The organism is Streptomyces sp. NBC_01450 (assembly GCF_036227505.1).
In the GTDB taxonomy this organism is placed as follows: Bacteria; Actinomycetota; Actinomycetes; order Streptomycetales; family Streptomycetaceae; genus Streptomyces.
In genome coordinates, this window is the sequence record NZ_CP109480.1 from 8,684,389 (window position 1) to 9,607,134 (window position 922,746).

Annotated in this window: 807 protein-coding genes, 7 tRNA genes, 3 rRNA genes, 22 pseudogenes and 4 riboswitches (1 of these 843 only partly in view); of the genes and pseudogenes, 481 read left to right on the forward strand and 358 right to left on the reverse strand. The window is 70.5% G+C overall.

Annotated features, from left to right (window positions below; translation table 11 throughout):
- From OG568_RS38595 to mshC, 4 genes are all read left to right on the forward strand, one after another.
- Positions 1–66 carry the 3' portion of a histidine phosphatase family protein gene (locus OG568_RS38595; RefSeq protein ID WP_329534888.1) on the forward strand. The gene continues 621 nt to the left of window position 1, outside the view, so 66 of the gene's 687 nt are visible here — the last part of the coding sequence; the start codon falls outside the window, past its left edge; the stop codon is at positions 64–66.
- Positions 67–188: 122 nt separating this feature from the next.
- Positions 189–779 (forward strand): DUF3090 domain-containing protein, encoded by a 591-nt coding sequence (locus OG568_RS38600; protein WP_266415881.1) that lies wholly within the window; start codon positions 189–191, stop codon positions 777–779.
- A complete protein-coding gene (locus tag OG568_RS38605; protein WP_329534889.1) occupies positions 743–1,570 on the forward strand; it encodes an SCO1664 family protein in 828 nt (275 codons plus the stop codon). The genes OG568_RS38600 and OG568_RS38605 overlap by 37 nt, the downstream gene beginning before the upstream one ends.
- A gap of 121 nt (positions 1,571–1,691) precedes the next feature.
- Positions 1,692–2,921: a cysteine--1-D-myo-inosityl 2-amino-2-deoxy-alpha-D-glucopyranoside ligase gene (gene mshC / locus OG568_RS38610; protein ID WP_266581350.1), complete on the forward strand. Its 1,230-nt coding sequence runs from the start codon at positions 1,692–1,694 to the stop codon at positions 2,919–2,921.
- A gap of 66 nt (positions 2,922–2,987) precedes the next feature.
- Here mshC and OG568_RS38615 read toward each other — a convergent pair whose 3' ends face one another.
- Both OG568_RS38615 and OG568_RS38620 read right to left on the reverse strand, forming a co-directional pair.
- Positions 2,988–3,545, reverse strand: coding sequence for a hypothetical protein (locus OG568_RS38615; RefSeq protein WP_329534890.1), 558 nt, complete (start codon positions 3,543–3,545; stop codon positions 2,988–2,990).
- Positions 3,546–3,617: 72 nt separating this feature from the next.
- Positions 3,618–5,192, reverse strand: a complete 1,575-nt coding sequence (locus OG568_RS38620) for a S8 family peptidase (RefSeq protein ID WP_329534891.1) — start codon at positions 5,190–5,192, stop codon at positions 3,618–3,620.
- Positions 5,193–5,659: 467 nt separating this feature from the next.
- Between OG568_RS38620 and OG568_RS38625 the strand changes: the two genes are divergently transcribed.
- On the forward strand, positions 5,660–5,788 hold the full coding sequence (locus tag OG568_RS38625) for a hypothetical protein (protein WP_329534892.1): 129 nt from the start codon (positions 5,660–5,662) through the stop codon (positions 5,786–5,788).
- 94 nt (positions 5,789–5,882) lie between these two features.
- Here the strand turns inward: OG568_RS38625 and OG568_RS38630 are convergent, their stop codons facing one another.
- Both OG568_RS38630 and OG568_RS38635 read right to left on the reverse strand, forming a co-directional pair.
- Positions 5,883–6,878 (reverse strand): PAC2 family protein, encoded by a 996-nt coding sequence (locus OG568_RS38630; protein WP_266415891.1) that lies wholly within the window; start codon positions 6,876–6,878, stop codon positions 5,883–5,885.
- Positions 6,879–7,048: 170 nt separating this feature from the next.
- The gene (locus OG568_RS38635; protein ID WP_266415893.1) at positions 7,049–7,720 is read right to left on the reverse strand and encodes a FadR/GntR family transcriptional regulator; all 672 of its coding nucleotides are present in this window, start codon (positions 7,718–7,720) and stop codon (positions 7,049–7,051) included.
- A 150-nt stretch (positions 7,721–7,870) separates the two neighbouring features.
- On the opposite strand from OG568_RS38635, the gene mtnA reads away from it, so the two are divergent.
- Positions 7,871–8,902, forward strand: coding sequence for an S-methyl-5-thioribose-1-phosphate isomerase (gene mtnA, locus OG568_RS38640; RefSeq protein WP_329534893.1), 1,032 nt, complete (start codon positions 7,871–7,873; stop codon positions 8,900–8,902).
- Between the two features lie 80 nt (positions 8,903–8,982).
- On the opposite strand, the gene mtnB is transcribed toward mtnA, so the two are convergent.
- The 3 genes from mtnB to OG568_RS38655 are packed head-to-tail and all read right to left on the reverse strand — an operon-like array spanning position 8,983 to position 10,903.
- Positions 8,983–9,591 (reverse strand): methylthioribulose 1-phosphate dehydratase, encoded by a 609-nt coding sequence (gene mtnB, locus OG568_RS38645; RefSeq protein WP_266415897.1) that lies wholly within the window; start codon positions 9,589–9,591, stop codon positions 8,983–8,985.
- The gene (gene mtnC / locus OG568_RS38650) at positions 9,588–10,307 is read right to left on the reverse strand and encodes an acireductone synthase (protein ID WP_329534894.1); all 720 of its coding nucleotides are present in this window, start codon (positions 10,305–10,307) and stop codon (positions 9,588–9,590) included. The genes mtnB and mtnC overlap by 4 nt, the downstream gene beginning before the upstream one ends.
- On the reverse strand, positions 10,304–10,903 hold the full coding sequence (locus tag OG568_RS38655) for a 1,2-dihydroxy-3-keto-5-methylthiopentene dioxygenase (protein ID WP_266651311.1): 600 nt from the start codon (positions 10,901–10,903) through the stop codon (positions 10,304–10,306). The genes mtnC and OG568_RS38655 overlap by 4 nt, the downstream gene beginning before the upstream one ends.
- Positions 10,904–11,496: 593 nt before the next feature.
- Between OG568_RS38655 and OG568_RS38660 the strand changes: the two genes are divergently transcribed.
- From OG568_RS38660 to mtnK, 4 genes are read left to right on the forward strand one after another with little or no spacing between them, the layout of a single operon-like run.
- The gene (locus OG568_RS38660) at positions 11,497–12,603 is read left to right on the forward strand and encodes a substrate-binding domain-containing protein (RefSeq protein WP_329534895.1); all 1,107 of its coding nucleotides are present in this window, start codon (positions 11,497–11,499) and stop codon (positions 12,601–12,603) included.
- Positions 12,590–14,122 carry a sugar ABC transporter ATP-binding protein gene (locus OG568_RS38665; RefSeq protein ID WP_329534896.1) on the forward strand — a complete coding sequence of 511 codons (1,533 nt, stop codon included), beginning with the start codon at positions 12,590–12,592 and terminating at the stop codon, positions 14,120–14,122. Before OG568_RS38660 ends, OG568_RS38665 begins: the two co-directional genes overlap by 14 nt.
- Before the next feature lie 25 nt (positions 14,123–14,147).
- On the forward strand, positions 14,148–15,188 hold the full coding sequence (locus OG568_RS38670; RefSeq protein WP_329534897.1) for an ABC transporter permease: 1,041 nt from the start codon (positions 14,148–14,150) through the stop codon (positions 15,186–15,188).
- A 15-nt stretch (positions 15,189–15,203) separates the two neighbouring features.
- Positions 15,204–16,364: an S-methyl-5-thioribose kinase gene (gene mtnK, locus OG568_RS38675; RefSeq protein ID WP_329534898.1), complete on the forward strand. Its 1,161-nt coding sequence runs from the start codon at positions 15,204–15,206 to the stop codon at positions 16,362–16,364.
- A 122-nt stretch (positions 16,365–16,486) separates the two neighbouring features.
- On the opposite strand, the gene OG568_RS38680 is transcribed toward mtnK, so the two are convergent.
- The 4 genes from OG568_RS38680 to OG568_RS38695 form a co-directional block, all read right to left on the reverse strand.
- Positions 16,487–18,103: a glycerol-3-phosphate dehydrogenase/oxidase gene (locus tag OG568_RS38680; protein ID WP_266581328.1), complete on the reverse strand. Its 1,617-nt coding sequence runs from the start codon at positions 18,101–18,103 to the stop codon at positions 16,487–16,489.
- 19 nt (positions 18,104–18,122) lie between these two features.
- Positions 18,123–19,661 (reverse strand): glycerol kinase GlpK, encoded by a 1,539-nt coding sequence (glpK, locus tag OG568_RS38685; protein WP_266581326.1) that lies wholly within the window; start codon positions 19,659–19,661, stop codon positions 18,123–18,125.
- A gap of 132 nt (positions 19,662–19,793) precedes the next feature.
- Positions 19,794–20,582: an MIP/aquaporin family protein gene (locus tag OG568_RS38690; RefSeq protein WP_266415916.1), complete on the reverse strand. Its 789-nt coding sequence runs from the start codon at positions 20,580–20,582 to the stop codon at positions 19,794–19,796.
- 341 nt (positions 20,583–20,923) lie between these two features.
- Complete coding sequence (locus OG568_RS38695) at positions 20,924–21,688, reverse strand: IclR family transcriptional regulator (protein ID WP_266415919.1); 765 nt, start codon at positions 21,686–21,688, stop codon at positions 20,924–20,926.
- 270 nt (positions 21,689–21,958) lie between these two features.
- Between OG568_RS38695 and metH the strand changes: the two genes are divergently transcribed.
- The 4 genes from metH to OG568_RS38715 all read left to right on the forward strand — a co-directional run bounded on the left by metH (position 21,959) and on the right by OG568_RS38715 (position 30,079).
- The gene (gene metH, locus OG568_RS38700) at positions 21,959–25,489 is read left to right on the forward strand and encodes a methionine synthase (protein WP_329534899.1); all 3,531 of its coding nucleotides are present in this window, start codon (positions 21,959–21,961) and stop codon (positions 25,487–25,489) included.
- A 149-nt stretch (positions 25,490–25,638) separates the two neighbouring features.
- The gene (locus OG568_RS38705) at positions 25,639–26,340 is read left to right on the forward strand and encodes an HAD family hydrolase (RefSeq protein WP_266415923.1); all 702 of its coding nucleotides are present in this window, start codon (positions 25,639–25,641) and stop codon (positions 26,338–26,340) included.
- A gap of 446 nt (positions 26,341–26,786) precedes the next feature.
- Positions 26,787–28,391, forward strand: a complete 1,605-nt coding sequence (locus OG568_RS38710; protein ID WP_329534900.1) for an ABC transporter substrate-binding protein — start codon at positions 26,787–26,789, stop codon at positions 28,389–28,391.
- 104 nt (positions 28,392–28,495) lie between these two features.
- Positions 28,496–30,079, forward strand: coding sequence for an ABC transporter substrate-binding protein (locus OG568_RS38715; RefSeq protein WP_329534901.1), 1,584 nt, complete (start codon positions 28,496–28,498; stop codon positions 30,077–30,079).
- A 95-nt stretch (positions 30,080–30,174) separates the two neighbouring features.
- Here OG568_RS38715 and OG568_RS38720 read toward each other — a convergent pair whose 3' ends face one another.
- Together OG568_RS38720 and OG568_RS38725 are read right to left on the reverse strand one after the other, a co-directional pair.
- On the reverse strand, positions 30,175–30,849 hold the full coding sequence (locus OG568_RS38720; RefSeq protein WP_266415928.1) for a response regulator: 675 nt from the start codon (positions 30,847–30,849) through the stop codon (positions 30,175–30,177).
- 65 nt (positions 30,850–30,914) lie between these two features.
- Positions 30,915–31,892 (reverse strand): RecB family exonuclease, encoded by a 978-nt coding sequence (locus tag OG568_RS38725; RefSeq protein ID WP_329534902.1) that lies wholly within the window; start codon positions 31,890–31,892, stop codon positions 30,915–30,917.
- A gap of 188 nt (positions 31,893–32,080) precedes the next feature.
- On the opposite strand from OG568_RS38725, the gene OG568_RS38730 reads away from it, so the two are divergent.
- From OG568_RS38730 to OG568_RS38740, 3 genes are all read left to right on the forward strand, one after another.
- Positions 32,081–33,676 (forward strand): site-2 protease family protein, encoded by a 1,596-nt coding sequence (locus tag OG568_RS38730; protein ID WP_329534903.1) that lies wholly within the window; start codon positions 32,081–32,083, stop codon positions 33,674–33,676.
- A gap of 138 nt (positions 33,677–33,814) precedes the next feature.
- On the forward strand, positions 33,815–34,717 hold the full coding sequence (locus OG568_RS38735; RefSeq protein ID WP_329534904.1) for a tRNA (adenine-N1)-methyltransferase: 903 nt from the start codon (positions 33,815–33,817) through the stop codon (positions 34,715–34,717).
- Between the two features lie 253 nt (positions 34,718–34,970).
- Positions 34,971–35,552, forward strand: a complete 582-nt coding sequence (locus tag OG568_RS38740) for a hypothetical protein (protein WP_329534905.1) — start codon at positions 34,971–34,973, stop codon at positions 35,550–35,552.
- Between the two features lie 48 nt (positions 35,553–35,600).
- Here OG568_RS38740 and OG568_RS38745 read toward each other — a convergent pair whose 3' ends face one another.
- Complete coding sequence (locus tag OG568_RS38745; protein WP_266415940.1) at positions 35,601–35,906, reverse strand: ferredoxin; 306 nt, start codon at positions 35,904–35,906, stop codon at positions 35,601–35,603.
- A gap of 253 nt (positions 35,907–36,159) precedes the next feature.
- On the opposite strand from OG568_RS38745, the gene arc reads away from it, so the two are divergent.
- The 6 genes and pseudogenes from arc to prcA all read left to right on the forward strand — a co-directional run bounded on the left by arc (position 36,160) and on the right by prcA (position 42,083).
- A complete protein-coding gene (gene arc, locus OG568_RS38750; RefSeq protein ID WP_329370092.1) occupies positions 36,160–37,926 on the forward strand; it encodes a proteasome ATPase in 1,767 nt (588 codons plus the stop codon).
- Between the two features lie 233 nt (positions 37,927–38,159).
- Positions 38,160–39,671 (forward strand): depupylase/deamidase Dop, encoded by a 1,512-nt coding sequence (gene dop / locus OG568_RS38755; protein ID WP_353961867.1) that lies wholly within the window; start codon positions 38,160–38,162, stop codon positions 39,669–39,671.
- A gap of 166 nt (positions 39,672–39,837) precedes the next feature.
- A complete protein-coding gene (locus OG568_RS38760) occupies positions 39,838–40,056 on the forward strand; it encodes a ubiquitin-like protein Pup (RefSeq protein WP_060902297.1) in 219 nt (72 codons plus the stop codon).
- Between the two features lie 239 nt (positions 40,057–40,295).
- Positions 40,296–40,481 (forward strand): annotated as a pseudogene (locus tag OG568_RS38765) (endonuclease domain-containing protein); the annotation flags it as partial.
- Entirely contained in the window at positions 40,433–41,278 is an 846-nt protein-coding gene (gene prcB / locus OG568_RS38770; RefSeq protein ID WP_266581312.1) for a proteasome subunit beta, read from the forward strand. The pseudogene OG568_RS38765 and the gene prcB, both read left to right, overlap by 49 nt.
- 58 nt (positions 41,279–41,336) lie before the next feature.
- A complete protein-coding gene (prcA, locus tag OG568_RS38775; protein WP_266415949.1) occupies positions 41,337–42,083 on the forward strand; it encodes a proteasome subunit alpha in 747 nt (248 codons plus the stop codon).
- A gap of 196 nt (positions 42,084–42,279) precedes the next feature.
- Here the strand turns inward: prcA and OG568_RS38780 are convergent, their stop codons facing one another.
- On the reverse strand, positions 42,280–43,296 hold the full coding sequence (locus OG568_RS38780; protein ID WP_329534906.1) for a LacI family DNA-binding transcriptional regulator: 1,017 nt from the start codon (positions 43,294–43,296) through the stop codon (positions 42,280–42,282).
- Positions 43,297–43,419: 123 nt separating this feature from the next.
- Here OG568_RS38780 and OG568_RS38785 point away from each other — a divergent pair, with 123 nt between their 5' ends.
- The 12 genes from OG568_RS38785 (at position 43,420) to OG568_RS38840 (ending at position 55,969) form a co-directional block, all read left to right on the forward strand.
- The gene (locus OG568_RS38785) at positions 43,420–44,679 is read left to right on the forward strand and encodes an MFS transporter (protein ID WP_329534907.1); all 1,260 of its coding nucleotides are present in this window, start codon (positions 43,420–43,422) and stop codon (positions 44,677–44,679) included.
- Positions 44,680–44,688: 9 nt separating this feature from the next.
- A complete protein-coding gene (pafA, locus tag OG568_RS38790) occupies positions 44,689–46,050 on the forward strand; it encodes a Pup--protein ligase (RefSeq protein ID WP_054231169.1) in 1,362 nt (453 codons plus the stop codon).
- A 129-nt stretch (positions 46,051–46,179) separates the two neighbouring features.
- Positions 46,180–47,187, forward strand: a complete 1,008-nt coding sequence (locus tag OG568_RS38795) for an FKBP-type peptidyl-prolyl cis-trans isomerase (RefSeq protein WP_329534908.1) — start codon at positions 46,180–46,182, stop codon at positions 47,185–47,187.
- A gap of 69 nt (positions 47,188–47,256) precedes the next feature.
- Complete coding sequence (locus OG568_RS38800) at positions 47,257–47,628, forward strand: FKBP-type peptidyl-prolyl cis-trans isomerase (RefSeq protein WP_266415957.1); 372 nt, start codon at positions 47,257–47,259, stop codon at positions 47,626–47,628.
- Positions 47,629–47,826: 198 nt separating this feature from the next.
- Positions 47,827–48,804, forward strand: a complete 978-nt coding sequence (locus tag OG568_RS38805) for a helix-turn-helix transcriptional regulator (protein WP_266623391.1) — start codon at positions 47,827–47,829, stop codon at positions 48,802–48,804.
- A gap of 17 nt (positions 48,805–48,821) precedes the next feature.
- Positions 48,822–49,850: a helix-turn-helix transcriptional regulator gene (locus OG568_RS38810; protein ID WP_329370106.1), complete on the forward strand. Its 1,029-nt coding sequence runs from the start codon at positions 48,822–48,824 to the stop codon at positions 49,848–49,850.
- Between the two features lie 113 nt (positions 49,851–49,963).
- Entirely contained in the window at positions 49,964–50,224 is a 261-nt protein-coding gene (locus OG568_RS38815) for a hypothetical protein (RefSeq protein ID WP_266421977.1), read from the forward strand.
- Between the two features lie 187 nt (positions 50,225–50,411).
- Entirely contained in the window at positions 50,412–50,606 is a 195-nt protein-coding gene (locus OG568_RS38820) for a hypothetical protein (protein ID WP_266415963.1), read from the forward strand.
- Positions 50,607–50,865: 259 nt separating this feature from the next.
- Positions 50,866–51,150 (forward strand): Sec-independent protein translocase subunit TatA, encoded by a 285-nt coding sequence (tatA, locus tag OG568_RS38825; protein ID WP_329534909.1) that lies wholly within the window; start codon positions 50,866–50,868, stop codon positions 51,148–51,150.
- A 47-nt stretch (positions 51,151–51,197) separates the two neighbouring features.
- Positions 51,198–52,145 (forward strand): twin-arginine translocase subunit TatC, encoded by a 948-nt coding sequence (gene tatC / locus OG568_RS38830; RefSeq protein WP_266581301.1) that lies wholly within the window; start codon positions 51,198–51,200, stop codon positions 52,143–52,145.
- A gap of 31 nt (positions 52,146–52,176) precedes the next feature.
- Positions 52,177–53,067 (forward strand): diacylglycerol kinase, encoded by an 891-nt coding sequence (locus OG568_RS38835; protein WP_329534910.1) that lies wholly within the window; start codon positions 52,177–52,179, stop codon positions 53,065–53,067.
- Between the two features lie 40 nt (positions 53,068–53,107).
- Complete coding sequence (locus OG568_RS38840) at positions 53,108–55,969, forward strand: DEAD/DEAH box helicase (RefSeq protein ID WP_329534911.1); 2,862 nt, start codon at positions 53,108–53,110, stop codon at positions 55,967–55,969.
- Between the two features lie 62 nt (positions 55,970–56,031).
- On the opposite strand, the gene OG568_RS38845 is transcribed toward OG568_RS38840, so the two are convergent.
- From OG568_RS38845 to OG568_RS38865, 5 genes are all read right to left on the reverse strand, one after another.
- Positions 56,032–56,958 (reverse strand): hypothetical protein, encoded by a 927-nt coding sequence (locus OG568_RS38845; RefSeq protein ID WP_329534912.1) that lies wholly within the window; start codon positions 56,956–56,958, stop codon positions 56,032–56,034.
- A gap of 171 nt (positions 56,959–57,129) precedes the next feature.
- Positions 57,130–58,791, reverse strand: coding sequence for an allophanate hydrolase (gene atzF, locus OG568_RS38850; protein WP_329534913.1), 1,662 nt, complete (start codon positions 58,789–58,791; stop codon positions 57,130–57,132).
- A 93-nt stretch (positions 58,792–58,884) separates the two neighbouring features.
- On the reverse strand, positions 58,885–62,412 hold the full coding sequence (locus OG568_RS38855) for a 5-oxoprolinase/urea amidolyase family protein (protein WP_329534914.1): 3,528 nt from the start codon (positions 62,410–62,412) through the stop codon (positions 58,885–58,887).
- Complete coding sequence (locus tag OG568_RS38860; RefSeq protein WP_266581290.1) at positions 62,409–63,014, reverse strand: urea amidolyase associated protein UAAP2; 606 nt, start codon at positions 63,012–63,014, stop codon at positions 62,409–62,411. The genes OG568_RS38855 and OG568_RS38860 overlap by 4 nt, the downstream gene beginning before the upstream one ends.
- Complete coding sequence (locus OG568_RS38865) at positions 63,011–63,835, reverse strand: urea amidolyase associated protein UAAP1 (RefSeq protein ID WP_329534915.1); 825 nt, start codon at positions 63,833–63,835, stop codon at positions 63,011–63,013. Before OG568_RS38865 ends, OG568_RS38860 begins: the two co-directional genes overlap by 4 nt.
- A gap of 204 nt (positions 63,836–64,039) precedes the next feature.
- On the opposite strand from OG568_RS38865, the gene OG568_RS38870 reads away from it, so the two are divergent.
- The 6 genes from OG568_RS38870 to OG568_RS38895 all read left to right on the forward strand — a co-directional run bounded on the left by OG568_RS38870 (position 64,040) and on the right by OG568_RS38895 (position 69,543).
- The gene (locus tag OG568_RS38870) at positions 64,040–64,666 is read left to right on the forward strand and encodes a TetR/AcrR family transcriptional regulator (RefSeq protein ID WP_329534916.1); all 627 of its coding nucleotides are present in this window, start codon (positions 64,040–64,042) and stop codon (positions 64,664–64,666) included.
- Between the two features lie 291 nt (positions 64,667–64,957).
- Entirely contained in the window at positions 64,958–66,544 is a 1,587-nt protein-coding gene (locus OG568_RS38875) for an ATP-binding protein (RefSeq protein ID WP_329534917.1), read from the forward strand.
- Positions 66,541–66,948: a roadblock/LC7 domain-containing protein gene (locus OG568_RS38880; RefSeq protein ID WP_266415991.1), complete on the forward strand. Its 408-nt coding sequence runs from the start codon at positions 66,541–66,543 to the stop codon at positions 66,946–66,948. The genes OG568_RS38875 and OG568_RS38880 overlap by 4 nt, the downstream gene beginning before the upstream one ends.
- Complete coding sequence (locus OG568_RS38885; RefSeq protein ID WP_266415993.1) at positions 66,945–67,370, forward strand: DUF742 domain-containing protein; 426 nt, start codon at positions 66,945–66,947, stop codon at positions 67,368–67,370. Before OG568_RS38880 ends, OG568_RS38885 begins: the two co-directional genes overlap by 4 nt.
- A complete protein-coding gene (locus tag OG568_RS38890) occupies positions 67,351–67,971 on the forward strand; it encodes a GTP-binding protein (protein WP_266415996.1) in 621 nt (206 codons plus the stop codon). The genes OG568_RS38885 and OG568_RS38890 overlap by 20 nt, the downstream gene beginning before the upstream one ends.
- Positions 67,972–68,073: 102 nt before the next feature.
- Positions 68,074–69,543 (forward strand): cytochrome P450, encoded by a 1,470-nt coding sequence (locus OG568_RS38895; RefSeq protein ID WP_329534918.1) that lies wholly within the window; start codon positions 68,074–68,076, stop codon positions 69,541–69,543.
- A gap of 16 nt (positions 69,544–69,559) precedes the next feature.
- Here the strand turns inward: OG568_RS38895 and OG568_RS38900 are convergent, their stop codons facing one another.
- From OG568_RS38900 to OG568_RS38915, 4 genes are all read right to left on the reverse strand, one after another.
- Positions 69,560–70,507 carry an RluA family pseudouridine synthase gene (locus OG568_RS38900; RefSeq protein ID WP_329534919.1) on the reverse strand — a complete coding sequence of 316 codons (948 nt, stop codon included), beginning with the start codon at positions 70,505–70,507 and terminating at the stop codon, positions 69,560–69,562.
- Positions 70,508–70,543: 36 nt separating this feature from the next.
- A complete protein-coding gene (locus OG568_RS38905) occupies positions 70,544–72,094 on the reverse strand; it encodes an amino acid permease (RefSeq protein ID WP_329534920.1) in 1,551 nt (516 codons plus the stop codon).
- A 281-nt stretch (positions 72,095–72,375) separates the two neighbouring features.
- Complete coding sequence (locus tag OG568_RS38910) at positions 72,376–73,224, reverse strand: siderophore-interacting protein (protein WP_329534921.1); 849 nt, start codon at positions 73,222–73,224, stop codon at positions 72,376–72,378.
- Positions 73,225–73,454: 230 nt separating this feature from the next.
- Entirely contained in the window at positions 73,455–74,387 is a 933-nt protein-coding gene (locus OG568_RS38915; protein WP_266421980.1) for a 5'-3' exonuclease, read from the reverse strand.
- A 121-nt stretch (positions 74,388–74,508) separates the two neighbouring features.
- Here OG568_RS38915 and OG568_RS38920 point away from each other — a divergent pair, with 121 nt between their 5' ends.
- From OG568_RS38920 to OG568_RS38940, 5 genes are all read left to right on the forward strand, one after another.
- Positions 74,509–75,606 (forward strand): quaternary amine ABC transporter ATP-binding protein, encoded by a 1,098-nt coding sequence (locus tag OG568_RS38920; protein ID WP_329534922.1) that lies wholly within the window; start codon positions 74,509–74,511, stop codon positions 75,604–75,606.
- Entirely contained in the window at positions 75,599–78,208 is a 2,610-nt protein-coding gene (locus OG568_RS38925; protein ID WP_329534923.1) for an ABC transporter permease/substrate binding protein, read from the forward strand. Before OG568_RS38920 ends, OG568_RS38925 begins: the two co-directional genes overlap by 8 nt.
- Before the next feature lie 51 nt (positions 78,209–78,259).
- Positions 78,260–78,694, forward strand: a complete 435-nt coding sequence (locus tag OG568_RS38930) for a hypothetical protein (protein ID WP_329534924.1) — start codon at positions 78,260–78,262, stop codon at positions 78,692–78,694.
- Positions 78,695–79,114: 420 nt separating this feature from the next.
- Positions 79,115–79,696 (forward strand): helix-turn-helix domain-containing protein, encoded by a 582-nt coding sequence (locus tag OG568_RS38935; RefSeq protein WP_266416019.1) that lies wholly within the window; start codon positions 79,115–79,117, stop codon positions 79,694–79,696.
- Between the two features lie 70 nt (positions 79,697–79,766).
- Positions 79,767–80,504, forward strand: coding sequence for a helical backbone metal receptor (locus OG568_RS38940; protein WP_329534925.1), 738 nt, complete (start codon positions 79,767–79,769; stop codon positions 80,502–80,504).
- Positions 80,505–80,606: 102 nt separating this feature from the next.
- Here the strand turns inward: OG568_RS38940 and OG568_RS61530 are convergent.
- Positions 80,607–81,685 (reverse strand): annotated as a pseudogene (locus OG568_RS61530) (helix-turn-helix domain-containing protein).
- On the opposite strand from OG568_RS61530, the gene OG568_RS38955 reads away from it, so the two are divergent.
- Positions 81,575–81,904 (forward strand): SDR family NAD(P)-dependent oxidoreductase, encoded by a 330-nt coding sequence (locus OG568_RS38955; RefSeq protein ID WP_443077812.1) that lies wholly within the window; start codon positions 81,575–81,577, stop codon positions 81,902–81,904. The pseudogene OG568_RS61530 and the gene OG568_RS38955 overlap by 111 nt on opposite strands.
- 549 nt (positions 81,905–82,453) lie before the next feature.
- Here OG568_RS38955 and OG568_RS38960 read toward each other — a convergent pair.
- The 3 genes and pseudogenes from OG568_RS38960 to OG568_RS38970 form a co-directional block, all read right to left on the reverse strand.
- On the reverse strand, positions 82,454–83,563 hold the full coding sequence (locus OG568_RS38960) for a PP2C family protein-serine/threonine phosphatase (protein ID WP_329536573.1): 1,110 nt from the start codon (positions 83,561–83,563) through the stop codon (positions 82,454–82,456).
- 261 nt (positions 83,564–83,824) lie between these two features.
- Positions 83,825–84,091, reverse strand: a pseudogene (locus OG568_RS38965) (SDR family NAD(P)-dependent oxidoreductase); the annotation flags it as partial.
- Positions 84,092–84,238: 147 nt separating this feature from the next.
- Positions 84,239–85,369 carry a TDT family transporter gene (locus tag OG568_RS38970; RefSeq protein ID WP_329534928.1) on the reverse strand — a complete coding sequence of 377 codons (1,131 nt, stop codon included), beginning with the start codon at positions 85,367–85,369 and terminating at the stop codon, positions 84,239–84,241.
- Between the two features lie 94 nt (positions 85,370–85,463).
- On the opposite strand from OG568_RS38970, the gene OG568_RS38975 reads away from it, so the two are divergent.
- Both OG568_RS38975 and OG568_RS38980 read left to right on the forward strand, forming a co-directional pair.
- A complete protein-coding gene (locus tag OG568_RS38975) occupies positions 85,464–86,390 on the forward strand; it encodes a LysR family transcriptional regulator (RefSeq protein ID WP_329536574.1) in 927 nt (308 codons plus the stop codon).
- A gap of 153 nt (positions 86,391–86,543) precedes the next feature.
- Positions 86,544–87,509, forward strand: coding sequence for a phosphotransferase (locus tag OG568_RS38980; RefSeq protein ID WP_329534929.1), 966 nt, complete (start codon positions 86,544–86,546; stop codon positions 87,507–87,509).
- Here the strand turns inward: OG568_RS38980 and OG568_RS38985 are convergent.
- Together OG568_RS38985 and OG568_RS38990 are read right to left on the reverse strand one after the other, a co-directional pair.
- A complete protein-coding gene (locus OG568_RS38985; protein ID WP_266416040.1) occupies positions 87,478–88,194 on the reverse strand; it encodes a gamma-glutamyl-gamma-aminobutyrate hydrolase family protein in 717 nt (238 codons plus the stop codon). The two genes, OG568_RS38980 and OG568_RS38985, sit on opposite strands and share 32 nt — an antisense overlap.
- Before the next feature lie 73 nt (positions 88,195–88,267).
- Entirely contained in the window at positions 88,268–89,005 is a 738-nt protein-coding gene (locus OG568_RS38990) for a FadR/GntR family transcriptional regulator (protein WP_266416042.1), read from the reverse strand.
- 77 nt (positions 89,006–89,082) lie between these two features.
- Between OG568_RS38990 and OG568_RS38995 the strand changes: the two genes are divergently transcribed.
- From OG568_RS38995 to OG568_RS39010, 4 genes are all read left to right on the forward strand, one after another.
- A complete protein-coding gene (locus OG568_RS38995) occupies positions 89,083–90,453 on the forward strand; it encodes a glutamine synthetase family protein (protein WP_329534930.1) in 1,371 nt (456 codons plus the stop codon).
- An 8-nt stretch (positions 90,454–90,461) separates the two neighbouring features.
- Positions 90,462–91,874, forward strand: coding sequence for an aldehyde dehydrogenase family protein (locus OG568_RS39000; RefSeq protein ID WP_329534931.1), 1,413 nt, complete (start codon positions 90,462–90,464; stop codon positions 91,872–91,874).
- 74 nt (positions 91,875–91,948) lie between these two features.
- Positions 91,949–92,716 (forward strand): 3-oxoacyl-ACP reductase, encoded by a 768-nt coding sequence (locus OG568_RS39005; RefSeq protein ID WP_266421985.1) that lies wholly within the window; start codon positions 91,949–91,951, stop codon positions 92,714–92,716.
- Between the two features lie 151 nt (positions 92,717–92,867).
- Positions 92,868–93,731, forward strand: a complete 864-nt coding sequence (locus tag OG568_RS39010; protein ID WP_329534932.1) for a DUF2510 domain-containing protein — start codon at positions 92,868–92,870, stop codon at positions 93,729–93,731.
- A gap of 6 nt (positions 93,732–93,737) precedes the next feature.
- Here the strand turns inward: OG568_RS39010 and OG568_RS39015 are convergent, their stop codons facing one another.
- Complete coding sequence (locus OG568_RS39015) at positions 93,738–94,940, reverse strand: amino acid deaminase/aldolase (RefSeq protein ID WP_329534933.1); 1,203 nt, start codon at positions 94,938–94,940, stop codon at positions 93,738–93,740.
- Positions 94,941–95,227: 287 nt separating this feature from the next.
- Between OG568_RS39015 and OG568_RS39020 the strand changes: the two genes are divergently transcribed.
- Positions 95,228–97,279: a hypothetical protein gene (locus OG568_RS39020; protein ID WP_329534934.1), complete on the forward strand. Its 2,052-nt coding sequence runs from the start codon at positions 95,228–95,230 to the stop codon at positions 97,277–97,279.
- Entirely contained in the window at positions 97,276–98,508 is a 1,233-nt protein-coding gene (mycP, locus tag OG568_RS39025) for a type VII secretion-associated serine protease mycosin (protein WP_329534935.1), read from the forward strand. Before OG568_RS39020 ends, mycP begins: the two co-directional genes overlap by 4 nt.
- 118 nt (positions 98,509–98,626) lie before the next feature.
- Here mycP and OG568_RS39030 read toward each other — a convergent pair whose 3' ends face one another.
- Positions 98,627–99,586: a serine hydrolase gene (locus OG568_RS39030; RefSeq protein ID WP_329534936.1), complete on the reverse strand. Its 960-nt coding sequence runs from the start codon at positions 99,584–99,586 to the stop codon at positions 98,627–98,629.
- 149 nt (positions 99,587–99,735) lie between these two features.
- Here OG568_RS39030 and OG568_RS39035 point away from each other — a divergent pair, with 149 nt between their 5' ends.
- Positions 99,736–100,473, forward strand: a complete 738-nt coding sequence (locus OG568_RS39035) for an SseB family protein (protein ID WP_329534937.1) — start codon at positions 99,736–99,738, stop codon at positions 100,471–100,473.
- Between the two features lie 64 nt (positions 100,474–100,537).
- On the opposite strand, the gene OG568_RS39040 is transcribed toward OG568_RS39035, so the two are convergent.
- Positions 100,538–100,894: a DUF1844 domain-containing protein gene (locus OG568_RS39040; RefSeq protein ID WP_266416063.1), complete on the reverse strand. Its 357-nt coding sequence runs from the start codon at positions 100,892–100,894 to the stop codon at positions 100,538–100,540.
- A 385-nt stretch (positions 100,895–101,279) separates the two neighbouring features.
- On the opposite strand from OG568_RS39040, the gene infC reads away from it, so the two are divergent.
- The 10 genes from infC to OG568_RS39090 all read left to right on the forward strand — a co-directional run bounded on the left by infC (position 101,280) and on the right by OG568_RS39090 (position 113,421).
- On the forward strand, positions 101,280–102,011 hold the full coding sequence (gene infC / locus OG568_RS39045; RefSeq protein ID WP_329536575.1) for a translation initiation factor IF-3: 732 nt from the start codon (positions 101,280–101,282) through the stop codon (positions 102,009–102,011).
- A 155-nt stretch (positions 102,012–102,166) separates the two neighbouring features.
- A complete protein-coding gene (gene rpmI / locus OG568_RS39050) occupies positions 102,167–102,361 on the forward strand; it encodes a 50S ribosomal protein L35 (protein ID WP_007829094.1) in 195 nt (64 codons plus the stop codon).
- Between the two features lie 96 nt (positions 102,362–102,457).
- Positions 102,458–102,841, forward strand: coding sequence for a 50S ribosomal protein L20 (rplT, locus tag OG568_RS39055; protein WP_054236131.1), 384 nt, complete (start codon positions 102,458–102,460; stop codon positions 102,839–102,841).
- A gap of 724 nt (positions 102,842–103,565) precedes the next feature.
- Entirely contained in the window at positions 103,566–104,423 is an 858-nt protein-coding gene (locus tag OG568_RS39060; protein ID WP_266416080.1) for a TrmH family RNA methyltransferase, read from the forward strand.
- Positions 104,424–104,476: 53 nt separating this feature from the next.
- Positions 104,477–105,703 (forward strand): sensor histidine kinase, encoded by a 1,227-nt coding sequence (locus OG568_RS39065; RefSeq protein WP_329534938.1) that lies wholly within the window; start codon positions 104,477–104,479, stop codon positions 105,701–105,703.
- Positions 105,704–105,883: 180 nt separating this feature from the next.
- Positions 105,884–107,008: a phenylalanine--tRNA ligase subunit alpha gene (gene pheS, locus OG568_RS39070; protein ID WP_266416085.1), complete on the forward strand. Its 1,125-nt coding sequence runs from the start codon at positions 105,884–105,886 to the stop codon at positions 107,006–107,008.
- Complete coding sequence (gene pheT, locus OG568_RS39075; protein WP_329534940.1) at positions 107,008–109,512, forward strand: phenylalanine--tRNA ligase subunit beta; 2,505 nt, start codon at positions 107,008–107,010, stop codon at positions 109,510–109,512. The genes pheS and pheT overlap by 1 nt, the downstream gene beginning before the upstream one ends.
- Positions 109,513–110,059: 547 nt before the next feature.
- Positions 110,060–111,028, forward strand: a complete 969-nt coding sequence (locus tag OG568_RS39080; RefSeq protein ID WP_329536576.1) for a PP2C family protein-serine/threonine phosphatase — start codon at positions 110,060–110,062, stop codon at positions 111,026–111,028.
- A 369-nt stretch (positions 111,029–111,397) separates the two neighbouring features.
- Complete coding sequence (locus tag OG568_RS39085) at positions 111,398–112,738, forward strand: transcriptional regulator (RefSeq protein WP_266416090.1); 1,341 nt, start codon at positions 111,398–111,400, stop codon at positions 112,736–112,738.
- A gap of 107 nt (positions 112,739–112,845) precedes the next feature.
- Complete coding sequence (locus OG568_RS39090) at positions 112,846–113,421, forward strand: NUDIX hydrolase (RefSeq protein ID WP_067365642.1); 576 nt, start codon at positions 112,846–112,848, stop codon at positions 113,419–113,421.
- Between the two features lie 4 nt (positions 113,422–113,425).
- Here OG568_RS39090 and OG568_RS39095 read toward each other — a convergent pair whose 3' ends face one another.
- The 4 genes from OG568_RS39095 to OG568_RS39110 all read right to left on the reverse strand — a co-directional run bounded on the left by OG568_RS39095 (position 113,426) and on the right by OG568_RS39110 (position 116,429).
- Positions 113,426–113,683 carry a hypothetical protein gene (locus OG568_RS39095; RefSeq protein WP_054236124.1) on the reverse strand — a complete coding sequence of 86 codons (258 nt, stop codon included), beginning with the start codon at positions 113,681–113,683 and terminating at the stop codon, positions 113,426–113,428.
- 189 nt (positions 113,684–113,872) lie between these two features.
- Positions 113,873–114,745, reverse strand: a complete 873-nt coding sequence (locus tag OG568_RS39100) for a 3-hydroxybutyryl-CoA dehydrogenase (protein WP_266416095.1) — start codon at positions 114,743–114,745, stop codon at positions 113,873–113,875.
- A 509-nt stretch (positions 114,746–115,254) separates the two neighbouring features.
- Positions 115,255–115,446 carry a DUF1918 domain-containing protein gene (locus OG568_RS39105; RefSeq protein WP_266416097.1) on the reverse strand — a complete coding sequence of 64 codons (192 nt, stop codon included), beginning with the start codon at positions 115,444–115,446 and terminating at the stop codon, positions 115,255–115,257.
- A gap of 44 nt (positions 115,447–115,490) precedes the next feature.
- Positions 115,491–116,429 carry a DMT family transporter gene (locus OG568_RS39110; protein ID WP_329534942.1) on the reverse strand — a complete coding sequence of 313 codons (939 nt, stop codon included), beginning with the start codon at positions 116,427–116,429 and terminating at the stop codon, positions 115,491–115,493.
- On the opposite strand from OG568_RS39110, the gene OG568_RS39115 reads away from it, so the two are divergent.
- From OG568_RS39115 to OG568_RS39125, 3 genes are all read left to right on the forward strand, one after another.
- Complete coding sequence (locus OG568_RS39115) at positions 116,428–117,864, forward strand: aminotransferase-like domain-containing protein (RefSeq protein ID WP_329534943.1); 1,437 nt, start codon at positions 116,428–116,430, stop codon at positions 117,862–117,864. The two genes, OG568_RS39110 and OG568_RS39115, sit on opposite strands and share 2 nt — an antisense overlap.
- Before the next feature lie 77 nt (positions 117,865–117,941).
- Positions 117,942–118,379, forward strand: coding sequence for a GNAT family N-acetyltransferase (locus tag OG568_RS39120; protein WP_329534944.1), 438 nt, complete (start codon positions 117,942–117,944; stop codon positions 118,377–118,379).
- 90 nt (positions 118,380–118,469) lie between these two features.
- Positions 118,470–119,054 carry a histidine phosphatase family protein gene (locus OG568_RS39125; protein WP_266581208.1) on the forward strand — a complete coding sequence of 195 codons (585 nt, stop codon included), beginning with the start codon at positions 118,470–118,472 and terminating at the stop codon, positions 119,052–119,054.
- A gap of 35 nt (positions 119,055–119,089) precedes the next feature.
- On the opposite strand, the gene OG568_RS39130 is transcribed toward OG568_RS39125, so the two are convergent.
- Both OG568_RS39130 and OG568_RS39135 read right to left on the reverse strand, forming a co-directional pair.
- Positions 119,090–119,983 carry an IS982 family transposase gene (locus OG568_RS39130; RefSeq protein WP_329530528.1) on the reverse strand — a complete coding sequence of 298 codons (894 nt, stop codon included), beginning with the start codon at positions 119,981–119,983 and terminating at the stop codon, positions 119,090–119,092.
- 64 nt (positions 119,984–120,047) lie between these two features.
- Entirely contained in the window at positions 120,048–120,503 is a 456-nt protein-coding gene (locus OG568_RS39135) for a DUF6314 family protein (RefSeq protein WP_329534945.1), read from the reverse strand.
- A gap of 178 nt (positions 120,504–120,681) precedes the next feature.
- Here OG568_RS39135 and OG568_RS39140 point away from each other — a divergent pair, with 178 nt between their 5' ends.
- Complete coding sequence (locus tag OG568_RS39140) at positions 120,682–123,162, forward strand: alpha-L-arabinofuranosidase C-terminal domain-containing protein (RefSeq protein WP_329534946.1); 2,481 nt, start codon at positions 120,682–120,684, stop codon at positions 123,160–123,162.
- On the opposite strand, the gene OG568_RS39145 is transcribed toward OG568_RS39140, so the two are convergent.
- The 3 genes from OG568_RS39145 to OG568_RS39155 form a co-directional block, all read right to left on the reverse strand.
- Positions 123,149–123,592, reverse strand: coding sequence for a carboxymuconolactone decarboxylase family protein (locus tag OG568_RS39145; protein WP_329534947.1), 444 nt, complete (start codon positions 123,590–123,592; stop codon positions 123,149–123,151). The two genes, OG568_RS39140 and OG568_RS39145, sit on opposite strands and share 14 nt — an antisense overlap.
- Positions 123,589–124,002, reverse strand: a complete 414-nt coding sequence (locus OG568_RS39150) for a MerR family transcriptional regulator (protein WP_266416114.1) — start codon at positions 124,000–124,002, stop codon at positions 123,589–123,591. The genes OG568_RS39145 and OG568_RS39150 overlap by 4 nt, the downstream gene beginning before the upstream one ends.
- Positions 124,003–124,145: 143 nt before the next feature.
- Entirely contained in the window at positions 124,146–124,955 is an 810-nt protein-coding gene (locus OG568_RS39155) for a LysR family substrate-binding domain-containing protein (RefSeq protein ID WP_329534948.1), read from the reverse strand.
- A gap of 57 nt (positions 124,956–125,012) precedes the next feature.
- On the opposite strand from OG568_RS39155, the gene OG568_RS39160 reads away from it, so the two are divergent.
- The 6 genes from OG568_RS39160 (at position 125,013) to OG568_RS39185 (ending at position 130,455) form a co-directional block, all read left to right on the forward strand.
- A complete protein-coding gene (locus OG568_RS39160; protein WP_266416118.1) occupies positions 125,013–125,429 on the forward strand; it encodes a DUF5997 family protein in 417 nt (138 codons plus the stop codon).
- A 183-nt stretch (positions 125,430–125,612) separates the two neighbouring features.
- The gene (argC, locus tag OG568_RS39165; protein ID WP_266651393.1) at positions 125,613–126,641 is read left to right on the forward strand and encodes an N-acetyl-gamma-glutamyl-phosphate reductase; all 1,029 of its coding nucleotides are present in this window, start codon (positions 125,613–125,615) and stop codon (positions 126,639–126,641) included.
- On the forward strand, positions 126,638–127,789 hold the full coding sequence (gene argJ / locus OG568_RS39170) for a bifunctional glutamate N-acetyltransferase/amino-acid acetyltransferase ArgJ (RefSeq protein ID WP_329534949.1): 1,152 nt from the start codon (positions 126,638–126,640) through the stop codon (positions 127,787–127,789). The genes argC and argJ overlap by 4 nt, the downstream gene beginning before the upstream one ends.
- Positions 127,786–128,706 carry an acetylglutamate kinase gene (argB, locus tag OG568_RS39175; RefSeq protein ID WP_266416125.1) on the forward strand — a complete coding sequence of 307 codons (921 nt, stop codon included), beginning with the start codon at positions 127,786–127,788 and terminating at the stop codon, positions 128,704–128,706. Before argJ ends, argB begins: the two co-directional genes overlap by 4 nt.
- Positions 128,703–129,908 carry an acetylornithine transaminase gene (locus tag OG568_RS39180; RefSeq protein ID WP_329534950.1) on the forward strand — a complete coding sequence of 402 codons (1,206 nt, stop codon included), beginning with the start codon at positions 128,703–128,705 and terminating at the stop codon, positions 129,906–129,908. Before argB ends, OG568_RS39180 begins: the two co-directional genes overlap by 4 nt.
- Positions 129,909–129,918: 10 nt before the next feature.
- On the forward strand, positions 129,919–130,455 hold the full coding sequence (locus OG568_RS39185; RefSeq protein ID WP_329534951.1) for an arginine repressor: 537 nt from the start codon (positions 129,919–129,921) through the stop codon (positions 130,453–130,455).
- 142 nt (positions 130,456–130,597) lie between these two features.
- Here OG568_RS39185 and OG568_RS39190 read toward each other — a convergent pair whose 3' ends face one another.
- From OG568_RS39190 to OG568_RS39210, 5 genes are all read right to left on the reverse strand, one after another.
- Positions 130,598–131,335, reverse strand: coding sequence for an FAD:protein FMN transferase (locus tag OG568_RS39190; protein ID WP_329536577.1), 738 nt, complete (start codon positions 131,333–131,335; stop codon positions 130,598–130,600).
- Between the two features lie 43 nt (positions 131,336–131,378).
- Positions 131,379–132,206, reverse strand: a complete 828-nt coding sequence (locus OG568_RS39195) for an FMN-binding protein (RefSeq protein WP_266416131.1) — start codon at positions 132,204–132,206, stop codon at positions 131,379–131,381.
- A gap of 19 nt (positions 132,207–132,225) precedes the next feature.
- Positions 132,226–133,563: a ferredoxin reductase family protein gene (locus OG568_RS39200; protein WP_329536578.1), complete on the reverse strand. Its 1,338-nt coding sequence runs from the start codon at positions 133,561–133,563 to the stop codon at positions 132,226–132,228.
- A gap of 123 nt (positions 133,564–133,686) precedes the next feature.
- Positions 133,687–134,175 (reverse strand): FMN-binding protein, encoded by a 489-nt coding sequence (locus OG568_RS39205; protein WP_327136719.1) that lies wholly within the window; start codon positions 134,173–134,175, stop codon positions 133,687–133,689.
- Between the two features lie 7 nt (positions 134,176–134,182).
- Positions 134,183–135,553 carry a ferredoxin reductase family protein gene (locus OG568_RS39210; RefSeq protein WP_329534952.1) on the reverse strand — a complete coding sequence of 457 codons (1,371 nt, stop codon included), beginning with the start codon at positions 135,551–135,553 and terminating at the stop codon, positions 134,183–134,185.
- A 183-nt stretch (positions 135,554–135,736) separates the two neighbouring features.
- Here OG568_RS39210 and OG568_RS39215 point away from each other — a divergent pair, with 183 nt between their 5' ends.
- The 4 genes from OG568_RS39215 to OG568_RS39230 all read left to right on the forward strand — a co-directional run bounded on the left by OG568_RS39215 (position 135,737) and on the right by OG568_RS39230 (position 139,214).
- Entirely contained in the window at positions 135,737–136,489 is a 753-nt protein-coding gene (locus OG568_RS39215) for a response regulator transcription factor (RefSeq protein ID WP_266416137.1), read from the forward strand.
- Positions 136,486–137,982 carry a sensor histidine kinase gene (locus OG568_RS39220; RefSeq protein WP_329534953.1) on the forward strand — a complete coding sequence of 499 codons (1,497 nt, stop codon included), beginning with the start codon at positions 136,486–136,488 and terminating at the stop codon, positions 137,980–137,982. The genes OG568_RS39215 and OG568_RS39220 overlap by 4 nt, the downstream gene beginning before the upstream one ends.
- Before the next feature lie 90 nt (positions 137,983–138,072).
- Positions 138,073–138,543 (forward strand): helix-turn-helix domain-containing protein, encoded by a 471-nt coding sequence (locus OG568_RS39225; protein ID WP_266624875.1) that lies wholly within the window; start codon positions 138,073–138,075, stop codon positions 138,541–138,543.
- Complete coding sequence (locus OG568_RS39230; RefSeq protein WP_329534954.1) at positions 138,432–139,214, forward strand: IS630 family transposase; 783 nt, start codon at positions 138,432–138,434, stop codon at positions 139,212–139,214. Before OG568_RS39225 ends, OG568_RS39230 begins: the two co-directional genes overlap by 112 nt.
- A 13-nt stretch (positions 139,215–139,227) precedes the next feature.
- Here the strand turns inward: OG568_RS39230 and OG568_RS39235 are convergent, their stop codons facing one another.
- The 3 genes from OG568_RS39235 to OG568_RS39245 form a co-directional block, all read right to left on the reverse strand.
- Positions 139,228–139,917 carry a L,D-transpeptidase family protein gene (locus tag OG568_RS39235; protein ID WP_329534955.1) on the reverse strand — a complete coding sequence of 230 codons (690 nt, stop codon included), beginning with the start codon at positions 139,915–139,917 and terminating at the stop codon, positions 139,228–139,230.
- 3 nt (positions 139,918–139,920) lie between these two features.
- Positions 139,921–140,508, reverse strand: coding sequence for a pyridoxamine 5'-phosphate oxidase family protein (locus OG568_RS39240; protein ID WP_329534956.1), 588 nt, complete (start codon positions 140,506–140,508; stop codon positions 139,921–139,923).
- 139 nt (positions 140,509–140,647) lie between these two features.
- Positions 140,648–141,496: a hypothetical protein gene (locus OG568_RS39245; protein ID WP_329534957.1), complete on the reverse strand. Its 849-nt coding sequence runs from the start codon at positions 141,494–141,496 to the stop codon at positions 140,648–140,650.
- Positions 141,497–141,825: 329 nt separating this feature from the next.
- Between OG568_RS39245 and OG568_RS39250 the strand changes: the two genes are divergently transcribed.
- The 5 genes from OG568_RS39250 (at position 141,826) to OG568_RS39270 (ending at position 147,879) form a co-directional block, all read left to right on the forward strand.
- The gene (locus OG568_RS39250; RefSeq protein WP_266416146.1) at positions 141,826–143,019 is read left to right on the forward strand and encodes an argininosuccinate synthase; all 1,194 of its coding nucleotides are present in this window, start codon (positions 141,826–141,828) and stop codon (positions 143,017–143,019) included.
- Between the two features lie 82 nt (positions 143,020–143,101).
- Complete coding sequence (gene argH / locus OG568_RS39255) at positions 143,102–144,535, forward strand: argininosuccinate lyase (protein ID WP_266416148.1); 1,434 nt, start codon at positions 143,102–143,104, stop codon at positions 144,533–144,535.
- Positions 144,536–144,713: 178 nt separating this feature from the next.
- Positions 144,714–145,685, forward strand: a complete 972-nt coding sequence (locus OG568_RS39260; RefSeq protein ID WP_329534958.1) for an aldo/keto reductase — start codon at positions 144,714–144,716, stop codon at positions 145,683–145,685.
- A 107-nt stretch (positions 145,686–145,792) separates the two neighbouring features.
- The gene (locus OG568_RS39265) at positions 145,793–146,338 is read left to right on the forward strand and encodes a TetR/AcrR family transcriptional regulator (protein ID WP_329534959.1); all 546 of its coding nucleotides are present in this window, start codon (positions 145,793–145,795) and stop codon (positions 146,336–146,338) included.
- Positions 146,339–146,340: 2 nt separating this feature from the next.
- Positions 146,341–147,879, forward strand: a complete 1,539-nt coding sequence (locus OG568_RS39270; RefSeq protein WP_329534960.1) for an MFS transporter — start codon at positions 146,341–146,343, stop codon at positions 147,877–147,879.
- 94 nt (positions 147,880–147,973) lie between these two features.
- Here the strand turns inward: OG568_RS39270 and OG568_RS39275 are convergent, their stop codons facing one another.
- On the reverse strand, positions 147,974–148,663 hold the full coding sequence (locus OG568_RS39275; RefSeq protein ID WP_190169756.1) for a lysophospholipid acyltransferase family protein: 690 nt from the start codon (positions 148,661–148,663) through the stop codon (positions 147,974–147,976).
- A 511-nt stretch (positions 148,664–149,174) separates the two neighbouring features.
- Between OG568_RS39275 and OG568_RS39280 the strand changes: the two genes are divergently transcribed.
- The 3 genes from OG568_RS39280 to OG568_RS39290 all read left to right on the forward strand — a co-directional run bounded on the left by OG568_RS39280 (position 149,175) and on the right by OG568_RS39290 (position 151,513).
- Entirely contained in the window at positions 149,175–150,383 is a 1,209-nt protein-coding gene (locus OG568_RS39280) for a glycerophosphodiester phosphodiesterase (RefSeq protein ID WP_329534961.1), read from the forward strand.
- Positions 150,384–150,456: 73 nt separating this feature from the next.
- The gene (locus tag OG568_RS39285; RefSeq protein ID WP_329534962.1) at positions 150,457–150,963 is read left to right on the forward strand and encodes an RNA polymerase sigma factor; all 507 of its coding nucleotides are present in this window, start codon (positions 150,457–150,459) and stop codon (positions 150,961–150,963) included.
- 46 nt (positions 150,964–151,009) lie between these two features.
- Positions 151,010–151,513 carry a GNAT family N-acetyltransferase gene (locus tag OG568_RS39290; protein ID WP_266416167.1) on the forward strand — a complete coding sequence of 168 codons (504 nt, stop codon included), beginning with the start codon at positions 151,010–151,012 and terminating at the stop codon, positions 151,511–151,513.
- Positions 151,514–151,551: 38 nt separating this feature from the next.
- On the opposite strand, the gene OG568_RS39295 is transcribed toward OG568_RS39290, so the two are convergent.
- Both OG568_RS39295 and OG568_RS39300 read right to left on the reverse strand, forming a co-directional pair.
- On the reverse strand, positions 151,552–152,037 hold the full coding sequence (locus OG568_RS39295) for a hypothetical protein (protein ID WP_443075332.1): 486 nt from the start codon (positions 152,035–152,037) through the stop codon (positions 151,552–151,554).
- Entirely contained in the window at positions 152,018–152,377 is a 360-nt protein-coding gene (locus OG568_RS39300; RefSeq protein ID WP_266416169.1) for a hypothetical protein, read from the reverse strand. The genes OG568_RS39295 and OG568_RS39300 overlap by 20 nt, the downstream gene beginning before the upstream one ends.
- A gap of 573 nt (positions 152,378–152,950) precedes the next feature.
- Between OG568_RS39300 and OG568_RS39310 the strand changes: the two genes are divergently transcribed.
- The 8 genes from OG568_RS39310 to OG568_RS39345 all read left to right on the forward strand — a co-directional run bounded on the left by OG568_RS39310 (position 152,951) and on the right by OG568_RS39345 (position 164,337).
- Positions 152,951–153,985 carry a methionine ABC transporter ATP-binding protein gene (locus tag OG568_RS39310; RefSeq protein ID WP_329534963.1) on the forward strand — a complete coding sequence of 345 codons (1,035 nt, stop codon included), beginning with the start codon at positions 152,951–152,953 and terminating at the stop codon, positions 153,983–153,985.
- A complete protein-coding gene (locus tag OG568_RS39315) occupies positions 153,982–154,719 on the forward strand; it encodes a methionine ABC transporter permease (RefSeq protein ID WP_329534964.1) in 738 nt (245 codons plus the stop codon). Before OG568_RS39310 ends, OG568_RS39315 begins: the two co-directional genes overlap by 4 nt.
- A 99-nt stretch (positions 154,720–154,818) precedes the next feature.
- A complete protein-coding gene (locus tag OG568_RS39320) occupies positions 154,819–155,649 on the forward strand; it encodes a MetQ/NlpA family ABC transporter substrate-binding protein (RefSeq protein ID WP_190169761.1) in 831 nt (276 codons plus the stop codon).
- A gap of 196 nt (positions 155,650–155,845) precedes the next feature.
- A complete protein-coding gene (locus OG568_RS39325) occupies positions 155,846–156,484 on the forward strand; it encodes a GNAT family N-acetyltransferase (RefSeq protein ID WP_329534965.1) in 639 nt (212 codons plus the stop codon).
- 175 nt (positions 156,485–156,659) lie between these two features.
- A complete protein-coding gene (cbiE, locus tag OG568_RS39330; protein WP_329534966.1) occupies positions 156,660–157,871 on the forward strand; it encodes a precorrin-6y C5,15-methyltransferase (decarboxylating) subunit CbiE in 1,212 nt (403 codons plus the stop codon).
- Between the two features lie 345 nt (positions 157,872–158,216).
- On the forward strand, positions 158,217–162,008 hold the full coding sequence (gene cobT / locus OG568_RS39335; RefSeq protein ID WP_329534967.1) for a nicotinate-nucleotide--dimethylbenzimidazole phosphoribosyltransferase: 3,792 nt from the start codon (positions 158,217–158,219) through the stop codon (positions 162,006–162,008).
- Positions 162,009–162,209: 201 nt separating this feature from the next.
- Positions 162,210–163,454, forward strand: a complete 1,245-nt coding sequence (gene cobA / locus OG568_RS39340; RefSeq protein WP_266651408.1) for a uroporphyrinogen-III C-methyltransferase — start codon at positions 162,210–162,212, stop codon at positions 163,452–163,454.
- A gap of 64 nt (positions 163,455–163,518) precedes the next feature.
- A complete protein-coding gene (locus OG568_RS39345) occupies positions 163,519–164,337 on the forward strand; it encodes a TrmH family RNA methyltransferase (RefSeq protein WP_329534968.1) in 819 nt (272 codons plus the stop codon).
- 268 nt (positions 164,338–164,605) lie between these two features.
- Here the strand turns inward: OG568_RS39345 and OG568_RS39350 are convergent, their stop codons facing one another.
- Positions 164,606–165,928, reverse strand: coding sequence for a serine/threonine-protein kinase (locus OG568_RS39350; RefSeq protein ID WP_329534969.1), 1,323 nt, complete (start codon positions 165,926–165,928; stop codon positions 164,606–164,608).
- A gap of 196 nt (positions 165,929–166,124) precedes the next feature.
- On the opposite strand from OG568_RS39350, the pseudogene OG568_RS61535 reads away from it, so the two are divergent.
- The 4 genes and pseudogenes from OG568_RS61535 (at position 166,125) to OG568_RS39370 (ending at position 168,473) form a co-directional block, all read left to right on the forward strand.
- Positions 166,125–166,433, forward strand: a pseudogene (locus OG568_RS61535) (hypothetical protein).
- Between the two features lie 198 nt (positions 166,434–166,631).
- Complete coding sequence (locus OG568_RS39360) at positions 166,632–166,838, forward strand: hypothetical protein (RefSeq protein WP_329534971.1); 207 nt, start codon at positions 166,632–166,634, stop codon at positions 166,836–166,838.
- A 316-nt stretch (positions 166,839–167,154) separates the two neighbouring features.
- Positions 167,155–168,099 carry a phosphotransferase family protein gene (locus OG568_RS39365; RefSeq protein WP_329534972.1) on the forward strand — a complete coding sequence of 315 codons (945 nt, stop codon included), beginning with the start codon at positions 167,155–167,157 and terminating at the stop codon, positions 168,097–168,099.
- A gap of 74 nt (positions 168,100–168,173) precedes the next feature.
- Positions 168,174–168,473, forward strand: a complete 300-nt coding sequence (locus OG568_RS39370) for a TFIIB-type zinc ribbon-containing protein (RefSeq protein ID WP_054230604.1) — start codon at positions 168,174–168,176, stop codon at positions 168,471–168,473.
- Positions 168,474–168,539: 66 nt separating this feature from the next.
- On the opposite strand, the gene OG568_RS39375 is transcribed toward OG568_RS39370, so the two are convergent.
- From OG568_RS39375 to OG568_RS39395, 5 genes are all read right to left on the reverse strand, one after another.
- Positions 168,540–168,614: transfer RNA gene (locus tag OG568_RS39375), tRNA-Val, on the reverse strand.
- A 47-nt stretch (positions 168,615–168,661) separates the two neighbouring features.
- Positions 168,662–168,733, reverse strand: a tRNA-Val gene (locus tag OG568_RS39380).
- 34 nt (positions 168,734–168,767) lie between these two features.
- Positions 168,768–168,839: transfer RNA gene (locus tag OG568_RS39385), tRNA-Val, on the reverse strand.
- 1 nt (position 168,840) lies between these two features.
- Positions 168,841–168,914, reverse strand: a tRNA-Cys gene (locus OG568_RS39390).
- A 39-nt stretch (positions 168,915–168,953) separates the two neighbouring features.
- Positions 168,954–169,026, reverse strand: a tRNA-Gly gene (locus OG568_RS39395).
- A gap of 156 nt (positions 169,027–169,182) precedes the next feature.
- Here OG568_RS39395 and OG568_RS39400 point away from each other — a divergent pair.
- Genes OG568_RS39400 through OG568_RS39410 form a run of 3 tightly spaced genes read left to right on the forward strand, consistent with a single transcriptional unit; the run spans position 169,183 to position 171,931 of the window.
- The gene (locus OG568_RS39400) at positions 169,183–170,235 is read left to right on the forward strand and encodes a chorismate-binding protein (RefSeq protein ID WP_329534973.1); all 1,053 of its coding nucleotides are present in this window, start codon (positions 169,183–169,185) and stop codon (positions 170,233–170,235) included.
- Positions 170,232–171,053: an aminotransferase class IV gene (locus OG568_RS39405; protein WP_266581141.1), complete on the forward strand. Its 822-nt coding sequence runs from the start codon at positions 170,232–170,234 to the stop codon at positions 171,051–171,053. The genes OG568_RS39400 and OG568_RS39405 overlap by 4 nt, the downstream gene beginning before the upstream one ends.
- Before the next feature lie 53 nt (positions 171,054–171,106).
- Complete coding sequence (locus OG568_RS39410) at positions 171,107–171,931, forward strand: GNAT family N-acetyltransferase (protein WP_329534974.1); 825 nt, start codon at positions 171,107–171,109, stop codon at positions 171,929–171,931.
- A 15-nt stretch (positions 171,932–171,946) separates the two neighbouring features.
- On the opposite strand, the gene OG568_RS39415 is transcribed toward OG568_RS39410, so the two are convergent.
- Complete coding sequence (locus OG568_RS39415; RefSeq protein ID WP_329534975.1) at positions 171,947–172,465, reverse strand: DsbA family protein; 519 nt, start codon at positions 172,463–172,465, stop codon at positions 171,947–171,949.
- A gap of 171 nt (positions 172,466–172,636) precedes the next feature.
- On the opposite strand from OG568_RS39415, the gene OG568_RS39420 reads away from it, so the two are divergent.
- Both OG568_RS39420 and OG568_RS39425 read left to right on the forward strand, forming a co-directional pair.
- Positions 172,637–173,083, forward strand: a complete 447-nt coding sequence (locus OG568_RS39420; RefSeq protein ID WP_266416226.1) for a hypothetical protein — start codon at positions 172,637–172,639, stop codon at positions 173,081–173,083.
- Positions 173,084–173,227: 144 nt separating this feature from the next.
- Positions 173,228–173,380 (forward strand): hypothetical protein, encoded by a 153-nt coding sequence (locus tag OG568_RS39425; protein ID WP_168490065.1) that lies wholly within the window; start codon positions 173,228–173,230, stop codon positions 173,378–173,380.
- Between the two features lie 67 nt (positions 173,381–173,447).
- Here the strand turns inward: OG568_RS39425 and OG568_RS39430 are convergent, their stop codons facing one another.
- Together OG568_RS39430 and OG568_RS39435 are read right to left on the reverse strand one after the other, a co-directional pair.
- Positions 173,448–174,005, reverse strand: coding sequence for a CGNR zinc finger domain-containing protein (locus OG568_RS39430; RefSeq protein ID WP_266416232.1), 558 nt, complete (start codon positions 174,003–174,005; stop codon positions 173,448–173,450).
- A gap of 504 nt (positions 174,006–174,509) precedes the next feature.
- Positions 174,510–174,923 (reverse strand): SsgA family sporulation/cell division regulator, encoded by a 414-nt coding sequence (locus tag OG568_RS39435; protein ID WP_003959770.1) that lies wholly within the window; start codon positions 174,921–174,923, stop codon positions 174,510–174,512.
- Positions 174,924–175,114: 191 nt separating this feature from the next.
- Between OG568_RS39435 and OG568_RS39440 the strand changes: the two genes are divergently transcribed.
- The 7 genes from OG568_RS39440 (at position 175,115) to OG568_RS39470 (ending at position 183,444) form a co-directional block, all read left to right on the forward strand.
- A complete protein-coding gene (locus tag OG568_RS39440; RefSeq protein ID WP_329534976.1) occupies positions 175,115–175,549 on the forward strand; it encodes a TIGR02611 family protein in 435 nt (144 codons plus the stop codon).
- Between the two features lie 132 nt (positions 175,550–175,681).
- Positions 175,682–175,756 (forward strand) — tRNA-Val (locus OG568_RS39445).
- Between the two features lie 1,127 nt (positions 175,757–176,883).
- Positions 176,884–178,173 carry an ABC transporter substrate-binding protein gene (locus OG568_RS39450; protein WP_329534977.1) on the forward strand — a complete coding sequence of 430 codons (1,290 nt, stop codon included), beginning with the start codon at positions 176,884–176,886 and terminating at the stop codon, positions 178,171–178,173.
- Positions 178,174–178,184: 11 nt separating this feature from the next.
- Positions 178,185–179,141, forward strand: a complete 957-nt coding sequence (locus OG568_RS39455) for a carbohydrate ABC transporter permease (RefSeq protein ID WP_266581130.1) — start codon at positions 178,185–178,187, stop codon at positions 179,139–179,141.
- Positions 179,138–180,010 carry a carbohydrate ABC transporter permease gene (locus OG568_RS39460; RefSeq protein WP_329534978.1) on the forward strand — a complete coding sequence of 291 codons (873 nt, stop codon included), beginning with the start codon at positions 179,138–179,140 and terminating at the stop codon, positions 180,008–180,010. Before OG568_RS39455 ends, OG568_RS39460 begins: the two co-directional genes overlap by 4 nt.
- A gap of 2 nt (positions 180,011–180,012) precedes the next feature.
- Positions 180,013–180,633, forward strand: a complete 621-nt coding sequence (locus OG568_RS39465) for a hypothetical protein (protein WP_329534979.1) — start codon at positions 180,013–180,015, stop codon at positions 180,631–180,633.
- A gap of 78 nt (positions 180,634–180,711) precedes the next feature.
- Positions 180,712–183,444 carry an exo-rhamnogalacturonan lyase family protein gene (locus OG568_RS39470; RefSeq protein WP_329534980.1) on the forward strand — a complete coding sequence of 911 codons (2,733 nt, stop codon included), beginning with the start codon at positions 180,712–180,714 and terminating at the stop codon, positions 183,442–183,444.
- A 134-nt stretch (positions 183,445–183,578) separates the two neighbouring features.
- Here the strand turns inward: OG568_RS39470 and OG568_RS39475 are convergent, their stop codons facing one another.
- Entirely contained in the window at positions 183,579–185,969 is a 2,391-nt protein-coding gene (locus OG568_RS39475; RefSeq protein WP_329534981.1) for an SCO7613 C-terminal domain-containing membrane protein, read from the reverse strand.
- An 89-nt stretch (positions 185,970–186,058) separates the two neighbouring features.
- On the opposite strand from OG568_RS39475, the gene OG568_RS39480 reads away from it, so the two are divergent.
- Positions 186,059–186,505 carry an SRPBCC family protein gene (locus tag OG568_RS39480; protein ID WP_329534982.1) on the forward strand — a complete coding sequence of 149 codons (447 nt, stop codon included), beginning with the start codon at positions 186,059–186,061 and terminating at the stop codon, positions 186,503–186,505.
- Positions 186,506–186,591: 86 nt separating this feature from the next.
- A tRNA-Val gene (locus OG568_RS39485) sits at positions 186,592–186,663 on the forward strand.
- Between the two features lie 56 nt (positions 186,664–186,719).
- On the opposite strand, the gene OG568_RS39490 is transcribed toward OG568_RS39485, so the two are convergent.
- Positions 186,720–187,445, reverse strand: coding sequence for a 3'-5' exonuclease (locus OG568_RS39490; RefSeq protein WP_060902366.1), 726 nt, complete (start codon positions 187,443–187,445; stop codon positions 186,720–186,722).
- A 170-nt stretch (positions 187,446–187,615) separates the two neighbouring features.
- On the opposite strand from OG568_RS39490, the gene OG568_RS39495 reads away from it, so the two are divergent.
- From OG568_RS39495 to thrS, 3 genes are all read left to right on the forward strand, one after another.
- Positions 187,616–188,182 (forward strand): DUF4365 domain-containing protein, encoded by a 567-nt coding sequence (locus OG568_RS39495; RefSeq protein WP_266416253.1) that lies wholly within the window; start codon positions 187,616–187,618, stop codon positions 188,180–188,182.
- Positions 188,179–189,414 carry a hypothetical protein gene (locus OG568_RS39500; protein ID WP_329534983.1) on the forward strand — a complete coding sequence of 412 codons (1,236 nt, stop codon included), beginning with the start codon at positions 188,179–188,181 and terminating at the stop codon, positions 189,412–189,414. Before OG568_RS39495 ends, OG568_RS39500 begins: the two co-directional genes overlap by 4 nt.
- 126 nt (positions 189,415–189,540) lie before the next feature.
- The gene (thrS, locus tag OG568_RS39505) at positions 189,541–191,517 is read left to right on the forward strand and encodes a threonine--tRNA ligase (RefSeq protein ID WP_329534984.1); all 1,977 of its coding nucleotides are present in this window, start codon (positions 189,541–189,543) and stop codon (positions 191,515–191,517) included.
- A 62-nt stretch (positions 191,518–191,579) separates the two neighbouring features.
- Here the strand turns inward: thrS and OG568_RS39510 are convergent, their stop codons facing one another.
- Positions 191,580–192,257, reverse strand: coding sequence for a potassium channel family protein (locus OG568_RS39510; RefSeq protein WP_329534985.1), 678 nt, complete (start codon positions 192,255–192,257; stop codon positions 191,580–191,582).
- Positions 192,258–192,324: 67 nt separating this feature from the next.
- On the opposite strand from OG568_RS39510, the gene OG568_RS39515 reads away from it, so the two are divergent.
- Entirely contained in the window at positions 192,325–192,885 is a 561-nt protein-coding gene (locus OG568_RS39515; RefSeq protein WP_095855764.1) for an HIT family protein, read from the forward strand.
- 127 nt (positions 192,886–193,012) lie between these two features.
- Here OG568_RS39515 and OG568_RS39520 read toward each other — a convergent pair whose 3' ends face one another.
- Complete coding sequence (locus OG568_RS39520; protein WP_329534986.1) at positions 193,013–194,686, reverse strand: hypothetical protein; 1,674 nt, start codon at positions 194,684–194,686, stop codon at positions 193,013–193,015.
- A gap of 157 nt (positions 194,687–194,843) precedes the next feature.
- Positions 194,844–197,039: an elongation factor G-like protein EF-G2 gene (locus tag OG568_RS39525; protein ID WP_329534987.1), complete on the reverse strand. Its 2,196-nt coding sequence runs from the start codon at positions 197,037–197,039 to the stop codon at positions 194,844–194,846.
- A 215-nt stretch (positions 197,040–197,254) separates the two neighbouring features.
- Here OG568_RS39525 and pgsA point away from each other — a divergent pair, with 215 nt between their 5' ends.
- From pgsA to OG568_RS39605, 16 genes are all read left to right on the forward strand, one after another.
- Positions 197,255–197,977: a phosphatidylinositol phosphate synthase gene (gene pgsA / locus OG568_RS39530; RefSeq protein WP_266422002.1), complete on the forward strand. Its 723-nt coding sequence runs from the start codon at positions 197,255–197,257 to the stop codon at positions 197,975–197,977.
- Positions 197,974–198,933: a phosphatidylinositol mannoside acyltransferase gene (locus OG568_RS39535; RefSeq protein ID WP_329534988.1), complete on the forward strand. Its 960-nt coding sequence runs from the start codon at positions 197,974–197,976 to the stop codon at positions 198,931–198,933. The genes pgsA and OG568_RS39535 overlap by 4 nt, the downstream gene beginning before the upstream one ends.
- A complete protein-coding gene (locus OG568_RS39540) occupies positions 198,930–200,090 on the forward strand; it encodes a glycosyltransferase family 4 protein (RefSeq protein WP_266416272.1) in 1,161 nt (386 codons plus the stop codon). The genes OG568_RS39535 and OG568_RS39540 overlap by 4 nt, the downstream gene beginning before the upstream one ends.
- Before the next feature lie 227 nt (positions 200,091–200,317).
- Complete coding sequence (locus OG568_RS39545) at positions 200,318–201,139, forward strand: formylglycine-generating enzyme family protein (protein WP_329536579.1); 822 nt, start codon at positions 200,318–200,320, stop codon at positions 201,137–201,139.
- 25 nt (positions 201,140–201,164) lie between these two features.
- Complete coding sequence (locus OG568_RS39550) at positions 201,165–201,710, forward strand: hypothetical protein (RefSeq protein ID WP_266416274.1); 546 nt, start codon at positions 201,165–201,167, stop codon at positions 201,708–201,710.
- A 365-nt stretch (positions 201,711–202,075) separates the two neighbouring features.
- The gene (gene pdxS, locus OG568_RS39555) at positions 202,076–202,924 is read left to right on the forward strand and encodes a pyridoxal 5'-phosphate synthase lyase subunit PdxS (protein WP_211179516.1); all 849 of its coding nucleotides are present in this window, start codon (positions 202,076–202,078) and stop codon (positions 202,922–202,924) included.
- Between the two features lie 39 nt (positions 202,925–202,963).
- Positions 202,964–203,572, forward strand: a complete 609-nt coding sequence (gene pdxT, locus OG568_RS39560) for a pyridoxal 5'-phosphate synthase glutaminase subunit PdxT (RefSeq protein WP_266581115.1) — start codon at positions 202,964–202,966, stop codon at positions 203,570–203,572.
- A gap of 75 nt (positions 203,573–203,647) precedes the next feature.
- Entirely contained in the window at positions 203,648–204,400 is a 753-nt protein-coding gene (locus OG568_RS39565; RefSeq protein WP_329534989.1) for a YebC/PmpR family DNA-binding transcriptional regulator, read from the forward strand.
- Between the two features lie 118 nt (positions 204,401–204,518).
- A complete protein-coding gene (gene ruvC / locus OG568_RS39570; protein WP_266422008.1) occupies positions 204,519–205,100 on the forward strand; it encodes a crossover junction endodeoxyribonuclease RuvC in 582 nt (193 codons plus the stop codon).
- Positions 205,097–205,705 (forward strand): Holliday junction branch migration protein RuvA, encoded by a 609-nt coding sequence (gene ruvA, locus OG568_RS39575; protein WP_266416282.1) that lies wholly within the window; start codon positions 205,097–205,099, stop codon positions 205,703–205,705. Before ruvC ends, ruvA begins: the two co-directional genes overlap by 4 nt.
- Positions 205,706–205,827: 122 nt before the next feature.
- Positions 205,828–206,898, forward strand: coding sequence for a Holliday junction branch migration DNA helicase RuvB (gene ruvB / locus OG568_RS39580; protein WP_266581113.1), 1,071 nt, complete (start codon positions 205,828–205,830; stop codon positions 206,896–206,898).
- 162 nt (positions 206,899–207,060) lie between these two features.
- The gene (yajC, locus tag OG568_RS39585) at positions 207,061–207,573 is read left to right on the forward strand and encodes a preprotein translocase subunit YajC (RefSeq protein ID WP_329534990.1); all 513 of its coding nucleotides are present in this window, start codon (positions 207,061–207,063) and stop codon (positions 207,571–207,573) included.
- Positions 207,574–207,712: 139 nt separating this feature from the next.
- On the forward strand, positions 207,713–209,497 hold the full coding sequence (gene secD, locus OG568_RS39590) for a protein translocase subunit SecD (protein ID WP_329534991.1): 1,785 nt from the start codon (positions 207,713–207,715) through the stop codon (positions 209,495–209,497).
- A gap of 1 nt (position 209,498) precedes the next feature.
- On the forward strand, positions 209,499–210,614 hold the full coding sequence (gene secF / locus OG568_RS39595; RefSeq protein ID WP_266416294.1) for a protein translocase subunit SecF: 1,116 nt from the start codon (positions 209,499–209,501) through the stop codon (positions 210,612–210,614).
- A complete protein-coding gene (locus OG568_RS39600) occupies positions 210,611–211,159 on the forward strand; it encodes an adenine phosphoribosyltransferase (protein WP_266416297.1) in 549 nt (182 codons plus the stop codon). Before secF ends, OG568_RS39600 begins: the two co-directional genes overlap by 4 nt.
- A 229-nt stretch (positions 211,160–211,388) precedes the next feature.
- A complete protein-coding gene (locus OG568_RS39605) occupies positions 211,389–213,926 on the forward strand; it encodes a RelA/SpoT family protein (RefSeq protein WP_266416300.1) in 2,538 nt (845 codons plus the stop codon).
- A gap of 120 nt (positions 213,927–214,046) precedes the next feature.
- Here OG568_RS39605 and OG568_RS39610 read toward each other — a convergent pair whose 3' ends face one another.
- Both OG568_RS39610 and OG568_RS39615 read right to left on the reverse strand, forming a co-directional pair.
- Positions 214,047–215,276 (reverse strand): DUF349 domain-containing protein, encoded by a 1,230-nt coding sequence (locus tag OG568_RS39610; protein ID WP_266581104.1) that lies wholly within the window; start codon positions 215,274–215,276, stop codon positions 214,047–214,049.
- 135 nt (positions 215,277–215,411) lie between these two features.
- The gene (locus OG568_RS39615) at positions 215,412–216,251 is read right to left on the reverse strand and encodes a peptidylprolyl isomerase (protein WP_329534992.1); all 840 of its coding nucleotides are present in this window, start codon (positions 216,249–216,251) and stop codon (positions 215,412–215,414) included.
- Between the two features lie 181 nt (positions 216,252–216,432).
- Here OG568_RS39615 and OG568_RS39620 point away from each other — a divergent pair, with 181 nt between their 5' ends.
- Both OG568_RS39620 and hisS read left to right on the forward strand, forming a co-directional pair.
- On the forward strand, positions 216,433–217,149 hold the full coding sequence (locus OG568_RS39620; protein ID WP_329534993.1) for an MBL fold metallo-hydrolase: 717 nt from the start codon (positions 216,433–216,435) through the stop codon (positions 217,147–217,149).
- Positions 217,150–217,161: 12 nt separating this feature from the next.
- Complete coding sequence (gene hisS, locus OG568_RS39625) at positions 217,162–218,424, forward strand: histidine--tRNA ligase (protein ID WP_266581100.1); 1,263 nt, start codon at positions 217,162–217,164, stop codon at positions 218,422–218,424.
- A gap of 231 nt (positions 218,425–218,655) precedes the next feature.
- On the opposite strand, the gene OG568_RS39630 is transcribed toward hisS, so the two are convergent.
- Genes OG568_RS39630 through OG568_RS39645 form a run of 4 tightly spaced genes read right to left on the reverse strand, consistent with a single transcriptional unit; the run spans position 218,656 to position 222,186 of the window.
- The gene (locus OG568_RS39630) at positions 218,656–219,279 is read right to left on the reverse strand and encodes a response regulator transcription factor (RefSeq protein WP_329534994.1); all 624 of its coding nucleotides are present in this window, start codon (positions 219,277–219,279) and stop codon (positions 218,656–218,658) included.
- Positions 219,276–220,481: a sensor histidine kinase gene (locus OG568_RS39635; RefSeq protein WP_329534995.1), complete on the reverse strand. Its 1,206-nt coding sequence runs from the start codon at positions 220,479–220,481 to the stop codon at positions 219,276–219,278. Before OG568_RS39635 ends, OG568_RS39630 begins: the two co-directional genes overlap by 4 nt.
- Positions 220,478–221,323: an ABC transporter permease gene (locus tag OG568_RS39640; protein ID WP_266416317.1), complete on the reverse strand. Its 846-nt coding sequence runs from the start codon at positions 221,321–221,323 to the stop codon at positions 220,478–220,480. The genes OG568_RS39635 and OG568_RS39640 overlap by 4 nt, the downstream gene beginning before the upstream one ends.
- Complete coding sequence (locus OG568_RS39645) at positions 221,320–222,186, reverse strand: ABC transporter ATP-binding protein (RefSeq protein WP_329534996.1); 867 nt, start codon at positions 222,184–222,186, stop codon at positions 221,320–221,322. Before OG568_RS39645 ends, OG568_RS39640 begins: the two co-directional genes overlap by 4 nt.
- Before the next feature lie 139 nt (positions 222,187–222,325).
- Here OG568_RS39645 and OG568_RS39650 point away from each other — a divergent pair, with 139 nt between their 5' ends.
- The 3 genes from OG568_RS39650 to rpsD all read left to right on the forward strand — a co-directional run bounded on the left by OG568_RS39650 (position 222,326) and on the right by rpsD (position 225,290).
- Entirely contained in the window at positions 222,326–222,961 is a 636-nt protein-coding gene (locus OG568_RS39650; protein WP_329534997.1) for a vitamin K epoxide reductase family protein, read from the forward strand.
- Between the two features lie 44 nt (positions 222,962–223,005).
- The gene (locus OG568_RS39655) at positions 223,006–224,361 is read left to right on the forward strand and encodes a replication-associated recombination protein A (protein ID WP_266581093.1); all 1,356 of its coding nucleotides are present in this window, start codon (positions 223,006–223,008) and stop codon (positions 224,359–224,361) included.
- Between the two features lie 314 nt (positions 224,362–224,675).
- Complete coding sequence (rpsD, locus tag OG568_RS39660) at positions 224,676–225,290, forward strand: 30S ribosomal protein S4 (protein ID WP_037621164.1); 615 nt, start codon at positions 224,676–224,678, stop codon at positions 225,288–225,290.
- Between the two features lie 33 nt (positions 225,291–225,323).
- Here rpsD and OG568_RS39665 read toward each other — a convergent pair whose 3' ends face one another.
- Entirely contained in the window at positions 225,324–227,483 is a 2,160-nt protein-coding gene (locus OG568_RS39665; RefSeq protein ID WP_329534998.1) for an ATP-binding protein, read from the reverse strand.
- 187 nt (positions 227,484–227,670) lie between these two features.
- Between OG568_RS39665 and OG568_RS39670 the strand changes: the two genes are divergently transcribed.
- The 13 genes from OG568_RS39670 (at position 227,671) to nusB (ending at position 241,175) form a co-directional block, all read left to right on the forward strand.
- Positions 227,671–228,105, forward strand: a complete 435-nt coding sequence (locus OG568_RS39670; protein ID WP_329534999.1) for a DUF948 domain-containing protein — start codon at positions 227,671–227,673, stop codon at positions 228,103–228,105.
- Between the two features lie 7 nt (positions 228,106–228,112).
- Positions 228,113–228,457 (forward strand): DUF6167 family protein, encoded by a 345-nt coding sequence (locus tag OG568_RS39675; RefSeq protein WP_266416331.1) that lies wholly within the window; start codon positions 228,113–228,115, stop codon positions 228,455–228,457.
- The gene (alaS, locus tag OG568_RS39680) at positions 228,457–231,129 is read left to right on the forward strand and encodes an alanine--tRNA ligase (RefSeq protein ID WP_266416334.1); all 2,673 of its coding nucleotides are present in this window, start codon (positions 228,457–228,459) and stop codon (positions 231,127–231,129) included. The genes OG568_RS39675 and alaS overlap by 1 nt, the downstream gene beginning before the upstream one ends.
- Before the next feature lie 35 nt (positions 231,130–231,164).
- Entirely contained in the window at positions 231,165–231,629 is a 465-nt protein-coding gene (gene ruvX, locus OG568_RS39685; protein WP_266422011.1) for a Holliday junction resolvase RuvX, read from the forward strand.
- Positions 231,630–232,021: 392 nt separating this feature from the next.
- Entirely contained in the window at positions 232,022–233,869 is a 1,848-nt protein-coding gene (gene mltG, locus OG568_RS39690; RefSeq protein WP_329535000.1) for an endolytic transglycosylase MltG, read from the forward strand.
- Entirely contained in the window at positions 233,850–234,689 is an 840-nt protein-coding gene (locus OG568_RS39695; protein ID WP_329535001.1) for a shikimate dehydrogenase, read from the forward strand. Before mltG (OG568_RS39690) ends, OG568_RS39695 begins: the two co-directional genes overlap by 20 nt.
- 178 nt (positions 234,690–234,867) lie before the next feature.
- Entirely contained in the window at positions 234,868–236,052 is a 1,185-nt protein-coding gene (gene aroC / locus OG568_RS39700) for a chorismate synthase (protein ID WP_168490030.1), read from the forward strand.
- Complete coding sequence (locus OG568_RS39705; protein WP_266416342.1) at positions 236,049–236,567, forward strand: shikimate kinase; 519 nt, start codon at positions 236,049–236,051, stop codon at positions 236,565–236,567. Before aroC ends, OG568_RS39705 begins: the two co-directional genes overlap by 4 nt.
- Complete coding sequence (gene aroB, locus OG568_RS39710) at positions 236,564–237,655, forward strand: 3-dehydroquinate synthase (RefSeq protein ID WP_329535002.1); 1,092 nt, start codon at positions 236,564–236,566, stop codon at positions 237,653–237,655. Before OG568_RS39705 ends, aroB begins: the two co-directional genes overlap by 4 nt.
- A gap of 195 nt (positions 237,656–237,850) precedes the next feature.
- Complete coding sequence (locus tag OG568_RS39715; protein WP_329535003.1) at positions 237,851–238,729, forward strand: Pro-rich N-terminal domain-containing protein; 879 nt, start codon at positions 237,851–237,853, stop codon at positions 238,727–238,729.
- A 277-nt stretch (positions 238,730–239,006) separates the two neighbouring features.
- Complete coding sequence (locus OG568_RS39720) at positions 239,007–240,113, forward strand: M24 family metallopeptidase (protein WP_329535004.1); 1,107 nt, start codon at positions 239,007–239,009, stop codon at positions 240,111–240,113.
- 58 nt (positions 240,114–240,171) lie between these two features.
- Positions 240,172–240,738, forward strand: a complete 567-nt coding sequence (gene efp / locus OG568_RS39725; RefSeq protein WP_010988257.1) for an elongation factor P — start codon at positions 240,172–240,174, stop codon at positions 240,736–240,738.
- Between the two features lie 2 nt (positions 240,739–240,740).
- On the forward strand, positions 240,741–241,175 hold the full coding sequence (gene nusB, locus OG568_RS39730; protein WP_329535005.1) for a transcription antitermination factor NusB: 435 nt from the start codon (positions 240,741–240,743) through the stop codon (positions 241,173–241,175).
- 167 nt (positions 241,176–241,342) lie between these two features.
- On the opposite strand, the gene bldD is transcribed toward nusB, so the two are convergent.
- Entirely contained in the window at positions 241,343–241,843 is a 501-nt protein-coding gene (gene bldD, locus OG568_RS39735; RefSeq protein ID WP_152786397.1) for a transcriptional regulator BldD, read from the reverse strand.
- A gap of 253 nt (positions 241,844–242,096) precedes the next feature.
- Here bldD and pyrR point away from each other — a divergent pair, with 253 nt between their 5' ends.
- The 14 genes from pyrR (at position 242,097) to OG568_RS39805 (ending at position 259,021) form a co-directional block, all read left to right on the forward strand.
- Positions 242,097–242,687 (forward strand): bifunctional pyr operon transcriptional regulator/uracil phosphoribosyltransferase PyrR, encoded by a 591-nt coding sequence (gene pyrR / locus OG568_RS39740; RefSeq protein WP_099923780.1) that lies wholly within the window; start codon positions 242,097–242,099, stop codon positions 242,685–242,687.
- A gap of 96 nt (positions 242,688–242,783) precedes the next feature.
- Positions 242,784–243,761 carry an aspartate carbamoyltransferase catalytic subunit gene (locus tag OG568_RS39745; RefSeq protein ID WP_266416365.1) on the forward strand — a complete coding sequence of 326 codons (978 nt, stop codon included), beginning with the start codon at positions 242,784–242,786 and terminating at the stop codon, positions 243,759–243,761.
- A 5-nt stretch (positions 243,762–243,766) separates the two neighbouring features.
- Complete coding sequence (locus tag OG568_RS39750) at positions 243,767–245,053, forward strand: dihydroorotase (RefSeq protein WP_266416369.1); 1,287 nt, start codon at positions 243,767–243,769, stop codon at positions 245,051–245,053.
- Positions 245,054–245,067: 14 nt separating this feature from the next.
- Positions 245,068–245,643 (forward strand): PH-like domain-containing protein, encoded by a 576-nt coding sequence (locus OG568_RS39755; RefSeq protein ID WP_329536580.1) that lies wholly within the window; start codon positions 245,068–245,070, stop codon positions 245,641–245,643.
- Positions 245,640–246,797, forward strand: coding sequence for a glutamine-hydrolyzing carbamoyl-phosphate synthase small subunit (gene carA, locus OG568_RS39760; protein ID WP_329370404.1), 1,158 nt, complete (start codon positions 245,640–245,642; stop codon positions 246,795–246,797). Before OG568_RS39755 ends, carA begins: the two co-directional genes overlap by 4 nt.
- Positions 246,790–250,098: a carbamoyl-phosphate synthase large subunit gene (carB, locus tag OG568_RS39765; protein WP_329535006.1), complete on the forward strand. Its 3,309-nt coding sequence runs from the start codon at positions 246,790–246,792 to the stop codon at positions 250,096–250,098. The genes carA and carB overlap by 8 nt, the downstream gene beginning before the upstream one ends.
- Positions 250,099–250,201: 103 nt before the next feature.
- Positions 250,202–251,308: a quinone-dependent dihydroorotate dehydrogenase gene (locus OG568_RS39770; RefSeq protein ID WP_329535007.1), complete on the forward strand. Its 1,107-nt coding sequence runs from the start codon at positions 250,202–250,204 to the stop codon at positions 251,306–251,308.
- Entirely contained in the window at positions 251,305–252,147 is an 843-nt protein-coding gene (gene pyrF / locus OG568_RS39775; protein WP_266416380.1) for an orotidine-5'-phosphate decarboxylase, read from the forward strand. Before OG568_RS39770 ends, pyrF begins: the two co-directional genes overlap by 4 nt.
- A gap of 277 nt (positions 252,148–252,424) precedes the next feature.
- Positions 252,425–252,748 carry an integration host factor gene (locus tag OG568_RS39780; protein ID WP_016638838.1) on the forward strand — a complete coding sequence of 108 codons (324 nt, stop codon included), beginning with the start codon at positions 252,425–252,427 and terminating at the stop codon, positions 252,746–252,748.
- Between the two features lie 37 nt (positions 252,749–252,785).
- Positions 252,786–253,379, forward strand: a complete 594-nt coding sequence (gmk, locus tag OG568_RS39785; RefSeq protein WP_329535008.1) for a guanylate kinase — start codon at positions 252,786–252,788, stop codon at positions 253,377–253,379.
- Between the two features lie 37 nt (positions 253,380–253,416).
- Entirely contained in the window at positions 253,417–253,689 is a 273-nt protein-coding gene (gene rpoZ, locus OG568_RS39790; RefSeq protein WP_003982715.1) for a DNA-directed RNA polymerase subunit omega, read from the forward strand.
- 91 nt (positions 253,690–253,780) lie between these two features.
- A complete protein-coding gene (coaBC, locus tag OG568_RS39795; RefSeq protein ID WP_266416403.1) occupies positions 253,781–254,983 on the forward strand; it encodes a bifunctional phosphopantothenoylcysteine decarboxylase/phosphopantothenate--cysteine ligase CoaBC in 1,203 nt (400 codons plus the stop codon).
- Between the two features lie 240 nt (positions 254,984–255,223).
- Positions 255,224–256,432 carry a methionine adenosyltransferase gene (gene metK, locus OG568_RS39800; protein WP_329535009.1) on the forward strand — a complete coding sequence of 403 codons (1,209 nt, stop codon included), beginning with the start codon at positions 255,224–255,226 and terminating at the stop codon, positions 256,430–256,432.
- Positions 256,433–256,873: 441 nt separating this feature from the next.
- The gene (locus tag OG568_RS39805) at positions 256,874–259,021 is read left to right on the forward strand and encodes a primosomal protein N' (RefSeq protein ID WP_329535010.1); all 2,148 of its coding nucleotides are present in this window, start codon (positions 256,874–256,876) and stop codon (positions 259,019–259,021) included.
- Positions 259,022–259,144: 123 nt separating this feature from the next.
- On the opposite strand, the gene OG568_RS39810 is transcribed toward OG568_RS39805, so the two are convergent.
- Positions 259,145–259,687 (reverse strand): hypothetical protein, encoded by a 543-nt coding sequence (locus OG568_RS39810; RefSeq protein WP_266416409.1) that lies wholly within the window; start codon positions 259,685–259,687, stop codon positions 259,145–259,147.
- A gap of 329 nt (positions 259,688–260,016) precedes the next feature.
- Between OG568_RS39810 and fmt the strand changes: the two genes are divergently transcribed.
- From fmt to OG568_RS39870, 12 genes and pseudogenes are all read left to right on the forward strand, one after another.
- Positions 260,017–260,949, forward strand: coding sequence for a methionyl-tRNA formyltransferase (gene fmt / locus OG568_RS39815; protein ID WP_329535011.1), 933 nt, complete (start codon positions 260,017–260,019; stop codon positions 260,947–260,949).
- Between the two features lie 132 nt (positions 260,950–261,081).
- Positions 261,082–261,216 (forward strand): annotated as a pseudogene (locus OG568_RS39820) (response regulator); the annotation flags it as partial.
- An 84-nt stretch (positions 261,217–261,300) separates the two neighbouring features.
- Positions 261,301–262,743 (forward strand): RsmB/NOP family class I SAM-dependent RNA methyltransferase, encoded by a 1,443-nt coding sequence (locus OG568_RS39825; RefSeq protein ID WP_329535012.1) that lies wholly within the window; start codon positions 261,301–261,303, stop codon positions 262,741–262,743.
- A gap of 174 nt (positions 262,744–262,917) precedes the next feature.
- On the forward strand, positions 262,918–264,408 hold the full coding sequence (locus OG568_RS39830; protein WP_329535013.1) for a dihydrolipoyl dehydrogenase family protein: 1,491 nt from the start codon (positions 262,918–262,920) through the stop codon (positions 264,406–264,408).
- A 70-nt stretch (positions 264,409–264,478) separates the two neighbouring features.
- Positions 264,479–265,306, forward strand: a complete 828-nt coding sequence (locus OG568_RS39835) for an alpha/beta fold hydrolase (protein ID WP_329535014.1) — start codon at positions 264,479–264,481, stop codon at positions 265,304–265,306.
- 210 nt (positions 265,307–265,516) lie between these two features.
- Complete coding sequence (rpe, locus tag OG568_RS39840; RefSeq protein WP_266581063.1) at positions 265,517–266,203, forward strand: ribulose-phosphate 3-epimerase; 687 nt, start codon at positions 265,517–265,519, stop codon at positions 266,201–266,203.
- Positions 266,204–266,281: 78 nt separating this feature from the next.
- Complete coding sequence (locus OG568_RS39845) at positions 266,282–267,325, forward strand: sugar-binding transcriptional regulator (RefSeq protein WP_266581061.1); 1,044 nt, start codon at positions 266,282–266,284, stop codon at positions 267,323–267,325.
- Positions 267,326–267,566: 241 nt separating this feature from the next.
- Positions 267,567–268,010, forward strand: a complete 444-nt coding sequence (locus tag OG568_RS39850) for a ribonuclease domain-containing protein (RefSeq protein ID WP_329535015.1) — start codon at positions 267,567–267,569, stop codon at positions 268,008–268,010.
- Positions 268,007–268,393: a barstar family protein gene (locus tag OG568_RS39855; protein ID WP_266623101.1), complete on the forward strand. Its 387-nt coding sequence runs from the start codon at positions 268,007–268,009 to the stop codon at positions 268,391–268,393. Before OG568_RS39850 ends, OG568_RS39855 begins: the two co-directional genes overlap by 4 nt.
- 107 nt (positions 268,394–268,500) lie before the next feature.
- Entirely contained in the window at positions 268,501–269,943 is a 1,443-nt protein-coding gene (locus tag OG568_RS39860) for a GuaB1 family IMP dehydrogenase-related protein (protein ID WP_329536581.1), read from the forward strand.
- A 285-nt stretch (positions 269,944–270,228) separates the two neighbouring features.
- Positions 270,229–271,695 (forward strand): amino acid permease, encoded by a 1,467-nt coding sequence (locus tag OG568_RS39865; protein ID WP_266581055.1) that lies wholly within the window; start codon positions 270,229–270,231, stop codon positions 271,693–271,695.
- A 10-nt stretch (positions 271,696–271,705) separates the two neighbouring features.
- The gene (locus OG568_RS39870; protein WP_015661832.1) at positions 271,706–272,158 is read left to right on the forward strand and encodes an Lrp/AsnC family transcriptional regulator; all 453 of its coding nucleotides are present in this window, start codon (positions 271,706–271,708) and stop codon (positions 272,156–272,158) included.
- A gap of 119 nt (positions 272,159–272,277) precedes the next feature.
- On the opposite strand, the gene OG568_RS39875 is transcribed toward OG568_RS39870, so the two are convergent.
- Entirely contained in the window at positions 272,278–273,030 is a 753-nt protein-coding gene (locus OG568_RS39875; protein WP_266416436.1) for a GntR family transcriptional regulator, read from the reverse strand.
- 212 nt (positions 273,031–273,242) lie between these two features.
- Here OG568_RS39875 and OG568_RS39880 point away from each other — a divergent pair, with 212 nt between their 5' ends.
- The 10 genes from OG568_RS39880 (at position 273,243) to OG568_RS39925 (ending at position 284,816) form a co-directional block, all read left to right on the forward strand.
- On the forward strand, positions 273,243–274,400 hold the full coding sequence (locus OG568_RS39880) for an ABC transporter substrate-binding protein (RefSeq protein WP_329535016.1): 1,158 nt from the start codon (positions 273,243–273,245) through the stop codon (positions 274,398–274,400).
- Positions 274,397–275,308 (forward strand): ABC transporter permease, encoded by a 912-nt coding sequence (locus OG568_RS39885; RefSeq protein WP_329535017.1) that lies wholly within the window; start codon positions 274,397–274,399, stop codon positions 275,306–275,308. The genes OG568_RS39880 and OG568_RS39885 overlap by 4 nt, the downstream gene beginning before the upstream one ends.
- On the forward strand, positions 275,293–276,132 hold the full coding sequence (locus tag OG568_RS39890; protein ID WP_266416442.1) for an ABC transporter permease: 840 nt from the start codon (positions 275,293–275,295) through the stop codon (positions 276,130–276,132). Before OG568_RS39885 ends, OG568_RS39890 begins: the two co-directional genes overlap by 16 nt.
- Positions 276,133–276,135: 3 nt before the next feature.
- Complete coding sequence (locus OG568_RS39895) at positions 276,136–277,212, forward strand: ABC transporter ATP-binding protein (protein WP_329535018.1); 1,077 nt, start codon at positions 276,136–276,138, stop codon at positions 277,210–277,212.
- Between the two features lie 44 nt (positions 277,213–277,256).
- Positions 277,257–278,732, forward strand: a complete 1,476-nt coding sequence (locus OG568_RS39900; protein ID WP_329535019.1) for an HAD-IA family hydrolase — start codon at positions 277,257–277,259, stop codon at positions 278,730–278,732.
- Positions 278,733–278,872: 140 nt separating this feature from the next.
- Positions 278,873–281,164, forward strand: a complete 2,292-nt coding sequence (locus tag OG568_RS39905; RefSeq protein WP_329535020.1) for a sensor histidine kinase — start codon at positions 278,873–278,875, stop codon at positions 281,162–281,164.
- A complete protein-coding gene (locus OG568_RS39910; protein ID WP_329535021.1) occupies positions 281,154–281,624 on the forward strand; it encodes a roadblock/LC7 domain-containing protein in 471 nt (156 codons plus the stop codon). Before OG568_RS39905 ends, OG568_RS39910 begins: the two co-directional genes overlap by 11 nt.
- A gap of 7 nt (positions 281,625–281,631) precedes the next feature.
- Complete coding sequence (locus OG568_RS39915; RefSeq protein ID WP_329535022.1) at positions 281,632–282,012, forward strand: DUF742 domain-containing protein; 381 nt, start codon at positions 281,632–281,634, stop codon at positions 282,010–282,012.
- 247 nt (positions 282,013–282,259) lie between these two features.
- Positions 282,260–283,048: a carbon-nitrogen hydrolase family protein gene (locus OG568_RS39920; RefSeq protein ID WP_266581041.1), complete on the forward strand. Its 789-nt coding sequence runs from the start codon at positions 282,260–282,262 to the stop codon at positions 283,046–283,048.
- A 58-nt stretch (positions 283,049–283,106) separates the two neighbouring features.
- Positions 283,107–284,816, forward strand: a complete 1,710-nt coding sequence (locus tag OG568_RS39925) for a flavin monoamine oxidase family protein (protein WP_329535023.1) — start codon at positions 283,107–283,109, stop codon at positions 284,814–284,816.
- Between the two features lie 42 nt (positions 284,817–284,858).
- On the opposite strand, the gene OG568_RS39930 is transcribed toward OG568_RS39925, so the two are convergent.
- On the reverse strand, positions 284,859–285,791 hold the full coding sequence (locus tag OG568_RS39930) for an LLM class F420-dependent oxidoreductase (RefSeq protein WP_266685192.1): 933 nt from the start codon (positions 285,789–285,791) through the stop codon (positions 284,859–284,861).
- 88 nt (positions 285,792–285,879) lie between these two features.
- Positions 285,880–286,554 carry a DUF5995 family protein gene (locus OG568_RS39935; RefSeq protein ID WP_329535024.1) on the reverse strand — a complete coding sequence of 225 codons (675 nt, stop codon included), beginning with the start codon at positions 286,552–286,554 and terminating at the stop codon, positions 285,880–285,882.
- Positions 286,555–286,767: 213 nt separating this feature from the next.
- On the opposite strand from OG568_RS39935, the gene OG568_RS39940 reads away from it, so the two are divergent.
- Entirely contained in the window at positions 286,768–287,886 is a 1,119-nt protein-coding gene (locus tag OG568_RS39940; protein ID WP_329536582.1) for a glycoside hydrolase family 6 protein, read from the forward strand.
- Positions 287,887–288,001: 115 nt separating this feature from the next.
- Here the strand turns inward: OG568_RS39940 and OG568_RS39945 are convergent, their stop codons facing one another.
- Positions 288,002–292,273, reverse strand: a complete 4,272-nt coding sequence (locus tag OG568_RS39945) for a discoidin domain-containing protein (protein WP_329535025.1) — start codon at positions 292,271–292,273, stop codon at positions 288,002–288,004.
- 1,063 nt (positions 292,274–293,336) lie between these two features.
- Here OG568_RS39945 and OG568_RS39950 point away from each other — a divergent pair.
- From OG568_RS39950 to OG568_RS39960, 3 genes are all read left to right on the forward strand, one after another.
- Positions 293,337–293,687 carry a hypothetical protein gene (locus tag OG568_RS39950; RefSeq protein ID WP_329535026.1) on the forward strand — a complete coding sequence of 117 codons (351 nt, stop codon included), beginning with the start codon at positions 293,337–293,339 and terminating at the stop codon, positions 293,685–293,687.
- Complete coding sequence (locus OG568_RS39955; RefSeq protein WP_329535027.1) at positions 293,680–293,847, forward strand: hypothetical protein; 168 nt, start codon at positions 293,680–293,682, stop codon at positions 293,845–293,847. The genes OG568_RS39950 and OG568_RS39955 overlap by 8 nt, the downstream gene beginning before the upstream one ends.
- Positions 293,848–295,176: 1,329 nt before the next feature.
- Entirely contained in the window at positions 295,177–299,625 is a 4,449-nt protein-coding gene (locus OG568_RS39960) for a golvesin C-terminal-like domain-containing protein (protein ID WP_329535028.1), read from the forward strand.
- 61 nt (positions 299,626–299,686) lie between these two features.
- On the opposite strand, the gene OG568_RS39965 is transcribed toward OG568_RS39960, so the two are convergent.
- The 3 genes and pseudogenes from OG568_RS39965 to OG568_RS39975 all read right to left on the reverse strand — a co-directional run.
- A complete protein-coding gene (locus OG568_RS39965; protein WP_329535029.1) occupies positions 299,687–300,325 on the reverse strand; it encodes an SMI1/KNR4 family protein in 639 nt (212 codons plus the stop codon).
- A 583-nt stretch (positions 300,326–300,908) separates the two neighbouring features.
- Positions 300,909–302,291 (reverse strand): uracil-xanthine permease family protein, encoded by a 1,383-nt coding sequence (locus OG568_RS39970; RefSeq protein ID WP_329535031.1) that lies wholly within the window; start codon positions 302,289–302,291, stop codon positions 300,909–300,911.
- A 244-nt stretch (positions 302,292–302,535) separates the two neighbouring features.
- A pseudogene (locus OG568_RS39975) lies at positions 302,536–302,691 on the reverse strand (nitrate reductase); the annotation flags it as partial.
- A 121-nt stretch (positions 302,692–302,812) separates the two neighbouring features.
- Between OG568_RS39975 and OG568_RS39980 the strand changes: the two are divergent.
- Positions 302,813–304,078: an alginate lyase family protein gene (locus tag OG568_RS39980; protein ID WP_329535032.1), complete on the forward strand. Its 1,266-nt coding sequence runs from the start codon at positions 302,813–302,815 to the stop codon at positions 304,076–304,078.
- Positions 304,079–304,176: 98 nt separating this feature from the next.
- Complete coding sequence (locus tag OG568_RS39985; RefSeq protein WP_266416481.1) at positions 304,177–304,638, forward strand: acyl-CoA thioesterase; 462 nt, start codon at positions 304,177–304,179, stop codon at positions 304,636–304,638.
- On the opposite strand, the gene OG568_RS39990 is transcribed toward OG568_RS39985, so the two are convergent.
- Positions 304,598–305,800 carry an MFS transporter gene (locus tag OG568_RS39990; protein WP_443077906.1) on the reverse strand — a complete coding sequence of 401 codons (1,203 nt, stop codon included), beginning with the start codon at positions 305,798–305,800 and terminating at the stop codon, positions 304,598–304,600. The genes OG568_RS39985 and OG568_RS39990 overlap by 41 nt on opposite strands.
- Positions 305,801–305,929: 129 nt before the next feature.
- Between OG568_RS39990 and OG568_RS39995 the strand changes: the two genes are divergently transcribed.
- From OG568_RS39995 to OG568_RS40040, 10 genes are all read left to right on the forward strand, one after another.
- Positions 305,930–307,156, forward strand: a complete 1,227-nt coding sequence (locus OG568_RS39995; RefSeq protein WP_329535034.1) for an ROK family transcriptional regulator — start codon at positions 305,930–305,932, stop codon at positions 307,154–307,156.
- 319 nt (positions 307,157–307,475) lie between these two features.
- Positions 307,476–307,606: riboswitch (FMN riboswitch) on the forward strand.
- Between the two features lie 153 nt (positions 307,607–307,759).
- Positions 307,760–308,395 (forward strand): riboflavin synthase, encoded by a 636-nt coding sequence (locus OG568_RS40000; protein ID WP_329535035.1) that lies wholly within the window; start codon positions 307,760–307,762, stop codon positions 308,393–308,395.
- Positions 308,392–309,033 (forward strand): nicotinamide mononucleotide transporter family protein, encoded by a 642-nt coding sequence (locus OG568_RS40005; protein WP_266623053.1) that lies wholly within the window; start codon positions 308,392–308,394, stop codon positions 309,031–309,033. Before OG568_RS40000 ends, OG568_RS40005 begins: the two co-directional genes overlap by 4 nt.
- Positions 309,030–310,328, forward strand: a complete 1,299-nt coding sequence (locus tag OG568_RS40010) for a bifunctional 3,4-dihydroxy-2-butanone-4-phosphate synthase/GTP cyclohydrolase II (RefSeq protein ID WP_329535037.1) — start codon at positions 309,030–309,032, stop codon at positions 310,326–310,328. Before OG568_RS40005 ends, OG568_RS40010 begins: the two co-directional genes overlap by 4 nt.
- A gap of 22 nt (positions 310,329–310,350) precedes the next feature.
- The gene (gene ribH, locus OG568_RS40015) at positions 310,351–310,836 is read left to right on the forward strand and encodes a 6,7-dimethyl-8-ribityllumazine synthase (protein WP_266467742.1); all 486 of its coding nucleotides are present in this window, start codon (positions 310,351–310,353) and stop codon (positions 310,834–310,836) included.
- Positions 310,837–310,870: 34 nt separating this feature from the next.
- Complete coding sequence (locus OG568_RS40020; RefSeq protein ID WP_086764978.1) at positions 310,871–311,143, forward strand: phosphoribosyl-ATP diphosphatase; 273 nt, start codon at positions 310,871–310,873, stop codon at positions 311,141–311,143.
- 56 nt (positions 311,144–311,199) lie between these two features.
- Positions 311,200–312,057, forward strand: a complete 858-nt coding sequence (gene hisG, locus OG568_RS40025) for an ATP phosphoribosyltransferase (RefSeq protein WP_329535038.1) — start codon at positions 311,200–311,202, stop codon at positions 312,055–312,057.
- 17 nt (positions 312,058–312,074) lie between these two features.
- Positions 312,075–312,530, forward strand: a complete 456-nt coding sequence (locus OG568_RS40030; protein ID WP_329535039.1) for a PH domain-containing protein — start codon at positions 312,075–312,077, stop codon at positions 312,528–312,530.
- Between the two features lie 202 nt (positions 312,531–312,732).
- Entirely contained in the window at positions 312,733–314,067 is a 1,335-nt protein-coding gene (locus OG568_RS40035) for a hemolysin family protein (protein ID WP_266581009.1), read from the forward strand.
- Positions 314,064–315,167, forward strand: a complete 1,104-nt coding sequence (locus OG568_RS40040) for a hemolysin family protein (protein WP_329535041.1) — start codon at positions 314,064–314,066, stop codon at positions 315,165–315,167. Before OG568_RS40035 ends, OG568_RS40040 begins: the two co-directional genes overlap by 4 nt.
- A gap of 96 nt (positions 315,168–315,263) precedes the next feature.
- Here the strand turns inward: OG568_RS40040 and OG568_RS40045 are convergent, their stop codons facing one another.
- Both OG568_RS40045 and OG568_RS40050 read right to left on the reverse strand, forming a co-directional pair.
- Complete coding sequence (locus tag OG568_RS40045) at positions 315,264–317,129, reverse strand: AAA family ATPase (RefSeq protein WP_266581005.1); 1,866 nt, start codon at positions 317,127–317,129, stop codon at positions 315,264–315,266.
- A gap of 436 nt (positions 317,130–317,565) precedes the next feature.
- Complete coding sequence (locus OG568_RS40050) at positions 317,566–318,219, reverse strand: uridine kinase family protein (RefSeq protein WP_329535043.1); 654 nt, start codon at positions 318,217–318,219, stop codon at positions 317,566–317,568.
- A gap of 209 nt (positions 318,220–318,428) precedes the next feature.
- On the opposite strand from OG568_RS40050, the gene OG568_RS40055 reads away from it, so the two are divergent.
- Positions 318,429–319,787 carry a peptidase C39 family protein gene (locus OG568_RS40055; protein ID WP_329535044.1) on the forward strand — a complete coding sequence of 453 codons (1,359 nt, stop codon included), beginning with the start codon at positions 318,429–318,431 and terminating at the stop codon, positions 319,785–319,787.
- A gap of 54 nt (positions 319,788–319,841) precedes the next feature.
- Here OG568_RS40055 and OG568_RS40060 read toward each other — a convergent pair whose 3' ends face one another.
- Positions 319,842–321,341 carry a M1 family metallopeptidase gene (locus OG568_RS40060; protein ID WP_329535045.1) on the reverse strand — a complete coding sequence of 500 codons (1,500 nt, stop codon included), beginning with the start codon at positions 321,339–321,341 and terminating at the stop codon, positions 319,842–319,844.
- Positions 321,342–321,577: 236 nt separating this feature from the next.
- Here OG568_RS40060 and OG568_RS40065 point away from each other — a divergent pair, with 236 nt between their 5' ends.
- Both OG568_RS40065 and OG568_RS40070 read left to right on the forward strand, forming a co-directional pair.
- The gene (locus OG568_RS40065; RefSeq protein ID WP_266580999.1) at positions 321,578–321,724 is read left to right on the forward strand and encodes an SCO1431 family membrane protein; all 147 of its coding nucleotides are present in this window, start codon (positions 321,578–321,580) and stop codon (positions 321,722–321,724) included.
- A gap of 148 nt (positions 321,725–321,872) precedes the next feature.
- Complete coding sequence (locus OG568_RS40070; RefSeq protein WP_266416521.1) at positions 321,873–322,532, forward strand: TetR/AcrR family transcriptional regulator; 660 nt, start codon at positions 321,873–321,875, stop codon at positions 322,530–322,532.
- A 52-nt stretch (positions 322,533–322,584) separates the two neighbouring features.
- On the opposite strand, the gene OG568_RS40075 is transcribed toward OG568_RS40070, so the two are convergent.
- On the reverse strand, positions 322,585–323,811 hold the full coding sequence (locus OG568_RS40075; RefSeq protein ID WP_266416523.1) for a glycoside hydrolase family 18 protein: 1,227 nt from the start codon (positions 323,809–323,811) through the stop codon (positions 322,585–322,587).
- A gap of 350 nt (positions 323,812–324,161) precedes the next feature.
- Here OG568_RS40075 and OG568_RS40080 point away from each other — a divergent pair, with 350 nt between their 5' ends.
- The 3 genes from OG568_RS40080 (at position 324,162) to OG568_RS40090 (ending at position 328,063) form a co-directional block, all read left to right on the forward strand.
- Positions 324,162–325,388 (forward strand): acyl-CoA dehydrogenase family protein, encoded by a 1,227-nt coding sequence (locus tag OG568_RS40080; RefSeq protein ID WP_329370492.1) that lies wholly within the window; start codon positions 324,162–324,164, stop codon positions 325,386–325,388.
- 422 nt (positions 325,389–325,810) lie between these two features.
- The gene (locus OG568_RS40085; RefSeq protein ID WP_329535046.1) at positions 325,811–326,938 is read left to right on the forward strand and encodes a hypothetical protein; all 1,128 of its coding nucleotides are present in this window, start codon (positions 325,811–325,813) and stop codon (positions 326,936–326,938) included.
- Positions 326,939–326,950: 12 nt separating this feature from the next.
- A complete protein-coding gene (locus tag OG568_RS40090) occupies positions 326,951–328,063 on the forward strand; it encodes a phosphotransferase family protein (protein ID WP_329535047.1) in 1,113 nt (370 codons plus the stop codon).
- Positions 328,064–328,076: 13 nt separating this feature from the next.
- Here the strand turns inward: OG568_RS40090 and OG568_RS40095 are convergent, their stop codons facing one another.
- Entirely contained in the window at positions 328,077–328,514 is a 438-nt protein-coding gene (locus OG568_RS40095; protein ID WP_266416533.1) for a hypothetical protein, read from the reverse strand.
- 267 nt (positions 328,515–328,781) lie between these two features.
- Between OG568_RS40095 and OG568_RS40100 the strand changes: the two genes are divergently transcribed.
- From OG568_RS40100 to fxsA, 4 genes are all read left to right on the forward strand, one after another.
- Positions 328,782–329,222: an Lrp/AsnC family transcriptional regulator gene (locus OG568_RS40100; protein ID WP_067366187.1), complete on the forward strand. Its 441-nt coding sequence runs from the start codon at positions 328,782–328,784 to the stop codon at positions 329,220–329,222.
- A 47-nt stretch (positions 329,223–329,269) separates the two neighbouring features.
- Positions 329,270–330,886 carry an amidohydrolase gene (locus tag OG568_RS40105; RefSeq protein WP_329535048.1) on the forward strand — a complete coding sequence of 539 codons (1,617 nt, stop codon included), beginning with the start codon at positions 329,270–329,272 and terminating at the stop codon, positions 330,884–330,886.
- Positions 330,887–331,425: 539 nt separating this feature from the next.
- Positions 331,426–332,220: a polyprenol monophosphomannose synthase gene (locus OG568_RS40110; RefSeq protein ID WP_329535049.1), complete on the forward strand. Its 795-nt coding sequence runs from the start codon at positions 331,426–331,428 to the stop codon at positions 332,218–332,220.
- Positions 332,221–332,346: 126 nt separating this feature from the next.
- Positions 332,347–332,916 carry an FxsA family membrane protein gene (gene fxsA, locus OG568_RS40115; protein WP_329535050.1) on the forward strand — a complete coding sequence of 190 codons (570 nt, stop codon included), beginning with the start codon at positions 332,347–332,349 and terminating at the stop codon, positions 332,914–332,916.
- A 203-nt stretch (positions 332,917–333,119) separates the two neighbouring features.
- Here the strand turns inward: fxsA and OG568_RS40120 are convergent, their stop codons facing one another.
- The 4 genes from OG568_RS40120 to yczE all read right to left on the reverse strand — a co-directional run bounded on the left by OG568_RS40120 (position 333,120) and on the right by yczE (position 336,595).
- Positions 333,120–333,494: an RNA polymerase-binding protein RbpA gene (locus OG568_RS40120; protein WP_003977404.1), complete on the reverse strand. Its 375-nt coding sequence runs from the start codon at positions 333,492–333,494 to the stop codon at positions 333,120–333,122.
- A gap of 255 nt (positions 333,495–333,749) precedes the next feature.
- Positions 333,750–335,099: an MFS transporter gene (locus tag OG568_RS40125; RefSeq protein ID WP_329535051.1), complete on the reverse strand. Its 1,350-nt coding sequence runs from the start codon at positions 335,097–335,099 to the stop codon at positions 333,750–333,752.
- A 42-nt stretch (positions 335,100–335,141) separates the two neighbouring features.
- Positions 335,142–335,909: a glycerophosphodiester phosphodiesterase gene (locus tag OG568_RS40130; protein WP_329535052.1), complete on the reverse strand. Its 768-nt coding sequence runs from the start codon at positions 335,907–335,909 to the stop codon at positions 335,142–335,144.
- On the reverse strand, positions 335,906–336,595 hold the full coding sequence (gene yczE / locus OG568_RS40135; protein WP_329535053.1) for a membrane protein YczE: 690 nt from the start codon (positions 336,593–336,595) through the stop codon (positions 335,906–335,908). The genes OG568_RS40130 and yczE overlap by 4 nt, the downstream gene beginning before the upstream one ends.
- Positions 336,596–336,730: 135 nt before the next feature.
- Between yczE and OG568_RS40140 the strand changes: the two genes are divergently transcribed.
- Entirely contained in the window at positions 336,731–338,230 is a 1,500-nt protein-coding gene (locus OG568_RS40140) for an SCO1417 family MocR-like transcription factor (RefSeq protein ID WP_329535054.1), read from the forward strand.
- A 136-nt stretch (positions 338,231–338,366) separates the two neighbouring features.
- On the opposite strand, the gene OG568_RS40145 is transcribed toward OG568_RS40140, so the two are convergent.
- Together OG568_RS40145 and OG568_RS40150 are read right to left on the reverse strand one after the other, a co-directional pair.
- Positions 338,367–339,926 carry a hypothetical protein gene (locus OG568_RS40145; RefSeq protein ID WP_329535055.1) on the reverse strand — a complete coding sequence of 520 codons (1,560 nt, stop codon included), beginning with the start codon at positions 339,924–339,926 and terminating at the stop codon, positions 338,367–338,369.
- 37 nt (positions 339,927–339,963) lie between these two features.
- Complete coding sequence (locus OG568_RS40150) at positions 339,964–340,158, reverse strand: hypothetical protein (RefSeq protein ID WP_266416551.1); 195 nt, start codon at positions 340,156–340,158, stop codon at positions 339,964–339,966.
- A 360-nt stretch (positions 340,159–340,518) separates the two neighbouring features.
- Between OG568_RS40150 and OG568_RS40155 the strand changes: the two genes are divergently transcribed.
- The 5 genes from OG568_RS40155 to OG568_RS40175 all read left to right on the forward strand — a co-directional run bounded on the left by OG568_RS40155 (position 340,519) and on the right by OG568_RS40175 (position 345,900).
- Entirely contained in the window at positions 340,519–340,911 is a 393-nt protein-coding gene (locus tag OG568_RS40155; protein WP_266416552.1) for an ankyrin repeat domain-containing protein, read from the forward strand.
- Positions 340,912–341,212: 301 nt separating this feature from the next.
- Positions 341,213–342,631, forward strand: coding sequence for a HEAT repeat domain-containing protein (locus OG568_RS40160; RefSeq protein ID WP_329535056.1), 1,419 nt, complete (start codon positions 341,213–341,215; stop codon positions 342,629–342,631).
- Positions 342,632–342,770: 139 nt separating this feature from the next.
- Positions 342,771–343,895 (forward strand): glycosyltransferase family 4 protein, encoded by a 1,125-nt coding sequence (locus OG568_RS40165; RefSeq protein ID WP_266416559.1) that lies wholly within the window; start codon positions 342,771–342,773, stop codon positions 343,893–343,895.
- Positions 343,892–345,046, forward strand: coding sequence for a glycosyltransferase (locus OG568_RS40170; RefSeq protein ID WP_329535057.1), 1,155 nt, complete (start codon positions 343,892–343,894; stop codon positions 345,044–345,046). Before OG568_RS40165 ends, OG568_RS40170 begins: the two co-directional genes overlap by 4 nt.
- Complete coding sequence (locus tag OG568_RS40175) at positions 345,043–345,900, forward strand: SGNH/GDSL hydrolase family protein (RefSeq protein ID WP_329535058.1); 858 nt, start codon at positions 345,043–345,045, stop codon at positions 345,898–345,900. Before OG568_RS40170 ends, OG568_RS40175 begins: the two co-directional genes overlap by 4 nt.
- A 27-nt stretch (positions 345,901–345,927) precedes the next feature.
- Here the strand turns inward: OG568_RS40175 and OG568_RS40180 are convergent, their stop codons facing one another.
- Genes OG568_RS40180 through OG568_RS40200 form a run of 5 tightly spaced genes read right to left on the reverse strand, consistent with a single transcriptional unit; the run spans position 345,928 to position 350,406 of the window.
- The gene (locus OG568_RS40180) at positions 345,928–346,797 is read right to left on the reverse strand and encodes a biotin-dependent carboxyltransferase family protein (protein ID WP_329535059.1); all 870 of its coding nucleotides are present in this window, start codon (positions 346,795–346,797) and stop codon (positions 345,928–345,930) included.
- A complete protein-coding gene (gene pxpB, locus OG568_RS40185; protein WP_329536583.1) occupies positions 346,794–347,411 on the reverse strand; it encodes a 5-oxoprolinase subunit PxpB in 618 nt (205 codons plus the stop codon). The genes OG568_RS40180 and pxpB overlap by 4 nt, the downstream gene beginning before the upstream one ends.
- 23 nt (positions 347,412–347,434) lie before the next feature.
- Positions 347,435–348,193, reverse strand: coding sequence for a LamB/YcsF family protein (locus OG568_RS40190; protein WP_266416568.1), 759 nt, complete (start codon positions 348,191–348,193; stop codon positions 347,435–347,437).
- A gap of 30 nt (positions 348,194–348,223) precedes the next feature.
- Positions 348,224–349,009: a putative hydro-lyase gene (locus OG568_RS40195; RefSeq protein WP_329536584.1), complete on the reverse strand. Its 786-nt coding sequence runs from the start codon at positions 349,007–349,009 to the stop codon at positions 348,224–348,226.
- 53 nt (positions 349,010–349,062) lie between these two features.
- The gene (locus OG568_RS40200) at positions 349,063–350,406 is read right to left on the reverse strand and encodes an MFS transporter (protein ID WP_329535060.1); all 1,344 of its coding nucleotides are present in this window, start codon (positions 350,404–350,406) and stop codon (positions 349,063–349,065) included.
- Positions 350,407–350,628: 222 nt separating this feature from the next.
- Between OG568_RS40200 and OG568_RS40205 the strand changes: the two genes are divergently transcribed.
- From OG568_RS40205 to OG568_RS40220, 4 genes are all read left to right on the forward strand, one after another.
- Positions 350,629–351,333, forward strand: coding sequence for a GntR family transcriptional regulator (locus tag OG568_RS40205; RefSeq protein WP_329535061.1), 705 nt, complete (start codon positions 350,629–350,631; stop codon positions 351,331–351,333).
- 246 nt (positions 351,334–351,579) lie between these two features.
- Positions 351,580–353,097 carry a hypothetical protein gene (locus OG568_RS40210; RefSeq protein WP_329535062.1) on the forward strand — a complete coding sequence of 506 codons (1,518 nt, stop codon included), beginning with the start codon at positions 351,580–351,582 and terminating at the stop codon, positions 353,095–353,097.
- A gap of 37 nt (positions 353,098–353,134) precedes the next feature.
- Positions 353,135–354,016, forward strand: a complete 882-nt coding sequence (locus OG568_RS40215; RefSeq protein WP_266416576.1) for a hypothetical protein — start codon at positions 353,135–353,137, stop codon at positions 354,014–354,016.
- A 66-nt stretch (positions 354,017–354,082) separates the two neighbouring features.
- Positions 354,083–358,780, forward strand: coding sequence for a hypothetical protein (locus OG568_RS40220; RefSeq protein ID WP_329535063.1), 4,698 nt, complete (start codon positions 354,083–354,085; stop codon positions 358,778–358,780).
- Here OG568_RS40220 and OG568_RS40225 read toward each other — a convergent pair.
- The 8 genes from OG568_RS40225 to OG568_RS40260 form a co-directional block, all read right to left on the reverse strand.
- The gene (locus tag OG568_RS40225; RefSeq protein ID WP_329535064.1) at positions 358,777–360,330 is read right to left on the reverse strand and encodes a GMC family oxidoreductase; all 1,554 of its coding nucleotides are present in this window, start codon (positions 360,328–360,330) and stop codon (positions 358,777–358,779) included. The genes OG568_RS40220 and OG568_RS40225 overlap by 4 nt on opposite strands.
- A 50-nt stretch (positions 360,331–360,380) precedes the next feature.
- Complete coding sequence (locus tag OG568_RS40230) at positions 360,381–361,955, reverse strand: APC family permease (protein ID WP_329535065.1); 1,575 nt, start codon at positions 361,953–361,955, stop codon at positions 360,381–360,383.
- A gap of 130 nt (positions 361,956–362,085) precedes the next feature.
- Positions 362,086–363,552 carry an aldehyde dehydrogenase family protein gene (locus tag OG568_RS40235; protein WP_329535066.1) on the reverse strand — a complete coding sequence of 489 codons (1,467 nt, stop codon included), beginning with the start codon at positions 363,550–363,552 and terminating at the stop codon, positions 362,086–362,088.
- Positions 363,545–364,690, reverse strand: coding sequence for an aromatic ring-hydroxylating oxygenase subunit alpha (locus OG568_RS40240; protein WP_329535067.1), 1,146 nt, complete (start codon positions 364,688–364,690; stop codon positions 363,545–363,547). Before OG568_RS40240 ends, OG568_RS40235 begins: the two co-directional genes overlap by 8 nt.
- Positions 364,691–364,701: 11 nt before the next feature.
- A complete protein-coding gene (solA, locus tag OG568_RS40245) occupies positions 364,702–365,856 on the reverse strand; it encodes an N-methyl-L-tryptophan oxidase (protein WP_329535068.1) in 1,155 nt (384 codons plus the stop codon).
- A 48-nt stretch (positions 365,857–365,904) separates the two neighbouring features.
- The gene (locus OG568_RS40250; RefSeq protein ID WP_329535069.1) at positions 365,905–368,430 is read right to left on the reverse strand and encodes a GcvT family protein; all 2,526 of its coding nucleotides are present in this window, start codon (positions 368,428–368,430) and stop codon (positions 365,905–365,907) included.
- Positions 368,431–368,595: 165 nt separating this feature from the next.
- Complete coding sequence (locus OG568_RS40255; RefSeq protein ID WP_329535070.1) at positions 368,596–369,681, reverse strand: S-(hydroxymethyl)mycothiol dehydrogenase; 1,086 nt, start codon at positions 369,679–369,681, stop codon at positions 368,596–368,598.
- 279 nt (positions 369,682–369,960) lie between these two features.
- Positions 369,961–370,782: an IclR family transcriptional regulator gene (locus OG568_RS40260; RefSeq protein WP_329535071.1), complete on the reverse strand. Its 822-nt coding sequence runs from the start codon at positions 370,780–370,782 to the stop codon at positions 369,961–369,963.
- Positions 370,783–370,997: 215 nt separating this feature from the next.
- On the opposite strand from OG568_RS40260, the gene OG568_RS40265 reads away from it, so the two are divergent.
- Both OG568_RS40265 and OG568_RS40270 read left to right on the forward strand, forming a co-directional pair.
- Positions 370,998–371,318 carry a bifunctional 3-phenylpropionate/cinnamic acid dioxygenase ferredoxin subunit gene (locus tag OG568_RS40265; RefSeq protein ID WP_329535072.1) on the forward strand — a complete coding sequence of 107 codons (321 nt, stop codon included), beginning with the start codon at positions 370,998–371,000 and terminating at the stop codon, positions 371,316–371,318.
- A 34-nt stretch (positions 371,319–371,352) separates the two neighbouring features.
- Positions 371,353–372,546, forward strand: coding sequence for an NAD(P)/FAD-dependent oxidoreductase (locus tag OG568_RS40270; protein WP_329535073.1), 1,194 nt, complete (start codon positions 371,353–371,355; stop codon positions 372,544–372,546).
- 119 nt (positions 372,547–372,665) lie between these two features.
- On the opposite strand, the gene OG568_RS40275 is transcribed toward OG568_RS40270, so the two are convergent.
- Entirely contained in the window at positions 372,666–373,229 is a 564-nt protein-coding gene (locus OG568_RS40275; RefSeq protein ID WP_266580954.1) for a hypothetical protein, read from the reverse strand.
- Positions 373,230–373,881: 652 nt separating this feature from the next.
- Between OG568_RS40275 and OG568_RS40280 the strand changes: the two genes are divergently transcribed.
- The 5 genes from OG568_RS40280 to OG568_RS40300 are packed head-to-tail and all read left to right on the forward strand — an operon-like array spanning position 373,882 to position 381,873.
- Positions 373,882–376,791: a sensor histidine kinase gene (locus OG568_RS40280; protein WP_329535074.1), complete on the forward strand. Its 2,910-nt coding sequence runs from the start codon at positions 373,882–373,884 to the stop codon at positions 376,789–376,791.
- The gene (locus OG568_RS40285) at positions 376,788–377,228 is read left to right on the forward strand and encodes a roadblock/LC7 domain-containing protein (protein WP_266416627.1); all 441 of its coding nucleotides are present in this window, start codon (positions 376,788–376,790) and stop codon (positions 377,226–377,228) included. Before OG568_RS40280 ends, OG568_RS40285 begins: the two co-directional genes overlap by 4 nt.
- 9 nt (positions 377,229–377,237) lie before the next feature.
- Positions 377,238–377,633 carry a DUF742 domain-containing protein gene (locus tag OG568_RS40290; RefSeq protein ID WP_266416629.1) on the forward strand — a complete coding sequence of 132 codons (396 nt, stop codon included), beginning with the start codon at positions 377,238–377,240 and terminating at the stop codon, positions 377,631–377,633.
- A 24-nt stretch (positions 377,634–377,657) separates the two neighbouring features.
- Complete coding sequence (locus OG568_RS40295; protein ID WP_329535075.1) at positions 377,658–381,287, forward strand: hydantoinase B/oxoprolinase family protein; 3,630 nt, start codon at positions 377,658–377,660, stop codon at positions 381,285–381,287.
- Positions 381,268–381,873: a GTP-binding protein gene (locus OG568_RS40300; RefSeq protein WP_266416634.1), complete on the forward strand. Its 606-nt coding sequence runs from the start codon at positions 381,268–381,270 to the stop codon at positions 381,871–381,873. The genes OG568_RS40295 and OG568_RS40300 overlap by 20 nt, the downstream gene beginning before the upstream one ends.
- A 118-nt stretch (positions 381,874–381,991) precedes the next feature.
- On the opposite strand, the gene glpK (OG568_RS40305) is transcribed toward OG568_RS40300, so the two are convergent.
- The 5 genes from glpK (OG568_RS40305) to OG568_RS40325 all read right to left on the reverse strand — a co-directional run bounded on the left by glpK (OG568_RS40305) (position 381,992) and on the right by OG568_RS40325 (position 388,170).
- Complete coding sequence (gene glpK, locus OG568_RS40305; RefSeq protein WP_266580945.1) at positions 381,992–383,512, reverse strand: glycerol kinase GlpK; 1,521 nt, start codon at positions 383,510–383,512, stop codon at positions 381,992–381,994.
- Between the two features lie 53 nt (positions 383,513–383,565).
- Positions 383,566–384,306 (reverse strand): MIP/aquaporin family protein, encoded by a 741-nt coding sequence (locus tag OG568_RS40310; RefSeq protein WP_266416638.1) that lies wholly within the window; start codon positions 384,304–384,306, stop codon positions 383,566–383,568.
- A gap of 422 nt (positions 384,307–384,728) precedes the next feature.
- Positions 384,729–386,354 (reverse strand): GGDEF domain-containing protein, encoded by a 1,626-nt coding sequence (locus tag OG568_RS40315; RefSeq protein ID WP_329535076.1) that lies wholly within the window; start codon positions 386,352–386,354, stop codon positions 384,729–384,731.
- Between the two features lie 171 nt (positions 386,355–386,525).
- Positions 386,526–387,716, reverse strand: coding sequence for a lipid-transfer protein (locus tag OG568_RS40320; protein ID WP_329535077.1), 1,191 nt, complete (start codon positions 387,714–387,716; stop codon positions 386,526–386,528).
- A gap of 28 nt (positions 387,717–387,744) precedes the next feature.
- On the reverse strand, positions 387,745–388,170 hold the full coding sequence (locus OG568_RS40325) for a Zn-ribbon domain-containing OB-fold protein (RefSeq protein ID WP_329536585.1): 426 nt from the start codon (positions 388,168–388,170) through the stop codon (positions 387,745–387,747).
- 287 nt (positions 388,171–388,457) lie between these two features.
- On the opposite strand from OG568_RS40325, the gene OG568_RS40330 reads away from it, so the two are divergent.
- Entirely contained in the window at positions 388,458–389,267 is an 810-nt protein-coding gene (locus OG568_RS40330; protein ID WP_329535078.1) for a M15 family metallopeptidase, read from the forward strand.
- 128 nt (positions 389,268–389,395) lie between these two features.
- Complete coding sequence (locus tag OG568_RS40335) at positions 389,396–389,929, forward strand: NUDIX domain-containing protein (protein WP_329535079.1); 534 nt, start codon at positions 389,396–389,398, stop codon at positions 389,927–389,929.
- Between the two features lie 28 nt (positions 389,930–389,957).
- On the opposite strand, the gene OG568_RS40340 is transcribed toward OG568_RS40335, so the two are convergent.
- Positions 389,958–392,324, reverse strand: a complete 2,367-nt coding sequence (locus OG568_RS40340; RefSeq protein WP_329535080.1) for a glycoside hydrolase family 31 protein — start codon at positions 392,322–392,324, stop codon at positions 389,958–389,960.
- Between the two features lie 204 nt (positions 392,325–392,528).
- On the opposite strand from OG568_RS40340, the gene OG568_RS40345 reads away from it, so the two are divergent.
- Positions 392,529–394,496 carry an acetoacetate--CoA ligase gene (locus tag OG568_RS40345; protein ID WP_329535081.1) on the forward strand — a complete coding sequence of 656 codons (1,968 nt, stop codon included), beginning with the start codon at positions 392,529–392,531 and terminating at the stop codon, positions 394,494–394,496.
- Here the strand turns inward: OG568_RS40345 and OG568_RS40350 are convergent, their stop codons facing one another.
- The gene (locus tag OG568_RS40350) at positions 394,497–395,816 is read right to left on the reverse strand and encodes an aminotransferase class I/II-fold pyridoxal phosphate-dependent enzyme (protein ID WP_329535082.1); all 1,320 of its coding nucleotides are present in this window, start codon (positions 395,814–395,816) and stop codon (positions 394,497–394,499) included.
- Positions 395,817–395,930: 114 nt separating this feature from the next.
- Here OG568_RS40350 and OG568_RS40355 point away from each other — a divergent pair, with 114 nt between their 5' ends.
- Both OG568_RS40355 and OG568_RS40360 read left to right on the forward strand, forming a co-directional pair.
- Positions 395,931–397,139, forward strand: a complete 1,209-nt coding sequence (locus tag OG568_RS40355) for an MFS transporter (RefSeq protein WP_329535083.1) — start codon at positions 395,931–395,933, stop codon at positions 397,137–397,139.
- A gap of 22 nt (positions 397,140–397,161) precedes the next feature.
- Entirely contained in the window at positions 397,162–398,055 is an 894-nt protein-coding gene (locus tag OG568_RS40360) for a hypothetical protein (protein ID WP_329535084.1), read from the forward strand.
- A 68-nt stretch (positions 398,056–398,123) separates the two neighbouring features.
- On the opposite strand, the gene ptsP is transcribed toward OG568_RS40360, so the two are convergent.
- A complete protein-coding gene (ptsP, locus tag OG568_RS40365; protein WP_266416662.1) occupies positions 398,124–399,794 on the reverse strand; it encodes a phosphoenolpyruvate--protein phosphotransferase in 1,671 nt (556 codons plus the stop codon).
- Between the two features lie 83 nt (positions 399,795–399,877).
- Complete coding sequence (locus tag OG568_RS40370) at positions 399,878–400,327, reverse strand: PTS sugar transporter subunit IIA (protein WP_266416665.1); 450 nt, start codon at positions 400,325–400,327, stop codon at positions 399,878–399,880.
- Between the two features lie 686 nt (positions 400,328–401,013).
- On the opposite strand from OG568_RS40370, the gene OG568_RS40375 reads away from it, so the two are divergent.
- From OG568_RS40375 to OG568_RS40435, 13 genes are all read left to right on the forward strand, one after another.
- Positions 401,014–402,539, forward strand: a 16S ribosomal RNA gene (locus OG568_RS40375).
- 317 nt (positions 402,540–402,856) lie between these two features.
- Positions 402,857–405,976, forward strand: a 23S ribosomal RNA gene (locus OG568_RS40380).
- A gap of 92 nt (positions 405,977–406,068) precedes the next feature.
- A 5S ribosomal RNA gene (gene rrf, locus OG568_RS40385) occupies positions 406,069–406,185 on the forward strand.
- The 16S, 23S and 5S rRNA genes sit together here, the layout of an rRNA operon.
- A 165-nt stretch (positions 406,186–406,350) precedes the next feature.
- Positions 406,351–406,959 carry a CDP-alcohol phosphatidyltransferase family protein gene (locus OG568_RS40390; RefSeq protein ID WP_329370578.1) on the forward strand — a complete coding sequence of 203 codons (609 nt, stop codon included), beginning with the start codon at positions 406,351–406,353 and terminating at the stop codon, positions 406,957–406,959.
- A 116-nt stretch (positions 406,960–407,075) separates the two neighbouring features.
- A complete protein-coding gene (locus OG568_RS40395) occupies positions 407,076–409,571 on the forward strand; it encodes a mannose-1-phosphate guanyltransferase (protein WP_266580926.1) in 2,496 nt (831 codons plus the stop codon).
- Between the two features lie 98 nt (positions 409,572–409,669).
- Positions 409,670–410,575 carry a DUF881 domain-containing protein gene (locus OG568_RS40400; RefSeq protein WP_329535085.1) on the forward strand — a complete coding sequence of 302 codons (906 nt, stop codon included), beginning with the start codon at positions 409,670–409,672 and terminating at the stop codon, positions 410,573–410,575.
- A complete protein-coding gene (locus tag OG568_RS40405; RefSeq protein ID WP_003988855.1) occupies positions 410,572–410,904 on the forward strand; it encodes a small basic family protein in 333 nt (110 codons plus the stop codon). Before OG568_RS40400 ends, OG568_RS40405 begins: the two co-directional genes overlap by 4 nt.
- 5 nt (positions 410,905–410,909) lie before the next feature.
- Positions 410,910–411,749, forward strand: a complete 840-nt coding sequence (locus OG568_RS40410; protein ID WP_266580922.1) for a DUF881 domain-containing protein — start codon at positions 410,910–410,912, stop codon at positions 411,747–411,749.
- 61 nt (positions 411,750–411,810) lie between these two features.
- Positions 411,811–412,776, forward strand: coding sequence for an FHA domain-containing protein (locus OG568_RS40415; protein WP_266580920.1), 966 nt, complete (start codon positions 411,811–411,813; stop codon positions 412,774–412,776).
- 42 nt (positions 412,777–412,818) lie between these two features.
- Positions 412,819–413,580: a transcriptional regulator FtsR gene (gene ftsR / locus OG568_RS40420; RefSeq protein WP_329535086.1), complete on the forward strand. Its 762-nt coding sequence runs from the start codon at positions 412,819–412,821 to the stop codon at positions 413,578–413,580.
- Between the two features lie 86 nt (positions 413,581–413,666).
- On the forward strand, positions 413,667–414,140 hold the full coding sequence (locus tag OG568_RS40425; protein ID WP_006123076.1) for a bifunctional nuclease family protein: 474 nt from the start codon (positions 413,667–413,669) through the stop codon (positions 414,138–414,140).
- 310 nt (positions 414,141–414,450) lie between these two features.
- The gene (locus OG568_RS40430) at positions 414,451–415,095 is read left to right on the forward strand and encodes a MerR family transcriptional regulator (protein ID WP_266580916.1); all 645 of its coding nucleotides are present in this window, start codon (positions 414,451–414,453) and stop codon (positions 415,093–415,095) included.
- A gap of 44 nt (positions 415,096–415,139) precedes the next feature.
- Positions 415,140–416,534: a DNA polymerase IV gene (locus tag OG568_RS40435; protein ID WP_329535087.1), complete on the forward strand. Its 1,395-nt coding sequence runs from the start codon at positions 415,140–415,142 to the stop codon at positions 416,532–416,534.
- Between the two features lie 115 nt (positions 416,535–416,649).
- On the opposite strand, the gene OG568_RS40440 is transcribed toward OG568_RS40435, so the two are convergent.
- Positions 416,650–417,021: a PRC-barrel domain-containing protein gene (locus tag OG568_RS40440; RefSeq protein WP_266580912.1), complete on the reverse strand. Its 372-nt coding sequence runs from the start codon at positions 417,019–417,021 to the stop codon at positions 416,650–416,652.
- Positions 417,022–417,135: 114 nt separating this feature from the next.
- A riboswitch (glycine riboswitch) is annotated at positions 417,136–417,231 on the forward strand.
- Between the two features lie 180 nt (positions 417,232–417,411).
- Here OG568_RS40440 and gcvP point away from each other — a divergent pair.
- Positions 417,412–420,297 carry an aminomethyl-transferring glycine dehydrogenase gene (gene gcvP, locus OG568_RS40445; RefSeq protein WP_329535088.1) on the forward strand — a complete coding sequence of 962 codons (2,886 nt, stop codon included), beginning with the start codon at positions 417,412–417,414 and terminating at the stop codon, positions 420,295–420,297.
- 99 nt (positions 420,298–420,396) lie between these two features.
- Here the strand turns inward: gcvP and OG568_RS40450 are convergent, their stop codons facing one another.
- On the reverse strand, positions 420,397–420,603 hold the full coding sequence (locus OG568_RS40450; RefSeq protein WP_054229126.1) for a DUF5999 family protein: 207 nt from the start codon (positions 420,601–420,603) through the stop codon (positions 420,397–420,399).
- A gap of 432 nt (positions 420,604–421,035) precedes the next feature.
- A complete protein-coding gene (locus OG568_RS40455; protein WP_266622951.1) occupies positions 421,036–421,620 on the reverse strand; it encodes a hypothetical protein in 585 nt (194 codons plus the stop codon).
- 537 nt (positions 421,621–422,157) lie between these two features.
- Here OG568_RS40455 and OG568_RS40460 point away from each other — a divergent pair.
- On the forward strand, positions 422,158–423,678 hold the full coding sequence (locus OG568_RS40460) for a glutamate-cysteine ligase family protein (RefSeq protein ID WP_266580906.1): 1,521 nt from the start codon (positions 422,158–422,160) through the stop codon (positions 423,676–423,678).
- A gap of 119 nt (positions 423,679–423,797) precedes the next feature.
- Here the strand turns inward: OG568_RS40460 and OG568_RS40465 are convergent, their stop codons facing one another.
- Positions 423,798–425,567: a substrate-binding and VWA domain-containing protein gene (locus OG568_RS40465; protein ID WP_329535089.1), complete on the reverse strand. Its 1,770-nt coding sequence runs from the start codon at positions 425,565–425,567 to the stop codon at positions 423,798–423,800.
- A 202-nt stretch (positions 425,568–425,769) separates the two neighbouring features.
- Here OG568_RS40465 and OG568_RS40470 point away from each other — a divergent pair, with 202 nt between their 5' ends.
- Entirely contained in the window at positions 425,770–426,570 is an 801-nt protein-coding gene (locus OG568_RS40470) for a CPBP family intramembrane glutamic endopeptidase (protein WP_329535090.1), read from the forward strand.
- A gap of 105 nt (positions 426,571–426,675) precedes the next feature.
- Here the strand turns inward: OG568_RS40470 and OG568_RS40475 are convergent, their stop codons facing one another.
- Positions 426,676–427,491: a PhzF family phenazine biosynthesis protein gene (locus OG568_RS40475; RefSeq protein WP_329535091.1), complete on the reverse strand. Its 816-nt coding sequence runs from the start codon at positions 427,489–427,491 to the stop codon at positions 426,676–426,678.
- A 222-nt stretch (positions 427,492–427,713) separates the two neighbouring features.
- Here OG568_RS40475 and OG568_RS40480 point away from each other — a divergent pair, with 222 nt between their 5' ends.
- On the forward strand, positions 427,714–428,358 hold the full coding sequence (locus tag OG568_RS40480) for a PadR family transcriptional regulator (RefSeq protein ID WP_266580900.1): 645 nt from the start codon (positions 427,714–427,716) through the stop codon (positions 428,356–428,358).
- Positions 428,359–428,459: 101 nt separating this feature from the next.
- On the opposite strand, the gene OG568_RS40485 is transcribed toward OG568_RS40480, so the two are convergent.
- Positions 428,460–428,888: a type II toxin-antitoxin system Rv0910 family toxin gene (locus tag OG568_RS40485; protein ID WP_054229119.1), complete on the reverse strand. Its 429-nt coding sequence runs from the start codon at positions 428,886–428,888 to the stop codon at positions 428,460–428,462.
- A gap of 274 nt (positions 428,889–429,162) precedes the next feature.
- On the opposite strand from OG568_RS40485, the gene OG568_RS40490 reads away from it, so the two are divergent.
- From OG568_RS40490 to OG568_RS40500, 3 genes are all read left to right on the forward strand, one after another.
- Positions 429,163–429,834, forward strand: a complete 672-nt coding sequence (locus OG568_RS40490; protein ID WP_443077813.1) for a Clp protease N-terminal domain-containing protein — start codon at positions 429,163–429,165, stop codon at positions 429,832–429,834.
- Positions 429,835–429,880: 46 nt separating this feature from the next.
- Positions 429,881–430,891, forward strand: a complete 1,011-nt coding sequence (locus OG568_RS40495) for an EamA family transporter (protein ID WP_266580896.1) — start codon at positions 429,881–429,883, stop codon at positions 430,889–430,891.
- A gap of 229 nt (positions 430,892–431,120) precedes the next feature.
- On the forward strand, positions 431,121–432,092 hold the full coding sequence (locus tag OG568_RS40500) for a DMT family transporter (RefSeq protein ID WP_329535093.1): 972 nt from the start codon (positions 431,121–431,123) through the stop codon (positions 432,090–432,092).
- Positions 432,093–432,154: 62 nt separating this feature from the next.
- On the opposite strand, the gene OG568_RS40505 is transcribed toward OG568_RS40500, so the two are convergent.
- Positions 432,155–432,844: a pyridoxamine 5'-phosphate oxidase family protein gene (locus OG568_RS40505; RefSeq protein WP_329535094.1), complete on the reverse strand. Its 690-nt coding sequence runs from the start codon at positions 432,842–432,844 to the stop codon at positions 432,155–432,157.
- A 35-nt stretch (positions 432,845–432,879) separates the two neighbouring features.
- Between OG568_RS40505 and OG568_RS40510 the strand changes: the two genes are divergently transcribed.
- A complete protein-coding gene (locus tag OG568_RS40510; protein WP_329535095.1) occupies positions 432,880–434,211 on the forward strand; it encodes an aminotransferase class I/II-fold pyridoxal phosphate-dependent enzyme in 1,332 nt (443 codons plus the stop codon).
- Positions 434,212–434,238: 27 nt separating this feature from the next.
- On the opposite strand, the gene OG568_RS40515 is transcribed toward OG568_RS40510, so the two are convergent.
- Positions 434,239–435,174 carry a DMT family transporter gene (locus OG568_RS40515; RefSeq protein ID WP_329535096.1) on the reverse strand — a complete coding sequence of 312 codons (936 nt, stop codon included), beginning with the start codon at positions 435,172–435,174 and terminating at the stop codon, positions 434,239–434,241.
- A 74-nt stretch (positions 435,175–435,248) separates the two neighbouring features.
- Between OG568_RS40515 and OG568_RS40520 the strand changes: the two genes are divergently transcribed.
- On the forward strand, positions 435,249–436,151 hold the full coding sequence (locus OG568_RS40520; RefSeq protein ID WP_329535097.1) for a LysR family transcriptional regulator: 903 nt from the start codon (positions 435,249–435,251) through the stop codon (positions 436,149–436,151).
- A gap of 72 nt (positions 436,152–436,223) precedes the next feature.
- Here OG568_RS40520 and OG568_RS40525 read toward each other — a convergent pair whose 3' ends face one another.
- On the reverse strand, positions 436,224–436,691 hold the full coding sequence (locus OG568_RS40525; protein WP_266416738.1) for a pyridoxamine 5'-phosphate oxidase family protein: 468 nt from the start codon (positions 436,689–436,691) through the stop codon (positions 436,224–436,226).
- Positions 436,692–436,845: 154 nt separating this feature from the next.
- Between OG568_RS40525 and OG568_RS40530 the strand changes: the two genes are divergently transcribed.
- Positions 436,846–437,484, forward strand: a complete 639-nt coding sequence (locus tag OG568_RS40530; protein WP_329535098.1) for a cysteine hydrolase — start codon at positions 436,846–436,848, stop codon at positions 437,482–437,484.
- An 18-nt stretch (positions 437,485–437,502) separates the two neighbouring features.
- Here OG568_RS40530 and OG568_RS40535 read toward each other — a convergent pair whose 3' ends face one another.
- Entirely contained in the window at positions 437,503–437,988 is a 486-nt protein-coding gene (locus OG568_RS40535; RefSeq protein WP_329535099.1) for a Rieske (2Fe-2S) protein, read from the reverse strand.
- 197 nt (positions 437,989–438,185) lie between these two features.
- Between OG568_RS40535 and OG568_RS40540 the strand changes: the two genes are divergently transcribed.
- From OG568_RS40540 to OG568_RS40570, 7 genes are all read left to right on the forward strand, one after another.
- Positions 438,186–438,950: a HipA family kinase gene (locus OG568_RS40540; protein ID WP_329535100.1), complete on the forward strand. Its 765-nt coding sequence runs from the start codon at positions 438,186–438,188 to the stop codon at positions 438,948–438,950.
- The gene (locus tag OG568_RS40545; RefSeq protein WP_329535101.1) at positions 438,947–439,330 is read left to right on the forward strand and encodes a DUF3037 domain-containing protein; all 384 of its coding nucleotides are present in this window, start codon (positions 438,947–438,949) and stop codon (positions 439,328–439,330) included. The genes OG568_RS40540 and OG568_RS40545 overlap by 4 nt, the downstream gene beginning before the upstream one ends.
- 189 nt (positions 439,331–439,519) lie before the next feature.
- A complete protein-coding gene (fabG, locus tag OG568_RS40550) occupies positions 439,520–440,281 on the forward strand; it encodes a 3-oxoacyl-ACP reductase FabG (RefSeq protein WP_329535102.1) in 762 nt (253 codons plus the stop codon).
- A gap of 16 nt (positions 440,282–440,297) precedes the next feature.
- Positions 440,298–441,059 carry an SDR family oxidoreductase gene (locus OG568_RS40555; RefSeq protein ID WP_329535103.1) on the forward strand — a complete coding sequence of 254 codons (762 nt, stop codon included), beginning with the start codon at positions 440,298–440,300 and terminating at the stop codon, positions 441,057–441,059.
- A 209-nt stretch (positions 441,060–441,268) separates the two neighbouring features.
- Positions 441,269–442,849 carry an ABC transporter substrate-binding protein gene (locus OG568_RS40560; RefSeq protein WP_329535104.1) on the forward strand — a complete coding sequence of 527 codons (1,581 nt, stop codon included), beginning with the start codon at positions 441,269–441,271 and terminating at the stop codon, positions 442,847–442,849.
- A 113-nt stretch (positions 442,850–442,962) separates the two neighbouring features.
- Positions 442,963–443,646, forward strand: coding sequence for a uracil-DNA glycosylase (locus tag OG568_RS40565; RefSeq protein WP_266416755.1), 684 nt, complete (start codon positions 442,963–442,965; stop codon positions 443,644–443,646).
- 306 nt (positions 443,647–443,952) lie between these two features.
- Complete coding sequence (locus OG568_RS40570; protein WP_329535105.1) at positions 443,953–444,570, forward strand: hypothetical protein; 618 nt, start codon at positions 443,953–443,955, stop codon at positions 444,568–444,570.
- Between the two features lie 26 nt (positions 444,571–444,596).
- Here the strand turns inward: OG568_RS40570 and OG568_RS40575 are convergent, their stop codons facing one another.
- From OG568_RS40575 to OG568_RS40585, 3 genes are all read right to left on the reverse strand, one after another.
- Positions 444,597–445,067 carry a hypothetical protein gene (locus tag OG568_RS40575; protein ID WP_329535106.1) on the reverse strand — a complete coding sequence of 157 codons (471 nt, stop codon included), beginning with the start codon at positions 445,065–445,067 and terminating at the stop codon, positions 444,597–444,599.
- Positions 445,068–445,198: 131 nt separating this feature from the next.
- A complete protein-coding gene (locus tag OG568_RS40580) occupies positions 445,199–445,711 on the reverse strand; it encodes a DinB family protein (RefSeq protein WP_329535107.1) in 513 nt (170 codons plus the stop codon).
- A 57-nt stretch (positions 445,712–445,768) separates the two neighbouring features.
- Positions 445,769–445,927, reverse strand: a complete 159-nt coding sequence (locus OG568_RS40585) for a hypothetical protein (protein ID WP_329535108.1) — start codon at positions 445,925–445,927, stop codon at positions 445,769–445,771.
- Positions 445,928–445,999: 72 nt separating this feature from the next.
- Here OG568_RS40585 and OG568_RS40590 point away from each other — a divergent pair, with 72 nt between their 5' ends.
- Positions 446,000–446,911 carry a Gfo/Idh/MocA family protein gene (locus tag OG568_RS40590; protein WP_266580869.1) on the forward strand — a complete coding sequence of 304 codons (912 nt, stop codon included), beginning with the start codon at positions 446,000–446,002 and terminating at the stop codon, positions 446,909–446,911.
- On the opposite strand, the gene lnt is transcribed toward OG568_RS40590, so the two are convergent.
- Both lnt and OG568_RS40600 read right to left on the reverse strand, forming a co-directional pair.
- Positions 446,829–448,427, reverse strand: a complete 1,599-nt coding sequence (gene lnt / locus OG568_RS40595; protein ID WP_329535109.1) for an apolipoprotein N-acyltransferase — start codon at positions 448,425–448,427, stop codon at positions 446,829–446,831. The genes OG568_RS40590 and lnt overlap by 83 nt on opposite strands.
- Before the next feature lie 85 nt (positions 448,428–448,512).
- Positions 448,513–448,998 carry a nuclear transport factor 2 family protein gene (locus OG568_RS40600; RefSeq protein WP_266580865.1) on the reverse strand — a complete coding sequence of 162 codons (486 nt, stop codon included), beginning with the start codon at positions 448,996–448,998 and terminating at the stop codon, positions 448,513–448,515.
- Between the two features lie 150 nt (positions 448,999–449,148).
- Between OG568_RS40600 and OG568_RS40605 the strand changes: the two genes are divergently transcribed.
- From OG568_RS40605 to OG568_RS40615, 3 genes are all read left to right on the forward strand, one after another.
- Complete coding sequence (locus OG568_RS40605) at positions 449,149–449,850, forward strand: maltokinase N-terminal cap-like domain-containing protein (RefSeq protein ID WP_329535110.1); 702 nt, start codon at positions 449,149–449,151, stop codon at positions 449,848–449,850.
- A gap of 243 nt (positions 449,851–450,093) precedes the next feature.
- The gene (locus tag OG568_RS40610) at positions 450,094–450,672 is read left to right on the forward strand and encodes a hypothetical protein (RefSeq protein WP_329535111.1); all 579 of its coding nucleotides are present in this window, start codon (positions 450,094–450,096) and stop codon (positions 450,670–450,672) included.
- Positions 450,673–450,805: 133 nt separating this feature from the next.
- Positions 450,806–451,546 (forward strand): SDR family NAD(P)-dependent oxidoreductase, encoded by a 741-nt coding sequence (locus OG568_RS40615; protein WP_329535112.1) that lies wholly within the window; start codon positions 450,806–450,808, stop codon positions 451,544–451,546.
- Between the two features lie 63 nt (positions 451,547–451,609).
- Here OG568_RS40615 and OG568_RS40620 read toward each other — a convergent pair whose 3' ends face one another.
- A complete protein-coding gene (locus OG568_RS40620; RefSeq protein ID WP_266416779.1) occupies positions 451,610–451,789 on the reverse strand; it encodes a hypothetical protein in 180 nt (59 codons plus the stop codon).
- Positions 451,790–452,087: 298 nt separating this feature from the next.
- Complete coding sequence (locus tag OG568_RS40625) at positions 452,088–452,372, reverse strand: winged helix-turn-helix transcriptional regulator (protein WP_329535113.1); 285 nt, start codon at positions 452,370–452,372, stop codon at positions 452,088–452,090.
- A gap of 221 nt (positions 452,373–452,593) precedes the next feature.
- On the opposite strand from OG568_RS40625, the gene OG568_RS40630 reads away from it, so the two are divergent.
- Positions 452,594–453,169, forward strand: a complete 576-nt coding sequence (locus OG568_RS40630; RefSeq protein WP_329535114.1) for a carboxymuconolactone decarboxylase family protein — start codon at positions 452,594–452,596, stop codon at positions 453,167–453,169.
- A 43-nt stretch (positions 453,170–453,212) separates the two neighbouring features.
- Here the strand turns inward: OG568_RS40630 and OG568_RS40635 are convergent, their stop codons facing one another.
- Positions 453,213–454,088: an undecaprenyl-diphosphate phosphatase gene (locus OG568_RS40635; protein WP_266580853.1), complete on the reverse strand. Its 876-nt coding sequence runs from the start codon at positions 454,086–454,088 to the stop codon at positions 453,213–453,215.
- A gap of 344 nt (positions 454,089–454,432) precedes the next feature.
- Here OG568_RS40635 and OG568_RS40640 point away from each other — a divergent pair, with 344 nt between their 5' ends.
- The 3 genes from OG568_RS40640 to OG568_RS40650 are packed head-to-tail and all read left to right on the forward strand — an operon-like array spanning position 454,433 to position 457,310.
- Complete coding sequence (locus OG568_RS40640) at positions 454,433–455,644, forward strand: Gfo/Idh/MocA family protein (protein ID WP_329535115.1); 1,212 nt, start codon at positions 454,433–454,435, stop codon at positions 455,642–455,644.
- Positions 455,641–456,582, forward strand: a complete 942-nt coding sequence (locus OG568_RS40645) for a PmoA family protein (RefSeq protein ID WP_329535116.1) — start codon at positions 455,641–455,643, stop codon at positions 456,580–456,582. Before OG568_RS40640 ends, OG568_RS40645 begins: the two co-directional genes overlap by 4 nt.
- Positions 456,579–457,310 carry a cupin domain-containing protein gene (locus OG568_RS40650; protein ID WP_443077814.1) on the forward strand — a complete coding sequence of 244 codons (732 nt, stop codon included), beginning with the start codon at positions 456,579–456,581 and terminating at the stop codon, positions 457,308–457,310. The genes OG568_RS40645 and OG568_RS40650 overlap by 4 nt, the downstream gene beginning before the upstream one ends.
- A 23-nt stretch (positions 457,311–457,333) precedes the next feature.
- On the opposite strand, the gene OG568_RS40655 is transcribed toward OG568_RS40650, so the two are convergent.
- Positions 457,334–457,795, reverse strand: a complete 462-nt coding sequence (locus OG568_RS40655; protein ID WP_266580845.1) for a winged helix-turn-helix transcriptional regulator — start codon at positions 457,793–457,795, stop codon at positions 457,334–457,336.
- Positions 457,796–457,897: 102 nt separating this feature from the next.
- Here OG568_RS40655 and OG568_RS40660 point away from each other — a divergent pair, with 102 nt between their 5' ends.
- Positions 457,898–459,067 (forward strand): thiolase family protein, encoded by a 1,170-nt coding sequence (locus tag OG568_RS40660; RefSeq protein WP_329535118.1) that lies wholly within the window; start codon positions 457,898–457,900, stop codon positions 459,065–459,067.
- Between the two features lie 55 nt (positions 459,068–459,122).
- Here the strand turns inward: OG568_RS40660 and OG568_RS40665 are convergent, their stop codons facing one another.
- Positions 459,123–459,902 carry a TVP38/TMEM64 family protein gene (locus OG568_RS40665; RefSeq protein ID WP_266416794.1) on the reverse strand — a complete coding sequence of 260 codons (780 nt, stop codon included), beginning with the start codon at positions 459,900–459,902 and terminating at the stop codon, positions 459,123–459,125.
- Positions 459,903–459,951: 49 nt separating this feature from the next.
- Here OG568_RS40665 and OG568_RS40670 point away from each other — a divergent pair, with 49 nt between their 5' ends.
- The 4 genes from OG568_RS40670 (at position 459,952) to OG568_RS40685 (ending at position 464,133) form a co-directional block, all read left to right on the forward strand.
- On the forward strand, positions 459,952–460,686 hold the full coding sequence (locus tag OG568_RS40670) for a DNA alkylation repair protein (protein ID WP_329535119.1): 735 nt from the start codon (positions 459,952–459,954) through the stop codon (positions 460,684–460,686).
- 318 nt (positions 460,687–461,004) lie between these two features.
- On the forward strand, positions 461,005–462,174 hold the full coding sequence (tuf, locus tag OG568_RS40675) for an elongation factor Tu (protein WP_329535120.1): 1,170 nt from the start codon (positions 461,005–461,007) through the stop codon (positions 462,172–462,174).
- Positions 462,175–462,290: 116 nt separating this feature from the next.
- Positions 462,291–463,133, forward strand: a complete 843-nt coding sequence (locus tag OG568_RS40680; RefSeq protein ID WP_266580838.1) for a patatin-like phospholipase family protein — start codon at positions 462,291–462,293, stop codon at positions 463,131–463,133.
- Between the two features lie 154 nt (positions 463,134–463,287).
- On the forward strand, positions 463,288–464,133 hold the full coding sequence (locus tag OG568_RS40685) for a spermidine synthase (RefSeq protein ID WP_329370692.1): 846 nt from the start codon (positions 463,288–463,290) through the stop codon (positions 464,131–464,133).
- On the opposite strand, the gene OG568_RS40690 is transcribed toward OG568_RS40685, so the two are convergent.
- Entirely contained in the window at positions 464,095–465,429 is a 1,335-nt protein-coding gene (locus OG568_RS40690) for an MFS transporter (RefSeq protein WP_329535121.1), read from the reverse strand. The genes OG568_RS40685 and OG568_RS40690 overlap by 39 nt on opposite strands.
- 509 nt (positions 465,430–465,938) lie before the next feature.
- The gene (locus OG568_RS61540) at positions 465,939–466,187 is read right to left on the reverse strand and encodes a hypothetical protein (RefSeq protein ID WP_443077815.1); all 249 of its coding nucleotides are present in this window, start codon (positions 466,185–466,187) and stop codon (positions 465,939–465,941) included.
- A 105-nt stretch (positions 466,188–466,292) separates the two neighbouring features.
- Between OG568_RS61540 and OG568_RS40700 the strand changes: the two genes are divergently transcribed.
- Positions 466,293–466,745, forward strand: coding sequence for a DUF4442 domain-containing protein (locus tag OG568_RS40700; RefSeq protein WP_266416808.1), 453 nt, complete (start codon positions 466,293–466,295; stop codon positions 466,743–466,745).
- 215 nt (positions 466,746–466,960) lie between these two features.
- On the opposite strand, the gene OG568_RS40705 is transcribed toward OG568_RS40700, so the two are convergent.
- Positions 466,961–468,046: a LacI family DNA-binding transcriptional regulator gene (locus tag OG568_RS40705; protein WP_329535122.1), complete on the reverse strand. Its 1,086-nt coding sequence runs from the start codon at positions 468,044–468,046 to the stop codon at positions 466,961–466,963.
- 91 nt (positions 468,047–468,137) lie between these two features.
- Positions 468,138–470,516 carry a beta-galactosidase gene (locus OG568_RS40710; RefSeq protein ID WP_329535123.1) on the reverse strand — a complete coding sequence of 793 codons (2,379 nt, stop codon included), beginning with the start codon at positions 470,514–470,516 and terminating at the stop codon, positions 468,138–468,140.
- A 406-nt stretch (positions 470,517–470,922) separates the two neighbouring features.
- Between OG568_RS40710 and OG568_RS61545 the strand changes: the two are divergent.
- From OG568_RS61545 to OG568_RS40735, 4 genes and pseudogenes are all read left to right on the forward strand, one after another.
- Positions 470,923–472,764: pseudogene (locus tag OG568_RS61545) on the forward strand (TIGR03767 family metallophosphoesterase).
- A gap of 289 nt (positions 472,765–473,053) precedes the next feature.
- Positions 473,054–475,507, forward strand: a complete 2,454-nt coding sequence (locus OG568_RS40725) for a beta-glucosidase family protein (RefSeq protein WP_329535126.1) — start codon at positions 473,054–473,056, stop codon at positions 475,505–475,507.
- Positions 475,508–475,775: 268 nt separating this feature from the next.
- A complete protein-coding gene (locus OG568_RS40730; RefSeq protein ID WP_329535127.1) occupies positions 475,776–476,474 on the forward strand; it encodes a carboxylesterase family protein in 699 nt (232 codons plus the stop codon).
- A 72-nt stretch (positions 476,475–476,546) separates the two neighbouring features.
- On the forward strand, positions 476,547–477,197 hold the full coding sequence (locus tag OG568_RS40735) for a DedA family protein (RefSeq protein WP_266580825.1): 651 nt from the start codon (positions 476,547–476,549) through the stop codon (positions 477,195–477,197).
- Positions 477,198–477,212: 15 nt separating this feature from the next.
- Here OG568_RS40735 and OG568_RS40740 read toward each other — a convergent pair whose 3' ends face one another.
- Positions 477,213–477,743 carry a gamma carbonic anhydrase family protein gene (locus tag OG568_RS40740; RefSeq protein ID WP_266416823.1) on the reverse strand — a complete coding sequence of 177 codons (531 nt, stop codon included), beginning with the start codon at positions 477,741–477,743 and terminating at the stop codon, positions 477,213–477,215.
- A gap of 121 nt (positions 477,744–477,864) precedes the next feature.
- On the opposite strand from OG568_RS40740, the gene OG568_RS40745 reads away from it, so the two are divergent.
- A complete protein-coding gene (locus OG568_RS40745; RefSeq protein ID WP_266580823.1) occupies positions 477,865–478,632 on the forward strand; it encodes an acyltransferase in 768 nt (255 codons plus the stop codon).
- 35 nt (positions 478,633–478,667) lie between these two features.
- Here the strand turns inward: OG568_RS40745 and OG568_RS40750 are convergent, their stop codons facing one another.
- Positions 478,668–479,525 carry a DMT family transporter gene (locus tag OG568_RS40750; protein ID WP_329535128.1) on the reverse strand — a complete coding sequence of 286 codons (858 nt, stop codon included), beginning with the start codon at positions 479,523–479,525 and terminating at the stop codon, positions 478,668–478,670.
- A gap of 107 nt (positions 479,526–479,632) precedes the next feature.
- Between OG568_RS40750 and OG568_RS40755 the strand changes: the two genes are divergently transcribed.
- Positions 479,633–480,205, forward strand: a complete 573-nt coding sequence (locus OG568_RS40755) for a helix-turn-helix domain-containing protein (RefSeq protein WP_266416830.1) — start codon at positions 479,633–479,635, stop codon at positions 480,203–480,205.
- Positions 480,206–480,248: 43 nt separating this feature from the next.
- On the forward strand, positions 480,249–480,806 hold the full coding sequence (locus OG568_RS40760; protein ID WP_329535129.1) for a YbaK/EbsC family protein: 558 nt from the start codon (positions 480,249–480,251) through the stop codon (positions 480,804–480,806).
- Positions 480,807–480,848: 42 nt separating this feature from the next.
- On the opposite strand, the gene OG568_RS40765 is transcribed toward OG568_RS40760, so the two are convergent.
- The gene (locus OG568_RS40765) at positions 480,849–482,009 is read right to left on the reverse strand and encodes a cation diffusion facilitator family transporter (RefSeq protein WP_329535130.1); all 1,161 of its coding nucleotides are present in this window, start codon (positions 482,007–482,009) and stop codon (positions 480,849–480,851) included.
- A gap of 62 nt (positions 482,010–482,071) precedes the next feature.
- On the opposite strand from OG568_RS40765, the gene OG568_RS40770 reads away from it, so the two are divergent.
- Entirely contained in the window at positions 482,072–482,431 is a 360-nt protein-coding gene (locus tag OG568_RS40770; RefSeq protein ID WP_266416836.1) for an ArsR/SmtB family transcription factor, read from the forward strand.
- 16 nt (positions 482,432–482,447) lie between these two features.
- Here OG568_RS40770 and ppk2 read toward each other — a convergent pair whose 3' ends face one another.
- The 3 genes from ppk2 to OG568_RS40785 form a co-directional block, all read right to left on the reverse strand.
- Positions 482,448–483,332, reverse strand: coding sequence for a polyphosphate kinase 2 (gene ppk2, locus OG568_RS40775; protein WP_266416839.1), 885 nt, complete (start codon positions 483,330–483,332; stop codon positions 482,448–482,450).
- Positions 483,333–483,352: 20 nt separating this feature from the next.
- Positions 483,353–483,502 carry a hypothetical protein gene (locus tag OG568_RS40780; RefSeq protein WP_329536667.1) on the reverse strand — a complete coding sequence of 50 codons (150 nt, stop codon included), beginning with the start codon at positions 483,500–483,502 and terminating at the stop codon, positions 483,353–483,355.
- Between the two features lie 292 nt (positions 483,503–483,794).
- The gene (locus OG568_RS40785) at positions 483,795–484,211 is read right to left on the reverse strand and encodes a Fur family transcriptional regulator (RefSeq protein WP_329535131.1); all 417 of its coding nucleotides are present in this window, start codon (positions 484,209–484,211) and stop codon (positions 483,795–483,797) included.
- Between the two features lie 493 nt (positions 484,212–484,704).
- Between OG568_RS40785 and katG the strand changes: the two genes are divergently transcribed.
- The gene (gene katG / locus OG568_RS40795; protein WP_329535132.1) at positions 484,705–486,927 is read left to right on the forward strand and encodes a catalase/peroxidase HPI; all 2,223 of its coding nucleotides are present in this window, start codon (positions 484,705–484,707) and stop codon (positions 486,925–486,927) included.
- Positions 486,928–487,053: 126 nt separating this feature from the next.
- Positions 487,054–487,902, forward strand: a complete 849-nt coding sequence (locus OG568_RS40800; RefSeq protein WP_329535133.1) for an alpha/beta fold hydrolase — start codon at positions 487,054–487,056, stop codon at positions 487,900–487,902.
- Positions 487,903–487,921: 19 nt separating this feature from the next.
- On the opposite strand, the gene OG568_RS40805 is transcribed toward OG568_RS40800, so the two are convergent.
- Both OG568_RS40805 and OG568_RS40810 read right to left on the reverse strand, forming a co-directional pair.
- A complete protein-coding gene (locus OG568_RS40805) occupies positions 487,922–488,362 on the reverse strand; it encodes a GNAT family N-acetyltransferase (RefSeq protein WP_329535134.1) in 441 nt (146 codons plus the stop codon).
- A 75-nt stretch (positions 488,363–488,437) separates the two neighbouring features.
- Positions 488,438–488,845 (reverse strand): CoA-binding protein, encoded by a 408-nt coding sequence (locus OG568_RS40810; protein ID WP_329535135.1) that lies wholly within the window; start codon positions 488,843–488,845, stop codon positions 488,438–488,440.
- 611 nt (positions 488,846–489,456) lie between these two features.
- Between OG568_RS40810 and OG568_RS40815 the strand changes: the two genes are divergently transcribed.
- A complete protein-coding gene (locus OG568_RS40815) occupies positions 489,457–489,975 on the forward strand; it encodes a MarR family winged helix-turn-helix transcriptional regulator (protein WP_329535136.1) in 519 nt (172 codons plus the stop codon).
- Between the two features lie 39 nt (positions 489,976–490,014).
- Here the strand turns inward: OG568_RS40815 and OG568_RS40820 are convergent, their stop codons facing one another.
- The 3 genes from OG568_RS40820 to OG568_RS40830 all read right to left on the reverse strand — a co-directional run bounded on the left by OG568_RS40820 (position 490,015) and on the right by OG568_RS40830 (position 493,048).
- Entirely contained in the window at positions 490,015–491,184 is a 1,170-nt protein-coding gene (locus OG568_RS40820; RefSeq protein ID WP_329535137.1) for an acyl-CoA dehydrogenase family protein, read from the reverse strand.
- Between the two features lie 2 nt (positions 491,185–491,186).
- Positions 491,187–492,254, reverse strand: a complete 1,068-nt coding sequence (locus OG568_RS40825) for an acyl-CoA dehydrogenase family protein (RefSeq protein WP_329535138.1) — start codon at positions 492,252–492,254, stop codon at positions 491,187–491,189.
- A 113-nt stretch (positions 492,255–492,367) separates the two neighbouring features.
- Complete coding sequence (locus OG568_RS40830; RefSeq protein ID WP_329535139.1) at positions 492,368–493,048, reverse strand: response regulator transcription factor; 681 nt, start codon at positions 493,046–493,048, stop codon at positions 492,368–492,370.
- Between the two features lie 347 nt (positions 493,049–493,395).
- Between OG568_RS40830 and OG568_RS40835 the strand changes: the two genes are divergently transcribed.
- Positions 493,396–494,076, forward strand: coding sequence for a hypothetical protein (locus OG568_RS40835; protein WP_329535140.1), 681 nt, complete (start codon positions 493,396–493,398; stop codon positions 494,074–494,076).
- A complete protein-coding gene (locus OG568_RS40840; protein WP_329535141.1) occupies positions 494,073–494,618 on the forward strand; it encodes a SixA phosphatase family protein in 546 nt (181 codons plus the stop codon). The genes OG568_RS40835 and OG568_RS40840 overlap by 4 nt, the downstream gene beginning before the upstream one ends.
- 45 nt (positions 494,619–494,663) lie before the next feature.
- On the opposite strand, the gene OG568_RS40845 is transcribed toward OG568_RS40840, so the two are convergent.
- Positions 494,664–496,655 (reverse strand): amino acid transporter, encoded by a 1,992-nt coding sequence (locus OG568_RS40845; protein ID WP_329535142.1) that lies wholly within the window; start codon positions 496,653–496,655, stop codon positions 494,664–494,666.
- A 166-nt stretch (positions 496,656–496,821) separates the two neighbouring features.
- On the opposite strand from OG568_RS40845, the gene OG568_RS40850 reads away from it, so the two are divergent.
- Both OG568_RS40850 and OG568_RS40855 read left to right on the forward strand, forming a co-directional pair.
- Complete coding sequence (locus OG568_RS40850; protein WP_329535143.1) at positions 496,822–497,184, forward strand: hypothetical protein; 363 nt, start codon at positions 496,822–496,824, stop codon at positions 497,182–497,184.
- On the forward strand, positions 497,184–497,810 hold the full coding sequence (locus OG568_RS40855) for a YigZ family protein (protein ID WP_329535144.1): 627 nt from the start codon (positions 497,184–497,186) through the stop codon (positions 497,808–497,810). Before OG568_RS40850 ends, OG568_RS40855 begins: the two co-directional genes overlap by 1 nt.
- 24 nt (positions 497,811–497,834) lie before the next feature.
- On the opposite strand, the gene OG568_RS40860 is transcribed toward OG568_RS40855, so the two are convergent.
- Positions 497,835–498,242: a nuclear transport factor 2 family protein gene (locus OG568_RS40860; protein WP_266580795.1), complete on the reverse strand. Its 408-nt coding sequence runs from the start codon at positions 498,240–498,242 to the stop codon at positions 497,835–497,837.
- Positions 498,243–498,526: 284 nt separating this feature from the next.
- Here OG568_RS40860 and OG568_RS40865 point away from each other — a divergent pair, with 284 nt between their 5' ends.
- Positions 498,527–499,690 carry an exonuclease SbcCD subunit D gene (locus OG568_RS40865; protein WP_329535145.1) on the forward strand — a complete coding sequence of 388 codons (1,164 nt, stop codon included), beginning with the start codon at positions 498,527–498,529 and terminating at the stop codon, positions 499,688–499,690.
- A 76-nt stretch (positions 499,691–499,766) separates the two neighbouring features.
- Positions 499,767–502,769: an SMC family ATPase gene (locus OG568_RS40870; protein ID WP_329535146.1), complete on the forward strand. Its 3,003-nt coding sequence runs from the start codon at positions 499,767–499,769 to the stop codon at positions 502,767–502,769.
- Between the two features lie 55 nt (positions 502,770–502,824).
- Here the strand turns inward: OG568_RS40870 and OG568_RS40875 are convergent, their stop codons facing one another.
- The gene (locus OG568_RS40875; RefSeq protein ID WP_266416870.1) at positions 502,825–503,271 is read right to left on the reverse strand and encodes an Lrp/AsnC family transcriptional regulator; all 447 of its coding nucleotides are present in this window, start codon (positions 503,269–503,271) and stop codon (positions 502,825–502,827) included.
- Positions 503,272–503,433: 162 nt separating this feature from the next.
- On the opposite strand from OG568_RS40875, the gene OG568_RS40880 reads away from it, so the two are divergent.
- On the forward strand, positions 503,434–503,940 hold the full coding sequence (locus OG568_RS40880) for a rhodanese-like domain-containing protein (RefSeq protein WP_329535147.1): 507 nt from the start codon (positions 503,434–503,436) through the stop codon (positions 503,938–503,940).
- Between the two features lie 14 nt (positions 503,941–503,954).
- Here OG568_RS40880 and OG568_RS40885 read toward each other — a convergent pair whose 3' ends face one another.
- Positions 503,955–504,824 carry a LysR substrate-binding domain-containing protein gene (locus OG568_RS40885; RefSeq protein WP_329535148.1) on the reverse strand — a complete coding sequence of 290 codons (870 nt, stop codon included), beginning with the start codon at positions 504,822–504,824 and terminating at the stop codon, positions 503,955–503,957.
- A 148-nt stretch (positions 504,825–504,972) separates the two neighbouring features.
- Here OG568_RS40885 and OG568_RS40890 point away from each other — a divergent pair, with 148 nt between their 5' ends.
- Positions 504,973–505,878: an MBL fold metallo-hydrolase gene (locus OG568_RS40890; RefSeq protein WP_329535149.1), complete on the forward strand. Its 906-nt coding sequence runs from the start codon at positions 504,973–504,975 to the stop codon at positions 505,876–505,878.
- A gap of 92 nt (positions 505,879–505,970) precedes the next feature.
- Here OG568_RS40890 and OG568_RS40895 read toward each other — a convergent pair whose 3' ends face one another.
- Both OG568_RS40895 and OG568_RS40900 read right to left on the reverse strand, forming a co-directional pair.
- Positions 505,971–507,662: a DUF885 domain-containing protein gene (locus tag OG568_RS40895; protein ID WP_329535150.1), complete on the reverse strand. Its 1,692-nt coding sequence runs from the start codon at positions 507,660–507,662 to the stop codon at positions 505,971–505,973.
- 63 nt (positions 507,663–507,725) lie between these two features.
- The gene (locus OG568_RS40900) at positions 507,726–508,220 is read right to left on the reverse strand and encodes an Lrp/AsnC family transcriptional regulator (protein ID WP_329535151.1); all 495 of its coding nucleotides are present in this window, start codon (positions 508,218–508,220) and stop codon (positions 507,726–507,728) included.
- Positions 508,221–508,280: 60 nt separating this feature from the next.
- On the opposite strand from OG568_RS40900, the gene OG568_RS40905 reads away from it, so the two are divergent.
- On the forward strand, positions 508,281–509,477 hold the full coding sequence (locus tag OG568_RS40905) for a trans-sulfuration enzyme family protein (protein ID WP_329535152.1): 1,197 nt from the start codon (positions 508,281–508,283) through the stop codon (positions 509,475–509,477).
- Between the two features lie 75 nt (positions 509,478–509,552).
- Here the strand turns inward: OG568_RS40905 and OG568_RS40910 are convergent, their stop codons facing one another.
- From OG568_RS40910 to OG568_RS40920, 3 genes are all read right to left on the reverse strand, one after another.
- The gene (locus OG568_RS40910) at positions 509,553–510,989 is read right to left on the reverse strand and encodes a GNAT family N-acetyltransferase (RefSeq protein ID WP_329535153.1); all 1,437 of its coding nucleotides are present in this window, start codon (positions 510,987–510,989) and stop codon (positions 509,553–509,555) included.
- Between the two features lie 224 nt (positions 510,990–511,213).
- Positions 511,214–512,812, reverse strand: a complete 1,599-nt coding sequence (locus tag OG568_RS40915) for an alkaline phosphatase D family protein (protein ID WP_329535154.1) — start codon at positions 512,810–512,812, stop codon at positions 511,214–511,216.
- Between the two features lie 198 nt (positions 512,813–513,010).
- Positions 513,011–513,841 (reverse strand): alpha/beta fold hydrolase, encoded by an 831-nt coding sequence (locus tag OG568_RS40920; protein ID WP_266684839.1) that lies wholly within the window; start codon positions 513,839–513,841, stop codon positions 513,011–513,013.
- A 230-nt stretch (positions 513,842–514,071) separates the two neighbouring features.
- Here OG568_RS40920 and OG568_RS40925 point away from each other — a divergent pair, with 230 nt between their 5' ends.
- Positions 514,072–514,956 carry an RNA polymerase sigma-70 factor gene (locus OG568_RS40925; RefSeq protein WP_329535155.1) on the forward strand — a complete coding sequence of 295 codons (885 nt, stop codon included), beginning with the start codon at positions 514,072–514,074 and terminating at the stop codon, positions 514,954–514,956.
- Positions 514,957–515,212: 256 nt separating this feature from the next.
- Positions 515,213–515,974: a GntR family transcriptional regulator gene (locus tag OG568_RS40930; protein WP_329535156.1), complete on the forward strand. Its 762-nt coding sequence runs from the start codon at positions 515,213–515,215 to the stop codon at positions 515,972–515,974.
- A 78-nt stretch (positions 515,975–516,052) separates the two neighbouring features.
- Here OG568_RS40930 and OG568_RS40935 read toward each other — a convergent pair whose 3' ends face one another.
- The 3 genes from OG568_RS40935 to OG568_RS40945 all read right to left on the reverse strand — a co-directional run bounded on the left by OG568_RS40935 (position 516,053) and on the right by OG568_RS40945 (position 519,232).
- A complete protein-coding gene (locus OG568_RS40935) occupies positions 516,053–517,210 on the reverse strand; it encodes an ROK family transcriptional regulator (protein WP_329370771.1) in 1,158 nt (385 codons plus the stop codon).
- A 122-nt stretch (positions 517,211–517,332) separates the two neighbouring features.
- Complete coding sequence (locus OG568_RS40940; RefSeq protein ID WP_329535157.1) at positions 517,333–517,995, reverse strand: response regulator transcription factor; 663 nt, start codon at positions 517,993–517,995, stop codon at positions 517,333–517,335.
- A gap of 82 nt (positions 517,996–518,077) precedes the next feature.
- Complete coding sequence (locus OG568_RS40945; RefSeq protein ID WP_329535158.1) at positions 518,078–519,232, reverse strand: sensor histidine kinase; 1,155 nt, start codon at positions 519,230–519,232, stop codon at positions 518,078–518,080.
- Positions 519,233–519,340: 108 nt separating this feature from the next.
- On the opposite strand from OG568_RS40945, the gene OG568_RS40950 reads away from it, so the two are divergent.
- From OG568_RS40950 to OG568_RS40960, 3 genes are read left to right on the forward strand one after another with little or no spacing between them, the layout of a single operon-like run.
- A complete protein-coding gene (locus tag OG568_RS40950; protein ID WP_329535159.1) occupies positions 519,341–520,267 on the forward strand; it encodes an ATP-binding cassette domain-containing protein in 927 nt (308 codons plus the stop codon).
- 3 nt (positions 520,268–520,270) lie between these two features.
- Positions 520,271–520,993, forward strand: a complete 723-nt coding sequence (locus tag OG568_RS40955) for an ABC transporter permease (RefSeq protein ID WP_329535160.1) — start codon at positions 520,271–520,273, stop codon at positions 520,991–520,993.
- A 57-nt stretch (positions 520,994–521,050) separates the two neighbouring features.
- A complete protein-coding gene (locus tag OG568_RS40960) occupies positions 521,051–521,494 on the forward strand; it encodes a hypothetical protein (protein WP_329535161.1) in 444 nt (147 codons plus the stop codon).
- A gap of 4 nt (positions 521,495–521,498) precedes the next feature.
- On the opposite strand, the gene mug is transcribed toward OG568_RS40960, so the two are convergent.
- The 14 genes from mug to OG568_RS41030 all read right to left on the reverse strand — a co-directional run bounded on the left by mug (position 521,499) and on the right by OG568_RS41030 (position 535,929).
- On the reverse strand, positions 521,499–522,044 hold the full coding sequence (mug, locus tag OG568_RS40965) for a G/U mismatch-specific DNA glycosylase (RefSeq protein WP_329536586.1): 546 nt from the start codon (positions 522,042–522,044) through the stop codon (positions 521,499–521,501).
- Positions 522,041–523,483, reverse strand: coding sequence for an adenylosuccinate lyase (gene purB / locus OG568_RS40970; RefSeq protein ID WP_266622821.1), 1,443 nt, complete (start codon positions 523,481–523,483; stop codon positions 522,041–522,043). The genes mug and purB overlap by 4 nt, the downstream gene beginning before the upstream one ends.
- Positions 523,484–523,585: 102 nt before the next feature.
- Positions 523,586–524,824, reverse strand: coding sequence for a cytochrome P450 (locus OG568_RS40975; protein WP_329535162.1), 1,239 nt, complete (start codon positions 524,822–524,824; stop codon positions 523,586–523,588).
- A 24-nt stretch (positions 524,825–524,848) separates the two neighbouring features.
- On the reverse strand, positions 524,849–526,243 hold the full coding sequence (locus OG568_RS40980; protein ID WP_329535163.1) for an NAD(P)/FAD-dependent oxidoreductase: 1,395 nt from the start codon (positions 526,241–526,243) through the stop codon (positions 524,849–524,851).
- On the reverse strand, positions 526,233–526,472 hold the full coding sequence (locus OG568_RS40985; RefSeq protein WP_329535164.1) for a ferredoxin: 240 nt from the start codon (positions 526,470–526,472) through the stop codon (positions 526,233–526,235). The genes OG568_RS40980 and OG568_RS40985 overlap by 11 nt, the downstream gene beginning before the upstream one ends.
- A gap of 63 nt (positions 526,473–526,535) precedes the next feature.
- A complete protein-coding gene (locus OG568_RS40990; RefSeq protein ID WP_266580750.1) occupies positions 526,536–527,150 on the reverse strand; it encodes a hypothetical protein in 615 nt (204 codons plus the stop codon).
- Between the two features lie 136 nt (positions 527,151–527,286).
- On the reverse strand, positions 527,287–527,625 hold the full coding sequence (locus OG568_RS40995; protein ID WP_329535165.1) for a DUF4326 domain-containing protein: 339 nt from the start codon (positions 527,623–527,625) through the stop codon (positions 527,287–527,289).
- 36 nt (positions 527,626–527,661) lie between these two features.
- Entirely contained in the window at positions 527,662–528,444 is a 783-nt protein-coding gene (locus OG568_RS41000) for an SGNH/GDSL hydrolase family protein (protein WP_329535166.1), read from the reverse strand.
- A 74-nt stretch (positions 528,445–528,518) separates the two neighbouring features.
- A complete protein-coding gene (locus OG568_RS41005) occupies positions 528,519–529,532 on the reverse strand; it encodes a hemolysin family protein (RefSeq protein ID WP_329535167.1) in 1,014 nt (337 codons plus the stop codon).
- Entirely contained in the window at positions 529,529–530,872 is a 1,344-nt protein-coding gene (locus OG568_RS41010; RefSeq protein ID WP_329535168.1) for a hemolysin family protein, read from the reverse strand. The genes OG568_RS41005 and OG568_RS41010 overlap by 4 nt, the downstream gene beginning before the upstream one ends.
- Before the next feature lie 160 nt (positions 530,873–531,032).
- Positions 531,033–531,458 (reverse strand): GNAT family N-acetyltransferase, encoded by a 426-nt coding sequence (locus tag OG568_RS41015; RefSeq protein ID WP_329535169.1) that lies wholly within the window; start codon positions 531,456–531,458, stop codon positions 531,033–531,035.
- A 57-nt stretch (positions 531,459–531,515) separates the two neighbouring features.
- Positions 531,516–532,415 (reverse strand): LLM class F420-dependent oxidoreductase, encoded by a 900-nt coding sequence (locus OG568_RS41020; RefSeq protein WP_329535170.1) that lies wholly within the window; start codon positions 532,413–532,415, stop codon positions 531,516–531,518.
- Positions 532,416–532,481: 66 nt separating this feature from the next.
- Positions 532,482–535,046 (reverse strand): FtsX-like permease family protein, encoded by a 2,565-nt coding sequence (locus OG568_RS41025; RefSeq protein ID WP_329535171.1) that lies wholly within the window; start codon positions 535,044–535,046, stop codon positions 532,482–532,484.
- 10 nt (positions 535,047–535,056) lie between these two features.
- The gene (locus tag OG568_RS41030; RefSeq protein ID WP_329535172.1) at positions 535,057–535,929 is read right to left on the reverse strand and encodes an ABC transporter ATP-binding protein; all 873 of its coding nucleotides are present in this window, start codon (positions 535,927–535,929) and stop codon (positions 535,057–535,059) included.
- A gap of 146 nt (positions 535,930–536,075) precedes the next feature.
- Here OG568_RS41030 and OG568_RS41035 point away from each other — a divergent pair, with 146 nt between their 5' ends.
- Positions 536,076–536,339, forward strand: a complete 264-nt coding sequence (locus tag OG568_RS41035) for a toxin-antitoxin system HicB family antitoxin (protein ID WP_329535173.1) — start codon at positions 536,076–536,078, stop codon at positions 536,337–536,339.
- Between the two features lie 4 nt (positions 536,340–536,343).
- Entirely contained in the window at positions 536,344–536,718 is a 375-nt protein-coding gene (locus OG568_RS41040) for a fic family toxin-antitoxin system, toxin component (RefSeq protein ID WP_266416940.1), read from the forward strand.
- 18 nt (positions 536,719–536,736) lie between these two features.
- Here the strand turns inward: OG568_RS41040 and OG568_RS41045 are convergent, their stop codons facing one another.
- Together OG568_RS41045 and OG568_RS41050 are read right to left on the reverse strand one after the other, a co-directional pair.
- Entirely contained in the window at positions 536,737–537,423 is a 687-nt protein-coding gene (locus OG568_RS41045) for a class I SAM-dependent methyltransferase (RefSeq protein WP_329535174.1), read from the reverse strand.
- A gap of 106 nt (positions 537,424–537,529) precedes the next feature.
- Positions 537,530–538,216 (reverse strand): esterase/lipase family protein, encoded by a 687-nt coding sequence (locus OG568_RS41050; RefSeq protein ID WP_266416944.1) that lies wholly within the window; start codon positions 538,214–538,216, stop codon positions 537,530–537,532.
- 115 nt (positions 538,217–538,331) lie between these two features.
- Here OG568_RS41050 and OG568_RS41055 point away from each other — a divergent pair, with 115 nt between their 5' ends.
- Positions 538,332–540,614 (forward strand): LuxR C-terminal-related transcriptional regulator, encoded by a 2,283-nt coding sequence (locus tag OG568_RS41055; RefSeq protein WP_443077816.1) that lies wholly within the window; start codon positions 538,332–538,334, stop codon positions 540,612–540,614.
- Between the two features lie 69 nt (positions 540,615–540,683).
- Here the strand turns inward: OG568_RS41055 and bioD are convergent, their stop codons facing one another.
- Genes bioD through bioB form a run of 3 tightly spaced genes read right to left on the reverse strand, consistent with a single transcriptional unit; the run spans position 540,684 to position 543,910 of the window.
- Positions 540,684–541,400, reverse strand: a complete 717-nt coding sequence (bioD, locus tag OG568_RS41060; protein WP_329535175.1) for a dethiobiotin synthase — start codon at positions 541,398–541,400, stop codon at positions 540,684–540,686.
- A gap of 1 nt (position 541,401) precedes the next feature.
- Positions 541,402–542,700, reverse strand: a complete 1,299-nt coding sequence (locus OG568_RS41065) for an adenosylmethionine--8-amino-7-oxononanoate transaminase (protein ID WP_329535176.1) — start codon at positions 542,698–542,700, stop codon at positions 541,402–541,404.
- Positions 542,693–543,910, reverse strand: coding sequence for a biotin synthase BioB (gene bioB / locus OG568_RS41070; protein ID WP_329535177.1), 1,218 nt, complete (start codon positions 543,908–543,910; stop codon positions 542,693–542,695). The genes OG568_RS41065 and bioB overlap by 8 nt, the downstream gene beginning before the upstream one ends.
- 186 nt (positions 543,911–544,096) lie before the next feature.
- Here bioB and OG568_RS41075 point away from each other — a divergent pair, with 186 nt between their 5' ends.
- Positions 544,097–545,233, forward strand: coding sequence for an 8-amino-7-oxononanoate synthase (locus OG568_RS41075; RefSeq protein ID WP_329535178.1), 1,137 nt, complete (start codon positions 544,097–544,099; stop codon positions 545,231–545,233).
- Here the strand turns inward: OG568_RS41075 and OG568_RS41080 are convergent.
- Both OG568_RS41080 and OG568_RS41085 read right to left on the reverse strand, forming a co-directional pair.
- Complete coding sequence (locus OG568_RS41080; RefSeq protein ID WP_266580722.1) at positions 545,214–545,438, reverse strand: DUF397 domain-containing protein; 225 nt, start codon at positions 545,436–545,438, stop codon at positions 545,214–545,216. The genes OG568_RS41075 and OG568_RS41080 overlap by 20 nt on opposite strands.
- A gap of 12 nt (positions 545,439–545,450) precedes the next feature.
- Entirely contained in the window at positions 545,451–546,308 is an 858-nt protein-coding gene (locus tag OG568_RS41085; protein ID WP_266580720.1) for a helix-turn-helix domain-containing protein, read from the reverse strand.
- Positions 546,309–546,520: 212 nt separating this feature from the next.
- On the opposite strand from OG568_RS41085, the gene OG568_RS41090 reads away from it, so the two are divergent.
- The gene (locus OG568_RS41090) at positions 546,521–546,979 is read left to right on the forward strand and encodes an ATP-binding protein (protein ID WP_329535179.1); all 459 of its coding nucleotides are present in this window, start codon (positions 546,521–546,523) and stop codon (positions 546,977–546,979) included.
- Between the two features lie 105 nt (positions 546,980–547,084).
- Here the strand turns inward: OG568_RS41090 and OG568_RS41095 are convergent, their stop codons facing one another.
- The 4 genes from OG568_RS41095 to OG568_RS41110 form a co-directional block, all read right to left on the reverse strand.
- Positions 547,085–547,606 carry a DUF6328 family protein gene (locus tag OG568_RS41095; RefSeq protein WP_329535180.1) on the reverse strand — a complete coding sequence of 174 codons (522 nt, stop codon included), beginning with the start codon at positions 547,604–547,606 and terminating at the stop codon, positions 547,085–547,087.
- 87 nt (positions 547,607–547,693) lie between these two features.
- The gene (locus OG568_RS41100; protein WP_266416969.1) at positions 547,694–548,167 is read right to left on the reverse strand and encodes a C40 family peptidase; all 474 of its coding nucleotides are present in this window, start codon (positions 548,165–548,167) and stop codon (positions 547,694–547,696) included.
- Positions 548,168–548,170: 3 nt separating this feature from the next.
- A riboswitch (cyclic di-AMP (ydaO/yuaA leader) is annotated at positions 548,171–548,325 on the reverse strand.
- A 377-nt stretch (positions 548,326–548,702) separates the two neighbouring features.
- On the reverse strand, positions 548,703–549,008 hold the full coding sequence (locus OG568_RS41105) for a hypothetical protein (protein WP_266416971.1): 306 nt from the start codon (positions 549,006–549,008) through the stop codon (positions 548,703–548,705).
- Between the two features lie 7 nt (positions 549,009–549,015).
- Positions 549,016–549,672, reverse strand: coding sequence for an ATP-dependent Clp protease proteolytic subunit (locus OG568_RS41110; RefSeq protein ID WP_329535181.1), 657 nt, complete (start codon positions 549,670–549,672; stop codon positions 549,016–549,018).
- A gap of 401 nt (positions 549,673–550,073) precedes the next feature.
- Here OG568_RS41110 and OG568_RS41115 point away from each other — a divergent pair, with 401 nt between their 5' ends.
- From OG568_RS41115 to OG568_RS41150, 8 genes are all read left to right on the forward strand, one after another.
- Entirely contained in the window at positions 550,074–550,352 is a 279-nt protein-coding gene (locus tag OG568_RS41115; RefSeq protein WP_329535182.1) for a type II toxin-antitoxin system Phd/YefM family antitoxin, read from the forward strand.
- 268 nt (positions 550,353–550,620) lie between these two features.
- On the forward strand, positions 550,621–550,923 hold the full coding sequence (locus tag OG568_RS41120) for an urease subunit gamma (RefSeq protein WP_054229180.1): 303 nt from the start codon (positions 550,621–550,623) through the stop codon (positions 550,921–550,923).
- A gap of 16 nt (positions 550,924–550,939) precedes the next feature.
- Entirely contained in the window at positions 550,940–551,251 is a 312-nt protein-coding gene (locus tag OG568_RS41125; RefSeq protein ID WP_266580711.1) for an urease subunit beta, read from the forward strand.
- Positions 551,244–552,965, forward strand: a complete 1,722-nt coding sequence (locus OG568_RS41130; RefSeq protein ID WP_329370855.1) for an urease subunit alpha — start codon at positions 551,244–551,246, stop codon at positions 552,963–552,965. Before OG568_RS41125 ends, OG568_RS41130 begins: the two co-directional genes overlap by 8 nt.
- Positions 552,965–553,639, forward strand: a complete 675-nt coding sequence (locus OG568_RS41135; protein WP_329535183.1) for an urease accessory protein UreF — start codon at positions 552,965–552,967, stop codon at positions 553,637–553,639. Before OG568_RS41130 ends, OG568_RS41135 begins: the two co-directional genes overlap by 1 nt.
- A gap of 93 nt (positions 553,640–553,732) precedes the next feature.
- Positions 553,733–554,410, forward strand: a complete 678-nt coding sequence (gene ureG / locus OG568_RS41140; RefSeq protein WP_266416991.1) for an urease accessory protein UreG — start codon at positions 553,733–553,735, stop codon at positions 554,408–554,410.
- Positions 554,407–555,168 (forward strand): urease accessory protein UreD, encoded by a 762-nt coding sequence (locus tag OG568_RS41145; protein ID WP_329535184.1) that lies wholly within the window; start codon positions 554,407–554,409, stop codon positions 555,166–555,168. Before ureG (OG568_RS41140) ends, OG568_RS41145 begins: the two co-directional genes overlap by 4 nt.
- Positions 555,169–555,301: 133 nt before the next feature.
- Positions 555,302–556,900 (forward strand): alpha/beta hydrolase, encoded by a 1,599-nt coding sequence (locus tag OG568_RS41150; RefSeq protein WP_329535185.1) that lies wholly within the window; start codon positions 555,302–555,304, stop codon positions 556,898–556,900.
- Positions 556,901–556,961: 61 nt separating this feature from the next.
- On the opposite strand, the gene OG568_RS41155 is transcribed toward OG568_RS41150, so the two are convergent.
- Positions 556,962–557,687 carry a lysophospholipid acyltransferase family protein gene (locus OG568_RS41155; protein ID WP_329535186.1) on the reverse strand — a complete coding sequence of 242 codons (726 nt, stop codon included), beginning with the start codon at positions 557,685–557,687 and terminating at the stop codon, positions 556,962–556,964.
- 285 nt (positions 557,688–557,972) lie between these two features.
- Between OG568_RS41155 and OG568_RS41160 the strand changes: the two genes are divergently transcribed.
- Positions 557,973–559,457, forward strand: coding sequence for a S8 family serine peptidase (locus OG568_RS41160; protein WP_329535187.1), 1,485 nt, complete (start codon positions 557,973–557,975; stop codon positions 559,455–559,457).
- A 171-nt stretch (positions 559,458–559,628) separates the two neighbouring features.
- Here OG568_RS41160 and rocD read toward each other — a convergent pair whose 3' ends face one another.
- The 3 genes from rocD to OG568_RS41175 form a co-directional block, all read right to left on the reverse strand.
- A complete protein-coding gene (rocD, locus tag OG568_RS41165) occupies positions 559,629–560,879 on the reverse strand; it encodes an ornithine--oxo-acid transaminase (protein WP_329535188.1) in 1,251 nt (416 codons plus the stop codon).
- A complete protein-coding gene (gene ddaH, locus OG568_RS41170; RefSeq protein WP_329535189.1) occupies positions 560,876–561,697 on the reverse strand; it encodes a dimethylargininase in 822 nt (273 codons plus the stop codon). Before ddaH ends, rocD begins: the two co-directional genes overlap by 4 nt.
- A gap of 123 nt (positions 561,698–561,820) precedes the next feature.
- On the reverse strand, positions 561,821–562,333 hold the full coding sequence (locus tag OG568_RS41175; RefSeq protein ID WP_266580697.1) for an Lrp/AsnC family transcriptional regulator: 513 nt from the start codon (positions 562,331–562,333) through the stop codon (positions 561,821–561,823).
- Between the two features lie 119 nt (positions 562,334–562,452).
- Between OG568_RS41175 and OG568_RS41180 the strand changes: the two genes are divergently transcribed.
- Genes OG568_RS41180 through OG568_RS41195 form a run of 4 tightly spaced genes read left to right on the forward strand, consistent with a single transcriptional unit; the run spans position 562,453 to position 566,607 of the window.
- Complete coding sequence (locus tag OG568_RS41180; protein WP_329535190.1) at positions 562,453–563,208, forward strand: LytR/AlgR family response regulator transcription factor; 756 nt, start codon at positions 562,453–562,455, stop codon at positions 563,206–563,208.
- Positions 563,209–563,222: 14 nt separating this feature from the next.
- Complete coding sequence (locus tag OG568_RS41185; RefSeq protein WP_054228962.1) at positions 563,223–563,582, forward strand: hypothetical protein; 360 nt, start codon at positions 563,223–563,225, stop codon at positions 563,580–563,582.
- Positions 563,583–563,627: 45 nt separating this feature from the next.
- Positions 563,628–565,373 (forward strand): sodium/solute symporter, encoded by a 1,746-nt coding sequence (locus OG568_RS41190; RefSeq protein WP_329535191.1) that lies wholly within the window; start codon positions 563,628–563,630, stop codon positions 565,371–565,373.
- Positions 565,374–565,401: 28 nt separating this feature from the next.
- Positions 565,402–566,607, forward strand: coding sequence for a sensor histidine kinase (locus OG568_RS41195; protein ID WP_266580693.1), 1,206 nt, complete (start codon positions 565,402–565,404; stop codon positions 566,605–566,607).
- Between the two features lie 12 nt (positions 566,608–566,619).
- On the opposite strand, the gene OG568_RS41200 is transcribed toward OG568_RS41195, so the two are convergent.
- From OG568_RS41200 to OG568_RS41230, 7 genes are all read right to left on the reverse strand, one after another.
- On the reverse strand, positions 566,620–566,778 hold the full coding sequence (locus OG568_RS41200) for a hypothetical protein (RefSeq protein WP_101896770.1): 159 nt from the start codon (positions 566,776–566,778) through the stop codon (positions 566,620–566,622).
- 95 nt (positions 566,779–566,873) lie between these two features.
- On the reverse strand, positions 566,874–569,003 hold the full coding sequence (locus tag OG568_RS41205) for a serine/threonine-protein kinase (protein ID WP_329535192.1): 2,130 nt from the start codon (positions 569,001–569,003) through the stop codon (positions 566,874–566,876).
- Between the two features lie 39 nt (positions 569,004–569,042).
- Complete coding sequence (locus OG568_RS41210) at positions 569,043–570,536, reverse strand: DUF6777 domain-containing protein (RefSeq protein WP_329535193.1); 1,494 nt, start codon at positions 570,534–570,536, stop codon at positions 569,043–569,045.
- Between the two features lie 212 nt (positions 570,537–570,748).
- Positions 570,749–571,702, reverse strand: coding sequence for a cytochrome c oxidase assembly protein (locus tag OG568_RS41215; RefSeq protein WP_266622730.1), 954 nt, complete (start codon positions 571,700–571,702; stop codon positions 570,749–570,751).
- 103 nt (positions 571,703–571,805) lie between these two features.
- Positions 571,806–572,831: a 6-phosphofructokinase gene (locus OG568_RS41220; protein WP_266417036.1), complete on the reverse strand. Its 1,026-nt coding sequence runs from the start codon at positions 572,829–572,831 to the stop codon at positions 571,806–571,808.
- A 259-nt stretch (positions 572,832–573,090) separates the two neighbouring features.
- Positions 573,091–573,819, reverse strand: a complete 729-nt coding sequence (locus tag OG568_RS41225; RefSeq protein WP_101407826.1) for a type 1 glutamine amidotransferase — start codon at positions 573,817–573,819, stop codon at positions 573,091–573,093.
- A 22-nt stretch (positions 573,820–573,841) separates the two neighbouring features.
- On the reverse strand, positions 573,842–575,080 hold the full coding sequence (locus OG568_RS41230; protein WP_266417041.1) for a MurT ligase domain-containing protein: 1,239 nt from the start codon (positions 575,078–575,080) through the stop codon (positions 573,842–573,844).
- Between the two features lie 154 nt (positions 575,081–575,234).
- Between OG568_RS41230 and def the strand changes: the two genes are divergently transcribed.
- A complete protein-coding gene (gene def, locus OG568_RS41235) occupies positions 575,235–575,774 on the forward strand; it encodes a peptide deformylase (RefSeq protein ID WP_266417044.1) in 540 nt (179 codons plus the stop codon).
- Between the two features lie 59 nt (positions 575,775–575,833).
- Here the strand turns inward: def and OG568_RS41240 are convergent, their stop codons facing one another.
- Complete coding sequence (locus OG568_RS41240; RefSeq protein ID WP_329535194.1) at positions 575,834–576,478, reverse strand: TetR family transcriptional regulator; 645 nt, start codon at positions 576,476–576,478, stop codon at positions 575,834–575,836.
- A 169-nt stretch (positions 576,479–576,647) separates the two neighbouring features.
- On the opposite strand from OG568_RS41240, the gene OG568_RS41245 reads away from it, so the two are divergent.
- On the forward strand, positions 576,648–577,877 hold the full coding sequence (locus tag OG568_RS41245) for an acyl-CoA dehydrogenase family protein (RefSeq protein WP_329535195.1): 1,230 nt from the start codon (positions 576,648–576,650) through the stop codon (positions 577,875–577,877).
- Positions 577,878–577,964: 87 nt separating this feature from the next.
- Here OG568_RS41245 and OG568_RS41250 read toward each other — a convergent pair whose 3' ends face one another.
- The 3 genes from OG568_RS41250 to OG568_RS41260 are packed head-to-tail and all read right to left on the reverse strand — an operon-like array spanning position 577,965 to position 580,772.
- Positions 577,965–578,486: a cupin domain-containing protein gene (locus tag OG568_RS41250; protein WP_266417050.1), complete on the reverse strand. Its 522-nt coding sequence runs from the start codon at positions 578,484–578,486 to the stop codon at positions 577,965–577,967.
- A gap of 7 nt (positions 578,487–578,493) precedes the next feature.
- The gene (locus tag OG568_RS41255; protein ID WP_329536588.1) at positions 578,494–579,708 is read right to left on the reverse strand and encodes a cytochrome P450; all 1,215 of its coding nucleotides are present in this window, start codon (positions 579,706–579,708) and stop codon (positions 578,494–578,496) included.
- A 5-nt stretch (positions 579,709–579,713) separates the two neighbouring features.
- Positions 579,714–580,772 (reverse strand): type III polyketide synthase, encoded by a 1,059-nt coding sequence (locus OG568_RS41260; protein ID WP_266417052.1) that lies wholly within the window; start codon positions 580,770–580,772, stop codon positions 579,714–579,716.
- A 213-nt stretch (positions 580,773–580,985) separates the two neighbouring features.
- Between OG568_RS41260 and OG568_RS41265 the strand changes: the two genes are divergently transcribed.
- Positions 580,986–581,660: a transcriptional regulator gene (locus tag OG568_RS41265; RefSeq protein ID WP_329535196.1), complete on the forward strand. Its 675-nt coding sequence runs from the start codon at positions 580,986–580,988 to the stop codon at positions 581,658–581,660.
- Between the two features lie 42 nt (positions 581,661–581,702).
- On the opposite strand, the gene OG568_RS41270 is transcribed toward OG568_RS41265, so the two are convergent.
- From OG568_RS41270 to OG568_RS41290, 5 genes are all read right to left on the reverse strand, one after another.
- Positions 581,703–581,942, reverse strand: coding sequence for a DUF6213 family protein (locus OG568_RS41270; RefSeq protein ID WP_054228947.1), 240 nt, complete (start codon positions 581,940–581,942; stop codon positions 581,703–581,705).
- A 24-nt stretch (positions 581,943–581,966) separates the two neighbouring features.
- Positions 581,967–583,361 carry an NADP-dependent succinic semialdehyde dehydrogenase gene (locus tag OG568_RS41275; RefSeq protein ID WP_329535197.1) on the reverse strand — a complete coding sequence of 465 codons (1,395 nt, stop codon included), beginning with the start codon at positions 583,359–583,361 and terminating at the stop codon, positions 581,967–581,969.
- A 124-nt stretch (positions 583,362–583,485) separates the two neighbouring features.
- Positions 583,486–583,950 carry an NUDIX domain-containing protein gene (locus tag OG568_RS41280; RefSeq protein ID WP_329535198.1) on the reverse strand — a complete coding sequence of 155 codons (465 nt, stop codon included), beginning with the start codon at positions 583,948–583,950 and terminating at the stop codon, positions 583,486–583,488.
- The gene (locus OG568_RS41285; protein WP_329535199.1) at positions 583,947–585,485 is read right to left on the reverse strand and encodes an ATP-dependent DNA ligase; all 1,539 of its coding nucleotides are present in this window, start codon (positions 585,483–585,485) and stop codon (positions 583,947–583,949) included. Before OG568_RS41285 ends, OG568_RS41280 begins: the two co-directional genes overlap by 4 nt.
- Before the next feature lie 74 nt (positions 585,486–585,559).
- A complete protein-coding gene (locus tag OG568_RS41290; RefSeq protein ID WP_329535200.1) occupies positions 585,560–586,531 on the reverse strand; it encodes an NAD(P)/FAD-dependent oxidoreductase in 972 nt (323 codons plus the stop codon).
- Positions 586,532–586,593: 62 nt separating this feature from the next.
- On the opposite strand from OG568_RS41290, the gene OG568_RS41295 reads away from it, so the two are divergent.
- The 6 genes from OG568_RS41295 (at position 586,594) to OG568_RS41320 (ending at position 591,963) form a co-directional block, all read left to right on the forward strand.
- On the forward strand, positions 586,594–587,202 hold the full coding sequence (locus tag OG568_RS41295; RefSeq protein WP_329535201.1) for a helix-turn-helix domain-containing protein: 609 nt from the start codon (positions 586,594–586,596) through the stop codon (positions 587,200–587,202).
- Positions 587,203–587,296: 94 nt separating this feature from the next.
- Positions 587,297–588,274 (forward strand): NADPH:quinone oxidoreductase family protein, encoded by a 978-nt coding sequence (locus tag OG568_RS41300; RefSeq protein ID WP_329535202.1) that lies wholly within the window; start codon positions 587,297–587,299, stop codon positions 588,272–588,274.
- Complete coding sequence (locus OG568_RS41305; protein WP_329535203.1) at positions 588,271–589,452, forward strand: acyl-CoA dehydrogenase family protein; 1,182 nt, start codon at positions 588,271–588,273, stop codon at positions 589,450–589,452. Before OG568_RS41300 ends, OG568_RS41305 begins: the two co-directional genes overlap by 4 nt.
- Positions 589,452–590,561 carry an acyl-CoA dehydrogenase family protein gene (locus OG568_RS41310; protein ID WP_329536589.1) on the forward strand — a complete coding sequence of 370 codons (1,110 nt, stop codon included), beginning with the start codon at positions 589,452–589,454 and terminating at the stop codon, positions 590,559–590,561. The genes OG568_RS41305 and OG568_RS41310 overlap by 1 nt, the downstream gene beginning before the upstream one ends.
- A gap of 174 nt (positions 590,562–590,735) precedes the next feature.
- The gene (locus OG568_RS41315; protein ID WP_329535204.1) at positions 590,736–591,593 is read left to right on the forward strand and encodes a phosphatidylinositol-specific phospholipase C/glycerophosphodiester phosphodiesterase family protein; all 858 of its coding nucleotides are present in this window, start codon (positions 590,736–590,738) and stop codon (positions 591,591–591,593) included.
- Positions 591,594–591,768: 175 nt separating this feature from the next.
- Complete coding sequence (locus OG568_RS41320) at positions 591,769–591,963, forward strand: hypothetical protein (protein ID WP_266417076.1); 195 nt, start codon at positions 591,769–591,771, stop codon at positions 591,961–591,963.
- A gap of 31 nt (positions 591,964–591,994) precedes the next feature.
- On the opposite strand, the gene OG568_RS41325 is transcribed toward OG568_RS41320, so the two are convergent.
- The 3 genes from OG568_RS41325 to OG568_RS41335 form a co-directional block, all read right to left on the reverse strand.
- On the reverse strand, positions 591,995–593,263 hold the full coding sequence (locus OG568_RS41325) for a phosphodiester glycosidase family protein (RefSeq protein WP_329535205.1): 1,269 nt from the start codon (positions 593,261–593,263) through the stop codon (positions 591,995–591,997).
- A 75-nt stretch (positions 593,264–593,338) separates the two neighbouring features.
- Positions 593,339–593,713 carry a DUF779 domain-containing protein gene (locus OG568_RS41330; RefSeq protein ID WP_266417081.1) on the reverse strand — a complete coding sequence of 125 codons (375 nt, stop codon included), beginning with the start codon at positions 593,711–593,713 and terminating at the stop codon, positions 593,339–593,341.
- Positions 593,714–593,831: 118 nt separating this feature from the next.
- Positions 593,832–595,118 carry an MFS transporter gene (locus tag OG568_RS41335; protein ID WP_329535206.1) on the reverse strand — a complete coding sequence of 429 codons (1,287 nt, stop codon included), beginning with the start codon at positions 595,116–595,118 and terminating at the stop codon, positions 593,832–593,834.
- Between the two features lie 142 nt (positions 595,119–595,260).
- On the opposite strand from OG568_RS41335, the gene OG568_RS41340 reads away from it, so the two are divergent.
- The gene (locus OG568_RS41340; RefSeq protein WP_329535207.1) at positions 595,261–596,346 is read left to right on the forward strand and encodes an AraC family transcriptional regulator; all 1,086 of its coding nucleotides are present in this window, start codon (positions 595,261–595,263) and stop codon (positions 596,344–596,346) included.
- Between the two features lie 5 nt (positions 596,347–596,351).
- On the opposite strand, the pseudogene OG568_RS41345 reads toward OG568_RS41340, so the two are convergent.
- The 3 genes and pseudogenes from OG568_RS41345 to OG568_RS41355 all read right to left on the reverse strand — a co-directional run.
- Positions 596,352–596,993, reverse strand: a pseudogene (locus OG568_RS41345) (aldehyde dehydrogenase family protein); the annotation flags it as partial.
- A gap of 13 nt (positions 596,994–597,006) precedes the next feature.
- A pseudogene (locus tag OG568_RS41350) lies at positions 597,007–597,174 on the reverse strand (SDR family NAD(P)-dependent oxidoreductase); the annotation flags it as partial.
- Positions 597,171–598,490, reverse strand: coding sequence for a flavin-containing monooxygenase (locus OG568_RS41355; RefSeq protein WP_329536590.1), 1,320 nt, complete (start codon positions 598,488–598,490; stop codon positions 597,171–597,173). The gene OG568_RS41355 and the pseudogene OG568_RS41350, both read right to left, overlap by 4 nt.
- Positions 598,491–598,773: 283 nt before the next feature.
- Here OG568_RS41355 and OG568_RS41360 point away from each other — a divergent pair, with 283 nt between their 5' ends.
- Positions 598,774–599,520, forward strand: a complete 747-nt coding sequence (locus tag OG568_RS41360) for a GntR family transcriptional regulator (protein WP_329535208.1) — start codon at positions 598,774–598,776, stop codon at positions 599,518–599,520.
- Here OG568_RS41360 and OG568_RS41365 read toward each other — a convergent pair.
- From OG568_RS41365 to OG568_RS41435, 15 genes are all read right to left on the reverse strand, one after another.
- The gene (locus tag OG568_RS41365; RefSeq protein WP_329535209.1) at positions 599,509–600,387 is read right to left on the reverse strand and encodes an amidohydrolase family protein; all 879 of its coding nucleotides are present in this window, start codon (positions 600,385–600,387) and stop codon (positions 599,509–599,511) included. The two genes, OG568_RS41360 and OG568_RS41365, sit on opposite strands and share 12 nt — an antisense overlap.
- A gap of 46 nt (positions 600,388–600,433) precedes the next feature.
- Positions 600,434–600,757 carry an L-rhamnose mutarotase gene (locus tag OG568_RS41370; protein WP_329535210.1) on the reverse strand — a complete coding sequence of 108 codons (324 nt, stop codon included), beginning with the start codon at positions 600,755–600,757 and terminating at the stop codon, positions 600,434–600,436.
- Complete coding sequence (locus OG568_RS41375) at positions 600,754–602,298, reverse strand: sugar ABC transporter ATP-binding protein (protein ID WP_329535211.1); 1,545 nt, start codon at positions 602,296–602,298, stop codon at positions 600,754–600,756. The genes OG568_RS41370 and OG568_RS41375 overlap by 4 nt, the downstream gene beginning before the upstream one ends.
- The gene (locus tag OG568_RS41380) at positions 602,295–603,344 is read right to left on the reverse strand and encodes an ABC transporter permease (RefSeq protein ID WP_266580636.1); all 1,050 of its coding nucleotides are present in this window, start codon (positions 603,342–603,344) and stop codon (positions 602,295–602,297) included. The genes OG568_RS41375 and OG568_RS41380 overlap by 4 nt, the downstream gene beginning before the upstream one ends.
- Positions 603,341–604,405: an ABC transporter permease gene (locus OG568_RS41385; protein ID WP_329535212.1), complete on the reverse strand. Its 1,065-nt coding sequence runs from the start codon at positions 604,403–604,405 to the stop codon at positions 603,341–603,343. The genes OG568_RS41380 and OG568_RS41385 overlap by 4 nt, the downstream gene beginning before the upstream one ends.
- Positions 604,402–605,490, reverse strand: a complete 1,089-nt coding sequence (locus tag OG568_RS41390; RefSeq protein WP_329535213.1) for a mandelate racemase/muconate lactonizing enzyme family protein — start codon at positions 605,488–605,490, stop codon at positions 604,402–604,404. Before OG568_RS41390 ends, OG568_RS41385 begins: the two co-directional genes overlap by 4 nt.
- A 46-nt stretch (positions 605,491–605,536) precedes the next feature.
- Positions 605,537–606,628, reverse strand: a complete 1,092-nt coding sequence (locus tag OG568_RS41395; RefSeq protein WP_329535214.1) for a substrate-binding domain-containing protein — start codon at positions 606,626–606,628, stop codon at positions 605,537–605,539.
- A gap of 252 nt (positions 606,629–606,880) precedes the next feature.
- The gene (locus OG568_RS41400; RefSeq protein WP_329535215.1) at positions 606,881–610,003 is read right to left on the reverse strand and encodes a discoidin domain-containing protein; all 3,123 of its coding nucleotides are present in this window, start codon (positions 610,001–610,003) and stop codon (positions 606,881–606,883) included.
- Between the two features lie 157 nt (positions 610,004–610,160).
- Entirely contained in the window at positions 610,161–611,162 is a 1,002-nt protein-coding gene (locus OG568_RS41405; protein WP_329535216.1) for a hypothetical protein, read from the reverse strand.
- A gap of 59 nt (positions 611,163–611,221) precedes the next feature.
- Positions 611,222–612,502: a transporter gene (locus OG568_RS41410; RefSeq protein ID WP_329535217.1), complete on the reverse strand. Its 1,281-nt coding sequence runs from the start codon at positions 612,500–612,502 to the stop codon at positions 611,222–611,224.
- Between the two features lie 3 nt (positions 612,503–612,505).
- Positions 612,506–613,111, reverse strand: a complete 606-nt coding sequence (locus OG568_RS41415) for a hypothetical protein (protein ID WP_329535218.1) — start codon at positions 613,109–613,111, stop codon at positions 612,506–612,508.
- Positions 613,108–615,237 carry a hydantoinase/oxoprolinase family protein gene (locus tag OG568_RS41420; protein WP_329535220.1) on the reverse strand — a complete coding sequence of 710 codons (2,130 nt, stop codon included), beginning with the start codon at positions 615,235–615,237 and terminating at the stop codon, positions 613,108–613,110. The genes OG568_RS41415 and OG568_RS41420 overlap by 4 nt, the downstream gene beginning before the upstream one ends.
- 99 nt (positions 615,238–615,336) lie before the next feature.
- Entirely contained in the window at positions 615,337–616,935 is a 1,599-nt protein-coding gene (locus OG568_RS41425) for an FAD-dependent oxidoreductase (protein WP_329535221.1), read from the reverse strand.
- A 57-nt stretch (positions 616,936–616,992) separates the two neighbouring features.
- Complete coding sequence (locus OG568_RS41430) at positions 616,993–618,090, reverse strand: LacI family DNA-binding transcriptional regulator (protein ID WP_329535223.1); 1,098 nt, start codon at positions 618,088–618,090, stop codon at positions 616,993–616,995.
- A 445-nt stretch (positions 618,091–618,535) separates the two neighbouring features.
- A complete protein-coding gene (locus OG568_RS41435; protein WP_329535224.1) occupies positions 618,536–619,507 on the reverse strand; it encodes a tetratricopeptide repeat protein in 972 nt (323 codons plus the stop codon).
- Positions 619,508–620,026: 519 nt separating this feature from the next.
- Between OG568_RS41435 and OG568_RS41440 the strand changes: the two genes are divergently transcribed.
- Entirely contained in the window at positions 620,027–620,380 is a 354-nt protein-coding gene (locus tag OG568_RS41440) for a hypothetical protein (protein WP_329535225.1), read from the forward strand.
- Here OG568_RS41440 and OG568_RS41445 read toward each other — a convergent pair.
- The 7 genes from OG568_RS41445 to OG568_RS41475 form a co-directional block, all read right to left on the reverse strand.
- Entirely contained in the window at positions 620,360–620,614 is a 255-nt protein-coding gene (locus OG568_RS41445; protein WP_443077907.1) for a winged helix-turn-helix transcriptional regulator, read from the reverse strand. The two genes, OG568_RS41440 and OG568_RS41445, sit on opposite strands and share 21 nt — an antisense overlap.
- Positions 620,615–620,907: 293 nt before the next feature.
- Complete coding sequence (locus tag OG568_RS41450) at positions 620,908–621,576, reverse strand: SDR family oxidoreductase (protein WP_329535226.1); 669 nt, start codon at positions 621,574–621,576, stop codon at positions 620,908–620,910.
- Positions 621,577–621,667: 91 nt separating this feature from the next.
- Positions 621,668–621,901, reverse strand: coding sequence for a hypothetical protein (locus OG568_RS41455; RefSeq protein WP_329535227.1), 234 nt, complete (start codon positions 621,899–621,901; stop codon positions 621,668–621,670).
- 187 nt (positions 621,902–622,088) lie between these two features.
- Complete coding sequence (locus OG568_RS41460; RefSeq protein ID WP_329535228.1) at positions 622,089–622,241, reverse strand: hypothetical protein; 153 nt, start codon at positions 622,239–622,241, stop codon at positions 622,089–622,091.
- 49 nt (positions 622,242–622,290) lie between these two features.
- Entirely contained in the window at positions 622,291–622,713 is a 423-nt protein-coding gene (locus OG568_RS41465; RefSeq protein ID WP_329535229.1) for an LLM class flavin-dependent oxidoreductase, read from the reverse strand.
- A 104-nt stretch (positions 622,714–622,817) separates the two neighbouring features.
- On the reverse strand, positions 622,818–622,994 hold the full coding sequence (locus tag OG568_RS41470) for a DoxX family protein (protein ID WP_329535230.1): 177 nt from the start codon (positions 622,992–622,994) through the stop codon (positions 622,818–622,820).
- A gap of 86 nt (positions 622,995–623,080) precedes the next feature.
- Positions 623,081–623,758, reverse strand: coding sequence for an SDR family NAD(P)-dependent oxidoreductase (locus OG568_RS41475; RefSeq protein WP_329535231.1), 678 nt, complete (start codon positions 623,756–623,758; stop codon positions 623,081–623,083).
- Positions 623,759–623,904: 146 nt separating this feature from the next.
- Between OG568_RS41475 and OG568_RS41480 the strand changes: the two genes are divergently transcribed.
- On the forward strand, positions 623,905–624,603 hold the full coding sequence (locus tag OG568_RS41480; protein ID WP_329535232.1) for a TetR/AcrR family transcriptional regulator: 699 nt from the start codon (positions 623,905–623,907) through the stop codon (positions 624,601–624,603).
- A 106-nt stretch (positions 624,604–624,709) separates the two neighbouring features.
- On the opposite strand, the gene OG568_RS41485 is transcribed toward OG568_RS41480, so the two are convergent.
- From OG568_RS41485 to OG568_RS41510, 6 genes and pseudogenes are all read right to left on the reverse strand, one after another.
- Positions 624,710–625,114 (reverse strand): SDR family oxidoreductase, encoded by a 405-nt coding sequence (locus OG568_RS41485; RefSeq protein WP_329536591.1) that lies wholly within the window; start codon positions 625,112–625,114, stop codon positions 624,710–624,712.
- Complete coding sequence (locus tag OG568_RS41490; protein ID WP_329535233.1) at positions 625,090–625,281, reverse strand: hypothetical protein; 192 nt, start codon at positions 625,279–625,281, stop codon at positions 625,090–625,092. Before OG568_RS41490 ends, OG568_RS41485 begins: the two co-directional genes overlap by 25 nt.
- 51 nt (positions 625,282–625,332) lie before the next feature.
- Positions 625,333–625,914, reverse strand: coding sequence for a YybH family protein (locus OG568_RS41495; protein WP_329535234.1), 582 nt, complete (start codon positions 625,912–625,914; stop codon positions 625,333–625,335).
- A gap of 40 nt (positions 625,915–625,954) precedes the next feature.
- Positions 625,955–626,194 (reverse strand): annotated as a pseudogene (locus tag OG568_RS41500) (transposase); the annotation flags it as partial.
- Between the two features lie 153 nt (positions 626,195–626,347).
- A complete protein-coding gene (locus OG568_RS41505; RefSeq protein WP_329535235.1) occupies positions 626,348–627,106 on the reverse strand; it encodes a DUF4142 domain-containing protein in 759 nt (252 codons plus the stop codon).
- 180 nt (positions 627,107–627,286) lie between these two features.
- Positions 627,287–627,460 (reverse strand): hypothetical protein, encoded by a 174-nt coding sequence (locus OG568_RS41510; protein ID WP_329535236.1) that lies wholly within the window; start codon positions 627,458–627,460, stop codon positions 627,287–627,289.
- A gap of 202 nt (positions 627,461–627,662) precedes the next feature.
- Here OG568_RS41510 and OG568_RS41515 point away from each other — a divergent pair, with 202 nt between their 5' ends.
- Entirely contained in the window at positions 627,663–628,556 is an 894-nt protein-coding gene (locus tag OG568_RS41515; RefSeq protein ID WP_329530528.1) for an IS982 family transposase, read from the forward strand.
- Here OG568_RS41515 and OG568_RS41520 read toward each other — a convergent pair.
- A pseudogene (locus OG568_RS41520) lies at positions 628,544–629,080 on the reverse strand (dihydropteroate synthase); the annotation flags it as partial. The gene OG568_RS41515 and the pseudogene OG568_RS41520 overlap by 13 nt on opposite strands.
- 39 nt (positions 629,081–629,119) lie before the next feature.
- Positions 629,120–629,506: pseudogene (locus OG568_RS41525) on the reverse strand (5-methyltetrahydropteroyltriglutamate--homocysteine S-methyltransferase); the annotation flags it as partial.
- Between the two features lie 284 nt (positions 629,507–629,790).
- Here OG568_RS41525 and OG568_RS41530 point away from each other — a divergent pair.
- The 5 genes and pseudogenes from OG568_RS41530 to OG568_RS41550 form a co-directional block, all read left to right on the forward strand.
- Positions 629,791–630,690 (forward strand): annotated as a pseudogene (locus tag OG568_RS41530) (ImmA/IrrE family metallo-endopeptidase); the annotation flags it as partial.
- Positions 630,691–630,800: 110 nt separating this feature from the next.
- Positions 630,801–630,978, forward strand: a riboswitch (cobalamin riboswitch).
- A gap of 53 nt (positions 630,979–631,031) precedes the next feature.
- Positions 631,032–632,066: an ABC transporter substrate-binding protein gene (locus OG568_RS41535; RefSeq protein ID WP_329535237.1), complete on the forward strand. Its 1,035-nt coding sequence runs from the start codon at positions 631,032–631,034 to the stop codon at positions 632,064–632,066.
- The gene (locus OG568_RS41540; RefSeq protein WP_329535238.1) at positions 632,063–633,076 is read left to right on the forward strand and encodes a FecCD family ABC transporter permease; all 1,014 of its coding nucleotides are present in this window, start codon (positions 632,063–632,065) and stop codon (positions 633,074–633,076) included. The genes OG568_RS41535 and OG568_RS41540 overlap by 4 nt, the downstream gene beginning before the upstream one ends.
- The gene (locus OG568_RS41545; protein ID WP_329535239.1) at positions 633,073–633,894 is read left to right on the forward strand and encodes an ABC transporter ATP-binding protein; all 822 of its coding nucleotides are present in this window, start codon (positions 633,073–633,075) and stop codon (positions 633,892–633,894) included. Before OG568_RS41540 ends, OG568_RS41545 begins: the two co-directional genes overlap by 4 nt.
- Before the next feature lie 46 nt (positions 633,895–633,940).
- Complete coding sequence (locus OG568_RS41550) at positions 633,941–634,264, forward strand: (2Fe-2S) ferredoxin domain-containing protein (protein ID WP_329535240.1); 324 nt, start codon at positions 633,941–633,943, stop codon at positions 634,262–634,264.
- Here the strand turns inward: OG568_RS41550 and OG568_RS41555 are convergent.
- Positions 634,261–634,446, reverse strand: a complete 186-nt coding sequence (locus OG568_RS41555; protein ID WP_329535241.1) for a hypothetical protein — start codon at positions 634,444–634,446, stop codon at positions 634,261–634,263. The two genes, OG568_RS41550 and OG568_RS41555, sit on opposite strands and share 4 nt — an antisense overlap.
- 1,093 nt (positions 634,447–635,539) lie before the next feature.
- Between OG568_RS41555 and OG568_RS41560 the strand changes: the two genes are divergently transcribed.
- Entirely contained in the window at positions 635,540–636,217 is a 678-nt protein-coding gene (locus tag OG568_RS41560) for a hypothetical protein (protein WP_329535242.1), read from the forward strand.
- Between the two features lie 617 nt (positions 636,218–636,834).
- Here the strand turns inward: OG568_RS41560 and OG568_RS41565 are convergent.
- Positions 636,835–637,668 carry a PIG-L family deacetylase gene (locus OG568_RS41565; RefSeq protein WP_329535243.1) on the reverse strand — a complete coding sequence of 278 codons (834 nt, stop codon included), beginning with the start codon at positions 637,666–637,668 and terminating at the stop codon, positions 636,835–636,837.
- A gap of 622 nt (positions 637,669–638,290) precedes the next feature.
- Here OG568_RS41565 and OG568_RS41570 point away from each other — a divergent pair.
- The 11 genes and pseudogenes from OG568_RS41570 (at position 638,291) to OG568_RS41620 (ending at position 647,638) form a co-directional block, all read left to right on the forward strand.
- A pseudogene (locus tag OG568_RS41570) lies at positions 638,291–638,690 on the forward strand (hypothetical protein).
- 740 nt (positions 638,691–639,430) lie between these two features.
- Positions 639,431–640,327 (forward strand): aminoglycoside phosphotransferase family protein, encoded by an 897-nt coding sequence (locus OG568_RS41575; RefSeq protein WP_329535244.1) that lies wholly within the window; start codon positions 639,431–639,433, stop codon positions 640,325–640,327.
- A gap of 45 nt (positions 640,328–640,372) precedes the next feature.
- A complete protein-coding gene (locus tag OG568_RS41580; RefSeq protein ID WP_329535245.1) occupies positions 640,373–640,600 on the forward strand; it encodes a hypothetical protein in 228 nt (75 codons plus the stop codon).
- A gap of 382 nt (positions 640,601–640,982) precedes the next feature.
- Complete coding sequence (locus OG568_RS41585) at positions 640,983–642,800, forward strand: multicopper oxidase family protein (protein ID WP_329535246.1); 1,818 nt, start codon at positions 640,983–640,985, stop codon at positions 642,798–642,800.
- Between the two features lie 98 nt (positions 642,801–642,898).
- Complete coding sequence (locus tag OG568_RS41590; protein ID WP_329536668.1) at positions 642,899–643,060, forward strand: hypothetical protein; 162 nt, start codon at positions 642,899–642,901, stop codon at positions 643,058–643,060.
- A pseudogene (locus OG568_RS41595) lies at positions 643,021–643,588 on the forward strand (transposase); the annotation flags it as partial. The gene OG568_RS41590 and the pseudogene OG568_RS41595, both read left to right, overlap by 40 nt.
- 537 nt (positions 643,589–644,125) lie before the next feature.
- Positions 644,126–645,910: a reverse transcriptase/maturase family protein gene (locus tag OG568_RS41600; protein ID WP_329535247.1), complete on the forward strand. Its 1,785-nt coding sequence runs from the start codon at positions 644,126–644,128 to the stop codon at positions 645,908–645,910.
- 106 nt (positions 645,911–646,016) lie between these two features.
- Positions 646,017–646,523: pseudogene (locus OG568_RS41605) on the forward strand (ISL3 family transposase); the annotation flags it as partial.
- Between the two features lie 93 nt (positions 646,524–646,616).
- Positions 646,617–646,823, forward strand: a pseudogene (locus OG568_RS41610) (IS701 family transposase); the annotation flags it as partial.
- Positions 646,824–646,901: 78 nt separating this feature from the next.
- Complete coding sequence (locus tag OG568_RS41615) at positions 646,902–647,363, forward strand: pyridoxamine 5'-phosphate oxidase family protein (protein WP_329535248.1); 462 nt, start codon at positions 646,902–646,904, stop codon at positions 647,361–647,363.
- 41 nt (positions 647,364–647,404) lie between these two features.
- Entirely contained in the window at positions 647,405–647,638 is a 234-nt protein-coding gene (locus tag OG568_RS41620) for a hypothetical protein (RefSeq protein ID WP_329535249.1), read from the forward strand.
- Positions 647,639–647,950: 312 nt separating this feature from the next.
- Here OG568_RS41620 and OG568_RS41625 read toward each other — a convergent pair whose 3' ends face one another.
- On the reverse strand, positions 647,951–648,631 hold the full coding sequence (locus OG568_RS41625) for a cysteine hydrolase family protein (protein WP_329535250.1): 681 nt from the start codon (positions 648,629–648,631) through the stop codon (positions 647,951–647,953).
- 209 nt (positions 648,632–648,840) lie between these two features.
- Positions 648,841–649,488 (reverse strand): molybdopterin-dependent oxidoreductase, encoded by a 648-nt coding sequence (locus OG568_RS41630; RefSeq protein WP_329535251.1) that lies wholly within the window; start codon positions 649,486–649,488, stop codon positions 648,841–648,843.
- A 445-nt stretch (positions 649,489–649,933) separates the two neighbouring features.
- On the opposite strand from OG568_RS41630, the gene cynS reads away from it, so the two are divergent.
- On the forward strand, positions 649,934–650,377 hold the full coding sequence (cynS, locus tag OG568_RS41635) for a cyanase (RefSeq protein WP_266417160.1): 444 nt from the start codon (positions 649,934–649,936) through the stop codon (positions 650,375–650,377).
- A gap of 570 nt (positions 650,378–650,947) precedes the next feature.
- Here the strand turns inward: cynS and exaC are convergent.
- The 7 genes from exaC to xylB form a co-directional block, all read right to left on the reverse strand.
- A complete protein-coding gene (gene exaC / locus OG568_RS41640; protein WP_217570694.1) occupies positions 650,948–652,471 on the reverse strand; it encodes an acetaldehyde dehydrogenase ExaC in 1,524 nt (507 codons plus the stop codon).
- Between the two features lie 56 nt (positions 652,472–652,527).
- Entirely contained in the window at positions 652,528–653,883 is a 1,356-nt protein-coding gene (locus tag OG568_RS41645) for a GAF domain-containing protein (protein WP_329536592.1), read from the reverse strand.
- A gap of 133 nt (positions 653,884–654,016) precedes the next feature.
- On the reverse strand, positions 654,017–654,619 hold the full coding sequence (locus OG568_RS41650) for an N-acetylmuramoyl-L-alanine amidase (protein ID WP_329535252.1): 603 nt from the start codon (positions 654,617–654,619) through the stop codon (positions 654,017–654,019).
- Between the two features lie 101 nt (positions 654,620–654,720).
- Positions 654,721–655,734, reverse strand: a complete 1,014-nt coding sequence (locus OG568_RS41655; RefSeq protein WP_329371269.1) for an acetamidase/formamidase family protein — start codon at positions 655,732–655,734, stop codon at positions 654,721–654,723.
- Positions 655,731–657,215: an APC family permease gene (locus tag OG568_RS41660; RefSeq protein WP_329535253.1), complete on the reverse strand. Its 1,485-nt coding sequence runs from the start codon at positions 657,213–657,215 to the stop codon at positions 655,731–655,733. Before OG568_RS41660 ends, OG568_RS41655 begins: the two co-directional genes overlap by 4 nt.
- A gap of 222 nt (positions 657,216–657,437) precedes the next feature.
- Complete coding sequence (locus OG568_RS41665; protein WP_329535254.1) at positions 657,438–658,646, reverse strand: ROK family transcriptional regulator; 1,209 nt, start codon at positions 658,644–658,646, stop codon at positions 657,438–657,440.
- Between the two features lie 58 nt (positions 658,647–658,704).
- Positions 658,705–660,150, reverse strand: a complete 1,446-nt coding sequence (xylB, locus tag OG568_RS41670) for a xylulokinase (protein ID WP_329535255.1) — start codon at positions 660,148–660,150, stop codon at positions 658,705–658,707.
- A gap of 163 nt (positions 660,151–660,313) precedes the next feature.
- Between xylB and xylA the strand changes: the two genes are divergently transcribed.
- The gene (xylA, locus tag OG568_RS41675; protein WP_266417262.1) at positions 660,314–661,480 is read left to right on the forward strand and encodes a xylose isomerase; all 1,167 of its coding nucleotides are present in this window, start codon (positions 660,314–660,316) and stop codon (positions 661,478–661,480) included.
- A gap of 396 nt (positions 661,481–661,876) precedes the next feature.
- Positions 661,877–662,173 (forward strand): hypothetical protein, encoded by a 297-nt coding sequence (locus OG568_RS41680; RefSeq protein ID WP_329535256.1) that lies wholly within the window; start codon positions 661,877–661,879, stop codon positions 662,171–662,173.
- A gap of 81 nt (positions 662,174–662,254) precedes the next feature.
- Here the strand turns inward: OG568_RS41680 and OG568_RS41685 are convergent, their stop codons facing one another.
- From OG568_RS41685 to OG568_RS41695, 3 genes are all read right to left on the reverse strand, one after another.
- Positions 662,255–663,598: an esterase-like activity of phytase family protein gene (locus tag OG568_RS41685; RefSeq protein WP_329535257.1), complete on the reverse strand. Its 1,344-nt coding sequence runs from the start codon at positions 663,596–663,598 to the stop codon at positions 662,255–662,257.
- An 88-nt stretch (positions 663,599–663,686) separates the two neighbouring features.
- The gene (locus OG568_RS41690; RefSeq protein ID WP_329535258.1) at positions 663,687–664,970 is read right to left on the reverse strand and encodes an SWF or SNF family helicase; all 1,284 of its coding nucleotides are present in this window, start codon (positions 664,968–664,970) and stop codon (positions 663,687–663,689) included.
- Entirely contained in the window at positions 664,967–667,819 is a 2,853-nt protein-coding gene (locus OG568_RS41695; RefSeq protein WP_329535259.1) for a DEAD/DEAH box helicase, read from the reverse strand. The genes OG568_RS41690 and OG568_RS41695 overlap by 4 nt, the downstream gene beginning before the upstream one ends.
- A 245-nt stretch (positions 667,820–668,064) precedes the next feature.
- Here OG568_RS41695 and OG568_RS41700 point away from each other — a divergent pair, with 245 nt between their 5' ends.
- Complete coding sequence (locus tag OG568_RS41700) at positions 668,065–669,168, forward strand: fatty acid desaturase family protein (RefSeq protein ID WP_329535260.1); 1,104 nt, start codon at positions 668,065–668,067, stop codon at positions 669,166–669,168.
- Between the two features lie 107 nt (positions 669,169–669,275).
- A complete protein-coding gene (locus OG568_RS41705; protein ID WP_266651630.1) occupies positions 669,276–669,458 on the forward strand; it encodes a hypothetical protein in 183 nt (60 codons plus the stop codon).
- A 238-nt stretch (positions 669,459–669,696) separates the two neighbouring features.
- Here OG568_RS41705 and OG568_RS41710 read toward each other — a convergent pair whose 3' ends face one another.
- The 3 genes from OG568_RS41710 to OG568_RS41720 form a co-directional block, all read right to left on the reverse strand.
- Positions 669,697–670,554 carry a hypothetical protein gene (locus OG568_RS41710; protein WP_329535261.1) on the reverse strand — a complete coding sequence of 286 codons (858 nt, stop codon included), beginning with the start codon at positions 670,552–670,554 and terminating at the stop codon, positions 669,697–669,699.
- Between the two features lie 136 nt (positions 670,555–670,690).
- Positions 670,691–671,005: a hypothetical protein gene (locus OG568_RS41715; protein ID WP_329536593.1), complete on the reverse strand. Its 315-nt coding sequence runs from the start codon at positions 671,003–671,005 to the stop codon at positions 670,691–670,693.
- Between the two features lie 171 nt (positions 671,006–671,176).
- On the reverse strand, positions 671,177–671,710 hold the full coding sequence (locus OG568_RS41720; RefSeq protein ID WP_329535262.1) for a PadR family transcriptional regulator: 534 nt from the start codon (positions 671,708–671,710) through the stop codon (positions 671,177–671,179).
- A 124-nt stretch (positions 671,711–671,834) separates the two neighbouring features.
- Between OG568_RS41720 and OG568_RS41725 the strand changes: the two genes are divergently transcribed.
- Positions 671,835–672,593 carry an alpha/beta fold hydrolase gene (locus OG568_RS41725; RefSeq protein ID WP_329535263.1) on the forward strand — a complete coding sequence of 253 codons (759 nt, stop codon included), beginning with the start codon at positions 671,835–671,837 and terminating at the stop codon, positions 672,591–672,593.
- Positions 672,594–672,648: 55 nt separating this feature from the next.
- On the opposite strand, the gene OG568_RS41730 is transcribed toward OG568_RS41725, so the two are convergent.
- The gene (locus tag OG568_RS41730; RefSeq protein ID WP_329535264.1) at positions 672,649–673,248 is read right to left on the reverse strand and encodes a class I SAM-dependent methyltransferase; all 600 of its coding nucleotides are present in this window, start codon (positions 673,246–673,248) and stop codon (positions 672,649–672,651) included.
- 152 nt (positions 673,249–673,400) lie between these two features.
- Between OG568_RS41730 and OG568_RS41735 the strand changes: the two genes are divergently transcribed.
- The 7 genes from OG568_RS41735 (at position 673,401) to OG568_RS41765 (ending at position 679,651) form a co-directional block, all read left to right on the forward strand.
- The gene (locus OG568_RS41735) at positions 673,401–674,174 is read left to right on the forward strand and encodes an MHYT domain-containing protein (protein WP_329535265.1); all 774 of its coding nucleotides are present in this window, start codon (positions 673,401–673,403) and stop codon (positions 674,172–674,174) included.
- Positions 674,175–674,236: 62 nt separating this feature from the next.
- Entirely contained in the window at positions 674,237–676,819 is a 2,583-nt protein-coding gene (locus tag OG568_RS41740; protein ID WP_329535266.1) for a sensor histidine kinase, read from the forward strand.
- Positions 676,816–677,253, forward strand: coding sequence for a roadblock/LC7 domain-containing protein (locus OG568_RS41745; RefSeq protein ID WP_329535267.1), 438 nt, complete (start codon positions 676,816–676,818; stop codon positions 677,251–677,253). Before OG568_RS41740 ends, OG568_RS41745 begins: the two co-directional genes overlap by 4 nt.
- A gap of 19 nt (positions 677,254–677,272) precedes the next feature.
- Complete coding sequence (locus tag OG568_RS41750) at positions 677,273–677,668, forward strand: DUF742 domain-containing protein (protein WP_266417285.1); 396 nt, start codon at positions 677,273–677,275, stop codon at positions 677,666–677,668.
- Positions 677,669–677,770: 102 nt separating this feature from the next.
- Positions 677,771–678,376 carry a GTP-binding protein gene (locus tag OG568_RS41755; RefSeq protein WP_329535268.1) on the forward strand — a complete coding sequence of 202 codons (606 nt, stop codon included), beginning with the start codon at positions 677,771–677,773 and terminating at the stop codon, positions 678,374–678,376.
- A gap of 133 nt (positions 678,377–678,509) precedes the next feature.
- A complete protein-coding gene (locus OG568_RS41760) occupies positions 678,510–678,980 on the forward strand; it encodes a helix-turn-helix domain-containing protein (RefSeq protein WP_266624875.1) in 471 nt (156 codons plus the stop codon).
- On the forward strand, positions 678,869–679,651 hold the full coding sequence (locus OG568_RS41765; RefSeq protein WP_266624874.1) for an IS630 family transposase: 783 nt from the start codon (positions 678,869–678,871) through the stop codon (positions 679,649–679,651). Before OG568_RS41760 ends, OG568_RS41765 begins: the two co-directional genes overlap by 112 nt.
- A 13-nt stretch (positions 679,652–679,664) precedes the next feature.
- Here OG568_RS41765 and OG568_RS41770 read toward each other — a convergent pair whose 3' ends face one another.
- Positions 679,665–680,093 carry a PPOX class F420-dependent oxidoreductase gene (locus OG568_RS41770; RefSeq protein ID WP_266417288.1) on the reverse strand — a complete coding sequence of 143 codons (429 nt, stop codon included), beginning with the start codon at positions 680,091–680,093 and terminating at the stop codon, positions 679,665–679,667.
- A gap of 92 nt (positions 680,094–680,185) precedes the next feature.
- On the opposite strand from OG568_RS41770, the gene OG568_RS41775 reads away from it, so the two are divergent.
- A complete protein-coding gene (locus OG568_RS41775) occupies positions 680,186–680,599 on the forward strand; it encodes a roadblock/LC7 domain-containing protein (protein ID WP_266417289.1) in 414 nt (137 codons plus the stop codon).
- 128 nt (positions 680,600–680,727) lie between these two features.
- A complete protein-coding gene (locus OG568_RS41780; protein WP_329535269.1) occupies positions 680,728–681,678 on the forward strand; it encodes a DUF6397 family protein in 951 nt (316 codons plus the stop codon).
- 107 nt (positions 681,679–681,785) lie between these two features.
- Here the strand turns inward: OG568_RS41780 and OG568_RS41785 are convergent, their stop codons facing one another.
- A complete protein-coding gene (locus tag OG568_RS41785) occupies positions 681,786–682,652 on the reverse strand; it encodes an acyl-CoA thioesterase (protein ID WP_266417292.1) in 867 nt (288 codons plus the stop codon).
- A 19-nt stretch (positions 682,653–682,671) separates the two neighbouring features.
- Positions 682,672–685,185 carry a DEAD/DEAH box helicase gene (locus OG568_RS41790; protein ID WP_329535270.1) on the reverse strand — a complete coding sequence of 838 codons (2,514 nt, stop codon included), beginning with the start codon at positions 685,183–685,185 and terminating at the stop codon, positions 682,672–682,674.
- 145 nt (positions 685,186–685,330) lie between these two features.
- On the opposite strand from OG568_RS41790, the gene OG568_RS41795 reads away from it, so the two are divergent.
- Positions 685,331–686,125 (forward strand): metal-dependent hydrolase, encoded by a 795-nt coding sequence (locus OG568_RS41795; RefSeq protein WP_266417295.1) that lies wholly within the window; start codon positions 685,331–685,333, stop codon positions 686,123–686,125.
- A 285-nt stretch (positions 686,126–686,410) separates the two neighbouring features.
- Here OG568_RS41795 and OG568_RS41800 read toward each other — a convergent pair whose 3' ends face one another.
- The 4 genes from OG568_RS41800 to OG568_RS41815 form a co-directional block, all read right to left on the reverse strand.
- Positions 686,411–686,686: a type B 50S ribosomal protein L31 gene (locus OG568_RS41800; protein WP_329535271.1), complete on the reverse strand. Its 276-nt coding sequence runs from the start codon at positions 686,684–686,686 to the stop codon at positions 686,411–686,413.
- Positions 686,687–686,719: 33 nt separating this feature from the next.
- Positions 686,720–687,190, reverse strand: a complete 471-nt coding sequence (locus OG568_RS41805; RefSeq protein ID WP_266417306.1) for a DUF5709 domain-containing protein — start codon at positions 687,188–687,190, stop codon at positions 686,720–686,722.
- A gap of 287 nt (positions 687,191–687,477) precedes the next feature.
- The gene (locus OG568_RS41810) at positions 687,478–689,259 is read right to left on the reverse strand and encodes an ABC transporter ATP-binding protein (protein WP_329535272.1); all 1,782 of its coding nucleotides are present in this window, start codon (positions 689,257–689,259) and stop codon (positions 687,478–687,480) included.
- Positions 689,256–691,043, reverse strand: a complete 1,788-nt coding sequence (locus OG568_RS41815) for an ABC transporter ATP-binding protein (RefSeq protein ID WP_329535273.1) — start codon at positions 691,041–691,043, stop codon at positions 689,256–689,258. The genes OG568_RS41810 and OG568_RS41815 overlap by 4 nt, the downstream gene beginning before the upstream one ends.
- Before the next feature lie 337 nt (positions 691,044–691,380).
- Between OG568_RS41815 and OG568_RS41820 the strand changes: the two genes are divergently transcribed.
- The 3 genes from OG568_RS41820 (at position 691,381) to OG568_RS41830 (ending at position 695,387) form a co-directional block, all read left to right on the forward strand.
- Positions 691,381–692,127: a hypothetical protein gene (locus tag OG568_RS41820; RefSeq protein WP_329535274.1), complete on the forward strand. Its 747-nt coding sequence runs from the start codon at positions 691,381–691,383 to the stop codon at positions 692,125–692,127.
- Positions 692,128–692,214: 87 nt separating this feature from the next.
- Positions 692,215–693,822 carry a peptide-N4-asparagine amidase gene (locus tag OG568_RS41825; protein WP_329535275.1) on the forward strand — a complete coding sequence of 536 codons (1,608 nt, stop codon included), beginning with the start codon at positions 692,215–692,217 and terminating at the stop codon, positions 693,820–693,822.
- 152 nt (positions 693,823–693,974) lie between these two features.
- Positions 693,975–695,387 carry a cation:dicarboxylate symporter family transporter gene (locus tag OG568_RS41830; protein ID WP_329535276.1) on the forward strand — a complete coding sequence of 471 codons (1,413 nt, stop codon included), beginning with the start codon at positions 693,975–693,977 and terminating at the stop codon, positions 695,385–695,387.
- A 155-nt stretch (positions 695,388–695,542) separates the two neighbouring features.
- On the opposite strand, the gene OG568_RS41835 is transcribed toward OG568_RS41830, so the two are convergent.
- Positions 695,543–695,998, reverse strand: a complete 456-nt coding sequence (locus OG568_RS41835) for a MarR family winged helix-turn-helix transcriptional regulator (protein WP_266417316.1) — start codon at positions 695,996–695,998, stop codon at positions 695,543–695,545.
- Between the two features lie 116 nt (positions 695,999–696,114).
- On the opposite strand from OG568_RS41835, the gene OG568_RS41840 reads away from it, so the two are divergent.
- Positions 696,115–697,914 carry an ABC transporter ATP-binding protein gene (locus OG568_RS41840; protein ID WP_329535277.1) on the forward strand — a complete coding sequence of 600 codons (1,800 nt, stop codon included), beginning with the start codon at positions 696,115–696,117 and terminating at the stop codon, positions 697,912–697,914.
- Positions 697,915–697,957: 43 nt separating this feature from the next.
- Positions 697,958–698,860, forward strand: a complete 903-nt coding sequence (gene mltG / locus OG568_RS41845; protein ID WP_329535278.1) for an endolytic transglycosylase MltG — start codon at positions 697,958–697,960, stop codon at positions 698,858–698,860.
- A gap of 58 nt (positions 698,861–698,918) precedes the next feature.
- Here the strand turns inward: mltG (OG568_RS41845) and OG568_RS41850 are convergent, their stop codons facing one another.
- From OG568_RS41850 to OG568_RS41870, 6 genes are all read right to left on the reverse strand, one after another.
- A complete protein-coding gene (locus OG568_RS41850; RefSeq protein ID WP_329535279.1) occupies positions 698,919–700,016 on the reverse strand; it encodes an NAD(P)-binding domain-containing protein in 1,098 nt (365 codons plus the stop codon).
- 109 nt (positions 700,017–700,125) lie between these two features.
- Positions 700,126–701,154 carry an ABC transporter substrate-binding protein gene (locus OG568_RS41855; RefSeq protein WP_329535280.1) on the reverse strand — a complete coding sequence of 343 codons (1,029 nt, stop codon included), beginning with the start codon at positions 701,152–701,154 and terminating at the stop codon, positions 700,126–700,128.
- 68 nt (positions 701,155–701,222) lie between these two features.
- Positions 701,223–702,014, reverse strand: a complete 792-nt coding sequence (locus OG568_RS41860) for an ABC transporter ATP-binding protein (protein WP_329535281.1) — start codon at positions 702,012–702,014, stop codon at positions 701,223–701,225.
- A complete protein-coding gene (locus OG568_RS41865; RefSeq protein WP_329535282.1) occupies positions 701,987–702,811 on the reverse strand; it encodes an ABC transporter permease in 825 nt (274 codons plus the stop codon). The genes OG568_RS41860 and OG568_RS41865 overlap by 28 nt, the downstream gene beginning before the upstream one ends.
- A 131-nt stretch (positions 702,812–702,942) precedes the next feature.
- Entirely contained in the window at positions 702,943–703,026 is an 84-nt protein-coding gene (locus OG568_RS61550) for a putative leader peptide (protein WP_353961884.1), read from the reverse strand.
- 607 nt (positions 703,027–703,633) lie between these two features.
- Complete coding sequence (locus tag OG568_RS41870) at positions 703,634–704,056, reverse strand: YjbQ family protein (protein WP_329535283.1); 423 nt, start codon at positions 704,054–704,056, stop codon at positions 703,634–703,636.
- Positions 704,057–704,800: 744 nt separating this feature from the next.
- Between OG568_RS41870 and OG568_RS41875 the strand changes: the two genes are divergently transcribed.
- The 5 genes from OG568_RS41875 (at position 704,801) to OG568_RS41895 (ending at position 710,521) form a co-directional block, all read left to right on the forward strand.
- A complete protein-coding gene (locus OG568_RS41875) occupies positions 704,801–705,988 on the forward strand; it encodes a N(5)-(carboxyethyl)ornithine synthase (protein ID WP_329535284.1) in 1,188 nt (395 codons plus the stop codon).
- 315 nt (positions 705,989–706,303) lie between these two features.
- Complete coding sequence (locus OG568_RS41880) at positions 706,304–706,507, forward strand: cold-shock protein (protein WP_266417336.1); 204 nt, start codon at positions 706,304–706,306, stop codon at positions 706,505–706,507.
- A 177-nt stretch (positions 706,508–706,684) separates the two neighbouring features.
- Positions 706,685–708,217, forward strand: coding sequence for a DEAD/DEAH box helicase (locus OG568_RS41885; protein ID WP_266580454.1), 1,533 nt, complete (start codon positions 706,685–706,687; stop codon positions 708,215–708,217).
- A 415-nt stretch (positions 708,218–708,632) separates the two neighbouring features.
- Complete coding sequence (locus OG568_RS41890) at positions 708,633–709,280, forward strand: hypothetical protein (RefSeq protein WP_329535285.1); 648 nt, start codon at positions 708,633–708,635, stop codon at positions 709,278–709,280.
- Between the two features lie 446 nt (positions 709,281–709,726).
- Positions 709,727–710,521, forward strand: a complete 795-nt coding sequence (locus OG568_RS41895; protein ID WP_329535286.1) for a hypothetical protein — start codon at positions 709,727–709,729, stop codon at positions 710,519–710,521.
- Positions 710,522–710,570: 49 nt separating this feature from the next.
- On the opposite strand, the gene OG568_RS41900 is transcribed toward OG568_RS41895, so the two are convergent.
- A complete protein-coding gene (locus tag OG568_RS41900; protein WP_329535287.1) occupies positions 710,571–711,335 on the reverse strand; it encodes a dienelactone hydrolase family protein in 765 nt (254 codons plus the stop codon).
- Positions 711,336–711,613: 278 nt separating this feature from the next.
- On the opposite strand from OG568_RS41900, the gene OG568_RS41905 reads away from it, so the two are divergent.
- From OG568_RS41905 to OG568_RS41930, 6 genes are all read left to right on the forward strand, one after another.
- Positions 711,614–712,321 (forward strand): SDR family oxidoreductase, encoded by a 708-nt coding sequence (locus OG568_RS41905; RefSeq protein WP_329535288.1) that lies wholly within the window; start codon positions 711,614–711,616, stop codon positions 712,319–712,321.
- Positions 712,322–712,422: 101 nt separating this feature from the next.
- Positions 712,423–713,292 (forward strand): aldo/keto reductase family oxidoreductase, encoded by an 870-nt coding sequence (locus OG568_RS41910; RefSeq protein WP_329371363.1) that lies wholly within the window; start codon positions 712,423–712,425, stop codon positions 713,290–713,292.
- A gap of 77 nt (positions 713,293–713,369) precedes the next feature.
- Positions 713,370–714,065 carry a TetR/AcrR family transcriptional regulator gene (locus tag OG568_RS41915; protein ID WP_329535290.1) on the forward strand — a complete coding sequence of 232 codons (696 nt, stop codon included), beginning with the start codon at positions 713,370–713,372 and terminating at the stop codon, positions 714,063–714,065.
- 325 nt (positions 714,066–714,390) lie between these two features.
- Positions 714,391–715,527, forward strand: a complete 1,137-nt coding sequence (locus tag OG568_RS41920) for a hypothetical protein (RefSeq protein ID WP_329535292.1) — start codon at positions 714,391–714,393, stop codon at positions 715,525–715,527.
- Positions 715,528–715,751: 224 nt separating this feature from the next.
- The gene (locus OG568_RS41925) at positions 715,752–716,648 is read left to right on the forward strand and encodes a serine hydrolase (RefSeq protein WP_329536594.1); all 897 of its coding nucleotides are present in this window, start codon (positions 715,752–715,754) and stop codon (positions 716,646–716,648) included.
- A gap of 305 nt (positions 716,649–716,953) precedes the next feature.
- Entirely contained in the window at positions 716,954–718,207 is a 1,254-nt protein-coding gene (locus OG568_RS41930) for an MFS transporter (RefSeq protein WP_329535293.1), read from the forward strand.
- Between the two features lie 44 nt (positions 718,208–718,251).
- Here OG568_RS41930 and OG568_RS41935 read toward each other — a convergent pair whose 3' ends face one another.
- The 4 genes from OG568_RS41935 to OG568_RS41950 all read right to left on the reverse strand — a co-directional run bounded on the left by OG568_RS41935 (position 718,252) and on the right by OG568_RS41950 (position 722,272).
- Positions 718,252–719,022 carry an SDR family NAD(P)-dependent oxidoreductase gene (locus OG568_RS41935; RefSeq protein ID WP_329535294.1) on the reverse strand — a complete coding sequence of 257 codons (771 nt, stop codon included), beginning with the start codon at positions 719,020–719,022 and terminating at the stop codon, positions 718,252–718,254.
- Between the two features lie 28 nt (positions 719,023–719,050).
- Positions 719,051–720,283 carry an amino acid deaminase/aldolase gene (locus OG568_RS41940; RefSeq protein ID WP_329535296.1) on the reverse strand — a complete coding sequence of 411 codons (1,233 nt, stop codon included), beginning with the start codon at positions 720,281–720,283 and terminating at the stop codon, positions 719,051–719,053.
- Positions 720,280–721,107, reverse strand: coding sequence for an SDR family NAD(P)-dependent oxidoreductase (locus OG568_RS41945; protein ID WP_329535297.1), 828 nt, complete (start codon positions 721,105–721,107; stop codon positions 720,280–720,282). The genes OG568_RS41940 and OG568_RS41945 overlap by 4 nt, the downstream gene beginning before the upstream one ends.
- A gap of 190 nt (positions 721,108–721,297) precedes the next feature.
- Complete coding sequence (locus OG568_RS41950; protein ID WP_329535298.1) at positions 721,298–722,272, reverse strand: SMP-30/gluconolactonase/LRE family protein; 975 nt, start codon at positions 722,270–722,272, stop codon at positions 721,298–721,300.
- Between the two features lie 206 nt (positions 722,273–722,478).
- Here OG568_RS41950 and OG568_RS41955 point away from each other — a divergent pair, with 206 nt between their 5' ends.
- The 4 genes from OG568_RS41955 (at position 722,479) to OG568_RS41970 (ending at position 725,211) form a co-directional block, all read left to right on the forward strand.
- Positions 722,479–723,072 (forward strand): TetR/AcrR family transcriptional regulator, encoded by a 594-nt coding sequence (locus tag OG568_RS41955; protein WP_329535299.1) that lies wholly within the window; start codon positions 722,479–722,481, stop codon positions 723,070–723,072.
- Positions 723,073–723,240: 168 nt separating this feature from the next.
- Positions 723,241–724,143 (forward strand): SGNH/GDSL hydrolase family protein, encoded by a 903-nt coding sequence (locus OG568_RS41960; protein ID WP_443077908.1) that lies wholly within the window; start codon positions 723,241–723,243, stop codon positions 724,141–724,143.
- Between the two features lie 115 nt (positions 724,144–724,258).
- Positions 724,259–724,432 carry a CsbD family protein gene (locus tag OG568_RS41965; RefSeq protein WP_266580434.1) on the forward strand — a complete coding sequence of 58 codons (174 nt, stop codon included), beginning with the start codon at positions 724,259–724,261 and terminating at the stop codon, positions 724,430–724,432.
- Between the two features lie 173 nt (positions 724,433–724,605).
- Positions 724,606–725,211 (forward strand): GOLPH3/VPS74 family protein, encoded by a 606-nt coding sequence (locus OG568_RS41970; protein ID WP_266580432.1) that lies wholly within the window; start codon positions 724,606–724,608, stop codon positions 725,209–725,211.
- A gap of 102 nt (positions 725,212–725,313) precedes the next feature.
- Here OG568_RS41970 and OG568_RS41975 read toward each other — a convergent pair whose 3' ends face one another.
- On the reverse strand, positions 725,314–726,546 hold the full coding sequence (locus OG568_RS41975; RefSeq protein ID WP_329535301.1) for a hypothetical protein: 1,233 nt from the start codon (positions 726,544–726,546) through the stop codon (positions 725,314–725,316).
- Positions 726,547–727,117: 571 nt separating this feature from the next.
- Here OG568_RS41975 and OG568_RS41980 point away from each other — a divergent pair.
- From OG568_RS41980 to OG568_RS41990, 3 genes are read left to right on the forward strand one after another with little or no spacing between them, the layout of a single operon-like run.
- Complete coding sequence (locus OG568_RS41980) at positions 727,118–731,122, forward strand: non-ribosomal peptide synthetase (protein WP_443077817.1); 4,005 nt, start codon at positions 727,118–727,120, stop codon at positions 731,120–731,122.
- Positions 731,119–740,436, forward strand: a complete 9,318-nt coding sequence (locus tag OG568_RS41985; RefSeq protein WP_329535303.1) for a non-ribosomal peptide synthetase — start codon at positions 731,119–731,121, stop codon at positions 740,434–740,436. The genes OG568_RS41980 and OG568_RS41985 overlap by 4 nt, the downstream gene beginning before the upstream one ends.
- A gap of 10 nt (positions 740,437–740,446) precedes the next feature.
- A complete protein-coding gene (locus tag OG568_RS41990) occupies positions 740,447–741,325 on the forward strand; it encodes a TauD/TfdA dioxygenase family protein (protein ID WP_329535304.1) in 879 nt (292 codons plus the stop codon).
- Positions 741,326–741,327: 2 nt separating this feature from the next.
- Here OG568_RS41990 and OG568_RS41995 read toward each other — a convergent pair whose 3' ends face one another.
- Positions 741,328–742,311: a lysylphosphatidylglycerol synthase transmembrane domain-containing protein gene (locus OG568_RS41995; protein ID WP_266580426.1), complete on the reverse strand. Its 984-nt coding sequence runs from the start codon at positions 742,309–742,311 to the stop codon at positions 741,328–741,330.
- Positions 742,312–742,551: 240 nt separating this feature from the next.
- Between OG568_RS41995 and OG568_RS42000 the strand changes: the two genes are divergently transcribed.
- Entirely contained in the window at positions 742,552–744,543 is a 1,992-nt protein-coding gene (locus tag OG568_RS42000; RefSeq protein WP_329536595.1) for an ABC transporter ATP-binding protein, read from the forward strand.
- 143 nt (positions 744,544–744,686) lie between these two features.
- Positions 744,687–744,950: a hypothetical protein gene (locus tag OG568_RS42005; RefSeq protein WP_329535305.1), complete on the forward strand. Its 264-nt coding sequence runs from the start codon at positions 744,687–744,689 to the stop codon at positions 744,948–744,950.
- A 121-nt stretch (positions 744,951–745,071) separates the two neighbouring features.
- Here OG568_RS42005 and OG568_RS42010 read toward each other — a convergent pair whose 3' ends face one another.
- Complete coding sequence (locus OG568_RS42010; RefSeq protein WP_329535306.1) at positions 745,072–746,382, reverse strand: PIN domain-containing protein; 1,311 nt, start codon at positions 746,380–746,382, stop codon at positions 745,072–745,074.
- A gap of 1,165 nt (positions 746,383–747,547) precedes the next feature.
- Here OG568_RS42010 and panD point away from each other — a divergent pair.
- Genes panD through OG568_RS42025 form a run of 3 tightly spaced genes read left to right on the forward strand, consistent with a single transcriptional unit; the run spans position 747,548 to position 749,019 of the window.
- Positions 747,548–747,967: an aspartate 1-decarboxylase gene (panD, locus tag OG568_RS42015; RefSeq protein WP_097223864.1), complete on the forward strand. Its 420-nt coding sequence runs from the start codon at positions 747,548–747,550 to the stop codon at positions 747,965–747,967.
- Between the two features lie 60 nt (positions 747,968–748,027).
- Complete coding sequence (locus tag OG568_RS42020; protein ID WP_329535307.1) at positions 748,028–748,372, forward strand: GNAT family N-acetyltransferase; 345 nt, start codon at positions 748,028–748,030, stop codon at positions 748,370–748,372.
- Positions 748,372–749,019 (forward strand): aspartate/glutamate racemase family protein, encoded by a 648-nt coding sequence (locus tag OG568_RS42025; RefSeq protein ID WP_329535308.1) that lies wholly within the window; start codon positions 748,372–748,374, stop codon positions 749,017–749,019. Before OG568_RS42020 ends, OG568_RS42025 begins: the two co-directional genes overlap by 1 nt.
- A 532-nt stretch (positions 749,020–749,551) precedes the next feature.
- Here the strand turns inward: OG568_RS42025 and gndA are convergent.
- On the reverse strand, positions 749,552–750,991 hold the full coding sequence (gene gndA, locus OG568_RS42030) for an NADP-dependent phosphogluconate dehydrogenase (RefSeq protein ID WP_266417404.1): 1,440 nt from the start codon (positions 750,989–750,991) through the stop codon (positions 749,552–749,554).
- A 273-nt stretch (positions 750,992–751,264) separates the two neighbouring features.
- Here gndA and OG568_RS42035 point away from each other — a divergent pair, with 273 nt between their 5' ends.
- Positions 751,265–752,476, forward strand: a complete 1,212-nt coding sequence (locus tag OG568_RS42035; RefSeq protein WP_329535309.1) for a transglycosylase family protein — start codon at positions 751,265–751,267, stop codon at positions 752,474–752,476.
- Here OG568_RS42035 and OG568_RS42040 read toward each other — a convergent pair.
- Positions 752,466–753,806, reverse strand: coding sequence for a DMT family transporter (locus OG568_RS42040; RefSeq protein WP_329535310.1), 1,341 nt, complete (start codon positions 753,804–753,806; stop codon positions 752,466–752,468). The genes OG568_RS42035 and OG568_RS42040 overlap by 11 nt on opposite strands.
- Before the next feature lie 210 nt (positions 753,807–754,016).
- Here OG568_RS42040 and OG568_RS42045 point away from each other — a divergent pair, with 210 nt between their 5' ends.
- The 7 genes from OG568_RS42045 (at position 754,017) to OG568_RS42075 (ending at position 764,296) form a co-directional block, all read left to right on the forward strand.
- A complete protein-coding gene (locus OG568_RS42045; protein WP_329535311.1) occupies positions 754,017–754,778 on the forward strand; it encodes a (2Fe-2S)-binding protein in 762 nt (253 codons plus the stop codon).
- Between the two features lie 81 nt (positions 754,779–754,859).
- On the forward strand, positions 754,860–756,011 hold the full coding sequence (glgA, locus tag OG568_RS42050) for a glycogen synthase (protein WP_329535312.1): 1,152 nt from the start codon (positions 754,860–754,862) through the stop codon (positions 756,009–756,011).
- Positions 756,012–756,091: 80 nt separating this feature from the next.
- Entirely contained in the window at positions 756,092–757,312 is a 1,221-nt protein-coding gene (gene glgC, locus OG568_RS42055; RefSeq protein WP_266580408.1) for a glucose-1-phosphate adenylyltransferase, read from the forward strand.
- Positions 757,313–757,376: 64 nt separating this feature from the next.
- Entirely contained in the window at positions 757,377–758,270 is an 894-nt protein-coding gene (locus OG568_RS42060) for an IS982 family transposase (protein WP_329530528.1), read from the forward strand.
- A gap of 198 nt (positions 758,271–758,468) precedes the next feature.
- Entirely contained in the window at positions 758,469–761,075 is a 2,607-nt protein-coding gene (locus OG568_RS42065; RefSeq protein ID WP_329535313.1) for a PA14 domain-containing protein, read from the forward strand.
- A 239-nt stretch (positions 761,076–761,314) separates the two neighbouring features.
- Positions 761,315–762,646 (forward strand): wax ester/triacylglycerol synthase family O-acyltransferase, encoded by a 1,332-nt coding sequence (locus tag OG568_RS42070; protein WP_329535314.1) that lies wholly within the window; start codon positions 761,315–761,317, stop codon positions 762,644–762,646.
- Between the two features lie 126 nt (positions 762,647–762,772).
- Entirely contained in the window at positions 762,773–764,296 is a 1,524-nt protein-coding gene (locus OG568_RS42075; protein WP_329535315.1) for an SDR family NAD(P)-dependent oxidoreductase, read from the forward strand.
- A 12-nt stretch (positions 764,297–764,308) separates the two neighbouring features.
- Here OG568_RS42075 and OG568_RS42080 read toward each other — a convergent pair whose 3' ends face one another.
- The 3 genes from OG568_RS42080 to OG568_RS42090 all read right to left on the reverse strand — a co-directional run bounded on the left by OG568_RS42080 (position 764,309) and on the right by OG568_RS42090 (position 766,958).
- Positions 764,309–765,145, reverse strand: a complete 837-nt coding sequence (locus OG568_RS42080; RefSeq protein ID WP_329535316.1) for an SDR family oxidoreductase — start codon at positions 765,143–765,145, stop codon at positions 764,309–764,311.
- Between the two features lie 25 nt (positions 765,146–765,170).
- Positions 765,171–765,626, reverse strand: a complete 456-nt coding sequence (locus OG568_RS42085) for a hypothetical protein (protein ID WP_329535317.1) — start codon at positions 765,624–765,626, stop codon at positions 765,171–765,173.
- 105 nt (positions 765,627–765,731) lie between these two features.
- Positions 765,732–766,958 (reverse strand): permease, encoded by a 1,227-nt coding sequence (locus OG568_RS42090; RefSeq protein ID WP_329535318.1) that lies wholly within the window; start codon positions 766,956–766,958, stop codon positions 765,732–765,734.
- A 563-nt stretch (positions 766,959–767,521) separates the two neighbouring features.
- Here OG568_RS42090 and OG568_RS42095 point away from each other — a divergent pair.
- Both OG568_RS42095 and OG568_RS42100 read left to right on the forward strand, forming a co-directional pair.
- On the forward strand, positions 767,522–767,698 hold the full coding sequence (locus OG568_RS42095; RefSeq protein ID WP_266417431.1) for a hypothetical protein: 177 nt from the start codon (positions 767,522–767,524) through the stop codon (positions 767,696–767,698).
- A gap of 60 nt (positions 767,699–767,758) precedes the next feature.
- Positions 767,759–768,241, forward strand: coding sequence for a GNAT family N-acetyltransferase (locus OG568_RS42100; protein ID WP_266417433.1), 483 nt, complete (start codon positions 767,759–767,761; stop codon positions 768,239–768,241).
- 33 nt (positions 768,242–768,274) lie between these two features.
- Here the strand turns inward: OG568_RS42100 and OG568_RS42105 are convergent, their stop codons facing one another.
- Positions 768,275–769,618, reverse strand: coding sequence for an amidase (locus OG568_RS42105; protein WP_329535319.1), 1,344 nt, complete (start codon positions 769,616–769,618; stop codon positions 768,275–768,277).
- Between the two features lie 252 nt (positions 769,619–769,870).
- Between OG568_RS42105 and OG568_RS42110 the strand changes: the two genes are divergently transcribed.
- The 3 genes from OG568_RS42110 to OG568_RS42120 are packed head-to-tail and all read left to right on the forward strand — an operon-like array spanning position 769,871 to position 775,635.
- Positions 769,871–772,210, forward strand: coding sequence for an alpha-L-fucosidase (locus tag OG568_RS42110; protein ID WP_329535320.1), 2,340 nt, complete (start codon positions 769,871–769,873; stop codon positions 772,208–772,210).
- On the forward strand, positions 772,203–774,083 hold the full coding sequence (locus OG568_RS42115) for a family 20 glycosylhydrolase (RefSeq protein WP_329535321.1): 1,881 nt from the start codon (positions 772,203–772,205) through the stop codon (positions 774,081–774,083). Before OG568_RS42110 ends, OG568_RS42115 begins: the two co-directional genes overlap by 8 nt.
- Before the next feature lie 19 nt (positions 774,084–774,102).
- On the forward strand, positions 774,103–775,635 hold the full coding sequence (locus tag OG568_RS42120; protein ID WP_329535322.1) for an alpha-L-fucosidase: 1,533 nt from the start codon (positions 774,103–774,105) through the stop codon (positions 775,633–775,635).
- 74 nt (positions 775,636–775,709) lie between these two features.
- On the opposite strand, the gene OG568_RS42125 is transcribed toward OG568_RS42120, so the two are convergent.
- Positions 775,710–776,753 (reverse strand): LacI family DNA-binding transcriptional regulator, encoded by a 1,044-nt coding sequence (locus OG568_RS42125; RefSeq protein ID WP_329535323.1) that lies wholly within the window; start codon positions 776,751–776,753, stop codon positions 775,710–775,712.
- Between the two features lie 220 nt (positions 776,754–776,973).
- On the opposite strand from OG568_RS42125, the gene OG568_RS42130 reads away from it, so the two are divergent.
- The 6 genes from OG568_RS42130 to OG568_RS42155 all read left to right on the forward strand — a co-directional run bounded on the left by OG568_RS42130 (position 776,974) and on the right by OG568_RS42155 (position 786,523).
- A complete protein-coding gene (locus OG568_RS42130; RefSeq protein WP_329535324.1) occupies positions 776,974–778,266 on the forward strand; it encodes an ABC transporter substrate-binding protein in 1,293 nt (430 codons plus the stop codon).
- Between the two features lie 8 nt (positions 778,267–778,274).
- A complete protein-coding gene (locus tag OG568_RS42135; protein ID WP_329535325.1) occupies positions 778,275–779,171 on the forward strand; it encodes a carbohydrate ABC transporter permease in 897 nt (298 codons plus the stop codon).
- A 68-nt stretch (positions 779,172–779,239) separates the two neighbouring features.
- Positions 779,240–780,157 carry a carbohydrate ABC transporter permease gene (locus OG568_RS42140; protein ID WP_443077818.1) on the forward strand — a complete coding sequence of 306 codons (918 nt, stop codon included), beginning with the start codon at positions 779,240–779,242 and terminating at the stop codon, positions 780,155–780,157.
- Between the two features lie 37 nt (positions 780,158–780,194).
- Complete coding sequence (locus OG568_RS42145) at positions 780,195–781,454, forward strand: glycoside hydrolase 5 family protein (protein ID WP_329535326.1); 1,260 nt, start codon at positions 780,195–780,197, stop codon at positions 781,452–781,454.
- Positions 781,451–783,463, forward strand: coding sequence for an endo-beta-N-acetylglucosaminidase (locus OG568_RS42150; RefSeq protein ID WP_329535327.1), 2,013 nt, complete (start codon positions 781,451–781,453; stop codon positions 783,461–783,463). Before OG568_RS42145 ends, OG568_RS42150 begins: the two co-directional genes overlap by 4 nt.
- A gap of 42 nt (positions 783,464–783,505) precedes the next feature.
- A complete protein-coding gene (locus OG568_RS42155) occupies positions 783,506–786,523 on the forward strand; it encodes an alpha-mannosidase (protein WP_329535328.1) in 3,018 nt (1,005 codons plus the stop codon).
- A gap of 39 nt (positions 786,524–786,562) precedes the next feature.
- Here OG568_RS42155 and OG568_RS42160 read toward each other — a convergent pair whose 3' ends face one another.
- Entirely contained in the window at positions 786,563–787,264 is a 702-nt protein-coding gene (locus OG568_RS42160; protein ID WP_266417453.1) for a FadR/GntR family transcriptional regulator, read from the reverse strand.
- Between the two features lie 199 nt (positions 787,265–787,463).
- Here OG568_RS42160 and OG568_RS42165 point away from each other — a divergent pair, with 199 nt between their 5' ends.
- From OG568_RS42165 to OG568_RS42200, 8 genes are all read left to right on the forward strand, one after another.
- Positions 787,464–788,537: a sugar ABC transporter substrate-binding protein gene (locus OG568_RS42165; RefSeq protein ID WP_266417455.1), complete on the forward strand. Its 1,074-nt coding sequence runs from the start codon at positions 787,464–787,466 to the stop codon at positions 788,535–788,537.
- Positions 788,534–790,027 carry a sugar ABC transporter ATP-binding protein gene (locus tag OG568_RS42170; protein ID WP_329535330.1) on the forward strand — a complete coding sequence of 498 codons (1,494 nt, stop codon included), beginning with the start codon at positions 788,534–788,536 and terminating at the stop codon, positions 790,025–790,027. The genes OG568_RS42165 and OG568_RS42170 overlap by 4 nt, the downstream gene beginning before the upstream one ends.
- Positions 790,020–791,054, forward strand: a complete 1,035-nt coding sequence (locus tag OG568_RS42175; RefSeq protein WP_329535331.1) for an ABC transporter permease — start codon at positions 790,020–790,022, stop codon at positions 791,052–791,054. Before OG568_RS42170 ends, OG568_RS42175 begins: the two co-directional genes overlap by 8 nt.
- A gap of 85 nt (positions 791,055–791,139) precedes the next feature.
- A complete protein-coding gene (locus OG568_RS42180) occupies positions 791,140–792,510 on the forward strand; it encodes an L-fuconate dehydratase (RefSeq protein WP_266417461.1) in 1,371 nt (456 codons plus the stop codon).
- Entirely contained in the window at positions 792,507–793,265 is a 759-nt protein-coding gene (locus OG568_RS42185) for an SDR family NAD(P)-dependent oxidoreductase (RefSeq protein WP_266580379.1), read from the forward strand. Before OG568_RS42180 ends, OG568_RS42185 begins: the two co-directional genes overlap by 4 nt.
- Entirely contained in the window at positions 793,262–794,275 is a 1,014-nt protein-coding gene (locus OG568_RS42190) for an aldo/keto reductase (RefSeq protein WP_329535332.1), read from the forward strand. Before OG568_RS42185 ends, OG568_RS42190 begins: the two co-directional genes overlap by 4 nt.
- Positions 794,272–794,586 (forward strand): L-rhamnose mutarotase, encoded by a 315-nt coding sequence (locus tag OG568_RS42195; protein WP_266580376.1) that lies wholly within the window; start codon positions 794,272–794,274, stop codon positions 794,584–794,586. The genes OG568_RS42190 and OG568_RS42195 overlap by 4 nt, the downstream gene beginning before the upstream one ends.
- A complete protein-coding gene (locus OG568_RS42200) occupies positions 794,571–795,422 on the forward strand; it encodes an amidohydrolase family protein (RefSeq protein ID WP_329535334.1) in 852 nt (283 codons plus the stop codon). The genes OG568_RS42195 and OG568_RS42200 overlap by 16 nt, the downstream gene beginning before the upstream one ends.
- Here the strand turns inward: OG568_RS42200 and OG568_RS42205 are convergent.
- Positions 795,410–796,846: a lipase maturation factor family protein gene (locus OG568_RS42205; RefSeq protein ID WP_329535335.1), complete on the reverse strand. Its 1,437-nt coding sequence runs from the start codon at positions 796,844–796,846 to the stop codon at positions 795,410–795,412. The two genes, OG568_RS42200 and OG568_RS42205, sit on opposite strands and share 13 nt — an antisense overlap.
- Positions 796,847–797,004: 158 nt before the next feature.
- On the opposite strand from OG568_RS42205, the gene OG568_RS42210 reads away from it, so the two are divergent.
- The 3 genes from OG568_RS42210 to OG568_RS42220 all read left to right on the forward strand — a co-directional run bounded on the left by OG568_RS42210 (position 797,005) and on the right by OG568_RS42220 (position 801,414).
- Positions 797,005–798,279: a DUF6777 domain-containing protein gene (locus tag OG568_RS42210; protein ID WP_329535336.1), complete on the forward strand. Its 1,275-nt coding sequence runs from the start codon at positions 797,005–797,007 to the stop codon at positions 798,277–798,279.
- 79 nt (positions 798,280–798,358) lie between these two features.
- Entirely contained in the window at positions 798,359–800,434 is a 2,076-nt protein-coding gene (locus OG568_RS42215) for a SpoIIE family protein phosphatase (RefSeq protein WP_329535337.1), read from the forward strand.
- A gap of 119 nt (positions 800,435–800,553) precedes the next feature.
- The gene (locus OG568_RS42220; RefSeq protein WP_329535338.1) at positions 800,554–801,414 is read left to right on the forward strand and encodes an Fpg/Nei family DNA glycosylase; all 861 of its coding nucleotides are present in this window, start codon (positions 800,554–800,556) and stop codon (positions 801,412–801,414) included.
- 7 nt (positions 801,415–801,421) lie between these two features.
- Here the strand turns inward: OG568_RS42220 and OG568_RS42225 are convergent, their stop codons facing one another.
- From OG568_RS42225 to OG568_RS42235, 3 genes are all read right to left on the reverse strand, one after another.
- Entirely contained in the window at positions 801,422–802,078 is a 657-nt protein-coding gene (locus OG568_RS42225) for an anti-sigma factor family protein (protein WP_266580370.1), read from the reverse strand.
- Between the two features lie 235 nt (positions 802,079–802,313).
- A complete protein-coding gene (locus tag OG568_RS42230) occupies positions 802,314–802,829 on the reverse strand; it encodes a hypothetical protein (RefSeq protein WP_054234932.1) in 516 nt (171 codons plus the stop codon).
- A 152-nt stretch (positions 802,830–802,981) separates the two neighbouring features.
- Positions 802,982–803,521 carry a sigma-70 family RNA polymerase sigma factor gene (locus tag OG568_RS42235; protein ID WP_266580368.1) on the reverse strand — a complete coding sequence of 180 codons (540 nt, stop codon included), beginning with the start codon at positions 803,519–803,521 and terminating at the stop codon, positions 802,982–802,984.
- Positions 803,522–803,763: 242 nt separating this feature from the next.
- On the opposite strand from OG568_RS42235, the gene OG568_RS42240 reads away from it, so the two are divergent.
- On the forward strand, positions 803,764–804,918 hold the full coding sequence (locus OG568_RS42240; protein WP_329535339.1) for a CapA family protein: 1,155 nt from the start codon (positions 803,764–803,766) through the stop codon (positions 804,916–804,918).
- A 39-nt stretch (positions 804,919–804,957) separates the two neighbouring features.
- On the opposite strand, the gene OG568_RS42245 is transcribed toward OG568_RS42240, so the two are convergent.
- The gene (locus OG568_RS42245) at positions 804,958–805,422 is read right to left on the reverse strand and encodes a universal stress protein (RefSeq protein WP_266417487.1); all 465 of its coding nucleotides are present in this window, start codon (positions 805,420–805,422) and stop codon (positions 804,958–804,960) included.
- A 179-nt stretch (positions 805,423–805,601) separates the two neighbouring features.
- Here OG568_RS42245 and lysX point away from each other — a divergent pair, with 179 nt between their 5' ends.
- Both lysX and OG568_RS42255 read left to right on the forward strand, forming a co-directional pair.
- Positions 805,602–808,886 (forward strand): bifunctional lysylphosphatidylglycerol synthetase/lysine--tRNA ligase LysX, encoded by a 3,285-nt coding sequence (lysX, locus tag OG568_RS42250; RefSeq protein ID WP_329535340.1) that lies wholly within the window; start codon positions 805,602–805,604, stop codon positions 808,884–808,886.
- An 82-nt stretch (positions 808,887–808,968) separates the two neighbouring features.
- Positions 808,969–809,802 (forward strand): polysaccharide deacetylase family protein, encoded by an 834-nt coding sequence (locus OG568_RS42255; RefSeq protein WP_329535341.1) that lies wholly within the window; start codon positions 808,969–808,971, stop codon positions 809,800–809,802.
- 82 nt (positions 809,803–809,884) lie between these two features.
- On the opposite strand, the gene OG568_RS42260 is transcribed toward OG568_RS42255, so the two are convergent.
- Entirely contained in the window at positions 809,885–810,547 is a 663-nt protein-coding gene (locus tag OG568_RS42260; protein WP_329535342.1) for a class F sortase, read from the reverse strand.
- A gap of 331 nt (positions 810,548–810,878) precedes the next feature.
- Between OG568_RS42260 and OG568_RS42265 the strand changes: the two genes are divergently transcribed.
- Positions 810,879–811,802 (forward strand): hypothetical protein, encoded by a 924-nt coding sequence (locus OG568_RS42265; RefSeq protein ID WP_329535343.1) that lies wholly within the window; start codon positions 810,879–810,881, stop codon positions 811,800–811,802.
- 90 nt (positions 811,803–811,892) lie between these two features.
- Here OG568_RS42265 and OG568_RS42270 read toward each other — a convergent pair whose 3' ends face one another.
- The 3 genes from OG568_RS42270 to OG568_RS42280 all read right to left on the reverse strand — a co-directional run bounded on the left by OG568_RS42270 (position 811,893) and on the right by OG568_RS42280 (position 814,055).
- Positions 811,893–812,477 carry a hypothetical protein gene (locus OG568_RS42270; protein ID WP_329535344.1) on the reverse strand — a complete coding sequence of 195 codons (585 nt, stop codon included), beginning with the start codon at positions 812,475–812,477 and terminating at the stop codon, positions 811,893–811,895.
- Positions 812,478–812,699: 222 nt separating this feature from the next.
- Positions 812,700–813,464, reverse strand: coding sequence for a bestrophin-like domain (locus OG568_RS42275; RefSeq protein ID WP_266580356.1), 765 nt, complete (start codon positions 813,462–813,464; stop codon positions 812,700–812,702).
- A 15-nt stretch (positions 813,465–813,479) separates the two neighbouring features.
- Positions 813,480–814,055, reverse strand: coding sequence for a hypothetical protein (locus tag OG568_RS42280; protein ID WP_329535345.1), 576 nt, complete (start codon positions 814,053–814,055; stop codon positions 813,480–813,482).
- A 327-nt stretch (positions 814,056–814,382) separates the two neighbouring features.
- Here OG568_RS42280 and OG568_RS42285 point away from each other — a divergent pair, with 327 nt between their 5' ends.
- From OG568_RS42285 to OG568_RS42310, 6 genes are all read left to right on the forward strand, one after another.
- Positions 814,383–815,330 (forward strand): SCO0930 family lipoprotein, encoded by a 948-nt coding sequence (locus OG568_RS42285; RefSeq protein WP_266417504.1) that lies wholly within the window; start codon positions 814,383–814,385, stop codon positions 815,328–815,330.
- A 492-nt stretch (positions 815,331–815,822) separates the two neighbouring features.
- Positions 815,823–816,635: an SAM-dependent methyltransferase gene (locus OG568_RS42290; RefSeq protein WP_266580352.1), complete on the forward strand. Its 813-nt coding sequence runs from the start codon at positions 815,823–815,825 to the stop codon at positions 816,633–816,635.
- A complete protein-coding gene (locus OG568_RS42295) occupies positions 816,632–818,767 on the forward strand; it encodes a putative bifunctional diguanylate cyclase/phosphodiesterase (RefSeq protein ID WP_266580350.1) in 2,136 nt (711 codons plus the stop codon). Before OG568_RS42290 ends, OG568_RS42295 begins: the two co-directional genes overlap by 4 nt.
- 138 nt (positions 818,768–818,905) lie before the next feature.
- Positions 818,906–821,653 (forward strand): helix-turn-helix transcriptional regulator, encoded by a 2,748-nt coding sequence (locus OG568_RS42300; RefSeq protein WP_329535346.1) that lies wholly within the window; start codon positions 818,906–818,908, stop codon positions 821,651–821,653.
- Between the two features lie 134 nt (positions 821,654–821,787).
- The gene (locus OG568_RS42305; protein ID WP_329535347.1) at positions 821,788–822,612 is read left to right on the forward strand and encodes an alpha/beta hydrolase; all 825 of its coding nucleotides are present in this window, start codon (positions 821,788–821,790) and stop codon (positions 822,610–822,612) included.
- 97 nt (positions 822,613–822,709) lie between these two features.
- Complete coding sequence (locus OG568_RS42310) at positions 822,710–823,489, forward strand: oxidoreductase (RefSeq protein WP_329371469.1); 780 nt, start codon at positions 822,710–822,712, stop codon at positions 823,487–823,489.
- A gap of 32 nt (positions 823,490–823,521) precedes the next feature.
- On the opposite strand, the gene OG568_RS42315 is transcribed toward OG568_RS42310, so the two are convergent.
- Positions 823,522–824,403, reverse strand: a complete 882-nt coding sequence (locus tag OG568_RS42315) for a LysR family transcriptional regulator (protein WP_266417521.1) — start codon at positions 824,401–824,403, stop codon at positions 823,522–823,524.
- 119 nt (positions 824,404–824,522) lie between these two features.
- On the opposite strand from OG568_RS42315, the gene OG568_RS42320 reads away from it, so the two are divergent.
- From OG568_RS42320 to OG568_RS42340, 5 genes are all read left to right on the forward strand, one after another.
- The gene (locus OG568_RS42320; RefSeq protein WP_266590940.1) at positions 824,523–825,194 is read left to right on the forward strand and encodes a succinate dehydrogenase; all 672 of its coding nucleotides are present in this window, start codon (positions 824,523–824,525) and stop codon (positions 825,192–825,194) included.
- A 1-nt stretch (position 825,195) separates the two neighbouring features.
- Complete coding sequence (locus tag OG568_RS42325; RefSeq protein WP_329371472.1) at positions 825,196–827,154, forward strand: fumarate reductase/succinate dehydrogenase flavoprotein subunit; 1,959 nt, start codon at positions 825,196–825,198, stop codon at positions 827,152–827,154.
- A complete protein-coding gene (locus OG568_RS42330) occupies positions 827,151–827,900 on the forward strand; it encodes a succinate dehydrogenase/fumarate reductase iron-sulfur subunit (RefSeq protein WP_266580340.1) in 750 nt (249 codons plus the stop codon). The genes OG568_RS42325 and OG568_RS42330 overlap by 4 nt, the downstream gene beginning before the upstream one ends.
- 239 nt (positions 827,901–828,139) lie before the next feature.
- Entirely contained in the window at positions 828,140–828,910 is a 771-nt protein-coding gene (locus OG568_RS42335; RefSeq protein ID WP_329535348.1) for a GNAT family N-acetyltransferase, read from the forward strand.
- Complete coding sequence (locus OG568_RS42340; protein WP_329535350.1) at positions 828,910–829,719, forward strand: lysophospholipid acyltransferase family protein; 810 nt, start codon at positions 828,910–828,912, stop codon at positions 829,717–829,719. Before OG568_RS42335 ends, OG568_RS42340 begins: the two co-directional genes overlap by 1 nt.
- A gap of 56 nt (positions 829,720–829,775) precedes the next feature.
- Here OG568_RS42340 and OG568_RS42345 read toward each other — a convergent pair whose 3' ends face one another.
- The 3 genes from OG568_RS42345 to OG568_RS42355 all read right to left on the reverse strand — a co-directional run bounded on the left by OG568_RS42345 (position 829,776) and on the right by OG568_RS42355 (position 834,192).
- Complete coding sequence (locus OG568_RS42345) at positions 829,776–832,124, reverse strand: excinuclease ABC subunit UvrA (protein ID WP_329535351.1); 2,349 nt, start codon at positions 832,122–832,124, stop codon at positions 829,776–829,778.
- A 39-nt stretch (positions 832,125–832,163) separates the two neighbouring features.
- Positions 832,164–833,207 (reverse strand): LLM class flavin-dependent oxidoreductase, encoded by a 1,044-nt coding sequence (locus OG568_RS42350; protein ID WP_329535353.1) that lies wholly within the window; start codon positions 833,205–833,207, stop codon positions 832,164–832,166.
- A gap of 82 nt (positions 833,208–833,289) precedes the next feature.
- Positions 833,290–834,192: an SDR family oxidoreductase gene (locus OG568_RS42355; RefSeq protein ID WP_329535354.1), complete on the reverse strand. Its 903-nt coding sequence runs from the start codon at positions 834,190–834,192 to the stop codon at positions 833,290–833,292.
- Positions 834,193–834,294: 102 nt separating this feature from the next.
- Here OG568_RS42355 and OG568_RS42360 point away from each other — a divergent pair, with 102 nt between their 5' ends.
- Both OG568_RS42360 and OG568_RS42365 read left to right on the forward strand, forming a co-directional pair.
- A complete protein-coding gene (locus OG568_RS42360) occupies positions 834,295–834,480 on the forward strand; it encodes a hypothetical protein (RefSeq protein ID WP_329535356.1) in 186 nt (61 codons plus the stop codon).
- A gap of 101 nt (positions 834,481–834,581) precedes the next feature.
- A complete protein-coding gene (locus OG568_RS42365) occupies positions 834,582–835,550 on the forward strand; it encodes an aldo/keto reductase (protein WP_329535357.1) in 969 nt (322 codons plus the stop codon).
- A gap of 15 nt (positions 835,551–835,565) precedes the next feature.
- Here the strand turns inward: OG568_RS42365 and OG568_RS42370 are convergent, their stop codons facing one another.
- A complete protein-coding gene (locus OG568_RS42370; protein ID WP_329535358.1) occupies positions 835,566–835,766 on the reverse strand; it encodes a hypothetical protein in 201 nt (66 codons plus the stop codon).
- Positions 835,767–835,893: 127 nt separating this feature from the next.
- Between OG568_RS42370 and OG568_RS42375 the strand changes: the two genes are divergently transcribed.
- Complete coding sequence (locus tag OG568_RS42375; protein ID WP_329535359.1) at positions 835,894–837,132, forward strand: L,D-transpeptidase; 1,239 nt, start codon at positions 835,894–835,896, stop codon at positions 837,130–837,132.
- On the opposite strand, the gene OG568_RS42380 is transcribed toward OG568_RS42375, so the two are convergent.
- Entirely contained in the window at positions 837,125–838,981 is a 1,857-nt protein-coding gene (locus OG568_RS42380) for a glycoside hydrolase family 9 protein (protein WP_329535360.1), read from the reverse strand. The genes OG568_RS42375 and OG568_RS42380 overlap by 8 nt on opposite strands.
- Positions 838,982–839,529: 548 nt before the next feature.
- Between OG568_RS42380 and OG568_RS42385 the strand changes: the two genes are divergently transcribed.
- Positions 839,530–841,461 (forward strand): ricin-type beta-trefoil lectin domain protein, encoded by a 1,932-nt coding sequence (locus OG568_RS42385; RefSeq protein WP_329535361.1) that lies wholly within the window; start codon positions 839,530–839,532, stop codon positions 841,459–841,461.
- A gap of 93 nt (positions 841,462–841,554) precedes the next feature.
- On the opposite strand, the gene OG568_RS42390 is transcribed toward OG568_RS42385, so the two are convergent.
- The 3 genes from OG568_RS42390 to OG568_RS42400 form a co-directional block, all read right to left on the reverse strand.
- A complete protein-coding gene (locus OG568_RS42390; protein ID WP_329535362.1) occupies positions 841,555–842,808 on the reverse strand; it encodes a hypothetical protein in 1,254 nt (417 codons plus the stop codon).
- 289 nt (positions 842,809–843,097) lie between these two features.
- Complete coding sequence (locus tag OG568_RS42395; protein ID WP_329535363.1) at positions 843,098–843,811, reverse strand: DUF4232 domain-containing protein; 714 nt, start codon at positions 843,809–843,811, stop codon at positions 843,098–843,100.
- Positions 843,812–844,029: 218 nt separating this feature from the next.
- Positions 844,030–845,415, reverse strand: coding sequence for a serine/threonine-protein kinase (locus tag OG568_RS42400; protein ID WP_329535364.1), 1,386 nt, complete (start codon positions 845,413–845,415; stop codon positions 844,030–844,032).
- Between the two features lie 46 nt (positions 845,416–845,461).
- On the opposite strand from OG568_RS42400, the gene OG568_RS42405 reads away from it, so the two are divergent.
- Both OG568_RS42405 and OG568_RS42410 read left to right on the forward strand, forming a co-directional pair.
- A complete protein-coding gene (locus OG568_RS42405) occupies positions 845,462–846,013 on the forward strand; it encodes an RNA polymerase sigma factor (protein ID WP_266580314.1) in 552 nt (183 codons plus the stop codon).
- A 239-nt stretch (positions 846,014–846,252) separates the two neighbouring features.
- Complete coding sequence (locus OG568_RS42410) at positions 846,253–847,191, forward strand: hydrolase (RefSeq protein ID WP_329535365.1); 939 nt, start codon at positions 846,253–846,255, stop codon at positions 847,189–847,191.
- A 125-nt stretch (positions 847,192–847,316) separates the two neighbouring features.
- Here OG568_RS42410 and OG568_RS42415 read toward each other — a convergent pair whose 3' ends face one another.
- From OG568_RS42415 to OG568_RS42430, 4 genes are all read right to left on the reverse strand, one after another.
- Positions 847,317–848,666 (reverse strand): jacalin-like lectin, encoded by a 1,350-nt coding sequence (locus OG568_RS42415; RefSeq protein ID WP_329535366.1) that lies wholly within the window; start codon positions 848,664–848,666, stop codon positions 847,317–847,319.
- 42 nt (positions 848,667–848,708) lie between these two features.
- The gene (locus tag OG568_RS42420; protein WP_329535367.1) at positions 848,709–850,094 is read right to left on the reverse strand and encodes a glycoside hydrolase family 43 protein; all 1,386 of its coding nucleotides are present in this window, start codon (positions 850,092–850,094) and stop codon (positions 848,709–848,711) included.
- A gap of 66 nt (positions 850,095–850,160) precedes the next feature.
- Positions 850,161–851,570: a glycoside hydrolase family 43 protein gene (locus OG568_RS42425; RefSeq protein ID WP_329535368.1), complete on the reverse strand. Its 1,410-nt coding sequence runs from the start codon at positions 851,568–851,570 to the stop codon at positions 850,161–850,163.
- A 113-nt stretch (positions 851,571–851,683) separates the two neighbouring features.
- A complete protein-coding gene (locus OG568_RS42430) occupies positions 851,684–854,239 on the reverse strand; it encodes a beta-L-arabinofuranosidase domain-containing protein (protein WP_329535369.1) in 2,556 nt (851 codons plus the stop codon).
- A gap of 246 nt (positions 854,240–854,485) precedes the next feature.
- Between OG568_RS42430 and OG568_RS42435 the strand changes: the two genes are divergently transcribed.
- Positions 854,486–854,977: a phosphatase domain-containing protein gene (locus tag OG568_RS42435; protein ID WP_329535370.1), complete on the forward strand. Its 492-nt coding sequence runs from the start codon at positions 854,486–854,488 to the stop codon at positions 854,975–854,977.
- Positions 854,978–855,182: 205 nt separating this feature from the next.
- On the opposite strand, the gene OG568_RS42440 is transcribed toward OG568_RS42435, so the two are convergent.
- The 5 genes from OG568_RS42440 to egtA form a co-directional block, all read right to left on the reverse strand.
- Positions 855,183–855,398, reverse strand: a complete 216-nt coding sequence (locus OG568_RS42440; RefSeq protein WP_266417584.1) for a dodecin — start codon at positions 855,396–855,398, stop codon at positions 855,183–855,185.
- Positions 855,399–855,540: 142 nt separating this feature from the next.
- Complete coding sequence (gene egtD, locus OG568_RS42445; RefSeq protein WP_266684019.1) at positions 855,541–856,503, reverse strand: L-histidine N(alpha)-methyltransferase; 963 nt, start codon at positions 856,501–856,503, stop codon at positions 855,541–855,543.
- Positions 856,500–857,309 carry an ergothioneine biosynthesis protein EgtC gene (egtC, locus tag OG568_RS42450; RefSeq protein WP_329535371.1) on the reverse strand — a complete coding sequence of 270 codons (810 nt, stop codon included), beginning with the start codon at positions 857,307–857,309 and terminating at the stop codon, positions 856,500–856,502. Before egtC ends, egtD begins: the two co-directional genes overlap by 4 nt.
- On the reverse strand, positions 857,309–858,631 hold the full coding sequence (gene egtB, locus OG568_RS42455) for an ergothioneine biosynthesis protein EgtB (protein WP_329535372.1): 1,323 nt from the start codon (positions 858,629–858,631) through the stop codon (positions 857,309–857,311). Before egtB ends, egtC begins: the two co-directional genes overlap by 1 nt.
- Complete coding sequence (egtA, locus tag OG568_RS42460) at positions 858,628–859,971, reverse strand: ergothioneine biosynthesis glutamate--cysteine ligase EgtA (protein WP_329535373.1); 1,344 nt, start codon at positions 859,969–859,971, stop codon at positions 858,628–858,630. The genes egtB and egtA overlap by 4 nt, the downstream gene beginning before the upstream one ends.
- Positions 859,972–860,297: 326 nt before the next feature.
- Here egtA and OG568_RS42465 point away from each other — a divergent pair, with 326 nt between their 5' ends.
- Positions 860,298–861,173 carry a TIGR02452 family protein gene (locus tag OG568_RS42465; protein WP_329535374.1) on the forward strand — a complete coding sequence of 292 codons (876 nt, stop codon included), beginning with the start codon at positions 860,298–860,300 and terminating at the stop codon, positions 861,171–861,173.
- Between the two features lie 14 nt (positions 861,174–861,187).
- Here OG568_RS42465 and OG568_RS42470 read toward each other — a convergent pair whose 3' ends face one another.
- Together OG568_RS42470 and OG568_RS42475 are read right to left on the reverse strand one after the other, a co-directional pair.
- Positions 861,188–861,643, reverse strand: coding sequence for a type II toxin-antitoxin system PemK/MazF family toxin (locus tag OG568_RS42470; RefSeq protein ID WP_266580290.1), 456 nt, complete (start codon positions 861,641–861,643; stop codon positions 861,188–861,190).
- A gap of 59 nt (positions 861,644–861,702) precedes the next feature.
- Positions 861,703–862,656 (reverse strand): LysR family transcriptional regulator, encoded by a 954-nt coding sequence (locus tag OG568_RS42475; protein ID WP_329535375.1) that lies wholly within the window; start codon positions 862,654–862,656, stop codon positions 861,703–861,705.
- Between the two features lie 187 nt (positions 862,657–862,843).
- Here OG568_RS42475 and OG568_RS42480 point away from each other — a divergent pair, with 187 nt between their 5' ends.
- Positions 862,844–863,359 (forward strand): SRPBCC domain-containing protein, encoded by a 516-nt coding sequence (locus OG568_RS42480; protein WP_329535376.1) that lies wholly within the window; start codon positions 862,844–862,846, stop codon positions 863,357–863,359.
- 111 nt (positions 863,360–863,470) lie between these two features.
- Here OG568_RS42480 and OG568_RS42485 read toward each other — a convergent pair whose 3' ends face one another.
- From OG568_RS42485 to OG568_RS42495, 3 genes are all read right to left on the reverse strand, one after another.
- A complete protein-coding gene (locus OG568_RS42485) occupies positions 863,471–864,976 on the reverse strand; it encodes a flotillin family protein (RefSeq protein WP_095851155.1) in 1,506 nt (501 codons plus the stop codon).
- Between the two features lie 145 nt (positions 864,977–865,121).
- Positions 865,122–865,340 carry a hypothetical protein gene (locus OG568_RS42490; protein WP_101403966.1) on the reverse strand — a complete coding sequence of 73 codons (219 nt, stop codon included), beginning with the start codon at positions 865,338–865,340 and terminating at the stop codon, positions 865,122–865,124.
- A 103-nt stretch (positions 865,341–865,443) separates the two neighbouring features.
- Entirely contained in the window at positions 865,444–866,868 is a 1,425-nt protein-coding gene (locus OG568_RS42495; protein ID WP_329535377.1) for an amidase, read from the reverse strand.
- 170 nt (positions 866,869–867,038) lie between these two features.
- Between OG568_RS42495 and OG568_RS42500 the strand changes: the two genes are divergently transcribed.
- From OG568_RS42500 to OG568_RS42510, 3 genes are all read left to right on the forward strand, one after another.
- On the forward strand, positions 867,039–868,073 hold the full coding sequence (locus OG568_RS42500; protein ID WP_329535378.1) for a LacI family DNA-binding transcriptional regulator: 1,035 nt from the start codon (positions 867,039–867,041) through the stop codon (positions 868,071–868,073).
- Positions 868,074–868,201: 128 nt separating this feature from the next.
- On the forward strand, positions 868,202–869,380 hold the full coding sequence (locus OG568_RS42505; protein ID WP_329535379.1) for a 4-hydroxybenzoate 3-monooxygenase: 1,179 nt from the start codon (positions 868,202–868,204) through the stop codon (positions 869,378–869,380).
- A 37-nt stretch (positions 869,381–869,417) separates the two neighbouring features.
- A complete protein-coding gene (locus OG568_RS42510) occupies positions 869,418–870,854 on the forward strand; it encodes an aldehyde dehydrogenase family protein (protein WP_329536597.1) in 1,437 nt (478 codons plus the stop codon).
- A gap of 54 nt (positions 870,855–870,908) precedes the next feature.
- Here the strand turns inward: OG568_RS42510 and trxA are convergent, their stop codons facing one another.
- Positions 870,909–871,295, reverse strand: a complete 387-nt coding sequence (trxA, locus tag OG568_RS42515) for a thioredoxin (protein WP_266417625.1) — start codon at positions 871,293–871,295, stop codon at positions 870,909–870,911.
- A gap of 134 nt (positions 871,296–871,429) precedes the next feature.
- On the opposite strand from trxA, the gene OG568_RS42520 reads away from it, so the two are divergent.
- Positions 871,430–872,863 (forward strand): dihydrolipoyl dehydrogenase family protein, encoded by a 1,434-nt coding sequence (locus OG568_RS42520; RefSeq protein WP_329535380.1) that lies wholly within the window; start codon positions 871,430–871,432, stop codon positions 872,861–872,863.
- 455 nt (positions 872,864–873,318) lie between these two features.
- On the opposite strand, the gene OG568_RS42525 is transcribed toward OG568_RS42520, so the two are convergent.
- Positions 873,319–873,975: a peptide deformylase gene (locus OG568_RS42525; RefSeq protein WP_266580278.1), complete on the reverse strand. Its 657-nt coding sequence runs from the start codon at positions 873,973–873,975 to the stop codon at positions 873,319–873,321.
- Between the two features lie 261 nt (positions 873,976–874,236).
- On the opposite strand from OG568_RS42525, the gene OG568_RS42530 reads away from it, so the two are divergent.
- From OG568_RS42530 to OG568_RS42550, 5 genes are all read left to right on the forward strand, one after another.
- Positions 874,237–875,643, forward strand: a complete 1,407-nt coding sequence (locus tag OG568_RS42530; RefSeq protein ID WP_329535381.1) for a PepSY-associated TM helix domain-containing protein — start codon at positions 874,237–874,239, stop codon at positions 875,641–875,643.
- Between the two features lie 31 nt (positions 875,644–875,674).
- Positions 875,675–876,142, forward strand: coding sequence for a BlaI/MecI/CopY family transcriptional regulator (locus OG568_RS42535; protein WP_329535382.1), 468 nt, complete (start codon positions 875,675–875,677; stop codon positions 876,140–876,142).
- Positions 876,143–876,148: 6 nt separating this feature from the next.
- Positions 876,149–877,099 (forward strand): M56 family metallopeptidase, encoded by a 951-nt coding sequence (locus tag OG568_RS42540; protein WP_329535383.1) that lies wholly within the window; start codon positions 876,149–876,151, stop codon positions 877,097–877,099.
- Between the two features lie 210 nt (positions 877,100–877,309).
- Complete coding sequence (locus OG568_RS42545) at positions 877,310–878,707, forward strand: hemolysin family protein (RefSeq protein WP_329535384.1); 1,398 nt, start codon at positions 877,310–877,312, stop codon at positions 878,705–878,707.
- Positions 878,704–879,723: a hemolysin family protein gene (locus OG568_RS42550; RefSeq protein WP_329535385.1), complete on the forward strand. Its 1,020-nt coding sequence runs from the start codon at positions 878,704–878,706 to the stop codon at positions 879,721–879,723. Before OG568_RS42545 ends, OG568_RS42550 begins: the two co-directional genes overlap by 4 nt.
- A gap of 137 nt (positions 879,724–879,860) precedes the next feature.
- Here the strand turns inward: OG568_RS42550 and OG568_RS42555 are convergent, their stop codons facing one another.
- The 3 genes from OG568_RS42555 to OG568_RS42565 all read right to left on the reverse strand — a co-directional run bounded on the left by OG568_RS42555 (position 879,861) and on the right by OG568_RS42565 (position 881,214).
- Entirely contained in the window at positions 879,861–880,208 is a 348-nt protein-coding gene (locus OG568_RS42555) for a tetratricopeptide repeat protein (RefSeq protein WP_060895622.1), read from the reverse strand.
- Between the two features lie 68 nt (positions 880,209–880,276).
- Positions 880,277–880,717 carry a MarR family winged helix-turn-helix transcriptional regulator gene (locus tag OG568_RS42560; protein ID WP_329535386.1) on the reverse strand — a complete coding sequence of 147 codons (441 nt, stop codon included), beginning with the start codon at positions 880,715–880,717 and terminating at the stop codon, positions 880,277–880,279.
- A gap of 8 nt (positions 880,718–880,725) precedes the next feature.
- Complete coding sequence (locus tag OG568_RS42565; protein ID WP_266580270.1) at positions 880,726–881,214, reverse strand: MarR family winged helix-turn-helix transcriptional regulator; 489 nt, start codon at positions 881,212–881,214, stop codon at positions 880,726–880,728.
- Positions 881,215–881,409: 195 nt separating this feature from the next.
- Here OG568_RS42565 and OG568_RS42570 point away from each other — a divergent pair, with 195 nt between their 5' ends.
- Positions 881,410–882,375, forward strand: a complete 966-nt coding sequence (locus OG568_RS42570; RefSeq protein WP_329535387.1) for a pirin family protein — start codon at positions 881,410–881,412, stop codon at positions 882,373–882,375.
- Between the two features lie 1,652 nt (positions 882,376–884,027).
- On the opposite strand, the gene OG568_RS42575 is transcribed toward OG568_RS42570, so the two are convergent.
- The 10 genes from OG568_RS42575 to OG568_RS42620 form a co-directional block, all read right to left on the reverse strand.
- Positions 884,028–884,183 carry a DUF6131 family protein gene (locus OG568_RS42575; protein WP_266587254.1) on the reverse strand — a complete coding sequence of 52 codons (156 nt, stop codon included), beginning with the start codon at positions 884,181–884,183 and terminating at the stop codon, positions 884,028–884,030.
- Between the two features lie 228 nt (positions 884,184–884,411).
- On the reverse strand, positions 884,412–884,969 hold the full coding sequence (locus OG568_RS42580; protein WP_329535388.1) for a hypothetical protein: 558 nt from the start codon (positions 884,967–884,969) through the stop codon (positions 884,412–884,414).
- 222 nt (positions 884,970–885,191) lie between these two features.
- Positions 885,192–885,416, reverse strand: coding sequence for a hypothetical protein (locus OG568_RS42585; protein WP_329535389.1), 225 nt, complete (start codon positions 885,414–885,416; stop codon positions 885,192–885,194).
- A gap of 51 nt (positions 885,417–885,467) precedes the next feature.
- Positions 885,468–885,905: a GAF domain-containing protein gene (locus OG568_RS42590; protein WP_329535390.1), complete on the reverse strand. Its 438-nt coding sequence runs from the start codon at positions 885,903–885,905 to the stop codon at positions 885,468–885,470.
- A complete protein-coding gene (locus tag OG568_RS42595) occupies positions 885,824–886,339 on the reverse strand; it encodes a hypothetical protein (RefSeq protein WP_329536669.1) in 516 nt (171 codons plus the stop codon). Before OG568_RS42595 ends, OG568_RS42590 begins: the two co-directional genes overlap by 82 nt.
- A 438-nt stretch (positions 886,340–886,777) precedes the next feature.
- Positions 886,778–887,359, reverse strand: a complete 582-nt coding sequence (locus OG568_RS42600; protein ID WP_329535391.1) for an AI-2E family transporter — start codon at positions 887,357–887,359, stop codon at positions 886,778–886,780.
- Positions 887,350–887,778 carry an AI-2E family transporter gene (locus OG568_RS42605; RefSeq protein ID WP_329535392.1) on the reverse strand — a complete coding sequence of 143 codons (429 nt, stop codon included), beginning with the start codon at positions 887,776–887,778 and terminating at the stop codon, positions 887,350–887,352. The genes OG568_RS42600 and OG568_RS42605 overlap by 10 nt, the downstream gene beginning before the upstream one ends.
- A 370-nt stretch (positions 887,779–888,148) precedes the next feature.
- Positions 888,149–889,165: an iron-containing redox enzyme family protein gene (locus tag OG568_RS42610; RefSeq protein ID WP_329535393.1), complete on the reverse strand. Its 1,017-nt coding sequence runs from the start codon at positions 889,163–889,165 to the stop codon at positions 888,149–888,151.
- Complete coding sequence (locus OG568_RS42615; protein ID WP_329535394.1) at positions 889,162–889,374, reverse strand: CDGSH iron-sulfur domain-containing protein; 213 nt, start codon at positions 889,372–889,374, stop codon at positions 889,162–889,164. Before OG568_RS42615 ends, OG568_RS42610 begins: the two co-directional genes overlap by 4 nt.
- Complete coding sequence (locus tag OG568_RS42620) at positions 889,355–890,035, reverse strand: HemK2/MTQ2 family protein methyltransferase (RefSeq protein ID WP_329536598.1); 681 nt, start codon at positions 890,033–890,035, stop codon at positions 889,355–889,357. The genes OG568_RS42615 and OG568_RS42620 overlap by 20 nt, the downstream gene beginning before the upstream one ends.
- A gap of 296 nt (positions 890,036–890,331) precedes the next feature.
- Between OG568_RS42620 and OG568_RS42625 the strand changes: the two are divergent.
- The 3 genes and pseudogenes from OG568_RS42625 to OG568_RS42635 all read left to right on the forward strand — a co-directional run.
- A pseudogene (locus tag OG568_RS42625) lies at positions 890,332–890,599 on the forward strand (IS110 family transposase); the annotation flags it as partial.
- Positions 890,600–891,411: 812 nt separating this feature from the next.
- Positions 891,412–891,882: an SRPBCC family protein gene (locus tag OG568_RS42630; RefSeq protein ID WP_329535395.1), complete on the forward strand. Its 471-nt coding sequence runs from the start codon at positions 891,412–891,414 to the stop codon at positions 891,880–891,882.
- Positions 891,875–893,464, forward strand: coding sequence for a phytoene desaturase family protein (locus OG568_RS42635; RefSeq protein WP_329535396.1), 1,590 nt, complete (start codon positions 891,875–891,877; stop codon positions 893,462–893,464). The genes OG568_RS42630 and OG568_RS42635 overlap by 8 nt, the downstream gene beginning before the upstream one ends.
- 168 nt (positions 893,465–893,632) lie before the next feature.
- Here the strand turns inward: OG568_RS42635 and OG568_RS42640 are convergent, their stop codons facing one another.
- The gene (locus OG568_RS42640) at positions 893,633–893,788 is read right to left on the reverse strand and encodes a DUF6131 family protein (RefSeq protein ID WP_329535397.1); all 156 of its coding nucleotides are present in this window, start codon (positions 893,786–893,788) and stop codon (positions 893,633–893,635) included.
- A gap of 437 nt (positions 893,789–894,225) precedes the next feature.
- Here OG568_RS42640 and OG568_RS61555 point away from each other — a divergent pair.
- Positions 894,226–894,402, forward strand: a pseudogene (locus tag OG568_RS61555) (amino acid permease); the annotation flags it as partial.
- Here OG568_RS61555 and OG568_RS42645 read toward each other — a convergent pair.
- From OG568_RS42645 to OG568_RS42655, 3 genes are all read right to left on the reverse strand, one after another.
- A complete protein-coding gene (locus OG568_RS42645) occupies positions 894,393–894,674 on the reverse strand; it encodes a hypothetical protein (protein ID WP_329535398.1) in 282 nt (93 codons plus the stop codon). The pseudogene OG568_RS61555 and the gene OG568_RS42645 sit on opposite strands and share 10 nt — an antisense overlap.
- Positions 894,675–894,738: 64 nt before the next feature.
- Positions 894,739–894,861 carry a hypothetical protein gene (locus OG568_RS42650; RefSeq protein ID WP_329535399.1) on the reverse strand — a complete coding sequence of 41 codons (123 nt, stop codon included), beginning with the start codon at positions 894,859–894,861 and terminating at the stop codon, positions 894,739–894,741.
- Between the two features lie 532 nt (positions 894,862–895,393).
- Complete coding sequence (locus tag OG568_RS42655) at positions 895,394–896,056, reverse strand: GAF and ANTAR domain-containing protein (protein WP_329536599.1); 663 nt, start codon at positions 896,054–896,056, stop codon at positions 895,394–895,396.
- Between the two features lie 1,408 nt (positions 896,057–897,464).
- Here OG568_RS42655 and OG568_RS42660 point away from each other — a divergent pair.
- Positions 897,465–897,740: a hypothetical protein gene (locus OG568_RS42660; protein ID WP_097224270.1), complete on the forward strand. Its 276-nt coding sequence runs from the start codon at positions 897,465–897,467 to the stop codon at positions 897,738–897,740.
- 498 nt (positions 897,741–898,238) lie between these two features.
- Here OG568_RS42660 and OG568_RS42665 read toward each other — a convergent pair.
- Positions 898,239–898,451 (reverse strand): annotated as a pseudogene (locus OG568_RS42665) (SDR family oxidoreductase); the annotation flags it as partial.
- A 537-nt stretch (positions 898,452–898,988) separates the two neighbouring features.
- Positions 898,989–899,405, reverse strand: coding sequence for a hypothetical protein (locus OG568_RS42670; RefSeq protein WP_329535400.1), 417 nt, complete (start codon positions 899,403–899,405; stop codon positions 898,989–898,991).
- A gap of 282 nt (positions 899,406–899,687) precedes the next feature.
- On the opposite strand from OG568_RS42670, the gene OG568_RS42675 reads away from it, so the two are divergent.
- Positions 899,688–900,587, forward strand: a complete 900-nt coding sequence (locus OG568_RS42675) for an NAD(P)H-binding protein (RefSeq protein ID WP_329535401.1) — start codon at positions 899,688–899,690, stop codon at positions 900,585–900,587.
- A 611-nt stretch (positions 900,588–901,198) separates the two neighbouring features.
- On the opposite strand, the gene OG568_RS42680 is transcribed toward OG568_RS42675, so the two are convergent.
- Genes OG568_RS42680 through OG568_RS42690 form a run of 3 tightly spaced genes read right to left on the reverse strand, consistent with a single transcriptional unit; the run spans position 901,199 to position 903,836 of the window.
- Positions 901,199–902,212 carry an NAD(P)/FAD-dependent oxidoreductase gene (locus OG568_RS42680; RefSeq protein ID WP_329535402.1) on the reverse strand — a complete coding sequence of 338 codons (1,014 nt, stop codon included), beginning with the start codon at positions 902,210–902,212 and terminating at the stop codon, positions 901,199–901,201.
- Positions 902,209–902,742 carry an isoprenylcysteine carboxyl methyltransferase family protein gene (locus OG568_RS42685; RefSeq protein WP_329535403.1) on the reverse strand — a complete coding sequence of 178 codons (534 nt, stop codon included), beginning with the start codon at positions 902,740–902,742 and terminating at the stop codon, positions 902,209–902,211. Before OG568_RS42685 ends, OG568_RS42680 begins: the two co-directional genes overlap by 4 nt.
- 26 nt (positions 902,743–902,768) lie before the next feature.
- On the reverse strand, positions 902,769–903,836 hold the full coding sequence (locus OG568_RS42690; protein ID WP_329535404.1) for a type III polyketide synthase: 1,068 nt from the start codon (positions 903,834–903,836) through the stop codon (positions 902,769–902,771).
- Positions 903,837–903,985: 149 nt separating this feature from the next.
- On the opposite strand from OG568_RS42690, the gene OG568_RS42695 reads away from it, so the two are divergent.
- On the forward strand, positions 903,986–904,855 hold the full coding sequence (locus OG568_RS42695; protein ID WP_329535405.1) for a UbiA family prenyltransferase: 870 nt from the start codon (positions 903,986–903,988) through the stop codon (positions 904,853–904,855).
- A 541-nt stretch (positions 904,856–905,396) separates the two neighbouring features.
- Here the strand turns inward: OG568_RS42695 and OG568_RS42700 are convergent.
- A complete protein-coding gene (locus OG568_RS42700) occupies positions 905,397–905,978 on the reverse strand; it encodes a DUF2231 domain-containing protein (protein ID WP_329535406.1) in 582 nt (193 codons plus the stop codon).
- A 522-nt stretch (positions 905,979–906,500) separates the two neighbouring features.
- Positions 906,501–906,974 carry a hemerythrin domain-containing protein gene (locus OG568_RS42705; RefSeq protein WP_329535407.1) on the reverse strand — a complete coding sequence of 158 codons (474 nt, stop codon included), beginning with the start codon at positions 906,972–906,974 and terminating at the stop codon, positions 906,501–906,503.
- 292 nt (positions 906,975–907,266) lie between these two features.
- Between OG568_RS42705 and OG568_RS42710 the strand changes: the two genes are divergently transcribed.
- Both OG568_RS42710 and OG568_RS42715 read left to right on the forward strand, forming a co-directional pair.
- Positions 907,267–907,422: a DUF6131 family protein gene (locus OG568_RS42710; RefSeq protein WP_266587288.1), complete on the forward strand. Its 156-nt coding sequence runs from the start codon at positions 907,267–907,269 to the stop codon at positions 907,420–907,422.
- A gap of 84 nt (positions 907,423–907,506) precedes the next feature.
- Positions 907,507–907,908 (forward strand): hypothetical protein, encoded by a 402-nt coding sequence (locus OG568_RS42715; protein ID WP_329536600.1) that lies wholly within the window; start codon positions 907,507–907,509, stop codon positions 907,906–907,908.
- 181 nt (positions 907,909–908,089) lie between these two features.
- Here OG568_RS42715 and OG568_RS61560 read toward each other — a convergent pair whose 3' ends face one another.
- Together OG568_RS61560 and OG568_RS42725 are read right to left on the reverse strand one after the other, a co-directional pair.
- Positions 908,090–908,320: a hypothetical protein gene (locus OG568_RS61560; protein WP_443077819.1), complete on the reverse strand. Its 231-nt coding sequence runs from the start codon at positions 908,318–908,320 to the stop codon at positions 908,090–908,092.
- 308 nt (positions 908,321–908,628) lie between these two features.
- On the reverse strand, positions 908,629–908,877 hold the full coding sequence (locus OG568_RS42725; protein ID WP_329535408.1) for a DUF5133 domain-containing protein: 249 nt from the start codon (positions 908,875–908,877) through the stop codon (positions 908,629–908,631).
- Between the two features lie 685 nt (positions 908,878–909,562).
- Between OG568_RS42725 and OG568_RS42730 the strand changes: the two genes are divergently transcribed.
- A complete protein-coding gene (locus tag OG568_RS42730; protein ID WP_266587292.1) occupies positions 909,563–909,898 on the forward strand; it encodes a MerR family transcriptional regulator in 336 nt (111 codons plus the stop codon).
- 167 nt (positions 909,899–910,065) lie between these two features.
- On the opposite strand, the gene OG568_RS42735 is transcribed toward OG568_RS42730, so the two are convergent.
- The 3 genes from OG568_RS42735 to OG568_RS42745 all read right to left on the reverse strand — a co-directional run bounded on the left by OG568_RS42735 (position 910,066) and on the right by OG568_RS42745 (position 911,541).
- The gene (locus OG568_RS42735; RefSeq protein WP_329535409.1) at positions 910,066–910,491 is read right to left on the reverse strand and encodes a DUF2267 domain-containing protein; all 426 of its coding nucleotides are present in this window, start codon (positions 910,489–910,491) and stop codon (positions 910,066–910,068) included.
- 112 nt (positions 910,492–910,603) lie between these two features.
- Entirely contained in the window at positions 910,604–910,993 is a 390-nt protein-coding gene (locus OG568_RS42740) for a DUF2267 domain-containing protein (RefSeq protein WP_329361047.1), read from the reverse strand.
- Positions 910,994–911,106: 113 nt separating this feature from the next.
- Positions 911,107–911,541: an Hsp20/alpha crystallin family protein gene (locus tag OG568_RS42745; RefSeq protein ID WP_329535410.1), complete on the reverse strand. Its 435-nt coding sequence runs from the start codon at positions 911,539–911,541 to the stop codon at positions 911,107–911,109.
- A gap of 126 nt (positions 911,542–911,667) precedes the next feature.
- Between OG568_RS42745 and OG568_RS42750 the strand changes: the two genes are divergently transcribed.
- From OG568_RS42750 to OG568_RS42790, 9 genes and pseudogenes are all read left to right on the forward strand, one after another.
- Positions 911,668–912,318, forward strand: a complete 651-nt coding sequence (locus OG568_RS42750) for a type III effector protein (RefSeq protein ID WP_329535411.1) — start codon at positions 911,668–911,670, stop codon at positions 912,316–912,318.
- A 1,046-nt stretch (positions 912,319–913,364) separates the two neighbouring features.
- A pseudogene (locus OG568_RS61565) lies at positions 913,365–913,553 on the forward strand (transposase); the annotation flags it as partial.
- 306 nt (positions 913,554–913,859) lie between these two features.
- Positions 913,860–914,210: pseudogene (locus tag OG568_RS61570) on the forward strand (IS110 family transposase); the annotation flags it as partial.
- Positions 914,211–914,394: 184 nt separating this feature from the next.
- Positions 914,395–914,991: a transposase gene (locus tag OG568_RS42765; RefSeq protein ID WP_329535414.1), complete on the forward strand. Its 597-nt coding sequence runs from the start codon at positions 914,395–914,397 to the stop codon at positions 914,989–914,991.
- Between the two features lie 512 nt (positions 914,992–915,503).
- Complete coding sequence (locus OG568_RS42770) at positions 915,504–916,181, forward strand: urease subunit gamma (protein WP_329535415.1); 678 nt, start codon at positions 915,504–915,506, stop codon at positions 916,179–916,181.
- Positions 916,174–918,171: an urease subunit alpha gene (gene ureC, locus OG568_RS42775; RefSeq protein WP_329535416.1), complete on the forward strand. Its 1,998-nt coding sequence runs from the start codon at positions 916,174–916,176 to the stop codon at positions 918,169–918,171. Before OG568_RS42770 ends, ureC begins: the two co-directional genes overlap by 8 nt.
- A 95-nt stretch (positions 918,172–918,266) precedes the next feature.
- A complete protein-coding gene (locus OG568_RS42780) occupies positions 918,267–918,941 on the forward strand; it encodes an urease accessory protein UreF (protein WP_329535417.1) in 675 nt (224 codons plus the stop codon).
- 41 nt (positions 918,942–918,982) lie between these two features.
- On the forward strand, positions 918,983–919,696 hold the full coding sequence (gene ureG, locus OG568_RS42785) for an urease accessory protein UreG (RefSeq protein WP_329535418.1): 714 nt from the start codon (positions 918,983–918,985) through the stop codon (positions 919,694–919,696).
- Between the two features lie 23 nt (positions 919,697–919,719).
- A complete protein-coding gene (locus OG568_RS42790; RefSeq protein ID WP_329535419.1) occupies positions 919,720–920,526 on the forward strand; it encodes an urease accessory protein UreD in 807 nt (268 codons plus the stop codon).
- Positions 920,527–920,928: 402 nt separating this feature from the next.
- Here OG568_RS42790 and OG568_RS42795 read toward each other — a convergent pair whose 3' ends face one another.
- Positions 920,929–921,945, reverse strand: coding sequence for a DNA-directed RNA polymerase subunit alpha (locus OG568_RS42795; protein WP_329535420.1), 1,017 nt, complete (start codon positions 921,943–921,945; stop codon positions 920,929–920,931).
- Between the last annotated feature and the right edge of the window lie 801 nt (positions 921,946–922,746).

Sequence of the window (922,746 nt, forward strand, 5' to 3'; positions counted from 1 at the left end):
CTGGCGCCGCGCGAGGAGCCCCCCAGCGGGGACGCACCGGTCGGGGGCGGTGCGGGCGCACCGTGATCGTCGGCCGCAGTAGGGTGAAGCGGTTGAAGCAGCGCAAGTAGTCGTCAGCAAGTTGTCAGCAGCCGATGCGGACCCAGGCAGGCAGCCGGTCCACATGCCGATTCCAATGGAGACAGGACGTGTCCCGTCAGGTGTTCCTCTACGACCCCCCGGACCGTTTCGTGGCCGGTACGGTCGGGCTGCCCGGGCGCCGTACCTTCTTCCTGCAGGCCTCCTCAGGCCCCCGGGTGACCAGCGTCGCCCTGGAGAAGACCCAGGTCGCCGCACTCGCCGAGCGCATGGACGAGCTCCTCGACGAGGTCGTGCGGCGCACCGGCGGCAGCGCCCCCGTCCCGGCGATGGCCCCCACCGAGGTGTCCGACACCGCCCCTCTCGACACCCCGGTGGAGGAGGAGTTCCGGGTCGGCACGATGGCGCTGGCCTGGGACGGTGAGGAACAGCGCATGATCGTCGAGGCGCAGGCCCTCGTCGAGCTCGACGCCGACACCGACGAGGACCTCGCCGAGGCCGAGGAAAGGTTGCTCCAGGACGAGGAGAACGGTCCGCCGATGCTCCGCGTCCGGCTCACCGGTGCGCAGGCCAGGGCCTTCGCCAAGCGCGCCCTCGACGTCGTCAACGCGGGCCGGCCGCCCTGCCCGCTGTGCAGCCTCCCGCTCGACCCGGAAGGACACGTATGTCCGCGACAGAACGGATACCGCCGCGGAGCGTGACCACGGCCGAGCTGCTCGCCCTGGGCGAGCTGAAGGTGCGCGGACGGATCCGTGAGGCGTCGAACGCGGTGCTGTACTGCTCCGTGTCGTACGAGGGCCGGGACGCGTCCTGCGTCTACAAACCGGTCGCCGGGGAGCGGCCCCTGTGGGACTTCCCCGACGGGACCCTCGCCCAGCGTGAGGTGGCCGCGTACGAGGTCTCCGAGGCCACCGGCTGGGGGCTGGTCCCCACCACCGTGCTGCGCGACGGGCCCTACGGCGAGGGCATGTGCCAGCTGTGGATCGAGGCCCTGCCCGAGGCCGACGGGGACGGGCTGCTGGCCCTGGTGGAGGGCGAGGAGCCCGCGGAGGGCTGGAAGGCCGTCGGCCTCGCCGAGGTCGGCGAGGGGGAGACGGCGCTGCTCGTGCACGCCGACGACGTCCGGCTGCGGCGGCTCGCCGTGCTCGACGCCGTGCTCAACAACGCGGACCGCAAGGGCGGGCATCTGCTGCCCGCCGGTGAGGGGCGGTTGTACGGCATCGACCACGGGGTCACCTTCAACGCCGAGAACAAGCTGCGCACACTGCTGTGGGGCTGGGCGGGGGAGTCGCTGACGCCTGAGGCGGTCGAGGTCCTCACCTCCCTGCGGGACGGCCTGGCGCCGGGCGCGCCGCTCGCCACCCGGTTGGCCGAACTCATCACCTCGGCTGAGATCGACGCCACACGGGCGCGTGTGGAGGCGATGCTCTCGTCGGGGAAGCACCCGGAGCCGAGCGGGGAGTGGCCGGCGATCCCCTGGCCGCCGGTGTAGGCACCCTCGGCCCCGTAGGACCGGGTGACGCACATCGCCGGGCGTTGCGCAAGAGGGTGTTCTTCGTCATCACGGCTGGTCCGGGTCGTATACGGAAGTTCCGTCCGGTTAGGCTCATGACATGCATGCCTGGCCCGCTTCTGAGGTCCCCGCCCTGCCTGGTGAGGGCCGCGACCTCCAGATCCACGACACCGCGACCGGTGGTCTCGTCGCACTTGACCCCGGTCCCGTCGCCCGTATCTACGTCTGCGGCATCACGCCGTACGACGCGACCCACATGGGTCACGCGGCGACCTACAACGCGTTCGACCTCGTTCAGCGCGTGTGGCTCGACACCAAGCGGCAGGTTCACTACGTCCAGAACGTGACCGACGTCGACGACCCGCTCCTGGAGCGGGCGGAGCGCGACGGCGTCGACTGGGTGGGACTCGCCGAGCAGGAGACCGCCCTCTTCCGTGAGGACATGACCGCCCTGCGGATGCTGCCGCCGCGGCACTACATAGGCGCCGTCGAGGCGATACCCGGCATCGTGCCGCTCGTCGAGCGGCTGCGGGACGCGGGCGCGGCGTACGAACTCGAAGGGGACGTCTACTTCTCCGTCGAGTCCGACCCCAACTTCGGCAAGGTGTCCAACCTGGACGCCGCCGCCATGCGCCTGCTCTCCGCCGAGCGGGGCGGCGACCCGGATCGTCCGGGCAAGAAGAACCCGCTCGACCCGATGCTCTGGATGGCGGCGCGGGAGGGAGAGCCCAGCTGGGACGGGGGCTCGCTCGGCCAAGGCCGGCCCGGCTGGCACATCGAGTGTGTCGCCATCGCCCTCGACCACCTCGGGATGGGCTTCGACGTCCAGGGCGGCGGCTCCGACCTCGCCTTCCCGCACCACGAGATGGGCGCCTCGCACGCCCAGGTGCTCACCGGTGAGTTCCCGATGGCCAAGGCGTACGTGCACGCCGGCATGGTCGCGCTCGACGGCGAGAAGATGTCGAAGTCCAAGGGCAACCTGGTCTTCGTGTCGAAGCTCCGGCGCGACGGCGTCGACCCGGCCGCCATCCGCCTCGCTCTCCTCGCGCACCACTACCGCGCCGACTGGGAGTGGACGGACACCGTCCTCGCGGACGCGGTCGCCCGTCTGGAGAACTGGCGGGCAGCGGTGTCGCGGCCCGACGGGCCGTCCGCCGAGGCGCTGGTCGAGGAGATCCGCGAGGCCCTCGCCCATGACCTGGACGCACCGGCCGCGCTCGCCGCGGTCGACCGCTGGGCGGCGCTCCAGCGCGAGACGGGCGGTACGGACGAGGGCGCCCCCGGCGTCGTCTCGCGAGCCGTGGACGCCCTGCTGGGCGTAGCCCTGTAGTACTTCCTCACCTGTGGGGGGCGCCGGGCAGTCGTACTGCCCGGCGTCCCCTTCGTTCTCAGAGCGTCACTTGTTCACGATGACGGCCTGTACGGCGTTGCTGTTGGCGTCGTAGACGCCGATGACCTGCTGCCCGTAGGCGAAGGCCTGCTGGACCTCGTCGTGGGTGACCTGGTTGGGGTTCACCAGGGGGCGCCAGGTGTTGTCGATGAACAGGTAGAGGATCGACGGCTGGCCCGGGAGCGGGGTGACCACGTCCCAGAAGTGCTGGGCGATCCCGCTCGTCAGGGCCTGTGCCTGTTGCTGCTGGCCGCTGAGCTGCTGCAGCAGCTGCTGGAACGGCTGCTGCTGACCCATCTGCTGGAGCTGCTGCTGGAGCTGCTGCGGGATCTGCGGTTGCGGGTTCTGGTACTGCGGGTTCTGGTACTGCGGAAGCTGCGGGTTCTGGTGCTGTGGGATCTGCTGCTGGCCGAACGGCTGCTGGATCTGCTGTCCGAAGGCCATGGGCTGCTGCTGTCCGAACTGTCCGAACTGCTGGGGCGGCGCCGTGCTCGGTCCCTGCTGCCCCTGCTGGATGCCCTGCTGGTTTCCTTGCTGCTGACTCATCTGCGGGGTGGTGCTCATACGGGTGCCACCTTCCGTGAATCATCGAATCGTTGACTTTGCGGGTACGTCCTCGGGTGGATCTCGGACACGTCAGCCCGTGACGACCAGGCCGACGATCTCATCGTCCGAGAACCAGACCCGTACGTCGGGCCGTCCGCCCGCGAAGGCGGAGTGCACCGCCTGACGGATCTCGGAGGAGGGGTTGTTGAGGTTGCGCCAGTCACCCGCCACGAACAGCCGGAGCCTGGGCGGGAGTTCGCGCGGATACGGCAGCAGCTCGTCCCAGTACCGTTCGGCCTGGCCCGAGCCGACCGCCTCCGGCAGCAGACGGGCGACCGCCGCCTTGATGTCCGGCCGGCTGCCGATCCGCTGGGAGGCGGGCCGGCCCGGCGCGTCCTGCTGCGGGGAGCCGCTGGCCCGCAGCACCGCGCGGGCACGCTCGGGGGACATCGGTTCCTGGGCCGCCGCCTTGAGCATGCCCTGCAGCGCGGCCAGGGCGCCGACCACCACCGGGGAGGCGGAGGAGGTCCCGGAGAACGTGTCCGTGTACCAGCCGATCTCCTCGGCACCGCCCTGCAGATCGCCGGGCCGGTCCCAGAAGCCGCCGGTGGTCGTGACCTCACGGCCCCAGCCCTGTGCGTCCACCCGTGCCCCGTAGTTGGAGAACGCGAGGCGGGAGCGGTCCGGGCCGTGATCGCGGCCGTGCGTGCCGGGCGGTGGTGCGCCCGCGCCGACCAGTACCGCGCCGGAGGACGGGTTGGCGGGGTTGAAGGGGTTGCGCCACCACGCGGGGAACTCGGCGGGGCGCCGTTCGTACACCGCGTCGTCGAGCGACTCGGCGCCGTTGCCCGCGGCTGCCACGACGAGGACGCCCTTGGCGGTCGCGTACCGGATGGCCGCGTAGTTGTCCGGCCACCACTCGATCGCGATGTAACCCTGCTGGTCGTCGCGCTCCTCGAAGTCGAACCGCGGCCCTGGAGCGTGCAGTTCGACCAGGATGATGTCGCCGGGGCCCAGCCGGTCGGCCGCCGCGTGGATCGCGGCGGCCGTGCCCATGCCCTGGAAGGACGCGGCCGCGGTCACCGCGTCCGGCGCGATGCCGGTGATCCCGCGCTCGTCGCGATCGCCGCCGATCACCCCGATGACGGCGGTGCCGTGGTTGCGCCAGGCGAGGTCCGTCAGCGGGGTGCCGACGACCACGCCCGCGAGTTTCGCGGTCAGGTCCTCGTGGCCCAGCTGCCAGGCCCCCTCCACATCGATCACCGTCACGCCCTGGCCCGCACCGCCGGGCCGCTGCCAGGCCCAGTACGCGTCGATGCCCTCGGGCGCCGGCCGTAGATAGCCCTGACGGCTGGTGAAGTCCGGGGTGACCGGCGCGCCTTCCTTCGTCCGCCGGCCGTCGTCCGCGCTCGCCGAGCCGTTCGCGCTGCGCCCGACCGACCCCACCGAAGCGGGTACGGCGCCGGGCTTCACGTAGGCCGTGTCGATCCCCGGCAGCGCGGCGATCCGTGAACGCAGTTCCTGGGCGCGGCTCTCGACGCCGCGCACCCGGTAGAAGAGCGCGAGGTCGGGTCCGTCCCCGCCGCCCGCCGCCGCGGACTGCCGCAGGCGGTCCTCGCCGCCGAACAGCGGCTCCAGGGCGAGCTGTTCGTCACTGAGGAACATGTTGAGGGCCGATACGTCCGTGCCGCCGCCGAGCGGACGCCCTCGGCCGCGGCACGCAACCGGGCCTCGGGGCGTGCGACGACGATCAGCTCCTGCTCGGCTCCCCGGTAGGTGAACCCGGCTCCGTCGGGTCCCGGCCCGGCTGTTCCCGGGCCCTGTGTCGGCTGTACCTGGTCGGTCATCGCGTACCGCTCCTCTCGGTTCGGTCCTGCGGGTGCTGCCATGTCCCGTCCCCGGGCCGCGCCTTCGGGGCACAACCTGGCACGCCCACGGCGACTCGTCCACCCCGTATTCGCCAACTCGGTTTGAAAACAAGTTGAATGGGGAAACCTGTGCAATCCGGCCTGAAACAGATGTCACGCAGCAAACCGGCCAAAGGCTGCGGAGTCGGGGGTCATGTGGTGGGGGGACAGGGGCAGTTGACCGCTGGACCGGTCGACTCCCGCTCCCGCCCGAAAGGGCGCACCGTGAGCCCGAACGGCATCCGCCCGGAGGGCATCACCGTCGGCGGCGGCCGGGCTGAAACTCGACGGCCGGACACCCCGTACGACGGGATCGCCGTCGAACGCCGACGTGAGGTGACCGCAGGGTGCTGAACGCGGGGTGTCTGAACGCGAAGGGGCGGTGCGCCAGGTGCGCACCGCCCCTTCCGTCGGCTCGGCTTCAGCCGGCCCGGTCCGATCCGGCGGCTCAGTCCTCCGAAGAGTCCTCGTCGTCGGTGCCGGTCTCCGGCCGCGGGGACTTCGGAGGCTTCGGACGACCGCCGGGGTTGTCCCGCAGATACGAGGAACTGTCGCTGCCGTCGGCCGTGGCGTGCCCGCCCGGGGCCGGGCCCGCCGGACCGCCGCCGTCGCGCCGCCGCAGATAGCGCTCGAACTCGCGTGCGATCGCCTCACCCGACGCCTCCGGCAGCTCCGCGGTGTCCCGGGCCTCCTCCAGCGTCTGCACGTACTCGGCGACCTCGCTGTCCTCGGCGGCCAGCTGGTCCACGCCCAGCTGCCAGGCCCGCGCGTCCTCGGCCAGCTCGCCCAACGGGATCCGCAGGTCGATCAGGTCCTCCAGACGGTTGAGGAGGGCCAGCGTCGCCTTCGGGTTCGGCGGCTGCGACACATAGTGCGGTACGGCCGCCCACAGCGACACCGCCGGTACGCCCGCGTGCGTGCACGCCTCCTGGAGGATGCCGACGATGCCCGTGGGGCCCTCGTACTTGGTCTCCTCCAGGTCCATCGTGCGGGCCAGGTCCGGGTCGGAGGTGACCCCGCTGACCGGCACCGGACGGGTGTGCGGGGTGTCACCGAGCAGTGCGCCCAGGATCACCACCAGCTCCACGCCCAGCTCGTGTGCGAAGCCCAGCAGTTCGTTGCAGAACGAGCGCCACCGCATCGACGGCTCGATCCCGCGGACCAGCACGAGGTCGCGCGGCTTCTCGCCGCCGACCCGGACCACCGACAGGCGGGTGGTCGGCCAGGTGATCTTGCGGACCCCGCCGTCCAGCCACACCGTGGGACGGTTCACCTGGAAGTCGTAGTAGTCCTCGGCGTCCAGCGCCGCGAACACCTCGCCCTTCCACTCTCTGTCGAGATGCGCGACCGCGGTGGAGGCGGCGTCGCCGGCGTCGTTCCAGCCCTCGAACGCGGCCACCATGACCGGGTCGATCAGCTCGGGAACCCCCTCGAGCTCGATCACCCAGCGCCTCCTTCCGACGTGCCCCTTACGTACGCCCCAACCTTACGGCGTGCGCAGGGGGCCTCCGCAGCCCCCTTGCACGGGGGAGTGAACGGATCACTGCCCCGCCGAGGGGTCGGAAACACTCGTGATCGCCGGCGTGAACCGCCCCCGAGTCATCCGAGCTGTACCTACAGCGTGCTGCGCAGCCACTGCTCCACGCTCGCGATGTGCACCGTGGCCCACGAGCGGGCCGCCTCCGCGTCGCGGTCCCGCAGGGCGGACAGGATCGCCCGGTGCTCGTGCAGGGTGCGGCTGACCGCGTCCTCCTGGGTGAGACCGCGCCAGATCCGGGCCCGGGTGGTGGGCCCGGAGAGACCGTCCAGCAGCGAGCACAGGACCGAGTTCCCGGAGGTCTGCACGATGCCCCGGTGGAACTCCAGGTCGCACGCGACGAGTTCCTCCACCGAGGGGGCGGCGCCCAGCGCGTCCAGCTGGGAGGTGAGGGCCTGCAGTTGCTGCTCGCTGATCCTCGAGGCGGCCATCGCCGTGGCCGCGGGCTCCAGGATCCGGCGGACGGCGAGGAACTCGAGCACCGTGTCGTCCCGGTGGAAGTCGACGACGAAGCTCAGCGCCTCCAGAAGGAGCTGGGGGTCCAGGCTGGTGACGTACGTGCCGTCGCCCTGCCGTACGTCCAGGATGCGGATCAGCGAGAGCGCGCGTACCGCCTCCCGCAGGGAGTTCCGGGACAGGCCGAGGTCGGCGGCGAGCTCGCTCTCCTTGGGGAGCCGGTCGCCGGGGCGCAGTGTGCCGGAGACGATCATGTCCTTGATCTTCTCGATCGCCTCATCGGTGACTGCCATGGCGGACCTCCCTGTCACTCCGGATGTCGCTGAGTCATCCGATGTCTTCGGCCATTATGTGGGGTCACCAGGCCGAACGGACAGAAACGTCGGCGTTTCCCGAGCTCATGTACGGTGTCGCGGACGTTCGGAATATCAGGAGTGCCCGCTATGCCCCAGGAACTGCGCGCCGTCGACTGGACCGGAAACAGCCTCGCGCTCATCGACCAGACCGTGCTGCCGCATCGCACCGAGATCCGCGAGATCCGTGACGTGGACGCGTTGGTCGACGCCATCCAGCGGCTCGTCGTGCGCGGTGCGCCGGCGATCGGGGCGGCGGGGGCGTACGGGGTGGCGCTCGCGCTGTCGCAGGGCGAGCGCGAGGGCTGGTCGGTACAGGAGACGCGGGCGGCGGTGGCCCGCGTCCGTGCGGCGCGTCCGACCGCGGTGAACCTCATGGTGTGCGTCGACCGGGTGATGGCCCGCTTCGACGAGGGACTGGACGCGGTGCTCACGGAGGCCGCGGCCGTCCAGCGCGAGGACGTCGAGGCGAACCGGGCGATGGGGGCGTACGGCGCGGACTGGCTGCTCAAGAGGGTCGCGGTGGACCGGCCGCTGCGGGTGCTCACGCACTGCAACACCGGTGCGCTCGCCACCGCGGGCTGGGGCACGGCCCTCGGCGTCATCCGCGAGCTGCACGCGCGCGGCCTGGTCGAGGTGGTGTACGCCGACGAGACGCGTCCGCTGCTCCAGGGGTCCCGCCTCACCGCCTGGGAACTCGTCCAGGAGGGCATCCCGCACTACGTCCAGGCCGACGGCGCCGCCGCAGGAACGATTCTGCGTGGTGAGGTCGACGCGGCGATCGTCGGCGCCGACCGCATCGCCGCCAACGGCGACACGGCCAACAAGGTGGGCACGGTCGGGGTCGCCCTCGCCTGCGCGGACGCCGGAATCCCGTTCCTGGTGGCCGCCCCCACCACGACGGTCGACCTGACCACGGCCACGGGCGCCGACATCCACATCGAACTCCGCGGCGAGGACGAGGTGCTGGAGTGGTCGGGCATCCGCACGGCTCCCACCGGTTCCCGAGGCCACAACCCGGCATTCGACGTCACCCCGGGCCGCCTGGTGACGGGCCTGGTGACGGAACGCGGGGTGCTGGAGATCTCGGCGGGGGAACTGCCCGGGGATCACCTGAAGTAGCGGGTCGCGGGCCTTGACGACCGCGGCCTGTGTGGTGGGCGAGGCCCCGGACACCTGCCCGGGGACCCCCGCCGCCGGAATCAGCGCTGCGTCAGTTCCAGTTCCAACAGCCACTCCACCACTTCGGTGTGATGGCGGGCCTGGCGCGGGTCCGCGCCCCAGACGTACAGGCCGTGGCCTGCCACGACGACCGCCGGCATGTGGGGGTCGCGGGCCGCTTCCAGGCGGTCGCCCAGGACCTTCATGTCCTGGCTGTTGGCGATGACGGGAAGGGTGACCTCGACGCCGTGGGCGGGCTGGCCGACGCCCTTCAGCATCTCGAGGTCCCGGAACACGATGCCCCCGGGCTCCCGGCGCCCCATGGCCACGGACGCGACGGTGTGGACGTGGACGACGGCCCCCGCACCCGTGAGCGCGGCCACGCGCGCGTGCAGCTCGGCCTCCGCCGACGGCTTCCCGCCCGCGACCGCCGCACCCGAACCGTCCACCACCACCACGTCGGCGGGGGTGAGTTCACCCTTGTCGTGCCCGCTCGCGGTGACCGCGAGCCGCAGCGGATCCCGGCTCAGGACGACGGACAGGTTGCCGGACGTGCCGCGCATCCAGCCGAAGGAGGTGAAGCGGGCCGACTCGGCGGCCAGGATCTCGCCCGCCTCCTGGAGGTCGAGGACTTTCGGCTCGGCGGTCATGTGGTGCTCCTCGCGATGGTGATCTCGTCGAACGTCCCCGCCTGCGGGTGATCGCCGACGCCCTGCTCGTAGTACGGCTCCCCGGGGCGGCGTACGCCCACGGTCCGCCACCCGGCCGCCCGCGCCGCGTCGAGCTCGCCCGGCCGGTCGGAGAGGAAGAGCAGCCGGTCGGGCGCGCTGCCCAGCGCCGCCGCGATCGTCGCGTACGACTCCGGCTCCTGTTTGGGACCCGCGTTCTCCGTGTCGTACAACCCCTCGACGAGCGGCAGCAGATCGCCCTCGGGGCTGGACCGGAACCACGCCCGCTGCGCCGCCACGGACCCCGACGAGTACACGTGCAGCCGTACACCCGCCGCGTGCCACGCGCGCAGCGCCGGGACGACGTCCTCGTAGAAGTGCGAGACGAGGTCCCGGCGTGCGAAACCCTCGGCCCAGATGATGCCCTGGAGGGTCTTGAGCGGGGTGGCCTTGCGGTCCTCGTCGAGCCAGTCGTTCAGGGCCTTCTCGACGCGGGCGGCGTCCGCGTCGGGCTCCGCGATCAGCTCCCGCACCTGCGCCGTCGCCCGCGCCACCGCCGGATCATCGCTCCGCTCCGAGAGCAGTGCTCCGAACCGAGAGCGGGAGTACGGATACAGCACGTCCACGACGAACCCCGTGGCGCTCGTGGTGCCCTCGATGTCGAGCACCACGGCGTCCACGTCGAACCGGAGGGTCACGCCGCGGCCCGGTCCCGCTGGTATCCCGCGTCGATCGTGTCGAAGTCCGGGAAACGGTCCGCGATCCGGTCGCCGGTGAAGTTCCCGACCCAGCCGTCCTCCTCGTGGAAGAACCGGATCGCGGTGAACGACGGCGACGTCCCCATGTCGAACCAGTGCGTCGTGCCGCGCGGCACGCCCAGCAGGTCGCCCTTCTCGCACAGCACGGCGTGCACCTCGCCCCCCACGTGGAGGTAGAAGATCCCGGACCCCGAGACGAAGAAGCGCACCTCGTCATCGTCGTCGTGCGTGTGCTCCTGGAGGAACTTCTCGCGTGCGGCCTTCGCCTTGACGGGGTACTCGGGGTCCTCGCTCGGGTGCAGCCCGAGGACGTCGACCGTGGTGAAGCCCTCCTCCGCGTTGAGCTTCTCGATCTCGGGACCGTACGCGGCGAACACCGTGTCGCTGTCCGCGTCCGCGGGCACGTCCTCGCGGACCGGCCACTGCTCGTAGCGCACACCGATCGGCGCGAGCGCGGCGGCGATCTCGGCGGGGTCGGAGGTGCGGCGCACGAGCGTCTCGGGTCCGGTCTCGGGCCAGGTCGTCAGCAGGGTCATGGAAAGAGCTCCAGAATCTGGAAGTCGTGTCCGGATGCTGGACATGCACCCGGAAGAGGAACGGGAGGGGGCGCCGGAGGTCCGGGGCGGCCGGGCGCGGTGCCCTCCGCGGGCGGATGACGGGTGGGAAATACCTGGTCAGCCGCGACACGCCGCGCCGGTACAGCGTCGTATCGCTGTCGCGCATGATGTCGTCATCGGAGCCTCACTGTCCCGGGTCGGGTGCCGGTACGGAGATCGTAACGCCCGCCGGCCGGCCCGTCGGGTGTGAGCTATTTGTTGTCTCAAGTAGTGAGAATCCGAGTCTTACGCTTTGACGCATGGCCGAAATCGTTCACATGATCTGCCTATGAAGACGCTGCTGCTCGTGCGGCGGCTGTACGTGGACTTGCTCCGGTCGACCACAGCCCGCTGTCGCTGACCTCCATCGGAGCGCCCGACCACGGCCCCGCCCTCAGTCGGTTCCCCGTGAACCCGAGGCGCCCGCCCGTGTGCGATACGCCTGTCGCCCTGGCCTGTTTCCTCCCCGGCGCTCCGGACCGGCACTCCCTCTTCGCCCCGCTCTTTCCTTCCCGCCCTGCTCTGGAGCTCTCGTGTCCCGTACCGCCCGCACCCGCGTCCCCCTCGCCGCACTCTCCCTCGCGTCCGTCTCCGCGCTCTTCCTCGCGGGCTGCTCCCAGTCCTCCAACGCCTCGCAGAGCACCGGCGACCAGGCCGCCTCGGCCTCCGCCGCCACCGGCAAGAAGCCCGCGCCGTTCAGCAAGGGCAACGTGAAGGTGGCCCTGGTCCGGCAGAGCGGCGCCGGCGACTACTTCGAGCAGTGGGGCAACGGAGCCAAGGCGCAGGCCAAGGCCCTCGGCGTCGACCTGACCGTGTACGACGCCCAGGCCGACAACGCCAAGCAGGCCACCGACCTGGCCTCGGCCATCAACTCCGGCGCGCAGGCGATCATCGTCGACCACGGCTTCCCGGCCACGATCCAGCCCGAGATCGACCAGGCGGTGAAGAAGGGCATCAAGGTCGTCGTCTACGACGTCGAGACCACCAACAAGAGCGTCGTCAGCACCGAGCAGGACGACGCGAGCATGGCGCAGGCCGTGCTCGACGTGATGGCGAAGGACCTCGGCAAGAACGCCAAGGTGGGCTACGTCAACGTCGCCGGGTACGCCGCCCTCGACAAGCGCGACAGCGTCTGGAAGAAGACCGCCGAAGCCCACGGCTGGAAGCAGGCGTTCAAGGTCGGCAAGGTCACCGACTCCACCGCCACCGACAACGTTCCCCTGGTGTCCGCCGCGCTCACCCAGAACTCCGACGTGACCGGCGTCTTCGCCCCCTACGACGAGCTCGCCAAGGGCACCGTCCTCGCGGTCCAGAACAAGAAGCTCCAGGGCAAGGTGAAGGTCTTCGGCGCGGACGTCTCCAACGCCGACATCCAGAACATGACCGCCAAGGACAGCCCGTGGGTCGCCACGGCGGGCACCGACCCGTCCGCGGTCGGCGCCGCCGTCGTCCGTACGGCAGCCCTGGAACTGGCCGGTCAGCTGAACACCACCTCGGTCGAGTTCCCGGCCGTCGCCATCACCCAGGACTTCCTGAAGCAGAACAAGATCGAGAACATGGACCAGCTGCGCACGGCGCTGCCCGCGCTGAACCTCTCCAAGGTCAGCACCGCGGACTGGATTCCCAATGTCGCCCACTGACGCACCGGCGGAGGGCACGGCGGTCGCCCTCCGCGACGTCAGCATGGCCTTCGGGGGCAAGACGGTGCTCGCCTCCGTCTCCCTCGACATCGCGCCGGGCAGCGTCGTCGCGCTGCTCGGCGCGAACGGCGCGGGCAAGTCCACGCTCATCAAGATCCTGTCCGGCGTGCACACCGAGCACGGCGGACAGGTGAGCGTGAACGGCGCGCCCGCCGCGCTCCACTCCCCGCTCGCCGCCCGCCAGCTGGGCATCCAGACCGTGCACCAGCGCATCGGCGAGGGCATCGTGCCCGGCCTCTCGGTCGCCGAGAACCTGGTCTTCGAGGAGCTGGCCCAGACACGCGGCAACCCGTTCCTGGGCGGACGCAGGATGCTGGCCCGCGCCCGCGAGATCCAGTCCGCCCTGGACCTCGGCTGGAGCGACGCCGTGCTCAAGCGGGACGTCACCGAACTCGGCATCTCCGACCGCCAGCTGCTGATCCTGGCGCGCGCCCTCGCGACCCGCCCACGCCTCCTCGTCCTCGACGAGCCGACCTCCGCGCTCTCCGCCGCCGAGGCGGAGCGCCTGTTCGCGCTCGTCGAACGGATGCGGTCCGAGGGCATCGCGGTGCTGTACGTCTCCCACCGCCTCGGTGAGATCGACGCGCTCGCCGACCGCCTGGTCGTCCTGCGGGACGGCCGTCTCACCGAGGACCAGGTCAAGCCCTTCGACTGGGACAGCGCCCTGCGCGCCATGCTCGCCCAGGCCCAGGAGGCGACCACCGCACGGCCGCAGCACACGGGCGAGCACGGCGAGGTCGTCCTCTCCCTGCGCGGCGTCCCGCTCCTCGCGGGCCACCCGCCCCAGGACCTCGACCTGCGCACCGGCGAAGTCACCGGCGTCGTCGGGCTGCTGGGCGCGGGCAAGACCGAACTGGCCCGCGGCCTCTTCGGCGCCGAACCCTTCACCGGGGGAGCCGTGGAGCTGGACGGGAAGCCCTACGAGCCGCGCCGCCCGGCCGACGCCATCCGCAGCGGCGTACACCTGGTCCCGGAGGACCGGCACACGGACGCGCTGATCCCCGGCTGGTCGGTGGCCCAGAACATCTCCCTGCCGTTCCTCAGGTCCCTCTCCACCGTGGGACTCGTGAGCCGGTCCAAGGAGGACGCGCTCGGCCGCGCCACCATCGAGCAGCTCGGCGTCGTCACCCGGGACGAACACAGCACCGTCGAGGAGCTGTCCGGCGGCAACCAGCAGAAGGTCGTCGTCGGCCGCTGGCTCGCCGAGAACCCCCGTGTCCTCATCCTGGACGAGCCGTTCCGAGGCGTGGACATCGGAGCCCGTCGTGACATCGGCCGCCGCGCCCGCGCCCTGGCCGCCGAAGGGGCCGCCGTCCTCGTCCTGTCCGCCGACGTCGACGAGATCCTCGAGATCGCCGACCGGGTCGTCGTCCTCGCCGCGGGCGAGATCCGCCTCGACGCGTACGGGCAAGACGCGGAGCGCGACCGCGTGATCCAGACCATCTCGGCGTCCGTCTGATGCCCGGCACACCAGGAAGTACGCCATGACCACCACCCAGAGCACCCCCGTGCGCGCGGCGACCCCGTCCGCGCCCGCCGTCGGCCACCGGATCCAGAACGCCGTCATCAAGTACGGCTTCATCTTCGTCACCGTCACGCTCTTCGCGTACTTCGCGATCAGCGAGCCGTCCTTCCGCGACTCGGCGACGCTCCTCGACACCCTCCGGTACGTCTCCGTCGCCGCCATCCTGGGCCTCGGCGTCACACTCACCATGGCCGTCGGCGGAATGGACATGTCCGTCGGCTCGGTCGCCGGCCTCGGCGTCACGGTCGCCGCGAAGACGATGGTCAGCTACAACCAGGTCGGCATGGTCGCGATCCTCGCGGTCGTCGCGGCGGGCGCGCTCGTGGGCCTTCTCAACGCCCTCCTGATCGTCGTCCTGAAGATCCCCGACCTGCTGGCCACGCTCGGCACCCTGTTCGTGATCCAGGGCACCAAACTCGTCCTGGTCGACGGGCAGTCCATCACCCCCGGTATGACCCAGTCCGACGGCACCACCGCGCCCGGCAGGTTCACCGAGGGCTTCCTGCGCATCGACCGGGGCACGATCCTCGGCATCCCCATCTCGGTCCTGATCTTCGGCGCGCTGACGGTGATCGCCTGGGTGTTCCTGGCCCGCACCCGCTGGGGTCGCGTGCTGTACGCGATCGGCGCCAACCCCGAGGCCTCCCGCCTGGCCGGCATCCGCGTCGGCGCGTACCGGGCACTGGCGTACGTCCTCTCCGGCGTCCTCGCGTCGACCGGCGGACTGATCCTGGCGTCCCGCATCGGCCAGGGCGACGTCTCGGCCGGCACCTCCCAGCTGCTGGAGGCGATCGCGGTGGCGCTGGTCGGCACCTCGGTCCTCGGCCTGGGCCGCCCGAACGTCTGGGGCACGGCCCTGGGTGCCGTCCTGATCGGGATCATCACCACCGGGCTGACCATCAAGGGTCTCCCGTACTACACGCAGGACGTCGTCGAGGGCGCGGTCCTCATCCTCGCCCTGGTCTTCAGCTTCACCCTGTCCAAGCGCCGCACCGCATAAGGGAGTTACGAGTCGATGGGCTACCGCATCCTGGAGACCGAGGACGTCGCCGGCTACCTGCGAGAGCGCGGCCACTGGGGCGCCGACGAGCCGGAGGTCCGTGAGGTCTCCGACGGCAACATGAACCGCGTCTTCCTCGCCACCGCCACCGACGGCACCCGGGGCCTCGCCGTCAAGCAGGCCCTGCCCTGGGTACGGGTCGCGGGCCCCTCCTGGCCGATGAGCCCCGAGCGCGCCGACGCCGAGGCCCGCGCCTACGAGCAGGTCGCCAAGGTCGCCCCGGACAAGATCCCGGCGATCCACGGCTACGACTCCGACAACTACGTCCTCGTCATGGAGGACATGTCCGATCTCGAGGTGCTGCGCACGGTCCTCAACGAGGGCGGCTCCTACGGCCCGGACACCTCCCGCCGCGTCGGCGAGTTCGTCGCCCAGCTCTCCTTCGCCACCAGCGACTTCGGCATGCCCTCCGCCGAACGCAAGGCGCTGATCGCGGCCTCCGTCAGCCCCGAGCTGTGCAAGATCACCGAGGATGTCGTCCTCTCGGAGCCGTACCTCGAGCACGAGCACAACCACTGGCACCCCGGCCTTGACGACCTCGCCGGGGCCTTCCGCTCCGACCCGCGGCTGCGCACCGAGGTCGCCGAACTGCGCCACCTCTTCATGACCGGCGCGCAGGTCCTGCTCCATGGCGATCTGCACACCGGCAGCATCATGGTCGGAACACGCGAGGGCGCCCCGGTGGTACGGGTCTTCGACCCCGAGTTCTCCTTCGTCGGGCCGATCGGTTTCGACCTCGGCCTGTACTGGGCGAACACGCTCGTCTCGGCGGCCCGCGCGGACGCGCTCGGCATCGAGGGCGACCACGGCGACCAACTCCGTCTCTCCTGGGACGCGTTCAGGGCCGAGTTCCGCCGCCTGTGGCCGACCCGTGTCGACACCTTCTTCGACGACGCCTTCCTCGACCGCTTCCTGGACCGCGTGTGGACCGACTCCCTGGGCTTCGCCGGCGCGGAGATCGTCCGCCGCGTCATCGGCTTCGCCCACCTCACCGACCTGACGACCCTGCCGGACCCGGTGCCCGCGTCCCGGCGAGCACTGCTCCTCGGGCGTGAGCTGATCGTCCGCCGCGCGGAGCTGACCTCACCCGAGGATGTCGAGGCACTCCTGCGCTGACGGGCCGTCGGCCGACCGTCGTAGTAGGCGTCCGACCGCCGCGGCACACCCCGCCGTCCATCGCTGTGGCGGCGCATGCGGAAGGGCGGCTCCCCCCGTGGGAGCCGCCCCTCAGAACCGGCCTACTTCTTGTCGAGCAGGTCCTGCACCTTGGCGCGGACCTCGTCCGTGGCAAGCCCGCGGATCGTCAGCGTCGTACGGCGGCGCAGTACGTCGTCCGTCGTCTCGGCCCACTCGTGGTCGCGGGCCCACACGACCTGCGCCCAGATCTCCGGGGCGTCCGGATGGACGCGCGCGCCGAGCTCCGGGTTCTCGTTCGCCAGGCGCGCGATGTCGAAGGCCAGCGAACCGTAGTGCGTCGCCAGGTGCTTGGCGGTGTCGGCGCCCATGCGGGGGCCGGGTGCCGGGCCGTCGGTGAGCAGACGGTGGGCGACCGCGCGCGGGTTGGCGACACCCGGCAGCGGCAGCTTCTTCGGCAGCTCGGAGATCGGCTCGAAGTCCTCGCCCAGCGGGTGGCCCGGCAGCGACTCCAGCTTCTTCATGACCGTACGGCCGATGTGCCGGAAGGTGGTCCACTTGCCGCCCGCGACGGACAGCATCCCGCCCCGGCCTTCCGTGACGACCGTCTCGCGCTTGGCCTTCGAGGTGTCGCCGGGGCCGCCCGGCAGCACGCGCAGACCGGCGAAGGAGTACGTGATCAGATCGCGGGAGAGCTGCTGGTCGCGGATGGAGAACGCGGCCTCGTCCAGGATCTGGGCTATGTCCCTCTCGTTGACCGAGACGTCCGCCGGGTCGCCGTCGTACTCCTCGTCGGTGGTGCCGAGCAGCAGCATGTCCTCCCAGGGGAGGGCGAAGGTGATGCGGTACTTGTCGATCGGGGTGGCGAGCGCGGCCTTCCAGGGGGAGGTGCGCTTGAGGACCAGGTGCGCGCCCTTGGACAGGCGGATGGAGGGCGCCGCGTTCGGGTCCTCCAGCTTGCGCAGGTGGTCGACCCAGGGGCCGGTGGCGTTGAGGACGAGGCGCGCGTTGACCCCGAACTCCGCGCCGTTCGTGCCGTCCTTGAGGTCCGCGCCGGTGACCCGGCCCTTGGTGAAGCGCAGGCCGGTCACCTCCGCGTGGTTGAGCACGACCGCGCCCGCCTCGACGGCCGCGCGGACCGTCATCAGCGCCATGCGCGCGTCGTTCATCTGGTCGTCGCCGTACACGGCCACGGCCTTGAGGTTCTCGGTGCGCAGCTCCGGCACGTCCTGCTGCGCCTTGGCCGGCGAGAGCAGGTGGCCGACGCCGTCACCGAACGCCGACAGCGCGGAGTAGGCGAAGACGCCCGCTCCGAGCTTCGCCGCGCCGTGCGGCCCGCCCTTGTACACGGGGAGGTAGAACGTGAGCGGGTTCGCCAGGTGGGGGGCCACCTGGCGGGAGACCGCACGGCGCTCGAAGTGGTTCTCCGCCACCAGCTTCACCGCGCCGGTCTGCAGGTAGCGCAGACCGCCGTGGAGGAGCTTGGAGGAGGCGGAGGAGGTGGCGCCGGCGAAGTCGCCGGCGTCGACCAGAGCCACCCGCAGACCGGACTGCGCGGCGTGCCAGGCGGTGGAGATGCCCAGGATGCCGCCGCCGATCACGAGAAGGTCGTACGTCGCCTTGGAGAGCTGCTCCCGGGTCTCGGCGCGACTCGGGTTGGAGCCGGAGGCCGGGTGCGTACCGAGGGCAGGCACGGACTGCAGGGTGGACTGACTGGTCATTGCGGGTTCTTACTCCTCGTCAGTTCTCGTCCTCGAGCCAGCCCATGGTCCGGTCGACGGCCTTGAGCCAGCTCTTGTACTCACGGTCGCGGGTCTCCGCTTCCATGTTCGGGGTCCATTCCGCGGCCCGGCGCCAGTTGGCGCGCAGGTCATCGGTGTTGGTCCAGAAGCCGACGGCGAGGCCGGCGGCGTAGGCGGCGCCGAGGCAGGTGGTCTCGGCGACCATCGGGCGCACCACGGGGGCGTCCAGGACGTCGGCCAGGGTCTGCATCAGCAGGTTGTTGGAGGTCATGCCGCCGTCGACCTTGAGGGCCGTGAGCTCGACGCCGGAGTCCTTCGTCATGGCGTCGCTGACGTCACGGGTCTGCCAGGCCGTGGCCTCCAGGACGGCGCGCGCGATGTGCGCCTTGGTGACGTACCGGGTCAGACCGGCGATCACACCGCGGGCGTCGGGACGCCAGTACGGGGCGAACAGACCGGAGAAGGCCGGCACGAAGTAGGCGCCGCCGTTGTCCTCGACCGAGGACGCGAGGGTCTCGATCTCGGCGGCGGACTTGATCAGGCCCATCTGGTCGCGCATCCACTGCACCAGCGAACCGGTGACGGCGATGGAGCCCTCGAGGGCGTAGACCGGAGCCTGGTCGCCGATGCGGTAGCCGACCGTGGTCAGCAGGCCCGAGTACGAGTTGATGATCTTGTCACCGGTGTTCATCAGCATGAACGTGCCGGTGCCGTACGTGGACTTGGCCTCACCCTCGGAGAAGCAGGTCTGGCCGAACAGGGCCGCCTGCTGGTCGCCGAGCGCGGAGGCGACCGGGATGCCGCCGAGCAGCTCGCCGAGCGGGCCGCCGGTGACCTCGCCGTAGACCTCGGCGGAGGAGCGGATCTCCGGCAGCATCGCCAGCGGGACGCCGATGGACTCGGCGATCTTCTCGTCCCATGCCAGGGTGTGCAGGTTCATCAGCATGGTGCGGGAGGCGTTGGTGACGTCGGTGACGTGGTGACCGCCGTTCGCACCGCCCGTCAGGTTCCAGATGACCCAGGTGTCCATGGTGCCGAAGAGGATGTCCCCGGCCTCGGCGCGCTCGCGCAGGCCCTCGACGTTGTCGAGCAGCCAGCGGGCCTTGGGGCCGGCGAAGTAGGACGCGAGCGGCAGGCCGGTCTCGCGCCGGAAGCGGTCCTGGCCGACATTGCGGCCGAGCTCCTTGCAGAGCGCGTCGGTGCGGGTGTCCTGCCAGACGATGGCGTTGTGGACGGGCTCACCGGTGTTCTTGTCCCACAGCACGGTGGTCTCGCGCTGGTTGGTGATGCCGATGGCCTTGATGTCGTCGCGGGTGATGCCGCCCTTCTCGATGGCCCCCGCCACGACTTCCTGGACGTTGGTCCAGATCTCGGCGGCGTTGTGCTCGACCCAGCCCGGCTTCGGGAAGATCTGCTCGTGCTCCTTCTGGTCGACGGAGACGATGCGTCCGTCGCGGTCGAAGACGATGCAGCGGCTGGAGGTGGTGCCCTGGTCGATCGCGGCGATGAAGGGGCCGGCGGTGTGTGCGTCGGTCACGGTGTGCTCCTGAAGGTTCCGTATGAAAGGGGCTGGCTCACGGCGTGGTGCTTATGGCCTGACGGCGTATTGCTTACGGCTCGGAAAACCTTGCGGTTCAAGGAGGGCCCGAGGCCCGAAGGCCTCGGGGCTCTAAGCAAAGGCGACGTTGTAGAGGCCGGCGGCGATCGCGCCGCCGATCAGCGGACCGACGACCGGAACCCAGGCGTAGCTCCAGTCGGAGCCGCCCTTGTTCGGCAGGGGGAGCAGCGCGTGCACGATGCGCGGACCGAGGTCACGGGCCGGGTTGATCGCGTAGCCGGTGGGGCCACCGAGGGAGAGACCGATGGAGACGACCACGAGCGCGGTGATCAGGGCGCCCAGGGGGCCGAGGCCATTGCCCTTGTCGTTGAGACCCTGCGTGAGGACCGCGAGCACCAGCACGACGGTGGCGATGATCTCCGTGGCGAGGTTCTGCACCGCGTTGCGGATCTCGGGGCCGGTGGAGAAGATGCCGAGCACGGGGCCCGCGCCCTTCTCCTCCGCCTCGACCGCCTTGGTGGCCTTGCTCTCGGGAGCGCCGACGATCTCGGGGTCGGTCAGGTGCGCGTGGAACTGTCCGTAGTACACGACCCAGACCAGCGTGGCGCCGATCATCGCGCCGAGCAGCTGGCCGCCCCAGTACACCGGCAGGTTGTTCCACCCGCCGTCCTTGATGGTCAGCGCCAGCGTCACGGCCGGGTTCAGGTGGGCGCCGGACAGCGGCGCGGACGTGTAGACCGCCGTGAGCACCGCGAAGCCCCACCCGAAGGCGATGGCGAGCCAGCCGGCGTTCCTGGCCTTCGAGGCCTTCAGTGTGACGGCGGCGCAGACGCCACCGCCGAGCAGGATGAGTATGGCGGTACCTATGGTCTCGCCGATGAAGATGTCGGAGCTGGACACCCGCGACTCCTTTGTCCTTCGTCCAGGGGAAGGCGAACCCCGGGTCCCTCCGGTGGTTCGCGCCCTCAGGGGGTGAGAGCGATGTCGGCCCATGGCGTTGTCACACTCTAACTCGTATTGCCGGTAGGTGTTCGACAATGCCGACCGATGGACGGGAGTCTTGCTCCGGTGTTACCAGCTCGTCAAGGGTTCCGTTATCGAAAACACGATCGTTATTGATCGCCGTGAGTTATCGATCTTGAGAGGGTCGAGCGGCACGCGCGCGCACACGAAAAAGCCGGTACGTCGAACACGTACCGGCCTGCTTGTCGTACGGGGGTCGGATCGTCCTCCGGGGGGCGTCAGAACCGCCCGGCTCCCAGGTCCCGGGAGACCGCGCGGGCGCAGTCGCGTACCGCCGCGATCAGCTCGGGGCGCAGTTCGCCGTCCCGGCAGATCCGCTCCACGGCCCCCGCGATGCCCACAGCGCCCACCGGCATGCGCCGCCGGTTGTGGATGGGTGCCGCGACCGAGGCGACGCCCGTCCACGTCTCCTCGACGTCGTCGGCGTACCCGCGTGCGCGGGTCAGGTCGAGGACCCCCTCGAACTGCTCCGGTTCGACCGTCGTGCGGGGCGTGAACGTCTTCCGCTCCGCCTCCAGGACCTCGCTGTGCGCCACCGGGTCGTAGGCCGACAGGACCTTGCCCAGGGCCGTGGAGTGCAGCGGCTGCATGGCCCCGACCTCCAGCACCTGGCGGCTGTCGTCGGGCCGGAACACGTGGTGCACGATCAGTACGCCCTGCTGGTGCAGCACGCCCAGGTAGACGCTCTCGCCGCTCGAGCGGGCCAGGTCGTCGGTCCACACCAGCGCCCGCGCGCGCAGCTCGTGCACGTCGAGATACGTGGTGCCGAGCCGCAGCAGCTCGGCGCCCAGCTGATAGCGCCCCGAGACGCTGTCCTGTTCGACGAAGCCCTCCTGCTGGAGGGTGCGCAGTATGCCGTGGGCCGTCCCCTTGGCCAGGCCCAGCGACGAGGCGATGTCGGACAGGCCGAGCTGCCGCTCGCCGCCCGCGAGCAGCCGCAGCATCGCCGCCGCCCGTTCGAGCGACTGGATGTTCCGTGCCATCGCCGTGCTGCCTCCGTCCCCTTCGACCGACGGCGTGCGACTGCGCCACCGCCGTTCGGCAATGTCGAACACTACCGTTCGTTGCCGAGCTCCCGCTAATGGGTCGCCGCAACATGTATCGGTCTGTCTTAACACCCAGGGCGCACACGCCACGCCCGTCCGCCCCGTGGACGCCCCTGACCCCGTGACGGTGCTCGGGCTACCCTGACGGCGTGCGCCTTCCTTGGGAAGCGCAAAGCCGACAGCCGTCGCACTTCAGGGAGCACCTTCATGGCTTCGTTGCCGAACCCGTCCCTTTCGTCCGAGCTTGCCGAGAACCGGGCCCGCATCGCCGCCCTCCGCGAGGCGCTCGCCGAGCGTGTCGTGGTGGCCGACGGCGCGATGGGCACGATGCTGCAGGCGCAGGACCCGACGCTCGAGGACTTCGAGAACCTCGAGGGCTGCAACGAGATTCTGAACCTCACCCGCCCCGACATCGTCCGTTCCGTCCACGAGGCCTACTTCGAGGTGGGCGTGGACTGCGTGGAGACGAACACCTTCGGCGCCAACCACTCGGCCATGGCCGAGTACGAGATCTCCGACCGCGTGTACGAGCTGTCCGAGGCGGGCGCCCGCATCGCCCGCGAGGTGGCCGACGAGTTCGGCGGCCGTGACGGGCGTCAGCGCTGGGTGCTGGGCTCCATCGGCCCCGGTACGAAGCTGCCGACCCTCGGTCACATCGGCTTCCACGCGCTGCGCGACGGCTTCCAGGCGAACGCCGAGGGCCTGATCGTCGGCGGCGCGGACGCCCTGATCGTCGAGACCACCCAGGACCTGCTCCAGACCAAGTCGTCCATCCTCGGCGCCCGCCGGGCCCTGGACGCGCTCGGGGCCGACCTGCCGCTGCTGGTCTCCCTCGCCTTCGAGACGACCGGCACGATGCTGCTGGGCTCGGAGATCGGCGCCGCGCTGACCGCGCTGGAGCCGCTGGGCATCGACATGATCGGCCTGAACTGCTCCACCGGCCCGGCCGAGATGAGCGAGCACCTGCGCTATCTCGCCCGCCACTCCCGCATCCCGCTGCTGTGCATGCCGAACGCCGGGCTGCCCATCCTCACCAAGGACGGGGCGTACTTCCCGCTGACCCCGCCCGAGATGGCGGACGCGCAGGAGACCTTCGTCCAGCAGTACGGCCTGTCCCTGGTCGGCGGCTGCTGCGGCAGCACCCCCGAGCATCTGCGCCAGGTCGTCGAGCGCGTGCGCGGGATGTCCCCGGCCGAGCGGAGCCCCCAGCCGGAGCCCGGCGCCGCCTCCCTCTACCAGACCGTCCCGTTCCGCCAGGACACCGCGTACATGGCGATCGGCGAGCGCACCAACGCCAACGGCTCGAAGAAGTTCCGCGAGGCCATGCTGGAGGCCCGCTGGGACGACTGTGTGGAGATGGCCCGCGACCAGATCCGTGAGGGCGCCCACATGCTCGACCTGTGCGTCGACTACGTCGGCCGGGACGGCGTCGCGGACATGCGGGAACTCGCCGGACGCTTCGCCACCGCCTCCACGCTGCCCATCGTCCTGGACTCCACCGAGGTCGACGTGTTGCGCGCCGGCCTGGAGAAGCTCGGCGGCCGGGCCGTCATCAACTCCGTCAACTACGAGGACGGCGACGGCCCCGAGTCCCGCTTCGCGAAGGTCACCCGGCTGGCGCGGGAGCACGGCGCGGCGCTGATCGCGCTGACCATCGACGAGGAGGGCCAGGCCCGTACCGTCGAGACCAAGGTCGCCATCGCCGAACGGCTCATCGAGGACCTGACAACAAACTGGGGCATCCACGAGTCCGACATCCTCATCGACGCCCTGACCTTCACCATCTGCACGGGGCAGGAGGAGTCCCGCAAGGACGGCATCGCCACCATCGAGGCGATCCGCGAGCTCAAGCGCCGCCGTCCGGACGTGCAGACCACGCTGGGCCTGTCGAACATCTCCTTCGGCCTCAACCCGGCCGCCCGCATCCTGCTCAACTCGGTCTTCCTCGAGGAGTGCGTCAAGGCGGGCCTGGACTCGGCGATCGTGCACGCGTCGAAGATCCTGCCCATCGCCCGCTTCACCGAGGAAGAGGTCCAGACGGCCCTGGACCTGATCCACGACCGCCGCGCCGAGGGCTACGACCCCCTGCAGAAGCTGATGGCGCTGTTCGAGGGCGCCACCACCAAGTCCCTCAAGGCGGGCAAGGCCGAGGAACTGGCCGCGCTGCCCCTGGACGAGCGCCTCAAGCGGCGCATCATCGACGGCGAGAAGAACGGCCTGGAAGCCGACCTCGCCGAAGCCCTCCAGACCCGGCCCGCCCTCGACATCGTCAACGAGACGCTGCTCGACGGCATGAAGGTGGTCGGCGAGCTGTTCGGCTCCGGCCAGATGCAACTGCCGTTCGTGCTCCAGTCCGCCGAGGTCATGAAGACCGCGGTGGCCTACCTCGAACCGCACATGGAGAAGTCGGACGCCGAGGGCAAGGGCACCATCGTGCTGGCCACCGTGCGCGGCGACGTGCACGACATCGGCAAGAACCTCGTCGACATCATCCTGTCCAACAACGGCTACAACGTCGTCAACCTCGGCATCAAGCAGCCGGTCTCCGCGATCCTGGACGCCGCCGAGGAACACCGGGCCGACGTCATCGGCATGTCCGGCCTGCTGGTCAAGTCCACGGTGATCATGAAGGAGAACCTGGAGGAGCTCAACCAGCGCGGGCTGTCCGCCGACTACCCGGTCATCCTCGGCGGCGCGGCCCTGACCAGGGCGTACGTCGAACAGGACCTGTACGAGATCTACGAGGGCGAGGTCCGCTACGCCCGCGACGCGTTCGAGGGCCTGCGCCTGATGGACGCGCTCATCGGGGTCAAGCGGGGCGTGCCCGGGGCCGTGCTGCCGGAACTGAAGCAGCGCCGGGTGCGGGCCACCGCCGCCCAGACCGTCGTCGAGGAACGTCCGGAGGAGGGGCACATCCGCTCCGACGTCGCCGTCGACAACCCCGTGCCCACCCCGCCCTTCTGGGGCACCCGCGTCATCAAGGGCATCCAGCTCAAGGAGTACGCCTCCTGGCTGGACGAGGGCGCGCTGTTCAAGGGGCAGTGGGGCCTCAAGCAGGCCCGCGCGGGCGACGGACCGACGTACGAGGAACTCGTCGAGACCGAGGGCCGGCCCCGGCTGCGCGGTCTGCTGGACAGGCTGCAGACCGACAACCTGCTCGAAGCGGCCGTGGTCTACGGCTACTTCCCGTGCGTGTCCAAGGACGACGACCTGATCCTGCTGGACGAGCAGGGCAACGAGCGCACCCGCTTCACCTTCCCGCGCCAGCGCCGCGGACGGCGGCTGTGCCTGGCCGACTTCTTCCGTCCCGAGGAGTCCGGCGAGACGGATGTCGTCGGCCTCCAGGTCGTCACCGTCGGCTCCCGGATCGGCGAGGAGACCGCCAAGCTCTTCGAGTCCAACTCCTACCGCGACTACCTCGAACTGCACGGTCTGTCCGTGCAGTTGGCGGAGGCCCTCGCCGAGTACTGGCACGCCCGCGTTCGTTCGGAGCTCGGCTTCGCCGGGGAGGACCCGGCGGCCGTCGAGGACATGTTCGCCCTCAAGTACCGCGGCGCCCGCTTCTCCCTCGGCTACGGCGCCTGCCCCGACCTGGAGGACCGCGCCAAGATCGCCGAACTCCTGGAGCCGGAGCGCATCGGCGTCCACCTCTCGGAGGAGTTCCAGCTGCACCCCGAGCAGTCCACGGACGCGATCGTGATCCACCACCCGGAGGCGAAGTACTTCAACGCGAGGTGACCCGGCGCGGTACGCCGGAGTGAGGTGACCCGGCGCACCCCACAACTGACAGGCGTTTCAGCCGACGCCGTCGTACACTGGACGGTCCACAGCAGGCCGGTTCCCCCTGAGGGAACCGGCCTTCTCGTCCCTCAAGGAGGTGCGCCAGGATGACCACTACGGTTCCCGCGCTCGGTACCCGTACGGCCGAAGGCTCAGCGCTGCAGGCCGTGCTCCTGGACATGGACGGCACCCTGGTGGACACCGAGGGGTTCTGGTGGGACGTGGAGGTCGAGATCTTCCGGACGCTCGGGCACACCCTCGACGACTCCTGGCGCCATGTCGTGGTCGGCGGTCCCATGACCCGCAGCGCCGGCTTCCTGATCGAGGCCACCGGGGCCGACATCACCCTCGCCGAGCTCACGGTGCTGCTCAACGACGGTTTCGAGGACCGTATCGACCGGGCGCTGCCGCTGATGCCGGGAGCGGCCAGACTCCTCGCGGAGCTCGCCGCGCACGAGATCCCCACCGCCCTGGTCTCCGCCTCGCACCGGCGCATCATCGACCGTGTTCTGGCCTCCCTGGGCCCGCAGTACTTCGCGCTGACCGTCGCGGGCGACGAGGTGGAGCGGACCAAGCCGTTCCCCGACCCGTATCTGCTGGCGGCGTCCGGACTCGGTGCCGAACCGGCCCGCTGCGCCGTCATCGAGGACACCGCCACGGGCGTCGCCGCCGCGGAGGCCGCGGGCTGCCATGTGGTCGCCGTCCCCTCCGTCGCACCGATCGTCCCCGCCGCCCGGCGTACGGTCGTGACCTCCCTCGAAGAGGTCGACCTGCCTTTTCTCCGTGGCCTGATGACGGAAATGCGCTAGGTGTTCACCCAGCGTGCATCATCGAATGCGTCGATAACCCCTGCGTATCCGCAGGTAAGGGCCTCGGACCTGGCGCGGGGAATTCAATCCGAGGCCGGATGGCCGAATTCCGGTACTCTCCCATCGAGTTAGCTGTGTGACGTTCGTCACCTGACGAGGGGTCGACATTCGGCCCGGCGTGTGCCGTAACCCCCTTTTCGGGGGTGGTCGACGTGTCCTTGTGTCCCGATTGGTGGAACGCTGCACTAATCCTTCCGCTGTCGGGTTATCGGTGCGTCCACGCCCGGTTTCGCAGCGTGATGGGAACTCAACTCCGGTCTCTGCGGGACGTCCTGGTGGTGCGGACTAATGTCGTCGCGAGAACCTCGCCATAACCCTGGTGACTCGCCCGCACCACCCCACGCATGGCGGGTACACGGACACGACAGCTCTGGAGAAACTCGAGCATGAACCGCAAGACTTTGGTGCTGCCGGCCGTTGTCGGCCTGCTCGCCCCGGTGCTCGCCGCGTGTGGCGGTTCCAACAGCGGGGGGAGCGGCGGCGATGCGATCGTCGTGGGCACCACGGACCGGTTCACCGCGTCGAAGGATGCCCCGGCTCCTCTCGACCCGGCGTACGCGTACGACGTCGGCACCTGGAACATCCTGCGCCAGACCGTACAGACGCTGATGGTCCAGCCCCGCGGTGACGGCGACCCCCAGCCCGAGGCTGCCGAGAGCTGCGGTTTCACCGACTCCGGCAACGAGCGCTACGCCTGCACGCTGCGCGACGGACTGAAGTTCGCCAGCGGTGACCCGATCACCGCCAAGGACGTGAAGTTCTCGATCGACCGCGCGATGTCGATCAAGGCCGACAGCGGTGTGTTCGCGCTGCTGTCCACCGTCGACACCGTGGAGACGCAGGGCGACAACCAGGTGATCTTCCACCTGAAGACCGCGGACGCCACCTTCCCGTTCAAGCTGTCGACCCCGGTCGCCGGCATCGTGAACCCGAAGGACTACGAGAAGGGCAAGCTGCGCGACGGCTTCTCCGTCGACGGCTCCGGCCCGTACACCCTCCAGGCCGATGTCAAGGACGACGCGGCCGACAAGCTCACCTTCACCAAGAACCCGAACTACAAGGGTCTGTTGAAGCCGAAGAACGACAAGGTCGAGATGCGCTCCTTCGAGAGCGCCGACGCCATGGGCGACGCGCTCAACAAGGGCGACATCGACCTCATGACCCGCGCGATGACGCCGGAGCAGATCACCAAGCTCGGCACCGCGGGCGCGGACAGCAAGGTCGACCTGGTCGAGATGCCCGGCCTCGAGATCCGCTTCCTCGGCTTCAACACCAGTGACCCGACGATGAAGAACAAGGCCGTCCGCCAGGCCATGGCCGAGGTGATCGACCGCGCCGCGCTCGTCTCCAAGGTGTACGGATCCCAGGCCGAGCCGCTGTACTCCATGGTCCCGGCCACCATCACGGGTCACTCCAACTCGTTCTTCAACAAGTACGGCGACCCGAGCGTCTCCAAGGCCACCACGACGCTGAGCAAGGCCGGCATCACCACCCCGGTGAAGATCACCCTGCACTACACGACCGACCACTACGGCGCGGTCACCAAGCAGGAGTTCGAGGTGCTGCAGAAGCAGCTCAACGCCAGCGGCCTGTTCAACGTCGACATCAAGGGCACGCCCTGGGCGACCTACCGTCCGGCCGAGCAGAAGGGCTCGTACGAGGTCTACGGCATGGGTTGGTTCCCCGACTTCCCGGACGCCGACAACTACCTCGCGCCGTTCCTCGACAAGGACAACACCCTCGGGTCCCCGTACGTGAACACCGCGATCCGCAGCACGCTGATCCCGGAGTCCCGCCGCGAGGCCGACCGCCTCACCGCGTCGAAGAGCCTCACCGACATCCAGGACAAGGTGGCCGACGACGTACCGCTCCTGCCGCTGTGGCAGGGCAAGCAGTACATCGCTGCGCGAGACGACATCACGGGTGCCGAGTGGGCGCTCAACTCCTCCTCGACGCTCCAGCTGTGGGAGCTCGGCCGCGGCGTGAGCTGACCGGTTCTCTTCGGGTGCCGGGTCCCGCGGACCCGGCACCGCCCGCGAGAACCCGCGCCTGCCTGATGCGGCGCTCCAGAGAAACCATGACAAGGCGTCACCCAGTGAACATGCGCAACCAGTGGCCAGTCCTGTCCGTCGCGACGGGGCTGGCCGCCGGTCTGCTCGCCGGATGCGGCTCGCAGACGAGCGACACCGGCAGCACCGGCTCCTCCCTGGTGATGGGGATGTCCGACGACGTCCTGGCCACCGACCCGGCGTCCGGCTACGACCCGGGGTCCTGGCTGCTGTTCGACAACGTCTTCCAGTCGCTGCTGAGCTTCCCCGACGGAGCTACGGAGCCGGCCCCCGAGGCGGCCAAGGAGTGCGCGTTCTCGGACGCCACGACCAAGATCTACAAGTGCACGCTCCAGGACGGCCTGAAGTTCAGCAACGGTGACACCCTCACCTCCGAGGACGTCAAGTTCTCCTTCGACCGCATTCTGAAGATCGACGACGCCTCCGGTCCGGCCGTCATGTTCCCCATGCTCGACACGGTCCGGACCCCGGACGCGAAGACCGTCGTCTTCAAACTGAAGTACGCCGACGCCACCTTCCCCAGCAAGATCGCCTCCGGCGCCGGGTCGATCGTGGACCACCAGCAGTACGCGGACAACGGGCTGCGCAGGGATGGCCAGGCGGTCGGCTCGGGCCCCTACAAGCTGGACTCCTTCGGCAAGGACCAGGCCGTCTTCTCGGTCAACGACAGCTACAAGGGCACCGCCAAGGTGAAGAACTCCGGCATCACGCTGAAGTTCTTCCACGGCGACCAGACCGCCCTGAAGAAGGCGCTGCTGAACCACCAGGTCGACATCGCCTACCGAGGTCTCGCCGCCGACGACATCGCGGACATCAGCGACGACACCTCCACCGGCAGAGGCGTCAACATCGTCGAGGGCACCAGCGCCGAGGTCCAGCACCTGGTCTTCAACATGGCCGACCCGGTCGCCGGCAAGCTCGGCGTGCGCAGGGCCATCGCCTATCTGCTGGACCGCGAGGCCCTGGTCGACAAGGTCTACGAGGACACCGCGACGCCGCTGTACTCGATCGTCCCGGCCGGTGTCACCGGCCACAACACGGCCTTCTTCGACCGCTACGGCGCCCGCCCCTCGAAGGCGAAGGCCGCCGCCGCGCTCCGGGCCGAGGGCATCACCGGCAAGGTCGAGCTCACGCTCTGGTCGACCCCCTCGCGTTACGGCCCCGCCACCGACCAGGAGTTCAGGGCGATCGCCCGGCAGCTCAACGCCAGCGGGCTGTTCGACGCGACCGTGAAGTCCGTCGCGTACGACCGGTACGAGAAGGACATCGCCAAGGGCGAGTACGGCGTGTACGTGAAGGGCTGGGTGCCCGACTACCCGGACCCCGACAACTTCACGACCCCCTTCTTCGGCAAGGGCAACGTGCTGAGCAACCACTACACGAACCGCACGATCACCGGTCGGCTCATCCCGAAGACGGCCGCCCAGAGCGACCGCTCCTCGACCGACATCGCATACGGCCGGATCCAGGACATCGTGGCCGAGGACCTTCCGGTCATCCCGATCTGGCAGGCCAAGCAGTACGCGATCGTGCGCGACGGCGTCTACGGCCTCGAGTACTGCCTCGACGCCTCGACGGTGTTCCGCTTCTGGGAGATCAGCAAGGACTGACTCCACCACCGCCGGTACGAACGCCGAGGGCGCCCCCTTCGTGGAAGGGGGCGCCCTCGGTCGTACACCTGGAGGAGCGGACGGCGAATCGGGGGTTACGGTTGTGCGCCCGGGCGCACCAACCCGCTCTCGTACGCGTACACCGCGGCCTGCACCCGGTCGCGCAGCCCCAACTTGGTGAGCACATGGCCCACATGCGTCTTCACGGTGGTCTCGCTGACAAACAGGTCGGCGGCGATCTCCGCGTTCGACAGACCGCGCGCCACCAGCTTCAGCACCTCGACCTCTCGCTCGGTCAGGGTGTGCAGCGTGTCGGGCACCGGCTCGTCGCCGGACGGGAGATGCCCCGCGTACTTGTCGAGAAGCCGACGGGTGATGCTCGGCGCGAGCATCGCCTCGCCCGCGGCGACCACCCGGATCGCCTGCACCAGCTCATTGGCCGGCGCGTCCTTCAGGAGGAAGCCGCTGGCCCCCGCGCGCAGCGCCTCCACCACATACTCGTCGAGGTCGAAGGTGGTCAGGACGAGCACCTTGGCCGGTCCGTCCCGGCCCGGCCCGGTGATCTGCCGGGTCGCCTCCACCCCGTCCATCCTCGGCATACGGATGTCCATCAGAACCACATCGGGCTGCAGCGCACGTACCTGATCCAGTGCCTGGAGACCGTCACCGGCCTCGCCGACGACAGCGATGTCCTGCTCCGCCTCCAGAATCATCCGGAAGCCGGTACGCAGCAGCGGCTGATCGTCGACCAGTAGGACGCGGATGGCCACGTAAGTCTCCTTGAAGGTCTGCCCGGCGGACCAGGCCGGAGTTGAGCAGCAGTGCCGGACAGGCCCTAGTCCCGCCCCATTCTGCCCTGCTCGGTGACACCTGATTCCGGCGCCCTGACCGGCAGCGGGTAGGGCGGGGGAGTACCGCCGAATTCCGGACATACCGCTTGGTGGTCGCACCAGCCGCAGAGCTTGGTGGGCCTCGGCCGCCAGTCGCCCGTCTCGGTGGCCTCCCGGATCGCGTCCCACAGGGCGAGCAGCTTGCGCTCGACCCGCTCCAGGTCCTCGATCATCGGGTCGTACGTCACCACGTCACCGCTGCCGAGGTAGACGAGCTGGAGCCGGCGCGGGACCACCTGCTTCAGCCGCCACACCACCAGGGCGTAGAACTTCATCTGGAACAGCGCACCCTCCGCGTACTCCGGCCGCGGTGCCTTGCCCGTCTTGTAGTCGACGATCCGGACCTCGCCCGTCGGGGCCACGTCGACGCGGTCGATGATGCCGCGCAGCTTCAGCCCGGAGTCGAGCCGGACCTCGACGGACAGCTCGCGCTCGGCGGGCTCCAGCCGCGTCGGGTCCTCAAGGCTGAACCAGCGCTCCACCAACTGCTCGGCCTCGCCGAGCCAGCGTGTCAACCGCTCGCCCTCGGGGTCGTCCGCGAACAGCTCCACGACCTCCGGCCGCGTCTCGCGCAGCCGGTCCCACTGCCCCGGAATGAGTGACTTGGCGCGCGGAGCCGTCCGCTCCGTCGCCGGGGCGTCGAAGAGGCGCTCCAGCACCGCGTGCACCAGCGTGCCGCGGGTGGCCGCCTCGCTCGGCTTCTCGGGGAGCCGGTCGATCACCCGGAACCGGTAGAGCAACGGACACTGCATGAAGTCGCCGGCCCGCGAGGGCGACAGCGAGTTCGGAGGCATGGCCGGGCGTGCGGCGGGAACCGTCGGCGCGTCCGTCGCCTCGCCCACGACGGCTTCGGCCGTGACGGCTTCGCCCACGGCGGCTTCGGTCGGCTCGGGCGGCACGGCGCCCCCGGTGCTGGTGTCCATACCCACAGACCTTACGGCCCGCCACTGACAGTGAGTGCACGGTCGGGGCTTGTGCGTGCTTGTGCGACAGAGCGGAAAACAGAGGGGGTGCCGGGGCGGAACGCGTCGCGACGGACGCATACCATCGACCCAGACCCCTCCTGCTTCGCATGATCGGGAGCGGGAGACGCTTCGAACGAGGGGACATCGTGGACGAGAGCGGCGGGAGCGGGCAGCCGCGGTCCGGCACCGACGAAGCGACCGAGCGCCACGGGGAGCAGCGGGCTCCCTCGGCCCCGGCCGCGGATGCGGGGCGCCCCGGACCGGAGCGCCCCGAGCACCCCACCGGGCCGACGTCACCCAAGGCCCCGGGCACCCCCGAGGCCGCCCCGTCCCCCGACGGACCCCACGACCACACCGACATCGCCCGCGGGACCGGGACGCACGACGACTCTTCGGGTGAGGCCGCGGGCGGGTCCAAGACGCCCGGCGGTTCCTCGGAAGAGGCCGACGCACTCCACGGATCCTCGGACGAGACCGGCCGCGAGCGCGCGGGGGAGCCCGGAACCGAGCCGCCCGCACACCCCCGTACCCTCGCCCACTCCGCAACCGACACCGGCACCGGCAGGACGCGGCCCCCGCGGCGGGGCCGGGAGCCCGGTGGCGGGCTGCTGATGGGGCGGCCGTTCGGCGTGCCCGTGTACGTGGCGCCCAGCTGGTTCCTCGTGGCCGCGCTGATCACCTGGGTGTTCGGCGGCCAGCTCGACCGCGTGCTGCCCGAACTCGGCGCCCTGCGCTACCTCGTCTCCCTCTTCTTCGCGGTCGCCTTCTACGCCTCCGTCCTCGTCCACGAGCTGGCCCACACGGTCGCCGCCCTGCGCTTCAAACTGCCGGTGCGCCGGATCCAGCTGCAGTTCTTCGGCGGCGTCTCGGAGATCGAGAAGGAGGCCGAGACCCCGGGCCGGGAGTTCGTGCTGTCCTTCGTCGGCCCCCTGCTCTCCCTCGTCCTCTCGGGCCTCTTCTACCTCGCCATGCTGGCCGTCGAGCCCGGCACGGTCCCCGGCGTGCTGCTGGCCGGCCTGATGATCTCCAACCTGATCGTGGCCGCCTTCAACCTGCTCCCCGGCCTGCCCCTGGACGGCGGCCGCATGCTGCGCGCCGTCGTCTGGAAGATCACCGGCAAGCCGATGAGCGGCACGATCGCCGCCGCCTGGGTCGGCCGCGCCCTCGCCGTCTCCGTCCTGATCGGCCTGCCCCTGCTCACCCAGTCCGGGGCGCTCGGCGCCACCCAGGACGACATCGGCGGCATGGACACGGTCACCGACGCCCTGCTCGCCGCGATCCTCGCCGCGATCATCTGGACCGGCGCCGGCAACAGCCTCCGCATGGCCCGCCTGCGCGAACACCTGCCCGAGCTGCGCGCCCGCTCACTCACCCGGCGCGCGGTGCCGGTCGAGACCAGCACCCCGCTCTCGGAGGCGCTGCGCCGCGCCAACGACGCCGGCGCCCGCGCCCTGGTCGTCGTCGACGCCAACGGCGAACCGCTCTCCCTCGTCCGCGAGGCCGCCATCGTCGGCGTACCGGAGCACCGTCGCCCCTGGGTCGCCGTCAGCGGTCTCGCCCAGGACCTCACCGACGGCATGCGCGTCTCCGCCGAGCTGGCGGGCGAGGCCCTCCTGGACGCCCTGCGCGCCAACCCCGCCACCGAGTACCTGGTGGTGGAGGACTCCGGCGAGATCTACGGAGTCCTCTCGGCGGCGGACGTCGAGCGGGCCTTCGTGAAGGCGATGGCGAGGCCCAGCTGAGCGCCCCCTCGGGGGCGCGGCGCCGTGACGTCGTGCGGCTCCGCCGCGTGGGCACGACCAGCGACGGCGAACCACCCGCGGTGTCCGCAGGTACCTCCCATGGTCGGCGCCCCGCGCCGGGACCGGTAGGCTGGTCACATGTCCGAACCGACCGGTGCCGCCCGCAGGCGCGGGCCCTTCAAGGTCGGGGACCAGGTTCAGCTGACCGACCCCAAGGGCCGCCACTACACGTTCACGCTCGAGGCCGGGAAGAACTTCCACACCCACAAGGGTTCCTTCCCCCACGACGAGCTGATCGGCGCTCCCGAGGGCAGCGTTGTCCGCACCACGGGGAACGTCGCCTATCTCGCGCTGCGCCCCCTGCTCCCCGACTATGTCCTGTCCATGCCCCGCGGCGCCGCCGTGGTCTACCCCAAGGACGCGGGGCAGATCCTGGCCTTCGCCGACATCTTCCCCGGCGCGCGCGTCGTGGAGGCGGGCGTGGGTTCCGGCTCGCTCAGCAGCTTCCTGCTGCGCGCCATCGGCGACCAGGGCATGCTGCACTCCTACGAGCGCCGCGAGGACTTCGCGGAGATCGCCCAGCAGAACGTGGAGCGCTACTTCGGCGGCACGCACCCCGCCTGGCAGCTCACCGTGGGCGACCTCCAGGACAACCTGTCCGACACCGACGTCGACCGCGTCATCCTCGACATGCTCGCCCCCTGGGAGTGCCTGGAGGCCGTCTCCAAGGCGCTCGTCCCCGGTGGGATCCTGTGCTGCTACGTCGCCACCACCACCCAGCTCGCGCGGACCGTCGAGTCCATCCGTGAGATCGGTTCCTTCAACGAGCCGACCGCCTGGGAGTCGATGATCCGCAACTGGCACGTCGAGGGCCTTGCCGTCCGCCCGGACCACCGGATGATCGGCCACACCGGCTTCCTGCTCACCGCCCGCCGCCTCGCGGACGGCGTCGAGCCGCCGATGCGCCGCCGCCGGCCCGCCAAGGGCGCCTACGGCGAGGACTACGTCGGCCCGAACGCGGACGGCGGCTCAGCCCGCTGACCCGACCGGCGCCCACGCCGTCGAGGTACCCAACGCACCACACCTGTGGCCGAGTTCCCGGAAGCACTCCGGGGCTCGGTCACAGTGCTTTCCCGCACCTGGGCCGCAGGACAGGTGCGCAACTCCGCCGCAAGCCCTTTCCGTTGACGCGACGCCAGAAGTCCGGACCCCGCCGTTCCACCTCACTGTGACGTGTGGCACCATGCTGGCCACCCCACCCCCACCGTCACGGCCCTCCCAGGAGACGCTCCTAGTGCAGCAATCCGTCGTCCCGGAACTGGCACATACCCACACCCGCCCCATCCACTGGCTCGCCACGGCCACCGCTCTGGCTGGAGTCGTCGCCCTCTCCTCGGTTCTCCAGCCCGGCTCCGCGACGGCGGCCCAGTCCGGTCCCGGGGGGAAGTCCGCCCCGGCCGCGACGGCACCGCCCCCGGACCCCGCGGGAGTCACCTTCCCGATCGAGTGCGGGCGCGCCAAGGTCCTCGTACAGAAGAAGGCGTCCGGAGACCTCGACGGCGACGGCAGCCCGGAGACGGTGGCCGTGGTCCGCTGCGAGGCGGGCATCGGCACCCCGCCCAACGGCGTCTACGTCCTCACCCAGGGCGGATCGGGAGCCAAGAAGCCCCGCGTCGTGGCCACCCTGATCGACCCGAAGGACCGCCTCAGCGTCACCGACTTCGCGGTGCGTGACGGCGCCGTCACGGCGACCCTGTTCGGCTACTCCTCTGCCGACGTGCCGAGTTGCTGTCCGGACGTGAAGGAGCAGGCCAAGTGGCAGTGGAAGAACGGCGCGTTCATCCGCTCGACACCCGCCGGGGCTCAAGGCGTATGAGAAGCATGTGAGAAAAGAGACATGTCGTGACGCGGAGTGCCGTTCAGGTCACTCCGCGTCAGGGCCGTAGATCTCCACCCTGTCCGAAACCCGACGTACGTGGATGCAGTCGCCCGGGCACTCCTTCGCGGAGTCGGCGACATCCCGCAGAAGCGTCAGCGGTACGGGCGTTGTGGCGCCCGGGGCCTGCAGGAGCTCGTCGTCTGCGCTTTTCACATAGGCCAGGCCGTCGATGTCCAGCTCGAAGACCTCCGGCGCGTACTGGGCACAGATCCCGTCCCCAGTACAGAGATCCTGGTCGATCCAGACCTCGAGGGCCTCGCTGTCGCCTGGGGCCTCCTGCTGCACGGTCATTTCTCCTGCCGTTTCCTGCGTCGAGCGATCCGCAGACTGGGGAATCGGGCCAGCTCTGACGGGTGTTGAACATGTCGACCCTACCTCCGCCCGCTTCCCGACCGTGTTCGGTGGGTATTCCCCTGGCGTGAGGGAGAGCGCAAGGGTGAAGATCGGACACACCCCGACAGTCTTTGTGATCTAGGGGTTTCAATCGACACCCACCCAGGTAGGGTCTGGAAGCGTCCAGCTCCCCTTGGAGGAGGTGAGGACCGTGGCAGCCCACGACGACGACATGAACCGCGGCATCCGCCCGGGACGAGGGTCCGATGACCCTGCCGGGCAGGTTGCCTACCTTGAGCAGGAGATCGCCGTCCTGCGACGCAAGCTCGCCGACTCTCCGCGGCACACGAGGATTCTCGAAGAGCGGATCGTCGAGCTGCAGACCAACCTGGCCGGCGTGTCCGCACAGAACGAGCGGCTCGCCAACACGCTCCGTGAGGCCCGCGACCAGATCGTGGCCCTCAAGGAAGAGGTCGACCGGCTCGCACAGCCACCGGCCGGCTTCGGTGTCTTCCTCACGGCGAACGAGGACGGCACGGCGGACATCTTCACCGGGGGCCGCAAGCTCCGCGTGAACGTCAGCCCCAGCGTGGAGCTCGAAGAGCTCAGGCGCGGCCAGGAACTGATGCTCAACGAAGCCCTCAACGTGGTCGAGGCCATGGAGTACGAGAGCGTCGGTGACATCGTCACCCTCAAGGAGATCCTCGAGGACGGCGAACGCGCCCTCGTGGTGGGGCACACCGACGAGGAACGGGTGGTACGGCTCGCCGAGCCGCTGCTGGACGTCACCATCCGTCCCGGCGACGCCCTGCTTCTCGAGCCCCGTTCCGGCTATGTCTACGAAGTTGTCCCCAAGAGCGAGGTCGAGGAGCTCGTCCTCGAAGAGGTCCCGGACATCGGCTACGAGCAGATCGGCGGCCTGGGGAACCAGATCGAACTGATCCGCGACGCGGTCGAGCTCCCCTACCTCTACCCCGACCTCTTCAAGGAGCACGAACTGCGGCCGCCCAAGGGTGTGCTGCTCTACGGGCCTCCTGGATGCGGCAAGACGCTCATCGCCAAGGCGGTCGCCAACTCGCTGGCCAAGAAGGTCGCCGAGGTCACCGGCCAGGCCACCGGCAAGAGCTTCTTCCTGAACATCAAGGGCCCCGAGCTCCTGAACAAGTACGTCGGCGAGACCGAGCGGCAGATCCGCCTCGTCTTCCAGCGTGCTCGTGAGAAGGCCAGCGAGGGCACCCCCGTCATCGTCTTCTTCGACGAGATGGAGTCCCTCTTCCGCACCCGTGGATCGGGCGTCAGCTCGGACGTGGAGAACACCATCGTCCCCCAGCTGCTCGCCGAGATCGACGGCGTGGAAGGCCTGGAGAACGTGGTCGTGATCGGCGCCTCGAACCGCGAGGACATGATCGACCCCGCGATCCTGCGCCCCGGACGACTCGATGTGAAGATCAAGATCGAGCGCCCGGACGCCGAGGCCGCCAAGGACATCTTCGCCAAGTACCTCACACAACGCCTCCCGCTGCACTCCGACGACCTCGGCGAGCACGGCGGGGACCGGGCGGCCACCGTCCACGGCATGATCCAGACCGCCGTGGAGCAGATGTACGCCGAGTCCGAGGAAAACCGCTTCCTCGAGGTCACCTACGCCAACGGAGACAAGGAAGTCCTGTACTTCAAGGACTTCAACTCCGGCGCCATGATCGAGAACATCGTCGGCCGCGCCAAGAAGGCAGCGATCAAGGCCTTCCTCGAGCAGAACCAGAAGGGCCTTCGGGTCTCCCACCTCCTCCAGGCGTGCGTGGACGAGTTCAAGGAGAACGAGGACCTGCCGAACACCACGAACCCGGACGACTGGGCCCGAATCTCCGGAAAGAAGGGCGAACGGATCGTTTACATCCGTACGCTCGTCACCGGAAAGCAGGGTGCGGACACCGGACGCTCCATCGACACGGTGGCGAACACCGGGCAGTACCTGTAAAAGACAGGGCGGCTGCGGGTGCCCTCCACGGGTACCCGCAGCCGACTGCTTTACGGGGCACGGCGGAGCGGAGCAATGACGCAAATGATCTCCCCACCAGCGCAGAGGCGTTCTAGGCTCTTTCGTACCGCCGAGTCGCGCGTTGCGGGGACGGGCACCGCACACGCACCGGAGCACCAGCGGTACTTGAGCAGCGCCCCCGACCGAGGGCGCCGCCGGGCAAGGAGGGCCGCATGACCGTACGGCGAGTAATGGGCATCGAGACGGAGTACGGGATCTCCGTTCCCGGCCACCCCAACGCCAATGCCATGCTCACCTCATCCCAGATCGTCAACGCGTACGCGGCGGCGATGCACCGGGCGCGCCGCGCCCGCTGGGACTTCGAGGAGGAGAACCCGCTGCGGGACGCGCGAGGCTTCGACCTCGCCCGCGAGGCCGCCGACTCCAGCCAGCTCACCGACGAGGACATCGGCCTGGCCAATGTCATCCTCACCAATGGCGCACGGCTGTACGTGGACCACGCGCACCCGGAGTACAGCGCTCCCGAGGTCACCAACCCGTGGGACGCCGTCCTGTGGGACAAGGCCGGCGAGCGCATCATGGCGGAGGCCGCGGAGCGCGCGGCCCAGCTCCCCGGCGCCCAGCCGATCCACCTCTACAAGAACAACACCGACAACAAGGGCGCCTCGTACGGCACGCACGAGAACTACCTGATGAAGCGGGAGACCCCCTTCTCGGACATCGTGCGCCACCTCACGCCGTTCTTCGTCTCACGCCAGGTCGTCACCGGAGCGGGCCGCGTCGGTATCGGCCAGGACGGGCACGAGCACGGCTTCCAGCTCAGCCAGCGCGCGGACTACTTCGAGGTCGAGGTGGGCCTCGAGACCACCCTCAAGCGCCCCATCATCAACACCCGCGACGAGCCGCACGCGGACGCCGAGAAGTACCGCAGGCTGCACGTGATCATCGGTGACGCGAACCTGTCGGAGATCTCGACCTATCTCAAGCTGGGCACGACCGCCCTGGTCCTGTCCATGATCGAGGACGGCTTCATCGCCGTCGACCTGGCCGTCGACCAGCCGGTGCGCACGCTGCACCAGGTCTCGCACGACCCCACGCTGAAGCGGCTCGTCACGCTGCGCAGCGGACGCACGCTGACCGCCGTGCAGCTTCAGATGGAGTACTTCGAGCTGTCGCGCAAATACGTGGAGGAACGGTTCGGGGCGGACGCCGACGACCAGACCAAGGACGTCCTGGCCCGTTGGGAAGACACTCTGAACCGGCTGGAGAACGACCCGATGAGCCTCTCCGGGGAGCTCGACTGGGTCGCCAAGCGGGAGCTCATGGAGGGCTACCGGCGCCGTGACAACCTCGACTGGGACGCGGCACGGCTGCACCTGGTCGACCTCCAGTACGCCGACGTACGGGCCGAGAAGGGCCTGTACAACCGTCTGGCGGCGCGCGGCAAGATGAAGCGCCTCCTGGACGAGCGGGACGTCGAGCGGGCCCGTACGAAGCCGCCGGAGGACACCCGCGCGTACTTCCGCGGGCGCTGTCTGGAGCAGTACGCGGACGACGTGGCGGCGGCCTCCTGGGACTCGGTCATCTTCGACCTGCCGGGCCGGGACTCGCTCCAGCGCGTCCCAACCCTGGAGCCGCTTCGCGGAACGCGTAATCACGTCAAGGAGCTCCTCGACCGCTGTCGTACGGCGGAAGACCTGGTCAGGGTCCTGTCAGGCGGCTGACCGGGCCGTCAGGGGCCTCGGAGCCCGGGCGGCACAACGGGGTGGAAAGACGCGACGTCCGGGAATCATCGAGGTGGCTCCCGGACGTTGTAGCAACTGCGGGGCCGATGTCGGACCCTGCTTGTAGGGTCTGATCAAGAACGTCGAACCGAGCGGGGTGAGGGTTATGGCGACCAAGGACACCGGCGGCGGACAGCAGAAGGCGACGCGTTCCACCGAGGAGGTCGAGGAGCAGGCGCAGGACGCGCAGGTATCGGACGACCTCAAGGAACGCCAGGAAAAGCTGAGCGACGACGTCGACTCGGTTCTGGACGAGATCGACGATGTGCTCGAGGAAAATGCCGAGGACTTCGTGCGCTCCTTCGTTCAGAAGGGTGGCCAGTAGGCCGCTTTTCCCTTCGATTCAAAGGTCTTACGCGCGAGCGACTGAACGCCGGAAAGGCTGAGCGTGAAGTGCTGCTCGCGGTGACGGGAAACCGGGCCGCGGGCAGCCTTCGCGAGCGACGCCCGGCGCTCGAAGGGGTGTCGCCTTTCCCCTGGGGCCCTGTGTGATCAATGAGCTCCGCGGGATCAATGGGGCTCCACGTCGTCAAGGGGGCTCCGCGGGATCGGTTTGAAAGGTCCGCAGTTCATGTGGATCACCGCCACGAGACGGGTAGGGTCCGTGGCGTACCGTGCTTCAACTGCAATTCGGCCATCGGCAAGTTGGGAGATGATCCCGACGCTGTTCGTCGGGCTGCCGCCTACTTGGAAGGATCCCCGTGGAAGCCAACACTCGTAGCACCGGGCGTCTACCGGCTGCCTTCCTGACGCCCGGGTCGTCGTCCTTCATGGACTTCCTGTCCGAGCACCAGCCGGAGATGCTGCCGGGCAAGCGGCAGCTACCGCCCGTCCAAGGCGTGATCGAGGCCCCGCACGGCACGACCATCGTCGCCGTCACGTTCCCCGGCGGAGTGGTCCTCGCCGGCGACCGCCGGGCCACCATGGGCAACATGATCGCCCAGCGCGACATCGAGAAGGTCTTCCCGGCCGACGAGTACTCGGCGGTGGGCATCGCCGGTACGGCCGGTCTGGCCGTCGAGATGGTCAAGCTGTTCCAGCTGGAGCTGGAGCACTTCGAGAAGGTGGAGGGCACCACGCTCTCCCTGGAGGGCAAGGCGAACCGGCTCTCCACCATGATCCGTTCCAACCTCGGCATGGCCATGCAGGGCCTCGCCGTGGTGCCTCTCTTCGCGGGTTACGACCTGGACCGCGACAAGGGCCGCATCTTCTCCTACGACGTCACGGGCGGACGCTCCGAGGAGCAGGGCTACGCCTCCACCGGCTCCGGCTCGATCTTCGCGCGCGGCGCCATGAAGAAGCTCTACCGCGAGGACCTGACCGAAGAGCAGGCCACGACCCTCGTCATCCAGGCGCTGTACGACGCGGCCGACGACGACTCGGCGACCGGTGGTCCCGACGTCGCCCGCCGGATCTACCCGATCGTCACCGTGATCACCGAGGACGGCTTCCGCAGGCTCACCGACGACGAGTCCTCCGAGATCGCCCGCGCGATCCTGGAGCGGCGTCTGGAGCAGCCGGACGGTCCGCGGGCCGCGCTGCTCTGAGCCCGGCTCTTTTTGCCAAGGTGATCCAGTGACTTCGACAGAAAGGGACGGATAACCGGTGTCGACGCCGTTCTATGTCTCACCCCAGCAGGCCATGGCCGACCGGGCGGAGTACGCCCGTAAGGGCATCGCCCGCGGTCGCAGCCTCGTTGTGCTGCAGTACGCCGACGGCATTGTGTTCGTCGGCGAGAACCCGTCCCGTGCGCTGCACAAGTTCAGCGAGATCTATGACCGGATCGGTTTCGCGGCCGCCGGCAAGTACAACGAATATGAAAATCTGCGGATCGGTGGTGTGCGCTATGCCGATCTGCGGGGTTACACCTATGACCGTGATGATGTGACCGCTCGGGGTCTGGCGAATGTGTACGCACAGACGCTGGGCACGATCTTCTCCTCGGCCGCCGAGAAGCCGTACGAGGTGGAGCTCGTCGTCGCCGAGGTGGGGGAGACCCCCGAAGGTGACCAGATCTATCGGCTGCCGCACGACGGATCCATCGTGGATGAGCACGGGTCCGTCGCGGTGGGTGGCAATGCCGAGCAGATCAGTAGCTATCTGGACCAGCGCCACCAGGACGGGATGTCGCTGGCGGAGGCGCTGAAGCTGGCCGTGCAGTCGCTGTCGCGGGAGCCGAACGGGGGCGAGCGGGAGATCCCCGCGGAGCGCCTGGAGGTCGCGGTCCTGGACCGTACGCGCCCGCAGCAGCGCAAGTTCAGGCGGATCGTCGGGCGCCAGCTGGACAGGCTGCTGGAGGCGGGCGGCGCGGAGACCGCTACGGAGGCCGAGGACACCGAAGACGAGGAGTGACCGTTCGTCTCTGCCCTGCCCGCCGGGTGCCGGTGGGTGGGGCGGGGCCGTCCCGGTACATCCAGCCCGTCGCCGCCGGATCAGGCGTTGCCCTATGGGGAGCCGTTTCCAGATCCGGACGTGAGCGACGGGCTTTGGATGTACCGGCACGGCCCCTTTCGTGCGTCGGCGGCTGCGGGTGCAGGGGGCGAGCGGTCTACGGGGAGCTCGGTGGGGCCGTGGAGCCTCGTACGACCAGTTGTACCGGGATGTCGCCCACGGGGGGTGTTCGGCCGTCCAGGACGGCCAGGAGGGCTTCCATGCCCCGTTCGCCGAAGCGTTCCGCGTCCAGGCGGACGGTGGTGAGCTCCGGGTCGATGGCCTGGGCCAGGGCCAGGTCGTCCAGGCCCGTGATGGAGAGGTCCTCGGGGATGCGCAGGCCGAGGCGGCGGGCCGCCTTGTAGGCGCCGGCCGCCAGTTTGTCGTCGTCGCAGACCAGGGCGGTGGGACGGGGGCCGGGGGCGGCGAGGGCCGTTTCCGCGACGGACAGGGCGTCCTCGAAGGAGATCGGGGCGCGGACGGTGTCCAGGCGGGTGCCGGCGACCTTGGTCAGCTGTGCGGTGAGTTCGTGGGCCCGTACCTCGAAGGTCCAGGACGGGATGTCCGCCGCCAGATGGAGGAAGTGGCGGTGGCCCAGGGACAGGAGGTGCTCGGCCACCTGTCGTACGCCGTCCCTGATGTCGAGGTTGACGGTCGCCGCGCCGAGACTGCCCTCCGGGTCGCTGTCGAGCATCACCAGGGGGAGCTGGTCACCCCGGATGGCGGTCAGGGCGTCCGCGGCCATGGAGGACGCGATGACACCGTCCAGGGCGGCCGCCGCCGAGCCGAACGGGTCACGGGCGGGGCCGATGCCCTCGGGTGAGGGGTACAGGACCACGCCGAAGCCGTGCTCCGCCGCCACGCGGGCCGCGCCCGTGTAGACGCCCGCGAAGAACTCGGTGGTCAGCGCGGGGACCACTAGGAGGACCGTACGGGTGTGACCCAGGCGGAGGTTGCGGGCGGCCAGGTTCGGGCGGTAGCCGAGCTCCTGGGCGGCCTCGCGGACGCGTTCCGCGGTCGTCTCGGAGACCCGGCCGCGCCACTTGTCGCCCAGCACCAGGGAGACCGCGGCCTGGGACACCCCGGCGACCTGGGCGACGTCACGGCTCGTCGGGCGGGTGCTACCTCGTGCCACCGGCGGCCTGCTCCTTCGTCTGGACTCGCGGACTGGGCACATGGTACGTATGACAGAGGACGTTATACGTAAAACCTCAGGAGCGGGACCACGGGACGTCACGCGCTACCGGAAGGGCATGACATGGCCGCGGGATACCTGGAGATCCTCAGGGCGAGGCACGCCGCACGGCTGCTCGCCGGCACGCTCACGGGGCGGCTGCCGAACGCCACGGCCGCCATCGCCGTGGTGCTCTTCGTCCGGGCGGAGGGCGGGACGTACAGCCTGGCCGGTGCGCTCGCGGCCGTGTACGGGGTGGCCAACGCCGTGGGGCAGCCGCTGCTCGGCCGGCTCGTGGATCTGTACGGGCAGCCGCGTGTCCAGTTGCCGGCCGCGCTCGTCTCAGCCCTCGGGATGGGCGTCTTCGCGTTCTGGGGCACCGACCCGCTGCCGGTGGCGTATCTCGCGATGGTCGTCGCCGGGCTCTTCACGCCGCCCCTGGAGGGCGGTCTGCGGGCGCTGTGGCCCTCCGTGCTGCGTCGCGAGGAGCAGGTCCACACGGCGTACGCGATGGACGCCGTGGCGCAGGAAGTCATGTTCACCGTCGGACCGTTGCTCCTGACCCTGTGCGCGTCGCTCTGGTCCGCCCGGGCGGCGCTGCTGATCCTGAACGTCGTCGGGGTACTGGGCGCCCTCTCCGTGGTTCTTTCGCCGCCCTCGCGCGCGTGGCGTTCGGCGCCGCGGGAGGCGCACTGGCTGGGCGCGTTGCGTTCGCCCGGGCTCCTGGCGCTGCTCGGCGCGTTCCTGTTCGTGGGGATCGCGCTCGGCTCGATCACGGTCGCCGCGGTGTCGTACGCCGACGACCACGGCGGCGACGCGGTGTACGGCTGGCTGATGGCGGCCGTGGGGCTCGGGGCCCTCGTCGGTGGGACGGTGTACGGGGCGCGGCAGTGGAGCGGCGCGCCCGAGCGGCGACTGCGGGCGCTGGTGGCCCTTCTGGCGGTGTGTTATCTGCCGCTCACGCTGATGCCGGGCGTGGTCGCGATGGCGGCCCTCGCGGCGCTCGCCGGGGTCTTCCTGGCGCCCTGCATCGCGTGCGCGTTCATCATCGTCGACCGGCACGCGCCGAGGGGCACCGTCACCGAGGCGTTCTCCTGGCTCGTGACGACGTTCACGGTGGGCGCGTCGGTCGGAACGGGCCTCGCGGGCCCGGTCGTCGAGCGGGGCGGGGCGGTGTGGGGCTTCGCCCTACCGGGTGCCGCGGGTGCCGCCGCGCTGGTGGTTCTGCTGGCCACGGGGCGGGTCCTCGCAGCTACCGGGGACGGTGCGGTCGTTGCGGTCTCATCGGAAAATGATCCAAACCGTGCCGTCGAACCCCGTTTCAGCTCGGGGGATCGGGCGTAATGTTCAGTCATGGACCGCCGCATTTTCGGGCTGGAGAACGAGTACGGCGTCACGTGTACGTTCAGGGGACAGCGGCGCCTGTCTCCCGACGAGGTGGCGCGGTACCTCTTCCGCCGTGTCGTGTCATGGGGCCGCAGCAGCAATGTCTTTCTGCGAAACGGTGCCCGCCTCTATCTCGACGTGGGATCACATCCGGAATACGCGACACCCGAGTGTGACAACGTGACGGAACTCGTCACCCACGACAAGGCCGGCGAGCGCATTCTCGAAGGACTCCTGGTCGACGCCGAACGACGCCTGCACGAGGAAGGAATCGCGGGCGACGTCTACCTGTTCAAGAACAACACCGACTCGGCGGGCAACTCCTACGGGTGCCACGAGAACTATCTGGTGGCCCGGCACGGGGAGTTCTCCCGGCTCGCGGACATTCTCATTCCCTTCCTGGTCACCCGGCAGCTGCTGTGCGGTGCCGGCAAGGTGCTGCAGACTCCGCGCGGCGCCGTGTACTGCGTGAGTCAGCGCGCCGAGCACATCTGGGAGGGCGTCAGCTCGGCGACGACCCGCTCCCGGCCGATCATCAACACCCGCGACGAGCCGCACGCCGACGCCGAGCGCTACCGGCGGCTGCACGTCATCGTCGGTGACTCGAACATGTCCGAGACGACGATGCTCCTCAAGGTCGGCGCCACCGACCTGGTACTGCGCATGATCGAGGCCGGTACGGTCATGCGCGACCTGACCCTGGAGAACCCCATTCGGGCGATCCGCGAGGTCAGTCACGACATCACGGGCCGGCGCAAGGTGCGTCTGGCCAGCGGCCGGGAGGCCTCCGCGCTGGAAGTGCAGCGGGAGTACTTCGAGAAGGCCGTGGACTTCTGCGAGCGCCGCGGCATCCGCACCGGCACGGTCGAGCAGGTGCTCGAACTGTGGGGCCGCACGCTCGACGCGATCGAGGCCGAGGACCTCGACCGGATCGGTACCGAAATCGACTGGGTGATGAAGTACAAGCTCATCGAGCGGTACCGGGCCAAGCACAACATGACGATGTCGCATCCCCGGGTCGCGCAGATAGACCTCGCATATCACGACATCCACCGGCGTCGTGGTCTGTACTACCTGCTGGAGAGGAAGGGACAAGCCACCCGGATCTGCAACGATTTGAAGATCTTCGAGGGCAAGTCCGTGCCGCCGCAGACCACTCGGGCCCGGCTGCGCGGCGACTTCATCCGGCGAGCTCAGGAGCAGCGCCGCGATTTCACCGTCGACTGGGTCCACCTCAAGCTCAACGACCAGGCACAACGCACGGTGTTGTGCAAGGATCCGTTCCGTTCGGTCGACGACCGGGTGGAGAAGCTGATCGCGGGAATGTGAGCGCGCGGTTCCGGGTGTGATTCCGGAACGCAACGCGGGGCGCCGTACGTTTTCCGTACGGCGCCCTTCTCACGTCGTAGAGTTGCGCGCACGCCATCAACCAAGATCGATCGATACGAGGCCCTCACCGTGCGCCGACGCTCCCTCCTCATTGCCGTTCCCGCCGGACTGGTCACGCTCGCCGGATGCGGTGACGACAAGTCGGACAAGGCCAAGTCCAGCAGTAGCAAGTCCCCCACGGCCGCCGCGTCCGCCTCGGCGCCGCCGCCGGCGCCGAAGATCGTCGACGGTCCGCTGCCGGCGATCACGGCCGGGACCAAGTTCGGTGAGAAGCCGACCGTGGCGAAGGGCACCGGCGACCCGTCGAAGGACCTGGCGGTCAAGACGGTCATCGCGGGCGGCGGCAAGACGGTCGCGGAGAACGACTACATCCAGGCGAACTACCTCGGCCAGGTCTGGGACACCGCCAAGGTCTTCGACAACTCCTACGACCGTAAGACGCCGCTGGTCATCCAGCTCGCGCAGGGCGGCATCATCGACGGCTGGCGCTATGCCCTGGTGGGCAAGAAGGCCGGCAGCCGCGTCCAGATGTCCGTGCCGCCGACCTGGGGTTACGGCACGAAGGGCAACACGCAGGCGGGCATCAAGGGCACCGACACGCTGGTGTTCGTCGTCGACATCGAGAACACCTTCAACGAGAAGAGCTCCGCCCAGGGCAAGGACGTCCCGCAGAGCGACGCCGCGCTTCCGAAGGTCGGCACCAACACCGACGGCAAGGCCCCCTCCATCGACGTGCCGAAGGCCACGGCCCCGACGAAGCTCGTGGCGAACTACGTCATCGAGGGCGACGGCGACGAGGTCAAGGCGGACAGCAGCGTCCTGGTGCAGTACAAGGGCGTGCTCTGGGACACCGGCAAGGAGTTCGACTCGACGTACAGCCGGGGCCAGCTGACGTCGTTCTCGCTGCAGCAGGTCGTCAAGGGCTGGGCGCAGGGTCTGACCGGCAAGAAGGTGGGCAGCCGCGTCCTCATCGTGATCCCGCCGGCGCTGGGCTACGCCGACAGCCCGCCGAGCGGCAGTGGCATCAAGAAGGACTCCACTCTGGTGTTCTCGGTGGACATCCTGGCCAAGATGTAACGCGTTGCGGGATGTGAGACTGTCGGTGTTGCTTTAAGGCCTTTACGCGAACAAGCAGGAGCTAGAGACGTGAGCATCGAGAAGCCCGAGATCGACTTCCCGGGCGGCGAGCCCCCCAAGGACCTCGAGATCAAGGACATCTGGGAGGGTGACGGCCCCGTTGCCAAGGCGGGCGACACCGTCTCCGTCCACTACGTGGGCGTGGCCTTCTCCACCGGCGAGGAGTTCGACGCGTCCTGGAACCGCGGTACGCCGCTGAAGTTCCAGCTCGGCGTCGGTCAGGTCATCGCCGGCTGGGACCAGGGCGTGCAGGGCATGAAGGTGGGCGGCCGTCGCCAGCTGGTCATCCCGGCGCACCTCGCGTACGGCGACCGTGGCGCCGGCGGTCGGATCGGCCCCGGCGAGACGCTGATCTTCGTCTGCGACCTGGTCGGGGTCTGATTCATCAACGCGATCGGGTCGTGATCCGGTCATCGTGAAGGTCGGGTTCCGGCTCGATCTTCGTACGGTCCGCGATCGGGATCCGACCGGAGTCGATCACCTGGGGCCCATGCCTGTCCGGGCATGGGCCCTCGGCTTTTGCCGGGGCACTCCGGAGCGGTACGGTCGTCGGTCGGAAGCACCATAGGAAGGGCGTCGATGGCCATTGCCAAGGCCGAGCGGCTGATGAACCTCGCGCTGTGTCTGCTCGGGACGCGGCGGCCGCTCAGCAAGCGCGAACTCCGCGACTCCATCGAGGCATATGTCGAGGCCTTCAGGCCGGGCACGGGCGCGGCCGGGTCGGACGACTCCTTCAACCGGATGTTCGAGCGCGACAAGGACGATCTGCGCGAGCTGGGCCTGGTCATCGAGACGGTGGAGAACCTCGACGGCGAGGTCGGCTATCTCGCCCGCCGCGACAGCAACCGCCTGCCGCCCATCACCCTCGACGCCGAGGAGGCCGCCGCCCTCGGCCTCGCGGCCAAGGTCTGGCAGCAGGCCCGACTGGCCGGCGCGGCGAGCGGTGCGCTGCAGAAGCTGCGCGCCGCGGGCCTTCCCGAGGACGTCGACCCCTACGAGGCCCACGGCGCCCTCGAACCGCACATCCCCGTGCACGAGGCGGCCTTCGAGCCCCTGATGCTCGCCTGCCGCGACCGCCGCCCGGTCGTCTTCGACTACCGCAAGGCCACCGCCGCACACCCCGAGACCCGGCAGGTCGAGCCGTGGGCGCTGGAGTGCTGGCGCGGCCACTGGTACCTGGCGGGCTGGGACCGCGACCGTGGCGCCGAGCGCGTCTTCAGGCTCTCCCGGATCACCGGAAGGGTCCGCTCCCGCGCCGGGCGCTACACCGCCGAGGTGCCCGACGTCGTCACCGTGCGGGAGACCGTCGCGAGCTGGGCGGGCGAGATCGCCGACCGCTCCGCGCTGATCCGGCTGCGCACCGGCTCCGGCTACCCGCTGCGGGCCAAGGCCGTCTCCGTACGGGAACTGGGAGACGGCTGGGACGAGTTGGAGATTCCGTACGGACACGGCCTGGACGCCTGGCTCGTCGAGTTCGGGCCCGACGTGGTGGTCCTGGAGCCCGCCGAGCTGCGGGCCGATGTAGTGGACCGGCTGCGCGCCGTGGCCAAGGGCTGAGGGGGAACGTAGAGAACGTGGCAGGAAAACCGGTCAGGCCCACGAACGCGATCGACCAGACCCGGCGGATGCTCTCCCTGGTGACCTATCTGCGTGAGCGCCCCGGCGCGCGCGTCGGGGATGTCGCCCGGGCCTTCGGGATCACCGAGGACGAGCTGATCTCCGACCTCGACGTGCTGCCGCTGTGCGGGACCAGCTTCCGGGGCGGTGACCTCCTCGACATCGACACCGACGGTGACCGCATCTGGTGGCACAACCCGGCCGCCCTGGCGGCGGAGGCGGCCGAACCCCTTCGTATCGCGGCCGACGAGGCGACCGCGCTGCTGGTGGCCGCGCGCGCGGTGTCCACGCTGCCCGGGCTGCGCGAGGGTGACCGGCAGGCGTTGCTGCGCGCCACCGCCAAGGTGGAGGCCGCTTCGGGCGAGGCGGCGGGCGCCAGCTCCCGGCTGTCGGTGACCTTCGAGTCCGAGGGCGGGGTCTTCGCGGACGTCGACCGGGCGATCTCCGAGCGGCGCCGGCTGTGGATCCGCTACTACTCGCCCTCGCGGGACGAGCTCACCGAGCGCGAGATCGACCCGATCCGACTGGTCAGCGTCGGACACACGTATGTGGAGGCGTGGTGCCGCCGCTCCGAGGCGCGCCGCACCTTCCGGCTCGACCGGGTCGCCGAGATCCGCATCCTCGACGAGCCGTCCGCGCCGCCCGAGGTCGAGCTGCGGGACCTCTCCGAGGGGCTGATGCAGCCGGCGGCCGAGGATCCCGAGGTGGTCGTCGAGGTCGGTCCGGGCGGGCGCTGGGTCGCGGAGTACTACCCGCACGACAGTGCGGATGAATTGCCGGACGGCGGGTTGCGTATCACCTTGCGGACCCCCGACCCCGCGTCGCTGCGACGGTTGGCGCTGCGGCTGGGCAGGGACGGCCGGATCGTGTCGCCTCCGGAGCTGGCGGACAGCGCCCGCGAGGCGGCTCGGGAGGCACTCGCTGCCTACGACGGGCTCGAGGGAGATCAGGACGGACCGTACGACAGGCGGGAGCAGGGGCTTTGACCACGTCGGCGATGTCGGGTGCGTCGGGGACGGCCGGTACCTCGGAGAGGGCGGGCGGATCGGTGAAGGCGGGCGGCGCGGAGCGGGCCGGTGCGTCCTCGGGCGCGGCGGAGATGACGGTCGTCACCGCGTTCGCCGGTATGCGCAGAGTCGCCGACGTGCTGTTCAAGGCGGGCTGCCCCGACTGCCGGGCCCGTCTGGAACTCAGGGCCAACGCCCTGATGCTGGCTATCGGCGCCTCCAGCCGCACCACCTTCTACTCCTTCACCTGCACCGAGTGCGGCTCGGCGGTCCGCAAGCCCGCGGGCGAGCGCGTCGTCGAACTGCTCACCGGGGGCGGGGTGCGCACACTGCGCCTGCACTCGACGGCCTAGGCCCTGTCGTCAAATTCCCGTCGTCCGCCCGGAGGGCGGGCCCGGCGGCGTCAGGTGCGTGCTCTCGGTGTGCCGGGCACAGACCCTCGTACTGGATGTACTTGGGTATGTGCCCGGTGCGGCGAGAGGGCGTGCATGGCGTCGCGGGGCAGACGGGAATTTGACGACAGGGCCTAGGGTCGACCTCATGTTCTGGTCGATGTTCGCGATTGTTGTGGGTTTTCTGGGAGTCGCCGTTCTCGGGGTGCTCGCTGTCCGTGTCTTCGTGGAGGCGGAGCGTCTCGGGAAGCAGGTCGCGGACTCCGCGCGCCGTATCAACCAGGCGGCCGACGACCTCGAGAGGGCGGCCGTCGGGGTCGCGCGTTCTGTGGATGCCGTATGACCTTCCAGGGATCCCGGTATGAGTCCGTCGACGTCCCCGTAATGAGCCGTTTGAGCCTGTCGACTTGCCGGTGAGGGCGGGTACGCTTCTGATCGCGGTCCGGAGAACGAGGCGCGGGCCGCGAACTGGGAGTACGCACAGGGATTGCCCCGCGTTTACCCCTGAGCGTTACGATCGCTGTCATCACGACGTTCGGACACATGTCCGACCGATCGGACAGCACCCCGACCCAGCCGCCTCGGTGAGAAGGTAAAGACTTATGTTCGGAAGGCTCGGCGCTCCCGAGATCATTCTCATCCTCGTCGTCATCATCCTGCTGTTCGGCGCGAAGAAGCTTCCGGACATGGCGCGGTCCCTCGGTAAGTCCGCGCGCATCCTGAAGAGCGAGGCCAAGGCGATGAAGGACGAGGGCAGCAACCCCGCCCCGGCCGGTCCGCCCAGCACCGACGAGCAGACCCCGGCTCAGCGCACGATCCAGGCCGCGCCCGGCGATGTGACCAGCTCCCGCCCGGTCAGCGAGCCGACGGACACGACCAAGCGCTGACGCAGGGCCGGACGCCTCCGGTCCGCCGCACGAGATGAGGACGTGGGTTGCTCAAGTCTGCCCGCAAGAAGGAGAAGGCGGATCCCGAGGGACGGATGCCCCTCGCGGAGCACCTTCGTGAGCTCCGAAACCGGCTCGCGAAGGCCGTCCTGGCCATCGTCGTCGTCACGATCGTCGCCGCCTTCTACTACAAGAACATCATCGAGTTCTTCACGAACCCGATTCTGGATGCGGTGGGATGCAAGTCCACCTTCTCCGACTTGGCCCAGCAGCGGAGCGGTACCTGCGCGCGCATCGTGCTCAACGGTCTGCTGACGCCGTTCACGCTCGCGCTCAAGGTCTCGCTGATGGCCGGTGTGATCTTCGCGTCGCCGATCTGGCTGTACCAGCTGTGGGCCTTCATCGTTCCGGGTCTGCACCGGCACGAGAAGAAGTACGCGATGGCGTTCGTGGGTACGGGCGTCCCGCTGTTCCTGGGCGGCGCCTTCTTCGCCTACAAGACGCTGCCGACGATGGCGAGCGTGCTGCTCGGCTTCTCGCCCGCGGACCTCGACAACCAGCTGCCGCTCGACGACCTGCTCGACCTGATCGTCCGCATGGTGCTCGTATTCGGTCTCTCCTTCGAGCTGCCCCTGCTGCTGGTCATGCTGAATCTGACCGGGGTGCTCACCGGTAAACGCATGCTCAGCTGGTGGCGCGGGATGATCATGGGTATCACGGTCTTCGCGGCCGTGGCCACGCCCAGTACCGACCCGCTGACCATGCTGGCGCTGGCCGGACCGATCTGGGTGCTGTACTTCGTGGCGACCGTCTTCTCGTTGTTCAACGACAGGCGCAAGCAGCGTCGCGAGGCCGAGGGTCCGGCCGACGACGAAGCCTCCGACCTGGACCTCACGCCCGAGGACATCGGCGAGGTCGAGAGCGTGTCGTCCCGTCGCGGACTGCCCGAGCAGTCGAGCACGGACCGGGTCAACGGTTATGACGACGTGACCTGACGAAGCCCGGAGATCTCGTAAGGTCAGGGCCGTGACCAGCGAGATCACCCTTTTCGTCAACCCCACCGCGGGACGCGGCCGGGGCGCCCACGCGGCGCAGCCGGCCGCTTTCGCATTGCGGGAGGCGGGATTCTCCGTCCGTACGGTCCTCGGGGAGAACGCCGAGGACGCCCTCACGCGCGCGCGTGCGGCCGTCGAGGGCGGCACCGGCGCGCTGATAGCCGTCGGGGGCGACGGCATGGCGAACCTCGCCCTCCAGGCCGTCGCCGGCACCCGTACCCCGCTCGGCCTGGTCGCCGCCGGCACCGGGAACGACTTCGCCCGCGCCCTCGGACTTCCGGTGCGTGACCCGGCGGCCGCGGGACGGCTGATCGCCGAGGCCCTCAAGGGGGCGCGGCTGCGCGATGTCGACCTGGGCCGGGTGAACGGCACCTGGTTCGGCACCGTCCTCGCCTCCGGCTTCGACTCCCGGGTCAACGACCGCGGCAATCGCATGCGGTGGCCGGTCGGCCGTTTCAAGTACGACCTCGCCATGCTCGCCGAGCTGGCCGCCCTCGAGCCCCTCCCGTACCGGATCACCCTGGACGACGGCGAGGTCCGGGAGATCGGCGCGACCCTCGTCGCGGTCGGCAACGGATCGTCGTACGGCGGCGGGATGAGGATCTGCGCGGGCGCCGACCTGGAGGACGGGCTGTTCGACGTCACGGTAGTCGGGGAGTGCAGCCGCACGACCCTGCTCAAGGTGTTCCCCAAGGTCTACCGGGGCACCCACCTCGACCACCCCGTGGTCTCCGTGTACCGGGCCGTCAAGGTCGAACTCGTCGCCGAGGGTGTCACCGCGTACGCGGACGGCGAGCCGCTCGGGCCGCTGCCGCTCACCGCGGAATGCGTGCCCGCGGCGGTGCGCGTCGCGATTCCCTGAGCTGCGGGGATCCGGGGTTTCAGATAAGCGGATCCGGATATTGATCGTCATGTTGTCAGCGGCTGCCGGTAGTCTCGAAAGCACGATGACAGAGGACCTCTCACCGGCCGAGCGGTATGCGGCAGCACGGAAGCGCGCTGTCGAGCAGGCCACCGCGCTCGCCTCCTTCCGCGAGATGTACGACTTCGGCCTCGACCCCTACCAGATCGAGGCCTGCCAGGCGCTCGAAGCGGGCAAGGGTGTGCTTGTGGCCGCGCCCACCGGCTCGGGCAAGACGGTCGTCGGCGAGTTCGCCGTCCACCTCGCCCTCCAGCAGGGCAAGAAGTGCTTCTACACCACGCCGATCAAGGCGCTCTCGAACCAGAAGTACGCCGATCTGTGCCGCCGTTACGGCGCGGACAAGGTCGGCCTGCTCACCGGCGACAACAGCGTCAACTCCGATGCCCCGGTGGTCGTCATGACCACCGAGGTGCTGCGCAACATGCTGTACGCGGGCTCCCAGACCCTTCTCGGCCTCGGCTATGTGGTCATGGACGAGGTGCACTACCTCTCCGACCGCTTCCGCGGCGCCGTCTGGGAGGAAGTGATCATCCACCTCCCGGAGTCGGTGACCCTGGTGTCACTCTCGGCGACCGTGTCGAACGCGGAGGAGTTCGGCGACTGGCTGGACACCGTGCGCGGCGACACCGAGGTGATCGTCTCCGAGCACCGGCCCGTGCCGCTGTTCCAGCACGTGCTGGCCGGGCGCCGGATGTACGACCTCTTCGAGGAGGGTGAGGGCAACAAGAAGGCGGTCAACCCCGACCTCACCCGCCTGGCCCGGATGGAGGCCAGCCGTCCCTCGTTCCAGGACCGCAGACGCGGCCGTGCCATGCGGGAGGCCGACCGTGAGCGCGAGCGCCGGCAGCGCTCGCGGATCTGGACGCCGGGCCGGCCCGAGGTCATCGAACGGCTCGACGCCGAGGGCCTGCTGCCCGCGATCACGTTCATCTTCAGCCGCGCCGCCTGCGAGGCCGCCGTCCAGCAGTGCCTGTACGCGGGCCTCAGGCTGAATGACGAGGAGGCACGCGCGAAGGTCCGTGAGATCGTCGAGGAGCGCACCGCCTCGATCCCCTCCGAGGACCTGCACGTCCTGGGCTACTACGAGTGGCTGGAGGGCCTGGAGCGCGGCATCGCGGCCCACCACGCGGGCATGCTGCCCACGTTCAAGGAAGTCGTCGAGGAACTCTTCGTACGCGGCCTGGTGAAGGCGGTGTTCGCGACCGAGACGCTGGCGCTGGGTATCAACATGCCCGCCCGCTCGGTGGTGCTGGAGAAGCTCGTCAAGTGGAACGGCGAGCAGCACGCCGACATCACACCCGGCGAGTACACCCAGCTCACGGGCCGGGCCGGGCGCCGCGGCATCGATGTCGAGGGTCACGCCGTCGTGCTGTGGCAGCGCGGCTTCAGCCCCGACCACCTGGCGGGACTCGCGGGCACCCGCACCTACCCGCTGCGCTCCAGCTTCAAGCCGTCGTACAACATGGCCGTGAACCTGGTCGAGCAGTTCGGCCGGCACCGCTCGCGCGAACTCCTCGAGACGTCCTTCGCGCAGTTCCAGGCGGACAAGTCGGTCGTCGGGATCTCCCGGCAGGTGCAGCGCAACGAGGAGGGGCTCGAGGGCTACAAGGAGTCCATGACCTGCCACCTCGGGGACTTCGAGGGGTACGCGCGGCTGCGTCGCGAGCTCAAGGACCGCGAGACGGAGCTGGCCAAGCAGGGTGCGGCGCAGCGGCGTGCCGAGGCGGCCGTCGCGCTGGAGAAGCTCAAGCCGGGTGACATCATCCATGTCCCGACCGGCAAGTTCGCGGGCCTGGCGCTGGTCCTCGACCCGGGGCTGCCCGCGGGCCGGTCCAACGGCCACCGCGGCTTCGAGCACAGCGACGGACCGCGTCCGCTGGTCCTCACGGCTGAGCGCCAGGTGAAGCGGCTGGCCTCGATGGACTTCCCGGTGCCGGTCGAGGCGCTGGAGCGGATGCGCATCCCGAAGTCCTTCAACCCGCGCTCGCCGCAGTCCCGTCGCGACCTCGCGTCCGCGCTGCGCACCAAGGCCGGGCACATCGTCCCCGACCGGCTGCGCAAGCGGCGCTCCGAGGCGGCCGACGACCGTGAGATCGCCCGGCTGCGCACCGCGATCCGCGCCCACCCCTGCCACGGGTGCAACGACCGCGAGGACCACGCCCGTTGGGCCGAGCGCTACCACCGGCTGCTGCGTGACACCAAGCAGCTGGAGAACCGCATCGAGGGCCGGACGAACACCATCGCCCGCACCTTCGACCGGATCGTCGCCCTCCTCACCGAGCTGGACTACCTGCGCGGCGACGAGGCCACCGAGCACGGCAGACGGCTCGCCCGGCTGTACGGCGAGCTCGACCTGCTGGCCAGCGAATGCCTGCGCGCCGGGGTCTGGGACGGCCTCAGCCCGGCCGAACTCGCCGCCTGCGTCTCGGCGTTGGTGTACGAGTCGCGGGTCGGCGACGACGCGATGGCGCCGAAGCTGCCGTCCGGCAAGGCCAAGGCCGCGCTCGGTGAGATGGTCCGCATCTGGGGCCGCCTCGACGCGCTGGAGGAGGACTTCCGGATCACCCAGTCCGAGGGCGTCGGTCAGCGTGAGCCGGACCTCGGCTTCGCCTGGGCCGCCTACGAGTGGGCCTCCGGCAAGGGCCTCGACGAGGTGTTGCGCGAGGCGGAGATGCCCGCCGGTGACTTCGTCCGCTGGTGCAAGCAGGTCATCGACGTCCTGGGCCAGATCTCGGCCGCCGCGCCCGTCTCCGGCGGCGAGGGCTCGACGGTCGCCAAGAACGCGCGCAAGGCGGTCGACGGCTTGCTGCGCGGGGTGGTCGCCTACTCGTCGGTGGGCTGAGCCGAGCCGGTGGCCCGGTCGTTCGTGGCGCGCTGCCTCCTGGCCGGGGGCAGCGCGCTTTCTCAGCTCCAGCTCGGTGAGGCCTCGTGCGGCCCCTCATGAGGCACAGGGCGGCCGGTGTGGGCGTCCAGGAGTATTCGGTCGCCGAGCGGGCGTGTCAGCTTCACCGTCACCCTCGCGCGGATCATCTCACCGGTGCAGGGACCCTTCCGTGCTCCGAGGACGGACGCGGACAGCACGACACTGGTCCGGGTTTCCAGTACGTGCACGGCGGGTCCGGAGTCGCAGGACCCGTGGTCGGCCAGGACCGTGACGGACCGGCCGTCTCCGGTCACCCCGGCGAGTCGGTCGAGGGGGGTCAGTGTGTGGGCGGCGACATCCCGGATCGGCCCGATCGGTGACTCGGGGAGCTTCGAGGGGCCGACGGCGGCGCGCTTGAGCGGAGTGTCGTAGCCCTCCAGGGTGAACAGCCAGGCCGGAACGGTCGCCGGGCCCCGGCTGGTGGCCAGGGTCATCTCGCCCGGCTTCGCCCCGGTCACGGTCAGGTGCGGGCCGTCGTTCCCGCCGCGCGCCACCCTCTCGTACGCCTCGCGCGCCTCCATGAGTGGCAGGGTGAGGGAGGCCCCGCTCTTCCACCTCACCTCCCCGTCCTTGCGCGGGAGGGCCGGAAGTGCGCCGCGCAGCACGAAGTTCTGGGTGGTGAAGGCCCGCTGGTCGGCTTTGTCGCGCAGGCCGCCCGCGGGTAGCTGGACCGCGTCCGCCATCGGGTGGTAGCCCCGGCGCCACTGCCGAGCGGCCGCGGACCCGTCCCAGGCGTCGGCGACCTGTCGGGCGCGGCTCTCCGCCCGCGGTTCCTGACCGGTGCCGGGGGCTTCCACCCCGCTGCCGGCGGCCCTTTCACTGCCGCACCCCGTGACGGCACCGGCTCCGGCGCTCAGGAGGGCGAGGGTGACGAGCAGACGGGCGATGCGGGCGGTCTTGGACTGCATGGGTCCCCCGAGGGCCGGCGCTGACGAACGGAAGGCGAGTGGTGCGGCGCGAAGCTCGTGCCACGCCTGTGACGCCCCGGCCCCGGGGCACGTTCGGCCCGCGTCCGTTTTCGCGATGCTTGTTGCCGCATCGTGACTCGTCGGCTTTCCGGCCCGACCACGGCCGTGAGGTCAGGCGCGTGCCCGGAGGTAGCCGCGCCAGCCGCCGTACTCCGTGATGTCCTCGGCGCCTTCGAGCGCGGCGGGCTCGCACAGGAAGCCCGGAACGTGGGTGCCGTCGGCCAGTTCGACCCGGCCCAGTGCCATCGGCCGGGGCAGGTCGGCGAGCAGCCGGCCGAGGCCCGCCGCGGGCAGTCGCCACACCTCCGCCTCGATGCCGGCCCCGCCGCCCTCGCCGACATGGACCAGGCCCGGCTTGGGCGGGGTGGTGGACAGTGCGTGCAGACGGTAGGCGGAGGCCGTCGTGGTCGTACGCTCCCGCTCCGCGCCCAGGGCGAGGAGTTGGGGGTTCAGCGGCTGGCCGGACAGGTGGGCGCCGACCACCGCGATCCGCAGCCGCGGCTGGAGCAGCGCGGCGATCCGGGCGAGGCGTTCGTCGGTGAACGCCGGGCCGATCAGCATCACGCCGAAGGGCAGAGCGGCGGGCGTGAGACCGGCCGGGACGGCGACCGCCGCCAGGTCGAAGAGGTTCGTCGAGTTGGTGAAGCGGCCCAGCCGGGCGTTGGTACCGAGCGGGTCGGCGGCGACCTCCGCGAGGGTGGGGTGGCCGGGCGCGGTCGGCAGCAACAGGGCGTCCGCGTCCCCGAGTTCGGCGAGGGCCCGGGCGCGCAGGGCGGCCAGCCGGTCCTGGTCGGCGAAGAGCCGGTGGGCCGGGATGTCCCGGGCGCGGGTGATGATCCCGGCGACGGTCGGGTCGAGCCCCGCACCCCCCTCAGTGATCAACTTGTCGACAAAACCACCCACGGCCGTGTAGCGCTCGGCGACGAACGCGCCCTCGTAGAGCATCGCCGCCGCCTCCGTGAACGGGGTGAGGTCGAGCGTGCGTACCTCGGCCCCGGCCGCGACGAGCTGGTCCACGGCGGCCTCGTACGCCTGTGCCCAGCCCTCGTCGAGTTCGCCGAGCTGTGCCGTCGGGGGGACGGCGACGCGCCAGGGGCCGGGGGTTCGCTGGGGGAGTGCGGGGAGTTCGCGTCCGGAGGGGGACGCCATGTACGCGAGGGCCTGTTCGGCCTCCGGGAGCGTACGGGCGAACACGGTCACGCAGTCGAGCGAGGCGCAGGCCGGGACGACACCGGTGGCCGGGACCAGACCGCGGGTGGGCTTGAGGCCGACGATGCCGTTGAAGGCGGCGGGGACGCGTCCGGAGCCGGCCGTGTCGGTGCCGAGCGCCAGGTCGACGATGCCGAGGGCCACGGCCACGGCCGATCCCGAGCTGGAGCCGCCGCTGATTCTGGCCGGATCCAGGGCTCCCCGTACGGCGCCGTACGGGGAGCGGGTGCCGACCAGGCCGGTGGCGAACTGGTCGAGGTTCGTGGTGCCGAGGACGAGGGCGCCGGCCGCGCGCAGGCGGGCGACCGCGGGGGCGTCGCCCTCCGGGGTGTACGCGTAGGCAGGGCAGCCGGCGGTGGTCCTCAGGCCCGCCACGTCGATGTTGCCCTTCGCGGCGAGGAGCTTGCCGGCGAGGGGGAGGTGTTCGCCCGCGGCGAGGCGGGCGTCGATGGCCTGGGCTTCCTTCTCGACCTCTGCCAGGGGGCGGAGGTCGATCCAGATCTCGGGGCGGTCGACGGTTTCGATGCGGGCGTAGGCCGACTGGACTCGGGTCAGGACGGACATGGGTTGCTCCTGGTTCTTCGGGCGCGGGCCGGTGGGTGGTGTGTGCCCACCCGTTCCGGCCCGCGGAACGCCTGCCACACACCACTGGGCGTTTTACGGCACCGTTGGACCCGCGGATGTCAGGACCACCAGTGCCGTGCCCGCTTCCACCTGGGCGCCCGGCTTGGTGAGGACCTGGTGGACCACTCCGTCCATCGGGGCGGGCACCCTGGACTCCATCTTCATCGCCTCCAACGCCAGCAGGGGCTGGCCGGCCGTCACCCGGTCGCCCGGCTTGACGTTCAGCTGCCATACGGAAGCCGCGAACTCGGCCTCGATCAGACGGCCGCCCGCGGGGACGGTCACCTCGGCGGCGGGCGCCGCGGGCGCCGAGGCGGCGTCCGCGCGGTCGAACTCGCCCGCCGCCTCCCAGTCGTCCCGCTCGGCGGAGAACGCGGCGCCCTGCCTGGCCCGGAACTCGGCGATGGACGCGGAGTCGGCGGCGAGGAGGGCCTCGTACTCGGCGAGCGAGAAGACGCCCTCCTCGATCCGGGGCACGAAACGGCCGGAGATGATGTCGGCGCGCAGGTCGAGGAGTTCGTCGGGCTCGACGGGGTACCACTTGATGCGGTCGAAGAAGCGCAGCAGCCAGGGCGAGCCCGGCTCGAACGCCCCGCGCTGCTGCCATCCCGACCACACCTGGGTCGTACGGCCGACGAACTGGTAGCCGCCCGGGCCCTCCATGCCGTAGACGCAGAGGTAGGCGCCGCCGATGCCGACCGAGTTCTCGGCGGTCCAGGTGCGTGCCGGGTTGTACTTGGTGGTGACCAGGCGATGGCGCGGGTCCAGCGGGGTGGCCACCGGCGCGCCCAGGTAGACGTCGCCCAGGCCCAGGACGAGGTACTCCGCTTCGAACACCGTGCGGTACACGTCGTCCACCGAGTCCAGGCCGTTCACGCGGCGGATGAACTCGATGTTCCACGGGCACCAGGGCGCGTCGTCGCGGACGCCCGCCATGTAGCGGGCGATCGCCTCACGGGTCGCCGGGTCGTCCCAGGAGAGGGGGAGGTGCACCGTGCGGGAGGGGACGACCAGTTGGTCGCTCGGCGGGAGGGTGCGGGTTATGTCCCGTACCGCGGTGAGGAGTTCGCGCTGTGGAAGCCTGCCGGGGTCCGTCTGGATCTGCAGGGAGCGGATGCCGGGCGTCAGGTCCGTGACGCCGTCGAGCGCGGCCTCGGTCACCGCCTCCATCAGCGCGTGGACGCGCATGCGCAGCGCCAGGTCCAGTTGCATGGGACCGAATTCGACCAGCAGGTTGTCGTCGCCGCTGCGGCGGTACGTCACGTCGCCGTCCCGCGCGAGCACCCCGCCGTCGACGATCGCGGGCCGCTGCGAGCCGTCGTCGGCGAGCGGCGCGAAGCGCACGGTGTCGCCGGGGCGCAACTGGCCGAGCTTCCAGCGTTCCGTGCTGACGACCGTCGCCGGGCAGACGAAGCCGCCGAGCGAGGGGCCGTCCGGGCCGAGCAGCACCGGCATGTCGCCGGTGTAGTCGACGGCGCCGACCGAGTACGGCGTGTCGTGGATGTTGGACGGGTGCAGGCCCGCCTCGCCGCCGTCGGTGCGCGCCCAGCGGGGCTTCGGACCGACCAGGCGTACGCCCGTGCGCGCCGAGTTGAAGTGGACCTTCCAGTCGGCGGCGTAGAAGTCGTGGATGTCGTCCTCGGTGAAGAACTCCGGTGCGGCGTGCGGGCCTTCGAGCGCGCCGACCCGCCAGGCGGCGGAGAACACGGGGCGGTCGCCGACCGGTACGGGAGCCCCGTGATCCGTCGCCGAGCCGCCGTGCAGCACGTCGCCCGTGCGCAGGGCGCGGCCCCCGTGCCCGCCGAACCGGCCCAGCGTGAAGGTGGACGCGCTGCCGAGGAACGCCGGTACGTCGAGGCCTCCGCCCGCGACCAGCACATAGGTGCGCAGGCCGTGTTCGGTGGGGGCGCCGACCTCCAGCAGGGCCCCCGCCGGTACCGTCACCGGCTCCCACTGCGCGACCGCCGTGCCGTCCACGGTGACCGGCGCCGGAGCGCCCGTGACGCAGACCGTCGTGGTGTGGGTGAAGCGCAGGGCCGGCCCCTGGAGGGTGCACTCCAGACCGGGTGCCCCCTCGTGGTTGCCGAGGGCGCGGTTGCCGAGCCGGAAGGAGAGGTCGTCCATCGGGCCGCAGGGGGGCACGCCCACCTGCCAGTAGCCGGTGCGGCCCGGCCAGTCCTGGACCGTGGTGAGGGTCCCGCCGGAGACGACCTCGATGCGCTGAGTGGGATCGGTGACTTCGGCCAGCGTGGCCGTCGAGTGCGTCGCCCGCCGGAAGGAAGGGGCGGCGAGTGCGGCCCGCACCAGCCCCAGGTTGGTCTCGATGCCGTCCACCCGGGTCCTGGCCAGCGCCTCGTCGAGGCGTTCCAGCGCGTGCGCCCGGTCCGAGCCGTACGCGATGACCTTCGCGAGCATCGGGTCGTACGACGTGGTCACCTCGGTGCCCGTCTCCACCCAGCCGTCCACGCGGACGCCGCCGGGGAACTCGACCCGTGTCAGCAGACCCGCGCTCGGCCGGTGGTCGCGCGAGGGGTCCTCGGCGTACACCCGGGCCTCGACGGCGTGACCGCGCGGTGCCCCCGGTTCTTGTACGACCTCCGACTCCCCGCGCGCGAGCCGCAGCATCCAGGCGACGAGGTCGACGCCGTAGATCTCCTCGGTGACCGGATGTTCCACCTGGAGGCGGGTGTTGACCTCGAGGAAGTACGCCTCCTCGCGGGCGGCGTCGTAGACGAACTCGACGGTTCCCGCTGATCGATATCCGACAGCGGCGCACAAGTCCCGTGCGCAGGACGCGAGTCGAGCGCGGACGGCGGACGGCAGGCCCGGTGCCGGGGCCTCCTCCAGCACCTTCTGGTTGCGGCGCTGGAGCGAGCAGTCGCGGTCGCCGAAGGTGACGACCCGGCCCCGACCGTCGCCGAAGACCTGCACCTCGACATGGCGGGCGTGCTCCACCAGCCGCTCCAGGAAGACCCCGGCCAAGGAGAAGGAGGCCGCGGCGACGCGCTGCACCCGCTCCCACGCCTCGGTCAGTTCGTCGGCGGAGCGACATGCCGACATACCGATGCCGCCACCACCGCCGGTGGCCTTCAGCATGACGGGATAGCCGATGCGGGCGGCCGCCTCCAAAGCCTCCGTGAGGCCGGGGAGAAGTCCCGTGCCGGGCGCCAGCGGCACCCCGGCCGCCTCCGCCGCGGCCCGCGCCGTGTGCTTCGCCCCGAACAGCTCGAGCTGCTCCGGCGTCGGTCCCACGAACACGATCCCGGCGTCCTCGCAGCGCCGTGCGAAGGCCGCGTCCTCGGACAGGAAGCCGTACCCGGGGTGGATCGCCCCGGCCCCGGTGTCCTTGGCCGCCTTCAGGACGAGGTCGGCGTCGAGATACGACTCCTTCGCGGGCGCGGGCCCCAGCCGTACCGCCTCGTCGGCGAGCCGGACGTGGGGCGCGCCGCGGTCGGCGTCGGAGTACACGGCGACCGTGCGCAGGCCGAGTTCGCGGGCGGTGCGGATGATCCGTACCGCGATCTCGCCGCGGTTGGCGACCAGCAGGGTGTCGAAGGTCATCCCGTCGCCCCGCTCGCCTCGATGCTCATTTCCACCGCGGTCGGCTCGAAGCCGTTGCAGGGGTTGTTGATCTGCGGGCAGTTGGAGACCAGCACGAGGACGTCGCACTCGGCGCGCAGGGTCAGCGTGAGCCCCGGGGCCGAGATGCCGTCGACGATGCCGAGGGTGCCGTCCTTCTCGACCGGCACGTTCATGTACCAGTTGATGTTCGAGACGAGATCGCGCTTGCCGAGGCCGTACTTGGCGCCCTCCGCGAGGAAGTTGTCCACGCAGGCGTGCTGGGACCAGGTGTGGTGGCCGTACCGCAGGGTGTTCGACTCCTTGGAGCAGGCGCCGCCGACCGTGTCGTGCCGGCCGACCTCGTCCGCGACCACGGTCATCAGCGGGGTGTGCTCGTTGGACATCAGCACGCTGCCGGTGGTGAGGAAGAGGTTGCCCTGCGCGTGGATCGTGTCGGGCGCGCTGTAACGGACGGCCGTGTCGTGGGCGTCGTACACCAGGAAGTCGACGGCCTGGTTGCCGTGCAGGTCGGTGACGGTGAGCGTCTGACCGGTGCGGACGACGGCGGACCAGGCGGCCCGGGCCAAAACCACGGTCTTCATGCGATCCCCCTCGCGGCGAGGAACTCGGCGGTGTTCAGGAAGGCGCGGCGGCCCTCGGGCGTGGCCTCCCACAGCGGGTCGCCCGGCGCGGTCGCGGCCGCACGCCAGGCGAGGACCTCCAGCGGAGTGCTGACGTACTCCGTGCGGGGGTCGACGGGGTGCGGCACGTTCGCGATCAGCACGGTCACGTCCTGCTCGGCGCGGAGCGTGACGCTGCCGCCGGGGCCCGCCGAGCCGATGAAGTCCAGCGAGCCGTCGTCGCGGACCCGCACGCCCTGGAAGAAGGAGAGCGAGGGCGGCAGGTCACGGGGTTCGAGGCCGTTCTTGGCGGCGGCCAGCTTGAAGAGCTCGCGGCCCGCGGGGGAGGCGGACTGCGGGGTTCCGTCGCCGTAGCGCTGGGTGTTGCGTACGAGGGTGGACGTGCCGCAGAGCGTGTCGTGGTGGCCGGAGGTGTCGGCGACCAGGGAGGCGAGGACGCGGCCCTGGTCGGAGAGGAGCAATTGCCCCTCTCCCAGGTAGGCGTTCCACTGGACCTTGACCGTGTCCGCCACGTTCAGGCGCTCCCAGGGGCGGTCGGCGGCGTACAGGAGCAGGTGTGCGCAGGCGTCGCCCCTGAGGTCGGTCAGCCTGAGTTCCGTGCCGCGGGCCAGCACCTTGTGCGTGTAGTTGCCGGCCGCCACGGTCTCCGCCCACACCAGGTGGCCCGCCTCGCAGGGGGGCGCGGGCCAGGCGCTCGCCGGGACGACGGGCATGGCCTCCGTGCGGGAGCCCTCTTGTGCCCGGGCGTGGGCACGGGCTCCGTATGTGGTCGCTGTCGCCATCGCGAGTCCTCCGGCTCCTGGGTGATTTCTGTCGCTCGACAGAAATTAGGGGCGGGGAGGGTCGGAGTCGTATCCCGAGTGTTGCCGGACGGTTACCGACCCCTCACGGGTCGCTCCGCGGACTTGAGGGTGCGGGTCGTCCGTGGCTGGGCGCGCGGTTCCTCGCGCCCCTCGGGGGCGGAGCCGTGTGCGAGGATCGAACGCATGGGAAGTGGTGGCGGGCGACGGGTCGGACGGCCTCGGGCTGCGCAGCGGCCGGACAGCGGCCTGTCGCCGCGGGACGAACTGCTCGACGCCGCCGCCGAGTTGTTCACCACGCGGGGGTACGCCGCGACGACCACCCGTGCCGTCGCCGAGCGGGCCGGTATGCGCCAGGCGTCGATGTACCACTATGTCTCCGGCAAGGAGGAGCTGCTCGCCGAGCTCCTGGAGTCCACCGTCACGCCCTCACTGGCCTTCGCCCGGGAGCTCCTGGCCGACGACGCGACCCCGCCCGAGGACCGGCTGTGGGAGCTGTGCCGCACCGACGTCGAGCTGCTCTGCGGGGGCCCGCACAACCTGGGCGGGCTGTATCTGCTGCCCGAGGTGCGCGCCGAGCGGTTCGCCGGCTTCCATGCCGTACGGGCCGAGTTGAAGGACACCTACCGGCAACTGCTGGCCGCGACGGCCACGGGTGGCTCGTTCGTCAAGAGTGAACTCGACCTGCGGACGGATCTGCTGTTCGGCCTCATCGAAGGGGTGATCCTCGTGCACCGGTCCGACCCTGAGCGGCCCGTGTCCGCGTTCGCCGAAGCAACCGCCGACGCGGCGCTGCGGATCGCCGGAATCTGACGTACCGCCCTGCGGAGGTGCGGTTTTCGCATGCCCGTACGCCGCTACTCATCGTGTGCGAACGCATTCCGAGCGTGTAAATGGCCGAGGGTACTCCTGCCGTACGGGCGATTTCAGGTGGTTGCTGAATATGACACAGCGATGATCCGGTCGGACTAAGCTCGCCCGCGGCGCACCGAGTTGAGATGTATTCGTGCGCTTGTTCCCAAAAGTTCCGAAGATTCGGTTTGACCACGCAGTTTCCCCCACGAACTCCCCCCGACCCCAGCCGATTTTTCTCAGAGGGCATACATGGTGAGTGTTCAATCGCCTCCCGGTGGCCGTGAACTTCCCTACGCGCGTGTGCTGTTGCCGCCGGCCATACTGATGGCCGCCGTGACCGGGGCCGCCGTCGCCCTGGTGACGGGCCCGGCCCGGGCCGCCGTCGGCTGGTGCGGCGGCATCGCGACGCTGCTGGTGATCGCGGTCGCCGCCGAAGCCGTACGCCGTGGCCGCGTCATCCGTGACGTACGCGCCGAACTGGCCCGCCGTACCGCGTACCTGGAACAGCGCATCGCCGCCCACGAACAGGACATCGTGTGCTTCCACACGGAAGTCCTGCCCGCCGCGATCAGGCGCATGAACCGCGGCATGAACCCCGACCAGGTGGCGCTCCGCTTCGGCGTCGACGACCCCAGCCTGCCCCAGATCTCCGAGGTGGAACGGGACCTGCTGGGCACCTTCCTCCAGTTGCTGGACACCGAGAAGCTGATGCTCGACTCCTCGCATCGGTCCTTCGTCAACATCGCCCGCCGTGTACAGGCGATCGTCCACCAGCAGAACAAGGAACTCCGTGAGATGGAGGAGGACCACGGGCGCAACCCCGAGGTCTTCGACGACCTGCTGCGCATCGACCACGGCACCGCGCTGATCGGCCGCCTCGCCGACTCCATCGCGGTGCTCGGCGGCGGCCGCCCCGGCCGCAACTGGCCTCAGCCCGTGCCGCTGTTCAGCGTGATGCGCGGCGCGATGTCCCGGATCCTCGAGTACCGCCGTATCGAGCTGCACTCCATCGCCGACGTCGCCGTCAACGGCATCCACGTCGAACCGGTCATCCACGCCGTCGCCGAACTCCTCGACAACGCCACGCGCTATTCGCCGCCGACCAGCAAGGTGCACCTGACCGCCCTCAAGGTGCAGAGCGGTGTCGCCGTCGAGATCGAGGACTCCGGCGCCAGCTTCAGCGACGAGGCCCGCGGCAAGATGGAGGAACTCCTCCGGCAGGCCGCGGCCGGCACCGACCTCCAGGTTCTCGGCGAGGCCCCCCGGCTCGGCATGCCCGTCGTGGGCCGCCTCTCGGCGATGTACGACATGAAGATCGCGCTCCGGCAGTCCGCGTACGGCGGTGTCCGCGCGGTCGTCGTGGTGCCGAGCAACATGCTCACCGAGGACCCCGCCCCCGCTCTCGCCCACGGCATCGGCGCGAACGCCTCCGCGACCATGGACACCGACGGGGTCGAGGGGCCCAACCGCAAGCCGAAGAAGCGCCGTCCGACCACCGGACCCCGCCGCCCCGAGGACGACGAGCCCCGGGACGACGACGCCCCCCTGGTCACCGAGTGGACGGCGGGCGGCCTGCCGCAGCGCCGCAGCCGGGTCAAGACCCCGCTCAGTGAGCGCTACCGCGAGGCGGCCCGGGTCGCCGCAGAGGAAGCGGCGGCCGCGGCGGCGGCGCCCTCCTGGGACACCGTGCCCGCCGCCCCGAAGGAGGAGAAGCCTCCACCGGGCCTGTGGGTCGAGTCGTTCTGGGAAGGCCTCAAGCGCGACCCGGATCCCAACGCGTTCACCAGGAAGAATCAGCCGGCCGCCGAGGCCGACGACGAGGGGGACCTCAAGTGATCCATCAGCGGGACGACTTCGACTGGATGCTCAGGGATCTCGCTGACGGTGTACCGGGTATCCAGCAGATCGTGGTGCTCTCCGCCGACGGACTGCGCATCGCACGCTACGGCGGCAACCCGGACGCCGCCGACCGCGTCGCCGCGGCCTGCGCGGGCCTGCAGAGTCTGGCCGCGGCGGTCGCCGGCGAGGTTCCGCACAGCGACGGCACGATGAACATGGTCCTCATCGAGGTCGACAGAGGCTACTTCTACCTGATGTCCGCCGGGGCCAACGCCTATCTCGCGGTCCTGGCCAACCAGGTCGCGGAGCCCGGCCTGATGAGCAACCGCATGCGTGACCTCGTCGCCCGGATCGGTACGCATCTGACCAGTCCGCCGCGGCGCAACGGGCAGACCGTATGACTCCTCCGCAACGCCGACGGCGACACCCCAAGCAAGAGTTCACCGAGCCTCCCCAGGAGCGGCCTCCCCAAGAGGAGCAGGAAGAGGACCCCAAGAACCCCGGGCGCCTGTACCTGCTCACCGGTGGGGATGGGGAGGGCGAGCGGGCCGACCTGGACCTCGTCACCTTGATCGTGGCGCGCGCCGACGCGCCGTCGACCACCACCCAGCCGGAGCAGTCGGTGCTGCTCCGGCTCTGCCAGGCCCCGCTCTCCGTGGCCGAGCTCTCGGCCTACCTCAATCTGCCGTTCAGCGTGGTGACCGTCCTGCTCACCGAGCTGCTGGCGGCTGGACTGGTACAGGCACGCGCCCCGATCGTCCGCTCGGCGCTCCCCGACCGTTCCCTCCTCGAAGCGGTGATGCATGGACTTCAAAAGCTCTGACACGATCACCGGCCCGCGCGCCGAGGACCGTCTGCCGCACACGGCGAAATCCGCCGTGAAGATCGTGATCGTGGGCGGTTTCGGAGTCGGTAAGACGACCATGGTGGGTGCCGTCAGCGAGATCAAACCGCTGACCACCGAGGAGACCATGACGCAGGCCGGCATCGGCATCGACGACAACTACGGCTCGGAGACCAAGACCGCGACCACCGTCGCCATGGACTTCGGCCGCATCAGCATCACGGAGCAGCTGGTGCTCTACCTCTTCGGCACCCCCGGCCAGGAGCGCTTCTGGTTCCTGTGGAACGGACTCTTCGAGGGCGCGCTCGGCGCGGTCGTGCTGATCGACACCCGTCGGCTGGAAGTCAGCTTCGAGGTGATCGGCCGTCTGGAGGAGCGCGGTGTGCCGTTCGTCGTCGCCATGAACACCTTCCCGGACGCGCCCAGCTATCCGATCGAGGACCTGCGCACCGCGCTCGACCTGTCCGAGGAGATCCCGATCGTGCAGTGCGACGCGCGCCGCCGGGCCTCCAGCCGGGACGTCCTGATGACACTGATGCACTTCCTGTACTCGCTCACGATGGACCAGGCGCGCACCTGACGCTTGCGGTGACCTCGACTCTCCTCCCAGGACACCCGACCACCCCCGTGACCCCGGACACCCCCAAGACATCGGATCCACCTCAGTTTCGGAGCGATCACCGTGACGTCTGAATCCCACTCCCCGGCCGGTACGGACGACCGTACGCCCGCCCCGCCGCCCGGCTGCCCCGCTCACGGCCCCGGTCCCGGCGGACTGCACCGGCTGTACGGCACCGAGGCGGACGCGCTGGGAGACCTGTACGAGAGACTCCGCGAGGAGCACGGTGCGGTCGCCCCCGTCCTGCTCCACAACGACGTGCCGATCTGGGTGGTGCTCGGCCATGCCGAGAACATGCACCTGGTGAGCACCCCCACGCACTTCACCCGGGACAGCAGGGTGTGGAACGCGGTCAAGGACGGCACGGCCGGCCCCGACCACCCCCTCGCGCCGCACATCGCCTGGCAGCCCATCTGTTCCCACGCCGAGGGCGACGAACACCTGCGGCTGCGCGGCGCGGTCATGGGCGCCATGTCGACCATCAACCACCGCACGATCCGGCGGCACATCAACCGGGCGACCCAGCTGCTCGTCAACCGGTTCTGCGAGAAGGGCCGGGCCGACCTGGTCAGTCAGTTCGCCGAGCACCTTCCGATGGCCGTGCTGTGCGAGATCCTCGGCATGCCCGACGAGTACGACGACCGGCTGGTGCAGGCCACCCGCGACCTGCTCAGGGGCACCGAGACCGCGATCTCCAGCAACGAGCACGTCATGAACATCCTGATCCGGCACACCGCCCGGCGCCGGGCCCAGACCACCGCGGACTTCACCAGCGTCCTGATCAACCACCCGGCCGGGCTCACCGACGACGAGGTGTCCCAGCATCTGCGCCTCGTACTGCTCGCCGCCTACGAGGCCACGGCGAACCTTCTCGCCAACGTGCTGCGCGTGGTGCTCATCGACCCCCGCTTCCGTGCCCGGCTGAACGGCGGCCAGATGACGGTGCCCCAGGCGGTCGAGCAGTCCCTGTGGGACGAACCGCCGTTCAGCGCCGTCCTCGGCTACTTCGCCAAGCAGGACACGGAGTTGGGCGGCCGGCAGATCCGTCAGGGAGACGGCCTGATCCTGGGGATCGCGCCGGGCAACATCGACCCCAGGGTACGTCCCGACCTCAGCGCCGACATGATGGGCAACCGCGCCCACCTCGCCTTCGGCGGCGGGCCCCACGAGTGCCCGGGCCAGGACATCGGCCGCGCCATCGCGGACGTCGGCGTCGAGGCGCTGCTCATCCGGCTGCCCGACGTCGAACTCGAAGGCGACGAGGACGAGTTGCGCTGGCGCTCGTCGATGTCCTCACGGCACCTGGTGGAGCTGCCGGTGTACTTCCGGCCGCAGGCGCCGCAGGACGTCGAGGAAGTGCCCTCCATCAACCCCATCCCGCGGCAGCTGCCGAGCCTGCGGGTCACGACGGACGAGCCGACGGCGGCGCCCGGCCCGCAGCCGCTGCCGTCTCCCGCCGTGCCGCCGACACCGGAACCCGTACGCCGCCTCGGCGCCTGGCAGCGCTTCCTGCGCTGGTGGCGGGGCTACTGAGCCCGGTCGCCGACGATCACGCCTCCTGGGCCCAGTCGTCGTACGAGGACCAGGCCCGCAGCACCCGCTCGCTGACGAACCGGTGTGCGCGCCCCGTGATCGGATCGGTGAACTCCAGTACCCGCGCCAGCAGTTGGAGTGGACGCCGGAAGTCACCGGCCGGTACGGGGCCGGTCACCACCGGGTAGAGCGGATCACCGAGGATCGGCACGCCCAACGCGGTCATGTGCACGCGTAGTTGATGGGTCTGCCCGGTGTGCGGGAGCAGGCGGTAGCGCCCGAGTCCGTCGCGGTGGTCGGTGAGTTCGACCTCCGTGACGGCGTTCGGCTCGCCCGGCACCTCGCACGCGGCCATCACCCCGCGCTCCTTCACGATCCGGCTGCGGACCGTCCGCGGCAGCGCGAGCCCCGCGTCGTACGGGGCCACCGCCTCGTACTCCTTGCGGACCAGCCGGTCGCGGAACAGCGTCTGGTAGGCGCCGCGCTCCTCGGGCCGCACGGTGCACAGCACGAGCCCGGCGGTGAGGCGGTCCAGCCGGTGCGCGGCGCCGATCGTCGGCAGCTCGAGCTCCCGTCGCAGCCGGGCCAGCGCGGTCTCGGCGACATGGCCCCCGCGCGGGGTGGTGGCGAGGAAGTGCGGCTTGTCGGCGACGACGATGTGCTCGTCCCGGTACACCACGTCGAGGGCGAACGGGACCGGCTCCTCGTCGGGCAGCTCCCGGTGGAACCACACGAACATCCCCGGCTCGTACGCCGTGTCGGGGGCCACCGGACGCCCGTCGGCGCCGACGATCAGTCCGTCCCCGAACATCCCGTCGATCACCCCGGGCCCCGCCGCGAGCCGCTCCACCAGATGCTCCCGCACGGTGGCCCACCCCCCGTCCCGCGGCAGCCTGACCCGCACGGGGTCGACTCCGTCGCGCTGCGGCAGGGGGGAGGGCGGGATCCGGGGCTTGCGTCTCACCTGGTCAAGCGTACGAGGCTCGGGCAGGGGAGGGGCTCAGGCGTACGAGGCCGGGACCACCTCGGGCGTCTTCGCCGCCGGTGTCCGCGCCCGGTAGGCCCGGTACGCGGCGCCCGCGACCAGGGTCAGGCCCAGGAACAGCACCGTGAACCACTGGAAGTACCAGTGCCCGCCCGCCGGGTCGTACACCGCCGCCCGCGGCCAGGCGAGGTTGACGGTCATGAAGAGGCCGTAGAGGAGGGCGATCGCGTTGACGGGGACGCCCCAGCGGCCCAGCGAGAAGAGCGGGGCGCCCGTCTCGTCGGTGCCGTCGGCGGTGAACTCCCCGCGCAGCCGGCGGATCAGCAGCGGACCGGTCACCATCGCGTACGCCAGGTACAGCATCACGATGCAGGTGGTGCCGATCGCCAGGAAGGCGTCCGGGGAGGCGAAGTTGAGCAGCAGCAGGGCGGCGGCGAGGACGCCCACGACCAGGGCGGGGGCGCCCGGCATACCGGTGCGCGGGTTGACCTGGGCGAGGCGGCGGGAGAAGGGGAGCTGGTGGTCGCGGGCCATCGAGAAGAGCATGCGGCAGGCGGCGGTCTGGATCGCCAGGGTCGCCACCGCGATGGCCACCACGACGTCGGCGAGCAGTGCGCGGCCGACCCCGTCACCGAGGCTGCTGGTCAGGACGTAGCTCAGGCCGTCGACGCCGAGACGGCCGTCGGTGAGGCTCGGCGCGGCGAGCAGTCCGCCGAGCACGATCAGCCCGCCGAGCAGACCCGCCGCGCCGAGCGCGGTGAGGATCGTGCGGGGCGCGGTGCGGCGCGGGTTGTGGGTCTCCTCGCTCATCTCACCGGCGCTGTCGAAGCCGATCATGACGTACGCGGCCATGAACGAGCCCACCATCAGCGCCCCGAACAGGCCGGTACCGCCCTCGCCGGTGTGGAAGGTGATGCCGGGGGAGCGCTCGGAGTGGGTGAGCAGGAGCACGATGATCAGGACGGCGCCGATGATCTCCGCGGTGACGCCGATCCGGTTGATCAGGGACATCACACGGTTGTCGATGACGTTCACCAGCGTGGTCAGCACGAGCAGGATCACGCCGAGGACCGCCGCGTTGGCCGCGCCGTCGGGGCTGGTGGGGGTCGGATCGCTGCCGACCAGCTGGAAGCCCGACCAGATCGCGGGCAGCACCATCTGCAGAGCGAGCGCCGCCGCCGCGACCACCACGATCTGACCGATCACCATGATCCAGCCGGCGAACCAGCCGAAGGAGAGGTTCGACAGACGGGAGGACCACTGGTAGATCGCGCCGGAGATCGGATAGCGCGCGGCGAGCTCCGCGAAGCAGGCGGCGACCGTCAACTGGCCCACCAGCACGGCCGGCCACGTCCAGAAGAAGACGGGGCCGCCGAACGCGTACCCGAAGGCGAAGAACTGGAAGACGGTCGTCAGGACGGAGATGAAGGAGAAACCGGCGGCGAACGAGGCGTACCGGCCGAGGCTGCGGTGCAGCTCCTGGCGGTAACCGAACTCGGCCAGCGAGCGGTCGCCGGAGGACTCCGGTGGATCGGGGCGTACGTCGGAGGGGGCGGTGGTGGTCACGGCGGCACCTGCCTTCGGCGCGGAAGGGTGGGCGGAACGGGGGTGAGCCGAATTCCTGTCGGGTGACAGAAATTAGGGAGACCCTGTTTCGCCCGCGTGACGCGGCCGTATCCGCGGCGGGCCTAACTCCTCACGTCCTTGCCGGGGAAAGAGGCACTGCCCCGACGCCCGCGTACCAGTTCCCCTCCATGGAGGTGACCATCAAGGCCGTGGCGGCGGTGTGGCTGTCGATCCGTACGTTCAGGTCGTACCAGCGCTCCGTATGAGCCGAGGGGCGGGAGTCAGGAGGCGGTCGGCGCGGTCGCCTCCTGCTCCGCCTCCACCTGCGCGTTCCAGTCCCGCTTGCTCGCCTGCCAGCCGTCCTCGTTGTGCCCGAGGCGCCAGTAGCCGGAGATCGACAGGTCCTCGCGCGGGATCTCGCACTCGACCCGCAGCAGCCGCCGCAGCTCCTTCACGAAGCCCGCCTCGCCGTGCACGAACGCGTGCACCCGGCCCGCCGGGAAGTCGAGGGCGCGGACGGCCTCCACCAGCGCCTCGCCGATGGGCCGGTCGCCGCGGTGCAGCCAGACGACCTCCACGTCGGAGTCGATCTTCTGCTCCTCCTCGCGCCCGGAGATCTCCACGAAGGCGCGGGCCACGGCGCCGTCCGGCAGCGCCTCCAGCGCGGCACTGATCGCGGGCAGCGCGCTCTCGTCACCGGCGAGCAGATGCCAGTCGGCGCTCGCGTCGGGCGCGTAGGCGCCACCCGGACCCATGAACCGCACGACCTCGCCCGGTTGGACGCGCGCCGCCCACGGCCCGGCCAGGCCCTCGTCGCCGTGCACCACGAAGTCGAGCGTCAGCTCGCGCAGTTCGGGGTCCCAGGCGCGCACGGTGTACGTGCGGGTCACCGGCCACTGCTCGCGCGGGAGTTCCTCGCGGATCCGCTCCATGTCGAAGGGCTCGGCGTAGGTGACACCCTCCGGGGCGAACAGCAACTTCACATAGTGATCGGTGCTGGTGCCCGCGGTGAACTCGGCGAGGCCCTCGCCGCCCAGCACGACACGCTGCATATGGGGAGTCAACCGCTCGGTCCGCACGACGCGCGCGGAGTGGGGCTTCCTGGACCTGCGTGCCGGACGCTCTGCCATGACGGCCTCCTCGTTCACTCGCTTAGGCTTACCTAAGTTAGCATCTCCCCCCAGTTAACACCCCCCGCGTGAGAAGCTCCTGAGTCCCCCACAGTGGGGCTGGGGTCGCGCGGTGGGAGGGGTCGAGTCCCGCTCTACGAGTAAGGCTACCCTAAATTGAGAGTAGCATTCTCAAGAGATGAGAATGCTACTTCCCGCCCTCCTTGGTTGATTCGGCCGACCGGGTCGACTCAGTCGCCGAGCGTGGTGAGCAACCGCTGCAGCGATCCGCCCAGACCCCAGCGCGCGGCCAGCTCCTCCAGTGCGGCCGGGTCGCGCGGCGTGTGCGGCAGCGCCGTGTCGACGTCCGGCAGGGGAACGTCACCGGCGACCCGTACGACCTTGGGCGCGACGGCGACATACGGCCGCGACTCGTCGAGCCGCTTGCGCTGAGAAGGCGTCAGCTTCGCCTTCGGATCGTCGACCGCGGCCATGATCGCGGCCAGGTCGCCGAACTGGTCGAGCAGCTTGGCCGCCGTCTTCTCGCCGATCCCCGGCACCCCCGGCAGACCGTCGCTCGGGTCGCCGCGCAGCAGCGCCAGATCCGCGTATCCGCTGCCGTCGACCCCGTACTTCTCGCGCAGCCAGGTCTCGTCGGTGAGCTGGAGCGTGCCCACGCCCTTGAGGGGATACAGGACGCGCACCCCCCGCTTGTCGTCGACGAGTTGGTAGAGGTCGCGGTCGCCGGTGACGATGTCGACCGGGCCGTCGGCGCGCCCCGTGAAGGTGCCGATCACATCGTCCGCCTCGTACCCCTCGACCCCCACGCGCGCGATGCCCAGCGCGTCGAGGACCTCCTCGATGACCGGCACCTGCGGGGAGAGCGTGTCCGGCACCTCCTCCTCGTCCGGCCGGCCGGCCTCGGTCTCCACGGCGACGCGATGCGCCTTGTACGAGGGGATCAGGTCGACCCGCCACTGCGGGCGCCAGTCCGCGTCCATGCAGGCCACCAGGTCATCGGGGCGATGGTCCTTGACCAGCCGGTCGATGAAGTCGAGCAGCCCGCGCACGGCGTTCACGGGCGTGCCGTCCGGGGCCTTCACCGAGTCGGGGACCCCGAAGTAGGCCCGGAAGTACAGGGAAGCGGTGTCGAGCAGCATCAGGCGTCTGGTCACGCCTCGCATCATGCCGTACGGCACTGACAGTGACCTGGACCACTCCTGTGTTTGCTCCGTGTAAGCGGGGGCAGGCGCGGCATCGGGACAAACCCGGTTGCTTTTTCAACTGTCCGATCGAGAGGCACACGTGTCATCCAGGCTTGAGGCCGAGCATTTGTACAAGGTGTTCGGGAGACGACCCGACGCCGCGGTGGAACGGCTCCGTCAGGGAGCCGACCGTGAGGAACTGCGCGCCGACGGCACCACCGCCGCCGTGATCGACGCGTCCTTCACGGTGGAACCCGGCCAGATCTTCGTCGTCATGGGCCTGTCCGGATCCGGCAAGTCCACCCTCCTGCGCATGCTCAACGGACTCCTGGAACCCACCGCGGGCCAGGTGCGCTTCGACGGCCAGGACCTGACCGCGCTCAGCGCCCGCGCGCTGCGCGAGGTCCGCTCGAAGAAGATCAGCATGGTCTTCCAGCACTTCGCGCTCTTTCCGCACCGCAGCGTCCTGGAGAACGCGGCCTACGGCCTGGAGGTCCAGGGCGTACCCGGCGCCGAGCGCGCGGAACGCGCCACCAGGGCCCTGGAACTGGCCGGACTCGCAGGCTGGGAGAAGTCCTGGCCCGACGAGCTGTCCGGCGGTATGCAGCAGCGCGTCGGCCTCGCCCGCGCGCTCGCCACCGACGCCGATCTGCTGCTGATGGACGAGTCGTTCAGCGCGCTCGACCCGCTGATCCGCCGCGACATGCAGGACCAGCTGATCGAGCTCCAGAAGAAGCTCAAGAAGACCATCGTCTTCATCACCCACGACCTCAACGAGGCGATGCGCCTCGGCGACCGGATCGCCGTCATGCGCGACGGCCGCATCGTCCAGATCGGCACCGCCGAGGACATCCTCGTGCGCCCGGCGGACGACTACGTCGCGTCCTTCACCCAGGACGTCGACCGCTCCCGGGTCCTGACCGCCGGGGCCGTCATGGACACCGGCATCCGCGGCGACGAGGCGGACTGCGACTGCGAGACCGCCACGCCCGACACCCCCTTCGTGGACCTCTGCGCGATCAGCGCGCGTCTCACGCACCCGGTCGCGGTCCTCGACGCACAGCGCCGACTCGTGGGCGTGGTCCCGCGGCAGCGGCTCGTCGGATTCCTCGGCGACCAGCAGGGCGAACCCACCGCCTGCGCCACACCGCGCGACAAGGGCGGCAAGGGCGACAAGGTGGTGACGGCCGGTGCCTAGGATCCCGTTCGGCGACTGGGTCAACAGCGCCGTCGACTGGCTGCTGAACCACATGGCGTGGCTCTTCGACTTCTTCAAGACCGTCTTCCAGGGCACGTACGACGGCATCGACGCCGTCCTCCAGGCCCCCGAACCGCTGCTCCTCGCGGGCATCTTCGCGGTGATCGCGTTCTGGCTGCGCGGTACTTCCGCCGGTGTCCTCACCTTCGTGGGATTCGCCTTCATCGACTCCCTCGAACTGTGGGAGGACGCGATGGTGACCCTCTCGCTGGTCCTCGTCGCCACGATCATCGCGCTCGTCGTCTCGGTGCCCGTGGGCATCTGGGCGGCGCGCTCCGACCGGGTCAGCGGCATCGTCCGCCCGGTGCTGGACTTCATGCAGACGCTGCCCGCGATGATCTACCTCATCCCGGCGATCCTGTTCTTCGGCACCGGCGCCCCGGCCGGCATCGTGGCCACCCTGATCTTCGCGCTGGCGCCCGGCGTCCGCATGACCGAGCTGGGTATCCGCCAGGTCGACAAGGAACTCGTCGAGGCCGCCGACGCGTTCGGCACCACGCCCCGCGACACCCTGCTGCGCATCCAGCTGCCGCTGGCCCTGCCGACCGTCATGGCGGGCGTCAACCAGGTCATCATGCTGGGCCTGTCCATGGCCGCCATCGCGGGCATGGTCGGCACCGGCGGCCTTGGCGGCGACGTCAACGAGGCCATCGGTCAGCTGAACGTCGGCCTCGGCTCCGAGGCGGGCGTCGCCATCGTCGTCCTGGCGATCTACCTGGACCGCATGACCAGCGCCCTGGGCATCCAGGTCTCCCCGCTCGGCCGCCGCGCCGCCGCCAGACTGCGTGCCGCGCAGGGCCTGAAGATCTGGTCCTACCGCCCCCGCGCGGCCGTCGCCGTGATCGGCGTCGTGGTGCTCGCGCTGGTCGCGGGCGGCATGGGCGTCTTCGGCGGTTCGAGCACGTCGTCCACCGCGGCGGACGGCGAGAACGTCGGCCAGGGCAAGAAGATCACCATCGGGTACATCCCCTGGGACGAGGGCGTCGCGTCCACCTTCCTGTGGAAGGAGATCCTCGAGGAGCGCGGTTTCCAGGTCGACGCCAAGCAGTTCGACGCGGGCCCGCTGTACACCTCCCTCGCCCAGGGCGACATCGACTTCCAGACGGACTCCTGGCTGCCGACCACCCATGAGCAGTACTGGAAGAAGTACGGCAGCAGGCTCGACGACCTGGGCTCCTGGTACGGCCCCACCTCACTGGAGCTGAGCGTCCCCTCGTACATGAAGGGCGTCGACTCCCTGGCGGACCTCAAGGGCAAGGCCGGCACCTTCGGTGGCAAGATCACCGGCATCGAGTCCAGCGCCGGAATGATGGGCCTGCTCAAGAGCAAGGTCCTGAAGGACTACGGCCTCGACAAGGAGTACAAGGTCGTCGACAGCTCCACGCCCGCCATGCTGGCCGAGCTGAAGCGCGCGTACGCCAAGAAGGAGCCGATCGTCGTCACCCTCTGGTCTCCGCACTGGGCGTACAGCGACTACGACTTGAAGAAGCTCAAGGACCCGCGGGCCGCCTGGGGCAAGGGCGACGGCGTGCACACGCTCTCCCGCAAGGGCTTCGCGCAGGACAACCCGGTCGTCGGGCAGTGGCTGAAGAACTTCAGGATGACCGAGAAGCAGCTCACGGGTCTCGAGGCGGAGATCAACAAGGTGGGCAAGGGCAAGCAGCAGGACGCGGTGCGCGCCTGGCTGAAGCGGAACCCCGGAGTCGTCGACAAGCTGGCCCCGGTCAAGAGCGCCGCGGCCGCCGCCGAGACGAAGCGCCCGCTGGACGTGGCCTGGTTCCCCTGGGACGAGGACGTCGCCGTGACGTACCTCTGGAAGGACGTCCTGGCGCGGCGCGGCTACCAGCTGAACCTCAAGCAGATGGACGTCGGCCCCGTCTACACCGGCCTCGCCTCCGGTGACCTGGATCTCAACTTCGACGCCTGGCTTCCGTACGCCCAGTCGAACTACTGGGACCAGCACAAGAACGACCTGAGAGACCTGGGCACCTGGTACCGGCCGACTTCTCTGGAGATCGCCGTGCCCTCGTACGTGAAGGACGTCAAGTCCCTCGCGGACCTCAAGGGCAAGGCGGGCACCTTCGGCGGCCGGATCATCGGCATCGAGCCTGGCACCGGCGAGATGAACCTCCTGAAGACGAAGGTGCTTCCCGGCTACGGCCTGGACAAGGAGTACAAGGTCGTCGACGGCTCCACGCCCGCGATGCTGGCCGAGCTGAAGCGCGCGTACGCCAAGAAGCAGCCGGTCGCCGTCGTCCTGTGGTCCCCGCACTGGGCGTACAGCGAGTACGAGCTCACCAAGCTCACCGACGACAAGAAGCTCTTCGGCGAGGGGAACACGATCCGGACCGTCTCCAGCAAGAAGTTCCCCGAGCAGTACCCGCAGCTCACCGCATGGGTCAAGAACTTCAGGATGAGCGAGACCGAACTCGGCACCCTGGAGAGCGAGATCAAGCAGCGCGGCCAGGGCCATGAGGAGGCGGCCGTCGCGGCGTGGCTGAAGGAGCACCCGGACGTGGTGGAGCGGATGACGCCGCAGTAGCCGAAGGGCGTGCGGCGAGGGGTGGCCGTCGGTCGCACGGGACCCGGTCCCGTGCGACCGACAGCCACCCCTTTCGGCTTCGGCGCGGGTACCAGCCGGGCCGTGCTCGCCGCCGACGATCGTGGCGGATACGTCCTTGCGTACGAAAAGGATCCGGACAACCACATCGCCGTACGCGGCCACGCCGAAACGGAAGCCCTGCCGTCCGGGAACGCCGCCCACGCGTTCGACGCGCCGCGCACCCTCTCGCGCCGCGTCGAGGGCGCCCCGGACATCACCTCCGTGCACGACGGCACGGTCGAGCTCACCGGTGACACCGAGCATGCTGCGCCACCGTCCGTGAACTCCGCGCCATCCTCAGGGACTTCACGACCTGGTACGCGACCCCCGACCGGCGGCCGGAGCGCGCCCTGGAGTCCCGGGGTGTGCGCGCCGGTATCGGCGGCCACCCGCTCGTCGAACTCGACGGCGGGCGACCAGTTCTGACGGATGGTCAGCAGTGATGCGAGGGCTGTGGGCGTCGGCGGGCGTACGTCTATGATCCGACGACCGGGCGGGCTGATCGGCTGACCATCCGCACCCACGGCCGCAGCCGTGCCATCGCAGGTCCCTCCGTGACTCCGCTCATCGACCCGGAGGGGCATCCGGCCCCGCTGGTCAGCCTTTTCGTCCCGCGAGGGGGCTCGGCGCCGGGGGAGTCGGGACAACTCGTCTATTGGCGCGAATTGTGACCCTCACCCACCTCCGATGTGTCAGCGATGTGACGGGTGCATGAAACGGTTTGCCGAACATGCGTAGGGTGCAAACAACTCATCAGAAGTTGTGCGCCGAAGCAGCAGCCCGAGCGGCAGCCGAAGCGGCAGACCGAAGCAGTGGACCGACGACGCGTGGGAGGGAGCCGAAGCGATGGGCGACCACAAAGAACAGCCCCTTCGGGTGGGTGCGGCCGTCCGGCGGCGGCGCCGGGCACTGGAGCTCACGCTCGCCGTCGTGGCCGAGCGCAGCGGCCTGTCGGTGCCCTTCCTCAGCCAGGTCGAGAACGAACGGGCCCGGCCCAGCCAGAGCTCCCTGGAGCGGGTCGCCGACGCCCTGGGTACCACCGCCGTCGAGCTGCTCGCCGCGGCCGACCCGGCGTGCAGCGTCGATGTCGTGCGCGCCGAGGCGGGCGCCGAGTTCACTCCCGAGGCCCATATGCGCCCCCTGGTGCGCGGTCACCACCAGTTGCACGCCACAGAGTTCACCGGTGACCACGAGGAGGGCCGCGAACTCCAGCACCGCAACGACAAGTTGATGTACGTGGCCGACGGCGCCGTCGAGGTCGAGGCGGAGGGGCGTGCCCACCGACTGGGGCGCGGCGACACGCTGTACCTCACCGGCGGGGTGCGCCACCGGTGGCGGGCGACCGTGCCGGACACCCGGGTGGTCGTGGTCGAGGTAGCCGACCACATCGAGGCGGTGGAGGACCGCCAGACCTTCGGCAGACGCTGAGCCGTTCCCGCGCGGGCCGCCGCGATCGCGGGCCGCTGCGATACTGCTGCCATGCCCGAGACCTCCCGCCATGCCTAGAGGGGCCGCCGGAGTGCGGCGTGTCGTCTCCCTCGTGCCCTCGCTGACCGAGGCCGTGGCCGTCACCGTGCCCGGCGCCCTGGTCGGCGCGACCGACTGGTGCAGCCATCCGCCGGACCTCGACGTCGTGCGTGTCGGCGGTACCAAGAACCCCGCGGTCGACCGGATCGTACGACTCGCCCCGGACCTGGTGATCGCCAACGAGGAGGAGAACCGCGAGCCCGACCTGGCGGCCCTGCGGGAGGCGGGAGTCGAGGTGCTGGTCACGGAGGTCCGCGATGTGCCGGGGGCCTTCCGCGAGCTGACGCGGGTGCTGGACGCGTGCGGCGCGCGGACCCGCCCCCGCTGGCTGGACGAGGCGCAGGCCGCGTGGGCGCGGCCGCCCGCTCCCGAGCGTCTTACGACCGCGATCGTGCCCATCTGGCGGCGCCCCTGGATGGTCCTCGGCCGGGACACGTTCGCGGGGGACGTCCTGGCGCGCCTGGGCGTCGACAACGTGTACGCCCACCACGCCGACCGCTACCCCCGCATCCCCCTGCCCGAACTCCGGGCCGCGGCCCCCGATCTCGTGGTGCTGCCCGACGAGCCGTACTGCTTCACCGTCGACGACGGACCCGAGGCGTTCGAGGGGGTGCCCTGCGCGCTCGTCGACGGCCGACTGCTGACCTGGTACGGACCGTCGCTGGCGCAGGCGCCGGGTGCGCTCAGCGAGGCGCTGCGAGCTGCGTGACGCCGACTTCGACGGATAGTGCCCGCTTGCTCTGACAGTCACTGGAGTTCCCCGTGAGTCCCCGTCCGATCTGGCGCGGTTGTGGTACTCCGCGCCTCGGCCCTAGCCGCACCCACCGCGTTCGTCGGCACAGTGCCGAACGGCAGGGGGGTGAGGGGTTGTGTCAGTGCTCATGGCCGGCGGTTTCTTCGGGCTGGATGTGCGCGTGCTGTCCGCGGTCCAGCCGGCGAGCATGTGCAGGGCGTTTTCTGACGGTGATCCGGGTTCGACGGTGTACAGGCCGAGCGTCTGGTCGGGGTCTCCTGCGGGTGTGAAGGCTTCGAAGCCAAGAGTGAGGTCCCCGACGAGTGGGTCGTGGTAGCGCTTGGAGCCGTACTTGGGCTGGTATACGTCGTGTTCCGCCCACCACCGTCGGAAGTCCCGGTCGGCGACGGACAGTTCGCGACCAGCTGGGCGAGCCGGGGGTCGCGCGGATGGTGGCTGGCATACAGGTGCAGCATGCCCACGATCTCGCGGGCGGTGGCGAGCCAGTCGACGTAGAGATCGCGGGCCGCGGCGTCGAGGAACATGTAGCGGGCCATGTTCCACTCGCGGTCCGGTAGGCCCTCGAAATCACGGTAGAACGCGCGGGCCAGGTGATTGGTGGCCAGAACGTCCAGGCGGTGCCCCAGTAGCAGAGCCGGAATGTCGGCGATGTTCGCCAGTGCCCGCAGCAGCCCGGGGCGGGCACGCTGGCCTGCTCTCGGATGCGGGCGCTGCCGGGTGGGGTTGGCCAGGGCGAACAGATGGTTACGCTCGGTGTCGTTCAGTTGCAGTGCACGAGCGACGGCGTCCAGGACGGCAGCCGAGACACTCGTGCTGCGTCCGCGTTCCAGCCGTACGTAGTAGTCCACGCTGACTCCGGCCAACTGGGCGACTTCCTCGCGCCTGAGACCGGGCACCCGGCGTACGCCCGGGTGCGGGGGAAGACCGGCTTGTTCCGGGGTGATGCGGGCCCGGCGTGTCCGCAGGAAGTCCCGGATATCGGGCTCGGGAACATGCTGGCGCAGGGCTCCGGGGCGATTGTGAACATGTCCTCCGGCGCCGGACTGATCGGCGTCCCCGGGTACTCCGGCTACGCGGCCACCAAGGCCGCCGAGATCGCCATGACCAAGAGCTCGGCACTCGAGGCCGCGCCCCACGGCGTCCGCGTCAACGCCGTATGCCCCGGCCTGGTGGACACCCCGATGATCGCGGCCCTGGACGCGGATCAGCGCAAGTCTCTCGGCGCCGCCCACCCCCTGGGGCGGATCGCCCGCGCAGAGGAGATCGCCGACGCCGTGGTCTGGCTCTGCTCGGACAAGGCGAGTTTCGTCACCGGCATCGCGCTGCCCGTCGACGGCTGCTACACCGTGCCCTGACGACCGGCCACCCGGCACGAGCCGCTCGATCCGGAGCACCAGGAGTGCCCGGCCGGGGCACCCCGACCCGCGCGCGGACAATGACCGCGACCAATGATGACGGAAACCGATGCGCCATGAACGACCCGTACTTTCAAGTGACCGTTCCGACAAGCAACACGGACCGTCCTGGCCAAGGCGGCTGGCATGTGTTCACAGGCTGCGCAGCCTCCATGCGCGAGGCACTACGAAACACACGCGAGGCCCACAACGCCGCCCGAGCTGCCTGCTTGTCCGGGGCCGATATCCCGCCCGAACGCACAGACTGCTATCCATCTGCGGTCGGACGGCGTAGTCGACGCGTCCGGACCCCGGCTTCACGACCCAGTCGCGGCGCGGCGCCCCCGCTGACCTGCGAAGTCGGCGCGCTGTCGCGTGGCCGGCCACCGACTCGGCACCCGTGGTTCCCCGTGGTTCGTGCAGCCGAGGCCCAGACGCGAGACCTCGGGCCCTGCGCCTGCCGCCACGTGACGTATCCGCGGCCGAGCGGGCGAACGTGGCGGGCCAGGTTCACAGGCGCACGATGACCAGGGCGGTGTCGTCGGTGGCGTCACCAGGTGGGAGTAGGTCGGTGAGCACGGCGTCGGCGAGAGCTTCGGGATCGTCTGCCTGGTGGCGGGCCAGGGAGTCGGCGAGCCGGGCAAGGCCCATGTCGATGTCTTCGCCGCGGCGTTCGATCAGACCGTCCGTGTAAAGCACGAGGACGGCGCCCTCGCGGAAGGCCGCGACGGCCTGGGTCCGGGGGCCGTGTTGAGGGCGGGCGGCCAGTGGCGGGTCGGTGGCCTGGTCCAGGAACTCGACGATCCCGTCCCTCTGGAGGAGCGCTGGCGGGGGGTGGCCGGCGCTGCTGTAGGTGATGGCGTGGTTCTCCCAGTCGACGAATGCCGTCGCCACGGTGGTGTTCTCGGCGCCGTCGACGGTGCGGGCGTACAGCCCGAGGACTTCCAGCGCGCGGGCGGGGCCTTCGGGGACGAGAGAGGCGGCGGTGAGCGCGCTGCGCAGTTGTCCCATGACGCCGGCCGCGTACAGACCGTGGCCGACGACGTCACCGACGGCGACGGCGATGCGATCGCCGGGCAGATCGACCAGGTCGTACCAGTCGCCGGCCACGTTCAGGGCTTCCGCGGCGGGCCGGTAGCGAACGGCCGCCGGGTGCCGGCCGACCGGGCGAGGAGCGGGCAACATGGCTTCTTGCAAGGCCAGCGCGACTTCACGGGCGCGGATGAGTTCGGTGACGTCCTCCAGCCGATGCAGCAGCAGCGTCATCCGCCCATCAGGTCCGAACACGGGAATGTTGGTCACGTTGAAATACCGCTCGTGCCATACCCCGGGCTGGTCGTGGTCCTCCCTGTCGTAGCGCTGCAGCGCTAGGATGCTGCGCTCACCGGTGTCCACCGCCCGGCGCAGTGACGCCAGAACTCTGAGCAGGAGAGGCTCGGCGGAGTCGTTCTCGGGCTGCTCCTCGGGAAGGAAGCGACCGACCACTTGCTCGCGGGGGAGGCCCCGGAGGCGCAGGAACTCCGCGTTGGCGTCCGCGAAGATCAGCTGCGGAGTCACCAGCGCCACCGCTCCGGGAAGGGCCTGGAACACCGCCGCGTAGTCGACCGCCGGTTCTGCCATGACTTTCCTGCTCACCATGCCGCTGTCTGCCTCTTCACGATACGAGCAGGGAGTCGCAGCTCGCACCATGAGTCGCAGCGTTCCCGCGCCGTCGGTGCGCCTTGTGCGCCGAACACGCCGGGTGGAAGGCCGTCCCTTGCCCGCCACCCGGCACCGGAACGCCTCCGCTCGGAGCGTGCCGGGGACACGGGGCTCAGGACGCGGGGGCCTCGGTGGTGGCGGCGAGGGCGCCGAGCACCTGCCTGGGTTCTCCGGATATGGACGGACGTTCTCGGTGAGGACGACCCCGGGGGCGACGGCGTTGGCACGGATGTTCTTTCGGCCCCACGCATGGGCGGTGTGGCGGGTGAGCGCGTGCAGGGCGATCTTGGACGAGGCGTACGCGGTGAGCCACGCTTCCCGCTGCCACGCCGCCAGGGAGGAGACGTTGACGATCGAGCCGCCGCCCGAGGCGACCAACGCGGGCAGGCTTTCGCGAATCACGAGCCCGGTGCCGGCAAAAGGCATGTTCATGTTCCTGAGGAACATCGGAAGGGCGTCATCGAGCCCCTGGCTGCCTGGTCCGCCGAACAGCGCACCGAGATCCGACGCCACCAGGACGCGTACGACATGAGCGCCACACGGACTGCGTGACTGGCGTGAGGCGGAGTCCGGAACTGCCCCTCCATAGCGGAGTCACATCTGTCTAGGTGCTGCGAGCAGCTCGCCGCTGAGCAGGCCGCGCGTGGTGCGGACGGCGGCCACACACCAGGCGGCGACGAGCAGCGCGTACAGGCCGACCGCGAGCCAGTCGAACGCGACCAGCCCGGTGTGCCGGGCCAGGCCCTCGGCGCCGGTGACACAGGTCCCCACCGGGAAGGTGAACGCCCACCACGTCATCGCGAACCCCATGCCCTGCCGGTGGGCCCGCACCACCAGCGCGCCGGCGAGCCCCAGCCACAGCAGCGCGAAGCCCAGCACGGGGACGCCGTAGAGGACGGCGAGCATTCCGAAGCCCTGGTCGTACGGGGCCGGTACGACGCCCGGCGCGAAGTCCGCGAACTTGCCGACGGCGGTCGTGGACTGGCCCAGCGGGCCGAGCACGAGGAACAGCGTCGGAGTGAGCGCGAGCGGCAGCGGACCCGCGGTGACGAGCCGGGCGAAGATCACCGGCAGCATCACGAAGGTGGCCAGCAGGCTCAGCCCGAACAGTGCGACACAGCCGAGGAGCAGGGTCTCCTGGGGCTGGCCCGGAGGCAGATGGGGCACGAGGAGCGGCCCGACGGCGGCCGACACCATGGGCGCGACGACGGGCAGCAGCCAGACGGGGGTGGCCTGGTCGGGGCGGATGCGGTGGCGTACGACCATCAGGTAGGGGATGGCCAGGGCGGCGGCGAGGCCGACGGCCGTACCGGCGGTGAACAGTACGGCGTCCACGGTGACCGCCGCCCGCGTCCCGATCCAGTCCCGGCCGACGACGAGGGCGCCGCCGCCCACCGCCAGCAGGGCCATCGCCAGACAGCCGTAGAAGGGCGCCACGGCCGGGTCGAGGAGGTGGGCGCGGGCCTGGTCGCGGTGGTGCGTCCAGTGCAGGGCGCGGGCACCGAGCAGGATCACGAGCAGGACGGCCGACAGGGCCCAGACCGCCACGCAGAGAGTCCGCAGGCCCGGGACGTCGCCGGGGAGTCCGGCGCCCGCCGTGGCGACGATCGCGGTGCCCATGACGGAGGCGTACCAGTTCGGGCCGAGGTGTCGTACGGCGGTGGCGCGCAGGCGCCCGACTTCGGCGGCGGGGGTCGGTAGGAGTGGCTGGGCTACGGTGACCATGGCTCCACGGTCGCGCGCCTGCGGGGTCCCCACCAGGGAGTACGGGTCTATGGGGGCATAAGCTGGGTTTATGGGTGTGAGTGCTGAGGGATCGATGGAAGGCGGCCGGTCGGGGGAACCGGTCGCGGCCGGGATCGCGCACCGGGTGCCCGACCTGGGGGCGCTGGAGCTGCTGCTCGCGGTGGCGCGACTCGGGAGTCTCGGACGGGCGGCGCGGGAACTGGGGATCACCCAGCCCGCGGCCAGCAGCCGGATCCGCTCCATGGAACGGCAACTGGGCGTCGCGCTCGTCGACCGCTCGCCCCGGGGCTCGCGGCTCACGGACGCCGGGGCGCTGGTCACGGACTGGGCGCGGCGGGTCGTGGAGGCGGCGGAGGCGTTCGACGCGGGGGCGCAGGCGTTGCGGGACCGGAGGGACTCGCGGCTTCGGGTGGCGGCGAGCATGACGATCGCCGAGTATCTGCTGCCGGGCTGGCTGCTGGCGCTGCGCGCGCAGCGACCGGACACGGCGGTGTCGCTGCTCGCCGGGAACTCGGCGGCCGTCGCGGAACGTCTCCTCGCGGGCGAGGCGGACCTCGGCTTCGTGGAGGGACTGTCCGTTCCCCCCGCCCTCGACTCGACGGTCATCGCGCACGACCGGCTGATCGTGGTGACGGCGCCGGGGCATCCGTGGGCCCGGCGCCGTGCGGCTCTCGAGGGGGCGGAACTGGCCGCGACGCCGTTGATCCTCCGGGAGGAGGGGTCGGGCACGCGGCAGGTTCTCGACGCGGCGTTGGGCGGGTTGGCGCGGCCGTTGATCGAGCTCTCCTCGACGACGGCGGTGAAGGCCGCGGCGGTGAGTGGGGCGGGGCCCGCCGTTCTGAGCGAGCTGGCCCTCGGCGAGGAGCTGTCGGCTCATCGGCTGGTGAGCATTCCCCTGTCCGACATCCAGCTCCGGCGGGCCCTGCGCGCGGTCTGGCCCACGGGCCACCGGCCCACGGGGCCGGCACGGGAGCTGCTCTCGCTGACGCGGGGCTTGTAGGGGAACCGGCCCGCTCCTTCGGCTGCGGGCCGGTGGGGGCCGATCGCGCAGTTCCCCGCGCCCCCAAAGCCTCACGGCGGCCGGGGCGGAGCAAGTGGCCGGGGCGGAGAAATCGGTGGCGGGCGGGGTCGGGGGCCCCGCAGGATGCGGGGCATGACTGCGACCGCCCCGCCTGCCGCGGGCTTGCGTACACCCTGGGAAGAACTCCCTCGCTCGCTCCGTGACGCCGTCGCGGACATGCTCGGTGCACCGGTGCGGACGGCCGTCACGCAGGAGGGCGGCTTCTCGCCCGGCGCGGCCGCCCGCGTGACCACCACGGACCACCGCCGCGCGTTCGTGAAGGCGGTCAGCGCGGAGGCGAACCCCGACAGCCCCTCCCTGCACCGGACGGAGGCGAGGAACGCCTCCGCGCTCCCGCCCAGCGCCCCTGCCCCTCGATTCATCGGCAGCTACGACGACGGCACCTGGGTCGCCCTCGTCTTCGAGGACGTGGCGGGCCGGCAGCCGCATGTCCCTTGGCGCGAGGGTGAATTCAGACGGGTGCTCGACGCCGTCGAGGAACTGAGCCGCACCCTGACCCCGGCCCCGTTCGACGCCCCACCCGCCGCACAGTCCCTGGCCCACGCCTTCCAGGGATGGCGGCAGCTCATCGACTCCGGGGACACCGAGGGCGAGGGCTTCGACCCCTGGACCGCGGCCCACCTGCGCGAACTGGCCGAACTCTCGGCCCCGTGGGCCGAGTTCGCCGCCGGTGACACCCTCGCGCACGCCGATCTGCGCGCGGACAACGTCCTGCTCGCCAAGGACGGCAGGGTCGTCTTCGTCGACTGGCCGCACGCCGTGCGCGCCGCCCCGTGGTTCGACCTGCTGCTGATGCTCCCGTGCGTCCGCGCCCAGGGCGGCCCCGACCCGGAAGAGGTGTTCACCACCCATCCGCTGGGCCGCGCCGCCGACCCGGAAGGCGTCACCGCCACCCTGGCGGCCCTCGCGGGCTACTTCGTCCGGCAGTCCCGGCAGCCGGGGCCCCCGGGACTGCCGACCCTGCGCGCCTTCCAGCACGCCCAGGGCGCCGCCGCCCTCGACTGGCTCAGGAAGCGGCTCGCACCAACGCCCGCATGACCCTCAGGTCCTCGCCCATCTCGGGATGCCACTGCACACCCAACACCCAGCGGGGGGAGGGGAGTTCGATCGCCTCGATCGTCCCGTCGAGCGCGTGGGCCGAGGCCGTCAGTCCCTCTCCGAGGCGTTCGACCGCCTGGTGGTGATACGTCGGCACGGCACAGGTCTCCGGCACGACATCCCCGTACAGACTTCCCGCCACCGGCGTCACCTCGTGCTGCCCGAAGACCCCGACGTCCTTCACGTGCCCGTCGATGTGCTGGACGAGCGTGCCGCCGAGGGCGACGTTGAGGAGCTGCATGCCCCGGCAGATGCCGAGGAGCGGGGTGCCGGCGGCCAACGCGGCGTGGATCAGGGCGAGTTCCCAGGCGTCGCGGGCGGCGGCCGGCGGCCCGGTCCGCGGGGAGCGCTCGGCGCCGTAGTGGACCGGGTCCACATCGGGGCCGCCCGCGATCACGAGGCCGTCGAGACGGGCGACGGTCGACGCGGCGTGGGAGGGGTCGTCCGGCGGCAGCAGCGCGGCGAGACCCCCCGCCGCCTGGACGAGCCGGTGATAGCCGGCCGGCAGCAGCGCGGCCTCCAGCTCCAGCACACTCCAGCGCGCCCCGGCCTCCAGATACGTACTCACGCCGATCAGCGGTCTGCCCGCACTGCTCACACTGCCCACGCCGCCCGTACCTCCCACACCGTGCTCCCTGTCGGACCCAATGGAATACCGTCATACCTTTGAAGACCTCTGTACGGTACTCGCCGGCTGCTCACGCCAGGAAACCCCGCAGGAGCGCCGCCGTCCCCGCGCAGTGCTCCCGCATCATCTCCCGCGCCCCGTCCGCGTCTCCGTCGAGCACCGCCTCGACCAGTGCGGTGTGCTGGCGCTGGGAGTGCTCCAGGTTGCGGACCAGGAGGGGGATGCAGTCGAGCAGGTCATTGACGGAGGCGCGGACGGCCGCGTACTGGGCCGTCAGCGACGGTGAACCGCTCAGCTCGGCGAGGGTGAGGTGGAGCAGGGTGTCCAGGCGCCGGTAGTCCGCCAGCGGAGCCTCGTGCGTGCGGGCCAGCGCCTCACGCAGCCGCTCGGCCTGCTCCGCGGAGAGCCCGTGCGTCGCGCACAGCCCCGCCGCACCCACCTCCAGCACCTCGCGGAAACGCAGTACGTCCTCGATGTCGACCTCGGCGAACCGGCGCCGCAACTCGTCCTCGCCGGGGGTCTCGGCCCGCGGCACCACGAACGTGCCGCCGTACCGTCCGCGCCGCGACTCGACCAGGCCCTGGTCCTGGAGCACCTTGAGCACCTCGCGCAGTGTCACCCGGCTGATCCCCAGCCGCTCCGCCAGCTCCCGCTCCGCGGGCAGCCGTCCGCCGCCCGGCACCAGCCCCAGCCGGACCACCTGGAGGATCTGCTCCAGCGCCTCCTCGAAACCGTTGCCCGCCCGCACCGGCCGCAGCACCGGCGTCAGTCGGTCGTCCACACCACCGTCGGCTTCCGCCCGCGTCATCTGGTCGTGCCCCCTTCCCAAGCAATGGTTCTCGGCAATACCTTATGGCTCTCGGCTGACCCAAGGAGGCTTTTCCGGTGGCAGACCGCACACCCCCGCTCCCCGTCGAGGAGCTGCACGCCCTCGTCGCGGGCGGCGAGATCGACACCGTCGTCCTGGCCTTCCCCGACATGCAGGGGCGGCTCCAGGGCAAGCGGTTCGCCGCGCGCTTCTTCCTCGACGAGGTCCTCGAGCACGGCACGGAGGGCTGCAACTACCTCCTCGCCGTCGACGCCGAGATGAACACGGTCGACGGGTACGCCATGTCCTCCTGGGACCGGGGCTACGGCGACTTTGCCATGCGCCCCGATCTCAGCACCCTACGGCGGGTGCCGTGGAACGAGGGCACCGCCCTGCTCGTCGCCGACCTCGTCTGGAACGACGGCTCCCCGGTCGTGGCCGCGCCCCGCCAGATCCTGCGCCGCCAGCTCGACCGGCTCGCCGAACTCGGCTACACCGCCCAGGTCGGTACCGAGCTCGAGTTCATCGTCTTCAAGGACACCTACGAGCAGGCCTGGGACGCGGGCTACAAGGGGCTCACCCCGGCCAATCAGTACAACATCGACTACTCGCTCCTGGGAACCGGGCGCATCGAGCCGCTGCTGCGCCGCATCCGCAACGAGATGCAGGCCGCGGGGCTGACCGTCGAGTCCGCCAAGGGTGAGTGCAACCTCGGCCAGCACGAGATCGCCTTCAAGTACGACGAGGCGCTCGTCACCTGCGACCAGCACGCCATCTACAAGACCGGCGCCAAGGAGATCGCCTCCCAGGAGGGCGTCTCGCTCACCTTCATGGCGAAGTACAACGAGCGCGAGGGCAACTCCTGTCACATCCACCTCTCGCTCGCAGACGCGGACGGCACGAACGTGATGGCGGGCTCCGTCCAGGACCCCGGTGGCATGTCGGAGGTCATGCGGTACTTCCTCGCCGGGCAGCTGGCCGCCCTGCGTGACTTCGCGCTCCTCTACGCGCCCAACATCAACTCCTACAAGCGCTTCCAGCCCGGCTCCTTCGCGCCGACCGCCGTCGCCTGGGGATACGACAACCGCACCTGTGCGCTCCGCGTCGTCGGCCACGGCCGCTCGACGCGCTTCGAGAACCGGCTGCCCGGCGGCGACGTCAATCCGCACCTGGCCGTCGCCGGACTCGTCGCGGCCGGTCTGTACGGCATCGAACAGAAGCTGGAGCTGCCGGAGCCGTGCGCGGGCAACGCCTACGCCGCCGACTACGCGCACGTGCCCACCACCCTGCGCGAGGCCGCGGAACTCTGGGAGAACAGCCCCATCGCCAAGGCCGCCTTCGGTGACGAGGTGGTCGCGCACTACCGCAACATGGCGCGCGTCGAGCTGGAGGCCTTCGACGCCGCGGTGACCGACTGGGAGCTGCGCCGCTCCTTCGAACGCATGTGAGGCCCTTCTTGTCCGAGCAGTCCGCCCCGTCAGAGCTGTCCGAGCTGTCCGAACACCAGCTCCATGTGCTCAATCCGGCCACCGAGGAGCTCGTCGCCACCGTCCCGGCCGCCACCGCGCAGGACGTGGACGCCGCCGTCGTACGGGCGACGAAGGCGCAGGCCGCGTGGGCCGCGCTGGCCCCCGGCGACCGCGCCCGGCTGCTGCGCCGCTTCGCCGCCGCCGTCGACGGCCACCTCGAAGAACTGGCCCGCCTCGAGGTCCGCGAGGCCGGTCACACCCTCGGCAACGCCCGCTGGGAGGCGGGCAACGTCCGAGACCTGCTCGACTACGCGGCCGGGGGAGTGGAGCGGCTCACCGGCCGCCAGATCCCGGTCCCGGGCGGCCTCGACGTGACCATCCTCGAACCGCTGGGTGTCGTGGGCGTCATCGCGCCCTGGAACTTCCCGATGCCGATCGCCGTCTGGGGCACCGCCCCGGCGCTCGCGGCCGGCAACGCGGTCGTCCTCAAGCCCGCCGAGACGACCCCCCTGACCGCGCTCCGGCTGGCCGAGCTGGCTCTGGAGGCCGGTCTGCCCGAGGGGCTCTTCCAGGTGCTCCCCGGCCACGGCCCGGTCGCGGGCAACGCGCTCGTCGAGCACCCCGGCGTCGCGAAGATCGTCTTCACCGGGTCAACGGCCGTGGGCAAACAGGTGTTGGCGAAGGGGTCGGCCCTGCTCAAGCGCGTCACACTCGAACTCGGCGGCAAGAGTCCCAACATCGTCTTCGCCGACGCGGATGTCGAGGCCGCCGCCGCAGCGGCTCCGATGGCCTTCCTCGACAACTCCGGCCAGGACTGCTGCGCCCGCACCCGCATCCTCGTCCAGCGCTCCGCCTACGACCGCTTCGTCGGCCTTCTCGCCCCGGCGATCGAGTCCGTCGTCGTCGGCGACCCCTCCGACGAGCAGACGCAGATGGGCCCGCTGATCTCCCGGGCGCAGCTGGAGCGCGTACGGTCGTACGTCCCCGCCGACACCCCCGGCATCCGCGGCAAGGCCCCCGAAGGCCCCGGCTTCTGGTTCCCGCCCACCGTCCTCACCGATGTCGAGCCCCACGCGCGTGTGGCCGTCGAGGAGGTCTTCGGCCCCGTCGCCGTCGTCCTGCCCTTCGAGGACGAGGCCGACGCGATCCGGCTCGCCAACGCCACCGACTACGGCCTCTCCGGCTCCATCTGGACCCGTGACGTCGGCCGCGCCCTGCGCGTCTCCCAGGCCGTCCGGGCCGGGAACCTGTCCGTCAACTCCCACTCGAGCGTCCGCTACTGGACCCCCTTCGGCGGCTTCAAGCAGTCGGGGATCGGCCGCGAACTCGGCCCGGACGCGCTCACCGCCTTCACCGAGACCAAGAACGTCTTCATCAGCACGGAGGGCCCCGCACAGTGACCGAAGCCACCGCAGGCACCGAAGCCACCGAGGCGACCGCAGGCACCGAAGCCGCCGCGGCCACCGAAGGGAACATCTGCCGCCGCCTCGTCGGCCGCACCGCCGTCATCACCGGCGCCGGGAGCGGCATCGGTCTCGCCACCGTCCGCCGGCTCGCCTCCGAGGGCGCCCACATCGTCTGCGGCGACGTCGACGACGCCCGTGGCAAGGCCGCCGCCGAAGAGGTCGGCGGGATCTTCGTCAAGGTCGACGTCACCGACCCCGAGCAGGTCGAGGCGCTCTTCAAGACGGCGTTCGACACCTACGGCTCCGTCGACATCGCCTTCAACAACGCGGGCATCTCGCCGCCCGACGACGACTCCATCCTGGAAACCGGACTGGAGGCCTGGAAGCGCGTCCAGGAGGTCAACCTCACCTCCGTCTACCTGTGCTGCAAGGCCGCGATCCCCTACATGCGGCGCCAGGGGAAGGGCTCCATCATCAACACGGCGTCCTTCGTGGCCCGGATGGGCGCGGCCACCTCGCAGATCTCGTACACGGCGTCCAAGGGCGGTGTACTGGCCATGTCCCGTGAACTGGGCGTCCAGTTCGCCCGCGAGGGCATCCGGGTCAACGCCCTGTGCCCGGGACCGGTCAACACCCCGCTGCTCCAGGAACTGTTCGCCAAGGACCCCGAGCGGGCCGCACGCCGGCTCGTGCACATCCCCGTCGGCCGGTTCGCCGAGGCCGAGGAGATCGCCGCGGCGGTCGCCTTCCTCGCCAGCGACGACTCCTCCTTCGTGAACGCCTCCGACTTCCTGGTGGACGGCGGAATCTCGGGCGCGTACGTCACACCCCTGTAGATCGCCCCGGTGTATGCGCGTCCCATGCGATTTAGATCCGTTCGTGTCACTTTCGCGTGGGCCCTGGTCGCGGCCGCCACCCTGGCGGCCGCGCCACCCGCCTCCTGCGCACCCGTGTACTGACGTTCGGGGCGCGCCCTAGAGTGCCGGAATGAGCATGACGCCTCCGCCCGGCTGGTACCGCGACCCCTCGTACCCGCTCGTCGAGCGCTGGTGGGACGGCACCGCCTGGACGGATCACCGGCGAGGACCCGAGGCCCCTCAAGTGCCCTCGGCGCCGCCGGAACCCGTCGCCGGCGGTTCCGGCCGGGCCAAGGCGGTGGCGCTCGTCACCGCCGGAGTCGTCCTGGTCACCTCGATCGTCACGGGGGCCTTCGTGCTCGGCCGGGAGGGCGCTGCCGGGGGTGCCGGAGGTGCCGCGGCGGCACGGACCGCCCTGCCCGCCGTTCCCGGACCGGCCACCGGCTCCGGCCCGTCCTCCGCCGACCCGTCCGTCGTCGTGGACGAGCTCAACGGCATCGCCCTGCCATTGTTCGACGGCTGGGTCCGCGCCCAGGACGTCGCCGAGGACGACGTCATGATGACCACCCCCGGCACCTACGACTGCCCGGGTGACCCCGGTGTGTGCCGGCACGGCCGGGTCATCTCGCGCACCGTCACCGCGAACGGCGAGCGGTCCCCGAAGGCCCTCGCCGAGCACGACATCGCGGACGCCGCGAACACCGCGTACGACCGTGACCTCCTCGACAACCGGCCCTTTGGCGGCGTCACGTCCCACCGGCAGCTGCGGGCGAGCCCGGTCGCCGTCGCGGGCAGCGTCGGATACCTCGTGCGCTGGCAGGTGAAGACGGGGGCGGGACCCGGGGGTTACGTCGAATCGCTGGCGTTCCCCTCCAGCGTGGGCTCGCGGTCCCTCGTCATCGTCCGCTTCGCCTTCGACGCGGGTACGGACGGGCCACCGCTCACCGACATGGACCGGATCACCGAGGGGATCCGGCCGGTCGGTACGCGGTGAGCCCGGCTACAGGAAGGTGTGGCCCTCTCCCCGGTACGTGGGGACGGTCGCCGTCACCGTGTCGCCCTCGATCAGGTGCAGCGCGTCGAACCGCTCGCACAGCTCCCCGGCCTTCGCGTGCCGGAACCACACCTTGTCGCCGATGAGCAGGTCGTCCGCGGGGGCGCCGAGCAGCGGCGTCTGCACCTCGCCGGGGCCCTCCTGGGGGTCGTAGCGCAGCCCCTCCGGGAGGTGGGGGACCGGCAGCCGGTCGGGGCCCGGGGCGCCCGAGGCCGGGTAGCCGCCGCCGAGCACCGTGACGACCCCGACGCCCGGCCTGCGCACGACCGGGTGGGCGAAGAGCGCGGCCGGACGCCCGCTGAACGACGTGTAGTTGTCGAACAGCCGGGGGACGTACAGCCCGGAGCCCGCCGCGATCTCGGTGACCGCGTCCTCGGCGGCCGTGTGCTGCACACTGCCCGTGCCGCCGCCGTTGACGTACTCCAGGCCGGGCGCCACGGCCCGTACGGCACGGACCACCTCGGCGCGCCGCTGCGCGAGCTCCTTGCGGGCGGTGGCCTGCATGAGCCTGACCGCACGCGACCGGAAGGGCCGCCCCGCGACGGCGTCACCGACGCCCGCGATGTGCCCCTCGTACGCCATGATCCCCACCAGCCTGAATCCGGGCCGGCGGACCACGGCGCGGGCCAGGTCGGCGACCTGGGCGGGCGAGTGCAGCGGCGAGCGCAGCGCCCCGACCCGCACCCGGCCGCCGAGCAGTTTGAGGGAGGTGTCCAACTCCAGGCAGACGCGCACGACTTCGGTGCCGCCCCGGCGGGCCTCGTCGATCAGGCGGAGCTGGGCGGGGTCGTCGACCATGACGGTGACGGCGGCGGCGAGCTTGGGGTCGGAGGTCAGCTCGGCGAAGCCCTGGGTGTCCGCCGAGGGGTAGGCGAGCAGGATGTCGTCGAAGCCGGAGCGGGCCAGCCAGATCGACTCGGCGAGAGTGAAGGACATGATCCCCGCGAAGCCGTCCCGCCCCAGGACGCGCTCGAGCAGGGCGCGGCAGCGCACCGACTTGCTGGCGACCCGGATCGGCTTGCCGCCGGCCCTGCGGACGAGATCGTCCGCGTTCGCGTCGAAGGCCTCCAGATCCACGATCGCGAGAGGGGCGTCGAGGTGAGCGGTGGCCCGGTCGTACCGGGCCCGGTCTGCGGCGCGGGCAGTCATGGCCGAAGCCTGCCAGACTCCATTACCGCAGGGTAGGGGGATGTTCCGGGCAGATGCCCCGGAGGCGCGGACTGGTTCCCTCTCTGCCCACGTCAACCCGTAGAGTGACGCGCACGCAGGGAGGAACGACCTTGTCCGGGCGGGTCGTGCCCGGGATGACGGTCCGTCGGTACGGGTATGGGTGCTCGTGACGGGTGAGTCGCCGAGGTGGTTTCTTCCGTACACGTGAACGGCCCGGCGGACTCCGGGCCGAGTTGGTTGCCCGGGTACGAGGAAACGGGGGGTGCATGAGCACGGAAGCGCGCCGCGCCTCCATTCCGCCACGCCCGGCCACCCCACCCCGCCCGGCACAGCCACCGGGAGCGGCCCCCGAGGAGGCAGGGTCTCCCGAGGTGCCGCCGCAGAGGTCCGAAGCGCCGCCCGCGGGAGGCGCCACGCCGCCACCGCGTCCGGTGACGCCACCGCGGCCCGAGCAGTCCCCCGAGCGTGGGGGCGGGGTACCGCCCCGCCCGAACTACCTTCCCTCGGGCGCCACTTGGCGGCCGCGCCCGGCCCAGCCGCCCGTGGGCGGCGAGCCCTGGACGCTGCCGGACCCGCAGGACACGCCCGCCGCCACCGCCCCGGGGCCCCATAGGACGACCCCGTCCGTGGTCGGCGAGCCCTGGGCCCTCCCCGACTCCGGGGACCTGCCCCCGCGCCGCCCGGCGGAGCGCCCCACCACGGCGGATGCCGCCCCGCGCGCACCCCGGCAGGGCCGTCCGTCGTCGGCGGACGGCACCATGACACCGCCCCGCCCGGGCGCCGCCTCCCAGCGGCCGATACCGGCCGGGTCCTCCGGGGACCCGGCCTCGCACCCGGCCGGTGAGCGGCGTTCACCGGCGGCGCTGGGTACGTCCACTGCCGGGACACCGCGTGCGGGCGGCGAGTCCCGTACCCCGTCGTCGCCCGATGCCTCTGCCACCGGGACCTCCCGCTCGGGCGCCGCCGCGGCGCCCCGCGCGGGCGGTGGTTCCCAGCGGCCGGTGCCGACCGATTCCCCCGCGGACGCGGTCCCGCGTCCGGGAGAGGCGCCCGGCTCCCGTGGGCCGCAGGCATCCCGCGCCTCCGGCGATGTCACGGCACACCCCGGTGACGGCGGTACCCGGGCGTCGCGGCCCTTCCGGCTCCCGCGCGACCCGAAGCCGTCGTCGGGGTCCTCCTCCGCCGGTACGGCGCCCTCGTCGGCGCCGGGTGCCGCCGACGCCCCGGAGTCCCCGCGCCACGAGCCGACGCACCCCGACTTCCCCGGCCGGCGCACCACTCCCGCGTCCCCACCCCCGCCTCCGGCCTCCGCCCGTTTTCCCGACGCCCCGCCGGCCGGTCGGCACCCCGGCGTGCCGCACCCCGGCCCGGCCCGGCGGACGCCCGTACCCGAGGACGGGATCACGGAGACGACCAGGCGGCTGCGCTCCATCCCCACGGAGCGGCCCGTCGAACCGCCCGCCCCCGCGAGCCCGGCCTTCGGCACGGCACGCCCCTACGTGTCGTTCGCGGAGCCGGAGACCTACGACGACGCCCTCACGCGCCCGCGCCACGGCGGCGGGCGCACCCGGCCCCGGGCGGCCGCGGCCGCCGCCTGTGTCGTGCTGGGCCTCGGCCTCATCGGCGGCGCGGTGGCCGGGAGCTGGCTGACCGGCGACGGTACGGGCGCGGACGGTACGAGCAGCGCCTTCGTGGCGGCCGGAAGCCTGTGGCACAGCGTGCCCGTGGACCAGCTCTTCCCGCCCACCGTGCAGGGCCAGGGCGCGGGCCCCGGCGGCGCCGACCGCACCTGGACCCGGCTCGCCGTCGCCCCGGACAGCGGCTGTGCGAACGCCTTCGACCCGCTCCTGAGCAAGGCCCTCGCCCCGGCCGGCTGTCTGCGGCTGCTGCGTGCCACCTACACGGACGCGACCCGCAGTCAGGTCACCACCGTGGGCCTGCTGTTCACCAAGGCGGACCCGGCGGCCATGACCGCGCTGAAGAACCGTTTCCAGCGGGAAGGTCTCGACCGGCGCACCGATCTGATGCCCCGTCCGTACGCCGTCAAGGGCACCGCCGCCACCGGGTTCGGCGACGCACAGCGCGCGTCCTGGAAGGTGTCGATCCTCACCGACGCCCCCGTGGTCGTCTACGCCGTCTCCGGCTTCGCCGACGGCCGTATCGTCACCGCTCCGCAGCCCGCCGCGGACGCCGTCAAGCCCGGTGTGACCACGGCCCCGGCCCAGGCGGGCCTGGGCCACGACGCACAGGGCCTCGCCGACCGCATCGAGCGCAGCCTGCGCAAGACCGTCGGCTCGGCCACGGAGAAGCCGTCATGACCCGCAAGGCCCCCACGAGCGAGCGCACCCGCAAGGCCCCCCGCAGGGCCACCCAGCGGGCCAGAGCCCTGAGCGTCCTGCTGGCCGCCTCCCTCGCCCTGCTCCCGTCCACCGCCGCGCACGCCGACGGCATACGCGCCCAGGAGTGGGCCCTCGACGCGATGCACACCCAGCAGGCGTGGCGCACCACGAAGGGCCAGGGCATCACGGTCGCGGTCCTCGACACGGGCGTGGACGACCAGCATCCGGACCTGGCCGGCAACGTCCTCGCCGGCAAGGACATGGTCGGCTTCGGGGCGCAGCGCGGTGACCGCGCGTGGGCCCGGCACGGCACCGCGATGGCCGGGATCATCGCCGGTCACGGGCACGGCGTCGGCAACGGCGACGGGGTCCTGGGCATCGCCCCCGAGGCGAAGATCCTCCCTGTCCGCGTCATCCTCGAAGACGGCGACTCGGCTCGTACGAGGGCCCGCAACACCCGTGGCAACGCGCTCGCCGAGGGCATCCGCTGGGCCACCGACCACGGCGCCGACGTCATCAACCTCTCCCTCGGCGACGACTCCAAGTCCGCGCATCCCGAGCCCGCCGAGGACGCGGCCGTCCAGTACGCCCTGAAGAAGGGCGCGGTCGTCGTCGCCTCGGCCGGCAACGGCGGCGAGAAGGGCGACCACATCTCGTACCCGGCGGCCTACCCGGGCGTGATCGCGGCCACGGCAGTCGACCAGAACGGCACCCACGCCTCGTTCTCCACCCGCCGCTGGTACGCCACCGTCAGCGCCCCCGGCGTCGACGTCGTCATCGCCGACCCGGACGACAGGTACTACGAGGGCTGGGGCACCAGCGCCGCCTCCGCGTTCGTCTCCGGCGCGGTCGCGCTCATCAAGGCGGCCCATCCGGGCCTGTCCCCGGCGCAGATCAAGAAGCTTCTGGAGGACACCGCCCGCAACGCCCCCAGCGGCGGCCGGGACGACTCCCGCGGCTTCGGCTTCATCGACCCCGCGGCCGCCATCAAGGCCGCCGGCCGTCTCAAGCCGGACAGCACCCACGCGGCGGCGTACGGCAAGAAGTACTTCGGTAAGGGCCCCGACGCCGTCAAGGACGACAACCAGCCGTCCGGCTGGGTGGGCCCGGCGGCGGGCGGCGCGGGCGTGCTCCTGCTGGCCGCGTCGGTGATCCTGTGGCGAGGCCGCAGGTTCTCGGGGCGGGACGTGTCCGGCGAGACGCTGTAGGAGAGGCGCGGGGCTGTGACATGTGCGGCTCCGCCACGTGGGCGCGCCCAGCCGCAACCGACCCGCAGCCGAACGGACAACCCGAACCATTACGGCCCCCCGATACGGCCCCTCGAATTCACGCGGAGCCGAACGCGGCCACCGCCGCCTTCGCCGCCGCCTCCACCACCGAGATCCCCTTGGTCTTGGTCGTGTTGCCGTTGGACAGCGTCGCCACCAGATACTCGTCCCCGTCGACAGTGACACGCCCGATGCTGTTGATGTCCCACAGCCCGGTCGAACTCCGCGCCAGCCACCCGTTCTTGAGGGCCCACCCGGTGCCGTCGGCCGCCGCCGACACCCCCCAGTGCTGATCGGCGGCGATCTCGCCCATCAGCCCCTGGAGATAGGTGCGCGAGGCCTTGCTGAGTTTCGAGTCGTCGCCGAACACCTGCTGGAGCAGCGTGAGTTGGTCGGCGGCCGTGGTCTGGGTCAGCCCCCACAGCGCACCGTCCCCGCCGACGGTGGCGGTCAGCCCGAACCGCTCGTTCGCGGCGTCGAGACCGTCCGCCTGCCCGATGATGTCCCACAGCGCGGACGCAGACGCGTTGTCACTGTTCGTGATCATCGCGGTGGCGTACTTCTTCTCCGTCGCCGTCAGATGCCGGTCCGCGTCCTGCGCCTGGAGCAGCAGTGCCGCGAGGATGTCGACCTTGACGATGCTGGCCGTGTCGAAGGCCCCCTCGCCGTAGGCGGCGCTCTCGCCGGAGGCGATGTCGGACACCGCGACCGACACCTCGGCCCCGTCCTCCAGGGTCAGGGCCCTCATCGCCTTGGCGAGCAGGGCGTCCCGGTCCGCCACGGGTTCCACCGATGCCTCCTGGCTGGGGGACGACGACGCGGCCGACGCCGAGGACGAGGTACCCGGCGGTGCTGAGGAGGAGGATACGAGGCCCCCGCGGTCGTGCGCCTGTGCCTTCACATACACGGCACCCGCCGCCGTACCGCCCACGAGGACGGCACAAGCCACCACGGTGTGGAGAAGGGTCCTGCGTCCGGAGGGGCGGGTGCGACGCCGACGAGCTCTGTGAGGGGCCATCCCGCGATGCTCGGGGCGGTGCCTGTGCCCGGCGTTAGACGAATGTTAGAGACATGTCAGCGAAAGCTGAGAATCCCGTGAAAGCCGTCACCGTCAGGTTTCCGGGCCCGCACAAGCCCAGCAGCATCCCCCCGATAGGGTCGGGGACCGTGGCGAACAAGAACATTCCCGACTCCGGCTTCTCCGACGACGACGGCTCCGCAGATCCCCGGCTGAGCGCGGCGCTCGCGGCCTGGGCCGAGGACCGCACCGCAGTAGGACCGGTCCTGGAGGCGCTCAAGGGCGCCCGGCTCCTCGTGCCCGTCGTGGCCGTCCTGGGTGAGGTCGAGGAGGACGAGAACGGGCTGCGTCACGAGAAGACCAGCGACATGGCGGTGCCGACCCTGAAGGCCGGCCACCGCACGGCCCTGCCCGCCTTCACCTCCACCGAGTCGCTGGCCCGCTGGGACCCGCAGGCCCGCCCCGTCGCCGTACCCCTGTACCAGGCGCTGCAGGCCGCCGCGCACGAGAAGGCCGACACGGTCGTCCTCGACCTGGCCGGTCCGGTGCCGTACGAGCTGACGGGCTCGGCGCTGCTCGCCCTCGCGGAGGGGCGTACGACGGCGGACCCGCTCGCCGATCCCGCCGTGGTCGAGGCGGTACGCGCCGCCGTGGCCGCCGAGCCCGCCGTGCTCCGCGCCCACCTGGGCCCCGGCCAGGCGGACGGCACCCTCGCGCTCGTACTGGACCCGTCCGCCGCCCCGGCCGAGGCCGCTCGCGCGCTCGCCGAGCGGCTCGCCGCCGACGAAACACTGAGGGCCCGCCTGGTGCGCGGCCTCGACCTGGCACTGCTGCCGGCCGGGACGACGCCACCGGGCGAGCCCTTGTTCGTACGGGGTGGTCGTTAGGTACAGGCGAAACCAGGGCCTGTCCGGCGGATCAGGTTCTAGGACCTGTCCGGCCGGGCTGGTCCTAGCCGTAGACCGGGCCCGTGTACTTCTCGCCCGGGCCCTGGCCCAGCTCGTCCGGGACGAGCGACGCCTCGCGGAACGCCAGCTGCAGCGACTTGAGGCCGTCGCGCAGCGGGGACGCGTGGAAGGAGCTGATCTCGGTCGCGCTCGCGTCGAGCAGCCCGGCCAGCGCGTGGATCAGCTTGCGCGCCTCGTCGAGGTCCTTGTACTTGTCGCCCTCCTCGGTCAGACCGAGCTTCACGGCGGCGGCGCTCATCAGGTTGACGGCGACCGTGACGAGGACCTCGACCGCGGGGACCTCGGCGATGTCGCGGGTCATGCTGTCGAAGTCGGGGTTCTGGGGAGGGGTGTCACTCATGTCCCACACGATAGGCCCCGGCACACCGGCACCCGTCCGCGGGAGCGGGGGGGGGCGCTCGGTTAGCGCGGGCCCGGGGGAGCTGCTAACCTTGTGTAACGACCGGCCGGATGCGCCCCGACGTATGTCAGCGTGCTCGGCCCACAAGTGGAGGCTCCGATCTCCCACCCGACCGTCCTCACGGATGGCGGGTCACCCGGTCAGGCGGCCACCACCGTTCCGTACGGACGGTGGAGTCGCCCGAATGTGCGCCCCGCGGTTCACCGTGGTGGTGCTCCGGTATTCCATGGAGCCCCGCCTGTGTACCGTCCGGGGCATTTTTCGTGCCCCGCGGTGGTTGGTCCACATGTCATCAGAGACATACGCGGCTGTCCGCCAGACCGCCGTGTGGTGCTACCGAGGAGGATCCATCAGCACCGAGCCCCGCATCAACGACCGGATTCGCGTTCCCGAGGTGCGACTTGTCGGTCCCAGCGGCGAGCAGGTCGGGATTGTTCCGCTTGCCAAGGCGCTGGAGCTTGCGCAGGAGTACGACCTCGACCTGGTCGAGGTGGCGGCGAGCGCGCGTCCGCCGGTCTGCAAGCTCATGGACTACGGAAAGTTCAAGTACGAGTCGGCCATGAAGGCCCGTGAGGCGCGCAAGAACCAGGCGCACACGGTCATCAAGGAAATGAAGCTCCGGCCGAAGATCGACCCGCACGACTACGACACCAAAAAGGGTCACGTCGTCCGGTTCCTCAAGCAGGGCGACAAGGTCAAGATCACGATCATGTTCCGCGGTCGCGAGCAGTCCAGGCCGGAGCTCGGCTACCGACTGCTGCAGCGTCTGGCTTCGGACGTCGAGGACCTCGGGTTCATCGAGTCGAACCCGAAGCAGGACGGCCGAAACATGATCATGGTTCTCGGTCCGCACAAGAAGAAGACCGAGGCGATGGCTGAGGCCCGTGAGGCCCAGGCGGCTCGTAAGGCAGAAGCGAAGGCCAATCCCGGTCGCTCGCAGAACGCCGCCGACGGTGAGATCGCCGATGGTGAGATCGCCGAGGGCGAGTCCGCCGACGTCGAGGCCGCCGAGGTCGAGACCGCCGAGGCCCCGGCCGAGGCTTCCGCCGAGGCCTGATCCCAGGGTGAAGGCTCCGGGGAGTCCGGGACGACAGTCCATGGAGTCCCCGGGACATGAGTCCAGGGATGTCAATCGATACATACATGACGTTCCACCGTGCCCGGTTTAACGACCGGGCACCGGAACGCCACTGACGAGGAGAGAACGGCGCTATGCCGAAGAACAAGTCGCACAGCGGTGCCAGCAAGCGCTTCAAGGTCACCGGCTCCGGCAAGGTGCTCCGTGAGCGCGCCGGCAAGCGCCACCTGCTCGAGCACAAGTCGTCGCGCCTGACGCGCCGCCTCACCGGCAACGCCGAGATGGCCCCGGGCGACGCCAAGAAGATCAAGAAGCTTCTCGGCAAGTGACGTCGGGCGCGCACCGCGCGCCTGATCTCCGACCGGGACCCAATCGATTTCGGGCTGTGTGACGACAACCACAGCCCCGCTACAAGGAGTTAACAAGTGGCACGCGTCAAGCGGGCAGTCAACGCCCACAAGAAGCGCCGGGCGATCCTCGAGGCGGCCTCCGGCTACCGCGGTCAGCGTTCGCGCCTGTACCGCAAGGCCAAGGAGCAGGTCACCCACTCGCTGGTCTACAACTACAACGACCGCAAGAAGCGCAAGGGCGACTTCCGTCAGCTGTGGATCCAGCGCATCAACGCCGCTGCCCGCGCCAACGGCATCACGTACAACCGCTTCATCCAGGGTCTGAAGGCCGCGAACATCGAGGTCGACCGCAAGATCCTGGCCGAGCTGGCCGTGAACGACGCCGGTGCGTTCGCCGCGCTGGTCGAGGTCGCGCAGAAGGCGCTGCCGTCGGACGTCAACGCGCCGAAGGCCGCGTGACGCTCGCGCTCGCCTGAGCCGTACGCGGCTGTGGACCCGCTTGCCTCACGGCTTGCGGGTCCCGGTGCGTTTGGGCTCCGCCGGCCGATCGAGACACGCTGCGCGTCGGCGATGTCGGTTCGGCACCGCCGGATTCCGCCGTCGCGGCTGAGCGCCCCTGCGGCGGGAGAATCCCCGGCCGGGGCGGCACCGAACGCCACGCATGACGTGACGTGTCCGGTGCCCCCGACGGGGAGGCGAAGCTCGCTTGCGGTGCCAGAGGCATCCGGCCGGGAACACCCAGCCGGGCGGCCCCGGGCCCGACGGCGGGACTCAGACCCCGCCGAGGCGGTGTGCCGGGCCGTCGGCGCCCGTCGAAGCCAAGCCGGACCGTGCGCCCGGCCTGGCCCGTCGAAGTTCCGCCGGGCCGTGTGCCTGGCCTGGCTCGTCGAAAGTTCTGCCGGGCCGTGCGCTTGGCCTGGCCCGTCGAAGTTCTGCCGGACCGAACGCCCGGCCCGGCTCGTCGAAAGCTCTGCCGGACCGTGCGTTCGGCTCCGCCGGGACCGTGGTCATCGGACGTCGGCCGGTGACGGCACGGCGGCTTGCCGCTCCGGCCCCCCCGGAGCCCCGCCCCCCGCCGCAGTCGGCACGGACACACAGGTCCCGCTCTCCTCGTCTTCGCCGAGGGGACCCGGCTCCACCCCGCCCCTCAAGCCGCCCCTCCGCAACCCCCTGAGGTGACCCCATGTCCGCCGCCCCCGAGCTGATCTCCCCGCGCTCGCCTCGCGTGTCCGCCGCGCGGCGACTGGCCCGGCGGAACTTCCGGGGCAAGGAGCGGCTCTTCCTCGCCGAGGGACCGCAGGCCGTGCGCGAGGCGGCGGCGCACCACGTCGACGAGGCGGCCACCCTCGTCGAGCTGTTCGCGACCGTCGAGGCCGCGGAGCGCTACGCCGACATCGTCGGGGAGGCCCGGACCGCCGGAGCACGGGTGCACCTCGCCGACGAGGACGTGATCGCCGACATCTCGACCACCGTCACCCCGCAGGGGCTCGTCGGGATCTGCCGGTTCCTCGACACCCCCTTCGAGGAGATCCTCGCGGCGCGGCCCAGGCTCGTCGCCGTTCTCGCGCACGTCCGCGACCCCGGGAACGCCGGCACGGTGCTGCGGTGCGCCGACGCCGCCGGCGCCGAGGCCGTCGTACTGACCGACGCGTCCGTCGACCTGTACAACCCCAAGGCCGTACGGGCCTCGGTCGGTTCCCTCTTTCACCTGCCGGTGGCCGTCGGTGTGCCCGTGGAGGCAGCCGTGCGAGGCCTCAAGGACGCCGGCGTACGGATCCTCGCCGCCGACGGCGCGGGCGAGGACGACCTCGACGACGAACTCGACAAGGGGACCATGGGCGGCCCCACCGCCTGGGTTTTCGGCAACGAGGCCTGGGGGCTCCCGGAGGAGACGCGCGCGCTGGCGGATGCCGTCGTGCGCGTACCGATCCACGGAAAGGCCGAGAGTCTGAACCTCGCGACGGCCGCCGCCGTATGTCTCTACGCGTCCGCCCGTGCACAGCGCGCCTCCGGAGGGTGCCGCTCCGTCACCGACAGCTAGTAGGGTGACGGGCTCGGGGGCCCACTGCGCCAGACGAGAGGTGGGATACGGGGATGGGTGTCGGCACGAGCGGTGCGAAGAGCGCACCGCGCGCACGAGACGTGCGCGACACGCCTGCGCCCCGGCGCGCCGATCAGCGCGACGATCGACTCGATGCCGATCACGGTGCCGATCATGATGTCGATCACGATGCCGGTCTCGGGTCAGGACCGGGAGTCGAACTCGACCCCGACGATCTGCCCGACGGACTCGTCATCGCCGACGAGAACGGCCGGGTCGTCTGCTTCAACGCCGCCGCCGCCCGCATCACCGCCGTCCCCGCCACCGCCGCCCTCGGACGCCATCTGGAGTCGGCCCTTCCGCTGGAGGACCTCGAGGGCCGTCGCTGGTGGCAGCTGACCGATCCCTACGGCGGCCTCGCGATCCGGGTCGGACAGCCCGAGCGGAATCTGCTGCTCCCGGGGGGACGGGAGGTGCTCGTCTCCGCGCGATACGTACGCACCGCGCCCACCGGCCCCGTCCGCCGCGTCGTCGTCTCGCTGCGCGACACCGAAGCCCGTCGCCGCACCGAGCGCAGCCACGCCGAGCTGATCGCCACGGTCGCCCACGAGCTGCGCTCCCCGCTCACCTCGGTCAAGGGCTTCACCGCCACCCTGCTCGCCAAGTGGGAACGCTTCACCGACGACCAGAAGAAACTCATGCTGGAGACCGTCGACGCCGACGCCGACCGGGTCACCCGGCTCATCGCCGAGCTGCTCGACATCTCCCGCATCGACTCCGGCCGTCTCGAGGTGCGCCGCCAGCCCGTCGACATCGGCGCCGCGGTCGGCCGCCACATCCAGGCGTACGTCACCTCCGGCCAGCCCGCCGACCGCTTCCTGCTGCGTATCGAGCAGCCCCTGCCGCCCCTGTGGGCCGACCCGGACAAGATCGACCAGGTGCTCAGCAACCTGCTCGAAAACGCGGTGCGGCACGGCGAGGGAACCGTCACTATTGACGTCACGCCCTCGGCGTCCCCGCGTGAGCGCGAGGACGGCGAGAACGTAGCCACGTCGGTCACCGTGAGCGACGAGGGCACCGGCATCCCGGAGGAATCCATGAACCGCGTCTTCACCCGCTTCTGGCGGGGCAGCAAGCGCGGTGGCACAGGCCTCGGGCTGTACATCGTCAAGGGCATCGTCGAGGCCCACGGCGGCACCATCACGGTCGGCCGCGCCCCCGGCGGCGGCGCCGAGTTCCGATTTACGTTGCCCGTGGGCACCCCGGCGTACCTGCTGTAACGCCGAAGAGGCCCCACGGGCGCAGCCGTACCGGAGCCACCCCTCGGACTGCGCGTCCGAGGTCGGCTCCCACCCCGTTAGACTCGGCCTTTGGCACCTTTGCGTCCCCGTTTCAGGGACCATGCGTCCCCCGAGTCGGGACGGGGACCATCCGCCAGCCAACCGGAAGCACGGGAAGAGATGTCGGCACCGAATAAGTCGTACGACCCTGTAGAGGTCGAGGCCTTGAAACCGGAAGAGATCGAGCGCATGCGGGACGAGGCGCTCGCCGCCTTCGCCGCCGCCGGTGACCTCGACGCGCTCCAGGAGGCCAAGGTCGCCCACACCGGCGGCGCCTCGCCGCTGGCCCTCGCCAACCGCGAGATCGGCGCCCTGCCCCCGCACGCCAAGGCCGCCGCGGGCAAGCTGGTCGGCCAGGCGCGAGGCGCGGTGAACAAGGCCCTCGGCGCCCGCCAGGCCGAGCTGGAGGCCGAGCGCGACGCCCGGGTGCTGGTCGAGGAGGCGGTGGACGTCACGCTGCCCTACGACCGTGTACCCGCCGGCGCCCGCCACCCGCTGACCACCATGATGGAGCGCGTCGCCGACGTCTTCGTGTCCATGGGATACGAGATCGCCGAGGGCCCCGAGGTCGAGGCGGAGTGGTTCAACTTCGACGCCCTGAACTTCACGCCCGACCACCCGGCCCGGCAGATGCAGGACACCTTCTTCGTCGAGGGCCCGACGGGCGACCACGGCGAGTCCGGTGTCGTGCTGCGCACCCACACCTCGCCCGTGCAGGCCCGCGCCATGCTCGACCGCGAGCCCCCGGTCTACGTCGTCTGCCCCGGCCGGGTGTTCCGCACGGACGAGCTGGACGCCACGCACACCCCGGTCTTCCACCAGATCGAGCTCCTCGCCGTCGACGAGGGCCTGACCATGGCCGACCTCAAGGGCACCCTCGACCACATGGTCCAGTCGCTCTTCGGCGCCGACATGAAGACCCGGCTGCGCCCGAACTACTTCCCCTTCACCGAGCCGTCCGCCGAGATGGACATGCTCTGCTACGTCTGCAAGGGCGAGTCCGTCGGCAACCCCGACCGCCCCTGCCGTACCTGCTCCTCCGAGGGCTGGATCGAGCTGGGCGGCTGCGGCATGGTCAACCCGCGGGTGCTGGTCGCCTGTGGCGTCGACCCGGAGAAGTACAGCGGATTCGCCTTCGGGTTCGGCATCGAGCGGATGCTGATGTTCCGCCACAACGTCGAAGACATGCGAGACATGGTCGAGGGTGACGTCCGGTTCACCCGGCCGTTCGGGATGGAGATCTGATGCGGGTCCCGCTTTCTTGGCTGCGGGAGTACGTCGACCTGCCGGCGACGGAGACCGGCCGCGACGTCCAGGCCAAGCTCATTTCGGCAGGCCTCGAGGTCGAGACCGTCGAGCAGCTCGGCGCCGACCTCAAGGGCCCCCTGGTCGTCGGCCAGGTGCGGTCCATCGAGGAGCTGGAGGGCTTCAAGAAGCCCATCCGCTTCTGCCTGGTCGACGTCGGCACCGCCAACGGCACCGGTGAGCTCCAGGAGATCGTCTGCGGCGCCCGCAACTTCTCCGTCGGCGACAAGGTCGTCGTGGTCCTGCCGGGTGCCGTGCTGCCCGGCAACTTCGCGATCGCCGCGCGCAAGACGTACGGCAGGACCTCGCACGGCATGATCTGCTCCGGCGACGAGCTGGGCATGGGCGACGACGGCAGCGGCGGCATCATCGTGCTGCCGCCGGAGGTCGAGGTCGCCACCGACGCGATCGAGCTGCTCGAGCTCGTCGACGAGGTCCTCGACATCGCCGTCACGCCCGACCGCGGCTACGCCCTGTCGATGCGCGGCGTGGCCCGTGAGGCCGCCATCGCCTACGGCCTGCCGCTGCGCGACCCCGCGCTGCTCGACGTACCGGCCCCGAACGCGTTCGGCTACCCGGTGCAGGTCTCCGACCCGATGGGCTGCGACCGCTTCACCGCGCGCACGGTGACCGGCCTCGACCCCGAGGCCCACTCCCCGATCTGGCTGCGCCGCCGCCTCCAGAAGGCGGGCATGCGCCCGATCTCGCTCGCCGTCGACATCACCAACTACGTGATGCTGGAGGTCGGCCAGCCGCTGCACGCGTACGACCGCACCCGCGTCCAGGGCGCGATCGGTGTGCGCAGGGCCGAGCAGGGCGAGAAGCTCACCACCCTCGACGGTGTCACGCGCACGCTCGACGCCGGGGACCTGGTCATCACCGACGACCGCGGCCCCATCGGCCTCGCGGGTGTCATGGGTGGCGCCAACACCGAGATCGACGACACCGAGGGCACCACCACCGAGGTCGTCATCGAGGCCGCGCACTTCGACGCGCTCTCCATCGCGCGCACGGCCCGCCGTCACAAGCTGGCCTCCGAGGCGTCCAAGCGCTTCGAGCGCGGCGCCGACCCGCAGGCCACCTCGGCCGCCGCCCAGCGCACGGTCGACCTCCTCGTCCTCCTCGCCGGCGGCACCGCCGACGCCGGGGTCACCGAGGTCATCGCGCCCTCCGCGCCGCACAGCATCACCATCCCGGCGAACCACCCGGACAAGGTGGCCGGTGTCGACTACGGCCGCGAGACCGTCGTACGCCGACTCCAGCAGGTCGGCTGTGACGTCTACGGGCAGGACGAGCTGATCGTCACCGTGCCGTCCTGGCGGCCCGACCTGACGGACCCGAACGACCTGGCCGAAGAGGTCATCCGCCTGGAGGGCTACGAGAACCTGCCCTCGACCCTGCCGAAGCCCCCCGCGGGCCTGGGCCTGACCGGCCGGCAGCGGCTGCACCGCCGGATCGGCCGCGTGCTGGCCGGCGCCGGATACGTCGAGGCGCTGAACTACCCGTTCATCGGCGAGCACGTCTTCGACCAGCTCGCCCTCGCCGCCGACGACCCGAAGCGCAAGGTCGTCAAGCTCGTCAACCCGCTCTCCGACGAGGAGCCCGCGCTCCGTACGACGCTGCTGCCGGGCCTGCTCCACGCCCTGCGCCGCAACGACGGCCGCGGCAGCCACGACCTGGCGCTCTTCGAGACCGGCCTGGTCTTCCAGCCGCAGGACGAACTGCGCGTCGCGGGCCGCCTGCCCGTCGACCGACGTCCCACCGACGAGGAGATCGCGTCCCTCACGGCCGCGCTCCCCGTCCAGCCCCGGCACGCCGCCGTCGTCCTCGCGGGCGCCCGCGAGCAGGCCGGCTGGTGGGGCAAGGGCCGCCCGGCCGACTGGGCCGACGCGATCGAGGCGGCGCGCTCGCTGGCCCGCGAGGCGGGGACCGAACTCCTCGTCCGCTCCGGCCAGTACGGGCCGTGGCACCCGGGCCGCTGCGCCGAGCTGATCGTCGTCGTCGACGGCCAGGAGAAGGTCATCGGGTACGCCGGTGAGCTGCACCCCGGCGTCCTGAAGACCCTGGGTCTGCCCGCGCGCACCTGCGCGATGGAGCTCGACCTGGACGCGCTGGAGGAGGCGAGCGCGGGCCTCCCCAAGGGCCCGAAGATCTCGACCTTCCCGGTCGCCACCCAGGACGTGGCCCTGGTCGTCGACAAGACCGTCCCGCACGTGGACGTCGAGGCGGCGCTGCGCGAGGGCGCGGGTGAACTCCTGGAGTCCATCCGGCTGTTCGACGTCTACGAGAACGACGAGCAGCTCGGCGAGGGCAAGAAGTCCCTGGCCTACGCGCTGCGGTTCCGTTCCGACGACCGCACGCTGACCGTCGACGAGGCCTCCGCGGCGCGTGACGCGGCCGTGGCGCTCGCCGCTGGGCGCACGGGGGCGGTGCTGCGGGGTTAGCTCCGCTGGTTGTACCGGGGAACTGCGGGTTGTTCGTCGGCTGCGAGTGTGTCGTGGCCGGGCGCGCAGTTCCCCGCGCCCCTTTGGGGCGCTTTCCCCCGGCCGACCTGCATAAATGCAGGTGTCCGAAGCTGTGTCACTCATTCGGGTGGCAAGGCGGGGCGATCTGGCCCGATCGGGGCATGCGGTCGACAGAATCGGACCGGCCTCTTGGAGGTCATCTGCGCTGTCAGGGCCTATTGGGGGGCCAATCGGCATGATCCGTATCAAGGCTGGGGCTCCCCGCAGGGCGACGTCCCGGACGAATTCGCGGGGGCCGGCCCGGGCGGGCCTTCGGGCGCGGCGCCGGGGGAGTGGTCTGCGGGCCGGGCTCGTCCGGGCGGTGCGCCGGGACAGTCCCCGAGCGCGACCGGACCGGCCGGTTCACGGCGGCGGGCCGCCGGACGTTTTCGACCGGACGGAGCGCCGGGCCGAGCGGCGGTCCCTGCGGCGGGCACTGAGTCTGGGGCTGCCCACCGCCTGGGGCGCGATCGCCGTCACGTACAGGATGACCTGCCCGCTCGCCCAGCGGGACGGGCTCGAGGCGCGGATCGTCACCAGCGCCGTCTTCTTCGCCGTCGGCACGGGGCTGATCCTCCACGTCAGACGGGCGCTGCTGCGGGAGCTGAGACAGATCCGCAAGGTCGCGGGCGCCGCCCAGAGCGTGCTGCTGCGACCGCTGCCTCCGCGCATCGACGGTCTGAGCATCGCCGCGGCCCAGCTCTCCGCGGACCGCGGCGCGAACATCGGCGGCGACCTGTACGAGGTGATCGCCACCGAGCACGGCGTACGGATCGTCATGGGTGACGTCCGTGGACACGGCCTCGGCGCCCTCGCAACCGTCGCCGCCGTCCTCGGCAGCTTCCGCGAGGCCGTGCACGACGAGCTCGAACTCGCCGGTGTGCTCCGGCGGCTGGAACGCGCCCTGGCCCGGCACCTGCGCGAGCGGGCGCGCGCCGAACACCCCTCGGCGGGCCTGGACCCCGACAGCCCGGTCGCCGAGGAGTTCGTCACCGTACTGCTCCTGGAGATCCGCGACGACGGCGAGGTGTACGCCCTCAACTGCGGTCACCCGGCGCCGTATCGGCTCGGCGCAGGCCGCGTGGAACCACTCACGGGAGCCGAACCGCTGCCCCCGCTCGGCCCGTTCCCGCTCCCCGCCGAACTGGCGGCCACCCGGTGCGGCCGGCTCCTCCCCGACGAGGCCCTGTTCCTGCACACCGACGGAGTGGACGACGCCCGCGACACCCACGGCCGTTTCTTTCCGCTGCCCGCCACGCTCGCCGAGGCCGTCCGCACCCAGCCGCTCTCTCCGCAGGCTGTGCTCAGGGCCGTCTTCACCCGCCTGCTGCGCCACACCGGTGGCAGACCGGCAGACGACGTGGCCGTACTGATCCTCCGCAACGACCGCGACCGCGTCCCGACACAGCAGGGCCACTCCGCAGCGCATCAGGTCACGCGAGCACAAGGCCTTTAGGGGCGCGGGGCGGTGACATCGCGCGGCTCCGCCGCGTGGGCGCGACCAGCCACAACGTACTTGCCGCCGACGCACAACCCGCAGTGACCCCGCGCAGCCGGCGGAGCCGTCCGCCCCGCCACGGAGTGTCGGGCAGGCAGCTGGGCGGACGGCGCGGATTCGGGCCGCCGCACTGTACGAGGGGGAGCCGGCGGCCCGGCCGGCCTCTTGCGAGGCATTTCAGTCAACCGGCAAGAAACACTGCGCGACAGCGCGCGCACCCTGCGGATACGGGCATTCCGTTCACACCCCGTGTGAAGAGGGACCCACGAGCGAGAGGGACGGATTACTCTGACCGCACTGTCGCCACCGAGCCACCCGGGGGCCCGAATGCAGCCCAACACTCTGCTCGACGCGATACTCGACGAGGCCGGCATCTCGCACGCCGGGCTCGCCGCGCACGTCAACCAGGCGGGGAGGGCACGCGGCCTCGCGCTCAGATACGAACACACGGCCGTGGCACGGTGGTTGAAGGGCCAGCGTCCACGTGGCCAAGTGCCGGACCTGATCTGCGAAGTGCTCGCGGGGCGCCTGCACCGGCCCGTCACGCTCGACGACATCGGCCTCGGCGTGCCCGGCGAGCCGTCCGCCCCGCACGCCACCTCGCTCTCCGGCTTCGTGGAGCGTGCCACCGCCCTGTGGCGCTCCGACGAACAGCAGCGCCCGCATCTGCTCGGGGCCCCGGCGGTCACGGGGACGCCCGCCGTGATGCCCGTGTGGGAGTGGGAGAACCCGCCCGAGGACGTGGACGTCTCACGCGGCGGCCGCCACCACGTGAGCATGGCCGACATCGAGATGCTGCGCGCGGCCCGCGCCCACTACGAGCAGATGTACCGCAAGGCGGGCGGGGTGGCGACCCGCAGCCGGATCGTCGGTTTCCTCAACGCGGAGACCGCGCCCCTGCTGCGCGGCAGCTACCCCGACGCCACCGGCCGCCAGCTCCACCGAGCGACGGGCGGCCTGGTCGCCATCGCGGGCATCTGCGCCTACGACTCCGACGCGCACGGGCTCGCCCAGCGCTACTTCCATCAGGCACTGCGGCTGGCGAAGGCCAGCGGGGACCGGGGTCTTGGGGCGTACGTCATAGCTCTGCTGGTCAACCAGGCACTGTTCATGCGCGAGCACCGGCAGGCCGTCGCCTTCGCGGAGGCCGCGCTGCGCGCCGCGGGGCGGCACATCACCCCGGCGCTCGCCTCGGACCTCTACGCGATGCAGGCGAAGGCGTACGCACACCTCGGCGACGGCAGCAGCGCGCTGTCCTGCATTCGGCGTGCCGAACAGGCCGCCGAGCGCATCCGGCGCGGTTACGAACCCGATGAGACCGGCTATGTCCAGCCCGGTCTGGTCAACGTACAGGTGGCGGAGGCACTGCTGAGCCTCGGTGACCTGGTGGCCGCGGCGGCGCACGCCGAGGCGGCCGTGGACACTCCGGCGCACGACCGGGGGCGCGTGCACCGTCTCGCGATGCTCAGTCAGATCGAGCTGCGCCAGGGGAATGCCGACAAGGCGGTGGCCACCGCCGTCCAAATGGCCGAGCAGGCCCGGGGGATGGAGTCCCAGCGGCTGCGCGACAGACTGCGCGCGGTACGCGAACACCTGGTGCGCAGCGGCTGTGCGGGCACGGCCGAGGCCGCCGAACTCATCGACGGAGCACTGCGCGTACCGCTCTAGACCACCGATCCCCACCGCCGCACCGTGCACTGTGCGCTGCTGTGCGCCTGCTGTCAGGACGCTCCTGCTGCGATATTGCCATCTACTCGGCGGAAGGTGGCAGAACCGTGCAGTGGACGAAACAGAACGAACAAACTGTGTACGCAAACCGCTGGTTCAGCGTCAATCTCGCAGATGTCGAGCTGCCGGACGGTCGGCACCTCGATCACTTTTTGATACGGCTGCGTCCCGTGGCCGTGGCCACGGTGGTGAACGAGGCCAATGAGGTGCTGCTCCTGTGGCGGCACCGCTTCATCACCGACAGCTGGGGCTGGGAACTCGCGGCGGGCGTCGTCGAGGACGGCGAGGACATCGCCGTCGCGGCGGCCCGCGAACTCGAGGAGGAGACCGGCTGGCGACCGGGACCCCTGCGCCATCTGATGAGCGTCGAGCCCTCCAACGGGCTCACCGACGCCCGGCACCACATCTTCTGGGCCGACGAAGGCGCGTACATCGGACACCCCGTGGACGACTTCGAGTCCGACCGTCGGGAATGGGTTCCCTTGAAGCTCGTTCCCGACATGGTCGCCCGCGGCGAGGTCCCGGCCGCCAATATGGCTGCCGCGCTACTCCTCCTGCATCACCTCAGGCTCGGGCAGGACGCGTTGCCCCGATCCATCCCTCCACGGCGTCCTGAACGCTAGTCGGCTAGCGTCCGAGAGCCTGCCAGACCGCCACGGCGAGGGCGCCCACGGCCGTGAGGGCCGCGATCGCCGGCAGTGGCCAGCGGGTGTGTTCAAGGGCGACGACCCGTGCGCTCAGGTCGTCGAGTTCCTTGGCGGTCTGTTCGGCGCGGTGACTGAGCAGGGCGTGCCCTCCCTCGACACGTGCGTATGCCACGTCGAGGCGACGGCGTAACTCTGCGAGTTCTCCATGGACCACGGGATGCTCCGGGTCGGCGGTCACGGGTCCGCTCCTTTCCGTAGTCGTCACATCCCTTGGATGCGCACGGAAAGTCAACTCGCCTGGTGGACGCGTGGGGAGCGTGTGCGAGGGGCATATGCGAGCCCGGCGCGCACACGGCGTGTGAATGGCGCGGGCCCGGCACCGCAACAGGTGCCGGGCCCGCGAAAGCCTGAGTTTTACCGTACGTGATCAGGCGTAGGTGTAGAAGCCCGAGCCGGACTTCCGGCCGAGCCGGCCCGCGTCCACCATGCGCTGGAGCAGCGGGGGAGCGGCGTACAGCGGCTCCTTGTACTCCTCGTACATCGAATAGGCGACCGAGGCCACCGTGTCCAGACCGATCAGGTCGGACAGCTTGAGCGGACCCATCGGGTGGGCGCAGCCCAGCTCCATGCCGTTGTCGATGTCCTCGCGGCTGGCGATGCCCGACTCGAACATCCGGATCGCGGAGAGCAGATACGGGATCAGCAGCGCGTTGACGACGAACCCGGAGCGGTCCTGGGCGCGGATCGCGTGCTTGCCGAGGGCCTTCTCGGCGAACAGCTGCGCCCGGCTGAGGGTGCCCTCGGAGGTGGTCAGCGCCGGGATCAGCTCGACGAGCTGCTGCACCGGGGCCGGGTTGAAGAAGTGGATGCCGACGACCTGGTCGGGGCGCGAGGTGGCGACCGCGAGCCGGACCAGCGGGATCGAGGAGGTGTTGGAGGCGAGGATCGCGTCCTGCCGCGTCACCACCTGGTCGAGCACCTGGAAGATCTCGGTCTTCACCTGCTCGTTCTCGACGACCGCCTCGATCACCAGATCGCGGTCGGCGAACTCGCCGAGGTCGGTGGTGAAGCTGAGCCGGTCCTGGGTGGCGGTGAGCTCGTCCGCGGAGATCTTTCCGCGTTCGGCGGCCTTGGAGAGGGAGTTGAACAGCCGGGTGCGGCCGATCTCCAACGCCTCACCGGTGGTCTCGGCGACCTTGACGTCGAGACCGGCGCGGGCGCAGACCTCGGCGATGCCCGCTCCCATCTGGCCGCAGCCCACCACTCCGACGCGTGTGATGTCTCCCGCGGTGTCGGTCACATCGTCCCCTTCACTGATCTACGGCTGTCGCAGGACCACCGTTGTTCGGTGCCTGCTCCGATCGTGCACGTCCCGTGCACGTTACTCCGAAGTATCGATGATCGATCGGCCGGGTGCGGCATGCCGTTGGAGGAGACGGTCGGTGTCCGGACGGATCCGGAGCGTGGAGGAGTGGCGTGGAGGAGTGGGGCGGATGGCCCTCGCGGGGCGGACTGTCCGCCGTCCGGCAGCGCCGTACGAGCCTCGGGATCAGCCCGTTCGGGGTATGGCGCGACAGCGCGGCCGACGCGCGGGGCTCGGATCGGCCGAGGAGGTCGGCGTCGACCGCGTCGGCGCGGGTCGTTGCCGACCACTACCAGCGGCCGGCGCGACCCGTGCCCTGAATCTGAATCTCTGCCGCATGTCCACAGCCGGACCTGTGACCCGACCTCCGCAGCCGGTCCTCGTGAACCGCGTGTCTATGGTCCTCGTGAGCCGAAAGCGTGCAGCGGGTCCTCGTGCCCGAATGCCTACAGCGGGTCCTTGTGACGGATTTCCGAGTCGGGGCCCGGTGAGCAGACCGCCTCGTGCCCGTCCGTGAAGCGCACGCGGTACGGGGGCGTGCCCTCCGCTCCTATTACTTCGGTGATCTCCGCGACCTTGTCGTGCTGTCCGACAACCCTGCCGTGCTGCACGAGCTTGTCGCCCACGTCTGCATGCATCTGAAGGGTCTCCTCGTCATCTGCGGGAGTAATGGTCCTGGGGCTCAGCCCCGCGCTCGCTGGGTGAGCGCGATGCAGATCAGCACGGCCGCGGCCGTCAAGGGCGCGGCCGGTGTGAGCTGCTCGCCGAGGAGCAGTACCGACCACACCAGTGTGAGCAGCGGCTGCGCGAGCTGCAACTGGCTGGCCTTGGGAATTCCGATCGCCGCCATCCCGCGGTACCAGACCACCAGACCCAGGAACTGCGATCCGGCGGCCACCCACAGCAGCCCCGCCACACTGTGCGCCGTCAGGTGGACCGGCTCGTACGACAGCGCCACCAGCGCGCCCGGCACCGACAGCGGCAGACACAGGACCAGCGCCCAGCCGATGACCTGCCACCCCGGCATGGTCCGGGCGAGTCGGCCGCCCTCGGTGTAGCCCGCGGCGCAGATCAGCAGCGCCCCGAAGAGATAGGCGTCCGCGCTGCTCAGCGCCCCACCGCTCTGCTGCACGGTGAACGCGATCACCGCGGCCGCGCCCGCGAGGGCGGCGCCCCAGAACATCCGCGAGGGGCGCGCGCCGGTCCGCAGCGCCGACAGCAGCGCGGTCGTCAGCGGCAGCAGCCCGACGACCACGGCCGCGTGGGCGGTGGTGGACGTCTGCAGCGCGAGCGTCGTCAGCAGCGGGAAGCCGAGCACGACACCGGCCGCGACCACGGCGAGGCCCGCCCAGTGCCGCCGGGACGGTACGGGCACGCGCAGCGCCAGCAGACAGCCGCCCGCGATGACGGCGGCGAGGACGCTGCGCACGGCCACGAGCGACCAGGGGCCGAAGCCCTCCAGGCCCCAGGCGGTGGCGGGGAAGGTGAGGGAGAACGCGGTGACGCCGAGGGCGGCCTGGAGCGTGCCGGGACGGCGGTTCGCGGGGACGTGCGGCTCGGGTGCCCCGGGCGTGCTGACCGCTATCCCGGTCTCTTCGATAGCGCTACTCTGTGTTCTCATGCAAGAGCGTAGCAGTGTGGGTGATCTGGCGAATCAGCTGCGACGGGAGCTGGACCGCTACTCGCCGGGTGGAAAGCTGCCATCGAGCCGGGCGCTGGTCGAGCGGTTCCGGGTGAGCCCGGTGACGGTGTCGCGGGCGCTGGCTCAGCTCGCCGCCGAGGGGCTGGTGGTGACCCGGCCGGGTGCGGGCGCGTTCCGCGCGCACCCGCGTACGTCCGCCGCGCCCGCCGGGGACACCTCCTGGCAGGAGGTCGCGCTGAGCGCGGACGCCGCGACGGAGCTCGTCCCGCGCACGGTGGACGCCTCCGGGGTCCTCGTCTCGCTCGCCGCCCCGCCGCCCGGCGTGGTCGAGTTCAACGGCGGCTATCTGCACCCCTCGCTCCAGCCCGAGCGGGCCATGGGGGCGGCCCTGTCGCGGGCCGGCCGCCGCCCCGGCGCCTGGTCCCGGCCGCCGATGGAGGGGCTCACGGAGCTGCGGGAGTGGTTCGCGCGGGGGATCGGCGGTGCGATCACCGCGGCTGAGGTGCTTGTCACGGCGGGCGGCCAGTCCGCGCTGACCACCGCGCTCAGGGCACTCGCTCCGCCGGGGGCCCCGGTCCTGGTCGAGTCGCCCACGTACCCGGGCATGCTGGCGATCGCCCGCGCGGCGGGCCTCAGGCCGGTACCCGTGCCGGTCGACGCGGACGGGGTGAAACCGGACCTGCTCGCCGACGCCTTCCGGGCGACCGGCGCCCGGGTGTTCGTCTGCCAGCCGCTGTTCCAGAACCCGACCGGCGCCGTGCTCGCCCCCGAGCGGCGCGCCGACGTGGTGCGGATCGCGCGCGAGGCGGGCGCGTTCGTCATCGAGGACGACTTCGTACGACGTCTCGTGCACGAGGACGCGGGGCCGTTGCCGCGTGCGCTGGCCGCGGAGGATCCCGACGGAGTCGTCGTACACGTCTCCTCCCTGACCAAGGCGACCTCGCCGAGCTTCCGGGTCAGTGCGCTGGCCGCGCGCGGTCCGGTCCTCGAACGACTGCGGGCCATCCAGGTCGTGGACACCTTCTTCGTTCCGCGCCCCCTTCAGGAGGCCGCGCTCGAACTGGTTGGCTCACCCGCCTGGCCCCGTCATCTGCGGGCCGTCTCCGCCGAGTTGAGGAACCGCCGCGACACGATGACGGCCGCGCTCCGTCTGACGCTCCCCGAGCTGGCCTTGCCCCACATCCCCTCCGGCGGCTACCACCTGTGGCTGCGTCTTCCCGACGGCACCGACGAGTCCGCCCTGGTCTCCGCGGCCCTCCACGAGGGCGTGGCCGTCACCCCCGGCCGCCCCTACTTCAGCGCGGAGCCCCCTGCCGGGTACCTCCGGTTGAGCTTCGCGGCGGTCGCGGGAACCGAGGAGATCACGGAGGGGGTACGACGGCTGCGCGTGGCGTGCGACGGGGTGCTGAGGTGACCGGCTCGGGCGGTCCGGCCCGAGGACGAGAACAAATCCGCTCGACCACACCCACCCTGAGCTGCGACTCTCCTCCCATGACCTCTGTATATCCCCTCCCCGAGGGCTACGAGATCTCCGCCGACACCGCCCGAGTGGACATCGACCGCGTCCATCACTGGCTCTCCACCGACGCGTACTGGGCCATCGGCCGCTCCCGCGAGAAGCAGCTCCGCGCCATCACGGGCTCCCTCAACTTCGGCGCGTACGACAGCACCTCGGGCGAGCAGGTCGCCTACGCCCGCATCATCACGGACCACGCCACCTTCGCCTGGCTCTGCGACGTCTACGTGGACCCGTCCGTCCGCGGCAAGGGTCTGGGAACCGCCCTGGTCGCCGCCGTCCGCGACCACCTCGAACCTCTCGGCCTGCGCCGCCTCCTCCTCGCCACCCACGACGCGCACGGCGTCTACGCGAAGCTCGGCTTCGAACCACTGGAGCGCCCCGACCAGTGGATGGCGCTCATGTTCCCGTAGGTCCGCTTCGGCAGGCACACTTCAGCAAGCCCGTATATACCTTGCGTAACACCCCTTGACCTGCGGAGTCCCGCGCTCCACGATCTCCGCATGCCTCTTCGGGTCACATTCGTCGCCGCCGCCCGCAGCTCCTCGCTGCTGGCCGAGCGCTTCGAGGACGACCGGCCGCTGGACCAGGCCGGCTGGGACGAAGTACAGCGCGCCGCCCCCGAACTCGTGCCACTGGCGGCGGCCGAGCTGCGCTACTGCTCACCGACCCCACGCAGCCGCGCCACCGGCGACGCCCTCGGCTACGCGCCGCTGGCCCAGCCCGCGCTGCGCGACTGCGACATGGGCCGCTGGCGTGGCTTCACGCTGGGTGAGGCGATGGCCCGCGAGCCGTCGGCGGTCGACGCCTGGCTCTCCGATCCGCGCTCCGCCCCGCACGGCGGCGAGTCCCTGCTCTCCTTCGTCTCCCGCGTCGGCGGCTGGCTCGACACCCGCCCGGCGGACGACGGCAGCCGGATCGTCGCGGTGGCCGAGCCCTCGGTGGTACGGGCCGCGCTCGTCTACGCGCTCAAGGCCCAGCCGTCGACGTACTGGAACATCGATGTGCGCCCCTTGTCGACGGTCACCCTCATCGGAACCAACGGCCGCTGGAACCTGCGCCTCGAAGCCGTACCGCAGCGCGCCTGAGGCCTGCCTGCCCTAGACGAGTCATTCCGATGTGGTCAGTGGTCATAAGCGATCAAGGATCGTATGACGGGCTGGCCGGTCTTGTGGTTGTGCCAGATCGCGGCGGCCATCGCGAGGATGCGTTGGGCGACGCGGACGGCGACACCTTCGAAGGTCCGTCCACCGTGCCGTTCCAGGTCGAGCTGGCCTTTGAGGGTGTCGTTGACCGACTCGATCAGCTGTCGCACCGACTTCAGGAGGCTCTCGCCCCTGCGCTTCTTCTCGCGCTTGAAAGAAGGACGCAGCAACTCCGCGCCCCGGAAGGCCAGATCGGCCTCGAACTCCTTGGAGGCGAAGCCTTTGTCTGCGATCACCAGCAGGCTCGGCCGGTCCGTGGACAGGTGCGGTTCGCGGTCCAGCATCGCCGACAGCACCTCCCGCTCATCCAGTTTCGGGTTCGCCAGTGCCCACAGGATGGGCATCCCGGTCGGGGTGCATACCAGGAACAGGCGCAGGCCCCAGAAGAACCGGGAGTGCGAGGCGCAGTACCCGTATCCGGCCCAGCCGGCCATGTCCGACCGCTTCACCGTCGGACGCGAGCGGCCGCACTCCACCGGTGTGGAGTCGATGATCCAGTGGTTGTCGAACCAGAAGTCCGTATCGACGGCCAGCAGTCGTATTGCCCTCTTGACCAGTGGCAACGCTGCCCGCAGCCGCTTGTTCCAGCCCGGCTGCCTGGGCACGTACGGGAACATCGCTCCCAGTCGGGAGTCCACGAACCGCAGCCAGCGCGACTCCGAGGTGAAGCCCAGCAGCGCCTGGGCGACGGCAAGGGTGACCAGCTCAGAATCCGTCAGCTGCGGCGGTCGGCCAAGCCATCGGCTACCTCCGATCTCGTCGTCGATCTTCACGTACAGTGCGGTCAGCAGGGCGTCTAGGTTGTTCGTCACACAACGAATCTTGGACGCCCTGTCTGCGTTCCCAGACACACCGTCAGCATTCGGAATGACTCGTCTAGGTCAGCCGTGTGTAGTCGGTCGTGAGGACCAGGTCCTTGGCGGGGCCGCCCACCCGCCACACCGTGCGCCAGCGGTCCTGCCCGAACACCGTGAACTCACCCCGGTAGAGGTCCGCCGCGCACGGGTGGTCGGCGACGTACCGGCCGGTGCTCAGGTCCAGGTCGTGGAAGGGGCGGCCGTCGGAGAACTGGACGACGGCCGTCGACGGGCTCGGCCCCGACAGGAAGCGCAGCGTCCGCTCGGCGGGCCGGGGCGTGCCCTGCCATACGAACGTGCCGGATTCCCGGTGCAGAAGTCCGTGCGCGGACCCCGGTTCTTCGAGTGGGCCGAAAACCGTGGTCCCCGTGAACCGCCCCTCCGCGCCGCTCGCGAGATCCCGCACCGCACGCTCCACCCGCCAGCTCCCGCCCAGGTAGCCGAGCACGTCCGCCACTGGCCAGAAGTCGCCCATACCGTCCCGTTCTCCGTCCCATGCGATGCTGCGCGACCCATTGACGCGCCCTGACCCCCTCCCTATCTTGCCGTTCGAAGTATTGATCGTTGTTCGTAATTTCGAACAAAATGCAAGGAACGCAAGGAAGACAAGGAACGCCTCGAACAACTCGACACCACAGAGCCGCGGAGTATCCATGTCACGCACCCGCACCCGTTGGAGACTCGGACTCACGGCCACCGCACTCCTGGTGGCCTCAGCCGTCGTTCCCGGGCCCGCCCACGCCGCCGCCGACGACGTCACCGACTACGCGATCACCGTCGACCCGAAGGGCTCGGGCGCGAAGATCGACGACACCATGTACGGCGTCTTCTTCGAGGACATCAACCGCGCCGCGGACGGCGGACTGTACGCGGAACTCGTACAGAACCGGTCGTTCGAGTACAGCACCGCCGACAACAGGTCCTACACGCCGCTCACCTCGTGGGCCACCACCGGCACCGCGGCGACCGTGGACGACACCGGACGCCTCGACGCCCGCAACCGCACCTACCTCGCCCTGGGCGCCGGCTCGTCCGTCACCAACTCCGGTTACAACACCGGCATCAGGGTCGAGAGCGGCAAGATGTACGACTTCTCGGTCTGGGCCCGCGCCGACGCGACGGCGCCGCTCACCGTGGCCCTGCACGACGCCGACGGCACGCTCGCCGAGGCCCGGCAGGTCACCGCGCACGGCGGCTGGGCCAAGTACCGCGCCAGGTTCACCGCGACCCGCGACAGCACCACCGGACGCCTCACCGTCGCCGCCGACGCTCCCGTCGCGCTCGACATGATCTCGCTGCTCCCCAGGGACACCTACAAGGGCCACGGCCTGCGCAAGGACCTCGCCGAGAAGATCGCCGCCCTGCACCCGGGCTTCGTGCGCTTCCCGGGCGGCTGTCTGGTCAACACCGGCAGCATGCAGGGCTACGACGAGGCCTCCGGCTACCAGCGTCAGCGCTCGTACCAGTGGAAGGACACCATCGGCCCGGTCGAGCAGCGCGCCACCAACTCCAACTTCTGGGGCTACAACCAGAGTTACGGGCTCGGCTACTACGAGTACTTCCAGTTCGCCGAGGACATCGGCGCGATGCCGCTGCCCGTGGTGCCCGCGCTCGTCACCGGCTGCGGCCAGAACAAGGCCACCGACGACGGCGCGCTCCTCGAGCGCCACATCCAGGACACCCTCGATCTCATCGAGTTCGCCAACGGTCCGGTGACCAGCGAATGGGGCGGGAAGCGGGCGGCGATGGGCCACCCCAAGCCCTTCCACCTCACCCACCTCGAAGTCGGCAACGAGGAGAACCTCCCCGACGCGTTCTTCGCCCGCTTCAAGCAGTTCCGCGCCGCCGTCCAGGCCAAGTACCCCAACATCAAGGTGATCTCCAACGCCGGACCCGACGACTCCGGCACCACCTTCGACACCGCCTGGAAGCTCAACAAGGAAGCGAACGTCGACATGGTCGACGAGCACTACTACAACAGCCCCCAGTGGTTCCTGCAGAACAACGACCGCTACGACTCCTACGACAGGAACGGCCCCAAGGTCTTCCTCGGCGAGTACGCCTCCGGCGGCAACACCTTCAAGAACGCCCTCGCCGAAGCCGCGTACATGACCGGCCTGGAGCGCAACGCGGACGTCGTCAAGCTCGCCTCGTACGCCCCGCTGCTCGCCAACGAGGACTACGTGCAGTGGCGCCCCGACATGATCTGGTTCAACAACCACGCCTCGTGGGGATCGGCCGACTACGAGGTGCAGAAGCTCTTCATGAACAACGTCGGCGACCGGGTGGTGCCGTCGACCGCCACCACCACGCCCTCGCTGAGCGCACCCATCTCAGGCGCCGTCGGCCTGTCGACGTGGGCGACCACGGCGGCGTACGACGACGTGAAGGTGACCGGCGCCGACGGCGCCACCCTGCTCAGCGACGACTTCAGCGGTGACGCCTCCCAGTGGACCCACACGGGCGGCGGGAGCTGGAGCCTGGAGGACGGGCAGTACGCGCAGAGCGACGTGGGCGCCGAGAACACCATGGTGTCGGCGGGCGACCCGGCCTGGCACGACTACGACCTGCACGTGAAGGCCACCAAGAAGTCCGGCAAGGAGGGCTTCCTCGTCGCCTTCGGCGTCAAGGACACCGGCAACTACTACTGGTGGAACCTCGGCGGCTGGAACAACACCACGACAGCGGTCGAACAGGCCGTCGACGGCGGCAAGTCGACGCTGATCTCCAAGCCCGGCACGATCGAGACGGGCAAGGCGTACGACGTCGACATCAAGGTGCGCGGCCGGCAGGTGACCCTCTACCTGGACGGCCAGGAGTGGGGGAGCTTCAAGGACGACAAGCCCGCGGAGCCGTTCCGCCAGGTCGTCACGCGGGACGCGAGGACCGGTGACCTGATCGTCAAGGTCGTCAACGCGCAGGCCGCGGACGCCCGTACCGCGATCGACCTGGGCGGGGCGAAGGCGGGCCGCAAGGCCGCCGTCACCACTCTCCAGGCCGCACCCGAGGCGGTGAACTCGGAGACGGTCACCGCGGTCGCACCCGTGAAGTCGACCTTCGCGGGGGTCGCCGACACGTTCACGTACACCTTCCCGGCGAACTCCGTGACCCTCCTGCGGATCAGACAGAGGTAGCCGAAGGCGTGGGCTGCTGTCCGGCGGGCAGCAGCCCACGCTCGGCGAAGACCTTCTTCGCGACCAGGCTCGCGTTCATCGCCTTCGGTATGCCGCAGTACACGGCCGAGTGCAGCAGCGACTCCACGATCTCGTCCGGAGAAAGACCCACGTTCAGGGCCGCGTTGACGTGCACCTCCAACTGCGTCTCACAGCCGCCGAGCGCGGTGAGCATGCCCAGCGTTACCAACTGGCGGTCGCGCGGGGCGAGTCCGGGCCGGTCGTAGATGTCGCCGAAGGCCCAGGCGACGATCTGGTGGCCGAGTTCGGGATTGATGTCGCCGAGCGCGTCGACGACGCGCTCTCCGGCCTCGCCGTCGACGCGCTTGAGGACCTCAAGGCCGTGCGCGAAGCGCTCGTCGCGAGTGGTGGCGGTGTCCGTGACAGTCATGAGAGGTCGTCCGATCCCGGCTGGTCGAGCAGCCGTTCGTAGTGGTCGATCTTGTCGTCGAGGGCGGCCGCGTTGCGGCGCAGCGCGCGGATGCGGTCCGCGAGGTCGGCGCGGTGCTCCCGGAGCATCCCGAGCCGGTCGGGAACCGTGGCGTCGCCGCGCGCCCGCAACTCGGCGAACCGCTGCATGTCCGCGATCGACATGCCCGTCTCGCGCAGCCGGATGAGGAACTCCAGCCAGGCCAGGTCGGCCGCCTCGTAACGCCGCTGGTTGCCGGTGGTCCGGCCGACCCGTTCGATGAGGCCGGCCTTCTCGTAGTACCGCAGCGTGTCGTGCGAGAGTCCGGTGCGCTCGACGACCTGGGCGATCGTGAGCGTCGGCTCCTGCGGGAGGGGCTGTCCGCTGGTCATGGAGAAACCGTAGAACCTGGAGTGCGCTCCAGGTCAAGCTTCATCTGCCGGGCAACCCCGGAGAGGGGGCGACGGTCTTTCGGCCCGGCCCGGGACCGGCGCGCGGGTCGGGTGTGGCGCGCGGGCCGGGTGTGGCGCCCGGGTCAGGAGCGGCGGCGGGGCTTGCCCCGCTTCGCGCCGCCCTTGGCGCCGCCGGAACCGCCGCCGGAACCGCCGGCGCGGGGGTTCCGGCCGGACGTCGACTTGCCGGACGACTTGCCCCCGGCGGGCTTGCGCCGTGTGCCGCCGCCCGTCTCGGGACGCTTGGCCTTCGACGGGGCCGGGGCGGCTGCCGGGGTCTGCGCGCGCCCCCGTGTGCTGTTGACGGTCCGGCCGCGGACGATCCCGATGAAGTCCTCGACCAGGTCGGTGGTCGCGTCCTGCGGCCAGGACAGCGCGACGCGCGACTCCGGGGCGTCCGTGACCGGCCGGTAGGTGAGGTCCTTGCGGTGGTGCAGGCGGGCGAGGGACTGGGGGACGACGAGGAGTCCGATGCCAGCCGCCACGAGTTCGACGGCGTCCTCGGTGGTGGCGGGGCGTTCGAACGCGGGCTGTCCCGGCGGACGCTCCCAGTCGAGGGTGTCGTCGAGGGGGTGCAGCACGATCTCGTCGGCGAGATCCTCGCAGGTCACCTCGTCGACCGCCGCCACGATGTGGTCCTTGGGGACCATGACCACCGTCGTCTCGGTGTAGAGGGGGATCGCGCTGAGGTCCTCCCGGTCGACCGGCAGCCGGACGAATCCGGCGTCCGCGCCGCGGCCCCGCAGCACGCCGAACGCCTCGGCGGCGGACACCGCGACGAGCGTCAGGGGGATGTCGGGCCGCCGCTCGTTCCAGATCCGCACCCACTTCGTGGGCGTCACTCCCGGGACATAGGCGAGCCGGAACGAAGGGGGTACTTCCGAGCCTGTCACCTCGCCAGGCTATCGGTCGTGGTCGGAGGTCGCGCACACGCTCGATACCCTTGACCCATGACGTCGCACCAGACCACCCAGACCATGAAGCCCGCCACCGCGGCGAAGAAGCTGGGTGTGTACCTCGAGGCCACCCCCGCCGAGTTCCAGGAGGGCGTCGTCACGCGCGCCGAGCTGAACGCCCTGCAGGCCGACCCGCCCGCGTGGCTCCAGGACCTGCGACGCACCGGCCCGCACCCCCGACCCGTGGTCGCGGCGCGGCTGGGCATCTCCATCGCCGGTCTCGCCCGCGGCGGGGTCACCGAAGCCCTCACCACGGAGCAGATCGACGCCCTGAAGCAGGAGGACCCCGGGTGGCTGCGCCGGGAGCGTGCCACCCAGGCCGAGGTCCGCAAGGAAGAGGCCCGGATCAAGGAGAAGCGCGCGGAGCAGGACGCCGAGCGCGCCGCCCAGCCCCGCGGCTCCCGTTCCTGACCCCGCCGCCCCACCCGCCCGCACCCTCCCCCCGGCGTTGCCCACCCCTCAGGCCGCTCTCCATCGGCTGAGCTGAAGGGCCCCTGGGCCGTGTCTCCCATGGACCGGCCCGGGCATCGCTACGACTGGATTGCATAAACGTGCAGCGAAACGTATAGTCATGCCATCCAAGAGGAGGGTTTCATGGTGGTACGCGCAGCAGTGGCGGGAGCGAGTGGGTACGCGGGCGGCGAAGCCCTGCGTCTGCTCCTGGCGCACCCCGAGGTCGAGATCGGCGCCCTGACCGGCAACTCCAACGCGGGCCAGCGCCTCGGCGCACTGCAGCCGCATCTGCTGCCGCTGGCCGACCGAGTCCTCCAGGAGACCACCCCGGACGTCCTCGCCGGCCACGACGTCGTGTTCCTCGCGCTGCCCCACGGGCAGTCCGCCGCCGTCGCCGAGCAGCTCGGCCCGGACGTCCTGGTCGTCGACATGGGCGCCGACTTCCGGCTCAAGGACCCGGCGGACTGGGAGAGGTTCTACGGCTCCGCACACGCCGGCACCTGGCCCTACGGCCTTCCCGAACTGCCGGGCGCCCGCGCCGCGCTGGAGGGGTCCAAGCGCATCGCGGTGCCCGGTTGCTACCCGACGGCCGTCTCCCTCGCCCTCTTCCCGGCGTACGCGGCCGCACTCGCCGAGCCCGAGGCCGTGATCGTCGCCGCGTCCGGGACCTCCGGCGCGGGCAAGGCCGCCAAGCCCCACCTGCTCGGCAGCGAGGTCATGGGCTCCATGTCCCCGTACGGAGTCGGCGGCGTCCACCGGCACACCCCCGAGATGATCCAGAACCTCGGCGCGGCGGCGGGGGAGCCGGTCACCGTCTCCTTCACGCCCACCCTCGCGCCCATGCCCCGCGGCATCCTCGCCACGTGCAGCGCGAAGGCGCGTGACGGGGTCACCGGCGACTCCCTGCGCGCCGCCTACGAGAAGGCGTTCGCCGACGAACCCTTCGTCCATCTGCTGCCCGAGGGGCAGTGGCCCGCCACCGCGTCCGTCTACGGTTCCAACGCCGTTCAGGTCCAGGTCGCGTACGACGAAGCGACGCACCGCATCATCGCGATCAGTGCCATCGACAACCTGACCAAGGGCACGGCCGGCGGGGCCGTGCAGAGCATGAACATCGCCCTCGGGCTTCCCGAGGAAACGGGTCTTTCCACGATCGGAGTCGCACCGTGAGCGTCACCGCTGCCAAGGGCTTCACGGCCTCCGGCATCGCAGCAGGCATCAAAGAGAACGGCAACCCCGACCTGGCCCTCGTGGTCAACAACGGGCCCCGCCTCGCCGCCGCGGGCGTCTTCACCTCCAACCGCGTGAAGGCCGCGCCGGTCCTCTGGTCCGAGCAGGTCCTCAAGGGCGGCCAGGTCTCCGCCGTGATCCTCAACTCCGGCGGCGCCAACGCCTGTACGGGTCCCAAGGGCTTCCAGGACACGCACGCGACCGCCGAGAAGGTCGCCGAGGTCCTAAACCTCAACGCCGGCGAGGTGGCCGTGGCCTCGACCGGACTCATCGGCGTACTGCTGCCGATGGACAAGCTGCTGCCCGGGGTCGAGGCGGCCGCCGCCCAGCTCTCCGCGCACGGCGGCGAGAAGGCCGCCATCGCCATCAAGACCACCGACACCGTGCACAAGACCTCGGTGTACGCGGGTGACGGCTGGACCGTCGGCGGCATGGCCAAGGGCGCGGGCATGCTCGCCCCCGGCCTGGCCACCATGCTCGTCGTGCTGACGACGGACGCGGACCTCGACTCCGAGACCCTCGACAGGGCGCTGCGCGCCGCCACCCGCACCACCTTCGACCGCGTCGACTCCGACGGCTGCATGTCGACGAACGACACCGTGCTGCTGCTCGCCTCCGGCGCCGCCGAGGCCACCCCGGAGTACGCGGAGTTCGCCGAGGCCGTACGGAAGGTCTGCGACGACCTCGGCCAGCAGCTCATCCGGGACGCCGAGGGCGCCAGCAAGGACATCAAGATCGAGGTCGTCAACGCCGCGAGCGAGGACGACGCCGTCGAGGTGGGCCGCTCCATCGCCCGCAACAACCTCCTCAAGTGCGCGATCCACGGCGAGGACCCCAACTGGGGGCGCGTGCTGTCCGCGATCGGCACGACCGGCGCCGCCTTCGAGCCCGACCAGCTCAACGTCGCCATCAACGGCGTCTGGGTCTGCAAGAACGGCGGCGTCGGCGAGGACCGTGAGCTCGTCGACATGCGCTACCGCGAGGTCCACATCGTCGCCGACCTCGCCGCGGGCGCCCAGACCGCCACGATCTGGACCAACGACCTCACCGCGGACTACGTCCACGAGAACAGCGCCTACTCCTCATGAGCAATGTGACGCGGAAACACACCGCACTGCCCAAGGCCCGGATCCTCATCGAGGCACTTCCGTGGCTGACCCGCCACAACGGCAAGACGGTCGTCATCAAGTTCGGCGGAAACGCCATGGTGAACGAGGAGCTGAAGGCCGCCTTCGCCCAGGACGTCGTGTTCCTGCGGCAGGCCGGCCTCAAGCCCGTCGTCGTGCACGGCGGCGGCCCGCAGATCAGCGCCGCCCTCGACCGGCACGGCATCGTCAGCGAGTTCAAGGCGGGCCTGCGCGTCACCACCGAGGACGCCATGGACGTCGTACGCATGGTCCTGGCCGGTCAGGTGCAGCGCGAGCTGGTCGGGCTGCTCAACCAGCACGGGCCGCTCGCCGTCGGTATGACCGGCGAGGACGCGCACACCATCACCGCCACCAAGCACCAGCCGGAGATCGACGGGGAACTGGTCGACATCGGGCGGGTGGGCGAGATCACCGCGATCGACACGGGCGCCATCGAGGCACTGCTCGCCGACGGCCGGATCCCGGTCGTCTCGTCGATCGCCCGGAGCCAGGACGACGGACATGTCTACAACGTCAATGCTGATACGGCGGCTGCGGCCCTCGCTGCGGCACTGGGCGCCGAAACCCTCATGGTCCTCACGGACGTCGAGGGCCTCTACGAGGACTGGCCCAACAGCGACGAGGTGATCAGCCGCCTGACCGCCTCCGAACTGGAGAAGCTGCTGCCCGAGCTGGCCAGCGGCATGGTGCCGAAGATGGAGGGCTGTCTGCACGCCGTACGCAACGGCGTCACCACCGCCCGCGTCATCGACGGCCGGGTCCAGCACTCGATCCTGCTGGAGATCTTCACCGACGAGGGGATCGGCACGATGGTCGTGCCGGACGCACAGCCCGATGAACAGGGGGACGCCGAATGACCGGGAGCAACGCGGAGCTCACCCAGCGGTGGCAGGGCGCGCTCATGGACAACTACGGCACCCCGCGGCTGCCGCTCGTCCGCGGCGAGGGCACCCGGCTGTGGGACGCCGACGGCAAGGAGTACCTCGACTTCGTCGGCGGTATCGCGGTCAACGCCCTCGGCCACGCCCACCCGGCGATCGTCGAGGCCGTGAGCCGGCAGATCGCCTCCCTCGGCCATGTCTCCAACCTCTTCGTCGCCGAGCCGCCCGTCGCGCTCGCCGAAAAGCTGCTCCAGCTCTTCGGCCGCGAAGGCAGGGTGTACTTCTGCAATTCGGGCGCCGAGGCCAACGAGGGCGCCTTCAAGATCGGCCGGCTCACCGGCCGGAGCCACATGGTGGCGACCCACGGCGGCTTTCACGGCCGGACCATGGGCGCCCTCGCGCTCACCGGCCAGCCCGGCAAGCAGGAGCCGTTCCTGCCGCTGCCCGGTGACGTCACGCACGTTCCGTACGGCGACGCGCAGGCGCTGGCCGCAGCGGTCACCGAGGACACCGCCCTCGTGATCATCGAGCCGATCCAGGGCGAGAACGGCGTGGTCGTCCCCCCGCCCGGCTACCTCAAGGCCGCCCGCGCGATCACCGCCGCCACCGGCAGCCTCCTCGTCCTCGACGAGGTGCAGACCGGCATCGGCCGCACCGGCCCCTGGTTCGCCTACCAGGACCACGAAGGTGTCCTGCCGGACGTCGTCACCCTCGCGAAGGGCCTCGGCGGCGGGCTGCCGCTCGGTGCGACCGTCGCCTTCGGCCGGGCCGCCGAGCTGCTGAAGCCCGGCCACCACGGTTCGACCTTCGGCGGCAACCCGGTCGTCTGCGCCGCCGGACTCGCCGTCCTCGACACGATCGCGTCCGAGGGGCTGCTCGAGAACGTGAAGGCCGCGAGCGAGAAACTGCGGGGCGGAATCGAGTCACTCGGTAACCCGCTGATCGACCATGTCCGAGGTGCGGGCCTGCTCCTGGGTATCGTGCTCACCGAGCCGCTCGCGCCCCAGGTGCAGCAGGCGGCTCAGGACGCCGGTCTCCTGGTCAACGCGCCCGCCCCCGATGTCGTACGGCTGATGCCCCCGCTGAACCTGAGCGACGACGAGGTGGAGGCGTTCCTCCAGGCCCTTCCCGGTGTCCTCGACGCTGTGACCAACGGGGACGGACGAGCCAAAGAATGAGACGACGACGATGAGTCAGGCGCAGGATCACGAGCACGTCGGGCCTGCCGTGCCGCAGACCCGCACCGCACGCCACCGCCGGATCGTGGACATCCTCAACCGGCAACCGGTGCGTTCCCAGAGTCAGTTGGCGAAGCTCCTCGCCGACGACGGGCTGAGCGTCACGCAGGCGACGCTCTCCCGGGACCTGGACGAGCTGAACGCGGTGAAGATCCGCAACAACGACGGTGACCTCATCTACGCGGTGCCGAGCGAGGGCGGTTTCCGTACCCCGCGCGCGCCGCTGGGGGAGTCGGCGAAGGAGGAGCGGATGCGGCGGCTCTCGGCGGAGCTGCTGATCTCCGCGGAGGCTTCCGCGAACCTCGTGGTCCTGCGGACCCCTCCGGGGGCGGCGCAGTTCCTTGCCTCCGCCATCGACCAGGCCGAGCTGCATGACATTCTCGGGACGATCGCGGGTGACGACACGTTGCTGTTGATCAGTCGTCATCCCACTGGGGGTCAGGCTCTGGCCGATCACCTGTTGCGGCTGGCGCAGAACAATCATTGAGCTGTACGACGGTGGGGGCGGCACCCCGGGTCGGGGTGCCGCCCCCACCGTCGTGCATTCGGGTGCGGGTGCGTCGTGGTTGCTCGCGCCCACGCGGCGGAGCCGCATGATGTCAACGCCCCGCGCCCCTAAAAGCGGACACTCACCCCAGACGTTGAGCAAGGCCTCCGGTGCATCTGACCTCGTCTCCCGCCGTGATCAGTAAGGCCTCGATGTCGGGGAGGGACTCCAGCCAGGTCAGGGCCTCTCGGGAGCCCATCGCGAAGGCTGCTGTCGCCCAAGCGTCCACCCAGGTCAGGTGGGGGCCCACGACGGTCACGGCGACCAGGTCGGTGACCGCGGAGCGGCCGGTGCGGGGGTCGACGATGTGGGCGCCGCGCTCGGCGGTGCCGGAGGTGGCCACCGACAGCTCGTCCACCCCGGCCGCGGAGACCACGGCCGCGAGTGAACCGGGACGCAGCGGGTCCGAGACGCCGACGCGCCACGGGCGGTGCGTGCCGGGCGCGCCGAACAGCTGGACGTCGCCGCCGCCGTTCACGCTGACTCCGGTCGCGCCGGCCGCCGCCAGGTGCCGGGCCACGCGCTCGGTCGCCCAGCCCTTCACGATCCCCGTCGGGTCGAGCCGGCCCTCGTAGGTCGAGCTGAACCAGCCGTCGCTGACCCGCTCCGCCTCGGCGCACAGACCGAGCACCTCGGCGACCTCCGGATCGCACTCCTCGACCGTCACCTCACCGCGCGCGAGATGCGAGATCTGGCTGTCCTCGCGGTAGGTGCTGAACACTGCGTCCACCTGGTGGAGTTGGGCGACCGCCTCCTCCAACGCGGTCCGCACGGCCGCGGGTTCGCCGCCGCGCACGTCGAAGGAGAAGACGGTGCCCATGACCTCTTCCGCGTGCCGCAGGGCGGGCGGCTCCTGGTCCGGGTCAGCCACCGGCCTTGTCCAGGGCCGACTGCAGGGACTGCTTGTAACCGGTGCTGGTGTAGGTGGCACCGGAGACGGCGTCGATGTCCGCGTTCCCGGCCGCGACCGCCTCCTGGTTGAGCCTGGGGACGGCCAGCGCGGTCTTCTGGTCGCTCAGCCCACCCTTGGGCGCCTGCACGGCCTCGGACTTGGTGATCTTGCCGCCGCTGACGGTGATACGGACCTGGACCGCCCCGTACTGGGTCTGCGCGACGCTTCCGGTGACCGTCTTGGCCTGCGCGGCGGGCGCCTTGGGCGAGGCGGAGCCGGAGGAGCCCGAACCCGCGGACCCGGTCGACCCGGTGGCCCCCGAGGAACCGCTGCCGCTCGCCTTGGCCTTGTCGAGAGCCGACTGCAGCGACTTCTTGTATCCGGCGCTCGTGTAACTGGCGCCCGACACCGCGTCGATGTCCGCGCTGCCCGCGGCGACGGCCTCCTGGTTCAGCTTGGGCACGGAGGCGTTGCTGACCTCGGTGCTGCGTCCGCCACTGGGGATCTGGACGACCTCGGACTTGGTGATCTTGCCGCCGCTGACGGTGATGCGGACCTGGACCGGCCCGTACTGGGTCTGCGCGACGTCGCCGGTGACCGTCTGGGCCCCCGTGGACGACTGCTGCGCACTGCCGCCCTGGGGAGCCTCCTGCCCCGCCACCGACTGCTGGGGCGAGGCACCCTGAGCCGACGCGGACGCCGGATCGGAGGCGGGCTTCAGCGACAGCAACAGGACGATTCCGGACACGGTCGCGGCGCCGGCCAGCACGACACGCCGAATGGGGTGGCTCTTCTTCATCGCTCCTGACTCCCGTCGCTCACATCTCGAACGACTCGTGATGGATGCGGCGGGCGGGAACCCCCGCGCCGCGCAGTGCTTCGTAGACCTGCTGCGCGAAGCCGGGCGGCCCGCACATGAAGACGTCGTGGCGGTCGATGTCCGGCAGCTTGCGGCTCAGCGTCTCCGCCGAGATGTCCGGACGCTCTCCCTCGGGGCTGTTCACCGCATACATCAGCCGGGCCCCGCGCTCCTCGGCGATCGCCGCCAGCTCGTCCCACAGGGCCAGGTCCTGGGTGGTGTTGGCCCGGTAGAGCAGCGTCAGGTCGCCCGCCGAGCCGGGCAGCGTCTCGAACAGCGCCCGCATCGGAGTGATGCCGACCCCGCCCGCCACCAGCAGCACCTTGCCGCGGCTGCGCTTGCCCGCCGTCAGCGCCCCGTACGGGCCCTCGGCCCAGACCCGGGTGCCGGGACGCAGGTCGCGCAGCGCCGAGCTGTGGTCGCCGATCGCCTTCACCGTGATCCGCAGCATGTTGGGGCGGGGCGCCGCCGACAGCGAGTACGGGTGCGAGCTGAACCGCATGCCGGGCGCCAGGAAGCGCCAGCGGAAGAACTGCCCGGCCTCCGCGCCCATGCGGTGCAGCTTGCGCCCGCTGATCAGCACCGAGACGATCCCGGGGGTCTCCTCGATCACGGCCTCGACCCGCATCCGGTGCTTCAGGTTCAACCGGATCGGCGAGAGGACGCGGTACCAGATCACCAGGGCCGTCACCGACCCGTACAGCCCGTACCAGACCGTCTTCGCGGTCGGCTCGACGGCGAACTCGTTGCCCGTGGACAGCTGGTGCCAGAACGTCAGGAAGACGGCGGCGTAGGTGAGCAGGTGGATGTGGTACCAGGTGTCGTAGCCCATCCTGCGGCGCACCGGACCCATGGAGAGCAGGCTGATGAGGAACAGCAGACCGGTGCCGATCGCCGCCTTGCCCATGTCGGGCAGTTGGTTGACCGAGTCGATGGTCTGCTGGACGATGTCGCCGAAACTCTTGCCGGCCTGCAGCGCGTAGCCCCACATGATCAGCACGAGATGGGCCAGCACCAGACAGATCGTGTACCGGCCGCTCATGGCGTGCCAGCGCGCCACCCGGTCCGAGCCCACCCGGCGCTCCAGGGCGGGCACCCGCGCCATCTGCAGCACCACCAGCGCCATCAGATACCCCGCGAGCAGCCCGGTGATCCGGCCCGCGTTGAGGATCCTGCTGTTGTCGTCGGCGATGGACGGGGTGTTGTCCCACCAGAGCCAGATGACCCCGGCCGCACCCGCCCCGACAATGAGCAGCAGTGGCACGGCGGGTGAGCGTCGTGGGCGAATACGACGCATGGTCTGGCGCCGCGCGGCGCGGCCACCGGCGATCGTGGACACGGTTCCTCCGTGGTCGTCCGTGGGGACGGGGCTGAGGGAGAGGCCCCTGGACCAGAGATACGGCCCCCGACCGCCGTGCGTTCAGAGGCCTGCCGAGTCCAGTGCCGATTGGAGGGACTGCTTGTATCCGTCGCTGGTGTACGAGGCCCCTGAGACGGAGTCGATCGAGGCGCTCTGCGCTGCCAGCGCCTCCCTCCTGAGCTGGGGAAGGGCGTAACTGTTGATCTCCTGGTCCCGGGGGTTGTCCGAGGGGTAGGAGACCGCGGTCACATCGGTGATCTTGCCGTTCTTCAGCGTGATCCGCACCTGGACGGGGCCCCAGCGGGTCTGGACCGTGTCACCGGTGACGGTCTTGGTGCCGGCGCTCTTCGTGCTTCCGGGCGATGGTGTCCCGGAGGGCGCCTGGGACGCCTGGGACCGCGACGGCGACTGTCCGGCGGACGACGACGCCTGCGCCACGGTCGGCGGCGTGTGCGGCTTGAGCGACAGCAGCAGGACGAAACCGGTGACGGTGGTGGCGGCCGCCAGCATCACGCGGCGCAGCGGACGGTGCTTCTTCAGGGCGTGCAAGGCGGCCTCACAACTCGAACGACTCGTGGTGGATACGACGGTCGGAGACCCCGGCCGCGCGCAACGCTCCGTACAGGTCCCGCGCCATGGCGGGCGGACCGCACAGATAGACGTCGTGCCCGGCGAGATCGGGCACGGCCGCCCGCAGGGACTCGGCGGTGAACCGGGGGCGCGTCCCGTCGGCGCCGTTGACCGCGTACAGGACGCGCGCCCCGCGCCACTGCGCTATCGCCTCCAGCTCGGCGCCGAGCGCGAGGTCCTCGGTCGTACGGGCGCGATAGAGCAGCGTCACCTCGCCCGGCCCGCCCGGCAGTGACTCGAACAGGGCGCGCAGCGGTGTGATGCCGACGCCGCCCGCGATCAGCAGCACCTTGGAGGCGGTGCGCCGCTCGGCGGTCAGCGCTCCGTAGGGACCCTCCGCCCAGACCCGGGTACCGGGCCGCAGCAGCCCCACGGCGGCACTGTGGTCGCCGAGCGCCTTCACGGTGATCCGCATCCGGTCGGGGCGCGGCGGCGCCGACAGCGAGTACGGCGTCGAGGTCCACCGCATCCCGTCCGAGAGGAACCGCCAGCGGAAGAACTGCCCCGCCTCGGCCCCGAGTTCGCCCAGCCGCTCCCCGCACACGACGACGGAGAAGACGCCGGGCGCCTCGCGGTGTACGGACTCCACGCGCAGCCTGTGCCGCAGGTTGAGCCGCACCGGGGCGAGCAGCCGGAACCACACCACCAGCGCGGCCGTGCCCAGGTAGAGCACGTACCAGGCAGCCTGGGCGGCGGTGTTGCCCACGAAGTCCGAGCCCAGCGCGAACTGGTGGAAGAAGGTGAGGAACACGGCCGCGTACGTGAGCAGGTGCAGGTAGTACCAGAACTCGTGGCTGATCCGGCGGCGGGCCGCGCGCGCCGAGGTGATCCCGACCGCGAAGAGGATGATCGTGCCGATGGTGGCCTTGAGCATGTCCGGGTAGTCGAACACCACGCTCAGCGTCTCGTGCACGATGCCCGCCCCGTCCTGGGCGGCGTACCCGAAGAGGATCAGCGTGACGTGCGCCACCAGCAGGCTGACCGTGTACCGGCCGGCCATGGCGTGCCAGCGGGCCACCCGGTCGGAGCCGATCCGCCGCTCCAGGAGGGGCACCCGGGCCATCAGCGCCACGAGCACCGCGCAGCTGTAGCCGCACAGCAGCCCGGCGATCCGCCCGGCGTCCGTCAGCCACCCGGCGAGGCCCACCACCGACCCGGTGTCGTACCACCACAGGGCGACGACCGCGGCGGCCCCGGCCCAGAGCAGGGCCAGCAGGGGCCCGGCGGGCGAGGGGCGCGGTCGTCCGCGTCCGCGTGACGGGCGAGGGACCGCTGTCCGCTCGTACACCGTGGTCATATGTCCGTCCTTCCGGCTGTCCGGGAGGAAACAGTGCTTCGGCAACTTCTGAACAGCCTCTGAACGGGCTTCTTCGTCGCGGATTCACAGGAAACAGAGAGCGGCCCGTGCGGCGTACTCAGAGGAAACTCAGAGGTCGGAGGGGCGCCGCCCACTCCGGCGAGGGGTGATCCTGGAAGAGACATGAACACTCCCCGCTCCCGAGGCACCGGCCTGCCCGCGCTCACCCGTCCCGACGGCACCCCCGTACGTGTCCTCGTCGTGGACGACGACCCCGACCTGGCCGAGGTGCTCTCCGGCGCCCTGCGCTACGAGGGCTGGGAGGTCCGGACGGCGGGCGACGGGGCCTCGGCCGTCACCGAGGCACGCGAGCTGATGCCGGACGCCGTCGTCCTCGACGTGATGCTCCCGGACACCGACGGCTTCGCCGTGCTGCGCACCCTGCACACCGTGCGCCCGGAGGTCTGTGTGCTCTTCCTCACGGCGCGGGACGCAGTCGAGGACCGCATCGCGGGCATCACGGCGGGCGGCGACGACTACGTGACCAAGCCGTTCAGCCTGGAGGAGGTCGTCGCCCGGCTGCGCGGACTGCTGCGCCGCGCGGGCATGGCCCGGCAACTGGACGAGGGCCCGCGCCTGACCGTCGGCGACCTCGTGATGGACGAGGAGGCCCGCGAGGTGACCCGCGGCGGCGAGCTGGTCGAGCTGTCGCCCACCGAGTTCGAACTGCTGCGCTTCCTGATGCGCAACCCGCGCCGGGTGCTCAGCAAGGCGCAGATCCTCGACCGCGTCTGGTCGTACGACTTCGGCGGCCAGGCCCATGTCGTGGAGCTCTACATCTCGTACCTGCGCAAAAAGGTGGACGCGGGCCGCGAACCCATGATCCATACGGTGCGGGGCGCCGGGTACGTGCTCAAACCGGTGGCCGGACGATGAGGCGGCGCCGATGGCCATGGGTGCGGGCGGGCGTACGCCTGCTGCCGCGCCCCCGGACGATGCGGGCCCGGCTCACGGCCGGGCTCGTGGTGCTGCTCGCCGTCAGCTGCGCCGCCGTCGGTGTGGCCGCGGTGTACGAGCTGAACGGCTTCCTCACCGGCCGCCTCGACCAGCAGTTGCACGACGTGGGAGTGCGGTTCCCCGCGAGCCTGGAGCACGGCGCCGTCAAGCCGTCGGACCACGACGGCGACGAGCACGGCGACACCCGGCGGCAGAGCACCGGCACCTTCGGCGCGCGGCTGGTCGGCCGGGACGTGACCAACGCGGCGGTCGTGCCCTCCGGCCAGGACATCGCGGGCCTGAACGTGTCCTTGACCGCCTCCGACCAGCGGACCCTGGCCGGCATCCCCGCCGACGGCCACGCCCACACCGTCTGTCTGTCGGCGCTCGGCGACTACCGCGTGATGGCGGCGCGCGGACTGGACGGCGACGTCCTGATCACGGGACTGCCGATGGAACCGGTCCGGGCCGCCGTGCACCGCCTGGAGCTGGTCGCGGGCTGTGTCTTCGGGCTGGCCCTCGTGGTCGCCGGAGTCGCCGGAGCCTTGTGGGTGCGCTGGTCGCTGCGCCCCCTGAGCCGGGTCGCCGCGACCGCGACCCGGGTCAGCGAGCTGCCGCTCGCCAGCGGTGAGGTGGCGCTGCCGCCGCGCGCGCCCGAACAGGACCCGCGCAGCGAGGTGGGCCGCGTCGCCGGCGCGTTCAACAGGATGCTCGGCCATGTCGAGGACGCGCTGACCAAGCGGCACGCGAGCGAGGAACGGCTGCGCAGCTTCGCGGCCGACGCCAGCCATGAGCTGCGCACGCCCATCGCCTCGGTCCGCGGCCACGCCGAGCTTGCACTGCTGCACCCGGATCCGGTGCCGCCCAAGGTCACCCGAGCCCTCGAACGCATCGCCGCCGAGTCGGCGCGGATGGGCGAGATGGTCGACGACCTGCTTCTGCTCGCCCGCCTCGACGCGGGCCGCCCGTTGGAGCGCCTTCCCGTCGATCTCACCCACCTCGTCCTCGACTCGGTCACCGACGCCCGCGCCGCGGGCCCCGACCACCGCTGGACGCTGGAGCTGGCGGAGGAACCGGTCACGGTGACCGGCGACGCCCACCGCCTCCAACAGGTGTTGGCCAACCTGTTGGCCAACGCCCGTTGGCACACCCCCGTCGGGACCAACGTCACGGTGTCCCTGGAGACCGACGCCCAAACGGCCGTCGTGACGGTCCACGACGACGGTCCGGGAGTCCCGGAGGACGTCCAGCCCGGCGTCTTCGAACGCTTCACCAGAGCGGACCGCCGTCGTACCGGGGGCGCGGGCGGTGGTGCGGGCCTGGGGCTGTCCATCGTGGCGGCCGTGGTGGAGGCCCACGGCGGCACGGTCGCGCTGGAGAGCCGTCCGGGGGCGACCAAGTTCACGGTCCGATTGGACGCCACCCGCACCTAGTAGCGTGTCGCTGCTTAGGTATGGGCTGTTTGATTGAGAGGCTTGCGTCTGGCAGATTCCTCTCCCGCTCTGCCGGACAGGACTGGTGCGATGGGTTCGCAGAAGAAGAGGCCGGTGGTGCTGACCGCGCAGGACCGCGAGGAGTTGGTCCGGGTGACCACGACGGGGGTTCATCCGGCCTCGGTAATCAGGCGGGCGAGGGTGCTGCTCGCACTCGACACCTCTGCAGGCGGGATCGGCTCGCAGGAGGTGATCGCGGCCCGGCTCGGCGTCTCCGGTGAGACGTTGCGGCTGGTCGCCAAGCGTTTCACCGAAACCGGTGGCGATGTTCACGCCACCATCGCGCGGAAGAAGCGCGACCTCCCGCCGGTGCCCTCACCGGTGACCGGTGAGGTCGAAGCCCGGCTGATCGCGATGGCGTGCTCACAGCCACCCCAGGGCTATACCCGGTGGTCGCTGCGGCTGCTGGAGAAGCACGTCGCACTGGTCGAAGACATCCCCGATCTGGACCATTCCACCATCGGCCGGGTCTTAAAAAAACGGAACTGCGTCCTCACCTGAAGAAGTGCTGGACCATCCCACCACGGGCGAACGCGGAGTTCGCGGCCCGGATGGAAGACGTACTGGCCGTCTATGCCCGGCCCTATGACCCGGCACGTCCGGTCGTGTGCATGGACGAGAAGCCCTACCAGCTCCTCGGCCATGTCCGCGACCCGCTCCCGGCCCGCCCAGGTCACGACGCCTGCCAGGACAGCGAGTACATCCGCTGCGGCACGTGCTCGATCTTCGTATGGGTCGAACCCCTGCGCGGGTGGCGTCGAGTTCAGGCACTGTCCCAGAGGACCCGGATCGACTGGGCCGGCCAGGTCAGGCAGCTGCTGAGCGTGGACTACCCCGATGCCGAGACGGTTGTGCTGGTGATGGACAACCTCAACACCCACGGCATCGCCTCACTGTACGAGGCATTCGAACCAGAAGAGGCCTTCGCCCTGGCTCAGCGCCTCGAGATCCACCACACGCCCAAGCACGGGTCATGGCTCAACATCGCCGAGATCGAACTCTCCGCGCTGACCAGGCAATGTCTCGACCGCCGGATCGGCGACCTCGACACCCTCAACACCGAACTCTCAGCCTGGCAGAACGCCACCAACACCGACCAACGTCAGGTGGACTGGCAGTTCACCACCCACGACGCACGCATCAAACTGCGCCACCTCTATCCCAGGAATTAGCTGCGACAGTCTACTAGTAACGAGTGATCGCGGTCCCCCCACTCACCGTCCCGATCGCGATACGGGGCGCCCGCGCAGGATCGGCCCACCCGAGAACCCGCCGCATCGCGTCCTCCGACACCGACACACAACCAGCCGTCGCCCCAGCCCCGTTGACGTGCAGGAAGATCCCCGCCCCCCGCCCCCGCACGGGCCGCTCGTAGTTGAACCCCACGACGAGCGCGTACGCGTACTGCGCCTTGTACGCGATCAGATGCTCGGACTCGGACGCACGGCAGTCGGCCGGGCGCGGCTCGGTCCACCGGTTGTACGAACGGGAGTCGTTGTCCTGGCACCACCAGGACTCCTCCCGCACCCGCCGGTACGCGACCGAGGTGCCGGCCGGGGCGGTCTTGGTCCCGAAGGCGAACGGAAGGTCGTACAGCCCCGTGGGCGTCGTGTTCGAGCCCTGCTTGCGCGAGCCCCCTTCGGCCAGCCCCTTCACCCCGAAGCGCGCCGCCGCCGAACCGGCCTTCACCCAGTGCCCGTCACGCCGGTCCCACCAGGTGAGCGTGCCCGACGTCGAGTCCTCGCGGGGCGCCTGAGCCGTGATCAGCTGGCTGCCGCCGCCGGTGTCCGCCATCTGCTCGGGGAGGGCGGGCGGGTCGCTCGGGGCCAGGGCGAGGAGGGACACGGACGCGAGGGCGACGGCTGCGAGGCGCATGGCTCAGACCGTACGGGGCGGCAGCGGGAGCGGCAGCCCGGGTAGGCCGTCCAGGCTCGTCGCCACGTGGTCCTTCTTGGCGAAGTACTCGCTCAGAGAGGCGTCGTCCTCGCGCGCGAATCGCTTGGCGTGCAGGTCCCGGTCCGCGTCGTACGACATGAAGGGCACCGCGTAGCCGCAGGTGTCCCGGACGAGTTCGGCGGTCACGACGATGATCGCGCGCAGGCCGTGCAGGGTCGGGTCGATGTCCGGGAAGTGCGTGAGCAGTTCCTCGAAGCGGGGGTCGTCGCGGAAGACGGGTTCGCCGCGGCCGTGCACCCGGACGATGTTCGGCGGGCCCTGGAAGGCGCACCACATGAGGGTGATCCGGCCGTTCTCCCGGAGATGGGCGATCGTCTCCGCGTTGCTGCCGGCGAAGTCCAGATAGGCCACGGTGAGTTCGTCGAGGACGGCGAACGAGCCGGTGAGGCCCTTGGGGGAGAGATTGACCGTGCCGTCCCCGGACAGGGGTGCGGTCGCGGTGAAGAAGAGGGGCTGCGCCACGATGAACGAACGCAGCCTGCCGTCTATGCGCTCATAAGTCTTTCCCATGTCTAACGATTATCGGGCAAGGCCTTTCGTCTGTCTAAGGAATTCGGCGAAAGGCCGACGGAAGACCCGTGGCCGCTGTGCCCCGGCCGGCAGCCGGGGCGCAGCGGCCACGGGAGCCGTCACTCGTCGCGGGTGCGGGTCACTTGTTGAGCGTGCAGGTCGCGAGGGAGTCCAGACCCGTGGGCTTGGCCGCGGTGCGGCCGATGGAGATGGCGATGCGGTCGATGGTCGACTTCCGCTTGTCCGCGAGGGGGCCGAGGATCGCGTTCTGCACGAAGTTCGGTCCGCCCTGGCCGACGGTGTTCGCCAGTCGGGTGTTCGCCTCGGTGATCTGGGTGTTCAGGAGGGTGAGGTTGCGGGTGACCTCGGCCTGTGCGGAGGCGGGGATCGCGGGCAGCTTCGACGCCACGTCCGGGCAGGTGATGGTGCCGGCGGCGGTGGTGCTGCCCGTGTTCCCGGTGTTCCCCGTGTTGCCGGCCTGCTGGGTGGCCGTCGCGCTCGGGGCCGCGGTGGCCGCGGCGCCGCCCGTGTTCACGCCGTTCGCGTTCAGCGTGCAGGGCGCGAGCGAGTCGAGACCCGTCGGCTTGGCCGCGGTGCGGCCGATCGCGGTGGCGATGCGGTTGATCGTCGCCACGCGCTTGTCCTTGAGGGGGCCGAGGATCGCGTTCTGGACGAAGTTGGGGCCGCCCTGGCCGACGGTGTCGACGAGCCGCTTGTTGGCCTCGGCGATCTGGGTGTCCAGGAGGGTGAGGTTGCGGGTGACCTCGGCCTGCGCGGAGGCGGGGATCGCGGGCAGGCTCGGCGCGACGGCCGGGCAGTTCACGGTGCCCGGGGAGGTCGCGGCCTTGGTGGTGGCGTTCGTGCCGCTCTTGGACGTCTCCCCGGCCAAGGCGTTGCCTGCGATCACCGCTCCGGAGAGCACTACCGCGGCGGTGCCGCCGATCATCAGGACGCGGCGCTTGTTGTACTTCGGAAGGGCCCTGGACATGCGGAAGCCTCACTCGGGTCGGGGAATGGGGGCCGTCCGGTGGTCGTCCGGGCGGCCCGCTGCTCGTCGCGCCTCGGTCCACGAAGACCTCGGCGGCAAAAACCTCGGTGCAGAAGAACCTCGGTGTACGAAAACGCGGCGCCTGCGTTCGGGGAGAGGTACGAGAAAGCGCGTTCTTTCGTTCAAGCGCTCCCGAAGATTTCGTCTCGCGACCTTTGAGGGTGCCGTCCGGGCCCGTGGCCGCCGCGTCGGGGCGACCCGAGATTGACGAATCATGCGGACTACTGCATACTCATGCATAACAGCGAATGCAGTGTGAGGAGAAACCCGTGACCGAGCGCGTCGTACTCGCCTACTCAGGCGGTCTGGACACCTCCGTCGCCATCGGCTGGATCGCCGAGGAGACGGGCGCCGAGGTCATCGCCGTCGCGGTCGACGTCGGTCAGGGTGGCGAGGACCTGGACGTCATCCGCAAGCGCGCGCTCGCCTGCGGTGCCGTCGAGGCCGAGGTCGCGGACGCCAAGGACGAGTTCGCCGAGGAGTACTGCCTCCCGGCGATCAAGGCCAACGCCCTCTACATGGACCGCTATCCGCTGGTGTCGGCCCTCTCCCGGCCGACCATCGTCAAGCACCTCGTCGCCGCCGCCCACAAGCACGGCGCCACCACGGTCGCCCACGGCTGCACGGGCAAGGGCAACGACCAGGTGCGGTTCGAGGCCGGCATCGTCGCGCTCGCCCCCGACCTCAAGTGCATCGCCCCGGTCCGTGACTACGCGATGACCCGGGACAAGGCGATCGCCTTCTGCGAGGCGAAGAACCTCCCGATCGCGACGTCCAAGAAGTCCCCGTACTCCATCGACCAGAACGTCTTCGGGCGCGCGGTCGAGACGGGCTTCCTCGAGGACATCTGGAACGCGCCGATCGAGGACATCTACGAGTACACCTCGAACCCGGCCGAGGCCCGCGAGGCCGACGAGGTCGTCATCTCCTTCAAGGAGGGTGTCCCGGTCGCCATCGACGGCAGGCCCGTCACGGTCCTGCAGGCCATCCAGCAGCTCAACGAGCGCGCGGGCGGCCAGGGCATCGGCCGGATCGACATGGTCGAGGACCGGCTCGTGGGCATCAAGTCCCGCGAGGTGTACGAGGCCCCGGGCGCGATCGCGCTCATCACGGCCCACCAGGAGCTGGAGAACGTCACGGTCGAGCGTGAACTCGCCCGCTACAAGCGGCAGGTCGAGCAGCGCTGGGGCGAACTGGTCTACGACGGTCAGTGGTTCTCCCCGCTCAAGCGTGCCCTGGACGGCTTCATCAACGAGGCCAACCAGCACGTCAACGGCGACATCCGGATGACCCTGCACGGCGGCCGCGCGGTCGTCACGGGCCGGCGCTCCGAGACCTCGCTCTACGACTTCGACCTGGCGACGTACGACACGGGCGACACCTTCGACCAGGCCGCGGCCAAGGGCTTCATCGACATCTACAGCCTGTCGTCGAAGATCGCGGCCAAGCGCGACCTCGCGTAAGCAGTAGCGTGATTGCCGCCTCCCTGGCCGTCTCACGGCAGGGAGGCGGTCGCACATCCGACACATCCGAGGAGCACAGCAAGTGAGCAGCAACAGCGGTGACGTCCGGCTCTGGGGCGGCCGATTCGCCGACGGTCCCGCCGAGGCCCTGGCCAAGCTGTCCGCGTCCGTCCACTTCGACTGGCGGCTCGCGCCGTACGACATCGCCGGTTCGCGCGCCCACGCGCGCGTGCTGCACAAGGCGCACCTCCTCACGGACGACGAGCTGACCAGGATGCTCGCGGGCCTCGACCAACTCGAAGCGGACGTCGCCGACGGCTCCTTCGTCGGCACGATCGCCGACGAGGACGTCCACACGGCCCTGGAGCGGGGCCTGCTGGAGCGCCTCGGTCCCGACCTCGGCGGCAAGCTGCGCGCGGGCCGCTCCCGGAACGACCAGGTCGCGACGCTGTTCCGCATGTGCCTGCGCGACCACGCCCGTACGATCGGCGGTCTGATCGCCGACCTCCAGGACGCCCTGATCGGCCTGGCGGAGGCGCACCCGGACGTGGCGATGCCCGGCCGCACCCACCTTCAGCACGCCCAGCCGGTCCTCTTCGCCCACCATGTCCTCGCACACGTCCAGTCCCTGTCCCGGGACGCGGAACGCCTGCGCCAGTGGGACGAGCGGACGGCGGTCTCGCCGTACGGCTCCGGCGCGCTCGCGGGCAGCAGCCTCGGTCTTGACCCGGAGGCGGTGGCGAAGGACCTCGGCTTCGAGCACGGATCCGTCGCGAACTCGATCGACGGGACGGCGTCGCGTGACTTCGTCGCGGAGTTCGCCTTCATCACCGCGATGATCGGTGTGAACCTCTCCCGGATCGCCGAGGAGATCATCATCTGGAACACGAAGGAGTTCTCCTTCGTGACCCTGCACGACGCGTTCTCCACGGGCTCGTCGATCATGCCGCAGAAGAAGAACCCCGACATCGCGGAGCTGGCGCGCGGCAAGTCGGGCCGTCTGATCGGCAACCTGACGGGCCTGATGGCGACGCTCAAGGCGCTTCCGCTGGCGTACAACCGTGACCTCCAGGAGGACAAGGAGCCGGTCTTCGACTCCATCGACCAGCTCGAGGTCCTGCTCCCGGCCTTCACCGGGATGATGGCCACGCTGACCGTGCACCGCGAGCGCATGGAGGAGCTGGCCCCGGCCGGCTTCTCGCTCGCCACGGACATCGCCGAGTGGCTGGTCAAGCAGGGCGTGCCGTTCCGTGTCGCGCACGAGGTCGCGGGCGAGTGCGTCAAGGTCGCGGAGGCCGACGGCAAGGAGCTGAACGACCTCACCGACGAGCAGTTCGCGAAGATCTCCGCCCATCTCACCCCCGAGGTGCGCTCCGTCCTGAACGTCCCGGGCGCCCTCGCCTCCCGTGACGGCCGCGGCGGTACGGCACCCAGCGCGGTCGCGATCCAGCTCGCCGAGGTGAAGTCGGACGTGGCCGGGCAGCACGCGTGGGCCACGGCCAAGAAGAAGCAGTAGAAGAAGCAGTAGAAGAAGCCGTAAGGGAAGCGCCCCGTAGGGGGCGCGGGGGGCCGGGCGAGCAACCCCCACAATCCCGCACGCGCCGCATGACCGCACCGGCCGAGCTCTGAAACGAAGGTCATCGCGGGTTACGTTGGTCAGGAGCCGCACCGGAGCCGACCGAACGGAGCCCGCGATGCCCTTCGCCCGTCTCGCGACCGCCACGACGCCCACCTGTCACATCGGCCTGGGCCTCGCCGCCATCGGCCGCCCGGGTTACATCAACCTCGGCCGAGACCAGGACCTCGGAGAGAATCGCAGCGTCGAAACGCTGCGCGAGCGCACCCACGAACTCCTCGACGCCGCCTATGCCCAGGGCGTGCGCTACTTCGACGCGGCCCGCTCCTACGGCCGCTCCGAGGAGTTCCTCGCCGGCTGGCTGAAGAGCCGGCCGGACGTCGACGACGTGGTCATCGGCAGCAAGTGGGGCTACACGTACACCGCGGACTGGACCACCGACGCAGAGAAGCACGAGGTCAAGGACCACACCCTCGCCACCTACGAGCGACAGCGCGCCGAGACGGCCGAACTGCTCGGTGACCGGCTCGACCTCTACCAGATCCACTCGGTGACCCCGGACAGCCCGGCCCTCACCGACAAGGAACTCCACGCGAAGCTCGCCGAGGCGGCCGCCCAGGGTCTCTCGATCGGCTTCTCCACCAGCGGGCCCGCCCAGGCCGACGCCATCCGCGCCGCGCTCGCCGTGACGGTCGACGGCGAGCCCCTCTTTCGTACGGTCCAGTCCACGTACAACGTCCTGGAGACCTCGGCGGCTCCCGCCCTCGCCGAGGCGCACGACGCCGGGCTCACGGTGATCGTCAAGGAGGGCATGGCCAACGGCCGCCTGGCCGCCGAGCACGCGCCGGACGCGGTGCGGGCGATTGCCGAGGAGACGGGTCTCGGCGCCGACGCCGTCGCCCTCGCACTGGTCCTGCGGCAGCCCTGGGCCGGAGTCGTCCTCTCCGGCGCGGCCACCACCGCCCAGCTCGCGTCGAATCTGCACGCGGCGGTCATCGACCTGGACGAGGACCAGCTGACCCGCCTCGCCGCGCTCGCCGAGGACCCGCTCGTGTACTGGGAGCGGCGCGGGCAGCTGCCCTGGCACTGAGCACGGCGAAAGACTCAAGCACCGCAAAAGATGGCAAAACGCGACGCACGTGAGACTCGCATGCCCCTCATGAGACAGAGATGTCTCACATGGAGTACGCTTGTCTCATGGCCGTCGACCGTGACCACGTGCTGCGCAGCGCAGCCGCCCTGCTCACCCGTAGATCCACCGCCACCATGGACGAGGTCGCCAAGGCGGCCGGGATCAGCCGGGCCACGCTGCACCGCCAGTTCGCCGGGCGGGACGCGCTCGTCCGGGCGCTGGAGGCCCTCGGTATCGAGGAGTGCGAGGCGGCCTTGGAGGCCGCCCGCCTCGACGAGGGCACCGCTCAGGAAGCCCTGCGCCGCCTGGTGAAGGAGCTCGAACGGGTGGCCGGGCTGCTCGCCTTCCTCTACACCGAGAACCAGCTGTTCGAGGGCGAGGGGCAGAACGAGGGCTGGGCCCGGCTCGATGCCCGGATGGCCGCCCTGTTCCGGCGCGGCCAGGAGGGCGGCGAGTTCCGCATCGACCTCAGCCCCGCCTGGCTCACCGAGGCGCTCTACGGGCTCATGGCCTCGGGCGCGTGGGCCGTGACCGAGGGCCGGGTCGCCGCCAAGGACTTCCACTACATGATCGTCGAGCTGCTGCTCGGCGGCGCACTACGGAGAGAGTGATCATGACCAGCACCCTGCAGCCGGCGTCGACGGCGGAGGTGGAGAAGCGTCCGGGCCGTTGGCTCGCGCTCTGCGTCCTCGTCCTCGCCGTGCTGTTGGTGGCCGTCGACGCGACTGTACTGGGTCTCGCGACCCCTTACATCAGCGAGGACCTGAAGCCCTCCGGCACCCAACTCCTGTGGATCGGTGACGTCTACTCGTTCGTCATCGCCGGTCTGCTCGTCTCCATGGGCAGCCTCGGTGACCGCATCGGCCGCAAGAAGCTGCTGCTGATGGGCGCCACGGCGTTCGGCGCGATATCGATGCTCAACGCGTACGCGACGAGCCCGGAGACGATGATCCTGGCGCGGGCGCTGCTCGGCGTCGCGGGCGCGACCCTGATGCCCGCCACACTCGCCCTCATCCGCAACCTCTTCCACGACCCGCGCGAGCGCAGCCTCGCGATCGGCATCTGGGGCGCCACGGCCTCCGCCGGTACGGCGGTCGGGCCCGTTGTCGGCGGCTTCCTGCTCGAACACTTCTGGTGGGGTTCGGTCTTCCTCATCAACGTGCCCGTGATGCTGATCCTCGTCCCCGTCGGCATCAAGCTGCTGCCCGAGTCCCGCAACCCGAACCCCGGCCCCTGGGACCTGGCCAGCGTCGTGCTCTCCCTCGTCGGCATGATCGGCATCGTGTACGCGGTGAAGGAGGCCGCCACACACGGGTTCACCTGGGAGCCGACGGCCGTCGGCCTGCTCGGCGTCGGCGCTCTCCTCGGCTTCGTACGCCGTCAACTCGCGATGCCCGTACCGCTGCTGGACATGCGGCTGTTCCGCAACCGGGGTTTCTCGGCGGCGGTGCTCGCCGATCTGCTGACCGTCTTCGGCCTGTCCGGGCTGGTCTTCTTCCTGTCCCAGTTCCTGCAACTCGTGCAGGGCAGGCCGCCGTTCCAGGCGGGGCTCGCCGAACTGCCCGCCGCCATCGGCGCGGTGGGAGCCGGTCTGATCGCGGGCTCGGTCGCGCGCAGCTACTCGGTCCGCGCCGTGGTCTCCGGTGGTCTCGCCGCCGTGGGCCTCGCGCTCGGCGTGCTCACCTTGTTGGAGCAGTCCACCGGGTACTCGGTGCTCGGCTCGGCGCTCCTGATCGTGGGCGTCGGCGCGGGCTTCTCGTTCACCGTCACCGCCGACGTGATCCTCTCCAGCGTGCCCAAGGAGCAGGCCGGAGCCGCGTCCGCGGTATCCGAGACGGCGTACGAGCTCGGCGCCGCCCTGGGCATCGCCCTGCTCGGCTCCATCGTCACCGGCGTCTACGCGGGCTTCACCGGTCCCGCGGGCACCCCGGCCGGGGCCCACGAGTCGCTGGGCGGCGCGGTGGAGGCGGCGGCGACCCTGCCCACCCACACCTCGGAGGCCCTGCTGACCGCGGCCCGTACATCCTTCGTGGACGGCCTGGCACTGGCGTCCGGCATCGGAGCGGCGGTACTGCTCGCCACGGCGGCAGCGGCATGGTTCCTGCTGAAGGGCCAGGAACTGGAAAACGCGGGTGAGGAGACGCCCCGATAGGGGCGCGGGGCTGTGACATCGTGCGGCTCCGCCGCGTGGGCGCGACCAGCCACAACGCACCCGCACCCGAGATACGGCCGAACCGCCGGAGGCGCTACGCGGCCTTGGCCTTCGTGGCGTACATGTCCACGTACTCCTGCCCCGACAACCGCATGACCTCGGTCATCACGGAGTCGGTCACGGCCCGCAGCACATAACGGTCACGGTCCATGCCTTCGTACCGCGAGAACTCCATCGGCTCACCGAAGCGGAGCGTCACCCGGCCGGGCCGCGGGAACCCGGCCCCACCGGGCTGGACCTTGTCCGTGCCGATGATGGCGAACGGGATCACGGGCGCGCCGGTCATCAGGGCCAGCCGGGCGATGCCGGTACGACCGCGGTAGAGCCGGCCGTCGGGGGAGCGGGTGCCCTCCGGGTAGATGCTGAAGACCTTGCCCTCCTCCAGCACCCGGCGGCCGGTCATCAGCGCCGCGACACCGCCGCGGCCGCCGTCACGGTCGACGGGGATCATCCCGGTGCCGGTGAAGAACCAGGCCATCAGCCGACCCTTGATGCCCTTGCCGGTGACGTACTCGTCCTTGCCGATGAAGAAGACCTGGCGGTCGCAGAAGAGCGGCATGATCATCGAGTCGATGAACGTGAGGTGGTTGCCGGCCAGGATGACCGGACCGTCGCCCGGGATGTGCTCCACGCCTTCCACCCGTGGGCGGAACATCAGGCGCATGATCGGTCCGAGCACTGCCTTGATGAGCGCGAAGCGGGACAACGGGCCCTCCGGTGTCAAGGGATCGGTATGAAGTATGTGCAGGTGAGGACGATACTCGCGGCCCCCCGGTGATTGCACATCGGGTTCACCGACTGGATACGGACTGTTGACCAATGTTTACCTGAGGTGGCGGGCCGTTGCGTGTTCGTCACACGAACGGAAGCATGTGACGTATCTCGCCGCGGCTTCGGCCGCCACGCCGAACGAGTCGCACAGGTTGACCGGGTCGCACGTCTTGCCGGCCTGCGCGACGCCCGCGGACGCGCCCACGCGGCGCAGCACCTCAGCGACTCCGGGGCCGTCGGCGCCGTCCGGGACCGGGACCCCGGCATCGGCAGCCTCTGACCGCTCACCCAGGGCGCGTACCCACCGCCGTCACCCCGAAACTGACGGACCGACAGTCTCCTTGTTCCGTACGACATCCAGCGGCACCCACGTGTTCCGCCGCAGGTCTCCCTCCCGTCACGCAAGGGAACCTACGATCGACCCGCTTTGACAGGTACGGGGCGGTACGGCGGGAGGAACGCTCATGGGGACGCAGGGGACGCAGGGGACGCAGGGGACACCGGAGTCGCGGGAGCCGAACGGGCAGGGCCGGGGCACGGCGCGACGCGCACTGCTCGGGGCCGCGGTGCTCGGCGCGGGCGGAGCGGTCCTCGGGCTGCCGGGTGCGGCGAGAGCCGACGAGCGGCACGGGAGCGGCGGGCACGGCGGCTACAAGAGCCTGCCCAAGCCGACCGTCATCGGGCACCGGGGCGCCAGCGGCTACCGGCCCGAGCACACCTTCGGCTCGTACCAGCTGGCCCTCGACATGGGCGCCGACGTCATCGAGGCCGGTGACCTGGTACCCACCAAGGACGGTCACCTCGTCTGCCGGCACGAGCCCGAGATCGGCGGCACCACCGACGTGTCGGCGCACCCCGAGTTCGCCGACCGCAAGACCACCAAGACCCTCGACGGCGTCCCCACCACGGGATGGTTCACCGAGGACTTCACCCTCGCCGAGCTGAAGACCCTGCGGGCCGTCGAGCGCATCCCCGCCAACCGCCCGCACAACACGCTCTACAACGGCCGTTGGGAGATACCCACCTTCGAAGAGGTGCTCCACTGGCAGGACGAGCAGACCCGCAAGCGTGGCAAGCAGGTCTGGATCTACCCCGAGACCAAGCACCCCACCTACTTCCGGGCGCTGGGCCTCGGCCTGGAGGAGCGCCTCGCCAAGGTGCTCCGAAAGCACGGCAAGGACAAGAAGAACTCGCCGGTCATCATCCAGTCCTTCGAGCCGACCAGCATCCAGCGCCTCGACAAGCTGGTCGACAACCCGCTCGTCGTACTGCTCTCCGCCGCGAACACCCGCCCCTGGGACTTCGTCGCGGCGGGTGACCCGCGCACCGTCGCCGACCTCGTCAAGCCCGAGGGCCTGAAGTGGCTGGCCTCGTACGCGCAGGGCATCGGCCCCACGCTGGACCTGGTCATCCCCAAGGACGCGAACGGCGCCCTCACCACGCCGACCACGCTGGTCGCCGACGCGCACCGCGCGGGCCTGATCCTGCACCCGTACACGATGCGCAACGAGAACACCTTCCTGCCCGCGAACTTCCGGCAGGGCACCGACCCGAACGCCTACGGCGACGCCTTCGGCGCCTTCAAGACCTACTTCGCCACGGGTATCGACGGCGTCTTCTCCGACAACGCGGACACCGCGCTGCTCGCCCGCGAGGACTTCGTCAACGGATGATCCACTCACCCCGATGGGGTGACAGTCGCCCGCCCCGGCAACCCCCTGCCGGGGCGGCGGCGTCCCGGCGCATATGACCCACGAGATGGTTTCCACGCTGCGTCCGCTGCTCGCCGCCGAGGCCTCGGCGGAGGCATATGCGTCCGGGACCGAGCAGAGCGACCTCGAACAGGCCGTCTGGTTGCGCCTTCTGGAGCGCCTCGACTCGGACGGGCCGCCCGTCGACCCGCAGGGCTGGTTGCGCCGCGCCGTGCGCTCCGAGGTCCGCCGCACCCGCCGCACGGCCCGTCATGAACGGCCGTACCTCTCCGAACCCGCGGACGAGAGCGGACCGGGCCCCGAACAGCAGGTGATGACCGCCGACAGCCGGCGCGCCCTGCACGACGCGGTCCGGCGGCTGCCGGGCCGCTGCCCGAGCCTGATGGCGGCACTGCTCTCCCCGAAGGACCTCACCTATCGGGAGATCGCAGGCGAGTTGGGTATCTCACAGGGCAGTTTGGGTCCGGAACGTTCCAGATGCCTGGGATGTCTGCGTCGATTGCTCTCCCCGGTGGTTGCGGCCCGTGAACCGCGGGGATAGGAGTGGGGGACGACCGGTGGAACAGGTGAGCGGGAGGCATGCACACATGGGCATGAGCGTGACCATCTCGGGGGCGACCGAGCAGGACGCAGAGCAGATCCTCAAGCTGCAGTACCTCTGCTACCAGAGCGAGGCCGAGCTGTACGGGGACTACGGCATCGAGCCGCTCACGCAGCCGCTCGACTCCCTCAGGGCGGAGTTGGCGGGCGGTACGGTCCTGGTGGCCCGGCTGGGCGAAGAGGTGGTGGCCTCGGTCCGCGGAGCCGTGGACCCGGACGGCACGGCTCGTATCAACAAGCTCATCGTCCACCCGCGTATGCAGCGCCACGGCCTGGGCGGGCGGCTGCTCGCCGCGATCGAGGCCAAGCTCGCGGCGGACGGCGCGGCCAAGTCCTTCCAGCTCTTCACCGGCCACCGCAGCGACCGCAATCTGCGGATGTACCGCAAGCACGGCTACGCGCAGGTCTCCACGGAGCGCGTCGACGAGCGGCTCACCCTGGTGACCCTGCAGAAGGGCGCCGACGCGGGCGCGTTCGTGACCAGCGCCTGACGAGCGCCCATGACACGGGCCCGGGCTGCGGGCCCGGGCTACGCCGACCTGTCGGCCGTACGCGCCTTGCGCAACCAGTACATGGCCGACAGCGGCAGCAGTACCGGGATGAACAGATAGCCGATCCCGTAGTCCGACCACACGGTGGTGTCGGGGAAGGCGGACGGCTCGACCAGCGTCCAGGTCCCGACGATCAGTACGCCCGCGAGCTCGGCGGCGCAGCACACCAGCGCCGCCCTGCGGGCCGTTTCGCCGCCGCGCACGAGTGAGTACGTGATGAAGCCGTAGACGAGGCCCGCGACCGCCGACAGCGAGTAGGCGAGCGGGGCCTTGTCGAAGTCCGTCGAGATCTGGACGGCGGAGCGCGACACGGCGCCGACGACCATCACGCCGTACAGCCAGAGCAGCAGCATGCCGGGGCCGCTGATCAGCCGGGTGCGCTGCTTCTTCGGACCCTCCCGATTCTCCTGAGGCGCGGGCCCGTTCTCCTCCGTGGCCGTCATCTCAGCCTCCCCAGATGTCATAGAGCCGCACCTCCAGTACGGCGAGGACGACACCGCCGGCCGCCACCGTGATCGATCCCCAGCGGGTGCGCTCCGCCAGCGACATGAAGCCCGCGGCCGGAATGCACGCGAAGGCACCGAGCAGATACGCCACGAAGATCGTCGTGCCCTGGTCGGGCTTCTCGCCGCGCGCCAGCTGCACGATGCCGACCACCAGCTGGACCACGGCGAGCAGCGTCACCACGGCCATGCCGATGAAGTGCCAGTCCTTGGTGGGCTGATCACGGTAGGCGGCCCAGCCGCACCAGGCGGCGAGCGCGAGCGCGGCGACGGCGGTCGCGACCGTCAGGGCAACAAGCATGCCGTGACCCTATTACGGGCCAAAAGGCCCGCTGCCCTCGCCCCCGGCCCGCCGCCCGTGGCCGACCGCCGTGGCGTTGGCCACAGCCCATGGGGCGTCCGAGCCGGACGCGGACCTCGTGGTGAAGGACCCGAAGGACCTCTCGGCCCTGTCCGCGCTGGTCACAGGCGGGAGAGCGGAGGTCTCCACCCACGGCCGAGAAGTGTCCATCACTGTCCGCATTGCGGACAGAGGTTCCGGGTCCCGCCTGTGCGTCTGCTTTACTTGATCCCATGACCACGACGAGCAACCGCATCCTTGCGACCGAGGCGACCATGACGCCCGGTGCTCGTTGTATGTGTCGAATGTGCGCCTTCTAGAGGGCCCCCGCACCACCGCCCCGTCTCGCGCCCCGAAGCGAGACAGCCGTGCGCTGTCCGTACCCCGTACGTGAGCGGCGCCGCCCCGCGCGCATGTTCTCCCCCGGATTCATCCGGTTCCATCGCCACCGCGAGAACCGTGTCGCGTTCCCGACCGAATGCACCCGTGCCGGCGCACACCCGCGCCCCGCACTCGACAGTGACGGAAACCCCAGTGATCACGACAACGGGCCTCACCAAGGTCTACCGCTCGCGCGGCCGTGAAGTGACCGCCCTCGACGGCGTCGATCTGCACGTCCGCGAAGGGGAGGTATACGGCGTCATCGGCCAGTCCGGCGCCGGCAAGTCCTCCCTCATCCGCTGCGTCAACCTCCTGGAGCGTCCCACCGCCGGCACGGTCACCGTCGCCGGACAGGACCTCACGGCGCTCGTCGGCCGCGGCCCGCGCGCCGGCAAGGAGCTCCGCCAGGCGCGCAGCCGCATCGGCATGGTCTTCCAGCACTTCAACCTGCTGTCCTCGCGCACCGTCCAGGACAACGTCGAGCTGCCGCTGGAAATCCTTGGCTTGTCAGGGAAGGAACGTTCTTCCAAGGCACTTGGACTCCTTGACCTGGTCGGCCTCTCCGACAAGGCCAAGGCCTACCCGGCCCAGCTCTCCGGCGGCCAGAAGCAGCGCGTCGGCATCGCCCGCGCCCTGGCCGGCGACCCCAAGGTGCTGCTCTCCGACGAGGCCACCAGCGCCCTCGACCCCGAGACCACCCGCTCGATCCTCCAACTGCTGCGCGACCTGAACCGGCAGCTGGGTCTGACCGTCCTGCTCATCACCCACGAGATGGACGTCGTCAAGACGATCTGCGACTCGGCCGCGCTCATGGAGAAGGGCCGCATCGTCGAGTCCGGCACCGTCAGCGAACTGCTCGCGACCCCCGGCTCCGAACTCGCCGGGGCGCTCTTCCCGGTGAGCGGCGAGCCGTCCGGCGACGACCGCACCGTCATCGACGTCACCTTCCACGGCGAGGCCGCCACCCAGCCCGTCATCTCGCAGCTCTCGCGCACGTACAACATCGACATCTCGATCCTCGGCGCCGCGATGGACACCGTCGCCGGCAAGCAGGTCGGCCGGATGCGCATCGAACTGCCCGGCCGCTACGAGGAGAACGTCGTGCCGATCGGATTCCTGCGTGAGCAGGGCCTGCAGATCGAGATCCAGGGCCAGCAGCCCGTACTCGTGCAGGACGGTGCCAAGTGACCTGGTCGGAGATGCAGCCCCTGCTGTCCCAGGCGTGTTGGGACACGCTCTACATGGTCGGCTGGTCGACGCTCATCGCGATCGTCGGCGGTCTGCCGCTCGGCGTTCTGCTCGTCCTGACCGACCGCGGCGGACTCCTGCAGAACGTCCTCGTGAACAAGGTCATCGGGCAGGTCGTGAACATCGCCCGCTCGCTGCCGTTCATCATCCTGATGGTCGCGCTGATGAACTTCACGCGCACGATCACGGGAACGACCATCGGACGCGAGGCCGCGATCGTGCCGCTCGCCGTCGGCGCGATCCCGTTCTTCGCGCGCCTGGTCGAGACGGCGGTCCGCGAAGTGGACGGCGGTCTCGTCGAGGCCGTGCAGTCCATGGGCGGCAACACCTGGACCGTCGTGCGCAAGGTGCTCGTACCGGAGTCGCTGCCGTCGCTGATCTCCTCCGCGACCACCACGATCGTCGCCCTCATCGGTTACTCGGCGATGGCCGGCACCGTCGGCGCCGGCGGACTCGGCGACATCGCCATCCGCTACGGCTACCAGCGCTTCGAGACCGGACTGATGTGGATCACCGTGGCGATCCTCGCGGTCGTCATCTCCCTCATCCAGTTCGCCGGCGACTACGCGGCCCGCACCCTGCACCGGCGCGGCGCCCACTCCGGCGCCGCACCGAAGCTGCGGCTGCTGAAGGCCAAGGAGCCCGCCGCCGCGGAGGTCGGCGAGGTCGCCTGAGACCGCCCGAACACCCCCTTCTGCTTCTCCCCCCACCCGCAGATTTCCCCGTGACCACCCACCACGGGGTTGCTCCACCCTTAAGGAAAGGCACTTTTCGTGCGTAACACCGCCAAGATCACCACCGCAGTCCTCGCCGCCGGAGCCCTCACCCTCGGCCTCTCCGCCTGCGGCTCGGACAAGAGCAGCAGCGCCTCCGACACCAGCGGTCCGCTGGTCGTCGCCGCGAGCCCCACCCCGCACGCCGAGATCCTCGACTACATCAAGGACAACCTGGCGAAGAAGGCCGGCCTCGACCTGCAGGTCAAGGAGTTCACGGACTACGTCACGCCGAACACGGCGACCGAGGACGGGTCCGTCGGCGCCAACTACTTCCAGAACCAGCCGTACCTCGACGACTTCAACAAGAAGAACGGCACCCACATCGTGCCCGTCGTCACGGTCCACCTGGAACCGCTCGGTCTCTACTCCCACAAGATCAAGAAGACCGACGAGCTCAAGAGCGGTGCGACGGTCGCCGTCCCGAACGACACGGTCAACGAGGCACGGGCGCTCAAGCTGCTCGCCTCCAAGGGACTCATCACGCTCAAGGACGGCGCGGGCAACAGCGCGACCACCCAGGACATCGCGAAGAACCCGAAGAACCTCAAGTTCAAGGAGCTGGAGGCGGCGCAGACCCCGCGCTCCCTGGACGATGTCGACGCCGCGGTGATCAACGGCAACTACGCCATCTCCTCCGGCCTCAAGCCGGCCAAGGACGCGCTCTTCCTGGAGTCCGCGACGAACAACCCCTACGGCAACTTCCTCGCCGTCAAGAAGGGTCACGAGAGCGACCCGCGGGTGAAGAAGCTCGCCAAGCTCCTGACCTCGCCGGAGGTCAAGAAGTTCATCGAGGACAAGTACGCCGGTTCGGTCATCCCGTCGTTCTAGTTCCGGTCATCCCGTCGTTCCGGTCGGGTCACCGTACGGGGTCCACTCCATCACTGGGTGGGGGTACCCCCACGCCCTTCAGGCAGTGGGGGAGGGCCCCGTGGTGCAGTTCGGTGGCCTCATGCTGCATGCTGGGCAGTTCAGCGGGCCCGAAGGATCCGAGGGCCCGACGTCCCCGACGGTTACGGAGCGGCGCATGACCAGCACCTTCCCCGACATCTCCATCAGCACGGAGCGGTTGGTTCTGCGCGCCCTCGACGAGGACGACGTCCCCGCCCTGGCCGCGATGATGAACGACGAGCAGATCGGGGCCTGGACCGACGTGCCCCAGCCCTACACCGAGGACAGGGCCCGCGTCTGGATCACCGAGTACGCACCCACCGAACGCAGGGCGGGCCGCGGCCTCGACCTCGCCGTCACCGAGTTCCTCACCCAGCGCCTGGTCGGCATCGTGCAGCTCGCCAAGACCAACTGGCATGTGCGCTCCACCGAGATGTCGTACAGCATCGCCCCCTGGGCCCGCGGCGAGGGCTACGCCTCCGAGGCGGCGCTCGCCACCGCCCGATGGCTCTTCCGCGACCAGAAGTTCGAGCGCATCGAACTGCGCACGGCGGCCGACAACACCGCCTCCCAGCAGGTCGCCCAGAAGATCGGCTGCATCAGCGAGGGCGTCCTGCGCAACGCCTGTATAGCGCACACCCGCACCGAGGACGGCCGCTGGGTGGACCTGCGCACCGACTTCATCATCTGGAGCCTCCTCCCGGAGGACCTCGACGGGGTCGGCGACCAGCTCGCCGACACAGGCGGTTTCACGTCGTTCTCCGACTGGAACTGAACCGGCGGGATTCCCCGGGCCGAATCCGAGGGACGTCTGGCACCGCGCCCCGAGGAACCGCTCCCACCCGGCAGAGCCCCCCGGGCCATCACCCAGCGAGACCAGGTACCCTCACGGAGCCCGCCCGCGGGCTGCCCCCCGACGACCTGCGAAAACCTTCTGGAGACTGACGACGATGGCCGACCGGGTCACGGTGATCGGCTGGGACGGTTCGCCCCTGACCGCCGCGGCGCGCTCCGCCCTCGGCGCGGCCACCCTGGTGGCCGGAGCGGCGCACCACCTGGAGCTCCCCGAGGTACCCCGGGCCGCCGAGCGCATCCGCCTCGGCAGCGTCTCCCTCGCCGCCCGCCGCATCGCGGGCCACCGCGGCAGCGCCGTCGTCATCGCCGACGGCGACCCCGGCTTCTTCGGAGTCGTACGCACCCTGCGCGCCCCGGAGTTCGGCCTCGAGGTCGAAGTCGTGCCCGCCGTCTCCTCGGTCGCCGCCGCCTTCGCCCGCGCCGGCATGCCCTGGGACGACGCACAGGTGGTCGTGGCGCACCGCCGCACCCTGCGCCGCGCGGTGAACGTCTGCCGCGCCCACACCAAGGTCGCCGTCCTCACCTCGCCCGGCGCCGGCCCCGCCGAACTCGGCCTGCTCCTCGAGGGCGTCCACCGCACCTTCGTCATCTGCGAGGAACTCGGCACCGCGCGCGAGCGGGTCACCATCCTCACCTCCGACAAGGCCGCCGACCACACCTGGCGCGACCCCAACGTCGTCATCGTCATCGGCGGCTTCGTGGCCGCGGCCGAGGACGGCGGCTGGATCGCCGGACGCGACCCGGGCACCGGACCACGCGGCTGGGCGCTGCCCGCCCAGGCGTACGGCGGGGCACTGGGCGAAGGCGAAACGGATCTGCTGCGCGCCGCCCAACTCGCCCGGCTGGGCCCGCGCGTCGGAGACCTCGTGTGGGACATCGGTTCCGGCAGCGGCGCCTTCGCCACCGAGGCGGCGCGCACCGGCGCGGCGGTCATCGCCGTCGACCGCAATCCCGGCTCCTGCGCGCGCACCGAGGACTCCGCGCGCCGCTACGGCGTCCAGATGCAGATCGTGCACGGCACCGCGCCGCACGTCCTGGAGAACCTCCCCGAACCCGATGTCGTACGTGTCGGCGGCGGGGGCGTACAGGTCGTCTCGGCCGTCGCCGACCGCCGTCCGCAGCGCATCGTGACGCACGCGGCGACCCGCGACGCGGCCGAACTCGTGGGCCGCGATCTCAGCGAGCACGGATATCAGGTCGAATGCGCCCTCATTCAGTCCGTCGAACTCGACACAAGGGCCTGGACGGAGACCGAGCGGAGCGTCGCGTTCCTGCTCACAGGCCGTCTGCCCGATCGCAACCCGTGATCCTGTTGTCGTACTGCGCGCGGTAGGCTGGCCGATCGTTGTACCGCTCCAGGGCGATCGGCCTTTCGTAGGCCAATGTCCGGAAAACGCGCCCGTTTTGAGGCGTGTGTGGTACGGCAGAACCTGAGGACGCGCAACGTGGCGCAGTCCACAGCGGGCCGTCGCGGATCAAGCTGTCGCGAGGGTCGGACGACCGGGACAATGCCCGTTAATGGCTTTGTCGTCTTTGTTGGCCGGTCGTTCGTGCCGCTGGGCACGCACGCTCGTTCTTCACTGCGGGGCGGTCGGTGCGCCGTTCCGGGCGAGCAGGACTTGGAAGCACTAACCGATGGGCGAGGGGTACGCATGACCGACACCGGCCAGGTCCCGGGCGAGGGACTGCCGGAGAGCGCAGGCATGGTGGAGCAGCCGGGCCTCTCTGCCCCGGGCGCGTACACCTTCCTCGACCCCTCCGAGAGCCCCGCCGAGGACGACGACCTGCTTCTCATGCCGGGCGCGCAGGGAGCGTGGGGCAACGAGGTGGCCCCGCCGCCCCCGCAGCCTCTCGTCGAGGAACAGCCCCTCGTCCATGAGCCGGGCCCGCACGAGACGGCCGGCCGGGACAGCGGTTCGCTCGACCTCAGCGGCGTCCGCGTACCCGGCCCCGCGCCCGTCCCGCAGCCGGCGGCGCCGCGTCGCCCGCTGCACCTCGGCCCGCCGACCCCGGACGGCTCCGCGAGCCCGGTGCGCTCGCTCGCCGACCGAGGCCCCGCCGCCGCGCCCATGGCCACCCCCGCGACCCCCGTGCCCGCCGCAACTCCGGTACGGCACGCGGGTCCCCCGACCATCGGTCCCGAGTACCTCGACGTACCGCAGCTCTCCGAGATCCCGCCGCAGGGCGCGGTGCCGTGGGGAGCGCCGCCGGTGGGCCCCGAGGGGACGGCCGCGGAAGCGGTCGTCCCGGCGGCCGCGCAGGGCCCCGAGACCGGAGTGGTCGCCGAGGCGGTGACGCCGCAGGCGGTGCCGGTGGCGGAGGTTCCGGTCGCGGAGGTGCCGGAGGCCGTCGAGCCCGCGGCGGTCGTTCCAGATCCCCAGGCGGCGGAGGCGGTCGAGGGCCAGGTCGAGGGTCAAGGAGTCGCGCAGGCGCCCCAGGCCCCGGAGGCCGCCCACGCGCCCGAGGCGCCGGAGAGCCACTTCGTCCCGCAGGCCGAAGAGGTCGGGCCGAGCCCCGAGGCCGAGCCGGGCCTTGAGATGGCGCCGGGCCCTGAGGCCGCGCCCGAGCCGGACGGCTCCCAGACCCCGGGGGCCGCCGAGGCCACCCCCACCGCCTTCCCGGTCGCCCAGGACCTCGCGCACGTGGCGCCGCCGGTGGACGACACCGCCGGGCACTTCACCGGCGCCCCGGCCCAGGCTTCCGAGTCCGGTGAGTACGTGGCCACCGAGCAGGCGTTCCAGCCCGCGCAGGATCCGCAGCCGACGCCCGCGGCCGAGCCGGGGGCCACCGAACAGGCCCCCCAACTCGTGGACCAAGCCGCCCACGTCGCCGATCCCACCGCCCACGCGGTGGACCAGGCGCCCCGGTTCCCGGCCCAGGACGACCGGTTCCCGGAAGCCGGTGTCCACACCCCGGAACCCGTGGTCCAGTTGGCGGACATCGGTGCGGCACCCGCGTCCCACGCGGAGGCCGCACAGCCGGAGTTCGCACAGCCCGAGTTCGCCCCGGAGCCCCTCGTGGTGTCCGCCGCGCAGGCCGCCGCCGAGGCGCAGGCGCAGCTGGCGTACGCCGCGGACGACTCGCACGGACACGCGGTCCCCGGCGCCGAGGCCTTCCCGGTCCAGGCCGCGCAGTTCGCGGTCCCCGCCGAGGCGCATGCCGCGTTCGCCGAGGCCGGTGCCGGCGTACCGGTCGGTGTCGCCGCCCACGCACAGCCGCCGCACGCGGCCACGAACCAGTCGCACGGCGAGCACCACCCCGGCGACACGGCAGGCGCACCCGGATTCCAGGGCGCCCCCCTGGACCCCATCGCGGACCAGTCCCTCGGCCAGTTCGTGCCCGTCGAGGGCACGGTGCCGACGACCCCGCACCTGGCCCCGACGCCGCCGCACGCCATGACCGTGCCGCCCCTGCCCCAGGAGGAGCGGCCCCCGGCCGAAGAGCCCCCGGCGGTGGTGGAAGCGGTGGCGGTGGAGAGCCAGGAGGTGCCCGTCGCACCCCTCGCCGAGGCGGAGCCCGCCGGCGAACCCGAGCCCTTCGCTCCGGTTCCCGCGCCCCGCGCGCCCGAGGCGGAGACACCCCCCGTACCGGAGCCGCGGGAGGCGGACCCGGAGCCCGTAGTAGTCGCACAGCAAGCGGACGACCTGGACACCCAGGTCGCCGACCAGGAAGAGAGCACGGCCGTAGTGGAAGACGTACGAGAGTCCACCGGCCCCGCGGCCCCCGGCTACGACGACGCCGAGCGCGAGGCCGTGCTGCGCGTGATGCGCGAGCGCCGCGACATCCGCAACGGCTTCCGAAGCGACCCGATCCCGCACGACGTGCTGCTGCGGGTCCTGGAGGCCGCGCACACCGCGCCGTCCGTCGGTCACTCCCAGCCCTGGGACTTCGTCGTCATCCGCTCCGCCGAGACCCGGCGCACGATGCACGAACTGGCGGCCCGTCAGCGCGAGGCGTACGCCAAGTCGCTGCCCAAGGGACGCGCGAAGCAGTTCAAGGAACTGAAGATCGAGGCCATCCTCGACACCCCGGTCAACATCGTCGTCACCGCCGACCCGACCCGCGGCGGTCGCCACACCCTGGGCCGTCACACCCAGCCCCAGATGGCCCCGTACTCCTCCGCGCTCGCGGTCCAGAACCTGTGGCTCGCGGCCCGCGCCGAGGGCCTCGGCGTCGGCTGGGTCAGCTTCTTCGACGAGCGCGAGATGGTCCGCGCCCTCGGCCTGCCCGAGCACCTGGACGTGGTGGCCTACCTCTGCGTCGGCTACGTCGACGAGTTCCCCGAGGAGCCCGAGCTGATGCAGGCGGGCTGGTCCAAGCGCCGCCCGCTGTCCTGGGTCGTGCACGAGGAGACGTACGGCCGCCGCGCGCTGCCCGGTGAGGAGCCGCACGACCTGCTCGCCGAGACGGTCTCCAACATCCGCCCGCTGGACGCCAAGGCGCTCGGCGAGGCGTGGGAGCGCCAGAAGCGGATGACCAAGCCCGCGGGCGCGCTCGGCATGCTGGAGATCATCTCCGCGCAGCTGTCCGGCCTGTCCAGGATGTGCCCGCCGCCGATCCCGGAGCCCGCCGCCGTCGCGATCTTCGCGGGCGACCACGGCGTGCACGCCCAGGGCGTCACCCCCTGGCCGCAGGAGGTCACCGGCCAGATGGTGGCCAACTTCCTGGGTGGCGGCGCGGTCTGCAACGCCTTCGCCAACCAGGTGGGCGCCGAAGTCTGCGTCATCGACGTGGGCGTCGCCTCCGACCTCCCCGCGACCCCGGGTCTCCTCCCGCGCAAGGTCCGCGCGGGCACCGCCGACATGACGACCGGTCCCGCGATGACCCGCGAAGAGGTCACGGCCGCCATCGAGGTGGGCATCGAGACGGCCCGCGACCTGGTGGCGGCCGGCAACAAGGCGCTGCTGACCGGTGAGATGGGCATCGCCAACACGACGGCGTCGGCTGCCCTGATCTCCGTCTTCACCGACACCGACCCGTCCGAGGTGACGGGCCGCGGCACCGGCATCAACGACGAGACCCTCGCCCGCAAGACCGAGGTCGTACGCCGCGCCATCGAGCTCCACCAGCCGGATCCGGCCGACCCCATCGGCGTCCTCGCCGCGATCGGCGGCCTCGAGCACGCCGCCATGGTCGGCCTGCTCCTCGGCGGTGCCTCCCTGCGTACGCCGGTGATCCTGGACGGCGTCAGCGCCGGCGCCGCCGCGCTGGTGGCCCGCGCCATCGCCCCCGAGGTCCTCGCGGCCTGCATCGCGGGCCATCGCAGCGCCGAGCCCGGCCATGTCGCCGCCCTGAACAAGCTGGGCCTGCGCCCGCTGGTCGACCTGGACCTGCGCCTCGGCGAGGGCACGGGCGCGCTGCTGGCCCTGCCGATCGTCCAGAGCGCGGCGAGGGCGATGCACGAGGTGGCGACGTTCGATTCCGCGGGGGTAACCGAAAAGTAGACCGGCGACGGACCCGCACGTGCGGGGGCTTCGGAGCGCGGCCCCCCACGCGGCGGAGCCGCACAGTGTCACTGCCGGGAAGGGGCGGGCCTGGGGAAAGACCCCCTCCCGCTCCCGCCGTATCGTGGACCCGCACCCAAAACAGCACGTCAAGGCCGCTCCAACCGAGCGCAGCGGCCCCGTACGAGGAGCCGCACCGCCATGGCCGAAAACCCCGCCTACCCCGTAGGCCTCCGCCTCACCGGCCGCCGCGTGGTCGTCCTCGGCGGCGGCCAGGTCGCCCAGCGCCGCCTCCCGGCGCTCATCGCGGCAGGGGCGGACATCCACCTCGTCTCACCCGAGGCCACCCCCTCCGTCGAGGCGATGGCGGACGCGGGCGAGATCACCTGGACGAAGCGCCCGTACGAGGACGGTGACCTCGCCGACGCCTGGTACGCCCTGATCGCGACCAGCGACCGCCAGGCGAACACGGACGCCTCCGCCGAAGCCGAGCGTCACCGCGTGTGGTGCGTCCGCTCCGACGACGCCGACGCCGCGACCGCCTGGACCCCGGCCACCGGCCACAGCGAGGGCGTCACGGTCGCCGTCCTCACCACGAACGCCAAGGGCCGCGACCCCCGCCACACCGCCGCGATCCGCGACGCGGTGGTCGAGGGTCTGCGCGACGGCACCCTCGTGGCGCCCCACCACCGCACCCGCACCCCGGGTGTCGCCCTGGTCGGCGGCGGCCCCGGCGACCCCGACCTGATCACGGTCCGCGGCCGCCGTCTGCTCGCCGAGGCAGACGTGGTCATCGCCGACCGACTGGGCCCGCGCGACCTGCTCGCCGAACTCCCGCCGCACGTCGAGGTGATCGACGCGGCGAAGATCCCCTACGGCCGGTACATGGCCCAGGAGGCCATCAACAACGCGCTGATCGAGCACGCGAAGCAGGGCAAGTCGGTCGTCCGGCTCAAGGGCGGCGACCCGTTCGTCTTCGGCCGTGGCATGGAGGAGGCCCAGGCGCTCGCCGAGGCGGGCATCGCCTGTACGGTCGTGCCCGGCATCTCCAGCTCGATCTCGGTACCGGGTGCGGCCGGTATCCCGGTCACCCACCGGGGTGTCGCACATGAGTTCACCGTCGTCAGCGGTCATGTCGCCCCTGACGACGAGCGTTCCCTCGTCGACTGGCCGGCCCTCGCCCGGCTGCGCGGCACGCTCGTCGTCCTCATGGGCGTCGACAAGATCGGCCGGATCGCCGAGACCCTGATCGCGCACGGCAAGCCGGCCGACACCCCCCTCGCCCTGGTCCAGGAGGGCACGACCGCCGCCCAGCGCCGCGTCGACGCGACCCTGGCCACGGTCGCCGAGACCGTACGCGCCGAGGACGTGAAGCCCCCGGCGGTGATCGTCATCGGCGAGGTCGTGAACGTGGGTGTGCACAGCCCGCTGAACGCTTCCGAGTAACCACCGGTAACCCAACCCGTGCCCAGCCGTTGGCACCGCACCCAGGACAAGGCAGTATCACCCTGTGGCCGATCTCATCACCGTTGAGAACCCCGACGACCCGCGTCTGCGTGACTACACGGGCCTGACCGACGTGGAGCTGCGCCGCAAGCGCGAACCCGCCGAGGGCCTGTTCATCGCCGAGGGCGAGAAGGTCATCAGACGTGCCAAGGACGCCGGGTACGAGATGCGCTCGATGCTCCTGTCCGCCAAGTGGGTCGACGTCATGCGCGACGTCATCGACGAGATGCCGGCGCCGGTGTACGCGGTCAGCCCGGAACTCGCCGAGCAGGTCACCGGCTACCACGTGCACCGGGGCGCGCTCGCCTCCATGCAGCGCAAGCCGCTGCCGACAGCGGAGGAACTCCTGCGCTCCGCCCGCCGGGTGGTCGTCATGGAGGCGGTCAACGACCACACCAACATCGGCGCGATCTTCCGCTCCGCGGCAGCCCTCGGCATGGACGCGGTCCTGCTCTCCCCGGACTGTGCGGACCCGCTCTACCGCCGCTCCGTGAAGGTCTCGATGGGTGCGGTCTTCTCGGTCCCGTACGCCCGTCTCGAGACCTGGCCCAAGGGCCTGGAGACGGTCCGCGACGCCGGCTTCAACCTGCTCGCCCTCACCCCCGACGAGAAGGCGAGGTCCCTGGACGAGGCGGCCCCGCACCGGATGGACCGGGTCGCGCTGATGCTGGGCGCGGAGGGCGACGGCCTGTCCACGAAGGCCCTGATGGCGGCGGACGAATGGGTCCGCATCCCGATGGCCCATGGCGTCGACTCGCTCAACGTCGGCGCGGCGGCCGCGGTCGCGTTCTACGCGGTGGCGACGGGCCGCCCCCAGTCCTGAGGCGTGTCCGACACGCCCCAGGACCGGCTCCAGCTACAGCTAGTGCCGCGACAGGCGACGTTCGCCCCGTCGCGACGCCCGGCACGCTCCCCCACTGCCTCAAGGGCGTGGGCGGTGCCCCCACTCGCCGCACCGGCCGAAAGCCCAAGTACGTACGGTCCGTCGACGGGGCCTTCCGGCCGGCACTCCCCCAGCCTTCGGCCGGGGGGACCCCCAGAGCACGCACCGGACGCCGCTCCTTGACGGGCAAACGTTGCCTGCCGCGGCACTAGCCGTTCTCGTCCGGTCGGCTCCGGACCTGCTCGGCCGTCGGACCGCCGGGCGGCGGCGCGTGCGACGACTGCACCTGGCGTACGTCCTTGCGAGTGCCCCCGTCGCCCAGTCCGCGCGCCGGCCCCTGGCAGCCCTGCGCCGCCGCGATGCCCAGCGCGACGAGCAGCGTCACCACGACGAACACGAAGAGCCGCTGGCGCAGCAGGCGCGGGTTGGCGGGACGCCGCCCGGTCCCCGTGGTCCGGGGAGCGGGACGGCCGGTGCCGCTGCGGGACACGGGCCTGCTGCCGGAGCGCCCGGTACCCCGGGCGGGGGCGGGACGCGCACCCGACTGCGACGGCCGTGAACCCCCGTTGGTGCCGCCCGTGCGCGGCGGCGGTGTGCCCTGCGGGCGGCGCTGGGTGGGCTGCTCGGCGTACTGCTCGGCGAGGCGCCCCGTCGGCCGGTCGGGATCGCCCCGCTGCGCCGGCGGGCGTACGTCGGCCAGGCCCTGGGCCTCGCGGGCCGCGATCTCCTTGAGCCGCAGGGAGAGTTGGAGCGTGCTGGGGCGCTCCTCGGGGTCCTTGGCCAGACACGCGCGCACGAGCGGAGCCAGCGCGTCCGGAACGCCGTGCAGCTGCGGCTCCTCGTGCACCACTCGGTACAGCATCACTTCGGAACTGCCGTGTCCGAAGGGCGAGTCGTTGGTCGACGCGTACGCCAGCGTGGCGCCGAGCGCGAACACGTCGGTGGCCGGGGTGACGGCGGCCCCGCGCACCTGCTCGGGCGCGAGGAACCCGGGCGAGCCGACGGCCGTACCGACATGCGTCAGCGTGCTGGCCCCCGTCGCCCAGGCGATGCCGAAGTCGATGATCCGCGGCCCCTTGGGGGACAGCAGGATGTTGGACGGCTTGAGGTCCCGGTGCACGACACCGGCCTCGTGGACGGCGACGAGCCCCTCGGACAGCGCGGCCCCGACGGCGGCCACGTCGGCGGCCGACATCGGACCGTCCTCGGCGACCTTGTCGTGCAGCGAGGGTCCCGGCACGTACTGCGTGGCGAACCACGGCCGGTCCGCCTCGAGATCGGCGGCCACGAGCCGCGCCGTGCAGCCGCCCCTGATCCGCCGGGCCGCCGAGACCTCGCGGGCGAACCGTGACCGGAACTCCTGATCCTCCGCCAGATCAGGTCGGATCACCTTCAGCGCGACCCGCTGGCCACGGCGATCGGAGCCCAGGTAGACCACGCCCATCCCACCCGCGCCGAGCCGTCGGTGAAGCCTGAACGAGCCGACGACACGCGGGTCCTCGCGCCTCAGGCGCATCATCGCCATGTCCATCCCCGCTGCCCGGTCCGTTTGACGAGCCACAGCTTACGTTTCCGCGGCCGGGTGCGCGCAGAGGCCGCGCCCTCAGGGCCCGATCGATTGTCAGTGCCGGGTGGGAAACGTGAAAGACGGTCAGGGAATGGGCGAACAGAGCCGCTTTGGGCTGTCCATGATCCCAACCGGCCGTCGTAGAAGGGGGATTGAACCTGTGAAGGGTGATCGCGTGAAGATGGTCGTGGACGCCGGGGACACGACGCGTACGTACGAGGTGGTGGCGAGCGGGGCGCGTCGCGGGGTGGAGACCGCGGTACGCAGGGGGGTGGTGGAAGTGAGCGAAGTCACCCGGTGGGGGTCCCTCCACGCCGTTTAGGCAGTGGGGGAGGGTCAGCGGCGCGCACCGCGCGCTTCCTGGCGACGCGGGTGCCTGGCGATGGTCGAGCAGTCGGTTCCCAGGGAGGACAGCTCGGAACAGTCGGGGCACACCGGACGCCCCCTCCGGGAAGACCCTGAGACCTAGGTCCTCGTCTCCACCCAGGGGAGTAGACCGCAGGTCATCGCTCATCCTCCGGGAGGCCCGGCAATCGGTACGAGGGCATGACGACCGATCGCCACCGCACCCATAGATTTGAGGTCAAGCGGCGGGTGCAGCACTCGTCCCCCGAGGTCAGACACTCGCCGCTGTCAACCACACAGATGCTCGGTCAGGAGAGGGACCATGGCCCAGACGGCACCGCGGACGGCGATCCGCACAGGACGCAAGGCGTACAGCACCGCGTTCCGCCCGCGTCGTCAGGGCCAGCGCCACCCCTTGGTGGCGACAGCGATGGTCCTTCCTCTTGCGGCCCTGCTCGTAGTCGTCTTCGGCGGCTGGGACGCAGTGGTCACACAAGCGTCGTCCGTGGGCGTGATGCTGGGGCGCTGAGCGGCGCCCCAGGCCCGGAAGAGCGGTCCGGGCGGGGACATCCGGCCATGAAACCCCGTGGGGACGGGGGTGCGGCGGACGGCACAAATGCCCGCGCAGCTGGGGAGCTGCGCGGGCATTGTTTTGTCCTGGGCCGGGGCGCGGCCCCACGGCCCAGGGGCGCGGGGAACCGCGCGACCGGCCCCCACTCACCCGCGGTCGAAGAACCCACCCCGGGGGTCTGGGGGGCGCAGCCCCCAGGGATGGGACGGGTAGGGACGGCGGAGGCGGAGAACGTACGCTCGCGAGGAACAGACCGCACACCCCAGGGGGCCCCGTGACCGCAGACGTGCTGCCCGCCCTGACCGCCGGGGCGCGCACCGCGGCCCACCCCGGGGACACCGCCTGCACCCACCACGACTCCGTCCTCGCCGACCGGCACGACGGCACCGTCGTCCGCCACGGCGACACCGTGGCCAAGGCCCACGCTCCCGGCACGGATCGCGCCGAACTCTCCCGCCGTCTTGAGACCGCCGCACACCCCGCCCTCACCGGCATCCTCCTCACCCCGCTGCGCCCGAAGCCCGTCGACCTCCACGGCCGCCTGGTCACCTTCTGGCCGTACGGCACCCCGGTCGACCCGGAGACCCCCGAGGCCGCTCCCTGGGAGGCGGCCGCGACCCTGCTGGCCCGCCTCCACCGGACCCCCGCCCCCGCCCCCGACGGCCTGCCGGCCATGCGAGGCCCCGCCAAGGCGGCCAGGGCGATCGCCCGGCTCCGGGCGGCGGGCCCGCACCCGGCCGCCGCCCCGGTGCTGCGCGCCTGGGCGGCCCTGCCCGCCTGGGCCCGCGCCGAGGCCCCCATGCCGGCCGCGGGGACCCTCTGTCACGGAGACCTGCACCTCGGCCAGCTCGTCCGCCGTCCCGCGCCGGCCGGCCCCTGGCTCCTCATCGATGTGGACGACCTGGGCGTGGGCGTTCCGACCTGGGACCTGGCGCGCCCGGCCGCCTGGTACGCCTGCGGTCTGCTCCCGCCCGACGAGTGGACCCGCTTCCTGACCGCCTACCGGCGTGCGGGCGGCCCGGCCGTCCCCGCCGACGGCGACCCCTGGCCCGCCCTGGACGTGGCGGCACGCGCCCTCACCGTGCAGACCGCGGCCCTCGCGATCGCCAAGTCCGTCGGGGAGGACCGCCCCTTGGACGAGGTGCAGCAGGCCGTGATCGACGCCTGTGACCGAATGGGTTTTGTCCCGCCCGAGTTGGTACACGACCCGACCGCGTAGGGTGCAACCGTTCGAGGCCGGACAGTGTCTGTCCTGGCGGAAGCGGTACCGAACGGCAAGGAGTTGAGCCGAGCATGCAGTGTCCGAAGTGCCATGCGCCGATGCACACGTACAACCGCAATGGCGTCCAGATCGAGCAGTGCAGCGGCTGCCGCGGGATATTTCTCGATTACGGCGAGCTGGAGGCGCTGAGCCGCGTGGAGTCCCAGTGGTCGCAGCCCGCGCCGCCCCCGCCCGCCCCGCAGGCCTACCCCTCGGCGCCCGCGCCCGCGTGGGGCGCCCCGCAGCACGGCGGACACGGAGGCCATGGCGGCGGTCACTACGGCGGTCACCACCGCCACAAGAGCTTCGGCCACATGCTCTTCTCCTCCTGAGCACGACCGGAGGAACAACCGGCACGACGAAGCCCCCGGCCGTACGAGACGGCCGGGGGCTTCGGCTGGTGCGCGATACTGGGATTGAACCAGTGACCTCTTCCGTGTCAGGGAAGCGCTCTCCCGCTGAGCTAATCGCGCAGGTGAACCTACAGATGGTGCGGTGGTGCCTGGTGGTGCGTACTACGTGCGCGATACTGGGATTGAACCAGTGACCTCTTCCGTGTCAGGGAAGCGCTCTCCCGCTGAGCTAATCGCGCGGGGATCCATGTGGACCAGGTCCTTGCGGACCAGTGGACGATACTGGGATTGAACCAGTGACCTCTTCCGTGTCAGGGAAGCGCTCTCCCGCTGAGCTAATCGTCCTTGGAGGTGGAGACGGGATTTGAACCCGTGTAGACGGCTTTGCAGGCCGTTGCCTCGCCTCTCGGCCACTCCACCAGGAGTGTGGGGGTTCGGGACGATCCCCCACTTCCTGCGAGCGGACGACCAGGTTCGAACTGGCGACCTCAACCTTGGCAAGGTTGCGCTCTACCAACTGAGCTACGTCCGCGTGTCGTTTCCGTTCGGCTTGCGCGTCCCGGCGACGTGTTGAACTCTAGCGGATTCCCGGGCCAGCACAAAAACGCGTTTGCGCAGCGTGCTGCGGTTCCTCCGGCAAAGGACACGGTCAGGGCACCCGCAGGTCACCCGACCTAGACTCGACTGCGTGCTCGACCTCCCTCCTCTCGCCCGTTTCGGTGGCCTCGTCGCGACCGGTCTCCTCGACGTCACCAGCGACCCCGCGGCCCTGGACTCGGCCGGTTTCTGGGCCGTGGCGGCCGACTTCGAGGGCGGCCTGGTCTGCGCCCGCTTCGCCGACGTACGCACCGAACCCGTGCCCGCGCCCGTCCCCGGGCAGTGGCAGGGACCCCCGCCCGGTGACTGGACGTCCTCCCTCGACCGCGCCGCGTACACGGCCGGTGTACGGCGTATCCGCGCCCACATAGCCGCCGGCGAGGTCTACCAGGCCAACCTGTGTCGTGTCCTGTCCGCACCCCTCGCTCCCGATGCCGACATCGACGCCCTCACCGCGCTGCTGGCCCGCGGCAACCCCGCCCCCTACGCGGGAACGATCCGCCTGCCCCGCCACGGCGTCGAGATCGCCACCGCCTCGCCCGAACTCTTCCTGCGCCGCACCGGCTCGGTCATCGAGTCGGGCCCCATCAAGGGCACCGGACGCACCGAGGCCGACCTCCTCGACAAGGATCACGCCGAGAACGTCATGATCGTGGACCTGGTCCGCAACGACCTCGGCCGTGTCTGCGCCACCGGCACCGTCACCGTCCCGGACCTGTGCGTCATCGAAAAGCACCCCGGGCTCGTCCATCTCGTCTCCACCGTCCGCGGTGAACTGCCCGCGGACACCGGCTGGCCCGCACTGCTGGCCGCCGCGTTCCCGCCCGGCTCCGTCACCGGTGCCCCCAAGTCCAGCGCCCTGAAGATCATCGGCGCCCTGGAGACCGCACCTCGCGGCCCCTACTGCGGAGGCATCGGCTGGGTCGACGCCGACCGCACCACCGCACAGCTCGCCGTCGGCATCCGCACCTTCTGGACCGACCGCGACGAAGGAGTTCTGCGCTTCGGCACCGGCGCCGGCATCACCTGGGGCTCCGACCCCGAAGGCGAATGGCGGGAGACCGAGCTGAAGGCCGCCAGGCTGCTCGCGGTAGCGTCGGGACAGTTCGAAGAGGCGTACGAAAGCGGAAGGACTCTGAAGTGAAGATCTGGCTCGACGGGGGTCTGCAGGACTGGGAGTCCGCCCGCGTCTCCGTCTTCGATCACGGACTGACCGTGGGTGACGGCATCTTCGAGACCGTGAAGGCGGTGGACGGGCGGCCGTTCGCGCTGACCCGTCACCTCGACCGGCTGGTCCGCTCGGCGCGCGGCCTGGGGCTGCCCGAACCCGACCGGGAGGAGGTGCGCCGCGCCTGCGCCGCCGTCCTGGACGCCAACCCGATGCCGCTCGGCCGGCTGCGGATCACGTACACCGGTGGCTACGGCCCGCTCGGCTCCGACCGTGGCGAACACGGACCGACCCTGCTCGTCGCCCTCGGCGAGTCCACCCGCCGTCCCGACTCCACCGCCGTGATCACCGTGCCCTGGACCCGTAACGAACGCGGCGCTCTCACCGGCCTCAAGACCACCTCGTACGCCGAGAACGTCGTCGCCCTGGCCCGCGCGCGCGAACAGGGCGGGAGCGAGGCGCTGTTCGCCAACACGGTCGGGCAGCTGTGCGAGGGGACGGGGTCGAACGTCTTCGTCGTCCTCGACGGCGAGATCCACACCCCGCCCGTCGCCTCCGGCTGCCTCGCCGGCATCACCCGCGCGCTCGCCGTCGAGTGGACCGGCGCCAGGGAGACCGATCTGCCGCTGGATGTCCTGGAGCGCGCGGACGAGGTCTTCCTGACGTCCACGCTGCGGGACGTGCAGGGTGTGCACCGGGTCGACGGGCGCCAACTCCCGGGCGCGCCGGGCCCGGTGACCGCCAAGGCCATGCGGATCTTCGACGAGCGCTCCGGCGACGACCTCGATCCGTAAGAGCCACGGATATTGAGCTGACCTGGAGCTCCGGCGCGGGTAGAACACCCTTGATGACCACGACCCTGCGGCCGACCGAGCCGCTTCAGCGCGAGGCCGACGGGACGCGTTCACGCCGGTACCAGGTGTGTGTGAACAGCCGTCCCGTCGGGGTGATACATCTCGGCACGAGCCCCGACTTCGGTGATTCGGTGGCTCGCATCCTGGACCTGCGCATCGATGAGCCGGACCGTCGGCGCGGCCGGGGCACGGTGGCCGCGCTCGCCGCCGAGGAGGTGGCGCGCGGGTGGAGCTGCAGGCGGATCGAGGCATCGGTGCCCGCGGAGGCGGAGGCGGCGCTCAAGGTGGCGACGGCTCTCGGCTACGTCGTGCGCAACCGCCATATGGAGAAGCCGCTCGGCGGCATCCCGTCCGAGCTGCCCGCGGGGAGCCGGGGGCGGCCCATGACCGCGGAGGAGTTCGGCCCCTGGCAGGAGCAGGACAGACGGGCGTACGCGCAGAGCTGGATCGAGCGAGGGGTGCCCGAGGCCGAGGCCCGTGCCAGGGCCCTGAGGGACTATGCCACCCTGCTGCCGGACGGCCTGGCCACCGAGGGCATGGTCTTCAGCGTCCTGGAGCACGAAGGGACCGCGGTCGGCACGCTTTGGACGGGCTCGCGTCAGGACAGGGCCTTCGTCTACAAGGTCGAGGCCGACGCGCGGCACAGGGGCAAGGGCCACGGCCGCACGCTGATGCTCCTGGCGGAGAGGCAAGGCGTCGCGGCCGGCCGACCCGCCATCATGCTGAACATCTTCGCGGGCAACGCCCCCGCCGAGCGGCTCTACGAGTCACTCGGGTACGAGACGCTCACCTACCACCTGTACAAGGACCTGCTCTGAACCCTGCTCCGAGGTTCACTCGCCCTCGGCGAGCAGGCGGTCGGCGATCTCCTCGATGCGCTCGCGCAGTCCCTCCTGGCTCTTGCCGCCGTCGAGCCGCTCGCCGCCGATGACATACGTCGGGGTGCCGGTCACGCCGATGGCCTTGCCCTCGGCCTGGTCGGCGTCGACGATCAGGATGTGCCGGCCGTCGATCAGCGCGGTGTCGAACTCCTCCGCATCCAGGCCGAGTTCGCGGGCCACCTCGATCAGGAAGGGCTCGCCCTTGCGGTCGAGCTCCTCGACACGGTCGAGGACCGCCTCGACGTACGGCCAGGACCGGCCCTGCTCCGCGGCCTCCTCGGCGGCCTGCGCGGCGGCGAAGGCGTGCTTGTGCTTCTCCAGCGGGAAGTGCCGCAGCCGCAGCTCCAGACGGTCGCCGTAGCGGGCGCGCAGTGCGCTCAGGTCGGCGAGGGCACTGCGGCAGTCGGGGCACTGGAGTTCGCACCAGACGTCCAGGACGGCGGTGGCGCGGGCTGCGGAGGAGTCGTTCATGGCACCCAGTCTCCCAGCCCCGCCGACGGCGCCCCAACCGGGACCTGGGGAGGACCCCGACCCGGAGATGTCCCTGAGGTCCACCCGGAGCATGGCATATCGGACGTCGGGCGGTGCAGGATGGAAGGGACGAACCGACCCGCTGTACCGAGCCCTGCCCTGGAGGACCGGATGATTGCCGAGACCGTCTGTTCCGCCGTCTCCGCGGCCGGCCTCGGCATCGCCGCGGTCACGGCCTACCGCAAGCGCTTCCTCTCCGCCGCCCGCATCGCCGCCTACTCGCTGGTGCCCGTCGGCCTGGTGATGACCGGGGTCGTCGGCTGGCTGGCCGACACCGCCTTCAGCCCCACCGCGTGGGCGGGCTTCGGCGTGCTGGGCGTGGCCTGGCTGCTGTTCATGACCACGCGGGCCGTGGAGCGGCGCGGCGGCGGGACCCGGAAGGAACGCAAGGCGGCCGCACGGGCCGCCCAGCGCGAGGCCGTGGCCCCCGCGGCCTCGGCGCCCTCGCTGAGCCAGGGCTCCCGCCCGGCCGCCCGACCCGCGACGACGCCTCGGGCCACCGGCTCCGGCGACGATTTCAGCGACATCGAGGCCATCCTGAAGAAGCACGGCATATGACGGGCTGAAACGACACAGAGGATCATGGGAGAGCGCGGAAACGATCACGTTCGTGCCTGGTCATCGCGGATATTGGCGAACTCCCGGTCATTCCGCGCGTGTTGATCGCGGAGCGGGTGGTGGCTGCGTCATCATCGCCGCGAGATGCTGGACACAACACAGAGCGACACCGCTGCGCCTCCCGAGGAGCCGCGGGGTTGTCTCTACGCGCTTTCCCAGCCACCGCTGATGATCTTCCTTGCGGTGATCGGCTGTCTGCTGCTCATGGCTTCGCTGCACGATCTGCTGCTGCTCTGAGCCGTACACGGAGCCCCTGGCGCCACCCGCCGAGGGCTCCGTCAGCCCGCCGCGCGTCCTGCGTCCGTCAGCCCGCCGCCTCCTTGCGGCGCGCCCGGTACGCCGCCACGTGGAGTCGGTTTCCGCAGGTCCGGCTGTCGCAGTAGCGGCGCGAGCGGTTGCGGGAGAGATCCACGAAGGCGCGCCGACAGTCCGGGGCCTCGCAGCGCCGCAGCCGGTCCTGTTCTCCGGCGACCACGAAGAAGGCCAGCGCCATCCCGCAGTCGGCCGCGAGGTGGTCGGCGACCGAGGCGCCTGGCGCGAAGTAGTGCACGTGCCAGTCGTAACCGTCGTGGTCGGTGAGCCGGGGTGTGGTGCCGGCGGCGGCGACCAGCTCGTTGATGAGAGCCGCGGCGATGCGGGGGTCGTCGGCGGCGAAGACTCCGGCGAACCGGCCGCGGACCCCGCGTACGGCCGCGAGATCGTGCTCCGACAGCACGCCGACATCACTGAAATCGTGCCTTCGTACGAAATCGGCGAGGGACGCGACATCCGCGAGCCCGTCGGTCGTGTTGTCGTCCGGCGCGGTGTTCACCAGATCCACCACGGCGTCCAGGGAACACCGGGTGTCGTGGGTGATCAGCACGTTTCGCTCCCTGGCCTGGGGGTCGGGCCGGCGCCCGCCGATGCTGGCCGATGGTAGTGGCTTCCCGGCGCGGGGGAGCGGGGCGGTGGAGGTGTACGCGGCCCGCCACGCCTCCGCGCCAGTTCACGGGCCTGGGCCCGCACCCCGAACACCTCCGAAACCGTGTCGGGCCCCGCCACGGCCCGGCCGGCTCTGAGCTCGGCTCACCGCTCGTACGCGGGGTGCGAGGGGCGCACGGTGCGGCCCCGCCCGGTCTGTCGGCCCCGACCCCGACCAGGGGTTTGATCCCGTGCCGCCCCGGCTCCGACCCGGCCCCGGCCGCGCGCCCCGGCGCCGTGGCCGTCGCGAGGTCTGCTGTCGACCACGCGCACAGGCGCCGCCCCCGCGGGAGTCCGCGGCGACGGCGCCGGTGTTCGTGCCCTTTGCGGTTGTGCCCATTGCGGATGTCTAGGCCCGAGCCGTCTCCCCGAGTGGACGGCGCCGGGCGGCTCTATGGGGGGCTCGTCAGCTCTCGGCCAGGATGTGTGAGAGCTCCGTGTCGAGATCGAAATGCCGGTGTTCCGTGCCGGGGGGCACGGCGGCGTCCGTTCGCTTCAGGAACGATTCCAGGGCCCGCGCCGGGGCCTCCAGCAGGGCCTCGCCCTCCGGGGAGCTCAGGGCGATGCATACGACGCCCTGGCCATGGCTCCGGGACGGCCAGACTCGGACGTCGCCGGTACCGGTGGGCCGATGCAGGCCCTCGGCGAGGAGGTCGCGGGCGAACACCCACTCGACGGTTTCCTCGGCTCCGGTGTGGAAGGTGGCGTGCACGGCGTAGGGATCGGCCGTGTCATACCGCAGTCCTGCGGGTACAGGCAGTGAGGACTCGCTCGACACAACGAGGCGCAGGTGCAGCTCGCAGCTGACCGTGGTGTTCATAAGCGCCAGGGCCTTTCGCTCAGTGTGCGCTCGGGGATTCGCACGTCGGCGAAATCGACATGCCACCTACGGTGCCGTTGTAAACCCCTCTGAGCGTTTTGCGTGTCTTTACGTAACTCTTCCGGCCGAGAGTCGGTTCGCCGGATAGGGCCATTCCGGTGACTGGTTTCTCTCCGGTAGGGTTTGGTCGTATGAATACGGGGAGTGACGAGCCGGGCGAGGTCGCCGCGGCCGATGGTGAGACGAAGACCCAGGGGCCGCTCGGATCGCGGGCGCCGGAATTCATCAAGGCCCGCCGTGCGCTGCATCTGAGCTGGCAGGTGGGTGTTTTCGTCGTGGGGCTCGCGGTGGTCGGCGCGGGCGTGATCATGCTTCCGCTGCCGGGCCCCGGCTGGTTGGTGATCTTCGGCGGCATGGCGATCTGGGCGACCGAGTTCGTCTGGGCGCAGCTGGTGCTCCGCTGGACGAAACGCAAGGTCACGGAGGCGACACAGCGGGCGCTCGACCCGAAGGTGCGGCGCCGCAACATCATTCTCACGAGCGTCGGTCTCGTCATCGTCGGGGCCCTTGGAGGCGTCTACCTCTGGAAGTTCGGCGTCCAGATGCCGTGGAACATCCAGGAGTGACCGAGGGGTGACGCGACCCGCCACGGGACTCCTGGTGGGACCCCTTCCGGTGCTGCTCCGAAGGTCCCTCCCGGGGGCCGCTCGGCTGGTCGGAGCCACCCCCTGACATCGGGTAATGTTCTCCCTGCGCCCGGGCGATTAGCTCAGCGGGAGAGCGCTTCGTTCACACCGAAGAGGTCACTGGTTCGATCCCAGTATCGCCCACCAGCACGAGAGGCGGCCCAGTTCCACGCGATGCGTGGACAGGGTCGCCTTCGTCATTTCCGCACAACCCCACGGGGGTATGGGGCCGCGACCGGCGGCGCGTGAGCCTCCGGTTCCATGTGCGGAATCCAGGCCCGAGGCGCGCCTCACGGTGCCGACGGGCCGCACTCCGTGCCGATACCAGTTACCGGCCCAGTTACCGGAACCTGGGTTCCGGTAACTGGGTGCCAGAGCCCGGGTACCAGAACCCGGTATCGGTACACGTACCGAGTTAACCCGTCCCTCTCATCGACCTGCAGACCCCGTCGAGCCCGCCGAACCGTTCCTCTTGACTGAGCAGGAGTGAGTCTGCTCAGCCGCACGCCCCGAACGGTCTTGGGCGTACTGGTCCCCGGCGTACTCGACCCCGGGGCAGCGACACGCATCCTGTACGTGGTCTGATCCCGGGAGGCCAGTTCCCTGTGTGACCTGGCCACATGGACACGGCCAGAGGCGACGGGGAGGCCCTGAACCATCACTCCGGTGGAGCAGGGGCCCCGCACGCCGGTGCCGTACCCGGCGTCCCAGATCACATGATCACGTTAACCCGGACGGCCCAGGACGCCGCAAGCCCGGAAGTCGACCATCACACGATCGAGCTAAACCGCCCTCATGCACGCTCCCCAGGCGGGCAGTTGCCAACCCCCTTCCGTGCGCCCTTCCTGGTTCACCGCCCCCGGGTCCGCCCCTCGCCCCGACCACCCCCAACGCCATCCATGCGTAAGCCGGTTCGACCAACACCCCCTCGCGAAGGCCCACCCCCACCCCTCACTCTCGGTGCGCGCAGCCCTCGTTCGCGTCCGTCCCGTGCCCGCATCCCCGTCCGTGCGGCAGTTGTTTTCGGCCCGTCCCCACGGTCGCCCGACCCGTCGTTTTTCGTTCGACATCCCGACCGTACGCCCCGGACCTGCACACTCGGGCACTCCCGTCGGCGCGGCACCTCCAACACCCGTCTACGCGCGGCCGAACCGTGTCACATCAATTCCTGTCCGAATCATTGACGTGCCTGGAAGCCCTCCGTACCTTGTGCCAGCAAGCGCTTACTTGAAACGATTCACGCAGTGACACCGACGTCGCGAGGAGGCCCGACTGTGGGAAACAACGGGAGTGTTGAGAGGCGTACGGTCCTCAAGGCGGCCGGAGCTTCACTGGCCGCGCTGGGGCTGGCCGCGACGACGGGCTGCGGCGGGGACAGCGGCAGTTCCGGGGACGGGACGGTCACGATCCGGTACGCCTGGTGGGGTGCCGACGAGCGGGCGAAACGGATCAACCAGTCCATCGCCCTCTTCGAGAAGAAGTACCCGAAGATCAAGGTGAAGACCGACTTCCAGGATTATGTGGCCTTTTGGGAGAAGTTCCAGACCCAGGCCGCGGGTGGAAATCCCCCGGACGTATTCCAGAACGCGGTCGGATTCCTGCGGAAGTACGACAAGAGAGGTGTGCTGCTCGACCTCAAGACTCAGATAGACGCGGGAAATCTGAGCCTCGACAACTTCCGTGCCGGAGTCGAGAAGGTGGGTCAGGTCGACGGAAAGCAGCTCGGTATTCCGGTCGGATCCAACACCATGTCACTTGTCATCGACGAGAAGGTGTTTGAGAAGGCGGGCATCAATCCGAAGCAGGGCTGGACCTGGGACGAGTACTTCGCCGCTCTGAAGAAGATCCACGACACCCAGAAGCTGCCCGGCGACACCGGCTACTTCGGCATCATGTACCTGTACGACCTCTACCTCCGGCAGAACGGCAAGGCGTTCTTCACCAAGGACGGACTCGGTTTCGACGAGGCCGACCTGACGGAGTGGTGGACGGACGCCTACAACCGCGTCAAGGCCGGCATCATCACCGACCCCAAGCGGGTCGAGCAGGACAAGCCCAAGTCCTCACTCTCGGCCGCCCACGGCGCCTCCGAGTTCACCTGGGACAACTTCACGGTCCGCTACTCGGCCGAGGGCACCAGCACCTACGGCCTCGCGCCGATCCCCACCATCGACGGCAAGCAGACCGGCCAGTACCTCGCCTCCCTGATGCTGAGCGCCTCCGCCCGCACCAAGCACCCCAAGGAGGTCGCGCAGTTCATCAACTTCATGGTCCACGACCCCGAGGTCGGCAAGATCATGGGCTACGACCGCGGCATCCTCGCGACCACCGAGCAGTTCGACGCGTACAAGCCGACCGACGCGCCCAACCAGGCGATCGCGAAGTACGAGACGGACGTCGCCGCGGCCGGAGTGCTCGGCACCATCACCCCGCACCCGGCGGGCGCCGACACCTGTGAGGCCGCCTTCCTGCGTATCGCCGGTGACATGTCGCAGGGCACGACCAAGGTCGCCGACGCGGTCAAGCAGTTCTTCTCCGAGGCGAAGACCGCCCTCGCCTCCTGATGGGAACCGCCGTGACGCTCGTCAAGGACTCTCCGCCCGACGCCCCGGAGATACGCCCCGAGGCCCCCGCCGCCAAGAAGCGGCGGGGCCGCCGGGAAAACCTCGCCGGCTATCTCTTCATGTCCCCGTGGATCGCGGGCTTCCTGCTGCTGACCGCGGGCCCGATGGCCGCCTCCCTCTACTTCGCCTTCACCGACTACAACCTCTTCAATTCGCCGAAGTGGATCGGCTTCGACAACTTCACCACGATGTTCCACGACCCCCGGTGGCAGAAGTCGGTCGAGGTGACGGCCAAGTACGTCATCATCGGCACCCCGCTCAAGCTGCTGCTGGCGCTCGGGGTGGCTCTGCTGCTCGCGCAGAGCCGCCGCGGACAGGCCTTCTACCGGGCCGCGTTCTACGCCCCCTCGCTCATCGGCGCGAGCGTCTCCGTCGGGTTCGTGTGGCGCGCGCTCTTCTCCGACGACGCCGTTGTGGACCGTACGCAGTCGTTCCTCGGCTTCCACACGGGAGGCTGGGTCGGCGACCCGAACTGGGTGCTCTACAGCCTGGTCGCACTCACCGTCTGGCAGTTCGGCGCGCCCATGGTGATCTTCCTCGCCGGACTCAAGCAGGTGCCGAGGGAGCTGTACGAGGCCGCCGAGGTGGACGGCGCCGGACCGCTGCGGCGGTTCTGGAACATCACCCTGCCGATGATCTCGCCGGTGCTCTTCTTCAACGTGCTCCTGGAGACCATCCACTCCTTCCAGATCTTCGGCTCGGCGTACGTGGTCTCCAACGCCACCTGCGGACCGGCGGACGCCACGCTCGTCTACACCTGCTACCTGTACCAGAAGGGCTTCAAGGAGTCCCAGATGGGCTTCGCGTCCGCCATGGCCTGGATGCTGCTGCTCGCCGTGGCGCTGGTGACGGCCGTCCTCTTCTGGTCTCAGAAGCGGTGGGTGCACTACGAGGAGGACGCCCGATGAGCACCACCCTGCGCAAGCCCCTCGAAGTCGGCAGCCGCAAGCGCACCGGCTCGCTGGTCTGGCACATCGGCGCCCTGCTGATCCTCGCGGTCGTCCTCTATCCCGTCATCTGGGTCATCGGCGCCTCGTTCAAGCCCAGCCGGGACATCATCGGCAGCCTGAACCTGTTCCCGACCAGTCCCGTCCTCGGCAACTTCAAGGGCCTGGCCGACGGCATCGCGGACATCTCGATCGCGACCTTCTTCCAGAACTCCCTCTTCTACGCGCTCGGCTCCGTCGTCGGCATCGTCATCTCCTGCTCGCTGACGGCCTACGCCTTCGCCAAGATCCGGTTCGCCGGCCGGAACCTGCTGTTCTCCCTCATGATCGGCACGCTTCTGCTGCCGTATCACGTGCTGCTCATCCCGCAGTACGTGATGTTCCAGAAGATGGAGCTGATCAACACCTACGTTCCGCTGCTGATCGGCAAGTACCTGGCCACCGAGGCGTTCTTCGTCTTCCTCATGGTGCAGTTCATGCGGAACCTGCCGCGCGAGCTGGACGAGGCGGCGCGGCTCGACGGCTGCGGCCATCTGCGGATCTACTGGTCGATCGTGCTGCCGCTGTCCCGGCCCGCGCTGATCACCAGCGCGATCTTCACCTTCATCAACGCCTGGAACGACTTCATGGGCCCGCTGATCTACCTCAACGAGCCCGGCAAGTACACGGTCTCGCTCGGCATGATGATGTTCCGCGACCAGGAGGGCGTCGCCAACTACGGCGGCATGATCGCGATGTCGCTGGTCGCGCTGCTGCCCGTGCTGCTGTTCTTCCTCGCCTTCCAGCGGTATCTGATCGACGGCATGGCGACCTCCGGATTGAAGGGCTGAGAATGGCCACCACTCAGCCGCGGGCGGAGGCGAAGCGGCGGGCGAAGGCGCGCCGGGCAGCCCACGAATCGGTCTTCGCGGAGCGGTTCGCCGTGTTCGCGGAGTGTCTGCTCACCGGGGTGTGGATCGCGGTGGCCTCGCTGCCGCTGGTCACCTACCCCGCCGCGTTCGCCGCCGGTGCACGGCATCTGCGGCGGCGCACGTCCCACGAGGCGGGCGGCCTTCGGGAGTTCCTCGCCGACTTCCTGGCCGCCGTCCGGGGCGGCTGGATCGCCGGGGCCGCCGGCTGGGCCGCGGCGGCCGCGGTCTGGGTGGACGTCCAGGCCGTGCGCGCCGGGATCCCCGGCGGCCCGCTCGTCGGGGCCGTGGGTCTGTTCGCCCTGATCGGCCTCGCTGTCGCCGGGCTGCGCGCGGCGGCCGTCTGGGAGCCGGGCGCCTCCTGGCGGGTGCTGCTGGCGGAGGCCGGACGCCGTACGGTCCTCGACCCGGCCGGCTCCTTCCTGCTCGTCGGTGGACTGGCCGTGGTGGCCTGTTCCGCCTTCTTCGTCGCGCCGCTCGCGGTCCCCGTCCTGGGGGCCGTCGCGGCGGCGGCCGTGGCCGTCGAAGGGCGCTACCGCCGCTGAGCTCTTCGCAGGTCGGCGCCCCGGCGTCGTACCTCTCTCTGTCATGCCCCTGACTTCCCCGCACGGAAAGGAAAGGCCATGTCTCCCATCCCCCGCAGGTCCCTTCTCAAGGCGGCCGCCGTCGCCGGAGCCGCCGCACAGTTCAGCTGGGCCCTGGGAAGCACGAACGCGCAGGCCGCCGCCAGATCCGAGGCCGCCGACACCGACCCTGTGACCCTGGACTGGCTGGAGGACGGCGGTCTCGGCGCCGCCCCCGGCTCGACCGTCGGCGTGCCCTGGCCGAAGGGCGCCTACCAGCGGGACCAGACCTTCGCGCTCACGGACGGCGAGGGCAAGGACGTGCCGGTGCAGTCCTGGCCGATCGGGTACTGGCCGGACGGCTCCCTCAAGTGGACCGCGCACGCCGTCAGTTCCGGTTCAGGGAAGCTCACGCTCGCCGCCGGTACGCCCACCGCCCCCGACAAGAAGGTGACCGTCGACAAGCACGGCGGCACCATCGACATCTCGACCGGTGTCATCACCGCGAAGATCGGCAAGAGCGGCTCCACGCTCGTCAAATCGGTGAAGCGCGGTTCCACCGAGATCGCCAAGGACGGCCGGCTGGTGCTGATCCGTCAGCCCGAGATCGAGGACGAGGACCAGGGCGCGGAGAAGTACGAGCGGTTCGAGAGCGTCATCGGTGAGGTCACGGTCGAGCAGGAGGGGCCGGTCCGTGCCGTCGTCCGTATCGACGGCAAGCACCGTAAGGGCGGCCGCAGTTGGCTGCCGTTCTCGGTCCGCCTGTACTTCTACGCCGGCGCCGACTCCTTCCGGATGGTGCACACCATCACCTTCGACGGGAAGCAGGAGCCGGGGAAGACGAGCGGAGACTTCATCCGCGGGCTCGGCGTCCGCTTCAACGTGCCGATGCGCGACGCGGCGTACGACCGGCACATCCGCATCGGCGGCGACGGCTCCGGTCTGCTGCGGGAGGCCGTGCAGGGCATCACCGGTCTGCGCCGCGACCCGGGCGCGGCCGTGCAGGCGGCCCAGTTCGCGGGCGAGAAGCTGCCCGACCCGTCCACCTGGGACCAGCGGGTGACGACACGGCTGCAGTACATCCCCGAGTGGGGCGACTACACCCTCTCCCAGCTCTCCGCGGACGGCTTCACCCTGCGCAAGCGCACCAAGAAGGGCCACGGCTGGATCGGCGCGGGTGGCGGCCGCCGGGCGAGCGGGTTCGGTTACGTCGGCGGGGCGAGCGGCGGCCTGTCCTTCGGCCTCAGGGACTTCTGGGAGAAGTACCCGGCGCAACTCGACATCCGCGACGCGGCGACCGACGAGGCCGAGGTCACCCTCTGGCTCTGGTCGCCCGAGGCGCAGCCCATGGACCTGCGCTTCTACCACGACGGCATGGGCCAGGACACCTACGCCGAACAGCTCGAAGGCCTCAACATCACCTACGAGGACTACGAACCCGAGTTCGGCACCCCGTACGGCATCGCCCGCACCTCCGAACTCCTCTTCTGGGCCAACGAGTCGACGCCCACGCCCGAGACGCTCGCCGAACAGGTCGCGGCCGTACGGGTGTTGCCGCAGCTCGCTGCCCCGCCCAAGCAGCTCATCAAGGCCAAGGTCTTCGGTGGCCTCTTCTCCGAGCCGGACCGCTCCACCGCCGCCAAGGCGAAGATCGAGGACCACCTCGACTTCCTCTTCACCTATTACAAGGATCAGGTGGAGATGCGCCGTTGGTACGGCTTCTGGGACTACGGCGACTTCATGCACTCGTACGACACCGTGCGCCACCAGTGGCGCTACGACGTCGGCGGCTACGCGTGGGACAACTCCGAGCTGTCGCCCGACATCTGGCTGTGGATGGCCTATCTCCGCTCGGGCCGCTCGGACATCTTCCGCTTCGCCGAGGCGCTCACCCGGCACACCGGCGAGGTCGACGTCTACCACCTCGGCCAGTGGGCGGGCCTCGGCACCCGGCACGGCGTGCAGCACTACGCCGACAGCGCCAAACAGCAGCGCATCGCCAACACCACATACCGCCGCTATTACTACTACCTCACCGCCGACGAGCGGGTCGGCGACCTCATGCACGCCAACGTCGACTCCGACGAGACGTTCCTCGTCCTCGACCCGATCCGCAAGATCCGCACCGAGCCGTACACCCCCGACCGGCACGCCCTGTCCATCGGCTTCGGCACCGACTGGAGCGGTCTGGTCTCGGCCTGGCTCACGGAGTGGGAGCGCAAGGGCCCGAAGTGGGAGAAGGCCAAGGCGCGCGTGCTGTCGACGATGGAGACGATCGCCGCGCAGCCCAACGGCTTCGTCCAGGGCAGCGGCCTCTACGACCTCGACACCGGCAAGTTCGCCGTCGCCTCCGCGCCGGTCGTGTCGGTCTCGCACCTCTCCGCCGTCTTCGGCCTCAACGAGCTCTGCGCCGAACTGATCGACCTGGTCGACATACCGAAGTTCAAGGAGGTGTACCTCGACTACTGCCGCTACTTCAACGCCACCAAGACCGAACAGGCGGCACGCTACGGCTCCAACTTCGGCTCCCTGCTGCTGTTCCAGGGCCACTCGCGCCTCGACGCCTACGCCGCCGTCCAGACCGGCGACGCCACGCTCGCCAAGCGCGCGTGGACGAAGTTCTACAGCTCCGACGGCTACATGGAGTCCTCGCCCTGGAAGACCGAGCCGCTGAGCGGCCCGGTCACGCTGGTTCCCGGCAGCGAGGCCAACTGGGTCAGTTCGAACGACAGCGCCCTGTACGGCCTCGCCGCCATCGAGAACCTGGCACTGCTCGGCGACAAGATGCCGTAGGGCCATCGGCGCGGGGCGAATCCGTTGAACCGGGGGTTCTGCCGCGCCCCTTCAGGGCGCGGGGCTGTGACATATGCGGCTCCGCCGCGTGGGCGCGACCGGCCACGACGCGGCCGCAGTTTCGGACCGTCCCTTCAGCGCATCCGTCCGAGGACATCCCGCACCCGCCGCGCGTCCCGGATCCGCTGCTCGTACGTCGCACCGAGTGCGAGCAGCGCCAGACCGGCGAGTGCGGGAGGCACCCAACGCGGTAGCGCGCCCGCCATCTGCACGAGGTACGGGGCGAGTTCGTGCAGGGCGTCCAGCGCGAGCACGCCGCCCCCCAGGACGAGCGGGGCCCGCAGCCGGTGCCGGGCACCCACGAGGGTGACCGTGAGGGCGGCGACACCGAGCAGCAGGGGTCGCCGCCAGTCCGGGTCGGTCCACGCCGTCAGAAGACTCGGCACGAGCGTGACGGACAGCCCCGCTCCGTACGCCGTCCAGGACGAGGTCAGCGGATCCTTGCGGCGCCCGACCGCCCCCACCAGCAGCGCCGGGACGGTCACCGGCAGGGTGTACGCCTCGACGGAGCCGACGCCCCAGCACGCGAGCCGGACCCAGGCGGCCAGCACGAACAGGGCGGTGGCCGCGTAACCGGCGGCCCGCCGGTCCTCTCGTACGGCGGTGCCCGCGGCGATGACTCCGCACAGGGCCAGGACCAGGGCCAGCAGCGGCGGATCGGTCACCGCGAGGCCGACGGCGAGCAGTCCGGCGACGGCGCCCGTCACCTCGACGGGCACCCGCGCGGGGGAGCCGGCGAGGCGCGCCGCGAGCAGGGCCGCGACGACCGGCACGAGGAGGACCAGCAGCGCGATGTACTGCGACTGCCAGCCGAGAGACGCGCCCACGGCACAGGCCAGCGCGGTGGCGTACGTGAGGGCGGCGACTGGGGCGAGCCGCGAGCGCCCGGACACGGCGGCGAACAGCACGGTCAGCGCGGTGAGGACGCCGAGGGTGGTGCCCTCGGTGGCGAGGGAGAGGCACGCGAGGCTCACCGAGGTGACAAGGGCGAGGAGGAAGGGGACCGGACGCGACCGCGCCGAGCGGGCGACGTACGCCAGCGCCGCCACGATCGTGAACCCTTGCGCCGACATCCCGGCCCAGTAAGGGATCGCGAGGGCCGCGGGAAGGACGAACACGGCCGCCCAGACGAGGGCCGACGCGCCGGCCGTCGCCCTGGGGAGCCACTCCGTACCGCGCACGGCCAAGGCCAGCACGGTGGCGACGACCACGAGAACGAGCGGTGCCGTGGCGGCGTACGGAGGCCAGGGGAAGCCGTCGGCCGTGACCGCCTCGCGCGCCGTCGAGGGAGCGCCGGTCCACACGCGACCCACCCAGGTCACCGGGCCCAGCAGAGCGACGACGACCGGCGGCAGCGCCCACACCACCGCCACCGTCTGCACGGAGCCGGAAGCGAGGGCGAGGCCGCGCCTCATCGGCTCCGGAAGCCGGGTACCTACGGCCGCCAACAGGGCCAGAGCGCAGACCAGATACCCCGGGACCGTCCAGTCGGCCGGCAGCGACGAGCGCGGGACGCCACCGAGCGCGGCGACCGTGAGCAGGCCGCCGGCCGAGGCGGCCCAGGTGGCGACGTTCGTGTCCGGCAGCCGCCACGCCGCCGCCAGCGCGATCGCCCCGGCGAAGAGAAGGAGCGCCGCCGCACGGGCGGCGGCGCCCGGGCCGGTGGCCGTCCAGGACAGCCAGCCGGCCGCGAAGGAGCCCCAGCCGCCCAGGCCGTAAGCGCCCACGGCGGCGACGAGACATACGGACCGCACGGGAACCCGGAGCGCGACGGCCGTGTCGAGCGCCGCCGTCACCAGCAGCGCGGCCGTCATGGCGGGGGCGCCCGCGTCGGCCGCGGCCGCCCAGAGGATCAGCGGGAGCTGCGCGGCGGCCAGCGCGGTCGGCAGGGGCAGGCGCAGCGGGAGCCGCGTGAGGGTGGCCGGTTCACCGGTCGGTCGGCGCGCCCCGCCGAGTACGAGCCCGTACGCCGCCCACAGAGCCGCCAGCAGGGCCGACGCGATGGCCGCGTACCCCAGGCCATTCGTGTCGGCGAACGCGACCTCGTGCAGCGCGTACATGTCCAGGACCGTCAGCGCGAGACCCAGCCCCGCCACGGCCTCCGCCGTCGAGCGCAGCCTGTGCCGGAGCAGGAGCACGGGCGAGCCGAGCGCGGCCAACGTCACCGCGCCCAGCACCAGAGCCCGCCCGGCGATCCCCATCCGGCCCCAGCTGACCAGCGTGAACGCGATCGCGGCGACGGTCAGGAGGATGCCGCCGAGGACGAGCAGCACGTTCTGCACGCGGGGCGCCGTGGTCTCGGGCCGGCGTACGGGCGGGGACGGGGGCGGCGGAGCCACGGGCGGCCGGAGCGCGGTGATCAGCCAGGCGCGGCGGGCCAGCAACAGGGCCCGGCGCGCGTCGAGTTGCCGCAGCTCGGTGTCGAGGAGCCGCAACTCCTCGGCCGGGGGCGGAATGTGGGTCATACCTCGGGAGTGTGGTCCCGGTCATCTTCCTCGGCATGAGTGCGCGTACTCATGTCGTACTCAGCTGTCCGGTTGGGCACACTCCGTCCATGGACTGGAGCCATTACCGCTTCCGCAGTGTGTGGGCCCTGCCCGCGCCGCCCGCCGAGGTCTATCCCGTCCTCGAACAGGCCGAGGACTATCCGCGCTGGTGGCCCCAGGTCCGTGAGGTGATCCGGATCGACGACCGCAGCGGCACCATGCGCATCCGCTCGTTCCTGCCGTACGACCTGGTGTTCACGGCGCGCGAGCTGCGCCGCGACCCGGCGGCCGGGGTCCTGGAGATCGCGATGGCGGGCGACCTCGACGGCTGGGCGCGCTGGACGCTCACCACCGCCGGGACCGGCACCCGCGCCCAGTACGACCAGGAGGTCGACGTGAGCAAGCCGCTGCTGCGGCGGTTCGCGGTGCCGGGACGGCCGGTGTTCCGCGCCAACCACGCCCTGATGATGCGCGCGGGACGGCGCGGACTGGCGGCCCGCCTCACGGGTGACTGACCCCCCGCCTCACGGGTGACTGAACGGCTCACCTCGAAGCGGTTTGAACCACACCCGCGGGGACCTGTATTGTTCAGTGCGTTCCCGGGCGATTAGCTCAGTGGGAGAGCGCTTCGTTCACACCGAAGAGGTCACTGGTTCGAACCCAGTATCGCCCACCCGGAGAAAACCGGTCCGTCACAGACGGACCGGTTTTTCGTTGTCCCGCACGGGCTCAGGCCGCCGCCGGCAGTTCCGGACGCAGCGGCCACGCCGGATCCACCGCCTCCGGAGAACCGCTGCGCGCGAACCACGCCTGCAGACCGCGCGCCTGTGCCGCGTGCCACACCGACTGCAGGGTGTGCAGTTCGGCGGGGGACAGCCGCTCCAGGCGGGTGGCGAAACGGCGCCCCACCGCTCGTACCACCTCCATCGCGGCCAGTGCGTCCGCCGCCGCGTCGTGCGCGCCCTCCAGCACCACGTCGTAGTGCGCGCACAGGTCGGTCAGGGTGCGGCGGCCCTTGCGATAGCGGTCCAGATGTTTGTCCAGAACCCGCGGATCGAGCACACGCAGCGGCGCCGGCTCGAACCACCGGTCCAGATTGGTGGCGCGATGGCGGCGCAACTCCCGGTCCAGGAGCGTCAGATCGAACGGCGCGTTCATCACGACGAGCGGGCGGCCCGCCGCTGCCTGTTCGCCCAGCACCCTGGCTATCTCGTCCATCACCGGCGACGGCCAGCGGCCGTTGCGCTGAAGGTGTTCGTCTGTCAGCCCGTGCACCGCCGTCGCGCCCGCGGGCACCGGTACTCCCGGGTTCACCAGCCAACGGGTCACCCGAGGCCGGGAACCCGCGGCGTCCTGGACGACGACGGCGGCCGACACGATCCGGTCGGTCTCGACGTCCACGCCCGTGGTCTCCGTGTCGAACGCGGCCAAGGGGCCCTCGTACCAGCACGTCATACGCACACAACTCCTCGTTCACCCACGGCAGCTGACGTCCCGTCTTCTGCCCGTTTGGTGATACCCGCGCTGTTTGCGCCGTACGCCGGAAGGAGACAACACAGGTACGGGTCTTTGCAGTTCAGCGGCCCGTCGCGGGGAATCACTTGGCTTGGAAGGCTGTTGGACTCATGGCACTCGCGCAGCCCGAGCGGGGCGGGCTGCTGCCCCAGCGCACGGCACCCCATCGCGGCTCACTCGCCACCACCGCCTGCATGGAGACCTTGCAGGTGGGTTACTTGCACGCCGTCGCGGCGGCGGCGGGCTGTTCGCTGTCGCAGCCCTTTCCGGACAACGGCATCGACTGGCACGTCAGCCACAGCGCCCCCGGGCACACCGTCGACGACGAAGTCACCATCAAGGTGCAGCTCAAGTGCACGTACCAGATCCCGCCGAACCCGCCCGGGCCCGCCTTCTCCTTCACGCTCGACAACGAGCACCTGGCGAAGCTCGCCCGCACCCCGGTCTCGGTGCACAAGATCCTGGTCGTGATGCTCGTGCCCAGGTCCCAGGACGACTGGCTGCGCGCCAGCCACGACCGCCTCGACCTGCGGCACTGCTGCTACTGGATCAACCTCGCCGGTCACGCGATCACCGGCCGGCGCCGGACCACCGTGCGAATACCGACCGCGCGCGTCTTCGACGACAGGGCGCTCTGCGAGATCATGACGCGGGTCGGGACGGGAGGGAAACCTTGACACACCGCCCCATCGACTCCATCGGCGAACCCCTTCGGCCGGTCAGGCCGCACCCCGTCGAATCCCACTGGACCGAGCCGCCCGAGCCCGGCCAGGTCGACCCCGCCGTCCTCGGCGCGCTGCTGTACCGCCACGGCTGGCAGCGCCGCGGAGGAGCGGCCGGACGGTACGGCAGGTGGACCCCACCCGGGCCCGGTGGCGGCGGTACGAGCCTGCTCGTACCGGAGAACCGGGCCTTCCCCGACAGCGACGACCTCCTCGGCGAGGCGCTCGTCGCGCTCTCCCGCAGCGCCGCGCCGTCCGCGCGCGACATCCTGGTCGCGCTCGCCGTGCCCAGCGACGAGATCCGCTGGTGGCGCGACGTGCCGACCGGGCCCGTGGGCGCCACGCCCTGGAGCGTGGAGGAGCGGCTGCGCTCGGCCGCCCGCTCGATGCTGCTCGCGGCCGCGCTCGCCACACGCGCGCGTGCGGGCTATTACGGCGCCCGGCACCGCAGGCCCGCCGCCGCTTCCCTGGAGCACGTGCTCGTCGGCGCCGACCCCGGCGGGCGACGCCTCACCGCCTTCGTTCCCGTCGACACCGGCCGGCCGCTCTCCGTACGCCTGCACCAGGCGCTCTACGCCGCCCGCGAGGCCATCGACTACCAGCGGGCCACCGGCGGCATGGACGCCTTCGACGCGGCCGTCGAGGCGGGCGTCAGCCATGAACTCACCGAGGCCGTCGTCGCCCTCGTGCGCGGCACGGAGGGTGCCCGGATCGCCGTCGAGTGGGCGCCCGCCGCCGGGGCCCCCGAGGGTTGTGCGGCGCCCGACGAGGCCGTCGAGTTCTCGCCCGGCGACCTGCCCGTCCTGCGCGAGGCCGGGGCCCGCTATCTGCGCGCGGAGCCGTCCGTGGCGGTCCGCCTCACCGGCGCCGTGGTGCGGATGCGCAGGTCCCAGCCGCGCGGCGAGGGCACCGTACGGCTGCGCGTGATCGCGGGAGCGGAGGTGCAGCACGTCCGGATGACCCTCGACGAGGAGGCGTACCGGATAGCGGGCCACGCCCATCTGGTCGGGCTGCCGGTGCGGGTGCTGGGGCGGCTGGAGAGCCGCGGCGGCTTCCGCAGGCTCACGGACGCCTCCGGGGTCGTACCGGTGCAGGTGGACGAGGCCGAGCGGGACCGGCTGATGAAGTCGCTCCAGGAGACCGCAGAGATCACGGCCTTCTTCGAGGAGGCGTGCAGCGGGGACTGAGGGCTTTGTGGAGCTTTGCTGGTAACCGTTTCGCGGAGGGTGCCCCGGGCTCGGTAGGATCGCCGGGCAGGCATTGCACTGCCATGCCCACTGGGTGAGCTTGCCCCCTTCAGTCAGGAGAGACCGGTGTCAGACGTCCGTGTGATCATCCAACGCGATTCCGAGCGGGAAGAGCGCGTGGTGACGACGGGCACTACGGCCGCCGACCTCTTCTCCGGCGAGCGCACCATCGTCGCGGCCCGCGTGGCCGGCGAGCTGAAGGACCTCGCGTACGAGGTGAAGGACGGCGAGGAGGTCGAGCCCGTCGAGATCTCCTCCCAGGACGGCCTCAACATCCTGCGCCACTCCACCGCGCACGTCATGGCGCAGGCGGTGCAGGAGCTCTTCCCCGAGGCCAAGCTGGGCATCGGTCCGCCGGTCAAGGACGGCTTCTACTACGACTTCGACGTCGCGAAGCCGTTCACGCCCGAGGATCTCAAGGCCGTCGAGAAGAAGATGCAGGAGATCCAGAAGCGCGGCCAGCGCTTCTCGCGCCGTGTGGTCACCGACGAGGACGCCCGCGAGGAGCTCGCCGCGGAGCCGTACAAGCTGGAGCTCATCGGCATCAAGGGCTCCGCGTCCTCGGACGACGGCGCGGACGTCGAGGTCGGCGGCGGCGAGCTGACGATCTACGACAACCTCGACGCCAAGACCGGCGAGCTGTGCTGGAAGGACCTCTGCCGCGGTCCCCACCTGCCCACCACCCGCAACATCCCGGCGTTCAAGCTCATGCGCAACGCCGCGGCGTACTGGCGCGGCAGCGAGAAGAACCCGATGCTCCAGCGCATCTACGGCACCGCCTGGCCCTCCAAGGAGGAGCTGAAGGCGCACCTCGACTTCCTCGTCGAGGCCGAGAAGCGCGACCACCGCAAGCTGGGCAGCGAGCTGGACCTGTTCTCCGTCCCCGACCAGATCGGCTCCGGCCTGGCCGTCTTCCACCCCAAGGGCGGCGTCATCCGCCGGGTCATGGAGGACTACTCGCGGCGCCGCCACGAGGAGGAGGGCTACGAGTTCGTCTACACCCCGCACGCGACGAAGGGGAAGCTCTTCGAGACCTCGGGCCACCTGGACTGGTACGCCGACGGCATGTACCCGCCCATGCAGCTCGACGAGGGCGTGGACTACTACCTCAAGCCCATGAACTGCCCGATGCACAACCTGATCTTCGACGCGCGCGGCCGCTCGTACCGTGAACTGCCGCTGCGCCTCTTCGAGTTCGGGACCGTGTACCGGTACGAGAAGTCGGGCGTCGTGCACGGCCTGACCCGCGCCCGTGGCTTCACACAGGACGACGCGCACATCTACTGCACCAAGGAGCAGATGGCGGAGGAGCTCGACAAGACGCTCACCTTCGTCCTGAACCTGCTGCGCGACTACGGCCTGACCGACTTCTACCTGGAGCTCTCCACCAAGGACCCGGAGAAGTTCGTCGGCTCCGAAGAGGTCTGGGAAGAGGCCACGGAGACGCTGCGGCAGGTGGCCGAGAAGCAGGGCCTCCCGCTCGTCCCGGACCCGGGCGGCGCCGCGTTCTACGGTCCGAAGATCTCCGTCCAGACCAAGGACGCCATCGGCCGCACCTGGCAGATGTCGACCGTGCAGCTCGACTTCAACCTGCCGGAGCGCTTCGACCTGGAGTACACCGGTCCCGACGGCTCCAAGCAGCGTCCGGTCATGATCCACCGCGCGCTGTTCGGTTCCATCGAGCGCTTCTTCGCGGTGCTCCTCGAGCACTACGCGGGCGCGTTCCCGGCCTGGCTGGCGCCCGTGCAGGCGATCGGCATCCCGATCGGCGACGCGCACGTGGAGTACCTGCAGAAGTTCGCCATCGAGGCGAAGAAGAAGGGCCTGCGGGTCGAGGTCGACGCCTCCTCCGACCGTATGCAGAAGAAGATCCGCAACGCGCAGAAGCAGAAGGTGCCCTTCATGGTCATCGCGGGCGACGAGGACATGGCGGCCGGCGCCGTCTCCTTCCGCTACCGCGACGGCTCGCAGGAGAACGGCATCCCGGTCGACGAGGCGATCGCCAAGATCATGAAGGTCGTCGAGGAGCGCGCGCAGGTCTGACGCGCGGGTCCGACCGTACGGTGTTTCTTTGACGCGTACCTGCCCGAAGGCCCCCGGAGAGCTCAGCTCCCCGGGGGCCTCTCCTTGACCCTGAGCTCGTCGTTCTCGTCCTCGCTCGCGAACACCTGGAGCAGCCAGGACGAGAACGAGCCGGTCACCGCGCCGAGCAGCGCCAGCCCGCACACCATCAGTACCGACGCGATCGTGCGCCCGATCGGGGTCACCGGTACCACATCTCCGTACCCCACCGTCGTGAGCGTGGTGCAGGTCCACCACACGGAGTCCCCGAACGTCCGGATCGAGGCGCCCGGCGCCCCGCGCTCCTGCTGGTAGACGGCGAGGGAGCCCGCGAAGCCGAGCAGCGCGGCCGACAACCCCGCGTAGAAGACCACGCGCGCGTGCAGGGAGAGACGGGGCTCTCCGTGGTGACGCTGGACGGCCTCGTAGACCTTGACGACGCGCAGCGGACGCAGCAGCGGCAGCAGGAGCGCCAGGGTGTCCACCGGGTGCGATCGGACGAAGCCGAGTCGCTGTCCGCTCAGGCGCCAGCGCACCGCGTAGTCGACGCCGAACAGCGCCCAGGCGGCCAGCATCACCACCAGACAGGCCTGCCGCCAGACGACGGGCAGCGTGTGCCCCAGGACCAGGACCGCGTACGCGGCGAGAAACAACCCCGAGGCCAGACTGAGCGGGATCTCGGTGCGCCGTTCCCACCGGGCCTGTCGGCTGTCGTCGTCCATCGGCCCAGCTTGGCCCGGCGAGCATTCGACAGAGCCCCGCCGACACGCCGCGAACGGGCGAAGCAATATGCTGCACCACATGACGAGTGAGCCGGAGCAGCAGATCGGAGTGGGAACGCAGGACGCGTTCCAGCGTTTGTGGACGCCCCACCGGATGGCTTACATCCAGGGTGAGAACAAGCCCACCGGCCCGGGGGCCGACGACGGCTGTCCGTTCTGCTCGATCCCCGCCAAGTCCGACGAGGACGGGCTCATCGTGAGGCGCGGTGAGCAGGTGTACGCGGTGCTCAACCTGTACCCGTACAACGGCGGCCACCTCATGGTCGTGCCCTACCGTCATGTCGCGGACTACACGGACCTGACCGACCCGGAGACCGCCGAGCTCGGCGAGCTGACCAAGCAGGCGATGACCGCGCTGCGTACCGCCTCGGGCGCGCACGGTTTCAACATCGGCATGAACCAGGGCACGGTGGCGGGCGCGGGCATCGCCGCCCACCTCCACCAGCACATCGTCCCCCGCTGGGGCGGCGACACCAACTTCATGCCGGTCGTGGGCCACACCAAGGTGCTTCCGCAGCTCCTGGCGGACACCCGCAAGATGCTGGCAGAGGCCTGGCCGACGCACTAGTTCAAACGGGGCGCCTGCTGCCAGGCGCCCCATCGACGCGCCCCTTCAGGGGCGCGGGGAACTGCGCGACCAGCCCCTGACGACCGTCACTCCGCGCACCGGCCCATCCGGCCCCTCCGCCGGAGGCTCACGCGTCGTAGAGGTCCGCCTTCCGAGGCGACGGATCCTGCACCGCCGTGCTGAGGAACGCCGACCGGTTCCCGAACTTCTCCGTGTCGACCCCGTTCTCGTCCAGCACCTTGATCGCCGCTGCATGGACGACACGGAGCACCGGCGTCGCCGCCCGCAGCGCGTCGTCGGCCATGAAGCGGTGGCGCCAGGGCTGGTCGGCCCACGCGTGCCGCAGGCCGAACGGCTCGGGAAGCGTCAGCTTGCCGCCGAGCCAGTTCAGCAGCGACGGGTACCCGGTGAGCGGGGCGCGCGCGGCGAGACGTACGACCTCGTCCGTGGTGACCAGCGGCAGCTTCACCTTGCGGGTCTCCCAGAACTTGACCGCCTTGGCGACCTCCTTCGTCGGCGCCTCGGGCTTGCTGGTGAACAGGGAGTGCACGGGACCCAGGGCGTGCCCGGTGACCTCGATGCGCAGCGTCTCGTGCAGCACGGTCACGGTGATCAGCATGGTGATGATCAACTGGCCGTCCCACAGTGTCCATTGCACGCCGAGGTAGTGCCGCTGGCCGCTGCCGAACTGCTGCTTGTTGCAGATGTCCTGGATGGCGTGGCTCTTGATCGTGTACGCCTCGACGTCCGTGCCGCCCGGCCGGGACACCTCCTTGGCGTTCTCACCGATCGGCGAGACGACCCAGTGCTTGATCGAAGGGGTGGGGAAACCGCCGGTGTTGAGCGGGCCGCGCTCCAGCATGCGGAGCTTGTCGTGGATGTTGCGGACGACGTCCCAGCTGCGGAAGGGGTGGATCTCCTTGTCCGGGTCCTTCGGGACGAGGTCCTCGGCGAGCTGCCAGCTGCCCCAGCGGGTGCCCATGCCGAGTATGCCCTTGGGTCCGGCGTAGAACACCGAGTTGGACTGCTGCTCGGCGCTGAGGGCGGCCAGGGCCTGGCGCAGCCGCTCGGCGGCCGTCTCGCCCGGGCTGCCGGGCACCGCCTCCGGGATCTTGGCGCCGAGGCCACCGCCGGACAGCAGGCTGTCCCAGCGCTCGCGCAGGTCCTTGGCGGACCGCTCGCAGATCTGCTTGGCCCAGAGCCAGCCGATCACCGGGAGGATCACCGACGCACGCGCGTACCAGGCCCAGAAGCCGGTGAAGGGCATGCGGACGAGGAAGACCACGGCGAGGGCGCCGAAGGCGACCAGGAGCGTGGTGCCGAGGGCGCCGGCGCGCTTGTTCGTCTGCTTGGCGACCATGGACCGGAGCTGGAAGACCAGCAGCCACACCAGCAGCCCGGGCAGGAACAGCACACCGCACAGCACCATGACGGCCGACAGCCAGTTGTCCCGCTCCCGGCGGATGCGGTTCGCCGCGAGGCAGTGCTCGACGACGACCTGCGGCTCGGTGCCGAAGGACTGGATGAGGGGCTTGCGGCCGGCGCCCAGCATGCGGTCCACCACCGCCCGCCCGAAGGCCTCGCCGAGGTTGGGCCTGAAGATCGTGGCCCACTTGCGGCCCGAGCTGACGGTGGACTCGTGCCACTGGTTGTTCGCCTTGAGGATCTCGCCGACATCGCTGTCCCGGTACGCCGCCGAGGCCAGGGCGAAGGTCGCCGCCGTCTGTCCCGCGGAACCCGAGAGCGGCACCTGCGCCCCGGGAGTGAAATCGAAACCGTCGAACGCCACTTCCGCCCCCATCGCCGCCGCCCCCGCTCCTGCGGCTTTCCCGACTTCCCTGCCCCGCACACCTGTTGATCAGGTCATCGTCTTGATCAGTTCCCAGAGTATCGGCCGCGACGGACATTCGTCGGCGGACGGCCGAAGCCGCCCGCCGAGGGTGAAGGGAGTCGAACTGTCAGGCGTTCTGGGCCTGTTCGCGCATCCTCTCGGCGATCTGTGACGGCATCGGCTCGTGTCGCGCGTAGGTGCGGTTGAAGCGTGCGGTGCCGTGCGAGAGGGAGCGCAGATCCACGGCGTACCGCCCGATCTCGATCTCCGGGACCTCGGCCCGTACGAGCGTGCGTGCGCCGGCCGTCTGCTCGGTGCCGACGACCCGGCCGCGCCGCCCCGACAAGTCGCTCATCACGGCGCCCACGTACTCGTCGCCGACCAGGACCGTCACCTCCGCCACCGGCTCCAGCAGATGGATCCTGCTGTCGGCGGCCGCCTCGCGCAGGGCCAGCGCGCCCGCGGTCTGGAACGCCGCGTCGGAGGAGTCCACGGAGTGCGCCTTGCCGTCGAGCAGGGTGATCCGTACGTCGATGAGGGGATAGCCCGCGACCACGCCCTTCGCGGCCTGGGCGCGTACGCCCTTCTCGACGGACGGGATGAACTGCCGGGGCACGGCCCCGCCGACGACCTTGTCCACGAACTCGATGCCCGAGCCGTTCGGGAGGGGTTCGACCTCGATCTCGCAGATCGCGTACTGCCCGTGGCCGCCGGACTGCTTCACATGGCGGCCGCGCCCCGCGGCCCTGTCCGCGAACGTCTCCCGTAGGGAGACCTTGTGCGGGACCACGTCGACCTGGACGCCGTACCGGTTGCGCAGCCGCTCCAGGGCGACGTCCGCGTGGGCCTCGCCCAGGCACCACAGGACGACCTGGTGGGTGTTCTGGTTCTGTTCCAGGCGCATGGTGGGGTCCTCGGCGACCAGCCGCCCCAGACCCTGCGAGAGCTTGTCCTCGTCGGCCTTGCTGTGCGCCTGGATGGCGAGCGGCAGCAGCGGGTCCGGCATCTGCCAGGGCTCCATCAGCAGCGGGTCGTCCTTGGCCGAGAGCGTGTCGCCGGTCTCGGCCCGGTTGAGCTTCGCCACACAGGCCAGGTCGCCCGCGATGCAGTGGCTCAGGGAGCGCTGCTGTTTGCCGAACGGGGCGGACAGGGCGCCGACGCGCTCGTCGACGTCGTGGTCCTCGTGCCCGCGGTCGGCCAGCCCGTGCCCGGAGACGTGCACCGTGTCGTCGGGGCGCAGGGTCCCCGAGAAGACGCGGACGAGGGAGACCCGGCCCACATAGGGGTCGCTGGCCGTCTTCACGACCTCCGCGACCAGCGGCCCGTTCGGATCGCAGGCCGTGACCTCGCGCTCTTGCCCCTCCGGTGTCGTCACCGTGGGCGCCGGCCGCTCCAGCGGGGTCGGGAAGCCGCCCGTGACGAGTTCGAGGAGCTCGACCGTGCCGAGCCCCTGGCGGGCCCCCTCGGCGGCGGGCGCGGCCGCCAGTACCGGGAAGAAGGCCCCGCGCGCCACGGCCCGCTCCAGGTCCTGCACGAGCGTCTTGAGGTCGATCCGCTCGCCGCCCAGATAACGGTCCATGAGGGTCTCGTCCTCGCTCTCGGCGATGATCCCCTCGATCAGCCGGTTGCGCGCCTCGTCGATCAGCGGCAGCTGCTCCGGTCCCGGCTCGGCCTCCTTGCGTTCCCCGGAGGAGTAGTCGAACAGCCGCTGCGAAAGGAGCCCGATCAGCCCGGTGACGGGGGCGTGTCCGTCGGGTCCCGCCGCGCCGTGCAGCGGCAGGTACAGCGGCAGCACGGCGTCCGGGTCGTCCGCGCCGAAGGCCTCGGCGCAGATCCGCGTCATGTCGTCGAAGTCGGCACGCGCCGACTCGAGGTGGGTGATCACGATGGCGCGTGGCATGCCGACCGCCGCGCACTCCTCCCACACCATCCGGGTCGAGCCGTCCACCCCGTCCGAGGCCGAGACGACGAAAAGGGCCGCGTCCGCGGCGCGCAGACCGGCCCTGAGTTCCCCGACGAAGTCGGCGTATCCGGGGGTGTCGATGATGTTGATCTTGTATCCGTCCCAGTCGACGGGTACCAGCGAGAGCTGCACCGAGCGCTGCTGCCGGTGCTCGATCTCGTCGTAGTCGGAGACGGCGGTGCCGTCCTCCACCCTGCCCGCCCGGTTCACCGCTCCCGCCGTCAGCGCGAGAGCTTCCACCAATGTCGTCTTGCCGGATCCGCTGTGGCCGACCAGCACCACATTCCGTACGGACGCGGGGTGGTCGGCCGCTGTAGCCCTGCCGGCGGCTCCGGGGTGTGCGTTCGCCTTGTCGCCCATGGTCTTGCCTCCCGTGCACGGTGAGGTCTCTTTGGGCGCGGGCAAGCCGGAACCGCGTGCGGTGCGGCTCCGATGACGCCCGCGGTGCTTCGAGCTTTGCACTCGCGTCACGGTGCGTCCATACGGGGACGCGATCCCGCCGTGACATCGATGGCATCCCACCGTGACACGGGGTGCGGGTGCCCGCCCGTCGCACAAGCGCGCGCGTGGCTACGATGGGCCAGCCGGTGGCCAGCAGGGGCCGCGCGGCGACACCGACCGTCGGGAAGGCCATGCTGAACAAGTACGCGCGTGCATTCTTCACGCGTGTCCTCACACCGTTCGCCGCGTTTCTCATCCGTCGGGGGGTAAGCCCCGACACCGTCACCCTTCTGGGTACGGCCGGAGTCATGGCGGGCGCGCTGGTCTTCTACCCCCGGGGGGAGTTCTTCTGGGGCACGATCGTCATCACGCTCTTCGTCTTCTCCGACCTGGTCGACGGCAACATGGCGCGCCAGCTCGGCCGCTCCAGCCGCTGGGGCGCCTTCCTGGACTCCACGCTCGACCGGGTCGCCGACGGCGCGATCTTCGGCGGCTTCGCGCTCTGGTACGCGGGCAACGGTGACAACAACGCGCTGTGCGCCGTCTCGATCTTCTGCCTGGCCAGCGGCCAGGTGGTCTCGTACACCAAGGCCCGCGGCGAGTCGATCGGCCTGCCGGTAGCGGTCAACGGCCTGGTGGAGCGCGCCGAGCGCCTGGTGATCTCCCTGGTCGCGGCGGGCCTCGCGGGGCTGCACAAGTTCGGGGTGCCCGGCATTCAGTGGCTGCTGCCCGTCGCGCTGTGGATCGTCGCCGTCGGCAGCCTGGTCACGCTGATCCAGCGCGTCGTCACGGTGCGCCGGGAGTCCGCGGAGGCGGACGCCGCGGCCGCGGCGCACAACAGCGGCGCCGCGTCGTGACCAGCCTCCAGGAGAGGCTGGTGGACGGGGCGTACGCGCTCGGCTGGAGCACCGTCAAGAAGCTCCCGGAGCCGGTCGCGGTGCGCCTGGGCCGCACCGTCGCGGACATCGCCTGGAAGCGGCGCGGCAAGGGCGTACAGCGGCTGGAGAGCAACTACGCGCGCGTGCTGCCCGACGCGACACCGGAGCGGCTCGCCGAACTCTCCCGGGCGGGCATGCGCTCGTACCTGCGCTACTGGATGGAGTCCTTCCGCCTCCCCGCCTGGAGCGAGGAGCGCGTGCGGACGGGTTTCGACGTCAAGGACGTGCACCACCTGACGGACGGGCTCGCCTCCGACAAGGGCGTCATCCTGGCCCTGCCGCACATGGGCAACTGGGACCTTGCGGGCGCCTGGGTCACCACCAAGTTGCAGACCCCGTTCACGACGGTCGCCGAGCGCCTCAAGCCGGAATCGCTGTACGACCGCTTCGTCGCCTATCGCGAGGGCCTGGGCATGGAGGTACTGCCGCACAGCGGCGGCACCGCGTTCGGCACGCTGGCCCGGCGGCTGCGGGACGGCGGACTGATCTGCCTGGTCGCCGAGCGCGACCTGTCGGCCTCGGGCGTCGAGGTGGAGTTCTTCGGCGAGACGACCCGGATGCCAGCGGGCCCCGCGCTGCTCGCCCAGCAGACCGGGGCCGTCCTGCTGCCGGTCACGCTCTGGTACGACGACTCACCCGTGATGCAGGGCCGTGTGCATTCCCCCGTCGAGGTCCCCGAGACAGGCAACCGGGCCGAGAAGACGTCTGTCATGACACAGGCGCTGGCCGACGCCTTCGCCACGGGTATCGCCGAACATCCGGAGGACTGGCACATGCTGCAGCGCTTGTGGCTCAAGGACCTCGATCCCGGGAAGGATCCTGACAACAAGGATCCTGACAACACCCAGAAGGATTCCGAGAAGAGGACTCCGTGAGGATCGGCATCGTCTGCCCCTACTCCTGGGACGTGCCGGGCGGCGTCCAGTTCCACATCCGTGACCTGGCCGAACACCTCATCCGTCGCGGGCACGAGGTCTCCGTGCTGGCCCCCGCGGACGACGAGACACCGCTGCCGCCCTACGTCGTCTCGGCGGGCCGCGCGGTCCCGGTGCCCTACAACGGTTCCGTGGCGCGGCTGAACTTCGGCTTCCTGTCGGCGGCCCGGGTACGGCGCTGGCTGCACGACGGCACCTTCGACGTGATCCACATCCACGAGCCGGCCTCGCCCTCGCTCGGCCTGCTCGCGTGCTGGGCCGCGCAGGGCCCCATCGTCGCCACCTTCCACACCTCCAACCCGCGCTCGCGGGCCATGGTCGCCGCGTACTCGATCCTTCAGGCCGCCCTGGAGAAGATCAGCGCGCGGATCGCGGTGAGCGAGTACGCCCGCCGCACCCTCGTCGAGCACCTGGGCGGCGACGCGGTCGTCATCCCGAACGGCGTCGACGTCGACTTCTTCGCCCGCGCCAAGCCCAAGCCCGAGTGGCAGGGCGACACCCTCGGCTTCATCGGCCGCATCGACGAGCCCCGCAAGGGCCTGCCCGTCCTCATGAAGGCCCTCCCCAAGATCCTCGCCGAGCGCCCGGGGACCCGGCTCCTGATCGCCGGGCGCGGCGACGAGGAGGAGGCCGTCGAGTCGCTGCCCGCCGAGATGCGCTCGCGGGTCGAGTTCCTCGGCATGGTCAGCGACGAGGACAAGGCCCGCTTCCTGCGCAGCGTCGACGTGTACGTGGCGCCCAACACCGGCGGCGAGAGCTTCGGCATCATCCTCGTGGAGGCGATGTCGGCGGGCGCGCCGGTCCTGGCCTCCGACCTCGACGCCTTCGCGCAGGTCCTCGACCAGGGCGCGGCCGGCGAACTCTTCGCCAACGAGGACGCGGACGACCTGGCCGCGGCGGCCCTGCGCCTGCTCGGCGACCCCGAGCGCCGGGCCGAACTCCGCGCACGGGGCAGCGCCCACGTACGGCGCTTCGACTGGTCGACCGTCGGCGCGGACATCCTGTCCGTCTACGAGACGGTGACGGACGGCGCGGCGGCGGTCGCCGCGGACGAACGGACGGGGCTGCGGGCGCGGTTCGGACTGGCCCGGGACTGAACGTGCCGGGCAGGGCGGCGTCGGGGGTGGGGTTGGACAGGGGAGGGTCGTGCTGCGCGCCCGCGCGCGCGGAGGCGGTTTCGCACGGGGAGGTCGGTCCGCGGGAGGAGGCCGGTTCGCCTTCCCAGCTCTCCGAACCGGTATCGCTCCCTGGTCCGCGCACGGGCGCCCTCCCTCGGCCTCCTCGTCCCGGTCCCGGTCCCGCGCCTGACGCCGTCGCCGTCACGCTGCCGGGCGGCGAGTTCCGTATGGGCGACTCCTTCGGCGAGGGCTACCCGGAAGACGGCGAAGGACCGGTCCGTACGGTGCGCGTCGAGCCGTTCCGGATCGATGCGACGGCCGTCACCAACGCCCGGTTCGCGGATTTCGTGCGGGTGACCGGATATGTGACGGAGGCGGAGCGGTACGGCAGTTCGTTCGTGTTCCACCTGCTGCTGCACCCACGCGCGCGGGAGGCGGTTTTCGGGGCCGTGGCCGCGGCGCCCTGGTGGCTGGGCGTCGAGGGGGCCCGCTGGAACGCGCCCGAGGGCCCCGGCTCGGACCTCGAGGAGCGCCCGGACCACCCCGTGGTGCACGTCTCCCACCACGACGCCCTCGCGTACTGCGCCTGGGCGGGCGCCCGGCTGCCCAGCGAGGCGGAGTGGGAGTACGCGGCGCGCGGCGGCTCGGCAGGCCGCCGCTACCCCTGGGGAGACGAGATCGCCCCCGCCGGCCACGAACGCATGAACACCTGGCAGGGCGATTTCCCCCGGGTCAGCAGCCGCCCCGGCGGCCGCACGGGAACCGTCCCGGTGGACTCCTACGACCCCAACGGCTTCGGCCTGTACAACACTTCGGGCAACGTGTGGGAGTGGTGCGCGGACGCCTTCACCGTGCCCTCCGAGACCTCGGCGGGGGACCCCGGCGGGCGGGTCATCCGCGGCGGCTCGTACCTGTGCCACGCCTCGTACTGCAACCGCTACCGGGTGGCCGCCCGGTCGAAGAACACCCCCGACTCCTCCACCGGGCACGGCGGTTTCCGTTGCGCCTGGGACGTGGGGGAGGGGTGACCGCACCCGGGTAGCCTTGCCGCCCGTGACCGCAACCCTCATCTGGATCCTCGTCGGCCTCGCCGCGATCGGCCTCTACCTGAGCTGGACCGCGGGGCGCCTGGACCGGCTGCACGCCCGGATCGACGCCGCCCGCGCCGCGCTCGACGCGCAGTTGTTGCGCCGTGCCTCGGTCGCCCAGGAGTTGGCGACCTCCGGAGTGCTCGATCCCGCCGCCTCGATCGTGCTGTACGAGGCCGCGCACGCCGCGCGGCAGGCGGAGGAGGAGCAGCGCGAGGTGGCCGAGAGCGAGCTCAGTCAGGCCCTGCGGGCCGTCTTCGGAGAAGTGCAGCAGGTGGAGGCGGTGCGGGAGGCGCCGGGTGGCGACGCGGCGGCGACCGAGCTGGCGCAGGCGGTGCGGCGGGTGCCGATGGCTCGGCGCTTCCACAACGACGCGGTACGTGCCGCCCGGGCTCTTCGTCGCCATCGCAAGGTCCGCTGGTTCCGGCTCGCCGGCCATGCGCCCTTCCCGATGGCCTTCGAAATGGACGACGAGCCTCCCATCGCGCTGGCGGACCGCCCCACGACCTGACGACGGGGGTTGCCTTCGGCCGAGGGTGGGCGTTGCCGCAGGGCTTCGCCCCGGGTCCCCGCCTGCCCGTTCCCTTTTGGCAGACGGCCGGTGGGGGCTGGTCGCGCAGTTCCCCGCGCCCCTGAGGCGGGGGCTTCGCCCCGCATCCCCCCGCCCGCCCGATTCGTTTGGCTGATGGCCGGTGCGGGCGAAAAGGATCCACCGGCTCCCCATTGGCCCTTGCTGTGGACTGGTCCACTCACGTTTCCTCAGTGCTGCAGAAACCCTCTTCCACCGAGTGAGGTCAACCCGTGTCCAGCACGCTCTCCAACTCCGCCCAGCCCGCAGAGAACACCGCAACCGGCACCGCCCGCGTCAAGCGCGGCATGGCCGAGCAGCTCAAGGGCGGCGTGATCATGGACGTGGTCAACGCCGAACAGGCGAAGATCGCCGAGGACGCCGGCGCCGTGGCCGTCATGGCCCTGGAGCGGGTCCCCGCCGACATCCGCAAGGACGGCGGCGTGGCCCGTATGTCGGACCCGAACATGATCGAGGAGATCATCGACGCGGTCTCGATCCCCGTCATGGCCAAGTCCCGCATCGGCCACTTCGTCGAGGCCCAGGTCCTCCAGTCGCTCGGCGTCGACTACATCGACGAGTCCGAGGTCCTCACCCCGGCCGACGAGGTCAACCACTCCGACAAGTGGGCCTTCACGACCCCCTTCGTCTGCGGTGCCACCAACCTCGGCGAGGCCCTGCGCCGCATCGCCGAGGGCGCCGCCATGATCCGCTCCAAGGGCGAGGCCGGCACCGGCAACGTCGTCGAGGCGGTCCGTCACCTGCGCCAGATCAAGAACGAGATCGCCCGGCTGCGCGGCTTCGACAACAACGAGCTGTACGCCGCCGCCAAGGACCTGCGTGCCCCGTACGAGCTGGTCAAGGAGGTCGCCGAGCTCGGCAAGCTCCCGGTCGTGCTGTTCTCCGCCGGTGGTGTCGCGACCCCCGCCGACGCCGCGCTCATGCGTCAGCTCGGTGCCGAGGGCGTCTTCGTGGGCTCCGGTATCTTCAAGTCCGGCGACCCGGCCAAGCGTGCCGCCGCCATCGTGAAGGCGACCACCTTCTACGACGACCCGAAGATCATCGCGGACGCGTCCCGCAACCTGGGCGAGGCCATGGTCGGCATCAACTGCGACACCCTCCCCGAGACCGAGCGCTACGCCAACCGCGGCTGGTAAGAGGCCGGACACCAGAGACCGGACAAAGGCATCACGTACATGACTGACGTACCTGTCATAGGCGTCCTGGCACTCCAGGGCGACGTACGGGAGCACCTCATCGCCCTGGCCTCGGCTGACGCCGTGGCCAGGCCGGTGCGGCGTCCCGAGGAGCTCGCCGAGGTGGACGGCCTGGTCATCCCGGGCGGGGAATCCACCACCATCTCCAAGCTGGCCGTCCTGTTCGGCATGATGGAGCCTCTCCGCGCGCGCGTGCGCGGCGGTATGCCGGTCTACGGCACCTGCGCGGGCATGATCATGCTCGCCGACAAGATCCTCGACCCGCGCTCGGGCCAGGAGACGATCGGCGGCATCGACATGATCGTGCGCCGCAACGCCTTCGGGCGTCAGAACGAGTCCTTCGAAGCGGCGGTCGACGTCCGGGGCGTCGAGGGCGATCCTGTAGAGGGCGTCTTCATCCGCGCCCCCTGGGTCGAGTCCGTGGGCGCCGCGGCCGAAGTGCTCGCCGAGCACGAGGGTCACATCGTCGCCGTACGCCAGGGCACCGCGCTCGCCACGTCGTTCCACCCGGAACTGACCGGCGACCACCGCGTGCACGGCCTGTTCGTCGACATGGTCCGCGCGAACCGGACACCGGAGTCCTTGTAGGATCTGGGGGTCCCCCCAGGCTCCTGAAGGCTGGGGGAGTTCGTACCGGATGGGTTACGCGAAGGAGACAGGCAGATGTCCGGCCACTCTAAATGGGCTACGACGAAGCACAAGAAGGCCGTGATCGACGCCAAGCGCGGCAAACTCTTCGCGAAGATGATCAAAAACATCGAGGTCGCGGCCCGTACGGGCGGCGCCGATGTGTCCGGCAACCCGACGCTGTTCGACGCCATCCAGAAGGCCAAGAAGAGCTCGGTTCCGAACAAGAACATCGACTCCGCGGTCAAGCGTGGCGCCGGTCTCGAGGCCGGTGGCGCCGACTACGAGACGATCATGTACGAGGGTTACGGCCCGAACGGTGTCGCGGTGCTCATCGAGTGCCTCACCGACAACCGCAACCGCGCCGCCTCGGACGTCCGCGTCGCCATGACGCGCAACGGCGGCAACATGGCCGACCCCGGCTCCGTCTCGTACCTCTTCAACCGCAAGGGCGTCGTCATCGTCCCCAAGGGCGAGCTGACCGAGGACGACGTCCTGGGTGCCGTGCTCGACGCGGGTGCCGAAGAGGTCAACGACCTCGGCGAGTCCTTCGAGGTCATCTCCGAGGCCACCGACCTGGTCGCGGTCCGCACGGCCCTGCAGGGCGCCGGGATCGACTACGACTCCGCCGACGCCAACTTCGTCCCGACCATGCAGGTCGAGCTCGACGAAGAGGGCGCCCGGAAGATCTTCAAGCTGATCGACGCCCTGGAGGACAGCGACGACGTGCAGAACGTCTTCGCCAACTTCGACGTGAGCGACGACGTGATGGCCAAGGTCGACGCCTGAGCTGCCAAGGTTCCATTTCGGCGGGCCCGCGGGACACGTCCTGCCGGCCCGCCGTCGTTGTCAGTGGCAGCGGTTAGCCTGTCGAGGACGGATGATGATCCGCAAAGGGGGGTTCGGGGTGCGGGTGCTGGGTGTTGACCCGGGGCTGACCCGATGCGGTGTCGGGGTGGTCGAGGGAGTCGCGGGCCGACCCCTGACCATGCGCGGCGTCGGCGTCGTACGCACTCCGGTGGACGCCGAGTTGGGCCTGCGCCTCGTCGCCATCGAGCAGGGCATCGAGCGGTGGCTCGACGAGTACGAGCCCGAAGCCGTCGCCGTGGAGCGGGTGTTCAGTCAGCACAACGTGCGGACGGTGATGGGCACGGCCCAGGCAAGCGCCGTCGCCATGCTCTGCGCCGCCCGCCGCGGCCTTCCGGTCGCCCTGCACACCCCGAGCGAGGTCAAGGCCGCCGTCACCGGCAGCGGACGAGCGGACAAGGCCCAGGTCGGTGCGATGGTCACCAGGCTGCTCAGGCTCGACGCACCGCCCAAGCCCGCCGACGCGGCGGACGCCCTCGCCCTCGCCATCTGTCACATCTGGCGCGCCCCCGCGCAGAGCCGACTCCAGCAGGCCGTCGCGCAGAACCGGCTCCAACAGGCCGCCGCCCTGCACGCGTCGAAACCCGCATCGCCCCACGCCTCGAAAGGCCGTACCGCATGATCGCCTTCGTCAGCGGCCCGGTCGCCGCCCTCGCCCCGGACTCCGCGGTCGTCGAGGTCGGCGGCATCGGTATCGCCGTCCAGTGCTCGCCCAACACGCTCTCCGGGCTGCGGATGGGACAGCAGACCAAGCTCGCCACCTCCCTCGTCGTGCGCGAGGACTCCCTGACGCTGTACGGCTTCGCGGACGACGACGAGCGAGGAACCTTCGAGCTGCTGCAGACCGCCAGCGGTGTCGGCCCGCGCCTCGCGCAGGCCATGCTCGCCACGCACTCGCCCGACGCCCTGCGCCGCGCGATCGCCACGGGCGACGAGAAGACGCTCACGGCCGTACCCGGCATCGGCAAGAGGGGCGCCCAGAAGCTCCTGCTGGAGCTCAAGGACCGGCTCGGCGAGCCCCTCGGCACCGGCACCGGCATCGGCGCCCCGGTCAGCACCGGCTGGCGCGACCAGCTGCACGCCGCGCTGATCGGTCTCGGGTACGCCACGCGCGAGGCCGACGAGGCCGTCTCCGCCGTCGCCCCGCAGGCCGAGGCCGCCGAGGGCACACCCCAGGTGGGCCAGCTGCTCAAGGCCGCCCTGCAGACCCTCAACCGCGCCCGCTGAACCGCCGGCCGCCCGACCACCAGACCGCGAGGCACCACGCGCATGCGGTGTCCTCCCGGGGAGCAGCCCCCGGACCCCCGGCCGGATGACACAGCCGGCATGCCACGGCGAGGAGAACTTCAGTGAACTGGGACGACACGACCGACGAGAGCGCCGCGGAGCGGCTCGTCGGCGCGTCCGCCGACCGTGAGGACCAGGCCGTCGAGGCGGCCCTGCGCCCCAAGGACCTGGACGAGTTCATCGGCCAGGAGAAGGTCCGCGAGCAGCTCGACCTCGTCCTGCGTGCCGCCCGCGCGCGCGGCGCCACCGCCGACCACGTGCTGCTCTCCGGCGCCCCCGGCCTCGGCAAGACCACCCTCTCGATGATCATCGCCGCCGAGATGGGCGCCCCCATCCGCATCACCAGCGGCCCCGCCATCCAGCACGCCGGCGACCTCGCGGCCATCCTCTCCTCGCTCCAGGAGGGCGAGGTGCTGTTCCTCGACGAGATCCACCGCATGTCCCGGCCCGCCGAGGAGATGCTCTACATGGCGATGGAGGACTTCCGGGTCGACGTGATCGTCGGCAAGGGCCCCGGCGCCACCGCGATCCCGCTGGAGCTGCCTCCGTTCACGCTGGTCGGCGCCACCACCCGCGCGGGTCTGCTGCCGCCCCCGCTGCGCGACCGCTTCGGCTTCACCGCGCACATGGAGTTCTACGAGCCCGCCGAGCTCCAGCGTGTCATCCACCGCTCCGCGAACCTCCTCGACGTGGAGATCGGCTCGGAAGGCGCCGCCGAGATCGCGGGGCGCTCCCGCGGCACACCCCGTATCGCCAACCGTCTGCTGCGCCGCGTCCGGGACTACGCGCAGGTCAAGGCCGACGGGATCATCACGCGCGAGATCGCCGCGGCCGCGCTCAAGGTCTACGAGGTCGACGCCCGCGGCCTCGACCGGCTCGACCGCGGTGTCCTGGAGGCCCTGCTCAAGCTGTTCGGCGGCGGTCCGGTCGGTCTGTCCACGCTCGCGGTCGCGGTGGGGGAGGAGCGCGAGACCGTCGAGGAGGTCGCCGAGCCCTTCCTCGTACGGGAGGGGTTGCTCGCCCGTACACCGCGCGGCCGGGTGGCCACCCCGGCCGCATGGGCACATCTCGGCCTGACGCCGCCGCGCCAGGCGACCGGGGGAAACGGACAAGGGGACCTGTTCGGGGCGTGACGGCGCGCGCACTCGCGGGGTCAGGAACCCCGGTGCCATGCTGAGCGTTGTTCCCTGAGCGCGGACTCGCTTAGACTCCGCCGATGCCGCCCTTGTCGACGGCATACATACCCCCATCCAGCAGGCCGCTCACATCGCGGTCGAAGAAGGAAGTTCCGTCCCGTGAGTCTCGTGACCCTCCTCCCGTTCATCGTGCTCATCGGGGCCATGTTCCTGATGACCCGGTCGGCCAAGAAGAAGCAGCAGCAGGCCGCTTCCATGCGCAATGACATGCAGCCCGGCTCCGGCGTGCGCACGATCGGTGGCATGTACGCCACTGTCAAGGAGGTCAACGAGGACTCGGTCCTCCTTGACGCCGGCCCGGGCGTCGACCTGCTGTTTGCGAAGAACGCGATCGGCGCCGTGCTCTCGGACGACGAGTACAACCGCATCGTCCACGGCATCGAGCACGACCTGGATGCGGACGGGTCGGTCGTTCCCGACGACGCCTCCTCCCTCACCGAGACCGACGAGCCCGCCGCCGACGCCTCTTCCGACGCCTCCGACGACAAGCCCCTCGACCTCGGCAAGAAGGACGTCGCCGTCGAGCCGTCCGACAAGCCCGCCGAGGCGGAGGCCGACAAGGCCGACGAAGCAGAGCCGAAGAAGACCGACGGCGAGTCCGACGCGAAGTAGGCACGCCCCGGGGAGGCGGCGCGATCCGCTTGCGCCCCGCGCCTCCGGGACCTGCGTTTTCGCACGGAATCCCGACACCATGTCATGGCCGCCCACGCGCTGACCCCGCGCATGGCGGCCCGAGAGGGAGTACGAGAAGGTGGCAGCACCGAAGAAGGGCCGGAGCGCGAGCGCCCAGAGCAGGCCGGGGCGCTCGCTGGCCCTCATCCTGATCGCCATCGCGGCGCTCACGGGGGGGATGTTCCTCTCCGGGCACCCCACCCCGCGTCTCGGCATCGACCTCGCCGGCGGCACGAGCATCACGCTCACGGCGAAGAACGAGCCGGGCCAGCCGAACGCGATCAACAAGACCAACATGAACACCGCGGTCGACATCATGAACCGCCGTGTCAACGGTCTCGGCGTCTCTGAGGCCGAGGTGCAGACCCAGGGATCCGACAACATCATTGTCAACATCCCCAAGGGCACGAATTCCAAGGAAGCCCGGGATCAGGTCGGCACCACCGCGCAGCTCTACTTCCGCCCGGTCCTGGCCACCGAGGTCTCCGGTTCGGCCGCGTCGGCCAGCCCGTCCCCCAGCGCTTCGAGCAGCTCCTCCTCGAAGGCCACGGACAAGGCCACCGACAAGGCGACCTCGTCGAGCTCCGCGAGCCCGACGGCCTCCGCCACGTCCCAGGGCCGTGCGGTCACCGACGCCCTGAAGGCCGACTCCACGCCGTCCGCGAGCAGCTCCGCGAGCTCCTCGGCCAGCCCTTCGGGCTCCTCCAGCGCCTCGCCGTCGCCGAGCGGCAGCGCGAGCGCCAGCGCCGCGGCCACCAAGCTCGAGGCCCAGTACGCCGCGCTCGACTGCACGGACAAGGCGCAGCGCGCCAAGGCCGGCGAAGGCACCAAGGCCACCGACCCCACCGTGGCCTGCGGCAAGAACAACACCTCGGGCCAGTGGCAGAAGTACGTCCTCGGCCCCGCCGAGGTCAAGGGCACGGACATCAAGAGCGCCGCGGCCGTCTTCGACACCCAGAGCGCGGCGGGCTGGAAGGTCACCATGGAGTTCACCTCCGGTGGCTCCAAGAAGTTCGCCGACATCACCGGCCAGCTCGCGAAGAACCAGTCCCCGCAGAACCAGTTCGCGATCGTCCTCGACGGTGATGTCGTCTCCGACCCGTTCGTCCAGCAGGCGCTGACCGGCGGCAGTGCGGAGATCTCCGGCAGCTTCGACCAGACCGAGGCGCAGAGCCTGGCGAACATGCTGAAGTACGGCGCGCTGCCGCTCACCTTCAAGGAGTCGAGCGTCACCACGGTGACCGCCGCGCTCGGCGGCGAGCAGCTGCACGCCGGTCTGATCGCGGGCGCCATCGGCCTCGGCCTGGTCGTCATCTACCTGGTGCTCTACTACCGGGGCCTGTCGGTCATCGCCATCCCCTCCCTGCTGGTCTCGGGCGCCCTCACCTACGTGATCATGGCGCTGCTCGGCCCCACCATCGGCTTCGCGCTGAACCTGCCCGCGGTCTGTGGCGCCATCGTCGCGATCGGTATCACAGCGGACTCGTTCATCGTGTTCTTCGAACGCATCCGGGACGAGATCCGCGAGGGCCGCTCCCTGCGTCCGGCCGTCGAGCGTGCCTGGCCGCGCGCGCGGCGCACCATCCTGGTCTCCGACTTCGTGTCGTTCCTTGCCGCCGCGGTGCTCTTCATCGTCACCGTCGGCAAGGTCCAGGGCTTCGCGTTCACGCTCGGTCTGACCACGGTGCTCGACGTGGTCGTCGTCTTCTTCTTCACCAAGCCGTTGATGACGCTCCTCGCCCGCCGGAAGTTCTACGCGAGCGGCCACAAGTGGTCCGGCCTCGACCCCAAGGCCCTGGGCGCCAAACCACCGCTGCGCCGTACTCGCCGTCCCTCCGCCCCCGTCGACCCGAAGGAGGCGTGAGATGTCGAAACTCGGCACCCTCGGCGCCCGGCTCCACCGCGGCGAGATCGGCTACGACTTCGTCGGCAAGCGCAAGATCTGGTACGGCATCTCGATCCTGATCACCATCACGGCCATCCTCGGCCTGACGGTGCGCGGCCTGAACATGGGCATCGAGTTCCAGGGCGGCGCCGTCTTCACCACCGGGAAGACCAGCGTCTCGGTGGCCCAGGCCGAGACGTACGCGCAGGACGCGTCCGGCCACGACGCGGTCGTCCAGAAGCTCGGCAACGGCGGTCTGCGCATCCAGATCGCCGGCATCGACACGGACAAGTCCGATCAGATCAAGGACAAGCTCGCCAAGGACCTGAACGTCAACTCGGAGAAGATCAACGCCGACCTGGTCGGCCCCAGTTGGGGTGAGCAGATCGCCAACAAGGCCTGGGAGGGCCTGGCGATCTTCATGGTCCTCGTCGTGATCTACCTGGCGATCGCCTTCGAGTGGCGCATGGCCGTGGCCGCGCTCGTCGCCCTGATCCACGACATCACCATCACGGTCGGCATCTACGCCCTGGTCGGCTTCGAGGTCACCCCGGGCACCGTGATCGGTCTGCTCACCATCCTCGGTTACTCGCTGTACGACACGGTCGTCGTCTTCGACAGCCTCAAGGAGCAGACGAAGGACATCACCAAGCAGACCCGCTACACCTACAGCGAGATCGCCGACCGCTCGATCAACGGCACCCTGGTGCGTTCGATCAACACCACGGTCGTCGCGCTGCTGCCGGTCGCGGGCCTGCTGTTCATCGGTGGCGGTGTGCTCGGCGCGGGCATGCTCAACGACATCTCGCTGTCGCTGTTCGTCGGCCTCGCGGCCGGTGCGTACTCCTCGATCTTCATCGCCACGCCGCTCGTCGCCGACCTCAAGGAGCGCGAGCCGCAGATGAAGGCCCTCAGGAAGCGCGTCCTCGCCAAGCGGGCCCAGGCCGCCGCGAAGGGCGAGCCCCTGGAGACCGAGGTCACCGAGGTGATGCTGGACGACGAGCCGGAGGACGACGGGCCCCTGGTCGTCGGCCCGCGCAACCAGCCCGCGTCCCGCAACCGAGGCCGTGGCCGACCTTCGGGGAAGCGCCGATGACCGAGCTCACAGACATCACGACGCTGCTGCTCAGCCGTATCCGTGACGTGGCCGACTACCCGGAGCCGGGGGTGATGTTCAAGGACATCACGCCGCTCCTGGCGGACCCGGCGGCCTTCACGGCGCTCACCGACGCCCTGGCGGAGATCGCCGTGCGGGCCGAGGCCACGAAGATCGTCGGCCTGGAGGCCCGCGGGTTCATCCTCGGCGCCCCCGTCGCCGTCCGCGCCGGGATCGGCTTCATCCCCGTACGCAAGGCGGGCAAGCTCCCCGGAGCGACCCTGTCGCAGTCGTACGACCTGGAGTACGGCTCGGCCGAGATCGAGGTGCACGCCGAGGACCTGAGCGTGGCCGACCGCGTCCTGGTCGTCGACGACGTCCTCGCCACCGGCGGCACCGCCGAGGCCTCGCTCCAGCTCATCCGCCGGGCGGGCGCCGAGGTCGCGGGCGTCGCCGTGCTGATGGAGCTCGGCTTCCTCGGCGGCCGAGGCCGTCTGGAGCCGGCTCTCGCGGGCGCTCCGCTGGAGGCGCTCCTCAAGGTCTGAGGGCCGTGGGCGCGGCACCTGGGGGAAAGCCCCGGGAAAGGCCTGGGAAGGCCCTGAGACACCCGTAGGACACCGTGGAGGCGGGCCCGGAGGAATCCGGAGCCCGCCTCTCGCGTTCCTCCTGTAGGAGGCCGTCACAGCGGCCGAAAGCGAGTCCGACGCCCAGGATCGCTACCATGGGGTTTCCGGAGCCTGACCGGGGGACCCGGAACGCGCACGAGGAGCCCTCTTGCCAGACGAGGCCCAGCCACTCACCGCCGCCAAGCCCGAGCCTGCCTCGGCCCCCGCGGCGACGCCCGCCAAGAACGCCACGAGCGGGCGGGTCGAGCACGCCCAGACCGCCCCCGACGGCAAGGCGGCCGAGCAGCCACGCCCCAAGCCGGCCCGTTCCGAGCGCCCCGCGAGCACCCCGGCGGTCCGTTCCGCGGCCGCCCCCTCCGGCCGTCCCAGCAGCTCCTCCAACCGTGTCCGCGCCCGCCTGGCCCGGCTCGGCGTGCAGCGCTCGAACCCGTACAACCCGGTCCTGGAGCCGCTGCTGCGGATAGTGCGCAGCAACGACCCGAAGATCGAGACGTCGACGCTGCGGCAGATCGAGAAGGCCTACCAGGTCGCCGAGCGCTGGCACCGCGGCCAGAAGCGCAAGAGCGGCGACCCGTACATCACGCACCCGCTCGCCGTGACGACCATCCTCGCCGAGCTGGGCATGGACCCGGCCACGCTGATGGCGGGCCTGCTGCACGACACCGTCGAGGACACCGAGTACGGCCTGGACACACTCAAGCGCGACTTCGGCGACCAGGTCGCGCTGCTCGTCGACGGTGTCACCAAGCTCGACAAGGTCAAGTTCGGCGAGGCCGCGCAGGCCGAGACCGTCCGCAAGATGGTCGTCGCCATGGCCAAGGACCCCCGCGTCCTGGTCATCAAGCTCGCCGACCGTCTGCACAACATGCGCACCATGCGCTACCTCAAGCGCGAGAAGCAGGAGAAGAAGGCGCGCGAGACCCTCGAGATCTACGCGCCGCTCGCCCACCGCCTGGGCATGAACACCATCAAGTGGGAGCTGGAGGACCTCGCCTTCGCGATCCTCTACCCCAAGATGTACGACGAGATCGTCCGCCTGGTCGCCGAACGCGCCCCCAAGCGCGACGAATACCTCGCCATAGTGACCGACGAGGTCCAGTCCGACCTGCGCGCCGCCCGCATCAAGGCGACCGTCACCGGCCGCCCGAAGCACTACTACTCCGTCTACCAGAAGATGATCGTCCGCGGCCGTGACTTCGCGGAGATCTACGACCTGGTGGGCATCCGTGTCCTCGTGGACACCGTCAGGGACTGCTACGCCGCCCTCGGCACCGTGCACGCGCGATGGAACCCGGTCCCCGGCCGGTTCAAGGACTACATCGCGATGCCCAAGTTCAACATGTACCAGTCGCTGCACACGACGGTCATCGGCCCCAACGGCAAGCCGGTCGAACTCCAGATCCGCACGTTCGACATGCACCGCCGCGCCGAGTACGGCATCGCCGCGCACTGGAAGTACAAGCAGGAGACCGTCGCCGGTTCCTCCAAGATCCGTACGGACGTGCCCCGGGCCGCCAAGGGCAGCGCGGGTCAGGACACCGTCAACGACATGGCGTGGCTGCGCCAGTTGCTCGACTGGCAGAAGGAGACCGAGGACCCGAGCGAGTTCCTGGAGTCCCTGCGCTTCGACCTCTCCCGCAACGAGGTCTTCGTCTTCACGCCCAAGGGCGACGTCATAGCGCTCCCGGCCGGCGCGACACCGGTGGACTTCGCGTACGCGGTCCACACGGAGGTCGGCCACCGGACGATAGGCGCACGGGTCAACGGACGCCTCGTACCGCTCGAATCCACCCTGGACAACGGCGACTTGGTGGAGGTCTTCACCTCCAAGGCGGCCGGCGCGGGCCCCTCCCGCGACTGGCTGGGCTTCGTCAAGTCCCCGCGCGCCCGCAACAAGATCCGCGCCTGGTTCTCCAAGGAGCGCCGCGACGAGGCGATCGAGCAGGGCAAGGACGCCATCGCCCGCGCGATGCGCAAACAGAACCTGCCGATCCAGCGCATCCTCACCGGCGACTCCCTGGTCACCCTCGCGCACGAGATGCGCTACCCCGACATCTCGTCGCTGTACGCGGCGATCGGCGAGGGCCATGTCACCGCGCAGAGCGTCGTGCAGAAGCTGGTGCAGGCCCTCGGCGGCGAGGAGGCGGCCACCGAGGAGATCGACGAGAGCGTCCCGCCCGCGCGCGGACGCGGCCGCAAGCGCCGCTCCAACGCCGACCCGGGTGTCGTCGTCAAGGGTGTCGACGACGTGTGGGTCAAGCTCGCCCGCTGCTGTACGCCCGTGCCGGGCGACCCGATCATCGGCTTCGTCACCCGCGGCAGCGGTGTGTCGGTTCACCGCAGCGACTGTGTCAACGTGGACTCGCTGTCCCGTGAGCCCGAGCGCATCCTCGACGTCGAGTGGGCGCCCACCCAGTCCTCGGTCTTCCTGGTCGCCATCCAGGTCGAGGCCCTGGACCGCTCCCGGCTCCTGTCGGACGTCACCCGCGTGCTGTCCGACCAGCACGTCAACATCCTGTCCGCGGCCGTCCAGACCTCCCGCGACCGCGTCGCCACCTCCCGCTTCACCTTCGAGATGGGCGACCCCAAGCACCTGGGGCACGTCCTGAAGGCGGTCAGGGGCGTGGAGGGCGTGTACGACGTGTACAGGGTGACCTCGGCGCGCAGGCCCTCCGACGGGTCCTGAGTTCCGCGGCCCGGCGGCCCGTCGACGGGCCACTACGTAGAGGGGCTCCGGTACGAATCGAACGATTCGTACCGGAGCCCCTCTACGTAGTGGCGGGAAAACCCAGCCGCCTCGGCAGCCTCAGCCGCCGAACTCCTGCAGACCCTTCAACGCCTGGTCCAGCAGTGCCTGACGGCCGTCGAGCTCCTTCTGGAGCTTGTCGGCCCTCGACGCGTTGCCGGCGGCGCGCGCCGTCTCGATCTGTCCCTGGAGCTTGTCCACGGCGGCCTGCAGCTGACCGGTCAGACCCTCGGCACGCGCGCGTGCCTCCGGGTTGGTCCGGCGCCACTCGGCCTCCTCGGACTCCTGCAGAGCCCGCTCCACCGCGTGCATCCGCCCCTCGACCTTCGGGCGGGCGTCGCGCGGCACATGGCCGATGGCCTCCCAGCGCTCGTTGATGGAACGGAAGGCGGCACGGGCGGCCTTCAGGTCCTGCACCGGGACGAGCTTCTCGGCCTCCTCGGCCAGCTCCTCCTTGAGCTTCAGGTTCTCCGACTGCTCGGCGTCCCGCTCGGCGAAGACCGAGCTGCGCGCCGCGAAGAACACGTCCTGGGCGCCGCGGAAGCGGTTCCACAGGTCGTCCTCGTGCTCGCGCTGGGCGCGGCCCGCGGCCTTCCAGTCCGCCATCAGCTCGCGGTAACGCGCCGCCGTCGGACCCCAGTCCGTGGAGGCGGACAGCGACTCGGCCTCCGCGACCAGCTTCTCCTTGATCTTGCGGGCGTCCTCGCGCTGCGCGTCCAGCGAGGCGAAGTGCGCCTTGCGGCGCTTGGAGAACGCCGAGCGCGCGTGCGAGAAGCGGTGCCACAGCTCGTCGTCCGACTTGCGGTCGAGTCGCGGCAGCCCCTTCCAGGTGTCCACCAGCGAGCGCAGCCGCTCACCGGCCGCCCGCCACTGGTCGCTCTGCGCCAGCTCCTCCGCCTCGACGACCAGCGCCTCCTTGGCGTGCCGCGCCTCGTCGGACTGCTTCGCACGCTGGACCTTGCGCTCCTCACGGCGCGCGTCGACCGTCTCGACGAGCTTGTCCAGCCGCTTCTTCAGCGCGTCCAGATCGCCGACCGCGTGGTGGGCGTCCACCTGTTCGCGGATATGACCGATCGCGATCTGGGCGTCCTTCGCCGACAGGTCGGTGGTTTTCACTCGCCGCTCGAGGAGGCCGATCTCGACAACCAGGCCTTCGTACTTGCGCTCGAAGTAGGTCAGCGCCTCATCAGGCGAGCCGGCCTGCCAGGAACCGACGACCTGCTCGCCGTCGGCGGTACGCACGTACACGGTCCCCGTCTCGTCGACGCGGCCCCACGGGTCGCTGCTCACAGCGCCTCCTCCACATGATGCCTGCGAGGGGCTTCAGCGCCCCTGGGCATCGTCCACAGTTTCGTCACGGCCAACATAGGCGACCAGCCCGGCGGCTGTCCGCATCCAGCGCGACCGAAATTTCGCAGTTGACGGTCAGGATTTCGTCACGGTCATCTTGTTGATCACGGCCGTCGCGTTGGGCGCCCCGTCGCCCTGGCCAGTGCTCTCTCCGGCCGCGGCGATCTTCTTGAGAACCGTGAGGCCGGACTTGGAAATCGTTCCGAACGGTGTGTAGTCGGCCGGCAGCTGACTGTCCTGGTAGACGAGGAAGAACTGGCTGCCGCCCGTGTTGCGTCCCTGCTTCGTCTGGGGGTTGTACTGGTTCGCCATCGCGAGCGTGCCCGCCGGGTAGATGCCGCCCTTGAGGGTGGTGTCCTTCAGGTTCTCGTCCGGGATCGTGTACCCGGGACCGCCGGCGCCGGTGCCCTTCGGGTCACCGCACTGCAGCACGTAGATGCCGTTCGTGGTGAGCCGGTGGCACTTGGTGTGGTCGAAGAACCCCTTGCCCGCGAGGAAGTCGAACGAGTTCACGGTGTGCGGGGCCGCGGCCGTCTTCAGCGCGATGTCGATGTCGCCGCAGGTCGTCGCCAGCTTCATCGTGTAGTCCGCCGACTTGTCGATGCTCATCGCCGGCTCCTTCTTCCAGCTCAGCGACTTCACCGCGCCTTCGGCGGGCTTGGCGCACGGGTCCGGCGCCTTGGTGGGCGCGGAGGCGCTCGGGCTGACTTCCGCGCCCGCGTTGGCCTTCTTGCCGTCGTCCTTGAAGACCCCGGTCGCGTACGACACCACACTGCCGACGACGATCACGCCGAGGACCGACGCGACCACCGTGTTGCGCATGTGTGACTTGCGCCGCGCGGCCGTACGCCGCTGCTGCTGCCGCAAGAACTTCTCCCGGGCGAGCTGACGCCGCCGCTGTTCCTGGGTGACCACCGGGTTATCTCCTCATGCGTCTCGTACGTCAAGTGGGACGCGTGCGTCTTGTGAGCCGACCGCCTGCGTGTGCCCCGTACCGTATATGGGTTAGCTGAGGAAACGGCAGCGCCGGTAGGCTCTGATCCACAGCCAGCCACCCCGTACGGCACCACGCGTACGCCCACCACGAAGGACGATCGTGCTCATTGCCGGGTTCCCCGCCGGGGCCTGGGGCACCAACTGTTACCTGGTCGCCCCCGCCGCCGGTGAGGAGTGCGTGATCATCGACCCGGGCCACCAGGCCGCCCAGGGAGTCGAGGACGCACTCAAGAAGCATCGGCTCAAGCCCGTCGCCGTCGTCCTCACCCACGGCCACATCGACCACGTGGCCTCGGTCGTGCCCGTCTGCGGCGCCCATGACGTACCGGCCTGGATCCACCCCGACGACCGGTACATGATGAGCGACCCGGAGCGGGCGCTCGGCCGGTCCATCGGCATGCCGCTGATGGGCGAGCTGACCGTGGGGGAGCCGGACGACGTACGGACGCTGACCGACGGCACGCGGTTGGAGCTGGCCGGTCTCGAGCTGTCCGTCGCGCACGCGCCCGGCCATACCAAGGGGTCGGTGACGTTCCGGATGCCCGAGACGGCGGACATTCCGCAGGTCTTCTTCTCGGGAGATCTGCTCTTCGCCGGCTCCATCGGACGCACCGACCTGCCCGGCGGTGACATGGACGAGATGCTCGGCTCGCTGGCCCGTGTGTGCCTGCCGCTCGACGACTCGACCGTGGTGCTGTCCGGCCACGGCCCCCAGACGACCATCGGCCAGGAGCGCGCCACCAACCCGTATCTGCGGCAGGTGGCGGCGGACCGCCAAGCGCGCGGCGCCGAGCCCGCTCCCCGACGAGGAATGTGACGAGAGACTTTCGTGAGCACCTTCAAGGCCCCCAAGGGCACGTACGACCTGATCCCGCCGGAGAGCGCCAAGTACCTCGCCGTGCGCGAGGCGATCGCCGCGCCGCTGCGCAACTCCGGCTACGGCTACATCGAGACGCCCGGCTTCGAGAACGTCGAGCTCTTCGCGCGCGGCGTCGGTGAGTCCACCGACATCGTGACCAAGGAGATGTACGCCTTCGAGACCAAGGGCGGCGACCAGCTCGCCCTGCGCCCCGAGGGCACGGCCTCCGTGCTGCGCGCCGCGCTGGAGGCCAACCTGCACAAGGCCGGCAACCTCCCCGTCAAGCTCTGGTACTCGGGCTCCTACTACCGCTACGAGCGCCCCCAGAAGGGCCGTTACCGCCACTTCTCGCAGGTCGGTGCCGAGGCGATCGGGGCCGAGGACCCGGCGCTCGACGCCGAGCTGATCATCCTCGCGGACCAGGCGTACCGCTCGCTGGGCCTGCGTGACTTCCGCATCCTGCTGAACTCGCTGGGCGACCAGGAGTGCCGTCCGGTCTACCGGGCCGCCCTGCAGGACTTCCTGCGCGGCCTGGACCTGGACGAGGACACGCTGCGCCGTGCCGAGATCAACCCCTTGCGGGTCCTGGACGACAAGCGCGACGACGTGCAGAAGCAGCTGGTGGGTGCGCCGCTGCTGCGCGACTACCTGTGCGACGCGTGCAAGACGTACCACGAGGAGGTGCGTGAGCTGATCACCGCCGCGGGTGTCTCCTTCGAGGACGACCCGAAGCTGGTGCGCGGCCTGGACTACTACACGCGGACCACCTTCGAGTTCATCCACGACGGTCTGGGCTCCCAGTCCGCGGTGGGCGGCGGCGGGCGCTACGACGGGCTGTCCGAGATGATCGGTGGTCCCGCGCTGCCGTCGGTGGGCTGGGCCCTGGGCGTCGACCGTACGGTGCTCGCCCTGGAGGCCGAGGGTGTCTCGCTCGAACTCCCCGCGGCCACGAGCGTGTTCGCCGTTCCGCTGGGGGAGGAGGCCCGCCGGGTGCTCTTCGCCAAGGTGACCGAGTTGCGCAAGCTCGGTGTCGCCGCCGACTTCTCCTACGGTTCCAAGGGGCTCAAGGGGGCGATGAAGAACGCGAACCGGTCGGGGGCGCGGTACGCGATCGTCGCCGGTGAGCGGGATCTCGCCGAGGGTGTCGTCCAGCTCAAGGACATGGAGTCCGGTGAGCAGACGGCGGTCGGGGTGAACGAGATCGTGGCGGAGCTCGAGACGCGACTGGGCTGAGAACCGGATCCCTCGCCCCCGCCGCCCCTACCCGTCCCATCCCTACCTGGGGGCTCCGCCCCCAGCCCCCTATCGGCCTGAACGGCCTCGTCCTCAAACGCCGGACGGGCTGAAGGATGCGCGCCGGCGCTCTTGAGGGGCGCGGGGAACTGTGCGACCAGCCCCCACCCGCCGCAGGCAGGGAACACACCCGGGGGGCTGGGGCGCAGCCCCAGGGGCGGGAGAATGGGGTCAGTCCAGCAGGCCGAAGCGCATCGCGCTCGTCACCGCCGCGGTGCGGTCGTCCACCCCCAGTTTGGTGAAGGCCCGCAGCAGGTGGGTCTTCACGGTGGACTCGCCGATGAACAGGCGGCGCCCGATCTCGGCGTTCGTGCAGCCCTCCGCCACCAGCCGCAGCACCGCCGTCTCACGCTCGGACAACCTCGGCCGCTCCGGCTTCGTACGGAGCTGGTCGACGAGGCGGGCGGCGACGGAGGGGGCCAGCACGGTCTCACCGCGCGCGGCGGAGCGGACGGCGTCGGCGAGTTCGCCACGCGGGAGGTCCTTCAGGAGATAGCCCGCGGCTCCGGCCTCGACCGCCCGCAGAATGTCCCGGTCCGTCTCGTACGTCGTCAGCACGATGACCCGGCAGCCCAGCCCCGCCTCGGTCATCCGCACGATCGAGTCGACACCCCCGCCCCCCGGCATCCGCAGGTCCATCAGGACGATGTCCGGCCGGAGTTCGGCCGCCAGCGCCTCCGCCTGCGGGCCGCTCGACGCGTCGGCGATCACATCGAGGTCGGGCTCGGCACTGAGCATCGCGCGCAGCCCTTCCCGTACGACGGGATGGTCGTCTGCCAGGACGATGCGGATCACGAGTCACTCCTTGGAACGGGCAGGCGGACGGTGACGGTCGTGCCCTCGCCGGGCGCGCTGCGCACCTGGGCCCTGCCGCCCACTTCCGCGGCCCGGGCGCGCAGCCCGGTCAGACCGTAGCCGCCGACCGGCGCGGTGGGGTCGAAGCCGGGGCCGTCGTCCCGTACGGAGAGGGTGAGGCAGTCGTGCGCGTACGTCAGGGCGACCGCGATCGTCGACGAACTCCCCGCGTGTTTACGGACGTTGGCGAGCGCCTCCTGGCAGGAGCGCAGGACCACGACCTCGGGCCCGGCGGGCAGCGCGCGCACGGGTCCGGTGACGTCGACCGTCGCCTCGTGGCGCGCGGCCAGCCGGCGCAGCGCGTCGGGCAGCGAGGCCCCGTCGAGGTCGGCGGGCGCGCCTCCGGCGACCAGGGCCCGCGCCTCGGCGAGGTTCTGCCGGGCCGTCTCCGCCATCAGGGACAGGTGGCGGCGGGCCTGCGGGACGTCGTGGTCGAGTTCGGCCTCGACCGCCTGCACCAGCATCAGCAGGCTCGTGAAGCCCTGTGCGAGCGTGTCGTGGATCTCCCGGGAGAGCCGTTCCCGCTCGGCCAGCGCGCCGTGCGCCGACGAGAGCCGGGAGAGCTCGTGGCGACTGGCGTCCAGTTCGGCGATCAGCTCGGCCCGTTCCTGGCTCTGCTCGATGATGCGGATGGTCCAGTTGCCGAAGGCCACCGCGAAGACGAGGGTGACCACGCCGAAGAGCGAGTTGAAGAAGACGTCCTGGTCGCTCGGCCACCACAGCAGCGCCCAACCCACCACCGGCGCGATGTTGATGACCGTCACGGCCGCGAGCGCCCAGCGCAGCCGCAGCGCCATGAAGCACTGGGGGACGAGCGCGAAGGCCATCAGCCGGGTCTCGCCGACGAGGATCCCCGACGGCAGGAACAGCACGATCGCCCCCGCGAGATAGCCCAGGGCCCGGCGTTCGTCGGGCGGGTCGCCGCTGAGGACGGGGCGCCCCACCGCCACGTACCAGGGAATCAGCGCCACCAGCAGCGCCGCCGAGACGAGGCGGAGGTGCCACCCCGGATGCCCCGTGCCGAGCACGAACACCAGGGTGGCCACACACACGATCGCGAAGTACGAGTCCCAGAGCCGGAAGGAGCGGTCCCAGGTGTACGAGCTCTTCGCGCCGCCGGGTCCGGCGACCCGTTCGGTCATCCGTCGCGACGGTTCTTCCAGCGGAAGGTCAGCAGACACAGCAGCAATCCTCCGACGCACCAGGCCCCCAGCACCAGGGCGATCCGCCCGAACTCCCAGCCGCCCGCCTGCTCCAGGACCTTCGCCGACTCGGGCAGGAACACCCCGCGCAGCCCCTGGCACATCCACTTCAGCGGGAACAGGGCGCCGATGTTCAGCATCCAGCCGGGGATCGTGTCGATGGCGATGTAGACCCCGGAGATGAACTGCAGCACGAGGAAGGGCAGTACGACGACGGAGGTGGCGCTCTTGCCGGACTTCGGGACCGAGCTGATCGCGATGCCGAGCAGGGCGCAGGCCGTCAGGCCCAGGACGAAGATCCAGGCGAAGTCGGCCCACTTGGCGGGATCCGAGGGCAGCTTCACGTCGTACAGCGACGTGCCGACGACGAGCAGGATCGCCGTCTCCAGGAGACCGGTGACCAGAACCAGCCAGATCTTGCCCAGGAAGTACGCGGCCGGTGGCATCGGAGTGCCGCGCAGCCGCCGCAGCACCTTCTCGTCCCGTTCGATGGCGATGGAGATGCCGAGGGACTGGAAGCTCGTGGACATGATGCCCGCGGCCATCATCGCGGGGACGTACAGCTGGGAGGCGGTGATGCCCGCGCCCCGCACGTCGTCCTTGAAGATCGACGCGAAGAGGAACAGGAAGACGACGGGGAAGGCGAAGGTGAACACCACCTGGTCGCGCTGACGGAAGAACTGCTTGATCTCCAGGGCACCTCGCCGCAGGCCGAGCCCCCAGGCTCCGGGCAGCCGCCCCGAGGACGCCTCACTGCGTACGCGTTCGGTCGTCAGGGTCATCGCGCGCTCTCCTGTCCGGTCAGGCGGAGATAGACGTCCTCCAGGGTCGGGCGGGTCACACTCAGCCCGGGTATCTCGCCGTCGAAGCGGCGGGTGAGCTCGGCGACCGTGCGGGTGGGGGTGTCCGTGCGCTCACGGCGCTCGGTGCCGTCGGCCTCCGTCCACTCGACGGTCGCCTCGGTGCCGAAGCGTTCGCGCAGCGCGGCGGGTTCGCCTTCCGCGACGACCCGGCCCCGCGCGACGACCGCGAGCCGGTCCGCCAGTGCCTCCGCCTCCTCCAGGTAGTGGGTGGTGAGCAGGATGGTCGTGCCCTCGTCGGCCAGTTTCCGGATCAGGTCCCAGAACTGGCGGCGGGCGGCCGGGTCGAAGCCGGTCGTCGGTTCGTCCAGGAGCAGCAGCTCGGGGCCGCCGATCACCCCGAGCGCCACGTCCAGACGCCTGCGCTGGCCGCCCGAGAGCGCCTTGACGCGGCTGTCCGTCTTCGCCTCCAGACCGACGAGCCCGATGACCTCCTCCGGGTCGCGGGGCCTCGGGTAGTAGCGGGCGAAGTGCCGTACGGTCTCGCCGACCGTCAACTCAGCGGGCGCCGATTCGTCCTGCCAGACGATGCCGACCCGCGAGCGCCACGCGCGTGTGCCGGTCGCCGGATCCGCGCCGAGCACGGACACCTCGCCCGCGTCCCGCCCGCGGTTGCCCTGGAGGATCTCCACCGTGGTGCTCTTGCCCGCGCCATTGGGTCCGAGCAGGCCGAACACCTCGCCGCGGCGGATGCCGAGATCGATGCCGTCGACGGCGGTCACGTCCCCGTACTGCTTGCGCAGCCCCCGTACGTCCACCGCGAGATCGTTCGCGTGTGTTGTCATGCCGTCGAGCCTGCCGCCGAAGCGAACGTTCCGGGACGACCGTGCGTACCTCCTTATGTCCATCGAACGGTGGACACACATCTGGGTGCGGCACAATGTCGGTTGCCCGCAGGCCCTTCGAGACTACGGAAACGGCGTGATGAGCAAGACGACAGTCAAGGACGTCTCCATCGACCAGGAACGCTCCGACGGTCCCCGGACGGTCGGCGGCAGCCGGGCGTTCGCCCTGTTGCTGGTGATCACCGGTGCGGCCGGTCTGCTCGCCGCGTGGGTCATCACGATCGACAAGTTCAAGCTGCTGGAGAATCCGAACTTCGTGCCGGGGTGCAGCCTGAACCCGGTCGTCTCCTGCGGCAACATCATGAAGAGCAAGCAGGCCGCGGCCTTCGGGTTCCCCAATCCGATGCTCGGTCTCGTCGCGTACGGCATCGTGATCTGTGTCGGGATGAGCCTGCTCGCGCGGGCCACCTACCCGCGCTGGTACTGGCTGACCTTCAACGCCGGCACCCTCTTCGGGGTCGGATTCTGCACCTGGCTGCAGTTCCAGTCGCTGTACCGGATCAACTCGCTGTGCCTGTGGTGCTCGCTGGCCTGGGTCGCCACGATCATCATGTTCTGGTACGTGACCTCGTCGAACATCCGCAACAACTTCCTGCCCGCCCCACGCTGGCTGAAGAACTTCTTCGGCGAGTTCACCTGGGTCCTGCCCGTCATGCACATCGGGATCATCGGGATGCTGATCCTGACCCGCTGGTGGGATTTCTGGACCAGCTGACAGCCCTGCGGGGATTGTCAGTGGGGTGACATAGGGTTTCGGACGTGGAGCCCGACCTGTTCACCGCCGCAGCAGAAGAACGCCAGGAGAAGGACCCGTCCAGCAGCCCCCTGGCCGTACGGATGCGTCCGCGTACCCTCGACGAGGTCGTGGGCCAGCAGCATCTGCTGAAGCCGGGCTCGCCCCTGCGCAGACTCGTCGGCGAGGGGAACGGCGGGCCGGCCGGACCGTCCTCGGTGATCCTCTGGGGCCCGCCCGGCACCGGCAAGACGACCCTCGCGTACGTCGTCTCCAAGGCCACCAACAAGCGCTTCGTGGAGCTCTCCGCGATCACCGCGGGCGTCAAGGAAGTCCGCGCGGTCATCGACGGCGCCCGCCGCGCCACCGGCGGCTTCGGCAAGGAGACCGTCCTCTTCCTGGACGAGATCCACCGCTTCAGCAAGGCCCAGCAGGACTCCCTGCTCCCGGCCGTCGAGAACCGCTGGGTGACCCTGATCGCCGCGACGACCGAGAACCCGTACTTCTCGGTGATCTCCCCGCTGCTGTCCCGCTCCCTCCTCCTCACCCTCGAACCGCTCACCGACGACGACCTGCGCGGCCTGCTGCGCCGGGCGCTCACCGACGAGCGCGGCCTCAAGGAGGCCGTCACCCTCCCCGAGGACACCGAGCGGCACCTGCTGCGCATCGCCGGGGGAGACGCCCGCCGTGCGCTGACCGCCCTGGAGGCGGCGGCCGGCGCGGCGCTCGACAAGAGCGAGCAGGAGATCACCCTCCAGACCCTGGAGGAGACCGTCGACCGCGCCGCCGTGACGTACGACCGCGACGGCGACCAGCACTACGACGTGGCGAGCGCGCTCATCAAGTCCATCCGCGGCTCCGACGTGGACGCCGCGCTGCACTACCTGGCCCGGATGATCGAGGCCGGCGAAGACCCCCGCTTCATCGCCCGCCGCCTGATGATCTCCGCCAGCGAGGACATCGGCCTCGCCGACCCGAACGCGCTGCCGATAGCCGTGGCCGCCGCCCAGGCCGTCGCCATGATCGGCTTCCCCGAGGCCGCCCTGACCCTCAGCCACGCCACCATCGCCCTGGCCCTGGCCCCGAAGTCCAACGCCGCGACCATGGCCATCGGCGCCGCGATGGAGGACGTACGCAAGGGGCACGCGGGCCCGGTGCCGATGCATCTGCGCGACGGGCACTACAAGGGCGCGGCCAAGCTCGGGCACGCCCAGGGGTATGTGTATCCGCACGACCTGCCCGAGGGCATCGCCGCCCAGCAGTACGCCCCGGAAGAGCTCAGGGACCGCGAGTACTACACACCGACCCGGCACGGCGCCGAGGCGCGCTACGCGGACGCGGTCGAGTGGACCAGGAAGCGCCTCGGTAGAGGACGGTCCTGACCACCCTGTAACATGACGCGAAGCGCTGCGTCCCGTGTCCGGCTCCGGTCGGCACCACCAGAACGGGACATCCAGCCGGAGCCCCTGCCACCACGGAGGGATTCCAGGAGCGTCGCGCACCGTCGAAGGTGTCGCGGGCAGCCCACCACCACCCGGTCTCCCGGAACGGTCGGTGGGCCACTCGCGTGCTGCACGTATGTGCCCAGACCCAGGAGCGGCTGCCCGCCCCGTCCGTAGGGACGAGGAGGGTTTCCCGGGCTGCGGATTGCGACCTCCCTTAACTCTGGTGAGCCGAAATCGAAGAAAGAGAAAAAGTGGCGAATCAGTCCCGCCCCAAGGTCAAGAAGTCGCGTGCCCTCGGTATCGCGCTGACCCCGAAGGCCGTCAAGTACTTCGAGGCCCGCCCCTACCCGCCGGGCGAGCACGGCCGTGGCCGCAAGCAGAACTCGGACTACAAGGTCCGTCTGCTTGAGAAGCAGCGTCTGCGCGCGCAGTACGACGTGTCCGAGCGCCAGCTCGTCCGCGCCTACGAGCGTGCCTCCAAGGTCCAGGGCAAGACCGGTGAGGCCCTGATCATCGAGCTCGAGCGCCGTCTCGACGCGCTGGTCCTGCGTTCGGGCATCGCCCGCACGATCTACCAGGCCCGCCAGATGGTCGTCCACGGCCACATCGAGGTCAACGGCCAGAAGGTCGACAAGCCCTCGTTCCGCGTCCGTCCCGACGACGTCGTGATGGTCCGCGAGCGCAGCCGTAGCAAGACCCTGTTCGAGGTCTCCCGCGCCGGTGGCTTCGCCCCCGACGGCGAGACCCCGCGCTACCTCCAGGTGAACCTCGCGGCCCTGGCCTTCCGCCTGGACCGCGAGCCGAACCGCAAGGAGATCCCGGTGATCTGCGACGAGCAGCTCGTCGTCGAGTACTACGCCCGCTGATCGTCTTACAGCGGACGCGGCACCACCTGCGTGTCAGCCCGTCGTCTCCCCGCCCTTCGAGGTGGGCGAGACGGCGGGCTTGCGCGTGTCCGGGGGAAGCCCGCGCGGCGCGGGCACCGCACCCAGCGGCCGGGGCCCCGTCCGCCGCAGTGCCCGTGCCACCGCCGCCTCCCGCCCGAGCCGTGCCCCCGCCCGTACGCACTCCTCGTACCGCTCGTCGCCCAGCCGCCGCCGGGCACCGGCCTCGCACCGTTCGTGCGGCGCGTTGTAGTACGCCGAGCCGAACAGCGGCAAGCCAACCGAGGGCCACAGCCGGGCCGCCGCCCCTTGCAGCAGCGCGGCCTCGGCCGGATCGCCCTCCGCCTCCGTGACCAGCGCCAGCAGTTCGATCGCGAGGACCGTGCCGAGCAGGTCGTGGAAGGCGTGCCCGGTGTCCAGGCACTGTTCCAGGAGATCCCGGGCGCGCTCCGGATCACCCGCGGTCTGGGCCTCGTACGCCAGCACATACTGCGCGTACGCGAGCGCCCAGCGCTCCCCGTGGTCCTCGCAGACCCGGCGGACGTCCTCGCACAGCTTCACCGCGCCCGGCAGATCGCCCCGGAACGCCAGCGCCATCGCCAGCTCGACCTGGGCCATCAGTACGTTGCTGTTGAGCTCGCCGAGCTCGTGATAGCGGTCGAGCGCCGAGCGCAGCAGGGTCTCCGCGCGTGCCATGTCGTCGCCGACCAGCGCCAGACAGCCGGTGCGGTGCTCGGCGTAGGCGATCGCGGTGGGGTTGCCGGTCCGTTCGGCCTCCTCGCGGCACTCCTGGAGCGCGGTGAGCGCGGGCACCGTGTCGCCCTGGAGGATCGCCACATAGCCGAGTACCCACAGGGCCTTCAGCCGTGACCGGTCGCGGTCGCTGTCGAGCTCCACCCCGCGTTCCAGCCAGTGCCGTCCCTCCGCGAGCCGACCGCAGCCGACCCAGTAGAACCACAGGCTGCCCGCGAGGTACTGGCCCAGATACGTCTCGCCCGGCTCGGTCAGGCAGTACTCCAGGGCGCAGCGCAGATTCGGAAGTTCCGTCTCGATGCGCGCGGCCACCTCGCCCTGTCGCGGCGAGAACCAGTCCAGCTCGCACCAGGTCGCCAGGCCCATGTACCAGTCGCGGTGGCGGCGGCGCAGCCGGCCCGCGTCGCCCGCCGCCACCAGCCAGTCCGCGCCGTACGCCCGCACCGTGTCCAGCATCCGGTAGTACGGGCCGGCCGCCGTCTCCTCGCGGGACAGCAGGGACTGGGCGAGCAGTTGGTCCAGCACGTCGAGGACGTCGTCGGCGTGCAGTCCCTCGCCGCTGCACACGTACTCGGCGGCCTCCAGGTCGAAGGGCCCGGCGAACACCGAGAGCCGTGACCACAGCAGCCGCTCCTCGGACGTGCACAGCTCATGGCTCCAGCCGATCGCCGTCCGCAGCGTCTGGTGGCGTGGCAGGGCGTCGCGCCCGCCGCCGGTCAGCAGCCGGAAGCGGTCCTCGAGCCGGGACAGCAGCTGCCCGGGGGAGAGGGCGCTCAGCCGGCCCGCGGCCAGCTCGACGGCGAGCGGGATCCCGTCCAGGCGTCGACACAGCTCCAGGACGTGCGCCCGGTTGCCGTCGTCCAGCGCGAACCCGGGCACCCGGGCCGCCGCCCGGTCCGTGAACAGCTCCGCGGCCTCCCGCTCGGGCAGCGGGGCCAGCGGGAAGAGCAGCTCACCCTCGACCTCCAGCGGTCTGCGGCCCACGGCGAGCACCCGCAGCCCCGGCGCATGCCGCAGCAGTTCGCCCACCAGCGCGGCGCACGCGTCCACCAGATGCTCGAACCCGTCCACGACCAGCAGGAGTTGACGCTCGGCGAGATGGTCGAGGAGCAGTCGGCGGGGTGGCCTCGACGTCTGGTCCGCCAGACCGAGGGCCTCCACGAGTGTGTGCGCGACGAGATCCGGATCGCGTACGGAGGCCAGCTCCACCCGCCATGAGCCGTCGCGCGGCCCGATCCGTACCGCGGCCCGTGCCGCGAGGCGTGACTTGCCCACGCCGCCCATGCCCGTCACCGTCACCAGGCGGGCTCGCCGCAGCGTCTCCGCCAACTGTGCGAGTTCGGCCGCGCGGCCCACGAGCGCGTTGAGTTCCAGGGGCAGATTGCCGGGCGTGGACCGGTCGGAGCACTCAGAAGCTCGCATGGGACACGGAGCGTACTGACCCGTAAGCGGTCCGTACAATCGCTTCGCGCAACTACGGGCCGGGCAGCCGGTAATGCGGTACGGAGCGGCGGCCCCGGCGCGATAGGCTCGGGGGACGACTTTTTGATGTTCAGACACGATGTCCAGGCACGTACTGGCAGGCACGTACTAGGGAGCGGGTGCGACAGTGTCCGGTGGAGAGGTGGCCGGGATCCTGGTGGCCGTCTTCTGGGCGATCCTGGTCTCCTTCCTCGCCGTCGCACTGGCGAGGCTGGCCCAGACGCTCAGGGCGACCACCAAGCTGGTGGCGGACGTGACCGACCAGGCCGTCCCGCTGCTGGCCGACGCCTCCGCGGCGGTGCGCTCCGCGCAGACCCAGATCGACCGGGTCGACGCCATCGCGTCGGACGTCCAGGAGGTCACCTCGAACGCGTCGGCGCTCTCCACGACCGTCGCGTCCACCTTCGGCGGCCCGCTGGTGAAGGTCGCGGCGTTCGGCTACGGCGTCCGCCGGGCCATCGGCGGCCGCAAGGACAATGTGCCCCCCAAGGCCTCCCGTCGTAGCGTGATCGTGGGCCGCACCGTCCCGTCCGCGCGACGGGGAAAGCGGAAGAAGGACTGACGCAGCGATGTTCCGCCGTACGTTCTGGTTCACCGCCGGCGCAGCCGCGGGTGTGTGGGCCACCACCAAGGTCAACCGCAAGCTCAAGCAGCTGACCCCCGAGAGCCTCGCGGCCCAGGCCGCGAACAAGGCGATCGAGGCCGGGCACCGGCTCAAGGACTTCGCGCTCGACGTCCGCGACGGCATGGCCGAGCGGGAGGCCGAACTGGACGAGGCGCTCGGGCTCGATCACCGCCCCGAGCTGCCCGCGCCCCGGCGCATCGCCGCGATCGAGAACAGTCCGAGACACAGCAAGAACCCGACGTACGTCGAGAGGTCGACGTACTCGTACAACCGGAATGAGGACCACTGATGGAGTCGGCCGAGATTCGCCGCCGCTGGTTGAGCTTCTACGAGGAGCGCGGTCACACCGTCGTTCCCTCGGCGTCGCTCATCGCGGACGACCCGACTCTGCTCCTGGTCCCCGCAGGCATGGTCCCCTTCAAGCCGTACTTCCTCGGTGAGGTCAAGCCGCCGTGGTCGCGCGCCACCAGCGTGCAGAAGTGCGTGCGCACGCCCGACATCGAAGAGGTCGGCAAGACCACCCGGCACGGCACGTTCTTCCAGATGTGCGGCAACTTCTCCTTCGGCGACTACTTCAAGGAAGGCGCCATCACCTACGCCTGGGAGCTGCTCACCTCGCCCCAGGACAAGGGCGGTTACGGCCTCGACCCCGAGCGCCTGTGGATCACGGTCTACCTCGACGACGACGAGGCCGAGACCATCTGGCGCGACAAGATCGGCGTCCCGGCCGAGCGCATCCAGCGCCTGGGCAAGAAGGACAACTACTGGTCCATGGGCGTCCCCGGCCCCTGCGGCCCGTGCTCCGAGATCAACTACGACCGTGGCCCCGAGTTCGGCGTCGAGGGCGGCCCCGCCGTCAACGACGAGCGGTACGTGGAGATCTGGAACCTGGTCTTCATGCAGTACGAGCGCGGTGAGGGCACCTCGAAGGAGGACTTCGAGATCCTCGGCGAACTGCCCAGCAAGAACATCGACACCGGCCTCGGCATGGAACGCCTCGCCATGATTCTGCAGGGCGTGCAGAACATGTACGAGATCGACACCTCCATGGCCGTCATCAAGAAGGCCACCGAGCTGACGGGCGTCGAGTACGGCGCCGCCCACGACTCCGACGTCTCGCTGCGCGTGGTCACCGACCACATGCGCACCTCCGTGATGCTCATCGGCGACGGTGTCAGCCCCGGCAACGAGGGGCGCGGCTACGTCCTGCGCCGCATCATGCGCCGCGCCATCCGCAACATGCGGCTGCTCGGCGCCACCGGTCCGGTCGTCAAGGACCTCATCGACGTCGTGATCGAGATGATGGGCCAGCAGTACCCGGAGCTCGTCACCGACCGGCAGCGCATCGAGACCGTGGCCCTCGCCGAGGAGGCCGCCTTCCTCAAGACTCTGAAGGCCGGCACGAACATCCTCGACACGGCCATCACGGACACCAAGGAGTCCGGCGGCACCGTCCTCGCCGGCGACAAGGCCTTCCTGCTCCACGACACCTGGGGCTTCCCGATCGACCTCACCCTCGAAATGGCCGCCGAGCAGGGCCTTTCGGTGGACGAGGACGGCTTCCGGCGTCTGATGAAGGAGCAGCGCAACAAGGCCAAGGCCGACGCCCAGGCCAAGAAGACCGGCCACGCCGACCTCGGCGCCTACCGCCAGATCGCCGACGCCGCCGGTGAGACCGAGTTCATCGGCTACGACCGCACCGCCGGCGAGTCGCGCATCGTCGGCATCCTGGTCGACGGTGTCTCCTCGCCCGCCGCCACCGAGGGCGACGAGGTCGAGATCGTCCTCGACCGCACCCCGTTCTACGCCGAGGGCGGCGGCCAGATCGGCGACACCGGCCGCATCAAGGTCGACACCGGCGCCGTCATCGAGATCCGCGACTGCCAGAAGCCCGTCCCCGGTGTGTACGTCCACAAGGGCGTCGTCCAGGTCGGCGAGGTCACCGTCGGTGCCCAGGCCCAGGCCACCATCGACTCCCGTCGCCGGACGGCCATCGCCCGCGCCCACTCGGCCACGCACCTCACCCACCAGGCGCTGCGCGACGCCCTCGGTCCGACGGCCGCCCAGGCCGGTTCCGAGAACCAGCCCGGCCGCTTCCGCTTCGACTTCGGTTCCCCCTCGGCCGTTCCGACGGCCGTCATGACCGACGTCGAGCAGAAGATCAACGAGGTGCTCGCCCGCGACCTGGACGTGCACGCCGAGATCCTGAGCCTCGACGAGGCCAAGAAGCAGGGCGCCATCGCCGAGTTCGGCGAGAAGTACGGCGAGCGCGTCCGTGTCGTGACCATCGGCGACTTCTCCAAGGAGCTGTGCGGCGGCACGCACGTGCACAACACCTCCCAGCTCGGCCTGGTCAAGCTGCTCGGCGAGTCCTCGATCGGCTCCGGCGTAAGGCGTATCGAGGCCCTCGTCGGTGTCGACGCCTACAACTTCCTCGCCCGTGAGCACACGGTCGTCGCCCAGCTCCAGGAGCTGATCAAGGGCCGTCCCGAGGAGCTGCCCGAGAAGGTCTCCGCCATGCTCGGCAAGCTGAAGGACGCCGAGAAGGAGATCGAGAAGTTCCGCGCGGAGAAGGTCCTGCAGGCCGCCGCCGGTCTCGCCGGGTCCGCCAAGGACGTCCAGGGTGTGGCTCTGGTCACCGGCCAGGTTCCGGACGGCACCAGCGCCGACGACCTGCGCAAGCTGGTTCTCGACGTGCGCGGCCGCATCCAGGGCGGACGGGCCGCCGTGGTGGCCCTGTTTACCACGGCGGGTGGCAAGCCGCTCACGGTCATCGCCACCAACGAAGCCGCCCGCGAGCGCGGCCTCAAGGCCGGTGACCTGGTCCGTACGGCCGCCAAGACCCTCGGCGGCGGCGGTGGCGGCAAGCCCGACGTCGCCCAGGGCGGCGGCCAGAACGCGGCCGCCATCGGCGAGGCCGTCGACGCGGTCGAGCGGCTCGTCGCCGAGACGGCCAAGTGAGCGCGGACGGTACCGAGAGCGGGGACGGCCGGGTCATGCGCCGCGGCCGTCGGCTCGCGATCGACGTCGGGGACGCCCGGATCGGGGTCGCCTCGTGCGACCCCGACGGGATCCTCGCGACTCCGGTCGAGACCGTGCCGGGGCGCGATGTCCCCGCCGCGCAGCGCCGGCTGAAGCAACTCGTCGAGGAGTACGAGCCGATCGAGGTCGTCGTCGGGCTCCCTCGCTCCCTCAAGGGGGGCGAGGGCCCTGCCGCCGTGAAGGTACGCGCCTTCGCCCAGGAGCTGGCCCGGGCGATCGCGCCCGTCGGGGTCCGCCTCCTCGACGAGAGGATGACCACGGTGACGGCCAGCCAGGGTCTGCGCGCATCGGGCGTGAAGTCGAAAAAGGGCAGGTCCGTCATCGATCAGGCGGCCGCCGTCATCATCCTGCAGCAGGCTCTGGAGTCCGAACGGGCGTCGGGGAAGGCGCCGGGCGAGGGCGTCGAGACCACTGCCTGAGCTGAGGTTCAAGGGGCACCGGTCGCAGGCGTGAACGTCGCGACCGTCGATCGTGAGAGCGGACGCGCCCCGTCTGTGGAACCCGTCACGGCGGGGACACGGACGGGGCGAAGATCCTTTCTGGCCGTCGGGGGAGCGGTCGCAGCCGGTGGAGCTGGCGAAAGACCTCGACGGGATGGCTCTTCGACGGGGCCGGCGACCGTGAGGCAGGAAGCCAAGCAGGCGATTGGCGGCCATTTCGCAGCCGAGAAATGAATGTCAACTGATCGCGATACGGTAACGTTCCGCGCCATGTGGGACTGTTCGAACAGCTGTCACACAGCAGAAGAGGCGGATAGGATGCCGGGTCACGGGCGCTCAGCCCCCACCGCCTCGCGGCTCGTAGGGGATCGATGACTGAGTATGGCCGGGGCGCAGGCTCCGAACCGTGGAATCCGGAGGACCCGTTGTACGGGGATGGCGGATGGGAAGGGCAGGCCGCCGACGGCCAGTCCCCCTACGGCGGCCAGCCGCAGCACTATCCGCAGCAGCCGGAGCAGCAGGCGCAGTACGGCGAATGGGGTCCCGGTCCGCAGGGCGGCTACGGCCAGGAGCAGCAGCACTACCACGGCCAGGGTCAGCAGCAGTACCACGGTCAGGAGCAGCAGCAGTACAACAACCAGGGTCAGCAGCAGTACAACAACCAGGGTCAGCAGCAGTACAACAACCAGGGACAGCAGCAGTTCCACGACCAGGGACAGCAGCACTTTCCCGGCCAGGGCCAGCAGCAGTACGCCGGCCAGGAGCAGCAGTACGTCGATCCGGGTCAGCAGCAGTACCACGGCCAGGAGCAGCAGCAGTACCACAACGGCGGGTGGGACAACGGGACGCAGCGTCAAGTCGCCTACGCCGCCGACCCGACGGACCCGTACGGGGACCAGGCCGCCGCGTACGCCGCCGAGCAGCCGGACCAGTACGGCACGCCCGACGCTTACCCGCCGCCGGAGCCGCCGGCCCGCCGCCGTGCCGAGCCCGAACCGGAGACCGACTGGGACCCGGGTCCCGATCAGGGTGAACACGCCTTCTTCGCGGGCGGTGACGACGATGACGACGACCTCGACGACGACCCCAAGGCCGGCCGCGGCGACCGGAAGGTCCGTGGCGGCAAGAGCGACAAGGGCAAGAAGCGCCGCAGTGGCTGCGCCTGCCTGATGGTGGTGCTGGTCTTCGGCGGCGGTATCAGCGCAGTCGGATATTACGGGTACCACACCTACCAAAATCGTTTCGGCCCGGCTCCGGACTACGCGGGTGACGGCTCGGGCGAGGTGACGGTCGAGATTCCCAAGGGTGCGTTCGGCTATGCGATCGGACGGGTGCTGAAGGACGCCGGCATCGTCAAGAGCGTCGACGCCTTCGTCTCCGCTCAGCAGCAGACCCCCAATGGGGACAAGATCCAGGCGGGCGCGTATGTGCTGAAGAAGGGCATGTCGGCTGCCAGCGCGGTCAAGCTGATGCTCGACCCCAAGAGCCAGAACAATGTGATCGTCGCTCCCGGGCAACGTAACGTCCTTGTCTACCAGGCGATCGACAAGAAGCTCGATCTCGCGGACGGCACCACCGGGAAGATCGCCAAGAAGGAGTACAAGACCTTCGGACTTCCCAGCTGGGCGGGCAACAGCAAGGACATAAAGGATCCACTGGAAGGATTCCTCTACCCGGCGACGTATCCCGCCGCGAAGGGCATGAAGCCCGAGGCGATCCTGAAGCAGATGGTGGCGCAGGCCAAGGAGAAGTACACGGCCTACAACCTCGCGGCCAAGGCCAAGGAACTGAAGCTGGAGAACCCGCTGCAGGTCGTCACGGTCGCGAGCCTCGTCCAGGCCGAGGGCAAGACCCACGACGATTTCCGCAAGATGGCCGAGGTGGTCTACAACCGTCTCAAGGTCACGAACACGGAGACCAACAGGAAGCTTCAGTTCGACTCGACCTTCAATTATCTGAAGGGCCAGAGCAACATCAACATCAGCGAGTCCGAGATCAACAGCAACATGGACCCGTACAACACCTATACGCAGAGGGGTCTGCCGCCCGGGCCGATCGGAAACCCCGGGGACGACGCGTTCAAGGCGACGTTCAACCCGACCAGCGACGGCTGGCTCTATTTCGTGGCGACCGACGGTCAGAGCAACACCGAATTCGCCAAGAACAACGCGGAATTCCTGAAGCTCAAGGAAAAATTCAATGAGAACTCGGGCAACTGACGCCCGAAGGGCCGCGGTACTCGGCTCCCCGATCTCCCATTCCCTCTCGCCGGTGCTGCATCGCACCGCGTACCGCGAACTGGGACTCGACGACTGGTCCTACGACCGTTTCGAGGTCGACGAGGAGGCGCTGCCGGGCTTCCTCGGCGAGCTCGGTCCCGGGTGGGCGGGACTGTCGCTGACCATGCCGCTCAAACGGGCCGTCATCCCGCTGCTCGACGAGGTCAGTGAGACGGCGGCCTCCGTGGAGGCGGTCAACACCGTCGTGTTCACCGACGACGGGCGCCGCGTCGGAGACAACACCGACATCCCCGGGATGGTCGCCGCGCTGCGCGAGCGCGGGATCGAGCGGGTGGACTCCGCCGCGATCCTCGGCGCGGGCGCCACCGCCTCCTCCGCGCTGGCCGCACTCGCCCGGATCTGCACCGGCGAGGTCGTCGCCTATGTCCGCAGCGCGGAGCGGGCCGCCGAGATGCGGCAGTGGGGCGAGCGGCTCGACGTCGAGGTCCGTACGGAGGACTGGGCGCACGCCGCGCGGGCCCTGCGCGCCCCGCTCGTGATCGCGACCACCCCGGCGGGCACGACGGACGCCCTGTCCGCCGCGGTACCGGAACGGCCCGCGACGCTCTTCGACGTGCTGTACGACCCGTGGCCCACCGACCTCGCGGCCCGCTGGTCCGGCTACGGCGGCGCCGTGGTCAGCGGACTCGACCTCCTGGTGCACCAGGCGGTGCTCCAGGTCGAGCAGATGACCGGACGCGCGCCCGCGCCGCTCGACGCCATGCGCAAGGCGGGCGAGCAGGCCCTCGCGAGCCGCTGAGCACCGCCGCGGGGGGCCGGGTGGCGTCCCGCCTGATGGACCTGCGGCGGGACACCGCGCCCGGACGTGGGAGGATCGGAGGTGGCGGGCCCGGGCCGCGCACCCGGTCGCGCCGTCGCCGTACACGAGGACGCGTGTACGCAGCAGCAGTACCAGGGCGCGAGCATGAGGAGCACCGTTGAGCAGGTTGCGCTGGCTGACCGCGGGGGAGTCCCACGGTCCCGCACTTGTCGCGACGCTGGAGGGTCTTCCCGCCGGCGTGCCGATCACCACGGAGATGGTGGCGGACCACCTGGCCCGGCGGCGCCTGGGCTATGGGCGCGGTGCCCGGATGAAGTTCGAGCGCGACGAGGTCACCTTCCTGGGCGGTGTCCGGCACGGACTCACCCTCGGCTCGCCGGTGGCCGTCATGGTCGGCAACACCGAGTGGCCCAAGTGGGAGCAGGTCATGGCGGCCGACCCGGTGGACCCGTCGGTGCTGGCGGAGGTGGCCCGCAACGCGCCGCTGACCCGGCCCCGGCCCGGCCACGCCGACCTCGCGGGGATGCAGAAGTACGGCTTCGACGAGGCCCGGCCGATCCTGGAGCGTGCCTCCGCCCGGGAGACCGCGGCCCGTGTCGCGCTGGGCGCGGTGGCCCGTTCGTACCTGAAGGAGACGGCCGGGATCGAGATCGTCTCGCACGTGGTCGAGCTGGCCGCGGCGAAGGCCCCGTACGGCGTCTACCCCAAGCCCTCGGACGTCGAGAGGCTCGACGCCGACCCGGTGCGCTGCCTCGATGCCGACGCGTCGAAGGCGATGGTCGCGGAGATCGACCAGGCCCACAAGGACGGCGACACGCTCGGCGGCGTCGTCGAGGTGCTCGCGTACGGCGTGCCGGTGGGCCTCGGCTCGCACGTGCACTGGGACCGGCGCCTCGACGCCCGGCTCGCGGCCGCGCTCATGGGCATCCAGGCGATCAAGGGCGTCGAGGTCGGCGACGGCTTCGAGCTGGCCCGTGTGCCCGGCTCCAAGGCCCACGACGAGATCGTCCACACCGAGGACGGCATCCGCCGCACCTCCGGCCGTTCCGGCGGCACCGAGGGCGGTCTGACCACCGGCGAGCTGCTGCGCGTACGTGCCGCGATGAAGCCGATCGCGACCGTGCCGCGCGCCCTGGCCACCATCGACGTGGCGACCGGCGAGGCCGCCAAGGCGCACCACCAGCGCTCCGACGTCTGCGCGGTCCCCGCCGCCGGAATCGTCGCCGAGGCCATGGTCGCCCTCGTCCTCGCGGACGCGGTGGCCGAGAAGTTCGGCGGCGACAGCGTGCCCGAGACGCGGCGCAACGTCGAGTCGTACCTCGAGAACCTGGTCGTACGGTGACCGCTGGACCGCTGGTTGTCCTCGTCGGGCCGATGGGCGTGGGCAAGTCCACTGTCGGCGCACTGGTCGCCGAGCGGCTCGGCTGCGCCTACCGCGACACGGACGACGACATCGTGGCCGAGAAGGGCCGCACGATCGCCGACATCTTCGTCGACGAGGGCGAGCCGGTCTTCCGCGCCATCGAGAAGAGCGCCGTGCACAAGGCGCTGGCCGAGCACGACGGGGTGCTGGCGCTGGGCGGTGGCTCGATCCTCGACGCCGACACGCGCGCGCTGCTCGCCGGGCACCGGGTCGTCTACCTCTCGATGGATGTCGAGGAGGCGGTCCAGCGCACCGGCCTGAACGCGGCCCGTCCGCTGCTCGCGGTCAACCCGCGCCGACAGTGGCGCGAGCTGATGGAGGCGCGCCGCCACCTGTACACCGAAGTGGCCCGGGCGGTCGTGCCGACCGACGGCCGCACCCCCGAAGAGGTCGCTCAAGCCGTCCTCGACGCACTGGAGTTGAAGGAAGCATGAGCGAGGCAGTGACGCGTATCCAGGTCGGCGGCACCGCGGGCACCGACCCCTACGAGGTTCTGGTCGGCCGTCAACTCCTCGGTGAACTGGGCGGGTTGATCGGCGACAAGGCCCAGCGCGTCGCGATCATCCACCCCGAGGCGCTCGCCGAGACCGGGGAGGCGCTCCGCGCCGACCTGGCCGGACAGGGCTTCGAGGCCGTCGCCATCCAGGTGCCCAACGCGGAGGAGGCCAAGACCGCGGAGGTCGCCGCCTATTGCTGGAAGGCGCTGGGCCAGTCCGGCTTCACCCGCACCGACGTCATCGTCGGCGTGGGCGGCGGCGCCACCACCGACCTGGCCGGGTTCGTGGCGGCGACCTGGCTGCGCGGGGTGCGCTGGATCGCCGTACCCACCACCGTGCTGGCCATGGTGGACGCGGCGGTCGGTGGCAAGACCGGCATCAACACCGCCGAGGGCAAGAACCTCGTCGGCTCCTTCCACCCGCCCGCGGGCGTGCTCTGCGACCTGGCCGCGCTCGACTCGCTGCCGGTCAACGACTTCGTCTCCGGGCTCGCGGAGATCATCAAGGCCGGTTTCATCGCCGACCCGGTGATCCTGGAGCTCATCGAGTCCGACCCCGAGGCGGCACGGACGCCCGCGGGCCCGCACACCGCGGAGCTCATCGAGCGCTCCATCAAGGTGAAGGCCGAGGTCGTCTCCGGCGACCTCAAGGAGTCGGGGCTCCGCGAGATCCTCAACTACGGCCACACCCTCGCGCACGCCATCGAGAAGAACGAGCGCTACAAGTGGCGGCACGGCGCGGCCGTCGCCGTCGGTATGCACTTCGCGGCCGAACTCGGCCGACTGGCAGGCCGGTTGGACGACGCGACCGCCGACCGCCACCGCACGATCCTGGAGTCCGTCGGCCTTCCGCTCAACTACCGCTACGACCAGTGGCCCAAGCTGCTGGAGAACATGAAGGTCGACAAGAAGTCCCGCGGCAGCCTGCTGCGCTTCATCGTCCTGGACGGGCTGGCCAAGCCGACCGTCCTGGAGGGCCCCGACCCGGCCGTGCTCCTCGCCGCGTACGGCGAAGTGGGGGAGTAGCTCCCAACGGGCCCCTGGTCGGCCCGATTTGCCCTCCCTTCATGGGCACTCCCCAGCTTCCCCGGCCGTTCACACAACGGCGGCCGGGGAAGGTACCGTTCGGCGGGGCCTCTCCCATGCCCTTTAGGCTGTGGGGGAGAGCGGGAGGCTCCGCTCGCCAGCGTCAATCGCCTGCACGAGACGGAGTGGCACCGGATGCAGCACGCAGTGGGGGCTCCGCTGCCGCCGCCCCACCAGCCGGGGCACGGACCGGCCGCCGACTGGTCGTCGGCCGCACAGCACCCGGGACACCCGGGCGGACCCCCCGGTCCGGCGCCCACGAGCCCACCGGGCCCCGGCTTCGCCGGTCCGCCCCCGGGACATCCGGCACCGCCCTCGCACCTGCCGCATCCCGCGCCCCCGCAGCACGCCCCCGCACCGGCGATTCCCGACACGACGGGCCATGTGCAACTGCCCCCGGGCGGTCCGGTCGCCATGCCCAGCGCGCCGCCCGCCACGGGCGCCCCCGACCCCGCGGCGACCACCCTCGCCGTACTGCTCATCGGGCCCGCGGGCGCGGGCAAGACCAGCGTCGCCAAGTACTGGGCGGACCACCGCCGGGTGCCGACCGCCCACATCAGCCTCGACGACGTACGCGAATGGGTGCGCTCGGGCTTCGCCGATCCGCAGTCGGGGTGGAACGACCATTCGGAGGCGCAGTACCGCCTGGCCCGCCGCACCTGCGGGTTCGCCGCGCGGAACTTCCTGGCCAACGGCATCTCCTGCGTCCTCGACGACGCGGTCTTCCCGGACCGCCCGGTCGTCGGCCTCGGCGGCTGGAAGCGACACGTCGGGCCGGGGTTGCTGCCCGTGGTGTTGTTGCCGGGCCTGGAGATAGTCCTGGAGCGCAACGCCGAGCGCTCCGGAAACCGCCGTCTGACCGACGAGGAAGTCGCCCGTATCCACGGCCGGATGGCCGGCTGGTACGGCTCCGGGCTCCCCATCATCGACAACTCCCAGCTGGACGTCCCGTCCACGGCCCGCGTCCTGGACGAAGTCCTGGCCCGCTCCCTCGCGAGCCCACCGCAGTGGTAGCCCGGCGAGAGCGGCGGTAATTCGTCGGCCGCACGCCGCACGCCGCACGCCGCACGGCATCGGTGGAGGAGCGCCGGGCGGCGGCGGAAGCCCGGCGCAGTCACGGCCCTCAGGAGTACCGCCGGGGCGCACCGTCTGTCGGACCCCCGCCGATCGCAGTCGAGGAACCAGCCCCCTGACCCCTCGCCGCGGTGCCTCCGCCTTACCGCCGGCCGCCTGCCGCCCATCCGGCCCCGCTGGAACGGCGACATCGCGTCGACGCTCGTAGGCTCGATTTATGTCAGAGGTGTACGCGGCGCGACGCGAGCGGCTTCGGGAGCGCTGTGCGGCGGGCGGCAGCGCGACGGCGCTCGTCACCCGCCCGGCCAACGTGAGGTACCTCGGGGGCGCGGCCCCGCGCGGTGCCGTCCTCCTGCTGGGCACGAGCGAGGACCTGCTGCTCTGCGGCGCTCCGCCGAGCGGCGAGGCCGGCGAGGGGCGTCCCGACGAGGCGCTGCGCGTGGTGGTGCTGCCGCGCGCCGGAGGCGACCCGGCCGTGGCCGCCGCCGATGCCGCCATCGCCCAGGGCGCCGACTCCCTGGCCGTCGAGGAGCACCACCTCACCGTGGCCCGGCACCGGGCCATCGGCTCGGTGACCCCCCGCCTGCGCCTCGCCGACCTGGGCTGCGCGGTGGAGCAGCTGCGGGTGATCAAGGACGAGGAGGAGATCTCCTGTCTGCGGATCGGCGCCGAGATCGCCGACCAGGCGCTCGGGGAGCTCCTCGAGTCCATTCTCGTCGGCCGCACCGAGCGCCATCTCGCGCTGGAGCTGGAGCGCCGACTCGTCGACCACGGCGCCGACGGTCCCGCCTTCGCGACCTCCGTCGGCACCGGACCGAACTCCGGACGGCGCACGCACCGGCCCACCGACCGGCGCGTCGAGGAGGGAGATTTCCTTTCCGTCTGCCTGGGCGCGACCTATCGCGGCTACCGCTGTGAAATCGGCCGTACCTTCGTGATCGGCACCTCGCCCGCCGACTGGCAGATCGACTTGTACGACCTCGTCTTCGCGGCCCAGCGGGCCGGACGCGAGGCGCTGGCGCCCGGCGCCGCCTACCGTGACGTGGACCGGGCAGCCCGCCAGGTGCTCGACTCCGCGGGGCACGCGGAGGGCCTTCCTCCGCTGACCGGACATGGTGTGGGGCTCGAAATCGACGAGGACCCGCAGCTCGCTCCCGCAGCCATGGGTAAACTGGACGCTTGCGTGCCGGTCACCGTCGAACCGGGAGTCCACCTCCCGGGCCGGGGCGGTGTCAGGATCGATGACACGCTCGTCGTACGCCCCGAGGCGGACGGCGGACCCGAGCTACTCACCATCACGACCAAGGAACTGCTCGCGCTCTAGCCAATCGCTACGCGCGTGTCCCGGGGTCGTCCACGTCAGTCCAGGAGATTCCGCAACCGTGGCTTCCACGAACGACCTCAAGAACGGCCTGGTGCTCAAGCTCGACGGAGGCCAGCTCTGGTCCGTCGTCGAGTTCCAGCACGTCAAGCCCGGCAAGGGCCCGGCCTTCGTGCGCACCAAGCTGAAGAACGTGCTCTCCGGCAAGGTCGTCGACAAGACGTTCAACGCCGGCGTCAAGGTCGAGACGGCCACGATCGACAAGCGCGACATGCAGTTCTCGTACATGGACGGCGAGTACTTCGTCTTCATGGACATGGACACGTACGACCAGCTGATGGTCGACCGCAAGTCCGTCGGTGACGCCGCCAACTTCCTGATCGAGGGCTTCACCGCCACCGTCGCGCAGCACGAGGGCGAGGTGCTCTTCGTCGAGCTGCCCGCCGCCGTCGAGCTCGTCATCCAGGAGACCGAGCCCGGCGTCCAGGGCGACCGCTCCACCGGCGGCACCAAGCCCGCCACCCTGGAGACCGGTCACCAGATCCAGGTCCCGCTCTTCATCACCACCGGTGAGAAGATCAAGGTCGACACCCGCACGAGCGACTACCTCGGCCGGGTGAACAGCTAACCGTGGCTGCCCGCAACACGGCCCGCAAGCGCGCCTTCCAGATCCTCTTCGAGGGCGACCAGCGCGGCGTGGACGTCCTGACGGTCCTCGCGGACTGGATCCGGCACTCCCGGACCGACACCCGGCAGCCGCCGGTCAGCGAGTACACGATGCAGCTGGTCGAGGGCTACGCCACCAAGGCGAAGCGGATCGACGAGCTCATCGCGACGTACGCCGTCGACTGGACGCTGGACAGGATGCCGGTCGTCGACCGCAACATCCTGCGCCTAGGCGCCTACGAGCTGATCTGGGTCGACGGGACCCCCGACGCCGTGGTCATCGACGAGGCGGTGCAGCTGGCGAAGGAGTTCTCCACGGACGAGTCGCCCTCGTTCGTGAACGGCCTGCTGGGTCGGCTGAAGGACCTGAAGCCGTCGCTGCGTCGCGACGAGGCCTAGTCGAACGGCGCTCGTGGTCCATACGCGCCCGTAGACGACGCACCAGAACGCCGGAGGGCCCGCAGCACGTCCGCTGCGGGCCCTCCGGCGTTCCCGTACCCGTGAGGCCCCAGAGGCCCGCAGAAAGCCGCCGGGGTGGCACGTTTCTGCTGAACTCCCCGAAGGGATCAGCTCTCGTCGTGGGAGACGGCGCGGCGCGCGTCCGCGTCCAGGACGCCCCAGCTGATCAGCTGCTCGGTGAGGACCGAGGGCGACTGGTCGTAGATGACGGCGAGGGTGCGCAGGTCGTCCTGGCGGATCGACAGCACCTTGCCGTTGTAGTCACCGCGCTGGGACTGGATCGTCGCGGCGTAACGCTGCAGCGGACCCGCCTTCTCGGCCGGCACGTGGGCCAGCCGCTCCAGGTCGAGGACGAGCTTCGGCGGCGGCTCGGCGGCCCCGCCAGGAGTGGTGCCGGGCAGCAGCTCCTGCACGGGGACCCCGTAGAAATCCGCCAGTTCGGCGAGGCGCTGCACGGTGACGGCGCGGTCGCCGCGCTCGTACGACCCGACCACGACCGCCTTCCAGCGTCCCTGTGACTTCTCCTCGACTCCGTGGAGAGAAAGGCCCTGCTGGGTGCGGATGGCCCGGAGCTTGGCCCCGAGCTGTTTGGCGTATTCGCTGGACATATTGCTCCCCGGACGCTGTATCAACGTGCGGCTCCGCCGCGCGGCTGGTGACTCTGGTGACTCACTGTGAGGTTACGCAGCGTTACTCTCCCCCGTCAAGCCGAATGGTCCGGACCGACCTTCGCGTGGGAGTCACCGGCGGTGGTCCGGGGGGTGGTGATCAGGCGCGTTGCCGAGCTGGTACCGTGGATGGCGCAAATCCGACGTCCTTTAATGATCCGTCCCGTGAGGCGGAGAAGGAGGTCCGTTTCGTATGGACACAGAGCAGGACAAGCAGCAGTACGAAGCCGATGCGCGGCCCGTTCTCGAGGCCCCCGACATCGCGCGGGTGCTGACCCGCATCGCCCACGAGATCGTCGAACGTGCCAAGGGCGCCGACGACGTGGTGCTCCTCGGCATTCCGACCCGGGGCGTCTTCCTGGCCCGCAGACTGGCCGACAAGCTCGAAGAGATCACCGATCGCAAGATCCCGGTCGGTTCGCTCGACATCACCATGTACCGCGACGACCTGCGCATGCACCCGCCGCGTGCGCTGGCCCGCACCGAGATCCCCGGTGACGGCATCGACGGCCGCCTGGTCGTCCTCGTCGACGACGTGCTCTTCTCCGGCCGCACCATCCGCGCCGCACTCGACGCGCTGAACGACATCGGCCGCCCGCGCGCCGTGCAGCTCGCGGTCCTCGTCGACCGCGGCCACCGCGAACTGCCCATCCGCGCCGACTACGTCGGCAAGAACCTCCCCACGTCGTTGCGGGAGACGGTCAAGGTCCAGCTCGCCGAGGAGGACGGTCGCGACACCGTGCTGCTCGGCGCTAAGCGGACCTCCTCGGACGCGCAGCACTAGCACTCCGGAGTACGCCAGTGCCGTACGCCCCCGAGTGCGCCCCCATGCGCGCCCGCCTGCCCGAATTCTCCTGAACTGCCTTACGGAGCCTGACAGATGCAGCGTCATCTCATCTCGGCCGCCGACCTCACCCGCGACGACGCCGTCCTGATCCTCGACACCGCCGAGGAGATGGCCCGGGTCGCCGACCGGCCGATCAAGAAGCTGCCGACCCTGCGCGGCCGCACCGTCGTCAACCTCTTCTTCGAGGACTCGACCCGTACCCGGATCTCCTTCGAGGCCGCCGAGAAGCGCCTCTCCGCGGACGTCATCAACTTCACCGCCAAGGGTTCCTCGGTGTCCAAGGGGGAGTCCCTGAAGGACACCGCCCAGACCCTCGAAGCCATGGGCGTCGACGCCGTCGTCATCCGGCACGGCGCCTCCGGAGCCCCGTACCGGCTCGCCACCTCCGGCTGGATCGACGCCGCCGTCATCAACGCGGGCGACGGCACCCACCAGCACCCCACGCAGGCCCTGCTCGACGCCTTCACCATGCGCCGCCGCCTGGTCGGCCGGGACGCCGGGATCGGCCAGGACCTGGCCGGCAAGCGCATCACGATCGTCGGCGACGTCCTGCACAGCCGGGTCGCCCGCTCCAACGTCGACCTGCTGCACACCCTCGGCGCCGAGGTCACCCTCGTCGCGCCGCCCACCCTGGTGCCGGTCGGCGTCGGGTCCTGGCCCTGCGAGATCTCCTACGACCTCGACAGCACCCTCTCCAAGTCCGACGCGGTGATGATGCTGCGCGTCCAGCGCGAGCGGATGAACGCGGCGTTCTTCCCCACCGAGCGCGAGTACTCGCGGCGCTACGGCCTCGACGGCGACCGCATGGCGAAGATGCCCGAGCACGCCATCGTGATGCACCCCGGCCCGATGGTCCGCGGTATGGAGATCACCGCCGAGGTCGCCGACTCCGACCGCTGCACCGTCGTCGAGCAGGTGGCGAACGGCGTCTCGATCCGCATGGCCGTGCTCTACCTGCTCCTGGGCGGCAACGAGCCCGCCGTCACCCACACCCGTACCGAGGAGAAGTAAGAAGCATGAGCAAGATCCTGATCCGTGGTGCGAAGGTGCTCGGGGGCGAGCCGCAGGACGTGCTGATCGACGGCGCCGTCATCGAGGCGGTCGGCACCGGCCTCTCCGACGAGGGCGCCGAGGTCGTCGAGGCCGACGGCAAGGTCCTCCTGCCGGGCCTCGTCGACCTGCACACCCATCTGCGCGAGCCGGGCCGCGAGGACTCCGAGACCGTCCTGACCGGTACGCGCGCCGCGGCGAGCGGCGGCTACACCGCCGTGTTCGCCATGGCCAACACCTTCCCGGTCGCCGACACCGCCGGGGTGGTCGAGCAGGTCTACCGGCTCGGCCAGGAGCACGGCTACTGCGATGTGCAGCCCATCGGCGCCGTCACGGTCGGCCTGGAGGGCAAGAAGCTCGCCGAGCTGGGCGCGATGCACGAATCCGCGGCAGGCGTCACGGTCTTCTCGGACGACGGCAAGTGCGTGGACGACGCGGTGATCATGCGCCGGGCCCTGGAGTACGTGAAGGCCTTCGGCGGCGTGGTCGCGCAGCACGCGCAGGAGCCCCGCCTCACCGAGGGCGCCCAGATGAACGAGGGCGTCGTCTCCGCCGAGCTGGGGCTCGGGGGCTGGCCCGCGGTGGCCGAAGAATCGATCATCGCCCGAGATGTCCTGCTCGCCGAGCACGTCGGCTCGCGCGTCCACATCTGCCACCTGTCGACCGCGGGCAGCGTCGAGATCGTGCGCTGGGCCAAGTCGCGGGGCATCGACGTCACCGCCGAGGTCACCCCGCACCACCTGCTCCTCACCGACGAGCTGGTCCGCTCGTACAACCCGGTCTACAAGGTCAACCCGCCGCTGCGCACCGAGCGTGACGTGACGGCCCTGCGCGAGGCGCTCGCCGACGGCACGATCGACATCGTGGCCACCGACCACGCGCCGCACCCGCACGAGGACAAGGACTGCGAGTGGGCCGCCGCCGCCATGGGCATGGTGGGGCTCGAGACCGCGCTCTCCGTCGTCCAGCAGACGATGGTGGAGACCGGGCTGCTGGACTGGGCCGGTGTCGCCGACCGCATGTCCTTCAAGCCCGCCCGGATCGGGCAGGCCGCGGGCCACGGCCGTCCCGTCTCGGCAGGTGAGCCCGCCAACCTCACGCTCGTCGACACGGCATACCGTGGAGCCGTGGACCCCGCGGGCTTCGCCTCGCGCAGCCGCAACACCCCCTACGAGGGCCGTGAGCTGCCGGGCCGGGTCACGCACACCTGGCTGCGGGGCAAGGCCACCCTCGTCGACGGGAAGCTCGCGTGACACCTCTCATCCCGATGGCCGCCTCCGTGGCCGCCTCCGTGGCCGCCGAACAGAAGTCGGCCGAAGTGACCGACTGGGCCGCCCGGATCGGCTGGCTCGTGGGCCTCGTCCTGTTCGTCGCCCTCGTCTACTGGCTGATGCGCGAGGGCTGGAAGTGGCGCGGCACCCTTCAGGGTGACCTGCCCGAGCTGCCCACCGTGCCGGAAGACCCCGGCCCGGCGAAACTGAGCATGAGCGGCCGCTACCACGGCTCCACCACCGCCGGGCAGTGGCTGGACCGCATCGTGGCGCACGGCCTGGGCACCCGCAGCCGGGTCGAGCTCACGCTGACCGACGCGGGTCTCGACGTCGTACGCCCCGGGGCCACCGACTTCTTCATCCCGGCCGAGGCACTGCGCGAGGCACTGCTCGGCAAGGGCATCGCCGGGAAGGTCCTCAGCGAGGGCGGTCTGCTCGTCGTCACCTGGGAGCACGGCGACAAGCTGATCGACTCCGGGTTCCGCTCCGACCACGCGGCCGAGCACACCGAGTGGGTCGACGCACTGAACAACATGATCAACAAGAGCACCAAGACGGAAGGCGCACGATGACGACCTCCATCCAGGGAGCCGCCTCGCAGAGGCACAAGGCAGCTCCCGCCGTACTCGTCCTGGAGGACGGCCGGACCTTCCGCGGCCGCGCCTACGGGGCCGTGGGGGTGACCTTCGGCGAGGCCGTGTTCTCCACCGGGATGACCGGCTACCAGGAGACCCTCACCGACCCGTCGTACCACCGCCAGGTCGTCGTCATGACCGCCCCGCACGTCGGCAACACCGGCGTCAACGACGAGGACCCCGAGTCGAAGCGGATCTGGGTCTCCGGTTACGTCGTACGCGACCCCGCGCGCGTGCCCTCCAACTGGCGCGCCCGGCGCTCGCTGGACGAGGAACTGCGCAGCCAGGGTGTCGTCGGCATCAGCGGTATCGACACCCGTGCCCTCACCCGTCACCTGCGTGAGCGCGGCGCCATGCGCGTCGGCATCTTCTCCGGCAACGCGCTGCCCGACGAGGGCACCATGCTCGCCGAGGTGCGCCAGGCGCCCGAGATGAAGGGCGCGAACCTCGCCGCGGAGGTCGCCACCAAGGAGACGTACGTCGTCCCCGCCATCGGCGAGAAGAAGTTCACCGTCGCCGCCGTCGACCTGGGCATCAAGGGCATGACCCCGCACCGCATGGCCGAGCGCGGCATCGAGGTGCACGTGCTGCCCGCCACGGCCACGGCCGAGGACGTGTACGCCGTGAACCCCGACGGGGTCTTCTTCTCCAACGGCCCCGGTGACCCGGCCACCGCCGACGGACCGGTGTCCGTCATGCAGGAGGTCCTCGCCCGCAAGACGCCGCTCTTCGGCATCTGCTTCGGCAACCAGATCCTCGGCCGCGCCCTCGGCTTCGGCACCTACAAGCTGAAGTACGGCCACCGCGGCATCAACCAGCCGGTGCAGGACCGTACGACCGGCAAGGTCGAGGTCACCGCGCACAACCACGGCTTCGCCGTCGACGCGCCGCTCGACAAGGTCTCCGAGACCCCCTACGGCCGCGCCGAGGTCTCCCACGTCTGCCTGAACGACCAGGTCGTCGAGGGACTCCACCTCCTCGACCAGCCGGCCTTCAGCGTGCAGTACCACCCCGAAGCGGCAGCGGGCCCGCACGACGCCGCCTACCTGTTCGACCGCTTCGTATCCCTGATGGAGGGCCAGCGTGCCTAAGCGCACCGATATCCAGTCCGTCCTGGTCATCGGCTCCGGCCCGATCGTCATCGGCCAGGCCGCCGAGTTCGACTACTCCGGCACCCAGGCGTGCCGCATCCTGCGCGCCGAGGGCCTGAGGGTCATCCTCGTCAACTCCAACCCGGCGACGATCATGACCGACCCGGAGATCGCCGACGCCACGTACGTCGAGCCGATCACCCCCGAGTTCGTCGAGAAGATCATCGCCAAGGAGCGCCCGGACGTCCTGCTGCCGACGCTCGGCGGCCAGACGGCCCTCAACACCGCGATCTCCATGCACGAGCAGGGTGTGCTGGCGAAGTACGGCGTCGAGCTCATCGGCGCCAACGTCGAGGCGATCAACAAGGGCGAGGACCGCGACCTCTTCAAGGGCGTCGTCGAGGCCGTGCGCGAGAAGATCGGCCACGGCGAGTCCGCCCGGTCCGTCATCTGCCACTCCATGGACGACGTGCTCGCGGGCGTCGAGACGCTCGGCGGCTACCCCGTCGTCGTCCGCCCCTCCTTCACCATGGGCGGCGCCGGCTCCGGCTTCGCGCACGACGAGGAGGAGCTGCGCCGCATCGCCGGCCAGGGCCTCACGCTCTCCCCGACCACCGAGGTGCTCCTGGAGGAGTCCATCCTCGGCTGGAAGGAGTACGAGCTGGAGCTGATGCGCGACAAGAACGACAACGTCGTGGTCGTCTGCTCCATCGAGAACTTCGACCCGATGGGCGTCCACACCGGCGACTCCATCACCGTCGCGCCGGCGATGACGCTGACCGACCGCGAGTACCAGCGGCTGCGCGACATCGGCATCGCGATCATCCGCGAGGTCGGCGTCGACACCGGCGGCTGCAACATCCAGTTCGCGGTGAACCCCGACGACGGCCGCATCATCGTCATCGAGATGAACCCGCGCGTCTCGCGGTCCTCGGCGCTCGCCTCCAAGGCGACCGGCTTCCCGATCGCCAAGATCGCCGCGAAGCTCGCCGTCGGCTACACGCTCGACGAGATCCCGAACGACATCACGGAGAAGACCCCGGCCTCCTTCGAGCCGACGCTCGACTACGTGGTCGTGAAGGCCCCGCGCTTCGCCTTCGAGAAGTTCCCGTCCGCCGACTCCACCCTGACGACCACCATGAAGTCGGTCGGCGAGGCCATGGCGATCGGCCGCAACTTCACCGAGGCGCTGCAAAAGGCGCTGCGGTCGCTGGAGAAGAAGGGCAGCCAGTTCACCTTCGTGGGTGAGCCCGGTGACAAGAAGCTTCTCCTCGAGGAGGCCGTCCGGCCCACCGACGGGCGCATCAACTCCGTCATGCAGGCCATCCGCGCGGGTGCCACGCCCGAGGAGGTCTTCGAGGCGACGAAGATCGACCCGTGGTTCGTCGACCAGCTCTTCCTGATCAAGGAGATCGCGGACGAGCTGGCCGCCGCCGACAAGCTCGACCCCGAGCTGCTCGCCGAGGCCAAGCGGCACGGCTTCTCCGACGTCCAGATCGCCGAGATCCGCGGGCTGCGCGAGGACGTGGTGCGCGAGGTGCGGCACGCGCTGGGCGTGCGCCCGGTGTACAAGACGGTCGACACCTGCGCCGCCGAGTTCGCGGCGAAGACCCCGTACTTCTACTCCTCCTACGACGAGGAGACGGAGGTCGCGCCGCGCGAGAAGCCCGCGGTGATCATCCTGGGCTCCGGCCCGAACCGCATCGGCCAGGGCATCGAGTTCGACTACTCCTGTGTCCACGCCTCCTTCGCGCTCAGCGACGCGGGCTACGAGACCGTGATGGTCAACTGCAACCCCGAGACCGTCTCCACGGACTACGACACCTCCGACCGCCTGTACTTCGAGCCGCTGACGCTCGAGGACGTGCTGGAGATCGTCCACGCGGAGTCGCTGGCCGGCCCGATCGCCGGTGTCGTGGTCCAGCTCGGCGGCCAGACCCCGCTGGGCCTGGCGCAGGCGCTGAAGGACAACGGCGTGCCGGTCGTCGGCACGTCCCCCGAGGCGATCCACGCCGCCGAGGACCGCGGCGCCTTCGGACGCGTCCTCGCGGAGGCCGGCCTCCCGGCCCCCAAGCACGGCACCGCCACCACCTTCGCCGAGGCCAAGGCCATCGCGGACGAGATCGGCTACCCGGTCCTCGTACGGCCGTCGTACGTCCTCGGCGGGCGCGGCATGGAGATCGTGTACGACGAGACGCGGCTGTCCTCCTACATCGCCGAGTCGACCGAGATCAGCCCCTCCCGGCCCGTCCTGGTCGACCGTTTCCTCGACGACGCGATCGAGATCGACGTGGACGCGCTGTACGACGGTGAGGAGCTGTACCTCGGCGGTGTCATGGAGCACATCGAGGAGGCCGGCATCCACTCCGGCGACTCGGCGTGCGCGCTGCCGCCGATCACGCTGGGCGGCTTCGACATCAAGCGCCTGCGGACCTCGACGGAGGCCATCGCCAAGGGTGTCGGGGTGCGCGGCCTGATCAACATCCAGTTCGCGATGGCGGGCGACATCCTGTACGTCCTCGAAGCCAACCCGCGAGCCTCGCGCACCGTGCCCTTCACCTCCAAGGCGACCGCGGTCCCGCTGGCGAAGGCCGCCGCCCGTATTTCGCTGGGCGCGACCGTCGCGGAGCTGCGGGCGGAGGGGCTGCTCCCCGCACATGGTGACGGCGGTGAGCTGCCGTTCGACGCGCCGATCTCCGTCAAGGAGGCCGTCATGCCGTGGTCGCGCTTCCGCGACATCCACGGGCGCGGTGTCGACACCGTCCTCGGCCCGGAGATGCGCTCCACCGGTGAGGTCATGGGCATCGACTCCGTGTTCGGCACGGCGTACGCCAAGTCCCAGGCGGGGGCGTACGGCCCGCTGCCGACCAAGGGCCGCGCCTTCATCTCGGTCGCCAACCGCGACAAGCGCTCGATGATCTTCCCGGCGCGCGAGCTGGTCGCCCACGGCTTCGAGCTGCTGGCCACCTCCGGTACGGCCGAGGTGCTCAAGCGCAACGGCATCAACGCGACGGTCGTGCGCAAGCAGTCGGAGGGCACCGGCCCGAACGGCGAGCGGACCATCGTCCAGCTCATCCACGACGGCGAGGTCGACCTGATCGTCAACACGCCGTACGGCACCGGTGGCCGCCTCGACGGCTACGAGATCCGTACGGCCGCGGTGGCACGCTCCGTGCCGTGCCTCACGACCGTCCAGGCGCTCGCCGCCGCCGTCCAGGGAATCGACGCGCTCAACCACGGCGACGTGGGCGTCCGCTCACTCCAGGAACACGCCGAACATCTGACCGCGGCCCGCGACTAGCAGCCCTGAGGGGGACACCGGAAACGGTGTCCCCCTCTTCATGAGGCTCCGAAGCCTCGTGAGGCTTCGGAGGACACCGAGAGCTGCAAGAGGACACTGAGACATGTACAAGCTTTTCTTCCGGCTGGTCTTCAAGCGGATGGACCCCGAGCAGGCCCATCACCTCGCCTTCCGCTGGATCCGGCTCGCCGTCCGCATTCCCGTGCTGCGTACGTTCATCGCCGCCGCGCTCGCGCCCCGCCACAAGGAGCTGCGGACCGAGGCGTTCGGGCTGCGGATGCACGGTCCCTTCGGGCTCGCGGCGGGCTTCGACAAGAACGCCGTCGCGATCGACGGGATGTCGATGCTCGGCTTCGACCACATCGAGATCGGCACGGTCACCGGGGAGCCGCAGCCGGGCAACCCCAAGAAGCGGCTGTTCCGCCTTGTGCCGGACCGGGCGCTGATCAACCGCATGGGGTTCAACAACGAGGGCTCCGCGGCCGTCAGCGAGCGTCTGGGGGCCCGTACGCCCGTCTTCAGGACCGTCGTGGGCGTCAACATCGGCAAGACCAAGGTCGTCCCGGAGGAGGAGGCCGTCGGCGACTACGTGAAGTCGACCGAGCGGCTCGCCCGGCACGCGGACTACCTCGTCGTGAACGTGAGCTCGCCGAACACGCCGGGCCTGCGCAACCTTCAGGCCACCGAGGCACTGCGGCCGCTGCTGAGCGCCGTCCGCGAGGCCGCCGACCGCGCGGTCACCGACCGGCGTGTGCCGCTGCTCGTCAAGATCGCGCCCGACCTCGCCGACGAGGACGTCGACGCGGTCGCCGACCTCGCCGTCGAACTCGGCCTGGACGGGATCATCGCCACGAACACCACCATCGCGCGCGAGGGACTCGGTCTGAAGTCCGAACCCCTGCTCGTCGAGGAGACCGGCGGGCTCTCGGGCGCGCCGCTGAAGGCGCGCTCCCTGGAGGTGCTGCGTCGCCTCTACGCGCGCGTGGGCGACCGGATCACCCTGGTGGGCGTCGGCGGCATCGAGAACGCCGAGGACGCCTGGCAGCGCATCTTGGCCGGCGCCACGCTGGTCCAGGGGTACAGCGCGTTCATCTACGAGGGTCCCTTCTGGGGCCGAGCGATCCACAAGGGGCTCGCCGCCCGCCTCCGTACCAGCCCGTACGCCACCCTCGCCGACGCGGTCGGCGCCGACGTGAGGAAGTCCGCATGAGCCTGGAACCCTTCGGCACACGTCTTCGCCGCGCGATGGACGAGCGCGGCCCGCTGTGTGTGGGCATCGACCCGCACGCGTCGCTGCTCACCGACTGGGGCCTGAACGACGACATCGTGGGCCTGGAGCGGTTCAGCCGCACCGTCGTCGAGGCGTTGGCCGAGCGGGTCGCGGTCCTCAAGCCGCAGAGCGCGTTCTTCGAACGGTTCGGCTCGCGCGGCATCGCCGTCCTGGAGAAGTCGGTCGAGGAGGCGCGGGCGGCCGGGGCGCTGGTCGTGATGGACGCCAAGCGCGGCGACATCGGCTCGACCATGGCCGCGTACGCGGAGACCTTCCTGCGCAAGGACGCGCCGCTCTTCTCGGACGCGCTGACCGTGTCGCCCTACCTGGGCTACGGCTCGCTGAAGCCGGCGGTGGAGCTGGCGCGCGAGAGCGGCGCCGGGCTCTTCGTCCTCGCGCTCACCTCCAACCCGGAGGGCGGCGAGGTGCAGCACGCGGTCCGCGGGGACGGTCGCAACGTCGGCGCGACCATGCTGGCCCACCTCGCCGCCGAGAACGCGGGAGAGACGCCCCTGGGTTCCTTCGGCGCGGTCGTCGGCGCCACGCTGGGCGACCTCTCCTCCTACGACCTGGACATCAACGGACCGCTCCTGGCGCCCGGCATCGGCGCCCAGGGAGCCACCGCGGCCGATCTGGCGGGCGTCTTCGGGGCGGCGGTGCGCAATGTCGTGCCGAACGTGAGCCGGGGTGTTCTTCGTCACGGTCCCGACGTGATCGCGCTGCGGGGGTCCGCGGAGCGGTTCGCGGAGGAGATCAGGGCCGCCGTGGGCGCCGCCTGAGCTCTTCAAGGGGCGGTCGACAGTCCTCCGATGAGTGGCTCCGGAGCGGTTCGAGTCTGAATACATCCTCAAATCCGGGGCAGTATGTCGTAAATGTCCGCCTCCAGGGAGGCTGACCAGGACTTTTCCTCTGTTCTCGCTGACTCCGGCGCACTTGCCCGCTAGTCTCCGTCGAGAGCGAATGGGCAAGCGTGTTGCTCGTAGCTCACCAGGTGTGGGGCGACTAGGTTCCTCACCGGTCCGTATCCGACAGTTCGACATCCGAGGTGACGTAGGCGTGGCTCTTCCGCCCCTTACCCCTGAACAGCGCGCAGCCGCGCTCGAAAAGGCCGCCGCGGCTCGCCGGGAGCGGGCCGAGGTCAAGAATCGACTCAAGCACTCCGGCGCCTCGCTTCACGAGGTCATCAAGCAGGGTCAGGAGAACGACGTCATCGGCAAGATGAAGGTCTCCGCTCTCCTGGAGTCCCTGCCGGGCGTGGGCAAGGTCCGCGCCAAGCAGATCATGGAGCGACTCGGTATCTCCGAGAGCCGCCGCGTGCGCGGCCTCGGCTCGAACCAGATCGCTTCTCTGGAGCGTGAGTTCGGCGGCTCCGGCGCCTGAGTCCTGGGCATACCGGGATTGCTGGAATAATCGCTGCATGGCTGCAACATTCCGGGGGACGACCCCCGAGCCCCCGGACGTACGTCCGCGGCTGACCGTGCTCTCCGGCCCCTCTGGGGTCGGCAAGAGCACGGTCGTCGCTCATATGCGCAAGGAACACCCCGAGGTCTGGCTCTCGGTGTCGGCGACGACCCGCAAGCCGCGCCCCGGTGAGAAGCACGGAGTCCACTACTTCTTCGTCTCCGACGAGGAGATGGACAAGCTGATCGCCAACGGCGAGCTGCTGGAGTGGGCCGAATTCGCCGGCAACCGCTACGGGACGCCGCGTGCCGCCGTCCTGGAGCACCTGGAGTCGGGTGTGCCCGTCCTCCTGGAGATCGACCTCCAGGGTGCGCGGCAGGTCCGTGAGTCCATGCCGGAGGCCCTGCTCGTGTTCCTGGCTCCGCCCTCCTGGGACGAGCTGGTGCGCAGGCTCACCGGACGGGGCACCGAACCGCCCGAGGTGATCGAGCGCCGCCTGGAGGCGGCCAAGATCGAACTCGCGGCCGAGCCGGAGTTCGATGTCACTCTGGTCAACACCTCCGTCGAGGACGTGGCGCGTGAGCTGCTAACGTTGATGGAAGTTGTTTGATCTTTCAGGTCATTTTCCACCTTTCGGAAGGCAGAGCGTGTCCTCTTCCATCACTGCTCCCGAGGGCATCATCAACCCTCCGATCGACGAGCTCCTCGAGGCCACCGACTCGAAGTACAGCCTCGTGATCTACGCGGCCAAGCGTGCCCGTCAGATCAACGCGTACTACTCGCAGCTCGGCGAGGGCCTCCTCGAGTACGTCGGTCCGCTCGTCGACACCCACGTCCACGAGAAGCCGCTGTCGATCGCCCTGCGCGAGATCAACGCGGGTCTGCTGACGTCCGAGGCCGTAGAGGGCCCCGCGCAGTAGTCGTTCAATCGCTCATCCCAGGCCCGGCGGCGCGACCGCCGGGCCTGTGGTGTGTCATGGAGTCGTACGTTTCCGAGCTCGGGGAGAGACGGTGGACAAGCCCAAGGTCGTGCTGGGGGTCAGCGGTGGCATCGCCGCGTACAAGGCCTGTGAGCTGCTGCGCAGGCTGACGGAGTCGGGTCACGACGTGCGCGTCGTCCCCACCGGGTCCGCGCTGCACTTCGTCGGCGCCGCCACCTGGTCCGCGCTCTCCGGCCACCCCGTCTCCACCGAGGTCTGGTCGGACGTCCACGAGGTCCCGCACGTCCGCATCGGACAGCACGCGGACCTGGTGGTGGTGGCCCCCGCGACGGCCGACATGCTCGCCAAGGCCGCCCACGGCCTGGCGGACGACCTCCTCACCAACACCCTGCTCACCGCCCGCTGCCCGGTCGTCTTCGCGCCCGCCATGCACACCGAGATGTGGGAGCATCCGGCCACCCAGGAGAACGTGGCGACGCTGCGCCGGCGCGGCGCGGTCGTCATCGAGCCCGCTGTGGGGCGTCTGACCGGCGTCGACACCGGCAAGGGACGGCTGCCCGACCCGGCGGAGATCTTCGAGGTCTGCCGCCGGGTGCTCGCCCGCGGCGTGACCGAGCCCGATCTCGCCGGCCGCCACGTCGTCGTCAGCGCCGGAGGCACCCGCGAACCGCTCGACCCCGTCCGTTTCCTCGGCAACCGCTCCTCCGGCAAGCAGGGCTACGCCCTGGCGCGCACGGCGGCCGCGCGGGGCGCCCGGGTCACGCTGATCGCCGCGAACACCGGGCTGCCGGACCCGGCGGGCGTGGACGTGGTGCGGGTCGGGACGGCCGTGCAGCTGCGCGAGGCGGTCCTCAAGGCGGCCTCGGACGCCGACGCGGTGGTGATGGCGGCGGCGGTGGCGGACTTCCGCCCGGTCTCGTACGCGGCCGGAAAAATCAAGAAGAAGGACGACCAGGAACCGGAGCCGATCGTTCTGGTCCGCAACCCGGACATCCTCGCGGAGATCTCGGCGGACCGTCCCCGCCCGGGCCAGGTGGTCGTCGGTTTCGCCGCCGAGACGGACGACGTCCTCGCCAACGGTCGTACGAAGCTGGCGCGCAAGGGGTGCGACCTTCTCGTCGTGAACGAGGTGGGGGAGCGCAAGACCTTCGGCGCCGAGGAGAACGAGGCCGTGGTGCTGGGGGCCGACGGCAGTGAGACCCCGGTGCCGTACGGACCCAAGGAGGCTCTGGCCGAGATGGTGTGGGACCTGGTGGGACCCCGCCTGGTGTGAAGGTCTCATTAACCCCGCCCGCCGCGTCCATCAGCGTGAAATCGCCCGTGGCGACCCTGGTGGAGAACGATCGTCATGGCGCAGAATGCCCGTGCCGCAGGTCACAGGGCTTCCGAGAAGCGAGACAGGGGGGCCTGTGGGCGAGTGCGACCGATAAACTGTTCTCGGACGACGCCGAGCGCAGCTCTCGTCCCGTCCACCAATGATCAGCCAGCAGCCGCTGCAACCACAGGGAGCGTTGTGTCCCGTCGCCTGTTCACCTCGGAGTCCGTGACCGAGGGTCACCCCGACAAGATCGCTGACCAGATCAGCGACACCATTCTCGATGCGCTTCTGCGCGAGGACCCGACGTCCCGGGTCGCCGTGGAGACGCTGATCACGACCGGCCTGGTGCACGTGGCCGGCGAGGTCACGACCAAGGCGTACGCGCCGATCGCCCAGCTGGTCCGCGACAAGATCCTGGAGATCGGTTACGACTCGTCGAAGAAGGGCTTCGACGGAGCTTCCTGTGGTGTCTCGGTGTCGATCGGCTCGCAGTCGCCCGACATCGCGCAGGGTGTCGACACGGCGTACGAGAGCCGGGTCGAGGGCGACGAGGACGAGCTCGACAAGCAGGGCGCAGGCGACCAGGGTCTGATGTTCGGGTACGCGACGGACGAGACCCCGGAGCTGATGCCGCTCCCGATCCACCTCGCGCACCGCCTGTCGCGCCGCCTCTCCGAGGTCCGCAAGAACGGGACGATCCCCTACCTCCGTCCCGACGGCAAGACCCAGGTCACCATCGAGTACGACGGCGACAAGGCGGTCCGCCTGGACACGGTCGTCGTCTCCTCGCAGCACGCGTCGGACATCGACCTCGAGTCCCTCCTCGCCCCCGACATCCGCGAGTTCGTGGTCGAGCCGGAGCTCAAGGCCCTCCTCGACGACGGCATCAAGCTGGAGACCGAGGGCTACCGCCTCCTGGTGAACCCGACCGGCCGCTTCGAGATCGGCGGCCCGATGGGCGACGCCGGCCTCACCGGCCGCAAGATCATCATCGACACGTACGGCGGCATGGCCCGCCACGGTGGCGGCGCCTTCTCCGGCAAGGACCCGTCCAAGGTCGACCGCTCCGCCGCCTACGCCATGCGCTGGGTCGCGAAGAACGTCGTCGCCGCGGGCCTCGCGTCCCGCTGTGAGGTCCAGGTCGCCTACGCCATCGGCAAGGCCGAGCCCGTCGGCCTCTTCGTCGAGACCTTCGGCACCGCCAAGGTCGACGCCGAGAAGATCGAGACCGCCATCGCCGAGGTCTTCGACCTCCGCCCGGCGGCCATCATCCGCGACCTCGACCTGCTGCGCCCGATCTACTCGCAGACGGCGGCCTACGGCCACTTCGGCCGTGCGCTGCCCGACTTCACGTGGGAGCGCACGGACCGTGTGGAGGCCCTGCGCAAGGCTGTCGGTCTGTAAGGGAACGCTTGTGCGGTGAGGCCCGGTACCCCTTCGGGGATGCCGGGCCTCACCGTTTCCCTCGCCCTCGCGGCATCCGCGAGAGGCCGGTCGTACCGGGTGAGTAAATCGCTGGTGCGGGTGGGGTCGGGGTTCGTAGGCTCGGGGTCTCCCGGTGCGATGGCCGCGGTTACTTCGGTGGAGTGCGCCCAGGGCGCGCGGTGATTCTGGATCATGGTCCGCTGCCGCTTGGAACTCGGGAGAACTGACGTCGTGGCGTCCGGTGCGATGGTCGCGGGTACTTCCGGGTGACTCCCTCGCAGGTTCGAATCCTGCTGCCGGTCCGTGGACCGGTATGGCCGAGTGGTCCATGGCAGAAGCGCCCTCTGGGCGTTCGTGATCCGTGGCCGGCCTGATCTCGGACGCGCGGCGGTGTCAGTGAGGTCTGGTAGGAATGTTGCTGTGAGCAGCGCGAACGGGTGGGGTGAGGGTGGCGCGGAGGGTGCGCCGCCCGAGCAGCTTGCGTTGATCCGGGAAGGCGTCCGGCAGGCCAGGGCGCCCAAGGCGAAGCCGCGGACTTGGCGGGGGGCGAAGCTCGCCAAGGAACTGCCTGTCGCGCGGGTCCTCGTCGACAAGGGCGTGCTGCACCTTGACCGGTATTTCGACTACGCCGTGCCCGAGGAGCTGGACGCCGAGGCGCAGCCGGGCGTGCGGGTTCGGGTGCGGTTCGGGGCCGGGCGGCATCGGGTGCGGGAGGGCCGCCGTGAGGGCGGAGGGTTGATCGACGGGTTCCTCGTCGAGCGGCTCGCCGAGTCCGACTACGCCGGGCCGCTCGCCGCGCTCGCCCAGGTCGTGTCGCCCGAGCCCGTGCTCGGGCCCGAGCTGCTGGGACTCGCGCGCGCCGTCGCCGATCGGTACGCGGGGAGCCTCGCGGACGTGCTGCAGCTCGCCGTCCCGCCGCGCAACGCGCGAGCCGAGCAGAAGCCCTCACCCGCGCCGCTCGCTCCGCCCGGCGTGCCCGACACGGCCTCCTGGACCCGTTACGGGCGGGGGGCGTCCTTTCTCGAGTCGCTCGCCGCGGGCGGGGCACCGCGGGCCGTGTGGAACGCGTTGCCGGGGCCCGGCTGGGCCGAGGAGATCGCCAGAGCCGTGGGCGCGACGCTCGCCTCGGGGCGTGGCGCGCTCGTCGTCGTGCCGGACGGCCGGGCCGTCGCTCGGGTCGACGCCGCGCTGTCCTTTGTGCTGGGCGAGGGGCGGCACGCGGTGCTCACGGCCGAGGCCGGGCCCGAGAAGCGGTACCGGGAGTGGCTGGCCGTGCGGCGTGGGTCCGTACGGGCCGTCGTGGGGACCCGGGCCGCCATGTTCGCGCCGGTACAGGACCTGGGCCTTGTCGTCATCTGGGACGACGGCGACGACAGCCACAGCGAGCAGCACGCGCCGCAGCCGCATGCGCGGGAAGTGCTGCTGCTGCGGGCCGCCCATGACAAGTGCGCCTTTCTGCTGGGGAGTTGGGGCTGCACCGTCGAGGCCGCGCAGCTGGTCGAGAGCGGGTGGGCGCTGCCGCTGGTCGCCGAGCGGGAACAGGTGCGGGCGAGCGCGCCGCTCGTGCGGACCGTCGGGGACGGGGATCTCGCACGGGACGAGGCGGCGCGGGCCGCCCGCCTGCCGAGCCTCGCCTGGCAGGTGGTGAGGGACGGACTGCGGCAAGGGCCCGTACTGGTGCAGGTGCCGCGGCGTGGGTACGTACCGCGGATGGCCTGTGCGCAGTGCCGGGCTCCGGCTCGCTGCCGGCACTGCGCGGGGCCGTTGGAGGCGCGGGACGCCGGGGCGCTGCTGTGTACGTGGTGCGGACGCGACGAGGCGGCCTGGCACTGTCCCGAGTGCGGTGGTTTCCGGCTGCGGGCCCAGGTCGTGGGCGCGCGGCGGACCGCGGAGGAGCTGGGGCGGGCGTTTCCGGCCGTGCCCGTGCGGACGTCGGGGCGCGAGCAGGTGCTCGACACGGTGCCGGGAGCGCCCGCGCTCGTCGTGAGCACGCCGGGGGCCGAGCCCGTCGCGGAGGGCGGGTACGCGGCCGCGTTGCTGCTCGACGGCTGGGCGATGGTGTCGCGGCCCGATCTGCGGGCCGGCGAGGACGCGCTGCGACGGTGGATCGGTGCGGCGGCGCTGGTGCGCGGGCAGGGGGCGGGGGGCACGGTCGTGGTCGTCGCGGAGCCGACCCTGCGGCCCGTGCAGGCGCTCGTACGGTGGGATCCCGTCGGACACGCGGTGCGGGAGCTCGCCGAGCGGGCCGAGCTGGGCTTTCCGCCGGTGTCCCGGATGGCGGCCGTGTCCGGTACGGCGGAGGCGCTCGCCGGGTTTCTCGCCGTGGTGGAGCTTCCGGGCGACGCGGAGGTGCTCGGGCCGGTGCCGCTGCCCGTCACGCATGCGGGGGGACCGCGCCGGGTGGGGGCGCCGCCGCCGGGGGAGCGGTGGGAGCGGGCGCTGGTCCGGGTGCCGCCGGGGAGCGGGGCGGCGTTGGCGGCCGCGCTGAAGGCCGCGCAGGCGGCACGGATGGCACGGGGCGGGAGTGAGCCCGTACGGATTCGGATCGATCCGCCGGACATCGGCTGACGACTGTCATCAGGGGGACGAGTTCGCATCCCCACCTGGGTTGCCCCTGCCCGGGACCTGGGTTGCCCCGACCTGGGCCGCCTCCCGGCTTGGACGATACCGGGAGGCAGGCGAGAGGTGGGGTCAGCCGTTGCGGGGGCCCGGGAACGCCGTGGGCCTGACCTCGTCGCGCAGGGTGGGGCTGCCCGAGGTCGGCTGGGTCGGCATGGAGCGGGCGGCGGGGACCGTCGGCACCGTGGGGATGCCCGTGTTGACGGAGACCGTGCGGGTGCCCGAGGTCTCCGTGGAGCGCTCGGCCTCGGCCGCGGCCTGGGCGGCGGCGCGGCGGGCGCCGTAGCGGCGGTGCACCGCCTGCTTGGTGACCCCGAGGGCGGAGCCCACCGCGTCCCAGGAGAAGCCCAGGGAGCGGTCGAAGTCCACGGCGGCCGTGACCAGGGTCTCGACGCTGTCGCGCAACTCCTGGGCGAGGCGGACGGTCGGGGCGGGGGCGCGTCCGTAGACGACGAAGCCCGCGGAGGGGCCGGAGCGGCGCGGACGGTAGACGTTGCCCAGCTGGGCGGTGAGCGTGCGCAGTGCGTCCACCTGCCGGCGGACCCGCTCGATGTCCCGCACCAGCAAGTGCAGGCTGGCCCGAGCCTGGGCGTCGTGGGTTGCGTGGTCGGCCATGAACAAGCCTCTCGAACCGGCGTTGAAAAGGATCGGGCCGCGATCGCGGCCCGTTGTGGTCAACTCTCTCTTGACCAACGCGTTTGCGGGTGAGTGGTCACGCTGCGGGGGCGTAAGGGCATATGCACAGGGCGCGTCCGGGGGCGTACGCCCCCGTCGCGCCGTTGTCTCGCCTCGGCCTTCGGTGTGTGTGCGGGTGTTCGACCCGCCGCCCGTCAAACCCCCGAGCCGCCGCGCCGCATAGACTGGTGCGCTGCCCCGTACCCCGTCCGCACCGGCGGGTGTGCAGGGTCCTGAAGCGTTCCCGCCCGAGAGGCCAGCCGCCACCCATGAAGCTCGTCTTCGCAGGTACCCCCGAGGTCGCCGTTCCCGCACTGGACGCCTTGATCGCCTCCGGGCGGCACGAGGTGGCCGCCGTGGTCACACGGCCCGACGCCCCGGCCGGCCGGGGACGGCGGCTCGTCGCGAGTCCGGTCGCCGAGCGGGCGGAGGAGGCCGGCATCGAGGTGCTGAAGCCGGTGAAGCCCCGGGACGAGGACTTTCTGGCCCGGCTGAGGGAGATCGGGCCCGACGCGTGCCCCGTGGTGGCGTACGGGGCGCTGCTGCCGCGGGTCGCCCTCGACGTGCCCGCCCACGGGTGGGTCAATCTGCACTTCTCCCTGCTGCCCGCCTGGCGCGGCGCCGCCCCCGTGCAGCACGCGATCATGGCGGGGGACGAGATCACCGGTGCCTCCACCTTCCTCATCGAGGAAGGCCTCGACTCGGGGCCCGTGTACGGGACGGTCACCGAGGAGATCCGGCGCACCGACACCAGCGGGGACCTGCTCACCCGGCTCGCGTTCGCCGGCGCCGGGCTGCTCGTCGCGACCATGGACGGTATCGAGGACGGCACCCTGAAGGCCGTGCCGCAGCCTGCCGACGGCGTCAGCCTGGCGCCGAAGATCAGCGTCGAGAACGCCCATGTCGACTGGTCCGCACCCGCGCTGCGCGTCGACCGGATGGTGCGCGGGTGCACGCCCGCGCCCGGCGCCTGGACCGTCTTCCGTGGCGAGCGGCTCAAGCTCATCCACGCGACACCCGTGCCCGAGCGCGCCGACCTCGCCCCGGGCGAGCTGTCCGTGGCCAAGAACAACGTGTACGCCGGGACCGGCTCGTACGCCGTGGAGCTGCTCTGGGTCCAGGCCCAGGGCAAGAAGCCGATGCGCGCCGCCGACTGGGCGCGCGGGGTGCGCATCGCCTCAGGGGAGCGGCTCGGAGGCTGACACCCGGTCGTACGGCGATGGCCCGCACGTCCCCCGGAGGGCGCGGGCCATCGGTCTCCCGGCGGGTGGAACTCCCGCCCCACCGTGCGCGGTAGTCGTGAGGTCGTACAACTCCCTTGGCAGTACGGGAAGTCGAGGCACCGTCCCGATGTGATCCTCAGGGACATCCGGATGCCCGGTGTGAACGGCGTCGAGGCCACCGAACGCATCCTCGCTCAGGCCCCCGACCGGGCACCGCGCATCCTGATCCTGGCCGACCTGGAGATCGCCCACACGGTCGCCAGGTCGGCGATGTCCGTCCGGAAGTAGGCTTGAGGGGTCGAACCATCCAGGATCCGGAGCACCTTTTTCGTGAGTGAGCAGTCCCGCGGGCCGCGCAAGCCCGGCAAGCCCTACCGTCGCCCCCAGAAGGACCCCGTCCGCATGCTCGCCTTCGAGGCGCTGCGGGCCGTGGACGAGCGCGACGCGTACGCGAACCTCGTCCTGCCGCCGCTGCTGCGCAAGGCGCGCGAGAAGGAGGGACCGGAAAAGTTCGACGGGCGGGACGCGGCGCTGGCGACCGAGCTGGTGTACGGGACGCTGCGCCGGCAGGGGACGTACGACGCCGTCATCGCGGCCTGTGTCGACCGGCCGCTGCGAGAGGTCGACCCGCCCGTGCTCGACGTGCTCAGCCTCGGCGTGCACCAGCTTCTCGGAACGCGCATCCCGACGCACGCCGCCGTGTCCGCCTCCGTCGAACTCGCCCGCGTCGTGCTCGGCGACGGACGCGCCAAGTTCGTCAACGCCGTGCTGCGCAAGGTCGCTCGGCAGGATCTCGACGCCTGGCTGGAGCAGGTCGCGCCGCCCTACGACGACGACCCCGAGGACCACCTCGCCGTCGTGCACTCGCACCCGCGCTGGGTCGTCTCGGCGCTGTGGGACTCGCTGGGCGGCGGCCGGGCCGGGATCGAGGACCTGCTCGAGGCCGACAACGAGCGGCCCGAGGTGACACTCGTGGCGCGGCCGGGGCGTTCCACCGCCGAGGAACTCCTCGACGCCCTCGGGGAGGAGTCCACGCTGCCGGGACGCTGGTCGCCGTACGCCGTGCGGCTCATCGAGGGCGGCGAGCCGGGTGCCATCGACGCCGTACGGGAGGGGCGTGCGGGCGTCCAGGACGAGGGCAGCCAGCTGGTGGCGCTCGCCCTTGCCAACGCGCCGCTCGAGGGGCCCGACAAGACATGGCTGGACGGCTGCGCGGGCCCCGGCGGCAAGGCGGCCATGCTCGCCGGACTGGCCGCCGAGCGCGGTGCCGTGCTGCTCGCCTCGGAGAAACAGCCGCACCGGGCGGGCCTGGTGGCGAAGGCACTCGCGGGCAATCCCGGCCCCTACCAGGTCATCGCCGCCGACGGCACCCGTCCGCCGTGGCTGCCCGGCACCTTCGACCGGGTGCTCATGGACGTGCCCTGCACGGGTCTCGGCGCCCTGCGTCGCCGTCCCGAGGCCCGCTGGCGGCGGCGCCCCGAGGATCTGGACGGCTTCGGGCCCCTCCAGCGGGGGCTGCTGCGCACGGCGCTCGACTCCGTACGGGTCGGCGGTGTCGTCGGCTACGCGACCTGCTCGCCGCACCTCGCCGAGACCCGCGCGGTCGTGGACGACGTCCTGAAGCGCTACGACACGGGCTCCGCCGAACTCCTCGACGCCCGCCCGCTCCTGCCCGGCGTACCGGTGCTGGGCGACGGCCCGGACGTACAGCTGTGGCCGCATCTGCACGGCACGGACGCCATGTATCTGGCGCTGATCCGCCGGACGGCGTGATCCGTCCCAGCGCCGAGAACAGCCCGAAGGCGTACCCTTTCTCGTATTCGGAGAAAGGCCGAGCGGATTAGGGCGAGGAATGGCAACCCCCCTCCGAACGTGATAAGCGAGCCATCGCCGAATCCTCCGAGTTCACCATTCTCGTATTTGAGGGCGTGAATGATGGAAGCGCGTGTGGATCCCGATCGTTCCGAGTGGGACGTCATCGTCCTGGGCGGCGCCGCGGCCGGCGAGAACGCGGCTCAGTACGCCACGCAGTTCTCCGGTCTGGACGCGGTGCTGGTCGAGGCGGAGTTACTGGGTGGCGAGTGCTCGTACTGGGCCTGCATGCCCAGCAAGGCCCTGTTGCGCCCCGTCGAGGTGCTGGGCGGCGGACGGCATGTGCCGGGTGTGTCCTCGCTGTTGAGCGGGCGCGAGTTGGACGTGCGGGCGGTACTGGCCCGCCGGGACACCGTCGTGAACGGCCTCGACGACTCCTCGCAGATCCGCTGGGCGCTCGGCGTCGGCATCGATGTCGTGCGCGGGTACGGGCGGCTCACCGGGGAGCGCTCGGTGGCGGTGGAGACGGCGGCCGGCGGCAGCCGTGCGCTGACCGCGCGGCACGCGGTGGTGATCGACACGGGTTCGCGCACCACCGTGCCGGCGATCCCCGGCATGAGCGAGGCGCACCCGTGGACGTCCCGCGACGTCACCAATCTGCGCGAGGTGCCCCGCCGGGTCGTCGTGCTGGGTGGTGGGGTGGTCGCGTGCGAGGCGGCGACCTGGCTGAGGGCGCTGGGCGTCGAGGAGTTGAGCGTCGTGTACCGGCGCGCAGGCCTGCTGGCCCGGTCGGAACCCTTCGCCGGGCGCATGGTGGGTGACCAGTTGACGGCCGCGGGGGTGCGGCTGCTTCCCGGCAGGTCGATCACCGAGGTGCGACGCGAGGATCCCCGTGACACGGGAGTCGGGCTGCCGCACGGCGGCGAGGTCACCGTCCGGCTGGACGACGGGAGCACGCTCGTCGCCGACGAACTGGTGCTCGCCACCGGCCGTACGCCGAACACCGAGGACATCGGACTGCCGACGGTGGGATGCCCCGACGGCGGCTTTCTGGCGGTCGACGACGAGCAGGGCGTGCGGGCGGTGGACGGGCATTGGCTCTATGCCGTCGGTGATGTCTGCGGACGTGCGCTGTTGACCCACATGGGCAAGTACCAGGCGCGGGTGGCCGGTGAGGTGATCGCCGCCCGTGCCACGGGAGGTCCGGCGGTCGGCGCGTGGAGCGGTCCGCCGGGCTCCGCCGACGGACACCGGGGCAACCCGCAGGTGACCTTCACCGACCCGGAGGTCGGATCGGCCGGCGTGACCGAGCGGGAGGCACGCGCGGCGGGACTGGACGTGGCGACGGTCGAGTACGACATGGCCGCCCTGGCCGGCACGTATGTGATGCGCGAGGACTACCTCGGGCGCGCCAAACTGGTCATCGATCGCGATACCGACACGGTGGTGGGCGCCACGTTCGTCGGCTCGGGCGTTGCCGAACTCGTCCACTCGGCCACGACGGCCATTGTCGCCAGAGTGCCGCTTCCCGTGCTGTGGCATGTCGTGCCGAGCTACCCCACCGCGAGTGAGGTGTGGCTCCGCCTGTTGGAGACGTACCGCGCGCAGAAGCAGCGTGTCGGGTAGCGTGAAATACCCGTCATGCATTTCAGCCGATCAGGGATCTCGCACGTAACTCGATCGAAAGAAATACGCCATGCCTTTCATTTCCACGAAGGACGACACGGAAATCTATTACAAGGACTGGGGTAGGGGGCAGCCGGTCGTCTTCAGTCATGGCTGGCCGCTGAACGCCGACGCCTGGGACCCCCAGATCCGGATGATGGCCGAAAACGGCTTCCGCGCGATCGCACACGACCGTCGCGGCCACGGCCGCTCGGGTCAGCCGTGGGACGGGAACGACCTGGACACGTACGCCGACGACCTGGCGCGGTTGATCGAGGCGCTCGATCTGCGTGACGTGATCCTGGTCGGCCACTCCACCGGTGGCGGCGAGGTGACGCGCTATATCGGCCGCCACGGCACCGGACGGGTCGCCAAGGCGGTGCTCCTCGGCGCGATCCCCCCGCTGATGCTCAAGACGGAAGCGAACCCCGAGGGGCTGCCGTTGGAGGTCTTCGACGAGATCCGCAAGGGCGTCGAGACCGACCGCTCGCAGTTCTACAAGGACCTCAGCGCGCCCTTCTACGGGGCCAACCGGCCCGGCTCGCAGGTGTCCCAGGGCACGCGGGACGCGTTCTGGCTCTGGTCCCTGCAGGTGGGGATCAAGGGCTCGTACGACTGCGTCAAGGCGTTCTCCGAGACCGACCTCACCGAGGACCTGAAGCGGTTCGACGTCCCCACCCTGATCGCTCACGGCGACGACGACCAGATCGTGCCCATCGTCGCGGCCGCGGAGAAGTCCTCGAAAATCGTCAAAGGCGCCACGCTGAAGGTCTACCCGGGTGCCCCGCACGGCCTGTCGATGGTCGCCCCGTTCAAGGACGTCTTCGACGCCGACCTGCTGGCCTTCGCCCGCGGCTGACCAATCCGGTGGCGCCCGGACCGTGTGGCGGGCCGCCCGGCAACGGCGGGTTCGTGTCACTCCGAGCGGGGCATCCGATGACTCCCTGACACGCGGCGTGTGCGGGGAGTGCCGGGTGAGCGGGGGCGCTTTCCGTCCGGCATGTCTCAGGTATGGCCCAGGGGCCGGACCAAGGAGAGCAACCGGCCCGGGGCATGGCAGGCTTGGGGCATGGCCGTGCAGATCAACCCCAGCATTCTGTCCGCGGACTTCGCCCGTCTTGCCGAGGAGGCACAGGCGGTGGAAGGCGCGGACTGGCTCCATGTCGACGTCATGGACAACCATTTCGTACCGAACCTCACACTCGGTGTGCCGGTCGTAGAGTCCCTGGCCCGTGCGACGGACACGCCGCTGGACTGCCATCTGATGATCGCGGACCCCGATCGGTGGGCGCCCCAGTACGTCGAAGCGGGTGCCGGTTCCGTCACCTTCCACGCCGAGGCGGCCGCCGCGCCGGTGCGGCTCGCCCGCGAGATCCGGGCCAAGGGTGCCCGCGCCTCCATGGCGCTCAAGCCCGCGACCCCCATCGAGCCGTACGAGGATCTGCTCCCCGAGCTCGACATGCTGCTGATCATGACGGTCGAGCCCGGTTTCGGCGGCCAGGCGTTCCTGGACATCATGCTGCCGAAGATCCGCCGCACTCGTGAGCTGATCAGCAAGCACGGCCTCGAGCTCTGGCTTCAGGTCGACGGCGGCGTGTCGGCGTCCACCATCGAGCGGTGCGCGGACGCGGGCGCGGACGTCTTCGTCGCCGGATCTGCCGTGTACGGGGCCGCTGACCCGGCCCAGGCGGTACGTGCATTGCGCACTCAGGCTCAGGGCGCGACGGCCCATGCGGCGTGGGCGTGCGACCACTGAACCAAGGGAACGTGAACGCCGCCCATCAGGGCTGATCAAGTACGCCGGATCTGCGAGGATGAACGGCGAATCCAGAGTGTGAACAGCAGTGAGGAGAGCGCCGTGTCGGGTATGTCGGCGGGCCGGTCAGCCATGCGGATGGGACCCGCTGAGCTGGTGCAGGCGGCGGCCATGGCCCGCCGCTTCTACCTCGAGGGCAAATCCAAGATCCAGATCGCCGAGGAGTTCGGCGTCAGCCGCTTCAAGGTGGCCCGGGTCCTGGAAACCGCTCTCGAACGGGATCTCGTACGGATCGAGATCCGAGTGCCCGCCGAGCTGGACGCGGAGCGCTCCGACGCGCTGCGCGCCCGCTACGGCCTGCGGCACGCCGTCGTGGTCGAGTCACCGGCCGAGGCCGAGGAGTCGCCCGACCCCGAGAACCTCGGCGAGGTCGCCGCCGACCTGCTCGGTGAGCTGGTCAACGAGGGCGATGTGCTGGGCCTGGCCTGGGGCCGCTCCACCATCCACATGGCGGCGGCGCTCGACCGGCTCCCGCCGTGCACGGTGGTGCAGCTGACGGGCGTGTACGACGCCGGGACCGCGGAGCGCGGATCCGTGGAGGCGGTACGGCGCGCCGCACAGGTGTCGGGCGGCGACGCCCACCCCATCTACGCGCCGATGCTGCTGCCCGACGCGGCCACCGCGGCGGCGCTGCGCAGCCAGACCGGGATCGCCCGCGCCTTCGAGTACTTCGACAAGGTCACGGTCGCCTGCGTGTCGATCGGCTCCTGGGAGCCCGGCATCTCGACGGTGCACGACATGCTCAGCGACGAGGAGCGCGGCCACTACGCGTCCCTCGGAGTCGCCGCCGAGATGTCCGCGCACCTCTTCGACGCCGAGGGACGCCGGGTCGGCCGTGACCTGGGCGAGCGGTGCATCACCGTCGAGGCCGACCGGCTGCGGCGTATCCCCGAGGTCGTGGCGATCGCGGGCGGACAGCGCAAGGCCGCCGCCATCGACGCGGTGCTGCGGTCCGGGCTCGTCACCAGCCTGGTGACGGACACGTCCGCCGCGGACTACCTGATGACGGCGGGGCCGGCCCCCCGCCCGGCCCTGAACCGGGCGGACCCGGACGGGCCGTGACGCGCCTGGAATGACACGGACGGCGGCCCCTGTGGGGCCCGCGGGCAGACGGACGTGGCCGTCGGGGCGGACACCCCGGGTCCGCCGGGGCCGACATCGGTGACCTTCGGGGCACGTCGGCGGTGTCTCTCGCGGGCGGGTGCCCCTGTCCGGGAGGGCAGGCCGGTGGGTGGTGACCCATTGGGGGGCGCTTCGGGGTATCGGCGCGCCGGGCGGAGGGGGGCGTGGCAGCATCGGCGGCATGGTGGTGCGGTGGGTGCCCCGGGCTCTCCTGGGGCTGTTTCTGTGTTTCGGCGTGCTGCTGACGGGCTGCTCGTCGACGGAATCGGCCGGTACCGGTCCCGGTGTGGTGACGACAGCTCCGTCGGCGGCGCGATCGGCGGTTCCGGTTCCCCCCTGGGCCGGCGGGATGAAGACGGTCGACGCGGCCCGGCTTCCCGCCGAGGCCCGCGAGACGCTCGCCCTCATCGACAAGGGCGGCCCCTTCCCGTACGCCAGGGACGGCATCGTCTTCGGGAACTTCGAGGGCCTGCTGCCGAAGCACCAGCGCGGCTACTACCACGAGTACACGGTCAAAACCCCCGGCGCGCACGATCGGGGAGCCCGGCGCATTGTCACCGGGCAGGGCGGTGAGATCTACTACACCGGTGATCACTACAAGTCGTTCAGGGCGGTGCTGAGATGACGGATGGCCCGTTGGCGGAGGTGTTCCGGGCGGCGCGCGCGGTCGGATGGCAGGTCAGCGTGCTCGACCTCAGCGGAGTCTCGGACAAGGCGGGATTCATGGAGCGCTGCGTCCGCGCCCTCGACCTGCCCGAATGGTTCGGCCGGAACTGGGACGCCCTCGCGGACTGCCTGGGCGACCCCGACTGGGGGCCCGCCAGCCCGGGCCGCCTCATCCTGGTGAGCGGCTGGCGGCGCTACGCCAAGGTCCGCCCCGACGAGTGGGAGATCGCCCAGGAGGTGCTGGAGTCGGCCGCCGGGCACTACCAGGAGCACGACGCCACGCTGTCGGTCGTCCTCTCTCTTGGAGGATCCGACCAACTGCCCCCTGACCAGCCTGGATGATCTGTGCGGGCATCGCATTCAGGTCGCCATGGGAGAATGAAGTACGTGCTCTTCCCCCTGGCTGACCTGTCCGGGGGCCACCTCTGATCGACTGGGATGTGCAGCACGTGCGTTTCCTCAACGACATCCAGCCCCCGTACGACCTGACGTACGACGACGTCTTCATGGTCCCCAGCCGCTCAGCGGTCGGCTCCCGGCAGGGCGTGGACCTCACCGCCCCGGACGGCACGGGCACCACGATCCCCCTCGTCGTCGCCAACATGACCGCGATCGCGGGCCGCCGGATGGCCGAGACCGTCGCCCGCCGCGGCGGCCTCGTGGTCATCCCGCAGGACATTCCGATCGAGGTCGTCACCGAGGTCGTCACCTGGGTCAAGGGACGCCACCTGGTGCTGGACACCCCCATCGTCCTGGCCCCCCACCAGACCGTCGCCGACGCGCTGGCGCTGCTCCCCAAGCGCGCCCACAACGCGGGCGTCGTCGTCGACGAGGACGGCCGCCCGATCGGCGTGGTCACCGACGCCGACCTCACCGGCGTGGACCGGTTCACGCAGCTGGTCGAGGTCATGTCCCGGGACCTGCTGCTCCTCGACGCCGACATCGAGCCGCGCGAGGCCTTCAACACGCTGGACGGCGCCAACCGCCGCTACGCCCCCGCCGTGGACGCCGAGGGCAAGCTCGCCGGCATCCTCACCCGCAAGGGCGCCCTGCGCGCCACGCTCTACACCCCGGCCACCGACACCGACGGCAAGCTGCGCATCGCGGCCGCCGTCGGCATCAACGGCGATGTCGCGGGCAAGGCCAAGCAGCTCCTCGACGCGGGCGTCGACACGCTCGTCATCGACACCGCGCACGGCCACCAGGAGTCGATGATCAGCGCGATCAGGACCGTGCGCGCGCTCGACCCGCAGGTCCCGATCGTCGCGGGCAACATCGTCGCCGCCGAGGGCGTCAAGGACCTCATCGACGCGGGCGCGGACATCATCAAGGTCGGCGTCGGCCCCGGCGCCATGTGTACGACACGGATGATGACCGGTGTGGGACGGCCGCAGTTCTCCGCCGTCCTGGAGTGCGCCGCCGAGGCGAAGAAGTACGGCAAGCACGTGTGGGCCGACGGCGGTGTCCGTCACCCGCGTGATGTCGCCATGGCGCTGGCCGCGGGTGCGTCCAACGTCATGGTCGGATCCTGGTTCGCGGGGACGTACGAGTCCCCGGGCGACCTTCAGCAGGACGCCGACGGGCGCCTGTACAAGGAGTCGTTCGGCATGGCGTCCGCGCGCGCGGTCCGCAACCGTACGAGCGAGGAGTCGGCGTACGACCGCGCCCGCAAGGCCCTCTTCGAGGAGGGCATCTCCACCTCGCGGATGTTCCTCGACCCGGGCCGCCCGGGCGTCGAGGACCTGATCGACTCGATCATCGCGGGCGTCCGCTCGTCCTGCACCTACGCGGGCGCGAACTCCCTCGAGGAGTTCGCCGAGAACGCGGTCGTCGGCATCCAGAGCGCGGCCGGCTACGCGGAGGGCAAGCCCCTTCACGCCAGCTGGAGCTGACCGGTTCCACCGTCGTACGGCCCCCGTGGTGCGTCCGCGGGGGCCGTCGGCGTACCCGCGTGCGCAACCATCGAAAGGCCCCGCGCAACGAACACGCGCCGAGGTGCGATGAACGCAACGATCTTGCGGAGATGCGCAAGGCTGCCGCATTACGCCCGTGAAGCCCGGACTCATAGGGTCAAGCGCTGTACATGGCGTGGCGGGGACCCCGCTCGGTGGGTCCCCGCTGCCAGGGGTGCCGCCGGTCCCCGCCGTATCGACCGGCAGCGACGAAGGAGTCACCGCGTGCTCGATCACGGCGCACCCCCGCAGTCCCGCACGAAATCCGCCGCACCGTCCCCGGGTGTCGGCGCGCGCCTCATGCGCCGCAAGCCCGTGGAACGCCTGGTCGCCGAGGGCGGCCAGGGTGAGGGAGGCTCGCTCAGGCGCTCCCTCGGGCTCTGGCAGCTCACCATGATCAGCATCGGCGCCACCCTCGGCACCGGCATCTTCGTGGTCCTCGGCGAGGCCGTCCCCAAGGCCGGACCCGCGGTCACCCTCTCCTTCGTGATCGCCGGCCTCACGGCGCTCTTCTCGGCCCTCTCGTACGCCGAGCTGGCCGGCACCATCCCGGTCGCCGGCTCCTCGTACTCGTATGCGTACGCAACGATGGGCGAGCTGATCGCCTGGATCTGCGGCTGGTGCCTGGTCCTGGAGTACGGCGTGTCGGTGGCCGCCGTCGCGGTCGGCTGGGGCGAGTACCTCAACGAGCTGCTCGACGGCACGATCGGCGTCACCATCCCGAACGCGCTCTCCGCACCGCCCGGCGACGGCGGCATCTTCAACCTGCCCGCCCTGATCGTCGTACTGCTGGCCATGGCCTTCCTGCTCGGCGGTGCCAAGGAGTCCGCACGCGCCAACACGATCATGGTGGCCGTGAAGATCGTCGCGCTGCTGCTGTTCTGCGCGATCGGCATCCAGGGCTTCAGGTCCGGCAACTACGAGCACTTCATGCCGCTCGGCATGGCGGGCGTCAGCGCAGCCGGCGCCACGCTGTTCTTCTCGTACATCGGCTTCGACGCCGCCTCCACCGCCGGTGAGGAGGCCAAGGACCCGCAGCGCGACCTGCCGCGGGCGATCATGCTCTCGCTGGTCATCGTGACGGCGCTGTACGTCGTCGTCGCGGCCGTCGCCGTCGGCGCCAAGCCCTGGCGGAAGTTCAACGACTCGGAGGCCGCGCTCGCCGAGATCATGAAGAACGTCACCGGGCAGACCTTCTGGGGCACGCTGCTCGCCGCCGGTGCCGTCATCGCCATCGCCAGCGTCGTCCTGACCGTGCTCTACGGCCAGACCCGCATCCTCTTCGCCATGTCCCGGGACGGGCTCGTGCCCAAGGTGTTCTCGCGCGTCCACCCGAAGACCGGCGCGCCCCGCGCCAACACCGTGATCGTCTCGCTGTTCTGCGGTGTCCTCGCCGCCGCGATCCCGCTCGGCCAGCTCGCCGACGCCACCAGCATCGGCACCCTCTTCGCCTTCGCGCTGGTCAACGTGGCCGTCGTGGTGCTGCGCCGGACGCGCCCGGACATGCGGCGCACCTTCCGGGTGCCGCTGTCGCCGGTGCTGCCCGCGATCGGCTTCGCCCTGTGCGTGTGGATGATGGGCAGTCTTTCGGCCGTCACCTGGGTGGTCTTCGGAGTCTGGATGGCCGCCGGGCTCGTGTTCTACTTCAGTTACGGCTACCGCCGCTCCCGTCTCGCGCCATCAGAAAAGTGAAACACCCGCAGTGCTGAACGATCTCGACGAACGCATCGTGCACGCCCTCGCCGAGGACGCCCGCCGCTCCTACGCCGACATCGGCCAACTGGTCGGCCTCTCCGCGCCCGCCGTGAAGCGTCGGGTGGACCGGTTGCGGGCCACGGGTGCCATCACCGGGTTCACCGTGCGGGTGGATCCGGCGGCGCTGGGGTGGGAGACGGAGGGGTTCGTCGAGATCTACTGCCGACGGAACACCTCTCCGGAGACCATTCAGCGGGGGCTGGAGCGGTATCAGGAGGTGGTGGCCGCGTCCACCGTCACCGGGGAGGCGGATGCGGTGGTGCAGGTCTTCGCCTCTGACATGCGGCACTTCGAGCGGGTGTTGGAGCGGATCGCGGGCGAGCCGTTCGTGGAGCGTACGAAGTCGGTGCTGGTGTTGTCTCCGTTGCTGCGGCGGTTTTCGTCCGGGTCGCCTACGTAAGGGGTCGTTGGGGCTGGGTGGCGGCTGCGGGTTCGATGCGGCTGGGCGCGCCCCGCGGCGGAGCCGCTATATGTCACAGCCCCGCGCCCCTAAAAACGGGGCGCTACCCCTGCGCCCGTCTACGAGCCGCCCCATTCCGCTGTCTTCCTCGCCAGCGCGTTGTTGCCGATCGAGTTGTGGACGCTGAAGCTCACCGCGTCCGAGCGGTAGCGGTCGTCGGACCATTCCACCGGGCGGCCTTCGCGGGTGGTCGTCACGCGGCGGACCCTCAGGAGGGGACTGGTGCGGCGGACGCCGAGGAGGTCGGCGTCCTGGGCGCCCGCCGCCACCGCGTCGATGACGTGCTCGCCGTAGGCGAAGACCAGGCCGGTGTCCTCGTAGAGCCGCTGGGTGACCGAGGGGCAGTCGGGCTCGATGGCCTCGACGGCGGGGGAGATCCAGTCCGCGTACACGGTCCGCTCCAGGAGGACCGGCTCGCCGTCCAGGCCGCGGACCCGCAGGACGTGCAACACGGGTGTCTTCTCGGGGAGTTGGAGGCGCACGGCGTCCTCCGCCGTCGCCGGGCGGTGCTCCTGCTCGACGACGTGTCCCGTCGCCTCCCGGCCCATCGCACGCGCCCACTGGGCGAAGCTGCGCAGTTCGGCGAAGCTCTGGCTGCGGCGGCTGGCGAGGACCACCCGCCGGGCGCCCTGGCGGGAGCCGATGAGGCCCTCGGCGGTCAGGGCCGCGACGGCCTGGCGGACCGTGCCGCGTGCCACGCCGTACTGGGCCGCGAGGTCCGTCTCCGCGGGCAGCAGACTGCCCACCGTGTACTCCTCGCGGTCGATCGCCCGCCGCAGTTCGTCGGCGATCTCCTCGTGTCGCGCCGGCATGCTTCCCCTCTGACTCGACTGCTGTGCACAGCGTGACCAGCCTAATCGAGACCGGACGGTGATCTGCGCGCACCGGGATTGTGCAGGGAATCAGGGTTCAGGGTTTCGCCAGTGTTTACGAACGCGACACCAGCGGCGGGCCTACTGGGGCCAACTTGTTCAGACAAGTTCTCCGCACTACCCGAACCCTCGTGCGTACTCCTGGAGAGACCGTGACCGTGTTCCTGCCGAGGACCGCCGTCCTCACCGGCGGCCTCGCCGTCGCCGCCGCCCTCGCCCTCAGCGCCTGTGGCGCGGCCCCCGACGACAAGTCGACCACCGCCAACGGCAAGAGCGCGGCCACCGCGACCTCCGCCGCGGACTTCGGCGGCCTCGACGCCCTGGTCAAGGCCGCCAAGAAGGAGGGCACGCTGCACGCGATCGCGCTGCCCCGCGACTGGGCCAACTACGGCGCCCTGATCGACGGCTTCAAGAAGAAGTACGGCATCAAGATCGAGGTGGAGAACCCGGACGGCTCCAGCCAGGACGAGATCAACGCCGTGACGTCCAGGAAGGGGCAGGACCGCGCCCCGGACGTCCTCGACCTGGGCAGCTCGTTCGCGCTCAGCGCCGCCCAGCAGGGGCTGCTCGCGCCGTACAAGGTGACCGCCTTCGCCGACATCCCCGAGGGGCAGAAGGACGCGCAGGGCCGCTGGTTCAACGACTACGGCGGCTACATCTCCATCGGCTGCGACGCCAAGAAGGTCAAGGAGTGCCCGAAGACCTTCAAGGACCTGCTCAAGCCGGAGTACAAGGGGCAGGTCGCCCTCAACGGCAACCCCACCAAGTCCGGTTCGGCCTTCGGCGGTGTCTACGCGGCCTCGCTCGCAGGCGGTGGTTCGTTCGACGACATCCAGCCCGGCCTGGACTTCTTCGCCAAGCTGAAGAAGAACGGCAACTACACGCCCGTCGAGTCGACCCCGGCCACCGTCGAGAAGGGCGAGACCCCGATCAGCATCGACTGGGACTACCTGAACGCCGGTTACGCCGACGAGTTCAAGTCCAAGGGCGTCGACTGGACGGTCACGGTCCCCACGGACGGCCAGTTCTCCCAGTACTACTCCCAGGCCATCAACAAGGACGCCCCGCACCCGGCGGCCGCCCGCCTGTGGCAGGAGTACCTCTACAGCGCCGAGGGCCAGAACCTCTGGCTGGCGGGCTACGCCCGCCCGGCCCTGATGACCGCCATGGAGACGGCCGGCACCCTCGACAAGACCGCCGCCGCCAAGCTCCCCACGGTCTCCGGCACGCCGAAGTTCCCGACCGAGGCCCAGCAGGCCAAGGCCAAGACGGTCCTCGCGCAGGGCTGGGGCAAGGCCGTCTCCGGATGACCACCGTCCTCACCGAGGCCGAGGCCGACGTGACGCCCGCCGCCGTCGCTTCCCAGCGGCGGCGGCGCCGCGCCCCCGGCTGGCTCGCCGTCCTCCCGCTGCTCGTCTTCGTCGCGATCGCCTTCGGCATCCCCGCCCTGGCCATGCTGAACGGCGCCTTCACCGTCAAGGACCAGACGACCGGCGCCACCTCATACACCACGGCCAACCTGACCGGCTCGCTCCAGGGCGCCTACCTCACCGCCCTGATCGGCAGCGTCAAGCTGTCCGCGGTCTCCGCGGGCATCGCGACCGTCCTCGGACTGCCGCTCGCCCAGGCCGTGGTGACCTCCCGCTTCCGCGCCCTGCGCGAGGCGGTCCTCACCGCGTCCGGCGTCCTCGCCAACTTCGGTGGCGTCCCGCTGGCCTTCGCCTTCGTCGCCACCCTCGGCAACGCCGGTGTCCTGACCCAGCACCTGGGCCTGAAGGACAAGGGCTGGAACCTCTACAGCTTCTGGGGCCTGGTCATCGTCTACCTGTACTTCCTGATCCCGCTGATGGTCCTCACCATCACGCCCGCCCTGGAGGGCCTGCGTTCCCAGTGGCGCGAGGCCGCGCAGAACAACGGGGCCACCGGAATCCAGTACTGGCGGCATGTCGCCCTCCCCGTCCTCACGCCCTCCCTGCTCGGCGGCCTCGTGCTGCTCTTCGGCAGCGCCTTCGCCGCCTACGCCACCGCGGCGGCCATGGTGGGCAGCGCGGTCCCGCTGGTCACCCTGCAGATCGCCGACGCCATCTCCGGCAACGTCCTGGTCGGCCAGGAGAACGTGGCGCTCGCCCTCAGCCTCGACATGGTCCTCATCGCGGGCCTGGTCATGGCCGTGTACCTGCCCCTGCAACGACGGAGCGCGCGATGGCTGGAAGCCTGAACAAGACGGCACGGGTACGTCCCTGGCGCGGGGTCGTTCTCGTGTGCGCCGGGCTCTACTTCCTGGTCCCGCTCGCCGCGTCCGTGATCTTCACGGTCGACGTGCCGAACCAGGGGATCACCTTCGACGCGTACCGTCAGATCGTCTCCGCCGACGGCTTCGGCTCCAGCCTTCTCCTCTCGCTGGAACTGGCCGCCGCCACCATCGCCGTGGTTCTGCTGCTCATGGTGCCCGCGATGGTCGCGCTGCGGCTCGGCGCGCCGAAGCTGCGGCCCGTCGTCGAGGTGATCTGCTCGCTGCCGCTGGTCGTCCCGCCGATCGCCTTCGTCGCCGGGATCGCCACGGTCCTCAAGTGGGGCCCCGAACACCTCTCCCGCACCCCGTTGTTCGAGACGTTCGTGGCCCTCCAGAACCCGGACTTTCCGTTCGTCCTCGTGCTCGCGTACGTCGTGATGGCGCTGCCGTTCGTGTACCGGGCCCTGGACGCCGGACTGCGCTCCGTCGACGTACGCACCCTCGTCGAGGCCGCACGCAGCTGCGGGGCGAACTGGCCGCAGGCGCTGGTGCGGGTCGTGCTGCCGAATCTGCGCGGGGCGCTGCTCAACGCCTCCTTCCTCACCCTGGCCCTGGTCCTCGGCGAGTTCACCGTGGCCCAGTTGCTCGGCTTCCAGCCCTTCGCCGTGTGGATCTACAGCGTCGGCGGCTCGCAGGCCCAGCTCTCCGTCGCCGTCTCCGTGCTCAGCCTGCTCGTCACCTGGGCCCTGCTCCTCTCGCTCGCCGGGCTCGGCGGGCGCTCCCGTTCCGCTTCCGCCTCCCGGGGATGAACCATGACCGTCACCACGCTTGAGAAGGCCGCCGACGCCAAGGCCGCCACCGTTGAATTCCGCGGCCTACGACGGGAGTTCGGCCCGACCGTCGCCCTCGACGGCCTCGACCTGACCGTCCGGCCCGGCGAACTCCTCGCCCTGCTCGGCCCCTCCGGCTGCGGCAAGACCACCGCGCTGCGGATGCTCGCCGGGTTCGAACACCCCGACTCCGGCGAGGTGCTGGTCGACGGCGAGGACGTCACCCGGGTCCCGGCCCACCGCCGCGACGCCGGGATGGTTTTCCAGTCGTACAGCCTCTTCCCGCACCTCAGCGCCCTCGACAACGTGGCGTTCGGGCTGCGGATGCGCAAGGTACGTACGGCCGAACGACGGTCCCGCGCGGCCGAGTTGCTCGAACTCGTGGGTCTCGCCGACAAGGGTGAGCGGTTCCCGCACCAGCTCTCCGGCGGCCAGCAGCAGCGCATCGCGCTGGCCCGCGCGCTCGCCCTGCGTCCGCGCGTGCTGCTGCTCGACGAGCCTCTCTCCGCACTGGACGCCAAGGTGCGACTCACCCTGCGTGAGGAGATCCGCCGGCTTCAGCAGGAACTCGGCATCACCACCCTGTTCGTGACGCACGATCAGGAGGAGGCGCTGTCCATGGCGGACCGTGTCGCCGTGATGCGGGCCGGGCGGCTCGAACAGTGCGCCGCGCCCGCCGAGCTGTACGGACGGCCCGCGACCGCCTTCGTCGCCGAGTTCGTCGGCACGATGAGCCGGATTCCGGGGCGGCTGGACTCCGGCGTGGTGGAGGTGCTCGGACAGCGGCTGCCCGTCGACGGGGACGCACCCGCCGCGACGGAGGTGGATGTGCTCGTACGGCCCGAGGCGGTGCGGGTACGGGCGGACGACGTCGGCACCGCCCGCGTCGTCGCCACCGCCTTCCTCGGCGCCGCCACCCGCGTCACCGTCCTGCTCCCGGACGCCATCGAGGTCAAGGCCGACCTGCCCACCCACGAGGCCGCCGGGCTCGGCTCGGGCGCCGCCGTGACCGTGAGCCTCCCGGAGCGGCCGGTGCTGGTGGCCGAGCGCACGCGGTAACCGTCGCATCCCCCACTGAGAAAAGCCGAGTGAAAGAGAGCACCGTGACCCTCCGCACCACCGCCCCCCACCTCCCGCTCCAGGCCGTCCTGTTCGACATGGACGGCACGCTCGTGGACACCGAGCGACTGTGGTGGGAGGCGGTGGAGCAGGTGGCCGACGGGCTCGGGCGCCCGCTGACCGGGGCCGACCAGCCGGAGGTGCTCGGCCGGCCCGTCGAATACACCGCCGCCTGGCTCGGCGGGCTCACGGGTACCCGGGCTCGGGAGATCGCCACCGAGCTGCACCGGGAGTTCGCGGACCGGGTCCGCACCGGCATCGTGCCCCGCCCGGGTGCCCTGCGGCTCCTCGGTGAACTGGTCCGCGAAGGTGTCCCCACCGCCCTCGTGACCGCGTCGCCGCGCGCCGTCGCCGACACCGTTCTGGCGGCCCTCGGCGCCGAACACTTCGCCGTCTCCGTCACCGCCGACGACACCGAACGTACCAAGCCCGCCCCCGACCCCTACCTCGCCGCCTGCCGCGCCCTCGGCGTCGAGCCCGCCGCGTGCGTGGCCGTGGAGGACACCGAGACGGGTGTGGCGTCCGCCGAGGCCGCGGGGTGTGCGGTGCTCGCCGTGCCCTCGCTCGCGCCGATCGCCTCCGTACCCGGACGCACCGTCCTGACCAGCCTGGAGGAGGTGACCCCGGCCCGGCTGCGCGCCATGGTCGCGCCCCGCGAGCTGCGGGTGATGAGCTGGAACCTCTGGTGCGGCGGGACGAAGGTAGACGACCACCGCGAGAAGCAGCTCAAGGTCATCGCCGGGACCGGCGCGGACGTGGTCGGCCTCCAGGAGACCTACGGCACCTCGGCACAGGAACTCGCCGAGGCACTCGGCTGGCACCACCACCGGGCCGGCGAGAACCTCGGCGTCATCAGCCGCTACCCGATCACCGCCCACCACGGCGACCCGGACGTCGGCTTCTACGGCGGCACCGGAGTGCGCGTCCGGCTGGACGGCGGTCAGGAGGTGGACGTCTGGAGCGCCCACCTCGACTACACCCCGTACGGCCCCTACGAGGCCCGCTTCGACGGGCTCCCGGCGGCCGAGCTGATCGCCCACGAGGGCGTCCGGCTGGAGCAGATGCGGGAGATCCTGCGGCGCATCACCGAGTCCGCCACCGAGGCGGTCCCCGTGGTCCTGGTCGGTGACTTCAACGCCCCCTCGCACCTGGACCGGCCGGACGTCGAGTGGCCCGTGACCAGGGCCGCCGAGGAGGCCGGCCTGCGCGACTCCTACCGCGAGGCCCACCCCGACCCCGTACGGGAGCCCGGACACACCTGGTCGCCGGTCCATGTGGAGCACGAGGACGGCAGCGGGCGGCCCGAGCCGCAGGACCGGATCGACTTCGTGCTGCACCGGGGGCTGACGGTGCTCGACTCCCGGGCGCTCGTCACCGGCACGCCGCGACCCTGGCCCGATGTCGCAGGCAACGACTGGCCCTCGGACCACGCCGCGGTCGTGACCACCTTCGCCGTCTGAACCGAGCGGCGGTCCAGGAAACCATTGCGGTACGGGCGCGCCATCACGTAGGTTGATCCGCGCCCGCTACCAGCGAGTAACACCGATGGGTAACCAACCGTCGCCCGGCCACCCGACCGTCCTGTCGTCCTGGGGAGTCCATGCGCTGGTCCTTCGGCCGTCCCACCACGGTCCGTACGCGCATCGTGGCGCTCGCGCTCGCACCGGTGGTCGCCCTCATGGTGCTGTGGAGCTTCGCCATGGTGTCCGTCACCGGCGAACTGCGCGCTCTCGTGCGGATCCAGGGGGTGTACGACGACTTCGGGACGCCCGTGGACACGGCGGTCGGCCAGATCCAGATCGAACGGCGGCTCGCGGCCGCCTACTTGGGCGCGGACCACGGCACGGCTGCGGCCCTCGACCTGATGGCGCAGCAGCGCCGCACCGACCGCGCCGTGACCGCCATGCGCACGGCGATCCGGGACGGCGACCGCGGGCGGCTCTCCGGCAGGCAGCGACAGGCGCTCGACGCCGTGCTGCGCTCCTTCGACGGGCTGGAGGGGCTGCGGGAGCGGGTGCTGTCCCGCGCCATCACCTGGGACAGGGCGGTCACCGAGTACGGCGCCCTCGTCGAGCCGGGCTTCGACGTCCAGTCCGCCCTCACCGCGCTGCAGGCCGGACAGCTGGCGCGCGAGGCCCAGGTCGTCATCGAGCTGGTGCGGGTGAGGGAGTTCGTCTCGCGGGAGGACGCGCTCGTCGCCGGGGCGCGGGCGGCCGGATCGCTCACCGACCGCCAGTACGACACGCTCACCGCGACGATCGAGGACCGACGGGTCTTCGAGCGGACGTATGTGCCCGGCCTGCCCGCCGACTCGCGCGCGCTCTTCGAGGAGTTCCAGCGCGGTTCCCTGTACCGGGAGTTGACCCGGGGCGAGGACGCCCTGCTGCGGGCGGGCGCGCGGGGCTCGGGGGAGGCCGTCGCGGCGGGCTCCTGGCGCACCACCACCGACCGGGCGGTCAAGCGGTACATGCAGCTGTGCACGCGCTCGGCCGTCAACTCCGCCGAACGCGGACGGGCCTTCGCCTACCGGGAGCTGGCCAAGACCGCGATCGTCGGTGTGCTCGGACTCGCCGCCGTGGGGCTGTCCCTGTGGTTCGCCGTACGCGGCGCCCGGCGCATCTCCCGCCGTCTGGAGATCCTCCGGGACGCCGCCGACCTCCTCACCAACCGCCAACTGCCCGACGTGATGCGACGGTTGAGCGCGGGCGAGGACGTGGACGCCGCCACCGAGGCACCACCCCTGGCCGACGGGGAGGCGGGAGCCGACGAGATCGGCCAGGTCGGCCGGTCCTTCAACACCGCCCGCCTCGCGGCCGTCGAGGCCGCCGTCAAACAGGCCACCCTGCGCCGCGGGCTGTTCGCGGTGCTCCTCAACATCGCCCGCCGCAACCAGGCGCTCGTCCACCGCCAGCTCAAACTGGTCGACACGCTGGAGCGGCGCACCGACGACCCGGACGTCCTGGACGACCTGTTCCGGATCGACCACCTCACCACCCGGATGCGGCGCCACGCGGAGAGCCTGATCATCCTCTCCGGCGCGGCGCCCGGCCGCAGATGGCGCCGGCCCGTACCCGTCGCCCGCGTGGTGGCCTCCGCGGTGAGCGAGATCGAGGAGTACGCGCGCGTCGTGGTCCCGCCGATGTCGGAGGTGGGTGTCGCGGCGGACGCCGTCGCCGACGTCGTCCATCTGATCGCCGAACTCGTCGAGAACGCCACCGTGTTCTCGCCGCCCCAGGCCCAGGTCACCCTGCGCACCGGCCGGACCGGGGGCGGGTTCGTCCTGGAGATCGACGACCGGGGCCTCGGCCTCGAGCCCGAGCAGATCGAGGAGGCCCACCGCACCCTCACCACACCGGACGACTTCGACCCGACCCGGCACGACCGGCTCGGGCTGTACGTGGTGGGGCGGCTCGCCGCACGGCACGGCATCGAGGTCACGCTGTGCCGGTCGCCGTACGGCGGTACGACCGCGGTGGTGCTGCTGCCGGAGGCGGTCCTCGCGCCGGTCGACCCCGAGCGGCCGGAGCCGGCACCGGACACGGACCGGCGAACGCTGCCGTCCCGGACCTCCCCGAGGGGCACCGCGGTCCTCCGGAAACCGCGAGAGGCACACACGCGGCACGTGGATCCCGCGCCGGAGAGCGCTCCGGCCACGAGCCCGGCCGCCCTGCCCACCCGAGTCCGGCAGACCTCCCTCGCCCCCGGGCTGCGCACCGAGGGCCCGGCCGCCGACGAGACGCCGGAGCGCGAGGTCACCCCCGAGGAGGTCCGCGCGGTCTTCGGCGCCTTCCAGCGCGGCCTCGACCGCGGCCGCAAGGGCCTGCCCACCGGGCCCGGCTCCGAGCGGCGAACCGACACCGAGGAAGGGACGGACGCCGACGATGCTCCGTGACCAGACCCCCGAGCACTCCGACCGGGCCCTCCAGCCCACGGGAACCACCCCCGAATCGCCCGGCGCGGACCTGGGCTGGCTGCTCGACGACCTCGTGGCGAGGACCGAGCACGTCCGTCAGGCCGTGCTCCTCACCGCCGACGGCCTCCCGCTGAGCTGCTCGGACGGTATGCGCAGACGGGACATCGAGCACCTCGCCGCGGTCTGCTCCGGCTTCCACAGCCTGGCCCGCTCGGCCGGCGAACGCTTCGCCGCGGGGGAGGTGCGCCAGACCATGGTGATGCTCGACGACGCCTATCTCTTCATCACCCCGGCGGGCGACGGCAGCCGACTGGCCGTCCTGAGCGAGGTGCAGACGGACGTCGGACAGCTCGCCCACGAGATGGCGCTGCTCGTCCGCCGGGTGGGCCGTCACATGGCCGCCGCCGTACGGTCGGCCGCCGACCCCGCGGGCCCCTGACCCGGCCGTGACCGACGACCACTGGTACGAGGACGAGACCGGGTCGATGGTGCGGCCCTACACCGTGACACGGGGCCGGACCCGGCCCTCGGACCGGCACACGATCGATCTGATGTCGCGGGTCACCCTCCTGAGGACGGACGAGGGCCGGCCGGGTGTCGACCACGCCGGCGCCGCCCTGCTGGCCCTGGTGCGCCACGGACCCCGGCCGGTCGTCGAACTCGCCGCCGACGCCGACCTGCCCCTGACCGTCGTCCGCGTGCTGCTCGGCGACCTGGCCGAGGCCGGACTCGTGCGCATCGACGCACCGCGCCGCCCGGAACCGGGCGCCCCGGCGGCCGACCCGGAGCTGCTGCGCGAGATCGTGGAGCGACTGCGCGAGCTGTGAGACCCGAACCCGGACCCGAACCCGGACCCGGGCCGGGAGGTCGGGGCGGCTCTTGACGACGTCTGTGACCTGCGCCTCAGGGGGTTTCAGGCGCTGTCCGAGGGCGCGCAACGAATCGCCGCCGAAGGCCGGGCGCACGCAACGATTCGTCCACCGGCACGCAACGGCTCCTCCTTGTCCCTCCGAGCCCTCCGCCCGTACCGTCTAGACAGCCCCCCGAACCCCTCCGTACCCGCGAGGACCACGCATGCGCACAGCCCTGCTCCAGAGCTCCGGCCGCCCCGGCTCGGTCGTCGAGAACCTGAAGGTCCTCGACGAGGCCGCGGGCCGTGCCGCCGCCGCCGGCGCCGGGCTCGTGGCGGCGCCGGAGATGTTCCTCACCGGGTACGCGATCGGCGACGACATCGCCCGCTTGGCCGAGCCCGCCGACGGGGACTCCGCCGACGCGATCGCCGAGATCGCCACCCGCCACGGCGTCGCCGTCGCCTACGGCTACCCCGAGCGCGAGGGCGAGACGGTCCACAACTCCGCCCAGCTCATCTCCGCCGACGGCACCCGGCTCGCGAACTACCGCAAGACCCACCTCTTCGGCTGCTTCGAGCGCGACCACTTCACACCCGGCGTCCAGCCCGTCGTCCAGGCCGAGCTGAACGGCCTCCGCGTCGGCCTCATGATCTGCTACGACGTCGAGTTCCCGGAGAACGTCCGGGCGCACGCCCTCGCCGGCACCGACCTCCTCGTCGTGCCGACCGCGCAGATGCACCCGTTCCAGTTCGTCGCCGAGTCCGTCGTCCCGGTGCGCGCCTTCGAGAACCAGATGTACGTCGCGTACGTCAACCGGGTCGGTCCGGAAGGCGAGTTCGAGTTCGTCGGACTGTCCACGCTGGCCGGTCCCGACGGGATCGCCCGCACCCGGGCCGGACGCGGTGAGGAACTCGTCCTCGCCGACGCCGACCCCGACTTCCTCGCGGCCTCGCGCGAGGCGAACCCGTATCTGAAGGACCGCCGCCCCGGCCTCTACGGGTCGCTCGTCTGACACCCGGCCGCCTCCGGCGCCTCCCCTCACCAGCTTTCCCGCAAGGAGTCCGTACCCCATGACGTCCACGGTGCCCACCGCCGTCCAGCACGCCGACGCGCAGCAGCCGCCGATCACCATGTTCGGACCGGACTTCCCGTACGCGTACGACGACTTCCTCGCCCACCCGGCGGGCCTCGGCCAGATACCCGCGACCGAGCACGGCACCGAGGTCGCGGTCATCGGCGGCGGCCTGTCCGGCATCGTGGCCGCCTACGAGCTGATGAAGATGGGCCTGAGGCCCGTCGTCTACGAGGCCGACGAGATCGGCGGCCGCCTGCGGACCGTGGGCTTCGAGGGGTGCGACCCGTCCCTCACCGCCGAGATGGGCGCCATGCGCTTCCCGCCCTCCTCCACGGCCCTCCAGCACTACATCGACCTGGTGGGCCTGGAGACCCGGCCGTTCCCCAACCCCCTCGCGCAGTCCACTCCCTCGACGGTCGTCGACCTCAAGGGCGAGTCGCACTACGCGACCACCGTCGACGACCTGCCGCAGGTCTACCGCGACGTGATGAACGCCTGGAACGCCTGCCTCGAAGAGGGCGCCGACTTCTCCGACATGAACCAGGCCATGCGCGAGCGCGATGTGCCGCGCATCCGCGAGATCTGGGCGAAGCTCGTCGAGAAGCTCGACAACCAGACCTTCTACGGCTTCCTCTGCGACTCGGACTCCTTCAAGTCCTTCCGGCACCGCGAGATCTTCGGCCAGGTCGGCTTCGGCACGGGCGGCTGGGACACCGACTTCCCGAACTCGATCCTCGAGATCCTCCGGGTCGTCTACACCGAGGCCGACGACCACCACCGCGGCATCGTCGGCGGCTCCCAGCAGCTCCCGCTGCGCCTGTGGGAGCGCGAGCCGCAGAAGATCGTGCACTGGGCGTACGGCACCTCGCTCGCGAAGCTGCACGACGGCGCCCCGCGCCCGGCCGTGACCCGGCTGCACCGCACCGCGGGCAACCGGATCACGGTGACGGACGCGAACGGCGACATCCGCACGTTCAGGGCGGCGATCTTCACCGCCCAGTCCTGGATGCTGCTCTCCAAGATCGCCTGCGACGACTCGCTCTTCCCGATCGACCACTGGACGGCGATCGAGCGGACCCACTACATGGAGTCCTCCAAGCTCTTCGTGCCGGTCGACCGGCCCTTCTGGCTGGACAAGGCCGTCGACGACAAGGGAAATCCGACGGGCCGTGACGTCATGTCGATGACGCTCACCGACCGCATGACCCGCGGGACCTACCTCCTCGACGAGGGCCCGGACAAGCCCGCCGTCATCTGCCTCTCGTACACGTGGTGCGACGACAGCCTGAAGTGGCTGCCGCTGTCCGCGAACGAGCGGATGGAGGTCATGCTGAAGTCGCTCGGCGAGATCTACCCGAACGTCGACATCAGGAAGCACATCATCGGCAACCCGGTGACCGTGTCCTGGGAGAACGAGCCCTACTTCATGGGCGCGTTCAAGGCGAACCTGCCCGGCCACTACCGCTACCAGCGCCGCCTGTTCACGCACTTCATGCAGGACGCGCTGCCCGAGGACAAGCGGGGCATCTTCCTCGCCGGCGACGACATCTCCTGGACGGCCGGCTGGGCCGAGGGCGCCGTGCAGACCGCGCTGAACGCGGTCTGGGGCGTCATGCACCAGCTGGGCGGGGCGACCGACCCGACCAACCCCGGGCCCGGCGACGTCTACGACGAGATCGCGCCGGTGGAACTGCCCGAGGACTGAGCCGGGCCGGTCCGCCTGGGCCGGCCTTCGTGGGGCGGCCGGTCAGATTCCGGCCGCCCGAGCCGCCGCGTACACCTCGGCGGCCAGGTCCTTGAGCTCCTCGGCGTCCCGCGGGCCGTCCTGGAGGTCGAGGAAGTACTCGTCGAGACCGATCTCGGCGTACGGCACCAGGTCCGACACGATCTGGTCGACGTTGCCCTGGAAGGGCTGGCGGTCCGCGCCGTCGTAGGCCTTGGCGGAGGGGCGCGCGTTGACCCGTACCGCCGACTGGATCGGCTCGGTGCGCCCGCGCTCGGCCGCGAAGTCCTGCACCTGCCGCCACTGGGCGGCGAGTTGGTCGGCGCCTCCCTGGGCCACGGGCTGCCAGCCGTCGCCCCGGTCCACGAGCCGGGTCAGCGCCTTCTTGCTGAAGGCGGGCAACAGGATCGGGATCGGCCGGGCCGGCTTCGGGGCGACCACGGCCGACTCGATCCTGGTCAGCCGTCCCTCGTACGACACCGGGTCCGGGCCCCACACCGCGCGGCACACGTCGAGGACCTCGTCCAGGACCCGGCCCCGCTCCTCGAACGGCGCCACGCCCGCGGCGGCGTACTCGTCGTGCGACCAGCCGGTACCGAGGCCCACCACGACCCGGCCGCCGCTCGCCGCGTCCAGCGTGCCGAGGGTCCTGGCCAACTGGAACGGGCCGTGCAGCGGGGCGACCAGCACGCTGGTGCCGAGCCGCGCCCGCTGCGTGGCCGCCGCGGCCAGCGTCAGGGTCACCAGCGGCTCGGCGACGCCGCGGTACAAGTCGGGCCAGGGCAGGTTCGGGACGCCGTACAGCCCCTGTGTCGCGGGCTCCGGGAACAGGGCGCGCTCGAACACCCACAGGCTCTCGTAGCCGATCTCCTCAGCCGTGCGCGCCACGTCCGGGACGTCGCGACCGATGTCGAACTGGCGTGTTTGAGGAAGACTCAGACCCAGCCGAGCAGCCATGCTCGTGCTCCTTCGCATCAGGCATTTGAACCGTGAACGTATCGCGTACGAGGGTGAGTTACGGGTCGTACGCGACGGTATGGCCGGATCAGTCCCCCAGAGGCGTGAGCAGCATCCGGCCGGCCAGGCCCACCACGTTGCCGAGACGGTCGGCGAACTCCTCGGCGAGGTCGGGGAGTCCGCGCAGCGCCCACAGGGCCCGCGCCGCGGACCATGCGGCTTCGCGGGCCCTCTCCAGGCTCCACGAGCCGAGCAGATGGGTGAGCGGATCGGCGATCTGGAGGAGGTCGGGGCCCGGCATCAGATCTTCGCGGACGCGCTCCTCCAGCGAGACGAGGAGGTCACCCACGCGCTCGAACTCGTCCTCCAGATCGGCTGGTTCGCAGCGGAGCGTACGACAGGTGTCCACGACGGCGAGCGCCAGATCGTGTCCGATGTGCGCGTTGACGCCCGCGAGCGCGAACTGCAGCGGGCGTACTCCGGGATGGCGCCGGAACTGGAACAGCGGGCGCCAGCAGGCGGGCGGGGACCCCTCCTCGGCCACGCGCAGATAGCGCTCGGCGAAACGTACATCCAGCGTGACCGCGGCCTCGCCGTCCGGGAATTCCCCCGCGCCCAGGCGTCGTTCGACCTCCTCCGTGACGGTGAGGTAGACGCGGTTGAAGACCGCGACTCCGTCCCGCTCGGGCAGGGTCGCCGCGAGGGTGCGCATCCGGGAGACGACGGCGTCCACGGGGGTGGTGAACTGTTCCAACTGCGTCATGACGGCAGGGTCCCAGTCCTAGGCTGACCGGAGTGACGCCTGGCCGGGCGCATCCCCGGAACGGGGGAACACGCCCGTGTCGGGAGGAGCGGATGTGGCCGGCGGTGGCGGCAACGTGGCGGGAACCGGGGGGAGCGGTACGTGTCTGGCTTACGTGCGCGGCGCCTGGCCGCACGCAGGGCCGAGCGCAGGCGGGTGGCCCGGCGCGCCGCCATGGTCGCGGCGGCCTCGGTGGTCATGGCGGTCGGCGCGGTGACGGGGACGATGTCCGCCCTCGACCGCGAGCGCCCCTCCGACGACGCCCGACCGCTGGTGACCCGCTCGCCCGGCCTCCGGCCGCCGCCCGCCGTACCGACTCCCTCCCCGACCACGACCTCCGCCTCGCCGTCCCCGTCGTCGCACCCCCCGTCCCCGAAGCCGAGCCCGACGCCCACGCCGAGCAGGAAGGAGCCGAAGGCCGTGGCGTCCCCCGCCCTGCTCTACAGCCACCCCGACTCCCAGGTCCTGGACTGGGTCGCGGCCCACCCCGGTGACTACCGGCGCGCGGTCATCGAGTCCCGGATCGCCGACCGTCCGGCCGCCGTCTGGTTCGCCGACTTCACGCCGGCCACCATCACCGCGCGGGTCAGGGCGGTGACCGCGGGCGCCGCCGCCGAGGGCCGGGTCCCGGTCGTCGTGCCGTACGCCATCCCGCAGCGCGACTGCGGCGGGGCCTCACAGGGCGGCGCGCCCGACCTCGCCGCGTACGACGGCTGGATCGACGACTTCGCGGCGGGCCTCGGCGACGACGAGGTCATCGTCGTCCTGGAGCCCGACTCGGTCGCCCAGGCCGGCTGCCTCCCCGCGAGCGACCGAGCCGCCCGCTTCGCCTCGCTGGCCCGCGCCGGCCGCGTCCTCAAGGCCGCCGATCCCAGAGCCCGCGTCTACTACGACGCCGGCCACTCCGCCTGGAACCCGGCCGCCCGGCAGGCCGCGCTCCTCGAACGGGCGGGCGCCGCCTCGGCCACGTCCTCCGACGGCATCTTCACCAACGTGTCCAACTTCCACCGTACGAGCGACGAGATCACCTACGCCCGGCAGGTGCTGTCCGCGCTGGGCGGCCCCGCGCGCCTGGGTGCCGTCATCGACACCAGCCGCAACGGCAACGGCGCGCCGGCCGACGGGGAGTGGTGCGATCCGGCGGGCCGGAAGATCGGCCGGGCGCCGACCCTGGACACCGGCCAGGCCGGGATCGACGCCTATCTGTGGGTGAAGCTGCCGGGGGAGTCGGACGGCTGCAAGGGCACGCCGGGGACCTTCTCGGCGGAGTACGCCTATGAGCTGGCGCGCTGATCCTCGCCCCTCGGCCTGGTCGTAGGAGGACGTGCCGGAGTCCGGCAGCGGCTCCTGCGCGAAGCGGGGCCGCCCTGGTGGAGGGCGGCCCCGCTCGATGCGGTGCGGTCGGGAGCTACTGGATGTTGATCTGGAAGGTGGTGGTCCTGTTGCGGATGTCCTCCGCGTTGCCGCTCATCCGCAGGTTGCGGAAGGTGGCCGCACCGACGGCGGGCCCCTGACCGGGCTCGGGCAGTTCGTTGGCCCAGATGCCGAACCCGGACTTCGCGTCGAACGCGTCCCCGCTCTTCTTGGAGTTGGTGATGGAGATGTCGGTGAAGATCGTGTCCTTCACCGGGAACTGCGGCTGGCCGCCGACGTAGTTGGTCTGGAACATCACTCCTCCGTAGGTGGAGTCGTCGATGTCGACGTCGTTGACGCGGATGCCCTGGAAGACCTTGGAGGCCGAGAACGCCCAGATGGCCGGGAAGACCTGCGAGCCCCAGAAGTGGCCGCCCGTTCTGTCCAGGGAGACGTTCTCGATCGTCGTCGGATCGGTCCCGAAGCCGTTCATCGGGTAGCCGAAGTCCAGCGAGGAGATCGTGATGCCGGAGTAGACCAGGGTGTCGGCGACCCGGATGTTGCGGAAGGTGTTGTTGTAGCCGCCGTAGACGGCGATACCGGCCGCACGCCAGGTGAGCGTCGACGTCAGGTTCTCGTAGAGGTTGTTCTTCTCGTCGGCGCCGCCCGCGTCGATCGCCGAGAAGAGCGCGAAGCTGTCGTCGCCGGTGGCCCGGGCGTCGTTGTTGACGACGTGGTTGTCCGTGGAGCCGTTCGTCATGTTGATGCCGTCGGCGAACGTGTCACGGATGCGGGAGTTCTCGATGGTCATGTTGTCGGTGTTGGCGCCCCAGTAGAGGCACACCATGTGCTCGACCCAGATGTCGTCGATGGTGATGCCCGAGACGTTGGAGAAGTCGAACACCTTGCCCGGACCGTCGATCCGGGACGTGTAGTTGCCGAAGTAGGCGAAGCCGGTGAACGACGAGCCGCCCGCGGTGGCCTCGGCCCGGAAGCCCACGTCGGTGTTCTCCTGCGAGGTGGGTGCGTGGAAGCGGGTGAACCACGGCCCGGCTCCGACGACCTTGACCGCCTTGCCGTAGACCTGGAACTTGCTGGAGGTCTCGTAGTCTCCGGCGGGCAGGTAGACGCCGACGAGCTTGCCCGTGGTGTCCATGCGGACCTTGTCGAGCGCGTTCTGCACGTCCTGGTGGGAGAAACCGGCCGGGACCGTGTACGTGGCCGGGTCCGGGTTGGGGTTCGCCGTCGCCTGTTCGGTGTTGATGAAGTCGACGGCGTAGGTGGAGGTGTTGGCCGCGTCCTTCTGGAGCCGGATCTTGGAACCGGCGGGGACGGTCTTGCCGAGCAGTACGTTCGCCTCGTCGTAGATGTGGCGCTGGGCACCGGAGCCGGGCGAGTTGCCGGGCGAGGTCTCGTTGCCGTAGAGCCAGGCGTACTTCGAGGTGAGGTCGATGGCCTTGAGGAACTGGCCGTCCACGTAGACGTCGAGCGTTGTGTCGGTGCCGTCCGGGATCGAGAAGCGCGTCACCAGGGTGTTGGTCGCCGCGCGGGTGGTCCACTCGACGTACTGGCCGGTCCCGTTGAGGGTCACCGCCTTGCGGCCGCTCGCCTCGCCCGCGATGTCGCCGATGGTCCGGTTCGGGCCGACGACCTTGGCACCGCCGCCGACCGTGCCGTCCTCGGCCTCGTACATGTCGTACGGCATGTCCGCGCCGCGGCCGACGAACAAGGGCTGTGTGGTGGTGTTGTTGGCCCGCTTGACCGGCAGTTCGTTGGCGTCGTCGGCGATGACCGTCTTGACGGTGTACTTGCCGTTGGCGGCCGTCCATGATGCGAGACCGACCGGTGCGGTCGTCTGGCCGGCCGCGATGACGCCGTTGTAGGAGCCGGTGAGCGTCTTGACGGTGGCGCCGCCCGCGTCCTGGACCGTCAGCGTGACGCCATGGGTGCCGGAGGCCGAGGCCACCGTCCCCTGGTTCTTGATCGCGACGGTGAACGCGACGGCGTCGCCCGCCGAGGCGCTGGAGGGCGTCCAGGCGACCGGAGCGGCGATCAGGTCCGAGCTGGAGACGGGCTTGACGACGAGGGCGTCGGAGCGGGTGAAGACGTTGTTCGCCTCGTTCTGCTCGATGACCTTGTTCGACGGGTCCACCTCGGCGCCGACCGGGTAACTGCCCGCGTCCCGGGTGCCGATGCTCGCCGTGACCGTCGTCGACTCGCCGGCCGCGAGGGCGGGGACGTCCGCGGTGGCGGCCTTGGTGCCGCCGAGCGTGAAGTTCAGGTCGGTGGCCTTGGACGCCCTGGGGCCGCTGTTGGTGACGGTCGCCGTCAGGCTGATGGCGTCCGACTCGACCGGGGCCGCGGGTGTGTTGGTGACGCCCGTGACCTTGAGGTCCGGGTTGGCGGCCGGGGTGCCGATCACCTGGAGCTCGGCGACCTGCGCGCCGGGGGCGCCGGAGTTGGAGGTGAACTTGAGCTGTACGTCGGCGGCGGCGCCGGAGACCGGGATGGTCACCGTGTTGCCGCTCGACGGGTTGAAGGTGTAGTCCTTCGCTGCCACGAGGCTGGTGAACGCGGTCGCGTCCTGGTCGCGGGCGAGCACCTGGATGTTCTGTGTGCGTGTGGACCAGGCGGCATCGGGGTTGAGCTTGACGACCACCTGGTCGAGGTCGGCGTTGGCACCCAGCTTGGTGGTGAGGGTGGCCGGGTAGGCGCCGCCCGCGCTCTCCCAATAGGTGCCTATCTGCCCGTCGTTGGCGTTCGTGGCGACGTAGGTGAAGGTGTACGAGGAGGCCTCGACGGGCTTGCCCTGGGCGAGATCGGAACCGCCGCCGGAACCGGTCCGGGTGACGCTGTTGCTCGCCACCGACACGTTCCCGGCCGCGTCTTTCGCCTTCACGTAGTAGGTGACCGTGGCCCCGGCCGACGGAGTGTCGGTGTACGTCGTGACGTCACCCGCCACGGTCTTGACGACCTGGCCGTTGGCGTAGACGTCGTAGCCGGTGACCTGGACGTTGTCGCTCGACGCCTGCCAGGTGAGCTTCACGTCGTTGCCCGACTGCGTGTAGGCGAGGTTTCCGGGCGCGGTGGGGGCCTGGGTGTCGCCGCTCGATCCCTTGCGGGTGACGCTGTTGCTGTCGGCGGAGACGTTGCCCGCCGCGTCCTTGGCCCGCACGAAGTACGTGATGTCGCTGCCGGCCGGCTGGGTGTCGGTGTAGGTCAGGACGTTCCCGGCGACGCTCGCCCGCAACTGACCGTTCGCGTAGATGTCGTAGCCGGTCACGGCCGTGTCGTCGGTGGCCGCGCTCCAGGTCAGTCTGATCTGCCCGGTGGCCGGCTCGGTGTAGCTCAGGTTGGACGGCGCCGTGGGCGCCTGGGTGTCGCCGGTCGCCGGTCCGTAGACCTCCAGCTCGGACGCCTGCCCGGCGGGCCAGCCGCTGTTGGCGGTGAACAGCACGCGCACGTACCGCGTGGTGGTCGTGTCGAAGGAGATGGTCGTCGACTGGTCGTTGGAGCTTTCGAAGGTGTACGCCTTCGAGGCCGTCAGGTCGGTGAAGTTCTGGTTGTCGGTCGAGCCCTGGACCTTGAACGTCTGGCTGCGGCTCGGCCAGCCGCCCGGCAGCCGCAACGTCACCTGGTTGATCTTGACCGACGAGCCGAGATCGACCTGGAGCCACTGCGGGAAGGCGTTGTTGGTGCTCTCCCAGTAGGTGTTGCGGTTGCCGTCACCGGCGTTGGCCGCGCCGTAGACGTCGGCGTGCCCGCTCTCGGTGAAGGGTTTGCCCTGCGCGAGGTTGGGTGTCGCGGCGGCGGTCGTGAGGACCTGCATCTCGGCGAGCTGAGCGGTGCCGGCGACCGAGTTGGCGCTGAAATCGGCCCGTACGAACCGGGCGAGGGTCGCGGGGAAGGAGACCTTCACCGTGTTGTCGTTGCCGGGGCTGAAGACGTACTGCGTCGACGACTTGAGCGTGGCGAAACTCTTTCCGTCGGCGCTTGCCTGGAGCGCCAGTGTCTGCTTGCGGGTCTGCCAGTGCTCGGGCAGCCGCAGCACGACCTGGCGGACGCGCTTGGTCCGCCCGAGGTCGGTCTGCACCCACTGGGCCGACTTCTTTCCGGCCTGCCAGTAGGTGTCGGTGTCGCCGTCGGTGACGTTGGCTGCGGCGTGTACGCCGCGGGTGCTGCCCGCTGTGGTCACGGCGGCCGCGGCGGCGTTGGGGCCGCCGGCCGCGTGTGCGCCGACGGCGGGCAGGCCCAGAACCATGACGGCGGAGGCGAGCACGGCGGTCGCTGCGCGCCGCCTTGTGGATCTCTGCTTGTGTCGAGTCATGCGGGGTCACTTCCTGCGGAGGCTCGCGCGCCGGTGGGGCGGCGAGGGCGGCTCGTTTCCAGCGGAGTGGTGCAGAAAGGTGCAGGACGATCAGTGCGGAGCGGGGTCCGGTGCGTTCGGGCGGCAGGAGCCGACCTGACGGAGAAGATCTCCATCAGGGCACCCGTGGGGGGCAGGATTTTGCGTTGTTTCATCGAAATATTGCAGAGCAGCATGGGCGGGTCTACAGCTGGAACGGCACAATATTCACCAGAAGCACCCATCACTCAGGAGCGATGGCGGCGCGGGCGCCACTTCCGAGCCGATGAGGCGGCCAAATGGCGGGCGTCGGAGTCAGATTTACGGGCCCGCACAGTCCGGTCCGCGATGCGGCGATGGTTGCGGGCTTGCGCTCCGAGACCGCAAGTGAACGCAAGATGCGCAAAATCTTGCGCGACTCTGCGTCGCGGGTGGTGGGTTACCGACGGGGCGAGTCCTCGTCCCCGGCGTGGTCCAGGGCTCGCTCGATTCCGCTCCCCGGTTGAGCGGCGGACACTGGTCGACCGGCACGGCCTGCGCGTGTCCCATTCCGCCGAGTCCGAGATCGCACAGAGTGGCGCGCATCTCCTTCCACGCATTCCCCAGCTCTTCGTCACGCGCCCTGCCGGCCGGTTCCTGGACTACGTCGGCCGGGCCAGTGTCGGACAAGCAGGCCGGCGCGACCTCGAGTTTCAGCTCGCCGGTCGCACCTGCTCGGCGGTGGTCGCCGACGCGAAGTCCTTCGCGGCCATCGAGCAGTGGGTCAGGGACGCGGCGCAGGACACTCTGGCCCGGCTCGGGGCCCGCACCGTGTCCGTGTTCGGTGTGCGGGTGCGCCGAGTGGGGCGACGATCCGCCGGGTCATTCCGCGTACCTGCCCCGGCGGCCTGGCCGATCCGCTGGGAAGCGAGCCGGACGGGAGCGGGACGGTGGCCGTGGACGGTAAGAGCGCCCGCGGCTCGCGCCATGGCACCGCCGCAGCGGCCAGACCGTCACCCGGCTGCGGGCTCCGGACAAGACGAACGAAATCACCTGCCTCGCCACCTTGTTGGCGCCCTACGACCTGACCGGGGTCACCGTGACCGCCGACGCCCCGCCCACCCGGCGCGGTGACGCCCGGTTCCTGGTGGAGACCAAGAAAGCCCACTACGCCCTCACCGTGAAGCGGAACCAGAAGGCCTCGTACGAGCGGTTGCGCGCCCTGCCCTGGCAGAAGGCGACGGCCAGGTTCTACGACCGGTCCACCGGCCACGGACGCCGGGAGACCCGGGTGACACAGGCCCTGACCGTCCCCGACCTCGGCGTGGACTTCCCGCACGCCGCCCAGGTCGCGAGGATTCGCGAAGATCATCAGGTCGCAGCGGGTGATCGAGGACCGGCTCCGTTTTGTGCGTGACACCGCCTACCGCGAGGACGCTTCCACGATCCGCACCGGACACGGCCCGGAGAACATGGCCACCTTGCGCAGCTTCGCGATCAACCAGCTCCGCGCCGCCCGCCACACCAACGTCGCCGCCGGACGCCGGGATCCTGGTGACGCCACATCACCCACCTGACCGACCCCAACGACGATCAACGAAAACGTCGAAGGTCGAGGGTGCAACTCGCTTACGCCTGTGGGGAGTCGAGTCCGAAACGCGCCCTCTTCGCGGTTGATCCACTTTTTCTGTCATGTCTTGTGAAAATCTTGAAGCGGTCAAAATGGAACCCCCTCGCGTCCTCCACCGTCAGCAACATGCCGAAAAATGGTGTGAAATCGCCCATTTGGCAACTCCTCAGGCCGCTGTGCGGCGCGCCACCTTTTCGCATTTCTTGGTAATCTCCAGAGTTTACCTTGATGATTTGCTGAATTCGCCATGGACGTGCTTTCACCTCCCCGTTACGTTAGGCACCGCCTGCGGCCACAAGAACCCCACAAGCAACACATATCAGGGGTATGGAGCTGCGGGAGACGGAGTGCATCACACAACCGGTCGTTCCATCTGACGGCCGGAACGGGGAAGGGAAGCGATCCGATGAAGCACATGCCTGTGCGCGTGAAGACTTCGGAAGCAGTGTTCACTGCCACAGTGGCGGCCCTACTTGGCGCCGCCTCGCCTGCCCATGCCCGGGCAATCCCTGGCTACCTGCACTCCGAGCGGCGTCGACCCGCCCCACTGACGGTCGGACCCGGAACCCGATGCGGTTCTGTGCCCGTTTGACCCCCGCGTAGGCACAGCGCTTCGTATGCATACGGGAAACAAGGTATTCCAGGAATTTCAGCCGCTCCAGCAAATGCCTTTGACGGCGGGCTGATGGTTCCGCGCGCCAGGGATAAACCCTCAGTATCTGGCGGGGAACCCATGCCGTTTTTCGTTGCGAGCGGATGTTCGGACCCGGTCTGCCGTGGTTGATCACACTGGTAAAGCGATGTGCCGCAATGCCCAGATCCGCATCGCGGCGTGAAGAAGTAAAGCGAGTTAGGGGCAAAAGTGACCGGTAGTAAAGAAATGTACGGCTCAACTGTCGTGCTCGCATTGGGTGTTATCGGGCTTTTTTCCTACCGCAACAGCAGCTGCAGCGGTCCGCGTGGCCAGTGGAATCCGGAAGGGTTCGGCACGTACTTCGGAAACCTGAGCGCGACGTACAACCAGACTGCCTCGCGGTTGGCGAACGCGGACCTGTGACGTCCAGCGCCAATTACCAACTGCGAATCATGGGGGCGCCGCTGTGGCTGGCATGAGCCGGCTCGGTTCGCGGCGTGCTACGGGCATTCATGGCGCTACCTCCGGGTGGTCCGCAGGGGTTCAAGATCTGCATCGGTCGACCGGAAACCTACCGAAAGGAAAAACGGGCAAATCGTGCGCCATTCATCACGAGGGAGAAAGGGGAAACGGTCATCCGCTGTGGTTATCACCGCAGCCACCGTGTTGATCGCTTCCACCTTCACCACGAGCGCCGCTCAAGCAGCGATACCGAACCCGCCGAAGAAGTCGGCGCAGAAGCAGGCCATCACACCGGAGAAGAAGTCCGTGTCGGCGATCCCACTGAAGGACCGTGACACGGTTCTCGGGAAGGGCTGGAAGACCTCCGCCGACCGGGCCGTGACGGCCGTCGCCGACAGCGACGGGCTGCATCTCCTGGCCGCCGACAGCACAACCGGCTACGACTGGAAGACCGTTACGGTGCTGAGTGAGCCTCAGCTTCCGGCCGACACCTGGATCGGCAACAGCTGCGTCATGGACGACCACCACGCGGCCGTCGCCTACGCTCCCCGCACCTTCACCAACAAGCCGGACCTGATGATGGGCGGCGCGTTCACGGCGATCGTGAACCTCGATGACGGCAGCGTCACCAAGCTGCCGTTCACCGCGTCGCTGGCCTACTTCGACCCCACGTGCAACCCGGCCACGCACACCGCTGTCTTCACCGCGCTCCGGGACGCCAAGACGCGCCTGGTCACGGTGAACGCCAAGGGCACCACCGTCGCGGACACCACCGCGGAGGGTGAGATCACTTCTGCCGTGCCCACCAAGGACGGTGTGGTCGCCGCCGCCGGAAACCGGCTCGTCCACGTCGACCGCAAGGGCAGGACGGCCAAGCTCGCCGCCACCAAGCACGCTCCGTACGGTATTCGTGTGACCGGTGACGGCACGGTCAGCTACATCGACCGCACCGGTGACACCGACGCCAACGTACAGACCTACGCGCACGGCAAAAAAACGACCGTCGCGAGCGGCCGGATCGCCGCGATGAACCTGCGCCAGGGCACGGACGGAACGGTCTACCTCACGGGCAAGGCCGGCCACGGCAAGGGCTTTGCGTCCAGCGGCATCAAGACGCTGGGCGTATCACCCGACGCGGAGGTCTCCACCCATGGACGCCTGGCCGTCGACCCGGTTGTGTCCCCGGCCGTGCTGGCGGGCGTCGACCGCATCAACAACGCCGGGCGCGGCTTCACCGCGACCGCGAGCAAGGAACCCGCAGCCGAGGTGACGCCCGGACACATCAGCCATGCGCTGACCATCACCGGAGCGGTTCCGGGCACGGGCAAGCACACGAAGCAGAAGGCCGCCGAACCCGGCAGCACCGCGGGCGGCAGGCCGTCGCCGGCACTGACCGGTTCCTCGAAGCCGCAGATGTCGACGATGAGCATGATGACCACCGCCGACGACGACTCCCGGGCCAACGACCCGATCGACACCGACCGCTGGTGCTCCGTACCCCGCAACGACGTCGCCACCCAGGCCCTCCAGCCGACCCCGAACCAGGTCGAATGGGCCGTGGACATGGCCGTCCAGGGCAACCTGCGCTCCGGCTACCTCACGCAGGGCGGCTGGCGATCGCAGACCGGGATCTCCACGATCGACCCGCAGGGCCTGTTCCCGAAGCCGGCGCTGACCGGTGGCGGGCGCATTCCCGCACAGGTCCAACTGGGCATCCTCGCCCAGGAGTCCAACCTGTGGCAGGCCGAATCCGGAGCGATCCCCGGCCAGATGGGCAGCCCGCTCGCGGCCGTCGACGGCTTCTACGGACACCAGACCGGAGGCACCCTCTCCGACTTCTGGACCATCCGCTGGGACAAGTCCGACTGCGGCTACGGCGTCGGACAGGTCACCGACGGCATGCGCAAGGCCGGATACGAGAAGGAAGGCGAAACCTCCCTCCCGGCCAGTACGCAGCGCGCGGTCGCCATCGACTACGCCACCAACATCGCCGCGTCGCTCTACATCCTCGCCGACAAGTGGAACGAGGTCCACGAGTCCGGCCAGACGATCGCCGTGAACAACGACGACCCGGCCAAGCCCGAGAACTGGTTCACCGCCGTGTGGAACTACAACCTCGGCTTCAACAAGAAGGCCGACGAGGCAACCAACGGCAACTGGGGCCTGGGCTGGTACAACAACCCCGCCAACCCCGTCTATCCCGCATCCCGGCTCGCCTTCATGAACACCGACCTCGACCCGCTGGCCGCCAAGGACGCCGCCCATCCCCAGAACTGGCCGTACGAGGAAAAGGTGATGGGATGGGCCTCCTGGTCCATCGACACCGGCCACTCCTACGCCACCTCCGGCCGCCAGGACTGGCCCGGCGAATCCGGCTTCTCCTCCGCCGGCTTCCGCCCCGCCTACTGGAACGGCACCAGCGCGGCTGCCACAGTTCAAGGCAGCGCGAAATACAACCGGGCGCACGCCACGCCGCCGCTCGACGCGTTCTGCAACACCAAGAACAACTGCAACACGGCCAGCCCGCCCGACTGCCCCGACGCCGACTGCTACAAGCAGTACTGGTGGCACGAGTCCAGCACCACCTGGAAATCCGACTGCGCCACCACCTGCGGCTTCGAGAACATCAAGTACCAGACCCTGATCAGCGAGCCCGGCCGCGGCACCCGCCTGCAGTACGGCACCCCCGTCTGCTCCGGTGCGCCCGCAGGCGCGAAGGTCGTCGAGTCCGTACCCGCGGGCACCAACACCTGGAGCAGCTGCGGCACCACCACGACAGACGGCTCGTTCCAGTTCACCTTCTACCCCGACCCCAACGCGACCGGACCAGGGCTCGGGCAATACGACGCGAAGGCCGACCTGCACCAGATCGGCGGAGGCTACCAGGGCCACTTCTGGTACGCACACGCACGCGACGCCGACCACCTGGGCGGTGACGGCGGCCAGATGACCGTCGACGGCACATGGAAGCTGAAAGGTCCCCTGGACAAGAAGCAGGCCATGGTCTACGTGCACATTCCCGATACCGGGGCACAGACCCAACAGGCCATCTACGAGGTCGTCACCGCCCTCGGAACCGAGAAGGTCACGATCGATCAGTCCGCCAACGAGTCCAACAAGTGGGTCCCCCTCGGCGCCTTCCGCTTCAACGACAAGACGCCCGAAGTGAGGCTCTCCAGCACCACCAGCACCGGAACCGCGGACAAGGACATCGCGTGGGACGCGGTTGCTTTCGTTCCCGGCGACTTCGACGTGCGCGGCGGCAGGATGGCGGGTCTGGAACTCCCGGATCCGGACGACAGCGCCGCAGACGTCGACTTCGTCGACGACGATCAGCAGAAACAGCCGGCTCCTTCCGGTCTCGTACCCAGTGCGCTGTCCCGTTCCCTCGCCGGGGACGCCGAGTGCGCCGAGGGCCTGAAGAACGGTCAAGGCCGCCAGTGCGTCACGTTCGAGCCGCTGACCACGCCCCCGGCGACGGCGCGTGCCGCAACTGCCACCGACGTTCTGTCCACGCCCCTGGTCCCCTGGTGCGCTCAAGTGGGTCTGACACAGACCTATACGGTCGAACGGCGCGAGGGCTGCCTGGCGTTCACCACGCTGGTCCATTGGACGAAGAAGGATTCCGATGGCGTCGTGGAGACCGCATCCGCGGCGTTCAACGTGTTCGTCGAGACGAAGACATCGAACAGCGCGACGTTCACGGAACGCATGTCGGTCGTTCCCGTGGACATGGACGCCGATCTCGGTTCCGTGTCCCTGGACTACTGGGACACCCCCTGCACCCCCGACTGCGACACCACATACACCACGGGCTGGAGCGACGCCACCTGGACGAGCCTGGTCGACAAGCACTGGGCAAGTGCCACGAAGGCAAACACGTGGACCGCGCCGACACAAGGCACGTCCCGGGAGTTCGACCGTGGCGTCTTCCTGAGCTTCAAGGCGGACAGCCCCGAGTGGCAGGGCCTCGTTCCGGTCGACAAGCCGGAGGTCTCCCTGTTCGACCAGATCCGGTGTGACAACGGGGTGTCGGTCAAGAACTCGACCGGTTGCATCTTCGCGAAACACATTCCGACGTTCACCATGACTACCGCGAAGTACCCGGCTGCCGCCGCCTACTACTGGCTGCTCCGGGAGGAGCTGCCGTCGCATCCGGGCAGCAAGGAGCACAACACGCCGCTCCACCGGGAGATCGACAAGGCGGTGCGGATCGCGAACAGGGGGAAGGTGTGCCCCACGTCGTACACGCCGACCACCAAGGCAACACCGGAGGCGACGACCAACAGTCCGGACGGCCGACAGTGCGACGAGTATCCCTTCGCGGCGACGAAGGAGAGTGGTGGGCAGTCCATAACCAACGGAGACGAATGCGTCCAGCTGTACGCGCAGAAGAGCGACAGCGACGGGAAATGGCGCCTGTACTCCGACGACGACCGGTACCCGGCGCCGACATGGAAGGAAGTGTGCGGCCGGGCTTCGATGTCGGCGAAGCAGAACGAGGCCGCGGGCCGGGGCCTCGGGGCCTTCTACACCAAGGCGCGCATGGGCGACAACGACGCCTTCTACATCGAGGCGCCGGGAGTGGAGGGCTGCCGCCCCGATGAGGTGTGCGTGGTCAACCCGTAATCCCTGACCCGCTCGGCAGGTTGGCGGTCCGACGCATCATGCTTCGGGCCGCCGCTCTGCCCTACTCCCACCTCACGAAGGCATCGTCGCCTGTGCCGGACAGATGAGGTGTCACCGGATCGGCATAGCCGGGCAGGCGGATCTCCGTTCCCCCGGTCAGAGCGTCGAGAAGGTCCCGGAACATGTGCGAGAGGCTGTTCCACACCTTGTCCGGCCCTTCCGTGTCCCCGCCGTGCAGACCGTAGAGCACATTCCCGAACCGTTCTCCGTCACGATGGTCGACGATGAGCTTTCCTCCGGTGATGTCCGAGGCGATCGGAACCCACCGGGCATGGAACGCGTATCCGTACACGCCGTCGTAGATGTCCCGCAGATCGGGGTCCTCCGACTCGTTCTCGTCGACCCACTCGGCGATCGCCTCCTCCATCGACCGCTGACCGGCACGCATCCCCTCGGCGGCGTGCAGGATGAAGCCTTGAGGAAGAATGACGCCGGGACCCCCATGGCCCTTCGCGGCGGCGACCCCGTCATGACGCCCCAGCCACATGACCAACTCGGGATGCAGAGAAAACCGACGGTCGGCGATGGCGTCGATGTCGTCCTGCGCGGCGGGCGGGTTCAGGGCCGCATGGTCCGCGGGCGCATTGGCCTCCAGCCACGCGTCGAGGCGGGCAAGGACAACATTCAGATCATCGGTCATACGAGAACTCTACGAGCCACACCACGCACCGATGACGCTCTCGTCATAGATTCAGACGCCAAGTGATCGCCTGTGATCAGCAAGTGTTGGGGGTGGGGCAGCTCTGTCGAGCGGTGGTTGTGGCCCGGCTGCCACCGTATAGCGTGCGCGACCGCCACCCTCTGCGGCAGCGGCCAGGAGCTCGAATACGCCGAGCAGTTGCCGGACTCCAGACGCTACGGCACCCTCGTCACCCACACGAAGTACGCCCCAGGCAAGTACGAAGTCTGTGCCCTGTTCGACAACAACACGACCAGCGCGAAGCACATGAAACTCAAGCTCTGCCCCAACAAGACGGGCGCCACCTGCCCGACCAACGAAGGGACCTTCAGCCAGTACGCACGCCCCGTGGAGTACGAGGACAGCAACAGCCTTTACGTCATGTGTTCCATGGCTACGGCGTCGATGGCGCGGAATCAGGTGCTCCAGAGTGGGACGCGTGCCGCGCCCGGACGTCGGCGGGGAGCGCGAAGGGTGAGGAAGCGACCCCGAGAACGCTCTGCCCACACGCCTTGGAAGTCATCGTCAGCGGGAACTCCCGGGATCAGGATTCGCCAAGACCTCGGTCGTACCCCAGATTGCCCGATTCGAGGAGCGGCGGCTCATCCGTCATGTGGGCAGGTGCCAGCACACGCAGAGCGTGATATCCCACGACCACGATCAACGTCCCCAGCGCGATGCCGCTGAGCTGGAAGTTGTCCGTGAGCGTCAGGCTGACGTTGCCGATACCGATGATGAGGCCTGCGGCCACGGGTACCAGGTGTAGAGGGTTGGAGAGGTCCACCCGTGAGCGGACCCAGATCTGTGCGCCCAGTAGGCCGATCATGCCGTAGAGGATGACGGTGATGCCACCGAGCACGCCGCCGGGAATGGCAGCTACGACGGCACCGAACTTGGGGCAGAGCCCGAACAGGATCGCGAAGCCGGCGGCGCACCAGTAGGCGGCGGTCGAGTAGACGCGAGTGGCGGCCATGACGCCGATGTTCTCGGCGTACGTAGTTGTGGCGGGACCGCCGACGGAAGTGGACAGCACGGTGGCCGCACCGTCGGCCATGATCGCGGTACCGAGTTTGTCGTCGAGCGGGTCGCCGGTCATCTCACCGACAGCCTTGACGTGTCCAGCGTTCTCCGCGATGAGGGCGATGACGACGGGCAGGGCGACCAGAACCGCCGAGAGGGAGAAGCTCGGGGTGTGAAAGGTTGGCAGGCCAATCCAGTCGGCTTTGGCCACGCCCGAGAGGTCGAGGCGCCAGTGGTCGACCGACTCGGCGCCGCCGGCGGGGGAGTGGATCTTACCGAAGACGCGGTCGAAGACCCAGGAGATCACATAGCCGAAGACCAGGCCGAGGAAGATCGCGATACGGGACCAGAACCCGCGCAGCACGACGAGAGCGAAGCCGGTGAACAGCATCGTGAGCAGCGCGGCCCACTGGTCTTGGGGCCAGTAGGTGCCGGCGGTGACGGGAGCCAGGTTGAAGCCGATGAGCATGACCACTGCGCCTGTGACCACTGGGGGCAGGACGGCGTGGACAATGCGGGCGCCGAGAGCGCGGACGACCGCCCCGCAAAGGAAGAGGACCGCACCGACGACGAGAAGTGCGCCGGTGAGGGTTGCCGCGTCGCCGCCCTGTGTCTTGATGACGGCAGCGACGCCGATGAAGGACAGACTGCTGCCGAGGTAGCTGGGGATGCGGCCACGGGTGATAAGCAGGAACAGGATGGTGGCTACACCGGATGCCATGACGGCGAGGTTGGCATCGAGGCCCATCAAGACAGGGGCGACGAAGCAGGCCCCGATCATGGAAACCACATGCTGTGCGCCGAGACCGGCAGTGCGTCCCCAGGTGAGTCGTTCCTCGGGTTTCACGACCTCGCCCGGTGCAAGGCTCTTGCCGTCGCCGTGCAGCTGCCAGCCGAAGCTCGCCATGGTCTTGCTCCTTGATGTGTTGCTGGGGTGGTGCTGGGGCCCGGCCGGTAGACCAGGCGGGTTCGATCACTAGCGGAACATGCGGTTCAGAGGCATGGCGACAGGAACTGTCGCGGAGTGCGGTCCGTTTGGCGCACTCGTACCCTGTGGGGGAGCTCTAGGCCCTGTCGTCAAATTGCCGTCTGCCCTGCGACGCCATGCACGCTCCCCCACTGCTAGGTGTCTGGGCTCATCATGGCTGTTCCGGCGCCACGAAGGACGCCCCGAACATCGCAACCACATGCTGGGCGCCGAGTCCGATCGTGCGCGGCCACTAGAGGCGTTCATCGGGGCGGACAACCGCTCCGGGGGCGGGCGTCCGCCCGTCGCCGTGCGGTTCTCAGCGCACGCGGAGGTCCATGGTGGGTTTCGCTTTCCTCGTACGTGAAACTTCGTCCGGACCATTGTCACGGGTACCTGGCGGTTCTACGCTCGCACGGTCTTACTCATGAACTGCGTTCACATGTCTGATCGGAGCCTCGATGAGTGCAAGACCCCGTCTGGCTGTTCTGCTCGCCGCCCTGGCGACCTTCGCGGCGGTCGTCGTCCCCTCCGCCTCGGCCCACGCGGCGCCGAAGGCCCCCCGGACCGCCGTCCTCGACGGCACCCGGCTCCAGGAGACCCGGCTCCGCCTCGACCGCGGTGATCCCCAACTGAAGCGCACCCTCAAGGACTTGACGGCCCGCGCCGACAACTGGCTGACCCAGGGCCCCTGGACGGTCGTCGACAAGCCCAAGCCCGCCCCCGGCGGCGACGTCCACGACTACCTCAGCCAGGCCCCGTACTGGTGGCCCTCCCAGCCGAAGACCGCCGACAACCCCTGGGGCTGCCCGTACGTCCAGCGCGACGGTCAGCGCAACCCCGAGGTCGACACCGGCACCGATCGCCAGGACGTCGAGAAGGTCTTCGACTCGACCTACGACCTCGCGCTCGCCTGGTACTACACGGGCAGGAAGCAGTACGCCGAGAAGGCCGCCACCGTCCTGCGCACCTGGTTCCTCGCCCCGGCCACCCGGATGAACCCGGACCTGAACCACGGGCAGTTCATCCCCTGCAAGTACGACGGCCGGGCCATCGGCATCATCGACTTCTCGCAGTCGTACACCAGCGTCCTGGACGCGATCGCGATCCTGGAGACGGGCGCCCCCGGCTGGTCGAAGAGCGACCGCACCGCCATGCGCGCCTGGAACACCGACTACCGCGACTGGCTGGAGAACAGCGCCTTCGGCGGCGAGGAGGGCGCCGCGGAGAACAATCACGGCACCTTCTACGACATGCAGCTCGCCGTCCTGGCGTACGCGACCGGCGACGAGGATCTCGCCCGCCGGACCGTCCTCGGCGCTGAGTCCAAGCGGATCGACCCACAGGTCGCCGCCGACGGCAGCCAGCCCCAGGAGCTCACCCGCACGCGCAGCTGGCACTACTCGACCTTCGACCTCGTCGCCTACACCCGCCTCGCGGCCATCGGCCGGCACGTCGGCGTGAACCTGTGGCGGTACACGGGGCCCGACGGCCAGAGCCTGGCCAAGGCCGTCGACTATCTGCTGCCCGCCGCGACGGGCGCCGCGCCGTGGCCCCACCCGGAGCTGGAGTTCCACCGCTATGCGGCCAGTGACATCGTGCACGCCGCGGCCGACGCGGGTGACCGGACGGCCCGAGCCGCGGTGCCGAAGCTCGAGGCACCGCCCGGCGGCGACCTGTGGGCGCTACGGCCCGCCGCCGAGCAGCTGGACTCGATCGCCGGCTGACCGGAGGCGTACGAACACCCTGATCAGGGGTTCCTGAGCGGCCGCTTAGGATGGGGGTGTACCCACCGTCCCCACCGGCACCCTCAGGAGCCCCGCCCGTGACCGCCGAAGCCCCCGCCGCCCCCGCCCTCGCCTACGGGCGGCTCCTCCCCGTCACCGTCCACTTCGACGACCTGGACGCACTCGGCCTGCTCCACAACGCCCGCTACCCGCTGATGGTCGAACGCGCCTGGGCCGCCCTCTGGAACGACCACGGCTTCCTCGGCTACGAGGGCGACTGGGAGGCGGCGGGCGACTTCTGCAACGCCGTCAAGGAACTCCGGATCAGCTACGAGGCCCCGATCAACCGCCCCGGAGAGTACGCCGTCCACCTCTGGCTGGAACGCCTGGGGAACACCGGACTGACGTACGGCTTCCGCTTCTGCTCGGCCGACGCCGCGATCACCTACGCGCACGGGACACGGGTCCTCGTCCGGCTCGACGCCGCGACGCTGCGCCCCACGCCGTGGAGCGACCGCTTCAGGGCCGCGGGTCGGGAACTGCTGCGCTCGCGGGACTGATCTTGGGCCGGTCCCGCTCGCCCGCGCGCAGCACCCCCGCGAACGCGACAAGGCCACACGCCAGTACCGTGACCAGCCCGAACGACACCACCAGGCTCGTCGCCTGCGCCAGAGTGCCGATCGCGCTCGGCGCCACCAGGCCCGAGGTGTACGTGATGGTGGCGACGCCCGCGATGGCCTGACTGGGGTTGGGGCCGCTGTGCCCCGCCGCCGCGAAGCAGAGCGGGACGACGACCGCGATGCCGAGGCCCAGCAGGGCGAAGCCGCTCATCGCCACGGCGGGATGGTCCGCGACGACGACGAGAAGCCCACCGAGCACGGCCAGTACGCCACCGGCCCGCACCGTGCGCACCGCGCCGAACCGGTTGACCACCGCGTCGCCCACGATCCGGGCCAGTGCCATGGTCAGCATGAACCCGGTCGTCGAGGCCGCCGCGAGACCGGCCGAGGTGCCCAACTCACCCTTCAGGTAGACCGCGGACCAGTCCAGGCTGGCGCCCTCGGCGAACACGGCGCAGAAGCCGATCGCGCCGATCAGCAGGGCTGACTTGGGCGGCAGCGCGAAGCGCGGGGGCGGGGCCTCGTCCTCGGCCGGTCGCAGGTCCAGCACCCACCGGCAGGCGGTGAGGCCCAGGACCGTCAGGACCCCGGCCGCCAGCGCGTGGTGCAGGCGTGCGTCCGAACCGAGGTGCGCGGCGAGGGTGCCGCCGGCCGAGCCGATCAGGGCGCCCGCGCTCCACATGCCGTGCAGCCCCGACATGATCGACTTGCCGAGGCGGCTCTCTATCTCGACGCCGAGCGCGTTCATCGCCACGTCCGCCATGCCCGCCGACGCGCCGTAGACGAAGAGGGCCGGGCACAGCGTGTAGATGTTCGGCGCGAGGGACGGGAGGATCAGCGACAGCGTCCACAGGGACATCAGCCCGCGCAGCGCGGTGCGGGCGCCGAAGCGGTGGCTGATCCGGCCCGCCAGGGGCATGGCGAGGGAGGCCCCGATCGCCGGGAACGCGAGGGCCAGTCCGAGCTGGCCCGTGCTGACGGACGCGTGGTCCTGGATCCAGGGGACACGGGTCGCGAACGAGCCCGTCACCGCTCCGTGCACCGCGAAGACGGCGGCCACGGCGTACCGCGCCCGCTTCACCTCACGCAGGTCGTCGACCATGTAACCCATCTTTCCCGCCCCTCCAGGCTCCGCTCCCCGCGCTGCCGCCGTAAACTATCAGGAACCCTGCCTGATAGATAGATGATTTACTGGCCGCCGATCGAGCGACTGATCTGGGAGGATCCCGGCATGCCCGCATCACCGAGCACCGCCAGGGCCATCAACGACCGCGTCGCCCTGCGCCTGCTCCAGCAGGAAGGCCCCCTGACGGCAGGGCAGTTGAAGCAGCTCACGGGGCTGTCCCGGCCCACCGTCGCCGACCTCGTCGAACGCCTCACGGCCGCCGGACTGATCGACGTGGTGGGGGAGTCCGGGGAGCAGCGCCGCGGCCCCAACGCCCGTCTGTACGGGATCGTCGCCGACCGGGCCCAACTCGCCGCCCTCGACGTCCGCACCGAGGGCGTCTCGGTCGTCGTCTCCGACCTCCTCGGCAGGGAACTGGCGCGGGCGTCGGTGCCCATCGCGGACGACACCGGCACCGGTCCCGCCGTCGAGCAGGCGGTCACGCTGGTCGAACGCGCGGCCAAGGAGGCCGGGGCGGAGCGCCTGCACGCGGTCGGCGTCGGAGCCCCCGGCCTCATCGACCCCGCCACCGGCGAACTGCGCGACTCCTCCGGCCTGCCCGAGTGGCACCGCCGCCTGGTCGCCGCCCTCCAGGAACGGCTGCCCGCCCGGGTCATCGTCGAGAACGAGACGAACCTCGCCGCCCTCGCGGAACAGCGTGACGGTGTCGCCCGCGACCGCGACACGTTCGTCCTGCTCTGGCTCGGCCACGGCACCGGTGCGGCCGTCGTCCTCGACGGCAGACTCCGTCGTGGTGCGTCCGGCGGTACCGGCGAGATCGGCTTCCTGCCGGTACCGGGTACATCGACGCTGCCCTCGGCGACGGACTGCGAGGGGGGATTCCACTCCCTGGCGGGGTCCGCCGCGATCGCGGAACTCGCGTCCGGGTACGGGCTGGTGGCGGCGCCGGCGTCGTCCGGCGAACCGGAGGCGGCGGCGCTGGTGCGGCAGGCGGTGGCGGCCCTTCCCTCGCCCTCGTCTTCACCCTCCTCTACCTCGTCTTCTTCCTCCGGAGCCGACCGCTTCCTCTCCGCCCTCGCCGACCGCCTCGCCATCGGCGCCGCGTCCGTCGTGGCCGTCCTCGACCCCGGATGCGTGGTGCTCGGCGGGGAGGTGGGGCAGGCGGGCGGGGAGGTGCTGGCCGCGCGGGTCGGCGAGCGACTTGTCCGGATGTCCCCGCTGCCGGTCGAGGTACGTGCGAGCACGCTGGGCGGCGGTGCGGTGCTCCGCGGAGCTCTCCTGACCGCCCGGGAGTCAGCCCAGGACGACCTTTTCGCGCCGCGCCCCCGGTGATTCCACTCGGGCGACCCCTCGGATGGTGAGACCCGGCGGCGGGGCAAGGGCCTCCGTCACCGCCACCGGGTCGCTCAAGGGGCGAGTGCTACGCCTCGGCTTCGACAAACCATTGATCATGGAACCCTAAGAGGACTAGACCAGAGTGGTCAATGGGTACGGACCAATAGGTCGAGCGTGTCAAGCGTGAGCGGCCTCGCGGTAGTTGACCTCTCGCGATTCGTCGTGGAAGTCCATCAGGACGGCCTGTGAGGCACCCCACAGGGGTTCACGCGCATGGACGTGGATCAGGCGTGGCACACTGATGCTGTACCAGAAGCAGCGCACTCCGGGGTCGGTGAAAGTCCGAACCGGCGGTTATAGTCCGCGACCCGGTCGCTTCCAGCGGCCGGTTGACCAGGTGAAATTCCTGGACCGACGGTTAAAGTCCGGATGGGAGGCAGTGCGCGGCGGGCGGGCATTCGTGCGCGCTGCCGTTTGTTTCGACGTGTCCTTCGGGATATGTCGCCCCATGCGGCTCGCTGCCGGTGTCGCGGTCCGCTCATTCTGTCGTCATCGACAGGCCCCGGAGTCCGTGCCCTATGAGGCAGGAGGACCCGGGAAGTGTTCACCGGAATCGTCGAAGAGCTGGGTGAGGTCACCGCCGTCGAGATGCTCGACGACGCCTCCCGTTTCCGTCTGCGTGGCCCCGTCGTCACGCGGGGCGCGCAGCATGGCGACTCCATCGCCGTGAACGGCGTCTGTCTGACGGTCGTCGAACACGAAGGCGACGAATTCACCGCCGACGTCATGGCCGAAACCCTGGACCGCTCCAGCCTCGGCGCCCTGACCGTCGGCTCCCGCGTCAACCTGGAACGCCCGATGGCCGTGGGCGAGCGCCTCGGCGGGCACATCGTCCAGGGCCACGTCGACGGCACGGGCACGGTCATCGAGCGCAAGCCGTCCGAGAACTGGGAGATCGTGAAGATCTCGCTCCCGGCGGACCTCTCCCGTTACGTGGTCGAGAAGGGCTCCATCACCGTCGACGGCATCAGCCTGACGGTGGTCGACGCGGGCCCCGACTTCTTCACCGTCAGCCTCATCCCCACCACCCTCGACCTGACCACGCTCGGCCACAAGCAGTCCGGCGACCCGGTCAACCTCGAGGTGGACGTCATCGCCAAGTACGTCGAGCGACTGCTCGGTGCCCGTGGCGAGCAGCCGGTCGCGCTGCCCGACACCCACGGGAGCGGGCAGTGAACTGGCTGAACTCCGAGGCGTTCACGCTCCTCGGGCAGCACATCATGTGGTCGGACATGATCGGCAACACGATCGGTCTGATCGCGCTCGCGCTCGGCTGGCTGCGCTCCATATGGAGCTGGCCCGTGCAACTCCTGTCCGGCGTCATCCTCTTCAGCGCCTTCGTCGGGCACCTCACCGGAAGCGCCGGCAAGCAGGTCGTGGTCATCGTCGTCGCCCTGTGGGGCTGGTGGCAGTGGAACCGCGGCAAGGACGAGAGCCGGGACGGTCACATCTCCGTACGGTTCGCCACCTGGCGCGAGCGCGCCTACATGGTGGGCGCCGCGGCCGTGGGCACCCTCGCGGTCAGCGGCCTGTTCCACGCGTACCCGACCCTGTCCTGGGACCCGTGGCCGGACGCGTACATCTTCGTCGGCACGATCGTCGCCATGTACGCGCAGGCCCGCGGCATGGTCGAGTTCTGGTTCGCCTGGCTGCTGGTCGACCTGGTGGGCGTCCCGCTCAACTTCGCCAACGGCTACGCCTTCTCCGGTTTCGTCTACGTCGTCTACGGCGCGCTCGTCCTGTCGGGCATGCGCGACTGGTGGCTGCGCTCCCGCAAGGCCGGGCAGCCCGTCCTGGAAGGAGCCCCCGCATGACCATGGCACCCGTCTGGTACAGCACCGGGCATGATCAAGATGCTTCGGACTTCGCGCTCGACCCGATCGAGAAGGCCATCGCCGACATCGCGGCGGGCCGCCCGATCGTGGTCGTCGACGACGAGGACCGGGAGAACGAGGGCGACCTCGTCATCGCCGCCGAGAAGGCGACCCCCGAGATCATCGCGTTCATGATGAGCGAGTGCCGTGGACTGATCTGCGCGCCGATGGAGGGCGACGAACTCGACCGCCTCCAGCTCCCGCAGATGGTCGAGAACAACACCGAGTCGATGAAGACCGCGTTCACCGTGTCGGTGGACGCCTCCGCCGCCCACGGCGTGTCCACCGGCATCTCCGCGGCCGACCGCGCCACCACACTGCGGCTGCTGGCCGGCGGCGAGGCCGAGGCGGGTGACTTCGTGCGCCCCGGCCACATCTTCCCGCTGCGTGCCAAGCCCGGCGGTGTCCTGGTCCGCAACGGCCACACCGAGGCCGCCGTCGACCTCGCCCGGCTCGCGGGCCTGCGCCCCGCCGGCGCGATCGTCGAGATCGCCGGGGAGGACGGACGCATGCTCCGTCTGCCCGAGCTCATCCCGTTCGCCCGCAAGCACGGCCTGACGATCATCTCCATCGAGGACCTGATCGCCTACCGGCGTACCACCGAGCCCACGGTCCGCCGCGAAGCCAAGACCCAACTGCCCACCGCCTTCGGTGAGTTCACGGCGTACGGCTACCGTTCCACCGTCGACGGCGTCGAGCACGTCGCCCTCGTGCACGGCGAGATCGGCGACGGCGAGGACGTCCTCGTCCGCGTCCACTCCGAGTGCCTGACCGGCGACATCTTCCACTCGCTGCGCTGCGACTGCGGCCCCCAGCTCCAGACCTCCATGGAGCGCGTCCAGGCCGAGGGCCGGGGCGTCGTGGTCTACCTGCGCGGACACGAGGGGCGCGGCATCGGCCTGCTGTCCAAGCTGCGCGCCTACGAGCTCCAGGAGCGCGGCCGCGACACCCTCGACGCCAACCTGGAACTCGGCCTGCCCGCCGACGCCCGGGACTACGGCGCGAGCGCGCAGATCCTGGAGGACCTCGGTGTCCACAGCCTGCGCCTGCTGACCAACAACCCCGACAAGACCGACGCGCTCGTCCGGCACGGCCTCAAGGTCACGCGCCGGGAGCCGATGCCCGTACAGGCGGGCGAGCACAACCTCCGCTACCTGCGCACCAAGCGGGACCGGATGGGTCACGACCTGCCCTGGCTCGACACGGCCACCGTGTCCGCCTGCGGCAACCAGTAACAAGAAAGCACTGAGGAGAGACGTGAGCGGCAAGGGTGCACCTGAACTGTCCGTACGCAACTGCGGCGACCTGCGCGTCGCGGTCATCGCGGCACAGTGGCACGAAAAGGTGATGGACGGTCTCGTCGACGGCGCGCTGCGCGCCCTGCACGAGCTCGGGATCGACGAGCCGACCCTGCTCAGGGTCCCCGGCAGCTTCGAGCTGCCGGTCGTCGCCAAGGTCCTCGCGGGCCGCGGGTACGACGCGATCGTCGCGCTCGGTGTCGTCATCCGCGGCGGTACCCCGCATTTCGAATACGTGTGCCAGGGCGTCACCCAGGGCCTCACCCAGGTCTCCATCGACACCGGCGTTCCCATCGGCTTCGGCGTGCTGACCTGCGACACCGAGGAGCAGGCCCTCGACCGCGCGGGCATCGAGGGCTCCAACGAGGACAAGGGGCACGAGGCGGTGACCGCCGCCGTCGCGACCGCGGCCACACTGCGCTCAGTATCCGAACCCTGGCGCTGAGGCAGGGGCGGTAGCGCGTAGGGTGGGCAGCATCATGTCCAAGAAGACGTTCGAGGAGCTCTTCACGGAGCTCCAGCAGAAGGCCGCCACGGGCGACCCCACCACTTCACGCACCGCCGAGCTGGTCGGCAAGGGCGTCCATGCCATCGGCAAGAAGGTCGTCGAAGAGGCCGCCGAGGTCTGGATGGCCGCCGAGTACGAGGGCAAGGACGCCGCCGCCGAGGAGATCTCGCAGCTCCTGTACCACGTCCAGGTGATGATGGTGGCGCGCGGGATCTCCCTCGACGACGTGTACGCCCACCTCTGAGCCGTAACCCCGCAATCCCGTACGTACCGTACGCACGAACGAAGGAAGCCGACCTCATGCTGCGCATCGCCGTCCCCAACAAGGGTTCCCTGTCAGGACCTGCGGCGGAGATGCTGCATGAGGCCGGCTACCAGCAGCGCCGGGAGTCCAAGGAACTGCGGATCGTCGACCCGGGCAACGAGGTCGAGTTCTTCTACCTCCGCCCCCGCGACATCGCGATCTACGTCTCCTCCGGCCGCCTCGACATCGGCATCACCGGCCGCGACCTGCTCGTCGACTCGGGCGCCAACGCGGAGGAGATCCTCCCGCTCGGCTTCGCCCGCTCGACGTTCCGCTTCGCCACCAAGCCCGGCACGGCCCAGGGCATCGAGGACCTCGGCGGTATGACGGTCGCCACCTCGTACGAGGGCATCGTGGCCAAGCACCTCGCCGACAGCGGCATCGACGCCTCCGTCGTCCACCTCGACGGCGCCGTCGAGACCGCGATCGAACTCGGTGTCGCCGAGGTCATCGCGGACGTCGTCGAGACCGGCACCTCGCTGCGCAACGCGGGTCTCGAGGTCTTCGGCGACCCCATCATGAAGTCCGAGGCCGTCGTCATCCGCCGCGTCGGGGTCGACACCGCCGAGGACGCCGAGCCCAAGGTGCAGCAGTTCCTGCGCCGTCTCCAGGGTGTCCTGGTCGCACGGACGTACGTGATGATGGACTACGACTGCCGCGCCGAGCACCTGGAGAAGGCCGTCGCGCTCACGCCCGGCCTGGAGTCGCCGACCATCTCCCCGCTGCACAACGAGGGCTGGGTCGCCGTCCGCGCCATGGTGCCCGCCAAGGAGGCCCAGCGGATCATGGACGACCTGTACGCCCTCGGCGCGCGGGCCATCCTGACCACGGCCATCCACGCCTGCCGTCTCTGAGGACCCCGACCGAAGCCATGCCCGACCTTCCCACGCTCCCTGTCACTTTCCGGCCGTCCCGCACCCGGGCCGTGCTGCTCACCGCGGGCGCCGCGATCTTCGTCGTCCTAAGTACGGTCGCGATGCTCCTCGAACAGCTCAGCCCGGGGGACCAGCTCACCTTCGTCTTCACCGGCGCGCTGGTCTTCGGCGTCCTGCTGATGCTCTCCCGGCCCAAGGTCGTCGCCGACGAGACCGGCGTCACCGTGGTCAACATCACCAGCAGGCGACACCTGGACTGGGCGGAGATCCTCCAGGTCAACCTGCGTCCCGGCGACCCCTGGGTGTTCCTGAACCTCAGCGACGGCACCAGCCTGCCCGCGCTCGGCATCCAGCCGGGCATCGCCAAGAAGCGCGCGATCGAGGACGCCCGCGCCCTGCGCGCGCTCGCCGAGGCCCGCTCCATCGGCAACCCGGAGCAACATCACGGCTGACTCTCGGCCTTCCACCCTGCCGAACAGGCCCATGTCTTGATTAACCTGTTGGCGGAGGCGTTTTCGTTGCGCCTCCGCCACTGTGTTCCACCCGGTTACTCAGAGGCCCCCTGCTACCCGAGGAGTGACTCCCTCCAGCGATGGACGGATCGTCCTGTAGTATCTGCGCCGCCCCCTCCCGACATATCGAGGCGGCGGCATCATGACCATCTCCCTGCTGCTCCTTGGGGCGGCGTTCCTGCTGATCCTCGCCAACGGCTTCTTCGTGGCGGCCGAGTTCGGCCTCGTCACGGTCGAGCGGCCCGACGCCGAGAAGGCGGCGGCCGAAGGCGACCGACGGGCCGCTACGGTCGTCGAATCGCTCAAGGAGCTGTCCTTCCAGCTCTCCGGCACCCAGCTCGGCATCACCATCACCTCGCTCGTCGTCGGCATGCTCGCCGAACCCGCGCTCGCCGAACTGCTGCACGGCCCCTTCACCGCGCTCGGACTGCCCGAGGGCGCCGTGTCCGGCGTCGCCGTGGTGGTCGGCATGCTGCTCGCCGCGGCCGTGCAGATGGTGATCGGCGAACTCGTGCCCAAGAACTGGGCGGTCTCCAAGCCCCTGCAGGTCGCCCGCTTCGTCGCGGGCCCCCAGCACGTCTTCTCCCGCCTCTTCCGGCCGGTGATCGCCGCGCTCAACACGGTCGCCAACCGGCTCGTACGGGCCCTGGGCGTCGAACCCGCCGAGGAGCTGGCCTCCGCCCGCACCCCCGGCGAACTCGTCTCCCTGGCCCGGCACTCGGCCCAGGCCGGCGCGCTGGAGCAGGACACCGCGGATCTCTTCGTACGGACCCTCTCGCTCGCCGACCTGACCGCGCAGCACGTCATGACCCCGCGGGTACGGGTCAGCGCCCTCCAGTCCTCCGCCACGGCCGAGGACGTCGTCAATCTCACCCGCGCCACCGGCCTCTCCCGCTTCCCCGTCTACCGGGATCGGATCGACGAGATCGTCGGCATGGCGCACCTCAAGGACGCCCTGGCGATCCCCTCCCAGGACCGGCTGCGCACCCCTGTCGGCCGGATCGCCCAGGCCCCGCTGCTGGTCCCGGAGACGCTGCCCGTGCAGCCCCTGCTCGAGCAGCTGCGCAACCAGCAGCCGATCGCCGTCGTCGTCGACGAGTACGGCGGTACGGCGGGCGTCGTCACCCTGGAGGACATCGTCGAGGAGCTCGTCGGGGAGGTCCGCGACGAACACGACGCCAAGGACCTGCCGGAACTCGCCGCCGCGCCGCCCGAGGACGGGCGGCCCGCCTGGGACGCCGACGGCAGCTGCCGGGTCGACGTCCTGCAGCGCATAGGCCTCGACGTGCCCGAGGGCCCGTACGAGACCGTCGCGGGCCTCGTCGCCGATCTGCTCGGCCGGATCCCGGCCCCCGGCGACAAGGCCGAACTGCCAGGCTGGCGTCTGTCCGTACGCCAAGTGGGGCACTACCGGGCCGAACGGGTCCGGCTGGTCAGGACCGCCGACGCGGCTGCCGCGCCGGAGGCCGTCCGATGAGCGTGCTCCAACTCCTTTTCGCCGTGTTGCTGGTGCTCGCCAACGGCTTCTTCGTCGGTGCCGAGTTCGCGCTCGTCTCCGTCCGCCGCAGCCAGATCGAACCCCTCGGCACCGCGCGCGCCCGACAGGTCCTCTACGGCCTGGAGCGGCTGCCGCAGATGATGGCGGCGGCCCAGTTCGGCATCACCATCTGTTCGTTGACGCTCGGCGCGGTGGCCGAACCGACCGTCGCCCACCTGCTGGAGCCCGTCTTCGAGGCGGTCCACCTCCCCGAAGGGGTGATCCACCCCCTCGGATACGTCATCGCACTCGCCCTCGTCGTCTTCTTCCACCTCGTCATCGGCGAGATGGTGCCGAAGAACCTGGCGATGGCCGCGCCCGAGAAGACGGCGCTGTGGCTGAGCCCCGGCCTGGTGGCCTTCGCGCGCCTGTGCCGTCCCGTCACCGTTGCCCTGGGCGCCTGCGCCCGCCTCATCCTGAAACTCTTCCGGGTCGAACCCAAGGACGAGGTCGAGGCGGCCTTCACGAGCGAGCAGCTCAACCGGCTCGTCGAGGACTCCGGCCAGGCGGGCCTGCTGGACCCGGAGGAGCAGGAACGCCTGGAAGACGCCCTGGAGCTGGGCTCCCGCCCGGTCACGGACGTCCTCCTGGACCACGACTCCCTGGTCACCGTCGGCCCCTCCGTCACCCCCGGCCAGGTCGTCGCGCTCACCGCCCGCACCGGGTACTCCCGGTTCCCGGTGGTCGCGGAGAACGGCGCCTTCATGGGCTATCTGCATGTGAAGGACGTACTCGACCTGGAGGAGTCCGAACGGGCGGTACCCCAGCACCTGTGGCGGAACATGACCACCCTGCGCTCCGAACTCCCGCTGGACGACGCCCTGACCGTGATGCGCCGCGCCGCGACGCACCTCGCGCAGGTCGCGGACGCGTCGGGGAAGGTCCTGGGTCTTGTCGCGCTGGAGGACGTCCTGGAGCTCCTGGTGGGCGAGGTACGCGACCCGGCCCATCGGGATACGGACGCTGACGCCGCCGCGGTGGCCACGCCGCTCACGGAACCCCTCCTCAGCGAGACCCCCGAGCAGGCCCTGGCAACCTGACGCCACCGTGTGGGGAGCTGTTCGCGCGGCTCCCCACACCCCCGAGAAAGCCTCGGTGTGTCCGGTGTTCGAGGACGGGGCCCTTCGGGGCGTCGGTCACATCGCCGAAGGGTCCTGCGGTCCTCGCCCCGACAACACCTCCCCGTACGCCTGCATGAGGTCCGGCAGCCGGAGTGTCGACAGGTCGTCGCGGGAGGGAGTGTTCGGGTAGCCGGAGAGACGGAGGTCCCGGTACGCGCAGCTCTTCTCGTACAGGGTGCGCAGGAACCGCCCGTTGCCGAGCTCGTCGATCCAGCCCTGATCGACCACATGCCCGGCGATCGAGCGCAGCTCGTCGAGCGCCTCCTCGTCCCAGATGTCACCGTTCTCGGCGGCGAGCACCTCACCGATGGAGGTGAGTTCCAGGGGGCGGTAGGAAGGGAAGTCGACTCGGGTGGTGAAGCGGGAGGAGAGGCCGGGGTTGGCGGCCAGCAGGCGGTCCATGCCCTCCGGGTAGCCGGCGAGGATGACGACGAGGTGATCGCGGTTGTCCTCGGCCCGCTTCAGCAGCACCTGCAGCGCCTCGTCCCCGTACGCGTCCCCCTTGCCGTAGCCCGAGTTCGACAGCGCGTACGCCTCGTCCACGAAGAGGACCCCGCCGATCGCCGAGTCGATCAGTTCGTTGGCCTTGACGGCGGTCTGGCCCAGGTATTCGCCGACCAGGTCCGCCCGCTGCGCCTCCACGAGGTGGTCACCGCCGAGCAGCCCGAGTGCGTAGAAGACCCGTCCGAGAATGCGAGCCACGGTGGTCTTGCCGGTGCCCGAGGGGCCGGAGAAGACGAAGTGGCGCTTCGGCGGCTGCACCGGCAGGCCCTGTCCGGCCCGCAGCCGCGCCATGTTCAGCTGCGCCGACAACGCCTTGACCTGACGCTTCACCGGCTCGAGCCCGACCATGCGCTCCAGTTCGGCGAGCGCCTCCTCGAGTAAGGCGGGGTCGGTCGGCCCGGCCGGCAGCGGCTGCACCGGCACCACGGCCTTCTCGCGCACCACGTCGGTCTCCGGCGGCAACGCGCCCGGCGGAAGGGGATCGGGCTCCGAGAGCTTCAGGTCGCGGCCTTCGCCGCCGAAGAGGGGATCGATGCCGTCGGGGCCGTCCATGACGTCCTGCCCGACCCCGGCCAGCGTGATCGCCGCGAGGTCGGCGGCGGCGTCGTCGTACCCGTCGCCCTCGGAGATCGCGGCCAACCGGGCCGAGGTGTCCATGAAGGCGGGGTCGACGCGGTGCACCGCCCGGTAGAGGGGCAGCGCGGCCGCCGACCGCCCGGTGCCCTCGTGGGCCCGCGCGAGCCAGTACCGCAGCTCCTTGCGCTGCGGCTGCTCACTGCGGCAGCGCATCAACGCGGAGGACAGGAGCGGCTCCGCCTGGCCGAACATCTCCAGGCGGACCCGGGCCATGCCGCCGAAGAGGCCGGCCTCTATGCCCAGCATGGGGTCGTCGATCAGCGGATCCGTGTGCCGGACCAGCTGCTCCCAGTCCTTGACCAGATAGGCCCGGCAGGCGTGCAGAAACCGCACCTGATGATCGGCGTCGACCGGCGGCAGTCCTGCGAGCGCCCGGTCCAGCTCGGGCACATGGCGGCCGTCCAGCCAGTGCGAGGCGTGCGCGAGCAGCAGATCGCGCGGGCTCTCCAGTACCGGCTGCACCCACCAGCCCAGCCAGTACCAGGAGTTGAGCGTGCGCCGGTGTCGCGAGCGCTGCTCACCGAAGCGGTCCCGGTGCCGGAACATCCGCAGCAGCGCGGTCGTCGTGTCCACCCGCAGCGCGTGCAGTCCGAGCCAGCCGTCCGCCATGCCCGGGTCCATCCGGACCGCGGTGCGGAACTCCTCCTCCGCCTGCGGATAGGCGCCCATCGTGTAGGCGTCCACACCTCGCATCCAGGCGAGGTCGGCCGGGGCCTCCCGGCCCTGCATGCCGAAGTCCATCACGTCCCCCACAAACCGTGCCCCCGATGGTTCTCCGAACGGGCCGGTGCCCGTCGGCAGCTTTGGTCGAACCCCTGTGCCGCGGACGGGAGTTGCATCGGTGCGCAAGGCAGCCGTCCGAAGGTCGCACCGAGAGGCATCGTACCTGCGGTTCATGGGCCTGCCGAAGGGTGCCGCACACCCCGTTCCACGAGGATGGGAGCAGACGGGGCGCACTCGACTCGGTGACCGAGGGTGAGCGAATCGCGGCGCGGAGCGCCCGAAATGAAAGGATGTGGGCAGAACGAAGCCCCCGATCACGGGGGAACAACCGGGGGCTTCGCGACTGCGGGCGGCTTCGAAAGGCCGCACATTCAGAACGTAAGTCCTGTACGGCCCCCGGGTCAAGCCGAGTTGAGGCACTGAGGGAACTTCCCCGGCGGGGGTCTTCACAAGTTCAGCACATTGCGGATGATCCGTCACCGTGAGTGAGGGGATGGTCTGGTCCAGCGGTCCCAGTGGGTCCCGAAAACACCTCGTATCCCTCAGGACACTGCCGCACCAGAAGATCGGCAAAGGGCCTTGAGGGATCCTCGACGAAATGCCGACGCTCGGCGGCGACCCATCCGGTCCAGAACGCGCTCTGCTCCTCGCCGTCCCGCAGCCGCCCACGTGTCCAGGCCTCGTCGTACGCCAGTTCCATCCACAGCAGCCGCGCGAGATACGGGCGCAGCGCCCGGCGTCCGGCGCCGACCCCCTCCAGCAGGATCACGGGCGCGGGCGGCAGTGCGCGGACCGGACCGAAGGTGCGGGCGGTCCAGTCGTAGGGGGCGTAGCGCGCCGTTTCGCTCCGGCCCAGCGGCTCGATTACCTGGCGCAGCAGCCGTTCGGTCCAGGCGAACAGCTGCTCGTGCGTCGCGATGTCGTCGAGGTGCAGGACGGGCGCGTCGCCCAGTGCCGCGGCCAGCCGCCCGGCGAAGGTGGTCTTCCCCGAGCCGGCGTGCCCGTCGACGCCGATCAGACGGACAGGTCCGCAGGACGGCGGCAACGCGCGCAGCCGCGCGGCGAGGTCGTGAATGTCGGTTCCCGAGGTGCGGTGAGCTGCGGGCACATCCACCCTACGGGCACGCGTACCCCTGTACGGGGAACACTCTAGTGGCGGCCGGCGCGGCCCCGCCGAAACCGAGGCGCCGCAGGTCATGCCAGTGGTCCCGACCAATATTGATGGGCGCGGCACAGGCCGAGGTGCTGGCAGGAGCCGCCGTCCACCGTCCATAGTGGGGAACCGCCGCTTCCGGACCAACTGGGGGTCTCCCACCCATGACCAGAGCTTCAGAACCGTCCCGCAGAGCCCTCCTGGCCGTGGCGTTCGCCGCGGCGGCGACCGGTACCGCGGGCACCGCGGCCGCGGCCACCCCGGCCAGGGCGGCGCACGGGCACGCGGGTTCGGCCCCCGTGGACTACCGGGCCTGGGGCTCGGACGCCGACTGGCGGACCGGCACCGGGAAGGGCACGCAGGTCCTCGCGGCCGCGCGTCCCGGCCTGGTGATCGCGACCCCGGCGGGCACCGCGCACTACACGGACCCGCACACCGGAAAGACCGCGACCTGGGAGTACGCGACCTGGACCTCCCCGGTCCACCGGCTCGCCGTCCCCGCCACCGAGGCCATCGCCTCCTGGAACGCGCACACCCCGGCGGGCACCTGGCTCCAGGTCGAGCTCACGGGCACGTACTCCGACGGCACCGCCACCCCCTGGTACGTGATGGGCCGCTGGGCGGCCGGCGACCAGGACATCAAGCGGACCTCCGTGGACGGCCAGAAGGACGGCAAGAGCAGTATCTGGACGGACACCTTCTCGATCGACGACGCGGCCTCGGGCCTGCGCCTCGCCTCGTACCGGCTCCGTCTGACCCTGTACCGCACCCCGGGCTCCGGGCTGACGCCCACCGTGTGGCGGCTCGGCGCGATGGGCTCCGACATCCCCGACCGCTTCACCGTCCCGGCCTCCACCCCCCGGCTCGCGAAGGAGCTGACGGTCCCGCGCTACTCCCAGGAGATCCACGCGGGCCAGTACCCCGAGTACGACAACGGCGGCGAGGCCTGGTGCAGCCCCACCTCCTCGCAGATGATCATCGAGTACTGGGGGCGCAAACCCACCGCGCAGCAACTCGGCTGGGTCAACCCGGCCTTCACCGACCCGCAGGTCTGCCACGCGGCCCGCTTCACCTACGACCACCAGTACGGCGGCTGCGGCAACTGGCCCTTCAACGCGGCGTACGCGGCGACGTACAAGGACCTCCAGGGTGTGGTGACCCGGCTCGGTTCGCTCACCGACCTGGAGACGCTGATCGCCGCCGACATCCCGGCCATGACGTCCCAGTCGTTCCTGAAGTCCGAGCTGACGGGGGCGGGTTACGGGACATCGGGCCACCTCATGACCGTCATCGGATTCACCGCGGCCGGCGATGTGATCGCCAATGACCCCGCCTCGCCGGGCGACAGCGCCGTGCGCCGGGTCTACAAGCGGCGCGAGTGGGAGAACATCTGGCTCCGTACCAAGAGGTACAACGCCTCCGGGAGCGTCGTCTCCGGTACGGGCGGGGTCTGCTATCTGTACTTCCCGGCGAGTCCTTCGGCGCGGCAGCGCGAGGCGCTCGAGGCGGTCGGGGTCCGCTGAGTGAGGGGGGCGACCCCCGTGGTGCCGCCCCCCTGGTCCCTGGGTCCCGGTCCCTCAGCCCTGCACCGGGTCGACCACCCAGTCCGGGTGATGGGGCATCGGCGGGGTCTTGGCGCCGTAGAGCCACGGGTGCAGGAACCCTTCGAGGTCCTGGCCCGCGACCTTGGACGCCAGGTCGACGTAGTCCTGCGTACTGGCGATCTTTCCGCGGTACTCGGTGACCCACGCCCGCTCGATCTTCCCGAACGTCTCCTGGCCGACCTTCTCGCGCAGCGCGTACAGGACGAGCGTCGAGCCGTCGTACCGCATCCGCTTGAAGAGGTTCGGTTCGGTCGGCTCGGCCGGGGCGCCGTAGTCGTGGCGCCACTGGTCGTGGGCGGCGTACGCCGTCTTCATCGCGGCCTCGAAGCTGTCGCCGCCGTGCTCCTGCGAGTACAGCCGCTCGTAGAAGCGGGCGTGGCCCTCGCTCAGCCACAGGTCGGACCAGGTCTTGATGCCGACGCTGTCGCCGGTCCACTGGTGGGTGAGTTCGTGCACCAGGTTGCGCTCGGCGCTGACCCGGTCGCCGAGCAGATCGGCCTTCGGGATCAAGGAGAGCGTCTGTGTCTCCAGGGCCACGCCCAGGTCGGTGTCGCCGACCAGGAGGCCGTAGCGGTTGAAGGGATAGGGGCCGAGCCGCTCCTCCAGCCACGCGATGTGGTCGGCGGTGAGCTTGCGGTACTGCTCGGTGGAGGCGACCAGGCCGTCCGGGACCACATCGCGGATCGGCAGCCCGTGCGGTCCGATGCTGTCGACGAAGGTGAACCTGCCGATCGCCAGCTGGGCCAGCTGGGTCGCGAGCGGCTGTTCGGAGTCGTACGTCCACCGCACACGCCCGTCGGTCCGCACGGCGCGGCCTGTGAGCTCGCCGCCCGCGACGGCCGTGAGGCCCGGCGGGGTGGTGATGCGGAAGGTGATCGGGGCGCGCTGACTCGGGTGGTCGTTCGACGGGAAGATCATCTTGGCGCCGTCGGGCTGCGGATACAGCACCGTGCCGTCCGGCGTGGGGATCCAGCCGTAGTCCTCGATGGCGTCGTCGCGGTGCCGTGTCCGGGTCGGGTCGGCGGTGTAGGTGACCTTGACCGTGAAGGACTTGCCCTTGGCGAGCGGTTTCGCCGGGGTGATCACCAGCTCGTCGCCCTCACGCGCGACCTCGGCGGTCGTCCCGTCCACGGTCACCGTGTGCAGGGTGTTGCCCGCGAAGTCCAGGTCGAAGCGGGACAGCGCCTGGGTGGCGGTCGCCTTGACCGTCGTGGCCGCCTCGAAGGGTGTCCTGGGTGCCTGCCAGTCGAAGTCGAGGAGGTAGCGGTTCACTCTGTAGCCGCCGTTGCCGTCGAGCGGGAAGATCGGGTCGCCGAGGCCCGGCGCCCCCGGGGAGGGCGCGGCGGACGGGGACGTGGGGGCGGACGGGGAACCGGCGGCTTGCGAGACCGGCCCCGACAAGGCGGCTGCCAACGTGATCGCCGCCGCCGGAGCTAGGCGGGCTCTGCGGCGAGGCGTCCGGAACGTGCTCATCGAGGACCTTTCGGTTGGCTGACCACTGTCCTGTGAGGAGACCCACACCCCCGGTGCGTCGTTGCCGAAGAGCGAGGTATTCGAAGGTGGTCGAAGTGTCCGGCGTGTCCGCCGAGGCGTTCGGGGTGACCAAGGTCTCTACCGCCGAAACCCGTTCCGGTGGCAAGGTGGTGGGGTCGGTGGGGAGCCGGCGTGAGGCGGGGGATGTCACCGCACCACTACGTCAGTGAGAAACCATGACCGCGAGCTCCGCCACCGCAACCCGTCTCCGCGCCCGCACCGGCGGTCCGAAGGAAGACGGTCCCAAGATCCTCGAACACGTCGCAGGCTGGACCTTCGTCGTGGTCCTCGCGATGCTCGTCACCCAGCTCGGCCTGCTGTGAACTGAACCGGCGGGCGTGCGGGTGATCCGATTTCGGAGTGGACAGTTCTCCCCAAGACCGCGCCCAGTCGATCAGAGTCGAACGAGTGCGTGGTACCGGTCTGCCATACTGCCAACGTCCCGCTGGCAGTCGGAGACTAGGGCCGGAATTGAATCATAGTCAACAGCGCGCCGTCGACCGCCCCCGGGCGCGCGGCACCGATCGCTCACTGGCGCGCCGCGCCGAACTCATCGCCATCGGGCGGAAGTTGTTCGCCGACACGTCCTACGACGCGCTGTCGATGGATGACATCGCCCGCCAGGCGCATGTCGCCAAAGGGCTGATCTACTACTACTTCAAGTCCAAGCGCGGCTATTACCTCGCCATCGTCGAGGACTCGGTCGCGGACCTGATCTCCCGGGCGGCGAGCGGCCTCGAACTGCCCCCGGCCGAGCGGGTGCACCGTGCCATCGACGGCTATCTGCGCTACGCCGAGCACAACCAGGCCGCGTACCGCACGATCATCACCGGCGGGGTCGGCTTCGACACCGAGGTGCAGGCCATCCGCGAGGGTGTGCGCGAGGTCATCGTCGAGACCATCGCCGAAGGGGCGTACGGCAGGCGCAAGATCGCTCCGCTGCCCCGGATGGCGCTGCTCGGCTGGCTCTACAGCGTCGAGGGCGCGACCCTCGACTGGATCGGCCACCCGGCCCTGCCGCGCGACACGGTGCGCGAGCTGCTGGTGAAGATGCTGGGCGGCGCGATGCGCGCGGTCGAGGAGCTCGACCCCTCCTACCGGGCTCCGCAGCCGGCCCGCCGCGAGAGCTGAGCCAGGGGCGGGGACGATCGGGCCCCCGCCCCTGGCTCACGTACGACACCGGCTAGTTGATCGCCTTGATCAGCTCCCCGTTCGAGGTGTCACCGCTGAGCTCCCAGAAGAAGGTGCCGCCCAGGCCCTGCTGGCTCTTGTACGTCATCTTCCCCGCGATGGTCGACGGGGTGTCGTAACTCCACCAGTTGGTGCCGCACTTGGCGTACGCCGTCCCGGCGACCGTGCCCGTCGCCGGGCACTTCGTCTTCAGCACCTTGTAGTCGTCGATGCCCTGCTCGTACGTTCCCGCCGCCGGCCCGGTGGCGGTGCCGCCGGGCGCCGCCTGGGTGACGCCGGTCCAGCCGCGCCCGTAGAAGCCGATGCCCAGGAGCAGCTTCGAGGCCGGGATACCCAGGCCCTTGAGCTTCGCGATGGTGGCGGAGGTGTAGTAGCCGGCCTTCGGAATGCCGGTGTACGAGTTCAGCGGAGAGTGCGGGGCCGTGGGGCCGGCCGCGTCCCAGGCGCCGAAGAAGTCGTACGTCATCGGGTTGTACCAGTCGACGTACTGCGCCGCGCCCGCGTAGTCCGCCGCGTCGATCTTGCCGCCCGCGGTGGCGTCGGCCGTGATCGCCGCGGTGACCAGGTTGCCGGAGCCGAACTTCGCCCGCAGCGCCGCCATCACGTTCTTGAAGGCCGCGCTGCCGCTGGTGTCGCAGGTGTTGCCACAGGCGTTCGGGTACTCCCAGTCGATGTCGATGCCGTCGAAGACGTCCGCCCACTTGGAGTTCTCGACGAGGTCGTAGCAGGACTGCGCGAACGCGGCCGGGTTCTTGGCGGCCTCGCCGAAACCGCTCGACCAGGTCCAACCGCCGAAGGACCAGAGGACCTTGAGGTTCGGGTGCTTCTTCTTCAGCTTGCGCAGCTGGTTGAAGTTGCCGCGCAGGGGCTGGTCCCAGGTGTCGGCGACACCGTCCACCGACTGGTCGGCGGTGTACGCCTTGTCGGTCGCCGCGTAGGCGTCGCCCATGGCGCACTTGCCGCCGGTGACATTGCCGAAGGCGTAGTTGATGTGGGTGAGCTTGGCGGCCGAGCCGGACGTCTCGACGTTCTTGACGTGGTAGTTCCGGTCGTAGACGCCCCATTCCGTGAAGTAGCCGACGACCTTGGAACCGGCGGCCTCCTGGGCCGACGGGGTCGCGGCGGCCGTGCCCGCGCCGGCGAGCAGCGTGGCGCCGAGGGCGGCGCAACAGGCGGCGGACAGGAGTGCTCGGAAGCGGGAGCGGTGCGGTCGGAGCATCGGTTCTCCTCGTGGGGGAGGGGAGTGTGGGGGAGGCGTGCTGGGACCTGCGTGTGCTGTTTGGCATGAACGCGGAGAGGCGTTGACGGAACAGTAGGAGGACTAGACCAGTGCGTCAATGGTTCGGACCAATTGGGCGAGATGATCGGGGCGGTTCCCCTTTCTTTCGGTAAGCGGTCGTCGACTGGTGACTCGGTGCCTTCGAACGGGCATACTCACAGCGCCACAGCCGCTGACCAGGTCGTTCTCCACCCAGGAACGGCGGCATCGGCTGGGCCGTGAGACCGGCGACGCAGCCCCACCCCTGGCGTGCGTGCGCCGACGCGCCCGACAGGGAGGAGAGCGTCGCCATGCCCGACCGCGCCCCGCAGCAGGTGGACCGTCAACTGCCCACGGACGAGGCCCGGGATCTGATCTCGCTCGTCCGCGACATCGCGCAGCGCGAGATCGCCCCGAAGGCGGCCGAGGAGGAGGACGCCGGGCGCTTCCCGCGCGAGATCTTCGGACTGCTCTCCGCATCCGGACTGCTCGCACTGCCGTACGACTCCGAGTACGGCGGCGGCGACCAGCCGTACGAGGTCTATCTCCAGGTCCTCGAAGAGCTCGCCATGGCCCGCCTCACCGTCGGCCTCGGTGTCAGCGTGCACTCCCTCTCCTGCCACGCCCTGGCGAACTACGGCACCAAGGAACAGCGGGCCGAGCACCTGCCCGCGATGCTCGGCGGCGGTCTCCTGGGCGCCTACTGCCTCTCCGAGCCGTCCTCCGGTTCGGACGCCGCCTCCCTGCGGACGAGGGCGGTCCGGGAAGGCGGCGGTGCCGCCCGCTCGGGCGAAGCCGGAAGTGGGGCGGGAACCGGAAGCGGGGGAGAGTGGGCGATCACGGGCACCAAGGCCTGGATCACGCACGGCGGCATCGCCGACTTCTACACCGTGCTGGCCCGCAGCGGCGGCGAGGGCCCGCGTGGCATCACCGCGTTCCTGGTGCCCGGCGACGCCGAGGGACTGAGCGCCGCCCCGCCCGAGAAGAAGATGGGCATGAAGGGCTCGCCCACCGCGCAGGTCCACTTCGACGGCGTGCGCGTGCCCGACGGCCGGCGCATCGGCGACGAAGGGCAGGGCTTCGCGATCGCCCTCGCCGCGCTCGACTCCGGGCGGCTCGGCATCGCGGCCTGCGCCATAGGCGTCGCCCAGGCGGCCCTCGACGAGGCGGTCGCGTACGCGACAGGGCGCGAGCAGTTCGGCCGGCCGATCTCCGACTACCAGGGCCTGCGTTTCATGCTCGCGGACATGGCGACGCAGATAGAGGCGGGCCGGGCGCTCTATCTGGCCGCGGCACGGCTGCGCGACGCGGGGCGGCCCTTCGCCAAGCAGGCCGCCATGGCGAAGCTCCTGTGCACGGACACGGCGATGAAGGTCACCACGGACGCCGTCCAGGTGCTCGGCGGATACGGCTACACCGCGGACTTCCCGGTCGAGCGCTATATGCGCGAGGCCAAGGTGCTCCAGATCGTCGAGGGCACCAATCAGATCCAGCGGATCGTCATCGCCCGTCACCTCGCGGGGCCGGAGTCACACTGAACTGCCCGTAGCCGTACAGGACCGGTGGCGCGGTCAGCCGGATCCACTCCGGGTCGTGGCGCCCCGGCAGTGTGCGGCCGCGCTCGGCCCAGGTGCGGATCAGCGCACGGTAGATGGGGGGATCCTGGGCCGGCGGCGCGGCGCTGGCGGGCCGAACGGATTCCGCCGGAGCGGGGACGAAGATCCGACGGCGTCGCTCGGTCGCCGCAAAGGTGGGGGTCATACCGGGGAAACGCGCAGGCGAGCGGGCAGGTCACCCGCTCGCGAAATCGTGCGTGGGTTCGCTGCGGGCCCCTACGGGGGGTCGGTCCGGGGTGCCGCCGTCTGGCCCCGGGCCGCTATCTGACGTACCGTCAACTGGCGCCCCGGGGGCCGCACCCCTCCGGGGGACGTCAACCGCCGTACCCCCAGGGAGGCCTGCCGTGCCCGACGACCGCCCCGTTGCCCTCGACGAGTACCCCGTGCACCAGGTGCCCCTTTCCATGAAGCACCTCGCGACCGGGGACCGGAACGCGTACGACCGCTGCATCTTCCACGTCTTCGACCACCAGGGCCGGGCGCTGCTGATCCTGGGGCTCGGTGTCTATCCGAACGTCGGGGTCATCGACGCCTACGCCACCCTGCGACTCGGCGACCGCCTGCACGCCGTGCGCGCCTCGGACGCGCTCGGGGACGACCGGATGCGACTGGCCGTCGGTCCGCTGCGCATCCTCGTCGAGCGCCCCCTGAAGACCTTCGTGCTGAGCTGCGCGGCCGATCCCGCCGACCCCGAGGGGCTGTCGTACGAGATCACGTGGACGGCGGACTTCCCGGCCCTGTGGGAGCCGCACCACCTCCAGCGGCGCGGTGGCCGGCTCACCCTGGAGGGCAAACGCTTCGTGCAGGCGGGGCACTGCGAGGGCTGGATCCGGATCGGCGGCGAGGAGATACGCCTGGATCGCGGCCGCTGGACCGGCACCCGCGACCGCAGCTGGGGCGTGCGCCCGATCCCGGGGGAGGAGGGTGGCCGGTTCGCGCAGGAGAACCCGACGGAGGGCTTCCACTGGCTGTGGTGCCCGGTCCGGTTCGAGGACCGGTTCCTGATGGTCGTCGTCCAGGAGGACGCCGACGGCTACCGCACGCTGAACGACGCGACGCTCGTGCGCAACGGGGAGCGCGACCTCCAACTCGGCTGGCCCCAGACCGACATCACCTACCGCTCCGGCACCCGCCACCCCACGTCCGCCGTCATCCACCTCACCCGTCCGGGGGACCGCAAGCCCATGGAGCTGGAGCTGGAGGTGCTCACCTCCTCCCCGCTCGCCGTCGGCGCCGGCTATCCGCCCGCCGAGGACTGGCAGCACGGCACCTGGGCCGGGCGCGGCTGGACCGACCGCCGCGCCCACGACCTCTCCGACCCGGCCGCGCACCCCCGCGCCGCATACGGGGTGACCGACCACGCGGCCCGCTGCACGCTGGACGGACAGGTCGGCCACGGGATCTTCGAACACGGCTCGTTCGGCCGCCACGACCCGAGCGGCTTCACCGGCTTCGACTCGGTCGCGCCGTGAAGGGGGAGTGAGATGGCCATGGCACCCCGCCCGCGCACGACCACCCGCGACCCGGAGGAACTGGGCCGTCGGCTGACCGTCTGGCTCGCCGCCCGCCTCCCGGGCGCCAAGGCGGCCGACGTGACCGTCCCCGAGTCCAACGGCATGTCCAGCGAGACACTACTCTTCGACATCGAGCACCCCGAACCACCGCTGTCCGCCTGCGCGTTGAGGCTGGCGGCGGACCCGGCGGCGTACACCGTCTTCCCCGTCTACGACATGCCCCGCCAGTACCGCACGATGAGACTGGTCGCCGAGCGCACCGATCTCCCCGTGCCGCGGGTGCTGTGGCTCGAGGAGGATCCCGGCCCGCTCGGCGCGCCGTTCTTCGTCATGGAGCGTGTCGAGGGGCGGGTGCCGCCGGACGTCATGCCCTACACGTACGAGGGGAACTGGCTGCACGCGGCGAGCGACCGGGAACGCGAGCGGCTGGAAGCGGCCTCGGTGGGTCTGCTCGCCCGGCTGCACGACCAAGTCCCGCTCAAGGAAGCCGACTTCCTGGCCCTCCCGGGTGAAGGCAGTCCCCTCCACCGTCATGTCGAGGCCCAACGCGCGTACTACGAATGGGTGATTGACGGACTGCCACGCTCACCTCTGATCGAGAGCGCGTTCGACCGGCTCGACGAGCTGTGGCCCCACGACGAGGGCGAAGCGGTCCTCAACTGGGGCGACGCACGCATCGGGAACGTCGTCTACGACGGGTTCGAACCCGCAGCCGTCCTCGACTGGGAGATGGCGGCCCTCGCCCCGCGCGAGGTCGACCTCGGCTGGACCGTCTACCTGCACCGCTTCTTCCAGGACCTGACGGTGAGCTTCGGCCAGCGCGGACTGCCCGACTTCCTGCGCCGCGACCGCGTCGAACGACGCTACGCCGAACTCACCGGTCACACACCCCAGGACATGGACTTCCACACGCTGTACGCAGCGCTGCGGCACGCGATCGTCATGCTGCGCGTCGCCTACCGCCAGGTGCACTTCGGCGAGGTCGGTGTACCACCGGACCCGGACACACTGATCCTGCACCACGACAGCCTGCGAGCCATGGTGCAGGGCAGCTACTGGGAGGGACCGGGCGCCGGTCGCTGAACGCGAGGGCCGCTCAGGCGGCCTGACGGCGCATCTCGGGGACCCGCATCGGGCGCGAGCCCGGGCCGCCTACGTGCGAGAAGGGCTGTGTCCGCCAGTCCAGCCCCTGAGGGAGCGTCAACAGAAGGGCGGTGTCCTGCTCCTGAGGCTCCGCCGACTCGTCGGCGGGCCGGGCGTCGCCCGCGGCACGGCCCGTGCCGGCGCAGACCGTGAGCCCGAACGGGTTCCACGGCGAGGCGCACAGCGCGTGCTCGGGCAGGCTCTCCTCGTCCGCGAGGAGCGCGATGGGCTGGGCACAGTCCGGGCAGATCACCCGGTACATCTCGAAGGTGTCGTAGGCGTCGAGTTCCTCACCGTCGAGGGCGTCGGGTTCGACGCCCTCCGGCTCGGGATCGACGACCAGCTTGGGCCGCTTGGATGCGGTACGACCAGGACGCTTAAGACTCTGCATGGGATTCTCCCCCTCGGGTGGGCCGACAAGGCGCTGCGGCCTCGACCACAGCAAGCATTTCCCGTCCCGTCTCTGCGGTAATCACGAGAACATCACGGACCCGGTTGTGGCACTGTGTCGTTCGTCACATGCCGCCCGCAGGTGCCCGGCGCGGTGGATTTGTCCACCAGGCGGTTCACAGTCAGAACTCTGCCACATCACAAACCGGGTATGACCTGCGCCGCTGAGGTATCCGACGAGATCAAGGGCCCTGTAGGTTCTTGCGCCATGGAGGAGCTGGACCGACAGATCGTGCAGCTGCTCGTCGCAGACGGGCGGATGAGCTACACCGACCTGGGCAAGGCCACGGGCCTGTCCACGTCCGCCGTGCACCAGCGGGTGCGTCGGCTCGAACAGCGCGGTGTCATCCGTGGCTATGCCGCGGTCGTGGACCCCGAGGCCGTCGGGCTGCCCATGACCGCCTTCATCTCGGTGAAGCCGTTCGACCCGAGCGCCCCCGACGACATCGCGGAACGCCTCGCCGGCGTGCCCGAGATCGAGGCCTGCCACAGCGTCGCGGGCGACGAGAACTACATCCTGAAGGTGCGGGTCTCCACCCCGCACGAACTGGAGGAACTCCTCGCCCGCCTGCGGACCCTGGCAGGCGTGTCGACCCGCACGACCGTGGTGCTGTCGACGCCGTACGAGGCGCGCCCACCCCGCATCTGACCGACCCGGGGACCGACCGGACACCGGCAGGCGCGAGACTGTTCCCCATGAGTGAGAGCACCGCCACGTCGGACACCGTGCTGTTGCGCGGTGGAGAAGTCCACAGTCCCGCCGACCCCTTCGCCACCGCGATGGTCGTCGAACGCGGACAGATCGCCTGGGTCGGCTCGGAAGGCGCGGCCGACGCCTTCGCCGACGGGGTCGCCGAGGTCGTGGACCTGGAAGGCGCACTGGTCACCCCGGCCTTCACCGACGCCCACGTCCACACCACCTCCACCGGGCTCGCGCTCACCGGTCTCGACCTGTCCGACGCGCCCTCCCTGGACGCCGCCCTCGCCCTCGTCCGCGAGTTCGCCGCCGCCCGCCCCGCCGACCGGGTGCTGCTCGGCCACGGCTGGGACGCGGCCCGCTGGCCCGGCGGCCGCCCCCCGACGCGCGCCGAACTCGACGAGGCGGCCGGCCGCCGCCCGCTCTACCTCTCGCGCATCGACGTGCATTCCGCCGTGGTCACCACCGCGCTCCTCGACCTGGTACCCGGGGTCACCGCACGGGCCGGTTACGCGGCCGAGGGCCCCCTGACCCGGGACGCCCACCACGCCGTGCGCGCCGCCGCGCTCGGCGCCCTCACCCCGGCCCAGCGCACCGAGGCCCAGCGCGCCGCGCTCGCCCACGCCGCCTCGCTCGGCATCGGGTCCGTGCACGAGTGCGCGGGCCCGGACATCTCCTCCGAGGACGACTTCACCGGACTGCTGCGGCTCGCCGCCGAGGAAGCGGGCCCCCGGGTCGTCGGCTACTGGGCCGAAGAGGATGTCGACAAGGCCAGGGCGCTCGGCGCGATCGGCGCCGCGGGCGACCTCTTCGTCGACGGCTCCCTGGGCTCGTACACCGCCTGCCTGCACCAGCCGTACGCCGACGCCGACCACACCGGCACCGCCTACCTGGACGCCGCCGCCGTGGGCGCGCATGTGGTCGCCTGCACCGAGGCGGGCCTCCAGGCGGGCTTCCACGCCATCGGGGACGCCGCCGTGACCGCCGTGGTCGAGGGAGTCCGCGCAGCCGCCGAAAAGGTCGGCCTGGCCCGTGTGCGCGCCGCCCGGCACCGCGTCGAGCACGCCGAGATGCTCACCCCGGAGACCATCGCCGGCTTCGCCGAGCTGGGCCTCACCGCTTCCGTGCAGCCGGCCTTCGACGCGCTGTGGGGCGGCGAGGACGGCATGTACGCCCAGCGCCTGGGTGCCGAGCGGGCCCGCGCCCTCAACCCGTTCGCGGCCCTGCTGCGCACCGGCGTGCCGCTCGCCTTCGGTTCCGACAGTCCCGTCACCCCCCTCGACCCGTGGGGCACCGTGCGCGCCGCGGCGTTCCACCGCACGCCGGAGCACCGGGTCTCCGTGCGCGCCGCGTTCACGGCGCATACGCGCGGCGGGTGGCGGGCGATCGGACGGGACGACGCGGGAGTCCTGGTGCCGGGCGCACCCGCCGACTACGCCGTGTGGCGCACCGAGGAACTGGTCGTACAGGCACCCGACGACCGGGTCGCCCGCTGGTCGACCGACCCTCGTTCGGGTACTCCTGGACTGCCCGATCTGAGCCCCGGCGGAGACCTGCCCGTGTGCCTGCGCACGGTCGTCGCAGGACGGACGGTCTTCGTACGGCCGGGCGAGTGATCTGCGGGGGTGGCGTCGTGGTGTTCATCCGCCGCCGCCGCGTCGCGCGACCTGCGCATCCTCCGCGCTGACCAGGCAATTGAGGGAAAACCAGCAGGTCAGACGAGTGTTGACAGCTGGCCTCGGGGGGCCGGTAGGTTCGGCCGGGTCCACCACCGGACGTCCGACCGGAGAACTTCCACGCAGTCGCCAGAGCGCCGCTGGGTCAGGGGTGGTGTGCCGCACCGGCGCACCACCACTGGGAGCCAGGCTCAGCGCCAGTGCGACGGCGAGGGAACGTTCATGCCTGTCGGAAGGGTGTGACCCGGGTGGGGCCCGGACGTCCAGTAGACAACGGCTTTCGGTCGACCCGCAGCCAGCGGGTCCCAGGTCGGCCCGAAGGGCGCCGGGCCCCGATCCGCAGTACGGTGCTCCGGCGCGGCGGGCGCTCTCTTACCCGGCTCTTGCCGAATCGACACCCCCGCACTAACGCGCCGACGCGTCAGTGCAGGCTGCGGCCACTATGGTGGACCCCTGCGTACGGACATGAAGGGGCAGTAGTGAACGACGGCGACGGGACCCTCGCGGCAGGAGCCAAGGGGAGGCAGTTCGGCCCGCTCGGCACGGCCTTGGTGATCATCCCGACCTACAACGAGGCGGAGAACATCAAGAAGATCGTCGGCCGGGTACGAGCCTCGGTGCCCGATGCACACGTTCTCGTGGCGGACGACAACAGCCCGGACGGCACGGGCAAGCTCGCCGACGAGCTGGCCGCCGAGGACGACCACGTCCAGGTGCTGCACCGCAAGGGCAAGGAAGGCCTGGGCGCCGCGTATCTCGCGGGCTTCGCCTGGGGCCTGGAGCACGGCTACGGCGTCCTCGTGGAGATGGACGCGGACGGCTCGCACCAGCCCGAGGAACTGCCCCGGCTGCTGACGGCCCTCAAGGGCGCGGATCTCGTGCTGGGGTCGCGCTGGGTGCCGGGCGGGCGGGTCGTGAACTGGCCCAAGTCCCGCGAGTTCATCTCGCGCGGCGGCAGCATGTACTCCCGGCTCATGCTCGACGTGCCGATCCGGGACGTCACCGGAGGCTTCCGCGCCTTCCGCCGCGAGACCCTCGAAGGTCTCGGACTCGGTGAGGTCGCGTCCCAGGGGTACTGCTTTCAGGTGGACCTGGCCCGGCGCGCAGTCAAGGCCGGTTTCCACGTCGTCGAGGTGCCCATCACCTTCGTCGAGCGCGAGCTCGGCGACTCCAAGATGAGCCGCGACATCCTCGTGGAGGCGCTGTGGCGGGTCACCACGTGGGGCGTGGGGGAGCGGGTCGGCCGGATCACCGGCCGGAGCCACACGCCGTAGGAGCGCTTGCGGAGCGGGGGCGGTCCGGCTCGGCCCGCCCCTCGCGATGCGCCCTCATGTCACTCCACGGCTACGGCTGATCATCCGCTTATCCCGTACTGAGCTGTGCCCAGGCACACTGGGTGCATGACGACTGGCGCACCGACTCCCACATACCCCGCGCGGCCGCGGCGATCCCGGCTCCGCACGTATCTGCCGCTCGGCATCGCCGTCTGGCTGGTGCTGGAGATCTGGCTCCTGACCGTGGTCGCCGGCGCGGCGAGCGGTTTCGCGGTCTTCCTGCTGCTGGTCGCCGGTTTCGTCCTCGGCTCCGTGGTCATCAAGCGGGCCGGCCGCCGTGCCTTCCGCAACCTCAGCGAGACGCTGCAACAGCAGCAGAGCGGGGCGGCCCCCACGACCGGGGGTGGCAACGGCAACGGGCTGATGATGCTCGGCGGCCTGCTCCTGATGATTCCCGGGCTCATCTCCGACGCGCTGGGCCTGCTCCTGCTGATCCCGCCCGTCCAGAAGACCGTGAGCCGTTACGCCGAGCGCGCCATCGACCGCAAGATCCGCGAGGCCGCGCCGGGCACCGTCGGTGACGCCTTCCAGCAGGTGCGCATCCACCGCCCCGACGGCAAGGTCGTCCAGGGCGAGGTCATCAGGGAAGAGAACCCGACGACGGACCCGGGCCCGCGCCCACCGCTGAACCGCTGACCTCGGCTTCCCCATCGCAGGCCCGTGGGTTTTTCACCTGCGGGCCGGTGGGGGCTGGTCGTGTGCGGGCCGGTGGGGGCTGGTCGCGCGGTTCCCCGCGCCCGTGAAGGGCCGCGCCCAACGCACAGAGCCGCGAGCCCCGTACAACGTGCGTACGGCGCTCGCGGCTGCGTGCGTGGTATGCCGCCCAACCCTCGGAGGGGTTACGCGGACTTGCGGCTGTCCCGCGGATGCACCGCGATGTTCATCGCGCCGGAGCGCAGAACGGCCAGGCGCTCCTCGAGGACCTCTTCGAGCTCCTCTCGGGTGCGCCGCTCCATCAGCATGTCCCAATGCGTACGCGCGGGCTTGGCCTTCTTTTCCTCAGGGCCGTCGCCGTCCACCAGGAGTGCCTGGGCCCCGCAGACCTTGCACTCCCACTCCGGCGGAATCTCCGCCTCGACCGAGAAGGGCATCTCAAACCGGTGCCCCTTCTCGCATGCGTACTCCACGGCCTGGCGCGGGGCCAGGTCGATGCCGCGGTCCGTCTCGTAGCTGGTCACCACGAGGCGCGTGCCGCGAAGAGCTCGCTCACTCATGAATCGTGCCTCCCGGGCTTGTCGCCCACAGGACAGGTGTCGCTGTCGTCGTCATCCGGTCAACGTCCGGTCGGCGGTAAAGATTCCCGTTGTGGGTCATGCGTCGCCGTCGTAGCCGCCCCTTGTTGTACCCACCGGCGCCCGGTTTGTCACATCTGGCAGCAGATGTCACCCAACGCTTCAGTATCTTTGACGCGCAGTAACGGTACGCCTGGCAGGCCAAACGCGTACACTACCGGCCTTTGGCCTCAGGTGCTAAATCCTGTCCGGTACGGGATTGCCCGCGTCGTGCACGGCCTGCCGTACCGGAACCCTCGCGAGCAGCACGAATCCGATGACGAAGAAGGCCACAAGCGAGATGATCGCGTCCCGATAACTTCCCGTCAGCTGGTAGGTCAAACCGAACAGAAGCGGGCCGAGCCAGCTCATCCCCCGGTCGCTCATCTCGTACGCGGAGAAGTACTCGGCCTCCTTCCCCCTCGGGACCAGGTGCGAGAAGAGCGAGCGTGAGAGCGCCTGGCTGCCGCCCAGGACCAGGCCGATCCCGGCGGCCAGGACGAAGAACCAGACGGGCGCTCCCGCCGGCAGGAAGTACCCGGCGCCGAGCGTCACGGTCCAGGCGACGAGCGAGCCGAGGATCGTGCGCTTCGCGCCGTAGGTCCGTGCGAGCCTTCCCATCCCCAGGGCGCCTCCGACCGCGAGCACCTGGACGAGCAGCACGGCGACGATCAGGGTCGACTGGCTCAGACCCAGCTCCTCCGATCCGTACACCGACGCCTGCGAGATGACCGTCTGGATGCCGTCGTTGTAGACGAGGTAGGCCAACAGGAAGGCGAGGGTGAGTGGTTTGCCCCGCATGTCGCGAACGGTCGCCGCCAGCTGCCGCCATCCGTGCCCCGACGTCTGACCCGCGGATGCCGTGGGCCGGTCCCGCAGCCGCTTCAGCGGTACGAGGGTGAAGGCGCCCCACCAGATGCCCGCCGAGGCCAGACAGATGCGGACGGCCACCGACTCGGAGAGACCGAAGGAGCCGTGGGCCGAATACAGGACCAGGTTCACGACCAGCATCAGCGAGCCCGCCGCGTAGCCGAAGGCCCAGCCGCGGGACGAGACCGCGTCACGCTCCTCGGGCGGGGCGATCTGCGGCAGGTAGGAGTTGTACAGGACCATCGACACGGCCACCGAGGCATTGGCGACCACCAGCAGCAGACCGCCGAGCAGATAGCGGTCGCCGTCCAGGAAGAACATGCCCGTGGTGGCCGTGGCGCCGAGGTAGGCGCAGAGCGCGAGCAGGGGCTTCTTGCGGCCGGTGCGGTCGGCGGCCGCGCCCGCCATCGGCATCACGAAGATCGACACGATGACGGACGCCGAGACCGCGTAGGCGAAGAACGAGCCGGCGCGGACCGGGATCCCCAAGGGATGGACAAAACCGTCCGCGTCCGCCGCGTGCTTGGCGACGGACGTGAGATAGGGGCCCAGGAACACGGTGAGCACGCTCGTCGAGTAGACGGAGCAGGCCCAGTCGTAGAAGTACCAGCCGCGCTGCTCGCGCCGCCGTTCGGTGACCTCGTCGGCCGTCTGTGCCCGCACGGTCTCGGTGCCCACCCGTGCCCCTCGCTTCCCGCTGGACGGACCGCGCGAGAGGGCTCAGACCCAGGTGCCCCGGTCCTCCAGGACCCTGCGCAGCGTGTCGATGTGATCGGTCATGATGCCATCGACGCCCAGGTCCAGGAGCCGGTGCATCCGATCGGCTTCGTTGACCGTCCACACGTGGACCTGCAGGCCGCGCGCGTGGGCGGCGCGTACGAAGCGCCGGTCGACCACCGGCACGCCCGACTGGGACTCGGGCACCTGGGCGGCGATCGCCGAGTCACGCAGCGCGGCCGGGATGCCGTACGAGCGCAGCCGCAGCCCCACGACCCCCTTGGTGCCGTACGAGGTCGCCAGACGAGGCCCGGCCAGACGCTGGGCGCGGAAGACCCGCGCCTCGGAGAACGAGCCGACGCAGACGCGGTCCCAGGCGTCGATGCGGCCGATGAGGTTCAGCAGGGGGTGGAGGGCGGGTTCGGCCTTGACGTCGACGTTCCAGCGGACGTCGGGGAAGGTTTCGAGGAGCTCCTCGAACAGGGGGACCGGTTCCTTGCCCGCCACGCGCGCGTGGCTCACGTCCTCCCAGGGGAGCTCCGCGATCCGGCCCGCGCCGTCCGTCACCCGGTCCAGGGTCGCGTCGTGGAAGGCGACGAGCCTGCCGTCCGACGTCGCGTGCACATCCGTCTCGATATAGCGGTAGCCCGCCTGAACCGCGCGGCGGAACTGGACGACGGTGTTCTCCAGACCGTCCGCCGCACCGCCCCGGTGGGCGAAGGCGATCGGGCCGGGGTGGTCGAGGTACGGGTGGCGTATGCGCGGGCTCACCCTGGAAGTATCGCTCGCTCCGGTTGACCGGCGGCAACGACGGTGCTGCCGCCCGGTGCCGGGCGGACGGCGAACACGCGCAGGAAGAACTGGGCGAGCGGTCCGATCGCGACGGCGTACAGCACCGTGCCGATGCCGACCGTGCCGCCGAGCGCGAATCCGGTCGCGACGACCGCCACCTCCAGGACCGTGCGCACCAGTCGGACCGAGCGTCCCGTGCGCCGGTGCAGGCCCGTCATCAGGCCGTCGCGGGGACCCGGACCGAAGCTGGCCGAGATGTAGAGGCCTGTCGCCACGCCGTTCAGTACGATGCCCGCCACGAGCAGTGGAATCCGTACGGCCAAGGTGTGGGCGTCCGGTACCAGGGCGAGGGTGCCGTCCATGGCGATGCCGACCACGAACACGTTGGAGACGGTGCCGAGGCCCGGGCGCTGGCGCAGCGGGATCCACAGGAGCAGCACCGCGGCGCCCACGAAGATCGACACCACGCCGATCGTCAGACCGGTCAGTTCGGCGAGCCCCTGGTGCAGCACGTTCCAGGGCTCCAGACCGAGGCCCGACCCCACCAACAGGGCCGAACTCGCGCCGTACAGCGCGAGGCCCACGTACAGCTGGACGAGGCGACGCGGAAGCCGCCGCCCGGATCCCTTGCGTTCCCGGTGCGGGGAGTCGGCGTGCGTGGACAAGAGGTGCCCCCTGTGGTGATGGCGCGTGATGACCTGTGATGAGCCGTGGTGGTGACGGTGGCCTGGCTCGTGACATTCTGTGGCCTGAAGGAAGGCGCCATCCAAGGCCAATCCGAGGAAGGTGGACTGGGAATCATGACGCAGTGGACTTCGGCGGTGGGTGCAGCGCAGCTCGCCCGGCTGCTCAACTCCCAGCAGGAGCGCCCCGCGGGCCCCGGCAGCCGCCGTCCGCCCGCCTATCGCTCGCTTGCCGACGGCATCCGGCTGCTCGTCCTCGAAGGCCGGGTTCCGGTGGCCGCGCGGCTGCCCGCCGAGCGGGAGCTGGCGCTGTCCCTTTCCGTCAGCCGTACGACGGTCGCCGCGGCCTACGAGGCGCTGCGCGGCGAAGGGTTCCTGGAGTCCCGCAGGGGAGCGGGCAGTTGGACCGCCGTACCCGCCGGGAACCCGCTGCCCGCGCGCGGCCTCGAACCGCTGCCCCCCGAGGCCCTCGGCTCCATGATCGACCTCGGCTGCGCTTCACTGCCCGCGCCGGAGCCCTGGCTCACCCGCGCGGTGCAGGGCGCCCTGGAGGAGCTGCCGCCGTACGCGCACACGCACGGCGACTATCCGGCGGGGCTGCCCGCGCTGCGCGCGATGATCGCCGAGGGGTACACCGCGCGGGGCATTCCGACCATGCCCGAGCAGATCATGGTGACGACCGGCGCGATGGGCGCGATCGACGCCATCTGTCATCTCTTCGCCGGGCGCGGCGAACGCATCGCCGTCGAGTCCCCCTCCTACGCCAACATCCTCCAGCTGATGCGGGAGGCGGGCGCCCGGCTCGTCCCCGTCGCCATGGCCGAGGGGCTCGCGGGGTGGGACGTGGAGCATTGGCGCCAGGTCCTGCGGGACGCCGCGCCCCGGCTCGCGTACGTCGTCGCCGACTTCCACAACCCGACGGGAGCCCTCGCGGACGAGGACCAGCGCCGCCGTCTGGTGGACGCGGCGAGGTCGGCGGGGACCGTACTGGTGGTCGACGAAACGATGAGCGAGCTGTATTTGGAGGAGGGGCTGTCGATGCCCCGCCCCGTCTGCGGCTTCGACCCCTCAGGGTCCACGGTCATCACCGTGGGGTCGGCCAGCAAGGCGTTCTGGGCGGGGATGCGGATCGGGTGGGTCCGTGCGGCCCCCGATGTCATCCGCAGTCTCGTCGCCGCGCGCGCGTACGCCGATCTCGGAACGCCCGTGCTGGAGCAGCTGGCCGTGAACTGGCTGTTCAGCACCGGGGGGTGGGAGCAGGCCCTGGAGATCCGGCGTGCGCAGGCCCGGGAGAACCGGGACGCGCTCGTCGCCGCCGTGCGCCGCGAGCTGCCCGACTGGGAGTTCGCCGTTCCGCACGGCGGGCTGACGCTGTGGGTGCGCACCGGCGGGCTGTCCGGCTCGCGGATCGCCGAGGCGGGCGAACGGGTGGGGGTCCGGGTGCCCTCCGGGCCGCGGTTCGGGGTCGACGGTGCCTTCGAAGGGTATGTGCGGCTGCCGTTCACCGTGGGGGGTGCGGTGGCCGAGGAGGCGGCGGTCCGGTTGGCCGCGGCGGCCCGCCTGGTGGAAACGGGCGCGACCGGCGGCAACGAAGCTCCCCGCACGTTCGTGGCCTAGCAGCCGACCGGACCCCGGTTTGGAGTTCGGCTGCGGGCCGGTGGGGGCCGGGGGCGCAGCCCCCGCCCAGGGGCGCGGGGAACTGCGCGACCAGCCCTCACCCACCCGCAGCCGAACTCCAAACCGGGGAGCCCGCTCAGCCCTCCGCGACCGCGGCCTCCGCGGGGACCGGGTTCGCCTCTGCCGGGGTCGTACGTTCCGGCAGCAGGTCGAGGACGGCGCGTCGATGGGTCTCGCTGGTGGCGTCGTCATAGGGGTCGGGCGTGGCCGGAACCTGAAGGCGCAGAACGGGACCGGCGCCCAACCGGGCGTACCCGCGGCCGGGCGGCACATCCCGGGTGGGAGTGGTGTGCGGAGGCGCGCCAAGGACGGCTTCCAACTGGACCGGAGACGCCGTACCGAGGACCACGCGCGCGCGAGTGTGCTGGCGCACGGCCTCGCTGAGCGCCTCGAGATCCTCGAACTGCTCGGCGATGACGACCGTGACGCCCGCCGCGCGCCCGTGCCGGAGCGGGACCTGAAGGAGTGCCTGGGGATCGTTGCGGCCGTCGGCGGCGACGAAGTGTCCGAGCGCGCTCGGCCGGTCGAGCAGGATCCACAGGGGGTTCTTGGTGTCGTCGGGGGCGGGGTGCCCCGCCTGCCGCGCACGGTTGGCGGAGATCAGCCGCCGCTCCGTCTCGTGCGCGGCCCACTCCAGACTCGCGAGCGCCCCCGCGAGGCCGGACTCGACGGCGAGGACGCCGTTCCGCCCGGTCAGGCACGCGTACTCGCCGGTGCCGCCGCCCTCGACGATGACGACATCGCCGTACTGAAGGGCCTGGAGGGCGATGGAGCGCACGAGTGTGGTCGTGCCGCTGCCCGGATCGCCGGCGATCAGCAGGTGCGGCTCGGTCGAGCGGATGCCGGTGCGCCACACGACCGGGGGAACGTCGCGCTGTTCCTCACCGTAGGTGAGGGGAAGGGTGCGCTGGACGTCGGCCGGGTCGGTGAAGCCCAGGACCGTCTCGCCGGGGGAGGTGACGAAACGCTGGGCGGCGATGTCGGTGGGGAGCGGCGGCAGGACGGTGACGGTGAGCTCGTTGCCCTCCTCGTCCCAGTCGAAGTGGTACTCGCGACCGCGGCCCGACTTGGCATGCAGGAGCTGCTCGATCCGGGCCCGGGACTCCGCCTCGCCGTCCGTGAAGTACGCCGGGTAGCGGACGAGCAGCCGGGACACGCGCCCGTCGTCGTCGAAGTCGTGCGTGGGGAAGGCCTTCTCCCAGTCGCCGGCGTGGGCGTAGAGGGGGGACGGGTCCTCGGCCGTGGAGAAGTACGGGACGAGGGCCTCGTACAACGACTGGAGTCGTTGGATCTGCGCCTCGTCGGGGCCCGTGGGCTCCGGTGAGACGGGCTGGCGGCCGGTCCACGCTGCCGCCGCCATCAGGGTGATGGCGGCGAGCAGCGGTCCGTACGGCACCAGCGCCACGACCAGGATCACCGAGGCCACCAGGAACAGCAGCGGCCCGCGCCGGTCCTTGGGGGTGGCCGCCCACTTGCGCCCGCCGGCGGCTGCCAGTCGGCGCAGTCCACGAGTGATCGTGATCAGTGGATGGAGGACGTCGGTGGCGCTGTCGGCTGCCGTTCGGGCCAGCTCCCGGCTTCGGGCGATCTGCGCGCTGCCGTTGCTGAGGATGCGGGGGAGAGGGCGCCGGGCCACTGCTGTCTCCTGGAGGTGCGTGCGATGGGCGGGGATGTCAGAACTTGATCCCGCCGAGGAGGCTCGCCAGGCTCTCCCCGCCCGCCTTGATGCTCGGCGCGATGGCCGTGCTGGCGAGGTAGAAGCCGAAGAGCGAGGACACACAGGCGTGCGACGCCTTGAGTCCGTCCTTGCGGAAGAAGAGGAAGACGATGATGCCGAGCAGGACGACGCCTGAGATGGACAGAATCATTTGTGCTCTCCTGGTTCGTGGGGACAGTCACCATGAGTACTTCCAGGATCACAGGATGTATCCATACGATAAAAGGTGCAACAGGGTGAATTTCGGCTGATTTCATCCAGTCGGCGGAGTCATTCAAGGCCCCCTGGGCGGGTCTGTTGCCTCCTGTCGCCTCTTGTGAGGCTTGTGGTGATCTTTGCCTCGACCGACGCCGGTGATGTGCCGTCGGAGCCAGTACGCTGGCGAATCACCCGTACGGCCGCACTCGTCGCTGTCGCACGGACCTGCGCATGACAGCCCGCCCGCTGTCGTACGCTCCCGCAGTCCCGCATGACGTAGTTGTCGTTGTCCTTGTGAGAGGTGGTCCGGCCGATGAGTGAAGCCCCCGACCCCGAAGTCGTGGAGCTGGCGACCAAGATCTTCGATCTGGCGCGCCGAGGGGAGGCCGAGGCGCTCGTGGCGTACGTCGACGCGGGTGTTCCCGCCAACCTCACCAACGACCGTGGTGACTCGCTGCTGATGCTCGCCGCCTACCACGGCCACGCCGAGGCGGTGCGCGCCCTGCTGGAGCGCGGTGCCGAGGCCGACCGCATCAACGACCGCGGCCAGACGCCCCTCGCGGGGGCCGTCTTCAAGGGCGAGGAGGCGGTCATTCGCGCGCTCCTGGACGGCGGCGCGGACCCGGCGGCGGGTACGCCCTCGGCCGTCGACACCGCCCGGATGTTCGGCAAGACGGAACTTCTCGAATTGTTCGGCGCGCACTGATTCGAACACGCTGACCAGGCACAACACCGAAAACGGGGGAGGCGGTACGGGGCCGCCGGAAATACGGTCGCGGCAGGAAGAACTGCCGAGTCATCATGACGTCGTGATTCACGGACGCGATGGCTGGGCAGATGTTGCCGCACCGCGCGGGCCGTGACGCGGCCCGTATGGGCCCACCAACGAGAGGCAGAGGAAGATGGTCTACAGCAAGCAAGAAACGGCGGGCGCTCCGACGTGTTGTCACGCGGCCAGGTAATGCAGGATCCCGGTTGCGTCGACGCTTGATGTGAGGCTGTTTCCCATGTTCGATCCGGTCATAGCGCCCAGCGGAACGCTGCTCGGCCTGCTCCAGAGGGGCCGCGGCGACGGCACGCTGCACGCGCTCACCGCACCGCGGGCCGAGGCGCTCGCGGCACTGAACCACTGTGTGCTGAGTGATCCCCGCCACGACTGGCAGGTGGAGAACCGCTCCCTGTACTACGCCCGTCTCTATCTCGATCTGAGCGGTGAGCTCGACGAGATCGAGCGGCATCTCTTCGACGTCGAGGACGTCCTCGACGACTGCGAGTCACGCACGGGGCTCGCCCTCGCGGTCCTCGGCCACCTCGCCTCGTACGGCAGGCGGGACGCCCTGGAACTGCTGCGCAGGTACGCCGCCTCGGGCACCAACTGGGCCTGGGCCCTGGACGAGCTGGCCCTGCGCGACGACGACGCGGGGCTGCGCGCCCTCGCCGCGCCCGTTCTCGCCCGTTTCCCGGCCGATCCGGAGGGCGAGGCCGCGCTCGCCGCCCAGGTGCGCGACGCGTTCGAGCCCCGGCCCTGGCGGCTGTGGGCGGACGACCCGCGCCAATCCATCGCCGCCCGTGTGCGGGCCGCCCAGGAGCAGGGCTCCTTCGACCGATGGCAGCGGCAACTGCGCCCCACCGGACCACGTCCGGGATGGAGCGTGCGGGCCGTGTTCGAGTGGGCCCAGCAGGGCCTCGACCGCGGAGCCGCACTCCATGTGCCGGCCGCGCGCTGCCTCACGGCCGTCGCGGGCCCCGAGGACCGGCCCGAGATTCTCCAGGCCGCCCGGGACGGCGGCGACGGAGCCCGCTGCACCGCCTTGCGCTACCTCGCCGAGAGCAACGATCCGGACGCTCTCGACCTGATCGAGGCCGCCGCGACCGGCGGCACGGCGACCGTCGGGGAGGCCGCCGTCGACGCGTTCGAACGCATGCGCAGTATCGCCGCCGTCGAGCGGGCCCGACGGTGGGCCGAGCGGCCCGACGCCCTGGGCGCCGCCGCGGGACGGGTGCTCGCCTGCAGGGGCGGCACCAAGGACAGCGAACTCGTGCTGGGCGCCCTGCGTGAGGCCGTACGCGGCGAAGGCCCCGACGCACCCACACTCTGGACCCTCGTCGACGGAGCCGGACGCCTCGGCATCGTCTGCGCCGCACCCGTGCTGCGCCATGTCTACCGGGAGACGGCGTCGTCCCATCTGCGCGGGCGAGCCGCCCGGGCCCTCGCCGCCACCGACCCCTCCTTCCCCGCCGGCTTCGCCGTCGAGTGCCTGTGGGACTGCGAGGAGTCGACCCGCGAGGTGGCCGCACGACATGCCGAAACCGGTGACGCGCGCGTGGTCGATCAGCTGCGGCGGCTGGCGTCGGATCCGGCCGAGGAAGCGGAAGTACAGACAGCCGTACGCAGCCGGATCGGGCCCGACGCGCCCGCGGTATGAACACGAAGTGACCCGCGGGTCAGGAGGGCGTGGCCGCGGGCTGACCTGGAAAAGCGTGCAGTACAACGCTCACGGGGCGTTCCTCGGCAGGAAAGATCCACGTTGACGCGGCCACGTCCAGTACGGCGACAACACGGGTATGCGTGTCGTCATCGTGACCGAATCCTTTCCCCCCGATGTGAACGGCGTGGCTCACTGCGCGCTCCAGACCGCCCGGCACCTCGTCGATCGCGGTCACGCTCCCCTCGTCGTCGCCCCGGCCACGGCGGCCGGGCACGGGCCCGACGCCCTCGCGCCGTGCCCCGTCGTCCGTGTCCCCTCCCTACCGCTCCCCGGCTACCCCCAGGTCCGCGTCGCCCTCCCCAGCCGACGCGTCGCCGCCGCGATCACCGAACACCGCGCCGACATCGTCCACCTGGCCAGCCCCTTCATCCTCGGCGTCCGCGGCATGGCGGCCGCCGCCCGGCTCGGCGTCCCCGCCGTCGCCGTCTACCAGACCGACCTCGCCGGATACGCCCGTACGTACGTGGGCGCGGGCGAATCCACGGCCTGGCGGCGGATACGTTCCGTCCACGCCGCCGCCGACCGGACGCTCGCCCCGTCCAGCGCGGCCCTGCACGACCTGGAGGCACACGGTGTGCCCCGGGTGCGGCTGTGGCCGCGCGGCGTGGACACCGTCCGCTTCCGCCCCGAACACCGGGACGAAGCCCTCCGGCGCGAACTGGCGCCGAACGGCGAGCTGATCGTCGGCTACGTCGGCCGGCTCGCCCCCGAGAAGCAGGTCGAACTGCTCGCCGGAGCCTGCGGCCTGGAAGGCGTACGCGTCGTGATCGTGGGCGACGGGCCCAGCGAGACGACCCTGCGCGAGGCGCTTCCCGGCGCCGTCTTCCTCGGGCGCCGCACCGGCGACGAACTCGCCCGCATCTTCGCCTCCCTGGACGTCTTCGCGCACACCGGCCCCTTCGAGACCTTCTGCCAGACGGTCCAGGAGGCCATGGCCAGCGGCGTACCGGTCGTCGCGCCCGCCGCGGGCGGACCGCTGGACCTGGTCGCACACGGCCGTACGGGGCTGCTGGTGCCGCCCCGGGACGGGGCCGCCGTACGCGACGCGGTGTGGGCGCTCGCCGTCGATCCCACCCTCCGGGCCGCCTACGGAGCCGCCGGGCGGGCCACCGTCGAGGGCCGCACCTGGGCGGCCGTCGGCGACCAGCTCATCGACCACTACGCCGACGTGCTCTCCGCGCGGACGGTGGTGGCGGCATGAGCCTGCGCATCGTACGGCTGGCCAACTTCGTCGCCCCCGCGTCGGGCGGTCTGCGCACCGCCCTGCGGGAGCTCGGCAGCGGCTACCTGGCCGCCGGACACGAGCCCGTGCTCGTCGTCCCCGGCGAGCGTGCCACCGACCGCGAGACCGAGCAGGGGCGGGTCATCACGCTGCCCGGGCCGCTGCTGCCCGGCACCGGCGGCTATCGCGTGCTCACGGACAAGCGGCGGGTCGCCCGTCTCCTGGAGTCTCTCGCGCCCGACCGTCTCGAAGTCTCCGACCGGACCACCCTGCGCTGGACCGGGGTGTGGGCGCGGCGCGCGCGGGTGCCCGCGGTCATGGTCTCCCACGAGACCGCCGACGGGGTCCTGCGCACCTGGGGGCTTTCCGAGGGGATGGCCCGCAGGGCCGCGGACGCCCTCAACATCCGTACGGCGCACACCTACGCGCGGGTCGTGTGCACCACGGAGTTCGCGGAGCGCGAGTTCGTCCGCATCGGGGCCCGCAATGTCGTACGGGCCCCACTGGGCGTCGACCTGGTCGGCAGGCACCCCGGGCTGCGCGATCTCGGGGTGCGCGAGCGGTACGCGCGGGCGGACGAGGTGCTGCTCGTGATGTGCTCCCGGCTGTCCGTCGAGAAGCGGCCCGGTACGGCGCTCGACGCGCTGGAGGCGCTGCTGCGGCGCGGCGAGCGTGCTGTGCTCGTCGTCGCCGGGGACGGGCCGCTGCGGGCCCGGCTCGAACAGCGGGCCCGGGAACGGCGGCTGCCCGTCACCTTCCTCGGGCACGTCGCCGACCGCGCGCTGCTCGGCGCGCTGCAGGCCTCCGCCGACGTGTGCCTGGCGCCGGGGCCCGCCGAGACGTTCGGGCTGGCCGCCCTGGAGGCGATGGCCTGCGGAACACCCGTGGTGGCCAGCGCGGTGTCCGCGCTGCCGGAGGTGGTCGGGTCCGCCGGAGCCACCGCCGCGGACAGCGGGGACTCCTTCGCGGACGCCGTACGACTGCTCCTGGGGCGCTCCGAGGACGCGCGCAGGCAAGCAGCACGCGCGCGTGCGGAGTGTTTCGGCTGGGGCACCGCCGTGGAGGCGTTCCTCGCCGCACACGACGCGGTGGTCGAGACCCGGCCCCGCCTCCAGGAGGGCGTCGGATGAGACCCCTTCGGTTCGTCGCCCTCGGGGACTCGCTCACCGAGGGCGTGGGCGACCCCGTGGGCGAGGCCTGGCGTGGCTGGGCCGCCCTGCTCGTGGCCGGGCTGTCCGACGGCCCGGACAGGTCCGTGCAGTTCACCAATCTCGCGGTGAGCGGGGCCCAGACGCGCGACGTCCTGGAACGCCAGACCCCGGCGGCGCTCGCCCTGCGTCCGGACGTGGCATCCGTCGTGATCGGGGTGAACGACACCCTTCGCTGCACCTTCGACATCCACGCCGTGGCCGCGCGGCTCGACCGCGTGTACGCGGCGTTCCGGGCCCAGGACGCCGTCCTGCTGACCGCCTGCCTGCCGGATCCCGGTGCGATGCTCGGGCTGCCGGGGGCGCTGGCCAGGCCCCTGGCCCGGCGGCAGCGGGCCGTCAACTCGGTCGTGCACGCCCTGTCCGAGCGCCATGGAGCCGTGCATCTGCACGCGGCGGAGGGCGCCTGGCTGACGGACCGTGCGATGTGGAGCGCGGACCGGCTGCACCCCGGGGAGCGGGGACACCGACAACTCGCCTTGCGTTTCCACGCGTTGCTCGAACAGGAGGGCATCGCCACGGGGAACGCCCCCTCGGCCGAGCCCGAGTTCCGCGCGCCCACCCGGTCGGCCAGTCTGTGTTGGCTGGCCACCGCGGGGACGGGGTGGGTGGCCCGGCGGTGCACCGATCTGCTGCCCCAACTGCTCACCCTGGCCGCCGCCGAGGTGCGCCACCGGGCGCGCGGCACCAGCGCCCGGCTCGACCTCAGCGCCTCGCACGCCGTGGCGTCCGCGCTGGCCGCCCTGTCGGTGGCGGAGCGGCCGGACGCGGCATGACGGTTCGAGGCGCCGGGCCGGAGCCCGTCAGCGGCGGCGTACGACCATGAAGCGCACCGGCGTGTCCGGGACCGCCTGGGCGGCCGCGGGGAGGTCGGCGCCACGGACCACCGCGATCACCGGATACCCCCCGGTGGTCGGATGGTCGGCGAGGAAGACGACCGGTCTGCCGTCGGGCGGCACCTGCACGGCACCCAGCACCATGCCCTCACTGGGGAGCTCGCCGGAAACGGCCCTCTCCAGTGAGGGCCCTTCCGTACGCAGCCCTATGCGGTTGCTCGCGGAGGACACCCGGTAGGCGCCCGTCGCCAGGGTCCGCAGCGCCGAGGCCGTGAACCAGTCGTCGCGCGGGCCCGGTGTCACCCGCAGGACCAGCTCCGAGGGCGGCCCCGGATGCGGAACCACGTCCACGCGCGCGTGGAAGCCGTCGGGTCGCCCCAGAGGCAGCACCGTGCCGTCCGTGAGCGGCGGCGGACCGAGCCCCGAGAGGAGGTCCGTGGAGCGGCTGCCGAGGACCGGATCCACGGCCACTCCGCCGGCGAGGGCCACGTAGGCGCGTACCCCCGCGCGGGCCGGGCCGATATCCAGCAACGCTCCGGCGGGGACGCGCACGGGCGCTCCCCAGGGCGCCGGACGGCCGTCCACCGTGACCGGACAGGGCGCGCCGGTGACGGCCACGACGACCGCCGAACGGGGGCGCAGGGCACATCCGTTGAGCGTCGTCTCCAGTACGGCCGCCTCCACCGGGTTGCCGACGAGCCGGTTGCCCAGCGCCGCGGCGGGCGCGTCCAGCGCGCCGGAGCGGGGTACGCCGAGGTGGGCGTGGCCGGGGCGGCCCCGGTCCTGGACGGTGGTCAGGGCCCCGGCGCGCACGACGGCGAGGGCCCGGTCGGTCATGAGCACCCCACCGGTACGAACCGGACGCGCGTCCCCGGGGCGAGCAGCGCGGCCGGCACGCGCGCGTGGTCCCACAGCACCGCGTCCGTCGTGCCGATCAGCTGCCAGCCGCCCGGCGAGGAGCGTGGGTACACGCCCGTGTACGGGCCGGCGAGCGCGACGGAACCCGCCGGAACCGCCGTCCGCGGAGTCGCCCGGCGCGGCACGTCGAACCGGGCAGGCAGCCCTGTGAGATAGCCGAATCCGGGCGCGAACCCGCAGAAGGCGACGCGGAACTCGGCCGCCGCGTGGATCGCGGGCACCTCGTGCTCGGGCACCCCCCACAGAGCCGCGACATCCGCCAGATCGGGACCTTCGTACCGTACGGGGATCTCGATCGCCTCCTCCGCTCGCGCGGAGTGTGGCGGGATCTCCCACCTGGGGAGCTGCTCCGCCAGCCGCCGGGGGTCGTCCAGACCGTCCAGGAGGACCGTGCGGGCCGCGGGGACGATCTCCGCGACCGAGAGCGAGCCCTCGGCGCGGCGGCGCAGCAGTTCGGCGTGCAGGGCCTGGGCCGCGGCGCCCGAGGAGACCTCGACGAGCAGGGCACGGTCACCGACCGGCAACGCCCTAATGCCGTCGGCGGCCGGAACAGCCGTCATGCGAAGGCCTTCACGTGGACGCCCGAGGACTCCAGTCGCGTGCGGACCAGACGTGCCAGGTCCACCGCGCCCGGGGTGTCGCCGTGCAGGCACAAGGAGCGGGCGCGGACCGGGATGCGCGCCCCGGAGCGGGAGGTGACCATGCCGAAGCGGGCCAGGCCCAGCGAGCGTTCGACGACCGACTCGGCGTCCGTGATGACCGCGTCGGCCTGGGTGCGGGGCACCAGGGTGCCCTGCTCGGTGTAGGCGCGGTCCGCGAACGCCTCCGTGGCGGTGGGAAGTCCGGCCTGTTCGGCCAGCTTCAGGAACCGGGAGGACGGGAGGCCGAGGACGGGCAGGGCGCCGTCCGCGAGCAGCACGCCCTCGACGACCGCCGCCGCCTGCTCCTCGTCGTGCACGACGCGGTTGTAGAGCGCGCCGTGCGGTTTCACGTACGACACGCACGACCCGGCCGCGCGTGCGAAGACCTCCAAGGCGCCGATCTGGTAGGCGACTTCGGCCGCGAGCTCGTCGGGCGGCACGTCCATGGCGCGCCGCCCGAAGCCCGCCAGGTCGCGGTAGGAGACCTGAGCGCCGATCCGTACGCCCCGCTCGGCCGCCAGCTCGCACACCCGCCGCATGGTGGCCGCGTCCCCGGCGTGGAAGCCGCAGGCCACATTGGCGCTGGTGACGACGGACAGCAGCTGTTCGTCGTCGGTCAGCCGCCAGCGGCCGAAGCCCTCACCGAGGTCGGCGTTGAGGTCGATCGGGGTCATGAGGTGCAGTCTCTCCTTCGTAGGTCGTTCTCAGGCCACGCGGTACTGCTCGTCGCGGGCGTCGGTGAGGAACATCCGGCCCGGTGCGTGGGTGATCGCGAAGGGCGGGCGGGACGCCATCACGGCCGCCTGGGGTGTCACCCCGCAGGCCCAGAACACCGGGATGTCGTCCGGCTCCGCGTCCACCGCGTCGCCGAAGTCGGGCCGTGAGAGATCTTCGATGCCCAGCCCCGACGGCTCGCCGCAGTGCACCGGGCTGCCGTGCACGGCGGGCATGAGACTGCTCTCCCTGATCGCCGTGGACAGGTGCTCGGGCGGGATCGGGCGCATCGACACCACCACGGGGCCGTGCAGCCGCCCCGCCGGACGGCACTGCCGCCCGGTCACGTACATGGATACGTTGCGGCCCTGCTCGATGTGGCGCATCGGAACGCCCGCCTCGGTCAGCACCCACTCGAAGGTGAAGCTGCAACCGATGAGGAAGGAGACCAGGTCGTCGCGCCAGCGGTCGACCACGTCCGTGGGCTCGTCGACCAACTCGCCGTGCTCCCACACCCGGTAGCGCGGCAGATCCGTGCGCAGGTCCGCGCCCACGGCGAGCGGGGTGGTCCAGGAACCGGCGTCGGTGACGTCGAGGACCGGACAGGGCCCCGGGTTGCGCTGGCAGAACAGCAGCATGTCGTACGCCCAGTCGGCGGGCAGCGAGATCAGGTTGGCCTGGGTGTACCCCGCGGCGACCCCGGCCGTCGGGCCCGACACGCCCGAACGGAACCGGGCGCGCGCCATCTCGGGGGTCCACGCGTGCTGGTCGAGCACGCTCGACGTGCGGTGTCGGCGAAGCCTCGACGGCTTCTCCTGGACGGTGTGGTTCACAGGAGTTCCTTCCCACTGGTCTCGGGGAGTCCGATCAGTGCCAGGGCGGCGAGGGCGTAGCCGATCGCGCCGAAGACCAGGGCGCCGCCGACACCCCAACTGTCGGCCAGGAAGCCGACGGTGGTGGGGAAGGCGGCGCCGACGGCGCGCCCGGTGTTGTAGGTGAAGCCCTGCCCCGTGCCGCGCACCGCCGACGGGTACAGCTCGCTGAGGAACGAGCCGAAACCGCTGAAGATCGCCGACATGCAGAAGCCGAGGGGGAAACCGAGCACGAGGAGAAGCGTGTTGGCGCCGCTCGGGATGTTGGCGTACGTGAGGATGCAGGCCGCGGAGAGGATCGCGAAGAGCAGGATGTTCCGCTTGCGGCCCAGTTTGTCGGTGAGGTAGCCGCCGGTGAGGTAGCCGATGAAGGCCCCCGAGATCAGGAACGTGAGGTAGCCGCCGGTGCCGACGACGGACAGGCCGCGCTCCGTCTTCAGATACGTGGGCACCCAGGTGGCCAGCGTGTAGTAGCCGCCCTGGACGCCGGTGGAGAGCAGGACCGCGAAGAAGGTGGTGCGCAGCAGACCGGGGCCGTCGGCCGAGGCGGGCTTGAAGATCGCGCCGAACGAGCCCTTCTCGGCGCTCTTCTCCCGCACGGCGGCCGCCTCCGGGGCGTCCTGCACCCGGCGGCGCACCCAGACGACGAGCAGCGCGGGCAGCGCGCCGGTCCAGAACATCACGCGCCAGGCGAGGTCGTCGCCGAGGAACTGGAAGACCAGCGTGTAGACGATCACCGCCAGTCCCCAGCCGACGGCCCAGGAGCTCTGGACCGCGCCGAGTGTGCGTCCCCGGTGCCTGGCGGTCGAGTACTCCGCGACCAGGATCGCGCCGACCGCCCACTCACCGCCGAAACCGAGGCCCTGGAGGGCACGGAAAACCAGCAGCGTCTCGTAGTTGGGGGCGAAACCGCAGGCCACCGTGAACACCGCGTAGGTGATCACGGTGATCATCAGAGCCTTGACGCGTCCGATCCGGTCCGCGATCACACCCGCGATCGCGCCGCCGACCGCCGAGACGACCAGGGTGACGGTGGTGAACAGACCGGTTTGGCCGCTGTCCAGGCCGAAGTACGCCGCCAGCGCGACCATGCTCAGCGGCAGCGTGAAGTAGTCGTACGAGTCCAGGGCATAGCCGCCGAACGCGCCGGCGAAGGCCCGGCGGCCGCGCGGGCCGAGTGCCCGCAGCCAGGCGAACGGGCCTTCCTGGACGGTGAGTTCGGCCGTGCCGGGCCGGGGGCCGGCGGTCAGGGCCTGGGATGGAGGGGGCGTGCCGGGCGTCGTGCCGGGGGTCGTGCTCATGGGCACCTCGCAGTGAGGGACGGAGAGTGCTTGAGGACTGAGCCGTGCCGAGCGGTCGTGCCGTGCCTTGCCGTGCTGTGCCTTACCGGGCCGGGCCGTGGCTGTGCCGTGCCTTGCCGGGCGGTCGTGCGATGGGCGCCTGACCGACAAGGTAGAGGATCGTTGAACGATCCCTCAATACCCGTGTTGTTTCGTTCTTATTTCTGCGATTGAATTCCGGGCATGGCAGAGCTGACGGGACTGGCCGACGATCGCGCCCTGCTGGGCCGCACCAGCACCGCCGAGCGGGTCTCGGACATCCTCAGGAGCCGTATCGCCGAGGGGTACTTCCCGCCCGGGACACGGCTGTCCGAGGACAGCATCGGCGGGGCGCTCGGCGTCTCCCGCAACACGCTGCGCGAGGCGTTCCGGCTGCTCACGCACGAACGACTCCTTGTGCACGAGCTCAACCGCGGTGTCTTCGTACGGGTACTGACCATCGAGGACGTCGAGGACATCTACCGCACCCGCACCCTCGTCGAGTGCGCCGTGGTCCGCGGCCTCGGCAAGCCGCCCTACGCCGTGGACGACCTCGCCCAGGCCGTCGCGGACGGGCAGCGGGCGGCGGGCGAAGGTGACTGGAAAGGTGTCAGTACGGCCAACATCCACTTCCATCGGGAACTGGTGGCGCTCGCCGGAAGCGACCGCGCCGACGAGCTGATGCGCAGCGTCTTCGCCGAACTGCGCCTCGCCTTCCACGTGGTGGCCGATCCGCGGCGGCTCCACGAGCCGTACCTCGCGCGCAACCATGAGATCCTCAAGACGCTCCAGGCGGGCGACCGCGACGGTGCCGAGCAATTGCTCGCGGTCTATCTCCACGACTCCCTCACCGGGGTCGTCGAGGCGTACGCGCGGCGGGTCGCCGACGGGGCGCAGGGGATCGGCTGAGCCGGGTCATGACTCTCGAGGACGGCCGCGGCGGCGGTTCGCTCCGTCGCTCCGGCGAGGCGGCGAGCGCGAGGCGCTGCGCGGGGTCGGCGTGACCCGCTGCGTGGAGCTGGTCTGACGCGCTGCCTGGGGTCGGTGTGACGCGCCGGGTGGGGTCGGTGTGATGCGCTGCGTGGTGTCGGTGTGACGGCGGTCGCTTCTGCGTCGTTTCGACCGTTGTCAGACCGAGGACCTAGTCTGTGCACCGTGACTTCGCCTGCATCGACGGACAGCGCTCCGCCCCAGCTCAGCGCGGGGCCGCGCCCCGCACCGGGCCCGGCCGCCGACGAGGGCCTGGCGCGGCGGCTGCGCGCGCTCGCCTGCACCGCGCCGTTGCACGACCTCGACGTGCGCAAGGCGAATCTCGCGGGCGAGTACACGGTCTACGGGATGGCCGAGGTGGCCCTCGCCGCCATCGACCTCGTCACACTGAACATGGACTTCGACACGGGCGCCGACCACGACCAGATAGTGGCCCGGCTCATGCCGCGCATCGCCGCCCAGGCCCCGCAGCGCCCCGTCGCCGAGCACGAGCGCGTCGCCAAGTGGGTCCTGGAGAACCTGATCAACGTCGGCAGCGTCGACCGCGGCTTCCGCGCCGTATACGGCACCTTCGCTCCCGACGGCTCCTATGTGCGCCGCGACTACGACTTCAAGCTGATCGAGGAGGTGCCCGGGTACGGGGGGACCGTCTACCTCCGTACGACGGACGAGGCGGTCAACGTCCTCGTCGGCGCCCTCGACACCGACGTCACCAGTGCCCAGATCGCCGCCGAGGTCAAGCTCGAGGTGCTGATCAGCCGCGGCCGCCTCGCCGACGCCCAGCTCGCCGCCGAGCAGGCCCGGTACCGGACCGTGCAGTACTCGGAGACGCTCCGCAGGGCGCTCGACGCGACCCGGCGCAATGTGCGGGCCGTCGACTGGCTCCAGGCCGTGCCCGACATGATCGCCGAGGCGCTCGACCACGTCGCCGACCGCTACCGCCACGAGAACGCGATCCTCACCAACATCCGCAAGGCCCGCGACGAGTCCGAGGACCCCGAGCAGAAGCGCCGCGCCGCCGAGCTCGTCGACATCGTCAAGGACTGCATCCGCCGGCACACACAACTGCAGTCCCGGCTCCTGGAGGCCGGGCCCCTGTTCCGTGCCGAGCAGGACCGGCAGGCCTTCGCCACACCCATGACGACCTCGGGGATAGACCTCTACGGGCACCTCGTCGCGCCCGTGCTGCCGCTGCCCGTCGCACAGGCGCGGCGCGTGACGGACGCGTTCTTCGCGCGCGGGACGGGTCTGCGTACGCCGGGGGCCGTACGGGTGGGGGACCTCGTCGAGCTCCTGCTGACACCGCCCCTGGAGCGGGAGCACCTCGGGGCGGAGATGCCCGAGCCGGACCTGATCGCCACGCCGGACGACAGCCGGTTCAGCGAGGAGCAGCTCGCTTCCGCGATGGAGTTGCTCGATCTGCCCGCCGACGCGCCGCGGCGACTGTCGGGGCTCCTTGCCGAGGCGCGTCGCCGGGATCCCGAACTTCCCTACCTGGTCGCCCTGTTGGCGGTTCACGCGGCCAGCCCGCCGGTCGGAACCGCCTATCGGCAGGGGGAGGAGAAGCTGCTGTTCGCCGTGGACGACGGGGTCGAGCTCGATGACCCCGAGTTCGGCGGGGCCGATCTGATAGTGGGGATGGCTTTGCTGGACGCGGCGGGGATGGCGGCGGATCGGTCGTGAACCCCAGCCTCGTAACTCTGTACAAGGAGCCTCTGTCGTGACCGAGCAGCATGTCGAGTGGAGTGAGCCGGATGTCGTCGCCGCGCCGGCGAACGCTCCTGTCACCCCGGCCGACGCGGCCGACGCGGCGCGGCTCGTCGCCTTCGGGCTGCAGCCCAAACTGCAGCCGGCACGGGACCAGGAGTACGCGGAGCTGCTGCGGCGCTACCGGGAGGACCCGCCGTTCGCCCGGCTCGCCGACGCCGTGGCCGCCGGGCTCGGCCTGGTCGTGCTGGAGGTGTCCCCGCGCGCGGGCATGGCAGTGACGGCCGCCGAGGACTCGGTCTTCGCCGTCCGGATGGGCGACTACGCCCGTCGCACCTCGGCCGACTCCGCGGACCGCTTCCTGCACGGCCTCGCCCACCTCGCCGTCGCCGCGATGGCCTTCCCGCGCCCGGAGGACCTCGCGGACGACGGATACATCGGGCGCGTCTCGGTCAACGGCGTCGACGCGTTCGTACGACAGGCCTGCCGCCGCCTGGAGGAGCGGGCCGAGGAGCAGGGCGAGAACACCGACCCGGCGACCGAGGCGCCCGGCCTGGAAGCGGCCTGGCGGATCTGGGCGCGGCGCAGCTCCACCGGCGCCACCAAGGACGCGCGCAGACTGGCCGGATCGACCACCGGCATCGTCGGCAAGGCCGTCGCCTTCCTCACCGACTCCGGATTCCTCCAGCGGACCGGCGACGACTCCGGGGGGACCTACCGGACGACGGCCCGCTACCAGCTCCAGGTGCGGGACATGGCGGGCAGCGCTGCGATGGCCGAACTCCTCGAGCTGGGCGTCGTCCCGGTGACCGACGGCACCCCGACGCTGCTGCCCGCCGAGCACACCGACGACCTGGAGCTGGTGGCCGACGCCGGGCTGCCGTTCCACTCCTGAACCCACCTACGTACACCTACGTATCCCACGCACGTATCCGAAGACTTACTACGAGAGTCCGCCGCCATGTACGAGCTGTCCCGGGTCCGCCTCTACTCCATCGGGCCCGCCGGTGCGCGCTACGCCGACACCGTGCTGGACCTGCGGGGTGTCGGCGAGCCGGTGCCCGACCCCGCGCCCACCCAGGCGGAGTTCTTCGAGGAGGAGCCCGTCGGGCCGCCGCGCCGGCCCGCGCCCGCGGGCGTGCTCTTCCTGGAGAACGGCGGCGGCAAGTCGGTGCTGCTCAAGCTGATCTTCTCGGTCATGCTGCCGGGCCACCGCAACACCCTGGGCGGTGCCAGCTCCGGTGTGCTGCGCAAGTTCCTGCTCGCCGACGACTGCGGTCATGTCGCACTGGAGTGGCAGCACACCCTGACCGGCGAGTGCGTCGTGGTCGGCAAGGCCAGCGAGTGGCGGGGGCGGCAGGTCTCCAACGACCCGCGGAAGTTCGCGGAAGCCTGGTACTCCTTCCGGCCCGGCCCCGGGCTGAGCCTGGACAACCTGCCCGTCGCCGAGGCGACCGCCGTCCGGCCGCCTGTCGAGGGCGCGTCCGGCGCACAGGGGCGGCGCCGCACCATGAAGGGCTTCCGTGACGCCCTCACCGAGGCCGGAAAGGCGTATCCGCACCTCGAAGTGCACTGGGAGGAGATCCACGACCGCTGGAACGAGCACCTGACGGATCTCGGTCTCGACCCCGAACTCTTCCGCTACCAGCGGGAGATGAACGCCGACGAGGGTGAGGCCGCCGGTCTCTTCGCGGTCAAGAAGGACTCCGACTTCACCGACCTGCTGCTGCGCGCCGTCACCGACACCCGCGACACCGACGGGCTCGCCGACCTGGTCGGCGGCTTCGGCAACAAGCTGGGGCGGCGGGCCGAACTGATCGCCGAGCGGGACTTCACGGCGGGTTCCGCGGATCTGCTCGGCCGGATCGTCGAGGCCGCCGAAGCGCGGGGACGCGCGCGTGACATCCACACGGCCGCCGAGCGTCGCACCCGCACCCTGGCCCGGCGACTGTCCGCGCGAGCCGTGCGCGAGCGCGTCCGCGCCGGTGAGCTCGCGCAGCGCGTGACCGCCGCCGCGTACGCCGTCACCCACGCCGAGGGCGCACGCGAGCGCAGCGCCCTGATCGCCGCCGAACTCGCCTACCGGCACGCCTCCTTGGCGCTCGCCGGGGCCGAGAAGTCGGCGGCCGCCCAGAAGCGTGAACTGGCCGACGCGCGCACCCTGCACTCCTCCTGGCAGGCCGCAGAGCTCGTACTGCGCCACCGTGCCGCCGCCGACCGCTCCGCGCGCGTGGCCGCCGCGATCCTCGAAGCCGAGCGGGATGCCGCGCCCGCGCTCGCCGCCCGCGCCAAGGCCGCCGTCGACCTCGTCCGCGCACTGCACCGCGCCGCCGAAGGCGCCGAGGCGCTCGCCAACGAGGAGGAGGAGCGGTCCGCCGGACTCCAGGAGGTCGGCGAGACCGCGTACGCCGACTCGACCGCCGCCGCCACCGCCGCGCAGCGCGCCCGCAGCGAGGTCGGACACCTGCGCCAGCGCCTGAGCGAGGTCGAGCAGGAGACCGCCGAGGCGGTCCGCGCGGGCTGGCTGGACGACACCGCCCCCGACGCCGACCCGGCCCGCGCCGCCCTCGCCGCGAGCGACGCCGAGAAGACGGCCGTCGCTGCGTGGGACACCGCGCGGGAGGCGTCGCGACGGGCCTCGGAGCACGCCCGCGAGGCGGCGTCCACCGAGTCCCGCGCCGAGCTGACGGCCGCTCGCGCGGCGGACGCGGCGACGGCGGCCGAGCGCGCGTACGACGGCGAGCGGTGTACGGCCGAGACGCTGGCGGGGGAGGAACGGCTCGCGGAGCTGCTCGGCCTGCCGGGAGCCGCCGGACCGCGGCGCGGCGGGGTACCGGTGCCCCGGACGGCCGGGGACGCGGCTGCCTCCGGCGGTCACGGCAAGGTCGGTGACACCGGCCGAGGCACCGGCGGCACCTCCACCGACGTCTGGGCGCAGGCCGAAGGCGCCCTCACGCCCGAGGAGTTGGACCAGTACGCCGACGAACTGCGCGAGCTGCTCGACGACGGCGTCGCCTCCGCCGAACGCCAGCTCTTCGAGCTGCGCACCGCCGCGGCCGACGACGCCCGGATCCTCGGCGCCCTCGGCGACGGCGGACTCCTGCCGCCCGGCCCGGACGTGCTGGCCACCGTCGAGTACCTCGGTGAGCACGGCATCCCCGCCCTGCCCGGCTGGCGCTATCTCGCACAGGCCGTCGACCCGGTCGACCACGCACGCGTACTGGCCGCCAGGCCCGAGCTCGTCGACGGCGTGATCATCACCGACCCGGACACCCACGCGCGGGCCCGCGAGGCGCTCAGCGAAGCGGCGCTGCTGCCGCGTTCCGCCGTCGCCGTCGGCACGGCCGCCGCGCTGCTCGCCCCGACCTTGGCCCCCGACACGGGCGACGGCGGTGTCTTCCTCGTACCGCCGAACCCGGCCATGCACGACGAGCACGCCGCCGACGAGGAACGGCAGGCGCTGCGCACCCGCGCGACCGAGCGGGACGAGGAGATCCGCACCCTCGCGGCCCGGCTCGGCAAGGACCGCGAACTCGCGGCGAGGCTCGCGTCCTGGCGCACCGGCTGCCCCGCCGGGCGGCTCGTCGAACTGGCCGGGGCCGCCCACGAGGCGCGCGCCTTCGCCGAGGAGGCCGAGGCGGAGCTGGCCGAGGCGCGCACCGTGCGGGCCGAGGCCGACGAGACGGCGGCCGAGGCAGCCCTCGTACGGGATGAGCGACAGGACGCCGCCCAGCGCGCCCGGCGCGCGGCCGACGCGCTCGCCGGACTCGCCTTCCGGCTGCGCGAACGCGCCGGCTGGCAGGTCAAGGTGCGCGAACTCGCCGACGAGGCGACCGAGTCGGAGGCCCGCGCCCAGGTCTGCCTGGAGCGCGCCCGCGCCGCCGACGAGGACCGCCGCGCCGCCCAGCGCGCCGCCGACGACGCCCGCCGCACGGCCCGCGCACTGCGCGCCGAGCGCGCCGAGATCGCGGGCGCCCCCGACGACGTACCGGAGGACCCGTCGGAGGCGGCGAAGTCCTCGCTGCCCGCCCTGCGCGAGGCCTACCGGGCCGCGTCACAGTTGTACGAGAAGGTCGGCGTCGGCGCCGACCTGCGCGCCGAACAGGCCCGCGCCGAGAGCGACGAGAGCGCGGCCCTCGCCGAGCTGGACCGCCTCAGCAACAAGGTGCGCACGCGCGCCGCGCAGCTCCTTCAGGCGCCGGACGGTTCCGACGGGCCGTCCCGGCAGGCCGCGGCGGCCCGCGCCGAGGAGCTCGTACAGCTTCTGGAGACCCGCATGTCCACCGCCAGCGAGCAGCTCGGGCGGCTGCGCGGCGAGGCCGAGCGGCACGCGCCCGAGGACGGCGAGGCCCACACCGAGCTGTCGCAGGAGCTGGTCCCGCGCGACGCCGAGCACGCGCAGTCGCTGCTGCGCACGGCCACCGGTGAACTCGCCTCCCGCGCCGAGGCGCTCAGCCAGGCGCGCGAGGCGCACGCCGAGCTGCTCGACGCGCACCGCGCAGCCGAGGACGGGGCCGGTGGCTTCGACGAGACGGCCGCCCTGCTCAGGGACCTGCTGCGGGAGCACTCCGACGACGAGCAGGAGGAGCCCGAGCCCTACCCCGGCACCTTGGAAGAGGCCCGGAACTCCGCCGCCGAGACCCGCCGCTCCCTGCGCGGCTGCGCCGCCGACCTCTCCGCGGCCGAGGGCACCGCGCGCGAGGCGAGCGACATCCTCGTACGGCATGCCAACTCCAACCGGTACGAGCAGGTGCGCACCCCGGCCCGGCAGCAGATCCGTGAGCTGCCCGCGTCCGCGCTGCCCGAACACGCCCAGAAGTGGGCGGACGCCTTCGCGCCCCGGCTGAGGGTACTGACGGACGAGCTGGCCCAGCTGGAGCGCAACCGGGACTCGATCGTGGACCGGCTGCGGGGGCTCGTGGAATCGGCGCTCGCCACCCTGCGATCCGCGCAGCGGCTGTCCCGGCTGCCGGAGGGGCTCGGCGAGTGGTCCGGGCAGGAGTTCCTGCGTATCCGCTTCGAGGAGCCCGACCAGGCCACGCTCACCGAGCGGCTCGGCGAGGTCGTCGACGAGGCCACCCGCGCGGCGGTCAAGAAGAACTCCGACATGCGGCGCGACGGCATGTCACTGCTGCTGCGCGGAGTCAGCGCCGCCCTTCAGCCGAAGGGCGTCGCCGTCGAGATCCTCAAGCCGGACGCCGTGCTGCGCGCCGAGCGCGTCCCCGTCGGACAGATGGGTGACGTGTTCTCCGGTGGCCAGCTGCTCACCGCGGCCATCGCGCTGTACTGCACGATGGCCGCGCTGCGCAGCAACGACCGGGGCCGCGACAAGCACCGGCACGCCGGCACGCTCTTCCTCGACAATCCCATCGGGCGCGCCAACGCGACGTACCTGCTGGAGCTGCAGAGGGCCGTCTCGGATGCGCTCGGCGTCCAACTCCTTTACACCACCGGCCTGTTCGACACGACCGCGCTCGCGGAGTTCCCCCTCGTCATCCGCCTGCGCAACGACGCCGACCTGCGCGCCGGGCTGAAGTACATCAGCGTGGAGGAACACCTCCGACCGGGACTGCCGCGTGAGGCTCCCGCCGGGGAAGCCGTACACACGGAGATCACGGCGACGCGGATGTTCAAGCGCCCGGCGCCTCAGGGGCCCTAAGCCCGGTCCTCCTTCAACAGGTCCGCGCACTTCTCGCCGATCATCATGGTCGTGATGCAGGGGTTGACGGAGATGAGATCCGGCATCACCGAGCCGTCCGCGACCCGCAGACCCTCGACCCCCTTGACCCGCAGCCGCGCGTCGAGCGGGGCCGAGGAGTCGTCGTCCGCACCCATCTTCACGGTGCAGGACGGGTGGTAGACGGTGTTGTGGGTCTTGTGGATGTAGTCGAGCAGCTCGTCGTCGGTCCGTACGTCCGGACCGGGGGCGAGCTCCGCACCCGCCCAGCCACTGAGCGCGGGCTGCGACGCGATCTTCCGCGCCAGCTTCAGCCCGTACGTCATCACACGCACGTCGTGCTCGTGCGTGAAGTAGCGCGGATCGACCATCGGCTTGTCCCGGTAGTCCCGGGTGCGCAGCCGCACCGTGCCGCGTGACTTCGCGCGGGTGACGTTCGGTGTGAGGCAGAACGCGTTCTCGGACGTCGGGAACCCGTGCCGAGCCGTGTTCATGTCGAACGGCACCGAACCGTAGTGGTACATCAGGTCGGGCCGGTCCAGGCCCGGTTCGGTGTCGTAGAAGATGCCCGCCTCCCACCACTGGCTGGACGTGGTGATCATGGGCTGCTTGGCCTCCCACATGATGACGCCCTCGGGGTGGTCCTGGAGGTTCTCACCGACACCCGCCGAGTCCACCACCACCTCGACGCCCACCTCGCGCAGATGCGCGGCGGGCCCGATGCCCGACAGCATCAGCAACTTGGGCGTGTCGATGGACCCGCACGACACGATCACCTCGCGGCGTGCGCGCACCGTCCGGGTGTGGATCAGGTCCGGGTCCAGATACTCGGCGCCCACACAGCGGCGGCCGTCGAGCACGAGCTTCTTGGCCCGCACCCCGGTGCGCACTTCCAGGTTCGGCCGCTTGTCCATGACCGGATGCAGATACGCGACCGACGAGGACTGGCGGATGTTGTTCTCGTCGGAGTTGATCTGGAACCAGTTGGCGCCACGGACCACGGTCTTGCCGGTGTTGAAGGCGGTGGTCGGAATGCCCGCCTGCGCACATGCCTCCAGCAGGGCGGAGCCACAGGGGTCCGCGCCCTTGAGCGTGCGCACTTTCACCGGGCCGGTGCGGCCGTGGTGGTCGCCGGGAGCGTCGTTCGACTCCAACCGCTGGTAGAGCGGGAAGAGTTCGGCCGCGCTCCACCCCGTACAGCCCGCGGCGGCCCAGTCGTCCAGGTCCTCCGCGGGTGCCCAGAAGGCGATACAGGAGTTGTGCGAGGAGCAGCCGCCGAGCACCTTGGCACGGGCATGCCGCATGAAACTGTTGCCGCTGGCCTGCGGCTCGACCGGGTAGTCCCAGTCGTATCCGGACTCCAGCAGCCCCATCCAGCGCTCCAGCTTCAGGATGTCGTCGTCGCCGACATCGCTGGGGCCCGCCTCGAGGACGCACACGGTGACGGACGGATCCTCACAGAGCCGGGCCGCGACCACATTGCCCGCGGTACCGCCACCGACCACGACATAGTCGAACTCATCGATGTTCATGGGGAGTTGACCTCCTTGTTCTGGTCTTCGGTCGGTCGTGTGACGGTCCTTCAGTCGGTCACGGGGGTCACGGGAGTCGCCGGAGTCACGACGGATTCCGTCGCGGAGGCCTGGAACTGGTGCTCGGCGAGCACCCCGGTCCGGTGCCGCTGCACGAACCAGTAGTAGGCGTAGCCGCCGCCCGCGACGATGCCCACGAACAGGACGGCACCCCAGCGCAGGTACCAGTGGTACGGCGCGGCCGCGTTGTAGACCGCGGAGCGCGGCCAGATCAGGTTGATCGTCATGGCCGCACCCCACACCACGGCGACGATGTTGACGAGCAGGCCCCAGCGCCCGAGCGAGAACTTGCCGTCGCCCGCGGGCTGCCACTTGCCACGCAGCCGTGCGACCAGCATCGGACCGGTGACCAGCAGATACGCCAGGTAGATCATGATGATGCCGATGCTGGTGACCACGGTGAAGATCTGCGGCTGGCGGATGTTGACGACCAGGATCGCCAGTGCGAGCACACCGATGATCACGGTCGGCAGGACCGGTGTCTGGAAGCGCTGGTTGACCTTGGCCAGCTTCGAGGAGGCGGGCAGGTTGTTGTCGCGGGCCATCGCGAAGGCCAGCCGGATCGCGGCCGTGTGCACGGCCAGGGCGCACACCGTGACCGCGATCAGCACACACCACAGCATCGCCTTGCCGGCCGTCGGGCCGAGCACGTCGAGGACGATGTACTGCAGACCGTCCGTGGAGAGCTTGTCGCCCTTGAGGCTGGAGACGCTCATCAGCGCGAGCAGCAGCACGAGCCCGCCGAGGACGAACGAGGCGACGATGGCACGGATGATGGCGCGCGGCGCGTTGCGCGACGGGTCGAGGCACTCCTCGCCGAGCGACGAGGCCGTGTCGAATCCGTACATGACGTACGCGGACGCCAGCGAGGCCACCAGGAACGCGCCGAGGTAGCCGAACGACTGTCCATGGCCGGTGCCCTGGGTGTCCATGACCACCTGCGGGCCGCGCGTGATGTGCACCGCGAACAGGATGATCAGTACGACGGTGGCGATCAGCTCGATGAAGACGCCCGCCGTGTTGATGGTCGCCATCAGCTTCACACCGAAGGCGTTCACCAGGGTGGTGAACAGGATCAGTACGGCCGCCAGCAGGACCGCGTTGGTGGCGACGTCGTACTTGCCCGTGCCGTCGCCCACGAACTGGAAGGTGGAGGAGATCTGGGGAAGCGTCAACTGATAGGCGAGTGCCACGGCCGAGATCGACACGATCGACGCGAGCAGCATCATCCAGCCCGCGAGCCAGCCTATGTGCGGATTGCCCACCTTCTTCGACCAGTTGTAGACGGAGCCGGCCACGGGGTAGCGGGCGGCGAGCTCGGCGAAGCAGAGCGCGACCATGAACTGGCCGATGAACACCATCGGCCAGGACCACCAGTAGGCGGGGCCACCGCTGCCGTAGCCGAAGTAGAAGAGCTGGAAGGTGCCGGTGAGGATGGAGATATAGCTGATGCCGGCGGCGAAGGTGTGGAAGTTGCCGAGGGTGCGCTTGAGCTCGGGCTTGTAGCCGAACTCGGAGAGTTCCGCGTCGTCGTTCTGCTCGGTCTTGGGTGGATGGGTGGTCATGAGCGGCCTCCTGGATCGGGGGAGAGGGGCGCGGCTCGTACGGGTGGGTGGGGGGAATCAGGGGAGCAAGGGATCAGCGGATCAGATCATCCGGACATCACCGGATGGTCATCGGTGGATCATCGGGGGATTACGCGAACCACCCCTGTGGGGACGGGTTGGTGTTGCGCCAGATGTGCTTCGCCTCGCGGTACTCGGCGAGGCCGGAGGGTCCCAGCTCACGCCCGAAGCCGGACTGCTTGAAACCGCCCCATTCCGCCTGAGGGACGTAGGGGTGGTAGTCGTTGATCCAGACCGTGCCGAGCCGCAGCCGGGCCGCCACGCGCTGGGCCTTGGCCTCGTCGGTGGTGAAGACGGCGCCCGCGAGTCCGTAGATCGTGTCGTTGGCGAGTCGCACGGCCTCCGCCTCACCGCTGAAGCGCTCCACGGTCAGCACCGGCCCGAAGGACTCGTCCTGGACCACGGACATGTCGGACGAGCACTCGTCCAGCACGGTCGGCGGATAGTAGAAGCCCGCCTCGAACTCGGGCCCGGAAGGCCGCGCGCCGCCGCAGCGCAGCACCGCGCCTTCCGCCAGCCCCTTGGCGACGTACGCCTCGACCTTGGCGCGATGGGCCGCCGAGACCAGCGGCCCGCTCTGTGCCCGCTCGTCGAACGGGCCGCCGAGCCGAATCTGCGAGGCCCGGCGGACGAGTTCGTCGACGAACCGGTCGTGCAGCGAGTCCTCGACCAGCAACCGCGCCCCGGACGAACAGACCTGTCCCGAGTGCAGGAAGACCGCGGTCAGCGCCATGTCGACGGCCGTCTCGAAGTCGGCGTCGGCGAAGACGATGTTCGGGTTCTTGCCGCCGAGCTCCAGGGCGACCTTCTTCACCGTCCCGGCCGCGGCCGCCATCAGTCGCCGCCCGGTCTGCAGCCCGCCGGTGAAGGAGACGAGGTCGACGTCCGGATGGTCACCGAGCGGAGCCCCTGCTTCGGGGCCCGCGCCGAGGACGAGGTTGGCCACGCCTGGCGGCAGCCCGGCCTCCTCCAGCAGCCGCATCAGATGGATCGCCGTGTGCGGGGTGAGCTCGCTCGGCTTGAGGACGAAGGTGTTGCCCGCGGCGAGCGCCGGGGCGACCTTCCAGGCCGTCTGCAGGAGCGGATAGTTCCAGGGCGTGATCAGCGCGCACACCCCGACCGGCTCGTACACGACGCGGCTGTCGACGCTCGCCGTACCGGTCTCGACGACCCGGCCCGTCTCGGCGGCGGCCGCCCGCCCGAAGTAGCGGAAGCAGTTGGCGATGTCGTCGATGTCGTACTCGCTCTCGACGAGCCGCTTGCCCGTGTCGAGCGACTCGGCGCGGGCGAGCGCGTCCTTGTCGCGCAGGAGGAGGTCGGCGACGCGCAGCAGCAGGTCACCGCGGTCCGCGGCCGGGGTCGTGGGCCAGGGTCCCTCGTCGAAGGCGCGGCGCGCGGCGGCGATCGCCTCGACGGTGTCCTTGCCGCCGGCCTCGTCGACGACGCCCACCAGGGAGCCGTCGGCGGGGCAGCGGATCTCGCGGGTGCGCTCGTCGAGAGCGCTCCGCCACGTACCGTCGATGAACAGGTCAGGCACTGGGGCCTCCCAATTGCCGGATCAGCCACTCGTGGAAGATCCCGATGTGGTGCTCGGTGGGCACCAGGACACCACCCTTCCGGTACGCCCGCGAGGCCATGGCCGGCTGCGTACGTTCACAGGCCTCAAAATCCTGTTCGTTGACCCGGTGGAAGAGCTCGACGGACTTGGACACGTCCGCTCCCGACTCCACGACCTCCGGCGCGTAGAGCCAGTCGCACTCGACGACCGTGCGGTCCTCGGCGAGGGGGAACATGCGGTGCAGGATGACATGGTCGGGCACCAGATTGATGAAGACCGTCGGTTTCACAGTGATCGCGTAGTAGCGACGGTCCTGGTCGTCCGCTATGTCGGGCAGCCGGCCGAAGCCCTCGCTGCCGTCGACCGTGAAGCCCTGGATGTCCTCGCCGAACTCGGCGCCGTGCCCCACGTAGTACTGCGCCGCGTAGCCATCGGCGAACTCCGGGAGGACGTCGACGAGTTCGGGGTGGATCGTCGCGCAGTGGTAGCACTCCATGAAGTTCTCGACGATCAGCTTCCAGTTCGCCTTCACGTCGTAGGTGACGCGTTTGCCGAGGGCCAGCTTCTCGGTGCCGTAGTGCTCGATGGCGGCCGCGTCGCCCAGCCGCTCCACGGCCGCGCCCATCACCGTCTCCTCGAAGGAGGGCGGCTCGTCGGCCAGGCACACCCAGGCATACCCGAGCCATTCCCGCAGCGCGACCTTGACCAGGCCGTACTCGACGCGGTCGACGTCCGGCATCTTGATCAGGTTGGGCGCGGCGACCAACTTGCCGTCGAGGTCGTAGGTCCAGGCGTGATACGGGCACTGCAGATTGCGCCGGACCTCGCCGGACTCCTCGGTGCACAGCCGGGCCCCGCGGTGGCGGCAGATGTTCAGAAAGGCGCGCAGCTCACCCGTGCGTGAGCGGGTGATCAGTACGCTCTCGCGGCCGACCTGAACGGTGCGGAAGGCGCCGGGCCCGGCGAGATCCGCGGAGCGGACCGCACAGAACCACATCGATTCGAACAGGGACTCCTGCTCCTGCCGGAAGATCTCCGGATCGGTGTAGTAGTGCCCGGGGAGAGTGGCGATCAGGCTGGGGGAGAGGGGGGACGGGGAGACGGGGGTCGTCGTCACGTGCGGACTCCTCAGGCGGGCGCGGCGGCGAGGCGGTGGGGGTCGAACAGCCCGATCGGATGATCGGTATTGCCGGTCAGGGCGAGGTCGGCGACTATCTCGCCGACGACCGGCACGAACTTGAAGCCGTGCCCGGAGAATCCGCAGGCCACGGTCACGGACTCCGGGTGAGCGGGGTGGCGGGCGATGACGAAGTGCTCGTCGGGGGTGTTGGAGTACATGCAGGTGGCGGCCTTGAGGAAGGTGCCCGGCAGATCCGGGATGTGCCGGGACATGTGATCCGCCATGGCCTGGACCTCGTCCTCGTGGACCGTCCGGTCGATGGTCTCCGGGGTGGTCACGACCCCCTTGCGGAAGAAGGCGACCTTGGCGCCCAGGTCCGGCCCGTCGATCGACGGGAAGCCGTACGCCTGGACTCCGGCCGCGTCCTCCCAGATGTAGATCGGGTGGTTCTCCGGCAGGAACGGCTGGACCCCGCCCCTCGGCTGGAACCAGTACATGACCTGGCGCTCGATCGTGAACGGGACCCCGAGATCGGTGAGCAACCGCGGTGCCCACGCGCCCGGGCAGATCACCAGGTGGGCCGCCGTGTAGGTGTTCTCGGCCGTGTGGACGCGTACGCCGTCCTTGTACGGCTCCCAGCGGGTCATCGGTTCCTCGAAGTGGAGGTCGGCACCCTGCCGGGTGGCGAGCTGGAGGTGCGCGGCGACGGTGTTCTCGGGGCGCACGAGCCCGGCCCGCGCCTCGAACAGCGCGACCTCGTCGTCCTTCGGGTTCAGCGTCGGGAAACGGCGGCGGATCTCGGAGGCGTCCAGCATCTCGTGCGGCAGGTCCCACTGCTCGGCGGACAGCAGCGAACCGGAGACCGTCCGCGAGTCGGGGCGTCCGACCATGACGCCGCCGCAGAGGGTGGCGATCTCCCGGCCGGTCGCCCGCTCCAGCTCCTCGTACAGCTCGTACGAGCGCAGCAGCAGCGGCACGTACGCCGGGTCCTCGAAGTAGGACTGGCGGGTGATGCGGGAACCGCCGTGGCTCGAGCCGCGGTTGTGCACCGGGCCGAACTTCTCCAGGCCCAGCACGCGGGCACCGCGGGCGGACAGATGGTGGGCGGCGGCACTGCCCATACCGCCGAGACCGATCACGATCACGTCGTACGTGGGGGACACAGGGGCCTCCTCATGCCATTTCGCCGGGCTCATGTCTATTGATCGGTTTCAGCGGCGGATTCGGTTCATCTTCGGGTCGAAGAGGGGTTCTTCCGCGACGGTCGCGGGGACCTTCTCGCCGAAGTACTCGATGTGCACGCCCGTGCCGGTCGGGAGCGCCGGCAGCCAGGCGTACGCGACGCAGCGGCCCAGCGTGTAGCCGTACGAGGCGCTGGTCACGTAACCCGCCGGGGCGCCGTCGACGTAGACGGGCTCCTTGCCGAGCACGACCGTGACCGGGTCGTCGAGGAGGAGCGGGGTGAGCCTGCGCGCGGGTTCCTCCGTGGCGAGGCCTCGCAGCGCCTCCTGGCCGACGAATCCGTCCTTGTCCATCCGGACCGCGAAGCCGACCCCCGCCTCGAACGGGTTGTGCTCGTCGGTCATGTCCACGCCCCAGGCGCGATAGCCCTTCTCCAGCCGCAGACTGTTGAAGGCGGAGCGCCCGGCCGCGATCACGCCGTGCTCCTGGCCCGCGTCCCACAGTGTGTCCCAGAGCCTGAGCCCCAGATCGGCGGACGTATACAACTCCCAGCCCAGCTCGCCGACGTACGACAGCCGCATCGCCGTCACCGGGACGTGCCCGAGGTGGGTCTCCTTCGCGCGGAAGTAGCCGAAGCCCTCGTGCGAGAAGTCGTCGCGGGTCAGCGATTGCACGAGCTCGCGGGCGAGCGGACCCCACACGCCGACGCAGCAGGTGCCGGAGGTGATGTCCCTGATCTGTACTCCCCCACTCTCGGCTTCGCTCGAGCGGGAGGTGCCCCCACCCGGGGCGTGTCGGATCAGCCAGTCCAGGTCGGTGGGGGAGTTGGCGCCCACCTGGAAGCGGTCCGGGGCGAGGCGCGCGACGGTGAGGTCGGAGCGCACGCCGCCCGTCTCGTCCAGGAGCAGGGTGTAGGTGACGGCGCCCGGCTTCTTGCGGAGGTTGTTGGTGGTCATCCGCTGGAGGAAGTCGAGGGCCCCGGGCCCGGTGACTTCGAGGCGGCGCAGCGGGGTCATGTCGTACAGGGCGACCTTCTCGCGGGTCGCCTTCGCCTCGGCGGCCGCGATGGGCGACCAGTAGCGGGCCGACCAGGCGTCGCGTTCGGGGAGTCGCAAGCCGTCCACGAGTGGGGCGTTCGCCTCGTACCAGTGCGGGCGTTCCCAGCCGCCGCCCTCCAGGAAGTACGCGCCGAGTTCCTGTTGCCGGGCGTAGAAGGGGCTGACACGCAGGGGGCGGGGGTCGTCCATCGGCTGGAGGGGGTGCAGGACGTCGTACACCTCGATGAACTGCCGTGAGCCGCGCTCGCGGACGTACGACGGTGAGCGCTGCGCGTCCTCGAAGCGCGTGAGGTCGCATTCGTGCAGGTCGATGGAGGCGCGCCCGTCGACCATCCACTCGGCGACCGCCTTCGCGACCCCCGCGGAGTGGGTGACCCAGACGGCCTCGGCCAGCCAGAAACCGCGCAGCTCGCGCGATTCCCCGAGCACCGGCATGCCGTCCGGGGTGAAGGAGAAGACGCCGTTGAAGCCCTCCTCGATCTCCGTCTCGCGCAGGGCGGGCATCAGCCAGCGGCAGTCGTCCCAGCTCGGGGCCCAGTCCTCCTCGGTGAAGGGGTACGAGGACGGCATCTCCATGTCGTTGGCGCGTGCCTCGTCGTACGGGAGGATCCCGAAGGGGTCCACGGGGAGCGGCTTGTGGGCGTAGCTGCCGATGCCGATGCGGTCGTGGTGCTCGCGGAAGTAGAGGTCGCGGTCCTGGAAGCGGAGGATGGGCTTCGAAGCGTCGGTGGAGGCGTGGGCGGTCGCTCCGGAGCCGGCGTCCGGGGCGGCTTCGGCCAGTTCGGGGAGCTGCTTGGTCTTCGCGTACTGGTGTGCGAGCGGCTGCAGAGGTACGTCGACCCCGGCCATCCGGCCGATGACCGGGCCCCAGAAACCGGCAGCGGAGACGACATGGTCGGCGGGGAAGGTGCCGCGGTCGGTGACCACGGCGGTGACCTTGCCGTCCTCCTGTTCGATGCCGGTGACCGTGTGGCGGTCGAGGAAACGGGCCCCCTTCTCGGTGGCGCGTTCCATCTGGGCGCGGGCCGCGAGTACGGCACGGGCCAGGCCGTCGTCGGGGGTGTGGAAGCCGCCGAGGACGGCCGACTGGTCGATGAGCGGCCACAGTTCCTTGCAGCGGGCCGCACTGACGATCTCGCCGCGTACGCCCCAGGAGGCCGCGTAGCCGGCCTTGCGGTGCAGGTCGGCGAGGCGCTCGGGCGTGGTCGCGAGTTCGAGACCGCCGACCGGGTTGAAGCAGGAGACGCCGTCGACCTGGAGGGAGTTGAACTTCTCCACGGTGTACCGGGCGAACGCCGTGAGCGTCTTGGACGGGCTGGTCTGGAACACCAGGCCCGGCGCGTGGGAGGTGGAGCCGCCCGGGGCGGGCAGCGGCCCCTGCTCGAGAACGGTGACGTCGGTCCAGCCGCGGGCGGTCAGCTCGTCGGCGAGGGAGCAGCCGACGATGCCGGCGCCGATGACGACGACACGGGGATGGTTTGCGGGCGTGCTGGACATGCCCCTCCTTGCCGGGGGAGTGGACGCGCTCAGGGGTCGGGGATCAGGCGGTGGGAACGTGGGGCCGCTCGGCGGCGATCACCTCGGCCGCAGGCCGGACGGGGCGACGACGCGTCGGACCCGTATCGCGTGGTCCTGTCGGTGACCGTGTCCCTGGGGCTCGGCTCACAGGACCACCACCGACCGCAGTACCTCACCGCGGTGCATCTTGGCGAACGCCTCCTCGACCTGGTCGAGGGAGATGGTCTCGCTGACGAAGGCGTTGAGGTCGAGCAGCCCGTACAGGTACTGGTCGATGAGGAACGGGAAGTCGCGGCTCGGCAGGCAGTCGCCGTACCAGGAGGACTTCAGCGCACCGCCGCGTGAGAACAGGTCGATCAGGGGGAGGTCGATCTTCATCTCGAGGTCCGGGACGCCGACCTGGACGAGCACACCCGCGTGGTCACGCATGTAGAAGGCCTGCTTGTACGTCTCCGGGCGGCCCACCGCGTCGATGGCGATGTCGACCCCGAAACCGTCGGTGAGCGCGCGCACGGCCTCGACGGGATCCGTGCCGCGCGAGTTCACCGTGTGGGTGGCGCCGAACTTCTCGGCCTGGTCGAGCTTCTTGTCGTCGATGTCGACGGCGATGACCTTCATCGCCCCGTTGAGACAGGCACCCGCGATCGCCGCGTTGCCGACGCCTCCGCAGCCGATGACGGCGACCGTGTCACCGCGTCCGACGTTGCCGGTGTTGACCGCGGCGCCGTATCCGGCCATCACCCCGCAGCCGATCAGGCCCGCGGCCTCGGGGCGGGCGGCCGGGTCGATCTTCACCGCCTGCCCGGCCGCGACCAGGGTCTTCTCGGCGAAGGCGCCGATGCCCAGCGCGTTGCTGAGCGGCGTGCCGTCGAGCAGCGTCATCGGCTGGGTGGCGTTACGGGAGTCGAAGCAGTACCAGGGGCGGCCACGGCGACAGGAGCGACAGGTTCCGCAGGGCGCCCGCCAGGCGAGGACCACGTAGTCGCCGGGGACCAGGTCGGTGACGCCGTCACCGACCGCCTCGATCGTGCCGGCCGCCTCGTGGCCGAGGAGGAAGGGGAAGTCGTCGGTGATCGCGCCCTGCCGGTAGTGCAGATCCGTGTGGCAGACCCCGCAGGCTTGGACGTTGACGAGCACCTCACCGGGGCCCGGGTCGGGAACGACGATGGTCTGCACCTCGACGGGTGCGCCCTTCTTGACGGCGACTACGGCACGGACCTCGTGTGGCACGACAAGCTCCTCTGCTGTTGCGCAATGCACGATGGGTTGCGCGATGAGGAACATATTGAGAACGCCGTCATGGGGTCGTCAAGGGGTCGGGGTTAACCCTTGGCAAAAGGAACGGGCCGCCCGAAACGTGCCGGACACACAGAGGGGCGGGGCCGGGAGAGTCCCGTGCCCCGCCCCGTCGGAGGCGCGGGGAACCGCGCGACCGGCCACATACGGCCCGCGGCTCCACCGATGTCCTCGGCGGTCCGGACCGGCGCCCGTGCGGGCTCTAACGGGCTCTCAGAAGCCGTACCCCATACGCCGCGACAGGTCGGCCCCTGCCGCAACCGTCCGCTTGGCCAGCTCCGGCAGCCGGTCGGAGTTCAGCCGGTACACCGGCCCCGACACGCTGATCGCCCCGATCACCTTGCCGTCATGCGCCCGGATCGGCGCGGCCACGGCCGCGAGCCCCAGCTCCAGCTCCTCGATCGTGACGCCGTAGCCCTGCTCGATCACGGCCTCCAACTCGGCGCGCAGCACGGTCGTACCCGTGATCGTGCGCTCGGTGAACCGCGGCAGGGTGCGCGCGAGCAGGCCTTCGCGCAGGGTGGGCGGCATGTGTGCGAGCAGCACCTTGCCGCTGGAGGTCGCGTGCAGCGGGGTGCGCCTTCCCAGCCAGTTCTGCGCGGTGACCGACGCGGTGCCGCGCGCCTGCATGATGTTGACCGCCGCGTCGTCGTCGAGCACCGCGATGTTGACGGTCTCGCCCAGCTCGTCGGCGAGTTCGCGGCAGACCGGCACGCCCTCCTGGGAGATGTCGAGGCGCACGGCCGCCGCCCCCGCCAGGCGCAGTACGGCGGCCCCCAGGTAGTACTTCCCGCGGTCCTTGGCCTGGGCCACCAGACCGCGGTTCTCCAGGACGCCGAGCAGGCGGAAGGCGGTGGACTTGTGCACGTCCAGCTCCTCGGCGATCTCGGTGACCCCGGCCTCGCCGAGCCGGGCGAGGATCTCCAGCACGCTCACGGCGCGGTCCACCGACTGGACGGCGCTGCCGGCCCCTCTCCCGCTCTGCTTCCCGGAACTCTCCTCGGTGTGCTCAGCCTGCTTCTGCGTGCGGGTCATAGCTCAACTCTCACCACCTGACGGCCCGGTTTGGGCCGCATCTGCGGGAAGCCCTTGACGTGACGGGACCCCCGCGCGGATTCTGTTGCGCATAGCGCTCCCTCGTGCGCCATGCGAAACATCATGTTACCGAAGCGTCCGGAACCCGAAAGGTCTCCGGACCCACCTGGACCAGGAGGTCCCGGACGAAGAGTCCAGGACCGAGAGGGGGGCCCATGATTCCCGTCTGCCGCCTCGACGACCTCCCCGCGGGCGAATCCGTCCGTGTCGACACCGCGCCGCCCGTCGCGGTGTTCAACGCCGACGGCGAGTTGTACGCCATCGACGACACCTGCACCCACCAGGACGCCTCCCTCTCGGAGGGCTGGCTGGAGGGCTGTCTGATCGAATGCCCGCTGCACGCCACCTCATTCGATCTCCGCACGGGCCGCCCGACGTGCCTCCCCGCACGTCGTCCCGTCCGCACCCACCGCGTCACCGTCGACGACGGAGTCATCCACGTCCATCTGGCCGCGGAGGAGGGCACCGCCGCATGAACGCCCTGACCGAGTGCGCCGAAGAGCGCGCCTCATGAGGACCGTGACCGTCGTCGGTGCCTCCCTCTCCGGGTTGTACGCCGCCCGGGAACTCCGGGCCCAGGGGTTCGACGGCCGCCTGGTGATCGTCGGGGACGAGCCCCACCGCCCTTACGACCGCCCACCCCTCTCCAAGGACTTCCTCACCGGCCGCGCCGATGAGACCCAACTCGCCCTCACCGACGCCGAGGAGACCGCCGAACTCGACGCCGAGTGGCTGCTCGGCGCCCGCGCCCGCGGCCTCGACGCCCGGGGGCGCACCGTCCTCCTCGACGACGGCCGCACCGTCTCCACGGACGGCGTGGTCATCGCGACCGGCGCCTCGGCCCGCCGGCTCCCGGGGGACGGCCTCCTCGGCGTACACACCCTGCGCACCCTCGACGACGCGCGCGCCCTGCGCGCGGAACTCTCCCGGGGGTCGCGCCGTGTCGTCGTCATCGGCGGCGGCTTCATCGGCGCCGAGACCGCGTCCTCCTGCGCCGGACTCGGCCACGACGTCACCGTCGTCGAGGCCGCACCCCTGCCTCTCGTCCCGCAACTCGGCCCGGAGATGGCCGCCGTGTGCGCCGCCCTGCACCGCCGTGGTGGCGTCGGCCTCGTGACCGGCATCGGTGTCGCCGCCCTGCGGGGGAGCGGCACCGTCACGGGTGTAGAGCTCTCCGACGGCCGGGTGCTGCCCGCCGATGTCGTGATCGTGGGCATCGGCGCCACCCCCAACACCGGCTGGCTGGCCGGTTCGACACTCGCTCTGCACGATGGCGTGCTGTGCGACGACGGTTGCGTGACCGCACTGCCGCAGGTGGTCGCCGTCGGCGACGTCGCCCGCGTCGGAGGTGCCCGCGCCGAGCACTGGACCTCCGCCACCGAACAACCCCGGGTCGCGGTGCACAACTTGCTCGCCGGACGCACCGTCGAGAGCGCACGGTCCCTGCCCTACTTCTGGTCCGATCAGTACGGTGCGCGGATCCAGTTCGCAGGGCGTCGGCACGAGACGGACACCGTCCGTCTCGCCGAGGGCGCGCTCGACGACGGCGCACCGGCCGAAGGCGGCTTCCTCGCCCTCTACGAGCGCGACGGGCGCACCACAGCTGTGCTCTCCATCGACCGTCCCCGCCCGTTCACGAAGGCACGCCGTGAACTGGCACGCGGCGAGAACCCGGTGGAGCCGGCGGGCGCCAGGGCGAGCTGACGGCCCGTGGGCGGACCGGCGGACGGGGTTCAATGAGCCCGTCGGGTCCGCCCCTTGCCCGTGCCGGGGCACCCGCGAGCCGTGCTCGGTCGCGAGCCGTACTCAACCGCGAGCCGTACTCAGGGGTGCGACAACTGCCCGGCACCGCCCTGCCGCCGTATTCGCTTCTGAGCGCGCTCCGCCGTGCGTGCCTGCCGTCGGGCTCGACGCCGCTCGCGCCGCAGGGCCCGTGCGGTGCTGCTCGGTTCGGACACCACGCCGTTGCGCTGATTCCACACCTGACGGGTGACCCAGACGTCGAGGGCTGCCCAGGTGGCCACCACCGTGCTGGCCACGCTGCTCAGGACCATCGGGAAGGCGAGCCAGGACTCCGCCAGCGTGGACAGGAAGGCGATCACAGCCTGGATCAGGGTCACCGCAATGATCAGCACCGCACGCACGGCCGCCGTACGCACCGGGTCGGGCAGCCGTCGCCGACGCGCGGGCTCCTCGATCCACAACGGGCGGTAGTACGCCTGCTCTTCGTCTGCGTCCGTGGGCCCGACGGCTGCCCGAGTCCGCCCGCCGACGCGCCGCTGACCGACGGCGACGCCCTGCCCACCCGTCCGCTCATACCCACCCGGGGCCGTGCCCCGCCCGCTCGTCGGCTCGGGACCGCCCTCGGCGACGGCCCGGGTGCTCATGCGTTCGCTTCCGTTCCTGACGCCCGCCCGCGCGTTCTCCCGGTCTCGTTCCTCCCGGTTTCGTTCCTCCCGGGCCGTGCTCCGCTCGCTCGCCCGATCGTGTCCGTCCGCCGGAATGTCGCGCTCCGGTGCCTGTGTGGCCGACCGCACCGCCACAGGCGCCGCAGTACCCGCCCCGGGCGCCCCGCCCCGCTCCGCCGTGCCCATCAACTTGTCACTCCCCACCGCCCAGCAGACCCTCGCACGGGTGTCATGCGACACCTGCTCCCCAGTGGCTGCCCGGCTTGCGCTGTTTTACGCCGCCTGGACGCGGCATGCGGCCCCTGCGGCCGATTCCGCCCCCATTTCCCGTAGAGAAGGACGAACGATGTGCCCCGAAGATTCCCAACAAGCGAAAAATTCCGGCCAACTGACCAAGTTCACCGGTCAGATGAGCTCCGGCTCGCCCTGCCGGATTCGGGGCGGCAATCTCCCCCAATTAACGGACAACTGCCCATGTCCGGTTCCCTCGTGAGCCAGGTTTACATCCTCTTCACGCCGGGCGGCCGCCCGGACAGGTCTTCGAGTTACCTGTGGGTCAGTAGTAGGCTCACGCCGTTTGTTGACGCACAGGTGTACCCCCGGGCCGGAGGGGGTCGAGCTGGGGGAGGCCATGCGCTTTCGCGGGAAGTCCATCCGCCGGAAGATCGTGGCGCTGCTCCTCGTGCCGCTCCTCTCCCTGACGGGAATCTGGGCCTTCGCGACGGTAATCACCGGCCGCGCGGCCAACCAGCTGTTCAACGTGTCGGACGTCGTCGAGAAGATCGGCTACCCCACCGAGGACACCGTCCGCGTTCTCCAGCAGGAACGTCGCCAGACACTCGTCTATCTCGCCGACCCCCGGGCCTCCGACGCGCTGACGGCCCTGAAGCGCAGTCGCACCGCGACCGACCGGGTCGTGGCGAAGGTCCGCAAGAACGCCAAGGACGACGACGTACGGCAGGAGATGGACGGTGGCACCTCACAGCGCCTCACCTCCATCCTGGACGCCCTCGACGGCGTCGACTCGCTGCGCCGCAGTGTCGAGGAGGGCACCGTCAACCGGGCCCAGGCCCTCGACCTCTACAACCGTCTGGTCGAACCCTGTTACACGCTGATGGCCAACCTCCACGTGGTGGACAACGTGGAGATGGACCAGCAGGGCCGCGCCCTCGTCAACGTCGCCAACGCCCGCGAACTGCTCTCCCGTGAGGACGCCCTCCTCGGTTCCGCGCTGGTCGCGGGCCGCGTCACCCGCGACGAGATCCGCGACATCTCCGATCTCGTCGCGCAGCGCACCCTGCTGTACGACATGAGCCTGCCGCTGTTGCCCTCCTCGGAACGCGGCCGCTTCGAGCGCTACTGGTCGAACGCCGACACGGCTCCCCTGCGCATGGCGGAGCAGGCCGTGGTCACCTCCCCGGCCGGACCCCCCCACGGTGTCACCGCACGCAGCTGGGACCGGGCGGCCGGACACGTGCTCGACGAACTCGCCGACCTCGACGACGAGGCGGGCGACCGCTACCAGGACCGGGTCCACCCCGTGGCCACGGGCGTCATCGTCAAGGCCGTCATCGCGGGTGTCCTCGGACTCATCGCCCTGCTGGCCTCGCTCATCATGTCCGTACGCATCGGCCGGGGCCTCATCCGCGACCTGCGCCGGCTGCGCCTGGACGCCCACGAGGCGTCAGGCGTGCGACTCCCCAGCGTCATGCGCCGCCTCTCCGCGGGCGAACAGGTCGACGTCGAGACCGAAGTGCCCCGCCTGGAGTACGACAAGAACGAGATCGGCGAGGTCGGCCAGGCCCTCAACACCCTGCAGCGCGCGGCCGTCGAGGCCGCCGTCAAACAGTCCGAACTGCGGGACGGCGTCTCCGAGGTCTTCGTCAACCTCGCCCGCCGCAGCCAGGTCCTGCTGCACAAGCAGCTCACCCTCCTCGACACCATGGAACGCAGGACCGAGGACACCGACGAACTCGCCGACCTGTTCCGCCTCGACCACCTGACCACACGCATGCGCCGGCACGCCGAGGGCCTGGTCATCCTGTCCGGCGCGGCCCCGTCCCGACAGTGGCGCAAGCCCGTCCAGCTCATGGACATCGTCCGCGCCGCCGTCGCCGAGGTCGAGGACTACGAGCGCATCGAGGTGCGCCGGCTGCCCCGCGTCGCCGTCACCGGGCCCGCGGTCGCCGACCTCACCCACCTGGTGGCCGAACTCCTGGAGAACGCCACGGTGTTCTCGCCCCCGCACACGGCCGTGCAGGTCATCGGCGAACGCGTCGCCAACGGTTTCACCCTGGAGATCCACGACCGCGGTCTGGGCATGGCGGCCGAAGCACTCCTCGACGCCAACCTGCGGCTCGCCGAGACCCCCGAGTTCGAGCTGTCCGACACCGACCGGCTCGGTCTCTTCGTGGTCAGCCGGCTGGCCCAGCGGCAGAACGTCCGTGTCTCCCTCCAGCCCTCCCCGTACGGCGGCACCACCGCAGTGGTCTTCATCCCCGACGCGCTGCTCACGGACGACATCCCGGACACCAACGGCATCGGTTTCCGTCTCGATCGCGCGCTGCCCTCGAAGGAGGGCAAGATCGAGGAGGACCGCAAGGCGGCGCTCTCCGAGACAGCGGTGCGCCTCCCCGGCCTGCCCGCCTCGATCCTGGACGGACCGGTCGAGCTGGAGGCGCCGGTCGATCTGGACGCCCTCGGCGGCTTCCCGGGCCCCCTCGACGACGAGGACGCCGAGCAGGGCGGTCTGTTCCGGGCACGTCGCTCCATCGCGGGTGTCCCGGTCGAGCAGCCGCGGCCCCACCAGCAGACCCGCACGGACGGAGGGGAGAAGGCCCGCTCCGGCGACGACGACCACTCGGGGGCCCCGGTCCCGCTGCCGCGCCGCAGAACTCCCAAGCTGGTCAGCTCGCACGGTCGTCCCGTGACCCGGACGAGGCCCAGGCGCGGAGAGGCGGGCGAGGAGCCCGTGGAGGCTCTGAAGCCGGTGGAGAGCCTCGAACCGGCCCTCGAACGGGTGGAACGCCAAGGTGTGGCGGAGAGGGCGAGCGCGCAGTCGTCGGCCGCCCGGCGTACCGACCGCGCCGAGACCTCGGGGCGCCGCAACGGCGAACGCGCGGAGACCGTCGGCCTTCGCGCCGAGACGGCCGGTCCCCGCTCGGACGCGCCAGGCCGCCGAGAGGCCCCCGCTCTCCCCCGGCGCACGCGCCCCACCGGCTCGTCGTCCGGTACGGCTGGGACCACCCGGGGCTCCGCCGCCGCGACGCAGGGGGCAGAATCGGGAGCGAGCCCGTTGCCCCGCCGCGTCCGACAGGCCAATCTGGCCCCGCAGTTGAAGGACGGACCCGAACGGCGCGCCGAGCGCGACAAGGCCCGCACCCCGAAGGGGGCGGATCTCGCCGATCGCGACGCCGACGAGGTACGCAGCCGGATGGCCTCGCTCCAGCGGGGCTGGCAGCGGGGCCGCGAGAAGAACGCCGCGGGCGACGGGGCCCAGGGCGGCACAGCACCAGGAACGACAAAGGGGGACGGTCGATGACCGCACCGAAGGCCACAGGGCCCACCGCGACCAGCAAGACGTCGGGAGAGCTGAACTGGCTGCTCGACGACCTGGTGGACCGCGTGGCCAGCATCCGCAAGGCGATCGTGCTCTCCGGCGACGGCCTTGCCACCGGGGCCTCCAAGGATCTGACCCGGGAGGACAGCGAGCACTTGGCCGCCGTCGCCTCCGGCTTCCACAGCCTCGCCAAGGGCGTGGGCCGCCACTTCGAGGCGGGCGGTGTCCGGCAGACCGTCGTCGAGCTCGAGGAGGCCTTCCTCTTCGTCACCGCCGCCGGGGACGGCAGCTGCCTCGCCGTGCTCTCGGACGCCGACTCCGACGTCGGCCAGGTCGCCTACGAAATGACGCTCCTGGTCAAGCGGGTCGGCGCACATCTGGCCGCCGCTCCGCGCACCGATCTGCCCGCGGGCGGGTAGTGGGATGGCATGAGCGGAGACGGTCGGGGAAAACGCCACTGGTTCGACGACGACGCCGGACCCGTGGTCCGTCCCTATGCCATGACACGCGGGCGCACCACCAGTCCGGCCCAGCATCGCCTCGATCTGATCGCGGTGGTCGTCACAGAGCCTCACGCGGACGATCCCGAAGCCGACCATTCGCTGTCCCCGGAACACGTGGACATCGTCGAACTCTGCCGTGACACCCCCCAGTCGGTCGCCGAGCTCGCCGCCGAGCTCGACCTGCCCATCGGAGTGGTCCGGGTCCTCATCGGGGACCTCGTGGCCGAGGAAATGGTCCATGTGACACGTCCCGTACCCCCTGCCGAGCTGCCGGACGAGAGTATTCTGCGCGACGTGATCAGCGGCCTCCGGGCGCTCTGAGCTGGGCGGAAGCGGGGAACAGACGTGACAGGCTGGCAGTTCTGGGTCGACCGAGGCGGCACCTTCACCGACATCGTCGCGCGGCGCCCGGACGGCCGCCTGCTCACACACAAACTGCTGTCCGAGAACCGGGCGAGGTACACCGACGCGGCGGTGGCGGGCGTCCGCGAACTCCTCGGCAGCGGCCAGGACGCCCAGGGCGCACGGATCGACGCCGTCCGCATGGGAACCACCGTCGCCACCAACGCCCTCCTGGAACGCAAGGGAGAGCGCACCCTTCTCGTCGTCACCCGTGGTTTCCGCGACGCCCTGCGCATCGCCTACCAGAACCGCCCCCACATCTTCGCCCGCGCGATCGAGCTCCCCGAGCTGCTGTACGAACGCGTGGTCGAGGTCGACGAGCGGATCGCCGCCGACGGCACGGTCCTGCGCGCCCCCGACCTGGAGACCCTCGCCGGGCCCCTCCAGGAGGCGTACGACTCCGGGATCCGGGCCGTCGCCGTCGTCTGCATGCACAGTCATCTCCACCCCGCCCATGAACAGGCCGTCGGAGAGCTGGCGGCACGCACCGGCTTCCCGCAGATCTCGCTCTCGAGCGAGGTCAGCCCGCTGATGAAATTCGTCCCGCGCGGTGACACCGCCGTCGTCGACGCCTACCTGTCGCCCGTGCTGCGCCGCTACGTCCAGCAGGTCGCCGATGAACTCCAGGGCGTGCGCCTGATGTTCATGCAGTCCAACGGGGGCCTCGCCGAAGCGGGTCAGTTCCGCGGCAAGGACGCCATCCTGTCCGGCCCGGCGGGCGGCATCGTCGGCATGGCCCGGATGTCGCAGCTGGCCGGCTTCGACCGCGTCATCGGCTTCGACATGGGCGGCACCTCCACGGACGTCTCGCACTTCGCGGGCGAGTACGAGCGGGTCTTCACCACCCGGATCGCCGGGGTCCGGCTGCGGGCGCCCATGCTGGACATCCACACCGTCGCCGCGGGCGGCGGCTCGGTCCTCCACTTCGACGGCTCCCGCTACCGCGTGGGCCCCGACTCGGCAGGCGCCGATCCCGGCCCCGCCTGCTACCGGGGTGGCGGCCCGCTCACCGTCACGGACGCCAACGTCGCACTCGGCCGCGTCCAGCCCGCCCACTTCCCCAGGGTGTTCGGCCCCGGCGGCGACCAGTCGCTCGACGACACGCTCGTCCGTGAACGATTCGCGGCCCTCGCGCGTGAGATCCGTGAGAAGACCGGCGACGACCGCACCCCGGAGCAGGTCGCGGAGGGTTACCTGCAGATCGCCGTGGCCAACATCGCCAACGCCGTCAAGCGGATCTCGGTCCAGAAGGGCCACGACGTCACCCGGTACGCGCTCACCACCTTCGGCGGCGCGGGCGGCCAGCACGCGTGCATGGTCGCCGACTCGCTCGGCATCCGCACCGTCCTCGTCCCGCCCATGGCCGGCGTCCTGTCCGCCCTCGGCATCGGACTCGCCGACACGACGGCCATGCGCGAGCAGTCCGTGGAGGCACCCCTTGAGGCCTCGGCCATGCCCGGCGTCCTCAAGACCGCCGACGACCTGGAGGGCGCCGCCCGCGCCGAACTCCTCGCCGAGGACGTGCCCGAGGACCGCATCCGCGTCACCCGCCGCGCCCAACTCCGCTACGACGGAACGGACACGGTGCTCACCGTCGAACTCACCGAGCCCGACACCATGACCCACACCTTCGAAGAACGCCATCGCGCCACCTATTCCTTCACCCTCGACCGCCCGGTCGTCGTGGAAGCCCTCTCCGTAGAAGCCACCGGTCTCACCGAACCCCCCGATCTGTCCGCCCTGACCACCTCTTCGTCGGCTCGCGGCGCGACGGAGACGGTCAGCCTCCACACGGGCGGCGCCTGGCGCGACGTACCCCTGCACCGGCGCGAGGACCTGCCCCCCGCCGAAACGGTCACCGGTCCCGCGATCATCACCGAGGCCAGCGCGACGACCGTCGTCGACGACGGCTGGCGGGCCGCGACGACCGACGACGGGCATCTGGTCATGGAACGCGTGGCGGTTACGCAGAGTTCCGATCTCGGCACAGAAGCGGACCCGGTTCTCCTCGAGGTCTTCAACAACCTCTTCATGTCCATCGCCGAACAGATGGGTGCGCGTCTGGAGTCGACGGCCCAGTCGGTCAACATCAAGGAGCGTCTGGACTTCTCCTGCGCGCTCTTCGACCCCGACGGGAGCCTTGTCGCCAACGCCCCTCATATCCCCGTCCACCTGGGCTCCATGGGCACGAGCGTGCAGGAGGTCATCCGGCGACGCGGCGACAGCATGCGCCCGGGTGACACGTACGCGGTCAACGACCCGTACCACGGCGGCACCCACCTCCCCGACGTCACCGTGATCACCCCGGTCTTCGACACGGAGGGTGAGCGCATCCTGTTCTACGTCGCCTCGCGCGGCCACCACGCCGAGATCGGCGGCATCGCCCCGGGCTCCATGCCGGCGAACAGCCGCACCATCGAGGAAGAGGGCATCCTCTTCGACAACTGGCTGCTCGCCGAGAACGGCCGCTTCCGCGAGGCCGAGACGCTCCGCTTGCTCACCGAGGCGCCCTACCCCTCGCGCAATCCGAAGACCAACCTCGCCGACCTGCGTGCCCAGATCGCCGCCAATCAGAAGGGCGTCGACGAAGTCGCCCGCATGATCGAGAACTTCGGCCTCGACGTCGTCCAGGCCTACATGCGGCACGTACAGGACAACGCGGAGGAAGCCGTACGCCGTGTCATCGACGCCCTGGAAGACGGTGAGTTCGCCTACGAGACGGACTCCGGGGCGGTCATCCGTGTCCGGGTCTCCGTAGACCGCGAAAATCGTTCCGCCACCGTCGACTTCACGGGCACGTCCCCGCAGCTCACCACCAACTTCAACGCACCTTTCGCGGTGGTCAACGCCGCCGTCCTGTACGTCTTCCGCACCCTGGTCGCCGACGACATCCCGCTCAACGACGGCTGTCTGCGCCCGCTCGACATCGTGGTGCCGCGCGGCTCGATGCTCGCTCCCGAGCCCCCGGCCGCCGTGGTCGCGGGCAATGTGGAGACCTCTCAGGCGATCACCGGCGCGCTGTACGGAGCCCTGCGTGTGCAGGCCGAGGGGTCCGGAACAATGAACAACGTCACCTTCGGCAATGAGCGGTACCAGTACTACGAGACGGTGGCCTCCGGGTCCGGCGCCGGCGACGGCTTCCCCGGCGCCTCCGTCGTGCAGACCCACATGACCAACTCGCGGCTCACCGATCCCGAGATCCTGGAGTGGCGACTGCCGGTCCGGCTCGACGAGTTCGCGGTCCGGCCGGGCAGCGGTGGCGCGGGGCGCTGGAGCGGCGGGGACGGGGCCGTGCGCCGTATCCGGTTCCACCAGTCCATGACCGTCTCCACGCTGTCCCAGCACCGCAGGGTCCCGCCCTACGGCATGGCCGGCGGCGAGCCCGGAGCGCTCGGCGCCAACCGGGTGGAGCGCGCGGACGGCACGGTCACGGAACTTGGCGCAAGTGATACGGCGGACGTCGGCCCCGGCGACGTACTTGTCATCGAAACCCCCGGCGGCGGGGGCTACGGCCCACCGTCGCACGACCCCCATCAAGCAGGAGAAGAGATCGATGATCTTCGGGCGTTCTGAGCGCGGCAAGCCCCCGGTCGAGCCCGTCACGCTCAAGATCCTGGTGGCCGGTGGCTTCGGGGTGGGCAAGACGACTCTGGTGGGTGCGGTCAGCGAGATCAAACCGCTGCGTACCGAGGAAGTGCTCACCGAGGCGGGCCGCCCGGTCGACGACACCAGCGGTGTGGAGGGCAAGCACACCACCACGGTCGCCATGGACTTCGGCCGCATCACGCTCCGCGAGGACCTGGTGCTCTACCTCTTCGGGACGCCCGGACAGGACCGCTTCTGGTTCTTGTGGGACGAGCTCGCCTCCGGCTCCCTGGGCGCCGTGGTACTCGCCGACACGCGCCGCCTGGAGGACTGTTTCGCGGCCGTCGACTACTTCGAGCGGCGCTCCATACCGTTCGTGATGGGCGTCAACTGCTTCGAGGGATCGGCCCGATACCCGGTCGACGACGTCCGCCAGGCGCTCGACCTCGACGACGACGTTCCGGTCGTCCTGTGCGACGCGAGAGACCGGGAGTCGGCCAAGGAGGTCCTCATCGAGGTCGTCCAGCACGCGATGGCGTACGGAGCCGACCGGCGCGAACCGGTCACCACCTGACCCGCGCTTACGGTCCGAACCGCGGATACGGCCCGTACCCCCGCCGACCGGGGTACGAGCCGCAGTCCCGCACGCGCGTGTGGCTCACGCGAGACACACGCACGCGTGGACCCCTGTTTCAGCTGACGTCGTCCTCGTGCCAGCCGAAGCTCTTCTCCACCGCCTTGCGCCAGTTGTGGTACTCACGGTCGCGCACGGATGCCTCCATGGACGGCGTCCACTCGACGTCCTTGCGCCAGTGCGACTTCAGCTCGTCGAGGTCGTTCCACACACCGGTCGCGAGCCCGGCCGCGTAGGCCGCCCCCAGACACGTCGTCTCGGACACCCGGGGACGGATCACCGGCACCCCCAGGACGTCCGCCTGGTGCTGCATCAGCAGATTGTTCTTGGTCATGCCCCCGTCCACCTTCAGGGTGGTGATCTGCACTCCGGAGTCCTGGAACATGGCGTCCACGACCTCACGGGTCTGCCAGCTCGTCGCCTCCAGGACCGCGCGGGCGAGGTGTGCCTTGGTGACGTACCGGGTAAGACCGGTGACGACCCCGCGCGCGTCGGAGCGCCAGTAGGGTGCGAACAGGCCGGAGAACGCGGGCACGATGTACGCGCCGCCGTTGTCGTCGACGCTCGCGGCCAGCGTCTCGATCTCGTCGGCGCTGCGGATGATGCCGAGCTGGTCGCGGAACCACTGCACCAGGGCGCCGGTGATCGCGATCGATCCCTCGAGGCAGTAGACGGGCGCCTCGCCGCCGATCTTGTAGCCCATGGTCGTCAGCAGCCCGTTCTTCGACGGGACCGGCCGGTTGCCGGTGTTGAGCAGCAGGAAACTGCCGGTGCCGTACGTGTTCTTGGCCGTGCCCACGTCATAGCAGGCCTGCCCGAAGACCGCCGCCTGCTGGTCGCCGAGCGCCGAGGCGACGGGGACGCCCGCCAGCTGGCCCACGGCGGTGCCGTACACCTCGGCCGACGACCTGATCTCGGGCAGTACGGCCTCGGGGACGTTCATCGCCGCGAGGATGGACGGGTCCCACTGAAGGGTCTCCAGGTTCATCAGCATGGTGCGTCCGGCGTTGGTGACGTCGGTGACGTGCCGCCCGCCGTCCGTGCCGCCGGTCAGGTTCCAGATCAGCCAGGAGTCGATGGTGCCGAAGGCGATCTCGCCGCGCTCGGCACGCGCGCGCAGCCCCGGCACGTTGTCGAGCAGCCAGGCCGCCTTGGGGCCGGAGAAGTAGCTGGCCAGCGGCAGTCCGGTCTGTTCGCGGAAGCGGTCCTGGCCGTCCGTGCCGCCCAGCTCGTTGCAGAGCGCCGAGGTCCGGGTGTCCTGCCAGACGATCGCGTTGTGCACGGGCTTGCCGGTGGCCCGGTCCCACAGGACCGTCGTCTCACGCTGATTGGTGATGCCGAGCGCGCTCAGCTGGTCGGCGCGCAGCCCGGCCTTGGCGATCGCTCCGGCGACCACCGCCTGCACCTTGGACCAGATCTCGGTGGCGTCGTGCTCCACCCAGCCCGGCTTGGGGAAGATCTGGCGGTGCTCGCGCTGGTCGACGGCGACGATCGCGCCGCCCCGGTCGAAGATGATGCAGCGGCTGGAGGTGGTGCCCTGGTCGATTGCGGCGACGTACTTCTCGGCGTTCTCCGTCATGACGTCCCCTTACGCCTTCGTCAGAAGGCTGCGTGAGAAAGGCTGCGTTCTCGTCAGAAGGCTGCGTTGTAGATCGCGGCCCCGATGGCGGCACCGGCGATCGGGCCGACCACCGGGATCCAGGAGTAACTCCACTCCGAAGTGCCCTTGTTGGGAATCGGCAGCAATGCGTGGGTGAGGCGCGGTCCCAGGTCACGGGCCGGATTGATGGCGTACCCGGTGGGGCCGCCCAGAGAGAGTCCGATACCGACCACGAGGAACGCGATGAGCTGGACGGGCAGTCCCGCGTCACCGATCCCCGCCACGTGTTTGTGGCCGCCGACCATGGCCAGAATGGGCAGCATCAGGCCGACGGTGGCGATGGTCTCGGTGATGAGGTTCTGCACAGGATGGTCGATTTCCGGCCTCGTCGAGAAGATGCCCAGCGTCTCGATCGCCTTGTCCTCGTCGGCGTTGAGGTTGAACTGGCCGAGGTAGAGCAGCCAGCAGAGCACGGCGCCGACGACGGCGCCCGCGAACTGGCCCAGAATGTAGAAGGGCACGTCCTCCCACTTCGTCGAGCCCTCGATGGCGAAACCGATGGTCACGGCCGGGTTGATCTGACCGCCGGACAGCGGTGCCGCGGTGTAGGCACCGGCGAGCACGCCGAAACCCCAGCCGAACGCGATGACGACCCAGCCGGCGCCCTGCGCCTTGGACTTGTTGAGGGTGACCGCGGCACAGACGCCCGCGCCGAACAGAATCAGAATCGCAGTGCCGATCAACTCGCCGACAAAAATGTCGCCGTTGCTCATGGCGGCTCCTAGGCCTCGCCCGGAGCGGTCCGCTCCGGGCCACCGTGTGGGGTGCGTTTCCCATGGCTACTTCAGCCGAGGGCAGGGAGGTCCCGCGCCCCGCCCGGCGTCCGTGACGAGCGTGCCGTCGCAGCGGAATCGCCCGTGGGGGACGGCCTGTGGAACAGGTCGAAAACCCGAGCGGCGCGGTGCTTGAAGACGCCCGAACGCGGCGATGCCGACTGACATCCGGAAGTGTTCACCGGTGCCCAGGGGGCGTCAAGGTCGGCGACGGCAACGGTTGAGGGCCGCGAACGAGCCACGATCGGGGCACGGTAGGGGCCTGCCCGATGTACCTGCCTCGGGCAGACCGTCTCCCGACCCTCACCCGTCACAAGGGCCCCGGGCCGCCTGGCCGTCGTCCAGGACTCCCGGTCCGTCGCTCAACCAGCCTGCGCCCGCTCCGCCCCCGAACCACGCAGGACCTCATGACCCGGCAGTCCCGCCCGCCCCAGCACCCAACTCGCCCCGCTCAGCGCCTTCGCGGCCCGCTTGAGCGGTGTCAGACAGGCCGCCGCCTGTCGGTGGTCGCTCACGCTGCCCGGCGCGCACAGGATCGTGGCCAGCGACAATGTGACAGGACATCCGCCCGCCGACCAGGGTGCGTCAAGCACCGAACCGGCCAGCGGACCGAGAGTCTCCGGGTCCGCGAGGACCAGGAAGTCGTCGCCGCCGATGTGCCCCACGCGGGTCGCCCCGGAAGCGGCGTGCTGCAGCGCCCGCCCGACCGCCCGGATCAGTTCGTCGCCCGCCGCGAAGCCCGCTCCGTCGTTGACCTGCTTGAAGTGGTCGACATCGAGCCAACTGAGCGCGAAGATCCGGCCGTCGGCGATCCGCCGGTCCACCTCGCCGGTGATCGCGTCCGAACCGGGCAGCCTGGTCAGCGGGTTGAGCCCGGCGGCCTCTTCGACCCGGCTCTCGGAGAGTGCTCGTACGAGATCGGCAAGGCGTACGACTCCCACGCACCGCCCGTAGTGATCGACGACCGCGACATCGTCCGACGTGCGGTCCCGCTCGCCGTCCGCGACCACGTCGAGGACCTCCCACGCGGTCGCGTCGACGCCGACCGTACGCGGCGGATCGCCGAGCTTGGCGGCCGGCCGGTCGGCGTACAGGGCATGCCCGTACCGCCCCGACATCGACAGCAGGAACCGTGACCGGTGCACCGAGCGGACCGGGATCCCGGAAGGGTCCACGAGCAGTACACCGGACACGTCGGACGATCCGGTGAGCAGCGCCCGCACCTGCCCGGCGGACGCCGTCGCGGGCAGTAGTGCGGCGGGCCGCACGAACTGCCGTACCGACGGCCCAGACCGGGGTGCCGCCGCGAGGCCGGGGGAGAGGGTCGGAACGTATACGTCCGCGACGGGCAGCCGAGCCGGCGGTGCGAACAGCTCGCCCTGCGCCAGCTGGGCCCCCGCCGACACCGCGGCCGCGCACTGCAGCTCCGTCTCGACGCCCTCCACGGACAGCAGCGCGCCCAACTGCTCGCACAGCGTCCGCATCGCCCGGACCGCCGCCGGCCGCGCCAGCAGGGACGCGTCGAGCTTCATCAGCTCGGGCGCGAGGTCCGTGAGCAGCCGCAGGGGTACGTCACCGTCGCCCACCCCGTCGGCACAGATCCGGAAGCCCTCGCTCCGCACGGTGGACACCGCCTCCAGCAGGGCGTGGTGCGGCACATGCGTGTACGGCGGACCGACATCGACCGTCACTTCCCACGGCAGCCGACCGGCCTCCCGCACGGCGTCGCGCAGCGCCGCGAGCCTTCCGAGATCGGCCAGCGTCCCGGCGAAGACATTCACGTGCAGCGGCAGCATCGTCTCCCTGCGGGCCGCCGCGCGGATCGCCAACGCCGCCAGCCGGCCGTCGAGTTCGGGGTCGCGGCGCGCCTGCGCCAGGATGTCACCGGACTCGGGACGGGCGAGTATCTCCAGCGCCGCAACCCCTCCGGTCGTCAGATTGACGACCGGCTGGAAGGCGAAGCGGACAGTATCCGTCCAGGAGGGCACGGGAGCATACTGGCCCCGCCCGCGTACGCCCGGGCGCGATTCACGAGCTGTTCACGCAGCATTCCGGGGTCGTCACACCGAGTGCGGACGCGGCGGGGACGAGCGTCCGTCGACGGCGGTCGTCGCAGTGCACGACGGTCCTCGACGCGGTGCGCTCGGCCGGCCGCCGACTCAGCGGACGGCGATGACCGACGAGCCGTGTCCGAACAGCCCCTGGTTCGCCGTGATTCCCACGCGCGCGCTCGCGACCTGCCGGTCACCCGCGTCCCCGCGCAGCTGCCATGTCAGCTCGCACACCTGGGCTATGGCCTGCGCCGGAACGGCCTCTCCGAAGGAGGCCAGACCGCCGCTGACATTCACCGGTATGCGCCCGCCCAGCGTCGTGGCACCCTCCCGCAGCAGCTTGGCGGCCTCGCCCTCCCCGCACAGCCCCAGATCCTCGTACCACTGCAGTTCCAGGGCCGTGGACAGGTCGTACACCTCGGCGAGCGAGAGGTCCTCGGGACCGATGCCCGCTTCCTCGTACGCAGCCCGAGCGATCGAGGCCCGGAAGGTGCCGGCCGCGGGCTCCACCGCGACAGCGGAGTCCGTGGCGATGTCCGGGAGATCGAGCACGGCGTTGGGGTAGCGCGGTGTCACCGTCGACACCGCTCGGATCCGTACGGGGTCCGCCGTCCCGTGCCGTCGCGCGAACTCCATGCTCGACAGCACGAGGGCGGCGCCCCCGTCGGAGGTCGCGCAGATGTCGAGCAGCCGCAACGGGTCGGCGACGACGGCGGAACCCGCCACGTCCTCGACGGTGACCCTCTTGCGGTATCGCGCGTTCGGATTCAACGCCCCCAGGGCGGCGTTCTTCACCTTGACCTGCGCGAAGTCCTCCAAGGTGTCCCCGTGCACGGCCATCCGCCGCCTGGCGTACAGCCCGAAGTACGTCGGATTCGTCGCTCCGAGGACCCGGAACCGCAGCCAGTCGGGATCGTCAGGCCTGTCCCCGCCCGCCGGGCGGAAGAATCCCTTGGGCGCCGCGTCGGCACCGACCACGAGGACTACGTCCGCGAGGCCCGAAAGGATCTGTGCCCGCGCCGTGTTGACAGCCTGCGCCCCCGACGCGCACGCGGCGTACACACTCGTGACCCGCGCTCCCTGCCAGCCGAGCGCCTTCGCGAACGTCGCTCCCGCCACGTACCCCGGATAGCCGGCGCGGACGGTGTCCGCGCCCACGATCGAGCCGACGTCCCGCCAGTCGATCCCCGCGTCGGCCAGCGCCGCGCGCGCCGCCGCGACCCCGTATTCGACGAAACCGCGCCCCCACTTGCCCCACGGGTGCATGCCCGCGCCGAGCACCGCCACCTCACCGCTCATGCCCTCGCCCCCGTACGCCACATGCCCTTCATGCCGTCACCCCCGTCGGCCGCCAGTGCCACGTCGTCCAGGTCGTCTCCTCGTCCTCGTTCAGCACACCGGGGACGACCTCCACCTCCATGCCCACCGCCAGGTCGGAGACGGTGATTCCGGGAACCGTCTGTCCGAGTACGACGATCCGCTCGGATTCCAGCTCCACAGCGATCAACGCATAGGGTTCCCACGAGAGTTCCGGATCGGTCACATACGGTGACGGAGGCCGGTACCGGCTGTCGGTGTACGACCAGACGCGACCGCGTCGGGACAGCGGCATCTCGGTCAGCTCACCGCCCCGGCACCCCGGATTTCGGCAGAAGGCGTCCTCGCGGGGGAAGAAGACCGAGGTGCACGCGGAGCAGCGCGTGCCGAGGAGATGGAAGTCGTCCCCGTCCCCGGCGAACCACCCGGTGACCACAGGTGTGCGTGTACGCGACAAGACCCCTCCACAGCAGTGGATCTGACGGAACGTCAGAAGTGTGCCACGGGCATCGGGAAATGGGCAGCGCGACGGGGAGAACCATGCAGGCCTCCTGGGCGTCGGAGTATCGGGAGGTACGGCCGGGGCCCACGGGGGTGGTTCCGGCCGTACCCCCAGGCCGGCTCTGGGCGCCCTTGAGCAGTCCGGGAGTTTCTCACTCGATGGTGTCGGACCGTATGCGATCCCTTCCCCGACGGACCCCGCGCCTGATAGATGCAAGGGACATGACACGACTCTCCACCGCCGTGCGCGGTCTGGTGACCACGCTCGCCGCCTTACTGGCCGTGACCGCCGCCTCCGCCACCGCCCGGGCGACACCCGAGCCGAAGGCTCCCGAGGACTTCGTGGCCCTGAGATCCGTGGACCCGACGATCATCCAGGAGATGCGCTACTTCACGCCGCACAACTTCGTGGGCGAGCGCGTCGACGGCTACCAGCAGCCGATCTGCATCCTCACCCGGCCCGCCGCCGAGGCCCTCCACAAGGCTCAGGTGACACTGCTGCACCAGGGCTACACCCTCAAGGTGTACGACTGTTACCGGCCGCAGCGCGCCGTCGACCACTTCGTGCGCTGGGCCGAGGACCTCGACGACCAGGCGATGAAGCCCGAGTTCTATCCCCAGGTCGACAAGACCCGGCTGTTCGAGGACGGTTACATCGCGGAGAAATCCGGGCACAGCCGCGGCTCGACGATGGACCTCACGATCGTGCGGCTCCCGGCGAGGCCGACCCGGCCGTACGTCCCCGGAGAACCCCTCGTCCCCTGCTACGGGCCCAAGGCCGAGCGCTTCCCTGACAACTCCGTGGACATGGGCACCGGCTTCGACTGCTTCGACACCCTCGCCCACACGCTGGACCCACGCGTCCAGGGCGTACAGCGAGCCAACCGGTTGCTCCTGAAGAGCACGCTCGAAGACCTCGGATTCGTCAACCTCGCCGAGGAGTGGTGGCACTACACGTACAAGCCCGAGCCCCACCCCGACACGTACTACGACTTCCCCGTGTCCAAGAAGTCGCTGACCTCGTCCCCCTGAGCCGGGTCGGTCCGCCCCGTGACGGCGGGGCGGACCCGCATCGCAAGACGCACATGGAGAGGCGCCCGGCCCCGCACCTCATGAGCCACCCGAAGACGAGCCCGGAGCGATCGGCTACAGTCCGCGGCGTGTCCGCAACCCCGCACCCACCCGCCGACTTCGCGCCGGGCTCGCACTGTTCGAGCTGCGGAGCACCCTACGGAGAGGGCAACTCCGGATGGCCCCGCACCTGCGCCGTCTGCGGCAGCGTGGCCTACCGCAATCCGCTGCCGGTCGCGGTGGCCCTGCAGCCCGTCTACGACGACAGGGGCACCGCCCTGGTCGTCATCACCCGGACCATCGCCCCCGCGCGCGGGGGCATCGCGCTGCCCGGAGGGTTCATCGACCACCGAGAGGACTGGCGGCACGCCGTCGCCAGGGAACTCAAGGAGGAGACGGGAATCGACGTGGCGAGCCGCGAGGTCCGGCTCGCCGACGCGATGAGCTCTCCCGCCGGTCACCTGCTCCTCTTCGGGCTCCTCCCGGAGCGCCCGGCCGCCGAACTGCCGCAGTCCGCCGCCACGGACGAGACGGAGGGCTGGCATCTGTTGCGCCGGCCCGCCGAACTCGCCTTCCCGCTGCACACCCTGGCCGCGCGGGCATGGTTCGAGGGACGGTACTGAGGGGACCGCACGGGGTGCTCGCAGGCCGTTACCGCGCCCCGAGGCCCCGCACCCGGACCAGACGCTCAGGCTCGCTCGGTCCGCCCTCCCCGTCCCGCCGGACCACCACGCGCTGCCCCTCCCAGCGCGTCACATAGCGTTCGAGTTCGGGCTCGTCCCAGCCGTCGCCGAGATCCGGCACAGCGAGCCCGCCCCCGACCCGCCCGCGCGCCGGAGCCCACGCCTCCAGCTCCAGGCCGCCGTCGTCGCCCCGGACGGGAACGACGGCACCCGCGCGCGCCAGCACCGGAATCCGCGACAAAGGGGCGTCGAGCAAGACCTGGGCCGGCCCCTCGTACGCCTCCTCCGTGACCGTGTCGTACCAACGCCCCCGAGGCAGCTGCACCGCACGACGGTCGGCCCCGTGGTCCAACACCGGTGCCACCAGGAGGCAGTCACCGAGCATGAAGGCGTCCTCGCAGTCCCTGAGCGACCGGTCCTCGGGCGCCGCCCACCACAGGGGCCGCACATAGGGTGCGCCGGTGCGGCGGGCGAGCTGTGCCAGCGTCATGAAGTACGGGAGCAGCCGCCGCCGCTCGACGAGAGCCGCGCGCGCGTGCTCCAGCACGTCGTCACCGAACTCCCAGGGCTCCCGGCGCCCAGCCCGCAGACTCGCGTGCGTGCGGAACAGCGGCAGATACGCGCCGAGCTGGAACCACCGCAGGTACAGCTCGGGCGAAGGGCTGCCGTCGAAACCGCCCACGTCGGGACCCGAGTACGGCACCCCGCACAGCCCGAGCCCCATCACCAGCGACAGCGAGGCACGCAGCCCGGGCCAGCCGGTGGCCACGTCTCCGGACCAGGTCCCTCCGTAGCGTTGCATTCCGGCCCACCCGGAGCGCGAGAAGAGGAACGGCCGCTCCTGGGGATCCAGCTCGCGCAGGCCCTCGTACGCGGCCCGGGCCATCCCCAGTGCGTACACGTTGTGCGCCTCGCGATGGTCACCGCCGCGTCCCTCCAGGGAGTGCCGAGCCGATCTCGGCAGCGTCGACTCCCCGAACGCCGTGAACGACGTCGGCTCGTTCATGTCGTGCCAGAACCCCGCGAACCCCTGCGCCAGCCGCTCCTCGTAGAGGCCGCCCCACCACTGCCGCACACGCGCGTGCGTGAAGTCCGGATAGACCGACTCCCCGGGCCACGCGACTCCCCGCACCAGCCGGCCCGAGGCATCCTCTACGAAGGCGTCCTCGGCGACGCCGCTGTCGTACACCGCGTTGCCCGGCTCGGCCTTGACCGCCGGGTCGACGATCGACACCAGCCGGATGCCGTCACGGCGCAGTTCCTCGGCGAGCACCGGCAGCTTCGGAAAGCGCTCCCGGTCCACCGTGAACACCTGGTGCGCGTCGTAGTGATCGATGTCCAGGTGGACCGCGTCGAGCGGCAGGCCGCGCTCCTGATAGCCCGCGACGATCCGCCGCACCTCCTGCTCGCTGCCGAAGCCCCAGCGCGCGTGATGGTGCCCCAGGGCCCATGCGGGCGGCAGCGCGGGCGCCCCCGTGAGCGAGACCCAGGCGTGCAGCACACGCGCGGGGGTGCCCACCATCACCCAACAGCGCAGCGGGCCGCCATCCATCCGCAGCTCGCACGTCCCGGCCCGGTCGTGCCCCGACCCCGCGCCCTCCTCTCCCTCGCGCAGGCTCACCGTGCCGTCCCAGGAGGTGTCGTGGAACACGAGATGGGTGCCCGCGTCGGAGACCACCATCTGCACGGGCATCGTGATGTACAGCGGATCGTCGCCCGGTGCGAAGGCGTGCCCGGGATCCGTGTTCCACAGCCGGTACGCCCCGTCGCGCAGCCTGGGACCGGCCGCGCGCCCGCCCAGGCCGAAGAACCGTGCGTCGGCGACCACTTCGGAGCGCTGCATCCAGCGCGCCACGCCCCCGTCGACCGGTTCCCACCAACGGGGCGGCAGATCACGGCGCAGGATCACACCACCGGGGGTCCGCACCTCGACGGCACCGTGCCGGGAGACGACGACCGTCACCCGTTCGGCCACCACCCGCCAGCCGCCGTCCTTGTCGGGCTCCAGGACGGCGCGCGGGTCCGGCTCCGGGCAACGGCCCGCGAGCGCGTACGACGGCTCAGGACCGGCCCCGTCCCAGCCCCAGAACACCGCCCCGCTCACCGCGACAGTGATCTTCAACTCGGACCGCGTGAACCGGACGACCCCACCCCCGGGCCCCGGCTCCACCCCCTGCACCGGGCCCGGCACCCGCGCGCGCTCGGCCCCCCGGCGCGGCAGCCCGGCGGCGTCGGCACGCCTCCTTCGCCATGCGGCCCGCACGGTGAGCAACCCCTGGGCCGCCCCCGTCGAACCGACCGTCTTCACCGAACGCACCAGGTCACGACCGTCCATGCTGCTCACCCTGCCATTGCCTGCGCCAAATGAGTGAGTCGTTCAACTGCCGTTCACCCGTGGTGGGGGCACATCTTCACGCGGACGACCATCTGCGGCACACCCTGGTGCGGAAGTCGATCACATGGCATCGTCCGTGTCAGCCGCGTGACGCGCACACCCCAGCTCGTGCGCGACCGACGCCCACAGTCCGGGAGCAGCCGCATGTCCACCGCGAACCCCTCACCGCTCTGGCAGCCCGACCCAGAGCGCATCGCCCAGGCGCAGGTCACGAAGTTCCAGGCCTGGGCGGCCGAGCACCACGGAGCCCCGTCCGACGGCGGCTACCCGGCGTTGCACAGCTGGTCGGTACGGGAACTGGACACGTTCTGGAAGGCCGTCACCGAGTGGTTCGACGTACGGTTTTCGACCCCCCACGCGCGCGTGCTCGGCGACCGCTCGATGCCCGGCGCCGAGTGGTTTCCCGGGGCGACCCTGAACTACGCCGAGCACGCCCTGCGCGCGGCCGAGACCCGCACGGACGAACCGGCGCTCCTCTACGTCGACGAGACCCATGAGGCGACCCCGGTGAGCTGGTCCGAGCTGCGCCGCCAGGTCGGCTCCCTGGCCGCCGAGCTGCGCGCCCTCGGAGTACGCCCGGGAGACCGCGTCAGCGGCTATCTCCCGAACATTCCGCAGGCCGTGGCCGCCCTGCTCGCCACGGCCGCCGTGGGGGCCGTGTGGACGTCCTGCGCCCCCGATTTCGGCGCGCGCAGTGTCCTCGACCGCTTCCAGCAGGTCGAACCCGTCGTGCTCTTCACGGTCGACGGCTACCGCTATGGCGGCAAGGAGCACGACCGCCGGGACGTGGTCGCCGAGCTGCGCCGCGAACTGCCGACCCTGCGTGCCGTCGTCCACATCCCGCTGCTCGGCACCGAAGCCCCCGAAGGCGCCCTGGACTGGTCCGAGCTGACCTCGGCGGACGTGGCGCCCGTCTTCGAGCAGGTGCCCTTCGACCACCCTCTGTGGGTGCTGTACTCCTCCGGTACGACCGGCCTCCCCAAGGCCATCGTCCAGTCCCAGGGCGGCATCCTCGTCGAGCACCTCAAACAACTGGGCCTGCACTGCGACCTCGGTCCCGAGGACCGCTTCTTCTGGTACACGTCCACCGGCTGGATGATGTGGAACTTCCTCGTCTCCGGCCTGCTCACGGGCGCCACGATCGTCCTCTACGACGGCAGCCCCGGCTACCCGGACACGGCCGCCCAGTGGCGGATCGCCGAACGCACGGGAGCGACCCTCTTCGGCACGTCCGCCGCGTATGTGATGGCGTGCCGCAAGGCGGGTGTCCACCCCTCCCGGGACTTCGACCTCACGCGCGTGCAGTGCGTCGCGACGACCGGCTCGCCCCTGCCGCCCGACGGCTTCCGCTGGCTGCACGACGAGGTCCGCGACGACCTGTGGATCGCCTCCGTCAGCGGTGGCACGGACGTGTGCTCCTGCTTCGCGGGAGCGGTCCCGACGCTCCCGGTGTACATCGGGGAACTCCAGGCCCCCGGCCTCGGCACCGACCTCCAGTCCTGGGATCCCGGCGGCAAGCCCCTGACCGACGAGGTCGGTGAGCTGGTGGTCACCAACCCGATGCCGTCCATGCCCATCCGTTTCTGGAACGATCCCGACGGCAGCCGCTACCACGACAGCTACTTCGACACGTATCCCGGCGTCTGGCGCCACGGCGACTGGATCACCGTCACCTCGCGTGGTTCCGTCGTCATCCACGGCCGCTCGGACTCGACGCTCAACCGCCAGGGCGTGCGCATGGGGTCGGCCGACATCTACGAAGCCGTCGAACGCCTCCCCGAGATCAAAGAGTCGCTCGTCATCGGCATCGAACAGCCCGACGGCGGCTACTGGATGCCCCTCTTCGTCCACCTCGCCCCCGGAGCCGCGCTCGACGAGGCCCTCCTGAACCGCATCAAGCAGACCATCCGCGAACAGCTCTCCCCGCGTCACGTCCCCGACGAGGTCATCGAGGTGCCCGGCATCCCGCACACCCTCACGGGCAAACGCATCGAGGTTCCGGTCAAGCGCCTCCTCCAGGGAGCCCCTTTGGAGAAGGCGGTCAACGTCGGCTCCGTGGACAACGTCGAGTTGCTGCACTTCTACGAAGAGCTCGCCCGCAAGCGCGGCTGATCAACCTCCGTAGGTGGCCTCGGACTCGCCGAGCACGACAGCGAAGTCCGAGGCCAGGCGCACCGCGTCGGGCGTCTCCAGTTCCGCGACCGAGATCCGTACACCGGGCGCGGAAGCGAGTCTGAACCGCGCACCCGCAGCGACCCACCACCCGTGGGACCGCAGCCCATTGACGACGGCCGACTCGTCCCGCACCGGTACCCAGACATTCATTCCGCTCACGGAATGAGCCTCGATGCCACGCTCCGCGAACTCATGGAGCAGTGCGTTCCGCCGCAGCGCGTACGTTTCTTCGGCGCGCGCGACCAACGCGCGTGTGTCGTCGTCCGTCAGCAGCCCGTACACCGTCTCCTGGAGGAGGTGGCTGACCCAGCCGGAGGTGAGCAGCATCCGGCCGTCGTGCCGGGCCAGCGTGATCGGATCGCAGGCCGCCGCCGCCCACCGCAGGTCCGTCCCCAGGAACTTGCTCACGGTCCGTACGTGCACCCAGCGCGTCAGACCGCCAGCGGTCAACGTGTGAAGAGGCGCATCGGCGACGGCGGACGCATGGTCGTTCTCCACCACCAGCACATCGGGCTCTTCCCGGAGTACGACGACCAGAGCGTCCCGGCGCTCCGCCGAGAAGCGACCGCCGTACGGATTCTGCGCCCGTGGACTGCACACCACCGCTCGTACGCCGGCCCGTAGCGCGTCTCGCAGGGCCTCGGGCCGCATCCCCTGGTCGTCCACCGCGACCGGGACCGTACGCAGCCCCAGAGCCGTGACCAGGTCCAGCAGATGGTGATAGCCGGGGTCTTCCATGGCAACGGCGTCACCGGGGCGCAACTCCACCGACAGCAGCCGCCCGATCAGATCGAGCGCGCCATGTGCGAAGGTCACGTGGTCCGTCGGCACACCGTCCGGGCCCAGCCAGTCGCGCACCGCGTCCTCCAACCGCGCCAGACGCGGAGTGCTGCGGTGCGACCGCGCGCCGGGGGAGAGCCGCGAGGGCGGCACCAGGCGCGGAAGCAGCCGAGGGTCGGGGTGGCCGCCCGCCAGGTCCCGTAGCCCGTCCGGCACTTTCGGGGGTCGCCGTGACGCCACCGCGGGAGCCGCGGCGACCACGGTCCCGCCCCGCCCGCGCGTCACCACGATCCCGCGCCGCCGTAGTTCCTTGTACGCCGTCGCGACCGTTCCCGGGCTCACCCCGAGCTGGTCGGCAAGCCCGCGCACCGGAGGCAGCGCCGCACCCGGACCCAACGCGCCTTCGGCCACGCCTCGTTCGACGGACGAGGCAATTCCCTTGGCCGTCGTACCACTGATCCCATATTGTGTTGCCACGTTACCAAGTATGTATCAATACATAAATGGAAGCAAGGGGGAACGGTGGGCCCGATCAGTCGCGCAGCCGCCGCATGGTCGTCACGCATTCCAGGAGGCCCCGACGGCCGGAGAATGCTCTGGATCGCCCTCGTCGACCGGACCGGCAGCGGTCTGTGGGCAGCCGTCTCGGTCCTGTACTTCACCTACGTCACCGGCCTGTCCGTGGCACAGGTCGGTACCCTCGCCGCGGTCTCGGGGGCCATCGGTATCGCCGGCGCACCACTCGGCGGCCGCATCGCCGACCGCCTGCCCCTGACCCGCGTCCTGATCTTCCTGCAGATCCTGCGAGCCCTGGCCTCCCTCGCACTGCTCACCACCGACAACTACGCCCTGCTGCTGGCCTTCTCGGCCGCCGGCAGCTTCGGCGACCGGGCCGCCAATGTGCTCACCAAGCTGTACGCCACCCGCGTCTCGGGACCCGACCGCGTCCGCTACCAGGCCGTCACCAGAACCGTCGCCAACGCCGGATGGGCCCTGGGCGGCCTCACCGCCGCGGCCGCCCTCACCGTCGGCACCACCACCGCCTACCAATGCCTCCTGACAGGAGACGCCCTGTCGTTCGTCGCCGCGGCCCTCCTCACCGCGTGCTGCGCCGAACCGCCGTCCCCCGCACGCACGATCGCCACGTCCAAGGACCCGCTCCCCACCACCAAGCCGGCCAACCCATGGCGCGACCGCGGCTACCTCGCGTACGTCGCCACCGAGACCGTCCTCTTCCTCGACGACGCCGTGTTCAAGGTCGGCCTGCCACTCTGGATCGCCCACTCCCACCAGGCACCACACGGGCTCGCCCCGCTGCTCATGGTCCTCAACAACGTGATGGTCGTGGCCCTTCAGGTGCCCCTGGCCCGCCTCGGCGCCACGACGGCCGCCGCGCGCTCCCTGCTGCTACCCCTCTCCGCGGCCTTCGCTCTCGGCGGCGTCGCCATGACGCTCTCGGCCACGGGCGGAGTCATCACCACCACGCTGTTCCTCACGACCTCGGCCATCGCCTTCACCGTGGCGGAGATGCTGCACGCCACCGTCTCCTGGGAACTCTCCGTCGCCCTCGCGCCCGGGACGGCCCAGGGCGCCTACCTCGGCGTCCATGGACTGGCGCAGTCCGTCCAGCGAAGCATCGGACCACTGGCCGTCACCGCAGCCATCGCGACCGGCCCGCTCGGCTGGACGGTCTTCGGCACCACCATCGCTGTGACCTGCGTGTTCCAGCACCGTATGGTGCGCGACCACCTCTCCCGCCCCGCGTTGTCAGTGCCTCCAGTTACTGTGAGTGAGCATTGATCGACTGTGCACAGGGGGAAACATGGCGCACACCGAGCACCAGACCATGCGACGCGTCCTGCGTCGTGAAATCGCCGGCACCATCGGTCTGCTGACCGACGAGCACGACTTCACGGCGATGCGGCGCTACCGCACCTTCACGTTCAACGACCACACGACCTACCTCCAGCAGGTGGAATCCCTGCTCAAGACCCTGGCCGCCCAGGGCAGCCACACCACGGTCGCGCTCTTCGACCCAGAGGAATACGCGGAGTTCTGCACCCACAACGGCCTGGAACCCGACGCCGTCACCAGCCGTACACGCTTCACCGCGGAACTAGCCGCCTCCGGGCCCACCGTTCCGTACGAAGGACAGCCCCTCGACGAACTCGTTCCCGACCTCGTCGACGAAGCCGTCCGCAAAGCGACCTGGGAGTACGCGACCACGCTCCTGGCGCGCATCGGCAACTGCGCATCCTGCGGAGAGGACATCGGACGGGCGGCCTTCGCCCGCGCCACGCACCTGCTCACCCGCGTCCTCGACACCGCGAGCCCCGGCGAGCGCCATCTCGTGTGCAGTGTCTCCGCGGCACCCGAAACACTCGTCGCGGTGCTGCGGGCCGACGACGACGCCGAGGGCACCACCCGCCTCGACGAGTCGGAAGCCCTCGAATTCACCACCGTCCTCGCCTTGGGCCTCGCCACCGGCAGCGCCGGAGGCCTGGTCATGCGCACCACCGCCCCCGACATGACCGACCGCGTCTACGGATGGCGACTGCGCGGAGAAGGCCTGGAACCCCTCACCGCAGGCGAGGTCTTCGACGCCTACTGCACCGATGTCGTATCCGGAGACCTGGTCTCCCCGGAGTCCGGCGTCGACTACTGCGTACCACCCGACCTCGGCAGCGGAGAAGAGGCGCCAGGCCACGCGCACTGAACGCGAAGGGGCGCCCCACCCGCAGGTGGAGCGCCCCTGAGCAACCGTCGCTCGGCGAACCGTCCCGGCTACTCGCCGGACAGCACCGCCTGAGCCGCTGTGCGCGCCTCCTCGGCCGTGTCCGTGGCACGCGCGGCTGCGGCAGCGCGCTCGCACTGCGCCAGCGTGTACTTGGCGAGTGTCGCCCGGACATAGGGAATCGACGCGGCACCCATCGACAAGGAGGTGACACCCAGACCGGTCAGCACACACGCGAGCAGCGGATCGGACGCGGCCTCACCGCAGACACCACAGCTCTTGCCCTCGGCCTTCGCCGCCTCGGCGGACAGGGCGACCAGGTCGAGCAGCGCGGGCTGCCAGGGGTCCTGCAGACGGGACACCGCGCCCACCTGCCGGTCGGCGGCGAAGGTGTACTGCGCGAGGTCGTTGGTCCCCAGCGACAGGAACTCGACCTCCTGCAGGATCGAGCGAGCCCGCAGCGCGGCCGACGGAATCTCCACCATCGCGCCGAACTTCGCCTTCAGCCCGGCGGCCCGGCACGCGTCCGCGAACGCCTTGGCGTCGACGCGGTCGGCGACCATCGGCGCCATGACCTCGAGGTAGACCGGCAGCCCCTCCACAGCCTTCGCGAGCGCCGTCAACTGCGTACGCAGGACGTCGGGGTGGTCGAGCAGGGTGCGCAGACCCCGCACACCCAGCGCCGGGTTCGGCTCGTCGGCAGGAGTGAGGAAGTCCAGCGGCTTGTCCGCGCCCGCGTCCAGCACCCGCACCACGACACGCCCCTCGGGGAACGCCTCGAGCACCTTGCGGTACGCATCGACCTGCTTCTCCTCGGACGGCGCCTGCTTGCTGTCGTCCAGGAAGAGGAACTCGGTACGGAACAGACCGACGCCCTCGGCTCCCGCCTCGACAGCGGCCGGCACATCGGCGGGACCGCCGACATTGGCCAGCAGCGGCACCTTGTGACCGTCGGAGGTGGCACCAGGTCCGGTCGAGGCAGACAGAGCTGCCTTGCGCTCGGCCGCCGCGGCCTCCAGCTGCGCCCGCTTCTCGGCGCTCGGCTCCACGAAGATCTCGCCGGTGCTGCCGTCCACGGCGATCACCGTGCCTTCGGCGAGCTCACCGGCGCCGGGGAGCGCGACGACCGCGGGCACTCCGAGCGCCCGAGCCAGGATCGCGCTGTGGCTGGTCGGCCCGCCCTCCTCGGTGACGAAGCCGAGGACGAGGGTGGGGTCGAGCAGCGCCGTGTCCGCGGGCGCGAGGTCACGAGCAATAAGGACGTACGGCTCGTCGCTGTCCGGGACGCCCGGCATGGGCACCCCGAGCAGCCGGGCGACGATACGGTTCCGCACGTCGTCGAGGTCGGCCACGCGACCGGCGAGGTACTCACCGGCACCCGCCAGCAGCGCGCGGTACGAGGCGAACGCGTCGTAGACCGCTCGCTCGGCCGTGCTGCCGACCGCGATACGCCGATCCACGTCCGCCATCAACTCGGGGTCCTGGGCCATCATGGCCTGCGCCTCGAGCACGGCCTGGGCTTCGCCCCCCGCCAGATTGCCGCGCGCCATCAGATCGGCCGCCACAGCCTCGACGGCCTTGCGGGCGCGCCCCTGTTCGCGCTCCGCGTCCTCCACCGGGATCTGCTTGGCAGGCGGCTCAAGCACCGCCGTTCCCATGTGCCGAACCTCGCCGATCGCCACACCGTGGCTCACGCCGACGCCTCGCAGCGTTGTCTCCATCTCACCCGTCTCCGATAGTGCGGCGCGTCTCGCCGCCGCGGTGGTTTTAGAAACTGCCGTCTACGACGGCAGTGCTGTTGATGTCACTGCCAGCTGAAAAGGGTGTCGCCGGCCTTCACATCGCCGTCCTCGCGGAGATCGGAGAGGGAGTCGGCCGTCGCCTCGAGCGCCACGACCGGGCAGATCGGGGACTTGCCGGCCTCTTCGACGGCAGCCGGGTTCCAACGCACGACGGCCTGACCGCGCGTCACGGTGTCACCCTTGTTGACGAGGAGCTCGAAACCCTCGCCATTGAGCTGCACCGTGTCGATGCCCAGGTGCGTGAGCACGCCATGGCCCTGTCCGTCGACGACGACGAAGGCATGCGGGTGCAGCGAGACGATCACCCCGTCCACAGGGGCGACAGCCTCCCCGGGTTCGCGCACGGGGTCGATCGCCGTGCCGGGGCCTACCATCGCTCCGGAGAAGACGGGATCCGGTACCGCGGCGAGTCCGATGGTGCGTCCTGCAAGAGGGGACGTCACGGTGGTCATGGGAAGCCTCCCAGGGGTGGAGATTCATATGGGCCGTCACTGCCTGTACCGGACGGCGCACTGCTGAGCAGGGTATGTCATATGAACTGTCGGTTCCGCATGAGAGGTCCCGGTTGGCGGCCCTAGAGCACCACGCAAACGATTTGCGCGCGCTCCAAACCCCCATGTACAGTCGTACTCCTGCTTGAGGCTGAGCGACGCGACCAAGCGTCCTTGCCTGGCAGCACCCAACTTGTCAGATCCTATCTCGGGGTCTGGTTCTGCATGTCCGCAGGACCTTGGTCAGAGAGACGGAAAAACGCTGATACTGTTTGGACCGCCGGAAAGGGAAACGCGGAAGCGGAAACCTGGAAAGCACCGAGGAAATCGGATCGCGAAACGGTCTGATAGAGTCGGAAACGCAAGAATAAAGCAAAAAAGCAAGACCGAAGGGAAGCGCCCGGAGGAAAGCCCGAGAGGGTGAGTACAAAGGAAGCGTCCGTTCCTTGAGAACTCAACAGCGTGCCAAAAATCAACGCCAGATATGTTGATACCCCGTCTCCGGCCGATCGGCTGGGGCGAGGTTCCTTTGAAAAAGTCCTGCCGGGCACTGCCTGGTAGGCGCACAGCGAGGACGCTGTGAACCGGGGGGATTATTCCTCTTCCTGGTTCCGCTCTCGTGGTGTCGTCCCGATTACGGGAAAACATTCACGGAGAGTTTGATCCTGGCTCAGGACGAACGCTGGCGGCGTGCTTAACACATGCAAGTCGAACGATGAAGCCCTTCGGGGTGGATTAGTGGCGAACGGGTGAGTAACACGTGGGCAATCTGCCCTTCACTCTGGGACAAGCCCTGGAAACGGGGTCTAATACCGGATAACACCTGCCTGGGCATCTGGGTGGGTTAAAAGCTCCGGCGGTGAAGGATGAGCCCGCGGCCTATCAGCTTGTTGGTGAGGTAGTGGCTCACCAAGGCGACGACGGGTAGCCGGCCTGAGAGGGCGACCGGCCACACTGGGACTGAGACACGGCCCAGACTCCTACGGGAGGCAGCAGTGGGGAATATTGCACAATGGGCGAAAGCCTGATGCAGCGACGCCGCGTGAGGGATGACGGCCTTCGGGTTGTAAACCTCTTTCAGCAGGGAAGAAGCGAGAGTGACGGTACCTGCAGAAGAAGCGCCGGCTAACTACGTGCCAGCAGCCGCGGTAATACGTAGGGCGCAAGCGTTGTCCGGAATTATTGGGCGTAAAGAGCTCGTAGGCGGCTTGTCACGTCGGGTGTGAAAGCCCGGGGCTTAACCCCGGGTCTGCATTCGATACGGGCTAGCTAGAGTGTGGTAGGGGAGATCGGAATTCCTGGTGTAGCGGTGAAATGCGCAGATATCAGGAGGAACACCGGTGGCGAAGGCGGATCTCTGGGCCATTACTGACGCTGAGGAGCGAAAGCGTGGGGAGCGAACAGGATTAGATACCCTGGTAGTCCACGCCGTAAACGGTGGGAACTAGGTGTTGGCGACATTCCACGTCGTCGGTGCCGCAGCTAACGCATTAAGTTCCCCGCCTGGGGAGTACGGCCGCAAGGCTAAAACTCAAAGGAATTGACGGGGGCCCGCACAAGCAGCGGAGCATGTGGCTTAATTCGACGCAACGCGAAGAACCTTACCAAGGCTTGACATACACCGGAAACGGCCAGAGATGGTCGCCCCCTTGTGGTCGGTGTACAGGTGGTGCATGGCTGTCGTCAGCTCGTGTCGTGAGATGTTGGGTTAAGTCCCGCAACGAGCGCAACCCTTGTTCTGTGTTGCCAGCATGCCCTTCGGGGTGATGGGGACTCACAGGAGACTGCCGGGGTCAACTCGGAGGAAGGTGGGGACGACGTCAAGTCATCATGCCCCTTATGTCTTGGGCTGCACACGTGCTACAATGGCAGGTACAATGAGCTGCGAAGCCGTGAGGCGGAGCGAATCTCAAAAAGCCTGTCTCAGTTCGGATTGGGGTCTGCAACTCGACCCCATGAAGTCGGAGTTGCTAGTAATCGCAGATCAGCATTGCTGCGGTGAATACGTTCCCGGGCCTTGTACACACCGCCCGTCACGTCACGAAAGTCGGTAACACCCGAAGCCGGTGGCCCAACCCCTTGTGGGAGGGAGCTGTCGAAGGTGGGACTGGCGATTGGGACGAAGTCGTAACAAGGTAGCCGTACCGGAAGGTGCGGCTGGATCACCTCCTTTCTAAGGAGCATCTAGGCTGCCGGGCTTGCCCGGTGGTCCAGGGCCATTACGTCGGCAAATGTTCGACGGTGGTTGCTCATGGGTGGAACGTTGATTATTCGGCATTTTCGGTCATCTCAGGCTGTGAGTACTGCTCTTCGGGGCGTGGAAAGCTGATCATGGGTGGCGGGGATGCCGGGCACGCTGTTGGGTGTCTGAAGGTACGGCCGATTGTTGGCTGCCTTCAGTGCCGGCCCCAGTGCACTCGAACCGGAAGGTTCGGGGTGATGGGTGGTTGGTCGTTGTTTGAGAACTGCACAGTGGACGCGAGCATCTGTGGCCAAGTTTTTAAGGGCGCACGGTGGATGCCTTGGCACCAGGAACCGATGAAGGACGTGGGAGGCCACGATAGTCCCCGGGGAGTCGTCAACCAGGCTTTGATCCGGGGGTTTCCGAATGGGGAAACCCGGCAGTCGTCATGGGCTGTCACCCTTGCCTGAACACATAGGGCAAGTGGAGGGAACGCGGGGAAGTGAAACATCTCAGTACCCGCAGGAAGAGAAAACAACCGTGATTCCGGGAGTAGTGGCGAGCGAAACTGGATGAGGCCAAACCATATGCGTGTGAGACCCGGCAGGGGTTGCGTATGTGGGGTTGTGGGATTTCTCTTTCACGGTCTGCCGGCCGTGAGACGAGTCAGAAACCGTTGATGTAGGCGAAGGACATGCGAAAGGTCCGGCGTAGAGGGTAAGACCCCCGTAGTCGAAACGTCAACGGCTCGTTTGAGAAACACCCAAGTAGCACGGGGCCCGAGAAATCCCGTGTGAATCTGGCGGGACCACCCGCTAAGCCTAAATATTCCCTGGTGACCGATAGCGGATAGTACCGTGAGGGAATGGTGAAAAGTACCGCGGGAGCGGAGTGAAATAGTACCTGAAACCGTGTGCCTACAAGCCGTGGGAGCGTCGGGCAAGCACTTGTGCTTGCCTCGTGACTGCGTGCCTTTTGAAGAATGAGCCTGCGAGTTTGCGGTGTGTTGCGAGGTTAACCCGTGTGGGGAAGCCGTAGCGAAAGCGAGTCCGAATAGGGCGATTTAGTAGCGCGCTCAAGACCCGAAGCGGAGTGATCTAGCCATGGGCAGGTTGAAGCGGCTGTAAGAGGTCGTGGAGGACCGAACCCACCAGGGTTGAAAACCTGGGGGATGACCTGTGGTTAGGGGTGAAAGGCCAATCAAACTCCGTGATAGCTGGTTCTCCCCGAAATGCATTTAGGTGCAGCGTCGTGTGTTTCTTGCCGGAGGTAGAGCACTGGATAGGCGATGGGCCCTACCGGGTTACTGACCTTAGCCAAACTCCGAATGCCGGTAAGTGAGAGCGCGGCAGTGAGACTGTGGGGGATAAGCTCCATGGTCGAGAGGGAAACAGCCCAGAGCATCGACTAAGGCCCCTAAGCGTACGCTAAGTGGGAAAGGATGTGGAGTCGCAGAGACAACCAGGAGGTTGGCTTAGAAGCAGCCACCCTTGAAAGAGTGCGTAATAGCTCACTGGTCTAGTGATTCCGCGCCGACAATGTAGCGGGGCTCAAGCGTACCGCCGAAGTCGTGTCATTGCAGCAATACTCCCAACGGAGGCTGTGATGGGTAGGGGAGCGTCGTGTGCCGGGTGAAGCCGCGCCGGAAGGCAGTGGTGGACGGTTCACGAGTGAGAATGCAGGCATGAGTAGCGATACACACGTGAGAAACGTGTGCGCCGATTGACTAAGGGTTCCTGGGTCAAGCTGATCTGCCCAGGGTAAGTCGGGACCTAAGGCGAGGCCGACAGGCGTAGTCGATGGATAACCGGTTGATATTCCGGTACCCGCTGTGAAGCGTCAAACATCGAACCAGGCGATGCTAAGTCCGTGAAGCCGCCCCGGAGCCTTCGGGCAAAGGGGAGTGGTGGAGCCGACGGACCAGACCTGTAGTAGGTGAGTGATGGGGTGACGCAGGAAGGTAGTCCATCCCGGGCGGTGGTTGTCCCGGGGTAAGGGTGTAGGCCGTGTGATAGGTAAATCCGTCACACATTAAGGCTGAGACCTGATGCCGAGCCGATTGTGGTGAAGTGGATGATCCTATGCTGTCGAGAAAAGCCTCTAGCGAGTTTCATGGCGGCCCGTACCCTAAACCGACTCAGGTGGTCAGGTAGAGAATACCGAGGCGTTCGGGTGAACTATGGTTAAGGAACTCGGCAAAATGCCCCCGTAACTTCGGGAGAAGGGGGCCATCACCGGTGATGAGTCTTGCACTCTGAGCTGGGGGTGGCCGCAGAGACCAGCGAGAAGCGACTGTTTACTAAAAACACAGGTCCGTGCGAAGCCGTAAGGCGATGTATACGGACTGACGCCTGCCCGGTGCTGGAACGTTAAGGGGACCGGTTAGTCACTCTTCGGGGTGGCGAAGCTGAGAACTTAAGCGCCAGTAAACGGCGGTGGTAACTATAACCATCCTAAGGTAGCGAAATTCCTTGTCGGGTAAGTTCCGACCTGCACGAATGGCGTAACGACTTCTCGACTGTCTCAACCATAGGCCCGGTGAAATTGCACTACGAGTAAAGATGCTCGTTTCGCGCAGCAGGACGGAAAGACCCCGGGACCTTTACTACAGTTTGATATTGGTGTTCGGTTCGGCTTGTGTAGGATAGGTGGGAGACTGTGAAGTGCGGGCGCCAGCCCGTGTGGAGTCGTCGTTGAAATACCACTCTGGTCGTGCTGGATGTCTAACCTGGGTCCGTGATCCGGATCAGGGACAGTGTCTGATGGGTAGTTTAACTGGGGCGGTTGCCTCCTAAAGAGTAACGGAGGCGCCCAAAGGTTCCCTCAGCCTGGTTGGTAATCAGGTGTTGAGTGTAAGTGCACAAGGGAGCTTGACTGTGAGACCGACGGGTCGAGCAGGGACGAAAGTCGGGACTAGTGATCCGGCGGTGGCTTGTGGAAGCGCCGTCGCTCAACGGATAAAAGGTACCCCGGGGATAACAGGCTGATCTTCCCCAAGAGTCCATATCGACGGGATGGTTTGGCACCTCGATGTCGGCTCGTCGCATCCTGGGGCTGGAGTCGGTCCCAAGGGTTGGGCTGTTCGCCCATTAAAGCGGTACGCGAGCTGGGTTTAGAACGTCGTGAGACAGTTCGGTCCCTATCCGCTGTGCGCGTAGGAATATTGAGAAGGGCTGTCCCTAGTACGAGAGGACCGGGACGGACGAACCTCTGGTGTGCCAGTTGTCCTGCCAAGGGCATGGCTGGTTGGCTACGTTCGGGAGGGATAACCGCTGAAAGCATCTAAGCGGGAAGCCTGCTTCGAGATGAGTATTCCCACCCCCTTGAGGGGTTAAGGCTCCCAGTAGACGACTGGGTTGATAGGCCGGATCTGGAAGGCGGGTAACCGCTGGAGGTGACCGGTACTAATAGGCCGAGGGCTTGTCCTCAGTTGCTCGCGTCCACTGTGTTGGTTCTGAAACCACGAACAACCCCGTTGTCGGGCCACGGCAATGGTGCGGTAGTTACAGTTTCATAGTGTTTCGGTGGTCATAGCGTGAGGGAAACGCCCGGTTACATTCCGAACCCGGAAGCTAAGCCTCACAGCGCCGATGGTACTGCAGGGGGGACCCTGTGGGAGAGTAGGACGCCGCCGAGCTAATTTTATGGGAACCCCCGTACCGGGATATCGGTACGGGGGTTTTCTGCGTTCGGGCCCAGGTCTTTTTTCGCGGTGGCTCCTGCACCCCTCCGCGCTCCGACGTGAGCGCTGCGGGTAAGGTCAGGGGGCATCATTGGCTCGTTTCCCACAGGAGGCCCCCGGGTGGAGGTCCAGGAGACCCGCGTCCAGACGGACCGGGTCCTCACCATCCCGAACATCCTCAGCATGGCGCGCCTCGTCGGCGTGCCCGTCTTCCTGTGGCTGATCCTCCGGCCCGAGTTCGGTGGTCCCAAGAGTGACGGCTGGGCCCTGCTCGTGCTCATGCTGAGCGGCATCAGTGACTATCTGGACGGGAAGCTCGCGCGGCGCTGGAACCAAATCAGCAGCCTCGGCCGGCTGCTCGATCCCGCGGCGGACCGGCTCTACATTCTGTCCACTCTTGTGGGGCTCACCTGGCGCGAGATTCTGCCGCTGTGGTTGACGGCTGTACTTCTGGCGCGCGAGTTGGTTCTGCTGGTGGTCGTGGCTGTCCTGCGGCGTCACGGCTATCCGCCGCTGCAGGTGAACTTCCTCGGGAAGGCTGCCACCTTCAACCTGATGTACGCCTTCCCTCTGTTGCTGCTCAGCGACGGAAGTGGATGGCTCGCCTCACTCGCCGCGATTTTCGGATGGGCGTTCGCCGGGTGGGGTACAACCCTCTATTGGTGGGCAGGAGTCCTCTACGTGGTCCAGGTCCGCCGGCTTCTCAGGGCGGACGCCATGGCCGATTGAGCTCGGCCCGATGGGGCAGCTGAAGCGCCCGGATGGCCCGCACTCGAAAACTGCGGGACAATCAGGACGGGTGAAGTCGGCTAGACCGTCGTCTCTTCAAGGAGGACGCTTCCGACATGAAGGCCGTCGTGATGGCCGGAGGCGAAGGCACACGCCTTCGCCCTATGACCTCAAGCATGCCCAAGCCGCTCCTGCCGGTGGTGAACCGCCCGATCATGGAGCACGTGTTGCGGCTGCTCAAAAGGCATGGGCTCAACGAGACCGTGGTTACTGTCCAGTTCTTGGCCTCGTTGGTCAAGAACTACTTCGGTGACGGCGAGGAGCTCGGTATGGAGCTCACTTATGCCAATGAGGAGAAGCCACTCGGTACTGCCGGGAGCGTCAAGAACGCCGAAGAGGCGCTGAAGGACGACACTTTCCTAGTGATCTCCGGTGACGCCCTGACCGACTTCGATCTCACCGACCTCATCAATTTCCACAAGGAAAAGGGTGCGCTGGTCACCGTCTGCTTGACGCGTGTACCGAATCCCCTTGAATTCGGCATCACCATCGTGGACGAAGAGGGCAAGGTCGAGCGCTTCCTGGAGAAACCGACCTGGGGCCAGGTCTTCTCCGACACTGTCAACACGGGTATCTACGTGATGGAGCCCGAAGTCTTCGACTACGTCGAGGCCGACGTCTCCGTCGACTGGTCCGGCGATGTCTTCCCTCAACTGATGAAGGAGGGCAAGCCGGTCTTCGGTTATATCGCCGAGGGTTACTGGGAAGACGTCGGCACCCACGAGAGCTATGTGAAAGCGCAGGCCGACGTCCTGGAGGGCAAGGTCGACGTCGAGATCGACGGTTTCGAGATCTCCCCGGGCGTGTGGGTCGCCGAAGGCGCCGAGGTGCACTCCGACGCCGTACTGCGAGGTCCGCTCTACATCGGTGACTACGCCAAGGTCGAGGCGGACGCCGAAATCCGCGAACACACCATCGTCGGCTCCAACGTCGTCGTCAAGAGTGGGGCCTTCCTGCACAGAGCCGTGGTCCACGACAACGTGTACATCGGCCAGCACAGCAATTTGCGCGGCTGCGTGATCGGGAAGAACACCGACATCATGCGGGCCGCGCGGATCGAGGACGGCGCCGTCATCGGCGATGAATGCCTTGTCGGTGAAGAATCGATCATTCAGGGAAACGTACGTGTCTATCCGTTCAAGACCATCGAGGCCGGCGCCGTCGTCAGCACCTCGGTGATCTGGGAGTCGCGCGGGCAGGCGCATCTCTTCGGCGCCCGTGGTGTCTCCGGAATCCTGAACGTGGAGATCACTCCGGAACTCGCCGTGCGCCTCGCGGGGGCGTACGCGACGACGCTGAAGAAGGGCTCCACCGTCACCACGGCCCGCGACCACTCCCGAGGCGCCCGCGCGTTGAAGCGGGCGGTCATCTCGGCCCTGCAGACCAGCGCCATCGACGTACGCGACCTGGAGAACGTACCGCTGCCGGTGGCTCGACAGCAGACCGCCAGGGGCAGTGCGGGCGGGATCATGATCCGTACGACGCCCGGGGTGCCGGACTCCGTCGACATCATGTTCTTCGACGGGCAGGGTGCCGACCTGTCGCAAGGAGGTCAGCGGAAGCTGGACCGAGTGTTCGCGCGGCAGGAGTACCGGCGCGCGTTCCCGGGTGAGATCGGGGATCTGCACTTCCCGGCCAGTGTCTTCGACTCGTACACCGGATCACTGCTCAGGAACGTGGACACCACCGGCATCAAGGAATCCGGTCTGAAGGTGGTCGTGGACGCTTCGAACGGCAGTGCGGGGCTTGTGCTGCCCAGCCTGTTGGGCAAGCTCGGTGTGGACTCCCTGACCATCAATCCCGGTCTCGACGAGTCCAGGCCAACGGAGACGGCGGACACGCGGCGGGCCGGTCTGGTCCGGCTGGGCGAGATCGTGGCGTCCGCGCGCGCCGCGTTCGGGGTGCGCTTCGACCCGGTGGGCGAGCGGCTCTCGCTCGTCGACGAGAAGGGGCGGATCGTCGAGGACGACCGGGCCCTGCTCGTGATGCTCGATCTGGTGGCCGCGGAGCGGCGCAGTGGGCGGGTGGCGCTGCCGGTGACCACCACGCGGATCGCCGAGCAGGTGGCGGCCTACCACGGGACACAGGTGGAGTGGACGACCACGTCTCCGGACGATCTGACGAGGGTCGGACGCGAGGAGTCGACGATCTTCGGCGGTGACGGGCGTGGCGGATTCATCATTCCGGAGTTCAGCAGCGTCTTCGACGGCGCGGCGGCTTTCGTACGACTGATCGGGCTGGTGGCGCGGACGCAGCTCACGCTCAGCCAGATCGACGCGCGGATTCCGCGGGCGCATGTCCTCAAGCGTGATCTGGCCACTCCCTGGGCCGTCAAGGGCCTGGTGATGCGCCGGGTCGTGGAGGCGGCCGGGGACCGGTTCGTGGACACGACCGACGGTGTACGGGTCGTGGAGACCGACGGACGCTGGGTGATGGTGCTGCCCGACCCCGCCGAGGCGGTCACACATCTGTGGGCGGAGGGCCCGGACGACGCGTCCGCGGAGGCCCTGCTCGACGAGTGGGCGGCCGTGGTGGACAGCGCCGGTCGCTGAAACGGACAGCACGCGTGCGTGCCGGACAAGTGCCCCCAAAGGGGCCTGTCCGGCACGCCGGTGGGGCCATTCGGAGGTAGCGCCCGCGACGTGCGACGATGTGCGGCATGCCGCAGCAGCCCCCCATTCGGAGCACACCTCCGCGCCCCACGCGCCCGGACGCCTCCATGTCGCTGCTCACCAACGTCATGGATCACAGCCTCGACGACGGATACGCCGAGGCTGCCGCCCGTAGGGAGGCCGAGGGCACCGGCGGCATACCGAAAACGGTACGGGCGAAGCTGGGTCTGGCGGCCGGTCTCGTCCTCGCGGCCCTGGTGGTCACCGTGGGCGCGGCGAACGCGCGGATAGCGGCCCCCGTCGTCGCCAAGGAGCGCCAGGAGCTCATCGACCGTGTCGAGCGCGAGACCGCGGCCGCGGACAAGCTCGAGAGCGGTGTCGACACCCTGCGCGACGACGTGAGCGCCCGGCAGAACGAGGCGTTGAAGAAGCAGGGGGGCAGCGGTCAGGCCGATCTGGTGGGCATCCTGTCCGGTGCCGTCGCCGTCCACGGGTCCGGTGTGAAACTCGTCGTGAACGACGCCAAGGAAGCCACCGAGGGCGGCGACGGCAATCCCCGTGAGACCAGTGGGTTCTCCGACACCGGGCGCGTCCGCGACCGTGACATGCAGCGGGTCGTCAACGGGCTCTGGGAGTCCGGCGCGGAGGCCGTCTCGATCAACGGACAGCGGCTGACGGCACTGTCGGCGATCAGGGCCGCCGGTGACGCGATACTGGTCGACAACAAGCCGCTGGTGCCGCCCTACACGGTGCTGGCGGTGGGGGACGGCGAACGGCTCAGCACCAGGTTCCAGAACAGTGCCGACGGCCTGTATCTGCACGCCCTGCAGGAGAACTACGGCATCCGGACCGCCATTTCCGTCGAAAATGACGTCCAGTTGTCCGCCGCACCGAGTGTGATCGTACGTACAGCACAGCCGAGCACAGAGAAGGGCACATCGTGATCGCCGTACTGGGCCTCGTCGTGGGAGTCGTGGCTGGATTGTTGGTCCGGCCCGAGGTTCCGGCGGTCGTCGAGCCTTACCTTCCGATCGCCGTCGTGGCGGCGCTCGACGCCGTGTTCGGAGGTCTGCGGGCGATGCTCGACGGCATCTTCGACGACAAGGTCTTCGTGGTCTCCTTCCTGTCGAACGTGGTCGTCGCCGCGCTGATCGTCTTCCTGGGCGACAAGTTGGGTGTGGGCGCGCAGCTGTCCACCGGCGTCGTGGTCGTCCTCGGTATCCGCATCTTCTCCAACGCCGCGGCGATCCGTCGGCACGTGTTCCGGGCGTGAGGCAGATGAGCAACGAGGGCGAGACACCCGAGAACAGGCTGCGCAAGGAACTTCCCGAAGAGGTCCCGGCCGCGGCTCCCGAGAGTTCGGGGCCTGAGCACGGTGAGCAGGCTGAGCCGTCGCTGACCGGCCGGCAGCGGCTCGTGAAGGGGTTGTGGCCGCCGCGGGTGACGCGCGCGCAACTCATCGTGGCCCTGCTTCTGTTCGGCCTCGGCTTCGGTCTGGCGGTTCAGGTGGCCTCCAACAGCGACAGCGGGAGCGCCCTGCGCGGCGCGCGTCAAGAAGATCTTGTACGGATCCTCGATGAACTCGACAGCCGTACGCAGCGTCTAGAAGACGAGAAGCAGGGTCTCGAAGATCAGCGCACCGAGCTGGAGAACAGCTCGAACCAGGCAGCGGAGGCTCGCAAGCAGACGGCCGAGAAGGAGAAGCAACTCGGCATTCTGGCGGGCACGGTGGCGGCGCAGGGACCCGGCATCACGCTGACGATCAACGACACGAAGGGGACGGTCAAGGCGGACATGCTGCTTGACGCGATCCAGGAACTGCGCGCTGCCGGCGCGGAGGCGATCCAGGTGAACGGTGTTCGGGTCGTCGCCAGTACCTATCTCGCCGACTCCGGCAAGGGTGTGAGCGTCGACGGGAACAAGATCACCCAACCCTATCGTTTCAAGGTCATTGGTAAGCCGCAGGACCTCGAGCCGGCGCTCAACATCCCCGGAGGCGTGGTGCAGACTCTTGAGAAGGAGCAGGCCACCGTAACGGTGGAGCGTGCGACGAAGATCATTGTGGATGCCTTGCGGGCTGCGAAGCAGCCTGACTACGCTCGGTCGTCCTCCCAGTGAACCGGGGGTGCATGGGCGTCGTCCGGCGAGGGCATGAGGTTGCGGGGGGTCGGCGCACCGAATGGGTGGTGCGTGGTGGAAACTGTCTGGTGGATACGGACGTTGTGAGGATGTCCGGGTCGACCGGTGTGTTCAATCAGTGTTCGTCCTGCCCCACGGGCGGGTCTGTTTCGGTCAAGGGGAATCGCCCGTGAAGTTGTTTGCGAAGTTGTTCGGCAAGAGCGCACGAGGAGAGGGCAGCGACAACGCGACTGCCCGGCATCGTGCACCACGCCATGGAGACGCGGAGGGCCAGGGCGGCGACCGCCCGCTGTTCCGGGACCAGGTCGGTGACATTCCCGGTGGTCAGGGCGCGCCGTCTGTTGACCCTGCCCAGTCCGGACGCATAGGTTTCGGGGAACCGTCAGCCTCAAGTGCGGGTGGAGGGTTCGCCTCCGGCCCGCACGCGTCCCATGCCCCTGGGGGGCAGCCGCGGCAGGAGGATCCGTCCATGTCGGCCCTGGTGTGTACGAGGTGCGGTAACCGCAACGCGGAGAACAGCCGCTTCTGCTCCAACTGCGGTGCGCCGCTGCGGCCCGGAGCGGTACCGGAGCGTGCGTCCGAGACCACGTCCACGATCTCCATTTCGGGCATCGAGGCCTACGATGCCGAGGTCACCGGCCAGACGCAGATGCCGACGCTCTCTCCGGAGGCGCAGGCGGCCGTCGACGCGCTGCCGCTCGGCTCGGCGCTCCTGGTGGTGCGCCGCGGTCCGAACTCGGGCAGCCGCTTCCTGCTGGACGGTGAGCTGACGACGGCCGGGCGTCATCCGCAGAGCGACATCTTCCTGGACGACGTGACCGTGTCGCGTCGCCACGTGGAGTTCCGTCGGGCCGCGGACGGCTCGTTCACGGTCGCCGATGTGGGCAGCCTGAACGGCACGTACGTCAACCGGGAGCGAATCGACTCGGTCCCGCTGTCGAACGGCGACGAGGTGCAGATCGGGAAGTACCGGCTGGTCTTCTACGCGAGCCAGCGGGGCATCTGACCCTCCCCCGGACTCCGTCCGGGGGGACCCTCAGGAAGGTCCATGCTTCGAACACCGAGCGGCGGTGCCGGGAGCGGTACCGCCGCAGCGGACAGTGGGCTGATGAGCATCGGCTCGGTGCTGAACACGCTGCGCGACGAGTTCCCCGAAGTCACGATCTCCAAGATCCGGTTCCTGGAGTCGGAGGGGCTCATCGAGCCGCAGCGGACCCCCTCGGGGTATCGCAAGTTCAGCCAGGCCGATGTCGAGCGCCTCGGGCACGTACTGCGGATGCAGCGGGACCACTATCTGCCGTTGAAGGTGATCCGCGAGCATCTGGACGCTCTGGAGCGTGGGGAGCCGGTGCGGCTGCCGTCCGTGGGGCGGCAGCGTGACTCCGGTGACGGGGAGACGTTCACGCTCGGCGACCTCTTCGGGGAGCCCGAGGCGCCCGCGGCGGCGCGTGTGGGCCGTGCGGAGCTGCTGGCCGCCGCCGAGATCGGCGAGAAGGAGCTTCAGGAGTGGGAGTCGTACGGACTCCTCGCCCCGCTTCCGGACGGGGCATATGACGCCGAGGCGGTGACGGTCGCCGTGCTCGTCGTCGAGCTGGGGCGGTTCGGGATCGAGCCGCGCCATTTGCGTGCCATGAAGGCCGCGGCCGACCGTGACGCGGGGCTCGTGGACCAGGTGGTGGCGCCGTTGCGGCGCCACCGCAATCCGCAGACCAGGGCGCACGCCGAGGCCCGTACGAAGGAGCTGGCGGGGCTCACGGTGAAGCTGCACGCCGCGCTGGTGCAGACAGCGCTGGGCGTACGGCTGCCCTGACCCGAAGTGCCCGGCGGCCGTCCGGATCGGCCACCCGTTCTGTGCCCGACTACCCAAACGTCCCGGGCACGGCCTAGGGTTACTGTGTGAACGAGCTCGATGTCGTAGGTGTCCGGGTCGAAATGCCCTCCAACCAACCGATCGTGCTCCTGCGTGAAGTGGGAGGCGACCGCTACCTCCCCATCTGGATCGGACCGGGGGAGGCGACGGCGATCGCCTTCGCCCAGCAGGGCATGGCCCCCGCGCGACCGCTGACCCACGACCTGTTCAAGGACGTGCTGGAAGCCGTCGGCCAGGAGCTCACCGAGGTGCGCATCACTGATCTGCGCGAGGGGGTCTTCTACGCGGAGCTGGTGTTCGCGAGCGGGGTCGAGGTCAGCGCCCGCCCGTCCGACGCCATAGCGCTGGCGCTGCGCACCGGGACGCCGATCTATGGCAGCGACGGTGTGCTCGACGACGCCGGCATCGCGATCCCGGACGAGCAGGAGGACGAGGTGGAGAAGTTCCGCGAGTTCCTCGACCAGATCTCGCCCGAGGACTTCGGGACCAACAGCCAGTGAGGGGACCGGTCGACCGGTGACGGGCCGGTCGCCCTCGGGTGGGCGATCGGGCACCCGGGCTCGTGGAGCGGGCGGGATGTCCAGCCCGTGACGAGCCGATGGATCGCAGGATTCCGGGGTGGCAATTGCCCGTGGCCCGTGGGGCGCGCTGCGGCCCGCTCCGAGAGCATTCGGCTAGCCTTTCCCCGCGGTGGGACACGGGAAACCACTCCTAGGGTGATTATCACTCGGCGTGCCGAGTGTGGCGATCGTTGACGCACCCCCGGTGACTGCCTACCGTCGAGAAGGCAGGTCAAGGACGGAGGTCGGCGTGAGAAGCAGCGGCGACGGTACGGCTGGGGGTGCCCCCGGACGCAGTCTGGGGGAGAGCGGCCCGTACCCGCTTCACGGCAGCGCGGCCGGTCACGTTCCGCAGCGGCCGACAGCGGTGTCTGGTGAGTCCGGTGAGGGAGGGGCGGCTGCCGAGGAGATCGGCTACCGCGGTCCCACGGCGTGTGCCGCCGCGGGCATCACCTACCGGCAGTTGGACTACTGGGCCAGGACCGGTCTGGTCGAACCGAGCGTGCGGCCCGCCTACGGGTCGGGGACCCAGCGGCTCTACAGCTTCCGGGACGTCGTGGTCCTGAAGATCGTGAAGCGGTTCCTCGACACGGGAGTGTCGTTGCAGAACATCCGCACCACGGTCCAGCACCTCAGGGAGCGCGGCTTCCGGGACCTGGAGCGGATGACGCTGATGAGCGACGGTGCGACCGTCTACGAATGTTCCTCGCCCGACGAGGTGCACGCCCTGTTGCAGGGCGGTCAGGGCGTCTTCGGGATCGCCGTGGGTGTGGTGTGGCGGGACGTCGAGAGTGCGCTCTCGCAGTTGCACGGGGAGCGTGTGGACACGGGCGAGACGCTCGTCAGGCACAACCCGACGGACGAGCTGGCGCGCCGGCGCAATCGGGCCGTCTGACGCCCACAGGGGCGTTGTCAGTGGCGTAGGGCAGCATCGGAGATGTGAGAACCGCGCCCACGATCCTGCATCTCGACATGGATGCCTTCTTCGCCTCGGCGGAGCAGGCAGCCAAGCCGAGCCTGCGCGGGAAGGCCGTCGTCGTGGGCGGGCTGGGACCGCGCGGAGTCGTCGCCACCGCCTCGTACGAGGCACGGGTCTTCGGGGTGCACTCGGCGATGCCCATGGCCCAGGCACGGCGGCTGGCGCCGAACGCCGCGTACCTCGTGCCCCGCTTCACGCTCTACCGGGAGATCAGTGAGCAGGTGATGGGGCTGCTGAGGGCGTTGTCGCCGCTGGTGGAGCCGCTGAGCCTGGACGAGGCGTTCGTCGATCTGGAGGCCGGGGAAGCGGCCTGGGACGAGGCTTCCGCGCGGCTGGCCGGGGCGAAGCTGCGCGTGGACATCCGGACCGTCACGGGGCTGACGGGATCGGTGGGGCTCGCCGGGTCCAAGATGCTCGCCAAGATCGCCTCGGAGCAGGCCAAGCCCGACGGTCTCGTGGTCATAGAGCCGGGGACCGAGCGCGCGCTGCTCGGGCCCATGTCGGTGCGGACACTGCCGGGTGTCGGGCCCGCGACGGGGGACCATCTGCGCCGGGCCGGGATCACCACGGTCGACGAGATCGCCGAGGCGGGCGAGGACGAGCTCGTACGGCTGCTGGGGAAGGCCCACGGGCACGCGCTGTACGCGATGGCGCTGGCGCATGACGAGCGGCCCGTGGTGGCCGAGCGGGAGACGAAGTCCGTGTCGGTGGAGGACACCTACGACGTGGACATCCACGACCGGATGCGGGTCGGCCTGGAGGTGCAGCGGCTCGCCGACCGGTGTGTGCGGCGGCTGCGCGACGCGGGGCTGTCCGGGCGGACCATCGTGCTGAAGGTACGGAGATACGACTTCTCGACGCTGACCCGGTCCGAGACGCTGCGGGGGCCGACGGACGACCCAGGCGTCGTACGGGAGGCCGCAGCGCGGCTTCTGGAGGCCGTGGACACCACCGGGGGCGTACGGCTGCTGGGGGTCGGCGTCTCGGGGCTCGCCGACTACACGCAGGAGGACCTGTTCGCCCAGGCCCAGGCCCAAGCGGAGGCCGAGGCGGAGGCCGCCGCGGGGGAGGCGGCGGTGCCGGAGCATCCGGACGAGGAAGGGGCGCAGGACACGGTCCCTGAGCAGGTGCCGCCTGCTGAGCGGCGGTGGCCCGCGGGGCATGACGTGCGGCATGCCGAGTACGGGCACGGGTGGGTGCAGGGAAGTGGGCTGGGGCGGGTGACTGTGCGGTTCGAGACGCCTTACTCCGAGCCGGGGCGTGTGCGGACGTTTCGTACGGATGATGTCGCGTTGGAGTTGGCTGATCCGTTGCCGTTGGTGCGGGGGACCGTTTGCGATCGCCGTGGGGGGTGAAGTCGGATCGGCGCCGCGGGCGGAATGTGGCCGGCCGCGCCCACGCGGGGGAGCCACATGATGTCAGAGCCCCGCGCCCCTGACGGGGCGCGTCAGCTGGGCCCCATCCGAGAAGTCAACCCTCGTCCGTGCCCGCCAGGCGGCCGAAGTCTCGGTCCGGGGGTGGGGGCGGGGGTGTCACGTCCAGGCCGTAGTGGTGGTAGAGCTGGAGTTCCTGTTCGGGGGAGAGATGGCGGCCCACGCCGAAGTCGGGGGCGTCCCTGATCAGGGCGCGCTCGAAGGGGACACGCAGCGTGCCCTCGACGAGTTCGCTGGGCTCCAGCGGAACGAAGGCGTCCCTGCTGAACAGACCCGTCCGTATGGCGGCCCACTCCGGGACGCCGGTCGCGTCGTCGAGATAGACCTCGTCGACCGTGCCGATCTTGGCGCCGTTACGGTCGAGCGCCTTGCGGCCGATCAGGTTGCGCGGATCGATATCGGTCTGCACGGGCCCTCCACTCGCTAGCAACTCATCCGTAAGCACTACAAAAGAGCACATTCGGGAAGGTGGCCACTCGAAAGCTCGTGCGTTGTCCTCGCTGGTAGGCTTGCAGACGGCTGCTGACCCCGTGCGGGAGAGTCCTCCAGACACCACCGGAGGCGCCGAAGGAGCAAATCCTCCCCGGAATCTCTCAGGCACACGTACCGCACGGACGAGGTCACTCTGGAAAGCAGAGCGGGTGTCGAAGGCCTCCGCTCTCACCGACGGTGAAAGTCGGGTCGCAGCGAGCGGGCGGTCCGGTGAAGCTCTCAGGTTGAGATGACAGAGGGGGAGGCCGTCGGGGTACCCACGTCGTGGTGCCCCTCGAAGGTCGCGTCAGACCAGGAGGCCTCCGCAATGACCGCCCATCGCATTCCGCTCTCCGAGCTCGAACAGGGAATCCCCTTCGAACAGCGCCACATCGGGCCCGACTCCGAGGCGCAGGCGAAGATGCTCGCGCAGGTCGGCTACGGCTCGCTCGATGAGCTGACGGCCGCCGCGGTGCCGGACGTCATCAAGAACGCCGAGGCGCTGGAGCTGCCGGGCGCGCGTACCGAGGCCGAGGTGCTGGCCGAGCTGCGTTCCCTCGCGGACCGCAACCAGGTGCTCGACTCGATGATCGGCCTCGGCTACTACGGCACGTTCACGCCGCCGGTGATCCTGCGCAACGTCATGGAGAACCCGGCCTGGTACACCGCGTACACGCCGTACCAGCCGGAGATCTCCCAGGGGCGGCTCGAAGCGCTGCTGAACTTCCAGACCGTCGTCGCCGAGCTGACCGGGCTGCCCACCTCCGGCGCCTCCCTGCTCGACGAGGGCACCGCCGCCGCCGAGGCGATGGCGCTGTCCCGGCGCATGGGCAAGAACAAGAAGGGCCTCTTCCTGGTCGACGCGGACACCCTGCCGCAGACCGTCGCCGTGATCGAGACCCGCGCCGAGCCGACCGGCGTCGAGGTCGTCGTCGCCGACCTGAGCGAGGGCATCCCGGCCGAGATCGCCGGGCGTGAGATCAACGGCGTGCTGATCCAGTACCCGGGCGCCTCCGGGGCCGTACGCGATCTGAAGCCCGTCATCGAGCAGGCGCACGAGCTCGGCGCGGTCGTCACGGTCGCCGCCGACCTGCTCGCCCTCACGCTGCTCACCTCGCCGGGTGAACTCGGCGCCGACATCGCGGTCGGTACGACCCAGCGCTTCGGCGTGCCGATGGGCTTCGGCGGTCCGCACGCCGGATACATGGCGGTGCGTGAGAAGTTCGCGCGCAGCCTGCCCGGCCGGCTGGTGGGCGTCTCCGTGGACGCGGACGGACACAAGGCGTACCGGCTCGCCCTGCAGACGCGGGAGCAGCACATCCGGCGCGAGAAGGCGACCAGCAACATCTGCACGGCGCAGGTGCTGCTCGCGGTGATGGCCGGCATGTACGCCGTCTACCACGGTCCCGAGGGCCTGCGGACCATCGCACGGCGTACGCACCGGTACGCCACGATCCTCGCCGCGGGTCTGACGGCCGGCGGGGTCGAGGTCGTGCACGGCACCTACTTCGACACGCTGACCGCGCGGGTGCCGGGCCGGGCCGCCGAGATCGTGGCGGGCGCGCGCGACGGAGGCGTCAACCTCCACCTCGTCGACGCCGACCACGTGTCGATCGCCTGCGACGAGACCACCGCCCGCAGGCAGGTGGGCGCCGTCTGGACCGCGTTCGGCGTCGACGGTGACATCGAGGCCCTGGACGCCACCGCCGAGGACACGCTGCCCGCCGGGCTGCTGCGCACCGACGACTACCTCACGCACCCGGTCTTCCACCAGTACCGCTCCGAGACCGCGATGCTGCGCTATCTGCGCAAGCTGTCCGACCGCGACTACGCGCTCGACCGCGGCATGATCCCGCTGGGCTCCTGCACCATGAAGCTCAACGCGACCACCGAGATGGAGCCGGTCACCTGGCCCGAGTTCGGCCAGCTGCACCCCTTCGTGCCCGCCGAGCAGGCGCAGGGCTACCTCACGCTCATCCAGGAGCTGGAGGAGCGGCTCGCCGAGGTCACCGGGTACGACAAGGTGTCCCTCCAGCCGAACGCGGGCTCCCAGGGCGAGCTGGCCGGGTTGCTCGCCGTCCGCGGCTACCACCGTGCCAACGGCGACGACCGGCGCACCGTGTGCCTGATCCCGTCCTCCGCGCACGGCACGAACGCCGCGAGCGCCGTGATGGCGGGCATGAAGGTCGTCGTCGTGAAGACCGCCGAGGACGGCGAGATCGACGTCGAGGACCTGCGCGCGAAGATCGAGCAGTACCGCGATGAGCTGGCCGTGCTGATGATCACGTACCCCTCGACGCACGGTGTGTTCGAGGAGCACGTCGCCGACATCTGCGCGCAGGTGCACGAGGCGGGCGGGCAGGTGTACGTCGACGGCGCCAACCTCAACGCGCTGGTGGGTCTCGCCAAGCCGGGCCACTTCGGTGGTGACGTCTCGCACCTGAACCTGCACAAGACGTTCTGCATCCCGCACGGCGGCGGCGGTCCGGGCGTGGGCCCGGTCGGCGTACGCGCGCACCTGGCGCCGTACCTGCCGAACCACCCGCTGCAGCCCGCGGCCGGTCCCGAGACCGGCGTGGGGCCGATCTCGGCCGCTCCCTGGGGCTCGGCGGGCATTCTGCCCATCTCCTGGGCGTACGTCCGTCTCATGGGCGGTGAGGGCCTCAAGCGGGCCACGCAGGTGGCGGTGCTGTCCGCGAACTACATCGCCAAGCGCCTGGAGCCGCACTTCCCGGTGCTCTACACCGGCCCCGGTGGGCTGGTCGCGCACGAGTGCATCATCGATCTGCGTCCGCTGACCAAGGCGACCGGCGTCAGTGTCGACGACATCGCCAAGCGGCTCATCGACTACGGCTTCCACGCGCCGACGATGTCCTTCCCGGTGGCCGGCACGCTGATGATCGAGCCGACCGAGTCCGAGGACCTGATCGAGCTCGACCGGTTCTGCGACGCGATGATCGCCATCCGTACGGAGATCGGCAAGGTCGGCTCGGGCACCTGGGCGGCCGAGGACAACCCGCTGCGGAACGCGCCGCACACGGCTGCCGCGCTCGGTGGCGAGTGGGAGCACGCGTACTCCCGCGAGGAGGCCGTCTTCCCGGCGGGCGTCTCGGCCGCGGACAAGTACTGGCCGCCGGTGCGCCGCATCGACCAGGCGTACGGCGACCGGAACCTGGTGTGTTCCTGCCCGCCGCTGGACGCTTACGAAGAGTAATCACCCTCGGATACGCGTCGGGGCCGGTTCGGAGATGACGTCTCCGGGCCGGCCCCTCTTCATGTCCGGGTGGCGGTCACCGCCACCCGGTGGTGCGCCTCAGGCGGCGGTCATCACGTGCTCGCTGCCCTGGGGGCGGTGCGGGGCGATGATCTGGCCGTCAGGCAGGAGCTCACCGGTGTCCTCGAAGAGCAGAACGCCGTTGCACAGGAGGCTCCATCCCTGCTCCGGGTGGTGCGCCACGAGACGGGCGGACTCCCGGTCGGCTGATTCGGCTGTCGGACACGGTGGCTGGTGCTGGCACATGGATGGGATCTTTCGCTGGGATGAGAGATGAGTGGTGGCTGTGGTGTCTTTCCCGCGGCTTGAAGTGCTCATGGCCGCCCCCCGTGGTGTGTGTTTGGAACCCAGTGTTGCCCTACGGGCGTCAATCCGCAGGGATTTCGCAGCAGCGCTCCTCACAGGTTGGAGACGCGTCACCTGTGCGGACGGTTCAGTCCAACTGCACCGTCCCTTCGGGGGGTTCGCGGTGGCCGGATGGGGCTAGTCCGGTCGGGCGGATGGGGCGTTCTCCCTCGTACGAGCGCTGTCGGGCCCGAACGAGCGGCCGGGTTCGGGATCGGGTCCCGGGGTTCTCCGGATCTGGGCTCCGGGTTCGAACGGCCCCGTGCCCCGCGACCGGTACAACGGTGGCGGGGCACGGGGCGATGCGCTCGATGTGCTTCTCCGGGCGGGCGCTTACGCGGGCGAGCTGAGCAGCGGGGCGGGAGTGAGCCGGTGCGTGAGGACCGGGAGGAGTTCGGCGACGCGGTGCGGGCGGTGCGCGGCGATGCCGGGCGGCGCGGGCGCCAGTGGCACCAGGAGATCGGTGGCCGCCGGGTGTCCGGTGGCGCCGTCCGCGGCGCAGTCCCCGTGCAGCCAGAGGGTGAGCATGTAGAGCTCGGGAACGGACAGCAGCCGCGGCTGATACGACTGGCTCATGTTCTCGGCGTGGCGCAGGGCGCGCTCGGTCGAGGCGATGTAGGGGCCTTCGAAGAAGTGCGAGAAGGCCCAGCCGTCCGGGGTGAGCATGGTCTCGGCCGCGGCCACCGAGCGGTCGCCGCAGCGGATCAGGAAGCGCCATCCGGCGAGCCGGGTGGTCGCGGCGCCGGCCGGTGCGATGCGGTCCAGGACGTGTACGGGCAACGGGAGTTCGGGGGTGACGGGTCCCTGGGCCATGCGCAGGGACGGGGTGCGGGCCTCGCGGACTGCGGTGGGGGAACCGAGTGCCGTGAGGACGGTGCGCAGGGCGGGCGAGGGAGCCGGGGGGACATGCAGCGGCATGGTGGGTCGCCTCTCATTCGACAGGCACAGTGGCGCGAGGGCGGGGGCGGACGGCGCTGTCAGCTCTCGGGGTCGGAGGAGCGAGGGGTCTGGATCTGCCGACAGGATGTCGCCTGCCGCACGTCACTTCGACGACAGGACCTTGGACCGCGAGCGCCAACTCTCCGCCTCGTTTGCGGAGTTTATACGACACGTGTTCAGATGGTGTTTCGTCTAGCCGTCCTGAATATGAAGAGCAAGGCGGTATTCGGTCGACGAAACGAGAGGTTCATCCCGGTTCTGCGTCGGGGCCCGGCGGTGACCTCGGAATTCCCTGCCGGAGCGGTCGGCCGATTCTCGTCGGCGTTTTTCACGAGATCGTGTCAGGCTGAAACTGTGCTCTGGTTCATGCCCCGTGAATGTGCCTCCGGACAACGGGTACCAGGGTAGCGGTCGACGAGGCTCTGCAGGGCGTTATCGATCGTGTTGCCTGGGCATCATCCTCCGGGACGGCAGGGGCCGGAGGATCGGCCTGCCCATTCGAGGAGGGACGCTTCGATGGGAGAGAAGGTCGTGGCAGGGTCGTACGACCTGTCCGATCGCCGGCACTACCGAGGCAAGCTCCGGCGGTGTCTGGCGGGGCTGGAGCGGCTGCTGGAGGAGAAGCGGTTCGATCGCCCGAAGAATCTCATGGGCCTGGAGATCGAACTGAATCTCGCCGGGCCCGACGGCATGCCCAGGATGATGAATGCGCAAGTACTCGAAAGGATTGCGAGCCGAGACTTTCAAACAGAACTTGCCATGTTCAACCTGGAAGTCAACATAGCCCCACACCGATTGGCAGGCCGGGTATTCGACCGGCTCGCCGAGGAGCTGCACACCTCACTCGCATATGCCCATCGAAAAGCCGGTGAAGTCGACGCGGGAATCATGATGATCGGGATTCTGCCGACGCTCGACCGTGACGACCTGGTCTCCTCGAACCTCTCGGACGTCGACCGCTACACCCTGCTCAACGACCAGATCGTGGCCGCCCGCGGCGAGGACTTCGTGCTCGACATCGACGGGGTGGAGCGCCTCGTCTGTACGTCGAAATCCATCGCGCCCGAGGCCGCCTGCACCTCCGTGCAGTTGCACCTCCAGGTCACGCCGGCGCGTTTCGCGGACGTGTGGAACGCGGCGCAGGCCGTTGCCGCCGTACAGGTGGCGATCGGTGCCAACTCGCCCTTCCTGTTCGGCCGTGAGCTGTGGCGGGAGTCGCGGCCGCCGCTGTTCCAGCAGTCCACCGACACCAGGCCGCCCGAGCTCCAGGCGCAGGGGGTGCGTCCGCGCACCTGGTTCGGCGAGCGGTGGATCTCCTCGGCGTACGACCTCTTCGAGGAGAACCTGCGTTTCTTCCCGCCTCTGCTGCCCATCAGCGACGAGGAGGATCCGCTCGCGGTCCTCGACGCCGGAGGCGTCCCCAGGCTCGCCGAACTCGTGCTGCACAACGGCACGGTCTACCGCTGGAACCGGCCCGTGTACGACATCGCCGACGGGGTCCCGCATCTGCGCGTGGAGAACCGGGTGCTGCCCGCCGGTCCCAGTGTCACCGATGTCGTGGCCAACGCGGCGTTCTACTACGGGGTCGTCCGCGCGCTCGCCGAGGAGGCGCGGCCCGTGTGGACACGGCTGCCGTTCGAGTCCGCAGCGGCCAACTTCGACGCGGCCTGCCGCCATGGCATCGACGCGCGTCTGGAGTGGCCGCGGCGGGGCCGGTACGGGGGTACCACCGCGCAGGTCGAGGTTGTGAACCTGGTCCGCGACGAACTGTTGCCGCTTGCCGCGGCGGGGCTGGACGGGTGGGGCGTCGAGCCCGCCGACCGGGACTACTACCTGGGCGTGATCGAGGACCGGTGCCGGTTGCGTGCCAACGGGGCCACCTGGCAGGCGGCCACCTTCCACCAGGCGCTGGAGAAGGGGCTCGGGAGGGGCGCCGCGCTGGCCGCGACCACCCGGCGCTACGGAGAGTTGATGCACCTCGGTGAGCCCGTGCACACCTGGCCGGTGGGGCTGCCGGAGCCGGTGCCGCTGGGCTGATCCGTAGCTGTAGCTGTAGCTGTAGCCGTAGCCCGGACCGGCGCGAGCGGGTGGCCTTGGGCCCCGGGTGCCCGAAGGCCCCCCGCTCGCGCCGCCTCGCCCCTTCGGCGGGTGTGGTGTCAGCCCTGGGTCTTGCTGCCCGCGGCCACGATCGCCCTGAGGATCACCGAGTGGATCTGCGCGGGGTCGTTGACCTGCTGGCCCGAGCCGCCGGTCGCCTTGGCGATCTCCTCGACCTCCGCCTTGTCGGCGTCCGGACCCACGGCGATCGCGATGAGCGGTACCGGGCGCCGCGGGTCGGTGAGTTTCCGCAGTTGGGTGACGAGGGCGGAGCGGGAGATGCTTCCCGGGTCCTGGTTGACGCCGTCGGTCAGCAGCACCAGCGCGTTGAACTTCCCCTTCACGTAAGAGGAGATGGCCGCTTTGTACGCGGCGAGTGTGGTGTCGTACAGGCCCGTCGCGCCGTTCGGGACGGGAGTCAGGGAGCTGAACGCCGCCGACAGCCTGTCCCGCTGGGTGCCGTTGCCCTTCCGGTCGCCCAGGCGTTCCGTGGGGGCCAGCACCCGGTAGTCGCGGTCGCCGTCCAGGCGGGTCGAGAACTTCCACAGCCCGATCTCGTCCTCCTGTGTGAAGGTCGCGAGGGCCTGCAGCAGGGACGCCCTGGTGATGTCCATACGGGACTGGCCGGTGCCCGGTACGGGCTGCGCCATGGACGCGGAGGCGTCGACGACCGTGGTGATCCGGGCGCTCTGTACCGTGATCGTCCAGGTGCCGAGTGCTTCGTCGACCACCTTCGGCGAGGCGGCTTCCGGCGCGGCGCGCGCGAACGGCTGCGGAGCGCGGCCGCCGGCCCCGGTGACCAGCGCGGTGGAGACCTTCTCGTCGTCGGTGCGGAACCCGTACCGTTCCAGGACCCGCTGTCCGTCCGACTCGCCCAGCAGCGTCATGAACCGCAGGGCGGCACGGCTTGTGTCGGTGCTCAGCCGCGACTCGTCGACCAGGGTGAACGGGTAGTCGAGCCGCGGCGACCCGTCCTTGGGGTAGAAGAGGTCGAGTTCGGTGCCCCTGTCGGCCGAGGAGTTGTACGCGAACGCCGACTGCTCGGAGAGGATCAGCGCCTGGTTGCGCTGCGGGTTGCCCTGCTCGGCGCCGGAGGAGTCGCGGGGGAGGGAGGCCAGGGCCTGGCTGTCGCTGTCGGACGTGCGCTGGGAGAGCGTCTTCGTCATCGCGACCGTCTGGGTGTCGCCCCCCTTGATGGTGGCCGCGGCGGTGTTGAGCCGGGTCAGCGCGAGCAGACCGGTCGCGCTGCGCACCGGGTCGGCCGCACCGAGCCTCAGCCGGTCGTCCTGCATCGAGGTGCCCGCCAACTCGGTCCAGGTGTACGTCTTCTCGGGCCACCCCAGCGACTTCGCGGCCGACGGGACCATCGCGACGCCGACCGGCGAGGACGCGACGCTGCCCGCCGCGGTCACCCGGGTCGCGCTGCTCTCACCGGTGACCCGGTCCACCCACAGGGTGGAGTCCGGCACCCACGCCTGGAGGTCGGACTTGTCGCTCGACCTCAGCGCGTCGGCGACCTTGTACGACTCGCGGGCCTCCACGGTGACGGCGATGCAGTGGCCGTCCGAGGTGACGTTGTGGTCGCGGGCGTGTGCGGCGACGGCCCTGAGGGCGGGCGCCACGTCCGGGGACGCGGCGATCGTGAGATGTACGGCGTTGTCCCGGCAGGACGAACCGAAGGAGAGCAGACCACCGCGGACCGCGACCGCCGTGCCCGCGGCGACCGTGAGGACCAGCACCGTCGCGATGGCCACCGTGCGGCGGCGCGCGCGTGGACGGGGGTCGGCCGCGCCCGCCCCGTAATCGTCGGGCAAGCTGTGACGTCCCATGACGGTGGTGCCCTCCCTGAATGAGCCGGAGTCGCGAGAAAGCCGTAGAGACAGCCGTGGGGCAGAAAGGCAAGGGGGGAGGTACGCCCTGTAAGGCGTCCGTCCCCCCGACGGCCTGTCGCGCACGATCTTCGCAACTTCTTTCGAGACCCTAGCGGGGCGAAGATGGGGACGCGGCGGGATTACTCAACTGGAGGCGGGAGTGCAGGTGGAGGCGGGGTCGGTGGCCGATTCATTCCCCGAGGAGCGGCTGACGCGGCGGATTTTCCGGGACGAGACACTGCTCGTTCTGGGCCTGTCGCTCGGGGCGAGCGGAGTGTCCGCACTGATCAGCTTTGTCGGATCGGTCACCAAACCGGGGGGTCTCAAGGAGCAGGCGGCCACCCTCAACGCCTCGGCTGCGCCGGGCCGCCCCTGGCTGGATCTGGCCTGGCAGTTGTTCGGCATCGCGTCGGCCCTGGTCCCGGTCGCGCTGGTGGCGCACTTGCTCATGAGGGAGGGCAAGGGACTGCGTGTGATCGGGTTCGACCGTACGCGGCCCTGGCCCGACCTTGGGCGGGGGGCCGCGATCGCGGCGGTGATCGGCAGCGCGGGCATCGCCTTCTATCTGGCGGCCCGGGGGTTCGGCGCCAACCTGACCGTGGTGCCCGAGGCGCTGCCCGACGTGTGGTGGAAGTACCCGGTGCTGATCCTGTCGGCCGTGCAGAACGCCGTACTGGAGGAGGTCATCGTCGTCGGGTATCTGCTGCGCCGGCTCGGGCAGTTGGGCTGGACGCCGGGGACCGCGCTGGTGGCGAGTGCGGCGCTGCGCGGCTCGTACCACCTCTATCAGGGCATCGGCGGCTTCGTCGGGAACATGGTGATGGGCGTGGTCTTCGTCTACCTGTACCGGCGGTGGGGCCGGGTCGGACCGCTCGTGGTGGCGCACTCGCTGCTCGATATCGGGGCGTTCGTGGGATACGCGCTGCTGGCGGGGAAGGTGGGCTGGCTGCCGACCGCCTGAGCGGCGTGAGCGGGTCCGACAGGGGCGTACGAAGTCGCGTACGCCCCTTTTCCGTACGCCCCTTTCCGTGCGTAAGTCTCTTTCGTACGCCTCTTTCGTGTGCCGCTACGCGAGCAGCTCGCCCTCGATGACCGTGACCGCGTGGCCGGTGAGGAGCGTACGGTCGCCGCGCAGCTCGGTGCGGACGAGGCCGGAGCGCGGGGAGGCCTGCAGGCCGGTGAGGCCGGGGCGGCCGAGGCGCTCGGACCAGTAGGGCGCGAGGGCGGTGTGGGCGCTGCCCGTGACCGGGTCCTCGTCGATGCCGATGTTCGGGAAGAAGCAGCGCGAGACGAAGTCGTAGCCCCGGGCGGGGTCTTCGGCGCGGGCGGTCGCGATGATGCCGCGCTCCGAGTACCGGGCGAGGGCCTTGTGGTCGGGCGTGAGTCCCCGGACCGTCTTCTCGTCGGCGACCTCGATCAGCAGGTCGCCGGTGTTCGGGCCGGTGTCGAAGGTCGTGAGCGGCTCGGCGCCCAGGGCCTCGGCGACGCCGTCCGGGACCTCGACCGGGGTGAGCGGAGCGGTGGGGAAGTCCAGCGTCAGGGAACCGTCCTCGTGGGGCGTGGCGATGAGTACGCCGCTGAGCGTGGCGAACCGCACCGGTCCCGTGTGGGCACCCGTGGTGCGTAGGACGTGTGCGGTGGCGAGGGTCGCGTGCCCGCACATCGCGACTTCGGCGACGGGGGTGAACCAGCGCAGCGCCCAGTCGGCGTCGCCGCCCTCGGGGAGGCGGTGCGCGAACGCCGTCTCCGCGTGGTTGACCTCCAGGGCGACGCTCTGGAGCCAGGTGTCCTCGGGGAACGTGTCGTGGTCGAGGAGGAGGACCCCGGCCGGGTTGCCCGTGAAGGGACGGTCGGTGAAGGCGTCGACGATTCGAATCCGCATGCTCCGACGCTAGCGGCCCGAGCGGGCCACGGGACAAGGCCAATTCCGGGGATCTGGACCGGTCTGGAGCCCCGTAAGGAGTACGCCCCGCCGTACCGGTCACCCCTCGGTTTCTGATCCGTACGTCCTGACCTGCCCAGATCTCAGGGGGTTGTCAGGCGAGCTATGCCGATATATCGTTGACGCATCGCGACCGATCAACGAATGGATGGAGTGATGGCGATGCGTTCCGAAGGACAGGAATTTGGATTCGAACGTGGGCATGGCCGACACGGTGGGCCCGGTCCGCGTGACCGGGGCCGTTTCGAAGGGCGGCGTGGGGCTTTCGGGCCCTTCGGGCCGGGTGGTCCGGGCGGCGGCCCCGGGTTCGGCTTCGGGCCGGGCTCCTGGGGTGGCCAGCGCGGCGGCCGGGGCGGCCCGAGGGGCAGGGCGCGGCGCGGTGACGTACGCGCGTCGATCCTGGCTCTGCTCAAGGACCGGCCCATGCACGGCTACGAGATGATCCAGGAGATCGCCGAGCGCAGCGGCGGGGCATGGAAGCCCAGCCCGGGCTCGGTCTACCCGACCCTCCAGTTGCTGGAGGACGAGGGTCTCATCACCAGCGCGGCCGAGGGCGGCAAGAAGCTGTTCTCGCTCACCGACGAAGGCCGCGGCGCGGCCGAGGCGGGCCCCGACGCTCCGTGGGAAGAAGCCGGGCGCGGGGTCGACTGGGAGACGCTGCACGAGATCCGGCAGGCCGGCTTCGGCCTCATGGAGGCCTTCGGTCAGGTCTGGAAGACCGGCAGCAAGGAGCAGCGCGACAAGGCGCTGGCGGTCATCAACGACGCCCGCAAGAAGCTGTACCTGATCCTCGCCGACGAGGACTGACGGGCATGCTGTGGTACCTGACGGCGCCCCGTGGAAGTGTTTCCGCGGGGCGCCTCTCCGTCTACGGGGGCTGGGCGCGGGTCTCGGACCAGGTGCGGGACTCAGGTCACCAGTCCGGCCAGCTTGCGCAGCGACTCGTTGAGGGCGGCCGTCGCCGAGTCCTTGAGCTTGCCCGCCATCAGCGAGACGGCCGCGCCGGTGAACTCCCCGTCGATCCGCACCGAGGTGGCGTCGCCGTCGGGGGTCAGGGTGTAGCGGGTGGCGACGGTCACCGCCATCGGGCCCTTGCCGCGGATGGCCAGGGTGCGGGCGGGCTCCAGTTCCTCGATGGTCCACTCGACCTCGGCCGGGAACCCCATGAGCTTCATGTTCTCCTGAAAGGTGCCGCCGACCTCGAGTGAGGCGGGGCCGCCCTTGGGGAAGTTGGTGTGGGTCGAGTTCCACTCGCCGTAGGAGGAGAAGTCCGTGAGCTGTGCCCAGACCTTCTCGGCGGGCGCCTCGATGCGTGCTTCCGCGCTGACTTCGGCCATGCGGCCACCCCTTCGTGTCGGGCGCTGCGCCCCGCGCAGCTACGGTGTCGCGGAACGTAGCCGCAGCCCCCTGAACATTCAATACTGATGAACCGTCAGGAATTGTGCAGTCGGCCTGCAGTCGGCCCACGTCGGAGCGGCACGGTTGGGCGCGGGGCGCGAGGCAAGGCGGCGCGCGCTCTGCGGGAGGAACGGTGCGAAGTCATCCGTGAGGAGGAGAACACGCTCACGGATGCCCACCCTGTGTGGGACCCGAAGATGCTGCCCACCGAGGATGACCCGGGTCGCGGGGACTGATGGGGTGGGGACTGTGCCACCGCGTATCCCCCAGCAACCGGCCGCCGAGAGCGGCTCCCACCGCACGGAACTCGATGCCAGGCTCAGTGCCGAGCTGGCCTCGGTGGTCTCCGGCGCGCGCAGGCGGGCGTTGCGCGACGGCGACCGGCAGATCGACACCGCCCATCTGCTGCACTCACTGCTGGAGGCCGGCCCCGAGGTGGGCGCCGTGTTCGACGGAGCCCCGCAGGTCGCCCGGCTGCTCGGCTATCTCGTGCAGCGCAGCATCGGCTACGGACTGCGCTGGCGGAGCGCCGTCGAGGACTCGGGGACGGTTCCGGTCGCGGCAGGCGGGCGACCGGTCGTGGCCGAGGCGGGCTGGTCGCCGGTGGCGGCCGGGGCCTTGGAGGGCGCGTGGGAGCGTGCCGAGCGGCGGGGCGAGGAACGGGCCCGCGGTCTCGATCTGCTCGCCGCGATCGTCACCGATCCGCAGGCGCGAGCCGTCGAGGTCCTGCGGCGGGCGGGCGTGGACGCACGGGCACTGCTGCTGCGCATCGAGAGCGCCTTCGATGTCGAGGACGAGTTCGAGGACGAGTTCGAGTTGGAGTTCGGCCTCGACTTCGAGAGGTATGTCGGGGGTGGCGACCCGGGCTGCCGGTCCAATCGTTGAGACAGGTGTCATCGGGGGTGACGCTCATGTCGTCGCCTGTCATCATGTGCCGGTGCATACCTCTCAGGGCAGTCAGGGCAACCGTGGGAAGGGCGTGGGGCTGGGCCTCGCGCTCGCGTCGGCGGTCTCCTTCGGCGGATCGGGCGTCGCGGCGAAGCCGCTGATCGAGGCGGGACTCGACCCGCTCCACGTGGTGTGGCTGCGGGTCGCGGGCGCCGCCCTGGTGATGCTGCCGCTCGCCGTACGTCACCGCGCTCTCGTACGGCGGCGCCCCGCCCTGCTCGTCGGGTTCGGGCTGCTCGCCGTGGCGGGCGTCCAGGCCTGCTACTTCGCCGCGATCTCGCGTATCCCCGTCGGTGTCGCGCTGCTCGTCGAGTACCTCGCGCCGGCGCTCGTGCTCGGCTGGGTGCGGTTCGTGCAGCGCAGGCCCGTGACACGCGCCGCGGCCCTCGGGGTCCTCCTCGCGGTCGGCGGGCTGGCCTGTGTCGTGGAGGTGTGGTCCGGGCTGAGCTTCGACGCCGTCGGGCTGCTGCTCGCGCTGGCCGCCGCCTGCTGCCAGGTTGGCTACTTCGTCCTGTCCGACCAGGGCAGCGACGCGGGCGAGGAGGCGCCGGACCCGCTCGGTGTCATCGCGTACGGCCTGCTCGTCGGCGCCCTCGTGCTGACGGTCGTCGCCCGCCCCTGGACCATGGACTGGTCGGTGCTCGGGGGTGGCGTGGACATGAACGGCACGTCCGTCGCCGCCTCCCTGCTGCTCGGCTGGATCGTGCTGATCGCGACCGTCGTCGCGTACGTCACCGGAGTGCTCTCCGTGCGCAGGCTCTCCCCGCAGGTCGCGGGCGTCGTAGCCTGCCTGGAAGCGGTCATCGCGACCGTGCTCGCCTGGGTCCTGCTCGGCGAACATCTCTCGGCGCCGCAGATCGTCGGCGGTGCGGTGGTACTGGTCGGCGCCTTCATCGCGCAGTCGTCGGCGCCCGCGAAGCCCTCGGACGGGCCGGTCGCGGGCGGTGGGCGCGATGCCGAACGGGATTTGTCGGTTCACGGGACCGCCGTCTAGGGTGCCGACCATGCCTTCGACGCTCGTTCTGCCGCCTCCGGCCGCCTGAGGCGGGTCCTCCGGAATCCCCACCCGGCCCGGTGCCGGGTGGAACGGTGCTGCCCGCAGAAGAAGTCCGAGGACCTTTCCGTACGCCCTTGCCTCTTCGGCATGGGCTGCGACGTGGTCCTTCCCGAACTTCCGCGCGGCCGCCTTGTGTGCGGTCGCGCGCATCAGCGGAGAGAAACACGTGTCGCATGCTGCTTCCGGCCTGCCCATCGGGCGAGGCCTCCTCTATCTGATCGTCGCCGGTGCCGCCTGGGGCACCGCGGGCGCGGCCGCGTCACTGGTCTACCGGGCCAGTGACATGGGGCCGATCGCCCTCTCCTTCTGGCGCTGCGCGGGCGGACTCGTGCTGCTGCTCGCCGTTCGACGGGTGCGGCGCCGACCGGTCGTGTCCGCGCCCGCCAGGGAGCCGTTCGGCCGCAAGGCCCTGCGGATCGGTGTCACGGGCCTTGGGCTCGCCGTCTTCCAGACCGCCTACTTCGCCGCAGTCGAGGCCACCGGACTCGCGGTGGCGACCGTCGTCACCCTGGGCGCCGGGCCCGTACTCATCGCCCTCGGCGCGCGACTGACCCTGGGAGAGAAGCTCGGGCGCGGCGGCAGCGTCGCCGTCGCCGGGGCTCTCGGCGGGCTCGGGGTGCTGGTGCTGGGTGGCGGAGGTACCACGGTGCGCCCCTGGGGCGTCGCCCTCGCGGTCGTGTCCGCCGCCGGATACTCCACGATGACGCTGCTCACCCGGTGGTGGGGACGTGACGGCCGCGTCGACGGCTCCGGCACGACGGTGTGGACGTTCGCCGTCACCACTGTCTGCCTGCTGCCGCTCGGTCTGGCCGAGGGACTGGTCCCGCACGCCGCCCGACCGGCCCACGTGCTGGCCCTGCTGGTCTACATCGCCGCCGTCCCCACGGCTCTGGCCTACGCCCTGTTCTTCGCGGGCGCCGCGGTCGTCCGGTCCGCGACCGTCTCCGTGATCATGCTCCTGGAGCCGGTGAGCGCGGCCGTGCTGGCTGTCGGTCTGCTCGGCGAACGGCTGACCGTGGCGACGCTCGCGGGCACCCTGCTGATGCTGGGTTCGGTCGCGGGGCTTGCGGTGGCCGAGGCGAGGAGCGTCCGGGGGGATACCCGGAGGGTGCCCGAGGAGGAACGGGCGCTCGTCTGAGGCGTGAAGTCTGAGGCGTGAGGAGTGAGGCACCGGGGGTGATCCCGCCCGGTGCCTCGCCGTCACAGGGCCGAGAGGTAGTCGGGCAGCTCGATGCCCGGGGCCAGGTCGTCGGCGGGGATCGGGGTGCCGTGTCCCTTGGTGAGGGGGACGACCCCGGTCCAGTGGGGGAGGGAGAGGTCCTCGGCGTCGTCGTTCGGGCCGCCGGTGCGCAGCTTCGCGGAGACCTCGTTCAGGTCGAGGCGGATGACGGCGGTGGCGGCGAGCTCCTTGGCGTTGGCGGGGCGCGAGTCGTACGAACGGCCGGGGACGACCTGGTCGACCAGCGCGTCCAGGGCCGCACGCTTCTCGTCCGGGTCCGTCACCTGGTGGGCGATGCCGTGCACCACCACGGAGCGGTAGTTCATCGAGTGGTGGAAGGCGGAGCGGGCCAGGACCAGACCGTCGACATGGGTCACGGTCAGGCAGACGGGCAGCCCCGGGTCGGCCTGCCCGGTCATCCGCAGCGGGCGCGAACCCGTCGAGCCGTGCACGTAGAGGCGCTCGCCGACCCGCCCGTAGAGGGTGGGAAGCACGACCGGGGCACCGTCCCGGACGAAGCCGAGGTGGCAGACGTACCCCTCGTCGAGAATCGCGTGGACCAGCTCGTGGTCGTACGCGGCGCGCTCCTTGGAACGGGTGGGGACGGTGCGGTCGGTCGGGGTGTAGGCGGTGGGCCGCGTCGACCCGGGCTGGGTGCTCGTCTCCGGCATTGCGCTCTCCATTGTACTAGTGCATAATCTGGTTTGTGCTAGGAGAGTATCGGATCGAAGGGCGGCGCGCAGCGGACATTTCCGCGAGCGTCGAGCGCGCGGTGGGCAGCGGGGAGCTCGAACCGGGGCAACTGCTGCCGCCCATGCGGGAGTTGGCGGAGCAGCTAGGGGTGAATCCCAATACCGTCGCCGCCGCCTATCGCACACTGCGCGAACGCGGGGTGATCGAGACCGCGGGGCGCCGGGGCAGCCGGATCCGCTCGAAGCCCGTCACGACGGGACGCGAGTACATCCGGGTCGAGGTGCCGGAAGGTGTGCGCGACGTGGCTGACGGCAACCCCGACCGAGCACTGCTGCCAGGTCTCGCCGAGGCGTTCGCGGCGGCGGCGGGGCAGTCGGACCGGGATCCCGTGATGTACGGGGAGGCGGCGGTCGATGCGGAGCTCGAGCGGCTCGCGCGCGCCGATCTCGACGCGGACGGCGTGCCCGACGGGCCGGTCGTCGTCACCTCCGGATCGCTCGACGCGATCGAGCGTGTGCTGGCGGCCCATCTCAAGCCCGGGGACACGGTCGCCGTCGAGGATCCCGGCTGGGGCAGCGTGTTCGACCTCGCCCCGGCGCTCGGGCTGCGCACGGTCCCGGTGCGTGTCGACGACGAGGGCCCGGTCCCCGACGACGTACGACACGCCCTGGTGGCTGGTGCCCGCGCCCTGATCGTCACGGACCGGGCGCAGAACCCGACCGGCGCCGTGGTCAGCGCTCCACGCGCGCGTGCCCTGCGTTCGGTGCTGAAGGAGCACCCGGAGGTCCTGCTCGTCGAGGACGACCACGGGCACCGGATCGTCGACCTGCCGCTGCACCCTCTGGCCGGGGTGACCCGCAGCTGGGTCTTCGTACGCTCCGCAGCCAAGGCCTACGGCCCCGACCTGCGGCTCGCCGTCCTCACCGGGGACCCCGTCACCATGGACCGGGTGCACGGGCGGCAGCGGCTGGGGCCCGGCTGGGTGAGCCATCTGCTGCAACGGGCGGTCGTACACCTGTGGGCGAACGGCGCGGTGGACGTACGGGCCGTGGCGGCGGCGTACGGGTGGCGCCGGGACGCGCTGATCGACGCCCTGAAGGAGCGTGGCATCGAGGCGTACGGGCGCAGCGGGATGAACGTGTGGATCCCCGTCCCGGACGAGACGGGGGCGGTCGCGCGGTTGCTGCACGCCGGCTGGGCGGTCGCGCCCGGGGCGCGCTTCCGGATGAGCGCGCCGCCCGGCATCCGGATCACCGTCTCGATCCTGGCTCCGGACGACATCGAACCACTGGCGGACGCCATCGCCTCCGCGGTCGGCCCCGCGCCCGTGCGCGGTTACGCGTGAGGCGGTCCGTACACGTCGACGGCGCGGTCAGCGGCGCGGCCGCGCCTGGGTGAGTGCCGCGCCGGCGAGGACGATCACCGCGCCGACCGGCGTCGACCAGCTCAGCGACTCGCCGAGGATCGCGACGCCCGCGGCGGTGGCTATCACCGGGATGAAGTACGTGACCATCTGGGCCGTCGTCGGACCGACCTCGGCGACGATGCCGTACTGGATGAGCATGGCCAGGCCCGTGCCGAGGGCTCCCAGGGTGGCGATCGCGAGCAGCGGGACGACCGGGAAGCGGCTCGGCAGTGTGGTGAACAGCGGGGTGACAAAGGCCAGTTGGGCGGTGGCGAGCAGCAGTTGGGCGCCGGTCATCGACAGATGCGAGTGGCCGGTGCCGGCCAGGGTGCGGCGGACGTAGATCCAGCCGATCGGGTAGCTCAGCGACGCCAGCAGGGCCATCGCCGTACCCGTGGCGTCCAGGCCGTGGAAGCCCTGCCAGACGCCGAGGACCGTCAGGACGCCGAGGAAGCCGATGCCCAGACCGGCGACCCTGCGCCGGGTCGGACGGTCCTCGGAGAGGGCGACCAGGGACAGGGCCATGCCCCACAGGGGTGAGGTCGCGTTGCAGATGCCCGCCAGCGTGGACGGGATCGTCAGCTCGGAGTAGGCGAAGAGCGAGAACGGCAGTGCGTTGAGCAGGAAGGCCGCGACCGCGAGATGACCCCAGGTGCGGGCCCCGCGCGGCAGCCGCTCCCGCTTCACCGCCATCGCCGCCGCGAGCACCGCCGTCCCGAACAGCAGCCGTCCGAAGGTGACCTGGAACGGCGCGTAGCCCTGCGTCCCGACCTTGATGAGCAGGAAGCTGAAACCCCATATCAGTGAGAGGACGCCGAAGCGGATCCGCCAGCCGAGGGCGGTGCGACGGCGGGGGGTCGTGGCGGTCGGGGTGTCGGTTCGGGGAGTGGTCACGGCGCTCATGGACGTAACGATGAAGCAGACGATCCCGTAGGACAAGCGAGATTGTTCGAGTGGTATCTCGTAGCATTGCTTACATGTTGAATCTGGAGCGCCTGCGCACCCTCGACGCCCTCGCACGGCACGGCTCGGTGAGCGGCGCGGCCGAGGGGCTGCATGTCACGACGTCGGCCGTCTCCCAGCAGATGTCCAAGCTGGAGCGCGAGGTGGGGCAGCAGCTGCTCGCCAAGAACGGCCGCGGGGTGCGTCTCACGGACGCCGGACGGCTGCTCGCCGACCATGCCGCGCGCATCCTGTCACAGGTCGAGCTCGCCCAGTCCGACCTGGAGGCCCAGCGCGGTCAGGTCGTCGGCGAGCTGCGGCTCTCCGCCTTTCCGACCGCCGCACGCGGGCTGTTCCCCACCGCGCTCGCCACGCTGCGCGCCGACCACCCGGGGCTGCGGGTGCGCTCCAGCGAGCTGGAGCCCGAGGCCGGGGTCGCCGGGGTGATCCGGGGCGACCTCGATCTGGCGGTGGTGCTCGACTGGTACAACAAGCCGATGCCGTTGCCCGACGGTCTGGTCAAGGCCCCGATCCTCGACGACCCGGCCGATGTGGCGATACCGGTCGGCCACCGGCTCGCGGACCGCGCGGAGGTCGACCTCGGCGACTTCGCCGACGACGAGTGGATCACCTGGGGCGAGGGTGAGTTCTGCCACGAGTGGCTGATGTTCACGTTGCGCTCCCGGGGCGTCGAGCCGCACATCGGCCATCGTGCCGGCGAAACGCACACACAGCTGGGCCTGGTCGCCGCGGGGCTCGGTGTCTGCATCGCGCCGCTGCTCGGACGCCATCCGATGCCCGAGGGGGTCGTCACGGTGCCGCTGCGGCAGGCCGTCAGGCGGCATGTCTACGTGATCTGGCGCGCCGACGCCGACCGCCGCCCGTCGATCAGAGCGGCGGTGGGGGCGCTGCGGGCGGCGGGGGAGAGCATCGGCTGAGCGCTGACCTGGGCGTGGGCTGTGACGGGGAGGCTCGGGCAGATCCGACCGCGGGGACCGGCCCGTGATGGCCTAGAGCGGCGGCAGCTTGCGGAAGTCCCAGGAGGCGATCGCTGTCGGCGTCAGCCGGGCCCACGCGTGGCGGCCGTCGTGCGGCAGTTCCTCCAGGCCGAAGTTCTTGCGGGCGAACAAGGTCTCGGGGACGTCGAGTTCGGCGCACAGCTCACCGGTGCGGGGGACCTCGCCCACGAACTCCACCGTGCCGGACAGCTCGACACCGCGCAGCTCCCCGTAGTCCTCGCCGGTGTCGATCACCACCGCGACGCGCGGGTCCCGGCGCAGCTCCGTCCAGCGCTTGCTGCGTACCACGGAGTACAGCCACAGCGAGGTGCCGTCCCAGACGAACCAGAGCGCGCTCACGTGCGGGGCGCCGTCCTTCGACACCGTGGCGACGCGACAGGTGCGCTGGGTGGTGAGGAACTCGTCCAGTTCGCCGGGGGTCATCATGATCTTCCGACCCCTGCGCTGAGTGACGGTCATACGGTCACCTCTTCTTTCGTGTCGACCTTGTGCGTCGATCTTCCGCGTCGACAGAGAAATTCTGACGGTTCGTCAGAAAAGCATGGGCCGTCTTCCGTCCGTGCGCAATGCTCGTTACGCTCGCCCGCCCCGGCCCTCGACGACAAGGGGAGTCATGCCTTCGCATGAACAGCTCAGCACACTCCTCGACCCGGACGGCACCGTTCTGCTCACCGTCGAGTGCCAGCAGGGCGTCGTCGGCCCGGACAGCGCGCTGCCCGAACTCGCCAGAGAGGCCCGGTCGTCGGGGGCACTCGCGAACGTCGCCAGGCTGGTGGCAGGCGCCCACGACAGCGGCGTCCAGGTGATCCACGCGATCGCCGAGCGACGGCCCGACGGGCGGGGCGCCAACCGCAACGCCCGCCTGTTCCGCGCGGCCGAACGGCTTCCCGTGCAACAGCTGTCGGGCACCACCGCGGTCCGCGTCGCGGCGCCGATCGAGGTCGCCGAGGAGGACTTCGTCGTACGTCGCCTGCACGGGCTGTCCCCGCTCTCGGGCACCGACGTCGACGCGCTGCTGCGCAACCTGGGCTGTCGCACCCTCGTCGTGACCGGTGTCTCCGCCAACGTGGCCATCCCCAATACCGTGTTCGACGCCGTGAACCGCGGCTATGCCGCCGTGGTGCCCGCGGACGCCATCGCGGGGGTGCCCTCCGACTACACCCCCGCGATGATCCGCAACACACTCGCCCTGGTCGCCACGATCACGGCGACCGACGACGTGCTGGCCTGCCTCAAGCGACCGCGCCGTTGAAGCGCGGGCCCGGCCGGGTCACGCGAGCTTGATCGAGTCCCCGTCCACGGTGATGTTGGCGGCGGCCAGCGGCTGCGTCGCGGGCCCCTTCTTCACACTGCCGTCGGTCGCGGAGAACTGGCTGTTGTGGCACGGGCAGGTGATGACGTTGTCGGCGATGCCCTTCACCGCACAGCCCTGGTGGGTGCACTTGGAGGAGAAGGCCTTGTAGGTGCCCGCGGTCGGCTGGGTGACGACGACGCCCTGGGACTCGAAGACCTTGCCGCCGCCCTCCGGGATGTCGGTGGTCTTCGCGAGGACCGTGCCGCCCGCGTTCCCCGCCGCGGCGTTGTCGCCCCCGCCCGTACCCCCGCTGCTCGCGCTGGAGCCGGAGCTGGTGGAGTCGGAGGACTTGTTGTCCGACCCGCACGCGGTCAGCGCGACGGCGAGTCCCGCCGTGCCGACCGCCGCCACGACGGTGCGGCGGGCCGGGGTCGGAACGGGGTGAAGCGATTCGCTGGTCATGCTGACATTCCCTTCAACGGACGTGATGGTGATCCGTACACAAGTACGGTCCGCCCGTGTGCCCTGTTCAGGAGCTAGGGACTTCTTGACCGAATCGACAGCGGTTCGACAGCCGCGCGGACCGGCTCGGGACTCCGCCGCCGCGGGCGCCCACGGGTCGCGTCCGGTGGCCGTGACCACCCCAGTAGCCTGGGGCGATGCTCAAGGAAGTCATCGTGACCCGCTACATCACGCCGCTGCGTGAGGGCGGCTCGCTGCCCGGGCTCGTCGAGGGCGACGATCTCGGGACGTACGTCATGAAGTTCACCGGCGCGGGGCAGGGGCGCAAGACCCTCGTCGCGGAGGTCGTCTGCGGTGAACTCGCCCGCCGGCTCGGCCTGCGCGTGCCCGGCCTGGTGACACTCGACCTCGACCCGGTGCTGGGGCTCGGGGAGCCGGACCAGGAAGTGCAGGAGCTGCTCAAGTCGAGCGGCGGTCCGAACCTCGGGATGGACTTCCTTCCCGGAGCGATCGGCTTCGACTCCCTCGCCTTCGAGGTGAGCCCGGAGGAGGCCGGGCGGATGGTCTGGTTCGACGCGCTGGTCAACAACGTCGACCGTTCCTGGCGTAACCCCAATCTGCTGATGTGGCACGGCGACCTGTGGCTCATCGACCACGGCGCCACCATGATCTGGCACCACCACTGGCCGGGCGCGGCGAACTCCGCGGCCAAGCCCTACGACGCCTCCGACCACGCGCTCGCGCCGTTCGGCCCGGACATCGCCTCCGCCGCGGCCGAGCTGGGACCGCTGGTGACCGAGGACCTGCTGGCCGAGGTGACCGCGGAGATTCCCGACGCGTGGCTGGCCGATGAACCCGGCTTCGACTCGCCTGACGCCCTCCGGCGTGCCTATGCGCAGCCGCTCCTGGCGCGCGCCGGTGTGATCGAGGGGCGTATCAAGGGCTTCGAGGGGGACAAGTGAGCGAGCGGGACGTCTTCGAGTACGCGTTGCTGCGCGTGGTGCCGCGGGTCGAGCGCGGCGAGTGCTTCAACGCGGGCGTACTGGTGTACTGCCGTGCCAAGTCCTTCGTCGGGGTGCGCACCCATCTGGACGAGACCAAGCTGCTGGCCCTGGACCCGGAGGCCGACACGGCCGGCGTACGGGCCGCGCTGCGGGCGGTCGAAGGAGTCTGCACGGGTGGCAAAGCGGCAGGTCAGGCCGCCGGTGACGACGCCGGGCGGCGTTTTCGCTGGCTGATCGCGCCCCGCTCGACGGTGGTGCAGCCGGGACCCGTGCACACCGGACTCACCGCCGATCCGGAGGCGGAGACGGAGCGGTTGCTCCAGTTGCTGGTCAGGTAATGGATCACACCCGCGCCGTGTGCCGTTGACACCGGGTGCCAGGGCTTCTAGCGTCACGTCTACTGAAGGTACTAAGCGGTCGCTCACCGGACGGGCGTACCGTGTGAGCCGCAAGACATGCCACCGCAAGACATGCCACCGCAGGGCATTTCATGCCGCAGGGCTTTTCAAGGGCGAGGAGAACCAGCAATGTCCACCACTGAGCAGCGCGTAGCCGTAGTCACCGGTGCCGCGCGCGGCATCGGCGCCGCGACCGCCGTACGACTGGCCGCCGAGGGCCGCGCCGTCGCGGTGATCGACCTCGACGAGGCCGCGTGCAAGGACACCGTCGAGAAGATCACCGCCGCCGGTGGCAAGGCCATCGCGGTCGGCTGCGACGTCTCCGACGAGGCCCAGGTCGAGGCCGCGGTCGCGCGGATCGCCGAGGAGCTCGGTGCGCCGAACATCCTGGTGAACAACGCGGGCGTGCTCCGCGACAACCTGCTGTTCAAGATGGCCGCGTCCGACTGGGACACGGTCATGAACGTGCACCTGCGCGGCGCCTTCCTGATGGCCAAGGCCTGCCAGAAGTACATGGTGGACGCCAAGTTCGGCCGGATCGTCAACCTGTCGTCGTCCTCGGCGCTCGGCAACCGCGGCCAGGCCAACTACTCCGCCGCCAAGGCCGGTCTCCAGGGCCTCACCAAGACCCTCGCCATCGAGCTCGGCAAGTTCGGCGTCACCGCCAACGCCGTCGCCCCCGGCTTCATCGCCACCGACATGACGGCGGCCACCGCCGAGCGCGTCGGCATGGGCTTCGAGGACTTCCAGGCCGCGGCCGCCACCCAGATCCCCGTGCAGCGCGTCGGCAACCCCGACGACATCGCCAACGCGATCGCCTTCTTCACCGGCGAGGCCGCCGGATTCGTCTCCGGCCAGGTCCTGTACGTGGCCGGCGGACCGCTCAACTGACGCCGGAGGGCACGACATGACCACACTCCCCGAACTCTCCGGCAAGGTCGCGCTCATCACGGGCGCCAGCCGCGGCATCGGCTACGGCATCGCGGAGGCACTCGTCGCGCGCGGTGACCGCGTGTGCATCACGGGCCGCAACGAGGACGCCCTCAAGGAGGCCGTCGAGGCACTCGGTGCCGACCGGGTCATCGGCGTCGCCGGCAAGGCGCACGACCTGGCCCACCAGGCCACGGTCGTCGAGCGCACCATGGAGGCCTTCGGCCGCGTCGACTACCTGGTCAACAACGCCGGTACGAACCCCGTGTTCGGCCCGATGGCCGACCTGGACCTGGACGTGGCACGCAAGGTCTTCGAGACCAACGTCATCTCGGCGCTCGGCTTCGCCCAGCTGACCTGGAAGGCCTGGCAGAGCGAGAACGGCGGCGCGATCGTCAACATAGCGTCCGTCGCGGGCATCGCCCCCTCGCCCTTCATCGGCGCGTACGGCATCAGCAAGGCCGCCATGATCAACCTGACCGTGCAGCTGGCGCACGAGTTCGCGCCCAAGGTACGGGTCAACGCGATCGCGCCCGCCGTGGTCAAGACCAAGTTCGCGCAGGCCCTGTACGAGGGCCGGGAGGCGGAGGCGGCCGCGTCCTACCCGCTCGGCCGGCTCGGCATGCCCTCCGACATCGGGGGCGCCGCCGCCTTCCTCACCTCGACGCAGTCGGACTGGATCACCGGTCAGACGCTCGTCGTCGACGGCGGCATATTCCTGAACGCCGGAGTGGGCTGACCGGAGCCCCGAGACGGGACGAACGGAGCATCGACGCGGGCGCTGATGGACGAAATCGGCGCCCGCGTCGACGTATGAAGACGGACAGCCCGATGACAACCTTGTCACAAACGCGCTGATCAAGTGCCGTGCAGGGAACGCGGGTTCACCGGTCGGGCGCTGCGGTATGGTCTGCCGACCCTTGGTACGGCAGATCGAGGAGCGTGCGCGTGTTCAACCGCAACCAATGTCTGCGGCAGCTGGCGGCGGTCACGTCCGTCACCCTGGTGGCCGGGTGCGGCGTCCTCTCCTCGGCGTCCTCCGACGACAAGGGACCGATCGTCGTGGGCACCACCAGTGCCCCGAGCACGCTGGATCCGGCCGCCTCCTGGGATGGCTCGTGGGAGCTGTTCCGCAACATCTACCAGACGCTGCTGAGCTACCCCACCGGGACGACCACGCCCGAGCCCGACGCCGCCCAGAGCTGTGCGTTCACCGACAGGACGAACCTGGTGTACCGCTGCAAACTGCGCGCCGGGATGCAGTTCTCCGACGGCGACTCGTTGGACGCCCGGGCCGTCAAGTACTCGATCGACCGGATCAAGAAGATCAACCTGCCCAGCGGTCCCGCCGGCCTCCTCGGCAGCCTCGACCGGATCCAGGTACGGGGCGAGCGCGAGCTCCTCTTCCACCTGAACAAGCCGGACGCGACGTTCCCGTTCGTCCTCGCCACGCCGGCCATGTCGATCGTGGACCCCGACGACTACCCCGCCCACTCGCTGCGCAAGGACGGCAAGGTCAGCGGGTCCGGCCCGTACAGCCTGCGCTCCTACGAGGACGGCAAGCAGGCCGAACTCGTCAGGAACGACCACTACAAGGGCTTCGCCGAGCTCAAGAACGACGCGGTCACCATCCGCTACTTCCAGGACTCGGGGCAGATGGTCGACGCCCTCAAGGACAAGGAGATCGACGTCACATACCGCGGACTGGCCTCCAAGGACATCGTCTCGCTCAGGAGCAGGGGAGCGGACGACGGCCTTCAGCTCGTCGAGGGCGCGGGCATGGAGATCAGCTACCTGGTGTTCAACCCGAAGGATCCCTGGGCCGGCAAGCTCGCGGTCCGCAAGGCGGTCGCCCAGGTCATCGACCGTGCGGCGATCGCGCACAAGGTCTACAAGGACACCGTCGACCCGCTGTACTCCATGGTCCCCGCGGGCCTGACCGGTCACACCACGGGCTTTTTCGACGACTACGGGGACCCCAGTTCGTCCAAGGCCCGGCAGATCCTCCTGGAGGCGGGCATCACCGAGCGCGTCCCCCTCACCCTCTGGTACACCACGGATCGCTACGGATCCGAGACCGCCCCGGAGTTCCAGGAGATCAAGAGGCAGCTCGAGGACACCGGTCTGTTCCGTGTGTCCCTCAACGGACGTCCCTGGAAGACGTACGAAGAGGGCTACCGCAAGGGCGAGTACCCGGTGTTCGGGCGCGGCTGGTTCCCGGACTTCCCGGACGCCGACAACTTCATCGCCCCCTTCGTGGGCCGGCAGAACGCGCTCGGTACGCCCTATCCGGCGCCCCGGATCACCGACACCCTGCTGCCCGCCTCGCGCCGCGAGAGCGACCGTGGAGCGGTGGTCAAGGAGTTCGAGGCGGCCCAGCAGATCCTCGTCGACGACGCTCGGCTGCTGCCGCTGTGGCAGGGCAAGCAGTTCGTGGCGGCGAGCGAGGACATCTCGGGCGGGGAACAGGCCCTGGACCCCTCGACGATCATGATGATGTGGGAGCTGTACCGCAAGACCAGCTGGTAGGTCACCGGCCGGTCCTGGCGGGTAGCGTGGTCATACGGGGTGCGGGGCCGATTGTCAGTGGTCGCCTGTAGGTTCTGAGACCTGGAAGTGACCGCACATCGGAGGAACTTGACGTGACCGACACCGCCATGCTGCCCGAGTCCTGGCGCGGCGTCCTGGGTGACGAACTGCAGCAGCCCTACTTCAAGGAACTCACCGAGTTCGTGGAGGAGGAGCGCGCCAAGGGTCCCGTCTACCCTCCGCGCGAGGAGGTCTTCGCGGCGCTGGAGGCGACTCCCTACGAGCGGGTGAAGGTGCTGATCCTCGGCCAGGACCCGTACCACGGCGAGGGCCAGGGCCACGGCCTGTGCTTCTCGGTCCGCCCGGGGGTGAAGACCCCGCCCTCGCTCCGCAACATCTACAAGGAGATGAAGGAGGAGCTGGGCACCCCGATCCCGGACAACGGCTATCTGATGCCGTGGGCCGAGCAGGGCGTTCTGCTGCTCAACGCGGTGCTGACCGTGCGCTCCGGTGAGGCGAACTCGCACAAGGGCAAGGGCTGGGAGAAGTTCACGGACGCGGTGATCCGTGCCGTGGCCGACCGGCCCGACCCGGCGGTCTTCGTCCTGTGGGGGAACTACGCGCAGAAGAAGCTCCCGCTCATCGACGAGAAGCGGCACATCGTGGTCAAGGGCGCGCACCCCTCGCCGCTGTCCGCCAAGAAGTTCTTCGGCTCCCGCCCCTTCACGCAGATCAACGAGGCGGTCGCGGGACAGGGCCACGAGCCGATCGACTGGCGGATTCCGAACCTGGGCTGATCCGGGGCGCCCGACGGCGTGGCGGACGCGTGAGCGGATCCCGTGGTCCAGGCGTGAGCCGAAGGCGGGACCTGGGCCGGGAGGGGAGCTCGGGTCCCGCTGTCACCGCGCCGCTCGGTGGCGTACGGGGGCGCCTGAGCCCGATGGTCAGTGCGCCCGGCCAGGGCCTGTCCGGGCGGATGCAGGTCGCGGGAAACGGGGGGCGCCTCAACGCCGCGGATGGGCGTGCCAAGGCCCGCGCCTGCGGCGTGATCCGCCGGACAGGCCCTAGCGTCGGAAGGGACAGCGACGAGCCTGGAGGACGCGGTGGCGGAGCAACAGGAGCAGGCGGCGCCGGATGCCATGATGACCCGGATCGGGCAGGTCGTCATGCTGCACCACGGCGGCGACCGCGAAGAGGCTCGGGGGCGTTTCCTGGACCTGTGGGGGGAGATCGGCGAGGACGGCGACCCCCTGCACCGCTGCACCCTGGCGCACTACCTGGCGGACACGCAGGACGACCCCGCGGACGAACTGGCCTGGGATCTCAGGGCGTTGTCGGCAGCCGAGGAACTCACCGACGGCGTGGGCGTCGAGCCCCACCAGTCGCTCGCGGCACGCGCGTTCTATCCGTCGCTGCATCTGAACCTGGCGGCCGACTATGTGAAACTCGGCCGCTCCGAAGCCGCCCGCAGCCATCTGCGCCGGGCGCGGGGCGCGGTCGGTGCCCTCGGGGACGACCGTTACGGCGACGGTGTAAGGGCGGCGATCGGCCGACTGGAGCTGAGACTCGACGGGGACGGGCCGTCGGACGGGGCATCGGGGGAGGGCCCCGGCACCGTCGAGGGGCCCGGTCCTTTCGGCGGGCCTGGTTCCTTCGGTGGGCCCGGTTCCCATGGGGGGCCGGGAGGGGAGACCCTGGGGCCGCCGAGACAGCGACCCTAGGCCGCGTCGCCCGGGTGCCGGCGGCGTCAATTCCCGTACGTCCCCTTGCAGATGACCGCTTCCGGGCTGTCCGCCTTCCAGCCCCCGTACTTCCGGCCGAGGGCGCACACGTTCGTGTTGTTCGGCAGGCCCTGTGGGGCGGGCGGAACTGCGGTACGGGGTGCGGGCGGGTGGGGCTCCGGGTGTGGGTGCGGGGCGGCGTCGTGCTGGTGGCGTGCGGCGGGTGCCTGGGGGGCGGTGGGCGCCGGGACGGGCGTACGGTGCGGCGCCGGAGCGCTCGGTGACGGCTTCCTGGACGGCCCGATGAGTTCCAGCGCCTCGCGCGCCGGCGCCTGCACGACCTGCGGGCCGGTCCTGCCATCAGGATGTGGCGGCGAAGGCCGGGACGGCGCGGTCGGCAGGGTGGGAGCGGGCGGTCGCTGGACGGTCACACAGCCGGAGAGGGCGGCGGTGGCCACGGTTGCCAGGAGCGTTGCGGCGGTCGTCGTTCGATGCACCCGCTCAACTCTGCTGCGTTCGGCTCGCTTTGGGGAGCGGACAAGCGGAGGTTGCCCCACACGGGTGATGCTTCCGCCCCTCCGGAGGGCGCCGCTGTCCGCAAGGTGACCCGAAGCCGAGTCACGCTGCCTCACTCACCCGTGGCGCCGTCGATCCGCTCCCGGATGAGATCCGCGTGACCGTTGTGACGCGCGTACTCCTCGATCATGTGGGTGTAGATCCACCGCACGTTGATGGGGTCCTCGGTGAACTTGCTCTCGCCCTCGCAGACATCGTCCAGCGCGAAACGAGCCGCGTTGCGCCGGGCGATCCCGATCTCGGCCTGCCAGGTGGCGTACGCCTCGTCCCAGGTGTCCGCGTCGGTGAGATGGAACTCGCCGTCCCGGTCCTCGTCGCTGTAGTAGATCGGCCCCGGATCGTCGCCCACCAGGACCTTGCGGAACCAGCCCCGCTCCACCTCCGCCATGTGCCGCACCAGACCGAGCAGGGACAGCTCGGACGGCTGGACCGAGGCGGTCTTGAGCTGGGCGTCGTCGAGACCCGCGCATTTCATCTCGAGTGTTTCGCGGTGGTGGTCGAGCCAGCCCTCCAGCATGGACCGTTCGTCGGCGTCGGTGGCGGGTTCGGTGCGCTGCTTCGTCATGCCCGTAGTTTCGTCGAGCGCGCGGACGTTCACCAGGGCTCTCCTGAGGACGCGGAGTCAGTCGCGCAGCATTCCGGTCAGCAACTCCCGTAATCCGTCCCGCAGTTCGTCGACGCGGCGCACGCCGTGCCGTCGACCCTCGGGCAGGGCGGGCCGCGGGCCCCGTACGACCCGAATCGACCGGGAGGCCGTCCAGGTCGCCCGGTGCACCGGCATCGTCGGTTGCCGGCCGCCGCAGCGGCCGTATGCTTCCGGCGAGGCCCGCGTCGGCAACTGAAGGAGACCCTGGTGAAGGTCGGCTGCATCGGACTCGGCGACATCGCGCAGAAGGCGTACCTGCCGGTGCTCGGCGTCCAGCCGGGCGTCGAGCTGCATCTGCAGACGCGGACGCCCGCGACGCTCGCCCGGGTCGGCGACAGCCTCCGCCTACCGCAGGAACAGCGGCACACCGACCTGTCGGAGCTGCTGGCGCAGAACCTCGACGCGGCGTTCGTGCACGCGGCCACCGTCGCGCACCCCGAGATCGTCACGCGGCTCCTGGAGGCGGGCGTGCCGACGTTCGTCGACAAGCCACTCGCGTACGAGCTCGCCGACTCCGAACGTCTGGTGCGGCTCGCGGAGGAGCGCGACGTCAGCCTCGCCGTCGGCTTCAACCGGCGTTACGCGCCCGGGTACACGCAGTGCGCCGAGCACCCCCGCGAGCTGATCGTGATGCAGAAGAACCGCATAGGGCTGCCCGAGGACGTGCGCACGATGGTCCTCGACGACTTCATCCACGTCGTGGACACGCTGCGGTTCCTGGTGCCGGGGCCGATCGACGACGTGACCGTACGGGCCCGGGTCGACGGCGGCCTGGTGCACCACGTCGTGCTGCAGCTCGCCGGGGACGGCTTCACGGCGCTCGGCGTGATGAACCGGATGAGCGGCTCGGCGGAGGAGATCCTCGAGGTCTCGGGGCAGGACACCAAGCGTCAGGTGGTCAACCTCGCCGAGGTGATCGACCACAAGGGGCAGCCGTCCGTGCGGCGGCGCGGGGACTGGGTGCCGGTGGCCCGGCAGCGCGGGATCGAGCAGGGCGTGCTCGCCTTCCTCGACGCCGCGCGCGCGGGCAAGGTACTCAGCGCCCGTGACGCGCTGGCGACTCATGAGCTGTGCGAGCGGGTGGTACGAGCGGTTCAGGAGCGGTCCGCCGGGGCCTGAACGCCCGGAAGCCCTCCGTCGCGCACAGCGCCGCCAGGATGAGCAGCGCCGCGTGCACCGGCCAGTCGCCGAACCGGACGTACGGGGTGACGCCCCGCGCCAGCGGTACGTCGTACACCGCCGCCGTGCTCGCGTCCGTACCGAGCCAGGAACCGATCCGCTCGCCGCCCGGGCCGTACACGGCGGAGACTCCCGTCAGTGTCGCGTGCACCATCGGGCGGCCGGTCTCGGCGGCCCGCAGTGCGGCGAGCGAGGCGTGCTGCTCGGGTGCCCAGCTGTGCTGGAAGGTCGAGGTCGAGGACTGCGCGAGCAGCACCTCGGCGCCGTCCTGGGCGAGATGGCGGCTCATGTCGGGGAACGCCGTCTCGAAGCAGATCAGCGGGCCGACGCGCAGTCCGTGCCCGGCGTTCATCACGACCTGCTCGGTGCCCCTCCTGCGGTCCTCGCCCGCCGCCTTCCCGACCGAGGTCGCCCAGCCGAGGAGTGAACGCGCGGGTACGTACTCGCCGAAGGGGACGAGCCGCATCTTGTCGTAGCGGTCGCCGGTCGGGCCCTGCGGTCCCACCAGGACCGAACTCTTGTAGATCCCCGGGTGGTCGGAGCGGTGCGCGTCGACGTTCACCATGATGTCGGCGTCGGTCAGCCGGGACAGCGCGGCGAGCCGGTTCGCCAGGTCGGGACGGTTCGCGAGGTCGAAACCGACGCTGCTCTCGCCCCAGACCACGAGGTCGGGATCCTGTCCGGCGAGGGTGCGGGTGAGGGCCTCCTCGCGGGAGAAACGCGCCTCGGCACTGTTCGCGCCGCCGATCACCCCGGGCTGCACGACGGCGATCCGGACCTGGCCCGTCACGTCCGGGCGCGGCGACCACACCCAGGTCGCCGAGGTCGCGGCGGCCGTCGCGACCAGTCCGGCGACGGCGGGCATACGGGACTCACGCACCGCGACCAGTACGGCGACCGCCACGTTGACGGCGACCACCAGGAAGCTGAGCAGCCACACCCCGCCGACGGACGCGAGCCGCAGCGCGGGTTCCACCTGCCACTGGCTCGACCCGAGCAGCCCCCAGGGCCCGCCGAGGCCCTGCCAGGACCGGACGAGTTCGACCATCAGCCACCCCGACGGCAGCACGAGGAGCGCGGCCCCGACCCGCCCGGCCGACGGCACTCCGCCGAGGAACCGCCGTACGAGCCAGCCCCAGGGCGCCCACAGCGCGCCGAGCAGTGCCGCTATGACGACCGTGAACACATTCAGACTCGGCAGCAGCCAGTGGTGCACGGCCAGCATGAAACCCAGCCCGCCGAGCCAGCCGTCGTACGCGGCCCGCCTGCCCGTCGGGGCCGAGCGGGCCAGCAGGATCCAGGGCACGAGGGCGACGTACGCGAACCACCACCACGAAGGGGCGGGGAAGGCGAGCATCGGCAGTGCGCCGGCCAGCGCGGCGACGATCGCGCGCCGCCACGGGGAGGCGAGCCAAAGACCGGTCCCACTGCCGAGCCAACGCTCGGGCCACTTCATACAGGGCCTCCCTCCCCGGGGGATGCCTCCAGTGTGCGCGTCGCGGACGATCTCCGACAGGGGGCGTCCGGTCAGGGCTTTCCGGTCAGGTGGCGGCGGGTTCCTGGCGTGGCTGCGGGGTGCGGCGCCACTTCTCCTGGACGACGACCTCGCGCAGGCGCCAGCCGAGGTGCGTACGCAGCAGACCGAAGGCGTACCGGCCGCCGCACACGAAATCGGGCGCGGTGGACCCACCGTCGTGGCCCGCGAACCGCATCGGATTGATGTAGTCCGCCTGGACCTGGGCCGTGTCGTCCGTGTCATGGTCCAGCACCCCGAACCGCAGCCGCCGGTTCACGATCAGATGCTGCCGCATGGGGAAGAGCTCCATGCTCTGTGCGAGCCATCCCGCGACCTCGTCGGCGCCGCCCTCGATACCGCCGGCCGAGCGGTAGTCGGCGCGTCCGTTCGGTGCGAACAGCCTCCGGTACGCCTCCCAGTCGCCGTCGTCGACCGCCACCGCGTATGCGGTGACGAGTTCGTCCACGGCGAACCGGTCCATCACGGTCGCGAGCTCCACACGCTGCGTCATCGGCTCAGTGTTGGCCACGGGACGTGCGCAGCCAAGGGGCGCGCCCCAATTGGCGTGCACCAATCGTGCACCAATATCGGTGGCCACGTATCGGTGGCCACGCCGGGTCGTGTCGCGGAACCTCATACCGACGGACGACGTTCATGAGGCATGGCTGTCATCTACAAGACCACACTGACGCCCAGCAAGCTGGAGCTCCTTGCCGCCTGGCTTCCCAAGCAGCCCTGGTACATCGGTACGGCGAGCGAGCCGCGGCTGGCCAAGGCCGGCGGGTTCCGGCTCGATGATCCGCAAGGAGAGGTGGGCATCGAGTTCATGGTGGTCACGGACACGTCCGGCGAGCGACCGCGTTCGTACCACGTGCCGCTCAGCTACCGCGGGGCGCCGCTCGACGGAGCCGATCGGGGGCTCATCGGCACGTCCGAGCACGGGGTGTTGGGAAGGCGGTGGGTGTACGACGGGACCCATGACCCGGTCCTCGTCGCTCAACTGCTCGCTCTCCTCCAGGGTCGCACCGTGCCGCAGGCTCAGAGCGCGACCGACACCCCCGACCCCTTCGTCACGAGCCACTTCACCGGGGTCGGCTTCTCGACCGTGGTCGCGTCGACGGTCGTCGACGACGGGCAGCATGGCACCGCCATCGTGGTGGAGACCGAGGAGGAAGCCGGGCCACGCGGTCCGTCGGCCGGAGGCGTGACCATCGACGTGGTGCGTGTTCTTCGGCCCGACCCGCGGGATGCCCGTGGCGATGCGGCCCGGGAAGCCCGAGGGCATGTCGTCGCCGAGTGGCGCTCGGACAACGGCGACCGGAGCCGCGGCCCGTTCGCCGTCCTGCGCGACACGGTGCGTTGATCGGACCACGGCGCCGGACGTGATCCCGGACGAAGGCCTCTGCTCCATCGGCCGGGGCAGCCGGGGCAGCCGCCGCAGCCGGAGCTGCCGGTGGAGCGCGATGATCGCCGACTCGCCCACGCAACTGCCAACGGGTGGTCAAGACCGTGCCTCCTGAAGCCGTCGCGTCTTGACCCGGTGTTCCGCCCGGAGTTGGATCTTGCCTGCCCGTGCGGGTGTCCGGGCGGTGAGGGGGGTACGACGGTGGCTGGTGACGCCCGCGACGGGCTGATACGCGTGGTGTATCTGGAGCGGATGTCCGCGCTGATGATGGCCGCGGGTGCGGTGCTGTCCGAAGCGGCGCTGCTTGCCCTGGTCGGCACGGCTCACCAACGCGAGGAGCTGATCGTGGGATCGGTCGCGATCGTCTTCGTGTCCCTGGTGGTGCTGCCGATGTGTCTTCGTCTCCCCGCCCGGCTGCGCCGCACGTACGAGGATGCCGCGCCGATCGAGAGCGTCGCCGAACCGCTCGACGGGCAGGACGCGGTGCGGCGGCTGTCGCTGCGGCGCATGGCGGGCTTCGTGGGTGTCTTGGCCTGCTGGTTGCTGTTCATCGGCGTGACGTCCCGTCAGGTGATGCCGCCGATCATGCTGGTCGTCATGGCCGTGGCCCAGTGGGCGCGGTCCCGGGCGACCGCGGGCTGGGAGCGCGCGAACGGGGCCGTGCTGTGGCAGGGCGTCCCCGGGCTGCGGCGAGCCCGAGGTCGTGTGTTCCGCGTGCCGTCCGGCGCTGCGGACCCCGTCGCTCGGTCCCGCAACTCTCCAGATGCCCAAGGCGGTTGAGGCAGGAGCGGACGCGGGTGCAGTGGGGCTCCGGCACCCCCTGCCCGGCGGTGTGTCCTCGATCGTAGAGTGATCGAGGACGAGTACGGCTCGATGCCGGCCCGGGTTGCCCGTTCCCCATCAGGAGGCACGTATGACACGCCATGTCACGGTCGTCACGGGCGGCAGCCGGGGGATCGGTGCCGCGACCTGTGCGCGTCTCGCGGCGGACGGGCACGACGTGGTGGTGGGGTACGTGCGCGACGGCGCCGCCGCGGAGTGGACCGCGAGAGCCGTCCGTGCGGCGGGGGCGCGCTGTGTCACGGTCCAGGTGGACACCTCCGACGTGGACGACGTCGAGCGGCTCTTCGACACGGCGGCGGACCGGCTCGGGCCGGTGACGGGGCTGGTGAACAACGCCGGTGTGACCGGTCCGCTCGGCCGGCTCGCGGACACCGACCCCGCGGTTCTACGGCGCGTGGTGGACGTCAACCTGCTGGGCACGCTGCTGTGTTCGCGTCGGGCCGCCCGGTCCATGGCGGCCTGGGGGAGCGGCGTCATCGTCAATGTGTCCTCGGCGGCGGCGACACTCGGCAGCCCCGGTGACTTCGTCCACTACGCGGCGACCAAGGCCGCCGTCGACGCCCTGACGGTGGGTCTCGCCAAGGAACTCGGCCCGGACGGCATCCGCGTCAACGCGGTCGCACCCGGCATGATCGCCACGGAGATGCACGCCACCAGCGGAGATCCGGGCCGCGCCGAGCGCGCCGCCTCGTCGATTCCGCTGCGCCGCGTCGGTCAGGCCGAGGAAGTCGCCGCGGCCATCGCGTGGTTGATGTCGCCCGACGCGTCGTACACGACGGGGACGGTGTTGCGCGTGTCCGGGGGACGGTGAGCCCCGGCAGAGAGGCCGGTCATCGACCCTTGGACTTCGCGCGGGTCCCCATGCCCCCCGGTCTCACGCGGCCTCGACGACCTCTCCGCGTATCGCTTCCGCCCACTTCACGACCAGCAGCTCGTACTCCGCGCGCTCCTGGGCGGAGAGGGAGCCGCCCGCGCGCATCCACAAGGCGCGGATCTGCTCGTTGAGCACGGCAGCGGACCGCACGGAACCAGAGGACATTAAATCGGGGGACATGCGGACCAGCCTAGGGGCAAGGACTGACACAGCGCTACCGGGTGGCTACTCGACCCGTATGCGGTTCGTCACGGCCGACGCGGAGCGACGCGAACGGGCTCAGTCGATCCCTACGACGACGCACTGGCCCCGGAGCTGAGCGGTGACGTACGCGTCTGTCAATCCCCGGTCGGTGTCCACCGCGCCGAGTGCTCCGGAGTGACTCGGGCGAACTGCCTGGGTCAGGGCCGTGCGCTGGAGTATGGGCAGGCCGGCGGTGTACTGCCGCCCGGGTTTCGCCGAGGCGGCCGGGATCGGCTCACCGCCGCTCGGCCCAGGCGTGGGACCAGTCGAGCAGCGGCTCCATCGCGGTGACCAGGTCGTCTCCGAGCGCGGTGAGGTGCCATGCCGGCTGCGTCGCCGTCGCTGTCGACGTGGCGATGCCCGCCTCGCGGAGTTCCGTGAGGCGCGTGGACAGGACGCTGGACGACATGCCGTCGCAGCGGCGCTGGAGGTCCCGGAAGCCGATCGGGGCACCGTTGACGTGGAGTTCCCAGATGACCCGCAGTGCCCAGCGCCGGCCGAGCAGATCCAGCGCCGCCATGACGGGACGACCGGTGGCCGAGCCGCGCACAGGGCGGCCGGGACCGGGGACGGAGGCGCCCGTGCCCTCGTAAGGGCCGCCGGGCCCGGGGGCGCCCCGCGTCGCAGTACCGGAAGCCGCATCGTTCGGCGCAGGTGTCGTGCCCAAGTGCGTACCTCTCGCAGGGAGCCGTTCACCTCTCACCCTTGCGCTTCGATTTCAGAAGCGCAAGGCTGCGAGCCATGAAGCAGCGCATCGACGGCGTCACGCCGCCCTACGAGCCAGAGACCGACCGCGCGTTACGCCGGTGGATGCCGCCCGGTGTCACCCGTGAACCTCTGATGCTGTTCAAGGTGCTGGAGTGCCACCCGGACCTCGCCTCACGCATGCGGGCACTGGGCGCGGGTCTCCTCGTCCACGGCCGGCTGAGCGACGCCGACCGGGAACTCGTCATCGCCCGCGTCACGGCCCGCTCCGGATGCGCGTACGAGTGGGGCGTCCACATGGCGACGTACGCCGAGACGGCCGGACTCACCCCGCGCCAGGTGGCGCTCACGGCGACCGGCGAACCCGGCGATCCGGCCTGGTCCGTCCGGCAGGCCGCGCTGCTCCGCGCCGTCGACGAACTGCACGACACGGCCCACGTGAGCGACGCGGCGTGGAGCGCACTGCGGGAGCACCTCGACGAGCCCGAAGTCCTGGAGCTCCTGGTCCTAGCGGGCTGGTACCGCACGATCGCGTACGTCGCGAACGGTGCGCGGATCGAGCAGGAACCCTGGGCGCTCGCCCTGCCCGGGACGGACCGCCCGGGCGCCTGAGAGGGCCTCCGAGGGGCCCCTCAGGGGGCGCCTTCGGCGAGGGTCAGCCCGCGGACTCGGCCGCGTGCGGGCTCAGCCCGCCCGTCGCCACCAGCGCGATGATGACGATGCCGAGCGCGATCCGGTACCAGACGAACGGCATGAAGCTCTTGTGCGAGATGAACTTCATGAACCATGCGATGACCGCGTAACCGACCGCGAACGCGATCACCGTCGCGAAGATGGTCGGCCCCCACGACACATGGCCGTTCGCGGTGGCGTCCTTGACCTCGAAGGTGCCCGAGGCGAGCACGGCCGGCATGGCGAGGAGGAAGGAGTAACGGGCCGCGGCCTCGCGGGTGTAGCCCATGAACAGACCGCCGCTGATGGTCGCGCCGGACCGCGAGACGCCGGGGATCAGCGCCATCGCCTGACAGAGGCCGTACAGCAGGCCGTCCTTGGCGTTCAGGTTCTCAAGGGTCTTGCGCTGCTTCGGCGCCCGGTGCTTGCCGCCGGTCTCGTCGCGCGCCGCGAGCCGGTCCGCGACGCCGATGACGACGCCCATGACGATCAGCATCGTCGCGGTGACCCGCAGATCCCGGAACGGACCTTCGATCTGGTCCTTGAGGGTCAGGCCGAGCACGCCGATGGGTATGGAGCCGACGATGACCAGCCAGCCCATCTGGGCGTCGTGGTCCCTGCGCATCTCCTTGTTCGTGAGCGAGCGGAACCACGCCGCGAGGATCCGGCCGACGTCCTTGCGGAAGTAGATCAGTACCGCCGCCTCCGTGCCGAGCTGGGTGATCGCGGTGAAGGCCGCTCCGGGGTCCTTCCAGCCGGAGAACGCCGCGGTCAGGCGCAGGTGCGCACTGGAGGAGACGGGAAGGAATTCGGTCAGCCCCTGGACGAGTCCGAGGATGAGGGATTCAAACCAAGACATGAAGTGAGGTGGTCCAAGCGCTGATCGGAAAAGGGCGACGGGCACGCCGAGCCGCGGTGCGCGGTGATCACGGGTGTCAGTGGCAGCGTAGCGTCCCCCAAGGACGGTGCGGCCACAGGGGTTTCGTGCGCGGGCGGTGCGCGGGCTGCGGGAGGACGGTGACCGTCCTGTGCCGACCCGGTGGGCAACGTTGTCCACCGGGTGACCGGGGTGTTGACCTGCCGCTGGACCTGCACATACGTTGCAGCAATGGAGAAAGCGCTTGCTGTCACCGGTTCCGTATCGGTGACAGCATGCGTTGGCCAACGTCTGGAGTCACATCCGATGGAGCGCTGATCACGTACATGAGTAATAGAGCCGAGTCCGCCGCCAACAGCCTCGCGATCCCGTTCGAGGGCCGCCGTATCCGGGTCGCCGTCATCGGTACGGGCGCCATCGCGCGCGATGGCCACGTCCCCGCGCTGGCCCGGCTCGCGGAGGAGGGCGAGACGGAGATCGTCGCCGCGGTCGACATCGCCGAGGACGCCGTCCGGAAGTTCTGCGCCGAGACGGGCATCCCGCACGCGTACACCGATCTGGACCGCATGCTCGAGGAGCAGCGGCCCGACCTGGTCGCCATCTGCACCCCGCCGACCCTGCACCGCGACCAGACCGTCGCCGCGCTGCGCGCCGGGGCCTGGGTGTGGTGCGAGAAGCCGCCCGTCCTGACGCTCGCCGACTTCGACGCCGTCGAGGCGGAGGAGGGGAAGGACGGGGGCCCGTACGCGGCCATCGTCTTCCAGCACCGGTTCGGCTCGGGCTCCCGGCACGTGCGGCGCCTCATCGCCGACCGGGCCATGGGCCGGCCGCTCGTCGCGCACTGCCAGACCACCTGGTACCGCGACGCCGCGTACTACGCCGTGCCCTGGCGCGGCCGCTGGGAGACCGAGGGCGGCGGGCCCGCGATGGGACACGGCATCCACCAGATGGACCTGCTGCTGGATCTGATGGGGCCGTGGAGCGAGGTGCGGGCGATGGCCGCGCGCCTGGTGCACGACGTGGAGACGGAGGACGTCTCGACCGCCCTCGTCCGTTTCGAGAGCGGTGCCCTGGCCACGATCGTCAACAGCGTCCTGAGCCCGGACGAGGTGAGCCGTATCCGCATCGACTGCGAACGCGCCACCGTCGAGCTCACACACCTCTACGGCCACAGCAACGACAACTGGCACATCATCCCGGCTCCCGGCGTGCCGGACGAGGACGCGGCGGCCTGGCGGGACTTCGGTGCGGACGTGCCCAGCTCGCATCTGGAGCAGCTGCGGGAGCTGGTCGCGAGCATGCGCGCGGGGGAGCGGCCGCGCAGCAGCGGCGCGGACGGGCGCACCAGCCTGGAACTGATCACCGCCCTCTACAAGTCGGCGTTCACGGACACGACCGTCCGCGCGGGCGAGGTCGGTCCCGGGGATCCGTTCTACACGGCTCTGCACGGGGGCGCGCCGGGCTGGGCGCCGCCCGCCGAGTCCGCGACGGCCACCGGCGAGTCCGAGTCCACCGGGAGCCAGGAGGCGTCGGCATGACCGAGTCCGCACAGGGCGCGCTGCGCATCGTCCACGCCCACGGTGATCGCATCACGATCAGCGACACCGGCACCGGCGTGGAGCTGCTGAGCTACGTCTACCGGCCCGAGGCGGCCTGGGAGGCACCCAAGCCGTATGTGCATCCCCTCAGGACGCTGGCCGGCGACGTCGTCACGGACTACCGGCCCAACGACCACCGCTGGCACAAGGGCCTCCAGATGACGGCCTCGCACCTGTCCGGCGCCAACCTGTGGGGCGGCAACTCGTACGTCCACGGGGAGGGATACCTCGAACTCCCCGAGCGTGTCGGGTCGATGGCGCACGTCGGCTTCGACGAGGTGGCCTCGGACGGGCACCGCGCGGTCATCGCCGAGCGCCTCACCTGGCATCCGTACGACGGCGAGCTGTGGGCCGAGGAGGAGCGCCGGGTCGAGGTGCACGACGTCGATCCCGTGTCGGGTTCCTGGGCGCTGACCTGGACGACCGCGGTCACCAATCGGCGGGACGAACCGCTGCGCTTCGGCAGCCCGACCACCGCGGGGCGGGAGATGGCCGGCTACACGGGCCTGTTCTGGCGCGGACCGCGGGCCTTCCGGGACGGCCGCGTCATCGGGCCCGACTCCGAGGGCCCCGGCCTGATGGGACAGCAGGCGCCCTGGCTCGCGTACTCGGGCGAGCACGACGGTGCCGACGGCCACGCGACCCTCGTCTTCGCGCACGCCCCCGAGAACGACCACACCGGGGAGGGTGGCGCCCACCCGGCCCACTGGTTCGTGCGCAACGAGCCGTTCGCCGCCGTCGCCCCCTCGTTCGCCTTCTTCGACGAGCTCGAACTCGCCCCCGGCGACACCCTCGCCCGCCGCTACCGGGTTGTCGTGGCCGACGGGGCCTGGGAGCGCGAGGAGGTCGCCAAGTACCTGGAGCAGCACCCGTGGTGAGCGGAGCGCACGAGGGCCCGGTGTTCACCGGGCTGCCGGGCGCCGTCGCCGTCTCGCACCTCTGTGTGTACGACTGGCCCGCCGCCGACGGGGTCTCCGGCGGAACGCCCCATCTGCACCTGACCTGTTCGGAGGCGTACGTCGTCACCGGCGGGCGCGGTGCGGTGCAGACGCTGACGACGTCCGGGTACGAGGTCACACCGCTGGAACCCGGTACGGTCGCGTGGTTCACGCCCGGCACCATCCACCGGCTGGTCAACGAGGACGATCTGCGCATCACCGTCCTCATGCAGAACAACGGCCTTCCCGAAGCGGGTGACGCCGTGCTCACCCTGCCCCCGGAGTACCTGACCGACCCCGAGACCTACGCGGCCGCGACGGCGATCCCGGCCGACGCGCCCGAGGAGGAGCGGGAACGGGTCGCCCGGGCCCGGCGGGATCTCGCGCTGGAGGGCTATCGGGCGCTGCGCGCGGCGGACGGGCCCGAACCGCTCGCCGCGTTCCACCGGGCCGCGGCCGCGCTGGTGCGGCCCCGGCTCGCCGCGTGGCGCGAGCGATGGAGGCGCGGTGCCGAGGCCGCCGCCGCGGCCACGGGAGAGCAGCTCGACCGGCTGGAGCGGGGCGACGTCTCCCACCTCGGCGACGCCCTCGTACGGGCCGAACAGCCCTCCGCATACGGCAAGTTCGGGATGTGTGGACGGCTCGACGTCTACAAGGGCACCGCATAGCCCCTACGGGGACCCTTTGAGGTCTATGCCACCGCAGGCCCCGTCGCCGTCCAGCCCGGGGTCTGCGGGTGGGCCGTCAGTTGGCCGTGCTCGACCACCTCGCCGCACTCCCGGCACACGACCTGCGGGACCAGCTCATGGCCGCAGGTGTGCTCCAGCACCATGGGACGGAAACCGCCCTCCTGGAGATGGCGGTCGCCCCACGCCATCAGCGTGTGCAGCACCGGCTCCAGTTCCAGACCGGCCTGGGTGGGCCGGTACTCGTAGCGCTTCGGGCGGTCGCTGTACTCGACCTTCTCCAGGACGCCCGCCTCGACGAGCCGTTTCAGGCGGGCGGTGAGCACGTCGCGCGGTGCGCCGATGTTGCGGACGAGCTGGTCGAAGCGGGTGGCGCCGAGCGACACCTCACGCATGACCAGCAGAGAGTACTTCTCGCCGACGAGAGCGAGCGTGTCGGCGATCGAACAGGGGCGAGCGTCCTTCATGCCACCAGTCTAGGGGGTGGGTTGGTTTGTCCAACCCACTGAGTTACTCTTGAGTCACCTAGTAGGTTTGGAAATCAAACTTGGTGAGTTTGGAGATCAAACATGCGTGACGCCGTCATCGTCGAAGCCGTACGCACCCCCATCGGCAAGGGCAAGCCGAACGGATCCCTCGCCCATGTCCAGCCCGTGGAGCTCCTCGCCCACACACTGCGCACCCTCATCGAGCGCACCGGAGTCGATCCGGCGCTGATCGACGACGTCATCGGCGGGACCGTCAGCCAGGTGGGCGAGCAGGCCGCGAACATCACCCGCTACGCCGTGCTCTCGGCGGGCTTTCCCGAGACGGTGCCCGCGACCACCGTGGACCGCCAGTGCGGCTCGTCCCAGCAGGCCGTGCACTTCGCGGCCCAGGGTGTCCTGTCGGGGGCGTACGACATGGTCGTCGCCTGCGGGGTGGAGTCGATGAGCCGCGTGCCGATGGGCTCGAACGTGCGCGGCACCGAGGGCCCCTTCGGACCCGGGATCGCGGCGCGCTTCCCCGAGGGCCTGGTGCAGCAGGGCATCAGCGCCGAGCTCATCGCCGCCAAGTGGGGCCTGTCGCGCGCGCAGATGGACGCCTTCGCGGCGAGCTCGCACCAGAAGGCGGCCGCGGCCTGGGGGAACGGCCTCTTCGACGCCGAGGTCGCGCCCCTGGAGGGCGTCACGCGTGACGAGAGCGTCCGGCCCGCCACCACCACGGAGGTACTCGCCGGACTCAAGCCCGCCTACTACGACCCGGCCTACGCCGAGCGCTTCCCGCAGATCGGCTGGTCCGTCACGGCGGGCAACGCGAGTCCGATCAACGACGGCGCGTCGGCCGTGCTCATCACGTCGAGCGAGACCGCGGCCCGGCTCGGCCTGCGCCCGCTCGCCCGGCTGCACAGCTTCGCCGTCACCGGCTCCGATCCGTTGCTGATGCTGACGGGCGTCGTCCCGGCCACCGAGAAGGTGCTGCACAAGGCGGGGCTCACCCTCGGCGACATCGACCTCTTCGAGGTGAACGAGGCCTTCGCGAGCGTCGTCCTGAGCTGGCAGCAGGAGACCGGCGCGGATCTGTCCCGGGTCAACGTGCACGGCGGGGCGATCGCGCTCGGCCACCCGCTCGGCGCGAGCGGAACCCGGCTCACGACGACCCTCGTCCACGCGATGCGCGAGCGCGGAGCCCGCTACGCCCTGCAGACGATGTGCGAGGCCGGTGGACTCGCCAACGCGATGGTGCTGGAAGCCGTGTAACCCTGGACGGCCCGGGTCGTCCGTCTTCCGGTGAGCTGCCGTGCCCGGAGGCTGATCAGTGTCCGCGCAGGTGGTGGCGTTTGCGCCAGGCCACCACCGCGCCGACCAGGGCCGGCAGTGCGATGAAGCCCATGGCGATCAGGAAGGCGGGGGAGGTGGGCGCCGAGGCCCGGGCGCCGGCCACGGCGTACGCGGCGGTGTTCGGGATCGACCCCAGGGCGGTCGCGAGGAGGAACGGCAGCCAGCCCATACGGGAGACGGCCGCGCAGTAGTTCGCCGCCCAGAAGGGCACGCCGGGGAACAGCCGGGCCATCATCATCGTGCGGAAGCCGTGCCGGCTGAGCTGTCCGTCGGCCGCCTTCAGCCAGCGGGCGCGCAACAGCGGGCGCAGCGCGTCCTGCCCGAGGATCCGGCCGAGCCCGAACGCCACACCGGCGCCGAGCACCGTGCCCGCGAGCGCCGTGCCGAGGCCCAGCTGCGAGCCGAAGAGCGCGCCCGCCGCGAGGTTGAGCAGCGGCCGGGGTACGAACGCCACGGTGCACAGCCCGTACGCCACCGCGAACACCACGGCCGCCGCGGCACCGCTGAGCTGCGGCGGCCAGCCGTCGGAGAGCAGCCGCTGCGGTTCGAAGAGCAACACGCTCGACGCGGCCGCCGCGAGCAGCACCAGCAGCAGGGAGAGCCGGGCCCAGGGCGAGAGCAGGACTCTCGTGCAACGGGCGGCGAGGCCCGTGGGCGTGGCGACGGCGAACTCCGCGGCGAGGGAGAGCTCAGTGACGGGAGCCGGGGGAACGGCTGTGGCGGTGCCCCCAGAGCGGGTGGTGGCATCGAGCATTCGGCGACACTAACCGACCCGTGCGTGTGATCGCCGTATGGTTCGTCTCATGGGCGTCACAGGTTCCGGAACGTCGGGTACGCCGTTCGAGGTGCCGAACAGTTCCCTCGCGGACACGGTCCTGGAACGGCTCACCGCCACGTACGGCGCGGCGGCCGATCCGCAACGGGCCGTGTCCATGCGGGCGTACATGAAGGACGTCGCCCCCTTCCTCGGTCTGACCACGCCCGATCGCCGCACGCTGTCCCGCACGGTCCTTCGCGGAACAGCGGCCCCTGTAGAGGCCGATTGCACCGCCGTGGCCCTGCGCTGCTGGGCGCTTCCGGAGCGCGAGTACCACTACTTCGCCGTCGACTATCTGCGCCGCCATGTGAGGCAACTCTCCTCCGGTTTCCTCCCGGTGGCACGCCATCTCGTCAGCACGGTCCCTTGGTGGGACACCGTCGACGCACTCGCCTCCCACGTAGTGGGAGGCCTCGTGGCCGCCGATCCGAAGCTGACGAGCGACATGGACACGTGGATCGAGGACGACGATCTGTGGGTCGCCCGTACGGCCCTGCTCCACCAACTCCGCCACAAGGAGACGACCGACACCGAGAGGCTCTTCGCCTACTGCGTACGGCAGTCCGGACACCCCGACTTCTTCATCCGCAAGGCGATCGACTGGTGTCTGCGCGAGTACGCGAAGACGGACCCGGAGGCGGTACGGGACTTCGTCGCCCGGCAACGGGGGCGGCTCGCGCCCCTCTCCGTACGCGAGGCCCTCAAGAACATCGGCCCCTGAGACACCCACAGAAACGTTCACCACACGGGCATCCGTGGCGAGAAAAACCATTCGACGTGGCCTGACACGTCGGCGATGATCGCCTCATGTTCCGGCACGCCTTCCTCCTCGCAGCATCCGCAGTCGCGGATGCGCCGAAGGCTGCCGTCCCGATCATCGTGGCCGCCGTCGACGGCGCCCGAAGCTGACCCTTCCCGGAAAGTCCGGCGGACCCCGCAGGGGGAGGGTCGGCAAGTCCTTGGGGTCCCCGTCCCGGCCGCTGAGCGCCGGGGCCATCACTCAGCTCCGCTGACACTGAAGAGGCTTCGAGGTATCGCCATGCCCAAGACGGCATACGTCCGCACCAAACCGCATCTGAACATCGGCACGATGGGTCACGTCGACCACGGCAAGACCACTCTGACCGCCGCCATCACCAAGGTCCTCGCCGAGCGCGGCTCCGGCACCTTCGTACCGTTCGACCGGATCGACCGGGCCCCGGAGGAGGCCGCGCGCGGCATCACCATCAACATCGCGCACGTCGAGTACGAGACCGACACCCGTCACTACGCGCACGTGGACATGCCGGGTCACGCCGACTACGTCAAGAACATGGTCACCGGCGCGGCGCAGCTCGACGGAGCGATCCTCGTCGTCTCCGCGCTCGACGGGATCATGCCGCAGACCGCCGAGCACGTGCTGCTCGCCCGGCAGGTGGGCGTCGACCACATCGTCGTCGCCCTGAACAAGGCCGACGCGGGCGACGAGGAGCTCACCGACCTCGTGGAGCTGGAGGTCCGCGAGCTGCTCTCCGCGCACGGCTACGGGGGCGAGTCCGTACCCGTCGTACGGGTGTCCGGCCTCAAGGCCCTCGAGGGCGACCCCCGTTGGACGGCGGCGATCGACGCGCTGCTCGACGCGGTGGACACGTATGTGCCCATGCCCGAGCGGTACCTCGACGCGCCGTTCCTGTTGCCGGTCGAGAACGTGCTCACGATCACCGGGCGCGGGACGGTCGTCACCGGCGCGGTGGAGCGCGGCACGATCCGGGTCGGTGACCGCGTCGAAGTGCTCGGCGCGGCCGTCGACTCGGTGGTCACCGGCCTGGAGACGTTCGGCAAGCCCATGGACGAGGCGCAGGCCGGGGACAACGTGGCGCTGCTGCTGCGCGGGGTGCCCCGTGACGCGGTACGCCGCGGACACATCGTCGCCGCGCCCGGCAGTGTCGTACCCAGCCGCCGCTTCTCGGCCCAGGTGTACGTCCTGTCGACGGGCGAGGGCGGCCGTACGACACCCGTCTCCACCGGGTACCGGCCGCAGTTCTACATCCGCACCGCGGACGTGGTCGGCGACGTCGACCTCGGCGAGCGGGCGGTCGCCCGGCCCGGCGACACCGTCACGATGACGGTCGAGCTCGGGCGCGAGGTGCCGCTGGAGCCGGGGCTCGGCTTCGCGATCCGCGAGGGCGGCCGGACGGTCGGCGCGGGGACGGTGACCTCGGTCGGCTGACGACCGAGAGGAAGGACGCGGGTGCCCGCTACGAGAGGAGCGGGCACCCGCTCGTCCCGATGTCAGTGCCGTGCGCGAGACTGATCACAGACAGGTCGTGATGGAGGGGGAAACCCATGGCGGACAAGGCACTTGTGCTCGGCGGCGGGGGCAGCGGGGGGATCGGCTGGCTCGCCGGAATGCTGTACGGGCTCGCGGAGGCGGGCGTGGATCTGAGCGACGCCGATGTGGTGATCGGTACGTCGGCGGGCTCGTCCGTGGGTGCCCAGCTCGCCTCGGGCAAGCTGACGGCGGAGCAGCTTTACGAGCGTCAACTCGGCCCGCAGAGCGGCGAGGTGCCCGGACACCTCGGCATCGGCGCGTACGTCCGCTATGCCTGGGCGACGCTGTCCTCCCGCACCCCAGAGGCGTACGGCCGCAAGACGGGCCGGATGGCGCTGGCGGCCACCACTCCGGACGCCGCGACGCGCCGCGCCGCGATCGAGAGCCGGCTCGTCTCGCCCGAGTGGCCCGACCGGCCGCTGCGGATACCCGCTGTCGACACGGCCACCGGTGAGCTGCGCGTCTTCGACAAGGACAGCGGGGTGGAGCTCGTCGACGCCATGGCCGCGAGCTGTGCGGTCCCCGGCGCCTGGCCGCCGGTCGCCCTCGACGGCCGCCGCTGGATGGACGGCGGCACCCACTCCCCGGCCAACGCCCACCTCGCCGCGGGGTATGGACAGGTCGTCGTCCTGGCACCCGTCGGCACCGGCGGCGGCCCCCTCGTCTCGGCCGCCGACCAGGGCAGGAAGCTCGCCGAGGCGGGCGCCCGGGTCGCCGTCGTCACCCCCGACGCCACCGCCAAGCAGGCCTTCGGCCGCAACCCGCTGGATCCCGCGGTCAGAGAGGCCGCGGCCCGCGCGGGCCGGGTACAGGCGACGGCCCACGCCGAGGAGATCGCGGAGGTCTGGCAGCGCTGACAGTGCCCCTGTGACCGACCTGGCCGCGGCCCCCGCGGAAAGAGCGCGGGGGCTGTGACATCCTGCGGCTCCGCCGCGTGCGCGCGACCAGCCGCCGCCCGCCATGCAACCAGGCGCAACCGCAGCACAGCGGCAACGGCGGCACAATGGACCCGTGGACGAGCCGATACCCGTGACACGGACCGTGGACCACGGTACCGCCAAGCTGATGCCGGACGTGGACCGGAAGCGGGCCTGGCTGCTGACGGTCGACACCGCACCGCAGTCGTACGTCGATCTGGACGAGCCGACGCATCTGGAGTTCGAGTACACCCGACGGCTCGGGCACGTCCTGGACACGGCCGTGGAGCCGGGGCGCGCCCTGGACGTGCTCCACCTCGGCGGCGGAGCTCTGACGCTGCCCCGCTATGTGGCCGCTACCCGCCCCGGCTCACGGCAGGACGTGGTGGAGGCCGACCGGGGCCTGCTGGACCTGGTCTGCGAGCACCTGCCCGTGCCCGAGGACGCCGGCATCACGCTGCACGCCGCGGATGCCCGGGGCTGGCTCGAATCCGCCGCGGCCGCCTCCGCCGACATCGTGATCGCGGACGTCTTCGGCGGCACGCGCGTCCCGGCGCACCTGACGTCCACGGCCTACGCGCGCGCCGCGGCGCGCGTGCTGCGCGAGGACGGCGTCTATCTGGCCAACCTCGCCGATGCCGCGCCCTTCGCCTTTCTGCGCTCCCAACTCGCCACGTTCGCCACGGTGTTCGAGGAGCTCTCCCTGATCGCCGAACCCGGCGTCCTGCGCGGGCGGCGCTTCGGCAACGCGGTGCTCGTGGCCTCCCACCGCGCGCTCGACACGGCCGTCCTGGCCCGCCGCACCGCCGCCGACGCCTTTCCCGCACGCGTCGAAAACGGCCCGGCACTGCGGGAGTTCATCGGCTCGGCCGCACCCGTGCGCGACGAGGACGCGGTCCCCTCACCCGAGCCGCCCGGCGGCGCCTTCAGCATCGGCTGACCCGAGCTCGCCCCGCGCTACCCGTGACCCCTGGGCCACCGGTGATCCCTGGGCCACCGGCTTGGTCCGCCGCGTCAGATTCCGTACATCCGGCACGCACAGCACCGCCGCCGTGACCACGACGACCAGCGTCGAACAGCTCCACAGGGCGGTCGTACGCCCGAAGGCCGCTTCGGCCGGGCCCGCCAGGGCGGTGGCCAGCGGGACCATCGCGATCGAGCCGAACCAGTCGTAGGCGGAGACGCGGGAGAGCTTGTCCTCGGGGATCTCCTGGTGCAGCGCGGTCATCCACGACACCCCGAACACCTCTATCGCCGCACCGCTGACGAACATCACGGCGCACAGGGGACCCACCGGCACCGGCACGGCGAGTGCGGCGGCCGGGGCGGCGAGCGGGAAGACGCAGAGGGTGCCGGCCAGCAGGAGCCGGCGCGGCTTCCAGCGGGTCATCAGCAGGGCGCCGCCGACGGTTCCGGCGCCGAACGCCCCGAGCGCGAGCCCCCATGGCCCGGGCCCGCCGAGGCTGTCCCGGGCGACCAACGGACCGTAGACCGCGTCGGCGGCGCCGACGACCGCGACCACCACCGAGAACTGCGCGACGATCGTCCACAGCCACGGCCGTCCGACGAACTCCCGCCAGCCCTCGCGGAGATCGGAGAGCAACCCGCCGCCGGGCTCGCGCGGCGGTATGTGACTCACGTCGAGGAACGACCGCAGCGCCCCGGCGGCCGCGAACGCCACCGAGTCCACGGCGAGCACCCAGCCGGGCCCGACCACGGCCACCATCGCCCCGCCGAGGGCCGCACCGCCCAGACCGGCGCCCTGCATCGCCATCCGGAACATGGCGAAGGCGCGGCTCGCCTGCTCCCCGCTCACCGAGGACATCAGCATGCCCTCGGCCGCCGGGCTGAAGAACGCCTGCCCGGTGCCGCCGAGCGCGGACAGCAGCATCATCTGCCACAGCCGTGCCTCACCGGTGAGGACGAGGACCGCGAACACCGCCTGCGAGACGCAGTTGAGGGCGTTGGCGGCGACCATGACCCGGTGGCGTGGCAGCCGGTCCGCGACCGCTCCGCCGATCAGCAGGAAGAGCACCAGCGGCAGCGTCCGCGCCGCCGCCACCAGCCCCACGTCACCCCCGTCGCCGCCCGCGTCGAGCACCGCGAAGGCCGCGGCGATCAGCGCACCCTGGCCGCCCAGGTTGGTGACGACCGCGGCGGCGGTCAGCAGGGTGTAGTTGCGGCCCGCCCCGGAGAGGTGGCGGGCACGGCGGGAGGCGTCGGCGGCAGAGGTCACCGGCCGACTATCGCCGCCGCGGTCCCCTCACGCAACATCGTGCGCCGGGCGCGGCCCTTCCCGTCGCCCCGGGGCAGCGTTCCTCGTCGACGAGGACGCGATCACGGGCCGCTGGGTCTTCCGTGACCACCTGAAGGTCTGAGGCTTCCCCGGCGTTCCGGCCCGCCCGTCGAGGCGGGCCGGTGTGCCACCGACGTCAGCCGCCCGTCGGGGTCCCGTGCAGCCGGACCGCGCCGAGGATCTTCATGAGGGTCGCCTTGGAGACCTCGTCCTTCACGCCCTTGGCCCCATAGAAGTCGAACGACACGAAATCGGCCGCGGAGTTCTTGAAGCCGAACGTCAGTGCCTTGCCGTCGCTCGCGCACTTGCCCTTGTCGGGTCCGGCCGTCCTTGTCGTCGTCCGAGGTGCACCACTTGGACTCGTACTCGGCGGTGCCCGACATCGTGATTCCCTCGTCCTCCTCCTTCGGGAACTCGAAGCCGATCCCGAGGCCGGGGGACTGGACCTCTCAGTCCGCGGGCACGTCGAAGGCGATACCCCATTTGGGCTTCACCACGACCTTCCAGCCCGCGACGGTCGGCTTCTCGGTCTCGGTGCCGCGCGGGTTGTCGTCCGAAATGGACGCCGAGTCGCTCGGGTCCGTCGATGCCGACGTCGACGGGCCGGAGGTGTTGTTCGTGTCGCCCCCGCCCTGGGGCGGCTGCGGCGCGCCCATGCCCACAGGGGTGCCCCACTGCGGCTGCTGTCCTGCCCGCATGGGCGCTAGCCCTAGTGGCCGCATGGAAACGATTCGGTCACCGCTCCTTGTCAGGGGCGCATCGAAATCTGGCCAGATCGAGCTACTCGTGAGTAACATGTCTGCATGAGCGCAGACCAGATGACGATCGGCGAGATGCTCGCCGCCACGGTGCCGATGGCCCGCACGCTGAACCTCGAGTTCGTGGAGACCACGCCGGAGAAGGCCGTGGTGGCCCTGCCGGACCAGAGCGACTACCACAACCACGTCGGCGGGCCGCACGCCGGAGCGATGTTCACCCTCGGTGAGTCGGCGAGCGGGGCGATCGTCCTCGCCGCGTTCGGGGAGCAGCTGTCGCGCGCCGTGCCGCTCGCGGTCAGCGCCGAGATCGCGTACAAGAAGCTCGCGATGGGCCCCGTGACGGCCACCGCGACCCTCGGCCGCCCGGCCGCCGAGGTCATCGCCGAACTCGACGCGGGGCAGCGCCCCGAGTTCCCCGTGGCCATCGCCATCCAGCGCGCGGACGGCGCCGTGACGGGCGAGATGACCGTCGTGTGGACCCTTCGGCCGAACGGCTGAGCCGGAGGGTTGAGCCCAGCGGCTGAGTCGAGAGGCTGAGCCGAGCGAACGGAACGACAGAGCGGGTCCTCTCGGCCGAGCGCCGGGCGGGCCCGCCCGGCGTTTCCCGCCGCGGCACGGCCTTCGCCGTGTCACCGCATCCGCCGTGTTACGGCTCCCGCGGCGCCATCGCTCCCGCGGCGTGATCGCTCCCGCGGCGTGATCGCTCCCGCGCGTCACCGCTCCCGCGGCGCGGGGCCTGTGCTGCGGCGGACGACGAGCTGGACCGGCTCGATGTGATCGACCCGGGGCATCGCCGATCCGTCGATGCGCGACAGCAACAGCTGAAGCGAGCGTCGGCCTGTCGCTGCGAAGTCGGTACGCACGGTCGTCAGCGGGGGCAGCATGTGGGCGGCCTCGGGGATGTCGTCGTAGCCGACGACGCTGACGTCGTCCGGCACCTGGCGCCCGGCCTCGTGCAGGGCGCGCAGCAGGCCGAGCGCCATCTGGTCGTTGGACGCGAACACCGCCGTGACGTCGGGGCGCCCGGCCAGGCGGCGGCCCAGCGCGTACCCGGAGTCCGCGCTCCAGTCGCCGATGAGCGGTTCGGGGACCTCGGCCCCCGCCGCCCGAAGGGTGTCCCGCCAGGCTTCCAGGCGGCGCTCGGCGGACAGCCAGCCCGTGGGGCCCGCGATGTGGTGAACCGTGCCGTGGCCGAGCGACAGCAGGTGTTCGGTGGCCTGGCGCGCTCCGTCGCGGGAGTCCGCGGTGACGTAGGAGGCGTCGTCCCCGAGGTCGTTCTCCAGGACCATCAGGGGGACGTCGAGCGCGGCCTCCGCCAGGGCCTTGCCCACCCAGCGCTGCGGTGCGATGGCGAGCAGGCCGTCCGCCCCCTCGGCCGACAGCGTGTGCACGGCGCGCACCAGGGTGTCCCGGTCGGCCGTGTCGAGCGCGATGGAGCTGACCAGGTAACCGGCCTCCTGGGCAGCGGAGTTGATCGCGGTCAGGATGGAGGCGGGCCCGTAGCGCGCCGCGTCGAACGAGATCACCCCGAGCATCCGCGTCCTGCCGCTGGCCAGGGAACGCGCGCTGCGGCTCGGCCGGTAGCCGAGCGTGCGCATGGCGGCCACCACCGCCTCCCGGGTCTCGGGCCGCACCGCGGGACTGTCGTTGAGCACCCGGGAGACCGTCTGTTTCGAGACACCGGCCAGCCGGGCCACGTCGTCCATCACCGGGCGCGCTCCCGCGAAGCTGCGCCGGCTGCGTCCCTTGGGGCCCTCGGTTCCCTGGGGGACGGCGCCGTCCGTGGCACCTCGGGTCATGGGGGCGCATCCTCCGACGTCACGGTGGCGGTCTGTCCCGATCCGCCCGGCAGGCCCACAGGATAGGCCCGCCGGGCCCGTCTCCCCTTCGTCAGCCCGCCCGGACCGCCCAGGCGCGGGTGGTCACCCACTCGACGCGCCACACGGCCGCCCGCCCCGTGACGTCGCCCGCCCGCTCGGGCAGATACACCGGAGCGTCGGCGGCCAGGGGCAGCAACAGCAGCCGCAGCCCATGGTCGCGCGGGGCCGCCGCGGGGAGCCGGTCCAGGCCGATGTCCCAGACGCGTCCGGAGAAGAACTGGTCGGCGACGAGGGTGTCCGCGACGTACGCGCGGGCCACGTCGCCGGTCCAGTGGACGCGCAGGAGGGTGCCGGGCGGCCGGTGCGGGAGGTCGTCCGGCAGCTTGACGTGGTACTCGGCCGCGGAGGCGGCGAAGTGTTCGTCCGCCGGGACGCTCGCCCGGCCCAGGGAACCGGTCGCGGTCGTGGGCGGCGGGCCCGCGGGGCGCACGAGGGTGGCGGCGGGCGCGATGTCCCCGTCGGCCCATTCCCCGGTCGTCCAGCGGGTGAACACACCGTCGGCCGTCGCCGACAGGGGTGCTCCGGCCACCGTCAACGGCCGTGTGGGCGTGGGCAGTACGGCGAAGGAGGGTCGTGACGCGGAGCTGTGCACGCGGAGTTCGTCCTGGTCGAATACGACACTGTCCGGCGAGAGGACCAGCCGCTCGGCGCCCCACGCCGTCCCCCGGTAGGCGGTGCGCGCGGTGGCGGCGTCGAGGACGAGCAGGCCGATGTCGTTCCCGTCCGCGGTCCTCACCTGGACGAGGGCGTCGGTGCCGGGAAGCAGACCGGTGATCAGAACACGGCCGTCGGCCTTGTCGACCGCTCCGGAGGGCGTGTCGACGGACGTGACCGTGCCCGCGTCCAGGGCGAGTTCGACCGGAATGCCGTCGGTGGCGGCCAGCACCAGGACCGTACGACCGTCGTCCTCGACCCGGCACACCGGCTGGGCGGTGGCCCAGTCGAGCCGTAGACCGGCGACGTCGAGACGCAACGGCCAGCAGAAGTACCCGCCGGTCGGGACGGTGACCGGGGTGCTGGGCAACGTCAGGGCGGGAGCGTCGGGGAAGTCGACCGTGAAGGTCGTGCCGGGGTGGGCCGGCAGCGGTTCGTGCGGCTGGTGGTTGTTGACGAACAGGAAGCCGGAGGTGCCGTCGCCGCGCACGGCCCAGCGCAGGGTGTCCCGGTCGGACTGGGACGCGGGCTGCCGCTCGGGCAGGACGGACCGCATGGGGGCGATCACGTCGCCGAAGTCGGCCAGCAGCAGGTGCTGGAGGCGCAGTGCGTGGTACGAGGGCCGGACCTGGCCGTACTCGCCCAGCGGCGCCTGGAAGTCGTAGGTGCGGACGGGCAGGTCGTTGGGGTAGCCGGTGGCGTGGGACTCCTGGAGGGTGGTGAGTTCACCGGCCGGGTTCGTGCCGCCGTGGAACATGTAGTAGCCCTGCCAGACCGAACCGCAGCCGATCTTGGTGAGGCCGAGGGCGCCGATGTCGTCGGGCTCGACGCGTGGCCTGCGGTGGTAGGCGACGGCCATGCCACCGCCGAGCTCGCAGGTGGCCCAGGGGAAGCGGTCCGTGGGCGCGGGGTCGCCGCCGCGTACGGTCGTCGGGCGCAGGTCGGCGCCGATGCCCTCGTCGTCGCGCTGATGGGTGAAGAAGAAGTGCTTGCGGCAGGTGTCCGGCCAGCCGCCGTCCGCCTCCGTCCAGAACGTTTCGGTGTAGCCGCCGTACAGCGGAAGCAGTTCGTCGGGCGGCAGTTGGACCCCGCCCCACGCCGTGGACGTCCACAGCGGCGCGCTCAGACCCGCCTCCTGGGCCATCCGCTTCAGGGTGAGGAGGTGGCCGGGCCGGTCGTAGAGCTCGTTCTCGATCTGGATCGCGACGATCGGACCGCCGTGGGCCCGGTCGAGTCCGCGCAGCTGTGCGGCGATCTCCGCGAACCAGCCCCGTACGGGTTTCAGATAGGTGGGGTCGTCGGTGCGGGGCGCGCGGGTGCGGGCGAGCAGCCAGTCGGGGAAGCCTCCGTTGCGGACCTCGGCGTGGCACCAGGGGCCGATGCGGGGGATGAAGTCCAGGCCGTGCCGGGCGCACAGCTGGGCGAAGCGTCGCAGATCGCGGTCGCCGTCGAAGCGGACGCGGCCCTGGATCTCCTCGTGGTGGATCCAGATGACATAGCTGGCGACGACGGTGACCCCGCCCGCCTTCATCTTCAGGAGCTCCTCCTCCCAGTCCCGGGCCGGGTAGCGCGAGTAGTGGAACTCGCCGGAGACCGGGAACCAGGGGCGGCCGCCGCGCGTGAGGTAGCGGCTGGTCACCTCGATGGGGTCGGGCGCCCCCGGGGCGTCGGCGAAGGGCAGGTGGCCGGTCAGGGGCGGTGCGGGAGGCGCGGGGACGCGCAGGAGATGCGGCATCGGGACTTCTCCGGTCCGGGGTCTGGGGGGAGGGGGAGGGCGTCGGCTACGGCGGGGTGTGGCTGCGGCGCGGTGCGATCGCTCGTTCTCGGGCTCGGGCTCGTTTTCGGGGTCGTACTCGGCCGTGGGTCCTGGGTCTTGGGAACGCTCCCAGGCCAAGTGATGTTAGCGGTAACATCGCATGCGTCAAGGGACTTTGGGACCGTCGGCGAAACGGTTTTGGACGGCTGCGGTCCGCGCCGCCACCGGACCTCCCGGTGGCCGGGCGACACCGTCGGAAACGTACGGGTCGAGTCGCGTTCTGCCTGTTCCGGAGGCGTTCACGGTGAGGCCACGCCCGTGTCCCCGCGGCCTGACTGAGTGGTTCCAGCCAGTGAATCGCTCGGAGGCACCGGAGGGTCGCCCCATGGCCGGAACCGAACCCGTGTCCGCCGCCGTCAACCGTCGTCGATTTCTGCTCGCCTCAGGCGCCACGGCAGCGGCCGGCGTCGCCGGAACCAGCGCGGGGGCGCTCCTGCCGCACCGGCGCCCGCACCCCGCCGTGGAGCCCGCCGCTCGGAGCGCCGCCGCCCAGCGGCCCGCCCGCGGCGCCCCGCGGGCGGCGCCGTACGCCCTGACCACCCTGGAGACGACGGCCCGCCTCGGCGGTGGCGCCGGCCCCTACCGGCGGCTGGTCTCGGGCCCCGGCTGGCCCCTGGTCGTCCGCGAGGAGCTCGCCACGCCCGGTGCCGGGCGCCAAGGCCGGCGCACCCCGCTCGCGTGCTTCGTGCAGTTCACCGACCTCCATCTCGCCGACGTGCAGAACCCGCTGCGCACCGAGTTCCTGCGCTCGCGCGGTGCCTCGTCGTGGCGGGCGCAGGAGGCGCTGACGGTGGCCGGGGCGGTCGCGCTCGTCGAACAGGTGAACGCGCTCGGCGGAGGGCCATACACCGGGCTGCGTCCCGCCTTCGTGATGACGACGGGCGACAACGTCGACAACAACTCCGCGATCGAACTGGAGTGGTTCCTGACCGTGATGAACGGGGGCCGGATCACGCCGAACACCGGTGACCCGGCGGTGTACGAGGGCGCCCAGAACTCCGGTCTTCCCCTGTACTGGCACCCGGGTGACCCCCACCTGCGCGACCTGGACAAGCGGCGCGGGCTGCCCCTGATCCCCGGCTTCCTCGACGCGGTCACCCGCCCGGTCACCAGCCCGGGGCTGCGCGTCCCCTGGTACTCCACGGTCGGCAACCACGACGATCTGCCGGGCGGCTGTCTGTCGCCCGTGCTGAACGACTTCGCCGTCGGCTCACGCAAGCTGCTGTCGGTGTCCGCCGCGGACGCGGTCGCCTAAGCCAAGGCGCTCGGGTCGGGCGACGACCCCAAGAGCGAGGTGCTCAAGGCGATCCTGACCAGGAACGCGGCCTCGGCGCGGACCGTGACCGCCGACGAGCGGCGCCGGCTGTGCACCCCGCACGACTATCTGGCCGCGCATCTCGATCCCGCCCACGCCGGTGCCGGTCCGGTCGGCCACGGCTACACCCAGGACAACCTGGACGGCGAGCGGATGTACTACTCCTTCAAGGTGGCCGAGAACGTCGTCGGCATCAGCATCGACACGACGTACCGCAGCGGCCACTACGAGGGTTCACTCGGCAGCGACCAACTCCGCTGGCTGGAAGGGATCCTGGCCGCGCACAGCTCCCGGTCCTACGACGCGGACGGCCGGCTCGTCCGCAACGCCGGGGCCGACGACGCCCACATCCTGGTCTTCAGTCACCACCACAGCCCCAGCATGACCCGCCGTCCCGACGCCGCCCGCACGGACGAGCCGCGCCACGACGGAGCGGAGGTCATCGCCCTGCTCAGCCGGTTCCCGAACGTGGTGGCCTGGATCAACGGGCACAGTCACGTCAACCGGATCACGCCGCACCCGCACGCGACGCCCGCCCGCTCCTTCTGGGAGGTCAACACCGCCTCCCACGTGGACTATCCGCACCACGCCCGGCTGATCGAACTGACCGACAACGGGGACGGGACGGTGTCCCTGTTCACCACCCTCGTCGAGTCCGCCGCGCCGCACCGCAGCGCCCGGGGCTTCGACGACCTGTCGGCGGTGGGACTCGCCTCCCTGTACCGGGAAGTGGCCTACAACGCTCCCGGTCTTGCCGAGAGCATGAAGGGCGGTGTCCAGGAGGGCTGGGCGGGCGGTGCGGGGGACCGCAACGCGGAACTGGTGGTGACGGGCGGACCGGCGGTGGCCTGAGGAATGAGGCCTGAGGAATGAGGCCTGAGGAATGAGGCCTGAGGAATGAGGCATGACCCGTCCTTGCTCGCGGTTCCTTCGGTTGTTGTCGGAGTGACGGCCGTTCCTGTTCATTTCATTGACACGAGTCAGTGGCGGTCATAGTTTTCGCGCCGTACCCGTGCCGTCTGACGGCATGTCACGTTCGGTCGACGCCTGGTGTGTTCAAGGACCGAACGCGGCGGTTGTCGTCGGCGCGCGTACTCGCGGTTCACGACGACGTGCCCGCGCACCGAAGGAGTGACGGCTCATGTCCCACACCTTTTCCCGGCGTTCGACCCTGCGTCTGCTGGGCGGCGCCATCGCGGTCGCCGCGGCGGCCACCACCGGCTCCGCGCCCCTCGCCCGGGCGGAGACCAGATCCGGCGCCGGCCCTCGCGTAGAGGGTCTGATGGTCAAACTCACTCTCGACGAGAAGATCTCCCTGCTGCACGGCGCCACCGACCCCGCCTCGCTCGGCCAGGCCGGGTACGTACCCGGAGTACCCCGCCTCGGCATCCCCCCGCTCCGCCTCGCCGACGGCCCGGCCGGGGTCCGCGTCACCCGGCACGCCACCGCCCTGCCCGCCCCGGTGCTTCTCGCCTCCGCCTTCGACCCCGGCCTGGCCCGCCGCTACGGGCAGGTCATCGGGCGCGAGGGCCGCGCCCTCGGCCAGGACGTGCTGCTCTCCCCGATGGTCAACCTCGTCCGTACCCCGTACGCGGGCCGCAACTTCGAGACCTTCAGCGAGGACCCGCTGCTCGCCGGCGACCTGGTCGCGGCCGAGATCCGCGGCATCCAGGGCGAGGGCCTCATCGCGACCGTCAAGCACTTCGCGCTGAACAACCAGGAGCAGGACCGCATGTCCATCGACGTGCGCGTCGACGAGCAGACCATGCACGAGGTCGAACTGCGCGGCTTCGAGGCGGCCGTCGCCGCCCGCACCGGCGCGGTCATGGGCGCGTACAACAAGGTCAACGGCACCTTCGCCTGCGAGAACAAGACGCTCCTCACCGACATCCTGCGTGAGCGATGGGGCTTCGGCGGCTGGGTGATGACCGACTGGTTCGCGGCCCACAGCACCGTCACCGCCCTCACCGCGGGCCTCGACATGGAGATGCCGGACGGGACGTACTTCGGGGCCGCGCTCAAGACGGCCGTGCAGAGCGGCGCCGTCGCCGAGTCCTACGTCGACCGGGCCGTACGCCGCGTCCTCGCCGTGATGGACCGCTTCGGGCTGCTCGACGGCAGCGCCCCGCCCCGTCCCGCCCGCGACGCGAAGGCGGGCGCGGCCGTCGCCCTGGAGGTCGCCAAAGCGGGCGCGACCCTCCTGCGCAACGAGCGCCACGCACTGCCCCTGACCGGCGCCGCGGCTCGCAGCATCGCGGTCGTCGGCCCCACCGGCTCCCTGCCGTTCGTCAGCGGCGGCGGCAGCGCCCACGTCGTCCCGGACCACGCCGACAGCCCGCTCGACGCCATTCGCGCCCGCGCGGGAAGCGGCGCCCGGGTGTCGTACGCGCTGGGCGAGGACCTCTTCGGCAAGGCCATCCCGAGCGCGGTGCTGACCTCGGGCATCGACACCGAGGGCCAGAACGTCCCCGCCGGAGGTGCCTGGACGTACACCGGGACGCTCACCGTCGCGGACGCCGACGAGTGGACCTTCGTCATCCACTACTCCGGCATCCGGCCCACGGTGCTCGTCGACGGGGTCGAACTCTTCCCGCCGCTGCCCGGTTACGGCGAGTACTTCAGCGGCGGTCTGGTCTCCGCGGCGCCCGACGGCCTCTCCGTACGCCGCAAGGCCCTGAACCTCTCCCAGGGCGAACACCAGGTCTCCATCACCGCGCAGGGCGCCGACACCGGACAGCTCTTCCGGCTGCGGCGCATCACCGGCGCGACCCGCACACAGGACGTCGCCGATGCGGTCGAGGCCGCGCGCGCCGCCCACAGCGTCGTCCTCTTCGCCTACGAGGACGCCACCGAGGGCCTGGACCGCGTCACCCTCGCGCTGCCCGGCAGCCAGGAGCGGCTGATCAAGGCCGTCGCCGCGGCCAACCCCCGGACGACCGTCGTCCTCAACACCTCCTCCTCGACCTCGATGCCCTGGCTGGACGGCACGGCCGCCGTGCTCCAGATGTACTACCCGGGGCAGGAGGGCGCGGCCGCCACCGCCGCCGTCCTGTTCGGCGACTGCGATCCCGGCGGCCGGCTCACCCAGTCCTTCGCGGTCGACGACGCCCACCACCCGGTCGCCGGTGACCCGCACCGCTACCCGGGCGTGAACGGCACCGAGGAGTACTCGGAGGGGATCCACGTCGGCTACCGCTGGTACGACGCGCAGGGCGTGCGCCCGCTCTTCCCCTTCGGGCACGGTCTCTCGTACACCTCGTTCGCGTACGAGGATCTGCGGGTCCGGGGGAGAGAGGTCGGCTTCACCGTGCGCAACACCGGGCGGCGCGACGGCGTCGAGGTGGCGCAGGTCTACCTGGGGCCGTCGCCGGACCTCCGGCTCGACCAGGCCGTACGCGTGCTGGCCGGGTACCGGCGGCTCGCGCTGCGGGCGGGGGAGCGGCGGCGGGTGACGGTGCGCCTCGACCGGCGCACGCTGTCGTCCTGGGACGCCCGGCGCCACGACTGGGTCCTCGGCACCGGGCGGCGCGCGGTGTGGGCGGGGTCGTCGTCGCGGGATCTGCGGCTGCGCGGCAGTGTGGAGGTGGGCGCGTGAACAGGGGGCACGTGGTCCGATCCGGCCGCCCGCGCACCACCGTCGGCCTGGTCCGCGGCGAAGTCGCCGCCGAGGGGGGCCAGTTCCTCGGCATTCCCCTACGCGCAGCCGCCCGTCGGCGCCCCTCCGCAGGAGGAACCCGGAGCCGGTCGCACCCTGGCGCGGTGTGCGCACCGCACGGGACGTCGGCAACCGGTGTGTGCGGACGGCCAGTTGGGACCCCTGATACGAGCGGCCCAGCCACACCGAGGACTGCCTCGACCACAATGTGTACGTCCCCGAAGGCGCCGGCGAGGACATCGTGCCGGACACCTTCGGCCGGCGGACCGGCACGGTCGTCGTGACCGTCAACTACCGCCTCGGCGCGATGGGGTTCCTGGCCACGGCGGGACTCGACGGCGAGGCCCGTGACGGGGTCTCGGGCAACTTCGGGATGCTCGACCAACAGGCCGCACCGCGCTGGGTGCGCGCCGACATCGGCCGCTTCGGCGGCGATCAGGACCGCGTCACCGTCGCGGGCGAGTCGGCGGGCGGCCGCTCGGTCTGCACCCAGCCGGCCTCGCCGACCTCGGGCCCGTACCGGGCGGGGATCGTCGAGAGCGGCGCGTACGGGAACTGTGCGGCGCGCACCCACGAGGCGGCCGTGGCCGTCGGCGCGGCCTTCGCGCGGAAGGTGGGCTGCGCGGATCTGTCGATGACGTGTCCGCGCGGCAGGTCGTCCGCGGAGATCCTCGCGGCGCGGGGCGAACGAGGACGAGGGGCGGCTGTTCGCCGCACCTCGCCGCCGTTCGCCCCGCTGCGCGATCTGCACACGGGCTTCGACTTCGGGGCGACCCATGTGCGCTTCGTTCCCGCAACGCACATCGATCACGTGACCCGTGCGTGGACGGTCTTTCGCCCTGGAGGCGCGACCCCGTTCCCTCAGGAGCACCGGTGCGACCTGTGGGACGTCGCCGCGCGAGGCTGAGCGGTAGGCTTCCCGGCGTGCGCCCATCTCGGGCGCACGCCGGGAAGCGTGTGATTTCGGGAGGAACCGGCGTTGGACGTCCAGCATTGGCTCGAGACTGTGCCCGCGGTCAGCATCTATGCGCTGGTGGCCCTGGTCATCGGCCTGGAGAGCCTGGGCATCCCGTTGCCCGGCGAGATCATCCTGGTCTCGGCGGCGCTGCTGTCCTCACAGCACTCGGGTATCAACCCCGTCATCCTCGGTGCGTGCGCCAGCATCGGCGCGGTCGTCGGAGACTCCATCGGCTATGCCATCGGCCGCAAGGGCGGCCGTCCCCTGCTGGCCTGGCTGGGCGCGAAGTTCCCCAGGCACTTCAGCGAGGGGCACGTCGCGACGGCCGAGCGGTCCTTCCAGAAGTGGGGCATGTGGGCCGTCTTCTTCGGCCGGTTCATCGCGCTGCTGCGGATCTTCGCGGGGCCGCTCGCGGGTGTGCTGAAGATGCCGTACTGGAAGTTCCTGATCGCCAATGTGCTGGGCGGGATCATCTGGGCCGGGGGTACCACCGCGGTCATCTACTACGTGGGTGTCGTCGCCGAGTCCTGGCTGAAGCGGTTCTCGTGGGTCGGGCTCGTGGCGGCCGTGCTCATCGGGCTCGCCTCGATGCTGATCGTGAAGCGCAAGGCGAAGAAGGCGGCGGCGGAGATCGAGACGGGGGAGCGGGAGCCGGTGGCGGCTCCCGAGTAGGTGTCGTCGGGCGCTTCAGCTCCCGTGCGCCTTCTTGTGTGTCTTCGCCAGGTCCACGTAGACGGTGCCGTTGAGGGTGATGCCCTGGCGTTCCTCCTCCGTCAGGGGGCGCTTGACCTTGGCCGGGACTCCGGCCACCAGGGAGCCCGGCGGGACCCGCATGCCCTGGGGGACCAGGGCCTGTGCCGCCACCAGGGAACCGGCGCCGATCACCGCGCCGTTGAGGACCGTGGCGCCCATGCCGATCAGGCAGTCGTCCTCGACCGTCGCCCCGTGCAGTACGGCGTTGTGGCCGACGGAGACGCGCTCGCCGACCGTGATCGGGAATCCGGGGTCGACGTGAAGGGTGCAATTATCTTGGATGTTGCTGTCGGCGCCTATGACGATCGGACCGAAGTCGGCGCGCAGCACCGCGCCGTACCAGACGCTCGCGCCCGCGTGCAGAGTGACGTCCCCGATCACCACGGACGTCGGTGCCGTGAACGACTCCGGGTCCACCTGCGGGTCCTTGCCGCCGATCCCCATGATCAGCGCCTGCTGCGTCATCGCCGTCTCCTCGTCGTCGTCGCTACAGCGGCACCGTATGCCATCGCCGCCGGCCCCGGTGGGGCGAAGATCACAGCGGTGTTCTCTGCTGGGTCCCGGCCGCCCTGAGTACCGTGAGCGGGTGCCCAGCAACAAGAACGTGTTCTCATCATGGTGGCGGCGTCTCGCGCAGCGCGCCGTCCACGCGGGCTGGGCCTGGGTGCAGCGCACGGGTTCGGTGACCGCCGAGCACCCGGGGCGGTTGCGCTTCGGTGCGATGGGAACGGGTACCAGACTCGCCTTCCCGCTCGGCACCGTCTTCGGTGAACCGTGGATCCACCTCGGCGCCCACTGCATCGTCGGCGAGCAGGTCACCCTCACCGCCGGTCTGATGCCCGACCTCGACCTCGGCTCCGACCCGATCCTGCGCATCGGCGACGGTGTCGTGCTCGGCCGTGGCAGCCATGTCATCGCCGACACGACGGTCACGATCGGCAGCGACTGCTACTTCGGGCCGTATGTGTACGTGACGTCCACGAACCACTCGTACGACGATCCGCACGTGCCCATCGGCAAGCAGTGGCCCCGGATGGAGTCGGTGGAGATCGGACCCGGTTGCTGGATCGGCACCGGGGCGGTGATCCTGCCGGGAGCGCGGATCGGACGGAACGTCGTGGTGGCGGCCGGTGCGGTGGTACGCGGCGCGGTGCCGGACCACGCGGTCGTCGCGGGCGCGCCCGCACGGGTCGTACGGCGCTGGGACGTGGTCGACGGGTGGCAGCCTCCGCTGCGGACGCCCGCGCCGGTACCGATTCCCGACGGGGTGACACCGGAGCAACTGCTCGCGTTGTCGGAGCTGGACGAGGAGTCGGCGGCGCGGCTGGCGGAGCTTGACGCCGAGTCTTCCTGAGCGTCGCCGAGCCGAGTCTTCCTGAGGGGCGCCGATCAGCCGGTGGCCAGCAGTACCGTGCCGACCAGGGCCAGGCCCGCGCCCGCCGCCTGGATCGCGCGCAGCCGTTCGCTGAGGAAGCCGCGTGCGGCCAGGGCGGTGACCACCGGATAGAGCGAGGCGAGGACGGCGGCCACCGTGACCGGGCCGTGCTGGGCGGCGACGGAGTACGTGCCGTTCGCGGCGACGTCGGCGAGGCCGACGAAGGCGAGCGCGGGCAGGGAGTGCCAGGGGAAGCCGCCCTCGGGGAGGGCGACGGCGCCGCGCCGCACGGCGACGAAGAGTGCCGTGCCTCCCGTGGCGACGTTGGTCACGCGCTGCACGAACAGCGCGAGGAACAGCCCGGTCACCGACGAGGACGCCTGCGCGATCAGCACGAACACCGTGCCGAAGCCCAGCGCGGCGATCAGTGTGAGCAGCACCGCCTGTCGCTGCACCGCGGCGCCCCTCAACTGGGGCCCACCGGCGAGGACGACGCCCACGACGGCGACCGCGATGCCCGCCATCTGGGTCAGTCCGGGGTGTTCGCCGAGGAAGAGTCCCACGGTGATGGGGACGGCCACGGCCAGCGAGCCGAGTGGGGAGACGACGCCCATCGGGCCCAGGGCGAGCGCCTTGTAGAAGGAGAGCAGCGCGACCGGTCCCACGAGTCCCGCGGCGAACGCGAACCACAGCTGAGGTCCCGCCGCGCTCCAGCCGCCGGTCGCCACCACGATCGCGCCCAGTACCGCCGCCGCGATCGACTGCGAGGCGACGACCACGGTGAGTGCGGGTGTACGTCGGGTCAGCAGCCCTCCGCCGAAGTCGGCCAGGCCCCACAGGAGGCTGGTGGCCAGGGCGAAGAGCGCTGTCATGGGTCGCCTCGCAGTACAGTTCGGTGAACGATCGGGTGCACCACAGCATAGTTCATTCTGTTGAACTCTGTCATTTAGAATATTGGACGCGGATTATTGGACGGAATGTGTCGGATCTCGACCTGCTGACCCAGTCCCTGGCGCGCAACGTCAAGCGCTGGCGCACCGAGCGCGGCTTCACCCTGGACACGCTCGCGGGCCGCGCCGGAGTCAGCCGCGGCATGCTCATCCAGATCGAGCAGGCCAGGACCAACCCCAGCATCGGTACCGTCGTGAAGATCGGTGACGCGCTCGGTGTCAGCATCACAACCCTCCTCGACTACGAGCAGGGCCCCAAAGTCCGGATCGTCCCGGCCGAGCAGGCCGTACGGCTGTGGCACACGGACGCCGGAAGTTACAACCGCCTCCTCGCGGGCACCGAGGCGCCGGGACCGCTGGAGATGTGGGACTGGCGGCTGATGCCCGGCGACGGCAGCCCCTCGGACCCGCACCCTACGGGGACGGTCGAACTCGTCCATGTCATGGCGGGCGAACTCACCCTCACCGTCGACGGGACCGAGTACCGGGTCCCCGAGGGGGCGAGTGCGTCCTTCGAGGCCGACACCCCCCATACGTACGGCAATAAGGGCGAGGTGCCGGTGGAGATGGTCATGGCGGTGTCGGTCCCGCCCGTGCACTGAGACACCCGACCGGGCGGACCGGAGCGGCTGTTAGCGTGCCGTCATGCGCGCTCCCATCGGACACTTCGACCACGCCACGGCCGCCCCCGACTGCCTCGACGAGCTCACCCGCCCGGTCGCGGACGGCGTACGCCACTGGCGTGGGACCGTCCCCGCCGACCAGATCGTGTACGTGGACACGAACCCGGAGTGGGCCGACACCGCGACCTTCGTCGAGCACTACGGTAAGGAACTGCTGGAGCAGTCCGCCAACTGTGTGGTCGTGGCGGGCAGGCGCGGCAGCGAGACCACGCTCGCCGCCTGCGTGGTCCTCTCCACCACCCGCGTCGACGTCAACGGCGCCGTCCGCCGTCAACTCGGCGCCCGCAAGGCCTCGTTCGCCCCGATGGAGACCGCGACCGGCGAGAGCGGCATGGAGTACGGCGGCATCACCCCGATCGGACTGCCGGGCGACTGGCCGGTGCTGGTGGACTCGGCGGTCGTCGAGCTGCCGTACGTCCTGGTGGGCAGTGGCCGGCGGCGCGGAAAGCTTCTGGTGCCGGGGAAGGCGTTCGCCGAGCTGCCGAACGTGGTGGTGCTGGAGGGGCTGGGGCTCGCCTGACCGGTTGCACGACGATGTGATGCCCCGGCGCCGGACGCGGGCTTACGCGACCATGTGATGCGCCAGTGCGAGGTGCGGATCCGTCTCGCCGGGCGCGGGCGCCGGATCGGCGTGCACGAGGGCCGCGGTGAGCTTCGGTACGGCGTGCAGCAGGGCGTGTTCGGCCTCGACGGCGATGCGGTGGGCCTGCCGCACGCTCGCCTCGCCGTCCACCACGACCGCCACCTCGGCGCGCAGCCGGTGCCCGATCCAGCGCAGCCGCAGCTCACCCACCCCGTGCACGCCGGGGACCGCCCGCAGAGCCCGCTCGGCCGAGTCGACCAACTCCGGGTCCACGGCGTCCATCACGCGCCGGAACACCTCGCGGGCGGCGTCGCGCAGCACCAGCAGGATCGCGGCCGTGATCGCCAGCCCCACCAGCGGGTCGGCGAGTTGCCACCCCAGTGCCGCGCCGCCCGCCCCCACCAGCACCGCCAGTGAGGTGAATCCGTCCGTGCGGGCATGGAGGCCGTCCGCCACGAGCGCGGCCGAGCCGATCTCACGCCCGACACGGATCCGGTGGCGGGCGACCCATTCGTTGCCGAGGAAGCCGATCAACGCGGCCGCCGCGACGACCGGGATGTGATGCAGGGGGCGCGGGTCGATCAGCCGCGCGACCGCCGTCCAGGCCGCGAAGGCGCCGGACGCGGCGATCGTCAGCACGATCGCGATGCCCGCGAGGTCCTCCGCCCGGCCGTAGCCGTACGTGAAGCGGCGCGTCGCCGCGCGCCGGCCCAGGACGAAGGCGATGCCGAGGGGGACGGCCGTGAGCGCGTCGGCGGCGTTGTGCACCGTGTCGCCGAGCAGCGCGACCGACCCGGAGATCACGACCACGGCCGCCTGTGCCACGGCGGTCGCGCCGAGGACGACGAGGGACACCCACAGGGCGCGCATACCGCGGGCCGACGACTCCAGCGCGGAGTCGAGTTTGTCGCCGGTCTCGTGGGAGTGGGGGGTGAGGAGGTGGCGGAGACGGGGGAGCGGGCCGGAAGGAGTGTCGTGGGTGTGCGGGTGCGGGTGCGGGTGCGGGTGCGGGTGGGGCTGGGTGTGGGGGTGCGGGTGGTCGCGCGCCGGGCGACCGTGCTTTTGGCCCTGGCCCTGGCCCTGGCCCTGCCCGTGCTCATGGCTGTGGTTGTGGCCGTACGCGTCGTGCCGGTCGCTCACGGGGATCCCCTTCCGTTGCGCGGGAGTGGACGTGCCGACGTCCACGAGGCCATTATGTGCGTATGAGCGCACGCATGCACCTATCACCTGCGCATGATGCGCATCCGCGTACCCCGGGCGAGGAACAGTTCGCGCTCGCCGCCGAACTCCTCGCCCTCCTGGGTGACCGGACCCGCCTCGCCCTCCTGCACGCCCTGACCGGGGGAGAAGCCGATGTCACGACGCTCACCGAGGCGTGCGGTGCCGCTCGGCCCGCCGTCAGTCAGCATCTGGCCAGGCTGCGTCTCGCCGGTCTGGTGAACACCCGTAAGGAGGGCCGTCGGGTGATCTACTCGCTCGGTGACGGCCATCTGCGCCGGGTGGTCGACGAGGCGTTGAACCTGGCCGACCACCGCCTCACCGACCGCCCGCCGCACGACTGAGGGAAACCCACGGCGCTCAGTGGCCGATGTCGTCCTCGCCCGCCTCCAGCAGGTTCGCCGCCGCGCCCACGATGCTCGGGTCCGGGCTGCCGACGACCTCGTCGTCCTTGTCCGCGTAGGCGAAGCGGGCCAGGACGCTGCGCATCGCCTCGACACGCGCCCGCTTTTTGTCGTTGCTCTTCACCACGGTCCAGGGGGCCTGTTCGGTGTCCGTCTCGCGGAACATGGTGACCTTGGCGGCGGTGTAGTCGTCCCAGCGGTCCAAGGAGGCCAGGTCCATGGGGCTGAGCTTCCACTGCCGTACGGGGTCGACCTGGCGGATCGTGAAGCGGGTGCGCTGCTCGCCCTGCGACACCGAGAACCAGAACTTGATCAGGTCCACTCCGTCGTCGACGAGCATCCGCTCGAAGGCGGGCGCCTGCCGCATGAAGCGCCGGTACTCGTCGTCCGTGCAGAAGCCCATCACCCGCTCGACGCCGGCCCGGTTGTACCAGGACCGGTCGAACATCACGATCTCGCCCGCGGTCGGCAGATGCTCCACGTACCGCTGGAAGTACCACTGTCCGCGCTCACGCTCGGTCGGCTTCTCCAGCGCCACCACCCGGGCGCCGCGCGGATTGAGGTGCTCGGTGAAGCGCTTGATCGTGCCGCCCTTGCCGGCCGCGTCGCGCCCTTCGAAGACGATGACGAGACGCCGGCCGGTCGCCTTGATCCAGCTCTGCAGCTTCAGCAGTTCTATCTGCTGCAGGCGCTTGTGCCACTCGTACTCCTTGCGCTCCATGCGCTCGTGGTACGGGTAGTTCTCACGCCAGGTCTCCACCGGACTGCCGTCCGGCCGAATCAGTACCGGGTCGTCGTGGTCGCTGTAATCGACGGTCAGACCCGTCAGCAATGGCGTCATAGCGGCCTCCCCGGCTTCACTCAGTGGAACTGCGGCACGAGCAGGTAAATTCCGAACGCGACGACGGCCGCGCAGGCCAGGAGGCACAGTCCGGCCTGTGCGACGCCGAGAGCGTGGGTGCCGCCGGCGACGCTCACCGTGGTGACCTCGCCGAGTGCGGTCCGGTCCATATGCATCGTACGACTTCCCCTCGGCTCAGGCGGCGGTGCCGAAGGTGCCGCCGTGCCCCGGTCCACGATGCCGCGCTGAGATCGTCTTCGCGGCCACGAGGAACGTGATGTGGTCCATCCCCTCATCGAAGCGACCGCAGGCGTACGCCGGGCGAACCGGAGACGAAGGTGGTGTGAGCCGGGGTGAAGGTGAGGGTGCGGGAGACCGGGCCCAGGGCGGCCCTAGACGTAGTTCGCTCGGAGGCCGGTCGGCGTGCGGTGGCTGAAACTCGTCCTGTGCGCGGAACTCGTCCTATGCGCGGCCGCAGTCCGGGCACAGGCCCCGGTAGGTCACCTCGACGTCGGAGACGGTGAAGCCGAACCGCTCGGAGGCGGGCAGATCGGACAGGGGATCGCCGCTCGGGTGGACGTCCCGGATGGCGCCGCAGACCGAGCACACGAGGTGCTGGTGGGGGCGGTGGGCGTTCGGGTCGTAGCGCTTGGCGCGGCCGTCGGTGGCCACCTCGATCACCTCGCCGAGCGAAACGAGCTCGCCGAGGGTGTTGTAGACGGTCGCGCGCGAGATCTCCGGCAGTCGGGCGGTGGCGCGCGCGAGTACCTCGTCCGCGGTGAGGTGTACATGCTCGCCGTCGAGTACCTCGGCGACCACCCGGCGCTGGGCGGTCATCCGCCAGCCTCGTCCGCGAAGTCGTTCGAGCAGGTTACTCATGCTCACCAGCCTAATCATGCATCGTCTGACGAATGAATCCGTACGGGTCTGGTTCTCGTATTGACTTGGATTGAGTCCATCGTAGGATCGGTTCCGGCGGCAGCCAAGGGACAGGACAACAGCAGGGAAAGGCACGTGACGGTTCAGGAGACGGGTGGAGCTCGCCCACTTCAGCCGCGAGCGCATCCCCGAGCGCAGCGTCCACGCGAGGCGCATCGTCCGTACGAGTGGCGCCGGTGCCCCGCGCACGGGGCCCTCCGCGCACCCATCGCGGTGCGCCGCGCACGCCGTGCCGAACCCGGCAGCCCGACCCGGTTCGAGCGACGCGTCGGCGACTGCCACCCCTACGTCTTGTGCCGGTCGTACGGTGTCGTCGACGACGTCCCCAGGGGCCTGTGCCCCGGCTGTTTCGACTGTTTCGACTGTTTCGACCGACTGTTCCACCGCCCGCAGTTCCTGAGCACAGTGATCCGCCCCGTCCGGAAGGATTCCCATGTCCGAGAACCATGATGCAATCGTCAGCGACGCGAAATCGGAGGGCGCAGGTGGCTGCCCCGTCGCGCACGGACGCGCCGCGCACCCGACCCAGGGCGGCGGAAACCGCCAGTGGTGGCCGGAGCGGCTCAACCTGAAGATCCTCGCCAAGAACCCCGCCGTGGCGAACCCCCTCGGTGAGGAGTTCGACTACGCCGAGGCGTTCAAGACCCTCGACCTCGCGGCCGTGAAGCAGGACATCGCCGAGGTGCTGACCACCTCGCAGGACTGGTGGCCCGCCGACTTCGGCAACTACGGCCCCTTCATGATCCGTATGGCGTGGCACAGCGCGGGCACCTACCGCATCAGCGACGGCCGCGGCGGCGCCGGTGCCGGGCAGCAGCGTTTCGCCCCCCTGAACAGCTGGCCGGACAACGGCAACCTGGACAAGGCCCGCCGCCTGCTGTGGCCGGTCAAGAAGAAGTACGGCCAGAGCCTCTCCTGGGCCGACCTCATGATCCTCACCGGCAACGTCGCCCTGGAGCAGATGGGCTTCGACACCTTCGGCTTCGCCGGCGGCCGTGCGGACGTCTGGGAGTCCGAGGAGGACGTGTACTGGGGTCCCGAGACCACCTGGCTCGACGACCAGCGCTACACCGGCGACCGCGAGCTGGAGAACCCGCTCGGCGCGGTCCAGATGGGCCTGATCTACGTCAACCCGGAGGGCCCCAACGGCAACCCGGACCCGATCGCCGCGGCCCGCGACATCCGCGAGACCTTCCGCCGCATGGCGATGAACGACGAGGAGACGGTCGCCCTGATCGCGGGCGGTCACACCTTCGGCAAGACCCACGGCGCGGGCCCGGCGGAGAGCGTCGGCGCCGACCCCGAGGCCGCCCCGATCGAGGCGCAGGGCCTGGGCTGGAAGAGCACGTACGGCACGGGCAAGGGCGCGGACGCCATCACCTCCGGCCTGGAGGTCACCTGGACCACCACGCCCACCCAGTGGAGCAACGGCTTCTTCGACAACCTCTTCGGCTACGAGTGGGAGCTGACCCAGAGCCCCGCCGGCGCCCACCAGTGGAAGCCGAAGGACGGCGCGGGCGAGGGCACCGTCCCGGCCGCCCATGACTCCTCGAAGAAGATCGCCCCGTCGATGCTCACGACGGACCTGTCGCTGCGCCTCGACCCGATCTACGAGCCGATCTCCCGCCGCTTCCACGAGAACCCCGCGGAGTTCGCGGACGCCTTCGCCCGCGCCTGGTACAAGCTCACCCACCGTGACATGGGCCCGAAGTCCCTCTACCTCGGCTCCGAGGTCCCGGAGGAGACCCTGCTGTGGCAGGACCCGCTGCCGGAGGCGCAGGGCGCGCCCATCGACGCCGAGGACGTCACCGCCCTCAAGGCGAAGATCCTCGACTCGGACCTGACCGTCTCGCAGCTGGTCTCGGCCGCGTGGGCGTCGGCCTCGACGTTCCGCGGCAGCGACAAGCGTGGCGGCGCCAACGGCGCGCGCATCCGTCTGGAGCCGCAGCGCGGCTGGGAGGCCAACGACCCCGACCAGCTCGCGGCGGTGCTGCGCACGCTGGAGGGCATCCAGCGGGACTTCAACGCCGGTGCCAAGAAGGTCTCCCTGGCCGACCTGATCGTCCTCGGCGGCAGCGCCGCGGTCGAGAAGGCCGCCAAGGACGCCGGTCACGACGTCGAGGTGCCCTTCACCCCGGGCCGTGTCGACGCGACGGACGAGCACACCGACGCGGAGTCCTTCGCCGCGCTGGAGCCGACCGCCGACGGATTCCGCAACTACCTCGGCAAGGCCAACCGGCTGCCGGCCGAGTACCTGCTGCTGGACCGGGCGAACCTGCTGACCCTGAGCGCCCCCGAGCTGACGGTCCTCGTCGGCGGCCTGCGCGTCCTGGGAGCCAACCACCAGCAGTCCTCGCACGGTGTCCTCACCACGAACCCCGGAACGCTGACCAACGACTTCTACGTCAACCTGCTCGACCTGGGCACGACGTGGACGGCGACCTCCGAGGACGCGACCACCTTCGAGGCCCGCGACGACGCCACGGGCGAGATCAAGTGGACCGGCACCCGCGCCGACCTCGTCTTCGGCTCCAACTCCGAGCTGCGCGCGCTCGCCGAGGTCTACGCGAGCGACGACGCGAAGGAGAAGTTCGTCAAGGACTTCATCGCCGCGTGGGACAAGGTCATGAACCTCGACCGGTTCGACCTCGTCTGACCAGTACGACCCTGACGTCCAGGTCGGCCCGCACCGGCCGACCTGGACGTCCTCGGTCCGGGGGATCCTCCGAGGCGTGCGCAAAAGCGCTTGCCCCGAGGGTCCCGGCGTCATGAGGATGACGGAATGCCGATCCTCTGCGCCCCCGACGGGACCGAACTCGCCTACCACGTCACGGGCCAGGGCGAGCCGCTGCTCTGTCTGCCCGGTGGGCCCATGCGTGCCTCCGCCTACCTCGGCGATCTCGGCGGGCTGTCGCGACAGCGTCGGCTGTTCCTGCTGGATCCGCGGGGGACCGGCGACTCCGCCGTCCCGGCCGACCCGGCGACGTACCGCTGCGACCGGCAGGTGGACGACGTCGAGGCCTTCCGGGCGCACCTCGGGCTGGAGCGGGTGGATCTCCTCGCCCACTCGGCGGCGGGCGACCTCGCGCTCCTCTACGCGGCCCGGCATCCCGACCGCGTCCGCACCCTCACGCTCGTCACCGCTCGCGCCCGCGCCCTCGGCGTCGACTTCACCGAGGAGCACCGCCGGGAGGCGGCCGCGCGGCGCGAGGCCGAGCCGTGGTTCGAGGAAGCGTACGACGCCTACGAACGGATCTGGGCGGGCTCGGCGGCCGATGCCGACTGGGACGCCGTCGCCCCGTTCTTCTACGGCCGTTGGGACGCGACCGCGCAGGCGCACGCCGGGACCGAGGTGGAACAGACCAACGAGGAGGCCGCGGACCTGTACGCGTCCGCCGGCGCCTTCGAACCGGCCGTGACCCGCGCCGCCGTCGCCGAGCTGGACGCACGGGTCCTGCTGCTCGCGGGCGAACTGGACAGCGGCCCACTGCCGCGGGTGGCCGCCGCCGTCGCGGAGCTGTTCCCCGAGGCGGAACTGACCCTTCAGCCGGGGGCCGGCCACCACCCGTGGCTCGACGACCCCGAGCGCTTCACGGCCACCGTGACGGCCTTCCTCGACCGGGCGCGGTGACCGCTGCGCACCACCGGGTTCAGGCCAGCCGCAGGTCGACCCACTCGGCCGTCTCGCCCGGCAGCACATACCGCTCGATCTCGACGAACCCGCGCCGCACGGCGAACCGCAGCCCGTCCTCGTTGGACGCCAGAACGACCGTCTCGATCATCTCCGCGCCCAGCGCCCGAGCCCGCTCCAGCCCACGCTCGTAGAGCTCCTCGCCGAACCCCTGCCGACGGTGTTCGGGCAGTACCCGGGCGATCACCGTCGCCGTCGAACCACCGTCCTTCGGCGGACGTACGGTCGAGCAGCCCACCAGGACGTCGCCGAGGTACACGACCTCCAAGTGGTTGCGCCCGGCACGCTCACGGACCTCGTCGAGCGACAGGGCGGCGGGAGGCACGATGACATTGTGGACGTACTGCCAGTCCTTGAGACCGGCCTCGTCGTCCGACTGCTGGAAACGGAGAGTGGACACCGGAGCAGCAAACCCATTCCCACCACGGGCCGTCAACCGGGTTTGCCGCGAACCGACTCGGCGCGCGAACGTCGGTCAGCCGAGGCGGGGGATCTCGATGGCGGGGCAGCGGTCCATGACCATGTCGAGTCCGGCGGCGCGGGTACGGTCGTACGCGCCCTCGTCGATGACGCCGAGCTGGAACCAGACGGCCTTGGCGCCGACGGTGGCGGCTTCGTCGGCGACGGGCCCCGCGAGGTCGCTGTTGACGAAGACGTCGACGACATCGACGTCGAACGGGATCGCGTCGAGCGAGGGGTAGCCCTTCTCTCCGTGGACGGTCTCGGCCTTCGGGTGCACGGGGACGATCCGCTTGCCGTAGCGCTGAAGGACGTCGGCGACTCCGTACGCCGCGCGCCGCTCGTTGGACGAGAGACCGACGATCGCCCAGGTGTCGCCGAGTTCGGTGAGGATCTTGCGGATCATTGCCGGGTCGCCGTACACGGTCGGCCTCCTGGGTCTGGTGTCAAGGACTGTCGTGGACTGTCGTGGGCCGCAGCGGACCGTCTGCCCGCTCAGCCGGAGAACAGCATGAGGCACACGCTGATTCCCCGTGGCGTGGGGGGCCGTGTCAAGGGACCCGAGGCCGGTGTGATCGGCCTGGCATGACAGGGCATCGCCTTCCTGCCGTTCTCGCCGCTGGGCCGCGGCTTCGTGCGGTTCGCCTCCTTCGACGAGCTGCCCGAGGACGACTTCCGGCGTCGGCCGGGTCCGCGAGATCGCCGAGCGGGCCGGGATCACCCCGGCGCACGGTCCTGGCCGACCTGGACGCGCTTTCCGCGCCGGAAGGCGGTCGTTACTGACCGGCTGACATCCCGTCAACGCCCTGAGGGCACCCCGTACGAGGTGCCACCCGAGGGCCTTCGTACGGGGCGTCGCCGTGGGCGACGAGCGGCGGGGAGCCCACTGGGGGCATGCTGCCCCTCGTAGGCTGCCCCACCCCCGAGGCCCCAAGGAAGCTACCGGCACTTCGCCGACGACCTCGACTCCTGAACCGCGGAGCCCGGACAGGCCCGTATTGCTTGACTTATGCAAGTGGACGTTAAGGTCGTCCCATGCCCACACCACCGCCCCCAGCGGCCGATCCCTCGATGACGGACGTGGCCGAGATCGAGCGTGCGCTCACCCGTATCTCGTACCTGACCAGCAGGGTTCGTCAGCATGAGCGCCTCATGGCGCTGGCCGGGCTTCCTCTGGACCGAGCCGCCGTGGCGCTGCTGCGGCAGGTCGCCGACTCCGGCTCGCTGCGCCCCAGCGAGCTGGCCAACCTGCTGTCCGTCGAGGCGTCCCATGTGACCCGGCAGGTGCAGCAGTTGGAGAAGGCCGGACATCTGACCCGAGTCCCGGACCCGAACGACCGCCGGGCCCAGCGCATCGAGCTCACACCGGCCGGCCGGGACGCGGTCGACCGCGTACGTGAGGCGAGCTGCCGAGGCATGACGGTGGCGTTGGCGGACTGGTCACCGGAGGAGCTGCAGCAGCTCGCCACGCTGTGCCATCGGCTCGCCGACGACTTCTACGAGCACGCCGAGGACGAGATCGACCTGCTGCCCGAGGGCTCTCCCAAGGCCTGACGCCGGGGGGTTCGACTCGGGGCGGACGGCCCCGTTGCGCTACCGGTTCCTGGGCAGCCTGAGGTGGCGCTCCGCGATGATCTCCCGGAGGATCTCGCTGGTCCCGCCATAGATGGTGCCGACCACCGCCGCCCGGAAGCCTTCCTCGAACCTGCCGCCCGCGGGGGCGCCGGCCGCCTCGGGGGCCAATACGCCCTCGGCGCCCAGGATGTCGAGGATGTCGCCGGAGTGGCGCTGCGCGGCCTCCGTGGCGAACAGCTTCCACATCGAGCCCTCGACGCCGGGGAGTTCGCCCTTCTGGGCGCGCCAGCGGTTGCGGAGGGCGAGCAGGCGTGTGACCTCCTCGTCGACCGCCATCCTGCCGATCCGCTCGGCGGCGAGGGGGTCGTCGAGGACCGTCGTCCCGTCGGGGCGTCGCGCGGTGCGTGCCCATCCGGCCAGATCCCTGACCAGGGAACCGCCGTCCGAGCCGGGGCTGGACGCGGAACGTTCGTGGACGAGTGCGACGTGCATGACGCCCCACCCGCCGTCGACCCCGCCGAGGCGCGCGGAATCGGGGACCCGTACGCCGGTGTAGAACGTGGCGTTGGTGCGCTGCCCGCCGAGCGTGTGGATCGCCTGGATGTCGTACCCGGAGCTGTCGGTCGGCACGAGGAACATCGAGAGCCCCTTGTGCTTCGGCACGTTCGGATCGGTGCGGGCCAGCACGAACACATGGCTGCACAGCTGGGCGGTACTGGTGAACATCTTCTGGCCGTCGATGACCCACTCGTCGCCGTCCCGGACCGCGGTGGTCTTCGCCGCGGCGACGTCCGAGCCGGAGTCCGGCTCGCTGTACCCCAGGGCGATCAGTGTGTCTCCGCGCAGGGCGGCCGGGATGTACGCGCGCTTCTGCTCCTCGGTTCCCACGTGCTCGATGGTGCGCAGCACCATGGAGGTCGTGGACCAGCCGTCGGAGGCGAGCCCCATGCGGCCGAGCTCGTCGAACACGGCCCGGGCGAAGCCGGGATCGACCTCGCTCCCGCCGTACGCGGGCGGCCAGTCGGCCGCGAGGATCCCGTCCCGTGCGAGAAGGGCGTGCAGCTCGGCCGTCTGATGGGTGCCGGAGCGGCGCTGTTCCTCCACCCACTCCGGTCGGACATGGGCCTCGATCCACGCACAGGCCGCTTCGCGGTGCGCGGCCAGTTCGTCGAATTCGCGGAAGTCCATCGTCAGCCCGCCCTCTCTTCCGGTGCTTGTGCCGCGCCGAAGACGCGGTGCGCGAGCTGTCCGTAGGCCGCGCGGGGGTCGCCGGCGACGAGTGACCACGCCTTGGCTCGCCGGAAGTAGAGCTGGATGTCGTACTCCAGCGTGTAGCCGTATCCGCCGTGGAAGTGCAGGACCTCCGAGGCCGTCTTGAAGGCGGCCTCCGAGGCGAACAGGAAGGCCATGGTCGCCGCGGTGTCGGCCGTGGGCAGGTTCTCGTCCTGGGCCCAGGCCGCCTCGTAGGCCAGCAGGCGGGCGCCGTCGAGGGCGATCGCGTTGTCGGCCAGGCGGTGCTGGATCGTCTGGAACGTGCCGATGAGCACGCCGAACGCCTTGCGCTGCATCACATAGTCGACGCCGATGTCGAGGGCCCTCGAGCCGAGGCCGAAGAGGGCCGCGCCCGTCAGCAGTTCCCACCGGCTCAGGGCGCGGCGATAGGCGCGGACGGCGGCCGGTCCGCGCGCCAGCACCAGGGCGCTTTCCGTGTCGATGCGGCAGTCGGCGAGCGGAAGCGCCCCGAGGTTGTGGACGGCGCCGCCCGGTGTGGCGGGGCTCCGGTCCGGCTGCCGGAGCAGGAGGAGTTCATCGCCCCGCAGCACGACCACGAGGTCGGCCACCGCGCCCGCCGGAACCAGCCGGGCGAGGTCGCCCGTCACCGGGTGGAGGGCCAGGGTCGCCAGGAGCTCGCCCGCGACGACGCGTGCGGTGAGGGACTCCAGACGGGGGTCCCGCTCGCCGGGCAGCGACGCGATGAGGTCGTTGGCCACCGCCGCCTCGATCAGGGGTACGGGAGCGAGGGACTGCCCGAGACACTCCGCGGCGATGGCCAGTTCCACGAAACCCGCGCCGCCACCACCGAGGTGCTCGGGTACGGAGATCGCGGCGAGCCCCAGGTCGACGACCTTCCGCCACAGCGCACCGTCGAACCCGAGTGGCTCCGCCGCCCGCACGGCCGCGGTGGACGACTCCTTCTCGAAGAACGTGCGCAACGTGTCCCGAAGCGCCGTCTGGTCGTCCGTGAAGTCCAGGTCCACGAGTCGCGCCCCCTAGTGAGTGGCATAAGTCACATTCTCTAATTCTGGCATACGGCATTCTCGCTCACGGCGGGCCGCTGTGGCCAGAGGGCCGACGCGCGGGCCGAGCGCGCTCACTCCCGGGGCTGCGGGACCTGTACGAGTCCGTACCGATAGGCGATGACGACCAGTTGGGCCCGGTCCCGGGCGTGGAGTTTGGTCATGGCGCGATGCACATGGGTGCGGACGGTCAGCGGACTGACGACGAGTTCCTCGGCGATCTCGTCGTTGGACTTGCCCTCGGCCGCCAGCGCGGTCACCTCACGCTCGCGGGCGGTGAGAGCGGCCAGCTTTCCGGGAAGCGCCGACTGGGCCCTGGGCGCGGGGGAGGCGAGGAAGTGGGTGACCAGGGTGTGTGTCGCCCGGGGAGAGAGGAGCGCTTCGCCCGCGGCCACGGTGCGGATGCCGGCCAGGAGTTCGTCCGCGGTGACGTCCTTGCCGAGGAAGCCGCTGGCTCCGGCACGCAGGGAACGGGCCACGTCCTCGTCGCTCTCGAACATGGTGAGGATGAGGACGCGGGTGGTGGAGAGGTCGGGGTCCGCGCGGATGGTGGCGGTGGCGGCGAGGCCGTCGGCGCCCGGCATACGGATGTCCATGAGGACGACGTCGGGGTGGTGGGCGCGGGCGAGCGAGACCGCCGCCCGGCCGTCGGAGGCCTCGTCGACCACTTCCATGTCGGCGCAGGAGTCGATCAGGATGCGGAACGTCGCCCGCAGCAGGGCTTGGTCGTCGGCGAGCAGGACACGGATGGTCATGGGAGTGAGGTCCTCTTCCGGGCCGGAGGAGCGTGCGGAGGGGAGATCTCCGAGGTCGACGGGCTGTTGTCCGCTGGGATCAACCCTTCCGTCCCCCGCCCCCGCTCACGAGAGAGCGCCCTCCCGGACCCTTGGTGCAGCGGACTACACCACCGGGGTGGAACCACTCACTCCGTTGTGCGGGGGTGACAGCCGGTGAAGGGTGCACGGGATAGGGCCCCTGCCGTCCTCGCCCTCGCGCCGGCACCCCGCCCACGTGCGGAATCTCCCGTCGTGAAGGGAACCCGCGTGTCCGGAATGGGTCCCACCTCCCTGCGCCGGGACGCCCGCCCGCCTACGCTCGCCCCGTGCTGCGTATCACCGACGCCCGAACGGGCGAGCCCACCGATGCCGTCCCTGCCCGCCGGAGCCTGACCCGCCTCGAGGCCCACGTGGAGCGGGACGATCTGTCCGCCCTACGGGTGCTGCTGGTCGCCGACGTGCTCGCCAGGACCCTGGAACTCGGTGGGACCCCCGTCGTCACGGTGGCCGACCCGCCCGCGGAACTCCGGGCGCGCGCCGACGCGCTCGGCATCCGCCGGGCCGAGGGCGACCGGAGCGGTGCGGGCCCGGCCCTGCACGTGCTCGCGCCCGACGCCGCAGCCGGGGAGGGCATCCGGGTCGAGGTCGCCCCGGTCAGCGGCGAGGCCGACCTGTCGCTGCTGCGGATGGTCCTGCTCGCGGCCCCCCGCCGGCAGCCCGTCGACCTCGCCACCGCCGACCTCGACGGCGCCCGCGAGACGCTCGCGCGCTGGCGCGAGTCCGTCGCCGCCTGGGCCACCCGGCCGTCCAAGCCCGTCCCCGAGCGCGTACGACAGGAACTGCGCGCCGCATGGGAGGACGACCTCGACGTACCCGCCGTACTGGAGGTGCTGCGGCGCCTCGAGCACGCGGACGACGTGCCGGACGGCGCCCGCTTCGAGACGTACGCCTACGCGGACCGTCTCCTCGGGCTCGAACTCACCCGTGACATCGGGGCGCAGCGGTGACCGGGCGCGCCGGAACCGGTCCGCTGCGCCGACTCGTCGTCCTGCGGCACGCAAAGTCCGCGTGGCCGATCGGCGTCGCCGACCACGAGCGGCCCCTCGCCCCGCGCGGCCGCCGCGACGCCCCCGCCGCCGGACGCGCCCTCGCCGAGTCCGACTGTCTGCCGGACCTCGCCCTGTGCTCCACCGCGGTACGCGCCCGCCAGACCTGGGAGTTGACGGCGCGGCAGTGGGGCACCCCGCCACCCGTACGGTTCGACCGGCGGCTGTACGGCGCCGAGGTACCGGAGTTGCTGGCGGCCCTGCACGAAGTCCCCGACCACGTCGGGACGTTACTGCTGATCGGGCACAACCCCGGCTTGGAGGAACTCGTGCTCGAACTGGCCGGGGACAGCGTCGACGACGCGCTGGACGACGTACGGACGAAGTTCCCGACCTCCGCGACAGCGGTTCTCGCCTGGCACGGGGACTCCTGGGACGCGCTCGCCCCGGGCACGGCGCTGCTGACCGGCATGACCGTGCCACGGGGCAAGAAGAAGGACTGACGGGGTGGGAGGGAAGGAAGAAGGACCGACGGGCCGGAGGAACGGCTAGCCGACGTGGATCCGGGGCCTGCGCTCGGGATCCGGCTCGGCTCGCCGGAGCACCTCGCGGGTGACCGGGGCGACCTCGCCGTCGCCGAAGACGAGGAAGCGGATCAGGTGGCCGACGGGGTTGCCCTCGGTCCAGTTGAAGTAGGCGTGCGGGACCTGACCGGTGTGGTCGCGCAGCCGCATCATGACGGCCGCGATGGTGTTGGGCACGGTCGCGCCCTCGACGCGCAGCCTGCGCACGCCGTACTTCTCGTCGCCGTGCACGGCCAGGTCGGCGGTGAAGTCCGAGGAGTCCGTGACGAACACCTCCAGGAACAGCACGGGACGGCCGTCCGGGATGTGCGTCTGCTCGCGCTGGCTGTATTCCTTGGCGCGGTACTCCCGGGTGCTGTGCTCGTGCGGCTCGTTGGCGATCAGCCGCAGCGGGCCGCTCGCCGCGGCCTCGTCGATGAAACGGGCCGCGGCCTCGTCGAACGTGACCTCGGCGGCGCGCAGTTCGAAGGAGCGGCGCACCCGGGAGGCGAACGAGGTGATCAGGATCGCCAGGATGAAGATCAGCGCGATCTTGATGCCGTCGGGGCGTTCGATGCCGTTGGCGACCAGGGTGTAGCCGGAGACCGCGGTGATCGCGCCGAAGCCGAGCACGGCGACGCGGTGGCCCCGCTGGTGGACGGCGACCGCCGAGGCGAAGGCCGCGGAGAACATCAGGACCAGGACGCCGGTCGCGTACGCGCCGCTCTGTGCGTCGACGTTCGCGTGGAACCACAGCGTGATGAGGACGGCGGCCGCCATGAAGACCAGCACGAGGGGGCGGACGGCGCGGGTCCACTCGGGGGCCATGCCGTAGCGCGGCAGATAGCGCGGGACGAGGTTGAGGAGGCCGGCGAGCGCGGAGGCGCCCGCGAACCAGAGGATCGCGATGGTCGAGATGTCGTAGACCGTGCCGAAGGCCTCGCCGAGGTGCTGGTGGGCCAGGTAGGCGAGGGCACGGCCGTTCGCCGAGCCGCCGCTCTTGAACTCGTTTTGCGGGATCAGGATCGTCGTCGCCAGGCTGGACAGCAGCAGGAAGCCGCTCATGATCACGGCGGCCGCGGTGAGCAGCCTGCGGGTCTCGCGGATCCGGCCCGTCGGCTTCTCGTACGTGTCCGTCGGGTCGCCCTCGACCTGCGGCATCAACGCCACACCCGTCTCGAAGCCGGACATGCCCAGCGCCAGTTTCGGGAACACGAGGAGCGCCACGCCGATCATCCCGAGCGGCGAGGAGTGTGCGGCCGTCAACGCGTCCGTCCAGTTGCCGATCTTGACCGGGTGGCTGAGCACCTGCCAGGCGGAGACGGTCAGGACGACGACGTTGAGGGTGAGGTAGGTGGCCACGAGCACCACCGCGATGCCCATCGCCTCCTTGAAGCCCTTCAGGAAGACGGCGCCCAGCGCGGCTATGAGGAGGAGGGTGATCCAGGTGTTCCCGCCGTGCATCCAGTGCGGAGCGAAAGGATTCTCCACGACGTGTGCGGAGGCGTCCGCTCCGGACAGGGTGATCGTGATCAGGAAGTCGGTGGCCGCGAAGCCGAGCAGCACCAGGACGAAGATCTTCCCGGCCCACCAGGGCAGCAGCCGCTCCAGCATCGCGATCGAACCCTCGCCGTGCGGGCTCTCCTTGGCGACGCGCCGGTAGACCGGCAGGGCACCGAAGAGGGTGAGCGCGATCAGGACGAGCGTCGCGAGCGGGGAGAGCAGTCCGGCGGCGAGTGCCGCGATGCCCGGCTGGTAGCCGAGCGTGGAGAAGTAGTCGACGCCGGTGAGGCACATCACCCGCCACCACTTGTGGCCCTGGTGCTCGGCGTCCGGGGTGGCGTGCGGGCCGGGGTGCTTGGCCGATTGTTCACTGAGCCCCTCCAGAAGCCACGCGCGCCAGCGCGGCGCGGCTGCGGAGGGCTCGAGTTCGAGAGGCTCGGCGGAGTCCGAAGTGTCCACCTGGGTGCCGGTCATGCTGCGATCTCCCTGCGATCGGTCGGGCCGGCGATCCGGCTTCGGGCAACGAGGAGCGAGTATCCACCACCTTGCCCCGCGCACCGGAGCCGCCCCCGGACGTCCGAGGGCCGACGACAGGGGTCGGCCGCCGGTCGACCTGGGCTGTCGTGCTCTCGCCGGGGCGATGGCGTGGGGCTCGGGGCGCCTCGACCGGGGCGCTCGCGTGCCCGGCCGGGGCGTGATGCCTCCGCCGGAGGCGACCACCGGCGGACCCGGCGGCGCGGTCGGGTTCGGTACGCGGCGGGGCCGATGGCGCGGAGGCCGGCCCGCCGCGGCCGGGGCCGGGCATCCGGCGATCCCGGGCCGCCGGGCGCGCGGCCGCCGGGACCGGCCGTGCCGTGACCGCCGCGTGCCGCCACCGCTGCGCGGCGAGCCGCGCTTCCTCGCCGGGCCGACGAGACCACTGGTGGACCCGGCCCGCGCCGCCCGCGCCGCGCGCCGGGTCCGCCGTGACGTACCCGCGCGGGAAGCGCATACGCTGGCGTGATGCAGGACGAGTACCGCACAGTGGCCCGCGCGGGTGTGCACGAGACCGAGGTCAACCGCTCCCGCTTCCTGTGCGCCCTCGCCCCGGCGGCCACCGAGCGGGAGGCCCAGGAGTTCATCGCGGGCGTCCGCAAGGAGCACGCCGACGCCACGCACAACTGCTACGCGTACGTCATCGGAGCCGACGCCGCCGTCCAGAAGGCGAGCGACGACGGCGAACCCGGCGGCACCGCGGGCGTGCCCATGCTCCAGATGCTGCTGCGCCGCGACATGCGGTACGTCGTCGCCGTCGTCACCCGTTACTACGGCGGGGTCAAGCTCGGCGCGGGCGGACTGATCAGGGCGTACGGCGGCTCGGTCGGCGAGGCGCTGGACACCCTCGGCACCCTCACGCGCAAACGCTTCCGGCTGGCCACGGTCACGGTCGACCACCAGCGCGCCGGCAAGATACAGAACGACCTGCGATCCACCGGGCGCGAGGTCCGTGACGTCCGGTACGGCGAGGCCGTCACGATCGAGATCGGGCTGCCGGACACCGAGGTGGGGGCCTTCCGCGCCTGGCTCGCCGACGCCACCGCCGGGACGGCCGGGTTCGAACTCGGCGGAGAGGCGTACGGGGACGCCTAGGGTCGACAAGGGCCCCTCGAGCGGTTACGGCTTGAGCGCCTCCAGCATCAGGGGGGTTTCGACATGGACCTCCAGGTCGATGATCCTGCCGTCGCGGACGCGCCAGATGTGCACCTCCCGGGCATCGAACGGCTTGCCCGTGGCGCGGACGAAGCCTCGGGTCCGGCCGCTCTGCACGACCCGGTCGCCGGCCTGGAACAGCGACTCGATCTCGACCTCGCTGTGGATGGCGCTCGACACGGCCAGGTGGAACCGCCGGAATCCCTCGAGCCCGACGTACGAACCGCCCCAGGGGAGTTCCTCCGACTGGTGGACGGTGATCTCGGGGTCGGCCAGGGATGCCCCGTCCGGGTTCGTCCCGTTGACGAAGTCATAGACGGCACGGACCACGTCGAGGTCGTCCTGATGCTGGTTCTGCGTTGATTTATTCATGTTCGTTCTTCCCGGGCGGAGTTCCGGAGTTATGAGATCGAATCGGTCGTTGTGACGCTAGGCGGGGCACAAGGGGAGGGGCTTCGGTCATATGACTGCACTGTCGATCAAGTCAATAAGGATATAGGGGGATATATCGCATCGGATGCCGTCGGTGGAACGCGATCCGTGAGAGATCAGGGGCGGACAGGCGTTAGCGTGGTCGGTGCTGACAGGGAGGCCCGTGCTGGTGGGTGCTGGTTTCAGGGCGTAGTAAGGGGAAACATGCGGGTCGGAGTGGCGCCTTGAGGATTCTGCACACGTCCGACTGGCATCTCGGCCGGGCTTTCCACCGGGTCAACATGCTCGACGCCCAGGCCGGGTTCATCGGTCACCTCGTCGCGACCGTGCGTGAGCGTGACGTGGACGCGGTCGTCGTCTCCGGGGACGTCTACGACCGGGCGGTGCCGCCGCTGGCCGCCGTCGAGCTCTTCGACGACGCGCTGCACCGGCTCGCCGACCTCGGGGTGCCCACGGTGATGATCTCCGGAAACCACGACTCGGCGCGTCGGCTCGGCGTCGGCGCCGGGCTCATCGGCCGTGCGGGCATCCACCTGCGGACCGAGCCCTCCGCGTGCGGCACGCCGGTGATCCTCGCCGACGACCACGGCGACGTGGCTTTCTACGGCCTGCCCTATCTCGAACCGGCCCTGGTCAAGGCCGAGTTCGGTGTCGAGAAGGCGGGGCACGAAGCCGTCCTCGCCGCCGCCATGGACCGGGTCCGCGCCGACCTCGCCACGCGCGCGCGGGGCACCCGTTCGGTGGTCCTCGCCCACGCCTTCGTCACCGGCGGGGCGGCCAGCGACAGCGAGCGGGACATCACCGTCGGCGGGGTCGCCGCCGTACCCGCCGGGGTCTTCGACGGCGTCGACTACGCCGCACTGGGCCATCTGCACGGCAGCCAGACCATCACCGAGCGTGTGCGATATTCCGGCTCCCCGCTGCCCTACTCCTTCTCGGAGGTCGACCACCACAAGAGCATGTGGCTGGTGGAGCTGGGGCCGGAGGGCTTCGTGGGCGCGGAGCGGGTGGGCTGTCCCGTTCCCCGCAAGCTCGCCCGGGTCCGGGGGCACCTGGAAGACCTGCTCGCCGATCCGCTGCTGACGCGCCACGAGGAGGCGTGGGTCGAGGCGACCCTCACCGACCCGGTGCGCCCCGCCGAACCCATGGCCCGGCTGACCGAGCGCTTCCCGCACACGCTCAGCCTCGTCTTCGACCCGGAGCGGGCACCCGAGGACCCGGACGTCTCCTACGCCCGGCGGCTCGCCGGCCGCAGCGAGCAGGAGATCGCGGAGGACTTCGTGGCCCATGTGCGCGGCGCGGGCCCCGACGCCGACGAGCGGGCCGTGCTGAGGGACGCGTTCGACGCCGTCCGCGCCGACGAGGCCGTCCGGGAGGTCGCCCGGTGACACCACGCACACGGGACGCGCAGGACAGGCAGGACATGCGAGGCGCGCGAGACCCGCGCGACCTGAAGGAGGCCCGATGAGGCTGCACCGCCTGGACATCACCGCCTTCGGGCCTTTCGGAGGCACCCAGAGCGTCGACTTCGACGAGCTGTCGGCGGCCGGGCTCTTCCTGCTGCACGGGCCGACGGGCGCGGGCAAGACGTCCGTCCTCGACGCCGTCTGCTACGCGCTGTACGGGGCGGTCCCGGGCGCCCGCCAGAGCGGCCAGGGCCAGACCCTGCGCAGCGACCACGCGGCACCCGCGACGCGCACCGAGATCACTCTCGAACTCACCGTCGCGGGACGCCGGTTGGAGGTCACCCGGCAGCCGCCCTGGGCCCGCCCCAAGAAACGCGGTACGGGCACGACCACCGAAAAGGCGCAGAGCTGGCTGCGCGAGTACGAGGCGTCGGCGGGCACCTGGAAGGACCTCAGCCGCTCCCACCAGGAGATCGGCGAGGAGATCACCCAACTGCTCGGCATGAGCCGTGAGCAGTTCTGCCAGGTCGTGCTGCTGCCCCAGGGCGACTTCGCCCGCTTCCTGCGGGCCGACGCCGAGGCCCGCGGCAAGCTGCTCGGCCGACTCTTCGACACCCACCGCTTCGCCGAGGTCGAGAAGCGGCTCGCGGAGCGGCGCCGGGCCACGGAGGCCGAAGCACGGGAGGGCGACGCGGCGCTGCTCGCCGACGCGCACCGTATGCAGCAGGCCGCCGGAGACATCGTCGAGGTGCCGCTGCCCGATCTCGCACCCGGTGAGCCCGGTCTCGCCGGGGCCGTCCTGACCTGGGCCGCCGTGGCCCGCAGCACGGCCCGCGAGCGGCTGACCCTCGCACGCGGCGCACGTACGGCCGCGGAGTCCGCGCAGACCGCCGCCGACCGCGTACTCGACGACGTACGCGAAGTCGCCCGGCTGCAGCGCAGGTTCACCGAGGCGCGGGAGCGCGCCGCGCGGCTGGAGGAGCGCGCCGACGCCCATCCGGAGGCCCAGGCGTTGATGGTGCGGGCGCGCAAGGCGGAGGCGGTGGCCCCCGCGCTCGATCTGCGCGACGCCGCCGAGGCCGAGCACCGGAGCGCGGCGACGGACGAGGCACGCGCGCGTCTGGTCCTGCCGGACACCTACGCCGGAGCCGGTGCGCCCGGGCTGGCGGCGGCGGCGCGCAAGGCGGCCGAGGAGCTCGGCGGCCTGGAGTCGGCCCGCAGGGCGGAGCGCCGGCTCGGTGAACTCACCCAGGAGCGCGTCTTGCTGGACCGCCAGGAGCGCGAGGACGAGGACGTCCGCCAGGACGCCGAGAGCTGGCTCGCCACCTGGGAGGCGACCCGAGCCGACCTCCAGGCGCGCATCGAGTCCGCGCAGGAGGCCGCCACGCGTGCGGAGCAGCTCGCCGTACAGCGCGATCCCGCCCAGGCGCGGCTCAGGGCGGCCCGCCGGCGCGACCAGTTCGCCCGGGACACGGACGCCACCCAGGCCCAGGCCCTTGCCGCCCGTGAACGCGCGACCGACGCGCGGGCCCACTGGCTCGACCTGAAGGAACAGCGTCTTCAGGGCATCGCCGCGGAACTCGCCGCCGGTCTCGTCGACGGCGAGCCCTGCGCCGTGTGCGGCGCCACCGAACACCCCGAGCCCGCACGCAGGATCGACGGACACGTCGGCCGGGAGGCCGAGGAGCGGGCGCTCGACGCGTACCAGCGTGCCGACGAGCAGGCCACCGCGGACGAGCGGCGGCTCGGCGTCGTACGCGAGGCGCTGGCGGCCGCCACCGCCGAGGCGGGCGACGCACCGACCGCACAACTCGTCGAACAGGCAGACGAGTTGGAGCGGCGCTACGCCGAGGCGCGGGCTGCGGGATCCGGACTGCACGCCGCGCGGGAGCGGCTCGCGCAGACCGGGCTCGAGCACGAGCGGCGGGTCGCGGCCCAGCAGGAGGCCGCACTGCGCGCCGCCGCCCGGGTCTCCCACCGAGACCGGAACGACCGCGAAAGGGCCTCCCTGGAGGAGGAGTTGACGCAGGCCCGGCGCGCCGCCGACAGCGTTGCCGCGCGCGCCGCCCAGCTGGAGCGGCAGGCCGCCCTGCTCACGGAGGCCGCGGACGCCGTGCGCGCGGCCGAGGATGCCGCGCAGCGTCTCAAGGACGCCGACGCGCGCCTGTCCGACGCGGCCTTCCGCGCCGGGTTCGACACCCCCCAGGCCGCGGCCGCCGCACTGCTCGACGAAGCGGCCCACCGGGACCTCCAACGACGCCTCGACTCCTGGCAGTTGGAGGAGAGCGCGGTACGTGCCGTGCTCGCCGAGGCCGACACGGCCGCCGCCGCGCGGCAGCCGGCCGCCGACCTGGCCGCCGCCGAACGGGCCGCCGAGTCCGCCGCCCGACGGCTGCGGGAGACCACCTCCGCCCAGGACGAGGCCGCCCGCCGCTGCGCGGAACTGGACCGGCTGTCCACGCGCGCGGGCACGTCCGTGCGCCGGCTCGCGCCGCTGCGCGAGGAGTTCGACCGGGTGGCACGCCTGGCCGGGCTGGCCGCGGGCACCTCGGCGGAGAACGAGCGCAGGATGCGGCTGGAGTCGTACGTCCTCGCCGCCCGCCTGGAACAGGTGGCCGCCGCCGCGACCGTACGGTTGCAGCGCATGTCCTCCGGGCGCTACACCCTCGTCCACTCCGACGACCGCGCGGGCCGTGGCCGCAGCGGACTCGGACTGCACGTCGTGGACGCCTGGACCGGCCGGGAGCGCGACACCGCGACGCTCTCCGGGGGCGAGACGTTCTTCGCCTCGCTCGCGCTGGCCCTCGGCCTCGCGGACGTCGTCACGGACGAGGCCGGTGGGGTGCGGCTGGACACGCTCTTCATCGACGAGGGCTTCGGCAGCCTCGACGACCAGACCCTGGACGAGGTCCTCGACGTGCTCGACTCACTGCGGGAGCGCGACCGCAGCGTGGGCATCGTCAGCCACGTCGCCGACCTGCGGCGGCGTATCCACGCCCAGCTGGAGGTCGTGAAGGGCAGAACGGGATCGGTCGTACGGCAGCGGGGCGTCCAGGACTGAGGCGGGGCCTCCAGGACCGATTCGGCGGCCCGGCGTGGGCCGGATCAGCGGGGGATCAGTGACCCAGGGGGCGCCGGGGGAGCGGTGAGGAGTACACGACACTCGTGGTCACCGAACCCAGGGTGCCGATCCTGCCGGAGATCTCCTCCAGGTGGCTCATCGAGCGCGCCGCGACCTTGATGACGAAGCAGTCGTCGCCCGTGACGTGGTGCGCCTCCAGGATCTCGGGCGTCGCCCCGACGAGGTCGTGGAACGGCTTGTAGTTGCCGTTCGGGTAGCGCAGCCGGACGAAGGCCAGGATCGGCAGGCCGAGGCTCTCCGGGTCGACGACGGCCGCGTACCCCTGGATGACGCCCGCCTCCTCCAGACGGCGTACCCGCTCGGTGACCGCGCTCGCGGACATCGAGACGGCACGGGCCAGCTCCGCGAAGCTGGCCCTGCCCTCGCGCTGGAGGACATCGAGGATGTGCCAGTCGGTGGCGTCCGGGGAATACGCGGTCATGAGCGATGGATAGCAGGGAAATCCCCGGCCGATCAAGAGCGATGCCGTGGATCCCTACTTCAGGAAGAGGATCACCGACCGTAGATTTCTGGCCAGGAAGTCCCCGTGAGACCGGTACGGCGAAGGTGCCGGTCCGGCGGGGCAGGGAGGGAAGGCCAGACCATGACTGTGACCGGCGGCACCACTGTGACCAGCACCGCGAGCACGACGAACGCCGTTCTGCGCGTCGCCCCCGCGTCCCCGGCCGCGGCCGTCGCCCACTTCGGCGCCGCCCTCGCCTTCCACGCCGACGTCTCCGACGTCGCCTCCGCGCTCGCGGCCGGCGGCGACCCCGGCTTCGTGGTCCTCGACTCCCGCTCCACCGCGTCCTGGGACCAGGGGCACGTGCCCGGCGCGATCCACCTGCCCACCGCGCTCGTCCCCGAGCAGGCCGAGCGGCTCCTCGACAAGTCGGTGCCCGTCGGCACCTATTGCTGGGGCCCCGGCTGCAACGGCGCGACCCGCGCCGCCCTCGCCCTCGCCGAACTCGGCTTCCAGGTCAAGGAGATGCTCGGCGGCTTCGAGTACTGGGTGCGCGAAGGTTTCGCGTACGAGACCTGGGAGGGAGAGAGGCGGCGCGCGGCGGACCCGCTGACGGCTCCGGTGGACGCGGCGGACTGTGGCTGTTGACCGCTGACGGGGTCCTAGGACCGAGGGAGGGTCGTCGCGAGGCTCACGAACGAGCGGATGAGCGGGGTGGTGTGGGCGCTGTTCCACGCGATGACGAGGTCACTGGGCGGGGCATCCACGAGGGGGATCACCGTGAGGCCCTCGGGCAGGGCGTGGGAGTGGGCGAGGGGCATCAGCCCGACGGTGTCGTTCCACAGGACGGACTGGAGGCATTCGTGGGCGGTGCGGATGACGGGTCCGTCACGGCGCCCGTCGGCATCGGGTGGGCCCGTCCAGAATGCCTGCCACACCGGGTCCGTTCCCTCCGGGAACCGGAACCAGCGGCGGTCGGCGAGTTCGTCCAGGCGCAGCCGGTCACGGTCGGCCAGCGGGTCGTCGGTGCGCAGGACCACGCCGACCGGGTCCGACCGCAGCACACGGGTGGTGATGCCGGTGTCGTCGAACGGCGCCCGGGTCAGGGCCACGTCGACAAGGCCGGCCCGCAGTCCGATGGTCGGGTCGGTCAGGTCGGCCTCGCGGATGCGGATGCGTACGGCGGGGTGTCGGTGCCGGTAGACGGCGGCCAGCCGGGTGCCGGCCTGCTCGGCGCTGTCGGCGAGGGTGCCGATGGTCAGGGTGTCCGGGCCGGCCGCGGCGGCCACCCGGGCCCGCGTCCGGTCGGCCTGCGCCAGCAGGGCGCGTGCCTCGTCGTGGAGCAGGGCTCCGGCGGGGGTGAGGGTGACGCCCGCGGGTGAGCGCCGCAGCAGTGCGCAGCCGAGGTCGGTCTCCAGCTGCTTGACGGCCCGGCTCAGCGGGGGCTGGGTCATGTGCAGTCGTGCGGCGGCCCGGCCGAAGTGGAGTTCTTCGGCGACTGCCACGAAGTAGCGCAGGGTCCGCAGCTCCATCGTCGCTCCATCGCTGTTCCGAGACGCTCTCTCGACCGCTCTCAACTGCGACGATACCCGCGTGGTATCGGGGTGGCGAGATCGGTGTTGGACGCCTCCGTGCGTCTCGCGCTGGACTGGTGGCTCAGCGCAACACCGAGGAGTCGCAGTGTCCGAGGAAACGGTGACGACGGATCCCGTCGTCCACGTCGAGGGTGTTCAGGAGCTGGCCCGTGACCTGGTGGTCATTCCCGACCGGCGGGTGCCGCTCGTGCCCAACATCGGCGTCATCGGCGGTCGCAGCGCCGTGCTCGTCGTCGAGACCGGGATGGGCCCGCGCAACGCCGAAAAGGTGCTGGAGTTCGCGGCCGACCATGCCAAGGGACGTCGGCTGTACCTGACGACGACGCATTTTCACCCCGAGCACGCCTTCGGGGCGCAGGTCTTCGCCGGGGAGGCGACGTTCCTGCTCAACCGGGATCAGGCCGAGGACCTGGAGGTGAAGGGGCCGGGATACCTGGAGATGTTCAAGGGGCTCGGCAAGACGGTCGCAAGCCGCCTCCAGGGTGTTGAACTCGCGCGGCCCGATGTCGTCTACGACCAGGCGTACGACCTGGACCTGGGCGGGCGGGTGGTGCAGCTGAGGGCCACCGGCCGGGCCCACAGCAGGGGTGACCAGGTGGTCAGGGTGCCGGACGCGGACGTCCTGTTCACGGGGGACCTCGTGGAAGCCGGGCAGTTCGCCATCTTCCCCTGGTTCCCGCCGCACGACACCGACGTGTCCGGAACTCGCTGGATCGCGGTGATGGAGAAGCTGGCGGCCGAGAGCCCCGGGATCGTGGTGCCCGGCCACGGCGAGATCGGCGGCGCGCGGCTGCTGGCCGACGTGCGCGACTACCTTCGGCTGCTGCGGGACGAGACCTGGGCCCGCCGCGACTCGGCCCTCGACGAGCGGACGATCGTGGAGGAGATCTCTGCGCTGATGACCGAGCGGCACCCGGAGTGGGTCGGCCAGGAGTGGATCGAGAAGGGCGTCGGCTGTCTGTGCTCCGAACACGCCGAGCACGCCCGGTAGCTCCGCAAGTCCCCGTACTTGATACACGGCGTACTTGATACGCGGCGGCCGGGCCCCGTCGTCGTGGGGAGCCCGGCCGCCGTCCGTGACCGTCAGAGCTGGGACAGTTCGTCCACCAGGTCGTCCAGGCCCAGCGACCCCTGCGACAGGGCCGCCATGTGCCAGGCCTTGGCGTCGAAGGCGTCCCCGTGCCGCTTCTTCGCGTTCTCGCGGCCCCGCAGCCAGGCCCGCTCACCGAGCTTGTAGCCGATGGCCTGACCCGGGATGGAGAGGTAGCGGGTGAGTTCGCTCTCCACGAAGTCCGCCGGACGGCTGCTGTGCGCGCCGAAGAACTCCTGCGCCAGGTCCGGGGTCCAGCGCTCGCCGGGGTGGAAGGGGGAGTCCGCCGGAATCTCCAGTTCCAGGTGCATGCCGATGTCGACGATGACCCGGGCCGCGCGCATCATCTGCGCGTCCAGGTAGCCGAGCCGCTGCTCCGCGTCCTCCAGGAAGCCCAACTCGTCCATCAGCCGCTCCGCGTACAGCGCCCAGCCCTCGCAGTTGGCGCTGACGCGGCCGACGGTGGCCTGGTAACGCGAGAGGTCGTCGACGACGTACACCCACTGGGCGAGTTGGAGGTGATGGCCGGGGACGCCCTCGTGGTACCAGGTCGAGACGAGGTCGTACACGGGGAAGCGGGTCTGCCCCATGGTGGGCAGCCAGGTGCGGCCGGGCCGCGAGAAGTCCGCGGACGGCGCGGTGTAGTACGGGGCCGCCGCACCGCCGGGCGGTGCGATGCGCGACTCCACCTTCCGCACCGGCTCGGCGAGTTCGAAGTGGGTGCCGTCCAGTGCGTCGATCGCGCGGTCCATCACGTCCTGCAGCCACGCCTGGACCTCGTCGACGCCCTCGATGTGCCTGCCGTGCTCGTCGAGGTGTGCGAGCGCCACCCAGGGGGTCTCGGCGTCGGGCAGGATCTTCTCGGCCTCGGACCGCATCTCCGCGAGCAGCCGGTGGTACTCGGACCAGCCGTACGCGTACGCCTCGTCGAGGTCGAGGTCCGTACCGTTGAAGTAGCGCGTCCAGCGCGCGTACCGCTCGCGGCCCACGGTGTTGGGCGCGCCCTCGATCGTCGGCGCGTAGACGTCACGCATCCAGTCGCGCAGCTCCACCAGGGCCCGCGTGGCCGTCCGGGCGGACGTGTCCAGCTCCTCCCGCAGGGCGTCGGGACCCGCGGACACGAAGTCCTCGAACCAACCGCGGCCCTGCCCGTCCGGGTCCGACCACTCGGTGAGCTGCTCGATGAAGGTCGCGGTGGGGCGCGGGCCCGCGTACAGCTTGCGCTCCAGCCCGAGGGCGAGGGACTCGCGGTACCCCGTCAGCGCGGTCGGCACCGCGCGCAGCCGCTCGGCGATCGCGGCCCAGTCCTCGTCCGTCTCGGTCGGGGCGATGGTGAACACCTGGCGCACGGAGTGCGCGGCCGTCTGCATGTTGCCGACGGCCCGCAGGCCCTCGTCGGCGTCGTGGACGGCCAGTTCGGCGGTGAGCCGCTCGCGCAGCAGCCGGGCGCAGCGGCGCTCCACGTCGCTGTCCGCGCCCGGTCGCCGCTCCGCCTCGTCGAGCCGGGCGAGCGTCGTACGCGCCAGCTCCGCGACGGCCTCCTGCCCCGCGGGCGAGGTGTCCGGGAGCTTCCCGGCACTCTCCTTCACACCGAGGTAGGTACCGAGGACCGGATCGAGGGCGATGAGTTCGTCGACGTACGCGTCGGCGACCTCGCGGGGCAGCGGGCTCTTCGTCTCTGACATGCCGACATCCTCATACGGGGACGGGTGCCGCGTCAGCCCGGTCGACCGGGCGCGGGGCCGACATCAGCTTGATTTTGCCGAGGGCGGGGCGGGCGGGAGGAGGGGGCCGCAGTCCCACTGCTGGAAGATCAACCGGGTCTCCACGCGGGCCACTTCGCGCCTGGACGTGAACTCGTCGAGGACCAGCCGCTGCAGATCTGTCATGTCCGCGACCGCGACGAGGACCAGATAGTCGTCGGGCCCGGTGAGATGGAAGACGGTCCGGGACTCGGGCAGCGCCCTGATCCGGTCAACGAACGGCCCCACCAGCTCCCGCCGATGTGGTCTGACCTGCACGGACAGCAAGGCCTCCAGGCCTCGTCCGAGCTTCGCCGGATCGAGGCGCAGCTGATGGCCGAGAATCACCCCCGCGCGGCGCAGCCTCGTCACCCGGTCCAGGCAGGTCGAGGGCGCGACGCCGACCTGCGCGGCCAGGTCGCGGTACGTCGTCCGTGCGTCGTTCTGGAGCAGCCGCAGCAGATGAAGATCGACCGGATCGAGTACGACGGATTCAGCCATGGCCCGAACGTAACACGGAGTGCGCGGCTGGGGTCCCGTCCGGTGTTCAGTCTGCTGTGCATGGAATCCGTGGTGCATGACGCATACGACGCTCAGGACGACCCCTACGACGTTCAGGACACCCGTGTCCCGGCGCCCCGCGCCCGAGCCCTCGCCACCGAGGCCGTGCACGCCGGGCGGGAGGACCTCGCCGGGCTGGGGCTGCACGCCGCGCCGATCGACCTGTCCACGACCTACCCCTCGTACGACAGCCGCGGCGAGGCCGCCCGCATCGACGCGTTCGCGGCCGACGGCGCCGAACCGGAGGGCCCGCCCGTCTACGGCCGCCTCGGCAACCCGACCGTCGCCCGTTTCGAGACCGCCCTCGCCCGCCTCGAAGGCACCGAGAGCGCGGTCGCCTTCGCGAGCGGCATGGCCGCGCTGAGCGCCGTACTCCTCGTGCGCGGCGCGCTCGGCCTGCGCCATGTCGTCGCCGTACGGCCCTTGTACGGCTGCAGCGATCACCTGCTGACCGCCGGACTGCTGGGCACCGAGGTGACCTGGGTCGACCCGGCGGGCATCGCGGACGCCCTGCGCCCGGACACCGGGCTTGTCATGGTCGAGACCCCGGCCAACCCGACGCTCGCCGAACTCGACCTGCGCGCCGTCGCGCACGCCTGCGGCTCCGTCCCGCTGCTCGCCGACAACACCTTCGCCACACCCGTGCTGCAACGCCCCGCCGGACAGGGGGCCCGCCTGGTCCTGCACAGCGCCACCAAGTACCTGGGCGGACACGGGGACGTCATGGCCGGAGTGGTGGCCTGCGACGAGGAGCTCGCCCGGGGACTGCGCCAGGTGCGCTTCGCGACCGGCGGTGTGCTGCATCCGCTGGCCGGATATCTGCTGCTGCGCGGTCTGGCGACCCTGCCCGTACGGGTCCGGGCCGCGTCCGCGAACGCCGCGGAACTCGCCTCCCGGCTCGCCGCCGATCCGCGCGTCGACCGCGTCCACTATCCGCGGATCGGCGGGGCCATGATCGCCTTCGAGGTCCACGGCGACCCGCACGAGGTCGTCGCCGGGGTCCGCCTGATCACCCCGGCGGTGAGCCTCGGCAGCGTCGACAGCCTGATCCAGCATCCGGCGTCCATCAGCCATCGCATCGTGGCCGCCGCCGACCGCCGCGAGGCGGGGGTCAGCGACCGGCTGCTGCGTCTGTCGGTGGGGCTGGAGGACGTGGAGGACCTGTGGGCCGACCTGGACGGTGCGCTGGGGCGGTGACCGGTGGGAGGAGGCCCTGGGCAGGGTGCCCGGGGCCTCCCGGCGTCCGTCGTGCGCCGTCCTAGTGCCGCGGCACTAGTTCTTCTGTCCCTGCGTCTGTGCCTGCTGGTGTCCGTGGCCGTACGGCAGTCGGGACGTCACCGGTGTGGCGTCCAGGCGGGCCGTGATGACGAGGGTGCCCTCCTCGATCTGGTAGTCGAGGGGGAGATCCAGGCCGCGCATGGCGGCGACCATGCCGGTGTTGGAGGCCTGTGTGACGGCGTACACGCTTTCGCAGCCCGCTTCGACGGCCATGGTCACGAGACGGCCGAGCAGTTCGCCGCCGATGCCGCGCCGCTGCCAGTCGTCCTCGACGAGCAGCGCGATCTCCGTCTCGTCGCCGTCCCAGAGGAGATGGCCGAGACCCACGACGCGTCCCGACGCCGTCTGCACGGCGAGGGTGCGCCCGAAGCGGGGGCTGAGCAGGTGGTTCAGATAGCGGTCCGCGTCCCCGACCGGCCCGTGGTACCGCATGTTCAACGTGCTCGAGGAGCAGCGCTCGTGCATCGCCTTCGCCGCGTCGAGGTCGGAGACGTCGGCGCGACGCACGGTGATCGCGTTGCCCTCCGGCAGTGTCAGCATGTCCTGGCTGAGCGGAATGCGCGGACCCAGCCGCGCGTCCAGCTCCACCAACGCCCGCGCCCGAGCGAACTCGGTCGGCGTGAACGGCAGATACGGCCGTTCCACCGTGATCACCCCACCCTCCGGTGCGCGCAACCGCATCACCGTGTCTTCCAGCACTCCTTCGACCGGCGCACCCTCCTCCGCCCGGCCCGACCCGGGGGAGCGGGCGGGCAGCGAACGAATGGTGCACCTACCGAGCAACTGCCGGAGGGCCAGCGGAAGTTCCGCCGCGTCCAAAGCGGTGCGCGTGGCCAGCCCCAGGACGCGCGTCGGAGCGTCCACCAGGTCGTGGGCGTCGGCCCGCTCGATCCAGGTCCCGTTGCCGCCCGCCCGCGAGAGGGCGCGGGTCATCTTGGACGCGGCCAGCTCGGCGGGCGCGCGCAGCAGGAACTCGTCGACCGTGCCCTCGGCGAGCGGGTGCGTCTGCAGGCTCAGGATGTCGACCCGCTGGTGGGCCAGCGCCGTGCACAGCGCGGCCAGCGATCCCGGTTCGTCCTTCACCGTCGTCCGCATCCGCCACAGGACGGTCGCCCCTGTGACGGCCTCCGGCATCGCCTGGTCCCGGTCGGCCTGCCCGGCCGGTCGCCCCACGGCGAGTGTCCGGGTGCCGGTGTCGTCCGCCGGCGGGGCGTGACCGTGGCGGCGTGCCCACCATGTGTGGAATCCGGCCGTGGCCGCCAGGACCACGGACGAGATCACCAGCAGGGCCGGACCGTCGGGTCCGTGTCCGATCAGATTGGCGACGGCGTCGGCGACCGCGACGGCCGTGAACAGCGCGGCGAGCTCGACCACGTCGCGTCGCCAGTGGTGGACGGGGCGTCCGTGCTTCGCCCGGGTCACATCAGACATGTCTGGAGTCATGCAGCCACTGTGAAGGAGTGGTGTTGCGTGATCACGAACGGCCTGTGACTGATCGGTAAAGTGTCGTTCTATCCTTTTTGTGGTTCTTTTTGCGTCTGTTTTGCCTGCCTCGGATCGCCTGGCTTACGCGCCTGGTCACGAGGGTGGCCGCGCACCGGGGGATGACTCCGGTGCGCGGCCCAACCCTTACAGGGTACGGGAGTTGGGCGCGGTCACTGACCCACGCGCCCCGGCTGCAACACCTGTGTGAACAGCACGGTGCCGTCCAGGTCACGCAGCCGCACCGTCAGCTCCCCGCTGTCGCCGTCGATGTCGACCTCGCCGAAGAACTGGTAACCGTCGGCCGGCGAGACATTGGCGGTGGCGGGCGCCTTGACGAAGACCCGGTCGGGCCCGAAGGTGCCGTCCAGGGCGTTCGCCTGGAACGCGCCCGCGTTGAGCGGCCCGGAGACGAACTCCCAGAACGGCTCGAAGTCCTTGAAAGCGGCCCGCGAGGGGTCGTAGTGCTGCGCCGAGGTGTGGTGGACGTCGGCCGTCAGCCATACGGTCCCGGTGATCCGCCGGTGCTTGATGAACCGCAGCAGCTCGGCGATCTGCAGCTCGCGGCCGAGCGGCGCGCCCGGGTCGCCCTGGGCGACGGCCTCGATGTTCGGCTTGCCCTCGACCGGGTCGGGCACGACCAGGCCGAGCGGCATGTCGGCGGCGATGACCTTCCACACCGCGCGCGACGCGGCCAGCTCGCGCTTGAGCCACTCCAGCTGCTCGCGGCCGAGGATGCCCTGCGGGTCGGTGGTCTGGTCGTCGGGCGAGTTGGCGTTCCGGTAGGTCCGCATGTCCAGGACGAACACGTCCAGGAGCGGTCCGTGGTGGACGGTCCGGTAGATCCGTCCGTCCGGGCGTCCGCCGATGGTCGAGATCGGGAAGTACTCAGAGAACGCCCGCCGGGCACGGACGGCCAGGTCGTCGAGTTCCGTGCCGACCGGGTAGGGGGTGCCGGACCCGATGGCCTCGCCGGGATACCAGTTGTTGCGGACCTCGTGGTCGTCCCACTGGATGATGTTCGGAACCCGGGCGTTGAACCGGCGCAGCGCCGAGTCCAGCAGGTTGTAGCGGAAGTTGCCCCGGTAGTCGGCCAGGGTGACCGCGACGTGCGACTTCTCCTCGGTGGTGACGCTCCGGTACAGGCTGCCGTCCGGAAGCGGTGCCGTGGCGGAGATCGGGCCGTCGGCGTAGATGTTGTCGCCGCTGCACAGGAAGAAGTCCGGGTCGACCTTCGCCATGGCGTCGAAGATCCGGTAGCCGCCGATGGACTCGTTGATGCCCCAGCCCTGTCCGGCCAGGTCACCGGACCAGACGAAGCGGACGTCGTGGCGCCGCTTCGCGGGCGCGGTGCGGAACGTGCCGGTCACCGGCTCGCCCGTACGCCGCGGGTCGTCGGGGTCGGCCAGCAGTACGCGGTAGTGGATCTGCTCGCCGGAGGGCAGCCCGCGCAGCCGCGTCGTGCCGGTGAAGTCGGAGTCCGCGCCGAGCAGCGGACCGTGCCATCTGCGGGGGTCGCGGAACGCCTCGGTCGCGGAGGTCTCGACGATCATCCGGGCGGGGCGGTCCGAGCGGACCCACACCAGGCCGGAGTGCGCGCTCACGTCTCCGGCCTGGACACCCCACCCCGCCTTCGGCCGACCGGACAGCGCGAACGCCGGGGCCGAGCCGAGTGCGGTGGGCAGGGCCAGGGCCGCGGAAGCGGCGAGGGAACCGCGCAGGACGCCGCGGCGACCGGGGAGAGGGAGAGGGCTTTGCGGATGGTGTGACATGAATGCGCCTCCAGGGACGGAGTCGGGCAGTGCCGGACCACACCTACTGGTGCGCCGCAGCGCACACGGAAACCACAAGTGAACAACTGGGCCCCGACGCCCTTGCAGCTGCACGCACCAAGCCCCGCCCACCGGTACTTATAGAACCGTCGCTTCCCTCCGACTTGATCCGCCGGACAGGCCCTAACCCGGCGTCGCTCAGCGGCTGCCGTCGAGGATGACGCGGGCGACGAGCGCGGGGTCGTCGTTCATCGGGACGTGGCCGCAGCCGGGCAGCCGCACCAGGCGGGCCCGGGGAATGATGTGCTTGGCCCGGATCCCCTGGCGGCGCACCAGCAGCCGGTCCCGGGTGCCCCAGGCCACGGTGACGGGCAGCCCCGGGATGTCGTCCGTGAACTGGACGGTGGTGCCGGCCCGGAGGGTGTCGGCGAAACCCTCGGCGTGGGCCAGCGCGAGGGTCTCCGCGACGACGGCCTCGGGTGAACGGCGGCCGGGCCGGGCGTAGATGGTGCTGGTCAGGGCGGCCCGCCCGGCCGCCGAGCGGGAGAGCCGTTCGATCACCGGGAGCGGCAGGCGCCGCGCGCCCTGCCGCATCGCGAGCAGCACACCGAAGGCGTAGCGCCGCTCGACCGGCGACCAGAACCCGGCGGGCGAGAGCGCGGTGACGGAGCGTACGAGCTTCTCGCGCCCCAACTCCAGGGCCAGCAGGCCGCCCAGGGAGTTGCCCGCCACGTGCGGACGCTCGATCTCCAGCGCCTCGCACAGCGCGCCGAGCACGGGCACCACCGTCCCGAGGTCGTGCGTCAGCCCGCCGGGCAGCGCCGGGGACTCGCCGAACCCCGGCAGGTCGACGGCTATCACCTCCCGCTCGGCGGCCAGGATGTGCACGACCGGGTCCCAGGCCTGCCGGTGGTGGCCGATGCCGTGCAGCAGGAGCAGCGGTTCTCCGGTGCCCACGCGCGCGTAGGACATGGTCACGGTCCGCGGACCGTGCGCGGAGGGAAGGCTGAAGGAGACCGTGGCGGACATGATGCTGCTCCTCGTCTGGTGACACGCTGACGAACCGTCTTCGTAGACAGCTTGTCAGCAACCGCTACCGACGGGTAGCCCCCGGTCGCCGTCACCTGGAACTGCTCGCCCACGCTGCCCGACTCGACGGACGACAGCCGGCCACCCGCCCGCCGGCCGCTGGTTTTTGTGCTCCGAAAGGCACCGGTGCCGCCTGGACACGGCGGAACGTGTCGGGATGGGATGGAGCCGTGGCCATCGACACCGCGACCGAGGTCTTCGAAGAGCACCGCCCCGTCCTGATGGGCGTCGCCTACCGCATGCTGGGGCGGGTGGCCGACGCCGAGGACGTCGTCCAGGAGGCCTGGCTGCGCTGGTCCGGCGCCGACCGGTCCGAGGTGCGCGAGCCACGCGGCTACCTGGTGCGCATCGCCACCCGGCTCGCCGTCGACCGGCTGCGCCAGGTGAAGTCGCGCAACGAGGCGTACGTCGGACCGTGGCTTCCCGAGCCGTACGCCACCGACTTCGGGGACACCGCCCCCGACACCGCCGAACGGGCCGTGCTCGCCGACTCCGTCTCGCTCGCCGTCCTCGTCGTCCTGGAGTCCCTGTCACCCCTGGAGCGCGCGGTGTTCGTCCTCAGAGAGGCGTTCGGGTACCCGTACGCGGACATCGCCGCCGTCCTCGACCGGGGGGAGCCCGCCGTGCGCCAACTCGCCGGACGGGCACGCAGACACGTCGAGGAACGACGGCCGCGCTACGAGGTCGATCCGGCCGAACGCCGCGACCTGACCGAGCGGTTCCTCGCCGCGGCGGCCGAGGGCGACCTGGAGGGGCTCATGTCCCTGCTGGCCCCGGACGTCCGCCTGATCGGCGACAGCGGCGGACTGTCGAAGGCGCCGCTGCGGGTCATCGAAACCGCCGACAAGGTGGGCCGCTTCATGTACGCCGTCGCCCAGAAGGGCGTTCCCGACCCGTCGTACCGCCCCCTGGAGCTCAACGGCGGCGCCGCGCTCCTCGTCCTCTCCGGCGGCAAGCCCGACAGCGCCGTGCAGCTGGATGTCGTGGACGGCCGAATCCAGTGCGTTTACATCATGCGCAACCCCGAGAAGCTGGTGTCCCTGGGTAAGCGTTAGCCGCCGCGGTGCCCCACCGCACCATCGAAAGCCCCCGCCATCTGGACGGGGGCTTTCGGCGTTGTGTCACGAACGTCGCCCCCTGCGAACGCCCTGTGAACGCTGTGCGGCACGGCGTCTGTGCAATCCGTAAGGGATCGAGGATTGGTCTTGACCAAGGGTGGGGGCGGGCCTATGGTCGCAGAGATAGTGCAAGAACCTTTAATAAACAAGGGCGCTAAAACGCCGCCGGGCCACGGCGATTGCGGAGGACAGGGTGGGGACCACGCAGCTGGAAACGGTGCCGGAGCCGAAGTACTGGCATCTCAAGACGGTGCTCACTGAGGCATTGGACTCTGAGTTCTCCGTGGGCGAGATCCTGCCCAACGAACGCGATCTCGCGGCCAGGTTCGGCGTCGCCCGGGCCACACTGCGCCAGGCGCTGGAGCAGCTGGAGCTCGAGGGGCGACTGCAGCGCCGCCGCGGGGTGGGCACGACCGTCGCCCCGCCGCGCGTGGGCGTGGCCGTCGGAACCGAGCAGCACGTGTGGCCGGGCGCGGCCGACGACGCCTGGCGGCCCACGGACTGCGCGGTGGCGGTTCCGCCCGCCGCGGTGGCCGACGCCCTGGAGACGGACTCCGACGACCAGGTGCACATCATCCGCCGCTCCCGTGTGACGCACGGCCAGCCGGTCGCCGCCGAACTGCTCTACATCCCCGCGTCCTCGGTGCCCGGCCTCCCCGCGATCGACGCCCCGTCGGGGGCCACGCTCGCCCGTGCCGTGCTGCGCGAACTGCAGCACCTCGACCTGGAGGGCCAGAACCGTGCCGTGGAGCTCGGCTCGGCCCGCGCGGACGACGCCAAGGAGCTCGACCGGCTGCCCGGGGCGCCCGTCCTCGTCGTCACGACCCGTTACTTCGCCGAGGGGCGTACCGCCGCGGTCTCCGTGGCGACCTACCGCGCCGACACCTGCCGGCTGACCTTCGGCGACTCCGGCGGCGTGGAGATCCACCACGACCCTGAGCGCCGGGCCTCCTGAGCCGCGGCGCAGGTCTCGACCGTCACGCCCCGGAACACTCCGGGGCGTGACGCTTTTTTGTTCCCGTGAGATCGCTGGTCAGCGGCGTGCGGTCACGGTCCCCTCCACCGCGAACAGCTGCTCCTCGACATGATCGAGAGCCAGCCGCAGGGCGCCCGTCGCGACGGCCGCCTCGCCCAGCAGGGAGAGCGCCACCTTGGGCGGGCGCAGGCAGTAGCGCGCCAGCTCGCGCCGCAGCGGTTCCAGTACGCCGTCCAGACCGGCCGCCCAGCCGCCGACGACGACCAGTTCCGGGTCGAGGGCGAGGACGAGGGCCGCCACGTCGTGCACCAGCCGCTGGATGAAACGGTCGACCGCCGCGCGGGCCCGCTGGTCACCGCCCTTGGCCAGCGCGAAGACCTCGGCGACGGCCTGCTCGTCGAGCGGGTGCAGGGGTTCGTCCGTGGTCGACAGCAGCGTCTCGGGGGTGGCTCCACGGCCCAGCAGATGCAGCGCCCCGATCTCCCCGGCGGCGCCCCCGTAGCCCCGGTGCAGCCGCCCGCCGATCAGCGAACCGGCCCCCGGACTCAGCCCGGCCAGCACGAACACCATGTCGTCCGACTCCGTCGCCGACCCCTTCCAGTGCTCGGCGACCGCCGCCGCGTTGGCGTCGTTCTCCACGAGCACCGGGCATTTGAAGGAACGGTTCAGTCGGTCGCCGAGGCGCAGCCCCGTCCACTCCGGCAGCGCCGTGCCCAGGCGTACGGTGCCGTCCGCCTCGACGATCCCCGGGCTGCCCACACCGACCGCCCGCAGGGAGCTGCGGGCGACACCCGCGCGGCGCAGCAGGTCGGCGACCGCCGTACGCAGCCGTTCCAGCCGCTCGTCCGCCGACGCGGCCTCGTCCACGTCCTTGGACATGGCGCCCAGCACCCGGCCGTCCAGATCGGCGAGGAGCCCGGCGACACGATGGGGGCCGATCTCCAGGCCCAGCAGATGGCCCGCCTCGGCCCGGAACCGAAACCGCCGCGCGGGACGGCCCTGGCGCCGCGCGGCGCCCTCCTCGGCGGCCTGCTCGACCACGAGCCCCGCCTCGATCAGCCCTTCCACGACACCTTCGACCGTGGGCCGGGACAACCCGGTCACCCGGGTGATCTCGGTCAGCGTCGCGCAGTCCGTGGCACGCAGCGCGTGCAGCACGACAGCGGAATTGATCCTTCGCAGCAGAGAGGGGTCCCCGCCGGTCAACCGCCCCAACGTCCGTCCTCCCAGCTCGCGCGCGTGTTGGCCGGATCGTACTCGGAGCGGCGCGCCCCGGCGAGAGCCGGGGACCTCCTTTGCTACCGACCGGTCGCCTCGGCCACTGGCGGACCGCCGTCTCAGCCCGGAGCCACGAACCCCGACTCGTACGCCGCGATGACCGCCTGCGTGCGGTCCCGGGCGCCCAGCTTCGCCAGTACGGCGCTGACGTGCGACTTGACCGTCTCGGTCCCGACGATCAGCCGCCCCGCGATCTCCGCGTTCGACAGTCCCCGGGCCATCAGCCGCAGCACCTCGGCCTCACGCTCGGTCAACTGGGCCCGCTCCATCACCGCGCGCGCCGCCCGGTTCCCGCCGTCGTCGCCGTACTCCACGGCCAACTGCCGCACGGAGGCCGGGAACAGCAGCGACTCGCCCTCGGCCACCAGCCGCACCGCGTGCACGATCTCGGTCGGCCGCGCCCGCTTCAGCAGGAACCCGTCGGCACCGGCTCGCAGCGCCTCGTACACGTACTCGTCGTTCTCGAAGGTCGTGATGACCAGGATCTTCGGCGGGTCGTCGACCGTCCGCAGCACCGCGCGCGTGGCCTCGATTCCGTCCAGCAGGGGCATCCGTACGTCCATGGCGACCACGTCGGGCCGCAACTGCCGCACCAGCGGGATCACCGCCGCCCCGTCGGCGGCCTCCCCGACCACCGCGATGTCCGGCTGCGCCTCCAACACGGCCCGCAGACCCGCGCGTACGAGGGGTTCGTCATCGACCAGGAGAACGGTGACCGGCATCCGGCCAGCCTAGTGCCGCGACAGGCAACGTTCGCCCGACGCCGCTCCTTGATGGGCAGACGTTGCCTGCCACGGCACTGGATCAGCGCGTCGGCAGCTCCGCGTGCACCTGCCAGTCACCCTCGTCCGGCCCGGTCCGTGCCCGGCCCCCGAGCAGCGCCGCGCGCTCACGTATGCCCCGCAGACCACTGCCCCGGCCCGGGCCGGATATCGCCGCGGTCAGCGGATTGCGCACCTCCAGATCGAGGGTGCCGTCGGCCACCCGGATACGGACCCGGACGGGGACGGATCCCGCGTGCCGCAGCACATTGGTCAGCGCCTCCTGCAGAATCCGGTACCCCTCCCGGGAGACCGGCCCCGGCACCGTGTCCAACGGCCCGGTCACCTCCGCGCCGACCTTCGCACCGGAGGCCCGCGCGGACTCCAGCAGCCGGTCGGCGTCCGCCAGCGTCGGCCGACCGCTCACCGGCCGCTCCGCCTCACGCAGCACGCCCAGCACGCGCTCCAGGTCCTCCAGCGCGGCCCGGCCGGTCTCCTCGATGGCGCCCAGCGCGCGTTCGGTGAACTCCGGGTCGCCCGCCGCCCGGGCCGCGCCCGCCTGCACCACCGCCACCGTCAGCGCGTGCCCGATGGAGTCGTGCAGCTCACGGGCGATGCGATTGCGTTCCAACAGTTGCTCGGTGCGCTCCTCCAGCGCGGCGAGCCGCTCCGCACGCGAGGGGCCGAGCAACTGCCGGGCCAGCAGTGTGGCCAACTCGCCGAGGCCGACCACCACGCCGTACATCGCGACCAGGGGAAGCGGTGCCAGGACGGCGTATCCCCAGTGCGGTCGAGCGCTGCTGAGGACAGGGATACCGTCCGGCACTCGTCCGACGGCCAGCCCGACGAGCGTGACGGACAGGATCGGCCCCCATACGGTGATGGGCCCCGCCACCCACCCCAGAGCCATCCGCGCCTCCAGCCACAGCATCGTGCGACCCCGGTCCCGCCAAGTCGTCGACGGTGCCACGGAGATCCCCGTGTCCTGCCTGCCCGGTGTCAACAGCAGCCGCGCCTGCACACCCTCGCCCATCCGCACCGCCGGGATCAGGGCGACAGGGATCAGCAGCAGCGCGGGCACATACGGCTTCGACGCGTCGATGAACATCCACACACTGACGATCAGCATCGGCACCCAAAGGTGCAGCAGACGCGTATACGTCGTCCCCCGCAACAGCGGGCGCAGGAAGCGGGCCATTGCGACATCGTGACAGCCGGCACCGACCATCGGCGTCCCCCGGGCGGGGGAGACGATCTCCACCGTCGGGGGAGGAGCCGATCCCCCTGAACGGCCAGGCTGTCGGTCATGACCAGCATCGACGTACGAGACCTCACCAAGGAGTACGGCACCCGCCGGGCCGTGGACCACCTCACCTTCAGCGTCCGGCCTGGCAAGGTCACCGGCTTCCTCGGCCCCAACGGCGCCGGAAAGTCCACCACCATGCGCCTCGTCCTCGGCCTCGACCGGCCCACCTCCGGAACCGCGACGATCGGCGGCCGCGCCTACGCCACCCTTACCGACCCGCTGCGCCAGGTGGGCGCCCTGCTCGACGCGCAGGCCGCGCACGGCTCCCGCACCGGCCGGGACCATCTGCGGGCCCTGGCGGCGAGCAATCGCATTCCGGTCGGCCGGGTCGACGCGGTGCTGGAGGAGACGGGACTCGCGTCGGCCGGGCGGCGCCGGGTGAAGACGTACTCCCTCGGCATGCGCCAGCGGCTGGGCATCGCCGGTGCCCTGCTCGGCGACCCCGAGGTGGTCCTGCTGGACGAGCCGTCGAACGGCCTCGACCCCGAAGGCATCGTCTGGATCCGCGAGTTGCTGCGCCGGCTGGCGGCGGAAGGCCGCACGGTCCTGGTCTCCAGCCACCTGATGAACGAGACCGCCTCCTTCGCCGACCACCTTGTGGTCCTCGGGCGGGGACGACTCCTGGCCGACACCCCCATGCGGGACTTCATCGACGCGCGCGTGCAACCCCACGTACGCATCCGCACGACGGACGCCGGGGCCCTCAAGGACGCGCTCGCCCGGCACGGACATGACGCCGTGCAGGACGAGGACGAGGACGGGGCCTGGACCGTGCCGCACACACGCGTGGACGACATCGGGACCCTGCTGTCCGCCGCCGGTGTCCCGATCCTCGAACTGGCGTCCGCCGAGGGCACGTTGGAGCAGGCCTACCTCGATCTGACGGCCACCGAGACCGAGTTCACCGCACAGCGCCAGGAGGCCTGACCCATGGCATTCACGCCCGTGTTCCACTCCGAGTGGATCAAGATCCGCACCCTGCGGTCACTGCTCGCGGCGCTCGCCACGATCCTCGCGGTGACGGCACTCTTCTCCGCGCTGGCCTCGTCCGACTCCGGCGGTGACGACTTCGACCCGCTCTTCTCGGCCTTCTTCGGCGTCAGCTTCGGGCAGATCGCGGCGATCGCGTTCGGCACGACCGCCGTGTCGTCCGAGTTCCAGGGCGGAGCGCTACGGCTGTCGCTGGCCGCGGTGCCCCACCGGGGGCGCTGGTTCGCGGCCAAGGCGACCGCGATCGCCGTGCCCGTGCTGACCGTCGGCCTGATCACCGGCCTCGTCACGCTGGCGGTGGGCAACGCGGTGCTGGGCACCAAGGCCGACGGCCTGAGCCTGGCCGAGGAGACGCGTGGCGTGGTCGGCTGCGCCGTCTATCTCACGCTGATGGCGCTGTTCGCGGCCGGACTGACGGCGTTGCTGCGCAGCGGAGTGGCGACGCTGAGCATCCTCGTACCGTTCCTGCTGATCGTGTCCTTCGTGGTCGGCGACATGTCGAACAACATCGCGGACCTCCTCCCCGACCGGGCCGGTCAGGTCGTTCTCCACGAGACCTGGGACGGCGCCCTGGGCCCCTGGACCGGGCTCGCGGTGACCGGGCTGTGGACGGCGGCCGCGCTCGCGGCGGGGGCGTGGAGCGTGCGGCGCCGGGACGCCTGACCTCAGGCAGGCGCCGGCGCCCCGCCAGTTGTCAGTGGCGGCCGGTTTACTGGAGCCATGGACATCACGCACTGGCTGGCCACGATCGACCTGCTGTGCGCCCGGGACTTCCCCGCGGAGCACGGCAGGACGGACGTGGGCACGGGGGGACCCGGGTATCACATCGCCGAGTTACAGACGAGCGGCGACTTCTGGGAGGACGACGGGACGGATCGGGAGGAGACCGAGGCGCAGTACGAATGCGACCGGGACGGACTCGGTGAGCGGCTGACCGGGCGCTGGGGAGCGCCCGATGTCATCAGCCTGAAGAGCACGTTCGAACGTGCGCAGGACGGCGAGGACATACCGGAGCCCTGGGCCTCCCTGAGCTCGCACGTGCCGAACGTACAGCTGTGGAGGCCGCCCGAGACGGCCCGGTGGATAGCCCTTGGCGTATCCCAGTGGGACAAGGAACTCCCGTTCCAACTCCTGGCCACCGTCACGGAGATCGCCCCACCGTGACCCGCTAGCCCCGCGCGGCCTCCCGCAGCCGCCCGAACTCCTCCGCCATCGTCTGCGCCGTCCAGTGCGCGTTCAGCCCGCTCGGGTTGGGCAGCACCCACACGCGCGTGTCGCCGAACGTCCGCTCCTGCGGCCCCACTTGGGCCTTGCGATCGTCGAACGCGGCCCGGTAGGCGGTCACCCCGAGCACGGCCAGCCACCGCGGCCTCCACCCCGTCATCCTCGACGCCAGCAGCCGCCCGCCCTCGCGGTACTCCTCCGCACTCAGCTCATCGGCCCGTGCCGTCGCCCGCGCCACCACATTCGTGATGCCGAGCCCGTACGACAGCAACTCCCGCTGCTCCGACGGTCTCATGAGCCTCGGCGTGAACCCGGACAGATGCAGCACCGGCCAGAAGCGGTTGCCGGGCCGGGCGAAGTGGTGGCCCGTCGCCGCCGTCATCAGACCGGGGTTGATACCGCAGAACAGCACACCGAGGCCGTCCGTGACGACGTCCGGTACGAGACGGTCGCGGGCGGCCTCCAGCTCCGCCTGGGTGAAGCGGGTCAGAGGATCGCCCCCGGCGTGTAGCCCGCGGCCTCCGGGTGCTGCTTCACGATCTCCTCGACCCGGGCGACGACGGCGGCGACCTGCTCGGCCGCGGCACCGGTGAAGGACAGCTTGTCGGCCATCAGTTCGTCGAGGCGCGCACGGTCGAGCGGGATGCGCTCGTCGGCGGCGAGCTTGTCGAGGAGTTCGTTGCGCTCGGCGCCCTGCTCGCGCATGGCGAGCGCGGAGGCGACGGCGTTCTCCTTGATCGCCTCGTGCGCGACCTCACGGCCGACACCCGCGCGCACCGCGCCCATCAGGACCTTGGTCGTCGCGAGGAACGGCAGGTAGCGGTCCAGCTCGCGCGCGACGACGGCCGGGAAGGCGCCGAACTCGTCGAGGACGGTGAGGAAGGTCTCCAGCAGGCCGTCCAGCGCGAAGAACGCGTCGGGCAGCGCGACCCGGCGGACCACCGAGCAGGACACGTCGCCCTCGTTCCACTGGTCGCCCGCCAGCTCGCCCGTCATCGAGGCGTAGCCGCGCAGGATGACCATGAGGCCGTTGACACGCTCGCAGGAGCGGGTGTTCATCTTGTGCGGCATCGCCGAGGAGCCGACCTGGCCGGGCTTGAAGCCCTCGGTCACCAGCTCGTGCCCGGCCATCAGCCGGATCGTCTTGGCCGTCGAGGACGGCGCGGCCGCCAGCTGCACCAGCGCGGTCACGACCTCGTAGTCCAGCGAGCGCGGGTAGACCTGGCCGACGGAGGTGAAGGCCTGCGAGAAGCCGAGGTGCCCGGCGATCCGCTGCTCCAGCTCGGCGAGCTTCGCCGCGTCCCCGCCCAGCAGGTCGAGCATGTCCTGCGCGGTGCCGACCGGGCCCTTGATGCCGCGCAGCGGGTAGCGGCCGAGCAGCTCCTCGACGCGGCCGTACGCCACGAGCAGCTCGTCGGCGGCGGTCGCGAAGCGCTTGCCGAGGGTGGTGGCCTGGGCGGCCACGTTGTGCGAGCGGCCGGCCATGACCAGCTCGGCGTACTCGCCCGCCAGCTTGCCGAGCCGCGCCAGGACAGCCACCGTACGGTCGCGCATCAGCTCCAGCGAGAGCCGGATCTGCAGCTGCTCGACGTTCTCGGTGAGGTCCCGGGACGTCATGCCCTTGTGCACGTGCTCGTGCCCGGCGAGGTCGTTGAACTCCTCGATCCGCGCCTTCACGTCGTGCCGCGTGACCTTCTCGCGCTCGGCGATCGAGGCCAGGTCGACCTGGTCGAGGACGCGCTCGTAGTCGGCGAGGGCGGCGTCCGGGACCTCGATCCCGAGGTCCTTCTGCGCCCGCAGCACGGCGAGCCACAGCTGGCGCTCCAGCTTCACCTTCTGCTCGGGGGACCAGAGCGTGGCGAGCTCGGCGGAGGCGTAGCGTCCGGCGAGGACGTTGGGGATACGGGGCTTTGCAGGCGCGGCAGTCACGTGGACGGAGTTTACCCGCCGTCCGGAGGGACTCCGGAACGTCCGTACGCTCCGGAGCCCAGGTCAGCGGTGGTGGCCTGGGCCGGAGGCCCAGGGCTTGCCCTAGGGGAGGACGCCGTCGCAGGCGATCGACAGATGGCGTGGTCCGCGCAGGACCGCGTTCTGCCGGTAGGGCGGCGGGTCCTCCAACAGCCGGGGGTTCTCCAGTCTGCGGGCCAGCTCGCTCAGCGCGAGCTGTGCCTCCAGGCGGGCCAGCGGAGCCCCGAAGCAGCTGTGGATGCCGCTGCCGAAGCCGAGGTGCTGGATGTCCCCGCGGTCCGGGTTGAACCGGTCCGGATCCTCGAAGCGGTCGGGGTCGCGGTTCCCCGCCGCCAGCACCAGCCACAGCGACGCGCCCTTGGGAATGGTGACCCCGCGGACCTCGATGTCGGCGACCGTGGTGCGCTGCGGCACCAGCTGCACCGGCGGCTCGAACCGCAGCAGCTCCTCGACGATGGGGACGGCCAGGTTCGGGTCCTTGCGCAGCCGCTCCAGCACGTCGGGGTTGCGCAGCAGGGTCAGCATGCCGTTGGTGATGAGGTTGACCGTCGTCTCATGGCCGGCGATCAGCAGGAGTGCCGCGGTGCTCAGGACCTCCATCGTCGTCATGACACCGTCCGGCCCTCCCGCCGTGGACAGCTGGGACAGCATGTCGTCACCGGGCTTCTTGCGGCGTTCCTCGATGAGCCCGGCCAGATACATGCCCAGCTCGGTGCGGGCGTTGTGGGAGACCTTGGCGCGCTCGTCGGCGTCGGCGCCCGGGACGGGGTCCAGGCTGGCGGCGATCGTGTCCGCCCAGGAGTGGAAGCGCGCCTCGTCCTCGCGCGGCACCCCCAGCAGCCGGCAGATCACGGTCACGGGGAAGGGATAGGAGAACTGGTCGACCAGATCGATCTGGTTCGGGTTGTCGATGCCGTCGATGAGCCCGGAGACGATGTCCTTCAGCTCGCCGTGCATCTCGTGGACACGCCGCGGGGAGTGCGGCGGCCCGAACGGCCGGTTCGTCATGCGCCGCAGCCGGTCGTGCTCCGGCGGGTCGAGCCGCAGGAAGCTCGGCGGAAGGGCCGTCTCCTCGTCCGCCTCGGCGGCCAGTGGGCCGCCGGCGACCGGCGTCTTCAGATTGCGGGCGTCGGAGCTGATGCGCGGATCGTGGAGCAGGCTCTGGATGTCGTAGTACTTGCTGACGACGAACGGCCCGTCCGCGTCGTGGTACACCGGCGTCTTGCGCAGCTCCGCGTACAGCGGATACGGATCGGCACGGTGGGCGTAGTCGATGATCTGCCGCAGGATGGCTTCGGTCATGAGTGCGTCCTAGGGAACGTCGGATCAGTGCCGAGCGGGGGTGAACGTCAGCCGCCGGTCGTCCGGCGCGTATCCGCTGAGGGTGACGGTCGGGCCGTGGGTGGGCACGGACGGGTCGGGGAAGTCCGCGGGCATCGGCTGCTGCCCCTCGGGGCGGCGGTCCACGGTGGGGGAGGCCGGCGGGAACGGCGCCGTGGTCTCGATGAGCTGCTGGTAGAACTGCAGCCACTTCGTCTGGTCGAAGGTGACGGCGCCGATGACGCGGTCCTGGTACCCGTAGACGCCGGTGAACCTGTGCTCGCCGCGGGAGCCCTGGGCGATGAGGATCTCGGTCCCCATCGACGGCACGCCGACGGACTTGATGTTCACGCCGAACTGGGAGGACCAGAAGGCGGGCACCCAGATGTGGGGACGGCGGTCCGCACTGTCGCTCAGCATGTTGTGCGCGGCGGTCTCGGCCTGGGAGACGGCGTTGCCCCAGTGCTCCAGAGACAGGAACTGGTAGCCGAACAGCGGGTGCGGGGACCGTGCGACGTCTCCGGCCACATAGATGTCGTCGGTGACGATGCCCCGGATGTCGAAGGCCCGGCAGCCGGCGTCACAGGCGATCCCCCGGGGACCCGCGCCGAGTCCGGACCCGGCGAGCCATTCGGTGTTGCGCTGGGCACCGAGGGAGACGACCACCACGTCGGCCTCGATGGTGTTCCCGTCGGAGAAATGCGCGGCGCGGACGTGCCCCGCGGAGTCGCCCTCCAGGCCGGTCACCATGACGCCGCAGCGCAGGTCGACGCCGTGTTTGCGGTGCAGTTGCGCGGCGACCTCGCCGACGACTCCGCCGAGCGCTCCGACCAGCGGCGCGCCGCCCCGCTCGGCCACGGTCACCGCGATCCCGCGTTCCCGGCAGGCGGAGGCGATCTCTGAGCCGGTGAACCCGGCGCCGATGACGAGCACACGGCGGGGGCCCTGCGCGAGCGAGCGCTCCAGCGCGTCGGCGTCGTCGCGGGTCCGCAGCACGAACACCCCGTCGAGCTCAGCCTCCTCCTCCTGGGGCCAGGGCCGGGCCCGTACACCGGTGGCGATGAGCAGCCGGTCGTACTCCACCTCGTCGCCGTCGGCCAGCCGTACCCGCCGGGCCGCCATGTCGAGGCCGGTGGCCGGAACCCCGAGACGCCACCGCGCGTCGATGGCGCGGTGCCGGGGGAGGCCGGTGCGGTCCGCCGTCGCCCTGCCCAGCAGGACCTGCTTGGACAACGGCGGTCGGTCGTACGGCTCGTAGGGCTCGTCCCCGATCATCGTGAGGGAACCGGCGAACCCCTTCTCCCGCAAGGTCTCCGCGGCCCGCAGACCCGCCAGTGAGGCGCCGACGACGACGATGCGGCCCTCACGCTTGAGCCGGTCCAGCGATCCGTCACCGCTCACCGTTCGCCTCCCGGTCGGTTCCGGGGTTCCCGTCCAGGGAGTCCGCGTCCACCGTGATGGCCTGGACGGGACACGCGGCCACGGCTCGCGCCATGTCCTCGCGCCGGTCCTCCCCGGCCTCGGGGTTGTAGAGCAGGGACTCGTCCCCGTGCATGGCGAACACATCGGGAGCCAGGAACGCGCACTGCGCGTATCCCTGGCAGCGGTTGAGATCGACGACAAGCCTCACCGAGGATCAGCCTTTCCGTGGCCCGTTCTCGTCCCCCTGCCATCAGCATGCGGGAGAGGGTGCTCAGCCGCTCGCCGGAGCACGCAGGCCGACGCGCAGGAGGTGGAGGCTGACGACGAGTGCCCAGGCCGGGAAGACCAGTTCCGACCAGGGCAGCGAGGATCCCGCGACGAGCAGGACGAGGCCCACGAGATAGCCGAACAGGGCGAGCGGACGGGGGAGGGCGCCGAGCCGGTGACCGATGGTCGAGGCCGTGAAGACGAACACGGCGGCCATGCGGAGCGCGTACGTCGTCATCAGCGTGTAGGCGAAGTGGCGGCCGAAAGCGGAGGGTTGGCTCAGTACGCTGCCCGCCGCGGCGCCGGCCCCGAACATGGTGGCCACGAAGACCAGTCCGCTGCCCAGGAAGACGGTGGCGACGAATCTGTCCTCGGCATCGCCGACCCGTGCGCGCAGGGCGCCCATGAACCACAGGAAGAAGATCCCCGTGAACGGGAGGATCTCCAAAGCCGTACGCACCGCCCACTGTTCGTTCGGCGCGACGGTCTCGTCGGCGGCGTTCCCCGTGGGGATGGCGATCCGCACCAGCACGATCGCCGCCGCCAGCAGGAGGGCGAACACCGTCCCCGCCAATCCGGCGGCGCGCGGTGTCCGCAACCGCTCTTCCTTCGGCTCCATCGGCGCCGGCTCTCCTCCCGAAGCCTCCGTCCCCCTCTCGGTCCAGCAAGCAGGCACCGGCGTTGCGACGCCACCGGGGACACCCGTGGGGGTGACGCCCCGAAGCCCTCGGCGGGGCTACGAGGCGTCGGTCGGGCTACGAGGCGTCGGCCAGCTCCGCGAGGATCTCGCCGTGGCACAGCTCGGGTACGCACCAGCAGGCCAGCGTCTTGCCGCGCAGCGCGGGCACCTGGGCGAGGAGGTCGGGGCGCTCGAGGAGATACGCCCGGTACTTGTCCATGATCTCGGCGCGGGTTCCGTCGCGCTTCTTGGTGGGAGTGTCGTAGGCGAACGGGTTGTAGAGCGGGTGCTGCGGGAGGTCCCAGTGGCCCATGGTCCAGCGGCGGCCGATGTAGACGAGGTCCCCCGGGGCGTGTTCGAGCCGGGGGCCGAACTCGTGGATGTGACCCTTGAGGTTGATCACGGTGGTGGGCATGGGATTCCCTTCGGTCGTCCGCCTCCCCTCCGGTGTCTACGTCACTGGCCCCTCGTACGGCAGCAGCTCCGGCCGCTTGGCCGGGCGTCCGTCACCCGACGAGCGTCCCGTCAGCCGTCGTCCTATCCACGGCAGCAGGTGCTGCTTGGCGAAGCTGGCGTCGGCGGCACGGCGGGCGGCCCAGCCTGGCGGCGCCGTCGGCGGCATCGCCGTACGCCACTCCTTGTCCTCGGGCGCGTACCCGAGCGTCTGCCAGACGGCCTCCGCGACCCGGCGGTGCCCCTCGGCCGTCAGATGCAGCCGGTCCACGTCCCACATCCGGGGGTCGGCGAGCGAGGGCGCCCCGTAGAGGTCGACCACCAGCGCGCCGTGCCGCTCCGCGAGCCCGTCGACGACGGAGAAGAGCTCTTCCATGCGCGGCCGGAACCGTTCGAGCACCGGACCGTTGCGGCCCGGGCTGCGCATCAGGACGAGCCGCTCGCAGGCGGGAGCGAGCCGCTCCACGGCCTCCTCCAGGAGACCGCGGACACGTCCCATGTCGACCTTGGGGCGCAGGGTGTCGTTGAGTCCGCCGACGAGGGTGATCACGTCGGGCCGCATCGCGACCGCCACGTCCACCTGCTCCTCGACGATCTGGCCGATCAGCTTGCCGCGCACCGCGAGGTTGGCGTACCGGAAACCGGGCGTCAGCGCGGCCATCCGGCCCGCGAGGAGATCGGCCCAGCCGCGGTAGGAGCCGTCGGGCAGCCGGTCCGACATGCCCTCGGTGAAGGAGTCGCCGACCGCGACAAGACTGGTGTAGGTGGCATTCGTCTGCATGGCGGACAAGATGGTAACCCGCACGCATACTCGCCGGTCGGTCGGGCTGCCACCCGGGACGGCCCCGGCCGCGCTCACACCGTCTGCCCGAACAGCTCCCTCAGTACGTCCTCCATCGTCACCAGCCCCGTCATCCGTCCGTCGCTGCCCATGACGGCCGCGAGGTGCGTACGACTGCGGCGCATCGCCGTGAGGACGTCGTCCAGCGGGGTGCTCTCCCGCACCCGCGCGATGGGCCGCATGTCCTCCACCGGGCAGGGCACATCGCGCGGCATCGCGTCCAGCGCGTCCTTGACGTGCAGATAGCCCACGATGCGGCGCCCCTCGTCCACGACCGGGAAACGCGAGAAGCCGGACTCGGCGGACAGCCGCTCCAGCTTCTCCGGAGTGACGCCCACGCGCGCGTAGACGACACGCTCCAACGGCAGCACCACGTCCCGTACGGGCCGGCGGCCGAGCTCCAGCGCGTCGTGCAGCCGTTCCAGAGCGCGGTCGTCGATGAGCCCCGCCTCGCCGGAGTCCTTGACCAGCCGGGCCAGCTCGTCGTCGGAGAAGGTGGCGACGACCTCGTCCTTGGTCTCGACCCGCAGCAGCTTCAGCAGGCCGTTCGCGAAGGCGTTGACCGTGAAGATCACCGGGCGCAGCGCCCGGGCGAGCGCCACCAGCGGCGGCCCGAGCAGCAACGCGGTGCGCACCGGCTCCGCGAGCGCGATGTTCTTCGGCACCATTTCGCCGAGCAGCATGTGCAGATAGGTCGCCAGGGTGAGCGCGATCACGAACGAGATCGCGTGGCCCGCGCTCTGCGAGACACCCATCGCGTGGAAGGCCGGTTCCAGCAGGTGCGCGATGGCGGGCTCGGCCACGATGCCCAGGACCAGCGTGCACAGGGTGATGCCCAGCTGCGCGGCCGCCAGCAGCGCGGACACGTGCTCCAGGCCCCACAGCACGCTGCGCGCCCGCCGGTCGCCCTCCTCGGCATGCGGTTCGATCTGGCTGCGGCGCACCGAGATCAGCGCGAACTCGCCCCCCACGAAGAAGGCGTTCACGACCAGCGTCGCGAGCCCGATCAGCAGTTGTACGGCGGTCATCGCGCCCCCCTGTCCTCGTCGTGGCGCCGCTCCCCGTCGAGCGGCGCGTGCAGCAGCACCCGCGCGGCCCGCCGCCCGGAGGCGTCCACCACCTGGAGCCGCCACCCGGCGACCTCGACGGCGTCCCCGACGGCGGGAATGCGGCCGAGCTCGGTCGCGAGGAAACCGGCCAGCGTCTCGTAGGGCCCCTCGGGCACCCGCAGCCCCACGCGGGCCAGCTGGTCGGTGCGGGCGGACCCGTCGGCCGAGTAGAGCGCCCGCCCCGTCTCGTCCGTGCCGGCCGGGGCGAGGTCGGGTGTCTCGTGCGGGTCGTGCTCGTCGCGGACCTCGCCGACGACCTCCTCGACGATGTCCTCCAGGGTGGCGACGCCGGCCGTGCCGCCGTACTCGTCTATGACGACAGCCATGGTGCGCCTGCCGGACAGCCGGTCGAGCAGGCGGTCGACGGTGAGTGACTCCGGTACGAACAGGGGTTCGCGCATGACCTGGGAGACGGGGGTGCGGGGCCGCCGCTCGGCGGGTACCGCCACCACGTCCTTGATGTGTGCCACGCCCACGACCGAGTCGTGGTTGCCGCGGTAGACGGGGAAGCGGGACAGACCCGTCGCCCGTGTCGCGTTCGCCACGTCCTCGCAGGTCGCCTGGACGTCCAGCGCGATGACCTGGACGCGCGGGGTCATCACGTTCTCCGCGGTCAGGTCGGCGAGGTTCAGGGTGCGCACGAACAGCTCGGCGGTGTCCGCCTCCAGGGCGCCCTGCTTGGCGGAGTGCCGGGCCAGGGCGACCAGCTCCTGGGGTCCGCGCGCGGAGGCCAGTTCCTCGGCCGGTTCGAGGCCGAAGGCGCGTACGACCCGGTTGGCCGTGTTGTTGAGATGCGTGATGAACGGGCGGAACGCGCCGCTGAACCAGCGCTGCGGCGTCGCCACCCGCCTGGCCACGGCGAGCGGGGAGGAAATCGCCCAGTTCTTGGGAACCAGCTCGCCGACGACCATCAGGAAGACCGTCGACAGGGCCGTACCGATGACCAGCGCCACCGAGCGGGACGCGGAGGGCGAGACACCGATCGACTCCAGCGGACCCGCGATCAGCTTGGCGATCGACGACTCGGAGAGCATGCCGACGACCAGGTTGGTGACCGTGATGCCGAGCTGGGCGCCGGACAGCTGGAACGTCAGATTCCGTGCGGCCTTGAGGGCACCCGCCGCGCCCCGCTCGCCGCGCTCGACGGCGCGCTCCAGCTCGCTGCGCTCGACCGTGGTCAGGGAGAACTCCGCCGCGACGAAGGCGCCACAGGCCAACGAGAGCAGCACCGCCACCAGGAGGAGGAGCACTTCGGTCATCGGGTCACCTCCGTCCCATGGTCGGCCAGGGGCGGAGGGATCGCGCGATGTCGGGTACGGGGAGGCTCGCCCATGGGCGGACGCTCACACCTTTCATGGGAGGACCGGGTGATCCTCCCATGGTAAAGGATCGGCAAAGTGCCCTCTTGGGTGCCGGACGTCAGCCGGTGAGTGGCTTCGCCCAGCGGCGCCACTGCTCCTGGAGCGCGTACCCGGCGGCCCGCCAGGCATGCTGCCCGGTCTCGTTGTGCCGCAGCACCATCGCGTCCGCGCGCCGCCCCCCGAGTCGTACGAACCGCTCCTCGGCGGCGGTGAGCAGCGCCGAACCGATCCCGAGGCGCCGCCGCTCGGGATGCACCGCGAGCCGGTAGAGGTGGCAGCGCCAGCCGTCGAAGCCCGCGATCACCGTGCCCACCAGCTCGCCGTCGTCCTCGGCCAGGATCAGCGCCTCCGGGTCGTGGGCGACCAGTAGCTCCACGCCGTCCCGGTCGTCACTGATACTCGTGCCCTCGGCCGCCACCTTCCAGAAGGCCAGCACGGTGTCGATGTCTTCGGGCGTCGCGGCCCGTATCCGCAGGTCGGTCATGGCGTCGATCCCATCACGTGTTCCGCGGGGCGGTGCCGAATTCCGCGATGCGGACGGTCACTCGCCCCGCAGCGCCTCGATGACGGGGGCGAACGCCTCCATGTTCGGCTCCAGGACCGTCAGATACGAGAATCCGTACCGTTCCCGCTGCGCCCGCACCTGCGCGACGATCTGCTCCAGCGTTCCCACCAGCACGATCGGCAGCTCCAGGACCTGGTCCTCGGGCAGGTTCGGGATACGGGGCAGCCAGGGCCGGATCGCGGCGCCGCGGTCGTCGGTGACGTCGAGGATCTGGATCAGCAGATTGAGCTCGGCGGGCTCCTTGCGCCCCTCGGCCGCCTCCCGGTACAGGGCGACGCGTTCGTCCATCTCGGCGGCCGTGATCGGCTCCAGCGTGCCGCCCGGGCTGGTGCGCGCCCCGGTGAACGCCGCGATGTCCGCGTGCTCGGCGGTGAGCCGCAGCATCCGGTCGCCGTTGGCGCCGATCAGCAGCGGCACCCGAGGTCGCTGCACGGCCTGGGGCTCGTGTGCGTCGGAGCCGAGGAGGCGGTCCAACTCCTCGACGGTGTGCCGGAGATGGTCGACGCGCTCGCGCGGCGAGCCCCAGGGGAGGCCCGCCGTGTCGTGCTCCGCTCGGATGTAGCCGGTGCCGAGCCCGAGTTCGAGTCGGCCGCCCGTCAGCGTGTCCGTGGTGGCGACCTCGCGGGCCAGCAGCGTGGGATTCCAGAAGCCCGCGTTGAGCACGAAGGTACCCAGGCGGGGCCGCTCGGTGACCTCGGCCGCGGCCACCAGCGAGGGGAAGGGGGCTGGCATGCCCAGATGGTCGGGGACCAGGATCACGTCGTAACCGAGTTCCTCGGCCCGTCGGCACTTGGCGCGCCACTCGTCGACGGGTGCGGGGGCGAGCAGGTTGACGCCGAACCGGAACGGGCGGGCGGGACGTGCGGACTGCGACATGAACTCTCCTCATTCACAAGCCACTTGAGCGCAAGGGGCGAACGGGGCGGGCCGGACGCGAGGATCTCATTCGTGCGCGATCGCCGCCAGTACGTTCATGCGCGAGGCACGCAACGCCGGCAGCAGCGCCGCCACGATGCCCACGACCGCCGAACCCACGACCACGGCGACGATGGTGGTCCAGGGGACGGCGAGCGACTTCATGCCCTGCAGCGCGAGGACGCGCTGCACACACAGACCCCAGACCAGCCCGAGCGCGAGGCCGAGAACGGCGCCGAACACGGCGATCACCACCGACTCCAGCCTGATCATCCGGCGCAGTTGGCGCCGGGCGAGCCCGATGGCGCGCAGCAGCCCGATCTCACGGGTGCGTTCGACCACCGACAGGGCGAGGGTGTTGACCACGCCGAGCACCGCGATCACGATCGCGAGTCCGAGCAGCGCGTACACGAGGTAGAGCAGCACGGCGATCTGATCGTGAACCAGCTTCTTGTAGTCGGCCTGGTCGCGGACCTGTACCTGCGGATACGGCTTGAGCGTCTGTTCCAGGTTTGCGCGCAACTGGTCGGGGCTCGTGCCGGGGGCCGCGTTCACGTACAGCGCGGAGTCCTGCCCGCCGGGCACGTACTTCTCGATCGTGCCGAAGCCGAAGAACAGTCCGCCCTGCATCCCGAACCCACCGGAACCGCCCTGGTCGGTGAGCGCCCCCACGGTCAGCTCGGTCTTCCGTTCGGCGGGGAACTCGACGGGGATCGTGGTGCCGACGCGCACCCCGTGCTCCCGCGCGAACTTCGCGTCCATCGCGAGGTGCCCGCCGCCGAGCGCCGCCGCCGTGTCCCCCTGGGTGTACGCGACGTGGGCGACGTCGTCGAGCCGCGGATCGTAGCCCGCCGCGGTCGTCTCCACCCGCTTGCCGTCCGGCAGCCGCACCGCGACCGGCGTGAACCGCTGGCGGACGACGAGCCCGGCACCCCGGGTGGTGCGCACCTTGTCCGTGATCTCCGCTGTGAACGGCACGAAGTTGCTGTTCTGGATCACGAAGTCGGAGCCCAGCGTCTTGTCGATCTGGTGGTCGAAGGACTTGCTCATGGACGCGCTCGCCACGGACATCCCACCGACCAGCGCGAGGCCCACCATCAGCGCGGCCGCCGTGGCGCCCGTGCGCCGTGGATTGCGCAGCGCGTTGCGCTGGCTCATCAGGCCGACCGGGCCGAACAGGGCGGGGAAGGCCCCGCCCAGGACCCGGATCACCGGCCGCACAAGGAGCGGACCCGCGATCACCGTCGCGATGAGGGTGAGCACGACACCGAGGCCCAGCAGGGAGGCGGCCGTCGAGGTCTTCGACGCCGCGGCGCAGCCGGCCAGCGCGGCGCCGCCGGCCACCCCCACGACCGAGCCCACCAGGGCACGTGTCCGCAACGGCCGACCCACCCCGGCGACCTCGGCGTCCGAGAGGGCCGCCATCGGGGAGACACCGGCCGCGCGCCGGGCGGGAAGATACGCCGCCACGAAGGTGACACCGACCCCGACGACGTACGACGTGACGGGGGTCGGCCAACCGATCACCATCTCGGTGGACTTGAGGTTCATCCCGAACGCGGACATGAGCCGGATCAGTCCGAGGGCGAGCCCGATCCCCGCGGCGAGGCCGAGCGTCGAGCCGACCAGGCCGAGCAGCAGCGCCTCGGTGAGCACGGACCGCCGCACCTGCCGCCGGTCGGCGCCCAGCGCGCGCAACAGGCCCAGCTCACGGGTGCGTTGGGCGATGAGCATCGAGAAGGTGTTGACGATCAGGAAGACGCCGACCAGTACGGCGATGCCGGCGAAGCCGAGCATCACGTACTTGATGACGTCCAGGAATCCGCCGAGCTGCGCGGCGGCGTCCTTGGCCTGCTCGTCGGCCGTCTTCACGTCGTAGGTCCCGGTGCCGACCTGGGCCGCGATCCGCTGCTTGAGCGGGGCGTCGGCGACCCCGGGCGCCGCGTCCACCGCGATGCTCGTGGCGGCGTCCGGGTCGCCGAGCAGGTTCGTCTGCGCGGTCGGGGTGTCGAGGAACAGCAGCGCGGCACCGGGGTTGGTGGTGGTGAAGGTGGCGATGCCGACGATCTTCACCGGGAAGGTGCGCTGCGCCTGCACGGTCAGGGTGTCGCCGATCGCCACGTGCTTGCGCTGGGCGGTGTCCGCGTCGAGCAGCGCCTCGTCGCCGCCGTGCGGGGCGTGACCGGAGGTCAGCTTCACCGGGCTGCGCTCGGTGACCTGCCAGTTGGTGGCGATGGTCGGCGCGCCCGAGGTGGGTCCGATCGACTTGTCCTCGCGGTCGACGATGGTGAGGTTCTCGACGCTCACGTCCATATGGGTGGCCGCCACGCCGTCGACCTTCGCGAGCCGGTCGGCGAGCGAGGCGGGCAGCGTCGGAGTGGCGCCGGTCGCCACCCGCGACTTGAGCTCGTTCTTCGGCGACACGGTCACATCGGCCGCGGTGGAGGCGAAGAGCCGGTTGAACGTACCGGTGACCGTGTCCGAGAAGATCAGGCTGCCCGCCACGAACGCCACGGACAGCACGACGGCCAGCGCCGAGAGCAGCAGTCGTCCCTTGTGGGCGAGGAAGCTCCGCAGAGTCGCCTTGAGCACGGCCGCCGCCTCAGTCCTTGTCGAAGGTGTCGAGAGTGTCGAGAGACGCGTCGTCGGAGTCGGCGGCCAGGACCACGTCCACGTCGTCGCGGGCGCCCCCGGCGGCCGGCCGGCCGCCGGAGAAGTGGCGCATGCGCTCCAGCACCGCCTCCGCCGTGGGCCGCTCCATCTCGTCCACGATCCGCCCGTCCCCGAGGAACAGCACCACATCGGAGTGGGCGGCCGCGCCCGGATCGTGCGTGACCATGACGACGCTCTGGCCCAGGTCGTCGACCGCCTCGCGCAGGAAGCCGAGGACCTCGAGCCCCGCACGGGAGTCGAGGTTGCCGGTCGGCTCGTCCGCGAAGATCAGCTCGGGGCGGGAGGCGAGCGCCCGCGCACAGGCGACGCGCTGCTGCTGCCCGCCGGAGAGCTGCGCGGGCCGGTGCTTCAGCCGGTCGCGCAGCCCGAGCGTGTCGATGACCTGGTCCAGCCACTTCTGGTCGGGTTTCTGGCCCGCGATGTCCATCGGCAGCGTGATGTTCTCGGCCGCGTTCAGCGTGGGGATCAGATTGAACGACTGGAACATGAACCCGATCCGGTCCCGGCGCAGCCGGGTCAGCTCACGGTCCTTGAGCCCCGTGATCTCGGTGTCGCCGAGCCACACCTGTCCGGCCGAGACGGTGTCGAGTCCCGCGAGGCAGTGCATCAGTGTCGACTTCCCCGAGCCCGAGGGGCCCATGACCGCGGTGAAGCGGCCGCGCGCGATGTCCACGTCGACCGAGTCGAGGGCGAGGACGGTGGTCTCGCCGGATCCGTACGCCTTCGTCAGGCCGCGGGCGCGCGCGGCGACCCCGTCGGCGTCCCGTCGTCCGACGGCGTGCTCCGCAGCAGGTGTGGACAAGGCCGCCTCCTCCGTGATGGACGTCCTGACTCCCTGGTCCCAGCCGAGCGTAGTGTGATGCCGCCCACAGCCGGTATCCCCCCGAGGTACCGGCTCCGGCGAGTCGCCCCTTGCCGGTGCTAGCACTTCGGCGCTAGCTTCGAAGTATGGCGAAGACTCAGCTGAACGTACGGGTGGACGAGGGCACGGCCCGGGCGGCCCGGGAGCGGGCCCTGGAGCGCGGCATGAGCGTGAACCGCTACATCGAAGAGCTGGTCAGACAGGACACCGGGGAAGTGGGGCACACCTTCGTGGACGCCGCCTCCGACTTCATGAAGCAGTACGCGAACGTCTTCGCCGAGGAGTTCGGCGCGGACCGCGAGGGCGCACGGAACGCGTTCCGGGACGGCTCACGCGAAGGTCGTCGTTGATCCCTTGAGCAGTCTCAGAGTCGACCTCGCCTGGCTCCTCATGATCGCCGAACAGAAGACGCCCGGAGATCCCCAGGTCACCGACTGGGGAGCCCTCGTCGCCGCCGTCAGCCGGCACGAGGCGGAGATATTCGGCATTCCCGTCTACGACAGCCCGCACGCCCGCGCCGCCGCGCTGCTCCAACTGCTGCTGCACGTCCCGGCGCTCGAGAGATCCAACGCGATGTTCGCCTCGGCCGTCGCGTACGCCTATCTCGTCGCCAGCGGCCTCAAGGTCGTCACCTCGCCCGAGCAGGTGCGCGAACTCGCCCGTCTGGTGAAGGGCGGTGACGCGACCGTGCACGAGATCGCCCAGGAGCTGCGGCAGTGGTGTCTGTGACTACTCGGTGATCGGCGACTACTCGGTGACCGGCGGGCGCCTCGCGCTGCCCAGCACGCAGTACGACGTGGGCAGTCGCGGCCCCTTCTCGGGAATGAACAGCCGCCGGTAGGGACCCAGTTCGAACCCGGCCTCGCGCAGCGCGGCGATCGGGTCGCGGGCCAGATGGCAACCGCCGTTCAGCCGCGGCCACACCGTCCGGTCCAGCCCGCGCTGGACGGACGCCATCACGCGCCCGCCGCCCGTGCCGTGCTCGAAGAACCACACCGTGCCACCGGGCCGCAGCACGCGCCGCACCTCACCGAGGGCCCGCGGCACATCGCGCACACTGCACAGCACCAGCGAGAGCACCGCCCCGTCGAACGCCTCACTCTTGACCGGCAGCGCCTCCGCCGCGCCCGGCACCACGTCCACGGGCACCTCGGAGCGCAGCGCGGCCTCCACGGCCAACTGCCGCAGCAGCCGCTCGGGTTCGATCGCGACCACCTCGGAGACGGCGCTCGGGTAGTGCGCGAAGTTCAGTCCGTTGCCCGCGCCGATCTCGATGACCCGCCCCGAAAGACCGGCGAGCAGCCGGTCGCGTACCGCGCCGATGCCCATCCTGGTCTCGGCCGCCACGCTGATACGGGCGTAGTAGCGGGCGAACAGCGGATGGTGCACGGCGTCTTGCGACACCTTGCCGGAGCCGGCTGACCTGAAGGGCATGACGGACCTCCCGGGAGGACGGGGCCTTACCGGGATTGTCCCCCCAGGACGTCCGCCACACGCTTTACGACGCTCGGCCTACGTCCTGCGTCGGCCGGCCCACCCGTCAGGCGATGAAGTCGCGCACCTGTTCGTAGACGCCGTGGTCGTTGTTCATGTCGGTGTGCGAGATGCAGCCGGCCTCCACATTGGTGGCGCCGCTCAGGATCGCGCTGCTGTCCGGGTTGATCAGCTCGTCGCAGTTCGACCAGTAACTGGCGTACGAGACACTGCCCGGCGTCTCGTCACCGGAGTTCAGCGAGGTCAGGAACGAACTGCCGGTGTACATCTCGGCGCACGAGGTGTAGAGCCACGTGCACCAGCCCGCGACCGTGGTGCCGTGGTTCACCCCGGCGGTCGACACGAAGTCGTCGACGTAGGAGGTCCCGCCGAGGTTCTTGAGGTAGTAGCGGGCACTCAGCGCACCCATGGAGTGGACGACCAGGTCCACCTTCGAGGCGCCGGTCTGCGCGAGGACGTTCTTGACCTCGGTGGAGAGCTGCTGGGCCGTGGTCACGTTCGACTGCCCCCAGTCGTACGACCACGCGAACAGTTCGGAGCCGCTGTACCCGTCGGCCTTGAAGTCGGCGATCCAGTCGTCCCAACTGCTCGCCGAACTGCTGAGGCCGTGCACGAAGATGACGGGGTTGTGGGTGGCGGCCTGGGCGGGGGCCGCCGAGAGGGAGAGCGACACGAGGAGTGCTGCGGCCACGGTGGAGAAGAACGTGGCGATGCGACGCGAACGGCGTTGCATGGTGCCTCCAGACACGGGTGGGGTTGCCTGGAGTGTCAGCCGGGGTCTACGCGCGCCGCATCGGTGAAATCGCCGGTCTTTACTTGCCAGTTAACCCACCAGTAACGTCATTCGTGTGGTGACTTCGGTGAACCCCGTACGCGGCCCCGCACAATCCGAGCTCGGCCCCTCGCTTCCCGAAGGCGTACGGGTGCGGATCCTGCGCACCGCGCACGGCGACCGCCGCGCCGCCGCGGAACTCGCCGCCGTACTGACCGAGCGTCAGCTGACCGGCCTCGACCCGCTTCCCGCGCAGCCTCCCGTACTCCTGCGTGCGTACCGCCAGGAGGTCCGTGCCCTCCCGGACGCCGCCCGGCGCCTCCTGCTGCTCGCGGCGGCCGACCAGTACCCGGTCGACACCCACGCCTTCCTGCGGGCCGTCACCGCGGCCCGGCTCGACACCCGGCCCCTTGTCGCCGCCGAGGTCGCCGGAATCGCCCACGCCACGGCGGGCGGGATCGTCTTCCGCGATCCATGGACCCGGACAGCGGCCTACGAGATCGCCTCCGTGACGGACCGGCGCTCCGTCCATCTCCTGCTCGCCCGCGTCCTGCGCGGCGAGGGCGAGTCACCCCGGCGGTCCTGGCACCGGGGCGCCGCCGCCCTCGGCCCCAGCCGACGACTCGCCGCCGAACTCCGGGCCGCGGCCCACAGCGCGCGCACCGCGGGCGAGCACGACCTGGCCTGCGCCCTCGTCGAACGCGCCGCCACGCTGTCCCCCGAGCCGGGCGAGCGGGCACGGCTACTCGCCCGCGCCGCTGCCGACGCCTGGCGGTCCGGCGACGCCGACCGTGCCCGCCGGCTCGTCGCCGCCACCGACGACGACGCCCTGGCCGGTCTGCTCGCGCTCCGCGCGGGCAACGCGACGGACGCGTTCGACGCGCTGCTGACGGCCGCGGTGCGCCGCGCCGGCGGCGGCCCGGTGGCCGACGGCCCCGGGGGCGCGGCGATGTCCGAGGGCCTGGCCGCGCTCGACGGTCGTACGGTGTCGTGCGGCCGCTTCGCGTACGGCGGCACCACCGGGTCCGCGAGCCCGGGCCCGGCCGCTGTCGAGCACGCCCACCACTCCGCCGTCCATCTCCTCGCCCGCGCCACCGAAGCCGCCATCTACACCGGCGACCTGCGCCGATGCCGGGAGGCCGCGGCCGTCGCCGACCGGCTCGGGATCGTGCCGCCCGGCACGCTGGGCGGGCTGGCCGCGGCGTTCGAGGGCCGGTACGACGACGCGCGGGACCTGCTGAAGGCGGCAGCCGGGCGCTGCGGTCCCGGAGGCGACCCCACTCTGCTGATCCACTCCGGGATCGCCGCACTCATGCTCGGCGACCACACCGCGGCCGCCACCGCGACCGTCCGGGCGGCCGCCTCCGCCCGGGCCCGGGGTGACGGGGTCACCGTTCCCCAGGCCATGGAGTTCCGGGCGTACGCCGACTTCTGGACCGGGCGGCCACGGGCCGCCGAGGCCGCCACCCTGGAGGCCCTTCGCCAGGCGTACACCACCGGCCAGGACAACGGGGCCTGCCATCTGCAGGCGGCCCTCGCGATGTTCGCCGCGGTCACCGGCGACGAGGACGTCTGCCGGGAGCGCGCCGAGGCCGCCCGCTCCTACGCCCTCGCGCGCGGGCTCGGCCTGCCCGCCGCGCTGGCCCTGTTCGCGCTCGCCTTCCTCGACCTGAGCACCGGCCGCTTCGCCGCCTCCGCGGCCCGGCTGCGCGCCCTCGCCGGATTCGGCCCAGGGCACGGGCACCGGGCCATCCGGCACCTCGCCACACCGCACTACGTCGAGGCCGCCGTCCGCACCGGCGACACCCGCGTCGCCCGGGCCGCCCACGCCGACTACGACCACTGGGCGCGTACCGTGCGCAGCCCCGACGACCTGGCCCTCAGCGCACGCTGCCGGGCCCTGCTCGCCTCCGGCGGGGAGGCCGTCGAGCACTACCGCACCGCCCTCGACCTGCACGCCTCGGGCACCCGTGACTTCGAACGCGCCCGCACGGAGCTGCTGTTCGGCGGTGCGCTACGGCGACTGCGGCACCGGACGGAGGCCCGTGACCGGCTGCACAGCGCCCTCGAGGCGTTCGAGCACTTCGGTTCGCCGCAGTGTGCCGCCGCGGCGCGGGCCGAACTCCGTGTCCTGGGAGAGCCCGTCTCCCCTGTGCGGGGCGCCGACGACCTCGTCGCCCGCCTCACCGCGCAGCAGCTGATGGTCGCGCGCATGGCGGCCGACGGGGCCACCAACCGGGAGATCGCGGCACGGTTGTCGCTCAGTCCGCGGACCATCGACCACCATCTGCGGGGAGTGTTCGCGCGGTTGGGGATCCGGTCGCGGATCGAGTTGGTGCGGTTGTTGGGGGAGCGGTGAGGGGGCTGTTCTTCGGCTGCGCGCCAGTGGGGGCTGGGCGCGCAGTTCCCCGCGCCCCTGACGGGGCGCTCAGACCCCCTGCGCCGAAATGAAGGCGTTTCCGTCCCAGGTGCCGCCCAGCCGAGAGGCCAGCCACCCAGGCGCCTCCGCACGGAAGTCGGCGACCGGGTAAGCCCCCGCCCCCGCCGGCAGCGCTCCCAACAGCGGAGCCTCGGCCACGACCGGCAGGTCCGCGAGGTTGCAAAGGGACGCCAGGTCGGGGGAGCCGGGCCAGCTGCCGATGACGACTCCCGCCAGATCCAGTCCCCGGCGCCGGAGTTCACGAGCCGTCAGTTCGGTGGTGTTCAGGGTGCCGAGACCCGCCGACGCCACCACCAGCACCGGCGCGTCCAGCAGGCTCGCCGCCTCCGCCAGTGTGGCGCCCTCGTCGTCGAAGCGGACGAGGAGACCGCCCGCTCCCTCGACCAGTACGAGGTCGTACTCGCTGGCCAGTTCCGCCGCCGCCTTCGCCACCGCGACCGGGCGCACCGGGGGCAGGCAGGCCCGCCGCGCGGCCGTCGCGGGAGCCAACGGCTCCGGATAGCGGGCGAGTTCGAGCGTCGTCACGGCGCCCGCGAGCCGGGCCACCTCGTCGGCGTCCCCGCGCTCGTCCGGGCGTACACCCGTCTGAGCCGGCTTGAGGACGGCCACGGAGCGCCCGGCGGCGACGGCCGTGGCGGCGACGGCGGCCGTCGTGACCGTCTTGCCGACCTCCGTGCCCGTCCCCGTGATCACCAGAACCGCCATGTCATCCCTCCCGCGCCGCCGCGCACACCGCGCGCGCGATCCGTGCCACGTCCGCGTCACTCGTGACGTACGGCGGCATCGTGTAGACGAGGTCGCGGAACGGGCGCAGCCACACACCCTCGCGCACGGCGGCCGCCGTGGCCGCCTTCATGTCGACCTCGTGGTCGAGTTGTACGACGCCGATCGCGCCCAGGACGCGTACGTCCCGGACACCCGGCAGTGAGGACGCCTCCGCCAGCCCGTCCAGCAGACCCGCCTCGATCCGCTTGACCTCCGTCTGCCAGTCCTGTCCGAGCAGCAGGTCGATCGAGGCGCAGGCCACCGCGGCGGCCAGCGGATTGCCCATGAAGGTCGGGCCGTGAGCCAGGACCGGGACCTCACCGCGTGAGATGCCCTCGGCCACCCGCGCCGTGCAGAGCGTCGCCGCCATCGTCATATAGCCGCCGGTCAGCGCCTTGCCGACGCACATCACGTCCGGCGTGACGCCGGCGTGCTCCGCCGCGAACAGCGTGCCCGTACGGCCGAAACCGGTCGCGATCTCGTCGAGGACGAGCAGCACGTCGTGCGCGTCGCAGGCCTCCCGCAGCACCCGCAGATACGCGGGGGAGTGGAACCGCATCCCGCCCGCGCCCTGTACCACCGGCTCCACGATCACCGCGGCGAGCTCGTCGGCGTGCCGCCCGATCAGCTCGCGCAGATGGTCGGCGTACGACTCCTCGTACCCGGCCGGCGGGGCGTCGGCGAACACCTGGCGCTGGAGCACCCCCTGCCACAGGTCGTGCATCCCGCCCTCGGGGTCGCACACCGACATCGGCTGCCAGGTGTCCCCGTGGTAGCCGCCGCGCCAGGTCAGCAGTCGCTGCTTGCCCGGGCGGCCGAGCGAGCGCCAGTGCTGGAGGCACATCTTGACGGCGACCTCGACCGAGACCGAGCCGGAGTCGGCGAGGAAGACGTGCTCCAGGCCCTCGGGCGTGATGTCGACCAGGCGCTTCGCCAGCCGTACGGCGGGCTCGTGGGTGAGCCCGCCGAACATGACATGGCTCATGCGCTCCAACTGGTCGCGCGCCGCGTCGTTGAGGACCGGGTGGTTGTAGCCGTGGATGGCCGACCACCAGGACGACATGCCGTCGACCAGTTCGCCCGAGCCGTCCGCCAGCCGCAGGCGTACGCCGCTCGCCGACTCGACGACGAGCGGTTCCTGGCGGCCGGGCATGGGGCCGTACGGGTGCCAGACGTGCCGCCGGTCCAGCTCCAGCAGTTCGGCCACGGGCAGCGGGGACGGCTCGGACAGATCAGGCATTGGGGGCGAGATCCGTTCCGGCACCCCTGCGGCGTACGGCGACGAGATCCGTACGCGCTTCGGAAGGCTGCTCGTCCTTCGCCTGCTCCTTCGCCGCCACCTTCACGGAACCGCAGACGCCACCGCCCTCGTGGGACCCGCACCCGGCGTCGGCGTGCGAGCCACAGCCGGTCTCGGCGTGCGAACCGCAGCCTCCGCCCGTCGTCACGCGGTGCTCCGGCAGGGTCAGCTCGCCCGCGCCCTCCACCTCGAACCCGGCGTCCGCGATCATCTCCAGGTCGGCCTTGCCCGCCTGGCCCTCGCTGGTGAGGTAGTCGCCGAGGAAGATCGAGTTGGCGAGGTTGAGGGCGAGGGGCTGCATCGTGCGCAGATGGACCTCGCGGCCGCCCGCGATACGCACCTCGACGTCCGGGCAGACGAAGCGGACCATCGCCAGGATGCGCAGACACCGCTGCGGCGTGAGGTTCCACTCCTTGGCGAGCGGGGTGCCCTCGAAGGGGATCAGGAAGTTCACCGGAACGGAGTCAGGGTCGAGCTCGCGCAGCGCGTAGACGACGTCGACGAGGTCCTCGTCCGACTCGCCCATGCCCGCGATCAGACCCGAGCAGGCGGACAGACCGGCCGCGTGCGCCTTCTGGACCGTGTCCACCCGGTCGGCGTACGTGTGCGTGGTCGTGATGTCCCCGTACGTCCCCTCGGACGTGTTCAGGTTGTGGTTGTAGGCGTCCGCGCCCGCCTCGCGCAGCCGCTCGGCCTGGCCGTCGGAGAGCAGACCGAGGCAGGCGCACACCTCTACGTTCTCGTTCTGGTCCTTGATCGCCTTGATGGTGTCGGAGACCCGGTCCACGTCACGGTCCGTCGGACCGCGGCCGCTGGCCACCAGGCAGACCCGCTTGGCGCCCCCGGCGAGCCCGGCCGCCGCGGCCTGTGAGGCCTGGTCGGGCTTGAGCCACGTGTACTTGAGGATGTCGGCCTTGGAGCCGAGGCGCTGCGAGCAGTACGAGCAGTCCTCGGGGCACAGACCGGACTTCAGATTGACCAGATAGTTGAGTTTCACTCGACGGCCGAACCAGTGCCGGCGGACTTTTCCGGCCGCGGCCACCACGTCCAGCACGTCGTCGTCGGACGTGGCCAGCACGGCCAGCGCCTCGTCACGGGTCGGCAGCTCGCGCCGAAGCCCCTTGTCCACCAGCGTGTTCAGCAGGTCCATGAGATCCGATCCTGGCGTATGCGAGCCGCTGCGGCCAAGGAGAGTTTGCACAAGAGAGACGGTTCGACGTGTGGGTATTGCCACATCCTGGGCGGCGGGTCGCCCCGCTAGGGTCTGTGCACTGCCTACAAAACGACCACCTTCATGACCCCTTCACGACCACTCCCAGGGCCCGGAGGCACCAGCATGGCGGGATCGCCGTTCGCATGGATCGACGAGCAGGCGTACCAGCGCGGGCAGGCCGGACTCGTCCGCACCCTGCGCCCTCGTGCCGCCGACTCACCCCTTCTGGATCTGGCCGGCAACGACTACCTCGGACTGGCCCGTCACCCCGAGATCACGGAGGCCGCGGCGGCGGCCGCGCGCCGCTGGGGCGCCGGGGCGACCGGCTCGCGGCTCGTCTCCGGCACGACCGAACTTCACGGCGAACTCGAACGGGAGCTCGCCGACTTCTGCGGCTTCGAGTCCGCGCTCGTCTTCTCCTCCGGCTACGCGGCCAACCTCGCCGCCGTGACCACGCTCGCGCCGCACGGCTCGCTGGTCGTCTCGGACGCGGGCAACCACGCCTCCCTCATCGACGGCTGCCGGCTCGCCCGGGGGGCGACCCAGGTCGTGGCGCACGCCGACCCCGACGCCGTGCGCAAGGCGCTGGGCACGCACGAGGGACCCGCCGTCGCCGTGTCCGACACGGTCTTCTCGGTGGACGGCGACGCGGCCCCGCTGGCCGAACTCGCCACCGCCTGCCGCGAACACGGCGCGGCGCTGCTCGTCGACGACGCGCACGGGCTGGGCGTCCTGGGCGCCGGCGGCCGGGGCGCCCCGCAGGCGGCGGGGCTCGCGGGCGCGCCGGACGTCGTCGCGACCGCCACGCTCTCCAAGTCGCTCGGCAGCCAGGGCGGCGCCGTCCTCGGCCCCGCCCCGGTCATCGACCACCTGGTCAACGCGGCGCGCACCTTCATCTTCGACACCGGTCTCGCGCCCGCGGCGGCCGGCGGGGCCCTCGCGGCGCTCAGACTGCTGCGCCGTGAGCCGGAGCGCGCCGCCCGGGCCCGTGAGGTGGCGACGGCGCTGCACACCCGGCTGACCGCGGCGGGCCTGGAAGCCGTACGACCCGATGCCGCCGTGGTCTCCGTACGAGCACCGTCCCCCGAACGGGCCGTACAGTGGGCCGCGGACTGCCGCGAGGCGGGACTGGCCGTCGGCTGCTTCCGCCCCCCGTCCGTGCCGGACGGCATCTCGCGCCTGCGGCTGACCGCCCGCGCGGACCTCACCGACGCGCAGATCGAGCACGCCGTGGACGTGATCAGCTCAGTCCGGCGATAAAGCCCTCCCAGCTCGCGGGAGCGAACAGCAGGGCGGGGCCCGCCTTGTTCTTGGAATCGCGTACGGCGACGAGTCCGGCCCAGGGTCCTGGGCCGGGTCGGGCCGTCTCCACGCAGTTGTTCATTCCCGTACTGCGGCTGCTGCGCAGCCATCGCACGTCACGGAGTGAAGTACTGGAAGGTACGTACCGAGGCAGTGCAGTCATGGGGGTGCCTCCTTACGCGCCGTCACCTATCCCGGCGATGTAGTCCAACGAGTCCTCGGGCGAAAGGGCGTGGAACTGAAGGGCGTTGAAGGCCTCGGTGTAGGCCTGAAGGTCTTCTTTCCGTTCGAGGTAGAGGCTACTCGTCAAGTGGTCGAGAACAACCACATCCAGATCAGTTGTGTTCGGAAATGAGAAGATAACGAAAGGCCCGGTGACTCCGATATGGGCTCCCGCGGCGAACGGCAGGACCTGAAGCCGTACTTGGGGCAGGGTGGCGGCCTCCCGCAGACGCTCGAGTTGCCGGGCCATCACCTCGGGACCGCCGACCTCGCGTCTTAACACGGCCTCGTCGAGGACCGCGGTCAGTTCCAGCGGCGGATTCGAACGCAGGACGTCCTGCCGGGCGAGGCGGACCTCGACGAGCGCGTCGAGCTTGTCGTCCTCGAGCCCGCCGACGGCGACCCGGGTCACCTCCCGGGCGTACTCGGGTGTTTGGAGCAGTCCGGGGACCACCGAGGTCTCCAGCGTGCGCATGCCGCTGGCCTGGGACTCCAGACTGATGAAGTCGCGGTAGGTGGGCGGCAGGACGCCGCGGTAGGCGTGCCACCAGTGATGGCGCCCGTTGCCCTCGGAGCCCGCGAGACCGACCAGGAGCTCTCGTAACTCGGGCTCCGTGACGACGTAGGCGTCCAACAGGCGTTCCACGTCCGCCGGTTTCACGCCACTGATACCGGTCTCGATCCGGCTCACCTTCGACTGGTGCCAGCCGACGATACGGGCCGCCTCACCACTGGTGAGACCCGCACCGGCGCGCAGCGCGCGCAGTTCGGCACCGAGCTTGCGGCGGCGCACCGCGGGACCGTGCTGCATGGCCGTACTCCTTACTCCTTCCGGGCCGCCCAAATACGTTCCGCCGTCGCAGAGTTCACCGCATCGAGCGACAGATATATGCATATCTCGGTGGATCGCGCCCGTGACCGTCCCAGTGATGGCAGTCTGGCGCGAAGCACCAGTCCGGGACCGTACTCGAACCATCCGCTCCGTGTCGGACTCCGGTCCCGTGGGAAAGGGACGACGTCGCCATGGCAGATCACCAGGAAGCATCCGTCACTCTGCCGAGCGATCCCGCCTCGGTCTCCGCGGCCCGGAAATTCGTCGCCGATGTGCTGGCCGAATGGGGCCTGCCATGCGACGCGGAAGTCGCGGACACCGTACGCCTGATCGTGTCAGAACTAGCCACCAACGCCGTCCAACACACATTCGGGCAGTCGCCGACCTTCACGGTGGACGTCCGGCTCGACCGAGACGAACACCTGCGGATCGGTGTCACCGACAGCCATCCGCGCTTCCCGAAGCGCCTGCCCGCCGCCGTCCAGCAGGACAACGGGCGCGGCATGGTGATCATCCGCTGGCTGACCGCCGAGTGCGGCGGCAGACTGGTCGTCCGGCCCACCCGCGAGGGCGGCAAGACGGTCGCCATCGAGCTGCCCTGGACGGTGCCGGCCCGGCCGGTGACGGCCGGGGGCCCACAAGAGCCCTGAGAAGCGGCACACACCAGGGCGTAACCCGGGGGGTACCCCGGGGTCGCCGGGGTGCTCATGCCCGCGCCGGCGCTGTTCCGGGCGCCGTGGCCGCTCGGCGCGCGCTCACGTTTCCCGGCGTGGTGGCTCTTTCGGAGCCGCTGCCGCCCTGACGACGGCACGGTGCACCAGGCGGGGCAGGACGCCCCACAGCGCCACACAGACGAGCAGGGTGGCCGCGCCGGAGGCGATCCCGGCGGCCCGTCCCAGTGCCACGTCCACGGCGAGCAGCACCGACCCCGTCAGCGCCAGCACGAGCACAACCATGCCGATCCTGGCCAGAACGGAGGAGACCCGCACGATGGCCGCCTTCGCACCCTGCCGGAACAGCGACCGGTGCAGCGCGGCCGGAGCCATGAACAGCGCGGCGGCGACCACGGCCAGCAGGAGCGTGGTGACGTACGTGGTGCGCTGCACGGTGTCGAGGGACCGGAAGCGCGGGGTGAAGGCCAGCGTCAGCAGGAACGCGAAGAGGATCTGCACACCGGTCTGGGCGACCCGCAGCTCCTGGAGCAGCTCGCCGAAGTTGCGATCGGCGCGCTGGAGGGGCGTCTCGTGCCGTTCCTCGGGGAGGGGTGGTTCAGCCATGCTGAACGAGTATCCGATCCAGCCACGTTTCACGCCCTGGGGCGGGACCCGGAGGGGGTGCCGGCCTGCGGCACCCCCTCGGCAGGGTCAGCTGACCCTGCCGTACCAGACGCTCTTCGTCCAGATCTTCTGCAGCTTCACGACCTCCCCGGTCTTCGGGGAGTGCCAGATCTTTCCCTTCCCGGCATAGATGCCGACGTGGTACACGTTCCGGCCCGAGTGGAAGAACACCAGGTCTCCGGCCTTGCGGTGGGACGCGGAGATGTGGTGCGTCTTGTTGTACTGCGCCGCGGCCGTACGAGGCAGCGTCTTGCCCGCCTTCTTGAACGAGTAGAGCGTGAGCCCGGAGCAGTCGAAGCGGCGTGGCCCGGCGGCGCCGAACTGGTACGGGGAACCCTTCTTGGAGGCCGCGACCTGGAGTGCCTTCGTCGCCAGGGTGGCCGCTTCGGCGTCGGATGCGGCGCCAGGAACCACAAGGCTGCCGCCCACGGCGGCGATGGTGAGCGCCGAAGCCGTACCGGCCCGGGTCCACAGCGACGGGACACGATTGAGCGCAGTCATGCGCAACCCTTCGTCAGCCGCCTGTGAAGGATGACCTGTCGGATTCGGGCTGGCGAAGTAGCCCGGCCGCTTGCGCGGCTTCACCCCAAGGACCGCCCGGATCTCTCCGGCGACCCGTCGTGCTGGGTCCTCCACTCCTGCCGATGCACTTCTGTCGACCGGTCATCCGGGCAGCGGCAGGACTCGGCGTCCGCCCGGACCGCCCCGCCGCTGTGGCGGGGGCTTGTCGTCGGAAGGGATCTTCACGCATCACGGTCCGAATATCCGAGCGGAACCGGCGATTTGTGGGGTTACTCACCACTCACCCGTTCGGGTGGACACCCCTCTGTTCGGGCGATGTTGAGGACACCGACGACGCTCGTACCAGCACCGGAGCATCTCATTCCGCCTCGCGGCTACACCCGTCGCGCAACTTTTTCGGTTCCCCGAAGGGACCTGTGATTACTCCATCAGGGGGTACGCCATCTGGTCCGTTTGAACCGCGGGCCAGACGCCTTGTTGACTCGGCACGGACGGCGGCCCGGGTGGGGATGCGTCAACTGTCGGCGTCGGGTGGCAGGGTGATGCGGGCCGCCCGCCGCTCACCGTCGAGGACGCGCAGGGCCTGTGCCAGCGTCGGGGCGTGCACCTCGCTCTCGCCCCGTTGATGCATCAGTGCGAGGGCGTCGCGCAGCTCCGCCGCCTTGGCGACCAGCGCCTGGGCGGCGCGCAGCCCCCGGTAGGTGTCTCCGGGCCTGGCCGGGTTGATACGGCCGAGAAGGTCGACCACGTCGAGGTAACGGTCGATCAACTCGGCCTCGGCACGCGTCAGCGCGGGCAGCGGGGGCAGTTCGGGCACCATCGGCGGATCACCTCGCGTCGGGTGTGGCGTTCCTCGCACCGGGCGCGGTGCGCGAGGTCTTGCGGCTGGGGATGATCCCGTCCACCAGTCCGTACGCCAACGCGGCCTGTGCGTCCAGGATCTTGTCCCGCTCGATGTCGGCGGAGACCTGTTCAGGACTCTGCCCCGTGTGCCGTACGAGCATGTCCTCCAGCAGCCGCCGAGTGCGCATCAACTCCTCGGCCTGGAGGGCCAGATCGCTCGCCTGCCCCTGTACCGGCTCGGGAAGTGACGGCTGGTGGATCAGCACCCGGGCCCCCGGCAGCGCGAACCGCTTGCCCGGCGCGCCGCAGGCCAGCAGCACCGCGGCGGCCGACGCGGCCTGTCCCAGGCAGGTGGTCTCCACGTCGCAGCTGACGAACTGCATCGTGTCGTAGATCGCCGTCATCGCGCTGAACGAGCCCCCGGGGGAGTTGATGTACAGCGAGATGTCCCGGTCGGGTGCCAGGTATTCGAGGTGCATGAACTGCGCCATCACATCGTTCGCCGAGGTGTCGTCGATCGGCGTCCCGAGGAACACGATCCGCTCGTCCAGCAGCTTCGAGTACGGATCCAGGGTCCGGTGCCCCGCACTCGTGCGCTCGGTGAACTCGGGCAGGACATGGCGGGCGGACGGTTCATTCATGGCACGCGCCTCCTCTGAAGGGTTCTGTAAAAAATGTACAGGACGTACAGAAGCCGGGAAGGGTGCTCGGCTGACAGCGAAAATCCCCGCGGAATGAGCTGTTCCGCAGGGATTTCCGGTACGGACGTGGGTTCAGCTGAGCGGAGCCGGAGCCGGGGTCCCGTAGAAGGTGATGGGCGGCCAGCCGCGCGACGCCGCGAGTTCGTTGAGGGCGTTCGCGACCTCGAGAGGGCTGATCCGGTAGGACTGCGCCGCCCCGGCGGTGGCGTCGGCCTCCGCGGCCTGGGCCGCCCCGCCGGTGGAAGCGGTCGCCTGATCGTAGGAACGCGTCGTTTTCGGCGGAGCTGAACGAGATCGTCCACTCTGTGGGGGTGCCGGGGGTCCGGTCTAAGCTGGTGGGCATGGCCTACGAGATTCCGGTGACGCAAGCCAGGGCTGAGCTCGCCGATCTGATCAACCGGGTGGTGTACAGAGGCGAGCGCGTCGTCGTGACGCGGCACGGCAAGCCCCTCGTCGCCCTGGTCTCCGCCGCCGACCTGGAGCGGCTCGAGGAGCTCCCGGAGTCCGCCGAGGAGCAGGTGGTCAGCTCCCTCTCCAGCGTCCGCGAGGTCGCCTCCGCCCCCCGCGAGCGCCAGCGCTTCGGTATCGCGGCCGAGCACCGGGGCTCCGGCGCCTCGTAGGGCCCCTGCACCCGTCCGAGGGCGACGGCCGCGCCGGAGCGGGGCCGCGAAGACAGCGCCGTATACGGTCCGATCCTCGACACCGCCCCGGGCGGTGGCCCCGGCGACGGCCCCGGAGCGTTCTCGTCGGTCATGCGTGGGCCACAGCCCGGTTAACGTCCTTGAAACGACGGCCAACTAGCGTGCCCATCCACGCCACCAGGGGTTTTGGTGGCTACGGCCACCGGACCCCGCACGGTCCGGAGCGAGGACTGTGAGGTGGGACGCCGTGCAACTGACCCCGCACGAGCAAGAGAGGCTGCTGATCCACGTGGCCGCCGACGTGGCCGAGAAGCGACGGGCCCGCGGGCTGAAACTGAACCACCCGGAGGCCGTCGCCCTCATCACGTCGCACATCCTCGAAGGCGCGCGCGACGGCCGTACGGTCGCCGAGCTGATGTCCTCCGGGCGCAAGATCCTCACCCGGGACGACGTCATGGAGGGCATCCCCGAGATGATTCACGACGTCCAGGTCGAGGCGACCTTCCCGGACGGCACCAAGCTCGTCACCGTCCACGACCCGATCGTCTGACGCGGGAGCGAGAGCCATGATTCCCGGAGAGATCCTGTTCGCCGACGGCCCCGTCGCCTTCAACGAGGGCCGCGAGGTCACCCGGCTGACCGTCCTCAACGCCGCCGACCGGCCCGTCCAGGTCGGCTCCCACTACCACTTCGCCGAGGCCAACCCCGGTCTGGACTTCGACCGCGCCGCCGCGCGCGGCAAGCGGCTCAACGTCGCCGCCGGCACGGCCGTCCGCTTCGAGCCCGGGATCCCCGTCGACGTCGAACTCGTTCCGCTTGCCGGCGCCCGTGTCGTGCCCGGCCTGCGCGGTGAGACCGGAGGTGCCCTCGATGCCTGAGCTCTCGCGCGGCGCGTACGCCGACCTGTTCGGCCCCACCACCGGCGACCGCATCCGGCTCGCCGACACCGACCTGCTGATCGAGATCGAGGAGGATCGTTCCGGCGGTCCCGGGCTCGCCGGTGACGAGGCCGTCTTCGGCGGCGGCAAGGTCATCCGCGAATCCATGGGCCAGGCGCGCGCTACGCGCGCAGACGGCACTCCGGACACGGTCATCACGGGTGTCGTGATCGTCGACCACTGGGGGATCGTCAAGGCCGACGTCGGCATCCGCGACGGCCGGATCACCGGCATCGGCAAGGCGGGCAACCCGGACACCATGGACGGGGTCCACCCCGACCTCGTCATCGGCCCCGAGACCGAGATCATCGCGGGCAACGGACGGATCGTCACCGCGGGCGCCATCGACGCGCACGTCCACCTGATCTGCCCGCAGATCGCCGACGAGGCGCTCGCCTCCGGGATCACGACGCTGGTCGGCGGCGGCACCGGTCCCGCCGAGGGATCGAAGGCGACGACGGTCACTCCCGGCCCCTGGCACCTCGCCCGGATGCTGGAGGCGATGGAGCAGTACCCGCTCAACTTCGGTCTGCTCGGCAAGGGCAACACGGTCTCGCGCGACGCGATGCTGTCGCAGATCCGCGGCGGGGCACTCGGTCTCAAGCTGCACGAGGACTGGGGTTCCACGCCCGCCGTCATCGACGCAGCGCTGACCGTCGCCGATCGCACCGGCATCCAGGTCGCCATCCACACGGACACGCTGAACGAGGCCGGGTTCGTCGGCGACACGCTCGCCGCGATCGGCGGACGCGGCATCCACGCGTACCACACCGAGGGGGCGGGCGGTGGGCACGCCCCCGACATCATGACCGTGGTCTCCGAGCCGCACGTACTGCCCAGCTCCACCAACCCGACCCGGCCCTACACCGTCAACACCGCCGAGGAACACCTCGACATGCTGATGGTCTGCCACCACCTCAACGCGGCCGTCCCGGAGGACCTGGCGTTCGCCGAGTCCCGGATCCGGCCGTCGACCATCGGCGCCGAGGACGTTCTGCACGATCTGGGTGCCATCTCGATCATCTCGTCCGACGCGCAGGCCATGGGGCGGGTCGGCGAGGTCATCATGCGGACCTGGCAGACGGCCCATGTGATGAAGCGGCGGCGCGGCGCCCTCCCCGGTGACGGACGCGCGGACAACCACCGCGTACGTCGCTATGTCGCCAAGTACACGATCAACCCGGCGCTCGCGCAGGGCCTCGCCCGTGAGATCGGCTCCGTCGAGACCGGCAAGCTCGCCGACCTCGTGCTGTGGGAGCCGGCGTTCTTCGGGGTCAAGCCGCAGCTCGTCATCAAGGGCGGGCAGATCGCGTACGCGCAGATGGGCGACGCCAACGCGTCCATTCCGACACCGCAGCCGATCCTGCCCCGGCCGATGTTCGGGGCGATCGGACGGGCACCCGCCTCGAACTCCTTCAACTTCGTGGCGCCGCTCGCCATCGAGGACGGGCTGCCGGAGCGGCTCTCGCTGGGGAAGCGGTTCGTGGCGATCGAGTCGACGCGCGGGGTGACCAAGGCCGACATGCGGGAGAACGACGCCCGGCCGCATGTGCGGGTCGATCCCGACAGCTTCGCCGTGCACATCGACGGGGAGCTGGTGGAGGCCACGCCCGCCGCCGAACTGCCCATGGCCCAGCGTTACTTCCTCTTCTGATGTCCCGCGCGGCACTACTCGTCCTGGCCGACGGCCGCTTCCCCGCCGGAGGGCACGCCCACTCCGGCGGGGCCGAGGCGGCCGTCAAGGCCGGGCGGATCAGCGGGGCGGCGAGCCTGGAGGACTTCTGCCGGGGGCGCCTCAACACGGCGGGGCTGGTGTCGGCCGCCCTGGCCGCGGCGGCCGCGCTCGGGGTCGATCCGGTGCTGCTGGACTCGGCCGCGGATGCCCGTACGCCGTCGCCGGCTCTGCGGGTCGCCGCACGGCGGCTCGGGCGGCAGTTGATGCGGGCGGCCCGGGCGACCTGGCCGTCCGGGGAACTCGACGCGCTGGCGCGGGCCTTTCCCAAGGGAGCGCATCAGCCGGTGGTACTGGGGCTGGCGGCGCGGGCCGCCGGGCTCGGGCCCGTGGACGCCGCGTACTGCTGCGCGTACGAGAGCGTCAGTGGTCCCGCGACCGCGACCGTGCGGTTGCTGAGCCTCGATCCGTTCGACGCCACAGGGGTGCTGGCCCGGCTGGCGCCGGAGCTGGACGTCGTCGCGCGTGCGGCGGCCGATGCGGCGCGCGACGTGGTCGACGGTGGGATCGACGCGTTGCCGGCGGCGTCGGCGCCGTTGTTGGAGATCAGTGCGCAGGCGCATGCCGCTTGGGCTGTACGGCTCTTCGCGTCCTAGGTGGATCGCCCCCGCCGCCCCTACCCGTTCCCGTCCCCTGGGGGCTTTGCCCCCAGACCCCCGTATCGGCCTGAAGGAAACTGGAGCCGTACCGTGCATCTTGACCATATCCACGACGGAGCCTCCGCCGTCAGCGCCGACGCTCGCCGCCCCGACGGCTCGCGGCGCGCCCTGCGTGTCGGGCTCGGTGGGCCCGTCGGGTCCGGGAAGACCGCCACCGTCGCCGCGCTCTGCCGGGCGCTGCGCGAGGAACTGTCGCTCGCGGTCGTCACGAACGACATCTACACGCGGGAGGACGCCGAGTTCCTGCTGCGGGAGGCCGTGCTGCCGCCGGAGCGGATCACCGCCGTGGAGACGGGGGCCTGCCCGCACACCGCGATCCGGGACGACATCTCCGCGAACCTCGAAGCGGTGGAGGACCTGGAGGACGAAGTGGGGCCGTTGGACCTCATCCTCGTCGAGTCCGGGGGTGACAACCTCACCGCCACGTTCTCCAAGGGACTGGTGGACGCGCAGATCTTCGTCATCGACGTGGCGGGCGGGGACGACATTCCGCGCAAGGGCGGGCCCGGTGTCACCACCGCCGATCTGCTCGTCGTCAACAAGACCGACCTCGCGCCGTACGTGGGGTCCGACCTGGGGCGGATGGCCGCCGACGCCAAGGCGCAGCGGGCCGAGCTGCCCGTCGTCCTCCAGTCGCTGCGCACCGAGGCCGGGGTCACGGCCGTCGCCGACTGGGTGCGGCGGCAACTGGTCGCGTGGACGGCATGACCACAGCGGGAGTGCGGGCCACTGCCCGGATCGGCGCACGGGCCGACGGGCGCGGTGGTACCGCGCTGCCCGTGCTGGAGGGCGAGGGGCCGCTCGCGCTGCGGCGCACCCGGGCGAACGGGGACGAGGCACGGGTCATGCTCGTCGGGGCGATGAGCGGGCCGCTCGGCGGTGACCGCTTCGCCGTGGAGGCGGAAGTGGGGGAGGGGGCCCGGCTGCACGTCGGGTCGGCCGCCGCGACCATCGCCCTGCCGGGACAGGCCAAGGGCGACGCCCGCTACGATGTGCGGCTCGACGTCCGTGCCGGGGGCGAACTACGCTGGCTGCCCGAGCAGTTGATCTCCGCGCAGGGGAGTGACCTGTACGTGTCCTCACGTGTCGAGCTCCGGTCGGGCGCCCGGCTCGTCTTCCGGGAGGAGCAGGTGCTCGGGCGCGTCGGCGAGCAACCCGGGCGGCTCACCAGCCGTCTTACCGTGCGGCTCGACGAACGGCCGCTGCTGGACCAGGAACTGTCGTGCGGCCCTGGTGCACCCGGCGGCTGGGACGGTCCCGCGATGCTCGGGGGACATCGGGCTCTGGGGCAACTCGTCGTCGTACGGCCGGAGTTCGAGCGGGAGCCGCCGGTGGCACGGCTGCTGGGGGAGTACGCGGCCCTCATGCCGCTCGCCGGGCCCGCGGCACTGGTGAGTGCCCTGGCGCCGGACGCGCTGCTGCTGCGGCGGGTCCTGGACGAGGCCTTGCGCACACTCGACCGCTAAGTACGGTCCGCTCAACGGTACTTGGTGCTCCGGTTATCGGAATGGTAAAGAAGGCCGGTCACCCCTGTTCTCAGGCACCTCACAGCCGCAAGGATCCCCGTACCAATCGCAACGATGTACGGGGAGGTCCCACTTGAGGGCTAAGAGACCGACGAGACGCCTGACCGCGTTCGCTTCGGCCGGAGCACTCGTCACGGCGACCCTGATAGCCGGAGCTGTCGCGGCGCCGTCGGCCACCGCCGACTCGCGTCACGGTCAGGACCGTGAGGCCCGCGGCGCGGCGATCGCCGCCGCCCGAGCCTCGAAGGCCGGGATCAACTGGCAGGACTGCCCCGCGGACTGGGGCTTCGAGAAGCCGATCCAGTGCGGCTGGGTGTCCGTCCCGCTCGACTACGCCCACCCGTACGGCAAGCAGATCAAGCTTGCCGTCGACCGCATCGGGAACACCGGGACCAAGGCGGAGCGCCAGGGCGCGCTCGTCTACAACCCGGGCGGCCCCGGTGGTTCGGGCATGCGCTTCCCGCGCCGCGTCACCACCAAGGCCCCTCTGTGGGTGAACACTTCGAAGGCGTACGACTTCGTGGGCTTCGACCCGCGCGGTGTCGGCCACTCGGCCCCGATCTCCTGCATTGACCCCCAGGAGTTCGTGAAGGCGCCCAAGGCCGACCCGGTGCCGGACTCCGAGGCCGACAAGCGCGCCCAGCGCAAGCTCGCCGCCGCGTACGCGGACGGCTGTGCCAAGCGCAGCGGCAAGGCGATGCTGGCGCAGATGACCACGCCCAACACCGCCCGCGACCTGGATGTCATCCGGGCCGCACTCGGCGAGAAGAAGCTCAACTACCTGGGCGTCTCCTACGGCACGTATCTCGGAGCCGTCTACGGCACCCTGTTCCCGGGCCACGTCCGCCGCATGGTCGTCGACAGTGTCGTCAACCCGGCGCAGGACAACATCTGGTACCAGGCCAACCTGGAGCAGGACATCGCCTTCGAGGGCCGCTGGAAGGACTGGGAGGACTGGGTCGCCAAGAACGACGCCGCCTTCCACCTCGGCGACACCCGCGCCAAGGTCCAGGACCAGTGGCTGAAGCTGCGTGCCACCGCGAAGAAGAGTCCGCTCGGTGGCGTCGTCGGCCCCGCCGAACTGATCTCCTTCTTCCAGAGCGCCCCGTACTACGACTCGTCGTGGGTGCCGGTCGCGACGGCGTTCAGCAAGTACGTCGCCGGTGACACCCAGGCGCTCGTCGACGCCGCCGCCCCCGACATGTCCGACACCGTGGGCAACATCGCCTCGGAGAACGGCAACGCCGTCTACACGGCCGTCGAGTGCTCCGACGCCAAGTGGCCCACCAGCTGGTCGAAGTGGGACAAGGACAACACGAAGCTCCACAAGAGCTACCCGTTCATGACGTGGGCCAACGCGTGGATGAACCTGCCCTGCGCGACCTGGCCGGTCAAGCAGCAGAACCCGGTGAACGTCAAGACCGGCAAGGGTCTGCCCGCCGTCCTGATCGTGCAGTCCACGCGTGACGCCGCCACCCCGTACCCCGGCGCCGTCGAACTGCACAAGCGCTTCAAGGGCTCCCGCCTGATCATCGAGAACGGCGCGGGCTCGCACGGCGTGACCGGCCTGGTCAACCCGTGCATCAACACCCGGGTGGACTCCTACTTGCTCACCGGCAAGACGGACGCGGCCGATGTGACGTGCACCCCGCACGCCACGCCGACCCCGTAACACTCCACGCACAGAGGGGCGGCCGGATCTCCGGCCGCCCCTTCTGCCTGCCGTGCCTCGCTCAACTCAACGGCATCCGTGGGAACTTGCGGGCCCGCGCCGCGGCCTCGGCCGCCTCCTCCGCCTTGACGACGGCCGCGTACCGGTCGACGTACTCCTGCTCGGAGAGGGTGAGGATGGCGTACATGATCTCGTCGGTGACGGCACGCAGGATGGCCTTCTCGTTCTCCATCCCGGCGTAGCGGGAGAAGTCCAGGGGCTTCCCGAAGCGGATCACCACGGGGTGGAGGCTCGGGATCTTCTGGCCCGGCGGCTGTGCCTCGAAGGTGCCGATCATGGCGCAGGGGATGACCGGAACCCCGGCCTTGAGCGCCATCACCGCGACGCCGACCTTGCCCTTGTAGAGGCGGCCGTCGTGCGAACGTGTCCCCTCCGGGTAGACGCCGAGCAGTTCGTCCCTGCGCAGCACGCCCAGTCCCTCGCGGATCGCGGCCTGGCCCGCGTCCTTGCCGGAGCGGTCCACCGGGATCTGTCCGGCACTGCGGAAGAAGGCGGCCGTCAGCCGCCCCTTGATGCCGGGCCCCGTGAAGTACTCGGCCTTCGCCAGGAAGGTGATCCGCCGCTTCAGAATCGCGGGCATGAGGAAGTGGTCCGAGAACGAGAGATGGTTGCCGGCCACGATGGCGGGGCCCGACGCCGGTATGTGCTCAAGGCCTTCGATCCGGGGCCGGAACATCAGCCTCAACAGTGGACCCAGAAGCACGTATTTGAGCACGTAATAGAACATGGGGTCGCTCCTCACGCGCGCGGATCGGCTCGACCGCCGCGTTCTAGCAGGTCAACCGGCATATCGCGGGCTGCCAGTGTATGCGCGGGCGGAGCCATGCGGAACCAGGTCCGACCCGATGGGCCTGTGTGCCACATCAGTTGAACAAGTGATCGGCTTACCATCTTTTGCGGAGGTATGCAACAAATGCGAAGATTGGAGAGATGGGGGAACCAGACCGACGCTCGGCGCTCGTGACCGGATCCCCGTGACGTATGCGCCCGGGCGGTTGCTTCTGGAGGACAGATGACACTCCCGACAGCGCCCAGTCATGGGTCACACGCACCGGACACCGTCTTCGGCTATGTCTCCGCCCGGTCACAGGGCGAGATGCCGATGCACGAGGCGGTGGGTTTCGAGTCGGCAGCGCCGTTCCGGGCCGACGACGGCACTCGGGACCGCGCCAAGGAGTACGTGCGGGCCGCGGGGCTGACCGTGACGGCCGAGAGCCGCCTGGGATTCACCGTGAGCGGCCCACCGGGGGCGTACGAACAACTGACCGGAGGAAGGGTCGAGACCTACGAGGAACGCCAGCGCGTCGCGATGAACCAGGAGCGCTTCGTCACGCACCTCGACATCGTGGGCGAGCGACAGCCGGATGTCCGCGGAATGGGCGCCGTGCCGGGCGAGGACGCCATCGAGGCCGTCGCACTGGAACAGCCGCGCATCCCCATGCGCGTTCTTCCCGTCGCCGGCACGCCACCGCGGGTCGCCCGATTCCATCTCGAAGTGCCGGGCGACGTGGCCGGGCTGCTCGGTGCCGCCAAGGCGCACGAGCACGGAGAGACAGGGCGTGGCGTCCAGGTGGCCATGGTGGACACGGGCCAGTTCCGGCATCCGTTCTTCGCCACGCAGTCGTACCGCGTCGCCCCGACCGTGGTCCTCGTGCCGGGCGCCGACCCCAGGGAGGACCCGGTCGGGCACGGCACCGGTGAATCGGCGAACATCTTCGCCGTGGCGCCCGGTGCGACGCTGCACCCGTACCGGGCGAGCGATCAGGCGGGTCATCTGACCGCGGCCATGGCGGCCTTCCTCCGGGCGAAGTCGGACCTCCCGCAGGTGCTGACGAACTCGTGGGGCGGGGACATCAGGCGCTTCCCTCCGCTCGGACCGCCCGCTCAGACCGATGTGATGTGGGGAATGGAGATCCTCGACGCGGTGGAGCAGGGCATCGTCGTCGTCTTCTCCGCGGGCAACGGCCAGTTCTCGATCGAACCGCAGGTCCCCGGTGTGATCTCGGCCGGCGGTGTCTTCGCGGGACCGGACGGGAAGCTGCAGGCGTCGAACTACGCGAGTGGCTACATCAGCCCCTGGGTCCAGGGCGTCGTCGTCCCCAAGGTCTCCGGTCTGGTCGGCATGCTGCCGCGTGCGCAGTACCTCATGCTGCCGGTGCCGCCCGGCTGCGAGATCGACGTCGCGGAGAGCCGGCAGGCCCCCGGCGACACCTCGACCGACACCACGTCGGACCATGACGGCTGGGCCCTGTTCTCGGGCACGTCCGCGGCGGCACCCCAGCTCGCCGGAGCGGTGGCCGTACTGCTCGGAGCCCGTCCGGGGCTCACTCCGGCGCAGGTCGCCGAAGCCCTCACCGTGACAGCCACGGACATCACCACCGGGTCCTGCAACCCGAGGTTCGGGAATCAGGCCCGTCCCGGCCCCGACGAGGCCACCGGAGCCGGACTGGTGAATGTCAGCGCCGCGCTGGACTTCGTCCTCACACGGTTCCCGTAGCGCACCGGCGGAGCGACCGGCGGTCGGTCATGTCGGCTCCCCGCATGTGTGCCGGAAGTCGTGAACACTAAACCGCTTTAGTGCTCACGACTTCCGCGGAGGGTGGCGCCGCTGCGGATGCGCCGACAGGGTCCGGCCTTCCAGCACAGGCGTCCGCCGACGGTGCCGGTGTCAGACCCCCTGCGTCAGCACCTTCTCCAAGGCGCCCAGTGCGGACTGGAGTTCCTCGCCGGTGATGGTCAGCGGCGGGGCCAGTCGGATGGTCGATCCGTGGGTGTCCTTGACCAGGACTCCCTCGCGCATCAGGCCCTCGCTGATCTCGCGGCCGGTGCCGATGGCCGGGTCGATGTCGACGCCCGCCCACAGCCCGCGGCAGCGGAAGCCCTCCACGCCCCGGCCCACGAGCGCCGTCAGACCGCCTCGCAGGACCACGCCCAACTCGGCGGCCCTGCTCTGGTATTCACCGGTCTCCAGGAGTCCGACGACCGCGGAGCCGACCGCCGCGGCCAGCGGGTTGCCGCCGAAGGTCGAGCCGTGCTCGCCGGGCCGCAGCACCCCGAGCACGTCCCGGCGGCCGACCACCGCCGACACCGGCACGATGCCGCCGCCGAGTGCCTTGCCCAGGAGGAGAAGGTCGGGGACGACGTCCTCGTGTTCGACGGCGAGCGTGGTGCCGGTGCGGCCCAGGCCCGACTGGATCTCGTCCGCGATGAACAGACAGCCGGCGCGCCGGGTCAGCTCGCGGACGCCGGTCAGGTAGCCGTCGTCCGGGATGACGACGCCCGCCTCGCCCTGGATGGGCTCGATCAGCACGGCCGCGGTCGTCTCGTCGACGGCCGCTTCCAGCGCGGCGAGGTCGTTGTACGGGACGACGCGGAAGCCCGGGGTGAAGGGGCCGAAGCCGGCGCGGGCCGTCTCGTCCGTGGAGAAGCTCACGATCGTCGTCGTACGGCCGTGGAAGTTGTCCGCGGCCACCACGATCGTCGCCCGGTCCGGGGCGACGCCCTTCACCTCGTACGCCCACTTGCGGGCCACCTTGATGGCGCTCTCCACCGCCTCCGCACCCGTGTTCATCGGCAGGACCATGTCCAGGCCGGTCAACTCGGCCAGCGACTCGGCGAACTGGGCCAGCCGGTCGTTGTGGAAGGCGCGCGAGGTGAGCGTCAGCCGGTCCAGCTGACGGTGGGCCGCGTCGATCAGCACCGGGTTGCGGTGGCCGAAGTTGAGGGCCGAGTAGCCCGCCAGCATGTCGAGGTAGCGGCGGCCCTCCACGTCCTCCACCCAGGTGCCCTCGGCGTGGGCGACGACCACGGGCAGGGGGTGGTAGTTGTGCGCGAGGACGGGCTCCTCGGCGCGGATCAGGTCGGCGGAGGAGCGCGGACCGGCGGCGGAGGACGCGAGCGTACGGGCGGGAGCGGTCATGAGCGGATCTCCTGGGTGCAGCACTTGATGCCACCGCCGGCCTTGTGGAACTCGGACAGGTCGACGGGGACGGGGACGTAGCCGTGGCGGACGAGCCGGTCGGCGAGGGCCTCGGCGCGGGGCGCGATGAAGACGTGGCGGCCGTCGGAGACGGAGTTCAGGCCGAAGGCGTGTGCGTCCTCACCGGTCGCGAGCACCGCGTCCGGGAAGAGACGGGCCAGGACCTCGCGACTGCCGGGCGAGAACGCCTCCGGGTAGTACGCGATGTTCGCCTCGGGCCCGTCGTCCAGGACGAAGAGTGCCGTGTCCAGATGGTAGAAGCGCGGGTCCACCAGTTGGAGGCTGACCACCGGGACGCCGAAGAACTCCTGCACCTCGCGGTGCGCCTCGGGGGTCGTACGGAATCCGGTGCCGGCCAGCACGTACCGGCCCACCGGGACGAGGTCGCCCTCGCCCTCGCAGACGGATTCGGGACGGTAGACGTCGAAACCGGCCGCCTTGAACCAGGTCTCGTACGCGTTGGACTCGGGGCGGCGTTGCGGCGCGTGGAAGTACGAGCCGAAGACCCGGCCCGCCAGGACGAGCGCGGAGTTCGCCGCGAACACCATGTCCGGGAGATCCGCCACGGGCTCCACGGTGTCCACGGTGTGGCCATGGGTCCGGTAGGCGCTGATCAGCGCCGCCCACTGGCCACGGGCCAGATCCACGTCCACTTGGGTGTCGGGATGCATCCAGGGATTGATCGCGTACTGCACGGCGAAGTGTCTGGGTTCACAGACGAGAAAGCGCCGAGGGCGCGGCACACGGCTGTCGGGCACAGAGAGGTTCCTCCGCTTCCTGCGGTGTCGACGGGGGGTGCCTCCAAGGTAGGAAACGGGGGATACGGGCGACAAGCGACAAGCGCTGCGTGTGTGCGCAGCATCGCTGCGCAATCGCTCAGGTCAACGCAGGTTTGATGCGTCCTGCGCATCCTGGGGGGCCGCGTGGGTCGCGCCCGCCTCCGGGGCCTCCGGCAGCAGATGCGACAGCACCATGTAGCTGATCGTCTTCCGGATGAAGGGCTCGGTGCGGATCCGCTCCAGCACCTCCTCGAAGTGGTCCACGTCCGTGGCGCGCACATGCAGCAGCGCGTCCGCGCCGCCCGTCACGGTCATGGCCGCGGTGATCTCCGGATGGTTGCGGACCACCTCCGCGAGCCGCCGGGGCGGCGCCGCGCCCTCGCAGTACACCTCGACGTACGCCTCCGTGCGCCAGCCCAGCGCCGTCGGCTTCACCGTGGCCGTGAACCCGGTGATCACACCGGTCTCGCGGAGCCGGTCGACACGGCGCTTGACCGCGGTGGCCGACAGTCCGATCGCCGTGCCGATCTCGGCGAAGCTCGTCCGGGCATTGGCCATCAGGGCCGTGATGATCTTGCGGTCGAGTTCGTCGAACATCGCGGGCTTGCTGTTCATGGCGGCACTGTATCCAGCGACAACGTCCACACAACCAGCGACAACGTCCGCATGTCCGGCGACGACGTCCACGTCCCGCACATGTCCAGGCATGCCGATCGCTCCTACACTCCACTCTCATGCTGCGCGCGCTCGCCGTCGACGACGAACAACCGTCCCTCGAGGAACTCCTCTACCTCCTGAACACCGATCCCCGGATCTCCAGCGCCGAGGGCGCGAGCGACGCGACCGAGGCGCTGCGCCGGATCAACCGGGCCCTGGAATCCGGACCCGACGGGCCCGAGGCCATCGACGTCGTCTTCCTGGACATCCACATGCCCGGACTCGACGGACTCGACCTCGCCCGGCTGCTCACCGGCTTCGCCTCGCCGCCGCTCGTCGTGTTCGTCACCGCCCACGAGGGCTTCGCAGTCCAGGCCTTCGACCTCAAGGCCGTCGACTACGTCCTCAAGCCCGTACGTCGGGAGCGGCTGGCCGAAGCCGTGCGGCGGGCCGCCCAACTCCAGGACACCGCACCGCGGATACCCGTCCACGAACCCGACCCGGACCACATATCCGTCGAACTCGGCGGCGTCACCCGCTTCGTGGCCGTCGAGGACATCACCCACGTCGAAGCGCACGGCGACTACGCACGCCTGCACACCGCCCAGGGCAGCCATCTCGTCCGCATCCCGCTCTCCACCCTGGAGGACCGCTGGCGCTCACGCGGCTTCGTCCGCATCCACCGGCGCCATCTGGTCGCCCTGCGCCACATCGGCGAACTCCGCCTGGGCGCGGGCACCGTGAGCGTCCTCGTCGACTCCGTCGAACTCCAGGTCAGCCGTCGGCACACCCGCGAACTGCGCGATCTGCTCATGCGCCGCACCACGAGCTGAGAGAGGGAGACACCGTGCCGCAGGACCCGACCGAACGCCGGGTGGTCGTCACCGGGGTACCCCGGCGCACCCGCCGCACCTCCGGCTACTACCGGCCCAGGACCGAGATCGACGAACAGACCACGCTCGGCCACACCTACGTCCGCTCCCTGATGCGCAGCCAACTCCGCGCGGCACTCGTGGTGTTCGCCGTGCTGGTCCTGCTGGTAGGGCCACTGCCGCTGGTCTTCGCCGCGATGCCGGACGGCGCGAGCCTGGAGTGGGCCGTGCTCGGCTTCTGCGTCTACCCGCCCCTGGTACTGCTCGCCCGCTGGTACGTGCGGCGCGCGGAGCGCAACGAGAAGGACTTCGTGCGCCTGGTCGAGGACCGCTGAGTCATGGTCGAGGACCGCCGAGCCGGGAACGAGGACCGCTGAGCCGTGAATCAGAACTACGCCGTCCCCGCCGTCGCCCTCGTCGTCGTGGCGACCGTCCTGGTCGGCGCGTTCGGCCTGCGCATCTCCCGGACCACCTCCGACTTCTACGTCGCCTCACGCACCGTGGGCCCCCGGCTCAACGCGGCCGCGATCAGCGGCGAGTACCTCTCCGCCGCGTCCTTCCTCGGCATCGCGGGCCTCGTCCTCGTCCAGGGCCCCGACATGCTCTGGTACCCCGTCGGCTACACGGCCGGCTATCTCGTACTGCTCCTGTTCGTCGCGGCCCCGCTGCGCCGCTCCGGGGCGTACACCCTGCCCGACTTCGCGGAGGCACGCCTCGGTTCACCGGCCGTGCGGCGCCTCGCCGGTGCCTTCGTGGTCGGGGTCGGCTGGCTTTATCTGCTGCCCCAACTGCAGGGCGCGGGACTGACGTTGGCGGTCCTGACCGACGCGCCCGACTGGTTCGGCGGGGTGCTCGTCGCCGTCGTCGTGGTCGCCACCGTCGCCGCCGGAGGCATGCGCAGCATCACCTTCGTGCAGGCCTTCCAGTACTGGCTCAAGCTCACCGCCCTGCTGGTCCCCGCACTCTTCCTGGTCCTCGCCTGGCAGGCCGACGGCGCCCCGCGCCAGGCCTTCGCCGAACCCGCGACCTTCCGCGAACAGCGCGTCGTCCGCGTCGACGACAGCCTCGACCTGAAACTCGCGGACCCACTGGGCGTCACGGCCACCGGCACGGTCGACGGCCACCGCTACGACGGCGAGCGGCTCCGACTCCCCCCGGGCGTCCACCACATCGAGCGCGGCACCCGGCTGACCTTCGCCCAGGGCGACCCCGTCCCGGCCGCCGACCGGGGCAGCAACGGCGGCATGTCGACCTCGCTGGCGGCGGGCCGCGAGGAACGCCCGCTGTACGCCACGTACGGACTGATCCTCGCCACCTTCCTCGGCACGATGGGACTGCCGCACGTGGTGGTCCGCTTCTACACCAGCCCGCACGGCGTCGCGGCCCGCCGCACCACGGTCGCCGTCCTCGGCCTCATCGGCGCGTTCTACCTCCTGCCGCCCGTCTATGGGGCGCTCGGCCGCCTGTACGCCCCCGAACTGAGCCTCACCGGGAACGCCGACGCCGCCGTCCTGCTGCTGCCGGACCGGGTGATCGGCGGGCTCGGCGCGGACCTCCTGGGCGCGCTGGTGGCGGGCGGTGCCTTCGCCGCGTTCCTGTCGACCGCGTCCGGACTGACGATGGCGGTGGCCGGGGTGCTCACCCAGGACGTGCTGCCCTCGCGTGGGGTACGCCACTTCCGGCTGGGCACCGTACTCGCGATGGCGGTGCCGCTCGCCGCCAGCGTGATCGTCGGCGGGCTGCCCGTCGCCGACGCCGTCGGACTCGCCTTCGCCGTGTCCGCGTCCTCCTTCTGTCCGCTGCTCGTCCTCGGCATCTGGTGGCGGCGGCTGACCCCGCCCGGCGCGGCCGCCGGAATGCTCGTCGGCGGCGGCGCGGCCTTCGTCGCCGTCGCCGCGACCATGGCGGGCTACCCGGGCTCGGGCGCGCTGCACGCACTGCTCGCCTGGCCCGCGCTCTGGTCGGTGCCGCTCGGGTTCCTCACCATGGTCCTGGTGTCGCTGGCCACGGCCGGACGGGTGCCGGCCGGGACGGCGGCGATCCTGGCCCGGTTCCACCTGCCCGAAGAGCTGGCCGGAGGAGACATGCGCGCAGACGTCGACGTACGCGGGGAGGCCAGGGCGTGAGCGGATCGTCGAGCGGGGCGGTGACGGCGTGAGCGGATTCCTGGCGGGCCTGTGCGTCGCCGTACTCCCGCTGCTCGCCGCCGGGTTCTGGCTCGGCAGGCGTACCGCGCGGCCCGAGAACCTCGGCGGGCTCGGCACCCCCGTCGAACACGCCACCTTCGAGACCCTGCACACCGCCTCGCTGGCCGCGCCCCCGCTGCGCGCGGGCCTCACCGGGGAGACCGCCCGCAAGTCCGCCCGCCGACTGCGCACCCTGCTCGGCACGGACGCCCTGTGCCTCACCGACCAGGACACCGTCCTCGCCTGGGACGGCGTGGGGGAGCACCACCGCACCGAGATCATGGAACGGCTCGGCGGTCCCCTGGAGACCGGCCGCGGCGAGGCCTTCCGGCTCAAGTGCGACGAGCCCGACTGCTCCCTGCGCTGGGCCGTCGTCGCACCGCTCACCGTCGACGACCGCGTCCACGGAGCGCTCGTCGCCTGCGCGCCCCGCGAGTCCGCCGTCCTGGTCCGGGCCGCGGGCGAGGTCGCCCGCTGGGTCTCCGTGCAACTGGAACTCGCCGACCTCGACCAGTCCCGCACCCGGCTGATCGAGGCCGAGATCAAGGCCCTGCGCGCCCAGATATCCCCGCACTTCATCTTCAACTCGCTCGCGGTGATCGCCTCGTTCGTCCGCACCGACCCCGAGCGCGCCCGCGAACTGCTCCTGGAATTCGCCGACTTCACCCGCTACTCGTTCCGCAGGCACGGCGACTTCACCACCCTCGCCGACGAACTGCACGCCATCGACCACTACTTGGCGCTGGTCCGAGCGCGCTTCGGCGACCGCCTCTCGGTCACCCTGCAGATCGCCCCCGAGGTGCTGCCGGTCGCGCTGCCCTTCCTCTGCCTCCAGCCCCTCGTGGAGAACGCCGTCAAACACGGACTGGAGGGCAAGACCGACAAGAGTCACATCAGCATCACCGCACAGGACGCGGGCGCCGAGGCGCTGGTCGTCATCGAGGACAACGGCACCGGAATGGACCCCGACCGGCTGCGCCGCATCCTCGCCGGCGAGGTGAGCCCTTCCGGCGGCATCGGACTGTCCAACGTCGACGACCGGCTGCGCCAGGTGTACGGGGACGAGTACGGCCTCGTCATCGAGACCGCCGTGGGAGCGGGCATGAAGATCACCGCCCGGCTGCCGAAGTACCAGCCGGGGGTGCACTCGGCGCGGCGGCTGCCCAGGGAGTGACCCGCGCGCACGTCAGGCGTTGCGCGAGGCCACCATCGCGATCGTGAGCAGACCGAGCACCACCCAGCCGAACCACAGCCAGCCGTTGCTGCCGAGCGCCACCGTGTAGGCCGTCACCATGACGAGTCCGCCGACGGTGAGCACCCCCATCGCCTTCGTCGAACCGGGCATCGCGGCACACCCTTCTCCCGGCGGGGTCCACGACGCGGGCCGTGGCCTGCGCCCATTTTCACCCGAACGGACGCGGTTCGCCAGGGCCGGGTGCGCTACTCGCCTCCGTGCATGAGGGCCTTGTCCAGCCGCTCGATGCTGCAGACCACCAGGTAGTACCCCTTCCTCCACAGTCCTGTGCTGCGCAGACCATGACTCACATAGGTGTCGGCGGGGTAGTGGAGTTGCTGCGGCGGGGCGTCGGCCGCGCACTGTGCGTCCGCCTCCACCTCGGGCTTCTTGCCGGGCGTGAGGCTGGTGAGGTGCGTGATCCGGAAGACCAGGCCCACATGGTCCTTGTCGCAGGAGACGAGCTCGTAGTGGGTGTATTCGCTGGCATCCCCGCGGGCATGGCCGAGGCAGTCGCCCTGCTGCATCTGGGTCGCGTCCTCGAACGCCATCCCGTACGGGCGGAGGTTGCCGAGCCTGCCGTACACCGGACCGTGCTTCCCGACCAGCAGGCATGCGACGTTCCCGCCGGTGGCGTCGAAGCCCTCGCGGGTGGGCACCACGGCCAGGCTCTGGACGTGCCAGGCGAGTTTGTCGGCGGTCGCCTTCGTCCGCTGCGCGCACTCGTCCGCGCCGTCGCTGTCGGCCTCCTCGAAGGAGCGTGCCTTGTACAGCTCCATCACCTGCCCGTCGGGGCGCAGCGCTCCGCAGCTCGGATCCAGTTGCAGACGCGGGGTGCCCGAGGCCGGTGCGGGCGACGGGTCGCTCAGCACGCAGTCGCCCTTCTTGAGCGGTGCAAAGAGCCCGACCCGGGTGCCGTACGGCGCTACGGGCGTGTGCGTCCTGCCGTACTGGGCCATGCCCCAGATCACCCCCGCCGTCAGCGACAGCGCGAGGAGCAGTGCCACGGTCACCTGTAGGAGCAGCGTCCGCTTGCGGCGTCCCCCGCCGGGTTCGGGGACGGGTACGGCGGGGGACGTGTACCGGGGCGGACCGAAACCGGCACCGGGCTGCGGGGTGTGCGGGGCCGGTGGGCCGAATCCCTGCCCCGGGCGGGGTGCGTACGCGGTCGGGGCACCGACGGTACGCGCTCCGGCCGCCTGCGCCATGGGTGTGTACGCCGCGTGGTGCGCCTGCGCGGGAGGGGTGGCCTGGGCCGTGGGGACGTACGGACCCGGCGCGGCGAAACCCTGGCCCCGGGCCGGGGACGGGCTCTGGTCGTGTGCGGGCGGGGCGTAGTCGTGGTCCCGGGACGAGCCGCCCGTGGCCCGGCCGGGGGGCGCGGGACCCCCGGGCCCGTCGGAGGTGACGAACCCCGCCCACGGCGGCTGCGAGCCGGTGTCGACCTGGGTCGGCGGATGGGGTTCGGGCAGGATGATCCGGGCCAGGGCCGCCGCCGTCCGCTCCGCGGAGATCCGCAGGCCGGGGTCCTTGACCAGCAGCGCGTCGATGACCGGCCCCAGCGCGCCGGCCCGCGGGGACGGTGGCGTCTCCTCCGAGACCACCGCGGCGAGCGCCCCGAGGTGGCTGTCGCGGTCGAAGGGGCCGTGGCCCTCCACGCCGAAGTACAGGGTGCAGCCCAGCGAGAACAGGTCGGCCGCCGCGGTCGGCTGCCCGCCCTGGGCCCGCTCCGGTGCCAGATAGCCGGCCGTGCCGACCACGACGGAGGTCCGGGTCCAGCGGGTCTCGGGGGAGTCCGGCTGGACCGAGACGCCGTAGTCGGTGAGGAGGATGCGGGCGCCGGGGGTGCCCGAGCGGTCCGGGGCGAGCAGGATGTTGGCCGGTTTGACGTCCCGGTGCATGATGCCGCGCTCGTGTCCGGCGGTCAGCGCGTCCAGCACCGCGAGGCCGACGCGGGCGCACTCGTCGGGGGCCAGTGGACCGCGCCGGGCGAGCCAGGCCCGCAGGTCCTCCGCGCCCGCCACGTACTCCATCACGATCCACGGCAGGCCGTCGTGCTCCAGGACGTCGTGCACGGTGACCACGTGCGGGTGGTCGCGCAGCACCGCGGCGTGCCGCGCCTCCGCGCGGGCGCGCGCGATCCGCGACTCGAGTTCCTCGCCGCCCTCCGGGGCGCCGCGGAACCTGATCTCCTTGAGCGCGACATGGCAGTCGAGCCGCTGGTCGTGGGCGAGCCAGACGTGGCCCATCCCACCGGAGCCGACCTGCTCCAGGAGCAGATACCGCCCACCGATGAGCCGACCCGCTCCGTCCGGCTGTGCTGCACCTGCTGTCATCCGGTTGCTCCCCGGGTTCCGCGTGCTGTCGTACATGGGTCAGGCGGCGCTTTCGCCGGGCCCGGCGGAGTCGCTCGTGCCGGGGTCGACCGGGGCGGGTTCGCTCGACACGGGTTTGCTCGCCGGTGGCGCGCTGCTGACGGTGGGCCTGGCCGAGGTCGGGTCCGTGGTGGGCGCGGTTCGCGTCGGTTTGGGCGGCGGCTGGGTCGGCGTCGGTTTGGGCGGCGGTTCGGTCGAGGCAGTGGTCGGGGCGGACGCCGAGGCGGTGGTCGGGGCGATGCTGGTCGGAGTGTTCGAAGGCGAGACGTCCGGCGGGGGCGACGAGCCCGTCTTGCCGCCCGTCCCGCCGACCGCACCGGGCGTCGTGGGTGATCCGGTGTCGCTGCCGGAAGACGAGGGGCCGCCCGACGACTCGCTCGAGGAGGGGCCGGACGATCCCCCGGACGGGGTGGAGGGCGTCGTGCCGGTCGTCGGCCCGCCCGTGGTCGTGCCATCCGTGGTCGTGCCATCCGTGGTCGTGCCATCCGTGGTCGTTCCACCCGTGGTCGTGCCATCCGTCGTCGTGCCCGAGGGCGACGGCGTGGTCCGGTCGCTGCCGCTCTCGGACGGGCCCTCGGGCTGCACCACCGAGAGGACCACCGACGTGCCCCAGTCGACCTGGCTGCCCTCGGTCGGCCGGGACGCCGTCACCCGGGCGCCGTCGGCCGGCAGGGTGTCACCGGCGTACGACATTCCCAGCCCCGCGTCGGTCAGCCGCCTGGTCGCTTCGGCGAAGGTCGTGCCGGTGACGGTCGGTACGCCGTGCTTCTGCTGGGTGCTGAACGACTTGTCCTGGCTGCCGTCGCTGCCCACCGGGCGGGCGATCCCCCGGTCGGGGTGGTGCACGTCGACGAGCTGGAGCTGGTGGATCTCCCGCTTCCCGGGCGGCGGCTCGACCACCACGACGCGGTCCTGCCGGTAGTCGGCCCACTTCTTGTTGCCGTTCTCGAACTGCACGTCGGTCTTCGAGGTCTTTCCCTCGAAGGGGAGCAACGGATTGCCGCAGGAGCACTTCACCGCGGGCAGTCCCTGTTGGTCGACCAGAATGGCGATTCCGGCCTGGAGCAGCGCGGCGTACGATACCGCCTTGCCGTCCGTGTAGTCGTGATTCGTCACGAGAGTGTCGTGACGCAGTACGACGGGTGTGAGTTGATCGATATAACTCGGGATCTGATCGGTGCCTATATGCAGGACCCGCGCCCATTCCTGGGCCTTCGCCGAGTTCTTGGGGTCGGTGAGGAATTTCTTCAACTTCGCCACGGCGCAGGTGCCGGGTTTCGTGGAGCCGCCCCAGACGCCGGTGCCGGGGTCGTCGCCGGGATCCGGTGCCGGTGAACCGCTGCCGTTACTGCCGTCAGGGGCGCCGCCGTACAGGCCGGGGCTGTTGCTGGCCTGCACACCACCGCTGGGCCGGGCCTCGCGCAGTGGGATGTCCTTGCCGAGCTGTCCGTCCTCCTTGAAGAAGGGCGAGACCGAGGAAACCCCCGCCGCCACGGCCCGCACTACGAACAACTGATCGGATTTGCTGCACCCGCTGACTATCAGTACCGAAACCAGCAGTAGAGCGAGCCTTCGGGCGGCGGAAATCCCCGCCCTTTGCATGGACGCACGAATTGACATGACCGCTCCCCCTGCGGTTTCCCCCGTTGTCCCCCCATGCTACTGAACGGAAAACCCCTGCACGCAAGGTGAATTGCAAAGTTAATTCAGCGGCCGCGTGCGTTGAGTGAGGCCAGATAGGCGTTGTACGCCTCGAGTTCCTTGTCACCGTCGCGGTCGGCGGCCCGGTCCGTGCGGCGGGCCTGTCGCTTCTCGGAGGCGTACCATTGGAAGAGCAGCGCGATCAGCACGAGGACGGAGGGGATCTCGCTGAACGCCCAGGCGATACCGCCCGCGGCGCTCTGGTCGGCGAGCGCGTCGATGCCGAGCGAGGCGGGCGGGTTCTTGTACGTGTCGACCATCGGCTCGGACGCCATCATCAGCGCGATACCGAAGAACGCGTGGAACGGCATGCCCGCGAACAGCTCCAGCATCCGCATCAGATATCCCGGCCGGTGCGGTCCGGGGTCGACCCCCATGATCGGCCAGAAGAAGACCAGGCCGACGGCGAGGAAGTGGCACATCATCGCGATGTGCCCGGTCTTGGAGCCCATCAGGAAGTCGAAGATGGGGGAGAAGTACAGCGCGTACAGGCTCGCGATGAACAGCGGGATCGTGAACGCCGGGTGCGTGATGATCCGCATGTAGCGGCTGTGCAGGAACATCAGCAGCAGTTCACGCGGGCCCTTGTTGCCTCGGGTGGCGGCCACCGGCAGTGCGCGCAGCGCCAGCGTGATGGGCGCCCCGAGCAGGATCAGGATCGGCGACAGCATGCTGATCACCATGTGCTGCACCATGTGCACGCTGAACATGACCATGCCGTAGTCGTTCAGCTTGGTGCACATCACGAGCATCACGGTCAGCACACCGAGCACGAAGGCGATGGTCCGGCCGACCGACCACTTGTCACCGCGCCGCGCGAGCCGTACGACCCCCCAGCCGTACAGGCCGAGTCCCACCAGGCAGGCGACGAGGAAGAACGGGTCCGCGGACCACTCGAGCCCCCGCCCCAGCGTGAACGGCGGCAGATCCATGGTCATGCCGTGCCCGCTGTGATCCATCCGCCGGCTCCTGATTCGTACGTTGTGCGCTGTCTGTCCGAACCAGAGTAGAACTGACCCCGGTCACAACTGTGACCGGGGTCAGTGCAGCGCGAACGAACCCTCAGAGCACGCACTCCGCCTCGGCGTACCGCTCCTCGGGAACCGTCTTCAGGCTCTCCACCGCCTCCGCGAGCGGCACCATGACGATGTCGGTCCCCTTCAGCGCGGTCATCTGCCCGAAGTCGCCGCGATGCGCGGCCTCCACCGCGTGCCAGCCGAACCGCGTGGCGAGCACGCGGTCGTACGCCGTCGGTGTCCCGCCCCGCTGGACGTGCCCGAGGATCACCGGCCGAGCCTCCTTGCCGAGGCGCTCCTCCAGCTCCAGGGAGAGCTGCCGGGCGATGCCCGCGAAGCGCTCGTGCCCGTAGACGTCCTTGCCGCCCTCGTCGAACTCCATGGTGCCCGGGCGAGGCTTCGCCCCCTCCGCGGCGACGACGATCGCGAACCGCTTGCCCGCCTCGAAGCGCTCGCCGACCCGCGCGGCCAACTCCTCGATGTCGAAGGGGCGTTCCGGTACGACGATGGCGTGCGCGCCCGCCGCCATCCCGGAGTGCAGGGCGATCCAGCCCGTGTGGCGGCCCATGACCTCCACGATCAGCACCCGCTGGTGGGACTCGGCGGTGGTCTTCAGCCGGTCCAGGGCCTCGGTCGCGACGCCGACGGCCGTGTCGAAGCCGAAGGTCACGTCCGTGACGGCGATGTCGTTGTCGATGGTCTTCGGAACGCCGACGATCGGCAGACCGCCGTCCGAGAGCAGCCGCGCCGCCTTCAACGTGCCCTCGCCGCCGATCGGGATGATCGCGTCGAGGCCGAGCTCCTCGACATGCCCCTTGGCCCGCTCCACACCGTCACGCAGCTGCGCGGGCTGGACCCGGGAGGAGCCGAGGATGGTGCCGCCGCGAGCCAGGATGCCGCTCACGGCGTCGAGGTCGAGCTTCAGGTAGTCGCACTCCAGAAGCCCCTTCCAGCCGTCCCGGAAGCCGATGACCTCGTCGCCGTGGTCGACGACGGCGCGGTGCACGACGGACCGGATGACGGCGTTCAGGCCGGGGCAGTCGCCGCCGGACGTGAGGACACCAATGCGCATAGCCCGAAATACCTTCTCAACGTGGGCCGGGGACCGGACCACGTTGTCCGGCTGGAATCCCGGTCACCCTACCGGCGGGACGGGGTGGTGCCGTAGCGGGCGTCCGCCTGGTGGACGCGGCCGCACAAGTGAGCGGACACGCTGTCAAGCGGGCCCGACCTGGGTACACCGTGCCACAAACGCCTAGGGCGCGCCTGAGGTATCCCTCGAGCGCGCCCTGTGGACGTCCCGCACCGTTTGTCCGCCGTTGGCCGACGGTTCAGGCGGGCTGCTGCGCCGCGGCGATGCGCTCGCCGCGAAGCGCCTCGTACCAGCGGTCGTCGATCGGCGGCAGCGCGTTCACATCGAGGGCCAGCTTCAGCAGCAGGTCCGCGATCTGCGGGTTGCGGGCGAGCACGGGCCCGTGCATGTACGTGCCGAAGACCGTGTCGTTGTACGCGCCCTCGGTGCCGTCGCCGGTGCCGTTGCCCTTGCCGAGCCGCACCTGCGCGAACGGGCGCGCGGTGGGGCCGAGATGGGTGACGCCCTGGTGGTTCTCGAAGCCGGTCAGCTGCGGGAGGCCCAGACGCGGGTCGATGTCTCCGAGTACGTCGCCGACGCACCGCTCGCCCTCGCCGCGCACCGAGACCACGTCGAGCAGGCCGAGGCCGGGCTCGCGCTGCCCGAGGTCGTTGATGAACTCGTGGCCGAGGATCTGGTAGCCGGCGCAGACCGAGAAGACGATCGCGCCGTTGCCCACCGCGCGGTGCAGACCGCCGTCGCGGCGCAGGCGCTCCGCGGCGAGCCGCTGCGGCCGGTCCTCGCCGCCGCCGATCAGATAGATGTCGCCGGAGGTCGGGATCGGCTGGTCGCTGCGTACGTCGAGACGAGCGACGTCCAGACCGCGCTGACGGGCCCGGCGCTCCACGACGAGGGCGTTGCCCTGGTCGCCGTAGGTGCTCAGCAGGTCCGGGTAGATCCACACCAGGCGCAGGCTGTTGTCACTCATTCTCTTGGTCCTCCGTGGCTGCTCAGTTGCCGACACGACGCCTCAAATCCTGGAATGCGGTGTAGTTCGCGATGACCTCGATGCGACCGGGCGGGGCGAGCTGCACCGCCTGGTCGAGGTTCTCGCAGACCTGGAAGGACTGGTTGGCGACCTCGAGACGCACGGCGAGGTCGAGCTTGCGGTCGCCGAGCACGAAGATCGGGTGCCCGGTCAGACGGGTGTAGTCGACGTCCCACAGCCAGGACGTGTCGGTACCGTCGGCGCCGCGTGCGTTCACGGACAGGATGACCGGGGTCGGCGGCGGGTCGATGAGGGAGAACGTCTCGAGCCAGCCCGCGGGGTTCTTGGCGAGCAGCAGACGCAGGTCGCGCTGCATGAACTGCACGACGTCGTAGCGTCCGGCGACCGCCTGCACCTGGTACATGCGCTCCAGGGCGACCTGCGGGGGTACCCCGAAGACCGCGGCGACGGCGGCCGACGAGGCGGCGTTCGCCTTGTTGGCCCGGCCGGGCAGCTGGAGGTGGATCGGCCACGCGGAGCCGTGCGGGTCGAGGACGTGGTCCCCGGACAGCGCCCAGGTCGGCGTCGGACGGCGGAAGCCGCAGTCGCCGCAGAACCAGTCGTCCCCGGGGCGCTGCATCACACCACCGCAGGACGGGCAGGACCAGGCGTCGTCCTTCCACATCTGACCGGCCGCCACCCACATGACGTTCGGCGAGGAGGAAGCGGCCCACACGACGAGCGGGTCGTCGGCGTTGGCGACCACGACGGCCTTGGACCCGGCCAGGCCCTCGCGCCAGTGCTCGGCCATCATCCGGGTCTCGGCGGCCCGGTCGAGCTGGTCGCGGGAGAGGTTGAGCAGCGCGATGCACTTCGGGTCGGTGTCGCGGGCGACACCCGAGAGGTACTTCTCGTCGACCTCGATGACCGCGTACTTCGCGTCCGAACCCCCGGCGAGCGCCGAGGTGATACCGGCCGGCATGTTGGCGCCCAGCGCGTTGGACACGACCGGGCCCGCGGCCCGCAGCGCCTCCGCGATGAGCCGGGTGGTCGTGGTCTTGCCGTTGGTCGCCGACACCAGGATCACGTCCAGGTGGGTGGCGAGCCTGGCCAGCAGATCGGGGTCGAGCTTGAGTGCCACCCGGCCGCCGATCACCGATCCGCTGCCGCGTCCGGCGGCCCGCGAGACGGCCGCCGCCGCCTTGCCCGCCGTCACGGCCAGCTTGGCCCGCGGCGTCAGCGGGTCCGAGTTGCCTGACATCGTTTCTCGATCCTCCTTGCGTACGCGCCGCGCCTCTGCCCCCGGCACCGTGTGGGCCTCAGCCTATCGAGATCCACTCACGTGCCCGAATCGCGGCACCTCTGCGGTGCCCGCGCGACATTCGCGCGCCCATGAGGACCGTACCCTTGCCGCCATGCGACACGGCTCCATCCCCGGCACCAGAGGGCGCGTCCGGCCGGTGACTCTGCTCGGCGACCCCGTTCTGCACACACGGTGTGAGGACGTTACGGACTTCGGCCCCGAACTCGCCCGACTCGTCGAGGACATGTTCGCGACGATGTACGCCGCCCAGGGCGTCGGCCTCGCCGCGAACCAGGTCGGCGTCGCGTCGCGGGTCTTCGTGTACGACTGCCCGGACGACGAGGATGTCCGCCATGTGGGACACGTGGTGAACCCCCGTCTCGTCGAGGCGGACGGAGTGGTCCTGCGCGGGCCGGAGGGCTGTCTCTCCCTGCCCGGCCTGGAAGCGGGCACGGAACGGTACGACCACGCCGTCGTCGAGGGTTTCACCGTGGACGGGGAGCCGGTGCTGGTGCACGGCACGGGGTGGTTCGCGCGGTGCCTGCAGCACGAGTACGACCACCTGGAGGGTGGTCTCTACGTGGACCGGCTGAGCGGTTGGCGCCGGCGCCGGGTGATGAGGCAGGCGGCGCGGGCGTCCTGGGGGCGCTGAACCCTGTCGGGCGGCCGCGATGTTGTTCGCCGAGAACAACCCGCGGCCGACACCCGACCTCAGAACCCAGGACCCCCGACACGGTCGCCGGCCGCGGCCAGCCGACCCCACAGCAGGTCGGCCAGACTCCGTACCAACACGGCGCGGGTGCACGGCTGTTCACCCAGCCACCAGTCCCCGGCGGCATGCATCATGCCGACGATCCCGTGCCCCCACACCCGCGCCAACTGCTGACTGTCCGGTCCGAGATCCACCCGTTCCTCGATGACCTCGGCCAGTTCCTCGCCCATGCGGCGCAGCAGCGGCGCGGAGTGCTTGCCCAGGTCGAAGCCCTGGTCGGCGGACGAGGCGCCCTCCGTGGGGTGCATCAGGAAGCGGTAGACCTGGGGGTGCGCCTCTATGGCCGCGAGATACGTGTCGAGGGTGGCCTCCACCCGCTCCCGGCGCTCGGCGGGCGCGTCCAGCGCGGCCCGCAGGGCGCCGAGGAGGGCGTCGGTGTGCCGCTTGGCCAGTGCCGCGTAGAGTCCGCCCTTGTCGCCGAAGTGGCGGTACAGGATCGGCTTGGTGATGCCCGCCTCGGCGGCGATGGCGTTCATCGAGGCTCCGGGGCCGTCGCGGAGCACCACTCTGTCGGCGGCCTCCAGCAGCTCACGCCGGCGGCGGTCGGCGGACCTCTGCTGATCGGTCCGCTGCGTGGTGTCCATGATCTCTCCCCACCCGTGGTGATTCGGTGACGCTTGCGCAAACTAACACTGATCGGCCCATGCGTATCGAACGGGCTGCCGAGCTGAACGCGGGAGTTGACTTTTACTACTGGTCAGTAACAGACTCCAGTTACCGCAAGTAACACTTTAGTGCAGTGCTGGAGGGGACATGGCCGAGTTCACCATGGAGCTCAACGACGAACAGAAAGAGGTCCGCGACTGGCTCCACGGGTTCGCCGCCGATGTGGTCCGCCCCGCGGCCGCCGAGTGGGATGAGCGTGAGGAGACTCCATGGCCGGTCATTCAGGAGGCCGCGAAGGTCGGCATCTACTCCCTGGACTTCTACGCCCAGCAGTACTTCGACCCCACCGGCCTCGGCATACCCATGGCCATGGAGGAGCTGTTCTGGGGTGACGCGGGCATCGCCCTGTCGATCGTCGGTACCGGCCTCGCCGCCGTGGGCGTCCTCGCCAACGGCACCGAGGAGCAGATCGGCACCTGGATCCCGCAGATGTACGGCGACGCGAACGACGTCAAGGTCGCCGCCTTCTGTTCCTCCGAGCCCGACGCCGGCTCCGACGTGGCCTCCATGCGTACGCGTGCCGTCTACGACGAGGCCAAGGACGAGTGGGTGCTCAACGGCACCAAGACCTGGGCGACCAACGGTGGCATTGCCAACGTCCACGTCGTCGTCGCGGTCGTCGACGCGGACCTCGGCTCCAAGGGGCACGCCTCCTTCATCGTGCCGCCGAACACGCCGGGCCTGTCCCAGGGGCAGAAGTTCAAGAAGCACGGCATCCGCGCCTCGCACACCGCCGAGGTGGTCCTGGACAACGTTCGCATCCCCGGTTCCTGCCTGCTCGGCGGCAAGGCGAAGCTGGACGAGCGCCTGGCCCGCGCCCGGGAGCGCGCCAAGGCGGGCGGCGGTGAGCGCGTGAAGAACGCCGCGATGGCCACGTTCGAGGCGTCGCGTCCGGCCGTCGGGGCCATGGCGGTGGGCACGGCCCGCGCGGCGTACGAGGTCGCCCTCGACTATGCGATGACGCGTGAGCAGTTCGGGCGGCCGATCATCGACAATCAGGGCGTCGCCTTCCAGCTCGCCGACATGCGTACGTCGATCGATGCGGCGCGGCTGCTGGTGTGGCGCGCTTCGTGGATGGCGATCAACGGGAAGCCGTTCACCGCGGCCGAGGGGTCGATGTCCAAGCTGTTCGCCAGTGAGACGGCGAAGAAGGTCACCGGGCAGGCCATTCAGATTCTGGGCGGCAATGGGTACACCCGGGAGTACCCGGTGGAGCGTATGCATCGGGATGCGGCGATTTACACCATTTTCGAGGGTACGAGCGAGATTCAGCGGCTGGTGATCGCGCGGACGTTGTCCGGGATGCCGATCCGATAGCGGTGAGGCGCGGGGTGCGGCTCCGCCGTGGCTGGTCGCGCCCACGGCGGAGCCGCACCCCGCGCCTCAAGAGGCGGTGCGCCGCCCTCACCGGAGTTTCAGAGGTGTGAGCTGCTCGATGTCGTACCTCGCCCTCAGTTCCTCGATGGCCGCGTGGTCGGGTGGGCCGCCCGAACCCAGGATCTCGAGCAGCTCCTCGAAGTAGCGCTCGTGGTCCGGGGGCGGGGAGGCCTGGAAGAACATCTTCGCCTGGGTCTCGGTGGGGTTGGAGAAGGCGTGGGGACAGCCCGGGGGCACGACGATGACCGTGCCCGGGGTTGCTCGTACCACTCGGTTGCCCGAACTCGACTCCCACTTCTGCCAGTTGTCGGGGGTCCGGATCCGGGGCTCGAAGGCGAGCACGTCCAGCTCGCCTTCGAGCACGTAGAACAGCTCCTCGCTGCGCGTGTGCACATGGGCGCCCACGTCGAAGCCGGGCGGTACCAGCACCTCGAAGGTGGACGCGGTGCGCGAGTGCGAGCCGGTCACCTTGAACGTCACGTGCTGGGCGGGGGTCTCCACGATCCGGCCGTGACCCGGCGGCACGAGGAGCCCTTCGGCGGCGGTCATCGGCCGGTCACCACCGCACCGGCAGGGCCTCGGGTCCGCGGATCAACGCGCCCTTCTTGAAGGGGATTTGACTCGCAGGCACGGCGAGCCGCAGCCCTGGCATCCGGTCCAGGAGCGCGTCGACCAGGAGTTCCGACTCCAGCCTGGCCAGCATTCCGCCCGGGCAGTAGTGCGGGCCGAAGCCGAAGGCCACGTGCGGATTGGGATCGCGGGAGAAGTTGATGTGTTCCGGGTCGGGGAACACGTCCGGGTCGCGGTTGGCGGCCAGGTACGAGACGTAGACCGGGTCGCCGGCCCGGATCAGTACGCCCCCGATCTCCACGTCCTTCGTCGCGATCCGCGACAGGCCGACCGTGTTGCGGTGCGGGATGTAGCGCAGCAGCTCGTCGATGGCCTGGGGGCGGAGCTCCGGGTCGGAGCGCAGCCGGTCGGCCAGCGCCGGGCGGGTCATGAGCAGGTAGAACATCTGCCCGCTGTTGTTGGTGACCGCCTCGCCGCCGATCTGGAGGAGGACGGCGAGTCCGACGGCCTCCTCCAGAGTGATCTCGTCCCGGCCCACGGCGGCGCCCAGCAGCGAGGTGACGTCCTCGTCCCTGCTGCGGCCGCGGGCGCCGATGAGCTTCCTGAAGTACGCGCCCATCTCGTCCTTGGCCTCCTCGCTGACCGCGGCGCCGTGGGAGGAGGACAGGATCAGCTGCGTCCAGGCGTGCATGGCCCGCCGGTCGGCGGTCGGGACGCCCATCAGCTCGCAGATGACCGCGATGGGGAAGGGGCCGAGGATCGCCTCGGTGAGGTCGGCGGGCGGTCCGACCCGGAGCAGCTCGTCGACCATCTCGTCGAGCGTGCGCCGGGCCTTGGCGCGGACCCGCTCCACCCCGCGTGCCGTGAAGGCCGCGGCCACCGAGCGGCGCAGCCGGGTGTGGTCGGGCGGGTCCAGGAACCCCACCGCGTCCCGGATCGGGATGAAGTGCGGGGCGAGCCGGGTGACGGACCGGTCGATGACCGCCTCGCGGCTGAACCGTGGGTCGTTGGCGACCATGCGCACATCGTCGTGGCGGGTCACCAGCCAGGCCCAGCCCTCGCCGTTGGGCAGCTGGACCCTGGTGACCGGTCCCTCGCGCATCAGCTCGGTCAGGACCGGGTCGAAGTCCACGCCCTTCAGGTCGAGGGCGGGCCAGTGCCGGATGGGCGGCAGTGGCCCGGCGATCGTCTTCTCGGTCATTCCGCTCACGCCGTCTCGTCTTTGTGCCAGCGGCCCAGGGCCATTTCCGCGGTGATGCCGGGGCCGAAGCCCGCGAGCAGTCCGCGTGCGGAGTGCTCGGCGCCGCCCTCGTCGAACAGCCGGCGCAGCGCGTCCAGGACGACGGCGCTGGCGATGTTCCCGTACTCGGTGAGGGTGGCCCGGCTGAACCGGAAGGCCTCCGGTGGGACCTCGAGGAACTTGCTGAGGTCGTCGAGGATCCTGGGTCCGCCCGCGTGGATGATGTAGAAGTCCAGCTCGGAGGCGTTCCAGCCGTGCTGTCGCGCGAGGGTGTGGAGGGCGGGGGCGAGCGGTTCCATCGTCCCGGGAACCCGCTTGTCCAGCAGGAAGTGGAAGCCCGTCGCGCGGACGTCGTACATGATCCAGTCCTCGGTCTTGGGGACCAGGTACGAGCCGTTGCGCTCCAGTTCGATGCCGGTGCCGCCGCTGCCGCGGACGACGGCGGCGGCGATGCCGTCGCCGAACAGGCCGTTGCAGAGCAGCGAGCCGACGCCGAGGTCGGTCGGCTGGTAGCAGAGCGAGCAGAACTCGCAGGCCACGATGAGTGCGTTGGCGTCGGGGTACGCCTGGCAGAAGTCGTGGGCCCGGTTGATCGCGGCGCCGCCGGCCGCGCAGCCCAGCTGGGCTATGGGTATCTGCCGGGTGTCGCTGCTGAAGTCCATCGAGTTGATCAGCCAGGCCGTGAGCGAGGGCATCATGAACCCGGTGCACGACACGTAGATGATCATGTCGATGTCGGTGGTGAGCAGCTCGGCGTCGTCCAGTGCCCGCTGTATGACGGCGGGGACGCGGGCCTTCGCCTCACTCTCGTAGACCTTGTTGCGTTCTTCGAAGCCCGGGTGTTTCAGCGTCTCCTCGATGGGCTGCACGATGTGCCGGGTGCTGACGCCGGTGTTCTCGATCAGCCGGAGTGCCAACGGCAGCTGTGGGTGGTCCTCATGACGGGAGCGAGCCAGCTCCAGCGTCTCCTCCATGGTGATCACGTATTCCGGCACGGAGACCGAAGGTCTGCACAAAGTCGCCATGACGCGCGCCTTCTTTCGCCTTCCGGGGAACTCTCGTCCCCCGGCGGAAGGGTGGTTCACCCACGGGGGTGGTTCACCCGCTGGGGTGGTCCACCCACGATCACCCGGAAGCGTGGGGATCTCTCGTCGGGTTACTCCATTCCGGGGAATTTTGGGAGGGTATGGGAGTGCGGGGGAAAAGGCCCCGGGACGGCCGAACCGAAGGAGTACGCCATGGTGCGCACGGCCAGGGAGCTGCTGGAGGACACCACCGGGAAGCTCGCCCCGGACCCCCACGCCAACCGGCTGTTGCCCCTCATCGCCCGGGGCGCGGCCCGGCGCTCCACGCTCGCCGCCCTCGCCCACGAACAGCGCCATGTGATCGCCGCGGACCGTCGTGCGTTCCTGCATCTGGCCGAGCGCCCGGACGCCGGGCCGGAGAGCGCCGCCTTCTTCGCCCTGCTCGCGGCGGGTGAGGCTCTGGCCCAGGACCGGTTGGGTGCGTACGCGGTGGCCTGCGGGGCGGACGAGGCGCGGGCGGCGGCGTACGAGCCGCTCGCGGACTGCCAGGCCTATCCCGCGTACGTCGCCTGGCTGGCCCTGAACGGCTCACCGGCCGACGTGGTGCTCGCCCTGAGCGCCAACTTCGCGACGTGGGGCGGCTATTGCGCGACGATCGCCGAAGCCCTGCGCCGCCACTACGGCTTCGACGACGAGGCGTTCGGCTTCTTCGACTTCTTCGCGGCACCCGCTCCGGAGCTGGAGCGCACCGCGCTCACGGCCGTGCAGGCGGGGCTGGACGCGGGGCGGATCGGGGAGACCGAGGTCCTCCGGTACGGGCGGCTGCTGCAGAGTTACGAGGCGAAGTTCTGGCACGCCCTGTGGGAACTCGACCAGCGGCCGGGCTGAGGGCGCGCCGGCCCGGCGCGCGGACCGGGTGGACGCGCGCCGTCAGTCGGACGTCGTCCCGCTGCTGTGCGCGATGCAGGCCACGTCGATGCGGTCGGCGAGCTTGGCGAGTTCGATGGTCAGCGTCGCCACCGTGTCCTCGTCGAGTCCGTCCTGACCGGCCTCCACCAGGTGCAGCCACCGGCCGCCCACCGTGCGCAGCAGTTTGCTGACGTCGGCGGCCGCCACCTGCAACGTGCCGCGGTCGTCGACGATCAGAGGCAGGGTCACTTCGCGGTTCACAGGGGGATCGTAGCTGCGGAACGCTTACGCTCCGTGCCATACCGTGGTGATGTTGCAGAACTCGCGGATTCCGTGCCCCGACAGCTCACGCCCGTAGCCGGACCGGTTGACCCCGCCGAACGGGAACGCCGGGTGGGAGGCGGTCATCCCGTTGAAGAACACGCCCCCCGCCTCCAGGTCGCGGACGAACCGCTCCACCTCGGCCTTGTCGCTCGTCCAGACGTTCGAACTCAGTCCGAACGGCGTGTCGTTCGCCAGCGCCACCGCCTCGTCCAGGTCGACGGCACGGTAGAGCGTGGCGACCGGCCCGAAGGTCTCCTCCTGGTGGACGCGCATCTCGGGGGTGATGTCGGTGAGGACGGTCGGCGCGTAGTACCAGCCGCGCTCAGTGAAACCTTCCGGGCGCTCGCCGCCGCACAGCACGGTCGCGCCGTTCTCCACGGCGTCGTCGACGAGCTCCTCCAGGTCGCCGCGTCCCTGTTCGGTGGAGAGCGGGCCGATGTCGGTGTCCTCGTCCAGCGGGTCGCCGACCTTGAGCGCCTTCATGCCCGCCGTGAAGCGTTCGGCGAAGGCGTCGAACACGTCCGTGTGCACGATGAACCGCTTGGCCGCGATGCACGACTGCCCGTTGTTCTGCACCCGGGCCGTCACCGCGGTTTTCGCCGCCCGGTCGACGTCGGCGGACGGCATGACGACGAACGGGTCGCTGCCGCCCAGCTCCAGCACCGTCTTCTTGACCTCGTCCCCGGCGGCCGAGGCCACGGCGCGTCCCGCCGGTTCGCTCCCGGTCAGCGTCGCCGCCTTGACCCGGGGATCGCGAAGAATGCCCTCGACGGCGCCCGAGCCGATCAGCAGCGTCTGGAAGCAGCCCTCGGGGAAGCCCGCCCGGCGGAACAGGTCCTCCAGGTAGAGCGCGGTCTGCGGCACGTTCGAGGCGTGCTTGAGCAGGCCGACGTTGCCCGCCATGAGGGCGGGCGCGGCGAACCGGACCACCTGCCAGAGCGGGAAGTTCCACGGCATGACGGCCAGCACCGGGCCCAGCGGCCGGTAGCGCACCAGGACGCGGGAGGCGCCCGAGTCCTTCACGTCAAAGGCGGCGGGCTGTTCGTCGGCGAGCAGCTCTTCGGCGTGGTCGGCGTACCAGTGCATCGACTTCGCGCACTTGGCGGCCTCCGCGCGGGCCTGCTTGACGGGCTTGCCCATCTCCGTGGTCATCACCCGGCCGATGTCGTCCCGCTCCTCGTCGAGCAGGTCGGCGGCCTGGTGCAGCAGCCGCGCCCGCTCGGCGAAGGACGTGGTGCGATAGCTGCGGAACGTGGTCTCGGCCGTGGCGAGCCGGCGCTCGATCTCCTCGGCGCCGAGCGCGTCGTACGTCTTGAGCGTCTCGCCGTTCGCCGGGTTCACCGTCGCGATGGGCATGGCCGACCTCCTGAAGCGGGCTGTTCTTCGAGCGGGGCTTTTCTCCGAGCGGGCTGTTCTTGAAAAGCGGGCTTTTTTCCGACCCTCCCGCGCGGCGCGGTGCGGCGCAACGCGGAGGGCGCTCTCAGTCCGAGTGCTCCGCCAGCCGGTCGAGAAACGCCGCCTGCGCCGGCACGATCAGCTCCCGTGCCCGGTCCAGGCCGAACCACTCCACCCGGTCCAGCTCGGGGAACTCCTGCCTGCGCCCCGACTTCGGTGGCCACTCCATCTCGAAGGTGCCCGGGACCACCGTCGCCGGGTCGAGGTCCGCCTCGATCGCCCAGGCCGTGACGACCTTGCCGTTCGTCTGTCTGACCTCGCCGAGCGGGGCCGCCTCCCCGTCGGGCGGCGGCAGCCCCAGTTCCTCCTGGAACTCCCGGCGCGCCGCGTCCCAGGCGGTCTCGTCGGGCTCGTACTCGCCCTTGGGCACGGTCCACGCCCCGGCGCCCCGCCGCGCGAAGAAAGGGCCGCCCATATGGCCGAGCAGCACCTCGGGGCCGTTGTCGGTGCGCCGGTACAGCAGCAGTCCGGCACTGCGCTTCCCCCTCACGGGGTCACCTCCGGGTGTGCGGCGAGCAGGGTCTCGACCGTGTCGGCCTCGGCGGGCGTCTTGTCCTCGCGGTAGCGCACCACGCGGGCGAACCGGAGGGTGACCCCGGCCGGGTAACGGGTGGACTTCTGCAGACCGTCGTACGCGATCTCCACGACGAGTTCGGGCCGTACGGTCACCACGTGGCCGCTGTCCTCGACGGCGAGCTCCTGGAGGCGCTCGGTCTGCCAGGCCAGCATCGCGTCCGTCATGCCCTTGAAGGTCTTGCCGAGCATCGCGAAGGAGCCGTCCGCCGCGCGGGCCCCGAGGTGCAGGTTGGAAAGCTTGCCGGTGCGCCGCCCGTGGCCCCACTCGGCCGCCAGAACCACCAGGTCGAGGGTGTGCACGGGCTTGACCTTCAGCCACGACGCACCGCGTCGGCCCGCGCTGTAGGGGGCGTCCAGGGCCTTCACCACCACGCCTTCGTGGCCGCGTTCCAGCGTCTCGGCGAGGAAGCGTTCCGCCGCCGGGATGTCCTCGGGACCGTGGGCGAGGGCGCGCCGCACCCGCATCGGCTGGGGCACCAGCCGTGCCAGCTCCGCGTGCCGTTCGGCGAACGGCAGGTCCAGCAGATCCCGCCCGTCGACCGACAGCGCGTCGAAGAAGACGGGGGAGACCGGCACGCTCCGCGCGGCCGTGGCCACATCCACACGCGAGCCCACCCGCCCGGCCGTCTCCTGGAAGGAACGCGGCCGCCCGTCCTCGTCCAGTGCGATCACCTCGCCGTCCAGGATGAACCGGGTTCCCTTCAACTCCGCTGCCACGTAGGTGAGTTCGGGCAGCCGGTCGGTGATGTCGTCGAGGGTGCGGGTGTAGATCCGTATGTCGTCGCCGACGCGGTGCAGCTGTACGCGGATGCCGTCGAGCTTCTCCTCGACGGCACACGCGCCGAGCTTTTCCACGGCCTCGGACACGGACCCGGCGGTGTGGGCGAGCATGGGCAGCACCGGGCGGCCCACCGTGAGGCGGAAGCCGTCCAGGGCCGCCGGCCCGCCCGTCAGCAGCGCCTGCGCCACCGTCTGCAGCGATCCGGCGAGCATCACCGCCCGCCGTACGTCCGCGGCGGGCGCGCCGGTCGCCTCTGCGAGCCCCTCGACCGCGACCGCGTCCAGCGCGCCCTGCCGTACCTCGCCGGTGAGCAGCCCGGACAGGAACCGCTGCTCGTCCTCGGTGGCCGCCGCCCGCAGCCCGTCCATCAGCCGCTTGCGCTCCGCCTGCGAGCCGGTCCCCGTGACCGCGCCGACCTCGGTCAGCCGGGCGTCCACGTCCCGCACCGTGAGCGAGGGCTCGGGCGCGGGCGGGACCGGCCCGCTCAGCAGCTTCCAGCCGATGCCGAGCCGCCCCTGCGGGAGACGGCCCGCCAGATACGGGATGACGATCGGCACGTCGTCCGCGTCGGCGTCCCGGAACAGCTCGGCGAGCAGGGCGATCTTCCGGGACCGCGCCGAGGCGGCGGAGACCTCCCGGGACACATGGGCGAGCCGGGCGAGCAGCATGGAGCCATGGTGCTACGGAGGGACGCCGTCCACACCCGGGCGGTTCGGCTCCGAGCCGAGGGCCCGGACGTGGCCTATACGTGGCCCAGACGGGCCTGGACGGCGTCGAGGTCGGCGAAGAGCAGTTCGCCGTTGAGCGTGGCCGCCGCCCGGTAGCCCGCGCCCGCGGCGTTCACGACCTGCTCGGCGAAGCCGATCGCGTTGCCCGCCGCCCAGACGCCCGGCACGGTCGTCAGACCGGTCTCGTCGACCACGGGGTAGGTGCCGAACGGCGTCTCGCGCAGTTCGGCGCCCAGTTGCTCGAACAGGTCGTTGCGGGGGACCGCGCGCGGCGCCACGAAGAGCGTCGAGCGGTCGTGGACGGTGCCGTCCGCGAGCCGGACCCCCGTGAGCCGGTCGTCCTCGACGACGAGACCCGCGACCTCACCGGGCACCACGACGACTCCGGCCGCGGCGAGCCGCCGGGTGTCGTCGGCCGTCAGCTCCTCCTCGGCGACCGTGTGCAGGAACAGCGTGACGTCCTTCGACCACTGGGAGACCATCAGCGCCTGGTGGACGCTCATCGGCGTGGCGGCCAGCACCCCGAACGGCTCGTCGCGCACCTCCCAGCCGTGGCAGTACGGGCAGTGCAGCACGTCCCGCCCGAAGCGCTCGGCGACACCCGGGACCGTCGGGAGTTCGTCCGCCAGCCCGGTGGCGAGGATCAGCCGCCGCGCGCGCACGGTCCGTCCGGCCGCGAGCGTCACATGGAACTCGCCGCCGCGCCGCCGGGACACGTCCACCGCCCGGTCCCGGACCAGCTCGACGCCGTACCGCGCGATCTCCTCGCGGCCCGCGGCGAGGAACTCCGCGGGCGGCATGCCGTCCCGGGTCAGATAGCCCTGCAGATGTGCGGCGGGCGCGTTGCGCGGCTCACCCGCGTCGACGACGAGCGTGCGGCGCCGGGCCCGGCCGAGGACCAGCGCGGCGGACAGGCCGGCCGCGCCGCCTCCGACGACGACGGCCTCGTACCCCTGGGTCATGTCGGTCATGGTGACCACCTCCATCCGGACGGTCCCGCGACCGGTGCCGCATTGACAAATGGCTTTGCCGAATCTGCAATAAGAGTATGGGTATGGGCATGGACGAGGGTGTGGATGACGGCTCCCGGACGGACCAGGTGCTGGCCGAGGTCGGGCCGAGGCTGCGGCGCATCCGCAAGGAGCGGGGCGCGACGCTCGCGGGGCTGTCCGAGGCGACCGGTATCTCCGTGAGCACGCTGTCGCGGCTCGAGTCGGGGCTGCGCAAGCCCAGCCTGGAGCTCCTGCTGCCGATCGCCCGGGCCCACGAGGTGCCGCTGGACGAGCTGGTCGGGGTGCCGCCGGTGCGCGACCCGCGCGTACGCGCCCAGCCGATCGTGCGCGGTGGCCGCACCCACTGGCCGCTCACCCGGCAGCCCGGCGGACTTCAGGCGTACAAGGTGCTCGAACCGCAGCGCAAGCTCGAGCCGGATCCCCGGACCCACGAGGGCTATGAGTGGCTGTACGTGATGTCGGGGCGGCTGAGGCTCGTGCTGGCAGACCACGACGTCGTGCTCGGTCCGGGGGAGGCCGCCGAGTTCGACACGCGGGTGCCGCACTGGTTCGGATCGACGGGGGAGGGGCCCGTGGAGTTTCTGAGCCTGTTCGGGCCGCAGGGGGAGCGGATGCACGTCAGGGCGCGTCCGACCCGCTCGTGAGGGCGTGACGCACATGACTGTTCCCTGATCGGCAAGCGACCGCTTAGTATGCGGTCGAGCCCGGTCAGACAGAGCAGTCCCGTGGAGGCCCCGCATGCAGGCATGGCAAGTGCACCAGCTCGGCGAGCCGAGTGAGGTGATGCGGCTCCAGGACGTGGAGCGACCGGTACCCGGTGAGGGGCAGGTCCTGCTCAAGGTACTCGCGGCGAACATCAACTTCCCGGACGCGCTGATGTGCCGCGGGCACTACCAGGTCAGGCCGCCGCTGCCGTTCACGCCCGGAGTGGAGATCTGCGGCGAGACCGAGGACGGGCGCCGCGTGCTGGCCAACCCCGCACTGCCGTACGGCGGTTTCGCCGAGTACGCCGTCGCGGACGCCGCCGCCCTGCTGCCCGCGCCCGACGCCCTCGACGACGCCGAGGCGGCCGCCCTGCACATCGGCTACCAGACGGGCTGGTTCGGCCTGCACCGCCGGGCTCGTCTCGAAGCCGGCGAGACGCTGCTCGTCCACGCCGCCGCCGGAGGGGTCGGCAGCGCGGCCGTGCAGCTGGGGAAGGCCGCGGGCGCCACCGTCATCGGCGTGGTCGGCGGAGCCGACAAGGCGGCCGTGGCGCGCGAGCTGGGCTGCGACGTCGTGATCGACCGGCGTACCCAGGACGTCATCGCCGCCGTGAAGGAAGCCACCGGCGGCCGCGGCGCCGACGTGATCTACGACCCCGTCGGCGGTGAGGCGTACACCCAGTCCACCAAGGTCGTCGCCTTCGAGGGCCGCATCGTCGTCGTGGGCTTCGCCAGCGGCTCGATCCCCAGCCCGGCGCTCAACCACGCCCTGGTGAAGAACTACGCGATCCTCGGCCTGCACTGGGGTCTGTACGGCACCAAGAACCCCAAGCTGATCCAGCACTGCCACGAGCAGCTCACCGAGCTGGCCACGCGCGGCGCCATCAAGCCACTCGTCAGCGAGCGCGTCCCACTGAGCGGTGGCGGCGCGGCCGTGCAGCGGGTCGCCGACGGTGTCACGACCGGCAGGGTCGTCGTGGTGCCCTCTCTCGAGAACGGAGCGGCCGCATGACCGACGCAGCCGAACTGCGCGCCCGGACGAGGGAGTTGCTGGCGGCTCATCCGCCCGCGACGACGGACCGGACCGACTTCCTCAAGGCCCGCTTCGACGCCGGACTCGCCTGGGTGCACTACCCCGAGGGCCTCGGCGGCCTCGGCGCCCCGCGCTCCCTCCAGGCCGTCGTGGACGCCGAGCTGGAGGCCGCGGGCGCTCCCGACAACGACCCGCGGCGCATCGGCATCGGTCTCGGCATGGCCGCGCCGACCATCCTCGGCTTCGGCACCCAGGAGCAGAAGCGGGACTTCCTGCGGCCGTTGTGGATCGGCGAGGAGGTCTGGTGCCAGCTCTTCAGCGAGCCCGGCGCCGGGTCCGACCTGGCCGCGCTCGGTACCCGTGCCGTCCGTGAGGGCGACAACTGGGTGGTCAACGGGCAGAAGGTGTGGACCTCCAGCGCCCACCTCGCCCGCTGGGCCATCCTCATCGCCCGCACCGACCCGGACGTGCCCAAGCACCGCGGCATCACGTACTTCATCTGCGACATGACCGACCCCGGCGTCGAGGTGCGGCCGCTGCGCCAGATCACCGGCGAGGCCGAGTTCAACGAGGTCTTCCTCACCGACGTCCGCATTCCCGACGCGCACCGGCTGGGTGAGGTCGGCGACGGCTGGCGGGTCGCGCAGACCACGCTCATGAACGAGCGCGTCTCCATCGGCGGTATGCGCATCCCGCGCGAGGGCGGCATGATCGGCCCGGTCTCCAAGACCTGGCGCGAGCGTCCCGAACTGCGCACCCACGATCTGCACCAGCGGCTGCTGAAGCTGTGGGTCGAGGCCGAGGTCGCCCGGCTCTCCGGCGAACGGCTGCGCCAGCAGCTCGTGGCGGGCCAGCCCGGCCACGAGGGCTCCGGGATGAAGCTCGGATTCGCCCGCCTCAACCAGGAGATCAGCGGCCTGGAGGTCGAACTCCTCGGTGAGGAAGGCCTGCTGTACGACGACTGGACGATGCGCCGGCCGGAACTGGTCGACTTCACCGGCCGCGACGCCGGCTACCGCTATCTGCGCTCCAAGGGCAACAGCATCGAGGGCGGGACCAGCGAGGTCCTGCTCAACATCGTCGCCGAACGCGTGCTGGGCCTGCCGTCCGAGCCGCGCACCGACAAGGACGTCGCGTGGAAGGACCTGACCCGATGATGACGACGACAACACAGAGCACACAGCCCGATCTGCTGTACTCGGAGGAGGAAGAGGCGCTGCGCGCCGCCCTCCGCGGCCTCCTCTCCGACCACTGCGACGCGGCGGGCGTCATCGCCCGCACCGAGTCGGACACCCCGCACGACCCCGAGCTGTGGAAGACGCTCACGGACGCGATGGGCCTGGCGGGCCTGCTCGTGCCCGAGTCGCTGGGCGGCCAGGGCGCCACCCACCGCGAAGTCGCCGTGGTGCTGGAGGAGTTGGGGCGGGCGGTCGCGCCGGTGCCGTATCTGACGAGCGCCGTCGTCGCCACCGAGGCACTGCTGGCCTGCGAGGGCGAGGAGGCCACCGGGCTGCTGACCGCGCTGGCGTCGGGCCGGACGATCGGCGCGCTCGCCGTGGCGCTGTCCGTGGCCCCCGGCGGCGCCTACAAGGCCGTACGGAACGAGGACGGCGTCCTGCACGGGGAGCTGACCGGGATCGCGGACGCGGCGGTGGCCGACGTACTGCTGGTTCCGGCGGACGACGGCGGGCTGTACGCCGTGGACGGGGACGCCGTGACGATCACCCCGCAGGTGTCCCTCGACCTCACCCGGCCGCTCGCCACGGTCACCTTCGACGGAGTGCGGGCACGTCGCCTCGGCGCCGCCGAACCCGCCGTACGACGGGCCCTGCGCACCGGCGCCGGACTGCTCGCCTCCGAGCAACTCGGACTCGCCGACTGGTGCCTGACCGAGACGGTCCGCTACCTCAAGGAGCGCAAGCAGTTCAACCGGCCCGTCGGCGGATTCCAGGCGCTCAAGCACCGGCTCGCGCAGTTGTGGCTGGAGGTCGTCAACACGCGCGCCGCCGCCCGCGGCGGTGCCGACGCGCTCGCGACCGGCAGCGCGGACACCGATCTGTCGGTCGCCGTCGCCCAGGCGTACGCGGCACCCGTCGCCGTCCACACCGCCGAGGAGGCCCTCCAGTTGCACGGCGGCATCGGGATGACCTGGGAGCACCCCGTTCACCTGTATCTGAAGCGGGCGAAGGCGGACTCGATCGCGTACGGCACGGCGGGAGCCCACCGTGCGGCGCTGGCCGAACTGGTGGACCTGCAAGCCCCCTGACGTACCCCTTCCAGAGGCCCGCCCCACCAGGGGCGGGCCTCTCGGTGTGCTTAGGGGGTGAAGTGAACGGGCAGCGGCAGTCCGGCCAACTCCCCTCGCAGCAGGGTCTGTCGGGCCGCCGAGGACCGCATACTCGCTGAGGTCCGTAGTGAAACCCCTCAAGGGAGGCAGAGCATGGCCCTCACCACCCGTCGCAGAGCCCTCACCACCCTCGGCGCCGCCCTGGCCGGTTCGGTCGCCCTGCCCGCCTCGCGGGCACTGGCCGGGGAGGAGAAGCACCGCGCGCGCCCCTTGTGGCGTGCCCACGCGCACAACGACTACGAGCACCCGCGACCCCTGTTCGACGCGCTCGACCACCGCTTCGGCAGCGTCGAGGCCGACATCTACCTCGTCGGCGACCAGCTCCTCGTCGCCCACGACCCGGTCGAACTGGACCCGACCCGCACCCTCGAATCCCTCTACCTCGCCCCCCTCGCCGCCCGTGTGAAGGCCAACCACGGCTCGGTCTACCGGGGATACCGGAGGCCCCTGCAACTCCTCATCGACATCAAGACCGAGGGCTCGTCGACCTACCTCGAACTCGACCGTCATCTGAGCCGCTACCCGCACCTGTTCACGACCTACGCGCACGGCCGTGTGCACCCGGGGCCGATCACGGCGGTGATCTCCGGCGACCGCGCCGCCCGTACGCCCATGGAGGCGCAGAGCGTGCGGCGCGCCTTCTACGACGGTCGGCTCACCGACCTCGGCGGCGCGGCCCCCGCCACCTTCGTCCCGCTGATCTCGGACAACTGGACGCTCAACTTCACCTGGCTGGGCGAGGGCCCGTTCCCGGACGCGGAGCGCGTGAAGCTGCGCGGCATCATCGCGGAGGCGCACCGGCGACGCCAGAAGGTGCGGTTCTGGGCCACGCCCGATCTGGCGGGCCCGGCCCGCGAGGCGCTGTGGGGCGAACTGCTGGCCGCCGACCTGGACTACTTCAACACCGACGACCTCGCCGGGCTGGAAGCCTTCCTCGACGCACACGAGTAGACGCACACCAGTAGACGCGTACGAGTTGACGCTCGCGAGCAGACGCACGCGCGGATGTGCGAACGGGCGTGGACATCACACGTTCGGAGGACACGTCAGCCGCCCGGAGGAACCCTCCGCTACGCGACACTTGCGGCCGAAAGCCGCGGTGTCGACGTGGCGGAGGAGGTTGACGATGGCCATTTCCATCTCTGTGGTGGTACTGCTCCTGATCCTCGCGGTGGTCTTCCTGCGCAACGGCGCGCTGAAGCCCTCACACGCGGTGGTCTGCGTACTGCTCGGCTTCTATCTGGCGAGCACCAGCATGGGGCCGACCATTCAAAACGGGCTCACCGCGACGGCGGACATCGTGAGCAGCCTGCGCCCCTGATGTTCGGGTCCAGATGCACGTCGGCCGTGTGTCAGCCGCGTGAGAACACGCCGATGCCGTTGGGAACCGGGCGTTCCGCTCCGTCGGTGGGGTGGTTGAGGACGCTCACAGCGCCCGCTCCAGGCTTCCGCGCGACCATGGTCGTGGAGCCGCCGCCGTCCAGGCTGAACGCGTCGACGGAACCCAACGTCCGCATGGTGTGCGCCACTTCGGCGATGGTCAGCCCGGTGCGGAACGCGGGCGCGCCGTCGAGGGCGAGCAGAAGCAGACGCCGCCCCTTGTTCGCGATGCCCACGGCGGTCCGTACGGCCGAGGTGGTGTCGTTGAGACCGGGCAGTGGCTGACCGTGGGTGAGGACCGGATAGCCGCCGATCGCGAAGCGGTACCGGATCCGGGTGCCGGCCGCGACGAGCCAGTGCTGAATGCGGACCGCCTGTCCCTTCACCAGCCCGCGCAGCCGCTGCGCACCCGCCTCACGCCCCACCAGCACGGTGGTGCCGGAGGCGATGGGACCGCTGCCGGGCGTGCCGGCCACCGACACGACGTGGCCGCGTCGGACCGTCACCTCGTAGGTGTCCGTGCTGCAGGGCGCGGCGCGGTCGATGTCGGTGCCGCAGGTGGCCCGCTTCCGGGAGACGCCGCCCCAGGCCGAGGTGAACGCGCCGATGGAACCCTGCGGCAGTGCGTACTGGTTGAGCCCCCCGAGCGCCCACCGCCCGCGGGAGCTGCGCACGGAGCCGTCGAGTGCCAGGCTGTCCAGCCGTGCCCGGCCGTCCAGGCCCACGCCGAGGACGTCCTTCGTGGTCGTGCCCGGAGGCAGGGCGGGACCGAAACGCTGACCGTTTGGGACCGCCGCCTTCAGGACGCGGCCGTTCGCGATCGCCGGGCCCACGGTCGCGCCCGTGGCCTCGACCCCCGGATGCTGGGTCTCGGTGATGTCGAAGAAGTCACCGTTGACACCCGCGACGGCCCCCTGTGCCTGGGCCAGTCGGGAGACGGCCGCCCGGGAGGCCACAGCCGCCGAGTGCAGGAGGTCGACCCGCACATGACGGTTGCTCAGGTCGACGGTCAGTACGTGTGCGCGCGCCATGCCCCGGGCAGCCGGGACGTCTAACTCCTTGTACGTGATGCCCGGGGCGAGGGCCTTGTCCGCGGGGGCCTTCGCGGCCGTGGCCGTGCCCGCGTCGGTGCCTTCCATGCCGCTGGCCGGTGCCGCCCCCACCAGGGCCGCACCGGCCAGCGCGCTCCATGCCGTGAGAAGCGTCAGTACCGTTCTGAGTCGTCCGTCACGAGGTGTCACGTTTCCCCCTGATCTCACATCAACTGTCGTAGGACTCAGGGGGATTGCACCAGACCGCGACGGCCTCCGCAGGGCCTAGGCGTCGACGACGCGGGAACGGATGAGAAAACGCACTCCTTCGGGTGCTTCCAGAGAGAAACCGCTGCCGCGGCCCGCCACGACATCGACGATCAACCGCGTGTGACTCCACAGCGCGTACTGGCTCTTCGACATCCAGAAGGTCACCGGTTCGTCGAGCCCCTCGACGTCCAGCTCGGCGAGCAGTACGTCGGAGCCGCCGGTGCGGAACTCGCCCTCCGGGTAGCACATGGGCGCACTGCCGTCGCAGCAACCGCCGGACTGGTGGAACATCAGCGGTCCGTGGACCGCGCGCAGCCGTCGCACCAACTCGGCGGCCGAGGGCGTCAGCTCCACGCGCGGGGCGGCATCCGTCGTCTCCTGGTGGTCCATGGCGTGTCCTTGTCTTGACCCGCGGAAACGGGGGTAACCGCTCCGCGCGACGGTTGGTTGGTCCGGAGAACCGGTCCGGATCTCGCTGTGCGGCCGAATCGCCGGTCGTGGTGCCCAGCTAACTCCTGGCTTGGTTGCACCCAGGTTGCGTGGCACGGCCGCCCCTGACACCGGGTTGCCTCGCGGAGAGACCGGTGGGGCGGCGGCTACGGTACGGGCCGGGCTCGGAGGCCGGGTGAAGTGGCGGGCGCCGGCCAGGAGAAGAACCGCCAGGACGGCCGGTGCCGCGTAGGCGAGACGGAACCGGCCGGTGGAACCGAGGAGCCCGCTCACGGCGCCACCGGTGACCACGCCCGCGTAGTTGAAGAGGTTCAGACGTGCCAGGACCACCTCCGAGGCGGCGGGGCGCAGCCGTGCCGCGGAGGCCAGACACAGGGGGGCCAGGAGACGCTCCCAGACCCACCGCTCCGGCCGCGAGAACGGCGAACGGCCAGCTCGGCGCGGCGGCCATGCCTGCCAGGGCGACCGCGACCGACAGGGCGGCGGTGCGGACGACGGCGACCGCACCGAACCTCTGCACGAGCCGGTCGGTGGCGGCGCGGCCGACGACCGTGCCGGCCTGGTAGGCCGCGTACGCCATCGGCGCCGCCGTGAGAGACGCGGCGAGAGTCCGGCGCAGGTAGACCGCCGACCACGCCGAGACGGTGGAGTCCACGACGTAGACGACAAGGAGGACCAGGCCGAAGGGGAGGAGCCGGATCCACACGCGGTGCCCCAGCGGCGGCCGCGGCGCAGTGGCCGACGGTCCTTCGGAGGAGGGAAGGGTGTGCGTGCGTATGCACATGGCGACAAAGAGGAGGATGCCCGCCTGAACGTCCAGGCCGTCGGCCACGGGCCACTCCAGCCGGGCCGCCGCGGCGGTGAGCAGGGCCGCGACGACGCCACCCACGCTCCACGCCGTGTAGAAGGAGCCGAAGACACTGCGACCGTAGGCGCGTTCGATCACGGCTGCCCGGGTGTTGATCCCGACGTCGAGGGCGCCCAGAGCGGTCCCGAAGAGGACGTACGCGCAGATGACGCTCGCCTCGCCGGGGGCCCACCCGATCAGCGTCAGCGCGGCGGCGGCCGTCAGCAGAGAGCCGCGCATCGTGGAGACGGGACCGGCATGGCGGATCGCGGTCAGTCCCAGGAAGCTGCCGACCCCTGCCATCAGTGCCACCGCGACCATCGTGGTGGTCGTCAGGAGCGGAGCGAGTTTCACGCGTTCGGTCACAGCGGGGACGGTCGTGTACACGGCGGCGACGGACACACCTTGCGCGGCGAACGCGAGGGTCGCCACCCTTCGGGCGCCGGCCTTGGAGGCGGGACGCCCGGCCTCCGCCCGGCCTGGAGCACTGAGGGACATGCCCAGGACCGTAGCCAGGTGCGGAGGGCGAACGCAGGACGTCAGGGGCCGTACAGGGGACTTCGGAGGCCACCCGTCGCGACCGGGGACGACCGCGGACGCCGGGATGCTTACGGTGGTCGCCCACGAGAAGGCGAGTGCGATGTCCGTTGCCCCCGGCCCCGGCCCGACAGACCCTCAGGGGACCAGCCGCAGCACATCGGCGACCATCCAGCCGAACATCCTGCGCTATCTCGTCACGGTCGCCGACGAGCGCGGCATCGACCTACGGCCCCTGCTGGGACAGGTCGGGCTGGACGAGACGCTCATGCGCTCCGCCGCGCTGAGGGTGTCGTACCGGCAGGGCAGCGCGGTGATCCGGAGCGCGCTGGAGCTCACCGGGGACGAGCGGCTGGGACTGAAGGTCGGCGCGGCGCAGCACCTGACCGCGTGGGGCCTGCTCGGCTTCGCCCTGATGGCCGACGACACGCTGCGACACGCCATCGAGACCGGGGTGAAGTACCAGAACCTCTCCGGGGCGATGACCGTGTGGTCGACCGGCATGGGCGAGGACGGCGCCTTCGTGCTGCGCGCCGACCTCCCCGATCCCGCCATCGATCCGGGCGTGGCTTCCTTCCTGATCGAGGAGGGGTTCGCCTCTGTGGTCACCCTGTCCCGACTGGCCGTCGGCCCGGGCTTCGCGCCGAGGGCGGTGGAGTTCTCCGGTCCGGCGCCTCGCCGAAGCGATCTCTACGGTGCCCTGTTCGGCTGTCCGGTCCGCTTCGGCGCCCCGGCCGACCGCATCGTCGTCGACCCCGTTTGGGCCAGTGCCCGGATGCCCGGCCGGGATCCGGTGACCTACGCGTCGACCCTGGAGACACTCGACGCGCAGATGGCTTCACGCCACGACCAGCAGGACCTGCTCGAGGTGCTGGAGGTCTCCGTCGCGCAGAGCCTCCCCGTGATCCCGTCCTTCGGTGAACAGGCACGGCGGCATGCGACGAGCGAGCGGACGCTGCGCCGCCGGCTGGCCGACTGCGGCACGACCTACGAGGCACTGGCCGAGGGAGTACGCCGGGAACGCGTGGAACAGCTGCTGCTCCGACCGGAGTTGACCCTGCGTGACATCGCCCGCCGGGCGGGCTTCTCCGACGAACGGGCGCTGCGCCGCGCGGTACGCCGCTGGCACGGCACCTCCCCGGTCCATCTGCGGGAGCGGATGCTCCGGGGGTCGGGGCATCTGGAGTGATCGGGTCAGCGGGCGCGGATCCAGACCGTCTTCTCCCGGGTCCACTGGTCGAAGGCGTTGGTCGACTTCTCCACGCCACCGAATCCGGACTGCTTCCAGCCGCCGAAGGGGGTGGTGAGGTCGCCCTCGCTGTAGGCGTTGACGGAGACCACGCCCGCCTCGATGCCATGTGCCAGCCGCAGCGCGGTGTCGAGGTCGCGCGTCCAGACCGAGGCGGCGAGCCCGTACTCGGTGGCGTTCGCCCTGCGTACCGCCTCGTCCTCGGAGGTGAAGGTCTCGACGGTGACCACGGGACCGAACAACTCCCTGGTGAGGACGTCACTGCCGGCGGGGGCACGGGTGATCACGGTGGGTGGGTAGTAGGCGCCGCGCGGAGGCAGTCCGTGGGGGAGCCCTCCGGTGTGGATCTGGGCTCCGCCGGCCCGGGCGGCCTCCACGGCGCCCGAGACCCGGTCGAAGGCGGCGCGGTCGATGAGCGGTCCCATCCGGGTGCGCGGGTCGGCCGGATCACCGATGACGAGCTCTCTCGCCGCGGCCGTGAAGCGCTCCACGACCTCCTCGGCGATGCTGCGGTGCACCAACACCCGTGATCCGGCCGTGCAGTTCTGCCCCATCGTCAGGAACGCGGCCTCGATCATGTTGCCGACCCATGCCCGTGTGCCCCTCGCCGGGAAGCTCCGCGGCCACCTTCCCCGCACGGACCCCGTCGATGTCGACGACGACACAGCGCGCGCCGCCGGAGGCGAAGCGATGGCACAGGGCACTGCCGATGCCTCCCGCGCCACCGGTGACCAGCATGACCCTGTCGGAGAAGTCGAACCGGTTCATGCCGCCGCCTCCGCGCGCCGCGGGGACCGCACCGGCGGCGGCCGGCCCTCGGTACGCCAGCCCATCTCGCCCGCGACCCTGCCGAGGTACTTCACGAAGGCCCCGCTGTCGACATAGCCGGTGTGACGGGGTGAGGCGACGAACTTCAGTCCGCCGGACAGATCCGGGCGGTCCGCGCGGATCATGCGGGCGAACCGCTCCGCGTTCGACAGCCGGTGCCGCGTGTCGTGCACATACCCGGCGATCAGCTGCGCCTGGGTGTCGAAGAGCTGGTACGCACCGGAGTTGGTCTCGATGAACCCGATGCCGAACAGGCCCCGGTGCTCGCGCGAGAACGACGACAGGTACAGATCGGGGTGCTGCTCGTCGCCGAAGTACCGCTGGGCGACCGGCACTTTGTGGACATAGCCCGTGGCCAGCAGGACGAGATCGAAGTCGTCGCTCGTGCCGTCGGTGAAGTGCACGGTCCTGCCCTCGGTGCGGGCGATCCCGGGCCTGGCGGTGATGTCGCCGTGCTGGAGGTGGTGGATCAGCATCGAGTTGACGGCCGGGTGGGTCTCGAAGAGTCTGTGGTCGGGTTTCTGCAGTCCCAGCCGCGTCGGATCGCCGTTGATGATCCGCAGGAGGCCGCCGAAGACCCGCTGCGCGAGCCACATCGGCAGGTGCGGACCACTGTTGGCGATGGTGTCCACCGGCCGGCCGAACAGGTGCTTGGGAATGAACCAGTACCCGCGCCGCATGCTGATCACCGCGTGATCGGCTGCCCGCGCCGCGTCGCACGCGATGTCACAGCCGGAGTTCCCCGCGCCCACCACCAGGACCCGCTTGCCCCGCAGCTCCTCCGCACTGCGATAGCCGGCGGTGTGCCGGATCTCCCCGCTGAACTCCCCAGGAAGCTGAGGGATATTGGGGTGCCATTGCGCGCCCGTGCACACCACGACCTGCCCGTGCACGCTCTCCCGCCCGTCGGCCCGCGTGACCGTCCAGGTGCCGTCCGCGTTCTTCTCGACGCCCACGACCTCGACGCCGAACTCGATCCGGTCCGTCAGCCCGTAGGCGTCGGCGAAGGACCGCAGGTACGACAGGATCTGCCGGTGCGGCGGGTAGTCCGCGAAGTGGTCGGGCATCGGGAAACCGCCGAAACCCGACAGGGTCCTGCTGGAGATGAAATGGGCCGACTCGTACATCGGGCCGCCCGGGTTCTCGATGTCCCAGATACCGCCGGGCCCGGTGTGCCGCTCCAGATGCGTGTACGGCAGATTCCGCTCCGCCAGGGCCCTGGCGACCGCCAGCCCGGCAGGGCCCGCCCCGATCACACACGTGTCAAACCGGCTTTCTTCCTTCACGAGCCTGCCTCCTCGTTCGTCCCGTTTCACGGGTGGTGGAGGAAACGTATGCACCCGCCGTTCGGCGGGAACTGACCCACGCGGCCACAGACCGGACCCCAGCGGCCGCGCCATGGCCGCGGCGTCCAGCTGCGCGAAGACGTGGTCTTCGCCGGCACCACCGTGATCATCGCGACGGGCATCCTGGTGACCCTCCTGCTGTCTACCTGGGTAAACTGAGGGGGGATACGCAGAGTCTTCAGGAGGAGCCGGGATGCCGCCGCACAGCCCTTCCGCGGCCGGGGTCCCGGACGAGGGCGACGAGCGCGACGAGCGGAGTGTGCCCCCCGTCCGGCAGGCGCTGTCGGACAGCGTGTACGAACGCATCAAGGCGATGGTCATGGACCATGAGATCGCCCCCGGCGCACGCGTGGGCATCGAGGCGCTGGCCCGGGCACTCAAGGTCTCACCGACCCCCGTCCGGGAGGCGCTGGCCAGGCTGGAGTCCGATGGTCTGGTGGTGAAGCGTGCGCTGTCCGGATATCGGGCCACGCAGTTGCTGACCCGTCAGGGTCTCGACGAACTCTTCGAAATGCGTCTGCTGTTGGAACCCAGGGCGGCCGCTCTGGCTGCCGTGAACGCCACCGAGGCGCAGCTCGACGGCATCGAGCGGATCGTCGAGGAGATGCAGGCCCACCCGAGCCCGAACGGACGGTACGCGTCGTACCGTGACTTCGCCGCTCTCGACCAGCGCTTCCACGAAGCGATCGGACAGGCCGCGCACCGGCCGCTCCTGGCGGACGCGGTGGAACGGCTCCACGCGCACCTGCACATCTTCCGGCTCAGCAAGGTCGTCGGCGCGGGGGGTCCGACCGTCGCGGAGCACGAACGCATCGTACGAGCTGTGTTGCGTCGCAACCCCGAGCGTGCGGCCGAGGCGATGACGGAGCATCTCACCCGCAGCCTGGAACGTCAGCGGGAGGACGGCGACGGGCCGCAGCCCGGAACGTCAGCGGGGTGACGGCGACGCGTTCGCTGCCGCGCCTTCGATCCGGTAGACGCGCGTCGCGGTGGCGGACCACAGGGCCGTCCGTTCGGCCGCGGTGAGCGTGTCGGTGAGTGCGCGCGCGGAGGCGACGACCTCCGGGTAACCGGCCGCGAGTGTGCAGACCGGCCAGTCGGAGCCGAACATCAGCCGGTCCGCACCGAAGGCCGCCAGGACACGGTCCGCGAAGGGGCACAGGTCGGCCGTGGTCCATGACGCCCAGTCGGCCTCGGTGACCAGCCCGGACAGCTTGCACACGGTGTTCGGCAGCGAGGCCAGCCGCCCCAGCTCGGTGGACCAGGGCTCCAGTTCGCCGGAGGCGATGGCCGGCTTGCCCAGATGGTCCAGTACGAAGGTCAGTTCCGGCACCGCGGCTGCCGCCTGGACCGCGGCGGGGAGTTGCTGGGGGAGAACCACCAAGTCGTAGACGAGGCCCGCGGCCGCCACGGCGCGCAGTCCCCGCAGCACATCGGGGCGGGTGAGCCACTGCGGATCGGCCTCCCCCTGAACCTGGTGGCGGATGCCGCGCAGGAACGCTCCGCCGGGAAGCCCCCGCAGGCGGGCGAGTTCGTCGGCGACGCCGGGCGAGGTCAGGTCCGTCCAGCCGACGACGGCACCGATCAGGTCGCTGCCGACCGCCAGGGACAAGAACTCCGGTGTCTCCTCGGGCACGCCGACCGTCTGTACCAGGACGCCGGCGGCGACACCGGCCTCGCGCGCCTCGGCCTCGAAGTCGGGCAGCGTGAACGACCGTCGCAGCGGTTGGAGTTCGGGGCCGCTGATCCATTCCTGGTCGCGGACACCGAGGTCCCAGAGGTGGTGGTGGGCATCGATGATCTGCATGTGCTGTGCCTTACTCGTGAGGGCCGGTGCTCGGTCGCTCGAGCGCCTACTCCATGAGGAACACCTGTTCCGTCGCGGCCCACCACTCACCGGGGGCCGCCTCCGGTACAGGCATCTGACAGGGGGCGGTGAGCTTCCACCACCGCCGCGTGGCCTCGTCCTCGGCCATCAGGGCCAGGTCCGCCTCGAGATCGTCGCCGTGATACTCGAAGTAGCTGAACAGACGGTCGCCCAGCAGGTGGATCGAGTAGTTGGAGATGTGGCTGAGCCGGATCCGGTCGAGCACCGGCCGGGGCACGTCGCGGTGCAACTCCCGGTATGTGGCGAGCTGTTCCGGGCGCACCGCGATGATCTGTGCCACACGTCTCATCCGCCCACCGCCTTCGCGTCGGCGGCGGAGCCCGCGCGGCCGTGGATCAGGCGGATGACCCGGCCGCTCATGCGGTCGTAGTCGCGGTCGTTGTCGACCTCGCCGCGGACGCGGTGGTCCGTCATGACGACGATGCGATCGGCGAGGGTGACCATCTCCGCGAGGTCGCTGCTGATCAGCAGGATGGGCAGGCCGTCGTGGGCCAGATCCCAGATCAGTTCGTGGAAGGCGCGCTTGGTGCGGACGTCGACGCCCACCGTCGGTTCGTCGATGACGAGCAGTCGGGTGTCGGCGGCGAGCCACTTGGCGAGGCTGACCTTCTGCTGGTTTCCGCCGGAGAGTTCACCGGCGTTCTGCCCGAGCCCCGAGATACGGATGCCGAGCCGGTCGACGAGGTCCTGGGCGGTGTCACGCTCCTCGCGTGCCGAGACGAACCCGAGCGCCTTGGCCAGTCTCCTCCACACCGTCACCGTGATGTTGCGGACGATGGGCTGCTCCAGGAAGACGCCTTCCTCCTTGCGGTTCTCGGTGACGTATCCGATGCCGAACTCGTGCAGGGCCTGGCGCGGCGAGGTGATCCGGGCCGGCCTGCCGTGCACCCGCACCTCGCCGCCCGTGATGCGGTCCAGGCCGAGCACCGCCTTGACCAGCTCACTCCGCCCGGCGCCGACCAGTCCGTACAGGCCGACGATCTCCCCGGGCCGGACCTCCAGGCTGATGTCACGGTGTCCGCCGGCCGTGGAGACCGCGTCCAGCGCGAGCGTCGGCGCGGCGGTCCGGTCGACCGTGCGCGGGCGCATCTCCGTCGCCGCGTGGGCGCGGCCCACCATGAGGCCGACGATGTCGTCGTGGGTGTGGTCGGCCAGGGGCGAGGACTCCAGTACCGACTTCCCGTCGCGCAGCACGGTGACGGTGTCACAGACGGCGAACACCTCCTCCAGCTTGTGGCTGACGAAGACGACGCAGGCGCCGCGGGCGGACAGCCGCCGGATCACCTCGAACAGACGCTCCGTCTCCTGCGGGGAGAGGGAGGCGGTGGGTTCGTCCAGCAGCAGCACCCGGCTCTCGGTGTACAGGGCCTTGGCTATCTCCACCAACTGCTGCTGCGCGACGGATAGTTCACGCACCGGCTGCTGCGGATCGAGGTCCACACCGAGCTCCGCGAGGCATGCCAGGGCCGGTGCGGTCATGGCCTCGCGGTCGACCAGTCCACGGTGTGAGGGAGGGTTCTGCAGGGTGATGTTCTCCGCCACCGAGAAGCCCGGGATCAGGTTGCGTTCCTGGTGGACGACGCCGATGCCGGTACGGGTCGCCTCCAACGGCGAGCGCAGATGGACCGGTTCGCCGCACCAGGTGAGGCGGCCGCCGTCGGGGGAGTGCACACCCGTCAGGACCTTGATGAGGGTGGACTTGCCGGCGCCGTTCTCACCGAGAAGCGCGTGCACGGTGCCGGCGGTCAGCCGCAGCCCGACGCCGTCCAGCGCCCGCACACCGGGGAAGACCTTGACCAGGTCGTGGCATTCGAGCAGGACCGTGCTCAACGGGCACCTCCTGAGTGAGCCAGTGGCTGCGCACCGCCGTCCGGCGACGGGGAGGGCGTGTTCTTCTCCAGGCGCGTCTGGTGCAGCCGTCCACCGGCGACCGTACTCAGCACGACCAGGCCGATCAGGAGGTTCACCCAGCTCGGGTCCAGCGAGAACTGCGCTCGCGCGGCGTCGATCAGCCGTGTCACGAAGGCCGCCAGCACGGTCCCGAACACGGCGATGGAACCGCCGGTGAGTGCCACGCCTCCGATGATGGGCGCGGCGAAGCTCGGCAGCAGCCAGTCGCCGCCGACACTGCGGTTGACGCCGGGCAGTGAGGCCGTGGACGTCACCGCGGCCACGCCGATCAGCAGCCCGGACAGCGTGTGCGCGGCCACGATCTGCCGGTCGGTGGAGATACCCGAGAGCCGGGCGGCGAGAGGGTTGCCGCCCGCGGCGAGGAGCCGTCGGCCCGCGACCGTGCGGTACATGAAGGCGGCCAGCGCAGCCGCCGCGACGAGCGCGGTGACGAAGACGAGGGGGATGTTCAGCGGCGCCGCGGTGCCGAGGTCGCGCAGCGTGCGGGAGTAGCCGTCGACGGTACGGGTGCCGGTGAGCCGGTACTGCGCTCCGAGGAGGATCGTCATGGTGGCGAGTGTCACGATGAACCCGTTGATCTGTGTGGCCACGATGACGACGCCGGTCACCAGGCCGGTGGCCGTAGCCGTCAGCAGGCCTATGATCACGGCGACCGCGGCGGGCACGCCGTGGTCGGCCATGAGGACGCCCATCAGACAGGCGGTGAAGCCGCCCAGGGCGCCGACGGCGAGATTGAGCTGCCCCACGCACAGCGCCACCATCTGGGCCAGGCCGATGAGGATGGGGGTGGCCAGGTACTGCAGGAAGACGCGCACCGAGGGCCCTTCGAAGAAGGAGCCCGACGAGGCCGCACCTAGTGCCACGTAACCCGCCACGACCACGCACAACAGCATCGCCGCCGTGGAACGGGAGAACCGGCGCAGTGCCGGTGTGGTCCGGCTCCACTGCTCGCGGATCGTACTCATGTGGAGCGCACCACCTTGCGATAGGACACCACGCTGCGGATGCGGTCGGCCGACAGGGCCAGCAGGAGGACACAACCGAGGTAGATGTTCAGGCTTTCCAGGCCGACGCCGAGCAGGTCGAGGCCCTTGCGGATCACGCCGACCAGGGCGGTGCCGAGCAGCGTGCCCAGCACGGACACCACGCCGCCGGTGAGCAGGGTGCCGCCGAGCACCGCGCCCAGGAAGGAGGGCAGCATGAAGTCGTCGCCGATGGAGGCGCGGAACGTTCCCGTGCCGGCGGCCGCCATGAATCCGGCGAGCGCGGCGAGCAGCCCGGAGAGCGTGTGCGCGAGAAGGACACGGCGACCGGTGGGAATGCCGGACAGCTCGGCGGCCGCCGGATTCGCACCGGTGAGCAGCAGCTCCCTGCCGACGCGTGTGCAGCCGTACAGGAAACCGAGGCCGAGCATGGCGAGCACGGTGAACTGTGCGATCTGCGGTACGGCGGGCGAGCCGCAGATGGGTCCCACGCAGATGTCGGCGAGCGAGTAGGAGCGCAGTTCGCCGATTCCGGACGGGCGGGTGGTGAAGGCGGCGTTCTCGGTGAGGGCCGAGTACAGCAGGGACACCAGGCCCAGCAGGGCGAAGTCCATCGCCAGCGTGACGACGAAGGAACTCACCCCGGTACGGGCGATGAGCCAGCCGGTGACCGCGCCGATGGCGGCACCGGCGCCCAGGCACAGGAGCAGCCCCGCCTGCATCGGCAGACCGAGCCGGTCGTACCCGAGGCCCGCGAACATGGCCCCGAAGGCCGCCATCCGCCCGACCGCGAGGTTCATGTGCCCCACGGACAGGGCGACCATCTGGGCGAGCGCCACCACGGTCAGCGTGGCGACGTCCCGCAGGAGCGGAAAGAGCACGAGGCGCTCGTCCAGGAACGCCGGCCGCAGCACGCCGAACAGCACACTGAGCGCGATGACCAGCACGAGCAGGCCGAGTCGTTGGTTGACCCAGAACGGCATGCGGTGACTCGCCGCTCTACCCTCCGGGACGGTGTCCGGTCGGCTGAGGGAAGTCGTCATGCCACCCTCCGGTCGTCGAGCGCGTCCAGGTCCCAGTCGATCCCGATTCCCGGTACGTCCGGGGCCACGGCCATGCCGTCGCGGATGCTCAGCTCGGTCCGGGTCACGGCCCGCAGCTGCGGGATGTACTCGACGTACCTGCCGTTGGGCACCGCGGCGGCGAGGCTGACGTGCAGTTCCATCAGGAAGTGGGGGCAGACCATGACGTTGTGGCTCTCCGCCAGGTGCGCGACCTTCAGCCACGGTGTGATGCCACCGATCCGGGCGGCGTCGACCTGTACGACGGAGGTGGCGCCGGCCTCCAGGTAGCTGCGGAACTGCATGAGCGAGTACATGGACTCGCCGACGGCGACGGGAATCCGTGTCGCGCCCGCGAGCCGGGCGTGACCGCTGATGTCGTCCGCGGGCAGGGGCTCCTCCAGCCAGTACGGGTCGTAGGGCTCGAGCGCGGCCGCGAGCCGGAGGACGGAGGACGCCGTCTGGGACTGGTTGGCGTCGGTCATGATGTGCAGCGAGGGGCCCACGGCCTCGCGTACGGCGCGCAGCCGTTCCGCGTCCTCGGCGGGATGCGGCCGGCCCACCTTGATCTTGACGCCCGCCCACCCCGCCTCCTGGGCCCGCAGGGCGCCCTTCACCAATTCCTCGGCGCTCAGATGGAGCCAGCCGCCCTCGGTGTCGTAGACCGGCACTTCCCGGCGGTGTCCGCCGGCCAGCCGCCACAGCGGCTCGCCCGCCCGCTTGCAGCGCACGTCCCACAGGGCGGTGTCCACGGCGGCGAGGGCGAGTGAGGTGATGGCTCCGGTGGTGGTCGCCCGGGTCAGGGCGAACAACCGCTGCCACAGTGCCTCGACATTGCGGGCGTCCTGTCCGACGAGGGCGGGCAGCAGATGGTCACGCAGCAGGGCCAGTACGGAAGTCCCGCCGGTGCCGATCGTGTAGGAGTAGCCGGTTCCCGCGAGACCGTCCGCGGTCTCCAGGTCGACCAGGACCGTCTCCTGTTTGACGAAGGACTGCACCGCGTCGGTGCGGTCCTGCTCGACGGCGATGTCGGCCAGCCTGGCGGTCGCGGTCGTGATGATGCTCATGCGGCGATTCCGCTTTCTGTCGTGGGTCTGTCGTCGTGGGAGCCGGTCAGCCGCACGAGAGGATCTTGTCGGCGAACTGCTTCTTCAACTGCGCGGTCTTCGCCTGTCGGGCCTTGTCGTAGCCGGAGACGGTCGCCTTGTTGACGACGAACGAACCGGAGTCCACCTCCACCCCGGGATCGCGCACGGTGCACTGCTTCGTCTGCAGCAGCGCCAGGGCCCACGTCCCGATCTCGGCCTGACCGACCGGGTTCTGCACCACGGTGGCCGTGACCGTGCCCTGCTCGATGGCGCTCAGGATCTTGGCGTCGTCGTCGATGGCGATGACCTTCGCCTTCGATCCGGACGTCCTGACGACGTCGGCGGCGGCGACGGCCGGGTTGTAGGCGGTGGCGACGATGCCCGTGATCTGGTCGCCCTTGGCCGCCATCAGGTCGGACACCGCCTTCTGCGCGGTCTGCAGGTCCGTGTCGATGTCGGTGATGGTCTGCAGGAGCCGCACCTTGCCGCCCGACTCGCGCACGGCCCGGGTGACGCCCTTGATCCGCAACTGCGTGTTGGCGTCCACGTTGTTGCCGGTCAGATGGACCAGGGTGCCGCGGCCGCCCATGGCCTCGATCGCCGCCTTCGCGGCCTTGTAGGCGGCGAGTTCGACGTCCGTGGAGAGACAGAAGTCGGCCTCGTCCTTGTCACCGGCGGGGCAGGAGCCCAGGGACGCCACGGGGAAGCCCTGCGACTTGAGGTCCGCGAAGGTCGTGTTGATGTCGGTGGGGGAGACGCCGAACACCCCGAAGGCGTTGTAGCCGCGCGCCGCGAGTGTGGACAGCAGGTTGTTCTGCTTCTGCTGGTCCCACTCCGCCGTCTCGTCGAAGGCGACGGATCCGAGGCCGTACGTCTTCTTCGCGGTGGCCCCCGCGGTCTTCCAGGGCTGGAAGTACGGGTGGGCGCCGCCGGGCACGAGGGCGACCTTGGTCCCGGAGCCGTCCACGAGGTCGGCGCCGCTGCCCGTCCGCGCGGCCGGTGCGGCCTGACCGCCGGACGAAGCACCCGAGTTCTTGTAGGTGCAGGCCGTTGTCCCCGCGGCCAGCAACGCTGCTGTGACAACTCCGGGCAGGACGGATCTGATTGGGAAGCGCATGTCCCACCCCTGAAGAATCAAATAGGAAATCGATGCGGAGATCGTGGGGCAGGAACGCTCGCGCGTCAAGGTCTTCGGCATGGGCAGGTGGTGAACGGGCGTTCGTACGCTGCTGAGAAGCGCACGGGCCGACTGTGCGGCGACCCCCGAAGGCCTCGCGTCCCCACGTCACCGGAGGTCCAGCTATGCGCAAAATCGTATAGGAAATTGCTTGTGTGACCGCACCGGTGGTCAAAGCCGGCGCGGCCACTCCTACGCGATGTTGAGGGCGACGAGTGAGGCAGGGCGTGTGGCCGATGTGGTGACCCGTAGTGCCACGTAGCGGGCGGTGCGGTCGGTGCGCAGGACGCCACGCGCGGACAGCCGGGCCGCGCCACCGTACGTACGGCCGTCCAGGCTGAACTCGACCTGGGATAGCGGGGTGTGACCCCCTCGCCACTGGGTCCGGATCTCGGTGATGTGCTGTTCGGCACCCAGGTCGACGACCATACGACCGTCGGGACCGGGCGACCACGCGGTGCCCGCGTCGCCGTCGACCGCGGCCCCCGGGTCCGTCATCGCGGGCGGCAACGGTGCGGTCGGGAAGACGGTGCGGCCGAGTGCCAGGTCGGCCAGGGGGAACGCCGTGGCGCGCGGCACGGTGACGGTGGTCGTGCGGCCCGCACGGACCGTGACGTCGAGACTCCTGCCCTGTGCCGAGACGGTGACGCGGCAGGAGGGGCCGGTGAGCCGTACGGTGCGGCCGTCGCGCACCTCGGCGCGCAGCCCGACAGGAATACGGCCGCCGGAGAGGACGACGCGCGCAGGCGCCAAGGTGGCAGAGGCCGCGGGCAGTTCGGCGTGGAGGGCCGTGCCCGAATCGGTGACGGTCTGAATGCCTTGGTAAAGGCGGATTCCTTCGGCGGACGAGCCCGGGATCGTCACGGTGGTGGTCACGGAGACCGAGGAGAGGTTGAACAGGCTCAGGTAGTGGTCGGTGAGGGCTGCCTTCACCTGCGGGGACTGCGTCGACGGCGTTGTGTGGGCGGCCGCGGCGCGCAGTTCCTCGGCCGTCGCGCCGGGGAGTGCCTCGACCAGCACGCTCTCGGCCGGCCCGTCGGAGAGGACGACCGTGTCGCCGTACACCGAGAGCGGGTTGGTGCCGCCTCGTACGAGGAGACCCGCGCGGCCGTCGATGTCCAGCCATCCGCCGCGGCTGGTGAGGTCCGGTCGCGGCCAGGCGGCCAGCTCGGTCCACTGCTGCCCGTCGACCGATCCCTCCACCCGGTACGCACGCCCCGCCGCGGCCTCCCAGCGCAGCGTCACCCGGTCCACGTCCCGGGACGAGCCGAGGTCGACCGCGATCCAGCTGTCCGCCCGTGGGCGGTCCGCGCGCGACACCGCCCAGCGGCTGGCGGCGATACCGTCGACGGCGAGCGCGGGCTCCTTGCCCGCGTCGAAGGAAGAGGCGGAGGCTGTGGCCCCGACCTCGCGCGTGAGGTCCGGTCCTGAGGCTCCGTCACGTATCTCGAACGCGTACAGCGAGTAGCCGTACGACGGGTCGGGACGCACCCCGAGCATGCGCAGATGGCGGAACAGGCCGCGCGGGAAGGTGAGTTCGTCGACGCGCGGGCCGGCGGACGTGATGGTACCGCTCCCGGCCCCGACCGTGGTGCTCCCCTCGGCCGCCTGATAGGTGCGGCTCCCGTCCAGCCCCGGCATCCCGGGCATCGCCAGGTTGCGCACCTCCAAGTGGCCCTCGCCGTACGCCGTCCCGGAGGTCGCGTACACGACGGCGCCGGTCGGCAACGTGGTGAACCCCGCATAGCCGTGGTCCAGCGTGAGCAGGCTCGCGCTGCCGTCGAACCCGTCCCGCAGCCGCGAGTACGTGGCGACCGAACGGCCGGTGACCTTGGCGCCGGTGCTCGGCAGGAACATTGGCGTCGTCCCGCTGAGTGCGAACAGCCAGTCGTCATGGGCCGGTTGCCAGGCGAACTTCACGAAGCCGGACTTGCTGACCACACCGGACCACGCGCCCGGCGACTGATGGGAGACGAGACCGGGACCCGAGCCGTAGTCGGCGACGCCGCTCGCCAGCTCGAAGAGTTCGCGCTGGGACAGCGGACGCACGGGTGCTCGCCCCGACCGGGCCCGCCACTCGTGCAGGAGGTAACTGATGGCCAGTTCGGCGCGGGCCTCCGGCTCGTACTTGGGCTCACCCGAGAACTTCGCGAGGCGGTACTGCGGCGGGTACGCCTGGTACGCCTCCAGGCGCTCGGCCAGGGCCAGTTCGCAGCGGGTGGCCGCGCGGTCGCCGAGGACCTGAGCCAGGAAGGCGAGCGGAATGACATCCCGTCCGTAGAGGTGCTCGCGGTCGGCGACCATCGGCATCAGGGGCTCTCCCGCGTCGCTCATCACGCCGAGCAGGGTGCGCCACAACGGCCCGGCGTTCGGCTGCGCCGTGAGCACCTGGGGCAGGGTGCGGCCCGCGAGGAGGAAGTGGGCGCTGTTGCGTCCCGAAGTACGCCAGAGTTCCTCCTGGTAGTGCGGGCCGAACGAACCGTGGTTCTCGACGATGAACGTGTCGTAGAGGTTCTGCGCGGTGTTCGCGCTGACGGCGACCCCATCCACGCGGGCCGGGTTGGCGAGGTCGGCGGCCGGCAGCCCCGCCTCGTTGCGGCCCCACCGGCCGAACGCGTCGCGCCATGCCTCGCACCGCGGATCGTCGCTCGCCCAGGCCAGGCCGGGGGCCAGTGACTGGGTATAGACCCCCATCTCCTCCAGCTTGGTGTCGCCTTCGAAGCCACCGCTCGAGCCGTGCGGGGTCCAGCCGCCGGAGGCGGGGTCATCGGCCGTGCCCAACCGCGTGGTGTATTGCGCCTGTTCGCGGACGATGGTGTCGACGTCCTGGCGGGTCGCCTCGTCGAGGTCGTCCCACAACAGGCGGGCCGCGAGCACGAAGTACGACTGGAACGTGGTGTCCCAGAACAGCGTCCGCCCCCACTGGGTACCGCCGGCCAGCCGGTTGGACGCCGCGAAGTGCTTCACGGTGGCGAGCGTCCGGGCGCGCAGGGTGTCCTTGTCGACTCCGGCACGCTCGGCGTCGTACGTGCCCCGGGTCAGCAGGACGGCGTTGCCGAGTACGACGGCGAAGCCGAAGTCCTTGTCGGTGTAGTGGCCTTGGGTCGGGTCCCACTGTCCTTCCGACCACCGGGTGTGTGAGAGCAGGACGCGGTAGTACGTGTCGGAGACGGGGCCCGCCGCCGGGGCGGCCGTCGGCGTCGCAGCGGAGGCCCGGCCCGAACCCGAGGTGAGCGGGAAGGCGGTCATAGCGGTGGAAACACCGAGGAGCCGCATGGCTTGACGACGTGTGAACCCCACAGCGTGCTGCGACATCGACGCAACCTTTCGACAACGTTGTCAGAGTGTGCGGTCATTGTGTGATCGCCCCTTGTGCGCGTCAAGACTCTCGGAGCCCCCTAGGGCCTGTCTGACAATTCCCGTCGTCGCCAGGCAGGCGGGAATTGTCAGACAGGCCCTGGGTCACTCCGCGTCAGCCCCGGGCCACGGCGATGGATCCCGCGAGCCGTTCGCCCGCCTCGTAGATCATGTACGGGACGCCGCCGTCGGTGCCGAAGGAAGGTGACGCGGAGCGCCCGTTCTCCGGAGCCGCGCTGCGCGAGTTGTAGAAGACGCCGAGGTGGTCGCGCTTGCTGAAGTCGTTGCCGACTTCGGTGATCATGATGTCGCCACCGCTCTCCTTGTCCTTGTTGTAGACGACGTAGGTGCTGTTGTCGCGGTGGAGAAGGTGCGGGCCGCCGACGTTGACGGCGCCGACGTCGCCGTGCCGGATCAGCGGCTGCTGGTCGTAGGTCCAGGTGCGGCCGTCGGCGGACCAACCCCAGTGGATGTCACGGTGGTTGGTGGTGTTGTTGATCATGAAGACCATCACGTAGCGGGCGCCGCGCGAGGGCAGGTCCTGACGGAAGACCCGGGCGTACGACGTCTCCGTGGTGCCTGCCGGGAGCATGGACGCCGACAGGACGACCTTGTCGTACGTGAAGTGGATCCCGTCGGCGGAGCGGGCGAGGCGGGTCGTGGTGTTCTCTCCGTGGAAGTACAGCCAGAACTCCCCGGCGTCCTTGTTCCACAGGACGTGGGGGGAGGAGACATGGCTGACGGAGTAGTGCGGGGACCAGTTGTTGGAGACGATCGGGTTCGACGGGTACTCCGTGAACGGTCCTTCCAGCGAGTCGCCGTAGGCCAGGCAGATCCCACCGGGCGCGTCGTGCGGCGCGTAGTACAGGTAGTAGCGGCCGAGGGGAGAGCTCAGCTTGTCGTAGACGCCTCTGACGCAGGGGAAGATGATCTCGCCGGTGGGGTTGTACTTGAGCTGAGAGGGTGTCAGGAGAGAGCGGACGTAGGTGTAGTCGGGGAATCCGCCGGGCGCGGCGGCCGCGGGCTGGGCCCCCAGGGCCGTGCCGACGGCGAGGGTGGCTCCGGTGGCGGCGGTGGCGCGCAGGAAGAGACGCCGGTCGAGGTGTCGCTCGTGCATGGTGGGCTCCAATGCCAGAGGGTTCGCGGCTCGCGCGGGCCCGGGACGGGTCCGCCGGCTCAGAGGTAGGTGGCGGCGGTGACGCACAGGCCGCCGAGGGCGACCGCCCAGACGTACGGCAGGGTGCGCACCATGACCTGTTGGGGAGTGACCCCCGCGTACTGGGCGCTCCACACGGTCTGTGTGCTGGTGGGGTCGGCGACGCCGAAGACCTGGTTGTACGAGGTGGCCATGCCCAGGACCGCGGCCGCGGGGTAGATGCCGGTGGCGATGAGGACGCCGGCGATGCCCGCGCCGAGCCCGAACACGTTGAGGGGGCCCCGGTAGAGGCACAGCGGGACGAGGAGCGTGAAGACGAGGACGAACAGCACGGTGTTGTGCGGACTGACCGCCTTGACCAGCGGCTCGAGCGCGTCCACGGCGCCGGGCAGTTTCACGGCCGCGAGCAGGATGCCGATGGCGACGAACAGGGCGATCGGCGGGGCGGCCACCTCGAAGCCGCCGTACAGGGTGCGCAGCAGCCGCTTGTTCATCGCGCCGGGCCGGGTCGTGGTGACCAGCGCGTACAGGACACCCGCCAACAGCGAGGGGATGATGGCAAGCTCGAAGCCGAGGGCGAGGACGAGCGGGACGGCGGGGGCGAGCAGCGCGTACCAGGGGGCGTCGCCCAGGTCCTCGCGTCGTGAACGAGGCTTCGCGTCGACGGACTTGAGCGACCAGGCGTGCTCGGTGCCACGCCGTCGTGTCTCAACGAGGACGAACGCGAGGGCGGCGACCAGGGCGAACGGGAAGAGCTTCACCATGAAGCCGCGCACGGTCGGGATCGGCAGATTCAGCGCGGTGGAGAAGAACTGCCACACCGGCAGCTCGAAGGGGATGCCCACGGCGATGCCCATCAGCACCGTGCCCGCGGCGGTCACCTTGGGCACGCCGACGGCGATCATGGCGGGGATGCCGATGATGCCGGCGAGCATCGCGGCGGGCGCCGAGCCGGTGACCGTGCCGACGAGCGCGGACACGGCGAGGACACCGAGGGCCACCACGGTCGGGCGGTCACCGCCGAACTCGACGATCTTGCGGACGAGGGTGCCCGCGATGCCGGTCTCGTCGAGGAGCTTGCCCAGCCAGGACCCGAGAATGATCGCGATCATGGTGGCTGCCAGGGTCGGCGCGCCTTCCTGGAGAACGGTGTCCAGCACACTGTTCTTGCCCGTGAGCGGTGCCCCGGCGACGAAGGCGATGACGACAGCCAGCAGCACCAGCGCGAAGGCGGTGGGCAGTCTGCGGGTGAGCATCAGGGCGACGCCGGCCGCCATGACGAGAAGGATGACGACACCCATGGGTCAGTTCTCTCTTCCGGGCCGGGTGAGCGCCGCGCGCAGCGCGGCGGTGAGGAGGAGGGGGCTGCGGCCGAGCCCGCAGACGGTTCTGGCATAGGCGTGCGCGGCGACCTCCTCGGCACCGGCGACATGGCCGGCCACCCGATGGCGCCCGAAGCGCAGCACGGTGTGGCCGAGTGCCTGCTTGAGCGCGGCCTTCGCGGGGCCGTGGTGGAGGTGGGCGTGCACGGCTTCGTGGGCCAGCGCGGCCGCCCGCACCGAGCCCGGCGGATACCAGGCACGCCAGCCGTGGGCCTCGACCACCTCCTCGGCGAGGGCGAGCGTGTCGGTGTAGAGCTCGACCGTCGGTGGCCGTGACGTGTAGCGGGCGAGCAGCATCCGCTCCAGCCCGCCGTCCCGCTCGACCACGCGTGCCGTGGAGGGCACGGGGGCGAGTCGGGATCCGAACTCGTCGGCCCTACGGGCCCATTGGCGCAGCAGCTCAGGGTCGCGGCCCTCATGGGTAGGGGTGGCGGCCAGTAGCCGTACGGCCCATTCGACGTCGTCGACGGAAGCCGGGTCCCGTAACTTCGAGTCCTGGAAGGTGAGTTCGCCCTCCGTGGCTGTCATGACCGCACCTCCAGGACCGCGACCACCGGCTCGTCCGCCGCGCGGGTCCGCAACTCGCTGTGGGCCAGCGCGAGCAGGGGCTGGGGATCGAGAACGCCGGACAGGTCGGCGATGCGGGTGCCGAGCAGCAGCCGCAGGGCGGGAGCGCGTACCCCGCCGTCGCCGTACGAGGTGGCCTCGCCCACCAGCCGGGCGAGCACCTCCGGGGCGGCGGCCACGGTGGTGGTCTCCACGCGGGCGTCGGCCGCGTGGTGGCGTACGACGCCGTCCACGTCGACGATCCGTATGGGGTGGCGGGTCGGCCGCAGGCGGCGGTGTGTCTGCGTGCCGTAGACGGTGTGGGCGGCGGTGCCCGCCAGGACGTGGACCGCCGCTGGGTCGGTCTTGAGACTGGCCGCCGCGGCACGCAGTCGCTCGGTGTCGTCGGCGCGGTGGGACCGGTCCTGGGTGCGTAGTTCGGTGGCGCCGGTCGCGACCGCGCGCACGGTGTTGGTCTGCGGGTCTACGGTGACCTCGACCTCGACGCCTTCGGCGGCGGCGCCCTGGGCGACGACCGCCCGCTCCGCCTCGGCCCGGACGGCGAGGATCTGTTCCTGCGTGGCGCTGGGCACGATCCGCTCGACCTGTTCGCGTACGAGCGCGAGGGCCACGCCGATGGGGCTGATGACCTCGTTGTGGCGGGCGATGCGGCCCTCCATGCCTTTGGTTCGAGCGAGGTGCGGGGTGACGGACGCGGCACCGCCGCCTCCGCCGACGAGGACCGCCGTGTCCTTGTCGAGGCGGTAGTCGCGGATCATGGCGTCCACCACCGTCTTCACCTGGGCGATGCCCGCGTCGAGGATCCGCGCGGCCGCGGTCGCTATGTCGGTGCCGAGCACGGCGGCCAGCGGAGCGATCGCGGCGTGCGCGGTCTCGGGGGCGCTGCGGGCGAAGTCGCCCTCGGGGACACGGCCGAGGGCATTGGCGGCACAGGTCATGGTGACGGCGAACCGCCCGCCCGCCGCGTCGATCACGGCGTAGTCGGCGGGGTCGCCGTCCATGGGCCGGACGGCGTCCACCGTGGCGTCGCGCAGCTGGTCCGGGGAGGCGAAGCAGGCGTACGGCAGTCCGGCGATGTGGGCGCTGCGTGGTCCCACGCCCGTCACCCGGCCTTCGCCGATCCGCACCATGGAGCCGCCACCGACGCCGACCGTGCGCACGTCGAGGGCGTTCAGATACGAGGTCCTGCCGAGGATGGTGGCGTGCCGGACGGCGACCTTGCCGCGGCGCACGACGCTGATGTCGGTCGAGGTGCCTCCGGTCTCCAGGAACACGCCCTCGCTCACCCGCTCCTGCATCAGAGCGCCCGCGACTCCCGCAGCCGGTCCCGACAGGACCGTCAGGAGCGGTCGGCGGCGCATCTCGCCGAGCGCCATCACACCGCCGTCGCAGCGCATCACCATCAGGGGAGCGGTCACGCCCGCCTTGGTGATGGAGGCGTCGACGAGGTCGGCCGTGGCCAGCATGCGGGGCAGGATCGCCGCGTTGACCACGGCGGTGCGGGTGCGCTTGTGCAGCCCGTACAGCGAGGTGATCTCGTGCGCGGCGGTCATCGGCAGTCCGTACGGCCGTGCCGCGTCCAGGACGGCCTGCTCGCCGTCGGGGCGGTCGACGCTGAACGGCTGGCTGGCGACGAGGACCGATGCGCCTTCGCCCTTCAGCTGTTCGACGGCGTGACGGACGGCTGACGTGTCCTGGGGGTCGGCGACATGCGCGTAGGCCAGCGGAAGCCGTTTGCCGGGGGCGAGTTCGAGCTTGCCGAACGAGGCGAGGCGACGGGTGAGCATCGCTGAGGGGCCGGTCCCGATGCCGATCAGTCCGACGGCCGCCACGTCGCCCTCCAGGAGGGCGTTGGTGGCCTGGGTCGTGCCGTGCGCCAGAAAGGCGACGTCGGCGGGGGCGCAGCCGGTCTGATCCAGGAGCCGGTCGAGCGCCTCGACGATGCCGTGCGCGACGCCGTCCTCGTGGTGGTGGCTGGTGGGGACCTTGACCTGCCCCAGGAGTTCGAGGGTCGTGGCGTCCACGGCCACGGCGTCGGTGAAGGTTCCGCCCACGTCGATGCCGACGCGTATGCGGGGTGTGTTCATGTCCGGACACCTCCTTGTGCTGGATCGGTTCGCGCGGGCGGTCACCGGGCGGGTCAGGCGGCGCTGCCCCGCCCGAACTTCCTTCCGCGCGGGGGTTGTTCAGTAGCCGCGTACGTCGGGCCAGTGGCGCTGCACCCCGTCCCGGTCGAGGAGCCTCGCGAACTCCTCGAACCGCTTGTCCTCGGCCTGTACCTGGTGCGGCTCGACGTCCTCGGCGACGCAGTGCGCGGCCAGGGCACCGGCGACCTCGCCGACGTTCCACTCGACCGGGTGGAGCCGGTAGCAGCCGTTGGTGAGGTGCGTGGTGCCGATGTTCTTGCCGGCGGGCAGCAGGTTGCGCACCCGGCGCGGCACGAGCGCGCCGAGCGGGATCTCGAACGGCACGGACCCGATGTCGATGTAGTTGTCGCCGCCGGTCGAGGGGTGCAGGTCGATGCGGTAGCTGCCGACACCGACCGAGTCGCGATGGCGCGTGCCGCCGTACGGTCCGACGAGGTCGATCGCCACGTCGTGCTCGGTGACCGTGGTGACGGCCTTGATACGGCGGGACTCGCGGACGTACGCCGCCTTGGCCAGCCCGTCCGCCGTACCGGTCACGTCCGGGCGGATCCGCAGGCCCGGGAAGCCGGTGCCGCCGTCCGCGCGCGGCGCCTCGGTCTGCAGCCAGTACAGCAGCGACAGCGACAACTGCCGGGCCTCGCGCAGCGCTTCGGTCTGCTGGCCGATGTACGGCTTGAGCCAGTAGTCGTTGAGCGGCCAGTTGACGAGTGTGATGTCGGAGTCGAAGGCGCCCGGGGAGTGCAGCTTGCGGGCGAGGACACGACGGAAGCCCCACAGTTCCTTGTCACCGGCGTCGGCGCTCTGGTCGGCGGAGACGCTGAGCGGGTCGAGGGTCGGATTCGGTACGAAGGTCCGCGGCACCGGCTCCAGCGTGCGCGGGTCGGGCGCCTCGAAGCCGAGCAGCGGGCCGGGCCAGAACGAGGGCCGGTAGGCGCGCCAGAAGTCGTAGTCCTCCGGGCGGTCGATCGTGTGGTCCTCGCCCTCGTGGTGGGAGAGCGCGAAGCATACCGTGATGCCCTGCTGGTTGAGGGGCTGAGCCCCGTCCGGGGCGTGCGGCTCGTCGAACTCGGCACGTGCCTCGGCCCCGTTCGCGTGCTCGACGCCCGCGAGGTGGAGGAGTTCGCCCGTCTCGGTGGCGTCCAGGACGTAACGCGCGGCGAGGGTGCGACGCGTTCCGTCGCGCAGGTCCTTCAGGGTCACCGACCGTACGACATCGTTGTCGGACTCGGCGGAGATCGGCCGGTGCTCGGTGAATACGGTCAGCCGTCCCGCCGCACGGTGGGGCGCGAGCATGCCCTCCAGGACGGCGAGGGCGACCCTTGGCTCGTGGCAGAGTTTGCTGACGCGGCCCGCTCCCGGGTTGAGGTCGGCGAGCGCCAAGGCCTCGGCCCGCAACGGGTACCAGTGGCGGTAGTACCTCCGGATCTCCTCGCGCAGCCGCCGGTACGAGGCGGTCGTACCGAACCGCTCGACCCACGGGTGCTCGTCGGGCGGTACGGCCTGGCTGGTGAGCTGGCCGCCGATCCAGTCCGTCTCCTCGGTGAGCACGACGCTGCGTCCTGCCCGGCAGGCGGCGAGCGCGGCGGCGACGCCACCGAGCCCACCGCCCACGACGAGGATGTCGGCTTCGGATGTCACGCTTCTCCTTGCTGCTGGTTCGTGTTCGTCGGAGGGTGGGGTCCGCGTGGGGCGTGCTCAGGGACAGGGACGCGGCGGTCCGGTCGTCAGGCCCGGGCGGAAGACACAACTGACGAGTGGTTCTCGCGCGTCTTCGCCCGCGATGAGTGCGGTGAGCAGTCGTACGGCGGCGGCGCCCAACTGGGGTCGGGGGATGCCGAATCCGGTCGGCAGGGGTTCGCTGGCCAGGTCGGAGGGTGGGCTGCCGAGCAGGGCGAGGGACACCTCGGTGGGGCAGTGGAGGCCCGCCTCGCGTACGGCGGAGAGCAGGCCCCGCCAGGCCGCTCCGGTGTCGGTCTCCTCCGCGACGAAGGCCGTCACTCCTTCGTCGGCCCAGGCGCGCAGCCGTTCGGGCGTGAGGTCGCGCAGCGGATCGGCGGACCGGAAGACGGTCGCGGGCCCGGCCGGCAGGCCCGCTGCTTCCAGTCCTTCCAGGAAGCCGCGCTGACGGTCCGCGGAGGCGGGCGCGTCGTCGTCCTCGCGGACGAGGATGATCCGCCGGTGCCCCGACCCGGTCAGGTGGCCCACGACGTCACGGGTGGCTTCGACGTAGTCCGCGCCCACCCAGGCCACGCCGTCCAGTTCCTCGCGGCGGCCCAGGTGTACGACCGGGAAGCCGTCCTCGACGAGCCGTTTGAGCTCGGCGCGGGGGGTGTGCCGGCCGAGGAAGAGACAGCCGTCGGCGAGCCGGACCCGGCTCAGGGCGTCGGGGACCGTGGCCCCGGCCCCGCCGGTGCTCGATCCGGTGAACAGGACCAGGTCGTAGCCGAGTGCCGCCGCCTCGTGCTCCACGCCGACCAGGAAGGGGTAGTAGGAGTGCTGGACGTCGGTGGGGAAGGTGGCGGTGAAGCTGAAGACGCCGAGGAGGTTGTTGCGGGCGGCGGCCAGGCGGCGGGCGGCCGGGTCGGGCACGTAGCCGAGGCTGCGGGCCGCTTCCAGGACCCGTCGGCGGGTCTCTTCGGAGATGATGCGTGCCTTGCCGTCGGGCTTCGGGGAGAGCACCAGGGACACGGTCGCCTGGGACACTCCCGCGAGCCGGGCCACCTCGGCCTGCCGGGGCCGTGACGTACGCCCGGCCGGAGCGGGCGTCCGCCCGGGCCGCTTCCTGGGTTCCACAGCGACTCCCCCCTCGGGGCAGGGTCCGGCTCTGTCGGCGGCGCCGTTAATGCGTATTACCTAATGCGTATTAACGAGAGACTGTGCACTTCCCCGCCCGGCGGGTCAAGAGGCTGGGACAGAAGTCTCCGTGATGGGCGAACGTCCCGGGGAGTCTCAGACTCTTCGCGACGGAGAACGAGATGAGCCGCCCGGCCCGGCGATCCAGAGCACCAGATGGACCGCTGGGCCGAACGCCGGGCTGTCCCGGCGTTCGGCCTACTCGGCCTCACCGCTCACCGCCCCTGTTGGTCCACTCTTTGTGACCGAACAGGGTGTCGCCGTCCTCGCCCCGGGCGGGCGCGCGCAGCAGCGCGGCGGCCGCTCGAACGATCGCCTCGACCAGGGCGGCGGGGTTGCAGCCAGCCTGGCAGAGCGCTTGGTACGGGAACTGGGGTCGGCGGTCTCATCCCGTGGCGGGGGGATCCCTATGCGCCTCGCCGTAGTGCTCCGCGAGGCACCGCCTGACGTCCTCGGCCATCGGGTCACGGAGAGTGTCGAGAACCGCGACCGCCTCGACCAGTGCCTCCCGGGCGACGGCTGCCCTGCCGACAGCGGCGAGTTGCCCGCCCAGATCCATGAGTGAGCGGGCCAGACCCAGCAGGTCGCCGACCCGGCGCCGCACCGTGACAGCCTGCTCGTACCAGCCGATCGTTTCACTCGTTCGTCCCTGGGCCTTGCAGACGTCACCCAGCCCGTGCAGGGACTTGGCCTCTGTGGGCAGATCCGCCGTCTCGCGCGCGCCGGCGAGAGCCCGCTCGTACTCCTCGTACGCCTGAGCGGGGCGGCCGAGGTTCAATTCGAGCGCGCCGATCTCGCTCAGGGTGATCGGCTCAGCGCGACGATCACCGGTTTCCTGACGGATCGCCAATGCTTCGCGCCGGCGGTGCAGAGCTTCCTCGTACCGTCCCATGAGACGCAGCGTCCAAGCGACGTTGTAGGCGCTCGTGGCCTCCCACCGTCGGTCGTTGATGTCCTGGCTGACTCGCAGCGCCTCGGTGAAATGCACCAGGGCGTCCTCGTGGCGCTCCAGGTCCGATTCCGCACCACCGAGACAGATCAGGCTCCATGTTTCCGGCCACCGATCACGCAACCGTCGTGAGGCTTCGACCGCGGTCGTCGACAGTTCGAGTCGGTAGCTGTTGTGCCCGCGCAGACGCAGGAAGTAGACGAGTGCCACGGGAAGCTTCCAGGCCATCTCGTCCCTACCGAGTTCGACAGCCTGCTGCACGGCGGGGACCAGGCTGGACAGTTCGGCGTCGCACCACCGGAGGGCCGCGGCGGGATCGGCGAACGACGCGTTTCCCTCGTACTCTCCGCGGTCGAGAGGAACGTGCTGTCGTTCGGGGACCAGAACGCGGTCGGCGGCGTCCGCCATCCGCAGATAGAACGACAGCTCGCGTACGAATAACGCCTTTCTCCCGTTTCCTCGAGCATGTTGACGGCCGTCAGCCTGCGCAGGACGCGCCGCGTCTCGGTCTCGGAAAGGGCCGTCAAGGCGGCAGCGGCCTGTACAGAGAAATCCGGTTCGGCGTGGAGCGACAGCAGCCGGAAAGCCCTGGCGGTCGCTGGGGGCAGTTGCTGGTATGACCATGAGAACACCGTGCGAACCTCCATTTCCTCGTCCAGTGCGGAAAGTGCTTCGAGCCGATCCCCACCGCCTGTCAGCTCCTCGAGAAGTGCCGTGAGACTGGCGTCGGAACTCGCCTGCCGGGCCGCCATCCTGACGGTGAGAGGCAGGCGGCCGCAGCGCACCACGAGTTGTGTCGCGCCGTCCGTGTCCCGGTGACCGGACAGGCGCGAGAACAGTTCCACCGCCTCGGGTGTGTCAAGCGGCCTGATGGGCAAGTGTGTGGCCCCGTCCACAGCCGTCAGACTGCCCAGCCGGTTCCTGCTCGTGACGATCGTGAAGCAGACGGATGACGAAGGGAGCAGTGGCCGCACCTGGTCCGACGAGCCCGCGTTGTCCGCCACCAGCAGCAGTCGTTTTCCGTCGAGCAAGGATCTGAAGAGCGCCGACATGACCGCAACCCTGGTCATCCGGCGCTGCGCATGGGCCGGGAACCGGCGCGGTTCCTACGAGCACACGGCGTTCACGTTCCTCGGGTCGGCCGAGCGGTGGTGTACCGGTGTCAGCCCGATGTGGGCAGAGGGTCTTGCCGAGTGGGCTCGCCATCCGCGAAGCCGAAGACGAATGCAACGACCTCTCAAGGGACAGTACCGGTCGTCCCTACTGGTCGCCTTCCAGTAGATAGGTCTCCGCCCACTGTGAGAGTGCGCTGAGCGTGGGTTCCAGCGTCGTGCCTGCTTCCGTGAAGCGGTAAAACACTCGAACGGGTGGTCCTTCGTCAACCTCGCGCACTGTGAGTTCCCTGGCACCGAGTTCGGCGAGGCGGTTGGAGAGCATGCGCTCGCTGATTCCGGGGATCGCGCCGTGCGGGTCGGCGAAGAGGTATATGAGTCGTGCTGTGCGGGTTCGAGGGATGGCTGGCCGTTGCCGATCGCCTGCCCGCCCGATACACGCGGAGCTTGAACGTGTGTGTTCGGCTTGATCGGAAGCATTGAAAGCCGCGGTGTGATCTTGGGGATGTCGGAATGGAACATGAATTTCTCGGCGCACGCTCTCGGGTCATGATGCGTGTGGTCCTGACAGCACGATCCGTCGTCGTCCAAGCGGTATCGATAGTGCGTTCGCTGACGTGATGGATCCTGTTTCGAGAGTGCAGAGAGCGTGTCGGTCTTCGCCGGCAGAGAGGGCTCTGGTCAGCGGGTGTTGCGTCAGCCTTTGAAGATCTGTTCGGCCTGGTCGCGCTTGGTGGTGTGAAGTTCCCAGTGGACGGGGGAGATCTGATCGGCCGTGGCACATGGCTGTCCGTAGAAGGTGGGGGTGCCGATCGTCGCGGCGATGCCTATGTGGGCGGCCTGGATGCCGGTGCCGTCGAGTTCCTTGTGCAGGTTGAGGGCCCAATTGCGCAGGGCGGCCATGGCGGCGTCCGTGTTGGCGGTGGGCGGCTGGGGGGTGATGGAGCGGGCGCTGGTGGTGTAGAGGAGGGTGCCGGTGCCGGCCTCGCGCATGGCGGGCAGTACGGCCTTGGTGGCGGCGATCGCCCCATAGAGCTGGAACTCGATCTCGTGCTGGATGTGGGACGGCTCGATGTGGGCCGGGGTGGTCAGGGTGGTGGATTTGAGCGAGTCGGCCGGGGAGTACTCCAGGACGCCGATGCCGTCGAAGTGGTCTGCGGCGTTCTTGAGTGCCTGGGTGAGGGCGTCGCGGTCGAGGACGTCGGCGGGGAAGGCGGCGGCGGTGATGCCTTCGGCGGTGAGGGTGGTGACGAGTTTGTCGGGGTTGCGGGAGACGAGGGCGACGTCGTAGCCATGGGTGCCGAAGGTGCGGGCGATGGCCAGGCCCAGCTGGGGGCCGGCTCCGACGATGGCGATGCTGCTCACAGCGATCCTTTGTGAAAAGGGATGGGATGTGTCGGGTGACAAGGCGCTTTGAGCCTCGTCGACGGCCAAGCCGTTGCGTGTGCGGTAAGGGTCACCACCACCTGGGTTCGGGGGGCGTCTGGACACGGCGAAAGGGTGCCGGGCTGGACGTGGGCGAGACTCCCGGTTCCTCGGAGGCGTCGCCTTCCCGACTGCCCTGGAAGACTTCTTTGAGCATCGGCATGATGGCCGCTGCCAGGGACACGCCGTTGGTCGCCTGCACGATCTCCAGCAGGCCGGTGGTCACGTCGAGGTCCTCGGCGGGGAGGTCCTTGCCGTCGCGCATGCGGATCAGAGCGTCTCTGAACGCTTCGGCGAGGTGTGCCGAGCGGGGGGGCGGACGACAGCGGCTCGGCCTGCGGCAGGTGGGTGACCGACAGGTCGGTGGCTTTTGTCATGGCTGTTTGCTCCTTGTGAGTGAGTGAGTGAGTGAGTGAGTGAGTGAGTGAGTGAGAGGGCCGGTTTGTCGGTGTTCACACTGTGGTCGGTCCTGTCGGGACGCCGAGCTCCTTGCGGATGGCGGGGGCGACTTCGGTGGCGAGGAGTTCGATGGAGTCGTGGACCATGGGGGCGGGCATGCCGCCGGAAGAGGTCGTCGCGCGCGCCTTGGGATGTCGTGCCGACATAGAAGTGGGTGGAGACGGCGAGTTTGAGCCGCTCGGCGGATGTCGCCGCCTATGAGGCCGAGAACCATGGGCAGACCGAGATGCCCGGCGCGTTCCACGCTGGGGGAAGTGCCTCCGACGCCGAGCCACAGAGGCAGTTGGGCCTGAGGGGGCGTGGCGGGTCGGGCAGGCAGTCCAGTGCTGGGCGGAAGCGCCCAGACCAGGTGACTTGTGCGGGGTTCTCGCGGATGGCGAGGAGTAGCCGCAGTTTCTCCGTGAACACGTCGTCGTAGTTCTTCAGGTCGATGACGGCGGGGTTGGCGACGGCGAAGTCCGGGCTGTGGTGCTCGGCGAGACCGAAGGCGTCCAGGCCCGCGCGGTCGGCGGCGACGACGTAGGACATGATCTCGCGGATGCGGCGAGCGGCGTCGTGCTGAGCACCCGTCGCAGGGTCCGTCTGCAGATCGGACAGGGACAGAATGCCGAACTCCACCTTCAACTCCTGTGTGGTGTTGCTGAGTTTGGCTGGGAAGCGGGAAGGGGGGCGGCCCCCGGGGCAGTTGCCGTGCGCCGCCGCCGTAGGGGGAGTCGGGTCGGTCAGGAGGCGTGCGGCCCGAAGCGGCCCCACATCACGATGGCCGCGACGATGAGCAGTACCGCGTTGAAGGCGATGCCTGAGGGTTCCTTGCGACGGGCATGGAAGCCCATCGCCAGAACCATGATCACCACAATGCCCGTGGCGGCCAGCGATGTCAGTACGGGCGACATATTCATCGGAGCGGAGGAGCTTTCACTTCGGTCGCGCCGCGGCGCTCGCACGCCGCGGCGCGACCAGGGTTCGGCGGGAGAAGCCGGTGTGGTCAGCCCTTGAAGATGAGCTCGGCCTGGTCGCGCTGGGTGGTGTGCAGGTCCCAGTAGACGGGGGAGATGTCCTCGGGCTGGATCACTGGCTGGCCGGGGATGAGGGAGACGGCGATCGACACGTCGATGCCTATGTGGGCGGCCTGGACGCCGGTGCCGTCGAGCTCCTTGTGCAGGTTGACCGCCCAGTTGCGCAGTGCCGCGGCGGCGGCGTTGACGTTGCCGACCACGGGCAGGGGGTCGAGGGAGCCGGCGCCGGTGGTGTAGAGGAGGGTGCCGGTGCCGGCCTCGCGCATCGCGGGCAGTACGGCCTTGGTCGCGGCGATCGCCCCGTACAGCTGGAACTCGATCTCGTGCTGGATGTGGGAGTAGTCGCTCTCGGCCGGGGTGGTCAGGACGACCTGGCCGAACGTCCCCAGCGGCGAGTACTCCAGCACGTCGATGCCGCCGAACCGTGCCGCGGCGTCCTTCAGTGCCTGGGCGAGGGCGTCGCGGTCGAGGACGTCGGCCGGGAAGGCGGCGGCGGTGATGCCCTCTGCGGTGAGCGTGCCGACGAGGTCGTCGAGCTTCTCGCTGTTGCGGGAGACGAGGGCGACGTCGTAGCCCTGGGTGCCGAAGGTGCGGGCGATGGCCAGGCCCAGCTGGGGGCCGGCTCCGACGATGGCGATGCTGCTCACAGCGATCCTTTCGCAAAGCCTCGGTGAGGGAGGCGAGTAATTTGGATAGCCCTATCCGATTCTAGATCCGGATAGGGCTTACCGGTTCGACGTGTCGACCGTACCACGGAAAATGGATAGGTCCTTCCGATTGCTAGACTGTCGGTATGACTCCTGGCGCCCGGAATCCTGACGACACCGCCGCTCAGCCGCTGCGCAGCGACGCCGAGCGCAACCGGGGCAGGATCATCGCGGCCGCGCGCAGCGTGTTCGCGCGCGACGGGCTCAACGCCTCCATGGCCTCGGTGGCCCGCGAGGCGGGTGTCGGGATCGCCACGATCTTCCGCCACTTCCCGGCCAAGGAAGACCTGGTCGCCGCCGTCTTCGCCGACCGTATGGACGCCTACGCCGACGCGGTCGCCGTCGCCCTGGACGATCCCGACCCCTGGCACGGCTTCGTCGGCTACATCGAGGCCGCCTGCGCGATGCAGGCCGCCGACTACGGCTTCGCCGACGTGCTGACCACGACCTTCCCCACCGCCAAGGCGCTGGAGGCGCGCCGCAACGAGGCGTACGAGGGCATGGTGCGGCTCATCGGCCGCGCCAAGGAGACCGGCCGGTTGCGTGAGGACTTCGACCCCTCGGACCTGGTGCTGCTCCACATGGCGAACGCCGGCGTCGTCAACGCGACCGGAGACGCCGCGCCCGACGCCTGGCGCCGTGTCGTGGCCCTGTTCGTCCAGTCCTTCGAGGCCCCCGCCCGGGGCCCGCTGCCCGCCTCGCCCGAGCACGAGGCCCTTTACAGGGCCATGCTCCGCGCCGCCCCGGCAGGCCCCGTGGCCCCCGCCCCGAACAGCAAGAGCTGACCTTGGGGATGGGGCCTGGGTTCGGCCCCCACTGATGGTGGCGCAGAATGTCTCGACCACTGCTTTCGGGAACGCGGCGTTGGGGACCATCCTGTCGTCCCGACGGTCAACCCGGCCTTGTTGCATCGGATTTCGTTGGCCTCAAGTGGACTCGTTGTTGGTGTGAGCAGCGAACATGGCGCAGGTGTCGAAGGCACCGGGGTGCGTGCCTGCACGCCCGGTGCCGGGGCGGTCCGGTCTGGCCGAGGAGGCTGCCGCCGGTGGCGTCGATGAACGCTCCTGTGATCCAGCGGGCCTGGTCGGTGGCGAGGAAGGTGACGACGTCGGCGACCTCCTCCGGCTCACCGACGCGCTTGAACGCCGACAGCTGCGACATCCGCTCGCGAGCCTCGGGGATCTTGAAGATCGCGTTTCCGTTGTCCGTGATACCGGTGGCGACCCGGGTCAGGCCGGACGAGATGTTGATGACGCGCCCTCGGTCGGGGATCAGTCCGAGGGCCCGCTGGGTGATGAGGAAGGGGCGCCGAGTTCGGCGGCGATGGTGAACGCCCGGCCGCCGTTCACGTGGATGAGTGCGGAGGTCTCCTGCGCGGCCTGTTCGTTGTGCGCGTAGCGCACGGCGACCAGGGCTCCCTCGCGTGCCAGGCCGACGGCCGAGCCCCGGCCGGGCCGTGGCATGCCCGACGGTGGAGGCATCTGCCGTCAGGCGGCGCTCCGCCGTGTGGACCGTCAGCTGGTTGCCGGGGCGAGGATCTGACGTGCGGCGAGGTGGGCGATCTTCCACCGCCCGTTGTCGAGTCGGTAGTGATCGGAGAGTTCGAAGATGTGGCCGCCGTATCCGAGCAGGGTGATGGTTCCCTGGGCGGTGGTGTCGCTGATGGCGGGGAAGTGCTGGGCGGCCACGGCGTGGCGGATGGTCACCTCGGGGCCGAGGCGGGCGTTGAGCTCCTCCAGGATCTCGGCATGGCCCCGCAGCTCGCGTCCGTGCACCTCGTACAGCGCGTCGGCGGCGAGGAATTCGAGTACCGCGGCGTGCTCGCGGCGGTCGTAATGATGGTAGAGAGCCGTGTTGAGCCTGGTCAGTGCCCAGGCGGTCGCATCCTCCGGAGTCATCCCGTCCGCTCCTCCGAGGCGATGCTGTCCGGGCCGGCGCGGGTCTTGAGGAGGAAGTCGAACTCCATCGTGCTCCAGGACCGGCCCGACGGGGTCCGCCAACAGCGTCCAGTCGTTCTCGCGGGTCTTGGTGAAGCCCAGCCCTGGGTCGACGATCATTTGGGAGAGGTCGATCCTGGCGGACACCACGATGCCCATCTGGGGTTCGACTTCCTTGACAACCGCCAGCCGGGGGCGCCTTCCTCGAGCCGGCTGCATGCTGGTGAGCCCGCACCGCTGTCGAGTCCACCGACACGTCCCAGTCGATGCCGCCCGCGGCGTCCTCGGCAGCCTGGATGTGAGGCAGCAGCATCGCCCAGGTTCCATCGGCTGACCATCGGCGATGACGTCTATAGACCGTCTCCCAGGGCCCGAACCGCTCCGGCAGGTCCCTCCACCGCACACCCGTCCGCACCCGGTACAGCACCCCGCCGATCACCGACGGTGATCACTCCACCGCCCCACACACGCATCACTACGAGGCAAGAACGACATCAGCCGATCCCACTCCGCATTCGCCAGATCCCCACGACCCATACAGCCAGCCTGACGCCCACAGCCCACTCACGTCGGGAGATCCGAGAAACAGCGCCTACCCGCCGTTGGCGGACTGGCCGTTCAAGGCCGGGCCCAGGTCCACCGGGGTGGACGTGGGGTTCGGCGGCGGAGCGAGGACGATCGGGGCCTGGCCGGCCGGCGGGACCGGCGGGGTCATGTCCGACTTGGGCAGCTTCGGCGGGGTGGTCTGGTTGAACAGCGTGGTGTCGAAGTCGACCAGGCCGGTCTTCTCCATCACCGTGATGTGATCCAGGACGGTGTCGTTGGCCTGGTCGGCCAGGGCGCGCACCAGCGTGTTCTTCGTCGTCGAGCGGATCTTTGCCACGGTGTTGAAGATCGAACCGTGCGTCTGGCGAAGAATGTTGGCGAAGTCGATGTCGAACTGCTTGCCGCTGTCCGCCTTGAGGGTGGTGACGAAACCTTCCTGCTGCGGACTGGCCACGTTGGGCAGCGTCACGTTCAGCATCGGCGCGATCTTGCGGCAGGTCGCGTCCAGCGCCGCGTGTCCGTCGATCAGGTGCTGACTGGCGGTGAGGACCCCCTTGCTCTGTCCCTTCTGGAGCCCGATCTGCCCCACCGGGTGCTCCCACAGGCCGGCAGCGCGCACCGCCACCACGAAGGCCCTGTCCCCCTCGGTCAACGGCCCCCACTGGGTGTTGGCAATGATCCGGTCGTTCGAGGTCGACACGGTGTCAACTCCGAGCATCGACGGGTAGATCAGTGCGCCAAGTGTCAGGGCCAGCGCGCCCCCTACGAAGATACCGCCCACCATGTTCAGCGAACGCTGCACCATTCCTCCTGCCCGTCAAGAAATCCGCCGATCCGTCATCGTCCGACTGGGGCGGACGAAGAGCATTACGTGCGCGGTGCCGTTCAGGTTCACCCGGCCCGGAAAAAGGGTTCATGAACGGCGCACGGGAAGGGCGTGAGTGTGCGGGACGACGGCACGCGGCGTCTTCGGATGTTCCGGGTGTCAGGCGGGTTCAGGGCGAGGACGGCCGGGCAGTGCGGGTGTCCTGCGGCGAGACCAGGAGCTGCGGGTCGGCAGATCCGGCCTCAGCGCGCTGCCCGGTTCCACGAAGCTGCCCAGCCCGGCGTCGGCGATCGGGCGCACCGAGTCCTCGAACACGGCGGTGATGTCCATCATTCCGCGCGGTGGAGAGCCGTGACGCGCTCGTCACGCAGTACGTGGACACCGGGACGGATGCTCGACGGCCCAGAAGCCGACTGCACCGTCTCGCTCCCGGAACCGGGCGAATCGCGCCGCGCGATCCTCGACACCTAGACGAGTCATTCCGAATGCTGACGGTGTGTCTGGGAACGCAGACAGGGCGTCCAAGATTCGTTGTGTGACGAACAACCTAGACGCCCTGCTGACCGCACTGTACGTGAAGATCGACGACGAGATCGGAGGTAGCCGATGGCTTGGCCGACCGCCGCAGCTGACGGATTCTGAGCTGGTCACCCTTGCCGTCGCCCAGGCGCTGCTGGGCTTCACCTCGGAGTCGCGCTGGCTGCGGTTCGTGGACTCCCGACTGGGAGCGATGTTCCCGTACGTGCCCAGGCAGCCGGGCTGGAACAAGCGGCTGCGGGCAGCGTTGCCACTGGTCAAGAGGGCAATACGACTGCTGGCCGTCGATACGGACTTCTGGTTCGACAACCACTGGATCATCGACTCCACACCGGTGGAGTGCGGCCGCTCGCGTCCGACGGTGAAGCGGTCGGACATGGCCGGCTGGGCCGGATACGGGTACTGCGCCTCGCACTCCCGGTTCTTCTGGGGCCTGCGCCTGTTCCTGGTATGCACCCCGACCGGGATGCCCATCCTGTGGGCACTGGCGAACCCGAAACTGGATGAGCGGGAGGTGCTGTCGGCGATGCTGGACCGCGAACCGCACCTGTCCACGGACCGGCCGAGCCTGCTGGTGATCGCAGACAAAGGCTTCGCCTCCAAGGAGTTCGAGGCCGATCTGGCCTTCCGGGGCGCGGAGTTGCTGCGTCCTTCTTTCAAGCGCGAGAAGAAGCGCAGGGGCGAGAGCCTCCTGAAGTCGGTGCGACAGCTGATCGAGTCGGTCAACGACACCCTCAAAGGCCAGCTCGACCTGGAACGGCACGGTGGACGGACCTTCGAAGGTGTCGCCGTCCGCGTCGCCCAACGCATCCTCGCGATGGCCGCCGCGATCTGGCACAACCACAAGACCGGCCAGCCCGTCATACGATCCTTGATCGCTTATGACCACTGACCACATCGGAATGACTCGTCTAGACCAAGGGGCATTCCGCCGAGTACCAGGACCAGGCGATCACCGACCTCGGCAGCCCCGCCGCATGACCAGCCGCTCTCCTTGGCCGATTCCAGGGCCTCGAAAACCGTGAGCGCGTCGCGGAGGGCGGCGACGTCGTGTGTGCGAATGAAGTCCGCGCCGCTGCGCGCGGCATACAGCTCCGCCGTCAGTGTGGCTGGACCGATTCCGGAAAGGCCGCTCCCGGTGAGCGTCCGCAGGAACGACTTCCGGGAGGGGGAGATGAGCACCGGTACGTCGAAGCGGGCTTTCAGCCGTTCGAGACCGGCCGGAGTCCTCAGCGACGGTTCGGGGCCGCCGCCCAGGAAGTAGCCCAGTCCCGGGTCTATGACCAACCTGTCGTGACTGATGCCGGCCGCCTCCCAAGCGGCCAGGCGCTCGTCGAAGAACTCCTCGATTCCTCCGCACACTCCCGTGGGATCCGTCAGCACCTTGGTGGCGGGGCGTGACGCTGTACGGGGGAGGACGGCAGGTGCTTCCTCCCCCGGCCGGTGGGGCCTGCGTCAGGACGCGGAGAGTTCCTCACGGACCGCGCGGGCGGCGCCGACCAGGTTCTCCAGCGAGGCGCGGGTCTCGGGCCAGCCGCGGGTCTTCAGGCCGCAGTCGGGGTTGACCCACAGCCGTTCGGCCGGGATGGCCTTCAGCCCGATGCGCAGCAGTTCGGCGGCCTCGTCCGCGCTCGGCACCCGCGGGGAGTGGATGTCGTAGACGCCGGGTCCGGCCTCGCGCGGGTAGCCGTGGTCGGCGAGTTCGCGGGCGACCTGCATGTGCGAGCGGGCGGCTTCCAGGCTGATGACGTCGGCGTCGAGGTCGTCGATGGCCCGGACGATGTCGCCGAACTCGGCGTAGCACATGTGGGTGTGGATCTGGGTGTCCGGACGTACTCCGCTATCCCGTCCCTGGGCGGAATTGAGCAATGCTGCCGTGCAGGCGGGCATCACGGCCGTGTTCTCCGACGTCAGGGCATGAATCGCGCCCGGTGTTGTGCTCCTGCTGCCGAAGGTCCGGAGGGCCGCACTGAAACTCTGACACTGGCACTGAGTGCCATCAAGCATGGATGTCTGCTGACTTCTGCGAATCTTCACAGCGCCTTTTGCCAAGTTCGCGAAGGGGGCGGCGGGTCGTTCGTCGCCTACGCTGACGATCGTCCGTCCCCGGCGACGTGAGGAGCGCGGTGAGCAAGATCTACGCGGGAGCACGGCTGCGGCGGCTGCGCGAGGAACGCCGGATGAGCCAGGCCGAGCTGGCCCGAGTCCTCGGCATCTCGCCCAGTTATCTGAACCAGATGGAGCACGACTCCCGCCCGCTCACCGTGCCGGTCCTGCTCAGGCTCACCGAGACCTTCGGCGTCGACCCGGCCTTCTTTTCGGAGCGTGACACGAGCAGGCTGGTGGCTGATCTGCGCGAGGCATTGGTCGGCGAACTCGCCGAGGCCCGGGTGTCACCGTCCGACCTCACGGACCTCGCCGCGCGCATGCCCGGCGTTGCCCAGGTCCTGCTCGATCTCGGCCGCCGCAACCAGCTCCTGGCCGAACGGCTCGCCGGTACGGCCGACGGTCGGGACGCCGGGCGGGAGGCCTCCCGCTCGCCGCACGAGGAGATCCGCGACTTCTTCTACCGCCGCCAGAACTACCTGCACGACACCGACCTCGCGGCGGAACGGCTGGCCGAGGAGATCGGCGTCCGCCCGGGCGAGGTCGCAAGGGCCCTCGGCGCGCGCCTCACCGATCGGCATGGTGTGCGACTGGCGGCCGAGACCGGCGAGCGCCTGCACCACTACGACGAGCCGAGCCGGACCCTGTTCCTGTCCACACGCCTGCGTCCCGGCCAGCGCGCGTTCCGCATGGCCACTCAGCTCGCCCTGCTCGAATACGGCGACGAACTGGACCGTCAGGCCGGCGAGGACTTCCCGCCCGGTTCCTCCGTCCGTGACCTGGCCCGCATCGGCATCGCCCACTACTTCGCGGCGGCGCTGATTCTGCCGTACACCGCCTGCCACTCGGCCGCAGAAGAGGAACGCTACGACATCGAACGCCTCACCGACCGCTACGGCCTCGGCTACGAGACCGTCTGCCCCCAGAGCGCAGCACCGCCACTCGGCCAGTCCCTGCGGATCGACGAGAACACCAGCACGTTCGTCCCGTATCCAGTGACCGATCGCACGAACTGACCTTACGACGGGCTTGATAGCCTCATCAGGCCAGTCGAGCCACACCCGAGGCCAGGGAATCCGGTGCGAATCCGGAACTGACGCGCAGCGGTGAGGGGGACGGGCGGGGCACAGAACGCCACTGGGAGACCGGGAAGGCGCCCTGTCCGGACGAACCCGAGTCCGAATACCTGCTGGCACCTTCGCGCCCCGCGCGGAGGGACGTCCGTAGGCCAGGCTCCGCGTACGAGCCCCGACCCCGAGGCATGCCCGTGCTCCGCACCCCCGCACTTCTCCTCGCGTCCGCCCTGCTGCTCACCGCCTGTGGCGGCTCGAAGAGCGGCACCGATGACCCCGGGAAGTCCGCCGCCGCGGGCTACCCAGTGACCATCGACAACTGCGGCCACAAGGTCACCTTGAAGTCGGCCCCGAAGCGGGCCGTCTCCCTGAACCAGGGCACCACGGAGATCCTGCTCTCCCTCGGTCTCGCCGAACGCATGGCCGGCACAGCGACCTGGACCGACCCGGTGATGAAGAGGCTGGGGAAGGCCAACGCGTCCGTGCCACGGCTCGCGGACGACGCGCCCTCCTTCGAGAGGGTCCTGGACGCCGAACCCGACTTCGTCACCGCGTCGTTCGTCTCCACCCTCGGCAAGGGTGGCGTAGCCACTCGGTCGCAGTTCGAGGAGCTGGGCGTTCCGACGTACGTCTCGCCCTCCGACTGTTCGGCGGGCAAGGACAACGACGACGGTGGCGACGGATCGCGAAGCACATCGCTCACGCTCGACGTCATGTACGACGAAATACGTGACCTGGCACGGGCGTTCGGCATCGAGCAACGCGGCGAGAAACTCGTCGCCGAGCTGCAGCAGCGGGTGCGCGAAGCCACCGCCGGGCTGCACGCCTCCGGCGTCTCCCTCATGTACTGGTTCGCCAACTCCCAGTCGCCCTACTTGGCCGGCTGCTGTGGCGCGCCGGGCGCCATCACCCGCGCGGTCGGCGCGAAGAACGCCTTCGCCGACACCCACGACGAGTGGCCCCAGATCAGCTGGGAGACCGTCGCCGACCGCGACCCCGGCGTCATCGTGATCGGCGACCTGACCCGCAAGCAGCAGACCGCGGAGACTGCGCAGGCCAAGATCCATTTCCTGGAGACCAACCCCGTCACCCGCAACCTGACCGCGGTGAAGAAGAAGCGGTACGTCCTGCTCAGCGGGCAGGCGATGAACCCGTCCATCCGTACGGTCGAAGGGATCGAGAAGGTCGCCGCCGGGCTGCGGGACTTCGGGCTCGCCAAGTGAGCACCCGTCTCCTGCTGATGACCGGCGGCGGACTGGTCGCGTTGCTCACGTCGGTCGCCGTCGCCGTGACGATCGGGCCCGCCGACATCTCCACGGGCGACGTGTGGGCGTCCGTCGCGGCCCATCTGGGCTTCGGGGACAGCACGTTGGCACCGCTGCGCGACGGCATCGTGTGGAACCTGCGTATGCCCCGGACCCTGCTCGCCGCCGTGTGCGGGGCAGGGCTCGCCGTGTGCGGGGCCGTCATGCAGTCGCTGCTGCGCAACCCGCTGGCCGATCCGTTCGTGCTCGGGGTGTCCTCCGGTGCGTCCACGGGAGCAGTCGCCGTGGTCGTGCTGGGGGTGGGCGGGGGAGTCGTGTCTCTGTCGGCGGGCGCCTTCCTCGGCGCGCTGCTCTCCTTCGTGCTGGTGCTGCTGCTCAGCCACATCCTCGGCGACAGTGTCGACCGTGTGGTGCTGTCCGGGGTCGCGGCCATGCAACTGTTCTCCGCGCTGACCTCGTTCATCGTGCTGACCTCCGCCGACGCTGAGACCACCCGGGGAGTGCTGTTCTGGATGCTGGGTTCCCTCACGGGCGCCGACTGGGACCAGGTGCTGCTCTGCACGGTCGCCTTGGCCGTCGTCCTCCTGGTCTGTCTCGGCCACGCCCGTACCCTGGACGCGTTTGCCTTCGGAGAGGAGACCGCCGCCTCACTCGGAGTCCGCGTCGCCCGCACCCGGCTGATCCTGCTGTGCGTGACCGCGCTGCTCACCGCAGCCCTGGTCAGCTGTGCCGGAGCCATCGGCTTCGTCGGCCTGGTCCTGCCCCACGCGACCCGAGCCCTCACCGGTTCCGGGCACGCCCGCCTCCTGCCAGTCACGGCGCTGACCGGAGCGGTCTTCATGGTGTGGGTGGACACCGTCGCCCGTACCGTCCTCGACCCCCAGGAGGTCCCGGTGGGCGTGGTGACGTCCCTGATCGGTGTGCCGGCGTTCGTAGCCGTGCTCTACCGCGGACGGAGAAGAGTATGACCAGCCTGCACGCGGACCGCGTCGTCCGGCGCATCGCCGACAAGGCGCTCGTCGACGGCGTCACCCTCACACTGAGGCCCGGCGAGACCGTCGGCCTGCTCGGCCCCAACGGCTCAGGGAAATCAACACTGTTGAGACTCCTCGCCGGGACCCTCGCACCCACTGCCGGGGTCGTCACCCTGGACGGACACCCGCTGCCGGAGGTCGGCCGCCGGGCCACGGCCCGTCGCATCGCCACCGTGGAGCAGCACGCCCACACCCAAACCGAACTGACCGTCCAAGACGTCGTCGCCCTGGGCCGCATCCCCCACCGCCGAGCATGGATACCGCCCACGGCCGCCGACACCGAGGCCGTCACCGAAGCCCTGGCACGCACAGGACTGACCGAACTCGCCGGTCAGTCCTGGCACACCCTGTCCGGCGGCGAACGCCAGCGCACCCAGATCGCCCGCGCCCTCGCCCAGGAACCCCGCGAACTCCTCCTCGACGAACCCACCAACCACCTCGACATCCAGTACCAGCTCGACCTGCTGGATCTCGTCGCGAGCCTGCCGGTCACCACAGTGGTCGCCCTCCACGACCTCAACCTCGCCGCGATGTACTGCGACCGCGTGCTCGTCCTGCGTGACGGCCGCGCCGTCGCGGAAGGCACCCCGGCCGAGGTCCTCACCCCCGCACTCATCGAGCAGGTCTACGGCGTCCGCGCCGAAGTCACCCACGACCCCGGCCACCCCGTGATCCGCTTCCTGCGGCCGGCCGCCCAGGATGGATCTTTCCGGAAGAGGAGCACGACGAGTGACGTCTCGGCAGCGACCTGAGGAAGGCCGCACAGAGCACACCCCAGCCGAACCGGCACCGTGTCGCATGGTGGTCTGCCGGGACTGCTGCTGCGGAAGCCCGAAGGTGATTGGAGTCGATCACGCTCAGCAGACCGCGCGCTTGGCAGAGTCCGCCCCCGTACGTATCTCGGCCTGCCTCGACGTATGCGAACACGCCAACGTGATCGTCGTTCAGCCCTCCGCCGCCGGGCGCGCCGCCGGCGCCCGCCCGGTCTGGCTCGGCCTCGTCAACGACCCCGATGCCACCGAGGACATCGCCGCCTGGGTACAGGCCGGCGGCCCTGGCATCGCCCCCTGCCCCGACATCCTCGACTTCTACGTCTTCACCCCGCCCCGAAGGGCGCGCTAGGCAGCCTGTTCGCAGGGCCCGTCCTCATCGGTGCCCTCGCCGGCCTCACCACCCTGTCCACCGCACTGCCGCTGCCCGCCGTACTCGTCGCCGCCCTGTCCCACCGCGCCCTGGAGAAGCCCACCCTTGACCCTCAGCACCGCGACCACCGCCCCGACGCTGTAACGCCTTCTGGAGCGCACGCGAGGCATACGATGTCGGCCGGCTGAGCGATCTGGCGTTCTGGGCCCAGACCCTGGGCCGGCACCCCGGCCCGCGTCCTTGCCGTCCGTAAGCCCGACCCGGCCGCCTACCTGCAGGCCCTGGAAGCCACCGACGCCGGCGACCCACAACGCGTGCTGTTCACCGACGACCGGGCGACAACTGCCGCGCCGCCCGCTGTTGCCTTGAGAGTCAGGTGAGCAAGGGGGGCTGGTGGACGCGAAGTGGGAGAATTTGGCGGCGCGGGCCCTCTTGCAGACGGCAACGGGAGACAACCGGGCCACGGTCTTGAGTCGTGGAGAGTCGGTGCTCGCCGGCAGACCGGTGGTAGCAGCTGAGGCTGTACGCACTGGACGAGCGGGAGTTGGTCGCCGCGCTGCTCCATCTCTCCGCGCAGGCGCTTTGTGGTGGTTCACCGTCGTGCCGCCGGAGCGGACGCGGACGCGCGGGGAGGAAAGGTATGGCTGAGGACGAGGACGCAGCGGCCGGAGGCGCAGGGCCCGCGGGCCCGTTCTTGCGGGAGTACGCGCCGACGCGCGGATTCCCGCAGGTGAACGCGCAGCGGGCGTCGGTGCTCTTCTACCGGAGCGGCGGCTACAGCGTGGTCACCGTCTCCGGTGTCCAGCACGTCGACAAGCGGGCGCTGGCCCGGCCGTACATCATCTGCGAGATCGCCCTCGGCACCTATGTGGCGCCGCTGCAGATGGAGCTGCCGGCCGCCGGCGGCACCTTCTTCAAGGCCGAGGTGGACATCCAGTGGACCGTGAGCGATCCCTATCTGGCCGCGCTCGAGGTCGTGACCGATGTCGCGGGCCGGCTCACCTCCCCGGTGCGGGAGCGGCTGCGCGAGGTCACGACGACCTACCGGGTGACCGAGGCCGAGCAGGCCAACCGCGCCATCACGCGTGAGTGCGCCGGCGGTCGATGGGCCGACCTGGGCTCCGAACTCGGCCTGCGGGTACGGCTGTACGTCCGCCTGCGGGTGGATGACCGGACCATCGGGCACGCCGAAGAGGGGCGCGACGCGCATGCCAGGCCAAGGTGCCCCGGCTGCGTCGGGAAGAGTTCCGGCACATGCTGCAGGGCGGGGAGCTGGAGCAGCTCAGCTTCATGCCGGCGGCCGATCCGGACGGGGCCAAGGACTTCCTGGAGAAGATCCGCGAGGAGGGCAGGCAGGACGAGAAGGACCGTGTCGCCCGGCTCCTCGCCATGGCCGCCCGTGGTGAACTCGCCACCGTCGACATGGAGACACAGGCCCTCGACCTTCTCAACGAGGGCCGCCTGGGCGGGGTCCAGGGCCCCATCGGGTCGGTGCCCGTCCGCCAGGATCCCCGGCAGCTGGAGCCGTCGCCCGACGGGACGTCCACCCCCGCCTCCAACACGGATGCCACCCGAACGCACACCGACGACTCCGACGCCAGTGGCCCGCTTCCGCCGAGGACGCTGACGACGCCGACGGCGGAGCCCCGCCGGCTGGTTGCGGAACTGGCCGAGCAGACCTCCCCCGGGCGGGAAGTGCCCCTGCACGTACAAATCGTCCGGGGCAGTGGGCGGGATGGGCGGGGTGTTCAGCTGCGCCCCCTCTTCCTCCCTCCTGACGGGGCCCGAGTACTGATCACCATCCACGCTCCTGGTCTAGTGGTCGTCGATGAGCTGCAGCAGGAGTTGCACGTCGTGCCCGGCCGGGACTCGGATGTGCTGCGCTTCCGCTTGAAGGCCCCGACGCCGGGGCTGCACCAGGTGACCGTGTGAGCCTTCCGGGGCGGCACCTTCCTCGGGGAGGTGACCTGCCAGATATCGGTGGAGCACGACAGTGTCACGAGAGACGGTCCTCAGCGCCATGCGCCGCTGCCCTCCATGGCATTCGATCCTGGGGAGATCACGCTCCAGGTTCTGAAGGACGAGGCGGCCGGCACCTTCGGCTTCCAGCTGATCAGGCCGCAGCCCGTCGACCGGCTGGGAGGCGGTGAAGCTGTAACGGCCCAGGCAGTTCACATTCCGGTGCTTGAGCGGCGGCAGCCGTGCGACGTCCTCGTCCTTGATGTCGTGGCCCTCGGCACGAACACGCTCGGCGTGCAAGCCCATCACAGCCGTTCCCCGAGGGAACAGGACGGGCGTTCCTCCAAGGAACCGACGGCGCGCTTCCTCGGGGAACGTCCCGTCTCGCCGAATCGATTTGACGCAGGCCGACGGCAGGGAACGAGCGGACCACTCAGTGCGTCGACCGTCTCAACGAACTTTGTCCTTACTGGTCGGGGCCTCGCGGTCGACTGGCTTCGTTCCGAGTCGGCAGCCGACAAGTCTCCCACCTGTCCGGTTACCAGGTGGTTTGGGGACGGGCGCGATGTCCGGTCGGCGGCGCGGGCGGATCAGCGCAGTCCGGCGAAGAGATCGTTCTCGGGTACGGCCGCACCGGTGGCGTCCTGGACACGTACGAAGGTCTCCGTGCCCATCAACTCGCCGAACCTCTCCTTGCCCATCTTGAGGAAGAAGATGTTCTCGCCCTGACTGGCGTGCGCGGCCAGCGCGTCGAACTTCTGACCGCTGAATGCGGTGGTGTCCACCCACGTGGTGATCTCGTCGTCGGGGAGGCCGATCTCGGCCATCGCGGCGGCCTCGGCAGGATCCGGCTCCGGCATGTCCTCATGAAATTCGCGCATGATCTCACCGAACCGCTGCATCATCGAGCGGGGCATCGTCGTCCAGTACACCTTCGGTGTCAGCGCGGTCATCTCCAGTGCCGCCATCGTGATGCGGTGGGCCTGGATGTGGTCGGGGTGGCCGTAGAAACCATTCTCGTCGTAAGTGACGACCACATCGGGTCGGTAGTGCCGCATGAGTTCCGCGAGTCGGGCGGCGCCTTCCTCCACGGGGGTCTGCCAGAAGGATCCGGGGGTGTCGTTGCTCGGCCAGCCCGTCATCCCGGAGTCGGCATAGTCCAGCATCTCCAGATCGCTGACCTTCAGGACGTCACAGCTCGCCTTGAGTTCTTGGCGGCGCATCAAGGCGACGGCCGCCGGATCGTGCCCGGGATCGCCCGGCTTGACACCCCCCGGTCCGTCACCGCAACGGCCGTCGGTACACGTCACGAGAACCGTGCGGATGCCTTCCGCCGCGTACTGCGCGAGGACCCCTCCGGTACTGGTGGCCTCGTCATCGGGGTGGGCGTGTACTGCCATGAGCGTCAAGGGCCGGTCAGTCATGAAACAGTCCTCCTGCAGAAATGCGTCTTGGTTCGAGTGCGCGGCGGGCGTACCGCGATCCCGGGGCCCGGATCCTGTCGGGGCGGATGACCTCGTGGTCTCCGTGTTCCCCGCCCGTGCGGCGCCGGTCCCTCGGTCGATGCAACAGTGACGGCCGGACCGGCTGTTCCCGCCGCGACCGTTCGACCTTCCAGGCGTCGGCGTTTCAATTCGAACGAGGTACAGGCACGACCTGCACGTCTCAGCGCCACGTCGGATCCGTCTTCCATCCGGCATCAGCCGTGAGATTCCGACACGAAATGTGAGCTGTCCTTTGACAATCCCCTGACAGGGCTCCGCTTCCTACGTCCCGGCCTGCACCACACCGTGACCACACAGGCCCGAAGCCCCTGACTATACGGCCTTGGCCTTTAGGCGAGTCGCTCAGTGGCATCCGGCCACGGAGCCTCCGCGAAAACCCGTTGGCGGACCACGGCGGCACTAGCTTTTCGGAGGCCGTGCGAGAGAACGAGGAGGGGGTACCCGTGAACGCAGTATCGACATGGGTGCTCCCCTCCGGGGTCACGGTCGGGCGGTAGGTCGTCCGGGAGCGCCGCTCTGATCGCTCCCGAGGGGCACGACCATGCGATTCACTTCCGAGCAGCGCCTCGACGACGGCGTCCTCGAACGCGAATTCATCCTCGGCGAGATCCCCGGCAGCGCCATCGACGCCCCCGGGTGCGGTGACCGGCCCCGTTCCGCCGCCGACGAGCAGGCCCGCGCCGACCTCCGCCGGGCGATGCAGGCCGGCGAGCCGGTCGACGAGGTCTTCGAGTCCTTCATCGGCCCGGCAGGTCACCATTCCGCTGCTGTTCCTGCTGCAGTGGGACGACGAGGGGAACCCCCGGCAGCGGGCCCTGGACCTGTTCGACGCCTTCGGCACCAAGGAGAAGACGCTGCACGCCAATATGGGCGGGCACATCGGAACCCCGTGGTTCGAGGTCGACGACGGGAACCGGTTCTTCGCCCGGCACCTGAAGTGAGGCCGGGCCGCCGGGCCGACAGCAGACGGTGGACGGTGTCGGCCAGGACGCCGCTCATCGAGGACAGGTCCCGGCCGTCCTCGATGGCGGTGGCCGGCAAGTGCACGACCGCCCCGATCGCGGCGGTACCGGTGAAGCTAGCCGTCTGCGTGCCGATGACCTGACCGGAGTGGATTGGGTGAAACTCGCGGACCGGGTTCGTTGAGACAGGACACCGGCGCCGCGAGTTTCCGCTTGGGTTGATCGCTGCGGGAGCGGCGTTCGGCGGAGCTCTCCTCGGCGCCGGCGGTGCAGCGCCCAGAGTTCCTCCTCCAAGCCGAGCAGGTATACCTGGACTATCAGGCCATGTACGAGGACGCGTTCCAGGAGCGTTGGGACGAGATGAAACGCCGTGCCCAGGAGTTCGATCCACAGCGGTTGAAGCGGGCCTTCGCTGCACTCGAACTTCGTGCTCCAGCGGATGTAGTCCATACGGCCACTGCACTTCAGCAGTCTCTCCTGTACGACCAACGACCACGCTTCCGAACCAGTCTGGCTTGGCACGGTACGAAGAGACCTGGGACCGCAGATGGCGGCTCGGACCAGGCTGTCCGGGGCTTACCACGGCCAGCACACCCTGTTCCTGAAGGCAGCCAGAACCTCTCTCAAGGTCACTTGAGACGTGGGGATGCCGGTCCGGCACTGTTTGGAACTGGCACCACGCCTGGGTCGTCAGCCACGGCCGATGGTTGAGTGAGATCATGGACAGCTTCGAGATCGATGAGAACTTGGTGCGCTCTCTGGTGCGAGAGCAGCATCCTGACCTTGCAGGCTTGGACGTGCGTGAGGTGGCCGGCGGTTGGGACAACCAACTGTGGCGCCTCGGGAACGAGTTGGCCGTGCGCATGCCGCGCACGGAGCGAGCACCCTCCCTCCTGCGCAAAGAGCACCGGTGGCTGCCCGCCCTGGCCCCGCACCTTCCACTACCGGTCCCGACCCCCATGCGGATCGGTGAACCGTCCGCACGTTTCCCCCGGCCATGGACCATCGCGACATGGGTTCCCGGCGAACCAGCCGACCGTGCCTCAGTCAGCGACGACAGCGCGGGCGACACTTTGGCGGGCTTCCTCAAGGCACTTCATGTGAGGGCACCCGCAGATGCGCCGGTCAGTCAGGATCGCGGCGTTCCCCTCAAAACGCTCTCGGACGGTTTCGAAAGGGGACTCGAGGAAGTCGCCTCCGGAGGCGATGCCGCTGACCTTCGGAATGTCCGGGACGTCTGGGACGAGGCCGTTGCGGCTCCCGATTGGCAGGGCCCGGCTGTTTGGCTGCACGGCGACCTTCATCCAGCCAATGTCGTCGTCTCGGACGGGACACTCTCGGGCGTGATCGACTTCGGTGACATGTGCGCCGGCGATCCGGCGGTCGATCTCGCGGCCGCCTGGGTGCTCCTTCCCGCGGGGGCGGCTGCACGGTTCTTCGACGCGTACGCACACGCGGACGAGGCGATGATCCGGCGCGCACGAGGGTTGGCTGCCGCGAAGAGTCTTTTCCTCATCCTCATGGGCCGGGCCGGGGAGCGGGGCCTGCCAGGCGGCAAGCCGACATGGGGACCCGCGGGCCGGGCGGCGCTTGACCGTGTTCTGGCATCAATCTAGGAGTTCTACGACCGCACCGAGGGGCACGGCCGAAAGGTGGCCCGCGTGGTGCGGGTCCTGACCGTCGATGGCCTCGACTTCCCGCACGCCACACGGGTCGCCCGGGTCGTACGCCACCGCGCCTGCCTGAAGACCGGCACGCGCGGCCGCGAGACGGTGTACGTCATCACCGACCCGACCCGACCCGACCCGACCAGCCGGGAAGCCCCCCACAACGACTCACGAAGATCATTCGTCCGCAGTGGGTCATCGAGAGCCGGCACCACTTCGTAAGGGACACCGCCTTCTGCGAGAACAACTCCAAGGTCCACACCGAGCACGGCCCGGAGAACATGGCCACCTTGCGGAGTTTCGCGATCAACTGCCCCCGTGCCGCCGGACACCACAACATCACCGCCGGACTCCGCAAGACGTCCCACAAGCCGTCCACCCACCCCCTGACTCTCCTCGAACCCCGCTGACCAGCACAGACACGCGAAAAGCCAGACTCTGACACCACCCTGCGAGGTGGGTGGCGATGACCGTCTCGGGAAGCACTCAGGATCATTCGGGTGAATCTGGCAGAGAGAGCCCACGTGAGTCGCCCACAGTAAATGGCGGGTGATTAGGTGCATTTCGACCAAGTGAGTTTGACGCGGAGTCGTGGAGGTTTGAGATGTTGGGAGCGCCGGCCAGCCGACAGCGCCGGAGAACGGGACAGGGAGCACTGGCGGCGCTGTCCGCGCTGGCGGTGGTGACCGGTGGGCCGTTCATGGCGACTGCAGGACCCGCTTCGGCCGCGATGGCTGTCGCCGGCCACAGCGTACGGAAGGCGCAGCGGTCCGCTGCCACTCTCTGCAATTCCTCGGCCTCGCGGCCGCAGTTTTTCGTCGACGAGGCGCAGCAGCCGCCCCTGGCGAAGCCGGACGCGGATAGGCCGGGCGGGTGGCAGCGCGGCGGAGGCGAGCGAGGCGGGGCGGACCACTACACGCTGACGGCAGCAGTCCACTACACGCATCATTTCGCCAGCTCCTGGCCTGCGTCCAAGACTCTGGCCTACAGCACGGCCAACGCTGAGATGGACTACTTCGGGCCCACCATCGTCACCCGGGAGGGGCACCCCATCGATGTGAAGCTGGTCAATGATCTGCCGCCCCCCGGAACGCCTGTCTTCCCTACGTTCCCGACGACGAACAACGAGAACATGCTCACCCTGCATCATCACGGCGGCCTGCAGGGCGCGGAAAGCGACGGAGTGCCCGACCCGCTGGGCTCTGAAGTCATGCCCGGCGACTCCGCCACCTATCGGTATCCGAGCAAGCAGGCCGCTGCGCCGTTGTTCTACCACGACCACGACGATGGGAACACCGGCCCCCACGTCTACGCGGGCCTGATCGGGTACTCACCTCAAACAGATCGCAGAGAACGGAACTTCGGCCTGCCGCAGGGCCCCTTTTCCAAGACGTACGCGCTGCTGAGCGCGTCTTTCGACAGCAACAAGCAGCTGTGTTACACGAAGTGGGGTGACCTGCCCGTCGTCAACGGCACCATCGCGCCCAAGCAGCGGGTGGAACCCCGGCGCTACTTGTTCACCTTCCTCAACGAATCCTCCGCCCGCTACTTCCACCTGTCCTGGCAACAGGAACAGGCGCGCGGAAGCACGAGCACTCCTCCTGCCATGACGGTGGTCGCCAGCGACCAGGGCTATCTGCGCCACCCCGCAAGGGTTTCCGACCTGCTCATCGCACCGGGTGAGCGGTACCGCGTCGTCGTGGACTTCCACGCCCACGACACGCAGCAGTGGGTCCTGGCCAACGACGCACCGGCTCCCTACCCCATGGGCGGGGGAGGGCTGCCCATTCCGCAGCTCATGCGATTCGACGTCGGCCGCGGCACCAGCTCACCGGACCGTTCCCACATCCCGAAAACGATCGAAGACACGAACAATGATCCATCGCTGGGTCACAAACTGCGCAAAGCCCGGCTGCGCATCGTCCAAGCCGCGGAACCCACCGACGGCAACCCCATGCTCGGAGACGAGATCCAACCTCTGAACTACACCCAGCCGGCCACCGAGACCCCACAACTGGGCTCCTGGGAAGTATGGGCCATCCGCAACTACAGCCCCGATGCACACCCGATCCACCTACACCTCATCGATCAGCCGCAACTCATCGGACGCTGGCACGTGGGCCAATGGACGCCCGACGGCAAACCCGTACCAGGCACCATCGGGCCGTTCGAGCCGGCACCCGCATACCAATCCGGGCCCAAGGATGTCTTCAGTTCGGACCCTGACTACATCACGGCCTGGGTCAGTAAATTCCCCATCGAGGGAACCACCGTCTGGCACTGCCACATGGCCACACACGAGGACGGCCTCAACTCGAACGGCGCCATCGAGATGATGCGCCCTCTCGTCGTCGGGCATGAAGAACAAAAACAACTGCCACAAGTCCAGACACTGGAGCGACTCAACAGACTCGTAGGCTGATCCTGGGTGGGAGGTCAGCCAGAGCACGGCCCTGAGTCCCCGAGATGCGAAGGATGCTGACAGCAAGTCAGATGGGACTCGTAAGAGGATCCGTGACCATGGCTGCACCCAGAATGTATCCGCGGGAGTTGAGTGAGCGTGCGGTGTGGATGTACCGCACCGCGGATACAAGGGCACAGGTCAAGAAGCTGGCCGTCGATCTCGGCGTGCACCCGAGGCCCTGCGTGGCTGGATGTACGGGTATCACCGCCGGACGGTGACGGACATGCCGGTCGACGGCCGTCCGGTCGTCGTCCATCCGCGTGTACGGCGGCTGGAATGTCCGGCCCTGGGCTGTCGGCGGCAGACCTTCCGCGAGCAGGTTCCCGGCCTGCTGGAGCGCCATCAGCGCTGCACGGTGCGGCTTGCCGGGCAGATATCGCAGGTGGCACGGGAGTCGTGCAGCTGGGCGGCCGTACGCCTGGCCGGACTGCCAGCCGTGCCCGTCTCCCGCAGCACCGAGCTGCGCCGTCTGCGGCGCCTGCCGCTGCCGCAGCAAGCCGTCCCGCGGGTGATCGGCGTGGACGATTTCGCCCCGCGCCGCCGCCACCGCTACGCCACGGTCATCACGGATGCCGAGACCGGCAGACGCGTTGCGGTCCTGCCCGGCCGCGAGACGGCCACCCTGGAGTCCTGGCTGCGTGACCATCCTGGTTGGTGCCGAGGTCGTGTGCGGGGACGGCTCGGCCACCTGCACAGAGGCCGTGTGTCGCGCCTTGCCCGACGCGGTGCAGGCCAGCGACCGATGGCAGTGCGCCATGAGGCGCCTTGTCGTATCCCCGACTCAGTCGGGATGAATTCGGAAGGAGATTCTTGGGTCTGATGGCTTACCCGATCTGGAAACGGTGACGGGACCAGAGCATGCCAGGAAATCGACGGTCACTCTCAGGCAGTAGAGGCGACGCGTCGAGGGGCCCGCGTGACACGGTGAAAGCTGAATTGCCTGAACCCCAATTCCCAGGAGATTGAAGGTCGAATCCGTCGGAAAGCTGCCCGTAACCGACGCCGCATCCTGCGACGACTTGATGCCATGGTCGACGCACCTTCCGGAATGCGGAGCGATGCCCAGTGAGGGCATTCAAGGGAATGAGTGGGGCACCTACATCACGCTAGAACGTACGACAAGGACGAACATGGGATCGCCTACGGGAAGAGATCTTCCTATGGCGACGGAGGCCCCGTAGTAGTCGCCGGAGTCACGACCGGCCAAGGAGGACGGGAAAGCCGTCCACATCGGGCGAAGGGGACCAGGTGATCGGACACTCAAGACTTGGGAGGTATGCGAAATGCAGAGTGCCGCAACGGTGCTGGGTGTCCTCCGTGAACGCGGCAGGCGTGGCCTGCCGTGCAACGAACTGTATCGACAGCTCTTCAATCCGCAGTTGTATCTCACGGCTTACGGACGTCTGTACTCCAACAAGGGAGCGATGACGCCCGGAGTCACTGGAGAGACCGTGGATGGCATGTCGCTGGGCAAGATCGAGCACGTCATTGACGCGCTGCGCCACGAGCGCTACCGATGGAGCCCGGCTTGCAGGGTCTATATCCCGAAAGGGCGGGGCAGCACGAAACTGCGCCCGCTCGGCCTGCCACCCTGGAGTGACAAACTCGTCGGCGAGGTGATCCGCCTGCTTCTTGAGGCGTACTACGAGCCGACGTTCTCCAACTCCTCACACGGTTTCCGTGCCCGCCGGGGGAGCCACACCGCACTGCGCGATGTGGCCAATACCTGGACGGGGACGGTCTGGCTTGTCGAGGGCGACATCGCCCAGTGCTTCGACCGGCTTGACCATTCGGTCATGCTCAGAATCCTGGGAGAGGAAATCCACGACAACCGGTTCCTTCGGCTCGTGCGCAACATGCTCAAAGCCGGATACCTGGAGGACTGGATCTGGAACGCCACGCACAGCGGGAGTCCGCAAGGCGGGGTTGTTTCACCGATCCTGTCCAACATCTACCTGCATAAGATGGACGAGTACATCGAGAACGTTCTGATCCCGGAATACACCCGAGGCAGGGTCAGGAAGCCGAACCGCGCCTTCTTCAGGGTGTGGGCGGCCATGCAACGCGCCCGCAAGCGTGGCGACCGCATTCAGTTACGGGAGCTGCGTAAGCAACTCCGCAGCATGCCCAGCATGGATACTCAGGATCCTGGCTACAGGCGGCTTCGGTATGTGCGCTACTGCGATGACACCCTGCTCGGGTTCGCCGGACCAAAGGCAGAAGCTGAGGAAATCAAGGAGCGGTTGGCGCAGTTCCTGCGTGACGAACTCAAGTTGGAACTGTCGCCAGAAAAGACGCTCATCACGCACGCCCGCACCCAGGCGGCGAGGTTCCTCGGCTACGACATCACCGTGCACCACAACGACCGCAAGATCACCGGCGGAAAGCGTTCCGTCAATGGGGTCATCAGATTGCGCGTCCCTCGTTCGGTGGTAACTGCCAAGCAGGCCCAGTACATGCAGCGCGGCAAACTCGCGCGTCGGCCCGAGCTGCTGAATCAGGACGATCACGTCATCATCAGCACCTACGGGTCCGAGTACCGCGGCATCGTCCAGTACTACCTGATGGCCGGCGACGTCTTCCGACTCGCCCGGCTGCAATGGGTCATGGAGACCTCGATGCTGATGACGCTCGCCAACAAGCACCGCTCGTCGGTGTCGAAGATGGCACGCAAATACGCGACCACCATCGACACGCCGCACGGGCCGCGCAAGTGCTTCGAGGCACGCGTCGAACGCACCGGCAGGAAACCGCTGGTCGGACGGTTCGGCGGGATCCCGCTGCGACGGGACAAGAAGACGGTCATCAATGACCGTCGGCTGGCCCCGGTCAACACCAAACGCAAGGAGCTGGTCACCCGGCTCCTCGCCGGGCGGTGCGAGTCCTGCGGGCGGATCGATGAGGTGGAAGTCCACCACGTTGCCAAGCTCGCCGACCTCGCACGACCAGGCGACCGGCCTCCATGGGCAGATCTCATGGCCGCACGGCACCGCAAGACCCTTGTGGTCTGCGGAAGTTGCCACGCGGCCATCCATGGCAAGAAACCCGCCCCAGCACTCACGGAGTAGTCACTGGAGAGCGACGTGCGGGGAAAACTCGCATGCGTCGTTCGGGCTGGGGGCCGTGGGAAAAGGGCCTGCTCAGCAGGCACCTCGCCGACGGCCCACCAGTACCCTCTGGCGAAATCTCTGCGACAAAGTCCAGCTCGAGGTCCGCACGCATGCCGGATGCTGGGCCACCATCAACCCGCCCCGCCCCGGCGGCGTACGCGAGCAGACCACACTCGAACGCTGGAACAAGATTCACGACCTCCTCGGCCAGGGCGTCGGCCTGCTCGACTGCTCCCGCCGCCTCGGCCTGGCCCTGAACACCGTCAAACGCTACGCCCGCATGCCCCAACCCCAGGCCCTGCGCATCGCCCTTCCCGCCTACCGGTCCACCCTCGTCGCCCCTTACCGCGGCCATCGGCGCGGCCGGCGCGCGGTCGATCCGGCAGTCGCCGTCATCCCACTACTGCGGGAGATCCGGGAGTTGGGCCATACCGGCAGCGCCAACCTGCTGGTCTGCTACCTCAACCAGGGCCGCGCTGAAGGCGACCGCCCCGTCACCACCCCGTGCCACGCCGGCCGCCTCCTGCTCACCGTCCCCGAGAACCTGCGCCCGAAGGAATCGGCCCTGCTGGAGAAGAACGCCGCCGCGGTCAGACTCGGTTGATGATCCGACGGATGGTCGCCGCGCTCGGCGCGATGCGCACCGTGAAGGCGGACACGATCGGTCGCAGGTTCCAGATGGCGGGTGGAGGAAACCTTCCGAAGTGAGAAGGGGCTGGCCGGACTGGATGAGCACCAGGTCCGCCGCTCCCCTTCCCGGGCCCGCTGGGTCACCCTCGCGATGCCGGCTCGTGCCTTCCTCGCCGTCGTCCGCGCCGACGAACACGCACACCGCCCCGCGCCGGGCGACCTGATCCCGCTGACCTGCAGCTGAGGGGTTCATCGGTCGCTGGGAGTAGGTCCTGCGCCTCAGGCGCGCTTCGCGCCTGCTTGGCTAGGGTCGGTCCTCATGGAGACCAGGGGAATCGTTCGCCGCCAGACGGCGGAGCGTATGCGCGACGCTCTGGAGCGGCTCGTTACCGAGCGGGATGTATGGGTGTCGACGGCTCACCCTGATCACGGGCCGCACCAGGTGCCGCTGTGGTTCTTGTGGGATGGGCGAGCAGTGTGGATGTGCACCAGCGCCACTTCCGTGACTGCGCGGAACGTCCGCAAAGAGCCGCGCGTGCGCCTGGCGCTACCGGACACCTTCGACGTGGTGCTCCTCCAAGGTGACGCGGAGTGCTTCCCGGAACAAGAGGTGCCCGAAGGTGCAGCGGAGGCGTTCGCCGACAAGTTCGGGTGGGATCCACGCGTGGAAGAGGGTTCCTTTCTGTATGTACGAGTGGCCCCAAGGACTGTGCGCGCTTGGCGCGGCGAGCCGGAGCTACGCGGGAGAGTCATCATGCGTGACGGGATGTGGCTGGAATAACAACCGTCCCTGGCCGAAGGTAGTGGTGGCGGACCGGCATCGTGATGCTGGTGCTTGCCGGTACAGCTTTGGCAGTGGCCCTGACTGCGCCGGCGTCGAACCGGTGGTGGTGGGTCGGTGGCTTCGGCACCTACTTCTTGGCCGTGGTCTTTCACATGACCAACTGGATCTATGGCCGGGCGCTTCTGACGGTGACCGGAGTGGAGTTCCGTACCTTCGCCAGCAGGCGATCGATTCCCTGGAGCGAGATCGCCGGTATTGAGAAGCGGCAGTGAGTGTCGCGGAGCGGGCTGTGGTGGGATCTGCGGGTCGTCAGGGTTCGTGGGCGTGCGCTCACGATTCCCGAGACCCTCACCAACCGGATGATGAATGCGGAGATTGAGCAGAAGCAGGCGATGATCGGGGCGAGTGCGATCGGCGTGCGAAGTTCTCAAGTTCCCTGCTGCGACCAGTAGGTCGCTGAGGGTCGGCTGGCTCGAAGACTGGCATCGCCGCCCCCGGCATCTGACCCCGGACATGGCACCGGCGGCAGCGTACGGGCTCCGGGAACGTGTTGGGCTCCCATAGTCCGGTCCGTGTCCGGATCTTCAGCCGGTTCCCTGAGACGGTTCGGCAAGCCGTCCTTCCAGTGCGTCGGCGTTGAGGAGGTGGACGCCGATGCCCGCCAGTTCGGTCAGCGCCGAGTCTGTCACCCGCGAGACCGCGTCCCGCACCAGCGCGACACGGAAGTCCCGCTCGGACGCCTGCACGATGCTTGCTCGCGGGCAGTTGGGCAGGTTACACCCGGCGAACACCAAGGTGTCGACAGCAAGTTCATGCAACAGCTCCTCCAAACACGTGCGATGGAACGCTCCCCAGCGCGGTTTGAAGACCGCGTAGTCGTGCGGGCCCAGGCGCTGGGGACGGCCGGACAGCAGCAGTGCGGAGTCCAGGGCGGGTGCTGCCTCGGGAAGGATTCCGTCGGCCGGCTCACTGCCCGCAGTGCCTGGCGCGGCGATCCGTACCCCCGACTTTAGTAGCCGCCGACGCACCAGGTCGGCGTCGCCTCCGCCGTCCTCGTACAGGCGCACGACGTGCACCACCGGTCGCCCGGCAGCCCGGAAGGCGGACACGGCCCGCCGCAGCGCGGGCAGGATCTCTGTGGTGCCCGGCACGCCGTAGGGGGCTTCGGAGAGGAAGTCGCGCTGTACATCGATCGTGATCAGGGCGGACGTCGCGAAGTGCGGTGCGGTGTAAGGGTCCTGCAGATCAGGCTCTGACGTCGTCATCTGCTGCTGTACCTGCCGGGTCCTGGAGACGGTCCGGGGACGGGGAGACGCGGGCGGCCCGCCGTGGGATCACCACCGCTGCCAGAGACCCTGCCGTTGAACGCGCGAGCATGATCACCGCGGCTTTGGCAGGCATCTGAGGACACCACCATAGGCACTCTCGGCAGGGGAGCGGGGCCCGATGATCAAAAAGGTGGGGTGCTGCCGTGCTAGGAGGTCGGAAGCGTTGGCCCGTCGCCCTCTTGCTCCTGGTAGGAGTAGCGCTGCTCCTTCCAGGCGTCGGCGATGTTGTGGTAGCCGCGTTCCTCCCAGAAGCCGCGCCGGTCCGCGGTCAGGTACTCGATGGCGCGCAGCCACTTGGGGCTCTTGTAGCCGTAGAGGTGCGGGACGACCAGGCGCAGTGGGAAGCCGTGCTCGGCGGTGAGGGGCTCGCCGTTGTGGTGGGTGGCCAGGAGGGTTTCGGGGGTGGTGAAGTCGGCGAGGCGGAGGTTGGCGGCGTAGCCGTACTCCGCCCAGGCCATGACGTGGGTGACGTCCGGCGCGGGCGGGACCAGGTTCAGGACGGCCGCGGCGGGGATCCCGTACCACTCGTGGTCCGTCGAGGTCGGACCGGTGGCGCAGTGGAGGTCGGCGACCACCGTGGTGCGGGGGAGCACGGTGAGGTCGTCGAACGTCCACGTGTGCTCGTCGCCGGTGGCGGTGGCGCCGAAGACGCGCAGGTTCCAGCGTTCGGGGCGGAAACGGGGGACGGGGCCGTAGTGCGAGACGGGCCACCCGTGCACATGGCGCTGGCCGGGGGGAATGGGGCGCGGGGCGCTGGGGGCGCTGCCTGCCGCATTGAGGCGATCGCTTCCCACGAGGGCTCCCTTTCCTCCGGTCGGACCTTCCACGCAGGTAGCGTAGGTGTTCGATCCTCATGGTGCTGACCTCGGGGCGTCCGGCGGTCCACGCGCGGTCGTCCCCGTCCGGCACGTGGCGGCCGGGCGTGGCCGACTTCACGGGACCTCCGAATGGCAGCCCCTTCGCCGACCAAGCGGTCATCCCGGTGCGGGCCGGCGGAGCGCGAAGGGTCGCGATCTTGCGCGAGCCGACGGACACGGCACGACGATGGACTGCACGGGGCCGTACGAGCGTCGACCCCGGAGCCCGTACACCGGCGGAGTCCGCGCCGAACTCGACCAGCGTGCAGGCGGCATGTTGTGTCATGGCACCGGCCCCGCCAACGCCTGACGGGTCGTGGCGTTGGGCATTCTCGTCTGGTGTGACGTGCCAGTAGGGCCACCGTCGTCAAGGGAGATGCACATGCTGAGCAAGCAGGAAGCCGCCGAAGCCGTACGTCAGGCCAAGGTGAAGACCGGGGTCACGTGGGCCCAACTGGCCGAAGCGGTCGGCAAGCCGCTGGCCTGGACCACGGCGGCTCTGCTCGGCCAGCACCCGATGGGCAAGAACGAGGCGGCCACGGCGGCAGCATTGCTCGAACTCGGCGACGATGCCGCTCTTGCCTTCCAGCTTCAGCCGACCCGGGGAGCCCTGGATGCGGCCGTCCCCGTGGATCCCACGATTTACCGGCTCTACGAGGTCGTCCAGGTCTACGGGCCGACCATCAAGGAGCTGATCCACGAGCAGTGTGGCGACGGCATCATGAGCGCGATCAACTTTCGGCTCGACGTCCGGCGTGTTCCCGACCCTGCGGGCGACCGGGTCGTCATCACCCTCGACGGGAAGTACTTGCCGTACCAGTGGTAGCGAGCGCGACCCCTCCGGGCTCCGTTGAAGGGACTTCTCGTCTCAGGCTCCGGCCAGTCCTTTTGGGCAGGCGCCGTCCCAGGACGCGGGCCTCGTACTCTGAGGGCCACTCCGTTCTCCCACGCCTCGTATCCGCCACTCGACCCGGTCCAGGCCGCTTCCGCGTGCCGTCCGCTGGGTCGGGCACCAGTTCTCTTCCGTCTGCAACGACTGCTGCGGCCAAGACCGTGAACCGAAAGAGGGCAGCGGTCAACGGGTGCCACTCGACGCGCCGAGCCGGACGGAGCATCCAGGGCCTCTTCCGCTACTACGCCAAGTTCCTGGCCGAAGCGCGGAACCATGCGAACCGGCTGATCGAGGAGTCCATGCAGCGGTGGGAGGCGCCGATGGGCGACGCGGAGGGCGACTTAGCGGGACCTTGGTTCGGAAATGCCCCGGAACTGCTGGTCAGAGCTGGGATACCAGTGGGAGATATCGGGAGTAAGGGTGCATCTCGACTTACGGCCTAGTCGTGCGCCGCGGAGGGCGCCTGACGGGCATATCGCCTGGTCAGGCGCCCTTTTTCTGTGTCTAGAAGAAGCCCAGCTTCTTCGGCGAGTACGACACCAGGAGGTTCTTCGTCTGCTGGTAGTGCTCCAGCATCATCTTGTGCGTCTCGCGGCCGATGCCGGACTGCTTGTAGCCGCCGAACGCCGCGTGCGCGGGGTAGGCGTGGTAGCAGTTCGTCCACACTCGGCCCGCCTGGATCGCCCGGCCCGCGCGGTACGCGGTGTTGATGTCGCGTGTCCAGACGCCGGCGCCGAGGCCGTACAGCGTGTCGTTGGCGGTCTTGATGGCGTCGTCGAAGTCGTCGAACGACGTGACCGAGACGACCGGGCCGAAGATCTCCTCCTGGAAGATCCGCATCCGGTTGTCGCCCTCGAAGATCGTCGGCTGGACGTAGTAGCCGCCCTTCAACTCCCCGTCGTGCTCGATACGTTCGCCTCCGGTGAGGATCCTGGCGCCTTCCTGTCGGCCGATGTCCAGGTAGGAGAGGATCTTCTCCAACTGGTCGTTGGAGGCCTGCGCGCCGATCATCGTGTCGGTGTCGAGAGGGTGGCCCGGCTTGATCAGCTCGGTGCGGGCGACCGCGGCCTCCATGAACTCGCCGTAGTGGCCCCGCTGGACGAGGGCGCGTGACGGGCAGGTGCACACCTCGCCCTGGTTGAGCGCGAACATCGTGAAGCCCTCGAGCGCCTTGTCCCGGAAGTCGTCGTTCTGCGCCCAGACGTCGTCGAAGAAGATGTTCGGGGACTTGCCGCCGAGCTCCAGCGTGACCGGCTTGATGTTCTCCGAGGCGTACTGCATGATCAGCCGCCCCGTCGTGGTCTCACCCGTGAACGCCACCTTCGCCACCCGCGGGCTGGAGGCGAGCGGTTTGCCCGCCTCCACGCCGAAGCCGTTGACGATGTTGACGACGCCCGGCGGCAGCAGATCCGCGATCAGGCTCATCCAGTAGTGGATGGAGGCCGGGGTCTGCTCGGCGGGCTTGATGACGACCGCGTTGCCCGCCGCCAGCGCCGGGGCGAGCTTCCAGACCGCCATCAGGATCGGGAAGTTCCAGGGAATGATCTGAGCGACGACCCCGAGCGGCTCGTGGAAGTGGTACGCGACGGTGTCGTCGTCGACTTCGCCGAGTGAGCCCTCCTGAGCGCGGATCGCCCCGGCGAAGTAGCGGAAGTGGTCGATGGCGAGCGGGATGTCGGCGGCCAGGGTCTCGCGTACCGGCTTGCCGTTCTCCCAGCTCTCGGCGACCGCCAGCTTCTCCAGGTTCGCCTCCATCCGGTCGGCGATCTTGAGCAGGATGTCGCCGCGCGCGGTGACGGAGGTGCGGCCCCAGCCGGGCGCGGCCGCGTGCGCCGCGTCCAGGGCGCGCTCCACGTCCTCGGCGGTGCCCCGCGCGACCTCCGTGAACGGCTGCCCGTTGACCGGACTCGGGTTCTCGAAGTACTGCCCGCGAGCCGGCGGTACGTACTCGCCGCCGATGAAGTGGTCGTAACGCGCCTGGTAGGAGACGATCGCGCCCTCGGTGCCGGGCGCCGCGTAACGGGTCATGCTGGTCTGCCTCCCGGAGAAGCGCTGCCCGCCGTTGGGCAGCTCTCGCCGCGAGGCTAGGAGCGCGAACGTTGCAACGACGTTGCGGACGCGGCAGGTCGGCCCCCCTGCTCAGCGGCCGACCGACGCCGCGCCGCGAGCACCGCGGGGTGCGGACGGCCCGGCGGCGCGGCCTGTTCGCGCTCCAGCTCCTCCAGGCGCGCCCGCACCGCCGCCGTCGGGCGTACGGCGGCCAGTGCCCGCCATACGTCGAGGTCGTCCTCGCCCCACGGGGCGCACGCCCAGTCCGCCAGCAGGTCGGGGTCGCGACGGGCGATGAGCGCCGTACGCAGCCCGTCGGCGAGGCGGCGCCGCAACCGCACCACTGCCGGAGCCCCCGAGCCCGGCAGCAGCGGACCGGCGTACACCGCCGCGGCCGCCGTGACCGCACCCGTGCCGAGCCGCCGTTCGACGACCGCCACGTCGGACTCGACCGGCGCCGTGAGCCGATAGGGCCGCGAGCCCAGCAGGCCGGGACCGAGGAGCCGGCGCAGCCGGGTCAGCTCGGCGCGCAGGGTCACCGGCGTCACCGACTCGTCCTCGTACAGCGCGCACAGCAACTCGTCGCCCGACAGTCCCTCCGGGTGTCTGGCCAGCAACACCAGGATCTCACTGTGCCTGCGGCTGAGCCGGACCTTTCGGCCGCCCGCGACCAGTTGGGCCTCGTCGCGGCCGAGCGCGGTCAGTTCCACCGTCTCGGCCGCTGCTTCCGCCGGTGCGAGCAATGCCAACTGGGACTCGGCGGCCCGCGCCACCGCCTGCACGAAACCGAGGCTGTGCGGATGTGCGAGCCCGTCCCCGCCCGTGATGTCCACCGCGCCGAGCACCCGCCCCGTGCGCGGATCGTGCACCGGCGCCGCGGCACACGTCCAGGGCTGGACCCGGCGGATGAAGTGCTCGGCCGCGAACACCTGCACCGGTCGGTCCACGGCGACCGCCGTTCCCGGCGCGTTGGTGCCGACCGACGACTCCGACCAACGCGCGCCCGGTACGAAGTTCATCCGCCCCGCTTGCCGCCGCGTCGCCGGATGTCCCTCGACCCACAACAGCCGGCCCTGCGCGTCGCACACCGCGAGGAGATGCTCGCCGTCCGACGCGAACGTCCCCATGAGCTCCCGGAAGAGCGGCATCACCCGGGCCAGCGGATGCTCCGCCCGGTAGGAGCCCAGGTCGCCGTCCGTGAGCTCCACCCGTGCCGTTCCGTCCGGCGCGACACCGGCCCGTGCCGATCGCCGCCAGGAATCGGCCACCACCGAGCGCACCGGTCGCGGCACCGTGCCCGCCTGGGTGAACACCTCGTGCGCACGGCGCAGTGTCCGCACCCGCTCGACGGGGTCGGCTCCTGCTTCGAGTGCCACCCACGGTTCGGTCAACGTGGCCTCCCGGTAGGCGATGCGGCTGAGACCATCGTCACTCCCGGTGTGGGCGCGGACAAGCACTGGGACGGTGCTCCTTGCGCGGCGCTCACATCGGCGTGGGCCGTCGGCGCGTCGCGGGGCCCCTCGGTCAGGCGAGGTTGACGAGCTTTATGTACCGCGTCCAGTCCCAGTTCGACCCGGGATCCGTGTGGTCGGTGCCCGGTACCTCGTAATGGCCGATGATGTGAGCCCGGTCCTTGGGGATGCCGTACTTCGCGCAGAGCGAGGCGGTCAGCTTGGCCGACTCCTCGTACAGTGCGTTGGTGAAATAGGCGGGCCGGTCCACCCAGCCCTCGTGTTCGATGCCGATGCTGCGGGTGTTGTAGTCCCAGTTCCCCGCGTGCCAGGCGATGTCACGATCCTTGACGCACTGGGCGACATGCCCGTCGGCCGATCGCACGAGGTAGTGCGCGGACACTTTCTTCTCGGGGTTCTGGAAGATGGACACGGTCTTGGGGTACGTCTCCTGCGTGACGTGAATGATCACGTAGTCGAGCGAATAGGCCGTCGGTCGAGCGGACGCCGTGTAGTTGGAGGTGGTCGCCGGTGCCCATTCGGCGAGCGGATAGTCGACGGTCGTGGTCTCCGCTGTTGCCTGCGCACCGGGAAGTAACACGTAGGGGAGGGCGGCGAGGGCGGCGCCACCCTTGAGCAGGCGGCGCCGGCTCGGGAACGAACTTGCCCGTTCCATCGGGGAGTTGCCTTTCCGTGGTGGAGGACGCTTCGTTGGTCAGGTCAGGTCAGGTCAGGTCAGGTGAGGTGAGGTGAGGTGAGGTGAGGGGACCGTCCGGCTCAGCGGCGCAGCATCGCGGCGGTCTCGCGCAGTCGCGCATGCAGGCCGCGATGGGTCTCGCGCGGGGGCAGCCACTCCTTGCGGAGCTTGGCGACGCAGGTGTAGTTGGTGTCGCAGACGTTGGCGAGCGGTGACTCGACCGCCTGGGTCGCGAACTGGTACGCATCCAACTCGCTGAACCCGTAGTCGCGCGCCAGCCACTGCACCAGGTCGAGCTGCGATATGCGGAACGCGTCCTCCAACGGGCGTGCCGAGCCGGTCGAGATGATGTGCGTGTCGGACTCGATGCGCGGCCAGGGGGTGGCGACTCCCTTCAGCAGCTCGACGATCACCACCGTGTTCATCGCGCACTCGACGGCCACACCACACGTCTCGCCCTCGCCCTGCCGCGCATGCCCGTCACCGAGGCTCAACAGGGCCCCCTCGACGTTCACCCCGAGGAAGCACGTGACACCGGCGCGCATCTCCGGAGTGTCCATGTTCCCGCCATGCGCGTCGGGCACCAGCGCGGAGCGCACCTCGAGGTTCGCGGGCGCCACTCCGACGGTGCCGTGCATCGGGTCCATGGGCAGCTCGATCCTGATGTCGCTGTCCCGTGCGCTGAACAGGGCGGTGTGCCGCTCCCGGTCGAGCTGCCAGATCCACACGGTCTCCGGCAGCGGAGGCTGCAGGGTGGCCGTGGTGTGCGTGGAGGTGAGCGCGCCGAACAGCGGGACCGTCGTCGAGGCCGCCCAGTCGCGAGCCGGCTCGATCGACACGAAGTGCACCGCCACGGTGTCGCCCGGCTCCGCGCCCTCCACATGGAAGGGTCCGGTCTGAGGATTGAGGAACGGGAACTCGCACACCTCGGACACCAGGTCCTTCTCGGAGCGCACCCGCCCGGCGAAGCAGTCCTCCGTGTACAGATCGAGGACGGTGCCCGGCGCGATGCGTGCCACGGGTGGTGCGCCGCCGAACGTCCAGGCGTACTCGCCCGGTTCCGGGCGCACGGTCAGGATGCGGGGGTCACTCATGGCTGCACGGCTCCGCTCTGCCGAAGGTCGGGGGACGAGGTCTCGTCGAGGTGGACACGGGCGGTCTCGGCTATGCGCCCCGGGTGGCGGCGCAACAGGACGATCAATACCACGACCCCGGCCGTCATCCAGACTCCGACGACCGGTCCCGCATACGAAACGGGCGCGGTGAGTTCGGAAACGAAGTCGAAGACGGGCAGGCCCGCCGCGGTCAGCAACGCGGGGACGAAGGCGACGATGCCCAACAGAGGGAAGATCAGGTGTCGCACCGGTTTGAACAACTCGCGTCTGCGGCGTAGGAAATAACCCGCACAGGCGAGGTTCACCACGATGTACACGCCGATGACGACCGTGACGATCACCGTCGCGAGCAGCAGGAACGCCGTGACGGGGTCGTAGTACCGGCCGAGGCCCAGTACAGCCGCGACCGCCACGGCGAACTGCGCGGCGACTCCGGCGACGGGGGAGCGGTGTCTCGCATGCACATGCGCGAAGAGCCGTGGGAAGACCTTGATCCGGGCCAGGGCGAAGGCCGTGCGGGTGGAGACTGTCGCGCAGGCATTGGCGTTGGCGATCGTGGAGTTGACCACCGCCAGGAACACGAGCACCCAGAACAGTCCGAACGACGCGCGGGCCACGCCTTCCCAGGACGCCGCGCCGGAGGCTCCGAAGCCCCCGAGGCGGTCGGGGCCGAAGTACACCGAGATGGCGTACGTGGTGAGGACGTAGAAGAGACCGATCCCCAGTGCCGCGCCGAGGACCGCACGGTGCATGGTCCGACGGGGATCCTTCGTCTCCTCGGCGAGCGGTGCCGCCGCCTCGAATCCGGCGAAGGCGAGCACCGTGTAGACCGATCCCGCGAACACGCCGCTGACGCCTTCGTATCCCTTGGCCGTGTGAGAGGTCCCGAACACCGACAGCGTGTTGCCACCTCCGGCCTTGGCGATCAGCCATACCGCGAAGACGAGGAAGACCAGCACCTCGAAGACGCCGAGGACGGTGCCGAAGCGGGCCGAGGCGCGCACTCCGAAGTATCCGGCGACCGCGATGATCGCCGCGCCCGCGAGCGACCACGGCCACCACAGGTCGTCCGGGTAGGAGGACCACTCCTGGTGCAGGGTGCCCGCCGTCGTGAACCCGAGTTGCAGGAGCAGCAGCGGTGGCACCAGCGCCTCGACGAACACGTAGCCCCAGCCGACGAGAAACCCCACCGTCGGATGCAGCCCCTGGGCCGCGTAGGTGGCCACCGAGCCCGCGGCGGGCAACTGTCGTGCCAGCTCGGCCACGCAGGACGCGGTGAAGAGACATGCGACGAGCGCTATCACCACGGAAAGGGGCAGACTGCCGCCCGCGAAGGCCGCGCCCGACGGAATGGACGCGGCGACCGCCGCGGCCGGCGCCATGGCCGTGATGCTCTGGAACAGGACCTCCCGCAGCCCGACAGCCTCGCGCCGCAGTCCTGGAACCGTCTCCCCCGACATCTGAACCCCCCGATCCCCGATTCGCCCGGACAGCCGGCCATTGGTCCGACGGCTGCGCCTCGCGTGAATTACGGTACGGCGCTTGCCGGTTGGGCGGGAGGGCACGGCGCGCGTCGGTGGACAACTCCGGGACTGTGGACAACTCGGTCACCCATGAGGGAGAAAGAGACCCTGAGTACCGCGCCGTCGACCGCGATGACCGCGTCGACCGAGATGACCGCGCTACGCCCGCTCCGCGAACCCGGCCGGATCGTCGAGCACCGCCCGCACGACCGAGTGGGCGGCCCCCAGCAACGGCCCCTCGGGTCCCAGCGGTGACACGGACACGGCACAGGCGGGGCCCGCCGTGCGCCGTGCCAACTCGCCCTCCAACGACGGCAGCAGCCACGGCGCGAGACCGGACAGCGCCCCACCCAGCACGACCGTCTCCGGATCGAGCAGGTTGACCGCCCCCGTGAGCGCGATACCGAGCGCGGTCCCGGCGTCCCGCAGGGCACGGCGTACCTCCACATCGCCCTGGGCGGCGCGCTCGGCCAGCAGCCCGACACGGTCCTCGCGTGGCTCCAGACCGGCCGCGCGCAGCACGGCCTCCTCACCCGCGTACTGCTCGAGGCAGCCCCGTCCGCCACACGGGCAAGGAGGCCCCTCCGGCCGCACCGGGACATGCCCCAACTCGCCCGCGAAACCGCGCGTTCCGCGCAGCAACCGTCCGTCCACGACCACGGCCGCACCGATGCCGATCTCCGCGGACACATGCAGGAAGTCGCGCGGGGTGGCGTCGCCGAGCCACAGTTCCGCGAGGCCGCCGAAGTTGGCCTCGTTGTCCACGGTCAGCGGGAGGTCCCCGGGCAGCAGCGCGCCCAGGTCCGTGTCCTGCCAGTCGAGGTTGGGGGCACGAACCACGGTCCGGGCGTCGCGGGCCACCAGACCGGGCACCGCGACCGCGAGGCCCGCGGGCCACAGCCCCTCCCGTTCGGCCTCGGCTATGACCTGTCGCACCAGCGCGGTCAGCTCCCGCAGCACCGGCTCGGGCGGCCGGCCGCGGTTCGTGCCGTGTCGCACCGCCCGCGCCCGTACGGCACCGCGCAGATCGACCGCGCACACCGCCAGATGGTCGACACCCACCTCCGCGCCTATTCCGGCGGGGCCGTGCCCGCTGACGGCGAGTGCCGAGCCCGGTCGTCCCACCCGTCCGGGGCGCTCGGGGCCCAGCTCTTCGAGGAGCCCCGAGCGGATCAGCTCGTCCACCAGCGTCGAGACCGCCGCCCGCGTCAGACCGATGCGCGAGGCGACGGCGGCACGCGACAGCGGCCCCTCCGCGCTCACGGTGTGCATGACACGGGAGAGGTTGCGGCGACGCATGCCTTGTTGGGTGTCGGGCAGTCGACGGCCGGAACCGGTCGGGTGGGCCTCGTGCAGCGGTGCGGTCATGCCTCCGTCGGTCCTCTTCCGGCCGGTCCCTCTCGGGGCTGTCCTCGTCCGTGCTCGCTCAGTGCTTGTCCGGCTCCCGCTCCAGGAGCGGGGCCGCGTCGGAGAGTACCCCGGCGATCCTGGCCAGCGTCTCCTCGTCCCGGTCCACGGCGTCGAGCACCGGCCCGTGGGCCGTTCCCCAGCGGCGGGCCACCGCGGCCGGGTCCTCGCCGGTCAGCAGGCCCGCGGCCTGCGCGGCGGCGCCCAGTGCGACCAGTTCCTTGGCCTCGGGCACCTGAACCGGACGTCCCGACAACCGGCGTACGGTCTGCTGCCAGGCCGTTCCCCGGGCACCCCCGCCGATGAGCAGCAGCGGCGCGGAGCGGTCCGCGTCGGGGTCGAGCACCAGGTCGAGGGCGCCGAGGAGCGAGTGGACCGCGCCGTCGTACGCCGCCTGCAGCAGCTGCCCTCCCGTCGTGTCGTGCCGAAGGCCGTGCAGCAGCCCCGAGGCATGGGGCAGATTCGGGGTGCGCTCACCGTCCAGGTAGGGGAGCAGCGTCACGCCGGCTCCCGGTTCGACGGCCTCGCGGTCGAGGCCCAGCAGTGCCGCGACACGGTCGACGGCGAGCGTGCAGTTCAGGGTGCACGCCAGCGGAAGCCAGTCGCCGCGCGCGTCGGCGAAGCCCGCGACCGTGCCGGTCGGGTCGGCGGGGCGCCGTGTCGAGACGGCGTACACCGTGCCGGAGGTGCCGAGGCTCAGTACGGCGGTGCCGGGGCGCAGTCCGAGGCCGAGCGCGGCGGCGGCGTTGTCGCCGGTGCCGGCGGCGACCAGCGTGCCCTTGGAGAAGGGCAGCTCATCGCGGGCGTGCACGGTTCCGGCCACCTCGCCGGGCCGGGCGATGCGGGGGAGCAGGGCCGGATCGAGTCCGACGTGCGCGAGGACCTCCTCGTCGTACCTCTCCGTCCCGGAAGCCCACCAGCCCGTACCGGAGGCATCGCCCCGGTCGGTCGTGCCCTCTCCCGTGAGGCGCTCGGTGAGGTAGTCGTGGGGCAGCCGTACGGCCGCGGTCGCGCGGACGGCGTCGGGCTCGTTCTCGGCCAGCCAGGCCCATTTCGTGACCGTGAAGGAGGGGCCGGGCACGCTGCCGGTGCGCTCGGCCCAGACCTTCGGGCCGCCCAGCTCCTCGACCAGTCGGCGGGCCTGCGGCGCCGAGCGCACGTCGTTCCACAGCAGGGCCGGGCGTACGGGATCGCCCTGGGCGTCGAGGGTGACGAGCCCGTGCTGCTGGCCGCCGATCGACACCGCGGCGGCCTCGTGGGCCGCCTCGCCGCACTGGTGCAGCGCCTCGCGGAGCGCGTCCCACCACTGCCGCGGATCGCTCTCGCGCCCCGCCCCGGTGGAGACGGTGTGCGACGCCTGCCCGCTCGCCACCACCTCTCCGGTCGACGCGTCGACGACCAGGGCCTTGGTGGACTGGGTGGATGTGTCCACCCCGACGACGAGCGGACCCTCGGCTGCTGACATCGGGCTCTCCCTCTTCCGCGGCTCCGCGGGATCTGTCCTGGTGGTGGGGCTTCTGGACCTGTGTGGCCCAGGTTTCGCACTTCGTCTCTTCCCAGAGATGCCTCCGCATACTAATTTGTTAACCGCCATGACGAAATAGTCGGAGCTAGCAAGGAGCCGCGGCATGAACTACCAGCCCACCCCCGAGGACAGGTTCACCTTCGGCCTGTGGACCGTCGGCTGGCAGGGAAGGGACCCGTTCGGCGACGCCACCCGGCGCGCCCTGGACCCGGTCGAGTCGGTACAGCGCCTGGCCGAGCTCGGCGCCTACGGCGTGACCTTCCACGACGACGACCTGATCCCGTTCGGGTCCTCGGACAGTGAGCGCGAGTCGCACGTCAAGCGCTTCCGCCAGGCCCTGGACGCGACCGGCATGAGGGTGCCGATGGCCACCACCAACCTGTTCACGCACCCCGTCTTCAAGGACGGCGCGTTCACCGCGAACGACCGGGACGTGCGTCGCTACGCGCTGCGCAAGACGATCCGCAACATCGACCTCGCGGTCGAACTCGGCGCGCAGACGTACGTGGCCTGGGGCGGCCGTGAGGGCGCCGAGTCCGGTGCCGCCAAGGACGTACGCGTCGCCCTCGACCGCATGAAGGAGGCCTTCGACCTCCTCGGCGAGTACGTGGTCTCCCAGGGCTACGACCTGAAGTTCGCGATCGAGCCGAAGCCGAACGAGCCCCGCGGCGACATCCTGCTTCCCACCGTCGGCCACGCGCTCGCCTTCATCGAGCGCCTGGAGCGCCCGGAAATGTACGGCGTCAACCCCGAGGTGGGCCACGAGCAGATGGCCGGGCTGAACTTCCCGCACGGCATCGCGCAGGCCCTGTGGGCGGGCAAGCTCTTCCACATCGACCTCAACGGCCAGTCCGGCATCAAGTACGACCAGGACCTGCGTTTCGGCGCCGGTGACCTGCGTTCCGCGTTCTGGCTGGTCGACCTCCTGGAGACCGCCGGGTACGCGGGACCGAAGCACTTCGACTTCAAGCCCCCGCGGACCGAGGACTTCGACGGGGTGTGGGCGTCGGCCGAGGGCTGCATGCGCAACTACCTGATCCTGCGGGAGCGTGCGGCAGCCTTCCGCGCCGACCCCGAGGTCCAGGAGGCGCTGCGCGCGTCGCGCCTCGACGAACTGGCGCAGCCCACCGCGGCGGACGGCCTGACGGGACTGCTCGCGGACCGTGCGGCCTTCGAGGAGTTCGACGTGGAGGCGGCCGCCGCGCGCGGGATGGCCTTCGAGCGGCTGGACCAGCTCGCCATGGACCACCTGCTGGGCGCGCGGGGCTGATCGTGCCCCGGTGAGGCGCTGGCCCGTCTCCTGGCGGGCCGGCGCCTCACATCTCGCTGCGCGGGACCCTGCGGGAATGCTCCGGAACCATGCGGTCCACGGCATGAGTGCGTATCAACTTCGGCACAGGGCTCGCCCCGTGACCGGTTCGAGGCGACTCTTGACGGTATGGCCACCCCGCCCTTACCGCCCCAGCCTCCCCGGCCGCCAGGAAACACGCCCCCTCCGGGAAACGGTGGCTTCGGCCCCCCGCCCGGAGACTATGGTCCTCCTTCGGGAGGCTACGGTCCCCCTTTCGAGGGCTACGGTCCCCCTCCGGGGGGTGATGGTCCCGAGCCTCCTTCTGGATCTCCCAGCGGTCCGGGAGACCAGGGCGGAGGACGGCGCCGCACCCCGTTGTTCCTCGCGCTCGCCGCGCTCGTTGCCGTCGTGGCGGTCGTCGCCGTGGTGTTGATGGTCCGCGGCGGTGGCAAGTCGCCCGACAAGAAGGGACCCACCGAGAGCGGCGGCACTCAGGGATCGTCCTCGCCGTCGCTGACCATTCCGTCCGAGCTGCCCAGCGAACTGCCTTCGTCGCTGCCTTCGTTCCTGCCCTCGGAGCTGCCGAGCGATCTGCGCAGCATCCTGCCGAGTGACCTGCCGAGTGACCTGCAGTCGCTCCTGCCGACCTTGGCGAACGGCGCGGTGCCGTAATCCGCTGACGATGACGGGCACGCGCGCGTGGAGGCCGTTTGGCGACTCACGCACGCGTGCCGTACGAAAAGGGTCCTGAGGTCAGATCCCGTGCGGCAGTCGTACGTACGTGACCGTCGTCTCGATTCCGCTGTCCACCAGCCGGCCCTGCGCGTCGAACGCGCCTGCCCCGTCGGTCATCCCGAAGTCGTTGTCGTTGATCAGCGCGAGCGTGTCGCGGTCCACGCGCGCGACGCCCTCGATCTTTCCGGGTACCCCCGCGACCGTTCCCAGGTCCACCACCAGACGCTTGGCGAGCACCGGGACGCCCGAGGCGGCGGGATCGTCGAGCTGTTCCAGGGAGGGGGATGTCATGTCGCTGTCCCAGGGACCGCCGAGGATGTCCGCGCCACGCGTGAGCTTGACCATCTGCAACCGTGCGGCCTTGTCCGTGCGTTCCTCCACCAGCAGTCGATCGTGGCCGACGGCCACCACGGACGAGATCTTCAGCTCGGACGTGTCGTCCTCGCTCGGGTCGACCACGTTCACCGGGTCGAAGCGGTAGGCGTACTCGGCGGTGACGGCCCGCTTCTTCGGGGAGAAACGCAGCAGCCGCGTCGTGCGCGAGGCGTCGCCCGCGTCACCGTCCGGCAGGGAGAGCGGGCTCTGCACGGCCATCACCAGATCGCCGCCGAGGAGTTGGGCGAGCCCTTCGAAGCCGCGATTGATCTTCCGGTGCAGCAGGACGGCGGGCAGCGCCTCGACCACCGGGTAGTCCGCGCCGGTCAGATTCAGCCCCTTGGGCACATAACGCGTGAGGACCTTCCCACGCGCGGAGACATGGATCAGCGAGGGACCGTACTCGTCGACGAGCCAGAAACTGCCGTCCGCGGAACGGACGATGCCCTCGGTGTCCACGCCGTTGGGGTTGTACGCGAGCGGGGTCTGCGCGTCATAGGAGTACGGCGCCTCGTCGCGGCCCGCCTGGTTGGACAGCCCGGTGACGGGCTTCCCGGAGGACGTGGTGATCGGGAGCGCGTCCAGCACCTTCACGGTGTCACCGGACACCTTGATCTTCACGATCGCAGGGTCGAAACCGGGCACCGGGAACGTGCGGCGCTTCTTGCCGTCCACCTTGATCTGTCCGTTGGGTCCGCGGTCGGTGACCGTCCAGAACTCGCCCTGGCGCCCAGCCGGGTAGATGTCGCTACCGATCCCACCGAGGTCCACCCCTCGGTCGTCGCCCACCGTGCCGGGCAGCAGCGCGTCGCTGAACGCGCCCAGGGGGATGTCGCCGAGGGTCGCGGTGCGTGTGACCCTCGGCTGCGAGGGGTAGCCCTGAGCGCTCGCGGTGCCGACCGCCACGAGGGCGGCCAGCATCGCGAGCGGTACACCCGCCGCGACGGTTCGGTGGACGTGGCGCCGGCCGACGGCGTGCGGGGACATCGAGCCTCCTGAGGCACAAGTTCGTTGACAGTGGCCAGAGTTGGCCGCTCCATCGAACGTGGTGCGACTTCGAGATGAACGTGGGGCGTCAACCATTCATCGGGTCGCCGCCCGTGTCTCCCCGCGCCATCGCGAGGGCGGTGGCCGGATCCCCTGTCGCCGGTCCCGCGGGAGCCCAACGGCCCCGCTCCTTGCGGTACGGCCACCATCGGCCGTCGCGCCCCAGGCGCAGCTGGGCAGGTGCGCCGACGGCTGTCCAGCGGTTGCGGGTGGCGCGCAGTCGCGGCCGCTCGTCCTCGTCCCAGGCCGCCTCCAGGGCGGTACGCGCGCGTGCGAGTGCCTCCGCCTCCACGGTCCACTCGGCCTCCAGGACGGCCAGCGCGACCACACCCCCGTGGTGCCAGGCGCGCACGGCGAGCGCCAGTTCCTGCCGGTCGCGCTCCGATCCGTCGGCCAGCCGCTCGACGATCGCACCCTCCGTGGCGGCCGCTGCGAGCCGAACCGCGTCCTGCTCAACCGTCAACTCCGCCGCCGGTGCTTCCTGTCCGTGAGCCGACCTGAGCGCCTCGGCAAGCAGCCGATGCGCCTCGGCCGCGGTCGCGGCAGCGAGGAACTCGACCGCGGACGGGTCGACGCCCGGTGCGGGCGCGGCCTCTGTGTCCAGGGAGGGCGGGCGGCCAGGCACCTCGGGCAGTACCGGAGGAGCCGGCAGGGACGGCAGGATGTCCCCGGCCGCATACGCCTCGGCGGCGTCCACGCCCCGCTGGGCGGGTTCCAGGGCGCCCGGCCGATCCTTCGCGGTCGCGCTGCCGCGCAACTGAAGCTCGTCCAGCAACGCGCGTTCGGCGCGGCCGCGCATCAGCAGCAGGATGAATGGATCCTGGTCGAGCAGCCGCGCCATCTGATAACAGAGCGCCGCGGTGTGCCCGCAGTGGTCCCAGGCCCCGCAGTCGCACTCGGCCTCCAAGTCGCCCAGCCCCGGAAGGAGCTCGACTCCCGAGGCCGCCGCGTCCTCCACCAGATGTGGGGGCATCTCGCGGTCTAGCAGCGCCGCGACATGCCCGGCCCGTTCAACGGCCATGTCCAGGAAGCGCTCCCACTGCTCCTCGGACAGCTCCTGAAGCAGCACATCCGAGCGGTGCGCGGTGCCGTCCCGGTCCTGGACTACGGCGGTGATGCGTCCCGGCCGCACCGACACGGCCCCCACCGCCCCCGCACGCGCGAGTCTGCGGCCCGTCTTCACCTGCTGGGAGTCCAGCGCCGCGTCCTCCAGCGCCTTCAGCCAGGCCCGGCCCCACCACGTCTGCGCGAAGCCGCGCCCCTGTGCGGGCGGCAGCGCCGCGAACGTACGCTCCTCGTTCCCGTCCGTCATCGTGCGTCCCCTCGCAGCTCCACCAGGTCGGCCAGTTCGGCGTCGGACAGCTCCGTGAGCGCCGCCTCTCCGGCGCCGAGGACCGCGTCGGCCAACTGCTGCTTGCGCCGCAGCATCTCGGCGATGCGGTCCTCGATGGTTCCCTCGGCGATCAGCCGGTGCACCTGCACGGGCCGGGTCTGGCCGATGCGGTACGCGCGGTCCGTGGCCTGCGCCTCCACGGCGGGGTTCCACCAGCGGTCGTAGTGCACGACGTGCTCGGCCCGCGTCAGGTTCAGTCCCGTGCCCGCGGCCTTCAACGACAACAAGAAGACAGGGATTTCGCCCTCCTGGAAGCGCTCCACCATCGCCTCGCGCTCGTGGACGGGCGTCCCGCCGTGCAGGAACTGCGTCGCCACGCCGCGCACCGCGAGATGGCGCTCGATGAGTCGGGCCATCCGCACGTACTGCGTGAAGACCAGAACGCTCGCCCCCTCGGAGAGGATGGTGTCGAGCAGTTCGTCCAGCAGTTCCAGCTTCCCCGACCTGCCCGGGATCTTCGGCCGGTCCTCCTTGAGGAACTGTGCCGGGTGGTTGCAGATCTGCTTCAGCCCGGTCAGCAGCTTCACGATCAGACCGCGCCGCGCCATGCTGTCCGCGCCCGAGATCTCCGCGAGGGTCTCCTGCACCACCGCCTCGTACAGGCCCGCCTGCTCCTTGGTGAGCGAGACGGCACGGTCGGTCTCGGTCTTCGGCGGCAGCTCGGGCGCGATACCGGGGTCCGACTTGCGCCGCCGCAGCAGGAACGGCCGGACCAGCTGGGCGAGCCGCTCGGCCGCCGCGGGATCTTGAGAACCTTCGACGGCCTGCGCGTAACGCGTCCGGAAGGAGCCGAGACTCCCGAGCAGGCCCGGCGTCGTCCAGTCGAGGATCGCCCACAGTTCCGAGAGGTTGTTCTCCACCGGCGTGCCGGTGAGCGCCACGCGCGCGCGTGCGCTGATGGTGCGCAGCGCCCGCGCCGTCGCCGAGTAGGGGTTCTTCACATGCTGGGCCTCGTCTGCTACGACCATGCCCCACGGCAGCTCGGCCAGGCGCGGCACGTCGAGCCGCATCGTGCCGTACGTGGTGAGTACGAACTCCCCGTCAGCCAGGCCTTCCAGACTGCGCCGCGAGCCGTGGAAACGGCGCACCGGAGTGCCGGGCGCGAACTTCTCGATCTCGCGCTGCCAGTTGCCCATCAAGGAGGCGGGGCAGACCACAAGGGTGGGGCCCGCCGTCGACGCGTCGGTCTGCCGGTGCAGATGCAGGGCGATCAGCGTGATCGTCTTGCCCAGACCCATGTCGTCGGCCAGACAGCCGCCCAGTCCCAAGGAGGTCATCCGGGCGAGCCAGTTGAGGCCTCGCACCTGGTAGTCCCGCAGCGTCGCGGTGAGCGCGGCGGGCTGCCCGACCGGCTCCTGCCCCTCCGGGTCCGAGAGCCGCTCCCGCAGCGCCGCCAGCCACCCCGTGGGCCGTACGTCGACCCTCCGGCCGTCGACCTCCGTAGAGCCCGTCAGAGCGGCGCTCAGCGCGTCGATGGGCGTGACCTTGCGGTCCTGGTGCGCCCGGGCGCGGCGCACCTCCTGCGGGTCGACGAGGACCCACTGGTCGCGCAGCCGCACCATGGGGCGGTTCGCCTCGGCGAGGTGGTCCAGCTCCTGCCGTGTGAGTTGTTGGTCGCCCAGCGCGAACCACCAGTCGAAAGCCAGCAGCGCGTCCGCGGACAGGAAGGAGGGGGTGTCCGACGCGACCTTGTCCGGACTTCGCTTGTCGTCCGGCGGGCCGATGACGGCACGCGCGGTCAGCTTGCGCGCCAATTCCTTGGGCCAGTGGACGTCGACGCCGGCGGACGCCAGCATGCGGGCGCCCTCGCCGAGGAGTTCGGTGACCTCTTCGTCGGCGAGTTCGACGGCATCCGGCACCGTCGCCGAGAGCAACGGGGTGAGCGGGGGCCAGGTGCGGGCCGCGCGGCGCAGGGCGAGCAGAACGTCCATCCGCGCGCGCGGGCCGAGGGCCGTCGATCCGTCCCAGACGGCGGAGGCGTCCGCGACGAGACCGGGGTCGCTCACGCTGTGCACCTGCAGCACCCCGCGGAACGGGAGCCGCGTCTCGTCCGCCCCGACCGACGCCAACCCGGGGATCTCGACGCGCAGCGAGATGCGCACGCCAGCGTCGTGTCCCGCGGCCACGTCGGCGGTCCAGGCGCGCTGCTCCGGCACGTGCTGCGGCTCCGGTGCCGCGTAGGCCGGGCCACCCGCGGCCAGCGAGGCGGCGGGGGAGCGGGGCAGCGCGTCGGCGACCGCGTCGAGGAAGGCGCGCAGCAGCCGCTCGGGGTCGGGCAGCCGCACCGGCTCATCGCCGTCCACCGGCACGGAGTGCGCCTCGGGCGGCATCGCCGCGGCGAGTTCGCGTACGCGTTCCAGGTCGTCGGCGCGCAGCGGACCGGCGCGCCACGCGTCGTGGTCGCTCGCCGTCAGGCCCGGCAGCAGCAGCCCCCGCGCGGCGAGTTGGAGGGCGAGCACGGCGGCCGCGCCCCAGAACGCGGTCGCCCGGTGTGCGTGTGCGGCGGTACGCGCGCGTGTGAGGACCGGCAGCGCGGCGCGCATCGGGAGCAGGACGGCGGGCACCGTCACGAGTTCGACACCGTCGTCTCCGGGCAGTGTGACGGTCAGGTCTTCGGCGGTGCCGGACGCCATCGCCGGTGGGACGTCGCCGTCGGGTCGCCAGAAAGCGACGCTTCCGGTACGGGACGGATCGGCAGGCATGAACACGGCACAACATCGGGCCAGTTCGGAGATCTCGGCGGGCGTTGCCGCAGGAATTCTCTGCACAGCGATGCGTATTCCTCAAATTTGACTACTGGGTCGGAGTCGCCGAGGGTACAGCACTTCGCACGCCGGGGCAGGGAGGCTCGGGACGTGAGGCGACTCACCCCGAGTCGGGGGTGTACGTAACCCCCCTGGACGCACGGGGAAAGCCTCCGTACGGACACGGGTGGTGGCGCCATGGCCGCTGGAGGTCACTGATTCGTACGTTTCATCAGGTCAGCCCTTTCCCTGAGAACCGGAGACCCGCCATGCCCCAGACCGCCACAGCCGTCGTGGAAGACCCTCCAGGGGCGGGTGTCGAGCAGAGCCCCGGAAGTGAGTTCGCACCCCTCCTGCGCACCGTCAGGGCGCGGGGTCTCCTGGACCGGCGCCACGACTGGTACGCACGCGCCATCACCGTGAACGCGTTGGCCCTGGCCGCGGTCGTGACGGGTGTCGCCCTGATCGGCAACTCCTGGTGGGCGCTGCTCCTCGCCCCGCCGCTCGCCGTGTTCTCGGCCCGCACGGCCTTCATAGGCCACGACGCGGGCCACGCACAGATCACCGGCGACAAGTCGGTCGGCCGCGTGATCGGCCTGATCCACGGCAACCTGCTCCTCGGACTGAGCTATTCCTGGTGGAACAACAAGCACAACCGCCACCACGCCAACCCGAACCACATCGACAAGGACCCCGACGTCGTCGCCGACGTCCTGGTCTTCACCGGCGAGCAGGCAGAGGTCCGGGTCGGCTTCCGGCGCTGGCTCACCCGCAACCAGGCCTGGCTCTTCTTCCCGCTCACCCTCCTGGAAGGCGTCGCCCTGAAGGTCCACGGTTTCCAGGACCTGCGCCGGCAGCCCCCGCGCGAGCGGGTGGTGGAGGCCCTGCTGCTCGTGACCCACGTCGTGGTGTACGCGACCTTGCTGCTCACTTCCATGTCCCTGGGCAAGGCCGTGGTCTTCGCCGCGCTGCACCAGGCACTGTTCGGCCTGCACCTGGGCATGGCCTTCGCGCCCAACCACAAGGGCATGGAGATGCCCGACCCGGACGGCGAACGCTGGGGCCACCTGCGCCGCCAGGTGCTCACCTCCCGCAATGTTCGCGGCGCCGCCCTGACCGACTGGTTCCTCGGCGGCCTCAACTATCAGATCGAGCACCACTTGTTCCCGAGCATGCCTCGACCCCATCTGAGGCTCGCCCAGCCGCTGGTGCGCGCACACTGCCGGGAATTGGGTATCCCCTACGCGGAAACCGGGCTTGTCGACTCCTACCGGCAGGCCCTGCGCCACATGCACGAGGTCGGCGAACCTCTCAGGACCGAGCAGCCGCGAAGGTCTCAGGGGGCGAGCGAGGGCCGAGGATCTCAGGGGTGAGTCAGGGGAGCGCCTCAGGGATGTCTCAGGGTCGCGCACTGGAACCGTGAGAGGCGCGGACCCGTTTTCAGGACAGAGAGCGGCAGCAGCCGCGAAGGAGGCGACACATGTCGAAGAACGCGAAGATCGCCGCAGGTGGTGTGGCGGTCGGCCTCATCCTGCTGTTCTGGTTGCCCTGGTGGGTCTCCTTCCTGATCGTGGTGGGAGTTCCGGCGGCCGCGTACCTGACGCTGGACCCCTCGCAGCGGCGCAGGCTGCGCCGCATCACCCGCAAGGAACTCGGCCGCTGAAGCACTGCCGATCGGGCTCGTTCCCCCGCGTGAGGGAGACGGCTCCGACGCCGCTCGCGGGCCTGCCGACGGCACGGTCCGCGAGCGGCCGAGTACCCCGCTTTCTCCGGGGCGAGGAGCCACCCGCTCCACGGTGGCCGGCCGCGGGCCGCTCGGCGAGGGATCTTCAGGCGGGGGTCTCGGGTGCCCCCGAGCGCGTCCGGCGTCGTCCGCCGCGACGCGGGCACCGCGCGACCGCTCAGCTGGGGCGTACGGCCATTTTGTCGAGGGCCTCCAGGAGACCGGGCAGTTCAGGGCCCCGGCCGATGGGGAGCACCTCTCCGGGCTCCTCGTCGAGGAGGACGAAGGCGATGTCGTCGGTCCGGGCGACCATGGACCAGCCGGGACCGTCGGCGCGCAGGGTCCGGGCGTCGACGGTGGCGAACGACGAGCGGACGCGGCCGAGGGGCGGCGGGGTGTCCACGTAGGAGCGCGCCTCCGCGAGCACCCGGCGGACGCCGCCGCGAGCCTCGCCGGTGCTCTCGGTCTCGTCGGTCTCGGCCTCGTCCTGGGAGGCGTCGTCGGGCAGGGCGGCGTCCTGGGACGTGACGAAGTCGCCGTCGTCGATCTGGTCCCGCCAGGTCGCCCACTGGAGGGCGATCTCGTCGGCTCCGAGGCGCCGTTGGGCCGGTCCCCAGGTGGTGGTGTCCGGTGGAGTGAGCGCGGGCCGCTCCGCGAGCTCGGGCGCGGGGTCGTGCGGTGCAGGCACCCCGGGGGCCGCGACGGCGACATCCAGGGGCCAGCCGGGCAGCGCGGAGACGACCGTGCGCTCGTCGGGCGACAACTCGTGCTCCATCCCGCAGTCCCAGGACGCGATGGCGACGGCGACCAGCGAGACGTCGTCGATGACGACCGTCCAGCGTGCGCCCTCGCCATCCTGGCCGAGCACGAGACCGTACCCCTCGGCCAGGGGCGCCAGGTCGAGCGCCGCGCAGGCCTCCGGGTAGTCGTCCCCCAGCACACTGGGGAACTTCGCGGGCGTCAACAGCACCGCCGTCAGTACATACAGTGCGTCGTCGTCCCCGGTGGCGACGGCGCCATCGTCCGTCCCGGCCATCCCAGCCTCCCGATCGCTACGTTCGTCGGCGCACCATAGTGCGATCGGAAGGCGCTTGTCACGAGCCCGAAACAGACGCGGAGCTGCAGTTATCCGGCTGGACGGGGGCGAAACGCCCGGCCCGCGCCCATCTCGGTCAGGCGGCGGGCAGGCCGAGCAGTGTCCGCGCCACCGTCCGAGGCGACTCGTCGCGTTCCCGTGCCAGGGCGATCACGGCACGGCAGGCCAGCTCGTTCACCCCGAACGACAGCGCCTCGGGCGACACCCAGGCCGCGGCCTCGTCGATCTGCTCCTGGTCGTCCTCCGCGCACGCCGACACATAGGCCGCGGCCGCTTCGAAAAGATTGTGTGTACGTTTCTCCGGTCGCCGCTTGGCCGGTCGCCGTACCTCGGCCCCTTCGGCCGCCACAGTTGCTTTCCGGTGCCATATCTCACGGAGTCTGCCGAACATCCCGGTCATCGGGCCACCTTCCCCCTGCGCGGTTGCCATCGCTGATCGTTCATCTGCTGCTACTCAACGTAGAGTTGAAGCCCCGGCGGCAGAAGAGGGGCGGCCCGGCGAAGCGTCACGAACGCTCCCGGGCCCCTTGTCCCTGCCGCACGCATGCGCGGCCGTCCCGACTCACCGCCCGCTGTGGTCGAGTGAGTCGATCGTGGCCCGCAGCCAGGTGAGCTCGGCCCGACTCGTGGCCCGGGCGATGATGAGGATGCCCTGGCGGAAGGGATCGTCGAGCTCCTCGGCGCGCAACGGCCGGTCGCCTTCGTAGAAGAAGCTCGCGGGCTCCTCCAGGAAGGCGAGCCTGCGGCGCAGCACCGCGGCCTGCGCGGCGGGGTCGGCCAGGTGCCTGAGGAAGGCGAGCACCGTGAACCAGCGGTTCTCGTCGGTGATGTCGCGCTGTACGGGCTCCGCGAGTCGGCGGCGCAGCTCGTCTCTGCCTTCGTTGGTGAGCGTCAGGACATGGCGAGGGGCGGCCACGGAACCCGGCTGCGTCGCGCGCGCCAGCAACTCCGCCTTCTCCAGCCGCTTGATCGCGGGATACAACGTGCTCTCCGCGACGGGCTTCACATGGCCGGTCAGCGCGGTGATGCGCTTGCGCAGCTCGTAGCCGTGCAGAGGGGCGTCGTACAGAAAACCGAGGATGGCCAGCTCAAGCATGCCTCGCATTCTGCCGCACCCAGCGGTGTACATCCTCCCCTTCGTACATCGCTTCCTCTATACATCGGATCCGAGGTATTCTCTTGGGGCGTGAGAAACGATGAGGCGGACTTGAGGGAGAGCAATGAGGCAGGCCGAGTTCGACGGCAAGGGAAGCTGCATCCGCTGGACGGAGGCGACGGGCGCTGAACCGGCCCGGGTGTACGTACACGGACTGGGGTCGGCCTCGACGGTCTACCACGCCCACATCGCGGCCCGGTCCGAACTGGCGGGGCGCCGGACCCTGTTCGTCGACCTGCCCGGTCACGGCATCAGCGATCGGCCCGTGGACTTCGGCTACACCCTGGAGGACCACACGGACGCGCTGGCGGCCGCCCTGGACGAGGCCGGTGTCACGGCGGTGGAGCTGGTCGCGCACAGCATGGGCGGCGCGGTGGCCATCGTGCTCGCGCATCGGCGCCCCGAGCTCGTGTCCAGGCTGGTCCTCGTGGAGGCGAACCTGGACCCGCACCCGCCGGTCACGGCGGGCAGCAGCGGCATCGCCACGTACACGGAGAAGGAATACGTCGAAAACGGCGGCCACGCGCGCGTGCTCGACAAGGTGGGCCCCTCCTGGGCGGCGACCATGCGGCTCGCCGACCCGCGCGCCCTGCACCGCACCGCGATCGGCCTCATGCGCGGCACGGTCCCCACGATGCGCCGTCTGCTCGAAGAGCTGACGGCGGACCGTGTCTACCTTCAGGGGGAGCTGAGCGGCGAACTGGAGGGTCGGGAGGGGCTGGAGGCCGCCGGAGTCCGGGTGGTGACCGTTCCTGGTGCGGGGCACAACGTCATGTTCGACAACCCCGACGCCTTCGTGGCCGAGCTCGCCGGAAAGGTCTGAGACCTCGGCAACCCCGACGCCGTCGTGGCGGAGGCCGCCGGAAGGGCCTGAGACCTCAGCCCCGCCGTGCGGCCAGCGCCAGGAAGCGGGCGTCCTCGTCGACGTACGAGGTCATGTCCCAGCCGGAAGCGGCCAGCAGAGGGCGGAGATTGGCCTCCGCCCTCAGGTCGTCCGGTGCGATCCGGCGCCCCTGGCGCGCCGCGAGTGCCGCCCGGCCGATCGGATGGAACAGCGCCAGCGTGCCCCCGGTCCGTACCACCCGCGCCAACTCCCGTAGATTCTCCGCTGGGTTGGGCAGATGCGCGATCAGACCCGCCCCGAAGACGGCGTCCAGCGACTCGGTGCGCAGCGGCAGCGCACTGACGTCGGCGAGCAGCAACTGCCCGTCACGGTGCCGTCCTGCCCGTACCGCGGCCGCCAGCATGGCCGGGGTCAGATCGGCCCCGACGACCACTCCGGAGGGCCCCACCGCCGCGCGCAGCGGCGGCAGCGCCCGCCCGGTGCCGCAGCCCGCGTCCAGCACGCGGTCCCCCTCGCGCAGGCCGAGTTCGGCGACCGCCGCCGCATAGGCCGGCCCGTCGTCGGGGAACCGCGCGTCCCAGTCGGCCGCGCGAGCCGTGAAGAACTCCTGGACGTGTGTGTGGTCGTCGCTCATGTTCCGCATGATCCCTCACCGACACGAAGTGCGACGCTGCGCACACGTTCGAACGTCACACGATCGGACACGTACCTCTCTGTGTCAGATTTCAACACCTTTCGAAATGCGCCCTCTTTGTGCGCCCCTGCCCGGACTAGCGTCCCTGAGCCATGGGACACCTGGACCACGCCGCCTTCGGCTGGCTGACCCCCGTGCTGTCGTACGTGATGGCCTGTATAGGCGCCGCCCTGGGGCTGCGCTGCACGGTCCGCGCGCTCGGCGCCACCGGGCGTTCGCGCCGCAACTGGCTCCTCACCGCAGCCTCCGCGATCGGCACCGGCATCTGGACGATGCACTTCGTGGCGATGCTCGGCTTCAGTGTCAGCGGCACGGAAATACGCTACAACGTGCCGCTGACCATCCTCAGTCTGCTGGTCGCGATGGTCGTCGTCGGCGCGGGCGTCTTCGCCGTCGGCTACGGCCGCGACCGGGGCCGTGCGCTCGCTTTCGGCGGACTCACCACCGGGCTCGGTGTGGCGAGCATGCACTACCTGGGCATGGCGGCGCTGCGGCTGCACGGCGTCGTGCGCTACGACCCGGTGCTGGTCGGGCTCTCCGTCGTGATCGCCGTGGTCGCGGCCACCGCGGCCCTGTGGGCGGCACTCAACATCAAGTCGCCCGTCGCGGTCGCCGTCGCCTCCCTCGTCATGGGCGGGGCGGTGAGCAGCATGCACTACACCGGAATGGTGGCGGTGAGCGTGCGTGTCAGCCCCTCAGGGGAGGCCCTTCCCGGGGCCACGGCGATGCAGTTCATCTTCCCCCTCGCCGTCGGCCTCGGGTCCTATCTCTTCCTGACCTCGGCGTTCGTCGCGCTGTCCCCGACAGCCGACGAGCGCGAGGCATCCGCATCGGCCCAGCGGCCGGTCGAGAGCGTCGCCCGCTAGCGGCGGGCCCGAGCCACGACGGCTCGGACGGCACGCCCCGAACCACTCCGAGCGAGGAGGCCATGCGTACACCCCGTAGGACCCCTGCAACCGGCGCCGAGCCGTCGTCCCCACCCCCGATGCGCGGCCGCCGCGCGCACGCCGGCCCGCCCGCCGACGAGTACACCGACCCCGACGACGACGTCACAGAGACGCAGCCTGAGGCATCCACCCGCGCGGGACGATGGCGCATACGTCCCCGTACGGTGCGCGCCAAGATCGTCTGTCTGCTCATGGTGCCGGTCGTCTCGCTGCTCGCCCTGTGGGCGTATGCCACGGTGAGTACCGCCCAGGACGTCGCGCGGCTGCGGCAGGTGCAGCGTGTGGACTCCACGGTCCGCGCCCCGGTCGACGACGCCGTCGCCGCGCTCCAGACCGAACGCGCGGCCGCCGTTCGCTACGCGACCGACCCGTCCTCCGAGCCACAGAGCGATCTCAAGACGCTGGCGCAGCACACCGACCGAGCGGTGGCCAAGCTGCGACTGGGCGACCACAACACCGTCGCCGACGGCGCCGACCTGCCCGCCGGAGTGGCCCGCCGGCTCGACGCCTTCGTCAACGGCGCCGAGAACCTGGGGACCCTGCGCACCGCCGTACTGGAGCGCCGTACCCGATGGGACGAGGCGTACGGGCAGTACACCAGGACCATTTCGGCGGCCTTCGCGGTCGACGGCGCGCTCACCGGCATCCAGGACGCCGATCTGGGCTCCGACGCGCGCGTACTCCTCGAATTCTCCCGGGCCGGCGAGGCGCTGGCTCAGGAGGACACCGTACTGTCCGGGGCCCGACTCGCCCACACACTCGACGGTGAGCGACTGCGGCTGTTCACCGGGGCGGTCGGCACCCGTCGTACCCTGACCGACGCCGCCGTCGCGGATCTGCGGGGACCCGAACAGGCCTCCTGGCGCGACCTCGAGGCGGGGAGCGCGTACGCCGACGTACGCGCCGTCGAGGACAGGGTGCTCGCCTCCCGGCCCGGGGGAAACGCCGTCGACGCCGCGCCGGAAGCCGACTGGAACACCGCCCACGCGCGTGTGCGGGACGCCATGCGCGCCATCGAGGCGAAGGCGGGCCGCGGTGTCGCGGACCGGGCCGACCCCTTGACCCGCGGTCTGCTGACCCCGGCCGGCGCCGCCGTCGTGTTCGGCCTCGCCGCCGTCGCCGCGTCGCTCGTGATCTCCGTACGCATCGGCCGCGGCCTCGTCGTCGAGCTGGTGCTCCTGCGCAACAGCGCCCTCGAGATCGCTCGACGCAAGCTGCCCGACGCCATGCGCAAGCTGCGCGCGGGGGAGGAGATCGACGTCCGCGCCGAGGCTCCGCCAGGACCGCCCTCGGAGGACGAGACCGGACAGGTCGCGGAGGCCCTGGGCACCGTGCACCGGGCCGCCCTGCGCGCCGCCGTCGAACGCGCGGAGCTGGCCAGCGGGATCTCCGGGGTCTTCGTCAACCTCGCCCGGCGCAGCCAGGTCCTCGTGCACCGCCAACTGAGCCTGCTGGACAGCATGGAGCGCCGGTCCGAGGACCCGAACGAGCTGAGTGACCTGTTCCGGCTCGACCACCTCACCACCCGGATGCGGCGCCACGCGGAGAGCCTGATCATCCTCTCCGGCGCCGCACCCGGCCGGGCCTGGCGCATGCCGGTCTCGCTGACGAACGTGGTCCGCGCGGCCGTGTCCGAAGTCGAGGACTACGCGCGCGTGGAGGTACGTCAGCTGCCCGAGGCATCGGTCGGCGGTGCCGCGGTGGCCGACCTCACGCACCTCCTGGCGGAAGTCGTCGAGAACGCCGCCCAGTTCTCCCCGCCGCACACCCGCGTCCGCATCACCGGCGAACCGGTCGGCAACGGCTACGCCGTGGAGGTCGAGGACCGGGGGCTCGGCATGGGCCAGGAGTCGCTCGACGAGGCCAATCGGCGCATCGAACAGTCCGAGGCGCTGGATCTGTTCGACAGCGATCGGCTCGGTCTCTTCGTGGTCAGCAGGCTCGCCGCCCGGCACGGCATCAAGGTGCACTTGCGTACCTCGCCCTACGGGGGCACCACCGCCGTCGTCCTGCTGCCGACCGCGCTGCTGCACGGAGGAGCGGCGGAACGTTCCCCCCGCAAGACCGAGAACGGAAGGCCCGACGAACGCGAGTACGCGCGTGTGTCGGCCGCCCCCGAGCACGACTCCGTCCAGGCGCCCATCGAGCGGCCCGCACTCGTGCCTCTCGTGCAGACCGCTGTCGAACCCCCAGCGCCCAGCTCGCCCGAAGCCTCCGCGAACGTCTCGTCCGAAACGCCTGTGAACGCCTCGCCGGAAACCCCGCCACCTGGAGTCACCACTTTGCGGCTGCACCGCCCTCCGGACGACTCCGAAGGGTCCGACGACCTCCCACGGCGCGTACGGCAGGCGAGCCTCGCTCCCCAACTGCGCGAACAGCGAATCGAGGAGTCGGCACACGTGGCGGCCCACCGGCACGACGACGCACGCACCCCCGAACTCGTACGGGACCGCATGGCGGCCTACCGCGACGGCTGGGCGCGCGGCGGCGGCAGAACCCCCGGTCGCGGCGCGACTCCAGACCCCGATGCGGGCAGCGACAGCAGTGAAGGAGACCCCGCATGATCCAGGACTCGAACATGAGAGCCGCCCAGCGATCCGGCGAACTCGACTGGCTACTGGACGACTTGGTGCTGCGCGCCGCCGAAGTACGGCACGCGGTGGTGCTGTCGAACGACGGACTGGCGGTGGGCTCCTCCACCGGCCTCAGGCGCGAGGACGCCGAACACCTGGCTGCCGTCGCCTCCGGTTTTCACAGCCTCGCCAAGGGCGCGGGACGCCACTTCGGCGCCGGGGGCGTACGCCAGACGATGGTGGAGATGGACGACGGCTTCCTGTTCGTGGCGGCAGCGGGCGACGGTACCTGCCTCGCCGTCCTCACCGCTGTCACGGCCGACATCGGGTTGGTGGCCTACGAGATGGCGAGGCTGGTCAAGCGCGTCGGCGAGCACCTCTACACGCCGCCGCGGGCCGCCGCGCAGCCGCCCGCCGCCGGATGACCGAGGGCGGGCGGCGCAGATGACCGAGGACCTCGCGGGCAGCCAGTGGTACGACAGCGAAGCGGGACCGCTCGTCCGTCCCTACGCGATGACGGGCGGGCGCACCCAGCCGGGCCCCACCGGGGTGCGCTTCGATCTGATCGCCCTGGTCACCCTCGACAAGGGCGCACTCGGAGTCGACGAGGACTCCCTGCTCGGGCCGGAACACCGGGCCCTCATCGACCTGTGCCGCCCCGAGACGCAATCAGTGGCCGAACTCGCCGCGGGCGCGGACCTGCCGGTGGGCGTGGTCAGAGTGCTGCTCGGCGACCTGCTGGAGCTGGGCTGCGTCACCATCAGCCGCCCGGTGCCGCCCGCGCAACTGCCCGACGAGCGGATCCTGCGCGAGGTGATCGAAGGACTGAGGGCGCTCTAGATGAACGACGCAACTGCCCGCACGCGCACACATGTACCGACGCTTACTCGGCACCGCTCGGCTGACGCCGACCGCTGCCGGCACTCCCGAGAGAAGTGATCGATGGTCTCCGAGAACTCCGATGCCTCGGCCGACGAACCGACCGCCCTGGCGTTGAAGATACTGGTCGCCGGTGGGTTCGGCGTGGGCAAGACCACCCTGGTGGGCGCGGTCAGCGAGATCAGGCCACTGCGCACCGAGGAACTGCTCAGCGAGGCAGGGCAGTCGGTGGACGACACCGGCGGCGTGGACCAGAAGGTCACGACGACCGTCGCGATGGACTTCGGACGCATCACCATCCGGTCCGGCCTCTCCCTCTACCTCTTCGGCACACCGGGCCAGGACCGGTTCTGGTTCCTGTGGGACGAGCTGTCGCAGGGCGCACTGGGGGCCGTCGTCCTCGCGGACACCCGCAGGCTCGAGGACTGTTTCCCTGCGGTGGACTACTTCGAGCACCGGCACATCCCGTTCGTGGTGGCCGTCAACTGCTTCACGGGCGCCCGCGCCTACGGCGCCCAGGACGTGTCCCGCGCCCTCGACCTCGACCGGGGTACGCCCGTGGTGCTCTGCGACGCCAGGGACCGCGACTCCGGGAAGGAGGTACTCATCCGGCTCGTGGAGTACGCCGGGCGGGTCCACACCGCCCGGCTGCTCGACTCTGTCGGTTGAGGCCATGGGAAGAATGGCCGCGGCCTCCGAGGGAGGGACCTAGTAGCGTGTCGCTGCTTAGGTATGGGCTGTTTGATTGAGAGGCTTGCGTCTGGCAGATTCCTCTCCCGCTCTGCCGGACAGGACTGGTGCGATGGGTTCGCAGAAGAAGAGGCCGGTGGTGCTGACCGCGCAGGACCGCGAGGAGTTGGTCCGGGTGACCACGACGGGGGTTCATCCGGCCTCGGTAATCAGGCGGGCGAGGGTGCTGCTCGCACTCGACACCTCTGCAGGCGGGATCGGCTCGCAGGAGGTGATCGCGGCCCGGCTCGGCGTCTCCGGTGAGACGTTGCGGCTGGTCGCCAAGCGTTTCACCGAAACCGGTGGCGATGTTCACGCCACCATCGCGCGGAAGAAGCGCGACCTCCCGCCGGTGCCCTCACCGGTGACCGGTGAGGTCGAAGCCCGGCTGATCGCGATGGCGTGCTCACAGCCACCCCAGGGCTATACCCGGTGGTCGCTGCGGCTGCTGGAGAAGCACGTCGCACTGGTCGAGGACATCCCCGATCTGGACCATTCCACCATCGGCCGGGTCTTAAAAAAACGGAACTGCGTCCTCACCTGAAGAAGTGCTGGACCATCCCACCACGGGCGAACGCGGAGTTCGCGGCCCGGATGGAAGACGTACTGGCCGTCTATGCCCGGCCCTATGACCCGGCACGTCCGGTCGTGTGCATGGACGAGAAGCCCTACCAGCTCCTCGGCCATGTCCGCGACCCGCTCCCGGCCCGCCCAGGTCACGACGCCTGCCAGGACAGCGAGTACATCCGCTGCGGCACGTGCTCGATCTTCGTATGGGTCGAACCCCTGCGCGGGTGGCGTCGAGTTCAGGCACTGTCCCAGAGGACCCGGATCGACTGGGCCGGCCAGGTCAGGCAGCTGCTGAGCGTGGACTACCCCGATGCCGAGACGGTTGTGCTGGTGATGGACAACCTCAACACCCACGGCATCGCCTCACTGTACGAGGCATTCGAACCAGAAGAGGCCTTCGCCCTGGCTCAGCGCCTCGAGATCCACCACACGCCCAAGCACGGGTCATGGCTCAACATCGCCGAGATCGAACTCTCCGCGCTGACCAGGCAATGTCTCGACCGCCGGATCGGCGACCTCGACACCCTCAACACCGAACTCTCAGCCTGGCAGAACGCCACCAACACCGACCAACGTCAGGTGGACTGGCAGTTCACCACCCACGACGCACGCATCAAACTGCGCCACCTCTATCCCAGGAATTAGCTGCGACAGTCTACTAGTCCGCCATCGAGGCCAAGGCCACGACCTTCTCGATCCTCATGCGTACGAGGAGTTCACCCGGGACGCCGTTGCGCTTCCCCAACTCCTCGGCCCGATCCTCACCCATGTAGCGTGCGCCGATCCGAGCCGCCCAGTGACGCAGCTCGTCCAGATCCTCCGACAACTCGGTACGACCCTCCAGGACCACGAAGTCGAACGGCGGCCGGTCGTCGTCCACACACAGGGCCGCTCGCCCGTCGCGGGCCAGATTGCGTCCCTTCACACTCTCCTTCGCGGTGTTGAAGAGCACGTGGTCGCCGTCCAGCAGGAACCAGATCGGTGCCACGTGCGGACTTCCGTCGGCGCGGACCGTCGACAGCTTTCCGGTGCGGGTGCCCTGTGAGACGAAGGCCCGCCATTGCTCATCGGTCATCTTCTGTGCCATGCCCTCATCCTGCTTGCCCGGAGGGCGGCCGTGGGGAAGGCTGGCTGTTCGGATCCTCCAGCCAGGGGGAAAGCATCACGGGGAGAGGGAGCATGGCGCAGAACACGGGGCTCGGCTGGCTGCTCGACGACCTGACCCAGCGTGTCGAACACGTGCGGCACGCATTGGTGCTGTCCAACGACGGGTTGGTGACCGGCGCGAGCACGGGACTTCGACGTGAGGACTCCGAGCATCTCGCGGCTGTCTCGTCGGGCCTGCACAGTCTGGCGAAGGGCTCCGGTCGGTACTTCGGCGCCGGTCGGGTGCGCCAGACGATGATCGAGTTCGACGACGCGGTGCTCTTCGTCACGGCGGCGGGCGCGGGCAGTTGTCTGTGTGTCCTCAGCGCCGCGGAGGCCGACATCGGCCAGGTCGCCTACGAGATGACACTGCTCGTGAACCGTGTCGGCGAACACCTCGGCGTGGACGTGCGCCAACCGGAACGCCCGTCTTCCATAGATCTCTGACCTGCGGGTACGTGGCAGCGGTCGGAGTTATCCACAGGCTTGCCACGAGATCCGCCGAACCGGCTACGGTTTTTCTCGAAGCAAGCGCCCGACGGCGCGAGCACCTCACTCCACGGGGGAGAACCGTCATGTCCGGCAACACCATTACGCAGTCCACCGTCCCGCGGTCCGCCACGTCGTCGCTCGGACGCGCCGCGCGGGAACTGGAGCTCAGGAGCGGCGAGTTCGACCTCGCCCTGCACCTCGGACGCGTCCGCACCGTTCCCGACGAGGGCGGAGGTGGACGCCGCGTCACCCGCGCTGAGATCGAGCGGGTGCGCTCCGAGGACGGTTTCCCCGAGGCACTGCGGGAGCGAGTCAAGGCCGTCGGCACCACGGAGGGCGCCGCGCTCATGGGCGTGACGACCGGCAGGTTCACGCGCTGCGCACGCCTGGGTCTGGTGGTGCCCGTGAAGTTCTACTTGAACCGCTACAGGGCTGTGGTCTGGCTGTACCTGGCGGAAGAACTGCGCCAGTTCGGGGCGGACGAGCAGAACACTCCGCTGCTGAAGGGCCGTACACCCGAGGGACTCCGAGACCAGCTGGAAGCCGGCCTGGACCTCCGGCCCCGCAACTGGCGGGGCCGGCACATGGGATTCCTGCTGCGGCAGACCGAGGATCCCTGGGCGCGGGCCGCGGTCGTGGCGTCCCTGCTCGACCCCGTTCAGGTGGCCGAGATCGTCAGGGACCCGTACGAGCGGGCGTATCTGAACCGCTTCCGGCCCGAGCGGGCCTCCCACGGCGCCGCGCCGGACACTCCCGCCGCGCAGCTCGTCTCGCGCATCGTGACGGCCGAGGATCCCGACGAGATCAGCTGGCTCCGTGCCGACTTGGGCCAGGCACTTGTCGAAGCCCGAGCGTCCCGCCCCGCACCCCGCCCGACCCCGAAGGCCTCGCTGACGCTGGTGTCCCCCTTGGCCGCAGCGGCTCCGGCGGCCCCGCGACCGCGGGAAGCCGCCCTCGACGACCGGGCCCCGGGCGTGCAGCCACCCGAGCGGCAACGGACGCTGCTCGGGTGGCTGCGCCGCAGAAACCCCTGACGGGGAACTCCTGCCGGCAGTTCCCTGACGAGTCCTTCCCAGGACGAATCCTGCCTAGGACGGTCCCTTCCCGGGACAGTTCCTTCCCGGGACGGTCGGAGCCTTTCTCACAGCGCCCGGAAAAGCCCCTCCTGGACGACCGAGACGAGCAGACGTCCCTCCAGGTCGTAGATGCGCCCGCGGGCCAGCCCGCGACCGCCCGTCGCGATCGGCGACTCCTGGTCGTAAAGGAACCACTCGTCCGCGCGAAAGGGCCGGTGGAACCACATCGCATGGTCGAGCGAGGCCATGTCGTAGCCGCGCGGACCCCACAGCGGCTCCACCGGGATGCGGACGGCGTCCAGGAGAGTCATGTCGCTCGCGTAGGTGAGGGCACAGGTGTGCACGAGCGGGTCGTCGCCCAGCGGCCCCACGGCACGCATCCACACCGCACTGCGCGGCTCCGCGTCCTTGATCTCCTCCGGGGTCCAGCGCAGTCCGTCCACATACCGGATGTCGAACGGCTGGCGGCGAGCCATGCGCTCCAGCGACTCGGGAAGCGCGCCCAGATGCTCGGTGATCTCCTGCGAGACCGTCGGCAGCGACTCCGGGTGCGGGATCTCGCGGGCCGGCGGCAGCTGGTGCTCGAAGCTCCCTTCCTCGGACTTGTGAAAGGAGGCGGTCAGATTGAAGATCGTGCGGCCCTGCTGCACGGCGGTGACCCGACGCGTGGTGAACGACCGTCCGTCCCTGACCCGTTCGACCTGGTACACGATCGGCACGCCTGGCCGGCCCGGGCGCAGGAAGTACGCGTGCAGTGAGTGCACCGGCCGGTCGCCCTCGGTGGTGCGCCCGGCGGCCACCAGGGCCTGGCCCGCCACCTGGCCGCCGAACACCCGCTGCAGTGACTCGTCCGGGCTGCGGCCACGGAAGATGTTGACCTCTATCTGCTCCAGGTCGAGCAGGTCGACGAGCCTCTCGGCTGGGTTGGTCATGTGTGGGATTCTCCTGTGCTCACAACTGGCCGACGTCGGTGACCTTGACGACCGCGCGACCCTCCGCGTCGGAGGCGACGAGGTCGACCTCCGCGCTGATGCCCCAGTCGTGGTCACCGTTCGGGTCGGCGAAGGTCTGACGGACGCGCCACAGACTGTTCTGCGGCTCTTCCACGATCGACAGCAGCTTGGGGCCACGGGCGTCGGGGCCTGTGCCGAGGTCCTCGTACTCGTCCCAGTACTTGTCCATCGCCTCGCCCCAGGCGTCGGCGTCCCAGCCGGACTCGCCGTCCATCTCGCCGAGCTCGTCGACGTTGTCGAGCGCGGCGAGTTCGACACGGCGGAACATCGCGTTGCGGACGAGGACGCGGAAGGCGCGGGCGTTCGACGTGACCGGCTTGACCTGGTCGGCCCTCTCCTGGGCCTCCTCGGCCGTCATCTCCTCGGGGTTGGCGAGCTGCTCCCACTCGTCGAGGAGGCTGGAGTCGACCTGGCGCACCAGCTCGCCCAGCCAGGCGATCAGATCCTCCAGGTCCTCGGACTTGAGGTCGTCCGGGACGGTGTGTTCAAGCGCCTTGTAGGCACTCGCCAGGTAGCGCAGGACAATGCCCTCAGTACGGGCGAGCTCGTAGTGGGAGACGAGCTCCGTGAAGGACATGGCCCGTTCGTACATGTCACGGATGACGGACTTCGGCGACAGCGGATGGTCACCGACCCACGGGTGACTCTTGCGGTAGGTGTTGTAGGCATGGAAGAGCAGCTCCTCCAGCGGCTTGGGGTACGACACGTCCTGGAGCCGCTCCATGCGCTCCTCGTACTCGACGCCGTCCGACTTCATCGCGGCCACGGCCTCGCCGCGCGCCTTGTTCTGCTGGGCCGCGAGGATCTGCCGCGGGTCGTCCAGCGTGGACTCCACGACGGACACCATGTCCAGGGCGTAGGAGGGGGACTCGGGGTCCAACAGCTCGAACGCGGCGAGCGCGAAGGTCGACAGCGGCTGGTTGAGCGCGAAGTCCTGCTGCAGATCCACGGTGAGGCGCACGATGCGGCCCGTGGCGTCCGGCTCGTCGAGCTTCTCGACGATGCCGCCGTCGAGGAGCGAGCGGTAGATCGCGATCGCCCGCCGGATGTGCCGCAGCTGCTGCTTGCGCGGCTCGTGGTTGTCCTCCAGCAGATGCCGCATCGCCTCGAAGGCGTTCCCCGGCCGGGCGATCACCGCCAGGAGCATGGTGTGGGTGACCCGGAAGCGGGAGGTGAGCGGCTCGGGATCGGAGGCGATGAGCTTCTCGAAAGTGCTGTCCGTCCAGCCGACGAAGCCCTCGGGAGCCTTCTTGCGGACCACCTTGCGGCGCTTCTTCGGGTCGTCGCCCGCCTTGGCGAGCGCCTTCTCGTTCTCGATGACGTGCTCGGGCGCCTGCGCCACCACGAAGCCCGCCGTGTCGAATCCGGCGCGCCCGGCACGGCCGGCGATCTGGTGGAACTCGCGGGCACGGAGCGTGCGCACCCGGTTGCCGTCGTACTTCGTCAGTGCCGTGAACAGCACGGTGCGGATCGGGACGTTGACCCCGACACCGAGGGTGTCCGTGCCACAGATGACCTTCAGCAGACCGGCCTGGGCCAGCTTCTCCACCAGCCGTCGGTACTTGGGCAGCATGCCCGCGTGGTGCACGCCGATGCCGTGGCGTACGTACCGGGAGAGGTTGCGGCCGAACTTGGTGGTGAAACGGAAGTTGCCGATCAGCTCGGCGATCTGGTCCTTCTCCTCGCGCGTGCACATGTTGATGCTCATCAGCGCCTGCGCCCGCTCCACGGCCTGCGCCTGGGTGAAGTGGACGATGTAGACGGGAGCCTGCTTGGTCGCGAGCAGCTCGGTGAGCGTCTCCGTCAGCGGGGTCAGCACGTATTCGTAGGAGAGCGGCACGGGCCGGGTCGCCGAGCGGACCACCGACGTGGGCCGTCCGGTGCGCCGGGTGAGGTCCTTCTCGAACATCGAGACATCGCCGAGCGTCGCCGACATCAGGATGAACTGAGCCTGCGGCAGTTCCAGGATCGGGATCTGCCACGCCCAGCCGCGGTCGGCCTCGGCGTAGAAGTGGAACTCGTCCATGACCACCTGGCCGACGTCGGCGTGCTTGCCGTCCCGCAGCGCGATGGACGCCAGCACCTCGGCGGTGCAGCAGATGATGGGGGCGTCGGAGTTCACGGAGGCGTCGCCGGTCAGCATGCCGACGTTCTCGGTGCCGAAGATCTTGCACAGCTCGAAGAACTTCTCCGAGACCAATGCCTTGATCGGCGCCGTGTAGAAGGTGACCTCGTCACGGGCGAGCGCCGCGAAGTGGGCGCCCGCGGCGATCATGCTCTTGCCCGAGCCGGTGGGCGTCGAGACGATCACGTTCGCACCCGAGACCACCTCGATCAGCGCCTCCTCCTGATGGGGGTAGAGCGTGAGACCGCGTTCCCCGGCCCACGACTCGAAGGCTTCGTAGAGGGCGTCGGGATCTGCGGTCTGTGGCAGCTGATCGATAAGGGTCACGCCCCCATCTTGCCTGTCAACCCGCTCGATGGGGGAATCGGATGCTCGTCCGAAGATCACGACCGTTACGCTGTGGCGCCGACGAAGCGTCAGCGTATGCGGGCAACTGGACAGCGGCGAAAGAAGAATGGGGCGGGGAACGGTCATGATGGGACCAGCACACTCACTCTCGGGAGCCGCGGCCTGGCTCGGCGTCGGAGCGGCGGCGGCCGCCGCCGGTCACACGATGCCCTGGCCGGTCCTCCTCGTCGGCGCCCTGATCTGCGCGGGTGCCGCGCTCGCCCCCGACCTGGACCACAAGGCGGCGACGATCTCGCGGGCCTTCGGGCCCGTCTCACGGACCCTGTGCGAGATCGTCGACAAGCTCTCGTACGCCGTCTACAAGTCGACTCGCAAGCCGGGCGACCCGCGGCGCTCCGGCGGCCACCGCACGCTGACGCACACCTGGCTGTGGGCGGTGACGATCGGCGCCGGGACCGCGGTCCTGGCGATCACCGGTGGCCGCTGGGCGGTCCTGGCCATTCTCTTCGTGCACATGGTGCTCGCGATCGAGGGCCTGCTGTGGCGGGCCGCCCGCGGCTCCAGCAGCGACGTGCTGGTCTGGCTGCTGGCGGCGACCAGCGCCTGGATACTCGCCGGCGTCCTGGACAAGCCGGGCAACGGCTCGGACTGGCTGTTCACCGCACCCGGCCAGGAGTACCTGTGGCTCGGACTGCCGATCGTCCTGGGCGCCCTGGTGCACGACATCGGGGACGCGCTGACGGTGTCCGGCTGCCCGATCCTGTGGCCCATCCCGCTCGGCCGCAAGCGCTGGTACCCGATCGGCCCGCCCAAGGCCATGCGCTTCCGGGCCGGCAGCTGGGTCGAGCTCAAGGTGCTCATGCCGGTCTTCATGCTGCTCGGCGGAGTGGGCTGCGCGGCTGCGCTCAACGTCATCTGAGCCGGGACGATGCCGGGGGTCCGCCCCCGGAATCGCCGGGAGAGGAGGCTCCCGCCTCTCCCACGTCAGCCGTGATCACTCGTACAGACCCGAGGCACGGTGCTCCGGCCCCATATGTGGTGGGCCGGAGCACGGCAGGGCCGCTCATCGCGCTGCGCTGCTGGGCTTTGGCCGTGACGACCTGATGCGTCTGCTGGAAGCGGTGAGCGGACCGGACGCCGGGAAGCAGCGGGTGCGAGGGCACGCCGGGTGTGGGTCAGGCGTGGGAGGCGGCGCTGCGGCCCCTCACGCCGGCCTGTCCTTGCCCGCTCCCTGCTCCGCACCCCCGTACCGCCTCTCGAACTGTGCGATCCGGCCCTCCGAGTCCACGGTCCGGGCCTTGCCCGTGTAGAAGGGGTGGCTCTCCGAGGAGATCTCGACGTCCACGACCGGGTACGTCTCGCCGTCGTCCCACTCGATGGTCTGGTCGCTCGTCGCGGTGGACCGGGTCAGGAAGGCGTACCCGGCGGCGCGGTCGCGGAAGACGACGCAGTGGTAGTCGGGGTGCTTGTCCTGCTGCATGGGTGCTCCTTGGGGGAGAGGGGCGGGGGCCGGTCAGCCGGACGGATTCTCCTCGTCGACGATGTGCATCGCGGCCTCCTCGGCCGAGGCCGCGGCGCCGTCGATGCCGACGTCGGTGGCGATCAGCCCGCTCTCGTCGTCCTCGTGCGCTCCTTCATTGGGGGCCACGAGACGACCGGAGCGGCTGACGCCCACTTCGTTGTCCCAGGGTTCGCCGTCGGTGCCCTGGCAGTCGCCGATGCCGTCCCCGTCCGACGCGGCGACGTCGGGCATCTCCTCCGCGAGGCGCTGGTCCAGGGTCTCGCCCTGTCGGCGTTCCGCGGCGGTCACCCCGGAGTGCTCCACCGCCCACGGCCGCTCCGGCGGGGACCAGCCCCGGTCGAGCGGGTCACCGACGCCGTCGGAGAGCAGGGTGTCCTCGGAGTCGAGCAGCCCCGCGTCGTCCTGTACCTCGGATCCGTCGGGCTGGTAGACGTCGTCTCCCCATCCGTCGACGCTGTTCACGGGTACCTCCAGGTGATGCGGGCGAGCCCGATCCCACCGCGCTCGACGGCGGGCGCGCGGGCCACTCGGCACAGGCATCGCCCTTCGCGAACCGGGTGGTCCCCGGGCGTTCCCCGAACCGGTGCCGATATCCAGCCTTCCACTCCGGTTCGCCACTGCGCAACGCCACACGGTCCGAGGCGGTACCGGCCCGCCCACGGAGGCAGGCCCCGGGCGCCGGTGCGACCGCCGCCACACCCAGGAGCGGACCGCACCGGCAGGGCTTCCTCACCCGTCCCAGGACCTGCTCACCCGTGCCAGGACCTCCACAGCGCCGCGTAGGCGCCGTCCGCCGCGACCAGCTGATCGTGACTGCCCAGCTCACTGATCCGGCCGTTCTCCACGACGGCGATGACATCCGCGTCGTGAGCGGTGTGCAGCCGGTGGGCTATGGCGACCACGGTGCGGCCGTCGAGGACGCGGGCCAGCGAGCGTTCCAGGTGACGGGCCGCACGCGGGTCGAGCAGCGAGGTCGCCTCGTCCAGGACCAGGGTGTGCGGATCGGCGAGGACCAACCGGGCCAGGGCGATCTGCTGGGCCTGAGCCGGGGTGAGCGCGAGCCCGCCCGAGCCGACCTCGGTGTCCAGACCGTCGTCCAGCGCCCGCGCCCAGCCGTCCGCGTCGACCGCCCCGAGCGCCGCCCACAGCTCGGCGTCGGCCGCTCCCGTCCGGGCGAGCAGCAGGTTGTCGCGCAGCGAGCCCACGAAGACGTGGTGCTCCTGGTTGACCAGGGCCACGTGGGAGCGGACCGCCTCGGCGGGCATCCGGGACAGTTCGGCGCCCCCGAGCGTGACGCGGCCCTCCCGGGGCGCGTAGATCCCGGCGAGCAGCCTGCCCAGCGTGGACTTGCCCGCGCCCGACGGTCCCACCAGGGCGAGCCGGGTGCCCGGGGCGACCTCCAGGGAGACCTCGCGCAGTACGTCCACTCCGGCCCGGTAGCCGAAGCGCACCTCGTTCGCGCGCACGTCCCGCCCGTCCGGGATCATCTCCGGGTCGCCCGCGTCCGGCTCGATGTCCCGGACGCCGACCAGTCGGCCCAGCGACACCTGGGCGACCTGCAGCTCGTCGTACCAGCGCAGGATCAGGCCCACCGGGTCGACGAGCATCTGCGCGATCAGCGCGCCCGTCGTCAGCTGCCCCACACCGATCCAGCCCTGCAGGACGAAGACCCCGCCGATCATCAGGACCGAGCAGAGGATCACCACGTGGGTGACGCCGATGACCGGGAAGAGCACCGTGCGCAGCCAGAGGGTGTAGCGCTCCCAGGCCGTCCACTCCTTGATCCGGCGCTCCGACAGCTCGATACGGCGCTCGCCCAGGCGGTGCGCCTCGACGGTACGGCCCGCGTCGACCGTCTCGGCGAGGGCGGCGGCGACGGCGGCGTAACCGGCGGCCTCGGAGCGGTAGGCGGACGGTGCGCGCTTGAAGTACCAGCGGCAGCCGATCAGCAGGACGGGCACGGCGACCAGCACGGCGGGAGCGAGCGGCGGCGCGGTCACGGCGAGCCCGCCGAGCAGCAGTGCCACCCACACCACGCCGATGGCGAGCTGCGGCACGGCTTCGCGCATCGCGTTGGCGAGCCGGTCGATGTCCGTGGTGATGCGGGACAGCAGGTCACCCGTGCCGGCCCGCTCCAGGACGCCGGGCGGCAGCCCGACCGACCGTACGAGGAAGTCCTCGCGCAGATCGGCCAGCATCCGCTCGCCGAGCACGGCCCCGCGCAGCCGTACCTCGCGTACGAACACGGCCTGCACGACGAGCGCGACGACGAACAGCGCGATGGTGCGCTCCAGATGGAGCTCGCGTGCGTGGTCCGAGACGCGCTCGACGATCGCGCCCAGCAGGTAGGGGCCTGCCATCGAGGCCACCACGGCGACCGTGTTGGCGGCTATGAGCAGCAGGAAGGCCCGGTGGTGCCGTCGGAAGAGTTCGGCCACGTAGGCGCGTACGGTCGCGGGGGCACCGACGGGCAGGGTGTGCGCCGTGGTCGGGGCCGCCGGGTCGTACGCCGGTGGCGCCAGGCCGATCATGCGGTCTCCTCGATTTCTTCCAGTTCCTTCAGCACGCCGCTCAGGTCGGCCTCGTCATCGGTCTCCCGCGTCACCACGGCCCGGTACCGCGGCTCACCGCGCACCAGCTCGCGGTGTACGCCGACCACCGCGACCTTGCCCTCGTGCAGCAGAACGACTTGGTCCGCGTGGTCCAGGAGCAGCGGCGAGGAGGTGAACACGACCGTCGTACGCCCGGCGCGCAGGGCGCGCACGCCGTCGGCGATCCGGGCCTCGGTGTGCGAGTCGACGGCGGAGGTCGGCTCGTCCAGGACCAGCACCCCGGGGTCCGTGATCAGCGACCGGGCCAGGGCCAGGCGCTGGCGCTGGCCGCCGGACAGGGAGCGCCCGCGTTCGGTGATGCGGGTCTCCATCGGATCCTCGGCGTCCAGCGAACCCTGGGTGAGCGCGTCCAGGACGTCGCCGCACTGCGCGGCGGTCAGTGCGGCCTCGGCGCTGACGAGACCCGAGGAGGGCACGTCGAGCAGCTCGCGCAGCGAGCCGGACAGCAGCACCGGGTCCTTGTCCTGGACGAGGACGGCCGTACGGGCGGAGTCGAGCGGCAGCTCGTCGAGCGGTACGCCCCCGAGGAGCACCGAGGTGCCCTCCTCCGCGGGATGGCCACCCAGCCGCGCGGCGAGCACACCCGCCGCGTCCGGGTCGCCGCACACCACGGCGGTGAGGCGTCCGGCGGGCGCGAGCAGCCCGGTCGCGGGGTCGTACAGGTCGCCGTCCGGCACCTCGGCCGAGCGCGATCCGCCGCTGTCCATGGCACGTTCCAGGGACAGCACCCGGGCGGCGCGCTTGGCGGACGGGCGGGAGAAGGAGTAGGCCATCGCGATCTCTTCGAAGTGCCGCAAGGGATAGGTGAGCAGCATGACCGCGCTGTACACGGTGACGAGCTCGCCGACCGTGATCCGGCCGTCGTGGGCCAGGTGAACGCCGCGCCAGATGACGGCGATCATCAGCAGGCCGGGCAACAGCACCTGGATGGCCGAGATCAGCGACCACATCCGGGCGCTGCGCACGGCCGCGCGGCGGACCTCCTGAGAGGCGCGGCGGTAGCGGTCGAGGAACAGTTCCTCGCCGCCGATGCCGCGCAGCACGCGCAGGCCCGCGACGGTGTCCGAGGCCAGCTCGGTGGCGCGTCCGGCCTTCTCGCGCTGGAAGTCCGCGCGCCGGGTGGCACGGGGCAGCAGCGGCAGCACGGCGAGTGCCAGGACGGGCACGCCCACCGCGACGAGTACGCCGAGCGCGGGCTGGTAGACGACCAGACCGACACAGACCAGCACGACGGTCAGGGCGGCCGCCGCGAACCGCGACAGGGCCTCCACGAACCAGCCGATCTTCTCGACGTCGCCGGTCGAGACCGCGACGACCTCGCCGGCCGCGACACGCCGCGTCAGGGCAGAGCCCAACTGGGCGGTCTTGTGGGCAAGGAGCTGTTGGACGCGCGCGGCGGCGGTGATCCAGTTGGTGACCGCGGCCCGGTGCAGCATGGTGTCGCCCAGCGTGATGCAGGCACCGCACAGCACCAGCAGCCCGCCGGTCAGGGCGAGTCGGGTACCGGAGCGGTCGACGACGGCCTGGACGGCGAGGCCGACGCAGAACGGCAGCCCGGAGACGGCCACGAAGTGCAGCAGCCCCCAGGCGAGGGCCTTGAACTGCCCGCCGAGCTGATTCCGGCCGAGCCACCACAGGAATCGGGGCCCCGAGCGTGCGTCCGGCACACCCGGGTCGGGATAGGGAAGGTCTTGAATCTGCATGACGTCCCAGTGGCTCGTGTAAGGGGTGGGGTCAGGGAATGGGGTCGGGGAGAAGCCGTGGGGTTCCGGCGACCGGCCGACCGCGGGGGTCGGCAGCAAACCGTGAAAGGTTCGCGTCATGGCGCGACCGGAAGCAAACGATTTTTCACCGCTGGACATGGATTCAGGACAGCGAACCGGGATACGAGTTCGGGAGACCCGAGTTCCGGGCAGGGGCTCCGAGGCAGGGCTGGGACCACCTCCGACCCATCGAGAGCGTGCCCGGAAAGGCAACGCCTGCCCGAGAAGTCGGGGGGTAGGGGTTATTCGTCCGATACGTGATGCAACGATGGGCCGCATGCGAATAGACGGTGCGAGGCGTACGGGGTTCACCACTGTGGCGTGCGGTGTCCTTGCCGTGTTCCTGTCGGCCTGCGGTGGTTCGGAAGGCGGGAGCGGCGCGGTGAAGGGGCACGGCGGAGCCGGCGGCAAGGCCGGACACGCCCCCGCGCGCACCGTCGGCCTCACCCGGATACCGAATGTCGGCGACCGTCTGCGGGCCCGGATCCCATCCGACTCCCACCAGGTCGTGGCGGTCTACGGCGAGGGCAGGGACTCCGCCGACTCCACCGTCGTGCTGTACGCGAAGTCCGGCTCCACCTGGGAGGTGCGGCGTTCCTGGCGCGCGCACAACGGGGTGAAGGGCTGGACCACCGACCATCACGAGGGCGACAAGCGCAGCCCCGTCGGGGTGTTCTCGCTCACCGACGCGGGCGGAGTGCTCGACGACCCGGGCGCCCTGCTCCCGTACGACCACTCGACGGCCTATCAGGCGCCCCGCGACTGGGCCAGGTCGCACTGGCACGACTTCGACTACGTCGTCGCCATCAACTACAACCGCAGGGTGGGCACCCCGCCCGACAACCCGGACCGCCCCCTGGGTGAGACGAAGGGCGGAAGCATCTGGCTGCACATGGACCACGGCAGCGGTACGTCCGCGTGCGTCAGCGTGCCCAAGTCGGCCATGCAGTATCTCCTGCGGACGCTCGACCCGAATCAGCACCCTGTCATCGTGATGGGGGACAAGGCCGATCTGAAGGTGTAGTCACTGTGGCCGGCCGGGCCACCCCATGAGGTGCGGTCCCCGAGTGCCCATTGCGGGGCGGGCCGACTCCCCCGTAGAACACCGCACATGAGAAGACGGATCGTCATGTCCATGCTCGCCGGAGTGATTCTCTCGGCAGGCACCTTCCTGGGGGCGGGCCCGGCTGCCGGGACGCCCATCGATGCGCCCGCCGAATTCGGCACCGACTGGCACGACCCCTTGACCGCCGCCCCGCCGGTGGCGAAACCCCCCACCAAGTCCTGTGCGGTGACGGTGGCCGAGGCGCAGTTTCGTGACTTCACGCCGTATCGGGGCACGTACGCACCGCCGAGCGGCTGCGGCGACCGCTGGAGCAAGGTCGTCCTGCGACTCGACGGCAAGGTCAAGGGACGCCAGTTCGACCGGCTCGGATATCTGCACATAGGCGGGGTGGAGATCCTCCGCACCTCCACCCCGGAGCCCTCGCCCGACGGCATCGAGTGGTCCGTCGAGAAGGACGTGACCAGGTACAGCGACACGTTCCGGCGCGACGGCGACGTCGAGATGCTCATCGGGAACGTCGTCGACGACACGTACACGGGAGTCCTCGACGTGAAGGTGACCCTGACCTTCTACGCCGAGGGTGGCGCCGTGAAGCCCGCCGCGACCCCCGACCGTGTCCTCACCCTCCAGGACGGCACCCTCACCACCCCGCGCAACAGCGAGCGCGTCGTCGCCGAGGTGTACGCGACCGGCTCCGGCGGCGGCTGCGAGGAGTACTGGTACCTGACGGTGCCCGACCCCGCCCCGTACTCCTGCAAAGCGGACAACGGCCCTTACCGGGAGGTGCAGATCAAGGTCGACGGCCAACTCGCGGGCATCGCCGAGCCGTTCCCGACCGTGTGGACCGGCGGCTGGTCCAACCCCTTCCTCTGGTACGTGATCCCGGGCCCGCGCGCCTTCGACATCAAGCCGATCGAATACGACCTGACGCCCTTCGCCGGCCTCCTCGACGACGGTCGTCCGCACCGGATCGACGTCTCCGTCGTGGGCGTCCCCGCGGGGCAGACCGGCTGGAGCACCCCGGTCAACGTCCTCGTGTGGCAGGACGCGAAGCGCGCGCACGTGAGCGGCGCGCTCACCGAGGCCAAGGCGGGCGACCTGTCCAACACCTCGACGTACACGCCCGGTTCGGAAGAACGTCTCGACACCGAGGGCGGACACCGCCTGACGACCGCCGGATACGTCGACACCTCGCACGGCCGGGTGTGGACCACCGTGCGTCGCGCCCTCGCCAACACCTCCGCGCACCGCTGGACCGACGGCGAGAACACGGACGCGCTCAAAGCCACCTGGACCGACGACGAGACGGTCACCGTCGACGGGCGCGGGCCGGTCGTCGTGACGCGCACCCACCGCACGTACTCCATGGACGGCACCACGACGCTCGGCGCGGACGACCGGTTGCGGACCGTTCTGACGCTCGGCGACCGGGCCGCGGTCGAAGAGACGCGCGGCGGCCGGCATGCCATGTGGTCCCGGCTCGACGACACGTACGCGGGAGACGCGACGTATACCGCGAACGTGCCGCGCGAGCAACGGCATGCGGTCGGCACGACGAGCGAGCGCTACCGGCTGCACGGCTCGGACGGCTGTTACGACCGCGTTCTGGTCACCGTGCAGGGAGTGCTGACACGGGACCGCAGCGACTGCTGAGCCAGTGGGGGCCCTGGGTGGCCAACGGCATGTCCGTTCCAGGATTTACAGGGACGTGACACAGAGGTATCCGGCGGCATGGGCAACTCCTCAATAGTGATCGCTTCGGAAGGAAGTTTCCGCATACCAAAAGTTCCCTCGGAGGAGTGCCCGTGCCGCCGTCTGTACCGTCCCCGCGACGCGTCGCACGCATACTGCGTACCTCACTGTTCGCGCAGGTCGCCTGCGCGCTCGTACTCGGAGTCGTCGTCGGAAGACTGTGGCCGGACACGGCCACGACCTTCCAGCCGCTCGGCGACGGTTTCGTACGACTCATCAAGGCGGTCATCTCACCGCTCGTGTTCTGTGTGGTGGTCGTCGGCATCGCCAAGGCCGGTGACCTGAAGGCCTTCGGCCGGATCGGACTCAAGGCCCTGATCTGGTTCGAGGTCGCGTCCACCGCCGCGCTGTTCCTCGGGCTGATCGCTGCCGACGTCGTCGGTCCGGGCTCGGGCCTGCATGCCGACCCCTCGAAGCTCGACGCCTCGGCCGTCGACGGCAAGACCGGCGGCGGCTCGCTCCCGTCGACCGGCGAATTCATCCTGAACGCGCTGCCGCAGAGCGCGGTCGGGGCCTTCGCCGAGAACTCCCTGCTCCAAGTCCTCGTCCTCGCCTGCCTGGTGGGTGCCGCGCTGCTCCACCTCGGCAACACCAAGGTGCCCCAGGTGCTGCCCGCCATCGAACAGGTCCAGGACGTCGTCTTCGCGATCGTCGGCTTCATCATGAAGCTGGCCCCGCTCGCGGTGTTCGGCGCGATGGTCCACCTGGTGGGGGAGTACGGGCTCGGCGTCATCAAGACGTACGGCAAGCTGATCGTCCTGTGCTACGCGGTCGCGCTGCTGTTCCTCGCGCTGCTCGCCGTCGCCCTGAAGGCGGTCACCGGGCTGAGCCTCTGGAAGTTCGTCCGCTATACCCGCGAGGAGATGCTGCTCGCGCTCGGTACCGCTTCCAGTGAGACGGTCATGCCCCGGATGATGCAGAAGCTGCGCCAGGCGGGCTGCCGCGACGACGCGGTGGGCCTGGTCCTGCCCACTGGCTACTCCTTCAATCTCGACGGCGCCTCGATCTACCTGTCCATCGGTACGTTGTTCATCGCACAGGCGGTGGGGGTGGATCTGAGTCCGGGTCAGCAGATCACCGTCGTCCTGGTGCTCATGCTGACCAGCAAGGGCATGGCGGGCGTGCCCGGTTCCGCCTTCCTCGCCCTGTCGGCGACGGCCTCCTCGCTCGGGGTCATTCCCGCCGGAGCGGTCGCCCTTCTCCTGGGCGTGGACCGCATCATGGACTCGATGCGCGTCGCGACCAACCTGCTCGGCAACTGTGTCGCCGTCTTCGCGGTGTCCCGCTGGGAGGGCGCGCTCGACACGGAGCGGGCGAAGAAGATGCTGGACGGCGAGATCGCGTTCGTGGAGGAGGACGACGAACCGCGGACGCAAGAGTCTCCGACGCAAGGACCGGGGCCCGAGTCGGCCAAGGCGGAAATCCCCGCCTGGTCGGCCAAGGAGCCCGCCCCTGAGGTCGGTTGACCGACCAGGGGCGAGTCACCGACCTGGAGCCCCGGGGCGGGTCACCGCCCTGGAGCTTGGAAAAGGGCCGCGCGCTCCCACTCCAGCTGTACGGAGTGGGAGCGCGCGGCCCGTCACGTTGTCCGCCGCGCCTCGTGTCCGCCGACGGCGACCCCTCAGCAGCGGTGCTCGAGCCTCGGCATGCCGTCCACCAGCGTGTCCAGCAGCCCCCCGAGCACCTCGCGCTGCTCGTCCGTCAACGGCGCCAGGATCTCCTCCGCGGCCGACCGGCGTGCGCCGCGCAGCTCCCGCAGTGCCGTGCGTCCGTCGTCCGTGACCTCGATCCGGATGACCCGCCGGTTGGTGGGATCGGGGACCCGGCGCACCTTCCCGCTCGCCTCCAGGCCGTCGACCAGCGTGGTCACGGCCCGGGGTACCACCTCCAGGCGCTCGGCGAGATCGGCCATGCGCGGCGGTGAGCTGTAGTGCGCGAGCGTGCGCAGCAGCCGTGACTGGGCCGGGGTGATGCCCAGCCCGCGCTGCTCCAGATGCCGCTTCTGGATGCGGTGCACACGGCGGGTCAGCCGCAGCAACTGCTCGGCGAGCAGGCCGTCGGCATCGGGGGTGGTCATGCGGGAACAATATCAGGATGCGGTTCATTGTGAGTATAGGTAACAATGAGCTAAGCTCCGCCAGTCATCCTTTCCCTGGCGCTGTGTAACCGTCGTCTCACCTCCCGTAGGAGCCCATGCGTCCCGACCGATCCACCTGGACCCCGTCACCCGCCGAGGACGAACAGCCACGGCAGGTGCGTCGCATCCTCGAGTTGTTCCGGCCCTACCGCGGCCGCCTGGCGATCGTCGGCCTGCTCGTCGGCGCCGCGTCGCTCGTCACCGTCGCGACCCCCTTCCTGCTGAAGGAGACCCTGGATGTCGCGATCCCCCAGGGCCGCACCGGTCTGCTGAGCCTGCTCGCGCTGGGCATGATCCTCAGTGCGGTCGTCACCAGCATCTTCGGCGTCCTGCAGACCCTGATCTCCACGACCGTCGGTCAGCGCGTCATGCACGACCTGCGCACCGCCGTCTACGGCCGGCTGCAGCGCATGTCGCTCGCCTTCTTCACCCGGACCCGCACCGGCGAGGTCCAGTCCCGCATCGCCAACGACATCGGCGGCATGCAGGCGACCGTGACGTCCACCGCCACCTCACTGGTCTCCAACCTCACCAGTGTGGTCGCCACGATCATCGCGATGATCGCCCTGGACTGGCGGCTCACCATCGTGTCGCTGCTCCTGCTGCCGGTCTTCGTGTGGATCAGCCGGCGCGTCGGCAACGAACGCAAGAAGATAGCCACCCAGCGTCAGAAGCAGATGGCCACGATGGCCGCCACCGTCACCGAGTCGCTCTCCGTGAGCGGCATCCTGCTCGGCCGCACCATGGGCCGCGGCGATTCGCTCACCAAGGCGTTCGAGGCCGAGTCCGACAGCCTGGTCGACCTCGAGGTGAAGTCGAACATGGCGGGCCGCTGGCGCATGTCCGTGATCGGCATCGTCATGGCCGCCATGCCGGCCGTCATCTACTGGGCAGCGGGCATGGCCCTCCAGTTCGGCGGCCCGGCCGTGTCGATCGGCACGCTCGTCGCCTTCGTCTCGCTCCAGCAGGGCCTGTTCCGGCCGACGGTCAGCCTGCTGTCCACCGGCGTGCAGATCCAGACCTCGCTCGCGCTCTTCCAGCGCATCTTCGAGTACCTCGACCTGCCCATCGACATCACCGAGCCGGAGCACCCCGTCCACCTCGACCAGGTCAAGGGCGAGATCCGCTTCGAGGACGTCGAGTTCCGCTACGACGACAAGAGCGGCCCGATCCTCGAGGGCATCGACATCACCGTCCCCGCGGGCGGCAGTCTCGCCGTCGTCGGTCCGACCGGCTCCGGCAAGTCCACGCTCAGCTATCTGGTGCCACGGCTGTACGACGTCACGGGCGGCCGTGTCACGCTGGACGGCGTCGACGTACGGGACCTCGACTTCGACACGCTCGCCCGCGCGATCGGCGTCGTGTCCCAGGAGACGTACCTCTTCCACGCCTCGGTCGCGGACAACCTGCGCTTCGCCAGGCCCGACGCCACCGACGAGGAGCTGCAGGCGGCGGCCAGGGCGGCTCAGATCCACGATCACATCGCGTCGCTGCCCGACGGGTACGACACGGTCGTGGGTGAACGCGGCCACCGGTTCTCCGGCGGCGAGAAGCAGCGCCTCGCCATCGCCCGCACGATCCTGCGGGACCCGCCGGTCCTCATCCTCGACGAGGCGACCAGCGCCCTGGACACCCGCACGGAGCACGCCGTGCAGGAGGCCATCGACGCCCTGTCGGCCAACCGGACCACGCTGACCATCGCGCACCGGCTCTCCACCATCCGTGGCGCCGACCAGATCGTCGTCCTGGACTCCGGTCGCGCGGTCGAACGCGGCACGCACGAGGAGCTGTTGGAGCGGGAGGGGCGCTATGCGGCACTGGTCCACCGGGACGCCCAACTGGAGCCGACAAGATGACGATATGCCGGGTTTATGAGCATGAGCGGGTTACCGTGCCCGCATGCAGATGAACACTCCGCCACGGAGCACGATTCGACTGACGCGCCGGGGCCGGGTCGCCCTCATCGCGACCGGAGCCGTCGTGGCGGCCACCGCCGTGGCGGTGCCGCTGCTCACCCTGACCATGGAGGGCGAGGAGACGCGGCCCACGTCCCTCGTCATCCCGGAGGGCTGGCGCACCGGCCAGGTCTACGACGCCGTCGACAAGGCTCTCGCACTGCCCCTGGGATCCACCAAGAAGTCCCTGGCCAAGGCCAACCTCAAGTTGCCCAGCGACGCGGAGGGCAACCCCGAGGGCTACCTCTACCCGGCGACGTACCGCCTCGACAGGACGGCGACCCCCGAGTCCCTGCTGGCACAGATGGTCAACACCGCGAACAAGAAGTTCCGCGGCAGCCCGGTCACGGCGGGCGCCCAGCGCAACGCGATGAACGTCTATCAGGCGGTCACCATCGCGAGCATCATCCAGTCCGAGGCCGCCACCAAGCCCGACATGGCCAAGGTGGCGCGGGTCATCTTCAACCGCCTGGAGCGGGGCATGCCGCTGCAGATGGACTCGACGCTCAACTACGCGCTGAACCGCTTCACGCTGAGCACGACCACGAACGACACGAAGCTCGAGAGCCCCTACAACTCGTACCAGCGCATGGGGCTGCCGCCCACACCGATCGCCAACCCCGGCGAGGACGCGATGCGCGCCGCGATCAATCCCACCCCGGGCGACTGGCTGTACTTCGTCACGGTCAAGCCGGGCGACACCCGGTTCACGGCCAGCTACGAGGAACATCAGAGGAACGTCGCCGAATTCAACCTGCTCCGCAGGCGCGCCTCGCCCTCGACCACGTCCTCGAACTCCACCTCGACCGCGGTCCCGGGCTCGTCATCCGCCTCGGCCGCGCGCTGAAGCCGGATGGCCGATGCCGGACCCGGCCCACGAGGTCTCCTGGGCCGGCCACGGGGCATCAGGCGCCGACGGTCACTCCCGCCAGCAGCCGCCTGATGTCCCGTACCGCCGCGCGCCCGGCCCGGTTGGCGCCGATGGTGCTGGCGGAAGGTCCGTACCCGACCAGATGGATCCGGGGATCGGCGAGCGTGCGCGTCCCCTCGACGCGGATGCCACCGCCCGGTTCACGCAGCCGCAGCGGTGTCAGATGGTCGAGGGCGGCTCGGAAGCCGGTCGCCCACAGGATGACGTCCGCGTCGACGTGACGGCCGTCGGCCCATGCGACGCCGTCCGGGGTGATCCGGTCGAACATCGGCTGCCGGTCCAGCACACCGTCGGCCAGAGCCTGCCGGATCGCGTCGTTCAGCGGCAGCCCCGTCACCGACACGACGCTCTTGGGCGGCAGCCCCTGTCGGACCCGTTCCTCCACGAGCGCGACGGCCGCGCGCCCGACGTCCTCGGTGAAGGGCCCCTCACGGAAGACGGGCGGCCGCCGTGTCACCCAGGTGGTCGAGGCCGCGTACGGGGCGATCTCCATCAGATGCTGGGTGCCGGACGCGCCGCCGCCCACGACGACGACCCGCTGCCCGGCGAACTCCTCGGGCCCCGGGTACTGCGCCGTGTGCAACTGCCGCCCCCGGAAGGTCTCCTGGCCCGGATAGCGCGGCCAGAACGGCCGGTCCCAGGTGCCCGTGGCATTGATCAGCGCCCGCGTCGACCACGTGCCGTCGGAGGACTCGACCAGCAGCCGCCCACCGGAACCCTCCCGCACGGCCCGCACGTCCACCGGCCGACGCACCCGCAGGTCGAAGGTGCGCTCGTAGGTGTCGAAGTACTCCGCGATCACCTCGGAGGACGGCCGCGCCGGGTCGGCACCCTCCAGTTCCATGCCGGGCAGGGAGTGCATCCCGTGCACCTTGCCGTACGTCAGCGACGGCCACCGGAACTGCCAGGCGCCGCCCGGACGCGGTGCGTGATCCAGCACCACGAAGTCCCGCTCCGGCTCGAAACCGCCCCGCCGCAGGTGATAGGCGCTGGACAGCCCAGCCTGCCCAGCGCCTATGACGACGACATCGACCTCGCGGACTTCACGCGCCTGCGCCCCGGTGTTGTTCACGCTTCCACCAACCCGGCCGGGGCGCGGGATCTTCCCGAAGCGCGACGCCTGTGATCCACCCGACGCCCGACCCGTCGGGTCGGCAGGAACCAGTGCGGATGGACGGTCATCAGGAGTCCTTGTAGACGCGGGGCGTGGTGGTGGAGGGCGGCAGGCCGCCGTTGAAACGCGTGTCCACGAAGGCGGCGAAGTCGACCTTGCCCGGGATCAGTTTCAGCTCGGTGAAGGTGTCCGCGATCCGCTGCTCCGAGGAGATGAGCGGCTTGTCGACGGCGACCGCGATCCGGCTGGCGTTGGTGCGCTTCACGGAGGCGAGCGCCACCTCGTACGGCAGCCCGGTGTCCTTCGCCCACACTTTGGCCCAGGCGTCCGGATGCTGGTACACCCAGTCCTGGGCACGCCGCAGCCGATCCAGGTAGTCCTTGACGGCCGCGGCCTTCTTGGTGTCCTTGAGCGCACTCGGGGCCGCCACCTGGAAGCTGAGCCCGTTGACGACGCCGTCACCGTCGGTCAGGATCCGGCCCTGCCCAGCTTCGAGCACCTGTGAGGTGTACGGGTCCCACACCGCCCACGCGTCCACCTTGCCGCCGGTGAACGCGGCGAGGGCGTCGGCCGGCTGCAGATACTTGACCTTCACGTCGCTCAGCTTCAGACCGGCCTTCTTGAGCGAGGCGATCAGCTGATAGTGCGCGGACGAACCCTGCGCCACGGCGATGGACCTGCCCTTGAGGTCCTCGGGCCTGTGCAGCGACGAGTTCTTCGGTACGAGGACGGCCTCGCCCTGGGACGTGCCGTGCCAGGCGGCCACGACCGAGATCTTCGAGCCCGCGCCGGCCGCGAAGACCGGCGGGGTGTTGCCGACGCCGCCGATGTCGACGGCCTTGGCGTTGACGGCCTCCAGGAGCGGTGGCCCGGACGTGAACGTCGACCACTTGATCTTGTAGTCGAGGTTCTCGAGTTCTCCGGCGGCCCGCAGCACCGCCTCGGAACCACCTTTCTGGTCACCGACGTCGAGCGTGAGGGAACCCTTGCCGTCGGTACCGGCCCCCGCGGTGTCGGCGGCCGAGTTCCCGCCGCAGGCGGCCAGGAGCAGGGTCAGCGGGAGGAGCAGGGCGGCGGGGACGAGGTGTCGGCGCATGACGATTCCGTTCGATCGGTTCAGGTGAAGTGACGGTGAAGGGCGACTGAGGGGTGGGGAGGGGGAGTTCAGGCGGTGGTGTCGACGCCCAGGCGCTCCAGGAGACCGGCACGCAGTTCGGCGAAGCGGGGGTCGGCGATGTCGCGCGGCCGGTCCAGGTCGACCTGGGTCTCGTACGCGATGACGCCGCCGTCCATGACGAGGACCCGGTCGGCGAGCAGCACGGCCTCCTCCACGTCGTGCGTGACGAGGAGCACGGCGCAGCCGCGGCGCTGCCAGAGCTCGCCGACGAGCCGCTGTGCCTTGATGCGCGTGAGGGCGTCCAGCGCGCCGAACGGTTCGTCGAGCAGCAGCAGATCGGGTTCGCGGACCAAAGCTCTGGCCAGCGAGGCACGTTGGGCCTCACCGCCGGAGAGCGTCTTCGGCCAGGCGTTCGAGCGGTGGGTGAGTCCGACCTCGGTCAACGCCTGCTCGGCGACGGCGCGTTCGGGCTTGCCGGGCAGCCCCAGCAGGACGTTGCGCCACACCTTCTTCCACGGCATCAGCCGGGGCGCCTGGAACGCGACGGCCTTGCGCCGCGGGACGAGCACGGTGCCCTCGATGTCACGGTCGAGCCCGGCGAGGATGCGCAACAGAGTGGACTTGCCGCAGCCGCTGCGGCCGAGCAGGGCCACGAACTCTCCTGGATGTACGTCCAGTTGGAGGTCGTCGATGACGGCGCGCCCGTCGAAGGAGCGGGTCAGCCCCTGGACCCGTACCGCGGAGGCCGGGGCGGTCGGGTGTGGCCGGTCGGCCTCGGCCTTCTGCTGGGCGATGGCGCCCTTCTGGAGGGTCACCGGCCCGTGAACGTCGGTCGCCATTGCAGCAGCAGCCTTTCGAGGGAGCGGACGATGAAGTCGGCGAGCAGACCGAGGAAGGCGTAGACGATCAGGCAGACCACGATCACATCGGTCCGCAGGAAGTCACGGGCCTGCACCATGAGGAAGCCGATCCCGGCGTCCGCGTTGATCTGCTCGGCGAAGACGAGCGCGAGCCAGGCGATACCGAGCGAGTAGCGCAGCCCGGTCATCGCCCCGGGCAGCGCGCCCGGCAGCACGACATGCCGGACGAGTCCCCACCGTGAGAGTCCGAGCGCTTCGCCGGCCTCGATCAGCTGGGAATCGACGCCGCGGATACCGGCGTACACGTTCAGATAGAGGGGGAAGGACACGCCCAGTGTGATGATCGCGATCTTCGGGGCCTCGCCGATGCCGAACCAGATGATGAACAGCGGGATCAGTCCCACGAAGGGCACGGTCCGCAGCATCTGGACGCTCGCGTCCACGAGGTCCTCGCCGATACGGAAGAGCCCGGAGACGAGGGCGAGTCCGGTACCGACGAGGGTTCCGAACAACAGCCCCACCGCGACACGCTGCAAGGAGACGCCCATCGCGTTCGGCAGCGAGCCGTCGGCGATCAGATTGCCGCCGACCCGTGCGATGGTGCCCGGTGAGGCGAGGATGTCGGAGGTCAACACCCCTGTGCTGCTGAGGAGTTGCCACAGGGCGAGCAGCAGGAGCGGGCCGGAGGTGCGGCGCAGCCAGCGGGGCACACGGGTGCGGCGGGTGGAGAGGGGGACGATGGCGGCGAGCTCGGGTGGGGCATGGCTGATGCTCATGAGTGCTCCACGGGGAGGAGAGCGACCGGAGGGGGATACGCCATGGCTCCGCCGCGTCAGGAGCTCAGGGCGAGCCCGGACGTGCGGGTGGGGCGGAGCGGGGGCGCGGTGGAACGGGGGAGTGAAAGGGCTCAGCGGCCGCGGCGACACGCGGCGGAGGCCACCCGCAGCAGGTCGATGTGACCGCGCGTGGTGAGCATGGCTGAACGCAACATGCGGGTGAAAGTAGCCAGATGGTCGATGCCCGGTCAATGGTGTCTCGCGGAATGGACCGCGTGTATCAGGGCGCGGACCGTCGGTCGAGTGCGGAACCCCGTGCGTGGAACCCGGTGTGCGGGCCGGAGGGCCGGCGGACGTCTACGTCCGGCGGGATGAGCCGGCGGCGGCCAGTTCCCGGCTCGGGGCGGAGGCGAACGTGTCCCGGAGTACCTCCTGACGGACAAGGACGAGGCGCTGCCACGGTTCCGTCTTCGGTTCGGCAGGAGCGGCACCGTCGCGGGCTACGCGGCACCCTCGGACAACGCGTGGGCAGGCGCCCTGGACACGCTGTGCCGAGTGATGCCCCAGTGCCCTGAGTCTTAGGGCCTGTGTGGTGTGATCAGAGGCCGGGCGATTCAGGTCAGGTCTCTGGCCGACCGGCTACGGACGCACGAAACCATCCGGCCCCCTGGACGTGACCGTCACCCCTGGCGTGGCCCACCCCGGCCGCTCCCTCCGGCCGACCGGCCACGACGGCCATCGGCCAGGCGGACACGGCCACGGTGGCCGACGTGGTGGCCGACGTGTCCTCGGACACCCCCGTCCCGGACACACCGGAGGCGGTCACCCCAGGAACGACAACCTGACCTGACGCCGGGGGTTGTCCCTGTTCGTGTCCACCAGGACGACGGATTGCCAGGTTCCCAGCTCCAGCGCTCCACCGATCACGGGGAGCGTCGCGTGGGGCGGGACGATGGCCGGGAGTACGTGGTCCCGGCCATGACCTGGGGAGCCGTGCCGGTGCTGCCAGCGGTCGTCTGCCGGGAGGAGTTGGTGGAGGGCGGCCAGGAGGTCGTGATCACTGCCCGCGCCGGTCTCGATCACGGCCAGGCCCGCCGTCGCGTGGGGCGTGAAGACGTTGAGCAGGCCGTCCCGGCCGGGGGCCACTTCCCGTAGAAACGATCCGCACGCGGCGGTCAGGTCGTACACGGTCTCCGTAGAGCCGGTCGTCACGTTGATGGTCCGCGTAGTGAAAGAGTCAGCCATGACTCCATCCTCACGCCAAGGTCCCTCCCGAGTACGGGAGGGACCCTGGTCACGGAGGGAAGAGAGGAGGTTTCCTCAAGTTCCTCAGCGGCAAGTTCCCATACTCCCGTGGGGCGTTCCCGCGTTCCCGGCGTCCATCAGTTCGTTCCGCGCATCGGCGATCCCCTGACTGTCGACGCCGGGGTTCCTGTCGGCGAACGTGCGGACGTCCTGCGCAGCTTGGTGGTGGGGGGCGCGAGTGGTGGACGCTGCGGGGTTCGGAGGGGAGTACGGTGGTCTTACCGAGCGCACCTCGCATGCCGTCATCCGTTTCGGCGTCGCTCTCGGGGAACGGCAAGGCCGGAGCACATGCAGTCCGGCCGGAGATGAGCCGCCCCATGCCTCCAGGCCCGTACCGTCGCGCCGTCTTCCGTATCCCGTTCCGCGCCCCGCGATAGCGGACCTCTTGGTTTCGGAGGCGTCCCGGAGGCCTTCCCGAGGCATTCCGGCACCTCGTGTGCCTGAGATCGACGACCTTGCGCGCCTCAGATCGATGACCGATGAAATGGATGCGCGACTCATGTATTCACGGGACGCGATTTCCGGCCGCCGCCGAGGCCGCCCGGAACCGACCGCCGAGATGGTCCCGGGACTGACCTGCCTCATCCGCGGCACCGACTGGCGGCAGACGCGGTCGGCGCACGCCGGGACACCGTCGGCGCTTCACACACCAGTGACCACCGAAGTGAAATGACAAGGAAGCGCATGAGCCTGATGAGTTTGGGAGTGCTCGCCTCCTCCCGCAAGGAGAACGAGTTCCGCCTGCCGTTGCACCCCGACCACCTCGGCCGGATCGCCCCGGACGTACGCGAAAGGATCTTCCTCGAACAGGGCTACGGCCGACGGTTCGGTGTCGGCGACGACGCGCTGCGGCCGCTCGTGGCAGGCCTGCGCTCCCGAGAGCAGCTCGTCGCCGAGTGCGATGTCCTGCTGCTGCCCAAGCCGATGCACGACGACATCGCAGAGCTGCGCGAGGGTCAAGTGCTGTGGGGATGGCCGCACTGTGTGCAGGACGAGAAGATGACCCAGATCGGCATCGATCGGCGACTGACGCTCGTCGCTTGGGAGGCCATGAACCACTGGACCTCCAAGGGTGCCTTCAGCGTCCATGTGTTCCACAAGAACAACGAGCTCGCAGGCTACTGCTCGGTACTGCAGGCCCTGCAGCTCGGCGGGCTGACCGGTAGCTACGGCCGGCGCCTGCGCGCGGTGGTCATCAGCTTCGGTGCCACCGCGCGCGGAGCTGTCACGGGCCTGGGCGCCATGGGAGTCTCCGACGTCACGGTGCTCACCCAACGCGCCGCCGCGGCCGTGGCCTCGCCGATGCCGTCGGTCGTGATGGGCCACTTCGAGGAGCAGGAGGACGATCCGTCCCGTCTGCGGGCGTTCACCGCGGCCGGTTCCGTGCCACTGGCGGAGTACCTGGCCGGGTTCGACATCATCGTCAACTGCATCCTGCAGGACACCGACGCACCGCTGACGTTCGTCACCGACGAGGAACTCGCCCTGTTCCGGCCGGGCACCTTCTTCATCGACGTCGCCTGCGACGAGGGCATGGGCTTCGCATGGGCTCGGCCGACCACCTTCGGCGATCCCATGCCCACCGTCGGGCCGGGCTGCCACTACTACGCGGTGGATCACAGCCCGTCCCACATGTGGAACTCGGCCACATGGGAAATCAGCGAGGCGCTCCTTCCCTACCTGCGCAAGGTCATGAGCGGCCCTGCTGCCTGGGAGGCCGACGCCACGGTCAGAAACGCCATCGAGATCCGCGACGGCGTCGTCCGCAACCCGAAGATCCTCTCCTTCCAGCACCGGACCGCCGCATACCCCCACACCGTCGAGGTCCCGGCGCCGGCGTCGGCGCCGCGCCCCGCCGCACAGCCGGCCTGACGGCGCACGTCCGTCGAGGATGGCTCGCGAGGTGGTGAGGATCCGCGGAAGGCCGGAATACGCCCAGGAGTATGCGCGGCCCGCGGTCACGGCGGCATGGGCGGAAAGTGGTACTTGTCGCGCCCGGATGAGCGTGCCGTGGTAAAGTTGACAGTAGTTGCAGTTGTGGTTCCCGTAAACTTCAAGTGCCTTTGATGACTTTATGTCGTCAGGCATTTTTGTATTCCCGGTGCTTTTTCCGGACGGGGTTCATTACGGTGACGCGGCGGCTCACATGGTGTGGGCCCCTGGGTACTGCCCCGAAGGAGATTTGACATGGCTACTGGCACCGTTAAGTGGTTCAACGCGGAAAAGGGCTTCGGTTTCATCGAGCAGGACGGTGGCGGTCCGGACGTCTTCGCCCACTACTCGAACATCGCCGCCCAGGGCTTCCGTGAGCTCCACGAAGGCCAGAAGGTGAACTTCGACGTCACCCAGGGTCAGAAGGGCCCGCAGGCGGAGAACATCACTCCCGCGTGACGTCGACCGTATGAGACGGCTGGGACCCACCTCTTATGGTGGGGTCCCAGCTTGTTTTTTTTATGGCGCTGATGTGGCCGGATGCATCTGGCCTTAAATTCGGCTCGTTCTTGCAATTCGTTCGGCTCGTTCCTGCCGAGAATTCCTCGATACGTGCCATATCGAGGAAGGTTCTCCATGAACCGCTCAGCTCGTACGGGCGACCGTTTTTCCAAGACCCGCAAGGACGGCTTCGCCGGTTCCGGCGGGGGTGCCCGATCCCGCCCGCAGGGCGGCCAGGGGCGCCCCGGCGCCCGTTCAGGTGGCAACGGGCGCGGCCCCTCCGCACCGCAGGGTGAGTTCGCGCTGCCGGAGACCATCACCCCGGCCCTCCCCGCGGTGGCGACCTTCGGTGAACTGGACCTCCCCGTCGAGTTGCTGGAGACGCTCACCAGCCTCGGCGTGAACGAGCCGTTCCCGATCCAGGCCGCCACGCTGCCGAACTCCCTCGCGGGACGGGACGTCCTGGGCCGCGGGCGCACCGGATCGGGCAAGACGCTCGCATTCGGCCTCGCGCTCCTCGTGCGTACGGCCGGACGGCGGGCCGAAGCCCGCAAGCCGCTGGCCCTGATCCTCGTACCCACGCGCGAGTTGGCCCAGCAGGTCTCCGATGCGCTCACCCCGTACGCCCGGTTGTTGAAGCTGCGGCTGGCCACCGTGGTCGGTGGCATGTCGATCGGCAGGCAGGCCGGCGCGCTGCGCACCGGGGCCGAGGTCGTCGTCGCGACCCCGGGCCGCCTCATGGATCTCGTCGAGCGAAACGACTGCCGTCTCGACCGGGTGGGCATCACCGTCCTGGACGAGGCCGACCAGATGGCGGACATGGGCTTCATGCCCCAGGTCACCGAACTGCTCGACCAGGTACGCCCCGACGGTCAGCGCCTGCTGTTCTCGGCCACGCTGGACCGCAACATCGACCTCCTGGTCCGTCGGTATCTCCATGACCCGGTGGTCCACTCGGTCGATCCCTCGGCGGGTGCGGTGACCACGATGGAGCATCACGTACTGCAGGTGCACGGCGCCGACAAGTACGCCACCGCCACCGAGATCGCCGCCCGAGACGGGCGCGTGCTCATGTTCCTGGACACCAAGCACGCCGTCGACCAGTTCACCAGGCACCTGCTGGGCAGCGGGGTGAAGGCCGCGGCGCTGCACAGTGGCAAGTCCCAGCCCCAGCGCACGCGCACGCTGGCACAGTTCAAGACCGGTCACATCACGACCCTGGTGGCGACCAATGTCGCGGCCCGCGGCATCCATGTCGACGATCTCGACCTCGTCGTCAACGTCGACCCGCCCAGTGACCACAAGGACTACCTGCACCGAGGCGGCCGTACCGCCCGTGCCGGTGAGTCCGGCAGTGTCGTCACGCTCGTTCTGCCCGGCCAGCGCCGCGACGTGATCCGTCTGATGTCCGACGCGGGCATCAGGCCCCATGTCACCCAGGTCCGTTCCGGCGAGGCGGAGTTGAGCCGTATCACCGGCGCGCAGGCTCCCTCCGGTGTTCCCATCGGCGGCAGCCGGCCGGTCACGGAGCGCCCCGAGCGCGGTGGTGCCCCCTTCCGTGGCCTGGGCACCCGCCCGGGCCGTGCAGGTGGCGAGTCCCGCCGGGCCGCCGAGGCACGCCAGACGGCCGAGGCCCGCAAGGCCGCTCGGGTTCGTCGGGGGGCGTAGCCCGGGCGCGGGATGAATGCCGCCGACGTTGATGCTCGAGAACGGCGAGGCCGCTGGCTGGGGCCGGGTCGGTTCACACGGACCGGCCTCGCCGAGGTTCACTCGTAAGCGGGACGCACTGGTGAGCCAGTGACGTACGTGGAACGCTTCGAACGCATCTCCGACGGGATGGGTGGCCCAAGGGCACGGCTGAGGCAGCTGACGGCGCGGTCAGCGGTTCGAGACGGCGGTGACCCGCCCCCCACGTGGTCACGCCCGTGCTCACCGGTCACCACACCTGGACATGAGGCTCTCCTGTGCGGCACATGTGTCGCGTATGTCGGCACGACAGGAGCATCCCGTTCCACTCGTGCGTACTATCTCTAAACTGCTGCAGGCCGTGGCAGTTGTGTTCCGCGAGTGATTGGTCCGTGTCATGTCTGAAGTCAACTCCCACGCCACAGAACTGACGTCACAGTACGTCGCCCAGGTGACGGGTGACCTTGAGCGCAATGCCAAGGAGCAGGAGCGAGTCGGTGCGGAGATCGAAGCCCTGCAGGAGCAGTTGCGTGCCCTGCAGCACGATCACACCGTGCTGGTGAACATGCAGGAGGCGCTCGGCGGTCCGAACCCCGTCGTCGAGGCGGATGCCGCGAGTGCGCCGTCGGTGCCTCACCAGGCGTCTGCCGAACGCAAGCCGAGCAAGGGGAAGAAGGCGGCCGCCACCGGCGCGAAGAAGACGGCGTCCAAGAAGCCCGCAGCCAAGCCCGCGGGCAAGGCCGCAGTCAAGGCCGCGGCTGTGAAGACGCCCACGGCACCGACCAAGCCGACCCTCGTCGAGCTGATCCGCGGCCACCTGGAGCAGCAGAGCGAGCCGCGTTCCGCCGCCGAGATCACTACCGCGCTCACGCAGGCCCACCCCGACCGGAGCGTGAAGACCACGGTCGTGCGCACCACCCTCGAAGGGCTGGTCGCCAAGAGCCATGCCCACCGCACCAAGCAGGGTTCGTCGGTCTTCTACACCACCGTGGCCGCCTCGGAGCCCGCTCCCGCCGAGCCGCAGCCGGAGGCAGTGGCCGGCTGAACTCCGCACGACCCGGTAGAGGCAGGTGTTCGCCGACCGGATCGGTGACTCCTACCCAGCCGATCCCACCTCCGCCGGATGCGGGCGGAAGGACGAGGAACTCCGACCTTCCCTTCCCGCCCTCGACCCACGACGTACCGCTCGGTCCCGTAGCAGGTGCCCGCGGACAGTCCGGTACGCACGCATGCATGCTCGCTCTCGCCCCGTCCCCGTGCTCGGACATGGGCCCCTCCATCAGCACTGCGCACAACACGTCGCAACGGCGGCCGGGGGCTCCGCAGGGCGGCCTTTGTCGGTCTATACGATGAGGCGTCCTGTGGGGGTTGGGGGAGAGAGCCTTGGGCTGGGCGGTCGACGAGCGTCGTGGTGATGCCGGGGACGGTCATGCGTACGGCGAGGGGTCCGGCGACGACCGGTCGGCGGCCGACACGAGTGACGATGGGGGCGTGCGGCCGCGTGGCGCGCTTCGCCGGTTCGCGTTGTTCGTCGTGCGCACGCTGTACGGCGAGTGGCACGGCATCGTCGTGCATCCTGTACGGCAACTCGTGCGCCGAGGGCTGTCCGGACTCCTGTTGGCGTTCGTGGCCGTCTTCGGGGTCATCTTCTTCCACGCGCTCGCCCAACATCCCACCGGTGCGGTGGCCGTGCGGCTGGTCGGTGGAGTGAAGGCCTGCCTGCCGCTGCCCCTGGCCCTGCTGCGTACGCCGGTGTCGTTGTACGTCCCCGCCCTGGACCTGCCCGTATGGGCGGGCATCACCCAGCTGTTCTTCGCGTTCGCTCTCGCGGAACTCGCCCTGGGCCGGGCGCGGACACTGGTCATCGCGTACGCCACCACCCTGGCCGGCACCCTTATGGTCCGCGTGATGATCGCGCTCGGTCCGGGCTGGTGGGGGCTGGGCCTGCCGCCCGAGATCGGGCAGGTGCTCGACACCGGACCGTCGGCCGCCGTGGTGGGACTGTTCACCTACCTCTCGGTCATCCGGCGCGCCCCCATCGTGTTCGTGCTCACCGGCGGCTCGATGGTGTGGGAGTCGATCGTCAAACCCAATCTGGCAGGCCGTGAGCACCTGATCGCCGTGGGCGTGGCGATCGTCCTGGCGATGCTGCACGGGCGCTGCCGAAGACTGTGGCATTTCCTCGGGGCCCTGCTCTTCGCGGTGTGGTCGCGCAGTGGCCTGGAGGGGCTGTTCCCGCCAAGTGGTGAGGGGCGTACGCGGGGTCCGAGGTCTCAACCGCGCTGACGGTCCCCGACCGGGAACGGCCGCCCGCGTGCTCGGTGGAACAGGCTGTTCAGAGCGTGCGGTTGAGGAGGTCGAGCAGGGCTGCCCAGTGGCGTTCGGTGGCCTTGGCGTCGTGGACGGTGGTGTCGGCCATGGTGTAGCCGTGGTGCGCACCGGTGTAGACCTCGGTGTGGTGGCGGACACCTGCCGCGGTGAACGCCTTGTCGAGGCGCTCGATCTGCTCGGGAGGCAGGGAGGCGTCCTGGTCGGCATGGCCGAAGTACAGCTCCGCGGTGACCCGGTCGGCCAGCAGGTGCGGGCTGTCGTGGGCATCGGTCGCCAGCCGGGCACCGTGGAAGCCGGCCGCGGCCGCGACCCGCTCGGGGTAGGTACCGGCGGTGCGCAGGGCCAGGCCGGCGCCCATGCAGTAGCCGGTGATGCCGACCGGTCCGTCGGTGGCCTGCGGGCAGGCGGCCAGCCAGGACAGATAGGCGCCGGCGTCGCGCATGGCCAGGTCGGGGGTCAACTCCCGGATGATCGGCGTGAGTTGCTCGAACAGCGCCGGACGTCGGTCCGCGCCGATGACGTCGGGCAGTTCGACCACCGGTGCCGGCCCATGGCGGTAGAGGACGTTGGGGACCAACACGGTGTAGCCGGCCCCGGCGAGCCGGTCGGCCATCTCCTTCAGCTGAGGGCGCAGTCCGAAGGCATCCATGTAGAACAGCACCGCGGGGTGGGCGGAGTCGTCGTCGGGGTGCGCCAGATAGGCGTCGGCCGAACCGTCCTGGGTGGGGATGTTCACGGAGGTTCCCCGCACTTCGCGTACGCCGGTCATGGGCGTCCTCTTTCTTGTCTCGACTGCCTCTCGGGTGTCCCTCGGTGTTTCGGGGTGCCCCGCGTATCTCCGGCGGCCACCTGATCACGGGGGTCCCGTCGTGCAGTCTGGCATCCGTGCAGCGCTCGGTTCGGCGTGGCCCGTCCGTGGGGAGTGGCGCGGCGGCGAAGGGGGGACGGATTGCCGGGGCACCGCAGGAGACGGACGAGCCTGGTACCGGCAGTCCCAGGACGGCAGGGACACTGGCTGTGCGCGTCGTCCGGTCGCAGGGTGGAGTCATGACGACAACACTGATCACCGGAGCGAACAAGGGTCTCGGTTACGAGACCGCCCGCCGACTCGTCGCCGCGGGCCACACCGTCTACGTCGGCAGCCGGGACGCCGAACGCGGACGCCGGGCCGCCGAACAGCTGGGCGCCCGGACCGTCCAACTCGATGTCACCGACGACGACTCGGTGCGGGCCGCCGTGAAGGCCATCGAGGCCGAGGGCGGGCTGGATGTACTGATCAACAACGCGGGCATCGAGGCGAGGGGCGACGGCAACACCGTGATCGGCGCCGCGGACGTGACCGCCGACATGATGCGGGAGACGTTCGAGACGAACGTCTTCGGCATGGTGCGCGTCACCCACGCGTTCCTCCCGCTGTTGCGGCGCTCGGCCGCCCCGGTGGTGGTCAACGTCAGCAGTGGGCTGGCCTCGCTGGCCCGGGTGAGCGAAGCGGGCACCCCGACGTACGCCTACCCGGGCGTCGCCTACCCGGCGTCGAAGACCGCCGTCAACATGCTCACGGTGCAGTACGCGAAGGCGTTCCCGAACATGAGGATCAACGCGGTGGAGCCCGGCTTCACCAAGACCGACCTGAACGGGAACACCGGCATCCAGACCGTCGAGCAGGGCGCCGAGATCATCGTACGGACGGCGCAGATCGCCCCCGACGGTCCCACCGGGGGCTTCTACGACGCCGAGGGCACCCTTCCCTGGTAGCCCGAGTACGTCACCACGTACGCGTCGCGAATCCTTCGACCGGATCCCCAGCCCCCAGAAAAACCAGATCCCCAGCCCCCAAAGAAAACAGGAGCATTGACATGACCGTGCGGTCACTTCCCGGCGGAACGTTCACCATGGCCAAGGACCTGACAGTGACCCGCGTGGGCTACGGCGCCATGCAGCTCGCAGGTCCGCATGTGTTCGGGCCGCCCGCCGACCGGGACGCCGCCCTGGCCGTCCTGCGCGAGGCCGTCGAGCGGGGGATCACGCACATCGACACCTCCGACTTCTACGGCCCCTACGTCACCAACCAGCTCATCAGGGAAGCGCTGCACCCCTACCCGGCCGACCTGCACATCGTGACCAAGGTCGGAGCCCTGCGGGACGCCGAGGGAGGCTGGCCCAAGGCGCTGTCGCGCGACGAACTGCGCCAGGCCGTGCACAGCAACCTCGAGAACCTCGGCCTGGACACCCTCGACGTCGTCAACCTGCGGGTCGGAGGGCTCGACGCCCCCGAGCCGGGTTCGCTCGCCGAACCGTTCACCGTGCTCGCGGAGCTGCAGCAGGAGGGTCTGATCAGGCATCTCGGTGTCAGCACCGTCTCCGCCGAGCAGATCGAGGAAGCCCGGTCCATCGCGCCCGTGGTGTGTGTGCAGAACTTCTACAACCTCGCGAACCGCGCCGACGACGCGCTGATCGACTCCCTGGCCGAACAGGGCATCGCCTATGTGCCGTACTTCCCCGTCGGCGGCTTCTCCCCGCTGCAGTCGGACACCCTGCACGCGGTCGCGGGCCGACTGGAGACCACTCCGGTCGCCGTAGCCCTGGCCTGGCTGCTGCAGCGTTCCCCGAACATCCTGCTCATCCCCGGCACCTCCTCGGTGGCACACCTGCGCGACAACATCGCCGCTGCCGCCCTGGTCCTTCCCGAGAAGGAGCTGGCCGAGCTGAACGGGATCGCGGTGTGAGCACCACCGCGCCGGCTCGCTCGCGGCGTAGGGCGCAAACTTGTTTCACACGAACACGTTCGTTATCGTTTTGTGCCATGACCTCAGAGAAGCCCGCTCCGATCAGCCGGCGCGAACGTCCGGCGAAGCCCGCCCTGACCAGGCAGGGAATCATCGACGCCGCGCTGACGATCCTTCGTGACGAGGGCCTGAGCAAGGTGACGATGCGCCGCATCGCCGCCGCCCTCGACACCGGGCCCGCGTCGCTCTACGTCTACGTCCGCAACACCGGGGACCTGCACGCCCAGATCCTCGACTCCCTGTTGGCGCCGGTCAAGGTGCCCGCACCGGAGGCCGGGACATGGCGGGACCGGCTGAAGGCGCTGCTGGCCGGCTATGGCGAGGTGCTCTTCCGCCACCCGGAGATCGCCCGGATGGCGATGTCCACGCAGCCGAGCGGCCCGCACTACCTGGGGTTGGCCGACGCGATCCTCGGGCTCCTCGACGAGGGCGGGGTGTCGGGCCGGGAAGCGGCCTGGGCCCTGGACCTGCTGCTGTTGTATCCCACCGCCGTGGCCGTCGAACACAGCTCCCCGAAGCCCGTCACACAGGAGGCCGACGAGTTCTCCGCCCTGGCCGCGAAGATCGCCGCGGCGGACCCGGCGCGCTACCCCCACGTCGCCCGGCTCGGCGACACACTCATGTCGGGAGACGGCCCGACCCGCACCGACTGGGCTCTGGACGTCATCCTGGACGGAGTCCTCGCCGCGGCCTCGCGTGCGTCCGCCGAGTAGCGCGCCTGGTGAGAGTGGGGTGTGTGTTTCCCCTGTGTCGCAAGTCGCGCCCGCATGTGTGCCTAGGGTTGATCCGTAAGCGCGGGAAAGCGGCGAGGGCCGTGACCGGGCCCTCGCATCATGTCTCCGGCGGTACGGACAACGCGACTTCAGTGCCTCGCACCTGAGAGCGGTTGTCGTGGCGGCAGGCCCCTTGGCGTCGGAGCCCGCGGGGAACCGTCCGTGGTCTGTGCCGCGGGCGCGGGAACGGCAAGGGGTGTTGATGGAAGGCGCGGATCTTCCAGAGGGGAACCGGTGCGCGCCGGCCCGGGACGTCGCCCGAGGTGTGCGACAGGAGCGCAGGGGCATACGACCCCATATCGTCGTCCTGGCGGCATGGACGTTGCTCTGGTTCCTGTTCGTGCGCAGACACGGGGGGATCTCCTGGCACTACCTGCGAACCGGAGGTGAGCTGCTCTTCGGTGCCGCGCCCGGTGGCGGCCTGGCCATCTACGCCAACCATCCGGAGCTGCAGATCGGCCCCGTGAGCTTCCTGGCGGCCGCGCTGTTCGCCCCGCTGCCACCCCACCTGGCGGAGATGCTGGCGGAGGCGGTGATGTCCACGCTCGGCCTCTACATGCTGGTTCTCGTCGGCCGCAGCGCCGCAGACCACAACCGCGGTACGGGACTCAACCACCGCCGGCTTCAGCAACGGGTGCTGGTGGCAGGGGTGGCCTTCATTCCGATGTGGGTCGAAGTCGCCGTCCGTTTCGCCCACTTGGACGACGTGCTCGCGCTGTTCTTCACCACGTTGGCCGTACGTGGCCTGGTGCGCGGCCAGGGACGCACGGTGGGCATCATGCTCGCCCTCGCGGTGGACTCGAAACCCTGGGCGCTGGCGTTCGCGGCTCTGCTGCTCGCCCTGCCCGCCGCGCAACGCCGCAACTCCGCACTCTGGACGGTCGGCCTCGTGGCCGTCGCATGGCTGCCGTTCTACGTCACCCATCTCAACTCGGCGGCCGCCGCCAGATTCACCATCGCCAACCAGCCCGCTTCGGCGCTGCGTTGGCTGGGGGTGCCGGCCCCGGCCACGCCCTGGTGGGACCGCCCGGCCCAACTGCTACTGGGACTTGGGCTCGGCACACTGGCGGTACTCAGAGGCCGCTGGCCCGCGGTCGTGCTGCTCGGCGCCGACGCCCGCATCGCACTCGACCCGAGCGTCTACACGTACTACAGCGCCTCGATCCTGCTCGGCACCCTGCTGTGGGACGCGGTCGGACAGCGTCGTCTGGTGCCGTGGTGGAGCTGGATCGCCCTGCTCTCCCTGTACGGCAGCACCCTGCTGGTGCCCTCCGACCGGATCTGCGGCCTGATCCGGCTGGCGTTCGCCGCCGGTTCGGCGGGCTACGTCCTGCTGGGGCCCGTGCCGCGCCGTCGGCGCACCGTGGTGAAGGCTCCTTCTCCGGCGTCCCCCCAGGTGTGACGTGCACCAGGAATGAGGCGTCGGCTTACGGACGTCCGCCGGGATGAATGGGTTGATGAATGTCACACAGCTAAAAATCTCGCAATTCGGACATATCTACATTTACCGCGCTCCGGCGTCTCTGCTGTCCCTGTAGCGTCGCGGTCGTTCGGGAATCGGAATGTGCCCATGAGTGGGCTGCCGATGTGACCGCAGACACGGAGCGGGGAACCTTCATGCCGGAAATGCACGCACTGCGCCGCGCGCGGCGTGGACTGGCCGCGACCGCGGCCGTGGGGACAGCGCTCGCGGCGCTGTGTGCCGCCACGCCGGCCCAGGCGAGCACCGCCGACGCCGCGTCCACCGCCACCGCCACCGTCGGCGGCTCCCAGGTGAAGTGCACCTCTCAGCGGCCGGGGCTCGCGGCCCGGCTCTCGAAGGACCTCGCGGGCGCCCTGCGCGGGCGGGACCGCGCCGCGGCGCTCGCGTTGTACGACCGCACCTCGGCGACCTCGTGCAGCTTCCGGGCCGACACCGCCTTCGACTCGGCGAGCGTGGTCAAGGTCACGATATTGGGGGCGCTGCTGCGCCAGACCATGGAGCAGCACCGGGCTCTGACCGCTCGCGAGGTGGAACTGACCACCGCCATGATCACCAAGTCGGACAACGACGCGACGAACACCCTGTGGCACCAGATCGGCCACACCGGCATCCAGCACTTCCTGACCCTGGCGGGAATGGGGGACACCGTTCCCGGGCCCAAGGGGTACTGGGGGCACACCCAGGTCACGGCCGCGGACCAGCTGAAGCTGCTCCGCCTGCTCACCTCGGACAACTCCGTCCTCGACCGGCACGCGCGTACCTACGCCCTGCGGCTCATGAACCGGGTCGTCCCCGAGCAGCGCTGGGGAACGCCGGCCGGGGCCCCCGCGACGGCGACCGTTCAGGTCAAGAACGGCTGGCTGCCGCGCGACACCCACGGCTGGCGGGTGCACAGCGTCGGCGTGTTCACCGGCGGCGGTCACGACTACGGAATGGTCGTGCTCTCGCAGGACAACCGCACGATGGACGACGGCGTCGCGACCGTCGAGGGCGCCGCCCGTGCCGTCAACCGGGACCTGAACACCTCAACTGCCGCATAGGTAATCCCCTTTCGCGCCGATCAGTCGGAGGTTAGGGTGCGGGAAGCGAGTGTGAATCCCGAGGAGTCGAGACATGCCCGGTCGTCCGAGCGCGCGTTGACGTCGTAGGCCCTGAGCGGCCCGTCATCGCGTGCTGCCCTTGATGCGCGGCACAGCGAGCCTTCCCGCACCTGAACCGTCGGCGTACGCGTCGTGCGCCGGGTGGCGGGCTCTGTTTTGCGCGACCCAAGGGGTTTCCCGTGCCGGACGCTTCCTCCTGTCCGCCCTCGTCATCCGCCTCAGCCTCCTCGTCTTCGTCATCCCCCGTGTCGGACTCCGGGCGTCCCGTCCCGCCGACCCTGTGGCGAGACGCCGACTTCCGCCGACTGTGGGTGGGGCAGACGGCCTCCCAACTCGGCGAACACTCGAGCTTGGTGATCCTTCCGCTGATCGCGGTTCTGACACTCGACGCCGGTGCCGGCCGGCTGGGCGTCCTGCGCGCGGTGGGACAGGCACCGATCCTGCTGCTCTCGCTTCTCGTCGGCGCGTGGGTGGACCGATGGCGGACCCGCACGGTGATGGTGCTGGCGGATCTCGGCCGGGCCCTGGTACTGGGCGCCGCCGCCCTGGCCGGACTCCTCGGCGGGCTCGGCCTGCCGGCACTCCTCGTGGTCGCCTTCACGGTCGGGGCCCTGTCGGTGTTCTTCGACGTGGCGTACCAGGCCTCTCTCGTACGACTGGTGGAACGCGACCGGTTGACGCGGGCCACCAGCGCGATCGAGGGCAGCCGCTCGGCGGCGCAGATCGGCGGCCCCGCCCTGGGCGGCGCGCTGGTGTCCCTGCTGTCGGCGCCGATCGCCGCCGCGTCCTGCGCCCTGTCCTTCGCGGGGTCGTTCCTTGCGATCCGGCGGATCCGGCGCCGCGAATCGATCCCGAAGCGCTCGGAACGTGCCCCTCGGGTCTGGCGCCGGATCCACGAGGGCCTCCGCTTCGTCGTCGGGGACCCCTCGCTGCGGACCGTGGGCCTGGCCTCGGCCGCTTTCCAGTTCTCCTTCGCGGCGACGATGACCGGCTATCTGCTCTTCCTGCCACGGGAATTGCACCTGTCGGGCGGCGCCGTAGGACTGACACTCGCCGCTACGGGGCCGGGCGCGCTCCTGGGTTCTCTGCTGGCCGCCCGTCTCCCGAGCCGGTTCGGCCACGGCGCGGTGCTCGTGTCGGCGGCGGCGCTCGGCGACGGCGTGATGCTGTGCGTGCCGGCGCTGCGCGGCCCCTCCGTGGTGACGATCCCCTCGCTCGTCGCGGTCAACTTCGTGTTCGGGACCTTCAGCCAGTTGGTGAACGTCACGGTCACGGCCGTACGACAGGCCGTCACCCCGGACGGGATGCACGGCCGCGTGGCCGCGACGATCACGTTCGTCGGCATGGGAGCGAGCCCGCTCGGCTCGCTGCTCGGCGGCTTTCTCGCGGGGGAGTGGGGGCTGCGCACCAGCCTCCTGGTGACGGCCGCCGGCATGATGCTGTCCCCCGTGCTGATGGCCCTGTCCCCACTTGCCCGCCTCGGACGCGAGCTTCCTTGACGAGTCTCTCGCCGGGCCGCCGCGAGATGGTGAGGGGCATGGCCCTAGCGCGAGGCCAGTCTTCGCAGTATCAGGGCGGAGAGTGGTGTGGGCAGGGTGCGCAGGGCGCGGACCAGGGTTGTCGTGGTCCAGGGGAAGCAGGCCTGTGCCGGTTCTCTCTCCAGGGCGCGTACGACGTGTCGTGCCGCACGCTCCTGGCTGATCTCGAAGGGCTTGGGGAGGCCGTCGGCGTCGACGCGGTCGGTTGCCACGAAGCCCGGGTGGATGCTGGTGAACCGGATGCCGCGGGGGGCCAGTTCGACGCGTGCGGTGTCGATGAGGGTGCGTGCGGCGGCCTTGGCGGCCGAGTACGGGCCCTGGCGGGGGATGCCCATCAGTCCGGCCAGCGAGTTGGTGTGGGCGATCAGGCCCCCGTCGCGCTGGCTTTCCATCTGCGCGATCAGCGGGACGAGGTAGTGGACGACGACGTCGTAGTTGAGGGCCGTGATCCGTGCGATGTCGGCCACGGTGACCTGGTCCATGGACATGTCGGGTCCCTGGCCGGCGTTGAGGAGCGCGATGTCGACGGATCCGTACTCCGCGACGCAGGCGCCCACCACCTCGGCGGCCGACCGCGGGTCCAGCGCGTCCGCGGCGATGTCCAGACAGGCGCTGCCGGCCGCTCGGATCTCCTCGGCCACGGAGGCGAGTTCGGGGGCGCGCCGTGCCGTGATCACCAGCCGGTTGCCGCCCCGGGCGAGTTGGCGAGCCACCTCCGCGCCGATGCCCGAGGAGGCACCGACGATCAGGACGGTTCGGCCGGTGATGCGCGTCATGGTGTCACCTTGCTCGTAGGAGGGGCCGTCACAGGAAGTGCCGGCCCTCCCCCCGGTACGTCGGTACGGTGTCGACCACCTCGCCGCCGCCGACCAGGTGGAGTTCGCCGACCCGCTCGCACAGTTCACCGGCCTTGGCGTGCCGCAGCCACACCCGGTCACCGATGCGCAGGACCTGCGCGGGCTTGCCCAGCAGCGGGGTCTGGACCTCCCCGGCCGCCTCGGTGGCGGTGACGCGCAGGCCGGGAGGCCAGGCCAGGGTGGGCAGCCGGTCCTTGCCGGGCGGGCCGGACGCGACCCATCCGCCGCCCAGGAGCGTCGCGATCTTCGGGGAGGGCCGGCGTACGACGGGCAGCACGAAGTACGCCGCGGGAGCGGGCCGGAAGGACCGGTAGAAGTCGAAGAGACCGGGACCGTACAGGCCGGAGCCCGCCGCGAGTTCGGTGACGGCGTCCTCCCGCGTGGTGGTCTCCAGGCTGCCAGTGCCGCCGCCGTTGACGAACCGCAGCGGGGTGACGGCACGTACGGCGGCGACCGCGGCCTCCCGTCGGTGGCGCAGTTCCTCGACGGACGTACGCTGCATCGCGCGCAGGACGGCCCGCTTGAGCAGGGAACCGGGCTGGTTGTCGCCGAGCCCGGCGACCTGGCCCTCGTACCCCATGATCCCGGTCAGTTCGAAGCCCGGCCGGGCCGCGACCTCACGGGCGAACGCGGCCGCCTCCCGCGGGGTGTGCACGGGGGACCTGCGCGGCCCGAGATGGAGTCGGCCGCCCGCCAGTCGCAGGGCGGCGTCCAGCTCCAGGCAGACGCGGACGCGGGTGTGCCGGGGGCCGGTCGCGGCGTCCACGAGGTCGAGGTGCTCGACGGAGTCCACCATCAGGGTGATCCGGGAGGCGAGCCGTTCGTCGGCGGCCAGCCGGCGCAGCGCGGTGGCGTCGGTGGTGGGGTATCCGACGACGACGTCCTCGAATTCCTCGGCCAGCCACAGTGCTTCGGGCAGCGTGAAACCGAGGATGCCCTGGAACCCCGGGCGGGCGAGAGCCCGGCGGATCAGGGCGCGCGACCGCAGCGACTTGCTCGCGAGCCGGATCGGTTTGCCGCCCGCGCGGCGTTCGAGGTCGAGGGCGTTGGCGTCGAAGGCGTCCAGATCGATGACGCCGAAGGGCGGCTCCAGGCCCGCGGTCGCCGCGCGCAACCGGTCGAACCGCTCCTGATCCGCGGGGGCGGACCGGGCCGGGGTGGTGGCGGTGTCGGCGGTCATCGGCTGTCTCCTCGCTCGCGCACCACGGCCGTGGCCGGGGCGATGCTCGTACTGCGGCGTTTCGCCATGGCCGCCACCTTGGGGATCGCGAAGCGCATCAGCCGGGGGAACACCCCGGCGACCCGCTGTACGCGGCCGCCGATGGCGGGGTGGACGACTTCGACCGGCTTCTTCACGATCGCGTCGACGATCACCGAGGCGACCTTCTCGGGGGTGAGCGGCTTCTCGGCGAAGGTGATCACCGCGCTGGGGTCGGCCATCTCCTGCTCCAGCATCGGCGTCCGGGTGCCGGGCGGGTGGACGATGCTGAACGTCACCGGTCCGCCCCGCTCCTCGATCGCCACGCTGTGGTGGAAGGCGCGCAGCCCGTGTTTGGTCGCGCCGTAGGTGGTGTAGCCGGACAGCGGCAGGAACGAGCTCATGCTGCAGACGGTGATGATGTGCCCGTGCCCCTGGGCGCGCATCCGGGGGAGCGCGGCCAGCGTCCCGGTCATGGGGCCTAGCAGGTTGACCTCGACCATGTGGCGGTGCTGTTCCAGGGACAACTGGCGTGCGTATCCCGTGTGGATGATCCCGGCGTTGTTGACGAGAACCTCGACAGGGCCGAGCCGGGCCGCGACGGCGTCGAAGGCCTCCTCCCAGGCGTCCCCGTCCCGGATGTCGAGGGGGATCGCGCAGGCGGCGTGGCCGAGTCCGTCGGCGAGGCGGGTGGCCCCGGCCAGGTCGATGTCGGCGAGGGCGACCCGGTGGCCGCGTCGCACCGCCTCGCGCGCGGTGGCGGCGCCGATGCCACTGGCCGCGCCGGTCACCAGGACCACGCTCATCGCGGCCTCCCGTCGCACGCGCGGCCGCTGCCGCTGTCGTACGAGGTGTCGTGGGCGCCGTCGCCCGTTCGGTGTCCGTGCATGTGAACTCCCAGGAGGCGGGCCGGGGATGACCCCGTGGATGGAGTGCGCGCGTCCGCGAGCAGCGGGGCGGGAGGTCTGTCGGGGAGGAGGGTTCGCGCGTCCGGGGTCACGACGGCAGGACGTACGCCTCCAGCCGCGCCCCGCCCAGCTGTGCCGCGCGCTCCGGGTCGTCGGTGGGGACGGTGGCGGCGTACAGGGTGTCGCCGCGCGGGCCCGCGACCAGGCAGCTGAGCGTGCGTTGGCTGGTGGCGACGCGGTCCAGGATCGTCCCGCCGGGGCCGACCCGGACGCACTCGCCGCGCAGCGCGTTGGCGACCCAGGCCGTGCCGTCCTTGCCCGGCGCGATGCCGTCCGGGGCGATGGGGGTGTCGGAGCGGTCGGCGATCGCCTGGTGGTCCAGCAGGGACGAGACCCGCCGGGTGATCCGGCCGAGCGGCCCGGGGCGGTTGAGGGACTTCCACAGCCAGGCCGGGATCAGCGGAGCCCAGGGGCGCGGCGCGCCCAGCCGTCCGTCCGGCAGCACGGGCAGCGCGGTGAGCCGCATCGCCAGAGTCTCGGCGACCAGCAGGGTCCGTCCCTCGTCGATGAGGAAGCAGCCGTTCGGGAACACCAACGGCTCGCTCAGGCCGAGCAGTTCACCCTCCGGTGACAGGCAGGCGAGCGGGGCCCTGGGTGGTCCCGGCGGCGCGTAGAGCATGGCGTTGGGCCGCTGTCGGACGAAGCCGTGGTAGTCGAAGCCGAAATTGCCCACATAGGCCCGGCCCAGCCCGTCGACGAGCATGTCGTTGACCGGGCCGCCGGCGATGTCCCCGAGGTCCGCGTGCACGACCAGGGAGCCGTCCGGCTCCTGGCGGTGGACGCGGCGTCCGTCCATCGAGACGACCAGCATCCGCCCGTCGGGCAGCCAGCCGAGACCGCCGGCCCGGCCGGGGACCTCCAGCACAGTCTCGGGCTTCCCGATGGTGTCCCAGCGGTGCACCGTCCCGTGGGCGAAGTCGCAGAACCACAGCGCGTCGTCGTGCCAGCGCAGGGACTCCAGCGTGCCGAATCCGTCCAGAACGACAGTGGCTCTCGGTCGCAAGTCCGCCTCCTGAGGGGGCTGGGGCCCGTCGTCGGGTTCCGCTACGGTGGCCCACCGCACAGAAGTAAGTCAAGAGTCTTGGACGCTTGACTTACTTCTCGGCCGATCCGCGCTCCGATCCGCGCTCCGAGTCGATGCCCGGCCCGTGGGTTTGGCTATCCTGGCGGACGAACCCGCAGGTGAAGAGGGGAGATCGTGTGTCCCGTATGGCGGCTAGCGACCGGAGGGCCGAGCTCCTCGAGGCCGCGATCCGGGTCATGGCGCGTGACGGCGTGGCCAAGGCCACCACCCGTGCGATCGTCAACGAGGCCGGCATGACCCTCGGGGCCTTCCACTACTGCTTCGACTCCAGGGCGCAGCTTCTCGAACGCGTCACCGAGACCCTCACCGAGCGGTACGTGGCCGAGGTCCGGGGACTGTTCGCGCCGCACAAGGACATCCGCGACAGCGTGCTCGACAGCCTGCACGCGTTCTGGAAGGGGTTCGAGGCCAACCCCGGCGAGCACCAGATCAGTTACGAGCTCACCCAGTACGCGCTGCGCAATCCCGGCTTCGAGAACATCGCCAGGAGGCAGTACGAGATCTTCCTCGCCGCCTTCGCCTCCCTGCTCGAACTGGCCGCCGACAACGCCGGGATCGAGTGGACGCGACCCGTGCCGATCCTCGCGCGGTACGTGCACTCGGTGATCGACGGCCTCAACATGACCTGGCTCGTCGACCGCAACAGCGACCACAGCCAGGCGGTCCTGCACCTGCTCGCCGACCACCTTCTCCAGTACGCCCGACCGCGAACCGCCTGACCGACGCACCGCGGCGGGGTGCGTCGGGGCCGCCCCCGTCTCCGGCTACACCGGAGGCGGGGTTTCCCGCATATGTGACAGATCTCTTCTCCAGCGACCTACCGGCCGGTATACAGGCGATGTTGAGCCCGCAATGAACGCCGCGTCAGTGTCGACGGAGGAGAGATGATGAACCATCACGTGGTCCGGGGCGATGCCGCCGGAAGACGGCGACACGCCTCCACGCTGGGAGCCGCCCTCGGTTGCGGTGTCCTTCTCCTCGGCGTCGCCTCCGCGTCTCCCGCCGTCGCGAGCGGGCCGCACTCCCACCGGGAAGCGAAGTACGTGGCGCTCGGAGACTCGTACACCTCCGGCCCCGTGATCCCCCGTCAGGTGGACGCCAACTGCGCCCGCTCCGACCAGAACTACCCCTCGCTCGTCGCGAAGCGGCGGCCGGCCAGAACCCTCACCGACGTGAGCTGTTCCGGCGCGACGACCGACAACATGTGGAAGGCGCAGGGAACCAACGGACCCCAACTGGACGCCGTCGAGCGCTCCACGGATCTCGTGACCGTGCAGATAGGCGGCAACGACATCGGCTTCGGCTCCATCATCGGCACCTGTGCCGCGCTGAGTTCCAAGGACCCGTCGGGCAACCCATGCCAGCAGTACTACAACTCCTCGGGCTTCGACCGGCTGACGCTGAACATCATCGAGACGGCTCCCAAGATCGCGCGGGTGCTGCGCGCCGTGCGCGACAGGGCTCCGCACGCCCGGGTGCTCGTGGTCGGCTACCCGGACCTCCTGCCGGACGACGGCAGCGGCTGCTATCCGTCGGTCCCGTTCGCCGCGAAGGACTTCGCCTACCTGCGTGACGTGGGGAAGCGGCTCAACCTGATGATGCGCACGGTGGCCCGGTTCAGCCGTGCCGAATACGTCGACACGTACAAACCCACCGTCGGACATGACATGTGCAAGGCGCCCGCCGACCGGTGGATCGAGCCGCTGCAGCCCGCTTCACCCGCCGCCCCCGCACACCCCAACGCCAAGGGCGAGGCGGCCATGGCCGAGGCGGTGCTCCGGCGGCTGTAGCTCCCGGGGTACGCGATCTCCACGTACTCGACGGACCGGACATGTTTGCGAGGTCTGTCCAGGGTCACACGGGTCAGTGAGCACCTGACGTCGAGAGCGCCGAGAGGTGAGTTCCATGGCTCGCGACCAGAAAGCCAAGGCGAAGGCCGAGCAGGCCAAGGGCAAGATCAAGGAAACCACGGGCCGTGCCGTGGGCAACGAGCGGATGAAGGTCGAGGGGCGCGCGGAGAAGGCCAAGGGCGACGCGCGCCAGGCGAAGGAGAAGACCAAGGACATCTTCCGCGGTTGACGTCCGGCCGCTCGTGGGCGGATGGCGTACACAGAGCAGGGGGCCCGTCGCGTGGAGCGACGGGCCCCCTGCTCCGCTCTTCGGGCACCTGCGCCGAACGGTGGGGGGTCGTAGGCTTTCCCCGCCGAAGATCGTAGGCTTTCCCCTCCGGAGACTGTGTGGGGGAGCCATCTATGACCACGGCCAGGGACCTTTTGATCACCGCCATGGACGTGGACCCGGAACGCCCCGTGGGGCAGGGCGACCTGTCCCTCGCGCTCGCCGGGGCCGAGGTGATCGACCTCCTCGCCGCTGACGCCGTCCTTCTGGACGGCGACCGCCTCGTGCCGGCCCCGGAGCGGACGACGGACGACCGGCTCCTGGCCGAGGCGGCGTCCTCGCTCGTACGACAGGTGCCCTACGAGCCGGTCGAGGACTGGCTGTGGCGCAGGGGGCGCGGCCTGGCCGCGGTCCATCTGGCCGCCCTCGAGGCGGACGGCCAGCTGACCCGGCAACGTCGGCGCCGACTGTCTTTCGGAGCCGACCGGGTGGTCGTGGTCGATTCGCCCGCCCGGCGCCGGGCCCTGCACCGCTGGGCTGCCGACGAGCCCGTCCTCGTCTCCCTCGCGGCGGCCGTCGGGATTCCGGCAGAGCAGGGTGCGGACGTTCCGGTCGTGACCGACGACGCGGTGACGACCGTGCTGGCCGCCGTCAATGACGCGGTCATGGAACTGGAAGCGGTACGCCAGCGCCGGACCATCGAGAACGCGGCGTTCGCCAACCTCTGGCGAGGCGCGTGACGCGAGCGGGGACGCCACGACACGCCGGTTTCGCCGGGTGGCCTCGGGACGGCGCCGGTTGCGATGGCGATCACCCGGACGACAGTGGCCATCGGACGGCGATCACTCGCCCTTGCTGGGCTCGTTCTCCGGTGTGCCAGTGCCAGTGCCAGTGCCAGTGCCAGTGCCAGTGCCAGTGCCAGTGCCTGCGCCGATGCCTGCGCTGGTTTCCCGGTCCCGGGCGTCGTCGCGGGCCGCGCGCCGCCCCCGTACGGTGCCCGCGACCCGCTGGAAGGTCCGCGTCAGCTGGTGCAGCGGGTTCCCGTCCTGGCCGGCGGGCGTGTCGTGCGCGCCGGACGCCGTGGCCCGGAGCTCTCGGACCTCGGCCAGCGCCGCATGCGCGAGTTCGGTCGCCTCACGGTACTGGTCGCGTGACTTCGTCATGGCATCGAGTGCCTCGGCGTAGACGGCCACCAGCGCCCGCGCCTCCTCCAGCGTCAGCAGCTTCCAGTCCTGCCGGAGGCCGGTGAGGGCGTCCTCCGCCGCTTCCGGCAGCGGCCAGGGCAGTGCCGCGTACCGTATGACCTTCTCCAGGAGCTCCGTCGGCTCCGAGCCGTCGAGGAACACGCTGCGTACGGTGTGGTCCTGCTCGTCGTACCCGCGCCGGGCGGGGGAGCCGGGCAGGATCACGGCGCCACCGCGTGGCACCCGTACGCCCAGGTCGTACAGCGCCCAGTTGACCGCCTGGAACTGCTCGGGCGCGGCGCGGTGTTCCACGACGCGGTGACGCAGACCGGGCGGGAGCAGCCGGGCCAGCGGGAGGCGCCCGCTGTCGCCGGTGGTCATCGCCTCGTGGATGACGACGTTGATGCTCCAACTGTGCTGCCCGGCCTCCTTGAGCAGGCGGCGCAGTGCCTTGTCCTCCTGCGGCAGCGGGTTGATGTCCCGCAGGCGCAGCCCGGCCACGATGTCGTGGTCCCAGGGGACCTCGCTCCCCTCGGGCCAGAACATGGTCGCGGGAGAGGGCCACGCGGGGTCCCAGGGCCGTTCGGCCTCCGCCACCAGCGTCCAGCGGCTTCCCCCGGCGGCGTGTTCACGTCCGTCGCTACCGCGCCCCTGTGTCGTGAGACGCGCGCGAACCGTGACGGCGTCGCCGACCAGCCAGCGCGCCTCGAAGACATACCCCCCGGGGTCCGAGGAGTTCTCGGCCTCCAGGAAGTCGTGGATCGTCTCGTCGGCCTTCAGCCTCCGCAGGTTCTCCCTGAGGATCTCCTGCGGGGCGGGCCCGACATGGCGTCCGCCGGCCAGCCAGACGGTTTCCGGAGCGGTGGCGCGGGCGATGGAGGGCTTGGGCATGAGTCACTTTGCGGTGGGAGGCGGCGTGCCCTCCCAGTATGGTCAGCGCGGGTGGCGGGCCGGGAGGCGAGGCCCGCACGGATCACAGACATCCCCTCTTGTGGCGCTATGGCCGGTTTGACGTCTTATACGCTTTTTGAGGCATTGATCGGCGTGTTTGAGTCCGACTCTCGGAGAATTGAAGAAAACAATATGTTTCCCCTTGGTCTAAGGGTGTCAAACCCTCGGACTTTGTGCGGTGTTCGCCGCCCGTATTCGCCGATCCAGTTCGAGGTGTGGCGGTCTCCGCTGAATTTCGCGTCGCGTTCGCAACCCGGTCATTCTTATTTGGTGCAGGCCCGGCGATTCCGCAACTCGGGTGCATACACGGCCGTTTGGGGAACTTGCTGGCCCCTGAATGGAAACCATTGACAGGCTCTCGTTCGCTGATCAATTATCGCCATGCGTCCAGGTGACTTGTCTCGGCATCGCATCAGGCCAACGCCTGAGCGGTGCCCTCTTTTTGAACACCGAACCGAACAGCGTCCGTGACTCTCGAAACCAGCAATCCTGCAGACGGGAAGAGCCAGCTTTGTCGGTGCAACACACCCCCCATGCTCCGGACACCTCCGAACTCGCCCCGGCGTCCTTCGCCCAGCAGCGGCTGTGGTTCCTCGCCCAGCTGCCGGGCGCGAACGAGGCGTACAACGAGCCCATCGCCTTCACCCTGCGCGGACCGCTGGACCAACCGCTCCTGGGCCGTGCCCTCGATGCTCTGGTCGCCCGCCACGAGGTGTTGCGCACCCGCCTCCTGGCCGTCGACGGCGAAGTCCTCCAGCGCGTCGACCCGCCCGACACGGGCTTCGCCCTCACCGTGGACGACCTGACGGGGCTTCCCGACGCCGAGGCCCGGCTCGACGCGCTCCGGAGGCAAGAGGTCTCGACGCCTTTCGACCTCGCCCGGGGGCCGCTCTGCCGCGGTCGCCTCGTCACCCTCGCGCCCGAGCGCCATGTCCTGCTGCTGACGATGCACCACACGATCTTCGACGGTCAGTCCATGAACGTGATGATGCGTGAACTCGGTACCGTCTACGGGGCGTTACTCGGGGGCGGAAGCGACCCGCTGCCCCCGCTTCCGCTCCAGTACGCGGATCACGCCCGCGCCCAGCGAGCCCGCGTCCTCGGTGGTGAACTCGCCGCGCAGGCGGACCACTGGCGGGAAACCCTGCACGACGCGCCCCCGCTGACCGTTCCGCCCACCGACCGCCCACGGCCCGCCGAGCAGGATCTGCGAGGCGGGCGCGTCGAGTTCACCCTCGACGCCGACCTCACCGCCGCACTCCGGGCGCTGGCGCGGCGCCACGGCGGCACCCTGTTCGTGGCCGTGCTGACCGGCTGGACGCTGTTGATGTCGCGGCTGAGCGGACGTGACGACGTCGTCGTGGGTACGCCGGCGTCCAACCGTCCGCGCGGGGACGCGGCGGGACTCATCGGCTTCTTCGTCAACTCCCTTCCCCTCCGCGTCGATCTCGCCGACACCCCTGCCGCCGCCGAGGCCCTGGGCCGGGTCAGGGGTGTCCTCCGCGCCGCTCTCGACCACCAGGACCTGCCCCTCGAACGCATCGTGGAGCTGGCCAACCCGCCGCGCAGCGCCGCCCACACCCCCCTGTTCCAGACGATGTGCGCCTGGCAGCCGGAACGGACGGGTCTGCTGACTCTGCCCGGCATAGACGTGGCACCGCTGGACATCCCGCACGCCCCGGCGAAGTTCGACCTCGCCCTGTCGCTGACCGAGTCACAGGGCCGTACCGTCGGCCACCTCGACTACGCGCGCGCCCTGTTCGACCGGGACACCGCCGAGCGATACGTACGCCAACTGCGCCATCTGCTGGGCGACATGGCCGCGCGTCCGGACGTGCCCGTCGACACGCTGGAGCTCATGGACGCCGAGGAGCGGCGGCTGCTGCTCGCCGACTGGGACGCCACGGAGGACTTATTGCCGGCACCCCCGTCGGCCGGGCTCCTCGAACGGTTCGACGAGCAGGTCCGACTCCGTCCCGCACAGACCGCGCTGGTCTGCGACGACGAGCGGATCGACTACGCCACCCTGGACCGCCGGGCGGCCCGCCTCGCCCGCGCCCTCGCCGCCCGCGGAGTGCGCCCCGGACAGGTCGTCGGCCTGCACGCGGGACGCTCCGCGCGCTACGTCGTCGGAGTCCTGGGCATCCTGAAGGCGGGCGCCGCCTACCTCCCGCTCGACCCCGCGCAGCCACACCGGCGGCTCACCGCGATGGTGGAGGACGCGACCCCCGCCCTCGTCCTCAGCGACATCCCGCGGGCCGACCGGCCCGTGGACGACGGCGACTCCCTGTCGGCCGACCGGCCCGCACACCGGGGCGCCGGCCCGGCGGGAGGCCGAGCCGTCGCCTGGTGCGACCTCGCCATGGTCGAGGCCGAGGGTGACGAGGAGAGAGCGGTCCCCCAAGTGGTGGCGGACCGCAGCCAGTTGGCGTATGTGATCTACACCTCCGGTTCGACGGGGCGTCCCAAGGGCGTCGCCGTGACCCACGGCAGCGTCCTCAACCTGTTCGACAACTGGCTGGCGCGGATGGGCGCCGCGCCGGGTGAGCCCGCCTCCGCCTGGTCGAGCATCGGCTTCGACGCGTCGGTGCACGAACTCCTGATGCCGCTCACCACCGGCGGTGAACTGCACCTCGTCCCGGACGACCTGCGCGGCGACCCCGAGGCACTGCTGCACTGGATGCGCGAACACCACGTCGTGCAGGCCTTCCTGCCCCCGTCCTACATCAAGTGGATCGACGAGGACCCCGGGAAACGGCTCCACGGACTCTCCCTGCGCCAGGTCCTCACCGGGGTGGAGTCCCTGCCCGAGGCGGCGCTGCACCGCATGTGTCAGCAACTGCCGGACCTGCGGATCTGCTTCGGATACGGACCCACCGAGGCGACGCTGTACAGCACGGCGTACTACGACCCCCAGCCGCTCGATCGCCCGTGCCCCATCGGACGCCCCCTCGCGGGCACACGCCTCTACCTCCTCGACGACCGGATGCGACCGGTGCCGGTCGGAGTCGCCGGTGAGGTGTACCTCGGCGGCGCGAGCCTCGCGGCGGGCTATCTGCACCGGCCCGACCTCACCGAGGAACGGTTCCTGCCCGATCCCTTCGTCCCCGGTGCGCGCGTCTACCGCACGGGCGACCTCGCCCGACGCCTGCCCGACGGCAACGCCGTGTACCTGGGTCGCGCCGACGACCAGGTGAAACTACGCGGCTTCCGGATCGAACCGGCCGAGATCGAGGCCGCACTGCTCGCCGTACCCGGAGTGCGCGAGGCGTCGGTGCTGCTGGACCGGGACACCGGCGACGAGCCGCGCCTCGTGGCGGGCGTCGGCCGGGGCGAGACGCCGGCCCGCGCACCGCACGAGTGGCGCGCGGTGCTCGCCGACCTTCTGCCGGACTACATGATCCCGGCGGTCGTCGTCGACCTGCCGTCCCTCCCGCTGAGCCGCAGCGGCAAGCTCGACCGGGAGGAACTGCTGCGGCAGGCGGCCGAGACCGTCCTCGGCCAGGTCAACACGGCAAGTCCACGCGACCACATAGAACTGACTCTGTATCAGATATGGCGTGAGATCCTGCTGTACTCCGACATCGGCATCAGCGACAGCTTCTTCGACATCGGCGGCACCAGCCTGTCGGCCATCAAGATGGCCCACCGCGTACGCGACCGGCTCGGCACCGCGATCCCCGTCCGCGACCTCATGCTCCACCCGACCATCGAAGCGCTCGGCGGTCTGGTCCGGCAGGGCAGATCGGGCCCGCCACCGAGCAACCTCATCGAGTTCCGGCCCGGCACCGGCCGCGGCCATGTGGTGTGCGTCCATCCCGCCGGCGGCACCGCCTTCTGCTACCTCTCCCTGGCCAGGACCCTGCCGGAGAACATCGGCCTGTACGGCATCCAGTCCCCGGGCGTGAACCCAGGCGAGGACTTCCTGCCCAGCGTCGAAGCCATGGCCGAGGCCTATCTCCGGCTCGTCGAACCGCTCGGCGACGGCCCCCTCGTCCTCACCGGCCTCTCGTACGGCGGCCTCGTCGCGCACGAGATGGGCCGCCGCCTCACGCGGGCCGGACGCACCGACGTGAGCGTGGTCCTGCTCGACACCCAGGCCACCGACGACCCCGTGGCCCGGGCGGCCGTCGCCCCGGTGGACCTGGCCGAGTTCAAGGACAAACTCATCAAGTTCAACGGCATGTATCCGGGCATCGACGACGAGCAGATCGACCAGTACTTCCGCATCTACAACCACAACCGGATGACCGCCCGCGACCACCTTCCGGCCCCCTCACCGGCCCGACTGGTCCTGCTCCAGGCCGTCGGGGGAGACCCCGACCCGTCGTTCGTGTCCGACGTGCGCTCCTTCTGGCAGCGGCGCGCCGAGGGCGACTTCAGCGTCGAGCCGCTGGACTGCGACCACTGGGAGGTACTGGAGAGCGCCGGGGCATCGCGCGTGGCGCGGCAGATCGAGGCGGAACTCACCGCGCTCGCACCGGCGTCGGCCTCACCGGCGGAGGAGGCGCGATGAACCAGGAGTATCGGGAGTCTCAGCCGTATCAGGAGCAGCGGGTGTACCAGGAGTACCAGGATCAGCGGGTGTACCAGGAGTCCGTCACCGCGCTCGACGCCGTACCTCCGGTCACCCTCGCCGACGCCGTCCTCGCCCAGGCACGTCGCCGTCCCACCGCTCCCGCCCTGGTGGACGGCGACCGTGTCCTCGACTACGCGGAATTGGACCGGGCCGGGCAGGCCGTGGCCCGGGGCCTGCGGGCGCGCGGTGTCCGCCCGGGACAGGCCGTCGCGGTGTGTCTGCCCCGCTCCTGGCAGCTGGTGTGCGTCATGCTCGGCATCCGCCGGGCCGGCGCCACCGTGGTGCCGCTCGACGCGCAGAGTCCGGCCGGGCGCCGCCGCCACATCCTCGACGACTCAGCCGCGACCGTCCTCGTCCACGACACCGACACCGACACCGAGACCGACACCGGTACCGATGACGGCGCTGACGCGGACCGTGTCCAGGGCCCCGCGCCGGTCCTGCACGTGCCCGCCGCCGACCTCCTCGGCACGTCCACTGCGGGTCCCGCGGTCGACCTGGCGCCGGACTCCGACTCATCCGTGGGGTTCCTCTTCTACACCTCCGGCACCACGGGCCGCCCCAAGGGCGTGGAGGTACGGGACGCCGGCGTGCTGCGCCTCGCCCTGCCCGGCGGCCCGATCCGCCCGGCGGAGGGGGCGCGCTGCGCGAGCGTCTCCAACCCGGCCTTCGACGCGCTCAGTTACGAGGTCTGGGTGCCGTTGCTGAGCGGCGGGACCTGCGTGATCCTCAGCGACGCACAGGTCCGCGGCCCCCGTCTGTTCGCGGACGCCCTGCGGCAGGCCCGTATCGACGCCGTCTTCGTCACGACCGCGCTGTTCAACGCCGTCGTCGACGAGGTGCCCGACTGCTTCGACTCCGTCGGCCAGGTTCTTGTCGGCGGTGAGCAGCTCAACGCCCGTCGCATCCGGGACTGGTACCGGGACAATCCGAACAGCGCGACCCGGCTCGTCAACGTCTACGGTCCCACGGAGTCCGCGACCTTCGCGCTGTGCCACCCGATCCTCCGCGACTTCGACGGCGAGGTCGTCCCCGTCGGCCGCCCCCTGCCCGCTACCGGCGCCCTGCTGGTCGCCGACGGCTCTCGCGCCGCCGAGTCCGGTGAGGTCGGCGAACTGCACCTGTCCGGTGAGGGGTTGGCGGTCGGCTATCGCAACCTTCCCGAAGAGACCGCCCGCCGCTTCGTACGGCTGCCCTGGCACGACGGCGGCCGGGAACGCTGGTACCGGACCGGCGACCTCGCCCACCGCGACGCCTCCGACCTGATCACCTACGTCGGCCGGACGGACCGCCAGGTCAAGGTGCGCGGCTTCCGTATCGAGCCGGGCGAAGTGGAACGCCAGCTCGCCGCCCATCCCGCCGTACGGCAGGCGTACGTCTGCACCCGCCGGGACCCCGACGGTGCCCATGAGCTGCTGGCCTACCTGGTGCTCGGCACGGAGCTGGACTTCGAGGAGTACGACCGCCATCTGACCGCCGTCCTGCCGCCGTACATGCGCCCGCACCGCACCCACCTCGTGGACGCCCTGCCGCGCAACGCCAACGGCAAGACCGACGAACGCGCCCTGCTGGACTGCCCGGCCGAACCATGGCGGCGCGACCGCACCACCCAGGGCGAAGTGAGCCAGGACCAGCGGGAGTTGCTGGAGATGGCCGAACGTCTCCTCGGCGTCCCCGGCCTGCGGCCCGACGACCGGTGGATCCCCCACGGCGGCGACTCGCTCAAGGCACTGCGGCTGAGTTTCGAGGTCCGCCGCCGCTGGCAGGTCGATCTGCCCCAAGCGCTGTTCCTGCGGGCCGACTTCGCCACCTTGAGCGAGGCGATCGCCGCCGGTGCCCAGCGACCGGCCGGCTCCCTTCCGCCACCGGTACCGGCCCCGAGCGGACGGCGCCGCGCACCGGCCGGTTCGGAGCAACAGCGGCTGTGGCTGCTGCACCGCCGCGACCCGGACAGCCGGGCCTACGACGTTCCGCTCGCCTTCCGGCTGGAAGGAACCGTCGACGAGGAGGTTCTGCGCGAGGCGCTGCGCCGGCTCGTGCACCGGCATCCCGCGCTGCGCACCTCCTTCCACGCGGCCCCCGAGGGTCTGCTCCAGGAGATAGGGGAGCCGTACGACCCCTGGCAGCCGACCGACACCCCCGACACCCCCGACACTTCCGGCGCCGACTGGCAGGACGCCGCCCGCCGCTTCTTCACCCCGCCCTTCGACCTCGCCACGCCACGCATGCTGCGGGCCGGCCTGATCCGCGGTGCCGGCGGTCCCGTACTCCTGCTGCACCTGCACCACATCGCCGTCGACGGCTGGTCCCTCAACACGTTGTTCCGCGACCTGTCCGCCCTCTGCGCCGAGCGGAACGCGCTACCGGACGCCGAGCCGCCGGGAGCCACCCCGGTCGACTTCGCCCTGTGGCAGCGGGAGTGGCACCGCAGCCCCGTCTACCGGGATCAGCGCGCCGCACTGCACCAGTACTACGCCGGCCTCGAAGCCGCGCCGGAACCGGGTCCGCCGCTGCCCCCGACCGGCGCCGGCGGGACCCGCGGCCGGCTGCTGCACACCTCGCTCGACCTCGTCCGGCGCTCCCGCCTCGACCGCCTGGGCGCCGAACTCGGGCTCACCCGCTTCCAGCTCCTGCTGGCCGCCTTCTCCTGGAGCCTGTACGGGGTGACCGGCCGGACCCGGCCGCTCATCGCCGGCCCCGTCGCGGGCCGGCCCACGACCGAGTTCGACGCCACGGTCGGCATGTTCGCCAACACGGTCCTGCTGCCCATGGAACTCGACCCGGCCCGGGAACTGCGTGAGCAACTGCGCCGACAGGCCGCCGGGGTGCAGGAGATCCTCCACCGGCAGGACGTGGCACTGACGGACGTACTGACCGACCATCGGTTCCATGCCGACGGACCGCCCTTCGACTTCATGTTCGTCCTGGAGAACACGGACTTCGACGCCCTGTCCCTGCCGGGCTGCCGGCTGCGGCCCCTCTGGTTCGAGGCCGCCGAGGCGAAGTGCGCGCTCACCCTCTCCGTCGTGGAGCGCGAGGACGGCTTCGACTGCCTGTGGGAGTACGCGCAGGGCCTGATCGACGCCGAACGCGTCACGGCGGCCGCGCACTTGTTCCGACGGGCCGTGGATCTGCTCACCGGCGGCGGCACCCCCACCCTGACCGATCTCGTCGGACCTTACCGGCGCGCGCTGCCCGAACAGGGCCGGGGACCGGTGACGACGCCCGCCTTCACCACGGTGGCCGGAGGCTTCGCCCGGCGGGTCCGTCGTACGCCCGACGCGCCCGCGGTGACCTCGGGCGACCGGACCCTCACATACGCCCAACTCGGCGTGCTCGCGGTCGCGTTCGCCGACGAGCTGCGCCGTTGCCACCCGCTGCCGGACAACCCGTCGGCCCCGGCCCGGATCGCGCTGTACCTGCCCCCCTCGGTCGAGCACGTGGTCGCCCTGCTGGCCGCGGCCCGCCTCAACCTCACCGTCGTCCCCCTCGATCCCGCCTACCCGCCCGCGCTGCTGCACGACATCCTGCGCCGGATCGACCCCCTGTGCGTCCTGGTGCCCCCAGGCGGCGAGGCGGACCTCGACACGATCGCGCCACCGGGCCTCGACCGGATCACCGTCGACCTGACCGCCTTACCGTCCGCGCCCGAAGGCGCCCCACTCGAACCGCACCAAGGCCTCCGGCCGCTGTACACGCTGTTCACCTCCGGCTCCACCGGCACCCCCAAGGGCGTCGACGTCCCGGACCGCACGCTGTGCAACCTGCTGCACTGGCAGGACGAGAGCGGTGGCCTGCGCGAAGGCGCGGTCACCCAGCAGTTCTCGATGCTGTCCTTCGACGTGTCCTTCCAGGAGATACTCACCACGCTGTGCGCGGGCGGCCGACTGCACCTGGTGCGACCCGGGTGGCGACAGGACATGCCGGCCCTGCTCGACCAGCTGGAGAGCGCCGGGGTGGAGCGTCTGTTCCTGCCGTACGTCGCCCTCCAGCTCCTCGCCGAGCACGCCGTCCATCTGGGCCGGTTCCCCTCCCGGCTGCGCGAGGTGGTCACCGCGGGGGAGCAGCTCGTGTGCACCGACGCCATCCGCCGCTGGTTCGCCGGACTCCCCAGTGACGCACGTCTGTTCAACCACTACGGGCCCACCGAGACGCATGTCGTCAGTGGCCTGTGCCTCGACGGCGATCCCGCGCTGTGGCCGACGCGCCCGGCCATCGGGCGGCCCGTGGCCAACGCCGTCCTGCGCGTGGTCGACGACAGCGGGGAGGCGGTCCCACCGGGTGCCACCGGACACCTGCTCATCGGCGGCGCCATGGCGTCGCCCTGCTACCTGGGCGACGCGGACCTCAACCGCACCCGCTTCCTCGAACTGCCCGGCCTCGGCACGTTCTACCGCAGTGGCGACCATGCCCACTTCGACGCCGACGGCCTGCTCCACTACGACGGACGCGACGACCAGCAGATCAAACTCAGCGGCCACCGGCTGGAGTTGGGCCAGGTCGAAGCCGCGCTGCTGCGCCATCCGCGGATCGTGGGCGCCCTGGTCGCCCGGGAGGGCGACAGCCTCACAGCGCTGCTCCAGTGCCGCGGCGAGGACCCGGACCCGACGGAACTCAGCGGCCACCTGGCCGGGTTGCTGCCGCCTCATGTACGGATCCGCGGCTTCCGGAGAGTGGACGCGCTGCCCCGCACCCCGAGCGGCAAGCTGGACCGCCGGGCGGACACCACCGAGGGGAGGAAGCTGCGCGCCACGGATGCCGTCGGCGCGTACGACCGGGCGGACGCCCGCGCCGAGCTCACCGCTCAAGAGGCCAGGCTGTGCTCGCTGTTCGAGCAGGTGAACGGCAAACCCGTCACGCCCGACCAGCGCTTTTTCGACGCCGGGGCGAGCAGCCTGGACCTGATGCGCTTCCAGCTGCGCTGCGGTGCCGATCTGGGTCTCACCTTCACCGTGGCGGACCTCTTCGAACATGTCACCGTCCGCAGCCTGAGCCGCCATCTGGACACGGCGGGCCGGGCGACCGCCACCGTCGGCGACGGGCCCGGTGGCCGGGACACAGGTACGGCCGAACCCGTCGCTGTCATCGGCATGGCCGTCCGCGTCCCCGGAGCCCCGGACCTGGCCTCGTTCTGGCGCCTGGTGGAAACGGGCGGGCGCGGCATCACGTACTTCCCGGCGGCGGACGGACTCGTGGGTGCCCGCAGCCAGCTGGACGGTCCGCTGGCCTTCGACCCGGACCGGTTCGGCATCAGCCGCCAGGAAGCCCGGCTGATGGATCCCCAGCAACGGCATCTGCTGATGAGCTGCGTCGAGGCACTGGCCCACGCCGGTATCGCCGACCCCGCCGACCGGCGCACCGGACTGATCGCGGGCTGTGGCGAGAACACGTACTTCCAGGCGATGCTGCGCGAGGCCGACCCCGCCGACCTGCCCGACGGCTTCCGCCTCGCCCTCCACCACGACAAGGACTTTCTCGCCACCAAGGCGGCCTATCACCTGGGCCTGACGGGGCCCGCCTTCACCGTGCAGGCGGCCTGCGCCAGTTCCCTGGTGGGTGTCCACGTCGCGGCCGGACTGCTGCGCCAGGGCGACGCCGACGTCATGCTCGCCGGGGGAGTGCTCGTCGACCCCCAGCTGACCGACGGATACACCTACCGCCCGCAGCACATCTTCTCCCCGGACGGCCACTGCCGGCCCTTCAGCGACGACGCTCAGGGCACGGTCGGCGCCAGCGGGGTCGGCGTGGTGGTGCTGAAGACGCTGCGGCAGGCGCGGCGCGACGGCGACACCGTGTACGCGGTCATCACCGGCTCGGCCGTGAACAACGACGGCTCCCAGAAGCTCGGTTACAGCGCCCCCTCGGTGGCCGGCCAACGCGAAGTGATCCGCACCGCCCTGCGTCGCAGCGGCCGCGCCGGCGGCGACATCGGATACGTCGAGGCGCACGGCACCGGCACCCGGCTCGGTGACCCCGTCGAGGTCAGCGCCCTGCGCCAGGCGTTCGACCTGACCGAGTCCGCGCGGTGCGCACTGTCCTCCGTCAAGAGCCAGATCGGGCATCTGGGTGCGGCGGCGGGCGTCGTCGGCCTCGTCCGTGCCGCCCTGTCCGTCCACCACGGCCTGATCCCGCCGAACATCGACTTCCGGCGGCTCAACCCGGAGATCGGCCCCGATCCGACGCCCTTCCACATCCCCGCCACCGCCCTGCCCTGGCCGTCCGGGCGGCCGCGGGTGGCCGCGGTGAGCAGTTTCGGCATCGGCGGCACCAACGCCCACCTGGTCCTGGAACACCCCGACACCACCGCGCCGCCGCCGGCCGCGGCCACTCCCGTGACGATCCCCTGTCTCCTCCTGTCCGGCGGCAGCGAGAGCGCGCTACGGGCGGACGCGCGACGCGTCGCCGACCACCTGACCGCCAGACCGGAGACGTACGAGCGGGTACTGCGCCACCTTCAGGCAGGCCGTCCGGCGCTGTCCCATCGTGCGGGGGCGGTCTGCGCCGATCCCGAAGCCGCCGTGACATGGCTGCGCACGGTGGCCGACGGCACCGCGACACAGCCGGTCCCCGGCACCGACGACAGCCGGGAACACGCACTGGTGCGGGCCTGGACGGCGGGAGAGAACCCGATCCGGCCCGAGGGCCCCGCACCGGCGCCCTGGGACTTCCCGCCCCCGGCCTTCGACCTGACCGACCACGACTTCCCCCGCGCCACGGCCGGCCCCGTGACCCCGCCCACCGGCTCCGCATCCAGTGGGGCACCGGGCAGAGCGCCCGAAGACGCGTGGCTGCACCAGACCGTGTGGTCGCGGACCCGGCGGGCCGCCCCGGTCACCGGTCCGCCCTCTCGCCGGGTCGTGGTCGTCGTCACCGACAAGGCGTCGGCACCGGCACGGTGGAGCGGTCTCGCGGCGCACCACGCCCGACTCGTGCACGTCACCACCGCCGACGCCTACGCCCGCGTCGGGGAGGACCGCTACGAGGTCGACCCCGCCGACCCGGTTGCCCTGACCCGCCTCCTGAAGGCCGTGACGCGCGACGCCGACGACGGAGTGGAGTGGCTGCACGCCCTGCCCCTCGGTGTCGACGGAGCGGTGGGCGAGGCCTCACTCGACCACGCCCGCCGCGCGTGCCTCGACACCCCCGCCGCCCTCTGCCAGGCGCTGGCCGGGCTTCCGCGCGGCCTCCGCCCGCGCGTGTGGTGGCTCTCCCACCGGACCCAACCGGTGACCGGCCCCGTCCGGCGGCCCGAAACGGGGCTGCTGGCCGGTGCGGTGGAGGTGCCACGTCAGGAACTCGACCTGGAGGTCCGCTGGCTGGACCTTCCGAGCAGTGAGCCGGCCGACTGGGCACACCTGTTGCCGCACCTGTTCGTGGACGCGCCGGGGACATCCACTCGGCCGGAGCCACGCGTGGCGCTGCGCGAGGGGTACTGGTGGCGCCCGGTGCCGGGGCCCGTGCCCCGACCGCTTCCCGGCACCCGGGCCGGCCTCACGGAAGGGATCGGCACCCACCTGATCCTCGGCGGCACGGGAGGCATCGGCGCCACCCTCGCCTCCTGGCTGCTCGAACACACCGACGGCCGGGTCGCACTCCTGGCCCGTCACCCGTACCTGCCGCCCGCACTGACCGAACACTCCGCACGCGTCACGCTCGTCGAGGCGGACCTCGCCGAGCAGAGCTGCGACGAGATGCTGGCGCGGCTCGCCCCGTACATCGGCCGACTCGACGGTGTCGTGCACGCCGTGGGCACCGCGGCTGGAGCGCTCCTCGCACGCCGGGACAGCGACGGCCCGCGCCGCGCCACAGAGACGAAGCTGCGCGCCGCGCTGCTGACCGAGCGGCTGATCGCCGAGCACGGTCCGCGCTACGCGGCCTACTGCTCCTCACTGTCCGCCCGCTTCGGAGGTGTCGGCCAGTTCGACTACGCCGCCGCGAACGGCCTTCTGGACGCCTTCGCCCACCACGGCCCGGACGACCCGGCCGCCACCGTACGGCTGGGCATCGGCTGGGACGTGTGGCGCGAGGCCGGTATGGCGCGCGACGCCCTCGGCACCGACGCACGCCACCAGGCGCACCTCTCGGTGGGACTGTCGAACGCCGAGGGGGTGCGGGTCTTCGCCGACGCCGTCGAACTGCAACTGCCCCACCTGCTCGTCTCCACCACTGAGCTGGAGGCGTCCCGGTTCTTCTACGAGCCCGCACCCAAAACCGCGCCGACCGACGAGGTGACGGCACCCGTCGAGGAACTCGCCGACGTCGTGGGCCGGTTGCTCGGTGTCGACGCCTTCGACCCGGCGGACTCCCTCTACGACCTCGGAGCCGACTCCCTCACCTTGCTGGACCTGCTCTCCGAGGTGAAACGGCGCTACGGCGTCGACCTCGACCTCGCCCGCCTCGGTCACCGGGTGAGCCTCAACGAGATCCTGGCCCAACTCGACCCGCCCACCGTCGCTGCGGGCACGGCCGACGACCCGGTGACCGTCGAGCTCTGGCAACCGGGCGACGGCCGCGACGTGCTGTGCCTGATCCATCCGGTCGGCGGCGACATCCAGGCCTACCGCCCCCTGGTGTCGGCCCTGGACCCCCGCACCACGGTCTGCCTGATATCCGACCCCGCGCTGCGCGATCCCGGCCTTCCCGTCTGGCCGGTCGCCGAACGCGCCGCACGCTACCGGGCGGCGTTGCGGGCCCGCTTCCCCGGCGCGGACACACGGCTGCGGCTCGCGGGGTGGTCGTTCGGCGCGCTGGTCGCCGTATCCATGGCCGCCGAGGCGGAGGCGGCCGACCGTCCCTTCGAGCGGCTCCACCTCATCGATCCGCCACCGCCGCACCCCGGTTCGCGGACGTACGCGTACGACGACCACGACCTCCGTACGGTCTTCGAGCACGAACTGCGGGGCAGCGGGGCGCAGTCGCCGCTCGCCGACGCCGGACAGGCCTACGCCGAGCGCCTCGCCCACTGCTGCCGGGCCAACCTCGCCGCGATGGCGGCCCACACCCCGCCCCGGCTGACCCGCACCCCCAGCACCCTGTGGCTGGCGACCCGGGCGGTCACCGACCTGCCCCTGGCACCGGACCCGGGGGCGGCGCGGGAGTGGCGCGCGCTGCTGCCGGACGGCTCGGCCGTGCACCACCTGCACGCCTCGCACTACGACATCGTCACCGGCCCGCACATCGAGCGCATCGCCCGGACGATCAACGACGAGGACGTGACACTTCCCGCGTCCACCACGCCCTCATCCGCATAGGAGTAACCCCATGGAACAGTTCGCCCTCGACGCCGTCGAGCGCCTCACCACCCGGCCGCGGGAGGCGTACGACTCCTTCTCCGTCGCCCCGCTGACCCCGCTGCTCGGCGCCGAGATATCGGGCCTCGACCTGTCCAGGGAGCTGACGCCCCGACAGGAGAAGGAGATCAAACTCGCCTTCCTCACCCACCATGTGCTCGTCTTCCACGACCAGCACCTCACGCCCGAGGACCACAAGCGGTTCGCCCGGCTCTTCGGCCCGCTCCACCCCGACACGCTGCCCGCCGAGGGCTCCGACCCGTACATCCTGGAGATCAGCGCGGACAAGAACTCGCGCGAGGTGGCCGGCAACGGCTGGCACGCCGACGGCACCGCGGATCCCGAGCCGTCCCTCGGCTCGATGCTCCACCTCACCACGATCCCGGAGGGCGGCAGCGGCGGCGACACCCTGTTCGCCAACATGCACCTGGCCTACGACATGCTGTCGCCGTCCATGAAGCAGTTCCTGGACGGCCTGACCGCCGTCCACGACGGGGCGCGCCCCTGGCTGGCGCAGGGGCAGACCCCGCCGCCCGAGTACGACGTTCCGCGCACCGAACACCCCGTCGTGGTCCGCCACCCCGACACCGGTCGCAAACTGCTCTTCGTCAACGCCCCCTACACCTCGCACATCCCCCAGCTGTCGAGCTCCGAGAGCGCCGCCGTCCTCGGCATGCTGTACGAGCACACCGCCCGTACGCCGCTGCTGCACTGCCGGGTCCGCTGGCAGCCGAACACGCTGACGTTCTGGGACAACCGCTGCGTCCAGCACCACGCCGTCTGGGACTACTACCCGCACACCCGCCGCGGCCGACGCGTCGCCATCGACGGCACCAGGCCCCGGGCATGACATCAGATCACCTTGAGACGGACCAGCGCCCCCAGCGTCAGCGCCCCGGGCAGCAGGGGCACCCAGACCGTGATGATCCGGTACGCCAGCACGACCGCCGTCGCCACGGCCACCGGACCGCCCGCCGCCACCAGCGCGACGATCAGCGCCGCCTCCACCGAACCGATGCCGCCCGGCGTGGGCACCATCGCGACGGCCGCCGTCGCCGCCAGATACGCGAGAGCCATGTGCAGGGGCGGCACCGCCAGGTCCATCGCCTGACCGACCGCGGTCAGCCCGGCGGCCTGCAGCAGCGGGAAGGCGAGCGAGCCGCCCCACAGGGCGAGCGCGCGTGCCGGACGGGAGTGCACGGAGCGGGCCTCGCCGAGCGCGGTGCGCAGGAACGAGAACACGGCCCCGCGCAGCCGTCGTACGAGAAGAAGCGTGGCCACCACGGCCAGGAGGACCACGCCCACGGCGAGCAGCAAGGGGCCGATCGCACCGGAGGGCAGCAGGGATCCGAGGTGGAGGGCTCCCGGAAAGGCGATGAGCAGGCCCACCAGCAGGGTCAGCCGGGCGATCGACTCCGCGAGCATGTAGAGGGCGAGCGCGGCGGAGGAACGGGCGAGCGGGACGCCGCACACCGTCATGAAACGCAGATTGACCGCGCTGGCGCCGAGACCCGTCGGCAGCAGATGGTTGGCCGCGCCCGCCGCGAACTGGGTGGCCAGCAGCCGGCGCGCGGGCAGCCGCTGCACGACCGCTCCCTGCCGGGCGGAGGCCGCGGCGACCCAGGTCAGGCAGGTCGCGACGGCCGCCGCCAGCAGCCACGGCCACTCGGCCGAGCGCAGATGGCCGAAGCCCTCGACGAGGACCGACCGATGCCGCACCGCGACCACCAGGACGAGGGCGAGCGGGATCAGGCACAGGACCGACCTGAGCGGGAAGCGTCGGGATCCTTGAGGGAACCCCTGGGGAGGCTTCTGGGGAAGTCGAACCGCTGTCACATCGGGAGAGGTTCTCCACGCCGCGCCAACAGGGGGTTGCGGGCGCGCGTCCGGCGGCTGACGTGCCGGGCAAGGTGCGGGAGGGATCGTCGCCGTCGTGGGTGCCGTCATGGGTTCCTTACTGTGTACTTCGCCGCGTTTCCCGGCGTGTTGCCGCGCGTTTTCCTCCGTGCGCGGGAACTTCGTCCGGGAGCCGTTGACCTCAACGATGCTTGAGGTCCTACGGTCACTTCCATGAGCATGGAGAGCACAGCCTGGACCCAGCTGTACAGCGTCATGAACGCCCAGCAGGAACGCCGCCCCTTCGCCCGCGCGACCCTGCGCCGCATCGCCGCCTTCGCCCGTCCGCACCGCCGCCGTATCGGCCAGTTCGTGGTCCTCAGCGTGCTGACCGCGCTGCTGGCCGTCGCGACGCCGGTGCTCGCGGGGCGCGTCGTGGACGCCATCGTGTCCGACGGCGACGAAAGCACCGTCGTCCGCCTTGCCGTGCTCATCGCACTCATCGCGCTCGCCGAGGCGGCGCTCGGGCTCCTCGGCCGCTGGCTGTCGGCGACGCTCGGCGAGGGGCTGATCCTCGATCTGCGGACCGCTGTGTTCGATCATGTGCAGCGCATGCCGGTCGCGTTCTTCACACGTACCCGTACGGGCGCGCTCGTCAGTCGACTCAACAACGACGTGATCGGCGCCCAACGCGCCTTCAGCAACACACTGTCCGGAGTCGTCAGCAATCTCGTCACCCTGCTGCTCACCCTCGCCGTCATGCTCACCCTGTCCTGGCAGATCACCCTGCTCGCGCTGGTGCTGCTGCCGGTGTTCGTGGTGCCCGCGCGGCGGACGGGCAGCCGGATGGCACGCCTGCAGCGGGAGGCGGCGAACCTGAACGCCTCGATGGGCACCCGGATGACCGAGCGGTTCTCCGCGCCCGGCGCCACGCTCATCAAGCTCTTCGGGCGGCCCGAGGACGAGTCCGCGGAGTTCGCGGCGCGGGCCCGGCGGGTGCGGGACATCGGGGTGCGCACGGCGATGGCGCAGTCGGCGTTCATCACGGCTCTCACGCTGGTCTCCGCCCTGGCCCTCGCGCTCGTGTACGGGCTCGGCGGCTGGTTCGCGCTGCGCGGCACCCTGGAACCGGGTGCCGTCGTCTCACTGGCGCTCCTGCTGACCCGCCTGTACGCGCCGCTCACGTCGCTCGCCGGGGCGCGCGTCGAGGTCATGAGCGCGCTGGTGAGCTTCGAGCGCGTCTTCGAGGTGCTCGACCTCAAGCCGCTCATCGAGGAGAAACCGGACGCCCGTACGCTCCCGGAGGGCCCGGCGGCCGTGGAGTTCGAGGACGTCCGCTTCGCCTACCCCTCCGCCGACAAGGTCTCCCTCGCCTCTCTGGAGGAGGTGGTCGCCCTCGACACCCGGGACGGAGCCGAGGTCCTGCACGGCGTCTCCTTCCGCGCCGAACCCGGCCAGACCGTCGCCCTCGTTGGCTCCTCCGGAGCGGGCAAGTCGACCATCGCCCAACTGCTGCCGCGCCTGTACGACACCGACGAGGGCACGGTCCGCATCGGCGGTGTCGACGTCCGCGACCTGAGCGCCGAGTCGATGCGCGAGACCCTCGGCATGGTCACCCAGGACGGCCACCTCTTCCACGACTCGGTACGCGCCAACCTGCTCCTGGCCCGCCCCTCCGCGACCGAGGACGACCTGTGGGACGTACTGCGCAGGTCCCGACTCGAAGACCTCGTACGCTCCCTGCCGGACGGCCTCGACACCGTGGTCGGCGAGCGCGGCTACCGCCTCTCCGGCGGCGAGCGCCAGCGCATGACCATCGCCCGGCTGCTGCTCGCCCGCCAGCGCGTCGTCATCCTCGACGAGGCCACCGCCCATCTGGACAACACCTCGGAGGCGGCCGTCCAGGAGGCGCTCACCGAGGCGCTGGAAGGGCGGACGGCCGTGGTGATCGCCCACCGGCTGTCGACCGTGCGGTCCGCCGACGCGATCCTCGTCGTGGAGGCCGGGCGGATCGTGGAGCGGGGCACGCACGAGGAGTTGCTCACGGCGGAGGGGCGGTACGCGGAGCTGTACCGGACCCAGTTCAAGAAGGACCGGGAAGTCGGCAAGGACCGGGAAGTCGGTGAGGACCAGCAGGTCGGCAAGGATCGGGAAGTCGGTGAGGACCAGCAGGTCGGTGAGGACCGGGACGGCGTGGCGGAGGTCGTCGTGGTGGGGGAGGCGATCCCGTAGGACCGTGGCCCGACGCTCCGCCCCGCCGGATCACCGGACCCGGCGGGGAAGAACGTGGGCCGTGCCAGCTCCTCCTCGGACAGTGCGGAGAACTGGGCAGCCTCCCGGACGGGAATGAGCTGGTCCAGGGACAGTAACTGTGCGTGTGCCTCGAGGTGGTCGAGCGTTCGCAGCGCCTCGCTGCCGACACCGAGGTGTTCCCGCAGGTGCTTGACGTCGGCGAGCACCACGAGGTGGTCCTGCGCCCGGCTGACCGCGACATTCAGCAGGCGACAGGTCTGCTAGGACCGGCTGATGCCGCGGTGGAAGAAGCCGGGGGACCGGCCGGACCCAGCACTAGTGTCGAGGATGACGACGGGATGCTGGCTGCTCTGGAACTGGCGGATTGTGTCAATATGCCCTCGTAGGACTCACTGGGGGCTCGAGGGCCTGGGACGACCGGCCAGCGGCAGCCCAGCGGCATGCCCTGTGCTCCGCCGAGGGGGGAGACGGCCATCGGCCGATTTGCAGCCCGCTCCCGGAAGTTGATCAGTCCTCGTCGTTGTCTGCCGGGGCGGTGATGAGCGGGATCAGTAGGGGGTGGACCTTGAAACCGGACGCGCGGCCCGGACCGTTTCCGTAGTCAGCTGTGAGGACTGGCACCGCGGAGTCCGGGATGAGCTCCTGTTCGTGCAGGTAACCACTGATTCGCTTGATCGGCTTGGTGAAGCCCCTCAAGCTCCGGTCGTCGTCGTAGTCGCAGATGTCGTAGACGGACGTGGCTTCCACGTGCCCGCCCATCTCGGCCGCGTAGCGAATGACGGCGACACGGTCGCCATAGCCCTCGTACGACAGACCGCGGAAGAGCTCCTCGATTGCCTCGGCGGTCCAGCCGCCGTGCGTGTTCTCGGCCTCAATGCGCTCGACCCGTTCGATGTCCTCGACGGAGCCGGCCTGAAGACTGAGCCGCAGGATGGGGGCGGCAACCTCGAGGAACCGCTTGGGTGACAACAGGAAGAGGCGGCCGCCGGATCGCGCCCGGAGTTCAGCGGTCAGTTCGGGCCGGGGGCCGCGGTTGTTGCCGCGCTCCTTCCGCCACCAGTCCTCCTTGGCGTCCGCAGTAACAAAGAGGATGTCGCACTGGCGCCGGGAGGCTTCGCGCAGGAGTTGTTCCCACACGAAGAAGTCACCGACCGAACCGTCGCCGTCCTTCTTGGCGTCCATGTAACCCGGAGGGACCCGTCGTTGGACGCGGTCCTTCCCCACCTCTGTGAGCTTGGCCGTCTCCTCGGCGGAGAAGGGCGCGCCGACCCGGTGGGCCAGCGCACGTTCCAATCCAGCGATCACCGGATCGGCGCTGGTGTCATGGGTGATGTTCTGCCACTCGCCCTCGCCGACCTCAGTGATCTTCTTCCGTACTTCGTTGAAGACCTCTGTCAGCCGATCACGGAACTCGTCGAACTCCTCATCGCTCAAGGCCACTCGGTTGGCCCAGGTGCGCAGTGTCTGAACCGCCTGCCCGGCGTGCCCACTCATCTCCTGTGCAGCCTTCGTGCTGGTCGACCGTGCATCGGAGATCGTGGTCTCACGGTTCCGCCAGAACTCGGCGAGGACCTGGTGAGGGACCCATAGTCGGTCGCCCAGAGCACCGAGCACCCCCAGCAGGTCGGCACGTGCCTGCTCCGTATACCGGTAGAGGTTGAGTAGCACGTTCGCGTCGGGGGCGACCAGGCCGTCCGTCAGGACGGCGGTGAAGTCCGCCGTCGTCGCGGTGTGAAAGGCTCCGAAATCGTCGAAGAGACCCCGGTCGTCCTTATCGGTCGTCGCGTCGCCGGCCATCGTCGCCCCCGTCTGTACCACGCACGCCTGCCCCCTCGCTGACGCGTCCGACGGCGACCTTAGCGTTTCCAGTGAGGTGCCGGTGGCGGAGAGGCGTAATTTGGCAGCAAGTTCGGTCCCACACTGGGCGGTTGACTGCCTTGCGTGGCTTCAACTCTGGTTGGAGTGGATCAGTCTGAGATGTCGAACAACGACTGCTGTGAGGCTTGGGGGAAGTACGAATTCACCTTCGGCCTCTTCTTCGCGCTTCGGTTGCGGACCCGTGTGGCGCGTGCGCGAGGCGTCTCCTCGCTCGTTTCGTATCCTATGACGACGCCTTAACCCTCGCGGGCACATTGCAGCCCCGGGTCGCGCAGGTCCTCGACGCTCGTGCCCACAGTCCCGACCAGGCCGTGCTTCACCAATTCTGTGAACTGTGAGTTGACGATGTAGCGCCCCACGCGTTCGTAGCTGATGACGCGCCCGTCATTCTTCCCTCGTGTGCACTCGTCGTTCAGCAGAATGCGGGCGTAGGAGAGGGAGGTACATTCCGGGCGCCAGGTCGGACGAAGGGGTCGCCCTGTCCCGCCAGTGTGCGAACTTCAGGAAGCACGAGTCTCGGGAGAGGCGCCATCCGTGAGGGAGCGAGGGCTCGTGACTGAGGCGCGAAACCTTCTCCAAACGGCTCATCTGATCGAGGAGTTGCTTGTCCACCCGGTAGTGCTTTTGTCGTGGTCCAGCCGCTTTACTGGACGAGGACGAAGCTGTGGGTGGGGTGATGATAGTAGATCATGCCCGTACCCAGTCGGTTTTCGACCGGGGTGGCATTGGAGGGCCGTGTCCGGTTCCATCCAGGGTCCTGCGGGTGTATGTGTCGCCCGGCCGGCCCAAGCGGAGTCTTCTCGTTGGAAGGCCAGGGTGATCTCGATATCGAACCGCGGGGCCCTTCGGGCGGTCGTCCCGCGCCGGGGGCATCCTCTGGTCGCCGCAAGGAGGTTCTCTGCTGCGGCTCGTCGACGCAGGGCATGAATGGCGCGGGCAGCGCTGGCGTTTGTTTGACTGTTCGTTGGGAAAGTCGGCAACGGGTCAGAGTGAGTCCTGAAAGACCTGGGGAAGGCTGACCGGATATGCGAATCGTTGTAGTCTGCGGAGACCGCCCTTGACCTGCGTAAAGCGGGCAGGGAGCAGACAAATCGGGAGTGTCTCCATGCTGCGCACCATGTTCAAATCGAAGATCCACCGTGCCACCGTCACCCAGGCCGACCTGCACTACGTCGGGTCCGTCACCATCGACGCCGATCTGTTGGACGCCGCGGATCTGCTGCCGGGTGAGCTCGTGCACATCGTCGACATCACCAACGGCGCCCGCCTGGAGACGTACGTCATCGAGGGTGAGCGCGGTTCCGGGGTCGTCGGGATCAACGGGGCGGCGGCCCATCTCGTGCATCCCGGAGATCTGGTGATCATCATCAGTTACGCTCAGGTCTCCGACGCCGAGGCGCGGGCACTGCGGCCGCGGGTCGTGCACGTGGACCACGACAACCGGATCGTGGCCCTCGGCGCCGATCCGTCCGAGCCGGTGCCGGGCTCGGACCAGGAGCGCAGCCCGCAGGCGGTCACTGTCTGAAACCCCGGGCCCGGGGTGTGGGCCGAGCAAGCAGACGACCTGAGGACGCGAGGAGTGCCCATGAGCGACATAGAGATCCGCGACGACCGTGCGGGCGGCCGCCTTGAGGCGTTCGCCGGGGACGAAGTCGTCGGCCACATCGAGTACTTCGTCCTCGAGGCCCCCGCGCGCACCCTCGTGCCCGTGCACACCATCGTGGAACCCGCACACGAGGGGAAGGGCATCGCCGGCTCCCTCGCCCGTGAGCTGTACGGCATCGCCGCGCGCGAGGGCATCGTGGTCGCGCCCCTGTGCCCGTACGTCGTGAAGTGGGCGGCGCGTCACCCCGAGGAGGCTCCGGCGGCCGACCCGGAGCTGCTGGAGGCGGCGATGGCGTGGCTCGAGGCGCACCCCGGGCGCTTCTGATGAACCGGCCGGGTCCGCTCGCCCTGCTGCACACCTCGCCCCTGCACATCCCCGTCTTCGACGCGCTGCGCGACGAGGACCACGAGGGGCTGGAACTGCGGCACCTGGTGGACGAGGAGCTGCTGGCCCGGGCCCGGCGCGAGAGCCCGGCCGCGGTGGCCGGCGAGGTACGGGCGGCGCTCGACCGGGCCGTCGCGGACGGGGCGCGTGCCGTGTTGTGCACCTGCTCGACCATCGGCGCCGTCGCCGAACAGGCGGGCGCCGGGGTACCCGTGCTCCGGGTGGACCGTCCGATGGCCGCCGCCGCGGTGGCGGCGGGCTCCCGCGTGGTGGTCATGGCGACGTCGGAGAGCACCTTCGAGCCGACGGTCGCCCTCGTCGAGGAGGAGGCCCGCGGCGCCGGGCGCTCCGTACAGGTCCGTACCCTGCTGGTCGACGGGGCGTGGGCCCGTTTCGAGGCGGGCGACATCGACGGCTACGTCCGTGAGGTGGCGGCGGCCGCCGACTCGGTCACCGACGCCGACGCGATCGTCCTCGCCCAGGCGTCCATGGCCCCGGCCGAGCGGCTGACCACGACCGCGGTTCCGGTGCTGTCCAGCCCCCGCCCGGGGCTCGCGGCAGGCGCGCACGCGGTGCGCCACGGGTAGACCGGAAGCCGGGTCCGTCTGGTCCAACCGGTCCGCACCCCGTGCGCGCCGGGGTGACTGGGGGAGCGGTGGCCGGGCACGCGTGGGACAAGTCCAGGGTCGACGTATCGACTGACTGGAGGACACCATGACGCATCCGAATCCTGATCCGGTGAAACCGGGCCCCACGCCCGGGCCGGGCCCCGACCGCCCGCAGCCTTTCCCGGAACCCCACCCCTTCCCGGACCCGACGCCGGACCCGGGTCCCCACCCCGAACCGAAGCCCACCCCTCCGCCGTCCCCGATCCCGAAGCCACCGGGCCCGGAGCCGACCCCACCCGGCCCCGAGCCGACCCCGCCGAGCCCCGGCCCGCCCCCACCGAGCCCCGGCCCGGTGCCGCCGGGCCCCGAGCCGGTTCCGAACCCCGAACCGGGACCTCCGCTCACGTGAAGAGCCGGGCAAACGGGTGAGACGAGGGCACGCAAGAGGCCGTCACGCCCCGGGTTCCCGGGAGGTGACGGCCTCGACGGCGCGGAATGCCCGTGCGCCTGCCTACGCCTCGACCTCCGACCGGTCGCCGCCCCACAGGGTGTGGAACGAGCCCTCCCGGTCGACGCGCCGATACGTGTGCGCCCCGAAGAAGTCCCGCTGCCCCTGCGTCAGGGCGGCGGGCAGCCGCTCGGCGCGCAGCGCGTCGTAGTAGGCGAGGGCCGCGGAGAAACCGGGTGCGGGCACGCCCTGGCGGGTGGCGGCCACCAGGACCTCGCGCCAGTCGTCCTGCGCCGCCGCGATCTCCCGCGCGAACGTCTCGTCGGACAGCAGGCTCGGCAGATCGGGCCGGGCGTCGTACGCGGCGCGGATCCGGTCCAGGAAGGCCGCCCGGATGATGCAGCCGCCGCGCCAGATCGAGGCGATGGCACCGAGGTCGATGTCCCAGTCGTACTGGTCGCTGCCCGCGCTGATCTCGTGGAAGCCCTGCGTGTACGACACGATCTTCGAGGCGTACAGCGCCTGCTCCACCCGGTCCGCGAAGGCCCCCGCCTCCGACTCGCCGAGCGGCTTCGCCTTGGGGCCCGCGAGCCCCCGTGAGGCGGCGCGCAGGTCGGCGTGTCCGGACAGGGAGCGGGCGAAGACCGCCTCCGCGATGCCGGACACCGGGACGCCCAGGTCCAGCGCGATCTGCACGGTCCAGCGGCCCGTGCCCTTCTGCTCCGCGCGGTCCTGGACCACGTCCACGAACGGCTTGCCCGTCGCCGCGTCCACGTGCGACAGGACCTCCGCCGTGATCTCGATCAGGTAGGAGTCGAGCCGGCCGGTGTTCCAGGTGCGGAAGATGTCGGCGATCTGGGCGGGGGAGTACCCGGCGACATCGCGCAGCAGCTGGTAGGCCTCGCCGATCAGCTGCATGTCGGCGTACTCGATGCCGTTGTGCACCATCTTCACGAAGTGCCCGGCGCCGTCGGGACCGCAGTGGGTCACACAGGGGGAGCTGTCCGGCGCCTTCGCGGAGATCTTCTCCAGCATCGGACCGAGCGAGGCGTACGACTCCTTCGAGCCGCCCGGCATGATGCTCGGACCGTTCAGCGCGCCCTCCTCGCCGCCGGAGACGCCCGTACCGACGAAGTGGATGCCCTGACTCCGCAGGTCGCGCTCCCGGCGTCGGGTGTCCTCGAAGTGCGCGTTGCCACCGTCGATGATCATGTCGCCGGGCTCCAGGAGCGGGGCGAACTCCTGGATCACCGCGTCGGTCGGCTCACCGGCCTTCACCATGATCATCAGACGCCGCGGCCGCTCGAGCGCCTCGACGAACTCCTTCGCGGTCTCCGTCGACACGAAGTCGCCCTCGTGGCCGAATTCCTCCACCAGCGCGTGCGTCCGTGCCGAGGTCCTGTTGTGCACGGCGACCGTGTAGCCGTTGCGTGCGAAGTTGCGGGCGAGATTGCGCCCCATGACCGCGAGACCCGTGACGCCGATCTGGGCTGACTTGCTCATACGGTTGGCTCCTAAGAGATCCGGTAAGAGGTCCTGGTATTGGTGGGTATCGGTCGGTGTCGCTGCTGTCGGTGGTCCTGCCGTTCCTGTTCGTCAGTATTCCTCCGGCCATCCTGACGCGTCGGTGAGGGGTACGCAGAGGAACGACCCGCCGCGCGCCCCGGGCGGCGGGGCGGCGCCCGGGGCGCACAGCACGGCCGATTGCGCTCTTGTCATGGCCTGTTCGCGGCGCTTACTTTTGCCCCTCCTGACGCATGTCGAGGGGGCTCCCACATGGCCGTACGCGGCCGGCACCGCCGGTATCAGCCGAACAGGATCAACCGCGCCTCACTCACCGTCACGGCGGGCGGCGCCGGAATGGCACTCCCGCTGATCGGCACCGGCGTCGCGCACGCGGCCGACGTGGACACCTGGAACAAGGTCGCCGCCTGCGAGTCCACCGACAACTGGAGCATCAACACCGGCAACGGCTACTACGGGGGACTGCAGTTCACCCAGTCCACCTGGGAGGCGTACGGGGGTCAGGTCTACGCCCAGCGCGCGGATCAGGCCACCAAGGACCAGCAGATCGCCATCGCCGAGAAGGTGCTCAAGGGCCAGGGGCCCGGTGCCTGGCCGGTCTGTTCGGTGCGCGCCGGTCTCACCAGGGGCGGAGGCACCCCCGCGATCACCCCGGCCGCGGAGCGGACCGGCACCGAGTCCGGCACCTCGCCCCGGACCGGCAAGCGCTCCGTTCGCGACGTCCAGCCGCAGACCACGCCCCAGTCGCGGGCCGGGACCGCCGAGATGTACACCGTGGTCCACGGCGACACACTCTCCGGCATAGCGGGATCCCGCCACGTACAGGGCGGCTGGCAGGCGTTGTACGACACGAACCGCGCGACCGTCGGCTCCGACCCGGACCTGATCCTCCCCGGCCAGCGGCTGAACCTGCGGGGCAAGGGCCAGACACCGGTACACACCGAGAGCACTCCCTCGTCCACGTCGAAGAAGGCGAAGACCTCCGACAAGACGTCTTCGCACAAGACGTCCTCCAAGACGTCCTCGCACAAGACGTCCTCGGACACCGCCAAGAAGACCGACACGCTCGTCGCCCCCGTGCACGCCGCGACCGGCACGCCCTACCGCGCCGCCGGGGCGTCCTGGTCGAAGGGCTACCACACGGGCGTCGACTTCCCGGTGCCCACCGGCACCTCCGTGAAGGCGGTCGCCGCGGGCCAGGTCGTCAGCGCGGGCTGGGGCGGCTCGTTCGGCTACCAGGTGGTGATCCGGCACGCCGACGGCCGGTACACCCAGTACGCCCATCTGTCGGCGATCTCGGTGAAGGACGGGCAGAGCGTGGTCGGCGGACAGCGCATCGGCCGCTCCGGCTCCACGGGCAACAGCACGGGCCCGCATCTGCACTTCGAGGTGCGGACGGGGCCCGGTTTCGGTACGGACATCGACCCGGTCGTCTATCTGAGGGCGGGCGGCGTCAGGATTTGACGCGTGTGCGGTGGTGGTCCAGGAGGGGCGTCGCCACCACGTAGGGCCCGCACAGGGGTCCGAAATAGGCCAGCGGGGGCGGCGCGTCCTCCTCGGACGACTCGGGCGAGTCGGAAGAGCCGGACACGCTCTCCGCGGCCCCCACCGTCACCGGAGCCGGTACGAAGACGTCCTCGCCGCGGTCCGCGCCGAACCCGTCTCCGAGACCCGCGCCGAACCCATCTTCGAGACCCGCGCCGAATCCGTCTCCGACAGCCGCGCCGAACTCATCTTCGAGGCCGGAGCCGAACGCCTCCCCGAGATCCGAGCCGAACGCCTCCCGGAGGCCCACGAACGCTTCCCCGCGGTCCGCGACCGTCGCGGCCTCGTGGACCGGTCCCGTGGACTGCTCCGGCAGCGCGGTGAGCAGCAGTGCCTCGAACGCGGAGTCCGGCGTGGCCGGTTCCGGCTCGGGCTCGGCCGGCGCGGCGGCGGGTGCCGCGACCTCGGCGGTGTGCCGGGCGCTGCCGATCTGCTCGGTCGTGAGCAGGATCAGACCGCCCGCCGCGACGACTCCGCAGGCCAGCGCGAGCACGGTGCCCGTCTCGCCGTAGCGGAAGGTCTCGCCGAACATCGTGATGCCGACGGCGGCGGCCACGACGGGGTTGACGACCGTCAGCGTGGCCAGCGGCGCCGCGAGTCCGCCGCCCCGGTAGGAGGCCTGCGACAGCATCATCCCGGCCGTCGCGAAGACGCCTATGAGGACGAGGCTGGGCAGGTCGGAGAGCGACACCTGGTGCGACCAGTCCACCGCGACGGTCTTGGTGAACACCGAGGACATGCTGAAGGCTATGCCCGCGCCCACCGCGAGCATCACGCTGCGCACGGCCGGGTGCCGGTGCGCGGCGCGTCCCGCCACCATGAACGCCACCACCGCGCCACCGGACACCACGGCCAGGACCGTGCGCTGAGCGGTGCTCAGGGACTGCGAATCGGCCGAGCCGACCAGCGCGAGCAGGACCGCGAGCCCCACCGTCGCCATGATCGCGCCGCGCCAGGCGGTCGCCCCGGCCCTGCGGCCCACGAAGACGGCCGCCATGGGGAGCGCGAACACGATGGTCAGCGCGCCCAGCGGCTGCACCAGGCTCAGCGGGCCGTAAGCGAGCGCCACCACGTGCAGCACCCCACCCAGACCGTTCAGAGCGACGGCCGCCCACCAGCTCGGCCGGCGCAGCGGCGCGTACGTCTGGTCGGGAGAGGTCAGTGCGACCTGCTCCTGGACGATCGCGCCGCCCGCGTACGCAACGGCGGAGACGAACGAGAGCAGGACGGACAGCGCGAGCGCGCTCATGAGTCCCTCCTCTGCGTGCGGCGGGGGCACTGTGCCCGGCGCGGCGAACGATCGGCCTTCATACTCACTACGATGCCTCGCGCATCCCTTCACGTCGTCGTACCTGAGCAGGCAATGAGTCGTACTGCCGATGGAGTACGACTCGCCCCATGTCCTCCCCTGGGTGGGCGACATGAGGAGGAGACCCTCCGGTGAGAACCCCTAGGGGGCTTGGTACTACTGGTTTTCGTGGACCTCGACCCGGAACTTGCGGCGCTCGGCTCGCTCGGCGGCTTCTTCGTACTACGCACCGGCGTACCGCCGCGCGCCCCGCTGCCGACGCTCGCACAGGCGTACGCGTCCCCTCGGGATGATGATCCCAGAGATGTTTCGTCGGATCCTCTGTATTTTCGCGTCCGGAAGGTCGCGGCGAGCCTGCGGGCGCCCGAGGCCCGGATCGCGGTCTCGGTGGCGCAGCAGGGCCTCGCGGCCCGTCTGTGGTCGGTCTCGCTGGGTGCCGCCGCGCTGTACGGGCGGCTGCCCGACCTCGATCCAGGACTGCTGCGGTGGGATCCGGACGGCAGCGCTCCGGACGACCTGTGGCTGTCCGAGGTACGGGCCCTGCCCGTGGCGGCGATCGCAGAGGTCGTACGAGATGGCCACCTCGCCCCGCTGGCGACGGCTCTGCGCTCCCGATACCGCATGTCGGAGGGACTGTTGTGGGGGAACGCGGGCTCGGCGCTCGCGGGTGCCTGGCGTCAGTTGCACCGCTGGGCCGAGGCCAACGGCCGTACGGACGTGGCCGATCGGGCCCGGGCCCTCGCCGCCGACCTGTTCACGCATCCCGACCTGTCCGCGACCGTCGACCCCCGGACCCTGCGCCGCCGCAGCTGCTGCCTCTACTACCGGCTTCCCGGCGAGGGCCTCTGCGGCGACTGCTGTTTCGACCGCCCGCCGGAGCGGACGCGGGGCGGAGTCCCGGGCCGCCGCTGAGAACGGCGGTCTTCCCCAGGCGTCCCTTCTGGGTGACCATGAAGGGCACCAGCCGGTATCCGGTACGACGGGGGGCTCTGCGTGCGAGTGGGACTGCTGACCCGGGAGTACCCGCCGGACGTGTACGGCGGCGCGGGCGTCCATGTGGAGTTCCTCGCACGGGAGTTGCGGACCCTCACGGACCTGGACGTGCACTGCTGGGGCGAGGGCGCCGCGGGCGGCGTCGTACGCCACCGGTCCTGGTCCTCGCTCGACGGCGCCAACGACGCGCTGCGCACGTTCTCCGTGGACCTCGCCATGGCCGCCGCCGTCGAAGGCCGCGAACTCGTCCACTCGCACACCTGGTACGCCAACCTGGCCGGCCACTTCGGCAAGCTTCTGTACGGCATCCCGCACATCATGACCGCCCACTCCCTGGAGCCGCTGCGCCCTTGGAAGGCCGAGCAGCTTGGCGGCGGCTACGCCCTGTCCAGCTGGGCCGAACGCACCGCCATCGAGGCCGCCGACACCGTCGTCGCCGTCTCCGGCGCCATGCGGGAGGACATCCTCACCTGCTATCCCGCCCTGGATCCGGCCAAGGTGCGCGTCGTGCACAACGGCATCGACACCGCCCTCTACCAGCCGGACCACGGCACGGACGTCCTCGAGCGCCTCGGCATCGACACCGCCCGCCCCTACGTCCTGTTCGTCGGCCGCATCACCCGCCAGAAGGGCGTGCCCCACCTGCTGCGCGCGGTACGGGACATCGATCCGGCCGTCCAGGTGGTGCTGTGCGCGGGCGCCCCCGACACCCCCGAGATCGACCGGGAGTTCCGTGACCTGTTCCAGGAACTGAGTGGCGTACGCCAGGGGCTGTACTGGATCCCGCAGATGCTGCCCCGGCCGGACGTCGTCCAACTCCTCACGCACGCCGCCGTCTTCGTCTGCCCCTCGGTGTACGAGCCGCTCGGCATCGTCAACCTGGAGGCGATGGCCTGCGGAACGGCCGTGGTGGCGTCCCGGGTCGGTGGGATACCCGAGGTGGTCGAGGACGGTGTGACGGGTGTTCTGGTGCCGGTCGAGGAGAACTTCGAGGCAGGTCTGGCGCTCGCCCTCGACTCCGTGCTCGCCGACCCCCAGGGCGCTCGGCGGATGGGCGAGGCCGGTCGGGAGCGCGCGGTGAGGGAGTTCGGATGGGACGCGGTGGCCCGGCGGACCGTCCAGCTTTACGAGGAAGTCCTCAAACCGGGGTAACCATCGGACAGGTGTACTTCAGCGACGGGGCCGGCCCGGCACAGCGGGCGCGGCTCGACCGGGCTTAGAGGGGCGGCGGCATGCGGCGCGGTGGACCTTCGGTGCTGGGAATCGTACTTGCGGGTGGAGAGGGCAAACGGCTCATGCCCCTCACCGCGGACCGCGCGAAACCCGCGGTCACCTTCGGCGGGACGTACCGCCTGGTGGACTTCGTGCTCTCCAATCTCGTCAACGCCGACATCCTGCGCATCTGCGTCCTGACGCAGTACAAGTCGCACTCCCTGGACCGCCATGTGACCACGACCTGGCGGATGTCGAGCCTGCTCGGCAACTACGTCACACCGGTCCCGGCCCAGCAGCGGCTCGGCCCGCGCTGGTACCTGGGCAGCGCGGACGCGATCCTGCAGTCCCTCAACCTCGTGCACGACGAACGGCCCGACTACATCGCGGTGTTCGGCGCCGACCACGTCTACCGCATGGACCCGCGGCAGATGCTGGCCCAGCACATCGAGGGCGGTGCGGGTGTGACGGTGGCCGGGATACGGGTGCCGCGCGCCGAGTCCTCCTCCTTCGGGGTCATCAGCCCCGGCTCCGACGGACAGACCGTGCAGGGCTTCCTGGAGAAGCCCGCCGACCCGCCGGGCCTGCCCGACGACCCCGAGTGCGTCTTCGCCTCGATGGGCAACTACATCTTCACCACCAAGGCTCTGGTGGAGGCGCTCCAGCGGGACGCCGAGGACGCGCACTCGGTGCACGACATGGGCGGATCGATTCTTCCCATGCTCACCGACCGGGGCGAGGCGCAGCTCTACGACTTCAGCGACAACCACGTGCCCGGCGAGACCACCCGAGACCAGGGCTACTGGCGTGACGTGGGCACCCTCGACGCCTACTACGACGCCCATATGGACCTGATCGCCGAACGTCCCGCCTTCAACCTCTACAACCGCAGCTGGCCCATCTACACCAGTTCCGGGCAGCTCTCCCCGGCGAGATTCAACGCCGGGGGCATCGCCGGCGAGTCGATCGTCAGCGCGGGCAGTCTGATCCGGGGGCAGGTCACGCGGTCCGTGCTCTCGCCGGGTGTCGTGGTCGACCCGGGAGCCGTCGTCCAGGGCTCGATCCTGCACGACAACGTCCACATAGGGCGGGGCGCGGTGGTGCGGGGCGCGGTCCTCGACAAGAACGTCGAGGTGCCGCCGGGCGCGACGATCGGCGTCAACCCCGAGCGGGACGCGGATCTCTACACGGTCTCCAAGGGCGGGGTGATCGCTCTGGGGAAGGGCCGGATCGTGTCCTAGACGAGTCATTCCGAATGCTGACGGTGTGTCTGGGAACGCAGACAGGGCGTCCAAGATTCGTTGTGTGACGAACAACCTAGACGCCCTGCTGACCGCACTGTACGTGAAGATCGACGACGAGATCGGAGGTAGCCGATGGCTTGGCCGACCGCCGCAGCTGACGGATTCTGAGCTGGTCACCCTTGCCGTCGCCCAGGCGCTGCTGGGCTTCACCTCGGAGTCGCGCTGGCTGCGGTTCGTGGACTCCCGACTGGGAGCGATGTTCCCGTACGTGCCCAGGCAGCCGGGCTGGAACAAGCGGCTGCGGGCAGCGTTGCCACTGGTCAAGAGGGCAATACGACTGCTGGCCGTCGATACGGACTTCTGGTTCGACAACCACTGGATCATCGACTCCACACCGGTGGAGTGCGGCCGCTCGCGTCCGACGGTGAAGCGGTCGGACATGGCCGGCTGGGCCGGATACGGGTACTGCGCCTCGCACTCCCGGTTCTTCTGGGGCCTGCGCCTGTTCCTGGTATGCACCCCGACCGGGATGCCCATCCTGTGGGCACTGGCGAACCCGAAACTGGATGAGCGGGAGGTGCTGTCGGCGATGCTGGACCGCGAACCGCACCTGTCCACGGACCGGCCGAGCCTGCTGGTGATCGCAGACAAAGGCTTCGCCTCCAAGGAGTTCGAGGCCGATCTGGCCTTCCGGGGCGCGGAGTTGCTGCGTCCTTCTTTCAAGCGCGAGAAGAAGCGCAGGGGCGAGAGCCTCCTGAAGTCGGTGCGACAGCTGATCGAGTCGGTCAACGACACCCTCAAAGGCCAGCTCGACCTGGAACGGCACGGTGGACGGACCTTCGAAGGTGTCGCCGTCCGCGTCGCCCAACGCATCCTCGCGATGGCCGCCGCGATCTGGCACAACCACAAGACCGGCCAGCCCGTCATACGATCCTTGATCGCTTATGACCACTGACCACATCGGAATGACTCGTCTAGCGGCCGGCGGTGACGGACGACGGCCCCGGTGCGCCCGTGCGCCACGGGGTCGTTGTCATGTTCCTGGACAGAGAGTGGAACCCGTGCTGTCATGCCAACGGCTGCTGACAACGTTGTTCCACCTGAGCAAGAGCCGCGCCACCCGTCCCACACCCGTCCTTGACGAGGAGGATCCGTGCGTTTCGGACGACTCAGAGAACGACTCGCGTTATTGCTCGCCGTGACCCTCGGCGCCGCGGGACTCGCCTCCGTGCCCGCCGCGGCCGACGACCCCATCGCCGTCCACGGCCTGAAAGGCGAGTACTACACCCAGTCCGCCCCCGGCGCCTTCGACTTCCACGAACTCAAGGCCACCGGCTTCGACCCGCGACTCGACTTCGACGACCTGGAACCCCGGCTGCGTTTCACCACGGGTCAGGACAACGATGTCAGCGTCCGCTGGACCGGCAGACTCGTACCGGAGAAGAGCGGACCCACCACCTTCTCGATCATCGGCGACAACGGTTTCCGCCTCTGGATCGACGGCAGGCCCGTCATCGACCACTGGGTGGACGACTGGGACCGCGAACAGACCTCCGAGCCAATCGAGCTGACGGCGGGTCACGTCTATGACGTCAGACTCGAGTACTTCGAGCACTATGGCGGTTCCAACCTCCATCTGCGCTGGACCGAACCGGGAGGCGACAAGGTGGCGATCCCACAGTCGGCGTTCCTGCTGCCCGACGGCTACGACTACGACGGCGCCCTCGCGACCACCGTGCAGCCGGACGGCCGCACCCTCAAGCTCGACTTCGCGCGGGTGCTGTCCGCGCCTCCGGCAGGCGTCGTCGACCACCTCCAGGCCGTGATCGGCGGAGCCAAGTGGCCCCTGGGGGCTGCCGAGTTGGATCCCTCCGACCCCAGGTCCCTGCTCGTCACGCTCAAGGAACCCGTCGTCGGCGACAAGGCCGGCACCGCACGCGGCACCGCCGACCTGCGCTACGACGGCACCGGCGGCCTCGCCGCAGCGGGCGACGGCAAGGCGATCGGCGCCTTCTGGAGCAGCGGCCCCAACCGCTCCACGTACGAGCTGCGCACCAAGTGGGCCGACGAGGTCGGGCCGGACAACGCCCTGCCGGAGTACCCCCGCCCCCAGCTCACGCGTGACGCCTGGCGGAACCTCAACGGGCGCTGGCAGTTCGCCGCCGCCACCGCGGGGGAGCGGCCCCCGGTCGGGACGACGCTCGGCGAGCACATCCTCGTCCCGTACCCGGTGGAGTCCCAGCTGTCCGGCGTCGAACGCCACGAGGACCGCATGTGGTACCGCCGCACCTTCACCGTCCCGGCCGACTGGCGCATCGGCTCGGGCCAACGGCTCCTGCTCAACTTCGGTGGCGTCGACTGGCAGTCCGAGGTGTACGTCAACGGGGTCAAGGTCGCCGAACACCGGGGCGGCTACGACAAGTTCGGCGCCGACGTCACCGACGCGCTGAAGCCCGGCCGCACCCAGGAACTGATCGTCGGCGTGTACGACCCGACCGACGCCGCGTCCGGCGAGAACCCGCCGCTCGGCAAGCAGCGCCTCGACCCCAGCGGGATCTGGTACACCCCGACCTCCGGCATCTGGCAGACGGTGTGGATGGAGCCGGTCGCCCCGGACCACGTCGACGCGCTCAAGCTCACCCCGGACGTCGACGGCGGCCGGCTCACCGTGGAACCGAAGGGCGTGCGCGACGGGCTGCCGGTCACGGCGACGGCGTACGAGGGAGGGCGGAAGGTCGCCACCGTCACCGGGCGCACCGGGCAGCCGCTGACCCTGGAGATCGCCCACCCGCGTCTGTGGTCACCGGACGACCCCTTCCTCTACGACCTCAGGGTGAGCGTCGGTCATGACCGCGTCGGCAGCTACTTCGGGATGCGCTCGATCTCCGTCGAGCAGGTCGACGGCACCCCGCGCACCGTTCTCAACGGCAAGCCCGTCTTCATGATGGCCACGCTCGACCAGGGGTTCTGGCCCGACGGTCTGTACACCGCGCCGACGGACGAGGCCCTCGCCTACGACCTGCGCATGCACAAGGAGATGGGCTTCAACGCGGTACGCAAGCACATCAAGGTGGAGCCCGACCGCTGGTTCTACTGGGCGGACCGCCTCGGCTTGCTGGTCTGGCAGGACATGCCCGCCATGACCGCCGGGGTGAACCCGAGCGCCGCGGCCCGCGCCGAGTACGAGCGCGAGATGAGACTGATGATCGACCAGCACATCAGCAGTCCCTCGGTCGTGATGTGGGTGACCTTCAACGAGGGCTGGGGCCAGTACGACGAGGGCCGCATCGCCGATCAGGCCAAGGCCTGGGATCCGACCCGGCTCGTCAACGGCATGTCGGGGCTGAACCTGGGGACCGACGGCGCCGCCGGCGACATCATGGACGAACACGGCTATCCGAGCCCCGCGCTGCCGCCGACCCCCGACGGCAGACGCGCGCTCGTCAGCGGCGAGTACGGGGGCCTGGGGCTCGCCGTACCCGGGCACGCCTGGTCGGTCCAGCAGTCGTACGTGGACGTGGACCCGTCGACGTACACCGACGACTACCTCGCCCGCCTCGCCGAGGTGCGGGCGCTCGCGTGCCGCGGGAGCAACGGCGCCGTCTACACCCAGATCTCGGACGTGGAGGGCGAGCTGAACGGGCTCCTCACCTACGACCGCAAGGTCGTGAAGCCGGATGTGGGGAGGTTGAGGGCGGCGCACGAGGCGCTGATCGCCGACGCGTCCCGGGCGACCCCCGCGGGCTGCCCGGGAACCTGACACCGCCCTCCCTACGCCAGGGCGTCGACAGGTCCTTCGCGCGGCCGCGCGTCGGCGCGCGTGCCGCGCCCGGGACGCCTATCCTGATCCGACCTCACGTGCCCCTTGTGTCCCGCCCCTTTCGCGGGGGGCGGGACTTAATCTGCTGTTAACTGAGCGTAGCTTGATCGTACTTGACCGTAATCGCCTGTCGGGGTTTGACTGCTTGCTCACCCTGTCGTCGACGCGAGAGCAAGCCTTTGACTCCTGATCTCCTCGCACCACTCGACCTGGCGTTCTGGAACATCGAGTCCGCCCAGCACCCGATGCACCTCGGCGCCCTCGGTGTCTTCTCCGCGCACTCGCCGGCCGCGGGCGCGCACGCGGCCGAACTGCTCGCGGTCCGCGCGGCCGGGGTACCCGGGCTGCGCATGCGGATCCGCGACGTCTGGCAGCCCCTCGCCTTCCCGCCCAGCTTCGGGAGCGCGGCCCGGGAACCGGCGTCCGACTTCGAACCCCTCGACCACGTCCGGCTGCACGCGCCGACCGCGAACTTCCCCGCTGCCGCGGGCCGTCTCATGGAACGCCCGCTGCAGCGCGGCCGGCCCCCGTGGGAGGCGCACGTCCTGCCCGGTGAGGACGGCACCTCGTTCGCCGTGTTCTTCAAGTTCCACCACGCGCTGGCCGACGGCCTGCGGGCGCTGATGCTCGCCGCCGCCCTCATGGACCCACTGGACCTGCCCGAACCCCGCCCGCGCCCCGCGGAGCCGCCCCGGGGACTCTTCCCGGACGTCCGCAAGCTGCCCGACCTGGTCCGCGGCACCCTCTCCGACCTGGGTCGCGCCCTCGACATCGGCGGCTCGGTCGCCCGCGCCACCCTCGGCGCCCGCTCCTCGCCCGCCCTCACCTCGCAGCCCACCGGCACCCGCCGGGTCGCGGGAGTGGCCCTCGACCTCGACGATGTCCACCGTGTCCGCAAGAGCGTCGGCGGCACCGTCAACGACGTCCTGATCGCCGTCGTCGCGGGCGCCCTGCGTAACTGGCTCGACGAACGCGGCGACGGCAGCGAGGGAGTCGCGCCCCGTGCCCTGATCCCCGTCTCCAGGCGCCGCCCGCGCACCGCGCACCCTCAGGGCAACCGGCTCTCCGGTTACCTGATACGGCTTCCCGTCGACGACCCGGACCCGCTCGGCCGGCTCCGCTCGGTGCGTACGGCCATGGACGCCAACAAGGACGCGGGGCCCAACCGGGGGGCGGGCGCCGTCGCACTGCTCGCCGACCATGTGCCGCCGCTCGGCCACCGCCTCGGCGGCCCCGTCGTCGGCCAGGCGGCCCGGCTGCTCTTCGACATCCTGGTCACCAGCGTGCCGCTGCCCAGCCTCGGCCTGAAGCTCGGCGGCTGCCCGCTCACCGAGGTCTATCCGCTCGCCCCGCTGGCCCGCGGCCAGGCGCTGGCGGTGGCCGTGTCGACGTACCGCGGACGGGTCCACTACGGGCTCGTCGCCGACGCACAGGCCGTGCCGGACCTGAACCGGCTGGCCCGCGCACTGTCCGAGGAGGTGGAGACGCTGATCATCGCCTGCGGCGCCTGAGAACGGCCCGCGGGGGACCGTTGATCATCTCGGGTTTGGCGCCTTGCCCCCTTGCTCCGTAAAATTCCGCCTTCGTAAGCGAGCGCGGTTCGAGCGCGGCGCGAGACCCGAGGAACGGCACACGCGATGACGGTGACAGAGGACGGCCAGGCGGCTCTCGCCGTGGACACGGCCGAGGACGACCGGGCGGCTTTTGCCGTGGACGGGGAGGCGGTCTCCTACGGACCGGGCATCGACCCGGAGCGGCTGGCCGTCTGCCTCGGCGTGCTCGACGAGCTCGACAAGATCGATGTCGACCACCCGGACGCCATCGCCGTGCGCCGCGCCACCGCGGGCGTCTACCGCACGGTCAAGCAGCGCCGCCGCCAGGACCGCCGGGCCGCCAAGACCGCCCACGACAAGGCGGTCACCGAGGCCACCGCGACCGGCTCCGCCCAGCGCATCGACGACGAGACCGAGGGCATCCTGCCCTCGTCCGTCACCGACGCCGGCGAGATCGCGGGGATACTCCAGCGCCCGCGCTCCTGCTACATCTGCAAGAAGCGGTACGTCGAGGTCGACTACTTCTACCACCAGCTCTGCCAGGACTGCGCCGCCGAGAACCGCGCCCGCCGCGACGCCCGCGCCGACCTCACCGGCAAGCGCGCGCTGCTCACCGGCGGCCGCGCCAAGATCGGCATGTACATCGCGCTCAGGCTGCTGCGTGACGGCGCGCACACCACCATCACCACGCGGTTCCCGAACGACGCGATCCGGCGCTTCAAGGCCATGCCCGACAGCGACGAGTGGATCGGCCGACTGAAGATCGTCGGCATCGACCTGCGCGACCCGGCGCAGGTCGTGGCCCTGGCCGACTCGGTCGCCGCCGAGGGCCCGCTCGACATCCTGATCAACAACGCGGCCCAGACCGTCCGCCGTTCCCCGGGGGCCTACAGCGAGCTGCTCGCCGCCGAGTCGGGCCCGCTGCCCGCCGGTGAGCTGCCGCCCGCCGAGGTGATCGGCACCTTCGGTTCCGGCGCGGTGGCCGCGCTCCCGGTAGCCGGGGGCGGCGCGCTGACCGCGCAGGACGTCACCGACCTCGCCCTGGTGTCCGGCTCGGCCTCCCTGGAGCGGATCGCGGCCGGTACGGCCATCGACGCGGGCGGGCTCGTGCCCGACCTGCACGACACCAACAGCTGGATCCAGTCGGTCGAGGAGGTCACGCCGGTCGAGCTCCTGGAGGTCCAGCTCTGCAACTCGACGGCCCCCTTCATCCTGATCAGCCGGCTGCGCGCGGCGATGGCCGCTTCCGGGGCCGAGCGCACGTACATCGTGAACGTCTCCGCCATGGAGGGCGTCTTCAACCGCGGCTACAAGGGCGCGGGCCACCCGCACACCAACATGGCCAAGGCCGCCCTGAACATGCTCACGCGCACCAGCGCCCAGGAGATGTTCGAGAAGGACCGCATCCTGATGACCGCCGTCGACACCGGCTGGATCACCGACGAGCGCCCGCACCCCGACAAGATGCGCCTCGCCGACGCCGGCTTCCACGCCCCGCTGGACCTGATCGACGGCGCGGCCCGGGTGTACGACCCGATCGTGCGCGGCGAGCAGGGCGAGGAGCTGTACGGCGTCTTCATGAAGGACTACGCGCCCGGCAAGTGGTGACCGCGCTCGCCCTCATTCACGGGTGAAGGTGTCCAGGCCGTCGTGGTCCCAGGCTTCGGGCGCGCGGGTTCGTAGGCGTTCGTGGACGGTGTCGGCGGGGGAGCGTGCGGCCCGCACCCGGGTTCCCCCGTCCACCAGCAGATCGGCGCCCGTGATCCACTCGGCCGCGTCCGAGGCCAGCCAGACCACCGCCCGCGCGATGTCCTCGGGCCGGCCGATCCGGCCCAGCGGGAGCCCGGCGCCGAGCTCGTCCTCGGCGTCCTGCCAGACGAACCGGGCCATCTCGGTGCGGACGAGCCCCGGGGAGACGGAGTTCACCCGCACTCTCGGGGCGAGTTCGCCCGCGAGCTGCTGGGTGAGGTGCAGGAGGGCCGCCTTGCTCGTGCCGTACGCCCCCACGTTCGGCCCCACATGCCCGGCGCCCTCCGTGCACACGTTCACGACCGCGCCGCCGTGCTCGCCCATCCAGGCCCGCCAGGCACACTGCACCAGCCGCAGCGGTGCCTCGACGTTGACCGTGAACGCCTCGCGCCAACGGTCCGGATCGGCGTCCATGAGCGGGCCGTACGGCTGATTGGTCGCCGCGTTGTTCACCACGATGTCGATGCGCCCGAACTCCCGCAGCGCCAGCTCGGTCAGCTCCCGCGGATGCGCCGGATCGGCCACCGAGCCCGCGAGCCCGACGCCGCCGAGCCGGTCGGCGACACGGGCCACCGCGTCCGGGTCCCGGGCCGTCACACACACCCGCGCCCCCGCCTGGGCGAGCCCCTCGGCGACGGCCAGCCCGATCCCGCGCGAAGCCCCGGTGACGATGGCGGTCCTGCCCTCAAGGCCGTACGGCGTCGTCATCCGTGTACCGTCTCATGACGGACCGTCAGTCAACAGCCCCCAGCCGCGAGTGCTGTGCCGCCACCAGCTCCAGCACCGTGCGCCAGTCCTCCAGGACCCCGGCGTCGATGCCGACGACCCTGCCCGCCTCGTGCGCGTGGCGCAGGCTCAGCAGGTCGTCGGTCTCCGCGTCGTGGGCGTATCCGCCGGAGTGGTGGCGGACGAGCCCGGAGACCCGCTCGCCGAGCAGCGGCCGGACCAGGTCCGCCGCCAGGTCCGTGTGCCCGGTCGGGTCGGCGGGCCGCAGCAGCTGCCCCAACGCGTGAACCAGGCCCGCCACCTGGAGTTCCTTGTCCGCGGGGCGACTTCGGCGCAGGAGCGCGGCGGTCTGTAGGGCGTGGTCGTGCAGATCGACTCGGCCGCCACAGCGGCCCGGGGTGTCCCGGGCGCCCCGGCAGGCGTGCAGCAGATCCATCAGCTCCTCGACGCCGCGCAGCTCCATGCGTCAGTCCTCCCGAGTCCTCCCGCGGGAAAAGCCGTTTCCGGGCCCCAGCAGATCATGGCCGCCTTGCGAACCGGCCAACGGGACCTGAACTGCGCGCCGTGTTCAATGATGCCCGTGGCCCTCGGCCCCCGAAGCCCCGTGCCCGTGTGCGTGCTCGTGGCCCTCCGGCGCCGGTGCGCCATGGTGGTGGGCCTCCGGCTCCGGCGCCCCGCCCATCATCCGCAGCATCTCCCGGCCGCCCGTGCGCAGGAACCGCCACACCAGGGCCGCCGCCAGCAGCAGGAAGGCGATGTTGAGCCAGGTCGTGTAGTTCCAGGAGACACCCTCCATGGGGATCTTCGCGTCGCCCTGGTCGGGGATGAGCCCGAGGCCGCCGAAGAGGAACTCCACGACGTATCCGGCGAGCACCATGGCCGCGTAGAAGGTGGCCAGGAGGAAGCCGGTCATCCGGAGCCCGTAGTACTTCCGGTAGATGTTCAGGATCGGCAGGATCAGCAGGTCGGCGAAGATGAAGGCGACCACACCGCCGAAGCTGATCCCGCCCTTCCACAGGACGACGGCCAGCGGCACGTTCCCGATGGAGCAGACGAACGAGGCGATCGCCACGAGCGGGCCGACCAGGGGACCGATCAGCTTCGCGGCGAGCGGGTGGCCGTCGAGGAAGAGGGACTGCCAGAACGCGTCGGGCACCCAGGCCGCGATCGCGCCGGCGATCAGCAGGCCGATCACCAGGTCGCGCAGGATCGCAGCCCACTCCATGACGAACACGTGTGCGACCGAGGTGTAGCCGTCGCGCGAGAACAACCGCCGTGCGAACGAGCCCTCCGTCCGGATCGACATGTCCATCGCGGCATGCCCTTCCATCGACCCGGCGAGCCCGCGCTCCGCCTGTTCCCGGGCCCCGCGCAGCAGCCGCTCGCGCAGGAAGATCCGGAAGAGCACGGCCAGCACCACGATCATGATCGGGCCGCCGACGAATTCGGCGACCGTGAACTGCCAGCCCATCAACAGGGCCAGAATCACGCCGAGTTCGACGACCAGATTGGTGGAGGCGATCTCGAACGCCATCGCCGCGGTGAAGTTCGCGCCCTTGCGGAACAGTGAGCGGGCGAGCGCGACGGCCGCGTACGAACACGACGAGGACGCCGCGCCGAGCCCGGCGGCCAGTGCGAGGGTCCGCGGCCGGTCGTCGCCGAGCAGCCGCACGATCGTCGCACGGCGCACCACGGCCTGCACGACGGCGGAGAGGCCGAACCCCAGAATCAGCGCCCAGGTGATCTCCCAGGTCATCGACCCGGTGATGGACAGTGCGTGCAAGATCGCGTGCATCGGCCCCACTCTTTCCCGTCCGGCTTCTCCGACTCATGAGTATACCCCCTAGGGGTATCGAATTCCGTAGGGCGACCGACGGATCGCGCCGGTTCAAGGTTGCGTAAAGACTTCGGAGGGCCGCCCCGAGGGGAAGCCCGAGCTCCGGGGTGCCGTCCATCACCCCTGCCTGGGTGGCGGGTTGACCCTTCCCGCCCCGGTCACGGAGGGTCTGGCGTTACGCCGAACGGGTGGCGCGCGGGAGGGGATACATCATCAAATAGGCGCAGATCGGCGGCCGATGGATGCTGATCGACTCACGACGGTTACCTCTTGTTTTCAGCCCCATCGAGCGGGCGCCCGCTCATTTGGTTACCCTGTAGCGGACGGACAGCCCGCAGGGTTTCCACCCACACCCAAGGTCCGTCCCGGGACAGCCGGTCACCACGGACTGCTCTCACACGAGTTACCGGCGCCACCGCGTCCTTAACTGCCTTCGACTCAGACCCGAGCGGATGTCCGGCGACCGGAAGCAGACTGGCCCTGTACATCCCGAGGGTGACCCGACACATAAGGAGTGCGCGGTGACACCGGAGAAGACGAATCGCGATCAGCGCCCCAAGGAAGGCACGGAGCGCGGAGGCGGCCGGCCCGAGAAGAAGCTCGGCAGCCTCGACGTGTGGGCCAGGTCCGCCCCGATCCGCCTGGCGGGGTACGAGGACGACCTCGCCGAGCCCCACATCCTGCCCAGCGTGGACTGACCGCTCCCGGCGGGACTTCATCGCGATCGCTGACGGCATGGGCGTGCCAGACTCGCGTCCATGCTGATCAGAGAAGCCGCGGCCGACGACTGGCCGCGGATCTGGCCTTTCTGGCACCGGATCGTCGCCGCCGGTGAGACCTACACCTGGGACCCGGGCACCTCACAGGAGGCGGCCCGGGCCCTGTGGATGGCACCGGGCAAGCGCGTGTACGTCGCCGAGGACGCCACCGGAGCGGTCGTCGGCTCGGCCTATGTCACCCCCAACTACGGCGGGCCCGCCTCTCGCGTGGCCAACGCCGGATTCATGGTCGACCCCGACCACGCCGGGCGCGGTATCGGCCGCGCCCTCGCCGAGCACATCCTCGCCGCGGCGAAGGCCGACGGCTACCGGGGCATGGTCTTCAACGCCGTCGTGGAGACCAATCCCGCCGTCACGCTGTGGACCGCGCTCGGCTTCACGATCCTCGGCACCGTGCCGGACGCCTACGAGCACCCCCGGCACGGGCGGGTGGGGCTGCACATCATGTACAAGGCGCTGTGAAGCCCCCGCGCTCCCTGGGTGTGCCGTCGCTCCTCAGTTCAGCGGTGCCGTCCGCCGCCACGGCCGCAGCTCCTCCAACTGCCCCGCCAGCTCGAGGAGTTCAAGCTCGGATCCGGGCCGCCCGACCAGCTGTACAGCCGCCGGGGCCCCGCTCGGCAGCGTCCCGAACGGCACCGCCATCGCGGGCCATCCGGTGAGGTTCCAGGGCGGCGTCAGCGGCGAGTACGACGTGTTGACCAGCACATTGCGCAGCCAGCCCCGCTGGTGCCACGGCGCGGCGGCCGGCCCCCGCCGGGCCAGCGCCGGGGTGAGCAGTACGTCGTGTTCCGCGAAGAACGGCTCCAGACGTCCGCGCAGCTGCTCGCGGCGCTCGCCCGTGCGCACCCCGGCCACGAAGCGGCGCCCCACGGCGGCGTGCACCCGGGTCCGCCGGGCGAGCCGGCGCGGGTCGAGGTCCTCGGCGTCCACCGCGGTGCCCGCCGTCCAGTGCGTCAGCGCGGCGGTGCCCAGCCAGTAGGGGTACGGCGGGTCGGCGGGCCGCACTTGGTGGCCCGCCCCCGCCAGCGACTCCGCCGCCTCCCGGGCCGCGTTCGCGTACGGGCGGCCGACGCCCACGCCGAGCAGTGGACTGCGCACGGAGACGGCCACCTTGCGGACGAGGTTGCCCGAGGGGCGTATCGCCTCGGTGTCCGCGAGGACCCCGAACATCAGGCGGGCGTCCTCGACCGTGGTCGCGAGCGGCCCGTTCTCCGACATGCCGAACCAGTCGCCGTGACCGATGCCCGCCGGGATCGTGTCATGGCCCGGCTTGAGCCCGACGATGCCGCAGTTGGCGGCCGGGATGCGCAGTGAGCCCATTCCGTCGTTGCCCAGCGCGATCGGCACCATCCCGGCGGCGACCGCGGCCGCGCTGCCGCCCGAGGAGCCGCCCGCCGTGCGCGAGGTGTCCCAGGGGTTGCGGGCCGTGCCGTGCACACCCTCGGAGGTGCCGAAGACACAGAGTTCGGGCACGTTGGTCAGCCCCACGACCACAGCGCCCGCCGCGCGCAGCCGCGCCACCGTCACATGGTCGTGGTCGGCGGGGGTGTCCCCGGTCGCGGCGGAGCCGTTGCGGTTCGACTCGCCGCACACCGCGAGGTTGTCCTTGACGGCCACGGGCACTCCCGCGAGGGGGAGTTCGGCCAGGTCCGCGCGGCCGGCCAGCTCGTCGGCCTCCGCGAGCGCCGCCTCGGACCGTACGACACGGAAGGCACCCACGCGCGCGTCGAGCCGGTCGATGCGGGCGAGGTGGTCGGCCACCACCTCGCGGGGCGTGGCCCGCTTCTCGCGTACGGCTGCGGCGATCTCGGTGGCGGTCCGGCCGGCCCAGCTGGTCACGGGTGCTCCTCGGGGGCAGGGGATTACTGGTGAGTACGAGGAGCACTGTGCCCGGCGGTGGGGTGCCGCGTCGAGGGTCGCCGCCCTTGGACATTCGGACCGCTCTTGTTGGACTTTTGCGCTCGGGCTTGTCCGGTATCTCCACAGAGTCGCAGATCATCCGATCACTTGCTCAAATCTTCTGCCTACCCGCCCCATTGACAGGATCTGGTGACGCCTCAATCATCAAACATCCGATGAATTGGAGCCGCTATGAGCACGTATCCAAGACGTCAGGTTCTGGGCGCCGCGGCCGGAGTGGCCGTCGCGGCCACTCTTCCCCTCGCGGCCACGGCCGAAGCCCGACCGGCGGTCGGGCAGCACGGCCAGTGGGTTCCCGTCCCTGACCCGATCCCGGTGCCGCTCGACGCGTACGTCGACAACGACGGCATCGACACCGCGGCCGCCCCCGGCGGCAACTTCGACGGCTCGGGGTACACGTTCCCCGGCGAGGAGCTCCCGGCGGGCCCCGTCGAGGTGGACGGCATCGCGTTCGTCTTCCCTTCGTCCGCCGCGGGGGCCCGGAACAACCTGGTCGCCCTCGGCCAGCGCATCGACCTCCCGAGCGGACGCTATCTCTCGGCCCACTTCCTCACCGCGGGCAGCTACGGCGACGCCTCCGGCCGGGCCACCGTGCACTACGCCGACGGCTCGACGACCACCGCCGGGCTCGGCGGCGCGGACTGGTACGCGACGGGCGGGTCGCTGTCGGCCCCGTACCGCTACCGGCCGGACGGCACGAAGGACGAGCACGGCGTGGGGATCGGCACGGCGGAGGTCTGGATCGACCCCCAGCGCGAGGCGGTCGCCCTCACCCTGCCGACCACCAACCCCGCCGAAGCCGGCAAGGCCTCCCTCCACCTCTTCGCCCTCTCCCTCCAACCGGCCGCCCAGGGGCGGGCGTTGGCCCTGCGTGACGCGCACTCGACCTTCTCCCTGTTGGAGTCGAGCGGCGCACAGAGCGTGGAGGCCACCGTCGTCAACGCGGGCACGGTCGCCGTCCTCGCCGGCGACCGTGTGTCGGTCGGCGTCGACGTGCCGGGCGCCCGCACCGTCGAGCCCGCGCACCTCACCCGCCTCGACCCCGGCGAGCAGGCGCGCGTCCGGGTCGGCATCCGCAACCGCGTGGGCACGGCACCCGGCACCGCGCGGCCCGGAACGGTGACCGTCACCGGACGCGGGCAGCAAGTCACCTCCACGAGCCGTGAGTTGACCCTCGGTGTGCCGGACTACCAGCCCACCGAGAGCTCTCTCGCCGGCCACCAGGCCCCGTACTGGTTCCACCGCGCCAAGTTCGGCATCTTCATCCACTGGGGCGTCTACTCGGTGCCCGCCTGGTCACCGGTCGGCAAGCAGTACGCCGAGTGGTACTGGAACCATCTGCAGAGCCCGGACAACGCGGTGTACGCCTACCACCGGGACACCTACGGCGAGAACTTCGCCTACGACGACTTCATCCCGATGTTCACGGCGGAGAAGTTCGACCCCCGGGCCTGGGTGGAACTCTTCCGTGACGCCGGAGCCCAGTACCACGTCCTCACCTCCAAGCACCACGAGGGCTTCGCCCTGTGGGACACCAAGGTCTCCGACCGCAACGCCGTGAAGATGGGACCGAAGCGCGATCTGATCCGCGAACTCTTCGACGCCTCGAAGAAGTTCACGCCCGAACTGCACCGCGGCCTGTACTTCTCCATGCCCGAGTGGTTCAACCCCGACAACCCGTGGATGGGCCACGCCCCGCGCAACCCGTACACCCTGGAACCGCTCCCGTACACCGGATACACATCGGGCAAGGACTATGTGAAGGACTATCAGGCCCCACAGATGCTGGAACTGATCCACGGCTACGACCCGTCCCTCATCTGGTGCGACATCGGCGGCGCGAACGACAGCCTCCATGTGCTCGCCGAGTACTTCAACCACGGCAAGAACAGACCCAAGCCGTACGAGGTGACCGTCAACAACCGTTCGGGCATCGGCTTCCACGACTTCACCACCCCCGAGTACACGACGTACGAGAACACGGTCGTCGCGAAGTGGGAGTCCAGCCGGGGTCTCGATCCCTTCAGCTACGGCTACAACAAGGCGACGCCCGACGCCGCCTACATGACCGCCGAGGAGGTCGTCCAGAGCCTCGTCGACATCGTGTCGAAGAACGGCAACTTCCTGCTGGACATCGGCCCCCGCGCGGACGGCACCATCCCGGAGATCATGCAGACCCGGCTGCGCGAGACCGGCCGCTGGCTGAGGACCAACGGCGAGGCGATCTACGACACCACGTACTGGTCGCGGATGGCGCAGCTCGGCGAGGACCTGCGGTTCACGGTCCGGCAGAACGAGGCGTTCTACATCCACTCGCTGACCGCGCCCGGCGCCAGACTCACGGTCGAGGCGCCGGTGCCGATCCGTGGCGGGGACAAGGTGACGATGCTCGGTCACGACCGGCCGCTGACCTGGACGGTGAGCGGCGGCTCACTGGTCATCGACGTGCCGGAGGCGGCCCGCAGGGCGGGGCAGTACGTGTGGGTGTTCAAGGTGGAGTGGCATGGCTGACCAACGCGCCGCACGATCCGTTCGCAGCGGGTGGGCGCGGAGGGTCGTCGGCTGCGCGGTGGTGCTGCTGCTGACGCTCGCGACGCCGGTCCCGGCGTCGGCGCGGGCGGCGGCGGTGCCTCCCGTCACGGTCCCCGCCCTCTCCGACTGGACAGCTGAACAAGGCAGTTACTCCTTCGGTCCGGGCTCCCGTATCGTCGCGAGGGACGCGGCGGCCCGCCGGGTCGCGGACACCCTCGCCGACGATCTGCGCGCGGCGGGCCACGGCACCGTTCCCGTCGTACGGGAGGGTGCGCACACGGGTGACATCGTGATCGGCGTCGACCCGTCCTCGTCGGGGCTCGGCGCGGAGGGATACGAACTGCGGGCGGGTGAACGCCTGTCGGTGAACGCGGCCGCCGAGACGGGTGCCTTCTACGGCACCCGCACCGTCCTCCAACTCCTCGCCCAGAGCGACCGCGTGCCCGCCGGGAGCACGGTCGACGTGCCCCAGTACAAGGAACGCGGCGTCGGCGTCTGCGCCTGCTACGTCCACATCTCGACGGCCTGGCTGGAGAACCTCGTACGCGACATGGCGTACCACAAGCTCAACCAGCTGCTGCTCGAACTGAAGGTGAAGAGCGACGCCCATCCCGAGGCCGACACCTGGGGCTACTACACCAAGGACGAGATGCGCCGGCTCGTGGCCCTCGGCGAGAAGTACCACGTCGAGATCGTCCCGGAGATCAACTCGCCCGGTCATATGGACCCCTGGATCCAGAACCGCCCGGACCTCCAGCTCACCGATGCCGACGGCACCAAGCAGCCCGCCCGGCTCGACATCACACAGGACGCGGCCTTCACGTACTACACGAGTCTGATCGACGAGTACGCGCAGGTGTTCAAGGCCGGGTCCTGGCACATGGGCGCCGACGAGTACATGCTCGGCTCCGACTTCGCCAAGTATCCGCAGATCCTCGCCTACGCACGGGCCAGATACGGGGCGAACGCCACCCCGCAGGACGCGTTCATCGACTTCGTCAACCGCGTCCAGGCCTACGCGGCGGCCAAGGGCAAGCAACTGCGCATCTGGAACGACGGTCTCACCGGCGCCAACACCGTGCCGGTCGCGGCCGGTACGACGGTCGAGCACTGGCTGAACGTGACGACCAAGCCCAGCCGGCTCATCGCACAGGGCTATCCGCTGATGAACGCCGCCTACTCCCTCTACCTCGTCCGCGGCGGCTTCCACACCGACACGAAGGCGCTGTACGACCAGAGCTGGGATCCGCGCAGCTTCGAGGGCGAGAAGCTCGCCTCACGCGAGGGCGTCACCGGGGCGAAGATCAGCCTCTGGCCGGACAACGGGCGCGGGGAGACCGAGAACGAGGTCGCGGCGGCCATGGTCCCGGCCCTGCGGCACATCGCCCAGGTCACCTGGGGATCGGCACACCCCGACCCGACGTACGCCGAGTTCACCGCGCGCGGTACGGCGGTGGGGCACGCGCCCGGATGGCGGGACCTGGCCCGCGTGCCGGTGCCCGAGGGGTCGTACACCTTCCGGGCCGGGGCCGCGACCGCCGATCTCGAGGTCCGGCGGACCGCGGACGGCTATGTGACCCTGCGGTCCACGACGAGCGGCGGCTGTCTGGAGGTGAGCGGCGGAAAGCTCACGCTGAACGTGCCCCTGGATCCCGGTGTCGAGGTGACCGCATCGCCGTGCGCCGCCGCGGACACCTTGCAGCGCTGGGAGCTGGAGCCGGTGCACGGCGGCGGATACCGGCTCGTGAACGCGATCACGCGGATGGCGGTGCACGTGACCGACGACGGGCGCCTCCTCCAGTACCCGCCGGACCAAGAGCGGTCGGCCGTCTGGAAGTTGACCGTCCACTGATGTGAGGAGCCCCCACCCCATGGCCATCTCCAGACGCCTCTTCGTCCTGGCATCCACCGCCCTCGTCGCCTCCAGCGGTACGTCCGTAGCCCTCGCCGCCCCCGGTGAACCCCTCTCCCGCATCCCCGTCAGCCCCTCCGACACCGAGGACGACCTGGTCCGCAAGGCCTCCCAGGTCCGGCCCTCCGCCCGGCAGATCGCCTGGCAGAACCTGGGACGCACCGCCTTCCTGCATTTCGGCGTGAACACCTTCACGGGCCTGGAATGGGGCACCGGGGACGAGGCCCCGGATGTCTTCCAGCCCGTCGGGCTCGACACCGACCAATGGGCCCGGGCCCTGCGCGACGGCGGTTTCGAGCTCGCCATCCTCACCGTCAAGCACCACGACGGGTTCGTCCTCTACCCGTCGCGCTACACCGACCACTCGGTGGCGTCGAGCAGTTGGCGCGGCGGGCGGGGCGACGTCCTGCGCTCCTTCGCCGACTCGATGCGCCGCCACGGGATCAAGGTCGGCGTCTATGTCTCACCGGCCGACGAGAACCAGTACCTGCACGGCGTGTACGCCAACGGCAGCGCGCGCACGCGGCGCACCGTCCCGACGCTCGTCGACGGCGACGACCGTACGGACCCGAGGACGTTCACGCTGGACGCCACCGACTACGGCGCCCATATGCTCAACCAGCTCTACGAAGTGCTCACCGAGTACGGACCCGTCGACGAGGTGTGGTTCGACGGAGCCCAGGGCCGTATTCCGCCGGACAAGGTGGAGAAGTACGACTGGGACAGCTGGTACGCGCTCGTGCGGGCCCTCGCGCCCGACGCCTCGATCGCCGTGTCCGGGCCTGATGTGCGCTGGGTCGGCAACGAGGGCGGGCTCGCCCGTGAGGACGAGTGGAGCGTCGTACCGGTCACGGAGAAGGACTACGGCCGCACGGACTACGCGCTGGCCTACGACGCGGCCGACGAGGGCAGCCGGGACGCGCTGGTGGCGGCCCGCCCGGTGGCCGACTACCTGCAGTGGTGGCCGGCCGAGTGCGATGTGTCCATCCGTGACGGCTGGTTCTACCATGCCGACCAACAGCCCAAGTCCGTGTCTGAGTTGACCGACATCTACTTCCGCTCGGTCGGCCGCAACTCGGTCCTGCTGCTCAACATCCCACCCGACACACAGGGCCTGCTGCCGGCCGCCGATGTGGTGCGGCTGCGCGAGTTCCGCGAACGCGTGGACCGGGAGCTGCCGGAGGACCTGGGGCGCGGGGCCGTGGTCCGCTCGGCGCCGGGCGTCTTCACCGTCGACCTCGGCACGGAGCGCGAAGTGGACCGGATCAGACTCGCGGAGGACATCCGGCACGGCCAGCAGGTCGAGAGCTTCGTGGTCGAGGCGTACGGAGCGGGCGCCTGGAGCCGGGTGGCCGGGGCGGGCACGATCGGAGCGAGCCGGATCCTGCTGCTCCCGGCGCCCGTACGGGCCCGGCACTGGCGTCTGCGGGTGACGCGATCACGGCAGACCGCGCGGATCGCCCAGTTCGCGCTCCATCGATCGCGGATCTGACGCCTGCGGGGGTGGACGCCCCGTACGGCGTCCACCCCTCACCGTCTTCAGCTTCGCGCCCACCCCTCACCCTCTCAAGCCCCGCAGGGCCCCGTGCTCTCCCGTTCGATCAACCGGGGCACCGGCACCTGGACCGTCCGCGCGGGACCGCCGTCCAGGAGTGCGGTGAGTTCCTGGGCGGCCGTGCGGCCGAACTGCACGGTGTCGCGGGAGAGGGCGGACAGCCATGGCTTGACCATGCGGCACAGCGGCGAGTCCTCCCAGGCGACGACCGAGACGTCGCCCGGTACCTGGAAGCCGAGTTCCGTGGCGGCGGCGACGCCGGCGACGGCCATCACGTCGTTGTCGTAGACCAGCGCGGTCGGCGGGGTGCCGCTCTCCAGGACGCGGCGGGTGACGGCGGCGCCCTCCGCGTCCGAGTAGTCCGTGGGGACCGAGCGCACCTCGGTCAGACCCCGTCGCTCGGCCTCCGCCCGCAGGGTGCGGATCCGGCGCTCGGTGTGGGCGAGCCCCGGCAGGCCTGCGATGTGCACGATCCGGCGGTGGCCGAGCGCGTACAGCTCGTCCACCACCGCGGCCATCGCGCCCGCGTCGTCCGCCCAGACGGTCGAGATCCCCGGGTGCCCCGCGTCCGGCACGCCGCCGATCACCACGGCGGGCAGCCCCAGCTCCTCGAGCAGGTCAGGGCGCGGGTCGTCGGTCCGCGGGTCGACGACCATGACTCCGTCCACGCGGTGCTCGGCCCACCAGCGCCGGTAGACCGCGCACTCGTCGGCCACGTCCTCCACCACCTGGAAGAGCAGGCCGAGATGGCGCTCGGCCAGCACCTCCTGGATGCCGGAGATCAGCTGCAGGAAGAACGAGTCCACGCCCAGGGTGTCGGCGGGTCGGGCCACGACGAGACCGACCGTGGCGGCGCCCTCGCCGGACAGCTGGCGCGCCGCCGTGCTCGGCCGCCAGCCCAGCTGTTCGGCGACGCGGCGGACCCGGTCGCGGGTGATCTCGGAGACCCCGGGCCGGTCGTTGAGCGCGAAGGAGACCGCGCTCTCGGAGACCCCGGCGCGTTGCGCGATGTCCTTCATCGTCGGTCGGCGCGCGGGTGACCGCTTGGCTGGCAACCCTGTTCCCCGTTCTGCTGAGCTGGTGTACTAATGCGCTTGAGCTGAGGCAATCTAAAGCGCATTAGTGATCGATTGCAAGAGGCTGAGGGAACGGCTGTGACCAGCCATGTTGTGGCACTAATGAATTTAGCTGGGCCAAATCCATTGACTTGCCCGGCGAGTTGGCAGCAAGGTCTGCCCCGGCACCGTTACCCCTGCTGCAAGAGGAGCCCCATCCGTGCGCATCTCCCGCAGAGCTCTCGCCGTCGCTGCCACCGTCGCCGTTCTCCTGCCGCTGAGCGCCTGCGGCTCCGGGAGTGACGGCAGTGGCCGGGCGGACGCCTCCGGCAAGGTCGAGGGCGACATCACCTTCCAGACCTGGAACCTGAGGGCCAACTTCAAGTCGTACTTCGAGGGCGTGATCGCCGACTTCGAGAAGAAGTACCCTGGCACCCATGTGAAGTGGATCGACCAGCCCGCCGAGGGCTACGCCGACAAGATCAGCGCGGACGCGGCCGGCGGCACCTTGCCCGATGTCGTCAACGTCTCGCCGGACCTCGTCGCACCGCTCGCCAAGGCGGGCCTCGCCCTCGACCTCGACAAGTCCGCCGCCCAGTACAAGAAGGAGTACCTGGACGGCGCCTGGGCCAGTCACCAGATACCGGGCATGACCGGCACGTACGCCTTCCCCTGGTACCTCAACACCGGCCCGCTCTTCTACAACAAGTCCCTCTTCAAGGAGGCCGGACTCGACGCCTCCAAGCCGCCGACGACGTACGACGAACTCTTCGCCGACGCCCTGCAACTGGCCAAGAAGAGCGACGGCAAGGTCGCCACGCTCGCCAACGTGCCCACCGTCGAGGACTTCGGCCGCTACGGCGTCGAGCTGATGAACAAAGAGGGCACCGCCTTCGCCTTCAACGACGCCAAGGGGGTCGAACTCCTCACCAAGTACAAGGAGTTGTACGACGCGAAGGCGCTCGACCCGCAGGCGCTGACCGCGACCCCGGAGTCCTCCGGCAAGAAGTTCCTCACCGAGGCCGTCGCCATGAACCCCGGCAGCGCCCTGGACCTCGGCAACTTCAAGAAGCAGGCACCGAACCTCTACAAGAACATCGGCATCACGGACCAGATCACCAGTACCGGCAAGGTGAACATGTACGTGATGGGCGTGATGGTCAACTCGCGCACCAAGCACACGCCCGCCTCGGTCGCCTTCGCGCACTTCGTCACCGACGCGCAGAACCAGATGTCCTTCGCCAAGAAGGTCGCGATCTTCCCGAGCACCGCGGGCTCGCTCGACGACCCGTACTTCACCAAGGAGGACGGCACCGACGAGACCCGCGTGCGGATCGCCGCCGCCAAGTCCCTGAAGAACGCGGTCAACTACACGCCGGTCCTCTTCAGCGAGCAGATGAAGACCGCGCTGCGCAACGAGGTCGCCAAGGCCCTGCAGGGCAAGGAGAGCCCCAAGACGGCACTTGACAACGCTGTCAAGGCCTGCGACACGCTGCTCAAGCAGCAGGGCTGAGCGCAGCCATGGCGAGTTCCTCCAGCACCGCCCGTGTACGGCGTCAACTGCCGACCAGTCCCTGGCTGTTCGCCGCTCCGGGCCTTCTGGTCGTGGGTGTGTTCATCCTCTACCCGTTCGTCTCGACCGTGATCAACGCCTTCACCGACCGCCGCACCCTGATCCCGGGCCGGTTCGTGGGCCTCGCCAACTTCCGCGAGCTGCTGCACGACGACATGTTCTGGATCGGGCTGCGCAACAGCACGCTGTACGTCCTCGGGGTCGTCCCCGCGCTCGTCCTGCTGCCGTTGTTGCTCGCGCTGCTGGTCCAGAAGAACATCCCCGGCATCACCTTCTTCCGGTCGGCCTTCTACACCCCGGTGGTCGCGTCCATCGTCGTGGTCGGTCTGATCTGGGTGTGGCTCCTGGACGAACGCGGCCTGGTGAACTCGCTGCTGGAGGCGATCGGCGTCGGCAGGGTCGGCTTCCTCAGCGACCAGTGGCTGCTCCTGCTGAGCGCCATGGCCGTCACGGTCTGGAAGGGCCTTGGCTACTACATGATCATCTATCTCGCGGCGCTCGCCAACGTGCCACGCGAGCTGCACGAGGCCGCCTCGGTCGACGGCGCGGGCGCGGTCCGGCGCTTCCTCACGGTCACCGTGCCCGCCGTCCGCTCCACCATGGTGCTGGTCGCCGCGCTCTCCTCGGTCGCCGCCTTCAAGGTGTTCTCCGAGGTGTACCTGATGGCGGGCCCGGACGGCGGCCCCGCCGGCGAGGACACCACCCTCGTCATGCTCGTCCAGCGCACCGGCACCGGACTGACCGGCCGGGTCGGCTACGCCTCCGCCATCTCGGTCGTCGTCTTCGTCGTCACCGTCGCGCTGATGCTGCTCGTGCTGCGCGCCGACCGGAAGGAGGAGACGTGAGCGCGCCGGAAGGAGCACGCGTGAGCGGGCGGGAAGGACGTCGCGTGAGCGTGCGGGAAGAAGGACGCGTGAGCGTGCCGGAGAAGGAGCGCGGCGTCGAGCGGCGTCCGCCGGCCGGGCGCGGGCCCCGGCGCCGCCGTGTCACCGACGAGCACGGCCGCCGAGTCCGCGGCTGGGAACTCGCCCTGCGCTACCTGCTGTTGCTCGCCGTTCTCGCCCTGACCGTCGGCCCGTTCCTGTGGCAGCTGTCCACCTCGCTCAAGGGCCCGACCGAGGACATCTTCAGCTCGCCGCCGAAGTTCCTGCCGGGCGACCCCACGCTGCACAACTACAAGCGGGTGGCCGACACCATCCCCGTCTGGGACTACGCCTTCAACTCCCTGAAGGTCGCGGGCGCAGGCGTCGTCACCAACTGCGTCGGCTCGGCCCTCGCGGGCTACGCCCTGGCCCGCCTGCGCTACCGCGGCCGCCGCGTGGCGACCCTCGTCTTCATCCTCGCGATGCTGGTCCCCGTCGAGGGCATCATCATCGCCCAGTTCACCACCATGCGTGAGCTCGGCCTGAACAACACGCTCATCGGGGTCGTCCTGCCCGGCTGCATCGGCGCGATGAACGTCCTGCTGATGCGCAACGCCTTCCTCAACCTGCCCTACGAGATCGAGGAGGCGGCCTTCGTGGACGGCGCGAACACCTGGCAGCGGTTCCTGCGGATCGCGCTGCCCTCGGTGAAGGGCACACTCGCCGTCGTCGCGATCTTCGCCTTCATGGGCGCCTGGGACGACTTCCTGTGGCCCCTCATCGTGCTCAGCGACCCCTCGAAGTTCACCCTCACCATCGGCCTCAACTATCTGCACGGCACCTTCGCCAACGACGAACGGCTCGTCGCCGCGGGCACGGTCATCGCCGTGGCACCGCTCATCGCCCTCTTCGCCTGCCTGCAGCGGTACTTCTTCCGCGGGGTGGGGGAGGGCGCCGTCAAGGGCTGACCTCCCGCTGTCCCGATTCGCTTCGCAAGGATCCCGCATGCCTTCTGCCGTGCGCTTCGGCGTCAACTACACCCCCAGCGAGGGGTGGTTCCACCACTGGCTCGACTTCGACCTCGACTCGGTACGCGCCGACCTCGACTCCATCGCCGCGCTGGGCCTCGACCACATCCGGGTCTTCCCGCTGTGGCCCTACTTCCAGCCCAACCGCGCGCTGATCCGCCCGCGCGCCGTCGAGCAGCTGATCCAGCTCGTCGACGCGGCCGGAGAGCGGGGGCTCGACGTCAACGTGGACGGTCTGCAGGGGCACCTGTCGAGCTTCGACTTCCTGCCCGCGTGGACGCGGACCTGGCACCGGCGCAACCTCTTCACCGACCCGGAGGTCCTCGACGGCCAGGCGGCCTATCTGCGCACGCTCGCCGCGGCCCTCGCCGACCGCCCCCACTTCCTCGGCATGACGCTCGGCAACGAGGTCAACCAGTTCTCGGCGGGCCCGCCCCACCCGGACCCCGACCGGGCGAGCAGCGCCCAGATCGACGACTGGCTGGAGCGGATGCTCGCCGCCTGCGAGGAGGGCGCTCCCGGCCGGCTGCATCTGCACGCCGAGTACGACGCCACCTGGTACCAGGACGACATGCCGTTCACCCCGGGCCAGGCCGCCCGGCGCGGCGCCGTCACGGCCGTGCACTCCTGGGTCTTCAACGGCACCGCCCAGCGGCACGGCCGTACCTCCGTCCCGACCGAACACCACGCCGCGTACCTGATCGAGCTGAGCAAGGCCTGGGCCGACGATCCGCACCGGCCCGTCTGGCTCCAGGAGGTCGGCGCGCCCGCCCCCCTGATCCCGCCCGAGCACGCCGCGGCCTTCACGGAGGCGACCGTCGCGGCCGCGCTGGACTGCCCCGACCTGTGGGGCATCACCTGGTGGTGCTCCCACGACGTCTCCCGCGACCTCGCCGACTTCCCCGAACTCGAATACGGGCTGGGCCTGTTGACCAACGACCGGCGCCCCAAGGACAGCGCGCGGGCGCTGGCCCGCGCGGCCCGCGAGCACCACCACGAGCCCGCCCCCCGCACCACGGCGCTGATCGTCCCCGCCGACCCCGCCGTCCGCTCGCTGTGCGCCCCGGGCGGCCCCGTCTTCGAGGCGTTCTTCCGGCTCACCGCCGACGGCGCCCGCCCCACCACCGTCCTCGACGCGCGCGCGGACGACAAGGAACACCTCGCCGCGCGTGGCATCACCGAAGTCGTCAGTCCCGATCAGGTACTCCCCATCCCACAAGGAGGAGCCCGCTCGTGAACCCCACCAGACGCACCGTCCTGCTCGCCGGCGCGACCGCCGCGCTGCTGCCCGCCCTGCCCGGCCTGCCCGCCGCCGCGGCGACGAAGGCCGCCGCGACCGCGGCGCCGCCGTACGCCTCCTACTGGTACCCGGACTCGCTGCCCGCGGGCACCCCGGGCACCGGCATCACCTGGCGCAGCCTCAAGGCCTGGAGCGCCGCCACCGACACCGACCTCGCGTTCAACGCGTCGACCGTGCCGCTCGCCGCCCGCTTCACACCGACCCCGGCCAACACGACGGCCCGCAGCGGCCAGGCCCGCGTCCAGTCCCTCGTCTCCTTCGGCCCCACGTCGAGCAACCCCTCGCAGGGCGCCGCCACCGCCGACTACTACGCCCTCACCCACTGGGCGTACCTCGACGAACTCGTCTTCTGGGGCGGCTCGGCGGGCGAGGGCCTGATCCTCGCGCCGAACGCCCCGATCGTCGACGCGGCCCACCGACACGGCGTACCCGTCCTCGGCAATGTCTTCCTGCCGCCCGTCGCCTACGGCGGACAGCTCCAGTGGACCCGCGACCTGGTGCAGAAGGACTCCACCGGGCACTACCCGCTCGCCGCGCAGCTCGTCGCGGTGGCGGCGGCGTACGGCTTCGACGGCTGGTTCATTAACGCGGAGACCAGCGGCGGGAACACCGCACTCGCCACCGCCATGCTCGGCTTCATGAACGAACTCAAGACGCTCGCAACGGCTCAGGGTCAGCGCGTCACCTGGTACGACGCGATGACCGTGAACGGCTCGGTGAGCTGGCAGGGCGCCCTGAACAGCCAGAACAAGACGTTCTTCCAGGCCGCCGACTCCATGTTCGTCGACTTCCGCTGGTCGCAGAGCAGCCTGGCCTCCTCCGCGACGACGGCTCAGCAACTCGGGCGCAGCCCCTACGAGTTGTGGGCGGGCGTCGACGTCGAGGCGAACGGCACCAGCGCGTCGGTCAACTGGGACGCCATCGTGCCGAGCGGCAAGGCCCACGTCACCTCCCTCGGCTTCTACCGGCCCGAGTGGACCCGCAACCACCTGCCCGCGAGCCGCACCCCCGGCGACTTCCACGCCGCCGACGACCTGTTCTGGACCGGCTCCTCCCTCGACCCCTCCAAGCCCAGCACGAGCGCGAGCTGGCGCGCCCCGGCCGTCTCCGTCGCCGACCGCTCGACGGTCACCTCCGTCCCCTTCGCGACCGCCTTCAACACGGGCCACGGACTGAAGTGGTACGAGGACGGCGAAGCCACCTCGGACACGGCCTGGAACCACCTCGGTCTCCAGGACCGGCTGCCCTCCCGCCGCTGGGTCGTGCGGACGACCGGACAGCGCCCCGCCGTCACCTTCGACTTCGCGGACGCCTGGCGGGGCGGGAGCAGTCTGCTCGTCGCCGGCGCCCTCGACGCGCCGACCACACTGGACCTGTACGCGACCAGGCTGCCGCTCACCGCGGACACGGTGGTCGAGCTCACGTACCGCACGGACGCGGGCGCCGCCGCCGTGGAGCTGGCCGTCGCCACCGCCGAGCCGGGCGCGGCGGGCGGGGCGCCCCCGTACACGTACTTCCCGGTCACGTCCTCGGGCGACGGCTGGGGGACCGCCACCGTGCCGCTGACCGGACTCACGGGGACCGTGCACGCGCTGGGCGTACGGCTGACGGCGAGCGACGGGCCGGTGCGCTGGCGCCTGGGCGGGCTCGCGGTCCGCGACGCCGTTCTCACCCCCGCCGCGCCCACCGACCTGCGCGTCACCGGCGCCGACGGCGGCAATCTGCGTTTCGCGTGGCGGGGCGCCCCCGGCGCGGTACGCCACTACGAGCTGTACCGGACGCTTCCCGACGGCACACGCCGGTTCCTCGGCGGCACCTGCCAGAGCGCGTTCTACGTCGGCGGTCTCACTCCCGAGCAGGGTGAGTCGGCCGGGGGGTTCGAAGTGCGCGCGGTGGGGGAGCTGTTCACCGTCTCGACCGCCGCCACGACCACCCACACCTGGTAGCAGCACCACTTTCCCGCACCATCTTCACCCCACGGAGCCCCCATGCATGACGACCGCACCCTGGTCGAAGCCCGCCTCAAGCGTGTCCTCGACGAGCGCATCCGACCTGCCGTGTACCCCGAGTCCGTGCCGCTGGAAGTGATGGTGTGGCACGCGCCCGGTGAGCCGGTGCCCGTCGCCGAGGGGCTCGCGGCCGCACCCGAGCCGATCGAGGTGGGCGCGCGCTGGGGTGCTCCGTGGGGCACCAGCTGGTTCCGGGTCACCGGGACCGTCCCGGAGGCCTGGGCCGGCCGGACGGTCGAGGCCCTGCTGGACCTCGGCTTCGACGAGAACATGCCCGGTTTCCAGTGCGAGGGGCTCGTCTACCGGCCCGACGGCACTCCGGTGAAGGGCCTCAACCCGCGCAACCAGTGGGTGCGGATCGGCGCCCCGGTCGAGGGCGGCGAGGAGGTCCGGCTGCACATCGAGGCCGCCTCCAACCCGGTGATCCTCGACTACCACCCCTTCCTGCCCACCCAGTTGGGCGACAAGGAGACCGCGGGCAGCGAGCCGCAGTACACCCTCACCCGGATGGACCTCGCCGTTCTCGACGAGACCGTGTGGGAGCTGGTGCTCGACCTGGAGGTCCTCGGCGAGCTGATGGCCGAGCTGCCGGTGGAGTCCGCACGGCGCTGGGACATCCTGCGCGCGGTGGAGAAGGCGCTCGACGCGGTCGACCTCCAGGACGTCGGCGCGAGTGCCGCCGCGGCGCGGGCACGGCTGGCAGGGGTGCTCGCCGAGCCCGCCGTGCCGTCCGCCCACCGCATCAGCGCCGTCGGGCACGCGCACATCGACTCGGCGTGGCTGTGGCCGCTGCGCGAGACCGTCCGCAAGGTGGCCCGGACCACCTCCAACATGACCGCGCTCATCGAGGACGAGCCCGAGTTCATCTTCGCGATGTCCCAGGCCCAGCAGTGGGCCTGGGTGAAGGAGCACCGGCCCGAGGTGTGGGCGCGGGTGAAGAAGGCGGTCGCGGACGGGCGGTTCGTGCCCGCGGGCGGCATGTGGGTCGAATCGGACACCAACATGCCGGGCTCGGAGGCGATGGCTCGTCAGTTCGTGCACGGCAAGCGGTTCTTCCTCGACGAGTTCGGCATCGAGAACGACGAGGCCTGGCTGCCGGACACCTTCGGCTTCGCCGCCGGACTCCCGCAGATCATCAAGGCGGCGGGCTCCAAGTGGCTGCTCACCCAGAAGATCTCGTGGTCGCAGACCAACAAGTTCCCCCACCACACCTTCCAGTGGGAGGGCATCGACGGCACCCGTGTCTTCACCCACTTCCCGCCCGTCGACACCTACAACTGCTCCATGCGGGGCAGCGAACTCGCCCACGCGGCCAGGAACTTCAAGGACAAGGGCGTCGCCCGGCACTCCCTGGCCCCCACCGGCTGGGGTGACGGAGGCGGCGGCACCACCCGCGAGATGGTCGCCAAGGCGGCGCGGGTCCGTGACCTCGAAGGCTCCGCGACCGTGACGTGGGAGACCCCGGCCGAGTTCTTCGAGAAGGCCGAGGCAGAGTACCCGAACGCGCCTGTCTGGGTCGGCGAGTTGTACCTCGAACTGCACCGCGCCACGCTCACCAGCCAGGCGAAGACCAAGCAGGGCAACCGGCGCAGCGAACACCTCCTGCGCGAGGCCGAACTCTGGGCGGCGACCGCGGCCGTACGGGCCGGATTCCCCTACCCGTACGAGGAGTTGGACCGCATCTGGAAGACGGTCCTGCTCCACCAGTTCCACGACATCCTGCCCGGCTCGTCCATCGCCTGGGTGCACCGGGAGGCGCGCAGGACGTACGAGCGGGTCGCCGAGGAGCTGACCGGCATCATCGACGCGGCGCAGCGGGCGCTGGCGGGCGAAGGCACCACGGAGCTCGTGTTCAACTCCGCCCCGCACAGCAGGGACGGGGTCCCGGCGGGCGGGGCCCTGCCCGCCGCCGTCGCGAGCGAGGTGGCGCTCGCGCCGCGCGTAGGCGGCGGCCACGTCATCGACAACGGCCTCCTGAGGGTCGAGATCGACGCCCGGGGCCTCGTCGTCTCCGCGTACGACATCGACGCCGACCGCGAGACGATCGCCCCCGGACGCGCCGCGAACCTGCTCCAGATCCACCCCGACTTCCCGAACATGTGGGACGCCTGGGACGTCGACGAGTTCTACCGCAACACGGTCACCGACCTGGTCGACGCCGACGAGGTCGTACCGGGTGAGGACGGCGTGTCGGTGCGGATCGTACGGTCCTTCGGTGCCTCGCGGGTCACCCAGGTGCTGTCGCTCGCGCCGGGGGAGCGGCGGCTCGGCATCGACACCGAGGTCGACTGGCACGAGACGGAGAAGTTCCTCAAGCTCGCCTTCCCGCTCGACGTGCACGCGGAGCGGTACGCCTCCGAGACGCAGTTCGGGCACTTCTACCGGCCGACGCACACCAACACGTCCTGGGAGGCCGTCAAGTTCGAGGCGTGCAACCACCGGTTCGTGCACATGGAGGAGCCGGGCTGGGGTGTCGCGATCGTCAACGACTCGACGTACGGGCATGACGTGACCCGTACCGTCCGCGACAGCGACTCCGGTACGACCACCACCGTGCGCGTCTCGCTGCTGCGCGCCCCGCGCTTCCCCGACCCCGAGACCGACCAGGGCGTCCACCGCTTCCGGCACGCGCTGGTGCCGGGGGCCGGGATCGGGGACGCGGTGCGCGAGGGGTGGCGGATCAATCTGCCGGAGCGGCGGGTGAACGGCGGGCGTGAGGTCGCGCCCCTGGTGGAGGTCGCGCAGGACGCGGTCGTGGTGACCGCGGTCAAGCTCGCCGACGACGGCAGCGGGGATGTGGTCGTGCGCTTCCACGAGTCCCGGGGCGGGCGTACCAAGGCCGCGCTGACGGCCGGGTTCGAGATCGGGGACGTCACCGTGACCGACCTGCTGGAGCGGCCCCTGACCGATGCGGTCACCCCCCGGCGTGACGGCGACCGGGTCACCCTGTCGCTGCGCCCCTTCGAGCTGGTCACCCTGCGGCTGACGCGCGCCTGAGCACTGGGCGTCTTCACCCTTCCCGTGCTGCGGATCCGGCTACTGCGTGAGCTGGGTCCGCAGCCACTGCTCCACCTCGCCCACGTGCGCGGCGGCGGCCGCCCTGGCCGCCTCCGGGTCGTGGGCCACCAGCGCGCGGTGGATCGCCGCGTGCTCGCGGCGCGTCCGCTCGAAGGCGCCCTCCTCCTCGTAGCCCCGCCAGACCCGGGCACGGAACGTGCGCGAGGACAGGCCCTCCAGGATGGCGGCCATGGTCTCGTTGCCCGCGGCCGCCGCGATCTCGCGGTGGAAGGCCAGATCGTGGGCGAGGATCTCCTCCGGGTCGTCCGTCGCGTTCATCGCCGTCAGGTGTTTCTCGACCTCGGCGAGCTGGTCCGCCGTGATCCGCGCGGCGGCCAGCGCGGTCGCCGTCGACTCCAGGATCCGCCGCACCTCCAGCAGCTCGACCAGCCGCGGCCCGCGCGAGAGGTCGGCCACCACGCCGAAGGTCTCCAGCAGGTCCCCGGCCTCCAGCTGGGTGACGTAGATGCCCGAGCCGTGCCGGGCCTCCAGCACACCGAGGACCGTGAGCGCGCGGATCGCCTCGCGCATCGAGCTGCGGGACATGCCCAGCTGGGCGGCCAGATCACGCTCGGTCGGCAGGCGCTGACCGGGCTCCAGCCGGCCCTCGCCGATCATCGCCTTGATCCGCTCGATGGCGCGCTGCGTCACGGTGCCCTTCTGCGGGGCCGACTCGTCCACGCCGTCTCCTCCTGTTGCCGGGTGCGCCGCAGTCTAACCACCAGAGTGGTCGGACCACTACGGCCGATAACACGGAAATTTTGGCGCACGGGGGTGTTGTGGAGGTGAAGTGGTCTGATAAATATTCGTCCCGGTTGAGCGGGACGCTCGGCCACGGACCTCCACACCCGTTCGATCTCGCTCAACGAGGAGCCGTCAGATGGCCGGCAGAAACGTGCGGAACACGCGAATTGCGTCGCGGGCAGTGCGTGCGGCGGCTGCGGCCGCATGCGCGACCCTCGTGCTCGCGGCATGCGGCAGCACCAAGGACTCCGCGTCGTCGGGCGGCGGAGGCGGCGGCACCGGCAAGGTCGGGGTGATCCTGCCCCTGCTGACCTCGCCGTTCTGGCAGTCATACAACGACTACGTGCCGAAAATGGCGACGTCCGAAGGGGTCGACGCCCTCAAGACCGTCAACTCCAACAGCGACCCGTCCCAGCAGATCACCGACATCAACAACCAGCTCAACCAGGGCGTGAAGGGCCTCGTCGTGGCCCCTCTGGACAGTGCCGCGATCGCCGCGGGGCTCGACCAGGCCGAGCGCAAGGGCGTGCCCGTGGTCGCCGTCGACGTGGCGCCCGAGAAGGGCAAGGTCGCCATGGTCGTACGCGCCAACAACGTCGCCTACGGCGAGAAGGCCTGCGAGTACCTCGGCAAGCAGATCCCCTCCGGCAAGGTCGTGCAGATCATGGGCGACCTGGCCTCCGTCAACGGCCGGGAGCGCTCCGAGGCCTTCCGCACCTGCGTGCAGAAGAACTACCCGAAGCTGAAGGTCCTGGAGATCCCCGCCAAGTGGGAGTCCGACACCGCGGCCTCCAAGCTCGACACCCTCCTGAACGCCAACCCCGACATCAAGGGCATCTACATGCAGGCGGGCGGCGTCTACCTCGCGCCGACCCTCCAGACCCTCAAGTCCAAGGGCATGCTCAAGAAGACCGGCCAGGCGGGCCACATCACGATCGTCTCGAACGACGGCATCCCGCAGGAGTTCGACGCCATCCGCAAGGGCGAGATCGACGCCACCGTCTCCCAGCCGGCCGACGCGTACGCCAAGTACGGCATGTACTACATCAAGGCCGCGATGCAGGGGAAGACGTTCAAGACCGGCCCGACCGACCACGACTCCGAGATCGTCAAGCTGCCCAGCGGCATCCTGGAGGACCAGCTGCCCGCGCCGCTGGTGACCAAGGACAACGTCGACGACCCCAAGCTCTGGGGCAACACGGTCAAATGAGCACCCCACTGGTGGAGGCGCGGGGGATAGCCAAGCGGTACGGCCCCACCGTCGCCCTCCAAGACGGCCGGCTCACCGTTCTCCCTGGTGAGTCCCACGCCCTCGTCGGGCGCAACGGCGCGGGCAAGTCCACGCTCGTCACCATCCTCACCGGCCTCCAGGCCCCCGACGAGGGCACGGTCCGCTTCGACGGCGAGCCCGCTCCCGCGCTCACCGACCGCGACGCCTGGCGCCGCAAGGTGGCCTGCGTCTACCAGAAGCCCACCGTCGTACCGGAGCTGACGGTCGCCGAGAACCTCTTCATCAACCGGCAGCCCCTCGGGCGCGGCGGCTTCATCAGCTGGCGCAGGCTGCGGGCCGAGGCGGCACAGGTCCTGGACACCTGGGACGTGCACGTCGACCCGGAGGCCCGCACCGCCGACCTCAAGGTCGAGGACCGCCAGATGGTGGAGATCGCCCGGGCGCTCAGCTTCGGCGCCCGGTTCATCGTCCTCGACGAACCGACCGCGCAGCTCGACAACCGGGAGATCGAGCGGCTCTTCACCCGGATGCGCGCGCTCCAGGAGTCCGGTGTCACCTTCCTGTTCATCTCGCACCACCTCCAGGAGGTGTACGAGGTGTGCCAGACGGTCACCGTGCTGCGCGACGCCCGCTGGATCACCACCGCGCCGGTCGCCGACCTTCCCCGCGCGGCCCTGGTGGAGGCCATGGCGGGGGAGTCGATCGCCGAGCGGACCGTCACGCACCAGCCCGTCGCCACGGACGCCCCGGTGCTGCTCGACGCCCGGGGGCTGACCTCCGACGCGTACGAGGACATCGACCTCACCGTCCGTCGCGGCGAGGTCGTCGGCCTCGCCGGCTCCAGCGGCAGCGGCAAGATCGAACTCGCCGAGTCCTTCGCCGGACTGCACACCCCGACCGGCGGAACCGCCCGACTGGGCGACGAGGACCTTCCGTTCGGCGATGTGCAGGCCGCCCTCAAGGCAGGGGTCGGCTGCGTCCCGCGCGACCGGCACGACCAGGGTCTCGTCTCCGGCATGACCATCGGCGACAACACCACCATGAGCGTCCTGAACCGGCTCGGCCGCTACGGCTTCATCCCCGCCGCCCGCAAACGCGGCTTCGCCACCGAGCTGATCGAACGCCTCGACATCCACACCGAGGGCCCCGAGCAGCCCGTCTCGGACCTGTCCGGCGGCAACGCGCAGAAGGTCGTCATGGCCCGCGCCCTCGCCTCCGACCCCCGCCTCCTCGTCCTGATCAACCCCACCGCGGGCGTCGACGTGAAGTCCAAGGAGTCACTGCTGTCCCGGATGGACAGCGCCAGCGAGGACGGCACCGCCGTGCTCGTCGTCTCCGACGAACTCGACGACCTGCGCCGCTGCGACCGCGTCCTCGTCCTCTTCCACGGCCGTGTCGTCGCCGAGCACCCGGCGGGCTGGCACGACCACGAGCTGATCGCCTCCATCGAAGGAGTGGACCATGGCTGACACGAAGGCCCCGTCGGCCTCGTCGCCCACCTCCGCGCGCGTCCCCGACGCACGGGCCGCCAAGACCGTACTGCTCCGCAGGGCCCGCGAACTCGCCCTCGTACCGGCCCTGTTGGTGCTCCTGGTGCTCGGCGCGATCGTCAACGACTCGTTCCTCACCGAACGGAACCTGATCTCCATCCTGGGTGCCTCGGCGGCGCTCGCGATGGTGGTCCTCGCCGAGTCCCTGGTGCTGATCACCGGCAAGATCGATCTGTCGCTGGAGTCGGTGGTCGGCATCGCGCCCGCCATCGGCGCCCTGCTGGTCCTGCCGGCCGCACAGTCCGGCTGGGGCACGGAATGGCCGTCCGCGCTCGCCCTCGTCGCGATCCTCGTCGTGGGCGGAGTCATCGGCGCCTTCAACGGCATCCTCGTGGTGAAGTTCAAGCTCAACGCCTTCATCGTCACCCTCGCGATGCTGATCGTCCTGCGTGGCCTGCTGGTCGGCGCCACCAAGGGCAAGACACTGTTCGGCATGCCCGACGCGTTCTTCTCCCTGGCCACCTCCACCTTCCTGCGCGTCCCGCTGTCGGTGTGGCTGGCCGCGGTCGCCTTCGGCGTCGCCGGACTGATCCTCAAGTACCACCGGGTCGGTCGCGCCCTGTACGCCATAGGCGGCAACGCGGAGGCGGCCCGCGCCGCCGGTATCCGCGTCGACCGGTTGCTGCTCGGGGTCTCCGTCGTGGCCGGCGTCCTCGCCTCGGTCGGCGGGATCATGCAGACCGGGTACGTCGGCGCGATCAGCGCCAACCAGGGCAACAACATGATCTTCACGGTGATGGCGGCGGCGGTCATCGGCGGCATCAGCCTGGACGGCGGCAAGGGCACCATGTTCGGCGCCCTGACCGGCGTACTCCTGCTCGGCGTGGTGCAGAACCTGCTCACGCTCGCCCAGGTGCCGTCCTTCTGGATCCAGGCCATCTACGGCGGAATCATCCTGGTCGCCCTGATGATCGCCCGCGTGACCACCGGCCGCGCCCAGGACTGACCCCCCTTCGTTCTCGTACGGATCCAAGGACCCACGGATCCACGGACCCCTCCGGACACCCCTGTCCCGGACCGAAAGGCCTCCCGTGTCCCCAACTGCCGCCCGTATCACCGCGGTCGACACCTACGACATCCGTTTCCCCACCTCGCGCGAGCTCGACGGCTCCGACGCGATGAACCCGGACCCCGACTACTCGGCGGCTTACGTCGTGCTGCGCGGCGACGCGGCCGACTGTCCCGAGGGGCACGGCTTCACCTTCACCATCGGGCGGGGCAACGACGTCCAGGTCGCCGCGATCGAGGCGCTGCGCGGGCATGTGGTCGGACGCTCGGTCGACGAGCTGTGCGCGGACCCGGGCTCCCTCGCCCGGGACCTGATCGGGGACAGTCAGCTGCGCTGGCTCGGGCCCGAGAAGGGCGTGATGCACATGGCGATCGGCGCCGTCGTCAACGCCGTGTGGGACCTGGCCGCCAAGCGCGCCCAGAAACCCCTGTGGCAGCTGCTCGCCGACGCCGAACCGGAGTGGCTGGTCCGCCAGGTGGACTTCCGCTACCTCACGGACGCCCTCACACCGGAGGAGGCGCTCGAACTGCTCCGTCGGGGGAAAGAGGGCGCCGCCGGGCGCGCCGCGACGCTACGGGAGAGAGGTTTCCCCGCCTACACCACCTCGCCGGGCTGGCTCGGCTACAGCGACGAGAAGCTCACCCGCCTCGCCGCCGAGGCCGTCGCCGACGGGTTCCGGCAGATCAAGCTGAAGGTGGGCGCGGATCTGGCGGACGACGTACGCCGCTGCCGGGTCGCCCGCGCGGTGGTCGGCCCCGACATCCGCATCGCCATCGACGCCAACCAGCGCTGGAACGTGGACGAGGCGATCACCTGGACCAAGGCCCTCGCCGAGTTCGAGCCCTACTGGATCGAGGAGCCGACCAGTCCCGACGACGTCCTCGGCCACGCCGCCGTCCGCGAGGCGGTCGCCCCCGTCAAGGTCGCCACCGGCGAGCACGTCCAGAACCGTGTCGTCTTCAAGCAGCTCCTCCAGGCCGGCGCCATCGACGTCCTGCAGATCGACGCCGCCCGTGTCGCCGGCGTCAACGAGAACCTCGCCATCCTGCTTCTCGCGGCCAAGTTCGGCGTGCCCGTCTGCCCGCACGCCGGCGGGGTCGGCCTGTGCGAACTCGTCCAGCACCTGTCGATGTTCGACTTCGTGGCGCTCTCCGGCACCACCGACGACCGGGTCATCGAATACGTCGATCATCTGCACGACCACTTCCTCGACCCGGTGGTGATCAGGCAGGGTCACTACACGGCACCCACCGTGCCGGGCTTCTCCGCGACCATGCGGCCGGAGTCCATCGCGGAGTTCACCTACCCCGGCGGCACCTTCTGGGCCGCCGACCTCGCCCAGCAGAAGTCCGACAGCCAGACGAGCGAAAAGCAGAAGGGGGAAGCCGCGTGAGTGGCGACTTCGAAGGACTCAAGGCGCTGGTGACCGGTGGCGCGTCCGGCATCGGCCGCGCCACCGCCGAGCTGCTCGCCGCCCGCGGAGCCCAGGTCGCGATCCTCGACCTGGACCCCTCGACGGTCGAGAAGCCCCTGTTCGGCCACCGCGCCGACGTCGCCGACGACGCCTCCGTACGCCAGGCCGTGGCCGCGGCGGTCGCGGACCTCGGCGGACTCGACGTACTGATCAACAACGCGGGGATCGGAGCGCAGGGCACCGTCGAGGACAACGCCGACGAAGAGTGGCACCGGGTCCTGGACGTCAATGTCGTCGGCATGGTCCGTACGACCCGCGCCGCCCTGCCCCATCTGCGGGAGTCCGCGCACGCGGCGATCGTGAACACCTGTTCCATCGCGGCCACGGCCGGGCTGCCGCAGCGCGCCCTGTACTCCGCCACCAAGGGCGCCGTCCTCTCCCTCACCCTCGCCATGGCGGCCGACCACCTCCGCGAGGGCATCCGCGTCAACTGCGTGAACCCCGGCACCGCCGACACCCCCTGGGTCGGCCGCCTCCTCGACACCGCGGCCGACCCGGCCGCCGAACGAGCCGCGCTGGAGGCCCGCCAGCCCTCCGGGCGCCTCGTCTCGGCGGACGAGGTCGCGGGCGCCATCGCCTACCTGGCGAGCCCGCTCTCCGGCGCCACCACCGGCACCGCCCTCGCCGTGGACGGCGGTATGCAGGGACTGCGACTGCGGCCGGTGGGCCAGTGAGCACCCTGGGGAGGAGCGCGCTCGGCAGGAGCGGCGTCGAGGTCAGCGCCCTGTCCTTCGGCGCCGCGGGCATCGGAAACCTGTTCACCGAGATCGGCGACGAGCAGGCCGACGAGGCCGTGGACGCCGCCTGGTCCGGTGGCATCCGCTACTTCGACACCGCCCCGCACTACGGCATCGGCCTCTCCGAACGCCGTCTCGGCGCGGCGCTGCGCGAGCGCCCCCGCGCCGAGTACACCCTCTCCACGAAGGTGGGCCGCCTCCTGGAGCCCACGGAGGCGGACGCGGGCGGCGACGACCTGGCCAACGGCTTCGCGGTGCCCGCCACGCACCGACGCGTCTGGGACTTCAGCGCGCAGGGCGTACGACGCAGCATCGAGGCCAGCCTCGAACGCCTCGGCCTGGACCGCGTGGACATCGTCTACCTCCACGACCCGGACGACCACGCCGAGCAGGCCTTCCAGGAGGGCTACCCGGCCCTGGAGAAGCTCCGCTCGGAAGGTGTGGTCGGCGCGATCGGCGCGGGCATGAACCAGGCCGAGATGCTCACCCGCTTCGTCCGGGACACGGACGTGGACGTGGTGCTGTGCGCGGGCCGCTACACCCTGCTCGACCACACCGCGCTGACCGAGCTGCTGCCCGCCGCCCAGGAGCGCGGCACGTCGGTGGTCATCGGCGGCGCCTTCAACTCCGGTCTGCTGGCCGACCCACGGCCCGGAGCGACGTACAACTACCAAGCCGCACCGGCGGAATTGCTGGACCGCGCCCTGAGACTCAAGGAGATCGCCGAGCGGCACGACACCACGCTGCGCGCCGCCGCGCTGGCCTTTCCCGCCGCCCACCCGGCCGTGGCGAGCGTCCTGGTCGGCGCCCGCTCGGCGCACGAAGTCCGCGACTGCGCCGAGCAGTTCACGACACCGGTGGCGGAGGACTTCTGGCGGGAACTGCGCGAGGCGAAGCTGCTGCCCGAGGGCGCCCCCGTACCCGTACCCTCACAGGATCCGTCATGAGAGTGGCCCTGCACACCAAGGTCCGCGCCGAGCGTGTCGCCGCGTACGAGGCCGCCCACCGGGAGGTCCCCGAGGAGCTCACCACCGCCATCCGCGCCGCCGGAGCCACCTCCTGGACGATCTGGCGCAGCGGCACCGACCTCTTCCATGTCCTGGAGTGCGAGGACTACGAGCGCCTGCTCGCCGAACTGGAGAAGCTGCCGGTCAACATCGCCTGGCAGGCGCGTATGGCCGAACTCCTGGACGTCGTGCACGACTACTCGAGCCAGGGCGCGCAGGCGGGTCTGCCCGTCGTATGGGAGCTGCCGTGAGGGTGGACGCGCATCACCACCTGTGGGACCTCTCGGTCCGCGACCAGGCCTGGATCAACGGGCCCGAACTCCAGCCGCTGCGGCGCGATTTCGGCGTGGCGGACCTCGCACCGCAGGCACGGGCCGCCGGGGTCGACCGCACGGTCCTCGTACAGACGGTCACCGTGCCCGAGGAGACCCCGGAGTTCCTCGCCCTCGCGGCGGAGAGCGAGCTGATCGCGGGCGTGGTCGGCTGGACCGACCTGACCCGGCCGGACACCGCCGACGAGCTGGCCCGGCTGCGGGAACTGCCGGGCGGTCGTCACCTCAAGGGCATCCGCCACCAGGTGCAGGGCGAGCCCGACCCGAACTGGCTGCTGCGTCCGGACGTACGGGACGGGCTCGTCGCGGTCGTCGAGGCGGGCCTCGTCTACGACCTGGTCGTACTGCCGCACCAGCTGCCGGCCTGCGTCCGGGCCGCTGCCGAGCACCCCGAACTCACCTTCGTCCTCGACCACTTGGGCAAACCCCCGATCGCCACGGGCGAGCTGCGGCCGTGGGCGACGGCCGTCCGGGCGCTGGCCGCGCTCCCCAACACCGTGTGCAAGCTCTCCGGCATGGTCACCGAGGCGGACCTCGCGAAGTGGACGGTCGACGGGCTGCGCCCCTACGCGGACACGGTCCTGGACGCCTTCGGGCCCGGCCGGCTGATGTTCGGATCCGACTGGCCGGTATGCACGCTGGCGGCGTCGTATGCCCAAGTGGTCGATGTGGCCGAGGAGTTGACCGGTGGTCTTGGCGCGGAGGAGCGCGCCGAGGTCTTCGGTGGTACCGCCACCCGCGTCTACCGGCTCTGATCCACCGGATTCCGGTCCACCCACGCCAGCCGCATCGGAGGCAGGAACTCCCGCACATACGTCCGGTGCCAGCATGCGCCCGTCTCCCGCAGCTCACGCCATGTCGTGTAGCGGTAGCGGTAGAGGCGGGCGCGGACGTACCGGGGCGGGGCGTTCGCCGGGAACGGGGAGCGACGCAGCAGCCGCAGTGTGTCGCGGTCGTTCTCCAGGAGCCGTTCGACCAGACCGGTGAACCAGGAGGCGGCGTACGCGGGGGAGAGCGCCGCGAACCACATCAGCCAGTCGAGCCGCAGATGGTACGGCGCGTACTGGCGCGGCCAGTGCCGGGGATCGCCCGGCTTGCCCTTGAACTCGTACTCCTTCCACTCCGAGTCCTCCCGCGGCATGGGGTCGCTCGTGCCCTCGACGACCACCTCGTGGCGCACCCGGCTCACGCTGCCGAACGCGCCGTAGGTGTTGACCAGATGCAGGGGGTCGAAAGAACGGTTCATGACCTGGCGCCGGGAGACCAGGTTGCGCGCGGGGCGGTAGCTGAGGGCCAGCAGGCCGATGGCGACCGCGAGGACCACGATCTCGTACCACAGAGGCGGTCCGGCCACGCGTGGGCGAGTCGTGGGGAACTCGATCGCGGAGAGGGCCAGCACGATGGTGGCCCAGTTCAGCCAGGCGAAGTTGCCGGACAGGACCAGCCAGAGCTGGGTGAGGACCATCAGCGAGGCGGCTGCCGTCGCGATCGGCTGCGGGGTGAAGAGGAGGACGGGCACGACGAGCTGGGTGAAGTGGTTCGCGGCCACCTCGACCCGGTGGAGGGGCTTGGGGAGATGGTGGAAGAACCAGCTCAGCGGGCCCGGCATCGGCTGGGTCTCGTGGTGGAAGTCGAGGCAGGTCAGGTTCCGCCAGCAGGGGTCCCCGCGCATCTTGATCAGCCCGGCGCCGAACTCGACGCGGAACAGCACCCAGCGCAGCAGGAAGAGGACGACGATCGGCGGGGCCACCTCGTCGTTGCCGAGGAACACGGCGAGGAATCCGATCTCCAGGAGCAGGGACTCCCAGCCGAACGCGTACCAGGTCTGGCCCACGTTGACGATCGACAGGTACATCGCCCAGGGCACCAGCCACGCCACCATGGCCCCCCAGAGCGGGAGTCGCTGGTCCAGGCCCGCGACCAGGGCCGCCGACACCGCGCAGCCCGCCCAGGCCCAGGCCGCGAAGAAACGGTCCGAGTAGCGCAGGTGGAACACGCTCGGCGCGTCGCGGAACGCCACCCGTGCCACGAACCGCGGCACCGGCAGCATCCCCCGCTCCCCGATCAGCGCACGGAACTGCAGCGCCGCGCCCAGGAACGCGACGAGGTACACCGCGGCCAGGGTCCGCTGGAAGACCAGTCGGCTCAGCCAGTACTCGGGGGCGACGAACCACTCCACGAGGAGTCACTCCTCTCCCTTCGCTTCCATTGTGACGCTGGGTGACCGTCTCCGCTTGCGTGAGCCAACTGGGCGACGCAGACAATGGTGGACGAAATGCCCGGAATCACCGGGAGATCGTGGTGCAACGGGAGGACGCAGTGCAACGGGAGAACGCGGTGCGACAGGAGAACAGCGTGGTGCGCATACCCACCCGGGCCCTCGTCATGGCCTGCGCGCTCTCGGCGGCGCTCCTCGCCGCCGGGTGCGGCGGCCACGACGGCGAGAACGCGGCGTTCGGGGCCGACGGCGGTGAAGTCTTCCTGCAGCCGGTCGCGGGCGGCGGTCCCGACCCGTTCACCGAATCCACGGCCGCCGACCCGCCGTCCGTCACCCGAATGCCGTACCCGGCGGCACCCACGGACCGTGGCTCCACCCCGCAGGGCGTGCGCTCCTTCTCCGGCTCCACACCCGGCCTCTACGGCGGCATCCGGGCCGTCGGCAGCTGTGACGTCGAGAAGCAGATCGGCTTCCTCGCCTCGGACCCCGGCAGGGCGCGCTCCTTCGCGCAGGCCGCGGGCGTCTCCCAGGCGGTCGTCCCGGACTTCCTGCGCGGTCTGACCTCGGTCGTGCTGCGCGCCGACACACAGGTCACCGACCACGGTTTCCGCGACGGCCGGGCGACCACCTTCCAGTCCGTGCTGCAGCGGGGCACCGCGGTCCTCGTCGACAACCGGGGCGTGCCGCGCGTGCGCTGCGCCGGCGGCAACCCGCTGAACCCGCCGACCGTCTCCAAGTCGCCCGCGGGCACCCAGGGGAAGCCCTGGTCCGGCTTCCGTCCTGGCAACGTTGTCGTCGTGACCCCGGCCTCCACCGTGATCAGCAACATCAGGATCATCGACATCGTCGACCACACGTGGATCGAACGGCGGATCGGGGACGACGGTCACCGGGACGTCGTCGTACGGCCACAGACCTCGACCCCGAGCCCCGGCCGTCGCAGCGGCACAGGCTCGAGCGCGAGCCCGCGGCAGAGTCCGGGGACGGCCCCCTCGTCGGAGGAGCCGCCGTCCGAGTGCGTGGCGCCCACCCTGACCGTCACCCCGGAAGGAACCCCGGGCATGCCGGACGGTGGTGCGCCGACGGAGGCTCCGGTGGCCGCAGTGTCGGACTGCCTCCCGTCGACCACGACCGTCCCGCCGACCTCACCGCCCGGTATCTCGCTGCCGCCCCTCGCGCCGCGGACCCCCGCGCCGGACTCCACGGAGAGCGACCGGGGCGCGCCGGTCGACCCCCTCGACCCGCTCGCCCCGCTGGATCCCTCCGAGGACGAGATCGGCCCCGACACCGTTCCGGAGATCCCCGACCTGCCTGACGGCGGTGGTCTGATCCCCGACGAGTCGCCTGACGCGGACACCGTCTTCGACGCCCCGACCGACGTCTTCGACGGCTGAGCGCCGGAGTGTTCCGGGGAGCCCGAATCCGGGCTCCCCAGAAGTCGAATAATCGGCCGAATGCTGGCAAGGTGGGCCCATGGTTGATCGGGGAGCGAGCGCCCTGGCACTCCCGGACGACTGGCCCGCCCACCCGGATCCGATCCTGGCGCTCAACCGCATGGGCAGTTTCGACTGGGACCTGGACACCGGTCTGATGCAGATGGACGCCCAGGCCCACGAAGTCTTCGACCTGCGCCCCGAGGAGTACGACGGCCGCCCCGAGACCCTGTCCCTGCGGGTGCCGGGGACCGAGGGGATCCGTCTCGACACCCTGGTCTCCCAGGCGCTCAAGGACGGCAGCGAGAACTACGGCGCCTACTTCCGCATCCGCTGCCGCGACGGCTCACTGCGCTGGACCCACACCCAGGGATATATCCGCCGCGACGAGACGGGCCGCCCACGCCGGATCATCGGCATCGTGCGCGACGCCACGCAGGAGCTCGGCGAGCGCGCGGCGCGCCGTGAACAGGCGGCCCAGGACGAGGCGCGGCGCCAGCAGACGAACGTCGTGCAGATCACCACGGCCGCCCTCGCCCACGCCCGCACCGTCCAGGACGTCATCGACGTGCTCAAGGACTCCCACGGCCTCACCCACCTCGGCGCGACCAGCCTGGTCATGGGCCTGGTGGAGGCCGGACGCATCCGGCTGGTCGCCGAGGGCCCGGTGGGCAGCTTCGTCCCCGGCACCATGGTCACCCGCATCGACGAGCAGTACCCGATGAGCGAGGCCGTACGCACCCTCGCCCCGCGCTTCATCGATTCGCCCGAGGACTTCGCCGAGTCGTATCCGCTGCTGTGGCCGCACATCACCGACCTGAAGATCACCTCGGCCGCCTATCTGCCGCTCATCGCGCAGGCCCGCCCCATCGGCGCGATGGGCCTGCTCTACAACGACCGGCGCGGGTTCTCGTCGGAGGAGCGCAACGTCCTCGTCGCGCTCGGCAGCAGCATCGCCCAGAGCCTGCAGCGGGCCATGTTCTACGAGCAGGAGAAGGACCTCGCCCAGGGTCTCCAGCAGGCCATGCTGCCGCGCTCCATACCGAACGTGCCCGGCGCCGACATCGCCGTCCGCTACCGCTCCGCCTCCCTCGGCCGGGACATAGGCGGCGACTGGTACGACGTGATCCCGCTGCCCGGCGGCCGCGTCGGCGCCGTCATCGGGGACGTCCAGGGCCACGACACCCACGCCGCCGCCGTCATGGGCCAGTTGCGGATCGTGCTGCGGGCCTACGCCGCCGAGGGACACACCCCCGCCACCGTGATGGCCCGCGCCTCGGTCTTCCTGCACGAACTCGACACCGAACGCTTCGCGACCTGCCTGTACGCGGAGGCCGACCTGTCCACCGGAGTCGTCCAGCTGGTGCGGGCCGGCCACATCGACCCGCTGATCCGGGACAACGACGGCACCTGCCGCCGGCAGCCCGTCGAAGGAGGACTGCCGCTCGGCCTGTCCGCCTTGTTCGGGCGCCTCGAATACCCCGTCGAGACGGTCGAGCTGGACCCCGGACAGACTCTGCTGCTGTGCACCGACGGCCTCGTCGAGCAGCCCGGCATCGACCTCGACGAGGGCATGCACACCCTCATCGAGCTGATCCGCTCGGGCCCGGACGACGTACGCGACCTCGTCGACCGGCTCATCGACGTGGCCGAGGAACGCGGCGGCGACGACGATGTGGCCCTGCTGGCGCTGCGCCGTCGAGGCGCCGGGCCCCGGCAGTCCGGCGGACGGCTCCAGCAGCACGTCGCGCCCGGCGACCCCGAGGCGCTCACCGAGGCCCGGCACATGATCCGGGCCGCGGTCCGCGCCTGGGGCGCGGGTGAGCGTGCCGACGAGGTCGAACTGGTCGCCGACGAGCTGATCACCAACGCCCTGATGCACACCGAAGGCTCCGCGATCGTCACCCTGCGGGTCCTCAGCGGTCCGGGCCGTCGGCTGCGCGCGGAGGTCGAGGACTCCTCCAGCGCCCTGCCGCGCCGCCGTGAGGCGGGCGAGTCCGGGGTCTCCGGCCGTGGACTCCTGCTGGTCGACCGCCTCGCCGACGTCTGGGGTGTGGAGGCGCGCGGGGGCGGCAAGTGCGTGTGGTGCGAGTTCCTGGTCGCGGAACGGGACTGACCGGGCGTCGCCCGGCTGTTCGGGGCCCGGCTCAGGGACTCTCGGGGACGGACTGACGCCGTTCCAGGAGGCGGGTGGTTCCTGGTGGGGTTGTCGGTGGGGGGTGGCACTCTGGAGCTATGCCGGAACTGCCGGAGGTCGAAGCGCTCAAGGACTTCCTGGCCGACCATCTCGTCGGCCGCGAGGTCGTGCGCGTGCTGCCCGTCGCCATCAGCGTCCTGAAGACCTACGACCCGCCCGTCACCGCCTTCGAGGGCCGCGAGGTGACCGCCGTGCGCCGGTACGGCAAGTTCCTCGACATCGAGGCCGACGGGCTGCACTTCGTGACCCATCTGGCCCGCGCGGGCTGGCTGCACTGGAAGGACACGCTGCCCGACGGCCCGCCCCGCCCCGGCAAGGGGCCGCTCGCGCTGCGTGTCGCCCTGGAGACCGGCGAGGGCTTCGACCTCACCGAGGCCGGGACACAGAAGAGACTCGCGGTGTACGTCGTCCGGGACCCGGCGGAGATCCCCGGCGTGGCCCGCCTCGGCCCCGACCCCCTTGCCGCCGACTTCGACGAGGAACGGTTCGCCCGGCTGCTCGCGAACGAGCGCCGCCAACTCAAGGGGGCGCTCCGGGACCAGAGCCTGATCGCCGGTGTGGGAAACGCGTACAGCGACGAGATCCTGCACGCCGCCAAGATGTCCCCCTTCAAGCTCGCCGCCTCGCTGAGCCCCGAGGAGACGACCCGTCTCTACGAGGCGCTGCGCACCACGCTCACCGAGGCGGTGGAGCGCTCCCACGGGCTGGCCGCGGGGCGTCTCAAGGCGGAGAAGAAGAGTGGGCTGCGGGTGCACGGCAGAGCGGGCGAACCCTGCCCGGTGTGCGGCGACACCATCCGCGAGGTCTCCTTCAGCGACTCCTCGCTGCAGTACTGCCCGACCTGCCAGACGGGCGGCAAGCCACTCGCGGACCGCCGGTTGTCCCGGCTGCTCAAATAGCCCGGGCTCAACGGGGCGTCACGGTCACCAGGTGCTTGCCGTCCGTCGTGCGCACCTCGAACCGGCTGATCTCGTCGGACTTGAGCGCGGCGCCGCCCTGCAGGGTGGTCGCCTCGCCGTCGTGCGCGGGCACCATCCAGCTCGTCACCGTCTGCTGCGAGCCGTCCTTGCCGATGGCGACGAGCTGGCAGGGGCGCGGGCCCCCGGCGTCCTTGACCTCGACCTGTACCTGGCTGCCCCAGATCCGGTCCGCGGTGGTGACGCGGGCCCACACGCCGGTCTGCGCGTCCGTCGAGGCGACCGCGGCTGTCTGTGACCCGGAACCGTGCGACGCGACCATCGCGATCGCCGGTCCGCCCGCCGCGAGCACCACGGCGGCGGCCACCGCGTACAGCCAGCGCCTGCGCCCGGCCCGGTGCCGGGTCGCCACCTCACTGAGCAGTTTGTCCATCAGGCGCGGCCCGGGGGCGGCGAAGGGGTGCACGGAGCGCGGGGTGGCATGCCGGTACAGCATCAGCTGCCGCGTGGCGGGCCTGAACTCACTCACGTGCGCCGTGCACTGGGGGCACTCCATGAGGTGATCCTCGAAGCGGAACGCCTCCGCCTCGTCCAGCACGCCGAGCGCGTAGGCGCCGACGTCACGATGCCGTTCCAGGGACCTCATACCGAATACCGAATCCTTGTGGCGATGGTGCGGGCTGGGAGTGGTGTTGCTGTTGCCCACGGGTACGCACCAGACCGCCGAATCACTCAAGACTCGTTCGGAATCGCGGCCAAGACATTCGGAGCGGGTGGGCTCGCGGATTGGTGCGAGCTCAAAAAAAGTTGTGCGGAAAACTTGTTTGGCGGAGCGCGAGGTCCTGAACAGGGGTTACCGACGGTCCGCCCGGTCGTGGCGGTCAGAAGAGATGGATCGCCAGATGTCCCAGGGGCAGACCCAGCCGCCAGGCCGGTGTCCACACCTTCGGACCGTCGTCCTCGCCCGGGATCGGACCGCCGCCGGGTACGGCGTCCAGGTCGGGGGCGAGCAGTTCGGTCTCCTCCAGCCAGCGCCAGGCCGCCGTCGCCAGCTCCAGGTCCGGGGCGGGGCCGCCGGACTCGACCGCCTCGGCCGCGCGCCGCGCCATGTGCTCGCGCACCCAGTCCTGCCACGGCTGGTCGTACGCCGTCAGCGAGAGCCAGGTCTCCAACTGTGAGACGACCCGGATGCCCGAGAGCTCACCGTCGGTGTCGGAGAGGAAGATGGTCAGCGCCAGGGCGTCACGCCCGGCGCGGAACTCGAAGGACGTGGGCGGCATCAGGTCGCCGGTCCGCAGCAGTTCGTCGGCGATGTACTCGGCGTACAACCACGCCATGGGGACGGTGAGTTCCCCACCGCCGGTGCCGTCCGTGCTCTCTTGGCCTCTGTGCAGCATCCCTTCCTGCCTTCCTCCGGTTTGCGTGCGCGTCGCCCGATCCCGAGCCCTTGGGGGTTTCCCCCCAATCCGGAACACGGATGAGGACAGCTGATTGCTCAACCATGGTCCTCAGCAAGGCGCTTTACGGAGGTTTGACTCGGCCTTCGGTTTCACCGCAGGTCGGCCGCGTATCCCGGAAGAACCCGGCGCAGGGCGCGCAGCGCGTAGTACGCACGAGACTTCACGGTACCGGGCGGAATCCCGAGCGCCGCGGCGGCCTCCGCCACACTCGCCCCCTGGAAGTACACCAGCACCAGGACTTCACGGTGCTCGGGAGTGAGTGTCTTCACAGCCTCCCGCACATCGAGCGTCGCCGCCGACCTTTCGGCGTGATCCGCGCAGACCCGCGCACTTTCCAGCACCGCGTCCCCGACCTCCGGCGGACGCGCCTGGCGGGCCCGCCGTGCGTCGATCGCGAGCCGCCGTCCCACGGTGAGCAGCCAGGGGCGTACCGAGTCGAAGTCGTCGGCGCGCAGCGCCTCGGGGTGCTGCCAGGCGCGGACGAACGTCTCCTGCAGCAGATCCTCGGCGCGCTGGCGGTCGCCGTCGGAGAGTCGCAGGAGCAGGGCGAAGAGGGGCCGGCCGTGCTCGCGCTGCAGCGCGGCCAACTCGTGTTCGGCGGTCGTCTTGGTGGTGGTTCCGGCCGTCATGGCCTGTATGCCAGCGGGTACCGCTCCGCTGGGACAGGGCCGGGGCACGGGTCTGCGGTGGGCGGTCGATGCCGTCGGTGAACGGCGCGGTGAACGGTTCAGCGGGGCCCGGTGGCGCCCCAACCGGCCCTTCTCCAAGGGCCGGACGGGCTACGGGTGCGCGTTGCTCCTTGACTCCACCCTCCCCGGTCGGGTGGATTTGCCTCACTTCCTACTTAAATATGACTGTATCGAGGCTGGGCATGATCACACGTAGTCGACTGGCCGCCATCGCTCTCGCGGCCGCACTTGTCGTGGGCGCCGGCTGCCGGGCCGACCGGGAGCCGGCGGCTCGGAGCACCGGGAACCCCGGCGCGCCCCTCACCCCCCACGGCTTCACCCTCGTCGCCTCCGGCGACGTGCTGGCGCACACCTCGGTCATCGAGCGGGCGAACGCCGACGCGGGCGGCACCAGGTACGACTTCCTGCCGATGTTCGAAGGCGTGAAACCCCTCATCGCCGGCGCCGACCTGGCGATCTGTCACATGGCGACCGTGTACGGGGCCGACGGCGAACACATCGGCAACCCGGCCTTCAAGCTGCCACCGCAGGTGGCCGGCGGGCTCGCGGCGACCGGGTACGACGCCTGTTCCACCGCCTCCGACCACTCCTTGGACGACGGCGCCACGGGCGTACGGCGCACTCTGGACGCCCTCGACCTCGCGGGCGTGCGGCACGCGGGATCGGCGCGCACGGCGCAGGAGGCGTACACGCCCACCCTTCTGCGCGCGGGCAGCGCGACGGTCGCCCACCTCGCCTACACCTACGGCACGGACGGCTTCCCCATGCCGCAGGGGCAGCCGTGGACCCTCAACCTCGTCGACCGCGACCGGATCCTCGCGGATGCCCGGGCCGCGAGGAGGGCGGGCGCCGACGTGGTCGTCGTATCCCTCCACTGGGGTACCGAATGGCAGGAGCAGCCCGACACGCAGCAGATGACGCTGAGCCGGGAGCTCACCGCCTCCCGCACGGACGGGCGGCCCGACATCGACCTGATCCTCGGCACGCACGCGCATGTCCCGCAGGCCTACGAGAAGGTCAACGGCACATGGGTCGTCTACGGGATGGGCGACCAGATCGCGGGTGAGATGATCAACCGCCAAGGCCTCCAGGACTCCCGGGGCAACGAGAGCACCCTCGCCCGCTTCAGCTTCGCCCCGCCCGCGCACAAGGGGGACCGCTGGAAGGTCACGAAGGCGGAGTTCGTGCCGCAGCTGTACGACATCGACGCCGGGCGGATCGTCAACATCAACGCGGCCCTGGCGCGGGGTGCCGACCTCGGCGGTGTACGCGACCGCATCCGGGACGTGGTGCTCAGCCGCGGCGCGGCCCACGACGGCCTGACGATGGGGCATTAGGACCCACGGGACGCACGGGACGCACGGGGCACATGGGGTCTATGGGACGACCGTGACCGGCCAGCGGCCCGCCTTCACCAGCCGGATCGCCACCGACCCGATGATCCGGTGCCCCGCCTGCTCGGAGGCGCCTACCACCACGGCGTCCGCCTTGAGGTCGTCCGCCGCCGTCACCAGACCGTTGTAGGGATCGCCGCGGAAGGTGTGGAACTCCCAGCGCACCGCGAATATGTCCTTGACCCGCTCGGCGGCGTCCCGGATCTGCGCGACGAGGTCCTCGGCGATTTGGTCGGTCGTCTCGGCGACCGGCGCCCCGAGTGCCGCTCCGGCGGCCATGACGGGCTGCACGTACACGACGGCGAGCAGCGAGTGCTGCCGCCTGGCCAGCCCGCCGGCGTAGGACGCCGCGCGCAGCGACGAGTCGGAGCCGTCCACGCCAACGACGATGACCTTGGGACCGTCCGTGCCACGCTCGAACTGGTGCGAGGGTTGCTTTTCCGCCACACCACCGAGGCTATCGGAAGTCGCAGGTCGGGAGCAGAGCGGGCCCGCGGCGCCCCGCATGCGGCGGAACGGGTGAACTGTCCGGTGCCGCCGTCCGGCAGGACCGCCGTCCGCGTCGGCGACAAGCGGCGCGGGCGCCCGACGGGCGGGGCCGGCCGCGGCTTCCTAGAGTCGACCACATGAGCCCCACCATGGAGGCCCGCGGACCGAGGGACGTCACGGGCCCCATACCGCCGTCCCGGGGCGGCCTCCTCAGCCGGGTGCCCGAAGGCTTCGCGGCCTTCTTCGGCGCCCTCTCGCTGCTCTGCGTCCTGCTCGCCTTCATCGCCCCGCTGCGCCGCCTGCTGCGCCCCGTCGTGAACTTCCTCGACCTGCTGATCGTCCCGGTCAGCGCCAACCTCGCGTACGCCGTCTTCCTCTTCCTGCTCGCCGCCGCGATCGCCGCCCGCAAGAAGATCGCCTGGTGGCTGGTCGTGGTCTACCTCGGTCTGCTGGTCTTCTTCGACATCGTCGGCCTGGCGATGGGCCTGTACGCCGAGTCGCTGCCGTCCTTCGTCGTCTGCGGACTGCTGCTGGTCCTCCTGATCGTGGCGCGCCGCGAGTTCTACGCCGACTCCCGGCGCGGCGCCGTGTGGCGCGCCCTGGTCGTCCTGCTCGTCGGGCTCGCCGTGGCGATCCTGATCGGCTGGGGCCTGGTCGAGTGGTTCCCCGGCACGCTGCCGCGGGGCGAACGGCTGCTGTGGGCGGCCAGCCGGGTGTGCGGCGGGCTCGTCTCCAGCGGTTCGTTCAGCGGGAGTCCGCCCCACAAGCTCTTCTTCGTCCTCGGCCTCCTCGGCGCCCTCGCCCTGCTCAACGCCGCCGCCGCCCTCTTCCGCTCCCAGCGCCTGGAGGCGGCCCTGCACGGCGACGACGAGGCCCGCATCCGCGCCCTGCTCCGGGCGTACGGCGCCGACGACTCCCTCGGCTACTTCGCCACCCGCCGCGACAAGGCCGTCGTCTTCTCACCCAGCGGCAAGGCCGCCGTCACCTACCGCGTCGAGGTCGGCGTCTGCCTGGCCAGCGGCGACCCGGTCGGCGACCGCGAGGCCTGGCCGCACGCCATCGAGGCCTGGCTCGACCTGTCCCGCCGCTACGCCTGGGCGCCCGCCGTCATGGGCGCCTCCGAGGACGGCGCGAAGGCCTTCGCGCGCGCCGGGCTCGGCGCGCTCCAGCTCGGTGACGAGGCGATCCTGTACGTCGCCGACTTCGACCTGGACGGCCGCGACATGCGCGTCACCCGCCAGGCCGTGCACCGCGTACGGCGCACCGGCGCGACCTGCCGGGTACGCCGCCACGCCGGCCTCAGCGAAGAGGAGATGGAGGAGCTCATCGACAAGGCGGACGCCTGGCGCGACACCGAGACCGAGCGCGGCTTCTCCATGGCCCTGGACCGGCTCGGCGACCCCGCGGACGGCGACTGCCTCCTCGTCGAGGCACTGAGTCCCGACGGCAAGCTCCTCGCGCTGCTGTCCTTCGTGCCCTGGGGCAAGGACGGCATCTCCCTCGACCTCATGCGCCGTGACCGCAGCGCCCCGAACGGCGTCATGGAGTTCATGGCCGCCGAGGTGTGCGCGGCGGCCGGGAAGTTCGGCGTACGGCGCATCTCCCTCAACTTCGCGGTGTTCCGGTCGGTCTTCGAGGAGGGCGCCCGGATCGGTGCGGGGCCGGTGCTGCGGCTCTGGCGCGGACTGCTGCTCTTCTTCTCCCGGTGGTGGCAGTTGGAGGCCCTCTACCGGTCCAACGCGAAGTACCACCCCCTGTGGTACCCCCGTTACATCTGTTACGGCGACGCCGGCTCCCTCGCCCGTATCGGCCTGGCCTCCGGCATCGCCGAGGGCTTCGTCTCCGTGCCCTCGCTGCGCAAGCTCTGGGGGAAGCGGCACCCGAGGACCGGGCCCCAGCCCGCGACCACCATGGGCCTGCCCCCGCTGTCGGCCCCCGGCCTCGACGAGGGCAAGGAGGCGGCCGCCGATCCGACCGCGGGCCTGCCGGAACAGGTCCGCGTCCGCCACCGCACACTCGACCGGCTGCGCGCTGACGGCACCGACCCCTACCCGGTGGGCACCGCGCCCCGCACCCACACCCTCGCCGAGGTCCGCGCCGGACCAGCCGGGCAGCAGGCGACCGTCGCCGGGCGCGTCATCCTCGTACGAGACTTCGGCGGGATCGTGTTCGCCGTCCTGCGCGACTGGTCCGGCGACCTCCAGATCGCCCTCACCCGGCTGGAGTCCGGACCCGAGCTCATCCGGTTCCGCCAGGACGTCGACATCGGCGACCACATCACCGCCGACGGTCTCGTCGGCGTCAGCGACCTGGGCGAACCGACCGTCTTCGTCTCCTCCTGGCAGCTCATCGGCAAGTGCCTGCGCCCGCTGCCCGACAAGCGCCGGGGCCTCGCGGACCCCGAGGCGAGGGTGCGCCGCCGCTATCTCGACCTGGTGTCGAGCCCCGACGCCCGCGAGGTCCTGCGGACGCGCTCCACGGCCGTACAGGCGCTGCGCCAGGGCCTGCTGGACCGGGGCTACCTCGAGGTCGAGACGCCGATGCTCCAGCGGATCCACGGCGGCGCCAACGCCCGCCCGTTCACCACCCACATCAACGCCTACGACCTGAACATGTATCTGCGCATCGCCCCCGAGCTCTACCTCAAGCGGCTGTGCGTGGGCGGCCTGGAGAAGGTCTTCGAGCTGGGCCGCACCTTCCGCAACGAGGGCGTCTCCTACAAGCACAACCCCGAGTTCACCATGCTGGAGGCCTACCAGGCGTTCGCCGACTACGACGTGATGCTCGACCTCACCCGCGAACTGATCCAGGGCGCCGCGACCGCCGCGTTCGGCGAGCCCGTCGCCCACAAGGGCGGTGCCGAGTACGACCTCTCCGGCCCGTGGCCGGTCAAGACGGTGTACGGCGCGATCTCGGAGGCACTGGGGGAGGAGGTGGACCCCGGCACGCCCGTGTCGGCCCTGCACCGGCTGTGCGACCGTGCGGGAGTGCCGTATCGGCCGGACGACGGAAGCGGTGGCGTCGCCCTGGAGATGTACGAACGGCTGGTCGAGGAGAAGACCCTGCTGCCCACGTTCTACAAGGACTTCCCGACCGACGTCTCCCCGCTCACCCGGCAGCACCGGACCGACCCGCGCCTCGCCGAGCGTTGGGACCTCGTCGCCTTCGGCATCGAACTGGGCACCGCCTACTCGGAGTTGACCGACCCCGTGGAGCAGCGGCGGCGGCTGACCGCGCAGTCGCTGCGGGCCGCCGGGGGAGATCCCGAGGCGATGGAGCTCGACGAGGACTTCCTGGACGCGCTGGAGTACGCGATGCCGCCGACCGGCGGCCTCGGCATCGGCGTGGACCGGCTGGTCATGTTCCTCACGGGGCTGACGATTCGGGAGACGCTGCCGTTCCCCCTGGTGCGTCGGCGCTGAGTTTGGTCCCAACGGGTGCTTTCCCGCGTCCGCACCGGTGTTGCTCAGTCGCGGTGTGCCTCTAATGGGCGACTGATTAATCATGAAAAAGGATAAGCTGTTCACGCGGCGCCGGGCGTTGATCGCCGGTGCCGCCTTCCTGGGGGCGGCGGGCGCCCGCGTCCTCACCGCCGATCCGACCGGGAGCCCGGTGCGCGGCACGCCCGGGGCCGGGGGCCCGCAGGTGCGCCAGGCGCTCAAGCCCTCCGTCTACCGCCTCGAGCCGATGACCGGGTTCACTCCGCGGCGCCCGACGCCCGACAAGCCCGCCGTCCGGCGCGAGCCGATCATGCGCGTGAGCGGGCGCGGTCGTGCCATGGTGCTGACCTTCGACGACGGACCTGATCCGCGCTACACCCCGAGCATTCTGCGCACTCTGCGCAAGCACGACGTACGGGCGATGTTCTTCGTGTGCGGGGAGATGGCCGTCGACAACAAGGACCTGCTCGCCGAGATGGCCGACGACGGGCACATCGTGGGCAACCACACCTGGACGCACCCGTTGCTGACCGCGCTCGGACGCTCCGAGATCCGCTCGGAGATCGCGCGCACCAGCGATGTCATCGAGGACGCGTACGGCGAACGTCCCGTCTGGTTCCGTGCGCCGTACGGGGCCTGGAACCGGGCGACCTTCCAGATCGGCGCCGACCTCGGCATGGAGCCGCTGGCCTGGACGGTCGACAGCCTCGACTGGACCACCCCGGGTACCGCCACCATCATCTCCCGGGTGGAGGAGGGAGCCGCGCCCGGCGTCATCGTCCTCTCCCACGACGCGGGCGGTGACCGCTCCCAGAGCGTGCGCGCCCTGCGCGACTACCTCCCCGAACTCCTCGACTCCGGCTACCACATCACGGTGCCGCGCCGTCAGGACTCCTGAGCCGGGACTGAACGGGCGCGTCCGCCCCCCCGACTTCGCCGAAGGGCCCGGGAACACTTCCCGGGCCCTTCGGCGGAGAGTTTCAGCGGACCTCGACCAGGCGGGCGAACGCGACGACGTTGCCTTCGTAGCCGTGCTGCTTGGAGAAACCGCCGCCGCAGGTGATGACCCGCAATTCCGGGGTGCCCTTGCTGCCGTACACCCGGTCGCCGGGGAAGTTCTTCTTCTCGAACACATCGACGCCGTAGATCTCGAATGTGGCGGTCTTCCCGTCTCTTCGCTGGACCTCGACCCGGTTTCCCTTCTTGAGCGCGCCGAGTCCGTAGAAGACGGCCGGTCCCTGCTTGTTGTCCACATGGCCCACGATCACGGCCGTGCCCTTCTCGCCGGGCGACACCGCACCGGTGAACCAACCGGCGAGATTGGCATTCTCGGGCGGCGGCGCGTCGACCCAGCCGGCCGAGTCGAGACCCACCGGAACGACCGGGGCATTCACCTGGATCGCCGGGATCCTGACCCGGTCCACCGCGGAGTACGGCAACGCGGCAGGCGCGTTGGAGACAGGGGCGACGGGCGTCCGGCTGTCCGCTGCCGCCGCCGTCGCGGGCTGCGGAGGGCCCACGTCGAACTCACCGGAACCATTCCGGATGAGTGCGAGGCCGGTCAGCAGAACAAGCGCTATCACGCCCCACGGGGCGCGCTTCCTCTGCCGCTCCTCCTCTTCGGCCACCTCGGACGCAAACATTCGCAATCCCCTCTCGACGCTGCCGTCGCCGCGTCCGTCGCGCATACGAGAACGCTAAGTGCAGCATGTCCGGCGGGCGACGGGGCGCGGGCGAACGGGTGTCGGGTGCCGGTGTGGTGAGCCATCCGAGTTGCCGAGGGAAGGAATTTTCTAACGGTCCGTGACCTGCGACAATATCCGATTATATGGAAATCCTTCGGCGTGTCTTCTCACCAGGACGGACCATTCTCGAAATGCGGCCCTGTGCATGGCATCTGAGGGTCTGTATGGGAGGCGCTTTCTCGCCGATCAACCGGGGACGGTTCCCGGGGCGTCTTCCGCGGAGGATCACATGCGTACAACTCGTGCCCTGGCGGTATCTGCCGCCGTGGTCGCCGCGGTGGGGCTCGCCGCCCCGGCGGCGACGGCATCGAATGAACCGGGCAGCAGCGAGCCGAGCAGCAGTGAATCGAGCAACAGCGAGCGACTGGGCAACCCCGGTGGACCGGGCGCCGGGACTGGGCTGGACAACAGCGGCACAGCGGTCGGCGGCGGTGGGGTGGTCGGCGGTGGCGGGGTGGTCGGCGGCGGTGGGGTGGTCGGCGGTGGCGGGGTGGTTGGCGGCGGTGGGGTCGTCGGCGGTGGTGGGGTGATCGGCGGTGGGGGAGTGATCGGTGGTGGGGTGATCGGCGGCGGTCGCCCAGGTGACTTCGGCCGGTTCAACGACAACGGCCGGTTCAACGACAACGGCCGGTTCAACGACAACGGCCGGTTCAATGACAACCGTCGGTTCGAAGACAACCGTCGGTTCGAGGACAACGGCCGGTTCGAGGACAACGGCCGGTTCGACGACTACGGCAGGCGGGGCAATTACGAGGTGCGGAACATCCTCGTCCGGCCCAGTGTCATCGCCCCGGGCGGCCAGCTGGCGATCACCGTGATCGGCGAGGCATGCCTGAGGCCCGGCAGCACGGTCTCCTCGCGGGTCTTCCCCACCACCCTGCTGCGCCGGGCGGGTGGCGACACGTCCATCGCGACGGTCAGGGTCGACCGTTTCGCGCACCCGGGGTCGTACGACGTCACGGCCCGCTGCGACAACCGACGGCTGACCCGACCCGCCGCCTTCACCGTCATCGGCGGTGCTCATACCGGTGTCGGCGGCAGCGTCGGCGGGGCGGCACCCGCCGACATCGCGATCGGCGGCGGACTGCTGAGCGCCGGCGTCGTCGGCGGTGGGGTGTTCTGGCTGCGCCGCAGGTCCGAGCGGCGGACCTGATCGGTGCCGTCACCCTGGGCAGGTCCACGCGGAGCGCGTGGGCGACAGGCCTTCGCCCCGGATCTTCCCGGCGAGATCCGGGGCGAGCGGTCAGGACTCATCGTCCGTGGCCCGACGGCGCGACATGGACCACGCGGTGCCGACACAGCCGGCGATGAGCGCGGTGCCCAGGCAGATCTCCTTGAGGTCGAAACCACCACCGCCGACGCTCCCGCCGACACCGGCCTTGGCACCCCGCTGCACGGGGGCCGGGAGCTGGCTCTGGCCGGTGTGGCCGCCGGTTTCGGAACGGCCGGACGCGATGGTGAGCTCGGTGTGCCCGCTCTCGTTGCCGCACTGGAACGTCACCTCGTACACGGCGCCCGCTCTGGCGTCCCCGTCGATCAGGGCCGTCGCGGACGACTGCCCCTTGGGGATCGTGACGGTGTCGAAGACTTCCGAGGAGACCCTGGTGACGGAGTCGCAGCTCTCCGCGTTCAGCCGGAGCTGGCCGCCCGCCGCGACGTTCTGTGGCTGCACGTTGAAGCCGAACGAGGTGATGTTGTTGTTGCCCCGGCCACTGTCGCGGCCGCCGTCACTGTTTCCGTCGCCGTTCCCGGCGAGAGCGGCGGATGCGGAAAGGGTCAGGGCGGTCACGCCCAGCAGTGCGGCCGAAGCGACGCGTATCGCGTGCATGGTGAGCCTCCGGGTCTCCGAGGAGCCTTGCTGCGGACCTTCCGCCTGCGTCTGAAATGCGCCTCGATGTTCGAAACGCTAGGAAGGCGTACACGTGAGCGCGATCGCTGTAGCGCGAATGGGGTAACAGTGTGGGCCGTACGGGTGACGCATATGTGCGAACGGGGGACGGACGCGGCGTGGCGTCCGTCCCCCGCCCCTTTGGTCGCTAGAGGGGGCCCGTCACCGTGGGAGGTGCGGGAACAGCGCCGTGAACGGTTCGGCCGAGGCCGTGATCCCCCGGCTGTAGGGCGCGTCGAAGTCCCAGATCAGGAACAGCAGGAACGCGATCAGGGCGGAGAAGAGCCCGGCGAGGATCAGTTCCCGCTTGGTGCGCCGGATCTGCAGCGCGAACACCATCCCGATGGTGACGACGGCGCCGGTGATCAGCCCGAACCACACCACGCCCGGCATGGTCGCGTCCGTCGAGTCGGCGCGGGCGTTGCGTGCCGCGTCGGCCGCGGTCACCTGGTCGACCACCGGCTGGTAGGCCTGGGCCTCGAAGTCCGACTTCGGCCGGTAGTCGCTGACGCCCTGGCGGACGACCTCGAAGAGCTGTCCGCCCTTGGCGGTGACATGGCCCTGGTCGGCCATGGTCTTCCACTCGCTTTTGACGACGTAACCGACGTACGCGTCCACATCGCCGCGGATGCGGTCGCGCACGTCCGGTGGGTAGACCCGGACCCGCTCCGAGATCTCGTGCAGGGCCTGGGCCTCCGCCTGCACATGGTCCTGGGCGGCGCTGCGGGCCTCCCAGACACCGGCGATGGCCAGTCCCAGGACGATGGCGTAGACCACGCCGATCATCATGGTCATGTATTCGATCACGTCCGGGGTCTCGGACGGATCCTCGTCATCGGGGGCCCTGCGGGTACGTACGAGGGACACGACGAGGACGACGACGCATGCCGCCGCCATCGCGAGGACGAGAACAAGCCATTCCGACAAGGATGCCTCCAGGGGTCAGCGCGGACGCAGCGCCGCGACGGCGAGCAACGCGGGCACGGTGACGAGCAGGGTGAGCGAGACCAGGGACGGTCCGCTGCGGGGCGAGTGCTTGCGCGTCGGGGCGCGGTAGGCCGGATAACTCACCGGGGTCGCCGACGGCTTGGGCCGCGCCTTGTGCGTGGGCGTGGGTGAGGGCGTCGGTGTGGGCCTTGGCTTCGGTGCCGGCGGGGGCGCCGGCCTCGGCGGTGGCGCCACGCCGGGGGGCCGTGGGGTCGGCGAGGCGGGCGGAGGCGGTGGCGGGGGAGTCGGGGGCGGGGGCTTCGGCCTGATCTTGGGCGGGGGCGCCGGGGGTGGTGGGGGCGGTGGATTCGGAGTGGGTGGGGGCGTGGGCGAGGGCGGCGGCGGGCTGATGGTGCAGAGGCCGTCGCCGGCCACCGCCACCGCGTCCGTGCCGTCCGGGCCGATCGAGGCGTACGCGCAGGAGTCGGCGACCGCCGCCGAGGCCGGCGCGCCGCCGATGATCCAGGTCAGCGTCAGTAGCGCCAACACCCGTATGACGAGGGCGGACCGGGTCCGCTGTGGTCCATGCACGACGGAGATCATGAGGCGTATCGCGCCAGCGCACGCCGGAGCGACGGGTATTGCCCCCGAACGAAGGACGTGCGGCGCGGAGTGGTTTGACGTCCCCGGGGGGACACGGTTACCGGGGTGGGCACAGATGTCCGAGAAGCGCGGTCTCGGGGCCACCGCCCGAGTGCCGCCACCCGTCGTGGAGTCGGCGTGGGGTGGGCGCGTCACAGCGTCCGGAAAGTTTTTTGTGCGCCCGTTGAACACATCGGCCACTCCCGCCCGTACCTAGGGCCATGCGCGGCGCAGCAGGGCGCTGCAACCCTTAATGCGAACAGTGGGAGTTACCCAATGAAGACCTCCTGGCGGAGCGCCTCACTCGTAGCGACAGCTGCGGCCGTGCTGGCGCTCACGACGGCGTGCGGTCAGGAATCGGGCACCCAGTCGACGGGGAGCCAGAACGTGGGCGCCGCCGCGGCTGCCAACGGTTACGGTCAGGCCACCAGCAGCAGCACCACTTCTCCCAACGGCTACGGCGCCGACCAGCAGAGCGCCGCCCCCAAGGCGGAATCCGCAGGTCAGCTGGCCGTCGCGGAGAGCACGACGCTCGGCAAGGTGCTGACCGACAGCGCCGGGTTCACCCTGTACCGCTTCGAAAAGGACACCGCCGAGCCGCCCAAGTCGAACTGCGACGGCGACTGCGCGACCGCTTGGCCGCCCGTTCCCGCCGACGGTGCCGTGGCCGCCACCGGTGTGGACAAGGCCCTGCTCGGCGAGGTCACCCGCTCGGACGGCACCAAGCAGCTGACGATCGGCGGCTGGCCGATGTACCGGTACGCCAAGGACACCAAGGCCGGTGACACCAACGGTCAGGGCGTCGGCGGCACTTGGTACGCCTCCGCCCCCGATGGCAAGAAGGCGACCCTGGCCTCCCTGCCGGGCCTGTCGACGCGCAACGACCCCAAGCTCGGCGAGATTGTCGTCGACAAGAACGGCAGGACGGTCTACCGCTTCCTGAAGGACCAGGCCTGGCCCGTTCCGAAGTCCGCCTGCACCGGTGCCTGCCTGGAGAAGTGGCCCGTCGTGGCCCCGGTCTCCGCCAATGACACCAAGGGTGTGCAGAAGAAGGGCCTGATGGGCTTCACCCGCCCGGACGGCGCCAAGCAGATGACCGTCAACTGCTGGCCCATCTACACCTTCTCCGGTGACAAGGCCGCCGGGGACACCAACGGTCAGGGCGTGGGCGGCACGTGGTACGCCGTCGCCCCCGACGGAAAGCCGGTCGGCGCGCCGAAGTAGAGGATCACCTCCCCAGGGTTGATCGACCTCGCCCGGAACAACGGATCGCGGAAGGGAGGTGGATCAGGACTGGCGAGTGTGCCGGACGAACGGAACAACGCGTACGACCCGGGTCCGCCCCCTCCGCACCGCACGGAGGGGGCGGGCCGCTTGGCGTTCTCGGACCGCGCGCCGCGCGCGGATCACCGCGCGGTTCACTCGCCGTGGGAACGCCCGTGAGTTTTCCACACCGGGGATACCCGACACCCCCGATACCGTCGCGACGCTTCGTAACTCCCGCGAACTTTTTGGAATGCTTCGCATCGATTTCGCGGTGACAGCGGACGGCGTGTTCGACTGACCTGCACCGGGCGCCAATTCGGCACATGCCCGAGGCAGTGACGGTGAACGGACGGTCAATTTCCGTTTTGACTCGCTCCTTTGGCGGGCGATCAGTAGCCTCAGCTCGAACACCGGATCGCCTACGTCGTCGACTACGCCTTGGAGAGATAGATGGAGCGTCCCGCCTGGGCCCCCCGCAGCATTGACATCTCGGTGCCGAGCGTGTCCCGTATCTATGACTACTACCTGGGCGGTTCGCACAACTTCGAGGTCGACCGGGAAGCCGCGCGCAAGGCGATGGAGTTCATGCCGGGACTGCCCAAGATCATGCAGGCGAACAGGGCGTTCATGCGCCGTGCCGTGCGTTTCGCGGCCGACGAGGGAATCGACCAGTTCCTCGACATCGGATCCGGCATCCCCACCTTCGGCAACGTCCACGAGATCGCCCAGACGGCCAGGCCCGGCGCGCACGTCGTGTACGTGGACCACGACCCGGTGGCCGTCGCGCACAGCGAGGCCGTCCTGCGGGACAACGAGGACGCGGACGTGGTCGCGGCTGATCTGCTCAAGCCCCAGGAGATCCTGGCGACCGCCCAGGTGCAGCGGTTGATCGACCTGAACCGTCCGGTGGCCCTCCTCCTCGTTGCCATACTGCACTTCGTGGAGGACGCGGACGACCCGTACGGTGCGGTGGCCGAGCTGCGCGACGCGCTGGCGCCGGGCAGCCTGCTGGTGCTCACGCATGCCTCGTACGAGGGAATCCCGCTTCCGGCGGAGCGGGCCGAAGGCGCGGTCGACGTGTACAAGGACATCCGCAACCCGCTGATCATGCGCTCGCGCGAGGAGATCGCGCGGTTCTTCGAGGGGTACGACATGGTGGAACCCGGTCTGGTGCCGATGCCGAGCTGGCGGCCCGACACGGCACCCGAGGACGAGGATCCTTATTCCTTCTCGGGGTTCGCCGGCGTGGGGCGCACGGCGTGACCGGCGAGCCGGACGGACCGGAGGACAGACTGCGCAGGTTCGCGACGATCTGGAGCCGGGCGGTCTTCCCGGTGACCTCCACGTCGCTGACCCGGCCGGAGCTGGAGCAGCAACTCCTGCCGCTCGCACGGCGGTTGAGCGACGCGTTGAAGGCGAGGAGCTTCGACGCGACCGAGGGCCAGGCGGTCGGTGCCGCACTCGTCGCCGCGCACTGCACCGACCCCGAGGCGCTCAGCCGCACCCTCGACTGCGTCGACGCCTATCTGGTGCTCTACTGCGGCGAGGACGGGCCCCAGGAGGCCCTGCGGACCCGCTCGGCGCGTCTGCAGCACGCCATGGCGGCGGGCTTCGCCGGGGCGCTGCGGGAGCGGACGCTCGCCGAGCAGGAGGCCATCTCCCAGGCGACGTTGAACGCGCGCAGCGCGGTGGCCGAGGCACTGCACGCGAGCGAGGCCCGGTTCCGCGCGGTCTTCGAGGGCGCGGCCATAGGAATCGGCATCGCCGACCTCGAAGGCAACATACTGCAGGTCAACGGAGCCCTGCTGCGTATGTTCGGCGGTTCCGAGCAGGTCGTGCGCGGCCGCAAGGTACCCGAGTGGACACATCCCGAGGACGCTCCCCAAATCCGGCGCCTGTACAAGGAGTTGGTACACGGCGAGCGCGAGCACTACCACGTCGAAAAAGCCTTCTACCGGCCCGACGGCACCGCCCTGTGGACCAACCTGACGGTGTCCCTGCTGCGCGACGCGGACGGCCAGCCGCAGTACCAGCTCGCCCTCATGGAGGACACCACCGAGCGGCGGCTGCTCAATCTGCGGCTGCGCTACGAGGCCACCCACGACGCGCTCACCGGCCTGCCCAACCGGACCCTCTTCTTCGAACGCCTGGAGAAGGCACTGTCCGCGGGCAAGGACCAGCGTTTCGGCCTGTGCTACCTCGACCTCGACGGCTTCAAGACCATCAACGACAGCCTCGGGCACGCGGCCGGCGACCGGCTGCTCGTCGAGGTCGCAGACCGGCTGCAGTCCTGCGCGACCGCCCCCGGCGAGATGGTCGCCCGGCTCGGCGGCGACGAGTTCGTGGCCCTCACCACCGGGCCCGACACCGAGCGCGAGGTGGACGCGCTCGCCGACCGCATCATGAACGCCCTCGTCACTCCGGTGCGCATCGACGGCCGGGAACTGACGGTCCGCGGCAGCATTGGCATCGTCGAGGGCCCGGCGGGCGAGCGCGGCCCGGCGGAGGTGCTGCGCAGCGCCGACATCACGATGTACCGCGCCAAGTCCGCGGGCGGCAACCGCTTCGAGCTCGCCGACCCCGAGGCCGACGCCCGCGCCATCACCCGGCACGGACTCACCACCGCGCTCCCGGCGGCACTCGACCGGGGCGAGTTCTTCATCGAGTACCAGCCGCTCGTGCACCTCGGCGACGGCAGTGTGCACGGCGCGGAGGCGCTGGTGCGCTGGCTGCATCCGCAGCACGGTGTCCTCGGGCCCGACCGGTTCATCCCGCTCGCCGAGCACACCGGGCTGATCGTGCCGCTCGGCCGCTGGGTCCTGGAGCAGTCGGTCCGCCAGGCCCGCCAGTGGCAGGAACGACACGCCGACGCGGGCCCGCTGCGGATCAACGTCAACCTCTCGCCCTGCCAGCTGACCCACCCGGGCCTGGTCCAGGACACGGTCGACATCCTGGAGCGTGAAGGACTCGACGCCGACGTGCTCTGCCTGGAGGTCACCGAGTCCGCGCTGATCGGTGCCGACGACGACCTCCTGAAGCCGCTGCGACGTCTCGCCGAGATGGGCGTCGACATCGCCCTCGACGACTTCGGCACCGGCTACTCCAACCTCGCGAACCTCCGCCGCCTGCCCGTGAGCATCCTCAAGCTGGACCGCTCCTTCACCCAGGGCATGCAGCAGTTCCCGGCGGACCCCGTCGACCTCAAGATCGTCGAGGGGATCGTTTCGCTCGCCCACAGCCTCGACCTCGCGGTCACGGTGGAAGGCGTCGAAACGGGCGCGCAGGCCGAGCAGTTGCGGATACTGGGCTGCGACACGGCCCAGGGCTGGTACTACGCCCGCCCGGGCCCACCGGAGCGGTTGCACGAGCTGGCGCTGGTGGACGCCACCGGCTGATCGACCGGACGGGCCTGGGGGGTGATCCGAACGACACCCCCCCAGGCCCGGCGTGGTCTCCTGGAACGGAGAGTGCGCCGCCGTCCGTGGCCCCCGTAGCGGGGGGGCGTCGCGAAGGAATCGGGGGAGGAGTCGCGCATGACGGGCGAGCAGCCGATCGTGGGCCGGGAGACGGAGCTCGTCGAGCTCTCCCGGCTGGCCGCGTCGCCCGACGGCCGGGCCCTGCTGCTGCGCGGCGAGGCGGGCGTCGGCAAGAGCGTCCTGCTGGACGCCGCCGCCGCGCACGCCACCGCGCTCGGGCACCGCGTCGTCCGCGCGGCCGGGGTGGAGGCCGAGACGCAGCTGCCGTTCGCGGGCCTGCACCAGCTGCTGTACCCGCTGCTCCCGGAGGCCGCCGACCTGGACCAGGTCACCCGGGCCGCCTTCGACACCGTGTTCGGGCGTACGACGGGCGAGGCGCCCTCCGTGATGGCCCTGGGCATCGCCGTACTCGATCTGCTGGCGCTGGTCTCCGGAGACGTACCGCTGCTGGTGGTCGTCGACGACGCGCACTGGTTCGACCCGCAGAGCGCCGAGGTGGGCCGGTTCATCGCCCGCCGCCTGTCCGCGCACGCCGTGCGGATGGCCATCGGCGTACGGGAGGACATCCCCTCCGCGTGGGACGCGGCCGGACTGCCCGAGCTGGCCGTCCCCGCGCTGGCGGCCGGGGCGGCCGCGGCCCTCCTCGACGCGCACGCCCCGCACCTCCAAGAGACCCTCCGCCGTCAGGTCCTCGACCAGGCACAGGGCAACCCGCTCGCCCTGCTGGAACTGCCACGCGCCCTCGACGAAGGCACCGCCCGCGGCGTGGAGCCCGGTGAACTGCCGCTCTCCCGGCGGCTGGAACAGCTCTACGGCGACCGGATCAAGACCCTCGCCCCCACCGAACGCGCCGAGCTGCTGCGGGCCGCGCTGGACGGCGTCGGTACCGGCGCCTCGCCCTCGCCCGCCGACCGGACCCGCTACCGGATGAGCGACGTCGACGGCGCCCTGGCCGCGGGACTGCTCACCCCGGGCACGGCCGACGGCGACTGGACCGGTCTCGTGTTCCGGCACCCGTTGGTCCGCTCCGCACTGCTGCAGTCGGCGACCCCGAACGAGCGGCGCGCCGCGCACGCGGAACTGGCCCGGCTGCACCACGCGGACATCGAACGCCACGCCGCCCATCTGGCGGCCGCCACGGTCGACCCCGACGAGGCCGTCGCCATCGTCCTGGAGCGCGCCGCCCGGTCCGCCACGGCCCGCGGCGGCGCCGCGTCCGCCGTCACGCTGCTCACCCGGGCCGCCGAACTCAGCCCCGGCGCCGGGCCACGCTCCCGCCGGCTGGGCGACGCCGCGTACGTGGCGGCCCAGTCCGCGCTGCTCGACCAGGCGCAGGAGCTGCGCGAAGCCTCCGACCGGCTGGCCGGTGCTCACCAGTCGCCCACCGCCGTGATCACCTCGGCGTACGCGGCGCTCTACCAGGAAGGCGACGTCCGCTCGGCCCACCGCCGTGTCGCCGCCGCGCTCGAAGCCCTTCCCGCGGACACCGAGGCGGAGATCCGGACCCGGCTGCTCAACCTGTTGCTGGCCATCAGCCTGTTCGCCGCCGACCCGGCCCTCTGGGCGGTCACCGACACCCTGGTCGACGTCGCGTCGACCGAGCCCTCGACCCTGCTCTACCGTGACGCGTTCGGCGATGTCGCCCGACGCGGAACGGGCGCGCGCGAGCGGGTCCAGGACGCGTTCGCACGGCTCGGCGAGGAGCAGCCCTGGGACGTCATGCGGCTCGGGGTGGCGGCGTACTACCTCGACGCGCTCGGCGACCACCGCCCGCTGGTGCGCCGCGTCGCCGACCGGGAGGCGGGCAGCGGGGCGGTCACCAACGCGATGACCCTGCTCCAGCTGGTCATGCTGGACCAGATCAACAGCGGCGAGTGGGACGCCGCCGAGCGGACCGGCAAGCGCGGCCTTGAGCTCACCACCACGCATGGCTACGCCCTGTTCGAGCACCAGTACCACGGCTTCCTGGGCCTGATCGCCGCCTGGCGCGGTGACACCGAGCGGGCCACCGCGGCGCTGAACCGGCTCGACCGATGGGCCCGCCCGCGCGGCGTCGGCTACCTCACCCAGCTCGCCGAGGCCATCGGCGCCGCCACGCACCTCACGGCCGGGGACTTCGAAGGGGCGTACGCCTACGCGAGCGGCCTCACCGCGCCGGGCGCCTTCACGCCCTGCTCCCAGCAGTCCCTGCGCACTCTGCTGGACCTGGTGGAGTCCGCCGTGCACACCGGGCGTGCCGACCAGGCCCGCGCCCACGCCCTCGCCGCCCTTGACCAGGGCCTGCCCGCGATCTCGCCGCACCTCGACTTCCTCACCGCCGCCGCCCTGGCGATGACCGCCGACGACACCGCGGCCCGGACGGCGTTCGAACAGGCGGTCACCCACCCCGCGGGGGCGGAGTTCCCCTTCGAGCTGGCCAGGGTGCGCCTCGCGCAGGGGATGTGGCTGCGCCGGGCCCGGGAGCGCGCGGCCGCCCGCGCGGTGTTCGAGGAGGCCGTCGAGACCTTCGACCGACTCGGCGCGCAGCCATGGGCCCGGCGGGCCCGGGCCGAACTACGCGCGGCCGGCGCGGCGGTCGGCGGGGCCGCGGAGGGAAGGGCCGACACGCTCACCGCGCAGGAGCGGCAGATCGCCGAGCTCGCCGCGAGCGGACTGAGCAACAAGGAGATCGGCGCCCGGCTGTTCCTCTCCCCGCGGACGGTCGGCGCGCATCTCTACCGGGTCTTCCCCAAGCTGGGCATCTCCTCGCGGGCGTCGCTGCGGGACGCGCTGGCGGAGGCGGGGCACTCCACCGAAGGTGGATGAGTCCCGACCCGCACGGACACCGCCCTACGTCGGTCACCACAGTCATTCGACCGATTCGGCGGCCATGACTGCCGAAGGAGTCTGGACTCATCGCGCCGCCCCCGGGGCGGCCCCGAGAAGTCCAGGAGAAGGCCATGTCCGACCCGCGCACCCCGCTCGTTCTCATCCACGGCCTGTGGCTGCACGCCGGCTCGTGGCAGCCGTGGATCGACCTGGCCGAGGAGCACGGCTACGCGCCGCTGGCACCCGGCTGGCCCGGCGAGGCCGGCACCGTCGCCGAGGCCCGGCGCCGCCCCGAGGCCGTCGCCGGGCTCGGCATCGACGACGTCACCGAGCACTACGCCGGGATCATCCGCTCCCTCGACCGCCCGCCGGTGCTCATCGGACACTCCTTCGGCGGACTGATCGCACAGAAACTGCTCGGTGCGGGCCTGGGCCGGGCCGCGGTGGCCATCGACCCGGCCCAGATCAAGGGCGTCAAGGCGCTGCCGCCGGCCCAGTTGCGGGCGGGCTTCCCCGTCCTGGGCAACCCCGCCAACCGGCGCCGCGCCGTTTCCCTGACCGCCGCGCAGTTCCGCTACGGCTTCGGCAACGCGCTGGAGCAGGCCGAGTCCGACGACCTGTACGAACGCCTCACCATCCCCTCGCCGGGGCGGCCGCTGTTCGAAGCCGCGTTCGCCAACTTCGCGCGGCGCTCCCCGGCGGCCGTGGCCACCGGCAACGCGGACCGCGGGCCACTCCTGCTGATCTCCGGCCAGGCCGACCACACCGTTCCCGATGTCGTGACCCGCTCGGCGTACAAGCTCTACGGCGACTCGTCGGCGGTCACCGAGCTCAAGCAGTTCCCCGACCGGGGCCACTCCCTGGTCGTCGACCACGGCTGGCGGACGGTGGCCGAGTACGTCCTGCGGTGGCTGTCCGAGCAGGGCATCCAGGGCCGGGACACCTCACACGTCTGACCCCGGGGCGCGCCTCGATCCGTGGCGCGCCTCATTTCACCGGTCGAATTGATCAAAGTAATCGAAGCAATCGAAGTAATCGAGGGAGCTGACAAGGATGAGCACGGAACTCCAGGGCAGGACCGCCGTCGTCACCGGCGCGAGCAAGGGCATCGGACTGGCCGTCGTCGAGGCGCTGGCCGGGGCCGGCGCGACGGTGATCGCCGGGTCGCGCACCACGACACCGGGTCTCGACGCGCTGGTCAAGCAGGGCAATGTCACCTGGGTACCGGTGGACCTGGCCGAACCCGGTGCCGCCGAGCGCCTCGTGGCGGCGACGGACGGCCGGCTGGACATCCTGGTCAACAACGTCGGCGCGGCCCCCGCCCGTATGGGCGGTTTCCTGTCGGTGACCGACGAGGACTGGCAGCGCACGGTCGATCTGAACCTCCTCACGGCCGTACGGGCCACCCGCGCCGCCCTGCCCTTGATGCTGAACGCCGGGCAGGGCTCGGTCGTGACGGTCGCCTCGGTCAACGCCACCCTGCCCGACCCGATGGTGATCGACTACAGCGCGAGCAAGGCCGCCCTGGTCGCCTTCTCCAAGGCACTGTCCAAGGAAGTCGGGCCCAAGGGCATCCGGGTCAACACCGTCAGCCCGGGCCCGGTGGAGACCGAGTTGTGGCTCGGCGGCGACGGGGTGGCGGCCACGGTCTCGGCAGCCGCCGGGATCACCCCGGACGACGTCGTCGCCCAGGTGTCCGGCGCCACGGTCACCGGCCGCTTCTCCCAGCCGTCCGAGGTCGCCGACCTGGTTCTCCTCCTCGCCGGTGACCGCTCCCGCAACATCACCGGCAGCGACTTCGTCATCGACGGCGGGTTCATCCCGACCTGGTGACGCACCCACCCGCCTCCGAAGCCCCGGCTCGGTCAGCGCTCCAGCAGCATCCGCTGGAGTTCGCGGGCCGCCCGGGGCGGAGCCACGTCACTGCGGTGGGCCAGGGCGATGGTGCGGTGGAGTCCGGGACGCGCGAGCGGTGTCACCCGCAGGCCGCGCCCCGAGCGCGTCGCGACCATGCGCGGGACGACGGCCACACCGAGCCCCGCCCTGACGAAACCCAGCACCGCGTCCATCTCGCCGCCCTCGACGGCGAAGTCCGGTTCGAAGCCCTCGGCCCGGCAGGCGGCGACGGTCAGTTCCCGCAGGTCGTAGCCGTGCCGGAACATCACCAGGCGTTCACCCTCCAGGTCGGGGATGCGCACGGTGCGGCCGGTGCCCGGCGCGGGCGCCTCCGGTGACGACACCACGACCAGGTCCTCGCGCAACAGCTCCACCGTCGTCAGCGCGGGGGAGGGGGCGGGGAGCGGGAGGACGACCAGGGCGAGGTCCAACGCCCCGCGCGCCAGTTCCCGTACGAGATCGTGGGAGCCGCCCTCCTCGATCAGCAGCCGGATACCGGGATAGCGGTCGTGGAAGGCGCGCAGTACGTCCGGAAGCAGGCCGGTGAGCAGGCTCGGTGTCGCGCCCAGGCGGACCCGGCCGCTGCGCAGCTGGGCCAGTTCCTGCACCTCGTGCCGGGCCGTGTCGGCGTCGGCCAGGATGCGCCGGGCCAGCGGCAGCAGCGCCTCGCCCGCGTCCGTCAGCGTGATGTTGCCCCGCGCGCGGAGAAAGAGGTCCGCCCCCAACTCCCGTTCCAGTGACTTGATCTGCTGGGACAGGGACGGTTGGGCGACATGGACCAGATCGGCGGCCCGGGTGAAGTGCCGGGTCTCGGCGACCGCCACGAAGTACTGGAGCTGCTGGAACTGCATCCACCCATCATAGGCGTCGGCTATCGAAACGAGCCGGACCATGTCTTGGACCGATCGGCACCCGCGGCCCTAGCTTCTGACACATGGCTCTGGCAACGCGGACGGACCGACGGCCGTCCATGGCACGCACCGCGTGGGACAGCACCGTCGGCAAGAAGACAGTGATGGCGGTCAGTGGCCTGATCATGCTGCTGTACCTGATCGCCCATGTGTACGGCAATCTGAAGATCTTCTTCGGGGCGAGCGATTTCAACCACTACGCCCACTGGTTGCGCACCATCGGTGAACCCGCCCTGCACTACGAGTGGGCCCTGTGGATCATCCGCGTGGTCCTGGTCGTCGCGGTCGTGGCGCACGCCGTCGCCGCGTACCAGCTGAGCCGCCGCGACATCAAGGCGCGCCCCGACAAGTACGTGCACAAGAAGCCGCGGGCAAGCTACGCCACGCGCACCATGCGCTGGGGCGGGATCATCCTCGCCCTGTTCATCGTCTGGCACATCCTCGACCTGACCACCGGCACCGTGCACTCCGGCGGCTTCCAGGAGGGCCACCCGTACCAGAACGTCGTGGACACCTTCTCCACCTGGTACGGCAACGTCATCTACATCGTCGCGATGCTCGCCCTCGGCCTGCACATCCAGCACGGCATGTGGAGCGCGTTCCAGACCCTCGGGGTCGGCAGCCGCACCCGCGACCGCGCCCTGAAGACCACCGCCAATTCCGTTGCGCTGCTGATCACGGTCGGGTTCATCTGCCTGCCCGTGGGCGTCATGACCGGAGTCGTGAGCTGACATGACTGCTTCCGCCGAATACACGGACTACACGACCGGCGAGCCGGTCGTCGACGCCAAGGCCCCTTCCGGCCCGGTCAACGAACGCTGGGACACCCGCCGCTTCGAGGCCAAGCTCGTCAACCCCGCCAACCGCCGCAAGCACACGGTGATCGTCGTGGGCACCGGTCTCGCGGGCGGCTCGGCGGGCGCCACGCTCGCCGAACAGGGCTACCACGTCGTCCAGTTCTGCTACCAGGACTCGCCCCGCCGCGCCCACTCGATCGCCGCTCAGGGCGGCATCAACGCGGCGAAGAACTACCGCAACGACGGCGACTCCGTCCACCGGCTGTTCTACGACACCGTCAAGGGCGGCGACTTCCGGGCCCGCGAGTCCAACGTCCACCGCCTCGCGCAGATCTCGGTCGAGATCATCGACCAGTGCGTGGCCCAGGGCGTGCCGTTCGCGCGGGAGTACGGGGGTCTGCTCGACACCCGTTCCTTCGGTGGTGTCCAGGTGTCCCGCACCTTCTACGCCCGCGGCCAGACGGGCCAGCAGCTTCTGCTCGGTGCCTATCAGGCGTTGTCGCGGCAGATCGCGGCCGGCAACATCGAGATGCATCCGCGCACCGAGATGCTCGACCTGATCGTGGTCGACGGACGGGCGCGCGGCATCGTCGCCCGCGATCTCATCACCGGCCGGATCGACACCTACTTCGCGGACGCGGTCGTCCTGGCCAGCGGTGGCTACGGCAACGTCTTCTATCTCTCGACGAACGCCATGAACTCCAACGCCACCGCCGTGTGGCGGGCGCACCGGCGTGGTGCCTATTTCGCCAACCCCTGCTTCACCCAGATCCACCCGACCTGTATTCCGCGGACCGGCGAGCACCAGTCCAAGCTCACCCTGATGAGCGAGTCGCTGCGCAACGACGGCCGTATCTGGGTCCCGAAGGCCAAGGGCGACACGCGCCCGGCGAACGAGATCCCCGAGGACGAGCGCGACTACTACCTGGAGCGCATCTATCCGTCCTTCGGCAACCTGGTACCGCGTGACATCGCCTCCCGCGCCGCCAAGAACGTCTGCGACGAGGGCCGCGGCGTGGGCCCGGGCGGACAGGGCGTCTACCTGGACTTCGCCGACGCCATCCGGCGGATGGGCAGGGCGAAGGTCGAGGAGAAGTACGGCAACCTCTTCGACATGTACGCCCGGATCACCGCCGAGGACCCGTACACCGTGCCGATGCGGATCTACCCGGCCGTGCACTACACGATGGGCGGGCTGTGGGTCGACTACGACCTGCAGACCACCGTGCCCGGCCTGTTCGCGATCGGCGAGGCCAACTTCTCCGACCACGGGGCCAACCGTCTCGGCGCCTCGGCGCTGATGCAGGGCCTGGCCGACGGCTACTTCGTCCTGCCGTCCACCATCAACGACTACCTCGCCCGCAACCCGCACCACGTCGACGTGACGGACGAACACCCCGCCGTCCAGGAGGTGCTGGCCGAGACCGAGGACCGGCTGCGGCTGCTGCTGGCCGTCGACGGCGACCGCACCCCCGACTCCTTCCACCGCGAACTCGGCGAACTCATGTGGGAGTTCTGCGGCATGGCCCGCACCGAGACGGGCCTGCGCAAGGCGCTCGAGCGCATACCGCAGATCCGTGAGGAGTTCTGGCGCCGGATCAAGGTCCCGGGCACCGGCGAGGAGTTCAACCAGTCACTGGAGAAGGCCAACCGCGTCGTCGACTACCTCGAGCTCGCCGAGCTCATGTGCCTCGACGCGCTGCACCGGTCCGAGTCCTGCGGCGGTCACTTCCGTGAGGAGTCCCAGACCCCGGACGGCGAGGCGGCCCGCAAGGACGAGGAGTTCACCTACGCCGCCGCCTGGGAGTTCACCGACACCGGCGCCGCACCCGTCCTGCACAAGGAAGACCTGGTCTTCGAGTACGTCCACCCCACCCAGCGGAGCTACGCATGAAGCTCACCCTGCGCGTCTGGCGCCAGAAGAACGCCGACGCCGACGGAGCGATGTCCACGTACGAGGTGGACGACATCTCGGCCGACATGTCCTTCCTGGAGATGCTCGACACCCTCAACGAGGAGCTCATCCTCAAGGGCGAGGACCCCGTCGCCTTCGACCACGACTGCCGCGAGGGCATCTGCGGCGCGTGCAGCCTGGTCATCAACGGCGACGCACACGGGCCCGAACGCACCACCACCTGCCAGCTGCACATGCGGTCCTTCCAGGACGGCGACACGATCGACGTCGAGCCGTGGCGCGCCTCCGCCTTCCCCGTGGTCAAGGACCTCGTCGTGGACCGGTCGGCCTTCGACCGGATCATCCAGGCCGGCGGCTACATCACCGCCCCGACCGGCGCCGCGCCCGAGGCCCACGCGACGCCCGTGCCCAAGCCCGACGCCGACTTCGCGTTCGAGCACGCCGAGTGCATCGGCTGCGGTGCGTGTGTGGCCGCCTGCCCCAACGGGGCCGCGATGCTCTTCACCTCGGCGAAGATCAACCACCTGAACGTGCTGCCGCAGGGGGCGCCCGAGCGGGAGACACGGGTGCTGGACATGGTCGCGCAGATGGACGAGGAGGGCTTCGGCGGCTGCACCCTCACCGGCGAATGCGCCACCGCCTGCCCGAAGGGGATCCCGTTGGTGTCCATCACCGGGATGAACAAGGAGTGGCTGCGGGCGACTCGTAAGTCGGGGCGCCGCTGAGGTCACCTGTTCACACAGCGTTCGCCGGATCTGTGCGGACGGGCGGGGCCGGGAGTGGTGCTCGTTCCCGGTCCCGTCTCACATCCGGGCGAATCTCCTGGCATTCAACATCCCCACATCCTGGCTCCTGGCACAGGTCACGCGCACGCCAACCGGCATCGGAAGAACAGGAGCGCGCGGGCCGTACCGAACCGGTCTGCCGCCGCTGTGCCGAACCGGCCCGTGACCAGGAGAGTGCCATGACCGGCGTTTCCACCCTCGACAGCCCCCCGCAGCCCCTGGCCCCCACCCGCTACACCGTCTCCCTCGCCCGTTCCGAGGCCGACGTCCAGGCCGCGCAGCGGCTGCGGCACGACGTCTTCGCCGGAGAGATGGGTGCCCTGCTGACCACGCCGCAGCCGGGGCTCGACATCGACGCCTTCGACGCCTACTGCGATCACCTGCTGGTCCGTGACACGCTGACCGACCAGGTCGTCGGCACCTACCGCCTGCTGCCCCCGGAGCGCGCCGCGATCGCCGGCCGGCTCTACTCGGAGGGCGAGTTCGACCTGACTCCGCTCGACGCGATCCGTCCGGGACTCGTGGAGGTCGGGCGTTCCTGTGTGCACCCCGACCACCGCGACGGCGCGGTCATCGGCCTCATCTGGGCCGGGATAGCCCGCTACATGGTCGAGGGCGGCCACGAGTGGCTCGCGGGCTGCTGCTCGATCCCGCTCGCCGACGACGGCGCGCTCGCGGCCGGAACCTGGGACCGGGTGCAGGCCAAGTACCTGGCACCGGACGAGTACCGGGTACGACCGCTGCTGCCCTGGACCGCCGAGGGTGCCACCGGAGAGCCCCGCACCGAACTGCCCCCGCTCCTGCGCGGCTATCTTCGGCTCGGCGCCTGGGTCTGCGCCGCGCCCGCGCACGACCCGGACTTCGGGGTCGCGGACCTGTTCGTGCTGCTGTCGATGCGCAGGGTCAACCCGCGCTATCTGCGGCACTTCCTCTCGCTCGTCCCGGCCTGATGAGCGTCTGGCTGCCCAGCGCGCCCTGCACCCCCAGGGCGTGCGTCGAGCCGACGGGGTCCGCCACGGCCGTCCCGCGGGCCGCACTGCGGCTCGCGGCGGTCCTGGCCGTGGTCGCCACCGGGGTCGTGCTGCTGCCGTTCGGCGGGCGGATCCCCGCCGAAGTGGTACGGCGCTGGTGCCGGGCGATCGTGCGGGCCGCGGGCGTCCACGTCCGGATCACCGGCGCCGCCGCACCCACCGGCGGGCTGCTGATCGTCGCCAACCACATCTCCTGGCTGGACATCCCGCTCCTCGCCGCCGTCCGGCCGGCCCGGATGCTCGCCAAGTCCGAGATCCGGCAGTGGCCGGTGGCGGGACCGCTGGCCGCGCGCGGCGGAGTGCTGTTCATCGAGCGCGACCGGCTGCGCGCACTGCCGGACACGGTGGCGCGGATCGCCGGGCTGCTGCGCGACGGGGCGGCCGTCGTGGCCTTCCCGGAGGGCAGTACCTGGTGCGGCAGGGCGCAGGGGCACTTCCGGCGGGCCGTTTTCCAGGCCGCGCTCGACGCGGGGGTGCCGGTCCAGCCGGTGCACATCCACTACCGGCTGGCCGGGGGAATGGCGAGCACCGCGCCCGCCTTCGTCGGGAACGACTCGCTGCTCGCCTCCCTGTGGCGGGTCGCCTCGGCGCGCGGACTGGTGGCGGAGGTCGAGGTACGGCCCACGCTCGCGCCGGGCAGCCATCCGGACCGACGGGGCCTGGCCCGCGCGGCGCAGGGCGGGTTGCATCCCCAGGGCGCACGGGCGTCGGTCCCCGTACATCGCTGACGTATCAGGACGGGGCGACCTGGAGGGACAGGGGCCGGTGGCCGGCGGTACAGGCCCTACCGGCCCCCGGCGAGCACCCGGGCGAGATACGGCGCCGTCGTGCTCCCCTCCGTCCGCGCCACCTCGGCCGGGGGTCCCGCGGCCACGATCCGCCCGCCCGCGTCCCCGCCGCCCGGACCGAGGTCGATCACCCAGTCCGCGCCGGCGACCACCGTCATGTCGTGCTCGACGACCACGACGGTGTGACCCGCGTCGACCAGGCCGTGCAACTGCCGCATCAGCACCTCGACATCGGCGGGGTGCAGCCCGGTCGTCGGCTCGTCGAGGAGATAGAGGGTGTGCCCCCGGCGGACCCGCTGCAACTCGCTTGCCAACTTGATGCGTTGGGCCTCGCCACCGGACAGCTCCGTGGCGGGCTGTCCGAGCCGCAGATAGCCCAGACCCACATCGAGGAGCGTGGCGAGGCTGCGGGCGACGGCCGGGGTGTCGGTGAAGAACTCCGCCGCGGCCTCCACCGTCATGTCCAGGACCTGTGCGATGTTCCGTTCGCGGTACGTCACTTCGAGCGTCTCGGGGTTGTAGCGCGCCCCACCGCAGTCCGGACAGGGAGCGTAGGTGCTCGGCAGGAACAGCAGCTCCACGCTCACGAATCCCTCGCCCTGGCAGGTCTCGCAGCGCCCGCCCGCGACGTTGAAGGAGAAACGCCCCACCCCGTAGCCGCGCCTTTGCGCCTCCCGCGTCGCGGCGAAGACCTTGCGCACGACGTCGAAGAGGCCCGTGTACGTGGCGAGATTCGAGCGCGGGGTACGGCCGATGGGCTTCTGGTCGACGGAGACGAGCCGTCCCACTCCCTCCAGTTCCTCGGTCACCTCGCCGATGAGGGTGGACTTGCCCGAGCCGGAGACGCCCGTGACGGCGGTGAACACACCGAGCGGGAACGCGGCACTCACCTCGCGCAGGTTGTGGCGGCTCACCGGACCCACCTTCAACTGGCCTTGTGGGGAACGGACTTCACGCTCCGGCGCCGGGGAGCGGTCGAAGAGGAAGCGGGCCGTGGCCGACTCCTGCACCCCGGCGAGCTCCGCCACCGGACCGCTGTGCAGCACCCGCCCGCCGTGCTCACCCGCCCGCGGACCGACGTCGACGAGCCAGTCGGCACCGCGGACGACATCCAGATGGTGCTCGACCACGAACACCGAGTTGCCCGCCGCCTTCAGTCGGTCCAGGACCGTGAGCAGGGCCTCCGTGTCCGCCGGGTGCAGACCCGCGGACGGCTCGTCGAGGACGTAGACGACACCGAACAGACCGGAGCGCAACTGCGTGGCCAGCCGCAGTCGTTGCAACTCGCCCGCGGAGAGCGTCGGGGTGGCCCGGTCGAGGCTGAGGTAACCGAGGCCGAGTTCGACGACGGGGGCGATCCGCGCCCTGAGGTCGTCGGTGAGGACACGGGCCGTCTCCCCCCGCGGCTCCAGGGTCCCGGCCAGCTCGGACAGCGGCAGCGCGGCCAGTTCGGCGATCGTACGGCCGGCGAAGGTCACGGCCAGCGCCTCGGGGCGCAGCCTGCTGCCGCCGCACACCGGGCACGGGGCGCTGGTCAGGAACCGCTCGGCCCTCGCCCGCAGCGTCGGGCTCTTCGAATCGGCGAACGTCTTCATGACGTAGCGCCGGGCGCTCATGTACGTGCCCTGGTAGGGGCGTTGGATCCGGTCCGCGTCCCGCACCGGATGCACGGTGACGACCGGCTGCTCGTCCGTGAACAGGATCCACTCCCGCTGCTCGGCGGGCAGCTCGCGCCACGGCCGGTCCACGTCGTAGCCCAGCGCGTCGAGGACGTCGCGCAGGTTCTTGCCCTGCCAGGCACCGGGCCACGCGGCGATCGCGCCCGCGCGGATCGACAGCGACGGGTCCGGGACCAGCGACTCCTCGGTCGTACGGTGGACCCGGCCGAGACCGTGACAGGCCGGGCAGGCCCCGGCGGCGGTGTTCGGCGAGAAGGCGTCCGAGTCGAGGCGTTCGGCGCCCCGCGGATAGTCGCCCGCGCGCGAGAACAGCATCCGCAGGGAGTTGGAGAGGTTGGTGACCGTGCCGACGGACGAGCGCGAGGTGGGCGCCGAGCGGCGCTGCTGGAGCGAGACAGCGGGCGGCAGTCCGGTGATGTCCCCCACCTTCGGCGCCCCGACCTGGTGGATCAGCCGCCGCGCGTACGGCGCGACCGACTCGAAGTAGCGTCGCTGGGCCTCCGCGTAGATCGTGCCGAACGCCAGCGAGGACTTGCCCGAGCCCGAGACGCCCGTGAAGACCGCGAGGACATCGCGCGGAATGTCGACGTCCACACCCTGGAGATTGTGCTCGCGGGCACCCCGCACACGGACATATGAATCGTGGCGGCCGTGCGGGTCGGACATCGACGGGACTCCTGGGGGGGCGGGGCAAACCCCACGATCCTAGTCCGAGGCCAGTCCCGCGACCCGGGCGAGCCCGCGGAAGGAGTCCAGCAGGGACTGGCGGTCGTACGTACTGGTCGTGACCAGTACCTCCTGCGCGCCGGTCTCCTCGATCAACGTCTCCAGCTCGTGCTCGACCTGCTTCTCGGTGCCCGCGATCTGCCCCGCGAGCGCCGACTCGTAGAAATGCCGCTCCTTGCCGTTCATCGCGAGGTCCTCGACCCGCTCGGCGGGCGGCAGCGGCGGGAACGTGCCGTGCGTGCGGGAGTACGCCATCGACCAGGCCTCCGGGAGGAGCAGCCGCCTCGCCTCCTGTGGGGTCGCGGCGACCGCGACGGCACCGGAGACGACGACGTACGGCTCCGCGGCCCAGACGGAGGGGCGGAACGTCGCGCGGTAGTGGTCGATCCCGCGCCGCATCTTCTCCCGGTTCCTGATGTCCCCGATGACCAGGGGCAGGCCCGCCCGCGCCGCGATCGTGGCGCCCTCGTTCAGGGCGAGCACGAAGGGCGGCACGGTCAGCCCCTCCGAGGGGCGCGCGTGCACCCCCGCCGACGACGGGCCGCGGAACCAGCCGAGCAGCTCGTCGAGCTGCCCCGCGAAGTCGTCGGCGACGTCCTTGTCCCGCCCCAGCGCCCTGCGCACCCCGTCCGTGAAACCGACCGAACGCCCGAGCCCCATGTCGATCCGCCCGGGGAACAGGGACTCGAGCACACCGAACTGCTCGGCCACGACCAGGGGCTGGTGGTTGGGCAGCATCACCCCGCCGGTACCGACCCTGATCTTCCGGGTGGCGGCGGCGACCGCGGCAGCCAGCACGGTGGGCGCCGACCCCGCGACCCCGGGTACGCCGTGATGCTCCGAGACCCAGATCCGGTGGTATCCGAGCCCTTCGAGCTCCTGGGCCAGCCGCACGGTGTCCCGCAGGGCCTCGGCGACGTCGTGCCCCTCGCGGGTGCGCGAGCGGTCCAGGACGGAGAAACGCGTCGCGCCGAGACGGGAGTCCCGTCCCCGCGGAGCTGCGTGATCGAGTGGGCTCGGCATGGTCCTTCGGATGATACGGACCTCGCGCCGCCTCGGCCGTCACAGGGCGTCGCGGGGGATGGTCGGACGACCGGGGGCGCGCTCAGTCCTTGAAGTAGTGGCCCGCTTCGAGGTCCGGGACGAGTGCGGGGTGCTCGGGACGCCATCCCAGCAACTTCTGGGTCAGGGCGCTGGAGGTCGGGTTGTCCAGGGGCACGACGGCGGCCAGAAAGCCGAAGTGGCGGCTCGCGTCCTCGGCGGCGACACCCGCGACCGGCAGCTTCAGCCGGCGGCCGATGAGCTCGGCGATGTCACGGAAGGGCACACCCTCGTCGGCGGCCCCGTGCAGGATCGAGCCGGCCGGGGCGGCTTCCAGCGCCAGCCGGAACAGGTGCGCCGCGTCGAGCCGGTGCACGGCGGGCCAGCGGTTCGATCCGTCGCCGACGAAGGCCGACACGCCGGTCTTGCGGGCGATGTCGATCAGGGCCGGGACGAAGCCCTTGTCGCCCTCGCCGTGCACGGTCGGCGAAAGCCGCACGACCGACGCGCGCACCCCGCGCGCGGCCAGGGCCATCGTCGCGTTCTCCGATGCGATCCGGGGCGCCCCCGACCCGGGATCGGGCGCGACCTCCTCGGTCCCGAGGCGGCCCGGCGCCATCATGGTGAGCATCAAGGTTCCCGAGGTGACCACGAGCGGCCTGCCGGTCCCTTCGAGCGCCGCGCCGAGAGCCTCGACGGCACGCAGATCCAGCTTGCCGTTGGCGACGTAGTCCGAGAAGTCGTGGTTGAAGGCCAGATGGATGACGCCGTCCGCCGCGGCGGCACCGTCGTGCAGACTGTCCGGATCGTCGAGGGCGCCGCGGTGCACCTGGGCGCCGACGGCCGTCAGCGCCGCGGCGGCGGTGTCCGAGCGGGCGAGGCCGACGACCTCGTGGCCGGCATCGAGGAGTTCACGAACGACGGCGGAACCGATGAATCCGGTGGCGCCGGTGACGAATACGCGCATAGTGCATTCCTTCGACAAGACGAATGACAAGACGAACGACAGGACGAACGACAGGACGAACGACAGGACGAACAGGGTCCGGCCCGGTGCAGGACCAGGGCGGTGATTCCACCCTGCGCGCACGGAGCGCTCCGGGTCCAAGACCTGTTCCGCATCCGGCGATACGTCCGAGGCATCACCACAGCTCAGACGCCGCCCCACAGCCATGCCGCCACGGAGTCCACCCGGGCCTGCCGACCGTCGTACGAACTCCTCGGCGGCAAGTACCGCGCCGCGCTCCGCGACTAAGCGAACGGCGATCGGGAATGGCTTTCCCGGAGCTCTTGTCGGCGGCTCGCCGCGGGCGTGTCGGCGGGAGCCCTTCCACCCCACGGAAAGCAGGAGTGAGCATGCAGTACGTGAAGCTCGGTTCGACGGGCCTGGACGTGTCCCGGATCTGCCTGGGCTGCATGAGTTTCGGGCTGCCCGACCGGGGGCCCCACGAGTGGACGCTCGACGACGAGGGCGCCCGCCCGCTGATCCGTCGCGCGCTGGACGCCGGGATCACCTTCTTCGACACGGCGAACGTCTACTCCGACGGCACGAGCGAGGAGATCGTCGGACGCGCGCTGGCGGAGTTCGCGCGCCGCGACGAGATCGTCATCGCCACCAAGGTGAACGGCGCGATGCACGACGGTCCCAACGCGCGCGGCCTGTCCCGCAAGGCCGTCATGACGGAGATCGACAACAGCCTGCGCCGCCTGGGCACCGACTACGTGGACCTCTACCAGATCCACCGCTTCGACCCCGCCACTCCCGTCGAGGAGACGATGGAGGCCCTGCACGACGTGGTGAAGGCGGGCAAGGCCCGTTACATCGGCGCGAGTTCGATGTACGCGTGGCAGTTCTCCAAGGCCCAGTACACGGCCCGGCTGAACGGCTGGACGCGGTTCGTGTCCATGCAGAACCACTACAACCTCCTCTACCGCGAGGAGGAGCGCGAGATGCTGCCGCTCTGCGCGGACCAGGGCGTCGGCGTACTGCCCTGGAGCCCGCTCGCCCGCGGCCGGCTCACCCGGGACTGGGACGTCAGTACCGAGCGCAGCCGCACCGACGAGTACGGCAAGCGGCTCTACCAGCCGGGCGACCGGGAGATCGTCGACGCCGTCGCCCGCATCGCCGCCGAGCGCGACATCCCGCGCGCCCGGATCGCCCTCGCCTGGCTGCTGCGCCGCGACACGGTGACCGCGCCCATCGTCGGTGCCACCAAGGTGGAACACGTCGACGACGCGGTGGCCGCCCTCGACGTGGAGCTCTCGGAGAAGGAGATCGAACAGCTGGAGGAGCCGTACACGCCACATGCGATCAGTGGGCACTGACGCGTGGCGCGGGGGTCATTGAATCCACAGCCGACTGACGTCGAAGGCCCCCGCCCGCCCCCCGTGTCGCCCCGCCGCCCGCACCGCGGTCGCCCTGGTCCCGCCCCCGGGCGGGAGCTCGACCGCGGTGGCGGCGGGGATGCCGAACAAGCCGATCACCACGGCCTCCGGCGCCGGCACCGTCCCGCCCTCCACGACGAGATCGCCCTCGTCCACGCAGACGCGAACGGCCGTACCTCCACCCCCGGCGGCTACGCCCGGGCCCCGGGCCCGCGACCGAGCCGCGTACCCGCCGGACCCGTACCTCCAGCCCCGTCCCTGGAAGACCCGTAAGGATTTTCGCGTGAACGACGATCGCAGCCGCCGCACCTCCCGGACGGCGACCGCCCGGCGGCTGGGCAGACGCTCCGTCCTCGCCGTCATCGGCGCCGGTGTGGTCAGCGCTTGTACGTCCGGCAGGCCTGAGCCGAAGAAGACGCCCGACCAGGCTTCCGTGTCGGCCGCATCCACCGCCCGCGTCACGGTCACGCCCAAGACCGGCACGGCGAACACAGCGGTGGTGGGCACGCTCTCCGTCTCCGTCCGCAGGGGCAGCCTCACCTCGGTGACGGTCACCGCCGAGGACGGCACCCGGTTGTCCGGCGCGTTCTCCGCCGACCGCACCCGCTGGACACCGTCCGGCAGGCTCTCCCCGTCCACCAGGTACTCGGTCCGCGCCGTCGCCACCGACAGGACCGGCCGCGAGGCGCTGGCCAACACCGTCTTCACCACCGTCGCGCCCGAGGCCACCCTCGTCGCCCACTTCACCCCCGAGGACGGCTCGACCGTCGGCGTCGGCATGCCGGTCTCGCTCACCTTCGGCCACGCCGTCACCGACAAGAAGGCCGTCGAGCGGGCGGTGACCGTGACCTCCACGGCCGGAGTGGAGATCGCCGCCCACTGGTTCGGCGACACCCGCCTCGACTTCCGCCCCGAGAACTACTGGCCCGCGGGCACCAAGGTCACCCTCTCCCTGCGGCTGCGCGGCGTCGAGGGCGCGAGCGGCCGCTACGGCGTCCAGCACAAGGACGTCACCTTCACCGTCGGCCGCGACCAGACCAGCCTGGTCGACGTCGCGAAGAAGACCATGGTCGTACGGCGTGACGGCCGCGCGGTACGCACGATCCCGATCACCTCCGGATCGCCCGGACACACCACCTGGAACGGCAGGATGGTGATCTCGGAGAAGTATCCGCAGACCCGCATGGACGGCTCCACCGTCGGCTTCGGCGGCGAGTACGACATCCCCGACGTCCCGCACGCCATGCGTCTGACCACCTCCGGCACCTTCGTCCACGGCAACTACTGGTCGCCTGCCGCGACCTTCGGCACGTGGAACGTCAGCCACGGCTGTGTCGGCCTGCACGACACCCAGGGCGCCAAGGACACCGGCACGCCCGCCTACTGGTTCTACGAGAACTCGCTCGTCGGTGACGTCGTGGAAGTGGTCAACTCCCACGACGACACCGTTCAGCCCGACAACGGCCTGAGCGGCTGGAACATGAGTTGGACCCGGTGGCGGGCGGGGAGCGCGCTCAGCTGAGGCGCTCCGAGCGGCCGCCCGCGCGGTCGTCCTCGGCCGCGTAGGCGGCCAGCCACGCCAGCGGCGCGTTCCAGTTGATGGCCACCTCGTTCGTCGAGTACGAACCGATGTCGTCGATGTAGCAGGCCTGGGGCGCGCAGCCGGGCAGGTGCTCCTGCGCGACCGGGTCCTGCAGCCCGCTGTTGGGGCCGCCCGCGAGGGAACCCGCCGGCGGGTGCGGCAACGAGGCGTCGTACTGGTGCGCCCAGAAGCGGTGATGCTGGTTGTCGGAGTACCGCTCCCCGTATCCGGTCACGTACGACTGGCCCAGGGCGTTGCGACCCAGCAGGTAGTCCATCGACTCCAGCACTCCGGCGCGGTAGCGCGGGTCCCCGGTCAGTTCCTGCGCGGTGGCCATGACGATCGCGTTGTCGGTGACCGCGCTGTTGGAGCCCCAGACGTAGCCGGTGGCGGGGATCGGGACGGCGTATCCCTGGCCGGCCATGGTGGACAGATAGCCGTCCGCGGCCGCGGTCACCGAGGCGCGCACCCGCCTGAGGTCGGACGCGGGCAGCCCGCCCCGTACGGTCGCCAGCGTCAGCCTGCCCAGGGCGGCGGTGTCGGCCCAGCTGAAGCCGCCGGGCGTGAAGGCGTTCGCGGCGGTGTGCCAGGGCGAGGAGGTCACCGCGTCCCGGTAGGCGCGCTCACCGGTCGTGGCGTACAACTCGGCGGACGCCCAGTAGAACTCGTCGCCGACCTGGGTGTCGCCATAGGCCCCACCGCCGGTGCTGTCCGAATCCGGCGCGTACATCGCGGGGTTGGCCCGCGCCGCCGTCCAGGCCTTGCGGGCGGCGGTCAGACACCGGTTCGCGAACGCGGTGTCGTAGGGCCGGAAGACACGGGCGCACTGGGCAGCCGTGGCCGCCAGGTTGAGGGTGGCCGCGGTGGACGGGGGGTGGAGCTCGCGCGGCTGAGCGTCCTGCTCGGGCCGGGTCGGCAGGCCGGTCCAGGCGGCGTCATGGACTTTGTGGAACGCCATTCCCGCGTACGGTCTGCCGTCCGGCACCTGCATCCGCATCAGGAAGTCGAGCTCCCAGCGCGCCTCGTCCAGGACGTCGGGCACTCCGTTGCCGCGCTCGGGAACGCGCAGCGTCGAGTCGCCGAGCGCGGACGCGGTGCCCGCTCTCTTCGCCCGCTCGAAGGAATTGACGAGCAGCCAGGTGGAAATGCCGCCGTTCACGACGTATTTGCCGTGGTCTCCCGCGTCGTACCAACCGCCCCTGACGTCCTGCTTGTAGTCGCACACCCCGGACTGACAAGGCACGTTCGTGTCCCCCTGGTTGGGGGCGACTCCGAGATGCCCGGCGGGCCGCGCATAGGCGGAACCCACCAGGGAGGCTTCGATCGGTATGCCGCTGCGCTGGTGATAGAAGAAGGCCAGCGCGTCGGAGCGCAGCCCGTCGTAGAGGTCCGCGCGAATGTCGAAGGGATCGCTGGCCGTTCCGTCGGCGATCAGGACGTAACCCGAACCGGTCCGTCCGTACGAGGAGAAGTCGGCGACCTGCGTCGGTTGCCCGGAGGCCGCGTCCGTGCCCCGGCCGACGGTCGACCCCGAGGCGACCACCTTGCCCGAGGCGGCGCGCAGCTGCCAGGTGAGCGGCTGCGCGGCGGAGGTGACCACGGTCGCGCGCTTGGGGCCGTCCGGCAGATAGCCGACTTGGTTGACCCGTACGGCTGTTGTCGCCGTGGCGGCGGTGGAAAGCCCCGCCGCGGAGGGGGCGGTCGCGAGACCGCCGACGAGTAATGTCCCCGCGAGCAAGGCGGCCGCCAGGTGTTTTGGGCGGCTGCGGGGCAACGGGAATGCGGACATGAGCGGCTCCCAGCGGGTGAAGTGAATCCTGTGCCGTGGCCACGAGAGGGTGGACGACGGAGAATGGGAGCGCTCCCAATATCGAGCATTGCATGGGCATGCCAGGCCGTCAACGGGTGGGTGGGCGCCCTTCCGCCCTTCGACGGCCTGGTGGGGGGCTTGTGTGCGACCGCTCGACCGATGGTCGCGGGGGATTACGAATTCCCTTTGTGGGGTCCCGGCTGACGTTTGGTCAATAAGCCGACGCTCGACGGAAAAGGGAAGGTGACGAGATCTCTTGTTTCGGCTCGGCGCACTGTGCAAAGGTGTGCGTTGTTGGCGTGCAGACAATTCGCTTCCTTCTGTACGCGCACGGTGTGCCCGCGCGCCCCTCGCTTCAAAAGAGCTGTCGCAGAGGGCGTTCGCGGTAACAACCCCCCCATGGGTAGTCCCTCCGCTTCGACGGGTGGGCTACATACCCATTGGTATGGACTAATTCCTGCGTTACCTTTGGGAGGAAAGCGGACGTGAATGACGCGGTACTGTCTCATTCCCCTGCGCCTGGTCGTTTGTTCGAGGTTTCGGATGAGAGGCTCGCGGCAGACCTGAAGAAGAGCTCGGGGAACACGCCCGCGCACCATCCCGTCGGGGAACTCCTGGACCGCCACTGGGAAGCGGTCTTCGCCTACGCGCGCCTGTGCACCAACGGTGTGCGTCCCGCCGGAATGCTCACCACGGCCGCTTTCACCCGGCTGTTCGGGGAATCGCTGCGGCAGACCGGGCCGACGGCCGCCTGGCGGCCGCAGTTGCTGGTCACCGTACGGCGTATGACCGCCGAATGGCTCGGAGACCAACGGCGGGAGATGCTCCACCCCGAACTGCTGGCCGATTCCGACAGTCGCGACCGGGTCATGGCACGGCTTCTGCCGCCCGAGAACAGACGGCAGTTGTCCCGCGCATTCCAGCGGCTTCCCGAGCCCGCCCGCTGTCTGCTGTGGCACACCGAGGTCGAGGCCGAGCAACTGGCCGTACCCGCTGGGCTGTTGGGCATCGGCGAGGACGGCGCCCTCGTGGAACTGCGGCGGGCCCTGGAACGCCTGCGTGAGGGCTGCCTCGAGATCCACCACGAGCTGGCCCCCGAGGAGGAATGCCGCCGCTTCCACCGGATGCTCGACGTGTCCCTGCGCCGCGGCGGCGTCGGCCTCGACGCCGACCTCAGCAGACACATGGGCCGATGCCGGCACTGCCGTGACACCGCCGACCAGTTGAGCCGGTTCGACGGCGACCTCGCGCTGCCGCTGGCCGAGGCCCTGCTCGGCTGGGGTGCCGCGGCCTACCTCGACTCCCGTCCCGGCCGCGTCGACGCGATCGTGGAAGTGACGGAGGTCCCGGACACCGTCCCGGCCGCGCACAGAATCCCTCCCCTCCCCAGGCACCCTCCCCTCCTCCCCGACCACGCCCCCCTTCCGCCGAGCGAGCCCCCGCGCCCCGCACCGCGCAGCCGCGCTTCCGGCGACTCCCGCCCCCCGACACACAGGGCACCCCGGCGCTCCCCGCGCCGCAACAACATCGCGCTGGCCGCGCTGACCGTGAGCGGAATGATCCTGGTCCCACTGGTCCTGTGGGTCACCCAGAACTCGGACGGCGCGCCCGGCGTGGCCGACGCCACCGGATCCTCGGGCTCGCCCAGTTCGGGCCCGGCCAAGGCACCCGGATCGAACCCGTCCTGGATAGGCACCGGCGACACGTCCAAGGGTGGCGTGCGCGGCCGGCTGCGCAACACCGAGACCGGGCTGTGCATCGGCATCGTGGGCAAGAAGCCCGTGAAGGGAATGGAGACCACGCTCACGTCGTGCTCCTCGGCGGCGAGCCAGGAATGGTCGTACGAGGACGACGGGCTGTTGCGCGATCTGGCCGCCCCCGACCTCTGCCTCGACTCCCACCTCGGTTATTCGGTCCAACTGGCGCCCTGTACCGGCGAGTCGCAGCCGGGCACCAAGAACGTGCGCTACGACTTCACTCTCCAGGGCATGGTGGTGCCCCGCTGGAACCAGGACCTGGCTCTCACCCCGGCCTCCACCAAGGGCGAGGCGTCCCTGGTCCTCAAGGTCCGTAAGGAGGAGTCCGACCAGCACTGGACGATGGACGCCTCGTCGCCCTCGCTCCAGATGGAGGCGGTCAACTGGGACTCCGCCGGACAGACGAAGACGTCGTCGAGCCACGCCTCTTCCGAGGCGTCGAAGACACCGTCGCCCAGCGTCCCCAAGTCCTCGCCCCGGCCCTCGGCCGAACCGTCGACGCCCGCTCCGGCCCCCTCGGCCTCGTCACCCGCCCACGGCTGCTCCCCGTACTACTACTGTGCGCCACCGAGCGGACAGTACGGCGGATCCGGTGATGACTACGGATACGGCTACGGCGGCTACGGGGACGGCGGTTACGGGGGCTACGGGGGATACGGCGGTTACGGACACGGCGACGGCGGCCAGGGCGGCCACCACTGACCCGTCCGGGACGGTCACACCGACTGCGGCCAGGCCACCCGTGCCTGGCCGCAGCCGCGTTCCTGCCCGGAGTCGTGTCAGCGGCCCGAGTCGTCAGGAACTCGCCGCGGCCGACGGCGAGGCAGGCGTGCCCAGGAACTCCGCCCAGCCGCCGAGGGGCGACTGCCCGGGGTCGAGGGTGCGCAGCTTGCGCAGAACCGCCGGATCCTGGGCCTCCAACCACTGGACGAGCTGGCGGAAGGAGACCAGGCGCACATCGTCGTGCCCGGCGATCTGCTCGATGGCCTGTTCGACCGCGTCCATGTATATGCCCCCGTTCCAGCGCTCGAAGTGGTTGCCGATGAAGAAGGGGGCGCGGTTGCTCTCGTAGGCGCGGCGGAAACCGGCGAGGTAGCTGTCACGGGCCTGGGTGCGCCAGGCGTCGTACATCGACTTGTCGCCGAGCGGGTTGGCGTTCGACTGGTTGGCCATCAGGTTGTAGTCCATCGACAGGACCTGGAAGGAGTGGCCGGGGAAGGGTATGGACTGCAGCGGGAAGTCCCATATCTTGCCGCCCTGGACCTTGCCCGGCCACATCTGCAGGCCGCCGGAGCTGCTGGCGTCGTACTTCCAGCCGAGGGCGGCGGCGGTCGGCAACAGGTTGGACTGGCCCTCCAGACACGGGGTGCGGCCGCCGATCAGCTCCTTCTCGTAGTCGAAGGGCAGCGGATCGAGGTCCGTGAAGCCGGTGTTCGTCTTCCACTCGGTGACGAACTTCTTCGCCTGCGCGATCTCGCTGCGCCACTCGGCGGGGGACCAGCGGCGCACCCCGTCCGCGCCGCAGAAGTGACCGTTGAAGTGGGTGCCGATCTCGTGGCCCTCCAGCCACGCGGCGCGGATCTGCTGGATCGTGGAGTGGATGTGCCGGTCGGAGAGATAACCGATCGCCGAGGCGCCCACGGGGTGCTGCGGCGGGCTGTAGAGGTGCTTCTTCGACTCGGGCAGGGTGTAGATGCCGCTGAGGAAGAACGTCATCGACGCACCGTGGTCGGCCGCCACCTTGCGAAAGCGGGAGAACAGCTGGTTGCTGAGCTCGCCCGCGCCGTCCCAGGAGAAGACCACGAACTGCGGCGGGCGCTCACCCGGCTTCAGCCGCTCGGCCTTCGGCTGCTTGGGCTGGGCCCCGGTGTCGGCGGTGGAGCCGTCGCCGATCAGCTTGGGCCGGGGGGACTTGTGGCTCGTGTCCCCCTTGGCGTCGCTGCCCACGGACCAGTCGTTCGTCGAGCACGCGGAGAGCGCGCCCAGGCTGCCCAGCGCGCCCGCCGATGCCGTCGCGGCCAGCAGACGCCTGCGTGAGATACCAGTCATGACCATCCCCCGATTCCTCGTTCCCTGTTTCCCTGGTGCCGCTCCCGCCCGCCGGGCCGGAGCGTTCCGTTCCTGTGACGCGCCACTCTTCGCGGTGTGCGTCACACGGTGTGATGCGCGGATGTTCGGGAAGGGTCGCCGGAACCGGCACGTGTTGCTGTTCCGTGACAAACCCCGCCGATCCGCGGGGCGGACGGCGGGGCAGGGGGAGCGGGGCCGACGGGGTCGGGCTCGAGGCCGGCTGGGGTCAGGTCGGGGTGGGGGGCGTCAGGCTGGAGTCAGGCCGGAGTCAGACGCCGTTGCCGGCGCGGACGACGGTCAAGGACACGGAAGAGGCGTTCCCGGACACGGGTACCGCGCCCTCCTTCCACGCCACCTTCAGCGGGTCCCGCTCGTCGGGCGGGGTGACGACCAGCGTGGCGGGCGTCGCCGTCTTGGCCCCGCTGACCTCCGGGTTCGAGAACGTCAGGCCCGCCCACGCGGTCTGCCCGGGGGCCAGCGTGACCGTGGTCGGCGTGTCGGCGGAGCGCTTCGGGTCGGGCCCGAGCTGCTTGCCGGACGCGTCGAGGAACGCCGCTCCGGGGTAGCCGCGCAGGGTGCAGGTGCGGTGGGAGCCGTTGGTGAGGACGACGGGGAAGTGCTCCTGGCCCGCGCCGGGGTCGTTGACGCCCACCGACACGCGCAGTTCGGAGGTGTGGCACCGGGTGCTCGACGCGCTGTTTTCGGTGCCTGACGAGGTGGCGGACGACGACTTCGAGGCCGATGACGACGTCGTGGCGGAACCGCTCGGGGCGGCGCTCGTGCCGGAGGAGTCCGCGGTCGCGTCGCCGGAGGCCGGCTGGGCCGCGCCGGGCAGCTTCTGCGGGGTGCTCGTCGTGCCCTTGTCGGTGCCGCAGGCCGTGAGCAGGCCGAGCAACGCGACACCCGCGACCAGCGCTGCCCTGCGGGCGGGGGAGGACGTACGGCGGACGGGAACCGCGTCGCCGGGCCGGAAGGTCGCCATGTCAACACTCCTTGGAATTCACCGCACGCGCCCTGACTCGGCGTGCGAACGGCGCTCTGTGCTCCGTCACCCGTGTCCGATGCGCGGGGACGCGAAATGGTTCGCGGATGGCACGCCGCATCTCCGCGGAACCCGGAACGGGGACCGCGATCCGGGCCTGCGCGCCTCTCGGAGGCTTCTCTCTCGGAAGCCTCCCTTTTGTCAGTATCTCCTCCAGGTCACCCTCTCGCCCGTACGGAGCCGAGCACCCGGTCGGTCGTCGCGGCGCTGCCGGCGGCCTGGCGGATCTGGACGTACAACTGTGGCTGCCGGTTCCCGACCGCCTGGACGAGCCCCGCCTCAGTGAGCGAGCCGTGGCTGCCCGAACAGGCGTTCCAGGTCCGGATCAGCCCGTGCCAGCGCGCGCCCGTGTAGGTGCGGCTGCCCTCGTAGTGGCAGTCGGTGTGGGCGATCGTCCCGACCTTGCCGCGGACGTCGCCCTGTTCGCTCAGGCCGACGAACACCCCGTCCACGCCCGAGCCCAGGTCCTGCCACTTCGCCAGGTCGTCCGCGACGACGAGACCGGGTTCATGCGTGTCCGACAGGCCCACGGTCCGTGGATTCCACCCGGAGTCCCTCAGTTGGCGACCCCACCCGCCCGGAACCTCGACCGAGAGCTGTCCGGAGGCGTCCGCGACCGTCGCGGTCGGGGTGTCGGACCGCCGGGTCACGAGGGCGGTGGTCACACCGGCCGCTCCGACCACGACCGCTGCGGCCACGGCCACCAGTACGGTCCGCCGACGGCGCCGGGGCACACGGACCGTCCCCATCGACACCTGCTCGGCCAGCCGCTCCAGCTCCACGGCCAGGCTCAGCGCCGTGGGCCAGCGCCGCTCGCGGTCGGGCTCCATGGCGCGCAGCAGCGCCCGCTGGACGTCCGGGGCCAGATCCGTACGGAGCCGCTCGGGTCGTACGACCTGGCCGGGCGGCCCGGGCACCGATCCCGTGACGAGGTGGTATCCGAGGGCGCCGAGGCTGTACACATCGGCCCGCGCGTCGATCCCCGAGCCGGGCTGGGCCTGCTCGGGCGGGGTGTAGCCCGCGGAACCGGCCGCCATCGTCAGCCCGGAGGCCTGCGCCAGGCTCTTGGCGAGCCCGAGGTCGGCTATCAGGACCCGGTCGGCGCCGCCGGACGAGGTGCGCAGCAGCACATTGGACGGCTTGATGTCGCGGTGCACGATCCCGGCCTCGTGCAGGGCGGCCGCGCCCCGCGCCGCGAGAGCCGTCAGGCGCAGCGCCTCGGCGATGGGCAGCGGCCCGGCCTCGATCCGGTCGGCGAGGGTGCCTCCGTCGGCGTACTCCATGACGAAGTAGGGCCTGCCGTCGGGGAGCTCGCCGATGTCGTAGACCTGGACGACCCGGTTCGAGTCGGCCTTGCGCAGCAGCCGGGCCTCGGAGAGGAATCGTTCACGGACGTCGAGGTGGTCGACCCAGTTGTCGGACAGCACCTTCAGGGCGACGACGGCCTCGAGCACCTCGTCATGGGCGAGCCAGACGACGCCGAAGCCACCCGCGCCGAGGCGCCGGTCCAGACGGTAGCGGCCGATCCGCTCGAGGGAGTGCATGACACTATGATGCCTGGCCTCTGATCGACACCGAGGGGAGCACCCTGTGCAGGACGCGGCAGCGACCGAGGAGCTCGCGCTGCGCGCGGCCGCGGGCGATCCGGAAGCCCTTGACCTGCTGCTCCAGCGGATCCGGCCGGAGGTCGTGCGGCGCTGCGGACGCTTCCTGCCCTGCCGCGAGGACGCCGAGGAGGCGGCACAGGACGTCCTCCTCCAGGTGGCGCGGAAGATCACCTCCTTTCAGGGGCGCAGCCGGTTCAGCACCTGGCTCTACACGGTCGTCGCCAACTGCGCCCGTCAGAAGTACCGCGAGCTGAAGCGGCGGGCCGCCGAGCAGCCGGACGTCATCGACGCCTCGGAGCATGTCGACCCGCGCACCACCAGCGTGATCGCCGGTTCACGCATCGACCTCCTGGAGGCGCTGGAGCGCCTGGAGCGCGAACATCCGCACCTGGTCGCACCCTTGGTCTACCGGGACATCTGCCAGCTGGAGTACGCCGATGTCGCCGAGCGTGTCGGGATTCCGCTCGGCACGCTCAAGTCCCGGCTGCACGAGGCGCGCAGGCAGGTCAGGCCCTGGCTGGTGGACGCGTCCTGACGGAGTATCCGCCGTCCGCCGCCACCAACGGCCGCGCAACGTCGACTGGACTGAGTCCGGCGCCGGTTGTGACGCATGGTAAGAGGTTGATGATAAGTGGCGGCAGGGTCTCGCGGCGGCCGTGATCTTGTCTGTACCGTCCACCGTTGTGTCGAACGGCAGTCGTTCAACGGCCGTTCTACGCGCGCAGATCGGCGCCCCGCACCGCCTCTTCCCCCCCACCCATGGAGGAATGCCGGATGCTCACCCCCACAAGGCCCCGTCAGAGACTCGCCGTAGCCCTCACCGCGCTCGGCGTGCTGCTCACGGGAGCCGCGCTCCAGACGACCACCGCCGCCCCCGCGCACGCGGCCACCACCCACCGTGTCCTGTTCGACAACGGCCACGCGGAGACGGCGGGCAACGCCGACTGGATCATCTCCACCAGTCAGCCGAACCCGCTGAGCGAGGACTCCTCGCCGTCCTCCGAGACCGACTGGACCGGCGCGCTCTCCTCGTGGGGCGTGGCCCTGCAGAAGACCGGTGACTACAGCCTGGACACGCTGCCCTCGGGCTCCAAGCTGACCTACGGCGGCACCTCGGCCACCGACCTGTCGAACTTCGACACGCTGGTGCTGCCCGAGCCCAACACGCTCTTCACGACCGCCGAGAAGACCGCGATCATGACGTTCGTGAAGAACGGCGGCGGTCTGTTCATGATCTCCGACCACATCGGCTCCGACCGCAACAACGACGGCTACGACGCGGTGAAGATCCTCAACGACCTGATGACCGACAACAGCGTCGACTCCACGGACCCGTTCGGCTTCTCCGTCGACTCGCTGAACATCAGCTCGGGCTACCCGGCGGCGATCAGCGACAGCACCAACGCCGTCCTGCACGGCTCGTTCGGCACCGTCACCAAGAGCCTCTTCGCCAACGGTACGACGGCCACGCTCAAGCCCGCCGACAACTCGGCGGTCAAGGGCCTGGTCTACCGTTCCGGCTACTCGGGCAACACCGGAGCCTTCTTCGCCACCAGCACCTTCGGCAGCGGCAAGGTCGCCTTCTGGGGCGACAGTTCGCCCATCGACGACGGTACCGGCCAGTCCGGCAACACGCTGTACGACGGCTGGAACGACACCGGCGCCACGAACGCCGCGCTCGCGCTGAACGCCACCGAGTGGCTGTCCTCGTAAGCGAGTCGGGCGAGTCGGGCGAGTCGGGCGAGTCGGGCGAGTCGGGCGAGTCCGGCGAGTCGAGCGAGTGAGCCCGTGGTCCGCGGTGTGCGCACACCGCGGACCACGGGCTCGGTCATGTCAGGTCAGCGCTGGGTGTAGATGAAGCCGATCTTGTCGACCTCGTCGCCCGTGCGGCCGTGGAACCCGGCGATCTGCCAGCCCGACGGCGCCGTGCGGGTCACGCAGTCCGAGGTCGTCGTACCGCCCGCCAGGGTGTTGCCGAGGTTGGTGGTGAACTTGGCGTAGAAGATCCGGGTGTTGCCGTCCTTCACGCCCTGGCACAGCTGCGCCGAGGTGAGGTATTCGTTGCTGCCGAGCGTGAGCGACGAGGCGGTGCCGCCCGTGCCGCCGTGGGCCAGCGTCGTGCCGTTGTTCAGCGTCAGGCCCAGCTGGTCGACACGCGAGCCGCTGCGCAGGGTGAGGGTGGTCGCCCTGGCCCCGGCCGGCACGCTGTCGATGTCGGTGAAGTAGTCCCCGTGCGGGCCGCCGAACTGGTCGCTGAGCTGGAAGGCGGAGTTGCGCGACCAGGTGAACTTGGCGGTGATCGGGTCGTGGTCGGAGAGCATCAGCCCGTCCGAGGTCAGGAAGCTCGCGTGCTCGTTGTTGTAGTTCGTGGCGTCGAGCGTGACCAGCTTGCTGCCGCGGTAGAGGATCTTGTCCACGACCTCGCAGGTGTTGGGCACGGTGGCACCGGTCTGGTCGCAGACCAGCGCGTCGCTGCCCTTGGCGGGCGGGGTGCCGCCGCGGATGAGCTTGACCCAGGCGTCGGTGAGCCCGTTGGCCGCGCCGAACTCGGCGATCGTGTCGCCGGTGCGCGTGTAGCGGGTGTTGGTGTCGCCCATGACCACCACGGCGTTGCCCTTGGAGTGGCTCTGGATGAAGGACGTGAGCTGGTTGAGGTTGTCCGCCCGTGAGGCCAGGTCGCCGTCGTTCGTGCCCGCGTTGGTGTGCAGGTTGTAGAAGTCGACGTAGACGCCCTCGGCCAGCCGCTCCCGCATGAACGTGAAGCCCTTGGGGGTCAGGCAGTCGCCCGAGTCGATCTGGCAGGAGTTCCAGTGCACGCGCTCGAAGTCGTCGGCGTCGTACGGGATCTTCGACAGGGTGTTGAGCCCGCTGCCGATTCCGGCACCGCCGCTGGTGGGCGTGCGGTAGGCGTGCGTGGTGTCGCCGGCGTAGAGGTAGGCGTGGTAGTTGAAGTCCTCCTCCACGTGGACGATGTCGTACGGACCGAGCCGCTGGCCTATCGCCGTGGTGCTGGTGTCGCGCGGGGTCGAGGCGCTGGAGAGGCTCTCGGGGAGTCCCGCGACGTTGTAGCTGAGCACGCTGAAGGTGCCCGAGTCGGCGGCCGCCGCGGTGGGAGCGGTCGCCGTGAGTCCGCCGAGGGCCGCGGTTGCCGCGGCGAGCGTGGCGAGGATTCTTCGGAGAGGTGACATGGGGGTGTCTCCTGGGGACTGGGGAGGGGAGAGACAGGGGGGTCAGTAGCCGACCGAGAACGTGGCGTCGGCCTTCTCGGTGCTGGTGGAGATGGGATCGATGCGCAGGACGTAGTTTGCGTGGCGGATGTGACGGTCCGGATAGTTGAAGGAGCGGAAAGATGACCAGGAGGTGTCGGCCAGGCCCGCGGTCCGGTAGAACGTGGCGTCCTGCGCGAACGTCGTCGTGCTGTCGTTGACGTCCAGCTGCAGTTGGTAGTTGTAGTGCCGCAGATACCGCGTGGGATAGCTGACGGACTGGAAGGACACCCCGGAGCTGTCGGCGAGCCCCGGCACGAGCTTCCACTCCGCGTCGGTGTACGGGTCGAACGGGTAGGCGTCGATCCGGCCGACGAAGTTCGCGTGACGGACGTAACGGTCCGGATAGTTGTAGGACTTGACGCGGTTCCAGCTCGGCTTTCCGTACGCCGTCACGAGGTTGTCGTACTCGGTGCCGGTGATCGGCTGGATGGTGCCGTGCTTGGAGTTGACCGGCTGGGTGTAGAGCCGCTGGTCGACCGCGGTCCAGGTGCCGGCGGCGAGGTCGGTGGACTGCCAGGCGTAGAACACGCCGTTCGGGGTGTAGGTGTCTCCCCAGAGGTACCAGGCGCTCGACGTCTGGGACTTGACGAGGATCGGGGCCTCGGTGCCCCCGTGCGAGGCGGGCGTGCTGAACACGGTGAAGCTGCCCGGGTCCAGGGAGGACGACTTGGCGCCGACCAGGGTCTCGTCCTTCTTGAAGTAGAGGTAGTTGACCCCGCCGATGCCCACGGCCAGGTCGCCGTCGATGATGTCGTAGCCGGGGTCGAAGAAGACCTGCGCCGTCGACGCGGTCACGAAGTCGCTGGTGTAGTTCACCATGATGACGTTGTGGCCGCTGGAGTTGACGGCCGAATAGATGATCCCGTACTGACCGCGCCCCGCGTCCCAGTACGCCTCCGGTGCCCAGCTGTGCGTGGCCATGTCGTGCAGCTTCAGTCGCCGGTAGCCGGTGAAGGAGCGCAGGTCGGCGGAGTCCCAGACGTGGATGTACTGGCTCTGCAGGCTCCAGTCGGTGCCCTTGAGGTCGGTGGCGAGCACCACGAAGGTGCCGTCCTGCTTGCGCAGGATGAACGGGTCGCGCAGACCGCCGGTGCCCCCGGTCGGGGTCACGACCGGGTTGTTCTGGTTCAGCGGCGTCCACTGGAGCGAGTCGGTGCTGACGGCCAGGTGGAGGCCGTAGTCGTCACCGAGGCCGTTCGGGGACTCGGTGAAGTAGCCCATCACGTACGCGGATCCGGTCGCGGCGCGCGCGGAGGGGACCCCGATCGTGAAGGAGGCGGTGAGGGCGGCCATCGCCCCCAGTACGGTGCGGCGGGACGGTTGAAGGGGGCCGGGGCTGTCGGTCATCGGGTTCTTCTCCCTCTTTTCTTCGGCTGAGGTTGAGGCTGGGGGTTGAGACTGGGGTTGTGACGCTCAGGCCCAGGCCGTCACGGGTACGAAGGAGCTGTCCTGGCGGAAGAGGTCGGTGCCGTCCGACACGTCCACGCGGAGCTGGTAGTTGTAGTGGCGCAGGTAGTAGCCCGGGTAGTTGTACGACTCGAAGCGGACGGCGCCGTCGGGGGTGCCGGTGCGGATGACGAACGTGGCGTCCTTGGCGAACGTCGACGTCCCGTCGTTGGCGTCGAAGCGGGCCCGGAAGTCCCAGTGGCGCAGGTAGTTCCCGGCCGCGTCCCGGAAGGAGTAGGCGTTGGCGTCGGCGAGACCCGGCACCACGGTGAAGGCGGACGCCTGCTTCTCCGCGGTGGTGCTGGAGCTGCTGACCACGGGGAGGTTGAGCAGCGCGGACTGCTCCTGCCAGTAGCGGGTGGAGTAGTTGCCGGACCGGAAGGAACGGGTCACGCCCGTGGGCAGGTCCACGCCGCCGGACACCGTCTCCTTGATCACGGTGAAGTGCCGTGCCGTGCCCGAGATGCCCGGCAGCTTCTTCGGGGCGGTCCAGGTCGCGAAGGTGTCGTAGCTGTCGCTGTAGTAGTAACTGCCGTCGCCGTAGCCGTCGAAGAAGATCCGCCAGGCGCCGTTGTCGAGCTGGATCACCGAGGGACCCTCACGGGTGCCGCCCCAGCCGGCCCAGTCGCCGGTCCGGGTGATGGTGTACGGACCGGTCAGGCTGGAGGCGGTGGCGTACTCGATGTACTTCGTCGTCTCGTTCTTCGGGAACGCGTGGTAGGTGGAGCCGATCTTCACGATGAACGTGTCGATGTGGTTGGTGCCGATGCCGGACAGGGCGACGGGTGAACTCCAGGCGGTGAGCGCGGTGTTGGAGGCCTTCATCGCATACGGTGTGAAGATCCACTCGTCGTCGGTGGTCGAGCAGGACACGATGACGTTCACGCTGCCGTCGCCGTCGACGAACCACTCGGGCGCCCACGCGCGGGACAGATTGGTGATCGGGACCGTGTAGTCGTACAGGAAGGTCCAGTTGGCCCGGTCGGAGCTACGGGCGAAGCCGATGGTGGTGCTGACGTCCTGCCAGGTGTGCGTGGTGTAGGTGAGGTAGTAGTAGCCGTCGGTGTGCTTGAACACGCTGGCGTCGCGGATGCGGTTGCTGGGCGGGGTGTAGGCGGAGGACTTGACCAGCCGGAAGTCGGTGGCGTCGTCGGACTGGTAGACGTTGACGGTGCCGTCGTCACTGTTGAGGAACGGCACGATGGTGTAGCGGGTGGCCGAGCCGTGCGTGGGGGCCGCCGCGGCGGCCGAACCGAGCAGGCCGGGCAGTTCGCCCAGCACGAGTGCGGTTGCGGGAATCGCGACCATCGCGCGCAGCAGACTGCGGCGGGACGGGTCGAGCGGCGTCGAGGACGCGTTCCGGTCGGGGGTGATCATTGTCTGCGGCTCTCCTTGTTTCTGTTGATCCGGGTGGGTGACGCGGCGGCTCCGCGTCCCCACCCGTCCTGCGCACACGTCGAGGTGCCGACGCCTGGGGCCCGTGGTTCGGATCAGGCCTGGGCCAGAGCGGCGACCTCCTCGGCCGTGAGGGTCCTGCCGTACACACGGAAGTCGTCGACGGCGCCCCTCAGGCAGGGGTCGGCGTACTGCGACCTGCCGAGGTACCCGGCTCGGATGTGGTTGCCGAAGTAGCGCGGTTCCACGGTGACTTGGGTGTTCCGGCCGGCTTCCTGGCCGTCCACGTACAGGACGGCGGTCCCGCCGCCGTACGCCACCGCCACATGCACCCAGCGGTCGGTGGGCAACGGCGCGGCGTCGATGCGCTGCTCGGCACCCGCGCCCCCGGCGGTGATGGCGTAACGGAGGGTGCCGTCACCGCTGAGCGGGGTCAGGAACATGTTGGCCGTGACGCCGGTACCGAGGTCGAACACCCGGCTCCACACGCCGGGCCGGCCGTCCAGCCGCACCCAGGTGGCCAGCGTGTAGGCGGCGGCGCCCGCGAGGAGGTCGTCGGCCAGGTGGACGTGTCCGTCCGTGCCGTCGAGCGCCACCGCTCCACCGCTGACGCCGGCGGCCGTCCAGGTGGCACCGCCGGCGAGCTGGGCCGCCCTGCCGCTGCCGGTGGCGTCGGCGGCCGTGGTCCCGGAGGTCTCGTCGAAGCGGTGCCAGGCGGCGAACTCCGGCGGTGGGGGCGGCGGTTCGCCGGTCTGCCAGTACACGGAGTAGTGCTGGTGGTGCACCCGGGAGATCGGCAGCAGCGAGATGTCCTCGCCATCGACACGGGCGGTGAACCGCAGCGGATCCCGCGAGTCCTGGCGTACGGATCCCGTGTCCAGGCGTGGCAGCCAGGGCGTCGCCCGCTCCCCGTACGCCCCCGCCAGCACCACCGGTCCGTGCAGAACCGCCTGGACGTCGGGGTCGTCGGGCGTGGGCTCGATGACCGTGCGCATGGGCAGTGACACCTCGACCCGGTCCCCGGCGCGCCACTCCCGGTCGAGGGTGAGCCAGCTGCCGGGCTCCGGACGGTCGGGCAGGGTACGGCCGTTGAGTTTCGCGCGGGCGTCCGCGGCCCAGGACGGGATGCGGACGAGGAGCTGGTGCGCGGCCCGTCCGGCGGTGACGGTGAGCACGGTCGACGACCGGTCGGGGAAGGAGGTGGTCTGCCGCCAAGTGATGTTCCGTTCCCGCCAGTTGACCTGCGAGGGGATGAACAGATTCACCAGCAGCCGGTTCCGGTCGTGCGAGTAGACCGTGTCGGCGAACTTCGCCTGCGTCTCCATGCCGGTGCCGTGGTCGCAGGAGAAGTTGTCGTAGTCGGTCGAGTACGCGTCCGGGTCGGTGCCCATGAAGGACGGCTGCTGCTTGAAGGCACCGGGGCCCAGGCCCGTGTAGTAGATGTTGAAGCCGTGCGCGGAGTCAGGGTCCTGCTCACCGAGCATCTGGTTGAACAGGGTGCGCTCGTAGTAGTCGAGCAGATCGGTGCGCCGGGGTGCGTGGAAGTGCAGCAGCCGGGTCAGCTTCAGCATGTTGTAGCTGTTGCAGTTCTCGCAGGTGTTGTTGGACAACTGGCCCGCGATGACGTCCGGTTCGTGAAAACCCTCGCCGTTGCTGTTCCCGCCGATCACGTAGGTGTGGTGGTCCGTGACGATCTGCCAGAAGTTCTCGGCGATCGCGCGGTAGCGGTCGGGCAGGCCCTCCTCCCACAGCCGCAGGGCGCCGACCATCTTGGGGATCTGGGTGTTGGCGTGCAGCCCCGCGAGCTTGTCCTCGTTCCTGGCCAGCGGATCGAAGACACGGGCGTGCGTGAAGCGTTCGGCGACATCGAGCCACTTGGCGTCGCCGGTGAGAGCGTGGAGGTCGGCGAGCACGTCGTTCATGCCGCCGAACTCCGTCTCCAGCACCCGCTGCATCCGCTCGTACGACAGCGGCTCGGTGCGCCGGTCGACCCACTCGGCCTGGCGCAGCACGACGTCGAGGGCCTGTGCGCTGCCGGTCAGCCGGTGCTGCTCGACCAGCCCGGCCATGATCTTGTGGATCGTGTAGTACGGCGCCCATACGCCGGTCCCGGCTTCGAGGCGGTCGAAGAAGCTCTCCGGGAACGCGGACTGATAGCCCGCGCCGAAGCCCGCGGCGGGGGAGGCGGCCTGGCATTCGGCGAGTGCCGCGACGAGCCGGCGACCCTTGTCGCGCAGGGCCCTCTCCCCGGTGTCGGCGTAGGCGAGGGCGAGCCCCGAGAGCAGATGGCCGGTCGAATGGCCACGTAACTCAACACTCGGGCCCTCCCAACCACCGCACGGCTGGACGGTGCTGGGCAGACCGACGTTCGTACGGAAGGTGTGGAGCAGCCGGTCGATGTCCACGAAGCGCAGATAGGCGGAGTTGCGCCGCTGGTTGGCCCTGAAGGCGCTGTCCAGGAGGGTCACCGAGCCGGGGGAGAACGGTTTGACGCGCGCGGCGGCGTCGGGGGCGGTCGAGGTGACCGGGGCTCCCGCGGTGGTGGTTCCGGTCGAGGCGTGGGCCGTGCCGCCGGCCGCGGCCAGGGTGACGGCGGCCGCGGACGTGCCGGTGACGGCGAGGAAGTGACGTCTGTCGAGTGGGGGGTTCACGGAGACCTCCGCATGCCGAAGAACCTGGCGGTGGTGTCCCTTCACCGCCCTGCCCTCGTTCGAAATACCGAATGTTGTGCGACATGCTGTGCAACTTGCGGTGCGAGGCATCACGGTAAGGGCTTGCCGGGTGATGTGAATAGTGCTTGTGGTGAAGGAAGTTGGTGCGAGGGGTCAGTGGGTTCACAGGGTCTGTCGGGTGCCGTGGTGTGCCGGGTGCCGGTGGCCCCTCTTAGGGTGGTCCGCGTGACGGAGAAGAACAGCAGACCGCTCGCCGTGTTCGACCTCGACGGCACGCTCGCGGACACCGCGCACCGGCAGCGGTTCCTGGAGCGCAAGCCACGGGACTGGGACGGGTTCTTCGCGGCCGCGCCGCAGGATCCGCCGCTCGCGCAAGGGGTCGCTCTGGCGCTGCGGAGCGCGGAGGGGTGCGAGGTGGTCTATCTGACCGGCCGTCCCGAGCGCTGTCGCCGCGACACCGTCGAGTGGCTGGCCGCGCAGGGTCTGCCCGAGGGGCGCATCTGGATGCGACGCAACGACGACCGCAGGCCCGCCCGCCGCACCAAGCTGGAGGTCCTCCGCCGGCTCGCCCGCGACCGTGAGATCCACGTCCTCGTCGACGACGACGAACTCGTCTGCGACGAGGCCGAACGGGTCGGCCTCAGGGTCGTCCGAGCGCGTTGGTCGACGGCGTCCGAGGCACTGAAGGACGCGCAGGAGAGGGAGGGGCGGACCTAGGACCTGTCGTGTGGATCAGGCCTGGCCCGGTGGGGGAGTCGACTTCGGGAGTTGCCCCAGGGGGTGGGGCGTGCCGGGTCCTCCTCCCTGGAGGCCGAAAGGCCCTGTCCAGGGCCCCGCTGTCGAGGGGCCCTGGACAGGGCGGGCTGTGGAGGCATCCCGGGTGTGGAGGGACCGTGCGGCGAATGCCGATGCCGGACGGGGCTCAGGCGCCGTCCTCCAGGCGGAAGCCGACCTTCAGGCCGACCTGGTAGTACTCGACCTCCCCGTCCACGATCTGCCCCCTGACCTGGGTGATCTCGAACCAGTCCAGGTTGCGCAGGGTCTGCGAGGCCCGGGCGATCCCGTTGCGAATGGCCTTGTCGACGCCCTCGTGGGAGGTGCCGACGATCTCGGTGACCCGGTACGTGTGGTCGGACATGCGGGTGCTCCTCTCCGCCGTGGCGGGTGTGCCACGCGTCATTCCACGGTGCCTCACGGCGCGGCGGTGCGCGAGATGTCGGGGCGCCGCGGGTGACCTCACCCGGGTGGTCGGCCTCGAGGGCGGTCCACCCGGGCGGGTGTCAGCGGGCCACGCTCAGGGACAGGGCGAAACGGCCCTCCCGGTCCGTCCACCAATGGGCCAGGTCGAGCCCGGCGGCGGCGAGTTCGCGACGTACCCCCTCCTCGTGGAACTTCGCGGAGATCTCGGTGCGCAGTTCCTCGCCGTCGGCGAAGTCGACCGCGAGGTCGAGCGCGGGGATCTTCACCGTCTGTTCGGTCAGCGACCGCAGCCGCATCTCGATCCACTCGTGCCTGGCGTCCCAGAGGGCGACATGGGCGAACGCGTCGGGGTCGAAATCCGCGCCGAGTTCACGGTTGACGACGTGCAGCACGTTCTTGTTGAACTCGGCCGTCACCCCCGCCGCGTCGTCGTACGCGGCGACCAGCACCGACTCGTCCTTGACGAGGTCCGTACCGAGCAGCAGCGTGTCGCCGGGGGAGAGCAGTGCCCGTACGGACGCCAGGAACGTCGCACGCTCGGCGGGCAGCAGATTGCCGATGGTGCCGCCGAGGAACGCGACCAGCCGGGGCCCCGGCGTGCCCGGGAGCGCGAGGCCGCCCGTGAAGTCGGCGATCAGCGCGTGCACGCCGAGCCCCGGGTGCTCGGCGATCAGCGCCTGCCCGGCCTGGGTGAGGGCGCTCTCGCTGACGTCGACCGGCACGTACGTGTGCAGCCCCGGCAGCGCGTCGAGCAGATGGCGGGTCTTCTCGGACGAACCGGACCCCAGCTCGACGAGGGTGCGCGCACCGGTCGTCGCGGCGATCTCGGGGGCCCGGGCGATCAGGATCTCGCGCTCCGCCCGGGTGGGGTAGTACTCGGGCAGTTCGGTGATCCGGTCGAAGAGCTCGCTGCCGTGGGCGTCGTAGAACCACTTCGGCGGCAGTGTCTTGGGCGTGCGGGTGAGGCCGTGCAGGACGTCGGCGCGCAGTGCGGCGTCCGTGGCGTCCTCGGGCAGGGTGCGGGTGAGAAGGAACGGGCTCACGTGCTGGGCTCCTTGGTGCGTGCGGATGCCAAGGGGTCGTGCGCGCCTTCCTGCGCGTGCGGGTCCTTGAGCGGGGTGAGCAGGACGTCGGTGCGGCTGGCCGCGAGCAGCGTGCGGTCGGGTACCTCGTGCCAGTGCGGGTCGTCGTCGTACGGCTCGGACGCCACGACGGTGCGACGGCCGGGCTCGGCGAGGTACCAGAGGGTGTCGCCCCAGGCCGTCGCGGTGATCGTGTCGCCGTTGGTGAGCAGCAGGTTCAGCCGGGACCCGGGGGCGGCCTCGGCGACCTCCAGGACGGTGTCGGCCAGGGCCTGGCCCTCGTTGTCACCGGCGCGCAGCCGGTGCAGGAGCAGCGCCCAGACGAGCGCCGAGTCGCAGCGGGCCTCCAGGGACAGCAGTGCGGCCGGGGGCAGGCCCGACACCAGCGGGGCGAGGGAGCCAGGCCAGCCCCGTACGGCGCCGTTGTGGCTGAACAGCCAGCGGTCCGCGGCGAACGGTGCCGCCGCGGCCTCCCCGTCCGCACCCGCCACGGTGGCGTCCCGTACGGCGCCGAGCAGCGCCGTGCTCCGTACGACCCGGGCCAGGTCCGTGAACGACTGGTCGCCCCAGATCGGTCCGGGGCGCCGGTAGCGCGCGGGCACCGGATCCCCTTCGGCGTACCAACCCACCCCGAAGCCATCGGCGTTGACCGTCCCGTGCCGCTGCCGGCGTGGCGCCCACGACTGCCGGAACAGACTGTGCGGCGGTTCCACGAGGAGTCGGCCGAGCGGCTCCGGTGGTCCCAGGTAGGCCAGATGACGGCACATCAGACGTTCCCGTCGCGGGCCGTGCGGAACCCGGAGAAGATCTGCCGCCGGATCGGGTAGTCCCAGTTGCGGAACGTCCCCCGGCAGGCCACCGGGTCCACGGCGAACGAGCCACCGCGCAGCACCTTGTACTCCGGTCCGAAGAACACCTCCGAGTACTCCTTGTACGGGAACGCCGCGAACCCGGGATACGGGGACAGGTCGCTCGACGTCCACTCCCACACGTCACCGATCAACTGCCTTACACCGAGGGGTGACGCCCCCGCCGGATAGCTGCCCGCCGGAGCCGGGCGCAGATGGCGCTGGCCGAGGTTGGCGTGCTCGGGGGTGGGGTCGGCGTCGCCCCACGGGTAGCGCATGGAGCGGTCGGCCGTCGGGTCGTGACGGGCCGCCTTCTCCCACTCTGCCTCGGTGGGCAGCCGGCGCCCCGCCCAGCGGGCGTACGCGTCGGCCTCGTACCAGCTGACGTGCAGCACGGGCTCGTCGGGCGGTACGACCTCGGTGACGCCGAAGCGGCGCCGCAGCCACTGTCCGCCCTCGTGGCGCCAGAACAGCGGCGCCTCGATGCCGTGCGAGCGGATGTGGGACCAGCCCTCCGGGGCCCACCAGCGTTCGGTGTCGTAGCCGCCGTCCTCGATGAATGCCTGGTACGCGGCGTTCGTCACCGGAGTGGTGTCGATGAAGAAGGGCGGCACCTCGCGTCGGTGGGCGGGGCGCTCGTTGTCCAGGGCCCACGGTTCGGTGGACGTGCCCATCATGAACGGGCCGCCGGGGACCAGGACTTCGGCGGGTCCCGTGAACGGCGGCGCGGGAGCGGGGTCCGGCGCCGTGAGGGCGGCGGGCCCCTTGCGGAGCTGATGGGTGATCAGCATCGTCTCGTCGTGCTGCTGTTCATGCTGTGCGATCATGCCGAACGCGAAGCCCGCCTCGGTCAGCGGCGTGCCCCGGAACGCGGTGCTCTCCAGGACGTCCAGCGCCCGTCCGCGCACCTCGGCGGCGTACTGACGGGCCTCGGCGGGCGGCAGCAGCGGCAGCGAGGGCCGCGCGGCGCGCGGATGCTCGAACGCGTCGTACAGCCCGTCTATCTCGGGGCGCATCGCGTCCCGCCCGGCGACCGCGCGCAGCAGCCACAGCTCCTCCTGGTTGCCGATGTGGGCGAGGTCCCAGACCAGTGGGGACATCAACGGCGAGTGCTGTGCGGTCAGTTCGGGCTCCTCCACGCAGGAGGTCAGGAGCGCCGTGCGGTCGCGGGCCGCGGTCAGCGCGTCGAGCGCGCGCTCCCGGAGCGACTCCGGGTCCGTGGGTGATGCGGGGGCGGTCATGTGCGGATGTCCTTCCCGTCGAGCTGACCGTGGGATCGGCCGTGATGACCATCGGCCTGGTCATGGGCCTGGCCATGGGACTGGCTGTGGAAGCGGCTCAGCAGATCGTCCGCGGGGCAGCGGCCCCGGGCCACATAGCGGTCCGTGAACTCCGCGACGGCCTCCCGCACCTCATCGGTGGCGCCCAGCCGCGGCAACGCCTCGGCGGCAGCCGCGAAACAGGTGACGGCGGCCTCGCGCAACTCGGGGTCGGTCAGGCCGTGTCGCGCGGCGTCGTTCCACAGCGGGTTGCACGGAGCGGGCCGCGAATCGGCGCGCTCCGCGAGGGGCTTGACGGTTCGGTAGGCGATCTCCGCCGCCTCCTGGTCGTCGAACAGCGCCGCCGTCACCGCCAGCGGCACGATCCACCCGTCGTCGCCGGGCTGCGCGTCGATCATGCGCAGTTCCAGATGGCCGCGTGGGCGGACCGGCGGGAACAGCGTCGTCAGGTGGTAGTCGAGATCCGCCCGGTCGGGCGGATTCTCGGACCGGGTCCACGCCCGGAAGGTCAGGCCCTCGGGTACGTCCCAGGGGCCGTCCGACGCGCGGACACACATCACCGGCGCGTCCAGGACGTGCCGGGCCCAGGCGGCGCGCGGATCGCCGCCGAGCGGGGGCGCGGCGGACCGTCCCGGGTCCATGGCCGCCCACAGGGACTGCCGTGTGGAGCGCCAGCCCGTGTACCGGCCGCGGGCCACCGGCGAGTGCGCGAACGCGGCCACCAGGACCGCGCCCAACTGGTGCGCCAGCCACCAGCGGCGCCCATGCCCGAGCGGGCCCGGCTCCTCGTAGCCGGCGTCCAGACACACCTGGACCGAGGCGGAGGAGCACATCATGGCCCGCCCCTCCGGGCCCGCCCGGTCGAGGTACCGCTCCATGGCGTCGTAACGCGGCTCACGGAGATAGCGGCTCGGGGGGTTCCAGGGGTCGTGGCCGTACCCGCTGAGGCCGAGATCCGCCTCGCGCAGTACCGCGCGTACCGCGTCGAGGTCGGCCGAGACGGACCCGATGCACTCCATCAGGGAGGCGGCGGGAAGGGAGCTCAGCTCCAGCTGTCCGCCGGGTTCGACGGTGAGCGCCGAACGCAGGGGCAGGGTCCGCAGTGCGGCGTAGGCCGCTTGGAGTCGTTCGGGTGATGCCGGGAGCTGCGGCTGTCGCAGCTCGTGGACGAGCCATTCCACTTCGACACCGAGGGTACGAGGCGGTCCGGTCTTGAAGCAGATGCCTCGGACCAGCGCCTCCACCTCGGCCTCGGTGACGGCGGAGCGGCGCTCCGTACAGTCACTCACCGAATCGGACATGTCGGGATCCTCCTGAGATTCCACCATGCCGCCGGCCCGACGTCTGTGGTGCCGGACCGGCATCGCTCGTCCCACCCAAGACCCTCCAGGCGGTTCGCACAAGGGTGCAAATCGTCGCCCGCGGGCCCCGGAGGCGCTGTTTGCCGGACCGCGAGGCGCTGTTTACGAGGCTGGGAAATTCCGTTGCGCCGTAGGACCAGCATCGCTCACGATGCGTTCATGAGCACGACGGGGGAAATGGCGGGGGAATCGGCGGGGGGAATGACGGGGGAAGCTACGGGGGAGATCGCGAGGGGCGTCCTCGTGGCGCGCACGGGGGTCGCGCCATGAGCGCGCGCTTGCGTGCGCTCGCGCGGCACACGGAGGAGATCGTCGCGGCGGGCGGGTACCGCGCGTCCGACGGACGCGCGGTGTCGATCGCCGCGGCGGTCGAGGCCGCACGGGCGGGAACACGGATGTACGGTCCTGGACCGGTCGAGGCACCGGCCGGCGGTCCCACGAGCGCACCGCGCGCGAGCACGCTGTTCGAGGTGACGGGCGAGAGCAGCCTGGAAGCCGCTCGACGGCTCGTGCGCGAGGGCGCGGGACGCCCGGCGGATCCGGTCGCCGTCCTGAATTTCTCCTCGGCGCGCAACCCGGGTGGCGGCTTCCTGAACGGCGCCCAGGCCCAGGAGGAGGCCCTGTGCCGGGCCTCCGCGCTGTACGCATGTCTGCTGCGGGCCCGGGAGTTCTACGACCACCACCGCGCCCACCGGGATCCGTTCTACACGGACCGTGTCATCCACTCACCCGCCGTGCCCGTATTCCGCGACGACCGCGGAGGTCTGCTCGAGGAGCCGTACACGGTCGGGTTCCTGACCGCCGCGGCCCCCAACGCCGGAGTCGTCCGGCGTACGGCCCCGGGGCGCGCGCCCGAACTGCCACGCGCCCTGGCCGTCCGTGCCGAGCGTGTCCTGGAGACCGCCGCGGCCCACGGCTACCGCCGGCTGGTGCTGGGTGCGTGGGGCTGCGGCGTCTTCCAGAACGATCCGGCGCAGGTGGCGGGGGTGTTCCACGACCTGCTGGTCAAGGGCCGCTTCGAAGGCGCGTTCGAGCATGTGGTGTTCGGGGTCCTGGACCGTACGAGGGACCAGGCGACGCGAGGCTCCTTCGAGCAGGCGTTCGCATCCGTACTCCGGAGGCCGGTGACCCGCCCCGTTTGAGGCCCCGGGGGCCGTCAGCGCCAGCCGTACCGTTCCTGCAGCCGGCGCACCACCGAATTGAACCGCATCCGATCCAGCGCACAGGCCTCCCGCCGCATCCCGTCCTCGTGCAGCCGCAGGACCCGGTCCACATCCACCCATGAGTCCCGCCCCGACCGGTCCCACGGCCCGCTCCCGATCGGCACCCACTCGCGGTCCCCGTCGTGCCGCTTGCTCGACAACTGGACGGCGAGCAGGGTGCCGGCGTCCTCGCGGGCGACGACAAGCACCGGACGGTCCTTGCCCCGCCCGTCGTTCTCCTCGAACGGCACCCACGTCCAGACGATCTCGCCGGGATCGGGGTCGCCGTCGTGCGCGGGCGAGTACTCCGTCCGCACCCGGCCCACCTCGCGGGGTTCGGCCTCGGTGGTGGCGGACGGGCCGTAGCGGCCGGGGATGTCTTCGGCGGTGTCATCGGTAAAGGCAGTCACGCGGCCCACGTTAGAGCCTGCCCCGCCCAACCCGGGGAGCGGGTGGCCGAGATGGCGAACTACCAGAGCCGGGCCGCGTGTTGGAGGCGGTCGCGGACCCGTACGACGTCCGGGTTGGCGTCGGCCCCGGGGCGTTGGACGAGGAAGAGGGTGTTGAGGGGTGGTTCGACCGGCTCGTGGAGCAGGACGAGGCGTCCGTCGGCGAGGTGCTCCTCGCACAGGGAGCGGGGCAGCACGCTGTAGCCGGCGCCCGCGGTCACCGCCGAGACGACGGCGTACAGGTTGGGCACGGTGACCGCGGCCCGGGCCGGGAGCTGTCTGCCGAAGACGTTGCGCCAGTAGCGGCGCACGATGGGCAGATCCTCGGCGTAGGTGACCAGAGGTACGTCCCGGACCGCGGCGCAGGTGTCCTCGGCCGACGGGTGCTCCTCGACGTGCCGTGCCCAGCTCGGTGCGGCGACCAGGAGGTACTCCTCGTCCGCCAGCGGCAGCGAGGCGAGGCGCCCGCGCGGCCGCTTGGTCGCGATCACCAGATCGTGGTGACCCGCGCGCAGGTCGTCCATGAGCGGCTCGGGCAGCCCCTGCGTGACGCGCAGTTGTACGCCCTCGGCGACGAGCGGCGCGAGCGCGGGCAGCACCCGGGTGCACAACAACTCCGAAGGCCCCGCGAGGTGCACCGGGGCGGCCTGTCCGCCGAGTACGCTGCTGCGGCCTTCGAGGGCGGCGAGCGCGTCGAGGGGGCCCGCCACCTGGTCGGCCAGGTCGTGGGCGAGGGGCGTGGGCTCCGCGCCGCGGGGGAGACGGGTGAACAGCTCGCGTCCGGTCTGCTGCTCCAGGGAGCGGATCTGGGCGGTCACGGTCGGCTGGGAGAGGCCCAGCAGGGGTGCCGCGGCGGTGAACGAGCCGGAGCGGTAGACGGCGAGGAAGGTCCGCAGCAGGTTCAGATCGACATGCGGCGTGATCCGTTCCCGGCCGGAGAGGGACAGGGTCTCCTCGGGCGTCGCGTTCTTCATGCCGACCAGCCTAACCCCACCACCCATCGGAGTGCCGATGGGAGAAATCGGCTCTCCTATTGGCCTTCGAATGGCGGCCGAGCCTAACGTCGAAAACGTCGACCCCCTCGGCGTCACACCGGCACTCCCGCCGTCCCCCGCCGCACACCCCCGCCGTCCCCCCTGTACTCCCCTGAAGGGACCCTCCATGACCACCCAGAACGCGATCAACTGGCCCGAGCGCTACCTGCCGGGCACCGGTGACAACTTCGTCTCCAACGAGGTCGTCGTGGCCGGGCCGAGCGCCGCCGACGTCTGGCGCTGCCTCGTGGACACCTCGGAGTGGGAGTCGTACTACGACAACGTCGCCGACATCAGCTTCCCGCAGGGCGGCGGCCCCGAGCTGACGGACGGCATCCACTTCAGCTTCGGCACCTTCGGCTTCCCGCCGCTGGACGCGCACGTCGTGGAGTTCCAGGCGCCCGCCGAGGGCACCCCGGGGCGGCTGTCCTGGACCGCGAAGCAGGACGGCACCCCCGAGGAGCGGCTCGACGTCCTGCACGCCTGGCTGGTGGAGGACCTGCCCGGCGGCCGGGTCCGCATCCTCACCCAGGAGACCCGGATCGGCCGGCCCGCGGCCGCACTCGCCGAAGAGCGGCCGAACCCGATGCTGAACGGCCACCAGGCCTGGCTCGACGGCCTGGTCGGCGCCGCGGCCAAGTAGCGGCACAGCAGTCGGGCCGGAGGGTCGAACCGCCCGCGAAGAGCGGGCGACGAGGGACTGGAACACCCTCGTCGCCCCGCCGGGATCAGTCCCCGGCGTTCTCACCCTGCGTCACTGCTTGCCGTCCCCCTCCACCGGCACCTTCTCCGTGCGCGGCGGCACGGCCCCGTTGAGCCCGGCGGCGCCGTTGCTCCCCGTACCGTTGCCGGCCGTCCCGTCCTGGTTCATCGACGAGAGCAGCTGACGGGCGAGGCCGAGGCCCGTGCCGCCCATGGTGAGCGCCTTGGCGAACATGTCCGACATACCGTCGGCGCCGTTGAGCAGCACCATGTGGTCGACGTTCCCGAACGCGCTGGCGCCCGCCTGGACGATCTCCGGCCAGTTCTCGGCGAGCTGCTGGGCGACCACCGCCTCCTGGTTCTCGGCGAGGGCCGCGGCCCGCGCCTTGATGGTCTCCGCCTCCGCGAGACCCTGCGCCCGGGTCGCCTCGGCCGCCGCGAGACCCTTGGCCTGAGCCGCCGCTGCCTCGGCCTCACCCGTGGCCCTGGTCGCCGTCGCGGCGGCCGCACCCCGGGCCTTCGTCGCCTCGGCCTCCGCGTTGGCGGCCGTCTTGACCCGGTTCGCCTCCGCCGCGGCCGCGAGCTCGGTCTCCTTGGCCTTGGCCTCGGCCGCCGAGATACGCGCGTCACGTTCGGCCTCGGCACGGGCCCGCGTCTCGTACGCCTGGGCGTCCGCCGGCTTGCGGACGTCCGCCTGGAGCTGCTGCTCCCGACGGAGGGCGTCGAGCTCGGCGATCCGGGTCTCCTGCACGACGACGTCCTGCCGGGCCGCGGCGTCCGCGAGCGGTCCGGCCTGCCGGGCCTTCGCCGCCGCCTTGTCGCGCTCGGCCTGATAGCCGGCCTGGAGGATCTCGCTGTCCCGGGTCGCCTCCGACATCCGGGCCGCGGCCTTCTGTTCGGCCTCGGTGGCGAGACGGTTCGCCTCCGCCTGCGCGATGCGCGCGTCCCGCTGTACGGCGGCGGCGTGCGGCATCGCGAGGTTCTTGATGTACCCGGTCGGGTCCTCGATCTCGTGGATCTGCAGCGAGTCGACGATCAGACCGAGCTTCTCCATCTCCGTACCGCACGCGGCCCGGGTCTGGCCGGTCAGTTTCTCCCGGTCGCGGATCATGTCCTCGACGGTCAACCCGCCGACGATGGACCGCAGATGACCGGCGAACACGTTGTGCACCCGCTCCGACATCATCTTCTGCTGGTCGAGAAAGCGACGCCCCGCGTTGGCGATCGACACGAAGTCGTCGCCCACCTTGAAGATGACCACGCCCCGCACCTTCAGCGGAATGCCCTGGGTGGTCACACAGTCCACGTGCAGCTCGGTCTCGTTGAGGTCGAGCGAGATCTTCCGTACCGCCTGAACACCCGGCAGCACCAGCGTGCCGCGCCCCGTCACGATGCGGAAACCCATACCCTCTTCAAGGCCTTCGGTCCGATGCTTCGAACCGGAGATGATCAGTGCTTCGTTGGGCTCCGCGACACGCCACATGAGCTTGAAGACCACAACGATGAAGATCAGTGCGAGGACAACAGCCCCCGCCACGACGCCGACAACCATCGGCATACGCCCCCTTTGGATGGTGCCCTATCGGCACCGAACGAAGGGAGTGTGCTCCTGTGCAAGACCGGGGTACAGACGCTGACGGATCCTTGTTGCAATCTTGACGCACACCGCTCTCACCTGGGGTGGAGCGTGCACAGACGAGCCGTCAACTGTCGTACGCGGCCGATACGTACACCGTGCGCGGCGGCAGGTACTCGACCACCATCACCACCGTGCCGCACTCGATCCGCTCCTTCGAGGCGGCCGGGTACGCGAGGAAGTGCTCGGCGCCGCCGCGGACCCGGACGATCACCTCACCGACGAGCCCGGGTCCGACCGTGCCGGTCACCCGCCCCATCAACCCGACCATCGAAGCATCGTCCATGGGCCCAGGGTACGGCCGGAATCCCCTGGTCAGTGCCTTCGCGGCGAACTCGCCCACCGGCACGTGCCCCGAACCCGCTCACAGGGGCGTGCGGTGAACTCGCCTACACCGCGGGGGAGTCCGCGGGCGCCCCGTGCGGCGGCCAGTGCTCGTGCCAGCGCTGGTCGGCCTCCAACTGGGCGGCGAGCGAGACGAGCAGGGGTTCGCTGTTCGCCGGACCGAGGAGCTGGGCGCCGACCGGCAGGCCGCCGTCGACGAAACCCGCGGGGACGTTCACACCGGGCCAGCCCAGGATGTTCCACGGCCAGGCGTAGGGGCAGGCGGCGATCATGGCCCGGTCCGTGCCGAGGCCGCTCAGGTCCGCCATCGAGCCGATGCGCGGCGGGGGAGCGGCCGTCGTCGGCGCGAGCAGGACGTCGTACGTGTCGAAGAGCGCGCCGATCCGCCGGTGCAGGGTCGCCTCGGCGCGCCGGGCCACGCGCAGGGGCGCGCCGCCGAGCAGTCGGCCGAGCCGGGCCGCGCCCAGGGTCCGCCGGTCGAGGAGGTGCGGGTGCGGCAGGTCGCGCACCCGCTCGGCGATCCCGGCCGTCGCGCGCGGGATGAACGTGAGCCCGATCTGCCCGTACCGCGGCTCGGCCTCCTCCACCGTGTGGCCGAGCTCCGCGAGCCGCTCCGCGAGCGCGACCACACGCGCCCGTACGACGGGGTCCAGGCGTGCGGGCAGCGCCGTGAACGGCGGTTTCAGCGACAGCGCGATCCGCAGCCGGCCCGGCTCGCGGCCCACCGCGTCGGCGATCCGCAGCGCGGGCGGGCGGTGCAGATCGCCGTCGTGGTTGCCGCTCGCCGCGTCCAGGAGCAGGGCGGCGTCCGCGACCGTACGGGCGAGGGTGCCGTTGACCGTGATGCCCTGGAAGGACTCCGCGCGCGGCCAGGTCGAGATCCTGCCGCGCTGCGGCTTGATGCCGATGAGATGGGTCCAGGAGGCCGGGATACGGACCGAGCCCGCCCCGTCCGAGCCCAGCGCCGCCGGGACGAGGCCCGCCGCGACCGCCGCCGCCGAGCCGCCGGACGAGCCGCCCGGGGTGTGCTCGGCGTGCCAGGGGTTGCGGGTGGCGCCGAAGGCGGGCCCCTCGGTGAACGGCCACTGGCCGAGCTCGCAGGTGTTGGTCTTGCCGATGACGATCGCCCCGGCCGCGCGCAGCCGGCGTACCGCCTCCCCGTCCTCGGCCTCGGGCGGGAACACCCCCCGGCAGCCGAACGCGGTCGGCTCGCCCGCCACGTCCATGTCGTCCTTCACCGCCACCGGCACCCCGAGCAGGGGCCTGCGCGCTCCGGCGGAGAGTTCCCTGTCCGCCGCGTCGGCCTCGGCGAGCGCCGCTTCGGCGCGCACCACCCGGAAGGCGTTCAGGGAGTGCTGGGTCGCCTCGATCCGGGACAGCGCCCGCTCGACCAGCTCACGTGCGCTCACCTCCCCGTGGGCGAGGGCGCGCGCACACTCCGCCAGACCTTCGGCACGGTCGTGAGCCATACGGGACCACCTCCGGAGCACGTCGTCAACCGCACGGTAACCGCACCACGGGCCATCCCGCACGGGATGCGGAAGTTCCCTCACGGAAGCGGGTGTTCCGGCATGACGGGCCCACGAGGTTCCCCCGGCGCGAAGGGACGCGCGGGGTTTCTGCGAGGATGCGGGACGTCATGGTGCAGATACCGAAGCAGCCCGTCCCGCCATCGCCCGCACAACGACCCGTGCCGACGAGTGCCGATGTGGCACGCCTGGCGGGCGTGTCCCGGGCCACCGTCTCGTACGTACTGAACAACACCAGCGCCGTCCGGATCAGCGAACCCACCCGCCGCCGCGTCCACGAAGCGGCCGAGGAACTCGGGTACGTTCCGCACGCAGCCGCCCGTTCCCTGCGCGCCGGGCACAGCCGTATGGTCCTGATGCCCACGCCGAGCGTGCCCGTGGGGCCGCTCTACAGCCAGTTCCTCAACGAACTTCAGTGGGCGCTGGGCCGTCTGGATTACACCGTCGTCCAGTACGGCAGTGTCGGCCTGCACGGCGACGACGCCGCCCGTGCCTGGGCGGAGCTGCGGCCGGTCGCCGTGCTGGTGCCCGGCAGCGACCTCGGCCCGCAGGGTGTGGCCGTCCTCAAGCGCTCCGGCGCCCGGGCCGTCGTCACGCTCGGCCCCGAGCGCGTCGAGGGCGCGCACGCGCTGCTCATGGACCACGACAAGGTCGGCCACAGCGCGGGCGTCCACCTGCTGGCCCGCGGCCGCCGCCGGATCGGTGTCGTGGTGCCCGAGGAACCCGGCCTGGAGATCTTCTCCAGGTCCCGGCTCGACGGCGTACGCCGGTCCCTGACCGGCACCGACGCCACGGCGACCGAGCTGTCGCTCGCGTACGAGGAGAGGGCCGCCGCCCGACTGGCGGCGCGCTGGCGAGCGCTGGGCCTGGACGCCGTGTTCGCCTACAACGACGAGTACGCCATGCTGCTGATGCGTGCCCTCCAGGAGGAAGGCGTCGGCATCCCCGACGAGACGGCCGTGATCGGCGCCGACGACCTCATGCTCGGGCGACTGCTGCGGCCCCGCCTCAGCACCGTCCACATCGAACTGCCGTCCGGGCGCGACCTCGCGGAGCTGGTCGACCGGGTGGTGCGTGAACCCGGCGCGACGCCCGAGAGCCACGAGGTACTGGGCGCGCGGGTGGTGCACCGCGACTCGACCTGAGAGAGGCTGTAGCTGGTCCCCGGCCACAGCTCACCCGTTCGGGCCGCATCCGGCCTGCCCGGGCCGGATCGGATGTGTTCCGGTCGGATCGCGGACGTATCGGCCGGATCAGGTACGGGAGGCGCGCCATGCGGACGACGGTCGGCATCATCGGCGGCGGCCCCGCCGGGCTGCTGCTGGCCAGGCTGCTGCACCGCGAGGGCATCGACTGCGTCGTACTGGAGAGCAGGTCGCGTGCCCACGTCGAGCACCGCCAGCGCGCCGGGATGCTGGAGCCGGGCACGGTCGACGCCCTGCGCTCGTGCGGAGCCGCCGACCGTCTGGACGCCGAAGGCCTGATCCACCACGGCATCGAACTGCGCTTCGACCGCGAGCGCCACCACATCGACTTCTCCGCCCTCACCGGCGGCCGCACCGTCACGATCTACGCCCAGACGGAGATCGTGAGGGACCTGATCGCCCTCCAACTCACCGCCGGATCACCGCTGTTGTTCGAGGCCGAGGCCCTCGCGATCGAGCGGCCGGAGAGCGACGGGCCGGTAGTACGCTTTGTGCACGAGGGTCGTGAACAGACCCTGAGCTGCGCGTATGTGGTGGGCTGCGACGGCCACCACGGCATCTCGCGCAGCACCTTCCCCGCCGACGGGAGCCGCACGTACGCGCACGACTACCCCTACTCCTGGCTCGGGATCCTCGCCGATGTGCCGCCCTCCGGTGAGGAGTTGATCTACGCGCGCGGTGCCGGCGGCTTCGCCCTGCACAGCATGCGCTCACCGTTCGTGTCCCGGCTGTACCTACAGGTCCCGAACGGCACCGACGTCGCCGACTGGCCCGACGAGCGCATCTGGGACGAACTCGGCGCGCGTTTCGCGGTCGACGGCGACTGGCGCCTGCGACGCGGCCCCATCACCTCCAAGTCGGTCACGCCGATGCGGAGTTACGTCCACGAGCCGATGAACCACGGGCGGCTCTTCCTCGCCGGGGACGCCGCGCACATCGTGCCGCCGACCGGGGCCAAGGGCCTCAACCTCGCCGTCTCGGACGTACGGGTACTGGCCCGCGGACTCATCGAGTCGCATCGCACGGGGTCGACCCAACTCCTCGGCCACTACTCGGACTTGTGCCTCGAACGGGTGTGGCAGGCCACGCGCTTCTCGTACGACATGACTAGGATGTTGCACGCTCAACCAAATGGGGATGTCTTCGACCACCGGATCCAGCTCGCCCGGCTGCGCCGGGTCACGGCATCCCGCCACGCGGCCGCCGAACTGGCCGCGAACTACACGGGACTGCCGCTGGGACCGTGAGTCCCGGTGGCGGACAGTGAACGATCGGAGAGCCGACATGCCGCTGCTCGACCCCAAGACCTGGCAGTCCCGCACCCTGGCGGGTGGTGAGTACGCCGTCACCGAGCCCGCCACCGGTGACACGCTGGCCACGGTCACGCTCGCCGCCGCCGAGGACGTCGCCACGGCCGCGCGGGACGCCCGCGCCGCCCAGGCCGAGTGGGCGAAGGCGCCGCACTTCGTCCGCGCCGCCGTCCTGCGCAAGGCCGGCGACCTGTTCGCCGCGCACGCCGACGAGCTGCGCGAATGGATCGTGCGCGAGTCCGGCTCCATTCCGGGCAAGGCCGACTTCGAACTGCACGTCGCGGCCCAGGAGTGCTACGAGGCCGCCGCCCTCGCCTCCCGCCCGAGCGGCCAGATCCTCCCCTCCGAGGCGCCGCGTCTGTCGTACACGCGGCGCGTCCCGGTCGGCGTGGTGGGCGTGATCTCCCCCTTCAACGCCCCGCTCATCCTCTCGATCCGCTCGGTGGCCCCGGCGCTCGCGCTCGGCAACGCCGTGGTCCTGAAGCCGGACCCGCGCACCGCTGTGTGCGGCGGTCTCGCGCTCGCCGCCGTCTTCGCCGAGGCGGGTCTCCCGGAGGGTCTGCTGCACGTCCTGCCCGGCGGCCCGGAGGCGGGCCGGGCGCTGGTCGCGGACCCGAACGTACCGGTGATCTCCTTCACCGGATCGACCGCCGCCGGACGCGCGGTGGGCGAGACGGCGGGCCGCCTCCTCAAGCGCGCCCACCTGGAGCTGGGCGGCAACTCGGCGCTGATCGTCCTGGAGGACGCCGACATCGACGCCGTGATCTCCACGGCCGCGTGGGGCTCGTTCTTCCACCAGGGCCAGATCTGCATGACGACGGGCCGCCACCTCGTCCACGCCTCCCTCTACGAGGAGTACGTCGAGCGACTCGCCGCCAAGGCCGACTCGCTCGCCGTCGGCGACCCGCACCGCGCGCAGGTGCACCTCGGTCCCATCATCGACAGCGCCCAACTCGCCAAGATCCAGGGGCTGGTGGAGTCCAGCACGGCGCGCGGAGCGAGGCTGGCGGCCGGCGGTACGCACGAGAAGCTGTTCTACCGGCCGACCGTCCTCGCGGGAGTCGACGACGCGACGCCCGCGTACGCGGAGGAGGTCTTCGGCCCGGTGGCGCCCGTACGTTCCTTCACGGACGCCGACGAGGCCGCGGCCCTCGCCGCCGCGGGACCGTACGGCCTGTCGCTGGGCATCGTCACCCGGGACACCGCGCGCGGCCTGGACCTGGCCGAGCGCATCCCGACCGGGATCGCCCACATCAACGACCAGACCGTCAACGACGAGGCCGTGGCCCCGTTCGGCGGGATCGCCGCCTCCGGCACCGGCGCCCGCTTCGGCGGTGAGGCCAACCTGGAGGCCTTCACCGACGTGCGCTGGACGACGGTGCGCGGCGACGTGGCGCCGTACCCGTTCTGACGGAAGGGGCGTGCGGCCCTTGTCGCCCTGCGGGACTTATTCGCCCCGCGGGACTCACTCGCCCTGCGGGGCCTGCTGGGCCTGCTGCTCCGCGATGGACTTGCGGACCTCGTCCATGTCCAGCTTCCGGGCCTGTCCGATGACGTCCGTCAGGGCGGCCTCGGGCAGTGCTCCGGGCTGGGCGAAGATCGCGACCTGGTCGCGGACGATCATCAGCGTCGGGATCGACTGGATGTCGAAGGCGGCGGCCAGCTCGGGCTGCGCCTCCGTGTCGACCTTCGCGAACACCAGGTCAGGGTTGGCCTCCGCGGCCTTCTCGTAGACCGGGGCGAACTGACGGCACGGCCCGCACCAGGAGGCCCAGAAGTCGATCAGGACGAACTCGTTGTCCGTGACCGTCTGGTCGAAGTTCTCCTTGGTCAGCTCCATCGTGCTGCTCATGGCGTGGCTACCTCTTCCTGATGTCGGGCCTCGGGCCTCGGACGAAGCCGGTGTGCACAACGCAGCCCCTGGGCGGCGTATTCCGCGCGCGTACCCGTGTGGCCACCACGCACACCAACAACCAGACTGGGGCCATGACGGAAACGGAATCCATCACTTACGACGTCGTGGTGCTCGGGGCCGGGCCCGTGGGGGAGAACGTCGCCGACCGCGCCCGCGCGGCCGGCCTCTCCACCGCGGTCGTGGAGAGCGAGCTGGTCGGCGGCGAGTGCTCGTACTGGGCCTGCATGCCCAGCAAAGCCCTCCTGCGCCCGGTCATCGCCCGCGCCGACGCCCGCCACGTACCCGGCCTCAGCCAGGCGGTACAGGGCCCCCTCGACGTCCCCGCGGTCCTCGCCCACCGCGACTACTACACCTCCCAATGGAAGGACGACGGACAGGTCGACTGGCTGAACAGCATCGGTGCAGTCCTCCACCGCGGCCACGGCCGCCTGGCAGGACCGCGCAAGGTGAGCGTCGACGGTCCCGACGGCGAGCGGCAGGTGCTCACCGCCCGGCACGCGGTCGCCGTCTGCACCGGCACCCGCGCCCTGCTCCCCGACCTGCCGGGGCTCGACCAGGTCCGGCCCTGGACCAGCCGTGAGGCCACCAGCGCGCACGAGGTGCCGGGCCGGCTCATCGTGGTGGGGGGCGGTGTCGTCGCCGTCGAGATGGCCACGGCCTGGCAGGCGTTCGGCTCCCAGGTCACCGTCCTCGTCCGAGGCAAGGGGCTGCTGCCCCGCATGGAGCCCTTCGCCGGTGAGCTGGTCGCCGAGTCGCTGAAGGAGGCCGGCGCGGACGTCCGCACCGGCACCTCGGTGACCGCGGTGACGCGCGAGGGCTCCACGGTGGTGGCCCTCACGAACACCGGCGACCGCATCGAGGCCGACGAGATCCTCTTCGCCACCGGGCGCGTGCCTCGCACCGAAGACCTCGGCCTCGACACGATCGGGCTTGAGCCGGGCTCCTGGTTCGACGTCGACGACAGCCTGCGCGTGACCGGCAGCGACTGGCTGTACGCGGTCGGCGACGTGAACCACCGCGCACTCCTCACCCACCAGGGCAAGTACCAGGCCCGGATCGCGGGCGCCGCCATCGCCGCCCGTGCCGCCGGGGTGCCCCTCCTGGAGACGGACCCCTGGGGCGCACACTCGGCGACCGCCGACCACGGGGCCGTCCCCCAGGTCGTCTTCACCGACCCCGAGGCCGCGGCCGTCGGTCTCTCCCTCGCCGAGGCCGAGCGCGCGGGCCTGCGCGTCCGCGCCGTCGACGTCGACATGTCCTCCGTGGCGGGCGCGGGCCTGTACGCGAACGGCTACCGCGGCAAGGCCCGCATGGTCGTCGACACCAACCGCGAGATCCTGGTGGGCCTCACCCTGGTCGGACCCGGCGTCGGCGAACTCATCCACTCGGCGACGATCGCCATCGCCGGCGAGGTCCCGATCAGCCGCCTGTGGCACGCGGTCCCGTCGTACCCGACGGTGAGCGAGGTATGGCTGCGGCTACTGGAGAGGTACCGGGACGCGTAGCCGACGGCCGCGAGGGTTCAACCGTTCGGCGCCCGCCGCTCGGGTCACGGCGGTTCAGTGTCGGGCCGTCCGGGCTTGCCGGGTCGGGTCCCGTCGGTCGGGTGCCGGGGGCTGGATCCCGACGGTCTCGGGTCCGGCCGTCCGGGACCGACCGGCCGGGTCCGGTCGTTCGGGCTCCGTGCCGGGGTGGGGTGGGTCGTGATGTTCCGGGGCCGTTCGCGTACGTCGCCGCCGACCTGACGCCGACCTGACGTCACCGGCCCGACCGTCTGGGTCGGCAGGGCCGACGCCCGACGCCGGGCTCGGGGGGCGTCCCGCCTCTCCGTCAGGCCGGCGTCGCCCGGACCGCCTGGCGGTGAGCGGTGAGCGGTGAGCGGTGGGCGGGCCGCCCGTACGGCGGCCCCCGTCGCTCCCGCTGCGGGACCCCCTTCGCCGGAGGCCCCACGGCACGCGCCTCAGTCGGGCAGGGCGAAGCCCAGGGTCGCCGCGGCCTCCGCCGGCGTCGGCTGCGTCCAGCGCTCCGCCATCGCCTGGTTGGAAGACAGCGAGCGCAACTCCGCACGGTCGAGGTAGAGCACGCCGTCCAGGTGGTCCGTCTCGTGCTGGACGATCCGCGCGGGCCACCCCGTGAAGACCTCGTCGACCGCGCGGCCCCGCTCGTCCCGCGCCGTCAGCCGGACCTCGGCGTGCCGGGCCACCACGGCCTGCCACCCCGGCACGCTCAGGCACCCCTCGAAGAACACGGCCCGCCCCGCGCCGACCCCCTCGTACGACGGATTCACCAGCACCCGGAACGGCTGCGGCACCCGCCCGCGCACCACCCGCACCTCCTCGGAGACCGGCGCCGGATCCTCGATGACCGCGATCCGCAGTGGCACGCCGACCTGCGGTGCCGCGAGACCGACGCCCGGCGCCGCGTGCATGGTGGCGCGGAGGGCGGCGACGAAGCGGGTCAGGAGTCCCGCGTCGAGCTGGCCGTCGAAGGGCTCGGCGGGGCGGCGCAGCACCGGGTCCCCGGCGGAGACGATGGGCAACGGGCCTTCATGGGCGAGGAGTTCCTCGACCAGGTCGCTCAGGGAGCGGGAGGCGCTGGGGTCACGTTCGGATGCCATCGCGCCAGGATGCCAAGACGGATCGCGCCAAGCGAGGCGGCGCCAGGCGCGTCTCCCAGGTCCCCGTACGTCCATGCGTGTGACTCAGGCCACATGACACCCCGGGAACTCGACACCCCCGTGCCCCGACTTCTGGACCACCACGGACCAATAGCAGGGCGAGAGCCCAACTCCCCGGCCCACGGCCCGAGTCCGTCCCCGTCCCCGTTCCCTCGCGTCCCCGTCCGCATCCCCACCCCGTCCCACCGGAGAAGCCCGCCCATGTCCACCGCTCCCACGACCACGACGGACGAGTCCCCCGAAGCCGTCGCCCCGGCCCCTTCCAGAAAGGCCGCCCTGCGCCCCCTGATCCTGCGCCTGCACTTCTACGCCGGAATACTCGTCGCCCCGTTCCTACTGGTCGCGGCTCTGACCGGCTTCCTCTACGCCGCCTCGTACCAGGCCGAGAAGATCGTGTACGCCCATGAACTGAACATCCCGGTGGGCGACCACAAACTGCCGCTGTCCGAGCAGGTGGCCGCCGCCCGCAAGGCCCACCCGCAGGGCACGGTCTCCGCCGTACGACCGTCGCCGGAGGCGGACGCGACGACCAGGGTGCTGCTCTCCGGCGTCCCGGGTGTCGGCGAGGGGCACACCCTCGCGGTGTTCGTCGACCCGTACACCGCGAAGGTGCGAGGAGCGCTGGAGCAGTACGGCTCCACCGGCGCGCTCCCGCTGCGCACCTGGATCGACGAGCTCCACCGTGATCTGCACCTCGGCGAGAACGGCCGCCTCTACAGCGAACTCGCCGCGAGCTGGCTGTGGGTGATCGCGGGCGGCGGGCTGGTGCTGTGGTTCACCAGGCGGCGCGCCCAGCGCAAGGTGCGGGGCGTGTCCGGGCGCCGCCGCACCCTCGGGCTGCACGGCACCGTCGGCGTGTGGGCGGCGGCCGGGTTCTTCTTCCTCTCGGCGACCGGTCTGACCTGGTCGACCTACGCCGGCGCCAACATCGACGAGCTCAGGACCTCGCTCGGCCAGGCGACCCCCGCGGTGTCCGCGTCGGTGGCGGCCGGCGGCGAGCACGCGGGCCACACCGGCATGGGCTCCGGCGGCACCACGGCCACCACCACGCCCCAGGACCTCGACAAGATCCTCGCCGCCGCCCGTGCCGAGGGCCTCGGCGACCCCGTCGAGATCGTCGTACCCGCCGACGCCTCCACCGCGTACGTGGTCAAACAGATCCAGCGCAGCTGGCCCGAGAAGCAGGACTCCGTGGCCGTGGACCCGACGACCGGCAAGGTCACCGACGAACTCCGCTTCGCCGACTACCCGCTGCTCGCCAAGCTGACCCGCTGGGGCATCGACGCACACAGCGGCGTCCTCTTCGGCCTCGTCAACCAGATCGCCCTGATGGCCCTCGCGCTCTGCCTGGTCCTGCTGATCGTGTGGGGCTACCGCATGTGGTGGCAGCGCGGCCGCGCCTCCGCGTTCGGCCGCCCCATCCCGCGCGGCGCCTGGCAGCAGGTCCCGCCGCCGATCCTCGTCCCGCTCATGGCGGCCGTCGCCGTGCTCGGCTACTTCGTCCCGCTGCTCGGTATCCCGCTCGCGCTGTTCGTCGCCGTGGACGTCGTCCTCGGCGAGATCGCGTACCGCCGTGGCAAGCGCACTCATGGAGGCCAGGTAGCGTGATCGGGTAGAGGAACGCCGGAGGGAGACGGACATGGCGCAGCGCGACCGCGAGGACCCGCACCGGCCTTCCAGGCGCCGCGGGCAGGGCGAGTTGGAGAGCCAGGTGCTCGGCGCGCTGCGCGAGGCCGAGGCCCCGGTGACCGCCGCCTGGGTGCAGGAACGTCTCGGCGGCGACCTTGCCTACACCACCGTCGTCACCATCCTGACCCGGCTGCTCGCCAAGAACGCGGTGGCCCGCGAACGACGCGGACGCTCCTTCGTATGGCGGCCCACCGCCGACGTCGCGGGCCTGGCCGCGCTCAAGATGCGCCGGCTCCTCGACGGCGAGAGCGATCGAGAGGCCGTCCTCGCCAGCTTCGTCACCGCGCTGCCGCCGGACGACGAACAGGTCCTGCGCGCGCTCCTGGAGGCGGCCCAGGCGACGGACGGGACCGATGTGACGGATGAGGTCGATGTGACGGATGGGACCGACGGGGCGCCCGGCGATACGGAAGACTGACGTCGCATGGGGGTCTTCGTCTTTCTGCCGCTCGTCCTGCCACTCAGTGCCTGGCCGGTGGCGCGCCTCGCCGAACTGCGGCTGCATCCGCGGACGGCCACCCGGCTGCTGACGGCGGTCGCCACCGTCATGGCCCTGTGCAGCACGCTCTGCCTGGCCCTGCTGATGGTCGTCGGGACCGCGCAACTGCCCGGCAACCCGCTCCCGGACGGCTGGTCCGACCCCGAGGTCCGCGCGGCCGTCCCGCACGACGAGATCGCGGGGAAGGCGGCGATCCCGGCCCTGATCCTGGTCCTCGCGATCTGCGCGCGCACCCTCTGGCGCCACCGCCGGGTCGCCCGCGGAGCGCGCCGGGCACTCGCCGGACTGCCCACCCGTTCCGTGGTCGTACTCCCCGAGGAGAAGCCCTACGCCTACGCGCTCCCCGGCGGACCCCGCGACCGTGTGGTGGTCACCACGGCCCTGCTGCGCGGCCTCACCTCACCGGAGCGCCGGGCCGTGTTCGCGCACGAGCGGGCCCATCTGACGGCCGGTCACCACCGTCACCTGCTCGCCGTACGACTGGCGGCGCGCGCCAACCCGTTCCTGCGACCGCTGCGTACGACCGTCGTCTACACCACGGAGCGATGGGCGGACGAGGACGCGGCCCGGTCGGTCGGCAACCGCACGGTGGTGGCCCGCGCGATCGGCAAGGCGGCCCTGCTGTCGGGCGGGGGCCCGGCGCCGGCGTTCGCCGCGTTCACCGGCTTCGTGGGATTCGCATCCGCGGGTCCGGTGCCGCGCCGGGTCGCCGCCCTGCTGCGGCCCGCGCCGCTGGCCCGCAGCTGGCCGTCCGTGTTCACGTCCGTGGGGCTGGCCGCCTGGGGCGCCGCGGTCGGTACGCTCGTCTCCGCGATGTCATCGGCGAACTCGGCCGTGACGATGGTCCTGATCCTGCACGCGGCCACGCCCCTGTAGCCAGGGGACCGCTCCTCGGGGTTCCTACACTCGTGTAGAAAGAACCTCCGTCGCAGGGGAACTCGTTTGCGAACAGAATCGTTTCCCAGGGCACAGACCGACCCAGAGGAGCGTTTCCTTGTCCGCCAGACCGACGGACCCCCCGGGACACAGTCCCGAACCACCCCGCCCGATTTTCCTTGATCACGGCACACGGCGGGGTGGTGTTCGATGAGTGCCGCACTCGGCCTGCTGGCCGTCCTCGTGCTGACGGCCGGCACCGGCTATTTCGTCGCCCAGGAGTTCGCGTACGTCGCCGCCGACCGCCTCGCCCTCGCGCGGGAAGCGGCGGCGGGCGACCGACGGGCCACCCGCGCCCTGAAGGTGCTGGAGCGGCTGTCGTTCATGCTGTCGGGCGCCCAGCTCGGTATCACGGTGACCGGTCTGGTCGTCGGGTTCCTGGCCGAGCCGTCCGTGTCCGCCCTGCTCGAGCCCGTTCTCATCGCCATCGGCATCGCGGACGGCGCGGTCACCGGCATCTCGGTCGTCCTCGCCTTCGTGTTCGCGACCGTGCTCCAGATGGTGCTGGGCGAACTCGCCCCCAAGAACCTGGCCCTGGCCGTCCCGGAGCGCCTCGCGAAGGCCCTGGCGAGCTCCACGCTCGGGTATCTGAAGGTCGTCGGCCCGGTCGTACGACTTTTCGACGGCGCCGCCAACAGGCTGCTGCGCAAGGTCGGAATCGAGCCCGTCGAGGAACTCCACCACGGCGCGCCCCTCGAAGAGCTCGGCCATCTCATCGGAGAGTCGCACGAGCACGGACAGTTGCCGCGGGAGACCGCCGATCTCCTCGACCACGCCCTGGAGTTCTCCGACCGCACCCTCGACGAGGTGATGGTGCCGCGCGCCGACGCCGTCTTCGTCCGCAGGGACGCGACGGCCACGGAGGCCGTCCAGCTGATCGCCAAGCACGGACACTCCAACTACCCCGTCCTCGGCGACCACCCGGACGACATCACCGCCGTTCTCGGGGTACGCGAACTGATGCGGCTGCCCGCCGACCGGCTCACCCGGACGACGGCCGGCGCGCTCGGGCGGGGACCGCTGCTGCTGCCCGACACCCTGCCGCTGCCCGAGGCCGTGGCTCAGATGCGGGCGTACGACGACGAGTTCGCCGTCGTCCTCGACGAGCACGGGGGCGTGGCGGGCATCGTCACCTACGAGGACATCGCCGAGGAACTCGTCGGCGACATCGCGGACGAGACCGACACCGTCAAGGTGATCGCGGTCGCCGACGGCGCGGGCTGGCTCGTGGACGCCGGCCGCCGACTGGACGAGGTCGCCGAGGTGACGGGCATCGACCTGCCCGAGGAGGACGACTACGACACGGTGGCGGGGCTGATCGTCGACCGTCTCGGCCGCTTTCCGGCCATCGGGGACCGCGTCGTCGTCGAACTGTCCGACGGGGGCCGCGTCTCGATCGACGTACGGGCCCTGGACCGCCACGTACCGGAACGGGTCCGCCTGGAGCGCCTGCCGACGACGGTCCGTACGGTCCGTACGGTCCGTACGGACGGCGTGGACGGTGCGGAGCGTATCCACCGTGTGGACAGCGCGGAGGAGCAGGCATGAGCATCTCGATGGCGCTCTTCGTGACCGTACTGCTGCTGATCGGCAGCGGGTTCTTCGTGGCCGCCGAGTTCGCGCTGGTCGCCGCCAAGCGGCACCGGCTGGAACAGGCCGCGGCGGCCGGGCAACGCGGTGCCGGGGCCGCGCTGGCCGGGATGCGCGAGCTGTCCCTCATGCTCGCCGGAGCCCAACTCGGCATCACCGTCTGCACGCTGGGTCTGGGCTCGGTGTCCAAGCCCGCGATCTCGCACGAACTCGACCCGTTGCTGCACAAGGCGGGCCTGCCGAGCGGCCTGAGTTACGGCGTGTCCTTCGCGCTCGCCATGTTCGTCGTCGTCTTCCTGCACATGGTGGTCGGCGAGATGGCCCCCAAGTCCTGGGCCATCGGGCATCCCGAGCGTTCCGCCATGCTGCTCACCCCACCCTTCCGTGCCCTGACCCGGGGGGTGCGCCCGCTGATCGTGGGGCTGAACAGGGTGAGCAACGCGCTGGTCCGGCTCTGCCGGGTCACCCCGCGCGACGAGCTGGCCTCGGTCCACAACCGCGAGCAACTCACCCATCTCGTCGAGGAGTCGGAGCGGCTCGGCCTGATCAGCAAGGAGGACTCCGAGCTGATCACCAGCTCGCTCACCGAACCGCAGCACCCGGTAGGGGACCTCCAGATCCCCGCCGACCGGATCACCTCGGTCCCCGCCGACGCTGCGATCGACGTCGTACTCGGCGTCGCCGGGGACAGCGACCGCACCCGCCTGCTGGTCCGCGACGGAGTCACGGTCCTCGGCTCGGTGCACGCCCGTGACGCCCTGGTCGCCCGCGCCCAGGGCCCGGCCGCGCTCGCCCGCGACCTGGCCCGCCCCGTCCCGGAGCTGTCACCGCACGACACGGTCGCGCACGCCGTCGAACAACTCCGCCTGCACCGCGCCTCCCTCGCCGTCGTACGCGACGACGCGGGTCGGCTGACCGGCCTGGTCAGCCTGGACGACCTGCTGGCACGGCTGTTGGAGCCGCGCGCGGCGTGACACGACGAAGGGGCCGGGTGCCGTCGCTGTGGCCGGTCACCTCGATGACCGGCCACAGCGCTGAGGCGCCCAGCCTCTTCGTCCTGCTCTCAGAGAGATTCACGCTCTCGGGAGACGTTCACGTCCTGAGCGGGCGTTCACACCTGCTCGAAGTCACCGGCGAGCGCGGAAGCGATGCGCAGGTGCGACTCGGCCTCGTCGTGACGACCCTGGCGCTGGAGCGTGCGACCGAGCATCAGCCGGGCGTAGTGCTCCACCGGGTCACGCTCGACGAGTGCGCGCAACTCGGTCTCCGCGCGGCGCAGTTGTGCCGAGTGGTAGTACGCGCGGGCCAGCAGCAGACGCGGTCCGGTCTGCTCCGGCACCTCATCCACAAGGCCGCCCAGAACCCGCGCCGCACCGGCGTAGTCCTTGGCGTCGAAGAACAGCTGCGCCCGCTCCCAGCGCTCCGCGGCCGTCCCCTGGTCGTAGTACTTCGTGTCCACTACTGGCCTCCTTCGACTGGCAGAACCTCACCAGGTGGTTGAATATTCCACCACCTTCGCCGGGGGCGTCACGCGCCGGCCAGTACCGCGTTGGCCCGCTCCGTCAGCAGAGTCAGCACACGCCCTGCCGTCGCCAGGTCCTCGGCCGGGATGTCCGCGTACAGCCGGGCCGCGATCTCGTTCCCGCCCGTGCGGATCTCCTCGAACACCTCACGGCCGTGCTCGGTGAGCGACACCAGCTCGGCGTCCGTCTCCGTCAGCAGCTTGAGGGCCGTCATCTCCTCGACGGTCTCCTCGGCCGCCGACTCCTCGATCTTCAGTGCCCCGGTCAGCCGGCCCACGAGCCGGCCGCGCTCGAGGGTGCCGCCCTGGTCCGAGACGGCCCGCAGTGCCACCGACTGGTTGAAGTTGCTTCCGACACGCGCCAGCACGGTCTCCAGGGCCGCGCGGCTCGCGTAGTGGGCCAGTCCTATGACCTGGCCGTTGACCGGGGGAGTGGGAATGCTCATGGCTACTCCTAGTCAGGATGTGAAGAGAGAGGTGTGTCGAGAGGTACTTCGAGAGGTACGTCGAGCAGGGTCGCCAGCTCGCGGTTGAACGCTTGGGTGCGTTCGCTGCCGAGCCCGCCGAGCGGTTCGAGGAGCTGATCCAGCAACCCCTGGATGACCCGGATCGCGCGGCGCGCGACCTCGCGCCCGTCCTGTGTGAGTGACAACCGGATCGCGCGGGGGTCGGCGGGGTCCCGCGTCCGGTCGATGACACCCGCCGCCTCCAGGGCGCGGGCCAGCTTCGAGACGTAGAGCGGTTCGAGTCCGGTGTGATCGGCGAGCTCACGCTGGCTGGGCCGCCGCCCGGCCCTGTCCATCCCGTACAGCGACGCGACCAGCGAGTACTGCGCGTGGGTCAGACCGAGCGGGGCGACCGCCCGATCGACGGCCACACGCCACTTCATGGACAGGCGCCAGACGAGGAAACCGGGGGTCGCGTGCTCGGGTGTCGAACTCATGAGAAAAACCATACATGGCTACTATGTCCATGGCTACTATTTCTTGGCGTCCCCGACCAACGCCCTACCGGCGTCCGTCGTTGGTCCTAGGGCCGCACCGGTCGTGACCCGAGTACCCCCTCCGGGGGAGTGCGGGGAGCCCGTGCGAGGGGGACGGCCTGACGGACGGTCCCCGACGGGGCTAGGTTGGGCGCCATGAGCAATCTTGATCGCGAGGCAGTTCCCGCGCTGTGCGGTGGCCGCGGTTTTGTGGTGGCCGAGCCGGTGCGTGAACTCCTCAGTCCCCGTCGGGTCAAGCTCGGCGAGTCCACCGAAGTCCGCCGCCTGCTGCCCAACTTGGGACGCCGCATGATCGGCGCGTGGTGCTTCGTCGATCACTACGGGCCCGACGACATCGCCGACGAGCCCGGTATGCAGGTCCCGCCGCACCCGCACATGGGACTCCAGACCGTCAGCTGGCTGCACGAGGGTGAGGTGCTGCACCGCGACTCCACGGGCAGCCTGCAGACGATCCGTCCGCGCGAACTGGGTCTCATGACCTCGGGGAGGGCCATCAGCCACTCCGAGGAGAGCCCCAAGTCGCACGCACGCTTCCTGCACGGCGCGCAGCTGTGGGTCGCCCTCCCCGACAGTCACCGCCACACCGACCCGCACTTCGAGCACCACGCCGAGCTGCCCCTCGTCACGGCCCCCGGTCTCGAGGCCAGGCTCATCCTGGGCACCGTCGACGGCACGACCTCGCCCGGTACGACGTACACCCCGATCGTCGGCGCCGACCTGTCTCTGGCACACGGCGCCGACGTACGACTCCCGCTGGAGCCCGACTTCGAGTACGCCGTCCTGTCCATGTCCGGCGAGGCGCATGTCGACGGCGTACCGGTGCTCCCGGGCTCCATGCTCTACCTCGGCTGCGGCCGCACTGAACTCCCCCTGCGCGCCGAGTCGGACGCGTCCCTCATGCTCCTGGGCGGCGAGCCGTTCGAGGAGGAGCTGGTCATGTGGTGGAACTTCATCGGACGGTCCACCGAGGACATCGCACAGGCCCGTTCGGACTGGATGACGGGCTCCCGATTCGGTGAGGTGGTGGGGTACGACGGGGCTCCACTGCGCGCTCCCGAGCTCCCGCCCGTACCACTGAAACCGCGCGGAAGGGTGCGCTGACCTGGGGTTCCAGCTCTAGTGCAGGCCTCTCATGGGATGCGGCCGTCCGCGCTCGACACCCCGTTCTCCCGAGGGGCCGATCGATCCTGCGAAGTCCGTCGACGGACAACGCTGCGTTCTCATGTCTGGCCATCTGTAGGCGGGTTTATTCAGCCTAATGCTGACCCAATGCTGACTTTCCTGACGGAGCGTCAGTGTCATGGCGCTGGTGTCGCAGCTGTTGGAGCGCCCGCCCCGGAGCTGCTGCTCGCGTGTAGGCAAGGCCGATGCTGACTTCGGTGACTTGCGCTGGGGCACGGGTCCCTAAGTACCCGGGCGACGAAGGGGAGGAGAAGTCCGTGACGAGAGGGCTTTTGTGGGAATCCCCCAATGCCCCGGCGTGCCGCTGCTGCCGTACTCACCCCTTGGGCGGACCGTTATGGGGAGGGTGTGGCTGCAGCGACGGGTCTCGGAAGCGGCTTGTCGGCAAGCCAGGCTCTGCTTCAGAACGGGTGAACGGCAGCCAGCAGGTTCTTCGTCTGCTGGTGGTACAGAGGCAGCGCGTCGCTGACCAGCGCAAACAGTGCCCGTCTCGGCTTTGACGGGATTGCTGGCCCGGGATTGGTCCGGATCTTGGCCGATGCGATCCCTCGGACTGGGTGGCCGCCCGGTGCCACTCAGCGGTCGGAGCCGGGAAGAGGGGGGTGCCGCCTACTGCGTCCGCTCGCACTCTGGTGTGACATGGTCGTCGGCCTATACTGCCCTGCACGCCGAATCCCGCACGCTGCTGGCGTAGAGCGATAGTCCGCTCGCCGTGGCCGCGTGTGGTGGTGGCCATCCGTCGTGAGCTATGACGGTCCCACATGGCACATGTCGTAGAAACCGTCCAAGGGCGTCCAGTTGATCCATAACGGGGGCGTAAGTCCAGGTCAGAACCCTGCGACGCGTGAGCGTCCATGGGGCTCGTGACAGGGAAGTGACAGAAAACGCGCTGCGGGACCCCCGCGAGCTAGCCCGGCCGAGGGTCCGGTCGCGTACTGCGGCCTGCTACCCATTCCTTGCGACCGTGGCCCCGGGTGTGGCCGTAGAACGGCGATGACCTGCTCCCTGAGCAGGGTGCGAAGGCGCTCGTGGATGGGCTGGTTCTTCTGCTCGGCGTGCAGGGACCATCGATGGTGCGGAGAGTCGGCCGTTTCCCCAACGGCGAGGGTCGATGCCTCCATCGGCGCTTCTTCTGCAGGTACCGTCACTCTCGCTTCTAGTCCCGGCAGGGCACGTACCTGTACGAGTCCCTGGACCTGCCTGCCCGGCGCAGGGTTGCCGCTGCGTACCGATCCGGGCTGGTTGCCCCTCTTAACCGTTCTTCGGCCTCACGTCGTGACCAGGCTGGCGCCGTACACCTGCCGAATGCGTGGGGCAAGGCCGCCAGAGACCGACATCCGTCCCTCGGCCTAGCGTCCTGGCGGGCTCGGCCCGGCAGATCCTCTGCCGGGACCTGCCCCAGGACGACCCTGAATTGATCCGCCACGGGCCCTGAAAACGAGACGGGCCCGAGCTGACCGAAGCCGACTCGGGCGCTGAGGGGTACCTCCGGCTACCCGCACCGTGGGCCGTGTGCCTCCTGATCCCGATCCCAGGGGATCGGTGACGGCATAGCAGGCCGGGTGGGGCGATTACCAGTAGTGGCGTCGACCGGCGACGGCGTGTCCCATCCCGCCGACGATCCACAGGATGGCTCCGATGACCGCCAGGATGATCCCGATGGTCCACAGGATGGATATCCCGGTGACGAAGCCGACGACGAGCAGAATGATGCCCAGGATGATCATGGTTTCTCCATGGGGGAGTGGTGCCGGCGCCCCGGCGAACGGCGAGAGACCGCAAGGGGGTGGACACGGGGATCGGTGGTTTCCTTTCTTACTCCGTACGGTGCGGTTTGTGGCCGGCGGCCTCCAGCGGTCCACGGTTCTGTCGATCAGCCGGCGGGCATTTCGTTGGCCGTGATCCCGTCTGACGCCCACCATTTCTTGTGGAGCCTCCTCGCCGGGGGGGCGGTGTCAGGAACGGGAGGGCTGTGCCCGGCCGCCATCGGTAAGCAACTCGTCGAACAGCGCGCGGTAGTGCACCATGGCACCCCGCAGTTGCTCGGTCGTCGCCCGGCTGCGGTCGCTGAGGGACTCCACCTCATGCGCGGCGCGGTAGTGCTCGAGGGTGCGCCCGTGCTCCACCGAGAGGTCCTTCATCTGCTGCTCGAACCCCTCGGTCGGGTAGCCGCGGTCGTGCATCAGGGAGGTCACCAGCCGGTCCGCGTCGTGCACCGCGTCCTGCGGCCGGTCCACGAACTCCTCCTGGACACTGCTCCATTCCCGTGTGTAGCGGTCACGCGAGACCGGGGGGAGCGGTTTGATATCCAGTGCATCGTGCCGCTTCTCGCGTTCCCTGAGTTCACGTTCCGCGGTCCGCCGGCCGTCGGACTCCTCGACGGTCCGTTCGTACTCCGGGCCGAAGCGATCACGGAGGTGACGGCGTCGCCTCATGAGTGAGACCGCGACAGTGGCCAAGGCGAGCACCACCACGATCGCAATGATGATTGCCAAAAGCGTTCCCGTAGACATGGGCACAGGCTCCTTGTGGGAAGGTGAGATACCTCCTTCAAGTTCCCGTTTATCAGATATTCACCCTTTCTGTGACGATCGATGCGTCGGGCGACCGGCGCCACGGGTGTCCAACCGGCCCCGCCGCCGTCTTGGGGTGGCCCCGGGGCGTCGCATGAAGATGATCAGTGCGATGCGTGCGTGGCGAACGGGCTGTGACGTGGGCGACGAGACCGGACGGCGTCAGGGCACGCGCACGGCAAGCACGACGACGTCGTCCCCAGGATGTGGGTCTGCCAGTCGCTTGCTGATCCGGCGGACCAGGTGGGGCAGCGAGCCGTCCCCATGGCGGGCCAGCAGGGCGACGAGTTCCGCGATGGCGGTGTCGATGTCGTGGCTGGGGCGCTCGATGCCCATCACGGTCGCGGCGTGCATGTGGTGGCCGGTGATGTCGCCCACCGTGATCATGAGGGAGGCTGGTCCGCCGGACGGGGCGGACGGCAGGTGATAGGCGTCGTATCAGTCCCCGCCGATCATGTTGTCGTTCGCGGACGGTTGATACAGGGCGCTGATCTCGACATGGTCGGCCAGGGGGAGATCGGTGAGCATGGCTTCCTGCAGCTGCCGGGCGACCGAGATCCGCTCGTCCAGGTAGAGGGCGCGCTCCACCGCCTGCGCGATGTAGCCGGACGCGGCGGTGAGCGTGACCCGCTCGGTGATACTCACCTCGTGCGGCTTGATCCAGCAGATCGTGAGGACTCCGAGCAGGGTGCGGCTGCCCCAGAGCGGCAGGCACAGCACCGTGCTGAAGCCCATACGGTCGAAGACGCCGACCGCCTCGGGGCTGTAGCCGGCGACGAGTGCCTGGCGGTCGGCTACGAACACCGTGCGGCCTTCGCAGAAGGCCCGGGCGCTCGGGAACGCAGCGTCCTGCCGAGCAGTATGCGCTGCGACCACCAGAAGAACAGGACGGCGCTCAGCGGTGCGGCGAACGCGTCGGCCAAGGACTCGGGTCGCAGCGTGGTGGTGGCGGAGGTGAAGAGGTAGCCGATGAGTACGCCGAGCCACACCACCTGGCGCCACCTGGCCCACCAGCGGGCCGGGGGCAAGTCCCAGACCTTTTCATAGCCGGACTGCACCGCTGCCCCGAAGGTCAGGCCGAATGCGGCGAGGACGGCAATTCCGAACGCGGTCGTGGTCCGCAGAGCCTGACTGGGGCGGGTGAACAACTGCTCCACATGTTCCCTGGAGGTCGTCGACACGCCGAGTCCTTCCCCCAGCCACTGCGCGAATACCCGCCCATGCTCTGGATCGGCCGAGGAGACAATAGTCAGCAGCGGCACCAGCGTGAGGAACCCCAGCGCCGCGAAGCCCAGCGAACGCTGCCCCAACTGCAGATTGCTGCTCCGCCGCCATCCGCGTCCGACTGGTGAATGGCCGAGTAGGCGGCCCAGCCGTTCGAATAGAGAGGAACGGCCTGCGGCACTCGGGGTCTTCTTCGGCATACCTGTCGACTACCACGGTCGATATCGGCGCCCCGCGAGGGCGCGACGCACAGCTTCCCGAACGGCTCAGGAGAAGGCCGTGATCCAGGAAGCCGATATCCGTGAGTGGTGCACCACAACGTCGTGGATCCTAATTAGGACTCCGTTACGACCTCGTGCCACGGCCAACCGTGCACGAGGTCGTTAGGGATCGCAGAGGAACAACACGCGGGTGCGCGACGTGCTGACCTGCGAAGTCAAGTCTCAAAACCCACAAGTTATTTCTCTTCGAGCCCTTGGCCCAGGCGACCGCCGGGTCCAGAAACGCCCTCGACCGGCGCGGCGTCAGTTCCGTTCTTTCTTGGGGAAGACGTACTCGTCGAGGACCAGTCCGACGGCGACGGCCGCCGGGATGGCGACGAGGGCGCCGATGATGCCGAGGAGCGCCCCGCCGACCAGTACCGCAAGGACGGTGACCAACGGGTGGACGTCAACGGCGAACTTCATGGCCCTCGGCACGATGAGGTAGTCCTCGGCGACCCGGAAGACGACGTAGAAGACCGCGATCGCGATGGGGAGGGACACGGACAGTGCGACGAGGCTGACGATGATGCCGGCGAGAGTGGAGCCGACGATCGGGATCAGGTCCATCAGGGCGGTGAAGACGCCCAGTGCGGCGGCGTACGGGACACCGGTGGCCGCGCACCAACCGAAGGTCGCCACGTCGGCGATCCCCGAGGTGACGAGGTTGCCGAGCATGAACTTGCCTATCCGGTTCATGATCTCTTCGGCCACGCCCTCGACGCGCTCACGGCGGCTGGCCGCCACGAAGCGGTAGCAGAACTCTTTGATGGCCGGCAGCGCCGCCATGCAGTACAGGGTCACGATGATCACGATGGCCGTGGACGCGACGGTGCTCAGGACCATCTGGCCAGCGCCCAGGACGCCTCCTGCAAGGCCGGAGGCTCCGCCTCCTGAACCGATCTGTTCCTTGGCCTTCTCGACCAGGTGGAAGCGGTCCCCAGGCGGCTGATCGTGGACTGATGGTCGTGGAGCTGTTCCAACCAGCCGGGCACCGCGTCTACCAGCGCGGTGATCTCCTTGGTCACTGGCGGAATGACCAGCGCCAGGAAGCCGCCGAGTACGACGACGATGTACCCCGTCAGTACGATCGCGACGGCCCAGCCGCGCCGCAGCCCCCGGCGCGTGAACCAGACGACGAGCGGTTCCAGACTGATCGCGATGAAAACGGCCAGCAGCAGCAAGGTCAGCATCGAACTGACCCGCATGACGGTCTGCACGGCGAGCCACGCCAGGCTCGCCCCCAGCCCCAGAGCGAAACCCACCGTCACCCAGGACCGCTTGCGCCCGCCGCGTGGCTCACGGTTCGGCGGCTCCTCGCTTCCTGGGACACCCGTATGCCATCCGCCGGGCCGGGGTCGGAGCCGTTCAGGCCCGCCGCCCCGTTCAGCGCACCGTGCTCCTCCCGGACGGACTCGGGCTTGGACTGCGCAGACATCGCGATGCCTCTCCTCGACTGCCTCGTATGGGCATGGATGTCGCCGCGGGGCGCCCCTGACCACCACTCACCCTGAGGTCGTCCACGAGCAGTTGGTGCGAGACGAGGAGGGTGGCACCGTTCCCGGGTACCCAGGCACTCCGCTCGTACCGCAGACGCGCAGGGTTCGCCTGTCCAGCCGATGCGTTGAGGGCAGGTCACAACGGGGTGCGCAGTGAAGTACGGCCGTCGCGCCAGGCGGTGAGGAGGTGGTTGCCGAGCCGCTTCTCGGTCCATTCGGTGGCGTCGACACCGAAGGCGACGTCCCCGTCGAGGGCGGGCTCCGCTTCAAGGAGGCCGCCGACGACGTCCCGGCGGACGATCTGCTCGTGGACCGCGTCGGCCTCCACGTGCTCGGCGTAGAAGTGGACGGCGGCGGGGCCCGCACCGACCCGTCGCAGCCCGTGGGCGAGGCGCCGTGAGCCGGGTGACGAGGTGGTCTCCACGGCTGCGAAGTGGCCCACCAGCGCCCCGCGCAGCGCGCGGTGGAGTCCGAACAGGGACATGAGGTTGACGCTGGTCAGCATCTCCGCACCGGTCGTGTCGACGTAACGTCCGTACGCGGTGTCGAGGCCGAGGTCGTCCATCAGGTCGGCGAACAGCCGGGCGTGGATGCGCTCGGGTCGTCCGGCGCCGAACTCGTCGTACTCCACGGCGACCATCGCGGCCTTCGCGCGTCCCGTCAGTCTTGGGATGACCCAGGCGTGCGGATCGGCTTCCTTGAGGTGATAGAGGGAGCGTTGGGCCGCGTACTCGCGGAACTGCCACAACTCCCCTCGATTCTTGAGGAAGTGGGAGGGTCCGTCGCCGTCGACGGGTTCCACGAGAAGGTCCGCGAGGGCCTCGTCGGCCTTTCTCGGCGGTCCGGTCTCGGCGCGGAGCGCGGACAGGAAACTGTGCTCCATCTCCGCGCGCAGCCGCAGCAGGCCGGGCTCCCACTCCCACCCGGGGTCGACGCCGGCGAAGCTTCGGTAGTGCAGTTCGTAGCAGAGGTAGAGCGCCAGTTGCAGATCGTCCCCGTACGGGTCCGCGTGCGCTGCCGTCACCCGCTGCGGCAGCGGCGTCCCGGCGGGACGGGTCAGGGCCTGGCGGACCGTACGTGAGAGTTCACCCCTGCTTCGAGGCAGCGCGGGGCCGGTGGTGCGGTCAGGGACTGCCGGTGCAGTGGTGGTCATGTGGTCCGCCTCTTGGCTCGGGCACGGTGGCTGGTGTCGCACCAGGGGTAGGACCGGCTGCGCCGGCAGACGCAGAGCGCGACGGTGAAACGGTCCGAGCGCACGGTGCTCCCGTCGTCGAGTACGACCTCGACCGGTCCTTCGACGAGGATCGGTCCGTCGCTCGTCAGCGTGACGCGGCGGGGTTGTTCAGCGGGTCCGTTCGGCACGGATGATCACCAGCTCTTCCTTATCCTCGTCGGCGTCGACAAGTCCCCGCTCCCGCAGCCACGCCCCGCGTGAGCGGAGCACCGGACCGAACGGCACAAGACGCCGGTCGGTCACCCGGGCTTCGAGTCCCGACCGCGCCAGCGCGGCCAGGGTCGGTGCGATGCCGCACAGCGTGGAGTGCACGAGCAGCAGCACACCGCCGGGAACCAGTGACGTGTGCACGCGGCGGCAGATCCGGTCCAGCAGCAGGCGTCCGTCGGCACCCGCGTCCCACGCCACCGCGGCGCGGTGGCGGCGCGGGACGGCCCCGGGCGCCGGGACGTAGGGCGGATTGCTCACGACCAGGTCGAACCGGCGGCCGGCAACCGGGCCGAACAGATCACCGTGGAGGACTTCGACGGGCAGTCGAGCGAGCCGGGCGTTGAGCCGGGTGGCCAGGACCGCCCGGTAGGTCCTGTCGACAGCGGTGACGTGGGCGCCCCGCCGGGCGGCAGCCAGCGCGAGGGCACCGGCACCGGTTCCCATGTCCAGGACAGCGGCTCCCGCGGACAGGTGCTCCCGGTCCAGGGCCCGGATCAACAACTCGGTGTCGTGCTGGGGGGCGTACACCCGCCACGGGGCCAGCACCGAGCCGCCCTCGCTGTCGTTCTGGGTCGTCATGTCGATCACACGTACACCTCGCAGCCCGCGCCCCGAGCGTGTCACCGGACTCACCCGTCGGGTGGCTCAATGCGAGGGGGGCGCCTTACGGGCGAGCCTCGCAGAGCACACCCGACCAATGCGTCACTGCTCCGAGTGCCCGGCGAAATGGACCTCACACGGCATAGCGGACACTTTTACGATCATCCGGGCGCCGCGGCCGCGCCCGTTTATCTACCTTTCATCCCTTCTATTGCGATCGACTCAGGCGACCGGTGCCACGTGTGTGTCCCACGCGGTCCGGCGCCGTCACGGGCCCCGCCACGAAGTCCTCGGGCACCTCCATTCACGGCGAACACGCACCCAGAGGCGGAAACCGCCAGCTCAAACGGGCCATGTTCCTCTCCGCGTTCGCCGCCCTGCACGACCGCCTCCCGCACCTACTACGACAAATACCGGGCCCGCGGAAACACCCACACCCAAGCCCTCCTCCGCCGTGCCCGCCACCGCATCAGCGTGCTGTTCGCGATGCTCCGCGATGGCACCTTCTACGAACCCTGCCTCCCCGAAACAGCCGTCGCATGACCAGCCCAGGCTTGACGAAAAGCCCCCTCCCGCGACGGCGGACGAGCGGTACGGGCTAATAGCGGCTCCGTGGCCCTCGGCGGTGGGCTTGTACGACGGGTTGGTGTGCGGCTGTCACCTTCACGTCGGGGTGACCCGGGGCGGGCCCAGACCATCTGCGGGTGTATCTACATGGGGTCCATGGTTCCGCTGCCTCGCATCTGACGGGCCCGCTTGCTCGGCTGGTTCTCGATGCTCATGACCAAACCTCGGGTCGGGGGATTGCAGGGTCCTTCCCAGCCACGCAGTAGCAGGGTGCAGTCGCCACCGAAGGCAGTACGCTCCTTGCCGGGCCGGGCAGGACTCGCACCGCGGCGCCGACCGGGGCGAAGCCGGCATTGGATAATGGCCCCGAACCGGGAAGCACACGAGGGTATTTTCGCGGGCCGGGCAGCCCCGCCCCAACCCAGCGCGGGGCTGTCCGCAAAGGTGCCCGACGTGAGCCGACTTTCAAGTACCGAGTTTCCCTGGCTTCGCGAGTTCGGTGCTACGCGGCTCACCGTCGCCGGTCCTTCGCCGCTGGTGCCGATGACTCGCTGTCCTGCCCAGTTCCCGGTGGGCGCCGCGCCGCACTCTCCTCCGGCGTGGGTGAGATGCGAGGGCGTTCGAGTACGCGCACCATGGCCGTGACACCACATGGTGGATGAGGCTTCCGCCGTGTCCGAGAGTTCCAGCCCTGTGCGAGCGCCGGTACGAACACAGGCAGGCGTTCCGAGTGCCGCACAACGCTGCTGTGCCACACTCCGTCCGTTCCGGCAGAAGGGGCTCCTTCCATGGCCGTCCGTCATCAGCTGATCCGGCGTCCCTCACACGCGGTGTGGGCGGTGCTTGCCGATCCGACCCGGTACGGCGAGTGGGTGGTGGGGCCCTCCACGTCCACGCCACTCGATCAGACCTGGCCCGCTGTCGGATCCAGGCTCCGCTACACCCTGCGGCTGGGTCCCTGGTCGACCGACGGAGTGACGACGGTCCGCCACCGGGAATCCGGAAGAGAGCTGGAGCTGGAAGCTTCGTTCAAGTCGCTCGGCACCGCGAGGATCTTCCTCCAGCTCAGGCCGTGGGGCGAGGAGGAAACCCTCGTCATCTGCGACGAGCACCCCCTGCGCGGCCTGGGAGGCACTCTCCACAACGGCGCGATTGAAGCGGTATTCCAGCTGCGGCACCGTGGGATGCTGGCCCGCCTGGCCAGGCTCGTGGAACAGGACCCCGTCGAGCAGGATCACGCCGGGGCCCGCCATGCCTGACGCGGTGGTGATCGGCGCCGGACCCAACGGGCTGGTGGCGGCCAATCTGCTGGCGGACGCCGGGTGGAGCGTGGAAGTCCTGGAGGCTCAGCAGGAGCCTGGCGGTGCGGTGCGCAGCGACCGAGGTGTCCATCCCGACTACGTCTCCGATCTTTTCAGCGCCTTCTATCCGTTGGCCGCCGTTTCCCCGGTCCTCGCCCGCCTCGATCTCGCGGCGGAGGGACTGCGATGGAGCCATGCCCCGCGCGTGCTGGCCCACCCGCTGAGGGACGGGAGGTGCGCGGTCTTGGAGCGGCGCGTGCAGGAGACCGTATCCGGGCTGGAAGGGTTCGCACCGGGGGACGGTGATGCCTGGCGGGACATGTACGAGGTGTGGAGTTGTGTCAGGCAGGAATTGGTGCAGGCCATGTTCACGCCCTTCCCCCCGGTCCGCCCGGCGCTCCGCCTGGCGGCGAAACTCCGGGCCGCGGGCGGACTGCGGCTGGCCCGGAAGCTGGCCCTGCCGGTGCGTCGCCTGGGCGACGAGGAGTTCCGGGGCGAGGGGGGACGGCTCCTGCTGGCCGGGAATGCCCTGCACGCCGACCTGGCTCCCGAGGCGGTGGGCAGCGGCGGGTTCGGCTGGTTGATGTCGATGGTCGGACAGAGCCACGGCTTCCCGGTCCCCGTCGGCGGCGCCGGCGCCCTGACCGCGGCGCTCCTGAGCCGGCTTCAGCACCACGACGGCGCCTTGCGCTGTGGGGAGCGCGTCGTGTCCGTCGTCGTACGGGGCGGCAGGGCGGTGGGCGTCAGGACGGCCGGCGGGGAGACCGTCAGAGCGCGGCGCGCCGTGCTCGCGGACACGTCGGCGCCGGCGCTGTACCGGGAGCTCGTGGGCGAGGAACACCTTCCCTCCCGCCTCCTGCGGGATCTGGAACGCTTTCAGTGGGATTTCGCGACCTTCAAGGTTGACTGGGCGCTGACCGGACCGGTGCCGTGGACCGCGCCGCAGGCCGCCAGTGCGGGGACGGTCCACGTGGCCGACGGCATCGACAGCCTGACCCGGTTCGCCTCGCAGATCGCCATGGGACAGGTGCCCGATGAGCCGTTCGCCCTGTTCGGACAGATGACCACAGCGGATCCCAGCCGCTCACCCGTCGGTACGGAATCGGCGTGGGCCTACACCCACGTCCCGCAGCGCATCACCTCCGATGCCGGCCCCGATCGCATCACCGGCCGCTGGGACGCCCGCGAACAGGAAGCCATGGCGGACCGCATCGAGGCCCAGGTGGAGCGGTTCGCGCCCGGCTTCCGTACGCGGATCCTCGCCCGTCGGATCCTGGCCCCCACCACCTTGCAGGCCATGAACGAGAACCTCCACAACGGTGCCATCAACAACGGCACCACGGCCCTGCACCAGCAGGCGGTCTTCCGCCCCGTCCCCGGCACCGGCCGACCCGAGACCCCCGTCAAGGGCCTCTACCTCGCCTCCGCGGCCGCCCATCCCGGCGGCGGAGTCCACGGAGCCCCGGGAGCGAACGCTGCCCGAGCCGCGCTACGACCCTACGGACTGCACACCCTCCTCCACCGTGCCCAACGGATCTGAACCGCCCCGCACACACCAGACCCGCACACACCAGAGCGGGGAGCATGCGTGCTCCGGCATGCCGCCCGATGACTGCCGCGCTTCCCGCAGCCCCTTGTCATCGGGCAGGCGTCCGCGCGCCCGCCGGGCGATCCCGGGGGATCGGTGGCGGCGGGCCACGCGGGTCGATCACCAGTAGTGGCGTCGGCCGGCGACGGCGTGTCCCATCGAGCCGAGGATCCACAGGATGGCTCCGACGACCAGCAGGATGATCCCGATGGTCCACAGGATGGATATCCCGGCGAGGAAGCCGACGACGAGCAGAATGATGCCTAGGACGATCATGGTTTCTCCCTTTGGGGAGTGGTGCCGGTGCCCCTGTGAACTGCGAGAGACCGCAAGGGGAGACACGGGGATGGTCGGTCTCCTCCTCACTCCGCGCGGTGCGGTTTGTGGCCGGCGACCTGCAGGCGGACCTCGGTGGGCATGCCAGGGGAGCCGGTGGACCGACGGACAGTCCGGAGCGGGCCTTCGCACAGGACATCGAGGACGGTGCCCGGTGCCGCCTGGGAGGTGAGAGTGAGTCCCACGCGGGTGCGGGGGTGGGCAGGCCGGCCGGTGATGCGTACGGCCGCGTGCTCAACTCACCGGCTTCGGCCGCTTCTTCTCAGTCTGGGCGGTGACTCCAGCAGCCGCACGCGGAGAGTGGAACTTCACGGGATAGCCGCTGGCTCTGCCCACTGAGCCGGCGGTGGCTACATATGATGAAATAGGCGGTTTCTCCCGCGCGCACCATCCCCCGCGCCATCCCGCTCGCCCTGGCCCTGGTCGCCGTGCTCGGCTCCCTGCTCACCCTGATCCTGGGCGTCTCCCGGAACCACTCTGGCGATGGCCCGTGACCGGCATCTGCCGCACCACCTAGCCGCCGTTCACCGCGCTTTAAGGTGCCTCACCGGGCGGGCCCCGAGCCCGGCGAGGGGGTCAACCCGCTGGTGGTGCAGGCGATGGCCGAGGTCGGCGTCGACCTCACCGGCCGTACCACGCGGCACCTGACAGAGCACACCGTCGCGGCCAGCGACATCGTGGTGACCACCAGCGGCGCGATGCCTGCGCCACCTTGCCCGGACAGCGGCGCGAGGACTGGCCGGTGGACGATGTCGCGGGCCAGGACCTGGACGTGCGCGTCATACGCGCCGACGTCCGCGCCCGCGTCGAACGCCTCGCCGCCCACCTCACGTCCCCGGCTGAGCCTGTGGGCGACGGCAGTTGAGTGACGGGCGCCCGGAACTGCCGTGTCAGGGCGCCTCGTTGCCGAGTACCTCGCGGGCCAGTGTCGCCAGTGACTTGCGGTCCTCGGCGAGGGCCTCATTCCCGGCCTCGGTCGCCCGGTACACCCGCCGGGTGCGCCCGTCGACCACGCGCTGCTCGCAGGTGATTGGATCCGCTGCGGCAGGCGTTACGGAACCTGGTGCCCTGCTTGTCGGCGATTGCCTCGTCCACCTGCTCGGGGAACCGTTCCAACAACTGCGCGCCGGGCCCGCCGATGCCGCGCACGCAGTGCCAATCACGGAACGTGACAGGCACGGTCTCCACGATCAGGCCGAACACGCCCGCGCCCTGGCCCCGCTCCCGAAACCTCGCCAGCCGCCCGGACCGCCCGTGCCCTCCGCGCTCGCTGCCGGTCTGCCCTGCATCCAACCAGGGCCGCCCATCTCAGCCAACTACCCTACCGACCATGAAAGCTTCCCGCTCGGATGGCGGCAAACAACGCCGCGCCGCCGCCGACTGCTGAATGCCTCTATGCGATTTCGTCGGTCCGCTCACGGATGTGTGGGAGCGGTCGGGTGGGGGGACTTGGTGGGTAGGCCGGGTTTAGTGGCGTTCCCATGGGGCTGGCTTGGCTCAGGCTTCTCTGGTTCAGCCCACGAGCCGGGGAAGCCGCAGGTCAGGTCATGAAAGACTGCCCTCTGTGCAGACTCGTCGGGCGACTTCACGGAGCTTGATGTTGTTCTCCTGTGAGTAACGGCGCAGGACGTCGAACGCTTCGTGCTCCGTGAGGTGACGGCGGCCCATGAGGATGCCCATGGCCTCGCCGATGACGTGCCGGGTAGCGACGGCCTGTTCCATCTGGGTGTGGGTGCGGGCGCTGGAGAAGGCGACCGCTGCGTGGGAGGCCAGCAGCCACCCGGCCAGTTCGCTGGTCTCGGTGAACGCGTCGGGTTTGCGGGAGCAGAGGTTCAGTGCACCGAGGTCCTCGTCATCGTCGAACAGCAAAAAGCCCATCACGCTGCCCACGCCGAGCGCCTGAGCCTGGGGGACGTAGTGGGGCCAGCGTGGCTGCTCGCCGGTGAGGTCGGCGATGCGGAAGAGCCGTTCCCCCTGCGAGCTGCGGGCGGCATTGAAGCACGGTCCTTCGCCCAGCCGCTGCTGCAGCTGGTCGTTGTCGATGACCAGCTGGTGGGTGGGGGCGAGCGTCTCCACCTTCGAGTCGTGCAGCACGAGAATGCCAGCGGCGTCGCAGCCTTCGACCAGCTCGGTGGCCGATGCGGTGATTCTCGCCAGCGTGGCATCGACCGATTCCTGCGACAGAAGGTCCCGTGCCATCGACGCCATCTGCTGCGCGAACCGTCGCCAGTCCACTTCGTCCTCCGCTACTCGTCTCGCCCGGACAAGCCTCATACTCAGCTTTTCACGCGATCCTCACCGTGACATCGGAGCCGAATGCCCGCGGAAGGCAAGCGGATGACTCCCGGTGACGCGATCCGGGCATCGTCAGCGTGATGACGGCGGTCGGCGCGGCGGGGGCGATCAGCACCCGCGCAGCCCTGTATGCCGGTTCGCGGATGAGGCGGCGGGTCATCGGAGATGACGGCCGACTTGTTCCCCTGTACTGGGACGCTCCGCAGTAGCCCTACCCGCGTCCGTTCTGGTGCGTGCTGCTTCAGTGCCATGCGGCCCTGCCGATGGCGGCGCCCGAGCCATCCTGGTGCGCCCTGCCGCTGACGCTGCAACCCTTTACAGACACCCCCGACGCGCGAGGGCGGGGAGCCCAGATGTTCAGGGTGGGCGGTACGCCGTCCTGGGCGCAGGGCGACGAGTACTACCGGTGCGCATGCGGCGCTGACTTGGTGTACGTCTGCCAGGTGCCGGAGGGCATGGAATTCGCCCTCCACCCAGGCCAGCCAGAGCAGCCCTACAGTCTCAGAGCCGAGACTTACTGGCTGTTCCTCGTCAATGAGGTCTACCTACTGGCTTGCCCAGCCCACTGTGATCCAGCGGCAGTCTGGTCGGTGAACCAGAACTGACCCCTCGGCATCGGCGACCTGCACAACCCCATCGTCGCCGATGGACCCGCAACGAGCAGGTCATACAACGGTTCCGCGGATCATTTACGGGACAGCCCTCAGGCAGAGGCAAGGCCCGGTGAACGAGGACGCGGGGGAATCCCACTGCACTTTGTCGCTCAGGTCGATTTGCTTGACATCGTCCCACTTGAAGTTGCCGCCCAGTGGCGGATGCCTGCGCAGCTTCTGACCTGTGGTGTGACCGGCGAACCGGCCGCACCCACCAGGGCGAGCGGCAATACACTCTGGGACGGATCTGCGAACGCGGCAAAGCGCACTGGGACAGCGACAAGACGCGCCGGGACAGGACACGCTGAATACGCGATGCAGTGAGAATCGCCAATGGGGATGACATCGAGTAAGAATCCGCCACTTTGAGTGCGACAGGACATGTCCGCCGCAGTCTCACGCTGGTGTCATGTCGCAGGTCAGCGGCTTGCCTCGGACAGGAGACCTGAGGAAATGACACGGAAGCTGAGACAATCGACGGATGACACAGCGTGAGCCGCCGGACAAAAGCACAGTTCACAGCGTTGGCGCATGACACGGCGGCTGAGGGTCTACAGGTCAGCCTACGAGCCAACACCGAAATAGGCATATCTGGCAGACGGTCCGAATAGGGCGGTCTGGTCTGGGAACTCAGTCCAGGGAAAGCCATCCAAGGAACGGAGCGCGCCGTGATCATCAAATCAATGCACGACATGGGCATCCGCAGCGAACACGCCTACCTCGCCGGCATGGCATCCATCGGCCTCAGCGTCGCCGCCTGGGCCACCTCGCTTCAACTCGAACCCGGCCTCGGCCTCGCCCGTGCCGACCGGTGGGGACTCTTCGTCGGCGAATGGGCGCCCACCTTCTTCGGCCTCGGCCTTGCCCTCTCCCACTACGAACAGCAGGACGGCACCCTCAACGCCACCGTCCATGAAATCCGCGAACAGCACAAAGCCGGCTGACAGCAGTCCACCGGTACCGCCGCAGCGCAGCCGCATGGCCTCCCGTGGCGAGCCGGGAAGAGCGGCGGGCCCTGCCGTTCGCAGCGAACGGCAGGGCCCGAAAGGGGTTCCCACCTGGGGGTGGAGGACCCGCACGCACACCATGCACCACAAACCGGCCAGCGGGAGATCGCGGCCGGAAGTATCTGCGTCCGACCGACATCCCGACCAGGCCCGCTGTCAGTGCTGGCAGCAACGATGCACGCATGACGATCACGATGCAGCACTACGACCTCACCTGGACCGACCTCGACGGCACACCGCGAGCGTCCGGCGTCAGCTACGACAAGCGAGTGCCGAACAGCGGAAGGGTCCAGTCGCCTGGTCCCGACCTGATCCCGGCAGATGAGTCGGTGGCATGGGCGGGTCGTGCCGCGCCGTCCGGACACTGCATCGGGACTTCCACACCACCGCGGCCCGCCCGGCTATCCACCGACACGATCTCGGGGCGGCTCCCTTTCAGGGGAGCGGTGTGCCGCCCGTGGCGTTGAGGATCTCTGCGGTGATGAAACTCGCCCGCGGTGAGGCGAGGAAGACATAGGCGGGGGCCATCTCGACGGGCAGGCCGTCGGAGGGGCACCTGCTTGCCGAACTCGGTGGTGTCCGGCAGCGTCGCTGGAATCAGCGGCGTTCATACGGGCCCGGGGCGAGGGCGTTGACGCGGATGCCATTGGCATGGCCGTAGAACTCGCCGTTCCCCAGCGATAACGCGCCCTCGGCGAGGTCACGGTTCCATGCGTGTATCCCCGACGTTGGTTGCTCCTTCAGGCCAAACATGCTGCGGGGCACCGCTCTCGTTCGCAGCACCATCCGCCCCAGTGAGCGGGATTTCACCCACACAGGCCACGGCTTCCACCAACGCGGTCTGCGAGCGCATGCGGGAGATCACCTCGACAAGCTGGTCTCGCAGCGACATATAGGCGCCAGGGCTGATGCTCAACCCAGCCTCCTCAGTGCGTCATTCACATCTCAGATGCCCCGTCCGGCAGCGGCTAGCACCACCGCAGCAAAAACCGTCACCGCCGAGCAGATGACCATCGCGGCGCGCTCCCTTCCGCCCGGACAACAGACGGCACCGGGCCACCCCACCCGAAGGAATTCAGTCAACAGGCTCCAGGCAGGGGCTGCGGACGGCACGGCTTCACTGCCAGAAGGTTCCATACACTGCAATAACGCGCAGTCGTAGCCAACGACAGTGCCGCCGCCCCATCACCACACCAACGGCCCAGTCCGCCGGTGCGCTGTCACGAGCGCTGGATAGCGCCGTACGGCACGACGCAACCGGACCAGGGTCTGCGGGGTGTCCACCAGGCGGTGCTCCCAGGGCTGATCGCGGGAGGCTGCGAAGACCTCGCGGAGCCGGCGTTGGACGATGGGCCTGGCTTCCTCCTGGCGCTCGCGGTACTCGCGGCGCGTGGCCGTCGATCGTTCTTCCAGCTCTTCCTCCTCCACTTCGGTGGCGCCGTCCTCTGAGCACAGCCCTGGCGTCCGCTCTGCGATCTTCTGGTCGGCTTGGAAGAGTTCGGCGCAGGTTGCGTAGAGCCGTCGGGACATGCCGAGTGTGACTTCCGTGTGCGGGATACGGCCGGTGAGGAAGCTGTCCAGACCCACCGCTCGGGTGCTCACGTCGTTCGGGGACGCCTTGAGCCCGGCAGACGACTCACCTGTAGCAGGGCTGAATTGAGCGAGTCGGCGAGCTATCTCAACGTGTCGAAGGCCACTCTCTGTTACTGACTAGTTCACCTGCACGTTGTGAGAGGCATGTGCCAGAGCGCCCAGGACTGCCCTACGCGATGCATGGTGCAGTTGGCCGCTTCTGCGCAGGCATGGTTAACAGGGGCATGTTGGTGAGCCAAAATCTAGAAAAGCCGCATGACGGGATGTACGCGGCGCCGAACGATGGTCGACATGCTGCTCGAACAAGGGCACCTGGTACGTGCGTTCGTGCGCCAGGACGATGAACGCGCCGATGCGCTGCGCCAGGCAGGGGCCGGGGTCTTCGTCGGTGACCTGCTGAACATCGCCGACGTGACCGCCGCGCTGAAGGGCTGTCGCCGGATCTACTTCAGTATGAGCCTGTCGCCGTACTACACCGATGCCGTTAGCCTGATGGCCGCGGCGGCGCGGGCCCAGGGCGACATCGAGGTCTTCGTCAACATCTCCGAGTACGAACAGTCCTTCATGACGTTCGAGAAGATGACAGCGCCCGAGGAAGAGCGGCGTGCATGGCTCGGCGGACTCATCACGCAGTGGTCGCCGCAGCAGCGGGCTCACTGGGTCGCCGAGCAGGTACTGGACTGGTCCAGCCTGCCGACCGTGAACGTGCGGGCGGCCATGTTCGTCGAGAACCCCCTGATGACCTGGCTGGCGCTGGGCCCGCTGAGCGACGGTGAACTGCGCCTGCCCTTCGGCCACCACCGGCTCGCGCCCATCGCGGGCTACGACGTGGCGGAGCTGTGCGTGAAGATCCTGGCCGACCCGGCTGAGCACATCTCGAAGTCCTACGACCTCACCGGCCCGGAACTGAAGGACATGCACGGGTCCGCGCAGGACTACGCCGCCGCACTGGGACGCAAGGTCACCTACATTCCCGAAGATGTCGAAACCTGGAACGAGACCTACGTGGATAGCGCCCTGGCCGCGTTTCCGCACATCGCGGAACACCTGAAGACCCTGACCCGGCTGATGGGCGGCGGAGGGTACCGTGGCGTCACCGACCAGCTCGAAACCTTGCTCGGACGCCCGCCGAAGACCGTGCGGTGGGCACTGGAAAACCACCCGCGCATCCAGAAACTGGCATCCGCCTGAGCCACCGAACGATCCAGAGCAGAACGACTATGGTGCCGCATCGGAGTCCCCGGTCTGGGGACTCCGATGCGGCACCACGGTGTCGGCGGTTGATGCGCCCTCATAGGTGTGGTGGCCGTCGCCGGCACTCGGTGGGGCTGATCGGACCGATACGAGACGCCGAGAGGAAGCCAGCGTTCCACAAAAAGTGATGAATTCTCGCCTGGCACGAGTGTCGTGTCCGTCCGCGGCGACGCCGTCTGCACGGGACATCACGCACCGGCTCCACAATGGTGCACGCGAATAGGGCCGATCGTGACGGATAGCCGTCATGTGGGGTGACGACTCATGCGAGGCATCAGACGAGTGCCGCAAACCGCGCGGCCCATACCGCCTGACCATCTGATCCTCCACGTCGCCAAGCCCATCGAGGCTCCCGCAGTCTGCCGCGAGCTGGGTAGCGAGAAGGTCCGCTCCCGCCATCGCGGCTGCCACGGGCGCAGCCTGTCCTGGCCGCTCCTCCTCGTCCTCGGGTTGCATCATCTGCACAGCGGTCCGCTGCAAGCGGTTGATGATCACCAGAGCGCGTACGGTTGACTTCGTTCACGCTTGGGGTGAATAGAGCCAGGCCGCTACTGCAGTGCGTGAACCGCGGCTGAGAACACCGGGGGCATCCGAGACGCTGCCGGCACGATGAGGCGGGCGGTGCCAGGACGGCGGCTCGCGGCCAGCAGAGCTCCGGTCAGCAGCCGGTGGCGCCGGGTCAGGTGCACCCAGGCGCGCTCGTACGCGTCCGGTCGCCCGGCGGCCAGGCAGCGGACGGCAGCCCCGGCCGTCGCCAGGGCGAGGGCGATGCCCTCGCCGGTGAGGGCATCCAGGTAGCCCGCGGCGTCGCCGACGAGCAGGACACGTCCGGCGACTCTGCGCCGCACCCGCTGCAGCAGAGGCCCGGCGCCGCGTACCTCCGTCGCGGCCTGGCCGCGCAGCGACGCGGTGAGGGCCGGGAAGCCGGCCAGGTGATCGTCGTAGCCGCGACGGCTGCGGCTGAGGACAGCGACGCCCACCAGGTCGTCGCCGACCGGTGTCACATAGGCCTCGCCATGCCCGGACCAGTGGACCTCCACGAAGTCTGTCCACGGCTCGACGCGGTAGTGTCGGCGCAATCCGTAGCGGCCGTGGGGGCGGCCCGGCAGTTCCAGACTCAGGCTGCGGCGCACGGGGGAGTGCAGGCCGTCGGCGGCGACCAGCCAACGGGCCGTGGTCCCGGCGGCGGTGACCGTGTCCGCGCTCTGGTACACCTCGCCGACCTTGCCCGTCAGTATGCGCACGCCGAGGCTGAGAGCGCGCTGATGCAGTGCGGAGTGCAGCGTCGTACGGCGGATCCCCAGCCCGCCACGGCCGCGGAAAGACGCTTCGGCGCGGGAGACGCCGTCCACGTAACGGATGCCGCGCAGTTCGCGGCCGGTGACGTCGACGCCCAATGCTCGCAGCGCGGCGACACCGCCCGGCATGACGCCTTCTCCGCAAGCCTTGTCCACGGGCGCGGTCCGGGGTTCGACGACGACGGCCTCCAGGCCGGCGAGCGCGGCGTGGATGGCAGCGGCCAGACCGGCCGGCCCGCCGCCGGCCACCAGGACGTCGATCACGCCGGAGCGGTCGTGGTCGGATCGGTCGCTGCGGCCAGCGCACGATTCTCGCAGCGGATGCGCACGGTGAGCAGGGCGGCATTGAATACCGTGAACACGGCCGCGGTGACCCAGGCGGTGTGCACCAGTGGCAGGGCCACACCCTCGGCGACGACGGCCACATAATTCGGATGCCGCAGCAGACGGTAGGGGCCGCTCGTCACTAGCGGCAGGCCGGGTACGACCATCACCCGAGTGTTCCAACGGGGTCCCAGGGTCTCGATGCACCACCACCGCAACGCCTGGGCGCCTACCAGCGCGGCCAGCATGGGCCAGGCCAGCGTGGGTACGTAGGGCCGGTCGGCCAGCCACACCTCGGCCGGGCAGCCGACCAGCAGGCCGGTGTGAAGGGCGACCATCGCCGGGTAGTGGCCCTGCCCGGTCACGATCGCGCCGCGGGCAGAGCTCCACCGCTCGTTGCGGCGGGCGACGACGAGTTCGGCGACGCGCTCGGCGGCGACAGCGGCCACCAGTAGTCCGTACCAGATCATGTGTCCTGTGTCCTTCGAGGGTTCGACTACCAGCGCAGCAGGACAAGTTCGCAGGCGAAGCCGGGCCCCATCGCCAGCAGCACACCCGGGGTGCCCGGCGGCGGCCGGTGTTCGGCCAGGGTGTCGCGCAGTACGTGGAGTACCGATGACGAGGACAGGTTGCCCACGTCGGCCAGGTGACGCCAAGTCACATCGAGCGCGTCGTCGGGCAGGTCGAGGGCTTCGGTGACGGCCTCCAGGACCTTGGGGCCACCCGGGTGGCACACCCAGGCAGTTACGTCCTTCGGCTTCAGGCCGTGGTCGCCGAGGAACCCCTCGACGTCATCGGCGAGGTAACGGCGTACGACATCGGGGACCTGCGGGTCGAGGACGACCTGGAAGCCAGAGCTCCTGACGTCCCAGCCCATGACGCGCCCGGTGTCCGGATACAGGTGGCTGCGGGCGTCCACGATCGTCGGGCCGACGGTCTCGTCAGGGCGGCCCGGGCGGTTCCCGCCGCAGGCGACGACCGCGGCGGCGCCGTCGCCGAACAGTCCGGTGGCGACCAGGTTGGCCATGGAGGCGTCGTTGCGCTGGAAGGTGAGCGAGCACAGTTCGACCGACAGCAGCACCGCCACGTGGCCGGGCCGGCCCAGCAGGTAGTCGTGCACACGGGCCAGTCCGGCAGCGCCGCCGGCGCAGCCCAGGCCGAACAGGGGCAGCCGTTTGACGTCCGACCGCAGTCCGAGGCGGCCTGCCAGCCGTGCGTCGATCGAGGGGGCGGCGATGCCGGTGACGGAGGTGAAGATCAGCAGGTCCACGTCGGCGGCGGACACACCGGCCATGTGCAGTGCGGCTCTCACTGCCTTGGCGCCCAGGTCGGTGGCGGCGGCGATGAAGACGTCGTTGGCGGCGCCGAATCCGTCCAGTTCCTCGTACCGTTCCAGCGGCAGCGTCATGTGGCGCGAGCCGACCTTCGCGCTGCGGTGCAGCCGGTCCAGGACCCGGCGGTCGGTGCCCTCGGGCAGGCAGGTGCGGGCCACCATGTCGGTGATCTCGGACTGGGTGCGACGGTGCGGTGCGAGGGCACCGTGAACGGCGGCGATCCGCGTCATATGGTTCCCGTCCGGCTATCGACTGGGGTGAGTTGCTCTGCACGTGTTCCCCGGACCGAAGCTTCGACACCATGCATCGCCCGTCCGGCCGTTAGCCCAGGGGCGCGTGCTCCAGCCGGGTGGGTGCCGGGACGCCTACGATCGGCCGGGTGGGCACTCCCGAGCAGTCGACGGCCGACGGCGCGGCCGCGAGCTGGGCCGGCCGGGTGGGCGGCCTGGCCGGGTCGTGCCACCCCGGACCTGTCGTGGCGGTCACCGCCTTGATGGCCGCGCTGGCCGCGACCGCCGGACAGAGCGCCGCACGTTGTGTCCTGACCGCAGCCGCCGTTCTGACCGGGCAGTTGTCCGTGGGCTGGTGCAACGACGCGTTCGATGCGCGCCGGGACATCGCCGCCGGCCGCCGTGGCAAACCCGTCGTCGACGGCACGGTGGGTGTGACGGAGGTGTGGGTGGCCGCGTATGCCGCGCTGGCGCTGTGCGTGCCGATCTCGTTCGCCTGCGGCCTGTGGGCGGGCGTCGTTCACCTGGTCGGGGTGGCGGCGGCGTGGGCGTACGACCTGCGGCTCAAGGCGACAGCATGGTCCTGGGCGCCGTACGCGGTGGGTTTCGCCGCGCTCCCCGCGTTCGTGGCGCTGGGGCTCCCGGGGCAGCCGTGGCCGGCCTGGTGGGTTGTCACCGCCGGGGCGCTATTGGGGGTCGGAGCCCATCTGGGTGATGTGCTGCCGGATATCCAAGGGGATCTGGCGACAGGCGTACGGGGACTTCCGCACCGGCTGGGCCCGGACGGCGCGCGGCTGCTGCTGCCGGTTCCGCTGGTGACCGCGTCCGCGGTTCTGGCGCTGGGGCCCTCCGGAGGCCCCGGCAGATGGGGAGTGGCGGCCCTCGCGGTGGCCGCAGTGGTGGCGGTGGCGGGGATGGTGCTGGGACGCCGCTGGCAGCGGGCGGCGTTCGCGGCAGCCGTCGCCGTGGCGGTGGTGGACGTGGCGTTGCTGCTGCTGCGCGGCACCGGGATCGCCTGACCGTTCTGCCTCGCCGACCGGCTCACACCATGACCAAGCCCGAGATCGTGCGGATCGCCTCACAGCTCGCGGGTCCAAAGGTCCGTGCAGTCCTGGGTCGCAGCCAGAGCAGACCAAGTGGACGTATGGCGCGACGAGTAATGCCCTTCGGACTGTGCCCGCACAGGGGGAAGAGTCGATCACCGTCCGAGACCGGCGGAGCAAGATCAGGGCCTTGGCGATGAGCGGCTGTCGCCCGTCCCGTGAGCTGGCCGCCGGACGCGACCACCTGCACGAGGCGGGCCTGAAGGCGGCCCGGCGCACCCATCACCACCCCGACCACACCGCGACGCCCCCACCTCCTGAAACGCAGCCCGTGGAAGTCAGGGCTCGTCCGCGATCCGCGGGGAGCGGGTCCGATCCAGGGCCCAGCTGCTCGGCCCGGGGTTCCAGGCCGTCCGGAAGCGACCAGCCCGACTGCGCTGGCGTCTGGCCCCTGTCGTTTCGCGGGCACGGCGCCTAGACCTTCACACGCACTCGGCATGGTTGCCACGCGCTTTGCCTAGGTTGAGGGATGCGCTCCGACGGCCTGCCGATAGGCGACGTGCCCGCCCAGCGCACCGCTCACAGCGACCGCCGTCAGTCCGCCCAACGACCACAGCCTGCCCTTCGTCGCGCGACCGCGGAGCCGCGCCGTCAGGGACGCGGTGTAGAAGGCCACCGCAGCCACGTTCGAGAACGCGTGGGCCAGCCCGACCCGGGCCTGCTCGGGCGGCAGGTCCGCCCAGTCAGCCCAACCGGCGACCGCTGCCGGGGCGACTCCGGCCAAACCGACGGCCGTGAGGGTTGTCGGGGCACGCTGCCCTGCCGGCACGATGTCCAGGACAGCGGCCGACAGCCAGCAGCCGATAGGCACCTGTACCAGAACGGGATGTACGGGATGGCCCAGCGGCCTGCCGCGCAGCAGATCGCGTACCTCGCCCAGCGGGACCGAGCGGATTCCCCGCTGGAGAACCCTGATCGCCGGATCCGCTAGCACCGACCGTTCGATATGGTCCAGAGCCGTCAGCCACCATGCCGACGCGGTGTCTAGGGCCGAGGTCTTTCTGGCCTTCGTAGAGGTGTCGAGAGCGTGTGTGTTCATGCACAACGACTACCCGGCATCACGTCACCGTCCCACCCTGGCCTCGACTGAACCCGAACGGTTGGCCTGCATAGTTTCGATGTCCGGCCGCCGGGCCTGGTCGTGCGCCGCGGCTCGATGCCTCCCGGGCGGCCGGCAGGGTTTGCGGGACGGATGAGTCGCCGGAGCCGCACAGGCCGGGGTGACCACCGTGAAGTCTCCTCGCCGGCGGTGGCATGAGGGAGCACCCATCGATCCAGTCTGCGGCCAGGCGTGGGGACGGCCGCAAGAACGCCTGTTGTCGTCCTGCGCATGATGCAGATGCGGCAGGGTATTCGACGATCTCAACCCATTCATCACTATTTTCTGGTGTTTGTCATGGCAATTCGACGCCAAGTGATCGAGCGGCCTCCCGACGCAGTCTGGGCACACTGAGCTCTTTCCAACTGAGGGGCCGGGGGTCGGAGGCGGGGAAGGCGCAGGCAGGCCGACGAGTGGTTCCGCCGCGGCAGGCGCGCATCAGGCGCGCCGGCCGCGGGCGGTCTACTGGTCGGCGCTGGGAACCGCGAGGGGTTCACTGGGGGCCTTTTTCTTGGCCGCTTCCATCTGTTCGCCGAGTTCGGTGAGTCGGTTGCGGCCCATGGCCTTGCGGACGTCGGGGAACCATTCCTTCTCCTCTTCCTCGACGTGGTGGCGGACGTTCTCCATGAGGACGGTCATCTTGGCGTCGAACCGCTCATCGGCCGGGTCGAGGTCCTTGAGCTCGGAGAGCATCCACAGCACGACGTGGTGTTCCTCGACGCTTTCCAGGACGTCGTCCTTGGTGTCGGGGTCCGCCTCGCGGGCGGCCGGGTAGAAGATCTTCTCCTCGATCCAGGTATGGGTGGTGAGTTCTTCGATCACCTGGTCGGCGATCTTCCGCTTCTCGGCATGGGCGCCCTCGTCGGCCTCCTCGAACTGCTTGAACAGTTTCTCCACCGTCTTGTGGTCTTCCTTGAGCAACACAATCCCGTCCACAGCTATCCCTCCGCATCGGTTTCCCCGGACGGCCCGTGCCGCCCAGGGGAACCGAGTACCCCACCGCGCCCACATACCTGTCACAGACGACGCCCGTGTGACTCGGAACGATGACCCGAGCTGAGCCGTCCGCCAGTCAGTAGCGGCGCACCACCGCCAGCGGTTCGTTCTTCTGTACCGCGCCTGGACCAGGCCGCCTTGCCGATCGCCAGTCCCGTGTGGAACGAGAGAGCGGTGGGGGCGCCGATGCGCCTAGCCTGGAAGAGGCATCACAGCGAAATCGGAGGACACCATGATCGTCCTCGGCGTCATTCTGCTCGTCATCGGCCTCGTCGCCGGAATCAGCATCCTGTGGACCATCGGCGTGATTCTCGTCCTCATCGGAGTCGTCCTGTGGATTGTGGGCGCCCTCGGCCACGGCGTCGGCGGACGCAAGCACTACTGGTAGCAACCACATCGGCTCAGGGAGCTCCGCAATCCGTGGACCTCACACAGTCCGTACCCCATGCAAGAAAAGAAGGCAGGCCAGGCCATGGCCAAGCAGCCGAAGCCATCCCAGCCCCCGCACGGTGAAGGCCCCAGCCGGCACAAGGGCACCCAGCAACACGGCTGGTCTCCGGACGTCGACGAGACTCGCCAGCAGGACAACCCGAGCGCTTACCGCTCGTTCCATCCCGACCAGCACGCTCCCGACAAGGGCCCCGGGCGCACGGTCTCCAAAGAAGAGGCCGGGAATCCGCACGGTAGGCCCGTGAAGAGCACGAGCGACCGCGGAGAGGAACAGACCGCGGCCCGCAGTGACGAGAAGGGCATGCACGACACCGGCCCCAAGGGCCGCTCCCAGCGCCCCAGCGGAACCAGAGACGCATCCGCCACCACCGGCGTCGACCCTCAGGACCCGCAGGACCCGCCCGGCAGCCGCAAGGCCCGCTGACCTTCGCACCCAGTCTCGCGTCGTGGTCTACGACATCCCCGCCACTCAAGGTGAGCGGCGAGGTAGAGCTGGAGTGGATGGCCGCCACGTCGGCCACCGACTGTGGCTGGACAGCGCGTCCCACCGATGCCGCCCCGGACGGGACATCGACAAGAGTCGTCGATGGTATCGTCCGTGGCCGTTACCGCAACGGCCCCCACGCCGACATCGCCCCGCTCACCGTGCGCACACGTGCCGCATCGGCAGTGCGGCAACGCCAGGCGGCCCTCGGGACGGCCGTCTGCGTCGCGGTGGAGGCCACGGTCTCAAGGCCGATGTACGCGGTGCCGATGACGCGGTAGCGGGCCAGGTCGATGCTGTGCCGGTGCTCACGTACGGGGTGCACGTCGTAGCGGGTGAGGACGCCGGCCACGCAGATCTGGGTTCGCTCCAGAACGCCTGGGGCGCGGCCGCGGCCCCGAGTCGGTCGCGGACCAGGTGCCCGGTCTGCGTGGCGTCCACGGCTGCCGCCGCGGGGAGACGCGTCACCATTCAGCCGACGGGCCGCCCCTCACAGGCACCGGGGACATCTTCACCGTCGAACCTACTCTTACCTACGCCTTCGCCCTAGGCATTTGTCTTGCCCTGACCGACAGCACACCAGATCTCACGCCGGCCTGGCCGGCGCGCTCGTGCGAGCCGCAGGCTCGAACTGCGCGGCACCGAGCCCTGGTGGCGGGTCTACGCTGCGAGCTTCGCCTGTGCCCCGGCTACAAGGGGCCTTTGGCCGCTCCGAGCATTTTCCAGAAGTACGTCCGCAGCGGCGATGGCATCCTCGACGGTAGCCGTCGCGGTCGTCACACACAGCGTGTAGGCGACATTGTCAAGGTCCCTGGCCGTGCGCGAATCTCCGCTGTGCGCGTCAGCGAAGCGAGCCTCCGCATAGCGTGCAAGGAGTGTTCGCAGGACCTTGGGGTGAGGTTCGAGCATCGCAGTAGCGCCGCTGGTCTTGGCTTCTCACGACCGGCTTCCCGCTTGCCATGTCCGCACGCGTGCCCATTTCGGCCAGGGGTTGCGGCGATTCTTGCGCCACGGCCCCAAAGGCTCCGGCCTCGGAGGCGGCTACGGCTCCCGTTACAGCTTTTCGGCGTACCTGGACGACAGAACACTGCCATTGCGGCATGCAGAAAATCTGTCATGGCGGCAGTAGACATTCGGAATCACGGGGGTTAATGTCTTGCCCGTAGCCAGGAAGTCAGGAAGGCGCGGCAGACACGAAACTGCCGCGCACCAGCAGGTATTGGCACGGCAGTAGAGCGGCGGGGCCGGAGCGGTCTCGGGGTCCTCTCGCTGACTGCCGGGCTGGGCGGCTCACAGGGGCCGCCGACAGTACGCAGGTGCAAGGAGATGGATCAGGAAGAGGAGAAGGAGGCAGACGCCATCAGGATCGCCCGGGCAAGGACGTAGTCGGCCCGGGTACCGCAGGCCCCGGAACGGAAGGTGGTCCCACGGTCACGCATACGCGATCCCCGCACGCATCCCCCTCTCCCGGGAGAGCGGGCGGAAACAGAAGGCCGGCACCGCAGTAGGCCGGCAGATGGTGTTCAAATCCCTCGGGGCCCTGGTGCCGCACGGCACCAGGGCCCCCCGATGCGTTCCCACGACAGAGGTGCGAATGACCGCAGAAAACTCTCTGAGTCGTCTCGATGACGACGACTACCCCGCCTACACCATGGGTCGGGCCGCCGAAATGCTCGGCACCACACCCGCCTTTCTGCGGGCGATCGGTGAAGCCCGCCTGATCACGCCCCTGCGCTCGGAGGGCGGCCACCGCCGCTACTCCCGCTACCAGTTGAAGATCGCCGCTCGCGCTCGCGAACTCGTCGACCAGGGCACTCCGGTCGAGGCTGCCTGCCGCATCGTCATCCTCGAAGACCAGCTCGAAGAGGCCCGGCGCATCAACGAGGCACACCGGACCGGTGTCGAACCGCGCCGCACGGCGGATGCCTGACCCGCAGGCCATGGCAGCTGGCGGCAGGTTTCCCCCATGACTTCACACGGCTGTTGGCGCCCGCACAGGGCTCCGGCGGCGACATCGCCGGAGCCCCTCCGCCGTAAGCCACGCCCTCAGCCACGGCTGGTGTCCCCGCTTGTTCCCACCCGGAACGGTCAGGCGGCCTAGGTGAGTTCGGCGCGGCCGAACAGGAGCGCGTATCCGGATGGGAGCTGGGTGAGGATGCGGTCCAGGAGGCCGGGGCCTGCCAGGCGGCCGAGGACGGCGAGGACGGCGCCGGTGTCCCAGCGCGCGACCGCGGGGGTGGTACCCGTGCGGGTGGCCAGGTCCTTGACGAAGCCCCAGCCAGTGAACGGTTGAAGGTCGGGGATCTGGCTGGTGAACACGAGGGCGGCCTCGGAGGGGAGGCAGGCGGCGAGGTCGACGCGTTCGTCGCCGGAGAGCTGACGGCCCAGGGCCCCCAGCACGGCACGCGTGACGTCCTCGGCCCGCTCGTAGGTCGGATACGCGCCTTCGTACTGGATCCTTTCCAGCATCTGCTGAAACGTCATGCCGGGTCGGGCAGTCGCCGGTTCACGCAGCGGAAGCATCGGGAGTGGTTGCCTTTCTCGCGCAAGGGCGTTGTCGCCGGTGGGAAGGGCCGGCCGGGGTGAGTGCCGGCCGGCCCTGCTGAATTGATGAGCGGGTCACGCGTTCCTGGGCTCAGGCGCGCTCGGGACGGCCGAAGAGGAGGTCGTAGCCCGGGGGGAGCTGGAGCAGGATGCGGCGGGTGAGTTCCTCGCCCGCCGCATCGGCGGTCACGCTCAGCACGGCACTGACGTCCCAGGCCGCGGTCTGTTCGGTGGCTCCCTCGATCCACGCCGCGGTCGCCCGCAGGAACCGCTCCGGCGGAAGCGGCTCGGTGGCCTGCAGCGGGTTGAGAAGAACCAGGGCGAAGGTCTCCGGGAGCCGGGCGGCCAGCTCGGCCCGGACCTCACCCACCAGATGCGCGCCCAGCAGGGCCAGAACGGTACGCGCGGCCCGTTCGGCTTCCTGGGGTGTGGCGTACTCGCCGCGTTCCTGCACGTGGTCGAGGAATGCTTCCCATCGCATGACCACCACTGCCCCTTCACGTCGTTGTGCGATGGACGTAGGGCGGAGGACGGGACCAGAAGGGGAGACCGATGCCCGTCCTCCGCCGTCGGCGCGGCCGGGTAACTGGCTCCTCAGCCGCTGATCTGCTTGTGCTCGGACTCCCCGCCGATCGCGATCTTGCGGGGCTTGGCGCGCTCGGCGATCGGGATCCGCAGGGTCAGCACCCCTGCTTCGTATCCGGCCGTGATGCGTTCGGTGTCCAGGGTGTCGGCCAGCACCAGCTGGCGCGAGAAGACACCCAGGGGCCGCTCGGAGAGCTCCATCTGTACGTCGTCGGTCTTCACGACCGGGCGGCGCTCGGCCTTGACGGTGAGCATGTTCCGCTCGACATCGATGTCGATCGCGTCCTTCGCGACACCGGGCAGGTCGAGAGCGATCACGTACTCCTCGCCCTCACGGTAGGCATCCATCGGCATCGCCGAGGGCCTGGACCAGGTACCGGTCACACCCGTCAGCTGTTGGGCGAGCCGGTCGAGTTCGCGGAACGGGTCGGTGCGCATCAACATCGCGAAAACACCTCCACAGGTCTGGCAGGAACTGCCAATGCGCTTCGTCTGACACCGTTATAACATGTCATCCAAACGATGACAAGTGAAATGTCATCCAAAGGGTGACAATCAGAGAGGATCTCCATGAACGCCTCCCCCGAGCCCCGTGACCCCACCTCCTTCTTCGCCGCCGCGGCAGCGCTGAACACGATCAACGAAGCCGTCCGCACCGCCCAGACCCCCCAGACCGGAGCGCAACCGCAGGAAGAACAAGCCAGTGCGGACCAGGCCCTGGCTGCACTCCTCCTGCTGCGTGAGCTGCGCGACCAACTCGCAGGATGGGAACCTGGACTGATCGAGGCAGCCCGTGCAGCAGGCTCCAGCTGGGCGGACCTCGCCCACCCCCTGGGTGTCGCCAGCCGCCAGGCCGCCGAACGCCGCTACCTGCGCGTACGCCCCGGCACACCCGGCACGACCGGCGAACAACGCGTACAAGCCACCCGCAACCGCCGCGCCGCCGACCGCACCATCACCGCCTGGGCCCGGACCAACGCCGCCGAACTACGCCAACTCGCCGGCCAGATCACCGCCCTCACCGACCTCCCCTCCCCTTCCCGCACACCCCTGGCCCGGCTCGCCGACGCCCTCGCCGACAACGACGCCGCCGACCTCATCGCCCCACTCGCCGACACCCACCCACACCTCAAGCCCAACCACCCCGACCTCGCAGCCCGCATCGCCACCATCACCCACCACGCCGACCAACTCCGCCAGACCGGCGACGCCCGCCACTGAACAGCGGACGGTGATTTCGCTGCGTGATCAGCGGCTGCCTCTGATTCGTGAACTGCCGTCAGAAGTCTGTAGCCCCTGAGGGACCAGTATCGGCGGCGGTCGAGGCTTGGGTGGCGCCTCTGCTGAGCAACTCCGGCACCCAATCAATCCATAAAGGATGGAACGACAACTTCCTGGCGTATGGGTGGGCTGCTCGGGCGCCCGTGCGTGCGAGCCATGCCGGAACTGGCGGTCAGACCGAGCCCCAACGGCTGGCATATCGTCATACGTCAGAGGACGGCATACTCGTTGACCGCGCTGGCGGCCAAGGGTCCCGTCCGACCGTATCGGACTCAAGCGCATGACGTCCGATCACGCGTGCATCACCGGCATCAAGAACCGGGCCCCGCGGATGGAAAACGCTGCGCGGAACACGGAGGCTGCCGTGGCCAGGGGGATGAGCGCGGCTCCCAGCCCGGGTGACCAGGGTGACGGCGGTCGCCAAAAGCCGCGACGGCGGCCGCGTGCCCGGTCGGCAACGCCCGGGTGGCAGGCCGGGGTGGAAGCCGTTGCCCGGAGGCCGACTTGGCGGCGATGCCGACGGCGGAGGCCAGGGCGAGTGAGCTGGTGGCGCGCAGGGCGCACGGCATGCTCCACGGTTGCCGGACAAGCCCATGACGGCCGCGCCGGCCACGGCAGCAGGGTGTGGGAGGAGGCGGCGCGCGAGGTGCATCGAGTGTGCGGGGGTGTCTCATGCCCGACTGCGTACCGCGGCGATGCCGACCATGCGGCCGCCGGCCTACACGAACTGGTCAACGGCGCCTGCCACGTTGCCTGTTGGCCATCCGGTTTCAGACGTGACCGCCCAGGGGACGCGCGGGCGACGAACGTGGAGGTAGGTCCCAGGCAGCCCGCTTTCAAACAAGCTCTGTGCCACGCAACCGCGGCTGTCCCGAGGTGTTTCGGACCGGAGGCACGCCCGCGGGAGCAGTTGTCGCTGCTCTCTTGTGTGCTGCGGTCTGCCGGCTCCCACGGAGAGTGACGCCACCGATGCGGGAGACGCGTGGATCAGTCCCGTCGAGCGTTTCTCGGGACGCCGGCAGTACCGTCGCCTCAACCGCGGCGGCGACCGGCAGGCCAATGCTGCGCTGCATCGCATCGTGTTCACTCGCCTGCGGGTCGACCCGCGAACTCAGGACTATTACGAGCGCCGGATCAAGGAGGGTAAGACCCGTCGCGAAATCGTCCGTTGCCTCATTGGGGAAGTATTGATGGTGCGGCCCAATCCACGGGTCGTGACTCCCTCGGTGGGTGTTGGGGGACGGCCTCGTTGCCGTGCCGCGCTCGACGGCCAGTTTGAGTTTTGCCGCCCCTGACACGCCGGGGCCCCAGACCGGCGTCAAGGACATGCCCGACCGAGGGCCGAACAATGAGGAACCGGCAGCTGGGTCTCGCCACCTGCGGAGTCAACCGCCAACTCCGGCAGAAGGGCTGGGATTGATGTTCGTCGATGGGACTGGGCCAGCGCCAGCCATGACGTGACCGTCATTGACGACCGCGGCATGGTGATCGGCCATTGGGCCTTCCAGCACAGCGAAGCCGACTTTGAGACTGCTTTGGCCCGGCTGGCCAGCCACGGCACCCCGGCCGAACTGCCCGTCATCATCGAACGTTCCAGTGGGCTGGTCGTCGACCGCTTGCTCGAGGCCGGATATCCGGTCGTGCCCGTGCACCCCACCGCCTTCCATGCCGCCCGGCCTCGATGGGGCGCCTCCGGCGCCAAGTCCGATCCTGGTGACAGCTATAAACTCGCCGACTACCTGCGCACCGACGGCCACCGCCTGCGCCGCCTCGTGCCTGTCGACAGCGGCCTGCGAGAACTTCAAGCCCTCGTGCGCCTGCGCGATGACCACGTTCGCGCACGCACGGCGGCCGGCAACCAGCTCGGCGCCCTGCTCGAACAGCACTGGCCTGGGCCCAGGAACCTGTTCTGCTCGCTCGTCTCCGACATCGCCCTGAACTTCCTGACCGACTACCCCACCCCGCAGGCGGCCGCACGACTCGGCGAAGCCCGCATGGCCGCCTTCTGCAAGCGCCATGCCTACCGCGGCGGCAAACCGGCATCCGCACTGCTGGCCCGGCTCCGCTCCCGTCGCCCCGGTCAGCCTCCCCACGCCCGTCCTCACCGCGCTCATCACGGCACAGGTCCAGCTCCTGCGCAGTCTGCAGGCCACCATCACCCAGCTCGAGACGACCATCAAGAAGTGTCTCGCCAGGCACCCGCGCGCCGTCCTCCTCGCCCAGTTGCCTGGCGTGGGCACCATCAACCTCGCGCAGCTGCTTGCCGAGGTCGGCCCGATCCTCGACCGCGTCGAGTCCGCCGAACAGGCCGCCGCCGAGTGCGGAGCCGCACCGGTAACCAAAGCATCCGAAAAGGCACATGGCGTCTACTTCCGGTGGGCCGCCAACACACGTGCCCGCAAGGCCGTCACCGCCTTCGCTCACAACTCCCGCATACAGTCACCCTGGGCCGCCGCCCTCTACGCAAACGCCCGCGCACGCGGGAAACGCAATCCGCACGCCACCCGCATCGTCGCCCGCGCATGGCTCCGCGTCATATGGGCCTGCTGGCACAACGCCACCCCCTACGACCCTGACAATCACCCCGCCACCCAACGCCTCACAGCCAGCTGACTTGACTCAGAGGACTCAAGCGCTATGCGGCCCGGAAGGTCTTCCACCTGGTCAGACAGTTACAGCCAGGACCCCGCTCATAGGGGCTGTCGTGAACCGGCCACTGCCGACACCAGACGTCTGCGTGCGTGCCGGTTCCTGAACGGGCATTGTCAGGGGAAGGGCGGTATGTGATCACCGAAGGGGGGCGGCTCTTGTCCGGCTGCAAGTGCGCTTCCGTGCCGTGAGGCCCAGTGCCTCGGCGCAGAAACGTTCGCGTGTTGCGCCCCTTGGGGCAGCGGACCCTGTTTGTCCGGAACTCGCCGATTCGCAGTCTGAAGTCTTAATCCTTCCTCCCTCGCCGAAATGTTCGCCCCGCCGCCCGTCCGAAGTGAAAGCGGAACTTCCGCGTCGACATGTCAGCCCGAGCCAGGACGATCAGACGTGGCGCAGCGTGGCCCGGCCGTCCGGCTTGGGTGGCCCGGCCTGCCCGCGTCGTCGGCAGACGTTGGACTCTGGAGCAGAAGGGCACCATGCATTTCACTCCCCATGAGCAGGAGCGCCTGTTGGTCCATGTGGCGGCCGGCGTGGCGCGGCAGCGCAGAGAGCAGGGAATCAGGCTGAACTATCCGGAGGCGGTGGCACTGCTCACTGCCTACGTCTACGACCAGGCGCGGATCGGCCGGAGCGTCGGCGAGATCATGGACTCGGGGCGGGGGGTCCTGACCAGGGACGACGTCATGGACGGTGTCCCGGAGATGATCGACAACGTCCAGGTCGAGACGACGTTCCCTGATGGAACGAAGCTGGTGACGATCCACGACCCGTTCGACGAGCCGTGCGGGGAGATCGAACTCCACCCCGGCAAAGTCGACTTCGTTGATGAGGCAGTGCCTTTGAACCCGGAGTTGGACGTCACCGAGATCGCGGTGCACAACCTGAGCGACCGGCCGGTGCAGGTCGGGTCGCACTACCACTTCTTCGAGGCGAACGAAGAGCTCGACTTCGACCGGGCGGAGGCATACGGCAAACGGCTCAACGTCGAGGCCGGTACGTCCGAACGGTTCGAGCCGGGGGATGGCCGCACAGTGGAGCTGGTGCGCATCGAGGGCGAGCGGAAGGTGCTGGGGCTGCGCGGGCTGGTAGGTGGGGTCCTGCAGGACCAGGCCCCGGACGACTCCGCCGGTGAGGGAGCTGGTGACGGTGGCTGAGCGGAAGAACACCAGGACGACCAAGCGCGAGGACTACGTAGACCTGTTCGGCCCGACGACCGGGGACGAGATCCGGCTGGCGGACACCGCGCTGCGTATCAAGGTCACCGACGACTGGGCAGGCGGTCTCAGTAAGCATCGGGTGCACGCTTTGCCGGTTCCTGCGGCCAAGGACGAGGACGACTGCCAGGGCAAGGAAAAGAGCAAGGTCAGCCCGCTGATGAGCAGGAGCGGGCACGAGGTGGTCTTCGGCGGCGGCAAGGTGATCCGTGAGTCCATGGGCCAGTCGGCGAGGCCACGCGGCGATGGCAAGGGCGGTCCTCCGGACACGGTGATCACCGGCGTGGTGATCCTGGATCACTGGGGTGTGGTCAAGGCGGACGTCGCGATCCGGGACGGGAAGATCAGTGCTCTCGGCAAGGCGTACAACCCGGAGACCATGGACCCGATCCACGAGGGCCGGACGGACGGGCCGACGGACTTCGTGATCGGCCCGGAGACCGAGGTGATCTCAGGCAAGGGCCGCATCCTGACCGCGGGCGGGGTCGACACCCATGTCCATTTCATCTGCCCGGAGCAGATCGGCGAGGCCCTCGCGTCCGGTGTGACGACCCTGATCGGCGGTGGCACCGGACCGGCCGAGGGATCCACCGCGACCACCGTCACCCCGGGCAAGTGGCACGTCGAACGGCTCTTCAAGGCGCTGGATGAGTTCCCGGTGAACATCGGGGTGCTCGGCAAGGGCAGCACCATGTCCCGCGATTCGATGCTCGACCAGGTGAAGGCCGGCGTGATCGGCTTCAAGATCCACGAGGACTGGGGCGCCACCCCCGCGGTCATCGACACCTGCCTGAAGGTGTGCGAGGGCAGGAACAACCCGGAGGACGACGACCCGGAGAAGGGAGTCGTCAGCAACTACGTGCAACTTGCCCTGCACGCGGACTCGCTGAACGAGGCGGGCTTCGTGGAGAGCACCAAGGCGGCGTTCAAGGACCGTCCCTTGCACATCTTCCATGTCGAGGGCGCGGGCGGCGGGCATGCCCCCGACATGATCACCCTGTGCGGGGAGCCGAACGTCCTGCCCGCCTCCACCAACCCGACGCGCCCCCTGACGGTCAACACCGTCAAGGAGCACATCGACATGATGATGGTCTGCCACCACCTCAACCCGGAACTGCCCGCCGACCGGGCCTTCGCCGAATCCCGCGTGCGCCCCTCGACGATGGCGGCCGAGGATCTGCTGCACGACATGGGCGCCATCTCGATCATGTCGTCCGACGCACAGGCCATGGGCCGCATCGGCGAGATGATCATGCGGACCTGGCAGACCGCCCACGTGATGAAGACCCGCTACGGCCAGCTGCGCGAAGGCACCGCCGAGGAGCAGAAACAGCAGCGCGAAGAGGCAGACAACTTCCGCGCCCGCCGCTACGTCGCCAAGTACACGATCAACCCTGCCATCGCCCACGGCGCGGACGACCTGATCGGCTCCGTGGAGACCGACAAGCTGGCGGACCTGGTGCTGTGGGAACCGAAGTTCTTCGGCGTGAAGCCGCACCTCGTCCTCAAGGGCGGGCAGATCGCCTACGCCCAGGTCGGTGACGCCAATGCATCCATCCCGACGCCGCAACCCGTCCTGCCCCGCCCGATGTGGGGCTCCACAGGAAACGCCCCAGGCGCCAACTCGGTCAACTTCGTCAGCCCCCAGGCCACGGTCACCGCGCAGGAACTCGGCATCAGCAAGTCCCTGTACGAGATCAAGGACACCCGCCAGGTATTCAAACGGCACATGGTCCTCAACGATGCCACCCCGGACATCCGGGTCGACCCGGACACCTACGAGGTGTTCATCGAGGACACCTGCATCACCGAACTGCGCCGGCAGAAGGAGGAACGGGCGCAGGCCGACGAGGAGCTCTGCCCCCAGCGGCCTGCCCCCACGCACTACGCGTCGGAACTTCCCATGGCCCAGCGCTACTTCATCTTCTGACCGTCTGGAGGACGACGGGGCGGGCGGCCCGGCAGGCCGGACGTCTCCCGTCCTGTTTGTCCTGCCGCGCCCTCGAAAGGCATGGTCACCTGTCCATGAGCCGTACCGCTCTCCTCGTCCTGACCGACGGTCGTTTCCCGGCAGGAGGCCATGCGCATTCCGGCGGCGTCGAGGCCGCCGTCGCCGGCCGCGCCGTCCATGATCCCGCCACCCTCTACGCGTTCTGCCGTGGCCGCCTGCACACCGCGGGCCTCACCGCCGCCGCACTGGCAGCCGCGGCCGCAGCCGGACACGATCCGCTCGTCCTGGACGAGGCCGCCGACGCCCGTACACCCGCCCCGGCACTGCGGGCCACGGCCCGCAAGCTGGGCCGGCAGATGCTGCGGGCGGCCCGCGCGGCCTGGCCGTGCGAGGCACTGGAGCGGCTTGCACGCGATCTGCCGGGCGGCGCCCACCAGCCCGTGGTGCTCGGCGTCGCCGCCCACGCGGCCGGCCTCACCGCGTTGGACGCCGCACACGTCGCGGCCTTCGACAGCATCGGAGCCCCCGCCGCCGCGGCCGTGCGGCTGCTCGGCCTCGACCCGTTCGACGCCACCGCGGTCCTGGCCCGTCTTGGCGACGACGTCGACACCGTGGCCCGCCGGGCCGCCGACGCTGCCGCCCGCGTCGCCGATGAGGGAGTCGGCATCCTGCCGGCCGCATCGTCGCCGCTGCTCGACATCACCGCCGAACAGCATGCCGCCTGGCCGATGCGTCTGTTCGCCTCCTGACGCCGACCCCGGACTCACCGCACCCCAAGGAGCTCACGCCCATGCACCTCGACCACACGCACGACGGCCCCACCGCCGTCTCCGCCGACGCCCACCGCCCCGACGGCACCCGACGCGCCCTCAGGATCGGCCTCGGCGGTCCGGTCGGCTCCGGCAAGACCGCCACCGTCGCCGCCCTCTGCCGCACCCTGCGCGACCGCTATTCGCTTGCCGTCGTCACCAACGACATCTACACCCGTGAGGACGCCGAGTTCCTGCTCCGCGAGGCTGTCCTGCCCACCGAACGGATCACCGCCGTGGAGACCGGAGCCTGCCCCCACACAGCGATCCGCGACGACATCTCCGCCAACCTGGAAGCCGTAGAAGAGCTTGAGGACCGCCTTGGCCCCCTGGACCTGATCCTCGTCGAATCCGGCGGCGACAACCTCACCGCCACCTTCTCCAAGGGCCTCGTCGACACGCAGATCTTCGTCATCGACGTCTCCAGCGGCGACGACATCCCCCGCAAGGGCGGACCCGGCATCACCACCGCCGACCTCCTCGTCGTCAACAAAACCGACCTCGCCCCGCACGTCGGCGCCGACCTCACCACCATGGCCTCCGACGCAGCCCAGCGACGCGGCGACCTCCCCGTCGTCTTCACCTCCCTCACCAGCGACGACGGCGTCCGGCCCGTCGCCGACTGGACACTGGAACGCCTCACCGCCTGGCGCCACAGGACCGCACGGCCCGAACCCGCCGTCGCCACGCACTGATCCCGTACGACCCGGCAGGAGACATGAGCACCGTCGCCCAAGACCTCGCGCCCCTCCCGGACGAATCCACCGTCGTGGCAACCGCCCGGGTACGGGCCAACCACAACGGCCACACCACCACCCTCCCTCTGCTCAGCAGCGACGGCCCCTTCCACCTCCAAAGGCTCCGCCCGCGTGGCGGCCTGGCCCGTGTCGACGTCATCGGCGCCATGAGCGGCCCCCTCGGCGGCGACCGGCTCGCCCTCCATGCCGACGCCGGCCCGCACGCCCGCCTCCAGATCACCTCAGCCGCCTCCACCATCGCGCTGCGCGGCCACACCGACGACCCCGCCACCTACGACATCCGCCTGACCGTCGGCGACGACGCCACCCTGCACTGGCTGCCGCAGCCCTTGATCAGCACCGCCGGCAGCAACCTCCGCCAGACCTGCACCGTCGACCTGGCCTCCACCGCCCGCCTCGTCCTGAGGGACGAACAGATCCTCGGCCGCACCGGTGAGACCAGCGGCAACCTGACCACCCGCCTCACCGTGCTCCGCGCCGGCCGCCCCCTTCTCGACCAGCACACCTCTTACGGCGGCCGCCACCCCGGCTGGGACGGCCCGGCCGTCATGGGATCGCACCGCGCCTGCGGCCAACTCCTCGTCGTCGACCCGTCCCTCACCCCGGCCGTCCACCCACCGATCCTCCTCGGCGACCTCGACACCCCAGCCCACGGTGTGCTGGCCCCCCTGGCCGGCCCGGCGCTCCTCGCCACTGCGGTGGCCGACACCGCCACCCGGCTACGACTCCTCCTTGACGAGGCATTGCAACAAGCGCGCACCCCGTAGCAGCAGTCCAATCGACGCCGTGCCCGCATTGGGTGGACACCCGTCGTGTCCTGGGCGGGGAATCCCCGGTGACCGACCTCTTCGCCGTCTCGGCGAGTCTCCGGCAGCGGCTCGGCCTACCTCCAAACACCTGTCGTGTTCCCGCAGACGAGTGGACGTGCAGGGTGCCCCGCGCTACCGGACTGTCTTGTGGTGGAGACGTTCGCGGTCGCGGCGAGCACCGTCTCCAGGTCGTGCCATTGGCTGACGTGCCTGCGCGTGTGACACCGGAGTGACATCGAGTGATTCGGGTTCGTCGCGGCACGCCTGCCAAACACCCCACTCGGGGGAATAGGGGTGCGGTCGTCTGCTGTGCCGTCTCCTCTTCACCGGCTCCGCCGTGCCCCGGCCGTAGCACAGCGTTCAGTACTGCTCGGTCTCCACGAAACCCGCGTCCCCGTTGTCGTCCGCGCCGAGGGCAGCGGCGGTCGGGTCGAATCCGGGCGGGCTGTCCTTGAGGCCCAGGCCCATGCCGGCGAGCTTCGCCTTGACCTCGTCGATGGACTTCGCACCGAAGTTGCGAATGTCGAGGAGGTCGGCCTCGGAGCGCGCCAGGAGCTCACCCACCGAGTGGACGCCCTCGCGCTTGAGGCAGTTGTACGAACGGACGGTGAGCTCGAGCTCCTCGATCGGCAGCGCGAGATCAGCGGCGAGGGCGGCGTCCACCGGGGACGGACCCATGTCGATGCCCTCGGCGTCGATATTCAGTTCGCGCGCCAGGCCGAACAGCTCGACCAGGGTCTTACCGGCCGACGCCATGGCATCACGGGGACGCATGGCCTGCTTGGTCTCGACGTCGACGATCAGCTTGTCGAAGTCGGTGCGCTGCTCGACACGGGTCGCCTCGACCTTGTACGTGACCTTCAGTACCGGCGAGTAGATCGAGTCGACCGGGATGCGCCCGATCTCCTGGCCGATCTGCTTGTTCTGAACGGCGGAGACGTAACCGCGACCGCGCTCGACGGTCAGCTCCATCTCCAGCTTGCCCTTGCCGTTGAGGGCGGCGAGGACGAGGTCGGGGTTGTGCACCTCGACACCGGCCGGCGGCGCGATGTCGGCGGCGGTGACCAGACCCGGGCCCTGCTTGCGCAGGTACATCACGACCGGCTCGTCCTGCTCGCTGCTCACGACGAGCTGCTTGATGTTGAGGATCAGGTCGGTGACGTCCTCCTTGACGCCCGGCACGGTGGTGAACTCGTGCAGCACGCCGTCGATGCGGATGGACGTGACCGCCGCACCGGGGATCGAGGAGAGGAGGGTCCGGCGCAGGGAGTTGCCGAGGGTGTAGCCGAAGCCGGGCTCCAGCGGCTCGAGCACGAACCGGGAGCGGAACTCGTCGACGACCTCTTCGGTCAGGGACGGACGCTGAGCGATCAGCACGGGGTGTTGCCTCCAGTGGTTTGGCGTCCGCTATGTGACGCCGTAGATACCACGAAGGGTACGGGCGATACGGGCGATACGGTCTCGGCAGAGGCCGAACCGCGCGTCACTTATCAGCCCCGGACGCCACCCGGGATGGTCGAGGACTGTGCCCCACAGGGTCCGTCGGTCTGGCGGACAAGGCCGGTACTCCTCCGAATTGTGCTGGGACTCGCAAACGATTCTGGCCACACTCCGGTTCCCGCGCCTCCCAGACCGGTCCGGAGGACGGTGCACGCGTGCAGCGGCCACCTGCGACGGCGCGTCCCCAGGCAGCGGTCCCGATCGCCTCCCCGAAGGAAGGCCGCGAAGCCTGGCAGGAACAGGGTTGCTGTGCGCCCTCCGCTGCGGCGGTCCCGACCGCCGCGCAGCAGCTGCTGGCCACAGCGATCCACAAGGTGGCCCGGACACCAAGGGGTGGTGGCGAGCCCGCCGCCGGCCAGGGCGCCCAGCGGAAGGGTGCCCCGGTTGATCCAACGGGCGGCATCGCTGACCCGGCCGAGCATGTCCGGCGGGCAGGCAACCTGGCGGTAACTGGTCAGGGACACCCCCCCCCGCGACGGTGGATGAGAAGGTCCAGGAGATCCTGGCGAAGCCGAACAGCAGCACCCACCAGCCGGGCTCGGCGAGCGGGACCAGCAGGCCGGGAAGGGACAGCACGGTCATCGCCGATCCAACTGATTCGTGCCGAGCCCACGCCGATGACACTCTCCCGAGCGCAACGCGTCGATCGCTTAGGCGGCCTGGTCGAGGGGTGAGTGT

What these genes read in the sequence shown, in the direction of transcription:
- OG568_RS38605 (WP_329534889.1), top strand. Translation starts at nt 743, where the DNA reads ATGTCCGCGACAGAACGGATACCGCCGCGGAGCGTGACCACGGCCGAG.
- mshC (WP_266581350.1), top strand. Translation starts at nt 1,692, where the DNA reads ATGCATGCCTGGCCCGCTTCTGAGGTCCCCGCCCTGCCTGGTGAGGGC.
- OG568_RS38615 (WP_329534890.1), bottom strand. Translation starts at nt 3,545, where the DNA reads ATGAGCACCACCCCGCAGATGAGTCAGCAGCAAGGAAACCAGCAGGGC.
- OG568_RS38620 (WP_329534891.1), bottom strand. Translation starts at nt 5,192, where the DNA reads ATGTTCCTCAGTGACGAACAGCTCGCCCTGGAGCCGCTGTTCGGCGGC.
- OG568_RS38635 (WP_266415893.1), bottom strand. Translation starts at nt 7,720, where the DNA reads ATGGCAGTCACCGATGAGGCGATCGAGAAGATCAAGGACATGATCGTC.
- mtnA (WP_329534893.1), top strand. Translation starts at nt 7,871, where the DNA reads ATGCCCCAGGAACTGCGCGCCGTCGACTGGACCGGAAACAGCCTCGCG.
- mtnB (WP_266415897.1), bottom strand. Translation starts at nt 9,591, where the DNA reads ATGACCGCCGAGCCGAAAGTCCTCGACCTCCAGGAGGCGGGCGAGATC.
- OG568_RS38655 (WP_266651311.1), bottom strand. Translation starts at nt 10,903, where the DNA reads ATGACCCTGCTGACGACCTGGCCCGAGACCGGACCCGAGACGCTCGTG.
- OG568_RS38665 (WP_329534896.1), top strand. Translation starts at nt 12,590, where the DNA reads ATGTCGCCCACTGACGCACCGGCGGAGGGCACGGCGGTCGCCCTCCGC.
- OG568_RS38670 (WP_329534897.1), top strand. Translation starts at nt 14,148, where the DNA reads ATGACCACCACCCAGAGCACCCCCGTGCGCGCGGCGACCCCGTCCGCG.
- mtnK (WP_329534898.1), top strand. Translation starts at nt 15,204, where the DNA reads ATGGGCTACCGCATCCTGGAGACCGAGGACGTCGCCGGCTACCTGCGA.
- OG568_RS38680 (WP_266581328.1), bottom strand. Translation starts at nt 18,103, where the DNA reads ATGACCAGTCAGTCCACCCTGCAGTCCGTGCCTGCCCTCGGTACGCAC.
- OG568_RS38695 (WP_266415919.1), bottom strand. Translation starts at nt 21,688, where the DNA reads ATGGCACGGAACATCCAGTCGCTCGAACGGGCGGCGGCGATGCTGCGG.
- metH (WP_329534899.1), top strand. Translation starts at nt 21,959, where the DNA reads ATGGCTTCGTTGCCGAACCCGTCCCTTTCGTCCGAGCTTGCCGAGAAC.
- OG568_RS38705 (WP_266415923.1), top strand. Translation starts at nt 25,639, where the DNA reads ATGACCACTACGGTTCCCGCGCTCGGTACCCGTACGGCCGAAGGCTCA.
- OG568_RS38710 (WP_329534900.1), top strand. Translation starts at nt 26,787, where the DNA reads ATGAACCGCAAGACTTTGGTGCTGCCGGCCGTTGTCGGCCTGCTCGCC.
- OG568_RS38725 (WP_329534902.1), bottom strand. Translation starts at nt 31,892, where the DNA reads ATGGACACCAGCACCGGGGGCGCCGTGCCGCCCGAGCCGACCGAAGCC.
- OG568_RS38735 (WP_329534904.1), top strand. Translation starts at nt 33,815, where the DNA reads ATGTCCGAACCGACCGGTGCCGCCCGCAGGCGCGGGCCCTTCAAGGTC.
- OG568_RS38745 (WP_266415940.1), bottom strand. Translation starts at nt 35,906, where the DNA reads ATGACCGTGCAGCAGGAGGCCCCAGGCGACAGCGAGGCCCTCGAGGTC.
- dop (WP_353961867.1), top strand. Translation starts at nt 38,160, where the DNA reads ATGACCGTACGGCGAGTAATGGGCATCGAGACGGAGTACGGGATCTCC.
- OG568_RS38760 (WP_060902297.1), top strand. Translation starts at nt 39,838, where the DNA reads ATGGCGACCAAGGACACCGGCGGCGGACAGCAGAAGGCGACGCGTTCC.
- OG568_RS38785 (WP_329534907.1), top strand. Translation starts at nt 43,420, where the DNA reads ATGGCCGCGGGATACCTGGAGATCCTCAGGGCGAGGCACGCCGCACGG.
- pafA (WP_054231169.1), top strand. Translation starts at nt 44,689, where the DNA reads ATGGACCGCCGCATTTTCGGGCTGGAGAACGAGTACGGCGTCACGTGT.
- OG568_RS38805 (WP_266623391.1), top strand. Translation starts at nt 47,827, where the DNA reads ATGGCCATTGCCAAGGCCGAGCGGCTGATGAACCTCGCGCTGTGTCTG.
- OG568_RS38815 (WP_266421977.1), top strand. Translation starts at nt 49,964, where the DNA reads ATGACGGTCGTCACCGCGTTCGCCGGTATGCGCAGAGTCGCCGACGTG.
- OG568_RS38820 (WP_266415963.1), top strand. Translation starts at nt 50,412, where the DNA reads ATGTTCTGGTCGATGTTCGCGATTGTTGTGGGTTTTCTGGGAGTCGCC.
- tatA (WP_329534909.1), top strand. Translation starts at nt 50,866, where the DNA reads ATGTTCGGAAGGCTCGGCGCTCCCGAGATCATTCTCATCCTCGTCGTC.
- OG568_RS38845 (WP_329534912.1), bottom strand. Translation starts at nt 56,958, where the DNA reads ATGCAGTCCAAGACCGCCCGCATCGCCCGTCTGCTCGTCACCCTCGCC.
- atzF (WP_329534913.1), bottom strand. Translation starts at nt 58,791, where the DNA reads ATGTCCGTCCTGACCCGAGTCCAGTCGGCCTACGCCCGCATCGAAACC.
- OG568_RS38855 (WP_329534914.1), bottom strand. Translation starts at nt 62,412, where the DNA reads ATGACCTTCGACACCCTGCTGGTCGCCAACCGCGGCGAGATCGCGGTA.
- OG568_RS38860 (WP_266581290.1), bottom strand. Translation starts at nt 63,014, where the DNA reads ATGAAGACCGTGGTTTTGGCCCGGGCCGCCTGGTCCGCCGTCGTCCGC.
- OG568_RS38865 (WP_329534915.1), bottom strand. Translation starts at nt 63,835, where the DNA reads ATGGCGACAGCGACCACATACGGAGCCCGTGCCCACGCCCGGGCACAA.
- OG568_RS38870 (WP_329534916.1), top strand. Translation starts at nt 64,040, where the DNA reads ATGGGAAGTGGTGGCGGGCGACGGGTCGGACGGCCTCGGGCTGCGCAG.
- OG568_RS38875 (WP_329534917.1), top strand. Translation starts at nt 64,958, where the DNA reads ATGGTGAGTGTTCAATCGCCTCCCGGTGGCCGTGAACTTCCCTACGCG.
- OG568_RS38885 (WP_266415993.1), top strand. Translation starts at nt 66,945, where the DNA reads ATGACTCCTCCGCAACGCCGACGGCGACACCCCAAGCAAGAGTTCACC.
- OG568_RS38890 (WP_266415996.1), top strand. Translation starts at nt 67,351, where the DNA reads ATGGACTTCAAAAGCTCTGACACGATCACCGGCCCGCGCGCCGAGGAC.
- OG568_RS38910 (WP_329534921.1), bottom strand. Translation starts at nt 73,224, where the DNA reads ATGGCAGAGCGTCCGGCACGCAGGTCCAGGAAGCCCCACTCCGCGCGC.
- OG568_RS38915 (WP_266421980.1), bottom strand. Translation starts at nt 74,387, where the DNA reads ATGCGAGGCGTGACCAGACGCCTGATGCTGCTCGACACCGCTTCCCTG.
- OG568_RS38935 (WP_266416019.1), top strand. Translation starts at nt 79,115, where the DNA reads ATGGGCGACCACAAAGAACAGCCCCTTCGGGTGGGTGCGGCCGTCCGG.
- OG568_RS38940 (WP_329534925.1), top strand. Translation starts at nt 79,767, where the DNA reads ATGCCTAGAGGGGCCGCCGGAGTGCGGCGTGTCGTCTCCCTCGTGCCC.
- OG568_RS38955 (WP_443077812.1), top strand. Translation starts at nt 81,575, where the DNA reads ATGTCCTCCGGCGCCGGACTGATCGGCGTCCCCGGGTACTCCGGCTAC.
- OG568_RS38960 (WP_329536573.1), bottom strand. Translation starts at nt 83,563, where the DNA reads ATGGCAGAACCGGCGGTCGACTACGCGGCGGTGTTCCAGGCCCTTCCC.
- OG568_RS38970 (WP_329534928.1), bottom strand. Translation starts at nt 85,369, where the DNA reads ATGGTCACCGTAGCCCAGCCACTCCTACCGACCCCCGCCGCCGAAGTC.
- OG568_RS38975 (WP_329536574.1), top strand. Translation starts at nt 85,464, where the DNA reads ATGGAAGGCGGCCGGTCGGGGGAACCGGTCGCGGCCGGGATCGCGCAC.
- OG568_RS38980 (WP_329534929.1), top strand. Translation starts at nt 86,544, where the DNA reads ATGACTGCGACCGCCCCGCCTGCCGCGGGCTTGCGTACACCCTGGGAA.
- OG568_RS38990 (WP_266416042.1), bottom strand. Translation starts at nt 89,005, where the DNA reads ATGACGCGGGCGGAAGCCGACGGTGGTGTGGACGACCGACTGACGCCG.
- OG568_RS39010 (WP_329534932.1), top strand. Translation starts at nt 92,868, where the DNA reads ATGAGCATGACGCCTCCGCCCGGCTGGTACCGCGACCCCTCGTACCCG.
- OG568_RS39015 (WP_329534933.1), bottom strand. Translation starts at nt 94,940, where the DNA reads ATGACTGCCCGCGCCGCAGACCGGGCCCGGTACGACCGGGCCACCGCT.
- OG568_RS39020 (WP_329534934.1), top strand. Translation starts at nt 95,228, where the DNA reads ATGAGCACGGAAGCGCGCCGCGCCTCCATTCCGCCACGCCCGGCCACC.
- mycP (WP_329534935.1), top strand. Translation starts at nt 97,276, where the DNA reads ATGACCCGCAAGGCCCCCACGAGCGAGCGCACCCGCAAGGCCCCCCGC.
- OG568_RS39030 (WP_329534936.1), bottom strand. Translation starts at nt 99,586, where the DNA reads ATGGCCCCTCACAGAGCTCGTCGGCGTCGCACCCGCCCCTCCGGACGC.
- OG568_RS39040 (WP_266416063.1), bottom strand. Translation starts at nt 100,894, where the DNA reads ATGAGTGACACCCCTCCCCAGAACCCCGACTTCGACAGCATGACCCGC.
- rpmI (WP_007829094.1), top strand. Translation starts at nt 102,167, where the DNA reads ATGCCGAAGAACAAGTCGCACAGCGGTGCCAGCAAGCGCTTCAAGGTC.
- OG568_RS39060 (WP_266416080.1), top strand. Translation starts at nt 103,566, where the DNA reads ATGTCCGCCGCCCCCGAGCTGATCTCCCCGCGCTCGCCTCGCGTGTCC.
- OG568_RS39065 (WP_329534938.1), top strand. Translation starts at nt 104,477, where the DNA reads ATGGGTGTCGGCACGAGCGGTGCGAAGAGCGCACCGCGCGCACGAGAC.
- pheS (WP_266416085.1), top strand. Translation starts at nt 105,884, where the DNA reads ATGTCGGCACCGAATAAGTCGTACGACCCTGTAGAGGTCGAGGCCTTG.
- pheT (WP_329534940.1), top strand. Translation starts at nt 107,008, where the DNA reads ATGCGGGTCCCGCTTTCTTGGCTGCGGGAGTACGTCGACCTGCCGGCG.
- OG568_RS39080 (WP_329536576.1), top strand. Translation starts at nt 110,060, where the DNA reads ATGACCTGCCCGCTCGCCCAGCGGGACGGGCTCGAGGCGCGGATCGTC.
- OG568_RS39085 (WP_266416090.1), top strand. Translation starts at nt 111,398, where the DNA reads ATGCAGCCCAACACTCTGCTCGACGCGATACTCGACGAGGCCGGCATC.
- OG568_RS39105 (WP_266416097.1), bottom strand. Translation starts at nt 115,446, where the DNA reads ATGCATGCAGACGTGGGCGACAAGCTCGTGCAGCACGGCAGGGTTGTC.
- OG568_RS39115 (WP_329534943.1), top strand. Translation starts at nt 116,428, where the DNA reads ATGCAAGAGCGTAGCAGTGTGGGTGATCTGGCGAATCAGCTGCGACGG.
- OG568_RS39110 (WP_329534942.1), bottom strand. Translation starts at nt 116,429, where the DNA reads ATGAGAACACAGAGTAGCGCTATCGAAGAGACCGGGATAGCGGTCAGC.
- OG568_RS39120 (WP_329534944.1), top strand. Translation starts at nt 117,942, where the DNA reads ATGACCTCTGTATATCCCCTCCCCGAGGGCTACGAGATCTCCGCCGAC.
- OG568_RS39125 (WP_266581208.1), top strand. Translation starts at nt 118,470, where the DNA reads ATGCCTCTTCGGGTCACATTCGTCGCCGCCGCCCGCAGCTCCTCGCTG.
- OG568_RS39135 (WP_329534945.1), bottom strand. Translation starts at nt 120,503, where the DNA reads ATGGGCGACTTCTGGCCAGTGGCGGACGTGCTCGGCTACCTGGGCGGG.
- OG568_RS39140 (WP_329534946.1), top strand. Translation starts at nt 120,682, where the DNA reads ATGTCACGCACCCGCACCCGTTGGAGACTCGGACTCACGGCCACCGCA.
- OG568_RS39145 (WP_329534947.1), bottom strand. Translation starts at nt 123,592, where the DNA reads ATGACTGTCACGGACACCGCCACCACTCGCGACGAGCGCTTCGCGCAC.
- OG568_RS39150 (WP_266416114.1), bottom strand. Translation starts at nt 124,002, where the DNA reads ATGACCAGCGGACAGCCCCTCCCGCAGGAGCCGACGCTCACGATCGCC.
- OG568_RS39160 (WP_266416118.1), top strand. Translation starts at nt 125,013, where the DNA reads ATGACGTCGCACCAGACCACCCAGACCATGAAGCCCGCCACCGCGGCG.
- argC (WP_266651393.1), top strand. Translation starts at nt 125,613, where the DNA reads ATGGTGGTACGCGCAGCAGTGGCGGGAGCGAGTGGGTACGCGGGCGGC.
- argB (WP_266416125.1), top strand. Translation starts at nt 127,786, where the DNA reads ATGAGCAATGTGACGCGGAAACACACCGCACTGCCCAAGGCCCGGATC.
- OG568_RS39180 (WP_329534950.1), top strand. Translation starts at nt 128,703, where the DNA reads ATGACCGGGAGCAACGCGGAGCTCACCCAGCGGTGGCAGGGCGCGCTC.
- OG568_RS39185 (WP_329534951.1), top strand. Translation starts at nt 129,919, where the DNA reads ATGAGTCAGGCGCAGGATCACGAGCACGTCGGGCCTGCCGTGCCGCAG.
- OG568_RS39190 (WP_329536577.1), bottom strand. Translation starts at nt 131,335, where the DNA reads ATGGGCACCGTCTTCTCCTTCGACGTGCGCGGCGGCGAACCCGCGGCC.
- OG568_RS39195 (WP_266416131.1), bottom strand. Translation starts at nt 132,206, where the DNA reads ATGAAGAAGAGCCACCCCATTCGGCGTGTCGTGCTGGCCGGCGCCGCG.
- OG568_RS39200 (WP_329536578.1), bottom strand. Translation starts at nt 133,563, where the DNA reads ATGCGTCGTATTCGCCCACGACGCTCACCCGCCGTGCCACTGCTGCTC.
- OG568_RS39210 (WP_329534952.1), bottom strand. Translation starts at nt 135,553, where the DNA reads ATGACCACGGTGTACGAGCGGACAGCGGTCCCTCGCCCGTCACGCGGA.
- OG568_RS39215 (WP_266416137.1), top strand. Translation starts at nt 135,737, where the DNA reads ATGAACACTCCCCGCTCCCGAGGCACCGGCCTGCCCGCGCTCACCCGT.
- OG568_RS39220 (WP_329534953.1), top strand. Translation starts at nt 136,486, where the DNA reads ATGAGGCGGCGCCGATGGCCATGGGTGCGGGCGGGCGTACGCCTGCTG.
- OG568_RS39225 (WP_266624875.1), top strand. Translation starts at nt 138,073, where the DNA reads ATGGGTTCGCAGAAGAAGAGGCCGGTGGTGCTGACCGCGCAGGACCGC.
- OG568_RS39235 (WP_329534955.1), bottom strand. Translation starts at nt 139,917, where the DNA reads ATGCGCCTCGCAGCCGTCGCCCTCGCGTCCGTGTCCCTCCTCGCCCTG.
- OG568_RS39240 (WP_329534956.1), bottom strand. Translation starts at nt 140,508, where the DNA reads ATGGGAAAGACTTATGAGCGCATAGACGGCAGGCTGCGTTCGTTCATC.
- OG568_RS39245 (WP_329534957.1), bottom strand. Translation starts at nt 141,496, where the DNA reads ATGTCCAGGGCCCTTCCGAAGTACAACAAGCGCCGCGTCCTGATGATC.
- OG568_RS39260 (WP_329534958.1), top strand. Translation starts at nt 144,714, where the DNA reads ATGCCCTTCGCCCGTCTCGCGACCGCCACGACGCCCACCTGTCACATC.
- OG568_RS39265 (WP_329534959.1), top strand. Translation starts at nt 145,793, where the DNA reads ATGGCCGTCGACCGTGACCACGTGCTGCGCAGCGCAGCCGCCCTGCTC.
- OG568_RS39270 (WP_329534960.1), top strand. Translation starts at nt 146,341, where the DNA reads ATGACCAGCACCCTGCAGCCGGCGTCGACGGCGGAGGTGGAGAAGCGT.
- OG568_RS39280 (WP_329534961.1), top strand. Translation starts at nt 149,175, where the DNA reads ATGGGGACGCAGGGGACGCAGGGGACGCAGGGGACACCGGAGTCGCGG.
- OG568_RS39285 (WP_329534962.1), top strand. Translation starts at nt 150,457, where the DNA reads ATGACCCACGAGATGGTTTCCACGCTGCGTCCGCTGCTCGCCGCCGAG.
- OG568_RS39290 (WP_266416167.1), top strand. Translation starts at nt 151,010, where the DNA reads ATGGGCATGAGCGTGACCATCTCGGGGGCGACCGAGCAGGACGCAGAG.
- OG568_RS39295 (WP_443075332.1), bottom strand. Translation starts at nt 152,037, where the DNA reads ATGACATCTGGGGAGGCTGAGATGACGGCCACGGAGGAGAACGGGCCC.
- OG568_RS39300 (WP_266416169.1), bottom strand. Translation starts at nt 152,377, where the DNA reads ATGCTTGTTGCCCTGACGGTCGCGACCGCCGTCGCCGCGCTCGCGCTC.
- OG568_RS39325 (WP_329534965.1), top strand. Translation starts at nt 155,846, where the DNA reads ATGACCAGCACCTTCCCCGACATCTCCATCAGCACGGAGCGGTTGGTT.
- cbiE (WP_329534966.1), top strand. Translation starts at nt 156,660, where the DNA reads ATGGCCGACCGGGTCACGGTGATCGGCTGGGACGGTTCGCCCCTGACC.
- cobT (WP_329534967.1), top strand. Translation starts at nt 158,217, where the DNA reads ATGACCGACACCGGCCAGGTCCCGGGCGAGGGACTGCCGGAGAGCGCA.
- cobA (WP_266651408.1), top strand. Translation starts at nt 162,210, where the DNA reads ATGGCCGAAAACCCCGCCTACCCCGTAGGCCTCCGCCTCACCGGCCGC.
- OG568_RS39350 (WP_329534969.1), bottom strand. Translation starts at nt 165,928, where the DNA reads ATGGACATGGCGATGATGCGCCTGAGGCGCGAGGACCCGCGTGTCGTC.
- OG568_RS39360 (WP_329534971.1), top strand. Translation starts at nt 166,632, where the DNA reads ATGGCCCAGACGGCACCGCGGACGGCGATCCGCACAGGACGCAAGGCG.
- OG568_RS39370 (WP_054230604.1), top strand. Translation starts at nt 168,174, where the DNA reads ATGCAGTGTCCGAAGTGCCATGCGCCGATGCACACGTACAACCGCAAT.
- OG568_RS39410 (WP_329534974.1), top strand. Translation starts at nt 171,107, where the DNA reads ATGACCACGACCCTGCGGCCGACCGAGCCGCTTCAGCGCGAGGCCGAC.
- OG568_RS39415 (WP_329534975.1), bottom strand. Translation starts at nt 172,465, where the DNA reads ATGAACGACTCCTCCGCAGCCCGCGCCACCGCCGTCCTGGACGTCTGG.
- OG568_RS39420 (WP_266416226.1), top strand. Translation starts at nt 172,637, where the DNA reads ATGATTGCCGAGACCGTCTGTTCCGCCGTCTCCGCGGCCGGCCTCGGC.
- OG568_RS39425 (WP_168490065.1), top strand. Translation starts at nt 173,228, where the DNA reads ATGCTGGACACAACACAGAGCGACACCGCTGCGCCTCCCGAGGAGCCG.
- OG568_RS39435 (WP_003959770.1), bottom strand. Translation starts at nt 174,923, where the DNA reads ATGAACACCACGGTCAGCTGCGAGCTGCACCTGCGCCTCGTTGTGTCG.
- OG568_RS39440 (WP_329534976.1), top strand. Translation starts at nt 175,115, where the DNA reads ATGAATACGGGGAGTGACGAGCCGGGCGAGGTCGCCGCGGCCGATGGT.
- OG568_RS39460 (WP_329534978.1), top strand. Translation starts at nt 179,138, where the DNA reads ATGAGCACCACCCTGCGCAAGCCCCTCGAAGTCGGCAGCCGCAAGCGC.
- OG568_RS39465 (WP_329534979.1), top strand. Translation starts at nt 180,013, where the DNA reads ATGGCCACCACTCAGCCGCGGGCGGAGGCGAAGCGGCGGGCGAAGGCG.
- OG568_RS39470 (WP_329534980.1), top strand. Translation starts at nt 180,712, where the DNA reads ATGTCTCCCATCCCCCGCAGGTCCCTTCTCAAGGCGGCCGCCGTCGCC.
- OG568_RS39475 (WP_329534981.1), bottom strand. Translation starts at nt 185,969, where the DNA reads ATGACCCACATTCCGCCCCCGGCCGAGGAGTTGCGGCTCCTCGACACC.
- OG568_RS39480 (WP_329534982.1), top strand. Translation starts at nt 186,059, where the DNA reads ATGGACTGGAGCCATTACCGCTTCCGCAGTGTGTGGGCCCTGCCCGCG.
- OG568_RS39490 (WP_060902366.1), bottom strand. Translation starts at nt 187,445, where the DNA reads ATGACGTGCTGGTACGAGGGCCCCTTGGCCGCGTTCGACACGGAGACC.
- OG568_RS39495 (WP_266416253.1), top strand. Translation starts at nt 187,616, where the DNA reads ATGGCACTCGCGCAGCCCGAGCGGGGCGGGCTGCTGCCCCAGCGCACG.
- OG568_RS39510 (WP_329534985.1), bottom strand. Translation starts at nt 192,257, where the DNA reads ATGGACGACGACAGCCGACAGGCCCGGTGGGAACGGCGCACCGAGATC.
- OG568_RS39515 (WP_095855764.1), top strand. Translation starts at nt 192,325, where the DNA reads ATGCTGCACCACATGACGAGTGAGCCGGAGCAGCAGATCGGAGTGGGA.
- OG568_RS39520 (WP_329534986.1), bottom strand. Translation starts at nt 194,686, where the DNA reads ATGGGGGCGGAAGTGGCGTTCGACGGTTTCGATTTCACTCCCGGGGCG.
- OG568_RS39525 (WP_329534987.1), bottom strand. Translation starts at nt 197,039, where the DNA reads ATGGGCGACAAGGCGAACGCACACCCCGGAGCCGCCGGCAGGGCTACA.
- pgsA (WP_266422002.1), top strand. Translation starts at nt 197,255, where the DNA reads ATGGGCCAGCCGGTGGCCAGCAGGGGCCGCGCGGCGACACCGACCGTC.
- pdxS (WP_211179516.1), top strand. Translation starts at nt 202,076, where the DNA reads ATGGCCGAGCAGCTCAAGGGCGGCGTGATCATGGACGTGGTCAACGCC.
- pdxT (WP_266581115.1), top strand. Translation starts at nt 202,964, where the DNA reads ATGACTGACGTACCTGTCATAGGCGTCCTGGCACTCCAGGGCGACGTA.
- OG568_RS39565 (WP_329534989.1), top strand. Translation starts at nt 203,648, where the DNA reads ATGTCCGGCCACTCTAAATGGGCTACGACGAAGCACAAGAAGGCCGTG.
- ruvA (WP_266416282.1), top strand. Translation starts at nt 205,097, where the DNA reads ATGATCGCCTTCGTCAGCGGCCCGGTCGCCGCCCTCGCCCCGGACTCC.
- secF (WP_266416294.1), top strand. Translation starts at nt 209,499, where the DNA reads ATGTCGAAACTCGGCACCCTCGGCGCCCGGCTCCACCGCGGCGAGATC.
- OG568_RS39600 (WP_266416297.1), top strand. Translation starts at nt 210,611, where the DNA reads ATGACCGAGCTCACAGACATCACGACGCTGCTGCTCAGCCGTATCCGT.
- OG568_RS39635 (WP_329534995.1), bottom strand. Translation starts at nt 220,481, where the DNA reads ATGACCGAACGGGTCGCCGGACCCGGCGGCGCGAAGAGCTCGTACACC.
- OG568_RS39640 (WP_266416317.1), bottom strand. Translation starts at nt 221,323, where the DNA reads ATGACCCTGACGACCGAACGCGTACGCAGTGAGGCGTCCTCGGGGCGG.
- OG568_RS39645 (WP_329534996.1), bottom strand. Translation starts at nt 222,186, where the DNA reads ATGACAACACACGCGAACGATCTCGCGGTGGACGTACGGGGGCTGCGC.
- OG568_RS39650 (WP_329534997.1), top strand. Translation starts at nt 222,326, where the DNA reads ATGAGCAAGACGACAGTCAAGGACGTCTCCATCGACCAGGAACGCTCC.
- OG568_RS39665 (WP_329534998.1), bottom strand. Translation starts at nt 227,483, where the DNA reads ATGCGAGCTTCTGAGTGCTCCGACCGGTCCACGCCCGGCAATCTGCCC.
- OG568_RS39675 (WP_266416331.1), top strand. Translation starts at nt 228,113, where the DNA reads ATGTTCCGCCGTACGTTCTGGTTCACCGCCGGCGCAGCCGCGGGTGTG.
- alaS (WP_266416334.1), top strand. Translation starts at nt 228,457, where the DNA reads ATGGAGTCGGCCGAGATTCGCCGCCGCTGGTTGAGCTTCTACGAGGAG.
- ruvX (WP_266422011.1), top strand. Translation starts at nt 231,165, where the DNA reads ATGCGCCGCGGCCGTCGGCTCGCGATCGACGTCGGGGACGCCCGGATC.
- mltG (WP_329535000.1), top strand. Translation starts at nt 232,022, where the DNA reads ATGACTGAGTATGGCCGGGGCGCAGGCTCCGAACCGTGGAATCCGGAG.
- OG568_RS39695 (WP_329535001.1), top strand. Translation starts at nt 233,850, where the DNA reads ATGAGAACTCGGGCAACTGACGCCCGAAGGGCCGCGGTACTCGGCTCC.
- aroB (WP_329535002.1), top strand. Translation starts at nt 236,564, where the DNA reads ATGAGCGAGGCAGTGACGCGTATCCAGGTCGGCGGCACCGCGGGCACC.
- OG568_RS39715 (WP_329535003.1), top strand. Translation starts at nt 237,851, where the DNA reads ATGCAGCACGCAGTGGGGGCTCCGCTGCCGCCGCCCCACCAGCCGGGG.
- OG568_RS39720 (WP_329535004.1), top strand. Translation starts at nt 239,007, where the DNA reads ATGTCAGAGGTGTACGCGGCGCGACGCGAGCGGCTTCGGGAGCGCTGT.
- bldD (WP_152786397.1), bottom strand. Translation starts at nt 241,843, where the DNA reads ATGTCCAGCGAATACGCCAAACAGCTCGGGGCCAAGCTCCGGGCCATC.
- pyrR (WP_099923780.1), top strand. Translation starts at nt 242,097, where the DNA reads ATGGACACAGAGCAGGACAAGCAGCAGTACGAAGCCGATGCGCGGCCC.
- OG568_RS39745 (WP_266416365.1), top strand. Translation starts at nt 242,784, where the DNA reads ATGCAGCGTCATCTCATCTCGGCCGCCGACCTCACCCGCGACGACGCC.
- OG568_RS39750 (WP_266416369.1), top strand. Translation starts at nt 243,767, where the DNA reads ATGAGCAAGATCCTGATCCGTGGTGCGAAGGTGCTCGGGGGCGAGCCG.
- OG568_RS39755 (WP_329536580.1), top strand. Translation starts at nt 245,068, where the DNA reads ATGGCCGCCTCCGTGGCCGCCTCCGTGGCCGCCGAACAGAAGTCGGCC.
- carA (WP_329370404.1), top strand. Translation starts at nt 245,640, where the DNA reads ATGACGACCTCCATCCAGGGAGCCGCCTCGCAGAGGCACAAGGCAGCT.
- OG568_RS39770 (WP_329535007.1), top strand. Translation starts at nt 250,202, where the DNA reads ATGTACAAGCTTTTCTTCCGGCTGGTCTTCAAGCGGATGGACCCCGAG.
- pyrF (WP_266416380.1), top strand. Translation starts at nt 251,305, where the DNA reads ATGAGCCTGGAACCCTTCGGCACACGTCTTCGCCGCGCGATGGACGAG.
- gmk (WP_329535008.1), top strand. Translation starts at nt 252,786, where the DNA reads ATGGCTGCAACATTCCGGGGGACGACCCCCGAGCCCCCGGACGTACGT.
- OG568_RS39810 (WP_266416409.1), bottom strand. Translation starts at nt 259,687, where the DNA reads ATGGCCGACCACGCAACCCACGACGCCCAGGCTCGGGCCAGCCTGCAC.
- fmt (WP_329535011.1), top strand. Translation starts at nt 260,017, where the DNA reads ATGAAGCTCGTCTTCGCAGGTACCCCCGAGGTCGCCGTTCCCGCACTG.
- OG568_RS39835 (WP_329535014.1), top strand. Translation starts at nt 264,479, where the DNA reads ATGCCTTTCATTTCCACGAAGGACGACACGGAAATCTATTACAAGGAC.
- rpe (WP_266581063.1), top strand. Translation starts at nt 265,517, where the DNA reads ATGGCCGTGCAGATCAACCCCAGCATTCTGTCCGCGGACTTCGCCCGT.
- OG568_RS39850 (WP_329535015.1), top strand. Translation starts at nt 267,567, where the DNA reads ATGGTGGTGCGGTGGGTGCCCCGGGCTCTCCTGGGGCTGTTTCTGTGT.
- OG568_RS39855 (WP_266623101.1), top strand. Translation starts at nt 268,007, where the DNA reads ATGACGGATGGCCCGTTGGCGGAGGTGTTCCGGGCGGCGCGCGCGGTC.
- OG568_RS39875 (WP_266416436.1), bottom strand. Translation starts at nt 273,030, where the DNA reads ATGCCGGCGCGACACGAGGAGATCGCCGACGAACTGCGGCGGGCGATC.
- OG568_RS39885 (WP_329535017.1), top strand. Translation starts at nt 274,397, where the DNA reads ATGACCACCGTCCTCACCGAGGCCGAGGCCGACGTGACGCCCGCCGCC.
- OG568_RS39890 (WP_266416442.1), top strand. Translation starts at nt 275,293, where the DNA reads ATGGCTGGAAGCCTGAACAAGACGGCACGGGTACGTCCCTGGCGCGGG.
- OG568_RS39895 (WP_329535018.1), top strand. Translation starts at nt 276,136, where the DNA reads ATGACCGTCACCACGCTTGAGAAGGCCGCCGACGCCAAGGCCGCCACC.
- OG568_RS39905 (WP_329535020.1), top strand. Translation starts at nt 278,873, where the DNA reads ATGCGCTGGTCCTTCGGCCGTCCCACCACGGTCCGTACGCGCATCGTG.
- OG568_RS39910 (WP_329535021.1), top strand. Translation starts at nt 281,154, where the DNA reads ATGCTCCGTGACCAGACCCCCGAGCACTCCGACCGGGCCCTCCAGCCC.
- OG568_RS39920 (WP_266581041.1), top strand. Translation starts at nt 282,260, where the DNA reads ATGCGCACAGCCCTGCTCCAGAGCTCCGGCCGCCCCGGCTCGGTCGTC.
- OG568_RS39925 (WP_329535023.1), top strand. Translation starts at nt 283,107, where the DNA reads ATGACGTCCACGGTGCCCACCGCCGTCCAGCACGCCGACGCGCAGCAG.
- OG568_RS39930 (WP_266685192.1), bottom strand. Translation starts at nt 285,791, where the DNA reads ATGGCTGCTCGGCTGGGTCTGAGTCTTCCTCAAACACGCCAGTTCGAC.
- OG568_RS39935 (WP_329535024.1), bottom strand. Translation starts at nt 286,554, where the DNA reads ATGACGCAGTTGGAACAGTTCACCACCCCCGTGGACGCCGTCGTCTCC.
- OG568_RS39940 (WP_329536582.1), top strand. Translation starts at nt 286,768, where the DNA reads ATGGTCGCGGCGGCCTCGGTGGTCATGGCGGTCGGCGCGGTGACGGGG.
- OG568_RS39945 (WP_329535025.1), bottom strand. Translation starts at nt 292,273, where the DNA reads ATGACTCGACACAAGCAGAGATCCACAAGGCGGCGCGCAGCGACCGCC.
- OG568_RS39965 (WP_329535029.1), bottom strand. Translation starts at nt 300,325, where the DNA reads ATGACCGATGATCTGAATGTTGTCCTTGCCCGCCTCGACGCGTGGCTG.
- OG568_RS39970 (WP_329535031.1), bottom strand. Translation starts at nt 302,291, where the DNA reads ATGGCGAGCTTCGGCTGGCAGCTGCACGGCGACGGCAAGAGCCTTGCA.
- OG568_RS39980 (WP_329535032.1), top strand. Translation starts at nt 302,813, where the DNA reads ATGAGTGCAAGACCCCGTCTGGCTGTTCTGCTCGCCGCCCTGGCGACC.
- OG568_RS39990 (WP_443077906.1), bottom strand. Translation starts at nt 305,800, where the DNA reads ATGGTCGACGACCTGCGTGAGGTGAAGCGGGCGCGGTACGCCGTGGCC.
- OG568_RS39995 (WP_329535034.1), top strand. Translation starts at nt 305,930, where the DNA reads ATGCCCGCATCACCGAGCACCGCCAGGGCCATCAACGACCGCGTCGCC.
- OG568_RS40010 (WP_329535037.1), top strand. Translation starts at nt 309,030, where the DNA reads ATGACCATGGCACCCGTCTGGTACAGCACCGGGCATGATCAAGATGCT.
- OG568_RS40020 (WP_086764978.1), top strand. Translation starts at nt 310,871, where the DNA reads ATGTCCAAGAAGACGTTCGAGGAGCTCTTCACGGAGCTCCAGCAGAAG.
- hisG (WP_329535038.1), top strand. Translation starts at nt 311,200, where the DNA reads ATGCTGCGCATCGCCGTCCCCAACAAGGGTTCCCTGTCAGGACCTGCG.
- OG568_RS40030 (WP_329535039.1), top strand. Translation starts at nt 312,075, where the DNA reads ATGCCCGACCTTCCCACGCTCCCTGTCACTTTCCGGCCGTCCCGCACC.
- OG568_RS40035 (WP_266581009.1), top strand. Translation starts at nt 312,733, where the DNA reads ATGACCATCTCCCTGCTGCTCCTTGGGGCGGCGTTCCTGCTGATCCTC.
- OG568_RS40040 (WP_329535041.1), top strand. Translation starts at nt 314,064, where the DNA reads ATGAGCGTGCTCCAACTCCTTTTCGCCGTGTTGCTGGTGCTCGCCAAC.
- OG568_RS40045 (WP_266581005.1), bottom strand. Translation starts at nt 317,129, where the DNA reads ATGGACTTCGGCATGCAGGGCCGGGAGGCCCCGGCCGACCTCGCCTGG.
- OG568_RS40055 (WP_329535044.1), top strand. Translation starts at nt 318,429, where the DNA reads ATGACCAGAGCTTCAGAACCGTCCCGCAGAGCCCTCCTGGCCGTGGCG.
- OG568_RS40060 (WP_329535045.1), bottom strand. Translation starts at nt 321,341, where the DNA reads ATGAGCACGTTCCGGACGCCTCGCCGCAGAGCCCGCCTAGCTCCGGCG.
- OG568_RS40065 (WP_266580999.1), top strand. Translation starts at nt 321,578, where the DNA reads ATGACCGCGAGCTCCGCCACCGCAACCCGTCTCCGCGCCCGCACCGGC.
- OG568_RS40075 (WP_266416523.1), bottom strand. Translation starts at nt 323,811, where the DNA reads ATGCTCCGACCGCACCGCTCCCGCTTCCGAGCACTCCTGTCCGCCGCC.
- OG568_RS40080 (WP_329370492.1), top strand. Translation starts at nt 324,162, where the DNA reads ATGCCCGACCGCGCCCCGCAGCAGGTGGACCGTCAACTGCCCACGGAC.
- OG568_RS40090 (WP_329535047.1), top strand. Translation starts at nt 326,951, where the DNA reads ATGGCCATGGCACCCCGCCCGCGCACGACCACCCGCGACCCGGAGGAA.
- OG568_RS40095 (WP_266416533.1), bottom strand. Translation starts at nt 328,514, where the DNA reads ATGCAGAGTCTTAAGCGTCCTGGTCGTACCGCATCCAAGCGGCCCAAG.
- OG568_RS40100 (WP_067366187.1), top strand. Translation starts at nt 328,782, where the DNA reads ATGGAGGAGCTGGACCGACAGATCGTGCAGCTGCTCGTCGCAGACGGG.
- OG568_RS40105 (WP_329535048.1), top strand. Translation starts at nt 329,270, where the DNA reads ATGAGTGAGAGCACCGCCACGTCGGACACCGTGCTGTTGCGCGGTGGA.
- fxsA (WP_329535050.1), top strand. Translation starts at nt 332,347, where the DNA reads ATGACGACTGGCGCACCGACTCCCACATACCCCGCGCGGCCGCGGCGA.
- OG568_RS40120 (WP_003977404.1), bottom strand. Translation starts at nt 333,494, where the DNA reads ATGAGTGAGCGAGCTCTTCGCGGCACGCGCCTCGTGGTGACCAGCTAC.
- OG568_RS40140 (WP_329535054.1), top strand. Translation starts at nt 336,731, where the DNA reads ATGACGCAGTGGACTTCGGCGGTGGGTGCAGCGCAGCTCGCCCGGCTG.
- OG568_RS40150 (WP_266416551.1), bottom strand. Translation starts at nt 340,158, where the DNA reads ATGATTCTGTCCATCTCAGGCGTCGTCCTGCTCGGCATCATCGTCTTC.
- OG568_RS40155 (WP_266416552.1), top strand. Translation starts at nt 340,519, where the DNA reads ATGAGTGAAGCCCCCGACCCCGAAGTCGTGGAGCTGGCGACCAAGATC.
- OG568_RS40160 (WP_329535056.1), top strand. Translation starts at nt 341,213, where the DNA reads ATGTTCGATCCGGTCATAGCGCCCAGCGGAACGCTGCTCGGCCTGCTC.
- OG568_RS40165 (WP_266416559.1), top strand. Translation starts at nt 342,771, where the DNA reads ATGCGTGTCGTCATCGTGACCGAATCCTTTCCCCCCGATGTGAACGGC.
- OG568_RS40170 (WP_329535057.1), top strand. Translation starts at nt 343,892, where the DNA reads ATGAGCCTGCGCATCGTACGGCTGGCCAACTTCGTCGCCCCCGCGTCG.
- OG568_RS40175 (WP_329535058.1), top strand. Translation starts at nt 345,043, where the DNA reads ATGAGACCCCTTCGGTTCGTCGCCCTCGGGGACTCGCTCACCGAGGGC.
- OG568_RS40180 (WP_329535059.1), bottom strand. Translation starts at nt 346,797, where the DNA reads ATGACCGACCGGGCCCTCGCCGTCGTGCGCGCCGGGGCCCTGACCACC.
- OG568_RS40190 (WP_266416568.1), bottom strand. Translation starts at nt 348,193, where the DNA reads ATGACCCCGATCGACCTCAACGCCGACCTCGGTGAGGGCTTCGGCCGC.
- OG568_RS40200 (WP_329535060.1), bottom strand. Translation starts at nt 350,406, where the DNA reads ATGAGCACGACCCCCGGCACGACGCCCGGCACGCCCCCTCCATCCCAG.
- OG568_RS40205 (WP_329535061.1), top strand. Translation starts at nt 350,629, where the DNA reads ATGGCAGAGCTGACGGGACTGGCCGACGATCGCGCCCTGCTGGGCCGC.
- OG568_RS40220 (WP_329535063.1), top strand. Translation starts at nt 354,083, where the DNA reads ATGTACGAGCTGTCCCGGGTCCGCCTCTACTCCATCGGGCCCGCCGGT.
- OG568_RS40225 (WP_329535064.1), bottom strand. Translation starts at nt 360,330, where the DNA reads ATGAACATCGATGAGTTCGACTATGTCGTGGTCGGTGGCGGTACCGCG.
- OG568_RS40230 (WP_329535065.1), bottom strand. Translation starts at nt 361,955, where the DNA reads ATGACCACCCATCCACCCAAGACCGAGCAGAACGACGACGCGGAACTC.
- OG568_RS40250 (WP_329535069.1), bottom strand. Translation starts at nt 368,430, where the DNA reads ATGTCCAGCACGCCCGCAAACCATCCCCGTGTCGTCGTCATCGGCGCC.
- OG568_RS40260 (WP_329535071.1), bottom strand. Translation starts at nt 370,782, where the DNA reads ATGACCCGCACGCAGAAGCAGGCTGAGCACACCGAGGAGAGTTCCGGG.
- OG568_RS40265 (WP_329535072.1), top strand. Translation starts at nt 370,998, where the DNA reads ATGATTCCCGTCTGCCGCCTCGACGACCTCCCCGCGGGCGAATCCGTC.
- OG568_RS40270 (WP_329535073.1), top strand. Translation starts at nt 371,353, where the DNA reads ATGAGGACCGTGACCGTCGTCGGTGCCTCCCTCTCCGGGTTGTACGCC.
- OG568_RS40275 (WP_266580954.1), bottom strand. Translation starts at nt 373,229, where the DNA reads ATGAGCACCCGGGCCGTCGCCGAGGGCGGTCCCGAGCCGACGAGCGGG.
- OG568_RS40280 (WP_329535074.1), top strand. Translation starts at nt 373,882, where the DNA reads ATGCGCTTTCGCGGGAAGTCCATCCGCCGGAAGATCGTGGCGCTGCTC.
- OG568_RS40285 (WP_266416627.1), top strand. Translation starts at nt 376,788, where the DNA reads ATGACCGCACCGAAGGCCACAGGGCCCACCGCGACCAGCAAGACGTCG.
- OG568_RS40290 (WP_266416629.1), top strand. Translation starts at nt 377,238, where the DNA reads ATGAGCGGAGACGGTCGGGGAAAACGCCACTGGTTCGACGACGACGCC.
- OG568_RS40300 (WP_266416634.1), top strand. Translation starts at nt 381,268, where the DNA reads ATGATCTTCGGGCGTTCTGAGCGCGGCAAGCCCCCGGTCGAGCCCGTC.
- glpK (WP_266580945.1), bottom strand. Translation starts at nt 383,512, where the DNA reads ATGACGGAGAACGCCGAGAAGTACGTCGCCGCAATCGACCAGGGCACC.
- OG568_RS40310 (WP_266416638.1), bottom strand. Translation starts at nt 384,306, where the DNA reads ATGAGCAACGGCGACATTTTTGTCGGCGAGTTGATCGGCACTGCGATT.
- OG568_RS40320 (WP_329535077.1), bottom strand. Translation starts at nt 387,716, where the DNA reads ATGAGCGGTGAGGTGGCGGTGCTCGGCGCGGGCATGCACCCGTGGGGC.
- OG568_RS40330 (WP_329535078.1), top strand. Translation starts at nt 388,458, where the DNA reads ATGACACGACTCTCCACCGCCGTGCGCGGTCTGGTGACCACGCTCGCC.
- OG568_RS40340 (WP_329535080.1), bottom strand. Translation starts at nt 392,324, where the DNA reads ATGGACGGTCGTGACCTGGTGCGTTCGGTGAAGACGGTCGGTTCGACG.
- OG568_RS40345 (WP_329535081.1), top strand. Translation starts at nt 392,529, where the DNA reads ATGTCCACCGCGAACCCCTCACCGCTCTGGCAGCCCGACCCAGAGCGC.
- OG568_RS40355 (WP_329535083.1), top strand. Translation starts at nt 395,931, where the DNA reads ATGCTCTGGATCGCCCTCGTCGACCGGACCGGCAGCGGTCTGTGGGCA.
- OG568_RS40360 (WP_329535084.1), top strand. Translation starts at nt 397,162, where the DNA reads ATGGCGCACACCGAGCACCAGACCATGCGACGCGTCCTGCGTCGTGAA.
- ptsP (WP_266416662.1), bottom strand. Translation starts at nt 399,794, where the DNA reads ATGGAGACAACGCTGCGAGGCGTCGGCGTGAGCCACGGTGTGGCGATC.
- OG568_RS40370 (WP_266416665.1), bottom strand. Translation starts at nt 400,327, where the DNA reads ATGACCACCGTGACGTCCCCTCTTGCAGGACGCACCATCGGACTCGCC.
- OG568_RS40395 (WP_266580926.1), top strand. Translation starts at nt 407,076, where the DNA reads ATGAAGGCCGTCGTGATGGCCGGAGGCGAAGGCACACGCCTTCGCCCT.
- OG568_RS40400 (WP_329535085.1), top strand. Translation starts at nt 409,670, where the DNA reads ATGTGCGGCATGCCGCAGCAGCCCCCCATTCGGAGCACACCTCCGCGC.
- OG568_RS40410 (WP_266580922.1), top strand. Translation starts at nt 410,910, where the DNA reads ATGAGCAACGAGGGCGAGACACCCGAGAACAGGCTGCGCAAGGAACTT.
- OG568_RS40415 (WP_266580920.1), top strand. Translation starts at nt 411,811, where the DNA reads ATGGGTGGTGCGTGGTGGAAACTGTCTGGTGGATACGGACGTTGTGAG.
- ftsR (WP_329535086.1), top strand. Translation starts at nt 412,819, where the DNA reads ATGCTTCGAACACCGAGCGGCGGTGCCGGGAGCGGTACCGCCGCAGCG.
- gcvP (WP_329535088.1), top strand. Translation starts at nt 417,412, where the DNA reads ATGACCGCCCATCGCATTCCGCTCTCCGAGCTCGAACAGGGAATCCCC.
- OG568_RS40450 (WP_054229126.1), bottom strand. Translation starts at nt 420,603, where the DNA reads ATGTGCCAGCACCAGCCACCGTGTCCGACAGCCGAATCAGCCGACCGG.
- OG568_RS40455 (WP_266622951.1), bottom strand. Translation starts at nt 421,620, where the DNA reads ATGCCGCTGCATGTCCCCCCGGCTCCCTCGCCCGCCCTGCGCACCGTC.
- OG568_RS40460 (WP_266580906.1), top strand. Translation starts at nt 422,158, where the DNA reads ATGGGAGAGAAGGTCGTGGCAGGGTCGTACGACCTGTCCGATCGCCGG.
- OG568_RS40465 (WP_329535089.1), bottom strand. Translation starts at nt 425,567, where the DNA reads ATGGGACGTCACAGCTTGCCCGACGATTACGGGGCGGGCGCGGCCGAC.
- OG568_RS40475 (WP_329535091.1), bottom strand. Translation starts at nt 427,491, where the DNA reads ATGCGGATTCGAATCGTCGACGCCTTCACCGACCGTCCCTTCACGGGC.
- OG568_RS40480 (WP_266580900.1), top strand. Translation starts at nt 427,714, where the DNA reads ATGCGTTCCGAAGGACAGGAATTTGGATTCGAACGTGGGCATGGCCGA.
- OG568_RS40485 (WP_054229119.1), bottom strand. Translation starts at nt 428,888, where the DNA reads ATGGCCGAAGTCAGCGCGGAAGCACGCATCGAGGCGCCCGCCGAGAAG.
- OG568_RS40490 (WP_443077813.1), top strand. Translation starts at nt 429,163, where the DNA reads ATGACCCGGGTCGCGGGGACTGATGGGGTGGGGACTGTGCCACCGCGT.
- OG568_RS40505 (WP_329535094.1), bottom strand. Translation starts at nt 432,844, where the DNA reads ATGCCGGAGACGAGCACCCAGCCCGGGTCGACGCGGCCCACCGCCTAC.
- OG568_RS40515 (WP_329535096.1), bottom strand. Translation starts at nt 435,174, where the DNA reads ATGAGCGCCGTGACCACTCCCCGAACCGACACCCCGACCGCCACGACC.
- OG568_RS40520 (WP_329535097.1), top strand. Translation starts at nt 435,249, where the DNA reads ATGTTGAATCTGGAGCGCCTGCGCACCCTCGACGCCCTCGCACGGCAC.
- OG568_RS40525 (WP_266416738.1), bottom strand. Translation starts at nt 436,691, where the DNA reads ATGACCGTCACTCAGCGCAGGGGTCGGAAGATCATGATGACCCCCGGC.
- OG568_RS40530 (WP_329535098.1), top strand. Translation starts at nt 436,846, where the DNA reads ATGCCTTCGCATGAACAGCTCAGCACACTCCTCGACCCGGACGGCACC.
- OG568_RS40535 (WP_329535099.1), bottom strand. Translation starts at nt 437,988, where the DNA reads ATGACCAGCGAATCGCTTCACCCCGTTCCGACCCCGGCCCGCCGCACC.
- OG568_RS40540 (WP_329535100.1), top strand. Translation starts at nt 438,186, where the DNA reads ATGCTCAAGGAAGTCATCGTGACCCGCTACATCACGCCGCTGCGTGAG.
- fabG (WP_329535102.1), top strand. Translation starts at nt 439,520, where the DNA reads ATGTCCACCACTGAGCAGCGCGTAGCCGTAGTCACCGGTGCCGCGCGC.
- OG568_RS40555 (WP_329535103.1), top strand. Translation starts at nt 440,298, where the DNA reads ATGACCACACTCCCCGAACTCTCCGGCAAGGTCGCGCTCATCACGGGC.
- OG568_RS40580 (WP_329535107.1), bottom strand. Translation starts at nt 445,711, where the DNA reads ATGACGAAGCAGCGCACCGAACCCGCCACCGACGCCGACGAACGGTCC.
- OG568_RS40585 (WP_329535108.1), bottom strand. Translation starts at nt 445,927, where the DNA reads ATGCCGGTGCACCGGGCGACCTGGACGGCCTCCCGGTCGATTCGGGTC.
- lnt (WP_329535109.1), bottom strand. Translation starts at nt 448,427, where the DNA reads ATGAAGTGGCCCGAGCGTTGGCTCGGCAGTGGGACCGGTCTTTGGCTC.
- OG568_RS40600 (WP_266580865.1), bottom strand. Translation starts at nt 448,998, where the DNA reads ATGACGCAGCGTGTGGAGCTCGCGACCGTGATGGACCGGTTCGCCGTG.
- OG568_RS40605 (WP_329535110.1), top strand. Translation starts at nt 449,149, where the DNA reads ATGGCTGTCATCTACAAGACCACACTGACGCCCAGCAAGCTGGAGCTC.
- OG568_RS40615 (WP_329535112.1), top strand. Translation starts at nt 450,806, where the DNA reads ATGACACGCCATGTCACGGTCGTCACGGGCGGCAGCCGGGGGATCGGT.
- OG568_RS40620 (WP_266416779.1), bottom strand. Translation starts at nt 451,789, where the DNA reads ATGTCCCCCGATTTAATGTCCTCTGGTTCCGTGCGGTCCGCTGCCGTG.
- OG568_RS40625 (WP_329535113.1), bottom strand. Translation starts at nt 452,372, where the DNA reads ATGGCGGCGCTGGATCTGCTCGGCCGGCGCTGGGCACTGCGGGTCATC.
- OG568_RS40630 (WP_329535114.1), top strand. Translation starts at nt 452,594, where the DNA reads ATGAAGCAGCGCATCGACGGCGTCACGCCGCCCTACGAGCCAGAGACC.
- OG568_RS40635 (WP_266580853.1), bottom strand. Translation starts at nt 454,088, where the DNA reads ATGTCTTGGTTTGAATCCCTCATCCTCGGACTCGTCCAGGGGCTGACC.
- OG568_RS40640 (WP_329535115.1), top strand. Translation starts at nt 454,433, where the DNA reads ATGAGTAATAGAGCCGAGTCCGCCGCCAACAGCCTCGCGATCCCGTTC.
- OG568_RS40645 (WP_329535116.1), top strand. Translation starts at nt 455,641, where the DNA reads ATGACCGAGTCCGCACAGGGCGCGCTGCGCATCGTCCACGCCCACGGT.
- OG568_RS40655 (WP_266580845.1), bottom strand. Translation starts at nt 457,795, where the DNA reads ATGAAGGACGCTCGCCCCTGTTCGATCGCCGACACGCTCGCTCTCGTC.
- OG568_RS40660 (WP_329535118.1), top strand. Translation starts at nt 457,898, where the DNA reads ATGCGTGACGCCGTCATCGTCGAAGCCGTACGCACCCCCATCGGCAAG.
- OG568_RS40665 (WP_266416794.1), bottom strand. Translation starts at nt 459,902, where the DNA reads ATGCTCGATGCCACCACCCGCTCTGGGGGCACCGCCACAGCCGTTCCC.
- OG568_RS40670 (WP_329535119.1), top strand. Translation starts at nt 459,952, where the DNA reads ATGGGCGTCACAGGTTCCGGAACGTCGGGTACGCCGTTCGAGGTGCCG.
- tuf (WP_329535120.1), top strand. Translation starts at nt 461,005, where the DNA reads ATGCCCAAGACGGCATACGTCCGCACCAAACCGCATCTGAACATCGGC.
- OG568_RS40680 (WP_266580838.1), top strand. Translation starts at nt 462,291, where the DNA reads ATGGCGGACAAGGCACTTGTGCTCGGCGGCGGGGGCAGCGGGGGGATC.
- OG568_RS61540 (WP_443077815.1), bottom strand. Translation starts at nt 466,187, where the DNA reads ATGCGGGCAGGACAGCAGCCGCAGTGGGGCACCCCTGTGGGCATGGGC.
- OG568_RS40700 (WP_266416808.1), top strand. Translation starts at nt 466,293, where the DNA reads ATGAGCGCAGACCAGATGACGATCGGCGAGATGCTCGCCGCCACGGTG.
- OG568_RS40705 (WP_329535122.1), bottom strand. Translation starts at nt 468,046, where the DNA reads ATGACCCGAGGTGCCACGGACGGCGCCGTCCCCCAGGGAACCGAGGGC.
- OG568_RS40710 (WP_329535123.1), bottom strand. Translation starts at nt 470,516, where the DNA reads ATGCCGCATCTCCTGCGCGTCCCCGCGCCTCCCGCACCGCCCCTGACC.
- OG568_RS40725 (WP_329535126.1), top strand. Translation starts at nt 473,054, where the DNA reads ATGTCCCACACCTTTTCCCGGCGTTCGACCCTGCGTCTGCTGGGCGGC.
- OG568_RS40740 (WP_266416823.1), bottom strand. Translation starts at nt 477,743, where the DNA reads ATGACGCAGCAGGCGCTGATCATGGGGATCGGCGGCAAGGACCCGCAG.
- OG568_RS40750 (WP_329535128.1), bottom strand. Translation starts at nt 479,525, where the DNA reads ATGACAGCGCTCTTCGCCCTGGCCACCAGCCTCCTGTGGGGCCTGGCC.
- OG568_RS40760 (WP_329535129.1), top strand. Translation starts at nt 480,249, where the DNA reads ATGCGCGCTCCCATCGGACACTTCGACCACGCCACGGCCGCCCCCGAC.
- OG568_RS40770 (WP_266416836.1), top strand. Translation starts at nt 482,072, where the DNA reads ATGAGCGCACGCATGCACCTATCACCTGCGCATGATGCGCATCCGCGT.
- ppk2 (WP_266416839.1), bottom strand. Translation starts at nt 483,332, where the DNA reads ATGACGCCATTGCTGACGGGTCTGACCGTCGATTACAGCGACCACGAC.
- OG568_RS40780 (WP_329536667.1), bottom strand. Translation starts at nt 483,502, where the DNA reads ATGGACCGGACCGCACTCGGCGAGGTCACCACGGTGAGCGTCGCCGGC.
- OG568_RS40785 (WP_329535131.1), bottom strand. Translation starts at nt 484,211, where the DNA reads ATGAGTAACCTGCTCGAACGACTTCGCGGACGAGGCTGGCGGATGACC.
- katG (WP_329535132.1), top strand. Translation starts at nt 484,705, where the DNA reads ATGTCCGAGAACCATGATGCAATCGTCAGCGACGCGAAATCGGAGGGC.
- OG568_RS40800 (WP_329535133.1), top strand. Translation starts at nt 487,054, where the DNA reads ATGCCGATCCTCTGCGCCCCCGACGGGACCGAACTCGCCTACCACGTC.
- OG568_RS40815 (WP_329535136.1), top strand. Translation starts at nt 489,457, where the DNA reads ATGCCCACACCACCGCCCCCAGCGGCCGATCCCTCGATGACGGACGTG.
- OG568_RS40820 (WP_329535137.1), bottom strand. Translation starts at nt 491,184, where the DNA reads ATGGACTTCCGCGAATTCGACGAACTGGCCGCGCACCGCGAAGCGGCC.
- OG568_RS40830 (WP_329535139.1), bottom strand. Translation starts at nt 493,048, where the DNA reads ATGACCATCCGTGTCCTGCTCGCCGACGACCAAGCCCTGCTGCGGGCG.
- OG568_RS40845 (WP_329535142.1), bottom strand. Translation starts at nt 496,655, where the DNA reads ATGACCGGCACCCAGGTGGACACTTCGGACTCCGCCGAGCCTCTCGAA.
- OG568_RS40850 (WP_329535143.1), top strand. Translation starts at nt 496,822, where the DNA reads ATGGCGTGGGGCTCGGGGCGCCTCGACCGGGGCGCTCGCGTGCCCGGC.
- OG568_RS40855 (WP_329535144.1), top strand. Translation starts at nt 497,184, where the DNA reads ATGCAGGACGAGTACCGCACAGTGGCCCGCGCGGGTGTGCACGAGACC.
- OG568_RS40860 (WP_266580795.1), bottom strand. Translation starts at nt 498,242, where the DNA reads ATGAATAAATCAACGCAGAACCAGCATCAGGACGACCTCGACGTGGTC.
- OG568_RS40870 (WP_329535146.1), top strand. Translation starts at nt 499,767, where the DNA reads ATGAGGCTGCACCGCCTGGACATCACCGCCTTCGGGCCTTTCGGAGGC.
- OG568_RS40875 (WP_266416870.1), bottom strand. Translation starts at nt 503,271, where the DNA reads ATGACCGCGTATTCCCCGGACGCCACCGACTGGCACATCCTCGATGTC.
- OG568_RS40880 (WP_329535147.1), top strand. Translation starts at nt 503,434, where the DNA reads ATGACTGTGACCGGCGGCACCACTGTGACCAGCACCGCGAGCACGACG.
- OG568_RS40885 (WP_329535148.1), bottom strand. Translation starts at nt 504,824, where the DNA reads ATGGAGCTGCGGACCCTGCGCTACTTCGTGGCAGTCGCCGAAGAACTC.
- OG568_RS40895 (WP_329535150.1), bottom strand. Translation starts at nt 507,662, where the DNA reads ATGTCAGAGACGAAGAGCCCGCTGCCCCGCGAGGTCGCCGACGCGTAC.
- OG568_RS40900 (WP_329535151.1), bottom strand. Translation starts at nt 508,220, where the DNA reads ATGGCTGAATCCGTCGTACTCGATCCGGTCGATCTTCATCTGCTGCGG.
- OG568_RS40905 (WP_329535152.1), top strand. Translation starts at nt 508,281, where the DNA reads ATGGAATCCGTGGTGCATGACGCATACGACGCTCAGGACGACCCCTAC.
- OG568_RS40910 (WP_329535153.1), bottom strand. Translation starts at nt 510,989, where the DNA reads ATGTCTGATGTGACCCGGGCGAAGCACGGACGCCCCGTCCACCACTGG.
- OG568_RS40915 (WP_329535154.1), bottom strand. Translation starts at nt 512,812, where the DNA reads ATGTCACACCATCCGCAAAGCCCTCTCCCTCTCCCCGGTCGCCGCGGC.
- OG568_RS40920 (WP_266684839.1), bottom strand. Translation starts at nt 513,841, where the DNA reads ATGTCCGCCACGGTCTCCTTCAGCCTTCCCTCCGCGCACGGTCCGCGG.
- OG568_RS40940 (WP_329535157.1), bottom strand. Translation starts at nt 517,995, where the DNA reads ATGCCGGTCACCGTTCTCCTGGTCGATGACGAACCCCTCGTACGCGCG.
- OG568_RS40945 (WP_329535158.1), bottom strand. Translation starts at nt 519,232, where the DNA reads ATGGCCCGCTTCCTGCGCCCGCTGTTGCGGGGGACGACGTATACGCGT.
- OG568_RS40950 (WP_329535159.1), top strand. Translation starts at nt 519,341, where the DNA reads ATGACCAGCATCGACGTACGAGACCTCACCAAGGAGTACGGCACCCGC.
- OG568_RS40955 (WP_329535160.1), top strand. Translation starts at nt 520,271, where the DNA reads ATGGCATTCACGCCCGTGTTCCACTCCGAGTGGATCAAGATCCGCACC.
- OG568_RS40960 (WP_329535161.1), top strand. Translation starts at nt 521,051, where the DNA reads ATGGACATCACGCACTGGCTGGCCACGATCGACCTGCTGTGCGCCCGG.
- OG568_RS40975 (WP_329535162.1), bottom strand. Translation starts at nt 524,824, where the DNA reads ATGACCGAAGCCATCCTGCGGCAGATCATCGACTACGCCCACCGTGCC.
- OG568_RS40990 (WP_266580750.1), bottom strand. Translation starts at nt 527,150, where the DNA reads ATGGAGCCGAAGGAAGAGCGGTTGCGGACACCGCGCGCCGCCGGATTG.
- OG568_RS40995 (WP_329535165.1), bottom strand. Translation starts at nt 527,625, where the DNA reads ATGCCCACCACCGTGATCAACCTCAAGGGTCACATCCACGAGTTCGGC.
- OG568_RS41000 (WP_329535166.1), bottom strand. Translation starts at nt 528,444, where the DNA reads ATGCAGACGAATGCCACCTACACCAGTCTTGTCGCGGTCGGCGACTCC.
- OG568_RS41005 (WP_329535167.1), bottom strand. Translation starts at nt 529,532, where the DNA reads ATGACCGCCGTACAACTGCTGATCGGGCTCGCGACGCTGGTCGTGAAC.
- OG568_RS41010 (WP_329535168.1), bottom strand. Translation starts at nt 530,872, where the DNA reads ATGACCGAAGTGCTCCTCCTCCTGGTGGCGGTGCTGCTCTCGTTGGCC.
- OG568_RS41015 (WP_329535169.1), bottom strand. Translation starts at nt 531,458, where the DNA reads ATGACCGACCTGCGGATACGGGCCGCGACGCCCGAAGACATCGACACC.
- OG568_RS41020 (WP_329535170.1), bottom strand. Translation starts at nt 532,415, where the DNA reads ATGTCGCAGTCCGCACGTCCCGCCCGCCCGTTCCGGTTCGGCGTCAAC.
- OG568_RS41035 (WP_329535173.1), top strand. Translation starts at nt 536,076, where the DNA reads ATGGCGAAGACTCAGCTGAACGTACGGGTGGACGAGGGCACGGCCCGG.
- OG568_RS41045 (WP_329535174.1), bottom strand. Translation starts at nt 537,423, where the DNA reads ATGCCCTTCAGGTCAGCCGGCTCCGGCAAGGTGTCGCAAGACGCCGTG.
- OG568_RS41050 (WP_266416944.1), bottom strand. Translation starts at nt 538,216, where the DNA reads ATGCAACGCCGTTCGCGTCGCATCGCCACGTTCTTCTCCACCGTGGCC.
- bioD (WP_329535175.1), bottom strand. Translation starts at nt 541,400, where the DNA reads ATGGCGGTTCTGGTGATCACGGGGACGGGCACGGAGGTCGGCAAGACG.
- OG568_RS41065 (WP_329535176.1), bottom strand. Translation starts at nt 542,700, where the DNA reads ATGCCTGATCTGTCCGAGCCGTCCCCGCTGCCCGTGGCCGAACTGCTG.
- bioB (WP_329535177.1), bottom strand. Translation starts at nt 543,910, where the DNA reads ATGGACCTGCTGAACACGCTGGTGGACAAGGGGCTTCGGCGCGAGCTG.
- OG568_RS41075 (WP_329535178.1), top strand. Translation starts at nt 544,097, where the DNA reads ATGGCGGGATCGCCGTTCGCATGGATCGACGAGCAGGCGTACCAGCGC.
- OG568_RS41080 (WP_266580722.1), bottom strand. Translation starts at nt 545,438, where the DNA reads ATGACTGCACTGCCTCGGTACGTACCTTCCAGTACTTCACTCCGTGAC.
- OG568_RS41085 (WP_266580720.1), bottom strand. Translation starts at nt 546,308, where the DNA reads ATGCAGCACGGTCCCGCGGTGCGCCGCCGCAAGCTCGGTGCCGAACTG.
- OG568_RS41090 (WP_329535179.1), top strand. Translation starts at nt 546,521, where the DNA reads ATGGCAGATCACCAGGAAGCATCCGTCACTCTGCCGAGCGATCCCGCC.
- OG568_RS41095 (WP_329535180.1), bottom strand. Translation starts at nt 547,606, where the DNA reads ATGGCTGAACCACCCCTCCCCGAGGAACGGCACGAGACGCCCCTCCAG.
- OG568_RS41100 (WP_266416969.1), bottom strand. Translation starts at nt 548,167, where the DNA reads ATGACTGCGCTCAATCGTGTCCCGTCGCTGTGGACCCGGGCCGGTACG.
- OG568_RS41105 (WP_266416971.1), bottom strand. Translation starts at nt 549,008, where the DNA reads ATGGTGCCCGAACTGCCCCCGCTGCCCGCGCTGACGCGTGCCGAGGCC.
- OG568_RS41110 (WP_329535181.1), bottom strand. Translation starts at nt 549,672, where the DNA reads ATGAATGAACCGTCCGCCCGCCATGTCCTGCCCGAGTTCACCGAGCGC.
- OG568_RS41115 (WP_329535182.1), top strand. Translation starts at nt 550,074, where the DNA reads ATGGCCTACGAGATTCCGGTGACGCAAGCCAGGGCTGAGCTCGCCGAT.
- OG568_RS41125 (WP_266580711.1), top strand. Translation starts at nt 550,940, where the DNA reads ATGATTCCCGGAGAGATCCTGTTCGCCGACGGCCCCGTCGCCTTCAAC.
- OG568_RS41130 (WP_329370855.1), top strand. Translation starts at nt 551,244, where the DNA reads ATGCCTGAGCTCTCGCGCGGCGCGTACGCCGACCTGTTCGGCCCCACC.
- OG568_RS41135 (WP_329535183.1), top strand. Translation starts at nt 552,965, where the DNA reads ATGTCCCGCGCGGCACTACTCGTCCTGGCCGACGGCCGCTTCCCCGCC.
- OG568_RS41145 (WP_329535184.1), top strand. Translation starts at nt 554,407, where the DNA reads ATGACCACAGCGGGAGTGCGGGCCACTGCCCGGATCGGCGCACGGGCC.
- OG568_RS41155 (WP_329535186.1), bottom strand. Translation starts at nt 557,687, where the DNA reads ATGTTCTATTACGTGCTCAAATACGTGCTTCTGGGTCCACTGTTGAGG.
- OG568_RS41160 (WP_329535187.1), top strand. Translation starts at nt 557,973, where the DNA reads ATGACACTCCCGACAGCGCCCAGTCATGGGTCACACGCACCGGACACC.
- rocD (WP_329535188.1), bottom strand. Translation starts at nt 560,879, where the DNA reads ATGACCGCTCCCGCCCGTACGCTCGCGTCCTCCGCCGCCGGTCCGCGC.
- OG568_RS41175 (WP_266580697.1), bottom strand. Translation starts at nt 562,333, where the DNA reads ATGAACAGCAAGCCCGCGATGTTCGACGAACTCGACCGCAAGATCATC.
- OG568_RS41180 (WP_329535190.1), top strand. Translation starts at nt 562,453, where the DNA reads ATGCTGCGCGCGCTCGCCGTCGACGACGAACAACCGTCCCTCGAGGAA.
- OG568_RS41200 (WP_101896770.1), bottom strand. Translation starts at nt 566,778, where the DNA reads ATGCCCGGTTCGACGAAGGCGATGGGGGTGCTCACCGTCGGCGGACTC.
- OG568_RS41205 (WP_329535192.1), bottom strand. Translation starts at nt 569,003, where the DNA reads ATGACAGCAGGTGCAGCACAGCCGGACGGAGCGGGTCGGCTCATCGGT.
- OG568_RS41215 (WP_266622730.1), bottom strand. Translation starts at nt 571,702, where the DNA reads ATGGATCACAGCGGGCACGGCATGACCATGGATCTGCCGCCGTTCACG.
- OG568_RS41220 (WP_266417036.1), bottom strand. Translation starts at nt 572,831, where the DNA reads ATGCGCATTGGTGTCCTCACGTCCGGCGGCGACTGCCCCGGCCTGAAC.
- OG568_RS41225 (WP_101407826.1), bottom strand. Translation starts at nt 573,819, where the DNA reads ATGAGTGACAACAGCCTGCGCCTGGTGTGGATCTACCCGGACCTGCTG.
- OG568_RS41230 (WP_266417041.1), bottom strand. Translation starts at nt 575,080, where the DNA reads ATGTCAGGCAACTCGGACCCGCTGACGCCGCGGGCCAAGCTGGCCGTG.
- def (WP_266417044.1), top strand. Translation starts at nt 575,235, where the DNA reads ATGCGACACGGCTCCATCCCCGGCACCAGAGGGCGCGTCCGGCCGGTG.
- OG568_RS41240 (WP_329535194.1), bottom strand. Translation starts at nt 576,478, where the DNA reads ATGGACACCACGCAGCGGACCGATCAGCAGAGGTCCGCCGACCGCCGC.
- OG568_RS41245 (WP_329535195.1), top strand. Translation starts at nt 576,648, where the DNA reads ATGGCCGAGTTCACCATGGAGCTCAACGACGAACAGAAAGAGGTCCGC.
- OG568_RS41250 (WP_266417050.1), bottom strand. Translation starts at nt 578,486, where the DNA reads ATGACCGCCGCCGAAGGGCTCCTCGTGCCGCCGGGTCACGGCCGGATC.
- OG568_RS41255 (WP_329536588.1), bottom strand. Translation starts at nt 579,708, where the DNA reads ATGACCGAGAAGACGATCGCCGGGCCACTGCCGCCCATCCGGCACTGG.
- OG568_RS41260 (WP_266417052.1), bottom strand. Translation starts at nt 580,772, where the DNA reads ATGGCGACTTTGTGCAGACCTTCGGTCTCCGTGCCGGAATACGTGATC.
- OG568_RS41265 (WP_329535196.1), top strand. Translation starts at nt 580,986, where the DNA reads ATGGTGCGCACGGCCAGGGAGCTGCTGGAGGACACCACCGGGAAGCTC.
- OG568_RS41275 (WP_329535197.1), bottom strand. Translation starts at nt 583,361, where the DNA reads ATGCCCATCGCGACGGTGAACCCGGCGAACGGCGAGACGCTCAAGACG.
- OG568_RS41285 (WP_329535199.1), bottom strand. Translation starts at nt 585,485, where the DNA reads ATGCTGCTCGCCCGGCTCGCCCATGTGTCCCGGGAGGTCTCCGCCGCC.
- OG568_RS41290 (WP_329535200.1), bottom strand. Translation starts at nt 586,531, where the DNA reads ATGGAGGTGGTCACCATGACCGACATGACCCAGGGGTACGAGGCCGTC.
- OG568_RS41295 (WP_329535201.1), top strand. Translation starts at nt 586,594, where the DNA reads ATGGGTATGGGCATGGACGAGGGTGTGGATGACGGCTCCCGGACGGAC.
- OG568_RS41300 (WP_329535202.1), top strand. Translation starts at nt 587,297, where the DNA reads ATGCAGGCATGGCAAGTGCACCAGCTCGGCGAGCCGAGTGAGGTGATG.
- OG568_RS41305 (WP_329535203.1), top strand. Translation starts at nt 588,271, where the DNA reads ATGACCGACGCAGCCGAACTGCGCGCCCGGACGAGGGAGTTGCTGGCG.
- OG568_RS41310 (WP_329536589.1), top strand. Translation starts at nt 589,452, where the DNA reads ATGACGACGACAACACAGAGCACACAGCCCGATCTGCTGTACTCGGAG.
- OG568_RS41315 (WP_329535204.1), top strand. Translation starts at nt 590,736, where the DNA reads ATGGCCCTCACCACCCGTCGCAGAGCCCTCACCACCCTCGGCGCCGCC.
- OG568_RS41320 (WP_266417076.1), top strand. Translation starts at nt 591,769, where the DNA reads ATGGCCATTTCCATCTCTGTGGTGGTACTGCTCCTGATCCTCGCGGTG.
- OG568_RS41330 (WP_266417081.1), bottom strand. Translation starts at nt 593,713, where the DNA reads ATGGACCACCAGGAGACGACGGATGCCGCCCCGCGCGTGGAGCTGACG.
- OG568_RS41335 (WP_329535206.1), bottom strand. Translation starts at nt 595,118, where the DNA reads ATGTCCCTCAGTGCTCCAGGCCGGGCGGAGGCCGGGCGTCCCGCCTCC.
- OG568_RS41340 (WP_329535207.1), top strand. Translation starts at nt 595,261, where the DNA reads ATGTCCGTTGCCCCCGGCCCCGGCCCGACAGACCCTCAGGGGACCAGC.
- OG568_RS41360 (WP_329535208.1), top strand. Translation starts at nt 598,774, where the DNA reads ATGCCGCCGCACAGCCCTTCCGCGGCCGGGGTCCCGGACGAGGGCGAC.
- OG568_RS41365 (WP_329535209.1), bottom strand. Translation starts at nt 600,387, where the DNA reads ATGCAGATCATCGATGCCCACCACCACCTCTGGGACCTCGGTGTCCGC.
- OG568_RS41370 (WP_329535210.1), bottom strand. Translation starts at nt 600,757, where the DNA reads ATGAGACGTGTGGCACAGATCATCGCGGTGCGCCCGGAACAGCTCGCC.
- OG568_RS41380 (WP_266580636.1), bottom strand. Translation starts at nt 603,344, where the DNA reads ATGAGTACGATCCGCGAGCAGTGGAGCCGGACCACACCGGCACTGCGC.
- OG568_RS41385 (WP_329535212.1), bottom strand. Translation starts at nt 604,405, where the DNA reads ATGACGACTTCCCTCAGCCGACCGGACACCGTCCCGGAGGGTAGAGCG.
- OG568_RS41390 (WP_329535213.1), bottom strand. Translation starts at nt 605,490, where the DNA reads ATGAGCATCATCACGACCGCGACCGCCAGGCTGGCCGACATCGCCGTC.
- OG568_RS41395 (WP_329535214.1), bottom strand. Translation starts at nt 606,628, where the DNA reads ATGCGCTTCCCAATCAGATCCGTCCTGCCCGGAGTTGTCACAGCAGCG.
- OG568_RS41400 (WP_329535215.1), bottom strand. Translation starts at nt 610,003, where the DNA reads ATGTCGCAGCACGCTGTGGGGTTCACACGTCGTCAAGCCATGCGGCTC.
- OG568_RS41405 (WP_329535216.1), bottom strand. Translation starts at nt 611,162, where the DNA reads ATGCACGAGCGACACCTCGACCGGCGTCTCTTCCTGCGCGCCACCGCC.
- OG568_RS41410 (WP_329535217.1), bottom strand. Translation starts at nt 612,502, where the DNA reads ATGGGTGTCGTCATCCTTCTCGTCATGGCGGCCGGCGTCGCCCTGATG.
- OG568_RS41415 (WP_329535218.1), bottom strand. Translation starts at nt 613,111, where the DNA reads ATGACAGCCACGGAGGGCGAACTCACCTTCCAGGACTCGAAGTTACGG.
- OG568_RS41420 (WP_329535220.1), bottom strand. Translation starts at nt 615,237, where the DNA reads ATGAACACACCCCGCATACGCGTCGGCATCGACGTGGGCGGAACCTTC.
- OG568_RS41435 (WP_329535224.1), bottom strand. Translation starts at nt 619,507, where the DNA reads ATGGCGGACGCCGCCGACCGCGTTCTGGTCCCCGAACGACAGCACGTT.
- OG568_RS41455 (WP_329535227.1), bottom strand. Translation starts at nt 621,901, where the DNA reads ATGCGCGACGGCAAGGACCTCCCCGCCGAGGACCTCGACGTGACCACC.
- OG568_RS41460 (WP_329535228.1), bottom strand. Translation starts at nt 622,241, where the DNA reads ATGTCGGCACGACATCCCAAGGCGCGCGCGACGACCTCTTCCGGCGGC.
- OG568_RS41470 (WP_329535230.1), bottom strand. Translation starts at nt 622,994, where the DNA reads ATGAATATGTCGCCCGTACTGACATCGCTGGCCGCCACGGGCATTGTG.
- OG568_RS41480 (WP_329535232.1), top strand. Translation starts at nt 623,905, where the DNA reads ATGACTCCTGGCGCCCGGAATCCTGACGACACCGCCGCTCAGCCGCTG.
- OG568_RS41490 (WP_329535233.1), bottom strand. Translation starts at nt 625,281, where the DNA reads ATGCCACGGCCCGGCCGGGGCTCGGCCGTCGGCCTGGCACGCGAGGGA.
- OG568_RS41495 (WP_329535234.1), bottom strand. Translation starts at nt 625,914, where the DNA reads ATGGGCATCGTGGTGTCCGCCAGGATCGACCTCTCCCAAATGATCGTC.
- OG568_RS41505 (WP_329535235.1), bottom strand. Translation starts at nt 627,106, where the DNA reads ATGGTGCAGCGTTCGCTGAACATGGTGGGCGGTATCTTCGTAGGGGGC.
- OG568_RS41510 (WP_329535236.1), bottom strand. Translation starts at nt 627,460, where the DNA reads ATGATGGACATCACCGCCGTGTTCGAGGACTCGGTGCGCCCGATCGCC.
- OG568_RS41535 (WP_329535237.1), top strand. Translation starts at nt 631,032, where the DNA reads ATGCCCGTGCTCCGCACCCCCGCACTTCTCCTCGCGTCCGCCCTGCTG.
- OG568_RS41545 (WP_329535239.1), top strand. Translation starts at nt 633,073, where the DNA reads ATGACCAGCCTGCACGCGGACCGCGTCGTCCGGCGCATCGCCGACAAG.
- OG568_RS41550 (WP_329535240.1), top strand. Translation starts at nt 633,941, where the DNA reads ATGGTGGTCTGCCGGGACTGCTGCTGCGGAAGCCCGAAGGTGATTGGA.
- OG568_RS41560 (WP_329535242.1), top strand. Translation starts at nt 635,540, where the DNA reads ATGCTGCAGGGCGGGGAGCTGGAGCAGCTCAGCTTCATGCCGGCGGCC.
- OG568_RS41565 (WP_329535243.1), bottom strand. Translation starts at nt 637,668, where the DNA reads ATGACTGACCGGCCCTTGACGCTCATGGCAGTACACGCCCACCCCGAT.
- OG568_RS41575 (WP_329535244.1), top strand. Translation starts at nt 639,431, where the DNA reads ATGGACAGCTTCGAGATCGATGAGAACTTGGTGCGCTCTCTGGTGCGA.
- OG568_RS41585 (WP_329535246.1), top strand. Translation starts at nt 640,983, where the DNA reads ATGTTGGGAGCGCCGGCCAGCCGACAGCGCCGGAGAACGGGACAGGGA.
- OG568_RS41590 (WP_329536668.1), top strand. Translation starts at nt 642,899, where the DNA reads ATGGCTGCACCCAGAATGTATCCGCGGGAGTTGAGTGAGCGTGCGGTG.
- OG568_RS41600 (WP_329535247.1), top strand. Translation starts at nt 644,126, where the DNA reads ATGCAGAGTGCCGCAACGGTGCTGGGTGTCCTCCGTGAACGCGGCAGG.
- OG568_RS41615 (WP_329535248.1), top strand. Translation starts at nt 646,902, where the DNA reads ATGGAGACCAGGGGAATCGTTCGCCGCCAGACGGCGGAGCGTATGCGC.
- OG568_RS41625 (WP_329535250.1), bottom strand. Translation starts at nt 648,631, where the DNA reads ATGACGACGTCAGAGCCTGATCTGCAGGACCCTTACACCGCACCGCAC.
- cynS (WP_266417160.1), top strand. Translation starts at nt 649,934, where the DNA reads ATGCTGAGCAAGCAGGAAGCCGCCGAAGCCGTACGTCAGGCCAAGGTG.
- exaC (WP_217570694.1), bottom strand. Translation starts at nt 652,471, where the DNA reads ATGACCCGTTACGCGGCGCCCGGCACCGAGGGCGCGATCGTCTCCTAC.
- OG568_RS41650 (WP_329535252.1), bottom strand. Translation starts at nt 654,619, where the DNA reads ATGGAACGGGCAAGTTCGTTCCCGAGCCGGCGCCGCCTGCTCAAGGGT.
- OG568_RS41655 (WP_329371269.1), bottom strand. Translation starts at nt 655,734, where the DNA reads ATGAGTGACCCCCGCATCCTGACCGTGCGCCCGGAACCGGGCGAGTAC.
- OG568_RS41660 (WP_329535253.1), bottom strand. Translation starts at nt 657,215, where the DNA reads ATGTCGGGGGAGACGGTTCCAGGACTGCGGCGCGAGGCTGTCGGGCTG.
- OG568_RS41665 (WP_329535254.1), bottom strand. Translation starts at nt 658,646, where the DNA reads ATGACCGCACCGCTGCACGAGGCCCACCCGACCGGTTCCGGCCGTCGA.
- xylB (WP_329535255.1), bottom strand. Translation starts at nt 660,150, where the DNA reads ATGTCAGCAGCCGAGGGTCCGCTCGTCGTCGGGGTGGACACATCCACC.
- xylA (WP_266417262.1), top strand. Translation starts at nt 660,314, where the DNA reads ATGAACTACCAGCCCACCCCCGAGGACAGGTTCACCTTCGGCCTGTGG.
- OG568_RS41685 (WP_329535257.1), bottom strand. Translation starts at nt 663,598, where the DNA reads ATGTCCCCGCACGCCGTCGGCCGGCGCCACGTCCACCGAACCGTCGCG.
- OG568_RS41690 (WP_329535258.1), bottom strand. Translation starts at nt 664,970, where the DNA reads ATGACGGACGGGAACGAGGAGCGTACGTTCGCGGCGCTGCCGCCCGCA.
- OG568_RS41700 (WP_329535260.1), top strand. Translation starts at nt 668,065, where the DNA reads ATGCCCCAGACCGCCACAGCCGTCGTGGAAGACCCTCCAGGGGCGGGT.
- OG568_RS41705 (WP_266651630.1), top strand. Translation starts at nt 669,276, where the DNA reads ATGTCGAAGAACGCGAAGATCGCCGCAGGTGGTGTGGCGGTCGGCCTC.
- OG568_RS41710 (WP_329535261.1), bottom strand. Translation starts at nt 670,554, where the DNA reads ATGGCCGGGACGGACGATGGCGCCGTCGCCACCGGGGACGACGACGCA.
- OG568_RS41715 (WP_329536593.1), bottom strand. Translation starts at nt 671,005, where the DNA reads ATGTTCGGCAGACTCCGTGAGATATGGCACCGGAAAGCAACTGTGGCG.
- OG568_RS41720 (WP_329535262.1), bottom strand. Translation starts at nt 671,710, where the DNA reads ATGCTTGAGCTGGCCATCCTCGGTTTTCTGTACGACGCCCCTCTGCAC.
- OG568_RS41725 (WP_329535263.1), top strand. Translation starts at nt 671,835, where the DNA reads ATGAGGCAGGCCGAGTTCGACGGCAAGGGAAGCTGCATCCGCTGGACG.
- OG568_RS41730 (WP_329535264.1), bottom strand. Translation starts at nt 673,248, where the DNA reads ATGAGCGACGACCACACACACGTCCAGGAGTTCTTCACGGCTCGCGCG.
- OG568_RS41735 (WP_329535265.1), top strand. Translation starts at nt 673,401, where the DNA reads ATGGGACACCTGGACCACGCCGCCTTCGGCTGGCTGACCCCCGTGCTG.
- OG568_RS41740 (WP_329535266.1), top strand. Translation starts at nt 674,237, where the DNA reads ATGCGTACACCCCGTAGGACCCCTGCAACCGGCGCCGAGCCGTCGTCC.
- OG568_RS41745 (WP_329535267.1), top strand. Translation starts at nt 676,816, where the DNA reads ATGATCCAGGACTCGAACATGAGAGCCGCCCAGCGATCCGGCGAACTC.
- OG568_RS41750 (WP_266417285.1), top strand. Translation starts at nt 677,273, where the DNA reads ATGACCGAGGACCTCGCGGGCAGCCAGTGGTACGACAGCGAAGCGGGA.
- OG568_RS41755 (WP_329535268.1), top strand. Translation starts at nt 677,771, where the DNA reads ATGGTCTCCGAGAACTCCGATGCCTCGGCCGACGAACCGACCGCCCTG.
- OG568_RS41760 (WP_266624875.1), top strand. Translation starts at nt 678,510, where the DNA reads ATGGGTTCGCAGAAGAAGAGGCCGGTGGTGCTGACCGCGCAGGACCGC.
- OG568_RS41770 (WP_266417288.1), bottom strand. Translation starts at nt 680,093, where the DNA reads ATGGCACAGAAGATGACCGATGAGCAATGGCGGGCCTTCGTCTCACAG.
- OG568_RS41775 (WP_266417289.1), top strand. Translation starts at nt 680,186, where the DNA reads ATGGCGCAGAACACGGGGCTCGGCTGGCTGCTCGACGACCTGACCCAG.
- OG568_RS41780 (WP_329535269.1), top strand. Translation starts at nt 680,728, where the DNA reads ATGTCCGGCAACACCATTACGCAGTCCACCGTCCCGCGGTCCGCCACG.
- OG568_RS41785 (WP_266417292.1), bottom strand. Translation starts at nt 682,652, where the DNA reads ATGACCAACCCAGCCGAGAGGCTCGTCGACCTGCTCGACCTGGAGCAG.
- OG568_RS41795 (WP_266417295.1), top strand. Translation starts at nt 685,331, where the DNA reads ATGATGGGACCAGCACACTCACTCTCGGGAGCCGCGGCCTGGCTCGGC.
- OG568_RS41800 (WP_329535271.1), bottom strand. Translation starts at nt 686,686, where the DNA reads ATGCAGCAGGACAAGCACCCCGACTACCACTGCGTCGTCTTCCGCGAC.
- OG568_RS41810 (WP_329535272.1), bottom strand. Translation starts at nt 689,259, where the DNA reads ATGATCGGCCTGGCGCCACCGGCGTACGACCCGGCGGCCCCGACCACG.
- OG568_RS41815 (WP_329535273.1), bottom strand. Translation starts at nt 691,043, where the DNA reads ATGCAGATTCAAGACCTTCCCTATCCCGACCCGGGTGTGCCGGACGCA.
- OG568_RS41820 (WP_329535274.1), top strand. Translation starts at nt 691,381, where the DNA reads ATGCGAATAGACGGTGCGAGGCGTACGGGGTTCACCACTGTGGCGTGC.
- OG568_RS41825 (WP_329535275.1), top strand. Translation starts at nt 692,215, where the DNA reads ATGAGAAGACGGATCGTCATGTCCATGCTCGCCGGAGTGATTCTCTCG.
- OG568_RS41835 (WP_266417316.1), bottom strand. Translation starts at nt 695,998, where the DNA reads ATGACCACCCCCGATGCCGACGGCCTGCTCGCCGAGCAGTTGCTGCGG.
- OG568_RS41840 (WP_329535277.1), top strand. Translation starts at nt 696,115, where the DNA reads ATGCGTCCCGACCGATCCACCTGGACCCCGTCACCCGCCGAGGACGAA.
- mltG (WP_329535278.1), top strand. Translation starts at nt 697,958, where the DNA reads ATGCAGATGAACACTCCGCCACGGAGCACGATTCGACTGACGCGCCGG.
- OG568_RS41855 (WP_329535280.1), bottom strand. Translation starts at nt 701,154, where the DNA reads ATGCGCCGACACCTCGTCCCCGCCGCCCTGCTCCTCCCGCTGACCCTG.
- OG568_RS41860 (WP_329535281.1), bottom strand. Translation starts at nt 702,014, where the DNA reads ATGGCGACCGACGTTCACGGGCCGGTGACCCTCCAGAAGGGCGCCATC.
- OG568_RS41865 (WP_329535282.1), bottom strand. Translation starts at nt 702,811, where the DNA reads ATGAGCATCAGCCATGCCCCACCCGAGCTCGCCGCCATCGTCCCCCTC.
- OG568_RS61550 (WP_353961884.1), bottom strand. Translation starts at nt 703,026, where the DNA reads ATGTTGCGTTCAGCCATGCTCACCACGCGCGGTCACATCGACCTGCTG.
- OG568_RS41870 (WP_329535283.1), bottom strand. Translation starts at nt 704,056, where the DNA reads ATGGCTGACTCTTTCACTACGCGGACCATCAACGTGACGACCGGCTCT.
- OG568_RS41875 (WP_329535284.1), top strand. Translation starts at nt 704,801, where the DNA reads ATGAGCCTGATGAGTTTGGGAGTGCTCGCCTCCTCCCGCAAGGAGAAC.
- OG568_RS41880 (WP_266417336.1), top strand. Translation starts at nt 706,304, where the DNA reads ATGGCTACTGGCACCGTTAAGTGGTTCAACGCGGAAAAGGGCTTCGGT.
- OG568_RS41885 (WP_266580454.1), top strand. Translation starts at nt 706,685, where the DNA reads ATGAACCGCTCAGCTCGTACGGGCGACCGTTTTTCCAAGACCCGCAAG.
- OG568_RS41890 (WP_329535285.1), top strand. Translation starts at nt 708,633, where the DNA reads ATGTCTGAAGTCAACTCCCACGCCACAGAACTGACGTCACAGTACGTC.
- OG568_RS41900 (WP_329535287.1), bottom strand. Translation starts at nt 711,335, where the DNA reads ATGACCGGCGTACGCGAAGTGCGGGGAACCTCCGTGAACATCCCCACC.
- OG568_RS41905 (WP_329535288.1), top strand. Translation starts at nt 711,614, where the DNA reads ATGACGACAACACTGATCACCGGAGCGAACAAGGGTCTCGGTTACGAG.
- OG568_RS41910 (WP_329371363.1), top strand. Translation starts at nt 712,423, where the DNA reads ATGACCGTGCGGTCACTTCCCGGCGGAACGTTCACCATGGCCAAGGAC.
- OG568_RS41915 (WP_329535290.1), top strand. Translation starts at nt 713,370, where the DNA reads ATGACCTCAGAGAAGCCCGCTCCGATCAGCCGGCGCGAACGTCCGGCG.
- OG568_RS41925 (WP_329536594.1), top strand. Translation starts at nt 715,752, where the DNA reads ATGCACGCACTGCGCCGCGCGCGGCGTGGACTGGCCGCGACCGCGGCC.
- OG568_RS41935 (WP_329535294.1), bottom strand. Translation starts at nt 719,022, where the DNA reads ATGACGCGCATCACCGGCCGAACCGTCCTGATCGTCGGTGCCTCCTCG.
- OG568_RS41940 (WP_329535296.1), bottom strand. Translation starts at nt 720,283, where the DNA reads ATGACCGCCGACACCGCCACCACCCCGGCCCGGTCCGCCCCCGCGGAT.
- OG568_RS41945 (WP_329535297.1), bottom strand. Translation starts at nt 721,107, where the DNA reads ATGAGCGTGGTCCTGGTGACCGGCGCGGCCAGTGGCATCGGCGCCGCC.
- OG568_RS41955 (WP_329535299.1), top strand. Translation starts at nt 722,479, where the DNA reads ATGGCGGCTAGCGACCGGAGGGCCGAGCTCCTCGAGGCCGCGATCCGG.
- OG568_RS41960 (WP_443077908.1), top strand. Translation starts at nt 723,241, where the DNA reads ATGAACCATCACGTGGTCCGGGGCGATGCCGCCGGAAGACGGCGACAC.
- OG568_RS41965 (WP_266580434.1), top strand. Translation starts at nt 724,259, where the DNA reads ATGGCTCGCGACCAGAAAGCCAAGGCGAAGGCCGAGCAGGCCAAGGGC.
- OG568_RS41970 (WP_266580432.1), top strand. Translation starts at nt 724,606, where the DNA reads ATGACCACGGCCAGGGACCTTTTGATCACCGCCATGGACGTGGACCCG.
- OG568_RS41975 (WP_329535301.1), bottom strand. Translation starts at nt 726,546, where the DNA reads ATGCCCAAGCCCTCCATCGCCCGCGCCACCGCTCCGGAAACCGTCTGG.
- OG568_RS41985 (WP_329535303.1), top strand. Translation starts at nt 731,119, where the DNA reads ATGAACCAGGAGTATCGGGAGTCTCAGCCGTATCAGGAGCAGCGGGTG.
- OG568_RS41990 (WP_329535304.1), top strand. Translation starts at nt 740,447, where the DNA reads ATGGAACAGTTCGCCCTCGACGCCGTCGAGCGCCTCACCACCCGGCCG.
- OG568_RS42000 (WP_329536595.1), top strand. Translation starts at nt 742,552, where the DNA reads ATGGAGAGCACAGCCTGGACCCAGCTGTACAGCGTCATGAACGCCCAG.
- panD (WP_097223864.1), top strand. Translation starts at nt 747,548, where the DNA reads ATGCTGCGCACCATGTTCAAATCGAAGATCCACCGTGCCACCGTCACC.
- OG568_RS42020 (WP_329535307.1), top strand. Translation starts at nt 748,028, where the DNA reads ATGAGCGACATAGAGATCCGCGACGACCGTGCGGGCGGCCGCCTTGAG.
- OG568_RS42025 (WP_329535308.1), top strand. Translation starts at nt 748,372, where the DNA reads ATGAACCGGCCGGGTCCGCTCGCCCTGCTGCACACCTCGCCCCTGCAC.
- gndA (WP_266417404.1), bottom strand. Translation starts at nt 750,991, where the DNA reads ATGAGCAAGTCAGCCCAGATCGGCGTCACGGGTCTCGCGGTCATGGGG.
- OG568_RS42035 (WP_329535309.1), top strand. Translation starts at nt 751,265, where the DNA reads ATGGCCGTACGCGGCCGGCACCGCCGGTATCAGCCGAACAGGATCAAC.
- OG568_RS42040 (WP_329535310.1), bottom strand. Translation starts at nt 753,806, where the DNA reads ATGAGCGCGCTCGCGCTGTCCGTCCTGCTCTCGTTCGTCTCCGCCGTT.
- glgC (WP_266580408.1), top strand. Translation starts at nt 756,092, where the DNA reads ATGCGGCGCGGTGGACCTTCGGTGCTGGGAATCGTACTTGCGGGTGGA.
- OG568_RS42075 (WP_329535315.1), top strand. Translation starts at nt 762,773, where the DNA reads ATGACGGTGACAGAGGACGGCCAGGCGGCTCTCGCCGTGGACACGGCC.
- OG568_RS42080 (WP_329535316.1), bottom strand. Translation starts at nt 765,145, where the DNA reads ATGACGACGCCGTACGGCCTTGAGGGCAGGACCGCCATCGTCACCGGG.
- OG568_RS42085 (WP_329535317.1), bottom strand. Translation starts at nt 765,626, where the DNA reads ATGGAGCTGCGCGGCGTCGAGGAGCTGATGGATCTGCTGCACGCCTGC.
- OG568_RS42090 (WP_329535318.1), bottom strand. Translation starts at nt 766,958, where the DNA reads ATGCACGCGATCTTGCACGCACTGTCCATCACCGGGTCGATGACCTGG.
- OG568_RS42100 (WP_266417433.1), top strand. Translation starts at nt 767,759, where the DNA reads ATGCTGATCAGAGAAGCCGCGGCCGACGACTGGCCGCGGATCTGGCCT.
- OG568_RS42110 (WP_329535320.1), top strand. Translation starts at nt 769,871, where the DNA reads ATGAGCACGTATCCAAGACGTCAGGTTCTGGGCGCCGCGGCCGGAGTG.
- OG568_RS42115 (WP_329535321.1), top strand. Translation starts at nt 772,203, where the DNA reads ATGGCTGACCAACGCGCCGCACGATCCGTTCGCAGCGGGTGGGCGCGG.
- OG568_RS42120 (WP_329535322.1), top strand. Translation starts at nt 774,103, where the DNA reads ATGGCCATCTCCAGACGCCTCTTCGTCCTGGCATCCACCGCCCTCGTC.
- OG568_RS42135 (WP_329535325.1), top strand. Translation starts at nt 778,275, where the DNA reads ATGGCGAGTTCCTCCAGCACCGCCCGTGTACGGCGTCAACTGCCGACC.
- OG568_RS42145 (WP_329535326.1), top strand. Translation starts at nt 780,195, where the DNA reads ATGCCTTCTGCCGTGCGCTTCGGCGTCAACTACACCCCCAGCGAGGGG.
- OG568_RS42155 (WP_329535328.1), top strand. Translation starts at nt 783,506, where the DNA reads ATGCATGACGACCGCACCCTGGTCGAAGCCCGCCTCAAGCGTGTCCTC.
- OG568_RS42165 (WP_266417455.1), top strand. Translation starts at nt 787,464, where the DNA reads ATGGCCGGCAGAAACGTGCGGAACACGCGAATTGCGTCGCGGGCAGTG.
- OG568_RS42170 (WP_329535330.1), top strand. Translation starts at nt 788,534, where the DNA reads ATGAGCACCCCACTGGTGGAGGCGCGGGGGATAGCCAAGCGGTACGGC.
- OG568_RS42175 (WP_329535331.1), top strand. Translation starts at nt 790,020, where the DNA reads ATGGCTGACACGAAGGCCCCGTCGGCCTCGTCGCCCACCTCCGCGCGC.
- OG568_RS42195 (WP_266580376.1), top strand. Translation starts at nt 794,272, where the DNA reads ATGAGAGTGGCCCTGCACACCAAGGTCCGCGCCGAGCGTGTCGCCGCG.
- OG568_RS42200 (WP_329535334.1), top strand. Translation starts at nt 794,571, where the DNA reads ATGGGAGCTGCCGTGAGGGTGGACGCGCATCACCACCTGTGGGACCTC.
- OG568_RS42215 (WP_329535337.1), top strand. Translation starts at nt 798,359, where the DNA reads ATGGTTGATCGGGGAGCGAGCGCCCTGGCACTCCCGGACGACTGGCCC.
- OG568_RS42220 (WP_329535338.1), top strand. Translation starts at nt 800,554, where the DNA reads ATGCCGGAACTGCCGGAGGTCGAAGCGCTCAAGGACTTCCTGGCCGAC.
- OG568_RS42225 (WP_266580370.1), bottom strand. Translation starts at nt 802,078, where the DNA reads ATGAGGTCCCTGGAACGGCATCGTGACGTCGGCGCCTACGCGCTCGGC.
- OG568_RS42230 (WP_054234932.1), bottom strand. Translation starts at nt 802,829, where the DNA reads ATGCTGCACAGAGGCCAAGAGAGCACGGACGGCACCGGCGGTGGGGAA.
- OG568_RS42235 (WP_266580368.1), bottom strand. Translation starts at nt 803,521, where the DNA reads ATGACGGCCGGAACCACCACCAAGACGACCGCCGAACACGAGTTGGCC.
- OG568_RS42240 (WP_329535339.1), top strand. Translation starts at nt 803,764, where the DNA reads ATGATCACACGTAGTCGACTGGCCGCCATCGCTCTCGCGGCCGCACTT.
- lysX (WP_329535340.1), top strand. Translation starts at nt 805,602, where the DNA reads ATGAGCCCCACCATGGAGGCCCGCGGACCGAGGGACGTCACGGGCCCC.
- OG568_RS42255 (WP_329535341.1), top strand. Translation starts at nt 808,969, where the DNA reads ATGAAAAAGGATAAGCTGTTCACGCGGCGCCGGGCGTTGATCGCCGGT.
- OG568_RS42260 (WP_329535342.1), bottom strand. Translation starts at nt 810,547, where the DNA reads ATGTTTGCGTCCGAGGTGGCCGAAGAGGAGGAGCGGCAGAGGAAGCGC.
- OG568_RS42265 (WP_329535343.1), top strand. Translation starts at nt 810,879, where the DNA reads ATGCGTACAACTCGTGCCCTGGCGGTATCTGCCGCCGTGGTCGCCGCG.
- OG568_RS42270 (WP_329535344.1), bottom strand. Translation starts at nt 812,477, where the DNA reads ATGCACGCGATACGCGTCGCTTCGGCCGCACTGCTGGGCGTGACCGCC.
- OG568_RS42285 (WP_266417504.1), top strand. Translation starts at nt 814,383, where the DNA reads ATGAAGACCTCCTGGCGGAGCGCCTCACTCGTAGCGACAGCTGCGGCC.
- OG568_RS42290 (WP_266580352.1), top strand. Translation starts at nt 815,823, where the DNA reads ATGGAGCGTCCCGCCTGGGCCCCCCGCAGCATTGACATCTCGGTGCCG.
- OG568_RS42300 (WP_329535346.1), top strand. Translation starts at nt 818,906, where the DNA reads ATGACGGGCGAGCAGCCGATCGTGGGCCGGGAGACGGAGCTCGTCGAG.
- OG568_RS42305 (WP_329535347.1), top strand. Translation starts at nt 821,788, where the DNA reads ATGTCCGACCCGCGCACCCCGCTCGTTCTCATCCACGGCCTGTGGCTG.
- OG568_RS42310 (WP_329371469.1), top strand. Translation starts at nt 822,710, where the DNA reads ATGAGCACGGAACTCCAGGGCAGGACCGCCGTCGTCACCGGCGCGAGC.
- OG568_RS42315 (WP_266417521.1), bottom strand. Translation starts at nt 824,403, where the DNA reads ATGCAGTTCCAGCAGCTCCAGTACTTCGTGGCGGTCGCCGAGACCCGG.
- OG568_RS42320 (WP_266590940.1), top strand. Translation starts at nt 824,523, where the DNA reads ATGGCACGCACCGCGTGGGACAGCACCGTCGGCAAGAAGACAGTGATG.
- OG568_RS42325 (WP_329371472.1), top strand. Translation starts at nt 825,196, where the DNA reads ATGACTGCTTCCGCCGAATACACGGACTACACGACCGGCGAGCCGGTC.
- OG568_RS42330 (WP_266580340.1), top strand. Translation starts at nt 827,151, where the DNA reads ATGAAGCTCACCCTGCGCGTCTGGCGCCAGAAGAACGCCGACGCCGAC.
- OG568_RS42335 (WP_329535348.1), top strand. Translation starts at nt 828,140, where the DNA reads ATGACCGGCGTTTCCACCCTCGACAGCCCCCCGCAGCCCCTGGCCCCC.
- OG568_RS42340 (WP_329535350.1), top strand. Translation starts at nt 828,910, where the DNA reads ATGAGCGTCTGGCTGCCCAGCGCGCCCTGCACCCCCAGGGCGTGCGTC.
- OG568_RS42345 (WP_329535351.1), bottom strand. Translation starts at nt 832,124, where the DNA reads ATGTCCGACCCGCACGGCCGCCACGATTCATATGTCCGTGTGCGGGGT.
- OG568_RS42350 (WP_329535353.1), bottom strand. Translation starts at nt 833,207, where the DNA reads ATGCCGAGCCCACTCGATCACGCAGCTCCGCGGGGACGGGACTCCCGT.
- OG568_RS42355 (WP_329535354.1), bottom strand. Translation starts at nt 834,192, where the DNA reads ATGCGCGTATTCGTCACCGGCGCCACCGGATTCATCGGTTCCGCCGTC.
- OG568_RS42365 (WP_329535357.1), top strand. Translation starts at nt 834,582, where the DNA reads ATGCAGTACGTGAAGCTCGGTTCGACGGGCCTGGACGTGTCCCGGATC.
- OG568_RS42380 (WP_329535360.1), bottom strand. Translation starts at nt 838,981, where the DNA reads ATGTCCGCATTCCCGTTGCCCCGCAGCCGCCCAAAACACCTGGCGGCC.
- OG568_RS42390 (WP_329535362.1), bottom strand. Translation starts at nt 842,808, where the DNA reads ATGACTGGTATCTCACGCAGGCGTCTGCTGGCCGCGACGGCATCGGCG.
- OG568_RS42395 (WP_329535363.1), bottom strand. Translation starts at nt 843,811, where the DNA reads ATGGCGACCTTCCGGCCCGGCGACGCGGTTCCCGTCCGCCGTACGTCC.
- OG568_RS42400 (WP_329535364.1), bottom strand. Translation starts at nt 845,415, where the DNA reads ATGCACTCCCTCGAGCGGATCGGCCGCTACCGTCTGGACCGGCGCCTC.
- OG568_RS42410 (WP_329535365.1), top strand. Translation starts at nt 846,253, where the DNA reads ATGCTCACCCCCACAAGGCCCCGTCAGAGACTCGCCGTAGCCCTCACC.
- OG568_RS42415 (WP_329535366.1), bottom strand. Translation starts at nt 848,666, where the DNA reads ATGTCACCTCTCCGAAGAATCCTCGCCACGCTCGCCGCGGCAACCGCG.
- OG568_RS42420 (WP_329535367.1), bottom strand. Translation starts at nt 850,094, where the DNA reads ATGACCGACAGCCCCGGCCCCCTTCAACCGTCCCGCCGCACCGTACTG.
- OG568_RS42425 (WP_329535368.1), bottom strand. Translation starts at nt 851,570, where the DNA reads ATGATCACCCCCGACCGGAACGCGTCCTCGACGCCGCTCGACCCGTCC.
- OG568_RS42440 (WP_266417584.1), bottom strand. Translation starts at nt 855,398, where the DNA reads ATGTCCGACCACACGTACCGGGTCACCGAGATCGTCGGCACCTCCCAC.
- egtC (WP_329535371.1), bottom strand. Translation starts at nt 857,309, where the DNA reads ATGTGCCGTCATCTGGCCTACCTGGGACCACCGGAGCCGCTCGGCCGA.
- egtB (WP_329535372.1), bottom strand. Translation starts at nt 858,631, where the DNA reads ATGACCGCCCCCGCATCACCCACGGACCCGGAGTCGCTCCGGGAGCGC.
- egtA (WP_329535373.1), bottom strand. Translation starts at nt 859,971, where the DNA reads ATGTCCGATTCGGTGAGTGACTGTACGGAGCGCCGCTCCGCCGTCACC.
- OG568_RS42465 (WP_329535374.1), top strand. Translation starts at nt 860,298, where the DNA reads ATGAGCGCGCGCTTGCGTGCGCTCGCGCGGCACACGGAGGAGATCGTC.
- OG568_RS42475 (WP_329535375.1), bottom strand. Translation starts at nt 862,656, where the DNA reads ATGAAGAACGCGACGCCCGAGGAGACCCTGTCCCTCTCCGGCCGGGAA.
- OG568_RS42480 (WP_329535376.1), top strand. Translation starts at nt 862,844, where the DNA reads ATGACCACCCAGAACGCGATCAACTGGCCCGAGCGCTACCTGCCGGGC.
- OG568_RS42485 (WP_095851155.1), bottom strand. Translation starts at nt 864,976, where the DNA reads ATGCCGATGGTTGTCGGCGTCGTGGCGGGGGCTGTTGTCCTCGCACTG.
- OG568_RS42490 (WP_101403966.1), bottom strand. Translation starts at nt 865,340, where the DNA reads ATGGACGATGCTTCGATGGTCGGGTTGATGGGGCGGGTGACCGGCACG.
- OG568_RS42495 (WP_329535377.1), bottom strand. Translation starts at nt 866,868, where the DNA reads ATGGCTCACGACCGTGCCGAAGGTCTGGCGGAGTGTGCGCGCGCCCTC.
- OG568_RS42500 (WP_329535378.1), top strand. Translation starts at nt 867,039, where the DNA reads ATGGTGCAGATACCGAAGCAGCCCGTCCCGCCATCGCCCGCACAACGA.
- OG568_RS42505 (WP_329535379.1), top strand. Translation starts at nt 868,202, where the DNA reads ATGCGGACGACGGTCGGCATCATCGGCGGCGGCCCCGCCGGGCTGCTG.
- OG568_RS42510 (WP_329536597.1), top strand. Translation starts at nt 869,418, where the DNA reads ATGCCGCTGCTCGACCCCAAGACCTGGCAGTCCCGCACCCTGGCGGGT.
- trxA (WP_266417625.1), bottom strand. Translation starts at nt 871,295, where the DNA reads ATGAGCAGCACGATGGAGCTGACCAAGGAGAACTTCGACCAGACGGTC.
- OG568_RS42520 (WP_329535380.1), top strand. Translation starts at nt 871,430, where the DNA reads ATGACGGAAACGGAATCCATCACTTACGACGTCGTGGTGCTCGGGGCC.
- OG568_RS42525 (WP_266580278.1), bottom strand. Translation starts at nt 873,975, where the DNA reads ATGGCATCCGAACGTGACCCCAGCGCCTCCCGCTCCCTGAGCGACCTG.
- OG568_RS42530 (WP_329535381.1), top strand. Translation starts at nt 874,237, where the DNA reads ATGTCCACCGCTCCCACGACCACGACGGACGAGTCCCCCGAAGCCGTC.
- OG568_RS42535 (WP_329535382.1), top strand. Translation starts at nt 875,675, where the DNA reads ATGGCGCAGCGCGACCGCGAGGACCCGCACCGGCCTTCCAGGCGCCGC.
- OG568_RS42540 (WP_329535383.1), top strand. Translation starts at nt 876,149, where the DNA reads ATGGGGGTCTTCGTCTTTCTGCCGCTCGTCCTGCCACTCAGTGCCTGG.
- OG568_RS42545 (WP_329535384.1), top strand. Translation starts at nt 877,310, where the DNA reads ATGAGTGCCGCACTCGGCCTGCTGGCCGTCCTCGTGCTGACGGCCGGC.
- OG568_RS42550 (WP_329535385.1), top strand. Translation starts at nt 878,704, where the DNA reads ATGAGCATCTCGATGGCGCTCTTCGTGACCGTACTGCTGCTGATCGGC.
- OG568_RS42560 (WP_329535386.1), bottom strand. Translation starts at nt 880,717, where the DNA reads ATGAGCATTCCCACTCCCCCGGTCAACGGCCAGGTCATAGGACTGGCC.
- OG568_RS42565 (WP_266580270.1), bottom strand. Translation starts at nt 881,214, where the DNA reads ATGAGTTCGACACCCGAGCACGCGACCCCCGGTTTCCTCGTCTGGCGC.
- OG568_RS42570 (WP_329535387.1), top strand. Translation starts at nt 881,410, where the DNA reads ATGAGCAATCTTGATCGCGAGGCAGTTCCCGCGCTGTGCGGTGGCCGC.
- OG568_RS42575 (WP_266587254.1), bottom strand. Translation starts at nt 884,183, where the DNA reads ATGATCATCCTGGGCATCATTCTGCTCGTCGTCGGCTTCGTCACCGGG.
- OG568_RS42580 (WP_329535388.1), bottom strand. Translation starts at nt 884,969, where the DNA reads ATGTCTACGGGAACGCTTTTGGCAATCATCATTGCGATCGTGGTGGTG.
- OG568_RS42585 (WP_329535389.1), bottom strand. Translation starts at nt 885,416, where the DNA reads ATGATCACGGTGGGCGACATCACCGGCCACCACATGCACGCCGCGACC.
- OG568_RS42600 (WP_329535391.1), bottom strand. Translation starts at nt 887,359, where the DNA reads ATGGTCCTGAGCACCGTCGCGTCCACGGCCATCGTGATCATCGTGACC.
- OG568_RS42610 (WP_329535393.1), bottom strand. Translation starts at nt 889,165, where the DNA reads ATGACCACCACTGCACCGGCAGTCCCTGACCGCACCACCGGCCCCGCG.
- OG568_RS42620 (WP_329536598.1), bottom strand. Translation starts at nt 890,035, where the DNA reads ATGACGACCCAGAACGACAGCGAGGGCGGCTCGGTGCTGGCCCCGTGG.
- OG568_RS42630 (WP_329535395.1), top strand. Translation starts at nt 891,412, where the DNA reads ATGGCCGTCCGTCATCAGCTGATCCGGCGTCCCTCACACGCGGTGTGG.
- OG568_RS42635 (WP_329535396.1), top strand. Translation starts at nt 891,875, where the DNA reads ATGCCTGACGCGGTGGTGATCGGCGCCGGACCCAACGGGCTGGTGGCG.
- OG568_RS42640 (WP_329535397.1), bottom strand. Translation starts at nt 893,788, where the DNA reads ATGATCGTCCTAGGCATCATTCTGCTCGTCGTCGGCTTCCTCGCCGGG.
- OG568_RS42655 (WP_329536599.1), bottom strand. Translation starts at nt 896,056, where the DNA reads ATGGCGTCGATGGCACGGGACCTTCTGTCGCAGGAATCGGTCGATGCC.
- OG568_RS42675 (WP_329535401.1), top strand. Translation starts at nt 899,688, where the DNA reads ATGCTGCTCGAACAAGGGCACCTGGTACGTGCGTTCGTGCGCCAGGAC.
- OG568_RS42685 (WP_329535403.1), bottom strand. Translation starts at nt 902,742, where the DNA reads ATGATCTGGTACGGACTACTGGTGGCCGCTGTCGCCGCCGAGCGCGTC.
- OG568_RS42690 (WP_329535404.1), bottom strand. Translation starts at nt 903,836, where the DNA reads ATGACGCGGATCGCCGCCGTTCACGGTGCCCTCGCACCGCACCGTCGC.
- OG568_RS42700 (WP_329535406.1), bottom strand. Translation starts at nt 905,978, where the DNA reads ATGAACACACACGCTCTCGACACCTCTACGAAGGCCAGAAAGACCTCG.
- OG568_RS42710 (WP_266587288.1), top strand. Translation starts at nt 907,267, where the DNA reads ATGATCGTCCTCGGCGTCATTCTGCTCGTCATCGGCCTCGTCGCCGGA.
- OG568_RS42715 (WP_329536600.1), top strand. Translation starts at nt 907,507, where the DNA reads ATGGCCAAGCAGCCGAAGCCATCCCAGCCCCCGCACGGTGAAGGCCCC.
- OG568_RS42725 (WP_329535408.1), bottom strand. Translation starts at nt 908,877, where the DNA reads ATGCTCGAACCTCACCCCAAGGTCCTGCGAACACTCCTTGCACGCTAT.
- OG568_RS42730 (WP_266587292.1), top strand. Translation starts at nt 909,563, where the DNA reads ATGACCGCAGAAAACTCTCTGAGTCGTCTCGATGACGACGACTACCCC.
- OG568_RS42735 (WP_329535409.1), bottom strand. Translation starts at nt 910,491, where the DNA reads ATGCTTCCGCTGCGTGAACCGGCGACTGCCCGACCCGGCATGACGTTT.
- OG568_RS42740 (WP_329361047.1), bottom strand. Translation starts at nt 910,993, where the DNA reads ATGCGATGGGAAGCATTCCTCGACCACGTGCAGGAACGCGGCGAGTAC.
- OG568_RS42745 (WP_329535410.1), bottom strand. Translation starts at nt 911,541, where the DNA reads ATGTTGATGCGCACCGACCCGTTCCGCGAACTCGACCGGCTCGCCCAA.
- OG568_RS42750 (WP_329535411.1), top strand. Translation starts at nt 911,668, where the DNA reads ATGAACGCCTCCCCCGAGCCCCGTGACCCCACCTCCTTCTTCGCCGCC.
- OG568_RS42765 (WP_329535414.1), top strand. Translation starts at nt 914,395, where the DNA reads ATGCCTACCGCGGCGGCAAACCGGCATCCGCACTGCTGGCCCGGCTCC.
- OG568_RS42770 (WP_329535415.1), top strand. Translation starts at nt 915,504, where the DNA reads ATGCATTTCACTCCCCATGAGCAGGAGCGCCTGTTGGTCCATGTGGCG.
- OG568_RS42780 (WP_329535417.1), top strand. Translation starts at nt 918,267, where the DNA reads ATGAGCCGTACCGCTCTCCTCGTCCTGACCGACGGTCGTTTCCCGGCA.
- ureG (WP_329535418.1), top strand. Translation starts at nt 918,983, where the DNA reads ATGCACCTCGACCACACGCACGACGGCCCCACCGCCGTCTCCGCCGAC.
- OG568_RS42790 (WP_329535419.1), top strand. Translation starts at nt 919,720, where the DNA reads ATGAGCACCGTCGCCCAAGACCTCGCGCCCCTCCCGGACGAATCCACC.